The sequence below is a fragment of the Brachybacterium zhongshanense genome (assembly GCF_055385755.1).
The window spans coordinates 2,148,773-3,057,581 of sequence record NZ_AP043790.1; the positions used below are offsets into that span (position 1 = coordinate 2,148,773).

At 71.1% G+C, this 908,809-nt stretch carries 755 protein-coding genes, 5 tRNA genes, 7 rRNA genes, 11 pseudogenes and 1 riboswitch (1 of these 779 only partly in view); of the genes and pseudogenes, 344 read left to right on the forward strand and 434 right to left on the reverse strand.

The window, feature by feature from the left end; genetic code table 11:
* The 4 genes from ACZ5AJ_RS09675 to ACZ5AJ_RS09690 form a co-directional block, all read left to right on the forward strand.
* On the forward strand, window positions 1-249 hold the 3' portion of the coding sequence (locus tag ACZ5AJ_RS09675; protein WP_464133465.1) for a QcrA and Rieske domain-containing protein. The gene continues 183 nt to the left of window position 1, outside the view; the window shows 249 of its 432 coding nt (coding positions 184-432); its start codon lies beyond the left edge, outside the window; the stop codon is at window positions 247-249.
* A complete protein-coding gene (gene trmB / locus ACZ5AJ_RS09680; RefSeq protein ID WP_464133470.1) occupies window positions 239-1,072 on the forward strand; it encodes a tRNA (guanosine(46)-N7)-methyltransferase TrmB in 834 nt (277 codons plus the stop codon). The genes ACZ5AJ_RS09675 and trmB overlap by 11 nt, the downstream gene beginning before the upstream one ends.
* An 88-nt stretch (window positions 1,073-1,160) precedes the next feature.
* The gene (locus ACZ5AJ_RS09685) at window positions 1,161-2,210 is read left to right on the forward strand and encodes an LCP family protein (protein ID WP_464133474.1); all 1,050 of its coding nucleotides are present in this window, start codon (window positions 1,161-1,163) and stop codon (window positions 2,208-2,210) included.
* A 99-nt stretch (window positions 2,211-2,309) separates the two neighbouring features.
* Window positions 2,310-2,675: a DUF4235 domain-containing protein gene (locus tag ACZ5AJ_RS09690; RefSeq protein WP_464133477.1), complete on the forward strand. Its 366-nt coding sequence runs from the start codon at window positions 2,310-2,312 to the stop codon at window positions 2,673-2,675.
* Window positions 2,676-2,760: 85 nt separating this feature from the next.
* Here ACZ5AJ_RS09690 and phoU read toward each other — a convergent pair whose 3' ends face one another.
* Window positions 2,761-3,435, reverse strand: coding sequence for a phosphate signaling complex protein PhoU (phoU, locus tag ACZ5AJ_RS09695; protein ID WP_464133480.1), 675 nt, complete (start codon window positions 3,433-3,435; stop codon window positions 2,761-2,763).
* Window positions 3,436-3,610: 175 nt separating this feature from the next.
* On the opposite strand from phoU, the gene ACZ5AJ_RS09700 reads away from it, so the two are divergent.
* Window positions 3,611-4,804 (forward strand): sensor histidine kinase, encoded by a 1,194-nt coding sequence (locus tag ACZ5AJ_RS09700; RefSeq protein WP_464133483.1) that lies wholly within the window; start codon window positions 3,611-3,613, stop codon window positions 4,802-4,804.
* 1 nt (window position 4,805) lies between these two features.
* Window positions 4,806-5,498, forward strand: coding sequence for a response regulator (locus ACZ5AJ_RS09705; protein WP_464133485.1), 693 nt, complete (start codon window positions 4,806-4,808; stop codon window positions 5,496-5,498).
* Between the two features lie 109 nt (window positions 5,499-5,607).
* Here the strand turns inward: ACZ5AJ_RS09705 and ACZ5AJ_RS09710 are convergent, their stop codons facing one another.
* Complete coding sequence (locus ACZ5AJ_RS09710) at window positions 5,608-6,114, reverse strand: hypothetical protein (RefSeq protein WP_464133488.1); 507 nt, start codon at window positions 6,112-6,114, stop codon at window positions 5,608-5,610.
* Between the two features lie 273 nt (window positions 6,115-6,387).
* Here ACZ5AJ_RS09710 and ACZ5AJ_RS09715 point away from each other — a divergent pair, with 273 nt between their 5' ends.
* Together ACZ5AJ_RS09715 and ACZ5AJ_RS09720 are read left to right on the forward strand one after the other, a co-directional pair.
* On the forward strand, window positions 6,388-6,870 hold the full coding sequence (locus ACZ5AJ_RS09715; RefSeq protein WP_464133490.1) for a CarD family transcriptional regulator: 483 nt from the start codon (window positions 6,388-6,390) through the stop codon (window positions 6,868-6,870).
* A gap of 14 nt (window positions 6,871-6,884) precedes the next feature.
* Window positions 6,885-7,649 (forward strand): 2-C-methyl-D-erythritol 4-phosphate cytidylyltransferase, encoded by a 765-nt coding sequence (locus tag ACZ5AJ_RS09720; RefSeq protein ID WP_464133493.1) that lies wholly within the window; start codon window positions 6,885-6,887, stop codon window positions 7,647-7,649.
* Window positions 7,650-7,681: 32 nt separating this feature from the next.
* Here the strand turns inward: ACZ5AJ_RS09720 and ACZ5AJ_RS09725 are convergent, their stop codons facing one another.
* Both ACZ5AJ_RS09725 and ACZ5AJ_RS09730 read right to left on the reverse strand, forming a co-directional pair.
* Window positions 7,682-7,993: a hypothetical protein gene (locus ACZ5AJ_RS09725; protein WP_464133496.1), complete on the reverse strand. Its 312-nt coding sequence runs from the start codon at window positions 7,991-7,993 to the stop codon at window positions 7,682-7,684.
* A 7-nt stretch (window positions 7,994-8,000) separates the two neighbouring features.
* Window positions 8,001-8,753, reverse strand: coding sequence for an IspD/TarI family cytidylyltransferase (locus ACZ5AJ_RS09730; RefSeq protein WP_464133499.1), 753 nt, complete (start codon window positions 8,751-8,753; stop codon window positions 8,001-8,003).
* Between the two features lie 151 nt (window positions 8,754-8,904).
* Here ACZ5AJ_RS09730 and ACZ5AJ_RS09735 point away from each other — a divergent pair, with 151 nt between their 5' ends.
* From ACZ5AJ_RS09735 to ilvA, 3 genes are read left to right on the forward strand one after another with little or no spacing between them, the layout of a single operon-like run.
* Window positions 8,905-9,231, forward strand: a complete 327-nt coding sequence (locus ACZ5AJ_RS09735) for a PTS sugar transporter subunit IIB (protein ID WP_464133503.1) — start codon at window positions 8,905-8,907, stop codon at window positions 9,229-9,231.
* On the forward strand, window positions 9,228-9,857 hold the full coding sequence (ispF, locus tag ACZ5AJ_RS09740; RefSeq protein WP_464133506.1) for a 2-C-methyl-D-erythritol 2,4-cyclodiphosphate synthase: 630 nt from the start codon (window positions 9,228-9,230) through the stop codon (window positions 9,855-9,857). Before ACZ5AJ_RS09735 ends, ispF begins: the two co-directional genes overlap by 4 nt.
* A complete protein-coding gene (ilvA, locus tag ACZ5AJ_RS09745; protein ID WP_464133510.1) occupies window positions 9,854-11,230 on the forward strand; it encodes a threonine ammonia-lyase IlvA in 1,377 nt (458 codons plus the stop codon). Before ispF ends, ilvA begins: the two co-directional genes overlap by 4 nt.
* Before the next feature lie 187 nt (window positions 11,231-11,417).
* Here the strand turns inward: ilvA and galE are convergent, their stop codons facing one another.
* Both galE and ACZ5AJ_RS09755 read right to left on the reverse strand, forming a co-directional pair.
* On the reverse strand, window positions 11,418-12,380 hold the full coding sequence (gene galE, locus ACZ5AJ_RS09750; RefSeq protein ID WP_464133514.1) for a UDP-glucose 4-epimerase GalE: 963 nt from the start codon (window positions 12,378-12,380) through the stop codon (window positions 11,418-11,420).
* Window positions 12,381-12,422: 42 nt separating this feature from the next.
* Window positions 12,423-13,883: a GuaB1 family IMP dehydrogenase-related protein gene (locus ACZ5AJ_RS09755; protein WP_464133517.1), complete on the reverse strand. Its 1,461-nt coding sequence runs from the start codon at window positions 13,881-13,883 to the stop codon at window positions 12,423-12,425.
* Between the two features lie 1,108 nt (window positions 13,884-14,991).
* Here ACZ5AJ_RS09755 and ACZ5AJ_RS09760 point away from each other — a divergent pair.
* Window positions 14,992-16,545, forward strand: coding sequence for an LCP family protein (locus ACZ5AJ_RS09760; RefSeq protein ID WP_464133520.1), 1,554 nt, complete (start codon window positions 14,992-14,994; stop codon window positions 16,543-16,545).
* 117 nt (window positions 16,546-16,662) lie between these two features.
* Here the strand turns inward: ACZ5AJ_RS09760 and ACZ5AJ_RS09765 are convergent, their stop codons facing one another.
* Both ACZ5AJ_RS09765 and ACZ5AJ_RS09770 read right to left on the reverse strand, forming a co-directional pair.
* Window positions 16,663-18,339 (reverse strand): HNH endonuclease signature motif containing protein, encoded by a 1,677-nt coding sequence (locus ACZ5AJ_RS09765; protein ID WP_464133522.1) that lies wholly within the window; start codon window positions 18,337-18,339, stop codon window positions 16,663-16,665.
* Between the two features lie 563 nt (window positions 18,340-18,902).
* The gene (locus tag ACZ5AJ_RS09770) at window positions 18,903-20,420 is read right to left on the reverse strand and encodes a mycothione reductase (protein ID WP_464133526.1); all 1,518 of its coding nucleotides are present in this window, start codon (window positions 20,418-20,420) and stop codon (window positions 18,903-18,905) included.
* A 190-nt stretch (window positions 20,421-20,610) separates the two neighbouring features.
* On the opposite strand from ACZ5AJ_RS09770, the gene ACZ5AJ_RS09775 reads away from it, so the two are divergent.
* Entirely contained in the window at window positions 20,611-21,333 is a 723-nt protein-coding gene (locus tag ACZ5AJ_RS09775; protein ID WP_464133529.1) for a YceI family protein, read from the forward strand.
* A gap of 234 nt (window positions 21,334-21,567) precedes the next feature.
* A complete protein-coding gene (locus ACZ5AJ_RS09780; protein WP_464133532.1) occupies window positions 21,568-22,428 on the forward strand; it encodes a methyltransferase domain-containing protein in 861 nt (286 codons plus the stop codon).
* 86 nt (window positions 22,429-22,514) lie between these two features.
* Here the strand turns inward: ACZ5AJ_RS09780 and ACZ5AJ_RS09785 are convergent, their stop codons facing one another.
* Entirely contained in the window at window positions 22,515-23,042 is a 528-nt protein-coding gene (locus tag ACZ5AJ_RS09785; RefSeq protein WP_464133535.1) for a MarR family winged helix-turn-helix transcriptional regulator, read from the reverse strand.
* 50 nt (window positions 23,043-23,092) lie between these two features.
* Between ACZ5AJ_RS09785 and ACZ5AJ_RS09790 the strand changes: the two genes are divergently transcribed.
* Complete coding sequence (locus tag ACZ5AJ_RS09790; protein ID WP_464133537.1) at window positions 23,093-24,382, forward strand: multidrug effflux MFS transporter; 1,290 nt, start codon at window positions 23,093-23,095, stop codon at window positions 24,380-24,382.
* On the opposite strand, the gene ACZ5AJ_RS09795 is transcribed toward ACZ5AJ_RS09790, so the two are convergent.
* Window positions 24,350-25,072: a GNAT family N-acetyltransferase gene (locus ACZ5AJ_RS09795; RefSeq protein ID WP_464133539.1), complete on the reverse strand. Its 723-nt coding sequence runs from the start codon at window positions 25,070-25,072 to the stop codon at window positions 24,350-24,352. The genes ACZ5AJ_RS09790 and ACZ5AJ_RS09795 overlap by 33 nt on opposite strands.
* 98 nt (window positions 25,073-25,170) lie before the next feature.
* Between ACZ5AJ_RS09795 and ACZ5AJ_RS09800 the strand changes: the two genes are divergently transcribed.
* A complete protein-coding gene (locus ACZ5AJ_RS09800; protein ID WP_464133542.1) occupies window positions 25,171-25,995 on the forward strand; it encodes an HAD family hydrolase in 825 nt (274 codons plus the stop codon).
* Between the two features lie 47 nt (window positions 25,996-26,042).
* Here the strand turns inward: ACZ5AJ_RS09800 and ACZ5AJ_RS09805 are convergent, their stop codons facing one another.
* From ACZ5AJ_RS09805 to sucC, 5 genes are all read right to left on the reverse strand, one after another.
* The gene (locus ACZ5AJ_RS09805; protein ID WP_464133544.1) at window positions 26,043-26,873 is read right to left on the reverse strand and encodes a hypothetical protein; all 831 of its coding nucleotides are present in this window, start codon (window positions 26,871-26,873) and stop codon (window positions 26,043-26,045) included.
* 169 nt (window positions 26,874-27,042) lie between these two features.
* A complete protein-coding gene (locus tag ACZ5AJ_RS09810) occupies window positions 27,043-27,984 on the reverse strand; it encodes a C40 family peptidase (protein ID WP_464133547.1) in 942 nt (313 codons plus the stop codon).
* A 187-nt stretch (window positions 27,985-28,171) separates the two neighbouring features.
* A complete protein-coding gene (locus ACZ5AJ_RS09815) occupies window positions 28,172-28,891 on the reverse strand; it encodes a metal-dependent transcriptional regulator (RefSeq protein WP_464133549.1) in 720 nt (239 codons plus the stop codon).
* Window positions 28,892-29,134: 243 nt separating this feature from the next.
* On the reverse strand, window positions 29,135-30,022 hold the full coding sequence (sucD, locus tag ACZ5AJ_RS09820; RefSeq protein ID WP_464133552.1) for a succinate--CoA ligase subunit alpha: 888 nt from the start codon (window positions 30,020-30,022) through the stop codon (window positions 29,135-29,137).
* A 12-nt stretch (window positions 30,023-30,034) separates the two neighbouring features.
* Window positions 30,035-31,204: an ADP-forming succinate--CoA ligase subunit beta gene (gene sucC / locus ACZ5AJ_RS09825; RefSeq protein ID WP_464133555.1), complete on the reverse strand. Its 1,170-nt coding sequence runs from the start codon at window positions 31,202-31,204 to the stop codon at window positions 30,035-30,037.
* Between the two features lie 177 nt (window positions 31,205-31,381).
* Between sucC and ACZ5AJ_RS09830 the strand changes: the two genes are divergently transcribed.
* The 3 genes from ACZ5AJ_RS09830 to ACZ5AJ_RS09840 all read left to right on the forward strand — a co-directional run bounded on the left by ACZ5AJ_RS09830 (window position 31,382) and on the right by ACZ5AJ_RS09840 (window position 35,407).
* The gene (locus ACZ5AJ_RS09830) at window positions 31,382-31,663 is read left to right on the forward strand and encodes a hypothetical protein (protein ID WP_464133557.1); all 282 of its coding nucleotides are present in this window, start codon (window positions 31,382-31,384) and stop codon (window positions 31,661-31,663) included.
* Window positions 31,664-31,704: 41 nt separating this feature from the next.
* Window positions 31,705-32,382: a hypothetical protein gene (locus tag ACZ5AJ_RS09835; protein ID WP_464133560.1), complete on the forward strand. Its 678-nt coding sequence runs from the start codon at window positions 31,705-31,707 to the stop codon at window positions 32,380-32,382.
* 73 nt (window positions 32,383-32,455) lie between these two features.
* Complete coding sequence (locus ACZ5AJ_RS09840; protein WP_464133562.1) at window positions 32,456-35,407, forward strand: cupredoxin domain-containing protein; 2,952 nt, start codon at window positions 32,456-32,458, stop codon at window positions 35,405-35,407.
* Here the strand turns inward: ACZ5AJ_RS09840 and ACZ5AJ_RS09845 are convergent.
* A complete protein-coding gene (locus tag ACZ5AJ_RS09845; RefSeq protein ID WP_464133565.1) occupies window positions 35,394-37,073 on the reverse strand; it encodes an FAD-binding protein in 1,680 nt (559 codons plus the stop codon). The two genes, ACZ5AJ_RS09840 and ACZ5AJ_RS09845, sit on opposite strands and share 14 nt — an antisense overlap.
* A 92-nt stretch (window positions 37,074-37,165) precedes the next feature.
* On the opposite strand from ACZ5AJ_RS09845, the gene ACZ5AJ_RS09850 reads away from it, so the two are divergent.
* The gene (locus ACZ5AJ_RS09850) at window positions 37,166-38,851 is read left to right on the forward strand and encodes a GNAT family N-acetyltransferase (RefSeq protein ID WP_464133570.1); all 1,686 of its coding nucleotides are present in this window, start codon (window positions 37,166-37,168) and stop codon (window positions 38,849-38,851) included.
* 17 nt (window positions 38,852-38,868) lie between these two features.
* Here ACZ5AJ_RS09850 and ACZ5AJ_RS09855 read toward each other — a convergent pair whose 3' ends face one another.
* Entirely contained in the window at window positions 38,869-41,700 is a 2,832-nt protein-coding gene (locus ACZ5AJ_RS09855; RefSeq protein ID WP_464133572.1) for a UvrD-helicase domain-containing protein, read from the reverse strand.
* Between the two features lie 94 nt (window positions 41,701-41,794).
* Window positions 41,795-42,130 (reverse strand): hypothetical protein, encoded by a 336-nt coding sequence (locus ACZ5AJ_RS09860; protein ID WP_464133575.1) that lies wholly within the window; start codon window positions 42,128-42,130, stop codon window positions 41,795-41,797.
* A 63-nt stretch (window positions 42,131-42,193) separates the two neighbouring features.
* Here ACZ5AJ_RS09860 and ACZ5AJ_RS09865 point away from each other — a divergent pair, with 63 nt between their 5' ends.
* Window positions 42,194-43,384, forward strand: coding sequence for a flippase-like domain-containing protein (locus tag ACZ5AJ_RS09865; RefSeq protein ID WP_464133577.1), 1,191 nt, complete (start codon window positions 42,194-42,196; stop codon window positions 43,382-43,384).
* 25 nt (window positions 43,385-43,409) lie between these two features.
* On the opposite strand, the gene ACZ5AJ_RS09870 is transcribed toward ACZ5AJ_RS09865, so the two are convergent.
* Genes ACZ5AJ_RS09870 through ACZ5AJ_RS09880 form a run of 3 tightly spaced genes read right to left on the reverse strand, consistent with a single transcriptional unit; the run spans window position 43,410 to window position 45,168 of the window.
* Window positions 43,410-43,880, reverse strand: a complete 471-nt coding sequence (locus tag ACZ5AJ_RS09870; RefSeq protein WP_464133579.1) for a hypothetical protein — start codon at window positions 43,878-43,880, stop codon at window positions 43,410-43,412.
* A 26-nt stretch (window positions 43,881-43,906) separates the two neighbouring features.
* The gene (locus tag ACZ5AJ_RS09875) at window positions 43,907-44,956 is read right to left on the reverse strand and encodes an alpha/beta hydrolase (protein WP_464133582.1); all 1,050 of its coding nucleotides are present in this window, start codon (window positions 44,954-44,956) and stop codon (window positions 43,907-43,909) included.
* Window positions 44,953-45,168: a BldC family transcriptional regulator gene (locus ACZ5AJ_RS09880; protein ID WP_464133585.1), complete on the reverse strand. Its 216-nt coding sequence runs from the start codon at window positions 45,166-45,168 to the stop codon at window positions 44,953-44,955. The genes ACZ5AJ_RS09875 and ACZ5AJ_RS09880 overlap by 4 nt, the downstream gene beginning before the upstream one ends.
* Window positions 45,169-45,514: 346 nt before the next feature.
* Between ACZ5AJ_RS09880 and ACZ5AJ_RS09885 the strand changes: the two genes are divergently transcribed.
* Entirely contained in the window at window positions 45,515-45,712 is a 198-nt protein-coding gene (locus ACZ5AJ_RS09885; RefSeq protein WP_464133587.1) for a DUF3073 domain-containing protein, read from the forward strand.
* Window positions 45,713-45,949: 237 nt separating this feature from the next.
* On the opposite strand, the gene purM is transcribed toward ACZ5AJ_RS09885, so the two are convergent.
* The 7 genes from purM to ACZ5AJ_RS09920 all read right to left on the reverse strand — a co-directional run bounded on the left by purM (window position 45,950) and on the right by ACZ5AJ_RS09920 (window position 52,487).
* Complete coding sequence (gene purM / locus ACZ5AJ_RS09890) at window positions 45,950-47,104, reverse strand: phosphoribosylformylglycinamidine cyclo-ligase (protein ID WP_464133591.1); 1,155 nt, start codon at window positions 47,102-47,104, stop codon at window positions 45,950-45,952.
* Window positions 47,101-48,681 carry an amidophosphoribosyltransferase gene (gene purF, locus ACZ5AJ_RS09895; RefSeq protein WP_464133594.1) on the reverse strand — a complete coding sequence of 527 codons (1,581 nt, stop codon included), beginning with the start codon at window positions 48,679-48,681 and terminating at the stop codon, window positions 47,101-47,103. Before purF ends, purM begins: the two co-directional genes overlap by 4 nt.
* A 155-nt stretch (window positions 48,682-48,836) precedes the next feature.
* Complete coding sequence (locus tag ACZ5AJ_RS09900) at window positions 48,837-49,217, reverse strand: hypothetical protein (RefSeq protein WP_464133598.1); 381 nt, start codon at window positions 49,215-49,217, stop codon at window positions 48,837-48,839.
* Window positions 49,214-50,011: a copper homeostasis protein CutC gene (locus ACZ5AJ_RS09905; RefSeq protein ID WP_464133601.1), complete on the reverse strand. Its 798-nt coding sequence runs from the start codon at window positions 50,009-50,011 to the stop codon at window positions 49,214-49,216. The genes ACZ5AJ_RS09900 and ACZ5AJ_RS09905 overlap by 4 nt, the downstream gene beginning before the upstream one ends.
* Window positions 50,008-50,553, reverse strand: coding sequence for a sterol carrier family protein (locus tag ACZ5AJ_RS09910; protein ID WP_464133603.1), 546 nt, complete (start codon window positions 50,551-50,553; stop codon window positions 50,008-50,010). The genes ACZ5AJ_RS09905 and ACZ5AJ_RS09910 overlap by 4 nt, the downstream gene beginning before the upstream one ends.
* Before the next feature lie 4 nt (window positions 50,554-50,557).
* Entirely contained in the window at window positions 50,558-51,856 is a 1,299-nt protein-coding gene (locus tag ACZ5AJ_RS09915; protein ID WP_464133606.1) for an adenylosuccinate synthase, read from the reverse strand.
* 202 nt (window positions 51,857-52,058) lie between these two features.
* Entirely contained in the window at window positions 52,059-52,487 is a 429-nt protein-coding gene (locus ACZ5AJ_RS09920; RefSeq protein WP_464133609.1) for a DUF3151 domain-containing protein, read from the reverse strand.
* A 58-nt stretch (window positions 52,488-52,545) separates the two neighbouring features.
* On the opposite strand from ACZ5AJ_RS09920, the gene ACZ5AJ_RS09925 reads away from it, so the two are divergent.
* Window positions 52,546-54,348 (forward strand): phosphotransferase, encoded by a 1,803-nt coding sequence (locus ACZ5AJ_RS09925; RefSeq protein ID WP_464133613.1) that lies wholly within the window; start codon window positions 52,546-52,548, stop codon window positions 54,346-54,348.
* A gap of 49 nt (window positions 54,349-54,397) precedes the next feature.
* Window positions 54,398-54,823 (forward strand): D-aminoacyl-tRNA deacylase, encoded by a 426-nt coding sequence (dtd, locus tag ACZ5AJ_RS09930; protein WP_464133617.1) that lies wholly within the window; start codon window positions 54,398-54,400, stop codon window positions 54,821-54,823.
* 71 nt (window positions 54,824-54,894) lie between these two features.
* Here dtd and ACZ5AJ_RS09935 read toward each other — a convergent pair whose 3' ends face one another.
* On the reverse strand, window positions 54,895-55,596 hold the full coding sequence (locus tag ACZ5AJ_RS09935; RefSeq protein ID WP_464133620.1) for an HAD-IA family hydrolase: 702 nt from the start codon (window positions 55,594-55,596) through the stop codon (window positions 54,895-54,897).
* Window positions 55,597-55,635: 39 nt separating this feature from the next.
* Here ACZ5AJ_RS09935 and ACZ5AJ_RS09940 point away from each other — a divergent pair, with 39 nt between their 5' ends.
* Both ACZ5AJ_RS09940 and ACZ5AJ_RS09945 read left to right on the forward strand, forming a co-directional pair.
* A complete protein-coding gene (locus ACZ5AJ_RS09940; protein WP_464133624.1) occupies window positions 55,636-56,379 on the forward strand; it encodes a phosphoglyceromutase in 744 nt (247 codons plus the stop codon).
* A gap of 99 nt (window positions 56,380-56,478) precedes the next feature.
* Window positions 56,479-57,582, forward strand: a complete 1,104-nt coding sequence (locus ACZ5AJ_RS09945) for an acyltransferase domain-containing protein (protein ID WP_464133626.1) — start codon at window positions 56,479-56,481, stop codon at window positions 57,580-57,582.
* Between the two features lie 3 nt (window positions 57,583-57,585).
* Here the strand turns inward: ACZ5AJ_RS09945 and ACZ5AJ_RS09950 are convergent, their stop codons facing one another.
* On the reverse strand, window positions 57,586-58,284 hold the full coding sequence (locus ACZ5AJ_RS09950; protein ID WP_464133629.1) for a TetR/AcrR family transcriptional regulator: 699 nt from the start codon (window positions 58,282-58,284) through the stop codon (window positions 57,586-57,588).
* A gap of 293 nt (window positions 58,285-58,577) precedes the next feature.
* Here ACZ5AJ_RS09950 and ACZ5AJ_RS09955 point away from each other — a divergent pair, with 293 nt between their 5' ends.
* Complete coding sequence (locus ACZ5AJ_RS09955) at window positions 58,578-60,233, forward strand: MDR family MFS transporter (RefSeq protein WP_464138746.1); 1,656 nt, start codon at window positions 58,578-58,580, stop codon at window positions 60,231-60,233.
* A gap of 174 nt (window positions 60,234-60,407) precedes the next feature.
* The gene (locus ACZ5AJ_RS09960) at window positions 60,408-61,487 is read left to right on the forward strand and encodes a GNAT family N-acetyltransferase (protein WP_464133631.1); all 1,080 of its coding nucleotides are present in this window, start codon (window positions 60,408-60,410) and stop codon (window positions 61,485-61,487) included.
* Between the two features lie 95 nt (window positions 61,488-61,582).
* Here the strand turns inward: ACZ5AJ_RS09960 and guaA are convergent, their stop codons facing one another.
* From guaA to ACZ5AJ_RS09975, 3 genes are all read right to left on the reverse strand, one after another.
* Window positions 61,583-63,193: a glutamine-hydrolyzing GMP synthase gene (gene guaA, locus ACZ5AJ_RS09965; protein ID WP_464133634.1), complete on the reverse strand. Its 1,611-nt coding sequence runs from the start codon at window positions 63,191-63,193 to the stop codon at window positions 61,583-61,585.
* An 87-nt stretch (window positions 63,194-63,280) separates the two neighbouring features.
* Entirely contained in the window at window positions 63,281-63,676 is a 396-nt protein-coding gene (locus tag ACZ5AJ_RS09970; RefSeq protein WP_464133636.1) for a DUF3817 domain-containing protein, read from the reverse strand.
* Complete coding sequence (locus ACZ5AJ_RS09975; RefSeq protein ID WP_464133640.1) at window positions 63,651-64,568, reverse strand: SURF1 family protein; 918 nt, start codon at window positions 64,566-64,568, stop codon at window positions 63,651-63,653. The genes ACZ5AJ_RS09970 and ACZ5AJ_RS09975 overlap by 26 nt, the downstream gene beginning before the upstream one ends.
* Before the next feature lie 220 nt (window positions 64,569-64,788).
* Between ACZ5AJ_RS09975 and pta the strand changes: the two genes are divergently transcribed.
* Together pta and ACZ5AJ_RS09985 are read left to right on the forward strand one after the other, a co-directional pair.
* A complete protein-coding gene (gene pta / locus ACZ5AJ_RS09980; RefSeq protein WP_464133642.1) occupies window positions 64,789-66,900 on the forward strand; it encodes a phosphate acetyltransferase in 2,112 nt (703 codons plus the stop codon).
* Window positions 66,897-68,162 (forward strand): acetate kinase, encoded by a 1,266-nt coding sequence (locus ACZ5AJ_RS09985; RefSeq protein ID WP_464133645.1) that lies wholly within the window; start codon window positions 66,897-66,899, stop codon window positions 68,160-68,162. Before pta ends, ACZ5AJ_RS09985 begins: the two co-directional genes overlap by 4 nt.
* A gap of 115 nt (window positions 68,163-68,277) precedes the next feature.
* On the opposite strand, the gene ACZ5AJ_RS09990 is transcribed toward ACZ5AJ_RS09985, so the two are convergent.
* Together ACZ5AJ_RS09990 and ACZ5AJ_RS09995 are read right to left on the reverse strand one after the other, a co-directional pair.
* On the reverse strand, window positions 68,278-68,940 hold the full coding sequence (locus tag ACZ5AJ_RS09990; RefSeq protein WP_464133648.1) for a biliverdin-producing heme oxygenase: 663 nt from the start codon (window positions 68,938-68,940) through the stop codon (window positions 68,278-68,280).
* A 361-nt stretch (window positions 68,941-69,301) separates the two neighbouring features.
* Complete coding sequence (locus ACZ5AJ_RS09995) at window positions 69,302-69,877, reverse strand: GNAT family N-acetyltransferase (RefSeq protein WP_464133651.1); 576 nt, start codon at window positions 69,875-69,877, stop codon at window positions 69,302-69,304.
* Window positions 69,878-70,075: 198 nt separating this feature from the next.
* Between ACZ5AJ_RS09995 and ACZ5AJ_RS10000 the strand changes: the two genes are divergently transcribed.
* The gene (locus ACZ5AJ_RS10000) at window positions 70,076-70,642 is read left to right on the forward strand and encodes a hypothetical protein (RefSeq protein WP_464133655.1); all 567 of its coding nucleotides are present in this window, start codon (window positions 70,076-70,078) and stop codon (window positions 70,640-70,642) included.
* Between the two features lie 76 nt (window positions 70,643-70,718).
* Here the strand turns inward: ACZ5AJ_RS10000 and ACZ5AJ_RS10005 are convergent, their stop codons facing one another.
* From ACZ5AJ_RS10005 to ACZ5AJ_RS10025, 5 genes are all read right to left on the reverse strand, one after another.
* On the reverse strand, window positions 70,719-71,219 hold the full coding sequence (locus ACZ5AJ_RS10005) for a hypothetical protein (RefSeq protein WP_464133657.1): 501 nt from the start codon (window positions 71,217-71,219) through the stop codon (window positions 70,719-70,721).
* 50 nt (window positions 71,220-71,269) lie between these two features.
* Entirely contained in the window at window positions 71,270-72,130 is an 861-nt protein-coding gene (locus ACZ5AJ_RS10010) for a hypothetical protein (protein ID WP_464133662.1), read from the reverse strand.
* 64 nt (window positions 72,131-72,194) lie between these two features.
* Window positions 72,195-73,304: a GuaB3 family IMP dehydrogenase-related protein gene (locus ACZ5AJ_RS10015; protein ID WP_464133664.1), complete on the reverse strand. Its 1,110-nt coding sequence runs from the start codon at window positions 73,302-73,304 to the stop codon at window positions 72,195-72,197.
* Window positions 73,305-73,316: 12 nt separating this feature from the next.
* Window positions 73,317-74,447 carry a hypothetical protein gene (locus ACZ5AJ_RS10020; RefSeq protein WP_464133667.1) on the reverse strand — a complete coding sequence of 377 codons (1,131 nt, stop codon included), beginning with the start codon at window positions 74,445-74,447 and terminating at the stop codon, window positions 73,317-73,319.
* A 110-nt stretch (window positions 74,448-74,557) separates the two neighbouring features.
* Window positions 74,558-75,280, reverse strand: a complete 723-nt coding sequence (locus ACZ5AJ_RS10025; RefSeq protein ID WP_464133669.1) for an exonuclease domain-containing protein — start codon at window positions 75,278-75,280, stop codon at window positions 74,558-74,560.
* Between the two features lie 118 nt (window positions 75,281-75,398).
* Between ACZ5AJ_RS10025 and ACZ5AJ_RS10030 the strand changes: the two genes are divergently transcribed.
* Window positions 75,399-75,827, forward strand: a complete 429-nt coding sequence (locus tag ACZ5AJ_RS10030) for a VOC family protein (RefSeq protein ID WP_464133672.1) — start codon at window positions 75,399-75,401, stop codon at window positions 75,825-75,827.
* A gap of 33 nt (window positions 75,828-75,860) precedes the next feature.
* Here ACZ5AJ_RS10030 and guaB read toward each other — a convergent pair whose 3' ends face one another.
* Window positions 75,861-77,360 carry an IMP dehydrogenase gene (guaB, locus tag ACZ5AJ_RS10035; protein WP_464133675.1) on the reverse strand — a complete coding sequence of 500 codons (1,500 nt, stop codon included), beginning with the start codon at window positions 77,358-77,360 and terminating at the stop codon, window positions 75,861-75,863.
* Window positions 77,361-77,706: 346 nt separating this feature from the next.
* Here guaB and ACZ5AJ_RS10040 point away from each other — a divergent pair, with 346 nt between their 5' ends.
* Window positions 77,707-79,341: an inorganic phosphate transporter gene (locus ACZ5AJ_RS10040; protein WP_464133678.1), complete on the forward strand. Its 1,635-nt coding sequence runs from the start codon at window positions 77,707-77,709 to the stop codon at window positions 79,339-79,341.
* A gap of 155 nt (window positions 79,342-79,496) precedes the next feature.
* On the opposite strand, the gene ACZ5AJ_RS10045 is transcribed toward ACZ5AJ_RS10040, so the two are convergent.
* Window positions 79,497-80,714 carry an ABC transporter permease gene (locus ACZ5AJ_RS10045; RefSeq protein ID WP_464133682.1) on the reverse strand — a complete coding sequence of 406 codons (1,218 nt, stop codon included), beginning with the start codon at window positions 80,712-80,714 and terminating at the stop codon, window positions 79,497-79,499.
* Window positions 80,711-81,964 carry an ABC transporter permease gene (locus ACZ5AJ_RS10050; protein ID WP_464133685.1) on the reverse strand — a complete coding sequence of 418 codons (1,254 nt, stop codon included), beginning with the start codon at window positions 81,962-81,964 and terminating at the stop codon, window positions 80,711-80,713. The genes ACZ5AJ_RS10045 and ACZ5AJ_RS10050 overlap by 4 nt, the downstream gene beginning before the upstream one ends.
* A gap of 160 nt (window positions 81,965-82,124) precedes the next feature.
* Here ACZ5AJ_RS10050 and ACZ5AJ_RS10055 point away from each other — a divergent pair, with 160 nt between their 5' ends.
* On the forward strand, window positions 82,125-82,772 hold the full coding sequence (locus ACZ5AJ_RS10055) for a TetR/AcrR family transcriptional regulator (protein WP_464133688.1): 648 nt from the start codon (window positions 82,125-82,127) through the stop codon (window positions 82,770-82,772).
* A gap of 63 nt (window positions 82,773-82,835) precedes the next feature.
* On the opposite strand, the gene ACZ5AJ_RS10060 is transcribed toward ACZ5AJ_RS10055, so the two are convergent.
* From ACZ5AJ_RS10060 to groES, 6 genes are all read right to left on the reverse strand, one after another.
* Window positions 82,836-84,128 (reverse strand): threonine/serine exporter family protein, encoded by a 1,293-nt coding sequence (locus ACZ5AJ_RS10060; RefSeq protein WP_464133692.1) that lies wholly within the window; start codon window positions 84,126-84,128, stop codon window positions 82,836-82,838.
* Window positions 84,125-84,949: a hypothetical protein gene (locus ACZ5AJ_RS10065; RefSeq protein ID WP_464133696.1), complete on the reverse strand. Its 825-nt coding sequence runs from the start codon at window positions 84,947-84,949 to the stop codon at window positions 84,125-84,127. The genes ACZ5AJ_RS10060 and ACZ5AJ_RS10065 overlap by 4 nt, the downstream gene beginning before the upstream one ends.
* Window positions 84,946-85,887 (reverse strand): pseudouridine synthase, encoded by a 942-nt coding sequence (locus tag ACZ5AJ_RS10070; RefSeq protein WP_464133700.1) that lies wholly within the window; start codon window positions 85,885-85,887, stop codon window positions 84,946-84,948. The genes ACZ5AJ_RS10065 and ACZ5AJ_RS10070 overlap by 4 nt, the downstream gene beginning before the upstream one ends.
* A gap of 113 nt (window positions 85,888-86,000) precedes the next feature.
* Entirely contained in the window at window positions 86,001-86,699 is a 699-nt protein-coding gene (locus ACZ5AJ_RS10075) for a hypothetical protein (protein WP_464133703.1), read from the reverse strand.
* Window positions 86,700-87,045: 346 nt separating this feature from the next.
* The gene (gene groL / locus ACZ5AJ_RS10080; protein WP_464133706.1) at window positions 87,046-88,632 is read right to left on the reverse strand and encodes a chaperonin GroEL; all 1,587 of its coding nucleotides are present in this window, start codon (window positions 88,630-88,632) and stop codon (window positions 87,046-87,048) included.
* A 21-nt stretch (window positions 88,633-88,653) separates the two neighbouring features.
* The gene (groES, locus tag ACZ5AJ_RS10085) at window positions 88,654-88,950 is read right to left on the reverse strand and encodes a co-chaperone GroES (RefSeq protein ID WP_464133708.1); all 297 of its coding nucleotides are present in this window, start codon (window positions 88,948-88,950) and stop codon (window positions 88,654-88,656) included.
* A 449-nt stretch (window positions 88,951-89,399) separates the two neighbouring features.
* Here groES and ACZ5AJ_RS10090 point away from each other — a divergent pair, with 449 nt between their 5' ends.
* Window positions 89,400-89,576 (forward strand): hypothetical protein, encoded by a 177-nt coding sequence (locus ACZ5AJ_RS10090; RefSeq protein ID WP_464133711.1) that lies wholly within the window; start codon window positions 89,400-89,402, stop codon window positions 89,574-89,576.
* 43 nt (window positions 89,577-89,619) lie between these two features.
* Here the strand turns inward: ACZ5AJ_RS10090 and ACZ5AJ_RS10095 are convergent, their stop codons facing one another.
* The 5 genes from ACZ5AJ_RS10095 to ACZ5AJ_RS10115 form a co-directional block, all read right to left on the reverse strand.
* On the reverse strand, window positions 89,620-90,516 hold the full coding sequence (locus ACZ5AJ_RS10095; RefSeq protein ID WP_464133714.1) for a metallophosphoesterase family protein: 897 nt from the start codon (window positions 90,514-90,516) through the stop codon (window positions 89,620-89,622).
* A gap of 91 nt (window positions 90,517-90,607) precedes the next feature.
* Window positions 90,608-91,126 (reverse strand): molybdenum cofactor biosynthesis protein MoaE, encoded by a 519-nt coding sequence (locus ACZ5AJ_RS10100; protein WP_464133716.1) that lies wholly within the window; start codon window positions 91,124-91,126, stop codon window positions 90,608-90,610.
* Window positions 91,123-91,668 (reverse strand): MogA/MoaB family molybdenum cofactor biosynthesis protein, encoded by a 546-nt coding sequence (locus ACZ5AJ_RS10105; RefSeq protein WP_464133720.1) that lies wholly within the window; start codon window positions 91,666-91,668, stop codon window positions 91,123-91,125. The genes ACZ5AJ_RS10100 and ACZ5AJ_RS10105 overlap by 4 nt, the downstream gene beginning before the upstream one ends.
* Window positions 91,665-92,213, reverse strand: a complete 549-nt coding sequence (gene moaC / locus ACZ5AJ_RS10110) for a cyclic pyranopterin monophosphate synthase MoaC (RefSeq protein ID WP_464133724.1) — start codon at window positions 92,211-92,213, stop codon at window positions 91,665-91,667. The genes ACZ5AJ_RS10105 and moaC overlap by 4 nt, the downstream gene beginning before the upstream one ends.
* Window positions 92,210-93,631 carry a molybdopterin molybdotransferase MoeA gene (locus ACZ5AJ_RS10115; RefSeq protein ID WP_464133728.1) on the reverse strand — a complete coding sequence of 474 codons (1,422 nt, stop codon included), beginning with the start codon at window positions 93,629-93,631 and terminating at the stop codon, window positions 92,210-92,212. The genes moaC and ACZ5AJ_RS10115 overlap by 4 nt, the downstream gene beginning before the upstream one ends.
* A 166-nt stretch (window positions 93,632-93,797) precedes the next feature.
* On the opposite strand from ACZ5AJ_RS10115, the gene moaA reads away from it, so the two are divergent.
* Both moaA and ACZ5AJ_RS10125 read left to right on the forward strand, forming a co-directional pair.
* On the forward strand, window positions 93,798-94,898 hold the full coding sequence (moaA, locus tag ACZ5AJ_RS10120) for a GTP 3',8-cyclase MoaA (RefSeq protein ID WP_464133732.1): 1,101 nt from the start codon (window positions 93,798-93,800) through the stop codon (window positions 94,896-94,898).
* Between the two features lie 56 nt (window positions 94,899-94,954).
* Window positions 94,955-95,290, forward strand: a complete 336-nt coding sequence (locus ACZ5AJ_RS10125) for a MoaD/ThiS family protein (protein WP_464133735.1) — start codon at window positions 94,955-94,957, stop codon at window positions 95,288-95,290.
* Between the two features lie 341 nt (window positions 95,291-95,631).
* Here the strand turns inward: ACZ5AJ_RS10125 and ACZ5AJ_RS10130 are convergent, their stop codons facing one another.
* Complete coding sequence (locus ACZ5AJ_RS10130; protein ID WP_464133739.1) at window positions 95,632-97,176, reverse strand: molybdopterin molybdotransferase MoeA; 1,545 nt, start codon at window positions 97,174-97,176, stop codon at window positions 95,632-95,634.
* A gap of 198 nt (window positions 97,177-97,374) precedes the next feature.
* Between ACZ5AJ_RS10130 and ACZ5AJ_RS10135 the strand changes: the two genes are divergently transcribed.
* From ACZ5AJ_RS10135 to ACZ5AJ_RS10165, 7 genes are all read left to right on the forward strand, one after another.
* On the forward strand, window positions 97,375-98,361 hold the full coding sequence (locus tag ACZ5AJ_RS10135) for an NADP-dependent oxidoreductase (protein WP_464133742.1): 987 nt from the start codon (window positions 97,375-97,377) through the stop codon (window positions 98,359-98,361).
* Between the two features lie 59 nt (window positions 98,362-98,420).
* Window positions 98,421-99,752, forward strand: coding sequence for a THUMP-like domain-containing protein (locus tag ACZ5AJ_RS10140; protein ID WP_464133747.1), 1,332 nt, complete (start codon window positions 98,421-98,423; stop codon window positions 99,750-99,752).
* A complete protein-coding gene (locus ACZ5AJ_RS10145) occupies window positions 99,745-100,503 on the forward strand; it encodes a DUF4129 domain-containing protein (protein ID WP_464133750.1) in 759 nt (252 codons plus the stop codon). The genes ACZ5AJ_RS10140 and ACZ5AJ_RS10145 overlap by 8 nt, the downstream gene beginning before the upstream one ends.
* Entirely contained in the window at window positions 100,500-101,003 is a 504-nt protein-coding gene (locus tag ACZ5AJ_RS10150; protein WP_464133754.1) for a hypothetical protein, read from the forward strand. Before ACZ5AJ_RS10145 ends, ACZ5AJ_RS10150 begins: the two co-directional genes overlap by 4 nt.
* A gap of 423 nt (window positions 101,004-101,426) precedes the next feature.
* Window positions 101,427-102,461 carry an ABC transporter permease gene (locus ACZ5AJ_RS10155; RefSeq protein WP_464133757.1) on the forward strand — a complete coding sequence of 345 codons (1,035 nt, stop codon included), beginning with the start codon at window positions 101,427-101,429 and terminating at the stop codon, window positions 102,459-102,461.
* Window positions 102,462-102,470: 9 nt separating this feature from the next.
* Window positions 102,471-103,430, forward strand: a complete 960-nt coding sequence (locus ACZ5AJ_RS10160) for an ABC transporter permease (RefSeq protein ID WP_464133760.1) — start codon at window positions 102,471-102,473, stop codon at window positions 103,428-103,430.
* A 143-nt stretch (window positions 103,431-103,573) separates the two neighbouring features.
* A complete protein-coding gene (locus ACZ5AJ_RS10165) occupies window positions 103,574-105,304 on the forward strand; it encodes an ABC transporter substrate-binding protein (protein ID WP_464133764.1) in 1,731 nt (576 codons plus the stop codon).
* A 223-nt stretch (window positions 105,305-105,527) separates the two neighbouring features.
* Here the strand turns inward: ACZ5AJ_RS10165 and ACZ5AJ_RS10170 are convergent, their stop codons facing one another.
* On the reverse strand, window positions 105,528-106,253 hold the full coding sequence (locus ACZ5AJ_RS10170; protein WP_464133767.1) for a PH domain-containing protein: 726 nt from the start codon (window positions 106,251-106,253) through the stop codon (window positions 105,528-105,530).
* 3 nt (window positions 106,254-106,256) lie between these two features.
* Window positions 106,257-108,032 carry an ABC transporter ATP-binding protein gene (locus ACZ5AJ_RS10175; protein WP_464133771.1) on the reverse strand — a complete coding sequence of 592 codons (1,776 nt, stop codon included), beginning with the start codon at window positions 108,030-108,032 and terminating at the stop codon, window positions 106,257-106,259.
* 357 nt (window positions 108,033-108,389) lie between these two features.
* Here ACZ5AJ_RS10175 and ACZ5AJ_RS10180 point away from each other — a divergent pair, with 357 nt between their 5' ends.
* Genes ACZ5AJ_RS10180 through ACZ5AJ_RS10190 form a run of 3 tightly spaced genes read left to right on the forward strand, consistent with a single transcriptional unit; the run spans window position 108,390 to window position 111,414 of the window.
* Complete coding sequence (locus ACZ5AJ_RS10180; RefSeq protein ID WP_464138748.1) at window positions 108,390-109,430, forward strand: AAA family ATPase; 1,041 nt, start codon at window positions 108,390-108,392, stop codon at window positions 109,428-109,430.
* A 17-nt stretch (window positions 109,431-109,447) separates the two neighbouring features.
* A complete protein-coding gene (locus ACZ5AJ_RS10185; RefSeq protein ID WP_464133774.1) occupies window positions 109,448-110,857 on the forward strand; it encodes a DUF58 domain-containing protein in 1,410 nt (469 codons plus the stop codon).
* On the forward strand, window positions 110,857-111,414 hold the full coding sequence (locus ACZ5AJ_RS10190; protein WP_464133777.1) for a hypothetical protein: 558 nt from the start codon (window positions 110,857-110,859) through the stop codon (window positions 111,412-111,414). Before ACZ5AJ_RS10185 ends, ACZ5AJ_RS10190 begins: the two co-directional genes overlap by 1 nt.
* 57 nt (window positions 111,415-111,471) lie before the next feature.
* Here the strand turns inward: ACZ5AJ_RS10190 and ACZ5AJ_RS10195 are convergent, their stop codons facing one another.
* From ACZ5AJ_RS10195 to ACZ5AJ_RS10210, 4 genes are all read right to left on the reverse strand, one after another.
* Entirely contained in the window at window positions 111,472-112,437 is a 966-nt protein-coding gene (locus ACZ5AJ_RS10195; protein WP_464133780.1) for a hypothetical protein, read from the reverse strand.
* A gap of 205 nt (window positions 112,438-112,642) precedes the next feature.
* Window positions 112,643-114,004 (reverse strand): alpha/beta fold hydrolase, encoded by a 1,362-nt coding sequence (locus ACZ5AJ_RS10200; RefSeq protein WP_464133783.1) that lies wholly within the window; start codon window positions 114,002-114,004, stop codon window positions 112,643-112,645.
* A complete protein-coding gene (locus ACZ5AJ_RS10205) occupies window positions 114,001-116,160 on the reverse strand; it encodes a prolyl oligopeptidase family serine peptidase (RefSeq protein WP_464133785.1) in 2,160 nt (719 codons plus the stop codon). The genes ACZ5AJ_RS10200 and ACZ5AJ_RS10205 overlap by 4 nt, the downstream gene beginning before the upstream one ends.
* Window positions 116,157-116,750 (reverse strand): hypothetical protein, encoded by a 594-nt coding sequence (locus ACZ5AJ_RS10210; RefSeq protein ID WP_464133789.1) that lies wholly within the window; start codon window positions 116,748-116,750, stop codon window positions 116,157-116,159. The genes ACZ5AJ_RS10205 and ACZ5AJ_RS10210 overlap by 4 nt, the downstream gene beginning before the upstream one ends.
* Window positions 116,751-116,806: 56 nt before the next feature.
* Here ACZ5AJ_RS10210 and ACZ5AJ_RS10215 point away from each other — a divergent pair, with 56 nt between their 5' ends.
* Window positions 116,807-118,057 (forward strand): glycoside hydrolase family 3 N-terminal domain-containing protein, encoded by a 1,251-nt coding sequence (locus ACZ5AJ_RS10215; RefSeq protein ID WP_464133792.1) that lies wholly within the window; start codon window positions 116,807-116,809, stop codon window positions 118,055-118,057.
* A 21-nt stretch (window positions 118,058-118,078) separates the two neighbouring features.
* On the opposite strand, the gene thiD is transcribed toward ACZ5AJ_RS10215, so the two are convergent.
* On the reverse strand, window positions 118,079-118,954 hold the full coding sequence (gene thiD / locus ACZ5AJ_RS10220; RefSeq protein ID WP_464133794.1) for a bifunctional hydroxymethylpyrimidine kinase/phosphomethylpyrimidine kinase: 876 nt from the start codon (window positions 118,952-118,954) through the stop codon (window positions 118,079-118,081).
* 326 nt (window positions 118,955-119,280) lie between these two features.
* On the opposite strand from thiD, the gene ACZ5AJ_RS10225 reads away from it, so the two are divergent.
* Entirely contained in the window at window positions 119,281-120,270 is a 990-nt protein-coding gene (locus tag ACZ5AJ_RS10225) for a hypothetical protein (protein WP_464133798.1), read from the forward strand.
* A gap of 43 nt (window positions 120,271-120,313) precedes the next feature.
* Window positions 120,314-121,099, forward strand: coding sequence for a hypothetical protein (locus tag ACZ5AJ_RS10230; RefSeq protein ID WP_464133802.1), 786 nt, complete (start codon window positions 120,314-120,316; stop codon window positions 121,097-121,099).
* A gap of 64 nt (window positions 121,100-121,163) precedes the next feature.
* On the opposite strand, the gene cls is transcribed toward ACZ5AJ_RS10230, so the two are convergent.
* The 4 genes from cls to ACZ5AJ_RS10250 form a co-directional block, all read right to left on the reverse strand.
* Window positions 121,164-122,579: a cardiolipin synthase gene (gene cls, locus ACZ5AJ_RS10235; protein ID WP_464138749.1), complete on the reverse strand. Its 1,416-nt coding sequence runs from the start codon at window positions 122,577-122,579 to the stop codon at window positions 121,164-121,166.
* Between the two features lie 201 nt (window positions 122,580-122,780).
* Entirely contained in the window at window positions 122,781-123,716 is a 936-nt protein-coding gene (locus ACZ5AJ_RS10240; RefSeq protein WP_464133806.1) for a Bax inhibitor-1/YccA family protein, read from the reverse strand.
* 195 nt (window positions 123,717-123,911) lie between these two features.
* Window positions 123,912-125,054, reverse strand: a complete 1,143-nt coding sequence (locus ACZ5AJ_RS10245; protein ID WP_464133809.1) for a trans-sulfuration enzyme family protein — start codon at window positions 125,052-125,054, stop codon at window positions 123,912-123,914.
* Window positions 125,055-125,179: 125 nt separating this feature from the next.
* A complete protein-coding gene (locus ACZ5AJ_RS10250) occupies window positions 125,180-126,028 on the reverse strand; it encodes a YggS family pyridoxal phosphate-dependent enzyme (RefSeq protein ID WP_464133812.1) in 849 nt (282 codons plus the stop codon).
* 78 nt (window positions 126,029-126,106) lie between these two features.
* On the opposite strand from ACZ5AJ_RS10250, the gene ACZ5AJ_RS10255 reads away from it, so the two are divergent.
* The 3 genes from ACZ5AJ_RS10255 (at window position 126,107) to ACZ5AJ_RS10265 (ending at window position 128,279) form a co-directional block, all read left to right on the forward strand.
* The gene (locus tag ACZ5AJ_RS10255) at window positions 126,107-126,697 is read left to right on the forward strand and encodes a TetR/AcrR family transcriptional regulator (protein WP_464133815.1); all 591 of its coding nucleotides are present in this window, start codon (window positions 126,107-126,109) and stop codon (window positions 126,695-126,697) included.
* A 149-nt stretch (window positions 126,698-126,846) separates the two neighbouring features.
* Window positions 126,847-127,497, forward strand: a complete 651-nt coding sequence (locus ACZ5AJ_RS10260; protein WP_464133817.1) for an NAD(P)-dependent oxidoreductase — start codon at window positions 126,847-126,849, stop codon at window positions 127,495-127,497.
* Complete coding sequence (locus ACZ5AJ_RS10265) at window positions 127,494-128,279, forward strand: MBL fold metallo-hydrolase (RefSeq protein WP_464133822.1); 786 nt, start codon at window positions 127,494-127,496, stop codon at window positions 128,277-128,279. The genes ACZ5AJ_RS10260 and ACZ5AJ_RS10265 overlap by 4 nt, the downstream gene beginning before the upstream one ends.
* Window positions 128,280-128,311: 32 nt before the next feature.
* Here ACZ5AJ_RS10265 and ACZ5AJ_RS10270 read toward each other — a convergent pair.
* Window positions 128,312-128,385: transfer RNA gene (locus tag ACZ5AJ_RS10270), tRNA-Leu, on the reverse strand.
* 27 nt (window positions 128,386-128,412) lie between these two features.
* Here ACZ5AJ_RS10270 and ACZ5AJ_RS10275 point away from each other — a divergent pair.
* Both ACZ5AJ_RS10275 and ACZ5AJ_RS10280 read left to right on the forward strand, forming a co-directional pair.
* A complete protein-coding gene (locus ACZ5AJ_RS10275) occupies window positions 128,413-130,611 on the forward strand; it encodes a helicase-associated domain-containing protein (RefSeq protein WP_464133825.1) in 2,199 nt (732 codons plus the stop codon).
* A gap of 166 nt (window positions 130,612-130,777) precedes the next feature.
* On the forward strand, window positions 130,778-131,062 hold the full coding sequence (locus tag ACZ5AJ_RS10280; RefSeq protein WP_464133829.1) for a hypothetical protein: 285 nt from the start codon (window positions 130,778-130,780) through the stop codon (window positions 131,060-131,062).
* 243 nt (window positions 131,063-131,305) lie between these two features.
* Here the strand turns inward: ACZ5AJ_RS10280 and gndA are convergent, their stop codons facing one another.
* Entirely contained in the window at window positions 131,306-132,766 is a 1,461-nt protein-coding gene (gene gndA, locus ACZ5AJ_RS10285) for an NADP-dependent phosphogluconate dehydrogenase (protein WP_464133831.1), read from the reverse strand.
* 532 nt (window positions 132,767-133,298) lie between these two features.
* On the opposite strand from gndA, the gene ACZ5AJ_RS10290 reads away from it, so the two are divergent.
* From ACZ5AJ_RS10290 to ACZ5AJ_RS10310, 5 genes are all read left to right on the forward strand, one after another.
* A complete protein-coding gene (locus ACZ5AJ_RS10290; protein WP_464133835.1) occupies window positions 133,299-134,126 on the forward strand; it encodes a DUF7847 domain-containing protein in 828 nt (275 codons plus the stop codon).
* An 87-nt stretch (window positions 134,127-134,213) separates the two neighbouring features.
* Complete coding sequence (locus ACZ5AJ_RS10295) at window positions 134,214-135,920, forward strand: DNA repair helicase XPB (RefSeq protein ID WP_464133838.1); 1,707 nt, start codon at window positions 134,214-134,216, stop codon at window positions 135,918-135,920.
* A 143-nt stretch (window positions 135,921-136,063) separates the two neighbouring features.
* On the forward strand, window positions 136,064-136,555 hold the full coding sequence (locus tag ACZ5AJ_RS10300; RefSeq protein ID WP_464133841.1) for a LapA family protein: 492 nt from the start codon (window positions 136,064-136,066) through the stop codon (window positions 136,553-136,555).
* Between the two features lie 97 nt (window positions 136,556-136,652).
* The gene (locus tag ACZ5AJ_RS10305) at window positions 136,653-137,369 is read left to right on the forward strand and encodes a response regulator transcription factor (RefSeq protein ID WP_464133843.1); all 717 of its coding nucleotides are present in this window, start codon (window positions 136,653-136,655) and stop codon (window positions 137,367-137,369) included.
* A gap of 21 nt (window positions 137,370-137,390) precedes the next feature.
* Window positions 137,391-139,076 (forward strand): sensor histidine kinase, encoded by a 1,686-nt coding sequence (locus tag ACZ5AJ_RS10310; RefSeq protein ID WP_464133848.1) that lies wholly within the window; start codon window positions 137,391-137,393, stop codon window positions 139,074-139,076.
* Here the strand turns inward: ACZ5AJ_RS10310 and ACZ5AJ_RS10315 are convergent.
* The 6 genes from ACZ5AJ_RS10315 to ACZ5AJ_RS10340 all read right to left on the reverse strand — a co-directional run bounded on the left by ACZ5AJ_RS10315 (window position 139,010) and on the right by ACZ5AJ_RS10340 (window position 146,597).
* The gene (locus ACZ5AJ_RS10315; RefSeq protein ID WP_464133850.1) at window positions 139,010-139,711 is read right to left on the reverse strand and encodes a DUF4031 domain-containing protein; all 702 of its coding nucleotides are present in this window, start codon (window positions 139,709-139,711) and stop codon (window positions 139,010-139,012) included. The genes ACZ5AJ_RS10310 and ACZ5AJ_RS10315 overlap by 67 nt on opposite strands.
* The gene (locus tag ACZ5AJ_RS10320) at window positions 139,708-141,036 is read right to left on the reverse strand and encodes a DUF418 domain-containing protein (RefSeq protein ID WP_464133854.1); all 1,329 of its coding nucleotides are present in this window, start codon (window positions 141,034-141,036) and stop codon (window positions 139,708-139,710) included. The genes ACZ5AJ_RS10315 and ACZ5AJ_RS10320 overlap by 4 nt, the downstream gene beginning before the upstream one ends.
* Window positions 141,033-142,112 carry an RNase H family protein gene (locus tag ACZ5AJ_RS10325; RefSeq protein WP_464133858.1) on the reverse strand — a complete coding sequence of 360 codons (1,080 nt, stop codon included), beginning with the start codon at window positions 142,110-142,112 and terminating at the stop codon, window positions 141,033-141,035. The genes ACZ5AJ_RS10320 and ACZ5AJ_RS10325 overlap by 4 nt, the downstream gene beginning before the upstream one ends.
* 76 nt (window positions 142,113-142,188) lie before the next feature.
* Window positions 142,189-143,334: a GNAT family N-acetyltransferase gene (locus ACZ5AJ_RS10330; RefSeq protein WP_464133861.1), complete on the reverse strand. Its 1,146-nt coding sequence runs from the start codon at window positions 143,332-143,334 to the stop codon at window positions 142,189-142,191.
* A 107-nt stretch (window positions 143,335-143,441) separates the two neighbouring features.
* Entirely contained in the window at window positions 143,442-145,409 is a 1,968-nt protein-coding gene (locus tag ACZ5AJ_RS10335) for a glycoside hydrolase family 2 protein (protein ID WP_464133865.1), read from the reverse strand.
* Window positions 145,410-145,565: 156 nt separating this feature from the next.
* On the reverse strand, window positions 145,566-146,597 hold the full coding sequence (locus ACZ5AJ_RS10340) for a LacI family DNA-binding transcriptional regulator (protein ID WP_464133870.1): 1,032 nt from the start codon (window positions 146,595-146,597) through the stop codon (window positions 145,566-145,568).
* Between the two features lie 420 nt (window positions 146,598-147,017).
* Here ACZ5AJ_RS10340 and ACZ5AJ_RS10345 point away from each other — a divergent pair, with 420 nt between their 5' ends.
* From ACZ5AJ_RS10345 to ACZ5AJ_RS10360, 4 genes are all read left to right on the forward strand, one after another.
* A complete protein-coding gene (locus ACZ5AJ_RS10345) occupies window positions 147,018-148,619 on the forward strand; it encodes a DEAD/DEAH box helicase (protein ID WP_464138751.1) in 1,602 nt (533 codons plus the stop codon).
* 123 nt (window positions 148,620-148,742) lie between these two features.
* Window positions 148,743-149,753, forward strand: a complete 1,011-nt coding sequence (locus ACZ5AJ_RS10350; protein WP_464133875.1) for a cation diffusion facilitator family transporter — start codon at window positions 148,743-148,745, stop codon at window positions 149,751-149,753.
* Window positions 149,754-150,032: 279 nt separating this feature from the next.
* Window positions 150,033-150,485, forward strand: a complete 453-nt coding sequence (locus ACZ5AJ_RS10355; RefSeq protein WP_464133880.1) for a hypothetical protein — start codon at window positions 150,033-150,035, stop codon at window positions 150,483-150,485.
* 126 nt (window positions 150,486-150,611) lie between these two features.
* Window positions 150,612-151,619: an LLM class flavin-dependent oxidoreductase gene (locus ACZ5AJ_RS10360; RefSeq protein WP_464133883.1), complete on the forward strand. Its 1,008-nt coding sequence runs from the start codon at window positions 150,612-150,614 to the stop codon at window positions 151,617-151,619.
* Window positions 151,620-151,626: 7 nt separating this feature from the next.
* On the opposite strand, the gene ACZ5AJ_RS10365 is transcribed toward ACZ5AJ_RS10360, so the two are convergent.
* The 8 genes from ACZ5AJ_RS10365 to ACZ5AJ_RS10400 form a co-directional block, all read right to left on the reverse strand.
* Complete coding sequence (locus tag ACZ5AJ_RS10365) at window positions 151,627-152,493, reverse strand: endonuclease/exonuclease/phosphatase family protein (protein ID WP_464133886.1); 867 nt, start codon at window positions 152,491-152,493, stop codon at window positions 151,627-151,629.
* Window positions 152,494-152,574: 81 nt separating this feature from the next.
* Window positions 152,575-153,903 (reverse strand): TRAP transporter large permease, encoded by a 1,329-nt coding sequence (locus ACZ5AJ_RS10370; protein WP_464133889.1) that lies wholly within the window; start codon window positions 153,901-153,903, stop codon window positions 152,575-152,577.
* 2 nt (window positions 153,904-153,905) lie between these two features.
* Window positions 153,906-154,562, reverse strand: coding sequence for a TRAP transporter small permease (locus ACZ5AJ_RS10375; protein WP_464133894.1), 657 nt, complete (start codon window positions 154,560-154,562; stop codon window positions 153,906-153,908).
* On the reverse strand, window positions 154,559-155,584 hold the full coding sequence (locus ACZ5AJ_RS10380; RefSeq protein ID WP_464133897.1) for a TRAP transporter substrate-binding protein: 1,026 nt from the start codon (window positions 155,582-155,584) through the stop codon (window positions 154,559-154,561). Before ACZ5AJ_RS10380 ends, ACZ5AJ_RS10375 begins: the two co-directional genes overlap by 4 nt.
* 533 nt (window positions 155,585-156,117) lie before the next feature.
* Complete coding sequence (locus ACZ5AJ_RS10385; RefSeq protein WP_464133902.1) at window positions 156,118-156,603, reverse strand: hypothetical protein; 486 nt, start codon at window positions 156,601-156,603, stop codon at window positions 156,118-156,120.
* A 394-nt stretch (window positions 156,604-156,997) separates the two neighbouring features.
* Complete coding sequence (gene groL / locus ACZ5AJ_RS10390) at window positions 156,998-158,626, reverse strand: chaperonin GroEL (protein ID WP_464133907.1); 1,629 nt, start codon at window positions 158,624-158,626, stop codon at window positions 156,998-157,000.
* 276 nt (window positions 158,627-158,902) lie between these two features.
* Window positions 158,903-159,520 (reverse strand): LytR C-terminal domain-containing protein, encoded by a 618-nt coding sequence (locus tag ACZ5AJ_RS10395; RefSeq protein WP_464133911.1) that lies wholly within the window; start codon window positions 159,518-159,520, stop codon window positions 158,903-158,905.
* Between the two features lie 151 nt (window positions 159,521-159,671).
* Entirely contained in the window at window positions 159,672-160,007 is a 336-nt protein-coding gene (locus tag ACZ5AJ_RS10400) for a DUF3263 domain-containing protein (RefSeq protein ID WP_464133915.1), read from the reverse strand.
* Window positions 160,008-160,082: 75 nt separating this feature from the next.
* Here ACZ5AJ_RS10400 and ACZ5AJ_RS10405 point away from each other — a divergent pair, with 75 nt between their 5' ends.
* From ACZ5AJ_RS10405 to ACZ5AJ_RS10415, 3 genes are all read left to right on the forward strand, one after another.
* Window positions 160,083-160,766, forward strand: a complete 684-nt coding sequence (locus tag ACZ5AJ_RS10405; RefSeq protein ID WP_464133920.1) for a uracil-DNA glycosylase — start codon at window positions 160,083-160,085, stop codon at window positions 160,764-160,766.
* Between the two features lie 107 nt (window positions 160,767-160,873).
* Window positions 160,874-162,685 (forward strand): maltose alpha-D-glucosyltransferase, encoded by a 1,812-nt coding sequence (gene treS / locus ACZ5AJ_RS10410; RefSeq protein WP_464133924.1) that lies wholly within the window; start codon window positions 160,874-160,876, stop codon window positions 162,683-162,685.
* 162 nt (window positions 162,686-162,847) lie between these two features.
* Window positions 162,848-164,554, forward strand: coding sequence for a variant leucine-rich repeat-containing protein (locus ACZ5AJ_RS10415; RefSeq protein ID WP_464133927.1), 1,707 nt, complete (start codon window positions 162,848-162,850; stop codon window positions 164,552-164,554).
* Window positions 164,555-164,794: 240 nt separating this feature from the next.
* Here the strand turns inward: ACZ5AJ_RS10415 and ACZ5AJ_RS10420 are convergent.
* From ACZ5AJ_RS10420 to ACZ5AJ_RS10430, 3 genes are all read right to left on the reverse strand, one after another.
* Window positions 164,795-164,866, reverse strand: a tRNA-Thr gene (locus tag ACZ5AJ_RS10420).
* A 52-nt stretch (window positions 164,867-164,918) separates the two neighbouring features.
* Window positions 164,919-165,743, reverse strand: coding sequence for a DsbA family protein (locus ACZ5AJ_RS10425; RefSeq protein WP_464133931.1), 825 nt, complete (start codon window positions 165,741-165,743; stop codon window positions 164,919-164,921).
* A 151-nt stretch (window positions 165,744-165,894) separates the two neighbouring features.
* Window positions 165,895-168,027: a serine/threonine-protein kinase gene (locus ACZ5AJ_RS10430; RefSeq protein ID WP_464133934.1), complete on the reverse strand. Its 2,133-nt coding sequence runs from the start codon at window positions 168,025-168,027 to the stop codon at window positions 165,895-165,897.
* 122 nt (window positions 168,028-168,149) lie between these two features.
* On the opposite strand from ACZ5AJ_RS10430, the gene ACZ5AJ_RS10435 reads away from it, so the two are divergent.
* The 5 genes from ACZ5AJ_RS10435 to ACZ5AJ_RS10455 all read left to right on the forward strand — a co-directional run bounded on the left by ACZ5AJ_RS10435 (window position 168,150) and on the right by ACZ5AJ_RS10455 (window position 174,443).
* On the forward strand, window positions 168,150-168,377 hold the full coding sequence (locus ACZ5AJ_RS10435) for a heavy-metal-associated domain-containing protein (protein WP_464133938.1): 228 nt from the start codon (window positions 168,150-168,152) through the stop codon (window positions 168,375-168,377).
* 112 nt (window positions 168,378-168,489) lie between these two features.
* The gene (locus ACZ5AJ_RS10440) at window positions 168,490-169,164 is read left to right on the forward strand and encodes an AIM24 family protein (RefSeq protein WP_464133941.1); all 675 of its coding nucleotides are present in this window, start codon (window positions 168,490-168,492) and stop codon (window positions 169,162-169,164) included.
* Between the two features lie 107 nt (window positions 169,165-169,271).
* Window positions 169,272-171,602: a circularly permuted type 2 ATP-grasp protein gene (locus ACZ5AJ_RS10445; protein ID WP_464133943.1), complete on the forward strand. Its 2,331-nt coding sequence runs from the start codon at window positions 169,272-169,274 to the stop codon at window positions 171,600-171,602.
* Complete coding sequence (locus tag ACZ5AJ_RS10450) at window positions 171,595-172,599, forward strand: transglutaminase family protein (RefSeq protein ID WP_464133946.1); 1,005 nt, start codon at window positions 171,595-171,597, stop codon at window positions 172,597-172,599. Before ACZ5AJ_RS10445 ends, ACZ5AJ_RS10450 begins: the two co-directional genes overlap by 8 nt.
* Window positions 172,600-172,931: 332 nt before the next feature.
* Window positions 172,932-174,443, forward strand: a complete 1,512-nt coding sequence (locus ACZ5AJ_RS10455) for an FAD-dependent oxidoreductase (RefSeq protein ID WP_464133952.1) — start codon at window positions 172,932-172,934, stop codon at window positions 174,441-174,443.
* A gap of 174 nt (window positions 174,444-174,617) precedes the next feature.
* Here the strand turns inward: ACZ5AJ_RS10455 and ACZ5AJ_RS10460 are convergent, their stop codons facing one another.
* The 3 genes from ACZ5AJ_RS10460 to ACZ5AJ_RS10470 all read right to left on the reverse strand — a co-directional run bounded on the left by ACZ5AJ_RS10460 (window position 174,618) and on the right by ACZ5AJ_RS10470 (window position 176,983).
* The gene (locus ACZ5AJ_RS10460; protein ID WP_464133955.1) at window positions 174,618-175,040 is read right to left on the reverse strand and encodes an organic hydroperoxide resistance protein; all 423 of its coding nucleotides are present in this window, start codon (window positions 175,038-175,040) and stop codon (window positions 174,618-174,620) included.
* Window positions 175,037-175,627, reverse strand: a complete 591-nt coding sequence (locus tag ACZ5AJ_RS10465) for a TetR/AcrR family transcriptional regulator (protein WP_464133958.1) — start codon at window positions 175,625-175,627, stop codon at window positions 175,037-175,039. The genes ACZ5AJ_RS10460 and ACZ5AJ_RS10465 overlap by 4 nt, the downstream gene beginning before the upstream one ends.
* 144 nt (window positions 175,628-175,771) lie before the next feature.
* Complete coding sequence (locus ACZ5AJ_RS10470; RefSeq protein ID WP_464133962.1) at window positions 175,772-176,983, reverse strand: pyridoxal phosphate-dependent aminotransferase; 1,212 nt, start codon at window positions 176,981-176,983, stop codon at window positions 175,772-175,774.
* A gap of 264 nt (window positions 176,984-177,247) precedes the next feature.
* Between ACZ5AJ_RS10470 and ACZ5AJ_RS10475 the strand changes: the two genes are divergently transcribed.
* The 4 genes from ACZ5AJ_RS10475 to ACZ5AJ_RS10490 all read left to right on the forward strand — a co-directional run bounded on the left by ACZ5AJ_RS10475 (window position 177,248) and on the right by ACZ5AJ_RS10490 (window position 183,032).
* Window positions 177,248-179,557 carry an alpha-galactosidase gene (locus ACZ5AJ_RS10475; protein WP_464133966.1) on the forward strand — a complete coding sequence of 770 codons (2,310 nt, stop codon included), beginning with the start codon at window positions 177,248-177,250 and terminating at the stop codon, window positions 179,555-179,557.
* 105 nt (window positions 179,558-179,662) lie between these two features.
* The gene (locus tag ACZ5AJ_RS10480) at window positions 179,663-180,613 is read left to right on the forward strand and encodes a carbohydrate ABC transporter permease (RefSeq protein ID WP_464133971.1); all 951 of its coding nucleotides are present in this window, start codon (window positions 179,663-179,665) and stop codon (window positions 180,611-180,613) included.
* 21 nt (window positions 180,614-180,634) lie between these two features.
* Window positions 180,635-181,600, forward strand: a complete 966-nt coding sequence (locus ACZ5AJ_RS10485) for a carbohydrate ABC transporter permease (RefSeq protein WP_464133974.1) — start codon at window positions 180,635-180,637, stop codon at window positions 181,598-181,600.
* Window positions 181,601-181,610: 10 nt separating this feature from the next.
* Window positions 181,611-183,032, forward strand: a complete 1,422-nt coding sequence (locus tag ACZ5AJ_RS10490; RefSeq protein WP_464133979.1) for an ABC transporter substrate-binding protein — start codon at window positions 181,611-181,613, stop codon at window positions 183,030-183,032.
* Window positions 183,033-183,080: 48 nt separating this feature from the next.
* On the opposite strand, the gene ACZ5AJ_RS10495 is transcribed toward ACZ5AJ_RS10490, so the two are convergent.
* The gene (locus ACZ5AJ_RS10495) at window positions 183,081-184,328 is read right to left on the reverse strand and encodes an ROK family protein (RefSeq protein ID WP_464133981.1); all 1,248 of its coding nucleotides are present in this window, start codon (window positions 184,326-184,328) and stop codon (window positions 183,081-183,083) included.
* A gap of 246 nt (window positions 184,329-184,574) precedes the next feature.
* Between ACZ5AJ_RS10495 and ACZ5AJ_RS10500 the strand changes: the two genes are divergently transcribed.
* On the forward strand, window positions 184,575-185,255 hold the full coding sequence (locus tag ACZ5AJ_RS10500) for a hypothetical protein (RefSeq protein ID WP_464133985.1): 681 nt from the start codon (window positions 184,575-184,577) through the stop codon (window positions 185,253-185,255).
* Between the two features lie 49 nt (window positions 185,256-185,304).
* Here the strand turns inward: ACZ5AJ_RS10500 and ACZ5AJ_RS10505 are convergent, their stop codons facing one another.
* Window positions 185,305-185,910, reverse strand: a complete 606-nt coding sequence (locus ACZ5AJ_RS10505) for a DUF4126 domain-containing protein (RefSeq protein WP_464133988.1) — start codon at window positions 185,908-185,910, stop codon at window positions 185,305-185,307.
* A 28-nt stretch (window positions 185,911-185,938) separates the two neighbouring features.
* On the reverse strand, window positions 185,939-186,661 hold the full coding sequence (locus ACZ5AJ_RS10510) for a PH domain-containing protein (protein WP_464133993.1): 723 nt from the start codon (window positions 186,659-186,661) through the stop codon (window positions 185,939-185,941).
* Window positions 186,662-186,771: 110 nt separating this feature from the next.
* Here ACZ5AJ_RS10510 and ACZ5AJ_RS10515 point away from each other — a divergent pair, with 110 nt between their 5' ends.
* The 6 genes from ACZ5AJ_RS10515 (at window position 186,772) to ACZ5AJ_RS10540 (ending at window position 194,158) form a co-directional block, all read left to right on the forward strand.
* Entirely contained in the window at window positions 186,772-187,407 is a 636-nt protein-coding gene (locus ACZ5AJ_RS10515) for a hypothetical protein (protein WP_464133998.1), read from the forward strand.
* Between the two features lie 318 nt (window positions 187,408-187,725).
* Window positions 187,726-188,349 (forward strand): DUF47 domain-containing protein, encoded by a 624-nt coding sequence (locus ACZ5AJ_RS10520; RefSeq protein ID WP_464134003.1) that lies wholly within the window; start codon window positions 187,726-187,728, stop codon window positions 188,347-188,349.
* Window positions 188,350-189,363 carry an anion permease gene (locus ACZ5AJ_RS10525; RefSeq protein WP_464134009.1) on the forward strand — a complete coding sequence of 338 codons (1,014 nt, stop codon included), beginning with the start codon at window positions 188,350-188,352 and terminating at the stop codon, window positions 189,361-189,363. It begins immediately after the preceding gene.
* Window positions 189,364-189,428: 65 nt separating this feature from the next.
* Complete coding sequence (locus tag ACZ5AJ_RS10530; RefSeq protein WP_464134013.1) at window positions 189,429-190,343, forward strand: hypothetical protein; 915 nt, start codon at window positions 189,429-189,431, stop codon at window positions 190,341-190,343.
* A 142-nt stretch (window positions 190,344-190,485) separates the two neighbouring features.
* The gene (pgm, locus tag ACZ5AJ_RS10535; RefSeq protein ID WP_464138753.1) at window positions 190,486-192,123 is read left to right on the forward strand and encodes a phosphoglucomutase (alpha-D-glucose-1,6-bisphosphate-dependent); all 1,638 of its coding nucleotides are present in this window, start codon (window positions 190,486-190,488) and stop codon (window positions 192,121-192,123) included.
* Window positions 192,124-192,409: 286 nt separating this feature from the next.
* Window positions 192,410-194,158, forward strand: coding sequence for a midas domain-containing protein (locus ACZ5AJ_RS10540; protein WP_464134018.1), 1,749 nt, complete (start codon window positions 192,410-192,412; stop codon window positions 194,156-194,158).
* Window positions 194,159-194,355: 197 nt separating this feature from the next.
* On the opposite strand, the gene ACZ5AJ_RS10545 is transcribed toward ACZ5AJ_RS10540, so the two are convergent.
* Window positions 194,356-194,907, reverse strand: a complete 552-nt coding sequence (locus ACZ5AJ_RS10545) for an arsenate reductase/protein-tyrosine-phosphatase family protein (RefSeq protein WP_464134021.1) — start codon at window positions 194,905-194,907, stop codon at window positions 194,356-194,358.
* Between the two features lie 152 nt (window positions 194,908-195,059).
* Between ACZ5AJ_RS10545 and ACZ5AJ_RS10550 the strand changes: the two genes are divergently transcribed.
* From ACZ5AJ_RS10550 to ACZ5AJ_RS10565, 4 genes are all read left to right on the forward strand, one after another.
* Window positions 195,060-195,545, forward strand: a complete 486-nt coding sequence (locus ACZ5AJ_RS10550) for a GNAT family N-acetyltransferase (RefSeq protein ID WP_464134023.1) — start codon at window positions 195,060-195,062, stop codon at window positions 195,543-195,545.
* Between the two features lie 52 nt (window positions 195,546-195,597).
* Window positions 195,598-196,686: an App1 family protein gene (locus ACZ5AJ_RS10555; protein WP_464134026.1), complete on the forward strand. Its 1,089-nt coding sequence runs from the start codon at window positions 195,598-195,600 to the stop codon at window positions 196,684-196,686.
* A 134-nt stretch (window positions 196,687-196,820) separates the two neighbouring features.
* A complete protein-coding gene (locus tag ACZ5AJ_RS10560; RefSeq protein ID WP_464134028.1) occupies window positions 196,821-197,369 on the forward strand; it encodes an N-acetyltransferase family protein in 549 nt (182 codons plus the stop codon).
* A 41-nt stretch (window positions 197,370-197,410) separates the two neighbouring features.
* Window positions 197,411-198,427: an aldo/keto reductase gene (locus ACZ5AJ_RS10565; protein WP_464134032.1), complete on the forward strand. Its 1,017-nt coding sequence runs from the start codon at window positions 197,411-197,413 to the stop codon at window positions 198,425-198,427.
* 127 nt (window positions 198,428-198,554) lie between these two features.
* Here ACZ5AJ_RS10565 and ppc read toward each other — a convergent pair whose 3' ends face one another.
* From ppc to ACZ5AJ_RS10590, 5 genes are all read right to left on the reverse strand, one after another.
* Entirely contained in the window at window positions 198,555-201,383 is a 2,829-nt protein-coding gene (gene ppc / locus ACZ5AJ_RS10570) for a phosphoenolpyruvate carboxylase (protein ID WP_464134036.1), read from the reverse strand.
* A gap of 309 nt (window positions 201,384-201,692) precedes the next feature.
* Window positions 201,693-202,430, reverse strand: coding sequence for an amino acid ABC transporter ATP-binding protein (locus ACZ5AJ_RS10575; RefSeq protein ID WP_464138754.1), 738 nt, complete (start codon window positions 202,428-202,430; stop codon window positions 201,693-201,695).
* A 109-nt stretch (window positions 202,431-202,539) separates the two neighbouring features.
* A complete protein-coding gene (ehuD, locus tag ACZ5AJ_RS10580) occupies window positions 202,540-203,193 on the reverse strand; it encodes an ectoine/hydroxyectoine ABC transporter permease subunit EhuD (RefSeq protein WP_464134040.1) in 654 nt (217 codons plus the stop codon).
* Window positions 203,190-203,957, reverse strand: coding sequence for an ectoine/hydroxyectoine ABC transporter permease subunit EhuC (gene ehuC, locus ACZ5AJ_RS10585; RefSeq protein WP_464134045.1), 768 nt, complete (start codon window positions 203,955-203,957; stop codon window positions 203,190-203,192). The genes ehuD and ehuC overlap by 4 nt, the downstream gene beginning before the upstream one ends.
* Window positions 203,954-204,862, reverse strand: coding sequence for a transporter substrate-binding domain-containing protein (locus tag ACZ5AJ_RS10590; RefSeq protein WP_464134052.1), 909 nt, complete (start codon window positions 204,860-204,862; stop codon window positions 203,954-203,956). Before ACZ5AJ_RS10590 ends, ehuC begins: the two co-directional genes overlap by 4 nt.
* A 141-nt stretch (window positions 204,863-205,003) precedes the next feature.
* Here ACZ5AJ_RS10590 and ACZ5AJ_RS10595 point away from each other — a divergent pair, with 141 nt between their 5' ends.
* Window positions 205,004-205,903 carry a GntR family transcriptional regulator gene (locus tag ACZ5AJ_RS10595; protein ID WP_464134056.1) on the forward strand — a complete coding sequence of 300 codons (900 nt, stop codon included), beginning with the start codon at window positions 205,004-205,006 and terminating at the stop codon, window positions 205,901-205,903.
* 419 nt (window positions 205,904-206,322) lie between these two features.
* Here the strand turns inward: ACZ5AJ_RS10595 and ACZ5AJ_RS10600 are convergent.
* From ACZ5AJ_RS10600 to ACZ5AJ_RS10610, 3 genes are all read right to left on the reverse strand, one after another.
* Window positions 206,323-206,412, reverse strand: a tRNA-Ser gene (locus ACZ5AJ_RS10600).
* A 269-nt stretch (window positions 206,413-206,681) separates the two neighbouring features.
* Window positions 206,682-207,167, reverse strand: coding sequence for a peroxiredoxin (locus tag ACZ5AJ_RS10605; RefSeq protein WP_464134060.1), 486 nt, complete (start codon window positions 207,165-207,167; stop codon window positions 206,682-206,684).
* A 156-nt stretch (window positions 207,168-207,323) separates the two neighbouring features.
* On the reverse strand, window positions 207,324-209,075 hold the full coding sequence (locus ACZ5AJ_RS10610) for a potassium channel family protein (protein WP_464134062.1): 1,752 nt from the start codon (window positions 209,073-209,075) through the stop codon (window positions 207,324-207,326).
* A gap of 318 nt (window positions 209,076-209,393) precedes the next feature.
* Between ACZ5AJ_RS10610 and ACZ5AJ_RS10615 the strand changes: the two genes are divergently transcribed.
* A complete protein-coding gene (locus ACZ5AJ_RS10615; protein WP_464134066.1) occupies window positions 209,394-210,707 on the forward strand; it encodes a gluconate:H+ symporter in 1,314 nt (437 codons plus the stop codon).
* A 218-nt stretch (window positions 210,708-210,925) separates the two neighbouring features.
* Window positions 210,926-211,942, forward strand: coding sequence for a YdcF family protein (locus ACZ5AJ_RS10620; RefSeq protein ID WP_464134069.1), 1,017 nt, complete (start codon window positions 210,926-210,928; stop codon window positions 211,940-211,942).
* A gap of 48 nt (window positions 211,943-211,990) precedes the next feature.
* Here the strand turns inward: ACZ5AJ_RS10620 and ACZ5AJ_RS10625 are convergent, their stop codons facing one another.
* From ACZ5AJ_RS10625 to ACZ5AJ_RS10660, 8 genes are all read right to left on the reverse strand, one after another.
* Window positions 211,991-212,608 carry a biotin transporter BioY gene (locus ACZ5AJ_RS10625; protein WP_464134071.1) on the reverse strand — a complete coding sequence of 206 codons (618 nt, stop codon included), beginning with the start codon at window positions 212,606-212,608 and terminating at the stop codon, window positions 211,991-211,993.
* Between the two features lie 125 nt (window positions 212,609-212,733).
* Entirely contained in the window at window positions 212,734-214,275 is a 1,542-nt protein-coding gene (locus ACZ5AJ_RS10630) for a lipase maturation factor family protein (RefSeq protein ID WP_464134073.1), read from the reverse strand.
* A 96-nt stretch (window positions 214,276-214,371) separates the two neighbouring features.
* A complete protein-coding gene (locus tag ACZ5AJ_RS10635) occupies window positions 214,372-215,082 on the reverse strand; it encodes a M50 family metallopeptidase (RefSeq protein WP_464134076.1) in 711 nt (236 codons plus the stop codon).
* A 168-nt stretch (window positions 215,083-215,250) separates the two neighbouring features.
* On the reverse strand, window positions 215,251-215,454 hold the full coding sequence (locus ACZ5AJ_RS10640) for a cold-shock protein (protein WP_464134079.1): 204 nt from the start codon (window positions 215,452-215,454) through the stop codon (window positions 215,251-215,253).
* Between the two features lie 443 nt (window positions 215,455-215,897).
* Window positions 215,898-216,911: a Cof-type HAD-IIB family hydrolase gene (locus tag ACZ5AJ_RS10645; protein WP_464134082.1), complete on the reverse strand. Its 1,014-nt coding sequence runs from the start codon at window positions 216,909-216,911 to the stop codon at window positions 215,898-215,900.
* Window positions 216,912-217,331: 420 nt separating this feature from the next.
* Window positions 217,332-219,320, reverse strand: coding sequence for a glycoside hydrolase family 127 protein (locus ACZ5AJ_RS10650; protein ID WP_464134085.1), 1,989 nt, complete (start codon window positions 219,318-219,320; stop codon window positions 217,332-217,334).
* Window positions 219,321-219,465: 145 nt separating this feature from the next.
* Window positions 219,466-220,476: a LacI family DNA-binding transcriptional regulator gene (locus ACZ5AJ_RS10655; RefSeq protein ID WP_464134089.1), complete on the reverse strand. Its 1,011-nt coding sequence runs from the start codon at window positions 220,474-220,476 to the stop codon at window positions 219,466-219,468.
* Window positions 220,464-221,516, reverse strand: coding sequence for a LacI family DNA-binding transcriptional regulator (locus ACZ5AJ_RS10660; RefSeq protein ID WP_464134093.1), 1,053 nt, complete (start codon window positions 221,514-221,516; stop codon window positions 220,464-220,466). The genes ACZ5AJ_RS10655 and ACZ5AJ_RS10660 overlap by 13 nt, the downstream gene beginning before the upstream one ends.
* Before the next feature lie 219 nt (window positions 221,517-221,735).
* Between ACZ5AJ_RS10660 and ACZ5AJ_RS10665 the strand changes: the two genes are divergently transcribed.
* From ACZ5AJ_RS10665 to ACZ5AJ_RS10675, 3 genes are read left to right on the forward strand one after another with little or no spacing between them, the layout of a single operon-like run.
* On the forward strand, window positions 221,736-222,545 hold the full coding sequence (locus ACZ5AJ_RS10665) for a ThuA domain-containing protein (RefSeq protein ID WP_464134095.1): 810 nt from the start codon (window positions 221,736-221,738) through the stop codon (window positions 222,543-222,545).
* On the forward strand, window positions 222,542-223,660 hold the full coding sequence (locus ACZ5AJ_RS10670) for a Gfo/Idh/MocA family protein (protein WP_464134098.1): 1,119 nt from the start codon (window positions 222,542-222,544) through the stop codon (window positions 223,658-223,660). The genes ACZ5AJ_RS10665 and ACZ5AJ_RS10670 overlap by 4 nt, the downstream gene beginning before the upstream one ends.
* A 21-nt stretch (window positions 223,661-223,681) precedes the next feature.
* A complete protein-coding gene (locus tag ACZ5AJ_RS10675; protein ID WP_464134101.1) occupies window positions 223,682-224,731 on the forward strand; it encodes a LacI family DNA-binding transcriptional regulator in 1,050 nt (349 codons plus the stop codon).
* Between the two features lie 24 nt (window positions 224,732-224,755).
* Here ACZ5AJ_RS10675 and ACZ5AJ_RS10680 read toward each other — a convergent pair whose 3' ends face one another.
* Window positions 224,756-225,361, reverse strand: coding sequence for a hypothetical protein (locus tag ACZ5AJ_RS10680; RefSeq protein ID WP_464134104.1), 606 nt, complete (start codon window positions 225,359-225,361; stop codon window positions 224,756-224,758).
* A gap of 185 nt (window positions 225,362-225,546) precedes the next feature.
* Between ACZ5AJ_RS10680 and ACZ5AJ_RS10685 the strand changes: the two genes are divergently transcribed.
* The 8 genes from ACZ5AJ_RS10685 to ACZ5AJ_RS10720 all read left to right on the forward strand — a co-directional run bounded on the left by ACZ5AJ_RS10685 (window position 225,547) and on the right by ACZ5AJ_RS10720 (window position 232,574).
* Window positions 225,547-225,897, forward strand: coding sequence for a MarR family transcriptional regulator (locus ACZ5AJ_RS10685; RefSeq protein ID WP_464134108.1), 351 nt, complete (start codon window positions 225,547-225,549; stop codon window positions 225,895-225,897).
* A 79-nt stretch (window positions 225,898-225,976) separates the two neighbouring features.
* Window positions 225,977-226,675 (forward strand): ROK family protein, encoded by a 699-nt coding sequence (locus tag ACZ5AJ_RS10690; RefSeq protein ID WP_464134112.1) that lies wholly within the window; start codon window positions 225,977-225,979, stop codon window positions 226,673-226,675.
* 103 nt (window positions 226,676-226,778) lie between these two features.
* Window positions 226,779-227,051 (forward strand): DUF1684 domain-containing protein, encoded by a 273-nt coding sequence (locus ACZ5AJ_RS10695; protein ID WP_464134116.1) that lies wholly within the window; start codon window positions 226,779-226,781, stop codon window positions 227,049-227,051.
* Window positions 227,052-227,281: 230 nt separating this feature from the next.
* Window positions 227,282-227,830, forward strand: a complete 549-nt coding sequence (locus tag ACZ5AJ_RS10700) for a TetR/AcrR family transcriptional regulator (protein ID WP_464134119.1) — start codon at window positions 227,282-227,284, stop codon at window positions 227,828-227,830.
* Between the two features lie 19 nt (window positions 227,831-227,849).
* The gene (locus ACZ5AJ_RS10705) at window positions 227,850-228,596 is read left to right on the forward strand and encodes a TVP38/TMEM64 family protein (protein WP_464134122.1); all 747 of its coding nucleotides are present in this window, start codon (window positions 227,850-227,852) and stop codon (window positions 228,594-228,596) included.
* A gap of 250 nt (window positions 228,597-228,846) precedes the next feature.
* Window positions 228,847-230,940, forward strand: a complete 2,094-nt coding sequence (locus tag ACZ5AJ_RS10710) for a PTS sugar transporter subunit IIA (RefSeq protein WP_464134125.1) — start codon at window positions 228,847-228,849, stop codon at window positions 230,938-230,940.
* 7 nt (window positions 230,941-230,947) lie between these two features.
* Entirely contained in the window at window positions 230,948-232,105 is a 1,158-nt protein-coding gene (locus ACZ5AJ_RS10715; RefSeq protein ID WP_464134129.1) for a mannitol-1-phosphate 5-dehydrogenase, read from the forward strand.
* Between the two features lie 199 nt (window positions 232,106-232,304).
* Window positions 232,305-232,574, forward strand: a complete 270-nt coding sequence (locus ACZ5AJ_RS10720) for an HPr family phosphocarrier protein (protein ID WP_464134131.1) — start codon at window positions 232,305-232,307, stop codon at window positions 232,572-232,574.
* Between the two features lie 140 nt (window positions 232,575-232,714).
* On the opposite strand, the gene ptsP is transcribed toward ACZ5AJ_RS10720, so the two are convergent.
* Together ptsP and ACZ5AJ_RS10730 are read right to left on the reverse strand one after the other, a co-directional pair.
* Complete coding sequence (gene ptsP / locus ACZ5AJ_RS10725; RefSeq protein ID WP_464134134.1) at window positions 232,715-234,433, reverse strand: phosphoenolpyruvate--protein phosphotransferase; 1,719 nt, start codon at window positions 234,431-234,433, stop codon at window positions 232,715-232,717.
* Between the two features lie 170 nt (window positions 234,434-234,603).
* On the reverse strand, window positions 234,604-235,668 hold the full coding sequence (locus tag ACZ5AJ_RS10730) for an ABC transporter permease (RefSeq protein WP_464134137.1): 1,065 nt from the start codon (window positions 235,666-235,668) through the stop codon (window positions 234,604-234,606).
* A gap of 134 nt (window positions 235,669-235,802) precedes the next feature.
* Here ACZ5AJ_RS10730 and ACZ5AJ_RS10735 point away from each other — a divergent pair, with 134 nt between their 5' ends.
* The 3 genes from ACZ5AJ_RS10735 (at window position 235,803) to ACZ5AJ_RS10745 (ending at window position 237,390) form a co-directional block, all read left to right on the forward strand.
* Window positions 235,803-236,369: a TetR/AcrR family transcriptional regulator gene (locus ACZ5AJ_RS10735; RefSeq protein WP_464134140.1), complete on the forward strand. Its 567-nt coding sequence runs from the start codon at window positions 235,803-235,805 to the stop codon at window positions 236,367-236,369.
* Between the two features lie 455 nt (window positions 236,370-236,824).
* Entirely contained in the window at window positions 236,825-237,022 is a 198-nt protein-coding gene (locus ACZ5AJ_RS10740; RefSeq protein WP_464134143.1) for a type II toxin-antitoxin system HicA family toxin, read from the forward strand.
* Complete coding sequence (locus ACZ5AJ_RS10745) at window positions 237,019-237,390, forward strand: antitoxin HicB (protein WP_464134145.1); 372 nt, start codon at window positions 237,019-237,021, stop codon at window positions 237,388-237,390. Before ACZ5AJ_RS10740 ends, ACZ5AJ_RS10745 begins: the two co-directional genes overlap by 4 nt.
* Window positions 237,391-237,531: 141 nt before the next feature.
* On the opposite strand, the gene ACZ5AJ_RS10750 is transcribed toward ACZ5AJ_RS10745, so the two are convergent.
* Window positions 237,532-237,696: a hypothetical protein gene (locus ACZ5AJ_RS10750; protein WP_464134147.1), complete on the reverse strand. Its 165-nt coding sequence runs from the start codon at window positions 237,694-237,696 to the stop codon at window positions 237,532-237,534.
* 41 nt (window positions 237,697-237,737) lie between these two features.
* Window positions 237,738-238,232 carry a hypothetical protein gene (locus ACZ5AJ_RS10755; protein ID WP_464134150.1) on the reverse strand — a complete coding sequence of 165 codons (495 nt, stop codon included), beginning with the start codon at window positions 238,230-238,232 and terminating at the stop codon, window positions 237,738-237,740.
* A 24-nt stretch (window positions 238,233-238,256) separates the two neighbouring features.
* Here ACZ5AJ_RS10755 and ACZ5AJ_RS10760 point away from each other — a divergent pair, with 24 nt between their 5' ends.
* Window positions 238,257-239,105, forward strand: a complete 849-nt coding sequence (locus ACZ5AJ_RS10760) for a tyrosine-type recombinase/integrase (protein WP_464134152.1) — start codon at window positions 238,257-238,259, stop codon at window positions 239,103-239,105.
* Between the two features lie 38 nt (window positions 239,106-239,143).
* On the opposite strand, the gene ACZ5AJ_RS10765 is transcribed toward ACZ5AJ_RS10760, so the two are convergent.
* The 12 genes and pseudogenes from ACZ5AJ_RS10765 to ACZ5AJ_RS10820 all read right to left on the reverse strand — a co-directional run bounded on the left by ACZ5AJ_RS10765 (window position 239,144) and on the right by ACZ5AJ_RS10820 (window position 247,048).
* A tRNA-Ser gene (locus tag ACZ5AJ_RS10765) sits at window positions 239,144-239,231 on the reverse strand.
* Window positions 239,232-239,358: 127 nt separating this feature from the next.
* Window positions 239,359-240,261 carry an HNH endonuclease family protein gene (locus ACZ5AJ_RS10770; protein WP_464134156.1) on the reverse strand — a complete coding sequence of 301 codons (903 nt, stop codon included), beginning with the start codon at window positions 240,259-240,261 and terminating at the stop codon, window positions 239,359-239,361.
* Window positions 240,262-240,385: 124 nt separating this feature from the next.
* On the reverse strand, window positions 240,386-241,102 hold the full coding sequence (locus ACZ5AJ_RS10775; RefSeq protein ID WP_464134160.1) for a hypothetical protein: 717 nt from the start codon (window positions 241,100-241,102) through the stop codon (window positions 240,386-240,388).
* 11 nt (window positions 241,103-241,113) lie between these two features.
* A complete protein-coding gene (locus ACZ5AJ_RS10780; RefSeq protein ID WP_464134162.1) occupies window positions 241,114-241,995 on the reverse strand; it encodes an ABC transporter ATP-binding protein in 882 nt (293 codons plus the stop codon).
* Window positions 241,992-242,306 (reverse strand): GntR family transcriptional regulator, encoded by a 315-nt coding sequence (locus ACZ5AJ_RS10785; RefSeq protein ID WP_464138756.1) that lies wholly within the window; start codon window positions 242,304-242,306, stop codon window positions 241,992-241,994. Before ACZ5AJ_RS10785 ends, ACZ5AJ_RS10780 begins: the two co-directional genes overlap by 4 nt.
* A complete protein-coding gene (locus ACZ5AJ_RS10790) occupies window positions 242,195-242,707 on the reverse strand; it encodes a response regulator (RefSeq protein WP_464138757.1) in 513 nt (170 codons plus the stop codon). The genes ACZ5AJ_RS10785 and ACZ5AJ_RS10790 overlap by 112 nt, the downstream gene beginning before the upstream one ends.
* Window positions 242,708-243,266: 559 nt before the next feature.
* Window positions 243,267-243,743, reverse strand: a pseudogene (locus ACZ5AJ_RS10795) (histidine kinase); the annotation flags it as partial.
* The gene (locus ACZ5AJ_RS10800) at window positions 243,625-244,083 is read right to left on the reverse strand and encodes a hypothetical protein (RefSeq protein WP_464134168.1); all 459 of its coding nucleotides are present in this window, start codon (window positions 244,081-244,083) and stop codon (window positions 243,625-243,627) included. The pseudogene ACZ5AJ_RS10795 and the gene ACZ5AJ_RS10800, both read right to left, overlap by 119 nt.
* A gap of 9 nt (window positions 244,084-244,092) precedes the next feature.
* Window positions 244,093-245,121: an ABC transporter permease gene (locus ACZ5AJ_RS10805; protein WP_464134172.1), complete on the reverse strand. Its 1,029-nt coding sequence runs from the start codon at window positions 245,119-245,121 to the stop codon at window positions 244,093-244,095.
* A 78-nt stretch (window positions 245,122-245,199) separates the two neighbouring features.
* Window positions 245,200-245,406 (reverse strand): hypothetical protein, encoded by a 207-nt coding sequence (locus ACZ5AJ_RS10810; protein ID WP_464134176.1) that lies wholly within the window; start codon window positions 245,404-245,406, stop codon window positions 245,200-245,202.
* Window positions 245,403-246,176, reverse strand: coding sequence for an ABC transporter ATP-binding protein (locus ACZ5AJ_RS10815; RefSeq protein WP_464134178.1), 774 nt, complete (start codon window positions 246,174-246,176; stop codon window positions 245,403-245,405). Before ACZ5AJ_RS10815 ends, ACZ5AJ_RS10810 begins: the two co-directional genes overlap by 4 nt.
* A gap of 209 nt (window positions 246,177-246,385) precedes the next feature.
* Window positions 246,386-247,048: an HXXEE domain-containing protein gene (locus ACZ5AJ_RS10820; protein WP_464134182.1), complete on the reverse strand. Its 663-nt coding sequence runs from the start codon at window positions 247,046-247,048 to the stop codon at window positions 246,386-246,388.
* Window positions 247,049-247,145: 97 nt separating this feature from the next.
* Here ACZ5AJ_RS10820 and ACZ5AJ_RS10825 point away from each other — a divergent pair, with 97 nt between their 5' ends.
* The 4 genes from ACZ5AJ_RS10825 to ACZ5AJ_RS10840 all read left to right on the forward strand — a co-directional run bounded on the left by ACZ5AJ_RS10825 (window position 247,146) and on the right by ACZ5AJ_RS10840 (window position 250,883).
* The gene (locus ACZ5AJ_RS10825; protein ID WP_464134186.1) at window positions 247,146-247,766 is read left to right on the forward strand and encodes a TetR/AcrR family transcriptional regulator; all 621 of its coding nucleotides are present in this window, start codon (window positions 247,146-247,148) and stop codon (window positions 247,764-247,766) included.
* A 35-nt stretch (window positions 247,767-247,801) separates the two neighbouring features.
* Window positions 247,802-248,764 (forward strand): NAD(P)H-quinone oxidoreductase, encoded by a 963-nt coding sequence (locus ACZ5AJ_RS10830; protein ID WP_464134189.1) that lies wholly within the window; start codon window positions 247,802-247,804, stop codon window positions 248,762-248,764.
* 62 nt (window positions 248,765-248,826) lie between these two features.
* Window positions 248,827-249,477, forward strand: a complete 651-nt coding sequence (locus ACZ5AJ_RS10835; protein ID WP_464134192.1) for a GntR family transcriptional regulator — start codon at window positions 248,827-248,829, stop codon at window positions 249,475-249,477.
* Window positions 249,474-250,883: an MFS transporter gene (locus ACZ5AJ_RS10840; protein ID WP_464134195.1), complete on the forward strand. Its 1,410-nt coding sequence runs from the start codon at window positions 249,474-249,476 to the stop codon at window positions 250,881-250,883. Before ACZ5AJ_RS10835 ends, ACZ5AJ_RS10840 begins: the two co-directional genes overlap by 4 nt.
* A gap of 16 nt (window positions 250,884-250,899) precedes the next feature.
* Here ACZ5AJ_RS10840 and ACZ5AJ_RS10845 read toward each other — a convergent pair whose 3' ends face one another.
* Complete coding sequence (locus ACZ5AJ_RS10845) at window positions 250,900-252,030, reverse strand: HAD family hydrolase (protein WP_464134198.1); 1,131 nt, start codon at window positions 252,028-252,030, stop codon at window positions 250,900-250,902.
* A gap of 202 nt (window positions 252,031-252,232) precedes the next feature.
* Between ACZ5AJ_RS10845 and ACZ5AJ_RS10850 the strand changes: the two genes are divergently transcribed.
* Entirely contained in the window at window positions 252,233-253,501 is a 1,269-nt protein-coding gene (locus ACZ5AJ_RS10850; RefSeq protein ID WP_464134200.1) for a hypothetical protein, read from the forward strand.
* 7 nt (window positions 253,502-253,508) lie between these two features.
* Here ACZ5AJ_RS10850 and serS read toward each other — a convergent pair whose 3' ends face one another.
* The gene (serS, locus tag ACZ5AJ_RS10855) at window positions 253,509-254,771 is read right to left on the reverse strand and encodes a serine--tRNA ligase (RefSeq protein ID WP_464134204.1); all 1,263 of its coding nucleotides are present in this window, start codon (window positions 254,769-254,771) and stop codon (window positions 253,509-253,511) included.
* A 61-nt stretch (window positions 254,772-254,832) separates the two neighbouring features.
* Between serS and ACZ5AJ_RS10860 the strand changes: the two genes are divergently transcribed.
* On the forward strand, window positions 254,833-255,984 hold the full coding sequence (locus ACZ5AJ_RS10860) for a diacylglycerol/lipid kinase family protein (protein ID WP_464134206.1): 1,152 nt from the start codon (window positions 254,833-254,835) through the stop codon (window positions 255,982-255,984).
* Between the two features lie 24 nt (window positions 255,985-256,008).
* On the opposite strand, the gene ACZ5AJ_RS10865 is transcribed toward ACZ5AJ_RS10860, so the two are convergent.
* From ACZ5AJ_RS10865 to ACZ5AJ_RS10885, 5 genes are all read right to left on the reverse strand, one after another.
* Window positions 256,009-256,419 carry a GntR family transcriptional regulator gene (locus tag ACZ5AJ_RS10865; protein WP_464134210.1) on the reverse strand — a complete coding sequence of 137 codons (411 nt, stop codon included), beginning with the start codon at window positions 256,417-256,419 and terminating at the stop codon, window positions 256,009-256,011.
* Between the two features lie 71 nt (window positions 256,420-256,490).
* A complete protein-coding gene (gene pheA, locus ACZ5AJ_RS10870) occupies window positions 256,491-257,474 on the reverse strand; it encodes a prephenate dehydratase (protein ID WP_464134213.1) in 984 nt (327 codons plus the stop codon).
* Window positions 257,475-257,650: 176 nt separating this feature from the next.
* Window positions 257,651-258,238, reverse strand: coding sequence for a GNAT family N-acetyltransferase (locus tag ACZ5AJ_RS10875; protein ID WP_464134217.1), 588 nt, complete (start codon window positions 258,236-258,238; stop codon window positions 257,651-257,653).
* A 1-nt stretch (window position 258,239) separates the two neighbouring features.
* The gene (locus tag ACZ5AJ_RS10880) at window positions 258,240-258,692 is read right to left on the reverse strand and encodes a GntR family transcriptional regulator (protein WP_464134219.1); all 453 of its coding nucleotides are present in this window, start codon (window positions 258,690-258,692) and stop codon (window positions 258,240-258,242) included.
* Entirely contained in the window at window positions 258,689-259,681 is a 993-nt protein-coding gene (locus tag ACZ5AJ_RS10885; protein WP_464134222.1) for a hypothetical protein, read from the reverse strand. The genes ACZ5AJ_RS10880 and ACZ5AJ_RS10885 overlap by 4 nt, the downstream gene beginning before the upstream one ends.
* Before the next feature lie 174 nt (window positions 259,682-259,855).
* On the opposite strand from ACZ5AJ_RS10885, the gene ACZ5AJ_RS10890 reads away from it, so the two are divergent.
* Window positions 259,856-261,976, forward strand: a complete 2,121-nt coding sequence (locus tag ACZ5AJ_RS10890) for a hypothetical protein (RefSeq protein ID WP_464134224.1) — start codon at window positions 259,856-259,858, stop codon at window positions 261,974-261,976.
* Between the two features lie 54 nt (window positions 261,977-262,030).
* On the opposite strand, the gene ACZ5AJ_RS10895 is transcribed toward ACZ5AJ_RS10890, so the two are convergent.
* The 3 genes from ACZ5AJ_RS10895 to glsA are packed head-to-tail and all read right to left on the reverse strand — an operon-like array spanning window position 262,031 to window position 265,450.
* Entirely contained in the window at window positions 262,031-263,599 is a 1,569-nt protein-coding gene (locus ACZ5AJ_RS10895) for a glycosyltransferase (protein WP_464134227.1), read from the reverse strand.
* Complete coding sequence (locus ACZ5AJ_RS10900; RefSeq protein WP_464134229.1) at window positions 263,596-264,426, reverse strand: DUF5926 family protein; 831 nt, start codon at window positions 264,424-264,426, stop codon at window positions 263,596-263,598. The genes ACZ5AJ_RS10895 and ACZ5AJ_RS10900 overlap by 4 nt, the downstream gene beginning before the upstream one ends.
* A gap of 58 nt (window positions 264,427-264,484) precedes the next feature.
* The gene (gene glsA, locus ACZ5AJ_RS10905) at window positions 264,485-265,450 is read right to left on the reverse strand and encodes a glutaminase A (RefSeq protein ID WP_464134232.1); all 966 of its coding nucleotides are present in this window, start codon (window positions 265,448-265,450) and stop codon (window positions 264,485-264,487) included.
* Window positions 265,451-265,810: 360 nt separating this feature from the next.
* Between glsA and ACZ5AJ_RS10910 the strand changes: the two genes are divergently transcribed.
* Window positions 265,811-266,602 (forward strand): metal-dependent hydrolase, encoded by a 792-nt coding sequence (locus ACZ5AJ_RS10910; RefSeq protein WP_464134234.1) that lies wholly within the window; start codon window positions 265,811-265,813, stop codon window positions 266,600-266,602.
* 224 nt (window positions 266,603-266,826) lie between these two features.
* Here the strand turns inward: ACZ5AJ_RS10910 and ACZ5AJ_RS10915 are convergent, their stop codons facing one another.
* Window positions 266,827-267,489, reverse strand: a complete 663-nt coding sequence (locus ACZ5AJ_RS10915; protein WP_464134238.1) for a DinB family protein — start codon at window positions 267,487-267,489, stop codon at window positions 266,827-266,829.
* 372 nt (window positions 267,490-267,861) lie between these two features.
* Here ACZ5AJ_RS10915 and pulA point away from each other — a divergent pair, with 372 nt between their 5' ends.
* The gene (pulA, locus tag ACZ5AJ_RS10920; RefSeq protein ID WP_464134242.1) at window positions 267,862-274,500 is read left to right on the forward strand and encodes a pullulanase-type alpha-1,6-glucosidase; all 6,639 of its coding nucleotides are present in this window, start codon (window positions 267,862-267,864) and stop codon (window positions 274,498-274,500) included.
* A gap of 279 nt (window positions 274,501-274,779) precedes the next feature.
* On the opposite strand, the gene ACZ5AJ_RS10925 is transcribed toward pulA, so the two are convergent.
* The 6 genes from ACZ5AJ_RS10925 to ACZ5AJ_RS10950 form a co-directional block, all read right to left on the reverse strand.
* Window positions 274,780-275,616 carry a carbohydrate ABC transporter permease gene (locus ACZ5AJ_RS10925; RefSeq protein WP_464134245.1) on the reverse strand — a complete coding sequence of 279 codons (837 nt, stop codon included), beginning with the start codon at window positions 275,614-275,616 and terminating at the stop codon, window positions 274,780-274,782.
* A gap of 208 nt (window positions 275,617-275,824) precedes the next feature.
* Entirely contained in the window at window positions 275,825-276,661 is an 837-nt protein-coding gene (locus ACZ5AJ_RS10930) for a carbohydrate ABC transporter permease (RefSeq protein ID WP_464134249.1), read from the reverse strand.
* 149 nt (window positions 276,662-276,810) lie between these two features.
* The gene (locus ACZ5AJ_RS10935) at window positions 276,811-277,800 is read right to left on the reverse strand and encodes an extracellular solute-binding protein (protein ID WP_464138759.1); all 990 of its coding nucleotides are present in this window, start codon (window positions 277,798-277,800) and stop codon (window positions 276,811-276,813) included.
* A complete protein-coding gene (locus ACZ5AJ_RS10940; RefSeq protein ID WP_464134253.1) occupies window positions 277,686-278,096 on the reverse strand; it encodes a hypothetical protein in 411 nt (136 codons plus the stop codon). The genes ACZ5AJ_RS10935 and ACZ5AJ_RS10940 overlap by 115 nt, the downstream gene beginning before the upstream one ends.
* Before the next feature lie 110 nt (window positions 278,097-278,206).
* Window positions 278,207-279,772, reverse strand: a complete 1,566-nt coding sequence (locus ACZ5AJ_RS10945; RefSeq protein ID WP_464134256.1) for an FAD-dependent oxidoreductase — start codon at window positions 279,770-279,772, stop codon at window positions 278,207-278,209.
* Window positions 279,773-279,905: 133 nt separating this feature from the next.
* Window positions 279,906-281,063: a LacI family DNA-binding transcriptional regulator gene (locus ACZ5AJ_RS10950; RefSeq protein WP_464134259.1), complete on the reverse strand. Its 1,158-nt coding sequence runs from the start codon at window positions 281,061-281,063 to the stop codon at window positions 279,906-279,908.
* A 225-nt stretch (window positions 281,064-281,288) separates the two neighbouring features.
* On the opposite strand from ACZ5AJ_RS10950, the gene ACZ5AJ_RS10955 reads away from it, so the two are divergent.
* Window positions 281,289-282,464, forward strand: a complete 1,176-nt coding sequence (locus ACZ5AJ_RS10955) for an ornithine cyclodeaminase (RefSeq protein WP_464134263.1) — start codon at window positions 281,289-281,291, stop codon at window positions 282,462-282,464.
* On the opposite strand, the gene ACZ5AJ_RS10960 is transcribed toward ACZ5AJ_RS10955, so the two are convergent.
* The 9 genes from ACZ5AJ_RS10960 to ACZ5AJ_RS11000 form a co-directional block, all read right to left on the reverse strand.
* Complete coding sequence (locus tag ACZ5AJ_RS10960; protein WP_464134266.1) at window positions 282,403-284,535, reverse strand: iron ABC transporter permease; 2,133 nt, start codon at window positions 284,533-284,535, stop codon at window positions 282,403-282,405. The genes ACZ5AJ_RS10955 and ACZ5AJ_RS10960 overlap by 62 nt on opposite strands.
* Window positions 284,532-285,578 (reverse strand): iron-siderophore ABC transporter substrate-binding protein, encoded by a 1,047-nt coding sequence (locus tag ACZ5AJ_RS10965; protein WP_464134270.1) that lies wholly within the window; start codon window positions 285,576-285,578, stop codon window positions 284,532-284,534. The genes ACZ5AJ_RS10960 and ACZ5AJ_RS10965 overlap by 4 nt, the downstream gene beginning before the upstream one ends.
* 159 nt (window positions 285,579-285,737) lie before the next feature.
* On the reverse strand, window positions 285,738-286,688 hold the full coding sequence (locus ACZ5AJ_RS10970) for an ABC transporter ATP-binding protein (protein WP_464134273.1): 951 nt from the start codon (window positions 286,686-286,688) through the stop codon (window positions 285,738-285,740).
* Window positions 286,689-286,801: 113 nt separating this feature from the next.
* Window positions 286,802-288,109: a uracil-xanthine permease family protein gene (locus tag ACZ5AJ_RS10975; protein ID WP_464134276.1), complete on the reverse strand. Its 1,308-nt coding sequence runs from the start codon at window positions 288,107-288,109 to the stop codon at window positions 286,802-286,804.
* A 135-nt stretch (window positions 288,110-288,244) separates the two neighbouring features.
* Window positions 288,245-290,029, reverse strand: a complete 1,785-nt coding sequence (locus ACZ5AJ_RS10980) for a DUF7937 domain-containing protein (protein WP_464134279.1) — start codon at window positions 290,027-290,029, stop codon at window positions 288,245-288,247.
* 193 nt (window positions 290,030-290,222) lie between these two features.
* A complete protein-coding gene (locus tag ACZ5AJ_RS10985; RefSeq protein WP_464134282.1) occupies window positions 290,223-290,978 on the reverse strand; it encodes a DUF6320 domain-containing protein in 756 nt (251 codons plus the stop codon).
* Window positions 290,975-292,531 carry an alcohol acetyltransferase gene (locus ACZ5AJ_RS10990; RefSeq protein ID WP_464134284.1) on the reverse strand — a complete coding sequence of 519 codons (1,557 nt, stop codon included), beginning with the start codon at window positions 292,529-292,531 and terminating at the stop codon, window positions 290,975-290,977. Before ACZ5AJ_RS10990 ends, ACZ5AJ_RS10985 begins: the two co-directional genes overlap by 4 nt.
* Complete coding sequence (locus tag ACZ5AJ_RS10995) at window positions 292,531-293,577, reverse strand: alpha/beta hydrolase (RefSeq protein ID WP_464134287.1); 1,047 nt, start codon at window positions 293,575-293,577, stop codon at window positions 292,531-292,533. The genes ACZ5AJ_RS10990 and ACZ5AJ_RS10995 overlap by 1 nt, the downstream gene beginning before the upstream one ends.
* Before the next feature lie 13 nt (window positions 293,578-293,590).
* Window positions 293,591-294,010, reverse strand: coding sequence for a YccF domain-containing protein (locus ACZ5AJ_RS11000; RefSeq protein ID WP_464134291.1), 420 nt, complete (start codon window positions 294,008-294,010; stop codon window positions 293,591-293,593).
* 144 nt (window positions 294,011-294,154) lie between these two features.
* On the opposite strand from ACZ5AJ_RS11000, the gene argS reads away from it, so the two are divergent.
* Together argS and ACZ5AJ_RS11010 are read left to right on the forward strand one after the other, a co-directional pair.
* Complete coding sequence (gene argS, locus ACZ5AJ_RS11005; protein ID WP_464134297.1) at window positions 294,155-295,969, forward strand: arginine--tRNA ligase; 1,815 nt, start codon at window positions 294,155-294,157, stop codon at window positions 295,967-295,969.
* A gap of 167 nt (window positions 295,970-296,136) precedes the next feature.
* Window positions 296,137-296,847 carry a lysoplasmalogenase family protein gene (locus ACZ5AJ_RS11010; protein ID WP_464134299.1) on the forward strand — a complete coding sequence of 237 codons (711 nt, stop codon included), beginning with the start codon at window positions 296,137-296,139 and terminating at the stop codon, window positions 296,845-296,847.
* Between the two features lie 71 nt (window positions 296,848-296,918).
* Here ACZ5AJ_RS11010 and ACZ5AJ_RS11015 read toward each other — a convergent pair whose 3' ends face one another.
* Window positions 296,919-297,815, reverse strand: a complete 897-nt coding sequence (locus tag ACZ5AJ_RS11015) for an alpha/beta hydrolase fold domain-containing protein (protein WP_464134302.1) — start codon at window positions 297,813-297,815, stop codon at window positions 296,919-296,921.
* A gap of 103 nt (window positions 297,816-297,918) precedes the next feature.
* On the opposite strand from ACZ5AJ_RS11015, the gene mtnN reads away from it, so the two are divergent.
* Entirely contained in the window at window positions 297,919-298,689 is a 771-nt protein-coding gene (gene mtnN, locus ACZ5AJ_RS11020; protein ID WP_464134304.1) for a 5'-methylthioadenosine/S-adenosylhomocysteine nucleosidase, read from the forward strand.
* Between the two features lie 25 nt (window positions 298,690-298,714).
* Here mtnN and ACZ5AJ_RS11025 read toward each other — a convergent pair whose 3' ends face one another.
* Window positions 298,715-299,656, reverse strand: a complete 942-nt coding sequence (locus ACZ5AJ_RS11025) for a phosphoglycerate dehydrogenase (RefSeq protein WP_464134306.1) — start codon at window positions 299,654-299,656, stop codon at window positions 298,715-298,717.
* A 107-nt stretch (window positions 299,657-299,763) separates the two neighbouring features.
* On the opposite strand from ACZ5AJ_RS11025, the gene ACZ5AJ_RS11030 reads away from it, so the two are divergent.
* Complete coding sequence (locus ACZ5AJ_RS11030) at window positions 299,764-301,635, forward strand: alpha/beta hydrolase (RefSeq protein WP_464134309.1); 1,872 nt, start codon at window positions 299,764-299,766, stop codon at window positions 301,633-301,635.
* Between the two features lie 218 nt (window positions 301,636-301,853).
* Here the strand turns inward: ACZ5AJ_RS11030 and ACZ5AJ_RS11035 are convergent, their stop codons facing one another.
* The 13 genes from ACZ5AJ_RS11035 to ACZ5AJ_RS11095 form a co-directional block, all read right to left on the reverse strand.
* Window positions 301,854-302,933 (reverse strand): sulfurtransferase, encoded by a 1,080-nt coding sequence (locus ACZ5AJ_RS11035; RefSeq protein WP_464134311.1) that lies wholly within the window; start codon window positions 302,931-302,933, stop codon window positions 301,854-301,856.
* 257 nt (window positions 302,934-303,190) lie between these two features.
* Window positions 303,191-304,426, reverse strand: coding sequence for an endonuclease/exonuclease/phosphatase family protein (locus tag ACZ5AJ_RS11040; protein WP_464134315.1), 1,236 nt, complete (start codon window positions 304,424-304,426; stop codon window positions 303,191-303,193).
* 249 nt (window positions 304,427-304,675) lie between these two features.
* Window positions 304,676-306,388, reverse strand: a complete 1,713-nt coding sequence (locus ACZ5AJ_RS11045) for an FAD-binding dehydrogenase (RefSeq protein ID WP_464134320.1) — start codon at window positions 306,386-306,388, stop codon at window positions 304,676-304,678.
* A 7-nt stretch (window positions 306,389-306,395) separates the two neighbouring features.
* Window positions 306,396-306,716, reverse strand: a complete 321-nt coding sequence (locus tag ACZ5AJ_RS11050) for a hypothetical protein (protein WP_464134322.1) — start codon at window positions 306,714-306,716, stop codon at window positions 306,396-306,398.
* 84 nt (window positions 306,717-306,800) lie between these two features.
* The gene (locus ACZ5AJ_RS11055; RefSeq protein WP_464134326.1) at window positions 306,801-308,186 is read right to left on the reverse strand and encodes a TFIIB-type zinc ribbon-containing protein; all 1,386 of its coding nucleotides are present in this window, start codon (window positions 308,184-308,186) and stop codon (window positions 306,801-306,803) included.
* 49 nt (window positions 308,187-308,235) lie between these two features.
* Window positions 308,236-309,438 carry an SPFH domain-containing protein gene (locus ACZ5AJ_RS11060; protein WP_464134329.1) on the reverse strand — a complete coding sequence of 401 codons (1,203 nt, stop codon included), beginning with the start codon at window positions 309,436-309,438 and terminating at the stop codon, window positions 308,236-308,238.
* A gap of 203 nt (window positions 309,439-309,641) precedes the next feature.
* Complete coding sequence (locus ACZ5AJ_RS11065; RefSeq protein ID WP_464134331.1) at window positions 309,642-310,436, reverse strand: class I SAM-dependent methyltransferase; 795 nt, start codon at window positions 310,434-310,436, stop codon at window positions 309,642-309,644.
* 156 nt (window positions 310,437-310,592) lie between these two features.
* Window positions 310,593-312,947 carry a heavy metal translocating P-type ATPase gene (locus ACZ5AJ_RS11070; protein WP_464134334.1) on the reverse strand — a complete coding sequence of 785 codons (2,355 nt, stop codon included), beginning with the start codon at window positions 312,945-312,947 and terminating at the stop codon, window positions 310,593-310,595.
* A gap of 111 nt (window positions 312,948-313,058) precedes the next feature.
* Window positions 313,059-313,985, reverse strand: coding sequence for a Na+-dependent transporter (locus ACZ5AJ_RS11075; protein ID WP_464134337.1), 927 nt, complete (start codon window positions 313,983-313,985; stop codon window positions 313,059-313,061).
* 35 nt (window positions 313,986-314,020) lie between these two features.
* Window positions 314,021-314,665 carry a response regulator gene (locus tag ACZ5AJ_RS11080; RefSeq protein WP_464134340.1) on the reverse strand — a complete coding sequence of 215 codons (645 nt, stop codon included), beginning with the start codon at window positions 314,663-314,665 and terminating at the stop codon, window positions 314,021-314,023.
* Window positions 314,662-315,936, reverse strand: a complete 1,275-nt coding sequence (locus ACZ5AJ_RS11085) for a sensor histidine kinase (protein WP_464134344.1) — start codon at window positions 315,934-315,936, stop codon at window positions 314,662-314,664. The genes ACZ5AJ_RS11080 and ACZ5AJ_RS11085 overlap by 4 nt, the downstream gene beginning before the upstream one ends.
* Before the next feature lie 88 nt (window positions 315,937-316,024).
* Window positions 316,025-316,936 carry an ABC transporter permease gene (locus ACZ5AJ_RS11090; RefSeq protein WP_464134347.1) on the reverse strand — a complete coding sequence of 304 codons (912 nt, stop codon included), beginning with the start codon at window positions 316,934-316,936 and terminating at the stop codon, window positions 316,025-316,027.
* Between the two features lie 111 nt (window positions 316,937-317,047).
* Window positions 317,048-318,073, reverse strand: a complete 1,026-nt coding sequence (locus ACZ5AJ_RS11095) for an ABC transporter ATP-binding protein (protein ID WP_464134351.1) — start codon at window positions 318,071-318,073, stop codon at window positions 317,048-317,050.
* Window positions 318,074-318,190: 117 nt separating this feature from the next.
* Here ACZ5AJ_RS11095 and ACZ5AJ_RS11100 point away from each other — a divergent pair, with 117 nt between their 5' ends.
* Window positions 318,191-319,852, forward strand: coding sequence for an amidohydrolase family protein (locus tag ACZ5AJ_RS11100; RefSeq protein ID WP_464134354.1), 1,662 nt, complete (start codon window positions 318,191-318,193; stop codon window positions 319,850-319,852).
* A gap of 352 nt (window positions 319,853-320,204) precedes the next feature.
* Window positions 320,205-321,134 carry a serine protein kinase RIO gene (locus ACZ5AJ_RS11105; protein WP_464134356.1) on the forward strand — a complete coding sequence of 310 codons (930 nt, stop codon included), beginning with the start codon at window positions 320,205-320,207 and terminating at the stop codon, window positions 321,132-321,134.
* Window positions 321,135-321,179: 45 nt separating this feature from the next.
* Here ACZ5AJ_RS11105 and ACZ5AJ_RS11110 read toward each other — a convergent pair whose 3' ends face one another.
* Entirely contained in the window at window positions 321,180-321,902 is a 723-nt protein-coding gene (locus tag ACZ5AJ_RS11110; RefSeq protein WP_464134359.1) for a VOC family protein, read from the reverse strand.
* A 108-nt stretch (window positions 321,903-322,010) separates the two neighbouring features.
* Window positions 322,011-322,547, reverse strand: a complete 537-nt coding sequence (locus ACZ5AJ_RS11115; RefSeq protein WP_464134362.1) for a TetR/AcrR family transcriptional regulator — start codon at window positions 322,545-322,547, stop codon at window positions 322,011-322,013.
* A 113-nt stretch (window positions 322,548-322,660) separates the two neighbouring features.
* On the opposite strand from ACZ5AJ_RS11115, the gene ACZ5AJ_RS11120 reads away from it, so the two are divergent.
* Entirely contained in the window at window positions 322,661-324,214 is a 1,554-nt protein-coding gene (locus tag ACZ5AJ_RS11120; protein WP_464138760.1) for an MFS transporter, read from the forward strand.
* A gap of 65 nt (window positions 324,215-324,279) precedes the next feature.
* Here ACZ5AJ_RS11120 and ACZ5AJ_RS11125 read toward each other — a convergent pair whose 3' ends face one another.
* The 5 genes from ACZ5AJ_RS11125 to ACZ5AJ_RS11145 all read right to left on the reverse strand — a co-directional run bounded on the left by ACZ5AJ_RS11125 (window position 324,280) and on the right by ACZ5AJ_RS11145 (window position 328,613).
* Window positions 324,280-324,834, reverse strand: coding sequence for a DnaJ family domain-containing protein (locus ACZ5AJ_RS11125; RefSeq protein WP_464134365.1), 555 nt, complete (start codon window positions 324,832-324,834; stop codon window positions 324,280-324,282).
* 2 nt (window positions 324,835-324,836) lie between these two features.
* The gene (locus ACZ5AJ_RS11130; protein ID WP_464134369.1) at window positions 324,837-326,312 is read right to left on the reverse strand and encodes a GNAT family N-acetyltransferase; all 1,476 of its coding nucleotides are present in this window, start codon (window positions 326,310-326,312) and stop codon (window positions 324,837-324,839) included.
* Window positions 326,313-326,448: 136 nt separating this feature from the next.
* Complete coding sequence (locus ACZ5AJ_RS11135; RefSeq protein ID WP_464134373.1) at window positions 326,449-326,610, reverse strand: hypothetical protein; 162 nt, start codon at window positions 326,608-326,610, stop codon at window positions 326,449-326,451.
* 13 nt (window positions 326,611-326,623) lie between these two features.
* Window positions 326,624-327,820 carry an AAA family ATPase gene (locus ACZ5AJ_RS11140; RefSeq protein ID WP_464134376.1) on the reverse strand — a complete coding sequence of 399 codons (1,197 nt, stop codon included), beginning with the start codon at window positions 327,818-327,820 and terminating at the stop codon, window positions 326,624-326,626.
* Window positions 327,821-327,905: 85 nt separating this feature from the next.
* Window positions 327,906-328,613: an isochorismatase family protein gene (locus ACZ5AJ_RS11145; RefSeq protein WP_464134380.1), complete on the reverse strand. Its 708-nt coding sequence runs from the start codon at window positions 328,611-328,613 to the stop codon at window positions 327,906-327,908.
* A 159-nt stretch (window positions 328,614-328,772) separates the two neighbouring features.
* Between ACZ5AJ_RS11145 and ACZ5AJ_RS11150 the strand changes: the two genes are divergently transcribed.
* Complete coding sequence (locus ACZ5AJ_RS11150; protein ID WP_464134384.1) at window positions 328,773-331,028, forward strand: oxidoreductase; 2,256 nt, start codon at window positions 328,773-328,775, stop codon at window positions 331,026-331,028.
* A gap of 73 nt (window positions 331,029-331,101) precedes the next feature.
* On the opposite strand, the gene ACZ5AJ_RS11155 is transcribed toward ACZ5AJ_RS11150, so the two are convergent.
* Entirely contained in the window at window positions 331,102-333,225 is a 2,124-nt protein-coding gene (locus tag ACZ5AJ_RS11155) for a penicillin-binding transpeptidase domain-containing protein (RefSeq protein WP_464134388.1), read from the reverse strand.
* 66 nt (window positions 333,226-333,291) lie between these two features.
* On the opposite strand from ACZ5AJ_RS11155, the gene ACZ5AJ_RS11160 reads away from it, so the two are divergent.
* The 7 genes from ACZ5AJ_RS11160 to ACZ5AJ_RS11190 all read left to right on the forward strand — a co-directional run bounded on the left by ACZ5AJ_RS11160 (window position 333,292) and on the right by ACZ5AJ_RS11190 (window position 341,749).
* Window positions 333,292-334,203 carry a PfkB family carbohydrate kinase gene (locus ACZ5AJ_RS11160; RefSeq protein WP_464134393.1) on the forward strand — a complete coding sequence of 304 codons (912 nt, stop codon included), beginning with the start codon at window positions 333,292-333,294 and terminating at the stop codon, window positions 334,201-334,203.
* Between the two features lie 120 nt (window positions 334,204-334,323).
* The gene (locus ACZ5AJ_RS11165) at window positions 334,324-335,598 is read left to right on the forward strand and encodes an MFS transporter (protein ID WP_464134398.1); all 1,275 of its coding nucleotides are present in this window, start codon (window positions 334,324-334,326) and stop codon (window positions 335,596-335,598) included.
* A 132-nt stretch (window positions 335,599-335,730) separates the two neighbouring features.
* Entirely contained in the window at window positions 335,731-336,264 is a 534-nt protein-coding gene (locus ACZ5AJ_RS11170) for a glutathione peroxidase (RefSeq protein ID WP_464134401.1), read from the forward strand.
* 127 nt (window positions 336,265-336,391) lie between these two features.
* The gene (locus tag ACZ5AJ_RS11175; RefSeq protein WP_464134404.1) at window positions 336,392-337,516 is read left to right on the forward strand and encodes an SPFH domain-containing protein; all 1,125 of its coding nucleotides are present in this window, start codon (window positions 336,392-336,394) and stop codon (window positions 337,514-337,516) included.
* 298 nt (window positions 337,517-337,814) lie between these two features.
* Window positions 337,815-338,402, forward strand: coding sequence for a nitroreductase family protein (locus tag ACZ5AJ_RS11180; RefSeq protein WP_464134409.1), 588 nt, complete (start codon window positions 337,815-337,817; stop codon window positions 338,400-338,402).
* Between the two features lie 46 nt (window positions 338,403-338,448).
* On the forward strand, window positions 338,449-339,960 hold the full coding sequence (locus ACZ5AJ_RS11185) for an arylsulfatase (RefSeq protein WP_464134412.1): 1,512 nt from the start codon (window positions 338,449-338,451) through the stop codon (window positions 339,958-339,960).
* A gap of 148 nt (window positions 339,961-340,108) precedes the next feature.
* Window positions 340,109-341,749 carry a CotH kinase family protein gene (locus ACZ5AJ_RS11190; RefSeq protein ID WP_464134416.1) on the forward strand — a complete coding sequence of 547 codons (1,641 nt, stop codon included), beginning with the start codon at window positions 340,109-340,111 and terminating at the stop codon, window positions 341,747-341,749.
* A 577-nt stretch (window positions 341,750-342,326) separates the two neighbouring features.
* Here ACZ5AJ_RS11190 and ACZ5AJ_RS11195 read toward each other — a convergent pair.
* Window positions 342,327-342,458 (reverse strand): hypothetical protein, encoded by a 132-nt coding sequence (locus ACZ5AJ_RS11195; protein WP_464134421.1) that lies wholly within the window; start codon window positions 342,456-342,458, stop codon window positions 342,327-342,329.
* A 61-nt stretch (window positions 342,459-342,519) separates the two neighbouring features.
* On the opposite strand from ACZ5AJ_RS11195, the gene ACZ5AJ_RS11200 reads away from it, so the two are divergent.
* The 3 genes from ACZ5AJ_RS11200 to ACZ5AJ_RS11210 are packed head-to-tail and all read left to right on the forward strand — an operon-like array spanning window position 342,520 to window position 349,617.
* On the forward strand, window positions 342,520-345,399 hold the full coding sequence (locus ACZ5AJ_RS11200) for a PD-(D/E)XK nuclease family protein (RefSeq protein ID WP_464134423.1): 2,880 nt from the start codon (window positions 342,520-342,522) through the stop codon (window positions 345,397-345,399).
* Entirely contained in the window at window positions 345,396-348,944 is a 3,549-nt protein-coding gene (locus ACZ5AJ_RS11205; protein WP_464134427.1) for a UvrD-helicase domain-containing protein, read from the forward strand. The genes ACZ5AJ_RS11200 and ACZ5AJ_RS11205 overlap by 4 nt, the downstream gene beginning before the upstream one ends.
* Complete coding sequence (locus ACZ5AJ_RS11210) at window positions 348,937-349,617, forward strand: nucleoside/nucleotide kinase family protein (protein ID WP_464134431.1); 681 nt, start codon at window positions 348,937-348,939, stop codon at window positions 349,615-349,617. Before ACZ5AJ_RS11205 ends, ACZ5AJ_RS11210 begins: the two co-directional genes overlap by 8 nt.
* Window positions 349,618-349,979: 362 nt before the next feature.
* Here ACZ5AJ_RS11210 and ACZ5AJ_RS11215 read toward each other — a convergent pair whose 3' ends face one another.
* From ACZ5AJ_RS11215 to ACZ5AJ_RS11255, 9 genes are all read right to left on the reverse strand, one after another.
* Complete coding sequence (locus ACZ5AJ_RS11215) at window positions 349,980-350,471, reverse strand: FBP domain-containing protein (protein WP_464134435.1); 492 nt, start codon at window positions 350,469-350,471, stop codon at window positions 349,980-349,982.
* 919 nt (window positions 350,472-351,390) lie between these two features.
* On the reverse strand, window positions 351,391-352,278 hold the full coding sequence (locus ACZ5AJ_RS11220; RefSeq protein WP_464134439.1) for an aldo/keto reductase: 888 nt from the start codon (window positions 352,276-352,278) through the stop codon (window positions 351,391-351,393).
* Between the two features lie 462 nt (window positions 352,279-352,740).
* Window positions 352,741-353,565 carry an urease accessory protein UreD gene (locus tag ACZ5AJ_RS11225; protein WP_464134443.1) on the reverse strand — a complete coding sequence of 275 codons (825 nt, stop codon included), beginning with the start codon at window positions 353,563-353,565 and terminating at the stop codon, window positions 352,741-352,743.
* On the reverse strand, window positions 353,562-354,374 hold the full coding sequence (gene ureG / locus ACZ5AJ_RS11230) for an urease accessory protein UreG (RefSeq protein WP_464134446.1): 813 nt from the start codon (window positions 354,372-354,374) through the stop codon (window positions 353,562-353,564). Before ureG ends, ACZ5AJ_RS11225 begins: the two co-directional genes overlap by 4 nt.
* Window positions 354,367-355,170 carry an urease accessory UreF family protein gene (locus ACZ5AJ_RS11235; RefSeq protein ID WP_464134448.1) on the reverse strand — a complete coding sequence of 268 codons (804 nt, stop codon included), beginning with the start codon at window positions 355,168-355,170 and terminating at the stop codon, window positions 354,367-354,369. Before ACZ5AJ_RS11235 ends, ureG begins: the two co-directional genes overlap by 8 nt.
* 110 nt (window positions 355,171-355,280) lie before the next feature.
* On the reverse strand, window positions 355,281-356,984 hold the full coding sequence (locus ACZ5AJ_RS11240; RefSeq protein ID WP_464134451.1) for an urease subunit alpha: 1,704 nt from the start codon (window positions 356,982-356,984) through the stop codon (window positions 355,281-355,283).
* Complete coding sequence (locus tag ACZ5AJ_RS11245; RefSeq protein WP_464134454.1) at window positions 356,985-357,416, reverse strand: urease subunit beta; 432 nt, start codon at window positions 357,414-357,416, stop codon at window positions 356,985-356,987. It lies immediately after the preceding gene.
* 101 nt (window positions 357,417-357,517) lie between these two features.
* The gene (locus ACZ5AJ_RS11250) at window positions 357,518-357,820 is read right to left on the reverse strand and encodes an urease subunit gamma (RefSeq protein WP_464134458.1); all 303 of its coding nucleotides are present in this window, start codon (window positions 357,818-357,820) and stop codon (window positions 357,518-357,520) included.
* 2 nt (window positions 357,821-357,822) lie between these two features.
* Complete coding sequence (locus tag ACZ5AJ_RS11255) at window positions 357,823-359,544, reverse strand: purine-cytosine permease family protein (protein WP_464134462.1); 1,722 nt, start codon at window positions 359,542-359,544, stop codon at window positions 357,823-357,825.
* Window positions 359,545-359,940: 396 nt separating this feature from the next.
* Between ACZ5AJ_RS11255 and ACZ5AJ_RS11260 the strand changes: the two genes are divergently transcribed.
* The gene (locus ACZ5AJ_RS11260; protein WP_464138762.1) at window positions 359,941-360,867 is read left to right on the forward strand and encodes a formylglycine-generating enzyme family protein; all 927 of its coding nucleotides are present in this window, start codon (window positions 359,941-359,943) and stop codon (window positions 360,865-360,867) included.
* Window positions 360,868-360,890: 23 nt separating this feature from the next.
* On the opposite strand, the gene ACZ5AJ_RS11265 is transcribed toward ACZ5AJ_RS11260, so the two are convergent.
* The 5 genes from ACZ5AJ_RS11265 to ACZ5AJ_RS11285 form a co-directional block, all read right to left on the reverse strand.
* Complete coding sequence (locus tag ACZ5AJ_RS11265; protein WP_464134466.1) at window positions 360,891-362,285, reverse strand: alpha/beta fold hydrolase; 1,395 nt, start codon at window positions 362,283-362,285, stop codon at window positions 360,891-360,893.
* A gap of 34 nt (window positions 362,286-362,319) precedes the next feature.
* A complete protein-coding gene (locus tag ACZ5AJ_RS11270) occupies window positions 362,320-363,324 on the reverse strand; it encodes an ArsA family ATPase (protein ID WP_464134471.1) in 1,005 nt (334 codons plus the stop codon).
* Window positions 363,315-363,659, reverse strand: coding sequence for a cory-CC-star protein (locus ACZ5AJ_RS11275; RefSeq protein WP_464134474.1), 345 nt, complete (start codon window positions 363,657-363,659; stop codon window positions 363,315-363,317). Before ACZ5AJ_RS11275 ends, ACZ5AJ_RS11270 begins: the two co-directional genes overlap by 10 nt.
* The gene (locus ACZ5AJ_RS11280; RefSeq protein ID WP_464134476.1) at window positions 363,656-365,449 is read right to left on the reverse strand and encodes a carbon starvation CstA family protein; all 1,794 of its coding nucleotides are present in this window, start codon (window positions 365,447-365,449) and stop codon (window positions 363,656-363,658) included. Before ACZ5AJ_RS11280 ends, ACZ5AJ_RS11275 begins: the two co-directional genes overlap by 4 nt.
* A 224-nt stretch (window positions 365,450-365,673) precedes the next feature.
* Complete coding sequence (locus ACZ5AJ_RS11285; RefSeq protein WP_464134479.1) at window positions 365,674-366,435, reverse strand: GAP family protein; 762 nt, start codon at window positions 366,433-366,435, stop codon at window positions 365,674-365,676.
* Between the two features lie 282 nt (window positions 366,436-366,717).
* Here ACZ5AJ_RS11285 and ACZ5AJ_RS11290 point away from each other — a divergent pair, with 282 nt between their 5' ends.
* The 3 genes from ACZ5AJ_RS11290 to ACZ5AJ_RS11300 all read left to right on the forward strand — a co-directional run bounded on the left by ACZ5AJ_RS11290 (window position 366,718) and on the right by ACZ5AJ_RS11300 (window position 369,956).
* A complete protein-coding gene (locus ACZ5AJ_RS11290; protein WP_464134481.1) occupies window positions 366,718-368,028 on the forward strand; it encodes a histidine kinase in 1,311 nt (436 codons plus the stop codon).
* The gene (locus ACZ5AJ_RS11295) at window positions 368,025-368,804 is read left to right on the forward strand and encodes a response regulator (RefSeq protein WP_464134485.1); all 780 of its coding nucleotides are present in this window, start codon (window positions 368,025-368,027) and stop codon (window positions 368,802-368,804) included. The genes ACZ5AJ_RS11290 and ACZ5AJ_RS11295 overlap by 4 nt, the downstream gene beginning before the upstream one ends.
* A 267-nt stretch (window positions 368,805-369,071) precedes the next feature.
* Window positions 369,072-369,956: an SDR family oxidoreductase gene (locus ACZ5AJ_RS11300; protein WP_464134489.1), complete on the forward strand. Its 885-nt coding sequence runs from the start codon at window positions 369,072-369,074 to the stop codon at window positions 369,954-369,956.
* Window positions 369,957-369,996: 40 nt separating this feature from the next.
* On the opposite strand, the gene ACZ5AJ_RS11305 is transcribed toward ACZ5AJ_RS11300, so the two are convergent.
* From ACZ5AJ_RS11305 to ACZ5AJ_RS11355, 11 genes and pseudogenes are all read right to left on the reverse strand, one after another.
* Window positions 369,997-371,016 (reverse strand): CorA family divalent cation transporter, encoded by a 1,020-nt coding sequence (locus tag ACZ5AJ_RS11305; RefSeq protein WP_464134492.1) that lies wholly within the window; start codon window positions 371,014-371,016, stop codon window positions 369,997-369,999.
* A gap of 189 nt (window positions 371,017-371,205) precedes the next feature.
* Complete coding sequence (locus ACZ5AJ_RS11310) at window positions 371,206-371,955, reverse strand: DUF5701 family protein (RefSeq protein WP_464134496.1); 750 nt, start codon at window positions 371,953-371,955, stop codon at window positions 371,206-371,208.
* A 185-nt stretch (window positions 371,956-372,140) separates the two neighbouring features.
* On the reverse strand, window positions 372,141-373,295 hold the full coding sequence (locus ACZ5AJ_RS11315; protein ID WP_464134500.1) for a 3-deoxy-7-phosphoheptulonate synthase: 1,155 nt from the start codon (window positions 373,293-373,295) through the stop codon (window positions 372,141-372,143).
* Window positions 373,296-373,599: 304 nt separating this feature from the next.
* Window positions 373,600-374,298, reverse strand: coding sequence for a hypothetical protein (locus ACZ5AJ_RS11320; RefSeq protein WP_464134503.1), 699 nt, complete (start codon window positions 374,296-374,298; stop codon window positions 373,600-373,602).
* 421 nt (window positions 374,299-374,719) lie between these two features.
* A complete protein-coding gene (locus ACZ5AJ_RS11325) occupies window positions 374,720-375,382 on the reverse strand; it encodes a DUF6318 family protein (RefSeq protein ID WP_464134508.1) in 663 nt (220 codons plus the stop codon).
* A 264-nt stretch (window positions 375,383-375,646) separates the two neighbouring features.
* Window positions 375,647-376,822: a sulfatase-like hydrolase/transferase gene (locus tag ACZ5AJ_RS11330; RefSeq protein ID WP_464134511.1), complete on the reverse strand. Its 1,176-nt coding sequence runs from the start codon at window positions 376,820-376,822 to the stop codon at window positions 375,647-375,649.
* A gap of 172 nt (window positions 376,823-376,994) precedes the next feature.
* Window positions 376,995-377,762: pseudogene (locus ACZ5AJ_RS11335) on the reverse strand (sulfatase-like hydrolase/transferase); the annotation flags it as partial.
* A gap of 176 nt (window positions 377,763-377,938) precedes the next feature.
* Window positions 377,939-378,709: a type 2 periplasmic-binding domain-containing protein gene (locus ACZ5AJ_RS11340; protein ID WP_464134515.1), complete on the reverse strand. Its 771-nt coding sequence runs from the start codon at window positions 378,707-378,709 to the stop codon at window positions 377,939-377,941.
* Window positions 378,710-378,787: 78 nt separating this feature from the next.
* Entirely contained in the window at window positions 378,788-379,582 is a 795-nt protein-coding gene (locus ACZ5AJ_RS11345; RefSeq protein ID WP_464134519.1) for an ABC transporter ATP-binding protein, read from the reverse strand.
* On the reverse strand, window positions 379,555-379,701 hold the full coding sequence (locus tag ACZ5AJ_RS11350) for a hypothetical protein (RefSeq protein ID WP_464134522.1): 147 nt from the start codon (window positions 379,699-379,701) through the stop codon (window positions 379,555-379,557). Before ACZ5AJ_RS11350 ends, ACZ5AJ_RS11345 begins: the two co-directional genes overlap by 28 nt.
* Window positions 379,698-380,348, reverse strand: coding sequence for an ABC transporter permease (locus ACZ5AJ_RS11355; RefSeq protein ID WP_464134527.1), 651 nt, complete (start codon window positions 380,346-380,348; stop codon window positions 379,698-379,700). Before ACZ5AJ_RS11355 ends, ACZ5AJ_RS11350 begins: the two co-directional genes overlap by 4 nt.
* Window positions 380,349-380,786: 438 nt before the next feature.
* On the opposite strand from ACZ5AJ_RS11355, the gene ACZ5AJ_RS11360 reads away from it, so the two are divergent.
* From ACZ5AJ_RS11360 to ACZ5AJ_RS11370, 3 genes are all read left to right on the forward strand, one after another.
* On the forward strand, window positions 380,787-382,730 hold the full coding sequence (locus tag ACZ5AJ_RS11360; protein ID WP_464134530.1) for an aconitate hydratase: 1,944 nt from the start codon (window positions 380,787-380,789) through the stop codon (window positions 382,728-382,730).
* A 173-nt stretch (window positions 382,731-382,903) separates the two neighbouring features.
* Complete coding sequence (locus ACZ5AJ_RS11365; protein ID WP_464134533.1) at window positions 382,904-383,533, forward strand: hypothetical protein; 630 nt, start codon at window positions 382,904-382,906, stop codon at window positions 383,531-383,533.
* On the forward strand, window positions 383,530-384,081 hold the full coding sequence (locus tag ACZ5AJ_RS11370; protein ID WP_464134535.1) for a hypothetical protein: 552 nt from the start codon (window positions 383,530-383,532) through the stop codon (window positions 384,079-384,081). The genes ACZ5AJ_RS11365 and ACZ5AJ_RS11370 overlap by 4 nt, the downstream gene beginning before the upstream one ends.
* On the opposite strand, the gene ACZ5AJ_RS11375 is transcribed toward ACZ5AJ_RS11370, so the two are convergent.
* Window positions 384,076-384,942: a glycerophosphodiester phosphodiesterase gene (locus tag ACZ5AJ_RS11375; protein ID WP_464134538.1), complete on the reverse strand. Its 867-nt coding sequence runs from the start codon at window positions 384,940-384,942 to the stop codon at window positions 384,076-384,078. The two genes, ACZ5AJ_RS11370 and ACZ5AJ_RS11375, sit on opposite strands and share 6 nt — an antisense overlap.
* Before the next feature lie 461 nt (window positions 384,943-385,403).
* On the opposite strand from ACZ5AJ_RS11375, the gene ACZ5AJ_RS11380 reads away from it, so the two are divergent.
* Together ACZ5AJ_RS11380 and ACZ5AJ_RS11385 are read left to right on the forward strand one after the other, a co-directional pair.
* Complete coding sequence (locus ACZ5AJ_RS11380) at window positions 385,404-387,047, forward strand: ABC transporter substrate-binding protein (protein ID WP_464134540.1); 1,644 nt, start codon at window positions 385,404-385,406, stop codon at window positions 387,045-387,047.
* 51 nt (window positions 387,048-387,098) lie between these two features.
* Window positions 387,099-388,085, forward strand: a complete 987-nt coding sequence (locus ACZ5AJ_RS11385) for a hypothetical protein (RefSeq protein ID WP_464134544.1) — start codon at window positions 387,099-387,101, stop codon at window positions 388,083-388,085.
* A gap of 302 nt (window positions 388,086-388,387) precedes the next feature.
* On the opposite strand, the gene ACZ5AJ_RS11390 is transcribed toward ACZ5AJ_RS11385, so the two are convergent.
* Both ACZ5AJ_RS11390 and ACZ5AJ_RS11395 read right to left on the reverse strand, forming a co-directional pair.
* Window positions 388,388-388,870, reverse strand: coding sequence for a zeta toxin family protein (locus tag ACZ5AJ_RS11390; protein WP_464134549.1), 483 nt, complete (start codon window positions 388,868-388,870; stop codon window positions 388,388-388,390).
* Window positions 388,871-389,257: 387 nt separating this feature from the next.
* Window positions 389,258-389,593 (reverse strand): hypothetical protein, encoded by a 336-nt coding sequence (locus ACZ5AJ_RS11395; protein ID WP_464134553.1) that lies wholly within the window; start codon window positions 389,591-389,593, stop codon window positions 389,258-389,260.
* A 544-nt stretch (window positions 389,594-390,137) separates the two neighbouring features.
* Here ACZ5AJ_RS11395 and add point away from each other — a divergent pair.
* On the forward strand, window positions 390,138-391,163 hold the full coding sequence (gene add / locus ACZ5AJ_RS11400) for an adenosine deaminase (protein ID WP_464134557.1): 1,026 nt from the start codon (window positions 390,138-390,140) through the stop codon (window positions 391,161-391,163).
* 87 nt (window positions 391,164-391,250) lie between these two features.
* Window positions 391,251-391,985, forward strand: coding sequence for a DsbA family oxidoreductase (locus ACZ5AJ_RS11405; RefSeq protein WP_464134562.1), 735 nt, complete (start codon window positions 391,251-391,253; stop codon window positions 391,983-391,985).
* 46 nt (window positions 391,986-392,031) lie between these two features.
* Here the strand turns inward: ACZ5AJ_RS11405 and ACZ5AJ_RS11410 are convergent, their stop codons facing one another.
* The gene (locus tag ACZ5AJ_RS11410) at window positions 392,032-392,487 is read right to left on the reverse strand and encodes a winged helix-turn-helix transcriptional regulator (protein ID WP_464134564.1); all 456 of its coding nucleotides are present in this window, start codon (window positions 392,485-392,487) and stop codon (window positions 392,032-392,034) included.
* Window positions 392,488-392,661: 174 nt separating this feature from the next.
* Between ACZ5AJ_RS11410 and ACZ5AJ_RS11415 the strand changes: the two genes are divergently transcribed.
* Together ACZ5AJ_RS11415 and ACZ5AJ_RS11420 are read left to right on the forward strand one after the other, a co-directional pair.
* Window positions 392,662-393,369: an SDR family NAD(P)-dependent oxidoreductase gene (locus ACZ5AJ_RS11415; RefSeq protein WP_464134569.1), complete on the forward strand. Its 708-nt coding sequence runs from the start codon at window positions 392,662-392,664 to the stop codon at window positions 393,367-393,369.
* Window positions 393,370-393,419: 50 nt separating this feature from the next.
* Window positions 393,420-393,989: a DUF421 domain-containing protein gene (locus ACZ5AJ_RS11420; protein ID WP_464134573.1), complete on the forward strand. Its 570-nt coding sequence runs from the start codon at window positions 393,420-393,422 to the stop codon at window positions 393,987-393,989.
* Window positions 393,990-394,148: 159 nt separating this feature from the next.
* Here the strand turns inward: ACZ5AJ_RS11420 and crcB are convergent, their stop codons facing one another.
* The 5 genes and pseudogenes from crcB to ACZ5AJ_RS11445 all read right to left on the reverse strand — a co-directional run bounded on the left by crcB (window position 394,149) and on the right by ACZ5AJ_RS11445 (window position 398,055).
* Entirely contained in the window at window positions 394,149-394,526 is a 378-nt protein-coding gene (crcB, locus tag ACZ5AJ_RS11425) for a fluoride efflux transporter CrcB (protein ID WP_464134576.1), read from the reverse strand.
* 1 nt (window position 394,527) lies between these two features.
* Complete coding sequence (locus tag ACZ5AJ_RS11430) at window positions 394,528-395,016, reverse strand: fluoride efflux transporter FluC (protein ID WP_464134579.1); 489 nt, start codon at window positions 395,014-395,016, stop codon at window positions 394,528-394,530.
* Window positions 395,013-395,132, reverse strand: a pseudogene (locus ACZ5AJ_RS11435) (hypothetical protein); the annotation flags it as partial. The gene ACZ5AJ_RS11430 and the pseudogene ACZ5AJ_RS11435, both read right to left, overlap by 4 nt.
* A 135-nt stretch (window positions 395,133-395,267) precedes the next feature.
* Window positions 395,268-395,837, reverse strand: coding sequence for a universal stress protein (locus ACZ5AJ_RS11440; protein ID WP_464134584.1), 570 nt, complete (start codon window positions 395,835-395,837; stop codon window positions 395,268-395,270).
* Between the two features lie 475 nt (window positions 395,838-396,312).
* Window positions 396,313-398,055: an N-acyl-D-amino-acid deacylase family protein gene (locus ACZ5AJ_RS11445; protein ID WP_464134588.1), complete on the reverse strand. Its 1,743-nt coding sequence runs from the start codon at window positions 398,053-398,055 to the stop codon at window positions 396,313-396,315.
* Window positions 398,056-398,256: 201 nt separating this feature from the next.
* Between ACZ5AJ_RS11445 and ACZ5AJ_RS11450 the strand changes: the two genes are divergently transcribed.
* The 3 genes from ACZ5AJ_RS11450 to ACZ5AJ_RS11460 all read left to right on the forward strand — a co-directional run bounded on the left by ACZ5AJ_RS11450 (window position 398,257) and on the right by ACZ5AJ_RS11460 (window position 399,677).
* Window positions 398,257-398,457 carry a hypothetical protein gene (locus ACZ5AJ_RS11450; protein WP_464134593.1) on the forward strand — a complete coding sequence of 67 codons (201 nt, stop codon included), beginning with the start codon at window positions 398,257-398,259 and terminating at the stop codon, window positions 398,455-398,457.
* Window positions 398,458-398,753: 296 nt separating this feature from the next.
* Window positions 398,754-399,209 (forward strand): hypothetical protein, encoded by a 456-nt coding sequence (locus tag ACZ5AJ_RS11455; RefSeq protein ID WP_464134597.1) that lies wholly within the window; start codon window positions 398,754-398,756, stop codon window positions 399,207-399,209.
* Window positions 399,210-399,497: 288 nt separating this feature from the next.
* The gene (locus ACZ5AJ_RS11460; RefSeq protein WP_464134602.1) at window positions 399,498-399,677 is read left to right on the forward strand and encodes a hypothetical protein; all 180 of its coding nucleotides are present in this window, start codon (window positions 399,498-399,500) and stop codon (window positions 399,675-399,677) included.
* A 207-nt stretch (window positions 399,678-399,884) separates the two neighbouring features.
* Here the strand turns inward: ACZ5AJ_RS11460 and ACZ5AJ_RS11465 are convergent, their stop codons facing one another.
* Entirely contained in the window at window positions 399,885-401,069 is a 1,185-nt protein-coding gene (locus ACZ5AJ_RS11465) for a Fic family protein (protein WP_464134605.1), read from the reverse strand.
* A 615-nt stretch (window positions 401,070-401,684) separates the two neighbouring features.
* Here ACZ5AJ_RS11465 and ACZ5AJ_RS11470 point away from each other — a divergent pair.
* Window positions 401,685-403,097 (forward strand): FAD-binding oxidoreductase, encoded by a 1,413-nt coding sequence (locus ACZ5AJ_RS11470; RefSeq protein WP_464134610.1) that lies wholly within the window; start codon window positions 401,685-401,687, stop codon window positions 403,095-403,097.
* A gap of 60 nt (window positions 403,098-403,157) precedes the next feature.
* Here ACZ5AJ_RS11470 and ACZ5AJ_RS11475 read toward each other — a convergent pair whose 3' ends face one another.
* From ACZ5AJ_RS11475 to ACZ5AJ_RS11495, 5 genes are all read right to left on the reverse strand, one after another.
* Window positions 403,158-404,303, reverse strand: a complete 1,146-nt coding sequence (locus ACZ5AJ_RS11475) for a hypothetical protein (RefSeq protein ID WP_464134614.1) — start codon at window positions 404,301-404,303, stop codon at window positions 403,158-403,160.
* Window positions 404,304-404,371: 68 nt separating this feature from the next.
* Window positions 404,372-406,210 (reverse strand): ABC-ATPase domain-containing protein, encoded by a 1,839-nt coding sequence (locus ACZ5AJ_RS11480; protein WP_464134616.1) that lies wholly within the window; start codon window positions 406,208-406,210, stop codon window positions 404,372-404,374.
* A gap of 35 nt (window positions 406,211-406,245) precedes the next feature.
* Window positions 406,246-406,629 (reverse strand): type II toxin-antitoxin system VapC family toxin, encoded by a 384-nt coding sequence (locus ACZ5AJ_RS11485; protein ID WP_464134619.1) that lies wholly within the window; start codon window positions 406,627-406,629, stop codon window positions 406,246-406,248.
* Window positions 406,626-406,889: a type II toxin-antitoxin system Phd/YefM family antitoxin gene (locus tag ACZ5AJ_RS11490; RefSeq protein ID WP_464134623.1), complete on the reverse strand. Its 264-nt coding sequence runs from the start codon at window positions 406,887-406,889 to the stop codon at window positions 406,626-406,628. The genes ACZ5AJ_RS11485 and ACZ5AJ_RS11490 overlap by 4 nt, the downstream gene beginning before the upstream one ends.
* Window positions 406,890-406,985: 96 nt before the next feature.
* Entirely contained in the window at window positions 406,986-408,086 is a 1,101-nt protein-coding gene (locus ACZ5AJ_RS11495) for an ATP-binding protein (RefSeq protein ID WP_464134627.1), read from the reverse strand.
* A gap of 518 nt (window positions 408,087-408,604) precedes the next feature.
* On the opposite strand from ACZ5AJ_RS11495, the gene ACZ5AJ_RS11500 reads away from it, so the two are divergent.
* The gene (locus ACZ5AJ_RS11500; RefSeq protein WP_464134632.1) at window positions 408,605-411,853 is read left to right on the forward strand and encodes an exonuclease domain-containing protein; all 3,249 of its coding nucleotides are present in this window, start codon (window positions 408,605-408,607) and stop codon (window positions 411,851-411,853) included.
* A gap of 195 nt (window positions 411,854-412,048) precedes the next feature.
* On the opposite strand, the gene ACZ5AJ_RS11505 is transcribed toward ACZ5AJ_RS11500, so the two are convergent.
* The 6 genes from ACZ5AJ_RS11505 to ACZ5AJ_RS11530 form a co-directional block, all read right to left on the reverse strand.
* On the reverse strand, window positions 412,049-415,471 hold the full coding sequence (locus ACZ5AJ_RS11505) for a DEAD/DEAH box helicase (protein ID WP_464134637.1): 3,423 nt from the start codon (window positions 415,469-415,471) through the stop codon (window positions 412,049-412,051).
* Window positions 415,472-415,583: 112 nt separating this feature from the next.
* A complete protein-coding gene (locus ACZ5AJ_RS11510) occupies window positions 415,584-415,760 on the reverse strand; it encodes a hypothetical protein (RefSeq protein WP_464134642.1) in 177 nt (58 codons plus the stop codon).
* Window positions 415,761-415,814: 54 nt separating this feature from the next.
* Window positions 415,815-416,489, reverse strand: coding sequence for an RNA ligase family protein (locus ACZ5AJ_RS11515; protein ID WP_464134644.1), 675 nt, complete (start codon window positions 416,487-416,489; stop codon window positions 415,815-415,817).
* On the reverse strand, window positions 416,486-416,995 hold the full coding sequence (locus ACZ5AJ_RS11520) for a hypothetical protein (protein ID WP_464134647.1): 510 nt from the start codon (window positions 416,993-416,995) through the stop codon (window positions 416,486-416,488). The genes ACZ5AJ_RS11515 and ACZ5AJ_RS11520 overlap by 4 nt, the downstream gene beginning before the upstream one ends.
* Window positions 416,992-418,377 carry an AAA family ATPase gene (locus tag ACZ5AJ_RS11525; RefSeq protein ID WP_464134649.1) on the reverse strand — a complete coding sequence of 462 codons (1,386 nt, stop codon included), beginning with the start codon at window positions 418,375-418,377 and terminating at the stop codon, window positions 416,992-416,994. Before ACZ5AJ_RS11525 ends, ACZ5AJ_RS11520 begins: the two co-directional genes overlap by 4 nt.
* Before the next feature lie 155 nt (window positions 418,378-418,532).
* On the reverse strand, window positions 418,533-419,135 hold the full coding sequence (locus tag ACZ5AJ_RS11530) for a hypothetical protein (protein WP_464134655.1): 603 nt from the start codon (window positions 419,133-419,135) through the stop codon (window positions 418,533-418,535).
* A gap of 279 nt (window positions 419,136-419,414) precedes the next feature.
* Between ACZ5AJ_RS11530 and ACZ5AJ_RS11535 the strand changes: the two genes are divergently transcribed.
* Window positions 419,415-419,942 (forward strand): hypothetical protein, encoded by a 528-nt coding sequence (locus ACZ5AJ_RS11535; RefSeq protein WP_464134658.1) that lies wholly within the window; start codon window positions 419,415-419,417, stop codon window positions 419,940-419,942.
* 54 nt (window positions 419,943-419,996) lie between these two features.
* On the opposite strand, the gene ACZ5AJ_RS11540 is transcribed toward ACZ5AJ_RS11535, so the two are convergent.
* Both ACZ5AJ_RS11540 and ACZ5AJ_RS11545 read right to left on the reverse strand, forming a co-directional pair.
* Window positions 419,997-420,515 (reverse strand): hypothetical protein, encoded by a 519-nt coding sequence (locus ACZ5AJ_RS11540; protein WP_464134661.1) that lies wholly within the window; start codon window positions 420,513-420,515, stop codon window positions 419,997-419,999.
* Between the two features lie 270 nt (window positions 420,516-420,785).
* Entirely contained in the window at window positions 420,786-421,505 is a 720-nt protein-coding gene (locus ACZ5AJ_RS11545; protein WP_464134665.1) for a hypothetical protein, read from the reverse strand.
* Window positions 421,506-421,667: 162 nt separating this feature from the next.
* Between ACZ5AJ_RS11545 and ACZ5AJ_RS11550 the strand changes: the two genes are divergently transcribed.
* Together ACZ5AJ_RS11550 and ACZ5AJ_RS11555 are read left to right on the forward strand one after the other, a co-directional pair.
* On the forward strand, window positions 421,668-422,267 hold the full coding sequence (locus ACZ5AJ_RS11550; protein WP_464134667.1) for a hypothetical protein: 600 nt from the start codon (window positions 421,668-421,670) through the stop codon (window positions 422,265-422,267).
* 102 nt (window positions 422,268-422,369) lie between these two features.
* On the forward strand, window positions 422,370-422,990 hold the full coding sequence (locus ACZ5AJ_RS11555) for a hypothetical protein (RefSeq protein WP_464134670.1): 621 nt from the start codon (window positions 422,370-422,372) through the stop codon (window positions 422,988-422,990).
* A 64-nt stretch (window positions 422,991-423,054) separates the two neighbouring features.
* Here ACZ5AJ_RS11555 and ACZ5AJ_RS11560 read toward each other — a convergent pair whose 3' ends face one another.
* From ACZ5AJ_RS11560 to ACZ5AJ_RS11570, 3 genes are all read right to left on the reverse strand, one after another.
* Window positions 423,055-423,615, reverse strand: a complete 561-nt coding sequence (locus tag ACZ5AJ_RS11560) for a hypothetical protein (protein WP_464134674.1) — start codon at window positions 423,613-423,615, stop codon at window positions 423,055-423,057.
* A gap of 10 nt (window positions 423,616-423,625) precedes the next feature.
* A complete protein-coding gene (locus ACZ5AJ_RS11565) occupies window positions 423,626-424,702 on the reverse strand; it encodes a helix-turn-helix domain-containing protein (RefSeq protein ID WP_464134677.1) in 1,077 nt (358 codons plus the stop codon).
* 153 nt (window positions 424,703-424,855) lie between these two features.
* Window positions 424,856-426,144, reverse strand: a protein-coding gene (locus ACZ5AJ_RS11570) for an IS3 family transposase (RefSeq protein WP_464134681.1) whose coding sequence is annotated in 2 segments (ribosomal slippage) — window positions 424,856-425,871 and window positions 425,871-426,144 — 1,290 coding nt in all. Because the reading frame shifts where the segments join, the coding sequence is not laid out codon by codon here.
* Between ACZ5AJ_RS11570 and ACZ5AJ_RS11575 the strand changes: the two genes are divergently transcribed.
* Window positions 426,143-426,790, forward strand: a complete 648-nt coding sequence (locus tag ACZ5AJ_RS11575; protein ID WP_464134684.1) for a hypothetical protein — start codon at window positions 426,143-426,145, stop codon at window positions 426,788-426,790. The genes ACZ5AJ_RS11570 and ACZ5AJ_RS11575 overlap by 2 nt on opposite strands.
* A 268-nt stretch (window positions 426,791-427,058) precedes the next feature.
* On the opposite strand, the gene ACZ5AJ_RS11580 is transcribed toward ACZ5AJ_RS11575, so the two are convergent.
* Entirely contained in the window at window positions 427,059-427,289 is a 231-nt protein-coding gene (locus ACZ5AJ_RS11580; protein WP_464134687.1) for a hypothetical protein, read from the reverse strand.
* Between ACZ5AJ_RS11580 and ACZ5AJ_RS11585 the strand changes: the two genes are divergently transcribed.
* Together ACZ5AJ_RS11585 and ACZ5AJ_RS11590 are read left to right on the forward strand one after the other, a co-directional pair.
* Window positions 427,288-428,576 (forward strand): IS3 family transposase gene (locus ACZ5AJ_RS11585; protein WP_464134681.1). Its coding sequence is split into 2 segments (ribosomal slippage): window positions 427,288-427,561 and window positions 427,561-428,576, totalling 1,290 coding nucleotides; the frame shifts between segments, so codons are not numbered across the junction. The genes ACZ5AJ_RS11580 and ACZ5AJ_RS11585 overlap by 2 nt on opposite strands.
* A 17-nt stretch (window positions 428,577-428,593) precedes the next feature.
* Window positions 428,594-428,853 (forward strand): annotated as a pseudogene (locus tag ACZ5AJ_RS11590) (transposase); the annotation flags it as partial.
* Window positions 428,854-429,007: 154 nt separating this feature from the next.
* On the opposite strand, the gene ACZ5AJ_RS11595 reads toward ACZ5AJ_RS11590, so the two are convergent.
* The 5 genes from ACZ5AJ_RS11595 to ACZ5AJ_RS11615 are packed head-to-tail and all read right to left on the reverse strand — an operon-like array spanning window position 429,008 to window position 447,240.
* A complete protein-coding gene (locus tag ACZ5AJ_RS11595) occupies window positions 429,008-429,781 on the reverse strand; it encodes a hypothetical protein (protein ID WP_464134691.1) in 774 nt (257 codons plus the stop codon).
* Window positions 429,782-429,783: 2 nt separating this feature from the next.
* Window positions 429,784-432,219: a UvrD-helicase domain-containing protein gene (locus ACZ5AJ_RS11600; protein ID WP_464134694.1), complete on the reverse strand. Its 2,436-nt coding sequence runs from the start codon at window positions 432,217-432,219 to the stop codon at window positions 429,784-429,786.
* The gene (locus ACZ5AJ_RS11605; protein WP_464134700.1) at window positions 432,216-439,178 is read right to left on the reverse strand and encodes a DEAD/DEAH box helicase; all 6,963 of its coding nucleotides are present in this window, start codon (window positions 439,176-439,178) and stop codon (window positions 432,216-432,218) included. The genes ACZ5AJ_RS11600 and ACZ5AJ_RS11605 overlap by 4 nt, the downstream gene beginning before the upstream one ends.
* The gene (locus ACZ5AJ_RS11610; protein ID WP_464134703.1) at window positions 439,175-444,214 is read right to left on the reverse strand and encodes a restriction endonuclease; all 5,040 of its coding nucleotides are present in this window, start codon (window positions 444,212-444,214) and stop codon (window positions 439,175-439,177) included. The genes ACZ5AJ_RS11605 and ACZ5AJ_RS11610 overlap by 4 nt, the downstream gene beginning before the upstream one ends.
* Before the next feature lie 11 nt (window positions 444,215-444,225).
* Window positions 444,226-447,240, reverse strand: coding sequence for a DEAD/DEAH box helicase (locus ACZ5AJ_RS11615; RefSeq protein WP_464134707.1), 3,015 nt, complete (start codon window positions 447,238-447,240; stop codon window positions 444,226-444,228).
* A gap of 333 nt (window positions 447,241-447,573) precedes the next feature.
* Between ACZ5AJ_RS11615 and ACZ5AJ_RS11620 the strand changes: the two genes are divergently transcribed.
* From ACZ5AJ_RS11620 to ACZ5AJ_RS11650, 7 genes are all read left to right on the forward strand, one after another.
* Window positions 447,574-448,236 (forward strand): DUF6308 family protein, encoded by a 663-nt coding sequence (locus tag ACZ5AJ_RS11620; RefSeq protein WP_464134711.1) that lies wholly within the window; start codon window positions 447,574-447,576, stop codon window positions 448,234-448,236.
* 394 nt (window positions 448,237-448,630) lie between these two features.
* A complete protein-coding gene (locus ACZ5AJ_RS11625; protein ID WP_464134715.1) occupies window positions 448,631-449,059 on the forward strand; it encodes a TY-Chap domain-containing protein in 429 nt (142 codons plus the stop codon).
* A gap of 118 nt (window positions 449,060-449,177) precedes the next feature.
* Complete coding sequence (locus ACZ5AJ_RS11630; protein WP_464134718.1) at window positions 449,178-450,128, forward strand: GIY-YIG nuclease family protein; 951 nt, start codon at window positions 449,178-449,180, stop codon at window positions 450,126-450,128.
* Window positions 450,129-450,371: 243 nt separating this feature from the next.
* The gene (locus ACZ5AJ_RS11635; protein WP_464134721.1) at window positions 450,372-450,647 is read left to right on the forward strand and encodes a hypothetical protein; all 276 of its coding nucleotides are present in this window, start codon (window positions 450,372-450,374) and stop codon (window positions 450,645-450,647) included.
* Window positions 450,648-450,739: 92 nt separating this feature from the next.
* Window positions 450,740-451,087 carry a hypothetical protein gene (locus ACZ5AJ_RS11640; RefSeq protein WP_464134724.1) on the forward strand — a complete coding sequence of 116 codons (348 nt, stop codon included), beginning with the start codon at window positions 450,740-450,742 and terminating at the stop codon, window positions 451,085-451,087.
* Between the two features lie 39 nt (window positions 451,088-451,126).
* A complete protein-coding gene (locus ACZ5AJ_RS11645; RefSeq protein WP_464134728.1) occupies window positions 451,127-451,285 on the forward strand; it encodes a hypothetical protein in 159 nt (52 codons plus the stop codon).
* A gap of 45 nt (window positions 451,286-451,330) precedes the next feature.
* On the forward strand, window positions 451,331-451,738 hold the full coding sequence (locus ACZ5AJ_RS11650; RefSeq protein WP_464134731.1) for a hypothetical protein: 408 nt from the start codon (window positions 451,331-451,333) through the stop codon (window positions 451,736-451,738).
* On the opposite strand, the gene ACZ5AJ_RS11655 is transcribed toward ACZ5AJ_RS11650, so the two are convergent.
* The 5 genes from ACZ5AJ_RS11655 to dld all read right to left on the reverse strand — a co-directional run bounded on the left by ACZ5AJ_RS11655 (window position 451,739) and on the right by dld (window position 457,529).
* Window positions 451,739-452,299 carry an SRPBCC family protein gene (locus ACZ5AJ_RS11655; protein ID WP_464134734.1) on the reverse strand — a complete coding sequence of 187 codons (561 nt, stop codon included), beginning with the start codon at window positions 452,297-452,299 and terminating at the stop codon, window positions 451,739-451,741. It lies immediately after the preceding gene.
* A 105-nt stretch (window positions 452,300-452,404) separates the two neighbouring features.
* The gene (locus ACZ5AJ_RS11660; RefSeq protein ID WP_464134738.1) at window positions 452,405-452,629 is read right to left on the reverse strand and encodes a hypothetical protein; all 225 of its coding nucleotides are present in this window, start codon (window positions 452,627-452,629) and stop codon (window positions 452,405-452,407) included.
* An 80-nt stretch (window positions 452,630-452,709) separates the two neighbouring features.
* Window positions 452,710-454,779: a DUF262 domain-containing protein gene (locus ACZ5AJ_RS11665; RefSeq protein ID WP_464134740.1), complete on the reverse strand. Its 2,070-nt coding sequence runs from the start codon at window positions 454,777-454,779 to the stop codon at window positions 452,710-452,712.
* A gap of 112 nt (window positions 454,780-454,891) precedes the next feature.
* Entirely contained in the window at window positions 454,892-455,725 is an 834-nt protein-coding gene (locus tag ACZ5AJ_RS11670; protein ID WP_464134744.1) for an SDR family oxidoreductase, read from the reverse strand.
* A gap of 94 nt (window positions 455,726-455,819) precedes the next feature.
* Entirely contained in the window at window positions 455,820-457,529 is a 1,710-nt protein-coding gene (dld, locus tag ACZ5AJ_RS11675) for a D-lactate dehydrogenase (protein WP_464134748.1), read from the reverse strand.
* A 260-nt stretch (window positions 457,530-457,789) separates the two neighbouring features.
* Between dld and ACZ5AJ_RS11680 the strand changes: the two genes are divergently transcribed.
* The 6 genes from ACZ5AJ_RS11680 to ACZ5AJ_RS11705 all read left to right on the forward strand — a co-directional run bounded on the left by ACZ5AJ_RS11680 (window position 457,790) and on the right by ACZ5AJ_RS11705 (window position 465,096).
* Window positions 457,790-459,010, forward strand: a complete 1,221-nt coding sequence (locus tag ACZ5AJ_RS11680) for an ATP-binding protein (RefSeq protein WP_464134752.1) — start codon at window positions 457,790-457,792, stop codon at window positions 459,008-459,010.
* Window positions 459,011-459,156: 146 nt separating this feature from the next.
* Complete coding sequence (locus ACZ5AJ_RS11685; protein ID WP_464134754.1) at window positions 459,157-460,956, forward strand: DEAD/DEAH box helicase; 1,800 nt, start codon at window positions 459,157-459,159, stop codon at window positions 460,954-460,956.
* Between the two features lie 207 nt (window positions 460,957-461,163).
* Window positions 461,164-462,291, forward strand: coding sequence for an ABC transporter substrate-binding protein (locus ACZ5AJ_RS11690; RefSeq protein WP_464134758.1), 1,128 nt, complete (start codon window positions 461,164-461,166; stop codon window positions 462,289-462,291).
* An 87-nt stretch (window positions 462,292-462,378) separates the two neighbouring features.
* Window positions 462,379-463,743 carry an amidohydrolase family protein gene (locus ACZ5AJ_RS11695; RefSeq protein ID WP_464134761.1) on the forward strand — a complete coding sequence of 455 codons (1,365 nt, stop codon included), beginning with the start codon at window positions 462,379-462,381 and terminating at the stop codon, window positions 463,741-463,743.
* Entirely contained in the window at window positions 463,740-464,273 is a 534-nt protein-coding gene (locus ACZ5AJ_RS11700; RefSeq protein ID WP_464134764.1) for a nucleoside deaminase, read from the forward strand. Before ACZ5AJ_RS11695 ends, ACZ5AJ_RS11700 begins: the two co-directional genes overlap by 4 nt.
* A 55-nt stretch (window positions 464,274-464,328) precedes the next feature.
* Window positions 464,329-465,096, forward strand: a complete 768-nt coding sequence (locus ACZ5AJ_RS11705; RefSeq protein ID WP_464134766.1) for a hypothetical protein — start codon at window positions 464,329-464,331, stop codon at window positions 465,094-465,096.
* Between the two features lie 36 nt (window positions 465,097-465,132).
* Here ACZ5AJ_RS11705 and ACZ5AJ_RS11710 read toward each other — a convergent pair whose 3' ends face one another.
* Complete coding sequence (locus tag ACZ5AJ_RS11710) at window positions 465,133-466,743, reverse strand: FGGY family carbohydrate kinase (protein ID WP_464134769.1); 1,611 nt, start codon at window positions 466,741-466,743, stop codon at window positions 465,133-465,135.
* 194 nt (window positions 466,744-466,937) lie between these two features.
* The gene (locus ACZ5AJ_RS11715; protein ID WP_464134772.1) at window positions 466,938-468,071 is read right to left on the reverse strand and encodes an ATP-binding protein; all 1,134 of its coding nucleotides are present in this window, start codon (window positions 468,069-468,071) and stop codon (window positions 466,938-466,940) included.
* Window positions 468,072-468,391: 320 nt separating this feature from the next.
* Here ACZ5AJ_RS11715 and ACZ5AJ_RS11720 point away from each other — a divergent pair, with 320 nt between their 5' ends.
* From ACZ5AJ_RS11720 to ACZ5AJ_RS11730, 3 genes are all read left to right on the forward strand, one after another.
* Complete coding sequence (locus tag ACZ5AJ_RS11720; protein ID WP_464134776.1) at window positions 468,392-468,595, forward strand: CsbD family protein; 204 nt, start codon at window positions 468,392-468,394, stop codon at window positions 468,593-468,595.
* Entirely contained in the window at window positions 468,592-469,389 is a 798-nt protein-coding gene (locus tag ACZ5AJ_RS11725) for a tryptophan-rich sensory protein (RefSeq protein WP_464134781.1), read from the forward strand. Before ACZ5AJ_RS11720 ends, ACZ5AJ_RS11725 begins: the two co-directional genes overlap by 4 nt.
* A 65-nt stretch (window positions 469,390-469,454) precedes the next feature.
* A complete protein-coding gene (locus tag ACZ5AJ_RS11730) occupies window positions 469,455-470,501 on the forward strand; it encodes a glycine betaine ABC transporter substrate-binding protein (RefSeq protein WP_464134784.1) in 1,047 nt (348 codons plus the stop codon).
* 50 nt (window positions 470,502-470,551) lie between these two features.
* Here the strand turns inward: ACZ5AJ_RS11730 and ACZ5AJ_RS11735 are convergent, their stop codons facing one another.
* Entirely contained in the window at window positions 470,552-471,181 is a 630-nt protein-coding gene (locus tag ACZ5AJ_RS11735; RefSeq protein WP_464134787.1) for a LysE/ArgO family amino acid transporter, read from the reverse strand.
* Between the two features lie 85 nt (window positions 471,182-471,266).
* Here ACZ5AJ_RS11735 and ACZ5AJ_RS11740 point away from each other — a divergent pair, with 85 nt between their 5' ends.
* Window positions 471,267-472,193, forward strand: a complete 927-nt coding sequence (locus ACZ5AJ_RS11740) for an ArgP/LysG family DNA-binding transcriptional regulator (RefSeq protein ID WP_464134792.1) — start codon at window positions 471,267-471,269, stop codon at window positions 472,191-472,193.
* Between the two features lie 60 nt (window positions 472,194-472,253).
* On the opposite strand, the gene ACZ5AJ_RS11745 is transcribed toward ACZ5AJ_RS11740, so the two are convergent.
* The 5 genes from ACZ5AJ_RS11745 to ACZ5AJ_RS11765 form a co-directional block, all read right to left on the reverse strand.
* Window positions 472,254-473,189 carry an FAD binding domain-containing protein gene (locus ACZ5AJ_RS11745; protein ID WP_464134795.1) on the reverse strand — a complete coding sequence of 312 codons (936 nt, stop codon included), beginning with the start codon at window positions 473,187-473,189 and terminating at the stop codon, window positions 472,254-472,256.
* A 5-nt stretch (window positions 473,190-473,194) separates the two neighbouring features.
* On the reverse strand, window positions 473,195-473,986 hold the full coding sequence (locus tag ACZ5AJ_RS11750) for an ABC transporter permease (protein ID WP_464134797.1): 792 nt from the start codon (window positions 473,984-473,986) through the stop codon (window positions 473,195-473,197).
* Window positions 473,983-474,891 carry an ABC transporter permease gene (locus ACZ5AJ_RS11755; RefSeq protein WP_464134801.1) on the reverse strand — a complete coding sequence of 303 codons (909 nt, stop codon included), beginning with the start codon at window positions 474,889-474,891 and terminating at the stop codon, window positions 473,983-473,985. The genes ACZ5AJ_RS11750 and ACZ5AJ_RS11755 overlap by 4 nt, the downstream gene beginning before the upstream one ends.
* Window positions 474,892-474,914: 23 nt before the next feature.
* Entirely contained in the window at window positions 474,915-475,709 is a 795-nt protein-coding gene (locus tag ACZ5AJ_RS11760) for an ABC transporter ATP-binding protein (RefSeq protein WP_464138763.1), read from the reverse strand.
* A 156-nt stretch (window positions 475,710-475,865) separates the two neighbouring features.
* Window positions 475,866-476,936, reverse strand: coding sequence for an ABC transporter substrate-binding protein (locus tag ACZ5AJ_RS11765; RefSeq protein WP_464134804.1), 1,071 nt, complete (start codon window positions 476,934-476,936; stop codon window positions 475,866-475,868).
* 258 nt (window positions 476,937-477,194) lie between these two features.
* Between ACZ5AJ_RS11765 and ACZ5AJ_RS11770 the strand changes: the two genes are divergently transcribed.
* A complete protein-coding gene (locus ACZ5AJ_RS11770; protein ID WP_464134807.1) occupies window positions 477,195-477,878 on the forward strand; it encodes a nucleoside deaminase in 684 nt (227 codons plus the stop codon).
* 136 nt (window positions 477,879-478,014) lie between these two features.
* Here ACZ5AJ_RS11770 and ACZ5AJ_RS11775 read toward each other — a convergent pair whose 3' ends face one another.
* The 5 genes from ACZ5AJ_RS11775 to uraH are packed head-to-tail and all read right to left on the reverse strand — an operon-like array spanning window position 478,015 to window position 484,849.
* The gene (locus tag ACZ5AJ_RS11775) at window positions 478,015-480,963 is read right to left on the reverse strand and encodes a molybdopterin-dependent oxidoreductase (protein WP_464134810.1); all 2,949 of its coding nucleotides are present in this window, start codon (window positions 480,961-480,963) and stop codon (window positions 478,015-478,017) included.
* Window positions 480,960-482,114 carry an XdhC family protein gene (locus ACZ5AJ_RS11780; protein WP_464134812.1) on the reverse strand — a complete coding sequence of 385 codons (1,155 nt, stop codon included), beginning with the start codon at window positions 482,112-482,114 and terminating at the stop codon, window positions 480,960-480,962. Before ACZ5AJ_RS11780 ends, ACZ5AJ_RS11775 begins: the two co-directional genes overlap by 4 nt.
* Window positions 482,111-483,544, reverse strand: a complete 1,434-nt coding sequence (gene allB, locus ACZ5AJ_RS11785; RefSeq protein ID WP_464134816.1) for an allantoinase AllB — start codon at window positions 483,542-483,544, stop codon at window positions 482,111-482,113. Before allB ends, ACZ5AJ_RS11780 begins: the two co-directional genes overlap by 4 nt.
* Before the next feature lie 11 nt (window positions 483,545-483,555).
* A complete protein-coding gene (gene pucL / locus ACZ5AJ_RS11790; protein ID WP_464134819.1) occupies window positions 483,556-484,548 on the reverse strand; it encodes a factor-independent urate hydroxylase in 993 nt (330 codons plus the stop codon).
* 1 nt (window position 484,549) lies between these two features.
* Window positions 484,550-484,849 (reverse strand): hydroxyisourate hydrolase, encoded by a 300-nt coding sequence (gene uraH / locus ACZ5AJ_RS11795; protein ID WP_464134823.1) that lies wholly within the window; start codon window positions 484,847-484,849, stop codon window positions 484,550-484,552.
* Window positions 484,850-485,226: 377 nt separating this feature from the next.
* Here uraH and ACZ5AJ_RS11800 point away from each other — a divergent pair, with 377 nt between their 5' ends.
* Complete coding sequence (locus ACZ5AJ_RS11800; protein ID WP_464134827.1) at window positions 485,227-486,321, forward strand: ABC transporter substrate-binding protein; 1,095 nt, start codon at window positions 485,227-485,229, stop codon at window positions 486,319-486,321.
* Window positions 486,322-486,436: 115 nt separating this feature from the next.
* Here ACZ5AJ_RS11800 and ACZ5AJ_RS11805 read toward each other — a convergent pair whose 3' ends face one another.
* From ACZ5AJ_RS11805 to ACZ5AJ_RS11830, 6 genes are all read right to left on the reverse strand, one after another.
* On the reverse strand, window positions 486,437-487,351 hold the full coding sequence (locus ACZ5AJ_RS11805; RefSeq protein WP_464134831.1) for a MurR/RpiR family transcriptional regulator: 915 nt from the start codon (window positions 487,349-487,351) through the stop codon (window positions 486,437-486,439).
* Entirely contained in the window at window positions 487,348-488,595 is a 1,248-nt protein-coding gene (locus tag ACZ5AJ_RS11810; protein ID WP_464134834.1) for an allantoate amidohydrolase, read from the reverse strand. Before ACZ5AJ_RS11810 ends, ACZ5AJ_RS11805 begins: the two co-directional genes overlap by 4 nt.
* Window positions 488,592-489,872, reverse strand: coding sequence for a pyridoxal-phosphate-dependent aminotransferase family protein (locus tag ACZ5AJ_RS11815; RefSeq protein ID WP_464134837.1), 1,281 nt, complete (start codon window positions 489,870-489,872; stop codon window positions 488,592-488,594). Before ACZ5AJ_RS11815 ends, ACZ5AJ_RS11810 begins: the two co-directional genes overlap by 4 nt.
* Window positions 489,873-490,064: 192 nt before the next feature.
* Window positions 490,065-490,568 (reverse strand): 2-oxo-4-hydroxy-4-carboxy-5-ureidoimidazoline decarboxylase, encoded by a 504-nt coding sequence (gene uraD / locus ACZ5AJ_RS11820; RefSeq protein WP_464134841.1) that lies wholly within the window; start codon window positions 490,566-490,568, stop codon window positions 490,065-490,067.
* Window positions 490,565-492,175 carry an amidase gene (locus tag ACZ5AJ_RS11825; protein ID WP_464134844.1) on the reverse strand — a complete coding sequence of 537 codons (1,611 nt, stop codon included), beginning with the start codon at window positions 492,173-492,175 and terminating at the stop codon, window positions 490,565-490,567. The genes uraD and ACZ5AJ_RS11825 overlap by 4 nt, the downstream gene beginning before the upstream one ends.
* The gene (locus ACZ5AJ_RS11830) at window positions 492,172-493,263 is read right to left on the reverse strand and encodes an acetamidase/formamidase family protein (protein ID WP_464134847.1); all 1,092 of its coding nucleotides are present in this window, start codon (window positions 493,261-493,263) and stop codon (window positions 492,172-492,174) included. Before ACZ5AJ_RS11830 ends, ACZ5AJ_RS11825 begins: the two co-directional genes overlap by 4 nt.
* Before the next feature lie 259 nt (window positions 493,264-493,522).
* Between ACZ5AJ_RS11830 and ACZ5AJ_RS11835 the strand changes: the two genes are divergently transcribed.
* On the forward strand, window positions 493,523-494,164 hold the full coding sequence (locus ACZ5AJ_RS11835; protein ID WP_464134852.1) for a YoaK family protein: 642 nt from the start codon (window positions 493,523-493,525) through the stop codon (window positions 494,162-494,164).
* Here the strand turns inward: ACZ5AJ_RS11835 and ACZ5AJ_RS11840 are convergent, their stop codons facing one another.
* From ACZ5AJ_RS11840 to ACZ5AJ_RS11855, 4 genes are all read right to left on the reverse strand, one after another.
* Complete coding sequence (locus ACZ5AJ_RS11840) at window positions 494,165-494,929, reverse strand: nucleotidyltransferase family protein (RefSeq protein ID WP_464134855.1); 765 nt, start codon at window positions 494,927-494,929, stop codon at window positions 494,165-494,167. It lies immediately after the preceding gene.
* A 20-nt stretch (window positions 494,930-494,949) separates the two neighbouring features.
* A complete protein-coding gene (locus ACZ5AJ_RS11845) occupies window positions 494,950-495,660 on the reverse strand; it encodes a winged helix-turn-helix domain-containing protein (RefSeq protein ID WP_464134857.1) in 711 nt (236 codons plus the stop codon).
* A 248-nt stretch (window positions 495,661-495,908) separates the two neighbouring features.
* Window positions 495,909-496,223, reverse strand: a complete 315-nt coding sequence (locus ACZ5AJ_RS11850) for a hypothetical protein (RefSeq protein WP_464134861.1) — start codon at window positions 496,221-496,223, stop codon at window positions 495,909-495,911.
* A 221-nt stretch (window positions 496,224-496,444) separates the two neighbouring features.
* Complete coding sequence (locus tag ACZ5AJ_RS11855) at window positions 496,445-496,624, reverse strand: hypothetical protein (RefSeq protein WP_464134863.1); 180 nt, start codon at window positions 496,622-496,624, stop codon at window positions 496,445-496,447.
* Window positions 496,625-496,659: 35 nt separating this feature from the next.
* Here ACZ5AJ_RS11855 and ACZ5AJ_RS11860 point away from each other — a divergent pair, with 35 nt between their 5' ends.
* A complete protein-coding gene (locus tag ACZ5AJ_RS11860; RefSeq protein WP_464134867.1) occupies window positions 496,660-497,226 on the forward strand; it encodes an ATP-binding protein in 567 nt (188 codons plus the stop codon).
* Window positions 497,227-497,269: 43 nt separating this feature from the next.
* Here ACZ5AJ_RS11860 and ACZ5AJ_RS11865 read toward each other — a convergent pair whose 3' ends face one another.
* The 8 genes from ACZ5AJ_RS11865 to ACZ5AJ_RS11900 all read right to left on the reverse strand — a co-directional run bounded on the left by ACZ5AJ_RS11865 (window position 497,270) and on the right by ACZ5AJ_RS11900 (window position 506,520).
* Window positions 497,270-498,250 (reverse strand): PfkB family carbohydrate kinase, encoded by a 981-nt coding sequence (locus tag ACZ5AJ_RS11865; protein ID WP_464134869.1) that lies wholly within the window; start codon window positions 498,248-498,250, stop codon window positions 497,270-497,272.
* A 95-nt stretch (window positions 498,251-498,345) separates the two neighbouring features.
* Window positions 498,346-499,911, reverse strand: a complete 1,566-nt coding sequence (locus ACZ5AJ_RS11870; RefSeq protein ID WP_464134872.1) for a hypothetical protein — start codon at window positions 499,909-499,911, stop codon at window positions 498,346-498,348.
* Window positions 499,912-500,028: 117 nt separating this feature from the next.
* Window positions 500,029-500,889 (reverse strand): ABC transporter ATP-binding protein, encoded by an 861-nt coding sequence (locus tag ACZ5AJ_RS11875; RefSeq protein WP_464134874.1) that lies wholly within the window; start codon window positions 500,887-500,889, stop codon window positions 500,029-500,031.
* Window positions 500,886-501,686, reverse strand: a complete 801-nt coding sequence (locus ACZ5AJ_RS11880) for an ATP-binding cassette domain-containing protein (RefSeq protein WP_464134877.1) — start codon at window positions 501,684-501,686, stop codon at window positions 500,886-500,888. The genes ACZ5AJ_RS11875 and ACZ5AJ_RS11880 overlap by 4 nt, the downstream gene beginning before the upstream one ends.
* A complete protein-coding gene (locus tag ACZ5AJ_RS11885; RefSeq protein WP_464134880.1) occupies window positions 501,683-502,567 on the reverse strand; it encodes an ABC transporter permease in 885 nt (294 codons plus the stop codon). Before ACZ5AJ_RS11885 ends, ACZ5AJ_RS11880 begins: the two co-directional genes overlap by 4 nt.
* Window positions 502,564-503,673, reverse strand: a complete 1,110-nt coding sequence (locus tag ACZ5AJ_RS11890; protein WP_464134885.1) for an ABC transporter permease — start codon at window positions 503,671-503,673, stop codon at window positions 502,564-502,566. Before ACZ5AJ_RS11890 ends, ACZ5AJ_RS11885 begins: the two co-directional genes overlap by 4 nt.
* Window positions 503,670-505,187 (reverse strand): ABC transporter substrate-binding protein, encoded by a 1,518-nt coding sequence (locus ACZ5AJ_RS11895; RefSeq protein WP_464134888.1) that lies wholly within the window; start codon window positions 505,185-505,187, stop codon window positions 503,670-503,672. The genes ACZ5AJ_RS11890 and ACZ5AJ_RS11895 overlap by 4 nt, the downstream gene beginning before the upstream one ends.
* Before the next feature lie 262 nt (window positions 505,188-505,449).
* Window positions 505,450-506,520, reverse strand: coding sequence for a LacI family DNA-binding transcriptional regulator (locus ACZ5AJ_RS11900; RefSeq protein WP_464134892.1), 1,071 nt, complete (start codon window positions 506,518-506,520; stop codon window positions 505,450-505,452).
* A gap of 328 nt (window positions 506,521-506,848) precedes the next feature.
* Here ACZ5AJ_RS11900 and ACZ5AJ_RS11905 point away from each other — a divergent pair, with 328 nt between their 5' ends.
* From ACZ5AJ_RS11905 to ACZ5AJ_RS11930, 6 genes are all read left to right on the forward strand, one after another.
* Window positions 506,849-507,883 (forward strand): LacI family DNA-binding transcriptional regulator, encoded by a 1,035-nt coding sequence (locus tag ACZ5AJ_RS11905; protein ID WP_464134897.1) that lies wholly within the window; start codon window positions 506,849-506,851, stop codon window positions 507,881-507,883.
* Between the two features lie 56 nt (window positions 507,884-507,939).
* Window positions 507,940-509,235 (forward strand): extracellular solute-binding protein, encoded by a 1,296-nt coding sequence (locus ACZ5AJ_RS11910; protein ID WP_464134899.1) that lies wholly within the window; start codon window positions 507,940-507,942, stop codon window positions 509,233-509,235.
* Between the two features lie 2 nt (window positions 509,236-509,237).
* Window positions 509,238-510,167, forward strand: a complete 930-nt coding sequence (locus ACZ5AJ_RS11915; protein WP_464134902.1) for a carbohydrate ABC transporter permease — start codon at window positions 509,238-509,240, stop codon at window positions 510,165-510,167.
* 1 nt (window position 510,168) lies between these two features.
* Window positions 510,169-511,089 (forward strand): carbohydrate ABC transporter permease, encoded by a 921-nt coding sequence (locus ACZ5AJ_RS11920; RefSeq protein ID WP_464134905.1) that lies wholly within the window; start codon window positions 510,169-510,171, stop codon window positions 511,087-511,089.
* 155 nt (window positions 511,090-511,244) lie between these two features.
* Window positions 511,245-512,237, forward strand: a complete 993-nt coding sequence (locus ACZ5AJ_RS11925; protein ID WP_464134908.1) for a glycoside hydrolase family 130 protein — start codon at window positions 511,245-511,247, stop codon at window positions 512,235-512,237.
* A 116-nt stretch (window positions 512,238-512,353) separates the two neighbouring features.
* The gene (locus ACZ5AJ_RS11930; RefSeq protein WP_464134912.1) at window positions 512,354-513,664 is read left to right on the forward strand and encodes an MFS transporter; all 1,311 of its coding nucleotides are present in this window, start codon (window positions 512,354-512,356) and stop codon (window positions 513,662-513,664) included.
* A gap of 222 nt (window positions 513,665-513,886) precedes the next feature.
* Here the strand turns inward: ACZ5AJ_RS11930 and ACZ5AJ_RS11935 are convergent, their stop codons facing one another.
* From ACZ5AJ_RS11935 to ACZ5AJ_RS11960, 6 genes are all read right to left on the reverse strand, one after another.
* On the reverse strand, window positions 513,887-517,381 hold the full coding sequence (locus ACZ5AJ_RS11935) for an SNF2-related protein (RefSeq protein WP_464134915.1): 3,495 nt from the start codon (window positions 517,379-517,381) through the stop codon (window positions 513,887-513,889).
* Between the two features lie 143 nt (window positions 517,382-517,524).
* Window positions 517,525-519,033 carry a sulfatase family protein gene (locus tag ACZ5AJ_RS11940; protein ID WP_464134918.1) on the reverse strand — a complete coding sequence of 503 codons (1,509 nt, stop codon included), beginning with the start codon at window positions 519,031-519,033 and terminating at the stop codon, window positions 517,525-517,527.
* A gap of 128 nt (window positions 519,034-519,161) precedes the next feature.
* Window positions 519,162-519,503, reverse strand: a complete 342-nt coding sequence (locus tag ACZ5AJ_RS11945) for a YciI family protein (protein ID WP_464134922.1) — start codon at window positions 519,501-519,503, stop codon at window positions 519,162-519,164.
* Window positions 519,504-519,993: 490 nt separating this feature from the next.
* Window positions 519,994-520,110 (reverse strand): 5S ribosomal RNA (gene rrf, locus ACZ5AJ_RS11950).
* A gap of 118 nt (window positions 520,111-520,228) precedes the next feature.
* A 23S ribosomal RNA gene (locus ACZ5AJ_RS11955) occupies window positions 520,229-523,293 on the reverse strand.
* Window positions 523,294-523,660: 367 nt separating this feature from the next.
* Window positions 523,661-525,179: ribosomal RNA gene (locus tag ACZ5AJ_RS11960) — 16S ribosomal RNA — on the reverse strand.
* Together the 16S, 23S and 5S rRNA genes form the textbook arrangement of a ribosomal RNA operon.
* A gap of 844 nt (window positions 525,180-526,023) precedes the next feature.
* Here ACZ5AJ_RS11960 and msrA point away from each other — a divergent pair.
* Window positions 526,024-526,710, forward strand: a complete 687-nt coding sequence (gene msrA / locus ACZ5AJ_RS11965) for a peptide-methionine (S)-S-oxide reductase MsrA (protein WP_464134925.1) — start codon at window positions 526,024-526,026, stop codon at window positions 526,708-526,710.
* 90 nt (window positions 526,711-526,800) lie between these two features.
* Window positions 526,801-527,007, forward strand: a complete 207-nt coding sequence (locus tag ACZ5AJ_RS11970; RefSeq protein ID WP_464134930.1) for a hypothetical protein — start codon at window positions 526,801-526,803, stop codon at window positions 527,005-527,007.
* A gap of 94 nt (window positions 527,008-527,101) precedes the next feature.
* On the opposite strand, the gene ACZ5AJ_RS11975 is transcribed toward ACZ5AJ_RS11970, so the two are convergent.
* Window positions 527,102-528,040 carry a hypothetical protein gene (locus ACZ5AJ_RS11975; RefSeq protein WP_464134932.1) on the reverse strand — a complete coding sequence of 313 codons (939 nt, stop codon included), beginning with the start codon at window positions 528,038-528,040 and terminating at the stop codon, window positions 527,102-527,104.
* A 226-nt stretch (window positions 528,041-528,266) separates the two neighbouring features.
* Between ACZ5AJ_RS11975 and ACZ5AJ_RS11980 the strand changes: the two genes are divergently transcribed.
* Window positions 528,267-529,853, forward strand: a complete 1,587-nt coding sequence (locus ACZ5AJ_RS11980; RefSeq protein ID WP_464134936.1) for an aspartate:alanine exchanger family transporter — start codon at window positions 528,267-528,269, stop codon at window positions 529,851-529,853.
* 42 nt (window positions 529,854-529,895) lie between these two features.
* Window positions 529,896-531,476, forward strand: coding sequence for a DUF2079 domain-containing protein (locus tag ACZ5AJ_RS11985; protein ID WP_464134939.1), 1,581 nt, complete (start codon window positions 529,896-529,898; stop codon window positions 531,474-531,476).
* A 64-nt stretch (window positions 531,477-531,540) separates the two neighbouring features.
* Here ACZ5AJ_RS11985 and ACZ5AJ_RS11990 read toward each other — a convergent pair whose 3' ends face one another.
* Entirely contained in the window at window positions 531,541-532,266 is a 726-nt protein-coding gene (locus tag ACZ5AJ_RS11990; protein ID WP_464134942.1) for an Lrp/AsnC family transcriptional regulator, read from the reverse strand.
* Between the two features lie 98 nt (window positions 532,267-532,364).
* Between ACZ5AJ_RS11990 and ACZ5AJ_RS11995 the strand changes: the two genes are divergently transcribed.
* From ACZ5AJ_RS11995 to ACZ5AJ_RS12005, 3 genes and pseudogenes are all read left to right on the forward strand, one after another.
* Window positions 532,365-533,183: an MFS transporter gene (locus tag ACZ5AJ_RS11995; protein WP_464134945.1), complete on the forward strand. Its 819-nt coding sequence runs from the start codon at window positions 532,365-532,367 to the stop codon at window positions 533,181-533,183.
* A pseudogene (locus ACZ5AJ_RS12000) lies at window positions 533,180-533,948 on the forward strand (SDR family NAD(P)-dependent oxidoreductase). Before ACZ5AJ_RS11995 ends, ACZ5AJ_RS12000 begins: the two are co-directional and overlap by 4 nt.
* A 174-nt stretch (window positions 533,949-534,122) precedes the next feature.
* Entirely contained in the window at window positions 534,123-534,785 is a 663-nt protein-coding gene (locus ACZ5AJ_RS12005; RefSeq protein WP_464134947.1) for a carbonic anhydrase, read from the forward strand.
* Window positions 534,786-534,829: 44 nt separating this feature from the next.
* Here the strand turns inward: ACZ5AJ_RS12005 and ACZ5AJ_RS12010 are convergent, their stop codons facing one another.
* A complete protein-coding gene (locus ACZ5AJ_RS12010; protein ID WP_464134951.1) occupies window positions 534,830-536,170 on the reverse strand; it encodes a Bcr/CflA family efflux MFS transporter in 1,341 nt (446 codons plus the stop codon).
* A 131-nt stretch (window positions 536,171-536,301) separates the two neighbouring features.
* Here ACZ5AJ_RS12010 and ACZ5AJ_RS12015 point away from each other — a divergent pair, with 131 nt between their 5' ends.
* Window positions 536,302-536,883, forward strand: coding sequence for a TetR/AcrR family transcriptional regulator (locus ACZ5AJ_RS12015; protein ID WP_464134954.1), 582 nt, complete (start codon window positions 536,302-536,304; stop codon window positions 536,881-536,883).
* 41 nt (window positions 536,884-536,924) lie between these two features.
* Here the strand turns inward: ACZ5AJ_RS12015 and ACZ5AJ_RS12020 are convergent, their stop codons facing one another.
* Window positions 536,925-537,626 (reverse strand): HAD family hydrolase, encoded by a 702-nt coding sequence (locus ACZ5AJ_RS12020; protein ID WP_464134957.1) that lies wholly within the window; start codon window positions 537,624-537,626, stop codon window positions 536,925-536,927.
* A 74-nt stretch (window positions 537,627-537,700) separates the two neighbouring features.
* Window positions 537,701-537,793, forward strand: a riboswitch (TPP riboswitch).
* Between ACZ5AJ_RS12020 and ACZ5AJ_RS12025 the strand changes: the two genes are divergently transcribed.
* Window positions 537,781-538,602 carry a TenA family protein gene (locus tag ACZ5AJ_RS12025; protein ID WP_464134961.1) on the forward strand — a complete coding sequence of 274 codons (822 nt, stop codon included), beginning with the start codon at window positions 537,781-537,783 and terminating at the stop codon, window positions 538,600-538,602. Its footprint overlaps the riboswitch before it by 13 nt.
* Window positions 538,599-539,378 carry a TenA family protein gene (locus tag ACZ5AJ_RS12030; RefSeq protein ID WP_464134964.1) on the forward strand — a complete coding sequence of 260 codons (780 nt, stop codon included), beginning with the start codon at window positions 538,599-538,601 and terminating at the stop codon, window positions 539,376-539,378. Before ACZ5AJ_RS12025 ends, ACZ5AJ_RS12030 begins: the two co-directional genes overlap by 4 nt.
* Window positions 539,379-539,407: 29 nt before the next feature.
* Here the strand turns inward: ACZ5AJ_RS12030 and ACZ5AJ_RS12035 are convergent, their stop codons facing one another.
* Window positions 539,408-540,868 (reverse strand): serpin family protein, encoded by a 1,461-nt coding sequence (locus ACZ5AJ_RS12035; RefSeq protein WP_464134967.1) that lies wholly within the window; start codon window positions 540,866-540,868, stop codon window positions 539,408-539,410.
* Between the two features lie 138 nt (window positions 540,869-541,006).
* On the opposite strand from ACZ5AJ_RS12035, the gene ACZ5AJ_RS12040 reads away from it, so the two are divergent.
* The 8 genes from ACZ5AJ_RS12040 to ACZ5AJ_RS12075 all read left to right on the forward strand — a co-directional run bounded on the left by ACZ5AJ_RS12040 (window position 541,007) and on the right by ACZ5AJ_RS12075 (window position 548,950).
* Entirely contained in the window at window positions 541,007-541,423 is a 417-nt protein-coding gene (locus ACZ5AJ_RS12040) for an ArsR/SmtB family transcription factor (protein ID WP_464134970.1), read from the forward strand.
* Between the two features lie 133 nt (window positions 541,424-541,556).
* Window positions 541,557-542,729 (forward strand): FecCD family ABC transporter permease, encoded by a 1,173-nt coding sequence (locus tag ACZ5AJ_RS12045; RefSeq protein ID WP_464134972.1) that lies wholly within the window; start codon window positions 541,557-541,559, stop codon window positions 542,727-542,729.
* A gap of 58 nt (window positions 542,730-542,787) precedes the next feature.
* Window positions 542,788-543,927, forward strand: coding sequence for an ABC transporter substrate-binding protein (locus ACZ5AJ_RS12050; protein ID WP_464134975.1), 1,140 nt, complete (start codon window positions 542,788-542,790; stop codon window positions 543,925-543,927).
* A complete protein-coding gene (locus tag ACZ5AJ_RS12055; RefSeq protein ID WP_464134979.1) occupies window positions 543,924-544,754 on the forward strand; it encodes an ABC transporter ATP-binding protein in 831 nt (276 codons plus the stop codon). Before ACZ5AJ_RS12050 ends, ACZ5AJ_RS12055 begins: the two co-directional genes overlap by 4 nt.
* Window positions 544,744-545,418, forward strand: coding sequence for a class I SAM-dependent methyltransferase (locus tag ACZ5AJ_RS12060; RefSeq protein WP_464134981.1), 675 nt, complete (start codon window positions 544,744-544,746; stop codon window positions 545,416-545,418). Before ACZ5AJ_RS12055 ends, ACZ5AJ_RS12060 begins: the two co-directional genes overlap by 11 nt.
* A gap of 418 nt (window positions 545,419-545,836) precedes the next feature.
* Window positions 545,837-546,166 (forward strand): hypothetical protein, encoded by a 330-nt coding sequence (locus ACZ5AJ_RS12065; RefSeq protein ID WP_464134984.1) that lies wholly within the window; start codon window positions 545,837-545,839, stop codon window positions 546,164-546,166.
* Window positions 546,167-546,386: 220 nt separating this feature from the next.
* Window positions 546,387-547,235 carry a PTS sugar transporter subunit IIA gene (locus ACZ5AJ_RS12070; RefSeq protein WP_464134986.1) on the forward strand — a complete coding sequence of 283 codons (849 nt, stop codon included), beginning with the start codon at window positions 546,387-546,389 and terminating at the stop codon, window positions 547,233-547,235.
* An 83-nt stretch (window positions 547,236-547,318) separates the two neighbouring features.
* Window positions 547,319-548,950, forward strand: a complete 1,632-nt coding sequence (locus ACZ5AJ_RS12075) for a PTS ascorbate transporter subunit IIC (protein ID WP_464134988.1) — start codon at window positions 547,319-547,321, stop codon at window positions 548,948-548,950.
* Between the two features lie 45 nt (window positions 548,951-548,995).
* Here ACZ5AJ_RS12075 and ACZ5AJ_RS12080 read toward each other — a convergent pair whose 3' ends face one another.
* Window positions 548,996-550,294, reverse strand: coding sequence for a GTP-binding protein (locus tag ACZ5AJ_RS12080; RefSeq protein WP_464134991.1), 1,299 nt, complete (start codon window positions 550,292-550,294; stop codon window positions 548,996-548,998).
* Window positions 550,295-550,550: 256 nt separating this feature from the next.
* Between ACZ5AJ_RS12080 and rpsN the strand changes: the two genes are divergently transcribed.
* Both rpsN and ACZ5AJ_RS12090 read left to right on the forward strand, forming a co-directional pair.
* Window positions 550,551-550,856, forward strand: coding sequence for a 30S ribosomal protein S14 (rpsN, locus tag ACZ5AJ_RS12085; RefSeq protein WP_464134993.1), 306 nt, complete (start codon window positions 550,551-550,553; stop codon window positions 550,854-550,856).
* Window positions 550,857-550,905: 49 nt separating this feature from the next.
* Window positions 550,906-551,154 (forward strand): type B 50S ribosomal protein L31, encoded by a 249-nt coding sequence (locus tag ACZ5AJ_RS12090; RefSeq protein ID WP_464134998.1) that lies wholly within the window; start codon window positions 550,906-550,908, stop codon window positions 551,152-551,154.
* 114 nt (window positions 551,155-551,268) lie between these two features.
* Here ACZ5AJ_RS12090 and ACZ5AJ_RS12095 read toward each other — a convergent pair whose 3' ends face one another.
* The 8 genes from ACZ5AJ_RS12095 to ACZ5AJ_RS12130 all read right to left on the reverse strand — a co-directional run bounded on the left by ACZ5AJ_RS12095 (window position 551,269) and on the right by ACZ5AJ_RS12130 (window position 562,189).
* Window positions 551,269-552,477 (reverse strand): Gfo/Idh/MocA family protein, encoded by a 1,209-nt coding sequence (locus ACZ5AJ_RS12095; protein ID WP_464135001.1) that lies wholly within the window; start codon window positions 552,475-552,477, stop codon window positions 551,269-551,271.
* A 22-nt stretch (window positions 552,478-552,499) separates the two neighbouring features.
* Window positions 552,500-552,661 (reverse strand): hypothetical protein, encoded by a 162-nt coding sequence (locus tag ACZ5AJ_RS12100; protein WP_464135004.1) that lies wholly within the window; start codon window positions 552,659-552,661, stop codon window positions 552,500-552,502.
* Window positions 552,662-552,865: 204 nt separating this feature from the next.
* Window positions 552,866-554,803, reverse strand: coding sequence for a glycoside hydrolase family 35 protein (locus ACZ5AJ_RS12105; RefSeq protein ID WP_464135008.1), 1,938 nt, complete (start codon window positions 554,801-554,803; stop codon window positions 552,866-552,868).
* 5 nt (window positions 554,804-554,808) lie between these two features.
* Window positions 554,809-556,851, reverse strand: coding sequence for a beta-galactosidase (locus tag ACZ5AJ_RS12110; RefSeq protein WP_464135014.1), 2,043 nt, complete (start codon window positions 556,849-556,851; stop codon window positions 554,809-554,811).
* A gap of 363 nt (window positions 556,852-557,214) precedes the next feature.
* The gene (locus ACZ5AJ_RS12115; protein ID WP_464135018.1) at window positions 557,215-558,171 is read right to left on the reverse strand and encodes a carbohydrate ABC transporter permease; all 957 of its coding nucleotides are present in this window, start codon (window positions 558,169-558,171) and stop codon (window positions 557,215-557,217) included.
* Window positions 558,168-559,052 carry a carbohydrate ABC transporter permease gene (locus tag ACZ5AJ_RS12120; protein WP_464135021.1) on the reverse strand — a complete coding sequence of 295 codons (885 nt, stop codon included), beginning with the start codon at window positions 559,050-559,052 and terminating at the stop codon, window positions 558,168-558,170. Before ACZ5AJ_RS12120 ends, ACZ5AJ_RS12115 begins: the two co-directional genes overlap by 4 nt.
* On the reverse strand, window positions 559,049-560,383 hold the full coding sequence (locus tag ACZ5AJ_RS12125; protein WP_464135024.1) for an ABC transporter substrate-binding protein: 1,335 nt from the start codon (window positions 560,381-560,383) through the stop codon (window positions 559,049-559,051). The genes ACZ5AJ_RS12120 and ACZ5AJ_RS12125 overlap by 4 nt, the downstream gene beginning before the upstream one ends.
* A 324-nt stretch (window positions 560,384-560,707) precedes the next feature.
* Window positions 560,708-562,189: a hypothetical protein gene (locus ACZ5AJ_RS12130; RefSeq protein ID WP_464135028.1), complete on the reverse strand. Its 1,482-nt coding sequence runs from the start codon at window positions 562,187-562,189 to the stop codon at window positions 560,708-560,710.
* 274 nt (window positions 562,190-562,463) lie between these two features.
* On the opposite strand from ACZ5AJ_RS12130, the gene ACZ5AJ_RS12135 reads away from it, so the two are divergent.
* From ACZ5AJ_RS12135 to ACZ5AJ_RS12150, 4 genes are all read left to right on the forward strand, one after another.
* Window positions 562,464-564,458 (forward strand): glycoside hydrolase family 15 protein, encoded by a 1,995-nt coding sequence (locus tag ACZ5AJ_RS12135; RefSeq protein ID WP_464135032.1) that lies wholly within the window; start codon window positions 562,464-562,466, stop codon window positions 564,456-564,458.
* Between the two features lie 203 nt (window positions 564,459-564,661).
* Window positions 564,662-566,359 carry a sodium:solute symporter family protein gene (locus ACZ5AJ_RS12140; protein WP_464135035.1) on the forward strand — a complete coding sequence of 566 codons (1,698 nt, stop codon included), beginning with the start codon at window positions 564,662-564,664 and terminating at the stop codon, window positions 566,357-566,359.
* A gap of 22 nt (window positions 566,360-566,381) precedes the next feature.
* Entirely contained in the window at window positions 566,382-566,741 is a 360-nt protein-coding gene (locus ACZ5AJ_RS12145) for a hypothetical protein (protein ID WP_464135037.1), read from the forward strand.
* Window positions 566,742-567,068: 327 nt separating this feature from the next.
* The gene (locus tag ACZ5AJ_RS12150) at window positions 567,069-567,716 is read left to right on the forward strand and encodes a histone deacetylase (RefSeq protein ID WP_464135040.1); all 648 of its coding nucleotides are present in this window, start codon (window positions 567,069-567,071) and stop codon (window positions 567,714-567,716) included.
* Window positions 567,717-567,750: 34 nt separating this feature from the next.
* Here ACZ5AJ_RS12150 and ACZ5AJ_RS12155 read toward each other — a convergent pair whose 3' ends face one another.
* The gene (locus ACZ5AJ_RS12155) at window positions 567,751-568,053 is read right to left on the reverse strand and encodes a PTS sugar transporter subunit IIB (RefSeq protein WP_464135042.1); all 303 of its coding nucleotides are present in this window, start codon (window positions 568,051-568,053) and stop codon (window positions 567,751-567,753) included.
* A gap of 206 nt (window positions 568,054-568,259) precedes the next feature.
* Window positions 568,260-568,976, reverse strand: a complete 717-nt coding sequence (locus ACZ5AJ_RS12160) for an MgtC/SapB family protein (RefSeq protein ID WP_464135045.1) — start codon at window positions 568,974-568,976, stop codon at window positions 568,260-568,262.
* Window positions 568,977-569,194: 218 nt separating this feature from the next.
* Between ACZ5AJ_RS12160 and ACZ5AJ_RS12165 the strand changes: the two genes are divergently transcribed.
* Entirely contained in the window at window positions 569,195-570,760 is a 1,566-nt protein-coding gene (locus tag ACZ5AJ_RS12165) for an NAD-dependent succinate-semialdehyde dehydrogenase (RefSeq protein WP_464135048.1), read from the forward strand.
* A 77-nt stretch (window positions 570,761-570,837) separates the two neighbouring features.
* Here the strand turns inward: ACZ5AJ_RS12165 and ACZ5AJ_RS12170 are convergent, their stop codons facing one another.
* The 4 genes from ACZ5AJ_RS12170 to ACZ5AJ_RS12185 form a co-directional block, all read right to left on the reverse strand.
* Complete coding sequence (locus tag ACZ5AJ_RS12170) at window positions 570,838-571,263, reverse strand: hypothetical protein (protein ID WP_464135052.1); 426 nt, start codon at window positions 571,261-571,263, stop codon at window positions 570,838-570,840.
* An 84-nt stretch (window positions 571,264-571,347) separates the two neighbouring features.
* On the reverse strand, window positions 571,348-573,003 hold the full coding sequence (locus ACZ5AJ_RS12175; protein ID WP_464135055.1) for an OmpA family protein: 1,656 nt from the start codon (window positions 573,001-573,003) through the stop codon (window positions 571,348-571,350).
* Window positions 573,004-573,121: 118 nt separating this feature from the next.
* Window positions 573,122-573,601, reverse strand: a complete 480-nt coding sequence (locus tag ACZ5AJ_RS12180; protein WP_464135059.1) for an NUDIX domain-containing protein — start codon at window positions 573,599-573,601, stop codon at window positions 573,122-573,124.
* 32 nt (window positions 573,602-573,633) lie between these two features.
* The gene (locus tag ACZ5AJ_RS12185; protein WP_464135064.1) at window positions 573,634-574,230 is read right to left on the reverse strand and encodes a PTS sugar transporter subunit IIA; all 597 of its coding nucleotides are present in this window, start codon (window positions 574,228-574,230) and stop codon (window positions 573,634-573,636) included.
* 129 nt (window positions 574,231-574,359) lie between these two features.
* Between ACZ5AJ_RS12185 and ACZ5AJ_RS12190 the strand changes: the two genes are divergently transcribed.
* A complete protein-coding gene (locus ACZ5AJ_RS12190; protein WP_464135067.1) occupies window positions 574,360-575,316 on the forward strand; it encodes a sugar-binding transcriptional regulator in 957 nt (318 codons plus the stop codon).
* A gap of 55 nt (window positions 575,317-575,371) precedes the next feature.
* Here ACZ5AJ_RS12190 and ACZ5AJ_RS12195 read toward each other — a convergent pair whose 3' ends face one another.
* From ACZ5AJ_RS12195 to ACZ5AJ_RS12250, 12 genes are all read right to left on the reverse strand, one after another.
* Complete coding sequence (locus ACZ5AJ_RS12195) at window positions 575,372-576,310, reverse strand: aminotransferase class IV (RefSeq protein ID WP_464135071.1); 939 nt, start codon at window positions 576,308-576,310, stop codon at window positions 575,372-575,374.
* A gap of 420 nt (window positions 576,311-576,730) precedes the next feature.
* Entirely contained in the window at window positions 576,731-577,726 is a 996-nt protein-coding gene (locus tag ACZ5AJ_RS12200; RefSeq protein WP_464135074.1) for a hypothetical protein, read from the reverse strand.
* 113 nt (window positions 577,727-577,839) lie between these two features.
* Window positions 577,840-579,249, reverse strand: a complete 1,410-nt coding sequence (locus ACZ5AJ_RS12205; protein ID WP_464135079.1) for a galactokinase family protein — start codon at window positions 579,247-579,249, stop codon at window positions 577,840-577,842.
* Window positions 579,246-580,100, reverse strand: a complete 855-nt coding sequence (locus ACZ5AJ_RS12210; protein WP_464135082.1) for a nucleotidyltransferase family protein — start codon at window positions 580,098-580,100, stop codon at window positions 579,246-579,248. The genes ACZ5AJ_RS12205 and ACZ5AJ_RS12210 overlap by 4 nt, the downstream gene beginning before the upstream one ends.
* 94 nt (window positions 580,101-580,194) lie before the next feature.
* Window positions 580,195-580,443, reverse strand: a complete 249-nt coding sequence (locus ACZ5AJ_RS12215; protein ID WP_464135085.1) for a hypothetical protein — start codon at window positions 580,441-580,443, stop codon at window positions 580,195-580,197.
* Between the two features lies 1 nt (window position 580,444).
* Window positions 580,445-581,857, reverse strand: coding sequence for an anion permease (locus tag ACZ5AJ_RS12220; protein ID WP_464135089.1), 1,413 nt, complete (start codon window positions 581,855-581,857; stop codon window positions 580,445-580,447).
* Window positions 581,858-582,136: 279 nt separating this feature from the next.
* Window positions 582,137-583,291, reverse strand: a complete 1,155-nt coding sequence (locus ACZ5AJ_RS12225) for a cysteine desulfurase family protein (protein WP_464135093.1) — start codon at window positions 583,289-583,291, stop codon at window positions 582,137-582,139.
* A 16-nt stretch (window positions 583,292-583,307) separates the two neighbouring features.
* Window positions 583,308-584,231 carry a carboxylating nicotinate-nucleotide diphosphorylase gene (gene nadC / locus ACZ5AJ_RS12230; RefSeq protein WP_464135098.1) on the reverse strand — a complete coding sequence of 308 codons (924 nt, stop codon included), beginning with the start codon at window positions 584,229-584,231 and terminating at the stop codon, window positions 583,308-583,310.
* Complete coding sequence (gene nadB, locus ACZ5AJ_RS12235) at window positions 584,225-585,853, reverse strand: L-aspartate oxidase (RefSeq protein WP_464135101.1); 1,629 nt, start codon at window positions 585,851-585,853, stop codon at window positions 584,225-584,227. The genes nadC and nadB overlap by 7 nt, the downstream gene beginning before the upstream one ends.
* Window positions 585,850-587,235: a quinolinate synthase NadA gene (nadA, locus tag ACZ5AJ_RS12240; protein ID WP_464135104.1), complete on the reverse strand. Its 1,386-nt coding sequence runs from the start codon at window positions 587,233-587,235 to the stop codon at window positions 585,850-585,852. The genes nadB and nadA overlap by 4 nt, the downstream gene beginning before the upstream one ends.
* A gap of 55 nt (window positions 587,236-587,290) precedes the next feature.
* Complete coding sequence (locus ACZ5AJ_RS12245) at window positions 587,291-588,010, reverse strand: NUDIX hydrolase (protein WP_464135107.1); 720 nt, start codon at window positions 588,008-588,010, stop codon at window positions 587,291-587,293.
* 142 nt (window positions 588,011-588,152) lie between these two features.
* Window positions 588,153-589,526, reverse strand: coding sequence for an NAD(P)/FAD-dependent oxidoreductase (locus tag ACZ5AJ_RS12250; RefSeq protein ID WP_464135110.1), 1,374 nt, complete (start codon window positions 589,524-589,526; stop codon window positions 588,153-588,155).
* Between the two features lie 191 nt (window positions 589,527-589,717).
* On the opposite strand from ACZ5AJ_RS12250, the gene ACZ5AJ_RS12255 reads away from it, so the two are divergent.
* The 3 genes from ACZ5AJ_RS12255 to ACZ5AJ_RS12265 all read left to right on the forward strand — a co-directional run bounded on the left by ACZ5AJ_RS12255 (window position 589,718) and on the right by ACZ5AJ_RS12265 (window position 593,639).
* Window positions 589,718-591,229, forward strand: a complete 1,512-nt coding sequence (locus ACZ5AJ_RS12255; RefSeq protein WP_464135114.1) for a glutamate-cysteine ligase family protein — start codon at window positions 589,718-589,720, stop codon at window positions 591,227-591,229.
* A 157-nt stretch (window positions 591,230-591,386) separates the two neighbouring features.
* Complete coding sequence (locus ACZ5AJ_RS12260) at window positions 591,387-592,370, forward strand: bile acid:sodium symporter family protein (RefSeq protein WP_464135117.1); 984 nt, start codon at window positions 591,387-591,389, stop codon at window positions 592,368-592,370.
* Window positions 592,371-592,856: 486 nt separating this feature from the next.
* On the forward strand, window positions 592,857-593,639 hold the full coding sequence (locus tag ACZ5AJ_RS12265; RefSeq protein WP_464135121.1) for a MerR family transcriptional regulator: 783 nt from the start codon (window positions 592,857-592,859) through the stop codon (window positions 593,637-593,639).
* An 868-nt stretch (window positions 593,640-594,507) separates the two neighbouring features.
* On the opposite strand, the gene ACZ5AJ_RS12270 is transcribed toward ACZ5AJ_RS12265, so the two are convergent.
* A complete protein-coding gene (locus ACZ5AJ_RS12270) occupies window positions 594,508-595,767 on the reverse strand; it encodes a MalY/PatB family protein (protein WP_464135125.1) in 1,260 nt (419 codons plus the stop codon).
* Between the two features lie 267 nt (window positions 595,768-596,034).
* The gene (locus ACZ5AJ_RS12275; protein WP_464135129.1) at window positions 596,035-596,937 is read right to left on the reverse strand and encodes a hypothetical protein; all 903 of its coding nucleotides are present in this window, start codon (window positions 596,935-596,937) and stop codon (window positions 596,035-596,037) included.
* A 178-nt stretch (window positions 596,938-597,115) separates the two neighbouring features.
* Here ACZ5AJ_RS12275 and ACZ5AJ_RS12280 point away from each other — a divergent pair, with 178 nt between their 5' ends.
* Genes ACZ5AJ_RS12280 through ACZ5AJ_RS12290 form a run of 3 tightly spaced genes read left to right on the forward strand, consistent with a single transcriptional unit; the run spans window position 597,116 to window position 601,640 of the window.
* The gene (locus ACZ5AJ_RS12280) at window positions 597,116-597,793 is read left to right on the forward strand and encodes a hypothetical protein (RefSeq protein ID WP_464135132.1); all 678 of its coding nucleotides are present in this window, start codon (window positions 597,116-597,118) and stop codon (window positions 597,791-597,793) included.
* A gap of 5 nt (window positions 597,794-597,798) precedes the next feature.
* On the forward strand, window positions 597,799-600,594 hold the full coding sequence (gene hrpB, locus ACZ5AJ_RS12285) for an ATP-dependent helicase HrpB (RefSeq protein ID WP_464135135.1): 2,796 nt from the start codon (window positions 597,799-597,801) through the stop codon (window positions 600,592-600,594).
* Window positions 600,591-601,640 (forward strand): arsenic resistance protein, encoded by a 1,050-nt coding sequence (locus ACZ5AJ_RS12290; RefSeq protein WP_464138765.1) that lies wholly within the window; start codon window positions 600,591-600,593, stop codon window positions 601,638-601,640. Before hrpB ends, ACZ5AJ_RS12290 begins: the two co-directional genes overlap by 4 nt.
* 75 nt (window positions 601,641-601,715) lie before the next feature.
* Here the strand turns inward: ACZ5AJ_RS12290 and ACZ5AJ_RS12295 are convergent, their stop codons facing one another.
* Both ACZ5AJ_RS12295 and ACZ5AJ_RS12300 read right to left on the reverse strand, forming a co-directional pair.
* On the reverse strand, window positions 601,716-602,012 hold the full coding sequence (locus ACZ5AJ_RS12295) for a hypothetical protein (protein WP_464135139.1): 297 nt from the start codon (window positions 602,010-602,012) through the stop codon (window positions 601,716-601,718).
* 95 nt (window positions 602,013-602,107) lie between these two features.
* The gene (locus ACZ5AJ_RS12300; protein WP_464135143.1) at window positions 602,108-602,770 is read right to left on the reverse strand and encodes a GOLPH3/VPS74 family protein; all 663 of its coding nucleotides are present in this window, start codon (window positions 602,768-602,770) and stop codon (window positions 602,108-602,110) included.
* Window positions 602,771-602,848: 78 nt separating this feature from the next.
* On the opposite strand from ACZ5AJ_RS12300, the gene ACZ5AJ_RS12305 reads away from it, so the two are divergent.
* The 3 genes from ACZ5AJ_RS12305 to ACZ5AJ_RS12315 are packed head-to-tail and all read left to right on the forward strand — an operon-like array spanning window position 602,849 to window position 605,759.
* The gene (locus ACZ5AJ_RS12305) at window positions 602,849-604,069 is read left to right on the forward strand and encodes a methyltransferase domain-containing protein (RefSeq protein ID WP_464135145.1); all 1,221 of its coding nucleotides are present in this window, start codon (window positions 602,849-602,851) and stop codon (window positions 604,067-604,069) included.
* Window positions 604,069-604,704, forward strand: a complete 636-nt coding sequence (locus tag ACZ5AJ_RS12310; RefSeq protein ID WP_464135147.1) for an SRPBCC domain-containing protein — start codon at window positions 604,069-604,071, stop codon at window positions 604,702-604,704. The genes ACZ5AJ_RS12305 and ACZ5AJ_RS12310 overlap by 1 nt, the downstream gene beginning before the upstream one ends.
* Window positions 604,701-605,759 carry an asparaginase gene (locus ACZ5AJ_RS12315; protein ID WP_464135152.1) on the forward strand — a complete coding sequence of 353 codons (1,059 nt, stop codon included), beginning with the start codon at window positions 604,701-604,703 and terminating at the stop codon, window positions 605,757-605,759. The genes ACZ5AJ_RS12310 and ACZ5AJ_RS12315 overlap by 4 nt, the downstream gene beginning before the upstream one ends.
* Here ACZ5AJ_RS12315 and ACZ5AJ_RS12320 read toward each other — a convergent pair.
* On the reverse strand, window positions 605,747-606,967 hold the full coding sequence (locus tag ACZ5AJ_RS12320; RefSeq protein ID WP_464135155.1) for an alkaline phosphatase family protein: 1,221 nt from the start codon (window positions 606,965-606,967) through the stop codon (window positions 605,747-605,749). The two genes, ACZ5AJ_RS12315 and ACZ5AJ_RS12320, sit on opposite strands and share 13 nt — an antisense overlap.
* Window positions 606,968-607,216: 249 nt before the next feature.
* On the opposite strand from ACZ5AJ_RS12320, the gene ACZ5AJ_RS12325 reads away from it, so the two are divergent.
* The 4 genes from ACZ5AJ_RS12325 to ACZ5AJ_RS12340 all read left to right on the forward strand — a co-directional run bounded on the left by ACZ5AJ_RS12325 (window position 607,217) and on the right by ACZ5AJ_RS12340 (window position 610,853).
* A complete protein-coding gene (locus tag ACZ5AJ_RS12325) occupies window positions 607,217-608,131 on the forward strand; it encodes a sulfurtransferase (RefSeq protein ID WP_464135158.1) in 915 nt (304 codons plus the stop codon).
* A complete protein-coding gene (locus ACZ5AJ_RS12330; protein ID WP_464135161.1) occupies window positions 608,128-608,607 on the forward strand; it encodes a SufE family protein in 480 nt (159 codons plus the stop codon). Before ACZ5AJ_RS12325 ends, ACZ5AJ_RS12330 begins: the two co-directional genes overlap by 4 nt.
* A gap of 165 nt (window positions 608,608-608,772) precedes the next feature.
* Entirely contained in the window at window positions 608,773-609,264 is a 492-nt protein-coding gene (dps, locus tag ACZ5AJ_RS12335) for a DNA starvation/stationary phase protection protein Dps (RefSeq protein ID WP_464135163.1), read from the forward strand.
* Window positions 609,265-609,437: 173 nt separating this feature from the next.
* Window positions 609,438-610,853, forward strand: a complete 1,416-nt coding sequence (locus ACZ5AJ_RS12340; protein ID WP_464135165.1) for a M20/M25/M40 family metallo-hydrolase — start codon at window positions 609,438-609,440, stop codon at window positions 610,851-610,853.
* 181 nt (window positions 610,854-611,034) lie between these two features.
* On the opposite strand, the gene ACZ5AJ_RS12345 is transcribed toward ACZ5AJ_RS12340, so the two are convergent.
* Window positions 611,035-611,871: a TetR/AcrR family transcriptional regulator gene (locus ACZ5AJ_RS12345; RefSeq protein ID WP_464135168.1), complete on the reverse strand. Its 837-nt coding sequence runs from the start codon at window positions 611,869-611,871 to the stop codon at window positions 611,035-611,037.
* A 598-nt stretch (window positions 611,872-612,469) separates the two neighbouring features.
* Here ACZ5AJ_RS12345 and ACZ5AJ_RS12350 point away from each other — a divergent pair.
* Window positions 612,470-612,742: an HPr family phosphocarrier protein gene (locus ACZ5AJ_RS12350; protein WP_464135173.1), complete on the forward strand. Its 273-nt coding sequence runs from the start codon at window positions 612,470-612,472 to the stop codon at window positions 612,740-612,742.
* A gap of 571 nt (window positions 612,743-613,313) precedes the next feature.
* Here ACZ5AJ_RS12350 and ACZ5AJ_RS12355 read toward each other — a convergent pair.
* The 6 genes from ACZ5AJ_RS12355 to ACZ5AJ_RS12380 all read right to left on the reverse strand — a co-directional run bounded on the left by ACZ5AJ_RS12355 (window position 613,314) and on the right by ACZ5AJ_RS12380 (window position 619,150).
* Window positions 613,314-613,401 (reverse strand) — tRNA-Ser (locus ACZ5AJ_RS12355).
* A gap of 62 nt (window positions 613,402-613,463) precedes the next feature.
* Entirely contained in the window at window positions 613,464-614,450 is a 987-nt protein-coding gene (locus tag ACZ5AJ_RS12360; protein WP_464135175.1) for a universal stress protein, read from the reverse strand.
* Window positions 614,451-614,694: 244 nt separating this feature from the next.
* On the reverse strand, window positions 614,695-615,735 hold the full coding sequence (locus ACZ5AJ_RS12365; protein WP_464135178.1) for a LacI family DNA-binding transcriptional regulator: 1,041 nt from the start codon (window positions 615,733-615,735) through the stop codon (window positions 614,695-614,697).
* A 120-nt stretch (window positions 615,736-615,855) separates the two neighbouring features.
* Window positions 615,856-616,764, reverse strand: coding sequence for a carbohydrate ABC transporter permease (locus tag ACZ5AJ_RS12370; protein WP_464135181.1), 909 nt, complete (start codon window positions 616,762-616,764; stop codon window positions 615,856-615,858).
* Window positions 616,765-616,775: 11 nt separating this feature from the next.
* Entirely contained in the window at window positions 616,776-617,798 is a 1,023-nt protein-coding gene (locus ACZ5AJ_RS12375) for a carbohydrate ABC transporter permease (RefSeq protein ID WP_464135184.1), read from the reverse strand.
* Between the two features lie 77 nt (window positions 617,799-617,875).
* Window positions 617,876-619,150, reverse strand: a complete 1,275-nt coding sequence (locus ACZ5AJ_RS12380) for an ABC transporter substrate-binding protein (RefSeq protein ID WP_464135186.1) — start codon at window positions 619,148-619,150, stop codon at window positions 617,876-617,878.
* Window positions 619,151-619,425: 275 nt separating this feature from the next.
* Here ACZ5AJ_RS12380 and ACZ5AJ_RS12385 point away from each other — a divergent pair, with 275 nt between their 5' ends.
* The gene (locus tag ACZ5AJ_RS12385; RefSeq protein WP_464135188.1) at window positions 619,426-622,005 is read left to right on the forward strand and encodes a glycoside hydrolase family 3 protein; all 2,580 of its coding nucleotides are present in this window, start codon (window positions 619,426-619,428) and stop codon (window positions 622,003-622,005) included.
* 13 nt (window positions 622,006-622,018) lie between these two features.
* Here ACZ5AJ_RS12385 and ACZ5AJ_RS12390 read toward each other — a convergent pair whose 3' ends face one another.
* The gene (locus ACZ5AJ_RS12390; RefSeq protein WP_464135191.1) at window positions 622,019-622,798 is read right to left on the reverse strand and encodes a MerR family transcriptional regulator; all 780 of its coding nucleotides are present in this window, start codon (window positions 622,796-622,798) and stop codon (window positions 622,019-622,021) included.
* 203 nt (window positions 622,799-623,001) lie between these two features.
* Here ACZ5AJ_RS12390 and ACZ5AJ_RS12395 point away from each other — a divergent pair, with 203 nt between their 5' ends.
* The gene (locus ACZ5AJ_RS12395; protein WP_464135195.1) at window positions 623,002-625,236 is read left to right on the forward strand and encodes a S9 family peptidase; all 2,235 of its coding nucleotides are present in this window, start codon (window positions 623,002-623,004) and stop codon (window positions 625,234-625,236) included.
* A 69-nt stretch (window positions 625,237-625,305) separates the two neighbouring features.
* On the opposite strand, the gene ACZ5AJ_RS12400 is transcribed toward ACZ5AJ_RS12395, so the two are convergent.
* From ACZ5AJ_RS12400 to ACZ5AJ_RS12425, 6 genes are all read right to left on the reverse strand, one after another.
* Entirely contained in the window at window positions 625,306-627,336 is a 2,031-nt protein-coding gene (locus ACZ5AJ_RS12400) for an SIP domain-containing protein (protein WP_464135197.1), read from the reverse strand.
* A gap of 276 nt (window positions 627,337-627,612) precedes the next feature.
* Window positions 627,613-628,458, reverse strand: coding sequence for a MetQ/NlpA family ABC transporter substrate-binding protein (locus ACZ5AJ_RS12405; protein ID WP_464135200.1), 846 nt, complete (start codon window positions 628,456-628,458; stop codon window positions 627,613-627,615).
* A gap of 48 nt (window positions 628,459-628,506) precedes the next feature.
* Window positions 628,507-629,214 (reverse strand): methionine ABC transporter permease, encoded by a 708-nt coding sequence (locus ACZ5AJ_RS12410; RefSeq protein ID WP_464135203.1) that lies wholly within the window; start codon window positions 629,212-629,214, stop codon window positions 628,507-628,509.
* The gene (locus ACZ5AJ_RS12415) at window positions 629,211-630,335 is read right to left on the reverse strand and encodes a methionine ABC transporter ATP-binding protein (protein WP_464135207.1); all 1,125 of its coding nucleotides are present in this window, start codon (window positions 630,333-630,335) and stop codon (window positions 629,211-629,213) included. Before ACZ5AJ_RS12415 ends, ACZ5AJ_RS12410 begins: the two co-directional genes overlap by 4 nt.
* A 164-nt stretch (window positions 630,336-630,499) precedes the next feature.
* On the reverse strand, window positions 630,500-633,409 hold the full coding sequence (locus ACZ5AJ_RS12420) for a hypothetical protein (RefSeq protein WP_464135209.1): 2,910 nt from the start codon (window positions 633,407-633,409) through the stop codon (window positions 630,500-630,502).
* Window positions 633,406-635,391, reverse strand: a complete 1,986-nt coding sequence (locus ACZ5AJ_RS12425) for an HSP90 family protein (RefSeq protein WP_464135213.1) — start codon at window positions 635,389-635,391, stop codon at window positions 633,406-633,408. Before ACZ5AJ_RS12425 ends, ACZ5AJ_RS12420 begins: the two co-directional genes overlap by 4 nt.
* Before the next feature lie 200 nt (window positions 635,392-635,591).
* Between ACZ5AJ_RS12425 and ACZ5AJ_RS12430 the strand changes: the two genes are divergently transcribed.
* The 6 genes from ACZ5AJ_RS12430 (at window position 635,592) to ACZ5AJ_RS12455 (ending at window position 642,183) form a co-directional block, all read left to right on the forward strand.
* The gene (locus ACZ5AJ_RS12430) at window positions 635,592-636,641 is read left to right on the forward strand and encodes an ABC transporter ATP-binding protein (protein ID WP_464135217.1); all 1,050 of its coding nucleotides are present in this window, start codon (window positions 635,592-635,594) and stop codon (window positions 636,639-636,641) included.
* A complete protein-coding gene (locus ACZ5AJ_RS12435; protein ID WP_464135222.1) occupies window positions 636,638-637,471 on the forward strand; it encodes an ABC transporter permease in 834 nt (277 codons plus the stop codon). The genes ACZ5AJ_RS12430 and ACZ5AJ_RS12435 overlap by 4 nt, the downstream gene beginning before the upstream one ends.
* A 121-nt stretch (window positions 637,472-637,592) precedes the next feature.
* Window positions 637,593-638,897: a sensor histidine kinase gene (locus ACZ5AJ_RS12440; protein ID WP_464135225.1), complete on the forward strand. Its 1,305-nt coding sequence runs from the start codon at window positions 637,593-637,595 to the stop codon at window positions 638,895-638,897.
* Entirely contained in the window at window positions 638,884-639,513 is a 630-nt protein-coding gene (locus tag ACZ5AJ_RS12445; protein ID WP_464135227.1) for a response regulator, read from the forward strand. The genes ACZ5AJ_RS12440 and ACZ5AJ_RS12445 overlap by 14 nt, the downstream gene beginning before the upstream one ends.
* Before the next feature lie 193 nt (window positions 639,514-639,706).
* Window positions 639,707-640,393, forward strand: coding sequence for a TetR/AcrR family transcriptional regulator (locus ACZ5AJ_RS12450; RefSeq protein WP_464135229.1), 687 nt, complete (start codon window positions 639,707-639,709; stop codon window positions 640,391-640,393).
* A gap of 2 nt (window positions 640,394-640,395) precedes the next feature.
* Window positions 640,396-642,183, forward strand: coding sequence for an oleate hydratase (locus ACZ5AJ_RS12455; protein WP_464135232.1), 1,788 nt, complete (start codon window positions 640,396-640,398; stop codon window positions 642,181-642,183).
* Window positions 642,184-642,250: 67 nt separating this feature from the next.
* Here ACZ5AJ_RS12455 and tadA read toward each other — a convergent pair whose 3' ends face one another.
* From tadA to ACZ5AJ_RS12470, 3 genes are all read right to left on the reverse strand, one after another.
* Complete coding sequence (tadA, locus tag ACZ5AJ_RS12460) at window positions 642,251-642,694, reverse strand: tRNA adenosine(34) deaminase TadA (protein WP_464138766.1); 444 nt, start codon at window positions 642,692-642,694, stop codon at window positions 642,251-642,253.
* Window positions 642,695-642,844: 150 nt separating this feature from the next.
* A complete protein-coding gene (locus tag ACZ5AJ_RS12465) occupies window positions 642,845-643,507 on the reverse strand; it encodes a dihydrofolate reductase family protein (RefSeq protein ID WP_464135234.1) in 663 nt (220 codons plus the stop codon).
* Entirely contained in the window at window positions 643,504-644,505 is a 1,002-nt protein-coding gene (locus ACZ5AJ_RS12470) for a helix-turn-helix domain-containing protein (RefSeq protein ID WP_464135237.1), read from the reverse strand. The genes ACZ5AJ_RS12465 and ACZ5AJ_RS12470 overlap by 4 nt, the downstream gene beginning before the upstream one ends.
* 145 nt (window positions 644,506-644,650) lie before the next feature.
* On the opposite strand from ACZ5AJ_RS12470, the gene upp reads away from it, so the two are divergent.
* The 8 genes from upp (at window position 644,651) to ACZ5AJ_RS12510 (ending at window position 657,539) form a co-directional block, all read left to right on the forward strand.
* Complete coding sequence (upp, locus tag ACZ5AJ_RS12475; protein WP_464135239.1) at window positions 644,651-645,289, forward strand: uracil phosphoribosyltransferase; 639 nt, start codon at window positions 644,651-644,653, stop codon at window positions 645,287-645,289.
* A 201-nt stretch (window positions 645,290-645,490) separates the two neighbouring features.
* The gene (locus ACZ5AJ_RS12480; RefSeq protein WP_464135241.1) at window positions 645,491-645,778 is read left to right on the forward strand and encodes a DUF1540 domain-containing protein; all 288 of its coding nucleotides are present in this window, start codon (window positions 645,491-645,493) and stop codon (window positions 645,776-645,778) included.
* A 149-nt stretch (window positions 645,779-645,927) separates the two neighbouring features.
* On the forward strand, window positions 645,928-647,478 hold the full coding sequence (locus ACZ5AJ_RS12485) for a pectinesterase family protein (RefSeq protein WP_464135244.1): 1,551 nt from the start codon (window positions 645,928-645,930) through the stop codon (window positions 647,476-647,478).
* 491 nt (window positions 647,479-647,969) lie between these two features.
* A complete protein-coding gene (locus ACZ5AJ_RS12490; RefSeq protein ID WP_464135245.1) occupies window positions 647,970-648,701 on the forward strand; it encodes a winged helix-turn-helix domain-containing protein in 732 nt (243 codons plus the stop codon).
* A 1,114-nt stretch (window positions 648,702-649,815) separates the two neighbouring features.
* Complete coding sequence (locus ACZ5AJ_RS12495) at window positions 649,816-651,693, forward strand: MinD/ParA family ATP-binding protein (protein WP_464135246.1); 1,878 nt, start codon at window positions 649,816-649,818, stop codon at window positions 651,691-651,693.
* 118 nt (window positions 651,694-651,811) lie between these two features.
* Window positions 651,812-654,976, forward strand: a complete 3,165-nt coding sequence (locus ACZ5AJ_RS12500) for a DEAD/DEAH box helicase (protein WP_464135248.1) — start codon at window positions 651,812-651,814, stop codon at window positions 654,974-654,976.
* Window positions 654,973-655,818 carry an SWIM zinc finger family protein gene (locus ACZ5AJ_RS12505; protein ID WP_464135249.1) on the forward strand — a complete coding sequence of 282 codons (846 nt, stop codon included), beginning with the start codon at window positions 654,973-654,975 and terminating at the stop codon, window positions 655,816-655,818. Before ACZ5AJ_RS12500 ends, ACZ5AJ_RS12505 begins: the two co-directional genes overlap by 4 nt.
* A gap of 5 nt (window positions 655,819-655,823) precedes the next feature.
* Window positions 655,824-657,539 (forward strand): serine hydrolase domain-containing protein, encoded by a 1,716-nt coding sequence (locus tag ACZ5AJ_RS12510; protein ID WP_464135251.1) that lies wholly within the window; start codon window positions 655,824-655,826, stop codon window positions 657,537-657,539.
* Window positions 657,540-657,637: 98 nt separating this feature from the next.
* Here ACZ5AJ_RS12510 and ACZ5AJ_RS12515 read toward each other — a convergent pair whose 3' ends face one another.
* Window positions 657,638-659,071 carry a serine/threonine protein kinase gene (locus tag ACZ5AJ_RS12515; protein ID WP_464135252.1) on the reverse strand — a complete coding sequence of 478 codons (1,434 nt, stop codon included), beginning with the start codon at window positions 659,069-659,071 and terminating at the stop codon, window positions 657,638-657,640.
* Window positions 659,072-659,287: 216 nt separating this feature from the next.
* On the opposite strand from ACZ5AJ_RS12515, the gene ACZ5AJ_RS12520 reads away from it, so the two are divergent.
* Window positions 659,288-659,551 (forward strand): hypothetical protein, encoded by a 264-nt coding sequence (locus ACZ5AJ_RS12520; RefSeq protein WP_464135254.1) that lies wholly within the window; start codon window positions 659,288-659,290, stop codon window positions 659,549-659,551.
* A 76-nt stretch (window positions 659,552-659,627) separates the two neighbouring features.
* Here the strand turns inward: ACZ5AJ_RS12520 and ACZ5AJ_RS12525 are convergent, their stop codons facing one another.
* The 3 genes from ACZ5AJ_RS12525 to ACZ5AJ_RS12535 all read right to left on the reverse strand — a co-directional run bounded on the left by ACZ5AJ_RS12525 (window position 659,628) and on the right by ACZ5AJ_RS12535 (window position 662,588).
* Window positions 659,628-660,179 carry a hypothetical protein gene (locus tag ACZ5AJ_RS12525; RefSeq protein WP_464135256.1) on the reverse strand — a complete coding sequence of 184 codons (552 nt, stop codon included), beginning with the start codon at window positions 660,177-660,179 and terminating at the stop codon, window positions 659,628-659,630.
* Window positions 660,180-660,277: 98 nt separating this feature from the next.
* On the reverse strand, window positions 660,278-661,084 hold the full coding sequence (locus ACZ5AJ_RS12530) for an alpha/beta hydrolase (protein WP_464135257.1): 807 nt from the start codon (window positions 661,082-661,084) through the stop codon (window positions 660,278-660,280).
* A gap of 46 nt (window positions 661,085-661,130) precedes the next feature.
* Window positions 661,131-662,588, reverse strand: coding sequence for an MFS transporter (locus ACZ5AJ_RS12535; protein WP_464135259.1), 1,458 nt, complete (start codon window positions 662,586-662,588; stop codon window positions 661,131-661,133).
* Window positions 662,589-662,730: 142 nt separating this feature from the next.
* Here ACZ5AJ_RS12535 and ACZ5AJ_RS12540 point away from each other — a divergent pair, with 142 nt between their 5' ends.
* The 3 genes from ACZ5AJ_RS12540 to ACZ5AJ_RS12550 all read left to right on the forward strand — a co-directional run bounded on the left by ACZ5AJ_RS12540 (window position 662,731) and on the right by ACZ5AJ_RS12550 (window position 665,226).
* A complete protein-coding gene (locus ACZ5AJ_RS12540; protein WP_464135261.1) occupies window positions 662,731-663,822 on the forward strand; it encodes a hypothetical protein in 1,092 nt (363 codons plus the stop codon).
* 185 nt (window positions 663,823-664,007) lie between these two features.
* Window positions 664,008-664,526: a DoxX family protein gene (locus tag ACZ5AJ_RS12545; RefSeq protein ID WP_464135262.1), complete on the forward strand. Its 519-nt coding sequence runs from the start codon at window positions 664,008-664,010 to the stop codon at window positions 664,524-664,526.
* A gap of 124 nt (window positions 664,527-664,650) precedes the next feature.
* Complete coding sequence (locus ACZ5AJ_RS12550) at window positions 664,651-665,226, forward strand: NADPH-dependent FMN reductase (RefSeq protein WP_464135264.1); 576 nt, start codon at window positions 664,651-664,653, stop codon at window positions 665,224-665,226.
* Between the two features lie 51 nt (window positions 665,227-665,277).
* Here the strand turns inward: ACZ5AJ_RS12550 and ACZ5AJ_RS12555 are convergent, their stop codons facing one another.
* The 4 genes from ACZ5AJ_RS12555 to dnaB form a co-directional block, all read right to left on the reverse strand.
* Entirely contained in the window at window positions 665,278-666,864 is a 1,587-nt protein-coding gene (locus tag ACZ5AJ_RS12555) for a solute symporter family protein (protein ID WP_464135266.1), read from the reverse strand.
* Between the two features lies 1 nt (window position 666,865).
* Window positions 666,866-667,234 (reverse strand): DUF485 domain-containing protein, encoded by a 369-nt coding sequence (locus ACZ5AJ_RS12560; RefSeq protein WP_464135268.1) that lies wholly within the window; start codon window positions 667,232-667,234, stop codon window positions 666,866-666,868.
* Between the two features lie 151 nt (window positions 667,235-667,385).
* On the reverse strand, window positions 667,386-667,775 hold the full coding sequence (locus ACZ5AJ_RS12565; protein WP_464135270.1) for a tautomerase family protein: 390 nt from the start codon (window positions 667,773-667,775) through the stop codon (window positions 667,386-667,388).
* 69 nt (window positions 667,776-667,844) lie between these two features.
* Window positions 667,845-669,224 (reverse strand): replicative DNA helicase, encoded by a 1,380-nt coding sequence (gene dnaB / locus ACZ5AJ_RS12570; RefSeq protein WP_464135271.1) that lies wholly within the window; start codon window positions 669,222-669,224, stop codon window positions 667,845-667,847.
* A gap of 681 nt (window positions 669,225-669,905) precedes the next feature.
* On the opposite strand from dnaB, the gene ACZ5AJ_RS12575 reads away from it, so the two are divergent.
* Complete coding sequence (locus tag ACZ5AJ_RS12575) at window positions 669,906-670,169, forward strand: hypothetical protein (RefSeq protein ID WP_464135273.1); 264 nt, start codon at window positions 669,906-669,908, stop codon at window positions 670,167-670,169.
* Here the strand turns inward: ACZ5AJ_RS12575 and ACZ5AJ_RS12580 are convergent.
* The gene (locus ACZ5AJ_RS12580; RefSeq protein WP_464135274.1) at window positions 670,126-670,692 is read right to left on the reverse strand and encodes a GtrA family protein; all 567 of its coding nucleotides are present in this window, start codon (window positions 670,690-670,692) and stop codon (window positions 670,126-670,128) included. The genes ACZ5AJ_RS12575 and ACZ5AJ_RS12580 overlap by 44 nt on opposite strands.
* A gap of 300 nt (window positions 670,693-670,992) precedes the next feature.
* Between ACZ5AJ_RS12580 and ACZ5AJ_RS12585 the strand changes: the two genes are divergently transcribed.
* The 3 genes from ACZ5AJ_RS12585 (at window position 670,993) to ACZ5AJ_RS12595 (ending at window position 674,241) form a co-directional block, all read left to right on the forward strand.
* Window positions 670,993-671,766 carry a DUF4956 domain-containing protein gene (locus tag ACZ5AJ_RS12585; protein ID WP_464135276.1) on the forward strand — a complete coding sequence of 258 codons (774 nt, stop codon included), beginning with the start codon at window positions 670,993-670,995 and terminating at the stop codon, window positions 671,764-671,766.
* 38 nt (window positions 671,767-671,804) lie between these two features.
* Entirely contained in the window at window positions 671,805-672,722 is a 918-nt protein-coding gene (locus ACZ5AJ_RS12590) for a VTC domain-containing protein (protein ID WP_464135277.1), read from the forward strand.
* 88 nt (window positions 672,723-672,810) lie between these two features.
* Window positions 672,811-674,241 (forward strand): carbohydrate-binding domain-containing protein, encoded by a 1,431-nt coding sequence (locus ACZ5AJ_RS12595; RefSeq protein WP_464135279.1) that lies wholly within the window; start codon window positions 672,811-672,813, stop codon window positions 674,239-674,241.
* Between the two features lie 109 nt (window positions 674,242-674,350).
* Here the strand turns inward: ACZ5AJ_RS12595 and ACZ5AJ_RS12600 are convergent, their stop codons facing one another.
* The 4 genes from ACZ5AJ_RS12600 to ACZ5AJ_RS12615 form a co-directional block, all read right to left on the reverse strand.
* The gene (locus ACZ5AJ_RS12600) at window positions 674,351-674,677 is read right to left on the reverse strand and encodes a GNAT family N-acetyltransferase (RefSeq protein WP_464135280.1); all 327 of its coding nucleotides are present in this window, start codon (window positions 674,675-674,677) and stop codon (window positions 674,351-674,353) included.
* A gap of 201 nt (window positions 674,678-674,878) precedes the next feature.
* Window positions 674,879-675,826, reverse strand: coding sequence for a DUF4097 family beta strand repeat-containing protein (locus ACZ5AJ_RS12605; RefSeq protein ID WP_464135282.1), 948 nt, complete (start codon window positions 675,824-675,826; stop codon window positions 674,879-674,881).
* Window positions 675,827-675,851: 25 nt separating this feature from the next.
* Window positions 675,852-676,442 carry a hypothetical protein gene (locus ACZ5AJ_RS12610; RefSeq protein WP_464135284.1) on the reverse strand — a complete coding sequence of 197 codons (591 nt, stop codon included), beginning with the start codon at window positions 676,440-676,442 and terminating at the stop codon, window positions 675,852-675,854.
* A gap of 113 nt (window positions 676,443-676,555) precedes the next feature.
* Window positions 676,556-678,502, reverse strand: coding sequence for a hypothetical protein (locus tag ACZ5AJ_RS12615; protein ID WP_464135286.1), 1,947 nt, complete (start codon window positions 678,500-678,502; stop codon window positions 676,556-676,558).
* 243 nt (window positions 678,503-678,745) lie between these two features.
* Between ACZ5AJ_RS12615 and ACZ5AJ_RS12620 the strand changes: the two genes are divergently transcribed.
* Together ACZ5AJ_RS12620 and ACZ5AJ_RS12625 are read left to right on the forward strand one after the other, a co-directional pair.
* Window positions 678,746-679,753: a hypothetical protein gene (locus ACZ5AJ_RS12620; protein ID WP_464135288.1), complete on the forward strand. Its 1,008-nt coding sequence runs from the start codon at window positions 678,746-678,748 to the stop codon at window positions 679,751-679,753.
* A gap of 2 nt (window positions 679,754-679,755) precedes the next feature.
* The gene (locus ACZ5AJ_RS12625; RefSeq protein WP_464135289.1) at window positions 679,756-680,541 is read left to right on the forward strand and encodes a ferritin-like domain-containing protein; all 786 of its coding nucleotides are present in this window, start codon (window positions 679,756-679,758) and stop codon (window positions 680,539-680,541) included.
* Between the two features lie 143 nt (window positions 680,542-680,684).
* On the opposite strand, the gene ACZ5AJ_RS12630 is transcribed toward ACZ5AJ_RS12625, so the two are convergent.
* Complete coding sequence (locus tag ACZ5AJ_RS12630; protein ID WP_464135291.1) at window positions 680,685-684,116, reverse strand: efflux RND transporter permease subunit; 3,432 nt, start codon at window positions 684,114-684,116, stop codon at window positions 680,685-680,687.
* 211 nt (window positions 684,117-684,327) lie between these two features.
* Between ACZ5AJ_RS12630 and ACZ5AJ_RS12635 the strand changes: the two genes are divergently transcribed.
* The 4 genes from ACZ5AJ_RS12635 to ACZ5AJ_RS12650 all read left to right on the forward strand — a co-directional run bounded on the left by ACZ5AJ_RS12635 (window position 684,328) and on the right by ACZ5AJ_RS12650 (window position 688,916).
* Window positions 684,328-685,737, forward strand: coding sequence for an MATE family efflux transporter (locus ACZ5AJ_RS12635; protein WP_464135292.1), 1,410 nt, complete (start codon window positions 684,328-684,330; stop codon window positions 685,735-685,737).
* A gap of 322 nt (window positions 685,738-686,059) precedes the next feature.
* Window positions 686,060-686,896, forward strand: coding sequence for an ABC transporter substrate-binding protein (locus ACZ5AJ_RS12640; protein WP_464135294.1), 837 nt, complete (start codon window positions 686,060-686,062; stop codon window positions 686,894-686,896).
* Window positions 686,893-687,981, forward strand: a complete 1,089-nt coding sequence (locus ACZ5AJ_RS12645) for a FecCD family ABC transporter permease (RefSeq protein ID WP_464135295.1) — start codon at window positions 686,893-686,895, stop codon at window positions 687,979-687,981. The genes ACZ5AJ_RS12640 and ACZ5AJ_RS12645 overlap by 4 nt, the downstream gene beginning before the upstream one ends.
* Window positions 687,978-688,916, forward strand: coding sequence for a heme ABC transporter ATP-binding protein (locus ACZ5AJ_RS12650; RefSeq protein ID WP_464135297.1), 939 nt, complete (start codon window positions 687,978-687,980; stop codon window positions 688,914-688,916). The genes ACZ5AJ_RS12645 and ACZ5AJ_RS12650 overlap by 4 nt, the downstream gene beginning before the upstream one ends.
* Before the next feature lie 102 nt (window positions 688,917-689,018).
* Here ACZ5AJ_RS12650 and ACZ5AJ_RS12655 read toward each other — a convergent pair whose 3' ends face one another.
* The 7 genes and pseudogenes from ACZ5AJ_RS12655 to ACZ5AJ_RS12685 form a co-directional block, all read right to left on the reverse strand.
* Entirely contained in the window at window positions 689,019-691,976 is a 2,958-nt protein-coding gene (locus tag ACZ5AJ_RS12655) for a hypothetical protein (RefSeq protein WP_464135299.1), read from the reverse strand.
* A 223-nt stretch (window positions 691,977-692,199) separates the two neighbouring features.
* Window positions 692,200-693,150, reverse strand: a complete 951-nt coding sequence (locus ACZ5AJ_RS12660) for a PHP domain-containing protein (RefSeq protein ID WP_464135300.1) — start codon at window positions 693,148-693,150, stop codon at window positions 692,200-692,202.
* Window positions 693,151-693,252: 102 nt separating this feature from the next.
* A complete protein-coding gene (gene metE / locus ACZ5AJ_RS12665) occupies window positions 693,253-695,598 on the reverse strand; it encodes a 5-methyltetrahydropteroyltriglutamate--homocysteine S-methyltransferase (protein WP_464135301.1) in 2,346 nt (781 codons plus the stop codon).
* Complete coding sequence (locus ACZ5AJ_RS12670) at window positions 695,595-696,536, reverse strand: methylenetetrahydrofolate reductase (RefSeq protein WP_464135303.1); 942 nt, start codon at window positions 696,534-696,536, stop codon at window positions 695,595-695,597. Before ACZ5AJ_RS12670 ends, metE begins: the two co-directional genes overlap by 4 nt.
* 181 nt (window positions 696,537-696,717) lie before the next feature.
* Window positions 696,718-697,833: a transglycosylase family protein gene (locus ACZ5AJ_RS12675; protein ID WP_464135304.1), complete on the reverse strand. Its 1,116-nt coding sequence runs from the start codon at window positions 697,831-697,833 to the stop codon at window positions 696,718-696,720.
* A gap of 368 nt (window positions 697,834-698,201) precedes the next feature.
* Window positions 698,202-699,077, reverse strand: a complete 876-nt coding sequence (locus ACZ5AJ_RS12680; RefSeq protein WP_464135306.1) for a methyltransferase — start codon at window positions 699,075-699,077, stop codon at window positions 698,202-698,204.
* 371 nt (window positions 699,078-699,448) lie between these two features.
* A pseudogene (locus ACZ5AJ_RS12685) lies at window positions 699,449-700,189 on the reverse strand (siderophore-interacting protein); the annotation flags it as partial.
* 197 nt (window positions 700,190-700,386) lie between these two features.
* Here ACZ5AJ_RS12685 and ACZ5AJ_RS12690 point away from each other — a divergent pair.
* The 3 genes from ACZ5AJ_RS12690 to ACZ5AJ_RS12700 all read left to right on the forward strand — a co-directional run bounded on the left by ACZ5AJ_RS12690 (window position 700,387) and on the right by ACZ5AJ_RS12700 (window position 702,841).
* A complete protein-coding gene (locus ACZ5AJ_RS12690) occupies window positions 700,387-701,184 on the forward strand; it encodes a hypothetical protein (RefSeq protein ID WP_464135308.1) in 798 nt (265 codons plus the stop codon).
* Window positions 701,079-701,453, forward strand: a complete 375-nt coding sequence (locus tag ACZ5AJ_RS12695) for a helix-turn-helix domain-containing protein (protein ID WP_464135309.1) — start codon at window positions 701,079-701,081, stop codon at window positions 701,451-701,453. Before ACZ5AJ_RS12690 ends, ACZ5AJ_RS12695 begins: the two co-directional genes overlap by 106 nt.
* Before the next feature lie 1,244 nt (window positions 701,454-702,697).
* Window positions 702,698-702,841, forward strand: coding sequence for a hypothetical protein (locus tag ACZ5AJ_RS12700; RefSeq protein ID WP_464135310.1), 144 nt, complete (start codon window positions 702,698-702,700; stop codon window positions 702,839-702,841).
* 22 nt (window positions 702,842-702,863) lie between these two features.
* On the opposite strand, the gene ACZ5AJ_RS12705 is transcribed toward ACZ5AJ_RS12700, so the two are convergent.
* The 3 genes from ACZ5AJ_RS12705 to ACZ5AJ_RS12715 form a co-directional block, all read right to left on the reverse strand.
* The gene (locus ACZ5AJ_RS12705; RefSeq protein WP_464138767.1) at window positions 702,864-704,291 is read right to left on the reverse strand and encodes an MFS transporter; all 1,428 of its coding nucleotides are present in this window, start codon (window positions 704,289-704,291) and stop codon (window positions 702,864-702,866) included.
* 106 nt (window positions 704,292-704,397) lie between these two features.
* Complete coding sequence (locus tag ACZ5AJ_RS12710) at window positions 704,398-705,504, reverse strand: M48 family metallopeptidase (RefSeq protein WP_464135312.1); 1,107 nt, start codon at window positions 705,502-705,504, stop codon at window positions 704,398-704,400.
* A gap of 557 nt (window positions 705,505-706,061) precedes the next feature.
* Window positions 706,062-707,444 (reverse strand): aldehyde dehydrogenase family protein, encoded by a 1,383-nt coding sequence (locus tag ACZ5AJ_RS12715; RefSeq protein ID WP_464135314.1) that lies wholly within the window; start codon window positions 707,442-707,444, stop codon window positions 706,062-706,064.
* 114 nt (window positions 707,445-707,558) lie between these two features.
* Between ACZ5AJ_RS12715 and ACZ5AJ_RS12720 the strand changes: the two genes are divergently transcribed.
* The 5 genes from ACZ5AJ_RS12720 to ACZ5AJ_RS12740 all read left to right on the forward strand — a co-directional run bounded on the left by ACZ5AJ_RS12720 (window position 707,559) and on the right by ACZ5AJ_RS12740 (window position 712,930).
* Window positions 707,559-708,638, forward strand: a complete 1,080-nt coding sequence (locus tag ACZ5AJ_RS12720) for a TlpA family protein disulfide reductase (RefSeq protein ID WP_464135316.1) — start codon at window positions 707,559-707,561, stop codon at window positions 708,636-708,638.
* Window positions 708,635-709,873: a hypothetical protein gene (locus ACZ5AJ_RS12725; protein WP_464135317.1), complete on the forward strand. Its 1,239-nt coding sequence runs from the start codon at window positions 708,635-708,637 to the stop codon at window positions 709,871-709,873. Before ACZ5AJ_RS12720 ends, ACZ5AJ_RS12725 begins: the two co-directional genes overlap by 4 nt.
* Window positions 709,874-710,148: 275 nt before the next feature.
* Complete coding sequence (locus tag ACZ5AJ_RS12730) at window positions 710,149-710,562, forward strand: helix-turn-helix domain-containing protein (RefSeq protein WP_464135319.1); 414 nt, start codon at window positions 710,149-710,151, stop codon at window positions 710,560-710,562.
* Window positions 710,563-710,685: 123 nt separating this feature from the next.
* Window positions 710,686-712,296 (forward strand): choice-of-anchor G family protein, encoded by a 1,611-nt coding sequence (locus tag ACZ5AJ_RS12735; protein ID WP_464135321.1) that lies wholly within the window; start codon window positions 710,686-710,688, stop codon window positions 712,294-712,296.
* A gap of 88 nt (window positions 712,297-712,384) precedes the next feature.
* On the forward strand, window positions 712,385-712,930 hold the full coding sequence (locus tag ACZ5AJ_RS12740; protein ID WP_464135322.1) for an arsenate reductase/protein-tyrosine-phosphatase family protein: 546 nt from the start codon (window positions 712,385-712,387) through the stop codon (window positions 712,928-712,930).
* A gap of 25 nt (window positions 712,931-712,955) precedes the next feature.
* Here the strand turns inward: ACZ5AJ_RS12740 and ACZ5AJ_RS12745 are convergent, their stop codons facing one another.
* The 3 genes from ACZ5AJ_RS12745 to manA form a co-directional block, all read right to left on the reverse strand.
* The gene (locus ACZ5AJ_RS12745) at window positions 712,956-714,212 is read right to left on the reverse strand and encodes a hypothetical protein (RefSeq protein ID WP_464135324.1); all 1,257 of its coding nucleotides are present in this window, start codon (window positions 714,210-714,212) and stop codon (window positions 712,956-712,958) included.
* Window positions 714,212-714,535, reverse strand: coding sequence for a PqqD family peptide modification chaperone (locus ACZ5AJ_RS12750; RefSeq protein ID WP_464135326.1), 324 nt, complete (start codon window positions 714,533-714,535; stop codon window positions 714,212-714,214). The genes ACZ5AJ_RS12745 and ACZ5AJ_RS12750 overlap by 1 nt, the downstream gene beginning before the upstream one ends.
* Window positions 714,536-714,603: 68 nt before the next feature.
* Window positions 714,604-715,806 carry a mannose-6-phosphate isomerase, class I gene (gene manA / locus ACZ5AJ_RS12755; RefSeq protein WP_464135327.1) on the reverse strand — a complete coding sequence of 401 codons (1,203 nt, stop codon included), beginning with the start codon at window positions 715,804-715,806 and terminating at the stop codon, window positions 714,604-714,606.
* 79 nt (window positions 715,807-715,885) lie between these two features.
* Here manA and ACZ5AJ_RS12760 point away from each other — a divergent pair, with 79 nt between their 5' ends.
* Window positions 715,886-716,734 carry a nucleotidyltransferase family protein gene (locus ACZ5AJ_RS12760; protein ID WP_464135329.1) on the forward strand — a complete coding sequence of 283 codons (849 nt, stop codon included), beginning with the start codon at window positions 715,886-715,888 and terminating at the stop codon, window positions 716,732-716,734.
* Here ACZ5AJ_RS12760 and ACZ5AJ_RS12765 read toward each other — a convergent pair.
* From ACZ5AJ_RS12765 to ACZ5AJ_RS12775, 3 genes are all read right to left on the reverse strand, one after another.
* On the reverse strand, window positions 716,619-717,239 hold the full coding sequence (locus ACZ5AJ_RS12765) for a VanZ family protein (protein ID WP_464135331.1): 621 nt from the start codon (window positions 717,237-717,239) through the stop codon (window positions 716,619-716,621). The genes ACZ5AJ_RS12760 and ACZ5AJ_RS12765 overlap by 116 nt on opposite strands.
* On the reverse strand, window positions 717,236-718,207 hold the full coding sequence (locus ACZ5AJ_RS12770) for an acyltransferase family protein (RefSeq protein WP_464135332.1): 972 nt from the start codon (window positions 718,205-718,207) through the stop codon (window positions 717,236-717,238). The genes ACZ5AJ_RS12765 and ACZ5AJ_RS12770 overlap by 4 nt, the downstream gene beginning before the upstream one ends.
* A gap of 224 nt (window positions 718,208-718,431) precedes the next feature.
* Window positions 718,432-719,931, reverse strand: coding sequence for a sugar transferase (locus ACZ5AJ_RS12775; protein ID WP_464135334.1), 1,500 nt, complete (start codon window positions 719,929-719,931; stop codon window positions 718,432-718,434).
* 594 nt (window positions 719,932-720,525) lie between these two features.
* On the opposite strand from ACZ5AJ_RS12775, the pseudogene ACZ5AJ_RS12780 reads away from it, so the two are divergent.
* Window positions 720,526-720,762, forward strand: a pseudogene (locus tag ACZ5AJ_RS12780) (IS3-like element ISAar24 family transposase); the annotation flags it as partial.
* A gap of 31 nt (window positions 720,763-720,793) precedes the next feature.
* Here the strand turns inward: ACZ5AJ_RS12780 and ACZ5AJ_RS12785 are convergent.
* Window positions 720,794-722,257, reverse strand: coding sequence for a lipopolysaccharide biosynthesis protein (locus ACZ5AJ_RS12785; RefSeq protein WP_464135335.1), 1,464 nt, complete (start codon window positions 722,255-722,257; stop codon window positions 720,794-720,796).
* Complete coding sequence (locus tag ACZ5AJ_RS12790) at window positions 722,254-723,366, reverse strand: polysaccharide pyruvyl transferase family protein (RefSeq protein ID WP_464135337.1); 1,113 nt, start codon at window positions 723,364-723,366, stop codon at window positions 722,254-722,256. Before ACZ5AJ_RS12790 ends, ACZ5AJ_RS12785 begins: the two co-directional genes overlap by 4 nt.
* A gap of 173 nt (window positions 723,367-723,539) precedes the next feature.
* On the opposite strand from ACZ5AJ_RS12790, the gene ACZ5AJ_RS12795 reads away from it, so the two are divergent.
* The 4 genes from ACZ5AJ_RS12795 (at window position 723,540) to ACZ5AJ_RS12810 (ending at window position 728,259) form a co-directional block, all read left to right on the forward strand.
* A complete protein-coding gene (locus ACZ5AJ_RS12795) occupies window positions 723,540-724,847 on the forward strand; it encodes an ISL3 family transposase (RefSeq protein WP_464135338.1) in 1,308 nt (435 codons plus the stop codon).
* A gap of 266 nt (window positions 724,848-725,113) precedes the next feature.
* A complete protein-coding gene (locus ACZ5AJ_RS12800; RefSeq protein WP_464135340.1) occupies window positions 725,114-726,280 on the forward strand; it encodes a Coenzyme F420 hydrogenase/dehydrogenase, beta subunit C-terminal domain in 1,167 nt (388 codons plus the stop codon).
* Between the two features lie 324 nt (window positions 726,281-726,604).
* On the forward strand, window positions 726,605-727,261 hold the full coding sequence (locus ACZ5AJ_RS12805; RefSeq protein ID WP_464135341.1) for a polysaccharide pyruvyl transferase family protein: 657 nt from the start codon (window positions 726,605-726,607) through the stop codon (window positions 727,259-727,261).
* The gene (locus ACZ5AJ_RS12810; RefSeq protein WP_464135343.1) at window positions 727,258-728,259 is read left to right on the forward strand and encodes a hypothetical protein; all 1,002 of its coding nucleotides are present in this window, start codon (window positions 727,258-727,260) and stop codon (window positions 728,257-728,259) included. The genes ACZ5AJ_RS12805 and ACZ5AJ_RS12810 overlap by 4 nt, the downstream gene beginning before the upstream one ends.
* A 101-nt stretch (window positions 728,260-728,360) precedes the next feature.
* On the opposite strand, the gene ACZ5AJ_RS12815 is transcribed toward ACZ5AJ_RS12810, so the two are convergent.
* The 11 genes from ACZ5AJ_RS12815 to ACZ5AJ_RS12865 are packed head-to-tail and all read right to left on the reverse strand — an operon-like array spanning window position 728,361 to window position 743,122.
* On the reverse strand, window positions 728,361-730,478 hold the full coding sequence (locus ACZ5AJ_RS12815) for a glycosyltransferase (RefSeq protein WP_464135345.1): 2,118 nt from the start codon (window positions 730,476-730,478) through the stop codon (window positions 728,361-728,363).
* A complete protein-coding gene (locus tag ACZ5AJ_RS12820) occupies window positions 730,475-731,584 on the reverse strand; it encodes a glycosyltransferase family 4 protein (RefSeq protein ID WP_464135346.1) in 1,110 nt (369 codons plus the stop codon). The genes ACZ5AJ_RS12815 and ACZ5AJ_RS12820 overlap by 4 nt, the downstream gene beginning before the upstream one ends.
* Window positions 731,581-732,690, reverse strand: a complete 1,110-nt coding sequence (locus ACZ5AJ_RS12825; protein WP_464135348.1) for an acyltransferase family protein — start codon at window positions 732,688-732,690, stop codon at window positions 731,581-731,583. Before ACZ5AJ_RS12825 ends, ACZ5AJ_RS12820 begins: the two co-directional genes overlap by 4 nt.
* The gene (locus ACZ5AJ_RS12830) at window positions 732,687-733,943 is read right to left on the reverse strand and encodes an ABC transporter permease (protein ID WP_464135349.1); all 1,257 of its coding nucleotides are present in this window, start codon (window positions 733,941-733,943) and stop codon (window positions 732,687-732,689) included. The genes ACZ5AJ_RS12825 and ACZ5AJ_RS12830 overlap by 4 nt, the downstream gene beginning before the upstream one ends.
* Window positions 733,940-735,127, reverse strand: a complete 1,188-nt coding sequence (locus tag ACZ5AJ_RS12835) for a glycosyltransferase family 4 protein (RefSeq protein WP_464135351.1) — start codon at window positions 735,125-735,127, stop codon at window positions 733,940-733,942. Before ACZ5AJ_RS12835 ends, ACZ5AJ_RS12830 begins: the two co-directional genes overlap by 4 nt.
* Complete coding sequence (locus ACZ5AJ_RS12840) at window positions 735,118-737,367, reverse strand: N-acetylneuraminate synthase family protein (RefSeq protein WP_464135352.1); 2,250 nt, start codon at window positions 737,365-737,367, stop codon at window positions 735,118-735,120. Before ACZ5AJ_RS12840 ends, ACZ5AJ_RS12835 begins: the two co-directional genes overlap by 10 nt.
* Window positions 737,364-738,269 (reverse strand): acylneuraminate cytidylyltransferase family protein, encoded by a 906-nt coding sequence (locus ACZ5AJ_RS12845; RefSeq protein WP_464135354.1) that lies wholly within the window; start codon window positions 738,267-738,269, stop codon window positions 737,364-737,366. Before ACZ5AJ_RS12845 ends, ACZ5AJ_RS12840 begins: the two co-directional genes overlap by 4 nt.
* Window positions 738,266-739,423, reverse strand: a complete 1,158-nt coding sequence (locus tag ACZ5AJ_RS12850) for a hypothetical protein (protein WP_464135355.1) — start codon at window positions 739,421-739,423, stop codon at window positions 738,266-738,268. The genes ACZ5AJ_RS12845 and ACZ5AJ_RS12850 overlap by 4 nt, the downstream gene beginning before the upstream one ends.
* The gene (locus ACZ5AJ_RS12855) at window positions 739,414-740,475 is read right to left on the reverse strand and encodes a CgeB family protein (RefSeq protein ID WP_464135357.1); all 1,062 of its coding nucleotides are present in this window, start codon (window positions 740,473-740,475) and stop codon (window positions 739,414-739,416) included. Before ACZ5AJ_RS12855 ends, ACZ5AJ_RS12850 begins: the two co-directional genes overlap by 10 nt.
* Complete coding sequence (locus ACZ5AJ_RS12860; RefSeq protein ID WP_464135358.1) at window positions 740,472-741,491, reverse strand: glycosyltransferase family 2 protein; 1,020 nt, start codon at window positions 741,489-741,491, stop codon at window positions 740,472-740,474. Before ACZ5AJ_RS12860 ends, ACZ5AJ_RS12855 begins: the two co-directional genes overlap by 4 nt.
* Entirely contained in the window at window positions 741,488-743,122 is a 1,635-nt protein-coding gene (locus ACZ5AJ_RS12865; RefSeq protein ID WP_464135360.1) for a tyrosine-protein kinase domain-containing protein, read from the reverse strand. The genes ACZ5AJ_RS12860 and ACZ5AJ_RS12865 overlap by 4 nt, the downstream gene beginning before the upstream one ends.
* A 136-nt stretch (window positions 743,123-743,258) precedes the next feature.
* Between ACZ5AJ_RS12865 and rfbA the strand changes: the two genes are divergently transcribed.
* The 3 genes from rfbA to ACZ5AJ_RS12880 all read left to right on the forward strand — a co-directional run bounded on the left by rfbA (window position 743,259) and on the right by ACZ5AJ_RS12880 (window position 746,750).
* Complete coding sequence (rfbA, locus tag ACZ5AJ_RS12870) at window positions 743,259-744,134, forward strand: glucose-1-phosphate thymidylyltransferase RfbA (RefSeq protein WP_464135361.1); 876 nt, start codon at window positions 743,259-743,261, stop codon at window positions 744,132-744,134.
* Between the two features lie 136 nt (window positions 744,135-744,270).
* The gene (rfbB, locus tag ACZ5AJ_RS12875) at window positions 744,271-745,287 is read left to right on the forward strand and encodes a dTDP-glucose 4,6-dehydratase (RefSeq protein WP_464135362.1); all 1,017 of its coding nucleotides are present in this window, start codon (window positions 744,271-744,273) and stop codon (window positions 745,285-745,287) included.
* 32 nt (window positions 745,288-745,319) lie between these two features.
* Window positions 745,320-746,750 carry a sugar nucleotide-binding protein gene (locus ACZ5AJ_RS12880; RefSeq protein WP_464138769.1) on the forward strand — a complete coding sequence of 477 codons (1,431 nt, stop codon included), beginning with the start codon at window positions 745,320-745,322 and terminating at the stop codon, window positions 746,748-746,750.
* Between the two features lie 95 nt (window positions 746,751-746,845).
* On the opposite strand, the gene ACZ5AJ_RS12885 is transcribed toward ACZ5AJ_RS12880, so the two are convergent.
* The 4 genes from ACZ5AJ_RS12885 to ACZ5AJ_RS12900 all read right to left on the reverse strand — a co-directional run bounded on the left by ACZ5AJ_RS12885 (window position 746,846) and on the right by ACZ5AJ_RS12900 (window position 752,199).
* Window positions 746,846-748,585, reverse strand: a complete 1,740-nt coding sequence (locus tag ACZ5AJ_RS12885) for a pyruvate dehydrogenase (RefSeq protein ID WP_464135364.1) — start codon at window positions 748,583-748,585, stop codon at window positions 746,846-746,848.
* Between the two features lie 146 nt (window positions 748,586-748,731).
* Complete coding sequence (locus ACZ5AJ_RS12890; protein ID WP_464135365.1) at window positions 748,732-749,436, reverse strand: hypothetical protein; 705 nt, start codon at window positions 749,434-749,436, stop codon at window positions 748,732-748,734.
* Window positions 749,437-749,622: 186 nt separating this feature from the next.
* Window positions 749,623-751,101: a hemolysin family protein gene (locus ACZ5AJ_RS12895; RefSeq protein WP_464135367.1), complete on the reverse strand. Its 1,479-nt coding sequence runs from the start codon at window positions 751,099-751,101 to the stop codon at window positions 749,623-749,625.
* A gap of 72 nt (window positions 751,102-751,173) precedes the next feature.
* A complete protein-coding gene (locus ACZ5AJ_RS12900) occupies window positions 751,174-752,199 on the reverse strand; it encodes a serine hydrolase domain-containing protein (RefSeq protein ID WP_464135368.1) in 1,026 nt (341 codons plus the stop codon).
* A gap of 264 nt (window positions 752,200-752,463) precedes the next feature.
* On the opposite strand from ACZ5AJ_RS12900, the gene ACZ5AJ_RS12905 reads away from it, so the two are divergent.
* From ACZ5AJ_RS12905 to ACZ5AJ_RS12915, 3 genes are read left to right on the forward strand one after another with little or no spacing between them, the layout of a single operon-like run.
* On the forward strand, window positions 752,464-753,663 hold the full coding sequence (locus ACZ5AJ_RS12905; protein WP_464135370.1) for an efflux RND transporter periplasmic adaptor subunit: 1,200 nt from the start codon (window positions 752,464-752,466) through the stop codon (window positions 753,661-753,663).
* Window positions 753,660-754,457 (forward strand): ABC transporter ATP-binding protein, encoded by a 798-nt coding sequence (locus tag ACZ5AJ_RS12910; RefSeq protein WP_464135371.1) that lies wholly within the window; start codon window positions 753,660-753,662, stop codon window positions 754,455-754,457. Before ACZ5AJ_RS12905 ends, ACZ5AJ_RS12910 begins: the two co-directional genes overlap by 4 nt.
* Window positions 754,454-755,665, forward strand: a complete 1,212-nt coding sequence (locus ACZ5AJ_RS12915; protein WP_464135373.1) for an ABC transporter permease — start codon at window positions 754,454-754,456, stop codon at window positions 755,663-755,665. Before ACZ5AJ_RS12910 ends, ACZ5AJ_RS12915 begins: the two co-directional genes overlap by 4 nt.
* Window positions 755,666-755,694: 29 nt before the next feature.
* On the opposite strand, the gene ACZ5AJ_RS12920 is transcribed toward ACZ5AJ_RS12915, so the two are convergent.
* Together ACZ5AJ_RS12920 and ACZ5AJ_RS12925 are read right to left on the reverse strand one after the other, a co-directional pair.
* On the reverse strand, window positions 755,695-756,843 hold the full coding sequence (locus ACZ5AJ_RS12920; RefSeq protein WP_464135374.1) for a CAAX protease: 1,149 nt from the start codon (window positions 756,841-756,843) through the stop codon (window positions 755,695-755,697).
* Entirely contained in the window at window positions 756,840-757,757 is a 918-nt protein-coding gene (locus ACZ5AJ_RS12925) for a class II glutamine amidotransferase (RefSeq protein WP_464135376.1), read from the reverse strand. Before ACZ5AJ_RS12925 ends, ACZ5AJ_RS12920 begins: the two co-directional genes overlap by 4 nt.
* Before the next feature lie 194 nt (window positions 757,758-757,951).
* Here ACZ5AJ_RS12925 and ACZ5AJ_RS12930 point away from each other — a divergent pair, with 194 nt between their 5' ends.
* Together ACZ5AJ_RS12930 and ACZ5AJ_RS12935 are read left to right on the forward strand one after the other, a co-directional pair.
* On the forward strand, window positions 757,952-759,277 hold the full coding sequence (locus ACZ5AJ_RS12930; RefSeq protein WP_464135378.1) for a sensor histidine kinase: 1,326 nt from the start codon (window positions 757,952-757,954) through the stop codon (window positions 759,275-759,277).
* Window positions 759,262-760,014: a response regulator transcription factor gene (locus ACZ5AJ_RS12935; RefSeq protein ID WP_464135380.1), complete on the forward strand. Its 753-nt coding sequence runs from the start codon at window positions 759,262-759,264 to the stop codon at window positions 760,012-760,014. Before ACZ5AJ_RS12930 ends, ACZ5AJ_RS12935 begins: the two co-directional genes overlap by 16 nt.
* A gap of 10 nt (window positions 760,015-760,024) precedes the next feature.
* On the opposite strand, the gene ACZ5AJ_RS12940 is transcribed toward ACZ5AJ_RS12935, so the two are convergent.
* Window positions 760,025-760,201, reverse strand: coding sequence for a hypothetical protein (locus ACZ5AJ_RS12940; RefSeq protein WP_464135381.1), 177 nt, complete (start codon window positions 760,199-760,201; stop codon window positions 760,025-760,027).
* Window positions 760,202-760,335: 134 nt separating this feature from the next.
* A complete protein-coding gene (locus ACZ5AJ_RS12945; protein ID WP_464135383.1) occupies window positions 760,336-761,577 on the reverse strand; it encodes a thermonuclease family protein in 1,242 nt (413 codons plus the stop codon).
* 210 nt (window positions 761,578-761,787) lie between these two features.
* Here ACZ5AJ_RS12945 and ACZ5AJ_RS12950 point away from each other — a divergent pair, with 210 nt between their 5' ends.
* Window positions 761,788-762,366 carry a DUF2087 domain-containing protein gene (locus tag ACZ5AJ_RS12950; RefSeq protein ID WP_464135385.1) on the forward strand — a complete coding sequence of 193 codons (579 nt, stop codon included), beginning with the start codon at window positions 761,788-761,790 and terminating at the stop codon, window positions 762,364-762,366.
* 9 nt (window positions 762,367-762,375) lie between these two features.
* On the opposite strand, the gene ACZ5AJ_RS12955 is transcribed toward ACZ5AJ_RS12950, so the two are convergent.
* Window positions 762,376-763,023, reverse strand: coding sequence for a hypothetical protein (locus ACZ5AJ_RS12955; RefSeq protein WP_464135387.1), 648 nt, complete (start codon window positions 763,021-763,023; stop codon window positions 762,376-762,378).
* 104 nt (window positions 763,024-763,127) lie between these two features.
* On the opposite strand from ACZ5AJ_RS12955, the gene ACZ5AJ_RS12960 reads away from it, so the two are divergent.
* Both ACZ5AJ_RS12960 and ACZ5AJ_RS12965 read left to right on the forward strand, forming a co-directional pair.
* On the forward strand, window positions 763,128-764,048 hold the full coding sequence (locus ACZ5AJ_RS12960) for a LysR family transcriptional regulator (RefSeq protein WP_464135388.1): 921 nt from the start codon (window positions 763,128-763,130) through the stop codon (window positions 764,046-764,048).
* Window positions 764,049-764,148: 100 nt separating this feature from the next.
* Complete coding sequence (locus tag ACZ5AJ_RS12965; RefSeq protein WP_464135390.1) at window positions 764,149-764,658, forward strand: hypothetical protein; 510 nt, start codon at window positions 764,149-764,151, stop codon at window positions 764,656-764,658.
* On the opposite strand, the gene ACZ5AJ_RS12970 is transcribed toward ACZ5AJ_RS12965, so the two are convergent.
* Window positions 764,646-764,924 carry a YciI family protein gene (locus tag ACZ5AJ_RS12970; protein ID WP_464135392.1) on the reverse strand — a complete coding sequence of 93 codons (279 nt, stop codon included), beginning with the start codon at window positions 764,922-764,924 and terminating at the stop codon, window positions 764,646-764,648. The genes ACZ5AJ_RS12965 and ACZ5AJ_RS12970 overlap by 13 nt on opposite strands.
* A gap of 194 nt (window positions 764,925-765,118) precedes the next feature.
* On the opposite strand from ACZ5AJ_RS12970, the gene ACZ5AJ_RS12975 reads away from it, so the two are divergent.
* The 3 genes from ACZ5AJ_RS12975 to ACZ5AJ_RS12985 all read left to right on the forward strand — a co-directional run bounded on the left by ACZ5AJ_RS12975 (window position 765,119) and on the right by ACZ5AJ_RS12985 (window position 767,342).
* Window positions 765,119-765,766, forward strand: coding sequence for an ArsR/SmtB family transcription factor (locus ACZ5AJ_RS12975; RefSeq protein WP_464135394.1), 648 nt, complete (start codon window positions 765,119-765,121; stop codon window positions 765,764-765,766).
* Window positions 765,767-765,843: 77 nt separating this feature from the next.
* Window positions 765,844-766,965 carry a serine hydrolase domain-containing protein gene (locus ACZ5AJ_RS12980; RefSeq protein ID WP_464135396.1) on the forward strand — a complete coding sequence of 374 codons (1,122 nt, stop codon included), beginning with the start codon at window positions 765,844-765,846 and terminating at the stop codon, window positions 766,963-766,965.
* The gene (locus tag ACZ5AJ_RS12985; RefSeq protein ID WP_464135397.1) at window positions 766,962-767,342 is read left to right on the forward strand and encodes a hypothetical protein; all 381 of its coding nucleotides are present in this window, start codon (window positions 766,962-766,964) and stop codon (window positions 767,340-767,342) included. The genes ACZ5AJ_RS12980 and ACZ5AJ_RS12985 overlap by 4 nt, the downstream gene beginning before the upstream one ends.
* 10 nt (window positions 767,343-767,352) lie before the next feature.
* Here ACZ5AJ_RS12985 and ACZ5AJ_RS12990 read toward each other — a convergent pair whose 3' ends face one another.
* Window positions 767,353-768,171 (reverse strand): alpha/beta hydrolase, encoded by an 819-nt coding sequence (locus tag ACZ5AJ_RS12990; protein WP_464135398.1) that lies wholly within the window; start codon window positions 768,169-768,171, stop codon window positions 767,353-767,355.
* A gap of 116 nt (window positions 768,172-768,287) precedes the next feature.
* Between ACZ5AJ_RS12990 and ACZ5AJ_RS12995 the strand changes: the two genes are divergently transcribed.
* The 5 genes from ACZ5AJ_RS12995 to ACZ5AJ_RS13015 all read left to right on the forward strand — a co-directional run bounded on the left by ACZ5AJ_RS12995 (window position 768,288) and on the right by ACZ5AJ_RS13015 (window position 776,212).
* Window positions 768,288-769,883 (forward strand): alpha-amylase family glycosyl hydrolase, encoded by a 1,596-nt coding sequence (locus tag ACZ5AJ_RS12995; RefSeq protein WP_464135399.1) that lies wholly within the window; start codon window positions 768,288-768,290, stop codon window positions 769,881-769,883.
* Window positions 769,884-769,980: 97 nt separating this feature from the next.
* A complete protein-coding gene (locus ACZ5AJ_RS13000) occupies window positions 769,981-770,334 on the forward strand; it encodes a hypothetical protein (RefSeq protein ID WP_464135401.1) in 354 nt (117 codons plus the stop codon).
* 282 nt (window positions 770,335-770,616) lie between these two features.
* On the forward strand, window positions 770,617-772,482 hold the full coding sequence (locus ACZ5AJ_RS13005; protein WP_464135403.1) for an ABC transporter ATP-binding protein: 1,866 nt from the start codon (window positions 770,617-770,619) through the stop codon (window positions 772,480-772,482).
* Window positions 772,479-774,305, forward strand: coding sequence for an ABC transporter ATP-binding protein (locus ACZ5AJ_RS13010; protein ID WP_464135405.1), 1,827 nt, complete (start codon window positions 772,479-772,481; stop codon window positions 774,303-774,305). The genes ACZ5AJ_RS13005 and ACZ5AJ_RS13010 overlap by 4 nt, the downstream gene beginning before the upstream one ends.
* A gap of 251 nt (window positions 774,306-774,556) precedes the next feature.
* On the forward strand, window positions 774,557-776,212 hold the full coding sequence (locus ACZ5AJ_RS13015; RefSeq protein WP_464135406.1) for a cation:proton antiporter: 1,656 nt from the start codon (window positions 774,557-774,559) through the stop codon (window positions 776,210-776,212).
* Window positions 776,213-776,435: 223 nt separating this feature from the next.
* Here ACZ5AJ_RS13015 and ACZ5AJ_RS13020 read toward each other — a convergent pair whose 3' ends face one another.
* Window positions 776,436-778,070 carry an HNH endonuclease gene (locus ACZ5AJ_RS13020; protein WP_464135408.1) on the reverse strand — a complete coding sequence of 545 codons (1,635 nt, stop codon included), beginning with the start codon at window positions 778,068-778,070 and terminating at the stop codon, window positions 776,436-776,438.
* Between the two features lie 151 nt (window positions 778,071-778,221).
* Here ACZ5AJ_RS13020 and ACZ5AJ_RS13025 point away from each other — a divergent pair, with 151 nt between their 5' ends.
* From ACZ5AJ_RS13025 to ACZ5AJ_RS13050, 6 genes are all read left to right on the forward strand, one after another.
* Window positions 778,222-778,725 (forward strand): glutathione peroxidase, encoded by a 504-nt coding sequence (locus ACZ5AJ_RS13025; protein WP_464135409.1) that lies wholly within the window; start codon window positions 778,222-778,224, stop codon window positions 778,723-778,725.
* A 322-nt stretch (window positions 778,726-779,047) separates the two neighbouring features.
* Window positions 779,048-780,073 (forward strand): LacI family DNA-binding transcriptional regulator, encoded by a 1,026-nt coding sequence (locus tag ACZ5AJ_RS13030; RefSeq protein WP_464135411.1) that lies wholly within the window; start codon window positions 779,048-779,050, stop codon window positions 780,071-780,073.
* Window positions 780,070-781,152, forward strand: coding sequence for an ABC transporter permease (locus ACZ5AJ_RS13035; protein WP_464135413.1), 1,083 nt, complete (start codon window positions 780,070-780,072; stop codon window positions 781,150-781,152). The genes ACZ5AJ_RS13030 and ACZ5AJ_RS13035 overlap by 4 nt, the downstream gene beginning before the upstream one ends.
* A 5-nt stretch (window positions 781,153-781,157) precedes the next feature.
* A complete protein-coding gene (locus ACZ5AJ_RS13040) occupies window positions 781,158-782,144 on the forward strand; it encodes a carbohydrate ABC transporter permease (protein ID WP_464135415.1) in 987 nt (328 codons plus the stop codon).
* Window positions 782,145-782,284: 140 nt separating this feature from the next.
* On the forward strand, window positions 782,285-783,955 hold the full coding sequence (locus tag ACZ5AJ_RS13045; RefSeq protein WP_464135416.1) for an extracellular solute-binding protein: 1,671 nt from the start codon (window positions 782,285-782,287) through the stop codon (window positions 783,953-783,955).
* A 118-nt stretch (window positions 783,956-784,073) separates the two neighbouring features.
* The gene (locus tag ACZ5AJ_RS13050) at window positions 784,074-785,582 is read left to right on the forward strand and encodes a glycoside hydrolase family 32 protein (protein ID WP_464135418.1); all 1,509 of its coding nucleotides are present in this window, start codon (window positions 784,074-784,076) and stop codon (window positions 785,580-785,582) included.
* Window positions 785,583-785,680: 98 nt separating this feature from the next.
* Here the strand turns inward: ACZ5AJ_RS13050 and ACZ5AJ_RS13055 are convergent, their stop codons facing one another.
* Complete coding sequence (locus ACZ5AJ_RS13055; RefSeq protein ID WP_464135420.1) at window positions 785,681-787,852, reverse strand: dipeptidyl-peptidase 5; 2,172 nt, start codon at window positions 787,850-787,852, stop codon at window positions 785,681-785,683.
* A gap of 122 nt (window positions 787,853-787,974) precedes the next feature.
* Entirely contained in the window at window positions 787,975-788,976 is a 1,002-nt protein-coding gene (locus ACZ5AJ_RS13060; RefSeq protein ID WP_464135421.1) for a PhzF family phenazine biosynthesis protein, read from the reverse strand.
* 279 nt (window positions 788,977-789,255) lie between these two features.
* On the opposite strand from ACZ5AJ_RS13060, the gene ACZ5AJ_RS13065 reads away from it, so the two are divergent.
* Together ACZ5AJ_RS13065 and nhaA are read left to right on the forward strand one after the other, a co-directional pair.
* The gene (locus tag ACZ5AJ_RS13065) at window positions 789,256-790,722 is read left to right on the forward strand and encodes a sodium:proton antiporter (RefSeq protein ID WP_464135423.1); all 1,467 of its coding nucleotides are present in this window, start codon (window positions 789,256-789,258) and stop codon (window positions 790,720-790,722) included.
* Complete coding sequence (gene nhaA, locus ACZ5AJ_RS13070; protein ID WP_464135424.1) at window positions 790,715-792,085, forward strand: Na+/H+ antiporter NhaA; 1,371 nt, start codon at window positions 790,715-790,717, stop codon at window positions 792,083-792,085. The genes ACZ5AJ_RS13065 and nhaA overlap by 8 nt, the downstream gene beginning before the upstream one ends.
* Window positions 792,086-792,151: 66 nt before the next feature.
* Here nhaA and ACZ5AJ_RS13075 read toward each other — a convergent pair whose 3' ends face one another.
* Complete coding sequence (locus tag ACZ5AJ_RS13075; protein WP_464135425.1) at window positions 792,152-794,698, reverse strand: PhoX family protein; 2,547 nt, start codon at window positions 794,696-794,698, stop codon at window positions 792,152-792,154.
* Window positions 794,699-795,118: 420 nt separating this feature from the next.
* Here ACZ5AJ_RS13075 and ACZ5AJ_RS13080 point away from each other — a divergent pair, with 420 nt between their 5' ends.
* The gene (locus tag ACZ5AJ_RS13080) at window positions 795,119-796,255 is read left to right on the forward strand and encodes a hypothetical protein (RefSeq protein ID WP_464135427.1); all 1,137 of its coding nucleotides are present in this window, start codon (window positions 795,119-795,121) and stop codon (window positions 796,253-796,255) included.
* On the opposite strand, the gene ACZ5AJ_RS13085 is transcribed toward ACZ5AJ_RS13080, so the two are convergent.
* The 13 genes from ACZ5AJ_RS13085 to ACZ5AJ_RS13145 all read right to left on the reverse strand — a co-directional run bounded on the left by ACZ5AJ_RS13085 (window position 796,231) and on the right by ACZ5AJ_RS13145 (window position 818,289).
* Window positions 796,231-797,433: a hypothetical protein gene (locus ACZ5AJ_RS13085; RefSeq protein WP_464135428.1), complete on the reverse strand. Its 1,203-nt coding sequence runs from the start codon at window positions 797,431-797,433 to the stop codon at window positions 796,231-796,233. The genes ACZ5AJ_RS13080 and ACZ5AJ_RS13085 overlap by 25 nt on opposite strands.
* Window positions 797,430-798,425, reverse strand: a complete 996-nt coding sequence (locus ACZ5AJ_RS13090; RefSeq protein WP_464135430.1) for a hypothetical protein — start codon at window positions 798,423-798,425, stop codon at window positions 797,430-797,432. The genes ACZ5AJ_RS13085 and ACZ5AJ_RS13090 overlap by 4 nt, the downstream gene beginning before the upstream one ends.
* Window positions 798,418-801,357, reverse strand: a complete 2,940-nt coding sequence (locus ACZ5AJ_RS13095; protein WP_464135431.1) for a GAP1-N2 domain-containing protein — start codon at window positions 801,355-801,357, stop codon at window positions 798,418-798,420. Before ACZ5AJ_RS13095 ends, ACZ5AJ_RS13090 begins: the two co-directional genes overlap by 8 nt.
* Window positions 801,354-803,576, reverse strand: coding sequence for a hypothetical protein (locus ACZ5AJ_RS13100; protein WP_464135433.1), 2,223 nt, complete (start codon window positions 803,574-803,576; stop codon window positions 801,354-801,356). Before ACZ5AJ_RS13100 ends, ACZ5AJ_RS13095 begins: the two co-directional genes overlap by 4 nt.
* 52 nt (window positions 803,577-803,628) lie before the next feature.
* Window positions 803,629-806,238: a hypothetical protein gene (locus ACZ5AJ_RS13105; RefSeq protein ID WP_464135434.1), complete on the reverse strand. Its 2,610-nt coding sequence runs from the start codon at window positions 806,236-806,238 to the stop codon at window positions 803,629-803,631.
* Between the two features lie 19 nt (window positions 806,239-806,257).
* Entirely contained in the window at window positions 806,258-809,824 is a 3,567-nt protein-coding gene (locus ACZ5AJ_RS13110) for a tubulin-like doman-containing protein (protein ID WP_464135436.1), read from the reverse strand.
* A gap of 58 nt (window positions 809,825-809,882) precedes the next feature.
* Window positions 809,883-812,684: a vWA domain-containing protein gene (locus ACZ5AJ_RS13115; RefSeq protein ID WP_464135437.1), complete on the reverse strand. Its 2,802-nt coding sequence runs from the start codon at window positions 812,682-812,684 to the stop codon at window positions 809,883-809,885.
* Complete coding sequence (locus tag ACZ5AJ_RS13120; protein ID WP_464135439.1) at window positions 812,681-812,920, reverse strand: hypothetical protein; 240 nt, start codon at window positions 812,918-812,920, stop codon at window positions 812,681-812,683. The genes ACZ5AJ_RS13115 and ACZ5AJ_RS13120 overlap by 4 nt, the downstream gene beginning before the upstream one ends.
* Window positions 812,921-813,222: 302 nt before the next feature.
* Window positions 813,223-814,017 carry a hypothetical protein gene (locus ACZ5AJ_RS13125; RefSeq protein ID WP_464135440.1) on the reverse strand — a complete coding sequence of 265 codons (795 nt, stop codon included), beginning with the start codon at window positions 814,015-814,017 and terminating at the stop codon, window positions 813,223-813,225.
* A complete protein-coding gene (locus ACZ5AJ_RS13130) occupies window positions 814,014-814,475 on the reverse strand; it encodes a variant leucine-rich repeat-containing protein (RefSeq protein ID WP_464135442.1) in 462 nt (153 codons plus the stop codon). The genes ACZ5AJ_RS13125 and ACZ5AJ_RS13130 overlap by 4 nt, the downstream gene beginning before the upstream one ends.
* 210 nt (window positions 814,476-814,685) lie before the next feature.
* On the reverse strand, window positions 814,686-815,099 hold the full coding sequence (locus ACZ5AJ_RS13135; RefSeq protein ID WP_464135443.1) for a universal stress protein: 414 nt from the start codon (window positions 815,097-815,099) through the stop codon (window positions 814,686-814,688).
* Window positions 815,100-815,126: 27 nt separating this feature from the next.
* Complete coding sequence (locus tag ACZ5AJ_RS13140; RefSeq protein ID WP_464135445.1) at window positions 815,127-816,587, reverse strand: APC family permease; 1,461 nt, start codon at window positions 816,585-816,587, stop codon at window positions 815,127-815,129.
* Between the two features lie 76 nt (window positions 816,588-816,663).
* Window positions 816,664-818,289 carry an LssY C-terminal domain-containing protein gene (locus tag ACZ5AJ_RS13145; RefSeq protein WP_464135447.1) on the reverse strand — a complete coding sequence of 542 codons (1,626 nt, stop codon included), beginning with the start codon at window positions 818,287-818,289 and terminating at the stop codon, window positions 816,664-816,666.
* A gap of 282 nt (window positions 818,290-818,571) precedes the next feature.
* On the opposite strand from ACZ5AJ_RS13145, the gene ACZ5AJ_RS13150 reads away from it, so the two are divergent.
* The gene (locus ACZ5AJ_RS13150; RefSeq protein ID WP_464135449.1) at window positions 818,572-819,417 is read left to right on the forward strand and encodes an aldo/keto reductase; all 846 of its coding nucleotides are present in this window, start codon (window positions 818,572-818,574) and stop codon (window positions 819,415-819,417) included.
* 57 nt (window positions 819,418-819,474) lie between these two features.
* Here ACZ5AJ_RS13150 and ACZ5AJ_RS13155 read toward each other — a convergent pair whose 3' ends face one another.
* The 4 genes from ACZ5AJ_RS13155 to ACZ5AJ_RS13170 form a co-directional block, all read right to left on the reverse strand.
* On the reverse strand, window positions 819,475-820,239 hold the full coding sequence (locus ACZ5AJ_RS13155; RefSeq protein ID WP_464135450.1) for an iron ABC transporter ATP-binding protein: 765 nt from the start codon (window positions 820,237-820,239) through the stop codon (window positions 819,475-819,477).
* Window positions 820,236-821,375 (reverse strand): iron chelate uptake ABC transporter family permease subunit, encoded by a 1,140-nt coding sequence (locus ACZ5AJ_RS13160; protein WP_464135452.1) that lies wholly within the window; start codon window positions 821,373-821,375, stop codon window positions 820,236-820,238. The genes ACZ5AJ_RS13155 and ACZ5AJ_RS13160 overlap by 4 nt, the downstream gene beginning before the upstream one ends.
* The gene (locus tag ACZ5AJ_RS13165; protein WP_464135453.1) at window positions 821,368-822,393 is read right to left on the reverse strand and encodes an ABC transporter permease; all 1,026 of its coding nucleotides are present in this window, start codon (window positions 822,391-822,393) and stop codon (window positions 821,368-821,370) included. The genes ACZ5AJ_RS13160 and ACZ5AJ_RS13165 overlap by 8 nt, the downstream gene beginning before the upstream one ends.
* A 97-nt stretch (window positions 822,394-822,490) precedes the next feature.
* Window positions 822,491-823,522: a siderophore ABC transporter substrate-binding protein gene (locus tag ACZ5AJ_RS13170; protein ID WP_464135454.1), complete on the reverse strand. Its 1,032-nt coding sequence runs from the start codon at window positions 823,520-823,522 to the stop codon at window positions 822,491-822,493.
* Between the two features lie 387 nt (window positions 823,523-823,909).
* Here ACZ5AJ_RS13170 and ACZ5AJ_RS13175 point away from each other — a divergent pair, with 387 nt between their 5' ends.
* Entirely contained in the window at window positions 823,910-824,662 is a 753-nt protein-coding gene (locus ACZ5AJ_RS13175) for an ABC transporter permease (protein WP_464135456.1), read from the forward strand.
* A 97-nt stretch (window positions 824,663-824,759) separates the two neighbouring features.
* Here ACZ5AJ_RS13175 and ACZ5AJ_RS13180 read toward each other — a convergent pair whose 3' ends face one another.
* Both ACZ5AJ_RS13180 and ACZ5AJ_RS13185 read right to left on the reverse strand, forming a co-directional pair.
* Window positions 824,760-825,485, reverse strand: coding sequence for a DedA family protein (locus tag ACZ5AJ_RS13180; protein ID WP_464135457.1), 726 nt, complete (start codon window positions 825,483-825,485; stop codon window positions 824,760-824,762).
* Window positions 825,482-826,417 carry a phosphatase PAP2 family protein gene (locus tag ACZ5AJ_RS13185; protein WP_464135459.1) on the reverse strand — a complete coding sequence of 312 codons (936 nt, stop codon included), beginning with the start codon at window positions 826,415-826,417 and terminating at the stop codon, window positions 825,482-825,484. The genes ACZ5AJ_RS13180 and ACZ5AJ_RS13185 overlap by 4 nt, the downstream gene beginning before the upstream one ends.
* 286 nt (window positions 826,418-826,703) lie before the next feature.
* Between ACZ5AJ_RS13185 and efeU the strand changes: the two genes are divergently transcribed.
* The 5 genes from efeU to ACZ5AJ_RS13210 all read left to right on the forward strand — a co-directional run bounded on the left by efeU (window position 826,704) and on the right by ACZ5AJ_RS13210 (window position 834,154).
* Window positions 826,704-827,576 carry an iron uptake transporter permease EfeU gene (gene efeU / locus ACZ5AJ_RS13190; protein ID WP_464135460.1) on the forward strand — a complete coding sequence of 291 codons (873 nt, stop codon included), beginning with the start codon at window positions 826,704-826,706 and terminating at the stop codon, window positions 827,574-827,576.
* Between the two features lie 61 nt (window positions 827,577-827,637).
* Complete coding sequence (efeO, locus tag ACZ5AJ_RS13195; protein ID WP_464135461.1) at window positions 827,638-828,993, forward strand: iron uptake system protein EfeO; 1,356 nt, start codon at window positions 827,638-827,640, stop codon at window positions 828,991-828,993.
* 25 nt (window positions 828,994-829,018) lie between these two features.
* Window positions 829,019-830,422 carry a Dyp-type peroxidase gene (locus tag ACZ5AJ_RS13200; RefSeq protein ID WP_464135462.1) on the forward strand — a complete coding sequence of 468 codons (1,404 nt, stop codon included), beginning with the start codon at window positions 829,019-829,021 and terminating at the stop codon, window positions 830,420-830,422.
* Window positions 830,423-830,634: 212 nt separating this feature from the next.
* Window positions 830,635-831,576 carry a hypothetical protein gene (locus tag ACZ5AJ_RS13205; protein WP_464135463.1) on the forward strand — a complete coding sequence of 314 codons (942 nt, stop codon included), beginning with the start codon at window positions 830,635-830,637 and terminating at the stop codon, window positions 831,574-831,576.
* Between the two features lie 118 nt (window positions 831,577-831,694).
* Window positions 831,695-834,154 carry a glycoside hydrolase family 95 protein gene (locus ACZ5AJ_RS13210; protein ID WP_464135465.1) on the forward strand — a complete coding sequence of 820 codons (2,460 nt, stop codon included), beginning with the start codon at window positions 831,695-831,697 and terminating at the stop codon, window positions 834,152-834,154.
* A gap of 812 nt (window positions 834,155-834,966) precedes the next feature.
* On the opposite strand, the gene ACZ5AJ_RS13215 is transcribed toward ACZ5AJ_RS13210, so the two are convergent.
* On the reverse strand, window positions 834,967-835,875 hold the full coding sequence (locus tag ACZ5AJ_RS13215) for a methyltransferase domain-containing protein (RefSeq protein WP_457887472.1): 909 nt from the start codon (window positions 835,873-835,875) through the stop codon (window positions 834,967-834,969).
* A gap of 75 nt (window positions 835,876-835,950) precedes the next feature.
* A complete protein-coding gene (locus ACZ5AJ_RS13220; protein WP_464135467.1) occupies window positions 835,951-837,015 on the reverse strand; it encodes an FUSC family protein in 1,065 nt (354 codons plus the stop codon).
* 166 nt (window positions 837,016-837,181) lie between these two features.
* Here ACZ5AJ_RS13220 and ACZ5AJ_RS13225 point away from each other — a divergent pair, with 166 nt between their 5' ends.
* The 6 genes from ACZ5AJ_RS13225 (at window position 837,182) to ACZ5AJ_RS13250 (ending at window position 843,102) form a co-directional block, all read left to right on the forward strand.
* Window positions 837,182-838,765 carry a purine-cytosine permease family protein gene (locus ACZ5AJ_RS13225; protein ID WP_464135469.1) on the forward strand — a complete coding sequence of 528 codons (1,584 nt, stop codon included), beginning with the start codon at window positions 837,182-837,184 and terminating at the stop codon, window positions 838,763-838,765.
* Window positions 838,762-839,526, forward strand: coding sequence for a cysteine hydrolase family protein (locus ACZ5AJ_RS13230; RefSeq protein ID WP_464135471.1), 765 nt, complete (start codon window positions 838,762-838,764; stop codon window positions 839,524-839,526). Before ACZ5AJ_RS13225 ends, ACZ5AJ_RS13230 begins: the two co-directional genes overlap by 4 nt.
* A 6-nt stretch (window positions 839,527-839,532) precedes the next feature.
* On the forward strand, window positions 839,533-840,072 hold the full coding sequence (locus ACZ5AJ_RS13235) for a DUF488 domain-containing protein (protein ID WP_464135472.1): 540 nt from the start codon (window positions 839,533-839,535) through the stop codon (window positions 840,070-840,072).
* 79 nt (window positions 840,073-840,151) lie between these two features.
* Entirely contained in the window at window positions 840,152-840,961 is an 810-nt protein-coding gene (locus tag ACZ5AJ_RS13240) for an SDR family oxidoreductase (RefSeq protein ID WP_464135474.1), read from the forward strand.
* A gap of 99 nt (window positions 840,962-841,060) precedes the next feature.
* Window positions 841,061-842,224: a phosphotransferase enzyme family protein gene (locus ACZ5AJ_RS13245; protein WP_464135475.1), complete on the forward strand. Its 1,164-nt coding sequence runs from the start codon at window positions 841,061-841,063 to the stop codon at window positions 842,222-842,224.
* Window positions 842,221-843,102, forward strand: a complete 882-nt coding sequence (locus tag ACZ5AJ_RS13250) for a fructosamine kinase family protein (protein ID WP_464135477.1) — start codon at window positions 842,221-842,223, stop codon at window positions 843,100-843,102. The genes ACZ5AJ_RS13245 and ACZ5AJ_RS13250 overlap by 4 nt, the downstream gene beginning before the upstream one ends.
* A gap of 80 nt (window positions 843,103-843,182) precedes the next feature.
* Here ACZ5AJ_RS13250 and ACZ5AJ_RS13255 read toward each other — a convergent pair whose 3' ends face one another.
* The gene (locus ACZ5AJ_RS13255) at window positions 843,183-844,751 is read right to left on the reverse strand and encodes a CoA transferase (protein WP_464135479.1); all 1,569 of its coding nucleotides are present in this window, start codon (window positions 844,749-844,751) and stop codon (window positions 843,183-843,185) included.
* A 191-nt stretch (window positions 844,752-844,942) separates the two neighbouring features.
* Here ACZ5AJ_RS13255 and ACZ5AJ_RS13260 point away from each other — a divergent pair, with 191 nt between their 5' ends.
* Together ACZ5AJ_RS13260 and ACZ5AJ_RS13265 are read left to right on the forward strand one after the other, a co-directional pair.
* Window positions 844,943-845,389 (forward strand): pyrimidine dimer DNA glycosylase/endonuclease V, encoded by a 447-nt coding sequence (locus tag ACZ5AJ_RS13260; RefSeq protein ID WP_464135480.1) that lies wholly within the window; start codon window positions 844,943-844,945, stop codon window positions 845,387-845,389.
* A 310-nt stretch (window positions 845,390-845,699) separates the two neighbouring features.
* Window positions 845,700-847,262: an APC family permease gene (locus ACZ5AJ_RS13265; RefSeq protein WP_464135482.1), complete on the forward strand. Its 1,563-nt coding sequence runs from the start codon at window positions 845,700-845,702 to the stop codon at window positions 847,260-847,262.
* Between the two features lie 118 nt (window positions 847,263-847,380).
* Here the strand turns inward: ACZ5AJ_RS13265 and ACZ5AJ_RS13270 are convergent, their stop codons facing one another.
* From ACZ5AJ_RS13270 to gdhA, 6 genes are all read right to left on the reverse strand, one after another.
* Window positions 847,381-848,844 carry a hypothetical protein gene (locus ACZ5AJ_RS13270; protein ID WP_464135483.1) on the reverse strand — a complete coding sequence of 488 codons (1,464 nt, stop codon included), beginning with the start codon at window positions 848,842-848,844 and terminating at the stop codon, window positions 847,381-847,383.
* A 929-nt stretch (window positions 848,845-849,773) separates the two neighbouring features.
* Window positions 849,774-849,890, reverse strand: a 5S ribosomal RNA gene (gene rrf / locus ACZ5AJ_RS13275).
* A 126-nt stretch (window positions 849,891-850,016) separates the two neighbouring features.
* Window positions 850,017-850,133, reverse strand: a 5S ribosomal RNA gene (rrf, locus tag ACZ5AJ_RS13280).
* A 118-nt stretch (window positions 850,134-850,251) separates the two neighbouring features.
* A 23S ribosomal RNA gene (locus ACZ5AJ_RS13285) occupies window positions 850,252-853,316 on the reverse strand.
* 368 nt (window positions 853,317-853,684) lie between these two features.
* A 16S ribosomal RNA gene (locus ACZ5AJ_RS13290) occupies window positions 853,685-855,203 on the reverse strand.
* A 460-nt stretch (window positions 855,204-855,663) separates the two neighbouring features.
* On the reverse strand, window positions 855,664-857,007 hold the full coding sequence (gene gdhA / locus ACZ5AJ_RS13295) for an NADP-specific glutamate dehydrogenase (protein ID WP_464135485.1): 1,344 nt from the start codon (window positions 857,005-857,007) through the stop codon (window positions 855,664-855,666).
* Window positions 857,008-857,222: 215 nt separating this feature from the next.
* Between gdhA and ACZ5AJ_RS13300 the strand changes: the two genes are divergently transcribed.
* Complete coding sequence (locus tag ACZ5AJ_RS13300) at window positions 857,223-858,710, forward strand: MFS transporter (protein ID WP_464135487.1); 1,488 nt, start codon at window positions 857,223-857,225, stop codon at window positions 858,708-858,710.
* On the opposite strand, the gene ACZ5AJ_RS13305 is transcribed toward ACZ5AJ_RS13300, so the two are convergent.
* Window positions 858,676-859,248, reverse strand: a complete 573-nt coding sequence (locus tag ACZ5AJ_RS13305; RefSeq protein WP_464135489.1) for a TetR/AcrR family transcriptional regulator — start codon at window positions 859,246-859,248, stop codon at window positions 858,676-858,678. The two genes, ACZ5AJ_RS13300 and ACZ5AJ_RS13305, sit on opposite strands and share 35 nt — an antisense overlap.
* 115 nt (window positions 859,249-859,363) lie before the next feature.
* Between ACZ5AJ_RS13305 and ACZ5AJ_RS13310 the strand changes: the two genes are divergently transcribed.
* Entirely contained in the window at window positions 859,364-859,585 is a 222-nt protein-coding gene (locus tag ACZ5AJ_RS13310; RefSeq protein ID WP_464135491.1) for a hypothetical protein, read from the forward strand.
* A 38-nt stretch (window positions 859,586-859,623) separates the two neighbouring features.
* Here the strand turns inward: ACZ5AJ_RS13310 and ACZ5AJ_RS13315 are convergent, their stop codons facing one another.
* The 5 genes and pseudogenes from ACZ5AJ_RS13315 to ACZ5AJ_RS13335 form a co-directional block, all read right to left on the reverse strand.
* Complete coding sequence (locus ACZ5AJ_RS13315; RefSeq protein ID WP_464135492.1) at window positions 859,624-859,821, reverse strand: helix-turn-helix transcriptional regulator; 198 nt, start codon at window positions 859,819-859,821, stop codon at window positions 859,624-859,626.
* A 10-nt stretch (window positions 859,822-859,831) separates the two neighbouring features.
* Complete coding sequence (locus ACZ5AJ_RS13320) at window positions 859,832-860,302, reverse strand: hypothetical protein (RefSeq protein ID WP_464135494.1); 471 nt, start codon at window positions 860,300-860,302, stop codon at window positions 859,832-859,834.
* Between the two features lie 89 nt (window positions 860,303-860,391).
* The gene (locus ACZ5AJ_RS13325) at window positions 860,392-861,132 is read right to left on the reverse strand and encodes a lysostaphin resistance A-like protein (RefSeq protein WP_464135495.1); all 741 of its coding nucleotides are present in this window, start codon (window positions 861,130-861,132) and stop codon (window positions 860,392-860,394) included.
* 119 nt (window positions 861,133-861,251) lie between these two features.
* Complete coding sequence (locus ACZ5AJ_RS13330) at window positions 861,252-861,851, reverse strand: glycerophosphodiester phosphodiesterase (RefSeq protein WP_464135497.1); 600 nt, start codon at window positions 861,849-861,851, stop codon at window positions 861,252-861,254.
* A 62-nt stretch (window positions 861,852-861,913) separates the two neighbouring features.
* A pseudogene (locus ACZ5AJ_RS13335) lies at window positions 861,914-862,066 on the reverse strand (glycerophosphodiester phosphodiesterase family protein); the annotation flags it as partial.
* Between the two features lie 291 nt (window positions 862,067-862,357).
* Between ACZ5AJ_RS13335 and ACZ5AJ_RS13340 the strand changes: the two are divergent.
* Window positions 862,358-862,963 carry a hypothetical protein gene (locus ACZ5AJ_RS13340; protein WP_464135498.1) on the forward strand — a complete coding sequence of 202 codons (606 nt, stop codon included), beginning with the start codon at window positions 862,358-862,360 and terminating at the stop codon, window positions 862,961-862,963.
* Between the two features lie 135 nt (window positions 862,964-863,098).
* Here the strand turns inward: ACZ5AJ_RS13340 and ACZ5AJ_RS13345 are convergent, their stop codons facing one another.
* From ACZ5AJ_RS13345 to ACZ5AJ_RS13365, 5 genes are all read right to left on the reverse strand, one after another.
* Complete coding sequence (locus ACZ5AJ_RS13345) at window positions 863,099-863,869, reverse strand: glycerophosphodiester phosphodiesterase (RefSeq protein WP_464135500.1); 771 nt, start codon at window positions 863,867-863,869, stop codon at window positions 863,099-863,101.
* Entirely contained in the window at window positions 863,866-864,975 is a 1,110-nt protein-coding gene (locus tag ACZ5AJ_RS13350) for a glycerophosphodiester phosphodiesterase (RefSeq protein WP_464135501.1), read from the reverse strand. The genes ACZ5AJ_RS13345 and ACZ5AJ_RS13350 overlap by 4 nt, the downstream gene beginning before the upstream one ends.
* An 8-nt stretch (window positions 864,976-864,983) precedes the next feature.
* Entirely contained in the window at window positions 864,984-866,372 is a 1,389-nt protein-coding gene (locus ACZ5AJ_RS13355) for an ABC transporter substrate-binding protein (RefSeq protein WP_464135503.1), read from the reverse strand.
* Between the two features lie 79 nt (window positions 866,373-866,451).
* Complete coding sequence (locus tag ACZ5AJ_RS13360; protein ID WP_464135504.1) at window positions 866,452-867,402, reverse strand: carbohydrate ABC transporter permease; 951 nt, start codon at window positions 867,400-867,402, stop codon at window positions 866,452-866,454.
* A complete protein-coding gene (locus ACZ5AJ_RS13365; RefSeq protein ID WP_464135505.1) occupies window positions 867,399-868,490 on the reverse strand; it encodes a carbohydrate ABC transporter permease in 1,092 nt (363 codons plus the stop codon). Before ACZ5AJ_RS13365 ends, ACZ5AJ_RS13360 begins: the two co-directional genes overlap by 4 nt.
* A gap of 561 nt (window positions 868,491-869,051) precedes the next feature.
* Here ACZ5AJ_RS13365 and ACZ5AJ_RS13370 point away from each other — a divergent pair.
* The 4 genes from ACZ5AJ_RS13370 (at window position 869,052) to ACZ5AJ_RS13385 (ending at window position 872,867) form a co-directional block, all read left to right on the forward strand.
* Entirely contained in the window at window positions 869,052-870,146 is a 1,095-nt protein-coding gene (locus ACZ5AJ_RS13370) for a LacI family DNA-binding transcriptional regulator (protein WP_464135507.1), read from the forward strand.
* 148 nt (window positions 870,147-870,294) lie between these two features.
* Window positions 870,295-870,714, forward strand: coding sequence for a DUF1801 domain-containing protein (locus ACZ5AJ_RS13375; protein ID WP_464135508.1), 420 nt, complete (start codon window positions 870,295-870,297; stop codon window positions 870,712-870,714).
* A 112-nt stretch (window positions 870,715-870,826) separates the two neighbouring features.
* On the forward strand, window positions 870,827-871,348 hold the full coding sequence (locus tag ACZ5AJ_RS13380; protein WP_464135509.1) for a ferritin: 522 nt from the start codon (window positions 870,827-870,829) through the stop codon (window positions 871,346-871,348).
* Between the two features lie 616 nt (window positions 871,349-871,964).
* Complete coding sequence (locus tag ACZ5AJ_RS13385; RefSeq protein ID WP_464135511.1) at window positions 871,965-872,867, forward strand: DUF559 domain-containing protein; 903 nt, start codon at window positions 871,965-871,967, stop codon at window positions 872,865-872,867.
* A 27-nt stretch (window positions 872,868-872,894) separates the two neighbouring features.
* On the opposite strand, the gene ACZ5AJ_RS13390 is transcribed toward ACZ5AJ_RS13385, so the two are convergent.
* Entirely contained in the window at window positions 872,895-873,200 is a 306-nt protein-coding gene (locus ACZ5AJ_RS13390) for a hypothetical protein (RefSeq protein ID WP_464135512.1), read from the reverse strand.
* 144 nt (window positions 873,201-873,344) lie between these two features.
* On the opposite strand from ACZ5AJ_RS13390, the gene ACZ5AJ_RS13395 reads away from it, so the two are divergent.
* A complete protein-coding gene (locus ACZ5AJ_RS13395) occupies window positions 873,345-873,791 on the forward strand; it encodes a VOC family protein (RefSeq protein WP_464135513.1) in 447 nt (148 codons plus the stop codon).
* 78 nt (window positions 873,792-873,869) lie between these two features.
* On the opposite strand, the gene ACZ5AJ_RS13400 is transcribed toward ACZ5AJ_RS13395, so the two are convergent.
* Complete coding sequence (locus ACZ5AJ_RS13400; RefSeq protein WP_464135515.1) at window positions 873,870-874,442, reverse strand: YdeI/OmpD-associated family protein; 573 nt, start codon at window positions 874,440-874,442, stop codon at window positions 873,870-873,872.
* Between the two features lie 101 nt (window positions 874,443-874,543).
* Here ACZ5AJ_RS13400 and ACZ5AJ_RS13405 point away from each other — a divergent pair.
* The 5 genes and pseudogenes from ACZ5AJ_RS13405 to ACZ5AJ_RS13425 form a co-directional block, all read left to right on the forward strand.
* Window positions 874,544-874,792 (forward strand): annotated as a pseudogene (locus tag ACZ5AJ_RS13405) (LLM class flavin-dependent oxidoreductase); the annotation flags it as partial.
* A 105-nt stretch (window positions 874,793-874,897) separates the two neighbouring features.
* Window positions 874,898-876,274, forward strand: coding sequence for a recombinase family protein (locus ACZ5AJ_RS13410; protein ID WP_464138770.1), 1,377 nt, complete (start codon window positions 874,898-874,900; stop codon window positions 876,272-876,274).
* 181 nt (window positions 876,275-876,455) lie between these two features.
* Window positions 876,456-876,668 (forward strand): hypothetical protein, encoded by a 213-nt coding sequence (locus ACZ5AJ_RS13415; RefSeq protein WP_464135517.1) that lies wholly within the window; start codon window positions 876,456-876,458, stop codon window positions 876,666-876,668.
* Window positions 876,668-876,916, forward strand: coding sequence for a helix-turn-helix domain-containing protein (locus tag ACZ5AJ_RS13420; protein ID WP_464135519.1), 249 nt, complete (start codon window positions 876,668-876,670; stop codon window positions 876,914-876,916). Before ACZ5AJ_RS13415 ends, ACZ5AJ_RS13420 begins: the two co-directional genes overlap by 1 nt.
* Window positions 876,916-878,649 carry an RNA helicase gene (locus tag ACZ5AJ_RS13425; protein WP_464135521.1) on the forward strand — a complete coding sequence of 578 codons (1,734 nt, stop codon included), beginning with the start codon at window positions 876,916-876,918 and terminating at the stop codon, window positions 878,647-878,649. Before ACZ5AJ_RS13420 ends, ACZ5AJ_RS13425 begins: the two co-directional genes overlap by 1 nt.
* On the opposite strand, the gene ACZ5AJ_RS13430 is transcribed toward ACZ5AJ_RS13425, so the two are convergent.
* Window positions 878,640-879,947, reverse strand: coding sequence for an ISL3 family transposase (locus ACZ5AJ_RS13430; RefSeq protein ID WP_464135522.1), 1,308 nt, complete (start codon window positions 879,945-879,947; stop codon window positions 878,640-878,642). The two genes, ACZ5AJ_RS13425 and ACZ5AJ_RS13430, sit on opposite strands and share 10 nt — an antisense overlap.
* 155 nt (window positions 879,948-880,102) lie before the next feature.
* On the opposite strand from ACZ5AJ_RS13430, the gene ACZ5AJ_RS13435 reads away from it, so the two are divergent.
* The 7 genes and pseudogenes from ACZ5AJ_RS13435 (at window position 880,103) to ACZ5AJ_RS13465 (ending at window position 885,475) form a co-directional block, all read left to right on the forward strand.
* Window positions 880,103-880,600, forward strand: coding sequence for a hypothetical protein (locus ACZ5AJ_RS13435; protein ID WP_464135524.1), 498 nt, complete (start codon window positions 880,103-880,105; stop codon window positions 880,598-880,600).
* Complete coding sequence (locus ACZ5AJ_RS13440) at window positions 880,597-881,187, forward strand: hypothetical protein (RefSeq protein ID WP_464135526.1); 591 nt, start codon at window positions 880,597-880,599, stop codon at window positions 881,185-881,187. The genes ACZ5AJ_RS13435 and ACZ5AJ_RS13440 overlap by 4 nt, the downstream gene beginning before the upstream one ends.
* A 113-nt stretch (window positions 881,188-881,300) precedes the next feature.
* Window positions 881,301-881,597, forward strand: a pseudogene (locus ACZ5AJ_RS13445) (relaxase/mobilization nuclease domain-containing protein); the annotation flags it as partial.
* 460 nt (window positions 881,598-882,057) lie between these two features.
* Window positions 882,058-882,951: a hypothetical protein gene (locus tag ACZ5AJ_RS13450; protein ID WP_464135527.1), complete on the forward strand. Its 894-nt coding sequence runs from the start codon at window positions 882,058-882,060 to the stop codon at window positions 882,949-882,951.
* A 112-nt stretch (window positions 882,952-883,063) separates the two neighbouring features.
* Window positions 883,064-883,399, forward strand: coding sequence for a PadR family transcriptional regulator (locus tag ACZ5AJ_RS13455; RefSeq protein ID WP_464135529.1), 336 nt, complete (start codon window positions 883,064-883,066; stop codon window positions 883,397-883,399).
* Window positions 883,392-884,612, forward strand: a complete 1,221-nt coding sequence (gene chrA, locus ACZ5AJ_RS13460) for a chromate efflux transporter (RefSeq protein WP_464135531.1) — start codon at window positions 883,392-883,394, stop codon at window positions 884,610-884,612. Before ACZ5AJ_RS13455 ends, chrA begins: the two co-directional genes overlap by 8 nt.
* Window positions 884,613-884,650: 38 nt before the next feature.
* Entirely contained in the window at window positions 884,651-885,475 is an 825-nt protein-coding gene (locus tag ACZ5AJ_RS13465) for an LLM class flavin-dependent oxidoreductase (RefSeq protein ID WP_464135532.1), read from the forward strand.
* Between the two features lie 73 nt (window positions 885,476-885,548).
* On the opposite strand, the gene ACZ5AJ_RS13470 is transcribed toward ACZ5AJ_RS13465, so the two are convergent.
* Entirely contained in the window at window positions 885,549-886,511 is a 963-nt protein-coding gene (locus ACZ5AJ_RS13470; protein ID WP_464135534.1) for an AraC family transcriptional regulator, read from the reverse strand.
* A gap of 107 nt (window positions 886,512-886,618) precedes the next feature.
* Window positions 886,619-887,791 carry an NAD(P)-dependent alcohol dehydrogenase gene (locus ACZ5AJ_RS13475; protein WP_464135536.1) on the reverse strand — a complete coding sequence of 391 codons (1,173 nt, stop codon included), beginning with the start codon at window positions 887,789-887,791 and terminating at the stop codon, window positions 886,619-886,621.
* Between the two features lie 302 nt (window positions 887,792-888,093).
* Between ACZ5AJ_RS13475 and ACZ5AJ_RS13480 the strand changes: the two genes are divergently transcribed.
* The 9 genes from ACZ5AJ_RS13480 to ACZ5AJ_RS13520 all read left to right on the forward strand — a co-directional run bounded on the left by ACZ5AJ_RS13480 (window position 888,094) and on the right by ACZ5AJ_RS13520 (window position 898,478).
* Entirely contained in the window at window positions 888,094-889,017 is a 924-nt protein-coding gene (locus ACZ5AJ_RS13480; RefSeq protein ID WP_464135537.1) for an exodeoxyribonuclease III, read from the forward strand.
* 131 nt (window positions 889,018-889,148) lie between these two features.
* Window positions 889,149-890,162 (forward strand): hypothetical protein, encoded by a 1,014-nt coding sequence (locus tag ACZ5AJ_RS13485; protein ID WP_464135539.1) that lies wholly within the window; start codon window positions 889,149-889,151, stop codon window positions 890,160-890,162.
* Window positions 890,153-891,016, forward strand: coding sequence for an S-layer homology domain-containing protein (locus ACZ5AJ_RS13490; protein WP_464135541.1), 864 nt, complete (start codon window positions 890,153-890,155; stop codon window positions 891,014-891,016). Before ACZ5AJ_RS13485 ends, ACZ5AJ_RS13490 begins: the two co-directional genes overlap by 10 nt.
* 54 nt (window positions 891,017-891,070) lie before the next feature.
* Window positions 891,071-891,769, forward strand: coding sequence for a hypothetical protein (locus ACZ5AJ_RS13495; RefSeq protein ID WP_464135542.1), 699 nt, complete (start codon window positions 891,071-891,073; stop codon window positions 891,767-891,769).
* A gap of 20 nt (window positions 891,770-891,789) precedes the next feature.
* On the forward strand, window positions 891,790-895,296 hold the full coding sequence (locus tag ACZ5AJ_RS13500; RefSeq protein WP_464135544.1) for a S41 family peptidase: 3,507 nt from the start codon (window positions 891,790-891,792) through the stop codon (window positions 895,294-895,296).
* A 124-nt stretch (window positions 895,297-895,420) separates the two neighbouring features.
* Window positions 895,421-896,065, forward strand: coding sequence for an SRPBCC family protein (locus ACZ5AJ_RS13505; protein ID WP_464135546.1), 645 nt, complete (start codon window positions 895,421-895,423; stop codon window positions 896,063-896,065).
* Window positions 896,058-896,708 (forward strand): TetR/AcrR family transcriptional regulator, encoded by a 651-nt coding sequence (locus ACZ5AJ_RS13510; protein WP_464135547.1) that lies wholly within the window; start codon window positions 896,058-896,060, stop codon window positions 896,706-896,708. Before ACZ5AJ_RS13505 ends, ACZ5AJ_RS13510 begins: the two co-directional genes overlap by 8 nt.
* 115 nt (window positions 896,709-896,823) lie before the next feature.
* Window positions 896,824-897,747 (forward strand): ABC transporter ATP-binding protein, encoded by a 924-nt coding sequence (locus ACZ5AJ_RS13515; protein ID WP_464135549.1) that lies wholly within the window; start codon window positions 896,824-896,826, stop codon window positions 897,745-897,747.
* Entirely contained in the window at window positions 897,744-898,478 is a 735-nt protein-coding gene (locus tag ACZ5AJ_RS13520) for an ABC transporter permease (protein ID WP_464135550.1), read from the forward strand. The genes ACZ5AJ_RS13515 and ACZ5AJ_RS13520 overlap by 4 nt, the downstream gene beginning before the upstream one ends.
* 8 nt (window positions 898,479-898,486) lie before the next feature.
* Here the strand turns inward: ACZ5AJ_RS13520 and ACZ5AJ_RS13525 are convergent, their stop codons facing one another.
* Complete coding sequence (locus ACZ5AJ_RS13525; RefSeq protein WP_464135552.1) at window positions 898,487-898,777, reverse strand: DUF1905 domain-containing protein; 291 nt, start codon at window positions 898,775-898,777, stop codon at window positions 898,487-898,489.
* Window positions 898,778-898,905: 128 nt separating this feature from the next.
* Between ACZ5AJ_RS13525 and ACZ5AJ_RS13530 the strand changes: the two genes are divergently transcribed.
* From ACZ5AJ_RS13530 to ACZ5AJ_RS13545, 4 genes are all read left to right on the forward strand, one after another.
* A complete protein-coding gene (locus ACZ5AJ_RS13530; RefSeq protein ID WP_464135554.1) occupies window positions 898,906-899,595 on the forward strand; it encodes a hypothetical protein in 690 nt (229 codons plus the stop codon).
* A 324-nt stretch (window positions 899,596-899,919) separates the two neighbouring features.
* Window positions 899,920-900,663 carry a copper chaperone PCu(A)C gene (locus ACZ5AJ_RS13535; RefSeq protein WP_464135556.1) on the forward strand — a complete coding sequence of 248 codons (744 nt, stop codon included), beginning with the start codon at window positions 899,920-899,922 and terminating at the stop codon, window positions 900,661-900,663.
* Window positions 900,660-902,066 carry a Dyp-type peroxidase gene (locus ACZ5AJ_RS13540; RefSeq protein ID WP_464135557.1) on the forward strand — a complete coding sequence of 469 codons (1,407 nt, stop codon included), beginning with the start codon at window positions 900,660-900,662 and terminating at the stop codon, window positions 902,064-902,066. The genes ACZ5AJ_RS13535 and ACZ5AJ_RS13540 overlap by 4 nt, the downstream gene beginning before the upstream one ends.
* Window positions 902,067-902,587: 521 nt before the next feature.
* Window positions 902,588-904,078, forward strand: a complete 1,491-nt coding sequence (locus ACZ5AJ_RS13545; RefSeq protein ID WP_464135559.1) for a gluconokinase — start codon at window positions 902,588-902,590, stop codon at window positions 904,076-904,078.
* Here ACZ5AJ_RS13545 and ACZ5AJ_RS13550 read toward each other — a convergent pair.
* From ACZ5AJ_RS13550 to ACZ5AJ_RS13560, 3 genes and pseudogenes are all read right to left on the reverse strand, one after another.
* Window positions 904,075-904,969: pseudogene (locus ACZ5AJ_RS13550) on the reverse strand (IS5 family transposase). The gene ACZ5AJ_RS13545 and the pseudogene ACZ5AJ_RS13550 overlap by 4 nt on opposite strands.
* Window positions 904,970-905,016: 47 nt before the next feature.
* Window positions 905,017-907,731 (reverse strand): LuxR C-terminal-related transcriptional regulator, encoded by a 2,715-nt coding sequence (locus ACZ5AJ_RS13555; RefSeq protein WP_464135560.1) that lies wholly within the window; start codon window positions 907,729-907,731, stop codon window positions 905,017-905,019.
* Window positions 907,732-907,933: 202 nt separating this feature from the next.
* Window positions 907,934-908,434 carry a hypothetical protein gene (locus ACZ5AJ_RS13560; protein ID WP_464135562.1) on the reverse strand — a complete coding sequence of 167 codons (501 nt, stop codon included), beginning with the start codon at window positions 908,432-908,434 and terminating at the stop codon, window positions 907,934-907,936.
* Between the last annotated feature and the right edge of the window lie 375 nt (window positions 908,435-908,809).

Sequence of the window (908,809 nt, forward strand, 5' to 3'; positions counted from 1 at the left end):
GTGAACTTCGGAGGCGAGCGGCCCTTCGCCCTCATCGTGCGCGGTGCCGGGGAGGAGATCACCGCGTACTCGGGGTACTGCACCCACAACGGCTGCGCGCTGTCGATGGCGGGGGACGAGCTGGACTGCCCCTGCCATGGCTCCCGCTTCGACGCCTCCAGCGCAGAGGTGCTCGAGGGGCCCGCCGAGAGTCCTCTGCCGGCCCTCACCGTCACCGTCAGGGACGGTGCCCTCTACCGTGACGCCTGATCCCTCGTCGGCGGAGTCCGAGCTCCCGTCGGAGCTGAGCTCGGCCTCCGGCGCTGCGCGACCTCAGCGGGAGATCGTCTCGTTCGTCCGCCGCGGAGACCGCCTCTCCTCGAGCCGCCAGGACGCCTGGGACCGTCTCTCCGGTCGCTATCTGCTCGATCTTCCGCGGGGCGAGCGCGACACCCTGCCCGCCCCGGGAACGACCCTGGACGTCGAGGAGGTCTTCGGGCGGCGCGCTCCGCTGGTGGTCGAGGTCGGCAGCGGTCAGGGGGAGAACATCGCCGCCGCGGCGGCCGCCCGCCCGGATCGCGATCATCTCGCCGTCGAGGTGTACGTCCCCGGGCTGGCGCAGACCCTGGACCGCATCGAGCGGGCGGGTCACCCGCAGAACATCCGGCTGCTCCCGCTGGACGCCCAGCGCAGCCTGCCGGTCCTCCTCCCGCCGTCGTCGGTGCAGGAGCTGTGGATCTTCTTCCCCGATCCGTGGCACAAGTCCAAGCATCACAAGCGCCGTCTGGTGAATCCTCCCTTCCTGGACGCGGTGCTGCCGCTGCTCTCCGACGACGGGGTGCTCCGCCTGGCGACGGACTGGGCGCAGTACGCCCATCACATGCGCGAGGTGCTGGATGCCGACCCTCGCCTGAGGAGCCTCCATCCGCACGGACCCCGTCCTGAGGGTGAGCCGAGCGACCCGGTCCCCGAGCACATGCCCTCCCGCGGCTGGGCGCCGAGGTTCGAAGGTCGTGTGAAGACGAGCTTCGAGAGCAAGGGACGGCGGGCCGGACGTCTAATATGGGATCTGGCGTACGCACCGGTCCGCTGACCGGGGCGGCGTCCTCTTCCTGTCCTCCTCCACCATCCCGTGACACTCCCGGACGTGCCAGCGCGCACCCGATGAGAGCGAGCCCGCCATGACCACACCCGATGACGTCGAACTGCCCTCGGACTGGGAGGACGGGGACTCCCCCGAACCCGGCGCCCGCCGTGGGCGCCGCGCAGCGCTGATCGCCCTGGCCGTGGTCGCCGCGCTGGTGATCGGAGTCGGCATCGTCGTCGGCGGATACCTCAACTCCCTGCGCAACGAGTACAAGAAGATCACCACGGTGGAGATCACTCGCGGGGCGTCCGACGGCGAGGCGCCGGAGGCGATCGAGGGGTCCGGCCAGAACTTCCTGCTGCTGGGCTCGGACAAGCGCAGCGAGGAGGATGCGGTCTCCGAGGGCGTCTACGGTCAGCGCTCGGACGTCATGATGCTCGTGCACGTCTCCGACGACGGCCAGAGCGTGTACATCATGTCCTTCCCGCGCGATCTCTACGTGGACATCCCCGGCTTCGGCAAGGACCGCATCAACGCGGCCCTCGCCTTCGGAGGCGTCAGCCTCGCGGTGACCACGGTGGAGAACTATGTGGGGGTGCCGATCGATCACGTGGCGCTGATCGACTTCGACGGCATCCAGGGTCTGGTCGACACCCTCGGCGGGATCGACGTGGAGGTGCCGATCTCCTTCACCGCCGGCGACTTCGAGTTCACCGAGGGGACCCAGCATCTGAACGGCGAGGAGGCCCTCGCCTTCGTCCGCTCCCGCAAGCAGTTCTCCGACGGCGACTTCCAGCGCAACCGCAATCAGCAGCTGGTGCTGAAGGCGATCGCCGCGGAGCTGATCAGCCGGGACACCCTGACGGATCCTGCGAAGCTCCGCGAGACCGTCTCCTCGATCGCCCCCTATCTGACGACCGACGACGGCCTGACGCCGACGGCGATGATCGAGCTGGGCCTGTCGATGCGCGACATCCGCACCTCGGACATGTACTTCCTGGCCATCCCCCACGGCGATCCGTACACCACCAGCGGAGGCGCCTCCGTGGTCGCGACGGACGAGGACGGCATGGACGTCCTGCGGGAGGCCCTGCAGGACGACACCGTCGGCACCTATTACGCTGAGAACGCCGGCACGTACTGACGCCCTGCTGACCGGGGCGGCGGCTGCGCCCGCCGCCCGACCGTCGTCGCCTGCACCGTCCGACCGCTCTCCGCATCCGTCTTCCGCCCGGAGGTTCCCATGGCCAATCCGCTCGTCAAGATCATCGTCCCGATCGCCGGTGTCGCCGCTGGCATGGTCGGCAGGAAGGTCGCCACTGCCGGGTGGGGCGCGGTCTTCGGTGAGGATGCGCCCACCGCCAAGGCCCAGAAGGCCTCGGCGAAGGCCACGGCCAAGCAGCGCAAGCAGGCGAAGAAGGACGGCCTCGGCAAGGACGAGATCGCCGGGATCACCGATCCGATGCAGGAGCAGGCGCTGTGGAAGATCGCGCTGTGGACGCTGATCTCCGGAGTGCTGCTGCAGGGACTGCGACAGGTCGCCCAGCGCGGCGCCAAGCGAGGAGCTGAAGCGGTCACGGAGCGGCGCCCGCGCCCCAACCGGGGCTGAGCCCCAGCGCACAGCGCGCCCGACGCCGCAGCGCCCGCCGTCCCCAGAGGGGAGGGCGGGCGCTGCGGCGTCCTGGATCGTGCGCTCAGAACTCCGACACGTCGGTCCCGGGGTGGAGGGTGTCCAGCGCATCGCCGGTCACGAGGAAGCCGACACGGCGGACCAGCGAGACGGCATGGTCGCCCAGGCGCTCGTAGAACCGGATCAGGAGCGTCACGTCGATGACCTGGCGGTTGGAGTAGCCGTCGCCCCTCCCGATCTCGCGGGAGATCTCCAGCAGCAGCTCGTCGAGCTGGTCGTCGTTCTTCTCGACCTGTGCGGCGAGCGCGAGATCCCGCTCGGCGATGACCTGGGAGGCGTCCTTCAGAGCGGCCTCGGCGATGGTGGACATGCGCCGGATCTGGTCGCGGTGCTGCTCGGGGACGGCGGGCTCCGGATGCGTGCGGCGCGCGACGAGGGCGATGTGCGTGCACAGATCGCCCATGCGCTCGAGCGAGGAGCTCATGCGCAGCGCCGCGACCAGCAGGCGCAGGTCCGTGGCGACCGGGTTCTGGCGCGCCAGCAGCTCGACGATCTTCGCATCGAGGTCGTTCTGTCGCTGATCGATGTGGACGTCGGCCGCGATGACCCGCTCGGCGAGGGCCAGGTCGCCCTCGAGCAGGGCCTCGGTGGCGTCCTCGAGGGCCGAGCCCACCTTGTCTGCCATGTCGACGAGGTCGTCGACGAGATGCCGCAGGTCGCTCTGGTACGCCTCGCGCATGGTGTGCACTCTCCTTGGTTCGGGATGTCCGCCGCCCGAGTCTGGCAAGAGCGGGTGAACGGAGACGGTTCCTCGGTGAACTCCCGGTGCAGTCCGGATGAACTCCTGCCCCGCTCCTCGCCCTGACGGGGCGCGGCAGTGCGGGGCACGGCGCTCGTCGGCCTAGGCTGTCCTCGTGCCCCTGTCTGTCCTCCTCCTGCTCGCCGGTGTCATCGGCCTCGTGATCGGCTGCGCCGCCACGCTCGCGATGACTCGGTCGGAGGGGCGGCGCTCACGCGCTCCCGAACTTCCGCCGCCGGTGGTGCCTGAGCCTGCCGCGGAGGTGCTGTCCATCCTCTCCTCGGCCTATGTCGTGCTCGACACGGCCGGGGACGTCCTGCGCGCCTCCCCGCTGGCATACTCCTACGGGATCGTGCGCGCAGCGGGCAACGACTACCCGCGGCTGGCGAACAGCGAGCTGATGGAGCTCGCCGCCGATGTCGGCCGCAACGGTGGCTACCGCGACGAACGGCTCACGCTGCGCCGCTCCAGCCAGGCTGACTCGGACACCGACGCCGTGATCGACGTGCGCATCGGTGCGCTCGGCGAGAGCGGGGTGCTGCTGCTGGCCGACGACCTCACGCGCGCCGTGCGCGTGGAGGAGACCCGGCGGGACTTCGTCGCGAACGTGTCGCATGAGCTGAAGACGCCCGTCGGTGCCATCATCCTGCTGGCCGAGACGATGGAGGACGCCGCCGAGGACCCTCAGGCCGTGCGCCGCTTCGCCGAGCGCATGCAGACGGAGTCGCAACGGCTCTCCCGTCTGGTGCAGGAGATCATCGAGCTCTCGCGCGTCCAGGGCACCTCCGCGCTGCCCGATGCCAAGCCCGTCGAGATCGACGACGTCGTCGAGGAGGCGGTGCGCCAGAACCGCAATGTGGCGATGGGCCGACGCATCGAGCTGGCCTCGGGCGGGACCGGCGGGCTGCGGGTGTTCGGTTCGCAGACGATGCTGGTGACCGCACTGTCCAACCTCGTCGCCAACGCCATCAGCTACTCCGATGCCGACACCCGCGTAGGGATCTCCGTGCGCCGCGACAGCGGCATGGTCGAGCTCTCCGTCAAGGACGAGGGCATCGGGATCTCCAAGGAGGATCTGGAGCGGGTCTTCGAGCGGTTCTTCCGCGTGGACCGCGCCCGCTCGCGCGAGACCGGGGGCACCGGCCTCGGTCTCGCGATCGTCAAGCACATCGCCGCCGACCACGGCGGCGAGGTGACAGCCTGGTCCCTGCCCGGGCAGGGCTCCACCTTCACCCTGCGCATCCCCGAGATGGGACGCACGGGGACGGTCACCGCCAGCGGCGCCGAGGCGTCGAGAAAGGGAAACTGAGATGACCCGCATCCTGATCGTGGAGGACGAGGAGTCCTTCTCCGATCCGCTGTCCTACTCCCTGCGCAAGGAGGGGTACGAAGTCGCGGTGGCGGACAACGGCGTCGACGGCCTGCGGATCTTCACCGCCCATGGCGCCGACCTGGTGCTGCTGGACCTCATGCTCCCCGGCATGAGCGGGACCGAGGTCTGCCGGGAGATCCGCCGCACCTCCTCGGTCCCCGTCATCATGCTGACGGCGAAGGACGACGAGTTCGACAAGGTGCTGGGCCTCGAGCTCGGGGCCGACGACTACGTCACCAAGCCGTACTCCTCCCGGGAGCTCCTGGCCCGCATCAAGGCAGTGCTGCGCCGGGGACAGGACTCCGCGGACGTCGAGGAGTCCACCACCCTGTCGACCGCGCACATCACGATGGACGTCGAGCGCCATGTCGTGCGCGTCCACGGCGAGGAGGTGCAGCTGCCGCTCAAGGAGTTCGAGCTGCTGGAGATGCTGCTGCGCAACGTCGACAGGGTGCTCACGCGCGGCCAGCTGATCGACCGCGTCTGGGGTGCCAACTACGTCGGCGACACCAAGACGCTCGACGTCCACGTGAAGAGGCTCCGCGCGAAGATCGAGGACGACCCCAAGAATCCGGTGCACCTGGTGACGGTGCGCGGTCTGGGGTACAAGTTCGAGTCCGGCGGCGCCTGATCCTCTGATCGGCCGGTCTGCGGCGCGCTCGCACCACAGACCCCCAGCACGACGACGGCGGGCCCGGGAGATCGCTCCCGGGCCCGCCGCCGTCGTGCTGGCTGGATGCTCAGCCCTCGATGCCGGCCTCCGCCTCGCCGTAGTACGCGAGCGAGGTGTCGGTCACCGGCAGGGTGATCTCGGTGGTCAGCGCACCGGAGGTGACGCTGAGCTCGATGACGTCGCCGGGCGCGGCGGTCAGGTTCTCGACCGGGACGGGCTGCTGGTCGGCCTGCGAACCCAGCTGGACGGCGCCGCCGGCGGGGACGGAGACGGTCGCGGTGAAGACCGAGGCTCCCTCGTCCAGACCCTCGAGGCTGACGGTCGCGGCCTCATCGGTGTAGTTCACGACCGAGGCGAGCAGCTCCGCGGAGCCGTCGTCCGCGACGACGACGATCGCGTTGCGCACACCGAAGCTCGGAGAGCTGGCGTCGGACTCGATGAGGTTCGCGTTCGTCCCGTCGGCGGCCTGATAGAACTCGTGGGTCTGGACCGGGTTGACATAGGTGCAGCCGGTCGCCGCGAGGGCGAACCCGAGGGCGGCGACGGAGAGCGCGAGACGGCGAGGACGACGCACGGAGTACTCCTGTTCGATCCCGCGGCGAGCGCAGGACATGGGGCGGGACAGCGCTGACAGAGTACCTCACGACAGGGCGTCATCTCCCCTGCGTCCGGGGGAAGTCCCGAGGATCACGTCGATCGACCAGCACCGACCGTCGGTCCCGACACCCCGGCCCCTCCAGCATCCCGCCCCTTCTCAGCACCCCCATCGGCTGCTTCCGTCACAAAGGCGCGAATATTAGCACAGGCCACCGGTGATAGACTGGTGCCCGGAAAGGGGACCAGCCACATGAATTTTGCCGTCGGCGAGACCGTCGTCTACCCGCACCACGGTGCAGCGCTCATCGAAGAGGTGAAGACCCGCACCATCAAGGGTGAGGACCGCACATACCTCAAGCTCAAGGTCGCCCAGGGCGACCTGACCATCGAGGTCCCCGCCGACAACGTCGACCTGGTCGGCGTGCGGGACGTGGTCGACAAGGAAGGCCTCGACGAGGTCTTCGAGGTGCTTCGCCAGCCCTACACGGAGGAGCCGACCAACTGGTCCCGCCGGTACAAGGCGAACGTGGAGAAGCTCGCCTCGGGCGATGTCAAGAAGGTCGCCGAGGTCGTGCGCGACCTGTGGCGCCGCGATCAGGATCGCGGCCTCTCCGCCGGAGAGAAGCGCATGCTCGCCAAGGCCCGCCAGATCCTCGTGTCCGAGCTCGCGCTCGCGGAGAAGACCGACGAGGCCAGCGCCGAGTCGATCCTCGACGAGGTCCTCGCCTCCTGACCGGCGTCCCACCCGTGCCAGACATCGCTGCGACGGCCGTCCCCGACGGGGGCGGCCGTCCGCTGATCCGCCCTGTCGTCCTCGTCGGCGCCGTGGCCGCCTCGGGCGCCTCGCGCGAACGGGTGCTGCCTGCGCTGGCCCCGCTCGGCGGATCCACGCTCCTCGACCGCCTGCTGGGCACGCTCGCCGACGCCGGGCTCCCCCGTCCCCTGCTCGCCGCGGACACGGCGACATCCCCGGAGCTGCGGGCAGCGGTCGGCGATCGGCTCCGGGTGGTCGCCGCTTCAGGATCCCGCCGCGCGGTGCTGGCTGCCGCGGCCGCGGCGATCGACTCGCCCTGGGTCCTCGTGCACGAGGCCGAGCGGGCCCTCACCCCGCTGCGCGTCCTCCTCGACGTCCTGGCCGAGCACGCCGACAGGTGCGTGCGCTCCGACGAGGCCGATGCGGTCCTGCCTGTCGTGGACATGACGGACTCCGTCAAGCAGATCGTCGACGACGGGCTGCGCAACATCGACCGTTCGACCCTCGCCGGGCTGCAGTGCCCGCGCGTCCTCCGCCGCGATCTGCTGCTGGCAGGTGCGCCGTCGGATCCTGGGGCGCCGTCGGATCCCGATGATGAGATCCTCGCCGCTCTCGCCGCCGGTGCGCGCGTGCGCACCGTGCAGGGCTCGCATTCGGGCTTCGCGGTGGTGGACAGGCTGAGCCTGTGGCAGGCGCAGATCGCGCTGGGCCTCGCGCGGGACACCTCCCACCGGCACGGGCTCGCGCGCGGCGCCTGAGGTGCACCCGGCGCCTGAGATGCGCGGGGCTGTCAGCTGCGGCGGCTGCGCCAGACTGCGCGGAACTCCTCGGCCATGCGCCGGGGCTTGGACAGCGTCCGCACGGGAAGCGTGGTCGCGAGCTCACCGGGGTCGTCGCGCAGACGGCGCATCAGCCGCCCCGGCTTGCTGGAGATCCGCTGCTTCAGGTCCGGCAGATACGCCTCGCTGACATCCAGCCTCGTGACGGCGCCGCAGCCGGTGCACTGGATCTCGGAGACGAAGCGGCCCGCGTACACCACCACGTGCTCGGCCTCCTGGTCGCAGGCGGTGCAGCGCAGGAAGCTCTCCTCGACGGCCATCATCTTCTCCTCACCCGGACCTCAAACCTAGCGCCGTGACCACGTCCTGCGCCAGCAGCAGGTCCTGCGCGTAAGTGATCTTGAAGTTGGTCTCCTCCCCGCGCACCCAGGCGACGGGGATGTCCGTGTACTCCTCGGCGCAGGACGCTGTGTCGGTCCCGACGAAGCCGTCGCGCGCGGCCTGCTCGTAGGCGTCCAGGAGCGGGGCCGCGGCGAACCCTTGCGGGGTCTGCACCCGCAGCATCGTCTCGGGGCGGAACGGACCGGTCGCGAGCGCGGCCTCCGATCCGACGGGCGCGATCGAGGTCGCCGGGATCCCCGGCACCGCTCCCCCGACCTCGCGCGCGGCATGGAGGACGGCGGCGGCCAGCCCATGGGAGACCAGCGGGCGGGCGGCGTCATGGATCAGGACGGTGTCGATCGCTCCGGCGTCGATGCGGTCGGCGAGGTGCCGCAGCGCCAGCAGCTCGGACTCCTGGCGGGTGTCGCCTCCGGTGATGATCTCCAGCGGATGCTCCGTCTCCCGGGAGGCGACGAAGCGCGCGTGCTCGCGGTCCTCCGGGCGCACCACGAAGACCAGGAGCCCGATGCCCTCCACGGTCGCGAGGGTGTTCAGGCCCCAGCTGGCGATGCTGCGGCCGGCGAGCGGGAGGAACGCCTTGTTGATGTCTGCACCGACGCGGGTGCCGGATCCTCCGGCGAGGACGATGCCAGCGGCGCTCCCGCGCAGGCGGGAGGCGCGACGGTTTCGGGACTGGCTCACCCGGGCATCGTAGACGGCCCGCGGACCCGCGTGGACCCGTCGGAGTCCGACGTGGGAGAATCGACGTCCGCCGGTGGGTCCCCGCGCGTCCGGAGATTCCGGCCGCCTCTGCCGCGCGCACTGCCGCCGACCTCGTCAGGAGACCCCGCCCATGCTCACCATCGCCATCGTGTGCGGTGCCGGGATCGCGACCTCCGCGCTCGTCGCGGATCAGGTGCGCGATCATCTGACCGCTCGCGGGCTGGAGGCCTCCGTGGTGCAGGCGACCGTGATGGACCTGCTCTCTCCGCAGTTCACCGCCGATCTCGTGGTCAGCACCGTGGATCTCCCGGATGCCCTCGGCATCCCCCGCGTCTCGGGCATGCCGCTGCTGCTGGGCACGAGCCCCCACGTCACCTTCGCCGACATCGACCGGGTGATCGACGCGCTGGGCCCGCGCGGCAGCGCCGGCCCCGCCGCCGGAGGACCTCGACGATGAGCGGCTCCGCTCCGCACCTGTCGCCCCTTCCTCGCGTCGGGACCGGCGTGGACGTGCATGCCTACGCGCCGCCGGATGCGCCGCGGCCGCTGCATCTGGCTGCTCTGGAATGGGCTGGGGAACGGGGGCTGGCAGGTCATTCGGATGCCGACGTCGCCTGTCACGCAGCCTGCGACGCCCTCTTCTCCGCTGCGGGGATCGGCGATCTCGGCACCCATTTCGGCACGGATCGTCCGGAATGGGCCGGCGCCTCCGGCGCAGCTCTGCTCGCGGAGGCGGCGCGTCTGGTGCGGGAGGCGGGCTTCCGGATAGGCAACGTGTCGGTGCAGGTCATCGGCAACCGCCCGCATCTCTCGCGTCGCCGCGTCGAGGCCTGCGAGGCGATGAGCACGGCCGCCGGCGCACCGGTGTCGGTGTCGGGGACCACCACGGACCGGCTCGGTCTGACCGGGCGCGGAGAGGGCGTGGCCGCGATCGCGACCGCCCTCGTCGTCGAGGACCGGCCCGAACAGGCCAGCACCGGCACGGGTACGGGCACGGGCACGGGCACGGGCACGGGTACGGGCACGGGCACGGAGGCGAGCACACCGTCCGAGAGCACACACCCTCAGGAGGAGAGCCGATGAGCAGGACCGAGCAGGCAGGTGCCCCGCTGCCGCTGACCGCCGACGACGTCGAGGCCGCCGCCGCACGTCTCGCGCCCGTGCTGCGGCGCACTCCTCTGCAGCGCAGCGAGCGGCTGAGCGAGATCGCGGGCGTTCCCGTGTGGCTCAAGCGCGAGGACCTGCAGTCGGTGCGCTCGTACAAGCTGCGCGGCGCCTACCTGTTCCTCGCCTCGCTCGACGAGGATGCCCGCGAGGCGGGTGTCGTCGCCGCGAGCGCGGGGAACCATGCTCAGGGTGTCGCGCGCGCCTGCCGGGACCTGGGGATCAGCGGTCGCATCTACGTCCCGGGCACGACGCCCCGCCAGAAGCGCGACCGGATCATCGCGATCGGCGGTGACGCCGTCGACCTGGTCCTCGTCGGCGATACCTTCGACGATGCCGCCGAGGCCGCGGCCGACGACGCCGAGCGCACCGGCGCCACGCAGGTCCCGCCCTTCGATCATCCCCTGATCATGGCCGGTCAGGGCACGGTCGCCCTGGAGGCTGTCGAGCAGCTGCGCGCCGAGCACGGCAGGGAGCCCGCCACCGTGGTGCTGCCCGTCGGCGGCGGCGGACTGCTCGGCGGCTGCGGAGCCTGGCTGCGCGAGCGCACCCCGTCGGTGAGGATCGTGGGCGTCGAGCCTGCGGGCGCCGTCTCGATGGCGGCGGCGGTGCGGGCCGGGCGTCCCGTGACCCTCAACGAGCTGGATCGGTTCGTGGACGGCGCCGCCGTGCGCCGGGTCGGTGCGGATCCGCTGCGCATGGTGCTGGCGATGGCTCCGGAGCTGATCTCCGTCGAGGAGGGCGCGGTGTGCACCGAGATGCTCGAGCTGTACCAGGTCGACGGCATCATCGCGGAACCTGCTGGGGCACTGGCCGCGACCGCCGTCGCCACGGGCGCCCTCGGTCCCCTCCGACCTGAGATCTCGTCGGGCCCGACGCACGACGGGGCAGGTGCCGGTCCGGTCGGCGAGGGCACCGATGACGACGTCGCCCTCGATTCCGACGGCGACGTGATCATCGTGGTCTCGGGCGGGAACAACGATGTCTCCCGCTACAACGAGATCGTCGAGCGGTCCCTCGTCCATGAGGGGCTCAAGCACTACTTCCTGGTGACCTTCCCGCAGGAGCCGGGGGCGCTGCGAAGCTTCCTGGACAAGGTGCTCGGGCCGGACGACGACATCGTCCTGTTCGACTACATCAAGCGGAACAATCGCGAGGAGGGCCCCGCGCTGGTCGGCCTCGAGATCGGCGCCCCCGAGGACCTCGATCCGCTCATGGCGCGCATGGCCGCCTCCAACATGGAGATCGAGCGCATCGATCCCGAGGATCCGATGTACCGCTATCTCACCTGAGCGGCCGGAGCACCCTGAGCGGACAGCCGACCGACCTGAGGCAGCCGAGCGCATCGAGACTTCCGAGCGCTCGGAGGCGGCCGAGCGCTCCGACGTCGAGCGCCCCGCCCACCGCAGGGGTGGGCGGGGCGTCCGGGCATCTCATGGCGCTCAGGGCGCTGGGCGCGAGCTCCGCGGTCAGCGCTCCTCAGGCCTCGCGGGCCTCGACGGCGGAGCGGACGATGTCATCGAGTCCATGCTCAGACTTCCAGCCGAGGATCTCGGCGATGCGGTCTCCGGAGCAGATGAGCCGTGCGGGATCGCCGGCCCGACGGGGCCCGATCTCGGGGGTGATCTCGATGCCCTTCGCACGGGCGATCGCGTCGATCACCTCCAGGACGCTCGACCCCTCCCCCGTGCCGACGTTGAACACGCGGTGCGGACGGTCCTCGCCCCGCAGATAGTCCAGCGCGGCGATGTGCGCGTGGGCGAGGTCGAGCACATGGACGTAGTCGCGGATGCAGGTGCCGTCGGGGGTGTCGTAGTCGTCGCCGAAGACGATCGGCGCCTTCCCCTGCTCGAGGCGATCCAGGACGATCGGCACGAGGTTCATCACCGCGGTGTCCGCGAGCTCGGGCCAGCCGGCGCCCGCGACGTTGAAGTAGCGCAGGGCGACCGTGCGCATCCCGTGGGCGCGCTCGGCGTCGGCGAGCATCCACTCGCCGACGTACTTGGTGGCCCCGTAGGGGTTGATGGGCTGGGGGGTGAGGTCCTCGGTGACGAGGTCGACGTCGGGGACGCCGTAGACCGCGGCGGAGGAGGAGAACACCACATCGCGGATGCCCGCGCTCGCACAGGCGGACAGGACGTTGGCGAGCCCGCCGACGTTGTCGTGCCAGTACATCTCCGGGTTCTCGACCGACTCCCCCACCTGCTTGTGGGCGGCGAAGTGGATCACGGAGTCCGCCCCGGAGGCCGTGAGGTGGAAGGCCAGCTTCTCGGCCGCATCGGACTGGGTGACGTCGAGCTCGATGAGCTCAGCGCCCTCCGTGCGCTCGCGGAGACCCGTGGAGAGATCGTCCACCACGAGCACCCGCTCGCCCTTCTCCACGAGGAGTCGCACCACGTGCGATCCGATGTACCCGGCACCACCGATCACGAGAGTCGTCATGGCCCTGAGCCTACCGGCATCGGTCCGCCCGGAGCGGACCGTTCAGCTCCAGGAGCTGGCCACCGGTCGTCCCTCGGCGTATCCCGCCGCACCCTGCAGACCGATCACCGCGCGGTCCCGGAACTCCTCGGTCGTCGACGCGCCGGCGTACGTGTAGGAGGAGCGGACCCCCGCGGTGATCTCGTCCAGGAGGTCCTCGACGCCTCCGCGGCCGGCGGCGAGATACATCCGCGAGCTCGAGATGCCTTCCTCGAACAGGCCCTTGCGGGCGCGTGCGAACGCGTCCTCGTGCGCGGTGCGGTTCGAGACGGCGCGCTTGGAGGCCATGCCGAAGCTCTCCTTGTACCGACGTCCGTGCTCATCGACGCGCATGTCCCCGGGCGACTCGTAGGTGCCGGCGAACCAGGACCCGATCATGACGTTGGAGGCTCCCGCCGCGAGAGCGAGCGCGATATCCCTCGGATGGCGCACCCCGCCGTCGGCCCAGATGCTCCCACCGAGGCGCCGCGCCTCGGCGGCGCACTCGAGGACGGCGGAGAACTGCGGGCGTCCGACTCCGGTCATCATGCGCGTGGTGCACATGGCCCCCGGGCCGACGCCGACCTTCACGATGTCCGCTCCCGCCTCGATGAGCTCGCGAGTCCCCTCGGCGGTGACGATGTTCCCTGCGACGAGGCGGATCGGGGTGGAATCGCGCGGACCGAGCACCTGGCGGGCGATGCGCAGCGCTTCGATCATCCGGTCCTGGTGCCCGTGGGCTGTGTCGAGGACGATCACGTCGGCCCCTGAGGCGACCAGCGCCTCCACCCTCGAGGCGACATCGGCATTGATGCCGACGGCGACGGCGATGCGCAGTCGGCCCGCGGCGTCGACCGCCGGGCGGTAGATCGTCGAGCGCAGCACCCCCGTCGCGGTGAGCACGCCGCGGAGCGCGCCGTCGGCGTCGACCACGACGGCAGCGTCATCGTGGGTGGCGGCGATGCGTGCGTGGAGGATCGAGGGCTCGGCCTCGAGATCGGCCGGGCCGAGGACCAGGTGATCGGTGTTCAGGACGTCGCCGACAGCGGAGAAGGAGTCCCGTCCTGCGATCTCCGTGGCAGATACCACACCGAGCGGGCGCCGGTCGTCGTCGACGACCACGACGATGCCGTGGGGCCGCTTGGGCAGCAGCGCGGCTGCCTGGCCGAGAGTGCCCTCGGGCCCCAGGGTCAGCGGATGGTCGACGAGCAGGTCACGCTGCTTGACCGAGCGGATGATGGAGTCGATGCGCTCCGGCGAGAGGTCCTGGGGAAGCACGGCGAGCCCTCCGCGACGAGCCATGGTCTCAGCCATCCGACGTCCGGAGACAGCGGTCATGTTGGCTGCGACCAGAGGGATCGTCGTGCCGGTGCCGTCGTCGCTCGAGAGGTCGACGTCGAATCGGGAGGTGACCGCCGATCGCGCAGGCAGGAAGAAGCAGTCGTCATACGTCAGGTCGGTGGTCGGGGTGTGGATCAGGCGCATGGGCCCAGCCTAGGACGCCTCGTCCCGGCGCGCTCCGGAGCAGGACCGTTTCCACCGATCCGCACGACCTCCACGAGGCCCTCACGTCCCGAAGCGGCTCCGTACAGGAAAGAGAAGCGGACGAGAACCTAGGATGTCCCGCATGACGGATCCGTCCTCGGCCTCGTGGCGCAGACGACGTCGGGGAGGCAGGCATCAGCAGCCGAACCGGCGCGCTCAGCCGCGCCCGCAGACGCCCGAGGCCGCGAAGAAGAACCGCGACCAGGCGTTCGGCAGCTCGCGGCGCCCCTGGGTGGGGTCGTCGAGCCCCGCCTCCGCCTCCTCGGCTCCGACCGCGCCTGCTCTCCCGGGCGCATCCGCGTCGCCCGCCGGCGCCCCCGAGCCCCCTACCCCCGCAGCATCACCTGCACCTGCACCTGCACCTGCACCTGCACCTGCACCTGCACCTGCACCTGCACCTGCAGCATCGTCAGGCGAGGCTTCCGCTGCCGACGCCTCTTCACCAGGTGCATCCGCGCCCAGGACTGAAGCTGCTCAGCCCCCACGCGGGCACGGACGCCGCTCCGCCCGTCCCCTGGGCTCGTCCCCGACTGCACCGTCGGCGTCAGCCTCGGCGTCGGCCGGGTCCCCGACATCGGGGTCCGCCGCAGTCAGCTCCACCAGCCCAGGATCGACCTCGCCGTCCGACGCCTGGTCGACGGGTGCCGCTCCAGCGAGGGCGGCTGAGCGGCAGCGACATGCCGAGGCTGCGCCGGATCGGACCGAGCAGAGCGCCTGGACCGTCGCCGATCCCCAGTCGACGAGCGCCGACCCCTCGGCTCGTCCCGAGGCCCCGGCGTCGTCCTCGTCCGCGGCCGCGGCATCGGCTGCTCCGTCGCCGACGGAGCAGCGGGCTCAGATCCCCGCGAGCTCAGCGAGCTCGCGGGCGGTCCGTGCTCGACGCTCACCCCACAATGACTTCTCGTCCCCGAACCGCTGGGTCACGGACTCCTACGCCGCAGCGGCAGCGTCGAGCGGAGGCTCGGGGGGCGACGGCGGCTCCGGGAAGCCACCGCTCCCCCTGCGCAGGGACCGCGCGGAGCGCGATCGGGAGGGCTCACTGCCCGTGGTGGCGTTCTGGACGGTGATCACCTCGCTGATCCCCGGCACCGGACTGCTCACCACACGGCTCCGGACACTGGGCTGGACGCTCCTCGGGGTGCTCATCCTGGGGATCGTCGCCGTCGGCGGCTGGTTCATCATCGGCGACCCGCTGATGTCCCTCGTGGATCTGCTGACCCGGCGGTCGGTGATCGTCGCCCTGATGGTCGCCGCAGGCGTCGTGGGCCTCATCTGGATCCTCCAGGTCGTCCTGGCGAACCTGTCGCACGCCACTCTCCAGAGGCTGCGGGGCCGGCGCCGCGTCGCGTCCTTCGCGATCGCGGCCGTCATGGTCCTGCTGATCGCTGTCCCCTTCGGACGCGGAGTGCAGTCGCTGTGGGCGGCGCAGGGCCTTCTGGGCTCCGAGAGCGTGTTCGCCAGATCCGATCAGTCCAACAGCGTGATCTCCGAGGGCAAGGACCCGTGGGAGGGCGTCGGCAGGCTCAACGTCATGCTGCTGGGCCAGGACGCCGGCGAGGACCGCACCGGAACCCGCCCCGACACGATCATGGTCGCCTCCATCGACACCGAGACCGGTCGCACAGCCCTGTTCTCCATCCCCCGCAACCTCGAGAACGTCCGCTTCCCCGAGGGGACGGCGGCCGCGGAGGAGTTCCCCGACGGCTTCGACTACTTCGGCAAGAACCAGAACCTGATCAACGCCGTCTGGACCTGGGCCAGCGATCGCCCGGATCTGTTCCCCGGCGACGACGACCCCGGGCTGACCGCGACCACCTGGGCTGTCGAGGAGACTCTGGGACTGGACATCGACTACTACGCGATGGTCGACCTCGAGGGATTCGAGGATCTGGTCGACGCGATCGGCGGCGTCGAGATCGAGGTCGAGCGACAGATCCCCATCGGAGGAGGCACCAACCAGGCAACCGGGGGCAAGTATCCGATCACGGGGTACATCGAGCCCGGTCTGCAGAAGCTCGACGGCTATCACGCCCTGTGGTATGCCCGTTCGCGCGAAGGCTCCGACGACTTCGACCGCATCTGCCGACAGCAGCGCATGGTCCGCGTGGTGACCCAGGAGGCGGATCCGGCGACGCTCGCCCTGTCGTTCCCGAGCCTGGTATCGGCGACGGAGAAGAACATCGAGACGGACATCCCTGTCAAGGACCTCGATGCATTCGTGGATCTCGCGCTGAGGATCAAGGATGCCGGGTACAACTCGTACCCGATCACCGAGGACGTCACCCCCTCGTACAACGCGGACTGGGACTACCTCAAGAAGTGGGTCCAGGCCTCCATCGAGGACTCCGAGGAGAACGTCCAGACCGCCTCGGTCATCGACGGCTCCGAGGAGACCGACGCCGCCGCGGACTCTGACGGATCCGATGCCTCCGACGACGCAACCGCAGAGGACCCGTCGGCCGAGGAGACGGAGGAGCCCACCGAGGAGCCCACCGACGAGGAGACGACGACCGACGACGACGGGACCGGCTCCGAGTCCGAGTCCGACGTCACCATCGATGATGACCCGCTGAGCTCGTGCCTGCCCAGCTCCGAGCAGTAGGCGCGAGGCAGTCGCGCAGCGGCGGCGCAGCATCCTGACATCCGACGGGCCGCAGAGACGACGCCGAGGCAGGCTCGGCCCTGCGACCGTCGAAGCTCTCACGGGTCCCGGAGAGACTCAGAACGGCGGCGGACCTGCACCTGACGGTGCTCCGTCAGCAGCCCTCCGATCGGATCTCGAGGATGGCCCGGTGCTGCGCGGGGCCGGGGCCCCCACCGGCATCCCCGCCTCGCCCGCTCTGTCACGACGGTCGCAGTAGACCTGCCATGAATGCTCGAGCTCAGCGATCACGAAGAGGGTCCCGATGTCGACGTCGTCGTCGACGACGACCTCATCGGCTCCGGCCCCTTCCGGGCCGATCCTCCAGCGCGTGGACCCTGGATCGTCCTCCCGGTGCGCCAGACGCGTCGGGTCCAGCAGGCCGAGGGTCTTGTCGAGATGATGCTGCCAGCACAGGAGATGGAGGTTCTCGATCTCGGTGAGTCCGCCTGCCGCCGGGTCGCCGTGACGGAACTCCTCGATGTGATCGCACTCGGAGGCCCAGGAGACCGGACGGGTGCAACCCGGCACTGCGCATCGGGGCCCTCGAAGGCGCAGATGCTCCAGCATCGTCTGCGTCGGCTGATAGCGATCGGCGGGAAGCGGCAGGAAGGCGCCGCTCGTGGGATCCGTCAGGACCCGATGCCACACAGGTTCGCCACCCGCCAGCTCTCGGGCCATCTCCGCCGGAATCGGATGGCAGCCGTCGACCATGCCAGGGGCGTCCGACGCTCCGAGGAGCGTCATCACCGGGACGGTCACGTTCACCCTGAACCTCGGCGCAGGGATCGTGACCCCCTCGACATCCAGCTCGGCTCCCATCAGGAGCATCGATCGCAGAGTGTCCAGTCCTGTGGTCCGACCGGTGCGCGCGACCTCACCGTCCGCATCCCACGGGATCGCATCGCCGTCCCTGAGCGCTCTGCGCTGTGCGACCTGGATCGCCCGGGCGGCCTCGTCGAGCTCCTTCCAGCGGGCCAGGATCTCCGGGATCGCACCGCGCAGGATGATCGCCCCCGTGCCCGCCGCGCCATCGGTCGACAGCTCCACTCGCCGCACGGGCCCGGTAACGGTGCGGTTCTCCAGTCGGTCGCGTTCGGCGAGGAGCGCCACAAGAGCTCGCAGGAGAGTTACGAAGCGCTCCGCGGTGATGTCCACGGACCACGTCGAGACGACGAGGTCGACCAGTCGCTGAGGGGCCGCCTTCAGCTTCCGCGAGATCCGAAGCATGGTGGAGAACCACCATGACGGGAACTCGCCCCGTTCCATGAGATCGAGGCAGCGGACGAAGCACCGCACCGCTCGCGCCGCGTCCTGCAGCTCCCGCTGCGCAGCATTGTCCGTGACGCGGAGCGCGAGGGCCGCGCGAACAGTGTCGAGGGGATCGATGGGATCGAGGTCCCGCTCCGTTGCCGAGTCGCCGTCGGATCCGGACCGGGCGGTCTGCCCGGAGTCCTCCGCCGCCTCCTCCGCGACGAGCAGCGCATCCAGCGCACGAAACCGGCCAGCGAGGGACGATGCCGACGACTTCTCCGCATCCCAGACCGCCTGCGCGGCAGCGCTGAGCACAGGATCCTCAGCGGCTCCGGCCCGGGCCGGGAGGTCGCCCCTGCTCAGCGGACGACGGGCACGCACCACTCGAAGCCGGCGAGGAAGGCTCGCGAGGAAGGCCTCCTCGGCGGCAGCAGCGACCGTCGGCCCGCTCTCCGCCTGCGGGGCACCACGATCCTCAGGCCGCCCCGTGCTCTCCTGCACCACCATTCCTCACACCCCCTCCCTCAGCCCGAACCCACCGGCTCCGAAGATTGATCTCCGTCACCGACCTCGAGAATCTCATCTACTGCCACCACATTAATGGTTCCACGCTTCCCTCGAGGAGGTATGTGGAAAATCCGAACAGCCTCCCCAAAGGAGCCCGACATGAGATCGGCACGACGTCGCCCCAGCTCACCATGGCTTCAAGCGCACTGAACATAGGCGCATCGCACGGCCAGGAATGCCGCCGTCGAATATTGGGGAGGAGTATTGGGGAGGACTATAAGGGAGGAGTATTGGGGATGAACTGAAATCGACAGGTCAGACAGGAGTGAAGGGCCTGGGGTCCACCCCGTGCGGTCCGAGGCCCGAGGACTTGCCCGAGGCTCGGCGGCCTCCTCGCCCCGAGCACGCTCCGTTCCGGGATCCCGGGACGACGCGCCGAGGAGCCATCCGACGCGCCGGCGAGCCTTCTGACGCCGCAGAGACGTCAGAAGGCTGCGCGCATCAGGAGGATCGGGGTGGCCGACAGCCGCGCGAGGGCGCGGAGCAGCTCGGGAGGATCAGCCTGCGACCTGGAGGAGCGCGTTCTCGATGAGCTCCGGCATCGCCGGATGGATCCAGTACTGGGTACGAGCGATGTCGCGGGCGGTCTGCCCGGTGCTCATGGCCTGGATGAGCAGCTGGATGAGAGTCGTCGCCTCAGGGCCGACGATGTGGGCGCCGAGGATCCGCGTGCTCTCCGCGTCGACGATCAGCTTGGCGAATCCGGTGGTGTCCTCCATGGCCCATCCGTAGGCGATGGAGGCGTACTCCTGCACGGCGACGGCGACGTCGAAGCCCTCCACGGCGGCCCGCTCCCGCGCGGCACGCTCGGTCAGTCCCACCCAGGCGACCTGAGGATGGGTGAAGACTCCGTGAGGCACCGGCATCGTGTCCGATCGGCGCAGCGACTCGGGGTGGAGGACGTTGTGGCGGACGATGCGCAGCTCATGGTTCGCGACGTGCTTGAGCTGGTGCGGGCTGGAGATGTCCCCCAGAGCCCAGATCCCGTCGAGCACCGTGGATCCCGCGTCGGCCGCAGGATCCGACCCGTCGGCCGCGATCCTCGGCGCGGCCTCTCCTCCACCGCTCGTCCTCGATCCGAGGACCCGCTGATGGGCGTCGACGCGGACTCGTCCTGCGTCGTCGACAGCGATTCCCGCCTGCTCGACGTCGAGCAGGTCGGAGTTGGGGCGTCGGCCTGTCGCGACGAGGATCTCCTCGGCCTTCAGCACGACGTCCTCCCCTCGCCCGGGAGACGTGCTGCGGTGGCCATGGAGCTCGATGCCCACTGCCGTGCGGCGCACCTGGGTCGTCTCGAGCTCCGTCTCGAGGCGGATGCGCTCGCCGAGGATCTCCGTGAGCCGTGCGGAGACGTCGCGATCGGCGCGACGCAGCACCCGCGAGGAGCGGGCGACGAGAGTGACCTCGACACCGAGCGAGGAGAGCACATGGGCCATCTCCACAGCCACGACCCCAGATCCGAGGATGATGAGCGAGGACGGCAGCTGCTCCACGCGCATGATCGTGTCCGAGGTGTGGGGCGCTGCATCGGCGAGACCGTCGATCGGCGGGATCGTCGGCCGGGAGCCGGCGCCCAGGACGATGACGTCCGCCGTCACCTCCTCGACGGAGCCGTCGGTGAGCTCCACCGAGAGGGTCCGTGCGGCGGTGAAGCGCGCCGTGCCGCGCAGAAGGGTGAGGTTCGCATTGTCCTCGTGGTCGCGCCGATACTCCTCCCCGCCCTGCGAGATCGGATCGATGCGCCCGAAGATCCGGTCCCTGATGTCGGGCCACCGCACCGTCTCGAGCTTCTCGTCGACCCCGAAGCGGGAGGACTCCGCGGGAGTGCGGGCGAGATCCGCGGTATGCACGAACATCTTGGTGGGGATGCAGCCGAGGTTCAGACAGGTCCCGCCGAAGACTCTGTCGGGGCCGACACCGCGGTCGATCTGGACGATGCTGCGGCCGGCCAGATCCGGACCCGGGAAGGAGTTGACGGAGCCGGAGCCGACGAGGGCGATGTCGTAATGGGTCACCGTCCCAGGCTAGTGCGCGATCGATGACCGAGCGGTATACCACTGCGAGCACGGAGAACCTCGACCTGGTAGGTTCCCGTCCGAACCACGAATACGGCGGGCGCCGCCAGTTCCCTGACGCCCGCTTCCGCACTCCCAGCCCGGCGGACCGCTCGCGGAGCTCTGCCGTCCCTTCTGGAGAGGAACCTCCATGACCGACGCCACCCTCACCGGCGACTGGACCATCGACCCTGCCCACAGCCGGATCGGCTTCTCGACGCGTCACGCCATGGTGACGAAGGTCCGAGGGGCGTTCAACGACGTGGCCGGAGACATCACGTTCGCCGAGGACGGCTCCGAGGGGTCCCACGCATCGGTGACGGTGCAGATGAACAGCATCGACACCCGCAATCAGCAGCGGGACGACCATCTGAGGACCCTCGACTTCTTCCACACCGAGCAGTACCCGGAGATGACCTTCGTCTCCAGCTCGATCGAGGAGGTCGACGACGACGGGTACATCGTCAGCGGTGATCTGACGATCATGGACACGACGCGGAACGTCGCCATCCCGCTGCGCTTCATGGGAGTCAACACCGACCCGTTCGGTGTCGTGCGCGCCGGCTTCGAAGGCACGCGTCGCCTGGATCGCCGCGACTGGGGCATCACCTACAACGCGCCCCTGGCCAACGGCGGGCTGCTCATCGGCGACCGCATCCAGCTCGAGTTCGAGCTGTCCCTGATCAAGGTCGATCCGCAGGCCGACGAGGCCGATGAGGCCGATGAGCAGGCCGACGGAAACAGCCAGCCGGACGACGCTGCAGCCGCCCAGCCGGCTGACGGCGCGGCCGATCCCGAAGGGATCATCGACGCGGTCCCCACCGGCGACCAGCAGGAGGACGCCTCAGCGCCTCGCACCGAGAACGGCAGCTGATCACGCCGGCCCCCGTCGGAGGCGGGACGCGTTCCTGACCGCGCGGACGAGCATCCGAGGGCGACGCGGCCGACGGGGAAGTCGGGGCAGTCAGGACAGTCAGGGCAGAATGGAGGCAGGTCGGCGGCGGGTCGACAGCGCGAACAGGACGGAGGGCCTCAGATGGCGCGTCCTCTTCCTCCGGCACTGACCGAAGCGCTCCGCATCCTCCGCTGCCCGGCCTGCGGACAGCCGATGTCTGCGGCCGATGGAGCCCTGGTCTGTCCGGCCCGGCACAGCTTCGACGTCGCCCGGGCCGGATACGTGTCACTGGTGACCGGACGCGGTGCGATCACGGCCGACGACGACGAGATGGCCCGCGCACGGGAGCGCTTCCTGTCCTCGGGCGCCTACGAACCGCTCGCCAGGACCCTTGCCGAGCTCGTCGATCCCGCGCTCTCCGCCGCCTCCCGGACGACGGCCCCAGACCCAGACCCAGACCCAGACCCAGACCCAGACCCAGACCCAGACCCAGACCCAGACCCAGACCCACCGAGGATCCTGGATGCCGGCTGCGGCTCCGGCCACTATCTGTCCTGCATCCTGGAACGCTTCCCGCCGGCTCGGGGTATGGGCTTCGACACGTCGGCGCGCTCGCTGCGATTCGCCGCGCGAGCCCATGAGCGAGCAGCCGTCTGGCGGGGCGACTCCTTCGCCCCCTTCCCGCTGGGGGACGGCAGCGTCGATGCACTGCTCGACGTCTTCGCTCCGCGCAACCCGACCGAGTTCGCGCGCGTACTGCGCCCTGGCGGCCGCCTGGTCGTCGCCCGCCCCTCCGGCACCCATCTCTCCGAGCTGCGCAAGGCCGTCCCCGACATGGTCGCGGTGGATCCGCGCAAGGAGGAGCGTCTGCATGCGGCCCTCGACCCGCTGTTCGACCTCGTCGAGAGCCGCGAGCTGCGCTTCACCATGGAGCTCTCCGGGAACGAGGCTCGCGACCTCGTCGCCATGACCCCGAGCGCCCGGCACGTGGACCCCGAACGGCTCGCCGCATCGCTCGGCGGCGGATTGCGCGTGTCAGCGGCGATGGTCGTCAGCGCCCACGTTCCGCGCTGAGAGGATCCGTCCGTCTCGAGGGTCCGCCGGCGCGCCGACGACAGCCTCCGGACAGCGTCAGATCAGGCTCGGAGGACGCCGCCCGATCAGGCTCGGGAGACGTCGTCCCTCAGGATCTCGACGGCCTGCTCGAGGATGTCCCGCTGCTCGTCGCCGAGATCCGGCAGGCGCTCCGTCAGGACATCGGACCAGTGCTCCCGGATGCGCTCCCGGCTCACGGCGGCCCGCTGCGTCGGCCGCAGATGCACGATGCGCGAGTCGGCGGGATCGGTCTCCCGGAGGATCATGCCCTTGGAGTCCAGGGAGCGCAGAGCTGTGCTCAGGTTCGACCGACGCAGCCCCATGCCCTCGGCCGCAGCGCTCGGCGTGGTCCCGGGATGGAGATCCACCCAGCGCAGGACCATGGCCTCCGTTCCGGTCAGCGGCACGACGCTCGGTCGCGAGTGGGCCTCCAGCTGAAGGCTCCGCGCGAGCTCGACGATGACATCGCCGAGGTCGGCCAGCAGCCGGCGGTCTCCGCGGGCGGGCGGCGTGCCCGACCCGTCCCGGCAGTCCGGCCCGTCCTCGCCGTCCGGCCGCGGTGCCTCGTCGGGGGTGGTGGTCGTCGATCTCACGTCCAGATCCTATCGACAGCACCATCATAGTTATGTTTCCATAATCATCTATGAATGCTCTCCCCTCTGCGTCCGCTCCGTCACGTCCCTCGTCGGCTCCCGAGCCGGCCTCCTCCGCTGATGCCGGCTCGGCACCCTCTGCGATCGCAGCTCCCTCTGCGCACGGAGGCACCATCGGGCTCGGTCTCCTCGCCATCCTGGGCCTGCTCAGCGCCATCGCGCCCCTGGCGACGGACCTGTACCTGCCCTCCTTCCCCGAGATGACCGCTGATCTCGGCGCGAGCGCGTCGCAGGTCCAGCTCACGCTGACCGCGTTCCTGCTGGGGCTGACCATCGGCCAGCTCGTCTTCGGTCCGCTGTCCGACCGCACCGGCCGATATCTCCCTCTGCTGGTCGGATCGATCCTCTTCGTCGTCGCCGGCATCGCCTCGACGTTCGCCCCCAGCATCGGGGTGCTCATCGCGGTACGCCTGGTCCAGGGCCTCGCCGGGGCCGCCGGCATGGTGCTCGCCCGCGCGATCGTCTCGGATCTCTCCCACGGGGTCGCAGCAGCCCGAGCGTTCAGCCTGATGATGATCATCGGCGGCGTCGCACCGGTGGTCGCCCCGGTCCTCGGCGGCATCCTCACCGGGATCATCGGATGGCGAGGCCTGCTGGGGATCGTGCTCGCGCTCAGCGCGGTCATGCTCCTGGCCGTCGTCCTGGGCGTCCGCGAGACCCTCCCGCCCGCTCGCCGTGCCGAGCTCCAGGCCGAGCGCCGCGCCGGCGGCAGCGCCCTGCAGAGCCTGCGTGATCGGACCTACATCGGTCACACGCTGTCCTTCGGCCTCGCCTTCGGCGTGATGATGGCGTACATCTCCGCCTCCCCGTTCGTCTACCAGGACCTGATGGGGTTCGGAACCGTCGGCTACGGCCTGGCCTTCGGGCTCAACGCCCTCGCGCTGATGGTCGTCAGCGCCGTCTCGGCGAAGCTCGTGGACACCGTGGGCCCTGCCCGGCTGCTGCGGCTCGGTCTGACCATCATCGTGGTCTCCACCGCCGCGATCCTGGCGCTGGTGCTCCTCGGCGTCCCGACGATCTGGCTGATGATCCCGCTCTTCACGACGGTCGCCTCGCTGGGCCTCGTCTTCGGCAACGCGACCGCGCTCGCCCTCGGAGCGGTCCCCCGGGCCGCAGGCACCGCCTCCGCGGTGCTCGGAGCCTTCCAGTTCGGGCTCGGCGCGCTGGTCTCGCCCCTGGTGAGCCTCGGCGGCGAGAGCACCGCCCTGCCGCTGGCGATCGTCATGCTCAGCTGCGCCCTGCTCTCCTCAGCATTCCTCGCTGCGAGCGGGCGACGCTGAACGCACCGGCGCTCCATGCTCCTCAGCATGCTCCTGACCGTGCTCCTGGCCCTCCTCCTGCTGCCGCTCATCCTCCTGCTGCCCCTGGCCCGCCTCAGGATCCTCCTCGCGCTGCGCCCACTCGTCGGCCGGGTCCCTCCAGGCGCCGTTGATCAGCTGGAACATGCGGCAGTCCGCCCAGTGCCCGCCCAGCCGTAGGAACGCCGGTGCGAGCCCGAACTCGACGAAGCCGCAGCGTTCGAGGACCGTCACCGAGGCGTCGTTCCCGACCTGGACCTCGGCCTGGAGCCGGTGCAGGCCCAGCGCCCCGAAGGCGATCGCCACCGCAGCCCGCACGGCGAACGTGGCGATCCCTCGTCCGGTGACCTCCTTGTCGACCCAGTAGCCGAGGGACCCTGCCTCCACGGCTCCGCGCACGATCCCGCTGATGCTGATGCGGCCGACGACGACCGGGCCCTCCCCGGACCCGTCATCATGGATGATCACCATCGGCAGGCAGCGTCCCTCCGCCTTCTCGGCCAGCAGGCCGCGGATCGCCGCGTCCTGCCCCGCCTCCGTGAACCATTCGGCGTCCCTCGACGGGGCTCCGATCAGCAGCTCCTCACGATTGCGCTGTTCGAGCCAGGCCAGTCGCCCGGCATGGGACGGGGAGATCAGCGCGAGAGTCGTCGCGGAGGAGTGATCGATCATGTCTGCATTGTGCCCCGGGCTCGCACGGAGGATCCGCTCGCTCTGCTCGCATAGTCTGAGAGGGCACCCATCCCCGACGCTTCCGAGAGAAGGCACCTGTGACCGGACGCCGCGGCGTGTTCATCGACTTCGACGGCACGATCGCCGACCAGGGAGTTGTCCCTGCCGCACACGTCCAGGCGGTCGCCCGCGCTCGAGCGGCGGGCCACACGATCGTGCTGTGCACCGGGCGCTCGGCGGCCATCGTCGCCGATCCGGTCGCCGCGCTCTTCGACGGCGCCGTGACCTCGGCCGGCGGGCATGTGCGCATCGGCGACGACGTGCTGCGCGATGTGCGCTTCCCGTCGGACCTGGCGCGCCGCACCGTGTCCGCGCTCGAGGAGCGTGAGGTCGTCTTCGCGCTCGAGGCGCCCGAAGCCCTGTTCTGCCCGCCGAGGACGCGCTCCTTCTTCTCGGGCCGTCCCCAGCTCGTCGAACCGCGACCGGGCGACGTCGGCGGCGGCGCCCAGGACCTCGTCGACGCCGTCGTGGAGCCCGAGGACCTGGGCTCATGCTCCTTCGCGAAGATCGCCCTGTGGCGCTCCCCCGTGCCGGTCGGCGAGCTCGCCGCCGAGATCGGGAGCGAACTCGCGACGCTGCCGAACTCCATCGCCGACGACGGGACCAGCTCCGGGGAGATCTTCCTGCGGGGCATCGACAAGGCCGACGGCGTGCGCCGGGTGGCGGAGCACCTGGGGCTGGGGATCGAGGCGACCGTGGGCATCGGAGACGGCATGAACGACCTGGGAATGCTGCGTGCGGCCGGCACAGCGGTCGCGATCAGCGGCGCGCCCGCACCGCTGCTGGAGGAGGCCGACATGGTGGTCCCGCCTCCGTCCCAGCACGGGCTCGTGGAGGCCTTCGAGCGCCTCGGCATGATCTGAGCTCAGCGCTCTGCAGGTGATCCGGGTCCTGCAGGGGAACGGTGCCGTCAGCGAGCGCGCACCGGTCGGTGGAGACCCATCAGCACCAGGCCCAGCGTGGTGACCAGAGCGCCGGCCCCCACGATCACGATCGACGGGCCGGTCAGATCCGTGCCCATCTGCGCCTCGAACACCTGGATGATCGGCCCGATGAAGGTCGCCTGGTCGACGCGATCGGGGATCAGCAGCTCGACGTTCGCCGCAAGGAGGAAGGCCAGGCCTCCGGCACCCATGGTCGCCAGGCCGGCGAGCAGCAGCATGGTGCGGCGATGACCGGCGATCAGCACCGCGACCGCCGCCATCCCCAGAGCGATCGGCCCCAGGCGGCCCGCCCACGGGTCCAGCACTGCGGCGTGTCGCAGCAGCGGCACGTCAGGGACCGTGGCGAGGGTGACCACCGCGCTGTCCGGACGCGGGAGGGAGATCGGGACGTACTCCTCCGCACCCGTGAGGATGACGTCGATCGTCGGTGCGAGGTCGACGTCCAGCGGTGACTCCCCGGAATCGAAGAGGGCCGTGTGCAGCGACGCCATCGCGGTGCGCCAGGTCGTCGCGTACGCCTCCGTGTCGGTCGCCTTCGCGACCTGCTCCTCGGCGATGGGGGTGATCTGCTCGGACAGCCAGCCCGGCACGCTGTCGTCCCCGAGGATCTCCTCGACGGCGGAATCGCTCAGGGTGCGCTGCAGCTCGGTGTCGTCGGCCAGCGGCTCGGTCACGGCCAGGAAGCCCTCCTGGTCGACGACGTTCGTCTCGAGCCAGACGGCCGGCATCCACAGGGCCCCGAGCACGAGCGCCGCCATCAGCAGCACGACGGAGAAGAGGTCACGAAGAGCGGTCACCCCACCACGCTACAGCCGGAGCGTCCTGCACCTGCGCAGGCTGCGGGCGGGTGATGGGCGCATCTCGTGAAGGCGACGATCGGGTCGCGCTCCGTGTCCGGACGATGCACCGCAGGAACGGGAGCGGCCCCGCACCGTGAGGTGCGGGGCCGTGCATCGGGAGCGGGGCTCAGCCGTTGATGCGGATGAAGGTCCAGCTGCCGGAGTAGATGTTGCGCTCGGAGGTGTCCACGCGGCTGTTGCCGGCGTCGATGAAGGTGTTGCCTCCGACGTAGATGCCGATGTGGCCCGGCTTGTAGACGAGATCGCCCGCCTGGGCCTCGGAGCGGGGGATGACGGTTCCGGCGGCGGCCTGCGCGCTCGCGGTGCGGGGAAGCGAGATGCCGTTCTGGGCGTAGACCCACTGGACGAAGCCGGAGCAGTCCCAACCGGAGGTGGAGGATCCGCCGTAGACATAGGGGACGCCGATGCCCGAGCGGGCGGTGGCCAGGATCGAGGAGCTGCTGCCGTTGGAGGCGGCACCGGAGGTGGCCTCCGAGGAGCTGGAGTCGTCGGACCCGGAGTCCTCCGAGCCGGAGTCGCTCGAGGAGGAGCTCTCCGAGGAGCTCGAGGAGGAGTCGGAGGACGAGCTGTCCGACGAGGAGCTCGAGGAGGAATCGGAGGACGAGCTGTCCGACGTCGAGGAGCGCTCGTTCGAGCGGCTGGAGCCGCTCGAGTCATCGCGGGACTGGGTCGAGGAGGTGGACTCCTCGACGACCGGCTCGGGCTCAGGCTCCGGCTCCGGTGCGGCGATGGTGATGGAGCCGTCCTCCGGAGCGGTCACGACCAGCGCGGTCGTCGTGGTGGTCGCGTCGTCGTCATCCGAGGAGGCGCTCGCAGCGGGGATCCCGACGGCGGGGGCGGTCACGGGAGCCAGGACTGCCGTCGCAGCGCCATCGGCCTGCGGCGCGGCGCTGCCGGAGTCGGCCGTGTTCTCGGCCGTCGCGGCGGAGGCGCCTCCCAGCAGGACTCCCGCGGCGATCGCCGCACCGGCGGCCGCGCGACCTGCGCGGACAGCGGGCGTCACCGGTCGCATGGCGCGGCGGTGGGTGTTGTTCGCAGTCTTCGACACGTTGGGCTCCCGTCCCCCGGGCTGGTGCCCTGCGCGTGGGTTCTCCGTGGTCCTGACGCGGCGCGCAGCGGGGGCTCCCGGTCGGACATGCCCGGCGATCTCGCCCAGGCACGAGTACGACCATAGGGGGAGAAACACCGTCGGTCAGTCCGACACAAAGTGTCTGGAGGAGAACTTGACCGCGGCTTTACTCAGCGGAGATCGGGGTCACGTGCAGCTGGCTCGCGCTGTCCTTGGCGAGCGCCACCTGGCCCCCGCGAGGCCCCTGGATGAGGTAGCTGTCCGCGACCCTCTCGACCGACAGATCGGCCGCCGGGACGATCCCGTGCTCGGCGAGCTCGCCCAGCAGCTCCGGATCCGACTGCAGGACCTCACCGATGCGCTCGAGGCGCACCGCGACGGTGCGCCGATCGCCCACCGCGTCGGGGAGGTCGACGTCCGGGCGCTCATCACCCTGGCCCGCCCCGGCGGCGAGCTCCCCGGACACTCCCAGCTCCTCCAGGCCCGGGATCGAGTTCCCGTAGGGATCGATGAACGGCGGCTCGAGCTTCTCTGCGATGCGCTTCTCGACGGCGAGGCTCATCACGTGCTCCCAGCGGCACGCCTCCTCATGGACATGCGCGTAGTCCAGACCGATCACGTCGAGGAGATGGCGCTCGGCCAGCCGATGCTTGCGCATGACCGCGGTCGCCACCGCCCGCCCCTGATCGCTCAGCCGGATCTGACGCTGCGGATCGAGGTGCAGAAGTCCGTCGCGCTCCATGCGGGCCACGGTCTGCGAGACCGTCGGACCGGAGTGCCCGAGCCGCTCGGCGATGCGCGCGCGCATCGGCGCGATCCCCGCCTCATGGAGCTCGAACACCGTCTTCAGGTACATCTCGGTGGTGTCGATGAGATCGCCGCTCACGAGCTCCCCCTCCATCTTCTGCCGGTCGACGGCTCCGAATCTTGACTGTGTCCATCCTAGTGCCGGGCGCAGTCATCCGAGAGCGTTTCCCGAGCATGCGCCGTCGGCCGACGGACGGTCGCTCCGCCCAGGGGCCCGTCGGCGGACACGACGGACGTCTCGGGACGCGAAGGACCCCGGGGTCATCACCCCGGGGTCCTTCGGACGGAGCAGGACCGGACAGAGGGCCGGTCCCCTGCAGGATCAGAGAGCGGCGACGATGCCGCGCATCAGCTCAGCGGTCTCGGTCGGCGTCCTGCCGACCTTCACCCCGGCGGCCTCGAGAGCCTCCTTCTTCGCCTGGGCGGTGCCGGCGGAGCCGGAGACGATCGCGCCCGCGTGGCCCATCGTCTTGCCCTCGGGGGCGGTGAAGCCCGCGACGTAGCCGACGACCGGCTTGGTCATGTTCTCCTGGATGTATGCGGCGGCGCGCTCCTCGGCGTCGCCGCCGATCTCGCCGATCATCACCACGCCCACGGTGTCGGGGTCGTTCTCGAACGCCTCGAGGGCGTCGATGTGGGTAGTGCCGATGACCGGGTCGCCGCCGATGCCGATGCAGGTGGTGAAGCCGATGTCGGCGAGCTCGTACATCATCTGGTAGGTCAGGGTGCCGGACTTGGAGACCAGTCCCAGCTTCCCGGCACCGGTGATGTTCGCGGGGGTGATGCCGGCGTTGGACTTCCCGGGACTGATCAGGCCGGGGCAGTTGGGGCCGATGATGCGCGTGGTGCCCTCGGCCTGCGCATAGTTGAAGAACTCCGCGGAGTCCTTGACCGGGATGCCCTCGGTGATCACGACGAGGAGCTCGATGCCCGCGTCGATCGCCTCGATCGCGGCGTCCTTGGCGAACCTCGGGGGCACGAAGACGACCGACACGTTCGCACCGGTGGCCTCCCGGGCCTCCGCGACGGTGCCGTAGACGGGCACCTCGTGCCCGCCTTCGAAGGACACGGACTGACCCGCCTTGCGGGGGTTGACGCCGCCGACGACGGCGGTGCCGGAGTCGAGCATGCGCTGGGAGTGCTTCATGCCCTCCGAGCCCGTCATGCCCTGGACGATGACCTTGCTGTTCTCATCAAGGAAGATAGACATGTCGGGTCCTGCTCACTTTCCTGCGGCGGCGAGCTCGGCGACCTTCGCGGCGCCGCCGTCCATCGTGTCGGCCTGGGTGACGAGCGGGTGGGCGAACTCCGCGAGGATGCGTCGGCCCTCGTCGACGTTGTTGCCGTCGAGGCGCACGACCAGCGGCTTGGTGGCAGCATCGCCGAGCTTCCTCAGCGCGCCGACGATGCCGTTGGCGACCGCGTCGCACGCGGTGATGCCGCCGAAGACGTTCACGAACACGGCGGTGACCTGCTCGTCGCCGAGGATCACGTCGAGGCCGTTGGCCATGACCTCGGCCGAGGCGCCGCCACCGATGTCCAGGAAGTTCGCGGGCTTCACGCCGTGCTGCTCACCGGCGTAGGCGACCACATCGAGGGTGGACATGACCAGGCCGGCGCCGTTGCCGATGATGCCGACCTCACCGTCGAGCTTCACGTAGTTGAGGCTGAGCGCCTTGGCCTTCGCCTCGAGCGGGTCCTCGGTCCTGGCATCGACCAGCGCCGCGTGGTCCTCGTGGCGGAAGTCGGCGTTCTCGTCGAGCGTGACCTTGCCGTCCAGCGCCACGATGTCCCCCGCGCCGGTCTTCACGAGCGGGTTCACCTCGACGAGGGTGGCGTCCTCCTCGCGGTACACCTCCCAGAGCCGCTGCAGCACGGGAGCGACCTTCGCGCCGGTCTCCGGATCGAAGCGCGCGGCCTCGACGATCTCCTTCGCCTTCGCCTCATCGATGCCGACGTTCGGGTCCACCGCGACGCGCGCGAGGGCCTCGGGCCGCTCGACGGCGAGCTGCTCGATCTCCATGCCTCCTTCGACTGAGCACATGGCCAGGTAGTTGCGGTTGGCGCGATCCAGCAGCAGGGAGAAGTAGTACTCCTCGGCGATGTCGGCGCCGGCGGCGACCATCACCCGGTGCACGGTGTGCCCCTTGATGTCCATGCCGAGGATCTCGGAGGCCTTCGCCTCCGCATCGTCGGGCGACGTGGCGATCTTCACACCGCCGGCCTTGCCTCGGCCGCCGGTCTTGACCTGGGCCTTGACGACCACGACCGGCGTGCCCAGCTGCTCTGCTGCGGCCTTGGCGGTGGCGGCGTCCTCCGCGACGACTCCTCCGAGCACGGGGACCCCGTGCTTCTCGAAGAGATCGCGGGCCTGGTACTCATACAGGTCCACGGGGTGATTCCTCTCGAATTCGGCAGCGGGCGACCGGCCGCACTCGGCCTCGGGGCCGCCCCTGTGAACGCTGTCAGGGTAACGCTTCCCCGGCCTCCGGAGGGACGCGCGCACCCAGCCGATCCCCGGGCCGCACGGACCCAGCCGATCCTCGGGCGGCGCGGCTACGATGGGACGATGAGCACACGGCCCCGACTCGCGACGCAGCGCGGGCTCGTCCAGCGCATCCGCGATCACCTCGGCTTCAGCGTCGTGGCGATCCTCGTGCTCTTCATCGTGCTGCGGCTGCTGGGATTCCGCTCGACGGTCTCGGGGCTGTTCCTCAGCATCGTCATCACCCTCGCGCTGAACGTCGGACTGTCCTACTACTACGAGCACCGCGCCCGGCGCGGGCGTCGGCCCTCCGGCCCGACCCGCGGCGGGGGCGACATCCGCTGGCGCGACGACGACCGGCGCTGATGCCGGTCCCCTGTGTGCCGGAGACTCTCTGAGGAGGCCCCATGGCCGACTGGAAGACCTACGTCAAGGCGGCGCAGAACACCGCCCGCAAGCAGGCGCCCGAGGTGAGCCGCGCCGCCCGCGAGGGCGTCGAGGGCGCCGCGCGCCGCACCGGCGACTACGCCCGCGCCGCCAGCCGGGCCGTCGAGGGCGCACGCCGCGAGGAGCCGCGCGACGAGCGTGAGCGGCAGCGGCCCCGGTCGGACTCCCAGAGCACGGCCCGCACGCGCGAGCACGACAGCGACGAGGACCGGGGCGAGACGCGGCGGAGCCAGGAGGATCGCGGCCAGGAGGGCCCCCGCCGGGAGAGCCGCAGCCAGGAGAGCCGCAGCCAGAAGCGGCCGACGGTCGACGCCGAGAAGCTGCGCAAGGACGCCGCCGCCTACGCCACGGTCGCCGGGCGGCGCGTGCAGAGCGCGAACATCGGCCCCAAGATCCTCAAGGCGCTGCGGGAGGCGCTGCTGATCGGCGGATCGCTGCTCGTGATCTGGCTCGTGCTCTCCGCGACCGGCATCAGCATCCCCTTCTCCGCCGTGCTCACCTTCGTGATCGTGATCGTGGTGATCGCCTTCGGTGCCACCCTCTATGCGAACTTCAGGCGCCGGCCGACGCCTGAGGACGACATGGAGGACCGGGACGAGGCGGAGGACCGGGACGACGACAGACCGTCCGCGCCCTGACCTGCGCCGTCAGCCGCATCGGGCCGGGACCTAGGCCTGTCCCCCGCTGAGGAGCCGGACGTACCCTGGCCGGGTGCCCGATCTCTCCGCGCCCTCTCCCGCCTCCCGCCCGCCCTTGGGCCCCTCGGCTCCCCGCGCGAGTTCCCGGAAGTCCTGGCATCGGCGCGCGAGCCGACCGGTGACGCTGTGGATGCTCGCTCTGGTCGTGGTGGTGTTCATCCATCAATGGATCCCGCAGGCCCGCTGGCTGATGGTGCACATGGTCACGCTGGGTCTGATCACCACCTCGATCATGGTGTGGGGGCAGCATTTCACCGAGGCGCTGCTGAAGACCCGCCTGGCGGACGAGACCCGTGCCATCCAGGTCGGCCGCATCTGGCTGCTGACCGGCGGTGTCGTCGTGGCGATCCTCGGCATGCTGCCGGGCTGGCCGTGGCTCGTGGTGCTCGGCGCCCTCATCGTGTCCGCGGCGATCGTCTGGTACGCGATCGCCCTCGGCTCACAGGTGCGGGCAGCGATCGCCCCGCGCTTCGCCTTCACCGTCAAGGCCTATATCGCAGCGGCCTGCCTGCTGCCGATCGGCGCGTCGCTGGGCGCGATCCTCGCGTTCAGCCCGCCGGAGCCGTGGCAGGGACGCCTGCTGCTCGCACATCAGGTGCTCAATGTGCTGGGCTTCGTGGGCATCACCGTCACGGGCACGCTGCTGAGCCTGTGGCCGACGATCCTGCGCACCAAGGTCGAGCTGCCGTCGGCCCAGCGAGCAGCCCGCGGGCTGATCGGGATGGTGATCGGCGTGGTCGGCGCGACCGCCGGCGCTCTCACCGGAGCGGTGCTGATCGGCACCGTGTTCCTCGCCGTCTACATCGGCTCGTTCCTGTGGGTCGTCGTGCTGCTGGTGCAGCTGGCCAAGCGGTCGGCGAGCCAGGACCACCGGGTGCCCCTGCCGCTGTTCCCGATCCTGTCGATCTCCGCCGGGATGATCTGGTTCCTGCTCACGCAGCTGCGGATGCTGTCGATGTGGTGGGGGTCCGCGGACGACCAGCTGTCGTCCTCGCTGATGGCCGATGATGCGCAGCAGCTCACGATCGCGCTCGTCGCCGGGTTCCTGCTGCAGGTGCTGCTCGGAGCGATGACGTACCTGCTCCCGGTGAGCATGCGGGGCGGCCCGCGCGCGGTGAAGGCCGCCAGCTCGACCATGAACCGCTTCGCGATCCCGCGCGTGGTCGCCTACAACCTGGTGGTCGCGCTGTTCGTCCTCGCCGACGCCGGGACCGCCGTGAGCGGGGCCCTCTTCTCGGGGCTGACCCTGGGCACGGCGGAGGTCTCCGCCTTCGGCTCGCTCTCGCGGGTGCTGGTGTCGATGCTGGGGTTCGTCGTCCTCGTGACCTTCCTGGTCCTCATGATCCTGGGCGTGAGGGCGAGCGCGAGGGCCCGCGCCGAGGACTCCTCGCTCGGGATGCCGACGATCGGCAGCCCCGGTCCTGCCGCCGGGCCCAGCCTCGCAGCCGGTCCCGGCGCCGCAGCCGGCGATCGGACCATGGGCTCAGCATCCATCGCGACGGACGAATCCATCGCGACGGCCGACGAGCGCCGCGAGGTCCTCGACCGCCGTTCGCTGACCGGAGTGCTCGTCGGCCTGGGCTCGGTCCTCGGCGTCACCGCCGTCGGCTCCGCCCTGGACCGGGCCTACGGGTCCGTCGGGACGTCCACCGCCTCGGGCGATGGAACGGGCGCCTCCTCGAGCTCGGCCGACGTCGCGGCCACGGGCGAGACCACCACGATCGCCGTGAGCATGGCCGACATGCGCTTCAGCCCTGATGCTCTGTCCGTCCCGGCGGGGAACGCCCTGGTCATCGAGCTGACCAATGACGACGCCCACGATGTGCACGACCTCGTCATCGCCAACGGCGCCAGCTCCGGACGTCTCCAACCGGGCGAGTCGACCACCCTCGAGGTCGGCGTGATCGGTCACGACCTCGCTGGCTGGTGCTCGATCGTCGGCCACCGCTCGATGGGCATGACCCTCCAGATCACGGCCGACGGTGCGAGCGGATCCGGGCACGAGCACTCCTCCGGAGGCGCGTCGTCGGCGTCGGACACCGACGACCTCACCCCCGTGACCGCCGATCTCACCCAGCCCGCCGGCTCGAGCCACACCGTCCGCGACGCGGCGCTTCCCGAGTCCGCCGGCGAGGACCAGCGCATCACCCTCGAGATCAGCGAGGCCGCCCTCGAGATCGCCCCCGGTGTGACCCTCGATGCGATGACCTTCGGCGGTGCCGTCGTCGGCCCCGTGATCCGCTCCGAGCTCGGGGCGAGGCTCACCGTGGAGCTCGTCAACAACGGATCCATGGGCCACTCGCTGGACATGCACGCCGGCCGCATCGCCCCCGACGACGTGATGCGCACCATCGCGCCCGGCGAGAGCCTCGAGTATCCGATCACCACCGACCATGCCGGGGTCTGGCTCTACCACTGCTCGACGATGCCGATGTCGGTCCATCTGGCCTCCGGCATGCTCGGGGCGCTCATCGTGCCTCCCGCCGGCCTCGCCGCCGTCGACCGGGAGTACGTGCTCGTGCAGTCCGACCACTACCTCGTGCCCGAGGGCGCCACCGGCTACGACGAGGCGATGCATGAGGGCGCCCACCCTGTGAGCCCCGCGAAGATCGCTGCCGACCGGCCCGACTTCACCGTCTTCAACGGTCATGCGAGCCAGTACGTCGGCGAACCGCTGACGGCGAGGGTGGGAGAGCGGGTCCGGCTGTGGGTGCTGGCCGCCGGCCCTTCCCGGGGGATCTCGTTCCATGTGGTCGGCGGGGTCTTCGACACCGTCTTCGCGGAGGGCGAGTACCTGCTGCGACCCGATGCGGAGACCGGCGGCGGATCGCAGGCGCTGCACCTCGGCGCCGCCCAGGGCGGCTTCGTGGAGCTCGTCTTCGACGAGCCCGGCACCTACACCGCGGTCAACCATTCCTTCTCGGACATGGAGCGCGGAGCGAGGGCGCTGATCACGGTGTCCTGAGCGCATCGACCGGGACGCGCGCCATGTGCCGCGCGGCGATCAGACCGAACACGCTGGCCGGACCGATCGTCGACCCCGGCCCGGGATAGGTGTGCCCCATGACTGCGGCGGAGTTGTTCCCGGCGCTGTAGAGCCCCTCGATGACGCTCCCATCCTCTCGCAGGGCGCGGGCGTGCTCGTCGGTGACGACTCCGCCCTTGGTGCCGAGGTCCCCGATCACCGTCCGGTAGGCGGTGAACGGGCCTTTCTCGATCGGTCCGAGGTTCGGGTTCGGATGCACGGTCGGATCTCCGTAGTAGCGGTCGTAGGCGGAGTCGCCGCGATGGAAGTCCTGATCGCGGCCGCTGCAGGCGAAGCCGTTGAAGCGCTCGACCTCCGCGCGGAGGACGGCAGGGTCCGCGCCGATCCGTTCCGCGAGCTCGGCGATCGTGGGTGCGGTGACCTTGATGCCCTGCTCGGCCATCGCCCGATCGGCCCGCGGATCCGCGGCGAAGGTCAGGAAGTAGCGGTGCAGGTAGCGGCGGTCGAGGATCAGCCAGCAGGGGCCCTCGGCGCCGTCGTGCTCGAGCATGTGGTGGCCGAGGTCCACGTAGGACTCGGACTCATCGGCGAAGCGACGGCCCTCTCGGTCCACCATGATCGAGTACGGCATCGACCGCTCGCCGACGATGAAGGAGGACAGCCCGCCCTCGACCGGCTGGACGGTCGCGCCCCACCAGGAATCCTCCATGTACTCGAGCGCCGCTCCCGCCTCGACGGCCATGTCGATGCCGCCGCCGAGAGCACCGGGAGAGCCGGCGGGGTTCCCCTCGACCCCCTGCAGCTCCAGACGCCGCTCCCGATCGCGATCGAAGCCTCCGGCGGCGAGCATGACGCCGCGCCGCGCCATCACGGAGATCCGCCGGCCGCCGCGCTCGACATCGACGCCGACGACGCGCTCGTCCTTCACGATCAGGCTCCGCGCCGGGGCCTCGAGCCACAGCTCGCCGCCGCCCCGGATCACGACCGCCTCCAGCAGAGCGGCGGCGAGCGCACCACCCATCCCCAGCAGCCGCTTGCCGGTGACGACGCCGCGCAGGGTGCGGCCGACGAGCTGCGCGCCGCGTGCGAAGCCACCCACCGTGGACCATGCGCGGCCCAGGAGATACATGTCGGCGTTCATCATCGGGAAGGGCAGCAGGGCACGGGACTTCGTGCGCCACGGACCGATGCGGCGCGCGTCGAAGGGCTGCAGCTCGATCGAGCGTCCGATCTTCCCGCCCGGCAGCTCCGGATAGCAGTCGGGGTAGTTCTTCGCCCGTGACCAGCGGAATCCATGCTTCTCGGTCGTCATCACATAGTCCTCGACGCCGTCGACGAAGGCCTCCTTGCGAGCCCGGTCCGAGGAGCGTCCCGGTTCCCCGACGGTCGCCTCGAGATAGGCGAGGGCCTCCTCGCGGGAGTCTCCGGCGCCTTCGGGACGCATGAGGGGATTGTCGGGGAGCCAGAGCCCACCGCCGGACATGGCGGTGTTCCCGCCGAAGCGGTCCGTGCTCTCGACGAGCAGGACGGTCAGCCCTTCGTCGACCGCTCCCAGTGCGCAGGTCAGGGCCGCCGCTCCCGACCCCACCACGATGACGTCGTACTCCGTGCCCTCGGAGCCTGTTCCGATTCCGTCCCCGGCCATGGATCCTCCTCGATCGACCTGTGTTCATATTGCGTAACGGACCGTCACGGGAGAAGGGGTCGCGACCGAGCAGCGCCGGATATCCTCGCCGTATGCCAGGACGAGGACGCGGAGCGCCCCGCAGCGAGAGCGCGCGGCAGGCGATCCTGCACGCCACGGCGGCCCAGCTCGACGAGAAGGGCTGGCCGGGCCTGACCGTCGAAGGGATCGCCGCCGCAGCGGGGGTCGGCAAGCCCACCATCTACCGCTGGTGGCGGACGAAGACCGCGCTCGTGGCCGAGGCCATCGCCGAGGGGGTGCTCCTGCAGAGCACCCCGGACGTCTACGACACCGGCGACCTCCGTGCCGATCTGGAGGCATGGCTGGACGCGATGCTGCGCTTCTCGGGAGACAGCGGATCGACCTCCCTGTTCCGCTCGCTGATCGCCGCGGCCGCCGAGGACGACGAGGTCGGACGCCTGCTGGAGCGCACGAACCCTGCACCCGCCTCCCTGTTGGCACGGCTCTCCGTCGCGGCGGAGCGACGCGAGCTGCCTGCCTGGGCGGATCCCGCGGCGATCGCCGACGCGCTCTTCGGCGCCATCGTGCTCAGCACCATGCGCCGCGCACCGCACGACCCCGAGCGTGCCCGTGCTCTCGCGACGTCGGCACTGGGCCCTCAGGGGCAGGCGCAGCCCCCGCAGGGGCAGGCACAGGACCCGCAGGGCAGTGAACGCGACGATGCCAGCGATGACCGTCGCGGCTCGGCCTTCACCGTGCGCCCCCTCTCCCCTGCCGACGCGGCAGCCGTCCAGCACCTCCTCGAGGCCGGAGGCGGCTTCACCGAGCGGATCCGCGGGAGGGCGCCCGCCCCCGGGGATGGCCTCGCCATCCTCACCGACCTGCCGCCGGATGCGGTGCCGGAGGCGAAGCTCGTGCTCGGACTCCTCTCCTCCGGTCCCGATACCGGGCCCGAGGATCTCCTGGGCCTGGTGGACGTCATCCGGGACTGGCCAGAGCCCGGCACCGCCCACATCGGACTGCTGCTGACGCATCAGGACCATCGCGGGCGCGGCCTCGGCCGCCTGCTGCACGAGAGCCTGCTGGCGCAGCTGCGCGCCCTGGGCGGGACCGACCGCCTGCGCATCGGGATCGTCGCCACGAACGCCGAGGCCGCAGCCTCGTTCTGGGAGAGGCTCGGGTATCTCCCGACGGGAGAGGTCCGTCCTTTCGCCGACGGCCCTGTCCGGAGCACGACGACGATCCTCGCTCGCCCGCTCGCACAGCCCCCGCGACCGCCCGAGGCCGTTGCGGAGTCTCCCGACGCCGCTGCGGAGTCTCCCGAGGCCGCTGCGGGACCGTCCGGGGCCGGTCCGGCTCCCCTCGCGGGCATGCACCACCTGGAGCTGTGGACCTCGGATCTGCGGACCGCCGAACCCGCCTGGGACTGGCTGCTGGGCGCCCTCGGCTGGCACAGCGAGGTCGTCCCGGGATGGGACGAGGGGCGGACCTGGCGCCACCGCGACAGCTCGTACATCGTCCTCGAGCAGTCCCCCGACGTCGTCGGCTCCGCAGCGGAGCGACGTCGTCCGGGCATGAACCATGTGGCGCTGCGGCTGTCAGGCGGCGCGGATCCGCAGGACCGGGTGCGCATGCTCGACGAGCTTCGCGCGCTGGCCCCCGAGCATGGCTGGTCGGAGCTGTATGCCGACCGCTATCCGCATGCCGGGGGCGACCGGCAGCTCGCCTGGTGCGCGGAGCGCGCGGAGGGGATCGAGGTCGAGGTCGTCGCGGACTGAGACCTCGCCCGACGGGCTCAGAGCTTGGTGACGGGCGCGTACCGCAGCAGCAGGCGCTTACGGCCGTGGGGGTCTCGGAACTGGACCTCGATCTGCGTCTTCTCGCCGCTGCCTGCCACCTCGGTGACGGTGCCCATGCCGAAGGAGTCGTGCGTGACGCGATCGCCCACGGCGAGCTGCGGCATCGCCGAGGCGGGCGTGGGCTTGCGTCCCGAGCCGAAGCTGCTGGTCCGCTTGACGTCGTTCCTGCCGCCCCCGATCCCGCCCGAGAAGGACGGTCCGCGACGGCTCTCCGAGCGGGAGGATCCACCGAATCCGCCTCCGTAGCCGCCCCCGTGACCGCCCGATCCGAAGCCGACGCCGCTGAGCGTCGATCCGGCGCGCGCGACGTCCACGACCTCTTCGGGGAGCTCCTCGAGGAAGCGGCTCGCGGGCATGAACTGCGGGGCGCCCCTGGTGGCGCGCATCTGCGCCCGCGTCAGGTACAGCTTCTCGCGGGCTCGCGTGATCCCCACGTACGCCAGACGCCGCTCCTCCTCGAGGTCTCCGGGATCGCCCAGCGTGCGCTGATGCGGGAAGGTCCCGTCCTCCATGCCGGTCAGGAACACCACCGGGAACTCGAGGCCCTTGGCGGTGTGCAGGGTCATCAGCGTGACGAACTGGTCCTCCGCCCCGGGGACCTGGTCGGCATCTGCCACCAGGGAGACCTTCTCGAGGAACTGGTCCACGAGGCTCGCCTCCGGGTCGCCCGCCGCATCGAGGGTCGCGCCGCGCACCTCGGTGCCCACGACCGCGGCGGATGCACTCCCGGCACCGGCCTCGTCGGCCTCATCAGCACCGTCCGCGCCGTCCGCGCCGTTGCCGTCGTCGTCCTCCATCTCGCTGGCGACGGCGTCCGCGGCCTCCCGCTGCGCCTCGAACTCGGTGGCGACGCTGATCAGCTCGGCGAGGTTCTCCAGACGGGACTCGTCCTGAGGGTCGTCGCTGCCCTGCAGCTCCGCGTAGTAGCCCGAGCGCTGCAGGACGGCCTCGAGCAGCTCTGCCGGGCCCTCGCCGCTCGCGGCGATCGCCCGCAGGTCATCGATCATCGCGACGAAGCCGCGCACCGAGTTGAGAGAACGGGTGGCGATGCCGGGAGCGTCCTCGGCGCGGCGCAGAGCCTCCCCGAAGGAGATCCGATCGCGTTCGGCGAGCATCGCGATCGCCGCCTCGGCCCTGTCGCCGATGCCGCGCTTGGGCACGTTGAGGATGCGCCGCAGGTTGATCTCGTCGTCGGCGTTGACCAGGACGTGCAGGTAGGCGATCGCGTCCTTGACCTCGCGGCGCTCGTAGAAGCGGGTGCCGCCGACGACCCGATAGGGCAGGCCCACCCTGATCAGCTGATCCTCGAGCGCGCGGGACTGCGCGTTGGCACGGTAGAAGATCGCGATGTCGCCGGCACTGCGTCCGTCGTCGACCAGCGCGTCGATCTGGCGGCCGATGTAGCGTGCCTCCGCCTGCTCATCGTCCGCGACGTACAGCGTGATCTGCTCCCCCTCGCCCTGATCGGTCCACAGGCTCTTGCGGCGCCGTCCCTCGTTGCCCTCGATGAGGGCGTTGGCCGCGCTGAGGATGTTCTGGGTGGAGCGGTAGTTCTGCTCGAGCACGATGGTGCGCGCCGAGGGGAAGTCCTGCTCGAACTCGACGATGTTGCGGATGGTCGCGCCGCGGAAGGCGTAGATCGACTGGTCCGAGTCGCCCACGACGGTGAGGTCCGCGGTCGGGTCATCGCCTGTCAGCTCCCGCACCAGCGCGTACTGCGCGGGGTTGGTGTCCTGGTACTCGTCGACCATCAGGTGGCGGAAGCGCCGGCGATACCCTTCGCGGATCGCCGGGTTCTCGCGCAGCATGGTGACCGTCAGCCCGATGAGGTCGTCGAAGTCCACGGCGTTGGCCTGCCGCAGACGCGCCTGATACGCCGTGTAGATCTGCGAGAGGGTCTTCTCGAAGGGGTTCTTCGCGCTCTCCGCCTGGTCGGCGAAGTCGACGGGGTCGATGAGCTCGTTCTTGAGGGACGAGATCCGCGAGGCGATCATCCGCGGGGCGTGCTTCTTCGTGTCCAGCTGCAGATCCTTGGCGATGGTGGTGATCAGCCTCTGGGAGTCCGCGCTGTCGTAGATGGTGAAGGAGCTCTTCAGTCCTGCGGCCTGCGCGTCGCGCCGCAGGATCCGCACGCAGGCGCTGTGGAAGGTCGACACCCACATGTACCGGGCGGCGGGGCCGACGAGCTCCTCGACCCTCTCCCGCATCTCGGCCGCCGCCTTGTTGGTGAAGGTGATCGCAAGGATCTCGCCCGGCAGCGCCTGCCCGGATCCCAGCAGATGGGCGATGCGCCGGGTGAGCACGCGGGTCTTGCCCGAGCCGGCTCCCGCGACGATCAGCAGCGGGCTCCCGCGGTGCTCGACGGCCTCGCGCTGGGGCGGGTTCAGATCCGCGACGAGCGCGTCGAGATCCGCCGACGACGCATGGGCCGCCGACGGCGCGCGGTCCGCCCAGGACCCGGACGTCGCCGTGGACGCGGCGACGGGCGGTGCGGAGGCGGACGTGGCGGCCGGCGGCTCGGCCGCGAAGGGGGACTCCTCGAAGGGGGGCTCGTCCTCCTCCGGGGGGATCTCGTCGAACACCGGCTCCTGCGGGTCGTACGGGTCGTGCGAGTCGTGCGAGTCGTCCGGGTGGTGCTGATCAGCTTCGCTCGGCGCTCCGCCTCCAGGTGCGGCCGACGCCGCGGACGCGGCCGAGGGCGCGACCTGGACGCCGTCGAGTCGGCGGAAGGCGTCGGGCAGGGAGAGGTCGTCGAAGAGTGAGCTCATGGGGGCACCAGGATAGGCGGGAGGCCCGACCGCTGGGAGCGGACCGGGCCTCGCTGTGGACGATCCGGCGCCGCAGCCGCCCGGACCGGGGACGTCAGACGAAGACGGCGATGATGATGTTGAGGATGATCGCGGTGGGGATCCCGAACCAGATCGGCGCCGGGGTCTCCTCGCCGCGGTTCTTGGCGACGTAGGCGAAGGCGGTCGCGATCAGCGCGACGAGGAACTTGATCCCGAGCTTCATCTGGTTCGCGTCCCCTCCGACCGAGGCGAGGATCATCAGGACCAGCCCGAACACGAGCGCGCCGGCGGTCGCATGGGCCATGCCGGGGCTGGGGCGGCGGGTGCGCGCGGCAGCGACCCACGTGCCGAGCGCGACGGCCCAGCAGATCATGTGGAGGACGACGAAGACGGAGATGAGCGCGGACATGACTCAACGATACGACGCAGTGTCCGAAAAATGGTTCCCAGCTCGCGTGCGAGAATTCACCCCATGCCCCACCACGGCGAGCAGCCCGAGCCCGCGCATCAGTCCGAGCCCGCTTCCCCGCCCGAGCCCGGGCAGGAGTCCGAGCGCACGCAGGAGCGCGAGCGCACGCAGGAGTCCGGGCGCACGCAGGAGTCCGCGCCCGGGGAGCGCGATATCGCCTGGCTCCCGGACGACCTGAGCATCGAGGCCCCTCCTCACGTCGGCCGACGGCGGATCCTCACCTCGCTCGGTTCGCTGATCCTGGTCGCAGCGCTGCTGGGGTTCGTCCTCCCCTGGGCGACGGGCGCGACCTGGCCGGGGATCCTGAGCGCGCTCGCGTCACTGCCCGCCTGGTCGATCCCGACCGTGGCCGTGCTCGGCGCGGTGGCCGTCGCGCTCGAGGCCGTGACCGTGCGCACCGCCGTGCGCGGAGCCCGGTATCCGACGGCGCTCGCCGGGCACTCGGCGTCGAGCGCCCTGTCGCTCGCGATCCCCGGCGGCTCGCTGCTCGGCCCCCTGCTGCTGGGCTGGATGCTCCGCCGTGCAGGCCTCGCGCTGGCTGCGATCATCACCGGCATCCTGACCGCCTCGCTCGTCGAGACGGCCGTCTCCACGGTGGTCGTCCCCGTGATCGGACTGCTCGCGTATGCGCTCGCGGCACCCACCGGAGCCGCCGCCATCGATCTGCCGGGCACCATCTGGGCTGTGGTGATCGCGGTCGCGATGGGCGCGATCGCCCTCCTGCTGGCCTCGCTGCTGCTGCGCCGTCGGCCGCTCACCCGCCTGGTCGAGCAGCTCGGCGGGATACTCCCGCTGCCCGAGACCGAGCGGCCCCTGGTCGATGTGGTCATCGCCGAGCGCGACGCCCTGGTGGAGCGAGTGCGCACCCGCACCGTCGGACTCCTGCTGCCCACCCTGCTCGCGCGCGCGCTGCAGTGCGCGGCACTCGCCCTGGCGATCCGCGCGAGCGGCGCCGAGCTGCCTCTGCTGCTGGTGATCGCGGTCTTCGCCCTCGGCCGCGTGCTGTCCTTGGTGCCGTTGACGCCGGGCGGGGTCGGCATCGCCGAGACGGCAGGAGCGGCCGCACTGGTCGCCCTCGGCATCGGCGCGGACGCAGCGGCATCGGCGGTGCTGCTCGCTGCGATCGCCACCCTGGTCGTGCCGCTGGTGATGGGCGCGGCGGCAGCGATGCCGACCCTCGCTCGCCGGCGCTGATCCCACCCCGACGATCGCACCGGCGTCAGTCGCCGTCGAACTCCGGCGTCGCCTCACCCAGGCGGTGGGAGACCTGTGGGAGGAACCGCACCTCCTGCGGATCTCCTCCCAGGGGGGCTCCTCCGATCAGCGCGCCCTGTGCGCCTCCCGCGAGGTGGGCGATGGACCATACCTGTGCGATGGCCTCATCGCCGCGACCGAGGAATCCGGCGCCTTGATACCCGCCCATGCGCCGACCCTCCGCCCTCTCCCCCGCGACCGCGACGTCGTCGAGATGCCGGGCGCAGCGGCGAAGCCCCGTCACGACCCGCCCGAGCTCGAGATCCTCGTGCTGGGACCACCGCTCCCGGAGCGCATCCCCGCTGTGGCCGGCACCGGCGTCGGCCGCAGAGGCGAGACTGGTGAGGGAGGCCGACAGGCGGAGGCGCAGGAGCGTCACCCTGTCGGCGGCACGCCGCAGAGCGACGGCCTGATGGCGCAGGTCAGAGGTGCTCATCGACATCGGTCCCGTTCCTCCCCCGTTCATCCTAGGGCGTCGGAGACCCCGTTCTCGGAGGTGCCTCCACCGTGCTCGTCGAGCCAGCCGTCCAGCACCTCGAACGCGGTGGCCCGGACGTCGGCGTCGGAGAGGAACACCTCGTGCCGCGCACCGTCGAGTGCGGTGACCTGCACCCTGCGTCCGAGGTGGCGTGCGGCCATGGCGATCGCGTGCACGTCCAGCACGGTGTCCGAGCGGCGCATCGACTCGTGCCATCGCACCCCGATGCGGGTGCGCGCGGAGTGCAGCACGAGGATCGGCAGGAGGAGCGGACCCGCGGCAGCCAGGCGCCGCTGACCATCGAGCACCGCCGCCATCGTGGACGCGGGGAGCGGATGCCCGCGTGCGGGCTTGAGGCCGAGGTCGTAGTCGTACAGCCCGCCGAACTCGCGATGCGTGGCCCTCGCGGCATGGGTCGCCGCCGGGGGGAGGAAGGATCGGTCGCCGGCCCGACGGGCGATGGCGGTCACCGGCCGAGTGAGCAGCCGTCTCGTGGAGGGGCCCAGATGCATCTCGAGCCAGGGGGAGTTCAGCACGAGGCCCCGCACCGCTCCGGGTCTGCGCTGCGCGTACAGCGCGGCGACCAGTCCTCCGGTCGAGTGTCCGATGATGATCGGTGGGCGGTGCCAGCCGATGATGCGCAGCGCCATGTCGATCTCCCGGTCATAGCGGGAGAGATGATCGATGGCCGTGGGCGTCTGCCACGGCATCAGGGAGCGTCCGTGCTTGCGCAGGTCGAGGGCGAACACGTCATGCCCGCGCCGCCCCAGGTGGTCGAGGAGCCCCCGGTCGAGGACATAGTCGGACCAGCCGTGCATGATCAGGACCGGAGCGCGGTCCGACGACGCGCGTGCATCGGAGGCCCTGACCGCGCCGGCAGCGCTGCCGGTACCGGCTGCGTTGCCGGCGCCGACATCACTGCCGGCATCGGCTTCGCGGTGGACGAGCGTGGCCACTACCGGGCCCTCGTCATCGGCTCCGAGATCGAGGTGGTGGACGGTGAAGCCCTCCCCGAAGACGGGGTCCTGGGTCATTCGCCCTCGGCGCTCTCTTTCAGAAGGTCGATGACCTCGCTCCGGTGGTACCGGCGGTGCCCGCCCAGGGTGCGCATGTAGGAGAGCTTCCCCGCCTGAGCCCACCGCGTGACCGTCTTGGGGTCGACATGGAACATCTGGGCCACCTCGGCAGGGGTGAGGAGCTCAGCGCGCTCGTCGCCCTCGGCGGTGCGGTCCGGGGATCCGTTCATGAGCTCAGAAGGCCTTTCGCGTGGTGTGAGGGAGTCGCATCCGCACGGCAGCGGAGGCCGACGATGCATCGCAACAGCGTATCGACGAAGGTCATCGCCTCGGCAAACACTTCTTCCGTTTCAGATCAAAAGATCGGGCGGACAGCGGCGCTCTCCGACTGCGCCCGCAGGGCGCCCATAGCGCACAGCGCTCCTCGATGGGGGGCGCGGACCAGCGGACGTCGTCAATGTCTCGTCGGGCGGTTGGCCCCCGCACATCGAGTGCATGTACTCTTGGGTTCCGAGACATTGCCATCTTCCGGGCCCGTCAGAGCGCCCGCCAGCCGACGCACAGGGGGTCAGATCCATGGGTCGCGGCCGACAGAAAGCCAAGCAGACCAAGGTGGCACGGGACCTGAAGTACTACAGTCCGCCCACCGACCTCTCGGCACTGCAGCGCGAGCTCCAGTCCTCCTCCAAGAGCGATTCCTCCGACGAATGGTCGGATGAGGACAGCGACGACTGGGCCGATGAGGATGCCTCGCACTCCGCGCATCGCCGCTGAGCGCTGACGGCAGGAGTCTCTCCCCGCTCCGCGCATCCGTCGTCGGCTCCGGACCGGTGCCGGAACGCACCGTCGACAGCTCGACGCTCCGCAGCGCGACGGACCGACGAACGACAGGGCCGCCCCTCGGGGCGGCCCTGTCGTGCTCCGGCCATCCCGACGGCGCCGACGGACCAGGCCGCCGACGGCGAGTCGGGCGGCCGACGGACCGAACGGTCACCGCACGCAGCGGACTGATCAGACCCACCCCGGATGCTGGGAGGCCATCAGCACCGCTCCGCCCTCGACGCCCTTCGCGCCGGAGACGATCCGTTCGATCTCGCCGACGGGCGTCGGGAGGGCGTCCCGCTCGACCACCTCGCCGATCGCACGGGACGGCAGTCCGCGCTCCGCGAGCACGGCCAGTGCCGCATCCGCAGAGTCCGGGGACACGACGGCGATCATGCCGATGCCCATGTTCAGGGTGCCCTCGAGATCCAGCTGCGGCACCGAGCCCCACCCCGCCATCGCGGGGAACACGGCGGAGGGCTCCCACCGGGAGCGGTCGATGCGCGCCCCGACCGCCGCGGGGAGGACGCGCGCGAGATTCGCCGCCAGTCCCCCGCCGGTCACGTGGCTGATCGCGTGCACGCCTTCTCCGGTGCGAGCGTCCTCGAGCAGCGCCAGCACATCGGCGGCATAGATCCGGGTGGGCTCCAGGAGCTCCTCTCCGAGGGTGCGACCGAACTCCTCGACATGCTGGTCGAGCCCCCGGCCGGCGGCGGCGATGACGGCGCGCACGAGCGAGTAGCCGTTGGAGTGCAGTCCCGAGGCATCCATGCCGAGCACCACGTCGCCGGGACGCACCCGCTCGGCGCCCAGCAGACGATCAGCCTCGACGACGCCGACGGCTGCACCGGCCACGTCGTAGTCCTCGGGCGCCATGAGGCCCGGATGCTCGGCGGTCTCGCCGCCGACGAGAGCGCAGCCTGCCAGGCGACAGCCCTCGGCGATGCCCCGCACGATGTCGGCGATGCGCTCGGGGACGACGGAGCCGCAGGCGATGTAGTCGGTCATCGCGATCGGCTTCGCGCCGACCACGACGATGTCGTCGACGACCATCCCCACCAGGTCCTGGCCGATGGTGTCGTGCACGTCGAGCGCGCGGGCGATCGCGATCTTGGTGCCCACCCCGTCAGTCGACGAGGCCAGCAGCGGACGGCGGTACTCCTTGAGAGCGCTGACGTCGACCAGACCGGCGAAGGCTCCGATCCCGCCGAGCACCTCGGGACCGTGGGTGGCCGCCACGGCCTCCTTCATCAGGTCCACCGCACGATCGCCGGCCGCGGTGTCCACACCGGCCGAGGCGTAGGTGATCGAGGCACCCTCCGGGGCGCGATCGCTGGTGGTCATGCATCCTCCTTGACGGGGGCGGTGATGGTCTCGGCCGGATCGCCGGTGCCCGCGGTCTCCGCGGCCGCAGGGACTCCGACGGTGCGTGCGACCCGGGGATCGGACTCGGACGCGCGGGCTGCGGGCCGCGCGACGATGCCCTGGGCGCGCATCTCGGGCTCAGGCAGGGACACCGGGTACTCGCCCGTGAAGCAGGCGCTGCACAGGGTCGAGGAGTCCTGGCCGGTGGCGGCCACCATGCCCTCCTGGGAGATGTATCCCAGCGAGTCGGCGCCCAACGACCGGGCGATCTCCTCGATGCCCAGGCCGTTGGCGATCAGCTCCGCCCGCGAGGCGAAGTCGATGCCGTAGAAGCAGGGCCAGCGCACCGGCGGCGAGGAGATCCGGACATGCACCTCTGCGGCACCCGCCTCGCGCAGCATCCGCACCACGGCGCGCTGCGTGTTGCCGCGCACGATCGAGTCGTCGATGACGACCAGGCGCTTGCCCGCGATCACCTCGCGCAGCGGGTTGAGCTTGAGACGGATGCCGAGCTGCCGGATCGTCTGCGAGGGCTGGATGAAGGTCCGGCCGACATAGGCGTTCTTCACCATGCCCTGCCCATAGGGGATGCCGGACTCCTGGGCGTAGCCGATCGCCGCCGGCGTCCCCGACTCCGGGGTGGGGATGACCAGATCCGCCTCGACCGGATGCTCCCGGGCGAGCTGACGCCCCATCTCGATGCGGGACTCGTTCACGCTGCGCCCGGAGATGCGGGTATCAGGGCGGGCGAGGTAGACGTACTCGAACACGCAGCCCTTGGGGCGCGGCTCCATCACCTGCTCGCAGCGCAGTCCCTGCTCGTCGATCACGATCATCTCGCCGGGAGCGACCTCTCGCACGAAGCTCGCACCGCAGATGTCGAGCGCGGCGGTCTCGGAGGCGACCACCCAGCCGCGCTCGAGACGCCCCAGCACCAGCGGACGGATCCCCTGCGGGTCACGGGCGGCGTACAGCGCGCTCTCGTCCATGAGCGTGAAGCAGTAGGCCCCGCGCAGGCGCGGCAGGACGTCCCGCAGCGCATCCTCGAGAGAGCCCTCGGTGTTCAGGAGCGCCGTCACCAGAGCGGTGTCGGTGGTGTTCCCGCGAGCGATCTCCCCGCGCCTGAGCTCTCCGTGGCGCTCCTGCACCAGCTGCACGAGCTCGTCGGTGTTGACCAGGTTGCCGTTGTGCGCGAGAGCCACGGTCCCCTCGGGACGAGGACCCAGTGTCGGCTGGGCGTTCGACCAGATCGACCCGCCCGTCGTCGAGTACCGGGCGTGACCGATCGCGATGTGCCCCTGGAGGGCCTCGAGGGAGGCCTCGTCGAACACCTGGGAGACCAGCCCCATGTCCTTGTAGACGAGGATCTGCGAGCCGTCGGATGTCGCGATGCCCGCGGACTCCTGCCCGCGGTGCTGAAGGGCGTAGAGCCCGTAGTAGGTGAGCTTCGCGACCTCTTCCCCCGGGGCGAAGACGCCGAAGACGCCGCAGGCGTCCTGGGGTCCCTTCTCACCGGGAAGGAGGTCGTGGGAAAGTTTGCCGTCGCCACGTGCCACCGGCTCATCATGCCACAGCATCAGCATCCGGGACCGTGCCGTCCGCGCCCCGACGAGCGGGGTGCGTCACGTCGGCGGGACCCTTCCCGGACCACGGCGGGACTGCGGCGGGACCGCGGGCGGCCCGACCATGAGCGCGACCAGCGAGGACCTGCTCAGCGGGAGCGGCGATGGATCACCATGTCCACGATGCAGGCGATCGTCGCCAGCGGCAGACCGGCCGCGACCATCAGGAACAGCGCCATGTTCACGGCCTCGTTCGCGGCGTCGAGGTCCAGGAGCGGAGAGATCGCCAGGCCCACGATCCCCGGCAGCAGGAGCGCGGCGACCACCCAGGTGATCAGGGTCGGCCGACGACGACGGCGCACGTAGAGCGTCTCCTGGACGATCGGGGCGCCATCCTGCTCGTCAGCAGCCTGCTCGTCGGAGCCCTGCTCATCAGCGCTCGTCGGATCGACAGCGCGCTCGTCGGCGGACGTCGGGTCGACGGCCCGCTCGTCGGCGGACGTCGGGTCGATGGGCTGGTTCTCGTTCACAGCGCTCCTGCGGCATCGACCGCTGCGGCGACGATCGCTGGATCGGTCACGGTGGAGGGGGCATCAGCCTCGACGACGGCACCGGGACGACGTCGTGCGGAGAGATGCACGTCCGTCGCTCCGGTCCGCCGCACCAGCTCGGCGATGTCGGCAGGCCGCACGCCGGCGCCCGCCGTCACCTGGATCAGGTCCTCTCCGGCACGCACCATCGCCGCCAGGTCGTCGGCACCCTCGAGTGCGGTGCGGGCGCCGCCGGAGCTGAGCACACGATGGAAGCCGAGAGCGAGCAGCTGCTCGACCGCGCCGACCCGTGCGGTGCGGTCGGGCATGGCGTCGACGGCACGATGGAAGGCGAGGGTCGCTCCGCGCAGCTCGGTCCGGGCGGCGTCCAGCGCGGCATCCCGCATGGCCTCCAGCGCAGGCAGATCGAGACCTCCCGCTGGCGTGAGAGCGCCGAGGACGACGCCGGAGGCTCCCGCGGCGATGGCCTCCCCGGCCTGGCGAGCCATCAGCTCGATCTCGTCGGCGTCGAAGACGAACTCCTCGGGACGACCCAGGAAGTCGTCGGACCCTGCCCGGCAGCGGATCAGCGCATGCACATCGAAATGGGGGCGGGCATCGCCCGCCGCGACCAGCTCGCGGGCACGTCGGGCGCAGTCCTCGACGAGCTCCGCGGGCGGGGTCGCCCCGCCCCGAGCGAGGTCGGAGCACAGCTCGACGCGGTCGGCACCGCCGACGGCGGCGACCTCCAGACCTGCCAGGTCCTCCACAGCGATCTCCACGGCGATGCTCACGCCTCGGGCTCCTTCTGCTGGTCGTGCTCTTCGTGCTGGTCGCGCTGGTCGTGCGGTTCCGGGGCCCGCTCCTCCGACCGGGTCGGGTCCGGGCCCGCTGCTCCCGCCTGCCCCGGATCCCCTGCGGACACAGCCTGTCCATCGTCCCCGCGGCGCCTGAGAGCATCCCGGACGATCCGGCGCGGGCCGGGCAGCGGAAGCGCCTCCTCGAGGTCGCTGCGCTCCCCGCTGGCGCGCACCCGCCCCGAGGAGACGGCCTGGGACCAGGGCAGGGAACCGGTCACGAGCTCCAGCCAGGTGCCGGCATCGGTCTCGACGACGGCGGGAGGGGTGCCGCGCGTGTGACGGACGCCGCTGATCGCCTGCACCGCGGCGAACGGCGGCACACGCAGCTCCACCGCGCCGCCGGGGAACTCCTCGGCGAACAGCTCGAGGGTGTGGCGCACCGCCGGGGCGAGGACCGTGCGGCGCGCGCTCGCCGGATCCTCGGCCCAGCTCAGGAGCGCGGCGCGCCCCTCCTCCGGATCGGTGCGGCGGGGCATCGGATCAGTCGTCGGCGCCCGGAAGCAGCGAGTGCACCTCGATGGTGTCCTCGCGATCCGGGCCGACGCCGATGGCGCTGATGCGGCAGCCGGCGAGCTCCTCGAGACGGCGCACGTAGTTGCGCGCGTTCTCCGGGAGGTCGTCGACGGTGCGGCACTGCGAGAGGTCCTCGGTCCACCCGGGGAGGGTCTCGAACACCGGCCTCGCATGGTGGAACTCGGTCTGCGTCATCGGCATCTCCCGATGCAGGACGCCGTCGACGTCGTAGGCGGTGCAGATCGGCACCTCCTCGATGCCGGTGAGGACGTCGAGCTTCGTCAGCACCAGATCGGTGAAGCCGTTGACGCGCACCGCGTGGCGGATCATCAGCGCGTCGTACCAGCCGCAGCGGCGAGGGCGACCCGTGTTCACTCCCACCTCGTGGCCTGTGGTCTGCAGGTGCTCGCCCCACTTGTCGAACAGCTCGGTGGGGAACGGGCCCGCGCCGACGCGGGTCGTGTACGCCTTGACGATGCCGATCACGCGATCGATGCGGGTGGGGCCGATGCCGGACCCTGTGCAGGCGCCACCCGCGGTCGGGTTCGAGCTGGTCACGAACGGGTATGTGCCGTGGTCGACATCCAGATAGGTCGCCTGGCCGCCCTCCATCAGCACCACCTCGTCGCGATCGAGGGCGGAGTTGAGCAGCTCGACGGTGTCCACCACCATCGGACGCAGGCGCTCGGCGTAGGCCAGCAGGCCGTCGGAGATCTCGTCGGCATCGATGTCGCGCCGGTTGTAGATCTTCACGAGCAGCTGGTTCTTCTGGCGCAGCGACGCCTCGACCTTCTGGCGCAGGATCGACTCGTCGAACAGGTCCTGCACGCGGATGCCGAGCCGGCCGACCTTGTCCATGTAGGCCGGGCCGATGCCGCGGCCCGTGGTCCCGATCGCACGCTTGCCCAGGAAGCGCTCGGTGACCTTGTCCATCGTCTGGTGGTACGGAGCGACGACATGCGCGTTCGCGCTGATCCGCAGCCGGGAGGTGTCCACCCCGCGACTCTCGAGGGTGGCGATCTCCTCGAAGAGAGCGTCGAGGTTCACCACCACGCCGTTGCCGATGACAGGGGTGACACGGGGCGAGAGGATGCCGGCGGGAAGGAGCTTGAGCTCGAACTTCTCGCCATGGACCACGACGGTGTGCCCGGCGTTGTTGCCGCCGTTGGGCTTGACGACATAGTCGACGTGCTCTCCGAGCAGGTCGGTGGCTTTCCCCTTGCCCTCGTCTCCCCACTGGGCTCCGACGATCACGACGGCGGGCATGGCGACTCCTGGGCAGGTCTGCTTGAGGACCAGGGGATCGTACCAAGCCGGGCACGACGCCCGAGGCGGGGACGCCCGGGCGTGGGGAGAGTCTCTCTGACACGCCCGGGCGTCCCCGCAGCCGAGACGCTCATGCCGACCGCTCGCGCGGAGCACCGAGCACGGGAAGGAGCCGATCAGCGAAGCCGATCAGCGGAGCCGATCAGGAGAGCAGGCTCGGATCTGCCTCGCGGCGGAAGTCCTGGATGCGCTCGGCCTCGGCGTCGTCGCCGATGCGACGGGATGCCTCGCCCAGCATCGCCAGTGCTCGCAGGAACCCCCGGTTCGGGGCATGGGAGGCGGGGATCGGCCCCTGGCCGCGCCAACCGGCGCGCCGCAGCGCGTCGAGCCCGCGGTGATAGCCGGTGCGCGCGAAGGCGTAGGCCACGACGTCATCGCCGTCGGCGAGAGCCTCCTGCGCGCAGCTCGCCCATGCGAGCGGCGAGTCAGGATGGCGCCGGGCGACGTCGACCGGATCGTCGCCGTCGGAGATCAGCTGGGAGACCTCCACATCGACGAAGTCGTCGGGAAGACGGGTCTCAGGAATGCCGAGGAGGTTCGCCCCGAGGGCGCTGTCGGTACGATCAACCATGCAAGCATCGTAGGCACTGACGCCCAGATGGCCCTTCACACCTGGTAGAAACACCCACATGTCACGTACGCAGGACGGCTCGGAGCTTCTCACCGGGCCCGGCGCGGGGGGTCTGCTCCGCTCGGCCGTCAGCAACTCCGGTGGAGTGCTGCACAGCTGGCAGCTGGACCATGTCGACCATCGCCCCGGTCGCAGCACCAAGGCGCTGTACCGCACGATGGTCTCCTGGCCCGAGCTCGACGGCCCGCAGGCGCCCGCGCGCGAGGAGCTCTTCGGTGCCAGCGCGCACATCGGCGAGAGAGAGAAGGATCTCTACGTCGCCGAGCAGACGCTCGTGATGACCGACGGGGACATCAACGTGCGCGTCTGGCGCTACCCCCACGACCCGTGGCTGCCGATGCTCCCGCACGTCTGCTACCCCGACGTCGTCGGCCGGACCCTGCATGACCTGGGCGTGAACCTGGGCCCGGACCCGTCAGCACCGATCGCGATCGACGTCGTCTCCTACCGACCGGGCCGGCGCGCCGTCCTGCGCGCGAGCCAGGGGCCGGTCGGCGTGTTCCTCAAGGTGATGCAGCCCCACCGCAGCGGGGAGATCGTCGAGCGGCATCAGCACCTGCTGTCAGCGGGCGTTCCGGTGCCGGAGGTTCTCGCCCACCATGACGGTCTGGTGGTCCTCAAGGAGCTGCCGGGCCGCCCCCTCGCGCGGGCCGTGGTCGACGAGGGCGTCGCCGCCTGCAGCGGGCAGGATCTGGTGGCGCTGCTGGATCGCCTCCCCGCATCGATGTACTCGCTGCCGCTCCGTCCCCCGTGGACGGATTCGGTGGAGTTCTACGCGGGGATCGTGGCCTCGTCGCTGCCCTCGCTCGGACCGCGGCTGGATGCGCTCGTGCGCTCGATCCGGGAAGGGCTCGCCGCGGTCGACCAGCGGATGGACACCCAGGCGCACGACGTCGTCCACGGCGACTTCTACGAGGCGCAGGTCTTCGTCGACGGCGGCAGGGTGGTGGGCCTGCTGGACATCGACACGGTGGGTCCGGGCAGGCGGGCCGACGATCTCGCCTGCCTGCTCGCGCATCTCAGCGTCCTGGCCGACTACGGGAACACCGGACGCATCGACCGCGCGATGCAGCAGAGGGTCGAGGGAGCCATCGGGTCCTGGCACCAGGTGTTCGTCGACCGCGTGGATCCGACGGAGCTCGCGCTGCGCTCAGCAGGCGTCGTGCTCTCCCTGGCCACCGGTCCGCACCGGCAGCAGGAGGCCTCCTGGGAGGCGGCCACCGAGGCCATCGTGAGGGTCGCCGAGGAGTGGGTGGAGCGTGCTCGCGCCGCCGAGTCCGCTCGCCGTGCGGCGCGCGACGGGACGGTCGCTCCGACCTCTCCCGCGCCGGGGTCCGCTGCCACTCCCACCGCCTCGGCGTCGGCTCAGCCCACCGCCCCACCGCAGCCCACCGCCCCGCCGCAGCCCACCGCTCCGGCGCCCGGATCCGGACCGCCCCCTCAGAGCGCTCCTCCGTTCCCGGCCCAGGGAGGGCAGCCCCAGGGCAGGCATCCCCGGGGAGAGCAGCCCCAGGGCGGGCACCCTCAGCCGGACCGCAGCCCTCGCGCCGAGACTCGCCTCCCTCCGGAGCCGCCGACGATCCCGCTGCCCGCGCTCGATGCCGGGGCTGACCGCGCCGCGCACCAGCGCACCGCACCGTCGGAGGGCGCGACGGCAGGCGGTGCGGCGGCAGGGGGTGCACGGCCTGCCGCGGGTCCGTCGGGCGGAGCCCCGGCCCCTCCGAGCGCGCGTCCCTCCCGCGGCTCCGGCGACGACTCCCCCACCCAGGAGCGCAGGATCGGCTCGATCCCGCTGCAGTGAGCCCTGCCTGCGGCGAGGACCGCACTCGCCGTGCACATAACATCGAGTCATGCGTGCAGTACTGCAGAGAGTCGACGGCGCGAGCGTCGAGGTCGACGGCACCCGGGTCGGTGCGGTCAGCGGAGAGGGTCTGCTGGCGCTGATCGGCGTCACCCATGAGGACGGACCCGAGCAGGTCTCCATCATCGCCCGCAAGATCTGCGAGCTGCGGATCCTCGAGGGCGAACGCTCCGTGCTCGAGGCCGGCGCCCAGGTCCTGGTGGTCTCCCAGTTCACCCTCTACGCCGACGTGCGGAAGGGGCGCCGCCCCTCCTGGAGCCGCGCCGCCCCTGGCCCCGTCGCCGAACCGCTCGTCGATCAGGTCGTCGACGCGATCAGAGCGCGGGGCGTCCAGGCGGAGACCGGTGAGTTCGGCGCGCACATGCGCGTGAGCCTGGTCAACGACGGTCCGATGACGATCCTCGTCGAGGCCTGACCGGACTCCTCGTCGACATCCTGGTCGGAAGCCGGATCCCGGATCCGGCCAGGGCCCGGTCGTCTGCGCACTCAGGCTCGTCGTGTGCCTGCGCCCCGCAGCAGGCGCCCGAGGTCCTCGACGCTCGGGGCGACGGGCCCCTCATAGGAGCGCTCGGCATCGCCGCCGTAACCCCAGCCCACGAGCACGGTCGGGAGCCCGTTGGCCGCCGCTCCGTGCACATCGTGCAGGCGATCGCCGACCATCACCGCCCTGGTCTGCCCGAGCCGCTCGAGGACGCTCGCGATCACCGCGGCCTTGTCCCGGCGGCCGACGACGAGATCGGTGCCCCCGATCAGCGCGAGGTCGTCGGCGATGCCGAGGTGGGCGAGCAGCAGCTCCGCCGTCGTCTCGGCCTTGTTGGTGGCCACCGCCACCGTGCGGCCATCGGACGCGAGATCGCGGATGAGCTCCGGCATCCCCGGATAGACGACGGAGGATCTGAAGCCTCCGCCGACGTAGTGCTCGACATAGGCTCGCCGCATCGCCTCCGAGCGCTCGGAGGTCATCCCCAGCACCTCCTCGAAGGACTCCGTCAGCGGCGGGCCGAGGAAGGTCCTCAGCACCTCGTCCGTCGGCCGCTGCTCTCCGCAGGCGGCGAAGGCGCGGTCGAGGCTGGCGAGGATCCCCGGCGAGGAGTCGACGAGGGTCCCGTCGAGATCCAGCAGGACGACGGGGGCATCGAGAGGGGCTTCGAGATCATGGGCGGGGCGGGGAGGCGTCTCGGTGGTCACGTCGGGATCGTAGCGGCCGCTCTCACGTACGCTGGGGGCATGACCTACACACTCGTGCTGCTCCGCCATGGCGAGAGCGAATGGAACGCGAAGAACCTCTTCACCGGCTGGGTCGACGTGGCCCTGACCGAGAAGGGCAAGGAGGAGGCCACCGGCGGCGGCGTCCTGCTCAAGGAGGCCGGGATCCTCCCCGACGTCGTGCACACCTCGCTGCAGCGGCGCGCCATCATGACCGCCAACCTGGCCCTCGATGCCGCCGATCGCCACTGGATCCCCGTCAAGCGCGACTGGCGGCTGAACGAGCGCCACTACGGCGCCCTCCAGGGCATGAACAAGACCGAGATCCGCGACAAGTACGGCGACGAGCAGTTCATGGCCTGGCGCCGCTCCTACGACACGCCGCCGCCGGAGATCGAGTTCGGCACCGAGTTCAGCCAGGACCAGGACCCGCAGTATGCGGGCCTCGGCGACCAGCTTCCGAAGTCGGAGTGCCTCAAGGACGTCGTGGCCCGCTTCCTCCCCTACTGGGAGGAGGGCATCAAGCCCGACCTGGTCGCGGGCAGGACCGTCCTGATCGCTGCTCATGGGAACTCGCTGCGCGCGCTCGTGAAGTACCTCGACGGCATCTCCGACGAAGAGATCTCGGGGCTCAACATCCCCACCGGCCAGCCGCTGGTGTACGAGCTCGACGAGGACTTCCGCCCCCTCGAGAAGGGCGGCCGCTATCTCGACCCGGTCGCTGCGAAGGCCGCTGCCGAGGCCGTCGCCAACCAGGGCAAGTGATCCGCTGAGCGCTCCGCCGCTCGCCACAGGTGGCCCCCGGTCCGCTCGGACCGGGGGCCACCGTCGTCCGCAGGACCGATCACCCGATAGCGTGGCGTCATGCCTCCGATCCCGCCCGACGTCCCCGCCCCGTCCGCCGCCGGGGCCCCCGACGGCGGCGCTCCCCTCCGCTCCTCCGGCCCAGTGGCCGCGGCCCCGCCCCCGATCGTGGTGCGGGCCGAGCGCGAGCTGAGCATCACGGAGGTGCGGGAGCTCCTCGCCGAGGACTCCCGGTCCGAGCGGCAGGAGCGACTCGGCCGTCTCGGGATCGTCGGTCCTGATGCCGAGGAGCTGATCCCGCTGGCCGAGGCGGCCGCCGAGGATCCCGAGCTCCTCGAGGAGATCACCGGGATCGCGAACCGCCTGCGATCCGCGGCCGGGCTGCACGCGACAGCGCTGGACCTCGAGGCGCACAAGGCGCACCATGACGCGCTCCAGAGGCGGCTGACGCCCGGAGAGGGCCTGATCCCCGTCCTCGCCCTCACGGTCTCGACCGACACCGTCCGGGCCTGGCATGCTGCTCGTGGGCTCGCGCCCGAGCAGTCCGAGCACGTCCTCTCGGACCTCGGCCAGCAGATGCGGGTGCATCGCGCGGGGACGGGCCTGCTGGGCCTCCACCAGCTGAACTGGGTCAGCGTCAACTGGGCGGGGAGGCTGGTCCATCTGGGCCGCCTGCAGTTCGACCTGCACCGGCGCAGGACCTCCCGCCTCGAGCACGGACTTGCAGCGACCCGGTCCGACGAGCCCGAGCGCTGGGTCGTCGGCACGCACATCCCCGCGACCGGACCGCTCGACCCCACGCAGGTGGACGCGTCCTTCGATGCCGCGACCGCCTACTTCGGCGAGCACTATGCGGATCTGGACGACGGCCGCGGCGCGCAGGAGCCGCGGATCGGGCACGAGTTCGTCTGCGACTCGTGGCTCCTGAGCGATCAGCTCGCGGAGATCACCGGTGAGGGCTCCAACCTCGCCCGCTTCGCGGCGCGCTGGGATCTCCTCGACCGCGCCCGGATGGATGACGGGGCCCTGTTCTTCGTGTTCGGGCAGCGCCCGCCCGCCGACGTCGCCGCGCTGCCCCGTCGCACCCGACTCGAGCAGGGCGTGGCCGATCGTCTCGCCGACGGTCGAGGGTGGACGGGCGGCACCGGTCGGCTGCTGCGCTGAGCGTCAGCTCCTGAGAGCGTCCCCCGGGAGCTCGTCTCGCGGGAGCTCTTCCGTCGGGAGCTTCTCCGTCAGGTGCTCGCCCGTCGGGTGCTCGTCCCGGGGGAACTGCGCGACCACCCAGTCGAAGGCGGCCACGAGGTCGGTCCCCTGACGCATCGAGATGGCGAAGGCGCTGCGCGCGAGACCGAAGGCCACCTGGACCATGATCACGGCACGGTCGTGTGCGCGATCCCCCTCGATAGCCTCGGCGAGCGTCTCGATCAGCTCCGCCTGCATGGCCTGGAGGTTGCCGGTGGACATCAGCTGGAGCGTCGGCTCCCTCGCCATGACCTGCTTCTTCAGCTCGCGGAGTCCCGTGTCGACAGGAGCGTTCGAGATCGCTTCCCGGATCGTGGCGCGCAGGGCGTCGCGGGGCGGGAGCAGAACCAGATGGCCCTGCAGGGTCGCCACGGTGCGCGACGCCTCGTCCCCCACCACGCCGAGGATCGCCGCCTCCTTGGTGGACCAGTGGTTGAAGAAGGTGCGCGTGGACACGCCCGCACGGCGCGCGATCATCTGGACCGTGACGCCCGCCAGACCGTTCTCCGCGACCAGCTCCAGGGCCGCGCGATGCATCGCAACCCTGGTCAGCAGCTTCTTCTGCTCCCTCAGCCCCATCTCCTCAGGAGCCGGGACGCGGTCAGGGGCGCTGGTATCGGTCACGACGCCATCGTAGGTCGGGCGAGGGGAGGCCTGATCCCGGAAGGTCCGCCATCTCACAAATCCTGCATCGAGTGCAATAGTGCAGTGAGTGCACTTGTTGGCTAGCATGTCTCGGTCGACGCCCGAGGACGTGCCGAGGCCATCGGGCGCGCCGGAGCGCGCCCCATCCGAATGTCCGTCCAACTCTCCCCGAGGTACTCGTGAGCACACCACACCCATCGGCGTCAGGGTCCTCCGCGCCGCAGGAGTTCACCGGCCTGGACCGGCAGGGCAAGCTGGTCTTCATCGGCCTCATGCTCGGCATGTTCGTCGCATCCCTGTCGCAGACCATCGTCGGCCCCGCCATGCCCCGCATCGTCGCCGAGCTCGGCGGCGTCGAGCACTACAGCTGGATCGCCACCGCTGCGATGCTGGTGTCCGCCGTGGCCGTGCCGATCGTCGGCAAGCTGTCCGATCTCTACGGGCGACGCTGGTTCTACCTCGGCGGGCTCGCCGTGTTCATGATCGGCTCCATCCTGGCGGGACTCTCCCAGGGCTTCTGGTTCCTGGTCTTCGCCCGCGCCGTGCAGGGCCTGGGCATGGGCACCCTGATGCCGCTGTCCCAGACGATCATCGGCGACATCATCCCGCCCCGGCAGCGCGGCAAGTACCAGGGCATCATGGGCGCCGTCTTCGGCGTGACCTCCGTGGTGGGCCCCCTCATCGGCGGCACCATCACCGACAACTTCGGCTGGCGCTGGCTGTTCTACCTGACCCTCCCGATCGGCATCGCGGCCTTCGTCTTCATCCTGCGCTACCTGCATCTGCCGGTCTCCTCGCAGCACGGCAAGGTCGACCTGCTGGGGATGCTCACGCTGACCCCCGGCCTGGTGATCGCCCTGCTCGCGACCACCTGGGGCGGCAACTCCTACGCCTGGTCCTCGCCCACCATCATCGGCATGTACGCCGTCGCCGCCGTGTTCCTGGTCGCCTTCGTGGTGGTCGAGACCAAGGTGCCCGAGCCGCTGCTCCCGATGCATCTGCTGGGACGACCTATCGTGGCGCTGTCGGTGGCCGCATCCTTCGCGATCGCGGTCGCGATGTTCGGTGCGATCATCTACATCCCCGTCTACGCACAGGGCGTCATGGGGGTCTCGGCCACGAACTCCGGTGCGATCCTCATCCCGCTGTCCGTGGCGATGATCCTCACCTCGATCGTCGTCGGCCTGCTCATCACCCGGACCGGCCGGTACAAGCCGTTCCTCGTGATCGGCGGTGTGGTGCTCGTGGTCGGATATGCGCTGCTCGCCCGCCTGCAGTTCGGCGACTCCCAGTGGCATCTGACCCTCGCGATGATCGTGATCGGCCTGGGCCTGGGGCTCTCCATGCAGGTGTATACGCTGGTCGTGCAGAACGCCGTCGCGCAGCGGGAGCTGGGCATCGCCACCGCGGCGATCCAGTTCTTCCGCAACATCGGCTCCACCATCGGCACCGCGGTGCTCGGCACCGTCATGTCCTCCCAGATGGCCGACGCGATCCAGAACGAGCTGGAGAAGCTCCCCGCCGAGCAGCTCGCAGCGCTCCAGCAGGAGGGCGGCATGGACTCCTCCGATCTCGAGTCCGCCGTGCTGGATCCGGAGGCGCTCGAGCAGCTGCCCTCCTTCCTCGTCGAGCCGATCCGCTCCGGGATGGGCATCGCGATGCACGACGTCTTCCTCACGGCGCTCCCCTTCGTCGTGCTGGCTCTGATCATCTCGCTGTTCATCAAGCAGGTGCCGCTGCGCGACACCCTGCATGAGGCCGATGAGGCCGATGGCGGCGAGCACCACGAGCTCCGGGACACCACCACCGGTGCTCTCGCCGCGGTGGGTGCGAGCGAGTCCGTGACCGTGACCGGCGAGTTCCCGGAGGTCGGGCCCGACGACAGCGGAGAGCCCACGCATCGGGCGGACGGCCCCGCCCGGAGCTGACCACCGATCCGCTCCCCCGACGGACGACTTCGGACGGACGGCCTCCTGCCCTGCGGCAGGGGGCCGTCCGCCGTTCTGAGGTACGCCGACGCACCGGCTCCATCTCCCCGCGGCCGCGACGGATCGCCGATGCGCCGGCGATGGATCCCAGCGGGAACGTGCCACCATGGACTCGTGCCGCATTCAGATCATTTCCCGCCCGATCTCCCCGACGGGTTCGCCTCGCGCCTGCCCGAGGAGACCGATGTGGGGCCGCTCGCGGCGCTGCTCACGGCGGACATGCGGACCCATACTCCTGACGCCGTCGTCTCCGTCGACGGCCTGCGGTCCCGTCTGGTGGGCCCACGGTCCTGGTCGCGCCGCCAGGTCGTCGTCGTCCCCTCCGAGGCCGACGGCGCCCCCACCGATGCTCCGCCGCTGGCGTGGATGGCGCTCGAGGACCGCGCGAGCGGACGCACGAACGTCCAGTGGGCGGCGGACCGACGGATCCCCTGCCGAGATGCCGTCGTCGCCGCGCTGCTGGACTGGGCGGTCGAGGTGGGCGGCTCCTTCGCACGCCATCGCGGCGTGGAGTCCACGCAGCTCGACGCGACGGCGAACGCTCTGGACGAGGATCGGGCTCGGCTCCTCGCCGCGTCCGGCTACACGCGGGTGCGCAGCTGGCTGCACATGCGCCGGCCGGTGGACCCTGCGGAGGCCGACGGCCTGCCCGCTCCCCGTGAGGGGACCAGAGTGCGGCGCGTGCGCCTCCACCCCTCCGGGCTCCCGGTCGCCCAGGACGTCACCACCGTGCACCGCATGCTCGAGGAGTCCTTCGCGGACCACTGGGGCTCCTACCGGGAGTCCTTCGCCGAGTTCGTGCAGCGACTGGTCGAGGACCCGCAGGATGCGGACTGGGACCACTGGTGGATCGCGGAGGTCGAGCGGGAGGGCCGCTGGCTGCCCGCCGGGGGCCTCGTCGCCGCACGGCAGGCGCCCCAGGGGGACCTCGGCGAGGGCACCTACCTCGAGTACCTCGGCGTGCACCGCAGCGCCCGCGGCCACGGCATCGCCAAGTCGCTCCTGCGCGCCGCCTTCGCCGACGCGGCCCAGCGCGGCCGGTCGCGCGTGGAGCTGGAGGTGGACGCGGACTCCCCGACGGGAGCCGACGGACTCTACGAGGCGATGGGCTTCACGACCTTCGAGCGCACCGAGACCTGGCACGCCACGGCGTCGGCCCATCCGTCACGGCTTCTCGAGCCGCCGTCGGCCTGAGCTGACGACGGACGGGCCGGGCGCCCTCGTCCTCCGCGGAGGATGGGGGCGCCCGGCCCGTCGTGCGGCACGTCAGCGCCGGCCTGGGGAGAGTCTCACTCCCACTCGATCGTGCCCGGCGGCTTGCTCGTGACGTCGAGGGTGACGCGGTTGATCTCCGGGACCTGGTTCGTGATCCGCGTGGAGATGCGGCCGAGGACCTCGTAGGGAACCTTCGCCCAGTCCGCAGTCATGGCATCATCGCTGGTCACAGGGCGCAGGACGACCGGGTGGCCGTAGGTGCGGCCGTCGCCCTGGACGCCCACGGAGCGGACGTCCGCGAGGAGCACCACCGGGCACTGCCAGATGTCGCGGTCCAGGCCCGCGGCGGTGAGCTCCTCGCGTGCGATGGCGTCGGCGGCACGGAGGATGTCCAGACGCTCCTTGGTGACCTCACCGATGATCCGGATGCCCAGACCGGGTCCGGGGAAGGGCTGACGCCAGACGATCTCGTCGGGCAGTCCGAGGGCGGAGCCGACGGCGCGGACCTCGTCCTTGAACAGCAGCCGCAGCGGCTCGACGAGCTCGAAGGAGAGGTCCTCCGGCAGGCCGCCGACGTTGTGGTGGCTCTTGATGTTGGCCGCGCCCTCACCGCCGCCGGACTCGACGACGTCCGGGTAGAGGGTGCCCTGCACGAGGAAGGCCTTGTGCATGGACGACGCGGTATGGGCGGCCGCTCCGGTCCCCGCCACGATGCCCTGCTCGCGCAGGATGTCGGCCTGGGCCCCCTCGAAGGCGCGGATGAACTCGCGGCCGATGATCTTGCGCTTCTGCTCGGGGTCGGTGACCCCGGCGAGCGCGCTGAGGAACTGCTCCTCGGCATCGACCATGACCAGCTTCGCCCCGCCGGTGGACTCGCCGAAGGTCTTCTCGATCTGCGCGGACTCGTCCTGCCGCATGAGCCCGTGGTCCACGTAGACGCAGGTGAGGCGGTCGCCGATGGCACGCTGCACGAGCGCCGCGGCGACGGCGGAGTCCACGCCGCCGGAGAGCCCGCAGATGGCGGTGCCGTCGCCCACCTGGGCTCGGATCCGCTCGACCTGCTCCTCGATGACGTTGCCGGTGGTCCACGTCGGCTCGATCCCGGCTCCGCGGTACAGGAAGTTCTCGAGCACCTCCTGGCCGCGGTCGGAGTGGCCGACCTCGGGATGCCACTGGACGCCGAAGAGGCACTTCTCGGTGTTCTCGAAGGCCGCGACCGGACTGCCGGCGGAGGTCGCGAGGACCTGGAAGCCCTCGGGAGCCTCGGAGACGGAGTCCCCGTGGCTCATCCACACGTTCTGGTCGAGGTCCTGCGCGTGCAGCAGGGCGGAGTCACCGTCGAGAGCCTGGAGCCGGGTGGCGCCGTACTCGCGGACACCGGTCGCCGAGACGGTGCCGCCGAGGGCGGCCGCCATCGACTGGAACCCGTAGCAGAGGCCGAGCACGGGCACTCCCGCCTCGAGCAGCGCGCGGTCGAGGCGCGGGGCACCGGGCTCGTAGACGGAGCTGGGGCCTCCGGAGAGGATGATCGCCCGGGGCTGCTTGGCGAGGATCTCCGCGGCCGGCATCGTGTGCGGCACGACCTCGGAGTACACGCGGGCCTCGCGGACGCGGCGGGCGATGAGCTGGGCGTACTGGGCGCCGAAGTCGACGACGAGGACGGGGCGCTGATCGGTATCGGTCACCCCGCGAGTCTACGGTGCGCGCACGGCCGGGCGGGACTCCGCGCGCACTGCGGACGCACCGCGTTCGTCACGCTCGCCCCGCAGCGGTCAGGCTCCGGCGCGCTCGGCGTCCTGGATCGTCGGACGCGTGCGCAGATCGTGGTCCACGCGGGCATGGGTCCAGCGCTCCCCCACGAACGACAGCACCGGGATCACACCGAAGAACATGAGCAGCAGCATGCGCGGGAGCTTCCAGCGCATCTTGAGCCACAGGTCGAAGCCGAGGATCACGTAGACCATGTAGATCAGACCGTGGATCGGCGACCAGACGGAGGACACCTGCTCCCAGGTCGCCTGGGTCTCGGTTCCCGAGAAGACGATGTAGCGCATCACCATGATCACGCACAGGACGAGAAGGGCGATGCCCTCGACGATCGACGCCACGCGGAAGCGGGCGAACGAGGTGCGGGCCTGGATCTCATCGAGCGGCCGGGGTTCCGGCATCGGCGTCCTCCTGGACTCGGGCGGCGCTCTCGGCGCCGGAAGCGGGTGCGACGCCCTCGGCGCCGTGGACAGCGGGGGCCGACGACGCGCCGTCGGCCGGACTCGACGGCGCGAGGGCGGCCTCGAGCGCCTCGCGCTGGGCGGCGAGCTCGTCGAGATGGGCGGTCCGCACGGTGCGGAACCACAGATAGAGGAAGAAGACCCCGAACAGGATCCACTGCGCGGCGTAGCCGAGGTTCTGGAGGTCGAGTCCGCGGGAGAAGGAGGACTCCGCCTCCGGCATCGGCTGCAGGCCCTCCGAGGCGGAGGTCTGGCCGACATACCCCGAGAACATCGGTCCGCCCCAGACGTTCACCAGCTGAGGGGTCGCGATCTCGGAGGCGAAGCCGTCCTCCACGCCGCCGGCGGCCGCCTCGCTCGCCTCCAGCATGCCGACGATCGTGACCTCTCCGGACGGTGCCGACGGGATGAGGGAGGGGTCGATCTCGCCGTCCGCGCCGGTGACATCATCGGCGGCGATCCAGCCCCGAGCGACGGGGAGCAGCGCCTCGCGGCCGTCCTCGAGGGGCACGTGCAGGGCGGTCACCACGATCACCGCGTCCGTGCCGTCGATGCGGCGATCGGCCACGAGCACCTGCTCGTCCTCGGCGAACTCGCCGGTCGCGAAGACGGTGAGGCCGTCGAGATCGTTGGTGACGACATCGCCGATGCCGAGGACGTCCAGCAGATCCGAGGCGTCCTCGGACTCCAGCGCGCTCTTGGCCTGCTCGGACGCCATGCTGCGGTGCGCGCGATCCCACTGCCAGCTCGCGAGGAGTCCGCACACGATCGTCGCCGCCACCATGAGGGCGAGCAGCCCGAGGTAGCGGGGACGGAGAGCGACGCGCAGCATGCCCCCCATGGTAGGAGGGGTGCCTGAGGATGGCCTCCGACGGGACCGTCCGGCGTGCCCTGGCTCACTCCTGCCGGAGCAGGGCGGCTCGGACGACGGCGATCAACCGGTCCAGGAGGGCCACAGGGCGGGGCCGATGCGCACGCATCACATCCCCGGCACCGGTTGCAGGGACTCCTGCCCCTCCCGCTGGCAGGTTCCGCTGTCTAAGGTGGTCGACGTGTCGCAAAGCGTGTACGTCGCCAGCCCCGAGGGGATGACCGGGAAGTCCATCGTGGCCTTCGGACTGCTGGAGGCCCTCGCCTCCAGCTCGGATCGGGTCGGCGTGTTCCGCCCGGTCGTGAAGTCCACCAGCACGAGGGACTACGCCGTCGATCTGCTCACCACCCATCCCGCCGTCGATCAGGCGTATGACGACGCCATCGGCGTGGACTACCAGCTGATGCTGTCCGATCCGGAGGCCGCCCACGAGCAGATCCTGCGCAAGCACCACGAGCTCGCCCAGCGGTACTCGCTGCTGGTGGTCCTCGGCTCGGACTACGACGACCTGGCCAATCCCACCGAGCTCTCCTTCAACGCCGAGGTCGCCGCGAACCTCTCGGCGCCGGTCGTGATCGTCGTCTCCGGCATGGGGCGCACGCCCGAGCAGATCGGCGCCCTGGCCGCCGTCGCCGTCGGCGAGTTCTCCGGCCATCACGCCACACCGATCGCCGTGATCGTCAACCGCGCCGCGGCCGACGAGCTCGCGCAGGTGCGCGAGGCCGTCTCGGCCAAGGTCCCCACCGCCCTGGTCTCGGCGCTCCCCGAGAACCCGGTGATCATGGCCCCGACCATCGCGGAGCTGCAGACCGCAGTCGACGGCACGCTGCTGATGGGCAGCCCCGAATGGCTCGATCGCGTGGCGCTCGGCACCGTGATCGCCGCGATGAGCCTGCCCAACGTCCTGGAGCGGCTGACGGAGAGCGTGACCGTGGTCGCCCCCGGCGATCGCTACGACCTGCTGCCCGGGCTGGTCCTGGCGCAGCAGTCGGGCACGCTCCCGGCGCTCTCCTCGATCATCCTCACGGGCGGCTACGAGATCCCCGAGTCCGTCACCCGGCTCGTCGAGGGCATCCAGCAGGATCTGCCGATCATCGCGACCGACCTGTCCACCTTCGACACGGCGGTCCGCGTGGACCGCACTCGGGGCCGGCTGAACGTCCACAGCCCGCAGAAGCTCGACGCCGCCCGACGGGCCGTGGCCGAGCACCTTCCGACCTCCGATGTGCTGCAGGCGCTGGAGCTGACCCGCAGCGAGGTGGTCACTCCGCTCATGTTCGAGTTCGAGCTGCTGGCGCGGGCGCGCGGCGCGAAGAAGCGGATCGTCCTGCCCGAGGGCGACGAGCCCCGCATCCTCGCAGCGGCCGACGCTCTCCTCGCTCGGGGCGTGGCCGATCTGATCCTCCTCGGCGACGAGAAGGTCATCCGGGCGAAGGCCTCCCAGCTGGGGCACAACATCACCGAGGCGCGCATCGTCTCCCCGCAGGATCCCGAGCTGGTCGAGAAGTATGCGGCCGAGTACGCGCGGCTGCGCGCCAAGAAGGGCGTCACCCTGGAGCAGGCCCGTGAGAAGGTCCAGGACGTCTCCTACTTCGGCACGATGATGGTGCAGATGGGAGAGGCCGACGGCATGGTCTCGGGCGCGGTGCACTCCACCGCCCACACCATCCGCCCGAGCTTCGAGATCATCAAGACCAAGCCCGATGCGAAGATCGTCTCCTCGGTGTTCCTGATGGCGCTCCAGGACCGGGTCCTGGTCTACGGGGACTGCGCCGTGAACCCCGATCCGACGGCCGAGCAGCTCGCCGACATCGCCGTGCAGTCCGCGCAGACGGCCCGCCAGTTCGGTGTGGAGCCGCGAGTGGCGATGCTGTCCTACTCGACCGGCACCTCCGGCTCCGGAGCGGATGTCGACAAGGTCCGCGAGGCCACCGCCGCCGTGCGCTCTCAGCATCCCGAGCTCGACGTCGAGGGCCCCATCCAGTACGACGCCGCAGTCGACGCCTCCGTGGCCAAGACCAAGCTGCCCGACTCCGCCGTCGCCGGCCGTGCCACGGTGTTCGTCTTCCCGGACCTCAACACGGGCAACAACACCTACAAGGCGGTCCAGCGCTCAGCCGGGGCGATCGCGATCGGCCCGGTCCTGCAGGGCCTGAACAAGCCGGTCAACGACCTCTCCCGCGGCGCCCTGGTCGACGACATCATCAACACCGTGGTCATCACCGCGATCCAGGCGCAGGCCGAGGACGCCTCCGGCCCCGCCCCCTCCTCCGAGACGAAGGACCCCGCATGAGCCCGTACTCCCCCGCCGGCCGCTCCGACTCCGCTGAGCACGGGGCGAACGCCCCGTCCGGCGCCGAGACCGTCCTGGTGATCAACTCCGGGTCCTCCTCGCTGAAGTTCCAGCTGGTGGATCCCGTGACCCCGGAGGTCTTCGCCTCCGGCATCGTCGAGCGGATCGGCCTGGACAGCGGAGACGCGCGGATCGAGGCGGGCAGCGCCCGCGCGCCCTATCGCGGCGAGGTGCGCGATCACGTGCAGGCGATGAAGATCGTCTCGGGGCTGTTCGACCAGGTGGGCCTGTCGCTCGCCGACGCCAACGTGGTGGCCGTGGGCCATCGTGTCGTCCAGGGCGGGGCGCGCTTCTCGCAGCCGCACCGGATCGACTCATGGGTGCGCGATCAGATCTCGGACCTCAGCTCCCTCGCCCCGCTGCACAATCCGCCCGCGGTCGACGGCATCGACGCCGCCCGCGAGCTGCTGCCGGACATCCCGCACGTGGCCGTCTTCGACACCGCCTTCTTCGTCGACCTGCCCGAGCGCTCCAAGAACTATGCGCTGAACAAGGGTGTCGCGAGCGAGTACCGGATCCGTCGCTACGGCGCCCACGGCACCAGCCACCAGTACGTCTCCGAGCAGGTCTCGGCGGCGCTCGCCGCGGAGGGGCGCGACGTCTCCGACCTCCGTCAGATCGTGCTGCACCTGGGCAACGGCGCATCGGTCTCCGCGGTGCGCGGAGGCTCGCCGATCGACACGTCGATGGGCCTGACCCCTCTCGAGGGGCTCGTGATGGGCACGCGCACCGGCGACATCGATCCGGCGGTCTACGCCCATCTGCACCGCAGCGCGGGCATGACGGTCGATGCGATCGACGCCCTGCTGAACAAGCAGTCGGGCATGAAGGGCCTGTGCGGCATGAGCGATTTCCGCGACATCACCTCGGCCATCGAGCAGGGCAACGAGGATGCGACGCTCGCGATGGAGATCTACCTCCACCGCCTGCGCAAGTACATCGGGTCCTACGCCTTCGCGATGGGAGGGATCGACGTCATCACCTTCACCGCGGGGATCGGGGAGAACGTCGCCGAGGTCCGCTCGGGAGCGCTCGAGGGGCTCGAGGCCTTCGGCATCGAGATCGATGCAGAGCAGAACGCGCAGCGGTCGAAGGGCATCCGCACGGTCTCCTCGAAGTCCTCGGCGGTGCGCGTCATGGTCGTCCCCACGGACGAGGAGCTCGCGATCGCCCGTCAGGCCCTCGAGCTCGCCTCCAGCTGAACCCTGCCTCCCGTCCTCGTCGTCGGGCGCTGCGGCCCGACGACGATCACCTCATGAGTCACGACGCGACGGCGCCCGTCCCGGCATCCGGGGCGGGCGCCGTCGTGCTGTGGGCTCAGCCGCGATCGAGCGCGCCGAACAGCTCGCCCGCCAGCGCATAGCCGATCCTGGCCTCAGCCAGGAGCTCCTCCTGCACGGAGGGATCGCTGATCGCGTCCAGAAGCTCGCGATAGTCGTCCTTCACGCGTTTGGGCGCGTCGATCTCCGAGAAGTCCCACATGGTCAGCTGCTCCCGCGGAACGGCGTAGTGCCGCGCGACGAGCGCACCGATGGCCTGCCCTCCGGAGAGGTCGCCGAGGTACCGCAGGTAGTGGGGCGCGAGCAGCCCAGGGACAAAGGCCGAGCGGATCCGCTCGGCGTATCGGGCGGTGGCCGGCAGCGGCGCAGTGATCACGATCCCCTCCGCGACGGGCTCCTCCGATCCGAAGCGGGACCGCAGGTCGGATCGGATGGCCGATGATCGGGCGAGCCGCGGGTCGTGGAACGAGGCGGCGAGATCGTCGGCCGCAGCGGCCCTGGCGATCGCCTCCTCGAGAGCCTCGTACAGCGGCAGGTACTGGCCGAGCAGCCGCCAGTAGTCCAGCTCCGCGAGCCGACCGGCCATGAGGGCGGAGATGAACCCCTTCCCCTCGGCCGAGGAGTGCTCCTCGCGCGTCTCCTCACGCAGACGCTGGGAGAAGGGGGCGGGGGCGACGCGGGGTGCATCGAGGGCGGTCATGAGCATCTTCTCCCGGGAACCCTGAGCCGTTCGGCGGCTTTTTCTGACGTACTGTCATTTCCAGTGGACCACGATCGGGCCCCACCCGCAACAGGCGTCCCGACACGCGACCCGAGTGGCATGCGCCACATGCTGACAGTGTGGCAGATCATCAGCTCTCAGACTAGGGTTGCCTCACCTGCCCGGTTTTAGCAAGTCTCGCCTTGCCTTTAGTTCGCGTTCGGTCACGCCTCCTCGCATGCTTCAGAAGCCTTGCCTCATCGAACCCGAGGCCCGTATCGTCGTCGACCGCCGAGGCGTCACCGGCTCAGGCGGATCCTTCGGATCACGCGACTCAGGAGGCTCAGGAGGGTCAGGAGGGTCAGGAGGCTCCCGACGAGAGCCGGCCCAGCAGCCCCGAGCGAACCTCCGGCCACTCCGAGGAGAGCACCGAGAAGTAGTCGACATCGGCCACTGTGCCGTCGGCCGCGGGTCGGAAGGCTCGCAGCGTCCCCTCGAAGCGAGCGCCCAGCCGGGCGATCGCCGCGTGCGAGCGAGCATTGCGGTGATCGCATCGCAGCGCGACGCGTCCGACGCCGAGCTGCTCGAAGGCGTGGGTGAGCAGCAGCAGCTTCGCCGTCGGGTTCACAGAGCTCCCCCACACCTCCCGCGCATAGATCGTGTTGCCGATCTCCACCCGCAGTCCCGGAACCAGGTCGTAGAAGGTGGTGCGGCCGACCAGCCGCCCCTCCAGCTCGACGGCGAAGGCGAGCAGGCCCTCGCGCTCGGTCAGCGTCCGCAGGTGGCGCGCCATCGGCTCGTCGTCGGCCGGCAGCGGGGCGGACATCCCCGCCCACATCTTCTCGTCGACGAGCGCGCGCAGCGGCGCGGCGTCGTCGTCGGCGCGCAGCGGCCGGAGGGTGACGGCATCCCGGACGAGGACCAGGTCGTGCTGCATGCGGACTCCTTCTCGTGGCAGGTCTCCGAGCGTAGACCTGTCGCGGCTGGTGGGCGCCCATCTCCTACTCTATCCTCAGGGCCGTGACCGCGGCCGTCCCCGGGCTGCCGTCGACGACGGCCCCCGTCCCATCCCCATCCCCATCCCCACCCCGGTCCCTGCCCTGCGGGGAACCGACGAGACGAACCGGAGCACACGATGAGCTACCCCGGATACACCCCCGCCCCGAGCTACGGGTACGGCCCGCCCCCGAAGCGGCGCGGCATGAAGCGGATCATCTTCGGCATCCTGGGACTGATAGCCAACGGCCTGGGGCTCATCCTGATGCCGTTCCTCGGCGGCTTCATCGGGATCATCCTCGCCGCCGTCGGCATGTTGGATCTGGAGGCATCGGCCCCCGACGGCGGCACCTTCGAGATGAGCCTGACGAAGGTGGTGACCGTCTGGGTCCCGTCCGACGAGGCGGCAGGCGCCACCTGTGAGTTCGAGGGCGACGGGATCACCGCGGAGCCCGCCTACACGCCCGACGACGAGACCACCGTCGAGGTCGACGGCGTCGCCTACACCCAGATCTACTCCGTCCAGTCGGACAGCACCACCACTGCCACCATGCACTGCGAGGGCGCGAGCTCCGTGGCGTACTCGACGATGGGGATCATGCCGACCCTGATCCTCGCCGGCGTCGGCGTGCTCATCCCGATCGTGCTGGGCCTTGCCGCGCTGGTCCTGCTGATCTGGGGGATCATCGCGCGAGTGCGGTCCTGAGGCACCTCACGCCGCTGACGCGGCGTCGGCAGGCGGGGCGGCGACCGCAGGCGGGGCGGCGTCGGCAGCTGACCCGTCAGCCACGGGTCGCAGCTCCGGACCCGCCGCGGAGAACCTCGAGGGCCTCCCGCATGCCCGTCTCATAGGCCCGCTGCCAGAGCTCGTCGTCCGTCGCCCAGGCGTCGTCCCACCCGATCTCAAGAGCTCTCGCGGCCTCCTGTCGCGCGGTCGTGCTGAGCGCGCCGATCGTCCCGATCGGTATCCGCAGTGCGGGTCCCGTCGCATCATGGGACGGCTCCTCGGCGAGCGCGACCGCCTCGTCCGTCGTCTCCCCGCCGGGACGCGCGGTCCGCGATCCCACGAGGAGGAAGGACCCTCCGAAGGTCAGGAACAGGGCGGCCGTGAGGCTGAGCATCCCCGTGCTGGGGCGCAGCAGCGACGGCAGCAGATACTCGAGAAGGTCGATCCGCAGCGCCCAGTGGAAGGTAGGGGCGAGCACCCACAGCGACACCAGGATCGACGCTGCGAGCAGGAGGAGCACCGACGAGGCCCGTCGGCCTCCTGAGGATCGGCTCATCGGCTCCCCTCCCGCTGCTCCGGATCGTCATCCCCCGCCTCGGTGCCGCCTCAGTCGGCGCTCCCAGCTCCCGGCGCGCTCGACGGAGCGCTCGAGGTGTCCGGAGCGCTCGAGCTGTAGAGGACGGTCGGGGTGTACACCGAGCCGATCGCGTCGGCGGCCTCGGCGGAGTCGGACGTCGCAGCAGCGGCGTCCTGCCGCGGACCCGGCTCCGCCGACGATCCCTGTTCAGGGTCCGGCTCGGAGAGCGGGCTCAGCTCCGGTATCCGGCCAGGCTCAGGGAGCGGGCTCGGGTCCAGGGGTGGCTCCGCTGTCGAGTCTGGCTCCGGGGGCGATACGAGATCGACGGGGCGCGTCCCGGACTCCCCGGAGAAGCGCCCCGTGTCGAGCGCCTCCATCAGGTCCAGCAGGACGCGGGCTCCGCCCGGTCTGTCGTAGTCGCTGTGCCAGCGCATGCGGCGCTTCTCCGCGAGACGCGCGAGCTGGAGCGGTGTGCGCTCGATGTGTCCTGTCAGCGTCATGTCGTCGCCGATGATCCGTCCGTCATCCAGGTGGCGGACCTCGTCGGCCTCGTCGGCGGCTGCGCGCCGGGCGGAGATCGCAGCGTCCCGGGCTCGCCGCGCCACCCGTCCCCGCCACGCGGGGAGCACGACGAGCATCAGGAGCGTGATCGCGACGATGGCGAGGGGAAGCTGCTCGGCGAGCCGACGGCCCGCACCGCCCGACGTGCCGAGCGCGCCGGTGACGCGCGTGATCAGATCACCGAGCCGATAGCGGGCGATCTCGGCGACGGACCAGGTGTATCCCTCACCCGGCAGCGGCACGAACCACAGGGCGAGGACGACGACGGCGAGGACTCCGCCGACCGTCGCCTTCCCCCAGAGCGTCAGTCCGCGTGCAGACGCTCGCACCGTCGATCCTGCATCGTGCGCCGCCATCATCACCCCCGTGCCGCGCGGCGAAGCCCCTCTGGGATCAGAGGGTCGTGACGACCTCGACCCGCTGGAACTCCTTCAGATCGGTGTACCCGGTCGTGGCCATCGCATGCCGGAGAGCCCCCACGAGGTTGGTGGTGCCGTCGGCGGCGATCGACGGGCCGAACAGGATCTGCTCGAGGGACCCGGCTGTTCCGACGTGCACGCGATGGCCGCGGGTGAGCGTGGGATGGTGCGCCTCGCTGCCCCAGTGGTGGCCGCGACCGGGCGCCTCCTCGGCGCGTGCGAGCGCGGCACCCACCATGAGGCCGTCGGCCCCGCAGGCGATCGCCTTGACGAGATCGCCAGACCGGCCGAGGCCGCCATCGGCGATGACGTGGACGTACCGGCCCCCGGACTCGTCCATGTAGTCGCGGCGCGCGGCGGCCACGTCGGCCACCGCGCTGGCCAGCGGCACGGAGATGCCGAGGGTCTCCCGGGTGGTCTGCGAGGCGCCGCCGCCGAAGCCGACGAGCACGCCGGCCGCGCCGGTGCGCATGAGGTGCAGGGCGGCGGTGTAGGTCGCGCAGCCTCCGACGATCACCGGCACGTCGAGCTCGTAGATGAACCTCTTGAGGTTCAGCGGCTCGCGGTTGGAGGAGACGTGCTCCGCGGAGACCGTGGTGCCGCGGATGAAGAACAGGTCGACGCCGGCGTCGACGACCGTCTTCCAGTGCTCCTGGGTGCGCTGGGGGGACAGCGAGCCGGCGGCCGTCACGCCGGCGTCGCGCAGCTGCTGGATGCGGTCGCGGATCAGCTCCGCCTTGACCGGCTCCTCGTAGATCTCGCGCATGACCGTGACGACCTCGGCATCCGAGGCGTTGGCGATGCGGTCGTACTGCGAGGTCGGATCCTCATAGCGGGTCCACAGGCCCTCGAGGTCGAGCACGCCGAGGCCGCCGTGCTCGCCGAGCTCGATCGCGACCTCGGGCGACATGATGGAGTCCATCGGCGCCGCGAAGATCGGGATGTCGAACCGGTAGGCGTCCACCTGCCAGGACGTCGAGACGTCCTCGGGGTCACGGGTGCGGCGGGAGGGCACCACCGCCACGTCGTCGAAGCTGTAGCTGCGCCGCCCGCGCTTGTTCCGGCCGATCTCGATCTCGCTCATCACGCGGGCAGTCTACCGGCGCGGCCGGTCCGCCGAGTCCGACGGGCCGAACGGCTGAGGGGTGATCGGGGTCCCCTGGCGGGACGATCCGGCTGCGCCGACGAGAAGGCCTGCGGCCGCCAGCAGCGTGCCCGCGAGCGCCAGCACGAGCACCGTGATCGTCACCGCCTGCTCCACGCCATAGATCAGCCACATGTCGAGGTAGAAGATGATGCGCTCGCGCACCCACGGCAGCATCCCCAGATAGGCCAGCTGGGACAGGAGGCGCACGGTGACCGCTGCGAGCACGAGCGCACCGCCCGCCCGGACGAGACGCAGCCGCGAGCCCAGCAGCAGACCTGCACCGATCCCTCCAGCCAGGACGGACACGAGCAGCACCGTGACGATCGCCGCGACCCCCAGCGGACGGTGACCGACCAGACCGGACCACATCACGGCCCACCAGCTGAAGTGCGAGGCGAGCACCTGGATCAGCGAGAGGACGCTCTCAGCCAGCAGGATCACCGCACCCACCAGTCCCAGCGCCGCCGACGGCCGCGGGCCGACGACCGGACTCCGCCGCCCCGCGGCGATCAGCAGCAGGACCGCGGCGATCAGTGCCGACACCATCCCAGCGGCGATCGTCGCTCCCGGGTAGAGGGTCACCGCGAGTCGCGCGGACGGCGAGTAGGACACGGACATCCACTGCACCAGGACCATCAGCTGGAGGTGGAGCACCGTCGGGAGCGCTACCGCGAGCACGGCGAGGATGCCGGCGACCGCGGCGAGGCCCCGCCGTCGGCCGATGCACAGCACCCCTCCGACGAGCAGCACCCCGCTCACCACCGCCCAGAGCAGGGTCTGCAGCGCGTTGATCGGGAAGCCGAGCGCGAGCCGCGGACCCGAGCTGTACCCCCAGGCGACATAGCCGATGTCATTGGCCGTGAAGGTGAGGCCGACCAGCATCTGCAGCAGGTCCACCGCGGAGATCAGAACGAACAGGGCGGCGGCGATGCCGGTGATCAGCGGAAGCGCTCGACCCGAACGTGCGACGCCGCCCTCCTCGCCGGGATGTCCCGTGCGGCCCCGGGGACCGCTCGCCGCCGCGATCGGATCGGACGGCCCTGGGCCGCGATCGGACGCGGCGAAGTCGTCTGCGCTCATGGAACCAGAGGGTAGCCCAGCAGCGGTTCGCGGAGAAGATGCCGCGACCATCGTGGACGCCGGGCGGTCCACCGAACGAGCGGACGGTCCGGTTCACAGACGCCAGCTCATCACAGAGGCCAGCTCAGCGGCACGTCGGGTGTGCGGCCCTTCTTGCGCAGGAACTCGTTGAAGTTCTCCGCCCAGGCGCGATGCCAGGAGATCTGCTCGCGGTGCAGGTCCTCCAACGAGGAGCGCCCGACCTGGGGGAACGCCGCGACGATCGCTCGCAGCACATCGAGGGTGCTGGAGACGTCGACGTCGGCCGTGTGCAGACGCCCGTCCTGCTGGATGCCGTAGTGCTCGAGCAGGTCCACCAGCTTGCGCTTGCCCTTGCGGTAGCGGTCCACGCCGCGGTCGATCACCAGCGGGTCGATCACCGGGACGATGTCGTGCCCGAGCCGGTCGGCGACCGTGGGCAGACCCAGCCTGCGCAGCTCGTTCTCGATGATCTGAAGGTCGAAGGAGGCGTTGAAGGCGACCACGGGGACATCCTTCGACAGGGCATCGGCCAGCAGCGTCGCCACCTCGTCCAGGGCTGTCGCCGGATCCATGCCATGCTCCGCCGCATGCTTCGTGCTGATCCCGTGCACCGACTGCGCCTGCTCGGGGATCGGAACGCCCGGGTCGATCAGCCAGGTCGCGACCGTCTCCCCGGCTCTGCCGGGTGCGACCGAATGGACCAGGGCGACCGTGACGATGCGGTCCGTGGCGGTATCGGTGCCGGTGGTCTCGGTGTCGAAGCCCAGAAGCGGACGCTCGATCCAGCTGCCGGATGCGGAGGTCTGGTTCATGGACCCACCCTAGAGGGCCGGCCCGACCTTCCCCTCCCCGGACCCTCCGGCTGTGGACGAACCGGCGATGAGGAGGAATGATCATCTCCCCCATGCACCCGGACGCGAGGAGCCCCGCATGCCCGCCCCGACGCCGTATCTGCTGCTGCCTGGCACCGCCCGCGAGGCCCTCGAGCTCTATCAGCGGATCTTCGGCGGGGAGCTCGCTCTGGCCACCTACGGAGATCTCGAGCGCACCGATGGGCCGTCCATCGCCATCGCCCACGGGATGCTGAAGGGGACCGTCGATCTCTACGCCTCGGATGCGGCGGAGGGCGAGGCGACGCTCAGCACGGAGGGGCTCATGGTCGCCCTGCTCGGCCATGCCGACCCCACGACGCTGCGCACCTGGTTCGCAGCTCTGACAGAGGGCGGAGAGGTCGTCGATCCGCTGCAGCGGCGCCCGTGGGGCGCCTCCGACGGCCAGGTCCGCGACCGCTTCGGCGTCCTGTGGCTTATCGGGTACGAGCACGGGACGGGCCCCGACGCCGCCGCTCACCAGGAGTGAGCCGCGCGGCCTCGGGGCCCGGGAGCCCTGCCGTCAGTGGGTCGAGTAGTTCGGCGCCTCCATGATGGCGGCCATGTCGTGCGGGTGGGACTCCTTCAGCCCTGCCGCGGTGATACGCACGAACCGGCCGCGCTCCTTGAGCTCGCCCACGGTGTTCGCACCGACGTAGAACATGGACTGGTGCAGTCCGCCCACCAGCTGGTGCACGACGGTGGACAGCCCGCCCTTGTAGGCGACCCGGCCCTCGATGCCCTCCGGCACGATCTTGTCGTCGCTGGTGACGTCGGCCTGGAAGTAGCGGTCCTTGGAGAAGGACTTCTTGCCGCGGGAGGCCATGGCCCCGAGCGATCCCATGCCCCGATAGGACTTGTACTGCTTGCCGCCCACCAGGACGACCTCGCCCGGAGCCTCCTCGGTGCCTGCCAGGAGCGAGCCCACCATGACGGAGTCCGCGCCGGCGACGAGCGCCTTGGCGATGTCACCCGAGTACTGCAGGCCGCCGTCGCCGATCAGCGGCACCCCCGCCGGACCGCAGGCCTTGGACGCCTCGTGGATGGCGGTGATCTGCGGGACCCCGACACCGGCGACGACCCTCGTGGTGCAGATGGAGCCCGGGCCGACCCCCACCTTGACGGCGTCGGCGCCGGCGTCGACGAGCGCCTGGGCCCCCGGACGGGTGGCCACGTTGCCGCCGATGACCTGCACGTCCGCGAAGTATGGGTCGGACTTGATGCGCTGGATCATCTCGAGCGCGAGGCGCGCATGACCGTTGGCGGTGTCCACCACGAGCACGTCGACGCCCGCGTCGCGCAGCGCCCCCGCACGGTCGATCGAGTCGCCGAAGAACCCGACTCCCGCACCGACCAGCAGACGGCCCTGCCCGTCCTTCGAGGCGTCGGGGAACTGCTCGGACTTCACGAAGTCCTTCACCGTGATCAGTCCGGTCAGGCGGCCCTGGTCGTCGACCAGCGGGAGCCGCTCGCGCTTGTTCCTCCGCAGCAGCGCGGTGGCCTGCTCGGGGGTGACGTCCGAGGGGGCGGTGAACAGCTCGGTCGTCATCACCTCGGAGACCTTGGTGCTGGCCCACTCCGCGACGGGGATGAAGCGCAGATCGCGGTTGGTGCAGATGCCCAGGAGGCGATCGTCGGGGCCGACGACGGGCAGACCGGAGACCCGGTACTGGCCGCACAGGGCATCGAAGTCCTCGAGGGTCGCGTCGGGGCCGATGGTCACCGGATTGGTGATGCGCCCCGTCTGGGTGCGCTTGACGAGGTCGACCTGATGGGCCTGGTCCTCGATCGAGAGGTTCCGGTGGAGGATGCCGATGCCGCCGTGGCGGGCCATCGCGATCGCCATGCGGGACTCGGTGACCGTGTCCATCGCGGCGGACGCGAGCGGCGTGCGCAGGGTGATCTCGCGAGTGAGGCGACTGCTGGTGTCGACCTCGGAGGGGATCACGTCCGTCTCCCCCGGGAGGAGGAGGACGTCGTCGTAGGTGAGTCCGATGAAACCGAAGGGATCCGCGCTCGTCATGGATCGATGGTAGCCGCGCGCTCGCCCCGAGTGCAGTTCCGACCACCACAGCACATGGCCCGCAGCTGCGCCATGACCTGCGGCGACACCGGGCGTGGGCGGGATCACGCCCACCCGCCGGCGTGAAGGCCGGGCGGCATCCCGATGTCTTCCGCGCATCGCCCGGATGGCGGCGCCATGGCGGGGTGGTGTCCCGCACATGTCGCGCCGATGTCCTCCGGGTGGCGCGGTCGCTGCTGTGCGTCGAGGCGAACAGTCCCCGCAGGCCCGGATTCGTGGCCTAGAGTGACGGCGCCCCGTACCGCGGGTGCAGCGCCCTGTCCACCGACACCCCGGGAACCTGACGATGCCCCGTACCACGGCCACCCCGCCCGCCGACCCTCCGGCGACGGCCGGATTCCTCGGCCCCGACCGCAACTGGCACCTCGCGGCCGGCACGATGACGGTCGCCACCGTCGTGATCTTCACGATCTGGGCCTTCTCGCACACGGGCACGAACGTGAACGCCATGCTCCTGCTGCTGGCGATCGCCTTCGGCCTGTTCATGGCCTTCAACGTCGGCGGCAACGACGTCGCGAACTCCTTCGGCACGAGCGTCGGCGCCGGGACCCTGACCATGAAGCAGGCGCTCCTGGTGGCTGCGGTCTTCGAGGTCTCCGGCGCGGTGCTGGCCGGCAGCTCGGTGACCGACACGGTCCGCACCAGCATCGTCGACCTCGATGCGCTGCACGTGGATCCGCAGGCCTTCGCGTACATCATGATGTCGGCGCTGCTGGGCGCGGCGGTCTGGCTGCTGCTCGCCACGCGCATGGGCTGGCCCGTCTCCACCACGCACGCGATCATCGGCGGCATCGTCGGCGCGGCGGTCACCACGGGCGTGGTGACCGGCGCCGGTGGTCTCGAGCTCGTGCAGTGGGACCAGATCGGACAGATCGCGATCTCCTGGGTGCTCTCGCCGCTGCTCGGCGGCCTCGCCGCCTTCTTCCTGTTCAGCGCTATCAAGCGCTTCATCCTCGCCCCGGTGTCCCGGGCCGTGGCCCTCGGCTCCCACGGCTTCTACGACACCGAGGAGGACGACGAGGACGACGATGACGAGGACGACGGCCGCCGTCTCGCCGCGACCGAGCGCGTCACCGAGCTGCAGCAGACGGCCTTCGCGGAGTCCGCCGTCCACGACCTCATGCCGGGCCGACCCGGCGCGGAGCTGGCAGAGCAGGCCGCCCGCATGAAGAAGAAGGACCGCAAGGCGGCCCGGAAGATCGAACGCAAGGCCGCCTACCATGCGCTCGAGAAGCGGGTGCCGCCGCTCGCCGCGGGAGCCTCCGTGGTGATCGCCGCGATGCTCATCTTCAAGGGCCTGAAGAACGTCGGCCTGGACCTCACCGTCGGCGGCAGCATCCTGCTGCTGATGATGGTCGGGGCGGCCGTCTGGATGGCCGTGACCGTCTTCGCCCGCAGCCTGAAGAAGCAGTCGATCTCCAAGGCCACCTTCACCATGTTCAGCTGGATGCAGGTGTTCACGGCCTCGGCCTTCGCCTTCAGCCACGGCGCCAACGACATCTCCAACGCCGTGGGCCCCTTCGCCGCCGTCCTGGACGTGCTGCGCACCGACACGATCTCGACCGAATCCGCGGTGCCCACCGCCGTGCTGGTCGCCTTCGGCATCGCCCTGGTCTCGGGCCTGTGGTTCGTCGGCCGACGCGTGATCCAGACCGTCGGATCCGGTCTGACCCAGATGCACCCGGCCTCGGGGTTCGCCGCGGAGCTGTCGGCGGCGGCCATCGTCATGCTCGCGTCGGTCCTGGGTCTGCCGGTCTCCTCGACGCACATCCTGATCGGTGCGGTCCTCGGCGTCGGCGTCGTGAACCGCTCGGCGAACTGGAAGCTCATGACGCCGATCGCCCTGGCATGGGGCATCACACTCCCCGCCGCGGCGCTCATCGGCGCGATCGTGGTGCTGGTTCTGCGCGCGACCTTCTGACCGGCCCTCCTCCCCCGCCCGCCCCCTCGCCCGCCCGCGGGCGACGGGAGCCCGGGACGACGACAGCGCCCGCCCGCACCTGAGGTGCGGGCGGGCGCTGTCGTCCCATCGGGCGCTGTGCCCATCGGGCGTCGCGGTTCAGCCGGGCGCGAGGCTCACGCGGCCGCCGCGCTCGCTCCGGCGGCGAGAGCCACCTCGGTCTCCTCCCGGTCGGTGGCCATGGCGAACAGGTGGCGACGCTTCTGGCGGACGGTCCCCGCGACGGTCAGCAGCACGCCGCCGACCAGCCAGGCGAGCATCACCAGCACGGGGCCGGTGAGGGAGGCATCCTCGAAGTAGAGGGACTCCTGCACTCCCTGGATGCCCTGCGCCGAGAACACCCAGGTGTGCATCGCCGCAAAGAACGGGGAGATCATGTCCACCGGCGCAGAGATGCCGGCGGAGCTCATGCCGAGCATCGTGCACAGCAGGATCGCTATCGGCATGGCGACCGGGCCCAGCAGCAGCATGAACCCGACGGTCACCGCCAGACAGGTGAGGCTGAGCAGGTACAGCATCGCCCACGGCAGGATCGCGACGCCGCTGAAGATCCCGAACACCGCCCAGCCGCAGACGATCATGCCGGTCGCGAAGACAGCCGGCATCACCAGGCCCAGCAGCAGTCGGATCTTCGAGCCGACGGGCATCAGGCTGAGGATGATCGCCGTCATGAAGCCGCCGAGGATCGCCCCCAGGGCGAGATACATCCCTGCGCTCCCGGAGGGGTCACCGTCCTCGAGCGGCTGGAGGTCCTCGGTGCTCAGATCGACCCCGAACTGCTCGGCCACGGTGCTGAAGAACCCGGTCACGGCACTGGTGACCTGCGCGCCGTTGACCCCTGCGAGGTAGAGGGTGCCGTCGGAGGGGTCGAACGCGGCCCGCACATCCTTCTCGAGCACCTGGGTGCGCGCCTCATCAGTGCTCGAGATGACGGAGACCTCGAAGGCTCCGTCGGACTGCTCGTCGAGATCCTGTGCGGTGCTCTCGATGTCATCCCCGGTCCCGATGATCGCCACCTGCATGTCGCGCGGGGCGATGTCGGTGGTCATGCCGGTCATGAGAAGAGGCATGATCATGATGATGAACAGCGGCATCATCATGGCCACGGAGATCATGCGACGTCCGGTCAGCGCTCGGTCGACCTTCGGCTTCGGCGGCTTGGTGGGGTCCTGCATGGCCCCGATGGCGGAGGCGGCGGGCGCATCCGCGAGACGGGCGCGATCGGCACGGTGGCCGTTCCCGCCGCTCGCGGCCGCTCCTCGAGGCGCCTCCGGCGCAGGCGCCGGCGAGGCGGTGCTCCGCGACGTCGTGGTTGTCTCGTCGATCTCGCTCATGCCAGACCTTCTTCCTGCGCGATGCGGCGGGGCATGAGGGGCCTGCCAGGCGCTTCGATGTCGGTGTCCACGGAGGCCGACGGCGCGGAGACCGCGGTCGCCGAGGAGGGCGCGGTCGCCACGGTGGATGCGGTGGATGCGGTGGATGCGGTCGTCACGGCGGCTGCGGTTGCCGAGGAGGGCGCGGTGGAGTCGCTGCGCGGGGCGCTCGCCCCGGCGGGGCCGGGTGTCCAGGCATCGTCCGGCCGCTCAGCGTCGCGCTCGTAGGCGGTCAGCAGCGGATCGTCGGGATGCTCGCGGACGTGCTCGACCCCCTCGGCCACGACGCTCTCGCGCGCCTTGTCCGGCGCACGCAGGGAGGTGAGCCACAGGAGCCCGGCACCGACGAGTCCCCAGGTCACCAGCAGCAGGATCCAGGGGCCGACGCCGACGCCGTCGAAGTAGAGGACGCGACGCATGAGCTCGCCGGAGGCGCCCGAGGGGAGCGTCCTGTGCAGGACGGCGAAGAATCCCGGCAGGAGGTCCTCGGTCACGGCGATGCCCGTGGTGGGGATGCCGAGGACGACGAACAGCGCGATGCCGATGATCGTGGAGGCCTGGCCGAAGATCCCGCACAGGCCGAGCTGCACGACGGACGAGGTCAGGAACGTCGCCGCGGCGATCAGCGCGATGGCGACCATGTGCTCGCTGTGGATCCCGAACAGCCCGTAGAGGATGCCCGTGGTGAGGACAGCCGCGACGGCGGACATGATCAGCTGCACCAGAAGCTTCGTGAGCAGCCGGGCGGAGCCGGCGATGTTGGTGAGCATGGTGGCGGTGACGTATCCACCGACAAGGCAGGCGGTGAGGATGTACATGAAGGCGATCCCGAGGGTGTCCTTGCCCTCGGGAGCCCGCAGGTCCTCGACGCTGAGCGTCGCGCCGGTCTGGTCGGCGACCTGCTCGAAGGCGCTCTGCGCGACGCGGGTGGCCTGCATGCCTCCAGCGGAGGCGACGTAGAGCGTCCCGTCGGAGGGGTCGTACGTGGCACGGGCGTCGAGAGCGAGGACATCGGCACGGGCGGTGTCAGCATCCTCGACGGTGGAGACGTCGAACGCGCCGTCTCCCTCGATGGACAGCTGGCTGGCGATCTGGGAGGCGTCGTCGGTGCTGTCGATGACCTCGAGGGCCATGTCCCGCGGGACGGGATCGACCATCGATGACAGGTATGAGCCCGGGTAGGCGAAGGCCATGAGGATCGGAAAGATCATGGCCGCAAGAAGCATGGGGAGAGGGACCCGGCGTCCGGGTCCCGCGATGGCTGGCATGGATATGCGGGAAACCTTACGATCGTAAGTCTGAACAACAGGTGTAAGTGAATGTCCTCACCCGCGAGTGGGTCCGCATGCTGGACATCGCTAGAGTCGGATCATGGACAACGACGGCGCTGCCGGGCCCCGTGCGACCCGCGACCCCCGGATCGGCGCGACCCCGGAGCCCGAGCGCGTCGACGTGCGCGTCGCCCATTCCCGCGGCTCGCTGAAGGCGGCGCTGCGAACCCTGCTGCGGACCCACTCCCCCGACGAGATCTCGATCTCCCAGCTGTGCAAGGCCGCAGGTCTGTCGCGGCCCACCTTCTACCAGCACTTCTCGAGCGTCGACGACGTCTTCGCGGCGATCGTGCGCGACCAGCTCGACGTGGGAAGCCGGCGCATGCGCGACAGGGCGAAGGATGAGGACGCCCCCGGCGATCCGCTCGAGCTGACCCTCTCGTACATCCAGAAGCACCGCGAGCACCTGGCGGTGGCGCTGGACTCCCGTCACGCTCTGCCGCAGGCGCGATCAGCGGCCATGGACTGGATGTGCGAGGAGGTCGCCATGGGGACCTACGGCACCGAGTTCGGGTCCCTGGACGGGCACCGCCGTGCGCGCGTCATCTTCGTCGTCGGCGGCATCACCACGACCCTCGAGGCGGAGCTGCGGAACCCCGCGACCACAGAGGTCATCGCCTCGGAGCTCACGCCCCTGATCCGGGACGCGATCCGGGCGGTGCTCCTGCCCGGCCATCCGAGGCCCTGAGACGAGAACCCGAGACGGGACCCTGAGCTGTGGCCCTGACCTGAGGTCCTGAGTGCTCGTTCCTCAGCGCGGATGCTCGGCCTGCCGCCATTGCGGCGAGGTGGCCAGGTGCGCGAGGGCGAGGCCGGAGGCGGCGGCGATCACGATCTGCACGGCCTCCTGCAGCTGCATCGCCCCGGCGACCACATCGCCCGAGCTGAGCTGCGCGAACCCGTCGTACATCGCGAAGCCCGGGATCATGATCACGACCGCCGGCACGGAGATGGCCGGACGCGGCACATGGTAGGCGCGGGCGATGAGATAGCTGATCGCCCCCACCAGAGCAGTCGCCAGCAGGGTGGCGATCTGGTCGGGGACCTGGGACTCGGTCAGGCAGAACCGCAGCGAGTTCGCCACCAGCGACACCCCGGCGGCGGCGAGCGCGATCCGCCATGGCGAGTTGAACAGCACGGCGAACCCGAGCACGCCGACGAACGTCGCGAGCGCTCGCAGGGCGAGCAGCTGCACGAAGGGCATGGCGAGGGATGAGGCGGGCTGGGCCTCGAGACCCGCGGCGAGCGTCACCGTCCACACCACCGAGGCCGCGCCGACGATGATCACAGAGGCATGCGCGAGCCGCTGCAGCCCCGCAGCGTAGTCGCCGCGCACGAGGTCGAGCAGCCCGGTGATCAGCGGGAACCCGGGGATCAGGAAGAGCACCGCGCTGAGGTGCCCGGCAGTGTGGCCGCTCTCGATCCAGCCCGCTGCGGTGGGTGCACCGACCGCCAGCAGATACAGCACGGTCGTGATGGCGGCGGCGATCACGGTGATCAGCAGCTGGTTCCACCGCCTGCGCTGCAGGCGTCGGCGGACGGCCTGCCCGAGCGTCGCCGAGACCAGTACGGCGAGGATCTCGACGATCCCGCCCTGGTTGAGGAAGGCGAAGGCCGCGCAGGCCAGACCCGCGGCGAGCGCGTTCAGCACCGGGGAGTGGAGAGGTCCGCGGGCGCTGATCCGTCCGAGCTCGTCGTACACCTCGGCGGCGCTGACGCCGGACTCCGGCAGGGAGTCCACGAAGCGCTGGGTGCGGTACAGATGGTCGACGTCCACCCCGACGTGCGAGGGCTGCGTGACCCGTGTGCGGTATCGACCGCCGTAGGTCGCCGTGGCGGTGATGTCCGAGGCGGTCACGATGGAGGTGAACGAGTCCAGGTCGAGGGCGCGGGCGGTGCGGCTCATCGCTGCCCTGACGCGATAGGAGGCCATGCCGCTGGCGAGCAGCTCGCTGCCCACGGCGGCGGCGGCCTCGGAGCGCACGGTCAGGGAGTCCGGGACGCCGAGCGGGCTGGTGGCGGTGCTGAGCACGTCATCGTTCATGGCATCGGATCTCCGGGTCGGGGCGGCTCCTTGCCGCCGAGGACGCGTCGGACGCGATCGAACTCCTGCTGGAAGGCGGCTTCGTCGCGGTCGTACTCCTCGCGCCATGGCATCCCCAGGCGCTGCGCGTACTCGCGGTGCAGAGCGGTGCGTCGGGCGTGCCGCGCCTCGGCGACCAGTTGCGAGCGTCGGGGGGCGACGGGGAGCCCGGCCGCGGCCTGCAGTGCGCGCAGGCCGTCGAAGGAGCGATCATCCCAGCCGATGCCGGGGACGACCCAGCGGCGCTCTCCGTCGAGGATGATCTCTGCGCTGTCACCCCGCTCCGGTCCTCCGACCGCTCGCACCGCATCGGCGAGCGGGGCGACGTCGAGGGATCGCAGGCCCCGGCGCATGGTCAGCCGACCCGCCGCCTCATCGAGCAGCACCACCTGCCGGGTCGCCACCAGCGGCACCAGCGCCCACAGCGCGAACAGGACCCACAGCACGAGCGCCCCCAGCAGGAGCTGCACGGCGGAGCTCCCGAGCAGCTCCTCGAGCGCTCCATGATGTCCGGCCGCCAGGCGCGAGCGACGCAGCTCCTGGATGCCCGCCCCAGCGAACGGCGACAGCAGGATCGAGATCAGAGGGAGACCGAGGAGAGCGCCGGGAAGATATCGGGCGCCGATCGTCGGGCCGACGACGACGGCTCCGCTGCGCAGACGGCGCGGCATCGGCGTCCCGTCGGCCGGATGGCCGCTCTCGGCGCCGTCGGCCGGATCACCCGACGCGGCGTCGTCGGCCGGATCAGCGGCGTCAGCAGGCACGGGCATGGGGATGCTCACCCGTCCAGGCTACGCGGGCCCTGCAGGCCGCGCGCGCTGCGGAAGGTCCTGTCCTGTCCGGTGATCGGGTCCGTGAAGGCCAGGGTGCGGGCGAGCAACTGCAGCGGCTCCTCGGGCTCCGAGCGCGGGACGGGATAGAGGTCGTCGCCGATGATCGGCAGCCCCCTGACCGACAGCTGAGCCCGCAGCTGATGGGTGCGCCCCGTCTGCGGGCTCAGATGGAGCAGCATCGCGCCGTCGGGCTCGACCTCGAGCACCTCGACGTCGGTGATCGCGTTGGGCTCCCCCGCGACCGGTCGGGTCTGCAGCTGCCCCCGGGGCTTCTCGAGGCGATCCCGCATCTGCCAGCGGGCGCCGACGACGAGCGGTGCAGCAGGACTCCCCACGCGCACCGCAGCGGTGTCGGCGGGTCCGGGCGCCTCAGGCGCGGAGCCGTCCGCCCGAACCCTGGCCAGGTACTCCTTCTGCACATCCCCCTCGGCGAAGAGCCGCTGGTAGGAGGAGCGCTCGTCGGGGACGAGCCCGAAGGCGAGCACACCCGCGGTGCGCCGATCCAGGCGATGCAGGGGGCTGAGCCCGGTCAGGCCCGTCGCCCGGCGCAGTCGCACCAGCGCACTGGCGAGCACATGGGCTCCGCGGGGCATGGTGGCCATCCCGTGAGGCTTGTCGAGCACCAGCAGGTGCTCGTCGCGGTGAAGGATCCTCAGCTCCTGGGGCGGGACGTCCTCCGGAGCGATCTCACGGTGGAACCACAGCGCATCTCCGGCCCCGACGGTCTCGTCGGCGCCCCAGGGGGTGCCGTCGGAGCGCACGATGTCACCGCGTGCGAAGCGATCGTCGAGAGGGGTCGCGTCCTCGGCGCCGAGCCGCGGGAAGCGTTCGAGCAGAGCCTCCCGCGCCGGACGCGGAGACGCGGACGGCGGAACGCTCCAGCGCACGGGGTCGAGCCCTTCCCGCTGCGGCAGCGGAGGGTCGGGCCGTCGAGCCCGACGCCGGGCGGCGCGGCCCGAAGAAGGGCCAGGGCCGGGCTCCCGGCCGGGCTCGGCACCGCTCACAGACCCCATATGGCGAAGGTCAGCGCGTTGTGTCCGACATAGAAGGCGGCGAGCGCCAGCAGGATGAGGTTCGGATGCTGGTCCGCGAAGGTCAGGGCCTGCGGGGCGTGGACCTTCAGCTCCGAGGTCGAGACCGCGTCGACGTGGTCGATCCGCACGCCGGCCTCACGAGCGCGCCGCAGAGCCATGTCCTGCGCGCGTGGACCGAAGAATCGGCTGGAGACGGCGAGGAGGCGGTGGTCCTCGCGGTCGAGGACGTACACCCCGTCATAGGCGGTCTCCGCCGACGTCGTGCCGGCCTCGCCCCCGTCCTCGCGGCCGACGTCGCGCACGGCGATGACCCGGCCGACCTCGTCCCATCCGGCCGTGACCGTCCGACGGCACAGCCCGCGCAGCACGAAGCCGCGCTCGTCGATCTGCAGCCACGCCGTCAGCACGCGCAGCATGATCGCGATCGAGGCGATGAGCACGGCCACCCACAGTGCGAAGGGCAGGGTGAACAGCGGATCGTGCCCCAGCAGCGGGCTGCTCCACAGCCGCTGGCCGACGAAGCTGATGATGACCAGGAACTCGAGCACGACGACGAAGATGACACCGGCCACGAGCGTGCCGAGGACCACGGTGGCGGGCGGTCCGAAGGTGCGCGTCGAGAGCGCCTCCGCGGGAGCGCCGCTGTCGTCAGGACTGACTGCCATCGCACCTCCTCGCACTGCCCGCTCACACTGCCCGGGCTCTTCGGATCTGCCCATCCTAGAACGCCCGACGGCCCTGGGCGCGCGCATCCACACTGGTGGGACGGCCCGCACATCCACGACGGGCCGGTGCTCGACGGGCGGGCGGGAGCACGACCGGCGGGCGGGCGGGAGCACGACCGGCGGGCGGTAGCACGACCGGCGGGCGGGAGCACGAAGGGCGGGCGGGCAGGACATCTCTCCTGCCCGCCCGCCCTGGCGGCGGGATGGTGCACCGGCCCGGGGACCGTGCGCCATCCGACGGCGGCTCGTACTCAGGCCGCCCGGCGGCCATCAGGCCGCCGGAGGATCACTCCTCGTCCTCGTCCTTCTTCTCGACCACGAGGGTCTCGGTGGTCAGCACCAGGCCCGCGATCGAGGCGGCGTTCCGCAGCGCGGAGCGGGTCACCTTGACCGGGTCGATGATGCCTGCGGCCACGAGATCGACGTACTCGCCGGTCGCAGCGTTCAGGCCATGGCCGACCTCGGCCTCCTTGACCTTCTCGACCACGACGTAGCCCTCGAGCCCGGCGTTCTCCGAGATCCAGCGCAGCGGCTCGACGACGGCGCGAGCCACCAGACGCACGCCCACGGCCTCGTCGCCCGTCAGGCCGAGACCGTCCTGGAGGACGGAGGACGCCTGGACGATGGCGCTTCCGCCACCGGCCACGATGCCCTCCTCGATGGCCGCACGAGTCGCGGAGACCGCGTCCTCGATGCGCATCTTCTTCTCCTTGAGCTCGACCTCCGTGTGGGCGCCCACGCGGATGACGGACACGCCGCCGGCGAGCTTGGCGAGGCGCTCCTGGAGCTTCTCGCGGTCCCAGTCGGAGTCGGTCGCGGCGATCTCGGCGCGGATCTGCGCGACGCGGTCGGCCACGGCCTCGTCATCGCCGGCGCCGCCGACGATGGTGGTCGAGTCCTTGGTGATGACCACGCGACCCGCGTGGCCGAGCACCTCGGTGCCGACGGACTTGAGGTCCAGGCCGAGATCCGCGGTGACCACCTGGGCACCGGTGAGGACCGCGATGTCCTGGAGCATCGCCTTGCGTCGGTCGCCGAAGGCCGGGGCCTTCACGGCGGCGCCCTTGAAGTTGCCGCGGATCCGGTTGACGACCAGCGTGGACAGGGCCTCGCCGTCGACGTCCTCAGCGATCACGAACAGCGGCTTGCCGCCCTCGACGACCTTCTCCAGCAGGGGCAGGATGTCCGCGACCGCGGAGATCTTGCCCTGGTGCAGCAGCACCTGGGCGTCCTCGAGCACGACCTCCTGGCGGTCGGCGTCGGTGACGAAGTGCGGGGAGATGAAGCCCTTGTCGAACTGCATGCCCTCGGTGAAGTCCAGCTCCATCGCGGTGGTCGAGGACTCCTCGACCGTGATGACGCCGTCCTTGCCGACCTTGTCGAAGGCGTCGGCGAGAAGCTCGCCGATCTCGCGGTCCTGACTCGAGACCGCGGCGACGCTGGCGATCTGCGCCTTGTCCTCGATCTCGATCGCGATCTCGCCGAGCTGCGCGGACAGCGCCTCGACGGCCTTCTCGATGCCGCGCTTGAGAGCGGACGGAGCCGCACCCGAGGCGACGTTGCGCAGACCCTCGTGGACCAGCGCCTGCGCCAGCACGGTGGCGGTGGTGGTGCCGTCTCCCGCGATGTCGTTGGTCTTGGTCGCGACCTCCTTGGTGAGCTGCGCGCCGAGGTTCTCGTACGGATCCTCGAGCTCGACCTCACGGGCGATGGTCACGCCGTCGTTGGTGATCGTGGGGGCGCCCCACTTCTTGTCGAGGACGACGTTGCGGCCCTTGGGGCCGAGCGTGACCTTGACGGTGTTCGCGAGCTTGTCGACGCCGCGCTCGAGGGCGCGACGAGCATCCTCGTCGTAGATGATTTCCTTAGCCATGGATCAGAATCCTCGATCCGGTCAGTTCTCGATGATGGCGAGGATGTCGCGCGCACCGAGGACCAGGTACTCCTCGTTGCCGTACTTCAGCTCGGTGCCGCCGTACTTGGAGAAGACGACCTTGTCGCCGACCTTGACGTCGACGGGGATGCGCTCGCCCTTGTCGTCGAAGCGGCCGGCGCCGACGGCGACGACCTCGCCCTCCTGGGGCTTCTCCTTGGCGGTGTCGGGGATCACGAGGCCGGACGCGGTGGTCTGCTCGGCCTCGAGCGGCTTGACGACGACACGATCCTCGAGGGGCTTGATGGAGACCGACATGCGGGTCACTCCTTCATGGTGAGTTGACTCAGAGAGTTCTGGGTTCAGGGATCCGGGTCCCGGGCGTCGTCGCGGTGCCGACCGGAGAAGATCCCTCTGGCAGCCTCTGGCACTCTCGGCCGTCGACTGCCAACGGAGCCAACTCTAGGACCGGTCTGGCACTCATGCAAGACGAGTGCTAATCGCGGTCGGCGATCACGCGGGCGAACGGCTCCGGGACTGCTCGCGCCGGCGGCGCCCGACCCCGGTCGCCATCCTCTGCTCCGCAGGTCACACACTTCTTGTGACCCTGCCGACGAGGGATCGCCAGCCCGGTGACGAACCGGCCGCGGACGAGTACAACAGGAGCGGGCGGAGCGCCGGCCGGAGCATCTGAGACCCAGGGACCGTCCAGCGTCCCGCCCGCACCGATCGCTCATCCACCCGAACCGAAGGGGATCCCGACCGCCATGCACGTCCTCCGCCGCCTGAACACCGCCATGGAGCACCTCGCCGACCGCCTGCAGGGCCAGGACATCGAACGCCGCACCACCGCCGGAGGCGAGCGCCGCGGCGGAAGCGACTACGCGGCCCTGATGCGCGCCCGCCAGTCACAGGGCAGCAGCACCATCGGCTTCGGCCGCTGAACCGGCCGCCGGACCGGCCGCTGAGCCGGTCCCGCCGGCCGCATCACCCCGCAGCCGGGCGGCCGGCGGCGGCGATGATCTGCTCCACCTGCTCCGGGGTGAAGTCGTAGACGGGGGTCCCGGCGGCATCGCTCCCGGACAGGGTGTCCCCGGCATTGGGATGGACCGAGGTGATCACGCGCGGCGCCCCCTCCCCGAGCTCGACGAGGCTCACGCCCGACAGCGCGAGCGCCCGCTCGTGCGCCTGCGACCCGACGGCGTCGACCACGTTCGTCACGCCCGGCGCGACATGCACAGGGATCCCTGCGATCTGCCCGTCCATCGCATGGTGGTAGTGGCCCGAGAGCACGATCCGCACGTCAGAGCCCTCGAGCACCTCGGAGAGCTCCTCCAGGCCGTCGAGCTCGAGACCGCCCAGCAGGCGGGTCACGGCTCGCAGCGGCGGATGGTGGATCGCGAGCACCGTGCCCGGGGCCGTTCCGTCGGCCGACGGCGGAGCCGGCTCGGCGAGCACGGCGTCCAGCCACTGCAGCTGCTCCTGCTCGAGATGTCCGTAGCCGGCTCCGGGGACGCTCGAGTCCAGGACCACGACGCGACCGCCGTCGGGCAGCGCGACCTCGCGATCCTGCACGACGGTCCCCCGATCGCCGAGCGCGACGGACTCCCCGTACACCGCGGAGACGTCATGGTTGCCCATCGCCACCACGAGGACGGCCCCGAGCTCCGCGACGAAGGGATCCAGCAGCTCGTGCAGACGGCGGTAGCTGTCGGCGCTGCCGTCCTCGGAGGCGTCGCCGGTGTGGACGACCGCATCGATCCCCAGCAGTCCCCCGCAGTGCGCGAGCAGCCCGCGGAGAGCCGCGGCGGTGTCGATCCGGTCGTAGTGGCGGGCCGACGGGTCGCCGTACAGGTGCGTGTCGGTCAGGTGGAGGATGCGCATGCTCCCCACGCTAGGCGCCGCGGATGACCCGCGCGTGAACCGGAGCCGAACCGGGCGCCGCCATCCGGCTCAGCGGCGCGCCGCCTCACCGTCAGCCGAGGGCGCCGACCCACTCGTCGGTGCCGTCATCGAACTCCTGGTGCTTCCAGATCGGCACCCTGCGCTTGACGGTGTCGACCAGGTCGTCGCATGCGGCGAAGGCCAGCTTGCGATGCGGGGCGGCGACCGCGCAGACCAGGGCGCTCTCCCCGATCGCCACCGCTCCGTGACGGTGCGCGACCGCGACCAGCGCATCGGGATAGCGCTCGGCGATCTCGAGGGCGACCTCGGCGATCGCCTCCCCCGCGGTCGGATGGGCCGTGTAGGTCAGGGAGCGCACGCCCTTGCCCCCGTCGTGATCGCGCACGACGCCGTCGAAGGTCACGACGGCGCCGCATCGCGGATCCGCCACGGCCTCGGCCACGGCGACGACGGAGATCGGCTCGAGGCCGACGTCGGCGCGGAGCACCCGCTCGTCGGCCCCGCCCATCCCCGGGTCGCCGGGCACGCGCAGGCTCTCGGCCGGGGCGCCGAACGGCGTCGGCCCAGGGCCGGGATCGGTCGCACTCATCGGTGGTCGCCCCCGTCGCGCTGGTCCAGCAGATGGTCGAGGATCGGGTCCAGCACCGCGATCCCGTCGCGCACCCCGCCCCGGGAGCCCGGCAGCGTGACCACGAAGCTGCCGCCCGCCATCCCGGCGACTCCGCGGCTGAGGAGCGCCGTCGGGGTCTTCTCGGCACCGAGCCGGCGCACGGCCTCGAGCACACCGGGCATGTCCCGCTCGATCAGCGGCGCGACCTGCTCGGGGGTCACGTCGGTGGGGCTCACGCCGGTGCCCCCGGAGGTGATGATGACGTCCGCCCCGGCGGCGATCGCCTCGGAGACCGCTCGGCCGACGTCAGGGCCGTCGGCCACCACCACCCGACGGACGGGATCCAGCCCGCGGCCGACGAGCCACTCCTCGAGGATCGGACCGGTCCGATCCTCGTAGGTGCCGTCGGCGGCGCGGGTCGAGGCGATCACGACGCACGCCGCGCCCCGCAGACGGGGCACCCCGTCGCCGTCGCGACGGATGCAGTCGACATCGCTGCGCACCGCGGGCACATCCCTCATAGCCGGCCCTCCTGCTGCTGCTGCGCCTGCTGGTGCTGCTGCTCCAGCTCGGCGCGCTGCTGCTCCGCGAGCATCTGCTCGCGCGTCCAATCCCCGCTCTTGCCGCCGGACTTGGACACCACTCCGATGTCCTCGATCGTGGCCAGGTGGTCGACGGCCTTGATCATGTCGTAGACCGTCAGCGCGGTGACGGTCACCGCCGTCAGCGCCTCCATCTCGACACCGGTGACGCCCCGGGTGCGGACCCGCGCCGTGATCTCCACACGGTCCTCGACCGGCACGAGGTCGACCTCGACCCCGGAGATCGGCAGCGGGTGGCACAGAGGCACCAGGTCGCTGGTGCGCTTGGCGCCCATGATCCCGGCGATCCGGGCGACCGGCAGCGCCTCGCCCTTGGGCAGATCGCCCTGGGCGATGCGCTCGACCACGTCGGACCGGGTGCGCAGAGTGCCGCGGGCGACGGCCTCGCGGGATGTCACCGCCTTCTCCGTCACATCGACCATATGGGCCGATCCGTCGGGACGCACATGCGTGAGCTCGTTCATCTCTCCCCTCCAGGGATCAGGATCGTCTCCACCAGGTCGCCGTCCGCGATGCGGTCGACGCCGACGGGGACCAGGACCAGGGCGTCCGCGGCCGCGAGGCCGCCGATCAGGTGCGAGCTCGGGCCGCCGACCAGGCGCACACGGCCCGACGGCAGCACCCGGGCCCGACGATGCTGCGCGAGATCCGCCGGGGAGGAGACCTCCTCCTCCTCCAGCAGGATCGGCAGGCGCAGACGCTGGCGGGCGGGCGCGCGCAGAGCCGGTCGGGCGATGAGCTCGCAGCTCAGGAGCGCCGAGACGGGATTGCCGGGGAATGCCAGCCAGGGGACGCGTCGGCCCGACCCGGGAGCTCCGTCCTGGCCGACGGACCGGCCCGGAGCACTCCCGAGGTCGAGGGTGCCGATGCCCTGCGGCCCGCCGGGCTGCATCGCGACCTTCGGGAACGTGAGCACGGCACCGGGCAGCTCGGCCGCCTGTCGGACAACCTCGAAGGCGCCCGCGCTGACGCCACCGCTGGTGACGATCAGATCCGCATCGGTGCGCTCGACCTCAGCGCACAGGTGCTGCAGCAGCGCCTCCGGGTCGTCGGGAACGGTGCCCACGCTCACGACCTCGGCCCCCGCCTCGGCGAGCGCGGCGGCGAGGCCGGGCCCGTTCGCGTCGAAGGCCCCGCCCGCCGGGATCCCCGGGCTCGCTGTGCCGGCGCCCGCAGCGGTGCTCCTCGCTGCACTGGCCCCCGTGCTCGACGGCGCGACCTCGCTCGCGGGCGCGACCTCGCTGCCGGTCGAGAGGACGAGCACGCGGATCGGGGCGAGCACCTCGACCTCGGCGATGCCGCACGCGGCCAGGTGCGCGATCCGTGCGGGCGTGAGCTGCGCACCGGCGCGCAGGACGGTGTCGCCCGCGTACGTGTCCGAGCCGCGCCGGCGCACATAGCGTCCGACGGTCGAATCCTGCGGGTGCAGGATCACGTTCTCGCCGGCTGCCTCGGCGACGGTCTCGGTGTCGGACGCGGACGCGGACAGGGACGCGGATACGGGGAAGGCACCCTCTGCTGACTCCTCGACGGGGACGACGAGGTCGGCTCCGACGGGCATGGGCGCGCCGGTCATGATCGGTCGGGCAGTGCCTGGTTCGAGGGTCGAGGGCGCATCGCCCGCGGCGATCGTCGGCCCGAGCCGGAGGGGCGCGCCGACGAGGTCCGCGCGGGCGACCGCATAGCCGTCCATCTGGGAGTTGTCGGCCGACGGCACGTCGACGCGGGCCCGCACGTCATGGGCGATGATCCGGCCGATGGCGTCGGCGCCCAGCCGGACGGGCGTCCGCGCATGCAGCGGAGCCAGCAGCGCTGCGGCGTCTGCCGCATGCTCCTCGAGAGGGATGCGGATGCTCTCCTGCGCCGTCCTCGACCGTGCCATCAGCGCCGTCCTCCGTCTCCTGGTCCCGCGTGCCGCGTCGGTCCGGCGTGCGTCGCGTCGCACCTCGCCGTCAGCGGGGCGCACGTCCCCCCAGTATGGATGCAGCGCGGCCTATGCTGGATGTCGTCGTCGGGCGCCGCGCCCCGACAGGTGGAGGTGGATCGCGATGTCATCGCGTCCGATCGCGCTCGGAATGCCGCGCCCGCGCACGACCGACGAGACCTCCTCGGCCCTCCCCGACGTCTCCGACCGTCCCGCCTCCCCGGGCCTGCTGGACAGCTTCGGCCGCTCCGCGACCGACCTGCGCCTGTCCCTGACGGACTTCTGCAACCTGCGCTGCACCTACTGCATGCCCGCCTCCGGACTGACGTTCCTGGCCAAGGACCAGATGCTGTCGGTCGAGGAGATCGTGCGCCTGGTGCGGATCGGCGTGGACCGCCTCGGCATCACCCAGGTGCGCTTCACCGGCGGCGAGCCCCTCACCCGCCCCGACCTCGACGAGATCATCGCCGGGGTCGCCGCCCTCGCGAACCGCCCGGACATCTCCCTGACCACCAATGCGATCGGACTCGAGGTCCGCGCGCAGAAGCTTCGGGCAGCAGGTCTCGATCGGATCAACGTCTCGCTCGACTCCGTGGTCTCCGAGACCTTCGAGCGGATCACCCGCCGTCCGCTGCTGCATCGGGTGCTCGAGGGCATCGACGGCGCCCGCTCCGCAGGCCTGGACCCCATCAAGGTCAATGCCGTGCTGATGCCCGACGTCAACGACCACGAACTCCCCGACCTGCTGGACTGGTGCCTCGATCGCGCCCTGCAGCTGCGGGTCATCGAGCAGATGCCGCTCGACGCCGATCACCGCTGGAACCGCGGCACCATGATCACTGCCGCCGACGTGCACCAGATCCTCGCGGACCGCTACCTCCTCACGCCCGCCGATGTCCGACGCGACGGCGCCCCCGCCGAGCTCTACGACGTCGCGGACCGCGCCGACGGTCGCCCCCGCGGACGGGTCGGCATCATCGCCTCGGTCACTCGCCCGTTCTGCGCCGACTGCCGCCGCACCCGCCTCACCGCCGAGGGCCGTGTGCGCACCTGCCTGTTCTCCCGCGAGGAGACGGACCTGCGAGGCGCTCTGCGGAACGGGGCCGACGACGAGACCATCGCCGACATCTGGCGCGCCGCGCACTGGGGGAAGAAGGCCGGGCACGGCATGGACCGCTCCGACTTCCGCCAGCCCGAGCGCCCCATGAGCGCCATCGGCGGATGAGCCCGATGAGCCGATGAGCAGGGCGCACGGATGAGCACGAGAGGAGCAGCGCCACGATGACCACGACAGACACTCCCGCCTCCGAGGCGACCAGCGGCGGAGCACCATCCGCCGAGACGGAGCAGTCTTCCTTGGCCGACGACCACGCTCCCTCGATCGAGGTGAACCTCTTCGCCGGAGCCGCCGCCGAGTACGGTGCCGAGACCGCGACCGTCCCCGGTGCAACCCTCCAGCAGGTGCTCGATGCGCTGGTCGCCGGAGCCACTGAGCGCGGCGCGAAGGTCATCCGCCGGTCGAGCGTCCTCGTCAACGGCGTGGCCTGCACCGATCTCGAGCGGACGCTCGTCGACACCGATCGCGTGGATGTTCTGCCCCCCTTCGCCGGAGGCTGACGGTCACTGAAGTGCCCTCGCCACGCCGGCACGCCGCCACGCCGCCACGCTGAGCAGTGTCCGTCTACCGCCGTTTGAACGCCTTTCAAGCGGCGGTAGACGGACACTGCTCCTGGTTCAGGGCCGCTGAGAGGACATCTCGGCCCTCCTGGTGAGGGTCCGACGCGATCCGAGGGCTGATCGAAGCTCGGAAAGCATCGGTGGCGAGATCGGTGGGCGTCTCATGGCTTCGGGGGCGTCACGCGGGGTCGATCGCGGGCGTCACGCGGGATCGATCGCGGGCATCACGCGGGATCGATCGAGGGCATCACGCGGGGTTGATCGAGGGCATCACGCGGGGGTCAGAGGGGAATGACCTGCACGTATACCCGGTCGCCGGACGGAGACGAGAACGGAGACAGCGACTCGTCCGCATCGATGGCGGCCCTCGACGCAGAGCCGGCGACCCTCGACGCAGAGCCGGGGACCGTAGACGCGGAGCCGGGGACCGTGGACGCGGAGCCGGAGGCGGGGGCGCCGTGGGATGGACGCTCGCGCAGGACGATCGCATCAGCACGGGCGAACGGGGTCAGACGGCTGCCGGGGACGATGTCGACGACCTCGATGCCCTCCTCGTCGATGCGTCGTCGGCCGGGTCGAGCGGAGATCCCCGGACGCGCCCGACGAGCCCTGCGACCGCCGGGCCCCGCCTCGTCGTCGACGCCGAGGGGCATGCGGCGGATCGCGGCGTCGGCCCCGGGGAGCAGCGGCCGGACGAACAGATGCAGTCCGACGAAGGCGCCCACGGGAGTCCCGGGCAGATGCACGATCGGGGTGCCCGCGGTGGGATCACCGAGTGCCGCCGGCAGGTGGCCTGCGCCCTGCGGACCACCGGGCTGGAGGGCCAGATGCTCGAAGCGCGAGGAGTTCTCACCGCGGGGGCCCAGCAGGTTCTTCACGACGTCGTAGGCTCCCTGCCCGACCCCGCCGGTGGTGATGACAAGATCGGCGGAGCGCGCGGCCTCGGCGAGGACAGTGCGCAGAGCCTCCGGATCGTCACCGCTGCGCCAGGCGGAGACGTCGGCCCCGTCGGCTCGCAGCGCCGCGGCGAGCATCGTGCCGTTGGACTCCCGGACCGTACCGGGAAGGCGCTCGTGCCCTGTCGCTGCTCCGACTCCGACTGCCGCTCCCGACGCCGCTCCGACCGCCGCTGACGCCGCTCCCGACGTCGCTCTGGCCGTGGATCCTGCCGGGCCCATCGCTGTGTCTGCTGCCGGCTCTCCAGATGAAGCCGCCGGCTCTCCTGATGCACCGGGGCCGACGAGCTCGTCGCCGGTGACGACGACGGCGATCCGGGGCGGCGCGAGCACCGGCAGGGTCGCGATCCCCAGCGAGCGGGCGATGCCGATCAGGCCCGCACCGACCGTGTCCCCTGCGAGGGCGATGGCGCTGCCACGAGCGGTCTCCTCGCCGCGGTCGCGGATGTGCCGGCCCGCGGCCGGCACCGCATCAAGGGTGATGCGGACCTGAGCGGGGGCGGGGGCGAAGGGGTCTGCGTCGGTCGACTCGACCTGGATCACGACGTCGGCTCCGACGGGAACGGGAGCACCGGTCATGATCCGTGCGGCGCTGCCCTCGCGCAGATGGACGGGATGGCCAGGACGGGCGGGGAGGTCCGTGCTCACGGGAAGCACGATGCCGCCGGTCGCAAGGTCCGATCGACGCACCGCGAAGCCGTCCATGGCGGCTACGGGGAGGGCGGGGACATCCTCGGGACTGATGACGTCGGCCGCGAGGACCCTTCCGCGCGCCTCCTCCGGCGGGATGTCGAGCCGCGGGGGCCGGATCACGATCTCCTGCGCGAGATGCTCTCGCCACCGGGCGACAGTGAGGCGGTGCTCGGACATGCTGCTCCTTCGGGCGGACGTGCGCCGATCCTCCCACGCCAACGGACCGCTCCCTTCATCCGCAGGGCCTGCCGGCACCGTGGCCCCCGCTCGCAGGGCCTTCCGGTCCCGTGCCACTCCTCCGCAGGGCCTCTCATCCGCAGGGCCTCTCATCCACAGGCCCCGGCGCCTCGGTCGCCGGGGGTGCATGATGGAGGCATGCGCGAGATCCGTTTCGACCGCTTCGGCGGCCCCGAGGTCCTGACCCTCCATGAGGACGCCCCCGTTCCGGAGCCCGCCCCGGGTGAGGTGCTGGTGCAGGTCTCGTACGTCGGCCTGAACCCCGTGGACTACAAGATCCGCGACGGGTCCTCCGGCATGGCGGCATCCCTCGATCTGCCCGCCGGGACCGGTCGGGAGATGGCCGGCACGGTGATCGGCGCCGCCCCGGACCTCGACGAGGCGGAGCTCGCCTCCCGCGGCATCGCCCCAGGCACCCGCGTGCTCGGGATGCGCAATCCGTCGGACCGTCGCGGCACGGCGGCGGAGATCATCGCCATCAGCGCCGACGACCTCGCACCGATCCCCGATGAGATCTCCGCCGAGGATCTCCCCGGCTGGGCCGGTCTCTCCCTCGCGGGGCTGACGGCGATCGCGGCCATCCAGGACTGCGCGCAGATCACCGAGGGGCAGACAGTGCTCGTGCACGGCGGCTCCGGTGGCGTCGGGCAGCTGCTGATCCCCATGGCGCTCGAGGCCGGCGCCGCACAGGTCTGGGCCACCGGCCGCGCCGCCAACGCCTCCCGGATCGAGGACCTCGGCGCGAGCGCCATCGCCTACGACCAGGCCGACTGGGAGCAGGAGATCGACCGGGCCACGGACGGCCGAGGCGTCGACGTCGTGCTGGACACCCACTACTTCTCGACCTTCGTGCCGAGCCTGGACCACGTCGCCGACGGCGGACGCATCGTCGTCCTGCCCACCCTCGCCGACCTCGGGCCGGCGAAGGAGCGCGGCATCACGGCGCTGATCCCCCAGATCGTGATCCGTCGCGCTCGACTGGATCATCTGGTGCAGGGGATGCGCTCGGGCGCCTACCCCCTGGAGGCCTCCCAGGTCCTTCCGCTCGGTGAGATCGCCCGCGCCCACCAGCTCCTGCAGGAGGGGCACACCCGCGGCAAGATCGTCCTGGACGCCTCGGCTTGAGTCGTTCCCGACCGCGGGGCCGGGCGCTCGCTCGCCACTCGACAGGTAGGCTCGCGAGCATGGATGTTCCCCCTGCCGCTGATGATGCCGCCGTCGCCGACGAAGCGGTCAGGGCCATCGAACCCGTCCTCCATCCCAGCGGCTGGTCGCTGCTGAACTCGCTGCCTCCCTACGACGAGAAGGATGCGCTGCGCCGCGGCGCCTCCCTCCGTGCCGCCGGGCACTCCCCCGAGCTCGTCTCCGCAGTCCTCACCCAGTCGCGCCTGCGCGCCCGCGCGGCCGACAAGTTCGGCGAGTTCGCTGCGAGCATGCTGTTCACCCCGCACGGTCTCGAGCAGGCCACCCGGCTGTCCATCGCCGCCCTGCATGCCCGCCGCTTCCGGGACGCGGGCGTCGCCTCGGTCGCCGACCTCGGCTGCGGCATCGGCGGGGACGCGATGGCCCTCGCGGGCTTCGACATCGACGTGCATGCCGTGGACCGGGATCCGGTGACCGTCGCCGTCGCGACGATGAACCTGCGCCCCTTCCCCTCCGCCGAGGTGCGACTGGGCCGGGTCGAGGACCATGACCCCGCCTCCACCGAGGGGATCTGGCTGGATCCGGCGCGCCGCGCCCCGGCCCGCGGCAGTGCGCGCGGAACCCGCCGCCTGCACGATCCCGAGGAGTACGAGCCGCCGCTGTCGACGGTGATCGAGCTGGCCCGGGCTCTGGGCGCCGGCAGCGCGGCGCCGTCCCCGGGGTCCGATGCCCGCAGCGGCTTCGGGCCGCTCGGGGCGAAGCTCGGTCCCGGGATCGACCGCGAGGCCCTGCCTGACGGCACCGAGACGCAGTGGCTGTCCTTCCACGGGCAGGTGCTCGAGGCCACCTGCTGGTTCGGTCCGCTGGCGGCAGCGGGGGCGTCCACCTCGGCGCTCGTCATCGACCGCGACGGCACCCACACGCTCCTCTCCCGTCCGGACTCCCCCGGCGATCCGGGGACCGGCCCGATCGGGGATCACCTCTACGAGCCCGACGGCGCCGTCATCCGCGCGGGACTGATCGGGACGATCGCCGAGCAGCTCGACGCCCGCACGCTCGATCCGACGATCGCGTACCTGTCCTCGGACCGCCGCGCGGACACCCCCTTCGCCCGCGGCTACGCCGTCCGCGATGTCATGCCCTTCGGGCTCAAGCGCCTGACCTCCTATCTGCGCGAGCATCGTCTCGGGGTGCTCGAGATCAAGAAGCGCGGCACCGTCGTCGAGCCCGACGAGCTGCGTCGCAAGCTGCGACCGCGCCGCTTCGGCGACGAGAAGGCCACGCTCGTGCTCACCCGGATCGCGGGCGAGCAGTGCGTCATCGTCGCCTCCCCGCACACTGCCGGATCCTCGCAGGAGCCCTCCCATGCCTGATGACCCTCGGACGTCGTCGACGGAGCCGACGTCCTCCCCCCGACGGACGGTGGCGATCGTCCTGATGCTGGTCGCCCTGGGCGCGCTGGCGCTGGTCACGCTCGGTGCCGCCGCGGATCGCGGCGAGCTCATGACCTACACGGGCGGCGGTGACCTCGAGCTCTCCACCGTCCAGCAGACCGCCGAGGACTACAGCGAACCGGACTGGGACACCCACGAGGTCGAGACGGTGGAGCCGCGGGCCGACGTCGGACGCGGCGCCGTGACCGCGCTGCTGGTGATCGCGAGCATCGCCCTGGTGCTGCTGGCCATCTGGGTCGTCCACCGCATGCGCCGCCTGGCCGAGCCGCCGCCGCCCCTCGCGGCCGAGGTCGCCGACAGCGAGGAGCTCACGGTGGCGCAGGCGAGGGCCGCTCTCGACGATGCCCGGGCACGCCTGTCCAGCGTGGTGGACGCGCACGATGCGGTGATCGCCGCCTGGCTCGCGCTCGAGCGGGCGATCGCCGCCGCCGGGATCCGCCGTCAGCCGACGCAGACGACGCTCGAGTACGTGGTCGCCGTCCTCGCCTCCCTCGACCTGGATGCGACCTCGCTGGAGCGCCTCTCGGAGCTGTACCGTCGGGCGCTGTTCGACGACCGGCCGCTGGCCGAGGCCGATCGCGAGACCGCCCTCGCCCTGCTCGATGCGCTCACGGCGCAGCTCGAGGGGCGCACCGCCGCGGCAGAGGGCTCCGCAGGAGGTGCACGATGAGCACGGATCTCCGGGATCTGCTTCTGCGCCTGGGCATCTGCACCGCCGGGATCCTCGCGCTCGTCGGGGTCTGCGCGCTGTTCGGCATGCGCTTCGCGCTGCCACTGCCGATCACCCTCGGCCTGATGGCCGGCACCGCGAGCTGGCTGATCCAGCGCACCCCGGTGTGCGCCGACCATGCGGACGCCCCGCCCCTCGACCTCGACGCCGACTTCGCCCTCCCCCATGCCCAGGACATGCGGGTTCGGCGGACCGAGGACATGATCCACGGTGCCCAGCCCAGCCGGCGCATGACCTCACGGAGCCTGGCCAGGGTCCTCGCCGAGATCGACGACGAGCGCTCCCGCGACCCGGAGGCACCGGCGCTGAGCCCTCAGCTGACCCGGATCCTGGACGAGGCCCGCGAAGCCGACGCCGCGGAGCATCCCGTCGGCCCGATCGACCGCCGCCATCTCCACCGCTACCTGCGCGAACTCTCCGGCCGCCCTGAGCAGGACTGATGCTCTCCCACTGAGGAGGGCGGCATGGTCGCCACCGCGCGGACAGCAGAAGATGGCAGCGACCGACGCGGCGGTCGGCGCGCCCTCGGCGCCCTCAGCACCCTCAGCGCGCCCTCGTGCGGACGACGCCGATGCCGCCTGCGCCACATGGGTTCACATGGATAACGATTCGGATGCGGAGAGCGTCTGAGAGCTGGGTGCACTGCCTCACGTGACCTAGAGTTCAAAAAACGACGCAGAACGAAACATAGTGTCGACGGGACGTACCCCCACGGGGTACCACGGGTGAACCATCACGGGCGCCCCGCCCTCGACGTGAGGATGACAAGTGCCGCAGTACCTTCAGATGCTTCCCCCGCATGGCCCTGTGCCCTCGTCGGTGCGCCGTCTCCCCCATCGCGCATCAGTCCGAGGAGCCGCTCGGTGATCAAGTACATCCTGCGCAGGTTCGTGAACTACGCGATCCTCACCGCTCTCGCCACCGTGTTCGCGTACATCGCGGCGAGCTCGTTCTTCCATCCGCGCAACCGGTACCTCGGCAGGAACCCTCCTCTGGACGAGTCCTCGATCGACGCGATCCTCACCGCTCAGGGCATCAACGACAAGGATCCCGTGCTGCTGCGCACCTGGTGGTGGATCGAGCGCATCGTCACCGCGCCGTTCTCCGACAAGCTCGGCAAGGACACCAGCGGCAGCCCGGTGATCACCGAGATGCTGGGCGATCCGAGCTCGTGGCTGTTCTTCTGGGAGCAGGGATGGCTGGGCCGCGCCGGCGTGAGCCTCCGCCTGCTGATCATCGGCTCGATCCTGGCGGCCCTGCTCGGCGTCGCCGCCGGCGTCTGGAGCGCGGTCCGGCAGTACAAGGCCACCGATCAGGCGATCTCGTACATCTCCTACATCCTGATCTCGATGCCGACGTTCGTCGGCGGCGTGCTGCTGATGATCGCGGCGACGAAGATCAACCAGCTGCTGGGCGGTCAGGTCATCCGGTTCACCGGCGCCTACACGCCAGGGGTGACCGGCTTCTGGGCGACTTTGTGGGACTACACGTCCCACCTGCTGCTGCCGACGATCGCCCTGATGCTGTTCGGAGCGGCGGGCTACTCGAGGTACCAGCGAGCGGTCATGCTCGACGTGCTCGGCTCCGACTTCATCCGCACGGCCCGCGCCAAGGGGGCCACCCGCTCGCGAGCCCTGATCAAGCACGGCCTGCGCGTCGCGCTGATCCCGATGTCCACCTACTTCGCGTACTCCTTCGGAACCCTCGTGGCCGGGTCCGCGTTCCTCGAGATCGTGTTCTCGTGGGCGGGCATGGGCCAGTACGGCATCGAGGCCGTGCAGAAGTCCGATGTGAACGCGCTGGCGGGCAATGTCATGTTCTCGGCCGTGATCATCCTGTTCGCCTCCACTCTGTCCGAGTTCCTCTACGCCGCGCTCGATCCGAGAGTGAGGGTCTGACCGATGTCCATGCTTTCCACCCCTCCCTCAGGGGCCGCCGAGGCGCCCGCCGAGATCGATCCGCTGGCCGAGGTCGTCGAGCAGGATGCGGTCGCCGACGCCGCGGTCCAGCGTCCGGTATCCCGCAACGGTCTGGTCTGGCGCCGGCTCAAGCGCAAGCCGAACTTCTGGATCGGCGGCGGCATCACGCTGGCGATCATCCTGTTCGCCCTGTTCGGGAACATCCCGAACATCTACGCCGTCGGCCAGCAGGATCCGTACGGGTTCAACGCCGCCCCGGGTGCGCAGCACTGGTTCGGAGCCGACGCCATCGGCATCGACCTGTACGCCTCGATCACCGCGGCTCTGCGCAAGTCCCTGCTCATCGGCTTCATCGCCGCCCCGGCAGCGACCATCATCGCGGCTCTGATCGGATCCCTCGCCGGATATCTCGGCGGGCCGCTCGAGCTGTTCCACGGCTGGCTCGTGAACCTGCTGCTCGTGCTGCCGGTGTTCTACGTCCTGATGATCATCTCGCCCCTGCTCTCGAGCATGTCCTGGATGGTCCTCGTGGTCGCGATCGCGCTGTTCGGCTGGATGATCATGTCCCAGATCGTCAAGAACCAGACGAAGTCGCTGCGAGAGCGGGAGTTCGTGCTCGCCGCGCGGTTCACCGGCGTGGGGACGTTCAGGATCCTCACCCGCCACATCATCCCGAACGTGTCCTCGCTGCTGATCGTCGACGCGACGCTGGGCGTCTGCTCCGCGATCCTCGCCGAGACGTCCCTGTCGTACTTCGGCCTGGGCATCCAGCCGCCGGACGTCTCCCTGGGCACCCTGCTGCAGGACGGCACCTCGGCGGCGGTCTCCCGCCCCTGGCTGTTCATCTTCCCCGCCGCGTTCCTGGTCATCCTGCTGACCGCCGTGTCCCTCGTCGGCGACGCCCTGCGCGACGCCCTCGACCCGACCAGCGGCACCGAGCGGTCATGACCTCCCGCGTCCGCTCTCCGCGGCAGCGCGCGAGTCCGCCGAGCGCGTTGCGCCACCCATCCGTTCCCTGACCCCAGTCGGACCTCCGACTCCCTCAGCGTCCGTCTCCACCGGCGACGGCGTCACCCCAAAGGAGATTCACCATGACCATCACCAGCAACCGTCGCCGGTTCCTGCAGGGCACCGCCCTGGTCGGCGGGATGGGCGCCCTCGCGGCATGCGGCCAGCAGTCCTCGGAGGAGCAGGCCAGCTCCGCCGCGGAGTCGAACTCCGCCGCCGCCGAGGCGACCTCCGAGCTCCCCAGCACCGACTGGGTCCGCGCGGAGTACGACGAGGTCGAGGAGGGCGGCACGCTCCGCCTGGCCGTCAACCAGCTGCCGGACACGTGGAACTACTACCACCTCAACGGTGCTCTCGCCGATCTGAACACCATCCGCGAGCCCACCGCCCCCGGCGGTCTGAAGGCCGACGAGGACGGCGTCATCTCGATCAACGAGGACTGCGTCGTCTCCGCCGAGCTGACCAGCGAGGATCCGCAGATCGTCACCGTCAAGTACAACCCGGACGCCGTCTGGGAGGACGGCACTCCGATCACGATCGCCGACATGATCTCCCAGTGGAAGGCGTGCAACGGCTCGGACAGCGACTTCGAGGTCGCCTCCACCTCCGGCTGGGAGGACATCGCCGACATCCGGCAGACCGACGACGAGTACACCGGCGAGATCGAGTACTCCTCCTCGTTCCCGGACTGGATCTCGTACATCTACCCGGACATCCCGCAGGCCGTCTCCAGCGAGGCCACCGCCTTCAACGAGGACTACGTCTCCACCCCGACGCCCTCCTACGGCCCGTTCGTGGTGGACAGCATCGACCAGACCGGCGGCGTCGTCACCCTCAAGCGCAACGAGAAGTGGTGGGGCCAGGCCCCGAAGCTCGAGACGATCATCTACTCCGTCGTGACCCAGACCCAGATGCCGTCCTCGTTCGCCAACGGCGAGCTCGACGCGATCGACGTCGCCGACGGTGACACCTTCTCGCAGGCCAGCAGCCGCTCGGACGCTGTCATGCAGACCACCAACGGTCTGACCTGGACCCACGTCACGATCAACACCAAGGGCGGCGACGGCGTTCTCGAGGACGCCGCGGTGCGCGAGGCCCTCGCCCGTGCGATCAACCGCGACGCCGTGGGCGAGGCCGTGGTGGGCCCGCTCGACGCACCTGTCGTGAAGGTCGACAACTTCGTGTTCATGCCCGGCCAGGACGGCTACGAGGACTCCTTCGAGGCCGGCACGGGCTCAGCGCTCGCCTACGATCCCGATGCGGCCGGGGCCCTGCTCGACGAGGCCGGCTGGGAGCTGAACGGTGATGTCCGGGAGAAGGACGGCAAGCAGCTCGCGCTGTCCGTCACCATCCCGGCAGACGTCAAGTCGAACTCCGACCGAGCCCGCCAGATCCAGACGGACCTCAACGCCGTGGGCTTCTCGGTCGAGCTCACCACGGTCCCCTCGGACACCTACTTCGATGACTACATCGCCACCGGCGACTTCGATCTGGTGACCTTCTCGTGGCAGGGCACGCTGTTCCCGCAGCAGTCCTCGGGCAACCTGTTCTACCCCGTCGACTCCAACCAGAACTACACGGGCCTGGATCTGGACGACGAGCTCGCCGACAATGCGAAGCTCATGCAGACCGAGCTTGATCCCGACAAGCGCATGGCCGCGTCCAACGAGTTCTCCGCGACGGTCGCCGCCGCGTTCACGGTGATCCCGTTCTACGCGACGCCGAAAATCGTGGCGATCGCCGACGGCATCGTGAACTACGGCGCCGCCCTGTTCGAGACCGTCGACTGGACGACGGTGGGCTTCAAGGCCTGAGCCTGGACGAGCGCTCCGAGCCGACAGGAGCAGGAGGGTCCGGTCGCCTCATGGCGACCGGACCCTCTCATGCTGAGACGGGCCCTCTTGATCAGAGACGGGCCCCTATTCGGAGACGGGCCCTCTGGTGCTGCGAGCTGTCAGGAGCGCACCCTGCACGCACGCCGCCGTGCTCGGCGCGCAGCGCTCAGCTGAGGCCGAACGCTCAGCGGAGGCCCTGTGCTCAGAGGATGATGTGAATGACCACGAGAGCTGCTGCGACGGCGAGGCCTGCCACGACGGGCGCGTTCACCTGCCGGGTCGCGAGCTCGGCGTGCCCAGCATCCCGGTCAGCATGCTCGGCACCCGGGTCGGCGTGCTCGACCCCGTCGTCGGATGAGCGCTCCCACTGCTGCCACGCCTCGAGGGCCCGGAAGCTGGGGCTCGACCGCTGATCCTCCACCAGCCGCTGGGACCAGTCCGACGCGGCTCTGCGACGCGACGCAGCCCGGCCGCCGCCCCGCACGGTGCTGTCGGCCGCGGCGGCTCGCGGGTCGGATGCGGAGATCCGCTCGCGCGGACGGTCCTTGCCGACACCCGGGGCGTTCCAGGCGGTGATGACATCGGCGTCGTCGGCCTCGGAGCGGGGCTCGAGGACGAAGCGGAGCATCGCCCCGAGCCGGACGTCGGCGATCGAGGCCATCGGCAGACGGTGCGTGACCAGCACGTTGCGCACCTCGATCTCGTGATCGCGCACGATCACGCGCGGCGCCCACAGCAGCGCCCACACGACGATCGCGACGGCGACCGGCAGCTCGGCGAACCGGAGACCTGACGCGCCGTACACCCACAGGGCCTGCGCGACCGTCGCCGAGCACAGCGCCCACACCAGTGCGCTCAGGACGATCGCGCTGGTGGGGCGGATGTGCGTGGAGCCATCACCGCGCACAGCGGTTCCCGGACGCCGCATGGCTCAGGCGCTCAGGGCCTCGACGGCCTCCCCGGAGGCGATCATCGCGTCCAGCTCGTCGCGGTCCAGGAAGATCCGTTCGCGGCTGCGCTCGATCTCCGGATCGGGGATCGGGACGGCCGACAGCAGCGACTGCGTGTACGGGTGCTGCGGATCGTCGAAGACGTCCTCGGTGCGGCCCATCTCGACGATGCGCCCCTTGTACATCACGGCGATGCGGTCGGAGATGTTGCGGACCACGGAGAGGTCGTGGGAGACGAACAGGTAGCTGACCTGCAGCTCGCGCTTGAGCTTCTCGAGCAGCTCCAGGACTCCCGCCTGGATCGTCACGTCCAGGGCCGACGTCGGCTCGTCCAGCACGATCAGCTTGGGCTCGCAGGCGAGGGCCCGGGCCACGCCGATGCGCTGGCGCTGACCGCCGGAGAACTCGTGCGGGTAGCGGCCCGCATGCTCGGGGAGGAGGCCGACGGTCTCCAGCAGCCAGTCGATGCGGTCGTTCATCTGCTGCTTGGTGTATCCCTGGACCTGCATCGGCTCGCGCAGCGAGTCGGCGATCGGCAGACGCGGGTCGAGCGAGGCCATCGGATCCTGGAAGACGATCGCGATCTCCGCGCGCAGGCGCTTGCGGTCGGCCTTGGTCAGCTGCGAGGTGTCGGTGCCGTTGAAGCGGATCGCCCCGCCCTGCAGCTTCTCGAGCTTCATGATCTCCATGAGCGTCGTGGTCTTCCCGCAGCCGGACTCGCCGACCAGCGCGAAGCACTCGCCCTCATGGATGTCGAAGGAGATGCCGTCGACGGCGCGCTGCTCGCCGATCTGGCGACGGAACACCATTCCCTTGGTGATCGGGTAGATGCGCTCGAGCCGGTCGACCTCGAGGATCTTGGGCGCCCTCGTGGTGTCCGTCCGCTCCTTCACCGCGACCTCCGGAGCGGTGCCGCCGACCTCGCTGGCCTCGCTCGCCGTCATCTCGCCCCGCTCGATGGCGATGCGCTCGGAGGCGATGGCCCGGCCGTCCACGCGCGGGACCGCCGAGAGGAGCTTCTGCGTGTAGGCCTCGCGGGGGTGGTAGAAGATGTCGTCGACCGACCCCTCCTCGACCAGCAGGGACTTCTCCATCACCAGCACGCGGTCGGCGAAGCCGGCCACGACGCCGAGGTCATGGGTGATCAGGATCGTCGCGGCGTCGACCATCTCCTGCGCCGTCTTGAGCAGGTCCATGACCTGCGCCTGGATCGTCACGTCGAGGGCGGTGGTCGGCTCGTCGGCGATGATCAGCTCGGGCTCGTTGGCGATCGCCATCGCGATCATCACGCGCTGGCGCATGCCGCCGGAGAACTCGTGGGGGAACTGCTTGGCCCGACGGCGCGCCTCGGGGATGCCGACGGACTCGAGCAGCTGCACCGCCCTGTCCGCCGCCGCGGCCTTGGACACCGAGGGGTCGTGCAGCTGGATCACCTCGGCGACCTGATCGCCGATCGTGTAGACCGGGGTCAGCGCCGACAGCGGATCCTGGAAGACCATGGAGATCTTGTCGCCGCGCAGCCGCGAGAGCTGGCGATCATCCAGGGCGAACATGTCCTGGCCCATGAAGTCGATCGAGCCGGTGACGGTCGCGGTGCTCGGCAGGAGGCCCATCACGGCCAGCGAGCTGACGGACTTGCCCGAGCCCGACTCGCCGACGATCGCGAGAGCCTCCCCCGCTCGGACCTCGTAGTCGAGGTTCTGCACGGCGTGCACCGGGCCCGCCTCGGAAGGGAAGGTGACGCTGAGGTCGCTCACGGTAAGGATCGGTTCGGACATGTTCCTGCCTCTGGTGGTCTCCGTCTCGGAGAGCAGACTATCCCGGCCCCGCCTCGGGGAACCATGTATGAGCGGGACCCGCCCGATCATGACCGAACCGTGATCTGGCCGTCCGCCGAGCAGCCGGAGAGCGCACGGGCGCCCTGTGGGCGAGCGCTGTCCGACGACCGTCCGCGCTCCCCCGACGGGCCCTCTCTCGCGTAGGGTCGGAGGCATCGTGCCGCACCGCGGCGGCACCCGCGATCGAAGAAGGGCCGGCCCGTGCCAGCAGAGGGAACCGAGATCAGCAGTACGCCGTCCGACGACCGGCATCTCCCCGATGGGGCGCCGTCCGGCATCGATGCGCCGTCGACCTCCACCCCGCCACCGGCCACCGTGGCCGAGGCGTCCGCCGCGGCGATCCGTGTCCTGGATGCCGTCGAGACGGCGGTGGTCGGCAAGCGGCCAGCCCTGGAGCTGGTGCTCGCCGGCATCCTCGCCGGCGGCCATGTGCTGCTCGAGGACCTGCCGGGGCTGGGCAAGACCCTCGCCGCCCGCTCCTTCGCCCAGGCCCTCGGCCTTCCGTTCACCCGTGCGCAGTTCACCCCTGACCTGCTGCCGGCGGATCTCACCGGCGCCGAGGTGTTCGATCAGCGCACCGGGGAGTTCGTCTTCCGTCCCGGCCCCGTGTTCACGGGGCTGCTGCTGGCCGACGAGATCAACCGCACCCCTCCGAAGACCCAGTCCGCGCTGCTGGAGGCGATGCAGGAGCGGCAGGTGTCCGTCGAGGGCACCACCCGACCGCTACCCCGCCCGTTCCACGTGCTGGCGACCGCCAACCCGGTCGAGCACGAGGGCACCTATCCGCTGCCGGAGGCGCAGCTGGACCGCTTCCTGCTGCGCCTGAGCTTCGGCTACCCCACGCCCGAGCAGGAGTGGGACGTGGTCGCACGGCGCATCGGCCGACGCACCGAGGACCAGAGCGTCGAGCAGGTCCTCGACGGCGCCGGGCTGCTGGCTGTGCAGGCTGCCGTGGAGACCGTGCACGTCGACGACGCCATCGGCCACTACGCCGTCGAGCTCGTCACCGGGACCCGCGAGCACCAGCATGTCCTCGTCGGCGCGTCGCCCCGCGGCACGCTGGCGCTGATCACCTGCGCCCGTGCGCTCGCGGTCATCCGTGGCCGCTCCTACGTCGTCCCGGAGGACATCAAGGCGCTCGCCCATCCCGCGCTCGACCATCGCGTCACCGTCAAGCCCGAGCTGTGGCTGCAGAACGCGACCGGCGCAGGCGTCGTCGACGCGGTGCTCGGGCAGGTCCCGGTGCCGGCCGCGGCGGAGGACCCGGCGGCGCACCCGGCCGACGACGGCCTGGTCAGCAGCGGCGATCGGGCGTGAGGAGGGACGCGAGCAGCGTGGTGAGCAGGACGGCGAGCCGGGGATCGAGCGGAGCTGCGGCCGAGCCTGCGGCTGGCGCTGCGAGCGGCTCGCCGACGGGCACCGCGGGCCTCCCTCCGCTGCAGACCCGTCCGACGGCGGCCATGCTCCGTGCCGTCATCACCGGCGGAGCTCTGCTCGCCCTCGCGCTGCTGCTGGGACGGCCGCTCCTGGTGCTGGCAGCGGTGCCGGTCCTCGCCTGGGCCACGGTCGCCCTGGCGCGGCGGATCACGCGGAGCGAGGAGCTCGGGGTGCGGCGGCCGACGGCGCAGCCCGGCCGCGGGATCATCGAGGAGGGCGCCTCCTCCTCGATCACCGTGCGCACGTCACCGGGTCTGCTGCTCGCCGCGACGGTCCCGCTGCGCGCCCATGCCGACCTCGCTCCCCGCTACGGGGCGATCGTCTCCGACGGCGAGGTGCGGGTGCGCGTGACATCCCACCGCTGGGGGCTGGTGTCCATGGGGCCGACGCATGTGCTGGTCGCCGACCCCTTGGGCGCCTTCCGCGCCCAGCAGAGCCTGCCGGTCATCGGCATCCGGGTGGTGCCCCGCTCCTCCGTCCTCGATGCACCCATCGAGGTGCCCACCCCGATCGGGATCAGCGGCGTGCATCTCTCACGCCGCCGCGGTGACGGCACCGCGCTCAGCGAGGTGCGCGAGTTCCGTCCCGGCGACCGGCTGCACCGCGTGAACTGGCGCGTGACCAGCCGCACCGGGACCCTGCACACGAACGCGACCTTCACCGAGCAGGACACGGACGTCCTCATCGTCACCGACACCATCTCGGACGTGCATCCTGCCCCGTGGGCCGGGGAGGACGCTCCCACGAGCCTCGACATGACGATCCGTGCGACCGCCGCGATCGCCCGCCACTACCTGACCGCCGGGGATCGTGTCGCGATCGCGGACATCGGTCATCTCATCGGGGCGGTCCCCGCGGGCACCGGGCCGAGGCAGCTGCGGGTGCTCACCGACGCGCTCTCCCGCGCCCGCCGCGACGACGGGGTGGCGCGCACGCCCAACCGGGTGCGCAGCGTCCGCCCGGGGACGCTGGTCGTCGTGTGCACCCCTCTGCTGCATCCGTCGGCGATCGAGCAGATCGGTGTGCTGGTCTCCCACGGCGCGGACGTGATCGTCGTGGACACGCTGCCGCCGAGCATCGGGGACGTCTCGGTGCTGAACGGGCGTCCCCTGCGCATGGACACCGTCGACTCGACGCGGTTCTGGCCCGAGGCCTGGGCGATACGTCGTCTGCAGCGCGAGCGCACCGTCCGCGAGCTGCGGGAGGCGGGCGTCCCCGTCACGGCCTGGGACGGGCCCAGCTCGCTCGCACCCGTCCTGCTGTCCCTGTCCGTCTCCCGGACCGCACCGAGGATGAGGAGGTCCTGATGCATCTGCTGAACCGGATCGCCGATCCGATCGCTGAGCTCCTGCTGAGCCTGCGCCGTGTGAGCGCCGCCCAGTGGCTGCTGCGCCTGGCCCCCGTCCTCGCCGCCGTCGGTGCCCTGGCGGTGCTGTACCCGCAGGGTCTGTCCGCGAACCTGATCGGGATGATGGTGGCGATGATCGTCGCCGTCGGCGTCCTCATCCAGACCGTCTCCCCCGACTCGGACCTCGGTCTGATCGCCCCGCTGGGTCTCGTGCTCGGCCTGGCCGCGCGCGGGGAGCTCAGCATCCTGGTCGCGCTCGCGACGGGCTCGCTGATCCTGGTCATGCATGTGGGGTGGTCGCTGGCGGCGATGCTCCCCGTCCATGGGGTGTGGACCCGGGAGGCATGGCTGCTCGCCGGCTCGAGCCTGCTCGGGGTCCTCGCGGCCGCGATCACGGGATCCCTCATCGTGATGGCGCTGCTGGGTGTGGACCTGGGCGCCTGGATGGTGGTCCTCGGCGCGGCAGCGGCCATCGCTCTGTTCGTGCTGCTGCTGCCGCGATCAGCGCCGCGGTGAACTGAGGAGCGCCTGCCGAGGGCGAGACGGGACGGGACTCCTGCTCCGTCCGGCAGGTCAGGGAGCGTCGGACGTGGTGGTCGAGGTCGCGGTGCCCGAGCGCTGGTTGTCGGTGCTCTCGGGAGGCGTGCTTCCGGGACCCGAGCTGCCCTCGCCGGAGTCGTCCCCGGTTCCGGGGCTGTCGCCGGCCCCGCTGTCGGAGTTGTCCTCGTCGATGGTGTCATCCCCGCCGGACTCACCGCCCCCGCCGGACTCACCGCCCCCGCCGGACTCACCGCCCCCGCCGGACTCACCGCCCCCGCCGGACTCACCGCCCCCGCCGGACTCATCGTCCTCGCTGGGATCATCGCTCTCAGACTCCGTCAGCGAATCCGTCGGGTCATCAGGCGTGGTGCTGGACTCCTCGTCCTCCGGGGCCGGAGAGTCGTCGGCCGCCCCGGAGCCGCCGTCGTCGCTCGCCCCGCCGCCGGAACCGCCCGAGCCCGACCCCGAGCCGGTGCCCGAACCCGACGAACCGGAGCCTGAGCCGGACGAACCGGACCATCCCGAGGACCCGCCGGACGAGCCGGACCCGCTGGATCCGCCGCGGTGGGACGAGGACGATCCGCTCGAGCCGCTCGACCTGTCTGAGGAATCCGCATCGACAGCGGCCTCGGCGGTCTGCTCGTCGGACGTCTCGGTGTCCGCGCTCTCCGTCTCCTCCGTCTCGGAGGCCTCGGCCGTCGTCGGCTCCTCGCTCTCCGCCGTGGTCTCCTCGGCGACGGTGGTCTCCTCGGTGGTCCGCTCCTCAGCGCTGGTCCGGGAGGTCTCCTCGGCCGTCGAGGCGGGGTCGGAGGTCGCTGCGGCGTGGCGGTAGTCGTCCTCCTCGCCGGCGAGCGCGGCGAGGGGGCCGAGGCCGGCGATGCCGAAGCCGGTCAGGCTGCCCACCGTGACGACCGTCGCGGAGGCGAGGGCGGCGGCCTTCCATGGGCGACGAGCGCGCGGCGGCTGCTCGCTGCGGATCCCCGACAGGCGCTTGCGCATGCCAGCTCCTCCCCCACTGCTGGTCCTCACCGATCGCGGTGCACGGTCCGCCGCTGTCGGCGCACAGGCCACAGGGTACCGAGAGTCGGGCATCCCAGGAAAGACAGGAGATGTCGGTCATGCGCCACAGGACGCAGGGGCCCCTCAGGACGACGACCGGCCGCTGCTCTCGGGCCCCTGGCTCTGCAGCCTGACCGTCCCGGCTCTACAGCTTGACGGTCCTGGCCCGGCGCCCGGTCGGATCGGCCTGGGCGTCCTGCCGGCGCCGACGGGCGACCTCGAACCTCAGCCGCCAGGGCGAGTAGCGCTCGGCGGCGAGCGCGAGGCGCAGCCCCTGGGCGAGGGTCTGGTCGGTCGGCGTCGCGGGAAGGGCGGCGAGCTCGGCGGCATGGTCTGCCAGCAGGGGCCCCATCCCGGCGGCCGCCCAGCGTGCCGCGATCTGGGCGATGTGCTCGCGGGAGTCGAGGATGGCGTTCCCGACCCCGGGCAGCTCGAGCAGCGCGGCGCCGGGGATGCGTGCGGCCAGGTCCCGGGAGATCTGGGCGGGGCGCACCAGATCGCGCGCCCCGGCGACGACGAGCGTCGGGGCCTCGATGTCCCGGGCGAGCCGATGGAGGTCGAACGGCTCCCCCGCGAAGTCGGGGACCGCCCGAGCGCGGGCGCCGCCGAGGGCGAGCGGATCCAGGGGGCCGCCATCGGCGTGGCGCCCCATGCCGAGCTCCGTGTGGGCGATGTAGGCGCACAGGTCGTGCTCGACGACGTACGGGGTGGACTGCAGCCATCCCTGCGCGAGCACCTGGCGGACGCTCGACCAGGTCAGGCGCCCGCGCCCGACGGCGAGCAGGTCCACGAGGTCGCGCACAGCGTCCGGGCCGCCGTGCTCGTGGACGGCGAGGACGACAGGACCCCCGCGACGGATGTCGACGACTCCCTCATCGGCCAGGCGTCGCAGCACCGCAGCGATCGTGGAGGTCGAGGGGACCGTGCCGTCCCAGTAGACCGCGCGCAGCGCGCGCTGGGCGATGACCTCGTCGTCCGCGCTGGTCAGCGCCGAGTCCAGGACGAGCGAGTGCACGCGCTCAGGATGCTTCGCGGCGAGCGCCTGCGCGAGATGGCCGCCGTAGCCGCAGCCATACACCGCGGCCCGCTCGACCTTGGCGTGGTCGAGCACCGCGACCAGGTCCTCGATCACCTCGGCGATGCGCATGGCATGCTGCGGGAGGTCGCGACCGGTGGAGTCCAGCCGCGAGAGCCCGACGCCGCGATGCTCCATCATCAGCACGTCGAGGCCGCGGGCCGCGAGGGTCCGCCGCATCGGGTCGTAGGGCAGCACGGAGCCGGTGCCGGGACCGTCGGGGATGATCAGCAGCGGCACCCGCGGCGGGGCGACGCCGCGACGGGCCGCGAGGTCCCTCGGGCCGGGATGGCGCGGGGTGGTGCGCGCGTAGCGCAGCGGGAAGAGCCGGTCGTCGGCCGTCGAGATCTCGCGGTAGACCGTCATGAGGTCGTTGCGGATCGACAGCAGGTCGTCCTGCGCCGAGCGGTCGAACAGCTCCCGGGTGCTCACGACCGCTGGTGCTCCCCGCGCCCGACGGTGTCCCACAGGAAGGTGTACATCAGGGCGTTCATGCGGGCGGCCTGCTCGTTGGTGGCGGCCCCGCCGTGTCCGCCCTCGGTGTTCTCCCAGGAGCGCACGTCGGCGCCGAGCGACTCCATGGCGGCGGCGAACTTGCGGGCATGGCCGGGGTGGACCCGGTCGTCCCGGGTGGAGGTGAGCAGGAACGTCGGCGGGTAGTCGGCGTCCTCGCGGAGCAGGTGGTACGGGCTGAAGGTGCGGATGAACTCCCAGTCCTCGGTGTCGGGGTCGCCGTACTCGGCCATCCAGGAGGCGCCGGCGAGCAGATGGGAGTAGCGCTTCATGTCCAGCAGCGGCACCTGGATGACGACGGCTCCGAACAGCTCGGGATGCTGGGTGACCATGTTCCCGGTCAGGAGGCCGCCGTTGGATCCGCCGCGGACCGCCAGGTGGGCCTGATCGGTCACGCCCCGCTCGAGGAGGTCCTTCGCGACGCTCGAGAAGTCCTCGTAGGCGCGATGGCGGTTCTCCTTGAGCGCGGCCTGATGCCAGCGGGGGCCGTACTCGCCGCCGCCGCGGATGTTGGCCAGCACGTAGGTGCCGCCGCGCTCGAGCCAGGCCCTGCCGATGGCGCCGAGGTACGACGGGGTCAGCGAGATCTCGAAGCCGCCGTAGCCGTACAGGAGGGTCGGGGACGGCTCGTCCCCCTCCTCGCGGTCGCGTCGTCCGATCTCGAAGTAGGGGATGCGGGTGCCGTCGTCGCTGCTCGCGAAGTGCTGCGAGACCTCGAGTCCCTCGGAGTCGAATCGCGAGGGGGCGCTCTTGATGCTCTCCAGCGGGCCGGCGACGCCGCCCTCCGGGATCGCCGCGAGGTCCCCGAGCATCAGGCGGGTGGGCTCCACGAAGCCGGTGACGGTCACCCATACCTCGTCGCTCTCGTCGGCGTCGACCGCGCGCACGCCGATCGATCCCTCGAGCTCGGGGTACAGGTCCTCGCGGATCCAGCGTCCGTCGGAGGCGCGGTGGTGCACCTCGAGGCGGTCGACGACGTCCTCGAGGATCGTGAGCACGAGCGTCGAGCGGGTGATGGTCAGGCCTGCCAGGGAGCTCGACTCCGTCGGCTCGAACAGCATCGTCAGCTCGGGCTCCCCGCGCAGGAACGCGTCCAGGTCGCCGACGACGAGCGAGCCCGCCGGGTAGACGGACCCGGCGATCTCCCAGTCGCTGCGCGGGCTGAAGACCGCGAGGTCCCGGTGGGCGTTCACCTCGAGGTCGCGGGGGACGTCGATCAGGGTGAGCTCGGGCGGCTCCTGGCTGCGGTCGACGAGGCGCACGCTGCTGTCGTAGAAGGCGTGGGCCTGGATGATCCAGTCGCGCTCCCAGCCCGGGGTGGAGTCATGGGAGCCGATGACGGCCATGTCCTCCTCCGCGCCCTCGAAGACGATCTCGGCGTCGGCGAGATCCTGCCCGCGCCGCCAGAGCCGAACCTGGCGGGCATAGCCCGAGGTGGTGGTGCTGCCCTCGCCGACCTCGGTCGACGCCCACACGGTGTCCTCGTCGATCCAGCTGAGCGATCCCTTCGCCTCGGGACGCAGGAAGCCGCCGTCCTCGGGGCCGACGAAGGAGAGGGTCCCGAGGTCGAACTCGCGGGTGACATCGGCGTCGGAGCCGCCGTGGGAGAGGTCCACGAGCGCGCGCCGGTAGGGCTCGCCGTCGGCCAGGCCCTCCGGTCGCAGCAGCCGCGCGCCGTGCCAGACCCAGTCCTCCCTCTCGGCCTCGTTGAGCGCGTCGACGTCCAGCAGGATCTCCCACTCGGGCTCGTCGGTCCGGTAGGAGTCGAGGGTGGTGCGGCGCCACAGACCGCGCTCGTGGTCGGCGTCGGTCCAGAAGTTGTAGAGGTGCTCCCCGCGCTTGGTGACCCCGGGGATGCGGTCCTTGGCGTCGAGGATCTCGAGGATCTCCCGCTGCAGGGTCGCGGCGAGGCCCTCGCCGTCCGGGTCGCGCGGGTCGGCGACGGCGTCGAGCTCGGACTCCGCGCGGGCGTTGCGCTCGCGCACCCACTCCAGGGCCTTCTCGCCCGTGACCTCCTCGAGCCATGCGTGGGGGTCGGCGGTGCCGTCGGGCGCGGGCAGCTGGGGTGGGGTCATCGGTCCTCCTCGCGCTCGACGACGAAGGCGTCGAGAGTGCTCTTCCAGGTCATCTTCCAGGTCTCTCGGTCCTCGGAGCTGTCGAGCCCCTTGTGCTCGACGCCGAGCGTGCTGCGCGGCGCCTCGGACGCCGTCGCCTTCGCCGGGCTCTTCGCCGAGATGTTCACGGACACCCGGCCGGCGCCCTCGACGTCGGCCCGCCAGTAGCGCCAGCGCTCGGTGTCCGACAGGGTCGGCTCGCCGAGCCCGAGGGCGGCGCGCCGGTCGGCGTCCATGAACGCATGCCAGGCGTCGCGCACCGCATCCATCTCACCGGCGAGCGTGCGCGAGGCCGAGGCCGCGAAGTCGCCCTCGCAGCTCTGGCCGACCTCGCGGCGGCCGATCACCTGCTCGTAGGCGACGGTGACGCCCTGCGCCCACCAGTCCGGGACCTGCCAGTGCTCGACGAGGGCGCGGGCGATCGCCGCATGGTCGAGCTCGCGGGCACCGAGCGCGTCCAGGCGGCGCGCCCACTCCTCCAGGTCGGAACCGGTGCCCTCAGCGATCGTTCCGGCGCGGGGATGCTCCGTCGGCGGGGTCACGAAGTCCATGGGTTCAGCCTAAGCGGAGGACTCCCCGGCGCGACGCCGGATGCCACACTGGCGTGATGCGTCGACGTCATCTGCTCTCCCTCGCCCCCGCGCTCGCGCTCGGAGCCTGCTCGACGGTCGGCTCCGACGGTTCCGACGGGTCCGCCTCGGACGGCGGCTCATCGGCCTCCGACGGCTCGTCGGCCGCCTCCGATGCCGCCGGATCGGACGGCGGCTCCGGAAGCCCGTCCGACGACGGCTCCGCGACCGCGGATCCGACCGACGAGCCGACGACGCCCAGCCTCGCCCAGCAGCGCCTCGAGGGCCTCTCGGATCGCGAGGTCGCCGGCCAGCTGGTGCTGGTAGGGATCCAGCAGGGCTCCTCGATCTCCCCCGAGCTGATCGAGGAGCATCATGCCGGGGGCTTCTTCCTGCTGGGGGAATGGAGCGACCCCGCCGAGGTCGAGGCGCTCGTGGACTCCGCCTGCGGCCTCTCCCCCGCCGACTGCGCGCCCCTGTTCGCCGTCGACCAGGAGGGCGGGCAGGTGCGGCGCCTGCGCGGGGACGCCGCCCGACGGACCGCGTCGGCCGAGGAGCTCGGCGCGCAGGGCGCCGACGCCGTGCGGGAGGCCTTCACGACCATCGGTGAGGACCTGGCAGCCCTCGACCTGCCGCTCGCGCTCGCCCCCGTCGCCGACGTCGTCGACCCGGACCTCGGGGACGAGAACGAGCCCGTCGGCGGCCTGGATCGCGGTTTCGGCACCGATCCGGAGCAGGTGGGCGAGTGCGTCGCCGCCGCGATCGAGGGGCTGGACTCCGCCGGCGTCGGCGGCACCCTCAAGCACTTCCCCGGACTCGGCCGGGTCGAGCAGAACACCGACTTCTCCGCCGAGGGCATCGTCGACGGGACCACAGATGCCGACGACCCGTTCCTGGCATCCTTCAGCGCCGGGATCGAGGCGGGCGCCGACGCGGTGATGCTGTCCTCCGCCGTGTATCCGCGGATCGAGGCCGACGTCCCGGCGATGTTCTCCTCCGCCGTCGTGACGGATCTGCTGCGCGGTGATCTCGGCTGGGACGGGCTGGTGGTCTCCGACGACATCGGGATCGCCGAGGCGGTGCAGGACGTCCCCGTCGCCGACCGCGCCGTGCGCCTGCTGGCGGCCGGCGGCGACGCGGTGCTCACCGCGGACCCGTCGCTCACCGGCGAGCTGGTCGAAGCGATCCGGGACTGGGCGGAGCAGGACCCCGCCCAGGCGGAACGGGTGCGCGAATCCGCCGCCCGCATGCTCGCCGTCAAGGAGCGTCGGGGCCTGCTGGACGGCTGAGCGCCCGCCGGAGGGCCGGGGTCAGGCCTTGTCGAGGGTCACCAGATGGTTCAGCGGGTGGAATCCGCCGCGCCGGTCGGAGACCTGCCAGTCCTGCGAGTTGTCCGTCGCGGAGGCGACGAACTCGCGGGCTGTGGCGATGAGGACCGCGAGATCGTCCTGGTCCCCGTCGTCGCCGATCTCCCCGAGCTCCCCCGCACGGTCGAGCTCGGCGATCCGGGCGATCTGCGCGGCGATCGCCGCGGAGAAGGTCGCGCCCGCGCCGCGGACGCGCCGACCGCGGATCCTGGGCGTCCGCAGCAGATCGGTGCCGCCGGGATGGACGACGACGTCCACCGCCTCCTCGCCGCCGAGACCGCCGCCGGTGACGACGACGGCCTCCGGCCCGAGGGCCTGCAGAGCGAGCGCCTGATCGCGCATCTCGTCGATCGACGTCGCCGGTCGCATGCCCAGCAGCTGCGCCGCCTCGGAGATGTTCGGGGTGAGCACGTGCGCGACGGGGACCAGCTGCTCGCGCAGGGCCCTGGCGCCCTCGGCGCTGATCCTCGGCGTGCCGTCGGAGTCGACCATCACCGGGTCCAGCACGATCCGTCCGAGGCGCGGCCCCTGCGCATGCACCGCCTCGGCGACGGTGCGCACGACGTCGGCGCTGCCCAGCGCGCCGATCTTCGTGGCGTCCAGGAGCAGATCCTCGGCGACCGCGTCGATCTGCTCGCGCACGACGTCGGCCGGAAGATGATGGGTCCCCAGGGTCCGATGACCGGTGACGGTGCTGACCGCAGTGACCGCGCTGGCGCCGTAGACGCCCAGCGCGGTGAAGGTCTTCAGATCCGCCTGCACCCCGGAGGCGCCGTCGGACGCGGAGCCGGAGACGGTCAGGACGATGGGCGGGCGCATGCGGGACTCCGTTCGTCGGGTGGTCCGGAGCGTATCAACGCCCACCTGAGGATCAGCAGGGCGACGAGCGGCAGGCCGCCTCCCCCCCTGCGCATCGGAGGTCGGAGCGCACCGTCGACGGACCTGCTGCACGGTCCCGTCCACGGTCGGTCCGCCGCGGTCCAGGCTCCGCATGCGAGAATCGGCCGGGGCGCGCCCCGCACGGGATCGCCTCGGCAGCTGAGCTGGTCCGGGACGATCCTGGACGTTCCGGGGCGAGGCGCTGATTCGAGGCGCTGGTCCGATGCGCTGAGGCGATGCACTGAGGGAGCGCCGGGGAGGTGGCGATGACGGAGGATCCGCACGGCAGAGGCCAGGACGGCGGAGGGCCCGCGCAGGACGGGCGCGGAGCAGGCGACGGCCTGCCCTCGTTCCAGGACGGCACCCTGCCCGACTTCTCGGCGAGCGAGCAGCCGGGCACGTCGATGCCGGACTTCTCCTCCGCACCCGACGGGATCTCCCTCGGCGAGCCGAGCGAGCGCACCAGGAACCGCACCCTGGCGATCACGCTGTCCGTCGTCGGCTCCGGCATCGTCCTGCTCGCAGTGGTCGCGCTGGTCCTCTCCCAGACCGTCTTCCGCTCCGTCCTCGACGACGACGATGACGACGCCTACACCGCCGCCGGCGACCGCACCGGCGAGGGCCAGAGCGAGTACATCCCCGACGAGGAGGATCCCGACCTCGCTCCCCCGCCGGAGATCTTCACGCAGGCACCGACCACGAACTGCACCATCCCCGACGACTACACGCCGGCCGGCAGCGCCGATCCCGGCACCATCCGCGGCGGCGACCTGCAGTACACGATCCCCGACGGCTGGGACTTCCCCTGGGGCTCGGACTCCCTCCCCTACATGACGGAGACGGACGGCCAGGGCCGCAACGTCGAGGGCAACTGGTACAGCGTCGTGAGCCTCGGCAAGGTCGTCTGGCCGGAGGACGAGGGCGGCTACCAGGGGCTCGAGCCGACGGCCGTGGCCCTGTTCCAGTGCTATGCGACCACGGCGGGCGTGCTCACCCAGTTCGGGGAGAACCCGACCGTGACCGACTACCGCAGCGAGACGATCGACGTCGACGGGCACAGCGGCTGGATCGTCCAGGCCACCTATCACTTCGAGGACCCCGACAGCCTCTCCACCACGAGCGCCTCGATCGTCACGTCGATCGTCGTGGAGACGGACGACGGACCCAGCGCCCTGGTCTCCGACGTCGCCGCCGACCACGAGGACCACGTCCAGAACCTCGAGGACATCATCGCCAGCCTCGAGGTCGTCGGCTGACGCCGTCGGCACCGCCGCCCGGGACGCCGCACGAGGAGCACCGATGAGTTCCACCTCCCAGCGAACACCGCCGCAGCGTCCCTCCGGGGGCGGACGCGGCAGCGCCCTGATCGCCGGCATGATCGCCTTCGCCGTGGTGTTCCTCCTGATCGTCGGCGGCACCGTCGGCTTCCTGGTGCTGCGGGACTCCCGCAGCGGCACGACCGGCACCGAGACCTCGCAGGCGGTCGAGACGCCCACGACGGAGACGGCGACACCGCCCACGGAATCCGTCGAGGAGGAGCGCTGCTGGACGCCCGAGTACGAGCGCACCTCCACGAACCCGTCCGGACGCCTGCGCGGCGGTGGGCTCGAGTTCGTCCCGCCGTCGGACTTCACCTCGCGCTCCAACGGCACCTATGCGTCCTTCGTGAACGACGCGCAGACCGCCACAGCCCCGCTCGAGGGCGACTGGGTCGAGGTGCTGACCGTCGGCGCGGTCCAGTGGCAGCCGGGCATCGACTATCCCGGGGACAAGGAGGCCTCCGAGCGGATCCTGGAGTGCATGTACGCCGACGGCTACCTGTGGGGGAACACGTCGGAGCGCTCGCTGCACGATCAGACGACCGTCCCGGTCACCATCGCCGGCATGCCCGGCTACAAGACCACCGCGACGCTCGAGTTCGGTGTCGACGACCTCGAGCTGATCGATGCCACCACGATCACCGTGGTCGTCGTCGACACCCCCGAAGGTCCCAGCGTCTTCATCTCCGAGATCGGTGCGGGCATGACCGAGCACGAGGAGGCCGCGCAGGAGGCCTACGACTCCCTGACCGGCGTCTCCGGCTGAGCGTCAGTCCGGACGGCGAGCCGCACGACGAGCCGGACGGCGGGCGGGCTGGACGGCGGGCGGCTCAGACGACCGATGAGGCGAGACGGCAGACGTTGTCCAGCAGCGCCATCGGCAGCGGCCTCGAGTTCCATTCCTCGAGGGTCAGCTCGCGGCTGTGCTCGCGGTAGTCGGCCTCGACCACCCGCATCTTCTCCATGAAGTCGGTGCCGCCGATCATCAGGGAGCTCTCCATGTCCAGCAGGAACGAGCGGATGTCCATGTTGGAGGAGCCGATCACCGTCACCGAGTCGTCGACGGTGACGTGCTTGGCGTGCAGGATCGTCGGCGACCGGTAGAGCCAGATCCGCACCCCCGCCTCCAGCAGCGCCGCGTAGTAGGAGCGCTGCGCGTGGAAGACGAGGAACTGGTCCCCGATCTCGGAGACGAACAGCTCGACCTCGACGCCGCGCCGGGCGGCCGTCTGCAGCGCTGCGAGCATCGACTCGTCGGGCACGAAGTACGGGCTGACCGCGACGATCCGCTCCTGCGCCGAGTAGAACAGCTGGTTGAACAGCAGCAGATTGTTCTCGAACACGAACCCGGGGCCCGAGGGCACCATCTGGCACTCGTAGGTGCCGGAGGTGTCGGGAGCGGGCCGCACCAGGGTCTCCTCCGAGAGCTCGTCTCCGGACTCGTAGTACCAGTCGATCGCGAACAGCAGGTTGATCTCCGTCACGATCGGTCCGCGCAGACGCGCCATCGTCTCCTGCCAGTGCAGGCCGCGGCGGATGTTCGTCCCCTTGTTGTAGTGCGAGGCGATCATGTTCTGGCTGCCCATCCAGCCGGTCTCGCCGTCGACGACCAGGAGCTTGCGATGGTTGCGCAGGTCCGGGCGCTGGAAGGCGCCGTCGCTGAACGGCTTGATCGGCATCATCGGATAGTGCTCGATGCGATGCTCGTCCAGGAAGCGGCGCATGGCCTTGTACTGCTTGCGATGGCTGAGGGACCCCCAGTGGTCGTAGAGCACGCGCACGGTCACTCCGCGGTCGGCGACCTCGCCGAGGGCGGCGAAGAAGTCCCGGGTCGTCTCGTCGAGCGCCATCGTGTAGAAGAGGACGTTGACATCGGTGCGGGCGGTGCGCACGTCGGCCGCCATCTGAGCGATCGACGTCGCATAGTCGATCTCGAGGTCGACGGAGTTGTTGCCCGTCAGCGGGAACGCCCCGAGCTCGCGGTTCAGGCGCACCGCGGACTGCAGCCAGCTGGGGCTGTCCTCGTCGAGCTCGCTGTCGGGGATGTTCAGCGCGCGCTCGCGCATGAGCGCGTTGATGTCCTCCTGCTTGCGGCGGCGCTTGCGGGGCAGCTGGGCGCTCCCGAGGATCAGGTACAGGGGGAATCCGACGATCGGCAGCACCATGATGGCCAGCAGCCACGCGAGCGCCGAGCCGGGGCGGCGGTTGCGCGGCACCACCACGATGCCCACGATCCGCAGCAGCATGTCGATCGCCAGATAGACGTACGTGCCGATGACGGAGTAGCCGATCAGCGTCTGCCAGAGTCCCACCGGCGCACCTCCGGGAACAGGGAAGGAGAGAGGAAGGGAGAGGAGAAGAACGGCAGGCCCCGGAGGGACCTGCCGTTCAGCATAAAGGGCCGGGGGCCTGCACGGGCGCCGCTCAGGGGCGGCTCCCGCGCGCCGTCAGCCGTTCCCGCGGAAGATCGCGATGATGCGCAGGATCTCGATGTAGAGCCACACCAGGGTGACGGCGAGCCCGAAGGCGCAGCGCCACGCGTAGACCCTCGGCACACCGGCGTTCGCGGCGCGCTGCACGTCCTCGAAGTCCATGACCAGCGAGTACGAGGCCATGACGACGGCGAGGCCACCGATGACCAGGCCGATCACGCCGTCGCGCAGGCTCTGCCCCGTGAAGAGCAGATATCCGATGTTGACCAGACCGAAGATCAGGTAGGCGATCATCGCGACCATGAAGATCTTCGTCAGCACGGGCGAGGTGCGCAGCACGCCGACGCGGAAGAGCACCAGGACGGTCCCGGCGACGGCGAGCGTGCCCACGACCGCCTGCAGGGCGATGCCCGGGTAGATGATCTCCATGGAGCCGGAGATGCCGCCGAGCAGAAGGCCCTCGAAAAGCGCGTACGCGAGCACCAGCACAGGCGAGGGGGTCTTCTTGAAGATGTTCACCAGCGAGGTGATCAGACCGCCGATGAGGCCGATGATCGTGGCGCCGCCGGCGAGCATGAGGCCGATGGCCAGCCCGTCGTCGCCGGCGACCGCGCCGAGCATCTTCGGGGTCACGGCCACGACGAACCCGACCACGAGGATCAGGCCGAGGGTGGCGGTGATGGCGTTGAGCGCGTCGCGCATGGTCATCCGACCGGTGTCATGGCCGGAAGCCGCGGGACGGGCGTACATCGCCTCGAGGTTCGCGGTCTGCTGCTGGTCGAAGCCGCTGGACCACTGCGTCTGCGAGGTCTGCGTGCTCTGGTAGGTCTGGCCCTGCTGACCTGAGGGCGCCTGCTGGGAGAAGGACTGGCCGAACTGCGGGGCGCTGTGCTGGGCGCTCCCGTTCTGGACGACCTTGTCGTGGCCGAAGACGACGTTGTGGCGTGCCATGGGGCTCCTCACGAGGGGGATGCGTGCCGATCGGTCCAGTCTACCGACGTTCCCTCGGATCGGGCTGGGCGAAGTGCGCCGATCCGTCCGCTTCGCCCAGAGCGCAGAACCGGGGCCGCTCGTCGGCTGCGGCTGTCGGCCCCGCTCGTCGGCCCGCCGGCCCGCCATCGCCCGCTCGTCGGCGCCCGAGCACCGTCAGCCGGCCGCGGCGAGCGCCTGATCGAGATCGGCGATCAGGTCGCCGAGGTCCTCGATGCCGACCGCGAGGCGCAGCAGGTCCTCGGAGATGCCGGCCTCCGTGCGCTCGGCGGGGGTCATCGCCTCCTGGGTCATCGAGGCGGGACGGCAGATGAGGGTCTCGACGCCGCCGAGGCTCACCGCGTAGACCGGCAGCCGCAGCGCCTTCAGAAACGCGGTGCGGTCGAGGTGCGGGGCGAGCTCGAAGGAGAGCACGGCGCCCGGGCCGTCGGCCTGCTCAGCCTGGACGCGGGCCTCCTCCTCGTCGGCCCATCCGGGCACCAGCACGCGGGCGACCGACGGATCCTCGCGCAGGTGCTCGGCGATCGCGATCGCATTGTCCTGCTGACGCTCGAGCCGCAGCGGCAGGGTCTTGATCGACTGGATCAGACGGTAGGCGTCGATGGGTGCGAGGACCCCGCCCTCGATCGTCTGCGCGAGCGCGTACGCCTCGGCGAGCGCGGCATCGGAGGTGGTCAGAGCCCCCGCCAGGAGGTCGGAGTGGCCGGCCAGGTACTTGGTCGCTGACTGCACGACGGCGTCGGCCCCGAGCGCGAGCGGACGCTGCAGCACCGGCGAGAGGAAGGTGTTGTCGACGACGACCCGGGCGTCGTGACGATGGGCGAGGTCCGCCGCGCGGCGCAGGTCGGTGACCCGCAGCGTCGGGTTCGACGGCGTCTCGAGATAGAGCATCCGCGTGGCGGGCCCGAAGTCGGCGTCGCCGAGGGCCCCGATGTCGGCGACGAAGCGGCCGACGACGCCGCGCGGCGCGAGCACCTCGCGCACATACCGGTAGGTGCCGCCGTAGACGCTCGCCGGGAGGATCACCTCGTCACCGGGCCGCAGGGTCGAGAACGCGGCCGCGATCGCCGCCATCCCGGTCGCGAAGGCGAAGGCGTGCTCGGCGCCGTCGAGCGCGGCGAGCACCTGTTCGAGCTGCGCGCGGGTCGGGTTCGCGGCCCGCTGGTAGTGGTAGACCGACTCCTCGGTGTCGATGTCGTGCGCGAAGGTCGAGGCCAGGTGCAGGGGCGGGACCACGGCACCGAGATCGTCGGCGTCGTGCGAGCGCAGAGCATGCACCGCTGTCGTCTGGATGTGCACCGGGGCCTCCTGTGAGCACGGAATCGCTGGTGAAGGCGCTTCAGGGAGCGCCCCGCTCAGAGTAGGCGCGCACCCTTCCGCCCGGGTCGAGGATGACAGCGCGTGAACCAGCGCGATCGGGCGCCTCAGGCGGGCCGGGCTCCGAAGATCGCAGATCCCACGCGCACGATGGTCGCGCCCTCCTCGACAGCGATCTCGAGGTCTCCGCTCATGCCCATCGACAGCTCGCGGAGGCTCTCGAGTCCGGTTCGCTCGCGCAGCTGCTCGGAGAGCTCGCGCAGGCGCCGCAGGGAGGCCCGCACCGCCGTCTCGTCGCTGGTGTTCGCCCCGATGGTCATGAGTCCGACGGGACGGAGCCGCTCGCTCGCGGCGAGCCGCTCGAGGATCGGCATGAGCGCCTCGACCGTCGGCTCGAAGCCGCCCTTGGACTCCTCCCCAGAGGTGTTGACCTGCACGAGCACCTCGCGATGGAGGTCCGCGAGCTCGGCCCGGCGCTCGAGGGCATCGGCGATGTCGTCGCGGTCGACGCTGTGGATCATCTCGGCGAAGGCGACCACGTCACGGGCCTTGTTGGTCTGCAGACGGCCGATGAAGTGGCGGGCCACACCGTTGCCGACGAGCAGGGGATCGGCATGCTTGGCGATCTCCTGCGCCCGGTTCTCGCCCACCGCGATCCTCCGCCCGCGCTCGCGCAGCAGCTCGATCGCGGCGGCCACCTGCGCGGGGGTGCGGGTCTTGGTCGCCAGCAGCAGGGTGACCTCGCTGCCGTCGCGGCCGACGCGCCGCGCCGCCTCATCGATCCGCGCGAGCACCCGGTCCATCCGTGCAGCCATCGACGCCCTCTCCTCGGCCGGGATCAGATCGCCCGGGATCGAATCAGCCGGGATCAGCGGCGCCGCGGCAGCCTCGGAGCCGGGGACTCCCGCTCTCGGATCGGAGGGCGCAGCGGACGACGGAGGGACGGAGGGGGTCATGTCTCCATTGTGGGACATCCTCCGACCTCCTCCGACCTCCTGCGGACGACGTCGCGGGATCCGATGTGCATTGGACACATGTCAAACGAGATCGTCGGACCGCGCCTCGCACCGGAGCGGCGTCGAGAGCAGATCATCGAGATCGCTGCGACGCATTTCGCCCGCGACGGAGCGGCCGCGGCGTCGATGAGCGCGATCGCGCGAGATGCCGGAGTGACCCGAGCACTCGTCTACCACTACTTCCCCGGCAAGGAGAGCCTGCTGGACGCGGTGTGGCAGAGGGAAGCGGACCGCCTCCTCGCCGCCACCGCACCCGCGCAGGGGGCATCCGAGCAGGAGAACCTCCGCCGCGCGCTGACCGCCTACTTCGACCACTTCGCCGCGAGCGCCGGGGGCGTGCGCGAGCTGTACATGCCCTCGGCCCCACCGACCTCGTCGTCGGCGCGGCTCGCGACCGCCAACCACGCCGTCCAGGTCCAGCGGCTCCTGGAGGCGACCGGCACACCCGACACCCCCCCCCAGAGCCGCCTGGCTCTCGGGGCATGGCTCGCGTTCGTGGAGTTCACGGCGCGGCACGCGGAGGACTCCGAGGAGATCGACCGCGAGCCCGCCCTCGATCTCTGCATCGGCGCCGTCGAGACCGTCCTGGGTCGGCCCCTCGCCCCCTGATCCCCCGGCCCGCAGCGTCGGGGCCGGACGTCGACCGCCGCAGCGGCCGTCCATCAGCCCGCAGCAGTCCATCACCCCCGCAGCAGTCCATCACCCCACAGCACGCCACACCCCCAGCAGCACGCAGCTTCAGCAGAGGAGAGCACACCATGAAGATCGTCATCGTCGGAGCCACCGGGAACGTCGGATCCCGCACCGTCAAGGAAGCGCTCGCCGCCGGTCACGAGGTCGTCGCGTACGCCCGTCGGCCGGAGGCGGTGCAGAAGGCACCGGGTCTCAGCGTCATCGGCGGCGACGTCGCCGACGCGGATGCGCTCGCGTCGGCCTCCGAGGGCGCCGACGCTGTCGTCGTCGCCGTCACGGGGCCGACCAAGGACGCCACCTTCATGCAGCGCGCCATGCCCGCGATCATCGAAGCGGTCCGCCGATCGGGCGCACGCCGGATCATCCTGGTCTCCGCCTTCGGCGCCGGGGAGACGGCGCAGAAGGCGTCGGGCTTCGCGCGGCTCGTCTACCGCACGGTCCTGGGGAGGTTCTTCGCCGACAAGGCCGCCGCCGACGAGCTCCTCGCCACCTCCGGCCTCGACCACACGATCGTGTATCCGGTGAACCTCAAGGACGCCCCGGCTCTGCCGCAGGTCGCGGTCGAGCCCCTGGAGCGGGTCGCGAAGGTGCCGGGCCTGCCCACGCTGCCGTTCGAGAACGTGGCGTCCGCACTGGTCGGGATCGCCACTGATCCGGCGACCTCGGGAGCGCGCCTGCTCGTGACGACCCCGACCGGCTGGAGGCCCTCCGCATGAAGGTCCACCATCTGAACTGCGGCACGATGCGGATGCCCGGTGCACCGCTCGTCTGCCACGTGCTGCTGATCGAGACCTCGACCTCCCTGGTGCTGGTCGACACCGGGTTCGGGATGGGCGACATCGCCGACCCTGCCGGGCGGATCGGCCCCTACCGGGCGGTGATCAGGCCGGCGCTGGTCGACGAGCAGACCGCGATCCAGCAGATCCGGGCGCGCGGCCTGGACCCCCACGACGTGCGGGACATCGTGCTGACGCACGGCGCCTCCGACCACGCCGGCGGACTCTCCGACTTCCCCTGGGCGTGCGTGCACACCGGCGCCGTGGAGGCGCGGGCCATCCGGGAGCGCCCGACCTGGTTCGAGCGACAGCGCTACAGCGCACGGCAGTGGGCGCACCGCCCGCGGCTGATCGGGCACGAGCCGGGCAGGGAGAGCTGGCGGGGCTTCCACGGGGTGACAGCGCTCGAGGAGATCGACCCCGGGATCCTTCTCGTCCCGCTGCATGGCCACAGCCGGGGACACATGGGGGTGGCCGTCGACGCGGGTGAGCGCTGGGTGCTGCATGCGGGCGACTGCTTCTACCACCCCGGCACGCTCGATCACGGCCGACGCCCTCCGGTGGCGCTGCGCCTGCAGGAGGCGGCTTTCGCCACCGACCTCCCCCAGCTCCGTGCCAACCAGGCTCGGCTGGCCTCCCTGCAGGCGCGTCGCGATCCGACCCTGATGCTGGTCAACCCCCACGACCCCGACCTGCTGAGCACAGCGCGCGGCACCGCTTGAGGGTCGAACGCGCACGCGGAGCAGACTGCCAGTGCCCCCAACGGGACTCGAACCCGCACTGTGCCGCTTTTAAGGCGGCCGCCTCTGCCGATTGGGCTATGGGGGCGGGGCCAAGCCTATGCTGGGACGCATCATGACCGCTGAGATCAGGTCCCTCGCGGACTCCCTGCGACGGTTCGGCGATGAACGCCTCGAGGCGCTGCTGATCGCCCGACCGGATCTCGCCTCGCCCGTCCCCCAGGGCATCGCCCCTCTCGCCGCCCGCGCCGCCGGTGCGACCTCCGCACGGCGTGCCCTGGATGCTCTGACCCTGCCCGAGCTGCATCTCGTCGAGGCCCTCGCCGTGCTCCCCGACGGCGCCTCGCCGTCGATGCTGGCCGACGCCGTCTCGTCGGACCCGCCGACGGTCTCGCCCGAGATCGAGCGCCTGCAGACCCTCGCCCTGGTGTGGGGCGAGGACGAGCTGCACCTGGTCCGGCCCCTGCGCGAAGGGCTGCGCTCCCCGGCGGGCCTCGCCCCTGCGCTGCGGGACGACCCCTCCGATGAGGAGGCTCGGGAGATCGTCGAGGCGGCCCGGTCCGACGAGCGCCTCTCCACCGTGCTCGGCACCCTCGCCTGGGGGCCGAACGAGGTAACCGGGCAGGGCGAGCTCGCGCGGGCGCTGCGTCGCGCCGGCATCGTCCGCGCCGATGACGACGGACCTCTGCGCATCCCCCGCACCGTCCACCTCGCCCTGCGCGACGGCCGCGTGCGGCGTTCGCACATCGCCCGTCGGCCCGCTCCCGACGGACCTGCACTGCACGAGCGCTTTCCGGGCTCCCGCACCGCGCAGGCGGTCGAGCACGCCTTCGAGGCGCTGCGGGTGCTGGGCACCGTGCGAGGCTTCGACGACGATCCGCCGGGCGTGCTGCGACGAGGGGGCCTGCCGCAGCGGGACCTGAGACGGCTGGCAGATCGCGCAGGCGTCGAGGTCGTCGCCATGGCGACCGTCCTGCAGACGGCATGGCAGGCCGGGCTCATCGGGCACGACGGCCAGGAATGGCACCCGACGCGCGACTGGGACGCCCACCGCTGCCTGCCCGCCGAGGAGCGCTGGGCGGAGCTCGCCCTCGCCTGGGCGCGGGGCCATCACCTCGCAGCCGTCGTCGGCACCCCGGACGCGTCGGGCACCTCCCGGTCGCTGCTCTCGGATCTCACCCGACGGGACGGCGTGCGCACGCGCCGCGGCAGCCTGCTGCGTGCGCTGCGCACCTCCCCCGGCGTCGCCGCGACCGCGGAGTCCCTGTGCGCCTCTCTCGCCTGGGCGTTCCCGCTGATCCCGCAGACGGTCGCCGTCGAGGAGACCGAAGCGCTGCTCGCCGAGGGCGAGGTCCTGGGCCTCGTCGACGACGGCGCCCTGACCGTGCTCGGCCAGGAGCTCGTGAGCACCCTCGACATGACTGTCGTCGAGGCCGACGACCGCCTCGCCGCGATCCTGCGCGAGGTCGCACCGCCTCCGGTCGACGAGGTGCTGCTGGACGCCGATCTCACGGTCGTCATCCCAGGCCGCCCGACGGAGCGGCTGATGCCCCTCCTGGACTGGGGCGAGATCGTCTCCCGCGGCGGTGCGCTCACCCTGCGCCTCAGCTCGGCCTCGCTGCGGCGGGCGATCAGCGCGGGACGCGATCCCGAGCAGCTGCGGGAGCTGCTGGCCTCGGCCTCGCGCACCCCCCTGCCGCAGGCTCTCGAGTATCTGATCCAGGACGAGAGGCGCCGCCATGGACGGGTCCAGGTCTCCCGCGCCTCCACCGTGCTGACCGCGGATGCGGAGGTCCTCGACCTGCTGCAGGCCTCGTCGGAGGCCTCGGTGCTGTCCCTGCATCGGATCGCGCCGACCGTCGCCGTGACGACGTCGGACGCCGGCTTCGCCCTCCAGGTGGCTCGCCGTGCGGGACTGTCCCCGGTCGCCGTCGGACCTGATGGCCGGTCCGGCGGGCCCGAGCTCGCCCATGCCCTCGTCGGCGGGCCGATCGACGTGGATCTCGTGACCGTCGAGAGTCCTGACCTGCGACTTCCGGCACTCGAGGCCGTCGCCCGGATCCGGTCCGCAGAGAGGGGCGAGACCGAGCTGTCGGTCACGGACCGTCTGCTGGAGGCGATCGCCCAGGGTTCGGAGCTCGAGCTCGGGATCGTGGACGGGCGCGGTGGCGTCGAGGTTCACCGGGTCCTGCCCGTCTCGCTCGAGGGCGGCAGGCTGCGCGCGCGGTCCGCGGCCGGAGTGCGCGGTGCGGCTCCGACGGTCGACCCGGACGGAGAGTTCACGGTGCTCGTCCACCGGGTGACGCTGGGCTGACAGGTCGCCCGACCTCCCGGCGGAGCGCATGGGGAGTTCTCCCCTTCGCGGCTCAGGGTCCTCCCAGGGTTAAGATATGCACCGGCATCGCTCAGGCTCTCCGGCCCAGCGGTGCCGTGACCGACACCAGGGAGCCGACTCCCGCACCTCCAAGGGGGCCATCACCATGTCCGATCAGAACTTCAGCACCGTCAGCGGCGGCGCGCCCGTGAGCAAGACGAAGTGGATCGTCCAGCTCGTCGTCTCCGTCCTCTGCGGAGGCAACATCATCACCCTGATCCTGGCGATCCTCGGCCTGGTCAAGGCCGACACCGACCTCGAGACGGCCAACAAGTACTACAAGTGGGGCTGGATCGTCTTCGCGATCGTGTGGGTCCTCTACATCCTTCTGTTCATCATCGCCATCGCGACAGGTGCCTTCACGGCGTCCTACTCGACATCCACCTACTGACCAGCGCCTGCTGGTGATCACCACCGGTTGATCGCCACCGGCTGATCGCCAGGTCGATCTGCTCCTGAGCGATCGCCCAGGCCGCTGCTCCGGTGCACCGCCCAGGAGGAGTTCGAGACCAGAGCATCTCCGAGCGCAGCACGACAGGACCCCGGACCATCGGTCCGGGGTCCTGTCGTGCTGCGGGCGTCATCGACGCCGACGAGGTGCCGCGCAGGACAGTCCTGCGCGGCACCCCCAGTGTCAGTCCTGCTTCGTCTCGCGACGATCCTCGGACCACTCCACGTGGAAGGTGCCCTCGGTGTCGACGCGCTTGTAGGTGTGGGCGCCGAAGAAGTCGCGCTGGGCCTGGACCAGGGCGGCGGACAGGCGGTCCGAGCGCACCGAGTCGTAGTAGGACAGCGTCGAGGCGAAGACCGGGACGGGGTAGCCGGCGGCGGCGGCGAAGGCCACCACGCGACGCCACGCCGGGACGCACTTGGCGATCTCGGCGGTGAAGTACTCGTCCGAGAGCAGCAGGGGCAGCTCGGCGTTGCGCTCGTAGGCCTCGGTGATGCGGTTGAGGAACTTGGCGCGGATGATGCAACCGCCGCGCCAGATGCGAGCCATCGAGCCCAGGTCGATCTCCCAGCCGTACTCCTTGGCACCGGCGGCGATCTCGTCGAAGCCCTGCGAGTAGGAGACCAGCTTGGCGGCGTAGAGCGCCTTCTGCAGGTCGTCCACGAACTGCGCGGGATCGGCGATCTCCAGGTCCTGCGCCTCGGCGGGGAGGACCGCACGGCCGGCCTCGCGCTGCGGGGTCGAGCCGGACACGGAGCGGGCGAAGGTGGCCTCGGCGATGCCGGTGACCGGGACGCCGAGGTCCAGGGCCGTCTGCACGGTCCAGGCGCCGGTGCCCTTCTGGGCGGCCTGGTCGAGGATGACGTCCACGAACGGCTTGCCGGAGGTGGCGTCGACGTGGTGGAGCACCTCGGCGGTGATCTCGATGAGGAAGGACTCGAGGTCGCCCTTGTTCCACTCGGCGAAGACGTCGCCGATCTCGGAGGCGCTCTTGCCGAGGGCCTTCGACATGAGGTCGTAGGCCTCGGAGATGACCTGCATGTCGGCGTACTCGATGCCGTTGTGGACCATCTTCACGAAGTGGCCGGCACCGTCGGCGCCGACGTGCGTGCAGCAGGGGGTGCCGTCGACGTGCGCCGAGATCTTCTCGAACATCGGGCCGAGGCGGTCGTAGGACTCCTTGGTGCCGCCGGGCATGATCGACGGGCCGTTGAGCGCGCCCTCCTCGCCGCCGGACACGCCGGCGCCGACGAAGTGCAGGCCCTTCTCGCGCAGCGCGGCCTCGCGGCGGCGGGTGTCGGAGAACAGGGCGTTGCCGGCGTCGACGATGATGTCGCCCGGCTCCATGAGGGCGGAGAGCTCGTCGATGACGGCGTCGGTCGGCTTGCCGGCCTTGACCATGATGATCGCGACGCGCGGCTTCTGCAGCGAGGCCACGAAGTCGGCGGAGGACTCGGAGGGGAAGAACTCGCCCTCGGTGCCGTAGGAGTCGACGACCTTCTCGGTCTTGGCGACGCTGCGGTTGTGGATGGCGACCTTGAAGCCGTTGCGGGCCAGGTTGCGGGCCAGGTTGGAGCCCATCACCGCCATGCCGGTGACGCCGATGTCTGCGACATCGGCGGGGGACGGAGCGAAGCTTGCCATGGGATCTCCTCAAGTCGGGCGACAGTCGATCCGGGGCCGACGCGGCGACCGCTTCATCGGTCGCTCTGGCGCCACATGCCCCGGGGCATCGCCGTCCATTCTAGGGAGATCGCGATCCGTCCGTCGTGCGGTGCCACTCCTTGTCACCTCTTCCGTCACCGTTCGGCCACCTCTCCCGCCCCCGCTGGACGTCCGACCCCGACTCACGGTATTGACGTGCAGGAGTCTCCCAGCGGCGTCGGCGCGCTTCTCACCTGCCGATCGCCTGCCGATCGGCTCCCGGGCCGTCCCGACGGCAGCAGGGGTCGCGGCCGACCGGCGATGACCGCGGCGTCTTCTGCGCCACAATGACCGTCGCGGCGATCCCGAGCGGTCCCCCGAAGGTCCCATGCGGAGGCGCGTCAGGAGAGAGCGAGCAGGGGACGCACACCATCCGGGCGAGAGCGTGCCTGCCCCGCGCCGGGCATCTCCACGTGGCCGACCCGCATGCCGCTAGTGTCGTGGGCATCCCCGAGCACCAGGAGCTTCGCTGATGTCCGAGAACCCCTATCCCGCCCCGCAGCCCGATCCCCGATACGGTCCGTCGGCCGCCTCCGCCGGCCAGACCTATGAAGGTCAGCCCTATGGGGGGCAGCCCGTCAGCGGCCAGACCGGCATCGGACCGCAGCCGGGCACCGACCTCGCGTCGGACCTCGGCGCCGCCTTCTCCTTCGCCGGACGCGCGATGCTGCGCAATCCCGTGACCTACCTCGTCAGCGGCATCATCTACGGGATCCTCATCGTCGTGGTGACCGCGATCGCCATCGCCGCCGGCCTCGGCTACCTCTTCTCGCAGTCGGACGCCATGGCCTCGGACGAGCTCCCTCTGTCGGTGCTGATCATCTACATGCTGATCATCGGCGCTATCCTGCTGCTGCTCGTACCGATCGTCCTGTTCTGGGAGTCGGGTGCGGGTCGCGCCGCCGAGATCGTCCGCGAGGGCGGGCGGCCGAGCATCGGCCAGGCCATGATCGGGCCGGGGCGGGTCATGCTGACCGCCCTCCTGGTCGGACTGATCGTCAGCGTCGCCAGCCTCCTCCTGTACATCCCGGGCCTGATCGCCTCGGTGCTGCTGTTCTACGCGATCCCCGCAGCGGTCCGCGGGGCCTCCCCCGTCGAGGCCATCAAGCAGAGCGTCTCGCTGGCCCGCGCGAACCTCGGCACCACCATCGTGGCCTGGCTCGTGATGAGCGTGGCCTCCTCGATCGCGGGCAGCATCATCATCGGCATCGTCTTCGCCATCCCGTTCAGCATCCTGTTCCAGCTGGGCATGCACGAGCGCGTCAGCGGTCGCTCGCTGCCCGAGCCGGCACGGGGGTGAGCGGGGCCGGCGAGCCCGGCGAGCCCGGCCGAGGCGGTTCAGGATCCCGGACCGCCGGCGACGGTCCTCGCCGCGTAGCCTGAGAGGATGACCGACGGCCCCCTCATCGTCCAGAGCGACAAGTCCCTGCTGCTCGAGGTCGCGCACCCTCGCGCCGCCGCGGCTCGGGCGGCGATCGCGCCGTTCGCCGAGCTCGAGCGGGCGCCCGAGCATGTCCACACCTATCGGATCACCGACCTCGGCCTGTGGAACGCCCGCGCGGCCGGCTACGACGCCGAGACCGTCGTCGCCGCTCTCGTGGACAGCTCGCGCTACGCGGTCCCGCACTCGCTGCTGATCGACGTCGCGGACACCATGGACCGCTACGGGCGCCTGCAGCTGCAGGCGCATCCGGTGCACGGCCTGGTGCTGCATGCGCTGGACCGCGCCGTGCTCGAGGAGGTCCGGCGCGCGCGCCGCGTCCAGGGGATGCTCGGCGCCGAGGTCGACGAGTCGACCGTCGTCGTCCATCCCTCCGAGCGCGGCGCCCTCAAGCAGGCGCTGCTGAAGCTCGGCTGGCCGGCCGAGGACCTCGCCGGCTACGTCGACGGCGAGGCGCACCCGATCGGGCTGGTCGAGGACGGCTGGTCCCTGCGGCCCTACCAGCAGGAGGCCGTCGACGGGTTCCGCCATGGCGGCAGCGGCGTCGTCGTCCTGCCCTGCGGCGCCGGGAAGACGCTCGTCGGCGCGGGCGCGATGGCCGCGATGCAGCGCACGACCCTCATCCTGGTGACCTCGACGGTCTCCGCCCGGCAGTGGAAGGCGGAGCTGCTGCGACGCACCACCCTGACGGAGGAGGAGATCGGCGAGTACTCCGGCTCCTCCAAGGAGGTCCGGCCGGTCACGATCGCCACCTACCAGGTGCTCACGACGAAGCGGAAGGGCATCCATCCGCATCTGGAGCTGATGAGCGCCCGTGACTGGGGCCTGATCGTCTACGACGAGGTGCACCTGCTGCCCGCGCCCGTGTTCCGCATGACCGCCGACCTCCAGGCCCGCCGCCGGCTCGGGCTGACGGCGACCCTCGTGCGCGAGGACGGTCGCGAGGGCGAGGTGTTCTCGCTGATCGGCCCCAAGCGCTACGACGCCCCGTGGAAGGACATCGAGGCGCAGGGGTACATCGCCCCTGCGGAGTGCACCGAGGTGCGCGTCGCGATGCCCGCCGACGACCGCATGGCCTATGCGATGGCCGAGGCCGAGGATCGCCCGCGGCTCGGTGCCGCGCATCCGGCCAAGATCCGGGTCGTCGAGAGCCTCGCCTCGCGCCACCCCGGGGAGCCGCTGCTGGTCATCGGCCAGTACATCGATCAGCTCGAGGAGATCGCCGAGCATCTCGGCTGCGACCTGATCACGGGGCAGACGCCGGTGCGCCGCCGCCAGGAGCTCTTCGACGCCTTCCGCGCCGGGGAGATCTCGCGCCTGGTGGTCTCGAAGGTCGCGAACTTCTCGATCGATCTTCCGGAGGCCTCGGTCGCGATCCAGGTCTCGGGCGCGTTCGGCTCGCGCCAGGAGGAGGCCCAGCGCCTCGGCCGACTCCTGCGCCCCAAGGCCGACGGCCGCTCCGCCCGCTTCTACACCGTCGTCATGCGCGACACCCAGGACCAGGACTTCGCCGCCCACCGCCAGCGCTTCCTCGCCGAGCAGGGCTATGCCTACTCGATCGTCGATGCGGAGCAGATCCTCGCAGAGGGCGGGGCCGACGACGTCAACGGCGATGCCGCGGCCGACGGAGTCCGCGAGTCGCAGGCGGACTGAGCGACGCATCCGGCCGCACCCCTGTCTGGGAAGCGCCTGGATGACTAGAGTGGCGGCATCGTGGACCGTCGGCGGACGGCCGAGGAGACGTCCTGCGTCCCCTCGCCCCGTCGTCGGCCCGACCATCGTCCTCAGGAGCGAGCATGACCACCGGATCCGAGCAGCCGGACCCCACCGACCGTCCCGTCTCCCGCGCGCCTCGGGCCGGCGGGACGGAGTCCGAGAATCCTTCGACGTCCGCGGAGAAGTCGCCTGCGCAGAAGCCTCCCGCGCCGGGGAGCCGCACCTCCGAGAGTCCGGATCGGAAGCCCGAGGGCACGAGCGAGCAGGAGCCGGTCATCGGCGAGGTCGAGGTCGGCGGGGGCGGCCGGACCGCCGTGCTGTGGACGGCCCTGATCCTCGGCGCGATCATCCTGGTGCTGCTGCTGATCTTCGTCATCCAGAACAACGTCACCACGTCCTTCGAGTATCTCGGCACGCAGTTCGAGCTGCCGCTGGGCGTGGCCATGCTGCTCGCGGCGATCGCGGGCGCGCTCGTGATGGGCCTCGTCGGATCAGTCCGGATCATCCAGCTGAGCTGGGGCATCCGGAAGCTCCGCAAGGCCCAGGAGAAGGTGCGCAAGGCCTCACGCTGAGCGCTCACGAGCATCGTCGGACGAACCTGGGATCCGCTTCCGCGCTCGTCCAGCAGACATCCAGCCGATTCCCAAGCGCGCGGAGGACGGTGGCCCCATGAACACCACGGACCAGGAGTACGAGGCACGACTGCTCGTCGTCGACGACGAGCCCAACATCCGCGATCTGCTCGCGACGTCCCTGCGCTTCGCAGGCTTCGAGGTGTTCACCGCGTCGACGGGCAACGAGGCGATCCGCGAGGCCACGGAGCATCAGCCCGACCTGGTCGTGCTGGACGTCATGCTCCCGGACATGGACGGCTTCACGGTGACCCGCCGCCTGCGGGACCGCGGCGAGCAGTATCCGATCCTGTTCCTCACCGCGCGCGACGAGACCCAGGACAAGGTCGCCGGCCTCACCGTCGGCGGCGACGACTACGTGACCAAGCCGTTCAGTCTCGAGGAGGTCGTCGCCCGCATCCGCGCCGTGCTGCGCCGCACCCACGGCGGATCGGACACGACCGTGGAGAGCGCGCTCGTCGTCGGGGACCTGAGCCTGGACGAGGACTCGCACGAGGTCTACCGCGGAGACGTCACCATCGATCTCTCCCCCACCGAGTTCAAGCTCCTTCGCTACCTCATGCTCAACGCCGGCCGCGTGGTCTCCAAGACCCAGATCCTCGACCACGTGTGGGACTACGACTGGTCCGGAGAGGTCGGCATCGTCGAGTCCTACATCTCCTACCTCCGCCGCAAGATCGACGTGGTGGGCGAGCCGATGATCCACACCAAGCGAGGCATCGGCTACGTCCTGCGCGCCGCCGACGGCCGCTGACCGAGCACGAGGCACTCCCGCGTGGCCATGCCGTCCCTGCGCGCCCAGCGTCCGGTCTCCCTCTGGACGCGGATCGTCGCACTCATCTCCCTGCTCCTGGTCGCGGGGACGCTGATCACCGGCAGCCTCTCGCTCTTCCTGCTCAACCGCACCCTCCTGCAGTCCGTCGACAGCAACCTCAGCTCCGCCCGCAACGGCATCCTCAAGCTCGCCGAGCTCAAGCTCACCGAGGGCGACGACAGCTCCGGCGAGAACATCTATACGCCGGTCGAGTACGCGATCGAGATCCGCGGCGAGGACGGCAACGTGGTCTGGGACGACGTCCACCGCTACGACGGCGACGAGAACAGGGTCCCGTTCCCGGATCTCAGCGATGAGGAGATCTATGCGCTCGGCGGGAGGGCCTTCACCGTCGTCGACTCCCAGGAGAACCGGTGGCGGGTCATCGCCGCGGTCAACACGGGACCCGGCGGCGGCAGCGTGTACGTGGCGCTGCCCCTGGACGGGGTGGACCGCACCATGCACGAGATGGCGCTGATCATCGTGCTGGTGGGCACGCTCGTGGTGCTGGTGGGCATGGGCCTGGGCGGCTACATGGCCCACCGCGCGCTCGAGCCGCTCCAGGACGTCGAGGCGACCGCGTCCCAGATCGCCGGCGGCGACCTCTCCCGCCGCGTCCCGGTCACGGAGACCAGCCTGGAGGTCAACGCGCTGGCGATCTCTCTGAACGAGATGCTGGTGCGGATCGAGCAGGCCTTCGCCGCGCAGTCCGACTCCGAGGAGCACGCCACCCGATCCGAGGCGAAGATGCGACGGTTCGTCGGCGACGCCTCCCATGAGCTGCGGACCCCGCTCGCGGCGATCCGCGGCTTCGGCGAGCTGTACAGGATGGGCGCCCTGCGCAGTGACGACGACGTCGCCCAGGCCATGCGCCGGATCGAGGACGAGGCCCGCCGTATGGGATCCCTGGTCGAGAACCTCCTGCGCCTCGCCCGGCTGGACGAGAACCCCGCCCTGGACCTGGCCCCGGTCGACCTCTCCGATGCGCTCTTCGACGCCGCCCAGGATCTGCGCGCCCTGGACCCCTCCCGGCAGGTGATGGTGGTGTCGCTGGCGGGCGTCCCGCTGCCCGTCGCACCCCATCAGGCGATCGGGGTGCTCGGCGACGAGGCCTCGCTGCGCCAGGTCATCCTGAACCTCGTCGGCAACGCCAACCGCCACACGCCCAAGGGATCGCCGGTGGAGATCGCCGTGGGTCCCGACTCCCCCGGGCACGTGCGCATCGAGGTCCGCGACCACGGCGACGGGATCCCCGAGGACCAGCGCGAGAAGGTCTTCGAGCGCTTCTACCGGACCGACGAGTCCCGCAGCCGCTCGGCCTCCCAGGGAGGGGGCGCCGGGCTGGGGCTGTCGATCGCCGCGACGATCGTGCAGCAGCACCGCGGGAGCATCGGGGTGGACGAGACCCCCGACGGCGGGAGCACCTTCTGGATCCGGCTGCAGGCCGCCGAGGTCGATGAGGAGCACCTCGCCGAGCCCGATCAGACCCATGCCCTGGGGGAACCGAGCCCGGCGGACTCACCCTCGGCCGACGAGGACGGCGCAGGGTCCGAGCCCGCGAGACCGCGTCCGTCCGATGCTCAGAGCCCCGGATCGCCCGACTCCCCCCGGTCCCCCGGGTCCGCCCGCGCCGACGGATCGGCCTGAGCCCCCGGGACAGCACGGTCCCGACGGTCCCGCGGCCCTTCCGGCACCACCAGCAGCTGACCGACATAGCCCTCCGCGTGCCCGGCCTCCCGAGCGAGGCGATGCAGCTGCTCGGCGAGACGGAGCGCGTCGGTGCGACCCTGCCGGTCATGCGCCTCGATCCGCGGCTCCGCCCCGGCGCCCTCGCAGGTCATGCGGAACGCCCCGGGAGGTGCGTCGCCGGACGCAGGCAGCGGATCGACGTGCCCGCGGGGCCCCCACAGGAAGTCGCGGGGACGGGCGGGCGGGGGCACGAGCAGAGGCTCCGGTCCGGCGCTCGGCACCAGGCCGATCGCCTCGAGGTCCCGCGCGGTGCGCTCGGCTCGCGCCGCGGGCCGGTCGACCAGAGGGATCCGCAGTCCGGAGCGGATCAGGATCCGGGTCAGCTCGCGGTCGCCGACGAACGTGACTCCCGCAGCGGCGAGGCCCTCGCGCATCGACAGCGGCCAGTCGTAGTGATCGAGGTCGAAGGCGCGGGCCGGCAGCCCGGCGCGGGCGGCGGACTCGTGCAGCTCCTCGAGCGACAGGTCGGAGATCAGATGGCCCCACACGGTCCCGTGACGGGGCCATCGAGGCGTGTCCGCGAAGACGGTCATCGGCCGCTGGCCTCCCGTCCCGTCGGCCGGGTGCTCGGCAGGTCCGTCGGCCGGGTGCTCGGCAGTTCCTTCGGCCGGGTGCTCGGCAGGTCCGTCGGCCGGTCCGCGCGGTCGACCGCAGCGGCCGACGGACGGGCGGAGCCTCCGAGACGGCGCAGCACCGCTTCGAGCAGTCCGCGGCGCCCGGTGCGACGCCAGAGCGCCGCGAGGACGAGGGTCGCGATCCAGGCGGCGGTGATGATCGCGGCGGCGCCCGCGCTGCCCAGGCGGGCCCCGAGATCCAGCGCGTACGGCGGGAAGAGCAGGGCGAACACGAGGGACTGGGCGACGTAGGCGCTGAGCGCCGTCGCACCCAGCGCCTCGAGCGAGGACGCGAGGAGCCGGGAGGGACGATGACGGGCGCGGTCGGCGAGCAGCGCGCAGGCCGCCGCGATGCCGAGCGCCCCGACCAGACCGCTGAGCTGATGGATCATGCCCAGCACGCCGAGGACCGGCTCGGACGAGACGGTGCGCAGGTGCGGGTCCAGCACCAGCACGGCGGTCAGCGGGAGCGCGCCGACCAGCCCGACCGGCAGGCACCATCGGAGGATCCGCGCGAGCGCCGCACGCCGCCGCTCGACGTTCTCGAGCAGCTCGATCCGTGCGGCGATCGCTCCGATGGCCATGGGGGTGACCAGGCCGATGTCCGCGGCGGGCGCGAGCAGAAGATCCTCGGCGGCGCTGCGGGTGCGCATCGTGACGGCCTCCATCCAGGTCGCCGTCTCGGCGGAGGCGTAGCCGGTCCCGCCCCCGAGCCCGATCGTGCCGTCGGCCCAGCCCCACATCGCCAGAGCGGGCAGCCCGAGCGCCGCAGCGACCATCAGCACCCAGGGACGGCGCGTGACCAGGACGGCGCAGAGCATCCCGATCACCGCGTAGGCGACGAGGATGTCGCCCTCGAACAGCAGGATCGCATGGGCGAGACCGATGGCGCAGAGCACGGCGAGGCGTCGGAGCATGCGCAGCAGGAAGCGTCGGCCGCTCTCCCCCGCGGCGAGGGAGCGTCGGCGCATGATCCCGAGGCCGTAGCCGAACTGCAGGGCGAACAGGGGGAAGCCGCGGTTGTCGGCCAGGACCGCGATGACGACGTCGACCGCGCGGTCGACGCCTCCGGCGTCCGCCTGCTTCAGCAGCACCGTCCAGCGGTCCCCGTGAAGCCAGCCGACGATGTTCGCCAGCCCGATGCCCAGCAGCGCCGTCCCGCGGGCGAGGTCCGGTCCTCCGGCGCGCAGGGCGAGCGGGATCGAGCCCGGGGGCGCAGCGGGGGCCCGGCCGACGGGGGTCATCGGCGGGCCGCGGGTGTGCCCTGGTGGTGACGCAGCTGCCAGCGATCGCCGTCCCGCAGCCACAGTGAGCTGCGCAGGACGGTCCCCTGCGAGCCCGTGGTCTCGTAGCACAGCAGGACGACGCCCGGCGAGACCTCGTCGGCGACGAAGCCGGCGGCCGACACGTCCTCGAGCGGTGAGATGACCTCGAGGATCTCCTCGAGGTCGTACGTGCGCCCGCTCGCTCCGATCTCGCAGAAGTCGGGATGCAGGAGCGACGCGGCGCTGGGGGTGTCGGCGCGCACGGCATCCGAGAGCAGGGCACGCTCATGGGCGATGACCTGCTCGGCGACCGTGCCGGGCGTTCCCGCGGGGCCGCCCGGGAGGTGGAAGGTGGAGCACGCCTCGGCTGCGGGCTCGGCGGCGGTCTCCTGCTCGAAGAGGCTGAACAGGTCGTCCTCGGGCAGCGCCGTCACGGCGGCGGACGAGGATGCCGGTGACGAGGCGGAGCGGCCGGACGCCGGCAGCGGCGAGGGCGGGGACTGCAGCGCGAACTCGCCGGGAGCGAGGTCGAGCGGGAGAGCGCCCGGGTCGTCGGCCGCGTCCTCGATCTCGGCGGCGGGAGCCGCGGCCGTCCTGTACCCGGGCCCGACCTCGGGGTCCCGGCCCTTCGAGAAGGCCGTGGCGGCGGCGTTCGCACGCCGGTCCGCGGCCTCGTTCATGCTGTGGCCCGAGTGTCCCTTGACCCATTCGAACTCGACGCTGCGCCCCACCAGGGCCTGGTCGATCGCCTTGAGCAGCTCCACGTTCAGGACCGGCTTGCCGTCCTTCTTCCGCCACCCCTTGCGCTTCCATCCGGGCATCCACTTCGTCACCGAGTTGATGACGTACTGGCTGTCGCACAGCACCAGCAGGTGCTGGTCGGCATCGACGGCGGTCGCCTCGAGCAGGTCGAGGACGGCCTTGAGCTCCCCCATGTTGTTCGTGCCGTGGGGCCATCCGCCCGCGCGCCAGGTGTCGTCGTCGATGTACCAGGCCCAGCCTGCGGGCCCGGGATTGCCGAGGGCGGAGCCGTCGGCCGCAGCGGTGATCGTCATGGGGACAATCGTTCCACAGGGAGGCGGCCCGCTCGGACCGGCGAGCGCCCCCGCGCTCCCCGCGGCCCGCTCCTCGTCAGGGCCGAAGCTCGCGCTCGAAGGTCGCGTACACGTGCTGAGCGGTGAAGCCCAGTCCCTCGTACAGGCGCGTGGCACCCGTCAGGGACTCGGCGTCGACCTCGAGCCGGGCGCTGGCGAATCCGGCGCGGGCGGCAGAGGCGAGGCTGCGGGCGATCATGGCGCGGGCGAGTCCGCGACCGCGCGCCTCGGGCCGTGTGCCGACGAGTGCGATGTGCAGGGAGCCGGGGATGTCCTCCGAGGTCAGCACGTACCCGAGCACCGCTCCGTCGGGGCCGACGGCGATCGTGGAGTGCTCACGGCGTGCGGTGTGGGAGCCCCAGAGGGTCGCCCAGCGCTCCGCGGTGGGAGGCGTGGAGCCCCAGTGGTCGGCGAAGGCGGCGATATGCGCGAGGCGGGTCGCCTCGGCCCGATCCTCGGCGGGGGCGACGACGGCGATCTCGCCGACGGCGGGCGCCTCAGCCTCATCGCCGGTGAGCGTCCGCTCCATCTCGAGCCAGCTGCGCACGCGCGAGAACCCGCGGGCCAGGAGCAGAGGGCGGATGTCGGCGCCGCCGCCCGGCGCCGCGTCTACCGGCCCATCAGCCGGCTCCCCGGCCCTCCCGCCGGCCTCGACCGCCGGAGCGGACTCGGGATCGCGGCCGCCGCCGACCCGCAGCACCGCGGGCTCCCCGGGGTGCTGCGCGGCGGCCTGGGCGGCTGCTCGCTCGGAGAGCTCGTCGAGGATGCGTCCGCCCAGACCCTGCCGACGATGCTCGGGATCCACACCGCCCATCAGGCTGCAGCGGACGCGTCCGTCGCGGTCGAGGGACGGGGAGACATCGAGGAGCCCGAAGGCGACCAGACGCCCTGCCGCGAAGTCGGCCCGCCCGGGTGCTCTCACGGCGATGCTGTCGCGCGCGAGATCCCGGCCGTCGACCGTGAGCCACTCGCGGGTGCTCGGCTCCTCGGCCGGGTCCTCGGTGCCGTCGGCGGCGTCGATGCGGTTCAGCAGTGCCGTCAGCGCGGGCGCGTCCTCGACCTCCAGGCTGTCCCACCGCGCCCCCGCCCCGGGTGCCGTGGCCGGACCGCCGCTCTCCCAGGATTCGGCAGAGACAGAGACAGAGACGGAAGCGGATGCGGAAGCGGATGCGGAGGAGGTCACCTGTTCATCCTAGAGATGCAGCCGGCCCGACCTCGCTGCTGCGGCCTGGTGGCCCGGACCGGGCGCCGAGCGGTGGCGCCCGGTCCGAGCAGGGCTGTCGGCACCGCTCAGGCTCGCTCCGACGCGTCCGCCTCGTAGGCCGCGGTCCGCTCCTGGACGGCGCGGATCCGTGCGAGGTCGAGCTTGCGGCCGCGGGCGAAGTCGACGATGCCGTTCTTCTCCTGGAAGACGTCGGTCAGCTGCGTATAGCAGTAGCCGAACATCAGCGGGTCCTCGAGCAGCACTCGCGTCAGGCCCTCGAAGCGCTCGTAGAGCTCCTCCTCGCTGCCGATCCGCTGGCCGTACCCCCAGGACTCACCGGCGTTGCTCCCGGCGCGCTCGGCCTCGGCGGCCTCGCGCGCCTCCTGCTCGTTCCACCAGATGCCGCCGTACTCGGAGACGAAGTAGGGCTGACCGGCGTAGGCGAGGGAGTAGGAGCCGTCGGCGAAGGGCATCTCGTCCGGTCCGAGCTCCCGACGGTTCACATGCGGGCGCCCGTCGGCGAGCCCGGACTGCTCGGCGCGGAAGCGCGCAGGATCCTGCTCGTAGGAGTGGGAGTCGTAGACGTCGGCACCGCGGACGCGATGGCTGTAGCCGGAGGCGTCGAGCACGGGCCGGGAGGGATCGGCGAGCTTGGTGGCGTCGTACATCGCCTGGGTGACGTCGTCGAGCTGGGTGAGACGGTCGTGCAGGACCTGGTGGGTCTCGTTCAGGGGGCACCAGCCGATGATCGAGGGATGGTTGATGTCGCGGGCGACGGCCTCGATCCACTCGCCGATGAAGGAGGCGGTGGGCTGCTGGTTGTCGCCCGTCGGCCCCATGCCGGAGACGCCCCAGTCGCCGAACTCTCCCCACGTGAGGTAGCCGTGCAGATCGGCCCAGAACAGCATGCGCTCCTCGAAGACCTTCTGGTGCAGGCGCGCGCCGTTGAAGCCGGCTTCGAGCGCGAGACGGATGTCCTCGCGGAACGCCTCGTCGGCCGGGGTGGTCATGAACGTGTCCTCCCAGTACCCCTGGTCGAGGACCAGGCGCTGGAAGACCTTCTGCCCGTTGATGCGGTACTCGTGGCCGTTCAGCGTCGTCGAGCGCAGGCCCGCGTACGAGGAGACCTCGTCGAGCACCTCGCCGTCGGCGCCGAGCAGACGCACCTGCAGGGAGTACAGCTCGGGCGCTCCCGGGCCCCACACGCGGACCCGGTCCTCGGGGACCGCGAGCTCGAGGTGCGGCGCCAGATCCAGGTCGGCACGGACCTCTGCACGGGCGACCTCGTCGCCTCCCGGCTCGGAGGCGATGACCTCCAGACGGGTCCCGGCGGTCGAGCGCGCCAGGGGGACGTCGATCGCGAAGGAGTGCGCGGCGAGAGAGGGGATGATGCGCAGGGAGCGGATCTCGTCGGCCGGGACGCCCTCGAGCCAGACGGTCTGCCAGATGCCGGTGGTGCGGTGATAGACCGCATGGGTGGCGCGGTACCACAGCGACTGCTTGCCCCGGGCCTGCGGGCCGTCCTTCGGGTCGCGGGCCCGCACGACGATCTCGACCTCGCTGCCCGCGCCGACGCCGTCGACCTGGGAGAGATCGGCGCTGAAGGGCGTGAACCCCCCGCGATGGCGCGCGACCTCGACGCCGTTCGCCCAGACGGTCGCGTCATGGTCGACGGCGCCCAGGTGCAGGACCGGGCGCAGCCCCTCCCACTCGGCGGGCACAGTGACGGTGCGGCGGTACCAGACGGCCTCGAGGAAGTCCCGATCGCCGATCCCCGAGGCGGGGGTCTCCGGGGCGAAGGGCACGGTGATCTCGCTGACGAGGTCGCGCTCGAGCAGGCCCCGCTCCCGTCCGGTGTCGGAGCGGTCGACCTCGAACTGCCAGGTCCCGTTGAGGTTCAGCCAGGCGGGGCGGTGCAGCTGCGGGCGCGGATGCTCGGGCCGCGGCACGTCGACCGCGGCAGACAGCGGGGCGTCCAGCAGCTCGGCGAGCTCATCGGCTCGAGCGAAGAGGTCGGTCAGGTGCGCGGGCAGGGCCGCTGGCTGATAGGCCACAGGGTCTCCTCGGAGGATCGGCGGTGATCGCTGGGAATCGCCGACCCGCGCTGGCGGTCGGGTCGTCGCGATGTCACCAGTGAACCTCAGCAGCCTCCGAGGTGCAACGTGGGAATTTCTGACCGGCCGTCGGACTCCGCACCCGGGAGGCGGACCTCAGGCGCGGCTGGAGGCGCGCACCACGAGCCGGTGGGCGATCACCCGCTCCGCCCCCGGGACGGCGGCCGCGGCGGCATCCGAACCGTCGGCCGACGGATCTCCGAGAGCGGCGTCCAGAGCCGCCGCGACCAGCGCCTCCATATCGGGGGCGACGGTCGTCAGCGGCGGACGCGCCCAGGCGGACTCGGGAAGGTCGTCCCAGCCCACGACCGCGACGTCCTCCGGCACCCGGACCCCGCGCGAGGCGAGCGCCGCCATGGCGCCGATCGCCAGCAGATCGTTGCCCGCGATGACCGCGTCGAACCCGACGCCGTCCTCGAGCACCGCGAGCATCGCGTCCCGGCCGGACTGACGGGTCCAGTGCTCCGCCCGACGGATCAGGCGCGGATCCTGCGGGAGCTCGGCGAAGCGGCACGCGGCCCGGAACCCGTCCAGGCGCAGCGACCCCGTCGTGAGCGCCGTGCCCTCGGCTCCGAGGAAGAGCAGGCGGCGCCGCCCCGCGGAGACCAGATGGCGGACGATGTCGGCCGCGGAGGCGACATTGTCGATGGCCACGTGCACGACGTCCGCCGAGCCGGGCAGGGACTCCCCCAGCAGCACCACCCGCGGGCCGCCCTCCCGGCGCACGAGCTCCGCGGACTCCAGGGCGGAGGGCGAGATCACCACGGCGTCCACGGGTCGCGCGGCGAGCCCGCGCACATGCGCCCGCTCGGTCTCGGCGCTCCCCAGGGAGACCTCGACGCTCACGCTGCATCCCCGCTCACGGGCAGCGGCCTGCATCCTCTCGGCCAGGCGCGCGAAGTACGGATTCTGCAGCTCGGGGACCACCAGGGAGATCGCGCGCGTCGGTCCGCCGCGCAGCTCACGGCCGACATGGTTGGGCACATATCCGAGCTCCTCGATCGCCGCGAGCACGCGATCACGGGTCTCGGGCCGGACCACGGGCCGTTCGTTCACGACGTTCGAGACGGTCTTCCAGGACACGCCCGCCCTCTGCGCGACATCCTTGATGCTGACCCTGCGCGACATTCCGCCTCCCTCTCCAGCCGCCCTAGCCGCCCTAGCCGCCCCGCCGCTCCAGCAGTGGAGCCCGGCTGCGGCAGCCTGATCATCTCACGTGGGAAGATCTGCTGCCCGATCCGCGCCGGTCCGCGTCAGCCCGTCTCAGCCCTCCTCAGCGCGCTCCGACGCCGTGGTCGAAGCGCAGGTATGTCACAAACAAGGCCCGGAACCTCGTCGTCGGCGCCTCCGGGGCCGTAGCGTGGCGGGCGAGTGCCGTCACCCCGCCGCGGCACAGGTCCCGCCCCGTGCGGTGACAGCGCCGACCCGAGGCCGCCGCCGGTGGACCGCATGCCGAACGGACCTGTGCCGTCGATGCCGGACCCGGCCGCCGCGGACCGCGAGTGCGAGCGCGTCGTGCGGGACTTCACCGCAGAACGGATCACCCACGTGACCACCCCTGACTTCGCACGCCTCGGCGTGCCCGCCGAGCTGATCGACGCCCTCTCCCCGCAGGGCATCACCGCCCCCACTCCCATCCAGGCCGCGACGCTGCCCGACTCCCTCGCCGGGCGCGACGTGCTCGGCCGCGGCCGCACCGGCTCCGGCAAGACCTACGCCTTCCTGCTCCCGCTGGTCGCGCGCCTGACGCAGGATCCGCGCCGTCGGACTGCCCGTCGGCCCCGCTCCCTGGTCCTCGCCCCGACCCGCGAGCTCGCCTCGCAGATCGAGCGATCGCTGATGCCGCTGCAGAAGGCCGCCGGCCTCCGCAGCACCGTCGTCTTCGGCGGCGTGGGGCAGAAGCCCCAGGTCGACGCCATCGGCCGCGGCGTCGACGTGCTCATCGCCTGCCCCGGCCGCCTCCTGGACCTCATGGGACAGGGGCACGTCGACCTCTCCGCCATCGAGATCACCATCATCGACGAGGCCGACCACATGGCCGACATGGGCTTCCTGCCGATGGTCCAGCGGATCCTCGACCGGACGCCGCAGACGGGCCAGCGGATGCTGTTCTCCGCGACGCTCGACAACGGGGTGCAGAAGCTCGTCAGCCGCTACCTGCACGACCCGGTCACCCATTCGGCCGATCCGGCGACGAGCCCCGTCGGCACCATGGAGCACCATGTGCTCGAGGTCGAGCCGACCGACCGCTTCGACGTGCTGCGCGACCTCGCCGCCGCCCCGGGACGCACCATCATGTTCACCCGCACCAAGTACGGTGCGAAGAACCTCGCCCGGAAGCTCAGCGCTCGCGGGATCGACGCGGTCGAGCTGCACGGCAACCTCTCCCAGGGCGCCCGCACCCGTAACCTCGAGGCCTTCGGCACCGGCGCCGCCACCACGCTGGTCTCCACCGACATCGCCGCACGCGGCATCCACGTCGACGAGGTCGCGCTCGTGGTCCATGCCGACCCGCCCGTCGAGCACAAGGCCTACCTGCACCGTTCCGGCCGCACGGCGCGCGCCGGCGAGTCCGGCACCGTGATCACCGTTCAGGTGCCCGAGCAGAAGCGGGACGTCCAGGACCTGATGCGCAAGGCGCGCATCACCCCGACCTACCACCGCCAGGTCACCACCTCCTCGGCCGTGCTGCAGGACCTCGCGCCCGGCGAGCGCACCGTCACCGACGCGACCACCCCGGCGAGCGCCGAGGAGCAGACCTTCGACCAGCGCTCCGGCGGGCGCGGGCAGGGCGGACGCGGCGGCCAGGGCGGACGCGGACGCGGCGGCCAGGGCGGACGCGGGCGCGGCGGCCAGGGATCCCGCGGTCAGGGCGGCGGGCAGCCCCGCTCCGGCGGACGCTCCCGCTCCGGCGAGCAGGGCTCCTCGGAGCGCTCACGGCAGGGTGGACGCTCCCGACAGGGCGGTCAGGGCCAGGGCGCGCGCAGCCAGGAGCAGGGGCGCGGTCAGGGCCAGCACGGTCAGAGCCAGCACGGACAGGGCGGCCAGTCCCGACAGGGCGGCTCCCGTCAGGGCCAGTCGCGGCAGGGCCGCTCCGGTCGCAGCGGAGGCGCCGGGCTCGCGGCCTTCTCCTCCGGCCGCGGCCGCTAAGCGCCAGAGCCGCTGAGCGCCTGCTCCGCTGAACCGGTGAGCCGCTGGGCTCCGTCGGCCCGGGTCCCCCTCGCGGGACCCGGGCCGCTTGCATCCGTGCTGGCCGGGGCGGAGACTCGAGCCATGGACGACGCCGCTCCCGATGCCCCCACGGACGGGGCCCCCGGTGCCGCTCGACGACCGGTCGCGCAGGCCCAGGATCTGACTCGCTTCGCGTGGCTGTCGATCGCCGCAGCGATCGTCACGATCGCTCTGAAGACGGGGGCATGGGCGGTCACGGGATCTGTCGGCCTGCTCTCGGATGCGGCCGAGTCCACCGTGAACCTGGTCGCCGCGGTCGTCGCGCTGATCGCTCTGCGGGTGGCGTCGCGGCCGGCGACCGAGCGGTACCTCTACGGGCGGGCGAAGGCGGAGTACTTCTCCGCGGCGGTCGAGGGGATGATGATCTTCGTGGCCGCCGCGGTCATCCTGGTCACCGCAGTCGAGCGCTTCGTGAATCCTCGCGAGCTGGAGAACGTCGGTTGGGGTCTGCTGATCAGCGTCCTCGCCTCACTGGTCAACGGGGGCGTCGCGATCGTGCTCCTGAGAGCGGGGCGACGCCACCGATCGATCACCCTGCGGGCCGACAGCAAGCACCTGATGACCGACGTGGTCACGAGCGCCGGGGTTCTGATCGGGGTGGGTCTGGTGGCGCTGACCGGCTGGGTCCGACTGGATGCGGTGGTCGCCTTCGCCGTCGGCGTCAACATCGTCGTCACCGGGATCCGGCTCATCACAGAGTCCGTCTCCGGTCTCCTGGACAAGGCCCTCGAGGATGGGGACCACGAGGTCATCACCGACATCCTGCGCCGTCGCAGCGCCGACGGGCGGATCGCCTTCCACGGCCTGCAGACCCGCGAGGCCGGGCAGGAGAAGTTCATGAACGTCCACGTGCTGGTCCCCGACGACTGGTCGGTCAAGCAGGGGCACGACTACATCGAGCAGCTCGAGGTCGAGCTGATGGAGGCGCTCCCCGGGCTCCGCGTCCTGACGCACCTGGAGCCGATCTCGGATCCGGCGAGCTACGAGGACATCCCCGAGGCCCATGTGCCGATCAACAGCTCGGGCGGCGAGGCGACGAGCCCGCCCGTCTGACGCCCCCGCCCGCCCGAGGCCGTGGTCCACGGACGCTGTCGTCCGAGTGCGGATGTCCCCCATCTTCTCTACGATGACCGCACGCCCGGAGAGCGCCGCGCACACCGCCGACGCCCGGCCGACGGAGGGGGATCCATGTCCAGCGCACAGCACGGCTCCGGGAGCGGGCCGGTGATCCCGGGCGAACTCGTCCCGACCGAGCCTCCCGGCCGCAGTCTCCCTCTGCAGCCCGCCCATGGACCGCTTCAGCCCTACGACCCCATGCAGGGGTGCGACCCCATGCAGGGGCAAGCGCCGCACCATCCGTACGGGGCGGGCCTGCCGTACAGGGCGGAACCCGGCTACCCGGTCGGCCAGCCCTATGGGGGCGTCCAGGCCTACCCGGCAGGTCCTCTGTCCGGGCCGGCGCCGGTAGTGATGCTCGCGCCGGAGAAGAGCGTCGGCATCGCCTTCCTCCTGACCTTCCTCTTCGGACCGCTCGGGATGCTCTACTCGACGGTCGTCGGCGCGCTCGTGATGCTCGGGATCGAGGCGATCGTCACGGTCGTCGGCTGGTTCCTGGTCGCGGCCACCTTCGGCCTCGGCCTGGTCATCCTGGTCCCCGGATACTTCCTGATCTGGGTCGCGTGCATCCTGTGGGGATGCCTCGCCGCGTCCGGCCACAACGAGCGCAGCCGCGCCGCGGCGCACGCCATGGCGCAGAGCATGGGCGCTCCTGTCGCCTACCGCTGATCACTCCAGGGACACGACCAGCCTCCCGGACAGCGACCGGGGACCGTCGAGCGCTGCTTCGGGGGCGGAGAGTTCTCCCGGTCACCCCCGCACCACCAGGTGATCGCCGTGATTAGGCTCGAACGCATGAGTGCTCCCCATGTCCCGCTGTCGATCCTCGACCTCGTGCCGATCTCCGAAGGGCAGTCGACCGTCGACGCCATCGCCACGTCGATGGACGCGGCCGGTGCGGCGGATCGCGCCGGCTTCCACCGCTACTGGTTCGCCGAGCATCACAACACCGCCTCCCTCGCCTCGAGCGCCACCAGTCTGCTGATCGACCGGGCCGCCTCGCTCACGGAGCGGATCCGTGTGGGCTCCGGCGGAATCATGCTGCCCAACCATTCGCCGCTCGCGGTGATCGAGCAGTTCGGCACTCTCGTGCAGTTCCATGGCGATCGCATCGATCTGGGTCTGGGGCGAGCCCCCGGCACCGATCAGCACACGGCGCAGCTGCTGGCCCGCACCTCCGCGGAACCGGCCGCCTTCATCGCCGCCGTCGAGCAGATGCGCGACTGGTCCCATGCGGAGCCCACCGGTCAGCTCCCCATCCGGGCCGCGGTCGCCGAGGGCACCGAGGTGCCCATGTGGATCCTGGGCTCGACCACGAACGGCGCCCGTCTGGCCGCGCAGCTGGGGATGCCGTTCTCCGTCGCCTCCCACTTCGCGCCCTTCCAGTACCTCGAGGCGCTGCGCGTGTACCGCGAGAGCTTCAGCGCGAGCCAGAGCGAGGCCGCGCAGATCGAGAAGCCCCGCACCATGGTGGGCGTCAACGTCGTCATCGCGCCCACCGATGCGGAGGCGCAGCATCTGCTGACCACGAACGTGCAGCAGTTCCTGGGCGTCGTCACCGGGCAGCGGATGAAGACGCAGCCGCCGCGGGACCTCGAGAACCTCTACCCGGACCACCTCCTCCAGCAGGTGGAGCAGACGCTGTCGATCCGGGCCGTCGGCTCACCGAGCACCGTGGTCTCCCAGCTGGAGGAGATCGTCGCGGCCACCGAGGCGGACGAGCTCATCGTCTCCGCGAACTACTTCGATCCGGCCCACCGGATCCGCGGGATCGAGCTGCTCGGCGAGGCGTGGGGGCTGTGACCTCCGGTCAGCCGACGACGATCTCGGCGAGCACGTGGGCATGGTCGCTGGCATGCACAGAGCCGACCCGGTGGTCGCGCGCCGCATAGGTCAGGACCCGGGCCCCGCGCACGAGGATCCAGTCGATCCGCTCCCCTCCCTCGACGCTCTCGCCGTAGTCGGGGAAGGTGCCGATGTCGGGCCCGTCGACGCGGTCGGCCGCATCGTGGGCGTCGGAGTAGCCGGCGTCGCGCAGCACCCGCCAGGGGATGCTGTCGCCGCCGGCGGCGTTGAAGTCCCCGCACAGGATGACGGGCGCGCCGCGGCACTCCTCGCGCAGACGCTGGGCGAGGAGCCCGGCGCCCTTCTCCCGGGCGGTCTCCCCCGCATGGTCGAGGTGGGTGTCGGCCAGGACCAGCTCCCGCCCGGCGTCGGCGAGGTCACGCACCCGGGCCCACACGGCGATGCGCGGGCAGTGCCCGTCCCAGCCGACGGCGCCGATGCTCCTGGGGTCCTCGGCGAGCCAGAGCTGGTCCCAGTCGAGCACCTCGAACCGATCCCGGCGCAGCCACAGCAGGTTGTGCTCGCCGCGCGCGCCGCCCTCGCGCCCGACCCCGAGGCGCACATGCGTCGCCCCGAGGACCTCGTCGAGCACGGGGATCTGGGCGAAGGTGACCTCCTGGGTGCCGACGACGTCGGCGTCGACCGTGCGCAGGAGATCCGCGAGCACCGGGGCCCGGTCCGCCCAGTGGTCCGCATCGCCCGGAGAGGTGCCGGGTGCGAGGATGCGGATGTTCTGGGTCAGGATCCGCAGCGGACGGGCGGCGCCGTCCGCGGGGTCGGTGCCGTCGGGGAGGTCGGAGTCGGCCAGGAAGATCCGGGTGTCAGAGGTCATGCCTCCATCCTGACCGATCCGACGCCTCCCAGGGCCCGGACGGCGGAGGTGTCAGCGATCAGCACCGCCGCCGGGGCCGTGTCATTCGCTGGACATGCCCAGCAGACCGGGGATGAACATCGAGATCTGCGGGACGAACACGATCAGCAGCAGCCCGATCACGAGCGGCACGTAGAACGGCAGCAGACGCATGATCACGGGCTCGACCTTCATCCGCCCGACCCTCGCGCCGACGAACAGGATCACGCCGACCGGCGGGGTGATCGTGCCCAGGCACAGGTTGAAGGTCATCATCAGGCCGAACTGGATCGGGCCGACGCCGAGCTCGAGCGCGACCGGCAGGAAGATCGGGGTGAAGATGAGGATCGCCGGAGTGGGATCCATGAACATGCCCACGATCAGCAGGGCGAGCATCATCAGCAGCAGCACGATGATCGGCGAGCTCGAGACGCCGAGCAGCGCGCTCGAGATGAACCGCGGGATCGTCGCGTACGCCAGGACCCAGCCCAGCACGCCCGACACGGCGATCAGCAGCAGCACGACGGCCGTCGTGCGCGTCGCGGCGAGGATCACGGCCGGAAGCTTCCTCAGCGTCAGCTCCCGGTAGATCAGCCCCAGCACCAGCGAGTAGACCACGGCGATCACTGCGGACTCGGTGGCGGTGAAGAAGCCGGCCACCAGACCGCCGATCACGATCACCATCATCAGCACCGAGGGCAGCGCGGCCAGCAGCGTGCGCACGGCGAGACCGGCGGTCAGCCCCTCGCGCGCCGCGCCGTCGTCGGACCCGGCGAGCTCAGGCCGGCGCTTGACGGCGATCCACACCATCACGAGGCAGGCGAGCATCCACACCGCACCCGGACCGTAGCCGGCGGCGAACAGCGTCGCCACCGAGGTCGAGGACGCGAGCGAGTAGACGATCAGGGTGTTCGACGGCGGGATCAGCATCCCCGACGGTGCCGAGGCGACGTTCACCGCGGCGGCGAACGCCGGGTCGTAGCCCTCCTTGCGCTGACGCGGTCCGAGGACCCCGCCCACCGCGGCAGCCGAGGCGACCGCCGCACCGGAGACGGATCCGAACAGGGCGTTGGCGACCACGTTGGTCTGGGCGAGCGAACCGGGCATGCGGCCCACCAGGACCTTCGCCGCGTCGATGAGACGGGCGGCGACGCCCCCTGTGTTCATCAGCTGGCCCGCCAGCACGAAGAACGGGATCGCGAGCAGGGAGAACGAGTTCGCCCCCATGAACATGCGCTGACCGGCGACGAACACCGCCGGCTCGATGCCGATCACGGCGATCAGCGCGACCACCGAGGGCAGACCGATGGCGATCGCGACCGGAGCCCCGATGCCGATGAGGATGATGATGCCGGCGACCAGGATGATGCCTGCGAGCACTGCGGGATCCACGATCAGCCCTCCTTCTCGTCGTCTCGTCGGAGGTCCTCCTGCGAGGGCTCCCGGCCGTCCTGCGTCGGCCCGTCCTGCGTCGGCACCCCCTGGGCGCGCTCGGCCTGCTCCTCCTCGAGGATGGCGGCCGCGGCCGCGGACCCGGCGGCCTCCGCGGCCTCCTCCTCGGTCTCCTCCAGCGGGTGCAGCTCGTCGCCGCGCACCGCGAGGACGAGGTCCTCGAGGGTCAGCAGGGCGATCATCGCCCCGGTGACCGGCAGCGCGAGGTACATGTGCCCCACCGTGAAGGGGAATCCGGGGATCACCTGCTCCCAGGACATCGACATGCCCCGGATGCCTCCCCACACCATCGCCAGCAGCGCGAATGCGAGGGTGCAGGCCTGGACCGCGACGATCAGAGGACGCCGCAGGCCTCCCGGTGCCCGTGCGGCCAGCACATCGACCGCGATGTGCCCGCGCTCGCCGAAGACCAGGGTCGCGGCGAACAGGCTCAGCCAGACGAACATGTACTGGGCGGTGACGGTCGTCCATGCGCTCGGGTTCCCGAGGACCTGGCGGGTGAACACCTGCCACACGACCACGACGACGAGCACCGAGAAGAGCACGACGCACAGCACCTTGAGGACGGACATCAGTCCTTCGCGGATCGACATCATCATGACGCTCCCTCCTCGGAGACGGCGCGGATCGCCTCGTACAGCTCGATGTCCTGGGGGTCCTCGAGCAGCGAGAGCCCGGTCTCGGTGATGATCGGGGCGAACGCCTCGGGGTCCGGCTCGGTGATCACCACGCCGCGGTCGAGCATCTCCTGGGTCGCGGCCTCGGTCTGCTCCTTCCAGATCTCCACGAACTCGCTCTGCGTGGTCGCCCATGCCTCGCGGACGGCGTCGGCGTCGCGGTCGTCCATCTTCTCGAGCATGTCGGTGCTCGCCAGCAGGAAGTCGAAGCCGATGAGGTGGTTGGTGAGGGTGGAGTGCTTCGCCACCTCGTAGTGGCGCTGGGTGACGTAGGAGATCTCGTTGTTCTCGGCGCCGTCGAGCACACCGGCCTGCAGGGCCGTGTAGACCTCGCTGTAGGCCAAGGGCGTGGGGACTCCGCCCATGTTGCGGATCAGGCGCAGGAAGATCTCGGACTCCTGCACGCGGATCTTCATGCCCGCCAGGTCGTCGACCGATTCGATCGGACCCGCGGCGGTGTAGAGGTGGCGGCTGCCCTGGGTGTACCCGCCCAGCACGGTCAGGCGCTTGTCGGGCTCGAGGGAGGCGAAGAGGTCGCCGACGATCGAGTCGTCCAGCATCACCCGGTTCTGATGGTCGATGTCATCGAAGATCCCGGCGACGTTCATCGGCAGGAAGCGGGGCGAGGAGTTCTCGATCTGGGTGCCGGAGATGACCGCCATGTCGATGGCGCCGTCGGAGACGAGCTGCACCGTCTCCTGCTGGTCCCCCAGGGAGTTGTTCGCGTAGACGCGGGCGCCGTACCGGCCGTCGGTCGCCTCGGCGATCCGATCGCCGAAGGACAGCAGGGAGTCGTAGCTGGGATGGGACTCCGCCTGGCCGAGCGATATCGACAGCACGCGACCCACTCCGGACAGCCCGCCCTCCTGCGAGGAGCATCCGCCCAGCAGTGCGGCTCCGGCGCCGATCACGGGAAGCGACGCGAGCAGATCCCGTCGCCGCACACCTCCTCGGGCTGGAGCGGGGCTCCCGGGTCCGGAGCTGCGGGCTCCTCCTCGGCGCGGATGCGGTGGACGCACTGCATTCCTCCTCGAATGGACGTGCTGACGATCGAGGAAGCGCTTGCCTGGACGGGGCGCTGGTCTCGCGTCGGTTCGTTCGGCGGTCCCCCGGCGGGCCGGGGCACGTCATCCGCGGGCGCCGGGCTGTCTGCCTCGGTGCTCGGCCGACGGCCGCTCCTGCATCGGTGGAGCCGTCGCGCACATCGCGGGGACGATGCGCCACAGCGTGCCAGTCAGCTCACGACCGGCTCCCGCCTTGCCGCGCGTTGCCACAGCTTCCGAGCATCAGCGCAGGTGGGAACGATCTTTGACCGGGTGCGCCATGTCACGATCTCACGAGGCACGGGCACCCGGACCCGCAGCACGGCATGCCGCCCATGACGCCCACCTCATCGGCGCCGGCGGGAGCCTTCACGAGGTCGAGTCGAGCAGGCCATCGTGGCTCCGACGTCGCGTTCTGCGCGCGGCGGAAGCCGTCAGTCGGCGCGCCGACGGAGGTGAAGACGGACGACGGTCGGGTCGGCGTCGTCGATGAGGAGCATCAGCTCCTTCGAGGTGCCCTCGACCGAGCGCTTCATCGAGCGCCAGGACTCCGGCACCTCGTCCACGTCGAACGCCTCAGAGACCGCCGGATTCAGCGTGTGCACGTTCTGCGCGACGTTCGCGGAGCCGAAGGACTCCGCGAGCCAGGCCTCCACCTGGTCCGTCGGCACGGAGAAGGTCACCTCCCGCGCCCAGACATAGCCCTCGGGAGCGGCCGGCTCCGTCATCTCGGGGCTCGCATCGCCCGGCAGCTCAGCGACCTGCGCCTCGTCGAGCACGGCGGCGGCATCGGAGGGACCGTCCTCGCTGTCCGTGCGCACTCCGGTGCCTCCGGGGCCGAGCGTCGGCGAGCATCCGGCGACGAGACCTCCCAGGCCGAGTGTCGCCGACGCGAGGAATGCCTTGCGTCCCATGGCCATCGGTACCTCCCTCAGGGGCCGGTCGTGGACTGTGCGGAGGACTGGCCGACGATGATGCACTCCATCCTGCTGGTGGCGCAGAGGTGCTCCTCGCTCTCGGACCGGGTGATGCATCGGTCCCCTGCGGCCCTCAGAGCTTCGGCGTGCGCCCGCAGCTCCTCGGTGCTCGCTCCGCAGAGCATCCTGCCCCCCTGCCCTTCCCCCTGTCGACGCCCCCGTCAACGCCCCGTCAACGCCCCCTCCGACGCCCCCTGTCGAGAGTAGAGCCCGCCGCAGCCCGTCATGATGGGGAGAAGTCCCCATGCCGACCAGCGCACACGCGCGACGGGCCCCGATCCTCCTGAGAGGATCGGGGCCCGTCGTGCGCTCGGGTGGAGCGGCGGTGATCAGAAGATCACATCATGCCGCCCATGCCGCCCATCTCGTCGGCGCCGGCGGGAGCCTTGACGGGCTCGGGCTTGTCGGCGACGACGGCCTCGGTGGTCAGGAACAGGCCCGCGATGGACGCGGCGTTCTGCAGCGCGGAGCGCGTCACCTTGACCGGGTCGAGGACGCCGGCCTCGAGCAGGTTCTCGTACTCGCCGGTGGCGGCGTTCAGGCCCTCGCCCACGGGGAGCGACTTGACCTTCTCGGCCACGACGCCGCCCTCGAGACCGGCGTTGACGGCGATCTGCTTGAGCGGGGCCTCGATGGCGACCTTGACGATCGTCGCACCGGTGACCTCGTCGCCCGCGAGGTCGAGCTTGTCGAAGGTGTCCTTGCCGGCCTGCAGCAGGGCGACGCCGCCACCGGCGACGATGCCCTCCTCCACGGCGGCCTTGGCGTTGCGCACGGCATCCTCGATGCGGTGCTTGCGCTCCTTCAGCTCCACCTCGGTGGCGGCGCCGGCCTTGATGACGGCCACGCCGCCGGCCAGCTTCGCGAGGCGCTCCTGCAGCTTCTCGCGGTCGTAGTCCGAGTCCGAGGACTCGATCTGCGAGCGGATCTGCTTGACGCGGCCGGCGATGCGCTCGGCGTCGCCCGAGCCCTCGACGATGGTGGTCTCGTCCTTGGTGACGACGACCTTGCGCGCCTGGCCCAGCAGCTCGAGGCCCGCGGTCTCCAGCTTGAGGCCGACCTCCTCGGAGATGACCTGGCCGCCGGTCAGGATGGCCATGTCCTCGAGCATCGCCTTGCGGCGGTCACCGAAGCCGGGAGCCTTGACGGCCACGGACTTGAAGGAGCCCTTGAGCTTGTTCACGACCAGGACGGCCAGGGCCTCGCCCTCGACGTCCTCGGCGATGATGGCGAGCGGCTTGCCGGCCTGGATGACCTTCTCCAGCAGCGGCAGCAGGTCCTTGACGGAGGAGACCTTGGAGGAGAGCAGGAGGATGTAGGGATCCTCGAGCACGGCCTCCTGGCGCTCGGCGTCGGTCACGAAGTAGGGCGAGATGAAGCCCTTGTCGAACCGCATGCCCTCGGTGAGCTCCAGCTCGAGGCCCATGGTGTTGGACTCCTCGACCGTGATCACGCCCTCCTTGCCGACCTTGTCGAGGGCCTCGGCGATGAGCTCGCCGATCGCCTGGTCGGCGGCGGAGATCGCGGCGGTGTTCGCGATCTGCTCCTTGGTCTCGATCTCCTTGGCCTGCGCCAGCAGGGTCTCGGAGACGGCGGCGACGGCCTTCTCGATGCCGCGCTTGAGCGCGATCGGGTTGGCGCCCGCGGCGACGTTGCGCAGGCCCTCCTTGACCAGGGCCTGAGCCAGGACGGTGGCGGTGGTGGTGCCGTCGCCCGCGATGTCGTCGGTCTTCTTGGCGACCTCCTTGACGAGCTCGGCACCGATCTTCTCGTACGGGTCGTCGAGCTCGATCTCCTTGGCGATCGAGACGCCGTCGTTGGTGATCGTGGGGGCGCCCCAGGACTTCTCGAGCACGACGTTGCGGCCCTTGGGGCCGAGGGTGACCTTGACGGCGTCGGCGAGCTGGTTCATACCGCGCTCGAGACCGCGCCGGGCCTCCTCGTCGTAGGCAATGAGCTTGGCCATTGTGGAATCTCTCCCGTGTGGTGTGGTGTCCACCCGACCCTGTGCCCGCGACGGACGGCACCGAGCGCCGTGGTCACGTCCCACCGCGCCGGGCACCTCACGGGGCCGGAATGTTCGTGGTCGGCCGGCGGGGATGCCGCCGGACGATCGCTGCACCCTCCCGGCGAGGACCGCGCCCGCAGACGCTGTCACTCTCCATCGGCGAGTGCCAGATCATCATAAGCACTCTCACCCCGAGAGTGCTAACCCCGTTCCCAGGTTCACGCGATCGGCCGCTCAGCCCTCGCCGTCGCCGGAGTCGTCTCCCGCGTCATCGCCCGACGGCGGGTCGGCGACGACGACGATCGTCACGCGCGAGTCGTACTCGTCGCTCTGGTTGGCTCCGTCGGCGCCGACGACCTCGGCGAGCGCCTCGGCGGTCTCGGCGTCGGCGTCATCGCGGTAGAAGACGACCGGCTCCTGCTGGACGGTGTCGGCGGTGGCGACGCCGACCTCGGACCAGCCGTCGTCCTGCAGGTACGTCTGCCAGCTGCCGGCCAGACCGGTGATGCCGGCGCCGTTGACCACGAGCACGGGGACGGACTTGTCGGCCTCCGGCGCGGCCTCCTCGGTGGTCTCCTCCGCGGCCTCCTCGGACTCCGTGCCCTCCTCCGCAGCGGTGGTCTCCTCGGCCGCGGTGGTGGGCTCGTCGGCCCGATCGTCGGAGCCCCCGCCCATGCCCCCGATGACGAACAGCAGCACCAGGAGGGTCACGAAGGCGGCCCCGATGATGACGATGTACACGAGGTTCTGGCGCCAGAACGGCTCCTCGGCGCGATGCGCGCCGTGGAACGTGGCCGCATCGGCCTCGTCGTCGAACCGGTCGGGCGGGTACGGGTACTGGGAATCTGCCACGGGCCCATTAAACCCGGTGAGGCTCCGCCGTGCTGGGAGCACACGCGCCGGAGCCCGCATCGGACCACCGGGCGGTCCGACGATCGGCCGTTCGCCGATCGGCTGTGCGTCGGGCGCCCGTGCGGCGGGCCCCAGCGGCTCGAGGCGCGGCTCAGGCCACGCGGTCGGCCCCGCCGGTCACCGCAGGGCCGTCGGCGCTCACGCGCCGGGCGCGCAGCCGGTTGACGACGGCTGGCGCCTCGCGCAGAGCGCGAGGGTCGTCGAGCAGGGCGTTGAGCCGCACGTAGTAGGCGGTGCGCGACAGGCCGATCTCCTCGCGGATCGCACGCTCCTTGGTGCCGACGTAGCGGAAGGTGCGGCTCTCCAGGGCGAGGATCCGACGATCCCGGTCCGTCAGCCCCGAGGAGCCCGTCACACCCGAGGAGTCTGTCGGGCCTGAGGGGTCCGTCGGACCGGCAGGGGCGTCGGGGGACGTCGGGGAGGGCATGGATCCAGGGTAGGCGCCGACGGGCGGGCGGATCGCCTCGGCGCGCCGGTGCGCGGGTGCTGGGAGACTGTCCCCATGCCCAAGCCTCTCTCCGAGATCATCAGCCCCGACTGGGCCGAGGCCCTCGCTCCCGTCGAGCCGACCATCCACCGCATGGGCGACTTCCTGCGTGCCGAGACCGAGGCCGGCCGCGGCTACCTGCCCGCCGGGGACAAGGTGCTGCGCGCCTTCACGCGCCCCATGTCCGAGGTGAAGGTGCTGATCGTCGGGCAGGACCCGTATCCGACCCCCGGGCACGCGATCGGGCTGTCCTTCGCCGTCGAGGAGCATGTTCGCCCGCTGCCGCGCTCGCTGACGAACATCTACCGCGAGCTGCAGGACGACCTGGGCATCGAGCCCGCACCCCACGGCGACCTCACCGCCTGGCAGGACCAGGGCGTGCTGCTCCTGAACCGGGTGCTCACGGTCTCGCCCGGGGCGCCCGCCTCGCATCGCCGACGAGGCTGGGAGGAGGTGACGGAGCTCGCACTGCGCGCGCTCGTCGCACGCGGGGGTCCGCTGGTGGCGATCCTCTGGGGCCGCGATGCGCAGTCGCTGGTGCCGCTGCTCGGCGAGGTCCCGCACATCGCCAGCGCGCATCCGAGCCCCCTGTCGGCCTCTCGCGGGTTCTTCGGGTCGCGTCCGTTCTCGCGCGCCGACGAGCTCCTCGTCGCCCAGGGTGCGCAACCGGTGGACTGGCGGGTCACCAGGCCCGGCTGATCCCTTCCGGCCCTCCACGGCCCTTCCATGCCCCGCTACTGTGGGCTCTTCGGACGACCGCCCCGCCGGCCGACGACGTCGGCCGCATCTCGCTCGCGGAGGACCACATGCCCCTGAACCCCTCCCAGTTCTCGCCTCAGGGCCCCGGAGTCGACTACGACCCCCACTGGTATCGCCGAGCCGTGTTCTACGAGGTCCTCGTGCGCGCCTTCGCCGATGGCAACGGCGACGGCACCGGTGACTTCACCGGGCTCATCGAGCGTCTGGACTATCTGCAGTGGCTCGGCATCGACTGCCTGTGGCTGCCGCCGTTCTTCGCCTCCCCGCTGCGCGACGGCGGCTACGACATCTCCGACTACGAGGCCGTGCTGCCGGAGTTCGGTTCGCTCACAGATGTCGAGCGGCTGATCTCCGAGGCGCATCGGCGCGGGATCCGGGTGATCATCGATCTGCCGATGAACCACACGAGCGACAAGCATCCCTGGTTCCTCGAGTCCCGCTCGGATCCCGACGGACCCTACGGGGACTTCTACGTCTGGTCGGACACCGACGAGAAGTACTCGGAGGCGCGGATCATCTTCGTGGACACCGAGGAGTCGAACTGGTCCTTCGACCCCGTGCGCCGGCAGTTCTACTGGCATCGGTTCTTCTCCCATCAGCCCGACCTGAACTTCGAGAACCCCGCTGTGCGGCAGGCGATGCTCGACGTCGTCAGGTTCTGGATGGAGAAGGGCATCGACGGCTTCCGCGCCGATGCGATCCCCTACCTCTTCGAGGAGGAGGGGACCGACGGGGAGAACCATCCGCGCACCCACGAGTTCCTCGCGGAGCTGCGCTCCTATGTCGACGAGCACTGGCCCGGCCGCGTGATCATCGCCGAGGCCAACCAGTGGCCCGCCGACGTGGTGGAGTACTTCGGCTCCGACGACGCCCCGGAATGCCACATGTGCTTCCACTTCCCGGTGATGCCCCGGATCTTCTACGCGCTGCGCGAGGGCAGCGCCCGACAGATCGTCGAGATCATGGAGGAGACCCCTGCGATCCCCCGCGGTGCGCAGTGGGGCACGTTCCTGCGCAACCACGACGAGCTGACCCTCGAGATGGTCAGCCCCGAGGACCGTTCGGCGATGCTCGGCTGGTACGCGCCGGACTCGCGGATGCGCGCGAACATCGGCATCCGTCGCCGTCTGGCACCGCTGCTGGACAACTCCCGCTCCGAGCTGGAGCTGATCCATGCGCTGCTGCTGAGCCTGCCCGGATCTCCGTTCCTCTACTACGGCGACGAGATCGGCATGGGCGACAACATCTGGCTCGACGACCGCGACGCCGTGCGCACCCCCATGCAGTGGACTCCCGATCGCAACGCCGGGTTCAGCGAGATCACCGATCCCGGCAAGCTGTACCTCCCGGTGATCCAGAACCTCGTCTACCACTATGCGACCGCGAACGTGGAGGCGCAGATGGCGCACTCCGGATCCCTGCTGCACTTCGTGCGCTGGATGCTCGCGGTGAGGCGCCAGCACGAGGCCTTCGGGATGGGCGACTTCGAGAACGTGCCCACCGACTCCGACAAGGTGCTCGCCTTCACCCGCTCCTACGACGGCGCCGAGCACGGGGAGGAGGCCGACGAGCACGCGGAGACCCTGCTGTGCGTGTTCAACCTCGCACCGCACCCGGTGACCGTGTCGCTGGAGGCGCCGGGCCTCGCGCGGCGCACGGTCCGCGACCTCTTCGGCGGGCACGAGTTCCCCGCCGTCTCCGAGGACGGGTCGATGGGCGTCACGCTGGGCTCCCACGGGTACTACTGGCTGCGGGTGCGTCCGCTGAGCCCCGACGGAGAGCCGATCACCGAGACCACCGCGCTGCCGGTGCTCGCCGGAGACGTCCCGCCGGAGGCCGAGGCCGCCGCCGTCGGATGATCGCCGCCGTCGGGTGATCTGGGCCCCGCATGCCGGGGATCCAGGACACGCTCCCGGGCAGGTGTGGCACTCTCGTTGGTCGGCAGATGGAGCGGGCCGCCCCCATCGCCCGAGAACGGGCTCGATGCGGTGCGCTTCCAGGCAACGGAACGGGAGACCCTTGTGAGCGCAGCACGATCAGCGGCCGAGGAGGCACGGGACCCGGGGACCTCCCCGGAGCGGCTCCTCGATCTCACCAACCGCCACCCTCAGCTGCAGGGACTGATCGTGGCCAACCCGTCGTGCCCGCCCGTCGCGCGCGACTGGATCCTCGCCACCAATCCGTGGGCGAAGAAGCTCTACGAGCAGGGCGCGGACGCGACCGAGGTCGCTGACGCGGTCGACGCCGGCAATGCCGAGCGCGAGCGCACCGGACAGCTGCCCGCGACGGATCCCGACACCGCAGCGGCCGCCGACGAGACCGCGCCCTTCACCCCGATCCTCGACGAGACCGCTCCTTTCGCCCCCGTCGTCGAGGGCACCGCCCCTTCCCCCCAGTCGCAGCCCCAGGGCGAGCAGCAGGAACCGGCGCAGGACAGAGAGCAGGATCAGGTGCAGCAGCACCGGCCGCCGGAGGACGAGGAGGATCCCTCCCAGGACGTGGAGGCCTCCGTCTGGGGCCCCTACCCGGCAGTCTCCGGCTCCGCCGCCCCGAGCTCCGCCGTCTCCGGTCCGGAGAGCTCCGACGCCGGCGCCCCCTCCCCCGCGGCACCGGTCTCCGAGGAGTCGGCCTCCGACGAGTCGGTCTCCGACCCGTCGGCCCCTGAAGCATCGGCGCCCGAGGCACCCGCTCCTGAGGCGCCCGCTCCCGGTCCCCGGGCCGCGGCGTCGCCGAGCAGCGGCGTCCGCCTGGCGTCCGACGACGTGGTCCCGCTCGGCCCCTCGCCGTCGGCCGACGCATCGGCCCCGTCCGGCCCCTCGGCCTCGTCGGCAGCCTCCGGACCGGCCTCGCTGCAGCAGGGATGGACACTGGTCCCGGCGCCGGGCCCCGCGCCGGCCGAGTCCGAGTGGGCTCCCGCTCCCGGACAGTACGACTACGGATCGGCGAACAGCGCCCCGCCGACTCCCGGTGCCTACCCGCTCGCCGCCGCTCCCCAGCCCGGTCCGCCGGGATCCGCGGGCCAGCCGATGCAGCCCGGACCGTCGGCCCAGACCGGCCAGCCGCCCCAGGGCGGGCAGCCGACGCAGGCGATGCCCGTCGCCCCCGCCGTCGGCCGAGGGGACCTGATGGCCGGAGCTCCTGGAGACGACGACGGTGCAGGCAAGGATCACCGGCGCACCTGGATCGCCTGCGGCGGATGCCTGCTGCTCGCACTGATCGTGCTGATCGCAGGGATCTTCGGCGTGAGGGCCTGGATCAGCGGCGACGAGGACGACAGCTACTCGCGCACCACCGAGTCCACGACCTCCCAGGAGGCCGAGGAGTCCCCTTCCGAGGAGCCGACCTCCGAGGAGCCCACGGAGGAGGACCCCGTCTCCCCCGCCCCTGACGGCTCCCTGGACCTCGACGCCGTCCAGTCGCCGACCGGCAACATCCGCTGCTCCCTCGCGGACGGTTCCGTGGGCTGCTCCATCTCCGAGCGGGACTTCTCCGCGGGAGACCAGGAGGACTGCTCCGACGGGCCGTTCTCCATCGCGGTCAGCTCGGGCGAGGCGGCTCCCGCCTGCGGCACCGCCTACGGCTCCGACAGCGCCGAGACCCTCGAGTACGGGTCCAGCACCACGATCGGAGACGTCGCCTGCACGAGCCGCTCCGACGGCATGACCTGCTGGAACATCATGACCGGCAAGGGGTTCTCGGTGAACAGGGACGAGTACACGACCTTCTGAGGCATCCCTCGGCCGGCCCCACGCCTGCACGACGAACCGACCGCGTGAGGCGCCGGCCGCATGCCTCACCATGCTTCACCCCGCATGCCGCGCTGAGCGCCGGCATCGACGACGAAGGCCCCGGTGATCGCTCACCGGGGCCTTCGTCGCGCGAACGATGTCCTGAGACATCCGCGAGACCACGCAGAGAGCCTGAGTCGCGACATCCTCTGTCGAGGATGTCGCGACTCAGGCCAAGAGAGCTGGAGACGGGATTCGAACCCGCAACCACCTGTTTACAAGACAGGTGCGCTACCGTTGCGCCACTCCAGCAGAAGGGACCGGCCGACGACGTCGACCGGTCCCTGAGCGTACCGGATTCCGGTCAGCCCTCGCCGTCGTCGGACGCGCCGCCCGCGTCCGAGGCCACCGAGTCCGCGTCCGCGCCCGCGGCGACAGCCGCCTCGAGGAAGGCGCCCTCGGTGTAGAGGTCCGAGAACTCGGTCCCGTCGATCGTGATGTAGGGGGTGCCGCCGCCGGTCTCGGCGCCGTGCGGGTCCGCGACGTCGTCGACCCAGTCGGAGTAGGTGCCGTCGGTCAGGCACGTCTGCACGGAGTCCGAGGCGCCGGCCTCCTGGGCGTAGCCCCAGATCTCGTCGTCGGTGAGGCCCGCGCTGCCCTCCGCCGGCTGGTTCTCGAACAGCAGCGTGAGGAAGCTCAGCGCATTGTCGGGGCTCTCCTCGTACACGCACACGAGCGCATTGGCGGTGCGGGTGGAGTAGTCGCCGGTCGTCGAGGCGGTGTCCAGGAAGTTGCGCGGAACCAGGTGCAGCGTGATCGCGTCAGCGGCGACGAGGTCCTGGACGTCCTGGCCGTTGGCGGACTCGAACTCGCCGCAGTACGGGCACATGAAGTCCAGCTGCATCTCCACGACGGGCTTGCCGGAGTCCTCGTCAGCCCCGAAGACCAGATACGGCTGATCCTCGGCCACCCCCTCGGGGACGGCGATCGGGCCTGCCGGCCGCGTCGCGAGGTAGATGCCGTAACCGATGCCGCCGGCGACGACAAGGGCGATGATCACGATGATCGAGATGATCACGGCGCGCACCGTGCGCTGACGGCGGAGCTCCGCCTGCCTCTGCTGACGCAGGGCCTCGCGCTGCGCCTCGCGGCGCTCCTGCGCGGACTTCGAAGGACCGGACGCGGCCATGGATGCTCCTCTCGCCGGCATTCGGCGATGGACGACGGGACGGGGCGAGTGTAGCGGTGCGGGATCGACAGAGGCTCCGAGGTGTGACCTGGGCACCGAAGCGCAGCGGGCGCGTCGTCGTCCCCTCGGGCGCGGGCACGTCCTCGCACGGTCAGCGGCGCCAGAAGGCGATGTCCTCCAGGCGCGGGCCGCCGACGAAGGGGAAGTAGTCCACCATCCCCTCCCTCGCGATGAGCGTCGTGCCGACCGCGGCCACCAGCAGGAGCAGCAGACCCAGCAGGATCGCGGTCCATACGCGGTCCGGTGCCGCGGCGTCGACCATGCGATGGGCGCCGTTGCGGGTGGTGCGGCTGCCGACGCCCACCCAGGTGATCAGCAGCGTGATCGCCATCGCGACCGCGAAGGCGATCCCGTCGGGCGGAGCGGCGGGGCTCGTCATCGTCCAGGCGACGTCGATCGCGAGACCCACCAGCAGCCCCAGCACGAGAGGCAGGAGCGCCTGCAGCGCCGTCTCCAGCAGCCCCAGCAGGAACCGGAAGGGAATGGCGAGCCCAGCGCCCCACAGCGGACCGGAACCGGTCGAGCCGCGCAGGCGCGCGGACGCGACGGAGCGCGCCGTTCTCTCCCAGGTGCGGGCCATCGCGCCCAGCAGCAGGAGCACCGTCAGAGCGACGTAGGGCGCCACCCCCGCGAGGGCGACCAGCAGCAGATGGCCGAGCCACACGAGGACAGGACGACGAGGAGGCGGCGCGGGCTGCGGGGGCCATCCCCCCGGCGGCGCCTGCATCCCCTCCGGGCTCGGCCACGGAGCGAGCGGGCCCGCCTGGCCCTGCGCAGTCGGGGCGAACTGGCCCTGCGATGCCGGGGCGAACTGGCGGCCGTCGCCGGGAGCTCCCGGCCCCGCGGCATAGCCCTGACCCGCCATGGGCTGGTCCTGCACCCCCCGCCGCACGGGACGCCCGCCCGACATGGGCTGCGCCGCAGCCGGCGCGGCGGTCCCAGGACCCGGGATGTCCTCACGGATCGGGGGCATGCGCAGCGTGGGGGGCCCGACCATCGGGATCGCCTCGGTGGGGGCGCCCTGGGGGGTCGGCGGCGGCGCGTCGACCGCGGGGAGACCCTGCGTCGCCCCGCCGCCCAGGGTCGGGAGGACCTGGGTGGCGTCCGCGTCGTCGGACCGGGCGGATCCGGTCCGGGCCGCAGGCAGGGCCTCCGTCGGCGCGCCTCCCCGCAGGGCCTCCGTCGGCGCCCCCGCGGACAGCGCCTCGGTCGCGGGACCGGAGTCGTCGGCGGAGCTCGCGGACCGGCTCGATGCGTCGCCTTCGGCCGCGCCGCCTCCGGGGAGCGCGATGGTGCGTCCGCGGGCGTCGAGCGCCTCCGTCGGCCCCGGATCGTCGTAGCGGGCGAGGTCGAGCTCGGCGAGCTCGGCGAGCATGCTCTGGGGATCGGGGCGCGCCGCAGGATCGGCGGTCAGCGCCGCGCGCAGCCAGGCGGCCAGCTCGGTCGGCGCTCCGTCGACGTCGATCTCCCCGCGCTCCGCGCGCAGGAGCACCAGGTCCGCACGGCCCGTGCCGAACGGCTCGCGGCCGGTCGCGGCGAAGGCCAGCAGCGCCGACAGCGCCCACCAGTCCCCCGCCTCTCCCGTGCTGTTGGTGCTGATCACCTCGGGGTCCAGATAGGCGGCAGTGCCCATGACCAGTCCCGTGGAGGTCAGTCGGGACTCCTCGGCAGCGATCGCGATGCCGAAGTCGATGATCACGGGATCGAGCCGGTCTCCGTCGGGATCGAAGGAGATCAGGTCCTCCTCCTGCGCATCCCGCAGCAGCACGTTGGAGGGCTTGAGGTCGCGGTGGATCACACCGGCGCCGTGGATCCGCCGGAGCGCCTCCCCGAGCACCAGCCCGATCTCGCGCACCGCTTCGGGGTGCAGCCCGCCGTGATCGCGCACGGCGTCCTCGAGGGTCGGGCCGGGGATGAACTCGGTGACGACGAAGGCGTCGGCCGAGTCGAGCTCGGCGTCGACGATCCGCACGATGTTCTCGCTGCGCACGAGCTTCTGCGCGGCGACCTCGCGCGCGAGCCTCTCCCGGGCGCGCGGGTCGTCGGCGATCTCGTGGCGCAGCAGCTTGATGGCGACGTCATGGCCGTCGGCGTCGAGCGCGCGGTAGACGATCCCCATCCCGCCGGCGCCGATGCGCTCGCGCACCTCATAGCCGGACTCCTCGGCGAGCGCGACGAGCCGCGGGTCGCGTCGGCCGGTGCGGGGGCGTCGAGCGTGATCCATGATCGCCATGCTACGAGGGCCGGTGTGGAGGATTCGTGGTGACACCCCTGGCTATATACCCTCCGGGGGTATACGATGCGAGGGTCCGCGGCACCGCCGCACCCATCGAGCGAGGAGAGTCCATGAGCACCACCACCTTCGGCGTCACCGGCCTGACCTGCGGCCACTGCGTGAGCGCGGTGACCGCGGAGGTCTCGGCCCTCGACGGCGTCAGCGACGTCCGCGTGGACCTGGTCTCCGGTGGAGTCTCCACCCTCAGCGTCACCGCCGAAGGTGGGGTCGCCGCCGAGGCCGTCGCCGCCGCGGTCGACGAGGCGGGCGACTACCGCCTGGCCGACCTCCCCGCCTGACCCGCGCTCCCTCCGGAGCGCACTGGGCCCAGGTCCTCCCCCTGTGGGACGATGCCCCCGGCGCCGCGCAGGCGCCGGGGGACCGTCCCCAGGGGAAGAGAGGACCGAGACCATGCGCTCGAACCTGTTCGATGCCGCCAACCAGGAGCGGCAGACCAACGACCGGTGGACGCTGCAGTCCAACAAGATGCTGCGCGCGGGCCTGTTCCCGCAGGCGCCGGAGATCATCTCCGCCCAGGGGGCGATGGTGGCCTACCAGGGCCAGATGGACTTCTCGTACCAGGGATCCGGCGGCGGCATGAAGCTGCTGAAGAAGATGGCCACCGGCGAGGGCGGCAACCTCATGCGGGTGAAGGGCCACGGGGAGGTGTTCTTCGCCCATCAGAACCATGAGATCTTCCTGATCCAGCTCGAGAACGACGCGCTCACGCTGAACACGAGGTCGCTGCTGGCCTTCGACAGCTCGATCCAGTGGGACATCCGCTCCCTCGGGGGCGCGGGCTTCATGGCCGGCGGTCTGTTCAACCTGTTCCTGCAGGGCCAGGGCATGGTCGCGGTGACCTCCGACGGACCGCCGATGCTGCTCGACTGCTCGCAGCAGCCCACCTATGTGGACCCGCAGGCGGCGGTGTGCTGGTCGGCGAACCTCCAGCCGCAGATCAAGAACGACTTCAAGATGGGCTCGCTCATCGGCCGCGGCTCAGGCGAGTCCTTCCAGCTGGCCTTCCACGGCCCCGGCTTCGTGGTGGTGCAGCCCTCCGAGGGCACCCCGGCGGTCCAGGCCTGAGGTCCGACATCACTCCGGCGCTCGCCGCTCTCCCCGCACCCCTGCAGGGGGAGCTGAGCGCGCTCGGTCCTCAGGGTCTCCGGCGCGCGTCGTCGGCCGCGGCCGAGATGGTCGCGGCCGACGTCTCCGTGCGCTCCCCGCGCATCGACCCGATTCCCGTGCTGCTCGACGCCGCCCTCTGGGAGGAGCTGTCCGCGGGCCTCGAGCAGCGCGCACGCCTGCTGGACGCCCTCCACGCCGACCTCTACGGTCCGCGCACGGTGCTCTCCTCCGGCATCGCGCCGACGGCATCGCTCCTCGCGGACCCCGCCTACCTGCGCTCCGTGATCGGCATCCCGTCCCGCGCTCCGCATCGGCTGTTCGCCCTGACCTGCGTCCTCGAGCTGTCGGCCGACGGAGCCTGGTGCGTGCTCGAGGACCGGGCCGACATCCCGGCGGGGGCCGGCTCGGCGCTCGAGATCCGCCGCGCCCTCTCCCGCAGCGCCCCCTCGCTCTACGGCTCGACGCCCCTGCTCCGGCTGCACCCCTTCTTCGACGGAGTCCGCGCGATGCTGCATCGCCGCGCCCGCCTCGGGGGGAGGCTCGGCCGGGCGGCTCTGCTGTCCGACGACGCCGATGCCCAGAGCGCCTTCGACCAGCACCGTCTGGCGAACCTGCTCGGGGTGCCGGTCGTCGCCGCCGGGGACCTCGTGGTCACCGAGGGCGGTCTCCTGCTGCGCCGCGCCGGCGGCGAGCCCCGCCGTTCCTCAGCCGACGGGAGCTCCCCGGGATCGGTCGGCGATCCGGTCGATCTGCTCATCCGCATGGTCCCCTCGGCACGGCTCGATCCGCTGGACACGGGGCAGGGCATGGGGCCGACGGACAGCGGTGTCACCGGCCTCGTGGAGGCCGCCCGCTGCGGGGACGTCGAGATCCTCAACCCCCTGGGATCCGGCCTGCTCGAGAGCCCTGCGCTGCGCGACGCCCTGCCGGATCTGTGCCGGCTCCTGCTGCACGAGGACCTTCGCCTGCGCTCTGCGCCGTCGGCGGGGTCCGCCGCGCTCTGGCCGAGCCTCGACCCTGACGGCGGCGAGCGCCTCGTCCCACGACCCGCGCGCCTGCAGATGCTGGTGGTCGCGGGATCCGACGGCTTCGAGGTCCTGCCCGGCGGCCTCGCCCGCACCGCCGATCACCTGCCCGAGGCGATCAAGGATGTGTGGGTGGGTCCCGGGGCGGTCGCTGACGGCGACCGCCCCCGACTCACCGGTTCCACCGATTCCACCGATGCCTCTGATGCCACCGACCGGGAGCATGAGGCGGGCGCCGCAGAGGACAGGGGCGCCGCAGAGGACAGGGGCGCCGCGGAGGGCGAGGGAACCGCCGGGGATCTGCTCCGCGCCGCTCCCGAGATCACCGTCTCGCTGGGATCGGACCTCTTCTGGTTCGGCCGCTACCTCGAGCGCGTCGACGCGACCGCACGGATCCTGCGCACGATGCTCGATGCGGCCAACGATCTGGGCGTCGAGCACGGCCCCGCGCCCCGCACCGCGCTCGCGGTGCTGCTGCGCGCGGTCACCGACGTCACCTCGACCTCGCCCGGCTTCCACGAGGTCGATCTGCACGACCCCGCGGCAGTGCGGACGGAGCTGAGGAGCCTGCTGACCGACGTCGGCCGACCGGGGTCCCTCGCGCAGTCGACGGCCGCGCTCGTGCGCACCGCCCGCCCGCTGCGGGACCTGATCTCCGACAGCCTCTGGCCGACGATCTCGCGCCTGCATTCCCGCGTGCGGTCACTCGGCGGCACCGACCTCCCGCTGGAGACGGAGCTCAGCACGATCATCGGCAGCTGCCTGACCCTCTCCGGGGCGATCGCCGACTCCATGCCGCGGGCGCTGGGCTGGGACCTGCTGGAGTGCGGTCGAAGGATCGAGCGCTCCTCGAGCCTGCTCACGCTCCTGGGCGCCTGCCTCGGGCGACGCCGCAGCCCGCAGGCCGAGGAGCGGATCGTGGGAGCTATCGCATCCATCACCGAGTCCGGCGCGAGCTACCGCCGCGCCTACCGCACCGGCCTGCGGCCCGAGCCGCTGCTGGGGCTGCTGCTGGCCGACACCGCGCTCCCCCGGTCCATCGCCTTCCAGATCGACCGGCTGGGGAGCGCCGTCGCACGACTGCCGGAGGACGGCACCGCCCTCGAGGCCGCCGACGTGCCCGGCTCCGATGCGACGGCCCGCTCCGCTCCTCCGCTCGGCCCGTCGCTCGAGGTGCGCGCGGAGCTCGAGCGGCTGCGCGACCGCGTCGGCACCTGGGCTCCCCCGGACCTCCTCGCCCCCGACACGGGAAGGCTGGTCGAGGAGACGGGTGCGGCCCTGGACTCCCTGCGCCGCCTGGCCGCCGCGATCGAGGACAGCTGCTTCCGCAGCGCCGATCCCATCCGGGCCTGGGGGAGGGACGATGTCTGAGGGGACGACCCATGAGGCGGCGATGCCCCTCATCCCGCTGCACTCCGAGCGGACAGGTGCAGCATCCACGCGGGAGGCGCGGGAGACGCCGACCGTCCGCTACCGGGTCCGCCATCTGACCCGCTATCGCTATGCGAGCACGGTCTCCCGCAACGACGGTCGCGCGCACGTGTCGCCTCGACCGACGGAGCATCAGAGGGTGCTCTCCCATGAGGTGAGCGTGGACCCGCATCCGGTCCGACTGAGCTCGCACACGGACTTCTACGGCAACTCCTCGACCTACTTCCTGGTCGACGGGCCCCATGACCAGCTCGAGGTCCGCTCGAAGGCCCGGGTCTCCGTCGCCGAGCGCCGCTACCCGCTGGAGTCGATGTCCCGCCCCTGGGAGCGGGGTCTGCCCGGCGCGTGGGGACCGCTGATGCCCTCGGAGAGCATCGACTTCACCCATCCCTCACCGCGGCTGCCGGCACCGGACGCCGCCGCGGAGATCGCCGCCGAGGTGTTCCGGCCCGGCCGTGCGATCGGCGAGTGCCTGGCGGCGCTGACCGCGCTGATCCACACCGACTTCGCCTACGATCCGGCCGCGACGACGGTCTCCTCCACCCTCGAGGAGGTCCTCGCGGTGCGGCGGGGGGTCTGCCAGGACTTCGCGCACGTCGGCATCGCCGCGGTCCGCGCCGCCGGGCTCGCCGCCCGCTACGTCTCGGGCTATCTGCGCACCGCCCCGTCGGCCGACGGCGAGCTCGTGACCGAGCCGGCCGGTGAGATGGTGGGATCCGCCGCCTCCCATGCGTGGCTCGCGGTGCTGGTGCCCGGCTCCGGCTGGGTCGGGATCGACCCCACCAACTGCACCTTCGTCGATCAGCGCTTCGTGACCACGGCCTGGGGGCGCGACTACTCGGACGTGCCCCCGCTGACAGGGATCGTCGTCGGCCCGCCCGGCGCAGGCAGCTCCCCCGAGGTCGCCGTCGAGGTCGTGCCCGATCCGGAGGACTGATCCGCGGGCCCCGGAGGCCCGGGCGGACGGAATCCCGGATGCTGGACGAGCCCGCGCTCCCCGTGAGGCTCACCTCTCCTCCCTCCCCATCCGACCCCCGCCGGTGGGATGATCGGGGGTGCCCCGGCACGGCGCCGTGACCTCGCACATCGCTGCCGTGACACGCGAGGACGAGCGGCGACCTGCATGTTCGCGATCGTTCACAGAGCATTGCGATCGTCGTTTACGCGTATATGGTGGTGCGGAATTCACCGTGCCCCGCTGCACGGCCCCGCAGCCGCTCAGCCGCACATCCGACCAGGCGTCATCAGGCGCCGAGAGACCGAGGTGAGATGACCTCCTCCCAGCCCTTCCGCCTTGCCGTCATCGGCGCGGGCCCCGCCGGCGTGTACGCCGCCGAGACCCTCCTGCGCTCCGCTCCCGTGAAGTCCGGCGAGCTCGAGGTGAAGATCGACCTGTTCGATCGCTTCCCCGCGCCCTTCGGCCTGATCCGCTACGGCGTCGCACCCGACCATCCTCGCATCAAGGGCATCATCACCGCCCTGCAGCGCATCCTCGGGCGCGGCGACATCCGCTTCCTGGGCGACGTCGAGTTCGGCACCGATCTGACCGCCGAGGAGATCTCCGACCACTACGACGCCGTGATCTACGCGACCGGCGCCCTCAAGGACGCCGATCTCGACATCCCCGGCATCGAGCTCGAGGGATCCCACGGCGCCGCCGACTTCGTCGCCTGGTACGACGGCAACCCGGACTACCCCCGCACCTGGGAGCTGGATGCCGAGCACCTCGCGGTGATCGGCAACGGCAACGTCGCCCTCGACGTGGCCCGCGTCCTCGCCAAGACGGCCGACGAGCTCCTGCTCACCGAGATCCCCGAGAACGTCTACGCCGGTCTCAAGGCTGCGAAGACCACCGATGTGCACGTCTTCGGCCGCCGCGGCCCTGCGCAGACGAAGTTCTCCCCACTCGAGGCGCGCGAGCTCGCCCACCCCAAGGGCGTGCAGGTCGTCATGGACCCCCGGGATCTCGAGCAGATCACCGAGGCCGAGTGGGAGGCCATCCGCGCCGACAAGCGCACCGACCAGATCGTCCAGACCTTCGAGGGCTGGGCGGAGGAGCAGAAGCGCCGCGAGGCCGCCGGCGAGGAGCCGACGGACGCCCACGGCAACCCCGTCGTGCGCCGCCTGCACCTGCACTTCTGGCACCGTCCGGTCGAGGTCCTCGGCGAGGACGGCAAGGTCACCGGCATGCGGTTCGAGCGCACCCGCCTGGACGCCGAGGGCAACCTCGAGGGCACCGGCGAGTTCGTCGACTACGAGCTGGGCGCGGTCTACCGGGCGGTCGGCTACCACGGCTCCGAGCTGCCGGGAGTGCCCTACGACGCGCGCCGCGGCGTGATCACCAACGAGGCCGGCCGCGTCATCGAGGCCGACGGCACCGTCCGTCGCGGCTCCTACGCCAACGGCTGGATCAAGCGCGGCCCGATCGGCCTGATCGGCGCCACCAAGTCCGACGCCCTGGAGACCATCACCTCCCTGCTCGAGGACATCGACGCCGGCGTGCTCGAGTCCGCCCCGATCCGCGAGGACGACGCGATCCTGCGCCTGTTCGACGCCAAGGGTGTGGAGTACACGACCTGGGATGGCTGGGTCGCCCTGGACGACCACGAGAAGTCGCTCGGCGCCGCCGCCCTGGACGCCGACGGCAACCCGCGCGCCCGCGTCAAGGTGGTCGAGCGCGAGGAGATGGTCCGCGTGTCCCGCGAGGGGATGCGCGCCCTCGCTGAGGCCGAGGCCGCCGCCGAGGAGGCCGACGCCGCCGAGGAGCCCTCCCGAGCCTGACGCATGGCCCGCCCTCCGGGCCGTCCACCGCACGACGAGCGCCCTTCGTCTCCGGCAACACTGGAGACGAGGGGCGCTCGTCGTCGTTCCTGCCCGATGCTCCTGCCCGATCCGGTGGATCGGACCTGATCGGCCCTGCTCGATCCGGCGGACGCGAAGCGTCCGGAGGGAGGGTCAGTCGTCGGAGACCGACACCGTGACGGGGATGTTCCCGCGGGTCGCGTTCGAGTACGGGCACACCTGGTGCGCGGCGTCCGCGAGCGACTGCGCCGTCTCGTGATCGACCTCGGGGATGACGACCTCGAGGTCGACGGCGAGCGAGAAGCCGCCCGAGTCCTCGGAGCCGATCGTCACACGGGCACCGACGCTCGAGCCGTCGATAGCGACCTTCCGCTGGCGCGCCACGAGCTGCAGCGCGGAGTGGAAGCAGGCGGAGTATCCCGCGGCGAAGAGCTGCTCGGGGTTGGCCCCGCCGCCGCTGCCGCCCATGGCGACCGGGACGGCGAGATCGAAGGCGAGATCGGACTCGGAGACGTCGACGTGACCGTCACGGCCCGCGCCGGTGGCGAGCGCCTCGGTGCTGTACAGGGGCTTCATGGGGTGTCCTTCCGATCGAGATGGGAGAGGGCGGCGTCGAGGGCGGCGAGCGCCGCCCCGGTATCCACCCGCGTCATGACCAGCGCGCTGACGAGCAGCGCGGCACAGGTCTCGACGAGCCGCTCGCGCTCCGCGGGCGGCTGCTGGGGGTCCCGGGCCTCGGCGCCGCGGGCGAACGCGGCGCCGAGCTCGGCACGATAGGCGCGCACGACCTCGGCCACGCCGCTGTCCCGGGCGAGCCCGGAGCAGGCGGAGTTCACCAGCAGGCACCCGTCAGGCAGGGTGCGGCCGCTCGGATCCGCGAACAGCTCGCGGGCCGCGCGGAAGTAGTCCGCGAGCGCGTCGGGCCGGACAGGATCGGAGCGCAGAGGGGCGAGGCCGGGCCTCACGACGTCCTCGAGGTAGTCCTCGACGGCGAGATCGAACAGCTCCCGCTTCGAGCCGAAGCCGTGGTAGAGGCTGCTGGCATTCAGCCCGGTGGCCTCCTGGAGCATCGCCATGGAGGCGCCGTCATAGCCTTCGCGCCAGAACAGGTCGCGTGCGGCGCGCACGACCTGGGCCCGATCGTAGGCAGGACGTCGTCCCATGTCCGGATCCTCCTCGCCCGCACGGACGGGGTGCCCGCGCGACGAGCCCATCATACTGGAACGTCCACTTCAATAAAACCCCCGAGGTTCCGCGAGACCCCCGGCGCTCGATGGGCCCCGGCGTTCGATGGGCCCCGGGGGGACTCAGCGCCGGATCGAGGCCAGATGGTCGGCGATGCGATCCACGGCATCGGCGAGCAGGTCGACTCCGGGCAGGGTCACCAGGCGGAAGTGGTCAGGGGTGGTGAGGTTGAAGCCGGTGCCGTGGTTGATCAGCAGCTTCTTCGAGCGCAGCAGGTCGAAGGCGAACTGCTCGTCGTTGTCGATCCGGTACATGTCGGTGTCGATGCGCGGGAACATGTAGAGGGCGCCCTGCGCCTTGACGACGTCGACCCCGTCGATGCTGCTGAGACCCTCGTACGCGACATCGCGCTGCTCACGCAGCCGACCTCCCGGCAGGAGCAGGTCGTTGATGCTCTGATATCCGCCCAGGGCGGTCGCCACCACGTGCTGCGCAGGAACGTTCGGGCACAGGCGCATGTTCGAGAGCACGTCGAGCCCCTCGATGAAGCTCGAGGCGTGATCCTTGGGGCCGTACAGGACCATCCAGCCGGCGCGGAAGCCGGCGACCCGATAGGCCTTGGACAGGCCGTTGAAGGTGATCGTGAGCAGATCGGGGGCGAGGGACGCGATCGGCGTGTGCACCACGTCGTCGTAGAGGATCTTGTCGTAGATCTCGTCGGCCAGGATCATCAGCCCGTGCTTGCGCGCGACCTCGACGATCTCCTGGAGCACATGCTCGGGGTAGACCGCGCCGGTGGGATTGTTGGGGTTGATGACGACGATCGCCTTGGTGCGCGGGGTGACCCTGTCCGCGATGTCGGAGACGTCGGGCCACCAGCTGCTCTCCTCATCGCAGCGGTAGTGCACCGCCGTCCCGCCGGCGAGCGCGACCGACGCGGTCCACAGCGGATAGTCGGGCGAGGGGATGAGCACCTCGTCGCCGTCGTCGATGAGGCCCTGGCAGGTCATCTGGATGAGCTCCGAGACGCCGTTGCCGAGATAGACGTCGTCCAGCCCGATCCCGGGCATGCCCTTGGTCTGGTAGTACTGCGCGACGGCGCGGCGCGCGGCGGGGATCCCCTTCGACTCGGAGTACCCCTGCGCGGTCGGCAGGTTGCGGATCATGTCGACGAGGATCTCGTCGGGGCATTCGAAGCCGAAGGGGGCGGGGTTGCCGATGTTGAGCTTGATGACCTTGTGACCCTCAGCCTCCATGCGGGCGGCCTCCGCGGGGACCGGTCCTCGGATCTCGTAGCACACGTCGCGCAGCTTCGAGGACTGGGTGAAGATCATCAGAATGCTCCTTGGGCTCTCGGCCCCGTTCCGGCCGCGCGCAGGCGACCGGCTCCGGTGCCCGGTGCACCGGATCGCAACAGGGTAGCGCCGTCGAGCACCCCGACGCGGCCGCCGTCTTCTGCATGGTCGCCGCGCCCGCGGGTCCGCATCGCGACACTCCTTGACGCACACCGCCCGAAGGTTTAATTTCGTCCCGTAAATAATGAGTGACGGGCAGCACGCTCCTCGGCGGCCCCGTCCCCGCTGACCCGGAGAGCAACGATGCCCGCCACCTCCCCCACCCGTCGGATCCATCTCAGCACCGCCGGGGTCTCCCTGCTGCTGGACGCCACCGACGGCCGCATGCCCTGGATCCTCCACTGGGGGACCTCCCTCGGCGATCTCGACGCCGACGATGCCCGCATCCTGTTCGCGACGACCACCCCGATCGCGTCGAACAACGCGATCGACCAGCCCCTGCGGATCGGCGTCATCCCGCAGGAGTGCGACGGCTTCATGGGCCGCCCCGGGCTCACCGGCGCGCGCGCCGACGGGTCGGGCTTCGCCCCGCGCCTGGAGGTCCGCGGGGTCTCGCTGCACGCCTCGGGCACGGCCGACGGGTACGCGGCGTCGATCGGCGGCTCGATGCCGCTCCCGGGCGAGCCGCTGACCGAGGAGTTCGCAGCCGTCGGCGCCGGTCGGGTGCGCTTCGACCTGGCCGACGACGTCGTCGGCCTCACCGTCGCGCTCGACGTGGAGCTGCTGCCCAGCGGCCTGGTCCGCACCCGCGCGGAGGTCGTCAACACCGGTGCCGACGACTACGTCGTCTCCGACCTCGTCACCGCGCTGCCGGTGCCGCTGGATGCGACCGAGCTGCTGGACTTCGGCGGGCGCTGGGGCAAGGAGCGCACCCCGCAGCGGCAGATCATGGGCACCGGGACGCATCTGCGCGAGGGCCGGCGCGGGCGCACGGGCGCCGACTCCGCATACGTCCTGCACCTGGGCACCGCCGGATTCACCTTCGCCGAGGGCGAGATCTGGGCCGTCCACACCGCCTTCTCGGGCGACCACACCCACTACGCCGAGCGCCTGAACTCCGGGGTCCAGGTCCTCGGCGGCGGCGAGCTGCTGCAGCCCGGCGAGGGCCGCATCGCGCCCGGCGCCTCGTACCGCTCCCCCTGGGTGTACGGCTCGCACTCCGCCGTCGGCCTGGACGGGATCGCACGGCGCTTCCATGCGCATGTCCGTGATCGCGCCGCCCACGGCGGGCTCCCCTCCGTCGGCCCCGACCGCCCCGTCACCCTGAACGTGTGGGAGGCGGTGTACTTCGACCACGAGCTGCAGCGGCTCACCGATCTCGCCGATGTCGCGGCGGAGCTCGGCGTCGAGCGCTTCGTGCTCGACGACGGCTGGTTCGGCTCGCGGCGCGACGACACCTCCGGCCTCGGCGACTGGACCGTCTCGGCCGACGTCTGGCCCGACGGCCTCTCCCCGCTGATCGACCACGTCACGGGGCTGGGAATGCAGTTCGGCCTCTGGTTCGAGCCCGAGATGGTCAACCTCGACTCCGACCTGGCCCGTGAGCATCCCGACTGGATCATGGCGCCGTCGGCCGACCGCCTCCCGCGCGAGTCCCGCACCCAGCAGGTGCTGAACCTGGCGATCCCCGAGGCCTGGCAGCACATCCATGACGCCATCGACGCCCTGCTGGACGAGTACGCCATCTCGTACATCAAGTGGGACCACAACCGGGACCTGGTGGAGGCCGCGCACCGCGCGACCGGCGCGGCCGCGACCCATGAGCAGACCCTCGCCGTGTACCGCCTGCTGGCCTCCCTCAAGCAGCGCCACCCGGGGCTGGAGATCGAGTCCTGCTCCTCGGGCGGAGCGCGCGTCGACCTCGGGATCCTCGAGCTCGCGGACCGCATCTGGGTCTCCGACTGCATCGATCCCCTCGAACGCGCGCAGATGAACCGCTGGACCTCCCAGCTGGTCCCGCTGGAGGTGATGGGCAGCCACATCGCCTCCGGCGCCTCCCACACCACCGGGCGTCTGCACTCCCTGTCCTACCGGGCCGCGAGCGCCCTGCTGGGGCACCTGGGCATCGAATGGGATCTGCGTCAGGCCACCGAGACGGAGCTGGCGGAGCTGCGCGAGTGGATCGCCTTCTACAAGGACCGGCGCGAGCTGCTGCTGACCGGCGATCTCGTGCGCGCAGACCGCGGCCAGGACTGCCTGTGGGTGACCGGCGTGCTCTCCCCCGAGCGCGACCGCGGCCTGTACACCGTGGTCTGCGTGGACACGCCCGACATCGCACCCGTCGGACGGATCCGCCTGCCCGGGCTGGATCCGGAGCGCCGCTACCGGCTGAGCCCGCGGGTCATCGGCGAGAGGCCCCGCGGTCTGGTGCTGCCCGCCTGGGCGCGCGCCGGCGCCGACCCCGCGACCGACACCAACCGCGACGCATACCGCGGAGGAGAGCTCGTCGGCGGCGTCGAGCTGCCGGGCTCCGCGCTGACCGGAGCCGGCGTCACCGCACCGCTGATGAACCCCGAGACCGCCGTGCTGCTGGAGGTCACGGCGATCGGCTGAACGGCGTCGCGCAGGACCGAGGCTCTCCCGGTCCTGCGCGACGCCGCTGTCGAGCATCCGTCGGAGCCGATCTGCGCCGACGGACCCACCGAAGAAAGGACGATGATGTCCCTCTCCACCACCGCACCGGGGGATGCCCCGGCCGCTCGGAGCGGCTCCGCTCCGTCGGGCGCCGGCTCCCCGCGGAAGCGCCGCGACGACACGCGGCTCGCCCTGCTGTTCATCGCCCCCGCCTCCGTCGGCCTGCTGGTCTTCCTGGTCTGGCCGCTGCTGACGGGCATCTACTACTCGCTGACCGAGTACACGATCCTGAACCCGCCCGAATGGGTGGGGCTGGCGAACTACCGGGCGATGCTCGTCGACCCCGTCTTCTGGAACTCCCTGAAGGTCACCGTCGAGTACGTCGTCATCAACATCGGCGTCCAGACGATCGTCGCGCTGCTGATCGCCGTCCTCATGCAGCGCCTGACGCAGTCGACCTGGCTGCGCTCGCTGGTGCTCGCGCCCTACCTGGTCTCGAACGTGGTCGCCGCGATCGTGTTCCTCTGGCTGCTCGACTCCCAGCTCGGCATCGTGAACCTCCTCATGCAGGGGATCGGCTTCGACCCGGTCTCCTTCTGGGCCGACGAGACCTGGGTGATCCCGACGATCGCCCTGGTCAACGTGTGGCGGCACATGGGGTACACGGCGCTGCTGCTTTTCGCCGGGCTGCAGTCGATCCCCGGATACCTCTACGAGGCCGCGAGGACCGAGGGCGCCGGCGAATGGCAGATGTTCCGCCGCGTGACCCTGCCGCTGCTGCGCCCGATCCTCGCGCTGGTGCTGATCATGACGATCATCGGCAGCTTCCAGGTGTTCGACACCGTGTCGGTGACGACCCAGGGCGGGCCCGCGGACGCCTCGAAGGTGCTGCAGATGTACATCTACGAGAACGCCTTCGCGCAGTACCGGTTCGGCTACGCGTCGGCGCTCTCGGTCGCACTGCTGGTGATCCTCATGATCATCACCTTCGTGCAGTACCGCGTGACCCGCGCCGGCGAATCCGACCTGGACTGACCGGACCGAGAGGAGTCGATGATGACCACCGCTGCTTCCGCCGCCCCGTCCTCGCCTGCCACGTCGCGCCCGACGGGAACCGACCCGGCGCAGGCCCCCGCCCGCCGCCGCCGACGGGTCTCCCCCGGCCGCATCCTCGCCTGGATCGCGATGATCGCGATCCTGTTCGTGACCCTGTTCCCCTTCTACTGGATGCTGCGCACCGCGCTGTCGAGCAACACGGCGCTCGCGACCGATCCGACCAGCCTGCTGCCGGTCGGCTTCAGCCTGGGCGGCTTCGAGCGCGTCTTCGGCATGCAGAGCGTGGAGGAGGCCGTCGCCCAGGGCGGCTCCGGCGCCTCCATCAGCTTCTGGCGCTACCTGCTGAACTCCGTGATCGTGGCCACCTGCATCACCGTCGTGCAGACCTTCTCGTGCGCGATGGCCGCCTACGCCTTCTCCCGCCTGCGGTGGAAGGGACGCGAGGTCGTGTTCATGATCTTCCTCGGCGCGATGATGATCCCGACGATCTTCACGCTGCTGCCGAACTTCATCCTGATCAAGAACCTGAACCTCATCGACACGCTCGCCGGCATCATGCTGCCGAGCCTGTTCATCTCGCCGTTCGCGATCTTCTTCCTGCGCCAGTTCTTCAACAACATCTCGCGCGAGGTCGAGGAGGCGGCGCTCATCGACGGCGCCTCGAAGTCCCGGGTGTTCTTCACGCTGATCCTGCCGATCTCCTCGGCGCCTCTCGCGACCCTCGCCCTGCTGACCTACATGACCTCGTGGAACGAGTACTTCTGGTCGCTGCTCGTGTCCTACACCGACCAGTCGCGCGTGCTCACCGTCGCTCTCGCCGTGTTCCGCGCGCAGTCCCCCAACACGGGCACCGACTGGTCCGGGCTGATGGCCGCGACCCTGGTGGCGGCGGCGCCCATGCTGATCCTCTTCGCGTGCTTCGCGAAGAGGATCGTCAACTCCATCGGCTTCAGCGGGATCAAGTGAGGAACCGACGATGACGCACACCCCCACCCACCCCGACCGCCCCGCCGTGATCCCGCCCCGGGAGCCGGCGCCCGTCCCCGGCCCGACCCGGCGACGGCTCCTGTCGACCGGTGCCGCCGCCGTCGGCGCCCTCGCCGCGACCGGGGGCCTGGCCTCCTGCGGCTCGGGCTCCGGCAGCGGGAGGACCCAGCTGGACTACTGGCTGTGGGACGCGAACCAGCTGCCCGGCTACGCCGAGGCCATAGACCTGTTCATGGAGCGCAACCCCGACATCGAGGTGCGCATCACCCAGATGGGATGGGACGACTACTGGACCAAGCTGACGGCGGGCTTCGTCGCCGGCGCCGGCCCCGATGTCTTCACCGACCACCTGGGCCGCTACCCCGAGTTCCTGCGGCTGGGGGTGATCATCCCGCTGGACGGCCTCGCGCCGATCGACGCGATTCCCGGCGACAGCTTCCAGCCCGGTCTGCAGGACCTGTGGACGGGCCAGGACGGGAAGCGCTACGGGCTGCCCAAGGACTACGACACGATCGCGATCATGTACGACCGGAACCTGCTCGCCGAGGCGGGGGTCGCCGAGGAGGAGCTCCTCGGCCTGGACTGGAACCCGGAGGACGGCGGCAGCTTCGAGGCCCTGCTCGCGCGGCTCACCCTCGACACCGAGGGCCGTCGCGGCGACGAGGACGGCTTCGATCCCACGAGCATCCAGCGGTACGGTCTCGCGGCCGACGCCGGGACGGACTACACGGGCCAGACCACCTGGTCGCCCTTCGCGTTCTCCACCGGCTGGACGTTCACCGACGCCGACACCTGGGGCACGCGCTTCAACTACGACGACGACCGCTTCCAGGCCACCATGGACTGGTACTTCGGACTCGTGGACAAGGGGATCCTCCCGCCCTTCGGCCTGTTCGGGGACTCCAGTCCCGCGCAGACCCAGCTGCAGGGAGGACGCAGCGCCCTGTGCCTGACCGGCTCGTGGATGATCGGCACGTACGCGAACCTCGAGGGCGTGGACCTGGGGATCGCTCCGCTGCCCTCGGGACCGATCGGCACCCCCATGTCGATGTTCAACGGCCTGGGGGACTCCATCTCGGCGCAGTCCGCGGACCCCGAGGCGGCAGCCCGCCTGGTCGCCTTCCTCGGCTCTGACGACGCGCAGGAGATCATCGGCGGGCGCGGTATCGTCTTCCCCGCCACCGACGCCGGCACGCAGGCCGCGATCGACGCCTACACGGGCAAGGGACTGGACGTCTCCCCCTTCACCGACCGTGTCGCGAACGGGGAGACGGGCCTGTACCCGCTGGTGGAGAACGCCGCCCAGATCGCCTCGATCATGCAGCCGGCCTTCGACCAGATCTGGATGCGCCAGACCTCGGCAGCGGACTTCACCGCCTACAACGAACGGGTCAACGCCCTGTTCGAGTGACCCCGGAGCACGCCTCCGGGAGCACCGTGAGGTCCTCGGGCCGGCCGCTCAGCCGTCCCGAGGACCCGGGGAGCTCCTGCCCACGAAGCGCTGCAGGGCGATCACGGCGGCCCCGCGGGTCCAGTCGTCGAAGTCGTCGGGCAGGAAACGCAGCTCGACCTCCCGATGCACGGGCCGCAGGAGGTCGTCGATGGTGGTGCGCAGCTCGTCGCCGTGCTGCAGGAGCCCCACGCCCTCGCCTCCCAGGACCACGGCGTCGGGATCCAGCAGCCCGACGAGTCCGGCGGCGGCGACGCCGACCGCGTGGGCGACGTCCGCGGCCACGTCGAGCGCCGCCGGCTCCCCCTCCCGGACGGCGGCGATGACCCTCTGCAGGCCCTCAGCCTCCATCTCGTCGGTCGACGCGCCGGGCGCGGCGCCCGCCCCTGCCGTCGGCTCCGGCGGCAGGCCCGGCAGGCCCCTCGCCCGAGCTGCTGCGACGACGTCCCGAGCGCTCGCGACGTCGGCGAGCATCACCCCGCGACCGTCGCGGGCGATCGTGGGGAGGGTCCCGAGCAGACCGGCCCGATGCCCCCCGCCGCGATGGACCTCGCCGCGGCGCACATGGCCGACGGCGACGCCTGCTCCGATGGTGATCAGCACGAACGAGGGATGCCGGCGGCCGATGCCGAACCAGGTCAGCCCCTCCAGGAGCGCATGGAAGTCGTTGCTCACGGTGACCGGCAGCGCCAGACGCTCCTGGAGCCGGTCCCGCAGCGGCACCGGGCCGTCCCACCCCAGCAGCCGGGCCTCGAGGACATCTCCGTCGTCGTCGACCAGGACCGGCCCGGCGACCCCCACCCCGGCGATCCGCGGATGGGAGTCGGCGAGCGCGACGGCGAGCTCGGCGGCACGGTCCACGACGGTCTCGGGCGCGGAGTCCGGCAGGGTCGCGGAGAGCTCCTCGAGCGCACGACCGCGCACGTCGACGACGACGGCGTGCACGACGGTGGCGGTGATCTTGAGGCCGATGAACAGCGCATGATGCTCGTCGACGTCGAGCGGCAGCTGGGGGCGCCCCTTGGCCACGGGGCGGGGCGGGAGCTCGCGCAGCAGACCCTGGTCGAGCATCTCGCGGGCCAGGCGGGTCAGCGTCGGCCCCGACAGTCCGAGCCGGGAGGCGAGGTCGGTGCGGGCCCGGGGACCGGTGAGGAGGAGGTGCTCGTAGACCTCCGCCGCGGTCGGCGAGCTCGGTGCGTCCGGCGTCGGCCGACGATGCATCGTCCCGACCGGGGCGGTCTCGTCGTCGGCGTCCATGGACATCAGAGTACGGAAAGTCCGCCAGCCGCGGACGCGCCGCGCTCGTCGCCCGTCCAGAACCCGCCTCCAGGAGTCCCCCGTCTCCAGGGGTCCCCCTCCTGGGGCGCCCCGGGTCCTGGAGCGCCCCGGCTCGATCTGACATGCTTCCTCTGTCAGCCCTGTCCGCTCCGGCCCGTCGCCGAGCGCGGCAGGTGAGGCCCGAGCACACGGCCCCGGCATCGGGACCAGCATCCAGGGGGATCCATGAGCACTGCCAGCACCAGCGCCGACGACGACAGCAGCACGATCTACACCGCCTACGAGATCGACTTCATGCTGGGCCTGCGGCCCACGGAGAGCGGCCGCATCTCGCGCGAGCAGATCGGTCTGCGCGCCGCCCCCGAGGAGGCACGCGAGTTCGTCACCGCCGCCGTCACCTCGGGCCTCCGGGCGCGCGGGAAGGTGGAGCGCTCGGAGGAGGGCCAGTGGCTGCTGGGAGAGGAGGGCCAGGTCGTCGCGACCGTCCTGACCGCCGCCGACCGCTGGCTGGGGGTCGCGCTGTCCGAGGGCGAGGCCATGCGGATGGCCTTCGTGGTCAAGGCGAAGCAGGCCGTGCTCATGCTCACCCAGGACGATCTCGACTCCTTCGTCGTCTCCTCGCTGCCCGACCCTTCGCAGGTCCCGGCATCGATCGCCGACGTCGTCGTGGCCTTCCTCGGAGAGGGCAGCGAGCGCACCGTCTCGCTGCGGCGCACCGACCTGTCGGATCCTGAACAGCAGGTCCCGCTGATGTTCCATGTGGAGGCCGACGGCGCCTGGCGCACCGGGCATCTGCCGCTGGACGAGGACGGCATCCTCACGGTCTCCGACGCGGACAGCGGATCGATCGCCCGCAGCGTGGCCGAGCTCTGGGAGGACGGCGTCAGCCGCGCCCCGGGCGCCTGATCGTCCACACGCGGCAGATCGCACCGTCCCGCCTGATCATCATCGCGGTTCAGGCCGGGCCGACTGCGCCTCCGCCTCGTGCATCACGGGCGGCCCGCAGCTTCGCCCGCAGTCCGCGGATCGTGCGGTGGATCCGCCAGGCCGCGTAGGCCCCGATCGCGAGGAGCAGGACCGCGAGGATCCCGGCTACCACCGGGAGAAGGACGGTCAGCACCCCTATCACCACGACGGCGAGGTCCTCGCCCGTGGAGACGAGCGCGTTGGAGACGGGCTCCGGCGACACGTTGACCGCCGCCCGAGCGGTCGCCTTGGCGGTGTGGGCGCCGAGCGCCGTCGCCGCGCCGATCACCGCCATGACGATCGCAGTGGTCGTGTCGGTCTCCCCGCCGAGCAGGTACCCGAGCGCTCCCCCGGCGATCGGCCGCACGACGGTGTGCAGCTGGTCCCAGAAGGAGTCGAGGAAGGCGACCTTGTCGGCGAGGAAGTCGACGACGAGCAGGATCCCGGCGATGACCAGGACGTCGGTGCGCTGGAGCACCTCGGGGACCTGCTCGATCCCGGCCACGCGCCCGACGATCCCCAGCAGGAAGATCATGAAGTAGGGCCGCACGCCGGAGACCCAGCCGGATCCGAGCGTCATCAGCAGTGCTTCCATGGTGCCTCCTCCTCTGCGTCAGCCAGCCTCAGCGGCGAGCGCGACGCTGATGCAGCTCGCGGCGCAGCCGCCGGGTCTGGGGACCGGAGGGCCTCGAGTACTCCCACAGCGGACGGTCCAGGATCGGCAGCAGCACCATCGAGCCGTCCGTGAGCCGGAGGCCCCCGGTCAGCCCGTGCACCGGGTGCACGACGCGGGACTCCACCGCGGCGACCTCCCCCCAGTCGATCTCACGCTCGCGCAGCACCCCGCGCACCCGGACGCTCCGCGACCTGATCACGACGCGGGAGCGGGCCGCGGCGAGGCCGACGATCGCGAACCGCACCCCGAGCAGCACGAGTGCGAGACCCACGAGGACCAGCCCGGCGATCACCGCCAGGGCGACGAGGTCGGGGCTGCGGCCCGACGGGATCCCCGCCAGGACCAGGACGACGCCGACGCCCGGCAGCGGAGCGGATCCCAATGCCGCGCCGGAGACCACCGCGCATGCGACGCACCGCCTGAGCGGATCGGCGGGCTCGAGGACCGTCGCCAGCTCCCTCGCCGCGGCCGGCGGCCGTGCCCGTGACGCCTCGCCGGCGACGGCATCGCCGTCGGAGCCAGTGCGGTCGGAGCCAGCGCCGTCGCGACCGCCGTAGAGGGCGTCGTCGAGGGCGCGCAGCATCCGCTCGACCGTCGATGCGCCGCGCGTGAGGTCGGGCAGCGCGCACCGCGGGCCGGTCGGCGTGCTGAGACTGCCGGGGATGCTCACGCACCCAGGCTAGACCGGCCCGGGACGACGGTCGACGGGGAGGACTGCCCATCCTTCCCGTCGTCTGCGGGGGTCGTCGGCACGCAGGCGCAGCCCGTACAGTGCCGTGCATGTCCTCCGGCGCGCCCGCTCCCCGTTTCCGTCGTCCCGCCCCGCTGTTCCCCAGCACCGCGGAGTCGATCCCCGGCGCGCCCGATCCGGCCACCGCCGCCGACCTCGCGCACGACTCCGCGCGGGCCCTCCTGGACGGCGTCTTCCACAGCTCGGATCCGGAGGTCGTGCACCGCGTGGTCACCCTCGCCGCCGACGAGGGCCTGGGGGATCTCTCCGCACTGTGGTCGAGCGCCCCGGCGGGGACGCTGCCCGGGGCCCTGTGGCGGCTGTATGTGCTGCACACCTGGGTGCAGCGCTCGGGCGATGAGGTGGTGCGCCGCTACCGCGCGGGCTCCCGCACCGTGCCCGGCCTGCGCTATCTCTCCGGCTTCGCCGAGCCGCCGCAGATCGACCAGGTGCGCGAGACCATGGACGACATCCTGCGCGGGGCTTTCACCGGAGACCTGTCGCTCGCCCTGATCCGCGCCGGGGCCGTGGCCACGATCGTCGCCCACGGCACCGCCCACCTGGCCGATGACGACCCCGCCTCGGATCCGGAGAACGTCCTGACGGCGCAGGCCGAGCGCCTGCTGCGCACCGGTGAGGAGCTCGTCGCCGCCGGCCGTCGGGCCGAGGCCGGCACCCTGGACTGATCCGCCACGGATCCCGCGCCCTGCGGCCTCCCTGCTCACGAGCCGACCGCCGCGCGCTCCCCGTCCCCGCCGCCCCGCCGACCCCAGGACGCATCTCACGCTCGCCCTCACCCGGCTGGCAGCGGTCCAGGATCGTGCCCTAGCATGGTCGACGCGTCGGGCCGCGGTTGCCCCGGGCTCCAACATTCGCCGCTTCGAGCGGCCTTCGCGCCGACAGGCGCATCCCGGTCCGGCGCGCGACCTTCCTGAGGCGGCCCGCATCCCGCGGGCGGCGCCCGCACGGAGCACTGCGCCCTCGGCGCAAGGAGGCGTCTGGACGTGGTGCGTTTCTTCCCGACCCGGGTCGAGCGGTCGATGTACGACCTGTTCGCGGAGCTGGCGGAGATCCAGGTGCAGGCGGCCGACTCCCATTCGACGATCCTGGGCAGCGGCCTGCGCGAGCGGGAGCGCCTGGCGCCGCGCCTGCACGACCGCTCCACCCGCGCCGAGGAGCTGTGCCGCCGCATCGCCAACCGGCTCGCCGAATCGCTGATCACCCCGTATCAGGCGGAGCTCCTCTACGATCTCGCGCTGACCATCGCCGATGCGATCGAGTCGATGGAGAACACCGCCGAGCTGCTGGTTCTCTCGCGGGCCGGGGCGGTCCCCGAGGCGCTGCTGGAGGCTGCGCGCGGAATCGAGCGCTCCGCGGAGATCACCGTGGCCGCCACCTGGAAGCTCGACGACGTGCGTGAGCTCGGTGACTACTACGCGCAGATCCGCAAGATCCGCCGCCAGGGCGACCGGCTCGTGCGCCAGGCGCTCGCCGTGCAGTACGAGCACGGCGGTGCCGCCTCGGACCTGCTGCCGATGCGCGATGTGATCGCCTCCATCGCGACCACCGTGTCCCTGCAGGAGCGCACGGGCCGCTTCGCGGATCTCCTCCGGGTCAAGGACGCCTGAGTGGATCCGCTGCTGCTGGGGCTCGTCGTCGTCCTGACGCTGGTGCTGGCCTACTACAACGGCTTCCACGACGCCTCGAACGCCGTCTCCACGGCGATCACCACCCGGTCCCTGAGCGAGTCGGGCGCGCTGATCCTCGCGGCTCTGCTGAACCTGCTGGGCGCCCTGCTGGGCCTGCTCCTGGTGCCGGCGACCGCCGGCTGGGCGATGGACCTGCTGGGGCTCCACCATCTGTTCGAGCTCAGCGGCACGGCGCCGGACCTGCTGGGCTGGGCGCTCGTGGTCATCCTGGTGACGACCCTGGGCTGGGAGGTGCTGACGTGGTGGCTCGGGATGCCGTCCTCCACCTGGCACGCCTTCTTCGGCTCGACGCTCGGGGTCACCGCCACCCTGGGCGTCCCTGACGCGTTCGCGCCCGTGATCCTGCTGCTCGTGATCGCGACGGTGATCGGCCCGCTGCTGGGTGCGGTGGTCAGCTTCACGGCGATGCGGGGCGTGCTGGCCTTCGGCCGCACCGAGCGCCTGCGCATCGGTCATCTGCGATTCGCCCAGACGGTCACCTCGAGCGCTGTCGCCACCGGTCACGGGATGAGCGACTCCCGTCTTCCCTTCGCCGTGCTGCTGATCGCCCTGACCGCCACCGGCTACGACGCCTCCTCGGTGACGGCGTGGATGATCCCGATCGCCGTGGCCATGGCGCTGGGCACGCTGACCGGCGGCCACCGGATCATCCGCACCATCGGTCGTCGGCTGACGGACCTCTCCTCCGCCCAGGGCATGGCAGCGGAGACCTCCGCGGCCGCGGTGATGGGCCTCGCGGTGATCGGTTTCGATGTGCCGATCTCGACCTCCCACACGCTGGCCTCGAGCGTCGTCGGCGCCGGGACCGCGATCGGTCCGCGCCAGGTGCGCTGGAGGGTCGCCGCGACCATGGTCGGCACCTGGATCGCAGCCCCGATCGCCACTGCGCTGGTGGGCGCCGCGGCGATCGTCGTGGTGCAGCAGCTCGTCTGACCCGTGCTCGGACTCCTCTCTGGACCGGCGGCTATCCTGGCCCGGCCGCCATCCGAGGAGGATCGATGACCGACGGAGAGTCCGCGACGCCCCCCGCTCGCCGACGCCCCACCTATGGCCTTCCGGGCCCCGCTCAGAGCCCCCTGCCGGGGACGGGCACCGACGGCGACCCGTCGGCCGGCGACCAGACCGGCTGGGGCGCCCCCGCCTCCCCCTATGGAGCTCCCGCTTCGCCTTACGGCGCATACTCCTCGCCCGCTCCGCACCACGGGGCGGCGACCGGTCAGGGCTCCGCACCCGGGTTCGACGGCGGCTCCTCCAGATCGTCGCCCGCCGGGTTCTCCGGCGGTCAGACGGGCGGGGCGTTCGGACCGGCGCCAGGCGGCACCGGGTCCTTCGACGGCACCGGATCGTTCGGCGGTCCGATGGGCGGGGCCGGCCCTCAGGGCTCCCCCGCGCCCCGCCGCCGCGGCCTCGTGCCTCTGATCATCGGTCTGGTGCTCCTGATCGTCATCGCGCCGCTGTTCGCGATCGGAGGGATCCTCTGGTCCGTCGGCTCCCTGACGGGGGACGTCAGCGAGGGGCCGACGGCGATGTCCGGCGGCACCGCGCAGATCGAGGTCGCAGCCAACGAGATGATCCTCGTCTACGTCCCCTCGGAGGATGCCGCCTCCACGACCTGCACCGCCGAGGCGGCCGACGGCTCTTCATCGCTGTCGACCGTGTCGCTCTCGGGCACCACGCAGTTCGGTGACGGCAGCAGCTATGAGCAGACTCTCGGGGTCGCGGCCCTCGAGGACACGACGGTGACGATCGCCTGCGACGGGACCGACGCCCCCGCATACCTCGGCCCTTACGACCTGCTGGGCATCGCCGCCCCGATGCTCATCGGTCCGATCATCGGCGTGCTGGCCGGGCTCGTCGGTCTGATCCTGACGATCATCGGCATCGTCCGCCTGGTGCAGACGCGCCGCCGCTGACCCGCCGCGGGCAGGAGCCCGTTGCGGGGAGGGCCGGCGATCGATGCGGGACGTCTCAGCAGTCGATCCCCGGTCCTCCCCGCCCTGGGGCCGTCGCCTAGAGTTGAACGGTGACCCCGAACCCGAGGATGGAGTGGTGAATATGCACCCCCGTGCAGGCCAGAAGGCTCTTCCCGAGGACCTCGTCGATGTCGACGCCCTCCTGGACGCCTACTACGACCTCCACCCGGATCCCTCGGATCCCGACCAGGCCGTCTCCTTCGGCACCTCGGGCCACCGCGGCTCCTCGCTGGACACCAAGTTCAACGAGGACCACATCGCGGCCACCACGCAGGCGATCGTCGAGTACCGTGCTTCGCAGGGGATCCGCGGCCCCCTGTACATCGGCCGCGACACGCATGCGCTCTCGCGACCCGCCTTCGACACCGCGCTCGAGGTGCTCTCGGGCAACGACGTGCACGCGCTCATCGATGCCGACGACCGCTACACGCCCACCCCGGCGGTGTCCCACGCGATCCTCGTGCACAACAGGGGCATGGCGGGGAACGATCCGGCACGGGCCGACGGGATCGTCGTCACCCCCAGCCACAACCCGCCGCGCGACGGCGGGTTCAAGTACAACCCGCCGCATGGCGGCCCTGCAGGCTCCGACGCGACCACCTGGATCGCCGACCGCGCCAACCAGCTGCTGGCCGAGGGGCTCTCGGGCGTCCGCCGCAACGGTCGGCAGAAGGCCCTGCAGGACGCCGGGCGCCATGACTACCTGCACACCTATGTGCGAGATCTGGCGAACGTCGTCGACCTCGACGCGATCCGGCGCGCGGGCGTTCGCATCGGCGCCGATCCGCTCGGCGGGGCCGCGGTCGACTACTGGGCGATGATCGGGGAGATGCACGATCTCGACCTCACCGTGGTCAACCCCGAGGTGGATCCCCAGTTCTCCTTCATGACCCTGGATCGCGACGGCAAGATCCGCATGGACTGCTCGAGCTCGTGGTCCATGGCGTCGCTGCTCGAGCGCCGCAGCGAGTACGACATCGCCACCGGGAACGACGCGGACTCCGACCGCCACGGCATCGTCACGCCCGATGCCGGCCTGATGAACCCCAACCACTATCTGGCGGTGGCGATCACCTATCTGTTCGCGCACCGCCCCGGCTGGCCCTCTGGGGCGAAGGTCGGCAAGACCGTCGTGTCCTCGAGCCTCATCGACCGTGTCGTGAAGGATCTCGGACGCGAGCTGTTCGAGGTCCCCGTCGGCTTCAAGTGGTTCGTGCCCGGCCTCATCGACTCCTCCGTCGGCTTCGGCGGCGAGGAGAGCGCAGGCGCCTCCTTCCTGCGCAAGGACGGCACCGTGTGGACGACCGACAAGGACGGCATCACCCTCGCGCTGCTCGCCTCGGAGATCCTCGCCGTCACCGGACGCTCCCCCAGCGCCCTGCACGGGGAGCTGGTCGAGACGTTCGGCTCGAGCGCCTACGCCCGGACCGATGCCCCCGCCGATCGCGAGCAGAAGGCGACACTCAAGGCCCTCAGCCCCGAGCAGGTCACCGCCACGGAGCTCGCAGGCGAGCCCATCCTGGCGAAGATCACCGAGGCGCCCGCCGGGGGTCCGATCGGCGGTCTGAAGGTGTCGACGGAGTCGGCCTGGTTCGCGGCGCGCCCCTCCGGCACCGAGGACATCTACAAGATCTATGCCGAGTCCTTCCGCGGCCAGGAGCACCTGGATGAGGTGCTGGCCGCGGCGAAGTCCCTGGTCGACAGCGCGCTGTCCGAGTGACGGCGGCGTCGGGGCCCCGAACGGGGCTTCCGACGCCCCTCCTCGGCCCCGGTGGGATGGCCGCCCGCACGTCGTCCAGGGAGCGGACGATGGCCGATTCGCCCGTTTTTTCGTCGCATGATGCCATCGGTGTCACGGTGCACACCTGCTTGCATCGCGCTCCTCCCTCACGACACCATGAAGAGAAGGTAAAGGTTCGGTAGGGTAGAGTTCCCCGTCGGGCCCGCCGGTAATGTCTCCGAGAGCGCCGTGCCAAGGCGCGACAGGGAAAGGGGGTAGCCCGCCTATGCGTCTGCGTTCACGTCTGTGCATCTGCACTGCGGCCGCGGCGATAGCTCTACCCTCTGCCGCCCTGCCCGCGTTCGCGCAGCCCGCCGCCGATCAGGGAGCCTCCACCCAGGAGGAGACCTCGGCAGAGGCCGATTCCTCGAGCGCTCTGGAGGACGATCAGTCCTCCGACGCCGTGGTTGAGAGCGCTCCCGAGGCCTCGGCGACGTCGGAGGCTCCGGCGGATGCGGTGACCGATGCCGTGACGGATGCGGATGCGGATACCGAGACGAGCTCCAGCGCCGGGACCGGCACGGATCCTGCCGACGATGCCGCGTCCTCCCCCACGAACGATGACGGCCTCGCGTCGCACGAGACCGCGCAGACCGAGGCCACCGAGGGCGAAGCTCCTGAGGCAGAGGCTCCTGAGGCCGATGAGGAACCAACGGACTCCGCCTCGAGCGGCGAGCAGACCGAAGGCGCTCCCACCGCCGATGCAACGGACGATGCTGCTGAGGACGCTGATGCAGACGCCGATGCCGACGCCGCGGACACCGATGCACCGGACGCGATCCCGGAGCTCGGATCAGCGGAGGACTCCTCGGACTCCCTGCAGGACGAGCTGACGACCGCCGAGGCCGAGAGCTCGGATGATGCCGCCGACGAGGAGGCCGGAAGCGCCGAGAGCGGAAGCGCGGACACCGTCGGTGACTCTGGTGCCGACCTCACCGACACCGACACCGGCTCAGACGCCGGCACGGAGAGCGACATCGAGGCCCCGGCCGAAGAGGAGCCCACCGACCCGGAGGAGTCCCCGTCGGAGGAACTTGCAGAGCCCGAGGAGACTCCGTCGAAGGAGCCCACCGACCCAGCAGAGTCCCCGACGGAAGAGCCCACCGAGGACCCCGAACCGCCTGCGGTCACCCTTCCGAGCGCTGGAGACTCTCAGAGCTCAGCAGCTCCGTCGGATCCGACCGAGGAGCCGACAGACCCAGAGGAGCCGTCGGGCGATGGATCCGAGGAGCCGACGGGGACCACGGCTCCCGAGGCTCCGACCGAAGAGCCGACGGACGACGAGTCCGAGGAGCCGACGGAGACGACCTCGCCCTCCACATCGCCCCCGGAGACCCCTTCCCCGTCGCCCTCGGAGACTCCTTCCACCCCTGCGCCGACTCCCTCCACCGGCGAGGAGAGCACCACGACAGCCCCTGAGGAGATCACGAGCCCATCCAGCTCGCTTGCCGAGGAGGACCCGACCACCGATTCCGGATCCGCCTCCACCCCCTCCCGCACGCAGGACCCGAGCACGGACACCGACGCGTCCACGAGGTCGGACCAGACCACGACGTCGGACGAGACTGTCCAGGACCCGACGGACTCACCGGTCGAGGAGCCCCATCTGACCTCGTCGCGCACCGATGCCTCCTCGGTGTCGACGACCGAGGACCCCGCTGGCAGCAGCGGCGGCTCCACCGCGGAGGCCCCCGCTCAGGACGCCGACGGCGACGAGTCGACAGCCCAGGACGAGGACACATCGCAGCCGGCGGCCGCCGAGCAGAGCTCCGGCGACGACGATGGCGGAGGTCCGATCGTCCAGCTGCTCAAGCCCTTCTCCGACGACTACGACGGCACGCTCGGCGGTATGCAGCAGGTCCTCGTCGCCGCCCTCGGCATCGGCTTCCTCACCGCTGCGGGCTTCGTCGGAGCGACCTGGCACAGCCGGCACTCCGCAGCCGTGGCCCGCAGGATCGGTCGGCGCAAGCCCTGACCTCCCGCGCCGGCCCGCCGAGAGCGTCTGCCAGACCGCAGCATCGCGCCGTGGCGCGCACCGCCTGACACCCCCGCGTCCGCTGACGCCCCGCGCAGCCTTGCACGGCGCACCGCCTGGAGCCCCTCAGCACCTGGCGCCCTGCACCGCCCGACAGCGCGGTCCGCGATCGTGAGCTTTTCGGAACCTTCAGGACCTCAGCCCCGGCGTGTCGCCAGCGCCGCAGCCTCGTCACGTTCGCGCAGGCGGGAGCGGAGATGCACGAGCAGGGAGGGGACGGCCGCCTGCATCGAGAGGATCGTGCGATCGAACGCCTTCTGCCCGCTGTACCAGGGATCCTTCACAGCGAGCTCCGCCTCGGTCGCGGTCACAGGCGCAGCAGGGTCGAACTGGCGCCACAGGATCACCTCAGGCACCGGCGATCCCGGAGGCGCGTGATCGATCATCCGTCGCAGCGACGCAGCGTGCTCAGCCGTCATCGGCAGCACGAGATCCCAGGTCAGAAGCTCAGTGAGGTGGATCGTCGTCGCAGTGTGGATGAACGGCGGATGGTAGCCGGCACGCTCGAGGGCGAGCACCGTCCGCTCATCCATAGGCTGCCCCTCGGCCTCCCAGCTGGTCCCGGCGCTCCCGATCTCGATGCGGTCGGCGAGGCCGTCGAGCCGCACTCCCTCCCGCAGCATCACGGCCGCCGCAGGGGATCGGCAGACATTGCCAGTGCAGACGGTGAGCACGCGATACGACTCCATGGCACCATTGTGGCAACTCCCCGGGCTCTCCGAGAGACCGAACGGCCTTGCCCCGTACAATGCCGACGGGAGTGCACCCCACGCCACCGCGGCACCGAGGCAGCCGCCCGGGCGGGATGCCCGCGACGCACCGACGGCTCAGGAGGACAGCAATGGCCGACATCATCCGCGCCCACGACGACGATTGGTCGCTCGTGCGCGAGATCCGACTCCGCTCCCTCAGCAGCGATCCCGCAGCGTTCGGGCAGAGCTGGGAGAAGGAGTCCACCTACGAGGACAAGGTCTGGAAGCAGCGCGTCGGCGAGGCCGCCTGGTTCCTCGCCGTCGAGTCCGGTCAGCCGATCGGCGTCGTCGCGGTGCGCCATGAGGCGGACTCCCCGGAGAACGAGCGCGAGCTCCAGGCCATGTGGGTCACCCCCACCTCCCGCAAGGCCGGGCTCGCCCAGCGCCTCGCTGAAGCGGTCATCGAGTGGGCCAAGGAGGACGGCGCGGACACCGTCACCCTGTACGTCGGCCCCACCAACACCGGCGCCCGCGCCGCCTACGAGAGCCTCGGCTTCACGGATACGGGAGAGCGCTGGCAGATCGTCGAGGATGACCCGTCGAGCGCCTGGGTGAAGATGGCCCGAAGGGTCTGAGCCCCCGTCGGCCGATCCTCTCCGCCTCGACAACGCACTCGAGACCCTGCACGTGCGATCACCCATCCCCCTGCGTCGTCCGCGGCGCGCACCGGACACCGGCCCGGATCGCCCCCACTGGGCGGCCCGGGTCGAGGACGTCAAGAACACTGCGGTCAGCCAGGTGCTGCGCCGCATGCATTGGGATCTGCGGCTGCAGCCGTTCCACGGCTACGGCAGCACCTCCCGGGTGCGGATCCTCGCGAAGGTCCGCTATGCCTCCCCCGGCACTCCCGCGGATCTCCATGATCAGCCGGTGCAGGATATGCGACGGATGGCCGTGCGCGGCTGGAGGAACTTCGCCGGCCAGGTCGCCGCGCATCGCACCGTGCACATCCGCATCGGGGGCAGGGAGGTCCGGGCGGTCGCCGATCGCTCCGGCATCCTCGACACCTGGGTCGAGGTCGATCTCCCGCCCGGTCGTCACCAGGCGGAGCTGTGGACGGCCCCGTCCAACACGGTCACCGCCGACATCGACGTCCTGGAGCCGGAAGCTCGCATCGGCCTGGTCAGCGACATCGACGACACGGTGATGATCACCTGGTTGCCGCGCCCCCTGATCGCGTTCTGGAACGCGTTCGTCGCGCACCAGACCACCCGTCGGATCGTCCCCGGGATGCCGGCCCTGTACCAGCACCTGGCTAGGGAGCATCCGGAGATGCCGTTCCTGTACCTCTCCACGGGAGCATGGAACGTCTTCCCGGTCCTGCGCCGCTTCCTGTACAAGAACGGCTACCCGGAGGGGCCCCTGCTGCTGACGGACTGGGGGCCGACGAACACCGGCATGTTCCGCTCGGGCCGCGAGCACAAGCGGCGCTCCTTGGAGAGCCTCGCCGAGCAGTTCCCCCATATCCGCTGGATCCTCGTCGGCGACGACGGCCAGCACGACCCGGCCACCTATGCCGCGTTCGCGGCGCGCCATCCCGACAACGTCGAGGCGATCGCGATCCGGCAGCTCACGGAGCCCGAGCAGCTGCTCGCCCACGGAACGCTGCGGCCCCTCGACGGCGCACGCCGCACGGGTCCCGGCCCGACGACGGTCGAGGCGCCGGACGGCCACGGTCTGCTGCGCGAGCTGCAGCACCTGGGCCTGGTGCGCTGAACACCGCCCTCGAACCAGCAGAGCGCACCGCGCGCACCTGGCCCACGGCGCCCACCGGGCGCGGTGGGCGTTGGGCGCACCCGCAGGAACGCACGGAAGAACACGCAGAAGAACGCACGGAAGACCCTGGAACGATGAGCACTGCACCCGCCCCCGGCATCACGATCCGTCCCGCCACCGCGCAGGATGTCCCCGGCATCCTCCCCGTCGTCGAGGACGCCTACCGCGGAGAGGGAGGATGGACCACCGAGGCGCATCTGGTGCGCGGAGCCCGCACGGACGCCGACGAGGTCGCCGGCATGGTCGCCGACGATGACGTCGTGCTGCTGGTCGCCGTCGGCCCCGACGACCAGGTCGTCGGCTGCTGCTACACGCATCGCGAGGGACCGGACGACCTCGGCCGGTCGAGCGCCGAGCTGGGACTGTTCGCCGTCGCCCCCAGAGCCCAGGCGGGAGGGATCGGAGCGACCCTGCTCGAGGCGCAGGCCGAGCTGCTGTCCGCCGACGGCGTCGAGGTGCTGCGCATCCGGGTGCTCGAGTCCCGGCCCGAGCTGCACGGCTGGTATCGGCGCCACGGCTTCGTGCCCACCGGCGAGCTGCTCCCCTTCCCCGGAGACCCCGCCGATCTCACCGTCACGGGTCTGCGGATGGTCGGCATGGAGAGGCCCCTGCCGAAGGCATGAGGTCCCTCCTGCGATGTGACGCGCCCCTCTAGAATGCGGCCATGAGCACCGACGCCTTCTCCCCCGCCATGTACCGCCACGACCACATGCCGTACCGGAGGGCAGGGCGCTCCGGGCTGATGCTGCCGCCGATCTCCCTGGGACTGTGGCAGAACTTCGGCGAGAACCGCGACCCGAAGACGCTGCGCACGATCGTCCGTCGGGCCTTCGATCTGGGGATCACCCACCTGGACCTGGCCAACAACTACGGTCCGCCCCCGGGAGCCGCGGAGGCGAACATCGGCCGCATCCTCGCCGAGGACTTCCAGCACCACCGCGACGAGCTCATCATCTCCACCAAGGCCGGCTATCGCATGTGGGACGGACCCTACGGCGACGGAGGCTCGCGCAAGTACCTGCTGAGCTCGCTGGACCAGTCCCTGCACCGCCTCGGCCTGCCGTACGTGGACATCTTCTACCATCACCGCGAGGATCCCCAGACCCCCCTCGAGGAGACCATGGGTGCGCTCGCGACGGCTGTGAGCAGCGGTCGCGCGCTGTATGTCGGCATCTCGAACTACTCCCCGGAGCGCACCCGGGAGGCTGCCGCCATCCTCGACGACATGGGGGTGCCGCTGCTGATCCACCAGCCGTCCTACTCGATGTTCAACCGGCACATCGAGCATGGCCTGCTGGAGACCGTCGAGGATCTCGGCGTCGGCATCGCCGCCTTCTCGCCGCTGCAGCAGGGCCTGCTGACCAACCGCTACATGTCCGGGGTGCCCCTCGACTCCCGCGCCGGAGGGCCCTCGCCCTTCCTGAGCGAGCGCCAGGTCCAGGATCCCGACTACCAGAACCGTGTGCGGGGGCTCTCGGCGATCGCCCACGAGCGCGGCCAGAGCCTCGCGCAGATGGCCCTGGCATGGGCGCTGCGGCATCCGCAGGTCACCACGGCCCTGGTGGGTGCATCCTCGCTGCATCAGCTCGAGCAGAACGTCGGCACGCTCTCGAAGCTCGGCTTCACGGCCGAGGAGCTCGAGCGGATCGACGAGTTCGCGGTCGACGGCACCGCCCGCTGAGGCCGACCGCCGACCAGGGCCTCACCGGCGCGACGCCCGGCCGACGAGCCGCAGTCGCCCCCGGACGCGACGACGCCCGGTCCCTCCTGGAGGGGCCGGGCGTCGTCTCGGGATCCGATCGGAGCGATCAGCCGGTGTTCTTCATGCCGGCGGCCACGCCGTTGATCGTCGTCAGAAGCGCGCGCTGCAGCTCGGGCTCGACCTCGCGCCCCTCCTCCGCGGCGGCGCGCACCCGCTGGAGCATCGCGACCTGCATGTAGGAGATCGGGTCGAGGTAGCGGTCGCGCACCGACAGGGTGCGCTTGAGCACGGGCTGACCATCGAGCAGATCGAGCACACCGGTGAGGCGCTCGACCTCAGCCACCGACAGCTCGTACTCCTCCTTGATCCGCTCGTACAGCGGCCACAGGCGCTCCGGCACGAGCGAGTGCACGTAGTGCGCGGCGATCGCCATGTCGGTCTTCGCGAGGGTCATCTCGACGTTGCTGATGACCGTGCGGAAGAAGTGCCAGTGACGCAGCATCTCGTGCAGGTCGGCCTCGAGACCGGCCTCGCGGGCGGCCTTCAGGCCGGAGCCGACGCCGAACCAGCCGGGCACGATCTGGCGGGACTGGGTCCAGCCGAACACCCATGGGATCGCCCGCAGACCATCCAGGCCCTTGTCCGAGGTCGCGCGCTTCGAGGGGCGGGAGCCGATGTTCAGCTCACCCAGCTGCTCCACCGGGGTGGAGGTCACGAAGTACTCGGGCAGGTCCGGGTCGTCGGCCAGCGTCCGGTAGCGGGCGTACGCCGCGTCGGAGACCTGCTGCATGACCTCGCCGTAGTGCTCCAGCTGCTGGGGCGTCGAGCGGGGGCTGGTGTGCAGCGCGGACCCCTCGAGCACGGCCGCCAGCGACAGGTCCAGGTTCTCCCGGGCCAGCGTGGGCAGCATGTACTTGTCGGAGATGACCTCGCCCTGCTCGGTGAACTTGATCTCGCCCTCGAGCACGCCGTACGGCTGGGCGAGGATCGCGTCGTACGTCGGACCGCCGCCGCGGCCGACGGAGCCGCCGCGGCCGTGGAACAGGCGCAGCGTCACGCCGTGGCGGGCGGCCACGTCCCGCAGCCGTCGCTGGGCCTGGTGGATCTCCCACTGGCTGGTCAGCACGCCGGAGTCCTTGTTGCCGTCGGAGTAGCCGAGCATGACCTCCTGGAGGTCGCCGCGCAGCCGCACGATCTCGCGGTAGGAGGGATCGCTCAGCAGCTCGTCGAGGATCTCGCCGGCATGCCGCAGCTCGGCGACCTCCTCGAGCAGCGGGGCGAAGGAGATGTCCGCCCGGTTCTCGTCCCCGCCGGGGAGCGTGACCAGACCGGCCTCGCGGGCCAGCAGGGCGACGGCCAGGATGTCGTCGGCCCCATGGGTCATCGAGACGATGTAGGTCTCGATGCAGGACTGGCCGTACTGCCGGTGGGCGTCGCGGATCTCGCCGAACACCCGATAGGTGGTGCGGGTGGCGTCGTCGAGGATCGTCTCGTCCTCGCTGAGGGCGGTGCCCACCAGCGGACGGCGGCTCGCGAGCTCGGCCGAGAGCACCTTCGTGCGCTCGGCGCGGCTGAGCTCCGCATAGGGGCGGTCGAGCTCCCCCACCCTGTCGAACAGGCGGGCCAGAACCTCGTGGTGCTTCTCGGAGTGCTCGCGCACGTCCAGGATCGCGAGGTTCAGACCGGAGCCGGCGAGCACCTGCTGGGCGACGGCGATGGCGCCGTCCGCCGCGCGCTTGCCTCCGTGGCGGGCGAGCGCGCCCCGCAGCACCTCGAAGTCGTCCTGCAGCTCCTCGCCGTCGCGGTAGTCGCGTCCCGGCACGTGCGGCTCGCCCGAGCGGATCCGCTCCCGGGTGGCCAGGAGCTTGGCGCGCATCGTGCCGAGCTTGAGGCGATAGGGCTCCTCGGAGAAGAGCCGCTGCTGGACCTCGTCGATGTCGGACTCGAACTCGAGGTCGGCGGCGATGCTCGCACGCAGCTCCTCGTCGTCGCCGGTCAGGGCGCTGGATATCGAGAGATCGGCGATCAGCTCGGAGACCGCATGGATGGCGATGTCGACCGCGGCCTCGGCCTGCAGCTTCAGGACATCCCGGGTGACCTCGGCGGTGACGAACGGATTGCCGTCACGATCCCCGCCGATCCACGAGCCGAATCGCAGCGGCACCTGGCGCTCGACCAGGTCCGCCCCGTGCGCGCGCAGCTCCTCCCGCAGGTCGTTGAGGAACCCGGGCATCGTCTGGGTGTACAGCTGGCGCAGGTAGTACAGGGCGTTGCGCGCCTCGTCCTGCGGGGTGGGCCGCTCGCGGCGCAGCTCGTCGGTCTGCCAGAGCGACTCGATGAGCTCGGCCAGGAGATTATCCTGGCGACGGCGCTCCGGCGTGCCCTCCTCGGTGTCGTTCTCGAGGATGTCGGAGATCTTGCGGAGCTTGGTCAGCACCGCCCGGCGGGACGCCTCGGTGGGATGCGCGGTGAAGATCAGCCGCACGTCCAGGGAGTCGAGAGCCTTCTGCAGGCCGTCGGCCCCGAGCTCCTCCGCCACGGCGGCGACCGTGCGCGGCACCCACGACTCCGAGGCCGGGCGCTCGCGCAGGGCGCGGACGCGGTAGACCTGCTCGGCGGCGTTCGCCAGCAGGAAGTACTCGGCGAAGGCTCGGGTCAGGGCGGTCGCCTGCTCGAGCGGCAGCTCGGCGAGGCGCGCCTGCACGTCAGCGGCCTCAGCGGTGGAGGCCGAGGACTTCGCGTCCTTGGTCAGAGCGCGGACCTGCTCGACCAGCTCGAGCAGCTCCGGGCCGTGCTGGTCCGCGAGGGTGCGACCGAGGATGGTCGACAGGCGGCGGACCGTCGCACGCAGGGGCGCATCGATGTGCGGATCATCGCCGACGACGGGGAACTCGCTCGTCAGCGTCGGTACGCGGATCGCGTCGGAATCAGGCACATGGTCTCCTGGGGATCGGCGGCGCCGCACGGCGGCCGTCGACGGAGCGAGCGACCGCCACGACGCGGAATGAACGGGCACAGACTATCGCGGTGCGTCTCTGATCCCGAGTCGTACCAGCACTCGGGACAGCGTGGACAGCCCGGTGGCGGGTCGCGCGGACGCCGCGCGCCGGCGGGATCACACGCAACCGGGGTGCGCGCATCGGCCGCCTGACGGCGGCGTCGGCGCAGGCGCCCCGGGGCGCGAGGACCTGTTCGCGGCACGTTCCGCGGTCAGGTCCGGACAGGGGTCAGAGCACAGAACGGGTCACAGCACAGCGCGCAGGAAGTCCTGGGTGCGCTGGTGGGAGGGGTCGGAGAAGATCTTCTGCGGCGCCCCCTCCTCCACGATGGACCCCTGGTCGAACATCATGACGCGGTCGGAGACGTCATTGGCGAACTGCATCTCGTGCGTGACGATCAGCATAGAGATGTCGGTCTCGGCGGCGACGTCCTTCAGCACCCCGAGCACCTCGCCCACCAGCTCCGGGTCCAGCGCGGAGGTGACCTCGTCCAGCAGGAGGATCTCGGGGTCCATCGCGAGGGCGCGGGCGATCGCGACACGCTGCTGCTGACCGCCGGACAGCTGCGAGGGCCGGGCGTCCTCACGATCGGCGAGACCGACCTTCTCGAGCAGTCCGCGGGCCTTCTCCGCGGCCTCGTCCTTGGACAAGCCCATCACGTGGATCGGCGCCTCCACGATGTTCTCCCGCACAGTCATGTTGGGGAACAGGTTGAAGTGCTGGAACACCATGCCGATGTCCTGCGTGGTGCGGCGCCGGCGCTTGTCGGGGATCCGCACGCGCTTGCCTCCCTGCTCCTCGTACTGCAGCGGATGGCCGCCCACCATGATGTAGCCGCCGGTGAGCTCCTCCAGAGTCATCACCAGGCGCAGAATCGTGGTCTTCCCGGAGCCTGAGGGGCCGATGAGGGTGACCCTCTCCCCCTTGGACACCGAGAAGTTCAGATCGGACAGCACGGTGTTGTCCCCGAACTTCTTGACCACGTCGCGGAACTCGATGTGGGGTATCTGCGACGGGCCGACGGAGGCTCCGGCCGTGGCCGGGGCCGGCGTTGCGGAGGTTGCGTCGGCGCCCGCGGCAGGGCTGCTGTTCTCAGGCAAGCTTCTTCTCCAGACGTCGGACGAGGAGGGAGGTCGGATAGCTGGCGATCAGGAAGATGAGACCCGCCAGCGTGATGGCCTCGGTGTAGCGGAAGTTCGATGCCCCGTAGTTCTGGGCCTCGCGCACCATCTCGCCGACGTAGATGACGACGAAGAACGGAGTCTCCTTGAACATGGAGATCGCGTAGTTGCCCAGCGCCGGCAGGGTGTTGCGGATCGCCTGCGGGACCACCACTGCGCGCCAGGTCCTGGCTCGCGGCAGGGACAGCGCGGTGGCCGCCTCCCACTGGCCGCGCGGGACGGAGTCGATGCCCGCGCGATACACCTCGGCCATGTAGGTCGTGTAGTGGATGCCCAGCACCCAGATGCCGATCGCCAGGGTGCTGTCGACGTACGGGGAGATCACGAGGTTCGCGAACACCAGCTGGACGACCAGAGGCGTCATGCGGATGAACTCGACGACAGCGGTCACCGGCGAGGCGATCACCCTCGGGGCGCTGCGACGCACGAGGGCGACGAGCAGACCCAGCACGACGGCGATCAGCGTGCCGAGCACCGTCGCCAGCAGCGTGTAGCGGAATCCGGCGAGCAGATGCGGGAGGGCGGCCGCGGCGTGGTCCCAGTCCCACCAGGAGGTCTCGGTCATGCCGCGCTCCCCTCCGCCGGCGTGCTGCCGGGCGCGCGGAAGAGCACCCGCCAGGACGAGGACAGGGCCGGTCCGCGCCCGATGCGATGCTTGGCGCGGATCTCGAGGGCGTTCATCAGGATCACGATCACCCAGGCGGTCAGGTAGTAGGCGAGCAGGGCGAAGAGATAGGCGAACCAGGTGCCGGTGCGGTCGCGCAGCTGCTCGACCTGGAAGAACAGGTCATACAGCGTGACGGTGCTGACGATCGCGCTGCCCTTGAGCAGCTGGATCCACAGGTTCGACAGCGAGGGCAGCATGAGCGCCCACGCCTGCGGGATCACCACGCGGAACAGTCCGCGCATCGGACTGAGGGAGAGCGCGCTGATCGCCTCGTACTGCCCCTTGGGCACCGAGCCGATGGAGCCGCGCACGACCTCGGCCGCGTAGGCGCCGTAGTTCAGCCCCAGTGCGATGACGCCGACGAGCAGCGGGTCGAGCCGGAACCCGAAGGGATAGGGCAGCTGCGGGAGCACGAATGCGAGCCAGAACAGCTGCACCACCAGCGAGGTGCCGCGGAAGAACTCCACGAACACCCGGGAGACGAACCGCACCGCGACGAACCGGTTGGTCTGCGCGATGCCGAAGACGAAGGCGATCACGAGCGCGACCGCCGCGCCGAGGGCCGTCGTCAGCAGCGTGACGAGCAGCCCGTCGAGGATCTGCGGTGAGCGCTCGGCCAGCAGGCGGAGGTTCGGACCGAGGTTCTCGAAGAAGCCGATCACTGCAGCGAGGAGAGATCGCCCGAGCAGAGGATCTCCGTGGTCATGTCCTCCGGCGGCAGCTCCTCCTCGGTGAAGCCGAAGTCGCCGACGATCGAGAGGTAGCGGTCAGGATCGGCGATGATCTCGGCGAGCTTCTCGTTGTAGGCGTCCAGCAGCGACGTGTCGTCCTGACGGAACACGGTGCCGCCGGCGCCGTACTGCTTCACGCCGTCGATCTCCTGGACGAAGCTCTCGGTGACCTCGACCCCGTCGACGGTGTTGTCCGCCAGGTAGTTCAGGGAGATCGCGGTCAGGGCGAAGGCATCGGCGTTGCCCGCCTTGAGGGCATCCACGCCGTCCTGCGGGCCGCCGACCTCGATGCTGTCGAGCCCCAGCTGGGTGGCGTAGTCGGATTCGATCGCACCGGACATGGTCGCGACCGTCAGACCCGAGTCGACGAACGAGTTCATGTCCACGAGCCCCTCGGGGTTCCCCTCGGGGACCATGAGCGCGGTCGTGTACTGGAACTCCGGCTCGGAGAAGGCCGCCTGGGCGCAGCGATCGGGGAGGATCGACATGCCGGCGCTGACGGCGTCGAACTGCCCGGCGTTCAGGCCCGGGATCAGCGAGCCCCAGTCGGTGAGCTTGCCCTCGACGGTGTCGATGCCCAGCTCCCCGAAGATCTCGCGGTGCATCGCGACCGTCGCACCGGTCAGCTCACCGCCGTCCTCGAAGCTGTACGGGGCCTCACCGGCGAAGCCGACCGTGATGGTGCCGGCGTTCTGGAGACGAGTGAGGACATCCTCGCCGCCCCCGTCACTGGCGTCCCCGCCGGTGCTCGTGCGGGTGCATGCGGCGAGTCCGCCGAGCGCTGCGGCGGACAGGACCAGCCCGGAGTTGCGGACGAACGTTCGGCGGTTGTGCATGGGAGCTTCCTCTCGCTCTACGATTCACCGCGCTCCGGATTGTCCGACAATCCGAAGAACGGACACAGGAGCCTACACCGTAGCGCGTCGGCCCGTTCCTCACGGTGTGCTCGCACGTCGAGCGCGTATCGTGACGAGGCCGTGACCACAGCCCGTCGGCCCCGCGACGGCCCCTACCACCAGGAGCACCCGATGGACACCCTCTCCGCCGGAGTCCCGCTGCCTACGCTTCAGCCGCTGCGTCGGCCCTCGGTCATCGACCAGGCCGAGATCGAGCTGCGCGGCGCGATCTTCAGCGGCGCTCTGCGTCCCGGCGACCCCGTGCCCGAGGTGCACGTCTCCTCCCAGATGGGGATCTCCCGCTCCTCGCTCCGGGAGGCCTGCCAGCGGCTGGTCCGCGACGGACTGCTGACCCAGCACCCGGGGCGCGGTCTGTTCGTCACCGAGATGGACGCCGCGACGATGTCGGACTTCCTGCACTACCGCATCGGCATCGAGATGCAGACCGCCACGATCGTCGCCGAGCGCATCGCAGAGCTCCGGGAAGGGTCCGACGGAGCAGACGGGACGGACAGCTCGGACGACGCGGGCTCGGTCCAGGCGCAGGCGCTGCTCTCGCCCCTGCGCGAATGCCTGGAGCGGATGCGCACAGCGCTCGAGGCGGGCGAGATCATCGAGGCGGGCACGGCGGATCTCGATCTCCACCTGCGCCTCGCCGAGGCCGCGGGGAACAGGTTCCTCACCACGGCCATGAGCACCATCGTGATCCTCACGCGGCTGGGGTCCTTCTCCGATCCGCGCGGCTTCGGAGTGCGCCCTGACCTGCCCGAGACGCACGCCGAGCTGGTGGATGCCATCGCCACCGGGGACGCCGTGCGGGCACGGATGCTGCTGCGGGAGGACCTCGGCTCGCTCGCCGCGCGCCTCAAGGAGGGCCCCCAGGAGGAGCTCGTGCGCGATCCGGAGCTGCTCGAGACGTCGGATCCCGAATGGCCGGAGATCGGCGACGCGACCACGCAGGGCTCGACGCTGGGCCGCTGAGCCGCCCGGGCCGCGGAGCCCGCCAAGCTCGCCGGACCCGCCAGGCCCACCGGACCCACTGGGCCTACCACGCCCACCACGCCCTCCGCGCGCACCGGACCCACCACGCCCACCAGCGAGCAGTGTCCGTCTACCACCGCTTGAACGTCGTTCAAGCGGTGGTAGACGGACACTGCTCCACGAGATTGGCAACCGTCGCTGCGGAACCGGCCGATAGCGCGGGGATGCGCCGATAGCCCGGGGTTGGGGGCTCAGGCCAGGGCTGGGGGATCAGGCCAGGGTTGGGGGCTCAGGCCAGGGTTGGGGGCTCAGGCCAGGGTTGGGGGATCAGGCCAGGGCTGGGGGATCAGGCCAGGGACATGGACCATGGCGGAGATGCGAAGGGCCCCGGCGACGGATCGCCGGGGCCCTCAGCTGGGCGGAGACGAGAGGATTTGAACCTCCGAGGCGGTTTATCACCACCTACTCCCTTAGCAGGGGAGCGCATTCGGCCGCTCTGCCACGTCTCCTCGCACGGGCCAAGGGCCTGCGCGCCGACTCAGCATACGGGAGCATGGCAGGGAGCACCAAAGCGACCGGCGGCGATCGGGTCACGTCCTTGGCGCACGTCACACCGGCGGATCGACCCGTCGGACGATCGTCGGCCGACCGGTGCCCCGCAGGGTCTCCACGGAGGCTCCCCCAGAAGCACCCCCGAGGCCCCTGCGAGCCGCCGCAGATTCTCCACGGAGGCTCTCCTAAGGCGCCCCGAAGCCCCGCGAGGCGTCCCTGAGGCTGCTCAGAGACCGAGCTTCTCCTGGAGAAGCTGGATGTGGGACGGGGTCCCGACGCGGTACTTCACGAAGGTCAGCACGCCCTCGGCGTCGATCGCGAAGGTGGAGCGGATGGTGCCCATCTTCTTGACGCCGTACATGTTCTTCTCGCCCCAGGCCCCGTAGGCCTCCATGACCTCGTGGGACTCGTCCCCGGCCAGCGTGTACGGCAGCTGCTGACGCTCGACGAACCGCTCGATGTCCTCGATCGCGTCGGGAGAGATGCCGACCACGCGGTAGCTGGCGTCCAGGAACATCTGATGGTTGTCGCGCAGGTCGCAGGCCTGCTTCGTGCACAGCGAGGTGTTCGCCGCCGGGTAGAACCAGAGGAGCGCCGGGGCGCCGCGCAGATCGGCGAGGCTGATCCGGCCGCCTCCGGCGGTCGGCAGGTCGAAGTCGGGGGCGGCGTCGCCGACGGCGAGCTTCACGAGGGAGGTGGATGCGGCGGTCATGGCTCTCCTGTCTGTCCTGGTCTCTCGGGTGACGGGTGACGGGTGATGGGCGATGGACGGTTCGTCGGGCGCGAGGCGGGCAGAGCCGCGCGGTCAGCGCACGGATCGACGATATCGGCGCGGCGATCGACGATATCGGCGCGCGGATCGGCGGGGTCAGCGCACACCAGCGCGAGCGGGGCGGCGCCGACGGCGCAGGTAGGTCTGGCGGAAGAGGCGCTCCGCGTGGCGGTCGCCGAGGAGGAGCAGCTGCGCCGTGCCGGCATCGATGCGCTCGGTGTCGTAGCTGAGGGTGCCGTGCTCGTCGGCGACCGCGACGACGTGGCAGCCGGTGCGCTCATGGACGTCGGCGTTGCGGACGGAGCGTCGGACCAGGGTCTGAGGGCAGGGCACCAGGAACAGCTCGTTGCCCTCGGCGACCAGCACGCGATGGCTCAGGCCGGCGTCGTTCCACAGCTCGGTCGCGCCGATCGTGGCGTACGAGAGGACGGTGTCGGCTCCCGCGCGGTACAGGGTCGCGACGTTGCGCTCGTAGCTGGCGCGGGAGACGATCTGGAGCTCCGGGCGCAGGCGGCGGCAGTACAGCGTGAGATACACGTTGAGGTCGTCGTCGTGCGGGGTGACCAGGATGCCGGAGGCGGACTCCAGGCCGGCCTCGCGCAGCAGACGATAGTCGGCCGCGTCGCCGTGGACGACCCGGTACGAGGACGTGCCCTCGAGCGCGCCGGCCGAGTTCTCGACCCTGCCCGGCAGCTGCTCCACGATCGTGTTGGGGATCCCGTCCTCGCTGAGCGCCCGTGAGGCGGCCCGGCCGACGCGGCCTCCCCCGAGGATGATCACGGGGTCCTCGCTGCGATGCTCGACGGCGAAGCGGGCGTCGAAGGCGGCCAGCTCCTCGGACTCCCCCGCGAGCACCAGCACCGTCCCCTCAGCGATCGTCTGGTCGGGTCGAAGCTGCCGCAGACGACCCTTGCGCATCACCGCCAGGATCCTCACGCACGAGGTGATCTCGGCGGTCGCCTCCCCCAGCGTCCGGCCGACGAGCTCCGTGCCCCCGACCGCCACCTCCGCGATGACGGTGCGGCCGAAGCTGCCGATGCGGTGCACGCGACCCGTCGAGCCGAGGACGCGCCCGGCCATCTCCCGCCCCAGCACCGCACCCAGCTGGAGCACATGGTCGGCGCCGGCAAGGCCCAGGACGTCGACCGACGCCCACTTCTCCGCGGTCACCGCGATCCCGACCTCGCCCGAGACGGAGCGGACGGTGAACGCCACGTTCGTGTTGGCCGTGTCCGAGAGCGTCGAGGCCACCAGTCGGGCCCGGTCCGCCCCGGCGTTGCGGTAGGTCTGCGCGGAGTCCAGCGGGCCGACGACGACCTGCTGGCCCTGGTCGTGAAGCCGGCCGGCGGAGACCGGATCCTCCAGCACAACCACCGCGGGGACCTTCGAGCGCTCGGCCCGCGCCATGAACGCATGGGTGACCGCGCCCTGACCCACCAGGATCACGTGATCCCGCAGGGCCTGCGGGATCTTGCGGGGCATGCGCGCGGTCTCCCGACGATCCAGCCACGGGTTGACGACGTACTGGATGACGAAGAACGGGAGCAGCACGAGCAGGAACACGACGCCGCTGGCGAGCACCAGCATCGAGTAGAGGCGCCCGAGATCGGACTCGAAGACCACGTCCCCGTAGCCGAGGGTGCTCATGGTCGTGATCGCCCAGTAGAGGGCGGAGATCCATGAGTAGCTGCGGCCCTCGGCGGCCATGATCGCGAGGAACCCTGCGGCATACAGAGCGACCATCGCCATGCCCGCGACCAGGAGCTTCAGCCCTGGACGGCGTCGTCTGACGACGCCGAAGCGATCGGACGGCCTGCGCCGCTCGATCGGACCGATCGGACCGTTCATCCCCGTCCTCCCGACGCGGTCCGCGGCCGACGGACGGCCCGGGCGGCGTCTGCTGCGCCTGTGCACCGGCAGCTGCCGTGCATCCGCTCGAAGCCTAGGCCAGTTCGCGCCCGATCGCCCGCGCGGTCTGCCGCCGCGTGATCCTCCCGACCCGTACGGCATCGTGATCCTCCCGACCCTGGCAGCATCCGGCACCGGGTCCGTCTGCGGAGCCCGCCGCCCTAGAAACGGAGGGCTGCCGCGGGACCTGCCTCCCGCTGCCGGACGCGGTCGTCCCGCCGCTTCCTCCGGTCGTCCCCGAGGAAGCGGAGGAACCCCATGGAATGGCTCCACGTCGTGTGGATCGTGCTGGGCATCGCCCTGATGCTCTGGCTGAACATGAAGTACAAGCTCAACGCCATGCTGGCGCTGCTCCTCGCGGCGCTCCTGATCGGCATCGGCGAGATGGTCTCCATCGCTGCCCGCTGGATGCCGGGCGAGCCCCTCACCCTCTCGTCGCTGCTGGAGACGATGTCCTCCGGCTTCGGCGGCACGCTCGGTTCGCTGGCGATCCTGGTGGTCTTCGGTGCGGTCATCGGCAAGCTGATGGTGGACTCCGGCGCCGCGAGCCAGATCGTCGAGACCCTCATCGCCCGGCTCGGCGTGCGCTGGGTGAAGGTGTCCATGGTCATCTGCGGGCTGGTCTTCGGCCTCGCCATGTTCTACGAGGTCGCCTTCATCGTCCTCGCCCCGCTGGTCATCGCCGTCGCCCACGAGGCACGGATGCCGTTCATGAAGCTCGCGACCCCCGCGGTCGCCGCCACCACCACCGCCCACTCCCTGTTCGTCCCGCAGGCGGGCCCCGTCGCCCTCGTCGACGCCTACGGCGCCGACACCGGCATGACCTACATCTACGGCATCCCGATCGCGATCGTCACGATCGCCGTCACCGGCTGGGTGCTCCCCCGCTTCCTCGGTGATCTGGACTTCCCGACTCCCGCGATCATGGAGGCCGACGAGGAGGTCCCGGTCGAGGAGCGCCCCAGCTTCGCCGTCTCCCTGATCGTCCCCCTCATCCCGGCGATCATCATGATCGTCGCCACCATCGCCGACAGCTGGCTGGTCGAGGGCACCCTCGCCTACGACCTGGTGAACTTCGTCGGCTCCTCCGAGGTCGCCATCACGATCGCCATGATCGCCGCATTCCTGCTGTTCGGCACGCGCCGCCGCAAGCCCTTCACCTGGGTGATGGACAAGTTCGAGGAGGCGGTCAGGGCCATCGCCGTCGTCGTCCTGATCATCGGCGCGGGCGGTGCCCTCAAGCAGGTCATCATCGACACCGGCATCGGCGACTTCATCGGCACGCTGATGACGGGCGTCGACGCCAACCCGTACATCATGGCCTGGCTGATCACCGTGCTGATCCGACTGGCCACCGGTCAGGGGGTGGTCTCCGCCATGACCGCCTCGGGCATCATCGCCGCCGCCGTCATCGACCCCGCCACCGGCGCCATGACCGGAGGGATCGACCCGGCGCTGCTGGTGCTCGCCACGGCCGCCGGGTCCAACACCTTCACCCACGTCAACGATGCCGCGTTCTGGCTGTTCAAGGGCTACTTCGGGCTCTCCGTCAAGGACACCCTGAAGACCTAAGGCCTGTTCCAGCTGTGCAACTCCGTCGTCGGCCTCGGCATGGTGCTGCTGCTGTCGCTGCTCGTCGGCTGACCCGCCCGACGACGGGGTGGGGTCAGCCCTGCGCCCGACCGCCGCTCGCGGGCCACAGCCCGCCCGCGTGGCCGGCGGTGGCCTGCGCACGTGCCAGTATGGTCCCCTGACTGCCAGGACGAGCACAGCGGAGACGAGGAGTTGGAATGCTGGGATCGCTGATCGGTGCCGCCTTCTGGTGGGGCCTGTTCCTGCTCGTGTTCCGTCGCGACCGTCGACGGGTGCGCAACGGCGTGCTGGTGCTGATCGCTCTGTACGCCTCGCTGATGGCGATGCTTCAGCTGATCGGGGAGACCATCCCCTTCGGCGAAGCGGTGGTGCTGGCCCTGGGCGTGCTGGTGGTGCTGGGCGTGCTCGTGCTGCCGATCGCGCTGATCGGGAACGGCCTGACGATGGCCCGCCGCGAGGGCCGCTCCCTCGGCAACGCCCTCTCCCTGCTGGCGGGCCTCGCCCTGATCGCGGCCCCCGTGGCCTCCGGCGCGCTCATCGCCTCCACGAATCCGGTGAGTCTGGGGCTCGGGGCGCTGCTGGCGCTCGTGTCGCTGCACCTGGGCATGTCGTTCCTGGTGTTCCTCGCCGCGAGCGTGCTGTACCAGCTCTTCCCGCGACGTCTGGAAACCACCGGCGTCATCGTGCTGGGCTCAGGCCTGATCCAGGGGAAGATCACCCGTCTGCTGCAGAGCCGACTGGACCGAGCGGTCGCCGCGCGCGCCGACCTCGCCGCCCGCGGTATCGACGCGGTGCTCGTGCCCTCGGGAGGCAGGGGTGGCGACGAGGAGCGCGCAGAGGGCACGGCGATGGCCGAGTACCTCGTGGAGGAGGCCGGGATGCCCGCTGCGAGCGTCATGCCGGAGACCGCGTCGAGCACCACCGAGGAGAACCTGAGGTTCTCCCACCGGCTGCTCGACGAGGCAGGTCACCAGGGGCCCTACCTGATCTCCACGAGCCGCTATCACGCCTTCCGGGCCGCGCTGCTGGCCCGCAGCCTCGGCTACGACGACGAGGCCGTGGGCGGACCCACCCGCTTCTACTACGTCCCCAGCGCGACGCTGCGCGAGTTCATCGCGGTGATCAGCTATCGACGGGCGTGGTTCCTCGGTCTGCTGGTGCCGTCGCTCGCCCTGACCGCGTTGATCGTCCGCGCGGCCGTGCTGGCGTACTGATCCGTCCGACGCTCCCGGCCCGCCCGCGGGCTGCCGGGACGGGCGAGGTCAGCTGCGCCCGTCGAGCGAGCGGACTGCCCGCCACACCATCGGGATCACGACGGCGGCGATCGCAGCCTTGACGAGGCCACCGGCGATGAAGGGGGTCACGCCTGCAGCCATGATGCCGCCGAGGTCCATGCCCAGACCCATCACGACGTTGAGGATGTAGGCCATGTAGGGGACGCCCACCAGGAAGGGCACGATGCTGGCGGCGACGAAGCCCGCCATCGCGGTCCAGGAGCGACGATCCCAGGCCCGCTCGGCGAACCAGCCGGCGAGAGCCGCAGCGGGGATGAAGCCGATGATGAACCCGAAGCTCGGCTGCATCACCATCGCGAGCGACCCGCTGAACTCCGCGAAGACCGGAAGACCGGCCAGGCCCGCGACCATGTAGGTGGTCAGCGCCGCGGCACCGCGGCGAGCGCCGAGCGCGGAGCCGACGATGATGACGGCGAGCGTCTGCCCGGTGATCGGGACGTACGGCATGGGGATCGTCACCTGGGCGAGCAGTGCCACCAGCAGCGCTCCACCGAGGACGAGAGCGACGTCCTTGGCGCGGGAGGAGCGCGCGATCAGGGCATCTGCCAGCACGGGACGGCGCGAGGGGAGGGCGAGCGAGGTCATCGGACTCCTTGGGACGGACGGAGGATCGGGCGATCGCTGACAGCACAGGGTAGGCCACCGAGCCCGCCGCGTGCGACGCGGCGGCTGCGGGGATGAGACACGGGCCCGGCGCTCGGGCCCGGTGCTCAGCGGTCGGGGCCGTAGGAGGCGTCGGGGGCCCCTGCCATCTCGGCGACCACACCGAGGTCCGTGCGCACCCAGGTCGCGCCGTCGCGCCGCCTCTCCTCGGCGGTCGCGAACCGGTACTCGAACAGCCGGACCCGGAGCGCCGTCGGGCGTGCACCGCCGAAGGGGTCGGTGCGCAGCAGGCGCCGGATCGGACGGTCGCCGTCGCGCAGTCGCTCCAGCAGCGCCACGAACCAGTCCTCGGCGCGGGGGCGCAGGGCCAGGAACCACATCTGCCAGTCGAGCCGCAGATGATAGGGCGCGAACTGGCGGGGTCGGCGCCGCACGTCACCTGGCTTCCCCCGGAGCTCGAACGCCCTCCAGCCGTCGTCGGCCGGCCCGTCGTCGACCGGCCGGTCGAGCCTCCCCTCCACGACGACCTCCAGCCGACGCTCGGTCATCGACCCGAAGGCCCCATAGGCGTTGACCAGATGGAAGCGGTTGAAGCTGGCATTCATCAGCTGATCCCGCGAGAAGAGGGTGGCCACCGGCTCGCGGCTGAGGATCACCAGACCCACGAAGACCGCCGCGATCAGGAGAGTCCACCACAGCGGCGAGCCCGCTCCAGAGGCAGGACCGACCGTACCAGCGGAGACGGGACCTGTCTCGAGGAGTCCTTCCCAGCCCCATCCGGGGAACGGGCCGCCGAGCAGCCAGTGCCAGCAGCCGTCGCTGATCGCCGAGGTCGCCACCAGGATCGTCAACCAGTTCAGCCACGCATAGTTCCCGGTCACCACCAGGAACAGCTGCGTCAGGATCACGAGGCCCGCACCGAACGAGGCGAACGGCTGCGGAAGCAGCACCAGCCAGATCGCTCCGAGCTGCACGACATGGCTGCCGAGCACCTCGCAGCGATGCCACCAGCGCGGAGCCAGGTGGGCGCGACGGCTGAGGGGACCGGGCATCGGCTGGGTCTCATGGTGGTGGTCCATCGCGGTCAGATCCCGCCACGAGCGGTCTCCGCGCATCTTGATCATGCCCGCCCCGAACTCGACGCGGACCAGCAGCCAGCGCAGGAAGACGATGATCAGCATCGGCGGAGCGACAGCATGGGATCCCAGCAGGCCGACGACGAACCCGGTCTCCAGCAGCAGCGACTCCCACCCGTACCCGTAGAACACGCGTCCCAGGCTGTGGATCGACAGGTACAGCCCCCACATCGCCCAGAACACGAGGACCGTCGTCCAGGCGGGCCCCTGCTGCGGAAGCCCCAGCACGGTCGCCACGCCGAGCGCGACGCCCACGGCGCACACGATCCGCAGCAGGCGATCGCTGTACGGGGTCCATCGCCAGTGGAACAGGCTGGGCCGACGGCGGGCTCCGGGCATCTCGAGCAGGTCGCCGACCGGAAGCAGCCCCCGCTCCCCCAGCAGCGCGGGGAACTGCTGCAGGCTCGACCAGAACGCCAGCACGCACACGACCGCGGTCCCCCGCTGGATGATCTCGCGGGAGATCGTGTAGTCGCTGCCGTCGAGCAGCGCTGCGAGCACGGTGAGATCCATGACGATCACCTCCCTGTCGGTTCGCCCGGGGATCCGCTCTCGGTGCTCCTCCCGATGCTCCTCCTCCGGGAGCACGATGGCGAGCGGGTGCGGCGATCAGATCAGGTGCGGGGCGAGCGCCGTCCACGACCCCCAGGTGCAGGCGGCGAGGACCAGCACGAAGCTGAGGATCCATGCCCAGGCGGGCAGCACGGTGAGCTGGGCCAGCTGGGCGGGATCGTCCGATCCGCGGTTCGCGCGGATCACCGCACCCACGTGCCTCCATGCGCCCAGCAGCAGGAACACCCCGGCGGCGAGCGCGACCAGCGCCGCCGTCGCAGGACTGGCCCACCACCACACGGCCCCGAGCCCGAGGATCACGCCCAGCACCGCCGCCAGGGTGTGCAGGGATCTGGTGAACACGAGCGACACCAGCAGGATCGCGAGGGCGGCCGACAGCGCGGTGCGCGCCCAACCGTGCAGAGCGACCTGCACGAGCACGGCTCCCAGCAGCGCCGGCGCGGGGTACCCGGCCCAGGCTGAGATGATGCGGCCGATCCCCCGACGGGGGCCGACGGTCACCGCATGCCCGGACATGTCCGAGCTGACGACGAACCCCGTGAAGCGCCGCCCCACAAGGATCCCGGCGATCGCATGGCCGAGCTCATGGACGATCGTCACCGCGAGCCGCGCGAACCGCCACAGCGGGGGCATCAGCACGAGCACGGCGGCGACGGCGACGGCGGCGAGCACCCACCAGGTGCTCGCCGGGACGGGCCCGGGCTGGATGCGTTCCCAGACGTCCTGGGCGAGGCGCGAGAGGTCCATCCCGTCATGGTCGCAGGTGGAGCCGGGACCGCGCTGGTGACCGCCCCGGAGCAGGACGAGCCCGGCATCGTCCGGCCTGCACGTGGCAGGACCGGTCGATGCCGGGCTCGGACTCCGTCCCCGTCACCGCGTCCCGCAGGAGCACGGCCGACGGACGGCGGAGGACGCTCAGATCGCGCGGATGTTCACGGCCTGCAGGCCCTTGGGGCCCCGCTCGGTCTCGAACTCGACGCGCTGGTTCTCGACCAGGTCGCGACGGCCGGTGCCGATGATCGCGCTGAAGTGCGCGAACACATCAGCGGAGCCGTCCTCGGGGGCGATGAAGCCGTAGCCCTTGTCGGAGTTGAACCAGGTGACGATGCCAGTTGCCATGGCGGTATTCCTTCTGTCTGCTTCGGGCCACGGTCGTGACCCGATATCCATCGCGGCGATCGCCGCTCAGGAGTCTGGACACCCCGACGGGACGCGCTCCGGGCGGAGGCGCGTCGAGGTGTGGTCTGTGGTGGGTGCAGGGATGGTGCCGGCTGCGGTGTGAGTGATGTGAACCCGTTCTCGTCGTGATGAGCGCGACCGTCGTCGGTCAGCCCCCGAGGGGTCCTGCGCCGTGCGCGCCGCCCGCCGGTATCCGGAGCGACCCCCTGCGGGGCCGCGCCCCTCCGGCTGATGATGCCGGTGATCGCGGACGACGTCGACGAGCCTACGGCACGTGGAGCCCGACGACGGGAGATCTGTGACCCAGTGCACGAGCGGCCTCTTGCGCGTCCCCTCCTGCCGCGTCGTGCATCCATCAGCGAGAGCCGATGTTCGATGGGGGATCAGCGCGCCCCGGCTCGCGTCCCCTCGATCTGATCCGCAGGTACCGCATCCGCGTCGATGTCGAGCAGATGCTCGAGGACGCGCACCACGCCGTCCTCGTCGTTGCCCGGGGCGAGGTAGCGCGCGGCGGCGACGATGTCGGGATGGGCGGCCGCCATCGCGAAGGACCACTCGGCGGTCCGGTACATCGCCAGGTCGTTGAGGTAGTCGCCGAACACCGCGGTCTGCGACGGCGCGATGCCGAGGGAGTCCTGCAGGGCGCGCACCCCGCGCCCCTTGTCTGCCGCAGGGTTCATGACATCGATCCAGTGCCTGCCGGAGACGACGACCTGCTGGGTCCGCTCGAAGCGGGTGAACGCCTCGGTTCCGGCGGTGGCCTCGGCGTCGACCGCATCGTGCACGGCGAGCTTGAGGATCCCGCCCTCGATGTCGGCGACGTCGGTGAGATCCTCGACGACCTCGAGGCTCCTGTAGTAGGTGCGCGCCTCGCGGAGGAACTCCTCGTCGGTCCGCTCGACGTAGGCGGTGCGCACCCCGCACACCACCAGGCCGACGTCGTGGATGCCCTCGGCCGCGCATCGCCGCACCGCATCGATCACCTCGAGCACGGCGGTGCGATCGACGACGACCGTCTCGACGACCTCGCCGTCACGGATCACCAGGGTGCCGTTCTCGGCGACGAAGGTGGTGGTGCCGCGCTCCCCGCCGAAGGTCTCCGCGAGCGTCGCGTACTGGCGGCCGCTGGCCGGGACGAACAGGATCCCGCGCTCGCGCATGCGCTCCTGCAGCTCCCAGAAGCGCGCCGGGACCTCGCCCTGCGGGGTGAGCAGCGTGCCGTCCATGTCGCACACGACCAGCCGCACGTCCTGACCCCCGGCGGGGATGTCGGTCCAGGACCGCGCACGGTGCGTCGCGCCGGCGACCGAGCGCTGCGGGTCGGCGCCGGCGCCGGCGCCAGCATCGGCGTCAGGGTCGGGATGGGGCGAACGGGAATCGAGCTGGGTGTGCGTCACCCTCCCATTGGAGCATCCCCGGGACATCCGCCGGGCGACGGAGTGCCCTGGAGCACTCCGTCGCCCGGATGCGACCGGGACGCGCCCGGTCGGCGCCTCCCCGGCCGACAGGTCAGAGGCCGACGGGCAAGAGCCCGATGGGTCAGAGGCCCAAGCTGCGTGAGACCTCCGTCTGCCCCGGATCAGCGCGCTGGCGAGCATCACCAGTGCGACCATGAACAGCACGGCGAGTGCGTCGCCCAGCAGGTTCGCCGTCACCGGACAGTCTTGCGAGGCGGTCCAGAACTCGCGCCGCAACCGTCCCGCGGCGGCGTCGGGAGATCCTGGCTCCCGAGCCGCTGCACCAGCTGGTCCCGACGCAGCTGCGCATGGACGGCGCCGGTGGGATCAGGTGCCAGAGCACCGGAGGGGAACCGCGGATCAGCTGCCGGTGGGGAGCCAGATCCGCATCGCCCCGGGGCCGCGATCACCCCAGGTCGAGAAGGGGACGAGGACGGCATCGACGGCGACGCCCTCCTCCGGGTTTGAGCCGGCGGCACGCAGCAGCGGGCCGGCGTCGTGATGGGCGGCCGCCCGGACGACGAGCGCGGGCAGGGTGCCGCCGGACGGCGCCGGGAAGGCCTCCTGGACCGCGGCACCGGACGGGACCGTGAGGTCGTCGACCTCGACGCCCTCCGGGAGATCGGCCTGCTCCAGGCAGTAGACGACGGGGCCGCGCTCGAGGGCGACGCAGCCGCGGGTGGCGTCCACGCGCGGATGCGAGACGGTCCAGCGCGCGGGCATGTCCAGCACCACCACCGCGCCGTCGACCTCATCGGGCCCGAGAGCGAGGCGGCCCGAGGCGATCTCCTCGGCGGTGAGCGCGCGGGCCTCTCCCCCGCCCACGGCGATCGTCCCGCTCGCGACCCATCCGGGGATCCGGAGCACGATCCGGGAGCCGGGGTGCAGCTCGGCGGCAGGCGCGAGAGAGAGGCGGATCTCGCCGTCGGCCGGGTAGGCGGTCGCGATGCGCAGCGTGCCGTGCCCCACCTCGGCGGGCAGGTCGATCTCGCCGGCGGCGTGGTGGAGGACCTCGAGCGCTGCGCCGTGGCCGTCGGCCACCGGGCGAAGCGCCGCGACGTACGAGCCGAGCTGTGCGATCGCCCGGGCGATGTTGGGCGGGCAGCAGGCGCAGGAGTACCAGGGCTGGCGCTCCGCCGGCGCGTTCTCCTCGGAGAAGCGATCGGGCCGGCGCTGCATCGGGTTCGAGTAGAAGAAGCGGGTGCCGGTCGCGTCGACGGACGCGGCCAGCGCATTGTGGATCTCGCGCTCGACCACATCGGCATGGCGCGGATCGTCGGTCGCGAGCATCATCCGCCAGGTCCACTGGAGGTCCGCGATCGTCGCGCAGGTCTCGGCGTAGGCGCGGTCCGAGGGGAGCTCGTAGTCGTTGCCGAAGGACTCGTCCCGGTGACGGGAGCCGAAGGCGCCGGAGAGGTACATCTTGCGCTCGTGGACGCGATCCCACTGCTCGCGCATCACCTCCAGCAGTGCCTCCTCGCCGGTCTCGAGATGGAGGTCGGTGACGCCGGCGTCGAGGTACAGCTGACGGACGGCGTGACCGATGGGATCCACGGCCTCGCGCACCGGCAGGTGGTCCTGGAAGTAGTGGTGGCCGAAGCCGTCCCGCGGCAGGATGTCGCGTCCGCGCTGGTCGATCAGATGCTCGGCGAGCCGCAGGTGCCGCGGGTCCCCGGTATGCCGGTAGAGCTCGACCAGGGCAGTCTCGATCTCCGGATGGCCGGGGACGCCGCGCTCCCGACCGGGACCGAAGCGACGGTCCACGAGATCGACGAACCGCACCGCCATCTCCAGCAGATCGCTGCGCCCGGTGGCCCGGTCCAGGGCCACGGCCGCCTGGATCCAGTGACCGAGGACGTACATCTCGTGCGTCCAGTGCAGCTCGGCGAACCTCTTCTCCGGATGCACGCCCTGGATCCAGGTGTGCAGGTATCCCGAGGGCTCCTGGACGCGACCGATGAGCGCGATCATGTCATCGAGCCACGCGTCGTGCGCGGTGGTGCCCGAGCGTCCGATCTCCCAGGCCACCGCCTCGATGACCTTGTAGAGATCGGAGTCGGCGAAGACGAAGCCGCGGTGCGGCGCACCGGACTCCCCCACCACCCGGCGGAAGTTGTCGATCACGCCCGAGGTCTCGAGCTGCTCGATGCAGTGCGGGATCGTCGCCTCGGCGTTCAGACGCTGCCAGGCGCCGAGCGGGCCGCTCTCGTCCAGGCGGATCGTGCGCAGGTCCAGCGGGCGAAGGCCCGATCCTGCGGCGCCGGAGCGCGGGACGGCGGGGGCGAGCAGGACGCTCGGGGCCTTCGCGGATGCCGCGGCGGCGATGGTCGGTCGGGACTCGGTGGCCAACAGATGCTCCTCATCAAGCGGTGACGCGGTTCATCCTGGGGCCACGGATAAAGCGTTGTCAACGCGAGTCAACCGACGAGAGGATCACGGATTGGCAACGACAGGTGAGCGCGGGGCCGACGGAGCTGCGAGGGGCGCGCGGGGCTCAACCACCGGAGGAGGCGCGGATGACCAGTGAGGTCTCCGCCGTGACCCGGCGATCCGGGCCCTCCGCGCCGTCGAGCCGATCGGCGAGCATGTCGACGGCGAGCGCGGCCATCTGCTCGACCCCGGGATCGACCGAGGTCAGCGGCGGCGTGGTGAAGGCCGCCTCCTCGGTGTTGTCGAAGCCGGTGAAGGCGACATCCTCGGGGATGCGCAGCCCCGCGAGCGAGACCGCCCTCAGCGCGCCGACCGCGACCGCGTCGTTCACGCTCATCACCGCGTCGACCTCGATCCCGGACCGCAGGAGCCCGACCATCACCTCGAGCCCCGACTCGCGACGGTCCCAGTCGGCGCCGCTGACCACCAGGCGCGGATCGACCTCGAGGCCGGCCTCCTCGTGCGCGGACGCGTATCCCCGGCAGCGCGGGCTGCGCCCGGGGTCCAGCCACGGCTCGCCGACATAGGCGATCCTGCGCCTGCCCCGGGCGATGAGGTGCCGGGCGGCGCTCAGCGCGCCGTCGAGCTCGCCCATCACCACGCAGTCGATGCCATCCACGGGCGCTCCGCCGACCTGGACGACCGGCGAGCGCGGAGTGCGGCCCGCCAGCAGATCGGGGGTGAGGAAGTGCGGGCACACGATCACGCCGTCGGCGTCGGCGGTCGAGAGGCCCAGCACCGCCTCGCTCTCCGCCGTCGCATCCCGGGACAGGCGCATCGTGGTCGTCCACCCCCGCCCCTCGAGCGCGAGGATGAGCGCCTCTGCCATGCGCGCGAAGTAGGGCTGGTAGAGGTTCGGGACCACGATCGCGATGCGCCCCGCCGACCCTCGCGCGAGCCCGCGGGCCGCCGTCGACGGCACGTACTGCATCTCCTCCGCCGCCCGCCTCACCAGGGCGCTCGTCGCGTCGGAGACCCTGATCCGACCGACGCCGGTGCCGTTGAGGACATGGGATGCAGTCGCCGGGGACACTCCGGCCCGCCGGGCGACGTCCGCCAGGGTCACCCGCGCCATGAGGACGCTCCTCCCGCGGGCAGCCCGCCGGGCAGGGTCCCCAGCGTCGACTCCCGCCGCACCAGGGCCACCGGGACGATCGATCGTCGCAGCGGCAGCCGGTCGTCCTCGAGCCGGGTCCGCAGGAGATCGACCGCGCGACGAGCGATCTCGGCGACGCCGATGTCGACCGTGGTCAGCGCCGGGGTCGTGAAGCGGGTGTCCTCGAGATCGCCGTGGCCGACGATCGCGATCGGATCGGGAACGCCCCCGCCCCGCTCGAGCAGGAGGGACAGCGCCCCGATGGCCAGCTCGTCGTCGGCGCACACGAGCGAGTCGGCGTCGGGATGCTCGATCAGCGCCCGGGCTGCGAGCTCTCTGCCCGCTGCGCGATCGGGTGCACCGATCGGGCGCAGCACCGGTGCCTGGGGGAGCTCGGCGACCAGACGGCGCACGTACTCGTCCGCCCGCCCCGACGGACGGGCCAGCAGCACCGGTGCCCGTCGGCCGAGGGTCTGCAGATGACGGACGACGGCGAGCGCGGCGGCGGCATCGTCGGGATCCACGAGGTCGTATCCCCCAGCAGGCCCGTCGGGGGATGCAGGTCCGTCGGCCTCGGGAGGCCCCTCCCCCGTCGTCACTCCGACGAGCGGACCGGCCGACGACGAGGCGTCGAGGCCCTCCGGCAGCGGACCGACGTGGATGACGCCGTCGAAGGACGCTCCGATGGCGTCGAGCGTCTGACGCACCCGTCCGGCCCGTCCGTGGGAGGGCTCGATCGAGACCAGCAGCCCCTGCCTCTCCGCCTCCGTGACCAGCTCCTGGAGCATTCTCGAGGCCGTCGGCGCCGTGAGGTCCGGGAGGGAGACCGCGATCACGCCGGTGCGCCCCGTGCGCAGCGAGCGGGCGTGGGTGTTGGGCCTCCAGTCCAGCTCGCGGATGGCGCGGCCCACCCGGTCCCGGACGTCGTCGCTGATGTTGGGGTGGGCGTTGACGACTCGGGAGACCGTCTTGACCGAGACTCCGGCCCGGGCTGCGACCTCGCGCATCGTCGCCGCCATGCCTCTCCTGACCGCCGCGTGACCTGCGCACGCACGCACCGGCGAGGATACCGCCTGGACGGCCGGTCGGGGCGGCCGGCTTTGCGCGCGACCCCCGCGGGGAGCATGATGGTCCGATATCGATTCGATTCGATCACTGCGGCGCGGAGCAGCGCCGCCCATCGAACGCAGCGGAGCACTGAACCCGCTGGACGCATTGTCCGAGGAAGGACACATCGCATGACCACAGCCTCCGCACCCCTGCGGGTCACCGTCTGGGGCGAGAACCGCCACGAGCAGCGCGACGAGCGCGTGCGCTCCCACTACCCCGAGGGCATGCACGCCGCGATCCGCGACGGCATCGTCGAGAACCTCGGCGACGGCGTGAGCACCCGCATCGCCCTGCTCGACGACCCCGAGCACGGCCTGAGCGAGGAGGTCCTCGCCCGGACCGACGTGCTCACCTGGTGGGGGCACATGGCGCACGACGAGGTCTCCGACGAGGTCGCCGAGCGCGTCCAGCGCCATGTGCTCTCCGGCATGGGGCTCGTGGTGCTGCACTCGGGCCACTGGTCCAAGCCCTTCGTGAAGCTCATGGGCACCTCCTGCACCCTGCGCTGGCGCAACGAGTCCGACCGTGAGCTGGTGTGGACGGTCAACCCCTCGCATCCGATCGCCGAGGGCGTCCCGCATCCGATCGTCATCCCCGAGCAGGAGATGTACGGGGAGCACTTCGACATCCCGGTGCCCGACGAGCTCGTGTTCGTCTCCAGCTTCTCCGGCGGCGAGGTCTTCCGCTCCGGCTGCACCTTCCGGCGCGGAAAGGGCAAGATCTTCTACTTCTCGCCCGGAGACCAGGACTACCCCGTCTATCAGCACAGGGACGTCCGCCGAGTGATCGCCAACGGCGTGGCCTGGGCGCGCCCCGCCTCCGCGGACCGCACGGCGCCCTTCCTCGACCGCTACCCCACGGACTGGTTCCTCACGGGCGAGGGCGGCCAGGGCGTGGGCGACGCCGAGGCCGCCGGCAAGGACGGGGCAGAGGCGTGAGCGCGCCCGTGCGCACCGTCGTCGTCGGCGCCGGCGCCATGGGCAGGGCATGGATCTCGACCGTGCTGCGATCGCGCGGGGCCGTTCTCGTCGGCGTCGTCGACGTCCTCGAGGGCGCCGCGGAGCGGGCCGCCGAGGAGCTGGTCCCCGCCGAGAGCCGCTCTCGCGTCGCCGTCGGCACGGACCTGCTGGAGGTCGCCCGCCGCGCCGAGGCCGAGGCCGTCGTCGACGTGACGATCCCCGACGCCCACCACCGGGTCACGGCCGACGCGCTCCACGCGGGCCTGGCGGTGCTCGGCGAGAAGCCGTGCGCGGCGACCCTCGCCGAGGCCGTCTCCCTGGCGGGGCATGCCGAGACCACGGGGCGGCTGTTCATGGTCTCCCAGTCGCGGCGCCACAACCCGCACCTGCGCGAGGCCCGCCGTCTGGCCGATGAGCTCGGCGGCTCCGGCATAGTGCGCACGCGCTTCTCGCGCGCTCCCCGCTTCGGCGGGTTCCGCGAGGAGATGGCGCACCCGCTGATCGTCGACATGGCGATCCATGCCTTCGACGCCGGACGGGTGCTGGTCGACGGCGATCCGGTGTCCGTCGACGCAGTCTCCTTCAACCCCGCCTGGAGCTGGTACGACGGGGACGCGGCGGCGAGCGTCACGATCCGCTACGACTCCGGGGCGGTGCATGTCTACGAGGGCTCCTGGGCGTCCCCCGGCTTCGAGACCAGCTGGAACGGGCAGTGGTCGCTCTCCTGCCCGCGCGGCACCGTCCAGTGGGACGGGGACACGGCGCCGTCGGCGACCGTCGAGGACGGCACGGAGCAGGCGGGGCGCACCCCCGGGGCCGACGAGCTGTGGGAGCTGGACTCCTCGCTCGACGTCTTCTGCCGGGCCCTGCGGGACGGCTCCGTCCCGGAGTCCGAGGTCCATGACAACGTGTGGACGCAGGCGATCGTCGAGGCGTCGGTGCGCTCTGCCGACGAGCACCGCCGGGTGCTGCTGGGCGACATCCTCGACGCCGCCCTCGCCGAGGCGCGCACCATGGATGCGGCCGACGGACGCAGCTCCTGCCTCGCGTCGTGGGAGGATGGCCGGGCCGGCCTCGCAGCCGCCGGCCGCTGACCTGGGGCGAGAGGGGGACCGGTGAGGAAACCGGCGGACAGCAGCGATCCCGGGCGCAGGCCGCCCACCAGCCAGGACGTCGCGCGCCTGGCGGGCGTCGCGCAGTCCACCGTCAGCTACGTCCTCACCGGTTCCCGCCCCATCTCCCAGGCCACCCGCGAGCGCGTCGAGGCCGCCATCGAGGAGCTCGGCTACCACCCCAACTCCGGCGCCAGGGCTCTGCGCTCCCGCCGCAGCGGGGTGATCGGGCTGATGGTCCCCGACGCCGACGGCGAGCGCACCATCACGATGCGCTTCGTGGGCACCATCGCCCGCGAGACCCGACGCCTGGGCTACGACCTGCTGCTGGTGACCGCCCAGGAGGGTGCCGACGGTGTCCGGCGGGTGGTGCGCACCGGCATCTGCGAGGCGCTGATCCTGATGGAGGTCTCCCGGCGCGACGAGCGCGTGGACGCGCTGCTGGAGTCCGGGCTGCCGTTCGTGCTGATCGGCAACCCCGAGGACCTGCCCGACGGCTCCGCCGTCGACCTCGACTTCGAGGCCCTCGGCCGGATGGTCGTCGAGCACGCCCTGTCCAGGAGCGCGCAGGAGCTGATGATCCTGGGCGGTGTCGAGCACGTGCGCCATCGCAGCGACGTCTCCCGCTTCCTCACGGGCGTCGAGGACGCCCTGGCCGGCACGCCCCTCGCGCTCGTGCTCGACGACGGGCCGGTCTCCGAGCTCCCCCAGCGCTTGCGTGCGCGGATCGGAGATCCCGCCGAGGACGGCTCTGCCACCGGTGACCCGGACCGACGGGTGCTGCTGTTCGGGCTCGGGGGGATCGGCGAGGTGCTCTTCGCGCTCGCCGCCGACTCGCTGCTCGACGATCCGCGGATCGGCATCCTCTCGCTCGACGATGACGACCACTCGGACCTGAGCCCTCTGCTCCCCCGCATCCCACGGATGGACCCTCGTCGCGACGAGATCAGCGAGCTCGCCGTCCAGGAGCTCGTGCGCCTCCTGCGCGAGGACAGCGCGAGCCCTCGGGTGAACCTCGTCCCGCCGCGCGAGCTCGGCGCCGACGGACGCTGAGCGCACTGAGCACTCTGACGATCCTCAGCCGTGCGCGAGGATCTGCAGCCCTATGACGGCGAGGCCCAGCAGCGCCTCACCGCCGAGCACCGCCACGCGCTGCAGAAGCGTCAAGGGCACCCGTCGGGCGGCCAGATAGCCGAACAGCACCAGGACGACGACCAGCGCGATGCTCGAGGCCTTCAGCGCAGCCTCGACGTCCCACCCGGTCAGCGCCGAGATCGCCAGGAGCACGAAGGGCACCGAGACGGCCTCCAGCCCGCCCCGCGCCACGAGCAGCGCATGTCCGATCTCCGCCCGGGTCACCATCCGCTCATGCACGACCAGATGAGAGATCAGCTCCGCGGTGAACATCGCCAGCAGCGCCCCGATCACCGTCACGCCAAGAGTCGAAGCGGCCTCGCCCACGCTCACGTGACCATGCGACGCGAGAGCGAGCACCACGGCGAGCGCCGCGAACGAGATGTAGATCCGCTCCTTGAGGCGCTCCGCCCGCTCCTCCCGCTCGTGCCTGCCGACCGGTCCGTCCTCATACTCGGGTGCGGGCGCTCGGACCGCCCCGGCCCCGGCAGCCCCGCCAGACGGCTCGACGGAGCCGCTGCGCAGGACGTCGTCTGTGCCATCAGTCATCGGCTGCCCCTCACGACGAGCAGGTCCGCTGCAGTCCTGCACTGCGACAGAGAATACCGAGCGGTCGTTCACGATCTGTCGAGCGCCTTCACCTCCGAAGCCTCTTCAGACGCATTCTGTCGGGCCTTCGACAGAAATCGACGCATGTCGTTGCGCATCGCCCGTACCGCCTCGATCCTGTCGGGATGAGCCGTGCGACCACGAGGCCGTTCCGCGGCGCCGACCACGAGGTGGTGCTGGCGCTGCGGCTGCACGGACCGTCCACGCGCGCCGAACTGGTGCGCCGCACCGGGCTGTCGAGGGCGACGGTCTCGGCCGCGACCAACCGGCTGCTGGGCTCAGGCCGCCTCGAGAGCCTGGGCCCGGAGCCCGCGCAGCGCGCAGGACGGAGCCCCGTCGGCCGCACCCCCGAGCTGCTCGCGCTGAGCGTCTCGGGCGCCGTGCTGCTCGGCGTCGAGTTCGGTCACCGGAGGGTCACCGCGACCGCCTTGGACGAGGCGCATCGCATCGTCGGCAGCTCCTTCCACCGACCATGAGCAGACCGCCCCGTGGCCGGAGCGCCTCGCGATCGCGTTCGCGCTCCAGCGCGACCTCGGCATCCCCGGACGCCGCGACGTGATCGCCTTCGGACTCGGCGTCCCCGGGCGCATCCCGGAGCGGGAACGGACGACTGCGCTGCTGACCTCGACGTTCGCGGAGAACGTCTGCCCTGAGGTGCGGGCGGACAACAATGCCCGTCTCGCCGGGCTCGCGGAGTCCGTCTGGGGAACGGGACAGGATCTGCAGAGCTTCGTCTACCTGCGTCTGATGGACGGCGTGGGCGGGGCCCTGATCAGCCACGGCACGATCTACGACGGCCTGCACGGCACCGCCGGCGAGTTCGGGCACATGACCGTGGACCCCGGCGGTCCCGCGTGCCGCTGCGGCAAGCACGGCTGCCCCGAGGCCTACGTCTCCCGCGAGCGGATCCTCGCCGCCACCGCACAGCGCTCCCTGGCCTCGTTGCGCGAGGTCCTCGACGCCGGCGACGCCCGCCGGAGGGAGATCATCGCGGAGGCCGGCCGACGAATAGGGGTGGTCCTCGCCAACGCCTGCACCGCCCTGGACGTCCAGGGCGTCGTGCTCGGCGGTGACCTCATGCTCCTCGGAGATCACCTGACCGATCCCTTGAGCGACGCCCTCGCCGAGAGCCTCATGCCGGAGCGCGCCGGAGCCGTCGGCGGCATCGTGCTCGTGCTGCGCGACCCCACCATCTCCCTGTCCGCCGCCACCAGCACCAGCACCAGCACCCGGAAAGCACGCATCTCCCCATGACCAGGCCGAACATCCTTTTCTTCATGACCGATCAGCACCGGGTCGACACTCTTCCCTGCTACTGCCGTGGCTCGAGCAGAGGCTCGAGGTCGCCGGCACCGCCGTGCTCGAGATCGGCGGTTCTGAGGTCGAGCTGACGGTGACCGGGAGCTCGAGCATCCTCTTCACCGATGAGACCTCGGGCGAGGAGACGCCCGCATGGCGGGTGGTCACCGCTCGGATCGATGGGGAGGAGATCCGGGTCGACCTGAATCGCGCGGTGGACTTCCCGTGCGCATTCAGCCTCTGGGCGACCTGCCCGAAGCCGCCGGCGGGAAATCACCTGCCGTTCCCGGTGCGTTCGGGCGAGCGTGCTGTCGACGCGACGGAGCGCTGAGGACCTGTCCGGATGAACCTCTGAAGACCCATCGAACTCCCATTGATCGGTATCGCCGTTGCGCAAGGGGAACGACATGCACGTCACAATGAGGCGGATACCTCTATGACCTCGGGCTGCAACAAGTTGACTGCACTCCCGCCAGGTGTTTGCGTACGTTCATGCTCCCTCCTTCCCCTTCCGCAGAGACCTCAGCTCCCCGCCCTCGAGCGGGCCGTGGGCGTCCGACGGTGATCGCCCGCCCGGTCGTGAGCGCGGCGGCGCTGCGGCTGTGGAGCGAGAAGGGCTTCGACTGCGTCAGCTGGGCTGACATCAGCACGGCGACCGGCGTCAGCACGCGCACCCTGCTGCGCCACTTCTCCACCAAGGAGACCCTCGCATGGACGGGGATCGGTCCCGCGACGGCCGCCCTCCGGGAGTCTCTCGCGACGGTCGACTCCGGCGACCTCGCCCAGGACCTGCGCACCGCCGTCGTCCGCTCGACGACCGCGGCCGACGCCGACACCCAGGCGATGGGCCACTGGCTGCAGGTCATCTCCAGCGCCCCGACGCTGATCGCGACCTCCGTCGAGGCGCACCGCGAATGGATCGAGGCGCTCCGGAGCTTCCTGGCCGAGCGTCTTCCCGACGCTCCCGGCCCCGTCCTCCACGGCATCGCCGTCGCCTACCAGGTGGCGACGTTCGACGCTCTCCTGGAGTGGTCGGCGTCAAGCAAGGACGGACTGCCCTCCGAGGCCGTGGACATCGTGCTCGCGCACCTGCCTCTCGCCGCTCGCTGACGACACTCCGGCCCGAACCATGCCCACGACGCCCGATGCGACCGGCGCCTCCGCCGCACAGGACGCGGGGGACGCAGGCGGCGCCGCTGACGCAGCCGGCGCCGATGCAGGGAAGGGCCGCGCGCGACTGGCCTGGAGCACCTCTGCCCGCAACGGAGCCCTTGCGCTCGCGGTGCTGGCGATGGTGTGGCTGGCCTTCAACGTCCGACTGCCCGATCTGAGCACGCTGCGCGAGGACATCCAGGACCTGGGACTGTGGGCGCCGCTGGGGTTCGTGGCTCTCTATGCGGTGGTGGCCCTCACCCCGATCCCGGTGACCGTCACCGCCGTCGCAGGCGGGATGGTCTTCGGGCTCGGCCTCGGCACGGGCCTGTCGATGCTCGGCGTGGTGCTGGGCTGCTGGGGCGCCTACTGGATCGCCCGTCTGCTCGGGCGCGAGGTCGTCCTGCGCCGCCTCGGGTCGCACGCCGCCGTCGTCGAGGAGAAGCTCGAGGACGGCGGCTTCTGGGCGGTGTGCACGCTGCGGCTCATGCCCGGACTGCCCTACTGGCCCGTGAACTACGGCAGCGGAGCACTGGGCGTCAGCAACCGGGAGTTCCTGCTCGCCACCTCCCTCGCCTCGCTGCCCGGGCAGCTCTCGCTCGTGGCGATCGGCACCTTCATCACCGACCCGGGCCTGCGTCAGGGGATCGCCGTGGTGTGTGCCTGGGCGCTGGTGATCGTGCTGACGATCCTGGCCTTCCGCCGCTGGCGCTCGACCCGCTGAGGCCTCTCCTCCTGCTGCGGACCGCGCTGCGGGTCCCCGACGACCGATCCCTCGATCTCCCCCAGATCAGAGGACACGAATCCACTCAGCTGTGACGCGGAGCACTCTCGCCCTCGACTGAACGGGCGCCGTCGGAGAAGCCCGCGCTCCGCACGTCGGGCGATCCCCCGTCGGCGCGGCGCGCCGACCGGTGCGCTGAGCCGCCCAGACCGGGGTCCATGGCGTCCCCGGATGTCGATGAGGACTCCTGATGAGCACAGCAACCGAGGCGCCCAGCGGCTTCAGCCCGCGCGTAGCGCTCCAGAAGGTCGGCACATCACTGTCGAACATGGTGATGCCGAACATCCCCGCCCTGATCGCCTGGGGCATCCTCACCGCGTTCTTCATCGCCGACGGCTGGACGCCGAACGCCCAGCTCGAGACCGTCGTCGGCCCGATGATCCACTATCTGCTCCCGCTGCTGATCGCCAACACCGGCGGCAGGATGATCTACGAGGCGCGCGGCGCGGTGGTCGGCGTGATCGCCACCATGGGTGTGATCGCCGGCTCCGACTGGCTGATCGCCCAGGAGAACGCCCGGCTGCTCGAGCAGTGGATCGCCGACGGCAATGCGGCCGCCGACTACACGGAGCTCGGGCAGGTGCACATGTTCATCGGCGCCATGATCATGGCGCCGCTCGCGGCCTGGCTGATGAAGCGGCTGGACCGGCTGTGGCAGGACCACATCCCGGCGGGCTTCGAGATGCTCGTGAACATGTTCTCCGCTGGCATCTTCGGCTTCATCATGCTGGTGGTCGGGTTCTTCGGCCTGGCGCCGATCGTCAACGGCCTGATGAGCCTGCTGTCCGACGGCGTGGGTGCGCTGGTCGACGTCGGCCTGCTGCCCCTGGTCTCGATCCTCATCGAGCCGGCGAAGGTGTTCTTCCTCAACAACGCGATCAACCATGGCGTGCTCACGCCGCTGGGGATCTCCCAGGCCGCGGAGAACGGGAAGTCGGTGCTCTTCCTGCTCGAGGCCAACCCGGGACCCGGCGTCGGCATCCTGCTGGCCTACACGGTCTTCGGGCGCGGCGCGGCGCGCGCCTCCGCCCCGGGTGCCGCGATCATCCAGTTCTTCGGCGGCATCCACGAGATCTACTTCCCCTATGTGCTGATGAAGCCGATCCTGATCCTCGCCGCGATCGGCAGAGGCATGACCGGCGTCGCCATCAACGTCGCCTTCGGCACGGGACTCATCGCGCCCGCCTCGCCCGGCTCGATCTTCGCGATCTTCGGCGTCGCCGCCCGCGACTCCTATCTGGGCATCGCCCTGGCGGTCTTCGGAGCCGCCGCGGTCAGCTTCGTGCTCTCGGCGCTGCTGCTGCGCATCGGCAAGCAGGAGGACGGCGACCTCGCCGCCGCCACCGCAAGGATGGAGCAGATGAAGGGGAAGAAGTCCTCGGTGGCGGGAGCCCTGGTGGGCGACTCGGCCGCCGGAGACGATCTCGTCGCGCAGTCCGCAGCCGCCGGTCATGACGGCCCGATCTCCCGCATCGTCTTCGCCTGCGACGCCGGGATGGGCTCCTCGGCGATGGGGGCGACGGTCCTGCGCAAGAAGGTCCGTGCGGCGGGCTTCGAGGACATCGAGGTCACCAACAAGGCCATCTCCTCGCTCAGCGACGAATGGGACGTGGTGGTCACGCAGAAGGAGCTCACTGATCGGGCCCGTCAGCGCACCGGCTCGGCAGTCCATGTCAGCGTCGACCAGTTCATGAACTCGCCCCGCTACGACGAGGTCGTCGAGCTGGTCCGCCAGCGCAGCTCCGGCGGTGGTGCAGGAGCGGCCGACGACGGCGGCGCCGGAGGTGGCGCCGACGAGGCCGCTGCGGCCCCGGCGCGCGGAAGGCGCGCCGCGGACGTGCCCCCGCGGGGCGGGGAGATCCTCTCCCCCGACTCGATCGTCCTGGCAGGCTCGGCCGACAGCGCCGAGACCGCGATCGACGAGGCCGGCGGCCTGCTCGTCGCGGCCGGAGCCGTCGACGAGGGGTACGTCGCCGCCATGCACGACCGCGAGGCCTCGGTGTCCACCTTCATGGGCAACGGCCTGGCCATCCCCCACGGCACCAACGAGGCCAAGGGGACCATCCGCCGCTCCGCGATGACCTTCACCCGCTACCCCGAGGGCATCGACTGGAACGGCAACGAGGTGCACTTCGTCGTCGGCATCGCCGGCGTCGGGGACGAGCACCTGGTGCTCCTGCAGAAGGTCGCGATGACCTTCTCGGATCCCGCGCAGGTGGAGAAGCTCGAGAGGGCCTCCTCCGCCGACGAGATCCTGTCCATCTTCAGCGAGACCGGGGAGTGATCCTTCCATGAAGGCTGTCCATTTCAGAGCGGGCAACATCGGCCGCGGATTCGTCGGGCTGCTGCTGCACGAGGCAGGGTACGAGGTCGTCTTCGCCGACGTCGCCGACTCCCTCATCGATTCCCTCCAGCAGGCCGATTCCTACCTCGTGCGGACCGTCGGGCAGAGCCCGACGCAGACCGTCGTCGACGGGTTCCGGGCGGTGAACTCGAAGACCCATCCCGACGAGGTCGCCGCGGAGATCGCCTCCGCGGACATCGTCACCACCGCCGTCGGCGCCCACATCCTGCGCTTCGTGGCGCCGAACATCGCCGACGGCATCGCCCGGCGCGACCCGGACACACCCCGTCTGGCCGTGATGGCCTGCGAGAACGCCATCAACGCCACCGACCTGCTCGAACAGGAGGTGCGCGCCGCCTACGCCGGGGACGGCGCCTCCCGTGAGCCGCGCGGCGACCTCGACAGCAGAGCCCTCTTCGCCAACACCGCCGTCGACCGGATCGTCCCGGTGCAGGACCCCGACGCCGGCCTCGACGTCACCGTCGAGGACTTCCACGAATGGGCGGTCGACCGCACGCCCTTCGACGGAGCCGAGCCCGCCGTCCCCGGCATCACCTGGGTCGACGACCTCGGGCCCTACATCGAGCGCAAGCTGTTCACCGTCAACACCGGCCATGCGACGACCGGCTGGGCGGCGGGCCACGCCACCATCGCCGACGCGATCGAGGACCCTGCCGTGCTCGCAGCGGTCCGGGCGGTGCTCGCGGAGACGTCAGCGCTCCTGGTCGCGAAGCACGGGTTCGCCGAGGAGACCCAGCAGGCGTACGTCTCCACGGTGCTGGGCCGCTTCGCGAACCGGGCGCTGCCCGATCCCGTGGAGCGCGTGGGGCGCTCCCCGCTGCGCAAGCTCTCCCGCCATGAGCGCATCGTCGGCCCCGCTGCGGAGCTCGCCGAACGAGGGCTGCCCCGCGACGGCCTGCTCGCCGCCCTGTCGGCGGGACTCGCCTTCACCCCCGAGGGCGACGACGAGGTCGATCGGCTGCAGGAGATCCTGCGCACCGCCGACGCCGACGCCGCGAGCGCGGAGATCACAGGACTGGAGGAGGACCATCCGCTGCACGCGGCCGTGCGCGAGCGCATCGCCGATCGTCAGCAGGCGCTCTGAGCCCCTCCCGCCGACGGATCCGTCGGGCGCGATGCTCCCGCCATCACGTGATGCTCCCGTCATCGACGGCGCATCGGGACCGGTTGCTCCCCACGCCCTCGGATCCGTCGGATATCGTCCGACCCGTACACCTCCCGGCCGAGACCGTCCGGGGCACCACCGGCCGCCGCCGCGGCCCCTCCCACCGAAAGGCACTCCCATGGCAGAGCGCACCGTCAAGATCGCCAGCTCCTCCGGTCTCCACGCCCGCCCGGCGACCATCTTCTCCAAGGCCGCCGCCGAGCAGCCCGCCGCCGTCACCATCGAGAAGGTCGGCGGCAGCCCCGTCGCCGCCTCCTCCATGCTGATGCTCATGACCCTCGGCGCCGGCAAGGGCGACGAGGTCGTCCTGCGCGCCGAGGGCGACGGTGCCGAGGAGTCCGTGGCGGCCCTCGCGGCGCTGCTCGAGACCGACCTCGACGCCCAGTGATCGCCTGCTGGGCGGGCGCCTGCCAGCGCTGACCCGGCATCGGCACGGGAGAGCCCCCGACCTGCACCATCACGGTGGGGATCGGGGGCTCCTCCGTCGGCGGCGACACAGCGTCGGCACCGCAGCGGATGACCGACGGGTCAGAGGCCCAGCTCGCCCAGGATCGGCAGTCCGGCGCGGACGGCGTCGCGGGCGTCCTCGGCGGTGCGCGCGGTGACCGCCGCGGCCGCGAGCTCCCGGGCCTGGTCGAGGGACACGGTCGACAGGACCTTGGCGACCGCCGGGAGGGAGCGCGGGGTCATCGACAGGCTGTTGACGCCCAGTCCCACGAGCACCACCGCGAGGCCCGGATCCCCCGCGGCCTCACCGCACACGCCCACGGGCTTGGCGGCCTTCTCCCCGAAGGACTCGGGGTCGCCGCCGGCGGTGCGGGCACCGTCGCAGGTGGCCTTCACGAGGGCCAGCACGGCCGGCTGCCAGGGGTTGTTGAGGTGGGCGAGGGAGCCCAGCTGACGATCCGCGGCCATCGTGTACTGGGTGAGGTCGTTGGTGCCGATGGACACGAAGTCGCAGGCGGTCAGCTGACGGTCCGCGATCAGTGCGGCCGACGGCGTCTCGACCATGATGCCGGCCGGAGCCAGGCCCCGCTCGGCGCACAGCGCCGCGAAGTCCTCGGTCTCGTCGACCGTGGCGATCATCGGCGCCATCACCCAGGGCTTGGCGTCGGACTGCTTCGCCGCGGCGGCGATCGCGTCGAGCTGGTTGGTCAGCACCGAGCGCTTCTCCCACGAGGTGCGGTAGGCGCGGACGCCGAGGGCCGGGTTCGGCTCGTCGGCGTCGGTGAGGAACGGCAGCGGCTTGTCCGCGCCCGCGTCGATCGTCCGCACGACGACCTTCCGGCCGGGGAAGTGCGCGAACACCTCCGCGTAGGCCGCGGTCTGCTCCTCGACGGACGGCTCGTCCTCGCGGTCGAGGAAGAGGAACTCGGTGCGGAACAGGCCCACGCCGTCGGCGTTGGCCGCATGGGCCTTCTCGGCGTCCTTGGCGCCGCCGATGTTGGCCAGCAGCTGCACGCGGGTGCCATCGGCGAGCACGCCGCCCCCGCCCTCGTAGGTCAGGGGGTTCTTCTGCAGCTCCGCCCAGGCCTCGGCGAGGCGATGGTGCTCCTCGGTGACCTCGTCGGTGACGGTGCCGTAGCCGGAATCCACGAAGACCTCGGTGCCGTCGGCGAACTCGTGGATGCCCTTGCAGGCGACGATCGCGGGAAGTCCCAGCTGGCGGGCCAGGATCGCGGTGTGGGACTGCGGTCCGCCATCGGAGGTGACCAGGGCGATCACCCGCGTCGGATCGAGGGTAGCGGTGTCGGCGGGGGCGAGATCCACGGCGGTGAGGATGAACGGCTCGTCGAGCTCGGGGATGCCGGGGGCCTGCTCGCCGCGCAGCTCCGCGACGATGCGGGCGCGCACGTCGCGCACGTCGGTGGCACGCTCGGCCATGTAGCCGCCGAGGCCCTCGAGCATCGAGGCGACCTGGTCGCCGGCCTCCCAGACCGCGCGGGGCGCCGACTTGCCGGCGCTGAGCACGAGGCCCTTCGCGGTGTGCGCGAGCGACGGATCCGCGGCCATCTGCGCGGTGGCCTCGAGGATCGCCTGGCCTCCGCCGGTCGCGCGCTCGGCCAGCCGCGTGAGTGCCTCCTGCACGGCCGCCGCCGCGACCGGGATGCGCTCGGCCTCGGTCTCCGGGGCCACGCCCTCGGGGATGGTCTCGTCCGCCGCGGGCTCGACGACCGGCGGCGCCATCGTCCGGATGGTGCCGACGACGCGGCCGGGGCTGACTGCTACACCTGTGTACTGGGCCATGACGTGCCCTCTCCTCTGCCGATGTCTGGACTGCGGTCGGGGCGCGGAGCACAGGCGTGGACGACCCGGCCGCGCCGCGGCGACAGCGCCATCGTACGCATTGCGCGTGCTTCCCACCTGGGTCCTTCGGCACGGTCCGGGCGGCCACGACCCACAGCAGACCCTGGAGATCAGGCTGCGTGCGGGTGAGCGCCGACCGCGGCGCGACGGGACCGGAGCAGGGACAGGCCCACCATGCCGGCACCGACGACCGCCCAGCAGCAGAGCACGACGTTCTCCATGCCGGCGCCCTGGCCGTCGAAGAACGCAGCGGAGCGGACCAGGGTGCCGGAGGCGCCGATGGGGAGCAGCTGACCGATGAGTCCCCACGAGCTGGGCAGCCACTGCCAGCCGGTGGCCATGCCGGACAGCGGGTTGCCGACGAACATCATCAGCGCGCCGCCGATGCCGAGGCCCGGGAACCCGAGCAGGGACTCCATGCCGAGCACGAACAGGGAGATCGCGGCGGTGCCGAGGGAGAGCGCGAGAGCGGTCTTCACGTAGCTGCCGTCCACCGAGCCGAAGCCGAACTGGAGGATCGCGATGACCGCGAACCCGACGGCGAGAGAGGCGAGGAGCGCGCCGATGATGCGCATGACGGGACTGCCCTTGAGCACGGTGGACAGCAGCACCGCGGAGATCATGCCGCCGAAGGCGAGCGGCATGGCGAGGGCACTCAGGCCGGTGCCGTTGGGGTCATCCTCCGTGAGCGGGGCGACGTCCTCGGTGGTCACGGTCACGCCCTGCGCAGCGAGCCCCTCGCCGACGCTGCCCAGCAGCGAGGCATAGGCGGTCCCTGCGCCGCCCGCGGTGATGATGGTGACGGCGCCGTCGGCGTCGATGCTGATGCCGCCCACGGCCTCGCGGTCGTGGACCGCGTCCTCGACGGAGGCGATGGAGCTGTGGACGGTGACATCGAAGGCGTCCGGATCCGCGGCGGAGAGGGCCGAGGAGAGGGAGGCGACGGCCTGCTCGGATCCGGAGACGGCGATCGGGAGGTCCTTCGGACCCGAGTTGATCGCCGGGGCCAGGAACGCGAGCACCATGAGAGAGACCGCGCCGGCGAGGCCGACGACCACGCCGATGAGTCGCAGCCCGACGGAGGAGGCAGGGCGCTCGGCACCGGCGGGGTCGCTGGGATCGGCGGGATCGGCGGGATCGGCGGGAGCAGTGGTGGTCTCGGTGGATGTGCTCATGGAGCTCATCTGCGGCAGGCCGGTGACGACCGGCATCATCCGGAGCATTTTACTCCGTTTACGATGTGGAGCGTAACCCTCCGGTTGCGATGCGGCAAGATGGATGGCGACCGAGGAGAGATGGAAGGCATCACATGAGAGCCGATGCGCAGGCCAAGCGACAGGCCCTGCTGAGAGCGGCATGGGACCTCATGGCGGAGCGCGGTCCCGACGTGCCCCTGCGCACGGTCGCGCAGCGAGCCGACGTCGGAATCGGCACCCTCTACCGCCACTTCCCCACTCGCGAAGCGCTGGTGCTGGGGCTCCTCGACGACTTCGGCGGGCGTGTGACCGCCATCATCGAGGATCATCTCGAGCGATGGGACGAGAATCCGGAGGCCGTGTGGCGCGGGTTCGTGACCTCGCTCGCGGAGCTCGGCTTCGGCGAGATCGCCTTCCAGATCGGCCCTCTCGCGACCTCATCCACCCTCCTCGTGAAGAACACCCAGGAGCGGCGCGATCGGATGATCACCACGCTGGAGAGGATCCTGGATGCCGCACGCCGGGCAGGGCTGCTGCGCGAGGACGTGCGCCCGGAGCAGTTCATGGTCACCCTCGCGGCGCTGTCGCGGCCGCTGCCGCCGCAGGTCCAGGAGCTGGTGCCGGACCATCGTTCCTGGATGGTCGAGGTCTACCTGCGAGGGCTGCGAACGGAGGGGTGAGCTGCACTGCTGGCCGACGACGGAGCGGAGGGAGCAGGATTCGAACCCGCGGTGCAGGGTCAATGCACAGTGGTTTCCACGGCCACCGCATTCGGCCGGCCTGTCAACCCTCCTGGTGGCGTCGCTGCTGATCACGAGCATTTCCGGTGCTCTGGTGCGGGTGAGGGCTGGGATGGGTGACCACGATCTGACCACTTTGCCCTCGAGGGCGTGCCTCGGGCGGGCCTGGTGGACTCGTGACCTACCGGGTGTGACCGCGCAGCGCGCGATCCGCCAGAGAATGCCGCTCCTCGCTCGAGCACTCGACCGGGCTGCCGGCGAGACGAAGCACCCCGGGGCATGAAGAAGGCGCCCCACCTCCCGAAGGAGATGGGGCGCGAGGGCGTGACGGAGACCTCCCCGGTTTTGTTTAGGCCCCCTTGCGCTTGACTGTCTAGGGGGACTAAACTACAGTCATGACGAAGTCGATGAAGTACCGGGACCTCACCAAGCGCCTCCGTGCCGCCGGGTTCACCTCCCGCCAGGGCAAGGGCGACCACGAGGTCTGGACCGGACCCACCGGCACCGTCGTCGTCATCACACAGTCCCGCGAAGTGTCCCCTGGACTCGTCCGCAAGGCCCTCACCGCCATCGAGCAGGAGGAGAACCGATGAGCACCATCACCGCCACCGCGACCCGCTGGGAGCACGGCTGGGAGCTCTCCATCGACGGAGATGTCGTCACCCAGGTGAGCACCCTCGCCAAGGCTCGCCAGCAGCTCCGCGACTACCTCGACACCATCGACCCAGACGTCGACCACAGCATCTGGACCATCGTCCTCGCACCCGGCCGAGACGACCTCGCCGAGCGCACCCGGCACGCCCAGGAAGCCACCCGCGAGGCCGCGGACGCCCAGCAGCGCGCCGCCCGCGAGACCCGCCAGGTTGTCAGCGACCTGCTCGAGGCGGGCTACCGTGCTGCGGACGTTGCCGCGTTCCTCGATGTCTCGCGTGGACGCGTCACCCAGCTCGCGCACGCCTGACCCGGAACGCACGGAAGCGGCCCTGCCAGCCCGTGAGGGCCGACAAGGGGGCGCTGCGTGTCGTCACCTCATCGAGTGAGGCCGTCACTCGATCGAGTGAACCGCTCAGTGAGCAGAGTGACGGCCGTGTGCAGCTGTGGGTCACTGCAGGTCGGCGGGGTCGCCTCCACCCGCGAGATATCGCTCTCTCAGGGTGGCGATCTCGTCGGGGATTCTGGCGAGGGTCTCGCGGCGCGCTTGTTCGTCGGAGATCGCGCGCCGCTGGTCGGCGAGGTCCTCATCGGTCCATTCGGTCAGGTCTGTCATGCTTCGCTCCCAGGGAGGATGGTCGGCCAGGCGTCACCGGTTTACCAGCGGACGTGTCCCCAGTAGACGGCACCCGTCGCCGGTCGGACGACCGCGATGCCGCCGCTCGCATTGCTGGTGACGCGACGCGGCACAGGGGTATCGGCGAGGGAGTGGATGGGCCCCTGGTCGCCGCCCGGTGAAGGCGCGAATCCGGAGAGCACCGCGTACACCACGGACGACGCCGAGTAGGTGACCCACGAGAAGAAGAGGTCCACGAGGTCTCCGTCCCTGCGGATCAGGATCCTGCCGCCACTGATCACGGACCAGAGAGAGGTCGCGTCTCGCCAGCCGGTCGTGGGCAGTACTGCGGTGCTGGGGGTGCCCCGCTCGCCGCGGGGCAGGACCAGGTCCAGCACCTGTGCCGGTGCGTCACCGGTGATGGTCGCAGACGCCGTGTCGCCAGCGGTGACAGTGCCGATGGTCAGCTCTTTGGCGGGGCCGGGATCGCCGGGATCGCCCTTCTCGCCCGGGGCCTTACCCGTGTTCGTGGACACGGGTAAGGCCCCTCCACATCCCTGGTGCGGGTCATCCCCTCAGACATCGAGGCGTGGATGGCGGGGATGACCGCCGCGGGGAAGTCACCGACGGTGGTGCGGCGGGCGCATGCGGCGCTGGCGCAGATGCTGAATGTCGCGGTGCGGGACCGGCGGCTCGCAGTGAACCCCACGCGGGGTCTCGAGCTGCCCCGTGTCCGGACGACCGCGCACCGGTATCTGTCGCATGTGGAGGTGAAGGCCGTCGCCGATCATGCCGGCGAGCATGCGGCGCTCGTGTACGTCCTCGCCTACGGGGGCTGCGGTGGGGTGAGGCGGTTGCTCTGCGGGTCGGGGATGTGGAGGGGACGCGGGTGCGGGTGGATCGGGCGGTGGTGCCGACGACGGCGGGATGGGTGGTGGGGACACCGAAGACGCATGAGCGGCGAACGCCTGCATCTCCCACTGTTCGTGGCGAAGATGCTCGCGGTCGAGGGTCGGGATCAGGCGGAGCTGCTGTTCCCGGCGGAGCGGGGCGAGTATCTGCGGACGCCGGGACGGGTGAGGGAGGGGCGGCGGACGTGGTGGCAGGCGGCGCTCGAGGCGGCGGGGGTCGAGTATCTGCGGATCCATGATCTGCGGCATACGGCGGCGTCGCTGGCGGTGCAGTCGGGGGCGCATGTGAAGGCGGTGCAGCGGATGCTGGGGCACCGGTCAGCGGCCATGACTCGTGATCGGTACGCGGACCTGTGGGATTCGGATCTGGAAGCGGTGGCAGGGTCGCTGGATCGGGCGCGGGCGGCGGCGGTGGGTGGTCACGGGTTGACCACAGACGACCGGGGTACGGAGGGAACCGTGGGGAACACGGGGACGGTGATCCCGCTGCGCGGATGACCGGATTCTGTCTGTGACCTGCGGGTTCCCGGTAGGGGCGGAGGGTGCGGGATTCGAACCCGCGGTGCAGGGTCACTGCACAGTGGTTTTCAAGACCACCACATTCGGCCGCTCTGTCAACCCTCCTGGATGCTGCACGTACGGCGCGGCACCACCGAAGAGGGTATCGGACATCGACGCCCCGAGCGGACCGGGTCCGGCGCCGGTCCACCGTCCCGGTGCCTCAGCACAATGCTCGGCCCGACCTGTCCGGTCAGGCGGCGAGGCCGAACTCGCCGGCGTCCGGGGTGCCCGTCTCCTCGCTGAAGGGCGGGAAGCCCTCGCAGGTCACGAGCACCTCCTGCATCGCCTGTTTCTCCTCGGGAGTCACCCACAGGCCGTACTCCGCCTTCACGGCAATCTGCCGGGCCACATACTCGCAGCGGGAGGACTCCAGTGGCGGCAGCCATTCGGAGGCGTCCTTGTCCCCCTTGGAGGAGTTCAGTCCGTCCTCGGCGGCCACCAGGTTCAGCGGATCGTTGGCGAACTCGCGACGCTCGTCGTCGTCCCAGGCGTAGGCACCGGTCCGCCAGGCGTCCGAGAGGGCGACGACATGGTCGATGTCGAGGGTGTTGCTGTCATGGCGCTCGAACTCGACGGTCGCGCCGGTGTAGGGCGAGGAGGAGAGGACGCCCGATTCGACCACGCATCCCTTCGTCCCCTCCTCGAGGACGATCTCGTCGAGGTCGCGGCGCAGCACGTCGTTGCGGGTGTCACAGCCGTTGCGGTCCACGTCATCGCGCCACCGGAACGACTCCCGGTCGTAGCCGGCGCTGGTGGCAGGGCCCTCGACCTCGAGGGTCTCGAGCTGAGCGAGCGCGGTGGCACCGTCGGCGACGGCGCCGTCCGAGGCCGGATCCGTCGCCGTGCCGGGCGCTGAGTCCGCCGTCGTGTCCGATGTCGTGCTCGTCGTCGAGGAGCCTCCGGCGAGCTCGTCCAGAAGAGCGCCGAGATCCACCGCGCCGCCGAGCACGATCAGGAGCAGGATCCCCAGGGAGGTGAGGATCGAGGCGATCCCGACCTTCGTCGTCGCTCCGCCGCTGCGTCGCCGCGTGGCCATACCGCTCCCTCCGTCCGCGCCGCGGACCGCGAGCCGCACGTCCTGCACGTCATGCACGTCCGGCACCTCGGGGTCCGTGCCGGCGCCTCCGCCGACCATGCTCCAGTCTGCGTGCGGCGGCCGACGTCCGAGGACGCCGGCCGCCTGGTCACAGGGGAATCTGGGCTGGAGGAGAGCTATCTCACCGCACCTGGGTGCGACGGACCATCACCGCCCAGGCACCGGCCGCGATGACCGCGATCACGGCGACCACACCCATCCAGGGACCCCAGCCCATGCCGAGGATGTCCAGGAACGCGGCACGGAAGCCGTCCAGGAGCAGCGCACCGGAGAGGATCGCGACGCCGATGAGTGCGAGAACGACCCCGCCGGCCCACAGGAATCCCTGACCGAAGCGGAGATAGGCCGAGGTGATCGCCGCACCGAGGAAGAGGATCGCGGTGATCAGCAGGAAGGTCTGCACGAAGGTCTGCCAGACGGGCCCGGTGCCGGTGTAGGCGACGTCGAAGAAGCGCACTCCGAGGCCGAAGCCGTCGGTCGCGACCTCGATCGCCTTGCCGATGGTGACCAGCAGGGAGTAGGCCAGGGCGTTCCCGAGGAACACGATGCCGAGCCCGGTGGCGAACTCGCGCCGGGTCAGGCCGAGGCCGAGGGCGAGCGGGAAGTGCTGGCCCATGGACACGAAGCCGTAGCCGATCATGGGCCCGAGCAGGGCGAAGATCGCCCCGCTCCAGCGCATGCCCTCGGTCATCCCTGCACGGGCCTCAGCTCCCTGGGTGCCGACGACGGCCCCGATGACCAGGACGATCGCGAGCGCGAAGCACATGATGGCCAGCGGCCACAGGATGGACTGCCGACGGTTGACGAAATGCATGGCGATGACGCTGCGGTAGCGCATGGCCTCTCCTCTCAGCGGGCCGCGGCGGCGGCGGTCGTGGTGCGGTGGACGATGTAGTCCTGCAGGGACACCGGAGCGGTCTCCAGCCCCGCGGCGTGCGCGGCGCGATGCGCGTCGTCGTCGGCCCCGATCTCGACCGAGGCGGTCGACAGGGCGCCGACCTGGGCCAGGTGCAGGACCTCTCTCCCGGCAGTGAAGGCCTCGACCTCGGACGCCCGACCGCTGACCTGGATCGCGGCGGACCGCAGGGCGTCGGTCTCCTCATGCAGGAGCACCTTCCCCTCGTCGAGCAGGGTGACCTGCTCGAGGAGGTTCGCGGCCTCGTCGATGTGGTGGGTCGACAGCAGGACGGTGCGGGGATGCTCCGAGTAGTCGGCCAGCAGTCGGTCGAAGAACAGCCGGCGGGCGACGGCGTCCAGGCCCAGATAGGGCTCATCGAAGAACGTCAGGGGCGCCCGCGAGGCGATCCCGATGATGATCCCGACCGCGGAGAGCTGCCCGCGCGAGAGCTTGCTGATCGCCCGGCTCTCGGGGAGGCGGAAGTCCACCGCCAGGTCCTTGGCGAGCGCGCTGTCCCACAGGGGGTAGACGCCCTCGGCGATGTGCAGCACGTCGCGGGCACGGAACCCGTCGGGATACTTCTGGCTCTCCTGGATGAAGCAGGTGCGCGAGAGCACCCCGGCGTTCTCCACCGGATCCTCGCCCAGCACCCGGATGCTGCCGGAGGTCGCGAAGACCTGAGCGGTCAGCAGCTTCATGAGGGTGGTCTTGCCGGCGCCGTTGCGGCCCAGCAGGCCGTGCACGACGTCCGCCTCGAGGTCCAGGTCGATACCGTCGATGGCGGCGACATCGCGGTAGCGCTTGGTCAGGTCGCGGGTCTCGATGATGCTCATCGGGAAGCCTCCTTCGTGATCATCCGGACGAGCTCGTCCGGTCCGATGTCGAGCTGGGCCGCCTCCCGCAGCAGGGGGACGACGTATGCCGCGATGAACGCCTCGCGGCGGCGGCTGCGCAGGATCTCCGAGGCACCCGGCGCGACGAACATGCCGATCCCCCGGCGCTTGACCAGGATTCCGCCGTCCACCAGGCGATTCAGTCCTTTTCCCGCGGTCGCGGGGTTGATCCGCAGGAACGCCGCGAGCTCGTTGGTCGAGGGGACCGCGGAGTCCTCCGGATAGGTGCCGTCGAGTATTCCGTCCTCGATCTGCTCGGCCACCGCGATGAACAGCGGCTTGGAATCGTCGAGCATGCCGCCTCCCTAGTTCGGTGGTTCATTACTCGACTAATGAACCATAGAACCGGAGGTGCGTCAAGAGGTCCGGGCGCCACGGCGCCCGTCGACCCGTCCATCGCCCACCCGTCACCCCTCACCTCGGCGAGCGCCGGGTCCGCGGCGATCCGCCGGGTGGCCTCGATCCCGTCGACCCCCGGCATGCGGATGTCCATCAGCACGACGTCCGGGATCAGGCGTGCGGCGAGCTCGACCGCACGCAGGCCGTCGCCGGCCTCGTCGATCACGTCGAGATCGGGCTCCCCGGCGAGCAGGGCCCGGACGGCCTGGCGGATCAGGGGCTGATCGTCGACGATGAGGATGCGTGCGGTCATCGGGGCTCTCCTCGCGGGGGGAGATCGGCGGTCGATCGAGCGGCAGCACGGCGCACAGGCGGAAGAGCCCCGGCCGGGACTCGATCTCCACCTCGCCGCGGACGGCGAGGACCCGTTCGCGCAGTCCGATGAGACCGAGACCTCCGGTGCGGTCGGCGTCGTCGGACCGGAGCTGCGCGTCGGGTCGCGAGGAGGCCTCGGGGCGCGGATCGAGCGGCACGGGGTTGGTGACGGTGAGCCTCAGACGATGCGCATCCCGCTCGATCAGGACGTGGGCTCGCGCTCCGGTGCCGTGCTTGTGCGCATTGGCCAGCGCCTCCCGCAGCACGAGATAGGCGGTGCGGTCTGTCGACGGCGGAAGCGTCGCTGCCGATGCGGAGGACGGCGAGGTCTCCTCCCGGCGCACGTCGACGGCGAGGCCGGCCGTCGAGAACTCCTCGACGAGACGGTCGAGGTCGGCCAGGCCCGCCTGCGGCGAGGTCGGCGCGTCGTCGTCGGGCCCGGTGCGGAGCACGGACAGCAGCTCGCGGATCTCGCGCAGCACGCCGCGCGACGCCCTGCCCACGGTGTCCAGCGAGTCCCGTGCCTGGACCAGGTCGGGCTCGCGCCCCTCGGCGATGGCGCGCGAGGCGACGCTGGACTGGAGGTTGATCACCGCGATCTGGTGGGCGACGGTGTCGTGCAGGTCGCGGGCTATCCGCAGCCGCTCCTCGGCCACCCGGCTGCGCGCCTCCGCCTCCCGCCCGGCCTCCGCCCGCTCCGGAGCTCCGCACGCTCCGCGAGCGCCTGCACGTACGCGCGCCGGGAGCGGGAACCGTCCCCGGCCGCCGCCCCGAGGGCGATCACCGCCGGAGCGGGGATGAGTCGCGGATCGAGGCCCGCGGCATGGATCGCGTCGACCTCGAAGGAGATCAGGATCACGAGCGCCACCCCACAGCGATCGCCGCCCGGCGACGGGGCAGCCTCTGAGCCATCCCGAAGGCGGCGATCGCCGCCGCGGGGACGAAGGGCAGTGTGCTCCCTGACATGGCCGCACCGGCGACGAGCGCCACCCCGCAGCCGATGAAGGCGGCCATCGGGAAGCGCCGCCGCAGCTGGAGCACGACCAGCGAAGCCGCGACGGCGACTGCTCCACCCGGATGCTGCAGGACCGCCGGACGGGCCAGCCCCTCGCCCGGCACGTTGTACGGAGCCAGTGCCACGACCAGCACGACGACGACGACGAGCAGGTCCCAGGCCCGGTCGGGCAGATGGGGCGGATGCGCACCGCGGCCGGACCCGCTCAGCACGGCCCCGCCGTCCAGCGCGGCGGAACCGCTCTGGACGGCGGGGCCGCCCCGGCCGGCGGGGTCGCTCGATGCGGCCGGCTCGCTCATGGCGAGACCTCACTCATAGCGCAGGGACGCGATCGGGTCCTGCTTCGCCGCTCGCGCTGCGGGGATGCTGCCGGCAGCCAGTCCGATCGCCATCACGAGCGCGTCGATACCGGCGATGGAGAGCGGATCGAAGGCGATCAGCGTCGGGCCGGGCAGATCGGAGAACATCGACGTGGCGAGCGCGTCGCCGAGCAGCGATCCGACCAGCATTCCGACGCTGACGCCGAGACCCGCGCCGAGGAAGCCGATGAAGGTCGCCTCGGTCGAGAACAGTCCGAAGACCTTGCCCGATCCCATGCCCATGGCCTTCATCAGACCGATCTCGCGGGTCCGCTCCTGCACCGACATCAGCAGCGTGTTGACGATGCCGATGCCCGCTGCGACCAGGGCGATGACCGCGAAGGCGTTGAGGATCAGCACGATGACGTCGAAGAAGCTGCGGAACTGACCGATCTGGTCGTCCACCGTGGTCGCGGTGAACCCTGCGTCCTCCAGATCGTCCTTGAGGGCCTGGGTCGCATCGTCCCCCTGGTCGGGGTCGAAGCGGACGGTCGCCGCGCTGTACACGTCGGCCTCGCCGTCGGGCGCACCGGTCATCTGGGCGTCGTACAGGTCATCGGTCAGCGCGGTGTTCGGGGAGGCGCTCTCGGTGGCCGCGAGGCCGACCTCGGAGATGCCGACGATCTCGGCGGTCACCGTGCGCTCGGTCCCGGTGCGATCCGTGACGCCGAAGGTCACCGTGCTCCCGAGCGCCTCGTCGTCGGACTCGAATCCGAGCGCCTCCACGTACTCCTCGGGGATGGCCACCTGCGGATCATCGCTGGACAGGTCGGGCTGCTCGCCCGCGGAGAGCTGCACCTCCATGCCCGGGACGAAGGAGCCCACGGAGATCGAGTCCCGGGTGCCGTCATCGTGCTGGACATAGTCGACGGAGACCTGCTTGGAGGGCTCGACCGAGAGCACCCCGTCGATCGCGGCGATCGTGTCGAGATCGTCCTCGGTGATGGGATCGATCGTCGTCGTCCCCGAGGCGGGCATCTCCGTGCAGGGACCGACCTGGGCGCTCGCCTCGACGGCGTAGGGATCGTACTCCTGCGGCCCGTCCTCCTCGGAGTCCTACCCCTGGTGCGCGACGGTCATGACGTCCTCGGCGCCGATCTCCGCGACCGTCGTGTCGATGTACCGGTTGATGCCGGTGCCGAGTCCCGTGGTGATGGTCAGCGTGAAGGCGCCGACGAAGATCGCGAGCACCGTCAGCAGGGTCCGCGTCCGCCCTCGGAAGGTGTTGGAGACCGCCGAGGCGAGGATGTCCAGCGCCTTCATGCCGCCACCCCCTGCGCGGCCTCGGAGCCGGCGCCGTCGGCCTCTGCGGGACGACCGCTGCGGTCCGACGGATCCGGATCGTGATCGGATCCTTCGGCGACGAGCCGGCCGTCGCGGATCTGGACGCGGCGATCGCAGCGGGCGGCGAGGTCGTCGTCGTGCGTGACGACGATGAGCGTGATCCCGCGCTCGCGGTTGAGGCCGAACAGGATGTCCTCGACGACCTCGCCTGTGGCCGAGTCGAGGTTGCCCGTGGGCTCGTCGGCGAAGATCACCTCGGGGTCGTTGACCAGGGCGCGGGCGATCACCACGCGCTGCTTCTGCCCTCCGGAGAGGGCGGTGGCCCTGTTCTTCGCCTTGTCCGCCATGTCCAGCTGCTCGAGGACGGCCATCCCCCGACGTCGACGCTCGGCGCGCCCGACGCCGGCGATCTTCAGGGGGAGCACCACGTTCTCGAGCACGGTGGCGTCGGCCGTGAGGAAGAACTGCTGGAAGACGAAGCCGAAGGTGCGATTGCGGGTGAGGTTGAGCTCGCGGCCGCGCAGCCCACCCGCAGGCTCGCCGCCCAGCAGGATCCGGCCGCTGGTGGGCTGATCGAGCAGCGCGAGCAGGTGCATCAGAGTCGACTTGCCCGAGCCGGACTTGCCGACGATCGCGAGGGACTCGCCGCGCTGCACGTCGAAGCTCACTCCCGTGAGCGCCTCGAAGCGGGTCTCGCCTCGACCATAGGTCTTGTGCAGGTCCTGGACCTGCAGGAGCGGGGTGGTCATCGGATCTCCTTCCATGATCGTGCACGCCGTGCGCGCGCTCGTGACCATGTCCCCCAGTCAAGTCTCAGCGCGGGATCGGCGCGTCCCGCCCACGGGTGCACCTCGCGTACTGCGCTGGTGGTACGTCCGGTGCCGCACACTCATCCGCTGCGGTGGCACGACGACGAGGTCGCCTGCGGCATGACGGCGGAGGTCAGCGTCCGACGCACTCAGGACTGGTGGAGGAACTGCTCGTAGTAGCCGTCGTCCGGGAACGGATAGGGGGAGTCCTCGTCCTTGAGCAGGAGCTCGGGCAGCTGGACCAGAAGGAGGCTGCCCACCACGATCGCGATGAGGCCGCGGGCCCACTGCCCGACCCTGGGCACCGTCCTGCTCCTGATGAAGTGCACGAGATAGCCGATGAAGACGACGAGGAACCCCAGCAGCGCGGTGACCAGGCCCGGTGCGTAGATGATGCTCTGCCCGGCGTCTGCGAACTCCGCATGGGACTGGAAGGCGAGCAGCACGTGCACGATGACCTCGAAGAGGCTGAACAGCGCGATCGCGATGCTTGCGGAGACCCCGAAGCCCCAGAGGATCAGGACGACGACGCCGAGCATCGCCGCTCCGAAGTTGGTGATCATGTCGGTGAGCTCGCTCATCGGATACCGATCGGGGTGGTCCGAGCCCAGGTTGTAGATGTAGTGGAAGCCTCCGGGGACGACCCACTCCTCCCAGACGTGGAGGACCAGGACGATGATCGCGAAGGTCCCCAGGCGGTTCAACCAGTCCCACTGCTTCCACCTGGCGACCAGGACGCCGGTCAGGATGACCCCGATCGCCGCCAGCACAGAGATCCAGATGGACAGCCATGCCTCGATCACAGCGTGCATCTCTCCTGCTCCGTTCTCCCTGACTGAACCGGCACACTACAGCATTTCAGTACTACTGGTCTTGAGCGGGTCCCGAACAGCGTGCCAGACTGGATCCATGACCTCCGACCGCATCCGACCCCGGCGCGCCGACGTGCGCCGGAACCTCCTGCGCGCAGCACGGGAGGAGTTCCTCGAGCGGGGCTATGCCCGCTCCGGCCTCCGCAGCATCTCCGAGCGCGCCGGCTACACCAAGGGCGCCGTCTACTCGAACTTCGCCTCGAAGCACGAGCTGCTCGCCGAGGTGCTGGCAGAGGACTTCGGCGAGGTGAGCGAGCGGTTCCGGACGGCCGCCCCGTCGGCCGACGAGCCCTGGGAGCGAGCGATCGGGACGATCATCGACATCGGCGTCGCCGCCGCGACCTCCGACGCGAGGATGCTGCGCCTGGGAGCGGAGTTCGCCCTCGAGGCCGCGCGCGACCCCGAGCTCCAGCCGATGTACAGGACGCTGCAGGAGCGTCGGAGGGCAGCCGTGCTGGCGGCGGTCGAGCCTCTCGCCGCTGCGGCCGACGGGCCGAGCCCGGCCGAGGTCGAGGCCATCTACCGATCGGCGACCAGCCTCATCACCGGATGGATCATCGACCACGGGGCACTCGGCGAGGAGCCCGACCCCAATGCCCTGCGCGCGGCCCTCACAGCACAGGTCCGGGGCGGCCACCGGGCGCCCGAGCCCGCCTGACATCCCGGTACCGGCACCGACGCGAGGAGATGCGCATGCGCGCCCTGCAGATCACCGAGGACCGCACGCTCGAGCTCGTCGAGCTCCCCGAGCCGGTCGCCGCCGAGGGCGAGATCCTCGTGGACGTCCTCGCCGCGGGCGTGAACCGCGCCGATCTCGCCCAGGTCGCGGGCTCCTATCCCCCGCCACCGGGCGCTTCCCCCCTGCCAGGGCTGGAGGTCTCCGGCCGACGACGGGACACCGGCGAGCCGGTGGTTGCGCTTCTCGCCGGCGGCGGGTACGCCGAGGTGGCCGCCGTCCCCGAGGGTCAGCTGCTCCCGCTTCCCGCCGGCGCCGACCCCGTCGACGCGGCGGGGATCATCGAGGCCTGCGCGACGGTCATCTCGAACCTCGCGATCGAGGCCGGCCTGCACGCCGGCGAGACGGTGCTGATCCATGGCGCCACCGGCGGCGTCGGCACTGCGGCCGTCCGCATCGCCGGCGAGCTCGGCGCCAGGGTCCTCGCCGTCGTCGGATCCGATGAGGCGGTCGACGAGGTGCGCGGCCTCGGCGCCGACCGCGCCTGGAACCGTCGCACGACGGACCTGCGGGAGGCCGTGGCGTCCGCTGGAGGCGCCGACGTGATCCTCGACGTCGTCGGCGGATCGATGCTCGCCGACAACGTGGCGATGCTGCGCGAGCACGGGAGGCTGGTCATCATCGGGACGCTCGGCGGCGCGAGCGGCGACCTGCCGATCGGGATGCTCATGGCCAAGCGCGCCCGCGTCATCGGCACGACGCTGCGCTCGCGCGCGGTCGCCGACAAGCAGTGGATCCTCGAGCGCACTCGCGGGATCGTCTGGCCCATGCTCGAGTCGGGTCGCCTGGAGATCCCGATCCAGGCGCGGCTCCCCCTCGATCGGGCCGACGAGGCGCACGCCATCCTGCGTCGCGGCGGGCACCTCGGGAAGGTCGTCCTCGAGGTCGCGCCCGCACCTCCCGCCATTGCGCCGATGTGACGATCGGATCACCGCCCGGAGGGCGATTGGCCCCGACCACAACATAGATGCATCATGTATCTATGATCGCTCCCGCTGCTCCCCCTCCCGCCGCCGACCGCGTCTACGCGCACGTCAAGGAGCGCATCCTGGCCGGTGAGCTCGAGGGCGGGACGATGATCACCGAAGGGGAGATCTCCGAGGCCACCGGGCTCTCCCGCACGCCGGTCCGCGAGGCGTTCCTGCGGCTCCAGGCCGAGCAGTGGCTGACCCTCTACCCCAAGCGCGGTGCACTGGTGCGCCCCGTCGCCGCCGGCGAGGCGCAGGACGTCCTCGATGCCCGACGCATGGTCGAGGCGCATGCCGCGCGCAGCATCTGCGCGCTGCCTCCGGCCGAACGCGCACGCGTGGTCGGGACGCTCGCCGCGATCCTCGTCGAGCAGGATGCGGCGATCGAGTCAGCGGACCTGGCGGGCTACTCCCTCCAGGACGCCCGCTTCCATCAGCAGATCGTCGCCGGCGCCGGGAACTCCCTGGTCACCGCGTTCGCGGTCACTCTGCGCGAGCGTCAGGAGCGCCTGATCGCCCACACCGTGCAGCGCGATCTCGGGCGCGCCGCCCAGTACGTGGCGGACCATCATCGGATGCTCGAGAGGCTGCGGGAGGCCGACGCCGACGGCTACCTCGCCGAGCTCGACCAGCATCTGGCGCTCTCCCGCGAGGTGCTCTCATGAGCACGGCCACCGCCCCGGTCCCCGTCATCCCCGACGAGGACACCGCCCCGGTCGCGACCGTCGCACCCGTCCCGGCACCCGCGCAGGTCCCGACTGCCGCACCCGTCTCTCCCGGCGCGCGCCCCGTCGGCCGACGGGCCTGGGTCCCGGTCGCCGCGGCGATGGTGGCCGTGGCCTGGGGAGGCAATGAGTTCACCCCGCTGCTCGTGATGTACCGGCAGGTCAGCGACTTCTCGGCGATCGTCGTCGACGGACTGCTGGCCGCCTACATCCTCGGCATCGTCCCCGCGCTGCTGCTGGGAGGCCCGCTGTCGGACCTCCACGGGCGACGCACCCTGATGATCCCCGCGGCTCCGCTGTCCTTCGCCGGATCGCTGCTGCTGGCCCTCACTCCGGGCTCGCCGGTGGTCATGGCCGTCGGGCGGATCCTGTGCGGGCTCGCCCTCGGCCTCGTGATGGCGGTGGGCACCGCCTGGATCAAGGAGCTCTCGGACGCCTCCGGCGCCGATGTCGGTGCCGGTCCCCGCCGCGCCTCCCTCTCGCTGACGGGCGGCTTCCTGGTCGGTGCGGGCGTCGCCGCCGTCCTCGCCCAGTGGGCGCCCTGGCCCACGGGCACCGCCTACACCCTGCACATGGTCCTGACCGCCGTCACAGGTATCTGGGTGCTGCGAGCACCCGAGACCCGCGTCCTCGGCAGAGCGGCCGCGGGCGAGTCCCGGTCGGCGGGGCCGCAGGCCGGTCCGCAGGATGCAGCGGGCACGGGGAGGGAGAGCGCACCGCGCCGCCACGGCCTGAAGGGGCTGCTCTCGCTGCTGCGCGTGCCCAGCGCCGCGCACCGGCGCTTCCTCCTGGTCGTGCTGCCGGTGGCCCCCTGGGTGTTCGGGTGCGCTGGTGCCGCCTATGCTGTCCTGCCCTCGCTGCTGATCGACAGCGCGCGCGGCCTGCCCATCGCGTTCTCCGGGCTGATGACCGCGCTGACCCTCGGGTGCGGCGCCGGCATCCAGGTGATCGGCAAGCGGATCGACACCCACCGCTCCGCACGGGCCTCGGTGATCGCGATGGCGGTGATCACCGTCGGCGTCGTACTCGGAGCGATCGCCGCGGCGACGCTGGACCTGCCTATCGGCCTGCTCTCCGCGGCCATCATGGGCATGGGGTACGGGCTGGCCCTCGTCGCGGGCCTCAGCGAGGTGCAGCGGATCGCCGACGACGAGGACCTCGCCGGTCTCACCGCCGTCTACTACTCGGTCGCCTACCTCGGGTTCTTCATCCCCATGATCTTCGCGGCGCTGTCCATCGCGGTCCCGTACACGGTGCTGTTCGGCATCGGCGCCGTCCTCGCGGCGGTCTGCCTGGCGATCGTGGCGTCGGCCTGGTCGAAGCACCTCCCCGGGCCCCGGCGCTGAGCCGGGTGCCCACGGTTCAGGAGGTGAGCTGGTCCAGGACCAGCACCGTGCCGTCCTCGTAGACCGACAGCGTCTCGGCGTCGGCCGCGTCCTTGACCCCCTGCGGAGCCTGTCCCATCGCCACACCGACTCTCGCCCACGCGAGCATCTCCGTGTCGTTGAAGCCGTCGCCCACGGCGACGGTGCGGGCCGCGTCGATGCCCAGGCGCGCGCGGACAGTCTCCAGAGCGGTCGCCTTGGACACGCCGGGGGCGGCCATATCGAGCCAGGCGGTCCAGCCGATCGCGTACTCGACGCCGTGGACGCCGGACTGGGCGACCACTTCGCTGAACTCCTGCGGGGTCAGGTCCGGCACGTGCACGACCACGCGCACCGCCTCGAGCCCCATCAGCTGGTCGAGATCGGACTCGGCGGCCTCGACCCCGAAGCTGGCGTCCTGGAAGCCGGCGGTCGCGTGGAAGCCGCCATCGGCGGTCTCGACCGCGTAATGCGCATCCGGCGCGACCTCGCGCAGGGTCGCCAGGGCATGCCCCGGCTGGAAGGTGCGGGTGTCGATCACGCGGTAGCCCTGCGGGGCCGACGGGTCCATCTCGAGCGTCACCGCACCGTTGGAGCACACCGCGAAGCCGTGCTCCACCCCCGCCGCCCGGACCACGGGGACGGTCGCTCCGATCGATCGGCCGGTGGCGATGACGACGGTGTGCCGGTCGGCGGCGCGACGCAGTGCCTCACGCATCGCCTCGGTCATCGCACCGTCGTGGTCCACGAGCGTGCCGTCGACGTCGAGACCGATCAGCAGGGCGTCGTCCCCGAGGGCGGCGAGCCGATCGTGCAGGTTCCTCCGGGCCGCCTCGGCGGCGGTGACCGACGAGACCATGCCGGCGATCCCCGGACCGGAGTCGACGGAGCCTGCGGAGCGGCTGCCTGTGCTGGCCGGGCTGTCCGTGCTGACGGGGCTGTCCGTGGCGGTGGAGTCGGTGAGCGTCGCATCGGTGGCCATGCGAGCCAGTCTTCCAGCGACGTCCGACGTCCGGGTGAACCGCAGACGACGCAGCGGGGCCAGCCACCGGGCGAGGCGCCCTCCGCGCCGGGGCGCTCCCGCCACCAGCTCGTCGGCGTCGATGATCCTGCCCGACTCTGCCTGCACGTCGTCTCCTCCTCGGCCGCGCTGTGCGCCGCGTCCGTCCTCGCGCCGGTCCCCTCCGCCGTGCGGGGCTCCGACCACGAGGGTACCGCTGCCGTGCTCCTCCCCAGCAGGTGGTTCTCCACACCAGTGCGCTGACCCGCCCTGACGCGCGCCCGGGTCCCTACTGTCTGAGCATCGACGAGGGAACGAGCCAGGAGGCGGGATGGCAGGAGCAGCATCGGCGGAGACGATCGGCATCGGCGTGCTGGATGCGGACGCGCTGGTCCAGCAGCGTCGGAGCGCGGCACCGCCCGTCGGAGCGGGGAGCCGGATCACCCGCCGGGGCGGCACCCCCTGGTACCCCGAGGACTATCTGCTGCTGGTCCAGGGACTGCGCGAGCAGATGCCCCTGGATGAGCTCGCCCGCGCGCTGGGTCGCTCCCCTGCGGCGCTGCGCACTCGCGCGGTGTGCCTGATCGCCCATCCCGACGACGAGCTCGCACTCGGCCGCCGTCGCAACTGGCTGGCACTTCTGACGGCGGAGGTGCTGGTGGACCCGCGCTGGGACTGGGAGTCCCGCGCCAGGGCGTGGCATGCCGCACGAGCCCGCGCATACTTCGACTCCGCGCTCGACGACCGGCTCGAGGAGGCCTGGCTCAACGGGAGGGAGACGCTTCCGGCCATCGCGCGCTCGGTCCGAGCGAGGGAGCACGAGATCGCCGACCGCTGCGTCTACATCGGCCTCGCCCGCTCCCGGCGTCAGGTCGCCGAGCGGATGGGCTGCACCCCGGGGCTCCTGCTGTCGCGATCCCTGCTGCCTGATCACTGGGGCGCGGACGGCGGCGGCACCGGTCCGCACGGCCGAGGCTCCACCGGGCCGGGGCGTCGCGATCCCTCGCAGCCGCTGCTCGGGGCGTTCGAGAGCGACTGGAGCTGGCCGCCGGTGCTCGGCCCGTTCGACGATGTGCCCGACGATCCCCCCGGCACGTGCGAGGGGGATGGCACCGGCTGGGAGGACGATCGCTGGGAGGACGATCTGCCGGAGGACGACGACCTGTCCGGCATGCTCGACCCCTCCGACCCGATCTGGCGGAGGGAGCGCTGGACGGGGGACGGGCCGCTGGACCCCTTCGGCGAGGACGACCGCGCCTGGGCGTTCGAGCCTCCCTGGGAGGAGCGGGAGGAGCTCGATGTGCTGTCCTTCGGGGCGACCGCTCCGGATCCGCGAGGACTGTGGGTGCTGACGGTCGCCGCCGGCGCCTGGCCGTTCCACATCTCCGTGCACCGCACCCGCGCCGACGCCGCCGATGTGCTCGACTCCCTCGCCCCGCCCCCGACCGCACCCGAGCAGGACTCGGGCGGCGCCGACGGTGCGAGCGGAGGGGCCGGGACCGGCGCGCAGCTGTGCCACTGGTCGATCGCCCGTCGCGAGGTCGCCGCCGGTCCCGACGGCGACCTCGAGGAGGGCACGTTCAGCCGTGCGGCCGCGTGAACCGCCCTCAGCGCACCGGCTCGAAGACCTCCCGGCCGCCGAGATACGGACGCAGGCCCTCGGGGACCACGACGGAGCCGTCGGCCTGCTGATGGTTCTCGAGGACCGCGACGATGAAGCGGGTCGTGCCGAGGGTCCCGTTGAGCGTGGCCACCGGGCGCAGGCCGTCCTCGGTGCGCTCGCGGATGTTCAGACGGCGAGCCTGGAACTGCGTGGTGTTCGAGGTCGAGGTGAGCTCGCGGTAGGTGCTCTGGCTGGGGACCCACGCCTCGCAGTCGAACTTGCGCGCGGCGGAGGTTCCCAGATCGCCGGCGGCGGTGTCGATCACGCGGTAGGGCACGTCGATCGTCGCCATCATCTGGCGCTCCCAGTCCAGCAGCCGCTCATGCTCCGCATAGGAGTCCTCGATGCGGCAGTAGCTGAACATCTCCACCTTGTGGAACTGGTGGACGCGGATGATGCCGCGGGTGTCCTTGCCGTAGCTGCCGGCCTCGCGCCGGTAGCAGGCGCTCCACCCGGCATAGCGGATGGGGCCGTCGGAGAGATCCAGGATCTCGTCACGGTGATAGCTCGCCAGAGCCACCTCGCTGGTGCCCACGAGATACAGGTCGTCGTCCTTGTCGAGGTGGTAGACCTCGTCGGCGTGCTCGCCGAGGAATCCCGTGCCCTCCATCGACTCCGGCAGCACCAGGGTCGGGGTGATCATCGGGGTGAAGCCGGCCCTCGTGGCCTGGTCGATCGCCGCGTTGAGGATCGCGAGCTCCAGCTGGGCGCCGACGCCGGTGAGGAAGTAGAAGCGGGCACCGGAGACCTTCGCGCCCCGCGCCATGTCGATGGCCTTCAGCCCCTCAGCGATCTCCAGGTGATCCCTGACCTCGAAATCGAAGCTCGGGATCTCCCCGACGGTCTCGCGGACCACGAAGTCCTCCTCGAGACCCTCGGGCGCACCCTCGGCGACGTTCGGGATCGCCCGCAGCGCCCGGTCGCGGGCCGCGATCGCCTCGGCGGCCTCCGCCTCGAGCCGCTTCACGCTCGCGGCGAGCTCCTTGACCTCGGCCAGCAGCGCCTGCTTCTCCTCGCCCGAGGCCTGTGCGACCTTCTTGCCGAAGGACTTCTGCTCGGCGCGAGCGGACTCGAAGGCCGCCGTGGCCTCTCGCCAGGTGGAGTCGGCCGCGAGGACGGCATCGACCGTGGAAGGGTCGCGCCGACGCGCCCTCTGTGCGTCACGGACCAGGTCGGGGTTCTCGCGCAGCTGCCGCAGATCGATCATTGCACCAGGGTACCTGCGCGTGCACCCGCCGTCGGCCCCGGCCCCTCAGTACTCTGTGGCCATGGATCTCGGTGCCGTCCTCACGATCGTCTCGATCGCCCTGAGCGTGATCGCCGTCGCGCTTCTGGTGGTCGTCCTGACCTCCCTCACCCGGCACCGCGCAGAGCTGCAGGCCCTGCGCCGCGACTCCGACGAGCTGCGTCGCAGCACGAGCGCCGCCCTGAGCGCCGACGGGAGGGGCGGCTCCGACGGGCAGGACCACCGTCCGGGCTTCCAGCACGTGGCCGTGGTCATGAACCCCTCCAAGCACGACGATCCCGACGCCTTCCGGGAGCGGCTCCGGCAGATCGCCGAACGGATCGCCGGCGTCGAGCTGACCTTCCACGACACGACGCGCGAGGACGCCGGCTACGGGCAGGCGCTCGCTGCGCTCGACGACGACGCCGACCTGGTCATCGCCGCCGGCGGCGACGGCACCGTGCGGATGGTCGCCGCCGCGCTCGCCCATTCCGGGGTGCGGATGGGCATCCTCCCCGTAGGGACCGGCAACCTCATGGCACGCAACCTCGACATCCCTCTCGGCGATCTCGAGAAGGCTCTGCGGGTCTCCCTCGAGGGCGAGGACCGCGGCGTCGACATGGGCTGGATGCGGACCGGAACCTCCCTCGCCCTCACCGAGCAGGCCGAGGCGCAGCCCTTCCTCGTGATCGCTGGAGTCGGGGCCGATGCCGAGATCATCGGCGCCACCGATCCGACCATGAAGAAGCGGATCGGCTGGCCCGCCTACGTCATCCCGGGGCTGAGCCGGATCATCGGCCGCAGCTTCGACGCCCGCGTCGAGATGGTCCCCGGTCGCACGCAGGATCTCGAGGTCCGCACCGTCCTGATCGGCAACGTCGGGAAGCTGCCGGCCGGGATCGTGCTCATGCCCGACGCCGACGCCTCCAACGGGAAGCTCGAGATCCTCGCCCTCTCCTGGCGCGGCGCCGCGGGCCTGAGCCAGATCGCCGCCAAGCTCGTCAACCCCCACGCCCCCACCTACCCGCAGCTGGCGACCATGGAGAAGGGGATGGTCTCCGAGGTGCGCGTGACCACGGCCAAGCCTCAGCCGGTCCAGCTCGACGGCGATACCGAGGACCGATCCACGCACATCATCGCCCGCGTCGACGCCGGAGCGCTCCTGATGCGGGTTCCCGCGAAGAGGGCGGGATAGCAGCCGACCACCGGCGGCTGCCGATCACCCGCGCTTCTGCCGCTTCTGCACCTCGGCGAGCGCTTCGCGGACGGACGCGAGGATCGTCGCAGCCTCATGCCCCCGATCGAGCGCCGCCTCGACCGGTGCCGCGAACAGCTCGACGAGCCCCTCGTCGGCCCCTCCCCCGCTCTCGCGGGCGAGCACCGCGGACTGCTCCTCAGCGGCCGCGACCGCGTCCGGGGCGACCGTCGTGCCGGAGCCGCGGCGCGTGAGGATCACGCCGCACTCCTCGAGCATCTTGTAGGCCTTCGCGACGGTGCCCGCCGCCAGGCGGCGCTCCGAGGCGGCGGCACGGATCGCCGGTAGGCGGTCGCCCGGCTGCAGCTCCCCCGACCGGACCTTGTCGAGGATCTCGCGTCGGACCTGTTCGAAGGGAGGGATCGCAGAGCTCATGGCGACACACTAGAGCCACATCGTGCTCCAGCGGCATCCGCTGCTGCTGCGCGGGCCCTCCCCCGCCGTGCTCAGCCCTCCGGGGTGACCATGCCGGCCTCCGGGGTGACCATGCCGGTGAGCTGGTCGACCCAGGCATGAGCGGCGTCGTAGGCGTCGTCCGCAAAGTCCTCCCGCATATCGGCGACCTCTCCATCGGCCCGCGGATAGGAGCCCAGGTAGTGCACGACCGGACACACGCGATGGAGACCGCGCAGCGCCGCCGCGACCCGACGGTCCTCGATATGTCCCTCAAGATCGATGGAGAAGGAGTACCGGCCCAGGAAGTCCCCGATCGGGCGGGACTCGATCCGCGACATGTTCACGCCGTTCGCGTTGAGCAGCTCGAGCGCCTCCAGCAGCGCGCCGGAGCGGTTGTGCGGGAGCTGGATGACGATCGTGGTCTTGTCGACCCCGGTTCGCGCGGGGATCCGTCCCTCGCGCGTGACCAGCACGAAGCGCGTCTGGGCGCCCTCGTTGTCCTCGATGCCCTCGGCGAGCACGGTCAGCCCGAAGTGCTGGGCTGCCAGCGGCGAGCACACGGCGGCGCGTCCCCTCGCCTCCTCGGGGGCCAGCGCGGCGAGGTCACGGGCCGCGGCTGCGGTCGAGGACGCGGTCGCGACCTGCGCGTCCGGCAGCTGCGCGCGGATCCAGCCCTGGACCTGCGCCTGCGCATGAGGGTGCGAGGAGACCACCTCGACGTCCTCGAGGGCCGTCCCCTCACGAGCGGCCAGCACGAAGGTGATCCGCACGATCTGCTCGGCGACGATGGTGATCTCATCGGTCGCGGCGAGCACGTCGAGCGTCCCGGACACCCCGCCCTCGACCGAGTTCTCGATCGGCGCCATGAGGGCATCGATGTCCCCGGCGAGCAGATCGGAGGCTGCGGTGGCGACGGCGGTGAAGGGCACGATCTCCGCGTCCCGCTGAGCGAACTCCTCGGGCACCTCGGCGAGCGCCTGCAGCAGCGCCTGATGGGTGAAGGTCGTCTCGGGGCCCAGGAATCCGTACCGCATGGGACGAAGGGTATCGCCAGGGCGTGAGGACGACCCGACCGTCCGCAGGACGAAGCGGCCCGGCAGTCGCCCGGCCGAACGCGAGGGCCTGGGCCGGTCGCCGATCCTGACGGCGCCGCTTCACCGCGGCCCCCGTGCACGCCACATCTGCGCACCCCTGCATGCTCATTGCATGCTCATCCCCGGGGGCGCAGCCGGCGTCCGTCATCGTGCGGGGCGCGCCGGAGGTCGTCGGACGGGCTCGACCGCACCGACAGCTCCCAACGATCGACGCGACGGGTTGCGTCGGCGGGATGGCGCTCGCTGCGGCCGACAGGACCGGCGCCGAGGCTCCGGGCGACGGCCCGCGAGGCGGCGTTGTCGGGAGAGATGCGCAGCACGAGCGTGCCGATGCGGTCGTCGGCCCGGGCGAGGTCGACGAGCCGGGCGGCGAGAACCGGCCCGAGGCCGCATCCGCGGTGCGCGGGCAGGAGCCAGTAGCTCAGCGACGCCTCACCTCGTTCGAGACCCGGGCCGAGACTGGTGATGCCCCCTCCTCCGACCAGCGCCGTCCCTTCGGCATCGGGGACCACCGCGGCGACCTCCCGCACGGGCCCGTCGTCGCCCCAGCGCGAGGCCCGCTCGAGGAACTCCCGCAGGCTCTCAGGCTCCCAACGCCCGCCGACGACTTCCCGGGCCAGCGCCTCGTCCTGCCCGGCGAGGATCGCAGCGCCGTGACGCGGGCCGAGCTGCTCGAGAAGCAGGCAGGGCCCAGCCGCTGTCATCTCAGCGCCTCCCTTCCGACGCACCGGGCCCCCGGCCGACCGCACGGGCCGACCCCGCCGACGGGGCCTTCGGCCGCTTCAGCGCGGCGCGAGCGGCGGCGCCGATCTCGACATCGCTGAAACCGAGCTCGCGGGCGGCCGCCACGGCGTCGTCCATCATCGCGAGGAGCTCTCGACCGGGCGACGCGGACGACACAGGCTCTGCATCCCCGGCACCCGGAGCGACACGGGTGCCCGCGCCCCGACGGGTGACGACGAGCCCCGCCTCCTCGAGCAGCTTCACGGCTCGCGCGACCGTCCCCGGTGCGAGTCCGAGGTCGGAGGCGAGCGCGCGGATGCTCGGCAGGCGGTCGCCCTCCCGCAGCTCTCCGCTGAGGATCCGCTCGGCGATGGCCCGTCTGACCTGCTCGAACGGCGGTGTCGGATCCGTGAGATCGACGACGATGTCGCTCATCGCGCCGCCTGCGGGCTGATCTGTGCAGAGCGCCCGCCAGCGGATCCGCTCCAGTCGTCCGCAGCCTCCGATCCCGACCGCGTCGCACGGGGCGGCCCGAGCAGGATGGCGGGGAGAACCACCATCACGAGGCCCGTGAGCAGGGACAAGAGCCCGACGGCGACGCTGAGGACGGCGTACACGAGCGCGCTGCGCTCGCTGCCCTGCAGCAGTCCGACAGCTGCTCCGCCGGCGATCCGCCCTGCGGCCAGAGCGGACACCGCGATCTGGGCGACGGCGGTCGCGAGCGTGATGCCGCCGAGCACCGAGGTCGAGGAGCACCGGCGCAGACGCAGGTCGTGAGCGTCTCCGGAGGGCCGGCGTCGCACGATGACGACGACGACCACGAGGCTCACGGCGAGGGCGACCAGCAGTCCCGCCCACATGGGGGCGGTGTACCACCAGCCGGGGAAAGGAGTGGAGACAGAGCGCTGGACGGTGCCGTCGACCTCGACCCGGTAGGACTCGTAGGCGCGGCCGTCGAGCGCCATCGTCCCCAGCACGATCGTGGTCGCCAGCAGATGGCCGAGGACGATCGCCGCGATGGCTCGAGCGCGCCGCGGGACGACGGCGCCGAGGGTGCGCGGCACGAGGGAGGCGGTGCGTCGTCCGTCGTCGAGGCGAGCGGGCAGGGTCAGCTCCCCTGCTCCCACGGCGAGCGCGAGCAGCACGGCGCCGACGGCCGGGGCGAACGCCGCGGCGGCACCGTACCCGAGCAGACCTCCGTCCGCGCCCAGCCCGGCTCCTGCGCCTCCGGCGACGAGGACACCGCACATGCCCAGCATCAGGCCGGTCCAGCGCGCGATGAGCGCACCGCTGTGCAGACCGGTGCGATCGACGCCGAGCCTTCCGGCCACGAGGAGGAGGGTGACGGACCCCAGAAGCACGATCGCACCGAGGACCAGGAGGAGCAGGGGGAGCAGGACGGGCACGAGGACCTCACGATGCATGCAGGAGCGGCACATCTTGTACCGGATGGGCGACACAATGCCACCATCGTCACTCTGTGTCAAGCACCTGACACAAGCGGCCCCAGCGATCGTCAGGGGCGTCAGCGGCACCTCTCCTCCGCCGCCACGAGTCCATCACCACCTCCTCACACCCGCCCCCGTACCATCGACATCATGCCCGAGCCGCGCCGCCTTCCTGTGCCCCGGACCGTCCGACCGCGGCATGCGCTGCTGCTCGCGGTGCTCGCCGTACTCGCGACCCTGCTCCTGGCGCCGCTGTCGATGCTCTCCGCACAGGCCGACGACAACGGGACCGCATCCTCCCCCGTCCGGATGGTCCTCACCACTGCAGGCCTGAACTGGGACGACATCTCCGAGGAGAGCACCCCGAACCTGCAGTGCCTGGCGGACCGCTCCGGCATCGGCGCGATGAACACGACCTCCACGACCGTCGTCTCGACCAAGCGGCAGGGCCTGGAGACCATACATTCCGGCTATCGGGGGCTCGCAGAGACCGCGCCGCGGACCAGCGGGATCCCCTCCCCGGCGACGGATCAGTGGGCGCAGCTGCCGGTGCAGACCGTGCAGATCGACGCGACCGACGCCGGGGCTGGGGAGGGCGTCACCGCCGCCGACGAGATCACCGCGGCCCTGGACTCCGGCTCGATCGTGCAGATCGATCTCGGCTCCGTCGCCGACCACGACGACCCCGCGCGAGGGAAGTCCCTCTCAGCCCTCGACGAGACCGTCGGCACGGTGCTCGACGCCGCCGGCGGCTGCGACGCCGCCGATCTCCCCCGCACTCTGCTGGTCTCCGTCGCGGCGACGGATCCGGAGGATCCGGATCAGGTCGAGTCCACCGGAGCGGTCGCCTCCCGCACCGTCGGACTGCAGGTCGCCATGGACTCCGCTCTCGAGGGGCAGGCACTGACCACGGGATCGACCAAGCAGAACGGGATCGTGATGCTGACCGACGTGGTCGCCACGGTGCTGGACTCCTACGACGCGGACGCCGACGGACTGGTCACGGGCGAGCCGTTCCGCGGCGTCGACAGCGACGATCCCCAGCAGCTCGCCGTCGACCGCTCCGAGGCCGCCTCCCTGGTGGACTCCGCGACCGTGCCGGCGCTGGGCTCCTTCCTCGTCCTCGGCGTCGTCGGCCTCGTGATCCTGCTGGTGCCGCCGCTCGCACGTCGGCCCCGGCTCGCGGCCGTCGGGAGGGCGCTCGCGACGGTCGCCCCGCTCGCCCTGCCCGTCGGCCTGATCGCCTCGATCGTGCCCTGGTGGCGCGCCGACCATCCGACGCTCGCGCTCGCGGGCACGGTCTGGGCAGGCTGCCTGATCCTCTCGGCCGTGGTGCTGCTCGGCCCCTGGCGGCGCTCCCGGTTCGGCCCGATCGGCGTCTCCGCCGCGCTGATCGCCCTGATCGTGCTGGGCGAGTCCGCGACCGGGTCCCGGTTCCAGCTGTCCTCGCCGCTGGGAGCCCAGCCGATCTCCGGCGGGCGCTTCTACGGGCTCTCCAACCACCTGTTCGGCCTGGTCCTCGCCGCCTCGCTGATGGCTCTGCTGTGCCTGTTCACCCATGTGACCTCGAGACGGGCCCGAGTGATCTGGTCGATCGCCGTGGGAGCCGTGGTCGCTGCGGTGTGCGTGGCCCCGTCGATGGGTGCCGACTTCGGCTCGATGCTCGCCACCATCCCGACCTTCGGCCTGCTCGCCCTGCTGGTCTCCGGGATCCGGCTGCGACCCTGGCACGTCCTCGCTCTGTGCGCCGCCGGCGCGGTCGCCGTGCTCGGCGTGTCCTTCCTGGACTGGCTGCGACCGGCCGAGGACCGCACCCATCTGGGCCGCTTCATCGACGAGCTCCTCTCGGGCGAGCTGTTCTCGGTGATCATCCGCAAGCTCGCGCAGAACGTCGCGATGACCACCGGCTACTGGTCGCTCGGGCTCGTGCTGATCGCGACCGTCGTGCTGTCCATCGCGGTGCTGATGCCGAAGCGGCTCCACCTGCGCCGGCTCGCCGCGCTGGATGCCGCCCATCCCGCCTCGTACTCGGTCCGGATCGCCCTGGTGGCCGGCGGCTGGCTGGGCTACGCCGTCAACGACACCGGCCCGGTCCTGATCGCGGCGATGCTCGGGGTATGGCTCGCCCTGCTGCCGGCGGCGATCCCGACGCCTGCGGAGCTCCAGGACGGACCGGCCGACGGCCGACCTGCCGACGACGGAGTTCTCGACGACGGATCTGCCGGATCTGCCGACGACGGATCCCGGGGCACCGCCGCGACCACCGGATGATCAGCGGCCGATCGTGGGCCGGTGGGGGCTGGTCCGATCCTGATCAGCTGCTGATCAGGAGTTCTCGGCCTCGACGGCGGCGTGGACGACGAGCGAGGTGTACTCGTCGGCCGTGAGGGGCGGACGGATCGCCCGCGGCAGCTCAGGATGCGGCAGGTCGAGATGCGAGGCGATGATGACGGCCTGCGTCGGGTCGAAGGGCTCCTCGACAGGGGCCGTCCGCAGGCGCTCGGCGAGCTCGGACAGATCGGTGCCGGCGAGATAGGCGATGTCATCCGGGGCGAAGCTGCCGTCCACGGGGAGCGCCCTCAGCGCCCGATCGAGGGCGGCGAGATCGGTGTCCTCGAGGTGGGTGGCCTGCTCCTCGCTGAACTCGCCGTCGACCGGCAGGTCCGTCAGCTGCATGCGCAGCCTCTCGCGGTCGTGCTCGTCGTCGGCCGGATGCAGACTCGCGATCGGCTCCTCAGGATCGTCGGAGACGACGGTCCACGCCGAGGTCTCACGGTCATCCTCCGCGTCGGCCGCGCCCCGGTCGTCGGCCGCCTCTCCGTCGTCGGCCGCACCCGCGTCGTCGGCCGCACCCGCGTCGGCATCGGCGTCATCTGCGGCGCTGGGAGCAGCGGGCTCGTCGCGCTTCGCGCCCGGCCCGTCGGGCGCGTCCGATCCGTCGGTCCCGGCCTCGATCTCGAATCCGGCCTCGGCCCCGGCTTCGGCTTCGGCTTCGGCTTCGGCTTCGGCTTCGGCTTCGGCTTCGGCTTCGGCTTCGGCTTCGGCTTCGGCCTCAGAGTCGGGCTCGGGCGGGGCGAGGTGACGACGGCGCGCCAGCGCGCGCAGCACGTCGCGCAGCTGCGCCGCCCGATGCAGCTGACCGCGCAGATCTCGTCCGGTGGCGCGATGGTGGAGGTCGCACTCGATCTCCTTGACCCAGAAGCCCGCGGTGAGCGCATCGATCGTCAGCGACGTCTCGACGCCCCAGCCTGACGCCAGGGGCTGGCACTCCTCCCAGGCCTCGCGAGTGATGCACCGGGTCCCCGAGAGGGGCTGGACCGGGGCCCACCCCGTCGCGCGCTCGATCCCGTTGCGGGAGGTCCGCACGACGAGGCCCATCCCGGACGCGCCATCCTGCGGCGGCAGCAGCGCGATCGCCATGTCGACGCCGTCCTCGAGGACCGCGTCGACCAGAGGCTGCGCGGCCGAGGCGGACTCCCCCATGTCAGCGTCGAGGAAGAGCAGGGCGTGCGGGGCGTCGCCGTCGGGGAGGATGACCGGGAGAGGACCGGTGTGCCCGGGCACGCGAGGCTCCGCGTGCAGCTCCTCGCGGAACTCATCGCCGCCGTCGGCGCGCTCAGCCTCCTCCCGCAGAGCTACCAGCTGAGCCCCCGTCGCCATCGCCGCCGCCTTGCCGCGATTGGTGCGGTGGCGCACGACGAGCGCATCCGCACCCATCGCGACCGCCGCGGTGGAGTCGGTGGAGCCGTCGTCGACCACCACGACGAGGTCGACCCCGTGGATCGCCCGCGCGGCATGGATGGTGGCCTCGATGCGCTCCGCCTCGTTCTTGGCGGGGATCACCACCGCGACCCGCTCGGGTCGCTCTGCGGCCGACGGCCCCGCCGTGCTCATCGCAGCGTCACCTGGCGGGCCACGATGCCGCCGCGGGTGCGCCGCTCGAGCGCAGTCAGCGGCTCATCCGTCGTGAGCGCCTCCTCGAAGCGGGAACGGAACGCCCCGGCCTCCGCCTCGACGCCCGCGGCGCCGTACCCGGAGGGAAGATCCCACACAGGGATCGTCATGCCCTCGGCACGGAAGGAGCCGACGTACTTCGTGCCCTCGCCGATCGCCGACTCGCGACGGGCGTGGAGCCGGGCGACGGCGTCGATGACCCGATCCTCGTCGGCGTCGAGCACCCAGCGCAGATGCTCCTTCGGGCCGGCGTCGACCCAGTAGGCGTGCGGGAGGCCCTCGACCGGAGCCGTCGGCATGATCGACTCGTTCGCCTGCGCGATCGCGGCCTCGACCTCACCCGTCCGCTCGGCGCTCGGATCGACCCAGAAGTCGAAGGTGGAGTGCACCTCGATCGCGAAGTCGCCCTCGAGGTCCAGCAGATCCTGCAGACGCGGGGAGTCCGCGCTCAGCTGGACGCCGGTGACCGGCGTGCCGGCCTCTGCGCCGAGCGCCTGCAGGAGGGCCTGGCCGAGTGCGCGGGAGAGATCGCCGCCGGGGTAGCTGGCCTGGATGCCCAGGGCGATCGAACCGTCGGAGCGGCGCACCGCCGGCCAGGCCATCGGCAGGATCGTCGCGAGCACGACGTCGACGCCTCCGTGCTCTGCGGTGGTCCGCGCGGCCATCGTCGCCGCCGGGATCAGCTGCCGCATCGCGACCAGGTCGCGCTCGTTGGGCAGGCCCTCGAAGGGGCGACGGACCAGGTCGTTGCTGGAGGCGGAAGTCATGCGGGAAGTGTACCGAGGCAGGGCCCTCGCCCGCGCGAGGTGGAGGGACCCGTCGTGCTCACACCTCCAGGAGCGTGCGGGCGCGGCGCTCGAGATCCAGCGGCTCGACACCATCGAGCATGTGCAGGGCGAAGTCGGTGCTGAGCTGTTCGAACGCCCAGGTCCCGCGCACCGAGTTGCCGTGCGCGTCGAGCTGCGGAGCATAGGTGGCGATGCCGAAGCGGGACGGGAGCGCCGCGATGATCCCTCCGGCGACACCGGACTTCGCCGGCAGGCCGACGTCGCTGACCCAGTCGCCCGCGTTGTCGTACATACCGCAGGTCAGCATCACCGAGAGCACCTGACGCGCGGCGACCCGGGAGAGCACCTCCTCGCCGGTCAGGGGGCAGGTGCCGCCCGAGGCGAGGGTCGCCGCCATCACCGACAGATCCCGCACGGTGGCGAGGACGGCGCAGCCGACGATGTACCCGTCGACCACCTCCTCAGCATCCTCGTCCATGGACCCGGCCGCCTTCAGCATGTGCGCCAGGGCGAGGTTGCGGTCCGAGACCTTCGCCTCCGAGGCCCGCGTCGGCTCATGGAGGTCCAGCCGATGCCCGGCGGCCGCGTCCATGACCGCCCTCAGGCGCTGCGTGCGCTCGTCCTGGGTGGGGCCGAGCATCGCATGCGTGCGAATCGCACCGATGTTGACCAGCGGGTTCTTCGGTCGACGGGTCACCGGGTCGAGGCTCAGAGCGTTGAACTGCTCTCCCGTCGGCTCCTGATCGACCTGATCGGTGACGTAGTCCAGACCATGCAGGTCGATGGCCGCTCCATAGGCGAAGGCCTTGGAGATCGACTGCACCGGGAAGGCGTGGTCGGAGCCCGCGGCGGTGATCTCCCCGTCGACCGAGCACAGCGCGACTCCGAAGTGGTCGTCGCGCGCACCCGAGAGCCGGGCGAGATCAGGGATCTCCCCATCGTCGTCGGCGGCGGACAGCACCTGGGCCAGGCGCTCGAGATAGGTGGTCAGCGCACTCTTCACGCCGCCGACGCTCCCAGACCCGGCGGCACCGCGCAACCGTCCCAGCGGGCCAGGTGCGATCGCCCCAGCACGCTCGGTGCATCGCCCCAGCGCGCTCGATGCACCGCCGACGCAGTCCGCGGTCGCCGCCCCGCTGACCTGCTGCCGTGGCCGGTGGTCGCCATGGGCTGTGATCCGCGCCTCGGAGCTGCGCCTCCCCACGCCTGCGCCGCATCCGACGCGCCTCGGCCGTCAGACCCCACCAGTACCCTTCCGACGGCCCCTCCTTCCTGGCGACGTCCTGCGTCCCACCAGCGGTTACACCCGCGACCTTCCCCTGGTGGGGGCACGATCGACAGACTCCCGAGGAGGACGATGCCCATGATGGGCGGACACCACGCGATCAGCGGCACGGCCGCATGGATGGCATTGGCAGGCTCGGTGCAGGTGCTCGGGCATCCCATCGGGCTCGGCCTGTGGGACCTCGACAGCGGGCAGGTGATCTCGGGTGCGGTCGTCGCCACCGGAGCGGCGCTGCTGCCCGACATCGACCACCCCGGTGCGACGATCTCCCGCTCCGGCGGGGGCATCACGAAGGCGATCACCCGCACCATCGGCTCCCTCGCCGGACATCGCGGCGCCACCCACACGCTCCTCGCTGTCGCCGTGTTCACCGGGATCGCGATGCTGGTGAACACCGTGGACTGGACCCTGCGCCTTCCCGTGCTCGGCGAGGTCCAGACCGGGGCCGCCCTGCTGGTGGGAGCCATGTGCGCCATCGGGACCCGTGCGCTGAAGATGGTCGACGGCCCCGTGCTCCCTTGGATCGTGGGCATCATCGCCGCTCTCGTGATCGCAGTCATCGCCCCCGACACGGCCTTCTGGCTGCCGGCCGCCGTCGCGGTCGGCTGCCTGACCCATCTGGTCGGCGACCTCCTCACGACCGACGGGATCCCCTTCCCCACCTGGCCTCTCGTCCTGAAGCCCCCGAAGAGGATGGCCTCTGACCTCTGGCAGCGCAGCGGCGACATCGCTCTGCCGGTCCTCGGCGACGCCGGCTCCGCCCGGGAATGGCTGCTGTGCACCCTCCTGACGGTCTACGGCTCCATCACGGTGCTGACCACCCTCTTCGCCTCGCCGAACGCACTCCTCGCGCTCTCCTCGCCGAGCTGAGGCATCCCCGCCAGAACGAGACGTCTGCGCCAGAGCAGTGTCCGTCTACCGCCGCTCGAGCGCGCCGCGAGCGGCGGTAGACGGACACTGCTCGACCACGGGCGGGCGAGACGACCACGAGCGGGCGAGACGACCGGTCAGGGCAATCCCGACGGACCTTCACCACGTCAGGACCCGGTCGAGCCGTCAGTACCCGGTCGAACCGTCAGGACCCGGTCGAGCCGTCAGTACCCGGTCGACCCGTCGATCGCCTCGCGCAGCAGATCCGCATGTCCCAGGTGCCGGGCGTACTCCTCGATCAGGTGCGTGAGGATCCACCGCAGGTTCAGCTCCTGGCCGTGACGCAGCCCGGTGACAGGGATGTCGAGATCCTCCCAGCGGGCGGCGTCTGCCGCGGTCGTAGCGATCACGCGCAGGTAGGTCTGCACATCGTCGGCAGCGGTGGAGGCCCTCGCACCGTCGATGTCGCCATCGGGCTCCTCCTGCGAGGACCAGCGCAGAGGCACCTCGATGCCATGCAGCACCTCACGCAGCCAGTACTCCTCGACCTCCGCGAGATGACGGACGATCCCGAGCAGGCTCAGGGCCGACGGCGGGACTGAGCGCGCCGCCAGCTGCACAGGCGTGAGGCCATCGATCTTCAGGAGGAGCGCCTGACGGTACTCGGCGAGCCAGGCGTCCAGCTGCTCGCGCTCGGTGCCGAGCTTCGGCCCGCCCGTACGGATGTCAGCAGTCCCGACGACGACGGGTGCACCGCCATCGGCGACGGCGTCGGGGGCACTGGGGGCGGGCCCGCTCGAGCCGAGCTCGGCGCCAGGATCGGGACGAGGATCGGCGTCGAGCTCGGCGTCAGGATCGGGGTGAGCATCGGGGTGGGAGCGGGCCATGGGACGCACCCTCTCATGGCCCGCAGCACCGCCTCATGGTCCGCAGCTCCGCCACGGCGCCTGCCAGCCGCGGGGCCCGTCAGCCGCGGCGCCCGTCGGCCGCCCCTCCCTCGGGCACGTTCCTCAGCCGGTCGCGCACGTCGTGCAGGGCGCCGACCCGCCCGTGATCGAGTCGTGACTGAAAATTCTTGCAGAACGCGCCGAATCTCTTGAGGCGATTCAGACCGACTCGTATGGTCGATGCGGGCCTACCGCGCAGCGATGCGCCGAAGATGCCCGCAAGAACTGCAAGAGCGGCCTCTCCCCTCCGCTCTGCAGCACACCGTTCCCCGTCGTTCCCCACCGGCATCTGCCCGGACGAAGGAGTCCTGCATGTCCTCCTCGAGGTCACGCTCTCTCGACCCCCTGCCGAGCTCGCGCTCAGCGCGCGTGCTGCTCGTATCCCGCGAGCACCCGGTCCACCTGCGCGTGATCGCCGTGCTCGGAGCCCTGCTGCTGGCGAGCGTCAGCATGATCGGCACGGCACCGATGGTCCGTGCCGTCGGCCCCGGGGACGTGGTGCTCACTGGGTCCCTGCAGGCCGAGCTCGGCTGCGACGACGACTGGCTGGCGGACTGCGACGCGACGAAGCTCGCCGCGACCGGAGAGGACGGCGTCCACTCCTCGACCTTCACCGTGCCCGCCGGGCAGTGGGAGGTGAAGGTCGCGGTCGGCGGCAGCTGGGACGAGTCCTACGGGCTCGACGGCGGCGAGGACAACATCCCGCTGGCGGTCGCTGCGCCCACCGAGGTGACCTTCCGCTTCGACACCTCCACGAAGCGCCTCTCGGTCGCGCTGGCGGAGGCGCGCGAGGAGTACACCGACGAGGATGCCGACCTCGCCGAGGAGCCCTACCGTCATCCGGGCGGCGGGCAGGTCTTCTACTTCGTGCTGACCGACCGCTTCGAGAACGGCGACTCCTCCAACGACGAGGGCGGCCTCGAGGGCGACCGACTCACCACGGGCTACGACCCGACGGACAATGGCTTCTACCAGGGAGGCGACCTCGCCGGGCTGCGTTCGCAGCTGGACTACATCGAGGACCTGGGGGTCTCCGCGATCTGGCTGACCCCGTCGTTCACCAACAATCCGGTCCAGGGCGAGGGCGATGACGCCAGCGCCGGGTACCACGGCTACTGGGTCACCGACTTCACCACGATCGATCCGCATCTGGGCACCAACGAGGAGCTCGAGGCCCTGATCGACGACGCGCACTCCCGCGGCATCAAGGTCTACTTCGACATCATCACCAACCACACGGCCGACCTGATCGACTATGAGGAGGGCACCTACGACTACGTCGACCAGGAGACCTCCCCCTACCTCGACGCGAACGGAGACGCGGTCGACGTGACCGCCCTGGCGCAGTCCGAGGACTTCCCGGAGCTCGACGCCGAGACCTCCTTCCCCTACACGCCGGTGCGCTCGGAGGAGAACACCGTGATGGTCCCCGAGGTCCTCAACGACGTCACGCTTTACCACAACCGCGGCAACTCGACCTGGACCGGCGAGTCCGTCACCTTCGGCGACTTCAACGGGCTCGATGACCTCATGACCGAGGATCCGGTGGTCCTCGAGACGATGGAGGACATCTACACCACCTGGATGGACTTCGGCATCGACGGCTTCCGCATCGACACCGTCAAGCACGTGGACTTCTCGTTCTGGCAGCACTTCACCGACACCCTCGTCGAGCATCAGGCCGCCACTCCCGCAGGCGAGGACTTCTTCACCTTCGGCGAGGTCTACGATGCCGACGCCGAGCTCCTCTCCCCCTACGTCCGCGAGACGGAGATGGACTCCGTGCTCGACTTCGCCTTCCAGGCTGCGGCGACGAACTGGGCCAAGGGGTTCACCGCGCAGGGTCTCGCCTCCCTCTACGCCGACGACGACCTGTACACGACGGCGAGCTCGTCGGCCGCGGATCTGCCCACGTTCCTCGGAAACCACGACATGGGCCGCATCGGCTATCTCCTGAAGGACTCCGACCGCCTCGACGAGCGCACCGCCCTCGCCAACGAGACGATGCTCCTGACCCGCGGACAGCCCGTCATCTACTACGGTGACGAGCAGGGTTTCGTGGGCGACGGCGTGGACAAGGACGCCCGCCAGTCCATGTTCGCCAGCCAGGTCGACTCCTACCTCGACGACACCCTCGTCGACGGCAGCTCCTACGGCACCGGCGACCACTTCGACGAGGAGGCCGAGCTGTACACCCTGATCAGCGAGCTGGCCTCCCTGCGCAGCTCCACGCCCGCCCTGTCCACGGGTGCGCAGATCGAGCTGTACGCCGAGGACGGCCCCGGGGTCTACGCCTTCTCCCGCGTCGATCGCGACGAGAAGATCGAGCATCTGGTCGCCCTGAACAACGCCTCCTCCGAGCAGACCGTCACGCTGAGCACGCTCACGCCGGGCGCCACCTACACGACCCTGTTCGGACAGGATCAGACCGTCACGGCCGATGCCGACGGCACCGTCACGATCACCGTCCCCTCGCTGGACGCCGTCGTGCTGGTCGCCGACCAGCAGGTCGCCGCGGCCGGGGACGCGCAGGCGATCAGCCTGGGCATCGCCGACGGCGCCGAGGTCAGCGGCGAGGCCGCGATCACCGCCGATGTCGCCGACGGGCGCTGGGCGGAGACCACCTTCAGCTACCGTCTGGCCGGCGAGACCTCCTGGACCTCGCTCGGCACCGCCGAGGATGACAGCCCCCGCGTCTTCCACGACGTCTCCGACCTGGCCACCGGCACTCTGATCGAGTACCGGGCGGTGTCCACCGACGCCGCCGGGAACCGGGTCGCCGACTCGGCCACCGCCGTCGTCGGCGCGGACCTGTCGGCCGAGGGACCGTCCGACGACGACTCCGGCTCCGACGGGGACGCCGCCTTCGTGACCCTGCCCGGCAGCCACAACGCGGCCATGGGCTGCACCGCTGACTGGGCTCCGGCCTGCGAGGCCGCACGGCTCAGCCTCGACGCCGACTCCGGCATGTACACGGGCACCTTCGACATCCCCGCCGGCACCTACGAGTACAAGGCGGCCATCGACGGCACCTGGGACGTGAACTACGGTGCCGGCGGCGTGCCCGGCGGCGACAACATCAGCTACACGACCGAGGGCGGCAGCATCACCTTCTGGTACGACCCGACCACCCACGTCGTCAGCTCCAGCGCCGAGGGTCCCTTCGTGACCCTGCCCGGCTCCTTCAACGCGGCCCTCGGCTGCCCGGAGGACTGGATGCCGTCCTGCATGCGCACCTGGATGCAGGACGCCGACGGCGATGGGGTCTACACCTTCTCCACCGATGCCATCCCGACCGGCTCGTACGAGACGAAGGTCGTCCACGGAGGCTCCTGGGACGAGAACTACGGGGCCGACGGAGCGCGCGACGGGGAGAACATGGGCTTCTCGACGCAAGAGGGCAAGATCGTGACGTTCAGCTACGACATCGCCACCCATGTCCTGACCATCGAGTCCGAGGACCCGCTCACCGCGGGACAGGGCAAGCAGCTGGCGCACTTCGTGGACGCCGACACCATCGCCTGGCCCGACTACCTCGTCGGCGATGACGCCTCCTCGAGGACCTTCGAGCTGTGGTCCTCCCCCGAGGGCGGCCTGGGCGTCGCCGACGGCGAGATCACCGGGGGCGAGCAGCTGGGCACCCTGACCCTGCGCGACGGCGCGCTCTCCGAGGAGGAGCTCGAGGACCGCGCCCATCTGTCCGACTTCCTCGCCCTGGATCTCTCCGGCGTCGACACCGCCGATCTCGAGGAGGCGCTGCGCGGCGAGCTCATGGTCGCGCAGATCGCCGAGGACGGCTCGATCGAGGCCTTCACCGGAATCCAGATCGCCGGAGTGCTCGACGCCCTGTTCGCCGACGACGCGGAGGGCGCCGATCTCGGCCCGGTCTTCGGCGAGGACGGCTCCGTCACCCTCTCCCTGTGGGCGCCGACCGCCAAGGAGGTCACGCTCCAGCTGTTCGACGGCGTCGGGTCCGTGGCCGATGCCGGATCGACCGGGAGCGAGCTCTCCGCCGAGCTCGCGGCCGCGACGCCGACCGAGATCGAGATGGAGCGCGGAGCTGACGGCGTGTGGACGGCGAGCGGTCCCGCCGACTGGGAGGACCTCGCCTACCGCTATGCGGTCGAGGTCTATGTCCCCGAGACCGGGCAGGTGGAGACCAACCTCGTCACCGACCCGTACTCCACCGGCCTGACGCTGAACTCCACGCATTCGGTGCTGCTGGATCTCGACGACCCGCGCTGGGCTCCGGAGATCTGGTCGGACACCGCCGCGCCCGTCGTCGAGCAGTTCGCCGATCAGACGATCTACGAGCTGCACGTGCGCGACTTCTCCGCGGAGGACGAGGCCCTGTCCGAGGACCTGCGCGGCACCTATGCCGCGTTCGGTGCCGAGGGCTCGACGGGCACCGCCCGCCTGCAGGAGCTCTCCGACGCGGGCATCACGACGGTGCACCTCCTGCCGACCTTCGACATCGCCACCATCGAGGAGGACCGTGCCGAGCAGGCCGTGCCCGACATCCCCGAGGGGGCGGGCCCGGCGTCGACCGAGCAGCAGGCAGCGGTGTCCGCGGTCGCCGACCAGGACGCCTACAACTGGGGCTACGACCCGCTGCACTACATGACCCCCGAGGGCTCCTACGCCACCGAGGGCAATCAGGTCGGCGGCGACCGCACCAGCGAGTTCCGCTCCATGGTCGGGAACCTCCATTCCATGGGCCTGCAGGTCGTGCTCGACCAGGTGTACAACCACACCGCGGCCTCCGGGCAGGACGAGGACAGCGTGCTGGACCGCATCGTGCCCGGCTACTACCAGCGGCTCAGCCTCGAGGGCACCGTGGAAGACTCCACCTGCTGCTCGAACGTGGCGACGGAGAACACGATGGCGCAGAAGCTCATGGTGGACTCCACCGTGCTGTGGGCGCGCGAGTACCACGTCGACGGCTTCCGCTTCGACCTCATGGGCCACAGCTCCGTGGAGAACATGCTGGCCGTCCGCGAGGCTCTCGATGAGCTCACCCTCGAGGACGACGGCGTCGACGGCTCGAGCATCTACCTGTACGGCGAGGGCTGGAACTTCGGCGAGGTCGCCGACAACGCCCGCTTCACGCAGGCCACGCAGGGCCAGCTGGGCGGCACCTCGATCGGAGCCTTCAACGATCGACTGCGCGATGCCGTCCACGGCGGCAGCCCGTTCGACACGGACAAGCGCACGAACCAGGGCTTCGGCAACGGCGCGTACACCATGCCCAACGGGTACTCCGAGTCCAGCGAGGAGGAGCAGTACCAGACGCTGCTGCATCAGACGGATCTGATCCGTCTCGCCATGGCCGGCAACCTCGCCGACTACGAGCTGCTCACCTCTGACGGGACCGTCAAGCGCGGCGACGAGATCGACTACAACGGCGCATCCGCCGGGTACGCGACCCGTCCGGAGGAGTCGGTGAACTATGTCGACGCGCACGACAACGAGGCGCTGTACGACATGAACGTGTGGAAGCTGCCCCAGGACGCGAGCATGGAGACGCGGGTGCGCATGAACACCCTGTCTCTGGCGACCGTGACCCTCGGTCAGTCGCCGTCGTTCTGGGCCGGCGGCACCGATCTGCTGCGCTCGAAGTCGATGGACCGCGACAGCTACAACTCGGGCGACCACTTCAACACGATCGACTGGTCCGAGCAGACCAACGGCTTCGGCAGCGGTCTGCCCATCGAGGAGAAGAACGGCGAAGCCTGGGACCTGATCACCCCGATGCTGGAGGACGAGTCGAAGACGCCGAGCGCCGAGGACATCGCCCTGAGCAGCGACGTGACCCTGGACCTGCTGCGTCTGCGCTCGTCCTCGAACCTGTTCACCCTCGGTGACGCGGACCTGATCACGCAGAAGGTCACCTTCCCGAACTCCGGTGCCGATGCGACCGCGGGCCTGCTGGTCATGCGGATCGACGACACCGTGGGCGAGGACGCGGACTCCGCCCTCGACGGCATCGTGATCGTCTTCAACGCCTCGGGCGAGCCGATCTCCGAGGCCATCGACGGCATGGAGGGTCTCGACTACGAGCTCTCGCCGATCCAGGCCGACGGTTCCGACGAGATCGTCAAGGAGTCCACCTGGGACGCCGCGACCGGCACTGCCACGGTCCCTGCAGCCACGGTCGCCGTGTTCGTCGCCCCGCAGGCCGACGACGGCACCGGCGGCGGCGATGACGGCACCGGCGGCGGAGACGGCGGCACCGACGATGGTGACGACGGCACCGGAGGCGGCACCGACGACGGAAGCGACGGGACCGGAGGCGGCACCGACGACGGAAGCGACGGGACCGGAGGCGGGACCGATGGCGAGGACGGCACTGATGACGGCGCCGGCTCCGACCAGGACGGAACCGGTCAGGACGGCGCTGATGACGGCACCGACGGGTCGGGCGACGGCACCGGCTCCGGCCAGACCGGGGACGACGGCTCCGCTGCACCCGACGGCACCGGAGGCGGCACCGACGACGGAAGCGACGGGACCGGGGACGGGACCGATGGCGAGGACGGCACTGATGACGGCGCCGGCTCCGACCAGGACGGAACCGGTCAGGACGGCGCTGATGACGGCACCGACGGGTCGGGCGACGGCACCGGCTCCGGCCAGACCGGGGACGACGGCTCCGCTGCACCCGACGGCACCGGAACCGACGGCACCGCCTCCGATGACGGTGCGTCCGATGCCGGCCCGTCGGCCGACGGGGACGACAGCACCCAGGCCGATGGGCAGGAGGAGTCCTCCGGTCCGCTCGCCCGCACGGGGATCGAGCTGCTTCCGCTCGCAGCGGCGGTCGTGACCGCCATCGCGCTCGGCGTCGGTCTCGTCGCACGGTCCCGCAGCATCCGGTCGGCGATCGGCAGCAGCGCCGGAGACAGCAGCGGCGGCGGAGGCTCCGGTGGCCCCGGCGGCAAGGGCGACTGACTCAGGGTCCCCTCCGCACCATTCGACGGCCATCGGCGCGAACCGATGGCCGTCGGCCCCAGATCTCCCCGCGGCCGCGCCGGTCTCTCCGGATGAGCGCGGCCTCGGGTGAGCGAGAGACGTCGGGCCGCACCCTTTGAGGGAGGGGGAACGGCCCGACGTCGATCACCGCACCGCGGCGCACATCACGCGCGCCGCGGTGCAGCCCCTCCTCGACGGCCCGTCCGGGACGGGACCACGCCGAGCAGGCCGTTCCCCCGGCGACGCTCCTTCGGTTCGTCAGCCCTTCAGCCCGGACTGCGCCAGACCCTGTATGAAGTGGCGCTGGGCCAGAACGAAGACGATCAGCACCGGCACGGCGGTGAGCGTCGTCGCCGCCAGCTGGATGTTCCACATGGGCCCGCCATAGGCGTCGACGTACTGCGTGAGGGCGCGAGGCAGCGTGAAGTTCTCCTGGCTGGAGAGGAACACCACCGGCTCGAGGTACATGTTCCAGGACTTCAGGAACGTGATGATCGCGACCGAGGCGAGAGCCGGTCCGGCCAGCGGCAGCGCAACACGTCGGAAGATCCCCCATCGGCCGAGACCGTCGATGCGTCCCGCCTCCTCGAGCTCGTCGGGGATCCCCACGAAGAACTGCCGCATGATGAAGGTCGCGAGCACGCTCGGGGCCCCGAAGATCGGGATGATGATCAGCGGCCAGTGGGTGTCGATCAGGCCGAGTGCGCTGACGGCCCGGAACATGGGCACGATGGTCACCTCGATCGGCACCAGGAGCCCCACCAGCACGATCAGGAACAGCACGTTCTGACCGCGGAAGCGGATCCGGGCGAAGCCGTACCCGGCGAGCGCGGAGACCGCCATCGTCCCCGCGGTCACCAGCACCGCGATGTACACGCTGTTGAAGTACTGGCGGGCGAAGGGCTGGAGCTCGAACACCGAGCGATAGGCGGACAGATCCGGGCTCTCGGGCCACAGCGACGGCGGCACCTGGAGGATCTCGCTGGTGGTCTTCAGGCTCGAGGAGATCATCCACCAGGTGGGGAAGACGAACGGGATCGCGAGCACCACCATCAGCGCGAGAACCAGGACGGTCCGACGGCGGGACCCGCGCATGCGACGGGGCCTCGGCGCGGACGACCCCGCACCACTGGCCCTTCCTGTCGGCCCGCTCTGCTCGCCACCTGCGCCGGTGCGACCGCCGGAACCGGCACGACTGCCCGACTCGGCGCGACCGCCGGAACCTGCGCCGTCGCCCGAGCGGGGGACCTCCTCGCCGTCGGACGGTTCCAGGATGCCGCCCTGTCGGAGGTTCGGATGGATGTCAGCTCTCATGGTGCACCCACCTCCGGCGGGTCTGCCATTGCAGGAGGGTCAGCGCCAGGACGATCATGAACAGGAGCATCGCGATCGCGCTCGCATAGCCGAAGTCGTTGAACCGGAACGCCTGCTGGTAGAAGTAGTAGACGAGCACGTTGGTCGAGTTCCCCGGCCCGCCCGCGGTCAGGACGTCGATCAGGGCGAAGGTCTCGAGCGACCCCACCACGGTGATGATCGAGACGAGCATGACGGTGGGGCTGATCAGCGGGATCGTGATCGAGACGAAGCGGCGCAGCGCGCCGGCGCCGTCGATGCGGGCCGCCTCCAGCATCTCCTCGGGGACGCCCTGCAGCGCCGCCAGGAACAGCACTATGTTCAGTCCGACGTTCTTGAACACCTGCACGACGACGACGGCGGCCAGCGCCGTCCATCCCCCCCGGAGCCAGTTCGGCCCGGTGATGCCGATCGTCGAGAGCAGGCCGTTGATGCCGCCGGTGTTCTGCAGGAGGAACCCCCACACGATCGACCAGGCGACCAGGGAGACCACCACCGGGGAGAAGAACAGCACCCGGAAGAAGGTCGTCCCGCGGACCTTCTGGTTCAGCAGGACGGCCAGCAGGAGTGCAAGCGAGATGTTCAGGACCACGATGCCCGCCGAGAACAGCACGGTCGCCAGCAGAGAGGCACGCAGCGTGCGGTCCTCGACGAGCGCCGCATAGTTCTCCGCGACGACGAAGCGGAACTGTCCCGACAGCGCGTTCCAGTCATGCAGCGAGTACCAGGCGACAGCGCCCAGCGGCACGATGACCAGGATGATCGCACCCAGCACGCTCGGAGCCACGAAGAGGTAGCCCAGCAGCGAATCGCGGCGCTGCCACGATCCTGGCCGTCCTGGACGGGCAGGAGATCCCGGATGGTCGGGAGATCCGGGACGAGCGGGAGATCCCGGACGCGCGGAGCGCCCGGGACCGCGAGCCGAGGCCGAGGCGGTCATGAGTCGAGCAGCGGCTGGGCGGCGGCGCACACGTCTTCCAGGACGGCGGGGACGTCGGCGTCGGCCGTCCAGAGCGGGTCCAGCGCGCTGCGGACGGTGGTCTGCAGCTCGGCGAACCGCCGGTGGGAGGGCTTGGTGATCGCGTCGACGGTCCCGTCGATGACGGCCCTCTGCAGCTGGTCCTCATCGAGCAGCGGATTGCCGGCGGCCATCGTCTCGACGGTCAGCAGGGACCGGCGCGGCGGCGGGAAGAACTGCGCGAGCCTCTCCGCGGCTGCCGGAGCGGTGAAGTGCGCGAGGAAGTCCGCGGCGATCTCGGGGGCCTGCCCCTGGGCGAGCACGCCGATCCCTGCCTGTCCGACGACGTTCTGCTGGAGAGCGGGCCCGGAGGGCAGAGGCAGCACGTCCCAGTCGAAGGAGCCGTCGAGCGAGGAGGCCCGGGAGATCTGGGTGATGGTCATGGTGGTCTGGCCTCCGAAGAGGTCGACGTCGTCGCCCGGGCCCGGCATCGCCCCGGTGACGAAGGCGGCCTCGTGCAGGTCGGTCATCGCGTCGACCATCGGCTGCTGCGCGAACTCGCATTCGGTGCCGTCCTCGCTCCAGGCGCGGGCACCGTATCCGGCCCAGACGCTCGCGAGGTTGTCCCAGGTCTCGTAGCCGAAGTCACGCACGACCAGGCCAGCTCCTCCGAGCGCCTCGACACTCGCAGCACTGACCTCGAACGCCGCGTCGTAGGTCCATCCGCCGTCCTCGAAGAGAGCGACCAGGTCCTCCTGCTCGGCGTCCTGGAGCCGGGTGGTGTTGAGGAACATGCAGAACGGCGAGTTGGAGAACGGGTAGGCGAACAGGCCCTCGTCGCTCTGCCACAGCGTCAGGGCGGCCGGGTCGATGTCGTCGAAGGCGTAGCCGTCGGCGGCCTCCAGGGTCTGTCCGACCTCGACCAGGGCCCCGGACTCGACGAACTCGGGTCCCGAGCTCTCCAGGATCCAGGCCAGGTCGGGCGCGTTGCCCCGGAGAGCTGCGTGGTCAGGGACGTCGTGTAGTCCTCGAACGGGATGCTCTCGAAGGTGACGCCGCTGACGGTGTCGGCGTGCTCCTGGACGTACTCATCGGCGATCTCCTGGAAGAGGGCGAGGTGGGCCTCGTCGGCGGTCCACACGGTCATGCGGAGCTCGACGGGTCCGTCGGGCGCGTTGTCGCCCCCGGTGCCGCAGGAGGCGGCGCCGAGGCCGAGCGCCGCGGCGAGGACGCCGCCCGTGGCGAGCTGTCGGCGGGTGATCATGATCTTCTCCTTCGAAGGATCGGTGAGGCTCTGCTGGAAGGGTGGGTGTGCAGCGGGGGCGAGGTGCTGCGGGCGCTGCGATCAGCAGCCGTCAGCAGCTGTCAGCAGCGTCAGTAGCCGTGGACGGTGTCGGGCCACCGCAGCTCGACGCCGTCGGCGACGAGCAGCGTCTGGAGGTCGGCGACCTGCTGCTCGGAGCCGTGCACGGCATGGGGTGTCGTCTCCTCGCGCAGGCAGTGCGCGACCAGCAGGCCCGCCGCCTCCCCGAGGTTCCATTCGACGGGATGCAGTCGATAGCACCCGTTGGTGATGTGTGTGGTGGAGATGTTCTTGCAGGCGGCGAGCAGGTTCGTGGTGCGTCGGGGGATGAGCGCTCCCAGCGGGATCTCGAAGGGCTCCGCGGGGACGTCGATGTAGTTGTCACCGCCGGTGGAGGGGTGCAGGTCGATGCGGTACATGCCGATCCCCACCGAGTCGGGGTAGCTGCGAGCTCCTGCGCCGCCGCGGATCGCCCCGGAGACGTCCTGCTCGCGGACGGTCTCGAGCCCCCGTATCCGACGGGACTCGCGATGATAGGGGGCCATGGCGAGCCCGTCCTCGGTGCCCATCACGTCGGCCCGCAGACGCAGTCCGGGCCAGCCGCGCCCGCCGTCGGGCCGAGGCGCCTCCGTCTGCATCCAGTGCAGCATCGACAGCGAGAGCTGCTTGGCGTCGGCCAGGCGCTCCGTGCGCTCCTGCTCGTCCGCGTCCAGGACGGGATGCTCGAAGTAGTCGATGCTGGGCCAGTTGATCAGGCAGATGTCGCTCGCGAAGGCGCCCGGTTCGAAGAGGTCCTTCGCAATGATGCGCCGGAAGGTCCAGAGGTTTCCGTCGCCGGGGTCCTGGGACTGGTCGGCGGTCACCGCGAGCGCGTCGTCGCCGGGATTGGGCTCGAAGTGCCGGTGGCCGATGTCGAGGGTGCGGGGGTCGGGCGCGGTCCAGGACAGCAGCGGTCCTCCCCAGAACGCCGGCTGGACGGAACGCCAGTGCTCATAGCGCTCGGGACGGGGGATCGTGTGATCCTCTCCCTCGATGTGGTCGACGGCGAAGCAGTAGGTCAGGGCCTGGATGTTCTCCGGCTGCGGCTCGTCGGGTGCGCTCGGCTCCCCGGTCTCGGCCCGCGACTCGAATCCCGTGACATGCTCGGTGCCGGTCAGGGGCAGCAGCTCCCCGGTCTCGGTGGCGTCGATGACGTAGGCGGCCTCGATCGTGCGCTCCTCCCCCGTCGTGACCGACCGCAGGGTCACCGAGCGCACCGCATCGCCCTGCATCCGGGCCGCCGTCGGGCGCACCCCGCGCTCGACGGTCAGTCGGCGGCTCGCGGTGTGCGGGGCGATCATCTCCTCGATCACCGCGACTCCTGCTCTCGGCTCGTGGCACAGCTTGGAGACCCAGCCCGCACCGGGGTTGAGGTCCTCCCGGGCCCGGGCCGCCTCGGTCAGCGGATAGCTGCGGCGGTAGTGCTCCCGGATGCCGTCGCGCAGGCGCCGGTAGGAGGCGGTGCAGCCGATCTCCTCGATCCAGGGATGCTCGTCGGGCGGGACTCCCTGGCTGGTCAGCTGGCCGCCGAGCCAGGCGTGCTCCTCCGTGAGATGGACGCGCAGGCCGTGCCTGGCGGCGGCGAGGGCCGCCGCCACCCCGCCGAGCCCGCCGCCGACGATGAGCAGGTCGACGCGGAAGCCGCGCGAAGCATCGGCCCGGGTGCGACCGACGCACTGGTCCGGGGTGCGTCAGAGGCGTCGGGCGACTCGGGCCGGGAGCGGTGCAGGGTCATCGGATGGTCTCCTGGGTGTCGGGGGACAGGGCTGTGCGGGGGATCGACGTCGCCCCGGGCTTCGGGCCGGGCTCCGGGCTGGGCGGCGGACTCAGCGGGGCGCCGACGGTGCTTCCGACGTGCACCGTGCACGGGAGCAGGACCTGCAGCCGGGCGAGGCGCTCGGGGTCGTGCATCACAGAGGGCTCGTGGAGGAGCCGACGCAGCGTCCTCACCGCGCCCGCTCCCATCTCGTGTCGCGGGACGCTGAAGCCGCTCCAGGCCACGGCGGTGCGGTCGGGCTCCTCGGGGTCGCCGAGCCGCGCGATCGACAGATCGCCGGGGACGTTCATGCCGCGCCGCAGCGCATCCATCCGCAGCCTCGCGGCGATGTCCGGGGTCGCGGCGATCGCGGTGGTGCCGGTGCCGATCACGTCCTCGAGCAGCGACGAGGGATCCTCGACGGAGGCGTCCAGCATCAGCGGCGTCGCCCCGGTCCGGCGCACGGCACCGTCGAACCCGCGGCGCCGATCCACTCCCGACTCGTGGTCGGGGTACTCCAGGGCGAGCGCGATCCGGCGGTGACCGAGCTGGACGAGACGCTCGACGAGCGCCGACGTCCCACTCTCGTAGTCGGCTCCGACGTAGGGCACCGCGGCGCCGTCGGCCTCCCGTCGCCCGACGAAGACGAAGGGGAACTCGTGCGCGAGGAGCTCGGCGAGATCCCGGCCCTCGCTGTGCCGTCCCAGGAGGATGCACCCGTCGGTCATCTGCAGACGCCCCCTCCGCGCCCAGTCCCTGAGCCCCTGGACGCCGGTGCCCTCGCGGGAGCGATGGCTGGAGGTGAACAGCAGCAGGTCGACGTCGTGCTGCAGCGCCTCCGCCTCGATGCCCTGCAGGAACGGGTAGTAGAAGTCGCTCGCGGCGTGAGGGAAGACCGGCTCGTAGGTGAACACCCCGAGCACAGAGGTGCGGCCTCCGGCGAGCTGTCTGGCCGCCAGGTTGCCCCAGTAGCCGGTCTCCTCGACCGCGGCGAGGATCCGCTGTCGGGTCTGCTCGGTCAGCCGTCCCTCCGCCGCGGGACCGCCGTTCAGCGCCATCGACACCGCTGCCTGGCTGACGCCGGCCTCACGGGCGACGTCGGCCTGGGTCGGCCTGCGGTGCGGCGTCGGCATGTCGTCCGGCGTGTGCGGACCGTCCTCTCGCATCTCCGGCGACCACCATGTCGCCGATCCCCGAGCGGCGTCGGTGCCGACCCGGTGACTGCGAGCGAAACAGGTTATGCGCATGACGGCAAGCGTCCCGTCGCGCCGGGATCCGACGGGGCCCGCGCTCGGGGCCTACGCTCGGAGGATCACGCTGAGCCGACGCGACGAGGCGTCGGCCGAAGGGAGGTCGCCATGTCCGGCGAGCACGGTCACGATCCCGCCGCAGCGGGAGTCGCTGCTCCGTCGGCGCAGCCCTCGCTGCTCGATGTCGCCGGGACGGTGCGCTGGCTGCGGCGCGACGGCGTCGAGCAGGTCCTGAAGAGGCTCGTCGGCCACCTCGAGGCGGACCTGCGCCGATGGGAGGAGTTCGAGAAGATCCCTCGGATCGCGAGCCACTCCCCCGTCGGCGTGATCGAGCTGATGCCCGTCTCCGACGGCCGCCTCTACTCGTTCAAGTACGTCAACGGCCATCCGATCAATCCCTCACGCGGCCTGCAGACGGTCACCGCCTTCGGCGCCCTCGCCGACGTCGGGACCGGCTATCCGCTGCTCATCGCCGAGATGACGATCCTGACGGCGCTGCGCACCGCGGCGACGTCGGCGCTGGCCGCAGGCCATCTCGCCCGCCGCGGAGCCCGGGTCCACGCCATGATCGGGGCAGGGTCGCAGGCGGAGTTCCAGGCGCTGGCGATGCGCGCCGTGCTCGGTCTGGACCGGCTGCGCGTGCTGGATCCGGATCCGGCGGCGGTCGCGAAGCTGCGGCGGAACCTCGGACCGCTCGGCTTCGGCATCGAGGTCGCCGGGAGCATCAGCGAGGTGCTCGAGGGGGCCGACGTCGTCACCACCTGCACGGCCGCGAAGGCACACCAGGCGGTCCTGCACCGCGGTGACCTGCGACCGGGCATGCACCTGAACGCGATCGGCGGCGACTGCCCGGGCAAGACCGAGCTCGATCCCGAGGTCGTGAGAGCAGCCCGGGTCGTCGTCGAGTTCGCACCACAGACCCGCATCGAGGGCGAGATCCAGCAGGTCGAGCCGGATCTGCCCGTCACCGAGCTGTGGCGGATCGTCGCCGGTCATGAGGGGGGACGGGCACCCGGGGACGCGGACCCCGAGCAGGAGATCACCCTGTTCGACTCCGTCGGGTTCGCGCTCGCCGACTTCTCCGTGCTGCGGCTCGCCCACGGGGCGACCGCCGGCACGGACCTGGTCGCGCCCCTCGACCTGGTGGCCGCGCCGTCGGACCCGAAGGACCTGTACTCCCTGATCGGCCAGGATGCCTCCGCACCGGCCAGGGACGGTCCGCTCAGGCCCGGGACCTCCACAGCAGCCACACGAAGTACGGCGCCCCGATCAGGGAGACCATGAGCCCGGCGGGGATCTGACTGGGTGCGATGAGGGAGCGGCCGAGGGCGTCGGCGAGGCCGACGAGCACCCCGCCTAGCAGCATCGCCACGGGGATCGTGCGCAGGTGGCGTCCGCCGACGAGGGCCCGGGCGAGATGCGGGGCGACCAGGCCCACGAACCCGACGACGCCCACGGCGATCACGCTGATCGCGGCGAGGACCGCCGCCAGGCCCAGCACCAGCACCCGGGTGCGTTCGAGGCGCACCCCGAGGATCCGCGGGGAGTCCTCGTCGATCGACAGCAGGTCGAGCTCGCGGTGCAGGCCCAGCAGCAGCGGGGTCGCGACCGCCAGCGCGATCAGCACGGGGACCACGTCGCTGAGCTGCCGGCCATAGGTGGTCCCGGACAGCCAGGTCATGATGCTCGGGGTGTCCCAGGCGTTGGCCTGCAGCAGCAGGAACGAGCTCAGTGCGCTCATCCCGTAGCCGACGCCGATGCCCACCAGCACGAACCGCTCCGGGGCGAGGCCCCCGCGCCAGGCCAGCAGGCCGATGAGCACGAAGGTGGCGATGCCGGCGAGGACGGCGCAGGTGATCATGAGCGGGCGGCTCGTGCCCAGCAGCGTCACCACGACGACCGCGCCGAGGCCGGCGCCTGCAGTGATGCCGAGCAGACCGGGCTCGGCGAGCGGATTGCGCACGGTGGACTGGACGATGCAGCCGGCGAGCGCGAGGGCGGCGCCGGCGAGGACGGCAGCGCTGGTCCTCGGCAGGCGCTCCCCGAGGGCCCGGTCGACGAGACGGGGCGCCTCCCCCTGGATCCACAGCACGATGTCCCCTGTCCTCAGCCACATGCTGCCGGCGAGCAGGCCCAGCAGGGCGATCCCGGCCAGGGCCGCGGCACTGATCGCGAGGGCGATCAGGAACCGGCGTCGGGAGCGCAGTCCGGTGCGGGCCTGCGGGGGCTGCTTGGCGGGCCCCGAGTCCGGGAGCCGACGGGCCATCAGGATGATGACGAGCGCGCCCAGCAGTGCCGTGGGGATTCCGGTGGGCACCGCCGTCGCGCCCCGTGGGCCGAGGATCGCACGGATGGTCGCGTCGGCGAGCAGCACCACGAGGGCACCGATCAGCCCCGAGGCGGGGACCAGCAGCAGGTGACGGTTCAGGGAGCGCACGGCGCCGCCGAGGAGCCTCGCCAGCACGGGCGCGCCCAGCCCGACGAAGGCGATGGGACCGGCGACGGTGACGGCCGTGGAGGTCAGCAGCACCGCGGCGACGACCGCGATCACGCGGGTCGAGCGCACGGGCACGCCGAGGCTGGAGGCGGCGTCGTCCCCGAGGCCCAGCACGTCCAGGCGGCGGGAGAGCACCAGCGCCACCACCAGCACGATCGCGATGACCGGCAGGGCGCGCAGGGAGGCGGTGAGGTTCAGCTGGGCGAGCGATCCGCTGCCCCAGGCGTAGAGGCCCGTGGTCTCGGCCTCGAAGAGGATCAGCAGCATGGAGCTGCCGGACTGGAGCGCCATGGCGACCGCGGAGCCGGCGAGGACCAGCCGCGTCGTCGAGGATCCGGCGCCGCCGGCGAGCGCGAGCACCACTCCGGCGGCGAGCAGACCGCCGAGGAAGGCGACGCCGCTGGATGCCCACAGCGGCACGGAGATGTTGAACGCCGCGACCAGGCACAGCATGAAGTAGGAGCCGGCCGTGACGGCGAGCGTGTCGGGGCTGGCCAGCGCGTTGCGGGAGACGGACTGCAGGAGCGCTCCGGCGCAGCCGAGGGCCATGCCGACGGCGACGCCCGCGAGCAGCCGCGGCAGGCGGGAGGCGGTGAAGATGTCGGAGATGGCGACGCCTCCGACGGTGTCGTCGGCGCCCGCGAGATAGGCCAGCAGGTCCTGCAGGCCGACGCCGGAGGTGCCCTGAGTGAGATGCCAGGCTCCGACGAGGACGACGGCGAGGGCCAGCAGGATCAGCGTCGCGATCCCGCCGAGAACCCCGCCCGCCCCGACCCGCAGCGACTCTCGGACGCTGCGGGTCGGGGCGGAGGAGGGGTCGGCCGACGGGCCGGTCGGCGCCTCGGAGGTGACGGTCACGAGGCCGTCAGGATGTCGACGTACGCGTCGATGGCCTGCTCGGAGGAGCGGGGGCCTCCGAAGGTCCAGATGCCGGCGGGGAATCCGTAGGCCCGGCCCTCCTGGACGGCCGGCAGCGAGGTCCACACGTCGTTCTTCTCGAGCTCGGTGACGTAGCTGCCTGCGGGGTCGTCGGTCGAGGTGTAGATCAGGTTCGCGTCGCCGACGGCGGTGAGGCCCTCGATGTCCGTCTGGCCGAGGCCGTAGGTCGGATCGGTCTCCTCCGTCCACACGCAGTTCAGGCCCAGCTCCTCACCGAGGGCAGAGAAGAGCGCGCCCTCGCCGAAGGGCCGGATCGCCACGTTGCCGCCGTCGACCCAGCCGTCGAAGTACACGAAGTCGGTGGTGGCCAGGTCCGCATCGGCGACCTGCTGCTTCGCCTCGGCGACGTGCTCGTCGAACTCGTCGAGGACGACCTGCGCCCGCTCGCTGCGACCGGTGGCGTCGCCGATGAGGGTGAACAGGCCCTTCATGGTGCCGATCGGATCGGAGGCGTCGGCTCCGACGGTCGCGAGGACCGGCACGTCGAGGGACTCGAGCTGCTCGACGACCGGATCGTCCTCCCCGGAGACCTCGACGATGATCAGGTCGGGATCGGCGGCGGCGAGAGCGTCCATGTTGGGCTCGCCGCGGCTGCCGACATCGGTCGTGCCCTCGGGCAGCACCTCGGCGGTGTCCCATGTGGAGTAGCCCTCGACGTCGGCGACGGCGACGGGCGCGATGCACAGGGTCAGCAGATCCTCGGTCTGCTGCCATTCGAGCACGGCGACGCGCTCGGCGGGCTGATCGAGCTCGACGGTGCGGCCGAGGTCGTCGGTGAGGGTGACCGGATCGGTGGAGGTCTCGGTGGTGTCCTCGGCGCACGAGTCGCTGATCGCGTCAGCGGTGCCGGAGGCGGTGGCGGCATCGGTCTCGGGGACCTCGGTGGTGCCGCAGGCGGCGAGGGCGGCGGAGGCCGCGAGCGCGGCGAGGGCGGCGAGGGCGCGCCGGGGGATACGGGTCATCGGTTCTCCTGGGACGGGCGGCGGAGCCGCAGGACCGACGGGCGGGATGCCCGCCGGGCACGGCGATCGGAACGTCAGGGAACGACCGCCGAGTCGGGTGGACTGACGTGCCCGACGGTGCGTCGAGCAGGATGCCCGACAGAGCGTCAGGCAGGGATGTCAGACGGGGGCGGCGACCCGGGCGCCGTGGCGGCCGCGGGCCTCGATCCGCAGTCGCCCGTCGACCGGGTCGACCGCGGCGTCGATGGGGATGTCGTAGACCTCGCTGAGGTTCTCGGAGGTGAGCACCTCCAGCGCGGACCCGGCCGCGTGGACGCGGCCCGAGCGCAGCAGGATCACGTGGTCGGCGATGCGGGCGGCATGGTCGAGGTCGTGCAGGACGATGCCGACGGCCACGCCATGGAGCTCGGCGAGGTCACGCACGAGGTCCAGGGTCTCGATCTGGTAGCGCAGGTCGAGATGGTTGGTGGGCTCGTCCAGCAGCACGATGGCGGTGTCCTGGGCGAGGCAGGACGCGAGCCACACACGCTGCATCTCCCCGCCGGAGAGCTCGCCCACGCCACGATCGGCGAAGGCGGCGATGCCGGTCAGCTCCATCGCATGGTCGATCGCGGCACGATCGGCGTCGGTGAGGCCGGCGAACCGCCGACGGTGGGGATGACGGCCGAAGGCGACGACGTCCCGCACCGAGAGCCCCTGGGGACTGGTCCGGGACTGCGAGAACAGCGTGAGGGCCCGTGCGAGCTCCTTGGCGCTGAGCAGCGAGGCGCTGCGGAGCGTGCTTCCCGCCCCGGCTTCGCGGCCCGTGCCCGATCCGGCCCCGCGCCCTGCATCCGATGCGGCGGCGGGGTCCGGCCCCGGGCCGACGGCGATGCTGACCTCTCCGGCATCCAGAGGGTGCAGCCGGGCCAGCGATCGCAGGACGGTGGACTTCCCGCTCCCGTTGGGGCCCAGCAGAGCGGTGACCTTCCCCGGGGTCAGCTCGATGGAGACCCCGTGCACGACCGGCGTGCGCCCGTAGCGGAGCCGCAGGTCCTCGCCGGTCAGAGCGGGGGCGTTCGCAGGGGCGCTCTCGGAGCAGTCGGCAGGGTTCTCGAGATCGACAGGCACGGGAGGAAGCGTAGCCTTACCTGTTTACGCGCGTCGATGGCGATGTGACGTTGTCAGCAGGTCGTGACCATGGACCGGAAGAGGGGCCCTCCCCGGACGAGGTCGTCGGCGTCTCAGCCCTCGCCGGAGGGAGCGGCCGGCTCGATGACCTCCGCGGGCTCGGAGACCGTCTCGGTCCCCGTGATCCGGCCGAGCCGGTCCATGACGTGATAGATCACCAGCGCCGCGACGGTGCCCAGCGTGATGCCGGTGAGCGTGATCCCGTCGAAGGTCCAGGTCACGTTGGCGATGCCGACGACGAGCGCGACGCCCGCGGTGATCTGGTTCTTGGGGCGCGAGAAGTCCACGCGGCCGTCGACCCACATGCGCACGCCGACGATGCCGATCAGGCCGTACAGCACGAAGGTGACGCCGCCGAGCACGCCCGCGGGGATCGTGAAGATCAGCTCCCCCACCTTCGGGGACAGCGAGAGCAGCACGGCGACGACGCCGGCCACCCAGTAGGCGGCGGTCGAATAGACGCGGGTGGCGCTCATGACGCCGATGTTCTCTCCGTAGGTGGTCGTGGGAGAGCCGCCGAAGCCTGCCGAGAGCATCGTCGCCAGACCATCCGAGGCGAGGGTGCGGCCGACCATGTGGTCGAGGTTCCGTCCGGTCATCAGGCCGACGCTCGAGACGTGGCCGACGTTCTCCGCCAGCAGCACGACCACGACCGGGAGGAACATCGGCAGCAGGCCGAGGGAGAACTCGGGGTGATGGAACTGGGGCAGGCCGAACCAGTCGGCCTCGGCCACCCGCGAGAAGTCGACCTCTCCGCGGATCACGGCGCACACGTAGCCGACGATCACGCCGAGCAGCACGGAGATGCGCCCCAGCAGCCCCTTGAACAGCGCCGTGCACAGCACCACCGCGACCAGGGTGACCACGGCGGTCACCGTCGACTCCTGGAAGTTCTCATAGGCGGTGGGGGCGAGGTTGAACCCGATCAGAGCGACGATCGAGCCCATCACCACGGGCGGCATCAGGTGCCCGATCCATGCGGTGCCCACGCGGGTGACCAGCAGTCCCAGCAGCGCCAGCAGCGCTCCCGTGATCATGACGCCGCCGAGCGCCGCACCCATCGAGTCCGATGCTGTCGCCGCCGTGATCGGGGCGATGAACGCGAAGGAGGAGCCGAGGTAGCTGGGCACTTTGTTGCGCGTGATCGTCAGGAACAGCAGGGTGCCGATGCCTGAGAACAGCAGCGTCGTCGACGGCGGGAAGCCCGTCAGCAGCGGCACCAGGAAGGTCGCGCCGAACATGGCCACGACATGCTGGGCGCCGATGCCGATGATCACCGGCCAGGCGAGTCGTTCCTCGGGCTTGACGATGGCGTCGGGGGCGACGCTGCGGCCGTCGCCGTGCAGGGTCCAGACGGGCATGGCTCTCCCAGGTGTTCATCGGGGACGGGACGGGCCGCGATCAGCATCGGGGAGCGGCACCGAGGGAAGAGTACCGCGCCGGACCCGGGCTCCGGGTGACGGTGGTCCCGGTCGCGAGAGGGATCTCCGGGGAGCTCAGCCGCCGGGGAAGGTCTTCTTGCGGGTGCGCTCCTCGGTGACGTCCGGGACGCGGTCCAGCAGGGAGGCCCGTCCGCTGTCGCGGCTGCGGAAGTCGGCGAACATCTGCACGAGATCGGGGGCGCCGAACTCGTCGCGCACCGGTGCCGGGACCGTCAGCATGAGCGTCGCTGCGATGCCGATCGCGAGCGCGGCACCACCGGTGACGAGCCCTGCCCCGTACCCGGTGGCCAGGGAGTTCACGATCACGGCGAGGAAGCCGACGACGATCAGCACCAGCCCGGAGACGACGCCGGAGGCGCGGGCACGGTCAGCGGGCTTCTCCAGCAGCGCCTTGCGGGCCGTGAGCGACACCAGCACGAAGATCGCGCACACGAGGGCGTCCAGCAGATGGAGCACCGGCCCTCCCGGGGAGATGCCGGTGGTCCCGGCGACGGCGGCGAGGAGGTGCCACAGCACCGCCGCGGCATGCATGATCGCGCTGAACTCGAAGGCCCGCACCGTGTAGACCAGCCAGTCCGGGCGGGCGAAGGAGACGGGCATGGTGCGCACGAAGGAGCGCGAGATCATCAGCCCGAACGCCGCGAACAGGAACGGCAGGTAGACGAAGCCGGTCGCGAAGCTCATCGGGGCGGCGAACTGGAGGCGCAGGGTGTTGTCGGCGAGACTCGCGATCATCAGGCCGCCCACCGCCCCGGCGGAGAACACGAACCAGTAGCGGTCACGCCTCAGCGACGAGGCGAGCACGAGCGTCAGCAGCACCGTCGAGATCAGGGCGTTGGCGAAGGTCATCAGCGAGTATCCCCAGCCGGTGGTGAAGATCCGGCCGATGATCATGACCAGCGCCAGCAGCAGCGCGGCGGCCGCCGCGACGCCCACGCCGGCCAGCGCCCGACGAGCCCACCGCTGGGCGACCTTCGTGGGCAGATAGCCCTCATGGGCGCGCGGCTCCATCCCGACGATCGCACCGAGCAGCAGCAGGGGCACGCCGACGCCGATCCCCAGCGGCGGCCCGTCGGGCAGGGAGGCGAACAGCACCGGCAGCGACAGCACGAGGTCCGCACCGATCACGAACAGGGCGGCGGCGAGCGCCGGCAGCAGACCGAGGATGCGGATCGCCCGCACCGCCGCGATCGGCGGTTTCCTCGGGATCCAGCGCAGCAGATGCACGACGATCAGCGCCACCAGGGAGATGCCGATCGCGGTCTTGGCGACGGTCCCCAGCACCGGGACCTCCGCGAGGGTGAAGGTCGTGGTCAGCGCCGAGACCAGGCAGATCAGGGCGAGCACGTCCCGCAGGCCGTCGAACACCCCGAGCTCGCGGAAGCGGTCCGGCAGCACGATCCCGCCGAGCGCTCCGTCACCGTCGCCGGCATCGGCCTCGTTCGGCGTGGTGCCGGAGCGGGCGTAGGTCGAGGGCGAGGGCGCGCTGGGATCGTCAGATCCGAGGACGGGGAGGGCACCGGTGACGGCGTCCGGCTCCGCGGCCTGCGCACCCGGCGGGCTGGGCACGATCACGCCGTAGGGCGAGGAGCTGCTGCGCCCCGCGCTCTGCGGGGAGGCGTCGGCGGCGAGATCCTCCGGATCGATGTCCGAGAGGTCGACGGTCTCGTTCTCGCCCTGCGGCATGGCAGGAGTGCTCCGATGCGCGAGCAGCGGCGCGGCATACCGGTCGAATTCGGCCCGTGAGGGGAGCCTCTCGGTGGGAAGGCTGCGCGGATCGTCGGTGGCGAAGATCCAGTCCGCATCCTGCGGCTCCTCGTCCCGGCGATCCCTGTCCATCGACCCTCTCTCCACTGTCCTGCGGGCGACCGGAGGGCGCTCCCCCGTCCCGCCGCTCTGCCCGCCTCCGATCATAGGGATGCGCAGGGCGTCGTCCCCGGGCGACGCGCCGCAGGCGGCATCGTGGGGTCATCGCCGGCGCAGATCACAGATCCGGTGCCGACCGGCATCAGAGATGCGGTGACGACCGGCATCACAGATGCAGCCGCCTGGCGAGCTCGTGGCGCACGGCGCCGCGGGTCGAGAGCTGCTGCGTCGTCAGCGCGACCAGACTCAGCGCTCCGCAGAGCACCGAGGGCAGCGGCACGGCGATCCACCCCAGGGCCAGGAGCACGAGGGGGGCCAGTCCCAGCAGGACGATCAGGGAGCTGTGGACGATGTGCTCCCCCACCTCGATCCGCATCACCCGCACGAGGATGATCAGCGCCAGCAGCGAGGACCCGCACACGATCGGGACGACGTAGTCGAGCGACCAGCCGCTCCATCCCAGCAGATAGTCCCAGTACACGCTGACCAGGCCCACCAGGACCACGAGGTAGAGCGTCGTCTTGGCGAGGTTGCGCCGCTTGCGCACGGCGGCGAGGGCCACCAGCCACAAGGATCCCACGGCGAGCCAGATCGAGCGCAGCATGCCGAGGCCCGGCACCCCGGGGGTGATCAGCAGCTGCACGGCGAAGGACGCCAGAACCATCCCGACCGAGGTCAGCATGAGCGCCCGCAGCAGCCGCCGTCGGGAGAAGCGCAGCGGGACGTCCGGCAGAGGCCCGGCCTCGGCGCGGCCCCGCCTCGTGACCGGTCCGCCGCACAGGGGGCAGATCCGCCAGGTCCCCTCGATCGCCACCGCGCATGCTTCGCAGACGGCTCCGCCGCGGCCGACGGCTCCGCCGCCTCCGATGGGTTCGCCGCCTCCGATGGGTGCGCCACTGCCGACGGGTCCGGTCCCGCTCATGCCGCCCCCTCGTCGTCGGACCCCGTCCTGTCCGGCTCCGCGTCGGCGGAACCCGGCCTGTCCGGCTCCGCATCGGCGGGCTCCGCGTCGTCCAGCTCCTCCTCGGAGACCCGTCCCGCAGCCACCGTCACGTCGACGCCAGCCGCGACCAGCAGTCGCGCGAACTCGCGCACATGATCGGTCTCGACGAACGGCGAGGTGAAGGTGACCGTCAGCAGATCCCCGTGCGAGACGGCGCCGAACTGAGGCCGCACCGCGGAGACGGTCAGGGCAAGCCGCCGGACATGCTGGTCGACGCCCTCCGGCAGCACCACCCGGCCGAGGTTGGAGACGGCGACGCTCAGACCCCGGTTGCTGACGCTGTTGATCAGGCGCAGGATCACGTCCTTCGCCGGACGCGGCACGACCCTCAGCAGCGGGTGGCGCTCGAAGCGCAGGAAGCGTCGCAGCCGGTCCTCGAGGGCCGACGGATCGGCCTGCGCCCGGAAGTCGCGCTCGAGCGCTCGGGCGACCTCACCGATCCCGTCGGCCGGAGCGGAGCCGCCATCGGCCGGATCCGAACCGCCGTATCGATGCTCGACCCGTGTGGTCGCGAAGAAGTTGCGGGCCGATGTCGAGGGGAAGAACTGGCGGAGGTTCACCGGCACGGAGGCAGTCAGCAGCATCTCCTTCCGAGGGTCCGGGGCCGCCCTCCGCACGGCTTCGAAGAACATGGCCGTGAGGTGCATGGTCAGCGACACGCCCTCGCCCCTGGCGAGGGCCAGCACCTGGGGGACCGGCATGGTGAGCTCGACGACGCGCATCCGATGATCGGGGGTGCGCGTCCCGCGGACGCGATGCGCGCGCTGTCGGGCGATCGTCGGCCGACGGAGCGCCGGTGCCCGTCGGCCGCGGCGGTGCGGAGCGGAGGGCGACGGGCCCTCCATCAGCGATGCCGCCGCAGCGACCTCCCCGTCGACGGCGGACCCCTGCTCGGAGCGGTCGCCCGCCGCGACCGCCCTGGTGCGCCGCTCGGACCGCTCTCGCTGACGGGCCCGCAGGGCGCGCCGCCGCGCTCTCCCTCCGCGCCGGAAGTACCGCGCGAAGGAGTCCCCGGTCAGCTCCTGCAGCGGAGCGGCCTCGCTGACCGCCGACTCCGAGGACCGCAGACGCAGGTACGTCGTGACGAGATCGCTGAGGAACCACAGCGCTCCCGTGCCGTCCGAGAGGGCATGGAAGACCTCCAGCGAGATGCGCCGACGGTGGTGCATCACGCGGAACAGCAGCGTGCGGCGATCGACCTGGTAGAGCGGGGCGCAGTGCACGGTGGTCTCGGCGGCGACCTGCGGCACGAGGTCGCTGTCCTGGAGGTAGTACCAGAACACTCCGCGGCGCAGCACCGCACGGTAGAGCGGGTAGGCGGCGTATGTCGCCTCGAGCGCCGTCTGCAGCACCACCGGATCGACGTCGTGATCGAGCTCGGCGGCGATCCGGAAGACCTTGGGATCCCTGTCGGTGCGAGCCGCCAGGAAGATGTTCGAGGCGTTGTCCAGCCGCGCCCAGGGACGGGCCATCAGTCCGCGCCCTCGCGCGATCCCTGCGCCCCGTGCGGCCGGTGCGACCCGGCCTCCGGGGGTTCCTCGTCGAGGAAGGCGTTGATCTGCACGTACGCATCCCGCAGGGAGCGTGAGAAGCGGGGCAGCGTGATGAACCCGTGCAGCGCGCCCTCGACGCGGTGCAGGCGCGCGTCGACGCCCGCGTCGGCGAGCGCACGGGCATAGGCCTCGCCCTCGTCGCACAGCAGGTCCAGCTCGGCGCTGATCACGAGCGTGCGAGGCTGCCCGGAGAAGTCGCGGGCCATCAGCGGGGCGACCCTCGGGTCCTGCCGATCCTTCGGATCGGGGACGTACATCTGCATGTAGTCCTCGACCTCGGTGCTGGTCAGACGGAGACCCGCTCCGTGGCGGCGCACGGAGGCGAAGGGCGAGGTGCGCGGATCGTGGTCCCAGTGCGTCACGGGATAGAGCAGGATCTGCCGCGATGCCCCGCGCATCCCCTGCTCGTGCAGCATCAGCGAGACGACGGCCACCAGGTTCGCGCCGGCGGAGTCCCCCACCAGCACGATCCGATCGGGATCGGTGAGACCGGCCGGGGAGGGATCCTCCAGGAGGCGATGCACGATCCGGAAGCAGTCCTCGAGACCGGCAGGGAACGGATGCTCGGGCGCCAGGCGGTAGTCGACCGAGACCACCTCCGCCCCCGTCAGGTCTGCCATGGTCGCGCAGGCCGGGGTGTAGCTCTCGATGTCCCCGGTCACCCAGCCTCCGCCGTGGAAGAACAGCAGCAGATCCTCGCGCCGCTTCTCATGCGGGACGAACACGCGCACACGAACCGGAGGCGCCTCGCCGCTCTCCCCGGCTCCGCTGTCCTCGCTCTCCCCGGCTCCGCTGTCTGCGCTGCTCTCGCCTGCCACGACGGTGCGCCAGGAGGCCGAGCGGTACCCGGGGCGCGGTAGAGCGGCCAGCTGACGCTGCAGCTGCCGGACCTTCGCGTAGTCCTCCCGCATGTTCACCCTCGGGGCGGCGAACAGACCCAGAACGGCCCTCAGCAGGGGATTCACGCGCCGACCGGCCTCATCGAGCAGTCGGGAGCATGCGTGCGCGGGCATCGGAGGTCGCGATGACCTCCTTGCCGAAGGGGAAGCAGGTCACCGGGATCAGCTTGATGTTCGCCCAGGCCAGCGGGATGCCGATGATCGTGATGGCCTGAGCGATGGCGGTGCCGATGTGCCCGAGGGCGAGCCACCAGCCGGCGATCAGGAACCACACCACGTTCCCGACCGCGCCGGCCGCGCCGGTGCGCCCGGTGTCCACGACCTCGCGGCCGAAGGGCCAGATCACGAACCCGGCGATGCGGAAGGAGGCGATGCCGAACGGGATGGTGACGATGAAGATGCAGGCCAGGACCCCGGCGAGCAGGTACCCCAGGAAGAGGGCCCACCCCGCGGTGACCAGCCAGATGATGTTCAGGACGAGGGCGATCAGAGAGCGCATGGAGCCACCCTAGGCATCGCCGGCGGCGACGGCCAGGGGGACAGCCCCCGCTCCGCCTTCCCCGCTCCGACCTCGGTCGAGCATCACGTCGCGAGGACTGGATCGCCGACGACCGGTCGGTCGCCCTCGATTACCCTGGATCCCATGCCTGCTCCCGAGTTCGCGCTCACCCAGCGCTTCCAGTCCGCCTTCGTCGCCGCCTTCGGGCCCGAGTACGCCGACGCGGACCCGATCATCCGCCCCTCGCAGTTCGCGGACTTCCAGTGCAATGCGGCGATGGGGCTGGCCAAGCGACTGGGGAGGAAGCCCCGGGACATCGCTGCGGAGATCCTCGATGCGGTCGATCTGGACGACATCGCCGAGCCTCTCGAGATCGCGGGCCCGGGCTTCCTGAACATCCGTCTGCGCACCGAGTGGATCGCGGCCCAGGCGGCGCAGCTGAAGGATGCCTCCGCCGAGCTGGGGGTCGTGCCCGCCGCCTCCCCCCAGACCGTGGTCATCGACTACTCGGCGCCGAACGTCGCCAAGGAGATGCACGTCGGCCATCTGCGCACCACCGTCGTCGGCGATGCCCTCGCCCGGACGCTGGAGAAGCTCGGCCACACCGTCGTGCGCCAGAACCACATCGGCGACTGGGGCACCCCCTTCGGCATGCTCATCGAGCACCTGCTCGAGGTCGGCGAGGACAGCGCGGAGGCCGACCTCCTCAAGACGGACCCGAACGCGTTCTACCAGGCTGCGCGCGCGAAGTTCGACGCCGCCGAGGCGGGGGGCGGGGCCACGGGGTCCGACGGCGCAGGGGCCGCCGGTGCCGGGGCCGACGGCGCAGAGGCCGGCAGCGACTTCGCGTCGCGGGCCCGTCGTCGGGTGGCGACCCTGCAGTCGGGCGACGCCGAATCCCTGCGCATCTGGACCGACCTGGTCAACCTCTCCAAGCAGTACTTCCACCGCATCTACGACACGCTCGACGTGACTCTCACGGATGCGGATCTCGCGGGCGAGTCCACCTACAACGACCAGCTCGCCGCCGTCTGCGCGGACCTCGAGGCCGACGGGATCGCGAGGATCTCCGACGGTGCCCTCTGCGTCTTCCCCGAGGGCTTCACGGGCCGCGACGAGCAGCCGCTGCCGCTGATCATCCGCAAGTCCGACGGCGGCTACGGCTATGCCACCACGGACCTCGCAGCGATCCGCCACCGCGTCGCCGACCTGCACGCCGACCGCATCGCCTACGTCGTCGGCACCGCCCAGGAGCTGCACTTCCAGATGGTCTTCACGACCGCTGCCGAAGCCGGCTGGCTGCCTGACGACGTCGCCGCCTCGCACGTGAAGATCGGCTCCGTGCTCGGCGAGGACGGCAAGATCCTGCGCACCCGCTCCGGCTCCTCCCTGCGGCTGATGGCGCTGCTCGAGGAGGCGGTCGCGAAGGCCCGCACCGTCATCGACGACCTGCGCCCCGACCTCCCGGAGGAGGAGCGCGCCTCGATCGCCCACGACATCGGCATCGGCGGAGTCAAGTACGCGGACCTGTCCACCGCGCACGACTCCGACTACACCTTCGATCTCGACCGGATGCTCGCCCTGACCGGCAACACCGCCCCCTACCTCCAGTACGCGGTGGCGAGGATCCGCTCCATCCGCCGCAAGGCCGAGGCCCAGGGCGTCACCGCCGCCGACGCCCCGCACGTCGTGAACGATGCCGAGCGCGCGCTCGCGCTGCAGCTGCTGGACTTCGCACCGACCCTGGAGCTGGTCGGAGCGCAGTACGAGCCGCACCGCCTGTGCGCTTACCTGTTCTCCCTCGCGCAGGCCTTCACGGGCTTCTACGAGGCCTCGCCGATCCTCAAGGAGTCCGACGAGGCGGTCCGTGCCGGCCGCCTCGCCCTGGCGGCGCTGACCGAGGAGGTCCTCGTCGCAGGGCTCGACGCCCTCGGTGTGAACGCGCCGCAGCAGATGTGACCGCAGCAGAAGCAAGGGCGTCGAGCGTGTGAGGCGCCGGCCGCTGTGAGCCGCGTCGCTCGGATCGCGATGCGCAGGTCACAGAGCGTCAAGCCGTTACGGAACCGTGCCCCCACCAGGGCTTCGTCCCCCTGTTGCGGTATGCGATGCCTCCCTAGCCTGGTTCCGTGCCTTCTCTGCGGACCGTCCATGCCACCCTCTGGGTGGCCTATGCCCTGACCGCACTGATCCACATCGGCGCGCTCATCGGCGGGGCAGACCTGATCCGCAACAGCAGCCAGGCGCTCTTCGCCCCGCTGCTGCTGGGCGTCCTGCTGACGGCCGCACCGCGACTGAACCGCACCGTGATCCTGCTGTCCGCGGGCCTGGTCACCTCTCTCGCCGGGGACACCGCCGGCCAGATCACCGGGGTCACGGGTCCGCAGTCGATCACAGTCGTCTGCTTCCTGGTGACCCTGGTCTGCTACGCGCTGGCGATGCTCCCCCTGTGGATCCGCCATCGCGATCCGCTGCGAGCGGCCCTCGCGATCCCCTACGGCGCCGTGATCATCGGACTGTTCGTCGCCTGCAGCGACGGCGCCGGGGACATGCTGCCGCTGGTGGCCGTGTACTCCCTCGCGCTCGCAGCGGTGGCCTTCCTCTCCGCCGGCATCAACCTGCTGACCTGGATGGGCGGCACCCTGTTCCTGCTGTCCAGCTCGATCCTCGCGATCGAATGGTTCCTGCCGGGCGCGGCGATCTCATCGAGCACCCTGCTGGTCATGGTCACCTACATCGTCGGCCACGCCCTGCTGATCGGCGGGATGATCCGGAGCATGCCCTCCCGCCGCTGGGCCCCCTCGCGGGCATCGTCCGCCCTGGTGATCATCGAGAGCTGAACGGTGGCCGTCGAGGGCCGGATGGTGGCCGTCGAGGGCCGGACGATCCGGGACGGTCGCCGGGCGGCGGCTCAGGCGCCCAGACGCTCGGCGATGAAGTCCGCCTGCTCGCGGTGCAGGCGGTCCATGTCCTCGCCGTGGCGCACCAGCAGCTGCAGGCCCAGACGCCCGCTGACCTCCCGATAGGTGAGGTCGACCCCTCGCTCCTCGAGCTGGAGCTTCGCCACCCGGACGTCGGCGAGGAAGAGATCCCTCAGCCCGACGCTCAGGTGCACTGGCGGCAGTCCCGTGAAGGAGGCGTTCATCGGCGACAGCTCCGGATCGTCCAGCGGGGTCCGTCCTGCGTAGACCTTCGCGGCATCGCGCAGCAGGCGCCGTTCATGCACGGGATCGCTCTGGCCCGTCTCGGTGATCCCCGAGTTGGCGAGCTCCAGGTCGAGCCACGGTGAGACCGCGACGACGCCCGCCGGCGCCGGGATCGCCTCCTGGTCGATCAGGCGCCGGGCCACCGAGAAGGCGGCACCGCCGCCCGCATGCTGGCCGCTGAGGATCCAGGGCACCTCGCCGATCGCACCCTGCTCGACGAGGGCGCTCAGCGCCGCCTCGGTGTCGTCGAGCGCGATCGGATGGGCGTGGTCGGGGGCGGTGCGGTAATCCACCAGCAGCCCCGCGCCCCCGTGGGCGTCGACCTGTCGCGACAGCCACGCCCAGTCGCTCGTGAAGGGGCCGGACACGTAGGCGCCGCCGTGCAGATGCACGATGATCCCCTCGGAGGCCCGATGACGGTCCAGCCACACGCTGCGCGTGCGCCCGAGCATCTGGACCTCCACGGCATGGGCCTTGAGCACGCTCGACGGCGGCAGCGGCCGACGAGCCTCGCGCAGCGCCTGGTGCGTCAGCGTCGACGGGATGGGGATCCGGCTCACGGTGCGGGCTCCCCCCACGACGGCGTCCCGGATGCGTCCCATGGTCTCCTCCGTCCTGCGGTCCTGCGACCGCTCCGCGGCCAAGAGGCCGCCTCGTCCCGACCTGCCCAGCCTAACGAACCTCGGGACCGGATAACCTGCGAGCATGACGACGAATCCGACCGCAGGCCCGGGTCCCCTCCTGGTGATCGCCGCGATGCCCGAGGAGGCGGCTCCGATCGTCGGCCGACTCGAGGACGCCGCAGACCTCCCCGTCCCCTTCCTCCGCGGCGCCTCCGCCGTGCGCGGGCGCCTCGCCGGCCTCGACACCACCGTGGTGACCAGCGGCATCGGGGTCGCAGCGGCGACCGCTGCCACGACCTGGGCGATCCTCGCCGTCGGCCCGCGCGCCGTGGTCTCCGCCGGCTCCTGCGGCGGCCTCGCGGCCGACGTCGAGGTCGGCACCCTCATCATCGGCGAGAGCTTCACCTGGTCGATCGCCGATGCCACCGCCTTCGGCTACGCCCCCGGCCAGGTCCCGGGCGGCCCGGAGCGCCACCTCGCCGACGCCGCGCTGACAGCCGCCGCCGAGAACGCAGCGGCCGAGAGCACGGCCCGAGACGCGGCCGCGGGCGAGGACGCCGCCCGCGCCGGACTGACAGCGCGCCGCGGGCTCATGCTCTCGGGCGACGCCTTCGTCACCGCCGACATCGCGGTTCCCATGCGCGAGCGCTTCCCCGAGGCGCTGAGCGCGGACATGGAGACCACCGCGATCGCCCGCACCGCCGAGGTCCTCGGCGTGCCGTTCACCGCACTGCGCGCGGTCTCCGACCTGTGCGGCCCCGCCGCCGGCCAGCAGTTCCACCTCGAGCTGGATCTCGTGGCCGAGACCTCCGCCCGGGCCGTCGAGCAGCTCGCAGGGATGCTCGCCGCCTGACGCGGGGAGGGCGAAGGGGAAGCTCTCAGCGAGCGGCCACGGAGAAGATCTCGGAGCCATCGACGAAGGCCTGCAGGTTGCGGGCGATGCGCTCGTCGGCCCCGACGGGGCGCCCGCCGGCGGCATGCGAGGTGATCACCAGCCGCGGCGCGTCCCACAGCGGATCGTCGGCCGGGAGCGGCTCCGGGTCGGTCACGTCCAGAGCAGCGCCCCCGAGCGTGCCCGCCTCGAGGGCCTCGCGCAGGGCCGTCTGGTCGACGGTGGTCCCGCGACCCACGTTGACGAACAGGGCATGATCCGGCAGGACGGCGAGGAGATCCGCATCGACCGCGCCGCGGGTCGCGTCGGTGGCGGGAAGGATGTTCACGAGCACGTCCGTCGTCGGCAGCACGGAGCGGACGTCGGACTCGGCGATGACCTCGAAGCCAGCGCGCTCCCCCGCGCTGCGGGCGGCACCGCGCACGTTCGCGCCCAGACCCTGGAGGATCGGCGCGAGCGTCTGCCCGATCTGCCCGAACCCCCAGATCAGCACGTTCGCCCCGATCAGCGTCGTGATGCGCCCCTCCGGATGCAGCGGCTGCAGCCCGCCGAGCTCCTCCGACCACTCATGGCGCTCCTGCGCCTCTAGCGCCTCAGGGATGCGCCGCACCAGCGTCAGCAGCAGCGCGACCGTGTGCTCGGTGACGGTCGCGGAGTGCAGTCCGGCGCCGTTGGCGATCACGACATCCTCGCGGAAGCCCGCGGCGAGGATGCCCTCGACCCCCGCGGACAGCGACTGCACGAAGCGCAGACGCGGCAGATCGGAGGCGGCCGAGGCGAGATGGCGGCGCGATGGCCCCCACAGCACCAGGACGTCGGCGTCATGATGCTCGGCAGGGATCTCGGCGCGCGCGTCGACGACCGCGGCCTCCCATCCCTCAGGCAGAGCGGGGTCCAGGGCGACGGTATCGGGGAGGAGGATCTTCATCTCCCCAGGCTACGACCCGCGAGCGGAGGAGAAGGGCGCGTCCGTCGGCCGGGAACGTCCGTCGGCACGGGCAGACCCCGACGGACGGCGTCCGATAGCCTGCGCTCATGCTTCTCCGCTCCGGTTCCCCTGCCCAGAGGCTCGGACGAGCGCTCGTCGGCGCCGCCCGGATCACGCGGTCGGTCACCCGCGCGACGAGGGCCCGAGCGCGGCGCACCGCGATCACCAGACCGCTGTCCACCGGCGGGTTCCTTGGCGCCTCCGCGACCGGCTGGATCTCCACCTCCCCCAGCCTCCTGCCGCGCACCTGGTGGATGTGGTCGGTCAACATCGGCCTCTCCCAGATCTACGGCTACGCCACCGGAGTGGTGGCTGAGAAGATCGCCCTCCGCGGCGCCCGCGCGATCGGGCTGAGCCTGGACATCGCCGAGGACCATCGCGAGAGGGCCCGGCTCGCCGGCGCCGCGGCGCTCGTCAGCATCTCCGCCTACTCATGGGTGCGGGGTGTTATGCGTCAGCGGGAGATCAGCCACCTCGTGCAGCAGGAGCCCAAGAACCTCGCCACCCACGTCGTCGGCACCGTCGGGGGCCTCAGCGCCTCCGTGAGCGCGCTCATCGCGGTCCGCACCGTGCGGGCGACCTCCTCGATGTACCGGGCGCTGCTCCGTCCCTACCTGCCCACCCGTGCAGTGCGCGTCGTCTCGATCGCACTGACCACCGCGACCGTCGTCATCCTGCTCGAACGACTCCTGCGCGGACGAGTCCTCGAGCAGATGATCGAGCGCGCCGAAGAGGCCAACCGACGCATCTCCCCCGACGTCCCGCGACCGACCTCCCCTCTCCGCTCCGGCAGCCCGGCCTCCCACGAGAGCTGGGAGTCGCTCGGCGCCCCGGGCCGCAAGATCGTCTCCGGTGGAGCATCCGCCGAGGTCATCGCCCGCACCACCGGGGCCGACGCCATGGAGCCGATCCGCGTCTACGCCGGCAAGTCCACCTCCCGCACCCTCGAGCAGACCGTCGACGCCGTCCTCGCCGAACTCGACCGCACCGACGCCTGGGACCGGGACGTGCTCGCCCTCTTCACCGGCACCGGCACCGGCTGGCTGCAGGAATGGTCGATCTCAGCCATCGAGTTCCTCACCGGCGGGAACTGCGCGACCGCCTCCCTGCAGTACTCCGTGTACACCTCCGGGCTGAGCTACATGCTGGACCGCCGCACACCGCAGGAGGCAGGGCGCCTCCTCTTCACCGCGGTCCGACGACGCCTCGACAAGATCCCCCCGGATCAGCGTCCCCGCTTCTTCGTCGCCGGAGAATCCCTCGGATCCTTCGGAGGCCAGGCGGCATTCCGCGACGTCCCCGAGATGCTCCGCAAGGTCGACGGCGCCGTCTGGACCGGCACCCCCTCGTTCACGCCGCTGTGGAAGCAGCTGACCGCCCACGCACGCCCCGGCTCCCCCGCCGTCGCACCCATCTTCGCCGACGGCGAGCACATCCGCGTCGTCACCCGCCCCCGCGACCTCGAGCGCAACTACTGGGGCGGCCTCTACGCCGACTGGGAGTTCCCACGAGTGGTCTACGCCCAGCACCCCTCCGACCCCGTCGTCTGGTGGCAGCCCTCCCTGCTGTGGGAGGAGCCCGCCTGGCTGCGCGAGCGCGCTGGCCACGACGTCAGCCCATCGGTGCGCTGGTTCCCCTGGATCAGCTTCTGGCAGATCGCCTCCGACATGCCCCTCTCCGTCAAGGCCTCCGGCGGCCACGGCCACTCCTATCACCAGGAGATGGTCCCCATCTGGGCCGCCGTCCTCGGACAGGACGGCACCCCCGCGCCCCGCGAGGCGAAGGCCGACGGTGGCACCCCCGCGCCCCGCGAGGCGAAGGCAGGCCGGCGCAACCACGAGGGCGGCCTGGATCAGCACGCCCGACGTCGTCTCCACCAGGCCATCACCCGTGCAATCCGCGAGCACAGCGGAGTCTGACGACCTCGCAGACCCCGGACGTCGCACTGCGCAGCGCCCGTCCACGGTCCACCGTCTGCCGTCTGCCGTCTGCCGTCTTCCATCTGCCGTCGCTCAGCGCCGAGCAGTGTCCGTCCACCCCGCCAGAAGACCGAGCAGTGTCCGTCTACCACCGCTCCAGAGCCGCCCGAGCGACGGTAGACGGACACTTCCCCCGCCAAGGAGCCGCTCGGCTCCGATCAGCGGCCGGTGCCGGTCTCGAGGGGCCGAGACGGGTCCGCGCTCCACTGGGACCACGAGCCGGGGAACAGCCGAACCTTCGTGAACCCCGCACGCTGGAGCGCGAGGATGTCATGGGTCGCAGTCACTCCGGAGCCGCAGTACACGATGATCTCCCGATCCTCCCGTGCCCCCACAGACTCGAAACGCTCGCGCAGCGCCGGTGGAGGCAGGAAGCGGCCCTCCTCATCGAGATTCCCTGGGTACGGGAGGTTCACGGCACCGGGCACGTGACCCGCACGCGGATCCACAGGCTCCGTCTCGCCCCGGTAGCGGGCGGCCGCTCGGGCATCGATGATGAGCGGCGTCTCGACAGCATCGGATGAACCCGCACCGGATGTACCTGCACCGGCGGATTCGGCACCAGAAGACCCGCTAGCAGCGGGCACTGCAGCAGCAGACCCTGCAGCAGCAGACCCAGCCGCAGTGGACGCGGCAGCGACCTCGTCGATGGTCGCGATGACGGCCGAGGACCATTCCCGAGCGGTGACATTGCCAGCTGCAGGGCTGGGCGTGGGGTCGCCGATCTCGAGGTCATGGGGAGATGCGTCCGCACCGCCGGTCCAGGCCGCGAGCCCTCCGGAGAGCACGGCGGCATCATGACCGAGAGCGCGGAGCATCCACACGAGGCGTCCGGAGGGAGCGCCATCGGTGTCGTCGTAGACGACGATGCGCATGCCGTCGTCGACGCCTGCGCGCCGCAGCGTCGCGGCGAACTCCTCGGGCGGGGGCAGAGGGTGCCGACCAGCTTGCGGGCTTGCAGGAGCGGCGAGCTCAGACTCGAGGTCGACGTAGACGGCGCCGGGGATGTGGCCCGCGCGATAGGTGCTGCGCCCCTTGGATCCATCGAGGGCCCATCGCACGTCCAGCAGGCGCAGCGGACGCGATGCGGGGGCGCCGCCGGCGGAAGGACCGTCAGCGGAGGCACCGTCGGTGGCGGCGCCGTCGGTGGCAGCACCGCTCAGCGCGGTGGACTCGGCGATCAGATCACGCAGCTGATCAGCATCGATGATCGGCGGCAGCTTGGACGAGGTCGACATGCGACCAGCGTACGACGTGGGCGGACCGACGCGAGCGCCGTCGCCGACCGCCGTCAGGAACGCACTGGCCGTGGACCATGCATCGAGGTCTCACCGCGGACGACGGCGCAGCTCGGTGGAGAGATCCGGTTCCGGAGCACCGGGGCTGGCACGATCCGGTGGATGCCGAGCGCACTGCCCGTGAATGCCGTGCACCCTGACGCGTGGACGCCGAGCGCCCTGACCCGTGGATGCCGAGCGCCCTGACGCGTGGCGACTCAGAGCCGCGGCATGTGCACGTCCACACGCACCAGGCGGTGGTCAGAGGTGGGGAAGGGTGCCACGCCGGTGAGCTCGCTGCCGGTCTGTCCGGATGCGGGCCAGTAGACGCCCGAGCTGACGGGATGGAGATCCGAGGACGGCAGCACGTAGTCCACTCGGAGGTTCCCCGGCCCCGACTCCTCGGCGAAGTCGGCGGTGTCGAGGCGGGAGTCGGTTCCATGCTCGGCGTTGACGGCGCCCTGGTCCTCGGCGGCCTCGGTGCCGCCCGCGCTGGAGGGTCTGGTGTCGCGGACCCTGGCGTGGTCGAGCAGCTGGTCGATCGCGCCCGGCCAGGAGTCCCCGTCGGACGGATCGGAGTTCAGATCGCCCATGATCACGAAGGACTCCCCGGGAGCGAGCCCGCCCCTACCGCCGGCGTCGTCGACGATCCAGTCGGCTCCGTCCCCGCCGGTGATGTACTCCGACCACAGTCGAATCTCGTCGAAGTTCCGACGCTTGTTGCGCTTCTCGTCGCCGTCGAAGCTCGGAGGGGTGGGGTGCGAGGCGAGGACGTGGACGACGTCGGAGCCGAGCTTGACGGGGACGTCCCAATGGGACTTCGAGCTCAGACGCAGCTTCGACGCCTTCTCCGCACCGTAGTGCTCGATCGGCAGGAGGCTGCTGGGCATGTCCGACCACAGCAGCTGCTGGAAGGTGCGCACCTGGTCGGTGAGGATCCGATAGCGCGAGAGGATGACCATCCCGTACTGGCCGGGGAAGTCGCCGTACCCGAAGGCGTCGTCGGGCCCCTCTGCCGTCCCGTCGCCGTCGAGGTCCAGGCCGCTCGGGACACCCGTGTTGACCGGTGCCGTGTACATGTACGGGTAGTAGACGGGCGTGCAACCGTTCTGTCCGACCTGCAGGTATGCGCTGCGGAACAGCTCGATCGCCTCGCCGGCGTCGTCATGGTCGAACTCGTTGAGCAGCAGGACATCGGGATTGTTGATCTGGATGACCTGTGCGATCGCCTTCGCCTGGGGGTCGGTGCCGCCTCTCAGGTCGGCGATCAGCGCGCCCTCGGTCGCTCGGTTCAGGGAGGTGTTGTAGGTCGCGAAGCGCACGTTCGCGCCACGCGTCCCGTAGCGGCCGGGGTCGGCCTCGGCGGAGTCCTCCTGCCCCGCGACCACGGGGATCCCGAGGGTTGCGGCTGCGACGGCGGTGAGTGCTCCACGTCGGCTGATCATCGATGGCATGGCCTCTATTGTGCACGGGAGCACAGGGCCCGCGCCAGGACCTGTGGACAGAGCAGGAAGACGCTTCGACGAGCGCATCGTCCGAGCCCGCCGATCGAGCACGGCTCGAGGCGCGGCGCACCCCGGTCCGCCCGGTCCGCGCGTCGGCGCCCGTGCACGCGTTAGCGCGTGAGCGCCCGGAGCCTGTGATCCCGACGGCGCCGACGAGCAGGATCGACAGGTGTTCGCCCGCCGGTCCGTCGTCGGCCGTCATCGCAGCTGCTCGAGGACGCCGAGCGCGGCCTGTCGGCCGGAGAACAGGCAGCCGCCGAGGAAGGTGCCCTCGAGGGCGCTGCGGCCGTGGACCCCACCGCCGCCGAAGCCGCTGGCCTCGCCGACGGCGTACAGCCCGGGCAGGGGGCGGTCGGCCGCCCAGGGCGAGGCGGCGGCGCCACCAGCGGCGCCACCAGCGGCGGCTCCAGCGGCGGGGACCCGCTGGACGCGGCCGTAGAGGTCGGTCTCGAGTCCCCCGAGGGTCTTGCGCAGCAGGACGTGCAGGCGAACAGCGATCAGCCCGCCGGCTGCCGGGTCGAGCAGACGGTGCGGGGCGGCGGTGCGGATGAGGCGGTCCCCGAGATATCTGCGAGCGCCGCGCACGGCCGTGATCTGGGCGTCCTTGCCGTAGGCGTTGACGATCCCGGCGTCGCGGGCGCGGATGGTGCGCTCGAGCGCGGAGGGGTCGATGAGGTCCTCACCGGTCACCGCGTTCATCTTCGCGGCCAGCTCCGGGACGGTCGCCGCCTGCAGGAAGTCCTCCCCGTGATCGAGGAAGGCCTGCACGGCCCCGGGCGCTCCGGCCTTCGCCCGCGAGAGCACGAGGCGGACGTCCTTGCCGGTCAGGTCCGGGTTCTGCTCGCTGCCGGAGAGGGCGAACTCCTTCTCGATGATCCTGGGGGTGAGCACGAACCAGGAGTGGTCGTGCCCGGTCGTGCGCAGATGGCGCAGGGTCGAGGTGGTGTCGAACCCCGGGAAGGCAGGGGCGGGAAGGCGGTGCCCGCGCGCGTCCACCCACAGCGACGACGGGCCGGGCAGGATGCGTATCCCGTGGCCCCGCCAGACGGGATCCCAGTTGCGCACGCCCTCGGTGTAGTGCCACATGCGGTCGCGGTTGATCCAGCTGGCCCCCGCGCGCTCGGCGGCGAGGATCCCGGTCCCGTCGACGCTCGCCGGGACGCCGTGCACGGGGCTCTGCGGCATGGTTCCGAGCTCCGCGGGCCACAGACTGCGCACGAGCTCCTCGTTCCCGCCGATCCCGCCGGTGGCGAGCACGACGGCGGGGGCGCGATGCTCGAAGACGCCGATCGCCTCGCGGGACGATCCGCGGCCGCGCTCGGTCGGGTCGGAAGCGAGGACGGAGCCTCGGACGCCGACGACGGCTCCGCTCTCGACGAGGAGCTCTTCGACGGCGCGCCGGGTCTCCAGCACGATCGCACCGCGCTCGCGATGGTGCGCGAGGCGGCGGAGGAAGGGGTCGACGACGCCGGGTCCTGTGCCCCAGGTGATATGGAATCGGGGCACGGAGTTGCCGTGCCCGTCGGCCCGTCCGTCGCCCCGCTCGGCCCAGCCGACGACGGGGAAGAACCTCACGCCCTTGGCATGCAGCCACTCGCGCTTCTCGGTGGCAGCGAACCGGAGGTAGGCCTCGGCCCAGCGCCGCGGCCAGTGGTCCTCGGGCCGGTCGAACGCCGCTGTTCCGAGCCAGTCCTGGCGGGCGAGCTCCAGGCTGTCGCGGATCCCGAGGCGCCGCTGCTCCGGGGAGTCGACGAGGAAGAGCCCTCCGAAGCTCCACCAGGCCTGGGCACCCAGGTCCTGCTCGCCCTCGCGCTCGAGCAGCAGGACCCGTCGGCCGCCGTCGGCGATGACGGTCGCGGCGACCAGGCCCGACAGGCCCGCGCCGATCACGATCGCGTCGCAGCCCTCCATCGCAGGGTCACTCCACCCTGATCCGACGCACCCGCTCGAGATGCGAGTCCTCGTTCGCACCGCTCATCCTGCGGGTGCGCTGTCGGTTGTTCGACCCGCGGCGGTTGTCGGCGGTCTTGAGGTTGCCGACGGACACATCGGTCTTCCGCTCGAAGTGGAAGCGCTTGTCGGTGTTGCGGTAGTAGCGGTAGATCCCCAGGTAGACGCCGATGAAGACGGCGGGGCCGGCGATGAAGGGGAGGGCGATCCCGATGGCCCCATCGTCGCCGTCGGCCAGGAGCATGGGGGTGGCGGGGTTCGCCATGACGTCGGCGAGCAGCGGGAGCATGTGCCCCTCCTTTCCGTGGCCGCGATCCGGGGACCGCAGCTCCATGGTGGCACCGGTCGTGCCGATGCGCGAGGTGCGTCGGCCTCAGCCGGCGAGGAACCATCCGATGCCGACGACCGCTCCGATCACTGCGGCGATCGTCCCCAGCGCGCAGGACAGCGCGAAGATCTTGGGGTGGGAGACGGGCACGGAGCCCATCGTGTTGCCGTTGCGGGCGTTGACGGCGATGTAGTGGACCAGGGAGTCGCCGGTCGCGGACTCGGCATAGCTGTACAGCCACACCGGCACGTACACCGCGACCCAGCGGGTGCCGCGCACGGCCACGCCCTCCTGCTCCCAGCGCACGCCCCGGTCGTAACGGGAGACGGTGGGCTGGGCCTTCGCCCGGGCGATCGCCAGGAACCTGTCCTCGACGGTGTCGTCGACGTCGCGGATGTTCAGGTCTCGCCGTTCGGACGTGAACCCCTTGAGGTAGTTGGAGTTGTAGGCGACCGCGTTCTGCGTGTCGTACGGCTGGACCGCGTTGAGGATGTTGTTGGTGGCCTGCGAGTTGTCGTGCGCGGAGTAGCGGGCCGCGGACTCCACCGCGAGGTCGTCGACGAGGATGTCGAAGGCCCGCTGGACGGCGTACTCGTCGGCGTCGTAATAGGTCTCGGTGACGTACTGGTCCTTGCCGACCTTCCGACGCACCGTGTACTGGCGGGTGGTGACCTCGCCGGTGCCGCGCAGCAGGGCGTGCATGTTGCCGTCCACGATCATGTACGGGATGTACACGCCCATCACGTTGTCGGCCACGAACTCCTGCTTGAACTTCGAGGCGGCGAAGGTCCGACGGGCATGGACGAACTCCTCGATCTTCGCCATCGCCTGCTCCTTGGTCAGGGCGAACGGCAGGATGGCGTCGGGCACGGATCCGTTGGGGATCTGCGTGTTGATCGAGAGGGTCTGACGGCACCAGTGGCAGCGGGCCTGGAGCTGCTCGTCGGCGTTGATGACGACCTCGGCGCCGCAGCCCTGGCACTTCAGGGTCACGACCGAGGAGTCCTCGCGCACGTCCGCGGTGCCGGAGGCCATGGTGTGCCCGCGCAGCTCGGAGATCGCGGAGTCGAGGCCGAACGTCTTCTCGGCGTTGGCCTCGTTCCACTGGTAGCGGCAGTACGTGCAGGTCAGCGCCTTGGCGTTGATGTCGTACCGGATGTCCGTGCTGCCGCAGCGCGGGCACTTGTCCAGGCCGTCCTCGCGCTGGACGCTGGTGTCGATGATCCGGTTGCCGTCGCCCTGCGGAGGGACCGACGGCTGCTGCCCGGCGGGCTGCTGCGGGACCGGAGGCTGCTGCTGCGCAGGCTGCGGCTGCGCGGCCGACGGGACGGCGGGCTGCGCCCCGCCCGTCGGCGGGACGGACGGGACCTGCTGCTGCGGGTCCCGCCCGTCGCCGTACCCGGGCGCGGGGCTCTGAGGAGGAACGCTCATCTCGTATCGGGTCTCCGGGTCTCGTCTCGTTCTCGCGCGGCGGCTCGGGTCAGAGCCCGAGCGCGCTCTTCTTCGCCGCCTCGTAGTCCTCCGCGGTGATCAGGCCCTGGTCGAGCATCTGCTTGTACTGGGCGAGCTTCGCGACCGGGTCCTCGGCCGCGGGCGCGGGCTGCGGAGCGGCCTGCTGCGGGGCCGCCTGCTGAGGCGCGCCCTGCTGCGGGAAGCCCTGCTGGACCGGATTGACGAGGCCGCCCGCGGCACCCGCGCCCATGCCGAACATGGCCAGGCCCGCACCGCCGCCGTTCTCGCCGGCGCCCTGCACGCCGCGCGCGACGGCCTGGTTGATGAAGGACTGCGAGCGGGCGCCGGAGAGGGCGTCGGCCTTCTGCACGTCGGCGAGGAGCTCGCGGGTGCGCTGGTCGTACTCGATCGAGGCGATCGCCGTCTTCACGATCGCGAGGCCGCGATCGGTGGACCAGCGGTAGCCCTCCTCGACGGCGGCCGAGAGCGACTGCGCGAAGCCGACCGAGTCGCCCTGAATGCGGGAGATGCGGTTGCCCTTGTCGGGATCGTTCGTGTAACGGGAGAACGCGGCCGCGAGGGAGCCGACGACCTCGGTGAACAGCTGTGCGCCGGCCGCGTTGTCCTGGTCGGCGAAGTCGAAGACCGGGGCGTTCGCGGAGATGAAGGAGGCGGGCACGAAGTTGTGCACGAACAGCAGCGGGTCGACGATCCGCATCGTGTACGAGCCGCGGCAGACGGCGCCGACCTGCGTGTTCAGGTACGCGTCATCCCAATAGATCTCCGACTGGGTGCCGAAGCGGTTGTCCGGCAGCTCCTTGAGGCTCACGTAGAACGCGAGCTGCTGGGAGCCGGGACGGCCGCCGTACTTGAAGCGCTCCCACGACATCCCGACCGTCGAGGCGAGGATGCTGTCGCCCGCGAAGACCGACTGCGCGTCGGGCGAGGAGTCGTTGAACTCGTAGCCGCCCGCCTCGGTGACGAGTCCGGTCGCGCGCCCGTCGACCACGGTGATCAGGCCGTACCCCTGGGGCACGAGGATCTTGGAGCCGTTGGTGATGATGTTCTCCGAGCCGCGGGTGTTCGAGCCGCGGCCGGCATTGGTGCCCTGCGGGACCGCCGGGAACAGGGCCGCCGTCTGCGGCAGCCCGTTCGGGATGGTCAGGAAGTCCTTCCACTGGTCGGCGAGCATCCCGCCGACAGCGCCCTTGAATGCCTGGATGAATCCCATGTCGCCTCCTCATTGTTCCCCATGATGTGATCCGCACCATCGTAGCCGTCGCTCCCTGGACCCCGGCCGGATCCTCCGAATGCCGGATATTCCGGCTATCCCCCTCCTGGCCCGACAGGTCCGGTCGGGCGGATCCCGTCCGACAGGTCCGGCCCGGCAGGTCCGGCCCGGCAGGTCCGGTCCGGGAGGCCGGGACCGACGGATCAGGCCCGACCGACCATGAGCGCCGCCACGACCGGGAACGCGAGGACCTCTCCGTCACGGAACTCCTCCCACAGCGCACGGGCGCCTCGCTCCGTGTCCGCGCGGACGGCAGGCGTCTGCGCACGATGCAGGCGTCCGGGGCCGGCGATCCCGGCGGAGATCCCCGCCATGAGGTCGTCCGCGGCGATCCTCCAGGTCCAGCGCAGCTCCTCTGCCCGTTCGACGCGGAGCCCGGCCTCCCCTGCGATCCCTCCGAGTCCGGCGGCGGTGCGCGGGAAGTCCCTGTCCGCAGGCAGGCGGGAGCTCGGGACGGGCACCGCTCCGGCCTCCTCGGCCGCGGCGGCGAAGGTCGTGAGGTGGGGCCCCGGCTCGGTCGTCCAGATGGTCATCGCGACCGGTGCTCCCGGGGCGGCGACACGCACGAGGTCACGGACCGTGGCTCGCGGATCCGGAGCATGATTGACGACGAAGTTCGCGGTGATCGCATCCATCGCTCCGGAGGCGATCGGGAGGGTCGGCGCGCCCGCGTCGAGCACGACGGATCCGTCGTGCCCGGCGAGGGCCTCGCGGGTCAGCGCCGCCATCTCGAGATCGGGGTCCGCGGCGACGATGCTCCTCCCTCTCCTCGAGGCGGCGACGGCGAGCTCGCCGGTACCGCATCCGAGGTCCAGATGGCGCACTCTCCCGGCTCGCGACGATCCTCCGGTCGCGTCCAGGAGCGGCTCGATCGTCCCCGCGCACAGGGTCGCGAAGGAGCGCCGATACGCCGCTGCCGTGCCGACCCAGTCCGTCATGCCGGCATCGTGCCAGATCAGGACCGCGGGCACCGGCGACGGTCCCGCCTCCGGCCCAGACTCCGGTCCTGCTCCAGTCCCTCTCCGGTCCCGCTCCGGTCTCGCCCCAGTCCGGTCTCCTGTCTCGTCTCCGGTCCCGGGGCCTCCCGACCGTCGTCAGCCGCTGACGCTGCGGAAGCCGCGCAGACGCAGGCTGTTGGTCACCACGAAGACGCTGGAGAAGGCCATGGCGGCGCCGGCGAGCATCGGGTTCAGCAGCCCCAGGGCGGCGATCGGGATCGCCGCCGTGTTGTAGGCGAAGGCCCAGAACAGGTTGCCCTTGATGGTGCCGAGCGTGCGACGGGACAGCCGGATCGCATCGACCGCGGCACGCAGATCGCCGCGCACCAGGGTGATGTCGGCGGCCTCGATGGCGACATCGGTGCCGGTCCCCATCGCAAGGCCCAGGTCGGCGGTGGCCAGGGCCGGGGCGTCGTTCACGCCGTCGCCGACCATCGCGACGGCGCGACCTTCGGCCTGCAGCGCGGTGACCACGTCGACCTTGTCCTCGGGCAGGACGCCAGCGACGACGCGCTCGATGCCGATCTCGGCGGCGACGGCCCGGGCGACGGTCTCGTGGTCCCCGGTCAGCAGGACCGGCTCGAGGCCGAGATCCCGCAGCTCGCGGACGGCCTGCGCGCTCGTGGGGCGGACCTCGTCGGCGACGGCGAGCAGACCCTGCACGCGCCCGTCCCAGATCACGGGGACGACGGTGCGGCCCGCCGCACGGGCCTCGTCCTGGGCGGCGACGAGATCGGCATCCAGCCCGTCAGCCCCGTCGGCGCCGTCGGCCCCGTCGACCCCGTCGGCTCCGTCGGCCCGGACCGCGGTCCCGCCGGCCAGCAGGCCGCGCCCGACGCGGACCTCCGTGCCGTCGACCGTGCCGCGCACGCCGCGGCCGGCGAGGTTCTCGAAGCCCTCGACCGCGGGCAGATCGCCCAGCTCCTGGCGGGCTCCGGCGACGATCGCCCGCGCGACGGGGTGCTCGCTGGCGGCCTCGACGGCGCCGGCCCGGCGCAGCAGCTCGCCGCGGTCGGTGCCGCGGGCCGGACGGACGTCCTGCAGGGTCATGGTGCCGGTGGTGACGGTGCCGGTCTTGTCGAGCACGACGGTGTCGACACGGCGGGTGGACTCGAGCACCTCGGGGCCCTTGATGAGCACGCCGAGCTGGGCACCGCGGCCGGTGCCGACCAGCAGGGCCGTCGGAGTGGCGAGCCCCAGGGCGCAGGGGCACGCGATGATCAGCACGGCGACGGCGGCGGTCCCCGCCATCACGGCGCCGCCTCCGGCGATCAGCCAGCCGACCACGGTGATCGCGGCGATGGCGAACACGATCGGGACGAACACGCCGGCCACGCGATCGGCGAGCCGCTGGATCTCGGCCTTGCCGGACTGCGCGTCCTCGACGAGCTTCGCCATCTTCGCCAGCTGGGTGTCGGTCCCGACGCCCGTCGCCCGGACGACCAGGCGCCCGCCGACGTTGACGGTCGCGCCGGTGACCGCATCGCCCTCGCCGACCTCGACGGGGACGGACTCCCCGGTCAGCATCGAGCGGTCCACGGCGCTGGATCCTGAGACGACCTCACCGTCGGTCGCGATGGTCTCCCCAGGGCGGACCACGAACTCGTCGCCGACGGCGAGTCGGTCGATCGGCACGCGATGCTCACGGCCCTCCCGGAGGACGGAGACCTCCTTCGCCCCCATCTGCAGGAGCGCCCGGAGAGCGGCTCCGGCCTGCCGCTTCGAGCGCCTCTCGAGATAGCGTCCCAGCAGGACGAAGGTGATCACGCCTGCGGCGACCTCGAGATAGATGCTGTCCAGCCCGTGGGAGCGCTCGAGGGTGAGGGAGAAGGAGTGGTGCATCCCGGGCTCGCCGGCGGACCCCAGGAACAGGGCGACGATGGACCACAGGAAGGCCGCGGAGGTTCCCACCGAGACCAGGGTGTCCATGGTGGCGGCGCCGTGGCGGGCGTTGATCGCCGCCGCACGATGGAAGGGCCATCCGGCCCACACCACCACGGGCGCCGCGAGCACCAGCGAGGCGAAGCCCCAGTAGTCGAACTGGAGGGCGGGGATCATCGCGAGGGCGACCACGGGCACGGTGAGGATCGCCGCGCCGATCAGCCGCTGACGCAGGGAGGCGAGCTCCAGGTCGTCCGCCGCGTCCTCGCCGCCGCTCGCGACAGGGCCTGTCGCACCGTCGGCCGACGACGGGGCCGGCTCCGGCGGAGCAGGCACCTGCGCGGTGTAGCCGGTGCGCTCGACGACCGCGATCAGGTCCTCCGCGGTGGTGCCCTCGGGAACCTGGACGCTGGCCTTCTCGGTCGCATAGTTGACCGCCGCGGTCACGCCGTCGAGCCTGTTGAGCTTCTTCTCGATGCGGGCGGCGCAGCTGGCACAGGTCATCCCTCCGACCTCGAGGTCGATGACCTCGAGGGGAGCGACGGGCTGCGATGCGGTCGGACTGCTCACGACGGACCTCCTGGATGACGGTCGAACACCCCGATCCTATACCCCTAGGGGGTATATGGGAAGGGTGGTGGGCCGTCATCGATCCGCTCTGGGCGGACGAGGCTGCGCGCCTCAGTCCGTGCTCGGGCCGACGATGCCCAGCATCACGCCCAGGCTCGTCCTCTCCCCCGCCCGACGACGGCGGATGTACCCGCTGATCGCGGCATAGGGCACGAGCATCACGAAGCCGACGGCGGACAGCAGCAGGATCGAGACGATCAGGGACTCGTTGGTCCCGTCGGCCCGGGCGACCAGCAGCGCCGCGGCGATGTTGCGCTGGCTGGAAAGGATCGCGGGTCCGTCCGAGACGGTCAGGGTGTCGCCGGCCAGGTCGCCAGCGATGCGCCCGCTCGCGAAGGCGAGGACGATCAGGCCCGCGGCGACCAGGATCGCCGGGGACAGCACCAGATCGATGAGGACGTCGGCGTTGGATCCGAAGCCGGAGAGGAACATGAGCACCGCGAACACCGCGGCGGCGGCACCGGCGATCCGGGCGAGCTGGTCGGCCCGGGGACGGAACACGCGCCCGATGACGATGCCCGCGAGCATCGGCGAGAGCATCGTGCCCAGCAGCAGGCGCGCCACCGCCCAGCCGTCGACCTCGATGTCCTGCAGCAGGAACGGCACGACGATCGGCATGAAGAGGATCGATCCGAGCAGCATCACAGCCATCGGCCCGGCGACCTCCCCGTAGGGGACGCGGGCCATCGCACCGAGCTGCAGCACGAAGGGCGCTCCCGCGGCGCACAGGGCGATGATGAAGCCCTCGGACGCCTGATGGGGCATCAGGGGGCTGAGGATCCACAGCAGGAGCGTCCCCACCGCAGGGATCACCACGAAGTTGGCCCCGACCAGGGCGAGGACGGTGCAACGGTCGCGCAGCTGGGCTGCGAAGGTCCGCACCGGAGTGCGCAGACCCATCGAGAGCATCGAGGCGATCGCGAATCCGGGGACGCTGACGTGGATCAGGGACACCAGCAGGGATTCGATCGCATGCACCGCAGCAGACTACGCGTCCCGCCTCGGACCGGCCCTCACAGCCAGCCGCAGTCGGTCGCGGCGCGCACCGCCTCGACCCGGTTGGTCACGCCGAGCTTGCCGATCGCGGCGGAGATGTGATTGCGCACGGTCCCCTCGGACAGATGCACCCGGGCGGCGATGTCGGCGGTGGACCCGCCGAGCGCGGCCGAGCGCAGCACCTCGGTCTCCTTCGCGGACAGCGGGTTCGGCCCGACGGCGAGGGACTGGGCGGCGAGCTCCGGGTCGACGACGCGCATCCCCTGGTGGACGCGCCGGATCCCGTCGGTGAGGCGTTCGACGGGTGCGTCCTTGACCATGAACCCGTCGGCTCCGGCCTCGAGGGTCCGGCGCAGGTAGCCGGCGCGACCGAAGGTCGTCAGCACGATCACCCGGGTCCGTGCGCCGGTCTCGCGCAGTCGCTCGGCGACCTCGATCCCGTCGGCCGGTCCGTCGGACCCGTCGGGCAGCGTCCCGGGCGGCATCTGGACGTCCAGCAGCAGCACGTCGGGATCCTCCCGCTCGATCAGGGTGAGCGTGTCGGCGCAGGTGGCGGCCTCGCCGACCACCTCGATCCCCGCTTCGAGGCGCAGCAGGGCGACCAGTCCGCTGCGCAGCAGAGCCTGATCGTCGGCGAGGGCGATGCGGAGGATGCCGGTCATCGCGGAGCTCCTTCGGAGGACGGGGAGGAGCCGGCCCCGGCTGCGGGCGCCGGGCCGGACGTCGGAGAGGACGCCGGGTCGGGCGTCGGAGAGGGCGCTGGGGCGGGCGCCGGGTCTGGCGTCGAGGCGGAGCCGGGGCTGGGAGCAGGGCCGGGAACCGCCTCGGGGGCGGCGGCGAGGACGGCGGTGAGGACGGTGCCCTCGGGGCCGCTCTCGATGCGCAGCTCGCCGCCGTGCTCGGCCAGGCGCGCGGCGAGCCCGGCGAGGCCGGTGCGCGCGCGATCGGCGGGGAAGCCGACGCCGTCGTCGGCCATGATCGCCCTGTCCGCCTCGAGCCGGATGGTGCAGCGGCCGGCGCGGGAGTGGCGCACCACGTTGGTGACGCCCTCGCGGATGACGTAGCCGAGCAGCTCGGCGCGCTCGTCGTCGAGCTCGGGCAGCGCGGCCGGGACGTCCGCGTCGATGCCTGCGGCGGCGAGGACGCTGCGCGCTGAGGCGATCTCGGTGGCGGCACGCACCTGCTGCATGCCGCTCGCGGTGGCGCGGACGTCGGCGAGGGACTGACGGGAGACCCGCTCGATCTCCTCGATCTGGGCTCGTGCGGCCTCGGGATCGGCGTCGAGGAGACGACGGGCGAGCTGCGCGGAGACCGTGATCGTGGTCAGCGAATGGCCGAGGATGTCGTGGAGGTCGCGGCCGATGCGCTCGCGCTCCGCGGCGACGGCGAGCACGGCATTGCGCTGCTCGGCCCGTGCGAGGCGGTCGCGGAGGATCTCCTGCTCGATGCCGTGGCCGATGCCGAGGGACATCACCAGTCCCACGACGGCCAGGACGATCGCCGTGGGCTGGCCCAGCAGCAGCGAGGCCGCAATGAAGACGGCGGTGATGGGGATGACGCACGCCCGGCCGATCCGCCACGGCAGCGCGACGGTGTGCATGATCTGCGCATACATCACCATGAAGAGGGCGTTCTCGCGGATCAGCACGGCGAGGAGGCCGATCAGCACCCACATCACGATGATCCAGCAGACGGCGAAGCGCGTTCCGTACGAGCGCACCGCCGGCGTGTACAGGAACATCGCCCCGTAGGCGACCGCGACCAGGATCGTCGCGGCGCTCTCCCACGGGCTGTCGGCCCAGAAGGCCGGGATGATCACCAGGAGGAGGAACAGCAGGGAGGGGGCCGTGTACCAGAGGGCCCCCGAGGAGAGCAGCGCACGGTGCAGATCGCGCGGGGTGCGGGGGATCTCCTCCTCGTCGCAGTCGCTCATCGTCTCCACCCTCCTCCCTCCGGCCGGATCGATCCGACCGGAGGGATTCTTCCAGCTTCCCTCGACCTCAGCATGGGTCGGCCCCCGATCAGCGCCGGGTGGAGGTGCGGGCGGCGCGCCCCAGCAGCAGCGCCGAGGCTCCCGCGAGCACGAGCGTCCACGTCGCGAGGGTGATCAGGCCGCGGAGCGGGACGCCCTCTCCGGTGATGGCCATGGTGCCCAGATCGCTGATCCAGAAGGTCGGGGTGAACCGGGAGAGCGTCTGCATCCAGGTCGGGAACATCTCGTAGGGGAACCACAGCCCGCCGGCGACAGCCAGCAGCATCATGCCGATCGTGGTCGCGGCGCCCACCGCGCTGGGCTTCAGCGCGAGGCCGAGCGCGAGCCCGAGCACCGCCAGCGGCAGCATGCACACCCACAGCGTCAGCAGGGACAGGAGGGTCTCGCCGACGTCCAGGCGCACTCCCCCGATCGTCATCCCCGCGATGTAGACGCCGAGCAGCGCAGGCAGCGCCACCGCCATCGCGGCGACCATCTTCCCGATCACGAAGGAGCGCGGGGACAGTCCCGCGACCATGAGCTGGCGCAGCCAGCCGTTGGCCCGCTCGAGCTGGATCATGGCGCCCGCGTTCATCGCGGCGCCGAGACCGCCGTAAGCGGCCATGCGGACCATCATCACGGTGCCGACCGTGGTCGCCCCCTGCTCGTACCCTCCGAACAGCGAGTTGAACATCAGGAACATGATCACCGGCAGGGCGATCGTGAAGAAGAGGAACAGGCCGTTGCGCAGCGTCAGCAGGGTCGAGGCGATGCTGAAGCGGACGGTCCGGCGCAGCTGAGGGACAGTCGGCGCGGACAGCGCCGACGACGGGGCCCCCGCGAGGGCGCTGCTGCGGCCGACGGGCTCCGTAGCGACGGGCTCCCGGGCGACCTGCCCCTGGACTGCGGTCCTCTGGCTTGCTGTGCTCTGGCTGGCTGTGCTCTGGCTTGCGGTGGTCATGGCGTCCTCCTGGACGAGGGATGTGGGGATGGCACGGGGAAGCGGGGTCAGCGGCCGGTCGGGTCAGCGGCCGGTGGGGGCAGCGGCCGGTGGGGGCAGCGGCCGGTGCGGTCAGTGGCTCGTGAGCTGGACGAACGCGTCCTCGAGGCTCGGCGCGGTGACGGACACGTCCTTCACCAGGCCCTTCGCCCCGAGACCCCCGGGAGCGAAGAGTCTGGCGAGGGTGGCGTCGGAGTCGGAGGTCGCGAGCCTCAGCCGACCGTCCTCGAGCAGGTCGACGGAGGTCACGCCGTCCAGGAGGGCCAGGGCATCGCAGTGCTCGGGATCCGAGGCGGCGGGGGCGAGGGTGATGACGCGGCCGCCGATGCGGGCCTTGATGTCGGCTCCGGTGCCGTCGGCGACGAGGTGCCCGCGGTCGACGACGACCACGCGCCCGGCCTGCTGATCTGCCTCCTCGAGGTAATGGGTGGCGAAGACGATGGTGCGACCGTCGGACGCGACCTGGCGCATGCGCTCCCAGAACCTCCGACGGGTCTCGACATCCATCCCGACCGTCGGCTCGTCCAGCAGCAGCACCTCCGGGTCCGGCAGCAGGGCGAGGGCGAAGCGCACCCTCTGGGCCTCGCCTCCCGAGAGCTTGGAGGAGTTGCGCCGCATCAGGGCCCCGATGTCGGCCTGTTCGACCACCTGGTCGATCGGCAGCGGGTGCGAGCACACCCCGGAGACGAGCGACAGCATGGCCCGCACGGGCACGTCCTCGAGCAGGGCGCCGTTCTGGAGCATCGCGCCGACGAGGCCCCGCTCGGCGGCGGCCGACGGCGTGGTGCCGAGCACGCGCACGGTGCCCTGGTCCGGGGTCGCCAGACCCAGGATCATCTCGGCGGTGGTGGACTTCCCGGCGCCGTTGGGGCCGAGCAGCGCGAGGATCTGGCCGCGCGGGATCGTGAGGTCGATGCCGTCGACGGCGGTCACGTCGCCGTACCTCTTGGTCAGGCCCCGCAGCTCGACGGCATGCGGGGCGGCAGAGGCGGCAGAGACGGCAGGGGCGGCAGGGGCGCCCGGGGCATCGGTGACGGCAGGGGACGAGAAGGCGGCAGCGGCATCGGGAGCGGTCGGAGCGTGATCGGTGGGAGACATGGTCCTACCCTCCGGCCGGGGTCCGGTCGGCCGCGATCCCCCGCCGTCACGAGTGCAGGGTGACAGCTGTCATGGCGCAGATTCCTCCGTGTCGTCGGCGCTGGTTACGCTCGACTCGTGCTGCTCCGCGACATCCGCCTGGCCACCGCTTCCGGTCCCGTCTCCCTGCGCGCCGTCGAAGGCGCGATCACCGAGATCGCCCCCGGGCTGCGTCCTCATGCCGACGAGGAGGTCCACGACGCCGGCGGCGCGCTCGCGATCCCGGGCCTGTGGGACCACCATGTGCACGTCGGCCAGACCGCCCAGGGGTATGCGCGCCTGGGCACGGCCGGCCTCGCCACGGTCGACGAGGTGCTGCGCACCGTGGAGCGCGCTCTCGGGGAGCGCACCGTCGAGCTGGGCGACTCCCGTCGGCGCGATGCGCTCGTCGGGTTCGGCCACCGCCTCGTGGACATGGCCGGTGAGCCGACGGTCGCCGCGCTCGACGCCGTCGGCGGTGACGTCACACCGATCGTGCTGATCGGCGGGGATGCGCATCATGCCTGGATGAGCTCTGCCGCGCTGCGGGGTCTCGGCCTGCCGCCGCGGCGCGGGATCGTCGCCGAGGACGAGTGGTTCGACGCCGTCGCGCATCTCGACGACCTGCCCGGCGTCGCCGCCTCCCTCGAGTCCGGCATCGTGCAGCTGCAGGCCGACGCGCTCTCTCGCGGCGTCGTCGGCCTGACCGACATGGAGTGGGGCCCGAACTGGGAGCTGTGGCGGCGCCGACCGGTGAGGATGCGCGTGCGCACCGCCACCTACGTCTCCACACTCGACCGGATCCCGGGGCCGACGGGAACTGTCGTGGACTCGACGGGGCTGGTCACGATGGGTCCGCTGAAGGTGATCGCCGACGGATCCCTGGGATCCCGGTCGGCCTACTGCCGCCATCCCTACGCCTTCTCCGGCGACGCGAACGGGATGCACGGGACCCACGGAGTCCACGGCACGCACGGCACCCAGGTCACCCAGGGTGCGGATCACGCGGGCTACGGGGTGCTCAGCGAGTACGCCGACCAGCTCGACGCCCTCCTCTCCCGCGCGCAGGAGCTCGGGCTGGAGGCCGCCGTCCATGCCATCGGCGACGCCGCCGCGCAGGTGGGGCTCGACGCCTTCGCGGCCCGCGGGATGCGCGGCCGCATCGAGCATGCGCAGCTGCTGGAGGACGTCGACGTCGCCCGGATGTCCGCGCTCGGGATGACCGCCTCGATCCAGCCCGCGCACCTGCTGGACGACCGCGATCCGACGACGGAGGTGTGGCCCGACCTCGCACGGCTGTGCTACCGCTTCCGCGATCTCGCCGATGCGGGCGTCCCGCTGCTGATGGGCTCGGACTCCCCGGTCGCACCGGTGGACCCGTGGCTCGCGATGTCGGCCGCGGTGCACCGCAGCGCCGACGACCGGGACGCCTGGTTCCCTCTCCAGCAGCTGCAGCCCCGTGAGGCGCTCGCCGCCTCGACCGACGGGATCGCGGAGCTCGCCGTCGGCGGCCCGGCGGACATCGTGCTCCTGGACGATCCGCACGACGATCGCGCCGAGGACCACGCGGGGAACCGCACGGAGAACCATGCGGAGAACCGCACTGGCAACCGCGCCGGGGCGAGCTCGCTGTTCGCCGACGTCCCGCTCGACGCCGACGGGGTGATGATCGAGGGTGCGGCCCGCGAGGCCGCCGCTCGTCTGCGCGAGGCGTCTGTGCTGGCGACCTTCGTCGCGGGCAGGGTCGCTGCGCAGCGCTGAGCCGAGGACGCCGGCAGCCAGCAGACCTGCCGGGTCGGCACGATAATTCGCTGGACACCGCCGACCTCGCAGCCCTACCGTCGTGCTCGTCGGCTCAGGAGGCCGACGACCCCAGGCCGCACCGCGGCTGGACCCGTCGGCTGAGCCGACCTGAGCGAAGGAGGAGCACATGGCTGTCACCGTCCTGACCCCTGCCCTCCTCCCGTCCGCTCCGACCTGCTGAGGCGCCCTCTCACCGATCGCCCGCCCCTCCGGCGGCACGCCCTGCGCGCTCCCGAAGCGCGCTCCCGATGCGCTGCGACGACATGCGCACCTCGCGCCCGCAGGTCCCCTCCTCCAGGAGACCCTCGCCATGACCTCGTCCTTCGACTGGGACCGCTTCTACTCGACCTCGCTCGTGACCACCGGCCTCGCCGATGCAGACCCCGATGACCCGCATGCACTCTATGAGGAGCCAGGCCCCGATCAGCGCTGGTCGACCTGGCCGGAGACCGCCCACACCCTCGACCGCGGTCCGCAGCCCTTCCCCGCCTGGGTGGTCCAGCACGACGGCGCCTTCGACACCGAGCTCGGCGTGCTCAAGACCGGCAAGGAGGCCGACGCCTTCCTCATCGAGCGCGCCCTGCCGCCGGGCTCCCGCATCGGCGACGACGGCGAGCGCGCGCTGATGGTCGCCAAGCGCTACCGCACGGACGAGCGCTCCTCGTTCCACCGCTCCGCCCAGTACACCGAGGGCCGACGCGTGAAGAACTCCCGCGAGGCGCGCGCGATCGCCCGCGGCTCGGCCTTCGGCAGGGAGGCCGCCGCCTCCCGCTGGGCCCGCGCCGAGTTCGACGTCCTCTCCCGGCTCTGGTCGGCGGGACTGCCGGTCCCCTACCCGGTGCAGATCGTCGGCACCGAGGTGCTCATGGAGTTCATCGGGACCTCCGACGGCGGCACGCCGGTCGCCTCGCCGCGGCTCCACGAGCGTCGACCGTCGGCCGCCCTCGCCGAGCAGTGGGCGCTGCAGCTGCACGCCGTCGTCGTCGACCTCGCCGGGCTCGGCCTCGTGCACGGAGACCTGTCCGCCTACAACATCCTCGCGGACACCCGCGACCGCGACGAGCGGCTCATCGTGATCGACGTCCCGCAGGTCATCGACCTGATCGCGAACCCCGCAGGCGAGAAGTTCCTGCGCCGCGACTGCGAGAACGTGTGCACCTGGCTGCGATCGCACGGGGCACCGCCCGCGCTGGTCGACCCCGAGCAGTGGTGCGCCGACGCGACCGCCCGTCCCCGCTGACCTCCGGCAGCGCGATCGACGGTACGGGCGCCGGACCGGACGCCGCTAGGCCCGCGGCGCGGGGAGCAGGCAGAACTCGTTGCCCGAGGGGTCGCGGAAGGTGCGCCAGGGCAGCTCGCCCCATCCGCCGTCGTACTCCTCGCCCCCGCGCGCGGCGATGGCCGCCGCGATCGCGTCAGGGTCGTCGACCGCCTCGAGGCGGATGTCCAGGTGGGCTCTGTTCTTCGCACCGCCCTTCGACTCCTCCTCGGGGCAGATCTCGAGCAGCGGTCCGGTCCCGGACGGGTGGCGCAGCGAGTGCAGACCGACGCCGGCGGTCGGCTCCCAGCCGGAGAGCCATCGCCAGAACACGTGATCGCGCGCAGGATCGGCGGAGTCCATCGGCAGCGCCGCGATCGGCCCGGTGCGGGCGTACGCCGCCCGCTCCTCCATCACGCAGAAGGGGTTGCCCTCGACGTCGGCCATGACGATCCATGGGACGTCGCCCTGGCCGATGTCGAGATCCCGGGCCCCGAGGCCGCGCAGACGCTCAGCCACCTCCGCCTGCCGATCCCCGCCGAGCAGATCCATGTGCAGACGCAGCGGCTCCGACGGCGGCTCGGGCACGGGCTGGATGCACAGGTCGAGATAGGCGTCTCCCGCCAGCGGCAGACGCATCTCCGTGCCCTCCTCCCCGTCGACGAGGAGGGTCGCCCCCAGCGCAGCGGACCAGAAGCGGCCCAGCCGTGAGGGATCGACGGCATCGAGGACGAGATTCTCGAGGAACATGGGCGGGGCCTCCGTCAGGCTCGGTCAGGGTCGGTCAAAGTCGATCGGGGTGGTCAGGGTCGATCGGGGTGGTCAGGACCATCGCCCAGGCAGCACGGCCGGTGAAGGTCACCTCCCGTCCCGCAGGCGCGCCACCACGCCCAGCAGCGCATCGAGATCGGCATCCCGGCTCCCGGCGTCGGCCGACGCGTCGGGGTCGAGCATGGCGTTGAAGTACAGGCCGTCGCCGATGAGCATGATCGCCTCGGCGACGGCGTCGTCGCCGACCTCCTCGCGGATCAGCCCGAGCCACTGCGCCTGGATCTCGTCGAAGACCGCACGAGCCGGGGCGTCGACGGTGCGCGACAGGCGCGAGATCGCGACCAGGGTGCGATCGAAGGGGCTGTCCTCATAGACCGAGGTGCGCACGTAGTAGAGGGACGGTCCCTCCTCCGCGGCGGCCATGGCCTCGATGTCGGCCTGTCCGCGCTCGCGTGCACGCTCCGCGAGACCGTCCATCAGCGCCCTCTTCGAGCCGAAGTGGTAGAGCAGCCCGCCCTTGGAGACTCCTGCCCTCGCCGCGACGGCATCGAAGGTCGCGGCGCGCTCCCCCTCGTGGATGAGGATCTGCTCCAGGGCGTCGAGGACGTCTTCGCGTGCGGACATGACTGACACCATAGGCGCAGACCATCGACTGTACCGTCTGGACGGTTTAGCGTTGTGGCATTCCATCCCTCCGCGCACGAAGGACCAGACCCGTGACCGCACGGACCCCGGACATCGACCGGACCCTCGCACAGACCGCCGCCCGCCGCTCGGCACCCTCCCCTGCCGGGAGCTCCGCGCGTCGGCGATGGGCGGCGCTGGCCGTGCTGATGCTCCCGGTGCTGCTCGTGTCCGTCGACAACACCGTGCTGGCCTTCGCCGTCCCCTCGATCGCGACGTCACTGCAGCCCAGCGGCGCCCAGCAGCTGTGGATCGTGGACATCTACCCGCTCATGCTGGCCGGCCTCCTGGTCCCCATGGGCAGCCTTGGGGACCGCATCGGTCGGCGCCGGCTGCTGCTGATCGGCTCCGCCGGCTTCGCGATCATCTCGGCGATCGCGGCCTTCGCACCCACCGCCGGCGCCCTCATCGTCCTGCGCGGCGCCATGGGCCTGTTCGGGGCCATGCTCATGCCCTCGACGCTCTCGCTGATCCGCAACATCTTCACCGACGCCACCGAGCGCCGGACCGCCATCGCCATCTGGGCCGCGGCCTTCTCCGGGGGTGCGGCCCTCGGGCCGATCGTCGGCGGCTTCCTGCTCGAGCACTTCTGGTGGGGCTCCGTGTTCCTGCTCAGCGTGCCCGTGCTGATCCCGCTGCTGGCCCTCGCGCCCCTGCTGGTGCCCGAGTCCCGGGACCCGCATCCCAGTCCCGTCGATCCGCTCAGCATCCTGCTGGCCATGGCGACGATGAGCCCGATCGTGTGGGCCATCAAGACCGCCGCGCACGACGGCCTGAGCTACGCGGCCGTGATCGCGGTCGGCGTCGGCCTGCTCGCAGGGGTCTGGTTCGTCCGCCGCCAGCTGACGCGCACCTCCCCCATGCTCGACGTCCGGCTCTTCGGCATCCCCGCCTTCTCGGTCTCGATCGCGGCGAACCTGCTGAGCGTCTTCTCGATGGTCGGATTCCTGTACTTCGTCTCGCAGCATCTCCAGCTGGTCTCGGGCCGCACGCCCATGGAGGCGGGCCTCATGCTGATCCCCGGCGCCGTGGTGACCGTGATCTCGGGCCTCCTCGTGGTGCGCGCCGTGCGGACGGTGCGCCCCTCGCATGCCATGGCCTTCGGCCTGCTGCTGAACGCCGTCGGCTACGGCGTGCTCGTCGTGACCGGCACGAGCGGCAGCGACATCGCGCTGATCATCGCCTTCGCGATCCTCGGTGCAGGCGTCGGCTGCGCCGAGACCATCTCCAACGACCTCATCCTCGCGGCAGTCCCGGCCGAGCGCGCCGGCGCCGCCTCCGCCATCTCCGAGACGGCCTACGAGGCCGGCGCCGTGCTCGGCACGGCGGTGCTCGGCAGCATCCTCAACGCCGCCTACCGGGCGCACATCGAACTGCCCGACGGCCTCACCGCCGCCCAGACCGCCGCCGCCGGCGAGACCCTCGGCGGCGCCACCGAGGTCGCCGACGGCCTCGACGCCGCCACGGGCGCCTCGCTGCTGGACTCAGCCCGGGAGGCCTTCGACTCCGGTGTGGGGATCACGTCCGCAGTGGGCCTGGTGCTCATGCTCTGCGCGACTGCACTGGTGCTGTGGGGGATGCGGGAGCGTCGCGAGGCGACGTCCTGACGTCCTGACGGTCCGACGGTCCGACGGTCCGACGGTCCGGCCGCGCCCCGGCAGTCCCGCAGCATTCACCCATCCCGGCGGCGGAGGAGGCGGAGCCGCAGGCGGAGGAGCCCTCTCCAGCGCGAGGGCCGGGACCGGCGAGGCTCCTGAGCGATCTGGCGGCGGCCCTGTCCTTCCTCGCCACCAGCAGCGCCCCCGCCCTCAGCAGCGCCCTCGCCGTCCGCGAGCTGCTCGGACTGCGCCCGCAGCTCCTGCCAGCGCCGGACCGCCGCCTCGGGATCGAGCTCGGGGGCGAGCATGCGGGCCAGCGGGTTCGCGGCGCGGTCCTCCCGGACCCGGGTGGTGAAGTCCTCGGCGTACTCGCGGACCGCCTGCTCGTCGAGGAGCTCGCGGAGGGTCTCGTCGCGGCGGTCGAACTCCCGACGCAGAAGCACCACCACGGGCAGCAGGGCGTCGCGATCGACATCATCGTCATCGAGGCGCTGCCTGATCCACCAGTCGGGGTCGTGGGTGTCCGGAAGGTCGAGCGGCCTGCCGGCGCCGGGGAGGTCGGTGAAGTCGCCGCGTGCGACGGCCTGCTCGATCTCGCTGTCGACCCACCGGCCGTCCCGCATGGACATCGTCAGCTCCTGGACTCGGCGAGCGCCTTCAGCCGCAGCACGGAGGCGCGCAGGTTGTCCGTCGTGGTGGCGCGGGCCCTGGCCAGGCGCTTGGGGTCCCGCAGGCCGGTCCAGTCGTAGGTGTGGGTGACGCGCGCTCGGCCGTCCTCGAGGGGGTCGACGTCCCACCGCCAGAGCTGCCCGAACGGGCGCCCTCCCTGCTCGGAGGGCTGCCAGGCGATGGATCGGCCCTCGACGAAGCGAACGACATGGTTCTCGCGGACGGCGCCCTTGGTGAGCAGGGTCAGGAAGGACTCTCCGGCGCCGTGGACCCGCTGCCCCTCGACGGCGGAGCCGACGTTGTCGTTGCCGTCCCAGTCGGCGTGCCGGGCGGGATCCGCGATGAGCTCGAAGATCGCTTCCGCCGGCGCATCGACGATCTCCTCGGCGTCGATGATCCGCTCGTCGTCGGCCGGGCGTCCCTGCAGTCCGATCTCTCTCATGCGCAGCCGGTAGCCGAGCTTCTCGTTGATGCCGATCATCCAGGGGTTCACGTGGGAGTTCCAGGTGAGCAGCGAGCGAACCCGCGGGGCCCGCTCGCCGAGCACGCGATGCGTGGCGATCTTCATCGCCAGACCCAGCCGATGCCCGCGATGTGCGGGCATGACCAGAGTGTTCTCCTGGAATGCGAGGGAGGCGCCGTCCCGCAGATGGATCACGGAGTTGCCGGCGACGGTGCCGTCGGGCGCGATCGCCACGGCGAGGATCCTGCGGATGCCGAGCCGCTCCAGCCGCGCCTCGAGATGACGCATGCGGTCGAGGTCGTAGGCCGGGGCCTCCTGCTCGAAGTCCTCGTCGGGGTCGTCGAGGTCGAGCTGGGTCAGGAGCTTCCCGTAGGAGAGCAGGTGCTCCTCGGGGATGCCGTCGTCCCACAGCTCGATCCGGTAGTCGCCGAGGCGCTCGTCGGCCTCCGCCTGCAAGGAGTCCAGCACCGCGATGTCGATCGGCAGGTCAAGGGCGCGGCACATGGTGACGTTCCGGCAGCGGAGGCCGATCCGCGTCGCCAGACGGTTGGCGGGCAGGCTCGCGTCGTCGACATCGCCGTCGGCGGGCACGTCGGCCCAGGCGTCGACGAGGCCGCGACCGCTCTCGCGGATCGCCGGCAGCAGCGCCTCCTCCACGAGCGCGGTCGCGATGCCCTGACCGCGGAAGGCCGGATGGACACCGAGGGAGAGGTTCACGGCGTCGGTGTTCTCCTGCAGCGGGAGCATCAGCGACCCTGTGCCGACGATCGCCTCGGCACCGTCCATGGGCTCGGCGAGAGCCACCCAGGTGCGGGTCCGACGGTACGGCGTGTCCTCGAGCGCGACACGGCGCTGGGCGGAGGTCATCGCGAAGCTGCCGCCGAGGGCATCCTCATCGATCGCCTTCTCGAGCGCGATCAGCTGCTCGACGTCGATGTCGGCGAGAAGGTCCAGGGGGCGGATGCTCACGTGCATGCGTCCAGTCGACCACGGGGCAGGTCGCGCCGTCGACCGAATTCGACGGCGACCGGTCCTGACAGCGATCGGTCCTGGCAGCGATCGCTCTCGCCGTCGCCGCCCCCGGCGACGGCGAGGGCCGGCGGGGAGCCTCTCAGCGGGCGGCGCGCAGCAGACGGATGATGCCGAGAGCGGCGAGGACCCCCAGCAGCCGGAGCGCCCACGTGACCGGCCCGGGCCCATCGGTGCGGCCGGGACGCGAGCAAACCGGGCGATCGGAGGTGGAGCGCAGGGGGTCGGGGTGCCTGGTGCTCATGGTGCGAGTCATGCTACCGACCGCGTCGGGAGCGATGGGAGCGGGTGAGCCCCTTGCCGGGCTCGATGCCGGTCCCGGTGTCCCGCTCGTGCTCGAGCGCCTCGCGCAGATAGGGCAGCGAGAACTCGACCAGGCCGCGGCCGGCGGGCTGGATGAGGTCGTCGTCGATGAGGCGCTCGCGGTAGGTGGACTGGTTGCGCGGATCGATGCTCATCCGCTCGGCGATGTCGCCGACGTTCGAGGGCCCGTCGTCGAGCAGCATCGCGTGCAGGTACTCCCGCTTGCGGGAGCTGAGGCCGCGCAGCGCCGGCCCGTGGACGTTCTTGATCATCGAGGCGACGGTGGACTCGCGCCCGGCGCGGACGTCCTCGATCTCGATGATGTCCGCGCCCTCCGCGCTCTGCCAGGCCTTCGAGCCGATCAGCTGGATCAGGTACGGGTACCCCTGGGAGATCTCCCCGGCGAGGACCGCGGCCTCCGGGGTGATGGAGCGGTCGGTGTCGGCGACCGTCATGCGGATCGCCTCGGCCGCGGTGCCGACGTCGACGCTTCCCACCTCGATGCGATGGGCGCGGCGCAGGAAGGTGGTGCGCTCATGGTCCAGCAGCGCGTCGACCCCGGTGCGCACTCCCGCCGCGACGAAGGCGATCGCGTGCCCGGCGCCGATCAGGTCCTGCACGTGCTGGGTGACGGCATGGAGCTGGTCCCGCTCGACCGACTGCAGCTCGTCGATCGAGATCAGCAGGCCGCCGCCGTCGACGTCGGCGAGCGCGGCGAGGCGCTCGAGCACCGCGGAGAGGGTCTCGACCTCCCCCTCGTAGCGCTCCACGACCTCCCGGGACGCGGACAGCGAGGAGATGCGGGCGCTGGTCAGGCGCGACCTCTCCGCCTCGGGGTCCATGCTGCGCAGCATGCCGACCGCGCTCGAACGCAGCTCCTCCACCAGGGACGACGAGGAGGTGTGCAGCCGCAGGTCGATCCAGCCCGCGTCGGTGGCGAGGTCGGAGAACTCGGTGAGGAGAACGGTCTTCCCGGCACCGCGCGCGCCGGAGATCAGGATCGCGCGGGCCTCCGGGACCTGCCCCGACAGCGCCGCGGTGAACTCCTCGATGGCCTCGGCGCGCCCGGCGAGGATGCTCGGGGTGAGCCCGAAGCCGGGGGTGAAGGGGTTGTCGTGGCGGCGCGGCGCAGACTGCTGCGGGGAGTGCATGGGAGGAACCGTAGGCGACCCCGCGCCGGTGCCGCGACGTCCTCCCATCGTCCGGCGATCGCTCCCGCCCGCTGCCGCCCTGCTGTCAGGCACGGATCGTCTCGACGCCGGCGGCATGCAGCTCGCGCTCGAGGGTGCCGTCGTGCTCGGGATGCACCGACGCGGTCAGGCCGCGCAGCACCCGAACCTGCGCACCCGATGAGGCGCAGCCCAGCGCCGTGGCCCGTACGCAGAAGTCGTAGGCGAGACCGGTGATGTCCACGCGCTCGAAGCCGCCGTTCTCGATCAGCTCGTCGACCCTCTGGCCCGGCGCGCCCGTCCCCTCGGACCCGGCAGCCCCGTCGGCGCCGGCAGCCCCGTCGGATCCGGCCTTCCCGTCGGCGTCCTCCGAGCCGCCTGTCGCAGCGATCCCGCGGCCCACGATCGTGCCCTCGAGCGCGCTGTACGCGGGCTCCCCGTACCCCTTGTGCACGATCTCGATGCGCTCCCCGAGCTCCTCGACCAGGTCCCTGATCTGCGGGTGCAGCTCCGCGCCGGGCGTCCCGGCGACGCAGTGCACGGGCCAGGACTCTTCGTAGTCCGGCTCCTGCGGCGGCACGGCGAAGTGCCCGCCGTTGTCGGATCCGGGACGGTGCCAGTCCTGCGTCACCAGGATCCGGTCGTAGACCTCTCCGCGGTCCCGCACGTACTGCGCGAGCGCCGCGGCGACGCGCCTGCCGCCTGCGACGGCCAGCGCCCCGCCTTCGCAGAAGTCGTTCTGGACGTCCACGATGATCAGCATCGTCCCGCTCATTCCCATGCCCTCCTGCTCCATCGCCCAGCCGCTCCATGGTCCTGCGACCATCCTGCCCTCGACGCCCGCAGCGCGCACCCAGGCTTCCCAGGCATCCCAGGACTCTCGGAGCCGCCGAAGGCTACTCACGCGTCACCGGGCCCTGGCACAATCGCAGGCATGCTCCGATCGCTGACCGGACCGACGACGTCGTCGGCCTACCCCGCCCTGCTGTCGCCGCTGGATCTCGGGCCCTTCGAGGTGCGCAACAGGATCGTCATGGGGTCCATGCACGTCGGCCTCGAGGATCGGCCCGCCGACGCCGCGAAGCTCGCCGCCTATCTCGGCGAGCGCGCGCGCGGCGGCGCGGGCCTGATCGTGACCGGCGGATACTCCCCGAATCGCACTGGTCGTCTGACCCCGCACGGTGCGCAGGCCGACGCCGCGACCATGCGCCGCCACCGGCGGGTGACGCGCGAGGTCCACGAGGCCGACGGACGGATCGTGCTGCAGCTGCTGCACGCCGGCCGGTACGCGATGCATCCGCTGGCGGCCTCGGCCTCGTCGGGCCGCTCGCCGCTGTCCCCGTTCCGGGTGCGGCGGCTGACCCGCCGCGGAGTCCGCCGGACGATCGAGCAGTTCGCGCTCTCGGCGCGCCGTGCGATCGATGCCGGGTACGACGGCATCGAGATCATGGGCTCCGAGGGCTACCTGCTCAACCAGTTCCTGGCCCCGGCGACCAATCGTCGGCGCGACCGCTGGGCGCGCGGCGATGCGGGCCGACGGGCCCTGCCCCTCGCGGTCGCCGCGGCCGTGCGGGCCGCGATCGGCGACGACCGGCTGCTCACCTACCGCATCTCCCTGCAGGATCTGGTGCCCGGCGGCCAGGACTGGGAGGAGACGCTCGCGCTCGCGCAGGATCTCGCAGGACACGGCGTCGACGTGCTCTCCACGGGCATCGGATGGCACGAGGCGCGCGTGCCCACGATCGTCACCTCCGTCCCCCGCGGTGCGTTCACCGAGGTCACCGCTCTTCTGAAGGACGAGGTGCCGATCCCGGTGGTGGCCTCGAACCGGATCCACGACCCGCAGCTCGCGGAGCGGGTGATCGCGGACGGGCAGGCGGATCTGGTCTCCATGGCGCGCCCCCTGCTGGCCGATCCCCGGCTGCCGGAGAAGCTCGCCACGGGTCGGGCTCCCCAGGTGGTCTCCTGCATCTCCTGCAACCAGGCGTGCCTGGACCGCGTGTTCGACGGCGAGCGCGCGAGCTGCCTGGTCAACCCGCGTGCCGCCCATGAGACGGAGCTCGTGCTGACCCCGGTGGTGCAGCGCCGGGCGCGGCGCGTGGCCGTCGTCGGCGCGGGTCCCGCGGGCATCGAGGCCGCGCTCGCCGCGGCGGAGCGCGGGCATGTGGTGACGCTCTTCGAGGCGACCGACGAGATCGGCGGACAGCTGCGCCTGGCCGCGCGGGTCCCCGGCAAGGAGGACTATGCGCAGGCGCTGCGGTCCTGGCGAATGCGACTCGCGGCGGCGGGCGTCGGGATCCGGCTCGGTGTGCGGCCCACGGGCCGGGACCTGCGCGGCTATCACGATGTCATCGTCGCCACGGGCGTCGCCCCGCGCGAGATCGACCTGCCCGGCTTCGCGACCTCGCACGATCGCTCGTCCGCCGCGGCCTCGGCCGAGGCAGGACCGTCGGCCGAGGCAGGACCGCCGACCGAGCAGGTCGGGCCCCAGGTGATCAGCTATCAGGATCTGCTCGAGGAGCGCACGGTTCCCGGGGAGCGGGTCGCGATCATCGGCGCCGGAGGCATCGGGGTCGACGTCGCCGAGTATCTGACCTCGGCGATCCCCTCCCCCACGCTCGACCTGCCGGCCTGGCGGGACCACTGGGGCGTCGCCCTCCCCACGGAGCCGGACGCCGGTCCCGGCGGCCTCCGGGCACCTGTGCCCGCACCGGGTCGGCGCTCCGAGACCGACAGGGCCGACGGGACTGCCGACTCCGATGGGGCTGCCGGCTCCGACGGGGTCGGACATGGGCTCGCCGTGCCGCGGGACGGCCGACGAGCCCGCGAGGTGCACATCCTCCAGCGCAAGGAGACGAAGATCGGAGCCCGTCTCGGGCGCACGACCGGGTGGGTGCATCGGGCGGAGCTGCGCCGTGCCGGGGTGATCGAGCATCGTGGCGTCGTCTACGAGCGCGTCGACGAGGACGGCCTGCACTTCCTCGAGGACGGCGAGGAGCGCGTCCTCGAGGTCGACACGGTCGTGGTGTGCGCCGGTCAGGTCAGCGTCAGCGACCTGGCCGATGAGGTGCGCGCCGCCCGGGGCGGCCGCTCGCCGCGCGTCCACGTCGTCGGCGGGGCCGACGTCGCCGCGGAGCTCGACGCCGAGCGCGCCATCCGCCAGGCCGTCGAGACCGCGGCGGCTCTCTGAGCGCACCCTGCACCGGACGGTCGGCACCGGACGGTCCGCACCGGGCGACGCGGACTCGGAGGAGGCCGGCGCCTCAGAGGTCGGCCGCGCCCTCCAGGACCTCGCGGGCGATCGGTCCGGCCGTGACCGACCCGTAGCTGCCGTCCTCGACGAAGGCCGCAACCACCAGGTCCCCCTGGGCGACGATGACCCATGAGTGCAGCTTCAGCTCGCCGTCCTCATCGGTCCACTCGGCGGTGCCCGTCTTGCCGATGACAGGGTCACCGGGGAGGTCGGCGAAGTCGTCGAGGCTCCCGTCGGTGACGACACCGCGCAGCATCTGCTGCATCTGCTCGGTCTCGTCCTCGGTCAGCGGATCGGCCACCTCGAGCGCGGAGCCGCCGTCGGCCCCGGCCTCGGAACCGCTGTCGGACGCCGCGTCGTCGGCGAGGATGCGGGGCTGGACGGCCTCGCCCTGCTGGATGCTCGCGAGGACGACCGCCATGGACAGCGGGGAGGCGAGCACGCGGCCCTGGCCGATCATCGCGGCCGCATGCTCGGTGCCCTCGTCCTCGGGATCGACGGAGCCCATGAACGCCTCGAGCCCCTCAGGGGCGTCCTGGCCGACGCCGAGGGCGGTGGCGGCGTCGGCGAGCGACTGCTGGTCGACGGTGTCGGACTCGAGCACCATCGCCGTGTTGCAGGAGTGCGCGATCGCCTCGGCGAGGGTCATCTCCCCGAACAGGTCGGAGGAGAGCGAGTCGGCGTTCTTGAAGCTGCGTCCCTCGACGGTCGCGGTTTCGGGGCACTGGACGGTGCTGTCGGGCGTGAGGCCCGCGCGCAGCAGCCCCAGAGCGGTGACCGTCTTGAAGGTGGAGCCGGGCGCGTACTGGCCGACGAGCCCGACGGGATACGACTGGCCGGTCGGTCCGAGCGCCGAGGCGAGCAGGTCGCCGGTGGAGGGCTGCAGCACGATCACGGCCGACGGGGCGTCCTCGTCGGCGATGGCGGACGTCGCGAGCTCCTGCATGTCGGAGTCGAGGGTGATGGCGACGTCGGTGCCGTCGGTCGGCTCGATCCGGTGCAGGGAGCGCTCGGTGCCGGCCTCGTCGTCGACCGCGCGGACGTCCAGTCCGTCGGTGCCGACCAGCTGGTCGTGGCGCGCGGCGACCACACCGCCGCTCGCCACGAGATCCCCCTCCTCGATCTCGCCGTCGGAGCCCTCGACATCCTCCGCGGTGGCCTCCCGGAGCGAGCCGAGCACACCGGGCGCATAGCTCTTGGAGATCGCGAGCGGCTGGGTGTCCTCGAGGGCGCGATAGCCGGTGATCTCCTCCGCCCGGTCCAGCGGATAGTCGCCGACGGCCTCGGCCCGGATCGTCAGAGCGGGCACGAACGCCTCATCGCCGTAGCCGGCGACCTTCTCGGCGTAGCTGTCGGCATTGATGCCGAGCAGGTCGGCGAGATCGCGTGCCGCCTGCTCCTGGTCGTCGGCGTCGATCTGGGTCTTGTCCAGACCGAGCACGCGCACGTCCCGCTCTCCGTAGACGTCGTTCCCGTCGCGGTCGACGACGGTGCCGAGCGCCGCGGACAGCGTCGAGAGCTCGAGATGCTCGCTCTCGGTGAGGTCCGGGGCGAACACCTCGCTCCCGAGCTGCGCATCCCAGCCGTCATCGCCGCGCACGAGCGTCACCTCGGTGGTGTACTCCCAGGTCACGGGCTCCTGGTCCGCGGCGTCGGACCCTGCCACGTCGGATCCCCCGGCGTCGGAAGCACCGCCGTCGGAGGCACCGCCGTCGGAGGCGTCGGATCCGCCGGCGTCGGAGGCGTCGGATCCGCCGGCGTCGGAGGCGTCGGCCTCTGCCTCGGTGCCGCCGGACAGGGTCCAGGTCCAGTGCAGGGTCGCGGTGCGCGCGCCGTCCTCGGCGGTGCCGGGGTCGTCGACCTCGACGACGGGCAGCTGGCCGGTCGTCTCGATCATCTGCCCGAGCGCCCGCTCATGCTCGTCGGCGGCCTCCTGGGCGGTCATGCCGTCGAGACCGACCTCGCCGAAGTCGCCGCTGGAGAGCGCGTCGGCGAGGTCCTCCACAGCCTGCGCGCCGTCACCGAGACGGCCCCTCCACAGCAGCAGCGCGACCACCAGCGCGGCGATCGCGACCACCGCCACGGCGATGATCAGGGGCGTGCGTCGACGGGGCCGTACGGCGTCGGAGCTCATGGCGCTCATCGTCACGGACCGGGCGGCCCGAGTCCAATGCGCTGGTCAGGCCCCTAGACTCTCCCCATGCCCCGTGTGCTGCACACCTCCCAGGCTCTCGTCGACGTCGTCGTCGAAGTGCCCAGCCTCCCGCCGCGCGGCGGGAACACCAATGCCATCAGCGAGAACCGCTACGCGGGAGGCGCTGCGACGATCCTGATCGCGGCCGCCCGGACCGGAGCCGAGGCGGTCCACGGGGGCGCCCACGGCACAGGTCCGAACGGCGACCTGGTCCGAGAGGTGCTCGCGGCCGACGGCGTCTCCCTCGCCGACATCCCCCGCCCCGACGCCGACACCGGCTCGTGCATCGTGCTGGTGGAGCCGACGGCCGAACGCAGCTTCATCACCATCTACGGCGCCGAGCGGCAGATCACCGCAACCTCCCTCGCCGCCCTGGAGCCGCGACCCGGGGACCTGCTGTGCGTCTCCGGCTACAGCCTGTTCGAGCCCACCCGGGAGCCCCTGCTCGACTTCCTGGAGTCGCTGCCCGACGGGATCGAGGTCGTGCTCGATCCGGGCGAGCCCTTCGCCGCCTTCCCCGCGGAGATCCAGGACCGGGTGCTCGCGCGGACGACGGTGTGGACCTCCAACGCCGACGAGGCCCGCGCGATCACGGGCCTGGATGCGCTCGAGGACACCCCGGAGGCGCTCCGCCGCCGCATCGGTCCGCATGCCGTGGTCATCGTCCGCGACGGCGAGCGCGGCTGCACCGTCTTCCATCACGGCCGCGGAACCGACATCCCGGCCTTCCCGCAGACGCCCGTGGACACCAACGGGGCCGGCGACACCCACACCGGGGTGATCCTGGGCGAGCGGGCCCTCGGCGCGGACTGGGAATCCGCCGCGACCCGCGCCAACGCCGCTGCCGCGATCGCCGTGACCCGCCGCGGCCCGCAGAGCGCTCCCACCCGCGCGGAGGTCGACGCCTTCCTCGCGTGACAGCGATCCAGCGATCCAGCGATCCAGCGAGCCAGCGGGACGAGAGTGCTGAAGGGCTGAAGGGCTGAGGGGCACTGGCAGTTCCTCCCTCGGCAGGCGGCGCGCGGTTAGCGTCGAAGAATGCGACGTCTCCTCATCCCGTCGACCGCGCTGCTGTGGGGCCTGCAGCTCGCCTTCCTCAATCCGGCGCTCGCGCTGATCCTCACGGCGCTGTACGACGCCAGCACGACCGAGCTCGGCTGGGCGCTCGCGCTGTACAACGCGAGCGGTCTGATCGCCACCGCCATCATCCCCTCCCGCGCCGACCGCAGCCATCGCTATCTGCCGCCGATGCTCGCCAGCGCCGGACTGACGTTCCTGCTGGCGGTGCTGCTCGGCGTCGTCGGATCCCTTCCCGTCGCCGTCGCCGCGCTGATCGTCCTCGGCGGGCCCGCCGGGGTGGGCAGCTCCCTGCTGTTCGCCCACCTGCGCCATTCCGGGGCGAGCAGCCGCCAGATCGTCAACACGCGTGCACTGTTCTCCGTCTCCTGGGTGGCGGGCCCGCCGCTCGCGACGCTGATCATCGGTGCCGCCGGCGAGCGCGCGGTGCTCGGCGCCGTCGCACTGATCGCCGTGCTCTGCATCCTCGCCGGCACTGCGGTGCAGCGGACCGCCGCCGCGGACGCGACCGCGTCGTCGTCGGCGGAGGCTGAGGCGGAGGCGGAATCGGAGTCGACCACGTCAGCATCGGCGCAGGCGTCGTCGGCCCCGGAGCCTGCGGAGGCATCCGACGGCGAGCCCGCAGCCGGACGCGGTCGCGTCGCAGCTGTCGTCGGCGCCTTCGTACTCCTGCAGGCGGCGAACGCGAGCGCCATGAGCTTCCTGACCGTCTACGTCGCCCAGACCCTGGGTCTCGACGTGGTCTGGGCGGGCATCGCCCTGGGCGTGGCGGCGGGGCTCGAGGTGCCGGCGATGTGGATCCTGGGATGGCTCGGCGAGCGGCACAGCCCCTGGCGGCTGCTGCTCGTGGCCGGGGTCGTCGGCGTCGTCTACTACGCGCTGCTCGCTGCGGTCTCCGGGCCCGTGGGCCTGATCGCGATCCAGGTCCTGAACGCGTGGTCGTTCGCGACCGTCTCCGGCATCGGACTCACACTGTTCCAGCAGATCATCGACCAGCCCGGACGGGCCACAGGCCTCTACATGAACTCCCGCCGCGTGGGAGCGATCCTCTCCGGCGGAGCCATCGGCGCCGGGTCCGCGACCGTGCTGGGCCAGTCCGGGATCTTCGTGCTCTGCGCGATCCTGACGGCGGGCGGTGCACTCGTGCTGGCGTTCGCCCGGCCACGGCGCCGCCCGCCGCGGCCGGCGTCGCCGTCGGCCGCTCCCGACGAGGACCGCCGCACGATCCCCGGCTGAGGGTCCCGCGAGCGGCACCGGATGTGAGGACTCCGTGCCGATGACCGACCGGGCCGAGGTGTCCCAGGTCTCCTTCTCCTACGATGGAAATCGCATGCCCGTCTCCCATCGCCACCGACTGGAGGAGCCCGGATGAGCCTCGAGAGCACGCCGACGGAGAGCCTCTCCTTCCACGACTTCTCCGCCGTCACCATCGACGGCGAGATCCAGGAGATGAGCCGCTACCGAGGAGCTCCCGTGCTCGTGGTCAACACGGCGACCCAGTGCGCCTTCACCCCGCAGCTGCGCGGCCTGGAGTCCCTGCACCGGGCCTTCTCCCCCGAGGGGTTCTCGGTGCTGGGCTTCCCCTCGGACCAGTTCCATCAGGACCCCGGCACCGACGCCGACACCCAGGAGGCCTGCTCGGCCTTCGACGTCACCTTCCCGCTGTTCTCGAAGATCGATGTCAACGGCCCGCACGCCCACCCGCTGTGGGCGTGGATGCGCCGTCAGAAGGGCGGAGTGCTCGGCGGTCGCATCGCCTGGAACTTCACGAAGTTCCTCATCGACGCCGACGGCCGCGTGCTGCGCCGCTTCGCGCCACCGGTGCCTCCCAGCCGCATCGCCCGCGTGATCGAGCATCAGCTGGGCGTCGACCCCGGCAGCACGGTCCTCCCCGACGTGTGAGCCCTCGGGCGCTCGAGCCGTCGGGTGCTCGAGCCGTCGCGCTGGTATAGACCATCCGACGTGATGGCCGGCACAGGGACATTGATAGCGTGGTGCGCATCGATCACCCACAACGAAAGGGGGACCTGTGGAAGGCATCGCCGTCGTCCTCATCCTCGCCGTCATCGCCATCATCGTCATCGCCATCCTGGCGGGACTCCTGTTCGGTGGCCTGCGCACCTCGATCATGTTCACCGTGCATACCCAGGAGAACGTGATCGTCGAGAGGTTCGGAAAGTTCCGCAGGGTTGCGCGCCCGGGTCTGAACCTCAAGGCTCCGTTCATCGACAGCACCACCCGCCCGATCTCCCTGCGCATCCAGCAGCTCGAGGTCAACATCGAGTCCAAGACCAAGGACAACGTGTTCGTGACGGTCCCGGTGGCGGTGCAGTACGTCATCAAGGAGGAGCAGGTCGTCGACGCCTACTACCGCCTGTCGAACCCGGAGAACCAGATCCGCTCCTACGTCTTCGACACCGTCCGCTCCGCGCTGTCGGCCCTCGAGCTGGATGCCGCCTTCGAGTCGAAGGACGACATCGCCCGCAGCGTCGAGAACACCCTGTCCTCGCGCATGCAGGAGTTCGGCTTCAACATCGTCAACACGCTGGTCCAGGACATCTCCCCGGACGCCCGGGTGCGCGACTCGATGAACTCCATCAATGCCGCCCAGCGCGACCGCGTGGCCGCTCAGTCCCTCGCCGAGGCCGACAAGATCAAGCGCGTGACCCAGGCCGAGGCCGAGGCCGAGTCCAAGCGCCTCCAGGGCGAGGGCGTCGCCGCCCAGCGCAAGGCGATCGCGATGGGCATCGCCGAGCAGTACGAGATGCTCCGCAAGGTCGGCATCGAGCAGTCCGCCGAGCAGCTGCTGCTGATGACGCAGTACTTCGACACCATGCAGGACGTGGCCCGCAACGGCCGCTCCAACGTCCTGTTCCTGCCCTCGAACCCCGGCACCGTCGGCTCCATGGGCGACGAGATCCGCAACGCGATGCTCCAGGCGCAGGCCGCCCACGAGGCGGACTCGGTCGCCGACGCGGTCGACGACGAGCAGCGCCGTGCCCAGGCGCAGCGCCGCCAGCAGGAAGCCCGCTCCCGTGCGGAGGCGGCCCGTCGGCATGCGGAGCAGGATGCACAGCGCGCCGCCCAGCAGGAGGCCTCGCACCGAGGCGATGAGCAGCTCCCGCCGTGGGCGCATCCCGGCAGCGCCGGATGACCTCCGGCCGCTGATCGTCGGCCGTGGAGCCGCGGGCCCGTCTCCCCGAGGGGAGGCGGGCCCGCCGCATGTGCGCCGGCCCCGGGTCCTGGGCCGCATGGTGCGGGCAGCAGGCCCCGCGGAGAGCGGGCAGCAGGCTCCGCGGAGGGCGGGCAGCAGGCCCCGCGCTCGACCGCAGATGACGCCATGCGTCACAGGCCGTGAAAGCAGGCCTTTGCCCTCCGATAACGTGCGCTGTGCACGACGTGCCGTCGACATCGGCGCTCGTCACCCAGCACCACCATCCGGAGGAGACCAGATGTCCGCCGTCGAGACCACCGCGCACAACGCCACGAGCACCCCTATCGCCCCGCTGCTCGCCGACCGCTGGAGCCCTCGCGGCTACGCTGCCGACCACGAGCTCACCGGTGACGAGCTGAGCAGCCTCGTCGAGGCGGCACGCTGGTCGCCGTCATGGATGAACTCCCAGCCCTGGCGCCTGGCCGTCGCCCGTCGCGGCACCCCGCTCTTCGACCGGATCGTCGCGACACTCGCAGGGTTCAACCAGTCCTGGATGCCGCGCGTCTCCGCCCTGATCGTTCTGGTCACCGAGACTGAGCGCGAGGGCGAGGAGCTCCCCTACGCCGCCTACGACGCGGGCCAGGCCGCCGCGCACCTCAGCATCCAGGCCGCGCATCTGGGCCTGTGGACGCACCAGGTCGCCGGCTTCGACAAGCCGTCGATCTCGGACCTGTTCGATCTCGACGCCTCGCAGGCGCCCCAGACCATCATCGGCGTGGGCCGCCACTCCTCCCAGGAGGACGTGCCCGAGGGGATCCGCGAGCGCGACGCCCGCCCCCGCGAGCGCCGCGGCGTCGAGGAGATCCTGCTGGCCCCCATCGCGTGAGCGGGGGGCTGTCCGGCAGCTCGCCGCCTGAGGAATCATGGCTGCCATGAGCACCGACCGGACCCGCCGCCCCAACATCATCCTGGTGTGCGTGGACCAGATGCGGGCCGACGCGATGGGCGTCGCCGGCAACGACCGCATCGACACCCCCAACCTCGACGACATGGCCCGGGGCGGGTACCGCTTCACCCGCGCCTACTCGGCGACCCCCACCTGCGTGCCCGCCCGCGTCGCCCTGTTCACCGGCCAGTCCCCCGAGCGCCACGGCCGGTACGGGTACCGCGAGGGCATCTGCTTCCCCGACGCCTACCCGGTCACTCTGCAGTCGACCCTGCGCGACGCCGGATACCAGAGCTTCGCCGTCGGGAAGATGCACGTCTTCCCCGACCGTGCCCGCTGCGGCTTCGACGAGGTCCTCCTGCACGACGGCTTCCTGCACACCTCCCGCAGGCTCAGCGGGGGCCCGTCGGGCGCGATCGACGACTACGTCGACTTCCTGCGCCGGGAGACCGGGGATCCGCGCGCCGACCACCAGGAGACCGGGGTCGGCTGCAATGCCATGACTGCCCGGCCGTGGGAGCGCGAGGAGCGCCTGCACCCCACCCGCTGGGTCGCCGACGAGTCCGTCCGCTTCCTCGAACGGCGCGACCCCACGCGCCCGTTCTTCCTGTACATGTCGTTCCACCGGCCCCATGCGCCCTTCGATCCGCCGCAGTGGCTCTGGGACAAGTACCGCGAGAGGGCCGTCGCCCAGCGACCCATGGGCGACTGGGTCTCGCGGTTCGACGAGCATCGTCGGGACTTCGGCTCCGAGTCCGAGTTCGGCGCCCAGAAGGAGACCACGCACCATCAGGTGCGGGCCGGCTACTACGGCTCCATCGAGTTCATCGACCTGCAGCTGAACCGTCTGCGCGAGAAGCTCTCCGATCTGGGCCTCGCAGAGGACACCGTCGTCGCGTTCGTCTCCGATCACGGCGAGATGCTGGGCGACCACGACATGTACCGCAAGTCCGTCGCCTACGAGGGATCCTCCCGCGTCCCGCTCGTCCTGCACCTCCCCCCGGCCCTGCGGGACGGCTGGGGCGAGCCCGGCGACGTCGAGGGCATCGCCGAGCTGCGGGACGTCATGCCCACCCTCCTCGACATCGCCGGTGCCGACATCCCCGACACCGTCGACGGCGTGAGCCTGCGGCAGACGACGTCGGGCGCCCCCGTGCGCGACCACCTGCACGGAGAGCACCTCATCGGATCGCTCGGACGGCACTCCATGCAGTGGATCCGCAGCGAGCGGCACAAGTACATATGGTTCTCGGGCGACGGCCACGAGCAGCTCTTCGACCTCGAGGACGACCCCCAGGAGCGTCACGACCTCGCTCACCAGCAGGACCTCCCCGCGGAGCGCGCGGCCGAGATCGCCGACGAGCTCGCACGGCACCGCGCCCTGCTGATCGACGCCCTCGACGGCCGGGAGGAGGGATACGTGCAGGACGGACGACTGGTCGCCGGCCGCGAGCCGCAGTCGGAGGCCTCATGGGTCAGAGCGCACGCCATGCTGTGAGGAGTCGACAGGACCACGACACCGCTGACGGCTGACGGCACGACGCCATCGCCGCCAGCTGACAGGTCCACGACACCGCATTCATAGGAGATCGACAGGTTCGACAGGTCCGATGGATCGACCAGCCATCCCCGATCCGGAGGTCCCTGTGCCGCGCCCCATCCGCCTGACCCGACGGACCGTCCTCGCATCCGCCCTGCTGGCAGGGATCGCCGGGACCACCGCCGCCTGCACCGCCTCGGGAGGCGACGACGCCGACAGCGCCGACTCCCTCGGCGCGATCACCCGCACCGACGTGTCCTCCTTCTGGGACGCCACCACGCTGCACACGATCGAGGCGACCATCGACGAGGCCGACCTCGAGGCGATGATCGAGACCTACACATCCTCCGGGGACAAGGAGTGGATCTCGGGAACCCTGGTGATCGACGGCGAGAGCTTTGACGAGGTCGGCTTCAAGCTCAAGGGCAACTCCTCCCTGATGGGCATCTCGACCGACACCGATCCGGCGACGATGCCCTGGCGCATCCGCCTGGACAAGTTCGTCGACGACCAGAACTTCGACGGGGAGGATGACCTGGTCATCCGCGACAACTCCACGCCCTCGTCGCTCAACGAGGCCGTCGCCCTGGACCTGCTCGCGGAGGCGGGCCTCGCCTCGGAGCTGTCCGTCGCAGTCTCCTTCACCGTCAACGACGGGGATCCTCAGCTGCGTCTCGCGCTCGAGTTCATGGACGACGACTGGATGGCCTCGGTCTTCTCCGCCGACGGCATCCTCTACAAGGCCGACGCCGACGGCGATTACAGCTATCGCGGGGACGACGCCTCCGACTATGAGGACGCCTTCTCCGTCGAGGGCGGCGAGGAGGACTTCACCCCGCTCATCGCCCTGCTGAAGTTCCTCGACGAGTCCACCGACGACGAGTTCTCCGAGCAGCTGGCCGACTATCTCGACGTCGACCTGTTCGCCCGCTACCTCGCCTTCGAGACCATGATCGACAACTTCGACGACATCGACGGTCCCGGCAACAACTCCTACCTGTACTATTCCACCGCCGACGATGAGATCACCGTCGTCGCCTGGGACCACAACCTCGCCTTCGGCGGCATGAGCTCCAAGGGCGGGGGCATGGGGGACGAGGGCGGCATGGGCGGTGCGCCCGGGGGCGCGAGCGACGCGGGCGGTGCCAGCGACGCGGGCGGCTTCGCCATGCCCTCCGACGGCGAGATGCCGGAGGGCTTCGAGCTGCCCGACGGCGTCGAGCTGCCGGACGGCGTCGAGCTGCCGGAGGACTTCGATCCCTCAGCAGTCTCCGATGGCGGCGGAGAAGGCGGGGCCGGCGGCATGGGAGGCATGGGCGGCGGCATGGGAGGCATGGGCGGCGGCATGGGAGGCATGGGCGGCGGCATGGGAGGCATGGGCGGGAACGTCCTGTCCGAGCGGTTCACCGCCGACGACACCTTCTCCGCTCTGGTCGACGACGCCTACGAGACCCTCCGCACCGAGCTCGTCGCCTCGGGCCGTGCCGCCGAGATCCTCGCCGCGCGCGTCCAGGTCCTCACCGACGAGGCCTCCGACCTGATCACCTCTGACGAGATCTCCTCCGACGCCGAGACCATCTCCGACATCCTCGACAACGGTCCGACCACCGGAACCAGCGACATGGGCGGCGCCAGCGACATGGGTGGCGGCATGCCCGGCGGTGCGGGCGGCGGCATGCCCGGCGGCGATTCGAGCGACGCCTCCGACGCCGGCGGCTCGAGCGACAGCGCTGACCAGGACTCCTGAGTCGACGCTCGGCCCGGGCGCACAACCAGCGCTCCCCTGATGCTCCGGCCCGGGCGCACAACCAGCGCTCCCGTGATGCTCCGGCCCGAGCAGTGTCCGTCTACCGCCGCTTCAGCCCGTCCCGAGCGGCGGTAGACGGACACTGCTCGGGGACTTCGGGCCGCACTCTCTACTCTCTGCACCGGGAGCACGGCTCGCAGTCCACGCGGCCTGAGGTCCACAAGGTGCCGCCGCTGCGCTCGACCGTCGGCGGGCTCCCCTACTGTGGACGTGCGCGGTCACGGGGACCGCGATGACGTCGTGAAGGAGCCGCCGGAATGCGAGTCGAGCTCGGTTGGTCCCTCGATGGAGCGTCCTGGGCCGATGCCGGTTCCGCACCATCAGAGCGCACCGACAGCTGCCGGACCTCAGGGGACACCGGGCCCTCAAGAGGCACGGGGACCTCAGGAGGCACCGGCAGCGCCGGGGGCACGGGTGCCGCCGGGCAGGTGCGCATGGGACCGCGGGGGTTCGTCGGCCTGCTGCAGACGCGGCTCGGCCTGACACACCCGGCCGTCGATCAGGCGGTGAGGATCGCTCAGTACATGCTGATCGTGGAGCGATGCGCAGCCAGCACCAGCACCAGCACCAGCACCGGAACCGACACCAGCACCAGCGGCTCCTCGGATTTCTGGCCGGCACGGTCATTCGCACTGGATCCATGGAGCACCGCTCGGCAGCTGCTGCGATGGCGGGATGCCGCGATCGAAGCGGGCTGGAGACCGAGGGCGATGAAGAGGACACGCTCCGGTGAGTCGGCAGGCGCAGAAGGCCGGGGACGCGCGGACGGGGTACTCGCGGAAGGGACGCTCACGGACGAGACCCCGGAGGAGACGGACCAGCTCGACCTCTTCGGCCATCTTCTCGACCCGCACGACGTGCACTACCCGCACGACCAGCACGACCAGCACGACCAGCCTGGCCGGCACGAGCCGCGAGGGCTGCCCGCGCGGCTCGAGGCTCTCGCGCGGATCGAGGAGGCCGTCGTCGTGGGCATGCCCGGGATGCAGGATGCCGAGGGGCGCTCAGCGACGCTGTCCCCCGGGGCGGCCGACGATCTCCTCGAGACGATCGAGGAGCTCGAACGCCTGCGGGAGCAGCATCTGCGCTGGCCGCTGGGGATCGACCTCCTCACCCTGGCCGAGGATCCGCGACGGCTGCCCGGGATGTGGCCGCACCTCATCACCCTGCTCGCCGATGCCGGGGTGACTGTCGAGCATGCTGGCAGAGCCATCACGGCGAAGTCGCTGGCGTCGGAGGCGGCCGCGTCTCATGGTGGCAGCACAGACCTCGCCTCCAGCACAGACCTCACCACCTGCGCCGACGCCTTCTCCGGCACGGAGGTCGTCGTGGTCCAGTGCCGCGACGAATGGACCGCCGCCGACGTCGCAGCCAGGTACCTCAGGTCGGAGGTCCAGGGCGGCTCGGACTCCAGCCCTGAGGCCGAGGGGAAGGACGAGGCTCCCCTGCACGTGCTCGCGACCACTGACACGGCTGTCCTCGACCGGGCTCTGCATCGACGAGGGCTGCCTGCCGTCGGCGCCGTCGACCGATCCACGGATCGCGCCTCCCACCAGGTGCTGGGGCTGTTCCTCGACGTCGCGACCGGACCGGTGGACGTCCACCTGCTCGCGGCGCTCCTGGATCTGAGGGTCCTGCCTGCGATGACGGCCGAGGGCGACCCCGTCGGCATCGTGCCCGCGCCGGTGCGCAGGGAGCTGCTGCGAGCCCTCGCCCGCGAGCCCGGCGTCGGCGGGGCGGCCTGGCGCGAAGCCCTCGCACGTCTCGAGGAGCGCATCGCCGACGTCGAGCCGGACAGGCAGGAGACCGCTCGCCGCGCGTTCGAGGTGGCGCGCGAGATCGACCGCCTGGTCGAGGATCCCCTCCCCGGCGATGACCTGCGACCTGGACCGATCGGCGACCGTCTGGACTGGCTCGCGGAGCGTCTGCGGGCGGTCGCGCACCGCGACGGCGATCTCCTGGCGAGCCTCACCCAGGTCAGGACCGTGCAGCAGGTCCTGGGCTTGCTCGATCCGTCGGCCCCCGTCAGCCGCCGCACCCTCCAGCAGATCATCGACGCCTGCGGGCCCGCGGGCACCTCGGCTCTCGCGCGGCGCGAGGTCGCGCCGTGGACCGTGACGACCCGGCCCGCGCAGCTCCCGGCCGACGGCGGCACGGTCCTGTGGTGGGGTCCGGACGCCGACGAGATCCCGACGCCCGTGGTCTGGGACGACGGCGAGGCGGAGGCCCTCGTCGACGGCGGGGCGCGCCTGCTGCCTCCCGAGGAGCTGGCCTCTCTGCAGGTCGAAGCGGGGATCGTCGGCCTGAGGGGCGCCCGCCGGGTGATCGCCGTGCTGCCGGGGCGCAGGCTCGAGGAGCCGGGCCGTCCCAGCAGCCTGCTCGCACGTCTGGAGACCGATGCGGGCCAGAGCGAGGAGGACCGTCTGTCCCCGGAGGACCTGATCTCGGAGGGCTCCTGGAAGCTCGCGGGGCGTACTCTGCCGGTGGTCGTCCCGCCCCAGGAGCATCCGGGGCCCTTCAGCGGCACCGTCCGCGAGGCGGTCGACGCGGCGACCGGTGCACCGCAGGACCTGCAGCACCTGCTGCCCTCGCGACTGTCCTACAGCCAGGTCGACACCCTCATCTCGTGCCCGCACCGCTGGGTGCTGCAGTATGCGCTGGACGTGCGTCCGGCCGAGGTGGCGAGCCTGCCCACGGGCCCCCGGATGGTCGGGACGCTCGTCCATGCGGTCGTGGAAGCGCTCGTCCAGGAGAGCTGGGACGAGGAGCTGGGCGGGAGCCGCCTGACTCCGCCGTCGGCCGCGCGGATCGGCGAGGAGTTCGACCGGCTCGTGCCCCAGCTCGCGTCGGAGCTGGATCTCCCGGGCCGCAGCGCGCAGCGCGCGGAGATCCGCGGCCGCACGATCCGCTCCCTGACCGAGCTGTTCGGCCGCATGGCCGAGGCGGGCTGGCGGATCACGGGCACGGAGTCCCGCTTCGAGCTGCCGCTGACGCTCCCGCTCGACGGCGGGGCCGCACCGCGCCAGGTGCTGTTCGTCGGCTCCCGGGACGTCGATGCGCGTGGGTCCGACGGGTCCGCGCTGATCCTCGACCTCAAGTGGACCTCCAGCCTGCGCCGCTATGCCGACCTCTACGACAGCGGGGATGCGATCCAGCTCGCCTCCTATGCCTGGTCGGTGGCGCGAGAGGCCGACGGGCCCGGCGCGCTGCAGGCCGACGGCCCCGGCGCGAGCTCGTCGATCCCGGCGCGGGTCGGCTACTTCCTCCTGCGGGACGGCGAGTTCGTCTCCGCCGACAGGGCCCTGGACCCGCGCCGGCGCGAGGAGCTGGACGTCGCCGACGCCTGGCAGCGGATGATCACGACCGCCGCGGAGGTCCTCGACCGGATCGCCGGCGGCGAGGTGCCGCTGGGCTGCCGGACGCTGCTGGAGGAGCAGGACCTGGACGAGACCGCGACCTACTCCCAGCGGACCAGCGCCATCAGGCGGGCCCGCGAGACCGCCCGCGCCGACGGGAGGGTCTTCGTCGAGGACCACTGCGGCATCGGGGACTATGCCCAGCTGTGCGGGATGATCGGAGACCGACGATGACCTTCACCCTGATCAACGCCTCCGCCGGGTCGGGGAAGACCTACACCCTCACCCACGAGATCGCTGCGCGCATCGAGCAGGGGCTGCGGCCCTCGCAGCTGATCGCGACGACGTTCACCCGCAAGGCCGCCTCCGAGCTCGTCGACCGGGTGCATCGCACGCTGCTGGAGGAGCAGCGCTTCGACGACGCCCAGGGCATCGCCAGCGCTCTGATCGGGACCGTCAACTCCGTCGCCGGGCGCCTGGTGCGGGAGTTCGCGCTGGACGTGGGCATCTCCCCCGACGTGCAGGAGCTCGACGAGGACCGTCAGAAGGCCGCCTTCTCCGCCGCGATCGACGAGGCCGCCGCCGCCGCGGGTGCCCGGGCGAGCGACCTGCTCGCCCGCACCGAGCATGACGGCGAGGAGGATCCGGCCCGGCCCTACGGCACCGTCCCGTCGTGGCGGGCGCATGTGCGCGAGCTCGCCGAGAAGGCCCGCACCAACGGCATCGATGCTGATCAGCTGCGCGCGGACGCCGAGACCGCCTGGCAGGAGTTCCGTGCGGCCGCGGGGATGGACCCAGTCCGCGCCGGGACGGGAGCGGCCGACGACGGGCCCGGGCACGATCGTCGGCCGGACTGGCTCGCACGGCTCGACCGGGTGATCGCCGGCCTGCGAGAGGATCTGCAGGCCTCGGAGGATCCGTCGCCGGACGCGGGCAGGCCCCCGATCGCGAAGCGCTCCCTGGGCTCCGTGCGCCGAGGCATCGAGACCCTCGAGCGGATGCGCCGCACTCTCGCCCGCCCGGAGCGGGCCCCCTGGTCGATGTGGGCCCGGCTCGCCGCGGTCGCCGACTCGAAGGCCGCCGGCGGCGACGGCGGATACGTCTTCGGCAAGGACACCGACACCGCCCTCGCCGGTCTCGCCCTCGACATCGACCGGCACCTCCTGGATGACCCGCAGCTCCAGGCCGACGTCCGCGACCTCATCGCCCTGGTCATGGACACTGCCGCGACGTCCCTGGACGCCTACGCCCGCTACAAGGACGAGCTGGGGCTGATGGACTTCATCGACCAGGAGGTGCTCGCCCTGCAGGTGCTGCAGCAGAGCGAGCGCGCACGGGACGCCGTGCGCTCCCGCTTCCGCCTCCTCGCCGTCGACGAGTTCCAGGACACCTCCCCCATCCAGCTGGCGCTGTTCCTCGAGCTCGGCACCCTCGTCGAGGACCTCATCTGGGTGGGAGACCCGAAGCAGGCGATCTACGGATTCCGCGACGCCGACCCCGAGCTGATGCTCGGCATCCTCGAGCGGATCGGGGCCGGCACCACGGCGCTCGGCGAAGGACGGGTGGAGGTGCTCCCGGAGTCCTGGCGATCCCAGAAGCCGGTCCTCGACCTGGTGAGCAGGCTCTTCCCGCGCGTGTTCCCCGACCTGCCGCGCGAACGGGTCGTCCTCGAGGCCGCACCGGCGGCAGAGCGCAGACGCGCCGAGGCAGGTCATCGGGCCGGGCGGATCGAGGCCTGGGTCCCGCAGCACGACGGGCGCCGGTCCCAGCCCAAGCACGCCCGCGCGATCGCCGACGGCGTGCTCGCGCTCCTCGAGGAGGACGGCGTCGGCCCGCAGGACGTGGCCGTGCTGGTCCGCTCGAACGCCCAGGCCCAGCAGGTCGTCGACGCACTCACCGCGCGCGGGATCCCGGCGTCCGGGGAGGGCGCCTCGATCCTCGCCACCCGCGAGGGGCGCATCCTGCGCGCCGCCCTCGCCGTCACCCTCGACGGCTCCGACACGCTCGCCCTGACCGAGCTCGTCGACCTCCTCTCCGACCATCCCGCGCATGAGGACTGGTTCTCCCGGCTCAGCGCGGCGCCCGACCGTCGGGCGCGTCGGGCCGTGTTCGACTCCTGGTGGCAGGCCGATGTGCTGTCCGGACTGCGATCCCTGCGCGAGGAGTGCATCTCGCTGACCCCCGTGGAGATGATCACGGCTCTGTCCGACGCCCTCGACCTGCCCGAGCGGATCCGCTCCTGGTCCGCGCCCGACCAGCGCCTGCGCACCCTCGATGCGATGCGCAGGGTCGCCGGCGAGTACGCCGACCAGGCGCGCTCCGCCTCCGCGCCGATCACCCTGACCGGTCTGCGCGGCGTGCTCGACGACACCGACCGCGGGCCCGACCTGACCGGCACGCCCGACACCGTGTGGGTCGGCACCGTCCATGCCGCCAAGGGCCTGGAGTGGCCGCACGTGGTGGTCATGCAGCAGGACCCGAAGGACCATGCGGTCACCAGCGGCACCTTCGTCGTCCCCGCGGCCGAGCTCGACGTGATGCATCCGCTGGACGGCCGCTCCCTGCGCTACTGGCCGAAGCTCCTACCCGCCTGGCCGAAGCTCCAGGAGGTCCTCGCCTCCTCGGAGCACGCCCGACGCCGGGGTGCCGCGGAGCGCGGGGAGGCCGGTCGTCTGCAGTACGTCGCCCTGACGCGCGCCGCCGATGTCACCGTCCTCAGCGGCTACGGCTCGGCGCCCGTGCTGGACGCCCTGCTGGAAGCCCAGGAGGGCGAGGCTCTGCCGACACCGGTGCTGAGCTGGGCCGTCGGCGCCGACGTGCTGCACGTCCAGGAGCTCTGCGAGGACGGCGGCATCCGCGACGCCGCCCTCACCGCGACGATCCGCGCCGTCTCCTCCGACGTCGACGAGAACTCCCCCGTCCACCGCCCCCGTCGCAGCCCTCTCGCCGCCACCGATCTCCCGGCCCGGCGCGGCGGGGCCGGTGCGGCAGGCGGGACCGGTGCGGCAGGCGGGACTGGCACGGCAGGCGGGACTGGCGCGGCAGACGGAGCCAGTGCGGCCGGTGCGGCCGACGAGGCGAGGAGGGAGGTCAGCGCCCGCTTCCAGGCCTCCGGCGTCAGCTCCGACGAGGCCCTGGGCACCGTGCTGGATCCGGTGCGGATCGGGCCGCCGCTCGTCGAGGGCGGAGGGACGGGCTGGGAGCGCGTCGGAGAGGCCGTGCACGGGTACCTCGCCCTGCCGCTGCGCGACCTCGATGACGCCCAGCGGGAGCTCGCCGCCGAGCGCCTCGTGCGACGCTGGAGCGTGGAGCGCGCACTCGGGGCCGAGCGCCTCATGGCGGCCGGACGCGCCTGGCTGGACCACCTCGACGCCCGCTTCCCGGGCGCCGAGCAGCTCACCGAGCAGCCCATCACCTGGTGGAACGAGGACGCGCAGGTCATGGAAGGGTGGATCGATGCTCTGCTGCGTCTGGCCGACGGCCGCATCGTCCTGATCGACCACAAGTCCTACCCCGGCCAGGATCCTGTCGCGCATGTGCGTGAGCACTACCTCGGCCAGATGGACACCTATGCGCAGGCGCTGACCGCTGCAGGCATGGCCCCGGACCAGATCCTCATGCATCTGCCGCTGCGCAGCGAGGTCCTCGAGGTCCGCCTGGCGCGAGGAGCAGGGGGCACGGACCCCGGAGCCGCGGATCCTGGGAGCACGGACCCCGGAGCCGCGGATCCTGGGAGCACGGACCCCCAGTTCGCAGATGCGGAGCCTGCAGATGCCTGAGACGCCGACATCGACCGCCCCGCTCCCGACCGTCCTCGAGAGCGCCGACGAGGTCCTCGCCGCCGCGCGCACGGTCCTGGATGAAGCGCTCCGCCATGGGAGCAGACGGCTTCTGGGGATAGCCGGTGCCCCCGGCGCAGGCAAGTCGACGCTCACCGCGCTGCTGGCCGAGCACCTGCCGCAGGGCTCGAGCGTCGTCGTGCCGATGGACGGCTATCACCTGGCCGACGTCGCTCTGGACCGGCTCGGCCGCCGCGATCGCAAGGGCGCGCCCGACACCTTCGACGCCGCCGGGTACGTCTCCCTGCTGCAGCGCATCCGCAGCGCACTCCCCCAGGATCCGCCGGTGTGGGCACCGATGTTCGAACGTGACCTCGAGCAGCCGCTCGCGGGCGCCATCGAGGTCCCCTCGGACATTCCCCTCATCATCACCGAAGGGAACTACCTCCTCTCCGACGACGACGGGTTCGCCCAGGTCAGAGCTCTGCTGGATGTCTGCTGGTTCGTCGAGGCGCCCGAGGCCCTGAGACATGAGCGCCTCATCGCCCGCCATGAGAGATTCGGAAAGGCTCCCGACGCCGCACGTGCCTGGTCGCTCGGTCCCGACGAGGCCAACGCCCGCATCGTCACCGCCACCCGGGGCCGCGCCGACGCCATCGTCCATCTCGACTGACAGGCCAGCACCGAGCGCTGCAGCTGCCACCCCCGACCCGCATCCCTACCCACCTGAGCCACTGCTGCCTGTCCTAGACCACCGTCCGCCTACCCTCAGCCCCTGACCTTCTGCCCTCAATCACCGCAGCCCACCATCCGCCCGGGCCTCTGTCCACCATCCGCTCGGGCCTCTGTCCACCATCGGCAGATGAGAAGCATCTGCCTCGCATATACCGAGGCTCGTGCCGCTCATCTGCCGATCATGGACAGGACTGCTGAACCTGGGCAGAGCTGCCGATCACGGACGGGAACGACCAGGAGGGCATGGAGGCGTTGGGCCGAGGGCACCCGGCCAACGGGGACTCCGCGATGATGCCGAGCTCAGCCGCGGGAGATGACCGTGCGGACGAAAGCCGCTGATCGTTCGCGCAGACCCTCGATCTTCATCTGCTGGTGGTACTCGAGCAGGGCGGGGTCCTCGGTGCGCAGCTCGTGGGGCGGCGGGGGCTGACGCACGTTCGAGGAGCAGGCGAAGTTCGCGCACACCAGGGTCCCGATGGTGTTGCCGCGCCGTCCTGCCTCGCCGGCGAGCGGAGCGACGAACGAGGCGGCCTCGACACCGCCCTCGCACCAGGAGCACATGATCTTGCGGACGGGCCCGGTCTCGGTGCCGCGCAGCAGCATCACGGCCAGCTCGCCGTCGAGCTCGAGAGCGACGTAGTGCTGGCGGGGCCGCTTGGCATCCTGCCAGCCGAGATAGTCGAGGTTCTCGAAGTCGATCTGGTCGAGGTCAGGCAGGAAGGCGCGCTTCGCCTCGCCCTTGCTGGCGTTGATGAAGGAACTGCGGATCTGGGATTCGGTCAGGGTGTTCATGGGGTGTCCTCACGACAGGGCATGCCGACATGCGCGGTGCCGAGGCAGCGGTCCGGCGGCAGCGCAGAGAAGGCGTCCGGCAGAGTCCGGCGACCGGGACAGCTGGGCTGTTCAAGCCGGCGCCGACTCGGGCTCTGACGCTGACTGCTGGCGCTGGCTCACGGATCGCATCGGGCTGACGGTTCTCACGGGTGCGGAGCGCACGTCGTTCCGTCCTGGTCCGGGCAGGGGCATGCGGAGATCTGGATACGGCGGAGGCGGCGTGCCCTGGGCACGCCGTGGTCACACCAAGGAGGCCCAGTGGGCCGCCTCGCTTCCTGCACGCTGACCGCGCATGCTCATCTCCTCGAACGTCGTGGATGTCGCCTGCCCTGGCTTCAGCCTCGCATTCTCAGCCCCGGGATGACACGAGCTTCCCGGTACAGGATCTGTTGCGGGGTCCGGTGCAGAGTCCGATCCGGGGTGCGGTTCGCTCTCCGAGCTCCGAGCTCCGATCCAGGTGACGACGGCCGCAACACTACGCCCGCGCATCCCGACGGGCAAGGCCATAATCCCCGGGCGTGGGCCGCGGAACACACGCGCCCAGAGCAATGGCTTCGCTGATCGGTGCCTCGGCTCCTGCCCTCTCCTCCGCCGCTGCCTTCGCCCCCGGTGCTGCCCGCACTGCAGATGCTGCCCGCGCTGCTGATCTTGGCTGCTGATCCTGGCAGCTGCTATATGCAGCTGTCCACAGAAGGCAGGTGAGCGGCACTTGCCCCGACATATGCAGGGCAGATGCCGCTCATCTCCCGATCATGGACAGGGCCAGCCCGACCAGCCTTGAGCACAGCCAGATCAGCGCGAAACCAGCCCGAGACCAGCCCGATCAGCCCGATCAGCCCGATCAGCCCGATCAGCCCGATCAGCCCGATCAGCCCGATCAGCCGAGGATCGTGGTGCTGAGACCGGCGATCTCCTCGACCGTGAGCTCGAGGGAGGCGGCGGCCGCGGAATCGACGATCGATGCAGGGCGGCCGGCACCGGGAATCGGGATGACGTGCTCGTCCAGGGCGAGCTCCCAGGCGAGGATGACCTGCTGGGCGCTGACGCCATGGGCCTCGGCGACGGCGGCGATCTGCGGGAAGCGCTGCTGCAGGCGGTCGCCGGAGCCGATGCCGCCGAGCGGAGACCAGGGCACGAAGGCGATGTCGTGTGCGGCGCAATGGCGCAGCTCGCCGAGGCTGGCGTGGAAATAGGTGGGCGAGAACTGGTTCTGGACCGCGGCGAGGACGCCGTCGCCGAGCACATCGCGGGCGACGTCGATCTCGTCGATGGTGGCGTTGGAGATCGCGACTTCGCGCACGAGTCCTTCGGCGCGGGCGGTGGCGAGGAACTCGGCGCCGTCGGCGTAGCGGCGGGAGCGGTCGGGCCGGTGCCAGTAGTAGAGGTCGATCTGGTCGACACCGAGGTTCTCGAGCGATGCCTCGAGCGCGGAGCGGAGGTAGGCGGGGTCGGCGGAGCGGCCCCAGGTCTCACCCTCGGAGCGGGTGATGCCGCCCTTGGTGGCGACGACGACGTCGGCGGTGTCGCCGCTGTAGGTGCGCAGCGCCTCGGCGACGAGCCTCTCGTTGTGGCCCATGGCGTCCCAGGTGGGGGCGTAGATGTCGGCGGTGTCGATGAGGGTGACGCCGGCGTCGAGGGCGGCGTGGATGGTGGCGATGCCCTGGTCGTGGGGGACCGCGGGCTCGCGGCCGGCGGACAGCGGCATCGCGCCGAGGCCGATCGCGGAGACGGTGAAGGAGCCGATGCGTCGGGTGGATGCGCTCATGGTCCGACCCTACGTCCTCGATGCTGCACGGGAGCCGACGGGCGGGACGCCCTGGATCGTCCCGCCCGCCGACCCCGGTTCGTGTCACCCCGGAGGGGCGCGTCGGCTGATCCGATCTGCCGGATGTGGACGGCGCGATCGGCGAGCATCGGCTCCGCACGGATGCGGTGCCGACGCCCGGGGAATGCGCGACGTCGCCGGCTGCCAGTCCGGGACCAGCATTCACAGGGCACCGGCACATTCCCTCCCGGGCTCTGGAACCGTACGACCGCAGGGGCGCGGCCGCCGAGACAGCCAGGCGCCGTGACCTTCCCGTGACCCGGCGTCTCATCCGCCGCCGGAAATCCCCGCTCCCGACCCGGAGTGCGGGGCCCGGAGTGCTGAGCCCGGGCCACGGGGAACCGGGCCCGGGGCGCGGGGACCCGAGCCCAGGTCACGGGGCCCCGGGCCCGACGTCCTGGATCAGACGCCGACGTCCTGGCGCAGGGCCGTGTCCTCGGGCCGAGTCGTGTCCTCGCGCAGGCCGTCTCCGGCGAGGAGCTCACGGGCCCAGACGTCGGCGAGGGCATCGATCCCTGTGGCGTGGGCGGCGTCGCCGACGGTGCGGGCGAGGGTGCCGGGGGCATCGAGCTGCAGGTGCACCGGCAGCGCAGTGAGGCCCGGAGTCGACGCGTGCGGTGGGACGACGTCGGCCCCGGGATCGGACCCGGAATCGCCCGCCCGTCGGCCCAGCTGGATGACGGTGTCGAGCACGCGATGCCCGCCGAGGACGCCGGCGAGCGGGACGGCGCCGTCGAGCGCGAGGTCCTCGAGCAGGATCGCGTCGCCGTCGGCGGTGCGGGCGCGGGTGGAGGCGCGGAGCATTCCGCCGCGCTCCCCGGAGCGACCGAGCACGAGGGTCTCGCGCAGCAGCAGGACGGACCCCTCGGCCATGACGACGTCGGTGGTGCGGTCGACATCGGCGCCGTCGGTCACCACGAAGGGGTGCGCTCGCCACACGAGTCGCGCGCCTGCGTCGAGGCGGATGCGGATGTCCAGACGGCTGGGCTCGTCCTGGCACTCGTAGGCGACGGTGCCGCCGATGTCCTCGAGCTCGAGCGTGCATCCCTCCCCGACGTGCACGTCGACCGCGACCCGGTCGCCGCCGAGCAGCATGGCGCCTCCGGCGACGAGCGCGACATGCGCGCCGTCGGCGTCCCGATTGATCAGCCGAGGCTGCAGGAGCCCCGGTGTCAGGCCCACGCGCACGAGGCCCTCGTCGTGCCGGGCGATGCTGATGCGGGTCACTGCGCACCCGCCGGCGCGTGGTCGTGCTCGTGCTCGCCGCCGTGCTCGTGCGAGTGGCCATGCGAGTGCTCATGCGAGTGCTCGTGCGTGTGGTCATGAGGATGCGGGTGGTCGTGCCCGTGGTCCTCGTCCTCGGCGTGGAAGTGCGGGGCCATGGGTCCGGGGTCCTGCGGCTCGTGGGTGCCGGCCGTGTGCGCAGCCAGGAGGCCCAGCACCCACTCGCGCAGCGCGGCGACGGTGGGTTCGCTGTGCCGTGACAGGGCCAGCACGGGGGCGCCCTCACGGGCCTCGGTGGCGTCGGCGACCATCTGCTCGACGTCGACGTCGACGAACGGGGCGAGGTCGATCTTGTTGACGACCAGCAGGTCGGCGCGGCCGATGCCGGGGCCGCCCTTGCGGGCGACGTCGCCGCCGCCGGCGACGTCGAGCACGAAGATCTGCGCATCGACGAGCGCCGGGGAGAACGTGGCGGTGAGGTTGTCGCCGCCGGACTCGACGAGCACCAGGTCCAGCGGGTCGAAGTCCTGCTCGAGCTCCTCGACGGCGGCGAGGTTCGCGGTGACGTCGTCGCGGATGGCGGTGTGCGGGCAGGCGCCGGTCTCGACGGCACGGATCCGCTCCGGGTCGAGGACGCCGGCGGAGCGCAGGAAGCGGGCGTCCTCATCGGTGTAGATGTCGTTGGTGATCACGCCGATGCGGATCTCCTGGGCCATGGCGCGGCAGATGGTGGCGATCAGGGAGCTCTTTCCCGTCCCCACGGGGCCGGCGATGCCGAGGCGGAGGGAGCGGTGGGCGGTGGTCTCAGGCACGGAACAGCCTCCTCGGGAGCTGGGACTGGGCCTCGGCCCATTCCTCGGTCAGGGGTGCCCCGGTGCACGGGATGTGCTCGGGGCTCTCGAGCGCGGCCAGGTGCGGGACCTGGAGCTCGAAGGTCGCGCATGCCTCGAGGACGAGGTGCGCGGCACGGCGGGGGTCCGACGGCTCGAGCTTGAGCCAGGCGGAGGCGACGGTCTGGGCGTCGTCGTAGGCGACCAGGCGCACGAGGTCGGCGGCACCGAGCCCGGCGGCCGCGGCGATCGCACCCAGCACGATGGGACGCGGCAGGCCGACGGTCGGGTGACCTCCGACGGGCCGGCGTCCGACGACGGTCGGACCGAGCACGGCGAGAGCATCGGGCCACACCTCCGCGGCGAGGCGGCGCAGTCCGTCGCCGAGCGCGCAGGCGATCTCCCGCTGTGCGCGGCTGGGCGTGCGGGCCGCCCATTCCCGGCGCAGCTCCTCGACGCGGGCGCTCGAGCCGGTGGGCAGGGCGGACGCGCCCGAGGCGGTGACCGACTCGGCGGCGTGCTGGTCGTGCGGGTCGTGCTTGCTGTGCTGGTCGTTCGGGTCGTGCTTGCTGTGCAGGTCGTGCGTGTCCTGCAGTCCGTGCAGGGAGATCATGCGGGCGACGGCGGCGGTTCCGGCCTCGACCGGGACCACGGTGCCGAGGCGAGATCGAAGGTAGTCGCCGACCTTCTCCGGTGCGAGGCCGCGCCGCAGCGCGGCCTCGAGTCCGTTGGAGGAGACATGGGCTCCGGCGGGCAGGCGCGAGTCTGCCAGCAGCATCGCGATCGTCGCGGACGCTGCGGCTCCGGCCGACGGTGCAGCTCCGGTCGACGAGACGGCTCCGGAAGACGGTGCGTCCCGAGGAGCGGGAGCGCGGCGGCTGGTCAGCATCAGAACATCTGGTAGAGCTGGGCCAGAGGCAGGGTCTGCGCCGGCGCGGGGACAACGGGCTCGCCGTCGATGCTGATCTCGAAAGTGTCGGGACGGATGTCGATGACGGGCAGGGCATCGTTGTTGCGCAGGTCCGCCTTGGTGACCTCTCGGGTGGGGGCCACGGGCAGCAGCTCCCGGGTCAGTCCGAGTCGCTCGCGCAGGCCGTCGTCGACCGCGGAGGGCGCGACGAAGGACACCGAGGTCCTGGCGCCGATCGCATCGCCGAAGGCGGGACGCATGAGCACCGGCTGCGGGGTGGGGATCGAGGCGTTGGGGTCCCCGAGCGCGGCCCAGGCGATCATGCCGCCCTTGAGGACCAGATGCGGGCGGACACCGAAGAACCGCGGATCCCACAGCACCAGATCGGCCATCTTCCCGGGCTCGACGGAGCCGATGTGCGCGTCGACGCCGTGCGCGATCGCGGGGTTGATCGTGTACTTCGCGACGTAGCGTCGGGCCCGCTCGTTGTCGGCCGGCAGTGCCCCGCCGAGCGGGCCGAGGCGCTGCTTCATCACGTGCGCGACCTGCCAGGTGCGGGTGATGACCTCTCCGATGCGACCCATCGCCTGGGCGTCCGACGAGGTGATGGACAGCGCGCCCATGTCGTGCAGGAGGTCCTCGGCGGCGATCGTCGTCGCCCGGATCCGCGACTCGGCGAACGCCAGGTCCTCCGGGACGGAGGCCTTGAGATGGTGGCACACCATGAGCATGTCGAGGTGCTCGGCGACCGTGTTGACGGTGTGCGGGAGGGTCGGGTTCGTCGAGCCCGGCAGGACGTTCGGGAGCGAGGCGATCTCGAGGATGTCCGGGGCGTGGCCGCCGCCGGCGCCCTCGATGTGGAAGGCGTGGATGGTGCGCCCGCCGATCGCTGCGATCGTGGACTCGACGAAGCCGGACTCGTTGAGCGAGTCGGAGTGCAGGGCGACCTGGAGCCCGTGCTCGTCGGCCGCCCGCAGGGAGGCGTCGATCGCGGCGGGCGTGGCGCCCCAGTCCTCGTGGACCTTGTAGCCGGCGGCGCCGGCGAGCGCCTGCTCCGCGAGGCCCTCGGCGCTGACCGTGTTGCCCTTGCCCAGCAGCAGCACGTTCACGGGCAGGTCGTCGAGGGCCTGATGCATGCGCCCGAGGTGCCAGGCACCGGGGGTGACGGTGGTCGCGCGGCTCCCCTCAGAGGGTCCGGTGCCTCCCCCGCCGACGGTGGTGATGCCGGTGGCGAGCGCCTCGTGGATCTGCGAGGGCGAGAGCATGTGCACGTGGGTGTCGAAGGCGCCGGCGGTGAGGATCCTGCCCTCGCCGGAGATGACATCGGTGGAGGGGCCGATACGCAGATCGGGATGGATGCCGTCGGAGACGTCGGGGTTCCCGGCCTTGCCGAGGGCGACGATGCGGCCGTCCCGGATGCCGACGTCGGCGCGGACCACTCCCCACCAGTCCAGGACGATCGCGTTGGTGATGATCGTGTCCGGGGCGCCCTCAGCTCGGGTGGTCGAGCCCTGACCCATCGACTCGCGGATCGACTTGCCGCCGCCGAAGACGGCCTCCTCACCGCCGAAGGTGCGATCCTCCTCGACCTCGATCCACAGGTCGGTGTCGCCGAGACGCACCTGGTCGCCGACCGTCGGCCCGTACAGCGCGGCGTAGCGGGCGGAGCTGATGACAGCCATTCAGGCCTCCTCGGTGGGGACGTCTAAAGGACCGGCCGCGCGAGCCGGCGCGAGGCCCGGGGCACCCTTGATCTGGATGCCGGGGACGCGGCGAGCGCCGCCGAGGCGCACGAGCGGCAGCTCCCTTGACGCGCCCGGCTCGAAGCGCAGCGAGGTGCCCGCCGGGATGTCCAGGCGGAACCCGTCGGCCGCCTCCCGATCGAAGGCGAGGGCCGTGTTCGCATCCGGGAGATGCAGGTGGGAGCCGATCTGGATGGGCCGATCGCCGGTGTTCTCGAAGACCAGCACGAGGCGGTCGGCCGGATCCTCGCGAACGTTGAGCACCCGCTGGCCCGGCCGCACCCGGATCGCCCCGGGCCCGGGTTCAGGTCCGGGCCCAGGCCCGGATCCGGGCGCCGGGGCCGACGACGGGGACTGCTCCTGTGCGCTCATCGCGCTCCTCTCCTGCGTCTGCGCCCGCTCGTCGGCACCTAGCGCCCTATCGTCCGCGCCTGCTGACGACCGGTCGACCGACGGTCGCGCCGCCGACCGGGTCAGTCGATGGGACGGTGGATGGTGACGAGCTTCCGCCCGTCCGGGAAAGTGGCCTCGACCTGCACGTCCGTCAGCAGGTCGGGGACGGCGTCCATCACCTGCTCGCGGGTGAGGACCTCGCGGCCGGCGACCATGAGCTCCTCGACGCTCGCACCCGCCCGGGCCCGCTCGATCACCCACGTGGACAGCAGCGCGACCGCTTCGGGGTGGTTCAGCAGGACTCCGCGCTCGAGACGGTCGCGGGCGACCATCCCGGCGACGGCCAGCATCAGCTTCTCGGTGTCGCCGGGGGTGAAGCGCACTCTCAGTCCTCCTTGGGCAGCACGTGCTCGCCGCTGCGGTCCGTCGCCAGGGCCAGGGAGCTGAGGTAGAGGGTCTCCCCCTCCGGTCCCTTCTTCGCCGAGGCGATCATATCCGGCCGCTCGAAGTCGAGACCCGTGACATGGCAGGTCAGGGTGTCACCGGAGGGGTTGCCGTGCTCGTCGTACATCGGCAGGTCGATGCCGTCGTCGGTGCGCCGCAGGTAGTAGCGGCCCTGGGTGATGATCGCCATCAGCGGGGTCGCGACCACGGCGATGCCCACGGCGAACAGGGGCGAGTACGGCTGGACCGCGGAGCCGAAGGCGCCGAAGAAGATCGCGATGGAGATGCCGCCGGAAAGAACCAGGGACACCACGCCCACGGGGTTGATGCCGTAGAGCATGCCGCGACGGAACTCCGGCTTCTTCGGGGACAGCTTGAGGATGTGCTTGTTCAGGACGATGTCGGCGGCGACCACGCAGATCCACGACATCGCCAGGTTCGCGTAGAACCCGAGGATCGTGTTGAGGAAGTCGAACATGTTCGCCTCCATCAGCACCAGCGCGATCGCGAGGTTCACGCCCAGGAACACCAGGCGGCCCGGGTAGCGGCCGGTGACGCGGGTGAACGCGTTGGTCCAGGCGAGGGAGCCGGAGTAGGCGTTGGTGACGTTGATCTTGACCTGCGAGATCACCACCAGGACCACTGCCAGCAGCAGCGCCAGCCAGCCCGGCATCAGCTGCTGGTAGGTGACCAGGAACTGCTGCACCGGCTCGTTGGCGACCTCACGGGCGCCGGGGACGTTGGAGACCAGGTAGATCGCCAGGAACATGCCGAGGATCTGCTTGGTCGCACCGAACAGGACCCAGCCGGGACCGCCGAGGATCGTGGCCGCCCACCAGCGCCGGGAGTTCTCCGGGGTGCGGGGCGGCATGAACCGCAGGTAGTCGATCTGCTCGGCGATCTGGGCGATCAGCGACAGGCACACGCCTGCGGCGAGCATCGCCGCGGCGAAGCTGACGCCCTCGTCGGCGTCGCCCGCATAGGCGATGAACGTGGAGACCGAGTCCGGATGCGACACGATCAGGTACGCCACCGGGATCACCATCAGGATCAGCCACACGGGAGTGGTGGCGACCTGCAGCTTCGCCAGCACCTTCATGCCGTAGATGACCAGCGGGAAGATCAGGACCGTGGAGAGCAGGTAGCCCACCGGTCTGGGGATCCCGAGGCCCAGGTACAGGCCCTGCGCCATGATCGATCCCTCGAGGGCGAAGAAGATGAAGGTGAACGTCGCGAAGATGACGTTGGTGATCACGGAGCCGTAGTAGCCGAAGCCGGAGCCGCGCGTGATCAGATCCAGGTCGAGGTTGTACCTGGCCGCGTAGTACGCCAGCGGGAAGCCGGTGAGGAAGATGATCGTCGCGGCGACGCCGATGCCGATCAGGCCGTTGATGGTGCCATGGGTGAGACCGATGTTCGCACCGATCGAGAAGTCGGCGAGATAGGCGATGCCGCCGAGCGCGCTGGTGGCGACGACGCCCGGTCCCCACTTCCGGTAGGAGCGGGGTGCGAAGCGCAGCGTGTAGTCCTCGAGGCTCTCGGCCGCGGCGGCGCGCGCATCGGCCGCGCCGGCGGAGCCGACGGGCGGGGTCGAGGGGGCGACGGTCGCGGTGGAGCCGTCGGGCGGCGGGCCGGCCGGGGTCGGCGTGGTGTCCAGGGCCATGACGATCCTCCGTGGGGATGAGAAGGGGGGATGGGGCGCTCGAACGCTAGGACCCGGGGCGCTCCGCCGACATCGCCCGCCGAACGCCGTGACCCGCCCGTTACCTCGCATCTCAGGTTCCGCTGCAACGATCGTTCCACCTGCTATGGGGCATGCGAACCTACGATGGGCCCCATGCCCGACGACGCCCCCGACGCTCTGCGCAACACTCCTCTCACCTCCTCCGACGTGCAGGGTCTCGCCTCCCAGGGCGCCTCGGAGCCCGCCTCCCAGACCGCCTCGGCGCCGTCCTCCCAGGGCGCATCGGGACCATCGTCGGCGGAGACCGTCGGAACCGGCTGCGCGCCCGGTGCCTGCACCTGCGCGGGCGGCTCGCGCGCCGACGTGCGGACCGGTATCGGTGCGCCTCCGGCGTCGGAGCCCGCCCCGTCCGGCGCCCCGTCCATCGCCTCGTCGCCCCGCTCCTGGGCGGCGCCCGCCCAGCAGGTCCGCACCCGCGCCGAGCGCACGGTGCTCGTCGGGGCCGGCACCTTCCGGATGGGCACCGACGACGCCGACCGCAATCCTCAGGACGGCGAGTCCCCGATCCGCGAGGTCCACGTCGACGCCTTCCGCATCGACCCGTGCACCGTGACCAATGCCGAGTTCGTCGCCTTCGTCGACGCGACCGGGTACGTCACCGAGGCCGAGGAGTTCGGCTGGTCCTACGTCTTCGGCGGCCTGCTCGACCCAGAGGTCCGACGCTCCTCCCCCAAGCCCCCGGGCACCCCCTGGTGGCGAGCTGTCCAGGGCGCCGACTGGGAGCATCCGCAGGGACCGGGGTCCGACGCGGCGGAGGTGCCCGATCATCCCGTCGTCCACATCTCGCTGCGCGACGCCGAGGCCTTCGCCGCGTGGTGCGGGATGCGGCTGCCTCGGGAGGCCGAATGGGAGAAGGCCGCCCGCGGGGGCCTCGACCAGGCCCGCTATGCCTGGGGCGATGACCTCACCCCGGACGGGCAGTACATGTGCAACATCTGGCAGGGGGTGTTCCCCGTGCGCAACGACCTCGAGGACGGCTTCCTCGGCACGGCGCCCGTCGGCTCCTTCCCCGCCAACGGCTTCGGACTGTTCGACATGGCGGGGAACGTCTGGGAATGGTGCGCCGACGCATGGCGGACGGGCGAGGCCCCGTCGCTCACCGGCGACGTCCGCGTGATGCGAGGCGGCTCGTACCTGTGCCACGACTCCTACTGCAACCGCTATCGGGTCGCCGCCCGCAGCGCGACCGCCGCCGAGGACTCCAGCGGCAACAAGGGATTCCGCCTCGCCGTCGACGCCTGAGGGGCAGGTCCCCCGGACGGGCGTCAGCGGGCCCGTCGGCCGGCCGCCAGGTCCAGCAGGTGCTCGAGCACGCCGGTGCCGCTGGCACGCAGGCCGTCGTGCTCGAACTCGCTGGTCACCCACGGGGTGACGTTCTGGAGCAGGTCCGCTGTGGGCAGCGAGTGCTGGCGCGGGACGTAGGCGTCGTCGAAGTAGACGGCGGCGGCGCCGCGCGCGGTCGCCTCCCGCAGGGAGCGCTCGTCGTAGAGGCGGGGCCAGACGTGGTCGGCGAGGAGGTCGGCGGCCTCGGCCCAGGGCGCGAGCTCGGGGTCCTCGGCGAACAGGTCGCGGTGGATGTGCTCGCCTGCCAGCAGCGTCGGATCCTCGGCGACCGCGAGGGGCATGGTGCGGTCGGCGGACCAACGGGTGGCCAGCCCGTCCGCCCAGCAGGACTCGTGCAGCACGGCGTAGATCGGGTTGCGCCCGCCGAAGGGCAGCAGGCTCGCCAGGTCATGGGCGAAGGCGGCCGACGACGGATCCAGCTCCAGCAGGAGGTGCAGCTTCTCCTGGCCCGTCGACCCTCCGAGCAGGTGTCCGAGGCGGCGCAGGCGCTCGACGCCGACGCTCTGCCCGTCGGGCAGGCGCAGCCGGCCGGCGCCTGCGAGATCGGCGAGGCGCCGGAAGCGGTCGCGGTCCTCGGGGAAGCGCGCCCAGAAGCGCTCGCTGCGGGCGATCATCCCCTCCCAGGTGATCGTGTAGACCGCATCCATGTGGGGGCCGACGGTGGGCAGTCCGCCGGTGAACAGGACGGTGTCCACCGAACCGGCGTGGGCGGAGAGGTACCGCAGCGCCGTGAACCCGCCGAAGGACTGGCCCAGCAGGGACCAGCTCTCCGCGCCGAGATGCTCGCGCAGCAGCTCGGCGTCGCGGACGATCGCGTCGGCGCGGAAGCGGGTGAGATGGCGGGCCTGCTGCTCGGGGGTCGCCTCGCGCAGGGTGCGGGGATCGTCGGCCGACGACGGACCGCCGAGCACGCCCTCGGGCAGCACCACGTCCAGGCCCACGGGGGTGGAGCGGCCGGTGCCGCGCTGGTCGAGCAGGACGACCCGGAAGTCCTCCAGCGCCCTGGTCAGCCATCCGGGGGTGTCGGCGGTCAGCGGACGCGGCGCCTCCGAGCCGGGGCCGCCCTGGAGGAAGACCAGGTAGGGACGGTCCGCTCCGCCGTCGGCCTCGACGATGCGGGCGAAGAGCTCGATGCTCGGGCCCGACGGCTCCGCGTGGTCGAGCGGGACCGGGAGCGTCACGTCGGTCAGCCGCAGGCCGGGCAGCGTCCAGGCGCTGCGGGATGCGGTCGGGAGAGGACGGGCGGAGGCGCTGGCTCGACCGGAGGGGACAGTGCTGGAGGGGATGCTGGAGGATTCCGTGTCGTCGATGCTCATGGCCCCAGACTAGGAGCATCCGGGCCCGTGGTCCTCAGCGCCGGGGAGGCTCCGGCACGGGAGACCGGGCGGTGAGGTGCTCGGCGAATGCCGAGACGGCGTCGGCGCCCACCACGTCGCCGTCGATCAGCGGGATCTCCTGCAGGGGTGCGCGCGGGAGCGCATCCCGCAGCGTGAGCAGATGCTGCTCCTCGAGCGCACGGCGGCGCGCGAGGAACTCCCCGCGGTCCGCCGGGGAGCGCCTGTTGACCACGAGCGCGCCCACGTCGATGCCGAGCCCCGTCAGCTCCTCGTGCAGGTCGATGGTCTCGAGGACGGGAAGGCGCTCCGCGGCCAGGACGATCCCGAAGGAGGTGGTGGACCCGTCGGTGAGGACCTCACGCAGATGCGCCAGACGGTCCCGTCGACGCATCAGGAGCGCCCGGATCTCCTGATCCCTCGCCTCCTGCGGATCGGGCTCCCCGCCCTGCAGGCCGCGCCGGGCCGCGCCGAGCCTCTCACTCCTCCTGCGGCTGCGCAGCATCCCGTCGGTCCATGCCGTCATCAGCTCCGGCAGCGCCATCAGCCGTGCCGTGTGCCCGGAGGGCGCGGTGTCGAAGACGACCAGGTCGGCGTCGCTCAGCCCCTGCTCGACCAGGTCGGTCATGCGTTCGAGGACCGCGGCCTCGTGCGTGCCCGGCGAGCGCCGCGACAGGTCCATGTGACGGTCGACCTCGCTGTGGCGCTGCGCGGGCATCATGCCCTTCAGGGTCCTGCCCACCTCGCGCACATGCTGGTCCGCGGCGGCTCCCGGGTCGATCTCGATGCCGTGCAGCATCCCGCCGTCGGCCGTCGGCCGGGCGAGCTCCACCATCCGGTCCCCGATCCTGCGGCCCCACAGATGCCCGAGGTTGTGGGCAGGGTCGGTGGAGACCACGAGGACCCGTCGGCCCCGCTGCGCGGCCGCGAGGGCGACCGCCGAGGCGACCGTCGTCTTGCCGACGCCGCCCTTGCCCCCGAGGAACAGCACGCGGTGTCCGAGCGCCAGGTTCAGCAGCATCGGAAGCCCTCCAGGGGCGATCGGTCCATCCCCATCCGCAGATGCCATTCATGGAAGCCGTCGTAGAGCACGGGCAGCAGCTCCTCGGTGAACCCGGCGGCGGGATTGGGCACGCCCAGCATCTCGCTCATGACGAGCATCCTGAACAGGTCGTCCTCCTCCCGCTCGGCGCGGGCGAAGGTCTGGCGGTAGGGACCGACGTAGAACTCGTGCAGCCCGGCGGAGAACCGCCGCCAGCCCGTCGCGAAGCTCTGCCAGCTTGTCGCGAGCCCCTGCCGGCCTGTCGCGAAGCTCTGCCAGCCCGCTGCGGGCCGTCGGCCGCGGGCGGTGCTCATGCTCCTCCGCGGCCGACGTTCCCGACCTCGTCGAAGTCCTCGTCGTCGCCGTCGCCGGCGTCGGGACGCTCTCCGTGCTCACCGCCTTCTCCGCCATCGCGACGAGCATCCGGGCGGGCGTCGCCGTCGTCGGGCTCCGGGGGATCCCTGCGGGCGCGGTTCAGGGCGACCGCGGCCTCGACGATCACCCACGCCGCGGCGACCAGGATGATCACGTCGAGCACCAGCAGCAGCCAGTTCCCGTCGCGGTAGAAGCCGCCGAGCTGGATGATCAGCGCATACACGCTGACGAACAGCACGAACACGAGCGGCAGCATGATCGGCAGGACCGGGCGCCGCTTGCGCATCAGCATCACCGCGAGGATCGACAGCGTCAGTCCCGCCAGGATCTGATTGGTGGTGCCGAACAGCGGCCAGATGATCATGCCGCCGGAGCCGTCGGCACCGGCACTGAAGGTCAGGCCCAGGCAGACGGCGAGGACGATCGCGGTCGCCAGGACGGTCCCCAGCCTCGCACCGACCACCTCGCCGATCTCCTGGACGACGAAGCGCTGCAGGCGCACGCCCGTGTCCATGGTGGTGGCGGCGAACAGCACCGCCATGGTGGCGAGGATCGTGGCGGACAGGGAGGTCGGGATGCCCAGGCCCGCGTTCAGGATCGCGCCGCCGCCGTCGACGAACGCCGCGACACCGCCCTCGTTGAAGGCGCTGTAGACCGCCTCCCAGTCCGCGAGCGTGCGGAAGCCGGCCGTCGTCGCGATGATCGCCCCGAGCGCCAGCAGTCCCTCGCCGACCGCCCCGAAGTAGCCGACGAAGCGGGCGTCCGTCTCCTTGTCGAGCTGCTTGGCGGTCGTGCCGGAGGAGACGATGCCGTGGAATCCGGAGATGGCGCCGCAGGCCACGGTGACGAACAGCAGCGGCATGATGCCCGGCGTCCCCTCGGGGACGTTCGCGTTGATCGCCGGGGCGACGACCTCCGGATGGAGGATCAGCACCGACCCGTACAGCAGGATCAGGCCGATGAACAGCTGCAGGCCGTTGATGTAGTCACGGGGCTGCAGCAGCACCCACACCGGGAGCACCGAGGCGATCGCCGCGTAGACGAACAGCAGCACGATCCAGAACGCCGTGGGGCTCAGGCCCAGGACGCTCTCGGGCAGCACGATCGGCACCTGGTCGCCCAGCAGGATCAGCCCGTACAGCGCGATCACGCCCACGGCCGAGACCAGCGGGAGGTTCCATCGGAACCGGTAGATGGCCTGGCCGATCAGCACTGCGACGACGAGGGCTCCCCCGGTCGGGATCACCGCGGTGGGCGTCGAGACCAGCAGGCCTGCGATGACGACCGCGAAGGCCGCGTTGACCATGAGCAGCAGCAGGAAGATCACCACGAGGAACAGGCGGCTGCCGCGCGCTCCGATGTACCTCGCCGACAGCGATCCGATGGACTGCCCGCGGTTGCGGACCGACGCCCACAGGGCGCCGAGGTCGTGCATGCCGGCGAAGAAGACGGTGCCGAGGGTGACCCAGAGGAAGGCGGGGAGCCAGCCCCAGATCACGGCGACGGCGGGGCCGACGATCGGCGCCGCACCGGCCACCGACGTGAAGTGATGGCCCCACAGGATGAACTTGTTGGTGGGGACGTAGTCGACGCCGTCCTGGAGCTCGTGGGAGGGCGTGCGGAAGGAGGCGTCCAGCCGGTAGACGCGGCGGGCGAGGAAGCGGGAGTAGAGGAGGTAGCCGGCGATCATCATGCCGACGCCGACGATGGCGAGGACCAGGGAGTTCATGGAACTGTCCTTGGATCGAGGATCGGGGGGAAGGTGTCGGGGGCAGGGAGCGCGCCCGCGAGGCGGCATGCCCCCGACGGCCTCCGTCGGCCTCGGATGCATCGTGCCCCTCGTCGGACCCGATACCGGCATCGTAGGGGCAGCGGGCGGCGAGCGGGCCGATTCTGGGAGATGTCGCCTTTATTGCCGGACCGGCCCCGCCCTCCCGTCCTCCGGCCCCGCTCTCACGTCCCGCCTGAGAGGGCTGAGATGACAGGACCGGCGGTGTTCAGCACCAGGATCACGCCGATGATGCCGATCGCCCAGGAGAACGCCGACGCCGCGCTGCGCATCAACCAGGCATGCACCCGATCGAGGAGAGCGTCCGCGCGGCGTCCGGCGAGGACGCGCAGGCCGCACAGGATGACGCCGGGCAGGATCATCACCACGCAGTAGCCGACGAGGACGAGGGCGCCCCGGGCGAGCCCGATCCCCATGTCGGCGATGATGCCCATCGCGGCGAGATAGGGGATCATCGACGCCGCCTCCACGAACCCCGCGGCGAGCGCGAGCAGGACGAGGGTGCGCGGACGACCCGCGGCCCGTCGGGCCCTGTCCGACCAGCGCTTCGCCGAGGCCTCGGGGTCGCCGCCGCGCTTGCGGATCGCCGCCGGATCGGTCCGGAACGACCAGACGACGAGGCCGACGCCCGCTGCGGCCAGCACCGTCATGACCGGGATCGTCGTCAGCAGATGGCCGAAGCGTTCGATCAGCGGCAGCAGCCCGGCGAGCAGCGCGATACCGAGCGCCAGGTAGAAGGCGCCGATGATCCCGAGGTACAGCAGGGTGCCGGTCGCGGCGCGCCGGGCCCCACCGTCGGCCGTCACCAGGAGGATGACGGGGATGACGAGGGTCCCCATCGAGGTGGAGTCCACCAGCGCGAGGATGATCAGACCCAGCGGGCCCGCGACCTCGGTGAGGCCGGTGACGTCGGTCAGGAAGTCCATGCCCTCCATGCTGTCGGCGCCGCACCCCGGCGTCCCCCCCCGGAGGTGCCGATCTGCCGAGGCTGCGCGCGGGGATGCCGCCCCGGGCTCCTCCCTTGGTGCCGACTGCCCCCGGGAGGGGAGCGCCTCCGACGCCGTCCGCCTACCCTCGTCTGCATGGCCTCCGTCGATCCCCCTCACGCGCTCCGCAGCGGGCTCGCGCCCGGCGGAGCCGAGCCCGGCGGAGCAGCAGCCGGCGTAGCAGCAGCCGGCGTAGCAGCAGCTGGCACGGGCCCGAGACGCATGGAGCGCCGAGACGTCCTGACCGCGGCCGGCTACGCGGCGCTCGTGGTGCTTCTGGCCCTGTCCGGCCTCTCCAACGGCAGCCTCGTGCAGGACGGGCCGCGCCTGCCCCTGGAGGCGTCGATGGCCATGATGCTGGTCGCCTCGGCCTCGATCGCCTGGCGTCGGAGCCGACCGTGGACGGTGCTGGCGGTGGCGGGACCGCTGTCCCTCGTCGAGATGGCCCTCGGTGGCCAGGTCAGCGCGTACGTGCTGTTCTTCGAGGCGATGTTCGAACCGGTCATGCACGGCAGCGCGCGCCTCGCCCGCTGGACGACGAGGCTGGGCGTCGCCGCGACGGCCCTGGGGATGCTGACGGCGGGCGTGCTCGGTGAGCAGATGCACGTGCTGATGATCGTGATGGTCGCGGCGCTCGTGGTGATGGTCCCGCTCCTGTGGGGCTGGGAGGTGCGCCACCATCGCACCGCCCGCCAGGCCGCCGAGCACCTCGCGGAGCTCCAGCAGGAGCTCGCCGCCGCCCAGGCCGCCGGCGCCGTCGAGGCCGAGCGCCGACGCATCGCCCACGACCTGCATGACGTCATCTCCGGCCACCTCAGCGCCGTCTCCCTGCACACGAGCCTCGCCGCATCCCTGCCCGATCAGGCCTCCCGCAGCAGCTCCCTGGCGACCGCGCGGGACTCCGCCCTCGCAGCACTGCGGGATCTGCGCTCGATGATCGGGGTGCTCGCCGAGGAGGAGTCCGGCGGCGAGCCGACCGTGACGCTGAGCTGGTCCTCTCTGGCCGACCGTCTGCGGGGCCGCGACCCCGCGGCCCACGTGGTCGTCGACGAGAGGGTGGACGACCCCGCTGCCGTCGCGCCCGCGGTGCAGGCGGCCCTGCTGCGGCTCGGCGCCGAGGCCGTCACCAATGCGGTGCGCCACGGCGCGGCCCCGATCGCCCTGGAGGTCCGGCTCGAGACCTCGGACGAGGCCCGACCCCGGTCCCGATCTCAGTCGCAGCCCCGCCCCCAGCAGGAGCCGCAGCCGCAGCCCCAGCCCCAGCCCCAGCCACGGGACGCCGGCGCTCAGACCGTGGTCGTCCTCGAGCTCGTGAACCGGCGCAGCGACCCGTCGGCGGCAGGCAGCGGCATGGGGCGTCGCGCGATCGCCGACCGCGCGGCGGCCGTCGGCGGCGAGGCCATCTCCGGTCCGCTGGCCGACGATCCGGGGGCATGGCACGTCCTCGCCCGCCTGCCCGCCGCTCCGCCTTCCCCTGCCGCACCCCGCCCCGCCGTGCACAGTCCCGCCGCGTCCGAGGAGATCCCCCGATGACCGCCGCCTCCGAAGACTCTTCCTCGGCTGCCGGACCGGGGCCCGGTCCGGAGGCCGCTCCGCAGTCCGCGCCGATCCGCATCGTCGTCGCGGACGACCATCCCGCCGTCCTCTCCGGCCTGGTCGCCCTGCTGGACTCCGCCCCCGACATGAGCGTCGTGGCGCAGGCGACGGATGGTCCCTCCGCTCTCGACGCCGCCCGCGAGCATCGCCCGGACGTCGTGCTCACCGACGTGCGGATGCCCGGTGCGACCGGTATCGACATCACTCCACGACTCCGGGAGATCGACGCGGACGTGCTGGTCATCTCTGGTTTCGACCTCGACGAGTTCGTGCTCGGGGCGCTCGCCGCCGGTGCCGACGGCTATCTCGTGAAGTCCGAGGAGCCCGAGCGGATCCTCGAGGCCGTCCGCGCAGTCCATCGGGGCGACGCAGCGCTCTCCCCCGCCGCCACCCGCACCGTGCTCGGTGCGCTGCGCGGACGTGCCGCGACCGACCGCTCCCCTGCAGCGTCCGACAGCTCCGCCGCGGCGTCCCATCGCTCCCCCGCCGTGGCACCGGCGGTCGGCGGGCGCCCCGGTCCGGAACCGGAGTTCACTCGCCGCGAGGAGGAGGTGCTCGCCCTGGTCGCCGAGGGACTGTCGAACCAGCAGATCGCCTCACGGCTGTTCGTCGAGGTCAGCACGGTCAAGTCCCACATCTCCCACGCGCTCGCCAAGCTGAACCTGGACTCACGGGTGCAGGCTGCGCTGTGGTGGCAGCAGCACCGGGGATGAGAGCGAGGATCAGATGCGGTCCGGCCGGGCTCCCCGCCGCACTGCTACAGCGGTCCGTGCGACGGATCACGGACGGGGATGCCGCGGCGTTCGACGGATCACCCTCAGTGCCAAAGCTGGGAAAAGACTGATCGCTGTCCGGCAAAGACTCCTTGACCTGTCCGCGCGCTCAGCTGTGCTCAGGATGCAATGGACGTCGGGGGAAGCATGCGCGCTGGTGCTTCATGCCCCTGCATGTCCCTCTCCCATCCTCGAAGGAGACCTGCCTTGTCGAAGTTCGCGATCCTGGGCGCCACCGGAACTGCCGGAGCGCATGTCGTCGCCGCCGCCGAGGCCGCCGGCCACGTGGCCGTACCGCTGTCCCGCGCCACCGGCGTCGATCTGAGCACCGGCGAGGGGCTGACCGAGAGCCTCGCCGGGGTGGATGTCGTGATCGATGCGTCGAACGCACTGCCTGCCGATCCCGATGCTGATGTGGTGGAGGCGCTGCGGGGCGCGACGGAGCATCTGATCGCCGCCGTCCAGGAGTCGGGGGTGCAGCACCTGGTGCACCTGTCGATCTGCGGGATCGGCGCGCCGGCCTTCGACGGCTTCCCCTACTACCTGGCCAAGCGCGCCCAGGAGCAGGCGCTGAAGGACTCCTCCCTCCCCCATACGATCGTCCGCTCCGCGCAGTGGATGGAGTTCGCCATGAACCCGGCGGCGGTCACCGAGCACGAGGACCGCATCGAGGTGCAGGACTGGCTGATCCAGCCGATCGCCGTGCAGACCGTCGCAGAGGTCCTGGTGGAGTGCGCCGAGGCGGCGGTCGCGGATCCGGTCTCCGCGAACGATCCGCTGACCGCGCGGGATCGTCAGATCGCCGGTCCCGAGCCGATCCGTCTCCCGGAGCTGACGGCTCTGCGTCTCGAGGCGGTGGGTGACGCGCGGCCGATCGAGCGGACGCATCCGGCCCTGCCGGAGCTGGAGGCCGGGGTGCTGCTCGCACCGTCGGACGCTGAGCTGCTCGGTCCCGTGCCCAGCCGGTGGGCGGCGGACCAGAGCTCCTGGACGGTCGTCGCCCCCGAGAGCACCACTGCCGAGGAGCCCACCGAGAACACCACCGCCGAGGAGCCCGCGCACGACGAGGCCGCGCCCGAGCGCGAGGAGTGAGGTGGTCCCGCGCTGGCCGCGCTGGCCGCGCTGGCCAGGATCACGCGGAGCGTGTGAGGCGTCGGACGACGGCGAGGGTGGCGAGCGTGATGGCGACCGGCAGCACGACCCCCAGCAGCACGAACGCGGTGAGGGAGCCGACGCGGTCCTCCATCCAGGCGAAGTTCATGCCGAAGAATCCGGTCGCGAGGGTGAGCGGCAGGAAGATCGTCGCGACAAGCGTGAGGCGCTCGTTGACGACGGCGTCCTGCTCGGCGAGGACGTCGCCGAGCATCGCGTAGAGCCGCTCGGCGAGCGCCCGGTTCGCGGCGAACGCCCCTGCGGCCCGCTGGAGGAGATGCCGCAGGCGCGTCGAGCGGCGGCCATGGGAGGCGGAGCTCCCAGCGCTCCCAGCGCTGCCCGCGCTTCCGGTGCTCCCGTCGTCGAGCTTCTGCAGGAGGTGCTGCGCGGTCTCCTCGTCCTTCGACAGCAGCTCCTGCTGGGCGGCCTGGAACTCCTGGATCCGGAACAGGTCGGTGCGCATCCTCGCGATGCCCCGCCGCTCCGGCGAGGACCGGTATCCGGTGACGCGCTCGGCGATGGCCTGGCATTCGTCGTCGAGGTCGTCGAGGATCTCCTCGCAGCGTCGGGCGACGCCGAGGATGATCGCGACGACCATCGCCCAGGTGTCGTCGAGGGCCGCGCCGTCCCGCAGGCGGCCGTCACCCAGGTGGGCGCGCACGGACTGCAGCACAGCGTCGTCGGCCGCCACCAGCAGGCCCGACGGCGCGGCGAGCATCTCCAGCCGATGCTGGGAGCGGTCTGCTCCGAGGACGAACAGCACCAGCTCCAGCTGGTCGCCGTCGACTGCGGCCGACGGACGGCGCGCCGTCCCCGGACGCATCGGCAGGCGCAGGCCCAGATGCTCCGCGACCTCGCGCGCGATCCCACGGTCAGCACCGGAGCCCGCAGGTGCTCCGGCGGCACCGAGGTCCTGGGGGCCGACCAGGACGCACACGGGACCGCTCTCCTCCTGCCGGCGGTGCTCGTCCCACTCCTGGGCGCTGGTCACGATGCGCATCGGATGCTCTCCTCACCGGCGCTGTCCTGTGCCCGCGCCTCGTGCGGACACCATGGCGCACCATGCCGTCGGCGTCCACTGCGACGCGCGCGTCGCCGGTGACTGCCGCGAAGCACGGCCGACGGCCGCTGGGTCACGGCCACCAGGTCACAGCCGCCGCGTCACGGCCACCACGTCACGGCCACCACGTCACGGCCGTCCGGACCTCCTGTCGGCCGAGGCGATCCCGAGCCAGGTGTGCCGGTTGCCCCACCAGCACCAGCCGACCTTCGGGGCGCCTCTCCTGTCCTTCCCATCACGGCCGGTGCCGCCCGAGATCCAGAGCGCCGGCGTGCGCGCATCATGCTTCCCGCCGAGCTTCAGCCTCCGCGAGCCGATGGTCATGAAGCAGTGGCCGGGGGCGATGATCTCCGGGACCTGGAGCGCCCAGTGGATGCCCTCGGTGAGCAGGAGCGGAGTGCGTCCGCGGGCGAGGATCTCCGGCAGGGCCTCCTGCGGGGTCATGTTCTCGAAGTCCTCGCCGCGCGAGGGATCCTCGAGGAGGTACGTCGGACCGTCCCCTGGCAGCTCGATGCCCGTCGGCGCGAAGTCGTCGACGTCGTCCATGTCCACGACGACGAAGCCCGGCTTCCCGCCGCGCCGCATCAGCGGGGCCAGGGCCGACGGCGGGGCGAGGTCCGGGCGGACCACCAGCAGCGCATCGGTCCGGTCGCTGCCCCATACGTCGGCCGCGTCGCGGAGCTGCTGCGCGTCCAGGCCGGCGATCTCGTGGACGCCCAGGTCGATGAGCCGCTGGGCCTGCGCGGCGAGCGTCGGGAGGCTCGGGTGCGAAAGGCCGGGTTCGGCCGCGACGGGTTCCGCAGCGTCGGGGTGCAGGGAGTCGGACGGGTGAGAGTCGGTCTGCTGAGGGTCGGGGTGCTGGGGGCTGTCGTGCGGCATCGGGCATCCTTCCGTGGACCGGGCGCAGGACTGGTAGGCAACGGGCCGGGGACGCACGGTATTCCCGCATGTGTGCGCCCCTCGGCCCAGGGCTCGCCTCTGCGCTCGGGTCTGCGACCGCGCTCGGTTCCGCCAGTGCGCCCGCTATGCCTGGGAGGGCTGCGCACCGAGGGGGATGGGCGGCCTCAGCCCTGTCGGCGTCGACGGGAACCTGCGGCGAGCGCGCGCAGCGCCTCCGCGGTCGACTCCCAGTCCATGCACTTGTCGGTCACGGACTGGCCGCGCACGAGCCCGGCCGGGCCGACGGCGACGTCGAGCTTCTGCGCGCCGGCGACGAGATTGGATTCGAGCATGATGCCTGCGATCGCCGGGCCGCGGGCTGCACCATCGTGGTCCGTCGCGGACTCGCTGCGGGAGGCGGCTTCGGCCGACACCTGGTCGGCGAGCAGGTGCGCGACCTCGGCCTGGCGGACATGGTCCTTGCCGCTGTTGCCGTGGCTCGCGTCGATGACCAGACGCGCGGGCAGGCCGTTGTCGATGAGGCGGTCGGAGGCGGCACGCACGTGCTCGGGGCCGAAGTTGGGGCCGTCGGCGCCGCCGCGCAGGATGAGGTTCACGTCGGGGTTGCCGAGGGTGGAGACGAGGCTCGCACAGCCGTCGGCTCCGATCCCGAGGAACGCCTGCGGGCAGGAGGCTGCGCTGATCGCGTCGAGGGCGACCTGGATGCCGCCGTCGGTGCCGTTCTTGAAGCCGATCGGCATGGACAGCCCGGAGGCGAGCTGACGGTGGATCTGGCTCTCGGTGGTGCGCGCTCCGATGGCTCCCCAGCTGATGAGGTCGGCGATGTACTGGGGGCTGATGGGTTCGAGGAACTCGGTCGCGCAGGGAAGCCCGAGACTCGTGACGTCGCGCAGGAAGCCTCGGGCTCGTCGCAGGCCGGTGGCGATGTCGTGAGATCCGTTCAGATGCGGGTCGTTGATCAGGCCCTTCCAGCCGACGGTGGTGCGCGGCTTCTCGAAGTAGGTGCGCATCACCAGCAGAAGATCCGATCGGACCTCGTCCTGGATGCCGGCGAGCTGTCGTGCGTAGTCGAGACCGGCTTCCGGGTCGTGGATCGAGCAGGGTCCGACGACGACCAGCAGCCGGTCGTCCTCGCCGGAGAGCACGGCGCGGACCTGCTCACGGGATCGGCCGACGAGCTGTTCGTGCTCGGTGTCCAGGGGGAGCTCTTCGAGGAGCTCGGCGGGGGTCGGCAGCGACGTGAAGCTCGCGATGTTCCGGTCGGGGATGGTCGCGGTGCTGGTGGGAGCGGCAACCGGGGAGGTGAGTGTCGAGGTCATAGGTCCTGTCCTGGGGAGGGGCGGACCCATGCAGAGCCCGCCGGGAACGGCGAAGGGCAGAGCTTGCGCTCTGCCCTGTCGGCTCTGAAGGGATGGTGACGCTATGCCGTCGCCGGCCCCTCCAGGGCCGACTTCGCATAGGTAAACCATCGGTTCGTCATGAGCGGCACCGTACATCACGCCTCGTCGGCGTCCAACCTGGTTCCGCGGAGCGGATCGCCTCCGGTGGCATCCGCGCACTGGCCGCGCCGCGCGGGCCGCGGTCCGGTCGCAGTGCTTGGGGGTGCGGCGGGCCGATCGCGGGTCACAGGGTGATGTGCTTCGCCTCGGGGTCGATGGGTCCTTCGGTGTCCGGGGTCCGCTCAGGGATCCACGGATCCGCCTCCTCATCGACCGGCACATCACCATCGACCAGCCGCGCCTCGAACGACTTCGAGAAGATCTCCACCGGCTCCGACGCCACCTCGATCTCCCCGACGATGTCCTGCCACGGACCCCCGTCGACCGAGAACTGCCCCGCGAACGTCGTCGTCAACGTGATGTCATACCAGCCCTCAAACGCATACATCGCCGACACCTCCTCCGACGGATACGGACCACCCGGCTTCGACGTCGTGATCCTCGTCCCGTCCCCCAGATCCCACTGGAACTCCACCGGCATCGCCCGCACCCGCACCGGAACCCCCAGCAGCTCCGTCTCCAGCACCTGCGTCTCCACCTCCGCATACAGCACATTCACCATGTTCACCGGCACCCACCCCACCTCCGGCCCCGCATGCGCCACCAGCCCCTCCACCGGCAGCTCCGCAAAATCCTCCTGCGAAACCGTGATGACGACCGGCTCCCCCGCCGCATCCACCGGAACCGTCACAGGAACACACCCGTACCCCGTCACCCGCTCCGTGTCAGCGACAAGATCGACAGAGGTGTACTCGACAGTACGGCGATCCTCTCCATCATCAGGAGACTCCGCTGATCCCGCGAGACCGTGGACGTTCGCCACGACATCCCCGTTCGCTCCTTCGGTGATCCGATAGTCGACCCCCTGCTCGCAGCTGTCCTGAACAGCCCGGCACGTGATGACGCGAGGACCCATGGGCTGATCGCCACTCGCACTCGCCTCATCGCTGTCCGTGCAGGAGCTCCCGGTCTGAGTCGCTGTGTAGGTCGTCCGCGTGAAACGGGTGACCACCGAAGCATCCCCCGCATGGGACCCCGCGGGAGCTTCTGCACCCTGCTCAGAACATGAGGACGCATCATCTGCATCGACCAGATAAGCCCCATTTCCGGAAGCCGTAACGATCTCAGACTTCACACAATCCCCCCCTGGCTCCCCGACCGCAAATGATTCAGCAACGTTCGAAAGAAGGATAAACGGGAGAGCCAACAGAAGGCCAGCCATCGCAAAACCCACCTGCGGATATTTACGCATAAAATGCCACCATGTCCATGCCTACCACCATCCACCTACCCCCCACCCAAGAAAGTCCTGCGCCAAAGGCAACGTCACTCCTTTCAGCTTCGATCACACCTCCAGACTCCACATTAGGTTCAGAATGTGCGGAAACAAATAAGCCGTAACTCACGACGACGTCCTCGTCCCCGCCGGTCACCCTAGACGAGAGGGAGCCACCTCCCTCCTCTAGGGTGACCGGCGTCCAGAATGTGCCTTCTTCTTTGAACTCATTCATCATGTCCACATTGCCCGAGCAGGCCTCACAAGATTCGACAAACCGACCCTCAAGCTCTTCCGTCTCCCCAGTCTGGAATCCCCAGAAAGTGAGCGCGATGAAGTATCGGAACGCCTGCTCCGCACCCTCCGGCGTGTTCTCGTCCATGCCGGGATAGTCGGCGGGATCGGGTGCGGGGATGGTCGCGACATCGGCCTCCGAATCCTCCGAGTCCTCCGACTCGACGGCGTCACCCCCGCCGTCGCTCGCCTCACCGTCTGCTTCGGGCTCGCTGCTGGCGAGGGTCACGGTCGCGGGTGGATCCGTGCGCGGTCCGTCGGCGGCGTCGCCGCAGGCGGCGAGGCAGAGGGCGAGGATCGCCGTCGCGGCAGTGAGAGTGAGGGGTCGATAGGACATCGGCGGCCTTCCGGAAGCTCAACGGTTCCTCGGCACGCTAGCCAGACCGGTCCTGGGTTGCCACGGCACCTGCGGGAATGTGGATAACCGATGCTCCTCCCCAGCGCCCCGTGGAGACAGAAGGACTGCCGCCCGCGGGGCTCTCCCCGCGGGCGGCAGTCCTTCACACCCTCGATCGCTCGTCCCTGAACCGGGTCGACCGCACTGCGGCCAGGCAGGTCACCCCCGCCGAGACGGCCCTCGCGCGGACAGGCGAGCGGACGCTCAGTCGTAGTACTGCGCGACCTCCTCCTCGACCTGCTCGACGAGCGCCGGGTCGTAGTCCGCATGCTCACCGGGCTCATAGGTGACGGCGACGAGGCGGCCGTCGAACCGGTAGGAGCCGTGAGCGGCGTGGAGGCCCCAGTGGACCGGTCCGCCGCGGTTCACGCCGACGTCGATGCCGCTGAACGGCGCCATGCCGATCAGCATGGCGACGGAGTCGAGGCGACCGCGCTCGGTGAGCCCGTGCCCACCGTCAGCCGCAGCGGCAGCTCCGCCGTCGGCAGGCGTGTCCGCGGCCTCTGCGACGATGCTCCAGCGGAACTTCGGCAGCCAGCGGAAGCGGAGCACCGCGCGACCGGTGGTGAACGGTCCGAGATCGAGCTCGTGCAGGCGCCCGTACTCGTTGTAGGCGAATCGCAGCGCACCGTCCTCGACGTACAGGACGTACCCGCCGCCCTGGTCGCCGTGGGCGACGAGCACGCCGGAGCCGGCCTCGGCGACCTCCGCGGTCACATCGAAGGAGCGCAGCGAGGTCAGCTTCGAGGAGCGGTAGCGCTCTAGGCGGCGCACCCCCGGCAGCAGCCGGACGGGCCTCTCGAGGGCCTTCTCGGCAGGACGCCGGCCCTGCGCGGAGGCCGCCCCGAGAGGGAAGACCGTGTTGCGCCAGGCGGCCTCCTGCCAGGCCTCGGCGAGCTCGGCGACCTTCTCGGGCTCACGCGCGGCGAGGTCGACGAGCTCGTTGGGGTCGGAGTCGACGTGGTACAGCTCCCACGCCGGGTCGGTGAGCGGGATGCCCGGCCGATGGAGGCTGACGAGCTTCCATCCGTCCCGGTAGTAGCCGCGGGAGCCGCCGAACTCGGCGTACTGCTCGGGATGGGTGGAGTCCGCCGCGGCGTCCTCGAGGATCGGGCGCAGGGAGGCGCCGTCGACGTCCTGCGTGGGGCGGCCGGCGCGCTCGGCCAGACGCGGCACGCCGACGAGGTCGAGGATCGTCGGCGTCAGATCGGTGACGTACTGGTACTGGCGGCGCAGGCCGTCGTCGTCCTCCCCCTTCGGCAGCCCCTCCGGCCAGGAGACGAGAAAGGGAACGCGCACGCCGCCCGCATGGGTCTGCCCCTTGTAGAACCGGAAGGGCGTGTTGGAGACCTGCCCCCAGCCGCGCGGGTAGTGGACCATCGTGCCGGGGGCCGCCGATGAGATCGGGGTCGCGGTCGACGTCGGCCTCCCAGTCCTGCGCGAGTCCGGCCAGGTGCACGAAGCGGGAGAAGTACGAGCGGGTGCCCTCCGGGCCGCCTTCGGCGGAGCCTCCGTTGTCGGAGGTGAAGACGACGATCGTGTTGTCGAGCTCGCCGAGCTCCTCGACGACGCCGAGGAGCCGTCCGAGGTTCTCGTCGACGTTCGCGACCATCGCCGCGTACACCTCCATGTACCGGGCGTAGAGGTCCTGGGTGGTCTCGTCGAGGTCGTCCCAGGCGGGGACCGCAAAGCGCGGATCCTCGGAGGACGGCGGCAGCGGCGTGCCCTCGGCCTTGGCACCGAGCGGCCCGTGCATCGCATGGTGCGCGAAGTAGAGCAGGAACGGCTTGTCGGGCTCCTGCGCGCGCAGGGTCGCGAGCTGGGAGATCGCGTCATCGGTGAGGTCGTCGGTGAGGTAGTAGTCCGCGGGCCACTCCTCCCGGTCCACCGGGGTGTTGTCGCGGATCAGCTGGTTGGGGTGGAAGAACGAGTTCGCGCCCTCGAGGGTCCCGTAGAAGTGGTCGAAGCCGCGCTGGAGGGGCCAGGAGGACTTGTCGGCGCCGTCGTGCATGAGCGCATCGCGCGTGAGATGCCATTTGCCGAAGGCGAAGGTGGCGTAGCCGGCGGCGCGGAGCGACTCCGGCAGCGTCGCGACGTCCTGGTCGATCTCCAGGCGCAGGTTCGGGTAGCCGGGGTCGGAGTTCGCGACCGAGGCGAAGCCCGCACGGTGCGGGTTCAGCCCGGTCATGATCGCGGCCCGCGCCGGTGAGCAGACCGGGGTCGTGTGGTAGTTCGTCAGCCGGTAGCCGCGCTCGGCGATCGCCTCGAGGGTCGGCGTGGGGATCTCGGACCCGAAGGGTCCGATGTCGGAGAAGCCCATGTCGTCGAGCACCACGATGATCACGTTCGGCGCCCCCTCGGGAGCGGTGCGGGGGCGCGGCCAGGCGGGCGTGGACTCGGCGACCGTCTCGCCGATCCGGCCGGGGAAGCGCCCGTACCCGCGAGCGTGCCCGCGGACGTCGGGATGCTGCGCCTCAGCGGCGTCGGGGAAGGAGGTCACTGGTCGGCTCCGGTCAGCAGGTCGTCGAAGCGGTCGTCGTACTCGGTGCTCACATCGAGGGGTTCGGCGATGAGGCCGAGCTCGGTGCAGACGTCGGCCTGCTCCTGCTGGGCGGCGATCACCGTCTCGTCGATCGGCACCCGGCCGGCGGAACTCCGTTCGAGGATGGCGAGCGAGACCTCCTCGCTCAGGCCGGTGAGGGAGGCGTACGTCGGCGCCCACTGCTCGGGGTTGTCATGGCTCCACTGCAGCGCCCTGCCGAGCCGGCCCAGGTAGTCGCCGATGGCCTCGACCTTCGCCTCGTCGGCGAGCGCCGCATCCGTCGCGACGACGTACGAGTACCCGGTGGTGAAGCCGGAGTCGGGCTGCGCGACGATCTCGACGGAGGAGACGTCCTCCGGGGTCGAGGCCTGCACACCGATCACCTTCACCGGGGTCCCGCCGACCTGCGCGAAGATCGCCGGGGTGTCGGCCATGAGCGCGAGATCGACGGCGCCCGAGGGGACGGCCTCCATGAACGCGGGGCCGGAGTAGAACAGCGAGTGCTCGAGGCCGTACGCGAGGTCCTCGCCCTCCCCGGCGGCGTCGAGCTTCTGCCTCTCGGTGGGAGCGGAGCCGAGCTCGCCGATGCGCAGCGTGGTCGAGGAGCCGGAGCCCCCGTCGGAGGCGCTGGTGGAGGAGCAGGCCGTCGGCGACAGGCCTGCGGCGGCGGAGGCGAGCAGGAAGCCCGCGCGGGTCAGGGCCGGTGCGGAGGAGACGATGGGCATGGGGATCCTCGGAGTCGGACGGTCAGATGATCGGACGGTGGGGCGGGAGCGGGGCCGGCTAGCGGGTCGCGGTACTGGTCACAGGTCGGCGTCGGCCACGCCGAGCTCGACGAGCAGTCGCTCCCGCAGCGACTCGAAGCCCGGGTGCGCGCGACGGCCGGAGTGCGGCAGGCCGACGGGCTCGTCGAACGAGAGCCGGCCCTCGGTCAGGACGATGATGCGATCGGCCAGGAGGATCGCCTCGTCCACGTCGTGGGTGACGAACAGGACGGCCTGCTCATGGCGTTCGACGAGGTCGCGCAGCAGGCGCTGCATCCTCAGCCGGGTGAGCGCGTCGAGGGCGCCGAAGGGCTCGTCCATCAGCAGCAGGTCGGGTTCGCGGGCGAGCGCCCGGGCGAGCGCGGCGCGCTGCTTCTCGCCGCCGGAGAGGGTCTTCGGCCAGGCCCGGGCGCGCTCGGCGAGCCCGACCTCGTCGAGCAGCGCGGCCGCACGCTCCCTGCTGCGGGCGTCCTTGAGGCCGAGCTGCACATTGGGCAGGGCCCGGTCCCAGGGCAGCAGCCGGGAGTCCTGGAAGGCGACGGCACGACGCGACGGCACCGTGAGCTCGCCGGTGCACCCGGTGTCCTGCTGCGCCAGCAGGCGCAGCAGCGTGGACTTGCCCGAGCCGGATCGGCCCAGCAGGGCCACGAACTCGCCCTGACGGATCTGCAGGTCGATGCCCTGCAGGATCGGCCGACCGTCGAAGGCTCGGGCGAGACCGGTCGCCCGGACGACGGGGACGTCGTCGGCCGGGCCGACGGACGATGCGGGGCCGACGGATGATGCGGGGCCGACGCGATCTGCGTTCAGCGCGACTGGAGCCTGGGAGCCCATGCGAGCACCCTTCTCTCGATGGTGCGGACGAGGATGTCGGAGGTCAGACCCAGCAGGGCATAGATGACCAGGCCGACGATGATGATGTCGGTGCGGGCGACGGTCCGGGCCTGCGTCATGAGGATCCGATGCCGGCGGTCGCGTTGATCTGCTCGGCGACGACCAGGACGAGCCAGGAGATCGAGGTGGCGAACCGCAGCCCGGTGAGGAAGCCGGGCATCGAACCGGGCAGGATGACGCGTCGGATGAACGCCCAGCGCGAGAGCTCGAGGGTCGAGGCCAGCTCGACCAGGCTCGCGTCCACCGACCGGATCGCCGCGTGGGTGTTGATGCAGATCGGGAAGGTGACGGCGAGCAAGACCAGCAGGATCTTCGTCGGCTCCCCGATGCCGAACCACACGATGACCAGAGGCTGCAGCGCCAGGATCGGCATCGCACGCAGCATCTGCACGTTGGAGTCGATGAGCACCTCGCCGACACGGCTCAGCCCGGTGACCAGCGCGAGCAGGACGCCGACGGGCACGCCGATCGCCAGGCCCGTACCGGCTCTGCCGAGCGACACCAGCAGGTTGTCGGTGAGCGATCCGGACTGCAGGAGGTCGAGGAACGCGGTGGCGACCGTCGCGGGCGACGGCAGCAGGATCGGCGAGATCCATTCGAAGGAGGTCGCCGTCCACCACAGCGCCAGCACCAGCAGCGGGCCGACGACGCGGCCGGCCGTGCCCCGCAGCCGTCGCGGGAGCACCCGGTCCAGCAGGCGGAGCACGCCGGGCCGGGGAGGCCGTGACGATCCGGCCTCGGGCGCGGCGCTCCCGGGGGCCTCGATGCGGGAGGCGGCCGCCGTCGCCCCGTCGGCCGCGTCGCCGCCTGCGGAATCGTCGAACGGCGAGCCCGCGGAGGATGCCCCCGAGGGCGGAGGCGCGGGGAGCAGTGCGGTTATCGTGGCCTCTCTCTGTCTCTGTCTCTGACGTAGAACTCTGTCTCTGGGCAGTCGTGCTCAGGGCTGTCGCGGTGGGTGCTGGTGGCAGAGCCCGGCACCCATCTCTATCTCTCCGGTAAGTCCGGCTGCTTTTGTCGCGGATTTGACGGGACTGACTCCCCCTCCAAGTCCAGGATTCATGGACGTTCACTCGCGCACCGGCCTACGGTGGACGGAGGTCCGCCGCCGGACCGGTGGCGGGAGCAACCCCAGGAGGGCAGCACCGTGTCACGCAACGTCGCGCAGAAGCTCATCGCCGACCATCTCCTCGAAGGCGAGATGATCCCCGGCTCGGAGGTCGCCCTGAAGGTCGACCAGACCCTCTGCCAGGACGCCACCGGGACGATGGTCATGCTCGAGCTGGAGGCGATGGGGCTGGACAGGATCCGCACCGAGCTGTCGGTCCAGTACGTCGACCACAACCTGCTGCAGGCCGACGAGAAGAACTCCGACGACCACCTCTTCCTGCAGTCCGCCGCGCAGCGCTTCGGACTGTGGTACTCGCGGCCGGGCAACGGGGTCTCGCACCCCGTGCACCAGGCGCACTTCGGCCGACCCGGCGCCCTCCTGATCGGTTCGGACTCGCACACCTGCGCGGCCGGAGCGCTGGGGATGCTCGCCGTCGGCGTCGGCGGCCTGGAGATCGCGATGGCGATGGCCGGCCAGCCGCTGTACGTGTCGATGCCCGAGATCTGGGGCGTCGAGCTGACCGGGTCACTGCCGGACTGGGTAAGTGCGAAGGACGTGGTGCTGGAGATGCTGCGGCGCCACGGCGTGAAGGGCGGCGTCGGCCGGATCATCGAGTACCGCGGCGAGGGCCTCGCCGAGCTGACCGCCATGGACCGCCACGTGATCGCGAACATGGGCGCGGAGCTGGGGGCGACCGCGAGCGTCTTCCCGGCCGACGACGCTGCGCGCGACTACCTGCGCGCCGTCGGCCGGGAGGAGGACTTCACCCGGATCGAGGCCGACCCGGGGGCGCAGTACGACGTCGAGGAGCGCATCGACCTCTCCTCGCTCGTACCGCTGATCGCCAGACCCTCCTCCCCCGGCAGCGTGGTCCCGGTCGAAGAGGTCCACGACGAGGAGGTCGCCCAGGTCGTCGTCGGCTCCTCCGCGAACCCGGGCCTGCGGGACGCCGCGGTGGTCGCCGAGATCCTCCGCGACCATCAGGCCGCGCCCGGGGTGTCGGTGGACATCAACCCCGCCTCGCGCGAGGTCCTCGCCGACCTCATCTCCGGCGGCTGGCTGTCGGCGCTGGTGACCGCGGGCGCACGGATCCACCAGTCCGGGTGCCTGGGCTGCATCGGCATGGGGCAGGCCCCGGCGACGGGACGGAACTCCCTGCGCACGATGCCGCGCAACTTCCCCGGACGGTCGGGCACCGAGGAGGACGCGGTCTGGCTGTGTTCCCCGGAGACCGCCGCGGCCGCGGCTCTGACCGGCCGCATCACCGATCCCCGCACGCTCGAGGACAGCCATGGGATGGTCTGCCCCCGGCCGACGATGCCCGACCCCTACGCCACCATCGACGACATGCTGCAGCCCCCGCTCCCGCCCGACGAGGCGGCGGAGGTCGAGCTGGTCAAGGGCCCCAACATCTCGACGCTGCCCGACTTCGACCCGATCGAGGACCACCTCGAGGTCCCGGCCCTGCTGGTGATGGGCGACGACGTCTCCACCGACGAGATCATGCCGGCCGGCTCGCGCGTGCTCCCCTACCGCTCCAACATCCCGAAGATCGCCGAGTACGCCTTCACCCGCATCGACGAGACCTACGCCGAGCGGGCCTCACAGGCCGAGGGCGGGCACGTCGTGATCGCCGGTGAGAACTACGGGCAGGGCTCCTCGCGGGAGCACGCCGTGATCGCTCCCCGCTATCTGGGCCTGCGAGCGGTGATCGCCGCATCCTTCGCCCGCATCCACTGGCAGAACCTCGCCAACTTCGGGATCCTCCCCCTCGAGCTCGACGATCCGAGCGCTCTCGACTCCATCAGCCAGGGCGATGAGGTGGTGCTGGACGGCATCCACGATGCGCTGCGCAGCGGCGGCGACCTGACCGCGAGCATCGGGGGCCGCGAGGTGGGCGTGCATCATCGGCTCTCTCCGCGCCAGGCGGAGATGATCCTCGCCGGCGGCCGGATCCCGCTCGCAGCCCAGGAGGTGTGAGCGCCGATCGGGAGACGCCGGTCGGGAGACGCCGGTCACGCTCGTTCACGCGGACACCCCTCGACGCGGGACAGGACTTAGGCTTACCTTCACGAATTACGGAAGCACCTATTTCCCATAGGGCTTCCCTGCGGACTCCGCCCGGAGCCGTCCCGATCGACAGAGGAGAGCCGATGCCCGCAACGCTCCATCTCGTCCAACGCCCCGCCACCGCCGCCGAGGACACCCCGCGCATCGCCATGCGCGACGTCTACGACCTCGACCGGCTGGACCTCGATGCCTTCACCGGGATCGTCCTCGCGCGCGACGTCGATCAGCGCTTCCTGGCCCGACATCGCGACCGCCTGACCGCCTGGGTGCGCTCGGGCGGACGCCTGCTGGTCTCCGGTCATCCGCAGACGGTCTTCGTCGATCGCCTCCCCCTGCCCCGGCAGATGGAGTTCCGCACCGAGGACGACCTGCGCCTGAGCGCTCTCGAGCCGCATCCCATCTGGGAGGGCGCCGACCGGGCCTCCACCTCCTGCGGCTGCTCCTATCTCGTGGACCTGCCCTCGCAGGCGCACGTCATCACCGGGATCGGTCTGGGGCGTCTGCCGGTGGACGTGTCCTATCCGCTGGGCGCGGGGGAGGTCATCGTCCACGGCGGCGGCGACCTCCTGGATCCCGCTCATCCGGGGCGTCCCGCCGCGGACCTGGCAGCCTTCGCCGAGCTCGCCGGGGACCCGTCGTCGGCCGACGCGATCGCCGTGCGGATCCTCGAGCATCTCGAGCTCGCTCCCGCCCTGCAGGCGGTGGGACCATGAGCGCCGACGACGCACCGACTCGCCGCTCCCGTCCGCGCCACGAGTGCCGCATCGCCTTCGTCCACACCGGCAGCCCCTCCCATCTGGCCGTCCTCGAGGACCCGGTCCTGCGCGCTCTCGGACTCGAGGACGCCTACGCACCGGAGCTGGAGGGCTGGGACCTGGATCCGTTCGACGCGGTGTTCGTCGCCGCCCGGCTGCATCCGTCGGTGCTGAACTACATCGCACCGATGCTGCTGGAGGTGCTGGACCGCCCGGGTGCACGCATGGTCGTCGACGGCGGGAACCGGCCCGAGCACTGGCTGCCCCAGCTGGACCTCCCGGACGCCGAGAGCCTCATGCGCTATGACCCCGGCACCTTCCCCGCCGAGCTGGTCGTCTCCGGTGTCGAGGCCTCGTGCCTGCACGGCGCCGGTCGCGCCCCGGGAGCGACCCAGGTGCTGCATCGCACCGTCATGTGGCTGCGCGAGGCGGGCACGGACCGGCCCGCGCGCACGTACGGCTGGGTTCCCGTCCGGGACCTGGTGTCCTCGGGCCGCGCGCTATAGCGATCCAGCGATCCAGCTGCGCTCTGCGCCGCCGCTCGAGGTCCGGAGCTCCTCCACCCACTGCAGGACCTGCGCGGGGTCGTCGGCGGTGACTCCGTCGGCGCCCACGCGCAGGGCCGCGGCGACATCCTCGGCGGTGCGCGCCGACCACAGGTGCAGCTCGAGACCGTCCCCATGGATCTCCGCGGCGATGGCCTCGGTCATCCCCGGGAAGCCGAGCAGGATCCGGGACGCGGAGGTGTGTTCCACGAGCCCTCTCCATCCGCCGTCGAAGGATTCGGCCCGGGCGATGTCGTGACGGATGATGCCCCTCGGGACCTGCGGGATCAGCTGCGCCGCCTCCCGCAGGGCATCCTCCTTGAAGCTCGTCAGCACGGTCCGCCCGGCATCCTCGGGGCGGGTCGCGAAATGGTCGGCGAGGTGCGGGACGGTCTCGGGTGCCTTGATCTCGAGCTGGATGGTGGTGCTCGTCGCCTGGTACATCTCGGCGAGGGTGACGACGCCCCGACCGGAGTCCAGGACGACCTCCCGCAGCTGAGCGAGGGTCCGCTCCCCGGCCGGACCGAGGCCGCGCGCGGAGTCGTCGCCTGCAGTGCGATCGAGCGTCGCATCGTGGAGGAGGAAAAGCTGCTCGTCGGCGCTCAGCCGCACATCGGTCTCGATCTCATCGACCCCGATCTCCTCAGCGAGCGCGAACCCCTCGAGGCTGTTCTCCGGCGCCTTCGCCATCGCGCCGCGATGCCCGGCCACCATCAGCGGCCGCCCCGAGCCCCTGACGCCTGTCTCCGCCGAGCTGCCTGCCTCTGCCGAGCTGCCTGCCTCTGCCGAGCTGCCTGCCTCTGCCGAGCTGCCTGCGCCCATCCGCCCAGCTCCTGCCCTGTCGTCCCCGATCATCGGATGCTCCCCTCTGCTCGGCCGGATCAACCCTGGTTCTGGTTCTGGTTCTGGTTCTGGTCCCGGTCCCGGTCCACGGTAGCCGCGCCCGACGCCCCCGCAAGCCTCTCACCCCAGCCGTTTCCGCAGTTCGTGTCCATGAATGGCAGATGAGCGGCACCTGCTCCTCTATATGCAGGACAGATGCCGCTCATCTGCCATGGATGGACAGGCCGGAGGCGAAACCTGCCCCAGACCGCCGAAGCAGCACCTCCGGGAATCGATGGACAGCGCTTGCCGAGGCGTCCTATGCTCCCGCCACAGCGATCGGACTGATCAGTGCACGGATGCACATCGGAAGCACACATCAGTGCACGTCAGCACAGACCGCTCGAGCACGATCCGCACCACGCATCTCCCGCGACCGACGACGTTCCGAGGAAACAGCCATGCAGACCGCATCCCTCTCCCCCGCCCTGCTCACCTCCTCCGCCCTGCTCACCTCCTCCGCCCTGCTCACCTCCTCCGCTTCGCGCACCGATCACCGCATCGGCGCCTCCTCCCCGGGCTGTGCGGCAGCGCTCCGCACCGTGTGCGCACCCGCCATGCCCACCGGGCGCGCATCTGCGGCGCCGCACGTCCACCTGCCGCTCTTGTCAACGCAGGCAGTCCACCGACCAGGCGGCCACCCCTTCGGCGTCGTCCATCCGGCCAGTGCTCTCGACGCCGTCCATCCGGGTCCTGCGCTCCGCTCCGGCTCCGGTTCGAGCTCCGGTTCGCGGTCAGCTCTGGGCAGCGGATGCGGCGGGCCGCGCCGTCGGACGCTGCTCTCGGCAGGTCTCGCCGGCTCGCTCGCGTCGTCGCTGATGCTCGCGGGCTGCGGCCCCTCGGCCAGGACATCGGAGACGTCCAACGAGGTGAGCTTCATGTTCTGGGGTCCGACGTTCTATCAGGACTTCACCGGTGAGATGGTCGATGCGTTCATCACGGAGAACCCGGAGATCGACGTCGAGCTCCAGCCTTCGGAGTGGGACGGCTACTGGGACAAGCTCGCCACCCAGGTCGCCGGCGGCACCCCGCCGGATGTGATCAACATGGACGGCAAGTACATCGCCGAGTACTCGGGCCGCGGGGTCCTCGCCGACCTCGAGTCGCTCGAGGGTCTGGACCTCTCGGCCATCGCCGACGCGGATCTCGACGCCGGCCGCGTCGACGGCGTCCTGACCGGGCTGTCCACGGGCTCGAATGCCTGGGTGATCGCCGCGAACCCGGCAGTGTTCGAGGCCGCGGGCGTCGACCTGCCCGACGACACCACCTGGACCTGGGACGACTTCATGGAGATCGCGACGGCCATCAGCGACTCCGGGGTCGCGACGGGTGTGACCGGGGGCGGCAGCTATGCGGATCTGACGATCTACCTGCGCCAGAAGGGCGAGGACCTATGGGCGGGCGATGCGATGGGCTGCTCGGTCGAGTCCCTCACCGAGTGGTTCCAGCTCTACCTCGACCTGCAGGAGTCCGGGGCGACGCTCCCGGCGGATGCGGCCGTCGAGGATGCCGCGGTCGCCCTCGAGCAGCAGGCCTTCTCGACCGGGGCGTCGGCGATGACCTGGACGTGGACGAACCAGCTGCAGTCCCTGCGGGATGCGGTCGGCGATGACGGAGCGGTCATGCTGCGTCCGCCGTCGATCGCCGGGAGCGCCGAGGAGAACGGTCTGTTCAGGAAGGCGACCATGTTCTGGTCGATCGCCGCGCAGAGCACCCACCAGGAGCAGGCGGCGAAGCTGGTGGACTTCCTGGTCAACGACCCCTCGGCTCAGGCGATCCAACTGCTGAACAGGGGCGTCCCCTCCGATCCCGCGGCGGTCGAGGCGATGGGGGATGCTCTCACGCAGACCGATCAGGACGTCGTCGACTTCCTCGATGCGGTCGGAGCGGAGATCACCGGCGCTCCTGCGGTGCAGCCCATGGGAACGGCGGACTCCCAGAACACCTTCACGCGACTGCTGGATGAGGTCCGCTTCGGGACCGCCACCCCGGCCGAGGCAGCACGGACGACGATCGACGAGGTCAACGCGATGGTCGAGAGCTGAGCGGAGGGGATGCGGAGCGTCGGCGACGGAGCACCTCGCTATGCTGAACACATGGCGTCCTCGACAATCTTCCGCACGGAGCCGATGGCGACCCGTGCTCTCGCCGCCGAGATCCGGCACGACTCCGAACGGTTCGTGCGTCTGCTGGAGTCGGTCGGCGAGGCCGGGTCGCTCGGAGTCCTGCAATCCCTGAGCTGCGAGGCTGTGGAGCAGGTGGACCTGCAGCTCGACTTCGCCGACTGCGTCGTCGGGATCGAGGCGAAGCTCGACCATGAGCTGACGCCGGAGCAGATCAGCCGGGAGGCAGGGGTCGTCGACCGGCTCTTCGTCCTGCTCCCCCGCAAGGAGTCAGCACCGGACTGGCTCGCGCGGGAGCATCCCGAGGTGGGCGTCCTCAGCTGGGAGGAGGCGCTCGCCTGCTTCACCGGCTCCCGTCTCACCCTCGAGGACATCCATGCCGATCGGCTGCTGAAGTCGACCGTCGAGGCCTGGCTCGCTGAACTCCGGCTCGAGGAGCGGATGCCCGGGTGGGACGTCGAGATCCGACGAGGAGGCAGCGGGATGCCCTCGATCATCATCGAATCGCCCGAGCTCCCCTGCGGCCGGACGCTGCGCGGGCAGGTCGAGGTCTACGGTCGACGGATGCCGGAGGTCCTCGAGGAGGTCCGCTTCACGCGGCACACGGGGGTCTCCGTCCCCGAGGATGCGGAGAACTACTTCGATCCTGAGGACTCCGACGTCATCCCAGGATGGATCTCGCATCTGAGGACGCTGCAGACGGAGGTCCTCGAGGGCCAGGAGCGGCGTCTGCGGGTGAGCCGGCATGCACCGGGAGAGAGCAGGCGCGAGCTCGGCCGCTGGAAGCTCCCGCTGGCCAGGAGGCACCTGGGGGCGCATACCCACCTGGCCAAGGGGTACACCGACGGCTGGGCGCTCGGCCCGAAGTCGACGCCCGTCGGCCGTGATCGCCTCGCCGAGCTCGCCGACAGCACGGTCGAGATCTTCACCCGCTGGTTCGCCGCGGAGACTTCGCACTGAGGGACCGTCGGACGCATCGGCCCGGCGCTCCGCGAGCATCGCAGAAGCCCGCTGAGAGCAACCACGGTCTACGCAGTTCCGACCTGGGGAAGGTCAGACGTGACGACCATCGATCCCCCCGGCTGCGACCGTGTCAGGTCGGTCTCCAGCATCGCCGGGGCGTCGACCGCATGCCGTGTGTAGACGCGGTAGCGGTCTACGGCTCTCACTTCGTATGCCAGCCGCTCGGCACTGATCGCCGGGCGGCTTCGCCCGCCCGGACCGTTCAATACGTGCTGAGCGAAGGAGGAAGGGACCCAGCGTCAGCTGGTGAGATCGTCCGAACCCGCCAATGTCTTCTCATATGCCTCCAGCCACCGTTGCCGGATCTGGTGCTCCGACACCTCCGGAGCTACGTCCAAGCACACGACGTCGATCGAGTAGCCAGCCCCTTCAAGCTCCCTCCCCAGGGCTGCTGCTCGCTCATCATCCGAGAGCACGCCATCGATCACCACAGGCAGGCCGTTGGAGAGAGCGCGATGGCGTGCCCTATCTGCCACTGCGGAGGCCTCTCGGTGAACCAGCGCTGACAGCTCGAGCGGAAAGAACCGCTCCCCTGCCTCCTCGAGGCGCCTGACTTCGGGTGGTTTCAGGAACGACTCGTACGAGGAGTCCGACTCCGCGATCGAGAGAAGGTTCTGCTTGATGTCGTCCACATCGAGCAGCACGCGTCCAGCGACGTCGTCCTCGAGGGCTCCCTTGCGCAGGTGACTCTTCCCTGCCCCCGGCGCGCCCGCGAGGGTCATCGCATGCTATCCCCTACCGGAGTCTGCTGAGGCGAGCAGCGACGCCACGATGGACGCGTGCAGGGATCGCCGGGATGCAACGGGATGCAACGGGATGCAACGGGATGCAACGGGATGACCGTACTCGTCGAACCACTCCGGATTGTTCACCGAAGCCGTCGGGGCGTCCAGATCCAGTGGACCGGACCGCCTGGTCAGCTCGCGAACCAGCTCAATGTGCCGCTCAACAGGACTGTTCACGAAGACGTCGAGCCCCGCCGGCGACTATGGGCCTTGCTCTGACGAACAGTCTCATAGATCTCGTCATCGATGAGACCGTCGTCGGCGGCATCCTCGACCTCACGCCAGGAACCCGGTGCGGGCGAAGGGATCGGATCCTCGAACCATTCACCCCTCGGTATAGGGGGGGTAGTCCCAACGGGTGAGCTCTGAGATCAGGCGATCTCGGCTGATCACACCAGCTGCGTAGCGCTGGCAGATCTCGTACGGCCCGGCCCCGGAGAAGCCCGGTGCGGGATCGGGAGCCCCTGCAGCACCCTTCACAGCCTTCGAGACTGCCGGCTGGCTGATGTGCAGTGCTCGGGCGATCTCCGTCTGCTTGTACCCCTCGGTGACGAGTGCATTCAGCTCCCGTCGGTAGTCGATCTGCGCGACGTCGATGGCAGCTCTCCGGCGTATGAGCACCTCGAGCCGACTGCTGTCGCTCTCCGTCCATGCCGTCATGGCAGTCACCCCTTCCGAATAACCTAGGTTATAAGGAGAGGTCGGCATCGCCCACCCTCCCAGGGACTTGACCGTGGCCTGGGGCCTCATCTCCGTCGATCTGGATGCGGCGGTCCCTGCGGCTGTGCCGACCCCGCCATCGACCTCGTCGCCCCCCATTCGCTGGCGCAGAGCGCACCGCCCCTCCCGCGGAGACATCGGCTGCCGGACGCAATGGCCCCTCGGTCTGGTCCGCACTCGGCGACGAGTCGACCATCGCTCAGATCGTCGACGCAACAGGCCTCACCACCAACCAGGTGCGCTACGCGCTGACCGGACTGATCCGGGCCGGACTCGTCGCCATGGATGGCGGCCAGGGTGCGAGAGGGACCGTCTACCGGAGGATCCGGACGAGCCCGCGAGCGGGTGAGGGCCCTCGGGCCGGGATCCGCTGATCACCTCGGACTCCCTCGGCGTACCGTTCCGGGGAGAGGGTCCGTCGGCGAAGCGCCGGCTGTGCGTCCGGATCGACGGCCTCGCATGACGACGAAGGAGAGCCACCACCATGTCCACGGGTTCTGCGACCAGCATCGACCGCGCATTCATCGACGCCCTGCCGAAGGCGGAGCTGCACCTGCACATCGAGGGGACCCTCGAGCCCGAGCTGAAGCTCGAGCTCGCTCGGCGCAACGGCGTCGACATCGGCCAGACGACGGTCGACGAGGTGCGCGCGACCTATGGGTTCACCGATCTCACGAGCTTCCTCGCGGTCTACTACCCGGCGATGGAGGTGCTGGTCACCGAGCAGGACTTCCATGATCTGGCCCTCGCCTATCTGCGTCGCGCCGCGGCCGACGGCGTCTTCCGCGCCGAGATCTTCTTCGACCCGCAGGCGCACACGAGCCGCGGCATCCCGTTCTCCACCGTGATCGACGGGCTGTGGTCGGCCGTCCAGGAGGCTCCGTCGCTGGGTGTGGATGCGGCGCTGATCATGTGCTTCCTGCGCGATCACAGCGTCGAGTCGGCGAGCGAGACGCTGAAGGCCTCGCTCCCCTACCGCGATCGCATCGTCGGCGTCGGCCTGGACTCCGATGAGCGCGGGAACCCGCCCGAGAAGTTCGCCGAGGTGTTCGCCGCCGCGAAGGAGGCCGGGTACCGGCTGACGATGCACTGCGACATCGACCAGGAGCAGTCCATCCGCAACATCGCGACGGTCCTGCGCACGATCGGCGTCGAGCGCATCGACCATGGCACCAACATCGTCGAGGACCCCGAGCTGGTCGCCGAGGCGAAGGCGCGAGGGATCGGCTTCACCTGCTGCCCGCTGTCGAACTCCTTCGTGACCGAGGAGATGAAGGGGAAGGAGATCGCCGCGCTGCTGCGCGACGGCCTGCGGATCTCCATCGCCTCCGACGATCCCGCGTACTTCGGCGGGTACGTCGGCGACAACATCGCCGCCGTCGCCGAGGCGCAGCAGCTCACCCGCGAGGAGGTCGTGCTTCTGGCCCGCCGCTCCCTCGAGATCAGCTGGGCCGACGACGCGCGCAAGCAGGCCTGGATCGAGCAGCTCGAGGCCGTCGCCGGGGTCTGAGCGGCCGGGGCACCCTGATGTGCCTTTTGTGAGCCCTCTTCGACTCACCCATGATGTGGTTACGCACTATCAGTGCGGTGAGAGATGATGGCAGAGGATGACCGCACGGCCATCGACGACGCGTCGCACGCCGATCGCGTCGTCGTCGAGATGTGGGCCGACGCCGGCTGCCCATGGTGCTACCTCGGCAAGCACCGGCTGCGGACCGCGATCGCCGAGCGGGCGGACGCGGACCGCTTCGACATCGTGCTCCGCTCCTTCCCGCTGGACCCCGGCGCGCCGCGGACGGCGGAGCGGAACGAGGACGCCTACCTGCGCACCCATGCTGGCTCGGCCGACGATCTGCACCGGATGGAGCAGCAGATGCAGGACCTCGCCCGACGCGAGGGCCTCGAGTACGCGGTGGAGCGGATGACGGCGAACACCCTGGACCTGCATCGGCTGGTCCGCTGGGCGGAGGAGCAGGCGACCGGTCGCGGGTTCGCGCTCTTCTCCCGCATCCAGGACGCTCTCTTCGCGGGGGCCGACGACCCCTTCGACCGGGACGCCCTCGTGCGCGCCGCGGAGTCCGTCGGGCTGGCCGCCGAGCGCGCCCGTGAGGTCCTCGCCGGTGACGCGTTCGCCGACGCCGTGCGCGCCGACCGTGAGGAGGCCGTCGCACTCGGAGCGACCGGGGTCCCGTTCGTCGTGGTCGATCGTCGGATGGCGGCCCCGGGAGCCCTGGCCGCGTCGGCGTACTCGAGCCTGCTGACGCAGGCCGTCGGCGCTCCCCTGCAGGGTCGGAGCGCGGGGGCGGATCCCGCGCGAGCGGATTCCGCGTGAGCGGATCCCGCGTGAGCGGATCCCGCGTGAGCGGGACGCAGATCCGTCAGCGAGCGGGCGCCGGATGCGCGTCGGCACCCTCGGTCCGGCCGGCGCTGCTGCGCCCACGGGCGCGGCCGACGCCCAGGCGCTCGCTCTCCGCGCGGTTCTCGGCGATCTCACCGTGGTGGGCCGCGGCCCATCCGGCCATGGCCGACACGGCCTCCCGCAGGGATGCACCGAGTGCGGTCAGCGCGTACTCGACGCGCGGGGGCACCTCCGCGTAGGCGGTCCGCGTGATCAGGCCGTCGCGCTCGAGGTGCTTGAAGGTCTGCGTGAGCATGCGCTGCGAGATGCCGGGGATGCTCGCCTGCAGGTCGGAGTACCGCAGCGACCTGTCACCGAGGGTGCTGATCACCAGCACGGTCCACTTGTCGCCGATCCGGTCGAGGACCTCGCGGATGAGCGCGCTGTCCTCGGGCCACTCCCTGCAGGGGCCGCTGATGGTCCTCGACGCCGCCATCTCATCGCCCTCCATCCGCATCCGTCGCCACCGCCCTCATCGCGGCGCCACCGTCACCGTCACCGTCACCGTCACCGCAGAACGCTAGCCGTTCTGCTGCCGCACCATCCGGAAGAACCAGAGTTCACAGCCGTGCCGCACCCACGCCGCACGACCATCGGAAGGACACCAGTCATGCCCACCGCACCCACCGCACCCACCGCACCCACCATCGCCGTCGTCGGTGCCGGGCCCGGACTCGGGCTCGCCATCGCCACCGCCTTCGGGGAGCGCGGATTCTCCGTCGCCCTCGTCTCGCGCACCCAGGAGAAGCTCGACGCGCTGGCCGCGCAGCTGGGCGAGGCCGGGATCGAGGCCGCCGGCTTCGCCGCCGACGTCATAGACCCCGCCTCCCTCGAACAGGCCTTCACGCTGATCACCGAGCGCTTCGGGACCGTCGACGTGCTGGAGTACTCGCCGGCTCCCCACTCCCCCGTGCCCGGCCTGAGCAGTCCGCCTCCGCTCGAAGCCGACCGGGCGAGCATCCAGCCGCAGATCGACTACTACCTCTACGGCGGGATCGCCGCGGCCGAGCAGGTGCTGCCGGGCATGCTCGAGCGCGGCAGCGGCACGATCCTGTTCACGACCGGCGGGACGTCGGTCGATCCGCTGGCCGGGCCGCCCGAGTTCACCACTACGACCATCGGCAGCGCCGCTCTGCGCGCCTACGCCCTCAAGCTCCATCAGGCGACCGCGGGCACCGGCGTGCACGTCGCGCACGTCCCGATCTTCGCCTGGATCGGCTCCGGCTCCCCCGAGGCCGAGCCCCGCGCCATCGCCGAGCACTACTGGCGGATCCACCGCGAGCGCGAGGGCGCCGAGCAGGCGTACGACGCGCTGTGACGCGGAGCTGAGGCCACCGTGCCCGGGGCGCCGCGCGCGACAATGGGCCGATGATCGACTGGGGAACCGTCTGGGACGACTACATCGGCATCAGCGCGAGCGGAGCTCTGGGCGTGCTCGCCGCGACGATCGCGCTCTATCTGTTCTTCTCGCTGCTCGTGCACCTGTCCGGGCAGCGTCTGATGGCGAATCCGACCGTCGGCAGCTTCGTGGTGCTCGCCGTGATCGGCGGCGTCACGGCCCGGTCGATGCTGGGAGAGTCTCCGACCCTGCTCGGCGCGCTGATCGTGCTGAACACGCTGATGGTCCTCGAGTGGACCATGGGCACCCTCCGCGGGGTCATCCGCCCCGGCACGGCCCGCGGGACCCGTCGGCCCGCTGTGGTCATGGTCGGCGGGCGCATCGTCCCCGGCATGCTCCGACGGCGGCGCCTGACCGAGCAGGACCTCCTGAACCGGCTGCGGACCGGCGGGGTGACGAGCCTTCAGCAGGTGGAGCTGGTGATCCTCGAGACCCGCGGGACGCTGACCGTCGTGCGCTCAGGAGCGACGATCGATGCGGCCCTGGTCGAAGGCGTGGACGGTCGCGAATCCATCCCCGAGCACCTCCTGGCGCAGTGAGCTGGGCAGTGAGCTGGTCAGTGAGCTGGTCAGTGAGCTGGTCCGACCCACCGATCAGGAGACCAGCCTGCCCGTGAGCAACGGCAGGCAGGGGTCGTCGACGGTGCTCGGCATCGGCGAGCACGGCTCATCGCGTCCCAGCGGAACCCACAGCCCGCCTCACAGGAGCATCCCCGCCCAGAGACCGAGCCCGGCCGCGAGGGTCGCTCCGATGAGCGTCCCGAGGGCGTTGATCGCGCCGATCAGCGTCTTGCGCTCCTGGAGCAGGCGGACCGTCTCGTAGCTCGCGGTGGAGAAGGTGGTGTACCCGCCGAGGAAGCCGGTGCCGAGCACGAGCTGCCAGGACTCAGGGGCGACCTGAGAGGTCACGAGCCCGGTGAGGAGCCCCAGCAGGAACGAGCCGGAGAGGTTGATGGCGATCGTCCCCCACGGGAGGACGCCCTGGGTGCGGGCGCGGATCTCGGAGTCCAGGACGAACCTCGCCACGGCACCGACGCCCCCGGCGACGGCCATGGCGATGAGCATCAGCGGAGCCATGTCACTCCTCCCCCTCGGTCAGTCGGTGCGCGTCAGCAGGTCGGTCCGCGTCGGCTCGGCCGGGTCTGTCGGCCCGCCGGTGCGCGAGGGACGACAGGGCGATGCCGCCGACGGTCGCAGCGGCTCCGATCAGGACGGTGGCCAGCGCATATCCCATACCGACGCCGATCCGGCCCTCGCCCATGAGCAGGGCGCTGTCCACGGCCAGGGTGCTGTAGGTGGTGAAGCCGCCCATGAAGCCCGTGCCGATCAGGAGGCGCAGGCGCCGTCGTCGGCCGTGGTCAGGGCCGCGGCGGGCCAGGCCGTCCAGCAGGAGGCCCAGCAGGAACGCCCCGACGACGTTGATCGCGAGGACCGTGCTGGGGATCCCGCCCGCCGACGGGATGGCAAGGATGAGGGAGGCTCGGGCGGCGGTGCCGAGCGCGCCGCCGATGCCGACGAGCGCGAGCAGTCCCGGATTCCGGTGCGCTGGACGCGGGTGTCCGCTCATGCGAGGCCGAAGGGGAGGTCGGGATGGTCGAGGGCGATCTCCATCAGGCGGTTGTACTTGGCGACCCGCTCGCCGCGCGCGGGGGCGCCCGACGTGATCTGTCCGATGCCGACTGCGTCCGACGGACCGGCTGCGACAGGTGGGGTGGGTGCGGCGGGGGTCGGGCTGTCAGTCATCTCGGGTTCCTCCTCAGGGGTGAAGCTGTCGTCGGTCGTGATGCCGTCGGTCGGCTGTCATCGGTCGTGATGCTGTCACCGATCCGTCCAGGGCAGGTCGTCGTCCCCGGCGACCGGGTTCAGGGGGATGACGACGAGCGGCCGGTGCTGGCGATGGGCGAGCTGCACGGCCACCGAGCCGTTGAAGAACTCGCGCAGGGAGTCCTTGAGACCGGGCTCCCGGGTGCCGACGACGATCATCGCCGCGTCGGCCTCGTCCGCCAGACGAGCGAGCGCCGAGGCGGCACCGCCCGCCAGGGTCCGCAGGGACCAGGTGACGCTCCGGCCGTCGAGGGCCGCCCGGATGATGTCCTCGAGCTCGGCGTCGGCTCCCCCGACGTCGGAAGCGTCGTCGTCGGCGAGATCGGGGTCGATCGGCATGGTCGTCTCCGTCCCGTCGGGATGCCGCTCGACGACGTACCGGGAGGCGTCGACGCGGGCGCAGATCATGTCCGCGCCGAACCGCTCGGCGAACACCGCCGCCTGCTCGAGGACGGCGGCCGGCTGCCCCGGCACGACGCCGACGACGATCGGGCGCATCGCGCGCGCCTGCTCCGGAGGCTGGTCCGGGCCCGGGCCCGATGTCTGCTGCGCGGTCTCGTTCATGATCTCCACTCCTTCGTGGCCTGCATGTCCTTCATGGTCCGTATGATCGCGACCGTCATGGGGCCGCCGCGGGCTCGGGACCTCGGGGCCGCCCGTCGCCGTTCGGGCACAGGGAAGCGGCCGACGGCTCCGAAGAGGTCGGCTGCTGCTTCACGGATGGATGTCACTGCGTCTCGTCTCCTACCTGTGGGCGCACGGATGCTGCCGAGGTAGGGACTGTTGTCAGGAATCCTGAGGTTGGGTGCGGCGAGCCCCACCGCCGCGACGCCGAGGCGTCGGTCCACATCCTGCCACTACTCGCACCAGGAGTCGACTCGGGGCGGAGGTCTGCCCGGGTCCGGCTCCGACGAGACTCTGAGCCTGCTCAGAGCACATGGCGGCGAGTGAACACGTCCTCGCAGACGTCCTCGTCGATCACCCCTCGCTCGATGGCCTCGGCGAAGGCAGATCGTCGAACTCGCCGTCGGGCCGACGATCACCCCGCGCCGCGCACCCCGCCGCCCGGCGTCTCCCCCGTGAGGCGGCCGCCCGAGAGCACGGGCCGACCGGCGACGATGACGTCGTCGATGCCGTCGGCGAGCGCGAGCGGCTCCTCGTAGGTGGCACGGTCCCGGACGGCATCGGGGTCCACGAGGGCGATGTCGGCGATGGCACCGGGACGGATGCGTCCGCGGTCGCCCAGACGGAGGAGGTCCGACGGGGCGGTCGCGAGATGATGCACAGCCGTCGGCCAGTCCAGGTCGCCGCGCTCGCGGACGAAGGTGGCCAGATAGAAGGCGAAGGTGCCGCGGGCCCGCGGATGCGGGTGGGCGCCGACGAAGATCCCGTCGGATCCACCCTGGTGCGCGGGATGGGCGAGCAGCCGGGCCAGGTCCTCGACGGGCCGCTGGTCGTGGACCGCTATGACGACGCTGACGTCCAGGCGCGCGGCGAGCAGCAGGTCCAGGGCGGCGTCGACCGCGTCGGTGGCGCGCCGGGCCGCGATCTCGGCCAGGGTCAGCCCGGGCGCCCAGCGGAGGTCCTCCGCGCCGCGCGTTCCCGCGGGAACGCCTTCGCCCACGTGCGCGATGGTGATGAGGTCGGGCCAGTCGGGCCCCAGGCTGGGGTTCCTGGCGACCTGCGGGAACCAGTCGCGGCGCAGCGCCTCCCGCTGCGCGGCGTCGGAGAGCAGGGTGAGCGTCTGCTCGCGAGGCATGGCGTTGAGCTCCGGCGGGAGCATCGTCATCGCCAGCAGCGAGCAGCCGCGCGTGTACGGGTAGGCGTCGAAGCTCATGCTGACGCCCTGCTCCTCAGCCCAGGCGAACAGACGACGGGCCTCGGCCGCGGGCGTGTGGAAGTGGGAGATGTGCACGGGCACGCCCGCACGCGCCCCGATCCGCACCGCCTCCTCGACGCCGACCTGTGCGTTGTGCTCGTACCCGCCGCGCGTGTGCGTGACGTACGGCAGGGAGCGCGCCGCAAGCGGAGGTCGCAGCGGTGGGTGCGGCGGTGGGTGCGGCGCAGCGCGCAGCGGCGAGCACAGGGCGGCGATCTCGTCGGCGTCGGCGAACAGCCCCGGCACATAGTCGAGACCGGTGGAGAGGCCGACGGCGCCGTCGGCGATCCCCTCCGCGACGAGGCTCTGCATGCGGACGAGCTCGTCGGCCGACGCCGGACGCCGCACCGACCCCATGACCTCGTGCCGGACGGTCCCCGCAGGCACCAGGTAGGCGACACCCAGCGGGATCCGCCCGTCGTACCCGGCCAGGAGATCCCCGACCCGCGGACCGCGATAGGTGGGATGGCGGCCGTTGATGGGCGCGAAGTACTCGCTCGCGAAGCGCCCGTCCCCGGGGGCGAAGGAGACGCCGTCCTGCCCGCCGATCACGGTGGTGATGCCCTGGCGCAGCAGCGCGAGCTGCACCTCCGGGTCGAAGACGGCGGCGTCGGCGTGCGAGTGCGCGTCGACGAACCCGGGGACGACGAGCCGACCATCGGCCTCGATCGTCGTCGTGTCGTCCGATGGCGTCGGCAGGCCGCCCGAGGGAGCCGGCGAACCATCCGAGCGGGCCAGCGCGCCATCCGAGCGGGCCAGCGCGCCATCCGTGGACCGCCCGCTGTCGTCGCCGGTCGGACGCACCTGGGCGATCCGGTCCCCCTCGATCAGGACGTCGGCCCGGATGGGCTGCTGCCCATCACCGGGCACGACGACACCGCCGCGGATGAGCAGAGCGGACATCGTCGTGTGCCTCCTGGGACTGGGCGGGGCGGGAGGGGAGTGAGTGAGGCTGGAGCGGGCGGGGCTGCCCCCGTACTCACCCTCATGGTCGGTCCGGCCTGGGCGCGTCTGGCGGCCGCTGTTCCGGGCAAGACTCCGGGCGAGATTCCGGGCAAGGTACGTGCGGTGCTCACGCGTCCGGCATCGTCGTAGGCTCTTGCCATGGACGACAAGCACTTCGAGGACGTGGACGGTCTCGAGCTCAGCATGCCCCACGACCAGAGCTACCGGACGTGCTCGACCTGCGGCGGGGACTGCGAGCCTGAGACCAGCGCCATCGACGGCCTGGGCGTGCGGATCATGTTCGTGTGCCCGGAGCACGGCGCGCAGAGCGTGGTGGATCCGTTCAGCGATCTGCGCTGACACGACCCGCCGCGACGCAGCACCTCTTCAGGGCTGAAGGACTGAAGGGCGGCAGGACTGAAGGGCTGCAGGGCGGCAGGGCTGCAAGGCTGCAAGGCTGCAAAGCTGCGGCACTGAAGCGGTTTGTTAGCATCGTGGACGATCGTCGGGCGGGGGCCCGACGTCGATCCGAGGGGACGTCGGCGCGCGGCTCGCGTCGGCCGAGGGGGAAGCAGATGCGACGTGATCACCGTCGACCGCTGCGCCCGTCGCACCGTCGCCCCTGTCCCATCCCTTCCTCACAACAGGAGATCCCCATGAAGACCCAGCACGTTCTCACGGCCTCCCTGGTCGCCGGCGCCGCCCTCGCTCTCTCGGGATGCGGCGGCTCCTACGACGACTCCCGTGACGTCTACGAGGAGCTGCGGGTCGAGATCGGCTGCGACACCGTCGACTCCGACGACTTCGAGTCGTTCATGGAGGGCGAGGTCGCCGACGGCTTCCCGGCATTCGATGCGGTCAGCGGCTACTGCCAGCAGGGCGACGAGGAGTTCTCCGTCCTCGCGGTGGTCCCCCACGACGTCAACGGCGAGGAGTTCCTCGAAGCCCTGTCGCAGGAGGACAGCGGCGAGGGATTCGCCGTCCAGTCCCGCAAGTGGGTCGTCGTCATCGACGGGGACGACGAGGAGGACCGTCAGTTCGCCGACACCGTGAAGGACGAGCTCGGCGGCAAGGTCGTCGCGTTCTCCGAGAACGGGGTCAAGAAGGTCTGATCAAGAAGGTCCGCGGGGCGTGCGGCGCCCGGGCCGCACCGGCTCCCTCACCCTCGACTCGGGATATGCCGCCAGACAGCCTCCACGTCAGTTCATGACTGGCGTGGAGGCTGGAATGCTCTTCGGGGCCTCTGTGCTGGCCGCCTCCGAATCGGCCGCGCTGGACAGGGCCAGGCAGGTGTCCATGACCGGTAGCACAGCAGCACATGCCCCGTCATATGCAGAGCAACTGCCCCTCAGCTACCGATTCGTGCCTGACCTACCGATTCGGGCCAGACCTGCCGATAAATGCCGGGCCAGACCTACCTGCTCATGCCGGGCCAGACCTACCTGCTCATGCCGGGCCAGACCTACCTGCTCATGCCGGGCCAGACCTACCTGCTCATGCCGGGCCAGACCTACCTGCTCATGCCGGGCCAGACCTACCGCCAGCACCACCGGACGGCCCGCCAGCACCACCGGGCCTGACCGAGGACCTCTGAGCCCGCTGACCGTGGAGGACGCCGGGCGGGTGTCCATGACCGGTAGCTCAGCAGCACTTGCCCCGTCATATGCAGAGCACCTGCCCCTCAGCTACCGATTCGTGCCAGACCTACCGATTCATGCCAGCCCTGCCGCCAGCGCCGCAGGGCATACCCACAGGGTCACCAGCCCCAGCTGGGCGGCAGGTTCTCGTCAGGCTTCGCCGTCGAGCACCCGCAGGACGTCATCCGCCTGATACACCTCGGAGCGCCTGTACCGACCTGTGCCCTGACTGAGGATCCCGCGGGTGACGAGCGAGTCGACGGCGGAGTGCGCAGCGACGCGGGAGACGCCCAGCCGGTCAGCGAGGTATGCGGCGGTGACCACGGGCTGCTCACGCAGCAGCGGCAGGGCGCGACGGGCCGAGGAGTCCGCTCGCAGTCCCGCCGCCTTCTCGAGCAGGAGCTCGTCGAGGGCTCTCACCTGGCGCTGGACGGTGCGGACGACGTCGCATGCCTCGACGGCGACATCGACGAAGAATCGCACCCAGTCGTTGAGTGCGGCGATCGCCTCAGCGGGATCGTCGGTCCTCGTCGCGGTGAGCCGACGGACGTACTCGCCCTCCCGCTTGCGCAGCTCCGTCGAGATGGGCAGCAGGCCCGAGCGCACAACGCCCCCGCGCTCGAGCACGGCGTGCACGAGGGCGCGGCCGACGCGACCGTTCCCGTCCTCGAAGGGGTGGACGGTCTCGAACTGGAGGTGGGCGAGAGCCGCGAGCAGCAGCGGATGCTCCCCCGACCGGTCGAGGTGCACCAGCAGATCCTCGATCAGACCGGGCACCTCGGCGGCGGGCGGAGCGACATAGTCGGCTCGAGTCCTGTCACGCCCGCCGATCCACACGTCGACGGTGCGCAGTCCGGGCCGCGCACCGACGACGCCGAGCGCTCCGTGGACCTGCTCGAGGTCCGCGATGGTCCAGCGCTCGCGCCGGGCGAGCTGTTCGATCGCCGTGCGTGTCGCCGCGACGTTCCGCGCCACGCTCATCGCCTCGAGGTTGCGCAGATGCTGCGCCTGCTCGTCGAGCTGCGCATAGGACACGTCCCGGGCCGAGGCGCGGATCCGCTCTATCTGGGACGAGGCGATGGACTCCGAGCGCAGCAGCAGCGGGTAGATCCCCTGTCGGGTCCGCTCGTCGATCTCCATCGACGTAGTCGAGATCAGGGCCGAGACCTCGAGTGCGGCTTCTCGGACCTCCGGTTCGAGGAGCGAGCCGACACCGGAGTCGGCGAGGCGGGCGGGCAGGTAGTACGAGAAGGAGCCGCCGCGACGGGCCGACGACGTGATGCCGCGGAAGTCCGGCGGCTGCTGCTCCCGTCGCCATGCACCGTGAACACCCATCCGAACTCCCTCATTGAAGGTTAGCTCCATAAGGTTAACTCAACGGCGACGGGCGCAAACCCTCAGGGCATCGCGCGGCACTCATCCCCCGCTCATCGCCCCACCGACAGCCTCCACGCCACCATCACCTGGCCTGGAGGCATCACCTGATCTGGAGGCATCACGTGGCCTGGAGGCTGGATTGCTCTTCGGGGCCTCTGTGCTGGCCGCCTCCGAATCGGCCGCGCTGGACAGGGCCAGGCAGGTGTCCATGACCGGTAGCTCAGCAGCACTTGCCCCGTCATATGCAGAGCACCTGCCCCTCAGCTACCGATTCGTGCCAGACCTGCCGATAAGCGCCGGGCCACACCTGCCGATCGGTGCCGGGCCAGACCTACCCGATAAGCGCCGGACCAGACCTACCGATAAGTCCCGGGACCGAAGTCCGTTGCTCTCCTCCCCGGCGCTATGTACCGTCAGCCTCAGCTCCACCCGCCTGCCGAGGGCCACCTGCCGAAGGACAGTCAGCCCGCAGGTCAGGCACAGTGTGCGGAGAGTGCCCGAGAGGCTCGCCCCGGTACCCGTCCTCGGTCGTGGGCGTTCTGCCCGCCCACCGGTGCAGGAGGTCGACTGGCCATGACACAGACGATGGACGACGATCCGATCCCGGAATCGCGAGCGGCCCTGGATCGGCTCCGTGACCGGGTCGCGGGGCAGGTCGTGGTCCCCGGGCACCCGGACTACGAGTCGGCGCGGGCGGTGTGGAACGGGCGGGAGGACCGCTTCCCCTTCATGGTGGTGCGCGCCGCCTCGATCGACGACGTCGCGCCTGTGCTCGAGGCGGTGCGGGAGACCGGCCTGCCGCTCGCGGTGCGCGGCGGCGGACACTCGGTGGCGGGGCTCGGAACCGTCGACGACGGGATCGTGCTCGACCTCGGCGCCCTGCGCGAGGTGACCGTCGATCCGACGACGCAGCAGGTCACGGCGGCGCCCGGGGCCCGCGTCGGCGACGTCGACACGGCGACCGCACCCCATCGTCTCGCCGTCCCGCTGGGCACCGTCCCGACCCCCGGCATCGCCGGGATGACGCTCGGCGGCGGGGTGGGCTGGCTGTCGCGGCGGGCGGGGCTGAGCCTGGACCGGCTCGAGAGCGCGGAGGTGATCACCGCGGACGGCCGACGTGTGGTCGCGAGCGCGGACGAGCACCCGGACCTGTTCTGGGCGCTGCGCGGAGGGGGCGGGAACTTCGGTGTGGTCACCTCGCTCACCTATCGGGCGGTGCCGATGCCGGAGACCGTGCTCGGGGCGAGCCTGTACTACCGGTCGGCGCGGTGGCGACGCGCGCTCGGTGCCTTCGAGCGCTGGAGCCGCGATCTGCCCGATGAGCTCGCCGCCATCGTCTCGATCTCGTCACCGCCGGTCGAGGACGGGCTGGGCGATGCCCCATGGCTCGCGATCCACAGCGTCTGGATCGACGACGACCGCGCCCAGGGCGAGCAGCTGATCGGGAGGCTGCGCCGCGCGGTGCCCCCGGACCGGGAGCTGATCGGACCGGTGAGCTGGGAGGCCTGGCAGGGTGCGCGCAGCGAGGCGATGCCGTCCGGGACGCGCGGACTGTGGCGCAGCGCCAGCTTCCGTCTGCTGGACGAGGAGGTGCTGGACGAGCTCACCGCGGTCGGCGAGGTGCTGCCCGGGCGCGGATCGAGTCTGGAGCTGCACCTGCTCGGCGGGGTGTTCGCCCGCGTGCCGGAGGGGTCGACCGCATTCCCCCACCGCACCGGTCGGGTCATGGTCTCGATCCATCTCGCCTGGCAGGACCCCCGTGAGGACGCCCGGTTCCTCGCCTTCGCCGAGCAGGCCGGGGCGGCGCTCGCCCGGCTGCGCGAGCGCGGCGAGTACGTCAACTTCCGCTCGATCGAGCCGACTCGGCCCGTGCCTGAGGTGACCCGCGGGTCGTACGGCGAGAAGACCTACCGGCGCCTGCAGCAGGTCAAGCGGATCTACGACCCCGGGAACATGTTCCGTCGGAACCTCAACGTGGCGCCGTAGGTGATGGGGAGTCGCACCGATCACGAGAGTAGTCCGCCGTTCCTCGACCACGTACCATCGTCAGAAAGCGGCTCCGTCATCACCGAGAGTGCGCAATTCGGGTAGCGCGACGTGCTCACGATGCTCCATAACGCTCAGTGGAGTGCCGAACTCCCCAAGTTCCATCGGCTCCCCGATGTGAATCACCCGCTTCGGCGCCGACCGGAAGAGTACGGACTCGGCACAGTCACGCCGTCCGGCCGTCACCGCCACATCTCGTTCGGAGTTGGCCGCCGTCGTCGGCTCCGGCTCTCGCCGAGCCTTGCGGTCGGGCTGCGGCGATTGTGCTCCGCTGCTCTCGGTGCCCGCGTCTCCCTGAGGCGCACGTGAGTCGCCCACACCATCGGGACCATCCCCACCGTCGCCGGAATCCGGACCGCCGCCGTCATCCGGACCGCCGCCGTCACCGTCCGAAGACCTGAAGCACGGCACCTTCAGTCCGTACCTGAAAGCGCCCTGACCGGCCCCATAGAATCCCGCCCCAAGGAAATCTCCGAAGGAGCCAAACATGTTGATCAAATCAGCATGCGTGCGCGGACTCCTCGGGACCACACGGATAGGAACTTTGAGATGCCCTGGAACCGGCGGATCGGCCAGCCTTGCCCACGGAAAGAGGAGCCGCCGGTAGTACTGAAGATCAATCTTATCTGCAGGCCCTTTCAATCCACGCATTACCCCATCCATCAAATACGATGACATAGCATAACACCCACCATTCACACCCAGGCGAACGCCCAGCGATGGCGACTGATAGACCAGATGGATAGGGTTGGCCATATCCAGGATAGATCGCGCCAGAAGAATGTCCACCTGACGCTTTTTAGCCTTTCCAACGAGATGGTCGAGGGATGACGCGACGACGCGGTTTCCACTGCCCACCGTTGCCTTTTTGGCCTGGATGCTGAAACCTATGACCGCATCGTCCAGGTTTAACCAGATCCGTAAATCGGCTCCATTCTGGGACTCCTGATAATGATTGTAGGTTTCAATGTCGAACGGTTCCCGACAGTTATTCAAATTCTCCAGAATCTCGAGCACCATCATCTCGGTGAGCGTCTCCTCGCCGAGCACTGTTCCAGCCTGTTCGGCCCGGCGCAGCCTCTTCGAGGTCTCGAGGGACGCTTTGCTCAGCACTCGTCGGAGGTTCGAGAGAGCAAGAGGGTCCATGGACTCATCCTCGAGGAGTCAGAGGCATGCATCAAGTCCGATCGACCGACTGTCGACGACGCTCTCCGTCACCCGCTCGCGAGCCGCAGCCCCCTCCAGCGGTTCACCGCGGCGTGGACCTCGAGCGGCCGCGGCCGCGCCAGGTGGCCCGGATGGCCGTGGTGGGGTGAGAGCGTATCGAGCCCGGCCGCGTCGATCCGCTCGAACAGGGCCCGGACGGCGTCGGTGAGCGGGAGCGGCCCTGCCTGCCCCGTCTGCTCCGCCTGCCCTGCCTGCCCCACCTGCTCCGTCTGCCCAGGCCGCCCCGCGTGCTCGGCGAGGCGATCCAGAGTGTGGGCGATGGCCTGGGTCTGCGCGGCATCGACCAGCTGGGAGACCGCGGAGAGGTCGAGGTGCTCGCGCCCGAGGCGGATCGTGTCGCGGCCGCGCGCTGAGGCGGGCTTGCGGGACCCCGTCGGCCGCAGGGAGCCGGGGTCCGGGATGCGGGCGCGCGGTGATGCGAAGACCGGCGCGGCCGACGACGGCGAGGGGCGGTCGTCGAGTGCTGAAGGCCCGTCCGCGAGCGCACTGGGCCCGTCGGCGAGCGCGCGGGCCTGGGCGGTGACGTCCCGGGGGCGGTAGGAGTCGAGGGCGATGACGTGGTCGGCGACGTCGAAGAAGGCCCCGGAGCCGCCGGCGACGAGCACGGTGGAGACCCCGCGCTCGTCCAGCAGCGGGCGGACCCGCTCGACGAACGGGGTGATCGGCTCGCGCTCGGCGGGGATCAGGGCACGCATCCGCTCGTCGCGGATCATGAAGTTCGTGGCGGAGGTGTCCTCGTCGATCAGCAGCGCCGAAGCGCCGGCGTCGACCGCTTCGACGAGGGAGGCGGCCTGGGAGGTCGAGCCCGAGGCGTTCGCGGTGGTGAAGCATGTGGTGCCGACGCCGGAGGGCAGGCCGCTGATGAACGGCGAGATGTCGACGCCGGTCACGGCGCGGCCGTCCTCAGCGCGCACCGCGGCGACGTCAGCCCGCGTGACCACCCATTCGCGGCCGTCGCCCTCGCGGTGGGCGAAGACGCCCCGCTCGATCGCGCGCAGCAGGGTGGACTTGCCGTGGTAGCCGCCGCCGACGATCACGGTCACCCCGTCGGGCACTCCCATCCCGGTCACGCTCCGGCCGCTGGGCAGGTCGATCGTGACGCGCAGCGAGGCGGGGCTCTCGAAGGGGACGGCCCCCTCGAGCAGCGGCAGGTCGGAGTCCCCGGAGCGGCGCGGCAGGATCGCGCCGTCGCCGACGAACGCCACCAGTCCCCGTGCGGCGAGCTGGTCGCGCAGCGCCTCCTGGTCGCGGTGGAGGACGACGTGGGCGCGCAGCACCTCGGCGTCGTGGCGGTCATGGAACAGGACGGCCTCCGCGATCCGCGGCAGGTCCTCGGTGAGCAGGCGCGCGGCCCGTCGGCCCTGGATGCGTCTGCCGGTGGCGGGCAGCTCGGCGGCCAGACGCGCTTCGATCCGGTCCGCGGTGACCGCGATGGTGGTGCGCTCGAGCACCTCCTGCCCCGGGGTGCCGACGTCGATCCGCTCCCCGCTGCGCGCGGCGGCCTCGGCGAGCGCCCGGGCCAGGAAGTCGGTGGTCGCGACGCGTCCGCGATGGTCGGCCAGGAGCTCCTCGGGGAAGCCCGCCGCATCCCGGTCCACGATCAGGCGGAGCAGGGAGGGCGGCGCGAAGGGATCCGCCTGCACGTGGTCGATCACCAGACGGCACGACCCCAGGCCGTAGCTGCCCTTCAGCTGCTTGTAGGAGCCGTAGCCGCGACCGTCGAGCGAGGAGAGGAGACGGGTGAGGGCGGCGGCGTCGGCAGCGGTGGCGTCGGGAGCAGTGGAGTCGGGGGCGGTGGCGTCGGGGGCGGTGGAGTCGGGAGTCATCGCCCGGCCCATGCTAGGAGCTGGGAGCGCGGATGTCAGAGGCAGGCGGGGTGGAGCGCAAGCCCGAAGCTCCGCGCGGCGGTGGCGAGCTCGCGATCGAAGGTCGCCATCTCGGTCACCGTGCCGGCGTACAGGAGCGCGGTGGACAGATGCAGCGCATCCATCGCGCACAGCCCCGATCCCAGTGCCAGGGCGTGGTCGACGACGTCGTCGTCGATGGCGTCGAGGTCCACCCGGCGGACGATGGCGTCGACGTCCTCGTGCGATCCGCCGCGACGATCCACGGTCGCGTGGAGCTCGACCTCGAGAAGCCGGGAGGAGAGCAGTCCGGCGCCCTGCGCGAACAGCGATTCCACCGCCGCCGCCTCGGGCTCCCTGCTGAGCAGCTTGTACGCGGCGGAGGTGTCGAGGTATATCACCGGCCCTCCCCGCGCATGTCCTCGAGCATCTGCTCGGTGGTCCAATCCCGGATCGGCGTGCTGATCAGGGGCACTCCGCTCTCTGCTGCCGGGCGCAGGGCACCGGACGCGAGCCGGCGGGAGCGATGGTCGGACTCGATCGGTGAGAGCCGGGCGATGGGCCGCCCCCGGTCCGTGACGGTGAGCTCCTCCCCCGCCTGGACGCGCGCGAGCACACGGGCCGTCTGCTGGTTCAACTCGGTGCGGGTCACAGTGGCCATGGGACCACCCTAGCCACTGGTACTAGTTCTAGTACAGGAGAAAGTGGACAGCGGGCCGGTTCATCTGCCTCGGCGCCGACGGAACCGTCGCTCTCGTCAGTCCACGTGCTGTCGACGGATGAAGTCATCCATGTGCGGCACGGTGAACTGCAGGACGCCTCGTTCAGGAGCGAAGATGAGACCCTTCTTGAGGAGCGCGTCCCTCGACACGCTGAGATCACTGGGGCGTCGCTTTCCGAGTCGCACCACGAGCTCCGAGACCTGACTCGGACCACGGTCCTGCGCCATAGCCCGCATCAGCTCCTTCTGCGCCGGCGTGACCCGATCCCATCGGGAGTGGAAGAGACTCTCATCGAGCAGGGCCGTGCCGTTCGCGATGGCGACCTCGGCGTCGGCGAGAGTGATGCGATCGGGCCCCGCTGCGGTCTTCCATGCCTGGTCGCCGAAGATCTGGATGAAGTACGGGTAGCCGTCGGCGACGTCGACGAGCCTCTGGAGCGCAGGCTCTTCGAACTCGACGCCCTCCTCGCGCGCCGGTTCCGCGAGTGCGGCTCGCGCATCTGCGTCGATCAGCTCGCCGATCCGCACGTACGTGAAGCGCTCGGCATAGGACCGCACCTCAGCGAGCCTTCCAGGCACGTTCGGCAGCCCGGCGCCGTACAGCTGGAAGGGCCATCCATTCTGACTGGCCCTGTGGCGCACGGAGATCAGCGCGCTGAGCGTCGCGGCATCGAGATCCTGGATCTCATCGACGAAGACGCCAAGTCCGATCCCCGTCTCGTCCAACGCGGGTGCGAGGGACCTCACGAGCTCCTCGACGTCGATCGTCGCGTCCCCCGAATCTGCGACACCGGGACTCGGTTCGATATCGACGCCGAGGTTCACACCGGCCACCCCGAGGCCGATGCTGAACGACCTCACCGCTCCGAGCGCTCTCCGCCACGCGACCGTCCACCCGGAGGGTGGTGAGACGGAGCGGATCGAACTCATCAGTCCACGAGCCAACCGCTGACGGGCGAGCAGCTGCTCCCCCTTGTCCTGCTTCCCTTCGACCTCGACGGTCACCCACCCCGCCCGATCGGCCTGACGCTGCAGCTCCTTGAGCAGCACGGTCCTTCCCACCCCACGGAGACCGTAGAAGATCGGCGCCTCTGCCGGTCGTCCTCGCGCTGTGCGCGCAATGACGACTTCACCCATCTCGAGCTGCTCCTGCCGGCCGACGAGAGCCGGGGGAGGCGTACCGGCCCCGGGTGTGTACGGGTTGCTGGCGAGCTCCATCTCTCAGCCTCTCTATCGCTGTATAAGAGTTTCTGTTATACAGCGATAGAGAGTCGTACTCAAGACCTCGGAAGCCGCATGAGCTCTCCGGTCGGGGGCATCGGACAGCACGGGTCGGCACCCCCTCACCAGATGACGGAGTTCTCCACAGCCACAGCGCGCCGCTCGGACACGTCCTCCCCTGTCCCCCTCACCTGCGATGATCGAGCGATCACCATCCCTGCCCGGAGAGGATCCTCGTGGGACTTCTCGATCGCCTGCGCGGCCACGCCTCGGCGCCGTCCGCAACGTCGCCGTCCGCGACTCCGCCGCCCGCCCCGTCGGGCGCTCCAACGGCCGCCGCATCAGACGGCCTGTCGGACGCCCCGTCGGCCGCCCAGTCGGAAGCTCCGTCGGAAGCTCCGGCGAGCACCCTGTCGGGCACCCCGCGCTTCGCGGTGATCGACGTGGAGACGACGGGCCTGGATCCGGAGCGCGAGCGGATCATCGAGCTCGCGATCCTGCGGGCCGACGAGCAGGGACGCCCGATCGACCAGTGGGTCTCGCGCTTCCACCCGGACGGCCCCGTGCGCGCCACGCACATCCACGGGATCACCGATGCGGATGTCGCGGGTGCGCCGCGCTTCGCGGATCTCGCCGTCTGGATCGGCACGGCGCTGCAGGGCCTGGTCGTCGTCGCGCACAACGCCGAGTTCGACCTCGCGTTCCTGCAGGCGGAGTTCACGCGAGCCTCGCTGCCGATGCCGCAGGTGAGCAGCTACTGCACCCTGCAGGGCAGCACGGTGTACCTCCCGCAGCTGCGTCGGCGCACGCTTGCCGCATGCTGCGCGGCGCTCGGGGTCACGCATCAGCGGGCGCACTCCGCGCTCGGGGACGCCCATGCGGCGGCGGCTCTGCTCGAGCGGTACCTCGCGCTGGACCGGCAGACGGGATACGACGCCCCGCTCACCGCCTCGCGGGCGCTGCGCGGAGGCAGCGGCGGGCCCGCTCCGTCGGTCGCGCCATCTCCGGCTGCCCCGTCAGCGCCGCCCGTCCCGTCGGTCGCGCCATCTCCGGCTGCCCCGTCAGCATCACCGATCCCGTCAGCCGACATCGCGGCGCCGGCGGAGCGGCCGACGGCGGAGGTCGACCTCTCCCCCACCGCGATCCGCGCCTGGGCGCGGAAGCAGGGCATCCCCGTCGGCGACCGCGGGCGGCTCAAGGCCGAGCTCGTCGCGCAGTACCGGACGGCGATGGGACTTCCGCCAGCAGCCGGGACGACGTCGCGCGACGCCTCGGGTGCGGCGCGGACGGAGACGGCGCGGACGGAGACGGGGCGGACGGAGACGGGCGACACGCCGGGCGCGGCGTCGTCGGCCCCGAGCCGCCTGACGATCACCGACGAGTTCCGGACGGCGCTCGACCATCTCCATGCCGGCCACCACCTGTTCCTCACCGGCAAGGCCGGAACCGGCAAGTCGACGCTGATCAGGCACTACCTGGAGAGCACCGAGCGCAGCACGATCACGGTCGCGCCCACCGGGATCGCGGCGCTGAACGTCGACGGGTACACGATCCACCGCCTGTTCTCCTTCCCGCTCGGCGTGACGGAACCGCTGGTGCGCAGCGACGACTACTATCCGCGCCGCTTCGCGAAGGCGCTGAAGAAGCTGGACACGCTGATCATCGACGAGGCGTCGATGGTGCGGGCGGACCTGTTCGATGCGCTGACCGCCGCACTGGAGCGATTCGGTCCGAAGCCGGGCACACCCTTCGGCGGGGTGCAGCTGGTGCTCGTCGGAGATCTGTACCAGCTGCCGCCCGTGGTCACCGATGCGGAGGCGGGCTGGATCGAGGAGCATTTCGGCACGCCGTTCTTCTTCTCCGCCCGCTCCTTCGATCAGGAGACGTTCCCGGTGGTCGAGCTGTCGACCGTGTTCCGGCAGCAGGGCGACGACCGTCTGGTGAACCTGCTGAACGCGGTGCGGGAGGGGGCCCTGCTCGAGGAGGCGTGCGCCGAGCTGAACCAGCGGACCGATCCGGACTTCGAGCCGGCGCTCGACGAGTTCTGGCTGACGCTCGCCACCACCAACCGGATCGTCGGCGCGAGGAACCGGCAGATGCTCGAGCGCCTCCCCGATCCGGTGCGGACCTTCACCGCACGGATCACCGGGGACACCGACGGGTTCGAGAAGCCGACCGACGAGTCGCTGCACATCGCCGTCGGCGCGCAGATCATGCTGCTGAACAACGACCCGGCGGACCGCTGGGTCAACGGCACCCTCGGCCGGATCATCGCGATCGCCGACGGTGACAGCGGAGCCGACGACGACGGAGGCGACGACGGGCCGGTCGTGACCGTGCAGCTGCGCGACGGCCGCACCGAGCAGGTGCGGGAGCACACCTGGGAGATCACCCGGCCCAGCGTCGAGGGCGGGGCGCTGGTGCATGAGGTCATCGGCACGTTCACTCAGCTGCCGATGAAGCTGGCCTGGGCGATCACGATCCACAAGTCGCAGGGGCAGACCCTGGACCGGGTGGTCGTCGACCTCACCGGCGGCACCTTCGCCAACGGTCAGCTGTATGTGGCGCTGTCGCGGTGCACGAGCCCCGAGGGGCTGGTCCTGAAGCGGGACGTGCTCCCTCGCGACCTGAAGGCCGACGTGCGGGTGCGCCGCTATCTCGCGACCGGCGCCGCGGGGACCGAGACGCTCGGCGAGGCGTACCTGTCGGTGATCACGGTGGGCACGACCGGGGACAGGTGGCGTCCGCGCCCGGTGGAGATCGCGGTGGTCACCGACGAGGGCGATGAGGCGACCACCGTCATCAACCCGACCTCCGACCTGTTCACCGCGGGCGCCGATTATCGCCTCACCGCGCGGGACGTGCAGCTGGCACCGCTGCTCACCGAGGCCTGGCCGGCGCTCGGATCGATGCTCGCCGGCCGCGTGCCGGTGGGCGTGAACGTGGATCGGCAGCTCGCGCACGTCGACTTCGAGCTCAAGCGCAACGGGATCGTCGAACCGATCCCCCTGGGCCTCGACCTGCCCGGCGGGATGCTGAGCGCCGACGAGCTCACCCGGCTGACCGCGCCCACCGCCCTCGAACGGGCACGGGCCGTCCGCGATGCCGTGCAGCGGGTGCGCCGCGCCGGTGCCGAGCTGCCGGGCACGGGCCTGCCGTTCCCCCAGCTGGTGCGCGGGCACGGCTATCTGCTCGCCCGCACCACCGGGCCTGCGGGGACGGCGGATCCGACGGGCTTCGTGGTCGGCGGGAACCTCGGCGCCGAGGACGACTCGGCGGAGGTGCTGGCCGGTCTGCTGCGCGGTGCGTGGGCGCGGGTGCTGCAGCCCGACGAGACCGTCGTCGAGCGCATGCGCACGGTCGAGCAGCACTTCGGGGTGAGCATCCTGCCCGAGGATCTCGCCGTGGGCGGGCCGGTCGATCCTGCGGCGGTGCTGGTGCCCGGGGCACGGATCTGCTTCTCCGGCTCGGTGGTCTCCCCCGCGCACGGCGCCCTCAGCAAGGACGAGCTGCACCGCATGGCCGAGGGCCGCGGGCTTGTCGCCGTCCCGACCCTCACCAAGACCCGCACGGACGTGCTGGTCGTGGCCGAGGCCGGGTCGCAGTCCACGAAGGCGAAGAACGCCGCGAAGTGGGAGAAGCCGGTGCTGACGGCGGCGGAGTTCCTGGCGTGGGTGGGGTGATGGTGCGCTCGTCGACCGCTGACACTCCCTGTATGTCAGTTATGGACTCCACGTCAGTTATTAGCTGACGTGGAGTCCGTATGCTGCACGCCGTCCCCCATCTGACCGCGGTCGATGCCGGAGCCGATCCCTATCGGCTCGCGAGCCGCGGGGAGGAGATCCCTGTCAGCCCCGCGGCAGAGTGACCAGCTGCAGCTAGATCCTCCCGGCGCGGTACAGCCCGAGCAGCAGCTCCTGGAACTCGGGCGTGTACTCGATGGCGGTGTACGAGGTGCCGTCCTTCGTCGTCCGCTCGACCTCGAGGACGCCGAGGAGGGCTGCCAGGCGCGTCGGCCGCCAGCTCCCGGCCTCGCCCTCGAGGATCCCCGCCTCCGCGAGACGCGGGTTCAGAGCGGACGCCTTCAGCGAGGCGTCGTCCTCGGGGATCGCCCCGGTCTCCCGCCAGCGCTTGAGCACCACGGACAGCGTCCCCTGGACCGCGGGCACGGCGTCAGGCGGCGCGGCGCCCTCCGCTGGAATCTCCGTCGAAGCCTCTCCCGTCGGGGCCTCCGCTGGCTCCTCCCCCGTCGGCGCCTCTGCGGGCTCCTCCACCGTCGGCACCTCGTGCGTCGGCTCCGCTTCCGCCGCCACCACCGTCGGCGCCTCGTCGGTCGGCGTCTCGGCGGCGAGGGACGGCTCAGCGGGTGCCGGCGCGCTGAGGGGCTGTGCGGTGATGCGCTGCGCGCGGCGGGCCATGACCTCGAAGACCGGGCCGGTGCCCCAGCGGTCGGGAGCGGCGAGCACGACGAAGAGGTCCTTCGCGCGGGAGACGGCGACGTTCATGAGCTCCGGGGTGCTGTCGATGAAGCCGGATGCTCCGCTGTTCGTGCCGTAGACGGCGGAGAACAGCACGACGGGTCGTTCGGCGCCCTGCAGACGGTGCGCGGTCCCGACCGTGATCAGCCCGGCGAGGTCCGTCGGCAGCTCCGCGGAGGCCGGGGCGTCGCGGGCGGCCCGGCGGATCTCCCGCGTGATCACAGCGGCCTGGGCGGCGAAGGGGGTGACCACACCGATCAGGTCCTTCGGGGCGACCCGCTTCGCCGGATCCTCGACCCGGTGGTGGTAGGTCGCCAGCAGCTCGGTGACGTTCTCGACGATCCAGGTGGCGATCGCTCTGGCCTCGGCCTGGTTGACGCGGCTGGAGCCCTGGCGCTCGTCCTGCGAGTCGGGCACGTCGATCCAGGCGAAGGCGGGGATCCGGCCGTGCAGGCGCGAGGAGTCCGCCGGGCGCATCGGCTGCAGCTGGCCGTCGTACAGCAGGTCGTTGCAGAAGCCGATGATCTCCGGATGGCAGCGGAAGTGCTCGCGCAGCAGCAGACCGGGCTGGTCCTCGCCGGGTCTGTCCTCCCCGAAGCTCCAGCGGGAGGCATGGCTCGCCGCGCGCATGAGGCTCGAGGGGGCGGAGCAGGTCAGGCCCCGCTCCTGCAGATCGTCCTCCCAGGCCTCGGGGGTGATGCCTTCGGCGAGTGCGATCTCGCGGTCGGTCTCGTCGTCGATCGACCAGACGGGGGCGAGCTGCTGCTCGTCGCCGACGACGAGGGCGCGCTGCGCGAGACCCAGCAGCGGCAGCGCGATGGGGGTGTCGACCTGGCCTGCCTCGTCGACGATGAGCAGGTCGATGCGGCCCATGTCGGGCCGCTTCCGTCCGCGGCCCAGGTGGTTCTGGAAGTACTTGGGCAGCTGGTAGACCGTCATCACGAAGCACGGGGTGAGGGCCGCGGCCTGCCGCCAGTAGCGGTCGTTGATCTCCTGCGTGCTCCTCCAGCGCTCCTTCTCGGGGTCCAGGAAGTCGTCGTCCTGGAGACCGGTCCACACCCATTGCGCCTCGAAGCAGTGCACGGCGAGCCAGAACTCCGCATAGCGGAGGGTCACGTCGAGCGCCCTGTCGAGCTCGGCGAGGCTCGTGCACTCCTTCAGGTCCCCGATCTTCGCGAGATCGCGCAGATGGGGAGAGGACTCCGCCTCCCGGCACAGCCGCAGGAAGGCCGACGACGGGGCGGGAGCGCCCGCGGAGTCCCCGACGCCTGTGGAGTCCTGCGCGCCCGCGGAGTCCTGCGCGCCCGCGGAGTCCTGGGCGGCCATGGCCTGCAGGAGGGCGATGCGGAGGTCGTCGACCTCGGTGAGGGCCTCACGGATCCGCTCCTGGACGCGGGCCGGCTCGTCGATGCTCCCGAAGTGGGCGTGCATGCGGCGCAGGAAGTGGTCGCGGGCACCGTCGAGATAGTCGTCGGCGCTGTAGTCCGTGTAGGCCTCGCTACGGTCCGCCTGCTCGACGAGATGCTTCCTCCTCTCCGCGGCGAGCTTCTGCGTGGAGGGGCAGTAGACCGCGAGCGACCGCAGCGGCTCAGCGTCTGCCGTGCTGCCCGCCGCCCCGCCGTCGGCTGCCGTGGCATCGTCGGCCGCCGCGGCATCGTCGGCCGACCCGCCGTCGGCCCCGCTGCTGCCGACGGCCTGGGGCAGCCAGCGCAGGTCGAGGGTCCCGGGCTGCGCCTTCGCGACGGAGGCGAAGGACGTGATGATGTTGGTGACCGCCTGATTGTTGGTCGAGGTGCCGACGATCACCGGGGCGTCCTGGCCGGCCAGGGCGCGGCGGGTGATCTCGGTGGCGACGATCGCCTGGAGCATGGTGGTCTTCCCGGTCCCGGGCGGTCCGCTGACCGCGGTGACCGTGTCCGGCCCGTCGGCCAGGAAGCCGTGGACCGCACGGCGCTGGGACGGCGTCAGCGGATGCTCATCGCTCATGGAGCCGCAGGCCAGACGGGCGGAGTCCAGCAGAGCGCGACCCGCGTCGATCCCCTCCTCGGGGCTGCGCGGTCCTCGATGTCCGGCGACCGTCCGCTCGATCAGCGGGCCGGGCGAGGGCTCCTTCCGGAGGCTCTCGTAGAGGTCGACGAGCACTCTCGCGGGGAAGATCCGCTCATGCTCCTGGACGTAGCAGAAGGTGTGCTCGACGGTCCGTCCGGCCTGCTCATGGGCCTCGGCGAACGCGGTCGTGCTGGTGCCGGCGACGCGGCGGAACAGCGTCTGCGCGAGGGCGATCGCCCCGGCCATGCCCTCGCACCGGGAGATCTCGGAGGCGAGCTCGGTGCGCACATACCGCCAGAAGTCCTTCAGCGCGCCCGCCGTGATCTCCTCCTCGGAGAGGCCTGGCGCCGTCAGACGGTTCGCGGGGATCCAGGGGGCGGTGAGGTTCTCGAGGTCCGGTTCGAGGCGCCCGTCCCGGTGCAGGGCGGCGGGCAGCAGGAGGATCCCGTGGTGCTTCTCCCCGCGGCCCTCCGGCACCGAGAGCAGCGAGACGACCACGGGGATCGTAGAGTCCTTCTCCTTCTCCCCCGCCGTCCCGCCGCGCGACCCACCGCGGGACTGGCGGTCGTGATGCGCGAACAGGTCCTTCGCGTGATCCTCGGCGAGCGCACCGGTGGCGAGCTGCTCACGATCGGTCGCGACGAACGGTGCACCACCGCCGAAGGTCACCTCCTCCAGCTGCCCGCGGCGCAGCACCTGCGCGAAGTACTCCATGACCGTGCTCGTGCTCGTGCTTGCCCTCGTGCTGGCCCTCGTGCCGGTGCTGGTGCTCATCTCGCCGGGCCCCTCCCTCTCGATGCTCGATGCTCGCGGCCCGCCTGCACGTCCCCGCGCTTCCTCGCCTCGCCGATCCAGTGCCTCAGCGCCACAGCGCCTCGATGCGATCCTACGGGCGCCGGGCGACGGCGCCCCGGCGACCGGGGCGGCCGCCGGCCTCGGCGAGCAGCGCGGACCATCGGCGGCCGCTGCGACGCTGGAGCGTGGCCATGGTGGGGCGACCGTTCGCGCTCGCCCAGACCCGGTAGCGCTCGGTGGTCGGGGCGGGAACCGAAGAGGCGAACATGCCTCTGCGCCCGCGTCGACAGCCTCATGACCACCTGCATCCAGCCTCTTCCGGTCACACCCCGAGGAGCCGGTTCCTCCTCTGAGGGCCCTTCGTCCAGTGCTCTTCGATCTGCTGCACGAAGTCGGGTCGCACGAGCTTCGCCCGTGCCGGCGAGGAACCTGGCCCCACCGCACGGAGGACGACACCTTCCATCGTCTCCCGACCGAAGCCGCTCCGTGCCTCTGTGAGGTCGATCAGCTCTTCGAGGGTGAATCTGCCTTCGGCGATCAGCGGGGTCGTGGCGAGCCCCAGTTCTGCCGCCAGCTCATCGCGCATTGCGGCGGGCCAGAACTCGCCGGTGTCGCGATCGAAGACGTCGAAGGCGAGGAACCAGTCGGGCAGGCAGTCATACCGGACGCTGTGCGTGATCGCCATCCATTCCCCGAACAGCACCAGCTGCGTCCCCAGAGCCTCGTCGATCCGTGCTGCCCGCGGCTTGACCCAGGATTCGAGGCCCTGGAAATGGCGTCCGCCCAGCTCGATGTAGCTTCCTCGCGATTGGAAGAGCAGCCCGTCCCCGTTGCTGGAGATCCCCAGGTTCTGCCCATCGACCTTCTCCTCCACGCGCAGCGTCCGGTCCAGCAGCTGTGCCCGCTCCTCTGCGCTGAGCACCTTGTCGGCACGGACATCGAGTCCTCGCGGGGCCACGAGGTATGGAGTGGAGGGGAAGCGGAAGAACGTCGTCACGGGGCTTCCTGTCCGAACTTTCTCCGGTACGCCTCTCGGATCGCTCCTTCGTGGACGAAGTGCACCTCGACGCCATGGCGCGCGAGGACCTCGGTCCAGTTGAGCCATTTCGTATCCGTGGCCTGCACGATCGGCACGCCCGTGAGCTTGGCGACGGCGACGAACTTCCGATCGGAGGGATCGATCTCCGCGTCGTCGCCGGCAAGAGCATCGTAACGATGCTCGATCTCCGGATCCGCGCCGAGATCGGGTCGCAGCTCCTCGTCCCACGACCAGCACGCGTCATGCACGTACCGGGCGAACAGGTCCGCGAGATCCGCCTGGCCGCCCCGTGTCATCTGATGGAAGTACTCGGCGACGATCTCGCCGCCGGCATCGACCGGGACGGGAATCCGGTTCTCGAGGATCTCCATGATGATGTCCTGGCACGCCTCGACGAGCTCCGGCGGATGCTCATCCTCGAACTTCAGGACCAGCGGGACATTGGTGTCCACGACCCGGATCACGGCTGCTCCCGTGCCGCTCGCCGGCGGTCGCGCGCGGCGCGGGTCTGTGCGATCAGGTCGCCCGACTGGTCGCCGAAGAAGTCCTGCGGCCAGTTCCGCACGTCCCCGTACTCATCGACCTGCAGCGGTTCGATGCTCGACCCGTTCCTCCCCGGGCTGACGAAGAAGCAGGCGACGTCACTCGGGTCGACCGTCCCCTCTGCGATCCTCCGCAGCAGCCGGCGGAGGAGGTGCTCGGAATGGGATTCGATGATCATCTGGGTCCGACGGGGCTGTCCGTACTCCCGCGAGCTGATCGCCTCGATGAACAGGTCGGCGAGGCCCGCCTGGACAGCGGGATGGAGATGGATCTCCGGCTGCTCCATGATCACGGTTGATCCCGGCTCCGCGTAGAAGCTCTCCACGACGACAGGGAGCACCTGGGATACTCCGAAGCCGACGTCGGTGAGCAGGACCTCCGGACCGCTCCTCGTCGTCCGCACCCGGACCTCGTACTCATCGCGTCCGGCGCCGATGGGGGTCACCGAGAAGTCCTCGATCACCCCCAGCTGCTTGAGCCACCTCGCGACCACTGCCTGCAGGCCTTGGTAGCGCATATTGGGTCCACGGCTGATCCGTCGGCCCTGCCCGGCGAGGAGGGCCTCGACGGTCCGCTCTCCGCGCCACCCGACGTCGCCGACCTCCTCCCCGGACCAGCGATAGAGCCTGTTCGGCTTCTGGCGCAGCGGACCGAGGTAGTTGAGCATCGAGAGCTGCTCCTCGAGTGCGAGGGTCAGGTCCGAGGTGAACTCGACGCTCTGATACCTGGCCGTCACGTCGTCGGGGAACGCGTGGAAGTGTCCCGGCGCCGAGACGGGCCACTTCCTCCCCAGCGTCTTGACGAGATCGATGGTGTCCGCCTCCAGCGAGTAGTCATCGCTCCCAGCACGCGTGCTGCGCACGGCAAGCTGGGAGATCCCGCCTTCGCTCAGACGGTAGCCGTACTCGTGGACGTTCAGCCGGGGCGGAGTCTCGTCGGTCGCCCTGATCGTCGCGTCGAAGGTGAGATCGTGCCCGCTGAACGTGCGTTCCTCCCGGGGGTACTCGAGGTCGAGGACGCCACGACGTCTCCATCCGAGCTCGAACTCGAGAGCCGAGTCCGTATCCCCATCATGCACCAGCTGGGAGTAGCTGCCGAGATCCACCGGGGTCCCGGTGTCGCCCGTGTGGAGGACCCGTCGCCTGTCCGAGGACTCTGCTGTCTGCCGCAGCAGCATCAAGAACTGGTGCAGGCTGGACTTCCCTGACGAGTTGGCCCCGAACAGGATCGTCAAGGGGGCGAGCGCGATGTCGCCCGTGTCCCGCCATGCCTTGAAGTTCTTGATCCGCAGGTTCGTCAGCATGCTCTCCACCTCAGAGTCGACAGTTGGTGCCCACAGTAGCTGTGCTGGAGGAGGCTCTGCTCGTCGGATGCTGATCGCTGTTCACGACCTGCTATCGCGCTGCCGGATCGCCAACACCGCGCTCAGAGAGCTGGCTGCTCTCCGCGTCCTCGAGTTCAGAGCAGCTCGGCCCCGTCGATGAGGTAGGCCGGCACCGTCGTGCTGCCGCCGATCTGGGTGTCGTAGCTGAGGCTTCCGCCGATGGTGATCCAGAGCTTGACCTCGTCGTCGGCGACGAAGGGGTCCAGGACCGGGCAGTCGGACTCTCCGTCACCCGCGAAGCCGACGGAGTTGTGCTCGTAGTCGTACCAGTCGTCCTGCGGGGCGTCGGAGATCGAGATCCTCACGAAGCACTTGCCCGTCGCCGCATCCAGCTGGGTGATCCTGCCGTAGACGATCACCTGGCGTCCGATGTGGTCATCGGGCGCCTTGACGATCTGCGCGAGGGTGCGCTCGTCGATCTCCTCGTAGGTGCTGAGGTCCGGTGCCGCCGTCTCCTCCGGAGTGGGCTCCTCGCTTGGCTCGTCGGTGGGCTCGTCGGCGGGTTCTTCGGTGGGCTCGTCGGCGGGTTCGTCCGACGACGACGCCTCATCCGCGGAGGCGTCCTCCCCGGTCTGCGCATCGGACTCCTCGGTCTGCGTCGCGGAGCCGGCGTCGGCTCCCGCCCCCTGGCCGGCGGGGTCCTCGCCTCGCGCGACGCGGCCCGACGCGCCGGGCACGACGCCCGCAGATCAAGACCGGCTGCTGCTGCCACCGCAGCCGGCTGCCCGCCCGCGCCGCTGACCACCATCGGTAGGTGAGGAGCATTTGCCCCGCATATATCGAGGCACGTGCCGCTCATCTGCCGATCATGGACAGGACCGGCACCCCGGCGATCGGAGAGAGCTCGAGGGGCTCATTCGATCCGCCGCTTCCGCACGACTCTGCCCGCACAAGCCAGTAGGCTCTGTCACCGGTGGGTGGAATGGGGAGCAGTCCCCAACGGAAAGGGGCAGACGATGGACGCGCGATCACGCCGACCGCAAGGGCACCGCAGGCACAGCAGGGGGCCCGCCCTGCTCGCAGCCGTGGGGAGCCTCCTGCTGAGCGGCTGCACGCTTCTGGGCGCCGCGGATGATCCGACGACCCAGCCGGCCGACCCTCTCGAGGGCACGCTCCTCCCCGAGGGGACCGTCGAGGTCGACGTGGCCGCCGGGGAGAGCGTGCAGGTCGCCCTCCCCGAGGGCTCTCTCGGCGTAGGAGATTTCTGGGGCGTGGCCTCGGTGTCGGACCCCGCCGTCGCGGAGGCAGACATCGCCATCGGGGAGGATGTGGTCGGCGTCGAACCGGCCGACGACGAGAGCCCCGAGCCCGTCGGCGGCACCCAGCAGTTCGCCGTCGAGATCGAAGGGCTCGAACCGGGCACCACCACCGTGCGCGTCCTCTACTGCACGCGCGTCCACGAGGTCACCGAGGACTGCGACCAGACGCAGGGCACGCTCGATGCGCCCGTCGAGCCGGTCGAGATCGAAGTGCGGGTGGAGTGAGCTGAGCGGGGCGGGGCGGCAGCCTCGAGGTCAGGTTCCCCGTCCGCGCTGGCCCTACGCGGGACTCTCCTCCGAGGACGATTCCTTGCCGGAAATGTCGCCTGCAGCCCGGGCATCCTCCTCCTGCTCGATGAGGAACGCGGTGACGATCTCGTCATGGAGCGAGGCGATCCGCTTCTTCGCGACCTTGCGGTGCTTCCTGGTCGCGGCAGGGGTGTCGAGGAGCGCGATCGCATGTTCGCAGTCCGCCAGCTGCTTCTCCCATGCGGTCGCGCGCCTGTGCTCAGCGTCGTCATCGGCGGAGTCCTTCAGGTAGCTGACCTGGTCACGCAGCGCATCGACCGTCGCACGCATCGCGGAAGCCGTGCCGCCCCGGTTCTTCAGCAGCCTCTCGAGCTGGCCCTGCACCTTGGCGAAGAGCTCGGGATTCTCGCTGAGCTTGCGGAACGCGGCCACCGCAAGCGGGCTGAGCGCGGACACGAGTCCGATCACCGTCCCCAGCTTCGACTCCCCGCCCACGGGCTTCGCCGGGGAGCTCGCGCCGGCACCCCGGCTGGTCTTCTTGGTCGCCATGAGGGTCCTCCCAGGTCAGGGCCGGGTCAAAGAGGTTCAGCATACGGCCCGACGGCGTTCTCCGAGAGGAGTACGGGTGAGGAGCTCAGTGGTCCGCCCCGGCGGGGGCGCACGGCGAGTCACCGAGCGCATTGAGCCCATGCGACATCGAGGCCTTCCCGAGACGAGTCCATGGCGCTCTGGTGGATGTTGGTGCCCATCGAGGGCCGTCCGGCGTCTCCCGGACACCGGAGAACGCCGGGTGGCCCACTCGCCGCTCGCCGTTCGCCACTAACGAGTGACCTTCAGTGCCGGACCTCCAGGGTGAACCGGAATCCGTCTGCCCGCGAACGTGCTGCTGATGCCGGGGTCGGAGGTGTCCACCGTGAAGGAGACCGCGTCGAACCACGGGCAGTCCGCGACCGCCTCGATGCGGCCGGCGAGCGTGACGAAACCTGCGATGGAAGCGACGAACGGTGCGCCGATCCACTCTTCGGCGTCTCGGAGGAACCACCATCGGGTAGCGGCGTCATATCGCTCCTGATCGGTGAAGACACGATGGAACCCCAGGTAGGGTCGCTGGGCTTGGTCCTCAGGCAAGACGCTCCGGGTCCCGGGCCCGAGGCGGACATTGATGTACTTCCCGGGAGCGCCTTCGACTGGCGGAACGCCCGCCAGCAGTTCGAGGCCCCGCCGAGGCATGAGCAGTCGGGATCCGGAGCGGATGACCCACGGGCCGGCACCCGAAGAGCCGGCGCCTCGCTCCGGGGAGGGTTCATCATCGGCGGTCGCAAGATCGCCCGCGAGCTCAGAGACCATCAACTGCGTGGCCAGCGACTGCGTCAGGCCAAGCCGCTCCGAGACCGTTCGCGCCGGGACCCACTCGTCCGGAAGCGAGACTGCGAGCGGTCGCTCCGCAAAAGTCGTCAGGTCCGTATCGAACACCGAGCGCACTGCCATCATCACCACCCCCTGCCGCAGCTGCAGGGCGTCAGGCTCGCCGTCGCGCATCCTATGTTAGCTTTTGTGTACATAGGTGGGGAGCGGTGCTCGATCGGCCGCACAGGAAGCGTCTCTCGATCCCGAACCTGGGGCAGCATCTGAGCGGAAGCGGGAACCCTCATGTCGCACTACTCCTCGTCCGCACGCACCCCAGGTCTCATCCTGGGCGGCGTGGTCCTCCTCGGCGTGACCGCCGCGCTCAGTCTTCCATTCCCGCTGCTCGGCGGCATCCTGCTCACTCCCGCTCTCCTGGCTGCAGCGGTCACCGGCTATCTGAACCGACCCTCGTCGCACATCATCGCCGTCGCCGCATCGATGGCGGCTCTCCTGATCGCTCTGCTGTCGATCATTCTGATCTTCGCCCAGCCGAGTGGCGACCTCGTCGTCCTCTCCGTACTCCACACGTTCTACGGGTTCTTCTGCGCCATCTGCGCTCTCATCGGCACAACGAAGCTCCGGCTGGGCCGGAAGCAGCATATGAAGGCCGACAACGGCACTCCCCCGGACCTGCGCACGGATCTCACGCGAGTCGGTGCCGCCGCGGTCCAGGGTGATCGTCACGCCGTCGCGGCATGGGAGACGTACCAGCGATTGTCCGAGCCACGACGACGCCGCGCCGCAGCTCGGGCAGAGCGCAGGGAACGACGCCGCGAAGAATACAGAGAGCGGCTACGACTGCTCGAAGCGGAGAAGCGCGCTCGCGAGTCGGATGAGATCCACAAGGCACAGCTCCGTCAGGCCCGGGAGTACAACTCCAGATTCTGGTTCTGACCCTTCGGTCCGACCAAGACCCGACATCTGACGAGCTCCTCACCGCTCGCACTTCTCACCGATAACCATCGACCACCACCGCCCGAAACAGGAGCTCATCCCATGGCCCAACTCATGACCAGCGACCAGATGATCGCCATCGCCGAGGGAATCGGCATCCACCTGGAAGACGCGCCGACCAATGCCGCGAATCTGTACGCCTGGACGGACCCCGACCAGCACGTCCTGTACGTGGGCAAGGCTTCGTCGAAGAGGCGACACGACGAGGAGATGCGCTGGAAGAGTCTCGACCACACGAGCGAGATCGTCAGCGGGTTCGTAGCACTGCTGGCCGAGAACGACGCACGGCAACACCCCTTGCGATATGACCCTTCCACATTCGATCCGGCACCGCTCACACAGCATGTGGCGGCGGAAGGATGGAACGGCAAGGCCATTGACACCGTCCTCGAACGCTGCCGACGCCAGGACGGCGCTCCGACCGTCGAAGAGGTCGAACAGATCCTCGTGCGCCTGCATGTCCGTACCGGTCGACTCATCGGGAACTCCCAGTACGCCTCGCAATGGGAGACTCCTATCGGCTCCTTCACCGACACGGTCGCCGTTCTCGCTGCCGACGCCGCCCGGTCCGCAGGGATCCTGCCGGCGCGGACCGTCGTCGCCACCCAGGGAATCGACGCCTCCGAGTCTGACGGCGCTCCCGACTCACAGCCGACGCCGTAAGGAAGGCTGGCGGATCGGGAAACGCGAAGCTCTGGGAACGCCACACCAAGACGGTGCAGCGAGGTCAGCTCCCGGCAGGAGCATCGAGCCAGTCGAAGAGCTTCCTGCGTGCGGACACGTAGTAGGGCGGGTGCCCACCGGCGCCGACGAACTCGTCCCACAGTCGTTCTGCCTGTGCCGTCGTGAGCACGTCCCGCCTGTATGCCATGCGGAGGAGCTTCCACGTGCCGGCGCACGGGACCGGCGCCGCCCACTTCGTCGCATCACCGTCGTCGGTCACGAACACGGCGCGCAGCCCGCGCTTCTGGATGATGGTGATCGTCTCGGCTTCTCCGAGATGCTCGTCGGGGTGGTCGCCCGGCTTGGCCATCTGGATCCTCAGCTGGCGCAGTGCCGCGTGCTCACCGCCTTCGGCGGAGATCGGCTGCGGCAGCATCTCGCTCGCGGCCCTCTCCAGCCCGGGGAGACAGAGCTCCTTCTCCTTCCGACGGCACTCGGCGCGAATCGAGGCGGTCCACTGCACATTCGGACCGAGCAGGTTCCCCAGAGCCGGGATCAGACTTGGCCGGTGGAAGTTCACCAGTACGGACGTGTCGTGGAAGAACAGCAGTGGAGCATCTGTCATCGGGACGCGCTCACCCGAGCAGTGCGTCGAGGTCGGCATCCTCGATCTCCGGGCGACTCTCCGGCTCATCGACCTCGAGGGAGGCCGAGGGGACGCCGAGCATCCACCCGAGGGTCCCCTTGCCGACCTTCCCGGCGGCGATGCGCTCCAGGTGCGCTTCCTTGAGCCAGGCCGGGAACCGGCGTTCGCCCGCGTCCGTCATACGCTGAGTGATGGGATCGCCGATCCTCGCTCCTGTCCAGTGACGTCGCAGCAGCTTCTGGGTCGTCCACGTGAGCGCCTCGGCGACCTCGTCCGAAGGCTCGAGGGCGAGCTTGCTCAGGCGCCGACTCAGGGCATCGGTCGAGACTCCCCAGGACCACACGAGCTCCCCGAGCTCGGCGAGCTCTAGTGCCCCCCAGGAGATGTCCCGCAGACGCGCCTCCGGCAGCAGAAGCTCAGCGGCGAAGGCGTTGGCCGCCGCCTCCTCGGGCACCACCTTGTCCTCGACGGTGAGGACGCCTTCGTGTCCGAGCGCGAGGTGCCCGAGCTCATGGGCGAGTGACCAGTTCTCGCGGAACCAGTTCCCGGTCGCCTTGAGCACGATGATCGGGCGCGCCTCGACGGTGAACGAGTAGTCGTTCGCCACCTCGTCGAGTCGCACCACGTCCAACTCGATCGCGGCAAGATGCTCGATGAAGTCGCGGACGAAGTCCGGATGCAGGAGGTTGCGGACCTCCTCGACGCCCGACGGCAGGGAAGGCGTGGCCGGGGGTTCGCCCGCTTGGGCGTAGGCGAGCTGGATGTCCTCGAGCACCGCGCGGTCACCATCGGCACCTTCGACGCGCCGCTGCCTGGTGTCATGGTCAAAGGCGTGGCGTGCGGAGACGACCAGGCGGTGCGGGTCGGGCTCGCCGGTGATCAGCTCGTGCACGTCGGCGTCGAGCACACGCGCAATCTCCGCGATCTCGAGAGCGGCGAATCCTCGATGCCCGCTCAGCGCGCGCGAGAGCGCGTCGGGGGTCATCCCGACGCGCTGCGCGAGCTGGTTCTGCCGCAGAGAGGCCGCCTGCATCGCGGCGCGGACACGGTCTCCGATGGTGGTCATGCGTCAACCGTACGAGGAAGTTGGGATAATCCCAAGAGGTGTGTCGGTGGTGCCACTTCCCGTGAGGTGAGCCCAGCCTCGATATCCCATGGGGTGGGCCTCACCAGTGAGGTTGCCACACTCGGACCGTGAATCGGCCCGGGTTCTCTGCCGCTACTTTGTGGGTGCGGGCTCTCTGGCGAGGGCCTCGTTGTGCAGCGTCTCGAACTCTATCGGGGTGAGCATCCCGAGGGAGCCGTGGAGGCGCCGGTTGTTGTACCAGTCGACCCAGCCGGCGGTCGCGAACTCGACGTCCGCGAGGGTCCGGTAGGGGCCGGCGTGGAAGACGGTGGTGCGGATGCACTCGGTCTTGAACAGGCCATTGACCGTCTCCATCAGGGCGTTGTCATAGGCGTCGCCTACGGTCCCGATCGACGCAGCGATGCCCTCGAGAGCGAGATGCTCTGTCAGGCGGATGGCGGTGTACTGAGACCCAGCGTCGCTGTGATGGATCAAGTCCCCTGGTGAAACTGGGTTTCCTTCCCTCTCGCGTTGCCACAGAGCGATGCGCAGCGGGGTCATGACCAGGTCGACCTGCTTCGAGGTGGAGGCGTGCCAGCCGACGACCCGCTGGGCGAACACGTCCACGACGAACGCGACGTAGACGAACCCCGCCCAGGTGCGGACGTAGGTGAAGTCGGTGACCCAGACCCGGTTCGGAGCAGGGGCGGTGAAATCACGATTCAGCAGGTCACCGGCCCGCTTCCCGTCCGGGCCAGGGATCGTGGTGCGGATCTTCTTCACCCGCCTGACGCCCTCGAGGCCGAGGGTCCGCATCGCCCGGTCCACCGCCCCGCGGGACGTGCCGGCCAGGCCTTCCTGGCGGCGGAGCAGCGCGACCCACTTCCTGCGTCCGTAGAGTCCCTCGGGCGTCATCTGGACCTGCCCGGTGGCGGGGTTGATGGTCCAGGCGAGGTCGCGGATCTTGTCCTCGACCAGGGCGTCGGTGACGGTGCGGGCAGCGATGCTGGCCGGACTCTTCCAGGACCGGTAGGTGCGTGCAGCGATCTTCAGGCCCTGCTGACGCAGAACGCGGAGGATCGACTCGACTGCATAGCCCTCGGCTCTCATCTCGTCGATGAACGCGCAGATCATCGGCTTCGGGGGTCGAGCTCCCCCGCGAAGAAAATCGAAGCCCGACGAAGGATCTCATTGTCCTCCCGCAGCCGCTTGTTCTCAGCCTTCAGTCGCTTGACCTCGGCAGACTCCTCGCTCGTGACACCGGGGCGGGTCCCGTCGTCGACCTCGGCCTGCGCGAGCCAGCGCCGCACGGACTCGCGCGAGACGCCTTCCTGGCGAGCCACTGCGGTGACGGCAGCGGTCAGGGTGGGGTACTCCTGGAGGTGCTCCCTGACGAGCCGCACGCACCTCGCGCGCAGCTGGGGATCAATCTTCTTCGGCATGCTGTCCATCCTTCCGGACTCAAACAGCAGCGGCATCAAACCTGGACCGATTCACTACAAGTACGTCAGCCGGGATTGGGTGGCCGGCGCGGTGCAAGTTATTGATCGAGCCCAGGAGCTTCGCCCATTATTCACGGTGGTGGAGCAGGTCGGCTCAACTGCCAACATCGAGTTGCTACGCACTCGACCGCTGGCAGTTCTCCTCGACCACTCCGGATCGGACCGTCTACGCATATTCCATGCTCTGGCGCGCTGGACGGTTGACAAGCCCGAGAACCATGACCGTCATCGTCACGACAAGTACCATTTGCATCCGCTGGACGGCCGCGGCGCACATCTGGGCTACAAGCTGCTGTTCGACCCTCTACGTGGCCAGTCCTGGCTTTCGTGGGAGTTGCATGGAAAAGGGAGAACGGATTGGGGAGATCCCGAGCATCAGGTGCTCGGTCGCCACCACAGTGAACGACTGCATAAGAGTTCGCTATATGCGGTTAGGGGGTCCGTAATCGCGCCGAAGGGTGCGCGTTTCAGTGAGTGGGCTTCGTTGTTTGAGGAGGTTGGGAAGACTGGCCGAGTGGCTGCCCCGCAAGTGCTGGTACCAACCGCGTGGCCAAAAACCCACAAGGAGGCTGGGCGGGTTCGTTAACACCGTTTTCTGCGTTCACCTCAGACAAGTCGGGTGTGTGTGCTCTCAAGCTTCAATGTCATGGTCTCTGTCCTGACCTGCATCGTGCGAGTCCGGGTGTGCTGGCGTCAGTTGCATCGGGTCCAGTCCGTCACGTTCGTGGGCGCGGTAGAGGCGGTGCGGGCCAGACGTCCCTGGTTCTGTCCGGAGCCCACTCGCGCCCGAGGAGCGATCTGGAGGTTCTCGGGAGGATTCCTCGAAAAACGCGCTTGACGACCCGGCTGCGGGGTCAGATCGTCTCCGCGGTGATCACCTCCGGACGTGTGGAGTCGGAGGTCGCCGAGCCCATGGCATCACGTGGTGGCTGGTCCAGGCCGAGCTCAGCGCCGATGCTGTGGTCCTGCCTGCTGCCGATGACGTGCTCGTGACACGGTTGGGCATCGATGAGCACCGCTGTCGGTCGGTGAATCGGTCCAGGTTTGATGCCGCTGCTGTTTGAGTCCGGAAGGATGGACAGCATGCCGAAGAAGATTGATCCCCAGCTGCGCGCGAGGTGCGTGCGGCTCGTCAGGGAGCACCTCCAGGAGTACCCCACCCTGACCGCTGCCGTCACCGCAGTGGCTCGCCAGGAAGGCGTCTCGCGCGAGTCCGTGCGGCGCTGGCTCGCGCAGGCCGAGGTCGACGACGGGACCCGCCCCGGTGTCACGAGCGAGGAGTCTGCCGAGGTCAAGCGACTGAAGGCTGAGAACAAGCGGCTGCGGGAGGACAATGAGATCCTTCGTCGGGCTTCGATTTTCTTCGCGGGGGAGCTCGACCCCCGAAGCCGATGATCTGCGCGTTCATCGACGAGATGAGAGCCGAGGGCTATGCAGTCGAGTCGATCCTCCGCGTTCTGCGTCAGCAGGGCCTGAAGATCGCTGCACGCACCTACCGGTCCTGGAAGAGTCCGGCCAGCATCGCTGCCCGCACCGTCACCGACGCCCTGGTCGAGGACAAGATCCGCGACCTCGCCTGGACCATCAACCCCGCCACCGGGCAGGTCCAGATGACGCCCGAGGGACTCTACGGACGCAGGAAGTGGGTCGCGCTGCTCCGCCGCCAGGAAGGCCTGGCCGGCACGTCCCGCGGGGCGGTGGACCGGGCGATGCGGACCCTCGGCCTCGAGGGCGTCAGGCGGGTGAAGAAGATCCGCACCACGATCCCTGGCCCGGACGGGAAGCGGGCCGGTGACCTGCTGAATCGTGATTTCACCGCCCCTGCTCCGAACCGGGTCTGGGTCACCGACTTCACCTACGTCCGCACCTGGGCGGGGTTCGTCTACGTCGCGTTCGTCGTGGACGTGTTCGCCCAGCGGGTCGTCGGCTGGCACGCCTCCACCTCGAAGCAGGTCGACCTGGTCATGACCCCGCTGCGCATCGCTCTGTGGCAACGCGAGAGGGAAGGAAACCCAGTTTCACCAGGGGACTTGATCCATCACAGCGACGCTGGGTCTCAGTACACCGCCATCCGCCTGACAGAGCATCTCGCTCTCGAGGGCATCGCTGCGTCGATCGGGACCGTAGGCGACGCCTATGACAACGCCCTGATGGAGACGGTCAATGGCCTGTTCAAGACCGAGTGCATCCGCACCACCGTCTTCCACGCCGGCCCCTACCGGACCCTCGCGGACGTCGAGTTCGCGACCGCCGGCTGGGTCGACTGGTACAACAACCGGCGCCTCCACGGCTCCCTCGGGATGCTCACCCCGATAGAGTTCGAGACGCTGCACAACGAGGCCCTCGCCAGAGAGCCCGCACCCACAAAGTAGCGGCAGAGAACCCGGGCCGATTCACCCTGGCCACGAGCATGCCGGTCTCCTTCGCCGACCCCCACTCCCCGTGGCAGAGGCCGTCGAACGAGAACACGAACAGGCTCTATCGGGAGTACCTGCCCAAAGGCACCGAGATCCCGGACCACCAGCCCTACCTCACCGCGATCGCCGTAGAGATCAACAACCAACCCCGCCGCCGGCTCGGCTTCCTGACCCCGACAGAATCCTTCGCTCGCCTCCTCGCTGGCGAGTCCATGTTGCTTCCACGCCTTGACACCACCCGCCGCTCTTCATGGTTTGTGATGAACGCTCGATACCGCAGGATTATTTAGCACGAACCACGAAGAGCCGATAAAGATGCCCGGACGGCCCCGCCAGCCCCTTCTCCTCAAGCAACTCGGGGACGGGTGCTCACGTGAAGCCAATAACTACGGGTGGCGCCTACTCATCGCGATCTCCCCGTATCTTTCGGGCCCATTTGACACAAAAACCAAGAAAGCAAGAGAAAGCGCCCCAGCCATCAGAGTCGTCACAACGGAGGCCATGGTCAATGCCGATTGAACAGCTCCCGCTATGAGGCTCAATGCCGTCACCGTCCCCGCAGTCAAGCCGAGGTACATGATGATCGCCCATACGGCCCCCATGACGCTCACTTTGCGTCGGAGTCCCGAAGAGAGGTCGAGGTCCTCCACGGCCCCTTCGATCCTTGCATGCCTTATGAATCGCCGATGCAGTTCCTCGCGGAGCAGGTGTCTGCCCAGCAAGGGTCCCAGTGCAAACCATCCCACAATCCAAGCCACAGATGGCCCCACTATAAGCGAAACTGGGATAAGGATACCAGCGTTCCGCAACCCCAGATCGATTGCATTATTCGCAACGAGTATCCCTGTGAGAATAGAAAACATGCTGACGGCTGTAGCAGTTCCCGCCAGCGGCAGCTTCGCTATTCCGATGCGGTTCCATGACCCAGATATCACGGTCGCCAAATAGTCTGCAACCACTTCGCGTTGGAGCCTGTGGATGTGGTCTGCGAGGTCATCGGGTGCGATCGACAAAACCTTCTCAAGCTGACCCATGCGTTCCATCTGACGCTTAACCAGCCGGTCCTCCCTCATGAAGCGCACGATTGCGAACCAGGTTGTGGACATGGTCGCGATCAATGCCAGCGCCTGCGCCCATCGGTACAAAGCATCGGCGTTCACGATCAGCTCACGTCCTCGGGTGAGAGAAGACCGCTCGCTTCGCCGCTCCACGCCACAGCCAGCTGATCCCGCGCCCGCGTCGCCCCCACATACAGCAGCGACCGCTCTTGCAATTCCGCGGCCTGGCGGGTCTGCTCGTCATACGCGCTCCGAGCGGGGTCTACGGACGAGGAGTCGTCCACGCCGAACAGCACCACGTGGGTGAACTCCATTCCCTTGGCGCGGTGGAACGTCATCACGAGCGGTGCCCCGCGGCGGTAGCTGGTGTTGCGGTCCACGGAGACGACGCGCACCCCGCGGTCGTCGAGCGCACGCACGAGGGTGTCGCGGGTCTTGTTGAACCGGGTGAGCACGCCGATCGTCGAGAGATCCCCACCAGCCTCGGCGATCTCCTGGCTCCAGCGGCGGACCAGAGCTGCGACTTTCTCGATCTCGTCGGCCAGGTCCGTGGCGGGCAGGAACGTCACCTCGGGACCGGTGCGCACGGAGCGGAACGTGCCGCGCTCGGGGCCATGGGTGACCTCGCTTCCGGGCAGGTCGTCGTCCTCCATGGCGGCGATGTCGAAGTCGCCGCCGCGCAGGATCGAGACGGCGAAGTCGAGGTTCTGCGCGGTGGTGCGGTAGTTGAGCTTCAGCCGCCTGGAGCGACCGCGGATCCCGATCCCGTACCGTCCGAGCTTCACGGGATTGGAGTAGATGCGCTGGTGAGAGTCCTCGGCGATGAACATGTCATCCTCGCCCTCGGCGACGAGAGCCCGCAGCATCTGCCACTGGGTGGGGCGCAGGTCCTGACCCTCGTCGACGAGGACATGATCGGCGATCCGTTCCCCCGCCGACGTGGCTCGGGCGTCGAGGATCGCAGCAGCGACCGCTGAGGTCTCGTCCCAGTCCAGGGCCGAGTCGCGCTTGCCCGCTTCGCGGTAGGCGTCGATGACAGCCCACACCTCGCGTCGCTGGGCTCGGCCGAGCCGGGTGCCGCGACCGGTGCGGGTGACCCGCAGGTACTGCGCCTCCTCGAGGAGACGGTGGGGCAGCACCACCTCGCGGTACTCGTCGACGAGGAACGCGGGAGTGACATGCGGCTGGGTGCGGTCTCGGATCGCGCCGTCTGCAGCAGCGACATCGAGGGCGTCGCCCCACTCCCGGGCGTTGCGTGAGAACTTCGCTCGGCTTGTGGTCCAGCCGAGCACCCCAGCCATCGGCGCGAGGTCCTGGGCGGAGGTGACGATGCCGTGGGCGATGCGGTCCACGCCGGTGACGTGTATGCCGGGCGCCCCGAGCACGCCGGGGCGCGGGATGCTCGGGGCGAGCGCACGGACCTGCTGGGCGAGAGAGTCGGCGAGGGTGCGCGTGTACGTGGTGAGCACGATCCGCGCGTCCTCGCCATTCTCTGCGGCCTTGCGGGCGAGGCGCACGGCGCGGTGGACGAGCACGACCGTCTTGCCGGTGCCGGCGCCGCCGGTGACCCGGTAGGGACCTCGCGTGTTCACCTCCACGTACGTCCTCTGCTCGGGGTGGAGGAAGATCCGCCACTCACCGAAGCTGCCCGAGGAGAGCACCTCGGCGAGCGCCGTGTCATCTTCGATCAGGCGGTAGTTGGCCTGAGACTTCTCGGCGCTGAGCGACTCGAGGATGTCCTCGGTGCCCGAGGGGGTGCCCACTGCGCTGCCGCCGCTGACGCCGGTGAAGTATGAGGCGCGCACGTCCTCGAGGCTGGTTCCGGTGGCGAGGTCGAGGAGAGCGGTGCCCTGCCAGCCCGGGGTCGACTCGGCGAGCTCATACAGAGCGGCATCGTCGGCGGCCACGACGCGATGAGCGAGATCCCGGTCGAAGCCCAGATCGTCGATGAGCTGCTGCGCGGTCACCGTGAGCACCGGAGCCGACGGGCCCGGCTCCGGATCCCGCTCCCCCGCCTGCTCAGCCGCCTCCCGCTCCACCGCCTGGTCAGCAGCCCCGCCGGACGCCTCCTCCGCAGCGCGCCGCTCTGCCTCGTGCCGCTGGTACTCGGCGAGCTGCAGGGCGGCGAGCTCGGCGGCTCGGGCCTCGACCTCGGCTTCGCTGAGGCCTCCGCCGGAGGCGGCGTGGAGGGCTTCGGCGTCGGTGCGGATCTCGGTGGTGCCCGAGACGGGGTTCATGCGCAGGTAGAGGTTGCGGGCGCGCCGGTAGGCCGTGTCGTGGTCGTAGACGCCCTCGATGAGCCAGAGGTCCTGGCCGGTGGAGTTCAGGCGGAACGCGAGGATGCGGTACTGCTTGTTGACGCGGATGGAGCGGAGGCGATCGTCGGCGACCTGCTGGAGCGGCTCGACGTGCAGACCGGGCGACTCAGGGTTCGAGCGGAGCATGGCGAGGGTGCTGGTGACCTGGCCGGCGAGGTCCTTGGGCACCGTGGACAGGGTGGGGAGGAAGGTGTCCGAGATCGAGATGATGCCGTCGCTCACGCCTGTCCTCCTCCTGCCGTCCCCATGCTGGCCGAGCCTTCTCCGGTCGAGCGCCCGCCGTGCGAACCGACGCTTGTCGAGCCCTGTCCGGCCGAAGCCCCGCCGGTCACGCTCAGTGCGTCGAGCACATTCTGAGGAGAGGGGCCGACGATCCGCCACCCTGCGTCTTCGAACTTGGACACATCGCGCCGATTCAGCGGTTCGGCGACGTAGCCGACCTTGAGGTCGGGCCAGGCGACGTCGATCGGGATGCCGGACTCGAACTCCTCGCCGAGCACCGGCGGCTTGACCTGCAGCTGGGAGGCGCGCAGGACGATGTACCGCTCGTCGTCGGTGAAGGCGTCGTCGTAGGAGGCCCTCCAGTCGGGGGACAGCTCGGACGGCTCCGGGATCCTCAGGTCCGACGCGCGGCTCGTGTCGGTGGGCACGTGTCCGAGGGCGGGCTCCTGCCCGGCGGTGGGTGCAAGGGCGCTCTCCAGGCGAGCTTCGGGGGCAGTCTCCGGGCGAGCTTCGGGGGCAGTACTCAGGCGGGCTTCGGCGGCCGACGGCTCCGCCGCCGACGGGGCACCGGCCGCCGGGCCGCGCAGCGCACGCGCGTCGTCGGCGCCGACGTCGATGCCCTTCTCGATGAGGCTCATCGTGGTCAGCCGGAGGGTCGAGCCATCGGGGTCGCCCTGGGCGAGGTTCGCCAGATGCTGCCAGGCGCGCCAGGAGGAGGCGAAGGTGTCGCAGCGCAGGGCATCCTCGCGGTCGTCGAGCACGAGGGTGAGGCGCCGCCTTCCGGTGGCGATCTCGCCGACGGCGGCGAGCTGGTCCTCGCGCTGCACGACGGCGAGCGTCATCTGCGTCGTCGGGTCGGGAGGCGTACGGCCTTCGAGGAGCCCGGCGGCGACGGCCTCGGCGGCGTCGGCCGAGGCGATGTCGGTCATCGTTCCGCCGTGGGGGTTGAGCAGCAGCTGCGGCAGTTCCACGGCGAGCCGGGCGAGGCGGGAGGTGCTTCCGCTGCGGACGACGTCGACGAGCAGCTGCATCGGCGTGGCCCGCAGCAGCGGGACGAGCTCCTGGTCGGCGCGGGAGTTCCTGGCCCACGCGTCGATCATCGAGGGCACCAGCAGCGGCGCGAACTCCTGCTCGCCCGGGGAGCCTTCCGCGGCGGCGCGCTCGCGGGCGGCGTCGGCGTCGAGATCGGCGTGGGTCACGGCGAGGGGCAGGTAGCCGGCGCGGCGCAGCCGCATGCGCTTGACGGCGTCGTCGGCCGCGTTGTTGGCGGAGGCGGTGGCGTGGAAGCTGCGCCCGTCGGTGAAGATCGCGATGCCGGCGATGTCGGAGCCGGGCCAGGTGAGGACGAAGTCGGGCCGCGACCCGGCGATGTCGACCTGGGAGGTGAGGGTGAAGGGACGTCCCTGGTGGCGGACGCTCACGGTCGTCCCGCGGACGGCGACGTCGGCGCCCTCGATGCTCTGCATGGCGGCGGCGAAGGCGCGGCGGAACCGGGCCTCGAGCGGGGATCCGTCGGCGACGGCCGTGCCGAGGCGCGCCTGCTTCTCCTCGACCGCCCAGGTCGCCTCGCCGAGCTGCGGACGGTCCTCGCGCAGCAGCTCCTGCAGCGCGTCGATCGCGGTGGCGCGGCGCATCGACTCGTACTCGTCGGTCCGCACGTAGGGAAGCAGGCAGCGGTGGCAGGCGGCCAGTCCCTCTTCGGCGCACGGGCATCCTTCGAGGGCGCGGAGCGCATGGACGAGGATGTCCCAGACGTTGTCGGCCTCGGCGAGCTCCATGAGGTAGCCGGTGCCGCCGACGATCGAGTCCGACAGCAGCAGCGCCTTGTGCGAGGCGCTGTGGGGGTGGGCGATGACGTCGACGTCGACGTTGCCGATGCTGCCGCCGAAGCGGGTCTCGATGCCGAGCTGCAGGGCCGCCTTGAGGTTCGTCAGCAGCGCCCCGGTGCCGTCCTCGAGGATCGCCGACGGCAGGGTGATCACCACGGTCTCGGTCCGCAGGGTGCGGGAGAGCAGGGCGGCGCGGTTGTCGGCCTCGCGCTCGTAGCGCAGCGGGCACCAGGCCTGATGGTCGCGGGGACTGTTGCCGGCGGTGTCGGAGTCGTGGTGGCCGCACTGGGCGCAGATGAGGAAACCGGGCGCGGTGCGGTCCTCTCCGCCGATGCGGATCCTCTCGGCGACCTGGTGGGGCTTGCCGAGGTTCAGACGGGTCAGGATGGTCCCGCGATGCAGGGCCATGCCGAAGCCCCGGTCGGCGACGGACCAGCGGCGCACCGGATGCGCCTCATGGAAGGACACCGACAGCGCCTGCTCGAACCGCACCTTCTGGCGGTCCTCGCGGGAGTCGCCGATGCGGGTGCGGCTGCGGCTCATGGTGGAGTACACGCGGGTGAGGTCGATGACGTCGCGATGCTGACCGGAGTCGGCGATCCCGGTGCCGCGGCAGCTGGGGCAGCTGGTCGGCGGGTGCCCCCGCTCGAACTGGTGGGCGAGGCCGCAGTCGGGGCAGAACGCGGTGGGGTGGAGGTTCCCGCCGTCGACGCCGATGTCCACGGCGTCGACGACGAGCTCGCGGCCGTGCGCATAGAAGTGGGCGTCGGGCGCGAGCTCGGTGAGGGCGGCGGCGCCGGAGCGCTTGTAGCTGACGGGGTCGTGCCGCCAGGTGCCGTCCTCGTCCTGCCAGATGATGGTGGCCTCGAGGGCGACGGCGTCATCGACGAGGGTGAAGTTCGGCAGCAGCCCGAAGCGTTCGAGCACACCGATCCAGTGGGCGCTGTCGAGCGCGGAGACCTCGCCGCCGATCTGTCCGGCGCGACTGCGCAGCCGTCGGCGCTCCTTCTCCCGCTCCTCCTCGGTGAGCGCCTGCGGGTCCCCGATGTCCTCCTGCTCGGCGGAGATCAGCAGGTCCTCGGCGCGGAGGGTCTCGATGGTCTCGACGCGCTCATCGGTGGCGGGCATCGCCTCGAGCCGATCGAGGTTCACCTGGATGCGCAGACGGCGGCGCCGCAGCTCCTCGCGGCTGGCGTTCCACTGCTGGACGGCGCTGCGGATCGCGTCGATGAGGCCGCTGCTGGCGTCCGCCGCTGGCTCGCCGACGGCGCCGTCGGCCGCAGGACCGCCCGCAGCTCCGCCAGCCGCAGGTTCGCCGACGGCGCCGCCGTCCGCGTCGGGGAGGGCCCAGGCGCGGAGCTCGTCGGCGGCCTCGGCGGTCAGCCCGTCCCAGGAGTGGGTGCCGATGCTGAAGCGGGCGAGGAAGCGGTCGACGTGCGCGGCGCCGTTGCGGGTGATCTCCTCGATGACGTGACCGAGGAAGGTGCCCGGTGCGGCGGAGGCCAGCACCGGCGTGATGCGCGTGGGCGGGGTGACGCGATCATCGCCGGCGAGGGTGTCGAGGATCGAGGCGAACAGCTGCCGGCGCAGGATCTCCTGCGCGGAGAGGTAGGCGCCGGGGGCGCGGACGGTCCCGTTCAGCAGGTCCAGCGGATCGTAGTAGAGGCCGGCGGTGCGTCCGCGCCCGGCGACGAAGGTGATGTCCAGGGCGTTGCCGCTGCGTCGGCCGGCGCGTCCGACGCGCTGGAGGTAGCTGGCGACGCTGCGGGGCACGGAGGCGAGCAGGACGGTGGAGAGGTCGCCGATGTCGATGCCCATCTCGAGGGTGGGCGTCGCGACCAGGACGTTCGGGGATCCTGGCGTCTCGGCGCTGGTCTTGAAGGAGCGCTCGTAGTCCAGGCGGTCCTCGGCGGTGAGCAGGGAGGTGTGCTCGCGGGCGACGACGCGGCGCATGTCCCCCTGGTAGAGCTGGCGGTAGTAGGTCGAGGTGATGGTGTGCGGCCGGAGCCTCCCGGGGCAGCGGTGGCGCAGGCAGGGACCGTCGGCCAGCTGGGCGAGCGCGGTGGTGGTGCCGGTGACCGTCTCCCGGCACTCCTCGCAGACCAGCGACGGGGTGCCGGCGTCCGCTCCCCCGGCGCCCCTCGCTCCCCCAGCTCCTTCCGCGCCCTCCGCGGTCGGCGCGGGCAGGGCGGCCTCGACGCGATCGGAGGCGAGGGTGAAGCTGCGCAGCGGGGCGGTGCCGGTGGCGTCGAGGGCCTCGAGGATGCCGAGATCGACGAGGGCGTCGAACAGCGGTCGCAGGAGCGTCGAGGCGGAGCCCCGCTCGCGCTGCAGGGCGCGGGCGGTCCAGTCGGTGTACCAGCCGGAGCGGGCGGTCGCGTCATCGAACTCGCTGCGCGCGCCCTGGCGTCCGATGCTGGGCAGCTGGGGCAGCGCCCGGCCGGTCGGGAAGGCGGGCATGATGTCGGGCTCGGGCCGACCGCCCCAGAGGCGGTAGACGGGCCCGCCGTCCTTGCGGAACCGCTCGAGCCAGCGGTGGCTGATCGCCCCATGGGTGCGCATCCGCTCGAGGATCCCCCGCACCCAGCGCCGTCGGGCCTGGAGCGTGTCGGCGCTGATCCCGGGCTCGCTATCCGTGTCAGCACCGGTCCCGGGCTCGCCCTCCCTGTCGACGCCCATCATGGGCTCGCTGGTGCCGAGGGCCCGCTGGGCGGCCTCGTCGAGCTCCTCGTCGCTCGCGCGGACCTGTGCGACGGCGGACCCGGTCAGCAGCAGGGTGCGGCCCACCTGGCCGGTGAGACCCAGCTCAAGGCCGACGTCGAAGCGGAGCCGGTCGGCGACGCGGGCGGTGGCCCGCTCGCGCGCATCCTTGCGGATGCCGCGCCGACGCTCCGGGTCCTGATGCCAGTAGGGGCGCAGCCGGTCGGAGTCGGTGATGGTGGGGTGCAGCAGACGGTAGCGCTGCTCGTCGGTGCGGGCGGCGTCCAGCATCCGCTGGACGATGCTGCTGATCGGTGCGGGCTCGGACGTGAGCGCCCCGTGGATCAGGGAGCGCAGGGTGAGGCTGTGGGAGCGGGCCTCGACGAAGCCGGCGCGGTGGGCGGCATCCTGCACGGAGTCGGTGAAGACGAGCGCCTTCTTCTCCTGCAGATCCAATCCCGGGGTGCCGAACAGGCTGGTCAGCGACACGGACAGGAGGGTGGCGAGGCTCGTGCCGAGGAAGCGGATGCCGTCGTCCTCCCCGCAGGCCGGGCAGGTCTGGGCGGTCGACTTCTCGTCGGCGTCGAGGCTCGTGAAGGCGAGGACGCGGATCACGGCGGCGTCGAGGTCGCCGTCGGTCGGCCCGTGCTTGTCGAGGGTCTCGGTGTCGAGGTTCAGGTAGCGGCGGCGGGAGGTCTCGACGGTGGTGTTGTCGGCGGGCTCGTCGGCCGCGGTGGGGTCGAGGATGAGGGCGCGGAAGCGGCCGTTGCGGTCGGCGGCCGCCCTGCGGATTGTGTCGGGGCGCAGGTCGAGGTCGTCGCCGACGGCGCGGGTGGTGGCGCCCCAGCCGGACCTGCCGCAATGGCGGCAGTAGATGGCGGGCAGGGCGCGCTCGCTGTCCTCGGGGGCGGCGTCGGACCAGCGGAAGGCGGGGGCGGTCTGGACGAGCCGGTCCACGCGGGTGATCTCCCGCAGCCACAGGTGCGCTTCGAGGGACGGGAAGGTGTTGCGGGGTGCGAGGGGGCGTGCGCGCTCGTGGGAGAGGGCGGCGAGCAGCAGGGTGGTGAAGTCCCGAGCGATCTGGTCGTCGGTGATGCGGGGGAACAGGGTCGCGGCGAGCTCGGCGAGGCTGGTGGCGCGCGCGGTGGTGCGCAGGAGCTCGGCGACCACGGGATGGGCGAGCAGGAGGTCGCGGGATGTGAGCCCGTGACGCTCTGCGGCGCGGTGCACGGGCTCGTCCTCGTCGGTGCTCTGCCAGAGCGCGCCGAGGACGTCGGCGGTCAGCGCGTCGGGGTCGACGGCGGCTCCGGGCCTCAGGTGCCCGGCGGCGGCGGTCTCGAGGGTGCCGGGGTGGATCCGGTCGACGGGGATCGGGTTCAGGTCGCCGGTCCGGCTGTTGGTCCCGTCGTCGGCGGAACCGAGGGCGCGGCGGGAGGGGCCGACGAAGCCGTCGAGGTCGACGCGGGTCTCGGTGATGACGGCGTCGGTGCCGATGTCGGTGCCGAAGACGGTGCGGGCGAAGTCGAGCATCGCCTCGGAGGCCTGCTCGCCGTCGCCGAGGGTGGCGCTGGTGGCGACGGGGGCGAGGTGGACGCGGCCGGGGGCGATGCCCTCGAGGACGAGGCGGAGGCGGCGCAGCAGCATGCCGACGTCGGTGCCCTGGGCGCCGTCGTAGGTGTGGAACTCGTCGAGCACGAGGTAGCGCAGCGACCGGGCGGAGGCCTCCCACAGGGTCCGGTCGGCGCGGCGCAGGAGCAGCTGGTCGAGCATCTTGTAGTTCGTCAGCAGAACGTCGGGGACGGCGCCGCGGATGATCTCGCGGTCGGTGATGAGGCTGTCGGCGGTGACGACGGTGGAGGGGGTGTGGGAGGCCTCGCCGGTGTAGAGGGCGGCGCTGATGCCGCGATAGGAGGGGTTCTCGGTGATGATCTCGGCGAGGCGTCCGGCCTGGTCGTTGGCCAGCGCGTTCATCGGGTAGAGGATGAGTGCCTTCATGCCGCTGATGCCGGCGTCTCGGGCGCGTGCGACGTGGTCGAGCACCGGGTAGAGGAACGATTCGGTCTTACCGGATCCGGTGCCGGTGGTGACGATGCTGGGCTGCGGCAGACGGAAGCCGCGGTCGTCCTCCTCGCTGTGCCCGTCGGGCACGGTGGACAGGCGTGCGAAGGCCCTGGCCTGGTGGGCGTAGGGCTCGAAGCCGTCGGGCAGGCTCGGCACGAGAGTGCGGGCGGGCGTCTTGCCGGCGCTCTCGGCGAAGGGCAGTCGGGTGCGCAGGTAGGGGCCGAGGAAGATGCCGGAGCGCTCATCGGTGAGGAACGCGTCGAGGGCGTTGGCGACGGACGGGTCGGCGAGAGAGATCGCGGTGGTGACGTAGTCGGTGATCGCCTGGCGCAGCTCGGCGGCCTGCCGGGTGGGCAGCAGCTCGGTCATGATCCCTCCTCCATGCGCCGCTGGAACTCGGCGTAGGCACGGCGCATGTCGGCCTCACGGTCGAGGATCCGGAACGGCTGTTCGTAGACGATGGTCCGTCCGTCTCCGGTGGCGCTGGGGTGCACGGCGGTGCGATCCTCGCGCGACAGGCCGGTCTCGGGCCGTCCGGCCTTGTTCCAGGCGGTGCGGACGGAGCTGGGGATCTGCCGTCCGTTGGCGTCGTAGATGTATGCCTTCTTGCCTTCACCGCGGTCGTAGTCGTTGAGCACTCCGAACTGGGTGCGATAGATCGTCACGAGGTCGTCGATGGAGATGCCAGTGACGATCGCCATGATCGCATCGATCTCGACGAGCGCCTGCCGACGGTCCTCGGCGCTCCGCAGCGGCGAGGCCATCGACCAGGTGGGGCCGACGTCGCCGAGGGCCGGACGGTTCGACCGCTCGAGTCCCCCGGTCCAGGCATCCGCCGTGAACGCCGAGTCGTAGGCATCGCGCCAGAGGTCGGCGTACGCATCGGTGAGGCAGTTCAGGCGGAGGGTGCGGAGGATCGCGGCCGAGGCAAGGGGGTGGTCGGGCGGGATCTGAGAGAGGCGCCCGACAGCGGACATGAAGATGTCGCCAGACACGGTCGATCTGATGATGAAGTCAGAGAGGAGCGACGACATCGACGCAGCCGCGGCCACAAGCTCACTCGCAGGGCGATCCGGCAAGCCCATCGAGTGCACGGGATGGACGTGAGCAGTACCGGGCGGATAGATGGCGGAGATCAAGGTTCTCTCACCAGTCGTGGCAGCCATCCTTCGCCACATAACCCGGTAGTGGGCACGCACGCTCTCTTCCCTCGCAGGATCACCGATCCTTCCACTGCCGACCTTCCAGAAACCGTACGCGGCGTCGTAGCCGAGGGTATCCGTGGCGACTTTACCGTTATCCCGCCGCCAGGTTCCGTAGATCGGTTTGTACTCGGTAGCCGGTAACGCTTTCGCCGTCAGCACTTCAAGATCGAGAGCTGAGTAGTCGAGGTTGCTGGACATCGACTCGTTGCGTTCGGCAGCAAAAGGGTTCCCCACATGGAAGTAGGGGCCCTGAAGGATCACGTCTTTCCATGACTTCGGCACTCCCCAGCGCGTTTCGAAACGCCCCTTCGTGCGGTCGATGCTCTCATCCCACCCTCGGCTGAAGCCGGGATGCATCGAGCCGACCCGCCCCGCCTTGGACAGAATCTCGAGCACGGTGGCCGCGGCATGATTGACGCTGGACAGCATGCGGCTCGACTCCACGGCTATGTCAGGCGCACCTGACTCCATCAGCTCATGCCACAGAGCGAGCTGAGGTCGACGGTTCCTCTGGATGCGGGCTCGATGCGGCGTGATGTCCCAGTTCCCGTCAGCATCCTTGAATCCAGGCTCGGGACCCGATCCGTCATGCCGGATGGATCCTTCGACGACGGCAGGATGGAAGATGGCAACCGCACTCAGAAAGTCCACAGCGTGCTTGTCACCATAGACATTGACCGAATACACAGTGTGATGATCGATCTCGGAGAACAGCTGAAGCTCATTGACTAAGCGCCAATGCCTCCGCAGTCGGCCATAGGTCGCGAGCCTCAGCGCGTATCCCCGAGCATCGGTCAGGTGCGTCGGTGGGTGGATCAGGGTGATGATCCCCGACTCGGCCGAATGCGCCCAGGTCCGGGCCATGAAGTTCCGATACAGGTCCGGCTGGGTACCAGCCATCTCGGGATACATCGCGCCTGAGCCGACGAACGCAGCGAGGGACTCGACGTCGCGCGAGCCGAGCAGCACGGTCTCCTTCGCACCGTCACGAGCGAGCGTCAGCTCTCGACGCTCCTTCTTCGCGGCATTGGACGGCTTGTTCGTGAGCACCCACCACGGGTCGTACTCGGCCATGAGTGCAGCGACGTCCGGGCGCGGCCGCACCCACGGCGGGTTCCCCACCTGCAGGTCGAAGCCGCCGCGGTCGAAGGCGGCGGCGAAATCGAGCTCCCAGTGGAAGAAGCGCTGGTCCTCCGCGATCCGCATGCACCGGCGCAGCCAGTGCGTCTCCTTGATCAGCTGGTCGAGGTTCGCGGCGCCGCCGACGCCGAACATCATCTCCGCCATGTCGAGCTCGTTCCAGGTCTCCGCGCTGTCCACAGCACGCTGACCGAGACCCGGATGATGCTTCCCGCCCCGGCCGTGCGGGACCACGTCCAAGGACCGTCCGAGGATCCTCTCCACCGTGTCGAGCCACTCCGGGAAGGTGGGCGGGGCGGTCTCGTCGTCCGGCAGGATCGGCCAGAACCACAGCGCGCACCAGGCATCCATCACCACGCGCAGACGCCGGTAGGCGGAGTTCGCGTCCGCGAGGCTCTCCTCGATCTGCTGCCTGGTGACCTCGCCACCCGCGCTCGTCAACGCACCCCATACAGGGATCGCACGGCGCGAAGCCTCCTCCGCCGCACGGATGCGGCGCAGGGCCAAGCCCCACAGCTCCTCGACGCGCTGGGTCAGAACCTGGAGACGCTTCAGCTGCGGCGGGGTCAGCTTGCTGCCCCAATGCTTCGCATGGTCGCGCAGATCCTTCGCCGCCTCCGGGGCGAGCTTCTTGATCTCCGTGTCCTTCGCGGCGGCGAGCCATCCCTCCCCCGGCAGCAGGAAGTGGAAGATCTTCCCCTCCGTGCTCGGGCGCACCCCGTCGGGACCCACCTGGTCGTGGACCGTCGTCACCGAAAGCGGCTCCGGGGCCGTCTCGAAGACGGCCTTCATCCGGGTCTTCCGCAGCGTGTCCGCGCTGTACACGGCATGGCGGGCACCGATCAGCGAGTTGCCCGAGCGCAGGCGCAGACCGAACCATGGCGCCTTCAGCCCCGGTGCCATCGTGTCCAGCCACAGCGACACCTCGGCGAGCTCCACCGCCGTCGGATTCAGATCCACGCCGTACACGTTGTGCAGCGCGATGTACGCCTTGACCCGCTGCAGCTCCTCCGCGAACCGCTCCGGGTCGATCCTCTCGCCCAGCTCCTCCTGCCGGCGCGAGAGGTACTCGGAGGCGAGCTGTCGGACCGCCTCGATCGCGAACGCGCCGGAACCGAGCGCCGGCTCGCAGATCGACATCTGCAGGATCTCCGCAGCGGTGGTGCGTCGTCGGCGGATCGGCTCATGGTCGAAGTCCTCGTCGTCGAAGACCTCCGCTCCCTCGGGGAGGTCGGACTCGTCGGTGATGACGGGATCCAGCAGCTCGGCGAGACCCTGCGAGACCGTGAAGGAGGTGATCACCTCCGGGGAGTAGTAGCTCGCGGACTGCTGGCGGGCACGACCCGACAGGCGGAACACGAACTCGCCGTGGCGGTAGGTGCGCGGCACCTTCCGGCCGGTCTCGTCCTCGACCATCACCAGATGCTCCGTCATCGAGTCGTCGATGACGTCCTCCGGGACAACCCAGGAGCCGTTCTTCGGATTGCCGCCCCGGGCGACCTCCACGAGGTCCTGCTCCGCGAAGGAGCCCGTGTAGCTCATGAGGGACTCGTAGACAGCGCCGAGCTGGTTGATGCCGAGCGCGACATAGCTGATGAAGCCCCGATCGCGGCCCTTCTTCACGCGCGAGAGCAGCAGGTTCTCCAGCACCGCCTGGAGCGCACGGTTGCCGAGCTCCACCTCGTCGATGAGGGCGGTGCGCTCGGGCTTGAACAGATCGGCCTCGAGCTTCTCGAAGACGAGCGACCCGCTGCCATGCTCAGCCGCAGTCCCGCCGTCAGCAGCAGCTCCGCCGTCAGCAGCAGTCTCGCTGTCAGCAGCGGCTCCGCCGTCGGCCGTCTCCCCGCCGTCGGACTGCCCCTGGTGTGCGTCGGTGCCGTGGCCCTCATCGATCAGGGTGAACAGGAGCCCGAGGGACTGGAAGAGGTAGGTGCCGTCGGCCGCATCCAGCGGGACCTCGCGCTGGACGAGATCGCGCAGACGATCCACCGAGTACCCGGCCTGGTACTCCGGCGCGCCCACGGGCAGCACGCCCAGCTGCGGGCTCGCCTCGGCATACAGCAGGAACAGGATCCGGTACAGATAGCGCAGCGACTGCAGCGCCAGCACCTGCGCCTGATCCTGCGGCAGAGGCTCCAGGCCCTGCATCCGGCGACGCCGGACGACCTCGTTGGCGATGATCTCGATGCTCTCGCGCACACCGTCGCGCAGATCCTCCGAGACGCCCACCGCGTTGTCGATCGACTCCTGGACCGTCTCGGTCCACCAGATCTGCGAGGACGCGTCCGGGGCGAGGGAGTCCGCGCTGAGGCAGGCGAGCATGCGCTCGACCTCGCCTCCGCGCCGCAGATCATTGCGCTCCGCGATCGTCTGCACATCCGCGACCAGACAGCGCCCCTGCGGCCACAGCTTCGACGAGGTCAGCACCGCGAAGCGGCCCGCGAGCACGAGGATGAACTCCGGGGCATCCCGCTCCACGGCGAGCGCCGACAGCACCTGGGCGACACTCGTCAGACGCTCCTCGTCCGGGGTGTCCGCGTGCAGGACGACATCCTCGGGCAGGAAGCCGCCCTGCTTGGAGAGCACATCCTGCACATCGGGCGCGGCAAGGGCATCGAGAATCGCCAGCGGCGCCTCGTCGACACCGCGGGTCGCGATGCGGCGCAGCGGGCCGTTCACCGTCACGTCCCAGCGGTCCTCGTCGAAGCCGAGGATCCCGCGCAGCGCGTCGGCCATCTGCACGGAGCGCTCTGCGAGCAGCTCGCGGCGCTCGACGCTGCGCTGCGCACCGCGGGCGGTCGCAGGGTTCTGGGCCGACGACGACTCGTCGAACGCTGCGGCGTCGGCCTGCAGATCCAGCAGACGGCTCACCAGCGCGGTGCGCTCGCTCGTGAAGCGCTCCCGCGGGCTGCGCCACGACGGGTCCTCGCTGCCGGTGCTGCGCCACTGGTCCATGAGGGACCGGGTGCGGGCGGTGAAGGTCTTCGCCGTGTCGTCGGACGTGAAGTAGTGCTCGCTGATCCAGTCCTCGACCACATACAGGGCATCGCTGACAGCCATGGCCGCTCTCCTCAGGCTTCCGGACGGGGGACGACGACGAGCAGGGGACGCACGAAGCTGCGATCCGGGAGCATCTCCCCCACCAGCTTCCTCTCCACCGCGAGCGCGGAACGACTCATGGACAGCAGAGCCGACTGGCGGGACTCCCGGGCGTCGGCCTCCCAGCGGGCCTGCTCCTCCTGCCAGCGGTCCACACGCTCCCGCGCCGCGGCCCGGATCCCCGGGGCGATCCGCTCATCCATCACCTCGCGGGCGACGGGGACGGCGTCCCGCAGCAGCTGCTGATGCTGCTCGGGCTCCTCGACAGCGGTGCCGATCGCCTCCGGTCCCAGCCCGATCTCCTGGAACAGGGCCGACGGGGCGGTGTGGCTCACGGGGCGCAGGGTGCCGTCGTCGTCGGCTGCGATCCCGAACACCGTCGAGGAGACGATCTGACCGCGGGCGGTGGTCAGCGTGCCCTGGAAGAGCACCCAGGGACGGTCGACCCTCCCATGGATCGCGAAGACCTCGCCGCTGGGGACCCCCGCGAGCACCCGGTCGCTCATCCAGTCCAGCACCGGATGCAGAGGGCCGAGGAAGTGGACGTCAGGCCAGTTCGTGCCCGAGTCGTCGTCGAGCGCCGCCCGCAGACGCCGGGAGGCGACATCGCGGCGCGAGGTCAGACGCAGGGTCTCCTTCACCCGACGGTCCTTCAGATACGTCTGCGGCAGATGATCCAGCCGACGCCCCAGATCCTCGCCCGGCGTGAACTGGATCAGCCCGCTCGAGGAGTCCAGCACCAGATCGACGCCCCCGCTGGCCACCGGGCGGCCCGGCTCCGTGTGCAGCTCCGTCAGACCCGCGAGGAAGAAGTCCGCATCGGAGGAGAACAGGCCCGTCGAGAAGGAGACCTCCGTCGCGGCACGATGCCCGTCCCGGCGCGGCGGCTGCGCCGCGCTCTGGAGGATCCCCATCAGGAAGGGGCTCAGGGGATGGACCTCCTCGACCTGCGGGAGGACCTCGTCGACGTCCTTCGCACTGCGAAGCACATCGATCAGAGCACGCTCCTCCGAGACCGCGTCGTACTTCTGCATCAGCGAAGCGGCATCGCCGAGCTGCTCATGCGCCTCCCGCTCACGCTCCAGCAGACGCCGCAGCACATAGATGTCCCCGTCGAAGCCCTCGACCTCGGAGAGATCGAGCAGGAGCGCCGTGATCTGCGGAGGCGTGCGCTGCCCGTAGCGGTCGATGCGGCCGTTGCGCTGCTCGATGCGGATCAGCGACCACGGCACATCGAAATGGATCAGCTCATGGCACTGGGCATGCAGGTTCACACCCTCAGAGGCGATGTCCCCGGTCACCAGCACCCGGATCGGCGAAGAGCTCTGCTTGAACGACTCCACCACCTGCTGCTGCTCCACGTCCGTGAGGCCGCCGTGGAGGACGCCCACCTGATCGTCGGCCAGACCGAGATCCTCGATCAGGTGCTCGCGCAGCCACGACAGGGTCGCCACGCGCTCGGCGAAGACCACCACCCGCTCCGGCGACCTCCGCCCCACGCCCTTCTCGCGCAGCAGCTCCACCAGACGCCGATACTTGCCCGACCGAGGGCTCTCATCATCAGGGATGCAGGCCTCGTTCAGGACGGTCAGCCGCTCGAGGGCGGCCGCTTCGGCGGCGAACCCGCTCGACGGCGGGATGTCCGCGAGGGACAGGGGCGGCGCAGTGGGGGTCGGGGTGGCGGCGTCGGCGCTGGCAGGGGCTTTGGTAGCGGCGGGGGCCATGGTGTCGTCGGCGGCGGCCGCCCGTGCGAGCAGCTCGCGGGTGCGATGGCGCAGAGTCTCCCGCAGCGCCACCGGTGAGGACAGGAACGACTTCGCGAGCGTCCACGGGAACAGCTGGGATCCCCGCCCGCTCATCGGGCCATGCCCCTCCGCCGGATGCGTCCACGTCGCCGCGATCTCCCGCGCGACCGCCAGCTCCTGGGCCGACGGCTCCACCGGCAGCATCTCCGGCGGCCGACGCTCCGCCCAGTTCTCCCCCACCACATCCTTCACCGAGTCCGAATAGCGGTGCCGACGGATCATCAGCCGCTGCGTCGCCCCCTCGGCGATCCCCCGCTGCGGCGTCACCGCCGTCGGCTCGAGCAGGCTGATCAGCTGCGCGAACGAATCGTCGCTCCCGTTATGAGGAGTCGCCGACGCCAGGATCAGCGCATCCGTGTTCGGCGCCAGCACATGCGCCAGCTGGTTGTTCTGCGTCGACTGGTTCGTGACATTGTGGGACTCGTCGATCACCACCGCATCCCACCGGTGATGACGCAGATCGTGGATGAATCGATCCTGCTTCAGAGTGTCCATCGAGATGATCACCTTCTCGAAGAACGTGAACGGATTCCTCGACGCCGGCAGCTGCTGCTTCACCTGCTGCACGCCCTCGGAATCCAGACGCACGAACGGGATCGCGAATCGCGTCCACAGCTCATGCTGCATCTGCTCGAGCACATGCCGAGGGCACACGATGAGGATCCGTCGACCCCGACCCCGCCGGATCAGCTCCGACAGGATCATCCCAATCTCCAGCGTCTTGCCCAGACCCACCGCATCGGCGATCAGCACCCGCGGACGCACCCGATCCGGATCCAGCGCCAGCTCCACCGCCTCCCGCTGATACGGCAGATCATCGGCCAGCATCCGATCCGCGACCGTCAGCCCCGCATGGTCCACGGGGACCGGCGTCTTCCGCAGCGTCGACTCGATCCACAGACGGCTGCGGCGATAGCGCGGGGAGGTGTCGGCGACGACGGTCGAGTCCTCCGGGGCGAGCACGCTGATCCGGTCGATGCTCGAGAAGAACGACGCCGTCGTGTCCTTCACGAAGTCGCTCACCCCGCGGACGGAGTAGAGGGGACCGTCCGGGGTGTCCTCCACCGATGTGACCAGCCAGGTCTCGTCCCGGACCCTGACCAGCGAGCCCGGGGAGATCACACCCTGCGTCTCCGCCGTCGCCGACCTCCCGACCGCCTCGTCGACCTGCTGCGCGCTCACTGCACTCCTCGTCCGTGGACCACCCGACACGTGGACCTCCCGTGCACGGGTCCGCGGGCACATCCGCCCGTCTCCTGCTGACTTTAAGGCACTGACGACGAGTGTGCAGGTCGGGGGTGACATTCGAACGAGGGTGGTGGGGAGGGATCGAGTTGAAGGGCGGAGGATGGCGGTGGGAAATGCTGGGAATGCGGCGAGGAAAGACAGGGGCAACCACTTCGATGACGCCGCCCGCTCCGAGAAAGTCCCTGCTCGGGCGCCGCTCATCAGGCATCATGCGCACAGGCCGTCGATCGAAGACCCGAACCAGCGCGATACACCCCAGGAGGGACCATGAGCGTCCGAGAAGCCATCGCCCGCATCGACCTGACGGAAGCGAAGCAGCTCGCCGAGAAATACTTCGCCGAGTCCAAGGAGTTCCCCGGCACCTTCCGATTCACAGGTGCCCACTTCGAGACGCTCGGCGCCGAGCAGAACGACCCGCATCGGATCACGGCCGCCGACCTGATCGCGGTGCAGAACCTCTCCGTCAAGATCCCCGCACGTGCCGCGATAGGCATCCTCGACGTGCACGCCGAGGAGATCTCGGCACTGCTCCAGCAGATCCCCGATGCCACCGCTCTGAGCGCACTCACCATCGAGGACTTCAACCGCTATCTCGGCGAGGACTCACCGGGGTTGCGGCTATGGAACCTCCTGCGCCAGAACGGCCGAGACCATCCATGGGGCATCGGACCGACGATCGCCAGCAAGATCATGGCGAGGAAGCGGCCGCTGCTGGTCCCCATCACCGACTCCGTGGTCGATCGAGTCATCGGAGAGACCCGCTCCGCCCTCCGAGGATCCTGGCATCGCTGGTGGTCGTCGCTGACGGAGGACGGCACCCTCGACGACTATGCGCGTGAAGTGAGCGAGCACCTCGACCGTCCCGAGCTCTCCACTCTGCGGACGCTGGACATCGTGCTCTGGATGTGGGGCAAGCAGCTCACGCTGTGAGAGCTGTCGGCTCGGCATCCTCAACGAGGACATCGTCGCGCTCGATACGTGACGATGTCAGCTCTCCGATGGAGGTCAGCTCTCCGATGATGGAACAGATGTCTCCCGGGTCGACCTCGAGATGGTGGTCTTCTCCCGCACACGCGGCGACACCAGTTGGATGGACTTGGCACAGCCACAGCCGCCTGAGCTCGAAGAGCTCACCACGGACGCTCTTCGAGCTCCTCCATGACGACGTCCGAGAGCTCGCTGATCGCAGCGCCTCCGAGCGCGTCCCCCGATGCTCCGGCTCCTCTCGGCGTCCCCTTCTCAGCGCCGTCTTCTGTGATCGATGCTCGGTGACGCCCGCTTGCTACGGTTGTGCGGCCAGGGATCCCGACCTGAGAGATCGACGATGACCACCTGGACCGAGTTCACCCAGCGTCTCGCCACCACCCTGCAGAACCTCCGCGCCATGGAGTACCTCATCATCTCGGCGGACGACGGCACGGCCGGCTACGTCCAGTTCTTCCGCGACGTCAACCAGCTCATCGCGGAGCCCGCTGCCGAGGTCTACGCACCCACGATGGACACCGGCCCCCTGTACCTCGACGACTGGGAGCTGCCGGTGCACGAGAAGGCGAACTGGCTGTTCGCCATCATCTTCCCCGATTCCGAGCACTCCGAGGAGTTCGAGGACCTCGCCCAGCGCTGCAGCAGAGCACTGCAGAACGCCTACGGCATCAGCTCCCCGGACGTCCTCGTCCACACCGCCTGGCGGGACTCCGGCAATCATCCACTGGAGCTGCCCGAGCTGGGCCTGCGCCGCGAGAGCCCAGCGTGAGCCGCTGCGAGCTCTCATCGAGGAGGTGACGATCAGGCTCGTGATGCGGGAGAACCGTCACGGTGCGGGAAGTCGCTGAGATGCGGGAGAACCGGGACGAGCTGGATAACCTTGCGGAATGACCCACGCCTCACCTCGCCGGCAGTACCGCTGGGAGGTCACCAACGACGTCGCGCCCAGCGTGTACTTCGGTCTGGACCGCAAGCTCTGCGGGATCTACACCCTCGAGTTCGCAGGCGGAGAACGCTACGTCGGCCAGACCGTCGACCTCGCCAGTCGCCTCGCCTCGCATCGGCGCACCTGGCAGGACATCGTCGCGGTCGCGTTCTTCGAATGCGCTGCCGACGAGCTGAACCAGCTCGAGCGCACCCTCATCACGCAGACCGAACGCAGCTTCCCGGTTCGCAACAAGGCATTCACCAGGATGCCGAGCGGCGACGCCGAGATCGACCTCGTCGTGGATCGTCAGCAGCAGGCGGAATGGCTCGACGGCGTCCAGCCGGCCTATCCGCTCGACGAACGCACCCGTGCCGCCGACCGGCGCCGCCGCACCCGGAAGAAGTTCGAAAAGCTCATCGCGCATCCTGCCTACGACGTAGCGCTCGAGGACCTCACCGCGTACGTGCACGCTGTCATCCCCTGGCCGTCGGTCACCGGCGGACTGTACTGGGGAGTCTCCGCACTGCCCTCGACCTCCCGCACCAGGGACCGGCATCGGCTCTTCACCGTGAACGCCCACAACGTGGAGCTGCTGTACATGCTGCACTACCCCGCAGAGCACGCCTCCGACGTGATTCTCAACGTGGCCTCGGGGATCATGAATCGTCGGGATCGCCGCGGGCTCAACATCTATCAGCAGTCGCTCTATCGCAGTTACCGCGAATGCGAGCAGCTGGTCCTTCCCGCAGGGGTGATGGGTGAAGCGCTGGAACGGCCCAGTGTCCTCGAAGCCGCCCGGACGATGGCGCTCGGCCTCATGCGGCGCGGCCCATCGAACTTCGCGAAGTTCCACTCCGACGCCCTTCTGGACGAGGTGCTCCTCCACAGGAGCGATGACGCCACCGCCTGAGGCTGGTGGCGGAGGTCATCTCTGCGTGGGGTCGACCTGCTCGCGACCCAACGATGCGGAGAGCTCCCCATGGAGGTGCCATCCTGCGGTGCTCTACGCTCTCTGGCAGCACACGCCGATCGAAGAACGAGGGATGCTATGCCCGCCTTCCGGGGAGCGCAGACTGAACACCTGCGCGATCTCAGCTCGTCAGCTGCGAGAGCCGCTGGAAGGATCACCGAGCTTCTTGATGCTCTCGACGGGATGGCATCCGTGGAGGAGAACTGGCAGAGCTCGAACGCGGACTCGTTCCGCACCGCCTACACGCCGCATGCCGACCTCCCGGAGCATCGCTACGAGGTCGAGAACCAGGTCAGGCCCCGGGACCGATCCAACCGGGATGAAGGCAAGGCGACCCGGATCGGGCCGTTCACCGTGAGCGACAAGAACCTCACCGCCCTGCACCGGGTCGGCATCGCGAAGGAGGACGACTTCGCGGGCGAGTCCGCTCCCCAGCACACCGAAGACATCGTCCCGTGAACCGCCGACACTTCCTGAGCTTCGCCGCCACCGTCTCCGTCACTGGCCTGCTCACGTCGGCCTGCGGCCCCCGCGCCCGAGAAGGTAGCACGATGGACGCCGACCAGATCCTCGCCGAGGCAGGGTTCGCGAGCCCGGACGTCGAGACCCAGGTCTCCGACGGTCCGCCGTCGGACAACGAAGCATGGAACAAGATCGTCGCCTTCACCGGCACCGCACAGCAGATCGACACCTGGATCAGCGCGAACTTCTCCAGCGGCATCCAGTCCCGCGCCTACCGCGATGACCTGGAGATCGCGGCCGCCCAACTCGGCGAGGGAGTGCAGAAGGAGGGCGACCGCATCGCGAGCGGCACCCGCGGTGCCGTGGCATTCGTCGTCGTGGTCGGCCAGGAGGCGGCACCCTCAGTGCACGTCGCCGTGCGCCGCACCGCACGCTGACGCCCGCCCCTTCGATGCCCGCTCCCCCATCGACTGTCGGTGTCCCGTGCCACGCTGTGCGGCATCGCTGGAGGCAGGCCTCATCGCTCTCGGTGGAAGCAGCCGCATCTGGATGCCGTGCCGTACGTCCGGGAGGAGTATCCGGAGGAGAAGCTCTCCATGGTGCTCATCGGCACGGACCTCACCTTCGGCGGCTGACCGGCACGAGCACTGCTCGGACCCCGAGATTGGACAAGGAGCCCCATGACCACCACCTGGCACACCCGACTCGCCTGGGCAACCAGAACCGACCATCCCGCCTCAGCGAACTCCTCGTCCGGCGCAGTCGCCGAAGGCGCAGCCGCAGCCGCAGCCGCAGCCGCAGCCGCAGCCGCAGCCGCAGAGGAGACTCTCGCGGACGTCCTGGACGACCTCGCCGCCCATGCACCCGTCGGTTCGATCGCGCCCGACGGCAGCTCCGGCACGGTGATGATCGCGCTGGACGCTCCCTCTCTGGACGGCGCTCTGGAGAGTGCACTCGCCGTCGGCCGCGACGCCCTCGAGAAGCACTTCCCGGGAAGCGAGGTCGTCGGACTCGAGATCCTCACCTCCGAGACCCTGGAGCGGGAGCTCGAACAGTCCGACGTGCCTCACGCCGAGCGGGCGTGCTGATCAGGCCGTACCGCTCTCCGGGTCGTCGGCGGCCGCCGGGAGCTCCGTGATCAGAGGTGTCCAGCTGTCGCCGAGCTCGTGCATGCGCTTGAGCTCCGCAAGGCTGCCGAGCCATCCCGCTTCGTGCTGGGCGACGCTGTCTGGCTCGTCATCCGTGTAACCGGTCTGGACGAACGTGAGGACGGTCCGACCGTCGGCCCCGCCGAGCTCCCAGCGAGCGGTCGACCCCTCCGCGTCGGAGTACGCGAGGGTCCTGTCGGGTTCGATCTCGACGACCCTGGCCTCGACCCCGAGGGCGACGATCCCGCCCGGACGCGCGTCGACCTCGACCTCCCAGCCGAACCAGCGCTCGACCTTGCGGGGGTCGGTCAGCGAGGCGAACACCTCGCGCGGGGAGGCGTCGATCTCCATCCGCACCCGGATCTCCGACGCCCGCTCGGGCCGGAAGTCCGCCCGGGGAGTCAGCGGCCGACCCTCGACGTGCTCGGCGAGATTCGCCAGGGCAAGGCCCCAGAACGTGTGCATCGAGTGCAGGCCGTCCCGCCTCCCGCGGGGAGCCATCAGCTCCTCGAACGTGGGCAGACCGTCCTGCTGCAGACGCAGGATCGTCCCGCCATCGCCCGCCTGCAGGTCGATGGCGACGGTGGTGGATGCGCCGTCGAGCGTCTATGCGAACCGCAGCGACCGATCCGCATCAGCAGACAGGAGCACCTGATTCGCCCGGTCGCCCTGAGGGATGGAGCGACCCCAGAACCCGAACCGCAGCGCGGGCAGGGACACGCCGGCATGCTCGGCCAGCCACGTCCTCATCGCCGCCCCGTCGGTCAGGGCGTGGAAGACCTCGTGGGGCCCGGCGGAGAGGCGGGCCTGCAGGCGGAGCATGTCGCTCATGATCAGTGCGTCCTCGTGTCGGGGTTCGGCTAGGTTCGTCGAGGTTCGGCGGGGATGCCGTAAGGGTCCGCCCTCAATCCTCAGTCCTCGGCCAGGGCGAGGAGCTCCTCCGCCCCGACCTTCTGCTCCGGGTCGGCGATCGCGCCCGTGAACAGGATCCCCTCCTCCTCGAGCACGCTGCGGGGATCACGGGTGTCCGTGGGGTCGGACCATCGGAAGGCCTCCGCCACACGTCCCTCGGAGGTCAGCACCCGATAGGCGCCCACGCACTCGCTGCAGACGGAGACGTGATTCGCCAGAGGCTGGGGCGCCGTGCCGACCGCCTCCGCGAGAGCCGCGTAGGTGGTCCACCGGCCCGTCGGCAGCGCCTCGAGGATGCGATGCGTCGTCCGCCAGTCGAAACCGCGACGGCTGTCCCGCAGACGTCGGCGCACGGCGTCGATCACCGCGTCCGGCGCCTGCGGGACCGGCCAGAGAGCGATCGCCTGCTCGGCCAGCCGCTCGCCGCGACGGACGATCTCCTCCTCGGTCCATTCCTCGATCTGGCCGAGACCGGCATTGAGCCGCAGCGGGCTCTCCCGGAAGCCGCCGACCATGTCCCGCTTCTGCGGGAAGGGCCGGTCCTGGTACTCCGAGTTGTAGCCGGTGAGCGTCAGGTTCCCGAGCGTGTGCAGATGCTGCTCGTGGATCCTCCTCCAGTCCTCCCCGAGCGCCTCCCGCCAGGCCGCGGAGAGGTTCTCGTTCTGCGGCATGATGTGCTCGATCGTGAAGTCCGCGACGGAGATCGGCTCTTTGCGGCCCGCGTTCTCGAGATTGCGCAGCAGATACGCGGTGCGCGGGAAGTTGTAGAGGTCCGCAGTGCGCAGCGCCGCCGCGAACTCGTCATCACGCGGGAAGCGCTGGGACGAGGAGAGCGTGAGGAAGCGGGCGGCGAGGCTCGTGACGTAGTCGGACCGGTCGATCGCAGCACCGATCTGAGCGAACGTGGTGCGATGGGTGTTGGACGGCACCTGGCACACCGCCCGGCGCACGAGGAACGACGTGATCATCGCGACCACAGCGAGGACCTCCTCCTCGGACAGCGTCCCCTCGGCGTAGTCGGCATACACCTGGAGCAGGAACGGATGGACGACGCTGGCACGCAGCTGCTCGAGGTCCCGGAAGGCCCGCGCGAGACGCGGGCTGCTCTCCGCGCCGAGCGCGAACGCCGCGTAGTGCCCGGAGCACCGGTGGAGGTCCTCGACGAGATCCCGTCGCGGATGTCCCTCGCGCTCCCGTGCGAGGGCGAAGTCCTTGAACGCCTCGTAGATGTCGCCCTTCCGCAGCGTCACGTCCCGGGTGCGATAGGTGAGGTAGTGGCGGACGAACTCGTCGAACCGCCCCTCCTCGGCACGGGCGAAGCGCTGCTCCATCGGCTGCCAGTACCCCGTGTACAGCGCCTCCTGCTCCGTCGGGACCCGATCCATGAGCACGAAGTTCCGGATGAGGTCCGCTTGCGAGAGCCGCTTGCCCGTGGAGTTCATGGTCTCGAAGACCAGCTGCGGATCGTCCTTTCGACGGTCCAGGCTGACGTCGACGACGACGAGCTTGCGCAGGCCGTTGCAGAGATCCACGAGATCGACCTGCGGATCGGCGAGCTTCCGGCGGAAGAGGGCAGCGTTCTCGATGACACGCGAATGAGTGCCATCCGGGACCGGGGTTCGCGCGATGAGTGCCTGCATCGCCGGCTTGTCCGCCTTCGAGAGGATCAGCTTGAAGAACCGGTCGCCGTCCTCGTCGTCATTCGTGAGATAGCGACGGCGGATCTTCTTCGGGGAGAAGCCCTCGACCGGCTCCTGCCTGTCCTCCGGGAGCGTTTCGAGATGCTCCGCCAGTGCCGCGAGAAGCAGCATCACCGTGGTCACGCGCTGCTGGCCGTCGATGATGAGATCCGGTTCCGCCGAGGAGCGAGTCCCCTCCTCGCGCTCGACGTAGACGATCGATCCGGTGAAGTGGCTGTCGAGCCTCTCGGTGCTGCCGGCGTGGAGGATGTCCGCCCAGAGCCGTTCGCACTCGGTGTCCGTCCAGGAGTAGACCCGCTGATAGATCGGGACCATGAACTGGGTGACGGACTTCAGCAGCGTCAGGAGGTTCGCGTCGTACGCCTTCATCCCTTGATCTTCGCAGCCGGATCGGACAGACGGGCACAGTCCGCCCTGGTCCGCCCCGATCCGCGTCGGCCCCGCCACGTCGGGGCGTCGGCCCGCCCCTATCCCCGCCGCGTCAGGGCGTCGGCCCGCGCCGTCCGACGAAGCCGTCCATGGTGCGGTTGATGCCGAAGAAGTCCATGACCCGGTCGAAGGCTCGCACGGGAAGGATGCGGGCGGTCGGCATGAAGCGGGCCAGGCGCGGCAGGATGAGCTGCTGCGCCCCGGACTCGACGGCGTCGAGGATGCGGCGGGCCACGTCGGCCTCCTCGAGGATCGGCAGCAGACGGGGGAATCTCGTGGTGACCCCGTCGAACATGCCCGTATCGATGTAGTACGGCGCGACCAGGAGCGTCGAGACCCCGCTCCCTCGGACACGGAGCTCGTTGCGCAGGGACTCGGTGAACCCGAAGGCGGCGAACTTGCTGGCCGAGTAGTCCGTCTGCTTGGCGACGCCGGCGATGCCTGCAGCGGAGGAGATGGTCACGATGACGCCGCGGTCCCGGCTCTGCATGGCGGGCAGGAAGGCTCTGGTGGTCCAGTACAGGGCCAGAGTGTTGACCTCGAAGGTCCGGATGATCGCCTCGTCCGTGGCGTCGAGCAGGTCGGCGCCGGTGACCACTCCGGCATTGTTGATGAGCACGTCGATCGCTCCGGTCGCCTCCGCCGCGTCGGCCACGGCGGCGCGGTCGGAGACATCGACGACGGCGGCGGAGGCGCTCCCGCCGAGCGCCTCGATCTCCGCCTTCACGGCCTCGGCCCGTTCTGCGGAGAGGTCCCAGAGGATGATCTCGCGGGCTCCGCGCCTGGCGGCGCCCAGCGCCATGGACCGGCCGATGCCGCTGCCGGCCCCCGTGATCAGGATGCGGGCGCCGCGCACCGCGAGTCCGCGCACGTCCTTCGTTCTCATGGTGTCCTTCCCGCCTGGTTCCGAGTCCGCAGCGCACGGGGAGCCGCGACGCTTCCACCCTCAGCATGCCGCGCACCCGCTCGCTGGGAAGCCCTCAGGCCCACCGCTTCCGCGCCGACGTCTCCCCCACCCCCGCGTTGAACATGTTCAGCGGATCCAGCTCCTGGAAGTGCTCGACCATCGACGCGGGTGCCGGGTAGATGCGCCCGTAGTTGTGCTCGGCGGGGACGGCGGCTCCGCGGTCCTCGAGCAGCGCCGTTATCTCCTTCTTGAGCGCCACGGGATCCACTCCCTTCTTCGCCACGTGGTCCTGGTGCAGGACATGGCAGAAGAAGTGCCCGAAGTAGACGCTCTCGAGCAGCTGGTCGGCGATCCGCGGGGGCAGCCGCTCCAGCCAGTCCTCGTCGTCACGGCGCAGGGCGACGTCGAAGGTGACCATCGCGGAGGCCTCCGCACGGTGCATGACGAAGAAGCGGCTCGCGGCGCTCGCCACGCCGAAGCGGATCAGGGTGGCGCTCTTCGCCTCGTCGGCCTCGCATTCGAAGAACTCGCCCTCATGATCGGACGCGGCGAAGAACGCAGTGAGCATCTGCGCGGTCGCCTCGCGCTCGCTGCCGCTGACCACCAGCAGCAGGTGATGCTCGAAGCGGTCGCGGAAGTCCGTCAGACGCGGAGGGATCCGCTCAGGGACCAGGGAGAACAGGGTTTGGGAGATCGCGTCGGCGGCTGAGGGCCCCAGCCCCGGCACCTTCGCGAGCACGGCGTTCGCCCAGCCCTTGAGGGCGAACATGCGCACCAGGGTCCGGGAGCCGGCGTGCTTCAGGGAGACGTAGGTGTCCTTGCCGTACTCGCACGCCAGGTCGAAGGCGTGCGAGCTCATGTACTCCCCGGAGATCGGCAGGGGGCCGTCGGCGGCGAGGAAGGTGCGGCGCAGCGCCTCGAGGCCGGCGGGCCGATCGGTGCCGATATAGAAGGTCGCCCTGTCCTCCTCGAGCGGGAAGGTGCGGGTGCGCACCGCGAACACCAGGATCTTGCCGGCGCTGCCGGACGCCTCATGGAGGAAGGTCGGGTCGGCGTTGAAACGGGCCGGGGTGCCGACGATCTCGCGCACGTGCTCGGCGTAGGCGGTGCCGGTGGAGTCGGGCGGCGGCGGGGTCACGTCGGCCGCATCCCAGTCCCCCCGCTCCAGACGGTCCAGCACATGCGCGGGGTCGGAGCCGAGCTCGATGCCCAGATGGTTCACCAGCTGGATCCGCCCCTGCTCGTCGACCCTGGCGAAGATCGCCTGCTCGGTATAGGCGGGGCCCTTCCGGATCTGGGAGCCTCCGGAGTTGTTCGCGATGCCGCCGACGACGGTCGCACCGATCGAGCTCGAGCCGATCACCGAATGGGGCTCGCGGCCGTGCGCGGCGAGGGTCTCCTCGAGCGAGAAGAGCGTCGCGCCGGCCAGGCACACCGCCTCGCGCGCGTCGTTGATCAGGTGGATCCCGTCGACCCGCAGGGTGGACATGATGACGATGTCGCGGTCGCAGTCCTGGTCGCCGGGACCGGACCCGCCGGTCAGGCCCGTGTTCGCGGCCTGCGGGATGACGATCAGGTCGTGGTCGACGCACACCTGCAGGGCCCGCCACATGTCCACGAGGGAGCCCGGGCGCAGCACGGCCAGCACCTCCCCCGCCCCGAAGCGATCGCCCGTGGTGTACGGGGCCGTGGCCCGCGCCGAGGTGAGCACATGCTTGCGCCCCATGATCCGGGTGAAGGCCTCGACGGCCTCCGCCGCTCCGCTGCTCCGAGATGTGCGCATGTCCGCTCGCTCCTTCTCCTCGGGTGCGTCGGGCGCTCCAGCGCGCCCCAGGCCCGTCCTGGGACCCGATCCCTCGCGGGGTCCGGCCAGAGTAGCCATTCCGAGGCGCGGCAGGCGGGGTGGGCGGGGAAGGACAGGAAGGGGCGGGCGGGCGCGCATCCCCCCACTCGATCGTCCACAACGTCGAGGGCTGCCTTTCGAGCTTTTGGTAGGTTTATCTGCATCGCATAAAGTTCCCTAAAGCTCCAAAGGACGACGCCGTGGATCCCGTCACGAACCCTTACACGCCCAACGCGGGCGCACGGCCGGACGTGCTCGCAGGACGAGATGACCAGCTCTCGAGCTTCTCCGAGCTGCTCCAGCGCGTGGCACGGGGTCGAGCCGCCCGCTCGATGATCATCACCGGATTGCGAGGCGTCGGGAAGACGGTGCTGCTCGGCGAGTTCCGCGAGACCGCGCTCGAGCATGGATGGAGCGTGGTCGAGCACGAGGTCTCCAAGCACGACGACCAGGGGTTCCGCAGGCTGCTGGCAATGCATCTCAGGACTGCCCTGTTCGATCTGGCTCCTCGCGCACGATGGACTGATCGCTTCCGCCGCGCTGCCGCGGCGATCTCCTCCTTCACGTTCTCCATCGACCAGGCCGGTCAGATCCAGGCCGGCCTGAACGTCGAGACGATCGAGGGGCTCGCGGACCACGGCGATCTGTCCATGGATCTGACGGATGTGCTCGTCACCCTGGGAGAAGCCGCCAAGGAGAAGGAACGCGGAGTCGTCATCCTCCTGGACGAGGTCCAGTTCTTGTCGCAGGAACAGCTCGAGTCACTGATCCTGGCTCTCCACAAGACAGTGCAGCGCGCACTGCCAATCGTCCTCGTCGGTGCAGGTCTGCCCCAGGTCGCGGAGCTCGCCGGCGACGCGAAGTCGTACGCCGAACGGCTCTTCACCTTTCCGATCATCGGGAACCTCTCCCCGGACGATGCCCGGCGCGCTCTGCAGGCGCCCGCAAGACAGGAGAACGCCGATTACGAGGACACGGCGATCGAGAGCGCGTTCGAGGTGACCGGCGGCTACCCGTACTTCATCCAGGAGCTGGGCTGGGCAGCGTGGAACGTCGCTGAGAGGACCCCGATCACGACAGAAGACGTCACTGACGCGATCGACCACTACCTCGCCAAGCTCGACTCCTCGTTCTTCCGGGTTCGCCTGGATCGCGCCACCGAGCTCCAGACGGCGTATCTCCGTGCAATGGCAGAGCTCGGACCCGAACCGCAGAAGGCCTCCGACGTCGCGGCTCTGCTCCATCGGGAGTCCACTCAGCTGGGCCCCACCCGTGCCGAGCTCATCGACATGGGCCTTCTCTACACGCCATCCCACGGCTATGCCGCATTCACCGTTCCTCACTTCGACCAGTTCATGCGGCGAGCAGTGCCACAGCTCACCGTTCCAGAACTGCGCAAGCGGCGCCGTCGCACCTCGTGACCGGCCGCGGGCCTCGCCGCAGATCGACACCTCCGTGCAGTGCACCGACATCTCCCCGCGGCTCAGCGCAGATCCCGCCTCACCCCTCCGCCCCGAAGCAGACCCGATCACCGGCGGTGCCCGGCCCGCTCCGATATCGTCGCAGCGTGTCCCCATCCCGCCGCTCCAGCACCCGCCGCACGACCTCCCGCCGCCGCGGCTCGAGCAGCTCCGGCAGGTCGAGCAGCTCCTGCGGCTCGAGCGGGTCGAACAGGTCGAGAGGCTCCGGCAGGTCGAGCGGCTCGCAGCGGCCGCTGCCCTTCGTCGGCCCGGGTGAGCGCCTGTGGGTGCTGGACGTCCCCTACGGGACGCAGGTCGAGGACGCCGCCTGGCATCCGGCGGTGAGGATGCACCTGCACGTCGGCCGCTCCCTGCCCGCGCATCTGCAGCCCTTTGCGCCCGGCCCGCACACCCTGGGCCGCTTCCTCGAGAACACGCTGAACCCCGACTCCCCCGCGCCCGTCCCCGAGCCGACCGAGGGCTTCGAGCCGCGCCAGAACCAGTACGAGGCGGCCGATGTGATCGCCGCCCGCGCAGCGGCCGGCGGCCGCCTGTTCCTGCTGGCCGACGAGCCGGGGGTCGGCAAGACGATCTCCGCGGTGCTGGGCGCGAGCGCCGTCGGCGACCTGCGCGGCGCCCGACGGGTGCTGGTGGTCGCCGACCGGCCCGCCGCGATCACCATCGGGCACTGGTGCCGCACGATCACGGCGCTCGGCGACAGCGGCCTGGAATGGGTGGTGATCACCTGGGACCGGCTGGAGAAGGTCGCCGACCACGACTGGGACGTGATCATCGCCGACGAGGCCCACGCCCTGCGCCGCACCACCACCAAGCGATGGAAGCTGTGGGCACGCATCTCCGGCCACAGGAAGCCCCATGAGAAGGCACCGTTCGTCATCGCGACCACCGCGACGCCCGGCCACACCCCGCTCGAGCTCCCCTACCTCGCCCCCGCCTACGCGCAGGTGCACGGCGAACCGATGACGCAGTGGACCTCGGCGAAGGACCCCGGCGCGGGCTTCGCCTCCGCCCTCGGACGCCACGGGATCGCCGTCGAGCGGGGACGCTACGGCCCCGCCTGGACCTCGGACGCGACCCGTCGGGCGGAGGACCTGGGCCGGGTGCGCGGCTGGCTCGAGGACGCCGAGCCCACCGCGATGCTGCACCGGGCCGCGCCCTGGGGACCGGTGCCGATCTCCGGCATGCCGGTGGCCCTCACCCCCGGCGAGCGCGAGGCGTACGAAGCGGAATGGGGCGAGTTCTGCCGCGAGATGGATGTGGCCCGGCGGGGACGCAGCACCGCCAAGGGGCGGGCGGCGCTGCTGCGGTTCCGGCAGAAGGCCGGGCTGATCCGGGTGGACTCCACGGTCGCCTGGATCGCGCAGCAGGTCGAGGCCGGACGGCAGGTCGCCTGCTCGGTCGAGTTCGTGGGCACCGCGGCGGAGCCGATCACCGAGAGGCTGCGCGACACCGGCCTCGAGGTCGCCACGATCTTCGGGCAGGACCGGTTCGACGTCGAGGCCGAGCGCCTGCGCTTCCAGACGGGCGAGGCACCGGTCTGCGTGTTCACCACGGTCGCCTCGATCAGCCTGCACGCCGGGGAGATCCTGCCCGGCGGCCGACGGGCGAGCACCGAGCCGCGCGTCGGCGTGTTCCACCAGGCCCGCTTCTCGGGCATCGCCGGGCGGCAGGTCACCGGCCGCACCCACCGTGACCACCAGGTCTCCCCCTGGCACATCGCCTTCGCCCAGGGCACCGTCGAGGAGCAGGTCAGCAAGGCGATGGTGGAACGGATCGCGGCGGCCTCGGACACCGTCGGCGGGGACACCGAGAGCCTCGAGGACGTCGCCCGTCTGCTCGGCGCCGACTGGCTGCCCGCCGCCGCCCTCACCGACGGCGACCGCTGATCGCGGCCGCCGCGAGGTGCAAGCAGGTACCGGACGACGCGCACAGCGCCTCACCCCCGCAACGCAGGTTTCGCACCTTTCTCCTGCGGGGGTAACCGGGGCGAAACATCGTGCGGCATCGGCTGAAACACACGTTGCCTACGGTCGTCGGACACCCCGCGCTTCGCGGCGCATCGGGCCGACGACCGAGCAGAAGAAGGCGACCGCATGGATCTCCCCTCCCGCACCTCCCGCACCTTCCCGACCTCCCGCACCTCCCCGTCCTCCCGGACGCTGTCCGCCGGGAGATCCTCGAGGAGGGCCTTCGTCGTCGGCTCCCTCGCCGCGGCGAGCACCCTGTCCCTCGCCGCCTGCGGCGGGAGCGCCGGTGCCGGGTCCGGGGACGAGAGCGGCGCCGACCACGGCACGGTGGACGTGAACTTCTCATGGATCAAGAACACCGAGTTCGCGGGCGAGTACTTCGCTGTCGACCGCGGCTACTTCGAGGAGGCCGGGTTCTCTGGGGTGAACCTCATCGCGGGCGGTCCCAGCGGCACCTCGACCGAGTCGATGGTGCTCTCCGGATCCGCACTGATCGGCACCTCGACGCCGCTCGCCGTCGCCCCGCTGATCCAGGACGAGGAGGCGCCGCTGAAGATCATCGGCACCACCTTCCAGAAGAACCCGTTCAGCATCATCTCGCTCGGGGACGCCTCGCCGATCACCACGCCGCAGGACGTCATCGGCCGACGCATCGGCGTGCAGTCGGGGGTGAACGAGACCCTGGTCGAGGGGTTCCTGACGGCCAACGGCATCGAGCTCTCGCAGATCGAGGTCGTCCCCGTCCAGTACGATCCGCAGCCTCTGTCCAACGGGGAGGTCGACGGCTTCTTCGGCTATGTCACCAACGAGGCGCTGACCCTGGAGCTGGCCGGTGAGGACGTCGTGAACCTGCCGCTCGCGGACAACGGCCTGCCCTTCATGGCGGGCAGCCTGGTGGTGTCCCAGGAGAGCATCGAGACGCAGCGGGAGACGCTCAAGGACTTCCTGCACGCCCTGATCCGCGGCTGGAGCGATGCGATCGCGGAGCCCGAGGAGGCCGCCCGGCTGGCGGTCGAGGACTTCGGTGCGGATCTGGGCCTGGACCCCGAGAAGGAGAACCGCCAGGCCGAGGAGCAGATCAGCCTGGTCAGCACCGAGGAGACCGATGCCGACGGGCTGCTGACGATGTCCGAGACGCTCATGCAGCAGAACGTGGAGGCGCTCGCGGACGCCGGCTTCGACCTCACCGTCGAGGACTGCTTCGACGCGTCCCTGCTCGAGGAGGTCTATGCGGAGCACCCCGAGCTGCTCTGAGCCGCGCCCCGTCGGCCCTGCACCCGCCGTCGGCCCCGACGGCCGCCCACCCCCGAAGACACCGGCCACCCCGAAGACAGGAGAGAGATGACCACGCTCTACATCGGCGATGTCGTCGTGACCATGGATGCGACCCGCGAGGTCCTGAGCGCCGGAGCGATCGCCGTGGACGGCAGCGAGATCGTGATGGTCGACAGCGCCTCGCTCGTCAGGGCCCAGTACCCGCAGGCCGAGGTCGTCGACCTCACCGGTCACATCCTCCTGCCCGGGCTGGTGAACGGGCACCACCATTCGGGGGTGCTGCGCGGGACGGCGGAGCACCTTCCCGTCTGGGAGTGGCTGCGCCTGCACATCGACCCGATGCATCGGGTGCTCACGCCCGATGACGCCGAGGCCGCCGCCTGGCTCTGCTACGCGGAGGGCCTGCTGGCGGGCACCGCCACCGTCGTGGACATGTGGCGGCACATGGACGGCGCCGCCCGCGCCGCCAGCGCCCTCGGCAACCGCCTGGTGAGCGTCAACTACGTCGGCTCCCATCCCGACTACGACTACTTCGACTCCCTCGACGACAACGAGCGCATGCTGCAGACGTGGAGCGGCGCGGCCGACGGTCGGATCATGCCGTGGGTCGGTCTCGAGCATCTCTTCTACGCCGACGACGCCGGCTGTCGGCGCGCCCTGGATCTCTCGCGCGAGTACGGGACGGGCATGTATCTGCACTGCTCCGAGTCGGAGATCGAGCTGAAGCAGTTCGACGCCGAGTTCGGGGCGCGCCCCATGGTCGCCCTGGAGCGTCTGGGCTTCTTCGACGTGCCCCGCACGATGATCGCCCACGCGGTCTGGCTCGACCAGCAGGAGATCGATCTGATCGCCGATCGCGGCGTCGGCGTCTCCCACAATCCCGTCTCGAACATGAAGCTGGCCAGCGGGATGGCACCGGTCGCCGAGATGCTCGCCGCCGGTGTCGACGTCGCCCTCGGCACCGACGGGGAGAAGGAGAACAACAACCTCGACATGTTCGAGGAGATGAAGGTGGCGTCGCTGCTCGGCAAGCTGCGCGCCATGGATGCCGCGGCGATGGACTCCTGGCAGGTGCTCGAGATGGCGACACTGGGCGGCGCCCGCGCTCTGGGCATCGGCGATCGCATCGGATCCCTCGAGGCCGGCAAGCAGGCGGACTTCATCGCCGTGCGGACCGGCACCCCGCGCACCACCCCGCTCATCGCCGACGGACCCTATGCGAACATCCATCACAACCTCGTCCACGCGGTCCGCGGCTCCGACGTCGCCATGACCGTGGTGGCCGGGTCCGTCGTCGTGCGCGACGGCCAGCTCGTCAACGCCGATCTGGCGGAGATCGTCGAGCGCGCCGCCGCCGTGGTGCCGGACCTGTTCGCCCGCAGATCCGCCTGGCTGGCCGAGGCCGGCGACCCGGAAGGACTCTTCTCATGACCCCCACCCACAGGGCCGCTGCGTCGCCCCTTCCCGGGCAGGATCCGCTCTCCGCGCAGGACGAGGCCCACCTCCGACGCGCCATCGCCCTGGCCGGGGAGAGCGTGGCCCGCGGCCGGCATCCCTTCGCCGCGCTGGTCGTCTCCGCCGACGGCGAGGTGATCTCCGAGGGCCTGAACAACTCCCTCCCACCCGACGGCGATCCGACCCAGCATGCCGAGCTGGTCGCCGCCGCGGCCGCCGCCCGCGCCGTCCCGCCCGAGGAGCTCGCCCGCGCGACCCTCTTCACGAGCGCCGAGCCCTGCGCCATGTGCTCGGGAGCGATCTACTGGACGGGCATCGGCCGCGTCGTCTACGCCCTGTCCGAGACGCGCCTGCTGACGCTCACCGGCGACCATCCGGAGAACCCGACGTTCTCCCTCCCCTGCCGCGACGTCTTCCGCCGCGGCCAGCGCACCATCGAGGTCAGCGGCCCTCACCTGGAGGACGAGGCCGCCGCGACCCACGAGGGGTTCTGGACGAGCGACTAGGTCCCGGGTACCGCCCGATGTTCATTTCTCACCCATGTTCCCGTCTCGTGAAGACATGGGTTCCATTGAGCATCCGTCGGGCGCGGACGCCGCAGTCCTGGCGGAGACGCTCGAGCGTCTGGATGAGCTGGGCATCCGAACGAGCTGGAAGGCCGGTGCGCCCAATGCTGGGGCCGTCGCGACAGGCCGGCTCCAGCTCGACATCGGTGACCAGACCGCCGAGCTTCCTGCGGTCCTCAGCGCGAGCGTCAGCTCGACCGACCTCGCGTTCATCCCACGCACCCCGCAGACGATCCTGCTGACCCGCTATGTCTCACCCGGTCGCATTGACGGCCTGCAACGCCTGGGGTGGAGCGGATTCGTCGACACCGCCGGCAAAGCGTCATTGAGGTCCCGGGGCCTGCTCATCGGCAACGAGCGCGGACGGCGACTCCTGCGGCGTGACCTGGCTGCGGATTCCGGGGCATCGATCGGGACCGTCAACCGCGTCGTGCGAGCGCTGTGCGAGCGCACTCCACCGATCCTCGACGGGAAGAACCGGGTGCTGCGTCCCGGGACCCTGGAGGACGGGTGGGTCACGGCCTATGCCGCGATGCAGCGGGCCGCGTGGCCCGAGGAGCGGTTCACCAGCGACCTCTGGAAGGACCCGTCGGATCGCCTCGAGGCGTCCCTCTCCGACGGCGCTCTCCTGGGATCGGAGCTCGCAGCTGTGCGCAGCGGGGCGCCGATACGCCCCGTCGACCTCGTCTCTCCATCCAGCCTCGAGAACCCCCATTTCGCTGAATCCGCAGCCAAGACGATGGTCGTCATCTATGAAGCCTGACGCAGAGGCATTCGTCTGGGACTCGAGTCGGGCCGCTCAGCGCCCCGACAGCCCCGCGGCCGCCTCGTACAGCGCCCGATGCGCGGGTCGCAGCCTGCCGTAGGCCTCCACGGCCTCGGGGTCCGGAGCGGTGACCTCTCCCCCGCGCTCGGCAAGCGGCGCGATCCGGTGCTCGAGGCCGAGCGCCTCCGCGCCCGCGAGGGCCGCACCGAGCAGGGTTGCGTCGGGCAGAGGCGCGTCGGGCAGGGATGAGCCCGAGCCGACCGCGAGCACACGGCGGCCGGTGACATCGGCGAGGATCCTCCGCCAGGGGGCGGAGGCCGCTCCCCCACCGACCACGGGCAGCACCTCGTCGCCGATGTCGCCGACGGCGCAGACGCCACCGCCGGCGCCATCGCCATCGCCATCGCCGAGATCGGACTGCCCGGGCAGAGCATGCGCCAGGGCGAGGGCGACCCCCTCGAGCATCCCCGCATACAGGTCGATCGGACGGGTCGAGGTGCTCAGGCCGAGCACGGCACCCCGCAGCGCATCGTCGCGGACGGGGAACCTCTCGCCGCCGAGCGACGGGAGGGTGAGCAGGCCCGTCGGCCCGCGGCCGTGCTCCCACTCGCGCTCGGCGAGCAGACGGTCGGCGCTGTCCGCGTCGGCCCCGCCCAGATAGGCGCTGCGCGCCCAGGCGGCGGCCGCACCGGCGGCGAGGACCGCGGAGATCCGCAGCTCGGCGTCGCCGGCGAGCGCGAGACGGTGCGTGGCGAGATCCATGGCCCGCGCTCGACCGTCAGTCGGTGCTCCACCGTCGGTCGGCGCCCCGCCGTCGGCCCGCGCCCCGCCGTCGGAGCGGATGCTCGCGATCCAGCCGCTCGTGCCGAGGGAGGCATGGTCGCGCCCGGGGGCGGGACCGGTCACCCCGAGCGCGGCGGACCCCGCATCACCCGGCGCGAGGACGATCGGCACCCCCGCTGGAAGACCGATCAGCGCTCGCGCGTCCGCCCCGGTGCGGCCGACGATCTCGCCGAGCGTGCGGGTGAGGCGCGGCAGGAGCGCCGGATCGATCCCGGCGGCGCGGGCGACCGACGGCGACCAGTCCCGCGTGCGGGCGTCGAGCAGGCCGGTCGCGGCGGCCGTCGTCGGATCGCAGTGCGCTCCCGCGCCGAGAATCCGGGCGAGATGCCCGGCGGGCCCGAGGACGATGCCGCGAGCATCGGCGACCGCCTCGGGCCGGACGCGGGCGAGGCGCCGGAACATCGCCGCGCAGCTGCTCGCATCCTGCAGGTTCCCCGTGATCGCCTCCCAGTCCTCGCCGTCGCGGGCCAGCGTCTCGCGGATCTCCCGGGCCTCCCGTCCGGCCCGCAGATCGGAGTAGAGGATCGCCGTATGGACGGCGCCTCGCTCGCCCTCGAGCACGAGGTCCTGCATCTGACCGGTCAGGCACAGCGCCGCCACGTCGGCCGACGGCGGGAGCGCCCCGGCGATCGCGGCGCGCGCCGCGACGATCCAGTCGACGGGGTCCTGCTCCCTGCCGCCGTCGGACGTCGTGCGCGTGAGGAGGTCGGCGCTCGAGACGGCGATCGCCCGTCCCTCGAGATCGATCAGTGCGGCCTTCGCGCAGGACGTGCCGAGGTCGAGGCAGAGCAGGACGGTCATGGAGCAAGGGTAGGCAGGACAGCACCGGCGCCGCTGCCCGCTGCCGGTTGCCTGCTGTCTGCTGTCTGCTGTCTGCTGTCTGCCGCCCACAGTGCGCCGTGCACCGTGCACTGGGCCGCCGGGTGCTTTCCGGACACCGGGCGGCCCAGCTCGGGGCGGGGTGGGTCGACTGCCCTGGCGGGTGTGAGGAGCCGTCAGTCGGTGAGGCCCTCGAGAGCGTCGTGGGCGGCGTGCTCGCGCAGGTGGTCAGCGGTGTAGGGGATGGTGAAGCGAACCTTCCCGTGGCCAGCTGGCTCGATGATGCCGTCGCGGATGAGGCGACGGCGGTACTCGCCGGCGTACTGGGCGGTGACGCCCATGCGCCTGGCGATCTCACCGGTACGGGAGACGCCCTCGTCCTGGGCCATGGCAAGCAGGTAGGTGCGATCGACGTCGGACAGCGGGCGCAGGGCCGCGGCGTGGACGAGTCGGCCGAGACGTCGGCGGGCGGCGGCGACGCCTGTTTCGACAGCGACGACATCGACGACGCCGGTCGGCGAGGCGTTCTTGAGCGTGTAGTAGCCGACGAGCTGGATCATGAAGGGATAGCCAGCGGCGGCGTCAGCGGCGCGGTCGAGGGCACGCACGTCGATCTCGCGGTTGCCGTCGGCGATGGTCCGGGCGAGGGCGGTGCGGACGTCACTGCGGGAGACGGGCCCGATGGTGTGGTGCTCGGCGCGGCGGAGGAAGGTTGCTCCGGGGTGGTCGAGCAGTTCCTCGATCGGAGTGGCGAGGCCGGCGCCGGCGAAGCCGAGCATGCGGTCCTCGCGGCGGGCGTACTGGAGGATCTCGCCGAGCTTGCGCAGCTCCTCGAGGGCGGCGGACTGGATCTCGTCGACAGTGATGACGAGGCCGCGACCGCTGGGACGCAGGGCGTCGGTGAGTTCGGCGATCTGGGAGCGGAGGGTGGACTCGGCGGGGTAGCGCTCATCCCACCCGCCCCCGGCACCGACGGGACCGAGGGAGATGCTGCCGCTGGTGAGCTTCGTACGGGGCTGCTCGGAGTGCACCCGGAGGAGCCGCGGGAGGTGGTCGCGGCTGAGCCGCTCGAGGAGGCCATCACTCGAGGCATCGCTGATGACGAGCCAGCCTGCCGCTCGGGCAGCGCGCGCGTAGGCGTCCAGCAGGACAGTCTTGCCCATACCTCGCTGGCCCGAGAGGAGCACCGTCAACCCGGTGGGGTCCAGGAGCCCGTCGAAGGTGTCTTCGAACTCGTCGAGCAGTGCGTCGCGGCCGACGAGGACGTGCGGGTACGTGCCGAAGGACGGCCGGAACAGGTTCGGAGACATCCAAAAAGTATAAAGGACAATGGGCAAATAAGAACAGGTCACAAGGGGCGTGCACCGTCCCGGTTCCAGACCGGGACGGGCAGTTCCCGTCGACCTCAGTATGGAGGGACAGCGGCGATCCGCGGAGGGGATGGCTCAGGGGCTGTTGCCGGCAACGTGCGCAGGGCCTCGGATGCGAGAACGGGGCGCGGCGGCGCAGGGTCGGGCGGGGATGGAGATCGGCGGGGGCCTCCCCGGCCGCGCGCGCCGCGCCTATGGTGGACGTACGCCGCACGGGCGGAATCGCCGCCCGAGCGGACGCTTCGATCAGGAGGACTCCGATGAGCACCGACGACAAGTTCGAGAATGCGAAGGACGACCTGGCGGGCAAGGCCAAGGAGGGGCTGGGCAAGCTCACCGGCGACAAGGAGACCGAGACCGAGGGCAAGGTCGACCAGGCCACGGCCGGTCTCAAGGACAGGGCGCAGGACGCGAAGGACGCCGTCTCCGGCGCCCTGAACAGCCTCAAGAACGACAAGCAGTGACCTCCGCGGGGCGGTCGTCGGGCATCGGCGGCCGCCTCCTCACGACCCTCGCCCTCGCGGTGACCCTGCTGGGCACCGCGGTGGGCGTGGGCGCCTTCGGTGGCGTGGCGACCCAGGACGCCGGCGGCGGCGTCCTCGCGGCCGATGCCACCCATCTCGCGCCCGCGACGACCGCCTTCTCGATCTGGTCCGTCATCTACCTGGGGCTCGCCGCCTACACCGTGCAGCAGTGGTGGGACGGCGAGGACCGACGGCGTCTCCGCGCCCTCGCGATCGCCTCCATGCTGCTGAACGCCGCCTGGCTGCTGGTGGTGCAGGCCGGGTGGGTGATGCTCAGCGTGCTCCTCATCGCAGCGCTGCTCACGGTGCTCGTGCTGCTGCAGGGCCGCCTCGCCGCGCAGGCCCCATCCGGGACGGTCGAGCGGATCATCGTGGACGGCACGTTCGGGCTGTATCTCGGATGGGTGAGCGTGGCCACGGGCGCGAACATCGCCTCGGCGCTGCGGTCCGCGGGCCTCATCGCGCCCGCGCAGGTCGGCGCCTCGACGGCGACCGCGCTCGTGCTGCTGGTCCTCGCCACCGCGGCGGGTGCCATGCTCTGCGTGCGCACCGCCCGTCGCGCGGGCCGCGGCCCGATCGCGCTGCCTGCGGCGCTCGCCTGGGGACTGGCATGGATCGCGGTGGGCCGGCTGACGGACGCCCCGCACTCGGCGCTCGTGGGCGGCGCCGCGATCGCCGCGGCCGTGCTGATCGCCGTCACGGCCGTCCAACTGATCCGCACATCCCGCCCCTGAGACCACCGGAACCCCTCGGCGCCGGTCGGCGCCCCTGAACCCGCCCGACCGAAGGGACTGTGACCATGGACGGCACCGACAGCGCACCCGGGACCGGGCGAGCTCCCGCCACCGGCCTGCGCGCCCGCATCGGACGGCGTCAGCTCGGCGCCCTCGCGGGCCTCGCCCTGCTGCCCCTCGCCGGCTGCGGCCTGCGCCCCGCGACCGCCTACACGCCCGACGCCGGCCCCGGATCGATCCAGCCCATCGAGGGCCCGCCCGACGGCGCTTCCCTCACCATGACCGGCAAGAACTTCACCGAGCAGCTCATCCTCGGGAAGATCGGCGTGATCGCCGCCCGCGCCGCCGGGTTCCAGGTCGACGACCTCACCAACGTTCCCGGCTCCGTGCCGGTGCGCGAGCTGATGACATCCGGCGATGCCGACATGACCTGGGAGTACACGGGCACCGCCTGGCTCACCTACATGGGCGAGGAGGAAGGCATCCCCGACCAGCAGGAGCAGTGGGAGGCCGTGCGGGACGCGGACCTCGCCAACGGGCTCACCTGGCTCGAGCCCGCACCCCTGAACAACACCTACGCCCTGGCCGTGCGCTCCGAGGCCGTCGAGGAGCTGGGCGGGATCTCCACGCTCAGCGAGCTCGCCGACCTTCCCGTCGAGGACCGCACGATCTGCGTGGAGTCCGAGTTCAACTCCCGGGCCGACGGCCTGGTCCCTCTGCTCGAGACCTACGGCATCCCCCGCGACGACCCCGACGGCGTGCCCGGAGAGAACATCAGCATCTACGACACCGGCGCCGTCTACACCGCGACCGATCGCGGCTCATGCAACTTCGGCGAGGTCTTCACGACCGACGGCCGCATCGAGAGCCTCGACCTGACGATCCTCGAGGACGACCAGGGGTACTTCCCCGCCTACAACGTCGCCGCGGTGCTCAGCACGAGCACCCTCGAGACCTACCCCGAGCTCGCCGACGTCTTCGACCAGGTCACCCCCACCCTCACCGACGACGCGCTGCGCTCGCTGAACCTCCGGGTCGACGAGGGCGGAGAGCTCCCGGCCGACGTGGCCCTCGACTTCATGATCGAGCAGGGCTTCGTCACCGAGACGTGAGCAGGCGCGGGTCCCCGGCCGCACCGACGCCCCGTCCCACCGCGCTCCCCTCACCCGAGAGCGAGCATCGCGGCCACGCCGAGCATCGTCGCGGCGACGACCCCGTCGAGCACCCGCCAGGCGCGAGGGCTCGAGAGCACCCGTCCCAACCGCCGCGCACCGAGGCCGAGCGCCGTGAACCACAGGGCGCTGCCGGCGACGGCTCCGACGGCGAACAGCGGCGCCTGTGCGCCGTGGGTGGCGGCGATCGATCCCAGCAGCAGCACCGCGTCGAGGTAGACATGCGGGTTCAGCCAGGTCAGGGCGAGCGCCGCGGCGATCACAGCGCCGCGACCGGTCCCGCGGACCGCGCGGGCGCCGGGGTCGGCGTCCGCCCCGCCGTCGGACCGCAGGGAGCCGCCGCCCTTCACGGCGCGACGGGCGGCCAGCAGGGCATACCCGGTGAGGAAGGCGGCACCGGCCCAGCGGGCCGCGCCGACGACCTCCGGATGGGACCGCACCAGGGACCCGAGCCCGCTCGCACCGGCGCCGATCAGGACGGCGTCGGAGGCGACGCACACCGCGATCACCGGCAGCACGTGCTCGCGGCGCATGCCCTGGCGGAGCACGAACACGTTCTGAGAGCCGATGGCGACGATCAGGCCGAGGCAGGCGGCGAAGCCGTGGAGAGCTGCAGTCACCCGGTCGACGCTAGAGCCGAGGTCTATGAAGCGCCAGCGATGATCCCTGACTCATGTGAAGCAGTGCTTCATCTACGATGCGTTCATGCTCATCGATCCCGCGCTGGCCGAGACGCTCCGCATCGTCGCCGAGGAGGGCACGCTCGAGGCGGCCGCGAGGCGGCAGTTCATGACCCCGTCGGCCGTCAGCCAGCGGGTGAAGCTGCTCGAGCAGCAGGTGGGGCAGCGTCTGCTGGTGCGCGCCCGGCCCGTCCGGCTCACGGAGCCCGGTCGGGTCGTGGTCCGCTATGCCCGGGCCCACGAGCTCGTCGAGCAGGAGGCGCGGGCGGAGCTGGGGCTCGAGGCGCAGGGCGAGCATCCGCGGATCGGCATCGCCGTGAACTCGGATTCGCTCGCGACGTGGCTGCTTCCGGCCTTGGCGGACTTCTCCCGGGACCATGACGCCCAGCTCGAGCTGCTGCGCGAGGATCAGGACGAGACCGCCCGTCTGCTCACCACGGGCGCCGCGATGGCGGCCGTCGCCTCCAGCCCGGAGGCTCCGCCCGGCTTCCGCTCGACGCCGCTGGGGAGCCTCGTCTACATCGCGGCCGCCTCGCCCCTCTGGCGGGAGCGGTGGATCGCTCCGGACCCCGGGACCCGGACCGGCCCCGGGCCCGGGCCCGGGCTCCTCGCGGAGGCTCTCGCACGTGCCCCGCGCATCGACTTCGACCCCCATGACGACCTGCAGCGCACCTGGCTGCGCGGTCAGGGCGTCGATCCGGCTCGCGCGCCCCGGCACCTGGTGCCCTCGACCCATGAGATCGCCACGGCGGCCGTCGCCGGGCTCGGCTGGGGAATGCTGCTGACCAGCCAGGCGGAGCCGCTGATCGCGAGCGGCGAGCTGATCGCGCTCGGCGGGGAGGAGGTCACCACGCCCCTGCACTGGCATGTGGCGGCCATGCCCTCCGCGCTCCTGGATGCGCTCACCGAGGCCGTGCTCGCGACGGCCCGCCGGGAGCTGCAGCAGGGCTGACGGCGGTCCGCGGGTCGGCCTGCACCCGCAGGTCGGGATGCGCCGCACGGGTGAGGCCGCTCAGCGCAGGTGGCCGCCGGGCCCCTCGAGCGGGAAGCGGGCCGGGCGCGGGGGCTGCGGCGGGGCGCTCAGCTCGGCGGTGATCTCCTGAGCCAGAAGGACCGTCATGTCGTGGCGCCACTCCGGCAGGCCGTGGATGTCGTCGTGGTAGAGGTCCGCGGGGATCGCGGCGTCGACGAGCGCGCCGATCTCGCCGTCCCCGGCGCCGAGCGGGACGGCGAGCTGCACGGGGCGCACGGTCGAGGCGGTGACGGTCAGGCGCAGGGTGCCGTCGCCGAGGTCGCGGCCGATGAGCAGCACGCCGGAGCGGCCCAGGTTCGACAGCGACAGGCGACGGAACGCCGCCCTCGACGCGAGCGCCTCACGGGACACGTGGAAGCTGCGGATCAGCTCGCCGGGCGCGAGGGAGGTGCGGCCGTCGCCGACGACGAGCCGTGCGACCGGCACGGTGCGCCGTCGGCCGCCGGGTCCGTGGATCGTCGCGACGGCGTCGAGCCCGGAGAGCAGGGACGTCATGGGACCGGCGGGCAGGGCGGTCGCCACGTTCCCGCCGACGGTCGAGGTGTTCCAGATCTTGAAGGAGGCGACGAAGGCGTCGCAGCAGGGGCGGATGATCGCTGTCGCCGGCCACTGCTCGGCGTCCGGGAACCCGGGCCGCCGCGGGGTGCGGCCGACGCCGGGGCGCAGCAGGGCGTAGGGCGCCTCGCTGCCCGGGAGGGCATACAGCTCGGCGATCGTGCAGGTCGCGGCGAGCTCGAGCCCGTCCTCCCGCACCGTCCACGGCGTCCATCCGGCGGAGCGCAGGTCCAGCAGACGGCGCAGGGTCGAGCTGCCGTAGGAGAACAGGACGGTCCCGCCGGCGAGCCAGGCGTCGCCGTCGGCGAAGTCATCGGGGTCGGCGGTGGCGACGACCTCCTCGACGGTGCTGAGGTCCACGGCGCTCAGACCGCGGTGCCCATGCGGCGCAGCACGAGTCGCTCGAGGGCGGAGACCAGGCCGTACAGCACCAGCGACGCGAGCGTCACGACGACCACGGAGGCCCACACCGAGTCGTAGCGGGCGCGGGAGACGTCCGAGACGATCTGGTAGCCGATCCCCTGTCCGGTGGCGAGCCATTCGGCGAGCAGCGCGCCGGTCAGGGCGCCGGGGATGGAGATCCGCAGGGCGGTGAACAGCGCCGGCAGGGAGGCGGGCAGGGCGACCTTGCGGAAGGCCGCGACGCGGCTGCCTCCGAAGACGGTCACCACGTCGACCATGGCGGGCGAGGCAGAGCGCAGCCCGAGCACGATCGTGACCAGCGCGGGGAAGAGCACGACGATCCCGCCCATCGCGCCGACGGTCGCGGTGCCGCGGCCGAAGATCAGGATGAGGATCGGCGCCATCGCGACCAGCGGCACCGAGCGCAGCAGCATGGCCAGCGGCATGAGGGCGTCCTCGACGCCCCGCACGAGCGTGAACAGGGCGGCGACGACCAGGGCGACGGCGAGACCGCACACGAAGCCGATGCCGGCGTCGGCGAGGGTCCGGCCGAGGTTCGCGAGCACCGCCGCGCGATGCTCCCCGGCGTCCTCGTCCAGGACCAGGTAGGCCCAGACGTCGAGCGGCCCCTTCCCGATGAAGCTGGAGACGTCCAGCACGCGCAGCCCGGCGGACCAGATCGCGACGACCACAGCGAGGGAGACGACCACGCCGAGCACGGAGCGGGAGACGTTCTTGAGGGCATAGGCGGTCATGACCGCGCTCCTTCCGAGCCGGAGGCCCATGGGGTGGCGAACCGGGCGATCAGGGCGAGGACGGCGAAGCCGGCGCCGGCCAGCAGGCCGCACACGATCGCCACGCCCCACACCCGCTCGATCTCGAGGGACTGCTGGGCATTGACCATCGCCGGGCCCAGCCCGCGGTCGACGCCGCCGACGTACTCGCCGAGCACCGCACCCAGCAGCGCACCGGGCGCGGCGATCTTCAGGGAGTTCAGCACGCTCGGGAGCGCCGAGATGACCTGCACCTTCCGCAGCTGGGTGAGGCGGGTGCCGCCGTAGACCGAGATGACGTCGAGCGCGGAGCGGTCCGCGGCGCGGAAGCCGAGGATCGAGCCGACGAGCGTGGTGAAGAAGACCGACAGCGCCGCCAGGACGACCGCGGTGCCCGAGGGGGCACCGCTCTCGGGCGGCCCCAGGACGATGAAGATGATCGGTCCGATCGCGACCAGCGGCAGGCAGTAGCTGATGACGCCGAGCTGGGTGATCAGCCGCTCGAGCGCGGGCACGACCATCACCAGTCCGGCCAGCAGCAGGGCGATCGCATTGCCGCCCAGATAGCCGAGGCCGGCCTCGGCGAGGGTGACCGAGGCGTTGCGCCAGTAGTAGCCGAACCCGTCGGCCGCGAACTGGCTGAGGATCGCGCCGGGCGTGGGGATCGCCCCGCCGTCGGCCGCACCCACCCCCGACAGGACGGTGGACGCAGCGATCCACCACACGGCGATCGTGCCGAGGACGCCGATCGTGCCGATCGCCCAGCGCGGCAGCGGCCGACGGGTCCGGGTCGGCGCGGGAACGGACGCGCCGACGGTCGGTGGTGCGCCTCCGGCGGGCAGGGAGGACGATGCGCCGTCCTGGGCGGAGTCGGTGGCGAGGGTCATGGTGCGCTCCTTCCGGGCATCGCTCAGGCGCTGACGGCGGCGTTCGTCGGGGTTCCGAACAGCACCTCGGAGGCGTGGTCGCACAGGGCATGGAACTCGGGGGTGCGCATCATCTCGGGGGTGCGGGGCCGCGGCAGGTCCACGTCGAAGACCTCGACGATCCGGCCCGGCCGGGCACTCATCACGGCGACCGAGTCGGAGAGGAACACGGCCTCGGAGATGCCGTGGGTGACCATGAGCGTCGTGGCCGGCTTCTCCGTCCAGATGCGCAGCAGCTCGAGGTTCAGGCGCTGGCGGGTCATGTCGTCGAGGGCGCCGAAGGGCTCGTCGAGCAGCAGCACCTCGGGCTTGACGACGAGGGCGCGGGCGATCGAGACGCGCTGGCGCATGCCGCCCGAGAGCTGGCCGGGCTTCGAGCTCTCGAAGCCGCGCAGGCCCACGAGGTCGATGAGGTCGTCGATGTAGGGCTCGTTCTCGAGCTTCCCGGCGACCTCGAGGGCGAGGCGGATGTTCGCCCGCACGGTGCGCCACGGCAGCAGCGCCGAGTCCTGGAAGGCGATGCCGAGACGGGCGCTCGCGCGCAGCTGCTCGGGGCTCATCCCGTCGACGCGGGCGATGCCGGCGGTCGGCGTCTCGAGTCCCGCGAGGATCCGCAGGATCGTCGACTTCCCGCAGCCCGAAGGTCCCAGCAGGGACAGGAAGGAGCCGCGCTCGGTGGCCAGCTCGGTGTCCTGGAAGGCCGTGACGGGGCTGCGGCCCGAGGTGTAGGTCTTGCTCAGGCCCTGGAGGTCGATGCCGGTCGCCCCGGCCCGGGGCATGTCGGGGCCGCGCTCGGCCTGCGGGCCGGCAGGGATGGCGGCGTCGGCGGGGGTGGTGGTGCTGGCGGATGCGGTGGCGCTCTGCTCGGTCATGGTCGTGCCCTTCGCGTGGTCGTGCCCTGCGGGCGGATGGTCGGCGGTCAGGAGGTCAGGAGCTCAGGACAGGAGATCCGGGTTCGCCTCGTAGACCTCCTCGAGCAGAGACATGTCGAAGAAGCTGTCGGCGTCGACCTCGTGACCGGCCAGGGCGAGCAGCTCGACGTTCTTCGCGGCGAGCTCCTCGGAGATGGTGAACAGGCCCGCGGCATCGGTCTCCTCGCTCACCACGAGCTGGTTCTGCTGCTCCGCCTGCAGCTCCTCCTTCTCGGGGTTCAGGCCGAGATCCGAGCCGTACTCCTCGTAGGCGAGGCGGGCGGACTCCTCGGGGTCGGCGAGGGCGTCCTGCCAGCCGCGGATCGTGGCGGTGAGGAAGGCGACGAGCTCCTCACGGCGCTCCTCGACGTTCTGCACCGTGGTGACGAAGGCCCCGGAGACGAAGGGCAGCCCGTTCTCGGCGAAGGGCAGGTTCACCACGTCGTGCCCCTCGAGGCCCACCGTGATCGCCTCGTTGGTGAGGGTCCCGATCTGTCCGTCGACCTCGCCGTTCATGAGGGGCTGCGGGTCGAACTGGACGGTGACCTTCTCGACCGAGGAGGGGTCGATCCCGTGGACCTCGAGCAGAGCCGAGAAGAGCACCTCGTTGGTGCCGGTCGCCACGCCGATCCGCTTGCCCACCATGTCCTCGGGGGTCGCCACGGGGTTGTCGGCCGTCGAGTAGATGGTGAAGGGGTTGCGCTGGAACTTCGCGCCGAGCAGGACGAGCGGCGCGTCCTCCCCCGCGACCATGGAGCCTGCTGCGAGGGGGGTCGTCATGCCCACGAGCGCGGAGTCGGACAGGACCATCGCCTCGGAAGAGGTGCCGCTGGGCCCGCCGGGGATGAGGGTCGTCCCCTCGAAGCCGGCGTCCGTGTAGTAGCCGCGGGAGTCCGCGAAGTACTCGCCGGCGAACTCGGTGGTGCGGATCCAGTTGAGGTTCACGTCGAGCGCTCCGAGACCGTCGGACCCCGACTCCGAGCCGCTCCCGCGGGAGCAGCCCGCCAGCGCGAGCGCGGAGGCGGAGGCGGCGAGCGAGCCGGCGAGCAGGGTGCGGCGGGACGGGGCGCGGAATCCGGCGGAGGGACGGAGCATGGGGTGCCCCTTTCTGGGGTGGCTGAGGAGGAGCGGCCGACGGGCGGGAGGCCTGCCGTCGCACCTGGTCGTCGCAACAGGTCATCCGATGTCGGCCACGCTATGGAACGACTGTTTCGCGAGCGGTGCGGCTCTGTTTCCGGGGCGTAAACCCCGGTCACCGGCGCACTCGTAACATCCCCGACATCTCCCGCTCCTAGCCTGGCCGCGCCCCGCGGCATCCCGCGGGAACGCTCCGAGATCCCCGGGAGGCACCCCATGACCCTGCAGGACCGCTCCGCATCCGCCCCGTCTCCGGGCCCCTCCCCTGCCGCCGCCTTCGGCGTCGAGGTGCCCGCCTGGGTCGCCGACGAGGTCGACGCGACGATCGCGACCCTGGGAGGGATCGCGGCTCCCCAGGACCCGAGCGTGCGCGTCGAGCTGATGCGCCTGCTGAACCGGCTCGCCGCGGGCAGCGTGCGCGATGGCGGCGGCGGACCCTTCGCGGCGCTCGTGCTGGACCCGATCAGCGGCGAGATCGTCTCCGCCGGCGTGAACCGGGTGCTCGCCTCTGGGCTGTCCTCAATGCATGCCGAGGTCACCGCGCTGTCTCTCGCGCAGACGAGGCTGGGCCGCTGGGACCTCGGCGCCGAGGGCACCCCGCCCCTCGAGCTGTGGGTCAACTGGCGCCCGTGCGTCATGTGCTACGGCGCGACCATGTGGTCCGGGGTGAAGCGCCTGGTCATCGCTGGCGACGGACCCGAGGTCGAGGAGCTCACGGGCTTCGACGAGGGACCGATGCCGCAGGACTGGGCGGAGCGGTTCCGCGAGCGCGGCATCGAGGTCGAGGTCGACGTGCTGCGCGATGAGGCGATCGACGTGTTCCGCGACTACCAGCGCCTCGTCGCCGACGGAGGAGCGACGGTCTACAACGCGCGCGGCACCGGCGTCCTCGCTCCCTGAGGCACGGCCCGCGCCGCCGGGCGCAGTCCCGGGAGTGCGGACGGGGCCCCGGGAGCGGTGGAGCTCTCCACCCCTCCCGGGGCCCCGTCGGCCTGCGCGCCCTCAGGACGAGACGGCCCTCAGGACGAGACGGCCCTCAGGACGATTCGGCTCTCATGGCGAGGTGGACGCGGTCCCGGGACATGGGCAGCTGCTCCATCCGCACCCCGACGGCGTCCCGGATCGCATTGGCGAGCGCCGGAGCGACCGGGGTGTAGGGGCTCTCGCTCATCGACTTCGCCCCGAGCGGGCCCAGACTGTCGCTCGTGTCGGCGAAGAGCACCTCGGTGCGGGGGACGTCGGCGAGGGTGGGCACGTGGTACTGGCGCAGGATGTCCGTGCGCACCCGCCCGGAGCCGTCGACGACGACCTCCTCGTGCAGCGCCGCGCCGAGAGCCTGCGCCGCCCCGCCCTGCACCTGCCCGCGGCACTGCAGGGGATTGACCACGAACCCGGCGTCGGCCGCCTGGATGCTGCGCAGGATCCGCAGCTCACCGGTGCGCCGATGGACGGCGACGCGCACCCCGTGGACGTTGAACGCGACCGAGCGGGGCGACCCGTCCCAGTGCGCCTCCGCCTCGAGCACGAGGCCTGCGGCATGGGCCGACGCCGCGATCCGCTCCCAGGTCACGAGGCTGCCGGTCGTCATGCGGCGGAGGCCGTCCGCCTCCCCGGTCCATGCCTCTCCGCCAGCCGACGGCTCGGCAGGGGCCGACGGCTCCGCGTCGAGGAGGGCCTCAGCCTCCTCGATCAGCAGCCGGTGCAGCGCCTGGGCGGCGTGCAGCGTCGCCTTCCCGGCGACGACGGTGCCGGCCGACCCGTAGGCGCCGGTGTCGTGGCCGACGATCGCCGTGTCCGACTGGCGGATCCGGATCCGCTCGGGCGCGCAGCCGAGCGCCGCGGCCGCGAGCTGGACGTGCACCGTGGTGGTGCCGTTGCCGAACTCGGCCGTGCCCACCCGCACCTCGACCGTCCCGTCCTCGAGCAGAGCGATCCTGCTGTGGGAGTAGTGCCCGCGCGGCGGCACCGTGTCCAGCATCGACAGCGCCATGCCCGTGCCGCACGCCCAGTCCGGGCCCAGGGCATCGGCCCCGCCGTCGGCCCCGGGCCTGCCGTCGACTCCGGCTCGTTCGTCGGCCCCGGGGGCGGCGAGCGCGGTCTCGACGAGGTCGAGGCACTGGTCCAGGCCGTAACTGCCGTACTCGACGTCGGCCGTGGGGACCGGCGAGGTCGAGATCATCGGATCGCCCTCACGGATCACGTTGAGGCGCCGGAACGCGAAGGGGTCCAGGTCCAGGGCCCGCGCGAGCTCGTCCATCGCCGACTCGACCGCGAAGACCGTCTGGCTCAGGCCGTACCCGCGGAAGGCGCCCGAGGGGACCGTGTTCGTGTAGACGACCTCGGCATCCACCGCCTTCACGGGGCAGTTGTAGACCGCCAGGCACTCCCCCGTCCCGTGGAACATGGTGCCCGGTCCGTGGTTGCCGTAGGCGCCGGTGTCCGAGAGCAGGCTGAGGTGGATCGCGGTGAGGCGGCCGTCGGCGTCGGCGCCGGCCCGCACCCGGATCCGCATCGGATGGCGGACCGAGGTCGAGGTGAACTGCTCGCTGCGGGTGTGCTCGAGCTGCACGGGACGTCCGGTGCGCAGCGCGGCGAGGGCGACCAGGTCCTCGGTGAAGACCTCCTGCTTGCCGCCGAAGCCGCCGCCGACGCGCGGCGCGACCACGCGCACCTTCTCCGGGGGAAGGCCGAGCAGGCGCTGCAGGGTGCGCCGGGCGAGATAGGGCACCTGGGTGCTGCTGCGCACCAGGAGCGTCCCGTCCTCCTCGACGGAGGCGATCGAGGCGTGGGTCTCGAGGCTCACGTGCTGCACCCGCTGGGTGCGATACACCCGGTCGGTGACGACGGCGGCGCGCTCGAAGCCCTCCTCGAGGTCCCCCACCCGGGAGTGCAGCTCGGTGACGAGGTTCGTGGAGGGATCGGCGATGCCCGAGCCCTCCCCCTTGTCGGCGTGCAGCGCGGGCCCGCTGCGCGCACGCTCGGGGTCGATGACCGCGTCGAGCACCTCGTAGTCGACCTCGAGGGCCCGCACCCCGGCCTCCGCCGCGGCGACGGAGTCCGCGAGCACGGCGGCCACCCGCTGTCCGATGAAGCGGACGGTGTCGTCGAGGATGCGGGTGTCCAGGGGATCGTCGGCGAGGTGCTCGTGCTGGCCCGTGGAGAAAAGCGCGTCGGGGGCGTCCTCATGGGTGAGGACCGCGTGCACGCCGTCGACGGCGAGCGCCGCCGCGGTGTCGATGCGGCGGATCCGGGCATGCGCATGCGGGGAGCGCAGCAGCTTCATGTGGAGCAGCCCGGGGAGCGTCGCCGGGTCCACGTCGAGGGTGTACTGCTCGGTGCCGGTGACGATGCGGCGGGCGGCGGGGGCGGCGAGGCTGCGGCCGGCCGAGGCCCCCTCCTCGACATGGGAGACGCCGGCGAGCGCGTCCTCGATCGCGGAGTACCCGGTGCAGCGGCACAGGTTGCCCTTGAGGGATCGGGGCAGGTCGGCGCGGTCGTCGTCGTCGAGCGCGGCCGCGGTCATGATCATGCCGGAGGTGCAGAACCCGCACTGGAAGCCCTGCGCCCGACGGAAGGCGCACTGCATCGGATGCTCCGCCGGCACGACGGTCGCGTCAGGTGCAGCGGTCTCGTCGGACGCAGTCGGTACGTCGGACGCAGTTGTTACGTCGGACGCAGCGGCCTCGGGCGCGACGCTCGCGGCCAGCCCGTTGATGGTGGTGACGCTCGCTCCCGACGCACGGAACGCCGGGACGACGCAGCTGTGCACGGGCTTCCCGTCGAGGTGCACCGTGCAGGCTCCGCAGTCGCCGCCGTCGCAGCCCTTCTTCACGCCCAGACGGCCGAGCTCGCGCAGGTAGGTGCGCAGGCACTGCCCCGGGCGGGGCGGCGTCGCGGCCGGGGCGCCGTCGACGATCGCCGGGGGCGCCCCGGTGCTCACCGTGCTCACCGGCTCCTCGATCTCCGTCACCTCGTCCTCGCTCATGCGGGGACCAGTCCGTGGAGAGGGCCGACGGTCGCGCGGAGGGGTGCTGCTCCGGGGCGGCCGTGCCGCTCGGCGACCACCTCCGCCATGACGGAGAGGGCGAACTCGGCGGGTGCGGATCCGCCCAGATCGAGTCCGATCGGCGAGTGCAGACGGGCGAGGTCCGACGGGGAGGCTCCTCGCGCAGCGAGGCGCTGCATCCGCTCGCGATGGGTGCGCCGGGAGCCCATCGCTCCGACGTAGGCGATGGGCAGGGCCAGCGCGGTCTCCACGAGGGGGTCGTCGACCTTGGGGTCGTGCCCCAGGCAGCAGACGACGGTGCGATGGTCCAGACGGCCGGCGGCATGCTCCTCGAGGAGGTAGCGATGCGGCCACCGCACGACGATCCGCTCGGCGGCGGGGAACCGCTCCGGGGTGAGGAACGCGGAGCGGGGATCGCAGACGGTCGTCGCATAGCCGAGCATGCGGCCCTGGGCGACGAGCGCGGCGGCGAGGTCCGTGGTGCCGGCGACGATGAGCCGCGGGGCGGGGCGCCGCACCGCGAGGAACAGCTCGGGCAGGCTCTCCGTGCAGTCCTCGCCGGGGCCGACGATCCCGGTGGCCGCTGCGGCCGAGCGGTCCGCGAGCAGCTCGGCCAGGCGCCGCACGGCGGACCCATCGGTCGGGCAGGGACCGTCCTGCCCGTCGGCGAGCAGGGCGGGCAGCGCGGCGCTCCACGCGGCGGGGTCGTCGGCCGCGGGGACGGGCAGGGCGATGCGTCGCTCGGGGGCGTCGAGCCGCCAGAGCACGGCGCCGGACAGGTCCTCCAGCACGGGGGCGAGGCGCTGCACCGCATCGGGCTCCGCCACGGGCTGGATCAGCACATCGATGCTTCCACCGCAGGTCAGACCCACTTCCCAGGCCGCACTGTCGGTGTACCCGTAGCGTCGTCGCTGCGGGATGCCGGCGCTGAGCACCTCACGGCCGGTCTCCACGACGTCGGCCTCGACGCAGCCGCCCGAGAGCGAGCCGTGCACCTCCCCGCCCTCACCGATCACCATCGAGGTCCCCACCGGTCGGGGCGAGGAGCCCTGGGAGTCGACGAGGGTGGCGAGGGCGAAGGGCCGGCCTGCCGCGAGCCAGCGGGCGCAGGTCTCCGCGACGCCGCTCATCGCGCGACCGCCGCATCGGCGAGCTCCACGGACGGGGTTCCGCCGGGACCGGTGAGGAGCCGGCCGTGCGGGGCGGAGAGGCCGTCGGGACCCGCGGCCGTCTCGCCGCGCAGGATGGTCGCGACGACGGCACCCTCGAGGGCCATGCCGTCGTAGGCGGAGAGGGGATGGCGGTGCGCGAAGTCGGCGGCGCGGAGAGTCTGCGGACGGTGCGAGTCGTAGAGGACGAGGTCGGCGTCGGCCCCCGCGGCCAGGCGCCCCTTGGAGCTGAGCCCCACGAGGTCCGCGGTCGCCGTCGACATCCAGCGGCTGACCTGCTCGATGCCGATGCCCCGGCTGCGAGCGTGGGCGGCGACGGCCGTGAACCCGGCCTGCAGCCCGGAGATGCCGCCCCACGCCTGCTGCAGGTCGGGGGCGCCGCGCCGCTTCTCCTGCGGGCTCGACGGGGAGTGGTCGGTGACGACCATGTCGATGACGCCCCCGAGCAGGCCCTCCCACAGCGCGTCGCGGTTGCCGTGGTCGCGGATCGGCGGGCAGCACTTGTACTCGGGGGACGCGTCCGGGACGGTCGCCGCGTCGAAGCACAGGTAGTGGGGACAGGTCTCCACCGTGATGGGCAGGCCCTCCGCGCGGGCGTCGGCGAGGAGGTCGAGGGCTCGTGCGCTCGAGAGGTGCAGCAGATGGGTGCGGGCGCCGGTCTCGCGCACCGCGTCGATGAGTCCGGCGATCGCGGTGACCTCGGCGGACTCCGGTCGTGAGAGCACGAAGTCGGTGTAGGCGGCCGATGGGGCGGACGGCGCCTCGGCGATCGTCCGCTCGTCCTCCGCATGGACGACCACGAGACCGTCGAACGTCGCGACCTCCCGCATCGCCTCCCGCAGCTGGGCGGCGTCCACGGGCGGGAACTCGTCGACGCCGGAGGGCAGCAGGAAGCATTTGAACCCCATCACCCCCGCCTCCCACAGCGGCCGCAGCTGTCCGGCGTTCCCCGGGACGATGCCGCCCCAGAAGCCGAGGTCGGTGCGGAGCGATCCGTGCGCGGCATGCTGCTTCACGCGCAGCGAGGGCACGTCGATCGTCGGCGGGATGCTGTTCAGCGGCATGTCCACGAGGGTGGTCACCCCGCCGAGGACCGCGGCCGTCGTCGCGGTCGCGAAGCCCTCCCACTCGGTGCGGCCGGGCTCGTTGATGTGCACATGCGTGTCGACGTTTCCGGGCAGGACCTGCACGCCGTCGGGGACGATCAGGGTCCCGTCCGCGACGACCGGCGCGCCGTCGTCGGCGGTGAGACGGTCGATGCGATCGAGACGGTCGACGCGATCGAGACGGTCGATGCGGGTGATGGCCCCGTCCTCGATGTGCAGCTCGGCGGGGACGAGCTCCCCGTCGAGCAGCACCTCGCGGGCGCGGACGCGTCGGACGGATTCCATCGTCGGCCCCCTCAGCAGAATCCGCCGAGCCATTCCCAGGCCGCCGGCGCCTCGGGCTCGCCGGTGCGGACCACCGCGGCCTGCATGAGGCCGTAGGGGCGATCCCCGGCGATGAACACCTCGTTGTCGTTGTCCAGCCCGAACGGGGAGAGGTCCACGAGGTAGTGGTGCTTGTTCGGCATCACCATGCGGATCTCCGCGAGCTCCGGGCGGGCCGCGAGCACCGCCTCGCCGATCGCGAAGAGGCTCTGCTGCAGGGACAGCGAATGCGTGGTCGCGAAGGTCTCCAGCAGCAGGGCGCGGACCGCGGCGAAGGTCTCGTCGGCGTCGGCCTCGAGGTCGCGGAACCGCCAGCGGGCGGTGACCTCGGTGGCGAGGATCCGGTCGGTGGTCTCGGGCAGGGTCGTGTACTCGTCGCGCGGGAAGCCGTGGAACTCGCTGCCGGTGGACTTCAGCACCACGAGGTCCTTGATCCCGCCGACCACGTGCGTCTCGCCGTCCTCGACGGTGACCGCGGCGGTGCGGACCTCCGGGCCTGTGCGCACGAAGGCGTGGTCGTGCTCGGCGCCGCCGGCCGTGATGCGGTCCCAGCCGAACTGCTCGGCCTCCCAGCGCCCGCCGGTCAGCCATGTGCCCGGGGCGAGGAAGTGGTCGGCCAGGAGTCGCAGGAACTGCTCGGGGCTGCCGACGCCGTGCTGCTTCGCGAAGGCGTAGACGGTGTTCTTCTGGGTGTCGGTGGCGATGACGCGGGCGTTGTCGCCCGTGCGGTAGCAGTCGTCGAAGTCGCCGCGCAGCATCGAGGTGATGTTGAGGTCGGTCAGCACATGGCGCGGGGTGGAGCGGTCCACATGGACGAGCCGCACCTCGGCCTTGCCGTACTGGTTCCGGCCCAGCGACACGGCGGGCACGACGGACTCTGCGGCCGACGACGCGGCGGGCTCGGCGGCCGACGACGCCGCGGAGGCCGACGGGATGGGCTGGGACGGGGTGGTGGTCTGGGTCATCTCAGCTGCCTCGATAGGTGGAATAGGCGAAGGGGCTCAGGAGCAGCGGCACGTGCACGTGCTCCTCCCCCACGACGAACGCGACGTCGACCTCCGGGAAGAAGGTCTCCTGCGCACGGTCGGAGTAGTAGGCGCCGACGTCGAAGCGGAGCCGATAAGGGCCCGCCGGGAGACGTCCGGGACCCAGGTCGCGCAGCCGGCCGTCGGCGTCGGCCGTGCCGCGGGCGATCTCGGTGCCGTCGGCGGCGAGCAGACGCACTCCGATCCCGGCGGCGGGCCGCCCCGTGCCGGTGTCCAGCACGTGGGTGGTGACGTGACTGATGACGTGGCTGATGACGACCTCCTGGGTCCGACGGTCGGCGTGTCCCGGCCGGTGATCTCACCGTAGGAATCGTGTGCGGCACCGGAGTTTCCCCCGTGTAAAACATGTGTTTCAGCGCCATCCCCTGCAGAAGTAACCTCGGCGAAACAGTCCGTGGCCTCCCGTGAAACACACGATCCCTACCCTCGTCGCCATAGCTCCTCCCTGCGGATCCTGCTCCTCCCCGCAGATCCAGCAGGTCCTGCGGATCCAGCAGATCCAGCAGATCCTGCAGTTCCCCTGTCCTGCAGATTCCCGTCCCCGCGCAGCTCCTGCGATATGCGGTCCTGCGATATCGAGCGAAGAAGGCGACCATCATGGAGAACACGACCACCCCTGTCCCGGGCCCGCAGCCGAGCCGTCGAGCCGTCGTCGGCACCTCCCTCGCGGCCCTCGGCGCGCTCTCCCTCGCCGCCTGCGGCGACAGCGCCGACGCCGGATCCGACGCGTCCGACGGGGCCGACGGCGCCCAGGACCACGGGACCCTCGACCTGAACCTGTCGTGGATCAAGAACGCCGAGTTCGCGGGCGAGTACTTCGCCGTGGACCGCGGCTACTTCGAGGAGGCCGGGTTCTCCTCCGTGAACCTCATCGCCGGCGGCCCCAGCGGCACTTCGACCGAGACGATGGTGCTCTCCGGCTCGGCGCTCGTGGGGACCTCCTCGCCGCTCGGCGTGGCCCCGCTGATCCAGGACGAGGAGGCGCCGCTGAAGATCATCGGCACCACCTACCAGAAGAACCCCTTCACGATCATCTCGCTCGGGGACGCGACCCCCATCGAGACCCCCGCGGATCTCGCGGGGAAGACGATCGGCGTGCAGGCGGGCGTGAACGAGACCCTGTTCGACGGATTCCTCGCCGCCAACGGCATCGATCCCTCCTCCCTCGAGATCGTGCCCGTGCAGTACGACCCGCAGCCGCTGATCAACGGGGAGGTCGACGGGTTCTTCGGGTACCTCACCAACGAGGCGCTCACCCTCGAGCTGGCCGGGGAGGACGTCGTGAACCTGCCCCTGGCCGACAACGGCCTGCCGTTCATGGCGGAGAGCCTGGTGGTGACCCAGGAGAGCATCGAGACGCAGCGGGACGCGCTCAAGGGCGTGCTGCTCGCCCTCGTGCGCGGCTGGGCCGACGCGGTCGAGGACCCCGAGGAGGGCGCCCGCCTGGCGGTCGAGGACTTCGGCCAGGACCTGGGACTGGACCTCGAGAAGGAGATCCGGCAGGCCGAGGAGCAGATCGCGCTCGTGAGCACCGAGGAGACCGATGCGAACGGCCTGCTGACGATGTCCGAGGACCTCATGCAGAAGAACATCGAGGCGCTGGCCGGTGCGGGCTTCGACCTCACCGTCGAGGACTGCTTCGACACCACGCTGCTCGAGGAGGTCTTCGCGGAGAACCCGGACCTGCTCTGACATCCCCAGGACAGCAGCCGCCCACCGCTCGCGCGGAGGGCGGCTGCTCGCTGTCCGGGCCCACCGCCCCCGCACGCCACGGGCCGCACCGCCTCCGCCGGCGGCACCGCCTCCGTCAGGAGCTCTCGAGCTCCCCGAGCGCGTCGTAGGCGGCGGTGATGCGGCTGATGCGGCGGACGCCCTCGGCGCCCCGGGCGTTGAGCACGCCGTTGGCGAGCACGGACACGAGCGACATGGCGGTCGAGTAGCTGTCGAAGGCGCCGTCGGAGTCGATGGGGCACTCGAGCCAGCAGTCCGCGGCCGCGGCGAAGGCCCGGGCGGTGCCGTCGCCGATGAGCAGGAACCGGGCGGGCGAGCGCTCGATCGTCTCCGCGAGGGCGGGGAAGACGGCGGGGCGCCGACGGAACCCGATGAGCACGACGACGTCCTCGGCGCCGATCCCGGCGATCTCCTCCCCCACCGCCTGTCCGGGCTGCGGGGCGACCCGCACATCGTCCCGGGCCTGGATGAGCTGCTGGTGCAGGTGCAGGGCGACCGGATAGCTGTTGCGCAGACCCACCACGAGGATCCGTCGGGCGCTCGCCAGCAGGGCGATCGCCTCCTCGAGGCCGCCTCCCGCGAGCACCGTGAGCAGACGGTCGTGGTTCTCCCGCTCGGAGCGCACATGCCCCTCGAGCCCCGGGCGCAGGCCCGGCACGCCCGTCCGGGACGGCGCGGCGAGCGGCGTCCCGGAGCGGCGCATCGCGCGCGTGTGCTCCTTGACCTCGCGGAAGTCCGCGAAGTCGAGCTTGCGGAACAGGCGGCTCACGGTCGCCTTCGAGACGCCGGTCTCGCGGCTGATGTCGGCGGCGCTGAACACGGCCAGATCGCCGAGATGCTCGAGGAGGAAGTCGGAGATCCTGCGCTCCTGGGGCGTGAGCTCCGCATACTTCGCGTCGATCCGCGCATCGATCCGGGTGTCGATCCTGGTGCCGATCCCGGTGTCGGACGGAGCTCCGACGTCGGCCGACGCACCGCGTGCCGCGCTCATCGCAGGCCCCCGGCCGCGAGCACCGCGCGCTCGAAGGCCTCGAGCGCGACGGCGACGTCCTCGGTGGTGACGCTCTCGTCGGGATGATGGCTGATCCCGTCGGCGCAGCGGACGAACAGCATGCCGATGTCGGTGATCTCGGCGACCGCCATCGCGTCATGGCCGGCGCGGGAGAACAGCTCGAGGGGCTCGTCGGCCCCGCTGCCGCGGATCCCCTCGCGCACAGCCTCCATGAGGCGCGGTGCGCAGCGGACCGCCGGCGCGCCGTGGATCTGCTCGACCTCGAGCTCGAGGCCGCGCCCGGCGCAGAACCCGCGCACATCCTCGAGGATCAGGTCGAGCACCTCGTCGCGCAGCTCGTCGGTCTCCGCACGCAGGTCCAGGGACATCTCGACCCGGCCCGGCACGACGTTCACCCCGCCCGGGCTGGTCTCCAGGCGTCCGACGGTCGCGATGGCGCCGTGCTCGCGGGCGATGGCCTCGATGTCGAGCACTGCACGGCTCGCGCCGATGAGGGCGTCGCGCCGCTTCTCGTAGGGCGTGCCGCCCGCATGGCGCGCCTCCCCGCGCACCGTGAGCATGAAGCGCCGGGCACCGGCGATCGAGGTGACCACGCCGAGGGGACGGTCCGCCGCCTCGAGGTACGGGCCCTGCTCGATGTGCACCTCGAGATAGCCGGCGAGGTCCTCGGGCCGCAGCGCCGCCTCGCCGATGCGCTCGGGATCCAGGCCGAAGCCGTCGAACGCCTCCCGCATCGTGACGCCGTCGGCGTCGGCGAGGTCGAACCACTCCTCCTCCCAGGTCCCGGCGAGCGCGCGGCTGCCCAGCAGGGTCGCCCCGAAACGGGTGCCCTCCTCGTCGGCGAAGGCCGCGACCTCGAGGGCGAAGGGGAGCTCGTGGGCGCGGTCGCGGAGGCGGGCGACGGTCTCCACGGCGATCAGCACCCCGAGGATGCCGTCGTACCGGCCGGCGTCGGGGACCGTATCGAGATGCGAGGCGAGCAGCAGCGCCGGCAGCCCGAGGCGCGCGCTCTCGAGACGACCGCGCTGGTTGCCGGCGGCGTCCTGCCAGGTGCTCATCCCCGCCTCCCGCATGAGCTGGGCGGCGACCTCGTTGTGCCGGGCGTGCTCGGGCGTGAGATAGGTGCGCTCGATGCCGTCCTCGCGGGCGGAGATCATGGCGAGCCGGTCGCAGTCGGCCATGATCCGCTGCGCCGCTTCGAGACTCGAGCCGACCGCGGTCATCGGGCCGCCCCCTCGAGCTCGACAGCACCGGTCGCACCGGGGTCGGCACCGTCCCCGCCGGGGGCGGAGGCGTAGTGCTCGAGAGCGGCGCCGACGCCTCCGCCCCCGGTGACGAGGACCCCGCCGACGCGGAGCACCTGCTCGAGGGCGGCGAGGGTCAGCAGCACCGCGTCCCGTCGGGCGTTGGCACCCATGACGCCGATGCGCCAGACCTTCCCGTGCAGGGGGCCGAAGCTCGTGCCGATCTCGATGCCGAAGTCCTCGAGCATCGCGGTGCGGGCGGCGTCGCCGTCGACCCCCTCGGGGATGCGCACGGCCAGCACGTTGTGCATGCGGTGCGCCTGGTCCCCGAAGAGCTCCAGGCCCAGCCCCTGCACGCCGGCCGCCATGGCGCCGCCGTGCAGACGATGGCGGGCGACGGCCGCGTCCATGCCCTCCTCGACGAGCAGCCGGGCGCATTCCCGGGCCGCATAGAGCATGCTGGTCGCCTCCGTGTGGTGGTTCAGCCGCGACGGCCCCCAGTAGTCCAGGATCATCGCGAGGTCGAAGTAGTTCGAGCGGATCCGGGTTCCGCGCGGCGCGGAGCCGTCTGCGATGCCCGCCTCCACATGGCGCCGGGACTCGACGATCTGCTGCGCGCGCGGGGAGAGGGACAGCGGGGCGCTGCCGGGTGGACCGGCGAGGCACTTCTGCAGGCCGGCGGTCGCGGCGTCGATGCCCCAGGCGTCCATCGCGAGCTCGTTGCCCCCGAGCGAAGCCGTCGCGTCCGTGTACAGCAGCGCCCCGTGCCTCTCGCAGATCGCGCCGAGCTCCTCGAGCGGCTGGATCATCGTGGTCGAGGTGTCCCCCTGCACCACCGCGACCAGCTTCGGACGGGTCCGGACGATCGCCTCCTCGATCCGAGCGGTCGGGAGGACCTGCCCCCACTCGGCCTCGATGGACTCCACCTCGGCGCCGCAGCGCTCGGCGATCTCGACGAGGAGATGGCCGAAGCGCCCGAAGATCGGCACCAGCACCCGATCCCCCGGCTCCAGCAGGGAGACCAGCACGGCCTCGATGCCTGCCCGGGAGGTGCCGTCGACCAGGAGGGTCGCCTCGTTGCGGGTGCGGAACACCTCGCGGTACAGAGCCATGGTCTCCGTCATGCACGCCGTCATCGACGGATCGAACTGGCCCACCAGCGAGGCGGACATGGCGCGCAGCACGCGCGGGTCCGCACTGATCGGGCCGGGGCCCATCAGCAGCCGCTGCGGCGGGTTGATCGGAGAGATGCTCATGGGGAGAGATCCGTTCTGCGGTCGTTCCGGTGTGCCCACCCAGTCAATGCAACAGACGTTTCACATGTGTTTCGGCAGCGAATCGTCTCTGCGACGAAAGCACGGCCCGGCCGCGCGCAGGCCAGTCCCCTGGCCCTGCCCTGCTGGCGACGGGCGCGGGAGCGGGAGCGGCAGCACCCGTGAGCGGACAGCTCAGCCGACGACGAGCGCGGAGAGGCGCAGCAGAGCGATCTGGCGCAGCTGCTCCGCTCGTTCCGCCTGCTCCTGCTCGTCGTCGAGCTGGAGGCGCCGCTCGAGCTCGGCGAGCATCTCGGTCTGGGAGCGTCCCGCCGCACGGATGAGGAAGACGGTGCCGAAGCGGTCCTCGTAGCGCGCGTTCGCCTCGACCCAGGCGTCCGCGTCCTCGACCCCGGACTGCTCGGCGGCGGAGTGCGCGGTCTCGGCGGCGCTGAGCCCCTTCGCTCGCTCCCCGATCCTCGGATGGTGCGCGAGCGCCCCGAGGACCTCCTCGTCCGTCCAGTCGCGAGCGCTCCGGGAGGCCAGCTCCATGAGCTCCTCGAGGCGGGAGAACGGGCGGGCGTCGACCAGCCGTCGGATCCACGGGTCGATGGGTGCGCAGGCCCGCAGCCGGGCCGCGAGGACGCTCGCCCCGGCCGCGTTGAACGTGTCGAGGGTGAAGGTGCTCGGGATCGTCATCGCCGGTCCGCCCCCTCGAGCGCTGTCGCGAGATCCGCCGCGAGACGGATCAGCTCCAGGTCCCCTCCCGCCGGGCCGAGGAGCGTGACACCGGTCGGCAGTCCGTCGGCGGTGCTCAGCGGGATGGTCACGGCCGGCAGGCCCGACAGACCGGCGAGGCAGGTCAGACGCATGGTCCACTCGCGCTGCTGCTCGATGACGGGACCGCCCGCGGTCGCGTCCCGCAGCAGAGGGGCGACCGAGGAGGCGGCCGGCACCACGAGCACGCCGCCCTCCCGTCGGTGCTCCACCCCGCTGATCGCCTCGGCACGGACCTGCCTGGCCTGCTCCTCCTCGGCCGCGGTCACGGTCCGCGCGGTGCGGAAGCGGGAGGCGACGTCGGGGGCGAGATCATCCTCGTGCCGGGAGACCCATTCGCCGTGCGCGGCCCACGCCTCGCGCGCCTGGATGGTGCGGAAGGAGTGCACCCAGGCGGTGTGCGTGCTCTCGTCGATCGGGTCGGTCTCGACCACGGGGATCACGGCGGACCAGCGGTCCAGCGCATCCCGCACCGCCGCGGCGACGTCGTCGTCGACGAGGTCCAGCAGTCCCGGCAGGGTGCGCAGGCTCCGTCGGACCGTCTGCGACGTCTCCAGGGGAGGCGTCGCGGATGCCCCCAGGAGCACCTCGGCGGCGCGCTCGAGGAGTCCGGGCTCCCTCGTGAGCAGGCCGACCGTGTCGAAGCTCGGGGCGAGCGGCAGCACCCCCTCCCGGGGCACGGCGCCATGGGTGGTGCGCAGTCCCCACAGGCCCTGGTAGGCGGCGGGCACACGGATCGAGCCGCCGGTGTCGGTCCCGAGCCCGATGCTCGCATGCCCCATCGAGACCGCGGACGCGGAGCCCGAGGAGGACCCGCCGCTGATCCGGTGCGGAGCACGAGGGTTCGGCGGGGTCCCGTAGTGGGTGTTCGTGCCGGCGAGGCTGTAGGCGAGCTCGTCGGTCGCGGCGATGCCGACGACGGATGCCCCCGCCTCGAGCAGCGCCTGGACCGGGGCGGAGTGGCGGGACTGGATCTGCGCCTCCGCCAGCAGGGCCGGGCTGCCGCCCCCGATCCGCTGGCCGGCCACGGCGAGCACGTCCTTGACGGCGACGCCCTCGCCCGCGAGCGGCCGCAGATCGGTGTCGTCAGCCGACGGGACCGGGGCCGACGGGACCGGGGGCGCCGGGACCAGGGGTGCGCCGACGACGCGCCAGATCCGACGGTCGAACGCCGGAGGGGAGACGGCGACATGGGCGACGGCGACCTTCCAGCCGTCCTCGCCGCGCCGCCACACCTGGGTCTGCAGTCCGCGCCCGCCGCGCAGGAGCTCGGTGGTCGCGACGATCACGGCGTGGTCCTCCCCCAGCTCACGCACCTCGAGAGAGACGATGCGCCGCTTCGGGGCGCCCCCGCGCCCTCCGCGGAACGTGCTGATCGCTTCATGGCCGACGAGCAGGCCGGCGGCATCGCCGCGCAGCGTCTCGGGCCCCGGCGCGAAGAGGGCGTCGAGCGCGGGGAGGTCGTCGGCCATGAGGGCGGTCTCGTAGGCCCAGAAGGCATCGAGCAGGCCCGGCAGCTCAGCGCTCATCGTGCGACCCCTGCGAAGTCCTCGATCCGGATGCGGGCGTGGACGCCCTTGACCACGTCGACGACCTGCGAGATGTCGAAGTCGGTGGCGGCGCTGAGATAGGCGTAGGCGTGCTCGGCGTCCAGCCCCCAGCGGGCCTGGAGCAGCGCGATCGCTGCCCGCACGCAGTTCTGCACGGCCACGTCGAGATCCTCGTCCATCCCGGTGGGCACGAGATGCTCGGCGGTCTCGGCGAGCGGCCCCACCAGCTCGCCGAACTGCGTGATCGCCTCCTCGCGGGCGATGACGTCGAACCGGAGCCGGGTGCGCAGGCTCGCCTCCATCGCGGTGAGCGCGACCTCACCGTCGCCCTGGGCGAAGTGCGGGTCGCCGACGTACGCGAGCGCACCGTCGACCTGCACAGGGAGGTAGAGCGAGGAGCCGACGCCGAGCAGGTTGATGTCGATGTTGCCGCCGTGGGGACCGGGCGGCACCGAATGCGGACGCTCGCTCCCGGACACCGCGACGCCCATGATCCCGAGGAAGGGACGCAGCGGGAAGCGGATCGTCCGCTCCGAGCCGGCGGAGGGCGCCATGGTCCCCCGCAGCTCCCCGTCCCGCTCCTCGACACCGGCGAAGACGCTCACGGCGTCGGCGCCGCGCGGGAGCTCGCCGGGGAGGGCGCCGCGGCCGTGCCGGTTGGAGACGACGCCGTAGGGAACGCGGAGATCATGCGCGAGGACGGTGATCCTCAGCAGGTCGCCGGGACGGGCACCGGCCACGTGCACCGGGCCGGTCACCACGTGCGGGCCGTCGCGGCCCGGGTCCCGGTCGGCGCTGCCCGCGGCGAGGGCGACGGCGTCGGGGAGCACCTGCTCCGGTTCGACGCCGTGGGTGCCGAAGAAGCGACGCGGATCCCTGCCCTGGTCCTCGAGGATGCCCTCGTGGCTGACGGTGTCGATCACGGCCTCCGCCCCGGGCTCGAGGCGCAGCACAGGGGCGTCGGCCGCGCACGGCAGGCGGCCCCAGATGCTCGTGGCCTCCTCCACCGGGAGATAGGGGGCGCTGTCGGGCAGGTCCTCGCCCGGTCGCAGGATGTCCGTCCGCATGGTCCTCCTCAGGTCGTCGGTCACCCTAGGCCTGTGCTTTTACGTGCTTGTTACACGCCTGTGCCGTCCGGGTTTCGCCGACTCAGTAGCGTCCGGTCGCATGACCGGAACCCCTGTGCCCGCCTCCGCGGCGGCCTCCGCCCCCGCTGACCCCGCCGCCCCGACCGGCGCCGACTCGACAGGCGCCGTCCCGACGGATGCCGCTCCCAGCGGTGAAGGTCCGAGTTCTGCTGGACCGAGCGCTGGTGGACCGGAGCAGATGCATCTGCGTCTCATGCTCGCGCTCACCTTCGCGACCGGGATCGTCGACGCCATCGGGTACCTGGGGCTGGACCGCGTGTTCACGGCGAACATGACCGGCAATGTCGTCATCCTCGGCATGGCGCTCACCGGGGCCGACGATCTCCCCGTGGTGGGCCCGGTCCTCGCTCTGGCGGGGTTCGTGCTCGGCGCGGTGCTGGCCGGCCGACTGCTCGGCGGTCGCTCGAGCGAGTGGACCACGGTGAGCACGGGGCTCTTCGGCGGCGTGGGGCTGACCGTCATCGCGCTCGGGACGCTCCTGCTGCTGTGGTCGCAGGTGCCGCATGCGGTGCTGCTCGGGGTGACCGGGACGCTGGGGCTGGCGATGGGCGTGCAGGCGGCCGCGGCCCGCGCGATCGCGGTGAAGGACGTGACGACCGTGGTGATCACCTCGACGATCACGGGCCTGTCGATGGACTCGCGGCTCGCGGGCGGGTCCGGGACGCTGTGGCCGCGGCGCCTGCTCGCCGTCGTGATCATGCTCGTCGGCGCGGGCGTCGGCGCGCTGCTGCTGCGCCTCCATGCGGGCACGGGCCTGCTCGGGGCCGGTCTGATCTGCATCGTCGTCGCCCTCATCGGGCACCGGTCCTGCCGGGCCTGATCACCGGGCCGGCGGGCCGTGCCGAGGGGCCGAGGCCCGCTCAGCGCCCGATCGGAGCCGGGCGAGATCGTCGGCCGTATCCACGTCGCCGCCGTCGTCGAGGTCGGTGCAGTCCACGAGGTCGATCCGGTCGGCATGGCGGGCGAGCCAGTCGCGGGCTCCGCGGTCGCCGACGGCACCGGCCGCCGCGGCCGCGGCATCCGCGCGCTCGAGGATCACCGGATGCCCCCGCCGCAGCCCGTCCTGCGCTCCAGGACCGACACGGGCTCCGGGACTGACGCGGGCACAAGGGACGACAGGCGCTCCGGGGCCGACGGGCTCCCCGGGGCCGACGGGCTCCCCGGCAGGCCGACGATAGGCGGCGGCGGTGACCCGGCCCGGACGGTGCGCGTCGAGCAGTCGTCCGACGAGCGGAGCGGACAGCCCCGGCTGGTCGACGAGCGCCAGCATCAGGTGCCGGGACTCCCCCGCTCCCCCGACGCCCGCGCGCAGGGACGCGGCCATGCCGGTGCGCCACTCGGGGCAGTGGACGGTGCGGGCGCCGGCCGAGCGAGCAGCGGCCGCGACCTCCGCGGATCCGGCACCGGTGACGACGACGACCTCGCGGCAGCCGCCGGCGAGCAGCCGCCGGATGAGGACCGCGACGAGCGGCTCCCCGTCCAGCAGCAGGAGCGCCTTGGGGCCGCGGCCCAGCCGTCGGCCCTCGCCCGCGGCGAGCAGGACGGCCGTCGTCTCCGGCGCGGCGTCGGCCGTGCTGTCGGCCATGGCGTCGGCCTCGCGCCGGATCAGGCGCTCTTCAGCTCGGAGATCGCCACGTCGAACCGATAGCCGACGTTGCGCACCGTGTGGATCGCGGAGTCGATCCCCTCACCGAGCTTCGCGCGCAGACGCCGCACATGCACGTCCACGGTGCGCGTGCCGCCGAAGTAGTCGTAGCCCCAGACCTCCTGCAGCAGCTGGGAGCGGGTGAACACCCTGCCCGGATGCTGGACGAGGTACTTCAGCAGCTCGAACTCCTTGAAGGTCAGCTCGAGCGGCATCCCGTCGAGGGTCGCGGTGTAGCTCGACTCGTCGATGACGAGCCCGCCCGCGGTGATCAGCGCGGAGTCGAGATCGTCCTGCGGAGCGAAGCGGAGGGCGAGACGCAGCCGGGCGTCGACCTCGGCAGGTCCGGAGGTCGGCAGGAGATAGTCCGCTGCGCGCCATTCCTGGTTCGCGGCCGCGAGGCCCGACTCCGGGATCACGAGGACCAGGGGCAGCTGCAGCCGTGCCGCCTCCAGCCGGGTCGCCATGTGCGGGGCCCAGGTCAGATCCGCGGTCGCGTCGAACACGGCGACATCGCACTCGGGCGCATCCTGCAGCTCGGCGATGTCGGCGCCGCTGTAGTGCACGGTGTGCGGAAGGATCGCGAGGGCGCCGAGCGCGGGACGGCGGATCGCCGGTGCGGGCGCGGAGATGTGCAGGACTCGCAGTGCGGATGTCAGGGAACGGCTCACCGGGAGACCACCTTCGCAGTCGGGGACGGGGGCGAGGAACAGCACCCCGAGGTGCTCTCACCTCACCGCAGCGCCCGTGTCAGGGACATGTCGGGAAGGTGTCGAGACCAATTCGAGACCGTTGCGCCTGTCGATCGAACGATCGCGGACCGCGGAGGCTGCCGCTCGCGCATCGCCGCGACCATCACCCATCCCGCGGGCCGGCTGCTCGCTCCCCGGGCGGGAGGCTCAGACCGCGGGTCCGCCCCTCACTCCACGGGCCCGCCGCGCTGGGCGAGCTTCTCGCGGAAGCCGCGCACGGCGCGCCCCAGCCCCGTGGCGGTGTCCTCCTCCTCGGGGATCTCCACGTAGTCGACGATGGCGCGCATGGTCGCCACGTCGATGCTGTGCATCCCACCTTCGAGGAGGAAGGCGACCCGCTGGCCGATGAGCGTCTCGTAGGCGAGAGCCTCGTCGGCCCCGCGCTCGACGCGAGCCCTCTCGAGGCGCTCTCGCAGCAGGCGCGCGGCGACGGTCGAGGCCCGGAACGGCTCAGGGCACCCGGCGATGTCGATGTCTTCCACAGTGGAGTCCCAACGTGTCGAGGATCGGCGCGCAGTGCGGATGCGCGCCGGGCCGGGCGGCTGCGACCGGCCTCTCAGCACAGTACCGGGATCCCCTGGACAGCGGAGGGACCGCAGTGGCAGGCGAACGGCCGACGACGGGTGCCGCGGAATCCCTGCTACGCCCGTCGTCGGCCGACGGATCGGACATCAGACGCTCATGACGTCAGATGCCCATGACCTCAGACGCTCATGACCTCAGCGGCCGCGCCCGTCCGGGCGCTCTCGTAGGCGGCGAGGATGATGCCGAGCACGGCGATGCCCTCCTCCTCGGTGTTGATCGGGCGCCGCCCGGTCTCGAGGCAGGTCACGAAGTCGGCGATCTCCGCGGCGAACGTGTCGACGGGCTCGGCGGCGTGCACTCGGCGCCGGGGGCCGCTTCGTCGATCACCCGATCGTGCCCCGGGACGCCTGGCTCGAGGGCCTGGTCAACGCCGTCGTCCACCGCAGCTACTCGATGGCAGGCGACCACATCCGCGTGAGCATCCACCCGTCGCGGATCGAGATCGAGAGTCCCGGCCGCTTCCCCGGGCTCGCAGACCCCACGACCCCTCCGGACATCTCGCGGTACGCGCGCAATCCGCGGATCGCCCGCGTCTGCTCCGACCTCGGGATCACTCAGGAGCGCGGGGAAGGGATCCGACGGATCTTCGAGGAGATGCGGCTCGACGGCCTCGCGGATCCGGAGTACCACCAGACCAGCGGCAGCGTCCGGCTGACCCTCACATCGTCGAGCCGGCTGACCTCTGAGCAGGAGGATCTCCTCCTTCAGGGAGCGGAGGAGATCCTCGCCGTGCTCAGACGGCTCGGCGCACCTCTCGGCACCGGCGATCTCGTCGAGGCGACCGGGCGCTCCCGCCCTTGGGTGCGCGCGGTCCTCGAGGAGCTCCGGGCCCTGGGCATCGTCCGCTGGGACGGCCGCTCGTCGAAGGACCCTCGGGCCACCTGGTCACTCATGCAGTGACACGGGAAGCTGCTCGAAGCTGCTCGAAGCTACCTCAAAAAATTTAGAGCAGCTTCGAGTCCTCGATGAGCTCGCGGCCGTCGGAGCGCACGGTGACGTCCATCTGTGCGAGGGCATCCAGCCAGCTGCGCGGCCCGACCATCGAGCAGCGGATCGCAGCGGCCTGCGCGGCGATGCCGAGGCGCCTCTCGATCCCGGCCCCTCCGGCGAGCGCATACGCGTACGCGCCATGGAAGACGTCCCCCGCGCCGAGGGTGTCCACGGCCTGCACCGTCGGAACGGTGACCGCTCCGCTCCTCACGGCCGGAGCACCGCAGCCGCCAGCATCCGCCCCCTCGTCGGACGCCGCCCCGCCGTCGGCCCCGGCCGCCCACCAGTGCACCGGGCCGGGCCCGGCGGTCGTCGCGACCACCCGTGCGCCCCGGCGCAGAGCCTCCGCCGCGGACTCCTCGGCGGTCCCCGTGCCGGGGAGGCGGAAGCCCTGCGAGGTGACCGCATCGGTGACGGTGCCGACGAGCTCCTCCATCACCGGCTTCCAGCGTCCTGCATCGAGGACGATCGGGAGCCGCGCCGTGCGAGCCGCTGCGAGCACCGTGCGCGCGAGCTGAGGATGGTGACCGTCGAGGAGGACGACGTCGGCCCCATCGAGCACGTGGGCGATCTGCTCCGGATCCGGTGCGGGGACCTCGAGTCCGGCGGCGTCTCCGCCGACGACGGAGCGCTCCCCCGTCGCCTCGAGCACCGCCACGGAGGAGACCGGAGCAGCATCATGCAGGTCAGGCGCCATGTCGTGGACCTCGACGCCGCAGGAGGCGAGCTCGTCGGCGATGGTCCGGGCGATGGTGCCGCTCCCGAGGGCGGTCAGCAGGACCGCCTCGCCTCCGAGCGCGGCGAAGGCGACGGCCGCGTTCGCGGCGGGCCCTCCGGCGGCGACGAACTGCGCGCGGGCGGTGACCTTCTCATCCGCCCCCGGGGGCGCATCGATGCGATGGATGACGTCCAGGGTGGCGAGACCGGCGAACACGCCCCGGGGTCGTCCGCTCGGCTGCGGACCCGACGGCGCATGCAGAACCGGCGGCGGATGCGGACCCGACGGCGGATGCGGAGCGTCGGACCGGGTCATGCGGCCGGGCCCTGGTACTGCTCCGAGAGCATCTGGAGCACCGTTCCCATGGCGGCCCACAGCGCCGGTCCGCCCTCGAAGGAGTCGGTCACCCCGTCCTCGGACGCCGTGCGCGCCAGAAGGCCATAGCGGGAGAGCCGCAGAAGATCCTCGCGGACGTCCAGGAACCGGTGCCAGTCCTCCTCGCCCTCGTCGACGTCCTCCTCCACGACGGAGCTTGACCGGGGCAGGACCAGGCCCTCCGCGCAGGACGCGTGCAGCAGCGCCATGACGGTGTCGGATCCTCCCAGCAGCTGCTGGTCCTCACCGGCGCCGTCCTCACCGAGCAGCAGACCCGCCACCAGCATCACGATCAGGCCGATGCCGAACTGTCTGAAGGCCGTCGGATCGGTCTCAGCCCTGTCCCATCCGTCCAGCGGGCTGTCCCCGAGGCGGGCGCGCGTGGAGGTGAGCTCGACCCATCCGCCGCCGACGAGCACCCGCCACACCCCCTCCATCTCCGGCACGCCCCACAGGGAGAGGTTCCCGCCCGTCGGCGGCTCGATCCCCCACTGCTCGAGCAGGGCGAGCACGTCGGCCCTCCGGAGGGCACCGGTGGACGTGACCGGTCGGCCCTCGCCCACCAGCTCGAGCATGGAGATCGCCCTGGTCACGAGGGGCATGTCGAGCAGCATCGGCGCGAGCACCCTCGAGGAGCCGGACGGATCGTCGAGCGCCTGCATCGTCTGCGGGTCCCAGCCGGGGCGCGAGAGGTCCCGGTCCGACGGCAGGAACCACGGCCAGTCGCGCCGGTCGTCGTCGGCCCCGGAGCCGACCTCGTCATACTGCATCTCGTCCTGCATCGGGTCCGGGAAGAAGGCCGAGCCGCGCCCCGGTCCTCCGCCGAACGCGGATCCCGCGGGCCCCGACGCAGGCCGTGATGACCGCCGTCCCGGGACGAAGGGCGATCCGGGCTCGCGAAGCGTGCCGGTGTCGGTGAGCTCATGCCGCTCAGCATCGGTGAGCTCGGTGTTGTACCAGGTCATGAAGTCCTCGAGCGCCGCGGGATCGTCGAGCTCGAGCCCCTGCTCCTGTGCGTAGCTCAGGATGTTGCCCGAGAACGAGCGGCGACCGGGATCGTCGACGGCCTCGACGACGTCGAACTCGAGCTCCTCGAGCCGCCGCAGCGCATCGCTCAGCGGGATGCTGTCGCGGCTCCAGCGACCGCGGTCCGCGAGGAACAGGAAGTAGTCGCGCAGCGCGGGCGTCATGTCCATCGCCTGCTCCCGAGGCTGGACCACCTTGCGGGGCACCACCTGGGTGAGCAGCACGTCGATCAGCTCCTCGTCCCAGTACGTCGGGTCGGGGCTGCCCAGCTGCGAGGCCGTCAGCTCGAGGAGCATCTCCAGGAGGGAGGTCTCCGCCTCGGCATCCTGCGCGGAGAGCGCCAGCCCGCGCCACTGGTGGAACTGGGTGAGCAGGAGAGATCGTTCGCGCTCGGAGCGCCGGGGCGACAGCGGTGCGCCCTGCGTCGGCGCCTGGCGTCGGGGCTTCGGGGATCCGCGGCGCTTCTTCTTCGGCATGGTCCCATGGTCGCAGGTCCGTGGGAGGGGTGCGGAGCTGCACCTGGCGCCGGCCATGGCATCGGCCGCCGCAACGGTCCCGGCACCGCTCCCAGCGGCGGCCCCGGACCGCAGCGCTCAGGGAAGACGGGGGACCGCGGCGAGCAGCCGGCGCGTATAGGGCGCCTGCGGCGCCGTGAGCACCTGGCGCGTGGGGCCAAACTCGACGATCCTGCCGTCGTGCAGGATCACCGTCTCCTCGCACAGCCTCCCGACGATCGCGATGTCGTGGCTGACCATCACGAGCGTCATCCCCATCTCGGACTTGAGGCGGGCGAGCAGCGCGATGATCTGGGCGCGCACGGAGACGTCGAGGGCGCTCACGGGCTCGTCGGCGACGAGCACCTGCGGGCGCGGGGCGAGCGCCCGAGCGATCGAGATGCGCTGGCGCTGCCCGCCGGAGAACTCCCCGGGGTAGCGCGCCGCCATCTCGGGCTCGAGGCCGACGGCGTCGAGCAGCTCGGCGACCCGGGCGTCGCGGTCCCCGGGGATGCGGAGCGAGTCCAGGGGCTCGCGCAGGATCCGGCCGACGGTCATCCGCGGGTCGAGGGAGGAGCGCGGGTCCTGGGAGACCAGCTGCACGGCGCTGCGGAAGTCGCGCATGCGACCGGGCCGAGCACGCTGCAGGGGCGCGCCGCGGAACTCGACGCTCCCGGAGGTCGGCGAGGACAGCCCCATCAGCAGGGAGAGGATCGTGGACTTCCCGGCGCCGGACTCGCCGACGATCCCGAGGCTCGTCCCTGCGCGAACCTCGAGATCGATGCCGTGGAGGACCGGTGTCGCGCGCGGCCCGCGTCCGAAGGTCCTGTGCACCTGGCGCAGGGCCAGCAGCGTGTCGCCGGCACGGGCGCTGTCACCGGCGTGGGCGCTGTCGCCGGAGCCGGCGTCGGCGTCGGCGTCGGCGTCGGACGGAAGGGCGTCAGACGGAAGGGTGCTCATCGGTCCTCCTCCTCGGGATCGGGCAGCGCGGTGACGGCGCGGGCGGCGGTGATGAGGCTCCGGGCGTAGTCGCTGGAGGGCTCGGTCAGCAGACGGTCGGCAGGGCCGCTCTCGATCACCCGACCGTCGCGCATGACCACGAGATCGTCGGCGACACGTGCGACCACGGGCAGGTCGTGGGAGATGAACACGAGTGTCGTGCCGGTGCGCTCGATGAGACCGGTGAGCAGGTCGAGGATCTCGTCCTGCAGGGTGACGTCGAGGGCGGTGGTGGGCTCGTCGGCGATCAGCAGCTCGGGCTCGCAGGCGAGCGCCATCGCGAGCGCGACCCGCTGGCGCTGGCCGCCGGAGAGCTCCCACGGGTAGGAGCGCAGGATGCGCTCGTGCTCCCGCAGGGCGACCATGTCGAGCAGCTCCACGACCCGCTCCCGTGCCGCGGCCCCGCGCAGCGGGGTGTGCAGGCGCAGCGGACCCTCGATCTGCTTCCCGACGCTCATCAGGGGATCCAGGGCCGTCAACGGCTCCTGGAACACCATGGCGATGCGGCGACCGCGGATCGCGCGCAGGGACTTCTCCGGCAGACCCAGCAGCTCCTCGCCGTCGAGCCGCACCGATCCGCTCGCGCGCATCCCGTCGGGCAGGAGCCCCAGGACCGCCTGCGCGGTCAGCGACTTCCCCGAACCGGACTCGCCGATCACGCCGATCCGGCCGCCGGTGGGCACGCTCCATCCGACCCCGTCCAGCAGCAGCCGCCCGGAGGACGTGCGCACCTCGAGATCCTCGATCTCCAGGCTCATCGGGCCCTCCTCAGCTCGGGGTCGAAGGTCTCGCGCAGCCCATCGCCCAGCAGGTTCAGGCCGAGCACGGTCCAGGCGATCGCGAGACCGGGCGCGATCGCCGCGAGCGGCTGGGAGGTGACCGTCGACTGCGCCTCCAGGAGCATCCGCCCCCAGCTGGGCGCGGGCGGCGGCGGGCCGAGACCGAGATAGGACAGGGACGCCTCGGCGAGGATCGCGCTGCCTCCCAGGAGCATCATCTGGACGATGAGGGTGGGGGCGACGTTGGGGATCAGGTGGAGACGGATGATCCCGCCCCAGCCGGTGCCGGAGACGATGGAGGCCGTCACGTACTCCTCGCGCAGCACCCGCGCGGTGTTCACCCGGGTGATGCGGGCGATCACCGCGGAGCCGGCGATGCCGATCGCGAGGATCGCCGAGCTGAGCGAGGCGCCCCGGACGGTGACCACGAGCATGGCCAGCAGCAGGGTGGGGAAGGCGATGAGCACGTCGATGAGCGAGGCGAGGATCGTGTCGACGACGCGGAACGAGGCGGCGGCGGCCACGCCGACGACGGTCCCGAGCACCGTCGCGATCGCGACCGAGCTGACGGCGACCAGCAGCGCGGAGCGGGCGGCGGCCATGAACTGGGTGAGCACGTCGCGGCCCAGCCGGTCGGTGCCGAGCCAGAAGTCGGCCGACGGCCCCGCCAGACGCTCCCCGGAGCCGACCTCCCCCAGGGAGTACGGCGTCCAGAGGACGGACAGCAGCGCCAGCAGCGCGGTGAGGCCGACGAGCACTGCTCCGACGACGAGGGAGGCCGATACGGGCCCGCGGGCGCGCTCGCGCGGTCCGTCGGAGCGGCGCCCGTCGGTCCGGACCGATGCGGGGGCGGCGCTCATCCGCGTCCCCCTCTCGCCCGGGCGGACCGGAGCCGCGGATCGATCGCCCGCTGCAGCAGGTCCACGAGCGTGTTGGTCAGCAGCACCACCGCCGTCAGCAGCACCACGAGGTTCTGCACGATCGGCAGGTCCCGCGCGGTGACCGAGCTGAGCAGGAGCGTCCCCAGGCCCGGCAGGGCGAACACGTTCTCCACGACCACGGCGCCCAGCAGGGACGTCGCCAGCTCTATCCCCAGGATCGCGACGACCGGCACGGCGGCGTGCCGCAGCCCGTGGCGCATCAGCGCCGCCGGCAGCGAATATCCGAGCGATCGGGCGGTGCGCAGATGGTCCGAGTCCAGGACGTCGATCACGGCCGAGCGGATGTAGCGGATCATCACCGAGCTCATCGCGATCGCGATGGTGACCGCCGGGAGCACGAGGGCGCGCGCGGCGGCGACGGGATCGGACCATCCCTGCCGGGGGAACCCTCCCGAGGGCAGCTCTCCGGCTTCGAGCGCGAACACCCAGATCAGGATCACGCCCACCCAGAAGATCGGCACCGCCACCCCGATCTGCGACAGGGCGGACACCGCCAGGCCCAGCGGGGAGCGGCGGCGCACGGCGGCGAGGGTGCCCAGGGGGAACGAGATCAGCACGGACAGCACGAAGGCCGAGACCGACAGCGGCACCGTGATCGTCAGCCGGCGCGCGATCAGCTCGCCGAAGCTCGTGCCGGAGACGAAGCTCGTGGTGGTGCCGGTGAGGAACTCCCCGAGCCATTGCACGTACTGGACCGGGAGCGGCTGGTCGGTGCCGAGCTCGCTGCGCAGCTGCTCGAGCTGCTCGTCGGTGGTGCCGGCGCCCAGCAGGGCGCCGGCCGGGTCGCCGGGCAGCACACGGAGCACGAGGAACACGATGACGGAGGTCAGCCAGAGCGCCACGAGCGGCAGCAGCACGCGGGTCAGCAGGAACTCGAGCGTTCCCGTCGCCCGCCCGGCACCGCGCGCCAGCACCGCCGACGGCATCTCCCCGGACACCGCGTCGGCCTCCGCGGCCGTTCCCGCGGGACCGGCCCCGGGTCCGGTCACAGGACCGGTCGCGGGGCCGGTCGGGGCGGGGCTCACGCGTCCTCGCGCACGATGTTCGCCACGTAGAAGGGCTCGGCGTTCTTGTCGGGCGAGAACCCGGTGACACCGGCGGCGGCGATGCGGATCTGCGGGGTGAGGAACAGCCATGCCGAGGGCGCCTCCTCGGCGAGGATCGCGGACAGCGCGCGGATGTCCTCCGTCTGCTCGTCCTCGGAGGCGGCCTCCTCGGCGGAGACGGCGAGCGCCTGCACCTCGGCGTTGTCGTACTGCCAGTAGAAGTCCGGGTTCGCGTACCACAGCACGTCGCGCGGGTTGTTGTGGTTCATGAGCGTGGTCTCGTACTGCTTCTCGGTGTAGACCCGCTCGTACCAGGTGGAGTCGTCGATCGCGTCGAGCTCGACGCTCACCCCGATCGCCTCGAGGTTCGAGGCGATCTGCTGCACGATGATCTCCTCCGTGGAGCCGGCCACATAGGTCAGCGCGAAGCTGAGGCCGCTCTGCCCGGCCTCCTCCAGCAGCGCGGTCGCCGCGTCCGGATCGTAGGCGTGGATCTCCGCGAACGACGCGTCGTACCAGGGCTCGGAGACCGGCGGCATCGAGCCGATGACGGTGCCCATGTCGCCCCAGGCGGCGCGCAGGATGGCCTCGCGGTCGATCGCCGTGTACAGCGCCTGGCGCACGCGCACATCGGTGAACGGCTCGACCTGGTTGTTGAAGGTCCACACCCACTTCTGGATGGAGTCGCCCTCCGTGATCGTGTACTGCGACTCGTCCTCGAACTGGGAGAGCTGGTCGGGGCTCTGCTGCTGGATCACGAGGTCGAGCTCGCCCGTGAGCAGGGCGTTGTTCATCGCGGTCTCGTCGGCGAAGAAGCGGAAGGTGACCCCGGGGTTCTTCGCGGCCTCGCCCCAGTAGTCGTCGTTGCGCACGAGGGTGAGGTGATCGCCCTGCACCCACTCCTCCAGACGGTAGGGGCCGGTGCCGTTGTCGGACGTGTTCTCGGTGTCGCCGTCGCGCACGATGGTGACCGAGGCCAGGAAGAAGCGCAGGGAGGCGCTGCGGTGATCGAGCGTCAGCACCAGCGTGGAGTCGTCGGCCGCATCGATCCCGGTGATCACGCGCAGGTCCGAGGCCCGAGCGGACTTGGACTCCGGGGCGATGGCCTGCTCGATCGACCAGGCGGCGTCCGCCGCGGTCAGGGGCGAGCCGTCGTGGAAGGTCACCCCGTCGCGCAGGGTGATCGTCACGGTCAGTCCGTCGTCGGAGACCTCGATGGACTCCGCGAGCACATCGATCACCTCGCCGGACTCGTCCACCGCCGTGAGCCCCTCGTACACGTTGCGGGAGGTCGTCTCCGAGATGCCGGACGATCCTCCGATGTTGCGCTGCATGCTCGTCGGCTCGTTGGTAGTGCCGATGACGATCTCGTCGGCCGAGGAGCCTCCGTCGCCGTCGCCGCCGGTGCAGGCGGCCAGCGTCAGGGCGGCCAGCGGGCCGGCGCTCAGCAGCAGGGTGCGACGGTTCATGGGGATCCGGGGGAAGGAGGTCATAGCGGGGTTCCAGACGACGAGGGCGGAAGGGAGTCCGGCGCGGTGATCTCGTGAGCTCGATGTCGCGGGGACAGCTCCGGGGAGGCGGTGCCGAGCGCATCGCGGCAGGAGCGGTGCCATCGGGGCCATGCCGCCTGTGCGGCGCGACGGGGACACGTCGAGGATCAGTGCCAAGACAAGCTTAGGGCGTGCACAAGCGGCCGTGCGCACCGCGACGGCGTGACATGCGTCGTCCCGCCGTCGGCCCTCCCTCCGGGGCCGCTCAGAAGCTCGCGGATTCCCGTTCGACGAGCCGGAAGTCGGTGGTGTAGCTGCGCGCCGGACCCGAATAGCCGCCGATGCGCTCGACCAGCATGCTGACGGCGGCGCGCGCATAGTCGTCGAGATCGGGATCGATCGTGCTGAGACCAGGATTGGAGTAGGCGGACTCGGGCACGTTGTCGAAGCCGACGACGGCGACGTCCTCGGGGATCCGGATGCCTTGCCGGCTCAGCTCGTGCAGCGCGCCCAGCGCGATCGCATCGTTGAGGCAGAGGATGGCGTCGGGCCGCGCAGACAGCTCCAGGAGCCGACGCGCACCGATCACGCCCTCCTCATAGGTGAGGTCCGCGACGGGGAGCAGCAGATCCCAGGGGATCTCGGCGCCGCGGTCCGTGTGCGCCTGCGCGTAGCCCTTGGCGCGGAGCTCCCCGGTCCCCTCGACGGCGGAGCGGAGCTTCGGGAGGGTCAGCATCCCCTCGGGCGGTCCGCCGATCATCGCGATCCGGCGATGCCCGCGATCGAGCAGGCGGCCGGTCGTCACCCGCACCGCGTCGACGTTGGGGACGGTCACGAGGTCCGCGCGGTCATGGACGAGCCAGTCGCCGGCGACGACGTAGGGCAGATGCTGGCTGACCCCCTCGTGCAGCGCGGCGGTCGGGGACGAGGCGAAGTAGATCCACCCGTCGGCGGGCAGCAGGTTCATCTCTCCGATGGTCTTGGCGAACCCCGTGGCAGGGTCCGGATAGGTGTCGATGATGACGTTGTAGCCGTGGCTGCGGGCCTCGCGGATGACATGCTGCGACAGATGCGGGGCGAACGGCTGGGAGAACCCGAAGATCGCCAGGCCGATCAGCCCCGACGAACCGGTCTTCAGGGAGCGCGCCGAGGCGTTCACCGAGAAGCCGAGGTCGCGCATCGCCTTCAGGACGCGCTCACGCGTCTCCTCCCGCATGCTGCCCGTGCTGTTGAGGACGTTCGAGACGGTCTTGAAGGAGACCCCCGCCTCGGCCGCCACGTCCTTGATCGTCACGCGCCTGCGCTGGGCGGACGGTCCGCCGCCGCTCTCTGCCATGGTGAGTCGCCTTCCGCCGGGCCGTCGAGGTCGGATCGGCGCACCGGGCGCCGACGACGATGATCTCAGACCGCACTCAGGAGGTCCTGCGCAGGGCGCGCATCCGCGCCATGCGGAGCACCAGCACGGCCAGGTCCGCGCAGACATCGATGACGAAGGCGACCCGGGTGAGCGTGGCCATCGAGACGAAGCCGCCCTCCCCGAGGGCGCGAGAAGCTCACTTGACAGACCACGGGCAAACCGGTTTAATCATGTCGCGTCAAACCGGTTTGCACTTCTATGGCGGAGCATCGCTCCCCGGTCGCATCTGCAGGAGAGGAGGGACGGGATGTCCTCACCCCGCAGGCCCACGATCGGCGACGTCGCGCGCCGGGCCGGCGTCTCCAAGGGCACCGTCTCCCTCGCGTACTCGGGCAAGCGCCCCGTCTCGGAGGAGACGCGCCAGCGGATCTTCGCCGCGGCCGAGGAGCTCCAGTGGACCGCGAGCCATCGGGCGCGGGCGCTCGCGACCTCGCGCACAGGGGCCGTCGGCCTCGTCGTCGCCCGCGATCCCGAGGTCCTCGCCACCGACGCGTTCTTCGCGAAGTTCATCTCGGGCTGCGAGCGCGTGCTCGCGGAGCACGACATGGGGCTGATGCTCCATGCCGTGACCACGCAGACCGCGGAGCGCCAGGTGTACGAGCGGCTCGCCGCCGGGCGGGCCGACGGCGTGATCCTGCTGGACGTCCAGGTCGACGACCCCCGCTTCGCGCTCGTGCAGGATCTGGGACTGCCCGCCGTCGTGCTCAGCGCCCGCGCCCCGTCGGCGACGGAGACGGCGGGTCTGCCGACGGTCTACTCCGACGACGCACCGGCGATCCGCGAGCTCGTGGATCGGATGGTCGACGCCGGTCACACCCGGATCGCGCACGTCGCAGGACCGTCCAGGTATGTCCACGGCCGCATCCGCGCCGAGGCCTTCCGCGCCGCGATGAGAGACCGCGACCTGGACGGATCGCTCGTGGTCGAGGCGGACTTCACCGCCTCCTCGGGCCGTGACGCCACCGCGCGGCTGCTCGATCTGGAGGCGCCGCCCACCGGGATCGTCTATGCCAACGACATGATGGCCATCTCCGGCCTCTCCCTCGCCCGCAGCCGCGGACTCCGGGTCCCCGAGGACCTCTCGGTCTCCGGCTTCGACGACAGCGAGCTGTCCGCCCACCTCTCCCCCGGGCTGTCCACGGTGAGCACCGGCGCGGTCGAGCACGGGGCGACCGCCGTCGGCGAGCTCCTCGACGCGATCGCCGGGGCGCCTGCGCGGGCCGTGGAGATGACCACCACCGCCGTTCACCGAGGCAGCATCTCTTCCCCTCCCCGTTCGTGATCCAAGAATCCGCCCATGCGCGCACTGCAGCGCGCAGCACCGACAGGAGTTCAATGATGAGCATCGATCGACGCACCTTCGCCGCGGGAACGGCCGCCGCACCCCTCCTCGCCGCCCTCACAGCCTGCGGGAACGGCGGGGGCGGGTCCGGTGACGCCCAGACGTCCCGCGGCCCCATCTCCATCTGGCTGTCCAACAACGAGCAGGAGATCGCCTGGGGCGAGGCCGTGGTCGAGGCGTGGAACGCCGAGCATCCCGACGAGGAGGTGACCGCGCAGGAGATCCCCGCCGGCCAGAGCTCCGAGGAGGCCATCACCGCGGCGATCACCGCCGGAACCACTCCCGACCTGATCTTCAACATCTCCACGGCCGCGGCGCCCGGCTGGGTGCAGCAGGGTGGTCTGGTCGACCTCAGCAGCTTCGACGACGGCGCCTCCTATATCGAGGAGCGCACCGGCGCGGAGGTCGCCCAGGGGTACGCCGACGAGAGCGGCAGCTACTACCTGCTGCCGTGGAAGTCGAATCCCGTCATGGTCATGTACAACAAGGATCTGTTCGAGAAGGCTGGCCTCGACCCCGACGACCCGGGGATGAGCTCCCATGAGTCCTTCCTCGAGGGCTGCCGGAAGATCATCGACTCGGGTGCCACGAAGGCAGCGATCTGGCCTTCCCCGACGAGCGAGTTCTACCAGCCCTGGTTCGACTTCTATCCGCTGTACATCGCACAGTCCGACGGCCGTCAGCTGGTCGAGGACGGAGCCTCGACCTTCGCGTCCGACGACGGGTTCGCGGTCGCGGACCTGTGGGCACAGATCTACGCGGACGGGCTCGCGCCGAAGGAGGCGTCGACCGACGACGCCATGTCGACAGGGGAGACCGCGATGCAGCTCGCAGGTCCCTGGGCCATCAGCTCGTACAAGGACGCCTTCCCGCTCGGGTTCATGGCGGTGCCCACCGCCGAGGGCTCTGACCCGGAGACCGTGAAGACCTTCGCGGACTCCAAGAACGTCTCGATGTTCACCACGTCCCAGAACCAGGCCACCGCCTGGGACTTCCTGAAGTTCGCCACGTCCGAGGAGCAGGACGGAGCCTTCCTCGAGGCGACCGGACAGATGCCGCTGCGCACCGGCCTCGTCGACGCATTCGCCGACTACTTCGAAGCGAACCCGGACTACGAGGCCTTCGCCTCGCAGGCCGAGCGCGTGGTCGACGTGCCCAACGTGCCCAACTCGGTCGAGGTGTGGCAGACGTTCCGCGACGCGTTCTCCTCCTCCGTCATCTTCGCGAAGGAGGACGTGGAGACCGCGCTGCAGGACGCGGCCGACGCCATCGACCAGCTCGTGCAGGGCTGACCATGACCGCCTCGCCCCGAGCGCGCTCCGCATCCGCGCCCCGCTCACACCTCCCGCTGGGGGGACGGCTCGGCGCGCAGCCCATCGGGCTGCTGCTGGTGCTGCCCTATGTCCTGTTCCTCATCGCGGTGATGGCGTGGCCGCTGATCCAGGCGGTCTGGATCTCCTTCCACGACTACTTCTTCACCGCCCCCACGGCGGTCGTCGAGCACCCCTTCGTCGGCCTGGAGAACTACGCCACCGCGCTCACGGACCCGCAGGTGCGCAGGTCGTTCCTGAACATCGCGATCTTCCTGGTGATCAACGTCCCGCTGACCGCTGTGCTCTCCCTCGTGCTCGCATCCGTGCTCAACCGGGTGGTGCGCTTCGCCTCCGTGTTCCGGGTCGCGTTCTACATCCCCTACGTCACGGCGAGCGTCTCGCTGATCGGTGTGTGGATGCTGCTGTTCTCCTCCGACGGTCTGGTCAACATGATCCTCGGCCCGCTCGCCCCTGACCCGTCATGGCTGGTCAACAGCTCCCTGGCGATGCCGTCGATCGCTCTCTACGTCACGTGGAAGCAGCTGGGGTTCTACATCCTGCTGTACCTCGCCGCGCTGCAGAACATCCCGAAGGAGCTCTACGAGTCAGCGTCCACGGACGGAGCTGGCGCGCTCCAGAGGTTCCGCAACGTGACGGTCCCCGGCGTGCGCTCGGTGACGGCGCTCGTGCTGATCCTAGCGATCATCACCGGTGCCAATCTGTTCACGGAACCGTATCTGCTGACCAACGGCGGCGGACCCGACGGCGCCTCCGCCACCCCCGTCCTCCTTATCTACCAGAAGGGCATTCAGCAGACGAACCCGGACGTCGCCTCCGCCATCGGCGTGATCCTGGTGATCGGGATCGGTGTGCTGTCGATGCTCGCCGCACGCACAGGAAGGGAGAGCTGAGATGTCCACCGATCCCACCGGCTCCGCGGATCACGCCGGCACTGCTGAGCACGACATCGCGCCACCCGCTTCCGGCCGCGGGCGGAGTCACCGGGGGCGCGGCCCGTCGATCGCCCTGTACGTCGTCCTGGCGGTCTTCGCGCTCGCCTTCGTGTTCCCCTTCTGGTTCATGGCCGTCGGCGCATTCCAGGAGAACCCCACCAGCTCGCCGTCGGACCTCGTCCCCACGGGCGGCTGGACGCTCCAGAACTTCATCGACATCAACGCCCGCCTCGACCTCGCGCGCTCGCTGCTGAACTCGCTCATCTTCACGCTCGGCGTCCTCGCCGGGACGCTGACGTTCGGACTGCTCGCCGGATACGCCCTCTCGCGCCTGCACTGGCGCGGTCGCGGTGCCCTGTTCGCGATCATGCTCGGCGTCCAGGCGATCCCCTTCCAGCTGCTGATGATCCCGCTGTACGTGCAGATCACCCGCACCTACGGGCTCGGCGACACCTATCTCGGGATGATCCTGCCGTTCCTGATCAACACCACCGCCGTGTTCATCTTCCGCCAGTTCTTCCTGTCCCTGCCGGAGTCCCTGTTCGAGGCCGCCCGGATCGACGGTGCCTCCGAACTGAGGATCCTGTCCTCCATCGCCGTCCCGCTCGTGAAGCCGGCCATCGCGACGGTCGCGCTGATCACGTTCATCGGGCCGTGGAACGAGTTCCTGTGGCCGTTCCTGATCACCAAGCAGGCCGATCTCCAGCCGCTCGCCGTGGCGCTCGCGAACTACATCACCAACGTCGCACAGACGGCGTCGAACCCCAACGGCGCGATCCTCGCAGGTGCCGCGACCCTCGCCTTCCCCGTGGTGCTGCTGTTCGTGCTCTTCCAGAGGTACTTCCGCGCCTCGGACATCAGCTCCGGCATCAAGGGCTGACGACGGCACGACCAGAGCACCCGCCCGCCCCCGCTGTCCGACCCACACCGCCCGGCCCTGACCGCCCGACCAGAACCGTCCCGGGGGCTCCCGTCCCCGTCGTTGTCCCGACCATCGACCCGACCCGACAAACGCACCAGCACCTGAGGAGAAGCATGTCCACCGTGTCCCTGTTCGGCGGAGCCTCGTTCCCGCTCGGCCCCTTCACCCCGTATGAGAACAACCCGATCCTGCGCCCGAGGGGCGACTCCTGGGAGTCCGCGAACCTGTACAACCCGGCCGCCCTCGTGGTCGACGACCAGGTCGTCCTCCTCTATCGGGCCCATGCGGAGGACATCGTCTCCCACATCGGCATCGCCTTCTCCGACGACGGCTTCCGCTTCGAGCGCGAGGACGCCCCGATCCTCTCGCCCGAGCACGACTACGAGCGGTACGGCTGCGAGGACCCTCGCATCGCGTTCATCGACGGCACCTACTACCTCACGTACACCGGGTGGGACCGGTACAGCGCGCAGCTGTGCCTGGCCACCTCGACGGATCTGCGCACCTGGACGAAGCACGGTCCCCTGTTCGAGGACTTCGACACCTTCAGGACCACGAACTCGCGCGACCGCACCTGGTCGAAGGCGGGAGTGATCGTCCCGCGCCAGCTGCAGGGGAAGTGGTGGATGTACTTCGGCGAGGGCGCGATCTACTGGGCGACCAGCGACGACCTGATCCACTGGACGCCCGGGACCAGCGACGAGGAGCCGATGCACTCCCCGACTCCCGGCTCCTTCGACGAGTCGCTCGTGGAGATCGGGACCTCCCCCGTCCTGACCGACGACGGCCTGCTGGTGATGCTGACCAACGGCGCCACCCGCACGGTGCACCCCGACGGCTCGGTCGAGGTCGACTACCGCTGCGGACAGATCGCGATCGACCCCGCGGAGCCCACCAGGGTCCTCGCGCGTCTGCAGGAGCCGTGGCTGCGCCCGCAGACCTACGAGGACACCCACGGCCTGGTCTCGAACGTGACCTTCGTCGAGGGGCTCGTGAAGTTCCAGGGGAAGTGGTTCGCCTACTACGGCCAGTCCGACACCACGCTCGCCGTCGCCGTGCACGATCCGGCGCACGGCTACGGGGTGGGTCTGAGCGCCGACGGGTGACCCAGACCGGTCACGGTCCCTGGCACGGCCTGCTAGGACCTCGATAGGATCGTGACCGTACCCCACCGCTTCCAGCGTCGGCAGCGATGTCCCCTCCTTCTCGCGCTGGAGCATCTGTGACCTCGCATCCAGTCCCCTCGCACGCCGCGCTGCCGCCGAGCCGTCTGCGTCTGGTCATCCTGGCCATGTCGCTGGGCGCCTTCGCGATCGGCACCACCGAGTTCGCCTCCATGGGGCTGCTCCCCCAGATCGCCGAGGACCTGTCCGTGTCGGTGCCGCGGGCCGGCATGCTGATCAGCCTGTACGCCCTGGGCGTGGTCGTCGGCGCACCGCTGGTGACGATCGCGGCGGTCCGTCTGCCCCGCTCGCAGCTGCTGATCCTGCTGATCGCGCTGATCGGGTTCGGGAACCTGCTCTCGGCGATCGCCCCGAGCTTCACGGTGCTCGCCGCGGCCCGCTTCATCGCCGGGCTCCCCCACGGCGCCTACTTCGGTGTGGCCTCGCTGGTCGCGGCGCGCCTGTCCCCCGCCGGTCGACGAGCCCGCTCCGTCTCCCTCATCATGCTGGGACTGACGATCGCGACCATGGTGGGCGTGCCGGCCTCGACCGCACTCGGCCAGAACCTCGGCTGGCGGAGCGCCTACGTCATCGTCGTCGTCATCACCGCCGCGAGCACGCTGGCGATCTGGCGGCTCGTGCCGGAGCCGGAGAACGCGGGGGTGACGGGCTCCATCCGCGGCGAGCTGCGCGCCCTGAAGCGTTCCCAGGTGTGGTTCGGCGTCGGCATCGGCGCCATCGGCTTCGGCGGCATGTTCGCCATGTACTCGTACATCGGCGAGCTCGTGCCCGGTGTGCTGGGGCTGTCCGATCAGGCGGTCCCGGTCGCGCTGTTCGTCTTCGGCATCGGCATGACCGTCGGCAATGTGCTCGCCGGTCGTCTCGCTGATCGCAGCGTCTATCTCACGATCTTCCTGGGCCTGATCGGTCTGGGGGTCAGCCTGGCGCTGTTCGCGCTGTTCGCGCACAACGTCGTCGCCGGCTTCATCCTCATGTTCGCCGTCGCCGTGACCAGTCAGCTGATGGGGCCGTCCCTGCAGCTGTTCCTCATGGACGCCTCGCCGGACGCTCCCTCGCTCGCTGCGGCTCTGCACCATTCGGCGCTGAACACCGGCAACTCCCTCGGTGCGGCGCTCGGCGCGGCGGTGCTGGCGGCAGGGTTCGGCCTGCTCGCTCCCTCGTGGGTGGGCGTGGGCCTCGCTGTGGCGGGCATCGGCATCGCGACCTGGTCGTATGCCGTGCATCGTCGCCAGATGGAGCATGCCGCCCTCGATGGCGCGTCCGCCATCGAGGGCGCACACGCGCAGACGGCCGACGAGGACCTCCCGGCCGACGCGCAGGCGGAGAAGACCGTCCCGGCGGGCTGCTGAGCGAGGTCCATCGGGGCCGCCCCGTCGCGGGCCTCGCCCTCGCGGCTCCTCGGACGGCTCCTCGGACGGCTCCTCGGACGGAGGCAGGAGCTTCGTCCCTGCCCTGTCGCGTCGCCGTCTGGTGTGATCGGGGAGGAGCGCCCGACCTCAGATGCCGGCCGTCGGGCGCTCCTCGCCCGGGCCGGGGCCCTGAGGAGGAGCACTCCCCTGCTGGCCGTGCGCTCATCCCAGCATCGCCCGGATCTCGGCCGGGTCAGGCCCCGCTGCGCTCGATCCCGTTGATCCCCTCCCGTCGAGTCCATCGTCGAGCAGCGACGCGGCGAGCTCCCGTTTACCGGCCTGAAGTGCCAGGACCTTCTCCTCGATGGTGTCGGCGGAGACCATCCGGTAGACGGTCACCGGACGGTCCTGGCCGATGCGGTGGGTGCGATCGATCGCCTGCTCCTCGACGGCCGGGTTCCACCACGGGTCCAGGAGGAACACGTAGTCGGCCTCGACGAGGGTGAGGCCGGAGCCGCCGGCCCGGAGGCTGATGAGGAAGGCGGCCTGGTCGCCGCGACGGAACTCCTCGATCCTGGCCTCCCGGTCGGTCGTGGTGCCGTCGAGGTAGGCGGTGGTGATACCGCGGCGCTCGAGGATCTCACGCACGACCCGCAGGTGCCGGGTGAACTGGCTGAACACGAGAGCACGGTGCCCTGACCCGGCGAGCGCCTCGAGCCGCTGGACGAGTTCACGGGTCTTCGCCGACGGGGAGTCGGCGGTGCCCGGGTCGGTCGCCAGCAGACGCAGCCGGGTCAGGGAGGCGAGGATCTCCACGCGGTTGCCCTGGGGATCCACGAGCAGCCCCAGCAGGCGTTGCCGCTCCTTGTTGAGGGCGGCGGTGTACCGGTTGATGTGCGCTGCGGCGAGAGGCAGCACGAGGGCGGTCTCGACCTTGGGCGGAAGGTCCGCGGCGACGAGGTCCTTGGTGCGGCGCAGGAGCAGAGGGGCGATGCGCCGACGCAGCAGGGCCAGGCGCTCCGCGCCTTCAACGGTGCGCCGCTCTATGGGGCGTCGCCACTCGGCGGTGAACTCTCCCAGCCGAGGCAGCAGCCCGGGCGCGGCGAGGGCGGCGAGCGCCCACAGATCCTGCAGCGAGTTCTCGACGGGGGTGCCTGTGACGACGAAGGCGACGTCTCGGGGAATGCTCCGCAGTGCGCGATGCAGCTGTGAGAGAGGGTTCTTCGCGGCCTGCGCCTCGTCGATCACCATCGCGGCCCATCCGACACTCCGGTAGCGGTCGATGTCCCTGCGCAGCAGCTGGTGGGAGACGACGACGAGGTCGACGTCAGCGGGGTCGAGGTCCGCATCGAGCATCCGGGTGACGACACGGACGCGTAGATCGGGCACGAACTGCGCCGCCTGCTGGGCCCAGGTGCCGAGCACGGATCGCGGTGCGGCGACGAGCACCGGCCGTTCGTCGGCCCGACGATGCCGCTGGATCGCGGTGAGCAGCTGGAGGGTCTTGCCCAGGCCCATGTCGTCGGCGAGAAGACCGCCGAGACCCGCATCCCAGCGGGCACCGAGCCAGCGATAGCCCTCGAGCTGATAGGGCCGCAGCTCCGCGCGGACCCCGGTCGGCAGCGGCTCATCGGAGAGGTCGGCGGGTCGGGCGCCCGCGAGCTGTAGGCGCCACCGCTCGGCATCCGCGGCGAGGCCCTCGAGTGTCGCGAGCTGCTCGAGTGTGCCGAGGTCGTGACGGCTGATGAGGATCCGTTCGTCGTCCGGCAGGGCAGCGGCGGTCTCCAGCAGGGCTCGCAGCCGCTGCATCTCCTCGGTGTCCAGATCGACGCAGGATCCGCCGACGACGATGCGCCGAGCTCCGGAGCGCAGATGGAGGATGAGCTCGCGCAGGCTCATCCGGGCTTCGCCGACGGTGACGACCCCGTCCAGATCGAGCCAGTCGCAGCGTGGCTGACCGTCGGCGTCCTGGGCGGGGCGCAGCTCCCAGCTGATGTCGGGCGGCGGCGCGTCGGGCAGATCGAGCCCGCGAGCGAGGATTCGCAGGCGCGTCCGGGGATCCTCCCCGAGCAGCCTCCGAGTCCGTGCGAGGACGTCACGAGCTTGGGCACGGGTGAGCACTCGTCCCTCGTCCTGGAGAAGGTCGAGCAGCTCGGGATGCTCGGCGACGAGGGCACCGAGCACGCGCCCCTCCTCGCGCTCTCGTCGCCACCGCTCGCCGCTGGACAGCAGGGGCACTCGCATGTGCCCGTCCTCGCCCTCATCGCCGTACTCCCAGCTCCACAGGAGGCGGATCTCCTCGTCGACCCGAGCACCGGATGAGGCGTCCTCCGTCCTCCCGGTGCTGCCCTCCGACGCCGTCATCCCCGGTGTCGCGGCCACTCCTGATGCCACGGCCGCTCCCGATGCCGCGGCCGACTCCGGTGCGCTGTCCACCTGCTCAGCACACTGGAGCGTCGCGCACAGCCGCAGCGGCAGCAGCGCCGTCCGGACCTCCTGGACCGCTCCGGTCAGACGGATGCGCGAATGCGCGGTCAGGTCAGGCAGCACGGAGCGGGCGAACTCCTCGACCTCGTCGTCGGGGATCCACAGCTCGCCGGCGATCAGGAGCATGCGCAGCTGCGGGTCATCAGGGATGCGGTGGATGTGCATCGGCGATCGACCGCTGGAGGCCGGGCCGTGCGCAGCACCCACCATCCCCGCAGAGTGCTCGGCATGCTCGGCATGCTCGGCATGCTCGGCATGCTCGGCATGCTCGGCATGCTCGGCGACGATGCTGCCGGCGGGGTCCCCGTGCAGATGCCAGTCCGTCGGACAGCGGTCCTCCTCCCACACCGGCCGGGTCCCGACGACGAGCCCTCCCGTGCTGCGCTCCAGATGCACCTCGACGGCGAGGTCGCTGCCGAGGACGAGGCTGCCGTCACCGGTGACCTCGAGCCCGGCGTCACGCGCCGCATCCAGCAGCGGCCACAGCTCGGGGCCGAGATCGGCCACGGTCGTCCCGATCCCCATCGTCCCGCGGGACCGGGAGAGGGTCCGCAGCACGGACTGCTGCGCAGGCGGCAGCTCGTCCATCGCCTGCTCCACAGCGGCCCAGGTGACCCGTCGATGCCAGGTTCCGGTCGTGGTCCGGCGCGAGGGCCGCACCACGACCGGGGTGCCGTGGCGCTGCGGCAGATGGGGTTCGACGGAGAGGACGAGCGCCGTGACCTCCGGTCTCAGCCAGGAGCTCGGCCTCGGGCTCGCAGCAGTCTCGGCCACGTGCCGCCAGGTCGAGCGGCAGCGGCCCTCGGCAAGAGCGCGCAGGGCCGTGACGCGGTGCTGGCATGCGGCCGGGCCGGCGCCCGGCGCGGCACCCGAGCCGCAGCTGCAGACGTCGGTATCCCGGACGCGGTGGCGCTGGTCGAGCTTGACGTGGATCCCATCGGGAAACCTCAGTTGCAGGAAGCCACCGCGCAGCTCAGCGAGCAGCGGCACATATCCGGTATCGAGCTGCTCCCGCGCGATCCTCCACGCCTCCTGCGGAACGTCTGCTCGGGGCCGCCCGAGCCCTTTCCAGACCCGGGCGACCCGTGCCAGCTCAGCCGCGCTCGCGGGCGGGGCGGCCGAGGGCTCGCGAGGACCATCCGTGCCGGTGAACGCCTCTGCCAGGCTCTCGTCTCCGAACGGCATGCCTCGACCCCATGGAGTGTTCGGGCTGGTGGGGAGCGGTTCCATGGACTCAGGATGCCGATCCTCAGCGCTCGGTGCTGGTCCGTCGGCCGGGCTGTGGATGAACGGGAGGTGGGGAGGAGAAGTCCGTCAGCGCTGCATCTCAGCGCCACCCGCGGCTCATCAGCACCTCCCGCGGCTCATGCGGGTCAGCTCTGCGCGCCTCCCCAGTCTGGGCGCGGGGTCTGCGGGCCGTCATAGGGCAGGTCGCCGACGGCGGCTTGGGCGGCCGCGAGGCGCTCCTCCAGAAGCTGTCGGGCGCGGGCGTGTGCGGGGTCGTCGGCGATGTTGGTGAGCTCCGCGGAATCGTCGACCAGGTCGTACATCTCCCACTCGGTCTCGCGCAGAGCGTCGGAGGCGCCGGGAGCGCCCATCCCATCCCCGTAGTAGCGGATCAGCTTGTGGGTCCGGGTGCGGATGCCGTAGTGGGCGGGCGCGTTGTGGTCGCGGTCCTCGTGCTCCCAGTACCGGTAGTACATCGCATCGGGCCACGAGGCCAGCAGCTGCGCATCCGCGCTGCCGTCGAGGAGCGGCAGCAGGCTGCGGCCCTGCTGCTCGGGCAGCTCCTCGTCAGCCTCGAGTCCGCACACGTCCAGGAGCGTCGCGGCGAGGTCCACGTTGGTGGCGATCTGGTCCACGGTCCTGCCGGCAGGGATGCGAGCGGGCCAGCGGAGCATCATCGGCATCTGCAGGGACTGGTCGAACATGAGTCGCTTGTCGAACCAGCCGTGGTCGCCGAGGAAGAATCCCTGATCGGAGGTGTAGATGACCAGCGTGTTCTCCGCCAATCCCTTCTCCTCGAGCGTGTCGAGGATGCGGCCGACGTTCTCATCGACGGCCTGGACGGTCTGCAGGTAGTCGCGCATGTACAGCTGATAGTTCCGTCGCGTGCGGGCTTCACGGTTCTCCTCGCCCTTCAGCTCCTCAGGGAGCGGCTGCTTGAGATCGTGATCGGTGAGGTCGTCGGCGATCGACATCCGCACATGGCGGACGGCTCGACTCATGCTCGCGTGATCGTCGAAGAGGGTCTCCGGCTCGGGGATCGTGCCCTCTTGGTACAGGCGAGCATGGCGGGGATGGGGGATCCAGTTGCGGTGCGGAGCCTTGTGGTGCACCAGGAGGCAGAACGGCGCATCGGGCTCGGCGGCGAGACTGCGGTCGAGCCAGTCCAGGGCCAGGTCGGTGACGGTGTCCGTCGCATACCCGGGCACCACGTCGTCCACCCGTTCGCCATCGGCGTCGATCCCGTACATGACGGGGTCGTTGTACTCGCCCTGGCCGCGGTAGATCCTCCACTCGTCGAAGCCCTGCGGGTCGTTCTCGGGCCCGTGGCCCAGATGCCACTTGCCGAACAGTGCGGTCCGGTAGCCGCAGTCGTGCAGGACCTGCGGGAACGTCCTGACGCGATAGTCGAATGTCGAGTAGATGGTGCCGGCACCGTTCACATGGGAGTAGGTGCCCGAGAGGATCGAGGCGCGACTGGGAGTGCAGATCGAGTTCGTGCAGTAGAGGGCGTCCATCCTCGCGCCCTCGTCCGCCAGGCGATCCAGGTTCGGGGTGATGTTCACAGCACCGGAGTACGCGCTGATGGCCCCGGCACCGTGATCGTCGGTCAGGATGAACACGATGCTGGGGCGGCGTGAGGGGGATGCAGGCATCGTCGGAACCATCCGACCATTCTTGCCTCGCGTCCCAGCGACCTCAACGATGAGCCTCCGGCGCGTCGGCTCCCCACGCGTCAGCTCGAGACGTCTCTTCCCTCTCCGACTACCGTCGTGGGCGGGGGTCAGCTGTCCGGATCGACCTGGAATCGTCGGACCTCCTGGGGGCAGCGGCAGGCTGCGGCGATCCGCGCCGCCCATACTCTCGCGACATCTGCGTTCGGGACACTGAGAATGGTGTACCCGCCATGGGGTACTGGGCGGTCCGCGTAGAGGTCATCGAGGATGTGCCCGCTCTCGTCGACGCGGAAGGGCCGGAAGGACTCATCGATGCCTCCGCTCGCTACGAGGACACCTGCTGCTCTGGCCGCGGCGATCACACGGTGGGCGTCGTAAGCGATGGTGGGGAGCTCTTCTGCCGCGGCGGTCATCGCTTCGGTGGGGAACGAGATCAGGTACCTGCTCATGCGAGGCTCCGTCCTGGGGCGCTGCCGACGGGCGCGCCTTCGCTGTCGTCCAAGGTTCTGACGACGTCGGGCCGACGCAGCGCTCTCCGGTGAGCCTACTGTGAGCTCCTGCGAAACGTTGGCCTCGCTGGCGTCTCTCCACCCCGGGTTCCGAGACCGGGTCCGGGTCCGGGTCCGGGTTGGGCCCGGGCCAAGCGCTGGGGCTGGGTGAGGGGCTGGGTGCGGGTCCCAGGGTCTGGGAGCGAGCAGTGTCCGTCTGTCGTCGCTGGAACGGTCCCTCAACGGTGGTAGACGGACGCTCCCCCCCCCCCCCCCCGCACCCGCACCCGCACCCGGGGACGCGCACTGAACCCGTGGGCCGCGGGCGGGAGTCGCGGGTCGCGGAGGCGGGCGGGAAAAACGAGAAAGAGGGGTGAGGGAGGCGAGAAACGATCGACCCCATGGATCGATGCCTCTCAGCGACTCCTTCACCCCTCTTCTCGGTGAAGATGTCCGGCGGCGACCTACTCTCCCACACCCTCCCGAGTGCAGTACCATCGGCGCGATCGAGCTTAGCTACCGGGTTCGGAATGGAACCGGGCGTTTCCCCGACGCTATGACCGCCGTAACACGACGAGACCCTGGACCCCAAGACCACCCACCCGACACACGAGCAGGAGAACCCCAGGGATTGTTTCTCCAGAACCACACAGTGGACGCGAACACACGCAAACAACAACAAGTATGTTGATAAGTCATCAGCCATTAGTACCAGTCAGCTCCACACATTACTGCGCTTCCACATCTGGCCTATCAACCCAGTGGTCTACTGGGGGCCTCTCACACGTAAACGTGCACGGATATCTCATCTTGAAGCAGGCTTCCCGCTTAGATGCTTTCAGCGGTTATCCCTTCCCAACGTAGCCAACCAGCCATGCCCTTGGCAGAACAACTGGCACACCAGAGGTCAGTCCATCCCGGTCCTCTCGTACTAGGGACAGGTCTTCTCAAATATCCAACGCGCGCAGCGGATAGGGACCGAACTGTCTCACGACGTTCTAAACCCAGCTCGCGTACCGCTTTAATAGGCGAACAGCCTAACCCTTGGGACCAACTCCAGCCCCAGGATGCGACGAGCCGACATCGAGGTGCCAAACCATGCCGTCGATATGAGCTCTTGGGCAAGATCAGCCTGTTATCCCCGGGGTACCTTTTATCCGTTGAGCGACACCCATTCCACAATGAGGTGCCGGATCACTAGTTCCTGCTTTCGCACCTGCCCGACATGTCTGTCTCGCAGTCAAGCTCCCTTGTGCACTTACACTCAACACCTGATTGCCAACCAGGCTGAGGGAACCTTTGAGCGCCTCCGTTACTCTTTAGGAGGCAACCGCCCCAGTTAAACTACCCATCAGGCACTGTCCCTGATCCGGATCACGGACCGAGGTTAGGAATCCAGAACGACCAGAGTGGTATTTCAACAACGACTCCACATCCACTGGCGTGAACGCTTCCCAGTCTCCCACCTATCCTACACAAATCGTTCCGAACACCAATACCAAACTATAGTAAAGGTCCCGGGGTCTTTCCGTCCTGCTGCGCGTAACGAGCATCTTTACTCGTAATGCAATTTCGCCGAGTTCGCGGTTGAGACAGTGGAGAAGTCGTTACGCCATTCGTGCAGGTCGGAACTTACCCGACAAGGAATTTCGCTACCTTAGGATGGTTATAGTTACCACCGCCGTTTACTGGGGCTTAAATTCTCAGCTTTGCACCGAAGTGCTAACCAGTCCTCTTAACCTTCCAGCACCGGGCAGGCGTCAGTCCGTATACAGCGTCTTACGACTTCGCACGGACCTGTGTTTTTAGTAAACAGTCGCTTCTCCCTGGTCTCTGCGGCCCTCCCCGCTCTCACGGATCGGGCCCCCCTTCTCCCGAAGTTACGGGGGCATTTTGCCGAGTTCCTTAACCACGATTCTCTCGAACGCCTCGGTATTCTCTACCTGATCACCTGAGTCGGTTTAGGGTACGGGCGACCGTATTCGTCACGCCGGAACTTTTCTTGGCAGTACAGGATCACTCACCTACGCCCATACGGGATCCCCATCACGTCTCACCCACACGACCCCAGCATTACCCGGGATCGGGCTGCACGCTTAGACGGACTATTCCATTAAGTCCGCGGAAGCTACCTCTCTGCGTCATCCCACACGCTGACCTACTACATCCCTGGTTCCCAGCCTCACACACCACACCCACCCCGAAGGGCGAGCAGGCAGCTCGGGTGGTTAGCATCAGACGCCTCGGTATGGGTCCTCCTACGATCGGTTCGGGAATATCAACCCGATGTCCATCGACTACGCCTGTCGGCCTCGCCTTAGGTCCCGACTAACCCAGGGCGGATTAACCTAGCCCTGGAACCCTTGATCAATCGGCGGACGGGTTTCTCACCCGTCTTTCGCTACTCATGCCTGCATTCTCACTCGAACAGCCTCCACCACTGGGTTCCCCCGCGGCTTCGCTGGCTGCTCGACGCTCCCCTACCCATCCCGGCAAAACCGGAATGACACAGCTTCGGCGGTGTACTTGAGCCCCGCTACATTGTCGGCGCAGAATCACTTGACCAGTGAGCTATTACGCACTCTTTCAAGGGTGGCTGCTTCTAAGCCAACCTCCTGGTTGTCTCAGCAACTCCACATCCTTTTCCACTTAGCACACGCTTAGGGGCCTTAGCTGATGTTCTGGGCTGTTTCCCTCTCGACTATGAAGCTTATCCCCCACAGTCTCACTGCTGCGCTCTCACGTACCGGCATTCGGAGTTTGGCTAAGGTCAGTAACCCGGTGGGGCCCATCGCCTATCCAGTGCTCTACCTCCGGCACGAAACACGCAACGCTGCACCTAAATGCATTTCGGGGAGAACCAGCTATCACGAAGTTTGATTGGCCTTTCACCCCTATCCACAGGTCATCCCCTCCATTTTCAACTGAAGTGGGTTCGCGCCTCCACGCGGTCTTACCCGCGCTTCACACTGCCCATGGATAGATCACTTCGCTTCGGGTCTAGAGCCGGCGACTGAACGCCCCGTTCAGACTCGCTTTCGCTACGGCTACCCCACACGGGTTAACCTCGCCACCGACCACTAACTCGCAGGCTCATTCTTCAAAAGGCACGCCGTCACCCCAAAAGGCTCCGACGGATTGTAAGCACACGGTTTCAGGTACTATTTCACTCCCCTCCCGGGGTACTTTTCACCTTTCCCTCACGGTACTTGTCCGCTATCGGTCACAAGGGAGTATTCAGGCTTACCAGGTGGTCCTGGCAGATTCACACCGGATTTCACGGGCCCGGTGCTACTCGGGAACAGCAACAACGCCGCACGTCAGTTTCGTCTACGGGGGTCACACCCTCTACGCCGTCGCACTCACCACGACTTCGACTACCAACACACGTCCACGCCGACCCCCCGGCAGAGAGGTCACGCACTGCCCCACAACCCCCAGCCTGCAACCCCTGCCGGGTATCACACAGACCAGGTTTAGCCACCTCCGCTTTCGCTCGCCACTACTCACGGAATCACTATTTGTTTTCTCTTCCTGCAGGTACTGAGATGTTTCACTTCCCCGCGTTCCCTCCACACCACCTATACATTCAATGGCGGGTACCGCAACATGACTTGCGGTGGGTTTCCCCATTCGGATATCCTCGGATCACAGATCGGTTGTCATCTCCCCGAGGCTTATCGCAGACTCCCACGTCCTTCATCGGCTCCTTGTGCCCAGGCATCCACCGTGCGCCCTTAAAGACTTGGCAACACACAAAGACAAAAAATTGCTTACAAGATGCTCGCGTCCACTATGTAGTTCTCAAGAAACAACCCCACACCCACCAGCACACCACCACAGCGATGCCCCAGCGAGGGAGGACCAGCCACACACCCACCCCGAGCCCCTCCCCACAGGAAGAACCCCAGAACAGGCCGCGTGCAGCCTCACAACCCAATAGCGTGTCTCCACCTCGAACCAGCCCACGACCATCCGTTCCCACCCCACCAGGAGGCGTACTAGAACAATCACTGCGAACCAGCGAAGCGCCCATCCGTTGATGTTCCACCCATGAGCAACCATCCCCACCACACGCGGGCAGGCAGACGGCCACCATACTTGGTGATGCTCCTTAGAAAGGAGGTGATCCAGCCGCACCTTCCGGTACGGCTACCTTGTTACGACTTAGTCCCAATCACCGATCCCACCTTCGACAGCTCCCTCACGAGGATGGGCCACTGGCTTCGGGTGTTACCGACTTTCGTGACTTGACGGGCGGTGTGTACAAGGCCCGGGAACGTATTCACCGCAGCGTTGCTGATCTGCGATTACTAGCGACTCCGACTTCATGGGGTCGAGTTGCAGACCCCAATCCGAACTGAGACCGGCTTTTTGGGATTCGCTCCACCTCACAGTATCGCAACCCATTGTACCGGCCATTGTAGCATGCGTGAAGCCCAAGACATAAGGGGCATGATGATTTGACGTCGTCCCCACCTTCCTCCGAGTTGACCCCGGCAGTCTCCCATGAGTCCCCGCCATAACGCGCTGGCAACATGGAACGAGGGTTGCGCTCGTTGCGGGACTTAACCCAACATCTCACGACACGAGCTGACGACAACCATGCACCACCTGTGCACCAGCCCAAAGGAAGCCACATCTCTGCGACCGTCCGGTGCATGTCAAGCCTTGGTAAGGTTCTTCGCGTTGCATCGAATTAATCCGCATGCTCCGCCGCTTGTGCGGGCCCCCGTCAATTCCTTTGAGTTTTAGCCTTGCGGCCGTACTCCCCAGGCGGGGCACTTAATGCGTTAGCTACGGCGCGGAAAACGTGGAATGTTCCCCACACCTAGTGCCCAACGTTTACGGCATGGACTACCAGGGTATCTAATCCTGTTCGCTCCCCATGCTTTCGCTTCTCAGTGTCAGTAATGGCCCAGAGACCTGCCTTCGCCATCGGTGTTCTTCCTGATATCTGCGCATTTCACCGCTACACCAGGAGTTCCAGTCTCCCCTACCACACTCTAGCCTGCCCGTACCCACCGCACGCCCGAGGTTGAGCCTCGGGTTTTCACGGCAGACGCGACAAGCCACCTACAAGCTCTTTACGCCCAATAATTCCGGACAACGCTTGCGCCCTACGTATTACCGCGGCTGCTGGCACGTAGTTAGCCGGCGCTTCTTCTGCAGGTACCGTCACTTTCGCTTCTTCCCTACTGAAAGAGGTTTACAACCCGAAGGCCGTCATCCCTCACGCGGCGTCGCTGCATCAGGCTTTCGCCCATTGTGCAATATTCCCCACTGCTGCCTCCCGTAGGAGTCTGGGCCGTGTCTCAGTCCCAGTGTGGCCGGTCGCCCTCTCAGGCCGGCTACCCGTCATCGCCTTGGTGAGCCACTACCTCACCAACAAACTGATAGGCCGCGAGCCCATCCCCCACCGAAAAACTTTCCAACCACCACCATGCGGTGACAGTTCATATCCGGTATTAGCCCCGATTTCCCGAGGTTATCCCAGAGTGGGGGGCAGGTTACTCACGTGTTACTCGCCCGTTCGCCACTAATCAGGCAGTGCAAGCACCACCGTCATCGTTCGACTTGCATGTGTTAAGCACGCCGCCAGCGTTCGTCCTGAGCCAGGATCAAACTCTCCATGAAAACATGAAAAAATCCCGGCAAAAGAAACGAACAACCAGCTACTGCTGATCATCCGTAAATCTTGCCAATCAAAAATATTGGCATCAACAAACAGACACGCTATTGAGATATCAAGCAACACGCGCACTCGATGCTCCGAGCCGTTAAGCTCTTCGTTCCGAGGCAACCCCTAAACCTTAGGGGCCCGTTTCCCTCTCTGTCAACTCGACCCGGTGTGACCCGCGCCTCCGTTCACTTCGAAGAGAACCGAAGTACCTGGTGAGGAGTGGTTTTCCGGTTTTCCATCTCTGGTCTCCCGTTTCGCCGATCTCCTCGGCACGAGGGAAAACATTACGCAGACCGCTCCAGCACGTCAACTCGAGAAGCCCGTTTCCGGCGTGGCCTCGACCACACCCGGCAACAACGCTCCGTCACCGCAGGTCAGCGGAGTCTCGTTCGACATCTTCGGGCCCCGCCCCGATCCGGTCCTCGTTCAGCTGGTCTGCGCAGGTGCGCCGAGCTCTGATCTCTATGTCGCTCCCGATCCCTGCCTCGGCCCGGGCGGTGATCGCCGAGCTCCGTGCCATCAGCGTTCGAGAGGCCCGCGCCCCAGCACCGCACACCCCGCTCTGCTCTCGCTCCCCTCGTGGTGAGCAGTGGGTTCCGTGCTGGCAGGTTCTCCTCCGCCACCGCAGTCCGGATGGTTCCGGCAGCTCCAGATGGCGCCAGGAGCTGGTGCTGGCGCGGTCTGTTCACCGCCCGCCGGAGCACGGGCATGCTCCACGCGCCTGCGCCCTGGGTGAACCTGTGGTCGGCACCATCCTCTTCGCCGGGGAGCACGACTACGGTGGCGACCATGTGGCAGATGATGGATGTCCTGTACGGGCACAAGAAGCAGATGGTCTCCCGTGAGGATGCTCTGCCCGGTCGTGACACCTACTCCTATCCCCTGCGTCGTGAGCACCTGGTGCTCGGCACCGACATGCTGGGACCGGATGCTCCCACCGCGCCGAGCGCCTGGCCGGAAGGCTCCGAGGAGATCATCCTGGCGGGAGGCTGCTTCTGGGGCATCGAGAGGATCGCCTGGCAGATCCCGGGCGTGCACACGACCTCCGCCGGCTATGCCGGGGGCTTCACGCCGCATCCCACCTACGAGGAGGTGTTCTCAGCGCAGACCGGGCACACCGAGGCGGTGCGCGTGATCTACCTGGGTGGCGACAAGACCCTGCGGGCGCTGCTCACGGAGTTCTGGCAGCAGCATGATCCCACCACGGCGAACCGTCAGGGCAATGACGTGGGGACCGAGTATCGCAGCGCGGTCTACTGGACCGCTCCCGGCCAGGGCGACGTCGTCCGGGAGTCGAGGGCCGTCTACCAGAGGGCGCTCGACGCCGCCGGCCGCGGGACGATCACCACGGAGCTGTCTCCGCTGGCTGAGGCCGGGAACGGCGTGTACTACACGGCTGAGTCGGAGCATCAGCAGTACCTCGCCAAGAACCCGGGCGGCTACTGCAACCACGGCTTCAACGGAGTCGCCTGCTCGCTCGCCTGATCCGGTCGTCCCGCTCTTCCCGTCCTTCTCCTCTCTTCCCCGGCCGTCTCTTCCTTCCCCGGCCGTCTCTTCGTTCCCCTCCTGCCATCGATGCCTTCCGTCATCCCCGGCTTCCCTCTCGAGGGGCAAGAGGTCGGCCTGCCCGTCGGCCGAGCTCACGTGCATGCCATCGAGCCAGCAGCCGGTCCGGACCCAGCAGTCGGTCTGGTCTCTGCCGACGATGAGCTCCTGCTCGCCTACGAGGGGGCCGACGAGACCATCGGGGTCGCCCGTCTCGACATGGACTGGCCACGATGAGCCGCCCCTCCCGGGATCCTCACGCCTCCCGGGACCCTCACGAGTGCCGCTGCTCCTCAGGAGAGCGCGTGATCCTCAGGAGGACCGGTGATCCTCACGAGGGCTGGTCGCTCTCGACCACGAGCTCGAGATCCTCGACCGCGGGCAGCGGCACCTCGCCCTCGCCGAGCATGTCGTAGGCGCGCTCCATGAGGTCGCCGTCCTCAAGGGTGTCGTCGGCGAGCGCCACCATGAGCTGGGAGAGCCGGCCGTCGGTGATCAGCAGGCGCAGCTCGAATCCGATGCCCTCATGACGGAAGCGTCCGAGGACCGGCCAGGTCTGGTCGTGGGGGACGACGAGCCGCTCGGGAGCATCGACGGCGAGCTCGAGGTCGCTGGTCGGATACCCCGGGTCCACGCGCTCGGCGACGGCGAGCTGGGAGCGCAGCGCGGGCGCACCGGGCAGCCCGCCGCGTCCCGAGGGGTTCGCGAGCAGCGCGGCGATCAGCTCCCGCGCCTCGTCGGAGAGCTCCAGCCGCTCGGGCTCGTCATCGGCATCGGCGTCGTCGGGGTCGTCGTCCGCCGCCCAGGTCGGAGCCCAGTAGGCGAGCGCGGTGCCGGCGGCGCCGACCGCTGCGAGGAGCAGACGCGGATGCCGGACGCCGATCCTGCGCAGGCCGTCGACAGTGCGTCCGTCGAGGCCCTCGGAGACCTCGGCGAGCCCCATCGTCAGGCCTGCGGCGAGGACGCCGTCGGCCGTCGGGGAGGCCAGCGCCTGCCCGTCGCGTCCCAGATCCGCAGAGAGGAGCCCGCTGGCCGCGGCCATGCCGACCCGGTACCAGGCGCGCCGGCCCGGTGTGAGGCTGCGCGGCTCGATGAGGGACAGGGCGCCGACGGCGGCTGTCGCCGCGCCCGCGCGCACGAGCAGTCCCAGCGGCAGGGACCGCGAGCCGATCAGCACATGGGACCGCGAGCGGCCGTCCTGCGAGCCGGAGCCGGAGAGCAGGGCGGGAAGGGGGCCGGAGCCCGAGAAGGAGCGGGTGGAGAACGCCATGCTCGGAGCATATGGGCCCAGCCGTCCCGACAGATCCGACGATCGTCTCGCTCCGCCAGGGCGGCAGGACCCAGGTCCGACAGCGCAGCGGCGGAACAGCGCAGCGGCGGAACAGCGCAGCGGCGGATGACCCAGGGCACACGGGGGGTGCGGGATCCCGTGGGGTCCGTTACCTGGGGCGCTCCGCCCCTCCTCCGCAGGCGGCGCTCAGGTCTACGGTGACCACATGCTCGATCTCCTGGCGGACACCCCTCTGCTGACCCTGTTCGCCGTGGTCGCCCTAGGATCGGCGATCGGGGCGCTGAAGATCGGCCCGGTGCGCTTCGGCGCGGCGGGGGCCCTGTTCGTCGGCCTCGCCGTCGGCGCGCTCGACCCGCGGCTCGGCGAGGGCCTCGGAACCCTGCAGTCCCTGGGCCTGGCCCTGTTCGTGTACACGACGGGCCTCGCCGCCGGCTCCACCTTCTTCCACGACCTGCGGACCCAGACCCGCCTCATCATCGGGGCGACGCTCGCGCTGATCGCGACCGCGGTGCTGGGCGTGCTCGGCGGGGAGGCGCTCGGTCTGACGCCCGGCATGATCGGCGGCCTCTACGCCGGCATGTTCACCGCCACGCCCGCGCTGGACACCGCGACGACGGCGCTCGACGGATCGAGCGCCCCCGCCGTCGGCTTCGCGATCGCCTACCCCGTCGGCGTTCTCATCACCCTGGTGATGCTCTCCTCCGCCGTGAAGAGGCAGCTGCCCGGACGCAGCGACCCGCCGCCGGCGTCGGCCGCCGGTCTCCTCGACATCAGCGTCGAGGTCGAGAACCCGATGCGGGTGCGCCAGATCCCCGGGATCGCCGCCACCGCCGGGCGCAGCGGGCAGGTGCGCATGTCCTATCTGCTGCGCGACGGACGGATGCGGGTCGCGCTCCCGGAGGATCATCTCGAGAGAGGCGACCACCTGCTGCTGGTCGGCATCCCCGACGCCGTCCGCGAGGCCGCCCGGGCTCTCGGCCATCAGGCCCCGCAGCACCTCGTGCACGACCGCAGCGCCGTCGAGTTCCGCCGCTTCGTCGTCTCCGATCCGGCGATCGCCGGGCAGACCATCGCCCAGCAGCGGGTACCCGCGCGCGTGGGCGGCATGATCACCCGCGTACGACGCGGCGACCGCGAGCTCCTGGCCGTGCCCGACATGCCCCTCCAGCTCGGCGACCGCGTCGCCGTCGTCGTCCCCCGCGAACGGCTCGACGAGGTCAGGGCCCTGTTCGGCGACTCCGAGAAGCGGATCACCGAGGTAGACTGGATCAGCGTCGGACTCGGACTCGTGCTCGGCATCCTCGCCGGCCTGATCGCGATCCCGCTGGGCGCCGGGGCGGGCCTGTCCCTCGGGGTCGCCGCCGGCCCGCTGGTCGTCGGCCTGATCCTGGGGCGGCTCGGCCGCACCGGACCTCTCGTATGGACCCCGCCGAGCGCGGCTGCCCTGACCATCCGTCAGTTCGGCCTGGTCATCTTCCTCGCCACCGTGGGCCTGACCAGCGGCCAGGCCTTCGCCTCCACCGCCTTCAGCCGGACCGGGCTCACGGTCGCGGTGGTCTCCGCGGTCCTGACCGTGCTGAGCGTCGGCGCCGTGTGGCTGCTCGGTCGCGCCTCGGGCATGTCCACCGCCCGCACCGCCGGTGCCATGGCCGGCTTCATCGGGCAGCCGGTCCTGCTCGGGCATGTCACCGCCTCGATCGACGACGAGCGCGCCGAGTCCGGCTACTCCGCCCTGTTCACCCTCGGGATGATCGTCAAGATCATCGTCGTGCAGCTGATCGTGATGCTGTGAGGACCGCGGCCTGGTGACCGGCGCGCCCGCTACGCTCGCTCCGTGACGAACGCCGAGCCCGACGCCATCGACCGCGGCACCGCCGAGGCGGCGTCCGGCGCCGCCGGATCCGGGCCCGATGCCGCCGGATCCGGGCCCGATGCCGCCCCGCCGCCGGCTGACTGCGTGCAGGGCCGAGGGGCCCGCTCCCGCTTCCGTCTCCTGGTGCCGCTCGCGCTCGCCGCGGTCGGCGCGATCGCCTACGGGCTGCTCGGCTGGCAGCAGTGGCGCAACCTCGTCGCACCGTCCTGGGACCTGGGGATCTTCACCCAGCTCGCGAAGGCCTACGGCACCTTCTCCGCGCCGATCGTGCCGATCAAGGGCGACGACGTGAACCTGCTGGGCGATCATTTCCACCCGATCCTGGTGCTGCTGGCACCGGTGTGGTGGGTGTGGCCGTCGGGGCTGGCGCTGGTGTGGACGCAGGCCGTGCTGCTGGGGGCGTCGGCGATCCCGCTGGCACGGCTGGCGATCGACCGCCTGGGGCGGGCGATGGGCACGGTCGTCGGCGCCGGATACGTGCTCTCCTTCGGGCTGCAGGCCGCGGCCGACGTGCAGTTCCACGAGGTGGCCTTCGCGGTGCCGCTGCTCGCGCTGTCGCTGACGGCGCTCCTGCGCGACAGGGTCACGGCATCCGTCCTGTGGGCGATGCCGCTGGTCCTCGTCAAGGAGGATCTGGGGCTGACGGTCATGATGCTCGGCCTGGTGATCGTCCTGCGGCATCGCCGACGACGGGGTGCGGCGTCGGAATCGGAGCGGGACCGGGACGGCCGGCTCGCAGGGATCGGCCTGGCCTGCTGGGGCGTCGGATGGTTCCTGCTGTCGACCTTCGTGATCCTGCCCCTGCTGAACACCGCCGGCCAGTACGACTACACCGACAACCTCGGCTCGATCCTCGACGTCCTGCTGCCGGGGACCAAATGGGTGACCGCGCTGATGCTGATCGCGACCGCCGGCGTGATCGGTGCCCGCTCACCGCTGATCTGGCTGATGCTGCCCACGCTGGCCTGGCGCTTCACCGGCACCGTCGACTTCTACTGGGGCTGGACCTGGCACTACAGCGCGGTGCTGATGCCGATCGCGTGCGCGGCGCTGCTGGACGCCCTCGGCGACCGTCGGACGGGCCGCGCGACGAGCCTGCTGCGTCGGGACCGCCCCCGACCCACCCGCGCAGTCCGATGGACCGCCGCGATCGCCTCGGCCGCGACCGTCCTGACCGTCGGCGCGCAGATGCCCGTGCTGGACCTCGTCCGACCGGACCGGTGGGAGCTGACCTGGCGCGCCGAGCCTGCCCAGGAGGCCCTCGAGGCGATGCCCGACGGCACGGTCGCCGCCGTGGACATCACGCTGCTGGCCTACGCGGTGCCCGATCACGACGTCCAGTGGATGCATGGCCCGAACACCCGCGTGCCTGACTGCGCCCTGATCGACCAGTACGCCTTCTCCTGGGGCGACCGGCCCCCGCAGACCGCGTCGGACGCCGAGGCCTGGGCGAGCGAGCGCTGGGGCGCGGAGTACGGCACGGCCTACGACGAGGCAGGGTTCATCGTGGTGTGCCGCGACGGGGCCGCGGGCGACGCCTAGGCGACGGCGCAGCCCGGCCGACGGCGCGCAGACGCCGCGTCCGCAGACGCGGCGACCGAGGCCGTCAGGCGGGCATGGGGAACCCGGAGCGCAGCACGATCGAGCGGTCGACGAAGCGCACCCCGGGGACCTGCTCACCCAGCTCCTCGAGGACGGCGGGGACGTCGTCGATCGTGCGCAGCCGCAGGCAGACGGCGATGTCGAACCTCCCGTGGACGGAGGCGGCGAAGCGCAGCGGATGCCGCGCATGCAGCACGGAGAGCGCTGAGCCGACCCGTCCGGGGGCCGCCTTGCCGAAGAGCCAGACGATCACGCGCCCGCGCGAGAACCCCGGGGCCAGCCGCACCCGGAACTGCACGATCCCGTCGTCCACGAGCGCCCCCACGGCGACCCGCATGGCCCGCACTCCCGGCAGCTCCACGAGCCGGTCGACGACGAGGTCGGAGATCTCCTCGGCATCGGTCGCACCGGCCACGACGACGAGGTCGCGCGCTCCCGTGGTGACGTCGACCGAGAGGACCGGCGCCTGCTCCTGCAGCTGCGCGGTGATCCTCTGCAGCGCCGAGGGCGCGCACTCGACCTCGATGACGGCGACGACGGCGGCGGCCCGCGGCCCGGGCTCGACCGCGATCCGGGCGAGCCCCTGCTCCGACAGCCTCCTCCAGCGCCGCGCGAGCGTTCCCGCGTCGGCGCTCAGGATGCTCGCGAGCGCGCTCCAGCTCGTCCGCGGGCGCATCGCCAGCGCGTCGATCAGCGCACGATCGACGGAATCCCCTTCGGAATCTCGCACTCCTCGACCCTCCTCGTTCGGATCCTCGCATCGGAAACCGACGGGAAACACCGCATTCCTAGCCTTGCCGAACCCGTCCTGACCAGCACAGGATCACCGTGAACAGCAGGAGCACCACCCGAGGCGCCGCCGGGCGGCGGCGCGGCGCCGTCGGGTTCCTCGTCGTGATGGAACTGTCCAGCGGGGTCCTCCAGGGATGGTTCACCCCGCTCCTGGAGGCGATCGGCACCCGCTGGCACGTCGACACCGCCCAGCTGAACTGGGTGACCGACATGTACATGCTGATGACGGTCGTCTTCGTGCCTATCATCGGCCGGCTCGGCGATGCGTACGGGCACAAGCGGATGCTGGCGATCACGGCGGTCGCCGTGACCGCGGGCTCCGTCGTCGTCGCCAGCGCCCCCAGCTACGAGCTCTTCCTGCTGGGGCGCACCCTGCAGGCGCCGCTGGCGGCGTTCCTCCCCCTCGAGTTCGCGATCGTGCGCGAGCGCCAGCCCGAGAAGGCCGGTCGCAGCATCGGCCTGCTGATCTCGGCGCTCACCTTCGGAGCGGCCGTCGGCGTCCACCACGCGCGATCCCTGCGCGGAGTCGATGACGAGGGGATCCAGGAACGCCTGAGCGGACCAGGAGTGGAACACGTACCGGCGGTCGTCCTCGGAGGTACGACGGCCGGAGGGGGACTGGGGGATCGGCATCGGACACCTTTCATCTGCGTCTGCTGCATCGACCGTGCGCGCCCAACTGGTCGGCATCCAGAGCCAGGCGCGCGCGGGATGACCGGTCCAGAGGACACATGCGCGACACATGTCCGGGAGCGATCCGCTGGGCCCCTCGGATGCCGCGGATCTGGATCTTCTGCCCGCGCTCCGCGCCGACGCACAGTGGGGCCACCCGCACCGGAAGGACTCCCCTCATGACCTCGCCCGCCGTCACCGCCACCGCCGTCTCCGCCGCGCCCGCCTTCGTCACCGGAGCGAGCAGCGGCATCGGCCGCGCCACCGCCCTCCGGCTCGCCGAGGCGGGCTATGCCGTCGTCGTCGGCGCCCGACGCACGGACCGCCTGGCCGAGCTCGCGCAGCATCCGAGCATCGAGGCCTTCCCCCTCGACGTGACCGACCAGGACTCCGTCGACGCCTTCGTCGCCCACGTGGAGCGCTGCGACGTGCTGGTCAACAATGCCGGCGGTGCGATCGGCACGGACCCGATCGCCTCGTCGGACCTGGACGCCTGGCAGGCGATGTACGACGTCAACGTGCTGGGCGTCCTGCGCGTGACGAAGGCGCTGCTGCCGCAGCTGATCGCCTCGGGCGACGGCCAGGTGGTGACGATCGGCTCGATCGCGGCGCGCGAGCCCTACCGCGGGGGGCGGCGGCTTCAACGCCGCCAAGCATGCGGTGGCTGCGCTGACCCGCGTGCTGCGGAACGAGCTGCTCGGCCAGCCCGTGCGCGTCAGCGAGATCGACCCCGGGCTCGTCGAGACCGAGTTCAGCGTCAACCGCTTCGCGGGCGACGCCGACGCCGCGGCCCGGGTGTACGAGGGGATGACGCCGCTGTCGGCCGAGGACATCGCCGACGCCGTGACCTGGGTCGTCGAGCGTCCCGCGCACGTGAACATCGACAGCATGCTGATCCTCGCCCGGGACCAGACCTCGGCGCAGGTCGTGCACCGCGAGGTCGCCTGAGCCTCCCGGCCCCTCCCCCGCATCCTCGGCCCCTCTCCCCGCGTCCTCCGTCCCACATCCGCCCGCGGATGCCGGTCCCAGGAGGCGCGGGGAGTATCGTTCGGCCCGGTGCGCACAGGGGCCGGAGGGTCTCCTCCGTCCGGACGGGCACCTCTACGACGGAAGGATCCGACCGTGACTTCACCCCGCGTGAGCGTGCAGGAGGCGTGGAATGCCCTCGCCCAGGGCAACCAGCGATTCATCGAGGGGAGTCTGGACCATCCCCAGCAGAGCGCGGCCCGTCGCAGCGAGCTCACCGGATACCAGGCCCCGAACGCCGCCTTCCTGGGCTGCGCGGACTCCCGCGTCGCCGCGGAGATCCTCTTCGACTGCGGTCTGGGCGACCTGTTCGTGGCCCGCAACATCGGCCAGATCGCCAATGAGAACACGGTCGCGACCATGGAGTACGCGGTCGCGGAGCTCGGCGTCGCCGTGATCGTCGTGCTCGCCCACGGCTCCTGCGGCGCGGTCGCCGCCGCCATCGACCAGACCAGCGCGAACCCCAGCGCCGTCACCCCCGCGATCAAGAAGGAGCTGGAGCACATCCAGCCCGCGGTGCAGCGCGAATGGCTGGCTTCCCACCAGGACACCCCCTATGTGGATCCCACACAGATCGACGCCGACGCCGTCGGCCGCCGGCACCTGGACGAGACGATCCATGCCCTCATGCGCTCCTCGCGGGTGATCAGCGACGCCGTCGCCGCAGGAGACCTCGGCATCGTCGGATGCCAGTACCAGCTGGAAGAGGGACGCGTCCTCCCGATCACCGCCGTCGGGCAGCTGACCATCGACGCCTGACCCGCTCCGCGACCCCGGGTCGCGCGGCCGGCCGCGCTGCGGGCTCAGCGGTGCTGGGCCCGCAGGCTGATCGCCGTCAGCCCCACCCCCGCGGCCGCGAGCAGCACCAGCATCGCCGTCCAGGCCACGGCGCCCGCCGCACCGGCCGCGCCGGCGAGGACCGAGACGCCCCCGCCCACGAGGTACTGGGCGGTGCCGAGGAGCGCGGCGGCCTGGCCGGCACCGCCGTCGGCCGCATCCATGGCGCTGCCCATGGCCGCGGGCTCCGCCATCCCGAAGCCGAGGGCGAGCACGATCAGCGCCGCGAGGAACAGCCCGAAGCCGCCTCCGGCCAGCGCCACCACCAGGGCTCCGACCGCGCCGCACCCGGCGAGGACGGCGCCGGCGAGGCCGAGCCGCAGCGTTGCGACGCGCGAGGCGAGCCGGTGCACGGCGAGGGTGGAGAGCATCATCGCCACCCCGGCGGCGCCGAAGGCGAGGCCGAACTGCCGAGCGTCGAGTCCGAATCCGCCCTGGTAGACGTAGGACGCGCCGCCGATGTAGGCGAACAGCAGGGCGAGCATCGAGATCAGCGCAGCCCCGGGCGCGAGGAACCGCGGGGTCCGCAGGAGCCCGGCGAAGGCGGAGGCGACGGCTCGCGGCCGCAGCGGGGAGCGGCGCTCGGGGACCAGCGTCTCGGGCAGACGGGCCAGGGCGAGCAGCAGCAGGACGGTCCCCAGCAGCGCCAGCACCCAGAACACGGCGCGCCAGCCGAGAGCCGCGTCGACGACCCCTCCGAGGGTCGGTGCGATCACGGGCGCGATGCCGGAGATGCCCAGCAGCAGCGCGTACAGACGGGTGGCCGCATCGCCGACGGCCACATCGCGCACGGTGCTGTTCGCGACGACGACGGCGAGGGCGCCGCCCGCTCCCTGCAGCACACGGGCGACCAGCAGGAGGGTGATGCCGAGCGCGAGCGCCGCGAGCACGGAACCGGTCACGAACAGCGCGAGCCCGAGGATCAGGGGCCGACGACGCCCGACCGCGTCGGAGACGGCTCCGCCGACGAGCTGCCCGATGCCCAGCATGAGCATGAAGAGCGTCAGCGTCAGCTGCGAGATCCCCACGGGCACGCCGAAGACCTCCCGGATCTCCGGCAGCGACGCGAGATACATGTCGATCCCGAGCGACGGGAGCGCGACGGCCCCGATCAGCACGGACATCAGTGCGACCATCGACGCCCGTCCCGGCACGCGCGCCGACGCAGAGGGCATCGCAGGGACCGCCGTCGGAGGCACTGCCGTCGGCTCGACCGCCGTCGTCACCATCGGCATCGCGGAGACCAACGCGGGCTTCTCGGCGCCGGCCGCGTCGGTCCACACGGGACCATCCACCTGGATGCTCATGACCTGGACTTTCTCTCGCAGTCGCCGCGAGGGGAGGACGATGAGACCGGAGCGTCCGCCCGGAGGCGGGCCGAACGCCCCGGAGCGGACTACGACGAGTTTGGACGGTCGTCCAAGACAAGGAGGCGGGTGTGTCCGAGAGAGCACAGCAGAGCCGTGCCGTCGAGCGCCGTGCGGCGATCCTGGAGGCGGCGCGGGAGCTGCTGCACGCGGAGGGGATGCAGGCGGTGTCGCATCGCAGGGTCGCCGAGGTCGCCGGTGTCCCCTCGAGCTCCGTCGGCTACTACTTCTCCACCCGCGAGGATCTGCTCGTGCGATGCCTCGAGGCCGACGAGGAGGTGCGCGCCCAGGCCACCCGCGAGGCCCTCGAGGGCGCGCACCCGGGCCTGGCCCCCGCCGAGATCGGGGCGCGCGTCATCCGCACGATCTGGGGGGACACTCCCGAGGGCATCGTCGGCCGCGTCGGCGCGGCGCTCGACGGGGTGCGCGAGAGCCCGCTGCTGCACGAGCGCATGCGCTCATCCCGCCCCGGCATGGACGAGGACCTGCGCACCCTGCTGATCGCCTGCGGATATCCGGCCGCTCACGCACCGCTCGTGCTGCATGTCGCCAACGGCTCGATCGTCAGCTCCGGGGTCGAGGGCTATGCCGACCAGGCCTTCGACTGCGCCGCGGCCGACGTCGGCGAGCTGCTCACCGCGCTGGGGCGATGACCGCCGCGGCGCATCGGCCGGGGCGCGTCAGCCGGGGAGCGTCAGTCCCGGAGCAGGACGGCCCGCCAGCCCGCCTCGCGCGCACCGCTGACATGCCGGGCGGAGTCGTCGAGGAAGGCCACCGCCGAGCGCGGGATGCTCCGCCCGAGGACCTGCTGGATGCGGGCGTGCGCGGCATCGTAGGCCTCGGCGTCGGGCTTCGCGGCGCCGAGCTCGGCCGAGTTCAGCAGACGGTCCCCGGAGCCATCGGGCCGGAGCATCCTGTCCAGGCCGAATCCGCGCAGCTCCTCGCGCACCCGGTCGGTGCCGTTGGTGAAGACGAAGACCTCCCGACCCGCGCGCCGAGCGTCCTCGAGCACGCCGAGCACGCCGCGATCGAGCGCGGGAGCGCTGTCGAGCCAGGTCCTGAGCGCCTCGTGCGCCGTGTCGGGGTCGATGCCGTCGGCCTCGAGATCCTCGAGGATCCGCTGCCGCCACTGCGCATGGGTGGCACGCCCGCGGACCACCTCCCCCAGCAGCGGGCTGCGCAGGATCGCTCGATAGGCGGTGTCCGTCGGCCGGCCGAGGTGCGCATCCAGACGCTCCCACAGATGCTCGTCGAAGCGGCGGAGCACGCCGTCGAGGTCGCTGACGACCACCTGCATCGTCGGGTCCAGCACGAGCGCGCGGAACGCCTCGAGCGACGGTCTCGGCGAGTCGCCGCAGTCCTCCGACGGGCCGGCGCCCTCGCTTCCGCTGTCCATGCACCCACCCTAGGCAGGCTGTCCCCAGCACGCATCCGCTCCTCCCCCTCCTGCTCCGGGATCCGCTACGCTCGTCGGCGGACACGGGGTGCCCCGCCGGGGCTGAGAACACACCCGAGGAACCTGATCGAGTCAATGCTCGCGGAGGAATGTCATGGAAGAACTGCGCTCGGAAGGCCTGCGCTCGGAGGAGCCGCCCGCTCCCCGGACTCGTCCGGAGGACCCCGGCAGCGCCTCCACCGCCACCGGCTCCACCTTCACCGCCCGTCTCCGGCAGGGCTCCGGCCCCACCTGGGACCTCGCCGTCGGCCACCGCTTCGTGCGGGAGCTGCACACCGGCGAGGTCCCCGATGACGTCATGGCCGGCTATCTGGTCCAGGACCATCGGTTCCTGGACAGCTTCCTCATGCTGATCGGCGCCGGGATCGCAGCGGCCGACACCCCGACCGCCCGCCTGCGCCTCGCACAGTTCGCGGGAGAGGTCGCCGGAGACGAGAACACCTACTTCCTGCGGGCCCTCGACGCTCTCGGCGTCGACGAGCAGCGGCGTGCGACCATCCCCGATTCGGAGGCCACCTCGGGCTTCCTGGACCTGTTCCGCGAGGCCGCCGCCTCCCGCGACTATGCGGTCGTGCTCGCGGTCCTGCTCGTGACCGAATGGCTCTACCTCGACTGGGCGCAGGCCGCCCCGCATCCGCTCCCGGAGAGCTTCGTGCACGCCGAGTGGATCGGGCTGCACGACAATCCCGGCTTCCGCGGGTTCGTCGCCTTCCTCCGCTCGGAGCTCGATCGCGCGGGTGCAGACCTCGAGAGGGACGATCGCGACGGGACTGATCCCGACGGGACTGATCGGCTCGCCGCCGTGCACGGGGCCTTCTCCCGCGCGGTCGACCTCGAGCTGCGCTTCTTCGACTCCGCCTACGCGGACGCGCGCCTCGCCCCGGCCGCGCGAGACCTCGAGGAGGCGCGCCGATGACCCTGTTCGAGCACCTGCGCGCCGAGACCGCCGACGACTGGGACGCCTACACCCGCCACGACTTCGTCGAGCAGCTGGGAGAAGGCACGCTGCCGCTCCCGGCGTTCCAGGACTATCTCGTCCAGGACTATCTGTTCCTCATCCAGTTCGCCCGCGCCTACGCCCTGGCCGCATACAAGGCGCGCAGCCTGGACGACATCCGTCAGGCCTCGTACGCGCTCTCGGGCGTCCTCACCGAGACCTCCCTGCATGCTCGTCTGACCGCGTCATGGGGCATATCCCCCGCCGAGCTCGAGGCGACCGATGAGCGCATGGGGACCGTCGCCTACACCCGTTTCGTCCTGGACTGCGGCGCCTCCGGCGATCTCCTGGACCTCCATGTCGCCCTCGCACCGTGCGCGATCGGCTACGCGGAGATCGGGACCCGCCTCGCTCCGCGCCTCGAGGGACGGCCCGAGCACGCCTACGGCGACTGGATCGCGGAGTACGCGGGCGAGGACTTCCAGGCCTCGGCCCGTGCGGCCATCGCCCGCCTCGACGAGCTCGCAGGCATCGGCCCCGCAGGCATCGGCTCCGCAGCAGCGGGCCCGGCACCAGCGGGCCCGACATATGCGCAGGTCGGGGCTGGCGACCGCACCTCAGCCGGTGCCCTCGCCACCGCTGCGAACCCCGTCGAGGCGCTCACGGATCGTCGCCTGGCTGAGCTCACGCGAATCTTCCGCACCGCCACGCGCCTCGAGGCGGCCTTCTGGCAGCAGGCGCTCGACGCCGTCTGACCTGCCTGCGTCGCCGGGCCGCTGCGTGGTCAGTCGCGGGTCTGGGAGGGATCGCCGATCCAGCCGACGACCAGGGGCGTCAGGGTCGAGGTCTCGATGGCGAGGTAGAGGAAGGGGACGTCGAGGTCGAGGGTGCGGGGCTCGCCGATGTCCGCGGCGCCCTCCTCCATCATCACGGCGGTCGCAGCGGCGGCCTCCATGCCGTGCTCGTCCACGGTGATGACGGCCTTCTGCAGGACCTCGGTGATCTGGAGATCCGCAGCACCGGTGATGCCGGAGAAGTCGGCGGCGTCCCCGAGGGCGTCCGTCATGCCGAGGTCGCTCAGCAGATCGACGAGGGATGCCGACCAGTCGATGTCGAAGGCGGGCAGGGCGACCTGGACCGGCTCGCCCTGCTCGCCCATCGCCGTCAGGAGAGCGTCGAGGACGGACTCGCCGTCGGCGCCGCCCGAGCCGTCGGGGGCCCAGGCGTCGAGGATGTCGGACAGGGTCCCCGTCGGGCGGACCAGCACGAGGCCGAGGTCGCCGCCGTAGGTGGTCAGCATCGTGGCCTGGGCGAGGTCGTCCTCGTACCAGCTGGTGGTGTCGGCCCCGAGCATGGGGACGTCGACAGCGGGGCCGTCGGAGCGGGTGAAGGACCGGTCCCCGAGCACGGTGAGAGTCTTGGTCCATGCGGCCTGGAGGTGGAGGGCGTTGATGAGCGCGAGGCGCGTGGATGCGCTGAGGGCGTCGGCGGGGACGAGCTCGGGGATGAGGCCGTCCGTCTGCTCGTCGACGAACGCGTTCATGTCCTCGCGGGCGGACTCTCGCTCGGAGTCCTCGGTGAAGTCGGCGGTGTGCAGGCCGACGTCGAGGTACCGGGCCAGGTCGTCGAGGTAGTCGGATTCGACGTCGAGACCGTCCTGGATCCAGGCCGCGTCGGCGAGGACGGCGGAGGCCGGATCGGGCATGTCCTCGGCGTCGTCCTCCTCCGCGGCATCCCGCTCGGCCTGACCGACCTCGACGAGCACCTGCTTCAGCGTCGCGGCCGCCTGCGCGAGGGTGGTCATGTCACCGCCGAGGACGTCCTCCATCTGCGCGAGGGTGTCGCCCGCGGCACCGAGACCGGCCATGGTCAGGGCGATCTGAGCGGAGATCGGTGAGCAGACGACGTTGGTCTCGGCACGGTCGACGGCGCCGAGCATGCGTGCGGTGAAGGGCGTCATGCGACCGGCGATGGTGCCGGGCGCCTGGGGCTCCTCGGGGGTGACGTCGGAGCGGAGATCCTCCGGCACCACCGGCAGGTCGTCGTCGGCGGTGCATCCGGCGATCAGGGCCGACGACGCCAGCAGCGCGGGCGGGAGCGCGAGCAGATCTCGGCGAGGGAGGCGCCCCCGGCGTGCGCCACGCTCGGAGGACCCGGTCGGGCGCTGGGTCCCGGGCTGCGGCGCGGATCCTGAGCTCGCCGAGGACGCGGGCCGGTCGGGTCGGGAGGGCTGCGCGGATCTCATGGTGGGCGTCATCGTCCGATCAAACCACGGACGGCGCCTCTCCTCATCCTCTCCTCGCGGGATGGGGACGGACCGGGTCGTCGCGATCAGAGCCGCCAGGCATGCCGGGCGGCTGGCCGCCCCCGGTACGGTGAGCGGATGGACGCTGAGCATCCCGTGCATGTGCGCGATCGGTCCGCTGACGGAGCGGCCGACGGGTCGGCCGACCAGCACCTGGTCGCAGAGCTGCAGGGCCTGCTGGATGCCGAGGACGGCTTCGAGGCGATGGCGGCACGGATGGCGCTGCTCGCGGATCCGCGCCGGCTGCGGATCCTGTTCTGCATCCACGCGCACCCGGGCGTGCGCTCCACGGACATCGCCCGGGCCGTCGGAGCGAAGGAGTCCACCACCTCCCACGCCCTCGCCCTGCTGCGCGACGCCGGCTGGGTGCGTGCCGAGCGCTCAGGACGCGAGGTCCGCTACGAGCTGGCCGACCCCGCGGTGCACGGGCTCCTGCACGACATGGGGTCCGACCACCTGCCGGGCGTGCACCACGGCGACGACCCCGGGCACTGACCCGACAGCTCGACCCGACTGGCGACCCGGCAGCACGGCAACCGACAGCACAGCGACGCAGCCCACCCCTGATACTTGTACGCTTCTGCAAGCATCCTCGGGGCCCGGCCCTGACCTTCCGGAAGGGGCCGGCGTGAGCACATCCACCGCACCATCGCTCGAAGCGTCACAGCCCGACACGCAGCTGTCCGATGCACCGCGCTCGACCGATGCGCTGCGCCCTGTCGGGCCGCGCGGTCGCCACGACGATCCGCTGGGGGTCCGCGCCCGCGCCCGTTCCTCGCGAGCGATCGTGCTGGCCCTCGCGGTGGCCACCGGTGCCAGCGCGCTGCTGTGCATCGGCATCGGACCGGTCCGCATCCCCCCGGCGACCGTCCTACAGGTGCTCCTCGACCACCTGGCGCCTTGGACTGAGCACGCCGGTGCGGTCGATGCCGCGACCGACTCGATCGTCTGGGCCGTGCGGGTCCCCCGGGTGATGCTGGGGGCGGCCGTCGGCGCCTGCCTCGCGGTCTGCGGGGCGACCCTGCAGGCGATGGTGCGCAACATGCTGGCCGACCCCTACATCCTGGGCGTCTCCGGGGGTGCGTCGACCGGCGCCGCGGGCGCGATCCTGTTCGGCGTCGGCGCGGCCCTCGGGGATGCCGCGCAGTCCGTGCTGGCCTTCGCGGGCGCTCTCGCTGCTGCGCTCCTGGTGTTCGTCATCGCCCGCACCAACGGGCAGGTCACGTCGCTGCGACTGCTGCTGTCCGGGGTCGCGGTCGGCTATGCGCTGTCGGCGATGACGAGCCTGATGATCTTCTCCTCGGACTCCGCCGAGGGATCCCGGTCGGTGATGTTCTGGATGCTGGGGTCGCTGTCGCTCGCGCGATGGAACACGTTCCTGTGGATCGCGGTGGCCGCCGCGGTCCTCGGCACCGTGGTCCTCGTGCTCTGGGGGCGAGTGCTGGATGCGCTCGGCTCGGGCGACGAGACCGCGCACGGCCTGGGCATCTCCCCGGATCGGGCACGCATCGCCTTCCTGGTGATCTGCTCCCTGTGCACGGCGGCCGCGGTGGCCGCCGCCGGCTCCATCGGCTTCGTCGGCCTGGTGATCCCCCATCTGGCGCGGCGCCTGGTCGGCGCCGGCCACCGGATGCTGATCCCCGCCTGCGCCCTGCTCGGTGCGCTGTTCCTGCTGTGGGCCGACGTCGTCGCCCGGGTCGTCATGGAGCCGCGCGAGCTGCCGATCGGCGTGCTGACCGCGGCCGTCGGCGCCCCGTTCCTCCTGATCCTGGTCCGGCGCCTGCATGCGCGGCAGGAATGAGCCGTCGCGTCCTCAGCGCTCTGCCCGTCGCCCGCCCGATCCCCTCGAGGAGTCCCCTGTGCCCCGTTCCCGCCGTCACGTCCGGGCATCCGTCCAGGCATCCATCCGGGCATCCGTCCGGGTGCCCGCCCAGGGCCCCATCCCGACGTCGGACAGAGCCTCCGCTCCGGGCCGCCGCAGCTTCACCCGGGCCGCCCTCGCGAGCCTCGTCGGCGTCGTCGGCCTGGCCGGTGCCACCGGCTGCGGCTCCTCGGCCGGCACGACAGGAGGGCAGGGCGCGTCGTCGGCCGGGTCGTCGGACGGCTTCCCCGTCACGCTCGCGAACTGCGAGGCGGAGCTGGTCTTCGAGTCGGCGCCCGAGCGGGTGGTGCTCCTGGAGTCGGCACCGGTGACGATCCTCGACGGGATCGGGGTGCTGGATCGCGTCGTCGCCCGTGCGGGCTCCTTCCCGGGCGACTACTACTCGGCGGACCTCGCGGCCCGAGTGGAGGCGATCCCGACCCTCTCGGACGACATCGACGCCTCCGGTCATCTGCAGATCTCGCAGGAGTCGGTCATCGCCCAGCAGCCCGATCTCGTGCTCGGCCTCCCCGACGGGATCACCCGCGAGGCGATGCGCGATGCGGGCGCAGAGATCCTCGTGCAGGACATCTACTGCGGTGATGCGGAGGGTCGCGCCTCCTTCGACACGCTCCATCGGGCGATCGGCGAGTACGGCTCCATCTTCGGCATGGTCGAGGAGGCCGACGCCCTCAGCACGAGCCTGCGCGAGCGCGTCGACGCGGTCGCACAGTCCGGGGCAGGGTCGGAGGCGGGGGTGAGCACCGCGGCGGCGCTGTACCCCTCGGTCGGCGGCGGACCCCTCTACACCTACGGGGCGGGCTCGATGGTCACCGCGCAGCTGGACGCGCTGGGGATCGAGAACGCGTTCGCGGACACGGCCGATCGGGTCTTCGAGATCAGCGCCGAGCCCCTCCTCGCCGCGGACCCCGACGTGCTCATCGTCCTCTTCCAGGGGGACGGCGACGGATCCGACGTCGTCGAGGAGATGATCGGCGCCGATCAGCTGCAGAGTCTGCGGGCTGTCCGCGAGGGCGCCGTCCTGCCGCTCCTGTTCAACTTCTGCGAGCCTGCATCGCCCCTGGTCGTCGACGGGCTGGAGAGGATCAGCACATGGCTCGGGGAGCTCACCCCATGACACCGGTGCTGCGTGCCCGGGGTCTGCGGCACTCCTTCGGCTCGGGGGCGCGGTCCCTCACCGTGCTGGACGGAGCGGACCTGTCGGTCGGGGCCGGAGAGGTGGTCGGTCTCGTCGGTCCCAACGGCAGCGGGAAGACGACGGCGCTGCGGATCCTGTCGCGGGCGCTGGTGCCCGACGAGGGGACGGTCGCGCTGGACGGTCGCGACCTGGGCTCGTACACGGGACGCGAGCGGGCGCGCCTGATCGCCGTGATGGCGCAGGAGAGCCCGGGCGATGTGCCGCTCACGGTCGCGGACACGGTGCTGCTGGGGCGGGTGCCGCATCGCGGGGTGCTGGGGTCGACGACCGATGCGGACCTGGCCATCGCCGCCGAGGCGCTCGAGCAGGTCGGCGCCCTGCACCTGGCGCGCAAGGAGCTCGGGCTGCTCTCCGGCGGCGAGCGCCAGCGCGTGCTCGCCGCCCGCTCGTTCGCCCAGCGTCCGCGGGTGCTGCTCATGGACGAGCCGACGAACCACCTCGACATCGGTGCCCAGCATCAGCTCCTCCAGCTCGTGCGCAGCCACGGTGCGGCCACCGTGGTGGTCCTGCATGACCTGAACCTCGCGGCCCGCTGCTGCGACCGGGTGGTCATGCTCGAGCACGGCAGGGTCCTGGCCGACGGCCCGCCCGAGGAGATCCTCACCGAGGAGCTCGTCGGCGAGGTCTACGGGGTCCGCGCGGAGCGCCGGACGGCCGACGACGGGACGATGCAGCTCCTCTTCCGCCACCCCTCCCCCGATGCCCACCGCACCGCCCTCGCCGAGGAGATCTCTCATGCCCGCTGATCAGCGCACCGTCCCCGCAGGCGTCGTCGACTCCGACGGCGCGCCGGACATGCAGGGGCGGATCACCTCCTACTGGGACCGCTACGCCGCCGACTACGACGCCCACCAGCGTCACCGTCTCGCCCTCGACGGCGAGCGCGAGGCCTGGTCACGGGTGTGGAGCACGGTCCTCCCGCCTGCTCCGGCCCGGGTGCTCGATGCGGGCACCGGGAGCGGCAACGTCGCCCTGCAGGTCGCGCAGCTCGGTCATGAGGTGACCGGGATCGACCTCTCCGAGGGGATGCTCGCCGAGGCCCGGGCGAAGGCGCCGTCGGAGGACCGGCGACCGTCGGCCGACGACGGCCCCGCCGACCCGGCCGAGAGCCGACCGCCGACGTTCCTGCGCGGGGACGCCGTGGATCCGCCCTTCCCCGCCGGATCGTTCGACGCGATCGTCTCCCGCTATCTGCTGTGGACCCTGCGCGATGCCGCGGACGCCTTCGCCCGTCTGCCCCTCGGACGCGCGGGCGTCGAGCGGATCCTGGTGGTGCTCGCGGCGGCCGGTCTCGAGGAGGTGCGCGCGGATCCGCTCCCGGAGATCCTCGCCCTCGACCGCGCCCACGGCGTCGCGCCCGGGCACGCGCCGCAGATGCAGTACCGCTTCACCGGCTGCCGCCCCCTGTGACCTCCACGCAGCCCTCACGAACCCTGCCGCGGTGAGGCGGGGAATAAACCCGTGGCGCGCCCCGTTGCGGGGTGATAGCGTCTCCGACGGTCCACGACGGAGACAGCCGTCGGACGGGCGAGCGCCCCAGCGCCGCCCCGACCCGAGCGATCGGCAGCACCCCGGTCCGCCATGGAGGCGGGCCCAGGGGCCTCCCGGTCGGCGAGCGCGACCGCACCGCGACCCCCGTCACCGTGACGGGATTCCACAGGTCATGCGGAGGCCGCTCGCCGATGGGCAGATGCCGCGGTCTCCCCTCAGGAGCCTCCCGCCCCGGCCCGCTGATCGCACCCGCCCGGCACCGTGCCGGGCCACGACATCGTCGGCCTCGCGCCGACCCCTACCCGTCGGCCGTGCGCCGACGACGACGAAGGACATCATGACCACCACCATCCATCGAACCAGCACCGACCGAATGCGCACCGACCGCGTGCGCACCGACCGCACCACCGGCGCCACCGGCACGGACCGGGCCGCCCGCGCCGCGCACACCCTGCGCGCCGCCGGGACGCTCCGCGCCGAGCGCACCGCGAACCCGGGCGTCCGCACGGTCGTGTTCCGCGACCAGAGCGCCGGCATCCGCTACCTCACGCGCTCCGATCTGCCCACGCCCCACTCCACGACCTGGCCCGACGGCCGGATCTACCCGGTCGTCGAGATGGACCTCTCCTCCGAGGCCCATCTCGCGGACCGCCGCCGCGCCGCCTGAGCTCGACACAGGCGGTCGCGGGTCCCGCGGGTCGCAGGGCCCGCGGGCTGCGGGCTGCGGGTTGCGGAGCGCGGGTCGCAGATCGCAGGTCGCACTGCCGATCGACGCCGCAAACCTGTCCTGACCTGCGGGTCCTTCGTGACCTGCGTCGGTTCTGTCGCCGTGGGCGCATGGTAGCTTCGAGCCGCATACCCATCGCGTCGCGAGAGAGAAGGCCACCGTGTCCGGAATCCGTGATCTCATCGCCCCCTCCTCCATCCGGCTCGACGTCCCGGCGGACGACTGGCGCTCGGCGATCCGCAGCTCCGGGGACCTGCTGGCCTCCGTCGGCGCCATCGATGACGCCTACACCGACGCGATGATCGCCAGCGTCGAGCAGAACGGCCCGTACATCGTCATCGCCCCGGGCTTCGCGCTGGCGCATGCGCGGCCCGATGCGTCGGTCCACCGCACGGCCATGAGCGTCGCGAGGCTGGCCGATCCCGTGGCCTTCGGCCACGAGTCCAACGACCCCGTGACCCTCGTGATGGGCCTCGCGGCGACCGACGACTCCGCGCATCGCGAGGCCCTGGCGGCGCTCGCGACGGTCCTCGCGGATCCGGGGCGTCGCGCGCTGCTGGACGAGGCGACGTCGGCCGAGGCGGTCCTGGACGCGCTGGACCCGCAGACGCAGGCCCCGGAGGATGCATCGGCATCGGGGGCGTCGGCCCCCGCAGCAGCCTCCGCCCCCGCAGCGGCTGCACCGACGGCGACGCCGGAGGTCCCCGAGGATGCCGTGCCCTCGAAGAACTTCATCCTCACGGTCTGCGGCAACGGCGTGGGGACGAGCCTGTTCCTGAAGAACACGACCGAGCAGGTGCTCGGCCGCTGGGGCTGGTCGCCGTTCGTCGACGTCGAAGCGACCGACACCATCTCCGCCAAGGGCCGCGCCAAGGAGGCGGACATGATCCTGACCTCCGCCGCCATCGCGCAGACCCTCGGGGACCTGGGCGTGCCCGTGCACGTCATCGAGAACTTCACCTCCACCGATGAGGTCGACGCGGTCCTCCGGCGCCAGTACGTCGTCTGACCGCGGTCGGCCTCCCTGACCCCCGTCCCCTGAACCCCGTTCCCCTGAGCTCCGTCCCCTGACCCCACCCCCGGAGGGATGTCATGAACGTCCTCCTCACCATCGCCAGCTTCCTCGTCAACGAGATCCTGAGCGTTCCCGCCTATCTCATCGGCATCATCACCGCCGTCGGACTGATCGCCCTGCGCAAGAGCGCCGGGCAGGTCGTCGGCGGCGCCATCAAGGCGATCCTCGGCTTCCTGCTGATCGGCGCCGGCGCGACCCTCGTCACCGCCTCCCTCGCACCGCTGGGGACCATGATCGAGGGCGCTCTCGGAGCCCAGGGCGTCGTCCCCACCAACGAGGCCATCGCCGGCATCGCGCAGGCCGAGTACGGGGCGCAGGTGTCGTACCTGATGATCCTCGGCTTCGTCGTCGCGATCGCGCTGGCCCGCTTCACCCCGCTGCGCTACGTCTTCCTCACCGGCCACCACATCCTGTTCATGGCCACCCTGATCACGATCGTCATGGCATCAGCAGGAATGCCGCCGGTGATCGTGGTCGGCATCGGCGCGCTGCTGCTCGGCGTCCTGATGGTGTCGCTGCCGGCGCTGTCGCAGCCGTGGACCCGGAAGATCACCGGTGACGACTCCATCGCCATCGGTCACTTCGGCACTGCCGGCTATGTCGCCTCGGGCGCCGTCGGCCGGCTCGTCGACCCTCACGGGGCCAGCCGCTCCACCGAGGACCTCAAGGTCCCCGAGGGTCTGCGGTTCCTGCGCGACTCGATGGTCGCGACCGCCCTGTCGATGGTGCTGATGTATCTGGTGGTCGCCGTCGTATACCTGGTCAGGGCCGGCTCCGAGACCGCCTTCACCGCCTTCGAGGGCGGCGCCACGGGCGTGGGCAACTACCTCATGCTCTCGGTGACCCAGGGTCTGCAGTTCGGCATCGCGGTCGCCGTGATCCTCTTCGGCGTGCGCACCATCCTCGGCGAGCTGGTGCCCGCCTTCCAGGGCATCGCCGCGAAGGTCGTCCCCGGGGCGCGGCCCGCGCTGGACGCCCCGATCGTCTTCCCCTATGCGCAGAACGCCGTGCTGATCGGCTTCATCTCGTCGTTCGCCGGCGGCCTGGTGGGCCTGCTGGTGCTCGGCACGATCCTCGGCCCGCTGTTCGGCCTCGCGCTGATCCTGCCGGGGCTCGTGCCGCACTTCTTCACGGGCGGCGCGGCGGGCGTCTACGGCAACGCCACCGGCGGACGCCGCGGCGCCGTCGCGGGCGCCTTCGTCAACGGCCTCATCGTCACCTTCCTGCCGGCGCTGCTGCTGAAGGTGCTCGGCGACTTCGGCTCGGCGAACACCACCTTCGGCGACGCCGACTTCGGCTGGTTCGGCATCCTCATCGGCTACGGAGCCCGGCCGGGCGTCCTGCTGGGCTCGATCCTGCTGCTGGTGATCGGCGCCGTCATCCTCGGCGCGGCGATCACGGTGCAGAGACGCGTGGTCGACGCCGGATGGGATCCGGCCCCGCATCGCCTCAGCGGCACGGACGAGGCCGGTGCCGCGTCGAGCCCCGACAGCCCCGCAACCGGCGGCTCGGGCGGCACGGACACCGGCGGGGCCGGTTCGGGCAGTCCGGGCTCCGAGAGCGCAGGCTCCGGCCGGGCCGCGGGCGCCTATCCGCGCACCATCCCGCCCGTCGGAGCGCCGACCCCGCCCGCACCGCCGACCGCCTGAGCCGAGGGTCCGGCTTCCGGGTCCGACGGGTCACTGCGCACCCCGTCAGACGCTCCTGCCCGACGGCCGCATCGGCGCCACGGTGCGGGCGCCGAGCCAGGGCGCGAGCACGTCCTGCGCGCCGAGCCATGCCCCGGGCCCGGCCGACCGCTCCGCATCGGTCAGCAGGCAGCGCGCGAAGGCATCGCGCACACGCGCCGCATCGGCGGCATCGACGCCCGTGACCACCAGTCGCGTGACAGGGGCCGGCTGCTCGCGAGCCCCCTCGGCGACGACGGCGATGCCGGCCTGGCCGCCCGCACCGTCCCACTGGCAGACGGCGCCGGGCCGGTCAGCGACCCCGAAGCGGCCGCGGCCGCGCAGCCTCCCGGCACCCAGCGCCTCGACGTTCTCGAGCAGACGCTGCGGATGGAAGGGACGGTCGGAGCACAGATCGAGGGTCCAGGTGCCGTGCGCGGTGGGCCCGCCGTGCGGCCGAACGCTCAGCGGGTCCCGTCGGCGGACGCCCGCACCGTGATCCGCCCGCCCCTCGATCACCACCCGCGCGTCCAGGTCGTGCAGGCACGTGGCCAGAAGCTGGTCGTCGGCACGCAGGTGCTCGACGAGCTCGAGGCCCGCAGCGGAGCCGGCGCCGCCGGATCCGTCGGCCCCTGCGAGGACGATCAGCTCCGAGTACTCGATCTGCGCGGCGAGCGCCTCTCCGACGCTGCGATCGTCGTCGGCCGCCCAGCGCAGGTCGCGCTCGGCGAGGGTGTCCTGCCCCAGCAGGTCCTCGACCGCCCGGGAGGCGGAGGCCACGGCGATCGAGCGGGCGAGCCGCCAGCGCTCCTGATGCGCCACGAGAGCGCCGACGACGACCCGCGGATCCGCGCTGATCGGAGGCGACAGCAGGATTCCGCGCACCTCGGGCCGTCCTGCGAGGCGGTCCAGGGTCGGGAGGGCGTCCTCGCGCATGGCGCACGAGACGCAGGGATGCTCGAGCTGCACGAGGACGTCCTCGACCGTCCCGTCACGGCCGACGACGAGGCGCCGCAGGCCGATGCCCTCCGCGGCGAGCTCGTAGCGCAGCTCGATGGTCCCGGGCAGATCGAGCATCAGGTTCGCGACCAGCGCACCGCGCAGCACCGGGTCGACGGCCGTCACGACGGCCACCGGCACCCTGCCGTCCCGGGCGGCGGCGTCCCGGGCGGCATCGGCTGCGACGGGACGCCCCGTCGACCGGTCCGCTGACCGGCCGACGGGCCGACCGACGGGTCGACCGACGGGTCGACCGGCCGGTCGACCGAAGCCGGGGGCCGACGGGCGGACGGTCCGATGGTCCGACGGGAAGGGGCTCGAGGACATGGTCTCCTCCATCGCTTGACGATAACGGTTCTCATTAGTAGTATCCATGGACATGTCCCGGCGCTGTCAAGTCCGCACCGCACACGGGCAGGACGCAGGACAGGACAGGACGGGACGCGAACCGCGATCGACAGGAGGTCACCACCGATGACACCCAGAACACCCATGACACCCCTGACACCCATGACCAGGTCGGCGCCCAGGGCGAGCACGTCGCACCGCAGCACGATCGCCGACCGCCGCGGGGAGCGCTGAGATGGCGAAGACCTCGAAGAGCGTCGCCGACGCGCGGCGCCGCACGATCGTCGCGAAGCATGCTGACGAGCGGCGCGCGCTCAAGCGCACCATCAAGGATCCTGCGGTCCCGCTCGCGGAGAAGCTGGTCGCCCAGCGCGCGCTCCAGCGCCTGCCCCGCGATGCGAGCCCCACCCGGCTGCGCAACCGCGACGCGATCGACGGTCGCCCCCGCGGTCATCTGCGCAAGGTCGGGCTGTCGCGGGTGCGCTTCCGCGAGGCCGCGCATCGCGGCGAGCTGCCCGGCATCACGAAGTCCAGCTGGTGAGCGCACAGCTCACCCCATCCCGAGCCGCCCCGCTCTGAGAGGACACCTCATGAAGCAGTCCATCCATCCCGACTACCGGCCCGTCGTCTTCCGCGACGCGAGCGCCGACTTCGCCTTCCTCACCCGCTCCACCGCGACCTCTGACCGCACCATCACCTGGATCGACGGGGCCGAGTACCCGGTCATCGACGTGGAGGTCTCCTCCGCCTCGCACCCGTTCTACACCGGACGGGCGACGGTGCTGGACACCGCCGGGCGCGTCGAGCGCTTCCGCCGCCGCTACGGGCAGACGGCGTGATGGCCGGAGCTCCGCCGGCCGCCTGATCGGCGGCCCCCGACGCTCCCGCACCGTGCGCCCGGCCCCTGACGTGCTGCGCCCGGAGACACCCGGAGGCACGAGGGTACGGAGGGGTCAGGGCTGTCCGCCGTCGAAGTGCTCTCGCACGTCGGCCCGGACCGGCGGCACATCGCAGGGGACGCCGCCGTGGCGGATCGACGCGGCGCCGAGCACCCCGGTGGCGACCGCCTCGCGCGCGGCGACCACGGACACGTCGGTCCTGCCGCCCTCTCGCGCGAAGCGGAGGAACTCGGCGACCAGGTCCGGGTCGGCGCCGCCGTGCCCGCCATCGCCGCGGTCGATGACCTCGACGTCGTCGGGCCGACCGGGGCCGGAGCGCCGGGAGGTCCAGATGTGGATCTGGTCGCCGCCGCGGTCCCCCATGTTCTCGATGCGCCCGGCGTCCCCGATGACGGTGTAGCTGCGCCAGTAGTCGGGCGTGAAATGGCACTGCTCATAGGAGGCGAGGACGCCGTTGTCCAGGGTCATCGAGAGCATGGAGATGTCCTCGACGTCGATGACGGGGTTGAGCTCCTTCTGCTGCGTCGGCGGGAACACGTCCTCGTCGTACCAGTCCCCCATGCGCCGGTCGGAGTTGTCGCGGCGATCCTGGATGTCCCCGTAGACGGCGAGGTCTCCGATGCCGGAGACGCGGCGGGTGAAGCCGCCGGCGAGCCAGTGGATGACGTCGATGTCGTGGGCGCCCTTCTGGAGCAGCAGCGAGGTCGAGCGCGACCGGTCGGCATGCCAGTCCTTGAAGTAGAAGTCGCCTCCGGCGCCGACGAAGTGGCGGCACCAGATCGCACGCACCCGGCCGATCCTGCCCGAGTCGACGATCGCCTTCATCTGCCGCACCACCGGCATGTGCCGCATGTTGTGGCCGACGTACAGCCGCGCCCGCCGCTCCATCGCCAGCTGCAGCATCGCGTCGGCGTCCTCGACGGTGATCGCCATCGGCTTCTCGCAGAAGGTGGGGATGCCGGCCTCGAGCGTGCGCAGCGCGATCGATGCATGCGCGAAATCGGGCGCGAGGATCATGACCGCGTCGACCTCGTGCTCGGACAGCATCTGCTCGACGTCGTCGACGACGGCGACGCCCCCGCCCTGTCCGCCCCCGCCCTGTCCGACGTCGCCCCCGAACCAGGCGATGGCCTGGTCCTTCCCGCGCTGCGTGGGATCGGCGACGACGCTCACCCGCGACCCCCGCCCCGGACGATGGGCGTGGCGGGCGAGCTCAGCGCGCGCACCGAACCCGATGACGCCGATGCGGAGGTCGCGGGTCATGCTGATGCCTCGGGAGTCAGAGTCAGTGCTTCGCCGATCCGCCGTGGACCAGCTCTCCGGCGCGCTCGGCGCCGATCGCTGCGAGCTCGGAGCAGAACTTCACCACGAGGGCGAGGACCGGGATCGTCACGAGGAACAGCAGGACGCCGATGAAGATCAGGGGGTAGGACTCGGCAAGGTTCATGGGACGCTCCAGCGTTCGAGAGGTTCTTCGGATCCGACGGACTCCTCCGTCGGATGGGGCGAGCGGGGGCGGCGTCGGGGTCCTCCTGACGGCCGGCCTCGGCGTTGCCGCCCGCTCTCTCCACCGGCACAGCTTCTCGCTCCGACCCCTGCCGTGTCCACTGCGACGCTCCGTCGTCGGCCGCGCCGCCCTGATCCCTCCGTCTCACTCCGCGCCCCGCTCCGCATCCCGCTCCGCACGGCCGAAACGGGGCTGCTCGACGAGCGAGAGGCGCGCGGGCCGCCTCTCGAGATCGAGGATCAGCACGTCGTTGCGGCCTTCCCGCACCAGCGGCGCCGGGACGAAGAGGGTCTGCTGGGGGCCGACGTCCCAGAAGCGGCCGACGCAGAAGCCGTTGACGTACGCGACACCGTGGCCGGCATCGGAGACGTCCAGGAACGCATCCGCGACCTGTCCCGGCGCGACGTCGAAGGACGCGGTGACCAGCACGGGAAGTGCAGGTTCGGAGGCCGCGCCGTCGGCAGGAGCGGCGGTGCTGGACGCCGCGCGGCCGACGGCGGCGAGGGCGGCGAGATCGTCGGCCATGTCCTCGAGCGGCCAGGGGTCGACCTCCCAGCCGTTGAGGAAGCGCGGGGTGCGCCACACCCCGCCGAGGATCCCCTTGCGCTCCCCGAGCCGGGGCCCGAAGTTCGTGCGCCCGAGGTTCTCGACCAGGATGTCCACGCGCACGGTGCGCCGCGCGCCGCCCGGCCGGCGACGCTCCGGCAGGAGCAGATCGACCAGAGGGGTGAGCTCGACGATCTCGGCGGCGGGCTGACGCTCGGTCGTGCCGACCTCCCCGCCGACAGCCCCCGCGAAGTGCCCGTCGACCCACACCCAGGCCCGGTCGTGGAGATCCCACAGCTCCAGCGGAGCCAGATGCGGGGCGTCCCCGCCGTCGGCCTCGATCTCGATCTCGCGGGAGGCGCGGAGCATGCCGCGCTCGAGACCCAGCTCCTCGAAGGCGGGGATCGTCGGATGCACGGAGCCCGCGCGGGAGAACAGGGAGCTCTCGCGCAGGGAGACCGTCCTGTCGATCCGCAGCTCCGCCGCGGGCAGCCGCGCGGGGACCGCATCGATGCCCAGCTCGGCGAGATGCTGCTCGAGCGGAGGCAGCTCCACGTGCCGGGCGATGACCTCGCGGAAGGCATGGAACTTCGCGGTGAGCTCGCCGTTCTCCGCGATCGGGGCGTCGTAGCCATAGCTGGTGGTGGTCGGCTGCAGACGCTGCTCGAAGTTCGCCCCTGCCCGCAGACCGAAGTTCGTGCCGCCGTGAGCCATGTACAGGTTCACGCTCATGCCGTGGTCGAGCATGTCGGAGAGCTCGCGGGCGGCGTCCTCCGCATCGCGCACATGATGCTCCTCGCCCCAGTGGTCGAACCAGCCGTTCCAGAACTCCATGCACATCTGCGGCTGGTCGGGCAGCTCCCGCTCCGCCATCTCGAGCACGTCCAAGACCCGGGAGCCGAAGTTGACGGTCGCCCAGGCGCCCTCGACGGTGCCTCCGCTCAGCCACATCCGAGCCGGGCCGTCGGAGGTCACCAGAAGCTCGTCGATGCCGCGCTCGCGCAGCCCGTCGCGCAGGTGCTCGAGATGGGCGCGATCATCGCCGAAGGAGCCGTACTCGTTCTCCACCTGCACCATCACGACGTTCCCTCCGCGGGACGCCTGACGCTCGGCGATCACGGGGATCAGCACGTCGAACCACGCGTCGACCTCGGCGAGGTACCGCGGATCGCTCGTGCGCAGCCGCAGACCTGGCTCGGCCAGCAGCCACCCGGGGAACCCGCCGTTCTCCCATTCGGCGCAGATGTAGGGGCCGGGCCGGACGATCGCGTCCAGGCCGAGCTCGTGCGCGATGTCGAGGAACCGGCCGAGATCCGCGAAGCCGTCGAAGAGGGGCTCGCCGCGGGAGGGCTGATGCACGTTCCAGGCCACATAGGTCTCGACGGTGCTGCAGCCGAGGGCGACCAGGCGCAGGAGCCGGTCGCGCCACTGGTCGGGGTGGACCCGGAAGTAGTGGATCGCACCGGAGATGACCAGGTGCTCCTTCCCACCGCGGAGCAGGCCGTCGGGGGTGACCTCGAGCAGAGCCGGTGCCATCGCGATCAGACCTCCTGGAAGACTGCGGAGCCCCGCGCCGGGAGCACATAGGAGCCGTCGGCCGTCGCCCCGCCCAGCAGCTCGCGCCCGCGCACGGCGATGACCTGGTCGTCATCGGTGTGGTTCAGGACGAACAGGAACGAGGTGCCGCCCTCGGCGATCCGGCGGGACGCCTCGACGTCGCGCGCGAGACCGGGCAGCACGGGGCCGACGCCGGCGCCGTCGGCGATCTCGGCGACCAGTGCGCGCAGTCCGTCGGCCGACGGACGGGCGGCGACGTACCAGGCCGCCGCCGGTGCCCTGTCGGCGGCGGGGCCGGCGCCGCTGCCATCGAGCACACGGCGGGTGACGGCCGGCCATCCGGCGAGTCCGCCGTCGGCCCAGCGGCGGACCGCCTCGGCGCCCTCGAGATGCGTCTTCTCGCTCCACAGGTCGGCGCTGGTGCCGTCGTCGAGATGCAGCACCTCGCCCTCCTGCAGAGCATGGAACTCCTCGGTGCGGACGCCCAGCAGCTCCCGGAACGCGCCCGGGTAGCCGCCCAGACGGATGTGATCGTGCTCGTCCACGATCCCGGAGAAGAACGCGACGACGACATGGGTGCCGGACTCCGCCGCGGCGGACACGCGCGCGGCGTCGGCGTCGGAGATCGAGTAGACCGTCGGGAGGACGACCAGGTCATAGGCGGCGAGATCCGCATCCAGCGGAACCATGTCCACACCGATCCCCAGATCCCACAGGGCCGTGTACCAGCGCAGCAGCTCGCCCGGATAGCTGAGGGCCTGGGTGGGATGGGAGTCCAGCTCGCTCCCCCACCACGACGGGTAGTCCACGACGATCGCGACCCGGTTGCTCACGCGGGAGCCGACGACTGGCTTCAGCGCCTCGAGGGCGCGCCCGAGCTCGACGGTGCTCCGCCACACGTCCGTGTCGCGCCCGCCGTGGGGGACCATCGCCGAGTGGAACTTCTCGGCACCGGCCTTCGACTGGCGCCACTGGAAGAACATGACGCCGTCGGCGCCGCGCGCCACGTGCGACAGCGAGTTGCGCAGCATCTCGCCAGGACCCTTGGTGCGGTTGCGCGGCTGCCAGTTCACGGCCGACGTCGAATGCTCCATGAGGATCCACGGATCCCCGCCGCCCACACCGCGGCTCAGATCCGCGGCGAGCGCCAGCTCGATCTGGCTGCGCGGATCCGCAGCGATCAGATAGTGATCGTTGGCGACCAGATCCAGGTCCTCCGACCACGAGTAGTAGTCCATCCACTTCGTCGCGCTCGAGAGCATGAGGTTCGTGGTGGTGGGGACGTGCGGGGTGACCTCCCGCAGCACATCGCGCAGCGCGCGGTAGTGCGTCAGCAGCTCGTCGGACGAGAAGCGGGCGAAGTCCAGCTGCTGGCTCGGGTTGGCGTAGGTCGGCGCGGCCCGCGGCGGCAGGATCTCCTCGAAGGAGTCGTAGCGCTGCGACCAGAAGGCCGTTCCCCAGGCGGAGTTGAGCGCCTCGATGCTCCCGTAGCGGTCCTCGAGCCAGGAGCGGAACGCCTCGGCGGCGCAGTCCGAGAAGTCATGCGGGACATGGCAGCCCAGCTCGTTGTCCACATGCCACAGCGCGAGCGCCGGATGCTCGCGATAGCGCTCGGCCATCACGCGGGTCATCCTCAGCGCATACTCCCGGAACACCGGCGAGGAGACGGCGTAGGACTGCCGTCCTCCCTGGCCGAGCACCGTGCCGTCCTCGAGCTGGGGCAGGATCTCGGGATGGCTGCGAGTCAGCCACGGCGGCGGGGACGCCGTGGCGGTGGCGAGCGCGACCCTGATACCGGCCTGCGCAAGACGGTCCATCGTCTCGTCGAGCCAGCCGAAGTCGTACTCCCCCTCGCGCGGCTCGAGCGTCGCCCAGGCGAAGATGGCGACGCTGACCAGGTTCACCCCGGCCTCGCGCATGAGCTCGACGTCCTCGAGCCGCACCTCCTGGGGCCACTGCTCGGGGTTGTAGTCGCCGCCGTAGGCGATGCCCTCGACGCCGAGGGGCCAGGGTCGTGCTGCCGTCATCTCTCCTCCAGGGAACTGCGCCGGGCGCGGAGCTCGCGGGCCGGGGTCGTCCGCGTCGGGCAGGGTCGCCGTCGACGCTCTGGGCACAGCCTAGGCGAGATCGCGTGAGCGTTCACGTCAGGCAGAGCGGGAGCCCGATGAGCGGAGCTGCCGCATCCCTCAGATGAAGCACGGGGCGGTCGCATGGGAGCACCGGAAGGCGCCCGAAGGAAGCCGGAGGAGCGCTGAAGGAGCACTGGAGGAGCGCTCAGCCCACCGCCCTGAACGGAGGTGCGGCTGTGGCTTCCACGGATGGAAGCCTCAGCCGCATCTCCGATCGCCGCCGCGCGGCAGGCACCCTGGTCGAGACCCGGGTCCCGTGGATCAGCCCTTGATGGAGCCCTCGGTGAGACCGCCGCGCCAGAAGCGCTGCAGCACCAGGATGAGGATCGCCAGGGGGATCACCGAGAGCAGCGCGCCGCCGACGGTGAGCTGGTAGAACTCGGGCAGACGGTCCGTCTGCGCTCTCCAGTTGTCCAGGCCCAGGGTGATCGGGTAGAGCTTCTCGTCGGCCAGCATCACGAGCGGCAGGAAGTAGTTGTTCCAGATCGCGACGAACTGGAACAGCAGGATGGTCACGATCGCCGGGGTCAGCTGGGGCAGCGCCAGGCGATGGAACAGTCCCAGCTCGCTCACCCCGTCGATGCGTCCGGCCTCGAGCATCGAGTCCGGCACCGCGGCGCCCGCATACACGGAGGCGAGGAACAGCCCGAAGGGGCTCACCAGCGACGGGATCAGCACCGACCAGTAGGTGTTGGTCAGACCCACGGAGCTGAACAGGAAGAACAGCGGGAGCGCGACAGCCGTGCCGGGCACGAGCACTCCGCCGAGGATCAGGACGTATACGAAGGACCGGCCCGGGAAGCGGTACTTGGCCAGGGCGTACCCGCCGGCGACGGCGAAGTAGGTGGCGAGCACCGAGCCGACGCCCGAGTACAGGATCGAGTTCAGCGCCCACCGCGGGAAGATCCCGCCGTTGGCGGTGAACACGCTCCGGATGTTCTCGAACAGCTGGAACGAGTTCCCGAACCAGAAGCCGTTGGTGCCGAACAGGTCCTCGGTGGACTTGGTCGCGTTGATGACCACCCAGTACACGGGGACGAGGAAGTAGATCGCGACGATCGCGAGGATCGCGGTGACGATGATCGTCGTGGTCGGCCGACGGCCGGCGTCGCGGGTGCCTGCGCGATTGTCGCGGGCGTTGGCGCGCCGCTGCCCGGGCGGACGCCCCGCTCCTCCGGGGCGGGGGCTGCTGGCGGGGGTCTTCTCGGTGGTGCTCATCGACGCTTCTCCGTCCACTGGGAGATACCGAGCGCGACCGCCGACAGCACGAAGGCGGCGACCGCGATGATCACGGCCTGTGCGGCGGCCATCCCGATGTCGTTGTACTGGAACGCATAGGCGTACGCGGACATGTTCGGCGTGAACTCCGAGGTGATCCCGGAGCTCATGGTCTGCAGCAGCCTCGGCTCGGCGAACAGCTGCAGGGTGCCGATGATCGAGAAGATGATCGTCAGCAGCAGGGCCGGACGGATCAGCGGCAGCTGGATCGAGGTCGCGACCCGGAAGGAGCCGGCTCCGTCGATCTTCGCCGCCTCGTACAGCTCGCCGGGGACGGCCTTGAGCTGGGCGATGATGATCAGCATGTTGTAGCCGGTGTACGTCCAGGTCACGATGTTCGCGATGGACCACAGCACGGTGCTCGGACCGAGGAAGTCGACCTCGATCCCGACCAGCGAGAGCACATCCACGATCGGCGAGAGGCCCGGGATGTAGAGGAACGACCACAGGATCGTGGCGATCACGCCGGGGATCCCGTAGGGCAGGAAGTAGGTGGCGCGGAAGAGCCCGGGCCACCGGGCGCTCGCGGACTCCAGCAGCAGCGCGAGGATGGTCGCGGCGACGATCATGACCGTCACCTGCACGGCCCCGAACAGGACCATGCGGCCGATGGAGGCGACGAAGTTCTGGTTCGTCAGCGCCGCGACATAGTTGTCGAGACCGGCGAACGAGCTGGTCACGCCTCCTTCTCCGAGGAGGCCGGAGCGCTGCACGCTGCTGAAGCTGTAGCCGATGGCCATGATGATCGGGACGATCATCGTCAGCACGAACAGGAGCAGGAAGGGCGCCAGCAGCACCCAGGGGGCGGTTCTCGACCTCATCGTGCGACCTCCGCGTTCAGTCCGATGTCTTGCATGATCGAGACGATCTCGTCCTGGGACTCGGCGAACATGTCGCCCATGCCCATCTCTCCGTTGATGACCGAGGTCATGCCGTCGCCGATGATCGCCATGGCGCGCTGCATGAGGGGTGCCCAGGTCCAGTCGAGGTTCTGGCCGGCGGCCATGTCGACGATGACGTCCTCGTTGTAGTTCTGGCCGGAGAAGAACTCCGAGGGCTGCTGCCGGACCTCCCCGATGTAGTCGGCGGCCGGGGACCAGCCGATGCCGGAGTTCTCGATCATCGCGTCGATGCCCGCAGGATCGGTGCACATCCAGGTGAGGAACTCGAGCGCCTCGGCAGGATGCCGGCTGTTGGCGAGGATCGCGGCCGACGAGCCGCCGTGCGCGCCGGAGGCATAGCCGCTGTCCCAGGTGGGCATCGGGGCGACGGCCCATTTCCCGGATCCGTCGGGGACCGACTCGACGAGGGCGTCGGACCACGAACCGGAGATCGTGGCCAGCACCTTCCCCTCGCCGGCGGCCGCCATCCACGGTGTCGAGAAGGCGCCGTACCCGGTGCCGACCAGCTTGTCCGCGAGGATGCCGTCCCAGAAGTCGGCGACCTGCAGGGAGGCGTCGTCGGTCATGTCGACGATCCAGCCGTCACCCTCGGGCCGGAACCACACGGCCCCGGCCTGCATCGCCCAGCCGACGGGGTAGGAGCCGTCGGTCGGATCGAGGGTCATGAAGGTCTTGCCCGCCTCGGAGACCTGCCCCGCGACCTCGCGGAAGGCGTCCCAGGTGCTCGGCGCCTCGAGGCCGAGCTCGCCCTCGAGGACCTCGCGGTTGTAGAAGGTGGCGATCGGGCCGGTGTCCTGCGGGACGCCCCAGTAGGAGTCGCCGACCTTCGCCTGGCTGATCGCACCGGGATCGAACTTCGCCACGTCGTCGCCGAAGCCGTAGCGGGTGAGGTCGACGAGCGCGCCGGCGAGCGCGAACTCGGGGAGGCTGCGCAGCTCGACCTGGGCGATGTCGGGACCGCCGCCCGCGGCGACCGCCGACAGGATCTTGGCGTAGCCGCCGCTGTTGCCTCCGGGGATCCAGACGGCCTCGACCTGGATCCGGTCCTGGGTCGCGTTGAAGACGTCGGCGACCTTCTGCAGGTCCTTCAGCCAGGCCCAGTAGGTCAGCTTCACCGGACCGTCGGAGGCTGGGATGGTGGGCTCCTGGTTCACCTCACCAGGATTGGGCGGTGCGCACGCGGCCAGGGCGGCGGCCGTCAGCGCGGCGCCGGATCCGGCCAGTGCGGATCGCCTCGAGAACCTTCGCATGGGAGTGTGCTCCTCTCGTCCTCATCGTCGAGGTGGCACCACCATAACGGACTCTGACCAGTGTGCGTTTTTTGATGAGGAACGGCCGTGACCTGCAGTGGTGAGCGATCACGGGGCTCCGGCCGACCACCATCCCATCGTCGACGCTGGTCACGGCGAGGGCACCCGGGCAGAGGGCGACGACGGCCGGGCGACGCACAGGCGCAGCGACGGCGGGACGGAGCGGAGGGCGACGACGGCCAGGCGACGCACAGCCGTCAGCGTCGAGGGCCGGGGTGTCGCTGCGCGGGAACGGCGACCTCCCCGCCAGCGCGCGAGGACGGGTCAGTCTCCAGCGGTGATGGAGCCTTCTGCGGCAGCCGAGTCGTCAGCGGTGGCCGAGTCGTCAGCGGTGGCGGACTCGTCGGCGGTGGACGAACGGGAGGAGTCTCTGGAGGTCGTGCTCCGGGAGGTCGTGTCGACGGACTCATCCTCAGTGCCGCTCGAGCTGCTCGAACCGCTGCTCCCGCTGGTGCTGGAGCCGCCGGTGGAGGACTCGTCGGTGGTCGAGTCCTCGGCGCTGCGACCGCTCCGGTCCGAGCCGGTGGTCGAGGACTCCTCGGACGACGAATCGCCGGAGGTGGCGTCGTCGTCGGAGGAATCGTCGTCGGACGAGCTGCCCGAGGAGGAGCCGTCGGTCGTGGAGCCCTCGGAGGTCGACCCGTCCGTCGATCCGTCGGTCGTCCCGTCGGTCGTGCCGGTGCTCGAGCCCGAGGAGCCGTCGTCGGTCGTACCGGTGCTCGAGCCCGAGGAGCCGTCGTCGACGGTCTGCTCGTCGGTGCCGCCGGACGTGCTGTCGTCGGCGTCGCTGTCGGTGGTGCGAGGAGCGACCTGGTCGGTTCCGGTGACGGACCGCTGGATCTGCCCGGTGCCGGGCGAGAGCTCGACACCGAGGATCCGCTGGACGGCGAACACCCCGCCGAGGGCGACGACCGCGATCGCGAGGCTCATCAGGGCGATGCGGAGGATCTTCCGCCCGTGCGAGGGCTCCGACGCATCGCCCGATGCCGCCGCATCCCCCGACGAGCCGTCCGTCGGATCCGAGGTCCCCTCGTCGACCCCGCCGATCGCAGCGGCCATCGCCTCGGCAGCGGTCATCCGGTCCCCGGTCGAGATGGCTTGCTCCCCGGTCGCAGCCTCCCCGGTCGCAGCGTCCGGTTCGTCGGCGGAGGGCAGCCGCCACGGGGACCGCTTCGCCTCATGGCCGCGAGCGCCGTCGGCCTCCTGCCCGCGGAGCCTGCGCAGCTTGCGCCGCTTCACCTCCTTGAGCTTGGCGGTGCTGTGCCGCACGGAGTCCGTGTAGAGCGCCACCGTACCCGCGGAGACCACGGAGGTGAGAGCCGCACCGATCACCGTGCCGGCGACGCCGAGCTGACCGCCGATGACTGCGGCGGTCGCCGCGGCCGCTCCGCCCGCGATGAGGCTCGTCGGGGAGAGCTTCTTGACGGCGGACTCAGGCTCCTCCTCGTCCGAGCCCTCGACGCCGCCCGTGCTTCCGCCCCCGCTGTCGACTCCGCCTCCGCCCATGGCTCCGTCGCCGCCGCGGACAGCGCCCCCGCTGCGGAGAGCGCCCCCGGCATCGACGTCATGGGTCGCCGTCGGCGCGGACCCGTCCCTGCGAGGCTGCTCCGGCGGAGGGTCGGACCTGCGGCGTCCGGCCACGGGGACCGAGGCGCCGCTGTGCTCGACATCGTCGACCCCGGCGCTCTGAGGGGCGTCGGGGTCGAGAGGACGGACGGAGGCGGAACGGACGGATACTTCTGCCATGGCATCCACTGTGGCGCCGTTCAGTGAGAGTTTCCGAGGACCTTGATCACTCCTTCCCGAGTGTCCACACAATCCCCTCGAACCGTCCCGGCCGCCTGCACGATCTCCCTCCCTCCTTCCCGCTCCGCGTCTGCGTCCGTGCAGGTGAAGAGCACCGGACCATGCGGGATGCGCCCGTCGGGACGGTCCCCCGGCCCCGGATGACGGGGCGTGCGCGAGCGCGGATGTGAGCGATCGGACGTCGGCTTCGGAGCGTCGGGTGCACACTGGCCCCATGGCGACACCGCGCATCGAGGATCACGCCCTGCTGTCCGACCAGCGCTCGTGCGCGCTGGTCACCCGAGAGGGGACCATCGACTGGCTGTGCCTGCCGCGCTTCGACTCCGACGCGGTCTTCGCCTCCCTGCTCGGCGGCCCCGAGCATGGCCACTGGACGCTGCGCATCGCCGACGGCGAGGTCGTCTCCCGCCGCTACCTGCCCGGGACGATGGTGCTGGAGACGACATGGCGCTCCCCCACGGGCCGCGCGATCGTCACCGAGCTCATGCCCGTCCCCGATGCCTCCGCCGCAGCCGACGGGTCCGACAGATTCGACAGGCCCGCGGCACCCGAGCAGGCCGACCTGATGCGGACGGTGGCCTGCATCGAGGGCGAGACGGAGGTGGTCAGCGAGCTCGTGATCCGTTTCGAGTACGGGAAGGCGATCCCGTGGGTGCGCCGCGGCCCGGACAGCGCCGGCGAGGAGGTCCTCATCGCCGTCGCGGGCGGCGACGCCCTCGCCCTGCATGGTCCGCGGCTGAGGCCCGACGGGCACCGTCATCGCGGTCGGCTCCGCCTCGGCGCCGACCAGTCCGCCTCCTGGGTCCTCACCTGGTTCCCGTCCTGGTGCCCCGTGCCCGCCGCGACCGCCGTCGGCCCCGCCCTGGAGGAGACCGTCCGCTCCTGGTCGCGCTGGCTGGACCCGGTGCGGCTCCGCCCCGCGAGCGCCGAGGCGGCCGACGGCGACGCGGACGTCGCTGAACGCGGGACCGGGCCGACATCCGGCCAGAGCGCCGGGAACGCCGCAGGGCAGGCGGCCGGGCGCTATGACGAGCTCGTCGGCCGCTCCCTGCTGACGCTGCGGGCCCTCACCCATCGGGACACCGGCGGCATCGTGGCCGCCGCCACCACGAGCCTGCCCGAGGACTTCGGCGGCGTGCGCAACTGGGACTACCGGTTCTGCTGGCTGCGCGATGCCGCGCTGTCGCTGACCGCGCTGCTCGCCCACGGCCATGTGGATGCGGCGATCTCGTGGCGGGAATGGCTTCTGCGCGCCATCGCCGGCGACCCCGAGCGACTCCAGATCATGTACGCGATCACCGGAGACCGCGAGCTCAGCGAACGCGAGCTGCCGCACCTTCCCGGATACGAGGGGTCGGCACCGGTGCGGATCGGCAACGGCGCCGCCGAGCAGTTCCAGGCCGACGTCGTCGGAGAGGTGATGATCGCCCTGGAGGAGATGCGGGAGGCCGGGATCGAGGAGTCCGCCTGGTCGTGGCCCCTGCAGAAGGCGCTGCTGCGCTTCGCCGTCGCGCACGTCGACAGCCCGGACCAGGGGATCTGGGAGATGCGCGGCGAGCCTGCCTTCTTCACGCATGGACGTGTGATGACCTGGGCCGCCTTCGACCGCGGCGTCCGGGCGGTCGAGCGCGACGGGCTGCCGGCCTCCGACGACGAGATCGCCCTGTGGCGGGAGCTGCGCGAGCGGCTGCGCGAGGAGATCCTCGCGCGCGGCGTCGGCCACGACGGCGCCTTCACCCAGACCTACGGCGCCGACGAGGTCGACGCCTCGCTGCTGCAGATCCCCCGCACCGGCTTCGTGCCGCACGACGATCCGCGGATGCTCGCGACCGTCGCGCGCATCGAGCAGGATCTGCGGGTCGGCGACGACGGGCTGATCCTGCGCTACCGGACGGCGGGCGAGCGGACAGGCGTCGACGGTCTGCCCGGCGATGAGCATCCGTTCCTGGTGTGCTGCTTCTGGCTGGTCGAGCAGTACGCCCGCTCGGGCAGGCTCGATGACGCCGAGCGTCTGCTGGACCGCCTCGTCGGCTGCACCGACGACCTCGGGCTGCTGGCCGAGGAGTACGACGTCGACGCGGGGCGCATGGCCGGGAACTTCCCGCAGGCCTTCAGCCACCTCGGGCTCGTTCGCGCCGTCGACGCGGTCATCGATGCGACCGCCGGCGCGGTCGACGACGCGGCCGCTGGCGCGGCCGCCGGCGCATAGCGGGCCCCTTATCACGTGCGAGGCCTCCGTGTCCCCCAGTTGCTCCGACTCGCAACCGCATCGGTGCTGTGCGGTGGTACGGTGACGCACCGGCGGTCCCCAGCCGCTGCACCGTCTCGAGGGCGCGACTCGCGCACCCGAGGTGGACGCCCTCCTCAGCGTCCCGCTGCGGTGCCCTTCCCTGAGCCCCCGAAGGACCACCCATGGTCGACATCCGGTTGGATGCGCAGTGGATCGACTACGCGATCATCGCGCTCTACTTCGTCTTCGTCCTCGGTGTGGGCTGGTTCGCCAAGCGCGGCGTCTCCAACTCCATCGAGTTCTTCCTCTCCGGCCGTTCCCTGCCCGCCTGGGTGACCGGCCTCGCCTTCATCTCCGCGAACCTCGGTGCCGTCGAGATCATGGGCATGTCCGCGACGGGCGCCGAGTTCGGCATGCCGACGATGCACTACTTCTGGGTCGGCGCGATCCCCGCGATGCTGTTCCTCGGCGTCGTCATGATGCCGTTCTACTACGGCTCGAAGGTGCGCTCCGTCCCCGAGTTCATGCGCATGCGCTTCGGCACCGGCGCGCACCTGGTCAACTCCTTCTCCTTCGCGATCGCGCAGCTGCTGATCGCGGGCGTGAACCTGTACCTGCTGGCCACGATCGTCCACCGCCTGCTCGGCTGGCCGCAGTGGGTGGGCCTGATCGTCGCCGCCGCGTTCGTCCTCTTCTACATCACCGTCGGCGGACTCTCCGCAGCCATCTACAACGAGGTGCTGCAGTTCTTCGTGATCGTCGCGGCCCTGCTGCCGCTGACCCTCATCGGCCTGCACCGCGTGGGCGGCTGGGGCGGCATGAAGGAGCGCATCGCCGGTGACGGCATGCTCGGCTCCGAGCAGCTGCACACCTGGCCCGGCGAGGCGCTCTCCGGCTTCGACAGCCCGATCCTCTCGGTCGTCGGCATCGTCTTCGGCCTCGGGTTCGTGCTCTCCTTCGGCTACTGGACCACGAACTTCGTCGAGGTCCAGCGCGCGATGGCCTCCAAGTCCATCACCGCCGCCCGGATGACGCCGATCATCGGCGCCTTCCCGAAGATGTTCATCCCCTTCATCGTGATCATCCCCGGCATGATCGCCGCGGTCCTGGTCAACGAGCTCACCGAGTTCAAGCAGCTGGACTTCGCGGGCGACGCCGACGGCGCCGCCGCCACCGGCGTCACCTACAACGACGCCCTCCTGCTGCTCATGCGCGAGGTGCTGCCCAACGGCCTGCTCGGCGTCGCGATCGCCGGTCTGCTGGCCGCGTTCATGGCCGGCATGGCCGCGAACATCTCCGCCTTCAACACGGTCGTCACCTACGACCTGTACGAGCAGTACGTGAAGAAGGACGCCCCCGACGCGCACTACATCAAGGTCGGCCGCATCGCGACCGCCGCCGCCTGCGTCATCGCCATCTTCACCGCCCTCATCGCCGGTCAGTTCTCCAACCTGATGGACTACCTGCAGACGCTGTTCGGGTTCTTCAACGCCCCGCTGTTCGCCACCTTCATCCTCGGCATGTTCTGGAAGAGGATGACCCCGGCCGCCGGCTGGTCGGGTCTGGTCTCGGGCACGCTGGCCGCGGTCATCCTGTGGAGCTCCTCGACCTTCTTCGGCCTCTTCGAGCTTCCGGGCCAGGGCCTCGCCTTCGTCTCCGCCGCCACCGCCTTCGTGGTCGACATCATCGTCTCGGTGGTCGTCACCCAGTTCACGACCCCGAAACCGGTCCACGAGCTCAAGGGCCTGGTGTACTCCGAGACCCCGAAGACGGACCTGGTCGATCCGGACGAGAAGGAGCTCCCCTTCTACCGCCGTCCGGTGCCGATGGCCGGCATCGGCCTGGTGCTCGTCATCATCCTGAACGTCGTCTTCGCCTGAGCACGGAACGAGGAGAGAACTCATGAGTGCACACAAGGACAACGGCTCGCAGGACGCGGGCCAGGCCGCCGAGCAGGCTGCAGGCAAGGGCGTCGGCTCCGGCGCCACCGTCGAGACAGCCGGTGCCTTCGACATCCGCAACTTCATCGGCGCCCTCGTCGGACTGTTCGGCGTGATCCTCACGGTGCTGGGCCTGTTCGCCTTCGATGCCACGGAGTCCGCCAAGACCGAGGGCCTGAACGCGAACCTCTGGGCCGGCCTCGCCATGGTCGTCGTCGCCCTCGCCTTCTTCCTCTGGGCGAAGCTCGACCCGATCCGCATGATCGTCCAGGAGAACGAGCCCGGCGCCGAGGAGCCCAAGGACATCGCCGGGCTCGACTGATCCCCCTCGCGACGGTCCGAGCCGCCGCTCGACCGAGCCGCCGCTTGGCCGAGCCGCCGCTTGGCAAGGAGGAGTGTCCGTCTACCACCGCTTGAAAGGCATTCAAGCGGTGGTAGACGGACACTCCTCTGCGTTTCCGGCCATATCCATGGGTCACGCCCAGCCTCCGCACGTCACGCCCAGCCTCCGCGCGGCGTGGCTGGGCTCCGCACGTCACGCCCAGCCTCCGCGCGGCGTGGCCGGTCTCTTCGAGCTGCGTGAGCCCGGTCTCCGCCCGGCGCCCGTGTGCTGGACCTCGCCGAGGAGTCGACGCACGATGGACGGACCATGCATCACGAGCACGCCGATCTCATCTGGTACGTCAGCTACGGATCGAACATGAACGCCGACCGCCTGGCCTGCTACATCCAGGGCGGTCGTCCGACGGGTGCGCTGATCGGCTACACGGGATGCCGCGACCGCACTCCCCCGCGCGACGATGCGGGCGTGATCCTGCCCGGGCGTCTGCACTTCGGGGCTCGTTCGAAGGTGTGGGGCGGGGGGATGGCCTTCTACGACCACGACGTCGAGGGGCCCACGCCGGCACGCGCGTACCTGGTGACGGTCAGCCAGTTCGTCGACATCGCAGCGCAGGAGATGCACCGGGAGGTCAGCGACCATGACCCGCTCGAGGAGGTCGTGAGGTCGGGGGTCCCGGGAGGACGCCATGTCGCGGGGCCGGGACGGTACGAGACCATGCTGCGGGTGGGCGATCGTGAGGGCATCCCGATGCTGACGTTCACCGCGCCCGACGGGATCCACGAGATGCCGCCGACGGAGCCGACGCCCACCTATCTGGGGATGCTCGCCGAGGGACTCCGTCAGGCGCACGGCTGGGATCGCGACCGGGCCGAAGCCTACTTCTCCGCCCGCGGAGCGCATCCGGACGCGGCCTCCCGGGTCGACGTCGGCGCGGGTGCCGACGTGACCGCCTGACCGTCGGCTGCGTCGCGCCCGGCCGATGCGCTGGTCAGCGCAGGGCTGCGGCGATCTCGTCCAGGGAGTCGACCTCTCCGTAGCCGGTCAGCAGCGGGAGGGCCTTGATGGCGGGGACCGTGCAGGTCTCGGGGATGTCGGTGGTGGCGACGACGAGGTCGGAGCCGGCTGCGCAGCTCGCGCCGTCGGAGCATCCGTCGTCGGCGGCGAAGTCCATGACGCGGGCCTGCTTGACCGACGCCTCGATCCCCTCCTGCAGCAGATGCTCGCGGACCTTCTTCGCAACGATCTGCGAGGTGGCGACGCCTGTGCCGCAGACGACGAGGACCTTCTTCATGGACAGCTGCTCCTTCGAGGATGAGGACTGACGGCACGCTGATGGCAGCGCTGTGCCGCCGACGCGCTGCCGTGCGTCCGCGGCCGATCCATCCTGCCCCTTCCTCGGACGGTTCGCACCCTCAGGGTGACGAGATCCTGGTCATCCGGAAGACAGATCCTGGTCATCGGAATGACGTGATTCAAGGATCACGCCCGATGGGAGGCTCAGTCCGCGTCCTCGTCCGTCGGCATGACCTGGACGCGGCGGACACCGTCGACATCGGTGAGCTCGGCGACCAGGTCGTGCATCGGCGGCTTGCCGACGAAGCGGGCGTCGAGGTGGACGAGGGTGGTGCCGTCGTCGTCCTCGGTGCGCCGTGTGCGGGTGATGCCGACGGTGAACCCCATGGCTGTGGCGGTCGCGAGGACCCCGCGCAGGACACCCTCCCCGTCGACATAGGACAGGCGCAGCGTGCGCCGACCCTCGCGGTCGGGGATGCGTCGGACCAGGGGCGCGACCACCCAGAGCGTCGCCAGATGCAGGACCGTCAGCAGCAGGCCGAGGGAGAGCATCCCGGCACCGCAGGCCATGCCGATCGCCGCGGCCATCCAGATGGTGGCGGCGGTGGTCAGGCCGCGCACAGTGCTGCGGCCCTTGAAGATGACACCGGCGCCCAGGAAGCCGATGCCGGAGACTATCTGCGCAGCGATGCGGGAGGGATCGAGGTTGACGTCGTCGCCGAGGACGGCGGCGAAGCCGTAGCCGGAGACCATGGTGAACCCGCAGGAGCCGAGGCCGACGAGCACATGCGTGCGATAACCCGCGTACTTGCGCTGGAACTGCCGCTCGATGCCGATCAGCGAGCAGAGCAGGAAGGTGGCCCCGAGCAGCTCGAGCTCGAGGAGGAACGTCGGCTGGATGAGTCCGATGACCGGGGTCACCGCTCCAGGCTAGACCCCTTTCTCCGCCTCGGGTGCAGCCCCGCCTCACCCGGCCGATCCCACTTTCGTGACCTGCACGATCGCCCCGCTCGGTCCGGACGACCGTCCCCCGCTCCGGACGACCGCACCCGCTCGGTCGGGACTGTCGTCTCCGCTCGGTCCGGACTTTAGCGCCCGCCTGACCTGGTCGGTCGCGTCGGCTGGGCGGGAGGCGCAGGATGGGGGCACGGACCAGCACCCTCTCGAAGGAGCGCAACGTGGCCACCGCATCCGCATCCGCATCCGCATCCGCATCCGCATCCGCATCCGACCGTCCCGCCGTCACCGCCGACCGGATCGCCGATCTGCTCGCGCGCATTCCGCGCAGCTCCTTCGTCGGCGGCGCCTTCCTCGGCGGCGCACCGGGCCTCGACGTCATCGACCCCGCGACCGGACGCGCGCTCACGCAGATCGTCGACGCCGACGCGGAGACCGTCGGCCGCTCCGCCCTCGACGCCGCGGTCGCCGCCCAGGAGGACTGGGCCGCTACCCTCCCCCGCAAGCGCTCCGAGATCCTCCGCCGCGCCTACGAGCTCTCCCACGAACGGGCCGACGACCTCGCCCTGCTCATGACGCTCGAGATGGGCAAGCCGCTGGCCGAGGCATACGGAGAAGTGACCTACGGGGCGGAGTTCCTGCGCTGGTTCAGCGAGGAGGCCGTCCGACTGGGTGGGGAGATGCGTCGGGCACCGGCAGCCGACCATGCCATCCTCACGATCGCCCGGCCCGTCGGCCCCGTCCTCGCGATCACCCCCTGGAACTTCCCCCTGTCGATGGGCACCCGCAAGATCGCTCCGGCGCTCGCCGCGGGCTGCACCGTCGTCCTCAAGCCCGCCCGCGCGACGCCGCTGACCTCCCTGCTGCTGATGGAGATCCTGCGGGACGCCGGGGTCCCCGACGGCGTGGTCAACTGCGTGGTCACCTCCGGATCGGGCACCCTGTCCTCGACGCTCATGTCCGATCCGCGGCTGCGGAAGGTGTCGTTCACCGGCTCCACGGACGTCGGCCGCACCCTCCTCGCCCAGGCGTCCGAGCACGTGCTGAAGGCGTCTATGGAGCTCGGCGGGAACGCCCCGTTCCTCGTGCTGCCCTCGGCCGACGTCGAGACCGCCGTCGCGGCCGCGATGCCCGCGAAGTTCCGCAACAACGGCGAGGCCTGCACCGCCGCGAACCGCTTCTACGTCCACTCCTCCGTCGCCGAGGAGTTCACCGCGCGTCTCGTCCAGGAGACGCGGGCTCTGGTCGTCGGGCCGGGGACCGATCCGACGACGACCCTCGGCCCGCTGATCGACGAGGATGGCATCGCCAAGGTCGAGGAGCTGGTCGCCGACGCCGTCCAGCGCGGCGCCCGCATCCTCGCCGGCGGTGAGCGCCGGGAGATCGACGGCGGGTTCTTCTATGCTCCGACGGTCCTCGCCGACGTCCCCCGCGACGCCCGCGTGAACCGCGAGGAGATCTTCGGTCCCGTCGCACCGATCATCGTGATGGACGACGTGGACGACATGATCGCGGCCGCCAACGACACGGAGTTCGGCCTGATGAGCTACGTGGTCGGGGAGGATCTCGGCGAGGTGGTTCGGACCGCCGGACGCATCGAGTCCGGCATGGTCGCCGTCAACCTCGGCGTCGCCTCCGATCCAGCCGCCCCCTTCGGCGGCGTCAAGGAGTCCGGTCTGGGCCGCGAAGGCTCGCATGAGGGCCTGGACGAGTACGTCGAGCGCACCTATGTGCGGATGCCGCTGTGATGGGCTGAGCGGAGCAGGGCTGAGCTGGGCTGAGGTGGGCTGCGCCGTCACCGGCTCAGCGGCAGGTCGTCTCCGGCTCAGCGGCGCTCGCCCCGCCGGCTCGGATCCTCCACCCGGTAGTCGGAGCCGCGGCTGCCGCCGCCGCCCTCACGCGGTCCGTGACCGTCGCTGTCGCCGAGAGCATCGAGGTCCTCGTCATCGCCCGAGAGCTCGGAGAGCTCGTAGGGGTCGTCGCCCTCGGAGGCCATCTCGTCGCCGTCGCGGTTGCCCTGCTCGGCGGCGGCGAGATCCTCCTCGCCGAGGTCGCGCGGGAAGTCCGGTGCATAGTCGGCGCGCGTGGAGGCGTCCCGGTGCTCCTCCCGTTCGAGCTCGAGGATGCTATCGGCGTTCTCGACGCCGTCGGGTCCGGTGAAGCCGCGCTCCTGCGGGCTGCGGCCATCCCGATCGGTGCCCTGCCGTCCCTCGCGCCGGTCCTCCGAGCGGTCTGCGGTCCGATCAGCCATCGTGTCCTCCTCGACTCGTCGTCATCGAGCCTACGTCGTCACCGAGCCTACGTCGCAGGCCGGGAGAATGCATCAGGGATCGCGTCAGCGCGCGACGGGGATGTCGGTGAGGCGCCACTGCCCGGAGAGGAGCTGCACCGCGACGGTGTCGCCGACGGGCGTCCCACGCGGGTAGACCAGGTCGGAGACGCGGGATCGGCCGCCGTCGAGCCGGGAGTTCGTCCGCAGGTCCGTCAGGGCGCGGCGGACGGAGCCCTCCTCTCCGACGAGGTGCAGGGCGGGCACGGTCGCCGTCGACCCGTCGAGCACCGCGATCCCGACCTCGGACTTCGTGCGGGCGACATATCCCGGGATCGCGATCTCTCCCGCGAACGGTCCGATCCCGATCGAGGAGCCGACGGCGTCGTCCAGCCGCGTGAACTCGAGCGTCACCACGAGATGGTCCTCGACGATCCGGGCACCGAGGGCGCGGATGCGGGTGGGCGTGACGCCGTCGGGCTCGACCCCTTCCTCACCGGTCGCCTCGGGGCCGTCGAGCTCCGGCAGCTCCGTCTCGACGGTCTCCTCGACGACGACAGGGGTGTCGATGGTCAGCTCGACGCGGCGGTTCAGGGCACGCCCCTCGGCGTCGCCGTTGTCGGCGACCGGCTCGCTCTCGCCCTTCCCGGAGACCTCCAGCGGATAGTCCTCGGCGTCGATCAGGGTCGCGAGGACCTCGGCGACGGCCTCGGCACGCTCCTCGGAGAGGACACGGTTGACCTCCTGGGTGTCGACGTCGTCGGTGTGGCCGACGACGCGGACCGTCCCCGGCGCATGCTCGGCGATCTGTGCGGCGGCCGCCTCGATGACGGCCTGGGCGTCGTCGGAGAGCACTGCGGAGCTGGAGTCGAACAGGACGTCCCCGCCGAGGCTGACGGTGGTGGACTCCGCGGTCGTCGTCGTGCTCGCCGTCGTGGAGAGGTCGACGGAGAACGCCGACAGCTCGACGACGGGCGCGAGGTCGACGGCGGAGAGGTCAGCGGCATCCTGGCCGGCAGCGTCCTGGTCAGCGGCATCCTGATCGGCAGCATCCTGATCGGCGTCGATGACCGGCACTCCTTCGACGAGGCCGATCTTGGGGATCAGCACCTGCACCCGGTCCACGTCGAGATCCCCGTATGCCAGCTGCACCCGCTCGGTGCCCGCGCTCCCGGCGGAGCGGTCGCGATCGTCCCAGAGCTCGTCGGGCCCGGCGATGACGGAGCGGCGCTCGGCGTCCATGGCGACCACCGCGACCCGGTCGCCGGCGAGGTCGAGCAGACGGACCCCGTCGAACTGGCGAGCATCGAGATAGTCGCTGGTGGTGTGCGCGGCCAGCTCGTGGATCGGCCCGAAGGGCAGCTGGTCGTCAGGGTCCTCGGCGCTCGCCTCGAGGGTCAGCACGAGCACGCCCTCGCTGCGGATGACGGAGACGACGCCGACGGAGATCTCCACGGCCCCGGCGAGGAGCGTCCCGGCCGGCTCGACGCTCGGGCCGCCCCCACCCGGTCCATCAGTGCCGTCTGTGCTGTCGCTGCTGCCGGTGCCGTCGCTGCCGTCGTCCGAGACGGTCCCGTCCCCACCGTCGGAAGCTCCCCCGCCGGCCGACGAGCCGTCGTCGGCGCTGTCATCGGCGCCGACGTCGCAGCCGGACAGTGCGATGCCCGCCGCGGCGAGCATGCCTCCCATCAGCGCACGTCGGCGCGGTCCCCGTCCGTCCATGGCGTCCCCCTCCCGGACCCGGCGGCTGCCGCCGCCGTCCACGGCCCCCGTCAGCCGGTGGGCGCCCACAATAGTTCCGCGCACGACCGACCCGCCACAGGATGGCCCGTCGGCGCGGTCAGCCCTCCGCGACGCCGAGGGCGACGGGCCTCGAGCTCGGGTCGGCCGCGAGCCACTCGGCGAGCTCGCGGGGACGCACATCATGCTCGTCGAGACGGGCGATCGGAAGCCACGTGGTGCCCACCTGGCGCGGGTCGGGATCGGTCCCCTCACCGGGCTCCTCCCCTTCCGCGAGGCCGCACCAGTAGGCGAGGTTGACCTGGTGGAACAGCGGCATCGGTCCGCCGTCGATCAGCCGACGATCGGTGATGACCTCGTACATGCAGGCCAGCTGGTGGACCTCGACGCGAGCCCCGATCTCCTCGCGGCACTCCCGCTCGAGCGCTGCGACCTGGTCCTCGCCGTGCTCCTGGCCGCCGCCGGGCGGCTCGTACAGGTCCTGCCCGTCCGGCGTGCGGGAGTGGTTCATCAGCACGTGCCCGTCACGCACGATCAGCGGCTTCACCGCGACCCGCGGCGTTCTCGAATCGCTGCTCACCGGCCGCCCGCCGCCCACAGGCCGGTCACCGCTCACAGCTCGCCGCCCGGGCGGGCGAGGCGGGTGCGGGCGCGCTGGGCGAGATCGTCGTCGTCGGACGCATCCAGCAGATCGCGCACCGCCGCCTCGTCGCGCAGCAGCCCCATCAGGGCCTGCAGGGCGCGCAGATGCGCGCGGGCGTCGGTGAGCAGGGGCATCGCGATCAGCTGCACCTCGACCGTGCCGCCGGCGCCGCCCATCTCCCCGAAGGGCACGGGCCGGGCGAGGCTCGCGAGCACCAGACCCGGGGTGAGCACATGCTCGGGATCAGCATGGGGGATGGCGGTGGGGACCGGGGTGGGCAGGCCCGTGGGATAGGTGCGCTCTCGCCGACGCAGCGCCTCCGGGAACTCCACGGCGACCGCACCGGCGTCCAGCAGTCGGCCCGAGAGGGAGCGCAGAGCATCCTCGTCGTCACCGACATCCAGACCTGCGATCGCGAGCAGGACGTCGAGCCCCGCCCCGTCGTCGGGATCCGCGCTGGGGCTCGCGCCGGGGTGCGGGCTCGCGCCGGAGTGCGGGCTCGCACCGGAGTCCGGGGTGGGGTCGGAGTCCGGGTCGGGGTCGCCGGGGTGCCGCTGACTGGTCATGGAGCCTCCTGGTCGTCCGCTCGATTCTGTCACGTCGACCCTTCGCCTCGTACGCTGTACGCGACCCGCGGCCGCACTCGCTCGCACGCCCCGCATGTCCCGCATGTCCCGCACCTCCAGGAGCCGCCCATGCCCGCCCCCCGCGACACCGCCGTCATCGTCCGGGCCGCCCGCCTCTACTACGAGCAGGGCCGTTCGCAGACGGAGGTCGCGCAGGAGCTGGGACTGTCCCGATCCAACGTGTCGCGGATCCTCACCCAGGCCCGCGACCGCGGAATCGTCGAGATCTCGATCCACGATCCCGACGGTCCGCCCCGCCGCGACGACGCCCTCGAGGGTGCTCTGCGCGGCGCCTTCGGACTGCGGGAGGCCCACGTCGTCTCCGCTCCCCGCACGAGCGGCATGGAGGCCGTCGCCCGCGAAGCCGCTGCGGTGATCGCCGATCGCGCCGCCCAGGTCTCCTCCATCGGCATCTCCTGGGGACAGACGGTCCAGAGCATCGTGGCGGAGCTCCCGGCCCTGCACCTGCGGCCCGCCCCACGAGTGCTGCCGCTGGTCGGAGGGCACAGCGCCCTCGATGAGCTCGCCGACGGGGAGTCCGTCCTGCGCACCCTCGCCTCCCGCCTCGGTGCCCGCCCCGAGACCCTCTACGCTCCCGCGGTCCTCGAGTCCGCGACGGCGATGACGACGCTGCGGGCCGAGTCGAGCATCGGCTCGCTCCTCGCCGACGCCGCCCGCGTGGACCTCGCCGTGGTCGGCATCGGCTCCGCGGGGGTGCACTCCTCCCCGCATGTGGTGCGGCTGATGAAGCTCGACGACGCCGAGCGCGCCGCCTTCGAGGCCCAGCATCCCGTCGGCGACGTCTGCGGACGCTTCGTCGACCCCGAGGGCATCCCGCTCGGGGCGCCGACGGACCAGCGCGTCCTCGCCGTCACGTTCTCCGAGCTCCTGCGGATCCCCGAGGTCGTGGGCGTCGCCGCCGGCGCGGAGAAGGCTCCCGGCGTCACCGGCGTGCTGCGCAGCGGAGCCGTCCGCACCGCGATCCTCGACGACGAGCTCGCCCGCGCGATTCTCGCGGGGGCATGAGAGAGCCCCGATAGAGCTGCAGCTCAGGCCTTCCCGCGCAGGACCAGGCGGCGACTCAGGCCTTCCCGCGCAGGATCTGCTGGAACCGCTCCGTCGTGTCGCGGTCGACGCTCAGCTCGGCGTCGTCCAGATGCGTGATGGGTGCGGCCAGGCGCACCGAGGACAGCAGCCAGGCGGCGTCGGCCGCGACCACGTCGGCGACCGTGAGCAGCTGCTCGCGCAGCACGCCGCCCTCCCGTCGCACCGCCTCAGCGATCGAGCCGAGGCTCGTGCCCGGCAGAACGCCCGCATCGACAGGGGTCGTCAGGTACTCGCCGTCCCTGCGCACGAGCAGAGTCGACGTCGGACCCTCCAGGCACCAGCCGTCGCTCGCGACGAACAGGGCGTCGTCGAACCCGCGACGGTGCGCCTCCCTCGTGGCCGCCATGTTGATCGCGTAGGAGAGCGACTTCGCTCCGGCCAGGAGCCACGGGCTGGTCTGCGGCGCAGTGGTGCGGATGCCGCGGTCCAGGGCGATCACCCGGATGCCCTGCTGTGCGGCCGAGTAGTCGTCGGCCGTCCTCGCATGGATCCAGCAGGTGGGGATCCCGCTGCCCTCGACACCGCGGGTGACGAGGATCCTCACGGTCAGATCCGGCACCGCCGGGTGCGCCGCGATCGCTGCCCGGAACGCCTCGCCGATCACCTCGATGTTCGGCTCAGGCAGCTCGAGCATGCGAGCGCTGCGGACGAGACGCTCCAGGTGGGGACGCAGGTTCACGGGCTCGCCGTCGAAGACCCCGACGGTCTCGAAGACGCCGTCCCCGCGGGTCGCCGCGAGGTCCGTGACCAGCAGCTGCGCGGCCGACGGGTCCGCCTGATGGAACGCGGGAACGCCACCCGGAGCGCCCGAGCCTCCTGGTCCGCTGCCTGCGGCCGCCGCATCCACCGCACCACCGGCCGCGGGGACGAGGAACAGCACCGGCTGAGGTGCGTCAGGAGCGGGCGTGGACATGATGGACCTCCGAGGACGCTGCTGCGCCGGCGTTCCGGCACGGCGTGAATGGGCTGCCTACCAGACTAGACCTGCGCAGCCCACGCCCGGCCCGCTCCGGCCTCTGCCCTGCTCCCCTGCGTCTGCGCGCCTGCGCCTGCGCGCCTGCGCGCCTGGGACCCCGTGCTCCCCTCAAGATCCACGACGTGCTCCCCTGAAGATCCACGACCAGTGTCCGTCTACCACCGCTGAAGAGCCGCTCCAACGACGGTAGACGGACACTGCCCCACTCCCGACCCGCCCAACACCCCGCAAGACCACCCGAAACCACCCACGCACCCCGAACATGGCGACCACTGTCCGTCTACCACCGCTGAAGACCCGCTCCAACGACGGCAGACGGACACTGCCCCGCTTCCCGACCGTTCACCTCCCCGACCGCTAGCCGGCGACGATCGCGACGACGAGGCCGCCCTCGCGCCACTCGACGTGCCAGTCGAGGGGATCCCCGGGAAGGTCGGCATCGATGATGGAGGCACGGGCGTCGACAGGGGCGCCACGGAGATCGACGACGCCGATGGTCCCCGCTGGCAGGTCGACCGTCGCGGCGGGAGCGCTGGGGAACCCGGACGCGGAGACGACCGGGACCTCGACGGCTCCCACCTCGCCAGCGTCGCCGGCGTCACCTGCGCGTTCCTCTCCTGCATCCGCTCCCGCGTCGTCTGCGTCCGCTCCCGCGTCGTCTGCGTCCGCTCCCGCGACATCGCCGTCGTCATCGTCGTCGTCCTCGCCGATCCCGAGGACCTCGGCGTAGAGCGCGTCGACGAGGAGTCGCTCGAGAATCTCGGCTCGGGATTCATCGCTCTCGAGGTCGACGTCGGCACCGGATCCGACACCGGACCTGTCACCGGATCCGACACCGGACCTGTCACCGGATCCGACACCGGACTCGAGAGCGTCGAGGGTCCCGAGCGCCGAGGCGAGGGCGTCGGCGAAGCGCTCCAGGTATCCGCCGAGGTCACGGGCCACCAGTCGCAGGGCGAGGTCCTCGCCGATGCCGAAGACGGCGCCCGCGGTGCCGTCGTCGAGGATCGTGAGGATGACGGCGACGTCCTCACCCTCGTGCAGCGGATAGAACGTGGTGGGAGCCCCGAGCAGGGTGTAGGGGCCGACGTCGGTGCGCTCGTCGATGACCAGGCTGAGGTGGTCGCGGTCCCCGATGCGGATGCCGCCGAACTCGTCGAGGATCTGCTCGAGGACGGGCGGCGGGTCCGCGACCACCTCGTCGTCGCCATCGGCGAGACCGGGGATCGGAGAGACGTCGCGCTGATGGGTCAGGGCCAGCGAGGCGAGGCGCTCGAGGACGGGGCGCATCGGTGCGATGGGGAGCGGAGATTCTGGGGCGGGCCAGGACAGGGATGGCATCGGCGAGCTCATGCGCTCATCGTGGCACAGGCGACGGGTGCACCCGTCGTCCTCCTTCGCACGACGCCCTCCTTTGCACGACGTCCTCCTTCGCACGCCAGGAATCATGTCGCCCGGCTGGGGACCTACCGCTCGTCGAGACGGTGGGCGGCAGGGCCGGGCCGGGTGACCAGGACGGAGGCGCGGGCTCCGGCGTCGGGAAACCGTTCGCGGTAGGCGGCGAGCCATTCCGCGGCGAAGGACTCGGCGGCATCGGAGCTGGAGCTGGCGTCGACGAGCGCCCAGACGCTGCCTCCGAAGCCCGCGCCGAAGCTGCTGGCAGCGTGGGCCCCGAGGTCACGGGCCAGGCGCTGCAGGGCGATGGTCTCGGGGGTCTGGTTCCCCAGGAGGTCCTCGGCACCGCGCTGGGATTCGTCGACGAGCCGTCCGAGCTCGGCGAGGTCGCCGTCTTCGAGGGCGATGGCGGCGGCGGGGACGATCCGCTCGGACTCGTCGAGGAACTGGGCGAGTCGGTCGGCGAGGCGCCCGCCGCCGGCAGAGCGCCCGTCATCGTCAGCAGGGCGACCGTCGCCGTCGTCGGCGGCGAGGTGCTTGAGGTGCTCGACGGAGGCGGGGCCGGTGGCGACGGCCGCGGCGAGGGTGGGGTCGTCGCGGTCGCGGTCGTCGTTCCAGCGGGAGAGGATCTCGCCGACGGCGAGGGAGACGCGGTTGTAGTCCCCGCGGGCGGCACCGGTCTTCTCGGCGTCGACGCCGCTGACGGCGACGACCAGTGCGAGATCGTCGGGGAAGGGGACGATGCGCTCGGGGCGCACGGGGCAGAAGGAGTACTGCACGAGCGCGTCGGGCACGCCGCAGATCATGGCGGTGTGGTCCTCGCTGCCGCCGAAGGTGCCCACGCCCCGTCGGCCTTCGAGGGTGCCGTAGGTCTGGCCGTTCTCGATGCAGCCGAAGTACTCGGCGAGCTGCTCGTCGTCGGCGATGGCGGTGAGGAAGGGCTCCTCGTCGGCTACTGCGGCGAGGTCCAGCAGCACGAGGGTGATCCCGGTGACCAGTGCGGAGGAGCTGGACATCCCGGCGGCGAGCGGGAGCGTCGAGGTGATGGTGATCTCGGCGCCGCGGAGGCGGCCGCGGAAGTTCGCCTCGAGGCGATCGACGACGGTGCGCACGTACCCGCCCCAGTGCCCGGCACCGGGGCCGACGGGGCGCTGCGGGGAGTCGAGGTCCATCACGACGGTGTCGTCGACGTCCTCGGAGCGGACCTCGAGCACGCGGTCGGCGCGGCCGACGGCCCGGATGCTCAGTCCGACGTCGACGGCGGCGAGGAGCGAGCGTCCTCCCGCGTAGTCGGTGTGCTTGCCGAGGATCTCGATGCGTCCGGGGACGAACCAGTGGACGGTGCGCGGTGCGGTGAAGTCGGCGTGGGTGGGGTCCTGGGCCTCCCGCTGCAGCGCCTCGACGACGGATCGGGTGCGGCCGACGGATCGGGTGCCGTCTGCGGATCGGGTGCGATCATCGCCCGTCGCGTCGCCGTTCACAGCGCCACCTCGATCCCGGCGAGCGACTCCTGGACGGCGGCGATGTCCGCACGGGAGGACATGTCGAGCACGCCGACGGCCGCCGGCACGACCTGGAACTCCTCACCCTCGCTGATGAGCAGGCGCACGGCGTCGACCAGTTCGAGCTCCCCGCGCACGGACGGCTCGATGCGTGCGCAGGCGTCGAAGATCGAGGCGGTGAACAGCCAGGCGTTCATCGACACGGGGGCGTCGCCGAGTGTGCGGAAGGTGTCCTCGTCGGGCTTCTCGACGATGTTGCGCAGCAGGCCGTCGTCGTCGGCCGCGACGAGCGCGAAGGAGCGGATGCGCTCGGCGGGGATGTTGGAGCGCTCGACGAGGGCGCCGCGGTCGAAGCCGACGAGGGCCGCTCCGTCGGCGGCGACGAGCGCCTCGAGGGCCTCGCGCGGGTAGTAGTTGTCGGAGTTGAGGACGACGACGCGGTCGTCGCCGGCGAAGCCGCGGGCGGCGGCGACGGCGTCGGCCGTGCCGTGCGGATGCTTCTGGATCGCGGTGGTCACGCGGACCCGACCGCCGGAGCGGGAGGCCGCGTACTCGCGCAGCGCCTTGTGCTCGGGTCCGACGACCAGGCAGATCTCCGTGATGCCGACGTCGGCGAGCACGGAGAGGACGTAGTCGAGGAAGGGCCGGCCGACGTCGATCAGGGCCTTGACGCCGCTCGCAGCGACCTCGGCCTGGTTCTCGTCGAGCTCCGCGGAGTCGTCGGACCGGCGCATGCGCGTGCCGAGGCCGCGCGCGAGGATCACGGCGCGGTGCACGGCATCGATGCTCTGGGGCCCGTCGGGGGCATCGTCGGGGGTCTCGTCAGCCACGCCCACGGAGTCTACGGCGCGCGCTGTCGACGCGGACGCGGTCCGCGGCGATCGCGTGCGGATGCGTGGGATGCGTGCGGATGCGTGGGATGCGTCAGATGGGCAGCGTGATCCCGAGATAGTGCTGGAGGCTGTTCTGGGTGATGAACAGCAGCGCATAGAGGACGACCAGTGCGATCACCGCGAATACCGCCCAGGCGCCGATGCGGGCGACGACGACGGTCTCGCCCTTGGCCTGCAGACGGAGGCCGACGGCGAACAGCAGCGGAAGGCCCGCGCCCAGCAGCAGTCCGACGACCAGTACGCGGAGGCTCCCGGTGAGGATCTCGACGATGTCGATCATCTCAGGCGTCCTCCCGTCCCGCGCCGACGAGCGCATGTGCGCCATCCGTGCGTCCCGCGGGCTCGGCACCCACGGACGCGGCACCCGCGGGCTCGCCGCCCGAAGGCTCGGCACCGACAGGCTCGGTCCCCGCAGGCTCGCCGCCCGAAGGCTCAGCACCCGCAGGCTCGGCACCGACAGCCTCGGTGCTGCCCGGAGTGCCGTCCGGATCGAGGCCGACGGGCTCCTCGAGGCCGATCTCGGCGGCGGCGCCCTCCCACTCGGCGGTCACGTTCGTGTGGTCGACCTTCTGCAGGGTCGAGCGGTAGTACATGAACACCGCGAGCGCGACGAGGATCGCGAACTCGAGGACGGCGCCGCCGGCTCCGCCCACGAGATGGCCGATGCCGAAGGTGATGGCGCCCATGATCGCGGCGGCGGGGAGGGTCAGCAGCCAGCCTCCGACCATGCGGCGCGCGGTGGCCCAGCGGACGACGCCCCCGGGTCGGCCGACGCCGGAGCCGACGATCGAGCCCGTGGCCACGTGCGTCGTCGACAGGGCCATGCCCATGTGGCTCGAGGTGAGGATGATGGCGGCGGAGGAGGCGTCGGCCGCGAAGCCCTGCGGCGCGTTGAGATCGGTGATGCCCTTGCCGAGGGTGCGGATGATGCGCCATCCGCCGAGGTAGGTGCCCAGTGCGATCGCTCCCCCGCACAGCAGGATGATCCATGGCGGCAGGCCGCTGGCCTCGATGTCGCCGGTGGTCAGGGAGCCGTAGGCGATCAGTCCCAGGGCGATCACGCCCATCGTCTTCTGCGCGTCGCCGGTGCCGTGGGCGAGGGAGACGAGGGAGGCGGTGGCGATCTGGCCGGCGCGGAAGCCCTTGTCGCGCTGCGTCTCACGGAGGCCGCGGGTCACCCGGAACACGAGCCAGGAGCCGCAGGCCGCGACCGCGCAGGCGATGAACGGGGACAGCAGCGCGGGGATGATCACCTTCGCGAGCAGGCCGCCCCAGTTGATGCCGAGGGTCCCCATGGCGGCGAGGCCGGCGCCGACGAGCCCGCCGAACAGGGCGTGAGAGGAGCTGGAGGGGAGGCCGAACAGCCAGGTCGCGAGGTTCCACAGGATTCCGCCGACGAGGCCCGCGAAGACGATCGACATCGCGGTGGTGCCGTCGAGCCCGGAGACGAGGTCGCCCGTGCCGGTGTCCTGGATGCGCAGCACCGAGGTGGTCACGGTGATCGCGACCTCGACGGAGAGGAACGCACCGATGAGGTTCATGATCGCCGCGAGGGTGACCGCGGCCTTGGGCTTGAGCGCGCCGGTGGCGATGGAGGAGGCCATCGCGTTGCCGGTGTCGTGGAAGCCGTTGGTGAAGTCGAAGGCCACCGCGGTCACGATCAGCAGCAGCAGGATGACGAGCTCGCCTGTCATGCGGCCAGTGTGCAACCCGAAACCGTGAGCGCAGGCGCCGTTCGCCTCTCGTTCACCGTGCGTTAACCATCGTCCTGGCGCTTCACGAATCCGTGTGCCCCAGATCACCTCTCGGGCTGCCGGCGGAGGCTGCGGCGCTCACCGCCCGCCTGTCGGAGGGCTATGCGGCAGCTGTGCGGGTGCTGTGCCTGAAGGGGGTCGGAGATGGAGCTCGACCTGGGGGTTCATCCGCTCCTCGGCCCTCGCGCCCGCGCTGTCCGCAAGCCCGCCCGAGGGTGTTCAGCGTCCTCCGAGGACGGTCTCGGCGGCGCGCGCGGCATCCTCGATCGCGGCGGCGTCGATCCCGTGCCCGAGGGTGAAGCGGACGGCGGTCTGGGCCACCTCGCGCTCGATCCCGAGGGCGGTGAGGACATGGCTGGGCTCATCGCTACCGGCGGCGCAGGCGGAGCCGCTGGAGGCGATCACCCCGTGCTCGGCGAGGTCCAGCAGCACCGACTCGCCGCTGACGCCGGGGAAGCAGAAGGAGGCGTGGCCCGGCAGTCGGCGGCCCGGCTCCCCAGCCGGCTCCGCGGCCGGCCCCGCCGTCGGCCCGGTCAGCAGCGTGCCGGGACGGGCGGCGAGCACCCGGGCGATGAGCTCGTCGCGCAGCGGGAGGGTCGCTGCGACGCGCTCCTCCCGCTCGGCCTCGGCGCGCTCGAGGGCGACGGCGAGGGCGACCGCGAAGGCGACGTTCTCGGTGCCGGAGCGCCGCCCGCCCTCCTGACCTCCGCCGTGGACGAGGGGCTCGAGCGGCAGGCGCCCGCGGATCATCGCGGCTCCCACCCCCTTGGGTGCGCCCACCTTGTGCCCGGAGATGGTCAGGGCGTCGACGCCGAGGTCCTTCAGGTCGAGCCAGCCGGCGGCCTGCACGGCGTCGGTGTGGAACAGGGCGCCGACGCCGTGGGCGGTCTCGGCGAGGGCGCGCACGTCGGCGATCGCACCGATCTCGTTGTTCGCATGGGCGAGCGAGACCAGCGTGGTGTCCTCGCGCAGCACGGAGCGCAGGGCGTCGACGGTGACGACACCGTCGGACCCGGGATCGATGAAGGAGACCTCGAAGCCGTGCACGCGCTCCAGGAAGGCGATGCTCTCGAGAACCGCCTCATGCTCGATCGGCGAGCTGACCAGGTGCTTCCCGCGGGGCGAGGCGAGGGCGAGGCCCTTGATCGCGAGGTTCGCCCCCTCCGTCCCGCCGGAGGTGATCACGATGTCGCTGCGGCGGGCGCCGAGCACGGCCGCGATCCGGCCGCGGGCGTCCGCGAGGGCCCGCGCCGCCTCCTCCCCGACGGCGTGGTGGCTCGAGGGGTTACCGAAGGAGCCGGTCAGATAGGGCCAGGCCGCCTCGAGGGCCTCCCGTCGGACCGGCGAGGTGGCGGCCGAGTCGAGGTAGATCACGGGTGCTTCACTCTCCTCACTCTCCGTCGTCGGCCGACGGTCCCGACTCGCCGTCGGCCGACGGTCCCGCCGAGACGTCCATGTCGAGCCCGAGGTCGAGGCTGCGCACCGAATGGGTGAGGGCGCCGGAGGAGATGACGTCGACGCCGGTGCGGGCGATCGCACCGACGGTCTCGAGCGTGACCGTGCCGCTGGCCTCGACGATCGCGCGCCCGGCGACGATCCCGACGCCCCGGACGAGGTCATCCAGGGTGAAGTTGTCGAGCATGATGACGTCGACGCCTCCGGCGATGACGGGCTCGATCTGGTCGAGCCGGTCGACCTCCACCTCGAGGCGGGTCATGTGCCCGAGCCGGGCGCGGGCGCCGCGGATCGCCTCGGTGAGGTCGACGCCCTGCTGGCGCAGCACGGCGAGATGGTTGTCCTTGGCCATCACTCCGTCGGACAGCGAGAAGCGGTGGCTGCTGCCGCCGCCGCAGCGCACCGCATGCTTCTCGAGGGCCCGCAGCCCGGGGGTGGTCTTGCGGGTGTCGGCGATGCGCACCCCGGTCCCCTCGACCGCATCAACGAAAGCCCTGGTCAGGGTAGCGATCCCGGAGAGCCGCTGGATGAGGTTCAGCGCGATCCGCTCCGCCTGCAGCACGGCGCGGGCGGGTCCGACGACGCGGGCGAGGACGTCACCGGCGGAGAAGGAGTCGCCGTCGGCCGCCAGAGGGGTCACCTCGACCGCGGGATCGGTGAGGCGGAACGCCGCCGCGAGCACATCGATCCCTGCGAGCACGCCTCCTTCGCGGGCGCTCAGGCGGGCGGAGGCGACGGCGTCCGACGGCAGCAGGAGCTGACCGGTGATGTCGCCCCAGGGGGCGTCCTCGGCGAGCGCCGCGGCGACCACGGGGTCGATCTGGGCGCGGGACAGCGGCGGGACGGCGGTGGTCAGCATGCGAAGGCCTCCGAGGGGGCGTCGAGACGATGGTGGGCGCCGACGGACAGCGGTCGCGCGAGCGCATGGGCGGTGGTCAGCCGCGCGAGGTCGAGCAGGTTGCGGTCCTCGAGCTCCGTGATGTCGGTGATCCGGGCGGGGTCCGGGGAGCGCCAGGCGGCGAGCTGCGCGGCCGCGGCGTCGAGATCGGCTCCGGTGCGCAGCAGGCCGACCTTCTCCCACATGAGCTCCTGCAGCTCGCGCCGGGTCCATCCCGGCTCGCCCCCGGTCGACTCGGGGCCGCTGGGCGACGGGGCGAGGTCGTCGTCCGACGGCGAGAGTGCCGACGACGGGACCGCCGACAGCGGGGCCGTCGAGGTCGACGCGGGCCCGCTGAGCTGGGCGAGCACGGCGTCGGCGGCGCGGGCACCGAAGACCGCCCCTTCGAGCAGGGAGTTCGAGGCCAGACGGTTGGCGCCGTGGACCCCGGTGCGGGCGCACTCCCCCGCCGCGTAGAGACCCGGCACAGTGGTGCGGCCGTCGAGGTCGGTGCGGATCCCGCCCATCCAGTAGTGCGCCGCCGGGGTCACCGGGACGGGCTCGCGCGACCAGTCGATCCCGGCGGCGCGGACGGCCGCGTCGATCGTCGGGAAGCGGGCGGCGAGACGCTCGGCTCCCAGGGCAGTGGCGTCCAGCAGCACGGGGCGGCCGTCCTGCGCGGCCATGGCTCGGGCGATGGCCCGGGCGACGACGTCGCGGGGGGCGAGCTCCGCGCGCGGGTCGACATCGGTCATGAAGCGCCGCCCGTGCTCGTCGCGCAGGACCGCGCCCTCGCCGCGCACCGCCTCGGAGACCAGGAAGGCTCCGGCGCTCTCGCCGAGCGCGAGCGCCGTCGGATGGAACTGGTGGAACTCCAGGTCCTCTAGGGCGGCACCGGCCCGCCATGCGGCGGCCGTGCCGTCGCCGGTGGCAACCGCGGGGTTCGTGGTGCGGGAGAAGAGATGTCCGGCTCCGCCGGTGGCCAGCAGCGTCGCCCGGGCACGTGCCACGAGGCGGGTGCCGTCGGCGCCGAGCAGCTCGGCCCCCCGTGCCCGTCCGTCGACGAGCAGCAGATCGATCAGCGCGGTGCGCTCGAGGATCGCGATGCGACCCGCGGCCTCGGCCTCGCGCACCGCGGCGACCAGGGCGTCCTCGATCGCACGGCCGGTGGCGTCGCCCCCGGCGTGCAGGATCCGCGGACGCGAATGGGCGCCCTCGAGCCCCAGCGCGTAGGGGTGCCCGGCGGCCGTCGGACCACCGGTCGACCCTGCGCCGTCGGTCGACCCCGCGCCGTCGGCGCGGTCGAAGCCGACGCCGAGGGCGATGAGCGCACGGATCGCCTCGGGCCCCTCCTCGCAGAGGACGCGCACGGCATCCTCGTCGCACAGGCCGTCGCCCGCGACGAGGGTGTCGGCGGCGTGGTCGGCGGGGCTGTCGGCCGGGTCGACCGCTCCGGCGATGCCTCCCTGGGCGCGGCTGGTCGAGCCGTCGGCGAGCTCGCCCTTGGTCACCAGCAGCACGCCCGCCTCGCGGGAGGCGCGCAGCGCGGCCGTCAGGCCCGCGATGCCCGAACCGACGACCAGCAGATCGGCGCGCACTCTCATGCCTCCCGGGCGGCGCCCGTGGCCGCGCTCGCGGTGCTCGTCGCAGCCTGCTCCTCACCGGGCATGGGTCGAGGAGCGGGCTTGGCGGCGAGCATCCGCTCGAGCGCGGTGCGCGCGGGCTCGGCGACCTCGGGGCCGACGGTGATGCGGTTGATGACCTCGCCCTCGAGCAGCGACTCGAGCGCCCAGGCCAGGTATCCGGGGTGGATGCGGTACATCGTCGAGCAGGGGCAGACGACGGGGTCGAGGCAGAAGATCGTGTGCTCGGGGTGCTGGGCGGCGAGGCGCTGGACGAGGTTGATCTCGGTGCCGATCGCGAAGGTCGTCGGCTCGGTCGCGTTCTCGATGGCCTTGCGGATGTAGTCGGTCGACCCGGACTCGTCGGCCGCGTCGACCACGGGCATGGGGCACTCGGGGTGGACGATCACCCGCACGCCGGGATGGTCCTGGCGCGCCGTGGCGATCTGGTCCACGGTGAAGCGCTTGTGGACCGAGCAGAAGCCGTGCCAGAGCACGACCTGCGCATCGAGCAGGTCCTGCTCGTCGTTGCCGCCGAGCGGCCGGCGCGGGTTCCACATCGGCATCCGGTCCAGGCCGATGCCCATGGCCTTGGCGGTGTTCCGACCCAGATGCTGATCGGGGAAGAACAGCACGCGGCGCCCGCGCTCGAAGGCCCACTCCAGGACCGTCGAGGCGTTCGAGGAGGTGCACACGATCCCGCCATGGCGGCCGACGAACCCCTTCAGCGCGGCGGAGGAGTTCATGTAGGTGACGGGGATGATCGGTGCGCGTCCGTCAGCTCCGGGACCGTCGGCGCTGTCGAGCTCGTCGGCGTAGACCTCCATGAGCTGCTCCCAGCACTCCTCGACCTGGTCGAGGTCGGCCATGTCGGCCATCGAGCAGCCGGCGGCGAGGTTGGGGAGGATGACCGCCTGCTCCGGGGTCGAGAGGAGGTCCGCGGTCTCGGCCATGAAGTGCACGCCGCAGAAGATGATCGCCTCGGCATCGGTGTGCGCCTTCGCGGCGGTGGCGAGCTGGAAGGAGTCGCCCACGTAGTCGGCGTACTGGACGACCTCGTCGCGCTGGTAGAAGTGCCCGAGCACCACGACGCGCTCGCCGAGCTCGGCCTTGGCGGCGCGGATGCGCCGGTCCAGCTCCTCGCGGCTCGCATCGCGGTACTGCTGGGGGATCTCGCGCTGGCGGGGTGCGTCGGCGGGGACCGGATCGGCCATCGACGCTCCGGGCCCGTAGCCGGGGTCGCGCGCATCGACGTCCCAGGGTGCGTCCAGAAGCTGCGTCGAGCAGGTGCTTCCTGCGGCGGCTCCGGCCGAGATGTCGCGGATCGTCAGGTCGACGGAAGCGGTGAGGCTGGTCGTGGTCATGGGGATCTCCGTGGGGATCGAGGGGCAGGCGGTGGGTCGGCCGACGGCCGCGGGGTCACTGGCCCGTGAGGGGCCCGTTGTCCGCGAGGTGGATGGAGGTGTCGTGCCGGTACAGCCGGGCCGGACGATGCCGGCCCCCGGTGCGGAAGGCGTCCGTGGCCACGAGGCGGCCGGAGGACTCCATCTGTCGCCGGAAGTTCGCGGGGTCGAGAGTGCGCTGGAGCACGGCCTCGTGGACGCCGCGCAGCTCCGCGAGGGTGAAGGTCTCCCCCAGGAACGCGGCGGCGATGCGGGAGTACTCGACCTTGTTGCGCAGGCGCCACAGGGCGTACTCGACGATGAGCGAGTGGTCGAAGGCGAGCTCGGGCAGCTCGTCGGCGACGAACCACTGGACGTTCACCCCGGCCTCGCCGGCATCAGCCTCGGCGGGCCGCACGAGCGCCCAGTAGACGATCGAGACAGTGCGGTCGTCCGGCGCTCCGTCCTGCGCGGCGGCCGGGCGCGCCCCGTCGCCGACGCGGTCGAGCCCGCCGAAGGCGTAGAGCTGCTCGAGGTACTGCGGGGTGAGCTTGGTGGTCTCGCGCAGGTTCCGGGCGGCCGATGCTGCCAGGCCCTCGTCCGCCGCCAGCGGACCCCCGGGGAGCGCCCATCGCCCCTGGTGGGGCGCACGGATTCGCCGCACGAGCGGGAGCCAGAGGACCGGCCGACGGGTGTGCGGATGCGGGCGGAGCGCGAAGATGACCGTGGAGACGGCGAGGGAGACCTGGTTGCCCATGGACGGCCACCTCCAGTTAAAGTCATCGGAACCTTTACGGGTTGCGAAGACATTAGGGTCGCCGCGACCAGAAGTCGCTGTCAGCCCTCCGCTTTGGGACCTGGGTCACAGAACGGGTGACTCTAACTCAGCCTCCGGAGCCTCAGCCCCCGGGCGCGATCTGGGCGCGAAGGTCCTCGAGGCCCAGGGTGCCGTGGTGGGAGGCGGCGATGACCTCGCGCGCCCTCTCCGCGCTGTCCCAGGTGTTCCACAGCAGCACACCGACGACCTTCCCGTCGTCGAGGTAGTGGACGACCGCCGCCTCATGGTCGTCGTCCCAGACCTCGACGGTCTCGAGTGAGGCGTCCAGGTGTCCGACGGCCTCGTAGCCGTCGTCGAACAGGTCGGAGAAGAACAGCGGCGTGTACGCGTAGGCCTCCAGCCCGTCCGCCGCATCCTCCGCCGCATCCTCCACCGTGCCGTCCGCCGCAGCGTCTGCCGGAGCCTCGGCGGCTGCGGCTGCGGCGGCTCCTGCGGCGGCTGCGGCGGCTGCGGCCGCCATGTTCCTCCCGGCCCGCTCGCCGCTCGCCCAGGCGTTGTCCACATGCTCGACGTGGCGGGTGCCGAACAGCGGATCGTCGAAGCGCGCGATGTCGCCGGCCGCCCAGATCCCGTCGGCGCTCGTGCGCAGCTGCGCGTCGACGACGACGGCCGCACCGTCGCCGTCCGCGTCGCCGTCACCGTCCATCGCCAGGCCAGCCGCACGGGCGAGGGAGGTGCGCAGCACCGCCCCCAGTCCGAGCACGACGGCGTCGGCCTCCACCTCGCGTCCGTCCTCGGCGCGGAGGACGAGCGGAGCCGCCTCCCCACCCGACCCGCCCGACCCGTCGGCCCCGTCGATGCCGATGAGGCGGAACCCGCCCACCTGCTCGATGCCGTGCCCGCCGAACACCTCGGACAGGTGCGTGGCGATCGTGTCGGGGAACATCCCGTCGAGGATCTTCCGCCCGGTGTGGAGCAGGGTGACCGATGCGCCGGTGCGGGTGAGCGCGGCGGCGACCTCGGAGCCGATGTAGCCGCCGCCGACCACGGCGATGCGCGCGCCGTCGGCGGCGAGCTCGCGCAGGTGCCGGTAGTCCGCGACCGTGCGCAGGCAGGCGACCCGCGGATCGTCGACGCCCTCGAGGCGGCGCGGCGCGGAGCCCGTCGCGAGCAGCAGCTGTCCGTAGCCGATGGCATCGCCGGTCGCGAGGGTGACGGTCCGGCCGACGGCGTCGATCGCGACGACCTCGGTGGAGGTCAGCAGGTCGGCCCCGGTCTCCTCCGCGGTGCGCAGATCCTGGGATGCGGGGTCGGCATCGTCGCCGTGCCAGAGGTCCTTGCTGAGCGCCGGGCGGTAGACGGGCCCGTCGGCGTCGGCGGAGAGGATCGCGATGGTCGCCTCCTCGGCGGCCTCCCGGATCGCACGGGCGGCCTTGTCGGCGGCGACCCCGCCGCCGACGATCACGTGGTCGTAGCTGCTCCTGAGGGCGGGCATCGGTGGCTCCTTCGTCGAACGGTCGCGTGCCGCCACGCTAGGCCCGAGCCGCCGCGACGGCAACGGTCCGGCCTGCGCCTGCCCCCATCCCCCCCTCCGGGGTGTGCCGTCGGGGCCGTCGGCGTGCTTGGATGATCCCGCTGAGTCCGCGCGCCGACGTCGCGGCATCCACCCCGCCCCGGGAGGCCACCATGGGACGCGAGATCGGTTCGACCGAGTACACGCGCGGACAGCGCACGCACTATCGCCACGAGCTGCGACGCAACCTCGACCTGTTCGAGTCCTTCCTGGACACGGCAGAGTTCGTGGACGAGGGGACGATCGGCGTCGAGCTCGAGATGAACCTCGCCGACGCCTCCACCTGGCAGCCCGCCCTGCTGTCGGACACGGTCCTCGAGGAGCTCGACGACCCCGACTTCCAGCACGAGATCGGACGCTTCAACGTCGAGGCGAACCTCCCGGTCAACCATCCCGCAGGCTCGGGCCTGCTCGATCTCGAGCGAGCACTGGGCGAGCGGGTGAGCCGGGCCGACGACGCCGCTCGCGAGCACGGGGCGCGCGTCGTGCCCGTCGGGCACCTGCCCACCATCACCGCGGAGCTGTTCGAGGGCGAGCAGTGGAGAGCACCCGGGGCCCGCTATGCGGCCCTCGAGGCCGCTGTGCTCGAGGCCCGCGGCGAGGAGATCCAGCTGCGGATCGACGGAGAGGGCAGGGGCCTGGACGCGACCTTCGACTCGATCGCCCCGGAGTCGGCCTGCACCTCGCTGCAGCTGCACCTGCAGGTCTCCCCCGAGCAGTTCGCCGCGGCCTGGAACGCGGCGCAGGCGATCGCGGGCCCGCAGACGGCGCTCGCGGCGAACTCGCCCTTCCTCATGGGCAGGCGCCTCTGGCACGAGACCCGCATCCCCACCTTCGTGCAGGCCCTCGACTCGCGGCCGCCGGAGTACGAGACGCAGGGGGTGCGCCCGCGGGTGTGGTTCGGCGAGCGCTGGATCACCTCGATGTTCGACCTGTTCGAGGAGAACGTGCGGCTGTTCCCCGCGCTCATCCCCGAGTCCCGGCAGATGGCCGAGGAGCCGCTGCTCACCGAGGGCGCCTCCCCGCGCCTGCACGAGCTGATGCTGCACAACGGCACCGTCTGGCGCTGGAACCGGCCGATCTACGACCCCGGCACCGACGTCCCCCACCTCCGCCTGGAGAACCGCCTGCTGCCGGCGGGACCGTCGGCCGCCGACATGGCCGCCAACGCCGCCTTCTTCTACGGGCTCGTCCACTCCCTCGTCCATGAGCGGCGGCCGCTGTGGTCGCGGATGAGCTTCGAGCAGGCCGACGAGGCGTTCCACCAGTGCGCCCGCTGGGGGCTGGAGGCGCGGATCCGGTGGCCGCGGCTCGGGAAGGTGCGTGTGGCCGATCTGCTGCTGGAGCACCTGATCCCGGTGGCGATGGCGGGCCTGAGGGACCTCGGGGCCGACGACGACGCGATCGAGCGCTACGAGCACATCCTCACCGAGCGCGCCCGCACCGGCCGCAACGGCGCCCGCTGGCAGATCGACACGGTCACCTCCCTCGAGCTGCGCGGCGCGGACCGGCCGACGGCGCTCGCCGAGATGACCCGGCTCTACCGCGAGGGCGTCGACTCCGGCGAGCCCGTCCACGCCTGGCCCGTGCCCGCCCGTCGTGAGCGGGACCGCGAGCGCGACTGAGCCGGTCGAGCCCAGCCGAGCCCAGACGAGCCGAGCCGGCTGTGCCAGGCACGCTGAGCGTCGGCGTCCCCGCTGGCCAGCGGCGCCCCCGCCCTCACCGCTGCCCACATGTCGGGATTGTGGTCTCACATGACGGATCTGGTCGTACTCTGCAGGGATGACCTCCTCCTCCACCTCGGCGAAGCCCGCCCTATCCCAGGAAGATCGCTCGGCGCGCATCGCCGTGACCGTGTTCCCCGTGATCATCTTGGCCGCAGCGACCTTCGGCTTCCTCCTGCCCGACGCCGGGCAGACCATCGCGCCGTACACGAGCATCTTCCTCGGCGTCATCATGTTCGCGATGGGCCTGACCCTCACGCTCCCCGACTTCGCCCTCGTCGCCAAGCGCCCGCTGCCGGTGCTCATCGGCGTGGTCGCCCAGTACCTGATCATGCCGCTGGTCGGCTTCGCGGTCGCGTGGCTCCTGCAGCTCCCGCCCGAGCTCGCCGCCGGCGTGATCCTCGTCGGCTGCGCCCCCGGCGGCACCAGCTCGAACGTCATCACCTACCTCTCCAAGGCCGACACCGCGCTGTCGGTGGCGATGACCTCGATCTCCACGCTGCTCGCTCCGCTCCTGACGCCCCTGCTGACGCTGTGGCTGGCGGGCGCCTACATGCCGCTGAACGCGGGCGAGATGGCGCTGTCGATCGTGCAGATGGTGCTGATCCCGGTGATCGCCGGCCTGGTCGTGCGCCTGCTGCTCTCGAAGCTGGTCGACGCCGTGCTCCCCGCGCTCCCCTGGGTCAGCGTCGTCGGCATCTCCCTGGTCGTCGTCGCCGTGGTCTCGGGATCGGCGGACAAGATCGTCGAGGCGGGCCTGCTGGTCCTCGCCGCGGTGATCCTGCACAACGGCGTCGGCTACCTGCTGGGCTACTGGTTCGCGCGCCTCCTGCGCCAGCCCGTCCGCACCGCCCGCACGACGTCCATCGAGGTCGGCATGCAGAACTCCGGTCTCGCCGCGACGCTCGCCGCGACCTACTTCAGCCCCGCGGCGGCCCTGCCCGGCGCCGTGTTCTCGATCTGGCACAACCTCTCCGGCGCCGTCCTGGCGATGTACTACCGCCGCAGCGCGGACAGGCACCTGGCCGACGATCGCGCCTGACGGTCTCCCCGAGGCTCACGGTCGCCCGGGGCGTGCAGCCGCCTCCGGCCCGCAGCCGCATCAGGCCTCGTCGGACGGCCGTCCTCCGCCGTCCGGCGGGGTCAGCGGGCGGTGGCGGCAGGGACTGGCGAGGCGTCGGGCCGGCGCCTGCCGTGTCCGCTGGTCCAGGCGGTCCCGCTCGGATCGCTGACGGCGCCGTCGGTCGCGACAGCGGATCGGACTGGCGGAGTACGGACGACCGCAGGCGCCGCCCGCGCCCGGCCCACGATCGGGGCCCGGGGTGCCCGAGCCCGGGTCGGGGATCATCGCCCGCCCCGTCGGCGCCGTCGGCCCCGCCCACCCGGGCATGGGCACCTCACCTGCAGGGAGGCGGCGGTGTGGTCCAGGCGACGAGGAGAAGGATCCATCACCCCACGATAGTTGCGCTATCCGACATCCGGCGACGAAGATAGCGCTCATGCATCTCACTATCCCGCGGGAGCTCGCATGCAGTTGAGCGATCTGTCCGAGGCCAGCGGCGTCAGCATCGCCTCGATCAAGTACTACCGGCGGGAGCGTCTGCTCCCGGCAGGTACCCGGGTGACCGCGACGCGGCAGGACTACGAGGAGCGCCACCTGGAGCGTCTGCGGCTGATCCGGATCCTGCGGGAGGCCGCCGGGGCCCCCATCCACCGCATCAAGCAGCTCACGACGATCCTCGACGACCCGGATCGCCCGCTGATCGATGCGCTCGGCGACGCCCATGCCCTTGCCCTGGGGCTCGACGACTACGAGGACATGCCGCCCGGCCCGAACGCGCCCGACGATCCCCGCACGTCTGCGGACAGCGACAGCAGTGACGACAGCGCCGGCGGAGCAGAGGCGGCCATGGAACGAGATTCCGCCGAGCACCCGCTGATCGCTCCTCTGCTGGCGCGCTTCGAGTGGCCCGACGTCGACTCCGCACCTCGCCGCGCGCTGGACAGCACACTGCGGATGCTCGAGTCCTGGGACTTCACCGATCTGACCCAGGAGGTCGACCGCTATGCCGAGCCGATGGCGGAGATCGCGAAGGGCGATCTGCAGCAGATGAGCCGCACCGCCCCGGTGTCGGACCAGCCGCCGTCGGACGATGCCGTGGTGATGCGGGCCGTCGCCGGCACCATCGGCTTCGATCGGGTGCTCCGGTCGCTGCGTCTGCTGGGTCACGCCGCGTTCGTTCGCAAGACCTTCACAAACGACGGATCTCTGCCATGGCGCCCTCCTGATCCGCTCGGATCTCACCTCTGACCTGCGATATCGCCAGACGGCACAAGGTCCGCCCAGACCTCGGCCCACGCTCGGAGTCGCGTCCAGGCACCGCCTCTCAGGCGCTTGCCAGGGGCGCCACAGTGAACGCCAGGGCCCGCCGGGTGTAGTTATCCCATCGCGTCACCGGAGGACCTGCTGACTGAGGAGGAGGCAGGCTCCATCGATTCCGGGGACGCGGGGGAAAGGGATGGCCCCGGCTCGTGGGGACGAGCCGGGGCACTTTCACGTCCGGGGGCCCTCACGTCCGGGTACCTTCACGTCCGAACGACTCTCCCATCCAGGGGAAAGCGCACCTCACGTCGATCAAGGGCGCGCGGGTCAAGAGCGCGTGGAGCAAGCGCGCGCGGGTCAAGCGAGCGCGGGTCATGGGCCAGACAGCGCGCAGAGCTGGGCATGCCATAGGTGGGATCCGTCCGTCCAGCAGCGTAGGAGGCCGTCGCCATGGAGCAGTGTCCGTCTACCGTCGCTTGAGCGCCTCTCGAACGGTGGTAGACGGACACTGCTCGCTGGCGGTGCCCCACACGAAGGCGAGCTCCGCGTGCCGCGTCCCGCATCGATCCTGGGCCACTCCCATGGAGCGCCCGGGCATGACAGCAGATCGACAGGTCCAGTACAGGACTTCCTCGGACTCGTCGGGTGTACTCATCTCATCGCGTCACCGGAGGACCTGCTGACTGAGGAGAAGGCAGCGTCCAACGATTCCGGGGACGCGGGGGAAAGGGATGGCCCCGGCTCGTGGGGACGAGCCGGGGCACTTTCACGTCCGGGCCGCTCTCACGTCCGGGCCGCTCTCACGTCCGGGCCGCTCTCACGTCCGGGCACCCTCACGCCAGAGGCGCCCTCGCGCTCAGCCCTTCGCCGCGAGCGCCCGGTCGTAGGCGATGCGCAGACGCTCCAGGGCCGCCTCGAGCACATGGGTGGGGGTGGCGATGACGAAGCGGGTGAAGCCCTCCCCCTCAGGGCCGAAGACCGTGCCCTCGTCGAGGAAGAGCCGGGCCTCGACCACATGGATGCGTTCGAGCTCGTCGGCGTCGATCCGCAGCCCTCGCAGGTCCACCCACTGCAGGTAGGTGCCCTCGAGGTCGGCGACCCGCACCTGAGGGAAGTGCTCGGCGAAGAACGCCCTGATCACCTCGTGGTTGCGGCCGACGAGCGCGATCAGCTCATCGAGCCACGGCCCGCCCCGGGTGTAGGCGGCCTCGCAGGCGATCGCGCCGACCGCTCCGGGATTGTCGAAGCCGAGGGCATGCACCTCGGTGGTGAAGCGGTCGCGGAGGGCCCGGTCGGGGACGATCGCGTTGGCGAGCTGGAGACCGGCGACGTTGAACGACTTGCTGGGGCTGGTCAGCACGATGGTCCGCGCGGCGACGTCCTCGCCGAGGGTCGCGAGCACGGTGTGCTCGTGGCCGGGCTGGAGGAGGTCGAAATGGATCTCGTCGCTGACGATGAGGAGGTCGTTGTCCACGGCGATGCGGGCGACGGCCTCGAGCTCGTCCCGCTCCCACACGCGCCCGGTGGGATTGTGGGGGCTGCAGAACAGCAGCATCGTCGAGCGCGGGTCCTTCGCCTGCTCCTCGAGGAGTTCGAGGTCCAGCCGCCACCGGCCGTCGCGCTCGACGAGCGGGCTGCGCACGATCCGTCGGCCGCTCCTCTCGATGGATCCGAACATCGGATAGTAGGCGGGGGTGGGCAGGATGATGCCGTCGCCGGGTTCGGTGAACGTGCGGATGGCGATCGTGAAGGCGGGGATGACGCCCGGGGTGGTGCGGATCCAGGCGGGGTCGATCTCCCAGCCGTGACGCTCGCGCATCCAGGTGGTGACGGCGTCGAGATAGCCGGGGGTCGGCATCGAGTAGCCGAGCACGAAGCCGTCTTCGAGGGCCTCGCGGATCGCGCCGACGATCTCGGGCGCCTGCGGGATGTCGAGGTCCGCGACGGAGAACGGGGCGATGGGCTCCTGCCCGTCGTCGACGGAGAGATCCGCCCCGAAGCGTGCGGCGGTCCGGTGCATCGCCAGCCATTTGGAGGAGCCCATCGACGTGCGGTCCACGAGGGTCTCGAGGTCGTACGCCGTCTGTCGTGCGGGATCGAGTGCATCCACGGTCACGGTGTCCTCCTGCAGAGCTCGGTGCGATGCCTCGAATCTACCGGCGGGACCCGCCGTCGGCCGACGTCGTGCGTCATGCGCGTTCACCGGTCCGCATCCGCCCCGCATCGGCACCTCTCCGGCGCCGCTCCCGCGCATCTCCCGCGATGCTCCTGCGACTCACCTGCAGTGCTCCCGCGCATCTCCCGCGACGCTCCTGCGACTCACCTGCGACTCACCTGCGACTCACCTGCGCCGACGGGGAGGCGCGGGGAAGCGCGGGAAGGCTCACCGGCGCAGGTCGATGCCGAACACGCGTCGGATCTGCGCGACGGCGTGGCGGGTGAAGCGGCGGTCCGAGGGCGTCGAGGCGAAGGGGACGAACAGGCCCGGATGGTCGGGATGGCTGACGCGCCCGTGGGTGGAGCCGGGGGCGATCACGAACCCGGCCTCCTGCATGCGCGTCATGAGCTCGCGACGCGTGGTGGGGTGGCGGGTGCCGCGGCCGCCGCGGGCGCTGGGTCCGGCGGCGTCGTCGGCGATGTCGAGCGCGGGCTGGTAGTCCTCGGGACGCACCGACAGCGCGTAGCGGGCGGAGAACGCGCCGATGACGGCGTTGTCGGCACGTCGGACCTGGACGACGAGGCCACCGCGCAGGTAGTGGTCGCTGATGCCGGCGTCGGCCGTCCAGGCGTCCTCGGGGTCTGCGACGGCCAGCACGATCTCCTCGCTGCGCAGGTCATCGACGCCCACGCTGCGGATCTGCGCGTCCTCGATCCGCAGCGGACGCGGGTTCGGACGGGGGTCCTCGGGCAGCAGCGAGTGCACGGCCTCCGGGGGCGGCGGCGCCGCAGGGCGCGGGAGCTCGATCGTCCGCGCCCGTCGGCTCCCTCCGCTCTCCGCGCCCGCGCCGGCCGCTCTGGTCGCACCGTCCGCTCCAGTCGCGCCGGTCGCTCCGGTCGTACCGTCCGCGCCGCGCACGGGGAGCTTCGCCGACGGGGAGTCCTGGGCCCGCGAGGCGCTGCCGTCCGCCGACCAGTCCACCGGGCGCACCCGGCGAGCGGGGTCGGTGCGGCCGACGAGCACCGCCGGCGAGGGCGTGGACGGCCGACGCGGGGGCGCGCCCGTTGGGGTGGACTCGGCGGCAGTCCGGGCCGGGCGCGAGGGGGGAGAGGTGTCGTCGGCGCTCACGCTCCGATGGTGCCATGCCGCGGGGCATCGGCCTTCCGCTCCGGTCGGCCCTCTGGCTGCTCTCGGTCGGCCTCGGTCCGTCCCAGGCCGCTTCCGGTCGTCTCGCGGTCCGCTAGGTTGGACGGGCTCCGCATCCCTATCGTGGCGGCGGCATCAGTCCTCATCCGAAGGAGTCCTCGTGACCCGCACCGTCCACCGCGCTGACGGCACCCTCCGCGTCGGCTCCGCCCGCAGGCACGGCTCCACCCACCGAGCCGCCGCCGGTCGCGCCGCCGCCCTGCTCCTGCTGCCGATGCTGCTCCTGGCCGGATGCTCCGGAGGAGCCGACGATGCGGCGGAGGACGCCGCAGGGAACGGCGCCACGTCCGCCACCTCGCAGGCATCGGACAGCGGCGCTTCGGACAGCGGCGCTTCGGACAGCGGCGCATCGGACGACGGCGGCTCCGGCGGCGCGAGCGGGCCGGACGATCCCGCCTCCGACGGCCCGTCGGCCGATGACGGGGCGACCGGCGGGGACCCGGCGGACGACGTCGACCAGGAGCCCTACGCCGTCACTGCCGCCCCCGACGGGTTCGCCGGGCCCGACGACCCCTGCACCGGCGAGGGCGCGTACTACGTGCGCGTCGGCGAGACCGCCGAACCGGCGCTGCCCGAGCGCGACGGCTCCGAGCTGATCATCGGAGCGAGCAGCATCGACGGAGCCGAGGCCCGGCTCACCGCGGCGATCGACGACGAGGCTCCGCGGGATGTGGAGGCCGCGACCATCGGCGAGACCGTGACCATCGAGGGCTGGACGGTCTCTGTGACGAGCATCTGCGCGGACACCGAGCAGGTCGAGTTCGACCTCGTCGACTGATCCGCATGCCCCGCGCCCTGCACGGCTCCCGCACCTCGCACGGCTCCGGTGCCGCCCGGCCCGGCGATGCCCGACCCGGTGCCTCCCCCGGGCCCCACCGCTTCGACCTCGCCGCGATCGGTGCGGGCCTGCCCGTCACCGCCTCGGTCGACGAGATCGCCGCCGCGATCCGCACCGGCGCCGCGGTGATCACCGCCCCGCCCGGCACCGGCAAGACCACCGTCGTGCCGCCGCTGGTCGCGAACCTCGTCCTCGACCGGGCCGCAGATCGCGCGGCCGGATCCGGCCCCGGCGCCCGTCCCGCCACCACGCTCGTCACGCAGCCCCGTCGGGTGGCGGTGCGCGCCGCGGCCCGACGCATCGCTGCGCTCGACGGCAGCGCCCTCGGCGGGCCCGTCGGGTTCACGGTCCGCGGGCAGCGGCAGGTCGGGCCCGAGACCCGCCTGCAGATGCTGACCCCCGGGGTGCTCATGCGGCGCCTGCTCGCCGACCCCGAGCTCGACGGCGTCTCCGCCGTCGTCCTCGACGAGGTCCATGAGCGCTCCCTGGACACCGATCTGCTGCTCGGGATGCTTGCGGAGGTCCGCCAGCTGCGGGAGGACCTGCTGGTCGTGGCCATGTCTGCGACCCTCGACGCGCAGGCCGTGGCGGGCCTGCTCGGCGGCGGATCCGACGGCACCGGGACCGGCACCGCACCGATCGTCGACGTCCCCTCCGCTCTCCATCCGCTGCGGATCGACCACGCCCCCGCCCCGGCCCCGCGCCTCGACGAGCGCGGAGTGACCCGGGACCTGCTCGACCACCTCGCCCGGACTGCCGTCCGGGCCCGGGCCGAGGAGGACTGCGACGCGCTCGTGTTCGTCCCCGGCGCCCGCGAGGTCGACGAGACCGTCGCCCGGATCCGGTCTCTGCTGGGCTCCGACGTCGAGGCGCTGCCGCTGCACGGGCGCCTGTCCGCCGCCGAGCAGGATCGGGCGACCTCCGGCCGACGGCCCGGTGAGCCCGCGCGGATCGTCGTGTCGACATCGATCGCGGAGAGCTCCCTGACGGTCCCCGGCGTGCACCTCGTGATCGATGCGGGTCTCGCCCGTGAGGTGCGTCGCGACCGCGGTCGCGACATGAGCGGTCTGGTCACGGTGAGCGCGTCCCGGGCCGCGATCGACCAGCGAGCCGGTCGCGCCGCCCGCCTGGGCCCCGGCCGTGCGGTCCGTGCGTTCTCGGAGGCGGAGATGGCCGGGATGCCCGCGCAGTCCGCTCCCGAGATCACGACCGCCGACCTCACCGACGCCGCGCTCCAGCTGGCCTGCTGGGGCACGCCGCGCGGCGCCGGCCTCGCCCTGCTGACGCCGCCGCCGGCCGGGGAGATCGCCGCGGCGGAGGGGACCCTGCGGGCGCTCGCGCTCGTCGACGACGAGGGCCGGGCGACGGACGCCGGACGCCGTGTCGCCCGGATGCCCGTGGGCGTGCGGGAGGCGCGCGCCCTCGAGGACGGCGCCAGGATCGTCGGGGCGCGCACCGCGGCGGAGATCGTCGCCGCGGTCTCCGACGACCTGCGGCCCGACGGCGCCGACGTCGGCGGCCTCCTGCGACGGCTGCGCTCGCGGAGCCATCCGTCGGCCTCCCGCTGGGCCCGCGAGGCGGACCGTCTCGAACGGATCGCGCGGGACACCGGCGCCGTCCCTGCGGGTCGGGCCGAGAGCCCTGCACGTCCGGCCGATGCCGACGGGCAGGCGGGCGCGGTCCTCGCCCTGGGCCGTCCCGAGCGGATCGCCCGCCGCACCGGTGCAGGCTCCCGCTCCTACCTCCTCGCCTCCGGCACCCGCGCCGCAGTGCCCGAGAGCAGCGCGCTGCTCGGCCACGAGTGGCTGGCGGTGTGGGAGGTGCAGCGGGCGCAGGGGCGTGCGGCCGGCGGCACCGGCGCGGTCATCCGCGCGGCCGCGCCGCTCCGCGAGGAGCAGGCGCTGTCGATCGGGGCGGCGCTGCTCGCCGACGAGCGCTCCGCGACCCTCGAGGAGGGTGCGGTGCGGGTGCGGCGCCGTCGTGCGCTCGGCGCCATCGAGCTGGCCTCCACGCCCGTCGCCGCGACCGCCGAGGACGCCGTCCCCGCGATCCTCGCCCACGTGCGCGCCGAGGGTCTGGGTGCGCTCGGGCTCGGTCCGGCCGACGGCGGAGGCAGCCGCGGCGGAAGCGGGGGCAGTCGCGGCGAGACCGCGCGGAGCCTCCGCGGACGGCTCGCGCTGATCCGTCGCGAGCTCGGCGACCCCTGGCCCGCCGTCGACGAGGAGTCGCTGCTGGCGAACCTCGAGGACTGGCTCGCGCCGCAGCTGACGGGCCGCTCCACGAGGACCGCGGCCCGTCTGGAGAGCATCGACACGGCCTCGGCGCTGCGCAGCCTGCTGCCGTGGCCGGAGGCGGCGCGGCTCGACGAGCTCGCGCCCGAGCGCCTCGCCGTCCCGTCGGGCGGCACAGCCCGCATCGACTACCCGGACCCGGAGGACCCTGCAGGACGTCCCGTGGTCGCCGTGAAGCTGCAGGAGCTGTTCGGGCTCGCGGACACGCCCCGCCTGGTCGACGGACGGGTGCCGGTGCTCTTCCATCTGCTCTCCCCCGCCCGTCGGCCGCTCGCCGTCACCGACGACCTGCGCTCCTTCTGGGACGGCCCCTACCAGCAGGTCCGCAAGGAGATGCGCGGACGCTACCCCAAGCATCCCTGGCCCGAGGACCCGTGGACCGCGCCCGCGACCGCGCGCACCACTCGCGCGGGCTCGGACCGGGGCACGGGTCGGGGCGGCCGCCGGTGATCGCGGCCTGGGAGCGCCACCAGATCGCGCTGTATCTCGCGGCGATCGCCCTGGGCGCCGTCGTCGGCCTCGCTCTGCCCGCGCTGGCCCCCGCGCTCGAAGCGGCGATCACGCCGGTGCTCGCCCTGCTGCTGTTCGCGACGTTCCTGGGCGTCCCGCTGCTCGAGGTGCGGCGTGCGCTGCGGGACCTGCGCTTCCTGCTCGCCCTGCTGGTCGCGGACTTCGTCCTCGTGCCGGTGATCGCCGCGATCCTCACCCGGTTCGTCGCCGACGATCCGGCGCTCCTGATCGGCGCGCTGCTGGTGCTGCTGGCTCCGTGCGTCGACTACGTCATCGTGTTCACCGGTCTCGCCGGCGGGGACCGCGCCCGGCTGCTGGCTGCGGCACCCCTGCTGATGCTGCTGCAGATCCTGGCGCTGCCACCGCTGCTCGCGCTGCTCGCCGGCCCGGAGGTGCTCTCGGCGCTGTCCGTCGGCCCCTTCATCCGGGCGTTCACGGAGCTGATCGCCCTGCCGCTCCTCGCCGCGGGGATCGTGCAGGCTCTCGCCCGCCGGGGCCGGCCCGTGACGCGGGGAGTCCGGTCCGGGCAGACCGGGCAGACAGAGCAGACACAGCGGGCGGGGCGAGCGGCGCGGGTGGGACGAGCGGCGCGGGCGGCACGGACGGTCGAGATCGTGATGGCCGCAGCGATGGTGCCGCTCATGATGGCGACGCTGGCGGTGGTGATCGGCTCGCAGATCGCCGCGGTCGGCGGCAGCATCGGTCCGCTCGCGCGGCTCGTCCCGATCTACGTCGCGTTCGTGGTGCTGGCCCTCGCAGCCGGTCGGCTCGTCGCCCGGCTCACCCGACTGGACGTGCCCGCGACCCGGGCGCTCATGATGTCGGCCTGCATCCGCAACTCCCTGGTGGTGCTGCCGATCGCGCTCGCACTGCCCGCGTCGATGGCGCTCGCGCCGCTCGCGGTGGTCACGCAGACCCTCGTCGAGCTGCTGGCGATGGTGGTGCTCGTGACGGCGCTGCCGAGGCTGGTCCCCCTCAGGAGCTGAGCGCCGCCACCCTCACTGCTCGAGGCAGAGCATTGGCGTCATCGATGAACGATGGCAGGACCCTGTAAGGCAGGCTCACTCGGACTCGTCCAGCTCGGAGAGGTCGATCCCGAGAGCCCGCGCCGCGTCAGCCCCGGAGATCGGAGCCTCATTCCGGATGCGCTGCTCAGCGATCTTCCCGAGCTGCTGATCCTCGAGCAGGCTCTCAAGACGCTCGTACAGGGAGTAGGGGATCACTGCCGCCTCGGCGCGCCGGTGGCTCCCGAAGAGCAGGGGCTCAGCACTCTCCCCCTCTGCACGGAAGCGGGAGAGAGTATCGCCGAGGGACTCGCGCGCCTCGCGCGAGCTGTGGATCGGGATCGTGGGAGTCATGGCAGCACCTTACGCCTCGGGACCACAGATGTGAACCCGAACAGGTCCACAAACATGTATACATATGGGGTCACAATGAAGGTTCCCCGCACCGCCTACCCGCCCATCGCGACGCCGCCGGCCGCGGCGGTCGCGGCGATCAGCGCCGCCGAGGTCGCATCGATGACCCCGCGCAGCGCCCTCGCCGCCGGGTCCGCGAAGCGGAACTCGCCGACGATCCGCTCGAGCTCGCGGCGACTCATCCCGCCGGTCTCGGCCTTCAGGACCCGGTGGGCGACCCGCTGGGAGACGAGCAGCTCCAGCAGGACGACGTCCTGGACGCTCGCGCTCTCGGGTGCGGAGACCGCCCGGCCGAGCCGAGCACGCAGTTGCGCCTCGATCCGGTCGTCGGCCGCGGGCCAGGAGGTCAGCAGCCAGCCGTCCCTGCGGTGCACGGCGCCCGCCTCCGCGAGCGCGTCCCCGACCGTCTCGGTGATGTCCAGGTGCCGCGAGGAGATAGCGCCGCGCAGCCGCGGGGCTCGGATCCGGGCGAGGCCCTCGAGTGCCGCATCCAGGTCCGGCTCCCCCGTCGGCGTGGGATCGAGGATCGCGATGCGGGGGCTGCGGGCGTCGTCGAGGCCGATGCGCTCGCGCAGCACCAGCTCGGTGATCGCCGCGGCGGCGAGCGCGAGCCGACGGTGCTGCGTGGGGCTCTGGCGACCGGCATCGTTCGTGAGCAGGAGGAACAGCTCCCCGGGGATGGTCGTCGTCGAGCTCATGCCTCCAGTGTGGACCAGCTCCTGAGCCTGCGCACGGGACCTGGGGATCCGGTCGCGCACCGCCCGTAGAATCACCGGGTGCAGTGCCATCATTTCGACGCCGGGGAGTGCCGCTCCTGCACCCTCCTGCCGATCCCCCACGACCGCCAGGTGGTCGAGGGGCGAGCCCGCGTCGAAGCGCTGCTCGACCCCTTCGTCGCGCAGGACCTGCCCGGGTCCGTGTGGGATGCGCCGATCGTCGGCCCCGAGGCCGGCTTCCGGGCGCGAGGCAAGATGGCGGTCGCGGGCACGGCGCAGGCACCGATCCTCGGCCTGCCGGGCCAGCCGAGCACCGCGGACCTCAGCGACTGCCCGCTCTACCCGGAGGGCGTCGAGGAGGTCCTCGAGGGGGTCAAGGCGCTCGTGCGCCGTGCCCAGGTGCCCCCGTACGACGTCGCCCGTCGACGCGGAGAGCTCAAGAACGTCCTGGTCACGGCTTCGCCCGACGGTGAGCACGTGGTTCGTCTGGTGCTGCGCAGCGAGCGGGCGCTGGGCCGGATCCGCGAGCATCTGCCTCGTCTGCTGGAGGCGCATCCCTCGATCGTCGCGGTCAGCGCGAACCTGCATCCCGATCACACCACGCGCGTCGAGGGCGAGCAGGAGATCCCGCTGGCCGGTGCGGACTCGATCGCCATCCGCACCGGTGATGCGACCCTGCGGGCCCGTCCGCAGTCCTTCCTGCAGACCGACACGGTCGTCGCCGGGGAGCTGTACCGGAGGGCCGCCGCCTGGGTCGCCGAGATCGCGCCGCGGCGGGTGTGGGACCTGTACTGCGGGCTCGGCGGCTTCGCCCTGCACATCGCCCGCGCGGTGCCCTCGGCCCGGGTCACGGGCGTGGAGGTGTCCTCGCAGGCGATCGACGGTGCTCGCGAGGCGGCCGCGGCGATGGAGGCGGCGGGCGAGCTCGCCCCCGGCTCGGCTCCGGACTTCCTCGCCGACGACGCGACCTCCTGGGCCGTGCGCGAGGCGGCCGACGGTCCGCTCGGAGCGCCGGACGCCGTCGTCGTGAACCCTCCGCGTCGGGGGATCGGCGAGCGTCTGGCCTCCTGGCTGGAGGGTTCCGGGATCCGCGACGTGGTCTACTCCAGCTGCAATCCGGCGACCCTCGCGAGCGACCTGGAGGCGATGCCGTCGCTGCGGATCGTGCGGGGCGCCTATGTCGACATGTTCCCGCACACCGAGCATGCTGAGGTGATCGTCCGCCTGCGGCGCCTCGACTCCCCCGCCCCTCAGGAGCCCGCGACCCGACAGGAGCCGTGATGACCCCGAGCACCGCATCCCAGCTGCGAGACGTCCGTCGGCGCGTCCTCGCCGAGGCCGGCGGGAGCATCGTCGCCCTCGACCAGGAGCTGCCCGCGCTGACGGTCGAGGTGTGGTCGGCGCTGACCGACCCCGACCGGCTGGAGAACTGGTTCCTGCGCCCGACGGGCACTCTCCGCGAGGGCGGGCGCTTCGAGCTGCCGCCGATGGGCGTGGGCGGGCGGATCGTCCGCGCGGACCACCCGCTGCGTCTGCTGCTGACCTGGGAGACCCCGGGGCAGCCCGGCAGCGAGGTCGAGGTGCTGCTGGGGCGGCAGCGGGATCGGACTCGCCTGACGATGCTGCATCACGTCCCGCACGACGAGCACTGGCTGACCTACGGGCCCGCGGCGACCGGCTGCGGCTGGGAGGGCGCCCTGTACGCCCTCGCGCGGCACCTGGCCGAGCCGGAGGTCGACCAGCAGCAGGCCCTCGCCGGCTGGGCGACCTCATCGGAGGCCGCGCAGTTCACCCGCGATACGGGCGCCGCCTGGGCCGACGCCCACATCGCCGCCGGTGCGGATCCCGACGACGCCCGCGCCCGGGCCGCGCGCACGATCGCCTTCTACCTCGGAGAGGACTCCCCCTCGGCATGACCCCCGACCACCCGACCGACCACCGCCCCGATGTCGGCCCCGACCTGCGTCCCGATCTCGGCGCCCCGCGCGCGAAGGTGCTCCTGCTGTCCACCGGCGGCACGATCTTCATGAGGCAGGACGAGACGGGCCTGCGGGCCGCGCCCGACGACGACGCCGGCGCCTCCCTCGCCCGTACCCTCGTCGACGGCGCCGAGGTCGAGCATCGGGAGATCGCGAACGTCGGCTCCCCCTCGATCCTCCCCGAGCATCTGTCGGCCGCCCTCGAGCAGGCCCGCGCGGCCGTCGACGCGAGCGCCGCCGGGGCGGTCCTCACCCACGGCACCGACACTCTCGAGGAGTCGGCCTTCCTGCTGAACCGGTACTGGGACCGGGAGGCGCCGCTCGTGCTGACCGGGGCGATGCGACCGGCGAACGCGCCCGGCGCCGACGGTCCGGCGAACCTCCGCGATGCCGTGCGCACGGCGGCCGCGCCCACGGCACGAGGGCTCGGCGTGCTCGCGGTGTTCGACGCGCTCGTGCATCTCGCCGACCGGGTCGGGAAGACCTCCTCCCGCTCCGTCGACGCCTTCGCCTCCGAGCCGTCGGGGCCGGTCGGCCTGGTCGACGAGGAGGACGTGCAGCTGCTCTACCGGCCGCTGCGACGGCGCGCCCTCCTCGGCGGGGACCTGCCGATCCGCATGCCGCGCGTGCCGATGCTGATGACCGGCGTCGGCGAGGAGCTCGCCCTCCTCGACGGCCTCCCCGCCGGGAGCCTCGACGGCCTCGTGATCGCCGGCGCGGGCATGGGGCACGTGCCGGCGTCGACCGTTCCGCGGGTGCGCGCGCTGGTGGATGCCGGGGCACCGGTCGTGATCGCGACCCGCGTCGCGAGCGGCGGGACCTCCACCCGCCATTACGACTACCCCGGCAGCGAGGTCGATCTGATCGCGAACGGCGCGGTCATGGCCGGGGCCCTGCCAGCGCCCAAGGCGCGCCTGCTGCTGCAGGCGCTGCTGGCCGACGGCGCGGACGCCGAGCGCATCCGGGAGGAGTTCGCCGGCTACGGCTTCTGAGGCTTCCGGGCCGCACCGATCGGGGTGCGCAGCATCTCCTCGACCACGGCGCCGTCGGCCGCAGGCAGCTCCAGGCCCAGCAGCCGGGCGAAGGTGACGGCCTCGTCGGGGACGGTGCAGCGGGTGAAGCGCACTCCCTCGGCGATGTCGGGGCCGCACATGGCGAAGACCGCCTGGATGTCCTGCTCGGGGAGGTGCCCGTGCTGGCTCAGGAGGAAGCCGTAGTCGGCGTCGAGCCGGCCGTACTGCGCCCGCCCTTCCCAGAGGTTCTGCATGTCGGTGCCGCTGGTGCCCTCGAGGATGCCGAGGAAGGGGCCGAGATAGCCGTAGTCCTCGAACATGTCGTCGAGGGCGTGGAAGGCGTCGACGGGGACCTCGGGATCGGCGACCCAGCGCTCGACGAGGGCGAGGACCCGCGAGCGGGCGGCGTCGTCGGCGAGGGGGCTGAGGTGCAGCTGGCCGGTGAGCCCGCATCCGTGGACCCAGGCGTCCCAGGCGGCGACCTCGCCGCTCTCGTCGAGGTGCACGAGGCCCTCCTCGACGAGCAGGACGTTGGGGCGGAAGCAGCGTCCGACCTCCACGTGCCCGTGGTCGGAGACGATCGCGACGTCGGTGCTCCCCATGAGCCCGGCCTCCTCGAGCGCGGCGAGGATCTCGGAGATCCCTCGGTCGACGGCCTGGAAGGCCCCGCGCACCTCGTGGCTGAAGCGGCCGGTGGCATGACGGGCGGAGTCGACGTCGGCCCGCCCCCGATCGGAGGACGCGTCGCGCAGCACGTCGAGGGTCTGCGGGAGACCGTCGGGATCCCAGACCTCTGGGACCGCGATGTCGATCGACGTCGACCATCCGGTCACCGGCCAGCAGACGGCGGCGCTGACCAGGCCCTGCTCAGCGGCGAGGTCGAAGAGGGTGGGACCGGTGATCGCACGGGCGTCCCAGAACCAGTCGGGGCGCCGGACGCCGGGCTGCACCGGCTCGTTGGCGTAGATCCCGTGCCCCGCGGCGAAGCGGCCCGTGATCTGGGAGGTGTGGTTGGGGTACGTGACGGTCGGGTAGATCGCCTCGGCGCTCCCCCACGCCCCTGCGAGCACCCGGCCGAAGCCGGGGAGCGTGCGGGCGACGGGGACGTCGGCGACGCTCATCCCGTCGACCGAGAGGACGACCAGGCGGTGCGGGGTCGAGGACGAGGGCGACGAGGGCTGGGTCATGGCGGGCTCCCGAGGGGAGGGCGCGGTGCCGAGGCGGACGCGCTCACGCTAGGTCCCCCGTGCCACGGTCCGACGTCGCGCAGATGAACCGTGCCCGAACACGTCGGACCAGCATTGTCACCGGAGGACCGGGGCCCGTCGCGCCTGCCCGATCACATCCGCGGTCACAATGCCCGCCCCAAGGTCCCGTTATGCGAGCCGGAGTGACAGACTGGACCGAGTCCAGTCCAGTGATCGAAAGGTGCGATCGTGCCCGTCCATGCTGATCCCGCCCCCTCCCTGCAGGAGTACGCCCACCCCGAGAAGCTGGTGACCACGCAGTGGCTGGCCGACCGGCTCGCCTCCGGCGACACCGACGGCCTGGTCGTCGTCGAATCCGACGAGGACGTCCTGCTGTACGAGACCGGCCACATCCCCGGTGCCGTGAAGATCGACTGGCACCTCGACCTCAACGACCCCGTCACGCGCGACTACGTCGACGGCGCCGGCTTCGCGAAGCTCATGGACGCCTCCGGCATCTCCCGCGACACGACCGTCGTGATCTACGGCGACAAGTCGAACTGGTGGGCCGCCTACGCCCTGTGGGTGTTCGAGCTGTTCGGCCACCCCGATGTCCGTCTGCTCGACGGCGGCCGCTCCGCCTGGCAGGCCGAGGGCCGCGAGCTCACGACCTCCGACGACGGCATCCCCGCCGCGACCACCGGCTACCCCGTGGTCGAGCGCGAGGACGCCCCCATCCGCGCCTACCGCGAGGACGTCCTGGGCTTCCTGGGCGGGCAGCTCGTCGACGTGCGCTCCCCCCAGGAGTACACCGGTGAGCGCACCCACATGCCCGACTACCCGCAGGAGGGCACGGTCCGCGGCGGCCACATCCCCACGGCGAGGTCGGTGCCGTGGGCCCGAGCCGCCGCCGAGGACGGCCGCTTCCGTCCGCGCGCCGAGCTCGCGGGGATCTACCAGGACGAGCTCGGCTTCGACGGCGACGCCCCGGTGATCGCCTACTGCCGCATCGGCGAGCGCTCCTCGCACACCTGGTTCGTGCTGCGGTACCTCCTGGGCTTCGAGGACGTGCGCAACTACGACGGCTCCTGGACCGAATGGGGCAATGCCGTGCGCCTGCCGATCGCCGTCGGCTCCGAGCCCGGCGAGGTGCCCGCCCGATGACCTCCGCCGCCGCGACCGGTCCCGACGCCGCCCTGCCCGAGGCCTTCCAGGAGATCGCCGACGACTTCCATGCCCTCACCGGGCGCGAACGTCTGCAGCTGCTGCTGGAGTTCTCCGACGGCCTGCCCGAGCTGCCCGAGCGCTACGCCGAGCATCCCGAGCTGCTGGAGCCGGTCCCGGAGTGCCAGTCGCCGATCTTCCTGATCACCGAGGTCGAGGGCACCGGCCGCGCGGCCACGGCGCGCCTGTTCTTCTCGGCCCCGCCGGAGGCGCCCACCACCCGCGGCTTCGCCTCGATCCTCGCCGAGGCCCTCGACGGCCGCAGCGTCGGCGAGGTGCTGGACACCCCTGAGCAGGTCACGCACGAGCTGGGGCTCGCGGAGGTGGTCAGCCCGCTGCGCCTGAACGGCATGGCCGGCATGCTCGCCCGCATCAAGCGGCAGCTCGCCGCCAAGGCAGGGGTCGCAGGAGCCTGAGCCGCCCCGGACCTCCGCCCCTGGTGGTCGCCGCCGACGGGCGGTAGCGTGAGAAGTCCGGTGGCCGCCTCGGGCGCACTCCTCGAGTGCACCCTGCCGAGGGTCCTCCGCCCCAGGAGAGGCTCTCTCGGCGACGGCCGCACGACCCTTCTCAGAGGAGATGACATGGCTGACCTCGCTTACACCGTTCCCGGCCTCGGCACGGAGGACTCGCTGCGGCTGGTGGAGGCCCTGCAGGATCGTCTGCACGCGATGAACGACCTCCACCTCACCCTCAAGCATGCGCACTGGAACGTGACCGGTCCGCAGTTCATCGCCGTCCACGAGATGATCGACCCGCAGGTGACGCTGGTGCGCGGATTCTCCGACGAGATCGCCGAGCGCATCGCGCAGCTGGGCGCCTCCCCCGTCGGCACGCCGGGGCGCCTGGTCGCAGAGCGCGGCTGGAGCGACTATGCGCTGGGCAAGGCCAGCACCCAGGAGCATCTGGCGGCGCTGAACGAGGTGTACGACGGCGTCATCGCCTCCAACCGCAAGGCCATCACCCTGGCCGGCGAGCTCGATCCGATGACGGAGGACATGCTCATCGGGGAGACCCGCGAGCTGGAGCTGTTCCAGTGGTTCATCCGCGCGCACCTCGAGGGCGCCGAGGGCTGATCCTCCCGCAGGGCGTCCCGTCGCAGGACATCGCGCAGGGCGCCCCTCAGCAGGGCGGGTACCGTGTTCGGTGCCCGCCCTGCGTCCATGCCCGCCCTGCGTCCGTGCCCGCCGCCCGTCGGCCGTCGCGCGTCCGTCGTCCCCGATCCGTCGTCCCCGAGGAGCCCCCTGGAATGCCGATCTCCGATCCCACCGCCGAGCAGCTCGAGCTCCTGCAGGACGAGGCGGTCCGCTTCACGCGCGAGCTCATCCGCATCGACACGACCAACTTCGGCGGGAACGATCCGGCCTCATGGGGGCGCGGTGAGGCGGAGGCCGCGGCGTACGTCGTCGATCGTCTGCGCGAGGTCGGTCTCGAGCCGAGGACGATCGACTCGGCGCCCACGCGCACGAGCGTCCTCGTGACCATCCCCGCCGTCGGCGCCGACGGGTCCGACGGGTCCGATGGGTCCGACAACTCCGATGGGTCCGACGGGTCCGCTCGCCGCGGCGGCCTGATCATCCACGGCCATCTGGACGTGGTCCCGGCGAAGGCCGAGGACTGGTCGGTCGACCCCTTCGCCGCGGAGATCCGCGACGGCATGATCTTCGGGCGCGGCGCCGTGGACATGAAGGACATGGTCGGGATGATGCTGGCTCTCGCCCGGCACCTGGCGCGCACCGGCCAGCGGCCGCCGCGCGACCTGATGTTCGCCTTCTTCGCCGACGAGGAGAACGGCGGCGTGTGGGGAGCGCAGTGGCTGGTGCAGAACCATCCCGAGCTGTTCGACGGATTCACGGAGGCGATCAGCGAGGTCGGCGGATACTCGATCACGCTGCCCGAGGAGGGCACCGGGAAGGACGTGCGCGCCTATCTCCTGCAGACCGCGGAGAAGGGGCTGATCTGGGGGCGCCTGCGGGCTCACGGCCGTGCAGGACACGGTTCGGTGCCCAATGACGAGAATGCGATCGTGCGCCTGGCCCGGGCGATCGCCGCGATCGACGAGCATGAGTTCGGGCAGGAGTGCGTGGCGAGCGTGCGCGCGCTGTTCGACGGCGTCACCGAGATCACCGGCACCGGCTGGGACGAGGAGGATGTCGAGAGCTTCCTTCCGCTGCTGGGCGGTGCGCGGCAGTTCGTCGCAGGCACCCTGCGGGACTCCGCGAACCTGACGATGCTGAAGTCCGGATACAAGGTCAACGTCATCCCGCAGACCGCGGAGGCGGGTATCGACTGCCGCTTCCTGCCCGGGCATCAGGAGCAGCTGCTGGCGCTGCTGGACGAGCTCGTCGGTGAGCACGTGGAGGTGATCGTCGACCACATCGGCGTCTCCACGGACGCTCCGCGCGAGGGCGCGCTGATCGACGCGATGACCGCAGCGATCCAGGTCGAGGACCCGGGGTCTCACATCCTGCCCTACTGCCTGAGCGCCGGGACCGACAACAAGTCGCTGAGCCTGATCGGCATCGCCGGCTACGGCTTCGCGCCGCTGCGCCTGCCCGCGGACCTCGACTTCGCGCCACTGTTCCACGGGGTCGACGAGCGGGTTCCGGTGGACGCGGTCCGTTTCGGCGCGCGGGTTCTGCTGCGCCTCGTCGCGACCTGCTGACGACCCACGGGCTCACGGGCCGAAGAGGTCGAGGGGTCGAAGGGCCCGGGCTGCCGGACTGTCGGGCTGTCGGGCTGTCGGGCTGTCGGGCTGTCGGACCGACGGGCTGGCGAGCTGACGGAGAGCTGACACGGTGGTCGGCCGACGTCGGAGCGGACCGCCCCGTCCATGCGGTCGCGCGTCAGGCGCCGTCCAGCCCCTCTCCCCTCGCGCGATGGCCGGGGCCAGTGTCAGAAGGGTCGGGGTCGGGCGATCCTGAGGGCGGGCTCTCGATGCGGAGGATGTGCTCGGGGATCGGCTCACCCGGCGCGATCCCCGTGTACCACTCGGGCATGACCCGCAGGAGCGTCTCGGCGAGCTCCTGTGCGGCGGCGAGCTCGTCGGCGGTCATCCCGGCGACCGATCCGCCGGCTGGTCCGCCGACTGGTCCGTCGGCTGGTGCGTCTGCCGATCCCTCGGCCGATCCCTCGGGGGCATCCTGCCGATCGAGTCCCTCCGGGGGCGAGGAGAGCCATCCGATCAGCACCTGCAGGAACCCGCCGGCCATGTACGTCGCGGTCTCTCGCCGCGGCAGCCAGCCGGGAACCTCCTCGCCGAGCACGTCGAAGGCGGACTCGAAGAGGTCGGCACAGCGCTCGACGAGCACGAGGTACGGGCGATGGGAGAACTTCCAGTGCAGCGTCCCGCGCAGGAAGGTCCGATGCCTGACCACGTCACGCGCGGTCGACGTCGCCGAGAACTGGACGACCCGGTGCATGCTGCTTCCCTCGGCCGCGAGCGCACGGGTCCCCTCCCGGATGTCGGCGACGAGAGCGCCGATCATCGCGCCGACGAGATCGTCGAGCCCGCTGAAGTGGCTGTAGAACGCAGCGCGACTGATGCCTGCTCGGCGGGTCAGCGAGTTGACCGTGACCTCAGCGCCCTCGGCGTTGAGCGACCGGGCTGCCTCATAGACGGCCGCGCGGGTGCGGGCGGGGCGGGGATCCGGTGCACGATCACCGCGGTCATCGGAGGTCATCCGCCCATCGTAAGCGGCGCTCGGGGGGACGTGGGCTCGACGTGACGCGCGAGATGCGCAGGCCCGTCACGGTGCCGAATATGCCGGTGTGCACCGGACTGCTCCGGGCGGCTCGGCGTAGCCGCTCCGCCGTCCGGCCCGACCGCGCGGCCGCTCGCATAGGAGCGCCGTCCCGCGACGCAGCCGGACGGCGTGCCCGACGGTCTGCACCCGACGCCTCCGCGATGCAGTGCTGTGCGGGGCCGTCGACGGACCGCCTCAGTCCCTGACGAACGGGCACGAAGGTAGCACGCAAGGCCGCTTTCGACCAGACTTTGTGGTCAGGTGTCCATCTCTTGAGCCATCGGATGACGACCGCCGAGATCGCCCGACGACGACGGCTGACAACGGCCGACGACGACCGACGACGGCTGACGACAGCTGATGACGGCTGACAACGGCCGACGAAGACCGACGAAGACCGACGACGGCCGACAACAGCCGACGATGACTGACGACGGCTCACGACATCGGATGTCCGCCGACGACCGGGATCGGACCTTCCCGGCTTCTCCCGCTACTCTGGTTCAGGTTCCCGGAACAGAAAGGCGCTGCAGAGATGGCAGAGCGAACAGTGACGATCGCGAGCACCAGCGGACTCCACGCCCGCCCCGCGGCGATCTTCGCCCAGGCCGCGACGGAACAGCCCGCCGAGGTCATGATCGAGAAGGCCGGGTCGGATCCCGTCCTGGCCAAGAGCATCCTGATGCTGCTGACGCTGGGAGCCGACCACGGCGACGAGGTCGTCCTGCGAGCCGAGGGAGACGGCGCCGAGGAGTCGGTGGCCGCTCTGGCCGCCCTGCTCGAGCGCAACCTCGACGAGGAGTACTGAGCACCCGGGGACCCAGGAGCACCAGGACCACCAGGACCACCAGGAGCACTGAACCGGGGACGCGGAGTACCGGACCGAGGACGCGGAGTGCCGAATCGGTGACGCGGAGTGTCTGACCAGGAACGCGGGGCGCCGAACCGGGAACGCGGCTGGCCTTCCCGAGACGTAGGCCGGATCGCGCGCGCAGAGATGCATGATTCCCGCGCCTGACCTGGGGTGATGGGTCGGCGAACACCCCCTGGAGGCATACCCGATGCCCCTCCCCCGACGTCGGACGTCTTCCGAGAGAACGCCACCACGAGCCCGCCGGCACCCCCAGAACCCCCAGCGCCGCCAGAACCCCTAGCGCCGCCAGAACCCCCAGCGCCGCCAGAACCCCCAGCGCCGCCAGAACCCCCAGCGCCGCCAGAACCCCCAGCGCCGCCAGAACCCCCAGCGCCGCCAGCGGGCAGTGTCCGTCTACCGCCGTTCAAACGGCGTTCAAGCGGCGGTAGACGGACACTGCTCCATGACGAAGGCCCCCGCCGCAGCGGGGGCCTTCGTGGATCTGAGCACTCGCTCAGGTCAAGAGCGGTAGCGGCGGGATTTGAACCCGCGGTACGGGGTTACCGTACACATCATTTCGAGTGATGCACCTTCGGCCGCTCGGACACGCTACCGCCGACTATCGTACCGATGTCCGCACACGCGGACAAACCCGCGGCCGACAAGGCGACCCACGTCACGCCCTGGTGGCCGCGGACCCGTGGCGGGGCCGCACGATCACGACATTGCCGGTCGCGTGCACGACGGCTGCGTGCGCCGTCGATCCGAAGCGGTCGTGGCTGATGCCGCGGTGGCCGAGCACGAGCAGACGAGCACCGGTCGCCGCATCGAGGAGCGCCCCGGGCACGCTGGGCGCGGTCATGAGCTCCTCGGTGACGGTCAGGGTGTCGTGGCCGGCACGAGCACGCTCCCCCGCTTCGCGCAGCAGGGAGCGTGCGCGGGCCATCTCCTCCTCCGTCGGCGGGTCGCCGGCGGGCACCACATGCAGGATCCGCAGCTCGTCGTCCCACAGGTCGGCGAGATCGGCGGCCAGGTCGATGGCCTCCCGGCCCGCCTCGGATCCGTCGCATGCCGCGAGCACCGGTCCTCCGACGTACTGGTCGGAGCGGATGATCGCCACAGGGCATCCGGCGTCGTGCAGGAGGCCGCGGCTGACCGAGCCGAGCAGCATGCCCAGGACGCCACCGAGCCCGCGAGTCCCGACGACCAGCAGCTCTGCGCTCTCGGAGACCTCCCCGAGGACCTCGCGGGCCGCACCGGGCAGCAGATCGGAGAAGATCTCGATCGATGAGCCACCCCCGCCGGCCCCATCTCCCGTACCGCCCCCGGCCCCCGTGCCGCCCCGGCCGTCCGCACCCGCTCCGCCGTCCGTATCGCCCCGGCCGTCCGTGCCCGCTCTGCCCTCCGTGCCGTCGACGGCGCGCTGGGCGATCTCGACGGCCTGGTCCAGCAGATGCAGAGCATGGTTGCGCGGTGCGGCGCCGGCGTCGAACATGTCGACCTGCCCGAAGCCGTAGCTGAACAGGGGCCAGGTCCAGGCGTGGACGATGCGCAGGGGCCTGCCGAGCGCCGCGGCCAGCGATGCCGCCCAGCGCACGGCCTCCGTCGAGGCGGCCGAGTCGTCGTGCCCCACCACGATCTCGCCCGAGCAGTCGATGGCCATGATCAGCACCTCCCGAACGCTCTCCCGGGGAACGTGGACCCCGGTGTCTGGCGCGCTTCCAGCGTACGCCCGGAACTGGGGTCCGACCAGGGACCGACGGTTCGGCCACCGGCAGGTCGGACGGTGCGGCTGAGGACAGCGTGAGGCAGCACGGCGGGCGACCGCGTCAGGCAACACGGCGGGCGACCGCGTCAGGCAACACGGCGGGCGACGACCGCGTCAGGCAGCACGGCCGACGACCGGGTCAGGCCGTGCGGCGGACCGTCAGCTCAGGAGCGAGGGTGATGGCCTGCTCGACGTCCCGACCGTGGATGAGGTCCACCAGCAGCTCGGTCGCCCGGCGCGCGAGCTCCCGGCCGGGGTTGACGATCGTGGTCAGTGCGATGGTGTCGTCGGAGGCGGAGACGATGTCGTCGAAGCCGACGATGGCGACGTCCTCGGGGACGCGCAGTCCCTCGGCCTCGAGCTTCTTCATGGCGCCGAGCGCCATGAGGTCGCTGCTGGCGAAGATGCCGTCGACGGGGAGCCCCTCGCGGAGCATCGCCGCGGTCTCGCGCTCCCCCGAGGCGATCGTGAAGTCGCCGAAGCGCAGCGCCGTCGGCGCCAGTCCCGCGTCGGCCAGCTCCTTCTCGAAGCCGATGCGCCGGTCGAGGGCGGCAGGCATGTCCTGCGGACCGCAGATGATCGCGATCCGTCGGCAGCCGCGGTCGATCAGGCGCCGCGCCGCCATGCGCCCGCCGGTGAGGTTGTCGAGGTCGGCATAGGGCACGTGGCGACCCCCGGAGGGGCGTCCGATGAAGACGACCGGCACCTTGGCGTCGGCGGCGAGCTGCTGGGCGATGTCGCCCTCGTGATGGGACATGACCACCAGTCCGTCGGCGTGGCCCCCGCGCAGGAAGGTCCGCAGCCGGTCGTCCTCGGCGCGTCCGCTGCTCATGAGCAGCATGAGCTGCTTCTGCGCGGCGGTCAGCGCCGCGGCGACGCCGGCGACCGCGCTGCCGAGGAAGGGGTCGGCGAACACGCGCTCCTCGGGCTCGGGGACGACGAGCGCTACCGCGCCGGTCTGTCGCGAGGCGAGACTGCGGGCGGCGACGTTGGGCACGTAGCCGAGCGCTGCGACGGCCTGCTCGACCAGGGCGATCTTGTCGGGGCTGACGTTGACATCGCCTCGCACGACCCTCGAGGCCGTCGCCCGCGAGACGCCCGATGCCCGCGCGACGTCCTCGAGGGTGGGTCCGCGGCCGGTCTCCCGGGCGACGATGCCCTGCTCCTGCTCTGCTCCCACCTGCGTCCTCCTTCCCGGCGCCGCCTCGGCACCGAGTGCGGTCGCCCCATGATGCCGTGCGCCGTGGAGCGATGCGTCTGCGATCCGTCCTGCGGTCCGCTCGCGCCCGCCCGCACGCGGTCAGCCCTTGACGGCGCCCTGCATGATCCCGTGGACCAGCTGTCGGCCGACGACGATGAACAGCAGCAGCAGAGGGATCACCGAGACCACCACGCCGGCCATGATCAGCGAGTAGTCCTTGAAGTAGGCGGCCTGCAGCTGCTGCAGCGCCACCGGGAGGGTCAGGCTGTCACCGCGCAGGACGATGAAGGGCCAGAAGAAGTTCGTCCACGATCCGACGAACGTGAACAGGAACAGCATCGCGCCCGCGCCCTTGGACGCCGGCAGCGCCACGTGCCAGTAGGTGCGCAGCATGCTGCACCCGTCGACGCGGGCCGCCTCGATGAGCTCGAAGGGCAGGGCGTCCTCGAGGTACTGGGTCATCCAGAACACTCCGAAGGCCGTGACCAGGTCCGGGACGATGACCGCCTGGAGGGTTCCCACCCAGTTCAGCTTCGTCATGACGATGAACAGCGGGATCACGCCGAGCTGCACGGGCACGGCCATCGTGGCGATGACGAACATCAGCAGGGCCCGTCGGCCGCGGAAGCGGAGCTTGGAGAAGGAGAACCCCGCGAGGGTCGCGAAGAAGACGACCGAGGCGGAGGTGATCGCGGAGACGATCACGGAGTTCCCGAGCGCCCGCCAGAAGTCGATGTCCGAGGTGACCACCTTCTGCAGGTTGTGCAGGAGGTTCCCCTGGGGGATCAGCGACGGCAGCGGGCTGCGGGCGATGCTGCCGGCGTCCGACGAGGCCAGCAGCAGCGCGTAGTAGAGGGGCGCGACGAAGACGAGGACGACGGCGCCCAGCAGGGCGTAGTTCCACCAGCGGGGTCGGGCCTCCACGCCTCCCCCGCCCTTGAGGCGGCGGCGCGCGGCACGGGCCGCTCCCTTCCCGGCGAACTGCTCGATGGCGGCAGTGGACTGCATGCGGGGGCTCCTTACCGCTCGCCCCGGCCGGAGCCGCTGGAGGCGATCCGACGGGTGATGAGGAAGTTGACGACGCCGATGAGCAGGATGATCAGGAACAGCAGCCAGGCCACGGCGGAGGCCTTGCCGAAGTCGAGCTGCGGGCCCCAGCCCAGCTCATAGAGGTACATGGTCAGGGTCATCCACTGGCGCGAGGCGCCGCCCTGGCCGCCCGTGTCGAACATCCGCGGCTCGTCGAAGATCTGCAGGCCGCCGATGGTCGAGGTGATCACGACGAAGATGATGGTGGGGCGCAGCATCGGCACGGTCACGTGCCAGAAGCGGGCCATGCGATCGGTGCCGTCGATGATCGCGGCCTCGTAGACCTCCCGCGGGATCGCCTGCATGGCGGCGAGGAAGATCAGGGCGTTGTAGCCGGTCCACCGGAAGTTGACCATGGTCGCGATCGCGACGTGCGAGGCCAGGGCGTCGCTGTGCCAGCCGATCGCGGGCAGGCCGATGTCGGTCAGCAGCATGTTCACCAGCCCGGACTCGTCGGCGAAGATCTTGCTGAAGATCAGCGAGACCGCGACCGGCGCGACGATGTACGGGACCAGCACGCCCATGCGCCAGAAGGTCTTCGCGCGCAGGTTCGCATCGAGGACGTAGGCGATGAGGATCGCGGCGATCACCTGCGGCACCGAGCTGAGCAGGAAGATCGAGAAGGTGTTGCGCAGCGCCTTGTAGAAGCTCGCCGAGCCGAGCACCTCCGTGTAGTTCTGCAGGCCGAGGAACTCGCCCTGCCCGCGGATCAGGTCCCAGTCGTGCAGGGAGACGAAGGAGGTGTAGAGGATCGGGAACAGCCCCGTGATGATGAACAGCAGGAAGAAGGGGCTGATGAAGAGGTAGGGGCTGAACCGGGCATCGGCCCGCGAGAGCCTCATGCGCCAGGGCGCCGGAGGGCGCCGTCGGCCGGAGCGCCGGCCCCGACCGGCGGAGCCGGATGTCGGGCTCGGGCCCGAGGTCCGGGGGGATCGCATCGTGGTGGTCACCATCGTCCTTTCGCGTCGAACGGGGTCGGCCCGGGGCCGACGGACCCTGCGCACGGGGCGGGGTCCGTCGGCCGCCCGGATCAGATGCCGAGCTCGTCGTAGGCGGCGAGGGCCTGCTCCCAGGACGCATCGGGATCGTCGCCGTCCACGTCCCAGCGGGTGATCGCATCGGCGACCACGGTGTTGATGACGTAGAAGTTCGGCCCGACGAAGGGCTGGGCCTCGATGGCGGTGGCCCGGGCGGAGAAGATCTCGCCGACCGGCGCATCGTTGAAGAACTCGTTGGTGGAGGACAGCAGCTCGTCGCTCTGGAGCGCCTCGACCTGGCTGGGGAAGGTGCCCTGGGCCTTGAAGGCCTGGATCTGCTGCTCGGGAGCGGTCAGCCAGGCGGCCAGCTTCTTCGCCTCCTCGATGTTCTTCCCCTGCGAGGGCACCGACAGGTAGGAGCCGCCCCAGTTGCCGCCCCCGCCGGGGAAGACGTCGGCGATGTCCCAGCCCTCGACCCCGTCGGCGTTGCCGGCCAGCGGGCCCGTCATCCACGGCGGGCACAGCATGTTGGCGAAGCCGTCGTTCTGGAACGAGGCGGTCCAGTCCTCCTCCCACTGCTTGAAGCCCGCGGAGATGTCCTTGTACTCGACGAGCAGGTCGTAGATGGCCTTGACGTCGGCGTTGTCCCCGAGCGGGATCGGTGTGCCGTCGGACTCCTCGTAGGGGTTCGCCAGCTGCTGGACCATGCCGTTGTAGGTGCCTCCGGCGCCGTCGAACCACGGGATGCCGGTGGCCTTGACGAACTCGCGGCCGATCTCGAAGTAGTTCTGCCAGTCGCCGGTGAGCTGCTCGGCGACCTCCGTGCGGTCGGTGGGCAGTCCGCCCTTCTCGAACAGGTCGGCACGGTAGGCGATGGCCTCGGGGCCGATGTCGGTGCCGTAGCCGATGAGCTTCCCGTCGACGGTCGCGGCCTCCGACTTCCACTCCAGCCAGCGTCCGGCGACCTCGTCCGAGGTGAGGTCCTCGAAGACGTCGGAGTACTGCAGCAGCTCGGCCCACCAGCCGACCTCGATGCCCTCGACGTCGGACAGCCCCGACCCGGCGGCGAGCCCTGCCATGAGGTTGGCCCGGGCCTCGTCGGCGCTGGCGGCCTTCTTCTGGGTGACCTTGATGCCGGTGAGCTCCTCGTACTGCGGCAGGAGGTCCTCGTAGCCGAACTCGTTGAAGGTGCCGACGGTCAGCTCGACCGTGCCGCCGTCGCCCGAGCCGGAGCTCGATTCCGAGCCGCAGGCGGAGAGCCCGGCGGTCGCTGCGACGGCGGCGCCTGCCGCGCCGGCGGAGAGTGCTGTCCTGCGGGTGACCTTCATGGTGAACTCCTTCGTTCTGTCCATCTGCACGGCGCGACGGGATCCCTCTCGGCGCGAGGACGTGCTGGCGGGGTGGGCCGGTCGGCACTGGCCACTGCGCTGCGACGATGATGCCGACCGTTCCGAGAGCGCTCTCATAGAACGCCCACGTAGACTGAGAGCGCTCTCAGATAGGATGCGATCATCATGGCATGAGCGCCGACCGGTGTGAAGCCCTCGCGTTCTCCCGCCATGTCTCGAAACCGCAACGACCCCGTCCGGAAGGATCTCCGACGATGACCGATCAGCTGCTCTCCCAGCAGTCCACCGCCCCTGTCGACGGCGACCGCGGAGTCGATCCCGACCTGGTCTCGCGTGCCCACGAGCTCGCAGCCCGCGGCACGGTGCTGCTGCGCAACGACGGCGTCCTGCCCTTCGCCGAGGGGGAGCGGGTGGCGCTGTTCGGACGCGTCCAGCACGACTGGATCTGCGTGGGCTACGGCTCCGGCGGCGATGTGAACGCCCCGTACCTCACGACGCTGCTGGGCTCGCTGCGCGCGTGCGGGAGGGTGGCGGTCGACGCCGAGCTGGCCGATCGCTACACCGCCTGGTGCGAGCAGAACCCGGTCGACCCCGGCCAGGAATGGGGTCGCTGGCCGCGCCACCACCCCGAGATGCCGATCGAGGACGAGGCGATCGAAGGGGCCGCCGCTCGCGCCGGCGTCGGCGTCGTGGTCATCGGCCGCGCCGCCGGCGAGGACCGCGAGAACACCCTCGAGCCCGGCTCCTACCTGCTCACCGACGATGAGCGCTCCCTCCTCGAGCGGGTCTCGCGCGCCTTCGCTCGCACCGTCGTGATCGTCTCGACCGGCAACGTCATGGACCTGTCCTTCGTCGAGGAGCTCGAGATCGACGCGCTCGTGCTCGCCTGGCTCGGCGGCATGGAGGGCGGCAGCGCCCTGGCCGACGTGCTCACCGGAGCCCTCGAGCCCGGCGGACGCCTCGCCTCCACGATCGCCCGCCGCTACGAGGACCACCCCTCCTCCGCGCACTTCGGCGACCCCGAGGCCAACGACTATGTCGAGGACGTCTTCGTCGGCTACCGCTACTTCGAGACCTTCGCGCCGGAGGCGGTGCTGTTCCCCTTCGGCGCCGGTCGCGGGTACACGAGCTTCGACATCGCTGCGGAGGCGGCCGTCGCGGATGGGGAGGCGGCCGTCGCGGATGGGGAGGCGGCCGGGGCCGATGGCGGGGCCGGGGCCGACGGCGGGGATGCCCGTGTCGTGACGGTCAGCGCGACCGTCACGAACACCGGCGAGCGCGCTGGCTCCGAGGTCGTGCAGGTGTACGTCGCGGGGCCCGACGCGGCGCTGCCCGCGCCCGCCCGCGTCCTCGCCGGCTTCGCCCGCACCGAGCAGATCGAGCCGGGCTCCTCGGTCGAGGTGAGCACGAGCTTCACGCTGGCCGATCTGGCCCGCTACGACGATGCCGGCGTCGTCGGCCCGAAGAGCGCGTACGTGCTGGTCCCGGGCGAGTACACGGTGCTCGTCGGCACAGATGTGCGCTCGGCGGCGGCCGTCGGGAGCCTCGTCGTCGAGGAGCTCGAGGTCGTCCGGCAGCTCGAGGAGGCCGCGGCGGCGAGCCCCGAGCATCCCTTCGAGCGGCTGGTTCCGCGCCGCGCGGCCGACGGCTCCGTCGAGCGCGATGAGCGCGGCGTCGCCCTCGCGGGCTCCGAGCCGGTGCCGACGTCGAGCGTCGATCTCCGCGAGCGGATCCTCTCGCGCCTCCCCGCGGCGATCGCCCCGGCGGGGACCGCCCGCGAGAGCGGCGCAGTCGAGGACGGCGCGGTCGAGAGCGGTGCGGGTCCCGCGGAGGTGATCCGCTTCGAGGACGTCGCCGCCGGCCGGGCCGATCTGGACGCGTTCATCGCCCAGCTGTCCCCATCCGAGCTGGCATCGCTGACCTACGGCGACATCACGATGGACAGCCCGCTCGGCGCCCCCGGCAATGCGGGTGCGCTCGGCGGGGTCACCGAGGCTCTGCGCGGGCGCGGCATCCCCGCCGCCACGACGACGGACGGCCCCTCGGGCATCCGTCTGTCGGCCTTCGCCTCGCTGCTGCCGTGCGGTACGGCGCTCGCCTCGAGCTGGGATCCGCAGGCCGTGCGCGAGCTGGCGGCCCTGCACGGCCAGGAGATGATCCGCAAGGGATCGCACATCCTGCTCTCCCCCGGGATGAACATCCACCGCGATCCGCTGTGCGGGCGGAACTTCGAGTACTTCTCGGAGGATCCGCTGGTCACCGGGCGGATGGGCGCGGCGATCGTCGGCGGCGTGCAGTCGCAGGGCGTCTCGGCGTGCCCCAAGCACTTCGCGGCCAACAACCAGGAGACCAACCGGGTGCGCGCCGACTCGCGCGTGTCCGAGCGGGCGCTGCGCGAGATCTACCTGCGCGGCTTCCAGATCTGCGTGGCCGAGGCGGCCCCGCAGTGGATCATGACCTCCTACAACCGGGTCAACGGGGTGTGGGCGCACTACCACTACGACCTGGTCACCACGATCCTGCGCGGCGAGTGGGGCTATCAGGGCGCGGTCATGACCGACTGGTGGATGACCATGGCCCAGGATCCCAGCTTCCCGGATCTGCGGGACTCGGCCTACCGCGTGCGCGCGCAGGTGGACGTGCTCATGCCGGGCGCGATCGCGCACAGCGGCGACGAGCGCGAGGACTCCGTGGTCGAGAGCCTCGCCCTCCCCGAGGGCATCACCCTCGGGGAGGTGCAGCGCTCGGCCCGCAGCGTGCTGCGGTACCTGCTGGACGCGGGCCTGGTCGAGGCCTCCGACGAGCCGGCGGCCTCGGGAGCCGACGCCTCCTGACCGGCGGCGAGGCTCACCCGAGCCCGCGGGCGAAGACGGCCACGGCATCGCGCACGAGCGGCGCGGTGTCGTGGCCGTCGGCCGTCCGGAACGCGGAGCGGAAGCGCTCGTCGGCGACGTACATCTCGCCGATCCCGGCGAACGCCTCCGCTCCCGGCTCCCGCCCGCCCCAGCCCTGGGCGACCCAGCGGTGCAGACGGGCGGTGACCGCCTGCACGGCGGGGTCCTCGGGCGCGAGGCGCGCGTCCTGCGCTCGCGCGTACTCGGCGACGATCGCCTCGAGCTCCGTCCGGAACGCGGAACGGCCGTCGTCTGTCAGGGAGCGGTACCAGGCGTCGGAGTCGGCATAGGCCTGCCGGCCCCAGCGCTCCTCGACCTCGTCCCGATGCTGCGTATGGTCGAACCCGTCGAAGATGCTCTTCGCCACGAGATCGCCTCCTTCGTCGATGATGCTGATGGTGGTGCGCACCGAGTCGGCGATCCGCGCCAGCCGTCCCCGCTCCGCCTCGAGCTGCGCGAGATGCTCGCGCAGCGCGTCGGCGGCCGCTCCGGGGGCGGCCGGGGAATCGCCCGGTCCGAGCATCCGGCCGATGGCGGCCAGCCCCATCCCGAGCTCCCGCAGGACGAGGATCCGCTGCAGGCGCAGCAGGCCGTCGCGGTCGTAGAACCGCAGGCCGCCGTGCCCGATGCGGGACGGCACCAGCAGACCGAGCCGGTCATAGTGCCGCAGCGTGCGGCTGGTGGTGCCGGTGGCCTCGACGATCTCCCGTGTCGACCATTCCTGCCGCTGCATGCCGCTCTCCTCTCCCGCGACGCCCGCGGCCCCGGGCATCTCGCCCTCGGGGTCCTGCGGACTCCGTGCACCATCCAGCCTGCCCGTTGACGTGGCGTCAACCGCAAGCCCGGGCTCGCATCGCACGCGCACCCGCACCCGCACCCGCACCCGCACCCGCGAGGAGAGATCCGTCAGCCCTGCGGGATACGCTTCGCCGGGTGATGAGCACCGAGTCCACCAGCCAGCCCGGCGTCCCCGCCGGCGCCCTCCCCCTCCCGCCGCGCCCCGAGCAGCGGCCCACCGAGCGCTCCTTCCACGGAGACACCGTCACGGACCCCTACGAGTGGCTCCGCGACAAGGAGGACCCGCAGGTCATCGTCCATCTCGAGGCGGAGAACGCGTATGCCGACGCCCGCACCGCGCATCTCGAGGAGCTGCGCGGCACGCTCGTCGAGGAGTTCATCGGGCACACCCAGGAGACCGATCTGTCGGTGCCGGTGCGCCGCGACGACTGGTGGTACATCACCCGCACCACCGCCGGGAACGACTACCCCGCCTTCACGCGCGTGGCCGAGCGCGCGGACCTGCCCCGCGGCGCGGGCGGCACCCCGCTGATCGAGCCGGGCGTGCTCCTCGACGGCGAGGAGGTGCTGCTGGACGCGCAGGCCGAGGCCGCGGGCCACGAGTTCTACTCCCTGGGCGGGCTGGTCCCCTCCCCCGACCACACGCTGCTCGCCTACGCCGTCGACACCGCCGGCGACGAGCGCTTCACGATCGTCGTCAAGGATCTGGCGTCCGGCGCGATCGTCGACGAGGCCGTCACCGGGACCGGCTACGGCCTCGCCTTCTCCGCCGATCAGCAGTGGCTGTTCTATGCGCGGGTCGACGACGCCTGGCGCCAGCACCAGATCTGGCGGCATCGCATCGGCACCGGCGCCGAGGAGGACGAGCTGGTGATCGAGGAGCCCGACGAGCGCTTCACGATCGGCTTCGACCGCTCGCGCGACGGATCCACGCTCATCATCCAGTCGGGGTCCACCTCCACCTCCGAGGCGTGGACGCTGGACCTCGCGGAGCCGACCTCGGCCCCACGGCCCGCGGGCGGTCGGCGCGACGGCGTGGACTACGGGATCGAGCATGCGGGCGACCGTCTGCTGGTGGTCCACAACGACGGCCACCGCGGCTTCGCGCTCGCCCAGGCGACCCTCGAGGATCCGGCCGCCTGGGAGGATCTGCTGGTCGCCAAGGAGGGCGAGCGTCTGCTCGCGGTCGAGGCCTTCGCCTCCTTCGTCGCGCTCGAACTGCGCAGCGGGGGCCTGGCGAGCGTGCGGGTGATCCCTCGCGCGACCGACGGCTCCCTGCTCGTCGAGCAGGCTTCGGACATCACCCACGGCGGAGAGCTGGACACCGTGGAGCTCGACGCGAACCCCGGCTGGGAGCGGACGACTGTGCGCTATCAGCTCACCAGCATGCTCACCCCGCCGACGATCGCCGAGCGGCAGGTCGTCGCCCCGTCAGCGGCCGACTGCGGAGCGGCCGACGGGTCGCCCTGCGGAGAGGCGGCCGACGGGCCCCGCCCCGGGGAGACGACGGTCCTGCGCGTCACGCCCGTGCCGAACTACGATCCGGCGCTGTACACCGAGCGCCGCGAGTGGGCCACGGCGCAGGACGGCACCGCCATCCCGCTGAGCATCGTCGCCCGCCGCGACGTGGAGGCCGACGGGACCGCCCCTGGCTACCTCTACGGCTACGGCTCCTACGAGGTCTCGATCGACCCGTCGTTCGTCCCGAGCCGGCTCTCGCTGCTGGACCGCGGCGTCGTCGTCGCGATCGCGCATGTGCGCGGCGGCGGGGAGATGGGCCGCGACTGGTACGACCGCGGGAAGCTGCTGGAGAAGAAGAACTCGTTCTCCGACTTCGTCGCCGCCGCCGAGCATCTGACCTCCACCGGGCTGGTCGCCGAGGGGCGGCTCGCCGCCGAGGGCCGCAGCGCGGGCGGTCTGCTCATGGGCGCGATCGCGAACCTGGCCCCCGAGCGGTTCCGCGCGGTCCTCGCCGGGGTCCCCTTCGTCGATGCGCTCACGACGATCCTGGACCCGTCGCTGCCGCTGACCGTCGGCGAATGGGAGGAGTGGGGCGATCCGCTGCACGACCCGGAGGTCTACGCGTACATGAAGGGGTACAGCCCCTACGAGAACGTGCGCGCCGTCGAGTATCCGGCGATCTTCGCGTCCACCTCGCTCAACGACACCCGGGTCTTCTTCGTCGAGCCCGCCAAGTGGGTCGCGAGGCTGCGGGAGACCGTCACCTCCGACCAGTCGGAGCGACCGATCCTGTTCCGCTGCGAGATGGTCGCCGGGCATGGCGGGCGCTCCGGCCGCTACCGCAAGTGGGAGCAGCGGGCAGACGAGCTCGCCTGGCTCCTCGACCAGATCGGGGCGACCGCGCTGATCTGAGGCTCGGCCGCGCCGGTCCGATGACCTGCGCGGAGCGGACTGACGGCTCCGGATGCCCCACGCCGCAGGTCAGCGGGATCCGACGACGACGGAGGGACCGAAACCCCAGCCCAGGGGCTGGGCCGCAGCCTCGGTGAAGCCTGCCGCGCGCAGCAGCTCGCTCCAGCGGGCTCCGGTCCGCAGCGCCGTGCCGCCGGTCGAGAGGGCGACCAGGGATCGCGCGGCGGCGTGGTCGTCCTCGGCCGCCTCGTCGGACAGGTCGGTGACGATCACGAGACCGTCGGGAGCGGCCGACGCGACCGCCTCGACGACGGCGTCGGGAGCGGTGTCCAGGGAGAGCTGGACCAGCAGGGCGTCGGCCTCCGGCAGCTGCGGGGCGAGGGGGTCGACGCGCTGGACGTCGATGCGCTCCTGCTGCAGAGGCGGGAGCTGACGGATCCGGTCGCGATGGAGATCGACGTCGGCCTCCGGGACGGCGAGGACGATGCGCCGCCCGGCCGCGCCGTCGACTGCCCCGTCAGCCGCGGCGTCGGCTGCCCCGTCGGCAGCCCGCCCGTCGGCCGCCCGCCCGTCGGCCGCCCGTCCGTCGGCCGAGCCGGGACCCTCGGCGGCGCGCAGAAGCTCGTGGGCGGTGGGGACGAGGCCGTCGCCCAGCAGGACGATCGTGCGGGCGGCCGCGAGGACGGGGATCTCCGCGAGAGCCTGCAGCGAGTAGGCGAGCTCGGCCTCCGCGCGATCGTGGAGCGCTGCGCGCAGCCCGGCGTCCCGCTCCTTCCAGGCGCTGAGCGGCAGGGCCGGAGCGCTGCTGCCGCCCGCCTCGCCGGTGCGCAGCGCGTCCAGCAGACCCACCAGTCCCAGCTCGAGACGGTTCACGGGATCGTCGAGGTGGAGGTCCTCCTGCGCGCTCGCCTCGAGGAGCACCTCGCCGAGAGCGGTCAGACGCAGCTCCCCCTCATGCGCGATGACCAGGTCGATCGCCTGCATCGCCTGGAGCAGCGGCAGCAGCCGGTCGATCGGCACACCGGTAGCCCGGGCGAGATCGTCGGGCGCGCCGGTGCCGCCGGCGATCAGCTCGGGAACCCTGAGGGTGACCGCCACGCGCAGCACGATGGGCGGCAGCAGCTCCGACATCTCATGGATCTCGGCCGCGAGCTCCTGCGGGCTCGGCGCCGCAGGAGACGAGGAGGCCGACGGAGCCGCTGGCGCGTCGGCTCCTGCCGGGCTCCGGGGAGCGGAGGGGGTGCCGGGCCCGTCGGCAGGGGCGTGCGCGCTGCGCGCATCGGTCTCGGGCTCGCGGCTGGTGCGCCGCCAGTAGCCGACGACCTCCACGTCCTCCTTGGGCAGTCCGCGCTCGCCGCGCAGGTGCCGACGGATCGGGGAGATGGTCAGGGTCTCGCCGGCGCACCAGGCGAAGCCGCGTCCCGCCGGCAGATCGAGCGCACGGACGGCCTCGAGCAGCTGGGTCGAGTAGCCGGGAGCCACGCCCTCGGGACGGATCAGCCAGGTGATCTCGGCATCGGCGGAGGTGTCGATCTGCTGGACGTCGTCGGCGGAGGGGACCTCGACCACGACGAACGCCCGGACGCCCTCCGGGGCCTCCTCGAGCCAGCGGCCGACGGCGGGCAGAGCCGTCTCGTCAGCGATCAGCAGATGCCAGTCGACGTCGGGGTTGACGGAGGCGGAGACCTTCGGACCGGCGAACTTCAGCGGATCGCCGACCTGCGCCGCCTTCGCCCACTCCGCGGCGACGCCGCCGTCGTGGACCACGAAGTCGATGTCGAACTCGTCCTCCCGCACGCGGCGGACGGTGTAGTCACGGGTGCGGACCAGCACGCCGCGCTCCCAGTCGAAGCGGTCGCCGTCCTGCACCCCGACCGTCCCGAAGTCGCCGTCGGCCTGCGGGATCACGAGCTTGACGTGGTCGTCGAACCCCTCGGAGCGGAAGGCGGGGATCTCGTACCCGTCGTGCACACCGGCGGCCATGTCGGGCCCGCCGACGGTGATCCGGCGCATGTGCGGCGTGATGTCCTCGACGGCCCGGACCTCGACGGTGCGCAGTGCGATCGGGAAGATGTTCAGCTCGCGCGAGGTGCGGGGCATCTGCTCCTGCTTCCTGGACTGGTGGACGACGACGGGAGGGACCACCGGAAGGGCGACCCGATCAGCAAGAATATCTGCGCGCAAACAGCTGAGGGTAGCCTCCGCTGGGTGACCTGGACCACCGTGTGAGCGGCACGCGGGAACGCCGACGGCGCGGTCCCACCGAGGGGTGGGACCGCGCCGTCGGAGCGCCGTCGAGCCTCTGTCCGCGAGCTGCCGGGGCCCTGTCGGAGAGCTGCCGGAGCGTCAGGGCCGGAGGGGATCAGAGCGCGGGGATCAGAACGCGGGGATGACCGAGCCGTCCTGGTAGGTCTCCTCGATGAAGCTGCGGACGTCGTCCGAGTGCAGCAGCTCGTCGAGCTTCAGCAGCGCCTCGTCGTCCTTGTCCTCGGTCCGCACGACGAGCATGTTCGCGTACGGGTTGTCCTCGGTGGGCTCGAGCACGAGGGCGTCGTCCGCAGGCACCAGACCGGCCTCGATCGCGTAGTTGCCGTTGATGACCGCGGCGTCGTAGTCGCTCAGGGTGCGGGCGATGAGCGACGCGTCGATCTCCTCGAAGGTGAGGTTCAGGGAGTTGTCGACGACGTCCTCCGGGGTGGCCGCGGTGGGCTCGACGTCCTCGGGCAGGGAGATCAGACCCGCGTCGGCGAGGAGCGCGAGCGCCCGGCCGCGGTTGGTGGCGTCGTTGGGGATGGCGATGTTCGCACCGTCGGAGATCTCGTCGGTGCTGCCGAGGCCCTCGGAGTACAGGCCCAGCGGCTCGAGGTGGATGCCCTCGAAGGGCGTCAGCTCGTAGCCGTTCTCCTCCATCTCGGACTCGAGGTAGGGCAGATGCTGGAAGTAGTTCGCGTCGACCTCGCCGTCGGACAGCAGACGGTTGGGGACCGTGTAGTCCGACTGCTCCTGCAGGTCGAGCTCGAGTCCGGCGTCGGCGGCGAGGTTGTCCGAGACGAACTGGAGGATCTCCATGTGCGGCACCGGGGTGGCGGCCACGCGGATGGTGGTGACGCCGTTCTCCTCGGTCAGGGCGTCGTCGTCGGAGCCGCCGCAGGCGGCCAGGCCCAGGGCGGCGATGCCGACACCGCCGGCGGCGAACAGGGAACGACGGTCGATGCTGTGCATGGGGATCTCCTCAGAGGATGGGGTGGGCAGGAACGGACAGGGACGGGGTCAGACGGTGCGTGCGCGGTGGTCGACCGCGCGGGCGAGCCGCGACCCCAGGAACTGGACGATGATGACGATGATGACCAGCAGGATCACCGTGGCGACGATGATCTCGTTCTGGAAGCCGATGTAGCCGCGGTTGTAGGCCAGCTGGCCCAGCCCGCCGCTGTTCACGGAGCCCGCCATGGCCGTGTAGCCGATGACGGCGATCGTTGTGGTGGTGATCGAGCCGATGATGCCGGGCAGCGCCTCGGGGACCAGCACCTGGCGGATCACCTGCCAGCGGCTCGCCCCCATCATCTGCACCGCCTCGATCTTGCCGGCGGGGATCTCGCGCATGTTCAGCTCGAACAGTCGCGCCGCGAAGGGCACCGCCGCGATCACCAGCGCGAGCATCGCCGCATTGGGTCCGGTGGAGCGGCCCAGCAGCTCCTTGCTCAGCGGGATCAGCGCGATGATCAGGATGAAGAACGGGAAGGAGCGCAGCACGTTGACCACGAACCCGACGATGCGGTTGAGCGTGCGCACCACCGGACTGGGCGAGCGCTCGGTCTCGAACAGCGCGATCCCCAGCGGCAGGCCGAGGACGACCGTGAGCACCATGGTCCCGGCGGTCATGTAGAGGGTGACGAGGATGCTCCACCACAGCGAGCCGTTGCCCGTCCAGGTGGTGAAGGCCCGGTTCTGGAGCCATTCCTGCAGGGTCTCGATCATGCGGTGCCCTCCTCGTCGTCCGTGCCGCTCGCGGAGCCCGCACCGGTCGGCGTCGCACCGCTCGGGGTCGCACCGCTCGACGATCCAGCGCCCGTCCGACCGCGCGCGGGAGCGGCCTCGCGGGCGACCACGCCGGCCCGGTGCAGGGCCTCGAGGTAGGCGGCCAGGCCCTCGGCGCTGATGGGCGCGCCGGAGTCGTTGCGCAGGGCGAGCTGCACGCGGCCGACCTGGCGGCCGCCGATGGTCTCGATGGTCCCGGCGACGATCGTCGGCTCCGCCCCGTGCTCGCGGGCCAGGCGCATGAGGTCCTCGCTGGTGGCGAGCTCCGCGGTGGACCCGTAGTCGCAGTCGACGATCGTGGCGCTGATGCCGGTGGGGGCCGGCGGCAGCGGGATCAGCTCCGCCGCGAGCGGTCCGTGCGGGTCGGAGGCCACGTCGACGAGGTCGCCGGTCTGGGCGATCCGCCCGTTCTGCAGGAGCGTGACGGTGTCGCAGACCTCGCGCACCACGGCCATCTCATGGGTGATGATCACGACCGTGATGCCGAGGCGCTCGCGCAGATCGGCGAGCAGATCCAGGATCTGGTGGGTGGTGCCGCCGTCGAGCGCGCTGGTGGGCTCGTCGCACAGCAGCACCTGGGGCTCCGCGGCGAGACCGCGGGCGATGCCGACGCGCTGGATCTGGCCGCCGGAGAGCTGTGCGGGATGGTTGTGCTCGCGTCCGCTCAGGCCGACGAGCTCCACGAGCTCCGCGACCCGCCTGTCCCGCTCGGCGCGGGGCACCCCGGCGATCTCGAGAGGGTGGGCGATGTTCTGGGCGGCGGTGCGCGAGTCCAGCAGGTTCGCGTGCTGGAACACCATGCCGATGCTGCGCCGGGCAGCTCGCAGGGCCTTGCCCTCGAGGGCGGACATGTCGGTGCCGCCGATCTCGACGCGGCCCGACGTCGGCTTCTCGAGCCCTGTCAGGCAGCGGATGAGCGTGGACTTCCCGGCCCCCGAGCGTCCGACGATGCCGTGGATGCGTCCCGACTCGAGGTGGAGGTCGATGCCGTCGAGCGCGACGACGGGCTCTCCCTCGCCGGGGGCGGGGAAGACCTTGCGGAGTCCGTCGAGCGTGATCACACCCAGCAGTGAAGCATCCGCCTCCGGCGTCGCAGCCGTCCTGTTCACAGACGGCAACAAACGTCACAGGGGCACCCGGCCGTGACGTGCACGGCGTCACGACCGGGTGCACGGCGTCACTCCGCCGCGCTCACTCCCCTGCTGGGCTCATTCCCCTGCGGGGCTCATTCCCCTGCGGGCTCTCCCGCCTGGGCGGCGGTGCGCAGGCGCGCCGCCTCCTCGCCGCGCCCGAGGGCGTCGAGGATGTCGGCGAGCTGCACCCCGAGCTGGACCCGCGGCGCGCTGCCGGGCTCGAAGCGCTCGAGCGAGGCGCCCAGCACGGAGGCCGCCTCCTCCTGACGCCCGGCCTCGACCAGGTGCTGCGCGGTCATCGACTCGGCGCGCCCGGCGGAGAACGGATCTCCCGCGGCCGCATACCCGTCGGCCGCCTGCAGCGCCGTCGGGACGCCGCGATCGAGATCCCCGATGCTGAGGAGGAACTGGCCCGTGGAGTCGAGCACGTCGGCTGCGACCCACTGACCGCCCTGCTCCTGGGCGATGGTGAGCGCCTGCCCGAGGTCCGCGAGGACCGCCTCGGCGTCGGGCTCCTCGACGGCGGCGCGGGCGCGCCCGCGCAGGTGCAGCGCCTCGCATGCGATGTCGGGACGCTCGGCGGAGCCGGCGAGCTCGAGGGCCCGGTCGAGGGCCTCGACGGCCCCGTCGAACCCGAAGCGCATCAGCATCGATCCCAGGGCGATCGACGCCTGGGCCGCCATCGCCGGGTCCCCGCCCTCCTCAGCCAGCTCAGCGGCCTCGTGGAAGGAGCCGTAGGCCATCCGGACCTCGCTGACGGCCGTAGCCTCGCGGCCGAGCGCCAGAGCGGTCTCGGCGATCGCGAGCGGCGGCGCCCCCTGCTCCCGCTCCTCGAGGTAGACGGACTCGAAGCTCTCGAGGGCCTCGTCGTGCCGGCCCGCGGACGACTGCAGCCTGCCCAGCAGGAAGCGGACGCCGGTGGTGGCCTCCTCCGCCCGCTCCAGCTGACGGATGGTGAACCCCAGGCGGCTGATGGCCTCCTCGGTGCGACCCAGGTCGCTCAGCAGCAGCGCGCTCAGCCGGCTCGCGCGCGCGGCCGCCAGCGGCTGGTCGGCGGCGAGGGCCTCCCCGAGGGCCCGGTCGGCCAGGGCGAGGCCCTCCGCGTACTCCCCGCGGGCGCCGTGCAGGGTCGCGACCGACTCGAGGACGTCGACCAGCGGCTGACCGCCGATGCGCGGATCCCCGAGCAGCTCTCCGGCCAGCGCGACCGCGGCATCGCCGTCCTCCGCGGCGAGCAGCGCGGACAGCTGCGAGCGCAGGGTCCCGACGAACAGCCGCTGCGGATCCTCGGCGGACAGCAGCGTGCGGGCCTGCTCGGCATGCGCCGCCCAGTCGGCGGCCAGCGCCGCGATCCGCTCGTCGAGCGCGGTCGCGCTCTCGGCGTCGTCGGCGGCACGGGACTGCGCGGCCTCGTCCCCGAGGCGACCGGCGCGCACCTGCAGGGACGCCCCGAGCGCGAGGTGCAGCTGCGCGCGCAGGTCGCGGTCCTCGGCCGCGGCGAGCGCCGCTTCGAGGCGCGGCAGACCGTCCTCGGCCCCGGGGTCGAACATCGCCGCACCGATGCTCTCGACGGCGTCCGCATGCTCCTCCTGCCCGGCGGCACGATGCGCGGAGGCGAGCTCGGCGCGCAGCGCCTCGGCCTGCTCCGCATCGCCGAGGGCGAGCGCGACCTGGAGCCGGGAGCGCAGAAGGACGGGGGCCAGCGCGGCGTCGGCGAGGCCATGCCCCGTCTCGGCAGCGGAGCGGGCGCCCTCGAGATCCCCCACCATCTGGAGCAGCCGGGCGCGGGCGAGCCAGCCGTCGGCGTCCGTCGGGAGGGTCTGCGCGGAGACCGTCGGTGCGAAGATCTCGCTGCCGAAGGGCAGGTCGTAGCGCACCTCGCGCAGCGCGCGCTTCTCGGCGACGAGTCCGGCGAAGCGGTCGTTGCCGTTGCGGGCGTCGAAGCGGGCGGCGATCGCATCGGCGCCGGACCAGGCGAGCTCGCGCAGCTCGGCGGCGGTGCGGGGTCCGTCGGCCGGTCCCAGCAGCGGCTCGAGAGCGGGATCGTCGGATCCCCGCACCGGGGTGTCGCCGAGGCCGGCGTCGACCAGGGCGTCCAGCAGGACGCCGATGCTGGAGAGGCCCTCGAGATGGTTGGCCTCGTGGTACGGGTCGGTGGTCAGCAGCGACAGGTGGCGCTCGAGCAGCTGCAGACCCCGGGAGAGGTTGCCGGTGACGGTGCAGAACACGATGTGCCGGGCGATCATCGTCAGACCGTCGGGGTTGGAGCGGGCGGCGCGGTAGCTTCGGGCGTGGACCGCGAGCGCCTCCTCGCCGCGGCCGGCGCGCAGGAGCGCGAGCAGGATGTCGGCCTGCGCGTACTCGGGCTCCTCGCCGCAGCTGAGGCCCTGCTCCTCGATCTCCTCCCAGAGCCGGATCGCCTCCGCGTCGTCGCCGATGATCTGGGCGTAGGCGGCGTCGTCGGCGCGGACGCAGGCCTCGCAGTGGGAGTACTGGTCCCGCTCGAGGGTGCTGCGCTCGGCGATCAGACGGCCGGCCTCCTCGACGTCGCCCATCAGCAGGGCCGCCTCGTGGCGGGACTGCAGGACGCCGGTGAGGCCCACGCCGGCCTCCCGGTAGCGGCGCTCCATGTCGACGTGGATGCCCTCGACGCGCTCCCGCGGGAAGCTGCTGTTGCTGGCGAGGCGCGAGGCCATCCACTTGTACTGGAACAGCAGATCGGTGTGGACCCCCGGATCGATCGGGAAGCGCACCGGATCCTGGTCGTGCTTGCCGACGCACCAGCCGAACGAGGCGATCATCGTGTCGGTGTCGCCGGTCATGTGGGCCGACGGCGTCAGCAGCATCCGCGCCCGGTACGCGAGCTCCTCCTCGCCGGCCTCATCGGCACGGCGCACCGCCTCGCGCAGGCGGCTCTGCTCCTCCGCGCCGAAGGGGAGCTCCTCCGCCTCCTCGATCAGGATGGTGATCTCTCGGGCCTCCCGGCCTCTGGGCTGCGTCACTGGGGATCCTTCCGGTCGGCACGATCATGCCGGTCATGGGTGTCGGGGCGGTCATCGGGCGAAGGGCGGTCATCGGGTGCGGGGCGGTCGTCGGGATCGGCGAGCTCCTCGAGCGCGCTGATCCCGTCGAGCTCGTCGAGCTCGCCGGTGATGCCGACGGAGAGGGTGACCATGTCGGTCATGGCGGCGGTCAGCATGCGGCGGTCCGCCGCGGTGAGCGGGCGATGCGAGGCGAGCAGGGCCTGCACGTACAGCAGGCTCGCCGTGCGCTCGAAGACGAGGTCGTCGCGGAGGCGGGACAGGCGCTGGACGAGCGGGCTGGTCCAGTTCAGGCACAGACGCACGGCCTCCGCCTCCCTCCCCTGCTCGGCGCGGCGGGCCTCGATCAGGGAGCTGACATCCCCGAGGACCTCGCCCCAGATGCCGTCGCCGGCGACCTTCCGGGCGTTGTCGCGCTCGATCCGGCGCTCGACCTCGGGATCCACGACGCACAGCGCCGGCAGCTCGGAGGGCCGGAACCCGCGCGTCGAGACCCGGCAGCCGACGTCCCGCAGCGCCGCGGTGGCGCGCTCCTCGAGAGCGACCGCGCGGGCCCGGTCCGCGAGCGGAGGAGGGGTCAGGTCGTCCAGCAGATCCCCGACGCCGACGCGCTCGACCCGCACGTCCATCAGCTCGGGCAGTCGCCGCAGCAGCGGGGCGTCATAGGCGTAGCCGCCGTTGACGATCGGTGCGTCGGCGTCGACGACCGCCGCGATCTGCCGGAACTCGTCGACGGTCTCGGTGTACCGCAGCACCGGGAGCCTCTCGGCGAGATCGCCCAGTCGCGCCTGTCCGGCCGAGGTCTCCACTCCCAGCCAGGGCGCGACGATGCGGGCGAGCTCGTCATCGTGGACGGCGAGGGACTTCAGGGCGAGCTCGTGCACCGCCAGGAACTCCTGGAAGCGCCACGGCCGGGTGGCGGCCTGGCGCAGCACCCAGCTGCGCACCGCCTCTCCGAGCTGCTCGCGGGTGTGCTCCAGCAGGACGTCCTCGACGAAGCCCTCGCGGGACGCCGTCGGCGTGAGGCCCTCGGTGTCGATCACGCAGCGCACGAAGAACGCCCAGTCCGGGAGCATCCCCTCGAGGCTCTCGGAGACGAGCATCCTGCCCAGGTGCACCGTCGAGGCCTGACGGGCGCCGGGAGGCGGCGAGAACGGCAGCACGAAGGCGACCCCGCGGGTCCCCGTGCCGGGCACGTCCAGAGCGATCACGTCCAGGGGGCGCCGGCCCAGCAGCTCGGTGCCCAGCTCGATCAGCTCGTCGGAGGGGTCGTCGGCCGAGACGTGCAGGAAGGCCGGGGCGGCGGTCAGCGTCTCCGCCCCGTGCCCGGTGCGCAGCCGCACCTGGATCGGCAGGTAGCGGCCGTAGCGCAGCGCGAGCGCCCGCACCTGCTGCGGCTCCAGGAGCCCCGCGTCCTCCAGGCGGGGCTCGAGGACGATCTCTGTGCCGACGGCGAGATCGGCGGCCTCGGCATCGGTCAGCTCCCGGATGCTGAACGATCCGGCGGCGTCGCCGATCCACTCGATGGGGGCACCGCCGCGGGCCGAGCGGGAGCGCACCAGGATCCGGTCCGAGGCCATGAAGCAGCTGAGCAGGCCGATGCCGAACTGGCCGAGGTAGTCGGCGCGGCGCGCCTGCAGCAGCTCGTCGCGCTTGGAGGACCGGCCGACGGTCGCCAGCAGCTCGGTCGCCTCGTCGGCCGTCAGCCCGACGCCGTTGTCGCGGAACACGAACGGCGCACCGTCGACCGCAGGCTCGATCTCGAGCAGGCCCTCGGGGGCCGACGGGTCGATCTCGGCACGGGCGCGGACGGCGTCGCGACCGTTCTGCAGCAGCTCGCGCAGGTACACCTTGGGACTGGAATAGATGTGGCGGCTGAGCAGGTCGACCACGCCCCGGAGGTCGACGTGGAACGGACGATGCTCGGGTGCTGCGGAAGTCATCCGCAGGAGCCTACGGTCCTTCCCCGACAGAACGCTCACAGGGTCCGACGGACGGGCAGGGCACAGCCCCCGCGCGATCATGTCCGCAAGGCACCGTGCGCGCAGCCATGAGATCTGTCATGGCCGACCCGTGAGAACTCCACGAGATGCCATGACACCGCGCTCTGCCTGCAGGGATGGCCCGCAGGAAGAGTGGGGGCATGGCTTCTCCGACACGATCCCCCGCCCCGCCCCCTGCCCCATCGTCGGCGATCCGGTCGTCGGCATCCCGGTCGTCGGCCGACGACGTCGTCGTCCGCGCCTCCGGCCTGTCCCGCCGGTACGGCCGCGGCTCCTCCGCCCACCTGGCGGTGGACGCGATCGACCTCGAGATCCGCCGCGGCGAGCTGTTCGGCCTGCTCGGCACCAACGGCGCCGGCAAGACCTCCACCCTCGAGGTCCTCGAGGGCCTCGCCCTGCCCACCGGCGGGAGCGCTGAGGTCTTCGGCCTGGATCCCCACCGCGAGCGCCGGAGGGTCCGGCCCCGCCAGGGCCTCATGCTGCAGACCGGCGGCTTCCCCGCCGACCTCACCGCCAGCGAGGCCCTGACCATGTGGACCTCGACCCTGAGCGCTCCGCGACCGGTGGCAGCTGTGCTCGCCGAAGTCGATCTCGCCGGCCGCGCCGGCACCCGCATCTCCTCGCTCTCCGGCGGCGAGGTGCGCCGGCTGGACCTCGCCTGCGCGATCGCAGGGGACCCCGAGCTGCTGTTCCTGGACGAGCCGACCACGGGCCTCGACCCCGAGTCCCGGGCGCGCGCCTGGGAGCTGATCGCCGGCCTCAAGGAGCGGGGCACGACGATCGTGCTGACCACGCACTACCTCGACGAGGCCGAATCCCTCGCCGACCGGCTGGCGATCATGCATCGCGGACGGATCGTCCGCGAGGGCACCGTCGCCGAGGTCGTCGCCGATCACCCGTCCACGCTGCGGGCGACCCTCCCCGCCGACGCCCAGGCCCTGCCGCCGCTCGTCGGCTCCGTCGACATCGCCGGCCAGCGTCTCCGCGTGCGCACCTCCGCCCTCCAGAGCGACCTGCACGCCCTCCTCGGCTGGGCGCACGAGCACCGCATCGTCCTGGAGGGGATCGACGCCCGCTCCGCGAGCCTGGAGTCGGTGTTCCTGGAGATCGCCGGCTCCGACGCCGCTGCAGAACCCGACTCAGGATCCACCGCGGCTCCCGCCGCACTCACGACCGGAGGCCCCCGATGACCACCGCCGACGCCCATACCGTCCGTCCCGCGCCCGCGGCCCCCTCCGCACCGTCCACGACCCGCGCGCGACGCACCCCGCGGCTGCTGGGGCTCGCACGCGCCGAGCTCACCCTGCTGCTGCGCAACCGCATGCAGCTCGTGACCGCTCTGCTGATGCCGGTCTGCGTGCCCTTCCTGTACCTCCCGCTCGCCCGCCGCGGAGGGACCCCCGAGTCCCTCGCCGCCGGCCTGGGCACGATGTTCGTGGTGGTGCTGCTGTTCGTCGTCTACTACAACCTGCTGTGCGCCTATGTCGCCCGCCGTCAGGACCTCGTGCTCAAGCGCCTGCGCACCGGCGAGGCATCCGACGCGACCGTCCTGACGGCCGCCGCGGTCCCCGCCCTGGTGATCGCCGCAGCGATGCTCGTGGTCATGACGGCGATCTCCATCCCGCTTCTCGATCTGCCGCTGCCCGAGCAGCCGGTCGCGCTCGTCGTCGGCCTCGTGCTGGGTGCCGTGATGATGGTGCCGCTGGCCCTGATGACCGCGAACTTCACCCGAACGGTCGAGGCCGCGCAGGTCACCTGCATGCCGGCGATGGCGGTGCTCGTGCTCGGTGCCGGAGCAGTGCTCCCCCTGGACCTCATGCCGAAGTGGTTCGGCCGTCTGATGACGGTCGTCCCCTCCGCTCCCATCACCGAGCTCGTCCGCCTGGGCTGGCTCGGGATCGACGCGGACGGCGCCGCCGTCACCGGCACCGACGTCTGGGCCGCCCTCGGCCTCCAATCCGCGATCCTGCTGGCATGGCTGGTCCTCGGCATCCAGGTGGTCCGCACCCGGTTCCGCTAGGAGCCCCGCGGCTGACCCCAGCGCTGCCGGTCCCTGCAGCACCACCCGTTGCTGCAGGCGTCCGCGGACATCGGACCGCAGATAGGCTTCCTCGCAGGGAGATCACGAAGGAGGGCGCCCGATGAGCTCGACGCCGACTCCGCCGCAGCCCGCTGAGCAGCCTGCATCGCAGACAGCAGCGCAGCCCGCCGAGCAGACCGCAGCGCCACCCGCCGCGGTTCCGGGCGCATCGGCCCCGACGGACCGGCCATGGAGGATCTTCTTCCAGTTCACCGCATGGTCGATCGTCGTGGTGATGCTGATGCTCCCGCTGGGCGTCGCCCTCGTGTTCGATCTGCCGATGTCGTCGCTGCCGAGAACGGATCCTGTGGCCACGGCCCTGATCGCGGTGCAGGCGGGTCTCGCCGGATGGTCGTCCTGGCGAGGACTGGCGAGCTGGTCGGAGCAGCGGGGCGCTCAGGAGAGGGACCGCTGGGATCTGCCGCTGGTGGGTGTGCTGCGCCCTGACATCTCCCTGGCCGCGGTCGCTGTGCCGCTGGTGGGGGTCGGCGCCATGGTCCTGCTCGGCGGGACGGATCCGCGCCTGCTCGTGGTGTCCGGGTCGGTGCAGGTGGCGGTGATCGCCATCCGCATGCCCTGGGTATGGGGCCTGCTGTCAGCGCTGGTGCTGCTGGTCATCGCGCTGCTCGCCGGTCTGCCGGCGCCTCATGCGTTCTCCACGGCGTCGCTGCTGGTCGCGATCGTCGGGGCGTTCCGCAGCTCGGTGTGGCTGGCGTCGGTGGTGCGGGAGCTCGACGATGCCCGTCAGGTCGAGGCGCGGCTCGCGGTCGCCGAGGAGCGCCTTCGCTTCGCCCGGGATCTGCACGACGTGATCGGGCGCGATCTGTCGGCGATCGCCGTGACGTCGGAGCTGGTGGCTCAGCTGGCCGAGCGGGAGGACCCGCGCACGGCGGAGCATGCACGGGAGGCCGCGCAGATCGCCCGCTCCTCCCTCGCCGAGATCCGCGCGCTCGTGCGCGGCTACAGGGAGGCCGATCTCGACGCGGAGCTGCGCGGTACGGTCTCGCTGCTGCGATCCGCGACGGTCGACGTGCAGGTCGTCGGATCCGCCGAGGACGTGCCCGCCGAGCATGCGGGCCTGGCCTCCTGGGTGCTGCGCGAGGGCGGCACGAACATCCTGCGCCATGCCGCACCGACCCGCGTGAGGATCACCCTGGATCGAGGCGGGGTCCGCCTCGTCAACGACGGAGCCGCTCCTGTCACCGGCAGAGGATCCGGTCCCGCCGCCGACGGGTCCGGGCTGGCAGGCCTGCGGGAGCGCCTGGCACCGCGGGGTTCGTTGAGCGCGGTCCTCGACGGGGACGTCTTCACCCTCGTCGCCCGCTTCGACGACGAGCACGGAGGACGCACCGATGAACAGCCCTGACAGCGAGACGCCCCTGCGGGTGGTCCTCGTGGATGACGAGAACGTGATCCGCTCGGCGCTCGCGATGATGCTCTCCCTCGAGGAGGACATCGACGTGCACGGCGAGGCCGCGACGGTCGCCGACGGGGTCCGCCTCGTCGGCGCGGGGCGGCCCGACGTGGCGGTCGTCGACCTTCAGCTGCCCGACGGGGACGGCCTCGAGCTGTGCGCGCGGATCGCGGAGGCCTCTCCCGCGACGCGCTGCCTGATCCTGACCTCCCATGCCCGGCCCGGCTATCTCAAGCGGGCGCTCGCGCAGGGCGTGCTGGGCTTCCTGCCGAAGACGACGTCGGGCCCGCAGCTCGCGCAGGCGGTGCGGCAGGTCGCTGCGGGTCGGAGGGCGATCGATCCCGAGCTCGCTGCGGAGACCATCGCCTCGGGCGACTCCCCGCTCACTCCCCGCGAGGCCGACGTTCTGGAGTTCGCGGCCGACGGCGCACCGATCGAGCAGATCGCCCGCCGCGCCCACCTCGCCGAGGGCACGGTGCGCAACTACCTCTCGAGCGCCCAGGCGAAGCTGCAGGCCGCGAACCGGCACGAGGCCGTCTCGCTCGCCCGACGCCAGGGCTGGATCTAGCGCCACGATCCGAACCGGGTCCAGGCTCAGGGGACCTTGTGCCTTCCCGCCGTCCGAGCACATGAATACACTCGAAATCGAGCCCGTTCAGAGTTCGGCCGAGAATCGGCGGAGACGAGGAATGGAGGCGGGTGTGTCAGGCGAGACGGTTCTTCCCGGGCGGCGTGAGCGAAAGCGACAGATCACGCGCCTGGTGATCTTCGAGGCTGCACGGGACCTGTTCTACGAGCACCCTTTCGAGTCGGTGACCGTGCAGCAGATCGCTGAGCGCGCCGACCTCAGCGTCGGCACGCTCTTCTATCACGCCCCCACCAAGACCGAGATGCTCCTGATGGTCTTCAACGTGATGCTGGAGCACGCGATCACCGAGGGGGAGTCGTCCGAGGCCGCTCTGCCGGCGAGCGCGGGGGCCGCCACCCGAGCGATGGCCCTGATCCGCCCGGTCGCGGGCCTCACGGATGGCGCGCACTCGGAGAACCTCGCGCGGTACCACCGGGATCTGCTCTTCGGCAGCTCCATGGGGCCCCACCGGCGTGAGGGCGTCAGCCTGGTCCGGCGTCTCCAGGGCGATCTCGCCCGGGCGCTGTGCTCAGAGGTCGACTGCGACCCTCGGAGCCAGCTCGCCTCGCGGGCCGCTCGAGCCATCGTCGCCGCGCTCCACTTCGACATCGCCATGCCCCGCACGGACCTGATCGCCGAGGGGTTCTCCATCGACGGCGGCGAGCCGCTGCTCACGGCGCAGGTCGAGATCATCGTCCGCGGGTTCACCGCGACGGCCGAGGAGTGCTCGTCCCCGCGCGACGCATCGCAGGATCCCGCCCCTCGGCTCCCTCCCCATGACACCGACGATCCTTCTCCCCTTCGCACGGAAAGGTGCTGATCATGTACTACTCCAAGGGCAACTACGAGGCGTTCGCCCGACCGCGCAAGCCCGCAGGCTCCGACGCGAAGTCCGCGTGGATCGTCGGATCCGGGCTGGCCGGGCTGGCCGCTGCGGTGTTCCTGATCCGTGACGCCCAGGTCCCCGGCGAGCAGATCCATGTGTTCGAGGAGCTTCCCCTCGCCGGTGGATCGCTCGACGGCATCGACAATCCCGCCATCGGCTTCATCACCCGAGGAGGGCGCGAGATGGAGAACCATTTCGAGTGCCTCTGGGACATGTACCGCTCCATCCCCTCCCTCGAGATCGAGGGCGCCTCGTACCTCGATGAGTACTACTGGCTGGACAAGGACGACCCGAACTCGTCGAACTGCCGCCTCATCCACGACCGCGGCAATCGCGTGCCCTCCGACGGCCGGTTCACCCTCAGCGACCGGGCGCAGGAGGAGATCGTCTCCCTGTGGCTCACCTCCGAGAGCGAGCTCGGCGACAGGACCATCGAGGACCATTTCACGGAGGACTTCTTCGAGAGCAACTTCTGGCTGTACTGGTCGACGATGTTCGCCTTCGAGAGGTGGCACTCGCTCGCCGAGATGCGCCGGTACCTGCTGAGGTTCGTCCACCACATCGACGGTCTGCCGGACTTCACCGCGCTGAAGTTCAACAAGTACAACCAGTACGAGTCCATGGTGAAGCCTCTCCTGGCCTACCTGCAGGATCATGACGTGGACTTCCGGTACGGGACGACCGTGCGCGACATCCGGGTCGAGGAGGTCGACGGGACCAGGACCGCCACCCGCCTGCTGGTGACGGTCGACGGCGAGGACCAGGACATCGACCTCTCCGAGGACGATCTCGTCTTCGTGACGAACGGGTCCATCACCGAGTCCACCACCTACGGCGACCATCACACGCCGGCTCCGCCGACCGACGAGCCCGGCGGCAGCTGGACCCTGTGGAGGAACCTCGCCGCGCAGTCCGAGGCGTTCGGGCACCCGGACGTGTTCTGCGAAGGGATCCCGGAGCGGAGCTGGTTCGTCTCCGCCACCGCGACCATCGAGAACACCGGTGTCGACCCCTACATCGAGCGACTCACCCACAGGTCCCTCCATGATCACAAGGTCAACACGGGCGGCATCATCACGGTGACCGACTCCAGCTGGATGCTGAGCTTCGCCGTCCACCGCCAGCCGCACTTCAAGGAGCAGACGGAGAACCAGACCACGGTGTGGATCTACGGCCTCTACTCCGACACCGAGGGCGACTACGTCCGCAAGAGGATCACCGAATGCACCGGGGAGGAGATCACCCAGGAGTGGCTCTACCATCTCGGCGTCCCCGAGTCGCTGATCCCCGACCTCGCCCGTCAGGAGTCGATCAACACCAACCCGGTGTACATGCCGTTCATCACCTCGTACTTCATGCCGCGCAGGCCCGGAGATCGGCCGGACGTCGTCCCTCAGGGCTCGAGGAACCTCGCCTTCATCGGGAACTTCGCGGAGTCGCCCACTCGGGACACGGTGTTCACCACCGAGTACTCCGTGCGCACGGCCATGGAGGCGGTATACACCCTGCTGGACGTCGATCGGGGCGTGCCCGAGGTGTTCGGCTCGGCATATGACATCCGCGAGCTCCTGAACGCCGCGTACTACCTGCGCGATCGCAGGAGCCTGGCCGAGGAGCCGCTGCCGACGAAGCTCCCGGTGCCCGGCTTCCTCAGGACGAAGGCGCTCAAGAAGCTGGAGGGCACCTGGCTCGAGGAGCTGCTCAAGGGCTCCCACCTGCTCTGATCAGCCACCTGACCTGATCGTCGTGCGGGGGCGCGAGCAGCGGCTCGCTCCCCTGCACAGCAGGCCGTCAGCGCCGTCGGCGGGCCCGGAAGAACGCGCGCAGCAGATCCCCGCACTCCTGCTCGCGCACGCCCGTGGTGAGCTCGACACGGTGGTTCAGGCGCGGTTCCCGCACCAGGTCGTAGAGCGATCCGGCGGCGCCGGCCTTGGGGTCCATCGCCCCGACGACGACGCGACGGATGCGGGAGAGCACGATCGCTCCCGCGCACATCGTGCAGGGTTCGAGGGTGACGACGAGGGTGCACCCGGTGAGGTTCCAGCGGCCGGTGACGCGCGCCGCCTCCCGCAGGGCGAGGATCTCGGCGTGAGCGGTGGGGTCCTCGTCGAGCTCGCGCCGGTTCCCGACGGCCGCGAGCACCTCGCCGTCGGGGCCGACGACGACCGCGCCGATCGGCACGTCGGCCGGTTCGCGATCCGCGGCCTCGCGGGCCCGCTCGATGGCCAGCGCCATCAGCGCACCGTCGTCCGGGGCCGACGGGCTCTCGGCAGCCGAGCTCACCGCCGACGGGCTCTCGGCCGACGGACTCGCGGCAGACGGGCTCACGGCCGACGGGTCCGGGATCGACAGGTCCTCGTTCATGGGGCCATTGTCGCGCCCGGTTCAGGCCGTGCGCTCCCCCACCACGGCGAAGCGCGCCTCGAGCAGAGCACCGTTGGTGCCGTGCTCGCGCAGCTCGAGGTCGAAGCGCCCGCCCAGCAGAGGCTTCCCCGCACCGAGGGTGACCGGCGCGATCGACACGAAGACCTCGTCGAGCATCCCTGCGCGCCCGAACTGCGCGGCGAGATCCCCGCCGCCGACGATCCACACGTCCTTCCCGTCGGCCGCGGCCTCCAGCCTCTCGCGATGCTGCGCGGGCGGACCGGAGAGCGCGGTGACGAGGCCGCCCGCGGGGTCCAGGGCGCCGTCCAGGCTCCGATGGGTGAAGACGAAGGCGGGGCGGCCCGGACCCCAGGGGGTCTGCGCCGACTCCTCCGCGCCCTCCTGCGCCTCCTCCGTCGCGCCCTCCTCCGTCGCGCCCTCCGCAGAGTCCCCTGCACCTCTCGCAGGGCCTTCCTCAGAATCGTCCCCGTCCGGGAGGTGGTCGAGGAACCACTGGTAGGTGGTGCGTCCGAGGACTATCGCGCCGACGTCGGCGATGAAGTCCTCGTAGGGGAGGATGCTGTCGTCCCCGGTGGGCTGGGACAGCAGCCAGTCGAGCTCATCGTGCTCGTCGGCGAGGAAGCCGTCCAGCGTGGTCGCGGTGAAGTAGCGGTAGGCGGTCATGCGTCATCTCCTGCTTCGGATCCTGCTTCGGAAGGGTCCTCTCCCGTCCTGCGGCGGTGCCACACGATGGGGTCGGGATCGAGGGCGGGGCCGCCGACGTCGATGCCGGCGGCGCCGAGCATCCAGCGGGCCAGGATCCGGCGGTGGCCGGAGAAGGTCAGCTCGTGGGCGACGATCTGGGAGAGCAGGAACGACTCCGGCGGATCGCACAGGGCGTCGACGATCCGGTCCTGCCATGCCCTGCGGCGGTCGACGTCACGGACCATCGCGAGCCAGCGCGGTGCGGTGCGGCGGTGGCGCTCGGCCAGGGCGGCGGCGTCGTCGGGCCCGGAGAGGTCCGGCGCAGACTCGCCGACGATGCTCGCCAGCCAGGGCTCCTTGCTGAGCACCAGGTTCCGCAGCAGGTCGGCGAGGCTCTCGTCGGCGCTGTCCCAGGGGCGCGGCCGGTGTCCCGGCAGCAGGATCCGTCGATACTCCTCGTCCGGGACGTCGCGGGCCGCGTCGAGCAGAGTCGCGATGTCGTCGAGGTCGTGGCGGACCAGGAGCGCGAGCACATCGCCCGAGGGCTGCTCCTGCGTCCCGCCCGCGTCGACGTACAGCGCGGTGGGAGCATGGAAATGGATCCCGTTCGGCGCGGACAGCCAGTGTCCGCGCTCCGCCGCGGGCGGCATCTGCGACGGGGCGTGGCCGAAAGCGTGACGGAATGCGCGGATGAAGCCCTCCACCGAGTCGTAGCCGGCATCGAAGGCGGTGTCCGTCACGCTCGCGCCGCGCTGCAGCTGCCAGGCGGCGCGCTCGAGACCGACCCGGCGCCGCATCGCCATCGGCGGCTCTCCGCTGCTTCCCCGCACCAGCCGACTGAGATGGAAGGGTGAGACGAAGGCGTGCTCGGACGCCTGCGCCAGCGTCCCGCCGTCCTCGTCGAGGACGGCATCGAGCAGCCGACGCAGCGGGTCCGTCGGCCCGCCCGGCGGATGATCCGACGACGAGTGCTCCATGGCGAGCAGTCTTCCCCACCGCTCCCGCCGGCGCCTGACCGATCTTGCTCCCTTCCTCTCCTGCTCCTCTCCTGCTCCTCTCCTGCTCCGCACCGATGCTCCGCACCTGGGTCCCGACCCGCGGACGGTCCGGTAGATTCACCTCATGCGCGTCCTGGAGATCGACCACCCGCTCGTCGCCCACAAGCTCACGGTGCTGCGGAACCGCGAGACCCACTCCTCGGTGTTCCGCCAGCTGGCGGACGAGCTGGTCACGCTCCTCGCCTACGAGGCCACCCGCAACGTCGCCGTGGCCGAGGCCCGGATCCAGACCCCGGTCACGGAGACCGTCGGGGTCAAGCTCGCCAACCCCAAGCCGATGGTGGTGCCGATCCTGCGCGCCGGCCTCGGCATGCTCGACGGTCTCACCCGTCTCCTGCCCACCGCCGAGGTGGGATTCCTGGGCATGGTGCGCAACGACGAGACCCTCGAGGTCACCACCTATGCGAATCGACTGCCCGACGACCTCTCCGGCCGTCAGTGCTTCGTGCTGGACCCGATGCTCGCCACCGGCCACACCCTCATCGCCTCGGTGAACTACCTCCATGAGCGCGGCGCCCGGGACATCACCTGCGTGACCCTGCTGGCCGCACCGGAGGGCCTGAAGGCGATGGAGGAGCAGATCGACCCGTCGATCGACCTCACGATCGTCACCGCCTCGATCGACGACGGCCTGACCGATCGCAGCTACATCACCCCTGGCCTGGGCGACGCCGGCGATCGCCTCTTCGGCGTCGTCGACTGACCCGACCGGTCGCGGAACATATACGCACCGGACGACTTTTATAAAACCGCCAGATAATAGAAACAAAGCCCTCCCTCTAATGCGCGGAGGCGTGCCATTCCTTGCTGGCGGAATGCAATTGCGGTGTCTATTCTCGCGTCATCGAGCCCCGGGCGGGGCTCCCGTCGGACCCCTCCGGGTCCGCAGATCGAGGAGGAAACCATGACCGCAGTCGAGATGCCCCGCGTCAGCCAGTGCACCGTCACCGGCTGCTCCTACAACCACGACGACGCCTGCGGCGCCTTCGCCGTGACCGTCACCGACCACACCTCCTGCGCGACCTTCATCCCGTTGGACGTCAAGGGCGGTCTGCCCAAGGTCGTCAGCCAGGTCGGCGCCTGCCAGAAGGCCGACTGCGTCCACAACCAGGACCTCGAGTGCACCGCGACATCGGTGCGAGTGGGTGCTGGAGCGGATGCCGCCGACTGCCTCTCCTACGAGAAGCGCTGACCCGCTCCTCCACGGATCACGGCTCGCTCCTCCGAGCTCAGCGATGCACCGGATCGGTGCCGACGACCGTCGGCGCCGGTCCGGTGCTTCCGCGTCCGGGGCGCTCTACACTTCTCGACGAGAAACCGGTTACAGAGAAGAGTCTCCGCATGCCCGACACCGTCGTCGTCGCCCAGCGCTCGGACGCCATCCCGTCCCTCTCCCTCGCGCTCGAGGATCCCGCCGTCCGGGAGATCGTCCTCGAGCCCGGGGTATACGTCGAGCATGTCGTCATCGGCCCGCGGGAGGCGCCCCTGCTCATCCGCTCCGCCACCGGCCGCGCTGAGGACGTCACCCTCAGCTTCGGTCTGCACCAGGGGGCTCGTGACGAGACCGGCATGCCCTTCGGCCAGCGGTGCGCGACCCTGACGATCGAGGCCGACGACGTCGCCCTCGAGGACCTCACCGTCGTGAACACCTTCGACAGGCGCGAGCACCCCGACCTTCCCGAGACGCAGGCCATCGCTCTGCGCACCCTCGGCGACCGCTTCCGCGCGGAGCGCTGCCGGCTGCTGGCGCGACAGGACACGGTGCTCCTCGACACCCCGAGCTGGGCGGCCGTGCGCCGCGTCCTTCTGCGCGACTGCGAGATCGAGGGAGACGTCGACTTCCTGTACGGCAGGGCGACGGCGCTCATCGAGGGCGGGACCATCCGCTCGGTCGGGCCGGGATACCTCGTCGCCCCGTCGACCGCGCTCGAGAACCCGCGCGGGCTCCTCGTCGTCGGCGCCCGCCTGGAGGCGGCACCGGGGGTGCCCGACGGCAGCGTGCGCCTGGGCCGCCCCTGGCATCCGGGAGGGAAGGCCGACGCCGTCGGCCAGGCGCTCTTCAGCCGCTGCGAGCTCGGCTCGCACATCGCCGCCGACCCCTGGGACGGCATGGGCGGGTTCTCCTGGCGCGAGGCGCGGCTGGCGGAGTTCGCGAGCGCCGGCCCCGGGGCCTCCGGACGGGGCCCGCAGCTCGACGAGGAGCCCGACGCCGACGCCTGGCTGCACGATCCCGCGCCGCAGGCGACCGCTCCCCCGCGGATCGTCGTGCTCTCCGACTCGACCGCCTCGCCGTATCCGCCGGAGAGGGCTCCGCGCGAGGGCTGGGGCATGCGCCTGTCAGCGGCGACCGGGGCGGAGGTCCTCAACCGTGCGATCTCCGGGGAGAGCACTCGCAGCTTCATCGAGTCCGGTGCGCTCGCCTCCGCGCTCGACGAGCTCGCACCCGGCGACCTCGTGCTCATCGGCTTCGGGCACAACGACCCCAAGCCCGACCACCGCTTCGCCGACGTGATCGCCGAGCATCCCTCCAATCTGCGGCGCTTCCTCGTCGGAGTCCGCGCCCGCGGCGCACGGCCCGTCCTGCTGACCCCGATCGAGCGCCGTGCGTTCGAGGACGGCCGACTGGTCCCCACCCACGGCGGATACCCGCAGTCCGTGCGTCGCCTCGCGTCCGACGAAGGCATTCCGATGATCGACCTGAGCGTCCTCACGGGTCGGCTCTGGGAGGCCGACGGCGAGGAGCGGGCGAAGGACTCCTTCCTGCATCTCGCGCCCGGCGAGTTCCCCGGATATCCCGACGGCGAGGCCGACGACACCCACCTCAGCGCCCTCGGCGCCCGACGCGTCGCAGAGCTCGTCGCGGGCGAGCTGCGACGCCTGGGAATGCTGTGACCTCAGCTCCCGAGCCCCCTGCCGCTTGACAGGGAGCCACGGGTCGGCATCTCCGCTCCGATGCCGGCCCGCCGCAGGAGATGAGCAGGTCGCGACCTCTTCACCCGCGGTCGATCGCGTTCCAGGACGTCCACTCCCGACTCCGTCCGTCCCGGAATGTGAACACCTGCTTGCCTCGGATGCCGCGCCGGAGGCATGCTTCGGGACATGTCGAATCACGTCGCGCTCATCGAGACCACCCGCCGGGTGGTCTACATGATGTGCTCGATGATGATGATGTGCATGATGATGCGCATGATGCGCCGTCAGCCGAGCCTCTGAGCGCTCGAGACACCTCCGGGGTCGGCTGACAGGAGCCGGCCGGAAGGCGCGGGCTCCAGGTGCCGCCGGGAGCACTCCCCACCAGATCCGCCGAGAAGGCGTCGATCCACGGGATCCCGGGAACCCCGCCCGCCGCGCAGAACGCGCCGCACCCACGGAGATCCAGCATCATGACCATCACTCTCGACCGCCCCACCACCCAGACCCGCTCCACCGCCCGCCCCCTGCAGCGTCCCGCCTCCGGCACCGACGAGGGCGTGACGATCACCCTGACCGTCCAGCTGCCTCCGGGCACCGGCGACGTCGAGGCGGCCCTGATCGCCGACGACCTGCGCAGCCATGCGCAGCGCCAGACGGCCGCCCGCCAGGGACGCACCACCGTCGCGGTGAACAGCCCGAACACGTTCCGCAGCACCTCCTCGGCGGTGCGCACCCTGCCTCCGCGCCGCCAGGGCGCCGCCGCCGTCAGCCCGCTGCGCCCGCGCCGCTCTGGGATCGTCTCGGCGAACTCGCCCGCGCGCCGCGACGCCGAGGCTGCCCGCCGCCGCGCCCTCCTGGCGACGGCCGTGAGCCCTTCGAGCCCCTCCGCGGCCGGCGAGGCATCGCTCGTGCTGGACCTGTACGGACGTCGCGTGCGCATCGACGGCGAGGACGTGGACCTCACCTACAAGGAGCTCGAGCTGCTCAACCACCTGGCCCGCAATGCTCGACGCACCGTCACCCGCGAGGAGCTCATGGAGACCGTCTGGTCCGAGTCCCCCGCCGACACCGGCGAGCGCACCGTCGACGTGCACGTCCGCCGCGTCCGCACCAAGCTCGGCCGCTACCGCAAGCTCATCTCCACCGTCCGTGGAAGCGGCTACCGCCTGGACCCGGGCAGCGACGTCACCATCCTGGGCTGAGCCGGCGTGCTGGTGCCGCCCGCTGGCGCCGAGCCGGACTGCTGGCGCCGAGCCGGGCTGCTGGCGCCGAGCCGGGCTGAAGGCTCACCGCTGAGAATGGGACTCAGGCCGGGACCTCACCCCCTCAGGGGCTTCGAGGTCTCGGCCTGAGTCCCATTCCTCGCCGCCCGCCCCAGAAGGCGGCACTCCAGAAGACGGCACCCCCAGAAGGGAGCAGCCTCAGATCAGTGCAGAGGCTGTACCGGCAGGAGCCGACCAGGCTGGAGCTGGCCGGGCAGGTGTTGCCCGGAACGCTCAGAACGGGACGAGCGGCCCGGAGCTCTCAGCCGATTTCTCGGGGGCTCACGGACCGCTCGTCAGGCCTGTCGTCCGTCAGGGGTGGGTGCGGGCGAACAGGCTGGACGGGCTACCGGAGGTGGGGGAACCTGGCGTGTTGCCCGTCCGGCCGCTCCCATGAGGGGGGTCCTGGGAACGGCACATCTATGAAGTTCTCATGAGTGCCCCGTTGCGTATGGACCTCGCGGCCCACGCTGGTGGAGCACCCCTCGCGATCGCCGTGGAAGCGATGCGCTGATGTCGAGTGTATGCCCTCGCGCCCGTCGTGTAAACGCGGCATCCCCGCGTGTTTTCGCAGGTGGCACCCAGATACAGGGCAGGGAAGCCTAAGTGATGACGAGCCCCGACGAAGGTCAAAATCCAGCAAAGTCCCGAGGTCGTGGCGGCATAGGGGGAAATGGCCTGCGGAGACGGGGGTCCATCGAGTGGTGCGATTGCCCCAAAGCGCCCTCAGCCCGTCCCGCCGGGACTCTCTGGAAGTGTTCAGATTCGACCCGCACAGGGGGCAGAACGTGAGCACCATCGCATTCCTGGCGGGTTCACGTTCATGCTTCCCGCGCGGGCTCGCGGCCGGGCTCGCGCCGCCGCACGATCGTCTCCGATGAGTGCGGATACCGCGCCGGTGACGCCCCGCCTCGGGGACGGCCCCGGCACTGAGCACGTGAAAAGCGTCCTGAGCACGCGCAGCGACGCGGCCCGCGCCTCTAGAGTGGGGGGCGGATTGTGCGGACGGGCCGCGGGAAGCCTCGTCCGTCAGGGAACGCGAAGGGAACCATCGATGATCGCGCAGGCGCGCATCACCTCAGACACCAGTGCCACGGTGCACCTGGCCTCCGATCAGGTCGAGCTCACGGGCTCCGACCTGCCCGACCTGAGGTCGCAGGTCAAGCAGGTGTTCATCGACGCCGCCCGGTCCGACGGCCACTCCGTCGACGTCGTCATCGTCGAGCCCGACATCCAGCATCATCTGCGGGTCGAGCCGAGCGGCCGGATCACGGGCCGCGCTCCCGATCAGCGTCCGCTGTACGGCCCCTCGGCCGATGTGCCGCTGTCCCCGTCCTCCGCGGCCGCCGCCTCCGGGGCTCCCGGCTCCGGTGCCTCGCACAGCGCAGGCTCCCCTCCGACCGGCGAGCTCTCGGCGATCGGCTCCCCTGCGACGGGCGAGCTGCCCACTGTGCGCCCGCATCGCGCGCGTCGACGTCGTGCGGCCGCGCTGCCGCCGTCGGGGCAGACGTCTGCGGCCAGCGGGTCTGCCGGCTCCACCCAGTCCGCCGGCCCCACCCGTTCCGCGAGCACCACCGCTTCAGCAGGGTCGGCCTGGGAGCCGGCTCGGTCGGCGCCCGCCTCCTCCGCAGCCTCCGCCTCCTCCGCAGCCTCTGCGTCGTCCTCCGCCTCCGCCTCGTCCGCGGCTTCCGGAGCGTCCGCGTCGCCGGCGACATCGGGGCCGTCGGCCCCCTCGGCGGCGTCTGCGCTGTCAGCTCCCTCGGCCGCATCGGCCGCATCGGCCGCGTCGGCCGCATCGGCTCCGTCGGCCGCATCGGCTCCGTCGGCTCTGTCGGCTTCGTCGGCGCCCTCCGCCGCATCGGCTTCTCCGGCGCCCTCGACCGTCTCCGCGGTCGGCTCCTCGACGTCCCCCGCCGCGCGCGATCAGCGCGACGGGACCACGAGCACTTCCCCTTCCCTCAGCCCCCGATCCACCACAGAGGCCCCTTTGGACACGACCCGCCCCACGCTGCAGGATCTGCAGCGCTCCACGACCCGTCCGACGAAGGTCTCCGCGCATCGCGGCTGGCGCGGTGCGCTGCGCCGGATGACCGGGGGCGTGATCTCGCTGAAGCCCGGTCGCAAGGAGCGGCAGGACAACGAGGTCCTCGAGCGCGTGCGTCGGCCTCTCGAAGGGCCGCGCAACATCGCGGTCGTGAACCTCAAGGGCGGCGCGCACAAGACCACCGCGTCCCTGATGATCGCGGCGACGCTCGGCGTGACCCGCGGCGGCAATGTGCTGGCCTGGGACAACAACGAGACGCGAGGAACCCTCGGCTGGCGCGGCATCCCCACCGATCACCACCGCACCGCCGTGGACCTGCTGCACGACATCGACATGCTGCGTGCACCGGAGGCGAGCGCCGCGGACCTCGACACGTACGTGCGCTCCCAGGGGGCGATGCGCTTCGACATCCTCGCCTCCGACGAGGATCCGGGGTCGGCGGCGCTGATCGACGCCGAGGCCTTCGCCGACCTCAACGACGCGCTCTCGCGCTTCTACCGCATCAAGGTCATCGACACCGGCAACAACGTGCGCGCCTCGAACTGGCTCGCCGCCGTGCGCAACGCCGACCAGCTGGTGATCATCTCCACCGTCCGCGAGGACACCTTCAACGCGGCCGCCTGGATGATCGACGAGCTGCGTGCGACGGGGCTGGCAGAGCAGGTCGACCATGCGGTCACGATCCTGTCGCACTCCTCGAAGGGGAAGTTCGACCCGGTGCTGCGCAAGCGCCTGCTCGCGCACTTCGGCGCTCATACCCGTGCGGTCTGCGAGGTGCCCTTCGAGCAGCAGTTCGTCGACGGCTCCCACCTGGACTGGGCGCGAGTGCATCCCAAGACCAAGAAGGCGTGGCTGCAGGCGACGGCCACCATCATCGACGGGCTCTGATCCGTCGACCGTTCCGGCGACGTCCGCTCGTCCCCGGGCAGCTCCTCCCCAGGCCCCGTCCGTCCACAGCCGCACCTCGGCGCCGTCGACGGACGGGGCCTGCGCCTACCCTGGATGCATGCCCTCCCACCTGCTGCATCTGGTCGCCGACGACGACCTGGGCCCCGCGCTCTGGGTGCGCGAGCAGCTCGCCCGCGGCTCCCGCGCGATCGATGATCTGAGCACGCTGGTCGAGGGGGCTCCGCCGGAGCTCACCGGTGCCCTCGACGCTCTCCCCGGCACTCTCCGCCATCGGATCCGTCTGCCTGGTCGGGGGGAGGCGGAAGGTCGGCGCGTCCCGGCCGTCCCGCTGGACGACGCCCAGCTGCTGGCCCTGGTGGAGGGCACGTCCGAGGTGCTCCGACGACGCTTCGAGGAGTCCGCGCTGGACACCGTCGCGGAGCTCGTCGGCAGCGGCACCCCTGCGAAGCTGGGCGAGCATCTGGCGGCGATGCCGGATCTGCTGGGGGCGTCGGTCCTGGACCTCGAGGCGCAGCGCCTGGTGGCCGAGCGCCATCTGAGGGTCGTGGCGCTCGAGCGCTTCGGCCGGGCTCTGCTGTCCTGGCGGGCCCCCGGGGAGGACCGCCCGCCGATGCTGCACGCGCTGGTCGACGCCCGGGCGCGCCGCGCCTTCACCGCGCACCTCGAGCACACCGACCCGTCCGTGCTCGAGCGCGCGCGCGCCGCAGACCCCCACCATGTTCTGGCCGCGCTGTCCGGAGACCATGCCGTACGGGCCGACGTCCCCGCCCGTCGCCGCATCTCCGCCGCCTTCGGACGGCATCTGGCCTCGGCGAGGGTCGGCGTCAGGCTCGCCTCGAGCGATTCCGACCTGGTGGTCAGGCTGTTCGAGCCTCCGCTGGGCACGGCCTGGCCCCTGCAGACCTGCCTGCGCGAGGCCGACGGGACGGTGCATCCCATCGCGGATCTGCGCGCCGTCGGCGACCTCACCGCCGCCGGCGCCGCCGAGGCGTCCGCCGCGGTCATGCGCCTGGCGCCGACGGTCCGGGCCGCCGCGGTCGACGAGTCGGGGGTGGACTGGCTGCTGACCACCGCCGAGGCCTCCGCCTTCCTCGCCTACGACACCCCCGCTCTCGAGGAGGCCGGGGTGACGGTGCTGCTGCCCAGGGAGTGGACGAAGCAGCGCACCACGCTGCGCCCGCAGGAGGCCGAGGAGCAGAGCGAGAGGAAGCGGGCCTCCGGCGTCGGCCTCGGGGCGATGGCATCGTTCCGCTGGCGGGTCGCCGTCGGCGACACAGAGCTGACCGAGGAGGAGATCGAGGAGATCCGCGAGGCGCAGACGGAGCTGGTGCGCCTGCGCGGGCAGTGGGTGCGTCTGGATCCGACGACGCTGCGCGCCGCCGAGCGGTTCCTCGACGCCTTCGCCTCCCGCACCCGTCAGCGCCGTGCGGCGGTCGGCGAGGACGGCGTCGCGCGCCCCCTCCGGCGCGAGCCGTCCGCTCCGCCGAGCACCCCGCCGAGCACGCCGTCGAGCGCCCCGCCGATCGTCCCGCCTCCTGCGGAGATCCGGGGGGAGGCGCCCTGGGCGGAGATGTTCTCGATGCTGCTCTCCGGCGAGTCCGCCGGGATGGATCTGGGTGCCGCGTCCTCCCTCGCCGGGGCGACGGGACTGGGCCGGCTCATGCCGGGCGCCTCGGGGCCCGTGCCGCATGCGCAGCCGTCCACCCTGATGGCGACCCTGCGGCCCTATCAGCTCGACGGGCTGAACTGGATGTGGGCGCTCGACCGGATGGGACTGGGCGGCATCCTCGCCGACGACATGGGTCTGGGCAAGACGATGCAGGTCCTGGCGCTGCTGTGCAGGGAGCGGGAGGGCGTGCCGGAGCACCGGGCGGCCGTCGGGCCCGCGGGGACCGGAGGCATCGTGGTCGAGGAGGCGGTGCCCGCTCCGCCGTCGGGCTCGCCGGGTCCGACGCTGCTGGTGTGCCCGATGTCCGTCGTCGGTGCCTGGCAGCGGGAGGCCGCCCGCTTCGCCCCGCATCTGGCCGTCCACGTCCATCATGGCGGCGACCGTCTGCGCGACGAGTCCTTCGCCGCGGGCGCCGCCGACATCGACCTGGTCATCACCACCTACTCGCTGCTCGCCCGCGACCTGCACCTGCTGACGTCCGTGGACTGGCATCGCATCGTCTACGACGAGGCGCAGCATCTGAAGAACCCCGGCACCCAGGTCTCGCGGGCCGCCGGAGTGCTCACCGCCCCGCACCGTCTCGCGCTGACCGGAACCCCTGTGGAGAACCGGCTGGGGGATCTGCACGCCCTGATGGAGGTCGTCAGCCCCGGCCTGCTGGGCAGCTCCGCCTCCTTCCGCCAGAACATCGCCGACCCCATCGAGGACGAGGGCGACGAGGGAGCGATCTCGCGGCTGAAGTTCGTGACCTCCCCGTTCATCATGCGCCGCGTCAAGACGGACCGCAGCATCATCGCGGACCTCCCCGAGAAGACCGAGCTGACACGGGTGGTGAACCTGACCCCCGAGCAGGCCGGGCTCTACGAGGCACTGGTCGCCGAGCTCATGACCGACATCGACCAGGTCGAGGAGAAGAAGCGCCGCTCGCTGGTGGTCTCCACGCTCACCCGCCTGAAGCAGGTCTGCAACCATCCCGCCCACTACCTGGGCGACGGCTCCGACCTCCTGCGCGACGGCGAGCACCGCTCCGGGAAGCTCGAACTGGTCGACGACCTGCTCGCCACCGCCTTCGCCGACGGCGAGAAGGCCCTCGTGTTCACGCAGTTCACGACCTTCGGGCACCTGCTGGTGCCGTACTGGCAGGAGCGCTTCGCAGAGTTCGGGATCGAGGTGCCCTTCCTGCACGGCGGCGTGCCCAAGCCGGAGCGCGACGCGATGGTCGCCCGCTTCCAGGAGCGGGCCGACGAACCGGGCGTGATGCTGCTGAGCCTGCGCGCAGGCGGCACCGGGCTCACGCTCACCGCGGCGAACCACGTCGTCCATCTGGACCGCTGGTGGAACCCCGCGGTGGAGAACCAGGCCACCGACCGCGCCTTCCGCATCGGCCAGCGCCGGGACGTCACCGTGCACAAGCTCGTCAGCGCCGGCACCGTCGAGGAGCGGATCGACCAGGTGCTCCAGGACAAGCAGATGCTCGCCGACCTCACCGTCGCCCCCGGTGAGGAGTGGCTCGCGGACCTCTCCGACGAGTCGCTGCGGGACCTGCTGTCCCTCGACGCCGACGACGTCCCCGTGCAAGGAGGACCACGATGAGCATCACCCTGAGATCGCGACGTGGAGCCATCGGCAGGAGCTGGCACGCGGTTGCGCTGAGGGAGGCCGTCGAGGGCATCCTCGGCGTCGGCCGTGCGAGCGGTGGGAAGGCCGCGGCGCGAGCGGGCCGCGTGCAATGGATCGACGTGGCCCCCGCGATGGTCCGCGGGGACGTCCTGGACGACGATGGGAACGTCTACCAGGCGCGGCTCGACCTGCCCGTCCTCTCCCCCGCCGACCGCATCGCGTTCCTCGAGGTCGCCCGCGCGCACCCGGAGCTGTCGGCCCTCCTCGCGGCCGGCGAGTACCCCCAGGGGATCGAGCGCGAGCTCGCGCGGTCAGAGGTCTCGCTGCTCCCCCGCGGTCCCTCCGAGCTCACCCACGACTGCTCATGCCTGGACTGGCCCGGGCCCTGCAGGCACGTCGCAGCCCTGTCGTACGTGCTGGTCGAAGCCGTCGACGAGCAACCCCTCGAGCTGCTGACCCTGCGTGGCCTCGCGCTCGAGGACCTCATCGCGCGTCCCCTCGCCGCGTCCCCCGCCGCCACGCCGGCCCCACCGTCGAACCCGTCGCTGACCCCTGTATCGGGCACGTCGTCGGACCCGTCGGACCCGACGTCGGACTCGGCAGACCCGACGTCGGACTCGGCAGAGACGACGACGGACGAGACGACGGACGAGACGGGGTCGAGAGAGGACGAGCCCCGTGGCCCCCTCGCCGGCGGCTTCGATCCGCGGCGGGCGGATCCGGCACCGCTGGTCGAGGTCCTCGGCGAGGAGGTCGCAGCGATCATCTCGGCCTTCTACCGCGCAGGCTCTCCTCCGCCCGACGACCTAGAGTGACTGGCATGTCCACCACCCCCTCCATCGACAGCTCGTACCGCTCCCGCATCGATCCTGACTCCGACGCAGGATCCGGCCCCGGCTCCGCCTCCGCCCCGACCGACGCCCCCGCCGAGCAGGACGGACTCCTGCCCGCCCCCGTGATCACGCAGATCGCCGCGCTCTTCTCCGAGGCCGTCGGAGAGAACCGGACCGCCGGCGTCACCTGGGCCATCATCGGCGGCCACCAGCACGAGGATCCGATCCTCGCCGATGGCGCAGCCGGGGCGAAGGAGCTGCGAGCGGGCGAGCGAGCGCCCGGAACCGGGGAGATGGACCGGGCGACGGTCTCCCGCATCGCCTCGATGACGAAGTCCTTCACCGCCGCCACGATCCTCGCGCTGCGCGACGAGGGCCGTCTTCGCCTGGACGACCCCGTCGAGCAGCATGTGCCGGAGGCGGCCGGCGCCTTCTCCGTCGGCCCCGACGACGCCCCCATCACCCTGCGTCTGCTGCTGACGATGAGCGCCGGCCTGGTCACGGACAACCCGTGGGGCGACCGCCAGGAATCCATGACCCGGGAGCAGTTCGCCGAGGTCCTGGGCTCCGGCCTCGGCCGGGTCCACCGCCCCGGCACCGGCTTCGAGTACTCGAACACCGGCTACGCGCTCCTCGGGCGCGTGATCGACGAGGTCACCGGGGAGCCGTACGCCGAGCAGATCCGTCGACGGTTCCTGGAGCCGCTGGGCATGTCCTCGACGTCCTTCACGGCCGACAGGTTCGAGGACGGCCGCGTCGCCACCGGTCACCGCCTCGCCGACCGTGAGGACGCCACCCGCTTCGAGCCGGTGCCCCTGGACTCCCCCGGCGTCTACGGGGCGATGGCCGGGCTGTTCTCCAGCGTCGACGACATCGCGACCTGGGTGCGCTTCCTCGCCTCCGCCGATGCCGAGGACGACGGCTCCTCCTCCCTGCCGTCCGCCGCGTCCCAGCCGTCCGCCGCGTCCCTTCTGTCCGCCGCGTCCCGTCGTGAGATGCAGCAGATGCACCGCATCCAGACCACTCCGCCGCTGCCTGAGGGGGAGGACGGCCGCTCCCCCGGCTTCGACCGCATCCGTGCATACGGCATGGGACTGGTGGTGGAGCGCCACCCGGACCTCGGCGAGGTCATCTCCCATTCGGGCGGCTATCCCGGGTACGGCTCGTTCATGGTGTGGCACCGCGACAGCGGAGTCGGCATCGTAGCCCTCGCCAACAGCAAGTACGCACCGGTGACAGCGCTGTCGATGGCGGCGCTGCGGATCCTCCGCGACCAGGTGCCCGGGCTCCTCGCACCGCGGCCGAGAGCGGCGGATGCGCGCACGCTGCAGGCGGCGTCCGCCGCCCTGGACTGGCTGCGCGCGAGCACCGATGCCGGCGACGACCCAGCCCTCGAGGAGATCGCCGACGACTGGTTCACCGACACCATGGACATGGACATCCCGCGAGCGGAGCGTCGGCGCCGGCTCGCCTCCGCACTCGCGGCTGCCGGTCTCGATGCCCGCGCCCTTCAGGACCTGACTGCCGAGGACGCCGAGGTGATCACTCCCGCGCATCTGCGCTGGACCCTGCCCGCGCATCCCGATGTCGACGGGACGGCCGACGTCGAGCGAGTACGCATCGATCTGCAGATGGACCCGCGGCGGGACGCGCTCATCCAGGGCCTGGACACCGTCGCCGTGCCCACCCCGAGCAGTCGCTGATCCGAGCCGCGACAGGGCCCCGAAGCAGTCGGGAGTCGCGCGCCGGCCCCGTCAGCAGCCGTGCCCCTGCCCCGTCGGCAGCGGGGCCGCGCTCCGGCTCAGGTGAAGATCATGATCAGCACGAAAGCTGCGATCGCGCCGAGGACCAGCGCGGATCCCGCGCCGAGGGCGATCGCGACGAAGGTGCTGGAGCGTCCGAACGGACGCGGCCCCGTCTGCGGTGATGCCGCGAACGGGCTCGCCGTGCTCACAGTGCGCATCGGCTGATGAGCAGTGCGGGTCCCCGGCTGCGGGCCTCCCTGCTGCGCGCGATGAGGCCCCGACCGTCGGCCTCCGTAGGGTCCCTGCCCCTGCGGGCCGGAGGACCGGGCAGGAATCGGAGGGCTCTTCGGCGGTGGAGCTCCCTGCGGGCCGGGCCCGCTCCCGGACCAGCCGCCGGGCCCTCCGCCTGCCTGGCCGTCCCACTGCTGTCCCGTCTGGGGACTGCCTGAATGGGGACTGCCTGACTGGGGACTGCCCGACTGAGGACTGCCTGACGCGGGACTGCCCAGGTGAGAGCGCGACGATCCGCCGTCGAGGTCGGCGGCCCGCTGCACCTGACCGACGCGGATCGCCTCCATGACGGCTGCGCCGTCCGGCGCGCCCTGATGGCCCGCACGCTCCGCCTGCGGGGAGCCGGGGGCGTCCTCGGGCAGCGGAGGGAGCGTGTCCGGGAAGGTGAGCGGGGTGCCGTCGGCCAGGGTGAGCGGATATCCGCGGGGCACGCGTGGAAGGTCGCGCCGCACCGAGGCGGCGTCCTGATAGCGCTCCTCGGGCTGCCCGGCGACCAGTCTGCGGATCACCGCGGACAGCTTCGGAGTCACCCCTCGCAGGTGCTGGTTCAGCTCGTCGGGCCGGAAGGAGCCGTCGCGCAGCGAGATCGGACCGTTCAGGGCGACCAGCGCGACCACGCCCGCCGCATACAGGTCATGGGAGGGCACAGGATCGGCCATCGCGAACAGCTCCGGAGCCATGTATCCGGGCGTTCCGTTGACCATCCCCACATGGGTGAAGCGCACGTCGGACCCGTGCACCGCGATGCCGAAGTCCGCCAGGCGCGAGTGCGGCGGGGCGCTGCCGCGCGGCTCGAACATGATGTTCGCGGGCTTCACGTCGCGGTGGATCCAGCCCTCGGCGTGGATGTGGGCGAGACCGTCCAGCAGCTGGTCGAGGATGACGACGACGGCCGGCTCGGCGAGCTTGCCGCGACGCTTGACGACGGACTCGAGGGTCCCGCCCGAGCACAGCGGCATCGCGATGACCACATGCTCGTCCTCCGCGCCCCAGCCGTAGGGGGACAGCAGATGCGGATGGTCGAAGCTGACGCCCTTCTCGCGCACGAAGCGCATGAGGTCCGCCGAGTCCCGCTGACGCAGCACCTTCGCTGCGCACAGCTGCTTCGCCTTCGAGTCCCAGGCGCGCCAGACGGACCCGGATCCGCCCTTGGCGATCAGGTCGATCAGCGCGAAGCGCCCGACAATCACGTCAGCCATAAGGGCCTCAGCATATAGACCCCGGACACGCCCCCGTTATGCTGACCGCGTCTCTGTGCACGGCGCGCGCGTGCGGCGGCCGGGGACATCCCCCGGGCAGACGCGGGGCAGCCCCGGGACGGCTCCGGCTCTCCCAGCCCCGCCGTCGTCGGTCGCGCGCGCCTCCGACGACGATCACGGAGTCGCCGACGACGATCACGCAGGAGAGGAGGGCCCGTGGTGCCGATCCTTCGCGCCGACGGCTTCTGGGACCCGGTCCCGTTCTCCTGGCCGCTGATGGGTGTGCTGCTGGCGGCGCTGCTGGTGCTGACCGCGGGCTTCGTGCTGTGGACGGCGCTCCAGCCGGACGAGCCGTCCACCGAGGAGAAGGAGCTCGTCGACCGCGCGGTCGAGCGGGACCGCTCCGCGGCGCAGCTCACCCATCGGCGCCTCGACGCCGACTCCGGCCGCACCGACGCCCACCGACCTGATCTGCGCTGATCCGCACTCACCCGCAGTTGCGCACTGACCCGCAGGCGGGCGCGGACCCGCAGCTGAGCTCAGGCGCGCCTGCGCGTCATCGGCGGCGGATCCGGTCCCACCACCGACGCAGCGCGTTCGGCTCGGGCGGGGCGAGCCGCTCGCGCAGCTCCTCCAGCTGAGGCGCGCTGTGGCGCACATGGAAGGCGCCGTCGTGCAGCGCCGGATGCCGGGCGCCCTCGGTGAGCTCCGCGCGAGCGATCTCGACACCGAATCCGAGGCCGACCGCGATCGCGCCGTCGACGTCCATGACGATCTCGAGGGTGTCCGCTCCGATGGCACCGGTCTCCTCGACATCCGCGCACAGGGCGAGGATCGCGTCGTCGAGCTGCTGGGCCCGCCCGGCATCGGCCCGCACCGCGTCCTGCATCGAGACCGCCACCAGGTTCCCTGCGATGTCCACGACCGCGTCGACGACCTCGTGCTCGCCCGTCGGCGCTCCCTGCTCGTGCAGGCGCAGGCGCTGGATGGCCACGCGGAGCGTCCCCTCGGGGGCGAGCGGGAGGAGCAGGTCCTGGAGGATGTCGCAGGCCGGGGAACGTCCGTCCCAGAGGACGGCGCGGCCGTCCTCGCGATCGCCGAGGGTCATACTGCAGATGCTAACGATGCGATGACCAGGCGGGAGAGGCCGTCCGGCCCGGACTTCGCCGCCCGTGCATGGGCTCACCGTCCGGGAAGGACCTCGGCTCAGCGGTCGAGGGCCTCGCGCACGGCGGAGATCTGATCGCGCCATGCGCGCTGCGAGGCCGCACCGGTGCGGACGATCGGGTAGCCGCCGTCCTGGCCGGACTCCTCGTGGTATCCGACGTCGACTCCGGCCTCGAGCAGGCGTCCGCGCAGACCGCGGGCGTCGGCGGCGAGGGGGTCGTCGGCCCCGACGCTCAGGTGGACAGGCGGGAGACCGCGGAGGTCCGCCAGCAGCGGGCTCAGCCGCGGGTCCTCGCGCGGGAATCCTCCGGTGTAGAGCCGCGCCCCGACCCGTCGGCGCTCGTCGACCCGGTCGAGGTCGACGAGGTCGACCCAGGGGGCCGACAGCAGCAGCGCGGCGGGCGTCGGTCCCTGCTGGGCGGCGAGCTCGAGGGCGGCGGCGATCGCGAGGGCCGCCCCGGACTCGTCGCCTGAGAGCACCCAGGCCCCCGACGGCAGCGCGAGCTCGCGCTCCATCTCGGTGATCGCGCCGACGACGTCCTCGAGGGCCTGCGGGAACGGGTGCGAGGGCGGCATCCGGTGGTGGATCATCACGGCCGCGACGCCGGAGCGGCGCGCGACCTCCTCCAGCCAGCCCCAGTGCTCGCGCGTCTCGCCGTGGGTGAAGGCGCCGCCGTGGACGTGGACGATCGTGCCGCGGGAGCGCAGCTCGGGATCGATCCAGGTCACGGGTACGTGCGCGAAGCGCTCCCGGTGCACCCGGTCGGCCGACGCGACCGAGCGCGGGGGGCGGGTGGGTCGCTGGGAGGCGAGGGTCCGCAGGGCGCTCACGATGCCGGTGCTCATGGGCGGCATCCTCCCATGAGCACGGCTCCCGCGTCGGCTCAGCGCCTCAGCTCGTCGTCGACAGCTCGTCGTCGACGAGGCGGGGCTGGGAGGCGCGGAACCCCGCGATCCCCAGCAGGACGCCGGTGCATGCCATCAGCACCAGGATCATCGGGATCGACCCGGTCGCGTCCAGCAGCGCACCGGCGACGATCGGTCCCAGAGCGGCGAGGATGTAGCCGAACGGCTGGACGAAGCCCGACAGCCGGGCGGTGACCTCGACGCTGCGTGCACGGGCGGGGATCAGCGCGATCGCCGTCGGGAAGGCGAAGCCTCCGATGCCCAGCACCGATGCCCAGACGAAGGGGTTCACCTGCGGCAGCCACAGCAGACCGAGGTAGCCGGAGGCGGTGAGCGCGCCGAACAGTGCCGCGATCTGCGGCAGGTGCCGTGATCGGGCGATCACCGTGGGCATCACCAGTCCGCCGACCAGACCCCAGGCGGCGATGCAGGCGACGACGGCGCCGGCGGTCGCGGCGGAGATCCCGGAGGAGGTGAGGATCTGCGGCAGCAGCCCGAACTGGGTGTAGGCGTTCATCGCCTGCAGACCGAACATGAGGGTCAGCACGATCGCCGTCGGCGAGCGCAGCAGGGACCCGGCGGTCTCCGCACTCGGCTCCGCGGGCGGGAAGTCGTGCCCGGTGCGGGTGAGCACGACCGTCCACACGAGCACCGGGATCACGGCGATCATGCCCCAGAACTGCAGGGAGTCCCGCCAGCCGTCGGCTCCCCCGGTCTCGAGGGGGACGGCGAGCAGGCTGCCGAGCGAGCCGCCGATCGAGAGCACCATCGTGTACAGGGTCATCAGCAGCACGATGCGTGCCCGTCCGTGCCGCTTGATCCATGCCGGGACCAGCACGTTCCCGAGCGCGGGGCCCATCAGCGCCAGCACCGACAGCGCGAGGAACGCCCCGAAGGAGCCGACGGCGGGGCGCAGCAGCAGACCCACCGCCACCAGGGCGAAGGAGGCGACCATGGTCCCGGTCAGCCCGAGGCGGCGCGCGACGGGGACGGCGACCGCGCCGAGCACTCCGAAGGCGAGGCAGGGAAGGGCGGTCAGGAGGCCCGAGGCGGTCGCCCCCATCCCGTAGGAGGCGACGACGTCGGCGAGCACGGGACCGAGGGAGGTCGCACCGGGGCGCAGGTTCAGGGCCATCAGGCCGACGGCGAGCACGGCCAGCAGGCCGCCGATGCCGACGGCGCGCGCGGGCGCCGTCTCGGGGATTTCGGCGGGGTCCGTCCCGGGGATCCCGGGGGCGGCGTCGGGCGCGGCGGGCGCGGCGACGACGGGGACGCCGGCAGCGGCGGTGTCGACGACGGGGACGCCGGCAGCGGGGGGGCCGACGGCCGGGCTGTCGACGGGCGGGCTGTCGACGGGCGGGCTGTCGACGGCGCATCGAGCGGATGAGGACGACGACGAGGACGGGGACGGGGCAGAGCGGTCTGCGGGCCAGGGGGAGCTCACTCCTCCTTGCTACACCTTTCCCTCCGGCGGGGCCACCGCCTGCCCGGCATCTCACCCGGCGCCTCCGGATCGCCCCTGCCCGTCGGACCTTGTTATCACTCTGACCTGGTGATTTCGCCCACTCGGGCGTACGGTCGGGCCCATGAAGGCTCTACCTCGGTACTGGGCTCGCCACCAGGGGATCGTCACCACGGCCGACGGCGAGACGCTCGATCTGGTCATGTCCGGCTGCTCCTCGATCTCGCACGAGGATGCGCAGCGGGACGCCGACGAGCGCTTCCGGCGGATCGTCGCCGAGGGCGGCCCCCGGCGCTGGCGAAAGGATCGGGAGTACTACCCCGACCGGCGCCAGCCCGAGGAGCTCCTCGACGAGATCACTGCCGAGGACGGCACCCTCGCGGCGGCGATCACCCGCAACCGCTACGGCGCGGTCGTCCTGAACACCGATGCCGTGCTGATCACCGACATCGATCTTCCCGGTCGGGACAAGGAGCCTCCGCCGACCGGCCAGCACGTCCCCGTGGCGAGCCGGCCCGAGCGGCGCCCGGGCCTGCTGAACCGGCTCTTCAGCGGCGGACATGCGGCAGCGCCCTCGACGATGCCGCGGACCGAGGAGGGCTCGGCCAACATCGGAGGGGAGCTCTTCGGCGGAGCAGTGTTCCGCGGGGACGTCGACGACGGCACTCCCCCGCCCCGGGTCCGCACGAACACGCAGGGCATCCCCGTCGTCGACGACGACGATCCCGACGCCTTCGGCCTGCGCGGCGAGGGCGAGCGCGGAGAGGCCCATGACCGGATCCTCGAACGGCTCGGCCGGTTCGCGTCGGAGCATCCGGAGCTGGGCGTCCGCGTGTACCGCACGCGCAACGGCTTCCGGATGGTGGTCAGCGGATCCGGGCTCAGCCCCGAGAGTCCCGATGCCCAGGCGCTGATGACCGAGGTCGACAGCGACGAGCTGTACGTGCTGCTGTGCCGCGTGCACGACTCCTACCGCGCCCGCCTGACCCCCAAGCCATGGCGCGTGGGCATGCCGCCGTGCCCGGGAGCCGGACCCTGGATGGCGGAGGACCACCACTACCTGCAATGGGTGAAGCGATACATCACCGTCTCGGAGGGCACCGCCGTATGCCGGCTGGTCGAGGCTCACGGCCCGGAGCCCGACCCCCTCGAGCGGCGGATCATCGACCTCCACGACCGCGCCACGCTCGCGGAGTCCGGGCTGCGCCTGGCCTGAGGCGCCGTCCGGCCCGACAGGCGCCCTCCGACCCGACAGGTGCCGTCCGGCCTGACGGCACTGCACCGGCGGGAGTCCGTACGGAGCACTGAGTGATCCGCACCACTCCCCTGAGGGTCACCCCCCACTTAGTTGAACATTCGTCTACCGTGGGCGACCCCAGCAGTCTCCCCGGAAGGACGCTCATGCCCTCCCCCACAGACCAGGCGCTCGCAGCCTCCGCCTCCGCTCCCGCCGCCTCGTCGTCCGCCCGCTCGTCGGCCGCCGGAGGCCCCACCGGCCTGCTGCGCGAGCTCGGAGTGCTCGTCGCCCGCCTCGTGATCGGCGGGATCTTCCTGGCCCACGGATGGCAGAAGATCTTCCAGTGGAGCCTCGGCGGAGTCTCCGAGGCGTTCGCCGGCATGGGCATCCCGATGCCCGGTGTCACCGGCCCGCTGGTCGCCTTCGTCGAGCTGATCGGCGGTGCGCTGCTGATCCTCGGCGCCGCGACGCCACTGGTCGGCGTCGTGCTAGCCGTGGACATGCTGGTCGCGACGCTGCAGGTGCATCTCCCGCAGGGCGTGTTCGTCGACCAGGGCGGCTGGGAGCTCGTCGGCGCGCTCGGCGCCGGTGCGCTCCTCCTCGCCGCCGTCGGCCCGGGCCGGTTCTCCGTCGACGCGCTCCGGCACCGCGGCGGACGCCGCCACCGGCGCGGGCGCGCCTGAGCACTCCGCCCCGCGAGCTGCACGGCCCTCACCTCCGCCGCACCCGCAGCACCCGCAGCATCTGCACCTCCCGCATCACCCCACCATCCGGCACTCCGTGCCACGACGTCCTCTGGAGGGACACATGAAGATCGGCATCATCATCGGCTCGGTCCGCGAGGGACGCATGGGCGAGAGCATCGCCCGCTGGTTCCAGGAGGTCGTCTCCTCCCCCGGCGCCGCCGGCGCAGCGGATGGTGTCGACGTCGAGGTCATCGACCTGAAGTCCTTCGACCTGCCGGTGCTCACCTCGGCGGTCGTGCCCGGTGCCGCGGACCGCCAGTACGACGACGAGCGCGTGCAGCGCTGGTCCGCAGCGATCGACTCCTGCGACGGGTTCGTGTTCGTGACGCCGGAGTACAACCACAGCATCCCGGGCGCCTTCAAGAACGCCTTCGACTCGATCGGTCCCGAGTGGGGGTACAAGGCCGTCGGCTTCATCTCCTACGGGGCCGACAACGGCATCCGCGCCGTCGAGCACTGGCGGTCGATCGTGTCGAACTTCCACATGGTCGACGTGCGCACGCAGCTGAGCCTGTCACTGTTCACCGATCTCGATGCCGACGGCCGTCCGGCGGACGACGAGCGCCGCATCGAGCGCGCCCGGTCCCTGGCCGACGATCTGGTCGCCGCCGTGCGGCGCCTGGCCGTCTCCGCCTGAGCCTCCGCCTGAGCAGCAGGCTCCTCGTGCGGCGGCTCGGTGCGCGCCGGCTCAGTGCGCGGCGGTGGCCTTCTCGGACCCGGCTCCGGTCATGGAGCGGACCTCCATCTCGGCCTGCTTGAGCTCATCGGTCTCCGGCGAGGTGACCGAGCCCAGCCAGCCCAGGAAGAAGCCCAGCGGCACCGAGACGATCGCCGGGTTCGTCAGCGGGAACCAGGCGAAGTCCGCGCCCGGGAACATCGCCGTCTCCGAGCCGGAGACCACGGGCGAGAACAGGATCAGCACGACCGCGCTGATCAGACCGCCGTAGATGCTCCACACGGAGCCTCGGGTGTTGAACCGCTTCCAGTACAGGGAGTACAGGATCGAGGGCAGGTTCGCGCTCGCGGCGATCGCGAAGGCGAGCGAGACCAGGAAGGCGACGTTCTGCTCGGCGGCGAGGATCCCGCCGACGATCGAGATGCCGCCGATCACGAGCGCCGTGCGGCGGGCCACGGCGACCTCCTTCTGCGGATCCGCCTTGCCGTTCTTGATGACTCCGTTGTAGATGTCATGCGCGAACGAGGCCGAGGCCGTGATAGTCAGACCGGCGACCACCGCGAGGATCGTCGCGAAGGCGACCGCCGAGATGATCGCCAGCAGCACGGTGCCGCCGACGGCGTACGCGAGCGCGGGGGCGGCGGCGTTGGAGCCGCCCGGCAGCGTGCCGATCACGTCGACGCCGACCAAGTACGCGGCCGCATACCCGAGCACCAGCGTGCACAGGTAGAAGAAGCCGATCAGGGCGATCGCCCAGACCACCGAGCGCCGGGCCTCCTGGGCGGTGGGCACCGTGTAGAAGCGCATCAGCACGTGGGGCAGGCCAGCGGCGCCGAACACCAGCGCGATCGCGAGCGAGACGAAGCCGAGCTTGGTGGCTCCCGAGGTGCCGTACTGCAGCATCGGCTCGAGGATCGCGGACCCCTCGGGGTGGGCGTCGACGGCGTTGCCGAGCACCTGGGAGAGGTTGAAGCCGTTCTGCGCGAGGATCCACACCGTGGTCACGCCGACGGCGCAGATCAGCAGCACGGCCTTGATGATCTGCACCCAGGTGGTGCCCTTCATGCCGCCGATCAGCACGTACACGATCATGATGACGCCGACGACGGCGATCACGACCGACTGGCCGGCGCGCCCGTCGATGCCGAGCAGCAGCGAGACCAGGGCCCCGGCGCCCGCCATCTGCGCGAGCAGGTAGAAGAACGTGACGGCGAGCGTCGAGGTCGCCGCCGCGGTGCGCACGGGCCGCTGGCGCATCCGGAAGGAGAGCACGTCGGCCATCGTGTACTTGCCGGTGTTGCGCAGCGGCTCGGCGACCAGCAGCAGCGCCACCAGCCAGGCGACGAGGAAGCCGACGGAGTACAGCAGACCGTCGTAGCCGTACAGGGCGACGGCTCCCACGATGCCGAGGAACGAGGCCGCCGAGAGGTAGTCGCCGGCGATGGCGATGCCGTTCTGCCGGCCCGAGAAGGCGCGGCCTCCGTGGTAGAAGTCGCTGGCCTTGGTGGTGGTCCGCGAGACGCGGATGACGACGTACAGCGTCACCACCACGAAGGCCAGGAAGATCGCGATGTTCAGGATCGGGTTGCCGAAGTCCATGTCAGCCCTGCCCCTCGAGCTCGTCGCGGATCTCCGTGGCGACCGGGTCCAGCGACCGGTTCGCGTGGCGGATGTACAGCCAGGTGATCAGGAAGGTCATCAGGAACTGGCTCAGGCCCAGCAGGAGCCCGAGGTTGAGGTTGCCGAGGACCGGGGTGGACATGAAGCCCGTCGCGTAGGTCGACAGCAGCACATAGCCGAGGTACCAGACCAGGAACGCGACGGTCATGGGGAAGGCGAAGCCGCGGAAGCTGCGGCGCAGGCCGATGAAGCGCTCCGAGCGCTGCACGGCGAGGAACTGCTCGAGGGTGGGTTCGGCGGGGGCGGGGGGAGCCCCTTCGACAGCAGGGTCGGGGCCGGGGGATGTCACAGGCACAACTCCTTCGTTCTGCTCATGGCCGCCCGGGCGGCCAGCGGCCCGGACGTGGTGCGAACGCATCAGGAGTGAGCGGAGTCACAAGGGGGTTGTGGACAACGCAGGCGGATCAATGGCGCATCCGGACACGAGCCGGAGCACCGCCTCAGACGTCGACGCGGTAGCCGAGCGCGAGGTCGGCGGCGTTCTGACCGCGGATCCCCCAGTTGACCCGAGGGGTCTCGGTGATCGTGATCTCGAGGCTGTGCGGGGAGATGCCCGCCTTCTCCTCGACGCGCGCGAAGAGCTCCCGGATCAGCCGTCGGCGGGCCTGCTCGCTGCGCCCCTCGAAGATCGAGATCTCGATGATCGTGTAGTCCGCGCCGCGGTCCTCGGGGTGGACGAAGTCCTCGTCGGCGAGCGCCACGAAGCGCTGGAACCGCTTCTCGGGCGGGTAGTCGAGCGCTTCGACGAGAGCCTCCTGGATCGCGTCGGACAGGGCGGGGCGCCGCCGCTCCAGCGGTCCAGCATGTCCGTGCACGGTGATCTGCGCCATGGGATCACGATAGTCGCGACCCGATGCCAGCTCACCTGCCAGCCGCTCGCCCGTCAGCCGCCCTGCCGGTCAGCCGCTGAATCCGCCGCCCGTGCCGGCCATGTCCTTGAACCGGGAGTAGTGGCCCTCGAAGGCGACCGAGATGGTCTTGGTGGCGCCGTTGCGGTGCTTGGCCACGATCAGATCGGCTTCGCCGGCGCGCGCGGACTCCTTCTCGTAGTAGTCCTCGCGGTGGATCAGGACGATGAGGTCGGCGTCCTGCTCGATCGATCCGGACTCGCGCAGGTCGCTCATCATCGGGGTCTTGTCGGTGCGCTGCTCGCTGCCGCGGTTGAGCTGCGAGATCGCGATGACGGGCACCTCGATCTCCTTCGCCAGCAGCTTCAGCGCACGCGAGAACTCCGAGACCTCCTGCTGACGGGACTCGACCTTCTTGCCCGAGCTCATCAGCTGCAGGTAGTCGATGACCACCAGCTTGAGGTCGTGCTTCTGCTTCAGACGCCGGCACTTGGCCCGGATCTCCATCAGCGACATGTTCGCCGAGTCGTCCATGAACAGCGGGGCGTCCGCGATGCGGCTCATCGCGCGGGCCATCGCCTGCCAGTCGCGATCGTCCATGGAGCCGTCGCGCATGCGGTTCATCGGCACCTGCGCCTCCGCGGCGAGCAGGCGCATCGTGATCTCGGTCTTGTCCATCTCGAGGGAGAAGATGACCGCCGCCTTGCCGTTGTGGATCGCCGCGGAGCGCAGCACGTCCATGCCCAGGGTCGTCTTGCCCATGGCGGGGCGCCCCGCGAAGATGATCATCTGACCGCCGTGCAGGCCCTGGGTGAGCTCATCGAACTCCGCGAAGCCCGTGGGGACGCCGGTGACCTGGCCGCCGCGGTTCTGCGTCGCCTCGATCTGGTTGAGGGTCTCGTCGATGACCTCGCCGAGCGGCACGAAGTCCTCGCTCTGGCCGCGCTCGGTCACCGAGTAGATCTGCGCCTGGGCCTCGTTGATGACCTCGTCGACCTCGCCGCCGTCGGCCGCGTAGCCGAGCTGGACGATGCGGGTGCCGGCCTCGACCAGACGCCTCAGCTGGGCTCGCTCGACGACGATCTCCGCGTAGAAGCCGGCGTTCGCGGCCGTGGGGACCATGTCGATGAGGTCCGCGAGGTAGGCCCCGCCGCCCACGCGCTGCAGCTCGCCGCGCTTGGAGAGCTCGTCGGAGACGGTCACGAGGTCAGCGGGCTCACCGCGCCCGTACAGGTCGATGATGGCCTCGAAGATCATCTCGTGCGCGGGCCGGTAGAAGTCGTTGCCGCGGACCGTCTCGACGACGTCGGCGATCGCATCCTTGGAGAGCATCATGCCGCCGAGCACACCGCGCTCGGCATTGAGGTCCTGGGGCGGGGTGCGCTCCAGCCCGCGGTCCGGTCCGGCTTCAAAGGCTTCGTTCGACGTCACCGGAACAGTGTAGGAAGGGATTCCGCGCGGCAGTCCCGACGCCGCCCCGGACTGTGGACAGATGCTCATCTCCCGCGGAGCTCCCAGGGATGGAGAGCGACGCCCCTCCGCCTTCTCCCGCAGGAGATGGAGACCGGGCCACGGGCGAGCAGTGTCCGTCTACCACCGCTCGGGAGCTCTCCGAGCGGCGGTAGAAGGACACTGCTCCCTCTGACATCGGAGCCGGGGCCGAGGGGTCGAGGGCCAGGTGCCGAGGGCGAGTGACCGAGTGCGGGTGACCGAGGGCGGCATATTCATCGCCCGTCCCGATGCCGGAGCCATACGAGCCGGGAACCGCAGGGCCCACCAGCCCCACCATGCCTCGCCAGCACTCTCCCGTGAGCAGTGTCCGTCTACCGCCGTTCACAGAGCATTCAAGCGACGGTAGACGGACACTGCTCCACGCGGGCGACGGGCCACGAGCGACGGGCGAGGGGTGACGGGCGAGGGGTGACGGGCCCGGACGGCGGTGAGGGCGGAGAAAGCGGAGAGGGAGGCCGACTAGGCTCGTCCCGTCCGCCGGAGCGGGCCCGGCCCCATCAGGCCCCATCAGGCCCCATCCGGCCCAGTCCCATCCGGCCCGGCCCCATCCGGCCCAGCCCGTCCGGCCGAGTCCGGTCCCGTCCGCCTCCGAGGAGCACCGTGGTCAAGTACGTCGTCGTCCTGGTGGTGCTCGCACTGCTCCTGCTGCGCCTGCTCAGGGGCCGCTGGGGTGCACGGCTGCTGGGCGTCTCGGAGCGGGTGCTGGACGTCGTCTACATCGTGGCACTGCTGGTCACCGGGGTGATCTCGGTGCTCACGGAGTACTGGGTGCTGCTCGTCGCGGTGGGGATCCTGCTGGTGTGGCGAGTGGTCGAGGAGGTCATCGACCGCGGAAGACGACGAAGCGCTGCACCGCATAGCTGAGCACGAACAGGACCAGGTCCGCGACGACCTTCGCGATGAGGACGGGGACGCCCATCGCCTCGAGCACGTCGATCACGACCATGCCGCCGATGAGCACGACCGCCACCAGCGCGGCGTACTGGAGCAGGGAGCGCAGCAGCGGGGTGCGCCGACCGCCGGTGAAGATGACCCAGCGGTTCACGGAGAAGGTCATCGCCGACGACAGCGCCCGTCCCGCGGCGAGAGCGCCGAGCGTCGGCAGGCCGAGGCCGACGAACAGCATGAACAGCCCGGTGTCGACGACGAAGCAGCCGGCGCTCGAGGCGGCGAAGCCGAGCACCGGCGCCCGTCCGCGCAGAAGGCCCTTGAGCATCGCCCCGAGCCCCTGCACGCGCGGACCGGCCGCCGACCCGTCCAGGGGGACGGTGCGCGGGCTCGAGGTCGCCGTCCAGGGACGTGCCGTCCGGGATCCTGCCGGCTGCTGTGCGGCGTCCTGCTGCGCGAGGTCGCGGGGGCGTGCGAGCGCAGCAGGGGACGGATCCATGGGACACAGCTTCGACCATGAACCTGTGATCGTTCGGCCCTGACCGCGGTCCGAGAGCGCTGCGGGGCACCGGATCCGGGCCCGACGCCCGGGCAGCAGGCCGCGGCGCGCCGGCGTCCCCGCCATCCGGCATCGGAGAGAGCGGGACCGGAGAGGAGATCGTGCAGGTCAGCGGCTCGCAGCCGCCTGTGCGCCACCGTCTGTTCACCTCTCATACACCCACGACAGGGCGGACATAGCAGATGCACAGGATGCACCCGGAGTCTTTCGAGGCACCACGACACCACGAGGAGACCCATCATGCCCGTCGCAGCGCTCTACGCTCTGGACATCGTCGCCGCCCTGGTCCTGACCTTCGGGATCTACTGGCCCCGCCACCGCCGACGCGACCTGGTCGTCGCCTTCCTCGGCATCAACGTCGGCGTCCTGGCCGTATCCGCCCTGCTGACCGGCTCCTCGGTCACGGCGGGTCTCGGGCTCGGCCTGTTCGGCGTGCTCTCGATCATCCGTCTGCGCTCCGACGAGCTGGCTCAGCACGAGATCGCCTATTACTTCGCGATGCTCGCCCTGGGCCTGGTCTCCGGTCTGACGACGGTGCCGTCCTGGACCTCGGTCGCGTTCATCGTCGTGATCGTCGGGACCCTCGCGGTCGTGGACCATCCGAAGCTGCTGGGCATGCACCGGCGTCAGGTGATCGTGGCCGATCGCGCGATCGCCGACGAGGACGCGCTGAAGCAGCACTTCAGCGAGACCCTGGACGCCCGGGTCACGGCCCTGAGCGTCATCAAGCTGGACTTCGTCACCGACACCACCGTCGCCGACGTCCGCTACCGGCTGCGGCCGGCCCGAGAGCGCGCCGCCCGCGCCCGGGCCGCCGCCGAGAAGGCCGACGCCCGCACCCTGCCGCAGCCCGCCGCCGCGCCGAGCACGGCCCATGCCGCCTCCCCCGCCCCCACGGTGCCTGCGGAGTCGGTCCCCGCGACGTCCGTCCCGACCGCTTCCGTCCCGACCACCTCCGTCCCGTCCGCCTCCGCCGCCCCCGTGGCGGACACGATCCCGGCGGTGGCCCGATGAGCCCGGCGGACGAGGATCGTCCCGATCAGGGTCCGCGCATGCGCAGCCGTCTCGACTCCGTCCCGGCCATCTCGCTCGAGGAGATCGGTCTGCGCGCTGCACTCATGACGCGTGTGGATCGCAAGTACCTGGTGCCCCGCGCCGCGGCCGCCGAGCTCCTCGCGGGTCTGGACGGCGGGGTGCGGGTCCTGGAGATCGACGGTCGACGCTCCTTCGGCTACCGCTCCGTCTACTACGACACCCCCGACTACGCCTCCTACCGGGCGGCCGCCACGGGGCGTCGTCGCCGCTGGAAGGTCCGTCGGCGCGACTACCTCGACACGGGGACCTCGTTCCTCGAGGTCAAGACCCGCACCGGTCGCGGCGAGAACACCAAGCTGCGCATCGGCATCGACGCTGAGCGCGTCGCCCCCGACCCCGTCGTCTCCACGGCGCAGGCCATCACCGACCCGGCCGCTGCGAGTCCCACCGCCTCTGAGCAGGTCGCCGCTGGGCAGGCCGCTGCCGACCACGCCGACGGCGCGCTGCGCGGCGAGGCCCTCGCCTTCACGCTCGAGACTCTCGCAGGCGCCGGCTGCGAGGTGCCGACGACGGTGCTCCGCCCCGCCCTCAGCACCGCCTATGACCGTGTCACGCTGCTGGTCGAGGACGAGGAATCACGTCTGACCATCGACGGGAACCTCACCTGGACGAGCCCGTCGGGCACGGACCGCTCCCTGCCCGATCAGGTGATCGTCGAGACCAAGGCCGGGCGACGCCCCGGTCTGCCGGACCGCATGCTGTGGGCCGCCGGGCACCGCCCCACGAAGGTCTCGAAGTATGCGACGGGCCTCGCGCTCTACGACCCGGAGCTGCCGTCGAACAAGTGGCATCGGACCCTCGGCGACCTCGAGGTGACCCCACAGGCTCGCCACTCATCGCGCATGGCTGCGACACAGGTCCGATCCGCAGGCTGAAGGCATCAGATGACGGCCGGAGGCATCGGTCGTCGGCCCTGCACCGTCGGCCCGTCGGCCGGCCCGAGCTCCCATACCGGAGGAACCCATGTCCAGCACTCGCAAGAACCTGTCCGGCCTGCGCGGCATCCGCCGAGCGACCGCCGTCCTGGCTGCCGGAGCGGCCGCCATGGCCCTGGCCGCCTGCACCGCCGTCTCCTCGGACGGCTCGGCCTCGTCGGCAGAATCGGAGAGCTCGGCGGTGAGCACCTCCGACGGCTCGGCCGCCACGGCGTCGACGGTCGCCGACGGCGACTCGCCCAACGACCTGCTCTCGACGCTGGACCTGTCCTCGCTCGACACCCACTTCGACGATGACGACCTGGTCTGGGACTCCTCCGAGGAGCAGACGATCACGCTGTCCGACGACGGCTCCAGCTCGGGCTCCGAGGCGGTGACGGTCGACGGCTCGACCGTCACCGTCACCGCCGGCGGCGTCTACCGGGTCTCCGGGACGCTCTCCGACGGCCATCTCGTGGTCGACGCCCCGGAGGACGAGACCGTCACGATCATCCTCGACGACGCGTCGATCACCTCCTCGAGCAGCTCGGCGATCACCGTGGACGAGGCCGACGAGGTCACCCTGCACCTCGAGGACGGCACCTCGAACACGGTCGCCGACGGCTCCTCCTACGAGGTCGCCGACGACGCCACGCCCGTCGCCGCGATCTCCTCCGCCTCCGACCTCACGATCGCCGGCAGCGGCTCCCTCGAGGTCACGGGGAATGCGAACGACGGCATCAGCACCAAGGACGGCCTGGTCATCGCCTCGGGCGACATCACCGTCACCGCGGCCGACGACGCGATCCGCGGCAAGGACTACATCTCCATCCTCGACGGCACCCTCACGATCACCAGCACGGGAGACGCCCTCAAGTCCGACAACTACGAGGACGAGGACCGCGGCTGGGTGCTGATCAGCGGCGGCACCATCACCATCGACTCCGAGGACGAGGGCGTCGACGCCGAGCAGGCCTTCCGGATCGACGGCGGAACGCTCACCATCGAGAACTCCGACGAGGGCATCGAGGCCGAGGACGTCGTCATCGCCGGCGGCACCGTCGACATCACCGCCGCCGACGACGGCATCAACGCCACCCAGGCGACCCTGGTCTCCGGGGAGGAGGCCTCCGAGCAGGAGGGCTACGACCGTGAGGCCGACGACGGCTCCTGGCTCTACGTCTCCGGCGGCGAGCTGACCATCTCCGCCGACTTCGATGGTCTGGACTCCAACGGCTCCGTCTCCCTGACGGGCGGGACCATCGACATCACCAGCGCCGACAACGGGGGCGACTCCGCCGTCGACGCCAATGGCGACATCACCCTCGACGGCGCGACCGTCACCGCGAACGGCACCGAGGTCACGTCGGCCGATGAGCTCAGCTCCGGCATGGGCGGCGGCATGGGCGGCCAGGGCGATGGGATGGGCGGCGGCATGGAGGCCGGCCAGGGCGGCGGAGGCTCCGAGCTCGGGCAGTGAACCGCCGGCTCGGAGTGCGGCCCTCCGGCTCGGAGTGCGGCCCTCCGGCTCGGAGTGGGGCCCGTCGGCTCGGAGTGGGGCGCGTCGGCTCGGACCGCGGCCCACCGGATCAGTCGACGATGAGCCCGTCGGCCTGCTCGGGATGACGCTGGAGCCAGCTCTCCACGAAGGGGCAGATCACTCGGACCTGCAGCTCCTGGGCGCGCGCCTCGGCGAGAACGGTCCGCACGAGCACCGAGGCGACACCCACCCGGCGATGCTCGGGATCGGTGACGGTGTGGACGATCTCCAGGACTCGCCGGCGTCGCTCATAGGTCAGGATCCCGACGATCTCGTCCTCCAGCACGGCCTCGAAGCGCAGTGCGCGGCGGTTGTCGCGCACGTGCACGTCGGCGCGACGGTCGATCGGGGACGGGCGGTCGATATCTGCGGACATGGCTCTGCCCTCCTCGGGCCCGGGCCTCAGGGCCGGCCGTCGGCGGGAGCGACGGCGACGGACACCTCTACGGTACGGCAGCGAGCCCCCGCGCGAACAGGGCGCTGGGGCTCGGGCCGTCCGAGATGCAGGGCCGACAGGAGACCGGGCACGCATGGTGGGGCCGGGCGCGCATGGGGCCGGGCAGCACCCGGCGCGAGGTCAGGACACCACGCGGAGCAGGCGCACGTCGCCCATGCCGGTCTTCGCGTCGACGACGAGCGTGCGCTCGGCACCGAAAGCCCCCTCGGCCGGGGTCAGACGGACGTCGCGCTCCCCCAGGCCGGTCGCGAGATCCACGTTCACCGCCGTGCCCCGGGCGACCGAGACCTCGATCTCCCCCTTCCCCGTGCGCAGCTCGAGGCGGCCGCCCACCGCGCGCACGATCCGCACATCTCCCGCGCCGCAGGTGACGGCGAGGCGCGCATCGACATCCGCGGCGCGGACAGCACCCATGCCGGACTTCAGGTCCGCATCTCCGCGCACGGGGCCGACGGCGACGTCGCCCTTGCCGGTCGCGGCCCGGGTGCGCTCCTCCGCGGAGCGCTCGAGGTCCACATCGCCCGCACCGGTCTTCGCGTCCAGCCTCGCGAGCACCCCGCTGACCCGGAGGTCCCCGAACCCGGTGGTCAGCACGACCCGCGACCCCGTCGGCACCACGATCTCCATGCCGATCTCCGAGGTCAGGCCCTCCGCCCCGCTCACCAGGCTGCGCACGCCGTCGGCGAGACGATCCGAGAACGGCGCACCGTCGCCGCTGAAGGAGCGGAAGAAGCCGCCGACGCCGGCGCCGAGGAATCCGGCCTCGCTCTGCGGGACGTCCACGGACAGACGGCCGTGCTCGAAGCGCACGGTCATGCGGTCCACCAGCTCCCGTCCGGCGACGGTGCGAGGGCTCAGCTCGACGCGCACCGCGGTGCCGTGCTCGGCCCGTACCTCGATCCGGCCTCGCAGGTTCTGGACGTTCAGATCGATGGGTCCGTCGGCGACGAACTCGTGCACGACGGGACCGGCCGCTGCCGCCCCGCTCGCGCTGTCGGAGCCGGTGGGGCCCTCGGAGGCGGTGGGATCGGCGGCGTCTGGGGCGTCGGCGGCGGGATGCTCGCTCATGGGGATGCTCCTGTGTCGAGTGGTGTCAGATGAACCAGCCGCTGACGCGGCCGGACCGGGGATGAGCGGCGGCGGGGCGCTCCGCACCCGGGCAGGTGCCGTCGAGGTGGGCGCCGAGCACGCGGACCAGATAGGCGTTCATCGACAGCCCCTCCTCCGCGGCCGCCTTCTCCAGGCGGTCCTTGAGGTGCTGCGGCGGGCGGAAGGAGACGCGAGCGGCGGTGCCGTCGACCTCCGGATCCGCTGCGGCAGCCCGCTCGTCCGACGAGCCTGGGCCGGGCGCCGCATCGGCCTCGGGGACCGAGCCGGGGCCGGGGAGCGCGCCGGTGCCCGGAATCGAGCCGGCGCCGCCGCCCGGCGAGCTGCTGTCTTCGACGGGCGGGACCACGCGGACCTCGAGGTCCGTCCCGTGCAGCGCCAGATCGACCCGGGAGGGGGCGATGCCGGCGGACACCTCCGCCGCGACCTGGGAGATCGCATCCTGCAGAGCGAGGCGGACGGCGGGGTCGACGGCGACCCCGAGCAGCTGCGCGGCGCGCCGCGTGGACTCATCGCCGACGGCGGCGGCCGCGGCGAGCTGGTCATGCACGGAACGGCTGAGATCTCGAACATCCATGACGCCATGGTGACCCCATCGTGATGTCACGTCAAGGGGATGGTGACGTCACATCGGCGGCGCTCGCGGCGCCACGCCGCAGGCACCCCGCGGTGTCGCGCCAGAAGGCCAGGTCAGCGGCTCTCGAGACGCGCGATCAGTGCATCCATGCGGGCCCGGTCGGTGTCATCCCCCGAGGCCTCCCACGCCTCCCGTGCGGAGCGGGCGGCGCGCAGCGCCCGATCCCGCTGGCCCCGATCGGCGAGCATCTCGGCGTGCCGATCACGGAGATACGCGCTCCAGTACGCGGCGCGCGCCTCGTGGCCCGGCGGCGCCATCCCGACGACGCGCTGAGCCCGTGCATGCAGACGCTCGTAGTCGCTCACGCTCACGCCCGGCTCGCGCCGCGCGAGGGCCCGGCCGACGGCGACCAGCTCGCCGATGCGGGCATCAGCCCGGCGATCCCACAGCAGATGCTCGGGCACCGCCATCGCCCGGGCCACGTCGAGACCGGTGCGGCGCTCGATCGCGGCCGCCGCACCCCGGGCGCGCGAGGTCTCGCCCAGATCGAGCGCACGACGCAGCACCAGCGCCCTCGCATCGAGCTCGATGCGCAGCAGCCCGCCACGGGCGCTCGACGGGGTGCCGAGGTCCTCGCACAGCCATTGGGCGTCATCGGCGACCCTCTCGAGCTGGAGCATGGCCTTGCGGGGCTCACCTCGGCGCTCATGGATCGATGCGGTCAGCCGGGCGACCTCGAGGGAGCTGGCGCGGTCCCTGAGATCGTCGGCGATCCTGCGGACCTGATCGAGAGCGACCTCGGCGGCGTCGTAGCGCTCCGCCCCGATGCGCTGGCTCGCGACCGCGAGCAGAGGAGCCACCCTCAGCTCGTCGCGCGCAAGGGTCCGCTGCAGAGATGCCAGACGCCCGGCGGCGAACGACGCATGCCCCTCCAGTCCTGTCGCGACCAGGGCCTTCAGCAGGTCCGTGATGAGGCCGATGCGCAGCGGCGGGTCATCGATGCGCGTCATCCGGCCGAGGGCGTCCAGGGCATGGCGCACGGCCTCCAGCGGATGCTCCGGACCGAGGGTCCGGGCGAGGACAGCGCGGGCGGCGATCCCCACCCGGTCCGGATCGACCTCGCGGCCGGTCTCGGCCTCCGCGTTCTCCAGCAGCTCGAGCACGTCCAGCGCGGCGGTGATCGCCTCCTGGCGCCTGCCATCGGACTCGAGCGCCTGGGCGAGGCGCAGCCTCAGCAGCGGCTCGACCTCCCCGAGGATCAGCGGCCGCACCTCCGGGAGCGCCTCGAGCGCCGTCGTCAGAGAGCTCACCGCATCGGTCGGTCCCGCGCCGCCGAGCATCGGACGGCCGCGCCGCGCCAGGCCGCTCGCGCCGAGCGCCGGAGCGTCCGGAGCCGGCAAGCCAGGAATCGGAGCTCCCAGCGCCCGCACGACAGCCATGAGCCCATCCGGGATCTGCACCGTCTCCGCACGGCGCCGCCCCGACGACGCGCCGGTCGTGCCGATGGAGCGCCGTCGGCCTCGGCCGTCCGAGGCGGCGGCGAGCTCGACCAGGGCCGCGGCGGTCGCCTCCGCCTGCTGGGCGTGACCGCAGCGGCGCAGCGCCCCGACCAGGTCGTACAGCGCCTCGGCGGCGCGATCGCGGTCGCCCAGCGCGATGACCGCGCGCATCCGTGCCCGCAGCAGATCGACATAGGCGACGAGGTCGGCGTCGTCGGCCCGCGAGGCGCGCGACCACACCTCCCGACCGACCCCCGTCCAGGCGTCCGCGTCGACATCGGCGTCGGCCTCGGCCTCGACGGCGGCGATCCTGGCCGCGCTGCGCGCGGCGGTGCGCTCCGCGGTCCCCAGGAAGCGGTCGGCCAGCGCCACGGCCTCCCGAAGACGCTCCGCATGCATGAGATCCGTCACACGCTGAGCGGCCTGTGCGACGGTCTGCGGGGCGGGGAGAGGGAGCTCCGGAGGGCGCAGGGCGGCCCTCAGCTCCTCGACATCGGGGATGCCTGCCTGGTCGCCGCGACCACCGGACCCCGGAGCGGAGATGGTGCCGTCAGCGATCACAGGCGCAACCTACCAAGGAGTCCTCCGAGTTCCTCCGGGCTCCTCCGGCGCTCGCGCCAGCCGCCCCGGGCAGAGCCCTACGAGCCTCCGCTCCCAGGCCACACGCCAGGTCCGAGCACTAGGATGGCCTAGGCGTCGGGCCCTTCGGACAGCACCGGCCTTCTCCCGTCCGAGCTCCGAGCCCACCCGACCCCCCACCCGGCACGATCGCCGGGACGACGCACCCCCGAGGAGAGGCGGACCGTGGCGATCACCTCCGCATCCTCCGTCGCGCAGGCCACCCGCGCGACGGAGACGGCACGGCCGACGCGCGATGGCGTCGGCCCCTTCGACGAGCCCCTGCACGAGGGCCACCTGCATCTCGACGACTCGGTGTCCCGGGTGCTGCGCACCGACGTCGACGTCGACGCCTACACCCGCGACGACCACCACCGGATCGCCGTCGACCCCGACCTGGTCCTCTCCGGGGCCCCGCTCAGCGCCGACCAGCGCCTCGCCCTCGGTCTGCTGCAGCGCACCGAGGGCAGCGCCCTCGCAGAGTCCCGCGCCATGCTCGCGACCTGGACCGGCAACGAGGCCCGCATCACGGCTTTCATCGCGACCTGGCTGGTCGAGCGCTACTGGCAGGCCCGTGCGCTGCGCGATGTGCTCACGGCGGGCGACCCCGAGGCCCGCCCCGAGCCGATGACGGCGCCCTCGCCCGTCGGCCGCGCATGGGAGAGCTTCCGACGCCTCCATGTGGATCGCACGGTCCCGCTCATCGCCCCCGCCTGGACCGTCCTCGCCGGCGAGGCCGTGACCGCCGGGCACATGGCCCGCATGGCGATCCAGGAGTCGACCCTCCAGGAGTCCCTGCGCGCCCTCCTGCCCGGCCTGCAGGGCGAGTCCCGCCGCGTGGTCGCCGAGGTCGCCGCCCGCCATGACTCGGCCGTCGAGTTCTTCGTCGCCGAGGCCCGGGCCCGCATCACCCGCTCCCCGCGCGAGGCGCGCACCGCCCGCCTCATGCTCTCCCTGGACTCCCCCCTGCACGGAGGCGGCATCCCCGATCCCGATCTCCGCGCCGGCATGGCCGTCATCGGGGCCGACGCCACAGCCCGGGCCGCCCTGCGACGCGCCCGCTTCGAGATCACCCGGCTCCTGCCGGGCCCCGATCTGCACCTCCACCCCCAGCTCCCCTCGGGCTCATCGGCCGCCGCCGACGCCCCTGCCGTCCCGGCCGACCGCCGGGCTCTTCGTGAGAACGGATCCTGAGAATGGCCTTCGATCTTGATCAGTTCGCCGAGACCTCGGAGCCCGTGAAGTACGAGGACCTCGACTTCGACTCCTTCGAGACCCAGCCTCTGGACGATCAGACCCTGCGCTCCCTGCGCTACATGTGCGACGTCGAATTCCACACCTCGTGCTTCCTGCGCGACATGCTGGTGACGCCCTCGCATCGTGAGGAGGCCGCCGGCGGGTTCATGACCATGTGGAACCGTGAGGAGTTCTGGCACGGAGAGGCGCTCGCGGCAGTGCTGGCGCGCCACGGCATCGTGGTCGACTACGACGAGCTCAAGGCCAAGCGGGTCAAGCTCGGCTGGTCCAATGCGCTGTCCTCCCTCAAGCAGTCGGCGATGAGCAACCTGGTGGGCACCGACTTCGTGGCCGTCCACATGACCTGGGGCGCCGCCAACGAGCTCTCCGCGGTCGCCGCGTACCGCCGCCTCGCCGCCATGACCGATCATCCGGCGCTGTCCCCGCTGCTCAAGCGCATCGCCCAGCAGGAGACCCGCCACGTCGCCTTCTACACCACGCAGGGCCGCGAGCGCCTCGAAGCATCCGAGACCGCCCGCAAGCTCGTGCGCATCATCCTCTCCAAGGTCTGGAAGCCCGTGGGCTCCGGCATGATGGACGAGACCGAGGTGAAGCACGTGATGGGTCATCTCTTCCACGGCAAGCTCGACGAGCTCGACAAGCTCGACAAGCGCATCCAGAAGCTCCCCGGCCTCGACGGCCTCACCATCTTCCGCAACGCCTTCGCGCGACTCGGCATCGCCTGAGCACGGCCGCCGGGCATCGCTCCTGCTCCGCACGCCCGCCTGCAGGAGAAGGGACTCCACCGTGAGCTGAACCCCTCTCAGGGCTTCAGCTCACGGTGGAGTCCACTTGTCAGCAGCCGCCGCCAGCAGGCGGCTGCCCGATCTCAGTCCTTCCCGAGGCGCCGGCGGACGATGCCGACGATCCCGCCGCGCTCCTTCAGGCTCCGCCGACGGCCCGAGGCGTCACGGGGACCATGGGAGTCGCCGGCCGGGGCGTCCGAGCTGTCGGGGACGGTCACGCCAGGGGCCGCGCCCCCGCTGCTCCCGCTCGCCCCGGTGCTCCCGGCGGCCTGGGCGCGTCGGCGCTCGCGGCGCTCGGCGTCGGCCTTCACCTGGGCTTCGCGCAGGGCGGCCTGCTCGGCCTCGTGGCGCAGACGCCGCCGCTCGCCGGGACCCTCGGCGATCCGGTAGAGCACCGGGACGATCACCAGGGTCAGCAGGGTCGAGGAGACCAGGCCGCCGATCACGACGACCGCGAGGGGCTGGGCGATGAAGCCGCCGCTGCCGGTGATCCCGAGGGCCATCGGCAGGAGGGCGAAGATCGTCGCCGCCGCCGTCATGAGGATCGGGCGCAGACGCTTCGAGGCGCCGAGGTGGAGGGCCTCCTCGAGGGCCATGCCCTGGCGCCGGTACTGGTTGACCAGGTCGATCAGCACGATGGCGTTGGTGACGACGATGCCCACGAGCATCAGCAGGCCGATCATCGAGGGCAGGCCCAGCGGCACGCCGGTGATCACCAGCAGGCCGAGGGCGCCGGTCGCGGCGAACGGGATCGAGACCAGCAGGATCAGCGGCTGGATGAGGGACTTGAAGATCCACACCAGCAGCACGTAGACCAGCAGGATCGCGGCGAGCATGGCGATCCCGAGCTGGCCGAAGGTCTCGTCGATCTCGGCGGAGGTGCCGCCGATGGTGGCCTCGACGCCGTCGGGGAGGTCGGCGGCGTCGATCGCCGCCTGGGCCTCCTCGGTGACGGTGCCGACGTCGTCACCCGCGGGGGTGAGGGAGACGGTGACGGTCTCGACGTTGTCCTGGGTGCTGATGGAGGGGCGGGACGCCTGCTCGGAGATGTCCGCGACATCGGTGAGGGCGACGCCCGGCATCAGCTCGAGGTCGTCGAGCTGGTCGAGCGTGGTGATGCCGTCGCCGCTGTCGACGTAGATGTCCAGCTCGGTGTCGTCGAGGGTGACGGTGCCGATGGAGCCGGGGTTCATCTGCGCGGCGACGAGGCCGACGACGGCCTGCTCGGTCAGGCTGAGGCGCGCGGCGGCCTCGCGGTCGACGGTCACGACGACGGTGGGCTGGTCGGCCTCCAGGTCGCTGGAGACCTTGGAGACGTCCTCGGGCAGCGGGTCGAGCTCGGCGAGGATCGCATCGTTCGCGTCGGAGCGGTCCTGCGCGGTCGGGCCCGTGATCTGGATGTCGACGGTGCTGGAGCCGGTCATGGAGGTGGCGTCGGCGGCCTCGATGTCACCGCCGTCGGGGATGTCCTCGAGCGCGGCGACCATCTCGTCCACCAGGACGTCCTGGTCGGCGTCGGCGTCGGTGGTGATCGAGTAGCTGATCTCGTTCTCGGCCGAGGCGCCGATCCCGAAGGAGCTGCCGCCGATCGTGGTCTGCACCGTCTCGACGCCGTCGATGTCCATCAGCGCCTGCTCGCCCTCGGAGGCCTTGTCGGAGGACTGCTCGAGGTCGGTCCCGGGGGTGAGGGTCTGGGTGATGGAGGCGAGGTTCTGGCCGGTGTCGCCGAGGAAGTTGACCTTCAGCAGCGGGGCCAGCGCCACGGTGCCGCCGAGCACGGCGACGGCCGCTACCAGGGTGATCGCGCGACGGCCGCCGCTGTCGAGGGTCGCGTGCATGACGGGCGAGTAGATCCGGTGCAGCCAGCTGCGCTCCTCCTTCTCCTCGGCGGCGCGGCGCACGGCGGCCTGATGCTCGGGATCGTCGACGTCCACGGGGCCGTCGGCGCGCGCGGCCTTCGGCGCCCGCAGGAACCAGTAGGCGAGCACGGGGACGATCGTCAGCGACACCAGCAGCGAGGACAGCATGGCGATCGCGACGGTCAGCGCGAAGGGCCGGAACAGCTCGCCGGCCATGCCGGCCACGACGGCGACGGGCAGGAACACGACCACGGTCGCGAGGGTCGAGGCGGTGATGGCGCCCGCGACCTCCCCGACCGCGTCGAGGATCGCCCGGACCCGCGACTTCCCGTAGGAGAGGTGACGGGTGATGTTCTCGATGACGACGATGGAGTCGTCGACGACGCGGCCGATGGAGATCGTCAGCGCCGCCAGGGTCAGCATGTTCAGCGTGTAGCCGGTGACGTACATGCCGATGAAGGCGATCAGCAGGGAGGTCGGGATCGAGATCGCGGTGACGACCGTCGGGCGCACGCGGCGCAGGAACAGCAGGATCACGCCGACCGCCATGATCAGGCCCAGCAGGCCCTCCTCGGCGAGCGAGACGATCGACTCCTGGATGTAGGGGGCCTGGTCGAAGACCACGTCGCTGGTGGCGTTCCCGCCGACGCCCGGGAGGGTCTCGTCCAGGACGTCGGAGACGCCCTCGGAGATGTCCACGACGTTGCCGTCGGAGGTCGCGGTGACCATGATGACCAGCGACTCGCGGCCGTCGGTGCGCGAGATGGAGGTGGGGTCCTCGGTGGTGCGCTCGACGGTGGCGACGTCGGCGAGGGTGGTGATCTCCTGCGCGGCCGCGGCCTGGTCCTCGGCGCCGAGCTCTCCGTCGGCGCCGGTCTGCCCGTCGGCCGTCTGCTCGTCGCCGGCGGAGCCGGAGGACGGGAGCAGGACGATCGCCTCGAGGTCCTCGATGCTGTCGATGGACTGACCGAGCACCACGTCGAGGCTGCGGTCGGAGTCGGTGACCGTGCCGCCGGGCAGGGACAGACCGGAGGCGTCGAGCGCCGTCTCGATGTCGTCGTCCGTGAGGCCGCGCTCCGCGAGGGCGGTCTCGTCGGGGGTGATGCGGACGATCTCGTCGGGCGCACCGATCACGACCACGGAGGAGACGCCGTCGACGCGCTCCAGCTCGGGCGTGACCTGGGCATCGAGCCGGGAGGCGAGCTCCGAGGAGTCGAGGTCCGAGGAGACCGAGAGCACCGCCGCGGGCAGGTCGCTCGTGCCTCCGGCGATGACCTGCGGGTCCGCGCCCTCGGGCAGCTGGTCCTCGATCTGGTTCAGGGCCGAGTCCACCTGGTTGGAGGCTCGGGCGGTGTCGGTGCCGTAGGCCAGCTCCACAGTCACGATCGAGACGCTGGCCTGCGAGGTCGAGGACGTCGACTCGACGTTCTCGAGCCCGCTGACGGCCTGCTCGACCGGCGAGGAGATGCGCTCCTCGATCTGCTCCGAGGAGGAGCCGACCGAGGTCGTCATGATCTGGATCTGCGGCAGGGAGACCGACGGGATCAGCTCCTGGCGCATCGTCGTCATCGAGAAGATGCCGATGATCGACACGGCGATGCAGACCAGTGCGATGAAGGCGCGGTTGTTCAGACTCAGCCGGGCGAGGCGATGCATGGGGCTCCTCGGGTCACGTGCGACGGGCGAGGACGCGCCCGGGCCCGCCGCCGCCCGGTCTGCGACCGGACGCACGGTCCGGCACGATCCGGTCCTCCACCCGGCCACTGTTCCACACGTGTCCGCACGCCCGTATCCGACCTCCGTCGCATATCCGGTCACGATCCGCTGCGAGGCGCCGGGGAGCCGTCCGGGAGCCGACAATGGGATCGTGCCCGACTCCCCCGACCCCGACCCCGGTTCCATCGCCGACCCCGGTTCCGGGCCCGGCCCGCACCGCGGTGAGACCGACGATCCGCGCACCGCGCGCCGCACCGTCGACCGCGACATCCTGCGCCTGGCGATCCCCTCGCTCGGCGCGCTGGTCGCCGAGCCGCTGTTCGTCATGGTCGACTCGGCGTTCATCGCGCGCGTGTCGACCTCCTCCCTGGCCGGGCTGGGACTGGCCTCCACGGTCCTGACCACGGTCGTCGGGCTCTCGGTGTTCCTCGCCTACTCGACCACCGCCGCGGTCGCGCGCGCCTTCGGCGCCGGACGCACCCGTGAGGCGATCGCCCGCGGCGTGGACGCCTCCTGGCTCGCGCTGATGATCGGCGCCGGCTGCACGCTCGTGCTCGCAGTCGGCGGGCCGACGCTCCTGGGCTGGTTCGGCGCGGGCCCTGAGGCCACCGCCGAGGCCGTCATCTATCTGCGGATCTCGGCCTTCGGACTGCCGGCGATGCTGGCGGTGCAGGCGACCACGGGGCTCGTGCGCGGCATGCAGGACGCGCGCCTCCCGCTCGTGGTCGCCGTCGGCGGCGCGGTGCTCAACATCCCCCTGAACGCGCTGCTGATCTTCGGGCTGGACCTGGGCATCGCCGGCAGCGCGTTCGGCACGATCATCGCCCAGTGGCTGATGGCGACCGTGCTGCTGGGAGCGGTCGTCCGCTATGCGCGGGAGCATCATGTGCCGCTGCGGCCGCAGCCGGCGGGCGTCGCGGCGACCGGACGCGAATCGGTGCCGATGTTCGTGCGCACGCTGAGCCTGCGCGTCGTCAGCATCGCGACGGTGCTGGTCGCGGCCCGGCTCGGGGAGGCGCAGCTGGCCGCGCATCAGCTCGCGACGACCATCTTCATGCTGCTGTCGCTCGCCCTGGACTCCCTCGCGATCGCCGGTCAGGCCCTGACCGGCCGCTACCTCGGGGCGGCCGATGCCGCGACGGTCCGCGCCGTCACGCGGCGGCTGACCGTGTGGGGGGTGGGCGGCGGCGCCGTCGTCGGGCTCGTGCTGCTGGGGGCGAGCTATGTCGTCCCGTCGGTGTTCACCCCGGATCCGGTGGTGCAGGAGAACCTGCGGGCGGCGCTGTGGGTGCTGGTGGTGGCGCAGCCGATCGCCGGGTACGTGTTCGTCCTGGACGGGGTCCTGATGGGCGCCGGGGACGCCCCGTACCTCGCGAAGGCCGGTGTCGTCTCGGCCGTGATCGTGCTGCCCTTCGCTCTCGCCGTCGGCCTGATCGCCCCGGCCGGGGCACTGGGGCTCGCGGCGCTGTGGGCGGCGACGAACCTGCTGTTCATGGTCGCGCGGGCAGGCACGCTGCGGTTCCGGGTGCGGCACGACGACTGGATGCGGCTGGGCGGCTGAGCTCCGGCCGCCCGTCTCAGCGCCCGCGAGGAGCCGCGCCCCCGCGCGCCTTCGGCGTGCAGCGGGCCGACGAGGACACTCGCACTCCGGCCGAGCCCCCGTCCTGGCCTCGCTCGTCGCGCTGACGGGCCTGTCCGCGTGCTCCAGCAGCGACGGCGCGGCCGCCGGCTCCTCCGGTGCCGCAGGTGCCTCCGATGCGGGCTCGGCCGACGGCGGCTCCGGGTCGTCCGCGGGCTCGGCCTCCGGGGCGCCCGACGATCTCCCCGAGGGCTGGACCTGGGTCGAGGGCACCGGCGCTCCGACGACGACGGCGACCCCGGACGTGCCGGTCACCGTCACCGACGGCACGGGCACCGAGGTGACCATCGAGGACATCGGCCGCATCATCGTCGGCGGCGAGGCCGTCGCCGACATGCTCGCCGCGATGGGGCTGGCCGCGAACATCTACGCCGCGCCCACCAACTCGGTCGCCCAGGCGGCGATCGACGACCCGAACCAGTTCGAGTTCTCCGAGGAGACCGGCACCGAGGGCCTGCTCTCGGTCGACGGCACCTGCTTCTTCGGCAACAACACCAAGCGCCACGGCGACGTCGCCGAGCAGTTCTGCTCCGCGGGCGTGTCGGCCGCCGTGGTCGACGACCAGCAGTCGGTCGCGGACAAGATCCGCGCCGTCGGCTCCTACATCGGCGATGCCGACGCCGGCGAGGAGCTCGCCTCGGCCGTCGAGGCACAGCTGGCCGAAGCCTCCGACGCCGCCGACGACGCCGTGAAGGCTCTGCGGGTGCTGGTGGTGACCTCCTCCGGTGCGGGCGGCGCGAACGCCGTGGTCGGCACCGGGACCGCCGCCGCGGACATCCTCGAGGCCGTCGGCGCCGTGAACTGCGGTGTCGAGGCGGGACTGCGCGGCTGCTCGGTCGAGTACTCCGACGAGGGCCTGCTGGATCTCGCTCCCGACGTCATCGTCACCGGCACCGGCGACATGGAGGAGTGGGGCGGCCTGGAGGGCATCCTCGCCGCCTTCCCGACCCTCGCGCAGACCCCCGCCGGCCTCGCGAACGCGTTCGTGCTGATGCCCGCCGAGCAGATCAAGGTCTCGGGGACCTCCGTCGGCGCCGGTGCGAAGGCTCTGGCGACGGCCCTGGCGGACTTCGCCGCGTGAGCGTCGCGGCGGACCGCTCCGCCCCCGCCGCACGGCGGGCGCTGACCCAGCGCACCCGTCGCGTCCCGCTCGCAATCGCGCTGCCGGTCGGAGCGGTCGCGCTCGTGATCGCGGTGGTCGTCGGCATCGGGACCGGGCCGATCGAGATCGCCCCGGTCACGGTGCTCCGCGTCGCCGCTCACGAGATCCTCGGGATCGGCGACGCCTCGCCGCCGCTCGAGACGACGGTCGTGATGGACCTGCGGATGCCGCGCGTGCTGTTCGGGGCGCTCACCGGGGCTGCCCTGGCAGTCTCCGGTGCGGCCCTGCAGAGCCTGTTCCGCAACCCGCTCGCCGACCCCGGCATCATCGGCGTCAGCGCAGGCGCCTCGACGGGCGCCGTCGGCGCGATCGTGCCCATGCCGCCGCTGGCGACCGCCCTGGTCGCCTGGGTCGTCCCCGCGGCCGCCTTCGCCGGCGGACTGCTCGCCACGGGCCTGATCTATGCGCTCGCACGGCCCGCGGCGGGCTCCGGGACGGCTCGGCTGCTGCTCGTCGGCATCGCCGTCGGCGCAGCGTTCTCGGCCCTGATCGGCTTCTTCACCTTCGCGGCCGACGACGACGAGCTCGAGTCGGTCGTCTTCTGGCAGATGGGCTCGCTGGGGTCGATCACCTGGCTGCGGCTCGGGCTGGTGACACTGCCGGTGATCGTCGGCGTCGGCCACATGATCGTGATGGCCCGGCGCCTGGATCTGCTCACCCTCGGCGAGCGGCAGGCGAAGCACCTGGGCCTGGACGTGAACGCGACCCGCCGGATCGTCATCGTCGTGGCCGCGCTGCTGACCGGCACCACGGTCGCGTTCACCGGCACCATCGGCTTCATCGGGCTGGTGGTCCCGCACATCGTCCGCCAGATCTGCGGTCCGGGCCATCGGGCCCTGCTGCCGGTCGCGGCGGTGCTCGGAGCGCTGCTGATCGTCGTCGCCGACACCCTCTCCCGCGTGGTCGCCCCTCCTGCGGAGGTGCCGATCGGGCTGTTCACGGCGCTCATGGGCGCACCGTTCTTCCTCATGCTGGTGCTCCGCTCCCGGGCGGTGCAGCTGTGAGCGCCGCCCGCACCGCCGGCGGCCTGCGCGCCGACGCCGCCGCAGGGTCAGCGGCAGGGGCAGGGGCAGGGGCAGGGGCAGGGGCAGCCGAAGGGCCAGCCGAAGGGCCAGCCGAAGGGCCAGCCGCAGGGTCAGCCGCAGGGGCAGCCGGGAGCGATGCGGCGACCGGCACGGGGTCCGCGCCCTGCCTGGTCGTCGAGGCCGTCGGCTTCTCGATCGACGGTGCGCAGCTGCTCGACGACGTCACCTTCGATGCCTCCCGCGGCGAGCTGGTCGCGCTCGTCGGCCCGAACGGCGCCGGGAAGTCGACCATGCTGTCCCTGCTGTCCGGGGACCACGTCCCCTCGCAGGGACGGATCCTGCTGGGCGGTACCCCGCCGCACCGATGGAGGGCGAAGGCCCTGGCGCGGGAGCGCTCGGTGATGACCCAGCAGCATGCGCAGGCCTTCTCGTTCACGGTCCGGGAGCTGGTCGAGATGGGGCGCGCGCCGCACGACGCGTCCGACGACGACTCGCGCCTCGTCGAGGACTCCCTGGTCAAGGCCGAGATCGACGAGCTCGCCGAGCGGGACGTGACCACCCTGTCGGGTGGGGAGCTCGCGCGAGCGGTCTTCGCCCGCACCCTCGCCCAGGATGCCGGGATCGTGATGCTCGACGAGCCCACGGCCCCTCTTGATCTGCGCCACCAGGAGGCGCTCATGCGCAGCGCGCGCCGGCTCGCCGACGAGGGCCGCTGCGTGATGGTCGTGCTGCACGACCTCTCGCTGGCCGCCCGCTACTGCGACCGGGTGGCGATGTTCGGCACCGGACGCCTGCAGGCGCTCGGCACCCCGTCGGAGGTCCTCACCTCCGAGCGCATCGAGCAGGTCTATCGCCAGCAGGTGGCCGTGCTCGAGCATCCGGTCTCCCGTCGGCCGCTGATCGTGCCGGTCTGAGCCGGGCACCATCCCCCTCCAGCCCGGCATCAGGCTCCGGCCCGGTGACCTCGAAGAGGTCACCGGGCCGGGCGTCACCGGACAGGATTCATCGGACGGGGTTCACCACTCGGAGGTGTCGACCTGGACCTCTCCGTTCTCGTCGACGGTGATGCTGCCGTAGACCGAGATCGTGGACTCCTCAGTCTCGTCGGTGATCTCGTCGTCGTACCCCTTCGCCTGGTAGGAGTAGGTCGCCTCGCCGTAGGAGTCGTAGCTGCTGGAGTAGCTGAACGCGCCGCTGTCCTGGGTGACCTCGACGACCGGGTACTCGGTGATCTCCCATGAGCCGGAGCCCTCGACGACGTCGTACCAGATCCAGGCGTCCAGGGGGCATCCCTCGGGCTCGGCCTCGGTCGACTCGGCGCAGGTGTCGAGAGCGGCGTCGACCTGCGTCTGCACCGCCTCGACGCCGGTGTCGGAGAGCTCGTAGTAGGGCGAGACGCCGAGGTCGTAGGCCATCTCGAGGTCAGCCGGGACCTCGACGACGCCGCCCTGCGCGGTGACCTGGTCGGAGAGCTCCGGCAGCGTCACCTCGTAGTCGCCCGGCAGGACCGAGAAGATGCCGTACTGCGTGCCGTAGTCGGTCTCGAGCCCGAGATCCTCGACCGCGAGCTCCTGGCCGTTGACCAGGACGGTCGTCGTGCCCTCGGGGACGGCGAGCGAGAAGCTCGCATACTCGACATCACCCAGCTCCCACTTGGGGAAGACCACGGCCGTGCGTCCGGCCTTCTCGACCGTGAAGGTCCGGGAGGTGGTGACCCCGTCCTGCGTGACGTCGGCGGTGATCACGTAGTCGTCGCCGCGCTCCTGCGTGTCGGTGATGCTCCAGGAGCTGATGCGGTTCTCCGCAGCGCCGGCGATCCCGTTCGTGAGAAGCGCCTGCTGCGCGGTGGGAACGTTCGGCGCCGAGAGCTCGACAGCTGTCGACGCATCGCCGTCCTGCAGCGCGGTCAGGTACGACTCGACGCTCTTCTGCGGGGAGAACACCACCTTCGAGATGACGGTGTAGGCGATGATCAGGCCCACGATCAGCACGATCAGGGCTCCGACGCCGATCGCGACCCCGATCGCGGTCCTCTTCGCCCGCGGCGACAGGGGCTGGCGCTCGGCCGATGCCTCGGCCCCGACAGGGGCCGCGACGTACGGGGAGTCGGCGGTGCCGGACGCGGCCGATGCGGCCGGTGCGGCCGACGCGCTGTACGGCGAGGCTGCCGCGTACGGAGAGGCCGCCGCGCCGTCTGCCGGGGCCGGACTGCCGGCCGACGGGCCGGGGACCGCGGCACCGGGGGCGCCCGATCCCATGAAGCCGGGCGCCGCAGCGCCGGGCGCTCCGCCGGCGGCCGAGCCTGAGGTCCCTGCAGCCGCGGTCCCCTCGGTCGCGGTCCCTGCGGACGCAGCGAGCGGCCGACGGAACCAGGTCAGCATCCCTGCAGGCAGGAACGGGACCACGAGCGGCGCGACGAAGCGCGAGAGCACCTCGACCACGACGCCCACCAGCAGGGCCAGCAGCGGTGTCCATCCCGCCAGACCCACGGAACCCGAGAGGCTCTCGGCGCTGCCGAAGTAGCCGCCGTCGTACTGCATGCGGAACGAGGCGCGGGCCAGGATGAGCAGGACGATGCCCCCGGCGAAGTAGGTCAGCGGCAGCGCCGCCCAGGAGACCGCGGTGGCGATCACGTTGTTCGGGACCGCGCGCCGTCCGCTGCCCCACAGGAGCGAGACGGCGACGAGCACCACCAGGCCCAGCAGGAGGCCCAGGAGCCACACGTACCACTGCATCGAGAAGATCGAGGTGCGGTCGATGCCCGATCCGGAGCCGAAGAAGTAGTCGAAGGCACCCGGGGCGTGGATCCGCGTCGTCACGGCCGAGAGCATCGGCAGACCCGTGAAGTAGGCGATCACCTGCCCGCCGATCAGCGGGAGCAGGAGGGCGATCGCGAGCATCGGCGGGGTCTCCCCGTCGATGATCGCCTGGATGGTCGTCACCACCGTCACGACGAGGAAGACGAGGACGGTCATGATCAGGGCGTGCACGGCGGCGAGCTTGGCACCGGCGGGGATGTCCGCGACCAGCGGCCACCAGGCCGGGCGGGCTCCGAGGCTCATCCGCCCCAGCCCGATGGCGATGGTGAGCAGCACGAGGACCCCGAGGAAGGCATCGAAGCCCGCTGCGTGCAGACGCAGGTTCACGCCCTCGTCGAGCGGGATCGGCTGTGCGAAGATCAGCGCCGCCAGCACGGTCAGGAGCGCGACCGCGAAGGAGGTCAGCAGGGCGTTCACCCAGATGCCGATCAGACCGGCCCGCTGGCGCTTCTGGATGAAGCGCCCGCCGAAGAAGGCGACCCCCAGCACGACGAGCGTGATGATCGCCGGCAGGAAGCGCACCGAGAAGCCCACGGTCTCACCCATGTAAGTGACCTTCATGCCCAGGGAGCCGAAGAATGCCATCGCGACCAGCTGGAACGGTGCCCGCAGAGCCATGGCGAAGCCGCTCAGCGCGCCGCTCGGATCCAGGTCGACCTCTTCCAGACCGCTCTCCACGGGATTCCCCATCCCCAGGATCGCCACCAGGATCGCCGTGAGCACGACGCCGATCACGGCGATCACGATGCCTGCGACATAGGCGGCACCGCCCACCGCGAGCGAGTGCACCGGGTTCACCAGACCGATCGCGGACAGCTTCTGCTTGACCTGCTCGGGAGTCACCGAGGGGCCGGCGGGCGCGGGTGCCGCCGGTGCACCCGCCGCCGGGGCACCGCCGACGGGAGCCTGCGCCTGCGGGGCCGAGGACCACTGCGGGGCCGGAGAGCCGGCCGACGGCGGAGGCGGCGTCGCACCGTACTGCGGCGGCTGGGGCGCCTCGCCGTACTGCGGCGCCGGCGAACCGGCAGGGGGCTGCGGGGTCTGCGGAGGCTGCGTGCCGTCCAGCGGCGGCTGCTCGGCGGATGGCTGCTGGCGCGGATCAGGGACTCGCTGCTCCCCTGCCCCTGTCGTCTGTTCGTCCTCGGGCGCGTTCATGCGCGCTCCCCCTTCATGCTTCTCCAGGTTCAAGCGTGGCGGAGAGACCTGCCTGCTCCGTCGTCCGCTGGACAGCAGAGCGCCATCAGTGATTTCACACGGCGCTCCCACGCGGCCCACAGGCTACCTGTCGGCTGCAACACATGCACCCCTGGCCCGCACCGCGGACGGGCGTCCCCGGAGGCGCCGCGGCTCACGGGCACCCGGGGCCACCGGTCCGCCCTCAGCGCACCCAGAGGTCCTCGGGGCGTCGCTGCCGTCGGAACCCGAACGCCTCGACCATCTCCATCGCCTCGGGGAAGCCATGCGCCAGCGTCGCCGTGGTGTGGGAGTCGCTGCCGAAGCTGATCCGCTGACCGCCGGACTCCGCCCACCAGCGCGGCACCCACGGCCACAGCCGGCGCGTGTTCATCTCGAGCGCGCGCCCGCTGTTCGCGATCGCGCGCATGGCGCCGCGGAACTCCTCCTCGAAGTCGAGCGGGTCGAAGGGACCGGCGTCGGCCTCCGGCCAGTAGCGCAGGGCATAGTCGATGTGGGTGACGATCTCGAAGGGCTCGTCACCCGCGACCAGGGCGGGGACGTGCGCGAGGTAATGGCGGACCACCTCGTCGGCCGGCCACCGGCGGAACAGCAGGTCCGGTTCGGCCCGGGGGGCGTCGTCGGCCGACCCGCCGTCCGCCGACCCGCCGTCGGCCGACGCGTCGTCCCCGAGCTGGGACGGCGCGTCCGCCGGGAGAGTGTGCAGGGACCCGATGATCCGGTCGAAGCGGTCGAGGTCCAGCTGCTGGGCGGCGGCCTCGGTGCGCAGGTGCGGCTGGCCGAACTCGAGGCCCGTCCCGATGCGCAGCTCGGGGAACTCGGCACGGCATCTCTCGATGCTCTCGAAGTATCCGTCGACGTCGAAGCGGGGAACGTCGACGACGCCGTCCTCCCCGAGCAGCCGGTGCCCCTGCGCCCTGTAGACCGCGGCATCCTCGGCGAAGTCCTCGGGATCGCCGAGCCACGCGGGCTCGAGATCGAGATGCTCGGTGAAGAACAGGGCCGGCAGGCCGATCCGCACAGCCCTCTCGCAGGTCGCGCGCATGGTCCCCGCGGCACGGGAGGCCGGGCCGCCGGTGTCCCACGAGTATTCGCTGTGGACGTGGCTGTCCGCGGGCAGGTCGGAGCGGGTCATGCCATCAGCCTGCCATGGCGAGGCGCCCTCGCCCAGGGGATGCGCGAAACGCCGTGCGGCCCGATCCGAGGCTGTCGGATCGGGCCGCACGGGCTGGGGGCGTCAGACGCCCGCGGGGACCTCGGCCTCGGCGCGGACCTTGAGGGTGGCCTCGACGAGGTTGCGCAGGCTGGCCTCGGTCTCGGCGTAGCCGCGGGTCTTCAGACCGCAGTCGGGGTTGGCCCACAGCTTGCCGGCGCCGACGACGGCCCGGGCGGCCGAGAGCTGCTCGTGGATCTCCTCCACGCCGGGGACGCGCGGGGAGTGGATGTCCCACACGCCCGGGCCGATGCCGCGGGAGAAGCGCTCGGGGTCGAGCGCCTCGAGGAGCTCGCCGCGGGAGCGGGAGGCCTCCACCGAGGTGACGTCGGCACCCAGGCCGTCGATCGCGTCGATGACCTCGTTGAACTCCGAATAGCACAGGTGGGTGTGGATCTGGGTGGCGTCGGCCGCGCCCGCCGTGGCGAGGCGGAAGGAGTCCACCGACCACTGCAGGTAAGCGTCCTGGTCGGCGAGGCGCAGCGGGAGCAGCTCGCGCAGCGCCGGCTCGTCGACCTGGACGACGGCGATGCCGGCCTCCTCCAGGTCGCTGATCTCGTCGCGCAGGGCGAGGCCCACCTGGTTCGCGGTGTCGCCGAGGGGCTGGTCGTCGCGCACGAAGGACCAGGCCAGGATCGTGACGGGGCCCGTGAGCATGCCCTTGACCGGCTTCTCGGAGAGCGACTGCGCGTAGGTCGCCCACGACACGGTGATCGGGGCGGGGCGGGAGACGTCGCCGAAGAGGATCGACGGACGGGTGCAGCGCGAGCCGTAGGACTGGACCCAGCCGTTCTGCGTGGTCGCAAAGCCGTCGAGGTTCTCCGCGAAGTACTGCACCATGTCGTTGCGCTCGGGCTCGCCGTGGACGAGGACGTCCAGGCCCAGCTCCTCCTGCAGCGCGATGACGCGACGGATCTCGTCCTTCATCGCCTGCTCGTAGGCGGCGTCGTCGATGCGGCCGGCGCGGTGGTCGGCGCGGGCCTTGCGGACGGCGTCGACCTGCGGGAAGGAGCCGATCGTGGTGGTGGGGACCTCGGGCAGGCCGAGCGCCTCGCGCTGGGCGGCCTCGCGGACCTCCACGGCGGATCGCTCGAGGTCGGCGGCCGACAGGCCGGCGGCGCGCTCGCGCACGGCGTCGTCGCGGACGCCCTCGAAGTCGCGGACGACGGAGCGGGGGCCGTCGACGGATCCGGGCACGACGGTCCCGGAGGCGAGCTCGACCAGCTCGCGGACCTTCTCGTCGGCGAAGGCGAGGGTCGCCTTCAGCTCGGCAGGGAGCTTCGGCTCGAGGTCGAGGGTGTGCGGGACGTGCTGCAGGGAGACGGAGGTCGACACGGAGACGGCCTCGGCGTCGCCGCCGGCCTCGGCGACGCGGGAGCGCAGCTCGGCCAGGCGCGCGGCCGCCGTCGGCAGCTCGGTGCGCCACACGGAGCGGCCCTCGACGACGCCCGCGACCAGACGGGTCGAGCCGATGCCCTCGAGCTGGGCGACGGTCGGGAGGTCGCCGCGGGTGAGGTCCACGTGCACGGCCTCGACACCGGTGGCGAGGACTGCCTTCAGCAGGTCGCCGATGCCGCCGTAGGGGGTGGTCACGAGGATCTGCGGACGCTCCGCGGCCTTCGCGAGCACGCCCTCGGCGCGCTGCAGCGCCTCAGCGAGCGCGGCGGCGTCCACGCGCTGGTCGGCGGCGAGGGCCGGCTCGTCCAGCTGGACCCAGGAGGCGCCGGCCTCGGCCAGCCGCGCGAGGATCTCGGCGTACACGGCGACGACGTCGTCCAGGCGGTCCAGCGGGTCGAAGCCCTCGGGGGCTCCGTCCTGGGCCTTCGCGAGCAGGAGCAGGGTCACGGGGCCGACGAGCACGGGGCGGGTGCCGGCGCCGTCCTCGAGGGACTCGCGGAACAGGTCGATCACGGTGGTCGCGGCGAGGTGCACGTCGGTGTCGGGACCGATCTCGGGCACGAGGTAGTGGTAGTTCGTGTCGAACCACTTGGTCATCTCGAGCGGCGCCTGGTCGGCGGTGCCGCGTGCGAGGGAGAAGTAGCCGTCGAGGTCGATGGAGCCGTCGGCGCCGACGACGGAGGCGAAGCGGTCCGGGACGATGCCCGTGGCGACCGCGGCGTCCAGCACCTGGTCGTACAGCGAGAAGGACTCGGGGGCGGCGCCGGCTGCGTCCAGGCCCAGCTCGGCGAGGCGGGCGCGGGTGGCGCGGCGCAGCTCGCGGGTGCGCTGCTCGAAGGTCGCGCGATCGATGCGGCCGGCCCAGTAGGCCTCCTCCGCCTTCTTCAGCTCGCGCTGGGCGCCGATCCGCGGGTAGCCGACGGGCAGAGCGGCGGGCAGGGCGCCGTTCGCGGTGGTCTCAGGGGTCGTCATCGGGTCTCTCCTGTGGTGGGGGCGGACCAGCGGTCCAGGTCGAGGGTGTCGAGCACGTCGAGGGCGTCGGCGTGCGAGTTGAAGGTGAACAGGTGCACGCCGGGGGCCCCGGCGTCGAGCACCTGCTTCGCGAGGTCGACGGTGTACCGCACGCCGATGCGTCGGCGCTCGGTCTCGTCGGCCGCGGTCTCCAGCCGGTGCAGCAGCTCGCGCGGCGGCTGGACCCCGGCCATCTCCGCCAGGCGCACCACGCGGCGCGTGTTGGTGGCGGGCAGGAAGCCGGGGACGATCGGCATGCGGATCCCCGCCCTCTCGGACCGACGGATCAGGTCGCAGTACGCCGCGGGATCGAAGAACACCTGCGTGATCGCGAAGTCCGCGCCGGAGCGCTCCTTGGCCACCAGCACCTCGAGATCGTGCTGGGTGGTCGGCGACTCCGGATGCCGGTGCGGGTACGCCGCCACGCCGATGCTCATGCGGCCCGCGCCGAGCGCCGCCGAGCGCTCCCGCTCGACATCGCGGATCAGCTCGACGAGGGGACGGGCGAACGGCACCTCGTCGTCCTCGAGGCGATGGCCCTCCGGCTGGTCGCCGCGCAGCGCGAGGATCCCGCGCACGCCCCGGTCCAGCAGATCGCCGATGATCACCTCGAGCTGCGCACGGGTCGAGGCGATCGAGGTCAGGTGCACGAGCGGACGCAGGCGGGTCTCGTTGAGCACATGGTCGGTCAGCTCGAGCACGCGGTCGAGGTTCCCGTGTCCGGTGCGGCTGGTGACCGAGACGTAGTCGGGCTCGGTCTGCTCGAGAGCGGCGATGGTGGTGCGCAGCTTCTCGAAGGACACGTCGGAGCGCGCCGGGAACAGCTCATAGCTGAGGGCCGGGCGGCGGCGAGCGGGCGCGGCGCGCTCGAGATCGGGCAGCGTCGTCGTGGCGGACATGCACCCGACGCTATGCGCGCCCGCCCTCCTCGCCCAAGGATCATGGCGAATTATGGCGCCGCCCGGCAGCACCGGTGCGCTCACCCGCAGGCTGGCGCGCCCGACGACAGGGACTGCGTGCGCCCCGACAGCAGCGATGCGCGCACCGACGGCATCGTCGGTGCGCGCATCGCAGGACGCGTCAGTGCGCGTTCAGGTACTGCTGGAGGGCCTTGACGGTGGCGTAGTTGGTGCGGAAGTCCCAGACGCCGTTGCTGGACAGGCCGATCTGGGCGCGCAGCTTGCGGGTGGTCTCGGAGCCGATCTTGCCGTCGGCCGTCGCCCCGACCTTCTTCTGCAGGGCCTTGATGTCGCTGGTCGACAGCGAACCGTCCTGCGAGACGCCGATCCATCCCTGCAGCGCACGGGTGGTGGCCGGGCCGAACTTGCCGTCGACCACGAGCGTGCCCGTCGAGCTGGAGGAGCCTGAGGAGGAGCCCGACGAGGAGGAGCCGCTCGAGGAGGCCCCGCCGCCGTTGAGGAACTGCTGGAGGGCCTTGACGGTCGCATAGTTGCTGCGGAAGTCCCAGGCGCCGTTGCTCGACAGGCCCATGGTGGAGCGCAGCGCCGCCGTGGTCTTCGCGCCGATCTTGCCGTCGGCGGTGACGCCGAGCTTGCTCTGCAGGGCCTTGATGTCGCTGGTGGAGAGCGAGCCGTCCTGCGAGACGCCGATCCACTTCTGCAGGGCGCGGGTGGTGGCGGGGCCGAACTTGCCGTCGACCGTGAGCGAGCCGCTGCTGGGCGAGGTGCGGTCCTCGTCGCGGCTGGCGCTCGAGGAGCCGGAGGAGCTGGACGAGCCCGAGGAGCTGGAGGATCCCGCCGGCTGGGCGTTGGGATCGGCACCACCGTTGGCCTTGGTCAGACCGGCTCGGGCGCCGCAGGTGGGCCAGGCGCCCGGTCCCTGCGCGTACAGGGTGCGCTGAGCGACGGCGATCTGCTGCGCCTTGGTGGCCTTGTCGGCGGTGGCGGCGTAGGCGGTGCCGCCGAAGGCCTTCCACGTGGACTTCGAGAACTGCAGGCCGCCGTAGTAGCCGTTGCCGGTGTTGATGGACCAGTTGCCGGTGGACTCGCACTGGGCGACCTTGTCCCACACGGTGGTGTCCGCGGTCGCGACGGAGGTGCCGCCCATGGCGACACCCGCAGCGATGACGGCTCCGCCGGTCATGGCGGCGACCTTGGGGGCGACGCGCGTCCCGCGGAAGTACGCGGGGGCGCCCTCGGCGCGGTGGGTGGGGGTCCGTCGGGTCGTGACAGCCATCTGGGGCTCCTCGGGGAACAGCTCGGCGCTGCGGAAGGGAAGGGGGGGAAGTGCGGGGAGGCACCGGGAGGGGAACGGGGAAGGACTCAGGAAGGGACGGCGATGCACCGGGTGATGCCGACGCGCCCGCTCCGCCGGGCGCTCACGAGCGGGATGCTCCTGGGCGTGACCTGCGAACCTGCTGCGGACGCCCTCTTACCGTGCACGCCGCACGCCCCTCGGAAAACCCTCGCAGACCAACTCCGACCGGGGATTTTGCCAATTCTTTGCCGAAATGGCGCGGCATGTCGGTCGACGGACGAGTTCGTCACGCGTATCCACGCGCGTCGCCTCCGGGCAGAGCATCCCCGGACCGGGTGCCTGCGGGATCAGGCGAGGACGCGGACATCGAACCCCCACCCCACGCTCGCACGGCCCACGACCTGGAGTCCCGCCCGCTCGATCAGGGCGTCGCGCTGGTTCCGGGTGCGCAGCCCCGCCTCGCCGCGGGAGAAGCCGACGAGGTCGTCCTCGCACTCGTGCTCGTCGAGCGCCTCGGCGTCCAGGGCCTCGCCGACCAGCACCACGCGCCCGCCCCGGCAGGCCTCGCGGGCGCGCCGCAGCACGGCGATCGCCGCGTCGTCGGGGTAGCGGTCCAGCAGGTCGACGAGCAGATGCGCATCCGCATCGCTGTCGGGTGCGTCGAACAGCCCGCCGTCCTCGACGGGGATCGCCGCGGCCGACGGATCCGCCGCGGCGAGGCGCTCTCGCACCCCGGCGGCGTCGGCCGCATCGACGAGGACGCTGAGGCGCAGATCGGGGCGGGCGCGGTGCAGGGCGAGGGCGACCTCGTCGGCTCCGCGGCCAGAGATCCGCAGGCTGCCGTGCTCGGCGAGGAGGTCCGCCTCGGCGAGCGGACCGGCCAGGTAGACCGCGCCGTCGGCCTCGGCGGCGAGACGAGCGGCCCGGCGCTCGGCCTCGTCGTCGGCCGCGACGATGCCCAGGGCACGCAGCCCGGGCTCGGGATCCGGCCCGGAGCCGGTGCGGACGGCGGCCAGCAGACCCAGCAGCCCGAGCTCGCGCAGGCCGTGGGTTCCGTCGAGGCGCAGCCGCTCCTCGTACCAGTCGTCGCCCATGTCGATCGCGCGCTCCGTCCACTCCCAGCGCAGGCCCGCCGGTCCGTCGGGCGACGGACCACCCGACGAGGCGACGAAGCCCGCGACGTCGAGGTAGCGCAGAAGATGGGCGAGGCCCCCTCGTCGCATCCGGTGGCCCGGGCGATGTCGGAGGTCGGGACGGGGCCGTCGGCGAGCAGCGGGCCGAGGCCGATCGTCGCCGCCACGCGCAGGGCGAGCGGGGTGGCGAGCTCGGCGAGATGCAGCAGGTCCTCGTCCTCTGCGGCCGGGGCAGCCCCGTCCGCCAGGGCAGCCCCGTCCGCCGGGGCAGCCCCGTCCGTCGGGGCAGGTCCATCGTCGGACGACGCCGGATCGTCGGCCGGAGCGCCGGACGACGACCGGTTCTCCGCCTGCCCCTCGGATGCTTCCGCCGCCTCGGCGGCGGCCGGAGGCTCCGGGGAGCGCCGCCAGTAGCCGACGACGTCGAGCTGCTCGCGCGGCAGCTGCTTCTCGCGGCGCAGCCAGCGGCGGATGGGAGCGAGGGTGATGGCCTCGCCGGCCGCCCAGGCGAACACCCGACCGGGCCACCAGTCGAGCGCACGGACCGCGTCGAGCAGGAGCGTCGTGCTCCCTGCGGGGGCACCGTCGCGGGAGAGCCAGGTCAGCTCGACCCCGTCGGGGACGGACAGCTCCTGGCGGTGGGAGTCCTCGCCGACCTCGATGATCACCTGGGCGCGGGCCCCGTCGGGGAACTCCTCGAGCCAGCGGCCGATGGCGGGCAGGGCGGTCTCGTCCCCGAGGACGAGGGTCCAGTCGACGCCCACGGGATGGGTGCCGGACATCTTCGGCCCGGCGATGCGGATGCTCTCCCCGACCTGCACGCTCCGCGCCCACGCGGCGGCGGGGCCGTCTCCGTGCAGCACGAGGTCGACGTCGACCTCGCGGGCGACCGGGTCCCAGCGGCGCACCGTGTAGGTGCGGGAGATCAGATGCGGATCCCGCGGCCAGTCCAGCACGCCGTCGAGCTGGACGGGGGCCAGCGCGACCGGCTCGTCCGGGTGACGCAGGAACAGCTTGAACTCGTCGTCGAAGCCGTCGGAGCGGAACGCCTGGACGGGATGGCCGGACTCGGCGGTGTGGGCCTCGAGGCCGGGACCGCCGAGGGTGATCCGGCGCATGCCCGGGGTGATGTCACGGGCGGCCCGCACGACGAGCTCGCGAGTGGTGATCGGGTAGTACGTCCAGTCGCGCAGCGAGCACATGGTTCTCTCCTCGGTCGGGCAGACCAGGGCGGGCAGCAGCGGGCGGGGGGGCAGGAGGTGCGGATGCGGTCCCGAGGAACGGCAGCGGGCCCCCGGTCCGCGCCGACCTTCAGTAAGGTAACCCTCAGCTGTTATCGGAAGACTGCCGTGAGGAGAGCGCTACGTACCCGATTGCGACACTCCCGACGTCGACCACCATGATCGCGGAGAGCGCATCGACCGGTGCGCGCTGGGGCCGGTCGAGCCTGCGGGCGCGCCGGCATCGCGGCACCGACGTGGTCCTGTGGTGCCGGTCCGGGGAGGCGCGGATCGACCTCGGTGCGGCCGACGCACCGATGCACGGCCGGACGTGCGAGGGGATGGAGGAGCGCACGGGCACGGTGCTCCGTGCCGGGCAGGCGATGTTCGTGCCCCACGGCCGTCTGCATGCTCTCGAGGTCGCCCCGGACTCCGTGCTGCATCCGGTGTTCCTGCCGGTCGAGGGCTCCTCCCGGGAGATCGATCCGGTGCGCGGGACCGAGCCCGACCTCGGATCGAGCGTGCATGTGCGGGAGGTCGACCGGGCGCTCGGGGCGGCGCTGCTCTCGCTCTCGGTCGCCTCCATCACCGAGCTGCGGCCCACCGCATCGCGCCTCGCGGTGCTGCAGGAGGCGGTCCGCTCGCAGATGCACGAGAACCCCGCCGACATCCGCACCCCTCCGGTCTCCCATATCGACCGGGTCGCCAACGAGACGGAGAACGTCCTGGTCCTGGCCGTCTTCGGACCGGTCACGGTGATGCTCCGCTCCCCCGACGGCACCGCCGTCCCCGTCGATCTGCCCGAGCACATGGCCCTGGACATCCCGCCCAGCTGCCGCGGGCGCTCGCGGACCTCGTGCAGCGAGCAGGCGTGCTGCACGTCGACGGCTCCCGACCGGCCGACGTCGAGCTGCTGCGCGAGCGGGTCATCCGCGACCCCGCCGGCCCCTGGTCGCCCGCGACCTGGTGCTGTCTGACGGCCCCGGCGGGCACGAGCATCCCGCCGTCGGCCGCAGCGGCCCGGCGCCGGTCCCTCGAGCGGGCGTTCCGCCGCACCGCGGGCACCAGCTTCGTGCCCTGGCGCAATGCCGTGCGCGCCGAGCAGGCCATGGATCTCCTCTCGGCCGGGGTCGCCGTGAAGACCGTCGCCCGGCGCGTCGGCTTCGCCCACGCGAGCGGCTTCTCCCGTGCCTTCGCCTCCGTCACGGGCAGGCCTCCGACGTCGGCGACGGAGACGAGCGCATGACCCGCCCCGACAGCCATCCGCTCCCCGAGGCTCGGCTGTTCCCCGAGGCTCGATGGATGCCGCTGCCCCGCCCGGCGGGAGCCCCGGACCGGGTGGAGATCATCCGTCCCGACGCCCGGCGCGATCCCCCCGTCCGACCCGGACCATCCGTCCGATCCGGATCATCCGTCCGGTCCCGAGGTCGTGCGCCGGGGCGAGCGCACCGCCCTCGTCCGCTTCCGCCATCGGGCGCCCAACGCCCGCGCGGTCGCGCTGCAGGCCTCCGGATGGTGGCATCCGGTGCCGGAGACCGGCTGCGACCTGCAGCGCTCGTCGGACGGCTGGTGGGAGGGGGTCTTCGAGGTCCCCTACGACTGGCGCGCAAGCTATGGCTTCCTCGAGCACGACGGCACCGACGATCCGCCCTGGCGCGACCGCGGCATGAAGTCCCCGGGCGCTCCCGTCCTCGCCGATCCCGGCAACCCGCTGGGCCATGGTGCGGTCCGCGGCGGCGGCCGGCGCTCGATCATCTGCCTGCCCGACGACGGGCCGTTCGCGAGGACGCCCGACAGCGCCATCTGCACCGCCAGCGCCATGGACGCCGCGGACCTGCGCGACGGCCCTTCGAGTCCGTCGAGCCCGTCGGCCATGGTCCGCGAGCTGCCGACCTCGGCCGGCGAGCCGCGCGCCCGCTGGTGGGCGTCCTCGCGGACGCATCGCCCGCCCTCCTCGCCCGCGCCTCCGGCGGCGCCTGCGCGGGTGCCCCTGCTGATCGTCACCGACGCCGCCGAGCACGTCGAGCATCTGGGCACTCCGGCGGCCCTCGCCCGCGGCGTCGACGCGGGTGTCCTGCCGCCGCTCGCGGCGGTGTTCGTCGACTCGGGTCCGCAGCGCGCGCAGGTGCTCGGCGTCCCCGGCGGTCACGCCCGCTGGATCGCCCGCGCGCTCGTGCCCCGGCTCCTCGCGGACGGCCTCGACGAGCGCGACCGGCACCACCGGGCCGGGCCGGGCGCCGCGGTGCGCATCGACCCCTCGCGCATCATCGTCACCGGATCCAGCTTCGGCGGTCTGACCTCGCTGTTCGCGCTCGCCAGGCTCCCGGTGAGATCACCGCCGCGATCGCCCGGTCCACCTCGCTGTGGCGCTATCCGGAGGGCTCGCTGGTCGGGCCGCTGCGTCGTGCGCTGGCGGATGCGGGCGGCGGCTCGAGCCGGAGGATCCGCTCGCATCGGATCCGTCTCCATGCAGGTCGGTACGAGGGCACGATGCCGACGACGTCACGCGCCCTCGCCGATGCCCTTCGGGACGCCGGACTCGATGTGCGCTTCGCACTGCACTCCGGCGGGCACGACTGGGCGCGGTGGCAGCCCGCGATGCTCCACGAGCTCGCGGACCTGCTGCGCGGCTGACGAGCATCCGCCGACCCGATGGTCACAGCGCCGCGGGGCCGGCCTTCTCGCGGTTCCGGTCGACGACGCTGACGCCCATCGCGACCAGCGTCAGCGCCATGATGATGACCACGGCGATGATGAACGCCTCCAGCCAGCCCTTCCCCGACTCGGTGAGGGAGAAGATGATGCCGGGGATCACGGCGGTGCCGATGGCCGCGCCGAGGCGCTGCCCGAGCTGGAGGATGCCTCCGGCGACGCCGCCGTAGCGGGGGTCCACGGAGTTCAGGGTGAGGGTCTGGTTCGGGGAGATCGTCATGCCCTGGCTGAGGCCCATGAGGGTCAGCGGGACCGCGAGCAGCCAGAACGGGATCCAGCCCTGCTCGACGGGCCCGACCAGCAGGGCCGTCCCGCCGAGGCCGCAGAAGGCGATGGCGAAGCCGATGATGACCATCCGTCGGCCCAGGCGGAGGACGTGGCGCCCGGCGACCTGGGAGGAGATCGCGGCGGCGATCGAGGAGGGCAGGCCCAGCAGCGAGGCCTCGAAGGCGGTGTGCCCGAGGTGCATCTGGAGGTAGAGCGGGACGATGATCCACACGCTGGTGGCGCCCAGGAAGTAGATCGAGACGATGAGGATGCCGTTGCGGAACGGCTCGTTGCGGAAGATCGCCGGGTCGACCATGGGGGCGCGGCCGGCGCGCTTGACCCGCTCCTCCCAGGCCCACCAGCCGCCGAGCAGCAGCAGGCCGACGGGGAACGACAGCCACACCAGCACGCTCGCGCTGCGCTCGAGGAAGGGCAGCATGATGCCGAGGATGGCGAGGGTCAGCAGGGCGGTGCCGCCGACGTCGAGCTGGGGACGCTCTCCCCCGCGGACCCGGTCGTCGGGGATCCAGCGGTAGGCGGCGATCACGGCGATCACGCCGATGGGCACGTTCATCAGGAACATCCAGCGCCAGCCCTGATCGGGACCGAGCAGCTGGATCAGCAGGCCGCCGATGACGGGGCCGATGGCCGTGGCGACCGCGACGGTCGTGGCGAGCAGCGCGAACGCCCGGGCGCGGTCCTGCCCGCGGAAGTGCTTCTGGATGAGGGCGACGGTCTGCGGGTTCAGCAGCCCGGAGCCGACGCCCTGCAGGATGCGGGCGAGGTTGAGCATCTCGACGTTCGGGGCGAGGCCGCTGGCGAGCGATCCGATCGTGAACAGGGCGACGCCGAGGACGAACACGCGCCGTCGGCCGGTGGCGTCGCCTGCTCGCCCCGCGGGCACCAGCAGCACGCCGAAGGCGAGGGCGTAGCCGGAGATCACCCACTGCAGGCCCTCGCTCGAGGCGCCGAGACCCTCGCCGATCGCCGTCAGGGCGACGTTGATGACGCTCACGGCGATGAGCGCCATGAACAGCGGAGCGAGGAGGACGGCGAGCAGGGGCTTGCGGCGCACCGCGGGCTGCGGGGCGCTGGGGTCGGGCATCACCCCTGCAGGATAGGCCGACCGCGGCTTGAGCGGGCAAGGGACAGGAGGCCCCGGCCCGACGTCGGCCGGAGCCTCCCGCGGATCCGGGGCCCCGCGGAGCCGCTCAGCTCCCGGTGCTCGACCAGGGGTTCATGCCGTCCGCGGGGACCGGCCCGCGGGCGTCATCGCGATAGGGGCCGACGGGGATCGCATAGCCGGTGCGCGCCGACAGCAGCGGCGCGGCCAGCTGCACCTGACGAGCCGGCGGCTTGGCCGAGTAGTCCCCGCCGGGGAACCGGCCGAACTGGTCGGCGGTGCCGGCGGGTCGGAGGCTGTCGGCCTGATCGAGCATGGCCAGGGCGTCCCCGGGGGTCGGGAACTTCGAGGACCACACGTGCCCGGGCGGAAGCGGCGAGCTGTAGAGCGCCCCGCTGGGTCGGATCCACAGGGAGCCGGCCTTGGAACGGTCCCGCAGCGCGTGGGCGCGCCAGGTCGTCACCGGATGGGAGGACAGCCAGTTCGCCCAGTGCACGAAGAAGCTGGGATCGGTGGCGGCACGGTCGGCGAGCTCGTTGACGTTGACGTCGGCGTGGAGGTACTTGCCGCCGGAGAGCAGCCCCATGACGCCGGGGGCGCCGCCCGGGGCGATCGCGTAGCCGTAGTTGTCGGCCGTGTACTCCTGGGAGCGGGAGAAGGCGGGGCCGAGGATCGGCAGCATGCGGATGACGTTGGCGAGCACGAGTCGGAAGTAGGAGACGTGGCCGGCGGCGAGATGCCCGACCTCGTGGCCGATCACGAAGCGCAGCGCCTCCGGATCGCGGACCGCTCCGCCCACCTCGAACAGGTCCGAGTTGATGACGACGAAGCGGCGGAAACCGTGACCGGCGGCGAAGGCGTTGATGACGCCGTTGCCGAGCTGGACGTAGGCGTCGGGAACGCGGCGCATGCCGAAGGCGCGTGCGGCCTCCACGACCATCCGATATCCCTCGGGGAACTGGGTGGGGCTCATGCGGACGCCGGAGACGCGCAGCTGGGCGTACTGGATCGCGCGCACCCACCAGGCGAGGAGCGGGAACAGCGGCAGGACGACCGCGAGCTGGATCAGGAAGGGCAGCAGGCTCACCCACTGCCACAGCTCCGCGACGGTCTGCTCGCCCTCGACGATCCTGAGGTAGACGGTGGAGACCATCAGGACGGTCCAGCCGACGTAGGCGAGGATGGTCAGGGCCACGCCGACTCCCAGCAGCGGCAGCTCCCACGGGTGGCGGATCCGCTGCTGCCCCAGGATGCCGTGGACGGTGGCGCCGTTGACGAGGTTCGGGTTCTGGGGACGGCCGCTCCCCGGCAGGCCCCGCCCGCCTGGTCCTCCAGTGCCCCCGGTTCCTCCCGTGCCACCGGGACCACCAGGGCCACCGGGGCCACCGGATGCACCGGGGCCACCGGGCGCGCCGGGACCGCCAGGGCCACCGGGCGCACCGGATGCACCTGGATCGCCGGATCCCCGGGCGCCACCGGGATCTCCGTATCCGCTCGTCGGGCTGGAGAACGACGCATTCTCCGGAGGCGGTGTCGACATGGTGTGCCCTTCCTCATCCGTACGTCGGCCGAAGCGGCCGGTTCAGACGCTAGTCCCGGACTCCCCGCACGACCATCCTGTTCCCTGGATCCGGGCTGATCATCGACCGACGTAGGGGTGCCGAGAGCGGCCGGCACGTCCGACATCATCCGGGCGACCGATCCGCTCCTGCGATCGTCGGACGGCCGCCGGGACGGGAGGATCGGGCGCGATCAGCGGAACAGCCGACGCAGCAGCCGCTTGCGCATCCCCTTGTACGGCGGACGGATGAGCGCGAGAGTGTCCGGTCTGAGGGGCTTGCGCACGACGGGCTTGGCGTGCGTGAAGACCTCCAGCCCGGCCCGGCCGTGGTACTGGCCGGTGCCGGAGGCGCCGACGCCGCCGAAGGGCATCGCGGTGGTCCCCACGTGAGCGAGGGTGAAGCCGAGCGCGAGGGAGCCCGACGAGGTCCGGGCGGCGAAGGCCCGCTCGACCTCGGGCGATCCCGTGAAGACGTAGGCGGTCAGGGGCTTGTCGCCTGCGACGATGCGGTCGATCGCCTCGTCGGGCCCGTCGACCGCGAGGATCGGCAGGATCGGGCCGAAGATCTCCTCGGCCATTACGGGATCGTCCCAGCCGACGTCGACGAGGATCGTCGGCGGGATGAAGCGGGTGCCTGGATCGGCCGACGACGGCCCGCCGACGACGGCGCGTCCGTCGTCCATGAGCCCCAGCAGCCGTTCATAGTGGCCTGCGGTGATGATGCGACCGTAGTCGGGTGAGCGCTCCGGGCTCCTGCCGTACATCTCGCGCACGGCGCGGCGGAGCTCCGGCACGAGCCGCTCGATCGTCGCGGGCGTCGCCATGAGGTAGTCGGGGGCGACGCAGGTCTGCCCGGCATTCGTGAACCTGCCCCAGACGATCCGCCGGGCGGCGGTCCGCAGATCGACGTCGTCGTCGACGAAGACGGGCGACTTCCCGCCGAGCTCGAGGACCACCGGGGTGAGGTGCTCGGCCGCGGCGCGGGCGACGATGCGTCCGACGCGGCCGTTGCCCGTGTAGAACACCAGGTCGAAGCGCTCGGCGAGGAGCTCCGTCGTCTCCTCGACGCCGCCCTCGACCACCCGCACCCACGCGGGATCCAGGTGCTTCTCGACCAGTCGGGCGATCGCCGCCGACGTCGCCGGCGCGATCTCGCTGGGCTTCAGCACGACCGTGTTCCCGCCGGCGATCGCACCGATCACCGGTCCGAGCGACAGGTTCAGCGGATAGTTCCACGGGGCGATGACCAGGACCGTCCCGAGCGGCTCGCGCCAGATCTCTCCGGTGGCAGGGGCCAGCAGCGCGTCGACCCGGAAGCGCTCGGGCCGCAACCAGCTGCGCAGATGGCGGGAGACGTGCGCGATCTCCTGGGTGAGCACGCCGAGCTCGGTGATCGCCGACTCGAGGCGGCTCTTGCCGAGGTCCTCGGCGAGCGCGCGCGTGAGGCTCTTCTCCTCGGCGCGCAGTCCGCGCAGGAGCGCGTCGAGCTGCGCGAGGCGCGCGTCGACGCTGCGGGTGGTGCCCGCGGCGAAGGAGGCGCGGAGGGCGGCGGGGGCGGAGGGCTCGGACGGCATGCGCTCCACGATAGATCGGTCGCCTCCGAGGCTGGTGGGCGCCGCCGCGTCGCCTGTGGCTCTAGGCTCAGTGGGGTACGGCCCGCCCGTCCCCGTCCGAGGAGCATTCCCCCGATGACCCTGCTGATCGCCGCCCCGATCCTGCTGACGCTGACGCTGCTGGTGTCGGGGCTCGCGAAGCTCGGCGACCGCCGCGCCCTGCAGGACGCGATGGTCTCGCTGCGCATCCCCGCACCGCGCCTGCACCTGCTGATCGCGACGGTGCTGCCGACGGCCGAGATCGTCCTCGGTCTCGCCTGGTGGATCCCCTGGGTCCCTTCGCAGACGGTCCTCGCGCTGCTGGTCGCCCTGCTCATGACGACCTATCTGGCGATCATCGTCCGCGCGCTCCTCAACGGAGTGCCCGCCGAATGCTCCTGCTTCGGGACGCTCGCCTCGCCGACGATCTCCTCGTCGACCCTCTTCCGCAACATCCTGCTGACGGTGCTGTCGCTCGTCGCCCTCGTCGCCGCGTCCCGCGGGATCATGACCACGGCCCTCGAGCAGACGCCGCTGCTGCTGCTGAGCGCGGCGCTCGGCGTCGGCGCCTCGGTGCTGCTGACCGTGCTCGTCCTCGGCGGGGTCACCTCGGCCGTCGCGCGGGAGGCGAGCGCACAGGGATCCGGGCACCGCCCCGGCGACACCGGCGCCTCTGGCGAGCCCGCCGGGACGGGCGCGGCCGACGGGACAGGCGATACCGATGAGCTCCTCGACTACGAGCGCACGGCGATCCCCGCCGGGGTCCTCCAGCGGCCCGACGGCTCCCTCGTGACCCTCCGCGAGCTCACCTCCCAGCAGGCCGCGCTGCTGGTGTTCGTCTCCGAGGGCTGCGGCCCCTGCGAGCGGGTGATGGACCAGTTCCCGACCTGGACCGCGGAGCTCGGAGGGTTCCTGCAGGTGCATGCGGTGCTGAAGGCGACCCCCGCCTCGCTGCGGGAGCGCACGACGACGCGCCTCGGCGAGCAGTCCCTCTTCGATCCCGGCTTCAGCGCCCGCGAGGCCCTCGGCTCCCGCGGCACCCCGAGCGCCGTGCTCCTCGGCGCCGACGGCATGCTCGCCGGCGGTCCCGTGAAGGGCGGCCAGGAGGTCATCGGGTTCGTCGACGAGATCCGCGAACAGATCACCGCAGCGCAGGCCGACGGGGAGATCGGGTGAGCGTCGCGGTCGACGCTCCGGCCCGCGCGGCCGGATCCCGCGTCCTCTTCGTCGACTGGGCACGGACCGCCGCCTACCTCCTGATGGTGACCGCGCATGTGGCGCCGTCGGACGGCCCGCTGCGGATCCTGCTGGTCAGCGAGTTCCTGACAGCGCCCCTGTTCGCACTGCTCGTCGGAGCGGGCGCGCAGCTCGGCCGCGAGCGCAGCGCACCGTCTACCGTCACCGCGGCCCACGGGGCAGCCAGTGGGTCAGCCGGCGGCCCGACCGCGATCCGCACCCGAGGCGCCGACGGTCGCGACATCGCTCGCACCGTCGTGCGGGCGCTCCTCGTGCTCGGCCTGGGCCTGCTGCTCGCGCAGTCGCACGCCGCCGTGGTGATCGTGCTGATGCATCTGGCCGTGCTGATGGTGCTGTGCATCCCGCTCGTACGGCTGGGGACGCGCGCTCTGGCCGTCGCGGCCGTGCTCGCCGCGGCCTTCGCCGCCGGGGTGCCTGTGATCTACGGGCGGATGACTGCCGCCTCCATCCCCGGGCCGTCCGGTGCGACGGCGGATCCGCTGCAAGACTCGGTGCGGGAGGCCCTCGGCGACCTCGGCGGTGCCGGACCGTACCGTCTGACGGGCTTCGTGCTGTGCGCGATCCTCGGCATGCTCGCCGTGCGACTGCTGCGGCCGACGCTCCCATGGACGCGCGGAGCGGTCGCGACGACGGCAGCGGCGGCGATGTTCGTCGCCCTCGTCATGGCGCCGAACCTGCTGGGTCTTTTCGAGGTCCGCGCCTACGACGGGACCCCGGCCGAGCAGCTGGGCGTCGCCGCCGGCGCGCTCGGCGTGCTCCTCGCGGCGTGGACCGTGCAGGCAAGCCCCCTCGACCGACTCCTGCCGACGGCAGTCGCCGCCGTGCTCGCATGGCCGGGACAGGCGAGCCTGTCGCTCTACGCCCTCCACGTGCTGATCCTGCACGTCTTCCAGACCCGTCATCCGTATGAGCGGGACGACAGCTGGGCGATGCTCGCCCTCCTGATCGTCGTCGGGCTCGTCGCGCCGATGCTGTGGCGGGCGGCGGTCGCGCCGATCATCCGACGGGCGGGGGGCGGCTCGGCGAGTGCCGGTCAGGCGGGCGCAGGGGTGACGGGCGGCGGTCGGGCGGGCGTCGTGCGGGCGTGGCTGCGAGGTCCGCTCGAAGGGTTCATCCATGCAGTACAGGCCGGCCTCGTGCGCCCGGAACGCTGACGCGGGCTCGCCCCCGGGAAGTGGGCGAGCCCGCGCCGGGCACCGTCCGTCCGCCCTGACCGCGCAGGCGAGGCGGACGGACGATCAGCGCATGCGGGTAGTCAGCACCTGGGTGTGACCGTCGCGTTGGTGGTGGTCTCGAGGAGGGCGTCGGTGACCCATCCGCCGCCGGCGACCCCGCCGCCGTCTCCGCCGTCGCCGCCGACGCGATCGACTCCACCAGCGCTATCGAGTCCTATGCGGTGGGCCAGCTCCTCACCGAGATGGTCGGTTCGATGATCCTCGACCGACTGGGGTCGATCCCCAGCTCCGAGCGCCCCACCGCCTCGTCCCGCCTGCGCGAGGAGGCGGTCGCGCTGATCGCGCAGCGTCGGGCGGATCCGAATCTGAGCATCGAGGACATCGCGGCCGGCATCCCCGTCTCCTCGCGTCGCCTGCAGGCGGCGTTCGCCGAGGCGGAGACCAGCGTCTCGGCCGAGATCCGTCGTCAGCGAGCGGCGCTCGCCGTCCACCTCCTCGGGTCGCCGCGATACGACGCCCTGCGCATCGACGAGATCGCTCGGCATGCGGGGTTCGGCAGTGCGCTCACGATGCGCAGAGCGCTCCAGGCCCTGCACGGGACGACCGCCTCGACCTTGCGTCGCCGCACGGCGGTGACCGCCTCGGGCGACCTCGAGCCCCTCGGCTGACCGGGTCCACTTCCCGCAGAGGAACATTCAGAACGCGCACTGTTTGCCTATTACCACACGGTATGCCCGTTTCTTGTGCCTATGCTGGAAAGGTCCCGCCCCGCCCCCCTCCCGGAGGACCCCATGCCGTCCCCCCGTCCCACGCGCACTGCCGCCCCCGAGCATCGCCCGCTTCCTCGTCGCGCCCTCATGGCCGGCGCCGCCTGGTCCGTCCCCGTCGTCGCCCTCGGCTCCGCAGCCCCCGCCTTCGCGGCGAGCTTCCCGTGCGACCAGGACACCCTCTGGAACGCTCAGAGCCAGGGCCGCATCCTCTCCGGCGGCATCCTCCCCCTGGATCTCGACACGATCGCCGCGCTCGAGGGCGGCGTCGCCGACACCACTCCCGACCTCGTCGAGGACGGCGTCAACGGCGACCCCCTGAGCGTCACCGCCCTCGACGCGCTGACCGTGAACCTCACGGGGACCGCGCAGGCCCTCAGCACGATCCTCGACCTGAACACCTCCACCGGCGCCCTCAACCAGTCCGCGTACGCGAACCAGTCCGGCGCGGCCTGGGGCGGCAGCGGAGCGGTCGACGCCACGGGCGCGATCAACACCGCCAACGCGGGCCCCGACGCCCCCGCGCTCGCGACGCTCGACCTCCAGACGGTCCTGCAGGCGGCGGAGGATCGGCTCGGCGTCGGCACCAACGGCGCCCTGTCGGACCTCATCGCCTCCGTCGCGAACCTGAGGCTGATCATCGGGGCCGCCGCGGGCATCGCCGCGTCGGACGCCGGCTGCGACCCGGCGATCGAGCGCGACTACCTCCTCGCCTACCTGCGCACCTCCCTCGAGTCCCCGACCGTCACGGCGCTCTCCAGCGCGCTGCGCACCTTCGCCGGCGCGAACACGACGATCACGCTCGACGCGGGCCCGCTCCTGAACAGCATCACGAGCCTGCTCCCGACCAACCTCACCAACCTCCAGGCAGTCCTCTCCGTCACGCTGAACACCGCGGCGATCACGGGGACGCTGCCCACGGCGAGCGGCTCCGCGCTGCAGCTCGACCTCACCAACACCTCCGGCGACGGCCAGGTGACCGTGGATCTCGGCGCCGTCCTCGGCTACCCGTCCACCGGTCTCAACGGCCTGGACCCCAACACCCGCCTCTTCGCGGACGCTCCCGCTCCGACGCCGTCGGTCACGACGATCGTCGACGAGTGGCTGAACGCCCTGCTCAGCGACCTCGTCACGGTGAACCTGACGGTCAGCGCGAACGTGACGCTCCTCGGCGTCCCGCTGACCTCCGTCGACGTGCTCAAGATCGAGAACGCCACGCTGGCGTCGATCGCCGACGGCACGGCGACGATCCAGCTGCTCTCCGTCACCGTCCTCGGCCAGAGCATCCAGATCATCCCCGATCTGACCGGCCCGAACCGGGACGGCATCCTCAGCGCGCTGCTGGACACCGTGACGACGCAGGTCAAGGACCTGCTGTCGGCGGACGGCGGGGTGAACGCCGCCCTCGGCGCGGTCAACGATCTGCTCGCGGACCTGTTCGACGTGCTCGAGGACGTCCTCGTCCTCAAGATCAACGCGCAGAACGACTCGACGGGGACGCCGCCCGATCGCTGGTCCTCGATCCCGACGGGGCAGTACGACGTCGCGGCCCTCCAGGTCGGCCTCGTCGGCATGCTCGATCTGCTCGACCTGTTCCTCGCTCGCGGCTCGGTCGGGGTCAACACGCCCCGCTGATGAGCACCTCGCGGCCCGCGCCTCCCGATCGGTCATCCCGGTCGAGGGGCGCGGGCCGCGATCGTCCTTGCGCGGATAGGCTGGATGGATGAGCTCCGCCTCCGATTCGCCGACACCCATGACCCCCGGGATCCGCTCGGTGCTCGTGGTGTGCACGGGCAACATCTGCCGGTCCCCGTACGCTCATCTCCGGCTCCAGGAGCTGGCCCCGGATCTCGAGGTGTCGAGCGCCGGGATCGGAGCCCTCGTCGGCCACCCGATGGAGGAGGCCATGCGCGATCTCCTCTCCGCGCACGGCGTCTCGGCCGACGGCTTCGCCGCCCGCCAGGTCGACGCCGCCGCGATGAACGCGGACCTCATCGTGACCATGTCCCGCCGTCAGCGCGCCTACCTCATCGACGAGTTCCCCGCGGCGGCGCGCCGCATCGTCCTGCTGGACTCCGCGGAGGTTCTGACCGAGATCCTCGACGGCGGCCTCCCCCTCGACCAGGCGATCTCGGTGTGGAGCAGGCGGCGTCCGTCGGCCTCTGCCGAAGTGCCCGATCCGTACCGGCGCTCCCCCGAGGTCGCTCGCGAGGTCGCGGCGAGGCTGGACCGGGCCGTCGAGACCCTGGCCGGGGCCCTCCGTCGCTGAGAGGTCGTCATGCGCCCGTCGCGGGTCACCCGCGGGGGATCAGGAGCCTGCTGTCGTGCAGCCGGTCCAGCGCCTCGGCGACGAGCTCCTTCGCCCGGGGATGCGGGCCCATGCGGTCGACGACGCGGGCGACGAGCTCGTCCGGCGTCGCCTCCCCGACCAGCTGCAGCTCATCCCAGACCACCGCGGTGAGCCCCTCGAAGGCGAGGCTCTCAGACCCGCGCAGCACGACGACCCCGCTCTCGGCGACCACGGCCTGACCGGACGGCTCGACGCTCAGCGCCTCCGGATGAGAGGGCTGCTCGGGGACCGTCGCGAGGGCGGAGGCCGACGACGGCACCGCTTCCCACACCTCCTGCACGGGAGCGGGCAGCCGCCCGAGGAGCGCGGCGAGCTGCTCGGACTCCCGATAGCGGACACGGACCACCCCGCCCGTGCGCACGGCCAGCTCCGTCAGCCGCGCAAGCCCGTCCGGGACCTCGCAGAGCGACGAGGACTGGGCGATCAGCGCGGGGAGCGCGGACTGCAGGGGAACCCGCTCGACACCGATGCTGTCCAGCTCCTTCTCCTGCCCCAGCTCCGGCTCCTTCTCCTGCCCCGACTGGGCGCCGCCCCGGATCCTGTCCAGCAGGACGAGCATCTCCGGAGGGCCGCAGGTGCGCGCAGGGTCCAGGCTCATCGCCGCGGGCCCGAGGTCGACCTTGCGGCCTCTCCTCGATCGTTCCGGGGGGCGCCGGAGCGAGACGGGCTTCGGGTACGGCGAGACGGAGAAGTCCTCAGGGTCGAGGATCGCCAGCTCATCGGTCACATAGCGACCGTCCCGCGCCAGGTGCGCCACCGCCGTCGACTTCCCTGCGCCCGACGGCCCGATGAGGGCCACCACGCCGAGCCTCGGATGGTCGACGATGCCGGCATGCAGCAGGATCGCGCGCCCGATGAGCCGACGGATCACCTCTCGCGTGATGTCCCCCGAGATCTGGTAGCCCGCTCCCTCGTCGGCTCCCAGACGGGTCGCCGGCGGGGCTGTCGGCGAGTACAGCGGCGAAGACATCGGCGAGGAAGCCTGTTCCTCGAGGGTCGCTTCGAGGGCCGCATAGGACAGGACCGCGTCGTCCACGCCGTCCGCCCGGTCGGCGTCCTCCACCAGGAGGTGGTCCCAGATCGTGCGGATCTCCGCGGCGACCTCCTCGAGCCCCGGCCCGAACTCCAGACGCACGCGGACGCCTGCTGCCTCCACGCGCAGCGTCCTGGTCGTCGCCAGTGCGCTCGTGGGCTCGACCATCACCGCTCGCTCGCTTCCCGAGCGGGCCTCGCCGGAGGACGGCGCTCCGGGACGAGGACGCCCTGCTCGGCGAGGTCCGCGAGGAACTCGTCGACCTCGATCTCGATGCCGCTCGGAAGATCGTCCATGTCAGCCCTGAGCCGGGAGGCCACCTCTACGGCGCTCATCCCCGCCCCATGCTGTGCGTCCTGGCTGTCCAGGAGCACTTCGAGGATCAACGCTCCGGACCCGTTCATCCGCATGATGGGTCCGTCGGGAAGGCGCCCGACCCAGAATCCGAGCTCGTCTCCGTCGACCACGACATGACCCAGCCGGTAGCGCATGCCCTCTACCGTATCCCGCGCCTCCTCCGTCTCCCGATCCGTCGTCCCTGCCCGTCCCGTCCTTCCGATCACGGCACGCTCGCCTGGACGAGGCGTCCGGAGCCGCCGACGCGCAGCGCTCCGGCCGAGGCAGGGACGAACAGCGCCCGACCGGCGGTGAGGACGTGTCTGCCGGTGTCCGATTCGAGGAGCAGCTCCCCCTCCAGGCCCAGGACCGTGCGGGGCCCGCTGCCCGGCACCGGATGACGGCCGCGGAACGCCCCGGGCGGGTCCGCGACCGAGGTCAGGGACAGCTCGAAGTCGTCGACCGGCGCGTAGTAGGCGGAGGACGTCGCGTTCTGGTGCTCGGGGGCGACGCGGAGCGGAGGAGCGGCGGAGACGCTGACGCATTGGAGCATCTCCTCAGCATCCACCTTCTTGGGGGTGAGACCCGCGCGCAACACGTTGTCGCTGGCCGCCATGATCTCGATGCCGACCCCGTGGAGGTAGGCGTGGAGGGCGCCCGCCGGGACGAACATCGCCTCCCCCGGCTGCAGGGTGACAGGGTTCAGCAGGAGGGCCGCCACGACGCCGGGGTCCCCGGGATGATGCTCGGCGAGGAGAGCGACCGTGCCGTCGATGCGCGGCGAAGGCGAGCGGCCGGAGGCGAGGCGGCTCGCGCACGCCGCCACCACCGCATCGACCTCCGCCGGATCGGGTCGCATCGACGAGGCCACGAGGGCGCGGAACGCCGCGCGCATGCCGTGCGCCGTCGGATGCTGGACGAGCAGCCCGTGCAGGCGGTCCGAGAGCGGGGTCCCGAGATCCTGCAGCATCGCCGCCGCGCGGCGCGGCGTCCGGAAGCCGCACAGCGCACGGAACTCGGTCAGCGCGACCAGCATCTCGGGCTTGTGGTTGTCGTCGCGGTAGTTGCGTCGCGGGGAGTCCAGGACCAGACCCGCCGCGTTCTCCGCGGCGAAGGACTCGGCCGCGTGGCCCCTCGTGGGATGGACCTGCAGCGACAGGGGCTTAGCGGGGGCGATCACCTTGAGCAGATAGGGCAGGCGGTCGCCGAAGGCGCGGATGACGCCCTCGCCGAGCATCCGCCGCGGGTCCTCCGCGATCGCTCGCTCCAGGGAGCGTCCGTCGGCGAGGGTCGACGGCGCGACCGGATGCGAGCCGAACCAGACCTCCGCCCAGGGCCTCCCGTCCTCCGGACGTCCGAGGAATGCAGGAATCGCACTGGGAGATCCCCATGCGTAATCCTGGATGCGCCCTTCAAGCTCCCACATGGAAAACTCCTCTTCGCGTATCCGTCGGACCGGCGATCGGCATCGGAGCCCGACCGGGCATCCGCTTAGACTCTGCCGCATGAGCGAACTCGTGCAGGTTCCCGCGCAGGCGCGCCTTCGACTTGCGCACGGCTGCCTCGAACATCTTGCCCGAGATGCGGGAGTTCGCCAGCTGCATCTCAAAGGCGAGGCGCTGCATCCGCTCCTCGCCGCGGGACGCCGGCCCTCGACGGACTGCGACGTCCTCGTGGATCCCGATCGCATCAGCGAGCTCTCCGCCGCCCTCGAGCGGAACCACTGGCAGAACGTGACGAGCTTCGAGCACGGCAGCGTCTTCGGGCATGCGGCGACGTTCCATCACCAGCTGTGGGGGACGGTGGACGTCCACCGCTCGTTCCCCGGCCTCGACGAGGACCCCCGCCGCACCTTCGAGCGCCTCTGGTCCGAGCACGAGACGGTCGACCTCGGCGGCATCGACTGCGCGGTCCCCACGCTCACGATCCAGCGCCTGGTGCTCCTCGTCCACGCCGCCCGCGACTCCATGGGGCGCCGCGGGCACGATGTGCGCGTGTCCTGGACCGAGGTCGACGAGGCCGAGCATGCGCGCATCGACGCCGTGGCCGAGGAGCTCGGGGCGACGGTCCCACTGGCTCTCGCCACCGGGCGCGAGGAGCGCGCCGTCGGTCTTCCCGGGGAGCACCTGTGGCGTGCGGTGCACGCCGGCGCGAACCCGACCGCGGTGTGGCGGGCGCGCCTGCGGGATGCCCGATCGCCCCATCAGACGCTGGCGATCCTCGGCGAGTCCCTGCGGGTCAATCGCGATCATCTGGGCCTCCGTCTGGGGCATGCTCCGACCCGGCAGGAGATCCGTCGGGAGTGGTGGAGCCGTTGGGGTCGGATGGCGCGCTCACTGCGCTCGTCGCGCTGACCGGCGGGGGCACCGGCGATCGCCTCGCGAGGAGCCGGCGCAGCAGGATCCCCGCCCCGGTCCCGATCGCCGCACCGAGCGTGTTCGTGGCGACGTCCTCGAACGTCGCGTCCCGCGAGCCGATGACCAGCTGATACAGCTCGACCGCACTGGAGATCGCGGTGCCGACGACGATCCACCACCAGCGCGGCAGGAGCACGGCCAGGGCCGCGAAGAACGGGATGAACAGCAGGACGTTCGCGATGGTCGCGAACTCCTCCGGCGTCACGTGCTCGCGCACCCCGAGCGCGCCCGTCACGGCGAACCAGACATGCACGTTCAGCCGGTTCACGCCCCAGCCGTCGGAGGTCAGGAGCAGGGTGCCGGCGGCAAGGGGGTAGAGGGCGATGAGCGCCACCGCGATGGCCGTGATGCCGATCGGGAGCCTGCCGGTCGAACGCTTCTCGGTACCTAGCGCCTCTCGCATCTGTCCGCCCCGCTCCTGTCCGTCTGCGTTCGAGATCATGCCGGGATCGGAAGCCACCATCGTCCTCTCACCCACATCACGAAGCTCCTCGCCCCACGGATGGCCGGCCTCTCCACGAGGAACCAGGAGAAGGCCGCGGCGCCGGCTGTGAGCACTGCGGCGATCATCATGTGGGCCCACCAGCTCCCGCGATCCCCGAGCGCTATCGCGACGAGCTGCTGAATCGGGAAGGCGTAGAGGTAGTAGCCGTAGGAGAGGTCGTTACGGCTCCCGAAGCGGATCGGGAGCAGGACTCCCAGACCCAGCAGCAGCACCATCAGCGGGACCTGGGCGGCGTGCTCGCCCCACGGGACCGCGTACAGGACCGCGGCGAGGACGCCTGCGAGGGCGACCGGACCGGGGCCGAAACGGAGTCGGTCCCTCAGCGCATAGGCCAGCATGCCGACGCAGAAGTAGGAGCCGAGGCGAGCGAGACGGAGATAGTGGTTCGTCGTGACGTCCAGGAGCGGCTCGGCGGTCAGGAGGAACAGCATCGTCCCGATGAAGCCCACCGCGGCGACGGCCACGAAGTGCTTCCTCACCCACTTGACGGCGACGAGGAGACCGCACACCAGGTAGGCGGTCAGCTCATAGGACAGCGTCCACATCGACCCGTTCCATGCGTCGTAGTGAGGGAAGACAGAACCCTCCATCACCCAGATCAGCTCGAAGGTCGACGCATTCGTGATGACGTAGTCCGCGGCTGCCGAGACGCTCCACCGTCCGCTCCCGAGGAGCACCGCGAGCGGAGCGAAGACCAGGCCGACCGCCAGGAGCTGCACCCAATATCCCGGGTAGATCCGCGCGAGGCGTCGCACACCGAAGGAGAACCACGTTGAGCGCATCCCGCTGCCCGCGATGAAGAAGCCGGAGATCAGGAAGAAGCCGTCGACGGCCCAGTTTCCGAGCCTGTCGACAGGAAGGAGCGGAGCGATTCCGCTGATCGCTCCGGTATGCGAAATGAGCACGAGGACCGCCAGGAGGAGACGGATCGCATTGATCGCATTGTCCCCCGACCCGAGCCCTTCACCGAGAGGACGTACCGACCTCGAGGTTCGTTCGCTCTTCTCGCCCCGGCGAGCTTGGACATTCGCTGTCACCTCGTCGGCACCCTTCGTTCACGATCAGACTTCGGCCCCGGGAGGCCGGGAAGGAATCACCTGGCCTAGGAGACCCGATCCGCATCGAATGATCAATAGGCGCCCGAGGAGGCGAGCACAGCACGGACCGTGCGCATCAGGATCTGCAGGTCCTGGACGAACGACCAGTTGTCCACGTAGTAGAGGTCGAGCCGGACCGTGTCCTCCCAGGAGAGGTCAGAGCGCCCGGAGACCTGCCAGAGGCCAGTGATGCCGGGCCGGACGTCGAGGCGGCGACGGGCGTCGTCGTCGTAGGCGTCGACCTCGTGCGGGAGGGCGGGGCGCGGACCGACGAGGCTCATGTCGCCGCGCAGCACGTTCCACAGCTGCGGCAGCTCGTCGAGCGAATAGCGGCGCAGGAACTTCCCCGGTCGGGTGATGCGCGGGTCGTCGCGCATCTTGAACATGACGTCGTTGCCGCGGTCCTGCTCCGCGCGTTCGACCATCTCGACGCGGATCGCCTCGGCGTCGGTGACCATCGACCGGAACTTCAGGAACTCGAAGGGCGTGCCGTCGCGGCCGATGCGGGACTGGCGGAAGATCACCTGGCCGCGGTCGTACCCGCGGACGACCAGCGCAATCGCGGCGAGGACCGGGGAGATCACGAGCAGCAGCGTGGCGCTCACGACGATGTCGAAGGCGCGCTTGGTCCACTTCAGCGAGTGGCGCGAGCGGGGCAGATCCATGTGCACGAGCGGGAGGCCGGCGACCGGGCGCATCTGGACGCGGTTCGAGGAGATCTCGCTGAGCGCGGGGGCGACGATGACGCTGACGTCGATGTCCTCGAGCTTCCAGGCGATGCGCCGGAACTCCTCGGAGGTCGATGTCGCGCCCGAGGTGAACAGCAGGATCCCGGGACGCTCGTGCTCGGCGACGCGCAGGAGATCGTCCTCGCCGCCGAGGACGGGGATGCCGAGGCCCGAGCTGCTCCCGACCGCGCCGCCGGGGGTGATGGCGCCGACGATGTCGTAGCCGAGCCAGCGCTCGCGGTGGATGGTGCGCGCGACGCCGTCGACATGACCCAGTGGACCGACGGCGATCACGGTGCGGCGGAAGCGCCCGCTGGCGCGCAGACCGTTCAGCACTCGCCGCAGGATCAACCGATCCACCAGCAGCAGCGCGGGCCCGACCAGGAAGAACACGACGAAGAAGCCGCGCGAGAGCTCGATCTGCAGCAGATACACGACCGAGCCGACGATGCCCGCTGCGGCGAGGGACGCATGCAGCACGTTGCTGAACAGCTCGGAGCCCGCCGGGACGAGCCGCACGTCGTATCCCCCGAACAGGGTGATCGCGAGGAGCCAGCCGGCGGCGATGACGATCGCGGCGTCGATGACGTTCTGCGAGAGATCCTCCGCCGTGCCGAGGATCGACTGGCGCGCCGCGTAGGCGATGCCCATGGCGATGCACAGCGCGATCACGTCGGCCAGGAGCAGAGCTCCGACAGACAGCTTGCTGAGGACGCGGGCGTCACCGGGAGAGAAGGTGCGCACCGTCGAGGTGGGAATGATCGCCGACGACTCGAGGCCGTACGGCTGCTGCAGAGACGACATGATCCCCCGGGGCTGAGGATGGACATGAAAGACGACGCAAATGCGCGACCGATTCATTGGCGCGCACCACTATCCTAGGGCTCGGGCGCGATCTGGGAAGGGCCCTTCTTCCCGCCCTGCGGGCTTGCAGTTCTTGCAACAAGAGCAGGCTCGCTTCGCGGCTGAAAAATCGGCCGCCACGTGCAGACTTGTAGATCACATGAGCTTCGACACATCGGCCGCACCGTCCCGACCAGGAGGTTACCTGGCCGTCAATATGTCGCAGCCCCCGCGCGAGCCCAGCGGAGCCCGGATGGGCCAGAACTTGCAGCGGATTGCAAAAGAAAGCGCATTCAGGCGCGTGAAGGCAAACGCGTTCCATCGGGAAGAGGTGCCGACAAGAGGTTTCGAACGGTTCCGAACGCCCTCGTACCCCAGGAACCCTTGCCTTCTGCAGGAACGGACCGGGGCCATGGCTTGGGGACCGATGCGCGGTTCGATGTCACACCGACCTGATCCACGGGACGGCTCCCGACAGACGTCGCTCGTCGGTCGTCTTCTAGGAAGGCCCTCCGCTCGCGCTGCCCGCACCCTCCCGAGTTCCGGCCCCCTGCCATCTCTCTGGTCCTCGAGTGCAGCCAGGTCGAGCAGACTGTGCAGGCCCTCGGCATCCGCGAGGCCGCACCCCACAGTCGACGACGACAGGACGATGTCGACCACGGCCGCCGGCAAGGCCGAAGCAGCCAGGACCCTGCCGAGCTCCGCACGACGCCCGGCCGTGTCCGGCAGCTCGTGCAGGAGGTCGCGATCCTCCGCCGGTCCGCGACGCAGCTCGATGAGAAGGTCGGAGTCGGCAGCGTCATGACCGACTGCACCTAGGACATCAGCGTGAGAGGATCTTCCTTCCCGTCGCGACGACGTTCGCGAGGTCACGTCGGATCGCAGGCACCAGTAGGAAGAGTGCGAATGTCGCGACGTAGACCGTCCCTGTCACGAGGAACCGCAGCAGGCCCCCGTCTTCAAACGCGAACCGGCTGAGGTACGCGACCACGAAGGACGCACCCGTCGTGCAGAAGACGCGGAACGAGGAGTTGAAGAGGGGCCTGGTCGAATAGCCGGTCGCACGTTGGCAGTACCACAGCGAGAAGGGCCAGAGGAGCAGCGAGGCCACCGGGTACACCGCTGCGACGGCATGGATCCCGATGAACGCGGCTCCCACGAACAGGGTGATGCGCACGACGGCAGAGATGACGGTGTATCGAAGAAGGGCACCACTCTTCCCCTCCGAGAGATACAGCCAGCCACCTGCGGACGAGAGCGAGGAGACCATGTCCCCGAGCGCGAACAGCGTCACGAAGGCGGCGACCGGCCCCCAGCCGCCGCCGAGGACGATCGGGATCACATCCTGGGAGGTCGCAGCGAGCCCGGTGGAGAGGATCGCAGTGGGATAGAGGACCGCCAGCTGCGCCGTGGCGACGAATCCCGCGTAGCGCTCGCGGTCTTCCCTCACCTTGGACAGCGTACTGAGCGCGACATTGCTCAACGGGGAGCGGATCTGGTTCATCGGCATCCGCACGACCTGGATGCCTCGACTGTAGAAACCGAGGCTCGCACTGCCGAACATCCTGCCGACGAGGATGGAGTCGATGTTCCCACTGTAGTAAGTGAGTATTTGCGTGCCGAAGAGAGGCATTCCGAAGCGGAAGAACTCCCGGGTTCCTGCTCCTCGACGGAAACGCCCCGGGAGCCAGCCGGCAGCGATGGCGAAGAAGACGAGCGTCAGCAGCGCACCGAGGATCTGCTGCAGCGCAAGCGACCAATACCCCCAGCCCAGCATCGCCGTGCCGAGAGCCGCAAGAAAGGCGACCATCGCCGCAGATACGCTTGCGGCCGCCTGGCGGCCGAACTTCAGCCGCCGCATGAGATCTGCACTGTATTGCGTCGTCATGCCGCCGAAGGCGAAGAGCATGGACATCGCCATAGCCAGAAGCGTCACCTTCGGTTCTCCGTAGAACCACGCGATGAGAGGCGCGAGAGCGCAGACCGCCACCATGCACGCGCCGCCGAGGAACGTGTTGATCCACCAGAGGTTCGTACGCTGCTGCAGGCTCAGCGAGGGAGATCGGACCGCCGCGGCCGAGAGCCCCATGTCACGAATCAGGTCTGCGACCCCGACGAGCGAGACGACCATGGCGATGAGCCCGTAATCCTCCGCTCCGATCAGCCGCGCCAGGACCACCATCGAGAGCAGGTTGACAGCGAGCTTTCCGAACTGACCCGCCATCCCCAGCAGGGCGCTCCTCCCGCCCTGGACGCCGAGGTTGGGATCATCCGCCCCCTTGGTCATTCGGAGAGCGCCCGCCGGATCCCCACGACCGCGAGCTCCATCAGGGAATCCGCCCTATCCCTGACAGCTGCCGCCTCGATCTCGAGCGCCGCCCCGTCCTCCATCGATGAGAGGACGCGATCGCTGATCGAGCCTCCCCGGCGAAGATCGACGGTCCGATCCCATCCCAGCGGGGAGAGGAGCGGGCCGAACTTCCTCGAGTAGGCCATCGCGATGGCGGGAGTCCCGACGGAGAGCGCGTTCAGGCAGGCGTGCATGCGCGCACCGATGACGACGCGCGCCGACGCGACCATCCGACGAACATCTTCGAGGCCCTCCGGCACGACGACATCTCCGCCGAACTCCGCAGCAAGTGCCTCGACAGCGTTGAGATCGTTGTCCGCGCCGCGGGACGCCGAGTTCGCTCCACTCGCCACATGAGCGAGCAGAGAGACGGTGCGTCCTCTCTCCTGGAGCTCCGAGATCAGCGCACGGAGGGACTCCCGATACTCCTGATGATCGACATGAGGATTCGGGTTCCACAGCAATCCGGAGGCGTTCAGGAGGACGTCATGCTGGGAGGCCCTCTCCGGCACCGGGATCGCGAAGGCGACATCCGTCGCGATCACATCGACCGCTCTGCCGAGCGCGCCGGAGGCGCGCGCGCTCTCGGGATCGCGGACCATGACGGCCGTCGCAGACTTCAGCGTCGCCCGTGCGAGCACGCGTCCTCTGCGGGTGTCGAAGGGACCGATCGTCTGCGGTCCCATCACGAGCGGCACTCCCCACTGGCGGGCGTAGAGGCCGATCTGCGTCATCTTCATCAGCTGCTTGACCGTATAGATGTCGGTGAAGCTATCGCCGCCACGCATATCGAGGACGAGGTCGAAGGAGCGCAACCATTCCTTCATCGCCTCGGGCTTCAGGATCCGCTGCTTCAGGAGCGGAACTGCGTGGCTGATGTTCACCGGCCCGTCATTCATCGGGTTGTCCGCCCCGCCCATACCGTGGAAGCGCACGTCGACATCATCACCGAAAGCGCGCCGCAAGAGCGATTCAGCTCCGACAGCCAGAGCCGCCACTCCGAGATTCGGGTGATCCTTCGTCGCCCACAGGACTAGAGCTCGCATCGCAGCCTTCCGCTAGGTCTGCGGCCTCCGGAAGCCTCCCGCCGCACCGAGGGCCAGAATACCGGCTCTTCACAGATGAGGGTGTAGGAGCTGGCGGCGCGGCGGTGTCGGGATAGACGTCGAGGTCTCCCGATGATGGAAGTTCCTACGCTCGCCATCTGGAAGACCTCGACGTGCTCAACGCTACCTTCACCGCGCCCGATCTCGATACCTTCTGCCAGCTCGACCGGCTGGGCCTGACCGTGACGGGGCAGCTGATCGAGCCGCACCGATCGGTGTTGGAGTGTCGCGTGCTCGAACCGGACAACTGGTGCCACGGTTGCGGCCAGCAAGGCGTCTCCCGGGGCACGGTGATCCGGCGTCTCACCCACGTCCCGCTGGGCTGGCGTCCCACGATGCTGCAGGTCAGAGTGCGTCGTTACCGGTGCCCGGACTGCCGTAGCGTGTGGCGCCAGGACACCTCGACCGCGGCCGAGCCCCGCGCTGTCCTCTCCCGGCACGCCGCGCTGTGGGCGCTCAAGGGCGTGGTCATCGATCGCTTGTCCGTCGCCCGGATCGCCGCCGGGCTCGCAGTCGCCTGGAACACCGCCAACGATGCGATTCTGGCCACCGGCCAGCAGCTGCTGATCAACGATCCCACCCGCCTCGACGGGGTCCGCGTCATCGGCGTGGACGAGCACGTGTGGTCCCACACCCGTCGGGGCAGCAAGTACGTCACCGTCATCATCGACCTGACTCCGATCCGCGACGGCACCGGCCCCTCCAGGCTCCTGGACATGGTCCCGGGACGCTCGAAGAAAGTGTTCACGACCTGGCTCGATGGCCAGACCGCCCAGTTCCGGGACGGGGTCGAGGTCGTCGCGATGGACGGGTTCTCCGGCTTCAAGACCGCGACCGCCGAGGAGCTGCCCGAGGCGACCGCGGTGATGGACCCCTTCCACGTCGTCGCCCTGGCCGGCGAGAAGATCGATCAGTGCCGCCAACGCGTCCAACAGGCCACCCTCGGCCATCGGGGCCGATCTGGGGATCCGCTCTACGGGATCCGGCGCGTTCTGCACACCGGCGCTGACCTGCTCACCGACAAGCAGATCACCCGCCTGAAGGCCGTGTTCGCCCGAGACGAGCACGTCGAGGTCGAAGCGACTTGGGGCATCTACCAGCGCATCGTCGCCGCCTACCGCCACCCCGACCGCGCGAGTGGGAAGAAGGCTCTGCAAGCCGTGATCGACGACCTCACCCAGGGAGTGCCCACGCAGCTCACCGAGCTGATCACTCTCGGTCGAACCCTGAAACGACGGGCCCTGGACGTGCTGGCCTACTTCGACCACCCCGGCACCAGCAACGGTCCCACCGAAGCGATCAACGGCCGACTCGAGCACCTCCGTGGCACCGCGCTCGGCTTCCGCAACCTCGCCCACTACGTCATCCGCGCCCTACTCGACACCGGAGGATTCAGAACCGAACTACACCGTCATCTGTGAAGAGCCAGAATACCCGCGCCTCTCTCTGCTGCGCAAAAGCGCCGGTCCACGCACGGGAGAACACTCGGCACCCCTCAGGTATACGAAGTCCGCCCCGACCGACGGGCGAACATCGATTGCTCCGACAGGCCCCATCCATTACGGTGCGCCATGTGAACTCTTCCGTCGAGGATACGAGTCGCTTTCTTGCAGAAGTGCGCAAGGTCGTGGACTCCCAGATGTGCTCAGGCTGCGGGCTCTGCGCTGCGATGGACAGTCGCATCCGCATGGTGGAGAGCAACGAGGGTTTCATGCGGCCGAGCATCGCGGACGGGCCGGACGACGAGGCCGCGGTACGAGCCGGGTCCACGGAGGACCACCGGGCGGCTCGCGTGTTCAAGGCATCCTGCCCCGGGTCCGCCGTCGAAGCACAGCGTCCTCGAGGCTCCCGCAGGGATCCCATCCTCGGTCCCATCATCGGGATCTGGGCCGCCCATGCGACCGACCCGACGCTTCGGCATCAGGGAAGCAGCGGCGGGGTCCTCTCCGCGCTCAACCAGTTCGTCCTGGACTCCGGGGACGCGAGCTCCATCCTCGGCGCTCAGGCATCACCGACCGACGCTCGGCGTACGGTGCCCGTCTCGATCATGTCGAGGGAGCAGGTGCTCCGAGCGGCCGGCTCTCGGTACGGTCCGGTCTCCGCTCTCTCCGCATCCGACCCGGTCTTCATGGACGGCGGCGCCCTCACGGGCAAGCCCTGCGAGGCCTCTGCCCTGCGCGCTTACTGGCGCCAGACCGCTCCCGACGAAGAACCCCCGATCATCATGAGCTTCTTCTGCGCCGGGACTCCGCAGCAATCAGCGACCGACCGTCTCATCGAAGACCTGGGCATGCCTGCCGAGGCTCCCATCGTCGACATGTGGTACCGAGGGCGCGGATGGCCCGGCCAGTTCACCGCCGTCGCCGAGGACGGAACAGCGGTCTCCACCAGCTACTCCGCATCATGGGGCGCCGCCCTCGGCCCGACGGTGCAATGGCGATGCCGAGTCTGCGCCGATGGTGTCGGCGAGTCCGCGGATATCTCCGCGGGCGACTTCTGGGTCGCTGACGACAAGGGATACCCCGAGTTCGGCGACAAGCCCGGGCGGAGCGCACTGATCGCACGCACCTCACGCGGCTATGACATCGTCCGACGGGCGATCGATGCCGGAGTCATCGAGGTCACGGAGGCATCCGCCGACGACGTCGCGCAGATGCAGCCCTATCAGCGCTCTCGACGCCAACTGCTCCTGGGACGCCTGGTCGGCACCCGGCTCGCACTGGGACCAGTACCGACCTACAAGAGATTCAACCTGCTTCGCTTCGCCATGCGCAGGCCCCGCCAGATCCTCAAAGAGTTCCGCGGCACGATCGTCCGGGTCAGAGATCGACAGAAGCGAGGCTTCCGCAGCTGAGGGCTTCAGAACGTTCCGTGGAGAGGGATGTCGAGCCCACCGCCCGACCGCAGCAGGGACTCAGGACTCATTAGTCGACCATCGACCGAAATGGGAGCATCCATGGAACGGCAGAACATCGGAGGCGTGGACGTCCTCCACTGGAATCCTCGCAGGCCGATCGGGCTCCGCCCCCGCAGGGCATTCCGGTGGACGAGGTCGACGCCGCTCGGCCCGCGAGTGGACAACTTTGGCGATCTGCTCGGCCCTCACGTCGTGCGTCAGATAGTGAGGGAGGCCGCCTTGAGACCGAGCAGGGAGCAGCGACCGCCTGAGGTCGCTGTCGTGGGCTCCATCATGCACATGCTCCCCGCTCGGACGGTCGTCTGGGGTGCCGGTGTGAACGGCAAGCATCTGCAGCTCCCGCTCCCGGATTCCCTGGATGTGCGTGCGGTCCGCGGCCCGCTCACGCGGGCATATCTCGCGGAGCGGGGGGTCGCCGCTCCCGAGGTCTACGGCGACCCAGCCCTCCTGCTCGATCTCGACTCGATCGCTCCGGTCGCGCCCGAGACCCGCCCCGCGACACAGATCCTGCACATCGCCAACTTGAACGACGGCGAGGCGCCGAAGATGCCCGGCACCGTGACGATGGCTCCGACGTCCCCGCTGGCTGAGATCATCCGTGCGATTCGGGACTCGAAGCTCGTCATCGGATCGAGCCTCCATGCGATCATCATCGCCGAAGCGCTCGGAGTCCCCGCCCGTGCCGTGGTCTCCCCCTCGGAACCCGCGTTCAAGTATCTCGACTATTACGAAGGAACAGGTCGCTCGAACGTATCCTTCGCGCCGACGGCCGGAGACGCACTCGAGATGGGCGGGTTGACCAGCGGCCCGGTCCTCGACCCGGCGCTCCTCGCAGCGTTCCCTACCGATCTCTGGGGCAGCGGTGACGCTCAGTCCCCTCGAAGCTCCTCACCTCATGAGAAGGACCTCCCCCGATGATCGATGTTCTCTACATCCGCGCACAGGGACAGGGATGGGGTCCCATCGATGAACTCGCCCATCTGTGCGCCCGCGTCATGAACGGCAAGCTGCTGGCGGCGGAGGACGCCGGTGAGGTGTCCGTTCTGCGGAAGGTCGCCGGACAGCTGCCTCGCCGCCGCGGTCGAAGGTCCTCGCTGCTCGTGATCGCACCCAACCCCGCCCACCTCGCCTATGCGGCGCGCATCCGCCAATGGCTGCCGGGTTACCGGGCGACCGCGGGATGGGTGATCGACTCCTTCTGGACGGACAGGATTCCACGGATTACCCGAGGAGCTCGCCATTTCGACCACCTCTTCATCACCGACCGCGACCTCCTCGACGAGTGGCGTCGCTCGACAGGTGCGGTGGTCCATTGGGCTCCATGGGGAACCGATGCACTCGCCGTCGACCCCGCATGCACGAACAGACCAGTGGATCTCGTCCGCGTGGGGCGCCAGCCCGAGGCCTGGCAGGACGACGACCGGACGCGAGATGCCGCGGAACGCCTCGGACTGACGTTCGAGGGCCGCCCACCGTTCGATACCGACAGCAGCGTCAACCAAGCGAACCTCCGGGCAGCGCTACAGCGCTCCAAGTTCGTCCTCGCGTTCTCCAACGCCGTCAGCCCATCGTCGTACACACATCCCACGCGCGAGTACCTGACGGGCCGGTGGACCGATGCGCTCGCCGCGGGCACTGCGATCGCCGGAGTGGCTCCTGCGTCCGCGTCCTACACACTCTGGCCGGGTGCCACCGTCGAGATCGATCCGATGAACCTTGCCCGCGGGCTCGAGCAGGTGAAGTCGGCCGTCGCGGCGTGGACGGAAGAGACTCCGCCCGCGCTGCAATCCCAGGCTCAGGCGACTCTGGACTGGAGGCTTCGCCTGCGAGACATCGCGGCAGTCCTCAGCGATGATCCTCTCCCCGTTCTCGAGCAGGAGCTCGCGATGCTTCGCGCTCGCGCTGCGGGTGGGTGATCGACCGAGTAGCTGACACGGAGTGAATAGCCCCGGGTCTGCTATCGGCCCGCCGGTGCCGCGTCGGCGACCACCAGAGGCCTTGACGCGCCACCCCGCGCTCAACTCCGAAGAGCCGTGATTCCCCTCAGATGGTCGATGAAGCCTGCTTCCGAGAAGGACGCAGCTCTGCTGCGGATCCTCTCGGCGGAGAAGGCCTTCCGCCGCTCTTGCTCGACCGCCTCCCGGATCGCCTCCGCCGTCGGCTCCTCGAAGAAGAGCCCGTTCACGCCCTCCTCGACGGTGTCGAGATATCCGCCTGCGCGCAGCGCGATCGTCGGCACACCGTGGGCCCCGGCTTCGAGCGGGGTGAGCCCGAAGTCCTCGTGGCTCGCGGCGATGAGCGCGCGCGCATTCCCGTAGGCCCAGCGCATCTGCGCATCGGAGAGGCCCTCGACGAGGCGGACGTTCTCGCCGGCGAGTGCCGCGAGATGCTCCTTCTCGGGGCCCTTGCCGATGACCAGCAGGCGCTCGTCGGGCAGTCCGCGGAACGCCTCGATCACGCGGTCGACGTGCTTGTACGGCTGCAGGCGGGAGACCACGAGGAAGTGCCCGCCCGCGGTGCCGTCGGCGCCGGCCCAGCCGGCGAGCTCGGGGACCGGCTCCTGCTCGCCCTCGGCGACGGCGGGGCTGAAGGGCGGGGAGAGGGTCGGCGCATCGATCCGGTAGACGCGGCGGATCCGCTCGCGCACGACGGACGAGTTCGCGAGGTAGCGGTGCGCGGTCATCGCGGCGCGGCGGTCCCAGATCGTCAGCGCCGGTGTCAGCACGCTGAGCAGCAGGCGCTTGGGGTCCAGTCGCCCTGCGTCCCCGAGGTAGTCCTCGGGGAGGTAGAGCCAGCGCGCCGGGGAGTGGCAGTAGACGATCTTCCTGCCCGTGGTCGGGAAGGCGTGGGCCCAGCCGGAGGAGGAGGCGATGACGATGTCGGCGTCGATCGTCATCCGGGAGGACGCCGCCGCGAGGAGCGGCAGGGCGATGCGGGGATCGCGCCGGAAGGGTCCGATCCGGTTCAGGCCGCTCGTGCGGATCCGCATGTCACGGAACTCGGGATAGGTCTGGTCCGGCTCGTAGAAGAGCGTGTGGATCTCGGCGTCGGGGAACGCTCGGGCGAGGGACAGCACCACGCGCTCGGCCCCGCCGCGCTGGGTGAGGTAGTCGTGGGCGATGGCGATGCGGGGGCGTGCAGCACCACCAGTCGCGACGCGGTCCTGCGCTGCACGGTGCGTCGGCGCCGATGCGCCCTGTCGGGTTCCGGCGAGGCCGGCGGCTTCGACGCCGAGGGCGACGAGCTTGCGGCCGACGGCCGGGGGCACGACCGGCAGGAGCCGGTCGACGGCTGCCGCGTATGTCCGGGCGCCACGTACCGAGCGGAGCAGCCGAGCGGTCGATCCGACAGCGATGCCCCACGGGCCTGAGCCGGGAGATGGCGCCGGGAGCGGGGCTTCCGGGTGCCGTGCGAGGAAGGTCGCGCGCGCGGCACCGGCCTCGTAGGCCTTGGCGGTGCGGGCGGCAGCGGTGCGCGCCGGGCCGTGATGCTCGGCGGTCGCCCCGTCGACGAGGTCGACCGGGATGCCGGCGGCGTAGAGCCGGTACCCGTAGTCGACGTCCTCCCAGCCGTAGGCGCGGAAGGCGGTGCTGTACGGACCGATCTCATCCCAGGTCTTCCGGGTGATCGAGCAGTTCGCTGCCCAGAGCCGCCAGCGCTCGTCGGCGCCGCGCGCCGACGCCGCCGCGAACGAACTCGCGGCCGCGGCCTCGCCGTAGGCCCGGGCGTAGGCCCGGGCGTAGGCCGATGTCTCGTGGATGTCCTGGGTGAGACCGACCCCGCCGGCCCGACCTTCGGACGCATGGAAGCGGACATGCGCGGCCACGAATCCCGAGGGGACCACCAGGTCGTCATCGCAGCGGATCAGCACCTCGCCGCGCGCGGCCTCGAACCCGGCGTTCAGGGCCGAGACCCTCCCCCGGTTCTCGGGGAAGACGATGCTGCGCACGGCGAACCGGTCCTCGGCGGCGAGCAGGGCGACCGAGCCGTCGTCGACGCCGTCGACCACGACGATCACCTCGAAGGAGGGCGTCCCCTCCGCCTGGCCCGCGAAGGAGTCGAGCAGCGCCGGCAGACGGTCGACGCCCCGGTAGGACGGCACGATGATGCTGGCGATCGGGGTCTCGTCGGTCACCGGGAGGTCTCCTGAGGATGAGTCGGGTCGATGGGGTGCACGCCGCCTGCAGGGCGGCGGGGCAGGTCAGGGAGCTGGGTGAGGAGCTCGGCGACGCGTCGTCGGCCGGCCGCCGGGGAGAACTCCTGCTCCCAGCGGCGGCGCGCGTCGCGTACAGTCGCCGTTCTCTCCCTCTTTGCATCGAGCGCGCTGATGATCGTCGCCGACAGCGAGCGAGCATCGCCCGCCCGAGCGATCCACGGATGGTCTCGTCCGGCGACCTCGGACAGTGCGCCTGCATCCGTGATGACGAAGGGGACACCGGCGGCCATCGCCTCCGCGGCTACCAGGCCGAAGGGCTCCGGCCAGACTGACGGGAACACAGCGAGGTCCACGCCTGCGAAGAAGGTCTCACGCTCCACCCAGCCGATCCTGTCGACGGATTCGGCGATCCGCGCGAGCTCCTGGGATATCGCTCGATCGTCGTCGGCCGTGCCGAACCGGTTCTCGCCGGCGAGCACGAGGCGTGTCTCGCGACTGCTCGTCGCGATGACCTCTCGCATTGCCGCCGCGAGGACGTCCACGCCCTTGTCCTGGGTCAGGCGACCGAGGAATCCGACACGGAGCGGCCCTTCGTCGTCGCGCGTTCTCACCAGCGCCAGATCCTCGGTCCAGTTCGCCAGAACCTGAGATCTCGGGATGCGCTCGGCCATGAAGTGTGAAGGCACCAGAATCTTGCTGGCACCGATCCGAGCGATCGTTGCGGCAACCTTCTGCAGCCCGGTCGGGAGGATGTGCAGGTGCACGATGCGGGGACCGAGCCCGGCGGTCGCGGTGGAGGGCACGAGGCCGTTGCACCACAGCGGGATGCGCCGGTTCCGCAGGCGCCAGCGCAGGAGGGCGAGCATGTAGGCGCGCCGCCCCTCAGCCGGAAGCACGATGGTCTCGAATCCGCGCTCCGCGCCTTCGGCGACGAGATCGCCCGGCCCGGACGGGCCGATCACCACCACCTCGATGTCGAGCTCCCGCAGCGCCTCGGCGATGTTGAGGAGCATGACCTCACCGCCGCCGATGTCGCCGTTGTTGGTGGCGATGGCGATGCGAGCACGGTGCGTCCCGGTCGTCATGCCTCGATCCCTTCCGGAGCATCTTGGGAACGGCGTCGGCTCCTCCAGCGGTCGCGGAGAGCGAGGAGCCCTTCCTTCATCTTCCCGGAGAGGTACACCTCGCCGATCCGGTGATAGACGACGGCGATTCCGGTGACCGCGGCGAAGGTGACCACCATGCCGAGGTTCCTGCCGGTGAACGGGGCGATCAGATGGAGGATGGCGTAACCGGTGACCGCATGTCCGATGTACAGGGAGTAGCTGATCCGCCCGTAGAACTGGATCGGGCGCCAGAGCAGGACGCCGGTGCGCTCCCGGAGCACGACGACGGTGAAGAGCGTCGCCACCCCTGCGACCCATGCCATCTGCTCCCAGCCGTGGAGGATTCCGGAGACGAGGACCGTCGACAGCACGGCGAGGAGCCCGCCGATGCGATAGCGGGAGTCCTTCCGCGCCAAGTACATGAGCATGCCGGCCGAGAAGAAGGGCCCCCATTCGACCAGCAGGAGGTTGAGCGGGATCTTCCACGTGGTGACGACGAGCTGCGGATTGACGCCCAGCGTGTAAGGCCTTGCGAGGATCGCGATGACCAGCGAGACCGAGATCCAGATGCCGGCGATCCAGGGGACGAGCCGATCGGTGATCCGCGCATGGGTGAGCAGCAGGAGCGCGAGGATCAGGGCGTAGAACTGCATCTCGATCGCGAGCGTCCAGTACACCTCGTCGACGTTGGGGACGAGGATCAGCCGCTGCACCATCGTGTAGTTCAGCAGTCGAGCCGTCCACCCGACATCCGTGTGCGGCACCCGGAACAGGATCGACACGATGATGCTCACCGTCACCGCGAGCCAGTAGACCGGGAAGAGACGGGAGAAGCGGGAGATGACGAAGTCGCTCGACGACTTCACACGCTGCGCGCTCATCAGGATCACGAACCCCGAGATGAAGAAGAACAGCTGCACTCCGTAGGCGCCCCATTCGAGGTCCACGAACGGGATGCTCTCCCCCGGGTACTTGCTGTCGTATCCGGAGGTGAGGTGGCTCCCGACGACGACCACGGCGGCGATACCCCGCAGCCCATCCAGCTCGAGGAAGCGCCTGCTCCTGGTGCTCGTCTCGGTGGTCATCTGCGCCCCTCTCCCAGGGCATCTGCGGAGTGTCCCGTTGCGACTGTCTTCGCTTCCGCTCGTACCAGCAGAGCGATGCCGATGAGCAGTCCCCACTGGAGGGTGAAGAGGACTTCACCGAGCTTCCAGGCGCAGATCAGCATCGCAACCGCAGCCGCCTGCACGATGACCTCTCGTTTGTCGAGGTCGTGTCCGAAGGGCCTGAGGGCGACCACGATCGTGATCCCGAGCAGGAGGAGGAGCCACGGCCATCCGCCTTCGACGAGCGCCGTGGAGAACGAGTTGTGGAAGTACCAGATCTTGGCCGGATCGTCCTCGAACACGATGTAGGCCTCCCCGAGGCCCTGGCCGAAGAAGCCCGACTCGCTGACCTTGATCTGGGTCGCCGCATTGATGCGGGAGCGGAGCAGATCGGAGCCCAGACGGTCGGAAAAGATGCCGATCCTCGAGTAGTCCTCGGCGAGGAGGTCCACCACGACGACGATCAGCACGCCCATCACCCAGCGCCCGACTTTTCCGATCCGGGGCGCGAGGAGGATCCAGAGCACGGCGGCGATGAAGGCGGAGATCGAGGTCCGGGACCCGGTCAACCAGATCAGCGCACCCATCGAGAGCACGATCGCCGCCTTGACCGATGGCCGTTCTACGACCACCAGGATGAGGATTCCGAAGAGCGCGTACGCCATGCCGGCGACGTTCTTGTCCATGAGGAAGCCGGAGAGCACGCCCCCGTACTCATCCGGGGCGACGCCGGCATAGAAGGCGATGGCGTTGGCGTATAGCCCGATGGCGGTCCCGGCGAGCGCAGAGCGGAGATCGATCCGTCCTGCGGCGACGACGAGGATGAACACCCCCGTGAGGGCGAGCCGGATGAGGCGGCGGGTCCAGTCCGCCGCAAGCTCCGAGGGTTCCGCGAACATCGAGATCATCGCGATGTAGAACAGGCCGATCGCGAGCACCGGGACGATGAGCTGCAGGCGCCCGAGAGCCACGCGAGGAGAACGCGCCATGCCGAGGACGATGATCAGCGCCATCACGACCTGGTTGAACGGCAGCGGCAGTCCGAACAGGGAACCCTCGAAGATCAGGCCGGCGAACAGCACGAGCTCCGGAATCCGCCAGGAGCCGACGGCCGACGCCGTCTGCGCGACGCTGCGCCGCAGGCTTCCGCTCAGGAGTGGCTTGCGCCCTCCGGATGCCGTCGAGGCTCGGTGTCTACCGACCATCGATGCGCCGCTGCCCTGTGTCGTCATGCCAACGTCTCCGCGTAGACCCGGGCGATCCCGCTGCACATGATCGCGAGGCCGGACACCGTGGCACCGTCGGCGACCAGCATCCTGGACTCTCCGCTGCCCGGCCGCTCCCCCACCTCCAGCCCCTGCACCACGATCTTCCGCGCGATCTCCTCCGCCGGCAGCGACCCCGGCGCACCGCCCGCGGTGCCTGCCTCCGCCCCCGCCCCGGCACCCGCTCCCCCGGCACCCGCCACCAGGCACCGCTCCGGCACGATCTCGCCGTTCCCGCCGACGTCCGTCGCGACGATGCCCAGGCCATGGGCGACGGCGTCGAGGAGCGTGTAGGAGAGGTTCTCCCAGACGGAGAGCTGCACGACCACGTCGTGGTTGCGCAGGGCGTCGGCCGCGTCCACGTGGCCCACGAAGGCGACGTGGTCGGCGAGGCCGAGGATGCCGGCGCGCGCTCGCAGCGAGGCCTCCTCGGGGCCGGTGCCGGCGATCGTCAGGGTCGCCTCGGGATGCTCGCGCAGGACATGCACGAAGGCCCGCAGGAGCTCGTCGATCCGCTTCTCGGGCGCAAGGCGCGCGAGGGAGAGGACCCGCAGGCCCGGCCGCGGCTCCGCCGCTCCGGTCCCTGCACCGCCGGCCACCGCACCCGGCGCCTCGACCTCGTTGCGCACCACGACGATCTTCTCCGCGCTCCCCCACTGCGCGGCGACCTGCTCGCGCGTGGACTCGCTGACGGCGATTATCCGGTCGGTGCGCAGCAGGCGGGCGCGATGCGCGGCCGCCTTCGCGCGCGCCGCGGCCTCGGAGGCCTGGTAGTAGCCGCGGACGCCCGCGATCCCGTGCTCGGTGGAGACGACGCGGATGCGCTCGCCGCGTCCGGAGCGCAGGCCCTGGACGGCGGCGATGCCCGCGAGATCCGCGAAGGCGAGGTGCGTGTGGAGGACGTCGGGCCGCAGCCGCCGCAGCGCGTCGCGGATCGCGGCGACCGCGGCGCGGGTCCCGTCGTCAGGCGAGGCCGGGCCGACGAGCACGGGCACGCCGAGAGCGCGGAGACGCTCGGCGAGCGGCCCCTCGGGGCAGAGCACCACGATCCGCCACCCGGGCACGCCGGTCCGGGCGGCGTCGAGCACGTGCCGGGCGACGCCGCCGAGGTCGGCGACGGGCACGCACCAGAGGGCGGTCCTCAGAACCATTCCCGCAGCCGATCGAGCGCCGTGAAGAAGCCTTCGCCGGTGTTCACGTGGCCCATCCAGATCTCGGGGATGAAGGGGGCCTTCGGGGCGAGCCGGTCCATGCGCTCGGCGAGGTCCTTGAAGTCGACCTCGCCCTCGCCGACCTGCACACCCTCGCCGTCGACGCCCACGGAGTCGACGATGTGGAGGTGCTCGGTGTACGGGCCCATGATGTCGATGTATTCGCTGAAGGGGCGCCCGAAGAAGTTCGCGGCGAGCTTCGAGTGGGAGACGTCGAAGGTGAGGCGTCGGCCGTAGGTCTCGCAGAACCAGGCGGTGTCCTCGGGCTCCATGAACAGGTTGTGGTACTGCTGGCCGCCCATGAGCCACGGGAACGGCGGGAGGGTCTGCGCGGTCAGGCGCACGCCCTCCTCGTCGACCCGCTCGAGGCCCTGCTGGATCCGCTCGTACAGCGGGTAGCGCTCCTCGGGCCGCAGATGGCGGTCGGGGAGGAAGCCGCCCATCGTGACGATCACGATCGGGTCCTCCTCGCAGGTGAACCACTGCCGCAGGTCGCGGGTGAGGTCGACGACCCGCTGGACCTCGCGGATCGAGCGCTCCCAGATCGCCTCGTCGGGCGAGGCGAGGTCGATGAGGAAGTCCCCGGGATACAGGTCGGGGGCGTGGACGGTGTGGAACTGCTCGAGCTTCTCGCCCTCGGCGAAGAACTGCGCCGGGTCGAGGTCCATGTCCTTGGCGCTCTGGTGGAACTCGAGGAACTCGGGGCGGGAGACCTCGAGCAGGTCCCGGAAGTCGTGGAAGCGCACGGGCAGGCCCCACGGGCGGCGGAAGCTGTAGTCGCTGCGGGTGCGGGGGCGCCCGGCGAGGTCGCCCGGGTAGAAGAAGTCGCCGGCGGGGACGTCGCGATGCAGGGTCACGCCGAGGAGCACCTCACGGCGGTCGGGCTGGAGGCCGCGGCCGGGGCTCTTCACGTCGACGTCGGCCGCGGTGACGGTGTCGCCGGCGCGCAGGTCGCGGGAGGCGACGAGCGACTTCGCGAGGTTGACGCGGTTCATGAGCTCGCCGGTGGAGAGCTCGCGCGGACCGTCGGAGCCGAGCGCCTCCTCGACCTCGCGGATCTGGCGGACCATGCTCGCGAGCTCGTCGGGCAGGAGGGAGACCTTGTGGTCGTTGCCCTCGAGGGTCTTGTCGAGGGTCACGTGCTTCTCGATGATCGATGCGCCGCGGGCGACGGCCGCGACGGGCACGTGCCAGCCGCGCTCGTGGCCGGAGTAGCCGACGAGGCAGTCGCCCAGCTCGGCGAGGCGGTCCATGTAGCGCAGGTTCAGGTCCTTGTAGGGCGCGGGATAGGTCGACTGCGTCTGCAGCAGCGCGTAGGGCGCGCCGTGCTGGCGCAGCACCTCGACGGCGGCGCTGATCTCCTGCTCGGTGCTCATGCCGGTGGAGACGATCATCGCGGCGCCGAAGTCGGCGACGTGCCCGAGCAGGTCGTGGTTGGTGAGATCGGCGGAGGCGATCTTGTAACCGCCCATGCCGTAGCGGTCCAGGGCGTCGGCCGAGGGGATGTCCCAGGGGGTGCAGATGACGTCGACGTCGCGCGCGGCGCAGTGGTCGAACACGCGATACATGTCCTCGACCGACAGCGAGTACTTGGCCAGCAGGTTCATCGTGTACTGGGGACCGAGGTCCTCGCCGGCGCTGCCGGTCCCGCCCGAGCGGTACAGGGCCTCCATGTCGCGCAGCTGGAACTTCACGGTGTCGACGCCCGCGTCGACGCAGCGGTCGACGAGCTCCTTCGCCATCGCCACGTCGCCCTGATGGTTGTTGCCGATCTCGCCGATCAGCAGCGCCGGATGGCCCGCGCCGACGGTGCGGCGTCCGACCGTGAGTGTCCGCGTGCCGGGGCTCGCGACGGCGACCAGCCGCCCGCGCTCATCGACGACGGGGATGCGGTCGACGCCGCCGCCGAACAGGCGCGAGATCTCGGCGACGGGGGTGCCCTCGACGACGGACACGAAGGAGGTGTTGGCGGCGGCGTCGACGGTCGCGGACAGGTCCGGGGTCGCCTGGGCCACGAGCCAGCGGCGCACGTCCCCGTCGGTGAGGCTCCCGCGGACGGTCCCGTGGGAGTCGACGATCAGCACCATGCGGGCTTGGTTCTCGCTGATGCGGCGCAGGGCCTCGAGGACGCTCGCGCCCTCGTCGACGGCATAGGCGGCGGTGTTGCGATCCAGGATCATGACGTCCTCCATCCGAGGCGGGCGAGCATCGACTCCGCGGCCGCGACGTCGGTGAGGGTGTCGATGTCCACGCCCTCCACCTCGTCGAGCACGAAGAGCTCGGTGCGACCGCCGATGCGGTTGCGCTGCGTGCGGTAGATGTGCGGAGCCGTCACGTACAGGCTCCCGTTCTCGAAGTAGTGCATCTGCTCGGGGAGCAGCTCCTGGCGGCGGGGCCTCGCGGTCACGTCGTAGGCGGCGAGTGCGCTCTCGCCCGGCCGCTCCGGCAGGCGCCAGAAGAACGGCGACTCGGGGACGACGCCGACGAGGCTGTCGGCCCCGCTCTCGCGGAACTGTGCGAGAGCACGGGCGATCGTGTCGGGCCGACGCACCGGCGAGGTCGCCTGCAGCAGCACCACGGCATCCAGTCTGCGCTCCCCCGCTCCCTCCGCGTCGGGACCTTCCGGACCGGTGCGGTCCGCGGCGGGTCGGGCACTCTCCGCGCCGGGTCGGACGCTCTCCGCGGCGGGTCGGACGCTCTCCGCGGCGAGCTCCGCCTCGATCACGTCCATCGCGTGCAGGACCACGGGCTCCGTGGGCGCGGTGTCGACCGCGAGCTCGGCCGGGCGCTCGATCACGCGGGCGCCGTGGGCGCGCGAGACCTCGGCGATCTCCGGGTCCTCCGTGGAGACCGCGACGATCACGTCGGCCGCTGCGGCGTCCTCCCCGGAGCTCGCGCCCGTGCCGGGGCCCGTGCCCTCGCCGGAGCCCGCGCCCGCGCTGATGCCTGCACCGACGCGCTGCGCCTCGAGGGCTTGGGCGATGGTCCAGGCGATCAGCGGGCGCCCGCCGACGGGCAGCAGGTTCTTGCGCGGGATCCCCTTGGATCCCCCGCGGGCGGGGATCACCACGAGCGCGGTCATGACGTCTCCTCGAGGGCCTGGGCGAGCAGGCGCGCGGGCTCGTCGGCCCCGATCTCCGGGGCCGGGGTGGGCTCCCCTCCCCAGCGGCGCATGCCGTACCTGTCCCAGAACTCGCGCACCCATGCAGGCACCCGGTCGCCGACCACGTAGGAGGGCAGCCCGCGCACGGCCGCCTCGAGCACGCCGGTGGAGAAGATCCCGACGACGGGGCTGCTCAGCTCGCGCAGGGGCACGCCCGCATCCTCGATGACGATGCCGCGTCGGCGCATCAGCTGATGGACGGTCCGCGAGATGACGTCGGTCTCCGACGGGTGCGGTCGGTAGATCGCGCCCTCGGCGCGGCAGAACCTCAGGGCGGTCCCCGCGGTGTTGCGGCGCGGCAGCTCGGCGCCGTGCATCTGCCCGAGGAAGACCGGCGGCCCGTCGACCTCGACCGCGCCGTCGCTCTCGTGGCGGGCCTGCCACAGCAGCTGCGAGCCGATGGTGCGGGTCCCGATGTCGGAGCGGCCCGAGCGGTAGAACTCGGCGTCGGCGTCGGACCAGGCCAGCAGCGTGGTCCGCTCCGGCAGGGGCGGCGCGAACGGGGTCAGCGCCCCGTGCTGGACGACCGCCGAGCCCGCTCCGGCCGCGAGCGCCCAGTCGTGCACGGCGCGCCCCGTGCGCAGATGCTGTCCGAGGCTGACCACGGTGCTGATCCCCCGCTCGGCCAGCACCCTCCGCAGGCCGGAGGAGCCGTCGGCCGCGCCTGGACCGCCCGCCGCATCCGGCCCGCCCAACGCGTCCGGACCGCCTGCAGCACCCGGCCTGTCGGCGGGGATCGCGGTCCGCGTCCAGCCGTCGTCAGCGACCTCGGCGAGGGGGACGTCGGCCGGGGCGAGCACGTCGACGGGCCGATGGAGGTAGGGCAGCGCGGTCAGCAGGCTCGCCCGCGAGGTCGGCGAGGCCGAGTCGACGGCGATCAGGAGCCGGCCCCCGCCGGTCACCTCGCCGGTGCCCTCGCGGCTGTGCAGGATCCAGCCGGGGGGCGGCTCCTGGGTGCGCCCGCGGAGCGAGGACGCGGCCCCGGTGATGGCGTGCTTCGCACGGCGGACGCGATGCCGGGATTCCTGCCACTCCTGCCAGCGCTCGAGGCTGCGGGGATGGATCAGCGCCACAGTCGGTCGACCTCCTGGATCCGATGGTCGAAGGTGTGCTCGGCCAGGGTGCGGCGCCTGCCCTGCTCGCGCAGCCCCTCGGCCCATGATGCGTCACGCAGGGACCGCCTGCACAGGTCCACCAGCTCGTCGACGTCATGCCAGACGGCGACCTCGGTGCCGACGTCGTAGAACTGGTCGACGTCGTCGCGGTCCACCAGCTGCACGCCGCCCATGCCGGGAATCTCGAAGGTGCGCATCGCGTGACCGTTCTGCAGGCCGTGGATCGCGACCGCGGCGGCGCCCTCGGCATGGATCTGGTAAGCGCGCTCGAGGGGGACCTCGCGAGAGGCGATGATCGGCGGCCGGCGCCAGGAGAAGGTCCGGGCCCGGTCGACGGGGTGGCGGGAGAAGTCCCGGCCCCAGGCGTGGACGGGAAGGCCCTCCTCCGCGAGGCGGGTGAGCGTGCGGGTGCGGTTGTCGTACCCGGAGCCGATGAACACGATCTCCCCGCTGCGCACGCCGGTGGGCTGCGAGCGGTGGGGATCGAAGGCGTTGGGCACGAAGTGGGCGTCCGCGCCGAGGGCGCGCAGGGCGTCGGCCTCCGAGCGGGCATAGTCGACGATCGGGCCGACCTCGCGCAGGAACTCGTCGGTGTAGTCGTGGCGGTGGAGGTCGTCGTAGAGCCACAGGATCCGCGGCGTGTCCCCGAGGGCGTCCCAGAAGCGGTTGTCGAGCCCGTCGCCCTTGATGACGACGACCTTGTCGGGCCGCACCCGGCGCAGCTCCTCGATCACCCGGTCGGTGAGGCGGGCGGTCTCCGCGATGCGGCGGTCCCCGGGCAGGCGGAGGCGCTCGGGCAGCTCCACCGTCGCCTTCAGGCGAGCCTTCTCGGCGATCGTGTCGTAGGCGTCGTAGCGGATGGTGCGGACGATGCGACCGCGACGCTCGAAGGCCTCGGCGATGCTCCTCCAGTAGCCGTGGAAGGCGGGGGTGACCAGCAGGAGGGTCTCCGGGGACCCCGGGTCCCGGCGCGCGCCGCCCGACGCCGCCCGGCCGCGGTTCGTGCTCATCGGGGCAGCTCCGTCCCGGCGCGATGGATGAGGTGCATCTCCTCGCGCGCCGTCATGAGGGGCCGCACGTCGCGCCCGGCGAGGCGGCGGCCCGTGTTCCAGATCAGGTTCGCCCCGGTCGCGGCGGTCAGTCCCGCGCGCAGCAGGTGGATGTGCCCGTGCTTGCGGGCATAGCGGGTGCGGGCGCCGACGAGCCAGCGACGGCGGCGCTCCTCCCCGCCGGAGGATCCTCCGCCCTCGTGCCGGACCTCGAGGTCCGCGTCGAGCACTGCGGGGATGCCCTCGCGCCTCAGCCGCAGCTGCAGATCGACCTCTTCGGTGTACATGAAGTACCCCTCGTCGAAGCCCCCGACAGCGAGCACCTCGTGCAGCGGGAGCAGCAGGACTGCTCCCGAGACCCAGTCGACGGGGACGGTCCCGCTCGCGCGATCCGCCTCCACGTCATGGCCGACCGCGCGATGCAGCGCATCCCTGTGGCGCTGGGAGGCCAGAGGCACGAGCCATTCGACGACCTGGTGCCCGACGGTCGGGAAGCGGCGGGCCGCGAAGGCGGAGCGGCCCTCCTCGTCGGCCGCGCGACAGCCGACGACCGCGGGCATCCAGGGACGGGCGTGCTCGAGCAGCCGTCGGCAGAACCCCTCGGGGATCTCCAGGTCGGAGTTCAGCACGAGCGCGGCGGTGCAGACGACGTCGGGGCCGTCGTCGCGGCCGACGCCGGAGCCGCCCCCGCGGCCGACATCGGCCGGATCCGCGAGCGCCCGGAGCCCGGTGTTCACGGCGGCGCCGAAGCCTCCGTTGCGCTCGCGCCGGATCAGCTCGACGCCGTCGGGCAGGGCCGAGGCGTCCACGGGCGCCGGCGAGGCGTCGTCGACGACGATCACCCGTGCGGGCCGCTCCTGCTCCGCCACTTGCGGGCCGACGACCGGGTCCAGCAGCGCGAGGACCGGATCGAGGGGCCCGTGGACGGGGACGACCACCCCCAGCCGATCCAGCCCCCATCGCCCCTCGGGACTCATCGGGGGTCCTGGGGCGTCGCAGCCCGGCGCCCCCGCGACGCTCCGCGCCCGGACGAGGACGGCGACGCCGACGGAGATGCCGACGGCGAGCCATCGGCCGTCGACGATGCCGTCCGGGACGGCGAGGCGGCGGCCGGGGCTGCGCTCCGGGCCGGAGCGACCGGCTCCGCCACGCCGCCGGCGGCCTCGACGTCGACCTCGTCAATCTCCGGCACGGCCGTGTCGTATCCCTTGGCGCCGCCGTAGGCGTAACGCCCGTAGGAGCCGTAGCCGTACTCGGCGTCCCCGTACACGAGCCGCGTGAAACGGCTGGTGGAGGCCCGGTTCAGCACGACGCCGTAGACCTTCGACCCGATGCCGCGCAGCGCCTCGGCGGAGTGCGCGATCCCGGCGGCGCGGGACCGTCCGGGGACCGCCACCAGGACGGCGCCGTCGGCATGCCGCGACAGCAGCTGGGCGTCGGTCACGGCGAGCACCGGCGGCGCGTCGATGATCACGAAGCGGTCGTGGGAGACCTCCTCGATCAGCTCCCTCATCCGCCGCGATCCGAGCAGCTCGGAGGGATTGGGCGGGACCTGCCCGGCCGGCAGCAGCGAGAGCAGCGGGGTCGGGGCGCTCTGCACGGCGTCCTCGAGGGTAACGGCGGAGGCCAGCAGCTGCGACAGGCCCACCGAGCCGTCGATCCCGAACTCGTCGGCGACCATGGGCCGACGCAGGTCCGCGTCGATCAGCAGCGTCGGCTGGCCGGCGCGGGCCATCACGCGCGCGAGGTTCGCGGCGACCGTCGACTTGCCCTCGCCGGGGGCGCTCGAGGTCACCACGATCGCGCGCGGCGGGCTGTCGACGTCGACATAGCGCAGGTTGGTGCGCAGCTTCCGGACCGCCTCACGGCTGTGGAACGACGTGAGCTCGGGCAGGACGCCGTCCTTGGCGCGCTGCATCTCCTTGGACTCCGGGAGGGTGCCCAGCAGGGGCAGCCCGATCGTCTCGGTGATGTCATCGGCCGTGCGGATGCGGGAGTCGTTGCGGTCCCGCAGCCAGGCCAGACCGAGGGCGATCAGGAGCCCGGCGGCGGCCCCGGCGAGCAGGTACCTCTGGCGGTCCGGGGAGACGGGTGCTCCCGGCTGCTGCGCCGTCTGGTAGACGAGCAGCTCATACTGCACCGAGGCGTCCTCGTCGCCGCCGCTCTCGATGGAGCGGGCCTCGGCGGCGACGGCCTCCACGGCGGCGTCGGCGATGGTCCCGGCGAGCTCCGGATCCGACGCCGTCGCGGTCACCGTGATGATGGGGGCGTTGGGGTCGATGGTCGCCTGCAGCGATCCGGCGACCTGGTCGGCGCTGACGTCGAGACCCGTCGACTCGACGATCCTCTCCCCCACCACGCGGGTGCTGAACAGCGGCAGGTAAGTCTGCGCCCGCTGGTACTGGGCCTGCATGTTGGCGCTGGCCGTCGGCGACCCCTCCTCCTCGGTCGAGCCTCCGCTGACGGACACGTAGCCGAGGGCCGAGGCCGTGTACTGCGGCTCCTTCGTGAAGGAGAGCCCGTACCCAGCGGCGGCGCCCAGCAGGGTCACGCAGATCAGCAGCAGCGCATTGCGCAGCAGCAGGCGGAGGAAGTCCTCGATCGTCACCGGCTCACACCATTCAAGAGAGGAACACGAGCCCCCTGATAGTAGGTCCATCTGGACACAAATCGTCGGGACCGTCCACCGAATCGCGGGACGAATCGGGCAGACCACCCCTCAGAGCACCGTGCATACTGTGCTCATGCGCGGCATCATCCTGGCCGGCGGGACCGGATCCCGCCTCCATCCCCTCACCATCGGGGTCTCCAAGCAGCTCATGCCAGTCTACGACAAGCCGATGGTCTACTACCCGCTGTCCACGCTCATGCTGGCGGGCATCCGGGAGATCCTCGTGATCACGACTCCCGCCGACCACGAGGCGTTCCGCCGCGTGCTCGGCGACGGAAGCCGCTTCGGCGTCGACCTCTCCTATGCCGTCCAGCCCTCCCCCGACGGACTCGCGCAGGCGTTCCTGCTGGGCGAGGAGTTCCTGGCCGGAGAGCCGGCCGCGCTGATCCTCGGGGACAACCTCTTCCACGGCGACGGACTGGGCACCCAGCTGAGCCGGTTCCAGGACGTCGACGGCGCCGTCGTCTTCGGCTACCAGGTCAAGGATGCGACCGCCTACGGCGTGGTCGAGATGGGGGCCGACGGCCGGGCGGTCTCTCTCGAGGAGAAGCCCGAGCATCCGCGCTCGAACCTGGCCGTGCCGGGGCTCTACTTCTACGACGCCACCGTGGTCGAGCGCGCGAAGGCGCTGCGCCCGTCGCCGCGCGGGGAGCTCGAGATCACCGACCTGAACCGCAGCTATCTCGAGGAGGGCCGCCTGCAGGTCGACGTCCTCACCCGCGGGACCGCCTGGCTCGACACCGGCACCTTCGACGACCTCGCCGCCGCCTCAGAGTTCATCCGCACCGTCCAGCACCGTCAGGGGCTCTCGATCGGCTGCCCCGAGGAGGTGGGCTGGCGCATGGGACTGCTCTCGGACGAGGAGCTGCGCGAGCGCGCGCTCCCGCTCGTCAAGTCCGGCTACGGGCAGTACCTGCTGGACCTGCTGGAGCAGGACCGCCGCTCATGACGACAGAGCCCCGGAGACGTGCGCGCGGCGCAGAGGTCGTACCGGGGCCTCCGGCACCGGCCCATCCGCACAGCACCCCTCATCCATCAGCCGCAACCGGCCCTTCCGGGCCGTCCAGCACCTCTCGGAGGACCCCATGTCATCTCGTCATCTGCTCGTGACCGGCGGTGCCGGTTTCATCGGTTCGAACTTCGTGCATCACGTGGTGGAGCATTCTGATGCGCGGGTGACGGTGCTGGACAAGCTGACGTATGCGGGGAATGCGGCGTCGCTGGAGGGGCTGCCGGGGGATCGGGTGCGTCTGGTGGTGGGGGATGTGGCGGATGCGGGGCTGGTGGATGAGCTGGTCGGGGGTCTGTCGGGTGATGGTGATGCGGTGGTGCATTTCGCCGCGGAGTCGCATAACGACAACTCTCTTCAGGATCCGTGGCCGTTCCTGCAGACGAATCTGATCGGGACGTACACGCTGCTGGAGGCGGTGCGGCGGTATGGGGTGCGGCTGCATCACATCTCGACGGATGAGGTGTATGGGGATCTGGAGCTGGATGATCCGGCGAAGTTCACGGAGTCGACGCCGTATAACCCGTCGTCGCCGTACTCGTCGACGAAGGCGGGCTCGGATCTGCTGGTGAGGGCGTGGGTGCGGTCGTTCGGGGTGCGGGCGACGATCTCGAACTGCTCGAACAACTATGGTCCGCGGCAGCATGTGGAGAAGTTCATTCCGCGGCAGGTCACGAATCTGATCGATGGGGTCCGGCCGCGCCTGTACGGGGCGGGGCTGAACGTGCGGGACTGGATCCATGCGGATGATCATTCCTCGGCGGTGATGACGATCCTGGACAAGGGCGAGCTGGGGCGGACGTATCTGATCGGTGCGGACGGGGAGAAGTCGAACCGTGAGGTCGTCGAGCTGATCCTTCAGCTGATGGGCCGGGACCGGGATGACTATGAGCATGTGAATGATCGTCCGGGTCATGATCTGCGGTATGCGATCGATGCGTCGGTGCTGCGGGACGAGCTGGGGTGGGTGCCGTCGTTCCGTGATTTCGAGGCGGGTCTCGCGGCGACGATCGACTGGTATCGGGCGAATGAGGGCTGGTGGCGGCCGCAGAAGGCCGCGACCGAGGCGAAGTACGCGAGGGCCGGCCAGTGACCCCCGCGAGCAGCGCAGCGCAGGCGGATTCCGTGAAGGCCGCGGGCCCGAAGCCGCTTACGGTGCGGGAGACGCCGATCCCGGGGCTGCTGGTGGTGGATCTGCCGGTGCATGGTGATTCTCGGGGCTGGTTCAAGGAGAACTGGCAGCGGGAGAAGATGTGTGCGGCGGGTCTGCCGGATTTCGGTCCGGTGCAGAACAACATCTCGTTCAACCAGGCGGTGGGGGTGACGCGGGGCATCCATGCGGAGCCGTGGGACAAGTATGTCTCGGTGGCGTCCGGGCGGGTGTTCGGGGCGTGGGTGGATCTGCGGGAGGGCGAGAGCTTCGGGGCGGTGTTCTGGGCGGAGATCACGCCCGGGGTGGCGGTGTTCGTGCCGCGCGGGGTCGGGAATGCGTTCCAGACGGTGGAGGCGCCGGCGGCGTACACGTATCTGGTGAATGATCATTGGTCCGAGGCCGCGCAGTCGCAGTACACGTTCCTGAACCTGGCGGATGAGTCGGTCGCGATCCCGTGGCCGATCCCGTTGGAGTCCGCGGAGCTGTCGGCGAAGGATCTCGCGCATCCGCGGCTGGCGCAGGTGGCGCCGGTGCCTCCGCGGCGGACGCTGGTGGTGGGTGCGGGCGGGCAGCTGGGCCGGGCGCTCGCGGCGCGCTGGGCGGGCCGGGATGATGTGGATCTGGTGGGTCGTGACCGGCTGGATCTGGCGGATCCGGGGTCGGTGTCGGGTTTCGACTTCTCGGGGTACGGGGTGATCGTCAATGCTGCCGCCTATACCGCGGTCGATGCTGCCGAGTCGGCGGAGGGGCGGGCGGAGGCGTGGGCGGTGAACGTGGACGGGCTGGCGCGGCTGGTGGAGGCGGCCCGCGGGCAGCGGGCACTGCTGGTGCACGTCTCCAGCGACTACGTGTTCGACGGGACCGCGGCGGTGCACACCGAGCAGGAGCCGCTGAGCCCGTTGGGGGTGTATGGGCAGACGAAGGCGGCGGGGGATCGTCTGGTCCAGACGCTGGCGGAGCATTACGTGGTGCGCACCAGCTGGGTGGTCGGTGCGGGCGGGAACTTCGTGGCGACCATGCGGTCCCTGGCCGAGCGGGGGGTGGACCCGTCGGTGGTCGATGACCAGGTCGGTCGTCTGACCTTCACCGAGGACCTCGCCGAGGCGATCGATCATCTGATCACGCAGCGTCCTGCGGCGGGGGTGTACAACGTCAGCTGCAGCGGCCAGCCGTCCAGCTGGGCCGGGATCGCGCGCGAGGTGTTCGCGATGACCGGCCACGATCCGGACCGGGTGACCCCGGTGACCACCGAGGCGTACTGCGCGGCCCAGGGCAGGAGCGAGGGCGATGGGACCGTCGCGCCCCGCCCCCGCTCCTCCACCCTCGACCTCACCAGGATCCAGGCCACCGGCTACGCACCCCGCGACCAGCACGACGCCCTCCGCGCACACCTGGCCCGCTGAACCGTCGGCCCCGGCTCAGGGCCCGGCCCGGCGACAGGACCGTCGGCCCCGTCGGGCCGGGCCGTCGGCGGCCGTGCCCGACGGAGGGCAGGACGTCAGCGCGGCATGTTGCGCACGTTCGTCGCCGCCATGTCGATCATCCTGCCGACGCCGCCGGCGAGCACGACCTTGGTCGACGCCATGGCGAAGCCGCGGATCTGCTGGGCGGTGATCTTCGGCGGCATCGACAGGGCCGACGGGTCGGTGACGACGTCGATCAGCACCGGGCCCTTCATGGAGAGGGCACGGGCCATCTCCTTCTTCAGCTTCTTGGGGTCGGTGATGCGCACGGACGGGATGCCCGCACCGGAGGCCACGGCCGCGAAGTCGACCTGCTCGTGGTCGGTCTCGTAGTCGGGGATGCCCTCGACGAGCATCTCGAGCTTGACCATGCCGAGGCTCGAGTTGTTGAACACGACGATCTTGGTGTCCAGCTCATGGAGCTTCACGGTGAGCAGCTCGCCCATGAGCATGCCGAGACCGCCGTCGCCCGACATGGAGATGACCTGGCGGCCCGGATGGGAGGCGGAGGCGCCGATCGCCTGCGGCAGCGCATTGGCCATGGTGCCGTGGTGCCAGGAGCCGAACACGCGGCGCTTCCCGTTGGGGGTGATGTAGCGGGCGGCCCACACGTTGCACATGCCGGTGTCGACGGTGAAGACGGCGTCGTCGTCGGCGAGCTCGTCGAGGGTGGCGGCGACGAACTCCGGATGGATCGGCTTCATCTTCTCGACGTTCTTCGTGTACGCAGAGACGACGCCGGTGAGCGCCTTGTGGTGCTTGCGCAGCATGTCGTTGAGGAACCTGCGGCTCTTCTTCTCCCTGACCTGCGGCATCAGCTCGCGCAGGGTCAGGGCGACGTCGCCGTGCACGGCGAGGGACAGCGGGACCCGTCGGCCGAGCCGGGAGCCGTCGGCGTCCACCTGGACGACCTTGACGTCCTTGTGCGGGAGGAACTCGCTGTAGGGGAAGTCGGTGCCGAGCAGGATCAGCAGGTCGGCCTCATGGGTGGCCTCATAGGCGGCTCCGTAGCCGAGCAGACCGCTCATGCCGACGTCGTAGGGGTTGTCGTACTGGATCCATTCCTTGCCGCCGAAGGCGTGGCCGATGGGCGCCTTGACCAGCTCGGCGAACTGGAGGACCTCCTCGCGGGCGTTCTCGATGCCGGCGCCGACGAACAGCGTGACCGTGCCCGCCCGGTCGACCAGCCGTGCGAAGTCCTCGACGACGGTCTCGTCGGGCAGGTACCGGCCGAGCCGGGTGGCGATGTCCTCGGTGTGCGGGGATTCGACCTCCTCGTCGGCGATGTCGCCGGGGAGGACCATGACGGAAACGCCCTTCTTCGCCATCGCCGTCTGGACGGCGATGTGCAGCAGGTCGGCGCCGTGCTGACCGGAGTTGACCATCTCGCAGAAGTGCGAGCACTCGGAGAACAGCTTCTCCGGATGGGTCTCCTGGAAGAAGCCGGTGCCGATCTTCCCGCTGGGGATGTGGGAGGCGATGGCGAGGACGGGCGCACCGTCGCGATGGGAGTCGTACAGCCCCTGGATGAGGTGGGTGTTGCCCGGTCCGCAGGATCCGGCGCAGACGGCGACCCTCCCGGTCAGACGGGCCTCCGCGCCGGCGGCGAAGGCGGCGGCCTCCTCGTTGCGCACGTGCACCCATTCGATGCCCTTCGTGGTGCGCACCGCGTCGACGACGGGGTTCAGCGAGTCGCCGACGACCCCGTAGATCCTCTCCACCCCCCAGTCGCGCAGCTGGGTGACGAGGTACTGGGCGAACGAGATGCGGGCCATGAGCGTCCTCCTGAGGTTCGGCTGCGCCCGGCCGACGACCGCGGCGCGCGGACTGTCAGCTCGAGCGTAGCCCGGCGGGTGCGGCCGACGGCAGGGTGCGGGCCGTCTGCTCGCTCACGGGGAGTCTCCTGGGTCACGCATCCGGCTCAGCTGCAGGCAGTCTGGACGACCTCGAGGTTCTGCACCCAGATGTCGTGATTGACATCCGCGGTCGGATCGAGCGTGAAGCGGTACCGGACCACGACGATGCTGGACTGCTCCAGTGTGAGGCCCTCGAGCGTGTACGTCACCGGGGACTGATCCCAGGTGCACTGGTTGACATGCCCCTCGCGCTCTCGCCCCCAGACAGTGGTCGCGAGCACCCAGACGAGCTTATGAGCGATACCGCCGACGATGACGTCGATCTGGACGGCCTGGTCCTGGACGCCGTTCGGGCTGGTGCCCGCGCCCACGACCACATCGAGGCTGACGGCGTACGTCGCGCCGGCGAGCCCCGAGAACTCGGTGGTGGCCTCGATGACGGCCGGTTCGGTCGAGGAGGCGTTGTTGTCCCAGGAGCGGAACTCGTCCGCGGACGTCCATCCGGTCTGGTTCTCGTCGGTCTTCAACTCACCCGAGACGGTGGTCCACGACCGGGCATAGCCGGTCAGGCTGGTCCCGTCCTCGGCCGACGAGCAGGCGGAGGCCGAGGCGGCGACGGCCGGGGCGGCGCTCGCGAGCACCGCGGTGGGGACGGCCCAGACCGCCGCCGCCATCAGGGTCCGACGGCGCAGCGGCCTCGGCGCGCTCGTGCTCGGGGATGCAGGGGTCCGGGCGGTGCTCCGCTCGAGGCTCGGCGTGGACGGCGACATCGGGTACCCCTTCTGGTGATGGGACGAGTCCGCACCCACCCACCGGCAGGATCGGCTCGCTTTCAACTACCAAAAAGTGACCAAGAGATCCGACCGCAGCCATGTCCGGGGTCTCACCGGATGCACATCACAGCCCGCAAGGCCGCTCTCCCTGCCCGGCAGCCCCTCTCCCCGCCCGGGCAGGCCTCACCTCGGGATCGGCGCCCCGCCGTCGGCCGACCCTGCGGTCCCTCCCGCCGCACCGCCGTCGGCCGAGCCGCCCGCCCCGCCGTCGGCCGAGCCGCCCGCCCCGCCGTCTGCCGACCCTCCGGACTCTCCCGCCGCTCCGTCGTCGGCCGGACCGCCCGCCCCGCCGTCGGACGCATCGGGCGCGCGCACCAGCCGCACGCGCTGGACGCGGCGCTCGTCGACGGCCACGACCTCGAGATGCCCGCCGTCGACGGGGACCGCGTCGCCGACCTCGGCGATGCGGCCGAGCTGCGCCATGACGAAGCCGCCGACGGTCTCGTAGCCGCCGGTGTCGGGCAGGGCGATGCCGGTGTGCGCCTCGAACTCCTGGAGGATGAGCCCGCCGTCGACCTCGAGCTCGCCGTCGATGATGTCCGAGGCGTCGGCGCCCTCGCGGCCGAGCTCGCCGGTCTCCTGGTCGAACTCGTCGTAGATCTCTCCGACGAGCTCCTCGAGCAGGTCCTCGAGGGTGACGATCCCGTCGGTGCCGCCGTACTCGTCGACGACGACGGCGATCTGGTCGGCCTGCGCGCGCATCCGGTTCAGCGCGGGCAGCACGGTCACGGTGCCGGGGATGTGCTCGATGCGGCGCACGATGCTCGACAGCGGCATGGTCTCGGGCCCGTCGACGTGGAGGAGGTCACGCACGTGCACGAAGCCGAGCACGTCGTCGACGTCCTCACCGGTGACGGGGTAGCGGGAGTGGCCGGTGTCGCGCACCTCGGCGCGGGCCTGCGCGACCGTCGCGGCGCCCTCGAGGAAGTGGACCCGGTGACGGGGCCGCATCACCTCGACGACGGTGCGCTCGGAGGCGTCGAAGACGTCCGCGAGCACGCGCGACTCCGCCTGGTCGAGGGCGTCGGAGTCGCGGACCATCGCCCGGATCTCCTCCGCGGAGACCGCCTCGCGGTTCGCATGGGGGTCTCCGCCGAGGATCCGCACCACGAAGTTCGTCGACACCGACAGCAGCCAGATCACCGGCCGCATCAGCCGCCCGAAGACGTTCAGCGGAGGGCCGACGATCCTGGTCATGGCCAGGGCGTTCTGCATCGCCAGACGCTTGGGGACGAGCTCGCCGAGCACGAGCGAGAGGAACGCGACGATCAGCGTCATCACGATCAGCGCGGTGGTCGAGGCGGCCGAGGCGCCGAGCCCCAGCGCCTCGAGATGAGGTGCGAGGGAGGGTGCGATGGTGGAGGCGCCGTAGGCCGAGGAGAAGAACCCCGCGACGGTCACACCGATCTGCACGGCCGAGAGGAAGAGGTTCGGGTCCCGCACCAGCCTCGCGGTGCTCTCCCCTCGCTCCCCCGACTCCTCGAGCTGCTTGATCTGCGACTCGCGGAGGTTCACGATCGCCATCTCCGTGCCGGCGAAGACACCCCCGATCAGCACGAAGAGCAGGACGAGCGCGATGTTCACCAGTACGGCGGGGTCCATGAGCCAACGCTACCCGTCCCGCCCGACGAGCACCTGCGGACCCGCCCGGCACCTGCGGACCCGCCCGGCGCCTCAGAGCAGCGGCAGCAGCTCCTCCCACACGGCGGTCAGGATCTCGGATCCGGAACGGCCCTCGAGATGCGAGCTGATGGCGATCACGGCGTCCTGCTCGGGCATGACCAGGAGGAACTGGCCGTAGGCGCCGTCGGCCCGCCACGAGCCCTGCGGGGTGCTGCCCCACACGCCGAAGCCGTAGCGGGCGTTCTCCTGGTCCTCCCAGCCGGTCCGCACCCAGGTGTCCTCGGCATGGAGGGCGTCGATCCAGGCGGCGGGCACCAGCTGCCGGCCGTCGCGGGATCCGCGCGCGAGCAGGAGCTCCCCGATCGCGGCGAGCTGACCGCTGCGCAGGTGCAGGCCGGTCGCGCCCCAGGAGTGGCCGTCGCGCGTGGCGTGCCACTGCGGGTTGACGATGCCGAGCGGTTCGAACAGGCGCGGCATGAGGTAGTCGCGCAGGGAGCTGCCGGCGCGGGCAGCGATGGCGCGGGCGACCATGAAGGTGCTGCCGTTGGAGTACTCGTACTTCTGTCCGGGCTCGGCGACGAGGTCCGTGCGCAGGAAGCGGGCCGCGAGGTCGGGATCGTCGCGCTCGTCGTCGGCGAAGGCGGTCACCGGGGAGCCCGAGGTCATGGTCAGCAGGTGGCGCAGGGTGATGCCCTCGACGCCCTCCCCGAGGCCCTCCGCAGGGGCGGGGACATGGTCGACGATCCGGTCGTCGAGATCCAGCAGACCCTCTTCGCGGGCGATGCCGAAGGCCAGCGCGGTGACGGTCTTGGAGACCGAGTAGACGTTGTTCTCGGCGTCCTGCTCGAAGCGGTGGACGACCTCGGGCCGACCGGGCCGATGCAGATGGATCGCGCGCACGCCCAGGCGCTGCTCGACGACCCGCTGGCGGAAGGGCGTCAGGATCAGCGCATCGGGGAGCGTCGCGACGGTCTCCGTGCTGCTACGGTTCTGCTGAACGTCCCCTGGGAGCTCGCCGCTCGCAGGGGCGCCGCTCTGGGGGACGCTGCTCTCGGTGGTCTGGGGCGCGGTGCTCATGAGAACGAGCCTAGGTCGACGGCGCCCGCCATGGCCGGGCCGTTCAGGATCCGCGGCCGCCGATCTCCGACGCCCGCAGGCTCCCCCGCCCGCAGGCTCCCCCGCCCGCAGGCTCCCCCGCCCGCAGGCTCCCCCGCCTGCGGTCCCGATGCTGTTCGATTCCCCGTTCCCGGCCGGTTCCCGGCCCCGCCGTCGGCCGCCTCCGCGGCCGCCCTGCCCGCGCCATCGCGTGCCGAGAGGCCCGCCGCGCTGTGAGAGGTTCCCATGGAGACGCTCCGCCGCTACGTCTTCCCGGTGATCTGGATGCTGATCATCGGCGTGATCGCCCTGTCCCTGGCCAGGATGGCCTTCTTCTCCGACGCCGAGGCCGGGGCGACGGAGGACCCGATCGTGCCCGGCGGCTCGGTCGACCTCTTCGCCACCGTCGCCGTCGAGCCGGGCGACATCACCTCCGCCCTGTCCCTGGACGCGACCGTCGTCGCCGACGCCGGCACCCAGCTGCTGTCCGAGAGCACGGGCGAGATCACGAAGATCTGGGTCGCCGACGGCGATCGCGTGGGTGCCGGGGACCGCGTGCTGCAGGTGCGCGTCGCCCAGGAGCCCGAGCCCGTCGACGCCGCTCCCGACGAGCTCGCTGCGACCGACCCCGCCTCCGGCACCGCGGATCTCGCGGGCGGGACCTCAGGAGCCGACGGGACGACGACCGAGGGCTCCGGATCGACGGGCACCGCGGCGTCGTCGGCCGCGCAGCCGACGCAGTACCTCTACCTGAACCTCACCGCTCCCCGCTCGGGGATCGTGCGGGACCTCGCCGTCGAGGAGTGGGAGGACATCGCCGAGGGCGATGCCGTCGCCACCATCTCCCCCGGCACCTTCTCCGTCGTCGCCTCCCTGACCCCCGAGCAGCATCTGTCCCTGCTCGACCGGGAGATCGACGCGACCGCGCAGATCAGTGCGCTGCCCGACCCGGTGACCTGCCGCTCCGCCGCGATCGACGACGAGGCCGGCGCCGCCGAGGACCCCGGGACGGGCGCCGCCGGCACCGCCGGCACCTCCGGCACCTCTGAGGGCGGCGGCTACGACGCCGACGTGGTGTACGACGAATGGGGCGAGATCGTCGACACCGGCTCGAGCTCCGGTGAGGGATCCGCCGAGCTGCGCTGCCCGCTGCCCGGGGACACCCGCGTGGTCGACGGCCTGACCGGGACCGTCGAGGTCGATCTGGGCTCCGCCGAGGGCGTGCTGACCGTTCCCACCACCGCCGTGGAGGGCGAGGGCGAGGCCGGCACCGTGTACGCCCTCGACGACGCCACGGGCGAGCCGACCCCGATCGAGGTGACGCTGGGCCTGCAGGGGGACGGCATCGTCGAGATCGTCGACGGCCTCGACGAGGGCCAGGAGATCCTGCAGTTCGTGCCCGGCGTCGACAACCCCGACGCGTCGATGGGGGGCGAGGGCTGGTGAGCCGGACGACGCCGGAGGACGGGGAGGGCGCTCCCGCCTCGTCGGCCCCTCTGCTCGAGCTGCGGGGCCTGACCCGCACCGTGCGGCTGCCGGACGGCGAGGAGCTGCGGATCCTGCGCGGCATCGACCTCGAGGTCGGCGCCGGGGACCATGTCGCGATCGTCGGCCGCTCCGGCTCCGGGAAGACGACCCTGCTGAACCTGCTGGGCCTGATCGACCGGCAGACCGAGGGCGAGCTGCTCTTCTCGGGACGCGACGTCTCGCGGATGGGCGACAGCCGGCGGGCCCGGCTGCGCGGCGCCTCCATCGGATTCGTGTTCCAGCAGTTCAACCTGCTGGAGCGCCGCACCGCGCTCGAGAACGTGATGATGCCGCTGATGTACGGGAGCGCCGGCCAGTTCTGGCGCCGCGAGCGGCTCGCCCGCGAGATGCTCGAGCGGGTCGGTCTCGCCGACCGCGCCCATCAGCTGCCGGGGAAGCTCTCGGGAGGCGAGCAGCAGCGCGTGGCCGTCGCGCGGGCGCTGGTCCGGCGGCCGCGCCTCATCCTGGCCGACGAGCCCACCGGCGCTCTCGACGTCGCCACCGGGGAGGCCGTCATGGCGCTGCTCGACGAGATCGCGGCCGAGTCCGACGCCGCGCTCGTGACCATCACCCACGATCTGCAGGTCGCGGCCCTCTCGAGACGCTCCTTCCTGCTCGACGGCGGGGTCCTGCACGACGTCGGCTCCGACGCCGCCCGCGACGCCCTCGCGGGCACCGCCGGGATCCGCGCAGGCAGGAAGGCCGTGGCATGACCGGGCTGATCGCCTCGATCGTCGAGGCCTGGGGCGAGCTGCGGGTCAACAAGGGCCGCGTGCTGCTGTCCCTGATCGGCGTCGCCTTCTCCGTGTTCGCCCTGACCGGCGTGCTCGGTGCGGGCGGGATGCTGCAGGGCTCCCTCCAGCAGTCCCTCGAGCGCACCTCCGGGCGCGACACGATCCTGAGCATCGTGCCGACGGGCGGCGGAGCCTCCGCCGGGACCGATGCCGTGCACGCCGACGATGTCGTCCTCGAGCAGCTCGAGGCCATGGGCATCGACCAGCGCTCCCGCCGCATGCACCTCTCCAGCCGCGTCCAGAGCCCGCAGGGCGTGATCAGCACGGACATCCAGGCCGTCGACCCGTCCTTCGCGACGATGTTCCGCATGGAGCCGGAGCAGGGCCGCTGGCTCGCAGCGTCCGACGCGCACCGGCTCGCCCCCGCCGTCGTCGTCAACCGCACCCTCTACGAGCAGCTGGGCAGCCCCGGGGTCGGCACCGGCACCATGACGCTGTACGGCGACAGCGGACGCGAGGGGGCGACTGAGGCGGTCATCATCGGCGTCCTGCCCGATGATGAGGCCGGCGAATGGCCCATGGCGTACGTCTCCGTCGACGCCGCGGCAGACCTCCCCGTCGGCGACGGGCTCGACTCCCTCAGCACCGAGTACATGATCTGGGTGGATCCGGCCTCCGCTGACGCGATCACCGCGCGGCTGACCGAGGCTCTGCGGGACACCCCGGTCGGCGGCTTCGAGGTGTGGCGGCAGTCGATGTCCTTCGAGGACCTCGGGCTCGGCGCGGTCGCCTATGCCGTCTCCGGCGTGGCTGTGGTGATCCTGCTGCTGGGCGCCCTCGGCCTGGTCAACATCTCACTGGTGACGGTCCGCTATCGGGTGCGGGAGATCGGCATCCGGCGCTCCTACGGGGCGACCGGCCTGAGGATCTTCGTCGGCGTGCTCATGGAGTCCGTGGTCGCGACGGCGGTCGCCGGGATCGTCGGCGTGACGGCGGCGGTCGCCCTCATGAAGTCCCCCATGGTCACCGGCTGGTTCCGCGAGCAGGGGCTGATGGAGCTGCCGCCGTTCCCCGTGGACGCGGTGCTCGTGGGCCTCGGCGCGGCGACCGCTGTCGGCGTCCTGGCGGGCGCCCTGCCGGCGCTGATCGCCACCCGCATCCGGGTGATCGACGCGATCCGCAGCTGAGCGGGCCTGAGCGGGCCGGGGCCGGGCGGTCAGATGAGCACGGGATCCGGCACCGGCTCGCCCTCGCCCCGCCGCACGGGCTCGGCGAGCGCGAGGCCGTCGCGGCGGCTGATCAGGACGCACAGGATCGCGGTGAGCGCGAGCAGGGCCAGTGCGCCGACGATCCCTCCGGCGAGCGCGGCCGACGGATGGGAGGCGTGCAGAGCGGCCATCGACGTGCCGGGTGCCGCGGCGGCCGCGACCAGGGCGTCGGCGCCGGCGGCCGCCGCGGTGCCGTCGGCGAGCGCCGCGACGATCATGCCGACGACGGTCACGCTGCCGGTGAGCGCGATCGGCAGCTCGAGGCCGCCGCTCTTCCAGGCGAGCAGCGCCGAGCACATCGCGAGCGCGACCGCCGGCACCAGCACCGCCGCGGACATCTCGCGGCCGATCAGCGCGATGGCGCCGACGGCGAGGACCGGCACGAGCGGGGAGCGCAGTCGGCTGCCGACGGCCTGCAGCACCGTCCCGCGCAGGGTGAGCTCGAGGCCGACCGCCTGGATCGGCGCGAGCACCAGCACGAGCAGGATGACGGCGAGGATCCCGATCGCGGAGGCGCTCCCTCCCCCGGCTCCCGCATCGGCCGCGGCTCCTCCGTCGTCCACGACTCCCCCGCCGGTGCCGACTCCTCCTCCGGCGTCGGCGATCACCCCGGCGAGAGCGGCGAGGCCGACGACGATCGCCCCGCCGACGAGGACCACGACCCCGGCGGAGGTGAGCAGCTCGCGGCGCATGCGAGCGGCGACGGACCAGGCGGTCGCGAGCGGACGCCAGCCGCCGATGCGCACGCCGATCATGCCGGCCGGAAGCCACAGGGCGCCCATCAGGAGCGCGAGGGAGACGTCGAGAGGGCTGGTGCGATCACCGCTGGTGACACCGAGGGCGACGTTCACCCCGGGCATCAGCGCGAGCACGAGGATCGCTCCGACCAGCAGGATCGACGCGAAGGCGACGTAGGCTCCGAAGGCGGCGAGCAGCGTCAGCAGCGGCCGGCCGCACGCGGCCCACTGCGGTCGCAGGGTCGCCAGACGGTGGTACGCGACCGCGGGAGCCGGAACCTCCTCCTCGGTCCGCTCCTCCTCGGGCCGCTCCACCGGGGCGCCCGCGCCGTCGGCGTCCGTCGTGGCTGCTGCGTTCATGCCGTCGCTCCGCTGATGCGCCGACGGCGCTGCTCGTGGGCGCGGGCCTGGGCGGCATGCGCCTGGGAGGCCGCGGCCGACAGGCCGAGGTCCTCGAGGGCAAGGGGGTGGGCGAGCGGACCGAAGGGCCGCTCGGAGGTGACCGCGCCGTCGGGGTCGACGCGGACCAGCTCGCCCGCGCCGAGCAGACGCCATGCGCGGTCGTCGTCCATCGGCTCGCTCGCGATGACGACGGATCCGATGCCGCGCAGGTCGTCGCTGCGGGCGCGCAGGGACTCCGACTGCTGGTCGAGGGCCTCGCGCGGGGCGGCGGCATCGGCTCCGCGCTTGAGGATCCACAGCTCGTTGGTGGCGGGCAGACGCACGGCGATCAGCTCGGCTCCGCGCAGCACCAGCAGGTTCAGCGAGTAGACGGGGACGTTCGCGATGATCCAGGAGAGCGCCGCGACGACTCCGTCGCGCAGGCTGCCGTCGTGGGCCGCGACCTCACCGGTGACCAGCGCGCTCATCCATTCGCTGTCGGTGGAGCCGTGCACGTGGTGCTCCGCGCCGAGCTCCCGCACGCGCTCGCGCATCTCCTCGGTGACGGTGAGGACGCCGTTGTGGGCGCTGATGATGCCGTCCTGCAGGAACGGGTGGGTGTTCTCGACGCTGTGGCCGGTGCCGGAGGACAGGCGGACGTGGGCGATCATCGCGCGGGTGCGGATCATCGTGGCGGCGCGCGCGAAGGCGTCGGACTCGTAGGCGGCCACCGGGCGCTTGCGCACATGGGGCCTGCCGTGATCGTCGAGCCAGCCGAGCCCCGTCCCGTCGGCGTTGAAGCGGGACTGGTGCAGCAGCGAGTACGGGGTGTCGAGCAGCCAGAGCTCGGCGGTGACCGGTCGGTCGGAGTGGAGGGCGAAGAGTCTGCACATGACAGGGTCCACTCTAGATCCGCTCCGGGGCGACGCGTCGGCGGGCGCATCGCCTGCCCGACGTCGCCGAGGGGCCGGGGACGCTCTCGGCCGATCGGACGATGGGGCGGGCCCGATCGGCCGATGGTCCGGGCCCGCCCCGTCGGCCGCACGGGGGATCCGTCGGCACTGCTGCCCTCCCTAGTCTTGTCCGCATGACCGTCCCCGCGCCCCGTCTCCGCAGCCCCCGCCAGTGGGCCCTGGCAGCGGGGCAGACGGCCGTCTGCATGGCGCTGGGGCTCCTGCTGATCCTGATCAGCTTCGGGATGGAGCTCGAGGCGTACGCCGAGGACCCGCCTCCGGCGCTCGCGACGCTGTACGCGCTCGACGCGCTGATCGGGATCACGGCGTCGATCGCCGTCGGACCCCTGCGGTTCGTGCGGCCGGGCCGCGCCCACAGCGCGACCCATCTGCTGCTGGCGATGCTGGCCGGATGCAGCGTGTGGGCGATGCCGGCCTCGGCGATCGCCCTGTACCGGCTGGGTCTGCGTCGGCGCCTCGTGCTCGATGCGGGCGCGCTGCTGCTGGTCGGCGGGATGTCGATGACGGCGCTGACGATCGACGCGCACATCCGCGGGGAGGGGCCCCGGGCGCTCGTGATGACGACGGTCGGGGTGATGCTGATGGTGTCGGCGGTGCCGCTGCTGATCGGGCATGTCATCGGAACCCGCCATGAGCTGCTCATGTCCTTGCGGGCGCGGGCGACGTCGGCCGACAGGGAGCGCGAGGCCGCCGACCGCGAGCGGCTGGCCGCGGAGCTCGCGCGGGCGGCGGCGGAGCGGGAGGCGGAGGCGCTCATGCGCGAGCACGACGCCGATGCCGCCCGGGTGCGGGCGGAGGAGCGCACCGCGCTGGCCCGCGACATGCACGACTCGATCTCCCACCATCTCGCGGCGATCGCCATGCATGCGGGTGCCATGTCCTATCGCGACGATCTGCCCCCGGAGGAGATGCGACGGGCGGCGCTGACCGTCCGCGATGCCGCGCATCAGGCGAACCAGGAGCTGCGGACGGTGCTGATGACGCTGCGCGCCGAGGGAGGGGACGCCCCGCTGCCGACCGCCCCGACGCTGCTGGCGATCGTCGAGCGGTGTCGCGGTGAGGGCCAGGATGTCGAACTGAGCTGGTCGGGCGTCTCCCCGGAGGAGCTGTCGGGCCGCGAGCGGAGCACCGTGGTGGCCCTGGCGCGGGTCCTCACCGAGGCGACCACCAACGCCGCGAAGCACGCTCCCGGGCAGCCGCTGCGGGTGCGGATCTCGCGCGTCGGCTCGCGGGTGGTGCTCACGGCCCGCAATCCGCTGTCGGACGCGGACCGGGCCGGGGACGACGCCGAGGCCCGGGCCTCCGACCAAGCAGCGTCGGCCCCGTCCACCGGCCATGGACTGCTGGGGGTGCAGGAGCGTGCGCGGCTGCTCGGCGGCGACGCCTCCCACGGTGCGCGCGACGGGAGCTTCGAGGTGGAAGCATGGGTGCCATGGTGAACGGGGCGATGGATCCGGCCGACCGCACGAGCGGAGTGCGCGTGCTGCTCGTCGACGACGAAGCGCTCATGCGCGCGGGCCTGCGGCTCATGATCCATGGCACGCACGGCATCGAGGTGGTCGGCGAGGCGGCCGACGGGGCGAGCGCGATCACGCAGGTCGAGGCCCTGGATCCGGACGTCGTGCTGATGGACATCCGGATGCCGAGGATGAGCGGCCTGGAGGCGCTCGGCCGGCTGCGCGCTCAGGGGGCGCCGACGAGGGTCGTCATGCTCACCGCCTTCGACACCGACGAGTTCCTGCTCGAGGCCCTGCGCGGCGGCGCGGTCTCGTTCCTGCTGAAGGACGCGCCGCCGGCAGAGGTCGTCGACGCGGTCCTGGATGCCGCGGCCGACAGGCCCCGCTTCTCCCCCGATGTCCTCACCCGTCTGGTGCGGCTCGCCTCCGGGTCGCAGGTCCCTGGTGACGCCGCGCCCGCCTCCGAAGCGGCCGACGGCGACGAGGTCCCCCACGATGACGGGGCCGTCCTCGGCGAGGACGGGGTCCCTGAGGGCATCACCGCGCGCGAGTGGGAGGTCGCGCGCCTGGTCGCCGCGGGCCTGGTCAACCAGGAGATCGGCGACCGCCTCTACATGAGCGTCGCGACCGTCAAGACGCATCTGGGACGGCTCTACCACAAGCTGCAGGTCACCAACCGGGTGCAGCTGGCGATCCGGGTGCTCGAGCTGGGCGGCTGAACCGCCGACGTCACAGCCCGGTGATGAGCGCGATCGCTCCGGTGACCAGGGAGCCGCCGCAGATCCACAGCACCCAGCGCGGGACCTCGCTCTGCCGGGCGGTCACGTTCGTGATGTAGATGGCGGTCACTGCGGCCAGCATCAGCAGGCCCGCGATCACGGCCAGGACCAGCGTCAGGGTGCTCATGCGGCAGCACCCGCGGCGCTCTCGGGGATCATGCTCTCTCTCCTCCTCGCAAGGCTGTCCGCAGGGGGTCGAGCCCTATCATCGCTGGTCCGCATCGCTGGCGGCGGACCGGTCCGCGCGCCTGATGCCCTCGCTCAGCGGCACTTGCGGAAGGTGTCCCCGCCGGGCATGCCGTATCGGAGCCCCGTGTACCCGCCATCGTCGGCATAGGGGATCTCCGGCCCGTACGGCGTGCATCCCCCGCCCGAGGAGGAGCCGCCCGAGGACTTCGCAGCCGGCTCGTCCGCAGGCTCTGCCGACGGCTCGGACTCGGACGACCCCGACGAGGACGAGCCGGACGACGACCCCGACGACGAGCCCTGGCTCGAGGCAGTGCCGGAGCCGTCCGACCCCGACGCAGTGCCGGATCGCGACTCCGAGGTCGCCTGCTCCTGCTCCGCCCGCTCCTGCTCCGCCCGCTCCTGCTCCTCCTGCTCGAGCCGCTCCTGCTCCTCCCGTTCGCGCTCCTCCTGCTCGAGCCGCTCCTGCTCGAGCCGCTCCTGCTCCGCGTCGTAGTCGGCCTTCTGCTCACGCAGGTCCTCGGTGCGCTCATCCGCCTCGGCGAGCGCGTCGTCGGCCTGATCACGGAGCCCTTCCAGGTGCGCCTCCGTGCTCGCCTGCCCGAGGACGGCGGCTCCGAGATCGGCGAGGCCCTCGGGGCTGGAGAGGGAGAGGACGAAGGCGTCGAGGGCGTCCTCCGCTGCGATGGCCTCGCCGAGAGCGGAGGCCGGATCGCCGAGCACGTCCACGGGGACGGCCTCGGCCGCGCTCTGCAGCTCGACCAGCTGCGCCGTCGGCGTGCATGCGACGTCGTCGGAGAACAGGCCCAGGCCGACCTCCTCCGCCGAGCGCTCGGCCTCGAGGACCTCGTCGTAGAAGCGGTCGTTCGGCTCATACAGGACCGCCACCCCGAGCCCTGCCGCGGCGATCTCGGCATTGACCAGCGAGTCCGACTCGATCACGCCGGCCAGGGTCCGCCCATAGCGGTCCAGACGCTCCTCGTCGTACTCGAGGTCGACGACCGTTCCCGCGGGCAGACGATCGGCCAGGAAGTCCGACGCCTCGGGGCCCAGGCACTGCACGGGCAGATCGGGATCCACCGTCTCCGGGGTGTCGACGTTCAGCAGACGGATGGTCGTCTCCTCGCCGTCGATCATCGCCACCAGGGTGTCGCCGTCGACCACCCGGACGATCTCGGCCCGCCGGTCGTCCGGCTGCGCCGCGACCACGATGGCTCCGCCCGCGCACACGGCGGCCACCGCGACCGCTCCCCACAGGATCCGGCGTCGGCCGCTCCGGACCCTCCGAGCGCCGCCGCCTGCTGCGATGCTCTCCACCTGCTCCCTCCTCCGGCGTCTCCGCCACTCCCGTCCGCCGACCCCGCGGGCCGTCGGACAGCATCATCGCCGACGCCCCCGACGATCCACCACTCGATCTCCCGGCGCCGCCCGCTCAGGCCGCGATAGGCTCCCGCCGTCGCACGATCCGCTCGTCCGCTCATCCGCCCATCCGCTCGTCCGCCCATCTGCGCAGGAGGCCCGACCCCGATGCCCGCATCCCCCGATCCTGCGGCCGGACCGGGCCCCGATCTCGACGGCGCCCTCGCCCGTGCACGCATGCTGTTCTCCCTGCTCTCCGCACCGAGGCTGCGCAGCGGACTGGCCGAGATGCTCGCCGGCGACGGCAGGCCGACGGACGGCCAGGGGGACAGCCACGGGGACAGCCACGGGCAAGGCCGGGAGAGCCTGCTCGCCGATCCCGGGGTGCGCGGGCCGCTGTCCCGACTGGACTGGATCGACACCGACGGTGAGGTCGACATCGCACGCCTCCGCGGCACCGTCGGGGCGCTCGAGGTCCTGCGATCCGATCGCGCCGTGCTCGAGCTGGGCCGTCTCGAAGGCATCCCGGCGTCGACCGACGAGTCCCGGGCGCTCTGCGGACGGATCGCCCGGATCGTGTTCGAGCGGGTCGGCCGGGACCGCACGCTCAGCGAGGGCGAGCTGAACGCGGCGCTGGCGATGTTCGTCGCCGACGTGGCCCTCGCGCGGCGCGATGCCGTCGACTCCGGCGTCCTCGAGCGCACCGCGGACGGCTCCGCCTATCGCCTCGCCCCAGCGGCCGGCTGAGACCTCGGATCACTTCCGGCGCAGGATCCGACTCACCGAGCCTCCCAGGATCGCCACGATGATCAGCACCGGCATGATGCTGAAGCTCCCGCCGCTGAAGACGGAGACCCGGAGCACGATCACGATCGCCACGATCGCCCAGACGGCCCCGAAGATGATGCGGGCGATCCTCGAGCCGTGCTTCACGGCCTCGGAGACGATCCCGTCCGGGTCCTCCCGCCGGACATCGTCTCGGGGGTGCTCGAAGTCGGAGGACCACTCCGGCCCCTCCGGCGGCAGCTGCTCGCCGGGCGGAGGACCGTCCGCACCCACCGGATCGCTCAGCCCCGCCGTCGCGTCCGAGCGCTCGCGCGAGTCCGCATCGGCCTGGGCCGGCGGCTGCTCCCGAGGCGTGAGCGGAGGCTGCTCCTCGGGCGGATCGGCGACGCCCGAGGACGAGAAGTCCGACGACGGGCGGTACAGCGGGGCGCTCTCGTAGACCGAGGCCCCGGAGTAGACGCCGCCCGCTGGCTCAGCACCGCCCGCAGGCTCAGCAGCGCTCGCAGAATCGGCGCCGCCTGCAGATTCCCCTCCGCCCGCGCCGTCGTGCCCTCCGCCGAGCCATGACGGGTTCCCGCCCGGCCCGTGCTCGTCCCCGCTCGTCCCCCATCGACTCATGGATCCAGAGTAGACGCAGGGCTCGGCGCACCGAGCCGGTCGATCGCGGAGCGGTCCGCCACAACCCATAAGCACACCTTTGCGCTCGCGTCTAGCATGGAGTCATGCCGCTCGATCCTCGCCGCCTGCTGATCTTCCGCACCGTCGTGCGCAACGGCTCCATCGGGGCCGGTGCGCGGGAGCTGGGCTGGACCCAGCCCGCCGTCTCGCAGCACCTCGCCGCGCTCGAGAAGGAGGTCGGCACGCAGCTGCTGCTGCGCTCCTCCTCCGGCATCACCCCCACGGAGGCCGGCCGACGCCTGGCCGCGCACTCGGAGGCGATCGCCGCCCAGCTCGACGCCGCCGAGGAGGAGCTCGCCGACATCACGGCCCTGCGCCGGGGCACCGTCCGCTTCGGGACGTTCCCGTCGGCCGCCGCAGTGCTGCTGCCGCCGGTGCTCGCGCGCCTGCAGGAGACCGCCCCCGATCTGGACGTCACCTTCTCCGAGCTGGAGCCGCCGGATGCGGTGGCCGCGCTGCGCGAGGGCGAGCTCGACCTCGCGCTGGTGTTCCGCTATCCCGGCTCGGACATCGACGCCGAGGGCACCCTCGAATGGTCCCCGCTCATGGAGGACCGCGTCCTCGCCGTCCTGCCCACGGACCATCCGCGGGCCGACGACCCCGACCTCTGCCTCGCGGACCTGAAGCAGGACCAGTGGATCGCCGGCTGCGAGCGCTGTCGGGCGAACCTCATCTCCAACGCGCGCGCCGCGGGCTTCGTGCCGACGGTGCGCCACTCGACCGACGACTCCATCGTCGTCCAGCGCCTCATCGCGCACGGCGGCGGTGTGGCGCTGCTGCCGGAGATCGCCCTCGAGGCGACGCCGACCGACGACGTGGTCGCGCGTGCGCTGCCGGACCTCGATAACCGCATGATCGGTCTGGTCAACCGCCGCGGCGCCCTGTCGATCCCGGCGGTCGGCGCGCTCCGGGACGCCCTGGTCGCCGAGACCAACGAGCGCTCCGCCACCGCCGCGCTGATCTGACCGGCCCGGACCGCTCCGTGCGGCCCACCACCCGCCCGATGGCGACGCACCCGACGACCGACCACCCGACGACCCACCACCCGATGACGAGGACCTGCTCATGAACGAGACGACGCCCGACGGTCCCGTCTGGCGCCTGCCTGCGACCGCCTGGATCCGCCCCGCCCTGATGCTGCTCGGCGGCCTCGCCGTCGCCGCGCTCCTCGCCCTCGAGGGCCTGTGGGCGGGAGCGGTCATGTTCTCCCTGCTCGCCCTGCTGATGGGCTATTGGACGAGCCCTCTGCGCACCGGGCCGCACATGCCCTTCTCCGAGGCCATCGGCCGACGGGGCGACGAGGTCGCGATCGTGCTGTGGGCACCCGGGGATCCGCTCTCGGCGCGTCTGCACACCGCCATCCGCGGCGGCCGCGAGGACGTGGCCTGGGTGAACGTCCTCAAGGATCCGGCGGCCGCCCGCTTCGCCGAGGAGCAGGGCGGCCGTGGCGAGCTGCCGATCGTCGTCGTCGGCGAGGAGATCGCGACCCGTGCGACCGTCGGCCGCCTCCTGGACATGCAGGCCGACGGGCGCGACCGGGCCGCCGGGGAGTCAGGACCCGATCAGCCGAGCTGACCGATCACGACCTTCCACTCGTCGGCCGTGCGATCGACGAGGATCCGCTCGCGCTTGAGGGGGTCGCCGTCGAGCCGGGCCAGCGCGTCGTCCGCGGAGTCGGCGTGCACGAGCAGCAGCGCTCGCGAGCCGTCGCCGAGTGGCCCGGACGCCACGAGCACCCCCTCGTCGTGCAGCTCCGCGAGGTGCGCGCGATGCTCGGGGCGGAAGACGGCGACGCGGTCGGCGTCGTCGACGTAGGTGTACTGGACGGCGAAGATGGCCATGAGGTCTCCCTGTGCACGGGGGCCGACGCGTCTCGCGGCCCGATGGTCCGCCCCCAGGATGCCCCACCCCTTTACTTCTTCGGAATTCCGGATATCGTGAATCACGAAGACCTCGCCGGACCCGGCCATCCGCACGGATCCGCACGGATCCAGCAGGAATCAAGCAGGGATCATGCAGGGAGGAGCGAAGCATCGTGGACGACGCCGACCGGACCAGCAGTGCTGACGCCGACCTCCTCGCGCGCCTCGACGCGCTGGAGGCGCGCGTCGCCCGGCTCGAGGATCCCGCTTCCGCAGGGCAGCCGGGGCGAGGGATCCCCTCAGCAGCCGATCCGGAGTCGGAGTCGCAGGCGGAGGTGGAGGCGACGCTCGAGACAGCCCTGGACGGGGACCCCTTCTGGGCGCTCTCTGCCCTCAAGGAGCGCATCCCCTCCCCCGCGTCGGGCGCTGCATCGTCGGGCGCCGCATCGTCGGGGCCTGCGCCCTCGGGCGCCGTGGTGTTCACGGGCGCCGTCGACGTCGGGCTCGGACATCTCGAGCACCAGTGGGGTCGTCCCACCGAGCAGATCCTGGACGCCGACTGGGCCGAGCGCGCCGAGACGGTGGCGGCCCTCGGCCATCCGGTGAGGCTGACGATCCTGCGTCGGCTGATCGATGGCGAGCACACCGTCGCCCAGCTGGTCGACGAGCTCGAGCTCGGGTCCACGGGGGTCGCCTACCACCACCTCTCGGCGCTGCAGGCGGGCGGCTGGGTCGTCGCGCCGCGCCGTGGGAGCTGGACCATCCCCGCCGCCCGCGTGATCCCGCTGCTGTCCATCCTCATCGCGCTCGAGATCGGCTGACCATGGTCTCCTCCCCTCCTGAACCCACTCCTGAACCCACTCCTGAACCCCCTCCGACGCGCCCCTCCCGCCGGACCGTGCTCCTGGCCGCCGCGCCCGCCGCCGCGGCCGTCGTCGGGCTGAGCGCCCTGACCGCTCCGCGCCCGGGCATGCTCGGCGACCCGACCGGGGACGCGGACCTCGCATCCGCCCTGGGGCCGCAGCTGGACGGGCATCGCCGGGTCGCGGCGGCCGTGATCGACGACGGGCGGGCGCGCTTCGTCGGCTTCGGCGCCGACGAGACGACCGAGTTCGAGATCGGATCCGTCTCCAAGGCGTTCACCGGCGCGCTGCTGGCCGATGCCGTGGAGCGCGGCGAGGCGGAGGTGACGACGACGGTCGCGGATGTGCTGGGGTCCCGGGCCGAGGGGTCCGCGATCGCCGACGTGACCCTCGCGGAGCTCGCCACTCACACCTCCGGCCTGCCCCGCCTGCCCTCGTCCGGCCTGGTCCGGGGGTTCGTCGCCTCTCTCCTGCGCAAGGACCCCTACCGCGGCCGCGACGCCGAGCAGGTGATCGACGATGCCCTGGGCTGCGAGCTCGAGGGCCGCGGCTCCTTCAGCTACTCGAACCTCGGCGTGGCGCTCGAGGGCCAGCTGCTCGTCCGAGCGGTCGGCGCCGCGCATGCCGTCGGCGCTGACGACGCCGGCTCCTCCGGCTCCTCCAGCTCCTCCGCCTCTCCTGACTATGCCGATCTGCTGGATGCGCGCATCCTCCGACCGCTCGGCATGGCCGGCAGCTACGCGCCGATCGTGGCCGGGAAGCTGCGGGAGTCCGCGGTCCGGGGTCGTACGGGGTCGGGCCTGCCCAGCGCCGCCTGGACCTTCGACGGCTGCGCCCCCGCGGGCGGCATCCGCTCCACCGCCGCTGACCTGGCCCGCTGGCTCACCGGGATGATCGACGGCTCAGCCCCCGGCGCGTCCTCCGCCACGGAGATCCTCTTCCAGGACGATGACGGCAGTGCGGTCTCCATGAACTGGTTCCACGACGATCTCGGCAGCGGCGACCCGATGACCTGGCACAACGGCATGACGGGGGGATTCGCGTGCTTCGTCGGGTGGGACCCGGGGACGGGACGCGGCATCGTGCTGCTCTCGGACACGGCGCAGTCCCTCGACGACGTCGGCGCGGGCGTCCTCACCGGGCGGTGGTCGCTGTGAGCACCGTGATCGCTCTCCTGCCGACACTGGTCGCCGTCGCGCTCTTCGGATCGCTGCTGGTCAGTAGCGTCCAGGTCGCTCGCCGGCACCTGCATCCCGCGCGCCTCGCCCTGCACGGCCTTGGTGCGGCGACCGCGCTCGGGATCGTGGGGCTGGCGGGGATCGTCCCCGCATCCCTGTGGTGGGCGACTTGGCTGGTCGCGGTGGCCGTGCTGGTCGGGATGGCGATCTGCGCGAGGCGCCTGCTGCGGACGGACCCTCCGGCGCATCCGACGCCGCGGCAGACGGAGCTCCTCGCTCCGCCGTCCCGGTTCTCGGTCTCTGCGGAGGCGCTGCTCTGCGCCGGGCTCGTCGTCCTCGCCCTCGCTGCGGGCTGAGCTCTCCTCCTCAGCGGATCGGCAGCCAGTCCAGCACGTCCTGGATGCCGCGATCCCAGAAGTCCCAGGTGTGGCCGCCCGGACGCAGACGCGAGGTGACGTCGACGCTGTGCGTCTCAGCCGTCTCGATGAACCGGGTGTTGAGGTCGAGCAGCTGGTCCTCGGTGCCGCAGTCGATCCAGAGCGCAGGCAGCGTCGAGGGGTCGGCCTCGGTGAGGCGCTGGAGGAGATCGTCGTCGGTCCCGGCGGCCCCGCGCTCGCCCCAGACCCGCTCCGCGAGGGTGCCGGTCCAGCTCATGTCGAGGCCTCTCACGTCGAGGGCCCCGGAGAGGCTCGCGGCGGCGGCGAAGCGGTCGGGACGGTTCAGCGCGAGCTTGAACGCGCCGAAGCCGCCCATCGACAGCCCCGCCACGAAGGTGTCCTCCCGAGCGGTCGAGATGCGGAAGGTGCGCGCCAGCAGCTGCGGGAGCTCCTCGGAGATGTAGGTCCAGTACTTCTCGCCCACCGCCTCGTCGGCGTAGAAGGAGCGGCGCACCTCCGGCATCACCACGGCGATGCCCTTCTCGGCGGCGTAGCGCTCGATCGACGTGCGGCGCTCCCAGATGGTGCAGTCGTCGCTGAGCCCGTGCAGGAGATACAGGACGGGCACACCGGCGCGCGTGCTCGCACCTCCCGCCGCCGCACCGCTGGATCCGTCGGCCCCGTCGGACCCGTCGGAGCCGTCGGAGCCGCCCATCCCGATCCCCGCGGCCTCCTGCGGCATGAGGACGATCATCGAGGTGCCCATACCGAGGGCCTCGGAGAAGTGGTCGCTGCGCAGACGGATCATCGGGACGTCGCTCCTGGGGTCGGGTGCACGGGCCGTGCCTCGGCGCACGGACAGGAACATTCAACACCCCGCCCGCTGTCCGTCGGCCGAGAACGCGCCGCCCTACGATGGGCGGCATGAGCGCGACGCCCCCGCCCGCCGCACCCGAGACCCCGACCACCCCGCACGCCCCGGGCAGCGCGAACAGCGCGGCCGCCCCGGACAGCGCGGCCGCACCGGACTGGATCCGCACGGCGATCTGCTGGCAGGTGTACCCGCTGGGCTTCTGCGGCGCGCCCCGGCACCGCGAGGACCTGGTCGGCGAGTCCTACGGGGACGCCGCCGGCGAGAACGTCGTGCATCGTCTGGGCCGACTGGTCGGATGGCTCGACCACCTGGTGTCTCTCGGTGCGAACGTGCTGATCCTGAACCCGATCTTCGACGCCGTCAGCCACGGCTACGACACCCTCGACCACACCCGGATCGATCCGCGGCTGGGTGATGAGGAGGACCTCGACCATCTGGTGGCCGCCTGCCGCGAGCGGGGGATCCGCCTCGTCCTCGACGGCGTGTTCAACCACGTCTCGCACCTGCACCCGGTGGTGCGCGGGGCCCTCGCCGCCGGCCCGGACAGCCCCGAGGGCCGATGCATCCGCTGGGCCGACGACGGCGTCCATCCCTTCGGCTTCGAGGGCAATGCCGACCTCGTCGAGCTGAGCCTCGCCGAGCCCCTCGTCCAGGACCGGATCGTCCAGGTCATGGGGCTGTGGCTGGATCGAGGGGCCGACGGCTGGCGACTGGACGCGATGTACTCCGCGGGCGCCGAGGCCTGGGAGCCGATCCTCGCGCGGGTCCGCGCCGAGCATCCCGACGCCTGGATCCTGGGGGAGGTCATCCACGGGGACTACCCGGCGATCGCCCAGGCATCCGGCGCGCACTCGGTCACGCAGTACGAGCTGTGGAAGGCGGTGTGGTCCTCGCTCGCCGACGGCAACCTCTTCGAGCTCGCGCACGCGCTCGGCCGCCATGAGCAGTTCCTCGCGGAGTTCGGGACGGACGCTCCCCCGTCGGGCCTTCCGCTCACCTTCGTCGGCAACCATGACACCACCCGCATCGCCTCCCAGCTCCCCGACGGCCGCGACCTCTCCCTCGCCATCGCGCTGCTCGCGCTCCTGCCGGGCGTCCCGGTGATCTACGCGGGGGACGAGTTCGGTGCCGTCGGCGTCAAGGAGGAGCGCGCCGGAGGCGACGATGCCGTGCGCATCCCGTTCCCCGACGACCCCTCCGACGCCCCCGACCGCCTGCCCGTGCTGAGCGCGCCCTCGGCCCCGCGCATCCTCGAGGCGCACCGCCGCCTGATGGCGCTGCGCCGACGCCATCCCTGGCTGCAGACGGCCTCGGTCACCGTGCGGCAGGACTCCCTCTCGAACCAGCGCGCGGTGATCGAGATGCGTCGTCGCGACCGGGCCGAGATGCCCTCCGACCAGGGCGGGCAGGCGGTCGACCCTCGGACGGCCGACCCTGTCGGGGAGAGGCTGCTGCTGGCCGTGAACCTCTCCGACGACCCGGCCGAGCTGCCCGGCCCCGGCGAGGCGCGCACCGACGGCGCAGGCGGTGCCGACGGTGCTGGACCGCAGCTGCTCGAGGTCCTCTCGGGCGCGGACATGATCGACGGCGTCGGACCTGCCCCCGCCTCCGCGGTGCCGCCGCACGGGATCGCCGTGCTGGGGTGAGCGGCACCTGCCGGAGCCGCAGCCTCCGGGGCTGGACCTGCCTGAGCCGCAGCCGTCGCAGCCGCGTCCGTCGGCGGGGCGTCGTAGGCTTTCGGGCATGAGCATCGCGATCAAGCCCGCCGAGACCGTCAGCACCGCCCCCGTCGTCGCCGCAGGCCTGATCGGCGGATGGCTCACCGCCCGCGAGACGGGGATCCGTCCCCTCGGCGGCGTCGTCCTCGCCGCCGCCGGGGTCTACGCCGGTCGCACCTGGCTCGCCCGCCGAGGACCGGCCACCACCGCCGTCCTCGGCGCGACCTATGCGCTCGGCTTCGGGCTGTCGCATCCTCTGGCCAAGAAGATCGGCTCCTGGCCTGCGGTGCTGACCGTCACCGCCGCCGCGGCCGGCGCCGCGGCGATGCTGTCCGACGCCGCCTACAGCGACTGGACGCCCGTCGACGACGAGGCCTGAGACTCCTCCGCGCGGGCACCCTGCTCCTCGTCGGCCCGCGCGCCGGGCTGTCGGCCGCCCAGATAGTTGACTAGGCTAAGTCTTCGAGCCTCCACCAGACCGCTCCACCGTCTGCACCACCGACCGCTCCGCCGTCTGCTCCATCACCTGCTCCATCACCTGCTCCATCACCTGCACCACCGACCGCTCCACCGACCGCTCCACCGATCGGCCGCTCCCGCACCGCCGCGGAGCGGCCTGCCCTGACCGGGCACTGCACCCCCATCGAGGTCCCCCTCCCCCATGCTCGAGAACATGAGCCGTCTGTTCCAGACGGTCAAGCCCATCCGCCTCCGCCTCATCCTCGGTCTGCTCAGCGCGATCGCGGCGTCGACGTCGTCGCTGATGATCCCGCAGACGCTCGAGTGGATCATCAACCGCCTCGACGCCAGCCCCACGGCCGCGGTCGTGTGGACCGGCTGCGCCATCGTGATGGGCATCGGTCTGCTCGAGGCGTCGCTGATCTACCTGCGGCGCATGTTCGCCGTCGCCCCCTCGACGACGATCGAGAAGCAGATGCGGGTGGACTTCTACCGCAAGGTGATCCGCATGCCCGTGGCGTTCCACGACGCCTGGGGGTCGGGCCAGCTGCTCTCGCGCATGATGAGCGACATCAACATGATCCGACGGTGGGTCGCCTTCGGGATGATCATGATCGTCACGGACGTCGTCACCATCACCGTCGGCACCGTGCTGCTGTTCCGCTCGAGCGCCCTGCTGGCCGTGGTGTTCCTGATCTTCGCGATCCCCGTGTGCATCCTGGCGTTCCGCTTCAACCAGCGGTTCACGTACCTCTCGAGGCTGTCGCAGGACCAGAACGGCGATCTCGCCACCACCATCGAGCAGTCCGTGCAGGGCATCCGCGTCCTCAAGGCCTTCGGCCGCGGTCCGACGGCGCTCGAGGACTTCACGGTCCAGGCCGACGAGCTGCGCCAGACCGAGGTGAAGATGGCGACCGCCATGGCCACCTTCAACATGTTCATGTTCATGCTCCCGGAGATCGCCCTGGGCGTGGCGCTGCTGCTGGGCCTGTACGAGACCGCGCAGGGGAACATGGACACCGGGCAGCTGGCCTCGTACTTCGCGACCGCGACGATGGTGATCGGGCCCGTCCGCATGCTCGGCAACCATCTCGGCCAGGCGATCAACACGTCCACTGCACTGACCCGCCACTACGAGGTCATGGACGATGAGAACCCGATCGTCTCCCCGGAGGACGCGCAGCACCCGGCTCCGTCGGCGGCCCATGGCGAGGTGCGCCTCGAGGGCGTCCGCTTCCGCTACTCCGACGCCCCCGCCCATGTGCGCGACGTGATCGACGGTGCAGACCTGACGATCCGGCCCGGCGAGACGATGGCTCTCGTGGGGGTCACCGGATCAGGCAAGTCGACCCTGCTGCAGCTCGTCCCGAGGCTCTACGACACCACGGCCGGGAGCATCACCATCGACGGGACCGACATCCGCGACATGGACCTGGTCTCCCTGCGCACCCTCACCGCGGTGGCCTTCGAGGAGGCGACCCTGTTCTCCGACTCGGTCCGCGAGAACGTGCTGCTGGGCGCCGACCGCGAGCTCGGCGAGGAGGAGCGGGAGGCGCTGCTGCGGCTCGCCCTCGAGACGGCCGACGCCGGCTTCGCCTTCGACCTGCCCGACGGCCTCGACACCCGCATCGGGGAGGAGGGCATGAGCCTCTCGGGCGGGCAGAGGCAGCGCCTCGCACTCGCCCGAGCCATCGCCGCCCAGCCGGCGGTGCTCCTGCTCGACGACCCGCTGTCGGCCCTCGACACGAAGACCGAGGAGCGGGTGACCACGCGCCTGCGCAGCGTCCTGGAGGGGACGACGACGCTCATCGTCGCCCACCGCACCTCCACCGTCGCCCTCGCGGACCGGGTCGCGCTGATCGACGACGGACGGATCGTCGACGTCGGCACCCATGCGGAGCTCATGCGCTCCTCCGCCCGCTACCGGTACGTCATCGCCAATCAGGAGGAGGAGGCCCGCCGCGACCAGGACATCGAGACCCTCACCGGCGAGCTCGACCTGCGCGGTGCCTGGACCGAGCAGCAGGACGTCGAGCAGCAGAGCACCGAGAAGGAGGAGAGCCGATGACCGCCGCCGCCTCCCGCCCCGCCTCCCCGCGCGAGGAGGACATGGAGCAGCGCGAGCTCACCCCCGAGGAGAGCCGCGAGGCCCGTCGGAGGTCCTTCCGTCTGCTCGGCGACCTGATCTCGCCCGTGAAGGGCCAGTTCGTCGCGATGAGTCTCATGGTCGTCGTCGCGCAGCTCGCCGTCGTCGCCGGCCCCGCGATCATCGCCTGGGGCATCGACACGGCGCTGCCGGCGCTGATCGACGGCGACGGCGGCCCGGCGATCACCGCTGCGGCGCTGCACATCAGCTGCGCGATCATCGGCGGCGTGCTGACCTTCGGCTACGTGCGGCAGGGCACCGTCGTCGGTCAGCAGATGCTGCTGCGCCTGCGCCGACGCGTCTTCCGCTTCACGCAGAAGCAGGACCTCGAGTTCCATGAGCGCTACACGTCGGGCCGCATCGTCTCCCGCCAGACCTCCGACATGGAGGCCCTGCGCGAGCTGCTCAACTCGGGGGTCGACATCCTCGTCGGCTCCTCGCTGTCGATGGTCTACACGGTCATCCTCATCGTCATCATGGACTGGGTGACAGGCCTGGTCATGCTGCTGATGCTGATCCCGGGCGTGGCGCTGACGGTGTGGTTCCAGAAGCGCTCCCGCGTCGAGTACCGGGCGATCCGCACGCACTCGGCCCGCCTGATCGTGCACTTCGTGGAGGCCATGGCCGGTATCCGCGCGGTCGCGGCCTTCCGCAAGGAGCCCCGCAACGAGGCCGAGTTCGACACCCTCGCCCAGGACTACCGCGATGCCTCGCTGCGCTCCATCAACGTCTTCGGCATCTACCAGCCTGCGCTGCGGATCCTCGCCAACTCCACCATCGCCGTGGTGCTGCTCGTGGGCGGCTTCCGGGTCGTCGGCGGGGACCTGCAGGTCGGAGTGCTGATCGCCCTCGCGCTGTACTCGCGGCGCTTCTTCCAGCCGATCGACCAGCTGGCCAGCTTCTACAACACGCTGCAGTCGGGGCTGTCGGCCCTCGAGAAGATCGCGACGCTGCTGGCGGAGGCCCCGCACGTCAAGGACCCCGTGCGCCCGACGCCCCTGCCGACCTCGACCGGCCGCATCGACTTCGAGGACGTCTCCTTCCGCTACTCCGACGACGGACCCGTCGTCCTCAAGCCGCTGGACCTGCACATCCCGTCCGGCCAGACGATCGCCCTGGTCGGCCAGACCGGAGCCGGGAAGTCGACGATCGCGAAGCTCATCTCGCGCTTCTACGACGCCACCGAGGGACGGGTGACGCTCGACGGCGTGGACCTGCGCGACATCACCCTGGAGGACCTGACGCGGAACATCGTCATGGTCACCCAGGAGGCGTACCTGTTCTCCGGGACCGTCGCCGACAACATCGAGCTGGGGCGCCCCGGAGCCCCGCGCGAGGACATCGAGAGGGCGGCCCGTGCGATCGGCGCCGACTCCTTCATCGAGCAGCTGCCGTACGGCTACGACACCGACGTGAACAAGCGCGGCGGACGCGTCTCCGCCGGCCAGCGCCAGCTGATCTCCTTCGCGCGCGCCTTCCTCGCCGATCCTCGGGTGCTGATCCTCGACGAGGCCACCAGCTCCCTGGACATCCCCTCAGAGCGCATGGTGCAGGACGGCCTCACGAAGCTCCTCGGCGAGCGCACCGCGCTGATCATCGCCCACCGCCTGTCGACCGTCATGATCGCCGACCGCGTGCTCGTCGTCCACGGCGGCGAGGTCGTCGAGGACGGCTCCCCGCAGGAGCTCGTCGCCGCCGGGGGCCGCTTCGCCGCCCTGTACCAGGCCTGGCAGGACTCGATGTAGCCCGCGTCCGAGCAGCGCACGGTCGGCGCGCGGCCTGAGCGCGATCGGGGCGCGGTCTGCGCGCGATCGGCGCGGCCTGCGCGCTGTCGGGGCGCGGTCTGTGCGCTCTCTGCGCGCTGTCAGCGCACGATCGGCGTCCAGCCGCGCCATATAAAATGGACGGGCTCCCGCGACTCCCGACGGCGCCTGGGGTGCGCTCTCTCGGCCTCGCCTGCAGCATCACGACGCCGACACGCCCCCAGGAGCCGCGCATGGCCACACTCGCACTCATCATCGGTCTCCTCGCCGTCACCGTCTTCTGCGTGGCGCTCGGGGAGAGAGTGCGATTGCCCTACCCGATCCTGATGCTCCTGGCGAGCTCGCTGATCGCCTGCATCCCCGGTCTGAAGCATTTCTCGATCGACGCCCACCTGATCCTGCCGCTGTTCCTGCCGCCGCTGCTCTTCGCGACCGCGCAGAAGACCAGCTGGTCCGTGTTCCGCTACCGCTGGCGCACGCTGCTCGTGCTCGCCGTCGGCCTCACCGCGATCACCGCCTTCGCGGTCGCCGGGACGGTGTGGCTCCTGGTGCCGGGCATCGCCGTGCCGCTCGCGGTGATGGTCGGCGCCATGGTCGCCCCGCCGGATCCGGTCGCCGTCGAGGCCGTCGCGGGGCCCGCCCGCATGCCCCGACGGATGCTGTCGATGCTGCAGACCGAGGGACTGTTCAACGACGCCGTCGCCCTGGTGCTGTTCACGTCGGCGCTGTCGGCGCTGACCAGCGGCGAGGATCTCGGCTGGGCGCTCCTGCCGGAGTTCCTGATCGGTGCCGCCATCGCCGTGGCCATCGGCTTCGGCCTCGGGTGGCTGTATCGGGTCGCGACACGGATGGTGACGACGACGGCCGCGCGCACCGCGATGAGCGTCGTCGTCCCCTTCGCCGCATACATGCTCGCCGAGGAGCTCCACGCCTCCGGCGTCATCGCCGTGGTCGTCACCGCGCTGGAGACCCGACGCAAGAGCCGCGCCGAGGACTCCGAGGCCCGCATCTCCCGCTACACCTTCTGGGACGTGGCGAACCTCCTCGTCACCGGCCTCGCCTTCGGGCTGATGGGCATGCAGCTGCGCGACATCGTCGTCGAGGAGGGCTGGGCGGTCCTCGACTACCTCCCGGTGTGCGCGGCGGTCTGCGCGATCGTCATCGTGCTGCGCCTCGTGGCGATGCTCGCCATCGCCCCGCTCGAGCGCTCCGGCGGCGAGGAGCACGTCAGCTGGAAGGACTCCGTGGTCCTCACCTGGTGCGGCATGCGAGGACTCGCGACCCTCGCCCTGGCGCTCGCGATCCCGACGACGACGTCGTCGGGCGACCCCGTCGAGTACCGCAACATGATGATCATCGTCGCCAGCGCCGTGCTCCTGGTGACCCTCGTGCCGACGGGGATGGGCCTCGGCTGGCTGCTGCGCCTGCTCAAGCTGCAGGACGACGGCTCCGTCACCGACAACGAGATCAGCGAGCTCACCGAGCGCGGCAAGCAGGCCGCGCTCGCCGCGATCCAGGAGCGCTTCGGGGAAAGCGACGAGATCTCCGAGCAGCAGCTGGAGGCCCTCAAGAAGCGCTTCCGGAGCCTCCGCCAGGACCTCGACACCACCACCCAGGCGATGGCCGCGCTCACCCCCGACGGCGAGATCGCCGACCCCGAGGAGCAGCGGAAGCTGCAGGCCAAGCGCAGGATGGTCCGCCGCGGACGCGAGCTCATGGTCGCCGCCCAGACCGTCGGCCTCGACGCTGCGAGGACCGAAGTGCTGCAGGCCCGCTCCGAGCCCGGGGTCGACCCCGAGGCCGCCGACCACGTCCTGCGCCAGCTCGACCTGCAGATCATGGCGGCACCGCCAGTCCGCCACAAGCCGAAGACGAAGGCGGCGCACTGACGGGGGTGGCCGTCGCGGGGTGCTGACGAAGGCTGTCGGGGCGCGTCGGTGGGGGTGCACCGACTGGATGCACTAGCGCTGGAGTGCGCTTGATCAGCGAAGCTGTGTGCTGTGAGATGCGCGCCCGGCACATCGACCGCGCATTCTCGCCCTACGACAGCGATCTCCGTCTCCGATGCCGCCTTCAACTTCACCCTCTTGACACGGCACCTGCCGCTCCTCGTCACGGTGGGTCAGATTCCGGATCGCCGTCCTCGTCCCCCGTCCCGTCCCCCTGCCGCTCCCCTTCGTCCCTCCGCTCCGGTGCCGTGTACCGGATCGGATAGGTGGTGCGCGTGATGCCGTGGGTGCTGGTCCATCTCACTCGATGCCCGCCGGCGGGCCCTGCACCACCACCAGCACCAGCAGCACCAGCACCACCACCAGCACCAGCAGCACACGCAGCGTCGTCGGCCGCATCTCCGACGATCTCCACACGGGCGGAGTTGTTCTCCTTGTCGTTGTGGTGCACGCAGATGCCCTGACCGTTCGCCATGGTGGTGCGTCCGCCGCGACTGTGCGGCTCAACATGGTCGAACTGCCGCACCGTGGCGTTGCAGAAGGGCCCCCGGCAGATACCTGCATCGCGCCAGCGCAGCAGCCGTTTGAGCGCGGGAGGGAACTTCCGGGCGATCGATTCGACGGCGACGAGCTCGCCGGTGCGGGGATGCGTGTACAGCCGTCGCAGCACAGCCCGCAGCGCGGGCCCGTCGGGGCCGAGGGGGTCATCCGCGGTGGGATCGGAGTGCCCGGCGTCATCGTCGGCCGTCGGCTTCTCGAGCACGCGGCGCAGCTGCTCCCGCACGAGCTCCGGCGGGACCGGCCCGTAGCCCTCGATGTGGGCGACGTCGCCGCTGTCGGGATCGAACAGTGCGCGGTCGGTGATGATCATGCCGATCTCGAGGGTGACGGGCTCGAGGCTGCCATCCTCTCCGGTGATGCCCTTGACCAGGGAGTCCGCCATGATCGCGTGGTGGCCGCGGTCGTCGCCCTCGGCACGCAGCCGCTCGGCCTCCAGCTCGAGCCGCTTCATCGCGGCGCGCGCACCGACTGCCGGCAGATATGCCTTGAGCGTCGCCATCCCATGCGGTTCGTGCTCGAGGGTCACGTGGGCGGCTCTCCGCTCGCGCTGGTGGCGCTCCGATGCCTTCTGCGGATCCGGGGTCTTCACGAGCTTGGCCAGCTCACCCTTCCAGCAGCCCGTTCCTGCATCCTCGCGCGTCTCCAGGAGCGTTTTGATCCCCTGGTCGACCTCGCGCTGCTCCTCGTCCGTGAGGGGCCCGACGGTGCCCGCGGCCATGCGTGCCACCGAGTCCATCATGCGTCCGTGAGAGAGTGCCTCGAGCGTCTCCGGCATGTTTGCGACCAGGCGCTTCGCGGCAGCCAGTTCCCTGCTGACGGAGGACACCGAGCGTCGGGTCGCCATGGACAGGTCCTGGCGGATGCGGCTCGCGGCCGCTCTCCGGGCCTGCTTCTCGGCTCTGTCGGCGGCGCGGCCCTCATGGGCGTTCTCGGCGCGGGCCTCGGCGACGGCATCGCGCTCGGTGACCTCCGCATAGGCCACCGCTGCCCGATCGCCGAGCGCCTGGAGTGCACTGCGTGCGTCGGCGATCGCGACGACCATCGCATGGTAGGCACGGGCACTGCGGGAGCCGACGTCGAAGAGCGCCTCAGGATGGGCCGCCAGCTCGGCGAGCTCCGCTGCGAGCGCGGTGAGGGACTCCCCCGCCTGCTCAGGATCCTGACCGCGCAGAACGAGGAGAGAAAGGTCGGCCGGGTCGCCGTCCCTCTCGCTCGGTGCGCTGGTGCAGGTGCTCATGGCTCCATGCTTCCGACGCCGACGACGCACGCAAAGCCCGGCGCCGCGAATGTGGATCGCAGCGGTATGGGGAGGAGCGGTGGCGAACCGCCGGCGTCGCGCAGCCGAGAACCCCGCAGCAGAGGACGCGGCTCAGGCCGATAATGGCCCGATGAGCACACTCGCCGACTTCTCAGCGATCGACATCGACGGCCGTCCGACCGAGCTCTCCCAGCATCTGGGGTCCGCCGTGCTGGTGGTGAACACTGCCAGCCAGTGCGGTCTGACGCCGCAGTACGAGGGCCTGCAGGCGCTCCACGAGCGCTTCGGTGAGCACGGCCTGACGGTCCTCGGATTCCCCTGCGATCAGTTCGGCCACCAGGAGCCCGGGACCGAGTCGGAGATCGCGCAGTTCTGCTCGACGAGCTACGGCGTCGCCTTCCCGCTCCACGCGAAGGTCGAGGTCAACGGCGATGACGCGCATCCGCTGTACCGGTGGCTGACGGGTTCGCACGAGACGCCGTCGGGCGAGACCATCGAGCCCGGCGACATCGCCTGGAACTTCACGAAGTTCCTGCTGGACCGCGAGGGCCGGGTCATCGCCCGCTTCGAGCCGACGGTCACGCCCGACGAGCTTGTGGGCCCGATCGAGGCTGCGCTGGCCGCGCAGGCCTGACCTGCCCTCGGGGGCGCCGCGGCCCGCCGAGCCCGTCCTCGGTCCGTCGGCGCCCCGCGGGCCCGGGCGCCGACGGACCGAGGACGGAGGACCGAGGACCGAGGACCGAGGACCGAGGACCTCCGAGCATCCCGCCAGATCGCCTCGCGCCGATCGCTTGACAGCATCGCTCCCCGTGCCGCATCATCTGCGTCATACGATTAACGCATCGTCGAGGAGAGCCGCGAGGAGCATCCCGAGGACGGCATCGCCGCCGCCCATCGGAGCAGACTCCGCCGGCCCGCCTCCGCCGACGATCCCGAGCAGCCGAAGGAGGCGCACCGTGGCCAAGCGCCCCACCATGCACGACGTCGCCGCATCCGCCGGCGTCTCCCAGGCGATCGTCTCGCTCGTCCTGTCCGGGAACTCGGCAGGGCGCGCGTCGGAGACCACCGCCCAGCGCGTCCGCGAGGCCGCGACGGAGCTCGGCTACCGCACGAACCTGCAGGCCAAGACGCTCAAGACGGGCGTCGGCGAGATCGTCGGCCTGGTCGGCGACGAGGTCGCGACCTCGCCCTTCTCGGGCCAGATGATCAAGGGCGCCCAGGATCGCGCCTGGCGCGAGGGCAACGCTCTGATGACCGTCGACACCGGCGGCGAGCAGGAGCTCGAGGACGCCGCGATCGAGACGTTGCTGTCCCATCAGGTCCGCGGGATCCTCTACACCGCCATGTACCACCGCGAGCTCGAGGTCCCGGACTCCGCGCTCGAGGCGCGCACGGTGTGCCTGAACGCCCGCGACCTGACCGGCCGGGTCCCGAGCGTCGTGCCCGACGAGGAGCGCGGCGGCTACGAGGCCACGCGCCTGCTGCTCGACGCCGGGCACACGCGCATCGGCATGATCAACATCTTCGTCGGCGAGACCCTGCCGGCGGCCCGCGACCGGCGCCGCGGCTACGAGCGCGCGCTCCGCGAGGCGGGCATCGAGCACGATCCCGAGCTCGTGCGCGCGGGCAGCGGTCTTCCGGCCGACGGCGATCGCGGGACCCGCGAGCTGCTCGCCCTCGACGATCCGGCCACCGCGATCTTCTGCGGCAACGACCGCACGGCGCTCGGCGCCTACCAGGCGCTGCAGGCCGCGGGCCTGCAGGTTCCCGAGGACATGTCCGTCGTCGGCTTCGACGACCAGGACGTGCTGCGGGACTTCTTCCATCCGCCGCTCACCACTATGCAGCTCCCCTTCCATGCGATGGGCGAGCGCGCCGCCGACCTGCTGCTGGAGCCGTCGGCGCCTGCCGAGGTCCATCCGATCCACTGCCCCGCGATCCTCCGCGGGTCCGTCGCCCCTCCGAAAGGACACGCCGCATGAGAACCGACACCGCCGTCGGGCCGGCATCCCCACCGGGCCCGCCCGCCGCCGCACAGGCCGCAGGTCGCTCGCCCGTCGGCAGCCTCGCCTCAGCTGACGACCTCGCCTCCGCCGACAGCCGCCCAGGCGGTCCGGACAGTCCAGCCCCCGCTGGCGCGCGCTCGCTCGCGCGGCGCCGCACGCTGCCGCGACGGATCCTCCAGAGCTGGCAGTTATACGTTTTACTCGCGCCAGCGCTCGTCTACCTCGTGGTGTTCAAGTACTGGCCGATGTACGGCGCGCAGATCGCGTTCCGCGACTACAACCCGGCCGACGGCTTCTTCTGGAGCCCCTGGGTGGGCCTCGAGCACTTCCGGGCGTTCATCTCGAGCTTCCAGTTCGGACGGATCCTCGCGAACACGCTGACGATCAACACCGTCGGCCTGCTCGTCGCGTTCCCGGTGCCGATCATCCTCGCGCTGATCGTCAACCAGATGTCCAACGAGCGCTTCAAGCGGCTGACGCAGACGATCCTCTACTCCCCGAGCTTCATCTCGGTCGTGGTGGTCGTCGGCATGATCCGTCTGCTGTTCTCCCCGAGCTCCGGTCTGGTGAACCATCTGATCGGGCTCACGGGCGGCGAGCCGATCTTCTTCATGGGCGCCCCGGAGTGGTTCCGTCCGCTCTACATCGGCTCGGACATCTGGCAGAACGCCGGCTTCTCGATGATCATCTACCTCGCGGCGCTCACGGCGATCGACCCGTCGCTCCACGAGGCGGCCCGGATGGACGGGGCGAACCGCTTCCAGCGCATCCGCCATATCGACATCCCCGGCATCCTGCCGGTCATCTCGATCCTCTTCATCCTGGCCGTCGGAAACATCTTCAACCTCGGCTTCGAGAAGGTCTATCTGATGCAGACGGACCTCAACCTCCCGACCTCCGAGGTCATCAACACCTACGTCTACAAGGTGGGCCTGCAGGGCGCCCAGTTCTCCTACTCGGCGGCCATCGGGCTCTTCAACTCCGTCCTGAACCTGATCCTTCTGCTGACCTTCAACTGGGTCGCCAAGAAGGCCGACCAGTCAAGCCTGTGGTGATCCCGATGACGACCTCTCCGACGACCTCCGCCGCGTCCTCCGCGCCCTCCCCCGGCGCGCATTCCGCCCCGTCCCCCGCCTCCCGGTCCGCCCGTGCGCAGCGGCGCGCGAGCCGCATCGGCGACATCCTGTTCGTCGCGATCGCCTACGGGATCATCGCGTTCGCCATCATCGTGATCGTCTACCCGCTGTACTTCATCGTCATCGCGTCGATCTCCGATCCGACGCTCGTGCAGCAGGGGAAGGTGGTGCTGTTCCCGCGCGGCGTGACGTTCGACGGCTACGCCACGATCTTCGGCACCTCGACGATCGTGCGGGGATTCCTCAACTCGGTCCTCTACACGACCGTCGGGACCGTCATCAGCGTGACGATGATCCTCTGCGGCGCCTATGCGCTGTCGCGCCGGGACATGCCGGGCCGGAACGTCTTCATGGTCCTCTTCATCATCACCATGTTCTTCGACGGCGGCATGATCGCCCGCTACCTGGTGGTGAAGGAGCTCGGGATGCTCGATACGATCTGGGCGGTGGTGCTCCCGGGCGCCGTCGGCGTCTGGAACCTCGTGATCGCCCGGACGTTCTTCGAGCAGAGCATCTCCCCCGAGCTCCGCGAGGCCGCACAGCTCGACGGGGCGAGCGACTTCCGCTTCTTCGCCAGCATCGCGCTGCCGCTGTCGACCTCGCTGATCGTGCTCATGGCGATGATCCACATCGTCGCGAACTGGAACGCGTTCTTCGACGCGATGATCTACCTGTCCGACGAGTCGAAGTATCCGCTCCAGCTGATCCTCCGCAACGTCCTCATCCAGTCCCAGGCCAGCTCCGGCGGACTCGACATGGCGTCGATGGACTCGACCGCCGCCGCCCAGAAGATGGGCGAGCTGCTGAAGTACGCCATGATCGTCGTCTCCACGGTCCCCCTGCTCGTCGCCTTCCCCTTCCTGCAGCGGTACTTCGTGAAGGGCGCGACGCTCGGCGCCCTCAAGAGCTGACCGCGAGGCCCAGCCCGGACCGCCCGGCCATCGCCCTGGCCGCCCCAGCCGTCCTGCCCCACCCTGGCACGTCATACGAACAACCTCCTCTCACCTGCGACCATCCCGCTCTCCGGAGCACATGACGAAGGAGTCATCCCATGTCCAGCAGCCCGACCCGCATCGCCTCCGACGACCAGCCCCGCACCGCGTCCGACGGCCGGTTCCGCACCCCGTCCGATGCCCTCTCCCGCCGACGCTTCGCCCTCGGCGCGACCGCCCTCTCGGTGACCGCCCTGGGGTTCGCCGCCTGCGGTCGCCCGTCGGCCGAGGCCGTCGAGGACCGCTCGGCCGACGTCGGCCTGACCGATTCCGGCCTCCCGATCGTCACCGGCGACCTCACCCTGAGCTTCGGCGGCGCGAAGTCCGCCCTCGCCCCCGACTACGAGTCCATGGAGCTGGTGAAGACCTGGGCCGAGGACTCCGGGATCACGATCGACTGGGTCAACGAGCCCGACGAGGTGTGGGCGGAGAAGAAGAACCTGCTGCTGGCCGGCGGCGACCTGCCCGACGCGCTGTTCAACACGGGCCTCAGCGACGCCGAGGTCACCAAGTACGGGGAGAACGGCACCCTGCTCGCCCTCGAGGAGCTGATCCCCGAGCATGCGCCGACGCTGAACGCGATCCTCGAGGAGCGTCCGGACATCCGCTCGGCGATCACGAGCGCCGACGGCCACATCTACACGCTGCCGAGCGTCGAAGAGCTCAATCTCGTCGCCTTCCCGCGGATGCTGTTCATCGACACCGCCTGGCTCGAGCGCGAGGGCCTGGCGCTGCCGACCACCGTCGACGAGTACCACGAGGCGCTGCTGGCGTTCCGCGCCTCGGGTCCGAGCGGTACCCTGCCGCTGTCGTTCATGGGCGCCGGCGACATCGCCGACCTCATCGCCGCGATCGGCGGCCAGGCCGACAACCCCGACCATCGCATCGTCCAGGACGGGAAGGTCGTCTTCACCGCCCATCAGGAGGGCTACCGCGACGCGCTCGCGACGCTGCACACCTGGAGCACCGAGGGGCTCATCGACCAGGAGGCGTTCGCCCAGGACTACGTCGCGTTCATCGCCAAGGGCAAGGCCGACCCGCAGACCCTCGGCTCCTTCTACTTCTGGGAGATCCCCGAGGTCGTGGGGCCGGAGCGGGCGGACCAGTACGCGCTCGTGCCCCTCTTCCCGGGGCCCGACGGGACGCGCCGCGCCTGCGTCGCCAACAATCAGGAGATCAACCGCGGCGCCTTCGCGATCAGCGCCCGCAACGAGTACGCCGCGGCGACGCTGCGCTGGGCCGACATGCTCTTCGACCCGGTCATGAGCGCCCAGGCGAACTGGGGTCCGATCGGCGTGACCCAGCAGGTCAACGCCGACGGACTGCTCGAGCAGATCCCCGTCGGCGAGGGCGAGACCGAGCAGGAGCGCCGCGTGAAGGTCTCTCCCGGAGGCCCGAAGATCATCACCGCAGAGGACTTCGAGACGGTCGTGCTGCCCGAGCCCCGCGCGGCCGAGCGCCAGGCGCAGATCCTCGAGCACTACGAGCCGTACCGCGCGAACGAGAAGTACCCGCCGGTCATGCTCTCCCCCGAGGAGCTCAACCGCCTGTCGACCATCGAGTCCGACATCCGCACGCTCGTCGAGGAGAAGGCCTCGACGTGGATCGTCAAGGGCGGCATCGAGGACGAGTGGGACGGGTACGTCTCCCAGCTCGAGACCATCGGCGTGCGCGAGCTCGTCGCCGTCTACCAGGAGGCCTACGACCGATTCACCGACGCCGCCTCCTGACCGCCCCCGTGCGGCCGCGCCCTCGCGCGCGGCCGCACGCCGCACCGCACCGCACCGCACCGCACCGCACCATCGCCGCCCCAATGCACCACTGCACCACCCCACCGACGGAGAGATCATGACCGCGCCCAGCGCAGCCCTCACTGACCGCCATCGACCCGCCCTGCACCTCACCCCGGGATCGACCTGGATGAACGACCCCAACGGGCTCATCCGGCACGACGGACGCTGGCATGCGTTCTTCCAGACCAATCCCTCCGGCAGCCAGTGGGGCCGGATCAGCTGGGGCCACGCGGTCTCGGACGACCTGGCGACCTGGGAGGAGCTGCCGATCGCCATCCCGTCGTCCGAGACCGAGCTGATCTTCTCGGGCAGCGTCGTGCACGACGCCGCGAACGTCTCCGGGCTCGGTCCCGGCGCGGCCGACGGCCCCCTCCTCGCCTTCTACACGAGCGCCTACACCGATCAGCATCCGACGCTCGCGGGGCGACAGGCCCAGTCGATCGCCTCGTCGACCGACGGCGGCCTCACCTGGACCCCGTATCCCGGGAACCCGATCATCGACCGCGGGAGCGAGAACTTCCGCGACCCGAAGGTTCTGTGGCACGAGGAGAGCCGGCGCTGGGTGATGGTCACGGTCGAGGCGCTCGACTACACGGTCCACCTCTTCACCTCCCGCGACCTCCTGACCTGGGAGCACGCCTCGGCCTTCACCCATCCCGCGCTCGACGGCGGGATCTGGGAGTGCCCCGACCTCCTGCGCGTCCCCGTCGATGGCCCGACGACCGGGGCCGACGGCGGCTCCGCCCGCGACGCCTGGGTGCTCATCGTGTCGACGAACCCCGGCGGCCCGGCGGGCGGCTCCGGCTCGTGGTGCTTCGTCGGCGACTTCGACAGCACCGAGTTCACGACGGCCGACGAGCGTCCGCGCCCCCTCGACCTCGGCCCGGACTGCTACGCGATCGTCTCCTTCGCGGGCGTGGCCGGCGAGCCGCTGCTGCTGGGCTGGATGAACAACTGGGCGTACGCGTCGACGACGCCGACGGACCCGTGGCGCTCCTCGATGACGCTCCCTCGCCGCCTCGGGCTCCGCAGCACGGAGACCTCCGCCGGTGCCGGCACGCCCGGCGGCGCGAGCGAGGGCCCGCTCGAGCTGGTCCAGCGGCCGGTCGTGCCGGAAGGCATCGAGACCATCGACCTCGGGCGCCCCGCGGGCCCGCAGTCCGACGGCCGGTCGTCCGAGAGCCGGTCGTCCGACGGGTCCCGGCTCCTCGCGGAGGTCGACGGGTCCCGCGCGTTCCGCGTCCGGGGCGCGCTGCCTATCGGCCACCCTCAGCGCCTCGTCCTCCGCTGGGCCGCGGACGTCGGCCCGCGCGAGCTCGCGATCGAGGTCGCGGCCGACGGCACGGTCGTGGTGGATCGCAGCCGCGCCCACCGGGAGGAGTTCGCCCCGGAGCATCCGCGCTCAGCACCCTCCCCGGCTCATCCCGGCGTCCGGGAGGTCAACCTCGACCTGGTCGTCGACCGGTCCTGCGCGGAGCTGTCGATCGACGATGGACGGGAGCTCGTCTCCCAGCAGATCTTCCCCGGTCCCGGGCCGGTGGAGATCCTCCTCGACCGCGGCTGAGCCGTCGGCCCAGCGATCGGCCCCGTGGCCGGCCCCGAGCCCGTGCGCGCCGTCGGCCGCACGGGCGCGCGTCGGCGCTCAGGCCGACGGCGCCGCGGTCACCGGTCCCCGTCGAGGCTCAGCACTGGGACGTCCGGCACGCTGAAGCCGAGGACCTGCCCGTAGAACGACAGCGAGGCCTCGGCGGCCCGGATGATCGAGTCCGCCTGTCGGAACCCGTGCTGCTCCCCCTGGAACAGGATGTACGCGTGCGGGATCCCCTTGGCCGCGAGCGCGTCGCGGAACATCTCCGACTGGCTGGGCGGCACGATGCGGTCCTCATCGCCCTGCAGCAGCAGGACGGGGCAGGACAGCTCGTCGACATGGCTGATGGGGGCCCGTTCGACGTACAGATCCTTGCGCTCCGGGTAGGGGCCGACGAGGCCGTCGATGTACCGCGACTCGAAGTCATGGGTGTCGAGACGGAAGTTCTCCAGCTCGGCGACGCCGAAGCTGGAGACGCCGGCGGAGAACGCGTCCGTGCGGGTCAGGCAGGCGAGCGTGGTCCAGCCTCCGGCGCTGCCGCCCTCGATCGCGAGCCGCTCTCCGTCGGCGATCCCCTCCGCCACCAGGTGCTCCATGACCGTGACGGTGTCCGCGACGTCGACGACGCCCCACTGGCCCTGGAGACGGTCGCGGTAAGCGCGGCCGTAGCCGGTCGATCCGCCGTAGTTGACCTCGACGACTCCGAGGCCGCGGGAGGTGTAGTAGGCGACGGGCAGGCTGAGCACGGGCGGGACGTGGCTGGTGGGTCCGCCGTGGACGCGGGCGATGAACGGCGGGAGCTCGCCGTCCCGTCCGGCGAAGCCGTCCTGGTGGGGGCGGTAGAGGATCGCATGCACGACGCCCCCGCCCTCGAGGGGCACCTCGATGCTCTCTCCGACGGGCAGGGCCGACGGTGCGGGTGCGTCGGCCCGGGAGGAGCGCACGAGCGACAGCGGGGACAGCGAAGGTCCGGCGCCTCCGGCAGCGGCACCTCCGTCGGCGTCGGCGTCGTCCGGCCCGAGCTGGAGCGTCGCCTCGTAGATCGCGGGGAAGGCCGTCGGCGAGGCGCCGGCGAGGGCTGTCCGCCCGTCGGGGCCGACGGCGATCCCGCTGATCGAGGTCAGCGGGCAGTCGAGCTCGGTGACGGATCCCGTCGGGATGTCGAGAATGCCCAGACGATCAGCGGCTCGCCCGAACTGCACGAGCACCCGACGGTCATCGAGGACGTGATGCCAGGTGGTGCCCAGCGACCACATGGGCCCGGCGAACTCCTGCTCGGTCAGGACGGTGCCGTCGGGCAGCGATGCGCCGACGGGGAGCACAGAGCGGGAGCCGGAGGCGCCCGACCACACGCGCGGGTTCCACCAGCCGGTCTCGTCGGAGACGAACAGGAGACGCTCGTCGTCGAGCCATTCGGGCTGCAGGACGGAGACCTCGTCGCCTCCGGCGATGATCTCTCCCGTGCCCGCGCGGCCGCCGACGAGCGGGGCGACGTGCAGCTCCGTCCCATCCCAGGGCATCCGCGGATGCTCCCAGCTGATCCAGGCCAGACGCGTGCCGTCGGGGCTGATCCGCGGGTAGGCGACGAAGCGGGAGGACGGCGTGATGCGCCGGAGCCTGGAGGGATCCTCGGCGGCGGAGCCGTCCAGCGGGACGGCCGCGACATAGCGCTCGATATGCGGGACCCCGTCGGCGTCGGCCCGAGGACCCTCCTCCCCGCCGGTGTGGTCCTCGCAGATCCACCAGACCTCCTGGGTGCCGTCGGCGAGGGTGACGGGCTCAGGGCAGGCCCAGCGGAGCGACGGACCGTGCGCGGACTCGACCTCAGGGCCGACGGGCGTCAGCGGACGAGGCTCCTCCCCCTCGACCAGCAGGTGGATGCGCTGGTCGGCGAAGTCGACGAAGAGCACCCGCGGCCCGGTGGCGGCTTCCCGGGGCTCCCCTCCGACGGGTTCGGGCGGGAGCGCGATCCAGGCGCTCCCGCCGTACTCGTGCACGCGCGACCGCGCATTGAACGGCGCGGGAAGCACGGTGACGGGTGCATCGGAGCCCCCCGACGGCGCGGCGCCCTCCGACGGCGCGGCGGAGCGGACGATCGCCTGACGTCCCTGCTCGGTCGCGATCCCCTCGGTCCACCACAGCTCCTCGCCCACCAGCTGCGGCCCGCCCAGCCGGATGCCTCCGGTGGCGAGCTGGCGTGCGCTGATCGGAGAGGGCCAGGAACCGTACGGGAGCATCGTCGTCATGCGCTCCAGAGTAGGCGCGTCGTCGCAGGCGGGTGAACCGCTCAGTGCAGGATGTGGACCGCGGAGGATGGGGAGGAGAACTCGAGACGGTGCCGACCGTGCGCCTGCCCCGTCCGACGGCGTCAGATGGCGATGCGTCCGCTGATGCGCACGGTGGTGCGCCCGCCGATCCAGACCGTCCCGTCCCGATCGGTCCCCACATGCACGCGTCCGGAGCGGCCGAGCGCGGTCCCCTGGCTGACCAGCCATGGCGCGGAGTGCTCTCCTCGCTCGAGCATCCACTGGGCGATCCCGGCGTTCAGGCTGCCGGTGACCGGATCCTCGAAGCCGGCGGCGCCCGTCCTCGGATCGGGTCCGACGAACCCCCGCACCTCGTAGGCGGGCGCCCCCGAGCGGGGCGTCCCGTCGTCGGCGCGGTCGGCGGAGGCAGCTCGGGACCCGCCCGCAGCGCCGATCGCGCCGACCACCCCGAGCTTGCTGCCCGCGAGCAGCCCGAGATCCGGAGCGAGCGCGAGCACCTCCTCGGCCGACGCCAGCTCCACCACCCGCCAGCCCGCCCCGTTATCGAGCAGCGCGTGGTCACGGATCGCCGAGGGATCGATGCCGAGGGCGCCCGCGGCATCCCGCAGCTCGTCGGGCCCGAGGGGACCGGTGCGGCGCAGTGGCGGTGCCGCGAAGGCGAAGGACCCCTGGTCGGCCCGCACCTCCACCAGGCCGACGGCGCACTCCTGCATGATGCGGCGGCGCCCGCCGTCGCGCGCATCCGGGCCGACGCCGATGCTGCCCGCCCCGGCAGATGCGGACTCGGCCGACGCCGCGGCCGCGGCATCCGCCGTCCCCGCGGCCGCCGACCAGACCGCAGCGGTCCCGAGCGTCGGATGGCCCGCGAAGTCGAGCTCCCCCATCGGGGTGAAGATGCGGACCCGGTAGTCCGCCTCCGGACGGGTCGGAGGCAGCACGAAGGTGGTCTCCGAGAGGTTGGTCCAGCGGGCGAAGGCCAGCATCGCGTCGTCATCGAGACCCTCGGCATCCAGCACCACCGCCAGCGGGTTCCCGCCGAAGGGAGCGGAGGAGAACACGTCGACCTGGGCGAACGGACGGATGCGGGCAGAGGAGCGGGACATGCGCATATCCTCGCACCTCGTGCCCCGGCGGCGCGGGCCCAGGAGCCCGGTGCCGCTCCCGCTGCCCCCCAGCTGCTCCCGGCCACTCGAGGCTGCCCCCGGCCGCTCGAGGCTGCACATGGCTGCTCGTGGTTGCTCGAGGTTGCGGTCCTGAGTGGCGCCGACAGGACCTGCGGTGGCAGAGTGTCCGCCAGGTGAGCCGGGAAGCCTGGTCGGCACAGGGCAGAATCATGTCCTCGTCCCCTTCCTCCGTCCGCCCCGTCCGCCGCAGGAGCCCCTATGACGTTCCCCGCCTGGACCATCGCACCGTTCGTGCTGATGCTCGCCGCGATCGCGATCGCGCCCCTCGTCCCCGCCCTCGCCCGGCTGTGGGAGCGCCCCCGCAATCAGCTGATCTACGCCCTTGCCCTCGGCCTGCCCGTGGCGATCGGGGTGCTGGCCTTCGGCGAATGGGAGCTCGTGGTCGACGCGCTCGTCGAGTACGGCCAGTTCATCGCCCTCCTGTTCGCGCTGTTCGTCGTCTCCGGGGGCATCTTCCTGCGCGGCGACATCGTCGCCTCCCCGCGCTCCAACACGATCTTCCTCGCGATCGGCGGCGGACTGGCGAGCTTCATCGGAACCACCGGCGCGGCGATGCTGCTGATCAGACCTCTGCTGAACACGAACGCCGAGCGGCGCCACAAGGCCCACACGGTCGTCTTCGCGATCTTCATCGTCGCCAACTGCGGCGGCCTGCTGACCCCGCTCGGTGACCCGCCGCTGTTCCTGGGGATGCTCCACGGGGTGCCGTTCCTGTGGACGCTGAACCTCTTCCCCATGTGGCTGTTCGTCAACGGGATGCTGCTGCTGACCTACTGGGCCCTGGACCGTCGGATCATCGCTCACGAGCGTCCCGAGGACGTGGAGGTGGACCGCACGGAGACCGTCCCGCTGCGCCTCGTCGGCGCCTCCAACCTCCTCTGGTTCGCGGTCATCATCCTCGCCGTCGCGCTCGCCCCGTCGATCGACGCCGAGGCCATCACCCATGGCGAGGCCGGCATCGGCGACGTGATCCCCTGGCGCGAGATCATCATGGTCGGTGCCGCGATCGCCTCCCTGAAGCTCGGCGACCGCGAGATCCGCTACCGCGACAACGCCTTCGAGCTCGGCCCCATCCAGGAGGTCGCGGCCCTGTTCATCGGCATCTTCCTGACGATGATCCCCGCACTCGCGGTGCTCCGCGCGGCCGCCCCGTCGCTGCCGCTGAACGAGATCACCCTGTTCATCTTCACCGGCGGGCTCAGCTCCGTCCTCGACAACGCACCCACCTACCTGACCTTCTTCGAGATGGCCTCCCAGCTGCCCGGCGAGCCCCGCGTCGCCGACGTCCCCGAGCTGTATCTGGTCGCCGTGTCCCTCGGCGCCGTCTTCTGCGGGGCGATCACCTACATCGGCAACGGCCCGAACTTCATGGTCAAGTCCGTCGCAGAGTCCCGCGGTGTCCAGATGCCCAGCTTCGGCGGCTACGTGCTGCGCGCGCTCATGCACCTCGTGCCGATCCTCGTGGCGATGGTGCTGCTGTTCATCGCGCAGCCGCTGTGGGCGAAGGGGATCGGCGTGCTGCTGACCGTCCTGCTGCTCGGCCGCATCGCCATGCTGGCGCTGTCCTACCGCGGCACCATCGGCTCCGCCCTCGAAGGGATGGACCCCGACGCCCGCGCCACCCGTCCCCCAGGTGCCCTCGAGGAGGCCCCGCACGATGCCTGAGCGCACAGACACCGCACCGGCCGACAGCCTCGCCCTGCGCCGCGAGCGCCGACGACGGGCCGCGCTGCGACGCGGCACCTACCGCGAGTACGGCCGCTTCGCACGCTTCGTCACCCACGAGATCACCGCGGGCCTGATCCTGCTGGCAGCGACCGTCGCCGCCCTGGTGCTCGCGAACTCCCCGCTCTCGGACCTGTACGTCGGGGTGCGCGACACGCATCTCGGGTTCGACATCGGCTCCTTCCACCTGGACCTCACGCTCGGGCACTGGGCCGCCGACGGCCTCCTCGCGGTCTTCTTCTTCCTCGCCGGGCTCGAGCTGAAGTCGGAGTTCGTGACCGGCGAGCTGCGCTCCCCCGGCCGGGCGCTCGTCCCGGTCGTCGCCGCGGCCGGCGGAGTCGCCGCACCCGCCCTGATCTTCACCGCGATCAACCTCGCCGGCCCCGACGGCGCCCTCGCCGGCTGGGCGATCCCCGCAGCGACCGACATCGCCTTCGCGCTCGCGGTCCTCGCCCTGCTCGGATCCCACCTGCCGACGGCGATCCGCACCTTCCTGCTGACCCTCGCGATCGTCGACGACCTCATCGCCATCGTCATCATCGCGATCTTCTACACCGACGAGCTGCGCCTGGGATACCTCGCGCTCGCGCTGGTCCCCATCATCCTCTACCGGCTCGTCGCAACCCGCGGGGAAGGGCTGCTGACGCTCTCCCCCGCGGCCGCCTGGCTGCTCATGCTGCCGCTGGGCGCGATCACCTGGGCGCTGTTCCTGAACTCCGGGATCCACGCGACGATCGCGGGTGTCGTCCTCGCCTTCATGGTGCCGGTCAGGCCGCGAGCGCTTCCCAGCGGCCGCCATTCCCTCGCCGGCACCTTCGAGCACCGGTTCCGCCCTCTCAGCTCAGGGTTCGCGGTCCCGGTGTTCGCCTTCCTCAGCGCCGGCGTCGCGATCGGCGGGGCCCAGGGGCTCTCCGAAGCGCTCGGCTCCACGGTCGCGATCGGCATCGTCGTCGGGCTCGTCGGAGGCAAGATCATCGGGATCATGGGGGCGACCTTCCTGGTCACGCGCCTGCCCGGTGCGCATCTCGACCCGGCGATCCGCTGGGGCGACCTGCTGGGGATGTCCGCGCTCGCAGGCATCGGGTTCACGGTGTCGCTGCTGATGACCGAGCTCAGCTATGACGCGTCCGACCCGATGCAGGCCTGGGGCAAGATCGGCGTGCTCACCGCCTCCGCGGTCACCACGGTGCTCGGCGCGATCATCATCCTTCCCCGAGATCGTCGATACCGGCGCGAGCAGCAGTCAGCCGACGGACAGCGGCCGGCCGACGAGCAGCAGTCCGCCGACGGACAGCGGGCCTGATGCGAGGAGCGGACGGGCCGCAGCGTGCGACCCGCCCGCTCCTGAATGCCAGGTGAGGGCTGCGGCTCAGCCGCGATCCCCGTCCTCGGGCAGCCCGGTCTCGGCGTCGAGCTCGGTCTCGTCGGCCGCCGACGGCTCAGCGGCCGCAGCCGCTCCAGCGGCCCGACGCCGTGCGGCCAGGACCGCGCCGCCCGCGCCGACCAGGCCGACACCCGCCGCGACCGGCAGCGCCGCGCCGAAGCCGGTCTTCGCCAGGCTCCCGTCGCCGGACCCGCCGGACGTCGAGCCGCCCGAGCCGGACCCGCTGCCCGAGCCCGAGCCGCCCGAGCCCGAGCCGCCCGACGTCGAGCCGTCGCTCGTCCCGCCGGCAGAGGAGCCGCCGCCGTCGCTCGGCGCGGGAGCAGTCGTGCCGGGAGCGCTGGTCCCCGGCGCCGTCGGATCCTCCGCGGGCTCGCTCGGCTCGGCGGGCTCCGTCGGCGCGGCGGGCTCCGTCGGCGCGGCGGGATCCTCGGTGGGCTCGCTCGGCTCGGTCGGCTCCGCGGGCTCGCTCGGCTCGGTCGGCTCCGCGGGCTCCTCGGCGGCGATCGGGAGGATCTGCACGACGGTCGGCTTCGGACCGGTGCCGTCGAACTCGGGGAAGAAGGAGACCTGCTCGTCGAACGAGCCGTCCTCTCCCGGATGCTGCACGGAGACGAAGGCGGTCCGGTCCTCGTCGCGGATGATCGGTCCGCAGGTCTCGCCGTCGCGGGGGACCGAGGCGAGCTGCTCCACGCGTCCGCGGTCCTCGCCGTCGAGCGTCACCCGGAACAGGCCGTCGTTGAAGCCGATGGTGCTGGGGGCGCCGTCGGTCGAGATCCACAGGTTGCCGACCGAGTCGAACGCCAGGTTGTCCGGGCACGAGATCGGCGAGACCTGGTCGGTGGGGAAGCCGGAGAAGTACGCGGACTCGTCCTGCGCCGGGTCACCGCACACCAGCAGCAGGTTCCAGGCGAAGGTCGTCGAGGTCTGGTCGCCGAGCTCGTCGATCTCGACGACGTGCCCGTCGCGGTTCTCCGCGCGGGGGTTCGCCTCGTCGGCCGACGCATTGTCGTCGACCCCGCGGTTCGTGTTGTTCGTGCAGGCCACATACACCTTGCGGGACAGCAGCGAAGGCTCGACGTCCTCGCAGCGGTCCATCTTCGTCGGCCCCACCCTGTCGGCCGCGAGACGGGTCAGCACCAGGACCTCCTCGACGCTCATCCCCTCCACCTGGGACTGCCCGTCCAGGATCAGCGGCAGCCACTCGCCGGAGCCGTCGAAGGCGCCGTCGGACGGCAGCGCCCCGGAGCCGTCGATCTCCTCCGCCGGGGAGTCGCCCGTGAACTTCGCGACGTACAGGTCCCCGTCCTCGAGCAGCGTCATGTTGTGCGCCCGATCCCCCTCGACATAGGTGCCGCGGGAGACGAACTTGTACAGGTAGTCGAAGCGCTCATCGTCGCCCGAGTAGGCGACCGCGCGACCGTCCTCGGCGATGATGACGTTCGCGCCCTCGTGCTTGAAGCGGCCGAGGGACGTGTGCTTGCGCGGCGTCGACGTCGGATCCCACGGGTCCACCTCGACGATCCAGCCGAAGTGATGGGCGGAGTTCTCCTGGCCCTCGTTGCGGGTGTCGAAGCGGGGCTCCACGTTCTCCCAGCCGCGGGCGGTCGCCTCGTCGGCCATGCCGTAGCGGGCGTCCTCCTCGCTGGTGCCGGCGGTGCGGAAGTACCCGTTGAAGTTCTCCTCGCCGCTGAGCAGCGTCCCCCACGGGGTCAGGCCGCCCGAGCAGTTGCCGAAGGTGCCATGGGTGGTGGTGCCCTCGGGGAAGTCCGCCGTCCGCAGCAGCTCGGAGCCCGCGGCGGGCCCCGTGAACGCGTACTCGGTGTCGGAGAGGAAGCGGCGGTTCAGCGGTGCGTCGACGACGTAATCGTAGGGCGACTCGCGATCCGGCCGCTCGAGCTCGACTACGGTCAGACCATGGGCGGCCAGACCGATCGCCACCACCTCCTCGGCGGGGGTGTCGGCGGGGAGCATGATGTTCTCGTTCGTGTACTCATGGTTCACGAACATCACCGCCCGCAGACCGTCCGAGTCCGGGATCTCCTGGATCTCCGTGTAGTCGTTGTTGTAGCCGAACTGGAGCTTCTGCGCCTCGCCGCTCTGCGCGGACCATTCGAAGTCCGGGGCGTCGGACCACAGCTTGTCCCCCCACCGGATGATCGGATGCCACTGGAAGCCCTCGGGCACCGTGAACTCATCGGTCTCCCAGCCCACCGGCTCGATCGCGTCGAACTCGAGGGCGCTGCCGTTCGGGGCCGACGGCGCCGCCGGGGCCACGCCGAGCCCCGGCGCGGCCTGCGCGGGAGCAGCGCCCGACGTCCCCGCCACGGCGATCGCGACGGCCCCCGCCGCCGACCCACCCAGCATGGTCCTCCGGCTCAGCACGGCCGAGGCGATGTCGCGGAAGTAGCCGTTGGAGCTGGAGTTGCAGGTCTCCATCGTGCACGCGTTGTTGCACTTCAGAGCACAGGTGATGGCCGAGCGCTTGCCGGCGACGTGCCCCTTCATCAGCAGCGGGAGGTCGATCAGGGCCATGAGGAGGTTCCTTCGGGTCGAGGGCGGAATCGTCCCCGCGAGCGCGGCGCGCAGGACCCGATCAGGGAGCCCGATCAGGAGGCCAGCGCAGGGACATCATGCTGACCATGCGTCAGCAAGGTGACCGGGAAGGCGAGGAGGAACCCACCGCGAGCCGACCTGCGGATGAACTCTCCAGTGGAGTCGGGCGGAACGGGCAGGGGTGGAGCGGGCGGGGAAGACAGAGGCGGGGCGCGTGGGCGCAGGCGGGGCGCGTGGGGAAGATCCCGCACCCCACGAGCAGGGGCCCTGTGACGGATCCGGAGGTGCGAGCTTCCGCTCAGCACCTCTGGAATGTCTCAGGAGCGGTGACAATGGAGGTGATCGCAGCAAGCGTTTCAGGAAGTGCCCACTCAGCCCGTCTCCGCAGGAGGACTCGCCGTGCAGGACAGCAGCGCGGAACGCATCGTCCGCCGAGCCATCTCCGTCGTGCTGGTGGTGCTGACCGGACTGATCGCGCTCCTGTGGGCGTGGCCGCACTTCGGCCAGGGCGGCATCCTGTGGACGTTCACGCTGCCGATCGGGATCGCGTACACGATCCTCGTGCATGTGCTGACAGCGCCTCACCGCGCCGAGCGCTCCGTCTGGATCCCCCTCGGCATCGCCGCGGGCCTGGCTCCGGCCTGGTTCATCGGCCTGATCATCCTGGCGGCCGCCACCCCCGACGGCTCCACCCCGGCCTGGATGCAGGCCACGGCGATGCTCATGATGCTCTGGCCGTTCGTCATGGCCGTCGGCATGACCGTGCTGGCCGTGCTCAAGCTCGTCGAGCGCTCTGCCCGCAGGAGCTCGCCCGCGACCGGCGGCGCGACGCCCCCGGCGCCCCTCCCCGCGCCCGTCGCCTCCGGCGGATCTCCCTACATGCTGTCCGGCGGAACACCGATGGAGTACTCAGCCCCGCCACCGCCGGCGTTCACCATCGGGAGCCCCTCCTACCGCTCGGCGGCCTCGCCGCCGAGCGCGCCGCGCCCCGATCCCGTGCAGCGTCCGGTGATGCCGACCGGGCCTTCCCGTCCGGCGTACCCGGCATTGAACACCCCGGGTCCTCCCCCTCTGACGGCACCGACCACGACCCCCGACTCGGACGCCCGCGACGCCGCAGGCACGGCGTCGGGCCCGGAGCCCGACACCGCCATGACAGTCCTGCGCGCACCAGCAGCCGCGACGAGCGTGCCTCGAGAGGATCTGGAGACCCTCGTCGAGGTCGCGGTCGGCATGGCCACCGACGGGTCCGACACAGGTATGACGCTCACCTTCGACGGCACAGGGGTCACCGTCTCGGCCGACGGGATGGCGCTCGGGACGGTGACCGCAGGATGGTCGGGGTCCGATGCGGTGGCCATGGAGCTCTCAGCGGCGGAGCTGCGGGCCAGGCTGCTGGAGATGCCGCCGGACGTCTCGCTCCTGCGGATCATCCCGAGGTCCGACGGTGTGCCCGGCGCCTCATTCGCGGCGCAGGACGCCGGTAGCGCCTCCTTCGTCGTCCCCGGTGCTCAGAGCGAGATCCCTCGACGGTAGAGGCCCCACAGCACTGGGTCGAGCACGCGGAAGGGCGAGATGCCCCGTGTCGTGAGCTGCTCGTCGTGGGGCGGCGTCTCCCCCACCGCGGACACGGCGAAGTGGCTGAATCCTCGGATCCTCCCGCTCCGCATCGCCTGCTCGGCCTGGAGCGTCACCGTGCTCTCCTGGATCAGTTCGAACAGTGAACGGATCTCCTGGTCCAGGAACTCCTGGTCCTGCTGGAACCACCGGCGGGCCTCGTCCGCTCTGCCCGGGCCGACGGGTCGCATCGTGGTCTCGTCCCGGTTGAAGCGTGCGGACGGGTTCCCCATGACACGGGCATAGTGCTCCGTGTCCGCCTTCGGCAGCTCATGGAACGCGTCGAACTTCGAGAAGGCCAGCGCGAAGTCCCCCGTCCCCCCTCCCATCTGGCTCAGCACTATCGGAAGGACCTCTGTCGACGACTTCCCGAGCCGGCCCTCGTTCACCGGGGGGATGATGCCCGCCAGGATCTGGGTCATCGAGGGCAGCCTCAGGGAGTCGTACAGGAAGACCACGAGGTCCGCTCGCGAGAAGTAGGACAGCGGGAGCTCATTGCCGGAGAGCTTCTCGATGTCCTCTCCGGCCACGTCCCTGATCACCAGGAAGAGCCGACCCCTCGGGTCGGAGATCTGCCAGATCATCGAGTCGCGCTGGTAGGCACCGCTCTCCACCTTCAGGGTCGGCGTGCCGGGCATGACCCGGTTCTCGTGGAACAGCGGCCTCTCGTAGCGCTCCTCGTACACCTGCTGCGTCGCCGCCGTGAACGGCGCGAAGGTGCGGCCGCTGCGCTGCACGTACTGCTGGAGCACATAGATGAGCACCGCGATGTAGACGGACTTGCCGGCTCCTCGCGCGCCGGTGACCGCCATCGTGAACACGTCGGCGTCGCGCCATCCCGACGGAAGATCGCGGTGGCAGGTCGGGCACGTCTGGACGTTGCACGGTCCGCCGCACCGACGGCACGGGATCCACGGCGGGATCGTCCGCTGCGTCTCCGTCGGCGTCCATCGATAGGAGGGGTACAGCGAGACGCTGCTCCCCGAGAGCGCACTGGCCTCGGGATCATGGATCGGCTCGCAGTGGCCGGAGTTGCAGCGGAACCGGGCCTCGTCCGGGACGAGGCGCGCGAAGCAGGCGGGGCAGGCTGATCTCATCGGGGGGTCACCTCTCTGTCCACGGGGGCGGTCAACCAGCTGATCAGCGGCTCCAGCCGTCTCAGGGTCGTGTCGTCGAACCGCGAGTCCTCCCGCTCAAGCTCCGACCATGCGTCCTCGCCGACGACGTGCGCGTCCTGCGCAGACAGCACGTCGAGCAGACGCGGATCCCCGATCAGGAGGCTCGCGGCTCCCTCCTCGCGCACGGGCAGATCCGTGATGAGGATCGTGCGTCCGCCTCCTTCGCTCAGGGCCGGTCCTCCGACGACGGATCCGACGCCGCGTCGCGCCTCCCCCGCCACCGGGGCGTCGCCGCTCTCCGGGACCGGAGCTCCCGCCGCCCGTGCGAGCGCGAGCACGAGATCACGCAGAGTCTCCGCCCGCTCGGCGAGAGGGCTCATGGACGCCGAGCGATCGATCAGGATCCGATCCGCGGCCAGGGCGACCGTCCTCCCTCGGTCGCCGAGACGCCGCACCAGCCAGGACCCCAGGAGATCGGCAGCACCGGATCCGTCGGCCTCCCCGCCACGGGACGGATCCCCGGGCACCGGCATCCCGGAGCGGTCCGAGAGCCCTCGCCCTCCCGCCCCCATCGGCGGCGCCGCGCTCTCCAGCGCCGGCGAGAGCGACCAGAGATCGCCCTCCCGCGCGATCCGGACGAGCGGCGCCCGCTCATGGCCGGAGATGTCCAGCCGTTCGACCACGTAGTCGCGTCGCGCCCCTGGGAAGGTCACGGCGAGCTCCACCGTCGCGCCTCCGGGGAACGCCCCATCCCCCTCCGTGACCGCGCTCAGCGTCACGCCCGCCTGCGCTCCGCTCAGCGCGAAAGCACCCGCATCGGGTCCCTGGCGACGCAGCTGACCCTCCAGGCCCTCCGCCTCGAGCCGGCACGCGATGCCGCGCGCACCCAGGATCTCGACATGGACGGCGCCCTCCGCCCGGAAGCGCCGCGGTTCCCAGTCGCCTCCCCGCAGGATCTCCGACTCAGCCATCTCGGCCCTCCTTCTTCTGCCACGGCAGCGCCGTCAGGTTCTTCTTCACGATCTCGCTCAGCCGTTCCGATCTCGAGGCCTCCGGCCCTCCGAGCGATGGCACGAGCCGACGGGCACGCCCCCAGGCCTGCGCATCGTCACCGAGCGAGGCCCTCGCCTCCGATCGGAGCGCGGCTCGCGACTCGGGAGGCGCAGTGCGCAGGCGGGCGTCGAGCACCGCCTGGGCGGCCTTCGCCAGGCTCCCCGCCTCGACGTCGAGTCCCTGGACCGGGACGACAGGCCGAGGATCCGGTCGCGCATCGGCCGCCTCTCCTCTCCTCCGCAGAGGCCCATCCACCCTTCGCGCGAGCGCGTCCGCTCCGAGGGACCCAGCATTCGGGGATTCCGCTGCCGCGCCTCCCCGAGGACCGCGTCCCGCGGCGGACTCAGCAGCAGGGTCGGTCCCGGGAGCCGCGAGCACCCGGAGCGCATCGGCCAGGGTTCCGCCCAGAGGGGCACCTCGGGACGTGACGACGCGATCGGGCCTCTCCACCGCCATCCGGGCGACGGATTCCGCATCCGCCGCGGTGAGCGGGCGCCGGGACCCGGCTCGAGCCGCCTCAGGATCCGCGAACGCCATCACCAGCAGGGCGGCCCGGGCTCTGTCCTCCGCGCGCTTCGAGAGGTCGACCAGCGACTGGCGCAGCGCTGCGTCGTCCCTCAGCTCCCGGCTGTGCTCACGCATCCGGGCGGCGGCCGCGAGGGTGTTCTCCGCCCACGCCCACCGGGAGCCGCTCGACGTCGACTCGGTGAGGAACGGGCTGCTCACGGCCTCCCCGAGCAGGACCGCGCACGATGTCCAGGTTCGCGGTGAGACCGGACCGGTCTCCACCGCCCTGATCGTCGGATCGAGGTGCCGTCGTGCCGCCAGGAGCTGTCGGCTGCGGACGTGCTCGGGATGTCGCAGCGCGACGGAGAGCGCCCAGTCCTCCGCGGCGGGGAGGCCGTGCTCGGCGACCTCCTCGAGCAGCGTCAGGTCCTCCGGGACAAGAGCATCGCGCAGAGCCTGCACGGCCGGAGCGGCGAGCTCCACCGACGCGATGCCGTCCTGGCTCCGGGCCGCGATCTCCGCATAGGCGGAGAGCACCGGCCCTGCGGGTGCGGTGCCGGTCAGCAGGCCGCCGAGCGCGACCTCGAGCGCCGACCACGGTCGCTGCCCGGAGCCCTCGCCGGTCACGGTCAGAGCGGCGGAGACGGCCGGGGAGAGCACTGGGCGCCGGACCTCCCCCACCTCCGCCAGACGGCGCTCGACCTCGTCCGCCAGCACGGCGCGCCCGGCATCAGGGATGCCGACCACGAGGTCCGCCAGCTCCTGGGGATGCGTCGCGCCTCCGGTCCCCGGCTGGAGGATCTCGTCCGCGAGCGGGGCGAGCATGGTCGTCAGGCGGTCGTGGCCGACCATGAGCCCGTCGTCCATCAGCCCTCGCAGGATCAGCACCGCACGGTGGTGGTCGCCCCGCGCCGTGCTCCCCGTCCCCGGCACGGAGGCGGAGACCGTCTGCCATGCCCGGTCCAGGAGCTGGTCGCCGGAGCCCGACGCCGCACTCCAGCGGAAGAGCGCCCGACGGATCCCGACCGCAAGCGGTGCCGCGACCGGGCGACCCTCGATCAGCCACTCCGCGTCGCCGACGGCCGCGTCGAGGTGTCTGCGGCCGAGGACGAGCGCACGCTCCTCAGGGGCGGAGTCGCCCAGTCGCCGGCAGAGCTCCCGCCACTCCGCCGCAGTGCGCTGCGCCGGTTCACCGAGGACGAGGTCCATGGCCCCGAGCAGCTCACCGACCGCTCCAGCCGGTCCCTGATCCAGCGCGGGGACCGAGGCCCCCAGGAGCACGCTCTCGACGTCGGTCGGAAGGTCACCCGGATACTGGCTGTCGAACAGCACCGGACCTCCGCGATCGGAGCGTGACCAGGCGACGGCCTGCGCCATCGCGGCCGGCCAGGCGAGGGTGACCCCCCTCTGGTCCAGCAGCTGGTCGAGGGCGTCGGCCCGGATGGCGGCCCGCGCGGAGAACCAGAGCCCCGGGTCGCTCGTCATCGCCGACACGAAGCGCCCGAAGGGTGTCGCGGGCTCGTGCGCCGCAGGGGCGCGCGGGTCCAGGACGATGCAGCCAGCGGGAAGACGATCCACGGCGGCGATGTCCCGCGCGGGGACGGCAGCGATGTCGAGGCCGCTGCGGCGCAGACGCTGCAGATCCCTCTCCCCGTGCACCCTCTCGAGCGTCGACCAGCTGAGCGAGCGAGCGGGTTCAGCGGCTGTGGTGCTGGTCAGCGCCCCGATCCACTGAGCGGCGTCATCGGCGCTCTCGACGAGGAGGACCGCCAGCCGACGCCGCTCGTGGTCCTGCTCGGACGCGTTGCCCGCGGCGACGTCGGCGAGCGCCGCGAGCACGTGCGGAGCACCCGGTGTCAGCACCAGCTCGAGCATCGAGTCGTCGGTCACCGAGGCGCCGGACCTCAGATCCTTCTCCGCAGGGAGCCGGGCCTCACGGACCTGCTCCGGGCCGAAGGGCGTGCACCACCAGCTCGCCCTCCAGGTCTGCGGACCCAGCAGAGCTCGGCACGTGTCGTCCGAGAAGTCCGCGACCACGTGCGTGACCGTGTTCGGTCTCCCCGTGGTGTCCAGTCCGGCGGGCGCGGTATGGAGCAGGACCGGCCCGGCAGGCGTGGCACGGTGCACCAGACGCCGGTCCGCACCGCGGATCTCGTCCGGCGTCGGGAATCCCGACAGCGGTCGGACCTGCTCCAGCTGAGGATCGATGCGCCGCACGAGCTCATGCTTCGTCGTCTCGTCGAGCCCATCGCTGGCCTGCATGGTCTGCCAGCCGCTGCTCTCCTGCCCGTCGACGATCATGTCCACCGATCCGAACAGCAGCTGCTCCCGCGACGCGCTCATCCTCGCCGGTCCAGAGCCGAGAGCGGCGGGTCCGCCAGCGCGTACCGCTCCAGCGCGAGGCGCCTCTCGTCCACGCGGAGCGTCGCCGACGGCCGAGCGTCCACGAGGAGGCGGTACCACCCCGGACCATGCTCATCCTCGTCGAACCACAGGCTGTGGCGTCCCGCGATCGGTGCACGCACCCCGCGCAGCGGCTGGGGCGCCCCCTGACCGCCGGGACGCTCCGCGAACAGCGTCACCGTGCTGCCGTCGGACGCATGCAGCGGCAGCCGGTCCGGCCGGTGGATCAGGACCAGCGACGGCGCCTCCTCCTCGGGACAGCTTCCGACCACGGCATCGACTGCGATCTCCGCGATGCTCCTCCGCAGGAGGCCCGCCGCGCGCTGGAGGAGCTTCCCTCCGCCGGCGCGCCCCGCGCCCCACCGGATCGAGTACTGGTACCCCCACAGCGGCTCCACCGCCGCGATGGTGGGCTCCGAGGCGATGCGCTGCCCCTGGTAGTGGGTCACCGCGTTGAGGAAGAGACGGCACCCCTGCGGCGGCAGACCTCCTTCGAGACGGAAGCCTCCGGAGCGCTCATAGGCCGTCTTCTCGACGACCGCATGCGCTGGCGCGGCCAGATCCGGCTCCGAGTCCGGGAAGCCGACGCGCAGCTCGACCGCCAGCGCCTCGCCGGGCCAGGTGAAGGTGACCAGCTGCCAGTTCATGCGCTGGATCAGCCGTACGCCTTCGATCCGACCCGCGCGCCGGAGCTGGGTCGGGATGCCGATCAGCACCTCGTCCGCGTCGACCTCGGTGATGGGCGTGAGATGGAGGGTGTCCCACTCGCTGCCGCGGGGCCAGTCGAGGCCCTCGAGCACCCACCGCTCCCGGCCGTCGTCGGAGAGCTCCCCGGTCGAGCTCGGGATGTTGCGGATGAAGCGGTCGGGCGGAAGGTTCGCGGCAGGGAGCTGCTCTGCGGGGAACCGGCCGCGGGAGACCGCCTCGGGCAGAGGGGCGACGACGGAGCGGCAGAAGTGCACCCGCGTCCCCCGCCGCTGCGTCCAGGTCAGTCGGAGCTGCTCCTGGTGATCCCGGGTGATGGATTCGACCTCGAGATCCTCGATGCGGTCCGGCACCGCCTCCGGGGTGATCTGGAGGTGGCGGTGCGCGGAGATCATCGTGCGCTCGGAGAGCTCCACCTCGAGCCCCGCGACATAGGTGTGCTGCTCCCCCGGGACCAGGACGGCATCCTGGAACCCCTGGCCGCTGTGCGGGAGCTCGAACTCGCTGCGCAGCCATCCCTGCCCGCGCAGATACCGCCCGATGGGCTCGCCCAGCGGCAGCCTCGCGACGCGCACCCGTCCTCGGATGTGGGGCGGAAGCTCGGGCTGGCGCCAGCTGGAGAAGATCATCCCGGCGGCCTGATCATGCTCCAGGCGCCAGTCCTGCACGGGCCGGACGTAGACGCCCTCGGCCACCTTCCTCGCCTGCCCGAGGACGCGCGACGCCTCGTCCAGGACCGCGTACCCCCACACCGTCACGAAGCGGATCGAACCCGCCATCGGCGTCCTGTCCCGGATGCTGGCGGCGGTGCCCCGGGCGACCTCCGTCGCATCCTCGGGGCTGAACGGAGTCTCGTGATCACTGACCGTCACCCGGAACATCTCACCGTCTCCGGGATCCGGCCAGGTGTACTGGAGGACGTCTCCGGCGAGCACGCCGATCTCCACCGACGGCAGGGGATGCACGTCGTCGCGGGAGTAGTCGTACGCGGGGAAGGCCCACTCCTCCGAGAACTCGGGCCCGCTGCTCCCGGATCCGCTGCTCCCCGCAGCGGTCTCCTGCGGGGCCGGATCCCATGATCCGGGCCCCGGGGTCTCCGGGCGGTCCGGGGCGCCGGCCGGGACAATCTGCCTCGCTGCAGCCGACCGCTGCAGTCCGCGGTCCTGCGCATCCGCGTCGGTGAGAACGTCGGCGTCGGCGGACCCCACCGACTCGGCGAAGCCCGCGAACTCCGCGTTCAGCGCCGCGACGAACGGGACGACCACCTCCTCGATGCGTCCTCCACCGAGCTCAGCCATGTCCAGCGTGTCGACGTCGAAGACCAGGTGGTCCTCCGTCGGCCTGTCGGCGAGGTCGAAGAGCCGCTTCCAGCTGGCGGGCGGGAAGTGCTCGCGGAACTCGGGCCTCGCCTGCGCGATCGGCATGAGGCGCTGGATGAAGTCGGCGAAGAGCATGTGCATCCTCTCGGGGGCGGGCCTGCGACGGCCGCACCGGCTGCTCGCAGGGTCAGAAGACCAGATCGTCGGGCTGGTCGCGGAAGCTCGTGGGCGCGGTGCGGGTCGCCTCCGGATAGACGAAGGCCTCCGAGGGAACACCCCGTGTGCTCTGCACGAGCACGATGTCCGAGCTCAGGCCGTCCGTCTCCACCTTCCGCCAGGAGACCGCCGGATCCGTCATCCGGGTCTGCACCGTCCGGGCGGAGAGCTCGAGCACCTCCTCGACCACCGAGGCGCCGCGTGCATCCCACAGCTCGCTGCGGAGGACGGAGACGGACTCCGGAGTCTGCTCCGGTCCATCGCGCCTCACCTGGAGGTCGAGGAGCGGCTCGTCGGCGAGGATCTTCGTGCAGGCCTTCCAGATCATCCGGCCGCGGTCGGTGCGCACGCCGTGCTCCGCCGTCCCCGAAGCCCACCGGAAGAGCTCGCTCCCGGCGTCGGCCCGTGCGCTGAGCAGCTGGTTCAGGGGGGAGCCCCCCGTCCCCCGCAGGCGCACCTTCTGCTCCGGGGTCAGGTCGTCGCCGAGCGACCTCGCGAAGTCCTCGAAGGCCTCCCCGAGCCATCCCACGGTGAAGGTCCGTGCCCTGAGCTGTGCGGCCGCGTCGTCGAGCATCGCGGGCTCGGCCCCGGCCGTCGGCATCTGCAGGGCGACGGGGAGCGTCGCGCCGACGGCAGCCTCCTCCGCCTCGTCGGCCTCCCGCCCCAGCGGCTCCGCGAGGAAGCTGGTGAGCAGCAGCGCCCAGCGGTCGAACTGCGAGTACGCGTCGCCCAGCGCATCGAGGTCCTCGGCCGCCAGACGGAGACGCTCGAGGAGCACGGGCACCGCGGCGTCCCTCTGCTCCTGGAGATGGAGCAGTCGGAAGACCTCCCGCTGCAGCGCGACGAAGACGCCGAAGGAGACCAGCAGCCAGACGACCGCAGCAGAGCCCATCCCGATGGCGGTCGTCCGGCCGGAGATCACCTCCTGCCAGCCCAGGATGCCGAGCACGGCGAGGACGACGACGAGTCCGGCCAGAAGGAGGCGGAGCGCCCAGGCGAGCCTGCGCTGGGTGCTCATGAGCTCTCGATCCGCCTCGGGCCGCAGCAGGCCGTCGAGCTGAGACCGGATGTCCGCGATGTCCTGACGGGTCGCGTCGAACCATCCGCCGACGATCCTGCCGATCGTCGGCACGAACCGACGCTCGTTCTCCGCGCGCCAGGCGTCGAGAGCGGCGAGATGACGTCGAGCCCCGACGGCACGGGGGTCATCCTGAGCGGCCGCCCGGTCGAGCACGCGACGAACCCGATCGATCTCGAGATGGTCCCATGCGGGGACGCTCTGAGCGGCGGAGAGCTCCCCGACCGGCTCGGAGATGGTGAAGGCACCGCCCTCCGCCAGGGGCGGCGCGACCATCGATCGCAGCGGCACGTACCCCGTCGCTCCATCGATCTCCAGCTCCGGGCAGGGCGAGCCGTCCAGGAGGGACCGTGAGCCCTGCAGGAGATCGGCCCACAGCGCGGAGAAGTCGCGTCGGACGGGCTGTCCCAGCCTGCCGCCGGCTGCCGGCTCGCCGAGGTCGACGGCGCGAGCCGCATCGCGGATGGTGCGCCAGGATGCCGTGCTGCCATCCGCACCGACGCCGCCGACGATCACCGAGACCGGCGATCCCCTCCCGAACAGCATCGTGGTGGTCCCCGCGGCGATGCCCGCCTGCGCCGAATGCAGCGTGCGCCGGAGCCACGCCTCCGGAGCGCCGATCAGGGCACGCCCCAGGAAGCTGAGGAACAGCCGGAGGACCGCCAGGATCCCCATCGTCTCCGTGCCCGGCCGAGGGACCTCAGGACCTCGTCGTCGTACGGCATGCTCATGCCTCCGCGTCCATGCCCTCGCGGTGTCCCGGATCTGGTTCTCCGGCGACGGATAGGGCGGCACGGACGACCCGCCGGCCCGTGTGGGCGCAGGCACCTGGTCGTCCATCCTCAGGACCCTGGCCCGCAGAGACGCCTCGACCTCGCCGGCGTCGATCCGTCGGATGAACGTGCGGACCATCGACACGTCCGCCGACATGTCCGCACCCTGTTCGTCGAACGGCGCACTGTCCAGGCCTTGCAGCAGACCCGCCTGCACCGCGATCCCCGCCGCCGCGGACCCCGGGATGAGCTCCGGGTGATTCCACCAGGGCACCGCCGCGAACTCCGGCTCCGCGGTGCATTCGGGGGAGAGCATGACGTCGTGCCAGCCCACCCGGCCCAGCTGCGCCGGGATCGGTTCCGCGCTCCAGGGGACGATCACGCGCACCGTGCTCCGTCGGGCCCCGCTGGGCACATCGAGGTGCTGGTAGAAGCCCTCCGCTGCGGCATCGAGGGCATCCTGGTCCGGGTGCCCGACGGGAACGACCACGACGATGCGGAGGATCTCGAGCGCCCGCACGTTCACCGTCCGGGCGAAGGTGGTCGCGCTCGCGCTCCCCCACACCACGCTCAGACCGCGCGGGTCCTCGCGGTCCGGTGCCGACTCCGGTCGAGGCGGGGCCTCGATCCACGTGAAGCTGTCGAGGGCGCCGGCCGCGGAGAGATCGACGAGCGCGTCGAGGAGCGGCCGCTGGCTGGGCGGCGCGACGAGGACGGTTCGCTGCTGCATGCGGGTGCTCCTCAGAGGCTCAGAAGACGAAGGAGTCGTCGATGGCGAGGGGATCATCGCCTCCCGCTGGAGCGACCCGCTCGAGCACCTCGCTCAGGGCGAGCAGCTCGCTGCGCATCTCGTCCGCGAGATCGATGGTGAGCGGGGTCGTCGCGACCTGTCCGCGATCGCGGAAGTTCGCGAAGACCTGCGGATGCTCGCGCTTGCCCGGCCCGGGGAGGAATCTCTGGTCGAGGACATCGGCGACCCTGCTGCAGTAGTCCAGCAGGAGCGCCCTGCGCGCCTCCGGATCGTCGGCGCCGGAGAGGTCGACCACGGGATGCAGGCCCGGCGCGATCCCGCCTGCGCCCAGCAGGAGAGCGAGCACCCTGGCGTCCTCGCGGTCCCCGTCCAGGCTGACCGAGGGGCCGAGCTGCGTGGAGTCGGCCCAGCGGCGAAGCACCGTCCACGGCCGGAACGCCTCCAGCCCCCTGTCACCGGCCTCGAGATAGGCCAGCAGCGCGGACTCGAGCACCGCGGGCAGCCACGCGGTGCTCACGATCATCCGTGAGGGCGGGGTGAGCATCGGCGCGGGGAACGCGATCCAGCTGCCCGTCTCTCGGTCCCAGATCCGCACCGGGGCGCGGTCCCCGCCGTCGGACGGGATCTCGAGGCCACCCGCGAGCTGCGCGACCCACCATCCGCGGATGAGGGTGCGCCTCTCGACGTCGGAGAAGGGGAGGCCTCCGGCCAGAGGACGGGCCCGGCGCCAGTGCCAGAAGTCCCGTCGGCCGGCATCGGTGCGGCTCTTCCAGTCCTCCGCGACGTCGCGGAGCAGACCGTACGCGACCGGGAAGGTCATCGGGTAGTAGCCGAAGACGTCAACCTTCGCGACGGGCAGCGAGCCGAGCGCCTGGTCGATGGCAGGAAGGACGGAGTCACTGCTGATCTGCGCGTTCCTCCCGATGGTGTCCTTGAACGCGTCGACCAGGCCGTCGAGGCTCGCGAAGGGCAGCGCGGAGAACTCGTAGCCCAGCTGCAGCGGGCCGGTGCCCAGCTCCTGCTGGATCGCACCGCTGATGGTCGTCAGCGGCTGCGCCATGGTGAGCGTACGGCCCAGAGCGGTCAGCAGCTGCTGCTGACGCTGATCGCGCTCATGCTCGCCGATCTGAGGATCCGTGATGTACGAGCGCAGCGACTCCGCGGCGAAGACCTCGAAGGACTCTCCGCGCCTCTGGACGAACGCCCGGGCGCGGCGCAGCAGGTCCTCGCTGCGCGCCCGCAGCGCATACTGGCCGCTCGCGGGCGCGGAGCCGCCCTGGATCCCCTTGGGGACCCAGGTGCGCGTCGTCACCAGGAGATCCGAGGGCGCAGGATCACCCGCACCCCGGTTCCATTCACCGAGGACCACATCCCGACGAGCCCAGGCGTAGGCCTGGGCCGCATCCCCCGGACTCTGCTGCGGATCCTCGGCGCGCTCCACGGCGACGGCGTCGAGGATGTCGACGTCGAAGCGCGGGACATACTCCTCGGTGCCCATGAGGACGACCTCGTTGTGAGCGTTCGCGAAGCGATCCGGGACGGAGGCCGTGACCGGCTGGCCCGGATCGGGGTCCGCGGGCCAGGCCTTGACGTAGGGGCTGGCGAGATGGGCGACTCCCTGCGCGCTGGGCGTGCGCTCGGACTCGGCGACCAGGCCCCGACGGACATCGTCGAAGGTCCGCTGCAGCGGCTGTGCGACCGAGACCCGCAGGTCCTCGAGCAGTGCCGCGACCTTCTGCGCAGAGGCCGAGGCGAGCCAGCCGAAGGCGGAGTCGCGCAGCGCATGGAAGAGGTCGTCCTCGAGCTGCCCGGCCGCGGACTGCCCGACCATCGCCTTGCGCTGACCCAGGTAGGGGGCGAGGAACGACGAGGAGACCTGCAGGGCTCTGGCCTGCCGAAGCCCCCCGAGCTCGTGCAGGCGCGGGATGAGCTGGGCGATCACCCCTCCGGGTCCGGCCAGCTGATCGAGCAGATATCCGGCGTAGACGATGCCGTGGTCCGCGATCGCCGCCCTCAGGGTGTCGAGCAGCCGATCATGCAGGCGCCTCGCGAAGTCTCCGGCCAGCCGGTTCGACGCACCCTCGAGGGCCGACTGCACCGCCCCCTCCTCAGTCCGGGTCCAGGGGTCGATGCTGGTGGCCCACTGCTCGAGCGGCATGTTGGGATCGATCGACGGCCGACGGCGCATCGCATCGGAGACGATGTCCCCGGCGGAGCGGCTGAGCGCCTCCTGCGACAGCCCCGCCGCGGAGAGGAACCACTCCTGCGCGGTGCTGTCCACAGCGGACCCGCCCGCCATCGTGAGGGCGCCGCTCCCCCCGGGAAGCCCCACCCGGGAGAGCTCCTGCGCTCTGCGGTACTGCCACAGCTCGGCGAGCTGCTGCTGGTCGCCGTGGGTGCTCCCCTCCTGACGGAAGCCGCTGAGCAGATGCCCGACGGCGGAGCGGGCGATGCGCTCCGCCGCATACTCGAGGTATCGGTCGCGCCCCATGGAGAGCGAGGCGTACCCGAAGGACGACCAGATCGCGTCATCCGCCTTCGCACCCCAGGCCACCGTCTCGGTCCCCAGTCCTCCGCCGCCCACGTTGGCCACGAGGTAGCTGATGATCTGTTCGAAGCGGGGCGACAGCAGCAGCCGGCCGAGCCCTCGGCCCATCCCGCGGTACACGCCGTCCGGCGATCCGTCACCGAAGACCATGCTGTCGACGCCGGTGCGCCGGCCGATGGGGAACACCCGGCGGAACGGCCGGGCAGCGGCTCCGGTGACGCCCAGCCGATCATAGAGCTCGGCGTCCTCGCGCCCGGCCGCGCCGCCGTCCGCGGTGGCCTGCGCGGCGAAGATCTCCCCGAGCATCGCGAGGGTGTTCCCGGTCATGCCGAGGCGGTCCTGACGCGGCAGCTCGCCGAAGACGTCGGCGGTATAGAGGAACAGGGAGGTCAGATCACGATCGACCTCCGACATCGCGCTCACGATGCGGCACACGTCCAGGGTCATGGAGGCGCCGGACCCTCCCGCCATGGAGGAGACCACCAGCGTGACCGCACCGGTCGCCGGGTCCGGGACCCCGCCCATGCCCGGGACTGCCGCAGCGGTCCGACGCGCCTGCTCCCGGGATCGCTCGCTGTTCATCGCATCGATCGCTCGCCGGATGCCGGGACCGATCTGCGATGCTTTCGACAGGGTGAGCATCCTCCCGATGGCGCGCGACTGGCCCGCACCGACCGAGATCGGGAAGGTGACATCGGACGGATCCCGCGGCATCCAGCTCGCCGTCGCCCGCAGGCCCTCCGTGCCGTTCGCCTGGAGCTTCCGGGTGACGGCGGCGTCCACCGGAGCGTAGCTCCCGGTGTCGCCGCACGAGACGTACGTGCCGCCCAGCTCACCCACCGACGGCAGATGTGCGCCGTGCTCCTCCTGGATCGGAGTGTCCACGTTCACGAACTGCCAGCATCCGGGGATCTCCTCGATCCCGTGGACAGCGAGATCGGCTCTGAGCTGATCCATCATGTAGGACAGCGTCTTGGCCCCGGAGCCTCCGCATCCGATGACGAGAACCTTGCGCATCAGGTGTTCCTTCCGTCGGCCTGCGGCCGGTCGTGGTGGTCTGGCGAGCAGCCGGTGCTCATGAGCTCCCCCAGGGCGAGCCGGGCCCGCTGCGGTCCGAGGTCGAGGAGCCCCAGCCGGCAGGTCCGTCGGACGACGACGGTCCCGGCGCGGGAGCGGAGCTCCCCCATCCGTCTGCCGCTGATCCGGAACCGGAGCCGGAGCCGGCGACAGAACCTGGATCCGGACGGCCGTGCGACGCATCGGCGGACGGGGAGGCCCAGGACGATCCGGCTCCGCCGTCCGATGCGGGGCCGGATGCTCCGCCCCCGGCCACGCCGATCGAGCGGAGCCGATCGCTCAGTCGGAGGCGGGCGTCCTCGAGGACTGCGTCCAGGGTCGCCTGGTCCTCGGCACCGAGGAGGACGATCACGGTCGCCGCGCGGGGATCCTGGGGGTCCGGGACCGCGATCCAGTTCCCCCGCACGCCCAGAGGGAGCCGTGCGCGCCCTCGGCGGGAGCCCGGTGTCGCGCCGGAGACCGAGCGCTCATCGCCGACGAGCTCCACCCAGGGTGCCTCCGTGGGCAGCGGCGAGACCCTCGTCCGCAGGGTCCAGCCTGCGGCCGTGACGGATCGTCGGGGCGCGGGCAGCGACGTCAGGGTCAGGTCGCTGCGCGCAAGATCGATGTCGGTGCGCCCTCCGGTCTCGGGCAGCACGACGCGGGTGCTTCCCGTGACGAGCGTCCCGCGGGGGATACGAGCCGTCAGCCAGGTGACCAGGTAGAGCGCGGCGAGGGGCAGCCCGATGCCCACCGCGAGCGCGATGACGAAGGCGGTGCCTGCGGTGGCCGCATCCAGCGGGCGTCGCATGTCCGCCTCGAAGGGCACGGTCACGGCCTGGGCCGCGTCGGGATCATCAGCAGGAGCGATCATCACGGTGACGGTGCCCTGGAGCGCCCCGTTCGCGCGGTCCTCCGCGGACAGGTCGAGGGTGAGCTCGCCCGTCTCGCCGTCGTCGAGGACGACGCAGTCGTCATCACGGTCGGACGCGCTGCCGATCGTGATCGTCCCCGCCTCGGCCGGGGCGCCGACGATGCTGGTCCCCTCCGGATCGAGCCAGACGCAACCGGGGCCGGTGAGCGAGAGGGAGGCGCTCACGGCCGTCTCCTCCTCGAGGACGCCGAAATCGAGCCGGGACGCGACGGTCGGGAAGTCCTGGGGAGGCAGGACTGCCACCGTGGTGCGAGCCAGGGCCGGCTGCAGCGCTGTCCCCTCCCCGGTCTGCTGACCGTCGACCTCGGGCGGGGCCGTGGTGATCTGGAGCGAAGCGGTGATGCGACCCTCTCCGAGCGCCGCCTCACCGGGCACCAGGATCGTGACCGGAGCGGACAGCTCCTCGTCATCCGCGGTCGAGAACAGCTCGTGGGTCTCCCCCGATGCATCCGTCAGGGCGACCTGCGCGGTCAGCGTGCCGCTCAGCTCTGCCGGATCCACGGTGGACCCGTCCGTGCGATCGAGGAGGACCAGCTGCGCATCCTCGATGGAGGCGCCCTGCCTCAGCTCGATGCCGTCGAGGCCCTGCCAGGAGAGCACGAGCGGCGAGGTGAGGTGGATGTTCACATCGACCTGCTCGCCCGAGGACTGGCCGGAGGGATCCACGAACCCGACCGTCCAGGTCCCGTCCCAGGTGGGCACGTCCTGAGCGCTCATCTCGATCTCGACGGTGCGCGAGGTGAGCCAGGTGACCCGCATGCCGTCCTCCTCGGACGTCTCCCCGACGGCTCCGGCGGGGAAGCGGGTCCCGGCCTCGTCACCGGGGGCTCTGACGTACGCCTCGAACCCTTCGGAGTCGGCCGTGGCGAGGATCCGGACCGATCCCAGAGCGCGATCGAGGACGAAGGAGACCTCCCCGGCGCTGCACTCCTGCTCCTGGCAGATGTCCACGGCGGTGGAGGACAGGGAGTCGCCCGGGGCGGAGATGGAGTCGAAGGCGAGCAGGAGGGAGTCGAGATCGTCGGCCTCGAAGAAGGCGCCCTCCGGGCTCGCCACGTCACCGCACTGGGTGATCCCGCTGCGCTCCGCCGCGGCGGAGCCGCCGCCCTCGGTGACGCTGCGGAGGAAGCTGAAGTCAGCATCCGAGGAGGTCAGACCGATCCCGACGAGGGTGATGCCGGAGCTGCGGAGCTGATCGGCGACTCCGGCGGGCCGGCAGATGTCATCCTTGCCGGCGGTGACGGCGGCCTCCGCCCCTTCCTCGTCGCTCAGGCTGATGCCGGGCGCGTACGGCTTGGTGTCGCCGAGCTCGGATCGGCTCGTGCGCGACGCACGAGGATCGATGTCGTACTCGCCGTCGCTGAACCAGAAGACGGCGGAGCAGGTCGCACCGTGATCGGCGAGATCCTGCCGTGCGGACTCCAGCGCCATCCAGTAGTCGGTGTCGTGGCTTCGCAGATCCCCGCCGATCGTCTCGATCTGCGATGCCAGGGAGGCCGTCGCGTCCTCCGTCAGGACGGTCCAGTCGCCGGGCGTCTCGTAGTCCGCCGCGAATCCTGCGACGCGCACCTCGAGCTCGTATCCCGACCCGGAGGAGAACTCCGCGAGACGCTCGACCAGGAACTCCGCGGCATCGACACGGGCCAGGCGCGGATCCGTGCTCTCCAGGGAGCCCGACTGGTCCAGCAGCAGGACGATGCTTCCGGTCCCTCCTCCGGCCAGGCACGCTCCGAAGTCGGACAGGAGAGCTGACGACCCTTCGTCCCCTGGCTCCGCCGCGGCCCGCGGCGCACCGCCCCACAGCACGCCCATCACCAGCACGAACGCCCCGAGGAGGAGCGCAACGGCTCGCGTCGCGCGGCCTCCGCCGCACCGGATCGCGCTCATCCCATCCTCCCGAGGGCCAGGGCGATCCGGATCGCGGTCGCGACGACGGCGATCAGGCTCAGGCCGACGGCCGCCCGATGGAGCCGAGGGGCCAGCGGCTGGCGCATGTACAGCGCCTCCGTCTGCCGCAGCGCGTCCCGCTGGACGAAGAGCACTGCCGCACCGAACCCGATGAGCCCCGCGATGGCCCAGGCGACCACGTGCAGCACGAGCCCGCCGGGCAGAGCAGCGAGCACGAGCGCGAGCGCTGCCGCGCCGAAGGAGACCCATAGATACGGATAGGGCGGCCCCACCGGCGTGCGGGAGGCAGGTGCGCCTCCCGGCGAGCTCCAGGACCCAGGAGCACCGCCCCAGCCGACGACCGGGGTGCTGGATGCCCGCACGGGATCCGCTGCCCCTGCGCCCCAGCTCGTGGCGTGCTCACCGCCCGTCGGCCTGACCTGACCGGAAGCAGCCCCACGGGGGTCCTGCCCGCTCGCCCCGCCCGGCCGCGCGGCATGACGATTGCTCCCCCATGGATCCGGAGCCGATCCCTTGCTCATGCCCCACCTCTCTCGCCATCAGAACCGGCCGCCGGCGCGCCCTGCGGAGAATCCTCTCCTGAGCCTCCGACATTCTGCGCCTCGTCCAGGATCTCCAGCACCTTCTCCTCGCCCGGGAGCACCACACCCATTCTCTCCGCTGCGTCGTACATCTCGGACACGCGGTCGGGATCCAGCTGTCCCGCATAGGTGCGGGCGTCCTTCAGGAGACCGGCTTCGAAGGCGCGTCCCCCGCTCTGGAGCCCGATCCACAGCGATCCGATCGGCAGCAGCAGGGAGACCGCCACGAGGATCAGAGCAGAAGTCCGGCGTGCTCGAGCGGCCCCGGCGATCGCGAGGACGACGGCGGCGAGCGCGATGAGCAGGAGTCCCGCGAGAGCCGCGACGGCGGGCGCCGAGAGCGCCTCGTCCCCCTCGAGCAGCCAGCCGACGACGTCGATCGAGGCGATGAGCCGGTTCAGGGCGATGCCGCTGCCGATCCCTCCGAGCAGGATGGCGGTCGCCGTCGCGATCAGCAGCACCCTGTCCGCCCGACGGCGCGGGCCGGCGGACCGCCGTGCCGTCGCAGCAGCGGAAGCGGTGAAGGCGCTCCAGTCCGTCGTCTCCGAGGCCGGAGCCCTCCCGCTCGCGGAGCCCCAGGAGCTCGGTGCCGGTGACTGCCGAGCGGACCCGGGATCGTCGTCGGCCGCTCTTCCCCATCCGCCGCTGTCATCGCGGTGACGGGCGCGCAGCGCTGCGCTGAGGGAGCTCGTCGAGGCGTCGCGGCGACGCTGCGGAGATCGGGGACTCATCCGAGAGCCCCCATCAGCCAGCTGCATCCGCTCATGAGGACGAGCACGCCGACTCCGATGGCCACGCATCCGCAGCACCAGCTGCCCGGGGACCTCTCCGACGTCGTCCCCGCGGAGGCGGCCGACGAGTACGTCGGAGGAGTCTGGACCGACACCTCGCGGGCAGGCCTCTGCGAGCGCTCGACGGCCTCGGCGGCTCGCCTCCGCGCCTCCGCCTCTGCGGCGGCGCGACGGCGATCGGCGGCCTCCTCCGCGGCACGCTCCCGCGCCTCCCGACGCTCCACCGCCTGCCGGATCGCCGGACGCTGGGTGAAGATCCATTCCTTCAGCGCGGCCGGGCAGTTCGGATGCTCGACGATCCTCGCGTGCAGCTCCGGGAACTCGTCCGCGAGCTGCTCGAGGCGTTCGGCCGGCAGGTCCGGATCATCGAACTCCCCGTCCGCCAGCCGATCCACCATCGTCGTCCCGATCCTTCCCCCACCGCGTACCGGCCATGCCAGGCCCCCCGATCGGAACGAGGAACCCCCGCCCCACCAGGCAGGGTCCTCGACACGGAGGGCTTCGGTGCCGCACCGGGCGAGCACCCTTCCTGAAGATTAGGTGAGAGAGGGCGGCAGTGCACGCCGGAGACCGATTTCCGAGACGCCGGCTCCCGCCCTCCGCTCCCCTCACGGCCGGGGCGGCGGCACGAAGGTCTTGGGCTTGACCAGCACGACGGGCGCGGAGGACTCCATGACCACGCGCTGCGAGGTCGAGCCGAGCAGGATCTTCCCGATCGGGGTGCGCCTGCGGATCCCGAGGATGACGAGGTCGATGTCCTCGGCATCGATGACGTCGAGGATGTCGTCGGCGGGGTCGTCGCGCCGCGGGACGGTGCGCAGCTCGAAGGGGACGCCGGTCTCCTTGAGGCGCACCGGGAGGGGACGCATATCGGTGATGCCGCGCGCCTTGCGCGGATCCTGGCCTCCCTCGGAGGCGAGCACCACGAGGGTGGCGCCGCGCCGATGCGCCTCCTCGACGGCGAACTCGAGCGCGGCCTCGCTGGTGGCGCTGGGGACGTAGGCCAGCAGGATGGTGGACATGGCTCTCCCGGGTCGTCGAGGGGCGGATCAGCGGTCGTAGTCGCGGAAGCGGGTGCGGCGGGCCCGGATCGCGCCGTTGTACAGGTACGTGGCGACGAAGAGGACCAGTCCGATGCCGAGCAGCGCGCCGGCGATGACGTAGTTGCGGGTGTCCTGCGCCCACGGGCCGACGAGGAAGAAGGTGGTGAAGGCGCCGATGAACGGCAGGACGGTGGGGGTGATGTAGTGGTCGGCGTCCACCCGGTCCTTGCGGAGCACGAGGACGGCGATGTTGACGAGCCCGAAGACGGCGAGCAGGAGCAGCGCGGTGGTGCCGCCGAGGGCGCTGATGGTCTCCTCGTCGAGGACGAGCCGCACCACGAGGATGAGTCCGACGGCGAGCGCGGTCGAGAAGGCGATGCCCGACCAGGGGCTCTGCCGACCGGGCAGCACGTACTTCAGGAAGCCGGGCAGGACGCCCTGGCGGGACATGCCGTACAGCAGCCGCGAGGCCATCATCATGTTGATCAGCACGGTGTTGGCGACGGCGAAGATCGAGATGAAGGGGAAGATCTCGGCGATCGGCAGATCGGGCGCCCCGTGCTCGACGACGAAGAGCAGCGGGGTCGAGGCTGTCGTCAGCTCGCCGATCGGCACGACGGCCACCGCCGTGATCGAGACCAGGATGTAGACGACGCCGGTGATGGACAGACCGGTGATCAGGACCCGCGGGAAGTTCCTGACGGGGTCCACGACCTCCTCGGCCATGTTCACGGAGTCCTCGAAGCCGACCATCGAGAAGAACGCGAGGGCGGTCGCGCCGACGACGGCCATGAGAATCCCCTTGTCCTCCGGGGTCTCGAAGAGGATCACGCGGGAGAAGTCCGCCTGCCCCTTGGCGATGGCCCAGAAGCCGACCAGGATCACGAGCGCGAGCCCGGACAGCTCGATGAGGGTGAGGACCACGTTGGCCTTCACCGACTCGCTGACGCCGTAGAGGTTGATGCAGCCGACCAGCAGCACGAAGCAGATGGCGATGACGGTGGCGAGGGTGCCGGCCGCGTCCTCGCCGAGACGATCGGTGAGCCCGAAGGCGACCAGCACGTTCTCGGCGAGGAACACCGAGGACGTGGACGCGGAGGTGATGCCCGAGGACAGCACCGCGAAGGTGACCATGAAGGTCAGGAAGTGCAGCCCGAAGGCCTTGTGGATGTAGTGGCCGGCCCCACCCGCCCTGGGGTACTTGGTGACCATCTCCAGGTACGACAGGGCGGTGACCATGGCGACCGCGAAGGCCAGGATGATCGGCAGCCAGCCGGCACCTCCGACCTGCGAGGCGACCCTGCCGGTCAGCGCGTAGACGCCGGTGCCGAGGATGTCGCCGACGATGAACAGCAGAAGCAGCTTGGGGGTGATGGCCTGCTTGAGCTCGCTCTGGCCGGGGTCGTCGGCCTCGGCCGGCCCCGAGGTGCCGACGGAGCCGGGTCCGTTCCCGCTCGGTGCGCTCATGGGAGTCCTCCCGGATCGGGGGTCAGGTGCGGGGGACTCTACCGCACCGTGACGCACATCACAGCTCGCCTCCCGTTCACAGCCCGTCCGTCGTGCGCTGCTCCTCCCCCGCGCGCCGCGCATCCCTCTCGCGCCGCTCCTCCCTCGTGCGTCGCGGCATGCGCTGCGTCTGGACCCAGAGCCGCGAGGCATCCGACGAGATCGCCATGACCCCGAGGGCCGACGCCCCCGCGGTCACCAGCAGCGAGTGCGCGGCATCCCCTGTCGACGCCGTCGCGATCGCGAGTCGGGCGACGGCGTCGACGGTGAACATGCTCATGAGAGCGATGCGCGACCAGCGGCGTCGGCGCAGCACCCCCGTCTGCAGCACCACCAGCGAGAGGGCGAAGGCGGTGGCGTACCAGAGCGAGTTGCTGGAGGGGAACAGGAGGTTCGCGTCCTCGGCGAGGGCCTGCAGGTCCAGACCCAGGCCCCGGCCGATCCACTGGACGATCACGAGCAGGGTCTGGAGCGTCACCAGGAGGCCGGTGAACAGCACCGTCGGCGGCGGGAGGTGGTGGTCGGCGGCGCTCACGACGGCCTCGTGGAAGTCCTCGACGGCGCCCTGCCACTGCGAGGCCAGGCTCCCCTCGGCCGCTCCGGCCGCCCCCTCGCCGCCGGCGGAGCCCGCCGCGCGCATCCGGTCGAGGGTGCGGGCCCGCGCAGCGGCGATCGCCGACTGCGTGGCCGCGTGCGCACGGGGCCTCATGACCGTCGTCCCCGTCGGCCGATGCCGCGGGAGCATGACGGCGCTGGAGCCGTCGGACCGGGCCGCGCAGCCGGCGACGTCGATCACGGGCAGGTTCCCGTCGGTGCTGAAGCGGTCGCCCTGCCCGTTGCGGGACTGGTAGGCGGTGGAGAACTCCTCGATCACCTCGACCTCGACGTCCGGGTCGGCGAAGCGCACGGTGTCGATGATGTAGTCGCGCTCGACGTCGATGTTCTCGTCGATCCGGTGCGTGATCTGCAGGGTGAAGAAGGAGAAGCCGACGGCACGGTCGTAGGTGCCGGCCGCCAGCCAGTCGGCCCGGTACCCACCGGGCAGCACGAAGTCCGCGGGCATCCGCCAGAAGCGCACGTGATGGCGCTTGGCCGTGGTGCCGCCGACCTCCTGCTGGTAGGTGAAGTCGTGCCGTCGGCCCAGGAGATACAGATCGGACACGGGTGCGGCGGGATAGGAGCGGCGCAGCAGGGTCGAGCGGACCATGTCGAGCGCGGAGCCGACGGTGCGCTCCTCGGCGAGCACCCAGCCGGCCCGCCGCATCGCCACGTGCAGATCGACCTCGTCGCCGTCGAAGGCGAGATTGATCGGATCGGAGAGCACGCCCTCGGCGGTGCGGGTGCGGCCGAAGAAGTAGTCGGGCAGGTAGATCCAGGTCATCAGCTGGTGCAGGCGCGGCAGCGCGATGTAGGTCAGCAGGATCCAGAAGCCCACCAGGTACAGCAGCCGCACCGGGGTGAGGGAGAAGCCCTCCACCAGGTAGAGCAGCGCCAGCCAGATCGACACCACCACGCCCGCGACGATGAACAGCGTGTCCAGCAGGCCGTACAGCTCGAGGCGCCGACCGGGACCCGAGTGCCCGCGCCCATGGTCGTAGACCGGCGGCTGCTCGGGGATGGGCCGACGCAGAGGGGACAGGCGCGAGGACCGCGCCGGCGTCACCGCTCGCTCTCCGGGGTCTGCGCAGTCATGGGGACATCGTAGGCGGGAGCACCTTGGCGTCCGACGGCGGACCGGACGTCCGACGGCAGGCAGGACGGCTGACGGCGGGCCGGACGGCCGAGGGGCGGGCCGGACGGTCGTCGGCTGGCCGGACGGCCGAGGGGCGGGGCGATCTGCGGGAGTTCGGGGCTAGGCTGGTTGCGGCACGCATCGCCCCGCCGCCGCCGCCGCAGCGTCGCGGCCGCCGCCCGACCCTCCGTCCCCGCCGAGGAAGGCTCCGCCATGACCACCGACGCCACCGTCCCCTCCGTCCGCCTGTCCGACGGCCATGAGATCCCGCAGCTCGGCTACGGCGTCTTCAAGGTCGATCCCGGCATCGCCGCCGACGTCACCGGCCAGGCCCTCCGCGCCGGATACCGTCACGTCGACACCGCCAAGGCGTACGGGAACGAGGAGGGCGTCGGACGCGCGATCGCCGAGTCCGGCCTCCCTCGTGAGCAGATCTTCGTGACCACGAAGCTGTACAACGACGATCACGACCACGACAGGGCCCTCGCCGCCTTCGACGCCTCCCTCGAGAGGCTCGGCACCGGGTACATCGATCTGTACCTCGTGCACTGGGCGGTGCCCTCGCAGGGGAAGTACGTCGAGGCGTGGAGGACCCTCGTCGAGCTGCAGCAGACCGGACGGGTCCGCTCGATCGGCGTCTCGAACCACCCTCGCCCGCAGCTGGAGGAGATCATCGAGGCGACCGGCGTCGCCCCCGCGATCCACCAGATCGAGCTGCACCCCTACTTCCAGCAGCACGACCTGCGCGCCCTCCACGCCGAGCACGGGATCGTCACGGAGGCGTGGGGCCCGCTGGGTCAGGGCAAGCAGGGTCTCCTCGAGGACGGGACGCTCGTGCGGATCGCCCGGGAGCACGGCGCGAGCCCGGCGCAGGTGATCCTCGCCTGGCATCTGGCCGAGGGCATCGTGACGCTGCCGAAGTCGGTCACGCCCTCCCGGATCGTCGAGAACATCGAGGCCGCGCAGCTGGAGCTGTCGGACGCCGACATCGCGGCGATCCGCGCTCTGGACCGCCCCGACGGCCGCGGCGGAGCGGACCCGGCGACCAAGACCTCCTGAGCGCCCGTCCCGCGGGACCGCTCTGCGGGACGGCGCCGCTCTGCAGGACGGGACCGCTCAGTAGTACACGGCGAGCGGCCCGTCCGGTCCCTCGATGACCTGCACCGGGGTGTTGAACACGCGGGAGAGGATGTCTCCGTCCATGATCTCGGCGACGGGACCGTGCTCGACGACGCCGCCGTCCTTCATGGCGATGATGCGGTCGGCGTAGCGGGCGGCGAAGTTGATGTCGTGCAGGACGACGACGATCGTGCGGCCGAGCTCCCGCGCGGCGTCCCGCAGCCGGCGCATCATGTGGACGCTGTGCTGCATGTCGAGGTTGTTCAGGGGCTCGTCGAGGAGCACGTACTCGGTGTCCTGGGCGAGGACCATGGCGACGTAGGCCCGCTGGCGCTGGCCGCCGGAGAGCTGGTCGAGGTACCGGCCCTCGAGCTCGTGCAGGTGCAGGAAGTCGATGGCCTCGCTGATCTTCTCCTCGTCGTGGGCGGTCAGCCGGCCCCGCGAGTACGGGAACCGTCCGAAGCCGACCAGCTGGCGCACGGTCAGGCGGGTGATGAAGTGGTTCTCCTGGCGGAGCACGGAGATGATCTTCGCGAGGTCCTTCGACGCGGTCGAGGAGACGTCGTACCCGGCGACCTGGATCGCTCCCTCGTCGATGCCGAGGAGGCGCCCGACCATGGTCAGCAGGGTGGACTTGCCGGCGCCGTTGGGGCCGACGAGCGCGGTGACGCCCCCGGCGGGGATCTCGAGGTGCAGGGGGCCGATCTCGACGGTCCCGTCGCTCGAGGTGTACTGCTTGCGCACGCCGTCGATGGTGATCACAGGCGACCCTTCCGCATGATGACGACGAGGAAGACGGTCCCGCCGACGAGCTCGATGATGATGGACACGACGCCCTGCGCGTAGAACACGTGCTTCATGACGAAGTACGCGCCGGCGAGGACGACGAAGGCGACGAGGAAGCCGATCGGCATCAGGCGCCGATGGTCGTTCGTCCCGGCCAGCTGATAGGTGAGGGTCGCCGCGAGGAACCCGAAGAAGGTCATGGGGCCGACCATCGCGGTGGACACCGCCATCAGCACCGACACCAGGATCAGCGTGATGATGGTCTGGCGGCGGTGGTCGACGCCGACGTTCACCGACACGTCCCGCCCCAGGGCGATCACGTCGAGGCGGCGCGCGTTCAGCCACAGCCCGGCGCCGGCGGCGAACGCCAGCGGGATCGCATAGGGCAGGTAGGCGGGGTCGGCGTTGGAGACCGAGCCGAACAGCCGGGCGGTGAGCACGTCGAACTCGCTGGGCGTGAGCAGGCGCTGCATGAACGCGGAGACGGAGCCGAGGCCGCCTCCGATGATGATGCCGACGAGCAGCATGATCTGCAGGTTCGCGTAGCGGCCGCGCAGCAGCCAGCCGTAGAGCGCGACGGACAGCGCGACCATCGCCGCGACCTGGAGCAGGAACTGGCCGGTGCCCTGCAGGGCGACGACGCCGGCGACGCCGAGGAGGTAGACGGCGGCCGTCTGGATCGCCGTGTACAGCGACTCGAAGCCCATGATCGACGGGGTGATGATGCGGTTGCTGGTGACGGTCTGGAACGCGATCGTCGCCATCACCTGGCAGAACGCGACGAGCGCCATGACCACCAGGGATGTGATGCGCAGCTTGGCGATCAGCCAGAACCCGCGCGACCCCACGGGCATCGGGTTCTCGGCGGCCAGCAGCCCGAAGCCGAAGGCGACGGCGAGCGCGGCGAGAGCGATCAGCAGGATCCAGTAGCGGCGCCGGGATCGCGCATCGGCGAAGGGCCCCGACGGGGCGCGGGGCGCGTCGGGCGCGGGCCGCTCCGCCACGCCCTCGGACAGCGCGGGAGCGGAACCCGCAGCCAGAGCAGGGGTGGTGCGCCGGCCGGCGGGGTCGGTGGCGGCGCCGGTCGCCCGGGCGGTGGTCGGGTCAGTCATGTCGACGCTGCCTCAGCAGGAGGAGGATGAAGACGACCGCGCCGAGGATGCCGAGGATCAGGGACACCGGCACCTCGAACGGCATGATGATCGTGCGCCCGATGAGGTCGCACACGGTCACGATGGCGATGCCGAGCAGGCACACCCACGGCAGGTTGGAGCGCAGGTCGTCGCCGCGGATCATCGAGACGATGTTGGGCACGATCAGCCCGAGGAACGGGAGGTTGCCGACGACCACGGTGACCACTCCCGTCGCGATCGCGACCAGGCCCGTGCCCAGGAGCACCATGCGCTGGTAGTTCACGCCCACGTTGGTGGCGATGTCCTCGCCGAGGCCCGCGACGGTGAGGCGGTCGGCCACGAGGAACACGGCGATGCCGACCAGGAGCACGATCCACAGCACCTCGTACTGCCCGCGCAGCACCGAGGTGAAGGAGCCGGCGAACCACACGCCGAGGTTCTGCAGAGCATCGAACTGGAGCGCCACGAAGGTCGACACCGAGCTGACGACGGCTCCGAGCATGATGCCGATGATCGGAACGATCAGGGAGCTGCGCAGGGTGACCCGTCGCAGGAACGCGAAGAACACCATCGTCCCGATGAAGGAGAAGACGATCGCGACGACCATGCGGGTCATCAGGGACGCCGTCGGGAACAGGACCATCACCGAGATCAGGCCCAGCCCTGCCCATTCGGTGGTGCCGGTGGTGGACGGCTCGACGAAGCGGTTCTGGGTCAGCAGCTGCATGATCAGGCCCGACATCGCCATGGCGGCGCCGGCGAGCACGAGCGCGATCGTCCGAGGGCTGCGGGTGATCGCGAACATCTCGGCGCCGTCGTCGGCCCCGAAGATGTCGTAGACCCCGGTCAGCAGGGACGCGACCAGCAGCGCGGCGACGACGAGGATGCCGACGATCAGCATCGGGTCGACGAGCTTCTCGCGCCCGCGCCGTCGGGCCGGGGCGGCGCCTGCCGCGGGCACGGCAGCCGACGACGCGGAGGATGGTGTGGAGGACATCAGGTTCACCGGGCAGGGACGTCGGACAGGACCGCGCGCGGCGGACGAGACCCTGCCGATCCCGTCCGCCGCGCGCTGCTCACCAGGAGGTCGCTCCTCAGGCCTTGCCCTCGAGGGCGTCGGCGAGGGTCTCGAAGTACTCGGTGTACGTCTGGATGGACTCGTTGGTGTAGGTGTCCGCGGGCATGTAGACGATGTTGCCCTCGGTCACGGCGGTGACGCCGGCGAGCGCCTCGGACGCCTCGAGCACCTCGGAGGCCGGCTGGTACGAGGGATCGTCGGCGCTGATGGCGGCGTCGCGGTCCATGACCAGGATCCAGTCAGGGTTGGAGTCGGCGATCGCCTCGACCGAGATGTCGTCGCCCTGGTGGTCGTCGCTCGCGCCCTCGACCTCGAGCGCCGGCACGAAGCCGAAGGCGTCGAAGGTCCAGCCGAGGGTGCGGCCCTCGCCGGGGGCGATGAAGCCGATCTCGCCGCCGGAGACGTTCACGGCCATGACCTTGTCGGAGCCGTTGTAGGCCGAGGAGACCCGCTCCATGGAGGCATCGAAGGCGCTGCCGAGCTCCTCGGCCTCGGTCTCCTTGTCGAAGATGGTGCCGAGCACCGAGATCTGGCGCTTGAGCTCGTCGGCGAAGGGCTGGTCGTCGCGCGGGTCGAGCTCGAGGACGACCGCGTCGGGGGCCAGCGAGACGAAGTCGTCGTGGTACTGGGCGAAGCGCTGGCCGTTGATGATCAGGGTGGGCTCGGCGGCGACGACGGCCTCGAGGTCGGGCTCGTTGTGGGAGCCGAGGTCGATGATCGACTCGTCGTCCTTGAGCGGGTTGGTCGAGGGCATGAGCGACCGCGAGGCGGCGGTCAGCGTGATGCCCCAGTCCGCGATGGTCTCGAAGGTGCGGTTGTCGGTCGCGACGACGGACGCCGGCGGGACGGCGACGGTCTGGGTGCCGTTGTTGTCCTCGACCTCGACGGTGCCGGATGCGGCGGAGTCGCCGGACCCGGCGTCGCTCGCACCGGAGGCCGACGACTCGTCGTCGGTTCCGCAGGCGGTCAGCAGGACACCGAAGGCTCCGGCGGCGGAGAGGGCGCCGAGATGGCGGCGGGAGATCCGGGGGGACACGGACGCAGTCATGGGGTTGGCCTCTGCTCGGGGTGACGGGGGAGAGATCCACGGTGGAGTCGTCAACTGAGACTAGCCTCGCCTGATAGTTTTCGCTATCCGCCCGTATCACTATTCGGCATCTCAGCCCGTGAGAGTTCTCGCAGCGGCAACTCCTCGACAGAGCTTGAGGCCAGGAGGATCTTCTGCTCCTATACCTCCACCGCGCTCTCAGCAGCGCCGCACACGCCGTCCCAGCATCCGGCACGGTCCGCCGCTCCGGACGGCGACGCGGCGGCGACGCAGCGGCGACTGAGCGCGGCGGGGCGAGCGCCTGGCGGGGCGCAGGGACGGTGCGGGGCGCAGGGACGGCGCGGGGCGCGGGGACGGAGCACGGCCCCGCCGCGCGAGAATGTCCCGGTGATCACCGCCCCCGACATCCTGCGCACCCTGCTGGGGGTGGGCCTGCTGATCGCGATCACCACCGCGATCCTCTCGGCGACCCGGGCCCCGCACCGCTGGGCGCCCGCGCTCGCGATCCTGCGCGGAATCGTGCAGCTCGCCGCGATCAGCGTCGTGCTCACCGGCGTGATCACGAACCCCTGGTGGGTGGGTCTCGCGCTCGCGGTCATGTTCTGCGTCGCCGCCACGACGAGCACCCGACGCCTCCGCTGGAGCCGACGGCACCTGGCGCTCGTGGCCGGGGCGATGGGCGCGGGCGTCGGCACGGCCCTGACCATTGTGTTCGCGACCGGCGCGATCGAGCTGAGCGCCCGCTACGCGCTCGCCATCGGCGGCATCGTCATCGGCGGCGCAATGTCCACGGCGACCCTCGCGGGCCGTCGGCTGATGCAGTCGGCCGACGAGCGGTGGGACGAGATCGAGGCATGGCTGGGGCTCGGCGCGACGCCCCGCCAGGCGACCGTGGAGATCTCCCGGCACGCTCTCGCGGAGGCGCTCATCCCCTCCACCGACCAGACCCGCACGACGGGCCTGGTGACCCTGCCGGGCGCCTTCGTGGGCGCGATCTTCGGCGGGATCTCGCCGCTCGAGGCGGGACGCTTCCAGATCGTCGTGCTGGCGTCGATCATGACCGCCGGCGCGATCACCGCCGCGATCGTCGCCCTCGGGCTGGGGCCGACGGTCCGTCCGGGCGAGAGCCGGGAGCGCTGAGAGCCCCCCGGGCCGACGCTCCGTCGTCGCCGCCTCGCTGCCGTCGCCTCGCCGCCGCTGCCGTCGTCTCGCTGCCGTCGCCGCTCAGCGGGCTCGCTCAGCGCTGGACGGGCGGCTGCGCGGCAGGCTGCGCGGACTGCTCCGGGGCAGTCTCCGCGAGGGCATCTGCGACGGTCTCCGCACGGGGATCGGCGCCGCGGGAGCGGGAGGTCAGCACCTTCTTGCGCAGTGCGGCGGCCACCATGGGCAGGACCGAGATCGCCACCAGCAGCAGCACCGCGACCTCGAGGTTGTCGGCGATGAGATCGACACCGCCGAGCGCGAAGCCGAGCAGCACGAACAGAGCCGCCCAGCCGACCGCTCCCACGGCGGACCACAGCAGGAACACCCGGCGGGGCATGCGTCCGACGCCCGCCACGACCGTCACGAAGGTCCGGACGATCGGGACGAACCGTCCGATGACCAGGGCCCGTCGGCCGTAGTGGTCGAAGAACTCGATGGTGCGATCGAAGTAGGCGCGCTTGAGGATCCGGCCGTCGCGCTCGTACAGCCTCGAGCCGACGGCGCGGCCGATCTCGTAGCCCAGCACGTTGCCGGCGAAGGCCGCGGCGGTGAGCGTGATCAGGGAGATCCACAGCGGGATCGAGATCGCCCCGGAGCGCGTGAACATGCCGACCGCGAAGAGCAGCGAATCCCCCGGCAGGATCGGGAAGAACAGCCCGCACTCGATCAGCACGATCACGTGCGCGACCCACCAGAACGCGGAGCCGAAGCGCTCGAGCAGTCCTGCGGGGTCCATGAGCAGATGGATCAGGTCCATCATCGATGCGTCCTCCTCGAGGCGGCCGGGACGCTCCCGGCAGGGGTGGCGGGTGTGGCGGTGCGACCGGACGGGACGGAGCGGTCGGACGGGACGGGATGGCCGGACGGGACGGAGTGCCCGGACAGATCGACGGCGTCGAGCATGCGCGTCAGAAGAAGGCACAGGACAGGCACCAGGACGGCCGAGACCAGAACGTCCGTGAGGTGATGCATCCCGAGCGCGACCCTCGACCAGCCGGTGGTGGCGATCACCAGGACCGCGACGGAGGCGCCGACGGCGACCGCGGCGCGCGATGCCGGCGTCGCCGACCGTGAGGACGCTGACGGCGAGGACGCTGTCGACGTCGTCGACGCGAGCGAGAGCATGATCCCACAGCACAGCGCGGCCGCGAAGGCGGTGTGGCCGCTGGGGAAGCTGAAGGAGCCGGGCTGCGCCAGCAGCGGATGCTCGAGGCCGGCGAGGTCCGGCCTGATCCGCTGCACCGCCAGCTTCAGCAGCGCGCATGAGCCCCAGGGGACGCCGATCAGCACCGCGGTCCGCACCCCGACGCGCACGCTGCGTCGGACCAGTCCGCACCCGACGGCCGCAAGGAGAGCCAGGACCACGGCCGACGGGGTGCCGAGCACCTCAGCGATCCCGACGGCCAGGATCGTCGTGAACGGTCCGAGCGCGTCGTTCGCAGCCCGCACCGCGGCGTCGTCCAGCGCCCGGACGGCGGGCAGCTCCGTGAGCAGTCCGACGAGCATCGCCGCGACCAGGGCGACGGCCATGCCCAGCGCCGCGCGGACAGCAGGGGCGCGGCCGACGGGAGCACGGGCAGCAGGATCACGGTCGACGGGAGCACGGTCGACGGGAGCACGGTCGACGGGAGCACGGTCGACGGGAGCACGGTCGACAGGAGCGCGGTCGACGGGAGCGGCGGGGAAGGTCACGAGGACCAGCGTGGGCCACCGAACCGCCTCCCCGGCGCCGACACGGCATTCGTGCACGGAACCTGCGCAGATGATCCTCACGCCGAGCCTGATCCCGGCCCGGGCGCCGATGTGACCCGCGCCGCATGGACGACCATGGACATTTGCACAAAGGAAGGCTTACCTTAATCCGCGTCATGCCCCGCGGGCGGCCACGACGGCCGTCCGGACCGGACCCCGCCGCCGTCCCCCAGGACGCCCGACGCCGCCTCGGCCCCGGGGGCGCCGTCGACCCCGGAGTCCACCGATGTTCCTGCCCAACCTGCTGATCTCGCTGCGAGAGGGCCTCGAGGCATCGCTCGTCGTCGGGATCCTGGTGGCGTACCTCGTGAAGTCCGACCGGCGGGACGTGCTGCCGAAGCTGTGGGCGGGCGTGGTGCTGGCCGCGCTGGTCCCGCTGACCGTCGGCGCGATCCTCACCTGGGGCCCCAAGACCCTCACCTTCCAGGCGCAGGAGATCCTCGGAGGCGCCCTCAGCCTCGTCGCCGTCGGCCTGACCACCGGGATGATCTTCTGGATGTCGAGGAACGCCCGCTCCCTGAAGCATCGCCTGGAGAGCGACATGGAGAGGGCGCTGGACAGCGGCAGCGGCTGGGGCGTCGTCGCGATCGCCGCGCTGGCCGTCGGCCGAGAGGGAGTCGAGACCGCCCTGATCCTGTGGGCGACCGTGAAGTCCTCGATCGAGTCCAGCGCATACGTGACCACCGCAGGCATCGTCACCGGCTTCGCCGTCGCGATCGTGCTGGGCGTCCTGATCTATCGCGGCGCTCTGCGGCTGAACCTCGGCGTGTTCTTCACCTGGACGGGAGCGTTCCTCATCCTCGTCGCCGCGGGCATCACCGCCTACGGCGTCGGCGACTTCCAGGAGGCGGGCATCCTGCCCGGCATCACCCATCGCGCCTGGGACCTCTCCGGCCTGCTGCCGTCCGCGAGCTCGCCGATCTACTGGCTGTACGTCGTGCTCAACGCGATGTTCCAGGTCAATGTGAACCCGACGGTGCTCCAGGTCGTGGCCTGGTTCGCGTACATCGTCCCCGTCGGCGCCCTGTTCCTCCGCCGTACCGGTCGGTCCCGCCCGAACCGCCCCTCCCCCGCGGTGCCCGCCGGGGCCGGCGCCTGACCGCGCTTCCATCCCTCCTCCCCGTGCACCCACCCGTCCCGTCGCTCCTCAGGAGATCCCGATGACCCTCCCCTCCGCACCTGCCGCACAGCGGACGTCCCGCCCCTCGCGCCGCTCCCTGCTGGGCGCCGCTCCTCTCGCCCTGGTGGGCCTCGGCCTCACCGCCTGCGCCGACAACGTCGATGCGACCTCAGCCTCCGCCTCCGGCTCGGCCGGGACGATCACCGTCACCATCACCGACGACGGCTGCGAGCTGTCCCCGGCGACCGCGCCCGCCGGTCAGGTCACCTTCTCGATCACCAACTCCGGCTCCGTGCCCAACGAGTTCGAGATCCTCGCCGAGGACAGGTTGAGGATCCTCTCCGAGAAGGAGAACATCGGGCCGGGCACCACGGTGTCGCTCACGACGGCCCTGCGCGAGGGCACCTGCTTCACCGCGAGCAAGCCGAACATGGTCGGCGAGCTCGTCGGCCTCGCCGAGTTCACGGTGACCGCCGGCGAGGAGGTCACGATCGACGAGGACACGCAGGCGCTCGAGGAGGCCGCGGTCACCGACTACACCGCCTACGTGAAGGACCAGGTCGGCCAGCTGGTCAGCAGCGCCCAGGAGTTCACCCACGCCTATACCGGCGGCGACGTCGACCTCGCCCGCGCGCTCTTCCCGCAGGCCCGCCGCTTCTACGAGCGCATCGAGCCGACCGCGGAGGCCTTCGGCATCGAGGAGGCCGGCGATCTCGACGTCGCGATGGATGCGCGCGTCCAGGACCTCGCCGCCGACGCCGGAGTCGACGTGACCGATCCGTCCGTCCTCGCGGGCTGGACCGGCTGGCACCGGATCGAGGCGGACCTGTTCACCGAGGAGGGCTCGCCCTTCGACTTCGCCGACGACGCGGCCCGCCAGGCCGCCGCCGACGACCTCACCGCGAACATCCAGACCCTCTACGACCTCGTCTACGGCAAGGAGACGGGCCTCGGCGGAACGACGTTCTCCATCACCCTCGAGGACGTCGTCCAGGGCGCCCAGGGCCTGATGGAGGAGGTCGCAACCGGAAAGATCGTCGGCGAGGAGGACACCTTCTCCCACACCGATCTCGATGACTTCCAGGCCAACCTCGACGGTGCGAGGGTCGCCTACGGCAATGTTCAGGACCTCGTCGCCGCACAGGACGCGGACCTCGACACCACCATCACCGAGCGCTTCGAGGCCGTCCAGGCCGTGCTCGACCAGTACGTGGACGGCACCACGCCCGACGGCGGGCCCCGCTTCGTGGACTACTCCACGATCGCCGCCGTGCAGGAGGACGCCGGGGAGGCTCCCTCCGTCGACGACTACACCGAGGAGCAGCGCGCGATCTCCGACGCCGTCAACGGCCTGGCCGAGAGCCTCTCCCAGGTCGCCGGCACGATCCTGCACTGATCGCCTCCGATCGAGGGGAGACCGTATGACGCAGGACCCGCATCCACCGACCCCGGACGGTCCGGGCCCGGGCAGTCCGAGCGGGGACGGCGGAGAGCGCCGGGGCGTCGGACGGCGCGGGCTGTTCGGTGCCGCCGGGGGCGCCCTGGTCGGGGGCGCCCTGCTCGGCTTCGGCGGCGGACGCGCCTCCGCAGGGGCGAGCGTCCTCGGCATCGGACCCGGCGAGGGGGCCGACGGGGCTGGTACGGCTGACGGCGGGCTCGGGAGGTCGTACCCGCTGCGCGGGGCGCACCAGGCGGGCATCGTCACCCCTGCCCAGGACTGCATGTTCACCGCCGCCTACGACGTCGCAGCCGAGAACCTCGAGGCGATCCGACAGCTCATGCGCGACTGGCTGGTCGCGAGCGAGCAGATGTGCGCGGGAGAGCTCGTCGGCGGAGCGCCGTCGGCCAATCCCTACCAGGTGCCGCGGGACACCGGCGAGGCCTGGGGCTACCCTCCGAGCTCGCTGACGATAACCGTCGGCGTCGGCGGCAGCCTGTTCCGCGACGCCGACGGCGCCGACCGCTTCGGGCTGGCGTCCCGGAGCACCGCCGTGCTCGACACCGGCATGCCGACCTTCGGCAACGAGGCGCTGCGCTCCGCCCAGAGCGACGGCGACCTCATCGTCCAGGCCTGCGCCGACGACCCGCAGGTCGCGATGCACGCGATCCGCAACCTCACCCGCATCGCCTTCGGCACCGCCTCCCTGCGCTGGAGCCAGATCGGCTACGGCCGCACCTCCTCGACATCCACCGCGCAGGAGACCCCGCGGAACCTCTTCGGCTTCAAGGACGGGACGGCCAACCTGAAGGCCGAGGACGGTGACGACATCCTCGCCGAGCACCTCTGGATCGACGGCTCCGACGACGGCGGGGACTGGCTCTCCGGCGGCACCTACCTCGCGCTGCGCAAGATCAGCATGCGGCTCGAGGTCTGGGACCGCCTGCAGCTGCGCGAGCAGGAGGACGTCATGGGGCGGGAGAAGCGCTTCGGGGCGCCGCTGTCCGCCGGGGAGGTCTCCGACGCCTCCGCCGAGTTCACCGCCCCCGACTACGAGGCGACCGAGTCCGGAGAGCCGATGATCCCCGTCGACGCGCACATCCGGCTGGTCTCCCCCGAGAACAACGACGGCGCCCGCATGCTCCGCCGCGGCTACAACTACACCGACGGCAACGACTCCCTCGGCCGTCTCGATGCCGGGCTGTTCTTCACCGCCTTCGTCCGCGACCCCACGACCGGGTTCTACCCGATCCTGTCGAGGATGAGCAGGCAGGACGCTCTGGTGGAGTACATCCAGCACGTGGGCTCCGGCCTGTTCGCGATCCTCCCCGGCGTCACCGACGGCGACACCATGTTCGGCCAGCGGCTGTTCGGCGCACAGGACTGAGCTTCGGGCTGCCGAGCGTCGGGCTGCGAGCATCGGACTGAAGCATCCGACGGCGGCCCGGTGATGTCCGTCCGACGCCGCGGAGGCGGCGTCACCGATAGTCTGATCCGGGCCGACGGCGCAGGCCGATGGCACCGGTCGACGGCGCAGGTCACAGGGGCGGTCCTCGCACGGCGGGGCGCAGGATCACGAGCAGGAGGGGCGGCACGAACATGAGCGGGATGCCGGGCGGGCCCAGCGGCCCCGGGAAGCAGCCGTCGCTGCCGGACTTCCGCGGCGCACCCACCGGCCCTGCCGGCGGAGCCTCCGGGCCCTCCGTCGAGCCCCCGAAGCCTCCCTCCTCCCGTCGCGGGATGGTGCTCGGCATCGCGGGCGGCTGCGTCCTGCTGGCGGTCCTCGTGCTGGTGGCCTCGCTCGTGCTGTGGCGCACGGTGATCTCCCCGCGTCTCGGGGAGCCGACCGCGGGACCTGCGACGGCCTCGTCGGACACCCCGACGGAGACCGCGAGCGAGCCTCACGGGGAGTACATCCCCGGCGGGGACGAGACGGCGCCCGAGGGGCCGCCGCCGACGATCACCGAGAAGCCGAGCCGGCTGTGCGAGTTCGCCGAGGAGGTCGAGAAGGAGACCCAGGTCGAGGGCATGGTCCGCGGCGGCGGCCTCGAGTACGAGATCCAGCAGGGCTGGAGCATCGCGATCGACTGGGGCGACCAGGACGCCTATGTCGTCGGGACCGCGTCCTCCTCGCAGGAGGTCGAGAACTGGTGGTACTCGGTCGCCTCGCTCGGCTGGGTCGAGTTCCCCGACGACGAGGGCGGATACCCCGGCGCGCAGGAGGCCGCGCGCACGATCCTCCAGTGCGACATCACCCGCGACGAGGTCCGCGACCTCTACCAGGACCCCCTCACCGTCGAGGACCTCCGGGAGGAGGCGATCACGGTCGACGGGCACGACGGCTGGATGATCTCCGGCACCCTCCCCCTGTCCGAGGAGCAGCAGGCCCAGTTCACCCGCACCGACTCGTGGGACCTGGTGGTGATCGTCGTCGACGGCCCGGACGGCCCCGGCGCGTTCGTCGGCGGCGCCGCCACCGGCATGGAGCAGCAGAGGGCGGACCTCGACGCGATGGTCGCGAGCCTGTCCGTCGTCGACTGAGAGCTGTCGTCGGCTCAGCCGGCGAGCAGCGCGGCGGCACCCCTCATCCCCTCCGACGTCTAGGCTGGGCTCTGCAGGCTGCGATGCAGATCCGCCCATGACGAGCAGAGGAACCCCGGTGCAGACATCCCATGACCAGACGGCCCCCGGCCCCCACGGGGGTACGGCGCGAGCGCCTCATCTGCTGCACTTCGACGCTCCGGCGTCGGACTGGTCCTCGCAGACCCTGCCGATCGGCAACGGACGGCTCGGGGCGACCTTCTTCGGGGGCGTCGAGGAGGAGGTCGTCCAGCTGGACGAGATCAGCCTGTGGGCGGGACAGCCCGACTACGACAACGCCTACGAGGGCGAGGCCGAGGACGTCACCGACATCTCGATGCAGGGCTTCGGCACCTATCTCTCGCCGGGCAGGCTGCGTCTCGCGATCGCGGACGGCGGCGAGGTCGGACCGGAAGGGAGCGCCGGAGCCGAGGCGGGGGCCGACGGTCGGCCCCCGGTCGACGGCGCGCACTACCGCCGCACGCTCGACGTCGACACCGGTCTGCACGTCGTCGAGCACAGGACAGCAGGCGGTGCGCGCGTGCGCCGCGAGGCCTTCGCGAGCGCCGACGCGGACGTCATGGTCCTCGAGATCGCCACCGACGCCCCGCTCGACCTGGCGCTCCGCCTCGACTCCGACCTGGAGGGGTCGACGACAGCGCTCGGCGAGTCCCCTGGCACGCTCCTGGCCACCGGCACCCTCGGCAACGGCCTCGAGCACGTCATGGCGGTGCGGGTGGTCGACACGGACGGCGACCTCGGGCCGGCCGACGCCGACGGCGACCTCGGCGTCGAGGTGCGCGGGGCCCGGAGCCTCCGACTGCTGATCGATCTCGGCACGAGCTTCGCGATCGCCCCGTCGGCCGGATGGCGCGGGCCGAGCCCGCTGCCTCTGGTGTCCGCACGCCTCGAGGCGGCTGCTCGCCGTGATCCGCTCGAGCTGCGGCAGACCCACCTCGACCATCTCGCCACGGTCCTCGGGCAGGTCGACGTCCGCTGGGGCGAGAGCGATCCCGCGCTGCTGGCGCTGCCGACCGACCGTCGGCTCGCGCTCTACGCCGACGGCGGCGCCGACCCCCATCTCGAGCGCCTCCTGTTCCGCTACGGCCGCTATCTGCTGGTCTCGTCGTCGCGTCCGGGCGGTCTGCCGGCGAACCTGCAGGGCCTGTGGAACGACTCCAACACCCCGGCCTGGGCGAGCGACTACCACTCGAACATCAACCTGCAGATGAACTATTGGCCGGCGGAGACCACCGACCTCTCCGCCGCGCACACGGCGCTGATCGACTGGCTGTGCGCGATGCGCGAGCCCCTGCGGCGCGCGACCCGGGCCTCCTTCGGCGACGACGTCCGCGGCTGGACCTGCCGCACCTCTAACTCGCCGATGGGCGGGAACTCGTGGGAGTGGAACACGGTCGCCTCCGCCTGGTACGCGCAGCACGTCGTCGAGCACTGGCGCTTCGGCCGCGACCGCGCGTTCCTGCGGGACGTGGCCTGGCCGTTCGTGCGGGAGGTCTGCGACTTCTGGGAGGACCGGCTGGTCGAGCAGGCCGACGGGACCCTCGTCGCCCCCGACGGCTGGTCCCCCGAGCACGGTCCTCGCGAGGACGGCGTCGCCTACGACCAGCAGATCGTCCGGGGCCTCCTCGACGGCGCCGTCGAGCTCGCCGCCGCCCTCGACGGCGAGCTCCCCGGGACCGACGCCGCCTCCCGCGGCCTCCTCGAACGCACCCGCGACCGCCTCGCCCCGGACCGCATCGGCCGCTGGGGCCAGCTCCAGGAATGGCAGGCCGACCGCGACGAGCCCGACGACCTCCACCGCCACACCTCCCACCTCTTCGCCGTCTACCCCGGCAGCCGGATCACCCCGTCGGCGACGCCCGAGCTGGCCGCGGCCGCCCTCGTCTCCCTCCGCGCCCGCTGCGGCGAGCCCCCGGCGAGCGCCGGCGGGGGCGCGGGGAGCACCGGCGGGAGCACGGCGAACGAGGACAAGCGCGCAGGGAGCGTCGGCGGGAACGCAGCGAGCGTCGGCGGGGCGGCGCCCTTCTCGCATGCGCAGGTCTCCGGGGATTCGCGGCGCTCGTGGACCTGGCCCTGGCGGATGGCCCTGTTCGCACGCCTCGGCGACCCGCATCGGGCCTACCAGATGCTCCGGGGCCAGCTCGCGCACTCGACCCTCGAGAACCTCTTCGCGAACCACCCGCCGTTCCAGCTCGACGGCAACTTCGGCGTGACCGCCGCGATCGTCGAACTCCTCCTGCAGAGCCACGACGGCGCGATCCGCCTGCTCCCGGCACTGCCCGCAGAGTGGTCAGCGTCCGGCTCCGTCACGGGCCTGCGCGCCCGCGGCGGCTTCCGCGTCTCCTTCACCTGGGCGGACGGTGAGGTCACCGCCTGGGACGTCGTCGCCGATCGCCCCGGCGCCCCCGAGCTGGTCGACGTGATCGTCGGCGGCGAGCGCCGCACCATCACCCCTGTGCGCGAGACCTCGGCGCTCAGGGCCTCCGCGCCCGGGCCCTCCGCGCCCGGGAACGGCTGAGCGGGGCTCTGCGAGCGAGCGTCGAGCAGGCATGAGCGGGTGCGCCCTCGCAACGTCGAGTGGGCATGAGCTGTCGCTCTGAGCGCTCAGAACGGGGGCTCATGCCCACTCGACGGCCGCTGAGTAACAGAGCGAACGGGGCGGCCCCGGAACGGGCTCGCGACATGACCTCGCGCGTGAGGCCTTCACGCCCAGGCGCGCCTGGGCTGGCCCGCTCGAGAGAGCACCCCTGACCAGGCTCCCCGCATCGTCCAGTGGGCAGAGACTGTCGCTCTGAGCGCTCAGAACGAGCGCTCATGCCCACTCGACGTCCCTGAGGCACGGGAGCGAACGCATCGATCCCGGAGCGGGCTCATGCTGGACCTCTGCGCGAGAGCCTCGCCCCAAGCGCGTCTGAGCAGGTCTCTATGAGTGGGCCTCGATGTGCAGGTCCCGATCAGCGGGTCCCGATCAGCGGGACGCCCCTGGCCCGGTGCGTCGAGGGTCGAGTGGGCAGGAACTGTCGCTCTGAGCGGCCAGAACGAGCGCTCATGCCCACTCGACGCTCGCTGAGGAACAGGGGCTTCAGGACAGCCTCGAAGCGGGCTCTCGCCCGCACCTCGCGCGTGAGGCCTTCGCACCCGGGTGCGCCTGGGCTGGCCCCCTCGAGCAGACGCCCCTGACCAGGATCCTCGCAGCGTCGAGTGGGCATGAGCTGTCGCTCTGAGCACTCAGAACGGGGGCTCATGCCCACTCGATCCTCAGAACGTGGCGGAAGGGGCGGACTGGGCGGACAGGGCTAGCGAGCGGACAGGGCTAGCGAGCGGAAGGGGCTAGCGGGCGGAAGGGGCGGATGAGGCTAGCGGGGCGGACGGAACGACGGCGAGGATCTCCCCGTGGAGGACGGTGAACCAGCCGTCGGGGTCGTCGGCCCAGGCGAGGTAGGCGCGCGCGAGGGCATCGCGATCGTCGGCGTCGGCCCAGCCCTCGCGATCGAGCTGGTCGGCGAAGGGGGCGGTGGTGATGCGGCCGGCCCAGGTGGCGGCCCAGGCCGCGCGGGTCGCGGGCGTCGCCTGGAGGTCGACGGAGGCGGAGGCGGTGACCTCGACGAAGCCGGCCTCGTGGGCCCAGGCGAGGAGGCGTCGGCCGGCGTCGGGGGCGCCGCCGTTGGCGCGGGCGGCGCGCAGGTAGAGCTCCATCCAGCGGGCGATGCCCGGGACCTCGGGGAACCAGCGGAAGCCCTCGTAATCGGCGTCGCGAGCGGCGACGAGCCCTCCAGGGCGGGTCACGCGGCGCATCTCGGCGAGCATCCGGACGGGGCCCGGCACATGCTGGAGCACCTGGTGGGCGTGGACCACGTCGAAGGAGGCGTCGGCGAAGGGCAGGTCGTGGCCGTCGCCGACGACCACCTCGACCTCGTCGAGCCCCTGGCGGTGCAGCTCGGCGCGGGTGATCTCCGCGGACTCCTCGGCGACCTCGAGCGCGATCAGGTTCTCGGGGCCGACGATCCGGGCGAGGTCCGCGGTGATGGTGCCGGCGCCGCTGCCCAGGTCGAGCAGACGCTGCCCGGCCCGCAGGTGCGGCAGGAGGTGGGCGGCGGAGTTCGCGGCGGTCCGCTGCCGGTGGCTGTCGAGGACGGCGTCGCCGTAGCCGTGGGTGTAGGCGGCGTCGGTCGAGGCGTCGACGGGAGAGACGGCGGGAGAGGCGGCGGAAGAGGCGGCGGGAGCTGCGCTGTCTGGCATGCGGCGACGCTACGCCCCCGGTTCTCCGCCCGCCTCTAGCGATCGCATCGCGGACGCACATCTCAATATTCGAGATTATGCGGGAGCGGGAGTGGACCGCCGCCGGTCCATCAGCGAGGCGAGGATGACGACCGCGATGCCGACGAGCACGCCGATCACGGTCTCCAGCACGCGCGCCTGCAGCATCGGGCCGACGGGCTGCGGGTGCGCGAGCTGCACCATGAGCAGGGCGAGCGGCGTGATGAACAGCAGCGCGAACGCATAGTTCCGCAGCACGTACATCTCGGCGAGGAACTGCAGCAGCACGACCCACACCACGAGCTGCCAGGGCTCGGAGGGGAAGGACAGCAGGAACGCGGTGGTGATGATGCCGAGGGCGGTGCCGATGACGCGGTGCAGGCCGCGCTCGATCTGCAGGGCCCGGCCCGGGGCCGAGAGCAGGGCGATGGCGGCGATCTGGGCCCAGTAGGGGAAGGGGAGCCCGGAGGCGAGGCCGAGGGCGCCCGCGATCGCGGCGGCGAGGGCGAAGCGGAGGAACTCGGAGCGCAGCTGGGCGGCGGTCCAGGTCTCGGCACCGGGGACGGCGCCCCGGCCGGGATGCCGCTCCCCGGCCCAGTGCCCGAGCAGACCCAGGCCGATGCAGAGCGCGGCCGTGGCGGCGGCGACCAGGAAGGCCGTCCAGATCGGGGCGGCGGGAGGGGCGGAGGCGATGGCCGCGACGGCGAACAGCGGGAAGATCGCACCGGCGGGCTTGAGGCCGCGCGCGAGCACGAGGGTCGCGGCGGCGCCCGCGACGAGGGAGCCGACGAGGATCGCCGTCCACGATTCGGCCGTCGGCCCCAGACCCTCGCCGAGGCTCGCGAGGGCGGCGCCGAGCGTGACGCAGACGGTGATCATCGCGCCCGCGAGCGACTGCCGGCGGAAGCGCAGGGCGGTGGGCTCGTAGCGGGAGTAGATGCCGGTGAAGGCGCCGAAGCCGACGTACATCGCCCAGTCCAGGCGGTCCGTCGCGAGGAGCACCAGCAGCGGGATCGCGAGGCCGACGGAGATGCGCAGCGCGGGGATGTGGTCGACGCGACTGGGCGCGAGGCTCAGCATCCTTCGTGCGGTCTCCCGGATCCGATCGGGGGTCTGCGGCATGGGGCTCCTTCCGTGCGGCCGGACACCGCGCGGCCTGATCCCGTGCGACCGCGGTCCGGCCGATGCCAGGGTATGCCCGCCGCGCGGCGTGCCGGTGAGAGAATCCGGGCAGGTCCCGTCCCCATCCCCCCGTCCGGCGCGCGCCGGCACTCCTCCCGGAGGCGACATGTCCCATCCCGGCAGTCCTGATCTCCCCGCCGCTCCCGAGCCCGCCGGCGGCGGTCCGGCCAACGGCGGCAGCAGCGGCCCCAGCGCCGGCGGCCCCGCCGCCGACGGCCGCTCCCGCGGTCCCGCCCTCATCGAGACCACCGGCATCGAGATCATCGCGGAGTCCGAGCGGACCGCGAAACCGCACGACCTGTTCTGGCCGTGGTTCGCGGCGAACGTGTCGGTCTTCGGCATGAGCTACGGCTCGTGGATCCTCGGCTTCGGGATCTCGTTCGGGCAGGCCATGATCGTGTCGCTGATCGGGATCGTCGTGAGCTTCGCGCTGTGCGGGCTGATCGCGATCGCAGGCAAGCGCGGGAGCGCGCCGACGATGATCCTGTCCCGCGCGGCCTTCGGCGTGCACGGGCAGAAGGTGCCGGGCGTGGTCTCCTGGATCACCTCGATCGGCTGGGAGACGATGCTGGCGATCTCGGCGGTCCTCGCCACCGCGACCCTCTTCCAGGCCCTCGGCCTCGCCTCGGGGACGCCGGTGCTGGTCATCGCCACCCTCGTGATCGCCGCGATCATCGTGACCGCCTCCGTGCTCGGGTATCACACGATCATGCGCATCCAGTCGGTCCTGACCTGGGCGACCGGCGCCATGACGATCCTCTTCATGATCCTGACGATCCCGCACATCGACCTCGCGGCGGTGCGGGAGGCCCCTGCGGGCTCGCCGCAGCAGATGATCGGCGCGCTGGTCATGGTGATGACGGGCTTCGGCCTGGGCTGGATCAACATCGCCGCGGACTGGTCGCGCTACCAGCGCCGCTCCACGTCCGACGGCGCGATCGTCCTGTGGAACACGATCGGCGGCTCCGCGGCTCCGGTCGTCCTGGTGGTCTTCGGCCTGCTGCTGGCGGGCTCGGATCCCGAGGTGCTCGCACGGATCGGCGACGACCCCGTCGGCACCCTGGTGACGCTGCTGCCGCTGTGGGCGCTGATCCCGTTCTGGATCGTCGCCGTGCTGACCCTGGTCTCCGGCGCCGTCAACGGCATCTACTCCTCGGGCCTGACGCTGCTGAGCCTGGGCATCCGGATCCCCCGCCCTGCCGCGGCCTTCATCGACGGGGCGATCCTGACGGTCGGCACGATCTGGGTGGTGTTCTTCGCCGGCAGCTTCATCGGCCCCTTCCAGAGCTTCCTCATCACGCTCGGCGTGCCGATCGCGGGCTGGGCGGGCATCCTCATCGCCGACGTCCTGACCCGCCGTGCGGACTACGACGAGCAGGCGCTGTTCGATCCCTCGGGACGCTACGGCGCCTTCGACTGGACCAGCATCGGGACCCTCATCGGGGTCTCGGTGATCGGCTGGGGCCTGGTCGTGAACGGCTATGCCGAGGACGCCCCCTGGAACAACTGGCAGGGGTATCTCCTCGAGCCGCTGGGCCTGAGCACCTACGTCGACGATCCGGCGGGCTCGTGGTGGGACGGCCCGTGGGCGTACTCGAACCTCGGCGTGCTGCTCGCTCTTGTGCTCGGCTTCGCCGTCACGCTCGTCGCGCGCCGCGGCAGGATCCGGCGCCAGGAGGAGTCCGCATGAGCCCGACCGAGCGCCCCTGGCTCGTCGTCGTCGTCGACGCGCAGCGGATCTTCGCGGATCCCGGCTCCGCATGGTGCTCCCCGCAGTTCGCCGACACCCTGCCGGTGATCGAGCGCCTCGCCGGGGCCGTCGGCCCGGATCGCACGATCCTCACCCGCTGGCTGCCGACGGCGGACCGCCGCACCGCCTGGGGCGACTACTTCCGCGCCTGGCCCTTCGCCGACCTCCCTGCCGAGGATCCCCTCTACGACCTGGTCGAGGGCGTCCGCGACCTGTCGGCGCACCCGAGCATCGACGAGCCGACCTTCGGGAAGTGGGGACCGCAGCTGGCAGAGCGCATCGGCGCGTCCGTCGGGAGCCCGGCCGCGACATCAGGCGGTGGGGAGGCGTCGCGCCGCGCGGAGGCATCGGTCGTCCCGCATCTGCTGGTCACGGGCGTCTCGACCGACTGCTGCGTGATCACCACCGTCCTCGCCGCGGCGGATGCGGGTCTGCGGGTGACCGTGGTGACCGACGGCGTCGCAGCCTCGGAGACGGAGAACGGTGCGGCCGCTCTGCGGGTCATGGGACTGTTCCCTCCGCAGGTCGATCTCCGTCCGAGCGCCGAGGTGCTCGCGGCGCTCACGGGCGGAGCCGTCGACGGCAGAAGCATCGGCGCCAGCACCGGCTCCGGCGCCAGCACCGGCTCTGGCTCTGGCTCTGGCTCTGGCTCTGGCTCTGGCTCTGGCTCTGGCTCTGGCTCTGGCTCTGGCGGACGCTGACCCCTCATGCCGGCACCCCTGCTCACGCTCGGCCACGGTCGCCTCGACCGCACTGAGCTCACATCGTTGCTGGTCGGCGCGGGGGTCGAGCAGCTGGTGGATGTGCGTCGCTTCCCCGGAAGCCGGACGAACGAGGCCGCCGCCCGCGGCGTCATCCCCGAGCTGTGCGAGGCCGCCGGGATCGCCTTCCGCTGGGACGAGAGGCTCGGCGGCAGGCGCCGCCTCACCGCCGAGCAGGATGCCGACTCCCCCGACAGCTGGTGGCGCGTCGCCCAGTTCCGCGCCTACGCCGCCTGGACCCGGGACCCCGCCTTCCGCTCCGGCATCGACGACCTCCTCACCGACGTCGTCGCCCGACGCACCGCCATCCTCTGCTCGGAGTCCGTGTGGTGGCGCTGCCACCGCCGGCTCATCGCCGACATCGTCCTCCTCGAGCACGACGTCCCTGTCGAGCATCTGATGCCGGATGGCCGGCTGCACCCGCACGAGCCCAGCGACGGCGCCCGCCTCGACGCGCAGGGGCACGTGGTCTGGGACGCGGGCTGAGCCCGCATGCGCGGCCTGCTCAGCAGATTCTCAGAGAATTCGCTGGCCTCGACCGCCTGCTCCCGCCTACCGTCGGCCCATGCGATCGATCCCCCGCACCGCCCTGATCACCGGCGTCGGCCGACGTCGCGGCATCGCCGCCGCGATCGCCACCGGGCTCGCCGCCGACGGCTTCGACCTCGCCCTGTCCTCCTGCGACGCCTACGACCGTCGGGTCCACGGAGTGCCGTCCGACGTCGAGGAGCTGGCAGCGGAGCTGCGCGAGCTCGGTGCGCGCGTCGAGCTCCTCCCCGGCGACCTCGCCGACCCCGACCTGCCGGGCCGGATCGTCGGCCGTGCCCGGGAGACGCTCGGCCCCCTCGGGGCCCTGGTCATGTGCCATTGCGAGTCGGTGGACTCCTCGATCCTCGACACTTCGGTCGAGAGCTTCGATCGCCACTATGCGGTCAACGTGCGAGCGAGCTGGCTGCTGCTGCGCTCCTTCGCCGAACAGGTCCCGCCGCTCGCGGAGACGCGCGGGAGCGGCCCCGGGGGCGACTCGGAGAGCGGCTCCTGGGGCGGTGCCGTCCTCGCCCTGACCAGCGATCACACCGTGCACAACCTGCCCTACGGGGCCTCCAAGGGAGCACTCGACCGGCTCGTGCTGGCGGGCACCCACGAGCTCGCCGATCGCGGGATCCGCACGAACGTCATCAACCCCGGCCCGATCGACACCGGCTGGATGGACGAGCCGACCCGGGAGGCGTGCGCGGCGCAGACGCCCGGCGGCGAGCTCGGCGAGCCCGGCACCGTCGCAGACCTCGTGCGCTTCCTGCTCTCCGACCGGGGAGCATGGATCCGCGGCCAGCTGCTGCACTCCGACGGCGGCTTCGCGACCCCGGCGGTGTGAGGACCCCCGACGCTGTGAGGCCCGCCGGCAGCACCAGCAGCACCAGCCCGCCGACCCACCGGCGCGCGTAGTATCGACGGACTCTCGGTGACAGGAGCGATGGTGGCTGCACAGGATGTCAAGGACCGCACGAGAGCGCCCGAAGCCGGGGCACCGGAGATGGGTGAGCTCCTCGCCGAGGCCTGGAGCAGCGGTGTGCTCGTCCTCCCCCAGCGGGACGAGGGCTCGCCCGTCCGTCTTCCCGGCCTGCACAAGTCGGTGCTCCCTCCATCGCTGACCGGCCCCGCGGAGGTGAGCCTCGAGGGCATGGGCGAGCACTTCGCCGCGTGGAGGGTCTCCCCGCACCAGAACGCGCCGCTGATCGTGCGGATCCCCCACGTGGACCTCGCGGAGCTGCCCTGGGGCCTCGAGCACGAGATCGCCGCGCTCTTCCTGTCCCCGTCGGGCGTCGGCCCCGAGCCCATCGCCGTCGAGACGGGCAGCGCGGGCAGCCCGATCGGCCGGCCGTACGTGGTGACCTCCTGCATGCCCGGACGCGCCCTCCCGCCGTCGGCCTGGACGGAGGCGCACCTGCGCGCCCACGCGCGGCTGCTCGCCGCGCTCCACATGGTCCCCGCACCCGGTCGCGGACCGGTGCAGATGGGCAAGCGGCCCTGGCGCGGCATCCCCCGCGATGCGCCCTCGCTCCTGGCGGAGGTCGAGGAGGCCGCCGACACCTGGCGCACGGACCGCCGGGATCTGCTGAAGGAGCATCGCCTCAAGCCGCTGCTCAAGGCGGCGATCGCCCAGGTTGCTGCGGTCGAGCCGCAGATCAGGGCCCTGGACGGGTTCGTCCTCGCGCACGGGGACCTGTGCGCGACGAACATCCTGTGGGCTTCGGGGTCCGCGCCCCTCCCCTCCCCTCGCTACATCGACTTCGAATGGGCGCAGGGCGACGATCCCGCCCGGGACCTGGCCATCATCGGCGGGAGGGCCCGTGCCGGCCCCTGGTACGTGCCGATGGACGAGGTCCAGGTGGACGGCTTCGTCGGCGCGTACGTCGAGGAGCGTCGGCGTCTGGCGGCCGAGCGCGGCCTCCCGGGCGGGGTGCCCGAGTCCGCGTCCGACATCGGGGCGCTGCGAGACCGGATGCGTGCCTGGACGGCGTACGAGCGCACCGGGATGCTCGTCCATCTCGCCTCGCGCGCACAGGAATCGGCGCTCCACCGCGACGCCTTCGGGCAGCTGCGCGAGACCCTCGCCGTGGAGCTCGGCGTCCCGTGAGCGCGCAGGCCGCCCCGTTCGTGAAGGCCCGCCCCGACGCGCCGGACGGCTTCTTCGAGGCGGAGGCGTCGGGCCTGCGCTGGCTCGCGGACGCCGGAGCCGCCCCCGTCGTCGAGGTGATCCGCGCCGACGACGACCGCCTCCTCCTCGCACGCCTCGCAGAGGTCCCGCCGACGCCCCGGGCCGCCCGCGGCTTCGGGAGGGACCTCGCGCGCCTCCACGACGCGGGGGCCGACGGCTTCGGCTGGACGCCTGCGCCCCGCGCCTGGTTCGGCCCCCTCGACGCCCCCTTCGAGGTGCCCACCGCCTCCCGCCCCGGCTTCGCGACATACTGGGCCGAGGACCGTCTGCGGCCGCTGCTCGCCCGCACCGCCGCCCTGCTCGCCCGGGAGCCCGCGGATGCGGTCCGAGCCGCAGACTCCGACGGTCCAGGCGAGGCCGACGGGGCCGACGGGGCCGACGGGGCCGACGGGGCGAGCATCGTCGAGGCCGCCATCGCGGAGATCGCTCGCGGCACGTTCGACGGCATCGCCGGCCAGGGCACGGAGCCACCCGCTCGGGTGCATGGCGACCTGTGGTCAGGGAACGTCCTGTGGACCGCCGACGGCGCGACGCTCATCGATCCCGCCGCGCACGGCGGGCACCGGCTCGAGGACCTCGCGATGCTCTCCCTGTTCGGCGCCCCGCACCTCGACCAGATCTTCGCGGGCTACACCGAGCAGCATCCCCTCCCCCGCACGTGGCAGGCCGACCTGCCCGCCCACCTCCTGTTCGGCCTGCTCGCCCACGTGGACCTCTTCGGCAGCAGCTACGTCCGGGCGGCTGTCCGCGCAGGACGCGACGTCATCGCCCGCGCGACGGAGCTCCGCACGAGCTAGAGCACCATCGGGCCGCGCGACAGGGCTCCTCACGAGCTGGAGCGCCGTCGGGCGGTGCGGCGGGAACCGGGCACGCCCCGTCAGCGGTCGCTCCAGGTCGGCTCCGACGCACCGTATCCGCCGATCTCGCCGACGAGCGCCGCCCCCTCGACCAGGATCGGGACGGGGGCGGTCCGCACGATGCCGTACGGGGTCCTCCGCTCGACGGCAGGTCGTGGTGCGGCCGACGGTCCCGGAGTCCGCGTCCGCTCGCTCGACATGCCCGGCGTCCCGTCGGCCGAGGAGCCGCCGGATGCCGCATCGCCGCGCGGCACGCGCCTGCGCCGGAGCTCCTCGGACGCACCGAGCAGACTCGCGCGAACCAGCCCCGTGCGCCCCTCCGCGATGAGGCCGATGATCCCTGCGGCCAGCCGGTGGCCCGTGGCATGGTCCAGCGCCTGCACGGGCAGTGCACCCGGTCTCGCCGCCTTCGCTTCCGTCACCACCTCTGCCTCCGCTCCTGCCCGGGTCTGCGACCATCGTCCGCAGGCGTCGGCGATGCCGGTCGCCGCCTGCACGATCGAGTCGAAGCCGGCGCGTCCGGACCAGGGCCCGACGGTCCCCCAGGCCGACAGCTGCGCGACGATCAGGTGCGGATGCCGAGCGCGCAGCGCCACCGGATCCAGACCGAGTCGGTCGAGCGCGGACGGCCGGTATCCGAGGACCACGACGTCGGCTCCCTCGAGGAGCCTTGCGAGTCGGGCGGATCCGCTGGCGGACCGCAGGTCGAGCACCGCGGAGCGCTTGCCCATCCCGGCGGCGAGGTGCTGATCGAGCAGCTCCCGCGGCTGCGGCGGGTCGATGCGCAGGACGTCGGCGCCCAGGCACCCGAGCAGCTGCGTGCACACGGGCCCCGCGACCACATGCGTGAGATCCAGGACCCGCACGCCCGACAGCGGCAGGAGATCGTGCGGCGCGTGCGGTCTCCTCGGGCGTCCAGCGCGTCCGGGTGCGCCGCTCGCGGGTGCGCCGCTCGCGAGAGCAGCGCTCCCGGAAGCAGCACCCCCGGGAACGACAGTCTCCGCGGAGAGGACGGTCTCCGCGGGGAGGACGGTCTCCGCGGGGAGGACGGCGCACCAGGGATCGTCGTCCGGAGCCGCGGACTGCGCCGCCGACCTCGCCGCAGCGTGCTCCTGCGCCTCCCACTGCGCCTCGCTGCGCACGACGGTCGCGATGCCGCCCGCTGCGAGGATCCGGCCGACGGCGTCCTCTGCGGTGAGCGCTCCGATCGCCGCCGCCACCTCGGCCCGCTCCTCGTCGGCCTGCTCGTCATCGGCAGGCACAGCTCCAGCCCGTCCGGGTGCGAGCAGAGCCCGACGTATCGCCGCCGCGTGATGGGGGTAGTTGCCGTGGGTGCGGATCCAGCCGTCGGATGCGGCGAAGAATCCCGACAGTGCCGCCCACGTCGTCCCCCCATGCCCCTCGACCTGCAGATGCTCGAGGGCCGAGAACGCGGCTTCGACCAGCTCAGGGGATGTCGACACCCGCGTGCTGCGACCTCGCGACCTCTCGAGCGCACGGACCGCGGCGACCACCTCCCCGACGGCGTCGAGCGCGAAGGACTCGACGTCGAACGGTCCCGTCCAGGCGGGGATGCGCGGGATCTGCATGCGCCGAGCATGTCACTGCATCCGACGGCGCGCCATGCCCCGTGCGGTCGTGCCTCCAGCGGTCGTGCCTCCAGCGGCCGTGCTCCCTGTGGCACCGGCTTCTGCACCGTGGCCTCCGCGGCCGCAGCCTCCTGCGGCCGTGACCTCTGCTGCTGTCCTCCGCGACGCGGCCGGTATGCTTGGATCGGACGATGCGACTGTGGAGCCTTGACCCGTCCCTGCTGGACCGCGCGGCGCTGGTCGCCTGCTGGCGGGAGGCGCTGCTGGCGCAGAAGGTGCTCGCCGGGGAGACCACCGGCTATCGCCGCCATCCGCAGCTCGATCGCTTCCGCGCACACTCCGAGCCCATGACCGCCATCGGCGCCTACCTCGTGGGGCTGCGTCTGGAGGCCACCGCCCGCGGCTACCGCTTCGACCCCTCCCGGGTGCGTCGGCCGCACGACCCCGCGTCCGTGGCTCGGAGCGCACCGATCCCGGTGACCACCGGTCAGCTCTCCCACGAGCTCGAGCACCTGCGTCGGAAGGTCGCAGCCCGTGCGCCCGAGCATCTGCCGGTCCTCCCCGCAGCTGGGACGATCCCGGCCGCGCATCCGCTGCTGGTCGTGCACGACGGCGGGGTCGAGGACTGGGAGCGCTGAGCAGAGAGGACCTGCCCGACGGAGGACGACGTCGCGAGCAGGATGACACCGAGCGATGGACGACGCCAGGCACTGGGCGACGCCGAGCGAGGGGCGACGCCAGGCACTGGGCGGACCGGCGCCGCAGGGAGCGACGGGCGCCACTGCGCCGGCCGGGCCACGGGGACTATGCTCATGCGGTCCCCTCGCGCGCCGGAGCCCAGCCTGACGACAGCACGGCCTGACGACATCGCTCTCCGCGCCCTCGCAGCAGGTCTGCTCACCGGTGCCGAAGCACCGCCTTGAGAGAACCTGAGAAGAGTCCCCACGCATGCCCGATCTCGGAAGCCCCGGCAGCACCGTCAGCACCGGAGGCCCCGGCGACGCCGGAAGCACCCAGTACGCGCAGCAGCAGAACGCGGTCCTCCACAAGACCCTGGGACGCTTCGACATCATCTTCATCGTGGTCTCGGCCGTCGTCGGCCTCGAGATGCTCGGCTCGGTGTCCGCGCAGGGCGCGGAGACCTTCACCTGGCTGGTCTTCCTGATCATCGTGTTCCTCGTGCCCTACGCGCTGATCTTCGCGGAGACCGGATCGGCGTTCGTCGGCGAGGGCGGCGTCTACCTGTGGGTCCGCAAGGCCTTCGGCCGGCCCGCCGCGGCCATCGCCTCGGCCTTCACCTGGATCACCCAGCCCGTGTGGGTGGGCGGGTCGATGGCCTTCCTCAACGCTGAGGCGGCCCGCGAGCACCTCGTGCCCTTCGAGGCCGGCTCCGCTGCGGACTACGCCTTCAAGATCCTGTTCATCTGGCTGACGGTGCTCGCGGCCGTCCTGTCGCTGCGCCGAGCCAAATGGATCCCCACCATGGGTGCGGTCTGCAAGATCGTGTTCCTGCTGATCTTCGTGCTCACCGCCGTGGTCTACGCGATCGAGCACGGCATCCAGGACCTCCCCCTGAGCAGCTTCTCCCCGACCGCCGCCGGATTCATCACCCTGATCCCGCTGCTGCTGTTCGCCTTCCTCGGCTTCGAATCCGGGTCGAGCGCCTCCGGCGAGATGAAGGACGCGACCAAGGACGTGGCCTTCTCGGTGCTGCGCTCCTCCGCGATGGCGGGCGTGCTCTACCTGATCCCCGTGTTCACGATCCTGCTGGTCATCCCCCGCACCGACATCGACGGCGTCTCCGGCCTCATCACCGCCGTCGCGACCGTCTTCTCGGTCTACGGCTCCGCCGCCCCCACGATGCTCACCCTCGCCGTGGTGCTGTTCCTGCTGGCGAACATCGGCCAGGGCGCCGCCTGGATGATCATGTCCGACCGCATGCAGGCCATCGCCGCTGCCGACGGCTCCTTCTTCGGCGGCTTCTTCGGACGCTTCCACCGCACCCTCGGCACCCCGATCCGCGTCAACCTGCTCTCGGGCACCATCTCGACCGTGTTCATGATCGCCGCGATGCAGCTGACCGGCTCCAGCGCCGCCCTGTTCGACGTGGTCCTCTCGGTCGCGATCACGACCTACCTGTTCAGCTATCTGATCGTCATCCCCGCCGCGGTCCGGCTCCGGCTGAAGCACCCCGAGGTCCCGCGGCCCTTCCGGGTGCCGGGCGGCAACGGGGTGTTCATCCTGTTCGGCGTCGTGACGACCGGTTTCGTGGCTCTGGGCTCCTGGGTGTCGATCTTCCCCGGAACCCTGGAGTCGCTCGTGGGTCTGGACTACGACTTCTCCACAGCGATGGGCGTCCCCTACGCCGCCTTCGAGGCGCTCACGCTGGGCACTCTCGCATTCATCATCGCGATCGCCCTCATCGGCTACGTCGCCGGGCGACCCCTGCGCCTCGAGACCGCCGAGGAGGCCGCGGCCCGCGACGGGCTGGAGACCGCGCCTCGGGCCTGAGCCGACAGCCGGGCCCGAGGCGCGCCTCCGGCCCGAGCCGCGCCTCGGGCCGGAGGCGCGCCTCGGGCCCGGTCAGCGACGGGCTGCCGCGCCCGCCCCTGACCGGGTGCGCCGGGCCTCAGGCGGCGTGGTCGTGACCGTCCTCATCGGAATGCTCGTGGCCGTCCTCGTCGGAGTGGTCGTGCTCATCGTCGGAGTGCTCATGCTCGTCGTCAGCGTGATCATCATCGGACTCCTCCTGCGAGCCCTCGCCCCCGACGGTGTACTCCCCGGACGCAGTGCCCGTGGTCACCTGGATCTCGTGGGGCACGACGTCCAGGTCCAGCTCGCGGTAGATCTCGCCGCTGGCGATGTCGACCATGCTGAGCTTCTGCGCGTCGGGGTCGACGACGAACGCCGTCCCGTCGGCCACCGCGAGCATCGGCCCGGCGGTCTGCCACTGCTCGGGCTCGGTCCACTCGTCCATGACCTGGACCTCGTGGAGCATCTCACCGGACTCGGGGTCCAGGATGTTCAGCTCGCCGTCACCAGTGAGGACCAGTGCCTCACCATCAGGGCCGCGGTCCAGGGAGCGGAACCAGTAGGGGGAACCGAGGTCGACGGTGGTCATCGAGTCGTCCCGGGTGTCGATGAGAGCGATCGACGTGGGGTGCTCCGTCCCTCCCTCGGGGTCGGCCTCGACCTTGTTGTCGGCCAGGACGATCGGAGAGTCAGCGCTGCCCTTCTGGTTCCCGGAGCGCTGGTAGTCCGTATCGACCGCCACCTTGTGGAACTCGCCGTCACGGTAGACGACAGGCCCGTTCTCGCACCCGAGGGAGATGACGTCCCCGGACTCTGTGGGCTGGGCGACCGCCTCGCCGTGCACACCCGGGCAGTCATCGGTCTCCGCGACCAGGGTGCCGTCCGCATCGAGCACCTGGACGGTGCTGCGCGACTCCTCAGTGCCCTGGGTCAGCAGCAGACCCCCGTCCGACAGCGGGACCGCGACCCCGTGGTGCGGATCGTCGGCCGACGTCTCCTCGACGACGTCGAGTTCGCCCTCTCCCAGGGCAGCCGGATCGATGATCGTGATCGCTCCGGTGCCGTCGGCGAAGAAGGCCGTACGGCCGTCCTCGGCGACCACATGGCCGGGCGAGGGGGCATCGAAGGAGAGATCCGTGAGGTGAGGGGTCTGCTCGTAGTAATGGAAATGATCGCCGTGCGCCACAGCCTCGAGGCCGGTGTCGTAGATGCTGAAGGTGTCCGAGGCGCTGACAGCGACATGCCGCCCGTCCCCAGCAGCGTTCAGCCGCACGTAGCCCTCGAGCGCGCTGTCGTCCAGCACCGTCCCGTCGGAGGAGTCGAGCGTGACCACCCCTCCGTCGTAGGCGAGCACGATACGCGGCGTGAGCGCGCCGACCTCGGTGCGCTCGATCTCCGACTGCGCGGACTCGGCTGCGCCAGGTCCCCCACCCGATGCACCCGAACCGTCAGACGCTGAGGAGGAGCCGTCGCCCGCTCCGCACGCCGACAGGGCCAGGACGCCGACACCCGCCAGCGCCAGGACCCGGCGCTTCATGACAATGGTTCTCATCAGATTCATGCCAGGAACCTATCAGCTCACGATAATCATTACCATTTGACGACATGTGTGCCCGCTCACACCTCTGCCTTTCGGAGCTCAGGGAGTGCAGCCCCATGGAGACGAGCAGAACCGTGAGGACCAGCAGCACCGTGAAGATGAGCAGTGTCCGTCTACCGCCGCTTGAGCGACCTCCATGCGGCGGTAGACGGACACTCGGCATCGTTCAGGCCATCAGCCGCCGCATAGAACAGCCGGGCGATGCAGCGCGCCGCCAGCGGGCATAGTCAGCGGGCCTTGCCACTGGTCCGTCCGCGCCCGGCCCGGCCCCGGCGACGGCGTCGGACTCCTCATCCCCGAGTAAGGCAGAGAGCCTCCTCGGGCACGGCAGAGGCCACCGCCGGCCGCAGGCTCGACCGGGATGGGAAGCACTACCACCGGAGACCGCATACGGAAGGAAGAAGGTTCGGGAACGGGGCGAGCCTTCTGGGGTCGAGGGACTGCCCCTCAGCTCCGAGGGTCCAATGCCCGACGAGGCCCCGGAGACCAGGACCCACCGAGATCCCTACATGCACGGGCCTCATGCTGTGGAACCGGGCATGCACCGCACGCCGAGCAGCGCGATCCCCCCGCCTCGCTCCTCCACAGGTGGGGGAACGACGCCTGCGCCGGTTATGGCGCACAACGAATCAGCACGCCCTCACGGCCGATGTCGCCATCGCCGTAGCTGGCGCTGTCGGTGTTGGTGTTGGTGTCGGTGTCGGTGTCAGTGTCGGTGTCGGTGTCGGTGAGTGTCCCACTCAACCATGACGTATCCGTCCGACCATCCGGCCGACGGGGAACCAGTTGGCCGTTCTCTCCTCCGGCACAGCGAAAGGGTGGAGGAGGCGAGATGCTCTCGATCCGAGGATCGGTGCTCTCAGCGGCTCCTCCACCCTTTCGGTGAAGATGTCCGGCGACGACCTACTCTCCCACACCCTCCCGAGTGCAGTACCATCGGCGCAATCGAGCTTAGCTACCGGGTTCGGAATGGAACCGGGCGTTTCCCCGACGCTATGATCGCCGTAACTCTATAACATCCCACTCCGAGACGGATTATGGGAGTTTGTCTAGATGAGCTGAGGCAGGCTCGGGAGGCGAGAAGCTCCTTCAAGAGATCTCAGCGACTCCGGGGCCCGCTCATCAGCAAGAATGTCCGGCGGCGACCTACTCTCCCACACCCTCCCGAGTGCAGTACCATCGGCGCGATCGAGCTTAGCTACCGGGTTCGGAATGGAACCGGGCGTTTCCCCGACGCTATGACCGCCGTAACACGACGAGACCCTGGACCCCAAGACCACCCACCCGACACACGAGCAGGAGAACCCCAGGGATTGCTTCTCCAGAACCACACAGTGGACGCGAACACACGCAAACAACAACAAGTATGTTGATAAGTCATCAGCCATTAGTACCAGTCAGCTCCACACATTACTGCGCTTCCACATCTGGCCTATCAACCCAGTGGTCTACTGGGGGCCTCTCACACGTAAACGTGCACGGATATCTCATCTTGAAGCAGGCTTCCCGCTTAGATGCTTTCAGCGGTTATCCCTTCCCAACGTAGCCAACCAGCCATGCCCTTGGCAGAACAACTGGCACACCAGAGGTCAGTCCATCCCGGTCCTCTCGTACTAGGGACAGGTCTTCTCAAATATCCAACGCGCGCAGCGGATAGGGACCGAACTGTCTCACGACGTTCTAAACCCAGCTCGCGTACCGCTTTAATAGGCGAACAGCCTAACCCTTGGGACCAACTCCAGCCCCAGGATGCGACGAGCCGACATCGAGGTGCCAAACCATGCCGTCGATATGAGCTCTTGGGCAAGATCAGCCTGTTATCCCCGGGGTACCTTTTATCCGTTGAGCGACACCCATTCCACAATGAGGTGCCGGATCACTAGTTCCTGCTTTCGCACCTGCCCGACATGTCTGTCTCGCAGTCAAGCTCCCTTGTGCACTTACACTCAACACCTGATTGCCAACCAGGCTGAGGGAACCTTTGAGCGCCTCCGTTACTCTTTAGGAGGCAACCGCCCCAGTTAAACTACCCATCAGGCACTGTCCCTGATCCGGATCACGGACCGAGGTTAGGAATCCAGAACGACCAGAGTGGTATTTCAACAACGACTCCACATCCACTGGCGTGAACGCTTCCCAGTCTCCCACCTATCCTACACAAATCGTTCCGAACACCAATACCAAACTATAGTAAAGGTCCCGGGGTCTTTCCGTCCTGCTGCGCGTAACGAGCATCTTTACTCGTAATGCAATTTCGCCGAGTTCGCGGTTGAGACAGTGGAGAAGTCGTTACGCCATTCGTGCAGGTCGGAACTTACCCGACAAGGAATTTCGCTACCTTAGGATGGTTATAGTTACCACCGCCGTTTACTGGGGCTTAAATTCTCAGCTTCGCACCGAAGTGCTAACCAGTCCTCTTAACCTTCCAGCACCGGGCAGGCGTCAGTCCGTATACAGCGTCTTACGACTTCGCACGGACCTGTGTTTTTAGTAAACAGTCGCTTCTCCCTGGTCTCTGCGGCCCTCCCCGCTCTCACGGATCGGGCCCCCCTTCTCCCGAAGTTACGGGGGCATTTTGCCGAGTTCCTTAACCACGATTCTCTCGAACGCCTCGGTATTCTCTACCTGATCACCTGAGTCGGTTTAGGGTACGGGCGACCGTATTCGTCACGCCGGAACTTTTCTTGGCAGTACAGGATCACTCACCTACGCCCATACGGGATCCCCATCACGTCTCACCCACACGACCCCAGCATTACCCGGGATCGGGCTGCACGCTTAGACGGACTATTCCATTAAGTCCGCGGAAGCTACCTCTCTGCGTCATCCCACACGCTGACCTACTACATCCCTGGTTCCCAGCCTCACACACCACACCCACCCCGAAGGGCGAGCAGGCAGCTCGGGTGGTTAGCATCAGACGCCTCGGTATGGGTCCTCCTACGATCGGTTCGGGAATATCAACCCGATGTCCATCGACTACGCCTGTCGGCCTCGCCTTAGGTCCCGACTAACCCAGGGCGGATTAACCTAGCCCTGGAACCCTTGATCAATCGGCGGACGGGTTTCTCACCCGTCTTTCGCTACTCATGCCTGCATTCTCACTCGAACAGCCTCCACCACTGGGTTCCCCCGCGGCTTCGCTGGCTGCTCGACGCTCCCCTACCCATCCCGGCAAAACCGGAATGACACAGCTTCGGCGGTGTACTTGAGCCCCGCTACATTGTCGGCGCAGAATCACTTGACCAGTGAGCTATTACGCACTCTTTCAAGGGTGGCTGCTTCTAAGCCAACCTCCTGGTTGTCTCAGCAACTCCACATCCTTTTCCACTTAGCACACGCTTAGGGGCCTTAGCTGATGTTCTGGGCTGTTTCCCTCTCGACTATGAAGCTTATCCCCCACAGTCTCACTGCTGCGCTCTCACGTACCGGCATTCGGAGTTTGGCTAAGGTCAGTAACCCGGTGGGGCCCATCGCCTATCCAGTGCTCTACCTCCGGCACGAAACACGCAACGCTGCACCTAAATGCATTTCGGGGAGAACCAGCTATCACGAAGTTTGATTGGCCTTTCACCCCTATCCACAGGTCATCCCCTCCATTTTCAACTGAAGTGGGTTCGCGCCTCCACGCGGTCTTACCCGCGCTTCACACTGCCCATGGATAGATCACTTCGCTTCGGGTCTAGAGCCGGCGACTGAACGCCCCGTTCAGACTCGCTTTCGCTACGGCTACCCCACACGGGTTAACCTCGCCACCGACCACTAACTCGCAGGCTCATTCTTCAAAAGGCACGCCGTCACCCCAAAAGGCTCCGACGGATTGTAAGCACACGGTTTCAGGTACTATTTCACTCCCCTCCCGGGGTACTTTTCACCTTTCCCTCACGGTACTTGTCCGCTATCGGTCACAAGGGAGTATTCAGGCTTACCAGGTGGTCCTGGCAGATTCACACCGGATTTCACGGGCCCGGTGCTACTCGGGAACAGCAACAACGCCGCACGTCAGTTTCGTCTACGGGGGTCACACCCTCTACGCCGTCGCACTCACCACGACTTCGACTACCAACACACGTCCACGCCGACCCCCCGGCAGAGAGGTCACGCACTGCCCCACAACCCCCAGCCTGCAACCCCTGCCGGGTATCACACAGACCAGGTTTAGCCACCTCCGCTTTCGCTCGCCACTACTCACGGAATCACTATTTGTTTTCTCTTCCTGCGGGTACTGAGATGTTTCACTTCCCCGCGTTCCCTCCACACCACCTATACATTCAATGGCGGGTACCGCAACATGACTTGCGGTGGGTTTCCCCATTCGGACATCCTCGGATCACAGATCGGTTGTCATCTCCCCGAGGCTTATCGCAGACTCCCACGTCCTTCATCGGCTCCTTGTGCCCAGGCATCCACCGTGCGCCCTTAAAGACTTGGCAACACACAAAGACAAAAAATTGCTTACAAGATGCTCGCGTCCACTATGTAGTTCTCAAGAAACAACCCCACACCCACCAGCACACCACCACAGCGATGCCCCAGCAAGGGAGGACCAGCCACACACCCACCCCGAGCCCCTCCCCACAGGAAGAACCCCAGAACAGGCCGCGTGCAGCCTCACAACCCAATAGCGTGTCTCCACCTCGAACCAGCCCACGACCATCCGTTCCCACCCCACCAGGGAGGCGTACTAGAACAATCACTGCGAACCAGCGAAGCGCCCATCCGTTGATGTTCCACCCATGAGCAACCATCCCCACCACACGCGGGCAGGCAGACGGCCACCATACTTGGTGATGCTCCTTAGAAAGGAGGTGATCCAGCCGCACCTTCCGGTACGGCTACCTTGTTACGACTTAGTCCCAATCACCGATCCCACCTTCGACAGCTCCCTCACGAGGATGGGCCACTGGCTTCGGGTGTTACCGACTTTCGTGACTTGACGGGCGGTGTGTACAAGGCCCGGGAACGTATTCACCGCAGCGTTGCTGATCTGCGATTACTAGCGACTCCGACTTCATGGGGTCGAGTTGCAGACCCCAATCCGAACTGAGACCGGCTTTTTGGGATTCGCTCCACCTCACAGTATCGCAACCCATTGTACCGGCCATTGTAGCATGCGTGAAGCCCAAGACATAAGGGGCATGATGATTTGACGTCGTCCCCACCTTCCTCCGAGTTGACCCCGGCAGTCTCCCATGAGTCCCCGCCATAACGCGCTGGCAACATGGAACGAGGGTTGCGCTCGTTGCGGGACTTAACCCAACATCTCACGACACGAGCTGACGACAACCATGCACCACCTGTGCACCAGCCCAAAGGAAGCCACATCTCTGCGACCGTCCGGTGCATGTCAAGCCTTGGTAAGGTTCTTCGCGTTGCATCGAATTAATCCGCATGCTCCGCCGCTTGTGCGGGCCCCCGTCAATTCCTTTGAGTTTTAGCCTTGCGGCCGTACTCCCCAGGCGGGGCACTTAATGCGTTAGCTACGGCGCGGAAAACGTGGAATGTTCCCCACACCTAGTGCCCAACGTTTACGGCATGGACTACCAGGGTATCTAATCCTGTTCGCTCCCCATGCTTTCGCTTCTCAGTGTCAGTAATGGCCCAGAGACCTGCCTTCGCCATCGGTGTTCTTCCTGATATCTGCGCATTTCACCGCTACACCAGGAGTTCCAGTCTCCCCTACCACACTCTAGCCTGCCCGTACCCACCGCACGCCCGAGGTTGAGCCTCGGGTTTTCACGGCAGACGCGACAAGCCACCTACAAGCTCTTTACGCCCAATAATTCCGGACAACGCTTGCGCCCTACGTATTACCGCGGCTGCTGGCACGTAGTTAGCCGGCGCTTCTTCTGCAGGTACCGTCACTTTCGCTTCTTCCCTACTGAAAGAGGTTTACAACCCGAAGGCCGTCATCCCTCACGCGGCGTCGCTGCATCAGGCTTTCGCCCATTGTGCAATATTCCCCACTGCTGCCTCCCGTAGGAGTCTGGGCCGTGTCTCAGTCCCAGTGTGGCCGGTCGCCCTCTCAGGCCGGCTACCCGTCATCGCCTTGGTGAGCCACTACCTCACCAACAAACTGATAGGCCGCGAGCCCATCCCCCACCGAAAAACTTTCCAACCACCACCATGCGGTGACAGTTCATATCCGGTATTAGCCCCGATTTCCCGAGGTTATCCCAGAGTGGGGGGCAGGTTACTCACGTGTTACTCACCCGTTCGCCACTAATCAGGCAGTGCAAGCACCACCGTCATCGTTCGACTTGCATGTGTTAAGCACGCCGCCAGCGTTCGTCCTGAGCCAGGATCAAACTCTCCATGAAAACATGAAAAAATCCCGGCAAAAGAAACGAACAACCAGCTACTGCTGATCATCCGTAAATCTTGCCAATCAAAAATATTGGCATCAACAAACAGACACGCTATTGAGATATCAAGCAACACGCGCACATCATCGACCAGGCCGTTTCAGCGGCCAGCTTCAGAGGCGAGTACCGGGCGAAGATTGCTTCTCAGAAGTTCTTCTTCGTGGCCCCGGCGCGAGACACAACTATACCCATGTTCTGCCGGAGTGCCAACTCGAGACGATGTGTGCCCGGTCTCAGCTGGTTCGCGGCTTCCTCGGCTGCTCCGTCGGCCGATCCCCTGTGCCTCCCGGCAGTGACCGCGACGGCCGGCGACCGCGCGAGGAGCGCGGACGACGGCCGTCGTCGGGTCCGACCGATGTCGGGCAGGAGTGCATGGGTGCTGGGGGTCGGACGCGCCGCCCGACCCGAGCGCCGATCAGATGACGCCGAAGGCGATCATCGCGTCGGCGACCTTGCGGAAGCCGGCGACGTTCGCGCCCACCACGTAGTCCCCGGGACGTCCGTACTCCTCAGCCGTCTCGAGGCAGGTGGAGTGGATGTTCTTCATGATCTGCGTGAGGCGCTCCTCCGTGTACGAGAAGCTCCAGGCATCACGGGAGGCGTTCTGCTGCATCTCCAGCGCGGAGGTGGCGACACCGCCGGCGTTGGCCGCCTTGCCCGGGCCGAAGGCGACGCCCGCCTCACGGAAGATCTCGACGGCCTCCGGGGTGCAGGGCATGTTGGCACCCTCGGACACCGCGAGGACGCCGCTCTTGACGAGGGCCTTCGCATCGCTGCCCGACAGCTCGTTCTGCGTGGCGCAGGGCAGGGCGATGGTGACGGGGGCGTCCCAGACGCTTCCGTCCGACACGAAGCGCGCGGCGCCTCCGCGGCGCTCGGCGTACTCCGCGATGCGTCCGCGCTCGACCTCCTTGATCTGCTTGAGCAGATCGAGATCGATGCCGTCCTCGTCGATCACGTAGCCGGAGGAGTCCGACGCCGTGATGGCCACGCCCCCGAGCTGCCTGACCTTCTCGATCGCATAGATCGCGACGTTGCCGGAACCGGAGACGGCGACCTTGCGACCCTCGATCGAGTCACCGCGGGCGGCGAGCATCTCCTGGGCGAAGATGGCCGCACCGTAACCGGTGGCCTCCTTGCGCACGAGCGAGCCTCCCCAGTCGAGGCCCTTGCCGGTCAGGACACCGGCCTCGTACTTGTTGGTGAGCCGCTTGTACTGGCCGAAGAGGAACCCGATCTCGCGGGCGCCGACGCCGATGTCACCCGCGGGGACATCGGTGTACTCGCCGATGTGGCGATGCAGCTCCGTCATGAAGGACTGGCAGAAGCGCATGACCTCGCCGTCGCTGCGGCCGCGCGGATCGAAGTCGGAGCCGCCCTTCCCGCCGCCGATGGGCAGACCGGTCAGGGAGTTCTTGAAGATCTGCTCGAAGCCCAGGAACTTCACGATGCCCAGGTTCACGCTCGGGTGGAAGCGCAGACCGCCCTTGTACGGGCCGAGGGCGGAGTTGTACTCGACGCGGAAGCCCCGGTTGATCTGCACGGTCCCCTGGTCGTCGACCCACGGGACGCGGAAGATGATCTGACGCTCCGGCTCGCACAGCCGGGTCAGGATGCTGTGCTCGGCGTACTCCGGGTGCTTGCCCTGGATCACCTCGAGCGACTCGAAGACCTCGCGGACGGCCTGGTGGAAGACGGGCTCACCAGGATTGCGGTGAAGCACCTGGTCATACGTAGCCTGCAGGGTCGAATCGAGCATCGACGGCCTTTCTGGGACCCCGGAAGAAGGGGTCGGTAATGGCCCCTTGCGGAGGGGTCAACCGGACACGAACCTCCCACAGCGTACGAAGCGGCTCCTAGAGGATCCAAGGACGTCCGGCATGAGGACTGCGGTGAGACGGCGGAGCAGGCCCCGTGCAGCGGACGGGGAGCGGCAGGGAGCGACGACCCGACCCTATATGTACACTCGTACGCATGTCGTCCCCTTCGTCCCAGCAGACGCCGTCAACGGCACCTTCCGACGCCTCCGATCCGTCCGGCACCTCAGCGCCGTCCGCGGTGGACCGTCGGGCCCGCGGGGCCGTCGCCGCGATGTTCCTGACCAACGGTGCTCTGCTGGCCAACCTGCTGCCCCGGTACCCCGAGATCAAGGACTCGCTGGGGCTCGCGAACTCGACCTACGGGCTCGCCCTCGCCGCCTTCCCGGCGGGTGCGATCCTGGCCGGCCTCGGGGCGGCCACGCTGATCCGACGCATGGGCTCGGCGCGCCTCGCAGTCATCGGCACGGTGCTCACCGCCCTCCCCCTGTTCGCTGCGGCCTGGGCGCCGTCGGCAGCGCTGCTCGCGCTGGCGCTGCTCGCTGCAGGCTCCTTCGATGCCATCACCGACGTCGCGCAGAACGCGCACGGCCTGCGCGTCCAGCGCCGCTATCGACGCTCGATCATCAACTCCTTCCACGCCGTGTGGTCGATCGGCGCGGTGCTCGGCGGTTCGATGTCGGCCGCAGCGATCGCCCTGGAGATCCCGCTCCGGATGCATCTGGGGATATCGGCTGTCCTGTTCACCGCGGTCGCGCTGGTCGCCCTGCGCTTCGCGCTGCCCGGGACCGACGTCGAGGACCGACTCAGCGGGGCCGATGGAGCAGGGGCGGCCGAGGCGCTCGAACCGGTCGATGCGGCCGATGCTGCCGAGGCGATCCAGGGGACCGATGCGGTCAAGGCGACCGATGCTGCCGAGGCGACCAGGAGGGCCGTGGAGGCCGGGAGGCGGGGGCGGCTGCCGCTGGTGCTCGCGGCGCTCGTGCTGCTCGCGATCGACGGGACGCTGGTCGAGGACGCAGGCAACTCCTGGGCGGCTCTCTATCTGGGGCAGGATCTCGGAGCGGCCGCGTCGGTCGCCGCCACGGGCTATATCGCGCTGGTGGGCGCCCAGTTCGTCGGCCGCATGCTCGCCGATCGTCTCGTCGACCGGTTCGGCCAGCGCGCCGTCGCCCGCTCCGGCGGAGCGATCATCACGCTCGGCATAGGCGCTGCGCTCGCGGTTCCGACGATCCCCGGCACGATCGTCGGCTTCGCGCTCGCAGGCCTGGGCAGTGCGAGCCTCGTGCCCGCGGCGATGCAGGAGGCCGACGATCTGCCTGGCCTGCGCCCGGGCACCGGGCTGACCGTGGTCTCGTGGCTGATGAGGCTGGGGTTCCTGGCCTCGCCGCCGATCGTCGGCCTGATCGCCGACGCCGCAGGCCTCCGCATGGGACTGCTGGTGGTGCCGCTGGCCGGCCTGATGGTCGTCCTCCTGGCAGGAGTCCTGCAGGGGCGCCGCGACCCGTCGGGCGGCACGGAGGCGACACAGCCCGGGGATCGCGAGACAGTCGAGCTCAGCGCCTCCGTCGGGATCAGCGCCTCCCCTGAGCTCGGCTCGTCCGCTGGGGTCAGCTCTCCTGCTGAGCCGGGCCGCGACCGCTGAGGCGGTCGACGCCCTCGCTCGCGAGTCCGGGCTCCGGGACCGCCAGGTGCAGCGCCCGATGGATGGTCAGGCCCTCGTTCATGGCGTCCAGGAGGACGGCCGTGGTCGGGTCCAGGAACGGCGCCATGGTGGCCCGGGTCCGCCCCATCCAGGCCGAGGTGATGTCGCGGAACTCCGGCCGTCGTGCGGCGAGCGTGTACAGCTCGAGCGTCAGCACCAGGTCGCGCTGCGAGGCGAAGACGTCCTGCTCGATGTTCGCCGCGAAGGCGTCCAGCGCCTCGTCGCGGTCGGAGGCGTGGGCCATGCGCTCCTCGGCGCGCGCCGCGACCTCGTCCGCGAATCGCGTGAAGGCCTCGCGCAGGAGCTCGTCCATGCCGGTGAAGTGATAGGTCATGGACCCCAGCGGGACGTCGGCCGCAGCGGCCACCCGACGGTGCGAGGTACCCGCGACGCCGTGCTCGGCGATGACGTCGAGGCAGGCGTCGATGATGCGGTCGCGACGATCGGGATCATGGCGTCGGATCCGAGGGGTGCTCACCGTGCGAGCGTAGCCGGACTGCCGGGTCGGTCGGGTCGGACGGGACGGCCGGCGCGCGACGGACCGGACGGGAAAAGCGCATGCGCCGGGCGGCTCGCCGCCGTACTCTCACCGCATGCCTTCACCTCAGGGCTTCGCATGGCACCGTCGGGGCGCCGACGTCGTGATCACCCATCACGGCCGCGCCGCGGCGACCCTGCGCGGCCGACGTGCCGCCGACTTCCTCGACGACGTCGGGACGGGCGACCCGCAGGAGATCATGGCGCGCCTGACCGGGAACTATCGCCGCGGGAACGAGCGCACGGCCCGGGAGCATCCCCGCAACCGACGGCGGTGACCGCCGCGCCGACGACGTCGAGCGTCCGCGGACGACGGTCACTCGTCGTCGGGGGTGAAGATCTCCTCGATGCGGGCGTCGAGCACCGCGGCGAGCCGGAAGGCCAGCGGGAGGGACGGGTCGTACTTCCCGTTCTCGATCGCGATCACCGTCTGCCGGGAGACGCCGAGGCGGGAGGCCAGCTCGGCCTGCGACCAGCACCGCTCGGCACGTCGGGACCTGATGTCGTTGCGCATCGTCCCTCCCTCAGCGGTACCGGATCGTGGAGACGAAGGAGCCGACCAGCCAGCCGGCCATGAGGATGACGAAGGCGATCATCCAGTTCAGGTGCGGGCCCCCGAAGGACTCGAGCAGCCCGATCACCAGCAGCACCGGGACGCCGATCGCGAAGCCGACGACGAACGACTCCCCCAGCTTGCGCTGCTCGAGCTCGTCGGCCTCGCGGTAGTAGGCGAGGACCGCCCAGACGATGACGGCGACCCCGGGGAGCGTCAGGAGCATCGGCTGCCAGCTGCCCACGCCCTGGTTCCGCATGACCAGGGCGATCACGAGCATCGAGGCGTACAGCCCCATCCCCCAGCTGAAGCGGGAGGCGTAGCGGGCGCCGGCGGAGACCGTCCGACGCGGACGGCCGGCGGGGCTGACCGGATCGGCAGGACTGGCGGGATCGGAGGGGGTCGCGGGGCTGGTGGGGCTGGTGCGGGGGTCGTCGGCCATGGCGGTGGTCCTTCCAGGATGGGGAGCCGCGGAGCGCACGGCTCGGAGGGGCGGGAGGTGCGGAGACGGTCCGGTCGGGCCGGTCGTGCTCACAGGAGGGCGAGGGCGAGGGTCGGCAGGCCCAGCAGCAGGAGGTCGAGGCCCCAGTGCCCCAGGACCAGCGGAGCGATGCGCTTCATCCAGAGCATGAGCCCGCCGAGGATGAGGCCGGCCAGGAGCGTGGTGAGCACCTTCGCGGCGACGTCGGCCGGGGAGGTGAGGGCGAAGCCGATGTGCTGGATCCCGAAGACGACGGCCACGAGGACCAGCGCCGGAGGGGTGCCGAGACGGCGCGCGAGACGCGGCTGCGCATACCCGCGGTAGACCGCCTCCTCGGCGACGGCGATGGTCAGCGGGGCGATGGCCACGGCGACGACGCCGACCCAGAGCGGGACCTCCGGCATCGCGGTGCCGGTCGGCGGGGCGCCTCCGTGGACGATGAGGTTCGCGACGAGGTTCGAGGCGAGGAACCCGACCAGCAGGATGACCAGCATGAGCGCTCCCCAGGCGAGATCGACCCAGCGCCAGGGGCGGAACAGGTCCAGCAGGCTGCGGCCCTCCGCCCGCAGGGCCAGGGCGACCACGACGAGCGTCACGAGATCCACGACCACCACCAGGGCGTTGGCGTAGAGGAGCGGGAGCCCGGCTGCGAGCAGGATCAGGCCGAGGGCGAGGATCAGGACGGGGCGGATCGCGAGGACGCCGATCAGGCGGGGCGCTGAGGGGACTGCGGGTGAGGGGACGGAGGCGACGGAGGGACGGGTGCCGGAGGTTCGGGTCGTCGTTGCCATGCCCCGAATGTAAGGCGTCCTTGACACCTAGGTCAAGGGCCCTTGACAGATTGTGTCAATGTTCCTTGACTTCAGGTGTCGGCGCGCAGGTCAGAGGTCCTGCCGACACCTGTCGCGACTCACCGTCCGGCCGGCCCTGCGAAGGAGGTCTCGGGCTCGCGGGCATCGAGCTCGAGCTGCACCCAGGCAGGGTCGTCGGTCGTGATGGAGTCCGCGCCGCAGGCGAGGGCGACCGCGAGCTGGTCGGGCCGGTTGACGGTCCAGGGGTTCCGACGCAGCCCGGCGTCGTGCACAGCCCGGGCGGCGGCGAGGCTGAGGCCATCGACCGACGGGCCGATCCCGTCGGCGCCGAGGGCGAGGGCGGTGCGGAGGGCCTCCTCGCTCACCTGATGGACGAGATAGGAGACGGGCGTGTCCGGTGCTTCGCGACGGATCGCCTCGAGCGCCTCGGCGTGGAAGGAGATGACGGTCGAGCTCCTCGCCGGGGCGTCCGACGGCAGGGCGGAGAGGAGCTCCGCGACGGCCTCGGCGGCGGATGCGACCTTGACCTCGATGAACAGAGGCACCTCCGAGGTCTCGAAGAGCTCGGTGAGGTCGGGGACCCGCTCCCCGCCCTCGAGGACCACCTGGTCGAGCTGCTCACGGCTGAGGTCCGCCAGGGTCCCGGAGGCGATCGGCGAGGACGCATCGGCCGTGCGGTCGATCGTCTCGTCGTGCATGACGACGACTGGCCGTCCGCGCTCAGGTGGACGTCGCACTCGAGCAGCTGCGCACCGTCCTCGACGGCCCGCCGGAAGGAGGCCAGCGTGTTCTCCGGAGCATGGGCCGCGGCGCCGCGATGGCCGACGATCACAGGGCGTGCAGGCACGGCGGAGGCGTCGACAGGGCCGACGGCGGGGGCGGCGGAGGCGGATGCGGCGGCCTGCGAACTCATGGGATCTCCTGCGATGGTGCGGTGGGCGGGACGAGTCGGGAAGGGAAAGGAAAGGAAGGGAAAGGAAGGGTAGGGGACGGGCGGGACAGGGTTCACGGCGCGGGGCACGGGCGCGGGGACGGCGACGGAAAGCGCTGCGGCCTCAGACGTTCGACGCGGGGCATGCCCTCCGTCACACTAGTCGGAGGCGTCTCGACGTCGAGGCGCCCCGGGAGGGGAGGACCCGACATGAGGTGGAACCGGAACCGAGACCGCACGACGATGACCATGCCGCGACGAGCACCGGGAGGGGTGCGCGCACGCAGCGCGCTGGCCCCGATCGCCGCGCTCGCCCTCGCCGCCTCCCTGCTGGGAGGCTGCGGATCCGACGCCGACGACGATCCCGACGCCACCACCGCTGCGGAGCAGACCGACGATGCCGGCTCCGACGACGGCTCGGGGACCGGGGCCGACGACGGCACGATCGACGACGACACGGCCGACGACGACACGGATGACTCCGACGACATGGACAGCCCGGGAGCCTCCGAGGACTCGGACGACCAGGACGGTCCCGACGACTCCGACGATCCCGCTGATGACGACGGGACCGAGGACGCCGACGACGGCACCCAGACGGGCGGGGACGAAAACCTGTTCGAGGGCAGCTGGGGCTTCGGCCACGACTCCAAGAAGCTCACCGCCGAGGAGCTCGGCGACCCCGTCGAGGACGAGGCCGAGGCCCGCGGACCCGCGGAGATGTCCCTCGACGTCGAGTGCGAGGATGGCATCGACACCGTCGCCGGCGACAGCGAGGCCGAGTGCGTCGCCTTCGCCGACGAGGGGGTCCAGCATCCGTGGCACATCAGCGCCGGCCCCGCCGATGCGGGACTCGAGATCGAGGTGACCAACGAGTGAGTCACGCCCCTGAGCCGACGGTTCCGGGCTGACGGTTCCGGGCCGACGGTGCTGAGCCGCCGGTGCAGAGCCGACGGTGCAGAGCCGACGGTGCTGAGCCGACGGTGCTGAGCCGACGGCCTCGGGCCGAGGGCCTCAGGCGTCGCCGAGGTGCTCCTCGACCACGCGCCGCGTGTGCGCGGGGTCGTCGGCGCCGATCTCGGGAACCCCGAGGTCGACGGCACGACGGATCTCGTCGTCGGTGCGGGCCGCCCAGGCGGACGGCACCAGGCCGACGCCCCGGATGCGGTCGAAGTCCCCGTCACGCAGATCGCTGAGGCGCACCCCGAGGATCTCCGCCTTGCTGCGCATCGCGGCATCGAGGACCTCCTCGGTCAGCTCTCCTGCGAGCAGGCCGCGCGGGATCTGCGGAGCGACCTCGAGAGCGATCCGGAGAGCCTCCGCATGGAAGGAGATGATCCGTGCCGGAGCCGGCCGCTCGCTGCCCCACTGCGAGGGATCGAAGGTCTCGAGCAGGATCGTCGCGGCGAGCTCGGCGGCGGCCGGGGCCTTGATCTCCACGAGCACCGGCAGACGGGTCCCGTCGGGCCGGACCGCAGCCTCGAGCACCTCGGCGAGGGTGGGGATGTGCTCGCCGTCGCCGACGAGCACCTCGTCCAGCTGAGCGCGGGTGAGCTCGGCGACCGCTCCGCTGCGGCGCGGCGACGCCTCCTCCGCGGTGCGGTCGATGGTCGCATCGTGGATGATCACATCGCGGTGGTCGCGACTCAGATGCACATCGCATTCGAGCTGGTCGGCGCCGTCGGCGACACCGCGGCGGAACGCCTTGACCGTGTTCTCCGGGGCGACGCCGGCCGCCCCTCGATGACCGGTGATCAGCGGCTTCAGACGACGGGGGCGGATCATGCGCGAACCTCCTCGGCGGTGTCAGGACGACGGGGATCGATGTCGGGACCTCGGGGATCGGTCTCGGGACCTCGGGGATCGGTCTCGGGACCACGCGGATCGGCATCGAGCGGGCTGCGGGCGGCGTCGTCGACCGGGCCGGAGAAGGCGGCCTCGTCGGCGGCGATCTGCGCGAGTCGCTCCCGCGCCCAGGCCGGGTCGTCGACGGTGAGGGTGTCGCAGCCGAGCTCGACGGCCCGATCCAGCTCCTCCTCGCTGCGCGCCGTCCACAGGTTCAGCGCGAGGCCGAGACGGTCGCAGGTCTCGACGTCAGCCTGGCGGGCGTCGGCGATCCGCACCCCCACCTGCCGCGCCCCCAGCTCGACGGCCGTCTGGAAGAACTCCGGGGACGTCGAGGTGGTCGTGAGCAGGCGCGGAACATGCGGGGCCTGCTCGGCGACGACGCGCAGAGCCTCGGGATGGAAGGAGATCACCCAGGCCGGGGGCGCATCGGCCCGTGCGGCACCGGACCCGTCGGGCCGAGTGCCACCAGGTCCATCGGCCCGTGCGGCACCAGGACCGTCGGCCGGGCCGAAGTCGGTCACGGCGAAGCGCCGGGCCAGGACGTCCAGCACCAGCTCCGTCGCCGCCGGGGCCTTGACCTCGATGAGCACCGGCACCCGCGTGCCGTCCTCGCGGACGGCGGCGTCGAGCACCTGCTCGAGCGTGGGCACATGCTCGCCGTCGCCGACGAGCACCCGGTCCAGCTGGGCGCGGGAGAGGTCCGCGACCGCTCCCGTGCGCAGGGGCGAGTCCGGCTGGGCGGTGCGATCGATGGTCGCGTCGTGGATGATCGCGTCATGCCCGTCGGCGCTCAGATGCACATCGCACTCCAGGAGCGCCGACCCCTCCGCGACTCCGCGACGGAACGAGAGGAGCGTGTTCTCCGGGGCGAGGGCCGCCGCACCGCGATGCCCGACGAGCTCGGGCATCGGCCGGGAGGTGCGCTCCTGACCGTCGGACCCCTCCTCGTGCGCATCGGCGATCCCGCTGCGGGTCTCGGTGCGGGTCTGCGTCCAGGTGAGCGTCCAGGTCTCGGTGGTGCTGGTGGTGGAGCCTGTCGTCATGCGCGCGTTCACCTCCAGCCCTCGAAGCCGATGGACTCGTAGTCCTCGCGGTTGTCGTAGAGCGCCTCCTGGAGCTCCCCGGCGAGCGCGTCGAGGACGCCCTGCGCCTCCTTGCCGTCGCCGTAGACCGAGGCCATCGCGGCACTGATCTCCGAGACGGAGCCCTGGTCCCAGTTGACGTAGTCGGCGGTGCGGGCGTTCTCCAGCTGCGCGAGGGCGACCCCGTAGTTCGGGTTCTCGGCGACCAGGTCCTTGACGGTCCCGGTCTCGGAGGCGGCCTGCACGATCGGGACGTAGCCGGTGCCCTTGTGCCAGGTCGCGGACTGCTCCGGACCCGCGAGGAAGCGGAAGAACTCGGCGGCGGCGTCCTGACGGTCCTGCGAGTCGGAGCGCACGATCGAGAGGCCGGAGCCGCCGGTGGGCACCTGCTTCTGCTCGCCCTCCTTCGAGAGCATGTAGGCCACGCCGACCTCGAAGACCCCCTCGGTGGCCTCGGTGGTGCCGGTGAGGCTCGCCGTGGAGCCGCGGAAGCCGGCCGCGATGCCCGAGGTGAAGTCGGTGCCGGAGGACTGGGCGAGGTAGCCGTGCCCGTCGGCGATGAATGCGCGCTGCCACTCGAGCCATTCGGCGCCCGCCGGGTCGGCGATCGTCACCTGGAAGTCCTCGGTGGAGTTCGCGCCGCCGAAGCCCCAGATGTCGGCCTGCCCGTGCCAGGCGTCGGCCGAGAAGGCGAGCGCCGACAGCGGACGGCCGTCGACCTGGATCTTCGCGAGCTCGGGAGCGAACTCCGCCAGGTCCTCCCAGGTCGTGGGGCCCTCCTCCGGCAGCCCGGCCTCGATGTACCGGGTCCTGTTGAAGTAGAACAGCGGCGTGGACCGCGCGAAGGGCACCACATAGGTCTCGCCGGACGCCTTGCCCTCGGCCACGTAGTTCTGGATGTAGACGTCGGTGTTCCACTCGTCGTCGAAGTAGCCGTCCAGCGGTGCGAGCGCATCGGAGAAGTGGAACTGGAGCCACTGCATCTCCGGGAAGCAGACGACGTCCGGCACGGTGCGGGCCTGGAGGGCGGCGGTGAACTGCTGGTTCAGGTCCGCGTACGAGCCGACGGACTCGGCGACCGCGACGATCTCGTCCTGGGACTCGTTGAACTCGCTGATCAGCGAGGCGAGGACCTCGTAGTTGGTGCCGGTGAAGGGCGCCCAGAACAGCACCGGGGTGCGGCCCTCGTACTGCGAGGGGACCGTCAGATCGGCCTGGGTGAAGCCCGAGCGGACGCTGCTGTCGCCGCCGTCCCCGCCGGAGGGCGAGCCGCAAGCGGCGAGGCCGGCGGCACCGGCGCCGAGGCCGAGGGCGGTCAGCATCGAGCGGCGGGAGAGGGAGGAGGGCAGACGGGTCATGGATTCTCCTGTGAGAGAGGCCGACGGGGCCGTCGGGCGGGTGGAGGTCGTCGGGAGGGCGGACGGGGTGGACGGGGAGTCACTTCATGGCGCCGGCGGCGAGCCCGCCGATGATGCGCTTCTGGGCGACGAAGAAGATGAGCAGCATCGGCAGGGACACGAACACGGCGCCGGCGATGATCGCGCCCCAGTTCGAGTAGCCCTCCTGGCTGCGCAGGAACAGCAGACCGATCGGCAGCGTGCGCATGTCCGCGGTCGAGGTGACGATCAGCGGCCACACGTACTCGTTCCACTTGCCGACCATCACGATCAGCGTCGCGGTGAGGATCATCGGGCCCGACAGCGGCACCGCGATGGTGAGCATGCGGCGGATGTGCCCGGCGCCGTCGATCTCCGCGGCCTGGAGGATGTCCCTGTCGATGCCGCGCATCGACTGGTACAGCAGGAACATCGCGAAGGCGCTCGCGACGCCCGGCAGGATGATGCCGGCGTACGAGTTCAGCCAGCCCAGGTTCGCCACGGTGATGTAGTTGACGATCAGGGTCACGTGCCCCGGCAGCATCATCGAGGCGATGATCAGGCCGAACGCGATCTTCTTGAAGCGGAAGTCGACGAACACGAAGGCGTAGGCGCACAGGATCGCCAGGCAGATCTCCAGCGCGGTGCCGACGCCCGTGGTGATGATCGAGTTCAGGAAGAACCGGTCGAAGGGCGCCGAGCTCCACGCCTCCCGGAAGTTCTCGAACGTCAGAGTGCTGGGGATCCACTGCAGCGGCCACGAGTAGATGTCCGTGCGAGGCTTCACGGCCGAGGAGAACAGCCAGTACAGCGGCACCGCGAACACAGCGATGGTGGCGACCACCCCGGAGGTGAGCAGGACGGTCTGCCACAGCGGACGACGGGGTCCGCGGGGACGGGTGCGGCCGACGGACGGGCCCGGGGCCGACGACGCCGGTGCAGCGGACGGAGCGGTCCGGGCGGGAGCGGTCTGGGCGGGAGCGGTCCGGGCGGGAGCGGTCTGGGCGCTCATCGGTCGTAGTTCACCTTCTTCTCGCCGTACTTGACCTGCACGTACGTGATGGCCAGGAGGATGATCAGCAGGACCGTCGCCGCAGCGGACGCCTTGCCGATGTCGAAGCTCTGGAACGCCTCCTCGTAGACCATCCAGGAGAGGGTCGAGGAGGAGACGCCGGGCCCGCCGCTGGTCATGATCGAGATGATGTCGAAGGTCTGGGCGGCGGAGATGATGCCCGTGATGGACAGGAAGAACGTGATGGGGCTCAGCAGCGGGAGCGTCAGGTGGCGGAACAGCTTCCTCCCGTGCGCCCCGTCGAGCGCCGCGGCCTCGTAGAGGTCCTTGGGCAGGTCGAGGATCGCCGTGTAGCAGATGACCGTGACGAAGCCGAGGCGCTGCCAGGTGTAGGCGATGGTGATCGCCCACAGGGACCAGTCCGAGGTCGTCGTCCATGCCGGGGACTCCAGCCCGACCAGCGAGAACAGCCAGCGGGAGAGCCCGTAGTTGGGGTCGAACATGAACAGCCACAGGATGCCGACGGCGGCGCCGGGGAGCATGTGCGGGGCGAAGGCCATGGTCTGCGCGAAGCCGGTCAGCGGCACCTTGGTCGCCAGCAGGCTGCCCAGCAGCAGGCCTCCGACGATCGACCCGATGACGCTCACGCCCGTGAAGATCAGCGTGTTCAGCATGACCTGGCCGAACTCGGCATCCGTGAGCAGGTCCGCGTAGTTCTCCAGGCCCACCCACTCCGGCATCGGCGCGACGAAGTCCCAGTCCATGAAGCTCAGACCGATGTTGTAGAGCGCCGGATAGTACGAGAACACGAGGATCGCGGCGAGGTTCGGCAGGATCAGCAGCGAGAACAGCAGCGCATCCCTCCGCGCCCGACGGGCCCGCTGCGGGGACCGTCGACGCTCGGGCCGCGCGCCCGAGGACGCGCCCGGACCGCCGGCGCGCCGACGGCGCACCCCGGCGCCGGAGCCGTTGCGACCGGTGCCGTCGGAGCGGGAGCCGTCAGGACGGGTGCCGCCAGGACCGGTGCCGCCGGTGCCGGAGCGGCCCCCGCCCACGGCGGAAGGAGGAGGTAGGACGTCGGTGGTCATGGGAGCGCTCCCAGCGTGAAGCTCGACAAGGGGATCTCGACAAGGGGGACTCGACAGGGGGACGGAGCAGGAACGATCGGCGGGTCGACGGACGGTCCGGGGCCGGAGGGGCAGGCGCCGGGCAGAGCGCGACGCGCAGTGCCCATCGGCCTCCCCTGGGGCCGTCCGCGGGTGTTCGCGAACTCGCCGACGCCCACACAGTAGGGAGCTTCAGCACGCCCCGCCAGAGGGCATCCGTGCAGGTGAATGGCACGTTAACGTGCTCTGTCAGCGCTGGTGGAAGCGCTCCCACAGCTCCTTCCAGCGCCTTCGTCGGACGCTGCCGAGCCGGCGTCCGGGCGATCCCGCAGGAGCGTTCACGAGGTGTTCGTCGGCCGTACCGGATCTGTTCCCCGCCTGATCGCGGTGACCTCGGCGGGACCGGAGAACCTTCACCGCCGCGTCACCTGGTCGAGACCGGTCCGGCCCCCGGGATCGTTACCCTTCCCCGGACTCGGACTCGGACTCGGACGCCCGCGCCGCGGATCCGGACCACCCCGCCAGGAGCACCCAGGAGGAGCGATGGGGCGACCGCCCACCATGCTCGACGTCGCCCGCGAGGCCGGGCTCTCCCGGTCGACGGTCTCGCGCGTGCTGCAGGGCCGCGGACAGCGCGTCTCCCCCGACGCGCAGATCCGGGTGCGAGAGGCCGTCGACCGCCTCGGGTACGTGCACGACCTGGTCGCGAGCGGACTCGCCCAGCGGCGCGGCCACCAGCTGGGGCTCCTGATCCGCGATGCCACCAATCCCGCCTACGGCCATCTGCACGCCGAGATGAACCGCGCGGTCGAGGACGCCGGACGCACCCTCATCTCCGTGACCGCAGACCGCCATGACTACGGGACCGCCGAGGTCGCGGGTCTGCGTCGACTGCTCGGCCAGCGCGTCGCCGGAGCCTTCGTCGGCACCGGCGTCACCGCTGCGGAGGATCTCGTGGTCACCGGGAGCACGGTGCCGATGATGATCGTCGGACGTCCCAACGAGCATCCGCACCTCGAGTCCGTCAGCTACGACGAGCGCGCGCACGGACGGATGGTCGCCGATCGGATCGTCGCCGCCGGCCACCGTCGGATCGCGGTGCTGACCGCGCCGCTGCTGTACTCGCGGGTGTTCGATCTGCGCATGCGCAGCCTCGTCACCCGCCTCTCCGAGCTCGGCACGTCCGCTCGGCCGATCCCGCTGCTGCCTGTCGAGCGAGGGGTGGTCCGGGCCCTCGATGCGGCCCGGGACGAGGAGCTGACCTGCATCGTCTGCCCCGTCGACTATGTCGCTCTGGACCTGCTTCGAGCCGCCGGCGAGCGCGGTATCCGCGTCGGCGAGGACCTCTCCGTCGTCGGCTTCGACGGCATCATGGACGGGCTGGACCTGATCGGCCTGGCGACCGTCGAGCTGCCGATCCGGGAGGTGGCCCGCGCGGCCGTCGATCGGATGGGCCGGCTGATCGAGCGCGCCGACGCCGAGGAGGCCGACGGAGGGGCTGAGGCCGACCGCGGGACCAGGGCCGACGGCGGGACCGGGGTCGACCGCGGGGTGAAGCCCGAGGTCGCCCGTCACGCGCTCCATGTCGGACGGTTCGTGCCCGGTCGCACTCTCGGCCCCGCTCCGCATCCCCGCTGAGAACGGCTGAGGACAGAGATCGCAGCCCTGAAGCGTGCCGTCGCGCCCCGCTCCTCGTACAGCAGCGTGCCGGGGGACGGCGGCTCGCCTACGCTCGATCTCGCTTCAGCGTCGTGCCTGGAGCACGCCGCTCGACCCAGGAGCTCCCATGGCCTACACGCCCAAGACCGGCCCCACCGACGTCGACCCCGCCGCATACTGCGCGGGACTGCCCACCGCGCGCCGTCGCGAGGAAGGGGCCCGGCTCCTCGAGCTCTTCGCCGAGGTCACGGGTGAGCGGGCGGTCATGTGGGGTCCGAGCATGGTCGGCTTCGGCGCCGACGAGTACGCCACTCCCTCCGGCGGGTCCCGCGGCACCTGGTTCCGTGTCGGCTTCTCCCCTCGCTCGGCGGCGCTGTCCCTGTACGGCCTGCAGGGTCACGACGGGTCCGACGCGTTGCTCGAGCAGCTGGGCAAGCATCGGCTCGGCGCGGGATGCGTCTACGTCAACGGGCTCAAGGACGTCGACGAGGGGGTGCTGCGCGAGCTCGTCGATCTGGCCTGGAGGTCCGAAGGCGGCGGCTGCTGACGCGGCGTATCCGATTGCGGCGAAACCGCAGGTGAGCCTCCACTTTCCAGACCGTCTGAGGCAAGCCTCGCCATGGCTGACAAGTCTCGGGAAGGGGTCTACTCTCGCTCCCATGAAGCTCTCCCATGACCTTGAGAAGAAGTTCCAGGACCAGATCACCCTCGAGTTCGCCGCCTCGATCACCTACCGTCAGCTGGCCATCGAGGCCGACGAGCAGGACCTCCCCGGCATCGCCGCCTGGCTGCGCCACCAGGCTGACGAGGAGATCGTCCACGCCAACAAATTCATCCAGCACGTCTCCGACCGCGGCAACCACGCGGCCATCGGCACCATCAACGCTCCCGGTGTCAAGCCGGGCCTGTCGGTGCTCGAGATCTTCGAGGCGGCCCTCGCCCACGAGCAGAAGGTCTCCGAGTCCATCCGCGAGCTGTACCGCAGCGCCGACAAGGAAGGCGACTACGACTCCCGTCCGCTGCTGAACTGGTTCGTCGACGAGCAGGTCGAGGAGGAGGCCACTGTCTCCGAGATCATCGGCCGCCTGAAGCTGATCGGCGAGGACGGCTCGGGCCTGCTGCGCCTGGACGCCGAGCTGGGCGCCCGCCCCACCGGGTCCACCGAGGCCGACGACGAGTGAGCCCGGCCCCCTGAGCTGACCAGAGCCTTCTGGCCTGGGCCTCCTCGCCTGGGCCTGCAGGCCTGAGCCTCCTGCCTTGGGCGCCTCAGACTTGGGCGCCTGCTGCCTGGCAGGAATCGGCAGGTCTGGCAGCAATCGGCAGGTCTGGCAGCAATCGGCAGGTCTGGCAGCAATCGGCAGATGAGCGGCACTTGCCTTGCACTATGCGAGGCAAGTGCCGCTCATCTACTTTTCACGGACAGTGCCCGGCATCGGCATCGGCATCGGCATCGGCATCGGCATCGGCAGGCTAGTCCGGTCTTGGGCCGGCTGACAGATCCTGTTGGCTGGTAGGAATCGGCAGGCCTGGCAGCAACCGGCAGATGGGCGGCACTTGCCTTGCACTATGCGAGGCAAGTGCCGCCCATCTGCCCTCCACGGACAGTGCCCAGCGCCTGCGCCTGCGCCTGCGCCGGCGCCGGCATCGGCCCTCGCATCGGCTGGTCCCTCCGGTCCTGGGCAGGCAGCGACCAACACGGGCAGAGCGGGCCATCGAAGTGCTCCTCCCCATGGCCGGCGGATCCACAATCTGCATCCTGGCCCCCTGTGGAAGCGCCGTCCTCACCAGCATGGGCGGATGCTGATCCCGTCACGACATCCCGACGTCCATGTCCGTACCCGCCAGGAGCTGGAGAGGGCCGGATGCAGTCGCCGAGCCATCGAAGCCCTGTGCGAGGAGGGGACGATCACCCGGCTCGGCCATGGCTTCTACGGCACCTCGCTCACTCCTCATCCTGTCCGAGCCGCGCTGGCGCGGAACAACCGCGTCACCTGCGTCAGCGCCCTCCATCTGTATGGCTTCTGGGTCCCTCCGGTCCAGGGAGCCCATGAGGCACGGAGGCGCGGAGGCCAGCGATCCCGCTCGTCCGCGCGGAGTGGAGCTGCAGTCCACCTGCACCATCCGGTGCTCACCAGCTGGCCCGACCAGCATCCCGTGCTGCCGATGCCCATCGCCCTGGAGCATGCGGTGCACTGCCTGAGCGAGGATCACGCCGCCGTGGTTCTCGAGTCCGGGCTGAACCGGCACCTGATCGACGACGCCGCTGCACTTCGGGCCTGCAGCTCGCTGTCCGAGCGTCGGCGGAGCCGCATCCTCCCGCTCGACGGCTCCGCCGAGTCCGGGACCGAGACCATCGTGCGACGGGCTCTGGAGCGGAGAGGGGTCCGCGTTCGGACCCAGGTCAGCATTCCCGGGATCGGGCGCGTCGACATGATCGTCGGCGAGAAGCTGATCATCGAATGCGACTCCTTCAGTCACCACACGGATCCCGAGGCGTACCGCCGGGATCGGCGTCGCGACCGTCGGGCCAGGCGGCGCGGCTACATCGTCCTCCGCCTGACCTACGAGGACGTCATGGCGAACTGGGAGGAGACGCTCGCCGATCTGCTGCTGTCCATCCGGCGCGGCGATCATCGGATCGCCCGTTCGCAGCTCGGCGCGCTCGAGGACGGACTGCTCTCTGACCCCCTGGCCGGCTGATCCAGGACCGAGCCGCCCGACTCGCCCTCAGAGCACCGTTCGGACCGGCAGGCCAGCCCAGCAGCCCGGAACCGGACCAGTCGGCCAACCCAGCACCAGCACCAGCACCAGCACCAGCACCAGCACCAGCACCAGCACCAGCACCAGCACCAGCAGGTCAGCCCAGCAGGCCAGCCCAGCACCAGCGCGGCAGGAATCGGTAGATCTGGCAACGAACGGCAGATGAGGAGCACTTGCTCCGCCCAGGGAGAGGCACGTGCCGCTCACCTGCCGCAGATGGACGCTCCGCCCCAGCACCAGCACCAGCACCAGCACCAGCACCAGCACCAGCACTGCACCAAGCACCAGCTCTGCCCAGCACCCGGCAGCGCACATCCGGGGGCGGTGACGGCTTCCGCCGTGCGTGCCGTCGTGCCACACTGGCGCCGGGCCCCGAGGACGAGGCCCGGACGATGAGAAGGACCAGGGAGACGCCCCATGGCCGCACCGCAGTTCAGCCCGTACCTCACCTTTCCCGGCAACGCCCGCGAGGCCTTCCAGCACTACCACCAGGTGTTCGGCGGTCAGCTGGACCTGATGACCTATGAGGACTTCCCCGATCTCTCGGGATTCCCCTTCGCCCCCGCGCCCGAGTCGGTCGCGCATGCTCAGCTCCATGGCGGTCTGGTCACCCTCGCCGGTGGCGACGCGGTGTCCCCGCCCGGGGAGGAGATGCCTCCGCTGGAGTCGGAGGTGTACTCCTTCCTCATCGGCTTGGACACCGTCGACGAGGCGCGAGCGCTCATCGGGACGATGACCTCCAGCGGCGCCTCCCTCGCCATGCCGTTCGAGCTCGCCCCCTGGGGCGACCACTATGGCCAGGTCAAGGATCGCTTCGGTGTGCTGTGGGCACTCGTGGTGCCCGGAGAGCATCCTCAGCACTGAGGCAGCAGGAGCAGCACAGGCGGCACAGGCGGCAGGAGCAGCGCGGGCAGAGAGCTCAGGTATCGCCGTGAAGCCTGCTCACCCCTGGTCCAGGAGCCACGCGACGACGCGGGCGGCGGCCCGCTGGCGAGCGGCGGCGTCCCGGGCGGAGAGCACCGGATGCAGCGCGCTGTACCGCGCGCTCCCGCGCAGACTCTCGAAGACCGATCGGGCCGCGGGGTTCCCGGCGAGGGCGGCGGACAGCTCCGCCGGGACCTCTGCGGTCGCTGCGCCGGGATAGGCGGCCTCCCATCGTCCGTCGGCACGGGCCCGTTCGACCTCGGAGCGGCCGCGGTCGCGCAGGCGCCCCTCCTCCTCGAGGCGGGCGATGATCCCGACGTTGCGCTGGGACCAGATCGAGCGCGATCGCCGGGGCGTGAAGCGCTGGAGGAACGTCGTCGCGTCGCGGCCGCGCTTCTGTCCGTCGATCCAGCCGCTGCACAGCGCCTCCTCGAGGGCCTGTTGGTAGGAGAGCGACGTGGGGTCTTCGGTCCCCTTCTTCGCGAGCACGAGCCAGACGCCGTCGCTGTCCTCGTCGTGAGCGAGCAGCCAGGACTTCCAGGCTGCGGCGTCGTCGAGGACGAGCGGATCCTGCGCTGTCATCCCGGTCATGCGGGACAGCCTCTCACCCCGATGCAACTCGTGCATCACTCCGATGCGACGACCAGCAGCACCCCCTAGTCCAACTTTCAATCATTTGGTACGGTGGGGCCATGCGAGCCTTCGGATTCCTCAGCTTCGGCCACTACGGCGGCGACCCCGCGCGGGGCGGCATCAGCGCCCGCCAGATGCTCCACGACGCGATCGACATCTCGGTGGGTGCCGACGAGCTCGGCGTCAACGGCGCCTATTTCCGCGTCCACCACTACGCCCGGCAGTCCGCATCCCCGATGCCGCTGCTCTCGGCGGTGGCCGCCCGCACGCAGCGGATCGAGGTGGGCACGGGCGTGATCGACATGCGCTAGCGCATGTCGCGGTTGTGACACTCGTTCCGTAAGCTTGGTTGCATGGTCGAACTGGTAGCGCTGAGGAAGACGAACGAGGTGGCCGCGTACGTCCGCGCCTCCATGGACCGCAAGGGCGACCGCTGGACGGTCGATACGCAGCTGAGGAAGATCAGGGCGCTGGCCGAGGCCAAGGACTGGAACGTCGTCGAGGTCTACGAGGACAACGCCGTGTCGGCGACGAAGAAGCGCCGCGCTGGCACCCGCTGGGCCGAGATGCTGGACGACGCCCGCGCGGGCCGCTTCTCGATGGTGGTCGCCGTGGACATGGACCGGCTGCTGCGCAGCACGAAGGACCTCAACACCTTGATTGACCTGGGGCTGCGGGTCGTCACCGTGGACGGCGAGATCGACCTCTCGACGGCCGACGGTGAGTTCCGAGCGACGATGCTCGCGGCACTGGCCCGGTTCGAGGCCAGGCGTAAGGCGGAGCGTCAGATCAGGTCGAACGAGCGCCGACGCTTCGAGGGCATCCCGACGAGCGCCTGGAAGGCGTTCGGGTGGACGCGAGAGGGCGAGCTGATCCCGGAGGAGGCCGACGCCGTCCGGCGGGCCTTCGCCGCGTTCCTCGGCGAGCCGTCGCTGTCGATCCGGCGAATCCGCGAGGATCTGAACGGTGCCGGTCATCTCACCGCCCGCGGGTCGGAGTTCTCCGTCGATGCCGTGCGCTACCTCCTGGCGAACCCGCTCTACGCTGGCTACATCAAGCACTACGCGTCGGGCGAGCTGTACCCGGTGCAGGGCGACGCGTTCCCGCCCATCGTCGGTGAGCAGACGTGGCGGGCTGCGGTGTCGAAGCTGGAGGACAACGTGCGGAGATCGGCGAGGCAGGGTAACCAGCCGAAGTACCTCCTGTCCACGATCGGCCTGTGCGGCAAGTGCGGGGCGACGCTCGTCTCTGGGACGAACAGCCGCAAGCAGCCGACGTATCGCTGCGGCGAGCAGTTCCATCTCACCCGCCAGCGCGAGCCCGTCGATGCGATGGTGACCGAGGCGGTGCTCACCCGCTTGTCCTCGGTGGATGTGCACAACCTCGTGATGCCGCAGGAGGACGATGGGCCAGATCACGAGGAGTTGCTGACCGAGCGGAACGCCCTGGTCGAGCGGGTGAAGGAGCTGAGCCCGCTGCTGCGTGACATCCATCAGCCGGTCCTGGAGATCACGGCGGCGATCAACGACGTGAAGGCCCGCATCGATGAGATCGACGCGGAGCTGCTCGACCGTTCGGTGTCGGTGGCGGCAAAACTGCTCGCGGACGTGGACGAGCCGGTCGGCACCGCGGAGCGCCGCGAGATGGTCGAGGCGAAGTGGAAGACGTTGGACGTGGACCGCCGCCGGATGCTCGTGGACGAGCTGGTGACGGTGACCATCGAGCCCATCGCGCCCGGTCACGTGAAGTTCGACCCCGACCTCATTCGTATAGAGCCGCGTCGCGACTGACTCATGAGTCGACTCGTCATTGCAATGGTGAGTCGACTCGTGGGAGAATGGTTGCAGACAAGAAGATCCCACCGGGGCCGCGACTTAGAAGCGCGGGGTTCTGCTCCCGGATGAGTAGCCGGTCAAACAGCCCAATTACCGTGGCGGGGAACCGGAAGATACTCATGTCTGAGGACTTCCGATGTCTGTCGTTATCGACGTTCCCCGCGCATCCGCGCTGGACCGTTCTGGGCCTGCCCAAGACTCGATCCCCGTTCCGCATGCTGATGGGCTCGATCCCGTCATCGCTGCCGCCCGCGCCGCCGGTCGCCGAGCCGGTGAGCGCCTGGCTCTCACTCCGCTGACGCCGCGACAGCGCGCCGCCGTCGCCGCCCTGATGGGCGGTGGTCGCTGATGAGCGCGAACTCCGCCGCCTTCGATCACCTGACCGGCTTCCGCTGGCGTCAGGGCGACCCCGCCCTCGCCGACTCCGAGGCTCGTCTCTACGACCTCGGCGTGCTCCGCTCCGTGCTGGAGGAGGCGGTCGAGATCGCCGTCGCCGATGCCCGCGCCGAGGGCGTGACCTGGGCCAGGATCGGTGACGCCCTCGGTGTCACGCACCAGGCTGTCATCAAGCGCTACCGCAAGGGCGGTGATCACTGATGAGTCTCACGAATTGCACCAGCAGCACCGCTCCCGCTGACCTGACCCCGCCCGGAGGGCTTGGCCTGGCACCCGCCGCAGGCGGGCTGCCCGGTGCCGTTCCGAACAGTGGGAACCCGGATCTCGCCGTCGAGGACGATTTCGCAGGAAACGGCTATACGGCTGCACTGACCGACTCCAACGACTCCGAGGCGACCGTCGATCCCAGCTCTGACCAGGGAACTAACGCCGATCAGCATGCGCGGCCTTCCTTGGGTGGCCGCGCATCCGTTTCGGAAACGGCTGCACCGGCGCCTACCTCGGTTGCAAGCGTGGACTTCGCCGAGCTGGACGTGCCGGGGGCCGATTCCGGTGACGAGGTCGAACCGTTCGTCGTCGAGTCTACGGTCGCGCAGGTCGCCGAGGCGAAGGCGTTCTTCGCCGCCGCGAAGGCGGCGGAGAGTCCGGAGCAGGTGAAGCGTGCTCGTATGCAGTCGCGCGTGTTCTCGGTGATGCAGTATCGAGAGCACCCGGAGACTGGCGAGGTCATGCTCACGCAGGAGCAGATCGACGAGGGTCTCGTGGCGCTGGGCGATCGCCTCCACCGCTGGGCATATGTGTGGCATCCGTATGACCGTCTGGTCGAGGTGGACGAGGGTACCGGCGAGACGGTGTGCTGCGGGATCAAGGGCCTGCACGCTCACATGGTGTTGTGGGTCGCTGATGCCGATGGTCCGCGCCCTACGATCCGCACCGTCTCGGACGCATTCTCGATCCCCTCGGCTCGCGTGAAGCCGCCGAAGGCGACCGCCGAGCAGGAGGGCACCGAGCACAAGGGCCGCGGCGCGGCGGAGAAGGCGTTCTTCGATCTTGCCGAGTACCTGCCGCATGAGTCGCGGGGGAAGAACGCTATCCCGGGTGTCCACCAGTCGGATCGGCACTACCTCGTGGACAAGACGCAGGAGGGCATGCCTGGCAAGTATCAGTATGGCCGTGGGCGGATCGTCGCGAACTTCGATTTCGGGCGGGAGCTGGACGCGCACATGGCTATGCGCCGGAACGCTGCGGAGGGCGGCGGGGGTGCGAAGCTCAGCAAGCTCTTCCAGGCCGCGGGAAAGGGCTCGCTGACGCTGAAGCAGGTTCGCAATCAGGAGCCCGCGATCTACTTCGCGAAGGGAAACCTGGCGCATTTCCAGAAGCTGCGGGGCGACTTCCTCGCGTATCAGGACGCGCCGGAGTCGGTCATGAACTTCTATGTTTTCGGCGAGGGCGGCACGGGTAAGGATCTGCTCGCGAAGGCGCTGGCTCGCGCTCTGGCCCCGGATGCGGACAAGCCGTACTTCAAGGTGGGCGGCGAGAACGTCTCGTGGGAGGGGTACGACGGAGAGCCGGTCGTGATCTGGGAGGACATGCGCGTCGGTGACATGATCCGCACGGCCAAGAGCCGCGGCATGCTCTTCCGCATCCTCGGCCCGTGGCGTGAGCCGGACGAGAAGCCGGTCGTGAACATCAAGGGTTCGAAGACCCAGCTGCTGAACCGGGTGAACATCGTGACGGGTCCGGAGGGCTACGAGGAGTTCCTCCGCGGCTTGGCGGGCGAATACGAGTCGATGCAGGGCGGCGTGCGGGTCAAGAACCAGGCGGAGAACCTCGGGCAGGGGTTCCGCCGCTTCCCGGTGATCATTCCGGTCGCTGAACGAGAGTTCTCGATCTTCGTGAACTCCGGCGTGCTCAATGGGGCTCTTCACAGATGACGGTGTAGTTCGGTTCTGAATCCTCCGGTGTCGAGTAGGGCGCGGATGACGTAGTGGGCGAGGTTGCGGAAGCCGAGCGCGGTGCCACGGAGGTGCTCGAGTCGGCCGTTGATCGCTTCGGTGGGGCCGTTGCTGGTGCCGGGGTGGTCGAAGTAGGCCAGCACGTCCAGGGCCCGTCGTTTCAGGGTTCGACCGAGAGTGATCAGCTCGGTGAGCTGCGTGGGCACTCCCTGGGTGAGGTCGTCGATCACGGCTTGCAGAGCCTTCTTCCCACTCGCGCGGTCGGGGTGGCGGTAGGCGGCGACGATGCGCTGGTAGATGCCCCAAGTCGCTTCGACCTCGACGTGCTCGTCTCGGGCGAACACGGCCTTCAGGCGGGTGATCTGCTTGTCGGTGAGCAGGTCAGCGCCGGTGTGCAGAACGCGCCGGATCCCGTAGAGCGGATCCCCAGATCGGCCCCGATGGCCGAGGGTGGCCTGTTGGACGCGCTGGCGGCACTGATCGATCTTCTCGCCGGCCAGGGCGACGACGTGGAAGGGGTCCATCACCGATGTCGCCTCGGGCAGCTCCTCGGCGGTGGCGGTCTTGTAGCCGGAGAACCCGTCCATCGCGACGACCTCGACCCCGTCCCGGAACTGGGCGGTCTGGCCATCGAGCCAGGTCGTGAACACTTTCTTCGAGCGTCCCGGGACCATGTCCAGGAGCCTGGAGGGGCCGGTGCCGTCGCGGATCGGAGTCAGGTCGATGATGACGGTGACGTACTTGCTGCCCCGACGGGTGTGGGACCACACGTGCTCGTCCACGCCGATGACGCGGACCCCGTCGAGGCGGGTGGGATCGTTGATCAGCAGCTGCTGGCCGGTGGCCAGGATCGCGTCGTTGGCGGTGTTCCAGGCGACTGCGAGCCCGGCGGCGATCCGGGCGACGGACAACCGATCGATGACCACGCCCTTGAGCGCCCACAGCGCGGCGTGCCGGGAGAGGACAGCGCGGGGCTCGGCCGCGGTCGAGGTGTCCTGGCGCCACACGCTACGGCAGTCCGGGCACCGGTAACGACGCACTCTGACCTGCAGCATCGTGGGACGCCAGCCCAGCGGGACGTGGGCGAGACGCCGGACCACCGTGCCCCGGGAGACGCCTTGCTGGCCGCAACCGTGGCACCAGTTGTCCGGTTCGAGCACGCGACACTCCAACACCGATCGGTGCGGCTCGATCAGCTGCCCCGTCACGGTCAGGCCCAGCCGGTCGAGCTGGCAGAAGGTATCGAGATCGGGCGCGGTGAAGGTAGCGTTGAGCACGTCGAGGTCTTCCAGATGGCGAGCGTAGGAACTTCCATCATCGGGAGACCTCGACGTCTATCCCGACACCGCCGCGCCGCCAGCTCCTACACCCTCATCTGTGAAGAGCCCTCAATGGCACCCGCGAATACCAGAGCTACGAGCGGTACGAGCACATGCGCCAGGACCTCGAACTGCTGGCCCGTAGGTGCAAGGCGATCAAGGATGGCGCGGAGCGGGAGCGCGTGCGCGGTGAGATCGAGGCGCGCACGGTCGCTCCGATCGTCGAGCAGCACGATCGGATCGCCCGCCCCGAGCTGGACGCGATCGACGGGCACGATCTGCTCGCGGAGTTCGCCGGAGTCGGCCAGCCGATCCAGCCGAGCGCTGAGGAGATCGCCGCCGCAGAGGAGACGGCGAAGCGTGACCGTGAGATCGTCGAGGAACAGCAGCGCAAGCGGCTCGCCGAGCTGGAGGAGCACAACCGTGAGTTGACGCTCTGCACCTGTCCCACTCCGCAGGCGGGCGTCTACGCGAGGCACGGGGATGAGTGCCCGGCACTCACCGAGGACGAGCGCCAGCGCCGCGCTGATGCGAAGCAGAAGGTGCTCGATGCGAAGGTCGCGCGGCTCCGCGCGAACGGCGGTCTGCTGGTTTCGGCAGGTGCGGCATGAGCACCGAACTCGACGGGCACTTCCAGGGGATCGAAGGGGGCGGAGCCCCCTCGCAAGCAGGGCTGGAGGACACGAGCGTCAGCGATGTGTCCGACAGGCCTACTGCTTGCCACTCTGGCGTACAGGTGGAGCAGCAGACCGACTCCCAGGTGAACACCGGTCGGGCTGATGCGGAGGCTGTGCGCCAGAGTCACGGCGGCGCGAAGCGTCGTCGTGGGGGCCGCGCGAAGCTCGATACCGACTTCGGGGAGGAGACGCTCGCGGCGCTGCGCAGTCGTGCGAAGCGGCTCGGGCTGGCTCCGAGCACGTGGGTACGGTCCGTAGTGCGCGATGCGCTCCATGCCTCTCGGAGCGAGGAGCTGGACGCCGCCGTGGCCGCGCGCCTGCTCGGGGTCGAGGTGCGCGTGCAGGCATCCGCAGACGCTCGGGAGCTGGCCGCACAGGTGCGCCCGCTGGCGATCAACGTCAACGACCTGGACCGCCGCGCGCGGGCCGGTGAGGCGGTGGCGCTGTCGGCGGAGGTTCCCGAACTGATCGAGCTGCTGCGCGAGGTCCGCGCCCTGCTCGGGGATCGGACGGCCTCGTGAGCACCACCCACTACAGCCCGAGCGCCAGCGCCGCCAACACGGAGCGCTACATTCGGGGCAAGGAGGACGAGCGGGGCGTCGCTATCGCGTGCGATGTGCCGGGAGGCCCCGATGTGTTCTCGGCCCGCGCCCGCGCCCTCACGCAGAACACGAAGCGCGACGTCGAGGCCCTGCACTACCGCCAGTCGTTCAGCGACGAGGAGTTCGACCCGAACAGCCCGGAGGACGTGCAGCGGGTCAACGATCTCGGCTATCAGCTCGCGAAGAAGATGCACCCGGATTCCGATTGCCTCGTGGTCAGCCACGTGGATGGTCGGGGCAAGAAGCCGCACAACCACATCTTGGTCATCAACCACAACAACCGAACCGGTAAGGCGCTTTCGGACTACCGCACGTTCCACGACCGCAAGGCCGGGAACCAGAAGGGCTTGCAGTCGGCGAACGACGAGCTGATGCGGGAGCACGGCCTGTCGGTCGTGAAGCGGCTGGAGCACACGCCGAAGGATTGGGAGCTGCGCCGCGAAGACTTTGCCGAGGGCTCGCTCGATCGCGAGATGGGCGACCGGATGAGTGCGGCGCTGGCCGATCCCCGTGCGGTGGACAAGGCCGGTCTCGAAGCGGTGATCGAGGAGCAGAACCAGCAGCTCGGCGATGACGGCGAGCGGGTGCCGCGGATGCGGCTGCGCAGCCCCGTCAGCAAGAGGGGCAAGCGCGCCGGTCAGGAGACCTGGACGCTCTACATCGAGGACCGCCGCGGCGAGTCCGGCCGCGCCGAGCGCCGCAAGCGCACGAGTGCGCTCTCGGCGGACTTCACGCCGGAGGGCGCACGGGCGTTCTTCGACTACCACCAGCAGCAGAAGGAGCAGGACCATGAGCGCAGCGCTCGACAGGCTGAAGCAGCAGAACGCGCAGAGCGAATCGCCGCAGCAGCTCAGCAGTCCCGAGACGACGGAGACCTTGAACTCGATCCTCGCCGCCGTCGAGGCACAGAACGCGAGGATCGACCGACTGACCGAGCAGCAGAAGAAGCTCGCGGGGTTCGTGAAGGTCATGGACGAGGAGATGAGCAAGCGCATCGACCGGGTGTCGACCTCGCAGCGGTCCGTCAGCACGTCACCGCAGATCGAGAGCGTCGAGAGCAGGCTGAGCGAGATCGAGAGCACGCTCAGCGAGTTCGTGCAGAGTCTCGACGGGAAACGGCTGAGCGCCGCCTCGCAGAGTTTGATCGCCGAGGCGCAGAAGAATCACGCGGCTACGGCCTCGGCGATTGAGGGGCTCCAGGCGCAGGCCGGGGCGAACGAGAAGCTCGTGAGCCAGGTCGGCGGCGCGGTCCAGCGGATCGAGAAGCGTAGCGAGGAGCGGGTCGATAAGGCCGTCGAGCAAGTCACCGGAGAGGCCTCGGCCACGATGACCGCGAACCTCGACGCGTCGAACGAGCGGGCCGAGCGGATCATCGCCGCCACGGCGAAGCTGGAGGCGCGACAGCTCTGGTCGGCCGTCGCCGCGATGTACCTCGCCCTCGTACCGGTGGCCGTGGTCGTCGCCGGGGTCTGGATGGCTGTCGCCGGATTGATCACGGGCGCTCAGTGGGCGCTGGACGTGGACGGGAGCATGTGGCTTGGGATCGGGCGCTGGCTCGTGGTCGGCGCTGGTTTCGCAACGGCAGGCTACGGGCTGTTCGCGTCCGTCCGTTGGACCGTCGGCCTCGTGGAAACGTGGAAGGGCCGTGGGATGCCGAAGTGGCCGAGCTGGCGCAAGAGGTGACCACGATTCCCGAGGGCAAGCGCGCGGAGCGCGTGCGGCAGCATGCAGCAACACGACAAGGCGTTCGCGTCGAGTTCACTATCTCTTCTCGTTATCGAATTACGATAGTGAGATGGAGTCCAACGAACACGCCTCCACGGAACTCGAACATCACGACCTGCTGTCCGGGCTCGTGCGGATGCACGTCCTGCACCATGCGGCGCAGGAGGAGATCTATGGCGCGTGGATGATCGAGGAGCTCGCGGGCCATGGCTACCGGCTTTCCCCGGGGACGCTCTATCCGATGCTGCGCCGCATGGTCACCGACGGATACCTGACGGTCCGCTCCGAGCGCGACGGTCGCACGGTGCGCAAGTACTACTCCGCCACCGACAAGGGACGCGAAGGCCTTGCGCTCGCGCGGGAACGTGTCCAGATCTTCACCCGAGAGGAACCCGAGCATGACTGACGCCGTGTCCGCACCGACGAGAGCCGCGCGCGGCTCCGCCTGGGAGGTGTTCCGCGTCTTCCTCAAGCTCGGCGTCACCTCCTTCGGCGGGCCAATCGCGCACCTGGGATACTTCCGCACCGAGGCCGTCGAGCGTCGGAAGTGGCTGGACGATCGGGAGTACGCCGACCTCGTCGCGCTCTGCCAGTTCTTGCCGGGTCCCGCGTCGAGTCAGGTCGGCTTCGCGATCGGCCTGCACCGCGCAGGGGCTTTCGGCGCGCTGGCGGCGTTCCTCGCCTTCACGTTGCCGTCGGCGGCCCTGATGGTCGCGTTCGCTTACGGGGCGTCGCTGTTCGCGGGTCCCGTGGGAGAGGGCCTGCTCGTTGGCTTGAAGATCGTCGCGGTCGCCATCGTCGCGCAGGCAGTGCTCGGCATGGCCAAGAGCCTCGCGCCCGACAGGCAGCGCGCCTCGATCGCCGCCATCGCCGCGGCCGCGGCGCTGCTACTAGCGGGGTCTGCGGGGCAGGTCATCGCGATCGTCCTCGGCGCGGTCGCCGGGTACTTCCTCTGCCGCTCGGACGACGGCCCGGTCGGCGGGGCACTGCACTTCCCTGTCCGGCGCAGCGTCGGCGTGGCCAGTCTGCTCCTGTTCGCGGTCCTGCTGCTCGGGTTGCCTCTGATCGTGCTCGCGACCGGCTCCGGCGACGTCGCGCTGTTCGACGCCTTCTACCACGCGGGCTCTCTGGTCTTCGGCGGCGGCCACGTCGTGCTCCCGCTGCTCCAGTCCGGGGTCGTCGAGACCGGATGGGTGACCGACCAGCAGTTCCTCGCCGGCTACGGGGCCGCGCAGGCAGTCCCGGGACCGCTGTTTACTTTCGCGGCCTTCCTGGGCGCGGTCTCTACCACTGGTCCGGGCGGGGTCCTAGGAGCGGCGATCGCACTGATGGCCGTCTTCCTCCCCGGGTTCCTGCTCCTGGTCGGCGTGCTGCCGTTCTGGAACTTGCTGCGCCAGCGCCCGTGGGCCCAGGCTGTGATGCGCGGAGCGAACGCCGCAGTCGTCGGTATTCTCGCAGCAGCTCTGTACTCGCCTGTCTTTTCCACCGCGATCACCGGCCCCGGACCCTTCGCGCTCGCGCTGGTCTGCTTCGTGCTCCTGATCGCGTGGAAGCTGCCGCCCTGGGTGATCGTGATCGTCGGCGCTGCTGGAGGGGTGCTTCTCACGCTGCTTGCATAGAGAGTGCGGACACGGCACGCCAGCGTCACAACTCAGATATGCGCTACGAGAACCCCCTCTACCTCGCGGAGGAGGCTGCTGCGCTGGACCTCATCGCCGATGGACGGGTGGCGCTCGGCATCTCCCGCGGTGCTCCGGAGGCGGCCGACCGGGGCTGGGAGTCCTTCGGCTACACCGGGTCGACGGACCCGCGCGGGGCGGACATCGCCATGTCGAAGTTCGATGTGTTCCTGCAGGCCATCCAGGGTCATCCGATGACTCGGGCCGCTGCGCAGCCGTACATGTCCGACGCCGCGCCGCACGCCCCGCTGCGGATCGAGCCGCAGTCCGAGGATCTCGTCCGCCGCATCTGGTGGGGTGCGGGCTCCCGCGCCACCGCCGAGCGCACCGGCGCCCAGGGACTGAACATGATGAGCTCGACCTTGCTCACCGAGGCCACGGGCGCCGCCTTCGGCGACCTGCAGGCCGAGCAGATCGACGTCTACCGGGAGGCGTTCCGGAAGGCCGGGCACACGCATGCCCCGCGCGTGTCCGTCTCGCGCAGCGTCTTCCCGATCGTCAGCGAGCAGGACCGGATGCTGTTCGGCATGCGCCCGGGCGAGGGAGCGGACCAGATCGGCATCATCGACGGCACCCGCTCGACCTTCGGCCGCACCTATGCCGGCGAGCCCGACCAGCTGATCGAGCAGCTGAAGGCCGACGCCGCCGTGCAGTCCGCCGACACCCTCATGCTCACGATCCCCTCGCAGGCGGGCGTGGACCTGAACCTTCACATCCTCGAGTCCTTCGCCCAGCATGTCGCGCCCGCCCTCGGCTGGGTGCCGAACACCGAGGGTCCCGTCCAGGGCGATCCCGTGCGCTGAGCCGACGCGCTCAGTCCGCCGACGGGTCCGGTCCGGCCGACGGGTCCGGCCCGGCTGACGGGTCCGGTCCGGCCTACGGATCCAGCGCGGCCGACGGATCCAGCGCGGCCGACGGATCCAGTTCGGCCGACGGGTCCAGTTCGGCCGACGGGTCCGTCGGCCGGGCCGCCCGATAGGCGCTCGGGGAGGTCCCTGTCTCCTCGCGGAAGCGGCGATTGAAGTTGGAGAGGTTGGAGAAGCCGGCCGCATAGCAGATGTCGGCAACGGCGAGCTCGGTGCGCTGGAGCAGACGGCAGGCCTCGGAGACCCGCAGTCGGATGACGGTGCGGGCGAAGCCTGCGCCGGTGGCCCGCGTGAAAAGCCGCGAGACGCGGGTGGGGCTCAGCCCGAGCTCCCGGGCGACGAGCTCGAGGCGCAGGGGACCCTGCAGATGATCGTGGATGAAGGCGATCGCGCGGTCGAAGACCTCGGAGTCGTGCTGTCCGAGCGACGAGTCGATCGCCGTCTCACTGAGCGGCTCACGGTCGGCGGAGGGCGCGGTGGCCAGCAGATCCAGCAGGTCGAGGAGACCGGCGAAGCGGGAGGCGCCCCGCCGTCGGGCGACGTCCATCAGCACCTCGGCGGCACGGTCCCGGGTGCGGCCGTGGTACTGGATCCCGTGACGGGCGGCCTCCAGCAGCGGCGGGATCCCGGCGAGGTCGGGGACATCCTCGGCGAGCCGCTCGAGGAGGAGGGGATCGGCCTGGATGAGCGCGTCCCGTCCGGCGACGGTCCCGCCAGGACCGATCGCGGAGACCCAGTTGTGGGGCAGCCCCGACCCGATCAGGTAGAAGTCGCCGGGGCCGAAGGCGCGGGCTGCGTCCCCGATCTGTGCGAGACCGGAGGATCCGGTGATCAGGTGCAGCTCGATCTCCGGGTGGTGATGCCAGCGTGCGAGCGGATGCGGGTAGTCGTGCTGGAACCAGCGCAGTGCGCTGTCCCGATCCATGACCACCAGCTCACGCACGGGCGCGGTGGGGTCCGATGCAGCGGACATCGCTCCTCCGTCCTCCTCGCCACCACCGATGGAACAGCGCCGATCGGGCCCTGCAGCAGGGCCGACCGACCCCGGAGCAGGGCCGACCGACCCCGGCATCATGCCGATCAGCCTTCGCCCACGACGATCTGCAGCTTGGTGTCCGTCGGCCGCCCCTCGGCTCCGCGGTCGAAGGCGACCAGGGCGTCCTCGAGCGGGAAGGTCTCGGTCACCAGTCGGGTGAGGTCCACGCCGGGGCCCGCAGCGAGGTCGATCGCCTTCTGGTAGACGTTCGCGTAGCGGAACACGGTCTCGATGCGCAGCTCCCGCACCTGCGCCTTCGTGGTGTCGAAGGGGACGGGTCGACCGGGCATCCCGACCACGACGAGCACCCCGCCAGGGGCGGGCACGTCCCAGATCGACTCGTAGGAGGGTGCCGCACCGGATGCCTCGAAGACGGCCTGCGGCCCCCAGCCGCCGGTCTCACGGCGGACGCGCTCGGCGAGGCTCTCCCGGGAGGCGTCGACCGGGATCAAGCCGGGGATGTCCTCGATGAGCGCGAGCTTCTCCGGGGCGAGGTCGGAGACGTAGACGCGGGCGGCGCCGCCGGCGAGCGCGGCCAGCGCGGTGACGATGCCGATCGTCCCGCAGCCGACGACCGCAGCGATGTCGCCGGGCTTCAGGCGCGCCTTGGTGGCGGCCTGCATGCCGACGGCGAAGGGCTCGATCAGCGCGCCCTCGGCGAAGGAGAGGCTGTCGGGCAGGAGGTAGGTGTGCTCAGCGGGGTGGAGGACCTCCTCGACGAGGCAGCCGTCGTACGGCGGGGTCGCCCAGAAGCGCACGGCCGGGTCGACGTTGTAGATGCCCTCGCGGGCGGCGCGGGAGCGGGGATCCGGGATGCCGGGCTCCATGCAGACGCGGTCGCCCACGGAAAGATGCTCGACGCCCTCCCCGACGGCGACGACGACGCCCGAGCCCTCGTGGCCGAGGATCATCGGCGCCTCGACGACGAAGTCGCCGATGGACCCATGGGTGTAGTAGTGCACGTCGGAGCCGCAGATGCCGACGGTGCGCATCGAGATGCGGACCTCGCCGGGGCCGGGCTCGCCGAGGCGCGGCACATCCTCGAGGGTGATGCGGCCCTTCTCCTGGAGGACGACGGCGCGCATCGTCGCGGGGCCGTCGGGAGCCGCGGTCGCGTCCGCAGGCTCGGCAGCGGCATCGGCAGCGGTATCGGCTGTGGGATCGGCTGTGGGATCAGCAGCGGTGCCGGCCACGGTGTCGGCAGCGGTGGTGGACATGGGTTCCTCTCGGAGAGCGGATCGCTCGGGCCAGGTCGATCGAGTGCGGTCAATCGGGTCCTGTCGGACGAGCCAGGTCGATCCGACGGTCAGAGGGACCCGGTCGGTGCCAGCGTGGCAGGTCCGCGGCGGGCGATCCAGCGCGATCGATGCCGCGGACCGATACTCTCGTGCGCTGAGTCCGGCCTACCCATCGGCGATGACCTGCATGATAGGAGGATCCTCGTATCGCGCCCGGGCCGCAAGGTATCGGCGCAGCCGGCCGACGGTCCAGGCGGCGTCCTCCCCGTACCCTCATGGCCATGCTCCGCATCGCCACCGTCAACGTCAACGGGATCCGTGCCGCCCACCGTCGGGGCTTCGGCGACTGGCTCGCGACCCGCGGCTGCGACGTCGTGGCCCTGCAGGAGGTGCGGGCGCAGGCGGCGAAGCTGCCTGCGGACGCCTTCGGGGACTATCACGTCGCCCTGGACCCCGGCATGATCCCCGGCCGCAACGGGGTCGCGGTGCTGACCCGTCGGCCGCCTGCGGCGGTGCGCAGCTGGGGCGGGACGGCGCTGGTCGGCGCCCCGTCGTCGGCCCCTGCCGAAGTCCCCGCGCCGGACCGGATCGCCCTCGCGCGCGGGCTCGGCCCGTTCGCGACCCAGGGCCGGTACCTCGAGGTCGATCTCGCGGACGCCCCCGTGACGATCGCCTGCCTGTATCTGCCCAAGGGCGGCCTGCCCGCGCACCTGCAGCGTCCCGAGCGGATGCGGGAGGCGCCCGACGGCGGAGCGCGCTACGACCGCAAGATGCGCTTCATGGCCGCCTTCTCCCGGTACCTGACCCGCACCCGCCGAGCGGCCGCCGCGGACGGCCGGGAGCTCCTGCTCATGGGGGACCTGAACATCGCGCACACTCCTCAGGACCTCGCCGCCTGGCGCCGCAACCAGCAGACCGACGGGTTCCTCCCCGAGGAGAGGAGGTGGCTGGGCGAGCAGCTCTCGCCGCGCACCCTCGTCGACGTGGTCCGACGCCTGCATCCCGACGAGGACGGGCCCTACTCGTGGTGGTCCTGGCTGGGGCAGTCCTTCGCGAAGGACGCCGGCTGGCGGATCGACTACCACCTGGCCACTCCCCGTCTGGCGCGCACTGCCGTGCGGGCCACGGTGGATCGCGACCACCACGGCGTGCGACTGTCGGACCACTCCCCCGTGATCGTCGACTACGACCTGCCGGCGGCCTGATCACCGGGCCACGGGTCACGATGTGATGCATGGCGCGGACGTGCCCGCGTGTCGCCGCACCGGGTCCCGTACAGTGACTCCGACGAGCGCCGGTGGGTGCGCTCGCCCCGCCCTGCCCTCGGAGGACAGCGATGCCATCGCCGCGACACGCCGCCGCCCCGGCAGCGCCCGCGGCACCGGTCACCGCAGCGCCTGCGACACCGATCCTCGCAGATCCGGAGGTCGCCGCGCCTGCGGCGCCGTCGTCGGCCGGGACCGGATCGTCGGCCGCGCGCAGCGCCTTCACCCCGGACTCCCCCGAGCAGGCGATCACCCTGTGGGGATCCTCGTCGATGAACTCCGAGGGCGGCGCCGACGGGACCCCGCTGCCGGTCCGCATCCACGAGCACCTCGCGCTCGCGGCCTCCCCGGCGATCGTCCACCCGTACGGGGTGGGCGCGACCCGCTCGCAGCACACGGTCCTCATGCGCGGCCTGGACACACCGCTCGCGACGCCCGTCGGCGACCCCGATCCCGCGACCGGCGCGGTCGCGGTCGCCCTCGACTCGGGTCTGGCGCCGTACGGTCCGATCAACGTGCCCGGAACCCTCGGCGCGGTCGCCGGGACCCTCGACGGCACCTCGGGGACCTGGATCTTCACGCCGTCGGTCGCGGACACCGAGGTCGCCGAGGGCACCTTCGTCTCCTCCCTGCGGGAGATCGCCGAGGGCTCGCGGCAGGTGCTGTGGGTGGGCAAGAACAACATCGGGGACGTGGACCGGGTGCTCGATGACACCCAGCGCATCTGGGATGCGGCCGACGATCCCGATCACGACACCATCGTGCTGGGCCAGTGGGCGACCGAGAACGACCCCGTCGGCTCGACCACCGCCGACGCCCTGGCCCGCGTGAACGCCGAGCAGATGGAGCGCTACGGCGACCACTTCCTCGACGTCCAGACCCTTCTGACCAGCGAGGACGGCCTCGCCTGCTCGCCGCTGGCCGGACTGAGGGTGTTCGAGCAGGGCTCCTCCCAGGACGCCCTCGAGCAGGGGGTCGTCCCCCCGATGCTGATCGCCACCGATGCGATCCACCTCAACGGATGGGGCAACCTCGCGGTCAGCTGGGCCCTCGTGCGGCGGATGAGGGAGCTGCGATGGCTGTGAGACGACCGCCCGCCCCGCGCCTGATCGCGCACGGCGACGAGAGGACGACGGCCCCGGCCGACGAGAGGACCGCGACGGCAGGAGAGTCGGCGGCGCCCGCTCCCGACGCACCCGGTGCGCCGAGCGCAGCCGATGCCGAGAGCGCAACCACCGCGGAGCCGTCGGCCACCACGGTGCAGTCGGCCGCCGCGGAGCCGTCGGTCGTCGAGGACGGGGCCGACCGACAGAGCCGACCGCGCCGACCGCGGCGGCGCACCCTGCTGCTGACCGGTTCCGCAGCCGCCGTCGCCGTCCCCGCTCTCGCGCTCGCCTGGCTGAAGCTCGATCCGACCGGCGCCTCCGCGCGCTCCGTCCTCGGATCCTCCCGCTCCGCGAGCAGCGGGTTCTCCGATGTGGATGCCGACGATCCGGCCCTCGAGGCGATGGCCTGGGCCGACGAGACCGGCGTGCTGCCCGCCCTCGACGACGGCTCCTTCGCTCCGGACCGGACGCTCCCGCGCGCCGATCTGCTCACCGCCCTGCACCGCTTCGCCGGGTCCCCGGAGGTCGACGTCGACGCGGCACCCCAGGTGTTCGCCGACCTCGAGGACTCCGATGCCTCACGCGCCGCCGCGCTGTGGCTGCACGGACGGGCGGTCCTCTGGGGCGACACCGAGCTGCGGATCCGCACCGCCGACATCGCCACCGGCACCGAGACCGCGACGATGATCGCCGACCTCGTCCGCCCGGTCCTCGTGTCCCTGGGGGCCGAGTGGCAGGATGGCATCGAGCTCGGCGACGGGGAGCTCACGCGCAGGGGCCTCGCCGAAGCGCTGCATGCGGCGGACTCGGCGATCACCGACGCGATGGGCTGAGCCACCGGCCCCGTGCCTCCCGGCGCCGCACGATCCGACGACGAGGACGCCGCCATGACCCGGGACATCCCCCTCCGAGCTGCGACGACATCGACTGCACGCCCTGCACCTCCGGTCGCTTCCGCGACCTCCTCCCGCGGTTCGGCCGCCGCGCCGCCGACGGCCCGATCGACGAACCAGCCGACCAGCCTGCCGACCGCCCTGTCGGCGTCCGTCCTGCTCGTGCTCGCTCTCCTGCTGCTGGCGGGCTGCGGCACCGCCTCCGCCCCGGCCTCCGCAGGGCCCGACGGGTCCGCCGGGTCCGACGGCGGCAGTGCTTCCGATGCGGGAGGCGGTTCCGACGCGGGAGGCTCCTCCGACGGCGGCGGCGCGTCCGACGAGCCCTGGGATGCCGACATCGACCCGACGGAGATCCTCGCGACTTGCGCGGCGGCCGAGGACCCGCCCTGGACGACCCTCGAGATCACGCGCCGATGGGCCGCGCAGGACCAGGATCAGCTGGTGGTGTGCGTGGACCGGGCCGACGACTGCGAGGAGGTCTTCGAGGCCCGCCCCGAGCTGAAGCGCGAGGACATGGACGTGACCATCGACAGCCTCACCCCCGGCCGACCCATGCCCGACACCTACAACGTGGAGAGCGACGACATCGGCCTGATCGTCGTCGACGGCGCGGTGTACCGGGTCCGCCTGCTCGACCAGCCGATGGGCCCGCCCGACGAGGAGGGATCCGCAGCGAGCGACGGCTGCGCATAACCGGGCATACCCTGGCGTGCATGACGACCTCTGCGCTCCCTGCTCACGCCTCCTATCTGCGCCACCCCGACGTCCATGGCGGCAGCGTCGTGCTGACCGCCGCGAACGACATCTGGATCGTCCCCCTGACCGGCGGGAACGCGTGGCGGCTGACGGATGAGGGAGCCCCGGTCTCCTCTCCCCGCTTCTCCCCCGACGGCTCGCAGGTGGCCTTCACGTCCCGCGCCTCCGGCAGTCCCGAGGTGTGGGCCGTCGCGGCCGACGGCTCCACGGCCCCGCGCCGGCTGACCGTATGGGGCAAGCCGTCCACGAAGGTCGTCGGCTGGCTGGCCGACGGTCGGATCGTCGCCGCGTCCAGCTACATGGCACCCCTCGCCCGCGACATGCAGCTGTGGGCGATCGACCCGGGCGACGACGCCGAGTGCGCCGCCGAGGTGCTGCCGCTGGGCCGCTCCGGCGAGCTGGCCATCCACCCCTCGGGCGTCACCGTCGTCGGCACCCCCTACCGCCGCGACCAGGCCTCCTGGAAGCACTATCAGGGCGGCACCGCCGTGAAGCTCTGGATCTCCCGGGAGGACGTCCCGCTGGACGCCCCGTCGTCGGCCCATGCGGACCGCAGCTGGGAGCCCCTGCTGGACGAGCTGCTCGCCTCCAAGACCAGGATCGCCTGGTACGGGGACCGGCTGATCTTCGCCTCCGACACCCCCGGCGCCGGCGCCTCGCGCACCGATCGGGCCAGCGGGAACCTCTGGTCGGTCGCCCTGGACGGCTCCGACCTGCAGGTCCATACGCATCTCCGCTCGGAGGACGGCTACCTGCGCGAGCCCGCGACCGACGGCTCGACGATCGTGTTCACCTCCCGCGGCCGTCTGTTCGCGATGGACTCCCTGGACGCCGAGCCCCGCGAGGTCGAGGTGCGCACCACGGGCGTCGGCGCCGCCCGGCTGCCGCGGACCGCGGAGCCCACCCACCGGCTGCTGTCGATGCGCCCCGTGCACGACGCGCGGGCGAGCGTCGTCGAGCTGCGCGGCAGCGTCCACCTGCTCACGCATCGCGGCGGCCCCTCGCGTCTGCTCGGCGGCACCTGCGGACTGCGCCTGCGCGAGGCGCGGCCGCTGGGCCGCTCGCCCTTCGCGATGTTCGTCAGCGACGTCGAGGCCGGACGGGACGTCGAGCAGGGCGGCATCGGCTCCGACATCCTGGTGCTGCGCCGACTCGACGCCGGCGGTCAGGAGATCCGCTACGACCTCGGAGAGGTGGGACGGATCCTGCATGCGATCCCCTCGCCCGACGGCTCCCGCATCGCCCTGTCCACCTCCGACAACACGGTGCGCCTGGTGACCCTGCGCGGCCTCGTGGATCCCGCGACGACGTCGGCCGGGCACTCGCACTCCGGGAACGAGCCGACCGCCCCGGCGCTGGACTCGGTGCGGGAGGTCGGCCGCTCCACCGGCGGCGAGATCCGCGATCTCGCCTGGTCGCCCGACGGCCGCTGGCTGGTGTGGACGCAGCCCGACTCCTGGCAGCTCTCCCGCCTGATGATCACCGACACCGAGGACCACGAGCCCACGGGCCGCGCCCTCACCTCCGGGCGCTTCCAGGACACCTCCCCCGCCTTCAGCGCCGACGGGAAGCATCTGGCGATGCTGTCACTGCGCACCTTCGAGACCCAGTACGACGACATGGTCTTCGACCTCGGCTTCGTCAACGCCCAGCGCCCCTACCTGATCCCGCTCGAGCGCACCACCGCCGATCCCTTCGGCCCCCACCCCGACGGCTGGGGCGCACCCGAGGAGAAGCCGGCGACCCCGTCGTCGGCCGCAGATCCGTCGGCCGCAGCCGCGTCGGCCGACGCGGGGACGTCCCCAGCGGCCGCGTCGGGCGGGGAGCCGGCCGCGAGCACGACCAGTCCTGCCGGGGCCGACGAGGCCCAGCGCGCGCCGCGCACCGTCGTCGACCTCGAGGCCGTCGAGTCCCGGATCGTGCCCTTCCCCGTCCCCTCCGGGACCTACTCGCATCTGACCCCCGTGACCGGCGGCTTCGTCTGGCTGCGGCATCCGCAGCCGGTCGTGCTCGGCACCTCCCGCGCCGGCGTCGAGGGCGAGCCGCCCGCCCCCGTCCTCGAGCGCTGGAGCCTCCAGGACCGCACGCTCACCGTGCTCGCCGAGGGCGTCACCGATCTCGCCGTCTCCGGCGACGGCGAGGCCCTCGTCATCACCCAGGGCGAGAAGCGGGTGCAGATCCCCGCGACCCGCAAGGCCGAGGACGACGACCCGGCGCGCGTGGTCATCGACGTCGAGCGCCTGCACCTGACCGTCGATCCCGTCCTCGAGCGCCGCGGCATGCTGTGGGACAGCTACCGGATCATGGCGCAGCAGTTCTGGCGGGCCGACATGGACGGCCAGGACTGGCACGCCATGACCTCCTGGTACGACCCGGTGATCGAGCGCGTCGTCACCGACGACGACTTCCACGACCTCATGTGGGAGGCCGTCGGCGAGCTCGGCACCTCCCACGCCTACATCATGGGCGCCCCCTTCAAGCCCGCGACCCCGATGGTGCCCGGCTACCTGGGCGCCGACCTCGAGCTCGTGGACGGCCGCTGGCGCATCGCCCGCATCCTCCCCGGCGACTCCTCCGACCCCGATGCACGCTCGCCGCTGCTCGCCCCCGGCGTCGCCGCCGAGGTCGGTGACATCATCGTGCGGATCGGCGGGCGCAAGGTCTGGCCCGAGGGCGTGGGCCCGCTGCTCGCCGGCCGCGCCGACAAGCCCACCGAGATCGTCCTCGAGCGGGACGGCATCGAGCGCCGCGTGGTCGTCACGCCCCTGGCCAGCGACGACGCCCTCCGCTACCAGGACTGGGTGGCCTCCCGCCGTGCCCTGGTCGCCGAGCTCTCCGGCGGACGCCTCGGCTATCTGCACATCCCCGACATGGTCTCCTCCGGCTGGGCGCAGATGCACCGCGACCTCCGCGAGGCCACCAGCAAGGAGGGCATCGTCGTGGACGTCCGCTACAACAGCGGCGGCCACACCTCCCAGCTGGTCACCGACCGTCTCGCACGCCGCGTCCTGTCCTGGGACTACCCGCGCCACGAGACCCCCGGCACCTACCCGTCCTTCGCCCCGCGCGGCGCGGTCGTGCTGGTCACCAACCAGGAGGCCGGCTCCGACGGCGACATCGTGGGCGCCGTCGCCAAGGCCATGCGCATCGGCCCGGTGATCGGCACCCGCACCTGGGGCGGCGTCATCGGGATCGACGGCCGCTACGACCTCGTCGACGGCACCGGCATCACCCAGCCGAAGTACGCCAGCTGGTTCGAGGGCCAGGACTGGGAGATCGAGAACTACGGCGTCGACCCCGACATCGAGGTGCCGCTGCCCCCGAACGCCTGGGTCGGCGGCGAGGACCCGCAGCTCGCCCGCGGCGTCGCCGAGGCGTTCGCGCTGCTCGAGGAGAGGCCCGCCGCGGTCGCGCCCCCGCTGCCCGCGCCCCGCTTCGGCCGCGAGGAGGGCGGGCAGGGCTGACCTCGGACGCCCGATCTGACGCCATGCCACATCCGCAGGCGGCTCCTGCCCGCCATCGTCCTTCCCGCAGCATCGGCCGCGGGCGCATGATGGAAGGACAGCGTTCCGACGGAGGATGAGGATCATGGCCGACGACGACACCCAGCGCACTCCCGCCGCAGCACCCGGCGGCGCCGAGGCAGGACCGTCCGAGGCAGGTGGGCCCGACGTCGGCGCGTCCGACGCCGGCACCTCCGACGACGGCACCTCCGACATCGACCGTCGGATCCGCGACCTGTCCGTCTGGGCGACGATCGCGGACTCGACGCTGATCATGGAGGTCGACATCGCCGGCAGCGAGGACCAGCTCTGGCAGGCGATCACGGATCCCGAGCGGCTCGCGCGCTGGTCGCCCGTGGTCCCGGATCGTCCGCTGACGTCCGTCGGCCCGGCGCTCGCCCGCGAGACCCCGGAGGCCGATCCGGTCGCGGCCGACGTCCTCGCCATCGCCGGGGAGCATGCGGTGACACATCACTGGGGAGAGGCGACCCTGGGCTGGATGATCGAGGAAGGACGCCTGGACCTGCAGGTCGGCCTGCCGGAGGTCGAGGACGCCCAGTACTTCGCGGCCGGCTGGCAGGTCTGCCTCGGCGTCCTCGATGCGCAGCTGCAGGGGCTGGACCAGGAGCGGATCATCGGCATGGAGGCCCTCGACCACGGCTGGGACGAGCTGCGTCGCGGCTTCGCCGAGGAGTTCGGCCACGAGCTCGGAGAGGCGCCCGATGCCTGAGCCCGCCGAGGTCGCCGCCCCGAAGCGCGGTCGGGGTCGGCCCCGCGGCAGCACCGGGCAGGCACGGGCACGGATCGTCGACGCGGCGCGCACGGCGTTCGCCCGCACCGGCTTCACGGGCACCTCGCTGCGGGCGATCGCCCGCGAGGCCGGCGTCGACCCGGCGCTGCTCCACCACTACTTCGACTCCAAGGAGCAGCTGTTCCTGGAGACCGTCGACCTCCCCCTGAACCCCGCCGACGTGCTCGCCGAGGCCCTCGCCGAGGTCACCGAGGGATCGCTCGGCGAGGCGATGCTGCGCCGGATGATCCCGCTGTGGGACCTGCCGGAGGTGCGACGGGTGATGACGGTGATGCTGCGCTCGATCCCCGACTCCCCGGACCACGGCCGCATGACGCAGGAGTTCATCCGCACCCGCATCGCGCCGGTCGCGATGCACCACCCCCTCGCACGCATCCCCGAGGGGGAGGAGGACCGGGCCTTCATGCAGCTGCACTCCCTGCTGTTCGGGATCGCCTACGACCGCCTCCTCGCCTGCACGCCGCCGCTCGCCGACGCCTCGGCCGACGAGATCGCCCGCGCCTTCGGCCCGCTGCTCGATCTGATCCTGGGCTGCGAGGTCCCGGACCGGTCGTCGGCCTGATCACGGGCGCGACGGCCCACGCGATGGCGAGCGCGAAGGCGGGTGCGATGGCTGGCGTGCTGATGGGCATGCCGAGGCATTGACAGGCGCGTCCGGGAAGCGGAGTATTCATCACATGATGAATACTGGTGCTGAGGCGCCGCGCGCCGATCCGCAGCACATCGGGCCGACGCATCGGGCCGACGTCGCCCCGGCGCAACCGGCAGCCCGCCCGGCGGGGCCAGCGGGACCAGCGGGGCCGTCGGCGATCTCGATCCGGGGCCTGACCGTCCGTCGCGGGCGCAACGACGTGCTCCGCCAGGTCGACTGCGAGATCTCCCGGGGGACGATCACCGGCCTGCTCGGCCCCTCGGGCAGCGGAAAGACCACGCTGATCAGGGCGATCGTCGGGACCCAGAGGATCACGGGCGGAACGGTCGACGTGCTCGGCGAGCGTGCCGGCGCGAAGGCTCTGCGCTCCCGGGTCGGATATGTGACGCAGGCGGCGAGCGTCTACGACGATCTCACCGTCGGGGAGAACCTCGCGTACTTCGCGCGTCTGCTGCGTCGGCCGGACCGCGTGCGCCCGACCCTCGAGGCGACCGAGCTGGAGTCCGTCGTCGGCCAGCGGGTCGACGCGCTCTCCGGCGGACAGCGCTCGCGCGTCTCGCTCGCCGTCGCACTCCTGGGCGAACCCGAGCTGCTCGTGCTCGACGAGCCGACCGTCGGCCTCGACCCCCTGCTGCGGGCCTCCCTGTGGGAGCTGTTCGCGCGCCTCGCCGACTCCGGCACGGCGCTGCTGGTCTCGAGCCATGCCATGGACGAGGCCGAGCACTGCACCGACCTGGTGCTGCTGCGCGAAGGCCGCGTCATCGCCCAGGGGAGCCCGCAGGCGCTGACGGAGCGCACCGGGACCGCCGACGTGGAGGGCGCCTTCATCGCCCTGTCGACGTCGGAGCCCGAGCCGGCGCCTCCGGAGCCGACCCGCCCGGGCCAGGAGCCTGAGACGACGAGCCCCGCGGAGGTCTCGTCGACCACCGCCGAGGAGGCCCGATCATGACCCTGCGCTCCACCCTCGCGACCGCGGCGCGCGTGCTGCGGCAGATCCGGCACGACCATCGGACCCTCGCGCTGCTGCTGGTGGTCCCCTCGCTGCTGCTGATGCTGGTGGCCTGGATCTTCTCCGACACCGACGTGCTCGACAGCATCGCCCCCTACCTCATCGCGATGTTCCCCTTCATCACCATGTTCCTGGTGACGTCGATCGCGACGCTGCGGGAGCGGCGCTCGGGCACCCTCGAGCGGCTGCTGAGCATGCCTGTGGGCAAGGCCGATCTGATCATCGGCTACGCGCTCGCCTTCGGGGCGCTCGCGGTCGTGCAGTCCCTCGTGTGCGTCGGGGTGGCGGTGTGGGTGTGCGGGGTCGACGTCGGCGAGCACGTCGCCCTGCTGCTGCTCGCGGCCGCCCTCAACGGGGTGCTCGGCACCTCCCTCGGCCTGTTCACCAGCGCCTTCGCCGCCACAGAGTTCCAGGTGGTGCAGTTCATGCCGGTGTTCGTGTTCCCGCAGATCCTGCTCGCCGGCCTGTTCGTCCCGACCGAGGATCTCCCGACGGGGCTCGAGGAGCTCTCGCAGGTCCTGCCGATGACGCATTCCTTCGACGCTCTCTCCGAGCTCGTCTCCGACGACGCCGATCTTGCCGTCGCCGGCACCCATATCGCTGTGATCTGCGGCTTCACCCTCGCGTTCCTCGTCATCGGGTCACTGTCCCTGCGTCGACGGACGCCCTGAGCGGCGGATCACGCCCCGCTGATGTGCAGGTCCATGCTGATGTCGTCGCCGACGCCGACGCCCTCCGCGCGCTGCACGACGACCTTGATCGGCACCAGGTATCCGCCGTGACGGGGGAACAGCGAGGTCGTGAACTCGGTGCCGCCCACCCGCACCGACGCAGGGATGCAGCCCCAGCCGTAGGTGGCCTCGCGCGCGACCGCGGCGATGGCGTCGGCCTCCTCGGCGGGGACGGGGACGAAGACGTAGGGCGGCGGCCCGCGCCACTCGATCGCCGTGGCGGTGAAGAACAGGTCCATGCTCCGCGAGGGTAGACCCCCGCCTCCCGCGCCTGCCAGAGCGCAGCACAGCCACCACCGGAGCGCGGCACCGTCGTCGGAACGCGGCACAGCCACCGGAGCGCGTCTGCCGCGGCACAATGGGAGGCATGTCCTCGACCCGGTCCCCGCTGCGCCTCCTGCGCGGCGGTGTCGCCGCGACCGTCGCCACGGCGGTCGCGCTGAGCGGACACGTGATCGGCGGCGGCGAGATGCCGACCTGGATCGGGATCCTCGTGCCCTGGTGGCTGTCGGTGGCAGCCTGCTCGGTCCTCGCCGGCTCCCGGTTCTCCCTGGCGAGGATGTCGGCCGCCGTGCTGACCAGCCAGGCGCTCTTCCATGGCCTGTTCGCCGCGGGGACCGTCGGCGACGGCTCCGTCGCTCTGCAGGCCCCGCCCGGGAAGAGCCTGGGGCATCATGCGCATGCGGAGGCATCCTCCTGGTCGAGTGCGTCGTCGGGCTCATCGGGGGGCGCCGTCGAGGCGCCGCTCCACGCCTCCCATTCGATGCTCGACCATGCGGTCTCCGGAGCAGGCGGCTGGAGCATGATCGCAGGTCACCTCGTCGCCGCGGCGCTGACGATCATCCTCCTGCAGCGCGGGGAGGCGCTTGTGCTGCGCGGCTTCGGGCTCGCCCGCAGCCTCCTGCTCTTCCTGCGCCCCGCCCTGCCCTCCGTCCCCGGAGTCCTGCTGCCCGCGCCTCTGCGCATCCGGCCCGGGACCGCTCGCGTGCGCCGCGTCCGGCGCGCCGTCCTCTCACCGCGTCTGCGACGCGGCCCCCCGGTGCTGCAGGCCGCCTGACCCGCGATGACCTCCAGCCGGCTCCGGATCGCACGATCCGCCTCCGGCCCGTCATCACGTCAGGCCGCCCACCCCTGAGGCGTCGCACCTCCAGGCAGCAGCAGAGGCCCTCCGACGAGGGCCCGCATGCCCGCATGCCCTCCGTGCGACCCCGGACCATCACCCCGGCTCGATGCCGCCGGTGCGCACCCCGTCGTGGCCCATCGCGCCCGAGCGCATGCGCGCGCCCTCGGACACCGAGCGCAGCCAGCACATCCAGCACATCCAGCACATCCAGCACATCCAGCACATCCAGCACATCCAGCACATCGAGAGGACTCTCCCGTGCTCCGCATTCCCTGCATCACCCGCATCTCCCGTTCCTCCTTCTCCCGCCCCTCCTTCTCCCGACCCTCCATCGCAGGCCCCTCCCCTGCCGATCGCGCCGCGCAGGCGCCCCAGCGCGTCACGCGTCGTGCGGCTCTGACCGGACTGCTCCTCGCACCGATGACCGCAGGCGCCCTCGCCGGCTGCTCCGACGACGGCACCTCCGCGAGCGACAGCTCCGCGGCGTCCGACGGCACCGCGGCATCCGACAGCACCGCGGCATCCGACGGCTCCGGCAGCGGAGCCGAGATCACCGTCACCGATCCCTGGGTCAAGGCGGCGGACTCCGGCATGACCGCCGCCTTCGCCACCCTCACCAACACCTCCTCGAGCGACGTCACCCTCGTCGCCGTGACCACGCCCGCCTCGGACATGGTCCAGCTGCACGAGACCGCTTCCGACGGCTCGGGCGGCATGAGCATGCAGGAGAAGGAGGGCGGCTTCGAGATCCCCGCTGGGCAGACGCTCGTGCTCGAGCCCGGCGGGGACCACATCATGCTGATGGACCTCGCCGAGCCCCTCCTCGCCGGCGACACGCTCGACCTCGCGCTCGTCCTGGCCGACGGCACCGAGATCCCCATGACCGCCACGATCAAGGACTTCACCGGCGCGGACGAGGACTACGGCGACCAGGAGGACCACGGCTCGGACAGCGGACACGACTCGGACAGCGACCACGCCTCGGACGGAGGCGAGGGATGAGCGCGCGCGAGCGCCGATCCGCACATCAGCCCGGTGCGGATCATCGGCCAGGAGCAGGCCGTCGGCTGGGAACGGACGATCGGCCGGGGGCGGACCATCGGTCAGGGGCGGACCGTCGGCCGGGGCGTCGCCAGCTCCTCCTGGCGGGCACCGCCGGCGCAGGGGCGATCGGCGTGGGCGCGGCCGCGATCGGACTGGATCGCGCACTCCGTCCATCGGCCGACGGAGCAGCCGACGCGGACGGCACGGAGCGGGCGAACGGTGCGGACGCCGGATCGTCGAACGCAGCGCTGCACGGCGGGGCCACCATCCCCTTCCACGGCGCTCACCAGGCCGGGATCGCCACCCCGGCGCAGGGCTTCGCCTCGTTCATCGCCCTGGACCTGCGGTCCGAGGTCGACCGCGACGGCGTCATCCGGATGCTCCGCCTGCTCACCGACGACGCCGCGCGCCTCACCCAGGGACGCGCAGCCCTCGCCGACACCGAGCAGGAGATGGCAGAGGACCCGGCGAGCCTGACGGTCACCGTCGGCTTCGGACCGGGCCTCCTGCGGCGCGCCGACCGGGAGGTCCCCGACTGGCTCGCCCCGCTGCCCGCCTTCGAGATCGACGAGCTCGAGGAGGGCTTCTGCGACGGGGACCTCCTGCTGCAGATCTGCGCCGACGACCCCCTGACCCTCGCGCATGCGGCACGGATGCTCCTGAAGGACATCCGCTCCCTGACGACGGTGCGCTGGGTGCAGCAGGGGTTCCGCCGCGCCTGGGGCACGCAGCGTCCCGGCACGACCCTGCGGAACCTCTTCGGCCAGCTCGACGGCACCGCCAACGCCGACCCGGACAGCGAGGACACCGCCGAGGCGGAGTCCTTCGCGGCGACGGTCTGGATCGACGAGGGCGCTTTCGCGGGCGGGACCTCGATGGTGATCCGTCGGATCCGCATGGACCTCGACGGCTGGGACCGGGTGGACCGCACCGCCCGCGAGGAGTCCACGGGCACCCGTCTGGCCGACGGCGCCCCGCTCACCGGCGGCTCCGAAGGCTCCGACGCCGACTTCGATGCCGTCTCCGAGAACGGCTTCGCGATCATCCCCGAGTTCTCCCACATGCGTCGGGCACGCGGGGTCGACGAGTCCGACGACGGTTCCGGCGGTCGGCAGACGATCTTCCGTCGGCCCTACAACTATGAGCAGGCACCGGTTGCTGGATCCGAGGAGCTCTCCGACTCCGGGCAGATCTTCGTGTCCTTCCAGGCCGATGTGCTCGGCCAGTTCGTGCCGATACAGCAGCGCCTGTCGGACCTGGACCTGCTGAACCAGTGGACCACCCCCATCGGCTCCGCCGTCTTCGCGATCCCGCCGGGCTGTGCGGAGGGCGAATACCTCGGTCAGACCGTACTGCAGTAGACCCGCCACCGCTGACCTGCCCATATGGAGTCGGCCTGTCCAGAACGGGGTAGGCCTGTCCAGAAGGGGTAGGCCTGTCCAGAAGGGGTAGGCCTGTCCACCTCAGGTAGGTCTGCCGGCTGCACGTCTGTCCATGATCGGTAGGCCAGACCACCGGAGGTAGCTGAGCGGCATCTGCCTCGTCATATGCAGGGCAAATGCCGCTCAGCTACCGATAATGGACAGGACAGCTCGTCAGCAGGGCCGCCGCTGGACCGGGCACCGGCAGCCGGGCAAGATGCAGGGCACCAGGCACCAGGTGCCGGGCAGAGCACAGACCACCGGGCCAGATGCAGAGCACCGTGCACAGGCACCAGGCACCGGGCCAGATGCAGAGCACCGTGCACAGGCACCAGGCACCGGGCGCGTGGCAACCGGTGGCGTCATCGGTCCTTCGCGAGCGGGCTCTCTCTATCCTTGCCGCAGACCGCTCCCCCGGCGCGGGTGCCCGACGACGCGCCGCCGACCCGCAGGAGATCCTCGTGACCCCCCGTTTCAGCATCCCCACCGACGACGCGCAGGCCCCCTTCGTCATCGGTCTGGACATCGGCTCCGGCGGTACTCGAGCAGCGGTCTACGACGCGAGCGGCCGTGAGGTCGGCAAGCGGACCCACAAGGTGCCGCACACCTTCGACTCCGGCGCCGACGGCACCTCCACCATCGACGCCGACCAGATCGTCGACGAGCTGCGCACCGCCCTCCACGCCGTCCTCGACGAGCCCCTGGCGGGCCCCGTCCTCGGCATCGGCTTCGACACCTTCGCCTCCTCGCTCGTCGTGGTGGACGCCTCCGGGGCCGCGATCACACCCTGCATCACCTACGCCGACACCCGCTGCCGCGACCACGTCGCCGAGCTCCGCGGACGACTCGACGTCGACGCACTGCACGAGCGCACCGGCGCCCGCCTGCACTCGTCGTACACCGCCCCCCGCCTGGCGTGGCTGCGCGCCGAGCACCCGGACGTCTTCGCCCGCGCCGACCGGTTCATGGCGCTCGGCGAGTACGCGGCGCTCAGACTGCTGGGGACCCCCGCGCTCGGCACCGCCTCCGCAGCCTGGTCCGGGATGATCGACCGTCGCACCGGCTCCTATGTTCCCGAGCTGCTGGAGGCTGTGGGAGTCGACGAGTCGGCGATGGGCCGTCCGCTGGACCCCTCGGAGGGGATCCCCGTCGGCGGCACCCCGCTCGCCGCCGAGTTCCCGCAGCTCAGCGAGGCCGTCTGGGTCCCGGTGATCGGCGACGGGCTCTCCGCGAACCTCGGGATCGGCGCGCTCGGCGCATCCACCTGGGGCATCTCGACCGCGACCTCCGGCGCGATCCGCCAGCTGATCCCCACCCACGACGGCACCCTCCCCAACGGCCTGTGGGCCTACCGGGTCGACACCGCCCGCACTCTCGTGGGCTCGGCGATGAGCGACTGCGGGAGGGTGCTGGACTGGGCCCGCTTCCAGCTGGCGATCCCCGAGGACATCGCGCAGACCGACACCGAGTCGCTGTTCTCCGCGGCCCCGTCGGACGGCACCCCGATCGTCGTCCCCTTCCTCTCCGGCGAGCGGGGCACGAAGTGGCGCGACGGTGCGCGGGCGATGTTCGCAAACGTCTCCGCCTCCACCACGGCGGAGGACATGCTGCGCGGTGCGATGGAGGGCGTGGCCCTGTCGTACCTGCGCATCGCCGACCAGATGCGGGAGATGGGCGGTCAGCCCGAGCGGATCATCCTCTCCGGTGGAATGACCGAGGCGATCCCCGCCTGGCTGCATCTGCTGGCCGACGCCCTCGGCGCCCCCATCGACCACGTCGCCGTGTCGCGCTCGACCATGCGCGGCTCGGCGGTGCTCGCCCTCGAGCAGGTCGCCCCCGATGCGGCCTCCGTCGAGATCCCGGTGCTGCGTCGCGTCGAGCCCGTCGCCGCGCACGCCGACCACTACCGCGAGCGCCTCGAGCGCTTCGAGAAGCTGTCCGACCTGGCCTAGGGCGTGTCTGACAATTGCTGGGTCCAGGCGATGGCGGCTTGGATGAGGACGGCTGCGTGGTAGATGATGGCGTGGTTGTCGTAGCGGGTCGCGAGGCCGCGCCACTGCTTGACGTCGCAGAAGCGGCGTTCGATCACGTTGCGGTTCTTGTAGTCGGCTTTGTCGAGACCGACCGGCCTGCCGCCGCGTGATCCGCGCCGCTTGCGGTGCCCCTTCTGGTCGTCGGGTTCGGGGATGACGGCCTTGATCCCGCGGGCGCGGAGGTGGCCGCGGATCGCGCGGGACGAGTACGCCTTATCGCCACGGACCGCGTCTGGTCTCGTGCGCGGCCTGCCCACGTCACGGCCGACGCGCAGGCGCGCCAGCAGCGGGAGGAACATGGGCGAGTCACCCGCCTGTCCCGGAGAGATCAGCGTCACCAGCGGCAGCCCGTTTCCATCGACGAGCTGGTGGATCTTCGTCGACAGTTCGCCGCGGGAGCGGCCGATGCCGTGGTCAGACGGCTCGTCGAGCAGATTCGTGCAATTCGATCCAGGCCCCTGTGGTGCGGGTCATGTTCGTTGCGTGCTGGTGCGCCCTGGCGATCGTGGAGTCCACCGATAGCGACCAGTCCACGAGCCCGGCGGCGTCCGCGGCGGCAGTGAGCTTCGCGAGCACCCTGTCCCAGGTGCCATCCGTGGCCATCCGGTGATGCCAGGTCTAGACCGTCTGCCACGGACCGAACGACTCGGGCAGATCCCGCCACGCGATCCCGCACCGGAACCGGTAGATGATGCCCTCCAGCATCGTCCGCGCGTCCGAGAACGGGCGCCCCTTACGACCCGTCGGACGAGGCAGCATCCCCTCGATCAACGACCACTGAGCATCCGACAGCAACTGGAAACGCGACACGCATCCCAGCCACTCAGCCAGACACCGAACTATTTGTCAGACACGCCCTAGCTCCGCTCCGCCAGTCCGGCTCGGGGCTGATCCGTCAGCGGGGTGCGGAGGACCCCCAGCTCGATGGCCCGGGCGAGCGCCTCCTCACGGGTGCGCGCTCCGAGCTTCGCGTAGACCGCTCGCAGCTGCGACTTCACCGTGTTCTCGGAGACGTGCAGACGCACGGCGATCTCATGGCGGCTCCCTGTCTCCGCGAGCTCCCAGAGCACAGCGCGCTCCCGGCGTGTCAGGCGGGGGGACGGTCCTCGTCGGCGGAAGACCTCGTCGTCGACGATCGACGGCATCTCGCCGAACGCCTGCTCCAGCGCGCTGAGCGCAGCCTTCTCGCCCCGTAGCCTCAGCTCCTCCAGCGTCGTCGCGCGCACGGCCTCGGGGGCGAGTGCCAGGGGCCAGCGCAGGGCGGACACGGCCAGGAGCGCACCGATCCTCTGCGCGCGGGTCACGAGGTCGAGTCCGGTGTCGGGCTGCGCGGAGATGATGAGCTCGATGACACCGACGAGCATGCGCTGCGAGGTCGTCCGCGCACTGCGCTGCGCCTCCGCCAGCAGGCCGAGCATGTCCTCCTGGCGGCCTTCCTCCAGAGCGACGAGGGCATCCAGAGCACTCGAGACCGGTTCATCATGGCCTCGGGAGGTCCGGGCCATGCTCTGCAGGCCAGCGCCGGTCGAGAGCAGGAGGATGCCCTCGAACGCTGCGAATCGTCGGCTCACGGATCGGAGCGTGCGTTCGTTCACCCGCTCGGCGGCCAGACGCCGGAAGGTCTCGAGGGCCTCATGCCCGCGCCCGAGCATCGTCAGCGCCATGGCCCGGACCTCGCCGACGAGCTCCCAATGCTCGATGCTGTCCAGATGCCCGCTGATCCTGTCGATCTCCGTGATCGCCCCCTCAGGGCGACCCTGCGAGACTGCGATCCACGCCCGCGCGATGTGCTCGGGAGACGCCATGTAGGAGTCCTCCCAGTTGTCCGGCCAGTCCTCCGGATCCATGCGCACCAGTGCATCCTGTGCTGCGCCGATCTCTCCGGAGATCGCGTCGATCATCGCGATGTTCGCGAGCGCCACATTGCGGTGGTGGAGCCAGCTCAACGACTCCGCGAACCTGATCTGCAGGGACCGTGCGTCTCGAGCCCGTTCGAACTCCCCAGCGTAGAAGAGCCCCATCCCGCACTGCGCGATGGCCGCCATGGTCATCCCGTCGAAGGAGACGTCACGCAGGGGATCGTCGGCGACGCCCTCGAGCACAGGAAGGGCGGAGAGAGCGAGCTCCCGCATCCCCCTGTCATGGCCCAGGAGCCTCTGCGCAGCAGACTGGACCCCTCGGAGGAGAGCGCGCTCGAGATCCGTTCCCGGACGCGCCGGATGCATGCGCGCCGAGGTCGCGGCCTCGAAGAACACCGCTGCGCGGCGCTGAGTTCCCGCGCTCATGTTGAGGGTCACGGCCACCCACATCGAAAGCATCGGATGGAGGCTGAGCTTCGACGCCGGAACCTTGCTCAGAAGCGCCGTGACATGTACGGCCTCATCCTTCGGCAACGGGTACGCGCGCATCAGGAGCGTCTCCGCGAAGGAGAGGTCCTCGGCCCGCAGCGCCCTCTCGAAGGCGGCCAGATGCTCACCGCGGACGTCCGCAAGCCAGTGCGCGATCCTCAGATCGACGTCCCGGCGCCGCGCGCGGTCGCCCGGCCTGAACTCCTGGGCGGCCGCCGCCTGCAGATGCTCGGTGTATCGGAAGACCGGCGCTCCGCCCTCCTCGGACTCCTCCCACTGCCCGGCTCCCAACCGCTCCAGCTCATGGAACATGGCCAAGGCATCGTCCCTGCCTGTGAGGCTGCGGGCGAGATCGACGTCCACGAGGGGCGATTGGGCCGTCACCAGCATGAACTCACGGAGGCTGGGGTCCCGGAAGAGTCCCCGGGTCGCCTTCCGGGCAGCTTCGACGAGGAGGCTCTCCAGGCTGAGCTCGGTGAGCCCTCGACCTCCCTCCGACGTCTGCGAGAGGGCGTCGAGGGAGAAGCGCAGTGCCGCGAAGCGGCGGGACACCGGGTTGCCGATCAGGCTGCTCTCCCGGAGCACCGCGAGCACATCCTGCGAGAGATCCGGAGCGAACAGCGGAACGACCTCATGCACCTCCTCGTCGCTCAGGGCGAGGTCCCCCTCGCTGATCACGTCGACGGACACGGCGGAGCGTGCCGCCGGGCCGCTGAGCTCCGTCGGGAAGCGTCCCGCGACGATGCAGCGGAACCGCGGACTCCGCCGGACCACCTCGATGAGGTCGAGGCACACCTGATCCCAATAGGTGCCCTGCCGCGAGGACCCGACATCGTCGAGGAGGAGTGTCACCGGTCCCGTCAGACCCTCGAGGATCCTGACGGTCGTCGTGACCGCGGTGTCCGGCTGCTCGGCGATCGTCGCCATCTCGCGGTACAGCACGGCGTCGGAGATGAGCCGCTGCGCGTGCATCCGCCCGAGGACGCGCAGCCAGAACCCGGCCCGCGTGCGAGCCCCTTCGTCGGCCTCGAGCCAGACGATCGACCCGTCACCTCGAGCCGAGGTCTCGCGGGCCCACTGGGCAAGGAGCGTCGTCTTCCCGCTTCCGCCCCGGCCGCAGACGACCACCAGGGCCGCAGGGCCGTCCAATCGTGCCAGCAGATCCTCGCGACGGAGGATGTCGGCGGGCAGACGCGGAACGTACGGGAGGACGGAGGCAGGCATCGAGACAGAAGCGGCTTTCGGTCGATGAGCTCTCTCGCGCCGTCGCGGTTCCGGAGCAGGGTGAGCTCAGGAGCCAGGGGAAGGACCGTCGTGGCCCCGGGGCACGGCAGAGCGATGCGGAACGATTCTAGATGCGAATCCGTCGGCGGCCATCGGAGGCCCGGGATCCGACGACCCGGGTGCTGAGACCCGGGCAGGAGGCTCAGCGCCCCCGCAGCCCGATCAGCGGTCGCCCCCTGCCGCGCAGCTCGGTCGTCAGCTCCGACCTGAGCGCAGTCAGATCCTCGCGCACGCCCGCCAGCTGCTCGCCGTACGCATCGACCGACACGAGCTGCATGTGGACGTCATCGCGAAGACGCTGCATCTCCACAGCGAACCGCTCGTGGAGCTTCTCCTCGAGCTCGCCCCAGGGGTCGGGCCCGGCCGAGCCTGTCGGGTCCGCCGGATCTGCCGAGTCGAGGGGGTCAGCCGAGTCGAGGGGGTCAGCCGAGCTGTTCGCGGAGGAGCTCCGCCTCCGCGCCGACAGGGTGATGAAGGCGATCGACCGGGTGCCGAGCAGGATCAGCGTGCACACCAGGACGGCGAGACGCAGATCCTCCATCCGGACGGCGGGCGGTTCGCCGAGGATCGCCGGCTCGGAGACCTCGTTCGCCGCGACGACCACCAGGAAGGCGACGATCAGGATCTCGATGAATGCCACCATCGCGCTCCCGCGGCGTTCCCGCCGCTGCGCGCGAACCTTCGTGCTTCCTGCCTTCACGGCTGCTTCCTCTTCCTCGGGGTCGGGCATGGGGGACGGGCGGGAATCTGACGACGACAGGAGCTCCTCGAGCTCGTCGAGCGAGTGCGCCGTCTCGGGAGGGGCGTCTTCAACTCCGCTGGCGATGGGGTGAAAGGCGCCGGCAGGCCGTCGCACCGTGCCCTCACTCGACACCGTCGCACTCCCGGCGACCGGCGAGTGCGACCCCTCGCCCGTCAGAGCCTCGGCAGGCCAGGTCCGACGGGCGAGGGGGCGCCCCGTCGTCCCGCCAAGCGCGGCGCTTCCCTTCGCCGCTCGACGGGACAGCGATGATCCCGA

Excerpts from the sequence above, each read along its gene's own strand:
- ACZ5AJ_RS11145 (WP_464134380.1), bottom strand. The coding sequence starts at position 328,613 with ATGAGCGGGACGATGCTGATCATCGTGGACGTCCAGAACGACTTCTGC.
- allB (WP_464134816.1), bottom strand. The coding sequence starts at position 483,544 with ATGGAATCCGTCCGACGCGTCCGCGCCCGCGAGGTGCTGCTCGACGGG.
- ACZ5AJ_RS12590 (WP_464135277.1), top strand. The coding sequence starts at position 671,805 with ATGCGCAGCCGTCTCGACTCCGTCCCGGCCATCTCGCTCGAGGAGATC.
- ACZ5AJ_RS12390 (WP_464135191.1), bottom strand. The coding sequence starts at position 622,798 with ATGCAGCGGCAGGAATGGTCGACACGGGAGATCGTCGAGGCCACCGGC.
- ACZ5AJ_RS10810 (WP_464134176.1), bottom strand. The coding sequence starts at position 245,406 with ATGAAGGCGCTGGACATCCTCGCCTCGGCGGTCTCCAACACCTTCCGA.
- ACZ5AJ_RS13450 (WP_464135527.1), top strand. The coding sequence starts at position 882,058 with ATGAGCGCAGCGCTCGACAGGCTGAAGCAGCAGAACGCGCAGAGCGAA.
- ACZ5AJ_RS10840 (WP_464134195.1), top strand. The coding sequence starts at position 249,474 with ATGAGCACGGCCACCGCCCCGGTCCCCGTCATCCCCGACGAGGACACC.
- ACZ5AJ_RS13020 (WP_464135408.1), bottom strand. The coding sequence starts at position 778,070 with ATGAGCACCTGCACCAGCGCACCGAGCGAGAGGGACGGCGACCCGGCC.
- ACZ5AJ_RS11060 (WP_464134329.1), bottom strand. The coding sequence starts at position 309,438 with ATGGGATTCATCCAGGCATTCAAGGGCGCTGTCGGCGGGATGCTCGCC.
- ACZ5AJ_RS11220 (WP_464134439.1), bottom strand. The coding sequence starts at position 352,278 with ATGAGCGCATCCACCCGACGCATCGGCTCCTTCACCGTCTCCGCGATC.
- ACZ5AJ_RS11415 (WP_464134569.1), top strand. The coding sequence starts at position 392,662 with ATGCCCACCGCACCCACCGCACCCACCGCACCCACCATCGCCGTCGTC.
- ACZ5AJ_RS11870 (WP_464134872.1), bottom strand. The coding sequence starts at position 499,911 with ATGCCGAAGAAGAAGCGCCGCGGATCCCCGAAGCCCCGACGCCAGGCG.
- ACZ5AJ_RS11140 (WP_464134376.1), bottom strand. The coding sequence starts at position 327,820 with ATGCACTCCCCGCAGCAGTCTGCGCCGCGCCGCCACGACAACCCCTTC.
- ACZ5AJ_RS11135 (WP_464134373.1), bottom strand. The coding sequence starts at position 326,610 with ATGAGCACCAGGCACCCCGACCCCCTGCGCTCCACCTCCGATCGCCCG.
- ACZ5AJ_RS10340 (WP_464133870.1), bottom strand. The coding sequence starts at position 146,597 with ATGTCGCGCAGGGTCAGCATCAAGGATGTCGCGCAGAGGGCGGGCGTG.
- ACZ5AJ_RS12300 (WP_464135143.1), bottom strand. The coding sequence starts at position 602,770 with ATGAGCTCGACGACGACCATCCCCGGGGAGCTGTTCCTCCTGCTCACG.
- ACZ5AJ_RS10825 (WP_464134186.1), top strand. The coding sequence starts at position 247,146 with ATGACCTCCGACCGCATCCGACCCCGGCGCGCCGACGTGCGCCGGAAC.
- groES (WP_464133708.1), bottom strand. The coding sequence starts at position 88,950 with ATGTCGGTCTCCATCAAGCCCCTCGAGGATCGTGTCGTCGTCAAGCCG.
- ACZ5AJ_RS11640 (WP_464134724.1), top strand. The coding sequence starts at position 450,740 with ATGGACGCCGACCAGATCCTCGCCGAGGCAGGGTTCGCGAGCCCGGAC.
- ACZ5AJ_RS11880 (WP_464134877.1), bottom strand. The coding sequence starts at position 501,686 with ATGAGCCTGGAGATCGAGGATCTCGAGGTGCGCACGTCCTCCGGGCGG.
- ACZ5AJ_RS12435 (WP_464135222.1), top strand. The coding sequence starts at position 636,638 with ATGACCACCGCCGACGCCCATACCGTCCGTCCCGCGCCCGCGGCCCCC.
- ACZ5AJ_RS11265 (WP_464134466.1), bottom strand. The coding sequence starts at position 362,285 with ATGAGCATCGACGACACGGAATCCTCCAGCATCCCCTCCAGCACTGTC.
- ACZ5AJ_RS12595 (WP_464135279.1), top strand. The coding sequence starts at position 672,811 with ATGTCCAGCACTCGCAAGAACCTGTCCGGCCTGCGCGGCATCCGCCGA.
- ACZ5AJ_RS12750 (WP_464135326.1), bottom strand. The coding sequence starts at position 714,535 with ATGCGCTACCGGCTGGGTCATGTCGTGGTCGACGGAGACGAGCTCGGA.
- ACZ5AJ_RS12075 (WP_464134988.1), top strand. The coding sequence starts at position 547,319 with ATGAACGTCCTCCTCACCATCGCCAGCTTCCTCGTCAACGAGATCCTG.
- ACZ5AJ_RS13495 (WP_464135542.1), top strand. The coding sequence starts at position 891,071 with ATGACCCGGGACATCCCCCTCCGAGCTGCGACGACATCGACTGCACGC.
- ACZ5AJ_RS12115 (WP_464135018.1), bottom strand. The coding sequence starts at position 558,171 with ATGAGCACCACCGAGAAGACCCCCGCCAGCAGCCCCCGCCCCGGAGGA.
- ACZ5AJ_RS09875 (WP_464133582.1), bottom strand. The coding sequence starts at position 44,956 with ATGACCCAGGACCCCGTCTTCGGGGAGGGCTTCACCGTCCACCACCTC.
- ACZ5AJ_RS10530 (WP_464134013.1), top strand. The coding sequence starts at position 189,429 with ATGACCGACGGAGAGTCCGCGACGCCCCCCGCTCGCCGACGCCCCACC.
- ACZ5AJ_RS11710 (WP_464134769.1), bottom strand. The coding sequence starts at position 466,743 with ATGACCGTCCTGCTCTGCCTCGACCTCGGCACGTCCTGCGCGAAGGCC.
- ACZ5AJ_RS10040 (WP_464133678.1), top strand. The coding sequence starts at position 77,707 with ATGCCCCGTACCACGGCCACCCCGCCCGCCGACCCTCCGGCGACGGCC.
- ACZ5AJ_RS13400 (WP_464135515.1), bottom strand. The coding sequence starts at position 874,442 with ATGACCGGGATGACAGCGCAGGATCCGCTCGTCCTCGACGACGCCGCA.
- treS (WP_464133924.1), top strand. The coding sequence starts at position 160,874 with ATGCCCCTGAACCCCTCCCAGTTCTCGCCTCAGGGCCCCGGAGTCGAC.
- ACZ5AJ_RS10540 (WP_464134018.1), top strand. The coding sequence starts at position 192,410 with ATGCGTCTGCGTTCACGTCTGTGCATCTGCACTGCGGCCGCGGCGATA.
- ACZ5AJ_RS12855 (WP_464135357.1), bottom strand. The coding sequence starts at position 740,475 with ATGAGCACGAACCGCGGCCGGGCGGCGTCGGGCGGCGCGCGCCGGGAC.
- ACZ5AJ_RS10325 (WP_464133858.1), bottom strand. The coding sequence starts at position 142,112 with ATGACGATCACCGCTGCGGCCGACGGCTCCGCCCTCGGCAATCCCGGG.
- ACZ5AJ_RS10835 (WP_464134192.1), top strand. The coding sequence starts at position 248,827 with ATGATCGCTCCCGCTGCTCCCCCTCCCGCCGCCGACCGCGTCTACGCG.
- ACZ5AJ_RS10885 (WP_464134222.1), bottom strand. The coding sequence starts at position 259,681 with ATGCATCGTGAGGTCCTCGTGCCCGTCCTGCTCCCCCTGCTCCTCCTG.
- ACZ5AJ_RS11775 (WP_464134810.1), bottom strand. The coding sequence starts at position 480,963 with ATGAGCGAGGACGAGGTGACGGAGATCGAGGAGCCGGTGAGCACGGTG.
- ACZ5AJ_RS09885 (WP_464133587.1), top strand. The coding sequence starts at position 45,515 with ATGGGTCGCGGCCGACAGAAAGCCAAGCAGACCAAGGTGGCACGGGAC.
- dps (WP_464135163.1), top strand. The coding sequence starts at position 608,773 with ATGGCTGACCTCGCTTACACCGTTCCCGGCCTCGGCACGGAGGACTCG.
- uraD (WP_464134841.1), bottom strand. The coding sequence starts at position 490,568 with ATGACGATCCCGAGCACCTTCACCCTCGACACGTTCAACGCGGCCGGG.
- ACZ5AJ_RS12470 (WP_464135237.1), bottom strand. The coding sequence starts at position 644,505 with ATGGAGCACTCGTCGTCGGATCATCCGCCGGGCGGGCCGACGGACCCG.
- ACZ5AJ_RS11235 (WP_464134448.1), bottom strand. The coding sequence starts at position 355,170 with ATGCTGCTGGCAGACTCGCGCCTGCCCGCCGGAGCCCATGTCTCCTCC.
- ACZ5AJ_RS10445 (WP_464133943.1), top strand. The coding sequence starts at position 169,272 with ATGGTCGCGGCCGACGTCTCCGTGCGCTCCCCGCGCATCGACCCGATT.
- ACZ5AJ_RS12670 (WP_464135303.1), bottom strand. The coding sequence starts at position 696,536 with ATGTCCGCCACGACGACGCTGCCCGATCTCGAGCGCGCCGCGCCCGCT.
- ACZ5AJ_RS10195 (WP_464133780.1), bottom strand. The coding sequence starts at position 112,437 with ATGCGCAAGCGCCTGTCGGGGATCCGCAGCGAGCAGCCGCCGCGCGCT.
- ACZ5AJ_RS10205 (WP_464133785.1), bottom strand. The coding sequence starts at position 116,160 with ATGACCCCACCCCAGCTGCCCGCGCCCGACGGCACCGCCGACCCCCAC.
- ACZ5AJ_RS10045 (WP_464133682.1), bottom strand. The coding sequence starts at position 80,714 with ATGAGCGAGATCGACGAGACAACCACGACGTCGCGGAGCACCGCCTCG.
- ACZ5AJ_RS13150 (WP_464135449.1), top strand. The coding sequence starts at position 818,572 with ATGACCACCGACGCCACCGTCCCCTCCGTCCGCCTGTCCGACGGCCAT.
- ACZ5AJ_RS12500 (WP_464135248.1), top strand. The coding sequence starts at position 651,812 with ATGCCCTCCCACCTGCTGCATCTGGTCGCCGACGACGACCTGGGCCCC.
- ACZ5AJ_RS10170 (WP_464133767.1), bottom strand. The coding sequence starts at position 106,253 with ATGCGGCGTCCGGGAACCGCTGTGCGCGGTGATGGCTCCACGCACATC.
- groL (WP_464133907.1), bottom strand. The coding sequence starts at position 158,626 with ATGGCCAAGCTCATTGCCTACGACGAGGAGGCCCGGCGCGGTCTCGAG.
- ACZ5AJ_RS10480 (WP_464133971.1), top strand. The coding sequence starts at position 179,663 with ATGTCCCTCTCCACCACCGCACCGGGGGATGCCCCGGCCGCTCGGAGC.
- ACZ5AJ_RS10985 (WP_464134282.1), bottom strand. The coding sequence starts at position 290,978 with ATGAGCGGGACCGGACCCGTCGGCAGTGGCGCACCCATCGGAGGCGGC.
- ACZ5AJ_RS12055 (WP_464134979.1), top strand. The coding sequence starts at position 543,924 with ATGACACCGGTGCTGCGTGCCCGGGGTCTGCGGCACTCCTTCGGCTCG.
- ACZ5AJ_RS11025 (WP_464134306.1), bottom strand. The coding sequence starts at position 299,656 with ATGAAGATCCTCCTCCCCGATACCGTCGCCCTGGACCCCGCTCTGCCT.
- ACZ5AJ_RS12155 (WP_464135042.1), bottom strand. The coding sequence starts at position 568,053 with ATGAAGAAGGTCCTCGTCGTCTGCGGCACAGGCGTCGCCACCTCGCAG.
- ACZ5AJ_RS12740 (WP_464135322.1), top strand. The coding sequence starts at position 712,385 with ATGAGCTCCGCCTCCGATTCGCCGACACCCATGACCCCCGGGATCCGC.
- ACZ5AJ_RS12730 (WP_464135319.1), top strand. The coding sequence starts at position 710,149 with ATGATCCTCGACCGACTGGGGTCGATCCCCAGCTCCGAGCGCCCCACC.
- ACZ5AJ_RS10290 (WP_464133835.1), top strand. The coding sequence starts at position 133,299 with ATGTCCGAGAACCCCTATCCCGCCCCGCAGCCCGATCCCCGATACGGT.
- ACZ5AJ_RS12065 (WP_464134984.1), top strand. The coding sequence starts at position 545,837 with ATGACCACCACCATCCATCGAACCAGCACCGACCGAATGCGCACCGAC.
- ACZ5AJ_RS12140 (WP_464135035.1), top strand. The coding sequence starts at position 564,662 with ATGGTCGACATCCGGTTGGATGCGCAGTGGATCGACTACGCGATCATC.
- ACZ5AJ_RS10550 (WP_464134023.1), top strand. The coding sequence starts at position 195,060 with ATGGCCGACATCATCCGCGCCCACGACGACGATTGGTCGCTCGTGCGC.
- ACZ5AJ_RS09855 (WP_464133572.1), bottom strand. The coding sequence starts at position 41,700 with ATGAGCTCACTCTTCGACGACCTCTCCCTGCCCGACGCCTTCCGCCGA.
- ACZ5AJ_RS13465 (WP_464135532.1), top strand. The coding sequence starts at position 884,651 with ATGCGCTACGAGAACCCCCTCTACCTCGCGGAGGAGGCTGCTGCGCTG.
- ACZ5AJ_RS12800 (WP_464135340.1), top strand. The coding sequence starts at position 725,114 with ATGGTGGAGAGCAACGAGGGTTTCATGCGGCCGAGCATCGCGGACGGG.
- ACZ5AJ_RS11375 (WP_464134538.1), bottom strand. The coding sequence starts at position 384,942 with ATGGGCGCAGGCAGCTCGGCAGAGGCAGGCAGCTCGGCAGAGGCAGGC.
- ACZ5AJ_RS12370 (WP_464135181.1), bottom strand. The coding sequence starts at position 616,764 with ATGCAGTCCACTGCCGCCATCGAGCAGTTCGCCGGGAAGGGAGCGGCC.
- ACZ5AJ_RS11280 (WP_464134476.1), bottom strand. The coding sequence starts at position 365,449 with ATGAACTCCCTGGTCCTCGCCATCGTCGGCGTCGGCATGATGATCGCC.
- ACZ5AJ_RS12130 (WP_464135028.1), bottom strand. The coding sequence starts at position 562,189 with ATGGCAGAAGTATCCGTCCGTTCCGCCTCCGTCCGTCCTCTCGACCCC.
- ACZ5AJ_RS09685 (WP_464133474.1), top strand. The coding sequence starts at position 1,161 with ATGACCACACCCGATGACGTCGAACTGCCCTCGGACTGGGAGGACGGG.
- ACZ5AJ_RS11915 (WP_464134902.1), top strand. The coding sequence starts at position 509,238 with ATGACCGCCTCGCCCCGAGCGCGCTCCGCATCCGCGCCCCGCTCACAC.
- ACZ5AJ_RS12255 (WP_464135114.1), top strand. The coding sequence starts at position 589,718 with ATGGGACGCGAGATCGGTTCGACCGAGTACACGCGCGGACAGCGCACG.
- ilvA (WP_464133510.1), top strand. The coding sequence starts at position 9,854 with ATGAGCAGGACCGAGCAGGCAGGTGCCCCGCTGCCGCTGACCGCCGAC.
- ACZ5AJ_RS12200 (WP_464135074.1), bottom strand. The coding sequence starts at position 577,726 with ATGAGCTCGCCGATGCCATCCCTGTCCTGGCCCGCCCCAGAATCTCCG.
- ACZ5AJ_RS10815 (WP_464134178.1), bottom strand. The coding sequence starts at position 246,176 with ATGACCACCCCGCTCCTGCAGGTCCAGGACCTGCACAAGACCTATGGT.
- ACZ5AJ_RS10025 (WP_464133669.1), bottom strand. The coding sequence starts at position 75,280 with ATGAACCAGACCTCCGCATCCGGCAGCTGGATCGAGCGTCCGCTTCTG.
- ACZ5AJ_RS11540 (WP_464134661.1), bottom strand. The coding sequence starts at position 420,515 with ATGGCGACCAAGAAGACCAGCCGGGGTGCCGGCGCGAGCTCCCCGGCG.
- ACZ5AJ_RS12090 (WP_464134998.1), top strand. The coding sequence starts at position 550,906 with ATGAAGCAGTCCATCCATCCCGACTACCGGCCCGTCGTCTTCCGCGAC.
- ACZ5AJ_RS10900 (WP_464134229.1), bottom strand. The coding sequence starts at position 264,426 with ATGACTTCCGCCTCCAGCAACGACCTGGTCCGTCGCCCCTTCGAGGGC.
- ACZ5AJ_RS13370 (WP_464135507.1), top strand. The coding sequence starts at position 869,052 with ATGGGGCGACCGCCCACCATGCTCGACGTCGCCCGCGAGGCCGGGCTC.
- ACZ5AJ_RS11620 (WP_464134711.1), top strand. The coding sequence starts at position 447,574 with ATGAGCGTCCGAGAAGCCATCGCCCGCATCGACCTGACGGAAGCGAAG.
- ACZ5AJ_RS11705 (WP_464134766.1), top strand. The coding sequence starts at position 464,329 with ATGGGTTCCATTGAGCATCCGTCGGGCGCGGACGCCGCAGTCCTGGCG.
- ACZ5AJ_RS12655 (WP_464135299.1), bottom strand. The coding sequence starts at position 691,976 with ATGAACGCGCCCGAGGACGAACAGACGACAGGGGCAGGGGAGCAGCGA.
- ACZ5AJ_RS10990 (WP_464134284.1), bottom strand. The coding sequence starts at position 292,531 with ATGGCCCGTCCCTGGGCGCGGCTGGACAACGCCTCGAACATCTTCCTG.
- ACZ5AJ_RS10320 (WP_464133854.1), bottom strand. The coding sequence starts at position 141,036 with ATGACCCCCGTCGGCCGGGCCCCCGCTGCGCCCCCGGGCTCGATCCCG.
- ACZ5AJ_RS11920 (WP_464134905.1), top strand. The coding sequence starts at position 510,169 with ATGTCCACCGATCCCACCGGCTCCGCGGATCACGCCGGCACTGCTGAG.
- ACZ5AJ_RS12675 (WP_464135304.1), bottom strand. The coding sequence starts at position 697,833 with ATGGCTGTCACGACCCGACGGACCCCCACCCACCGCGCCGAGGGCGCC.
- rfbA (WP_464135361.1), top strand. The coding sequence starts at position 743,259 with ATGCGCGGCATCATCCTGGCCGGCGGGACCGGATCCCGCCTCCATCCC.
- ACZ5AJ_RS13200 (WP_464135462.1), top strand. The coding sequence starts at position 829,019 with ATGACGCAGGACCCGCATCCACCGACCCCGGACGGTCCGGGCCCGGGC.
- ACZ5AJ_RS13225 (WP_464135469.1), top strand. The coding sequence starts at position 837,182 with ATGTCCCATCCCGGCAGTCCTGATCTCCCCGCCGCTCCCGAGCCCGCC.
- ACZ5AJ_RS12340 (WP_464135165.1), top strand. The coding sequence starts at position 609,438 with ATGCCGATCTCCGATCCCACCGCCGAGCAGCTCGAGCTCCTGCAGGAC.
- ACZ5AJ_RS11385 (WP_464134544.1), top strand. The coding sequence starts at position 387,099 with ATGGCGTCCTCGACAATCTTCCGCACGGAGCCGATGGCGACCCGTGCT.
- ACZ5AJ_RS11340 (WP_464134515.1), bottom strand. The coding sequence starts at position 378,709 with ATGCCCATCGTCTCCTCCGCACCGGCCCTGACCCGCGCGGGCTTCCTG.
- ACZ5AJ_RS09735 (WP_464133503.1), top strand. The coding sequence starts at position 8,905 with ATGCTCACCATCGCCATCGTGTGCGGTGCCGGGATCGCGACCTCCGCG.
- ACZ5AJ_RS12705 (WP_464138767.1), bottom strand. The coding sequence starts at position 704,291 with ATGCCCGACCCCAGCGCCCCGCAGCCCGCGGTGCGCCGCAAGCCCCTG.
- guaB (WP_464133675.1), bottom strand. The coding sequence starts at position 77,360 with ATGACGAGCGCGGATCCCTTCGGTTTCATCGGACTCACCTACGACGAC.
- ACZ5AJ_RS09845 (WP_464133565.1), bottom strand. The coding sequence starts at position 37,073 with ATGGCCGGGGACGGAATCGGAACAGGCTCCGAGGGCACGGAGTACGAC.
- ACZ5AJ_RS12700 (WP_464135310.1), top strand. The coding sequence starts at position 702,698 with ATGCCGACGACGTCACGCGCCCTCGCCGATGCCCTTCGGGACGCCGGA.
- ACZ5AJ_RS11370 (WP_464134535.1), top strand. The coding sequence starts at position 383,530 with ATGAGCGCCGACGACGCACCGACTCGCCGCTCCCGTCCGCGCCACGAG.
- ACZ5AJ_RS09835 (WP_464133560.1), top strand. The coding sequence starts at position 31,705 with ATGGCCGACTGGAAGACCTACGTCAAGGCGGCGCAGAACACCGCCCGC.
- ACZ5AJ_RS11565 (WP_464134677.1), bottom strand. The coding sequence starts at position 424,702 with ATGACCACCATCGGAGACCGTGTCCGCGCCGCGATGCAGGCGGCCTCT.
- ACZ5AJ_RS10355 (WP_464133880.1), top strand. The coding sequence starts at position 150,033 with ATGCAGGGGCAAGCGCCGCACCATCCGTACGGGGCGGGCCTGCCGTAC.
- ACZ5AJ_RS10305 (WP_464133843.1), top strand. The coding sequence starts at position 136,653 with ATGAACACCACGGACCAGGAGTACGAGGCACGACTGCTCGTCGTCGAC.
- ACZ5AJ_RS10655 (WP_464134089.1), bottom strand. The coding sequence starts at position 220,476 with ATGGCGCGGGTGACCCTGGCGGACGTCGCCCGGCGGGCCGGAGTGTCC.
- ACZ5AJ_RS11000 (WP_464134291.1), bottom strand. The coding sequence starts at position 294,010 with ATGCGCTCTCTGATCGCCCTCGTCCTGAACATCATCTGGCTGGTCACC.
- ACZ5AJ_RS12480 (WP_464135241.1), top strand. The coding sequence starts at position 645,491 with ATGACCGCAGTCGAGATGCCCCGCGTCAGCCAGTGCACCGTCACCGGC.
- ACZ5AJ_RS11185 (WP_464134412.1), top strand. The coding sequence starts at position 338,449 with ATGAGCACCGACCGGACCCGCCGCCCCAACATCATCCTGGTGTGCGTG.
- ACZ5AJ_RS10020 (WP_464133667.1), bottom strand. The coding sequence starts at position 74,447 with ATGAGCGCAGACGACTTCGCCGCGTCCGATCGCGGCCCAGGGCCGTCC.
- ACZ5AJ_RS10680 (WP_464134104.1), bottom strand. The coding sequence starts at position 225,361 with ATGACTGATGGCACAGACGACGTCCTGCGCAGCGGCTCCGTCGAGCCG.
- ACZ5AJ_RS12430 (WP_464135217.1), top strand. The coding sequence starts at position 635,592 with ATGGCTTCTCCGACACGATCCCCCGCCCCGCCCCCTGCCCCATCGTCG.
- ACZ5AJ_RS12825 (WP_464135348.1), bottom strand. The coding sequence starts at position 732,690 with ATGACCACCGAGACGAGCACCAGGAGCAGGCGCTTCCTCGAGCTGGAT.
- ACZ5AJ_RS11065 (WP_464134331.1), bottom strand. The coding sequence starts at position 310,436 with ATGACGGACTGGGTCGGCACGGCAGCGGCGTATCGGCGCTCCTTCGCG.
- ACZ5AJ_RS12990 (WP_464135398.1), bottom strand. The coding sequence starts at position 768,171 with ATGATCCGTCTGCGCAGCGACCACTTCTCCGAGGCCCTCGGTATGGGC.
- ACZ5AJ_RS12380 (WP_464135186.1), bottom strand. The coding sequence starts at position 619,150 with ATGAAGGTCACCCGCAGGACAGCACTCTCCGCCGGCGCGGCAGGCGCC.
- ACZ5AJ_RS11800 (WP_464134827.1), top strand. The coding sequence starts at position 485,227 with ATGGAGAACACGACCACCCCTGTCCCGGGCCCGCAGCCGAGCCGTCGA.
- ACZ5AJ_RS13560 (WP_464135562.1), bottom strand. The coding sequence starts at position 908,434 with ATGGTGGCATTCATCGAGATCCTGATCGTCGCCTTCCTGGTGGTCGTC.
- ACZ5AJ_RS10625 (WP_464134071.1), bottom strand. The coding sequence starts at position 212,608 with ATGACCTCGCTCGCCCTCCCCTCGCGCCGTCCCGTGCTGGCAGATGCC.
- ACZ5AJ_RS13085 (WP_464135428.1), bottom strand. The coding sequence starts at position 797,433 with ATGAGATCAGCCTGCCCCGCCTGCTTCGCGCGCCTCGTCCCGGACGAG.
- ACZ5AJ_RS11980 (WP_464134936.1), top strand. The coding sequence starts at position 528,267 with ATGCTCGATCTCCTGGCGGACACCCCTCTGCTGACCCTGTTCGCCGTG.
- ACZ5AJ_RS13075 (WP_464135425.1), bottom strand. The coding sequence starts at position 794,698 with ATGGCCCTGATCGACCTCCCGCTGCTGATGAAGGGGCACGTCGCCGGC.
- chrA (WP_464135531.1), top strand. The coding sequence starts at position 883,392 with ATGACTGACGCCGTGTCCGCACCGACGAGAGCCGCGCGCGGCTCCGCC.
- ACZ5AJ_RS11395 (WP_464134553.1), bottom strand. The coding sequence starts at position 389,593 with ATGACGGCATGGACGGAGAGCGACAGCAGTCGGCTCGAGGTGCTCATA.
- ACZ5AJ_RS10660 (WP_464134093.1), bottom strand. The coding sequence starts at position 221,516 with ATGGCGGCGACGATGCGCGAGGTCGCAGCCCGGGCCGGAGTCTCGGTC.
- ACZ5AJ_RS11325 (WP_464134508.1), bottom strand. The coding sequence starts at position 375,382 with ATGTCCTATCGACCCCTCACTCTCACTGCCGCGACGGCGATCCTCGCC.
- ACZ5AJ_RS13105 (WP_464135434.1), bottom strand. The coding sequence starts at position 806,238 with ATGCAGCAGCGAACCGTCCTCGTCGCGCCGCCCAGCCAGCGGCCGCTC.
- ACZ5AJ_RS11670 (WP_464134744.1), bottom strand. The coding sequence starts at position 455,725 with ATGAGAACGAAGGACGTGCGCGGACTCGCGGTGCGCGGCGCCCGCATC.
- ACZ5AJ_RS13040 (WP_464135415.1), top strand. The coding sequence starts at position 781,158 with ATGACGACCTCTCCGACGACCTCCGCCGCGTCCTCCGCGCCCTCCCCC.
- ACZ5AJ_RS12445 (WP_464135227.1), top strand. The coding sequence starts at position 638,884 with ATGAACAGCCCTGACAGCGAGACGCCCCTGCGGGTGGTCCTCGTGGAT.
- ACZ5AJ_RS13350 (WP_464135501.1), bottom strand. The coding sequence starts at position 864,975 with ATGACGACAGGCTCCACCACCAGCACCACCGAGACCTGGACGCTCACC.
- ACZ5AJ_RS12345 (WP_464135168.1), bottom strand. The coding sequence starts at position 611,871 with ATGACCTCCGATGACCGCGGTGATCGTGCACCGGATCCCCGCCCCGCC.
- ACZ5AJ_RS09870 (WP_464133579.1), bottom strand. The coding sequence starts at position 43,880 with ATGAGCACCTCTGACCTGCGCCATCAGGCCGTCGCTCTGCGGCGTGCC.
- ACZ5AJ_RS12860 (WP_464135358.1), bottom strand. The coding sequence starts at position 741,491 with ATGAGTCCCGAGGGGCGATGGGGGCTGGATCGGCTGGGGGTGGTCGTC.
- ACZ5AJ_RS10860 (WP_464134206.1), top strand. The coding sequence starts at position 254,833 with ATGGATCTCGGTGCCGTCCTCACGATCGTCTCGATCGCCCTGAGCGTG.
- rpsN (WP_464134993.1), top strand. The coding sequence starts at position 550,551 with ATGGCGAAGACCTCGAAGAGCGTCGCCGACGCGCGGCGCCGCACGATC.
- ACZ5AJ_RS10135 (WP_464133742.1), top strand. The coding sequence starts at position 97,375 with ATGCGCGAGATCCGTTTCGACCGCTTCGGCGGCCCCGAGGTCCTGACC.
- ACZ5AJ_RS10455 (WP_464133952.1), top strand. The coding sequence starts at position 172,932 with ATGACCTCCTCCCAGCCCTTCCGCCTTGCCGTCATCGGCGCGGGCCCC.
- nadC (WP_464135098.1), bottom strand. The coding sequence starts at position 584,231 with ATGCTGACCACCGCCGTCCCGCCGCTGTCCCGCGCCCAGATCGACCCC.
- ACZ5AJ_RS13000 (WP_464135401.1), top strand. The coding sequence starts at position 769,981 with ATGAGCATCGCGATCAAGCCCGCCGAGACCGTCAGCACCGCCCCCGTC.
- ACZ5AJ_RS11535 (WP_464134658.1), top strand. The coding sequence starts at position 419,415 with ATGGACGCGCGATCACGCCGACCGCAAGGGCACCGCAGGCACAGCAGG.
- ACZ5AJ_RS12660 (WP_464135300.1), bottom strand. The coding sequence starts at position 693,150 with ATGACCCGCTCCGACCTGCCCGCGGACAGCCACGTCCACAGCGAATAC.
- ACZ5AJ_RS10895 (WP_464134227.1), bottom strand. The coding sequence starts at position 263,599 with ATGAGCACGGCGGGGCCGTCGGCCGCAGAGCGACCCGAGCGGGTCGCG.
- ACZ5AJ_RS10385 (WP_464133902.1), bottom strand. The coding sequence starts at position 156,603 with ATGGCCATGGGACGCAAGGCATTCCTCGCGTCGGCGACACTCGGCCTG.
- ACZ5AJ_RS11525 (WP_464134649.1), bottom strand. The coding sequence starts at position 418,377 with ATGCTGACGAACCTGCGGATCAAGAACTTCAAGGCATGGCGGGACACG.
- ACZ5AJ_RS13065 (WP_464135423.1), top strand. The coding sequence starts at position 789,256 with ATGACGTTCCCCGCCTGGACCATCGCACCGTTCGTGCTGATGCTCGCC.
- ACZ5AJ_RS13160 (WP_464135452.1), bottom strand. The coding sequence starts at position 821,375 with ATGACTGACCCGACCACCGCCCGGGCGACCGGCGCCGCCACCGACCCC.
- ACZ5AJ_RS11275 (WP_464134474.1), bottom strand. The coding sequence starts at position 363,659 with ATGAGCACCGCCCGCGGCCGACGGCCCGCAGCGGGCTGGCAGAGCTTC.
- ACZ5AJ_RS11165 (WP_464134398.1), top strand. The coding sequence starts at position 334,324 with ATGCGACGTCTCCTCATCCCGTCGACCGCGCTGCTGTGGGGCCTGCAG.
- galE (WP_464133514.1), bottom strand. The coding sequence starts at position 12,380 with ATGACGACTCTCGTGATCGGTGGTGCCGGGTACATCGGATCGCACGTG.
- ACZ5AJ_RS12195 (WP_464135071.1), bottom strand. The coding sequence starts at position 576,310 with ATGTCCACGCCCGCTCCTGACGCACCTCAGCCGGTGCTGTTCCTCGTC.
- ACZ5AJ_RS12010 (WP_464134951.1), bottom strand. The coding sequence starts at position 536,170 with ATGAGCATCCAGGTGGATGGTCCCGTGTGGACCGACGCGGCCGGCGCC.
- ACZ5AJ_RS10820 (WP_464134182.1), bottom strand. The coding sequence starts at position 247,048 with ATGCACGCTGTGATCGAGGCATGGCTGTCCATCTGGATCTCTGTGCTG.
- ACZ5AJ_RS12165 (WP_464135048.1), top strand. The coding sequence starts at position 569,195 with ATGGGGGCACGGACCAGCACCCTCTCGAAGGAGCGCAACGTGGCCACC.
- pucL (WP_464134819.1), bottom strand. The coding sequence starts at position 484,548 with ATGACCCAGACCACCACCCCGTCCCAGCCCATCCCGTCGGCCTCCGCG.
- serS (WP_464134204.1), bottom strand. The coding sequence starts at position 254,771 with ATGATCGATCTGCGGCAGCTGCGCGAGAACCCCGACCTGGTCCGTGAC.
- ACZ5AJ_RS11770 (WP_464134807.1), top strand. The coding sequence starts at position 477,195 with ATGACCCTGCAGGACCGCTCCGCATCCGCCCCGTCTCCGGGCCCCTCC.
- ACZ5AJ_RS09945 (WP_464133626.1), top strand. The coding sequence starts at position 56,479 with ATGCCTCCGATCCCGCCCGACGTCCCCGCCCCGTCCGCCGCCGGGGCC.
- ACZ5AJ_RS10425 (WP_464133931.1), bottom strand. The coding sequence starts at position 165,743 with ATGGCCGCGTCCGGTCCTTCGAAGTCCGCGCAGGAGCGCCGCGAGGCG.
- ACZ5AJ_RS10805 (WP_464134172.1), bottom strand. The coding sequence starts at position 245,121 with ATGCCCGCCTCGGGGACGACGACGATCGATCCCATCACCGAGGACGAT.
- ACZ5AJ_RS12145 (WP_464135037.1), top strand. The coding sequence starts at position 566,382 with ATGAGTGCACACAAGGACAACGGCTCGCAGGACGCGGGCCAGGCCGCC.
- ACZ5AJ_RS10105 (WP_464133720.1), bottom strand. The coding sequence starts at position 91,668 with ATGAGGGATGTGCCCGCGGTGCGCAGCGATGTCGACTGCATCCGTCGC.
- ACZ5AJ_RS11160 (WP_464134393.1), top strand. The coding sequence starts at position 333,292 with ATGCCCCGTGTGCTGCACACCTCCCAGGCTCTCGTCGACGTCGTCGTC.
- ACZ5AJ_RS13095 (WP_464135431.1), bottom strand. The coding sequence starts at position 801,357 with ATGAGCGCGTCGCGGGAGCAGCTGCTGTTCGGATCGGTGGACATGATC.
- ACZ5AJ_RS11625 (WP_464134715.1), top strand. The coding sequence starts at position 448,631 with ATGACCACCTGGACCGAGTTCACCCAGCGTCTCGCCACCACCCTGCAG.
- ACZ5AJ_RS10615 (WP_464134066.1), top strand. The coding sequence starts at position 209,394 with ATGGAATGGCTCCACGTCGTGTGGATCGTGCTGGGCATCGCCCTGATG.
- pheA (WP_464134213.1), bottom strand. The coding sequence starts at position 257,474 with ATGCGGTACGGATTCCTGGGCCCCGAGACGACCTTCACCCATCAGGCG.
- ACZ5AJ_RS12150 (WP_464135040.1), top strand. The coding sequence starts at position 567,069 with ATGCATCACGAGCACGCCGATCTCATCTGGTACGTCAGCTACGGATCG.
- ACZ5AJ_RS11940 (WP_464134918.1), bottom strand. The coding sequence starts at position 519,033 with ATGCCTGCATCCCCCTCACGCCGCCCCAGCATCGTGTTCATCCTGACC.
- ACZ5AJ_RS12025 (WP_464134961.1), top strand. The coding sequence starts at position 537,781 with ATGGAAGAACTGCGCTCGGAAGGCCTGCGCTCGGAGGAGCCGCCCGCT.
- ACZ5AJ_RS13090 (WP_464135430.1), bottom strand. The coding sequence starts at position 798,425 with ATGGCTGAGTCGGAGATCCTGCGGGGAGGCGACTGGGAACCGCGGCGC.
- ACZ5AJ_RS09915 (WP_464133606.1), bottom strand. The coding sequence starts at position 51,856 with ATGCCCGCCGTCGTGATCGTCGGAGCCCAGTGGGGAGACGAGGGCAAG.
- ACZ5AJ_RS11240 (WP_464134451.1), bottom strand. The coding sequence starts at position 356,984 with ATGGCTGTCATCAGCTCCGCCCGCTACGCCGCGCTGTACGGGCCGACG.
- ACZ5AJ_RS11310 (WP_464134496.1), bottom strand. The coding sequence starts at position 371,955 with ATGCCGCACGACAGCCCCCAGCACCCCGACCCTCAGCAGACCGACTCT.
- ACZ5AJ_RS12540 (WP_464135261.1), top strand. The coding sequence starts at position 662,731 with ATGAAGGCTCTACCTCGGTACTGGGCTCGCCACCAGGGGATCGTCACC.
- ACZ5AJ_RS11115 (WP_464134362.1), bottom strand. The coding sequence starts at position 322,547 with ATGTCCGCACGCGAAGACGTCCTCGACGCCCTGGAGCAGATCCTCATC.
- ACZ5AJ_RS09880 (WP_464133585.1), bottom strand. The coding sequence starts at position 45,168 with ATGAACGGATCCCCGGACCGCACCGCCGAGGGCGACGAGCGCGCTGAG.
- ACZ5AJ_RS09705 (WP_464133485.1), top strand. The coding sequence starts at position 4,806 with ATGACCCGCATCCTGATCGTGGAGGACGAGGAGTCCTTCTCCGATCCG.
- ACZ5AJ_RS12425 (WP_464135213.1), bottom strand. The coding sequence starts at position 635,391 with ATGACTTCCGCAGCACCCGAGCATCGTCCGTTCCACGTCGACCTCCGG.
- ACZ5AJ_RS12890 (WP_464135365.1), bottom strand. The coding sequence starts at position 749,436 with ATGTCGCCGTCCACGCCGAGCCTCGAGCGGAGCACCGCCCGGACCCCT.
- ehuD (WP_464134040.1), bottom strand. The coding sequence starts at position 203,193 with ATGACCGAGACCTCCTGGTGGGACTGGGACCACGCCGCGGCCGCCCTC.
- ACZ5AJ_RS11510 (WP_464134642.1), bottom strand. The coding sequence starts at position 415,760 with ATGTTCGCCTCTTCGGTTCCCGCCCCGACCACCGAGCGCTACCGGGTC.
- ACZ5AJ_RS12410 (WP_464135203.1), bottom strand. The coding sequence starts at position 629,214 with ATGATCGAGACCCTGCAGGAATGGCTCCAGAACCGGGCCTTCACCACC.
- ACZ5AJ_RS11945 (WP_464134922.1), bottom strand. The coding sequence starts at position 519,503 with ATGAGCAGGTACCTGATCTCGTTCCCCACCGAAGCGATGACCGCCGCG.
- gdhA (WP_464135485.1), bottom strand. The coding sequence starts at position 857,007 with ATGCTCGATTCGACCCTGCAGGCTACGTATGACCAGGTGCTTCACCGC.
- ACZ5AJ_RS12550 (WP_464135264.1), top strand. The coding sequence starts at position 664,651 with ATGAAGATCGGCATCATCATCGGCTCGGTCCGCGAGGGACGCATGGGC.
- ACZ5AJ_RS11975 (WP_464134932.1), bottom strand. The coding sequence starts at position 528,040 with ATGGCGTTCTCCACCCGCTCCTTCTCGGGCTCCGGCCCCCTTCCCGCC.
- ACZ5AJ_RS13165 (WP_464135453.1), bottom strand. The coding sequence starts at position 822,393 with ATGTCCTCCACACCATCCTCCGCGTCGTCGGCTGCCGTGCCCGCGGCA.
- ACZ5AJ_RS13415 (WP_464135517.1), top strand. The coding sequence starts at position 876,456 with ATGTCTGTCGTTATCGACGTTCCCCGCGCATCCGCGCTGGACCGTTCT.
- ACZ5AJ_RS12920 (WP_464135374.1), bottom strand. The coding sequence starts at position 756,843 with ATGAACGCAGCAGCCACGACGGACGCCGACGGCGCGGGCGCCCCGGTG.
- ACZ5AJ_RS12545 (WP_464135262.1), top strand. The coding sequence starts at position 664,008 with ATGCCCTCCCCCACAGACCAGGCGCTCGCAGCCTCCGCCTCCGCTCCC.
- ACZ5AJ_RS10720 (WP_464134131.1), top strand. The coding sequence starts at position 232,305 with ATGGCAGAGCGCACCGTCAAGATCGCCAGCTCCTCCGGTCTCCACGCC.
- pulA (WP_464134242.1), top strand. The coding sequence starts at position 267,862 with ATGTCCTCCTCGAGGTCACGCTCTCTCGACCCCCTGCCGAGCTCGCGC.
- ACZ5AJ_RS11255 (WP_464134462.1), bottom strand. The coding sequence starts at position 359,544 with ATGGCCCTGGACACCACGCCGACCCCGGCCGGCCCGCCGCCCGACGGC.
- ACZ5AJ_RS11040 (WP_464134315.1), bottom strand. The coding sequence starts at position 304,426 with ATGCCATCGATGATCAGCCGACGTGGAGCACTCACCGCCGTCGCAGCC.
- ACZ5AJ_RS11830 (WP_464134847.1), bottom strand. The coding sequence starts at position 493,263 with ATGCGGACGGACATCCTGCGACCGGGCGAGGACCTGCCCGACAGCGCC.
- thiD (WP_464133794.1), bottom strand. The coding sequence starts at position 118,954 with ATGCGCCCGCCCATCGTCCTGACCGTCTCCGGCTCCGCGTCCGACGGC.
- ACZ5AJ_RS13320 (WP_464135494.1), bottom strand. The coding sequence starts at position 860,302 with ATGGCCGACGACCCCCGCACCAGCCCCACCAGCCCCGCGACCCCCTCC.
- ACZ5AJ_RS12375 (WP_464135184.1), bottom strand. The coding sequence starts at position 617,798 with ATGGTGACCACCACGATGCGATCCCCCCGGACCTCGGGCCCGAGCCCG.
- ACZ5AJ_RS13235 (WP_464135472.1), top strand. The coding sequence starts at position 839,533 with ATGCCGGCACCCCTGCTCACGCTCGGCCACGGTCGCCTCGACCGCACT.
- efeU (WP_464135460.1), top strand. The coding sequence starts at position 826,704 with ATGTTCCTGCCCAACCTGCTGATCTCGCTGCGAGAGGGCCTCGAGGCA.
- ACZ5AJ_RS10360 (WP_464133883.1), top strand. The coding sequence starts at position 150,612 with ATGAGTGCTCCCCATGTCCCGCTGTCGATCCTCGACCTCGTGCCGATC.
- ACZ5AJ_RS11205 (WP_464134427.1), top strand. The coding sequence starts at position 345,396 with ATGACCTTCACCCTGATCAACGCCTCCGCCGGGTCGGGGAAGACCTAC.
- ACZ5AJ_RS11305 (WP_464134492.1), bottom strand. The coding sequence starts at position 371,016 with ATGCGCATCGTGACCAGCGCCCAGGAGTGGGACGAGCACCGCCGGCAG.
- ACZ5AJ_RS11045 (WP_464134320.1), bottom strand. The coding sequence starts at position 306,388 with ATGGAGGGCTGCGACGCGATCGTGATCGGCGCGGGCCTGTCGGGCCTG.
- ACZ5AJ_RS10215 (WP_464133792.1), top strand. The coding sequence starts at position 116,807 with ATGCGTCGACGTCATCTGCTCTCCCTCGCCCCCGCGCTCGCGCTCGGA.
- ACZ5AJ_RS13425 (WP_464135521.1), top strand. The coding sequence starts at position 876,916 with ATGAGTCTCACGAATTGCACCAGCAGCACCGCTCCCGCTGACCTGACC.
- ACZ5AJ_RS10850 (WP_464134200.1), top strand. The coding sequence starts at position 252,233 with ATGGCAGGAGCAGCATCGGCGGAGACGATCGGCATCGGCGTGCTGGAT.
- ACZ5AJ_RS10000 (WP_464133655.1), top strand. The coding sequence starts at position 70,076 with ATGAGCTACCCCGGATACACCCCCGCCCCGAGCTACGGGTACGGCCCG.
- efeO (WP_464135461.1), top strand. The coding sequence starts at position 827,638 with ATGACCCTCCCCTCCGCACCTGCCGCACAGCGGACGTCCCGCCCCTCG.
- ACZ5AJ_RS10565 (WP_464134032.1), top strand. The coding sequence starts at position 197,411 with ATGAGCACCGACGCCTTCTCCCCCGCCATGTACCGCCACGACCACATG.
- ACZ5AJ_RS11215 (WP_464134435.1), bottom strand. The coding sequence starts at position 350,471 with ATGAACACCCTGACCGAATCCCAGATCCGCAGTTCCTTCATCAACGCC.
- ACZ5AJ_RS11460 (WP_464134602.1), top strand. The coding sequence starts at position 399,498 with ATGCCGGGCCAGACCTACCTGCTCATGCCGGGCCAGACCTACCTGCTC.
- ACZ5AJ_RS11740 (WP_464134792.1), top strand. The coding sequence starts at position 471,267 with ATGCTCATCGATCCCGCGCTGGCCGAGACGCTCCGCATCGTCGCCGAG.
- ACZ5AJ_RS11605 (WP_464134700.1), bottom strand. The coding sequence starts at position 439,178 with ATGACCGAGCTGCTGCCCACCCGGCAGGCCGCCGAGCTGCGCCAGGCG.
- ACZ5AJ_RS13060 (WP_464135421.1), bottom strand. The coding sequence starts at position 788,976 with ATGTCCCGCTCCTCTGCCCGCATCCGTCCGTTCGCCCAGGTCGACGTG.
- ACZ5AJ_RS10375 (WP_464133894.1), bottom strand. The coding sequence starts at position 154,562 with ATGATGATGTCGATCCGCGAAGGACTGATGTCCGTCCTCAAGGTGCTG.
- ACZ5AJ_RS10365 (WP_464133886.1), bottom strand. The coding sequence starts at position 152,493 with ATGACCTCTGACACCCGGATCTTCCTGGCCGACTCCGACCTCCCCGAC.
- add (WP_464134557.1), top strand. The coding sequence starts at position 390,138 with ATGTCCACGGGTTCTGCGACCAGCATCGACCGCGCATTCATCGACGCC.
- argS (WP_464134297.1), top strand. The coding sequence starts at position 294,155 with ATGCCTGCTCCCGAGTTCGCGCTCACCCAGCGCTTCCAGTCCGCCTTC.
- ACZ5AJ_RS12765 (WP_464135331.1), bottom strand. The coding sequence starts at position 717,239 with ATGATCTCGAACGCAGACGGACAGGAGCGGGGCGGACAGATGCGAGAG.
- groL (WP_464133706.1), bottom strand. The coding sequence starts at position 88,632 with ATGGCTAAGGAAATCATCTACGACGAGGATGCTCGTCGCGCCCTCGAG.
- ACZ5AJ_RS10745 (WP_464134145.1), top strand. The coding sequence starts at position 237,019 with ATGAGCACCATCACCGCCACCGCGACCCGCTGGGAGCACGGCTGGGAG.
- ACZ5AJ_RS11125 (WP_464134365.1), bottom strand. The coding sequence starts at position 324,834 with ATGTCCATGCGGGACGGCCGGTGGGTCGACAGCGAGATCGAGCAGGCC.
- ACZ5AJ_RS12360 (WP_464135175.1), bottom strand. The coding sequence starts at position 614,450 with ATGGCCATCGACTGCTCGGGCGAGATCGTGGTGGGGCACGACGACTCG.
- ACZ5AJ_RS12690 (WP_464135308.1), top strand. The coding sequence starts at position 700,387 with ATGATCGCGGAGAGCGCATCGACCGGTGCGCGCTGGGGCCGGTCGAGC.
- ACZ5AJ_RS12510 (WP_464135251.1), top strand. The coding sequence starts at position 655,824 with ATGTCCACCACCCCCTCCATCGACAGCTCGTACCGCTCCCGCATCGAT.
- ACZ5AJ_RS10240 (WP_464133806.1), bottom strand. The coding sequence starts at position 123,716 with ATGGCACGCCACAACGTCGTCTTCGGCCACGACAAGGTCGTCCAGAAC.
- ACZ5AJ_RS12930 (WP_464135378.1), top strand. The coding sequence starts at position 757,952 with ATGACCGTCCCCGCGCCCCGTCTCCGCAGCCCCCGCCAGTGGGCCCTG.
- ACZ5AJ_RS10300 (WP_464133841.1), top strand. The coding sequence starts at position 136,064 with ATGACCACCGGATCCGAGCAGCCGGACCCCACCGACCGTCCCGTCTCC.
- ACZ5AJ_RS12960 (WP_464135388.1), top strand. The coding sequence starts at position 763,128 with ATGCCGCTCGATCCTCGCCGCCTGCTGATCTTCCGCACCGTCGTGCGC.
- ACZ5AJ_RS09850 (WP_464133570.1), top strand. The coding sequence starts at position 37,166 with ATGCCAGGACGAGGACGCGGAGCGCCCCGCAGCGAGAGCGCGCGGCAG.
- ACZ5AJ_RS11490 (WP_464134623.1), bottom strand. The coding sequence starts at position 406,889 with ATGGCCACTGTGACCCGCACCGAGTTGAACCAGCAGACGGCCCGTGTG.
- ACZ5AJ_RS11750 (WP_464134797.1), bottom strand. The coding sequence starts at position 473,986 with ATGACCGCCTATGCCCTCAAGAACGTCTCCCGCTCCGTGCTCGGCGTG.
- ACZ5AJ_RS13410 (WP_464138770.1), top strand. The coding sequence starts at position 874,898 with ATGGACCGCAAGGGCGACCGCTGGACGGTCGATACGCAGCTGAGGAAG.
- ACZ5AJ_RS13270 (WP_464135483.1), bottom strand. The coding sequence starts at position 848,844 with ATGAATCTGATGAGAACCATTGTCATGAAGCGCCGGGTCCTGGCGCTG.
- ACZ5AJ_RS10620 (WP_464134069.1), top strand. The coding sequence starts at position 210,926 with ATGCTGGGATCGCTGATCGGTGCCGCCTTCTGGTGGGGCCTGTTCCTG.
- ACZ5AJ_RS12970 (WP_464135392.1), bottom strand. The coding sequence starts at position 764,924 with ATGGCCATCTTCGCCGTCCAGTACACCTACGTCGACGACGCCGACCGC.
- hrpB (WP_464135135.1), top strand. The coding sequence starts at position 597,799 with ATGCCCCGCGCCCTGCACGGCTCCCGCACCTCGCACGGCTCCGGTGCC.
- ACZ5AJ_RS12105 (WP_464135008.1), bottom strand. The coding sequence starts at position 554,803 with ATGGCACCGGCTCTGCTCGAGGTCACCCCCGACGGCCTGCTCCGCGGT.
- ACZ5AJ_RS10490 (WP_464133979.1), top strand. The coding sequence starts at position 181,611 with ATGACGCACACCCCCACCCACCCCGACCGCCCCGCCGTGATCCCGCCC.
- ACZ5AJ_RS13330 (WP_464135497.1), bottom strand. The coding sequence starts at position 861,851 with ATGCACGACGAGACGATCGACCGCACGGCCGATGCGTCCTCGCCGATC.
- ACZ5AJ_RS11815 (WP_464134837.1), bottom strand. The coding sequence starts at position 489,872 with ATGAGCATCTCTCCGATCAACCCGCCGCAGCGGCTGCTGATGGGCCCC.
- ACZ5AJ_RS09990 (WP_464133648.1), bottom strand. The coding sequence starts at position 68,940 with ATGACCGCCCTCGATGCACCCCGCGTCGCCCCCGCCCCCTTCTCCCAG.
- ACZ5AJ_RS10775 (WP_464134160.1), bottom strand. The coding sequence starts at position 241,102 with ATGCGCTACCGCAGCGTCATCGCCATGCATTTCGTCAACCGTCGGCAG.
- ACZ5AJ_RS10890 (WP_464134224.1), top strand. The coding sequence starts at position 259,856 with ATGCCCGAGCCGCGCCGCCTTCCTGTGCCCCGGACCGTCCGACCGCGG.
- ACZ5AJ_RS13540 (WP_464135557.1), top strand. The coding sequence starts at position 900,660 with ATGAGCGCGCGCGAGCGCCGATCCGCACATCAGCCCGGTGCGGATCAT.
- dtd (WP_464133617.1), top strand. The coding sequence starts at position 54,398 with ATGCGTGCAGTACTGCAGAGAGTCGACGGCGCGAGCGTCGAGGTCGAC.
- ACZ5AJ_RS11210 (WP_464134431.1), top strand. The coding sequence starts at position 348,937 with ATGCCTGAGACGCCGACATCGACCGCCCCGCTCCCGACCGTCCTCGAG.
- ACZ5AJ_RS10685 (WP_464134108.1), top strand. The coding sequence starts at position 225,547 with ATGAGCCGTGCGACCACGAGGCCGTTCCGCGGCGCCGACCACGAGGTG.
- metE (WP_464135301.1), bottom strand. The coding sequence starts at position 695,598 with ATGACGACCCCTGAGACCACCGCGAACGGCGCCCTGCCCGCCGCTCTG.
- ACZ5AJ_RS13215 (WP_457887472.1), bottom strand. The coding sequence starts at position 835,875 with ATGCCAGACAGCGCAGCTCCCGCCGCCTCTTCCGCCGCCTCTCCCGCC.
- ACZ5AJ_RS12680 (WP_464135306.1), bottom strand. The coding sequence starts at position 699,077 with ATGCGACGAGGGGGCCTCGCCCATCTTCTGCGCTACCTCGACGTCGCG.
- ACZ5AJ_RS10560 (WP_464134028.1), top strand. The coding sequence starts at position 196,821 with ATGAGCACTGCACCCGCCCCCGGCATCACGATCCGTCCCGCCACCGCG.
- ACZ5AJ_RS10060 (WP_464133692.1), bottom strand. The coding sequence starts at position 84,128 with ATGAACGATGACGTGCTCAGCACCGCCACCAGCCCGCTCGGCGTCCCG.
- ACZ5AJ_RS11700 (WP_464134764.1), top strand. The coding sequence starts at position 463,740 with ATGACCCCCACCCACAGGGCCGCTGCGTCGCCCCTTCCCGGGCAGGAT.
- ACZ5AJ_RS11455 (WP_464134597.1), top strand. The coding sequence starts at position 398,754 with ATGAAGACCCAGCACGTTCTCACGGCCTCCCTGGTCGCCGGCGCCGCC.
- ACZ5AJ_RS09715 (WP_464133490.1), top strand. The coding sequence starts at position 6,388 with ATGAATTTTGCCGTCGGCGAGACCGTCGTCTACCCGCACCACGGTGCA.
- ACZ5AJ_RS10950 (WP_464134259.1), bottom strand. The coding sequence starts at position 281,063 with ATGCCGACGCCGCACCGCAGGCCGACCCAGGCCGACGTCGCCCGTGAG.
- ACZ5AJ_RS10910 (WP_464134234.1), top strand. The coding sequence starts at position 265,811 with ATGATGGGCGGACACCACGCGATCAGCGGCACGGCCGCATGGATGGCA.
- ACZ5AJ_RS10140 (WP_464133747.1), top strand. The coding sequence starts at position 98,421 with ATGGATGTTCCCCCTGCCGCTGATGATGCCGCCGTCGCCGACGAAGCG.
- ACZ5AJ_RS11780 (WP_464134812.1), bottom strand. The coding sequence starts at position 482,114 with ATGAGCGGCGTCGCGGAGACCTGCGCCCGCTGGCTCGCGGCAGGCCGG.
- ACZ5AJ_RS11900 (WP_464134892.1), bottom strand. The coding sequence starts at position 506,520 with ATGGCAGAGAGCGGCGGCGGACCGTCCGCCCAGCGCAGGCGCGTGACG.
- ACZ5AJ_RS11150 (WP_464134384.1), top strand. The coding sequence starts at position 328,773 with ATGCTCCGATCGCTGACCGGACCGACGACGTCGTCGGCCTACCCCGCC.
- ACZ5AJ_RS12955 (WP_464135387.1), bottom strand. The coding sequence starts at position 763,023 with ATGAGTCGATGGGGGACGAGCGGGGACGAGCACGGGCCGGGCGGGAAC.
- ACZ5AJ_RS11050 (WP_464134322.1), bottom strand. The coding sequence starts at position 306,716 with ATGCTCCCGCTGCTCGCCGACGTCATGGCGAACCCCGCCACCCCCATG.
- ACZ5AJ_RS12035 (WP_464134967.1), bottom strand. The coding sequence starts at position 540,868 with ATGAGATCCGCGCAGCCCTCCCGACCCGACCGGCCCGCGTCCTCGGCG.
- ACZ5AJ_RS13310 (WP_464135491.1), top strand. The coding sequence starts at position 859,364 with ATGCCTTCACCTCAGGGCTTCGCATGGCACCGTCGGGGCGCCGACGTC.
- ACZ5AJ_RS13515 (WP_464135549.1), top strand. The coding sequence starts at position 896,824 with ATGATGAATACTGGTGCTGAGGCGCCGCGCGCCGATCCGCAGCACATC.
- ACZ5AJ_RS12175 (WP_464135055.1), bottom strand. The coding sequence starts at position 573,003 with ATGGACGGACGGGGACCGCGCCGACGTGCGCTGATGGGAGGCATGCTC.
- ACZ5AJ_RS12315 (WP_464135152.1), top strand. The coding sequence starts at position 604,701 with ATGACCCCCGACCACCCGACCGACCACCGCCCCGATGTCGGCCCCGAC.
- ACZ5AJ_RS13260 (WP_464135480.1), top strand. The coding sequence starts at position 844,943 with ATGCGACTGTGGAGCCTTGACCCGTCCCTGCTGGACCGCGCGGCGCTG.
- ACZ5AJ_RS11365 (WP_464134533.1), top strand. The coding sequence starts at position 382,904 with ATGCCCGCAACGCTCCATCTCGTCCAACGCCCCGCCACCGCCGCCGAG.
- ACZ5AJ_RS11080 (WP_464134340.1), bottom strand. The coding sequence starts at position 314,665 with ATGACCGGCATCCTCCGCATCGCCCTCGCCGACGATCAGGCTCTGCTG.
- ACZ5AJ_RS13255 (WP_464135479.1), bottom strand. The coding sequence starts at position 844,751 with ATGCAGATCCCGCGCATCCCCGCCTGGACGGGACCGTTCGACGTCGAG.
- ACZ5AJ_RS10515 (WP_464133998.1), top strand. The coding sequence starts at position 186,772 with ATGTCCTCCGGCGCGCCCGCTCCCCGTTTCCGTCGTCCCGCCCCGCTG.
- ACZ5AJ_RS12745 (WP_464135324.1), bottom strand. The coding sequence starts at position 714,212 with ATGGTCGAGCCCACGAGCGCACTGGCGACGACCAGGACGCTGCGCGTG.
- rfbB (WP_464135362.1), top strand. The coding sequence starts at position 744,271 with ATGTCATCTCGTCATCTGCTCGTGACCGGCGGTGCCGGTTTCATCGGT.
- ACZ5AJ_RS11105 (WP_464134356.1), top strand. The coding sequence starts at position 320,205 with ATGACCTCGTCCTTCGACTGGGACCGCTTCTACTCGACCTCGCTCGTG.
- ACZ5AJ_RS09725 (WP_464133496.1), bottom strand. The coding sequence starts at position 7,993 with ATGATGGCCGTCGAGGAGAGCTTCCTGCGCTGCACCGCCTGCGACCAG.
- ACZ5AJ_RS10440 (WP_464133941.1), top strand. The coding sequence starts at position 168,490 with ATGCGCTCGAACCTGTTCGATGCCGCCAACCAGGAGCGGCAGACCAAC.
- ACZ5AJ_RS10735 (WP_464134140.1), top strand. The coding sequence starts at position 235,803 with ATGAGAGCCGATGCGCAGGCCAAGCGACAGGCCCTGCTGAGAGCGGCA.
- ACZ5AJ_RS10940 (WP_464134253.1), bottom strand. The coding sequence starts at position 278,096 with ATGATCACCCGCCGACAGCTCGCCACGGGCGGCGTCCTCGCCGCGGCG.
- ACZ5AJ_RS13365 (WP_464135505.1), bottom strand. The coding sequence starts at position 868,490 with ATGACCACCGACGTCCTACCTCCTCCTTCCGCCGTGGGCGGGGGCCGC.
- ACZ5AJ_RS12330 (WP_464135161.1), top strand. The coding sequence starts at position 608,128 with ATGACCTCCGCCGCCGCGACCGGTCCCGACGCCGCCCTGCCCGAGGCC.
- ACZ5AJ_RS12820 (WP_464135346.1), bottom strand. The coding sequence starts at position 731,584 with ATGACGACCGGGACGCACCGTGCTCGCATCGCCATCGCCACCAACAAC.
- ACZ5AJ_RS09860 (WP_464133575.1), bottom strand. The coding sequence starts at position 42,130 with ATGTCCGCGCTCATCTCCGTCTTCGTCGTCCTCCACATGATCTGCTGG.
- ACZ5AJ_RS12525 (WP_464135256.1), bottom strand. The coding sequence starts at position 660,179 with ATGACCCTCGGCGATCGCGAGGACGGCCGCGCCGTCCTCTGGGACGGA.
- ACZ5AJ_RS13005 (WP_464135403.1), top strand. The coding sequence starts at position 770,617 with ATGCTCGAGAACATGAGCCGTCTGTTCCAGACGGTCAAGCCCATCCGC.
- ACZ5AJ_RS12495 (WP_464135246.1), top strand. The coding sequence starts at position 649,816 with ATGATCGCGCAGGCGCGCATCACCTCAGACACCAGTGCCACGGTGCAC.
- ACZ5AJ_RS13345 (WP_464135500.1), bottom strand. The coding sequence starts at position 863,869 with ATGATCCGCCCCCGTCGTCTGAAGCCGCTGATCACCGGTCATCGAGGG.
- ACZ5AJ_RS12915 (WP_464135373.1), top strand. The coding sequence starts at position 754,454 with ATGACCGGGCTGATCGCCTCGATCGTCGAGGCCTGGGGCGAGCTGCGG.
- ACZ5AJ_RS10545 (WP_464134021.1), bottom strand. The coding sequence starts at position 194,907 with ATGGAGTCGTATCGCGTGCTCACCGTCTGCACTGGCAATGTCTGCCGA.
- ACZ5AJ_RS13435 (WP_464135524.1), top strand. The coding sequence starts at position 880,103 with ATGCGCCAGGACCTCGAACTGCTGGCCCGTAGGTGCAAGGCGATCAAG.
- ACZ5AJ_RS10350 (WP_464133875.1), top strand. The coding sequence starts at position 148,743 with ATGGACGACGCCGCTCCCGATGCCCCCACGGACGGGGCCCCCGGTGCC.
- ACZ5AJ_RS12100 (WP_464135004.1), bottom strand. The coding sequence starts at position 552,661 with ATGAACCTTGCCGAGTCCTACCCCCTGATCTTCATCGGCGTCCTGCTG.
- ACZ5AJ_RS10050 (WP_464133685.1), bottom strand. The coding sequence starts at position 81,964 with ATGATCTTTCCGATCCTCATGGCCTTCGCCTACCCGGGCTCATACCTG.
- ACZ5AJ_RS10450 (WP_464133946.1), top strand. The coding sequence starts at position 171,595 with ATGTCTGAGGGGACGACCCATGAGGCGGCGATGCCCCTCATCCCGCTG.
- ACZ5AJ_RS12835 (WP_464135351.1), bottom strand. The coding sequence starts at position 735,127 with ATGGTTCTGAGGACCGCCCTCTGGTGCGTGCCCGTCGCCGACCTCGGC.
- ACZ5AJ_RS12760 (WP_464135329.1), top strand. The coding sequence starts at position 715,886 with ATGAGCGAACTCGTGCAGGTTCCCGCGCAGGCGCGCCTTCGACTTGCG.
- ptsP (WP_464134134.1), bottom strand. The coding sequence starts at position 234,433 with ATGGCCCAGTACACAGGTGTAGCAGTCAGCCCCGGCCGCGTCGTCGGC.
- ACZ5AJ_RS10475 (WP_464133966.1), top strand. The coding sequence starts at position 177,248 with ATGCCCGCCACCTCCCCCACCCGTCGGATCCATCTCAGCACCGCCGGG.
- ACZ5AJ_RS10500 (WP_464133985.1), top strand. The coding sequence starts at position 184,575 with ATGAGCACTGCCAGCACCAGCGCCGACGACGACAGCAGCACGATCTAC.
- ACZ5AJ_RS12625 (WP_464135289.1), top strand. The coding sequence starts at position 679,756 with ATGGCCTTCGATCTTGATCAGTTCGCCGAGACCTCGGAGCCCGTGAAG.
- ACZ5AJ_RS09910 (WP_464133603.1), bottom strand. The coding sequence starts at position 50,553 with ATGCCCCGCCGCACCGATCCGGAGGAGGGGCGCGCCGCGCTCCTGAGC.
- ACZ5AJ_RS13220 (WP_464135467.1), bottom strand. The coding sequence starts at position 837,015 with ATGCCGCAGACCCCCGATCGGATCCGGGAGACCGCACGAAGGATGCTG.
- ACZ5AJ_RS13035 (WP_464135413.1), top strand. The coding sequence starts at position 780,070 with ATGAGAACCGACACCGCCGTCGGGCCGGCATCCCCACCGGGCCCGCCC.
- ACZ5AJ_RS12170 (WP_464135052.1), bottom strand. The coding sequence starts at position 571,263 with ATGGCTGATCGGACCGCAGACCGCTCGGAGGACCGGCGCGAGGGACGG.
- ACZ5AJ_RS10095 (WP_464133714.1), bottom strand. The coding sequence starts at position 90,516 with ATGCGCATCCTCCACCTGACCGACACGCACCTGTACGGCGACCCGTCG.
- ACZ5AJ_RS12840 (WP_464135352.1), bottom strand. The coding sequence starts at position 737,367 with ATGATCCTGGATCGCAACACCGCCGCCTATGCCGTCGACGAGGGCGCG.
- ACZ5AJ_RS10790 (WP_464138757.1), bottom strand. The coding sequence starts at position 242,707 with ATGACCGCACGCATCCTCATCGTCGACGATCAGCCCCTGATCCGCCAG.
- ACZ5AJ_RS10730 (WP_464134137.1), bottom strand. The coding sequence starts at position 235,668 with ATGAGCACATCCACCGAGACCACCACTGCTCCCGCCGATCCCGCCGAT.
- ACZ5AJ_RS13530 (WP_464135554.1), top strand. The coding sequence starts at position 898,906 with ATGTCCTCGACCCGGTCCCCGCTGCGCCTCCTGCGCGGCGGTGTCGCC.
- ACZ5AJ_RS12040 (WP_464134970.1), top strand. The coding sequence starts at position 541,007 with ATGGACGCTGAGCATCCCGTGCATGTGCGCGATCGGTCCGCTGACGGA.
- ACZ5AJ_RS13375 (WP_464135508.1), top strand. The coding sequence starts at position 870,295 with ATGGCCTACACGCCCAAGACCGGCCCCACCGACGTCGACCCCGCCGCA.
- ACZ5AJ_RS12600 (WP_464135280.1), bottom strand. The coding sequence starts at position 674,677 with ATGTCCGCAGATATCGACCGCCCGTCCCCGATCGACCGTCGCGCCGAC.
- ACZ5AJ_RS10435 (WP_464133938.1), top strand. The coding sequence starts at position 168,150 with ATGAGCACCACCACCTTCGGCGTCACCGGCCTGACCTGCGGCCACTGC.
- ACZ5AJ_RS13055 (WP_464135420.1), bottom strand. The coding sequence starts at position 787,852 with ATGACGACGATGCTCCCGTACGGTTCCTGGCCCTCTCCGATCAGCGCA.
- ACZ5AJ_RS10280 (WP_464133829.1), top strand. The coding sequence starts at position 130,778 with ATGTCCGATCAGAACTTCAGCACCGTCAGCGGCGGCGCGCCCGTGAGC.
- ACZ5AJ_RS10295 (WP_464133838.1), top strand. The coding sequence starts at position 134,214 with ATGACCGACGGCCCCCTCATCGTCCAGAGCGACAAGTCCCTGCTGCTC.
- ACZ5AJ_RS13100 (WP_464135433.1), bottom strand. The coding sequence starts at position 803,576 with ATGCTCTTCGCCGACTTCATCCAGCGCCTCATGCCGATCGCGCAGGCG.
- ACZ5AJ_RS09795 (WP_464133539.1), bottom strand. The coding sequence starts at position 25,072 with ATGATCGATCACTCCTCCGCGACGACTCTCGCGCTGATCTCCCCGTCC.
- ACZ5AJ_RS10640 (WP_464134079.1), bottom strand. The coding sequence starts at position 215,454 with ATGGCAACTGGCATCGTCACCTGGTTCAACTCCGACAAGGGCTACGGC.
- ACZ5AJ_RS11315 (WP_464134500.1), bottom strand. The coding sequence starts at position 373,295 with ATGACCTCGACACTCACCTCCCCGGTTGCCGCTCCCACCAGCACCGCG.
- ACZ5AJ_RS12505 (WP_464135249.1), top strand. The coding sequence starts at position 654,973 with ATGAGCATCACCCTGAGATCGCGACGTGGAGCCATCGGCAGGAGCTGG.
- manA (WP_464135327.1), bottom strand. The coding sequence starts at position 715,806 with ATGTGGGAGCTTGAAGGGCGCATCCAGGATTACGCATGGGGATCTCCC.
- ACZ5AJ_RS10145 (WP_464133750.1), top strand. The coding sequence starts at position 99,745 with ATGCCTGATGACCCTCGGACGTCGTCGACGGAGCCGACGTCCTCCCCC.
- ACZ5AJ_RS09775 (WP_464133529.1), top strand. The coding sequence starts at position 20,611 with ATGACCGACGCCACCCTCACCGGCGACTGGACCATCGACCCTGCCCAC.
- ACZ5AJ_RS12320 (WP_464135155.1), bottom strand. The coding sequence starts at position 606,967 with ATGACCCAGCCCTCGTCGCCCTCGTCCTCGACCCCGCACCGCCTGGTC.
- ACZ5AJ_RS10125 (WP_464133735.1), top strand. The coding sequence starts at position 94,955 with ATGACCACGACAGACACTCCCGCCTCCGAGGCGACCAGCGGCGGAGCA.
- upp (WP_464135239.1), top strand. The coding sequence starts at position 644,651 with ATGCGCGTCCTGGAGATCGACCACCCGCTCGTCGCCCACAAGCTCACG.
- ACZ5AJ_RS12995 (WP_464135399.1), top strand. The coding sequence starts at position 768,288 with ATGAGCGCGACGCCCCCGCCCGCCGCACCCGAGACCCCGACCACCCCG.
- ACZ5AJ_RS10230 (WP_464133802.1), top strand. The coding sequence starts at position 120,314 with ATGAGTTCCACCTCCCAGCGAACACCGCCGCAGCGTCCCTCCGGGGGC.
- ACZ5AJ_RS12215 (WP_464135085.1), bottom strand. The coding sequence starts at position 580,443 with ATGATCGACATCGTCGAGATCCTCACCGGGAGCCTCCGCGTACTGGTC.
- ACZ5AJ_RS13500 (WP_464135544.1), top strand. The coding sequence starts at position 891,790 with ATGACGACCTCTGCGCTCCCTGCTCACGCCTCCTATCTGCGCCACCCC.
- ACZ5AJ_RS11330 (WP_464134511.1), bottom strand. The coding sequence starts at position 376,822 with ATGGTCCACTACCCGCGCGGCTGGGGGCAGGTCTCCAACACGCCCTTC.
- ACZ5AJ_RS10830 (WP_464134189.1), top strand. The coding sequence starts at position 247,802 with ATGCGCGCCCTGCAGATCACCGAGGACCGCACGCTCGAGCTCGTCGAG.
- ACZ5AJ_RS11935 (WP_464134915.1), bottom strand. The coding sequence starts at position 517,381 with ATGGAACCGCTCCCCACCAGCCCGAACACTCCATGGGGTCGAGGCATG.
- ACZ5AJ_RS11765 (WP_464134804.1), bottom strand. The coding sequence starts at position 476,936 with ATGCTCCGTCCCTCCGCCGGATTCCGCGCCCCGTCCCGCCGCACCCTG.
- ACZ5AJ_RS09790 (WP_464133537.1), top strand. The coding sequence starts at position 23,093 with ATGAATGCTCTCCCCTCTGCGTCCGCTCCGTCACGTCCCTCGTCGGCT.
- ACZ5AJ_RS10975 (WP_464134276.1), bottom strand. The coding sequence starts at position 288,109 with ATGCCCGTCTGGACCCTGCACGGCGACGGCCGCAGCGTCGCCCCCGAC.
- ACZ5AJ_RS12185 (WP_464135064.1), bottom strand. The coding sequence starts at position 574,230 with ATGACCAGTCAGCGGCACCCCGGCGACCCCGACCCGGACTCCGACCCC.
- ACZ5AJ_RS11885 (WP_464134880.1), bottom strand. The coding sequence starts at position 502,567 with ATGAGCGCCGCCCCCGCATCGGTCCGGACCGACGGGCGCCGCTCCGAC.
- ACZ5AJ_RS12775 (WP_464135334.1), bottom strand. The coding sequence starts at position 719,931 with ATGTCGTCTCTGCAGCAGCCGTACGGCCTCGAGTCGTCGGCGATCATT.
- ACZ5AJ_RS12455 (WP_464135232.1), top strand. The coding sequence starts at position 640,396 with ATGTACTACTCCAAGGGCAACTACGAGGCGTTCGCCCGACCGCGCAAG.
- ACZ5AJ_RS10470 (WP_464133962.1), bottom strand. The coding sequence starts at position 176,983 with ATGATCTTCACCCAGTCCTCGAAGCTGCGCGACGTGTGCTACGAGATC.
- ACZ5AJ_RS12565 (WP_464135270.1), bottom strand. The coding sequence starts at position 667,775 with ATGGCGCAGATCACCGTGCACGGACATGCTGGACCGCTGGAGCGGCGG.
- ACZ5AJ_RS11290 (WP_464134481.1), top strand. The coding sequence starts at position 366,718 with ATGGAGCGCCGAGACGTCCTGACCGCGGCCGGCTACGCGGCGCTCGTG.
- ACZ5AJ_RS11650 (WP_464134731.1), top strand. The coding sequence starts at position 451,331 with ATGACCACCACCTGGCACACCCGACTCGCCTGGGCAACCAGAACCGAC.
- ACZ5AJ_RS11810 (WP_464134834.1), bottom strand. The coding sequence starts at position 488,595 with ATGACCGCGGTCGGCTCGAGTCTCGAAGCGGCGCAGCGGATCATGGCC.
- ACZ5AJ_RS12490 (WP_464135245.1), top strand. The coding sequence starts at position 647,970 with ATGACCATCACTCTCGACCGCCCCACCACCCAGACCCGCTCCACCGCC.
- ACZ5AJ_RS12060 (WP_464134981.1), top strand. The coding sequence starts at position 544,744 with ATGCCCGCTGATCAGCGCACCGTCCCCGCAGGCGTCGTCGACTCCGAC.
- moaA (WP_464133732.1), top strand. The coding sequence starts at position 93,798 with ATGTCATCGCGTCCGATCGCGCTCGGAATGCCGCGCCCGCGCACGACC.
- ACZ5AJ_RS11270 (WP_464134471.1), bottom strand. The coding sequence starts at position 363,324 with ATGCTGCTGAACCTGGCGCTCGGACACCGCGTGCTGTTCCTCGGGGGC.
- ACZ5AJ_RS10150 (WP_464133754.1), top strand. The coding sequence starts at position 100,500 with ATGAGCACGGATCTCCGGGATCTGCTTCTGCGCCTGGGCATCTGCACC.
- ACZ5AJ_RS12020 (WP_464134957.1), bottom strand. The coding sequence starts at position 537,626 with ATGGACAGCGGAAGCGAGGGCGCCGGCCCGTCGGAGGACTGCGGCGAC.
- ACZ5AJ_RS11630 (WP_464134718.1), top strand. The coding sequence starts at position 449,178 with ATGACCCACGCCTCACCTCGCCGGCAGTACCGCTGGGAGGTCACCAAC.
- ACZ5AJ_RS12735 (WP_464135321.1), top strand. The coding sequence starts at position 710,686 with ATGCCGTCCCCCCGTCCCACGCGCACTGCCGCCCCCGAGCATCGCCCG.
- pgm (WP_464138753.1), top strand. The coding sequence starts at position 190,486 with ATGCACCCCCGTGCAGGCCAGAAGGCTCTTCCCGAGGACCTCGTCGAT.
- ACZ5AJ_RS10225 (WP_464133798.1), top strand. The coding sequence starts at position 119,281 with ATGACGGAGGATCCGCACGGCAGAGGCCAGGACGGCGGAGGGCCCGCG.
- ACZ5AJ_RS13485 (WP_464135539.1), top strand. The coding sequence starts at position 889,149 with ATGCCATCGCCGCGACACGCCGCCGCCCCGGCAGCGCCCGCGGCACCG.
- ACZ5AJ_RS10955 (WP_464134263.1), top strand. The coding sequence starts at position 281,289 with ATGTCCGGCGAGCACGGTCACGATCCCGCCGCAGCGGGAGTCGCTGCT.
- ACZ5AJ_RS12385 (WP_464135188.1), top strand. The coding sequence starts at position 619,426 with ATGACCGATCAGCTGCTCTCCCAGCAGTCCACCGCCCCTGTCGACGGC.
- ACZ5AJ_RS11170 (WP_464134401.1), top strand. The coding sequence starts at position 335,731 with ATGAGCCTCGAGAGCACGCCGACGGAGAGCCTCTCCTTCCACGACTTC.
- ACZ5AJ_RS11245 (WP_464134454.1), bottom strand. The coding sequence starts at position 357,416 with ATGAGCGCACAGGAGCAGTCCCCGTCGTCGGCCCCGGCGCCCGGATCC.
- ACZ5AJ_RS13315 (WP_464135492.1), bottom strand. The coding sequence starts at position 859,821 with ATGCGCAACGACATCAGGTCCCGACGTGCCGAGCGGTGCTGGTCGCAG.
- moaC (WP_464133724.1), bottom strand. The coding sequence starts at position 92,213 with ATGAACGAGCTCACGCATGTGCGTCCCGACGGATCGGCCCATATGGTC.
- ACZ5AJ_RS12440 (WP_464135225.1), top strand. The coding sequence starts at position 637,593 with ATGAGCTCGACGCCGACTCCGCCGCAGCCCGCTGAGCAGCCTGCATCG.
- ACZ5AJ_RS12790 (WP_464135337.1), bottom strand. The coding sequence starts at position 723,366 with ATGCGAGCTCTAGTCCTGTGGGCGACGAAGGATCACCCGAATCTCGGA.
- ACZ5AJ_RS11575 (WP_464134684.1), top strand. The coding sequence starts at position 426,143 with ATGCTGTCCATCCTTCCGGACTCAAACAGCAGCGGCATCAAACCTGGA.
- ACZ5AJ_RS10090 (WP_464133711.1), top strand. The coding sequence starts at position 89,400 with ATGCACGTCCTCCGCCGCCTGAACACCGCCATGGAGCACCTCGCCGAC.
- ACZ5AJ_RS12900 (WP_464135368.1), bottom strand. The coding sequence starts at position 752,199 with ATGAGCACCGCGCCCCAGACCACCGAGAGCAGCGTCCCCCAGAGCGGC.
- ACZ5AJ_RS13475 (WP_464135536.1), bottom strand. The coding sequence starts at position 887,791 with ATGTCCACCACCGCTGCCGACACCGTGGCCGGCACCGCTGCTGATCCC.
- ACZ5AJ_RS11505 (WP_464134637.1), bottom strand. The coding sequence starts at position 415,471 with ATGAGCACCAGCACCGGCACGAGGGCCAGCACGAGGGCAAGCACGAGC.
- ACZ5AJ_RS11200 (WP_464134423.1), top strand. The coding sequence starts at position 342,520 with ATGAAGAGGACACGCTCCGGTGAGTCGGCAGGCGCAGAAGGCCGGGGA.
- ACZ5AJ_RS13110 (WP_464135436.1), bottom strand. The coding sequence starts at position 809,824 with ATGCGCAAGGTTCTCGTCATCGGATGCGGAGGCTCCGGGGCCAAGACG.
- ACZ5AJ_RS11380 (WP_464134540.1), top strand. The coding sequence starts at position 385,404 with ATGCAGACCGCATCCCTCTCCCCCGCCCTGCTCACCTCCTCCGCCCTG.
- ACZ5AJ_RS10210 (WP_464133789.1), bottom strand. The coding sequence starts at position 116,750 with ATGGACTTCGTGACCCCGCCGACGGAGCATCCCCGCGCCGGAACGATC.
- ACZ5AJ_RS09780 (WP_464133532.1), top strand. The coding sequence starts at position 21,568 with ATGTCTGCGGCCGATGGAGCCCTGGTCTGTCCGGCCCGGCACAGCTTC.
- ACZ5AJ_RS11660 (WP_464134738.1), bottom strand. The coding sequence starts at position 452,629 with ATGAGCGACATGCTCCGCCTGCAGGCCCGCCTCTCCGCCGGGCCCCAC.
- ACZ5AJ_RS12245 (WP_464135107.1), bottom strand. The coding sequence starts at position 588,010 with ATGGGCAACCAGGTCTCCCTCGCCGTCTCCACGGTCATCTTCGCGCTC.
- ACZ5AJ_RS11420 (WP_464134573.1), top strand. The coding sequence starts at position 393,420 with ATGATCGACTGGGGAACCGTCTGGGACGACTACATCGGCATCAGCGCG.
- ACZ5AJ_RS10780 (WP_464134162.1), bottom strand. The coding sequence starts at position 241,995 with ATGAGCATCATCGAGACCCGCGACCTGACCAAGCGCTACCGCGATGTC.
- ACZ5AJ_RS11480 (WP_464134616.1), bottom strand. The coding sequence starts at position 406,210 with ATGACTCCCGACTCCACCGCCCCCGACGCCACCGCCCCCGACTCCACT.
- ACZ5AJ_RS11760 (WP_464138763.1), bottom strand. The coding sequence starts at position 475,709 with ATGCCCCGGGCCGGGGCGACCGGCATCGACCTCCAGGGCCTGAGCAAG.
- ACZ5AJ_RS10590 (WP_464134052.1), bottom strand. The coding sequence starts at position 204,862 with ATGCACAACCGCCGAACGTTCGTCCGCAACTCCGGGCTGGTCCTGTCC.
- ACZ5AJ_RS09755 (WP_464133517.1), bottom strand. The coding sequence starts at position 13,883 with ATGCGCCTGATCCACACCCCGACCACCGACCTGACGTATGACGACTGC.
- ACZ5AJ_RS11875 (WP_464134874.1), bottom strand. The coding sequence starts at position 500,889 with ATGAGCACCCTTCCGTCTGACGCCCTTCCGTCCGACGCCGACGCCGAC.
- ACZ5AJ_RS11015 (WP_464134302.1), bottom strand. The coding sequence starts at position 297,815 with ATGGGACGCATCCGGGACGCCGTCGTGGGGGGAGCCCGCACCGTGAGC.
- ACZ5AJ_RS13380 (WP_464135509.1), top strand. The coding sequence starts at position 870,827 with ATGAAGCTCTCCCATGACCTTGAGAAGAAGTTCCAGGACCAGATCACC.
- ACZ5AJ_RS11450 (WP_464134593.1), top strand. The coding sequence starts at position 398,257 with ATGGACGACAAGCACTTCGAGGACGTGGACGGTCTCGAGCTCAGCATG.
- ACZ5AJ_RS10865 (WP_464134210.1), bottom strand. The coding sequence starts at position 256,419 with ATGAGCTCTGCGATCCCTCCCTTCGAACAGGTCCGACGCGAGATCCTC.
- ACZ5AJ_RS10925 (WP_464134245.1), bottom strand. The coding sequence starts at position 275,616 with ATGCGCGGGTCCCGCCGTCGGACCGTCCTGGTTCTCGCGCTGATGGTG.
- ACZ5AJ_RS12720 (WP_464135316.1), top strand. The coding sequence starts at position 707,559 with ATGACCCTGCTGATCGCCGCCCCGATCCTGCTGACGCTGACGCTGCTG.
- ACZ5AJ_RS10465 (WP_464133958.1), bottom strand. The coding sequence starts at position 175,627 with ATGGGACGACGTCCTGCCTACGATCGGGCCCAGGTCGTGCGCGCCGCA.
- cls (WP_464138749.1), bottom strand. The coding sequence starts at position 122,579 with ATGCTGCTGCGGATCGTGGGCATCGTGGTGGTGCCGCGCAACCGCCGC.
- ACZ5AJ_RS09975 (WP_464133640.1), bottom strand. The coding sequence starts at position 64,568 with ATGCTGCGCGTCGCTCTCCGTCCCCGCTACCTCGGGCTGCTCGCCCTC.
- ACZ5AJ_RS12120 (WP_464135021.1), bottom strand. The coding sequence starts at position 559,052 with ATGAGGTCGAGAACCGCCCCCTGGGTGCTGCTGGCGCCCTTCCTGCTC.
- ACZ5AJ_RS11345 (WP_464134519.1), bottom strand. The coding sequence starts at position 379,582 with ATGGGCTCCCAGGCTCCAGTCGCGCTGAACGCAGATCGCGTCGGCCCC.
- ACZ5AJ_RS12265 (WP_464135121.1), top strand. The coding sequence starts at position 592,857 with ATGCAGTTGAGCGATCTGTCCGAGGCCAGCGGCGTCAGCATCGCCTCG.
- ACZ5AJ_RS11895 (WP_464134888.1), bottom strand. The coding sequence starts at position 505,187 with ATGACCTCCTTCCCCCGGATCCCCATGAACCGTCGCACCCTGCTGCTG.
- ACZ5AJ_RS12080 (WP_464134991.1), bottom strand. The coding sequence starts at position 550,294 with ATGTCCTCGAGCCCCTTCCCGTCGGACCATCGGACCGTCCGCCCGTCG.
- ACZ5AJ_RS13045 (WP_464135416.1), top strand. The coding sequence starts at position 782,285 with ATGTCCAGCAGCCCGACCCGCATCGCCTCCGACGACCAGCCCCGCACC.
- ACZ5AJ_RS11555 (WP_464134670.1), top strand. The coding sequence starts at position 422,370 with ATGGCCCAACTCATGACCAGCGACCAGATGATCGCCATCGCCGAGGGA.
- ACZ5AJ_RS13505 (WP_464135546.1), top strand. The coding sequence starts at position 895,421 with ATGGCCGACGACGACACCCAGCGCACTCCCGCCGCAGCACCCGGCGGC.
- ACZ5AJ_RS10160 (WP_464133760.1), top strand. The coding sequence starts at position 102,471 with ATGCTTTCCACCCCTCCCTCAGGGGCCGCCGAGGCGCCCGCCGAGATC.
- ACZ5AJ_RS11085 (WP_464134344.1), bottom strand. The coding sequence starts at position 315,936 with ATGAGCGACTGCGACGAGGAGGAGATCCCCCGCACCCCGCGCGATCTG.
- ACZ5AJ_RS12395 (WP_464135195.1), top strand. The coding sequence starts at position 623,002 with ATGAGCACCGAGTCCACCAGCCAGCCCGGCGTCCCCGCCGGCGCCCTC.
- ACZ5AJ_RS12715 (WP_464135314.1), bottom strand. The coding sequence starts at position 707,444 with ATGCCGTCCGAGCCCTCCGCCCCCGCCGCCCTCCGCGCCTCCTTCGCC.
- ACZ5AJ_RS10430 (WP_464133934.1), bottom strand. The coding sequence starts at position 168,027 with ATGGATCACGCTCGACGCCCCCGCACCGGCCGACGCGACCCGCGGCTC.
- ACZ5AJ_RS10505 (WP_464133988.1), bottom strand. The coding sequence starts at position 185,910 with ATGGAAGCACTGCTGATGACGCTCGGATCCGGCTGGGTCTCCGGCGTG.
- ACZ5AJ_RS09925 (WP_464133613.1), top strand. The coding sequence starts at position 52,546 with ATGTCACGTACGCAGGACGGCTCGGAGCTTCTCACCGGGCCCGGCGCG.
- ACZ5AJ_RS11805 (WP_464134831.1), bottom strand. The coding sequence starts at position 487,351 with ATGAGCGCGGCACGCGGTGCGTCGGCCGACGTCGGAGCTCCGTCCGAC.
- nadB (WP_464135101.1), bottom strand. The coding sequence starts at position 585,853 with ATGAGAGTGCGCGCCGATCTGCTGGTCGTCGGTTCGGGCATCGCGGGC.
- ACZ5AJ_RS11475 (WP_464134614.1), bottom strand. The coding sequence starts at position 404,303 with ATGGACCCTCTTGCTCTCTCGAACCTCCGACGAGTGCTGAGCAAAGCG.
- ACZ5AJ_RS13025 (WP_464135409.1), top strand. The coding sequence starts at position 778,222 with ATGAGCACACTCGCCGACTTCTCAGCGATCGACATCGACGGCCGTCCG.
- ACZ5AJ_RS10750 (WP_464134147.1), bottom strand. The coding sequence starts at position 237,696 with ATGACAGACCTGACCGAATGGACCGATGAGGACCTCGCCGACCAGCGG.
- ACZ5AJ_RS11465 (WP_464134605.1), bottom strand. The coding sequence starts at position 401,069 with ATGGGTGTTCACGGTGCATGGCGACGGGAGCAGCAGCCGCCGGACTTC.
- ACZ5AJ_RS10130 (WP_464133739.1), bottom strand. The coding sequence starts at position 97,176 with ATGTCCGAGCACCGCCTCACTGTCGCCCGGTGGCGAGAGCATCTCGCG.
- ACZ5AJ_RS09830 (WP_464133557.1), top strand. The coding sequence starts at position 31,382 with ATGAGCACACGGCCCCGACTCGCGACGCAGCGCGGGCTCGTCCAGCGC.
- ACZ5AJ_RS13385 (WP_464135511.1), top strand. The coding sequence starts at position 871,965 with ATGCTGATCCCGTCACGACATCCCGACGTCCATGTCCGTACCCGCCAG.
- ACZ5AJ_RS13230 (WP_464135471.1), top strand. The coding sequence starts at position 838,762 with ATGAGCCCGACCGAGCGCCCCTGGCTCGTCGTCGTCGTCGACGCGCAG.
- ACZ5AJ_RS11635 (WP_464134721.1), top strand. The coding sequence starts at position 450,372 with ATGGCATCCGTGGAGGAGAACTGGCAGAGCTCGAACGCGGACTCGTTC.
- ACZ5AJ_RS11905 (WP_464134897.1), top strand. The coding sequence starts at position 506,849 with ATGTCCTCACCCCGCAGGCCCACGATCGGCGACGTCGCGCGCCGGGCC.
- ACZ5AJ_RS13490 (WP_464135541.1), top strand. The coding sequence starts at position 890,153 with ATGGCTGTGAGACGACCGCCCGCCCCGCGCCTGATCGCGCACGGCGAC.
- ACZ5AJ_RS11580 (WP_464134687.1), bottom strand. The coding sequence starts at position 427,289 with ATGCTGTCCATCCTTCCGGACTCAAACAGCAGCGGCATCAAACCTGGA.
- ACZ5AJ_RS11690 (WP_464134758.1), top strand. The coding sequence starts at position 461,164 with ATGGATCTCCCCTCCCGCACCTCCCGCACCTTCCCGACCTCCCGCACC.
- ACZ5AJ_RS10100 (WP_464133716.1), bottom strand. The coding sequence starts at position 91,126 with ATGAGTGCGACCGATCCCGGCCCTGGGCCGACGCCGTTCGGCGCCCCG.
- ACZ5AJ_RS12585 (WP_464135276.1), top strand. The coding sequence starts at position 670,993 with ATGCCCGTCGCAGCGCTCTACGCTCTGGACATCGTCGCCGCCCTGGTC.
- ACZ5AJ_RS13325 (WP_464135495.1), bottom strand. The coding sequence starts at position 861,132 with ATGGCAACGACGACCCGAACCTCCGGCACCCGTCCCTCCGTCGCCTCC.
- ACZ5AJ_RS12260 (WP_464135117.1), top strand. The coding sequence starts at position 591,387 with ATGACCTCCTCCTCCACCTCGGCGAAGCCCGCCCTATCCCAGGAAGAT.
- ACZ5AJ_RS11695 (WP_464134761.1), top strand. The coding sequence starts at position 462,379 with ATGACCACGCTCTACATCGGCGATGTCGTCGTGACCATGGATGCGACC.
- ACZ5AJ_RS10800 (WP_464134168.1), bottom strand. The coding sequence starts at position 244,083 with ATGAGCGAGCCGGCCGCATCGAGCGACCCCGCCGGCCGGGGCGGCCCC.
- ACZ5AJ_RS11090 (WP_464134347.1), bottom strand. The coding sequence starts at position 316,936 with ATGACCACCGCAAGCCAGAGCACAGCCAGCCAGAGCACAGCAAGCCAG.
- ACZ5AJ_RS12250 (WP_464135110.1), bottom strand. The coding sequence starts at position 589,526 with ATGCCCGCCCTCAGGAGCAGCTACGACCACGTGATCGTCGGCGGCGGG.
- ACZ5AJ_RS11410 (WP_464134564.1), bottom strand. The coding sequence starts at position 392,487 with ATGGCGGCGTCGAGGACCATCAGCGGCCCCTGCAGGGAGTGGCCCGAG.
- ACZ5AJ_RS11155 (WP_464134388.1), bottom strand. The coding sequence starts at position 333,225 with ATGAGCTCCGACGCCGTACGGCCCCGTCGACGCACGCCCCTGATCATC.
- ACZ5AJ_RS13265 (WP_464135482.1), top strand. The coding sequence starts at position 845,700 with ATGCCCGATCTCGGAAGCCCCGGCAGCACCGTCAGCACCGGAGGCCCC.
- ACZ5AJ_RS09985 (WP_464133645.1), top strand. The coding sequence starts at position 66,897 with ATGAGCCCGTACTCCCCCGCCGGCCGCTCCGACTCCGCTGAGCACGGG.
- ACZ5AJ_RS11390 (WP_464134549.1), bottom strand. The coding sequence starts at position 388,870 with ATGACCCTCGCGGGCGCGCCGGGGGCAGGGAAGAGTCACCTGCGCAAG.
- ACZ5AJ_RS10265 (WP_464133822.1), top strand. The coding sequence starts at position 127,494 with ATGAAGGTCCACCATCTGAACTGCGGCACGATGCGGATGCCCGGTGCA.
- ACZ5AJ_RS13455 (WP_464135529.1), top strand. The coding sequence starts at position 883,064 with ATGGAGTCCAACGAACACGCCTCCACGGAACTCGAACATCACGACCTG.
- ACZ5AJ_RS12940 (WP_464135381.1), bottom strand. The coding sequence starts at position 760,201 with ATGAGCACCCTGACGCTGGTCCTGGCCGTGATCGCGGGCCTGCTGATG.
- ACZ5AJ_RS10250 (WP_464133812.1), bottom strand. The coding sequence starts at position 126,028 with ATGACCCCCTCCGTCCCTCCGTCGTCCGCTGCGCCCTCCGATCCGAGA.
- ispF (WP_464133506.1), top strand. The coding sequence starts at position 9,228 with ATGAGCGGCTCCGCTCCGCACCTGTCGCCCCTTCCTCGCGTCGGGACC.
- ACZ5AJ_RS10705 (WP_464134122.1), top strand. The coding sequence starts at position 227,850 with ATGCCCACGACGCCCGATGCGACCGGCGCCTCCGCCGCACAGGACGCG.
- ACZ5AJ_RS12030 (WP_464134964.1), top strand. The coding sequence starts at position 538,599 with ATGACCCTGTTCGAGCACCTGCGCGCCGAGACCGCCGACGACTGGGAC.
- ACZ5AJ_RS12580 (WP_464135274.1), bottom strand. The coding sequence starts at position 670,692 with ATGGATCCGTCCCCTGCTGCGCTCGCACGCCCCCGCGACCTCGCGCAG.
- ACZ5AJ_RS12935 (WP_464135380.1), top strand. The coding sequence starts at position 759,262 with ATGGGTGCCATGGTGAACGGGGCGATGGATCCGGCCGACCGCACGAGC.
- ACZ5AJ_RS09940 (WP_464133624.1), top strand. The coding sequence starts at position 55,636 with ATGACCTACACACTCGTGCTGCTCCGCCATGGCGAGAGCGAATGGAAC.
- ACZ5AJ_RS12400 (WP_464135197.1), bottom strand. The coding sequence starts at position 627,336 with ATGCCCCGCACCTCGCGCGAGCTGAACATCTTCCCGATCGCACTGCGC.
- ACZ5AJ_RS12845 (WP_464135354.1), bottom strand. The coding sequence starts at position 738,269 with ATGACCGCGCTCGTGGTGATCCCCGCCCGCGGGGGATCCAAGGGGATC.
- ACZ5AJ_RS10165 (WP_464133764.1), top strand. The coding sequence starts at position 103,574 with ATGACCATCACCAGCAACCGTCGCCGGTTCCTGCAGGGCACCGCCCTG.
- ACZ5AJ_RS13510 (WP_464135547.1), top strand. The coding sequence starts at position 896,058 with ATGCCTGAGCCCGCCGAGGTCGCCGCCCCGAAGCGCGGTCGGGGTCGG.
- ACZ5AJ_RS11610 (WP_464134703.1), bottom strand. The coding sequence starts at position 444,214 with ATGGCTGTCAGCGATGCCCTGTATGTGGTCGAGGACTGGATCAGCGAG.
- ACZ5AJ_RS10980 (WP_464134279.1), bottom strand. The coding sequence starts at position 290,029 with ATGGACAGGGATCGCCGGGACGAGGAGCCGCAGGATGCGGACTGGATC.
- ACZ5AJ_RS10255 (WP_464133815.1), top strand. The coding sequence starts at position 126,107 with ATGTCAAACGAGATCGTCGGACCGCGCCTCGCACCGGAGCGGCGTCGA.
- ACZ5AJ_RS09920 (WP_464133609.1), bottom strand. The coding sequence starts at position 52,487 with ATGGTTGATCGTACCGACAGCGCCCTCGGGGCGAACCTCCTCGGCATT.
- ACZ5AJ_RS12295 (WP_464135139.1), bottom strand. The coding sequence starts at position 602,012 with ATGACTCCCACGATCCCGATCCACAGCTCGCGCGAGGCGCGCGAGTCC.
- mtnN (WP_464134304.1), top strand. The coding sequence starts at position 297,919 with ATGACGACGAATCCGACCGCAGGCCCGGGTCCCCTCCTGGTGATCGCC.
- ACZ5AJ_RS10405 (WP_464133920.1), top strand. The coding sequence starts at position 160,083 with ATGCCCAAGCCTCTCTCCGAGATCATCAGCCCCGACTGGGCCGAGGCC.
- ACZ5AJ_RS11405 (WP_464134562.1), top strand. The coding sequence starts at position 391,251 with ATGGCAGAGGATGACCGCACGGCCATCGACGACGCGTCGCACGCCGAT.
- ACZ5AJ_RS12555 (WP_464135266.1), bottom strand. The coding sequence starts at position 666,864 with ATGGACTTCGGCAACCCGATCCTGAACATCGCGATCTTCCTGGCCTTC.
- ACZ5AJ_RS11430 (WP_464134579.1), bottom strand. The coding sequence starts at position 395,016 with ATGAGCGGACACCCGCGTCCAGCGCACCGGAATCCGGGACTGCTCGCG.
- ACZ5AJ_RS11295 (WP_464134485.1), top strand. The coding sequence starts at position 368,025 with ATGACCGCCGCCTCCGAAGACTCTTCCTCGGCTGCCGGACCGGGGCCC.
- ACZ5AJ_RS13555 (WP_464135560.1), bottom strand. The coding sequence starts at position 907,731 with ATGCCTGCCTCCGTCCTCCCGTACGTTCCGCGTCTGCCCGCCGACATC.
- ACZ5AJ_RS12810 (WP_464135343.1), top strand. The coding sequence starts at position 727,258 with ATGATCGATGTTCTCTACATCCGCGCACAGGGACAGGGATGGGGTCCC.
- ACZ5AJ_RS11035 (WP_464134311.1), bottom strand. The coding sequence starts at position 302,933 with ATGTCGACCTCGTCCAAGCTGCCGCCGATCATCGATGCTGATCAGCTG.
- phoU (WP_464133480.1), bottom strand. The coding sequence starts at position 3,435 with ATGCGCGAGGCGTACCAGAGCGACCTGCGGCATCTCGTCGACGACCTC.
- ACZ5AJ_RS10635 (WP_464134076.1), bottom strand. The coding sequence starts at position 215,082 with ATGGACCTCTCGCGCCTCGCCCAGGACGTCTGGGAACGCATCCAGCCC.
- ACZ5AJ_RS12965 (WP_464135390.1), top strand. The coding sequence starts at position 764,149 with ATGAACGAGACGACGCCCGACGGTCCCGTCTGGCGCCTGCCTGCGACC.
- ACZ5AJ_RS11350 (WP_464134522.1), bottom strand. The coding sequence starts at position 379,701 with ATGACGCAGGCCCGGACCGTCGCCCGCACCGACATCATCATCGTCGGC.
- ACZ5AJ_RS11030 (WP_464134309.1), top strand. The coding sequence starts at position 299,764 with ATGCTTCTCCGCTCCGGTTCCCCTGCCCAGAGGCTCGGACGAGCGCTC.
- ACZ5AJ_RS10190 (WP_464133777.1), top strand. The coding sequence starts at position 110,857 with ATGCATCTGCTGAACCGGATCGCCGATCCGATCGCTGAGCTCCTGCTG.
- ACZ5AJ_RS11180 (WP_464134409.1), top strand. The coding sequence starts at position 337,815 with ATGTCCGCCGTCGAGACCACCGCGCACAACGCCACGAGCACCCCTATC.
- ACZ5AJ_RS10665 (WP_464134095.1), top strand. The coding sequence starts at position 221,736 with ATGACCACAGCCTCCGCACCCCTGCGGGTCACCGTCTGGGGCGAGAAC.
- ACZ5AJ_RS13525 (WP_464135552.1), bottom strand. The coding sequence starts at position 898,777 with ATGGACCTGTTCTTCACCGCCACGGCGATCGAGTGGCGCGGGCCGCCG.
- ACZ5AJ_RS10030 (WP_464133672.1), top strand. The coding sequence starts at position 75,399 with ATGCCCGCCCCGACGCCGTATCTGCTGCTGCCTGGCACCGCCCGCGAG.
- ACZ5AJ_RS13440 (WP_464135526.1), top strand. The coding sequence starts at position 880,597 with ATGAGCACCGAACTCGACGGGCACTTCCAGGGGATCGAAGGGGGCGGA.
- ACZ5AJ_RS11665 (WP_464134740.1), bottom strand. The coding sequence starts at position 454,779 with ATGAAGGCGTACGACGCGAACCTCCTGACGCTGCTGAAGTCCGTCACC.
- ACZ5AJ_RS13140 (WP_464135445.1), bottom strand. The coding sequence starts at position 816,587 with ATGAGCGCACCGAGCGGGAACGGACCCGGCTCCGTCGGCACCTCGGGG.
- ACZ5AJ_RS12610 (WP_464135284.1), bottom strand. The coding sequence starts at position 676,442 with ATGGATGTTCGAGATCTCAGCCGTTCCGTGCATGACCAGCTCGCCGCG.
- ACZ5AJ_RS11730 (WP_464134784.1), top strand. The coding sequence starts at position 469,455 with ATGGACGGCACCGACAGCGCACCCGGGACCGGGCGAGCTCCCGCCACC.
- ACZ5AJ_RS10005 (WP_464133657.1), bottom strand. The coding sequence starts at position 71,219 with ATGAGCCGATCCTCAGGAGGCCGACGGGCCTCGTCGGTGCTCCTCCTG.
- ACZ5AJ_RS12950 (WP_464135385.1), top strand. The coding sequence starts at position 761,788 with ATGCCCGCATCCCCCGATCCTGCGGCCGGACCGGGCCCCGATCTCGAC.
- ACZ5AJ_RS13205 (WP_464135463.1), top strand. The coding sequence starts at position 830,635 with ATGAGCGGGATGCCGGGCGGGCCCAGCGGCCCCGGGAAGCAGCCGTCG.
- ACZ5AJ_RS10460 (WP_464133955.1), bottom strand. The coding sequence starts at position 175,040 with ATGAAGCCCCTGTACAGCACCGAGGCGCTCGCCACCGGCGCGGGCCGT.
- ACZ5AJ_RS13420 (WP_464135519.1), top strand. The coding sequence starts at position 876,668 with ATGAGCGCGAACTCCGCCGCCTTCGATCACCTGACCGGCTTCCGCTGG.
- ACZ5AJ_RS12110 (WP_464135014.1), bottom strand. The coding sequence starts at position 556,851 with ATGACGGCAGCACGACCCTGGCCCCTCGGCGTCGAGGGCATCGCCTAC.
- ACZ5AJ_RS12895 (WP_464135367.1), bottom strand. The coding sequence starts at position 751,101 with ATGGACCCCGCCGTACTGGTGAACATCGCGCTCGTCCTGCTCTTCGTG.
- ACZ5AJ_RS13355 (WP_464135503.1), bottom strand. The coding sequence starts at position 866,372 with ATGACCCGTCTGCCCTCCTCCCTCTCCCGCCGCTCGATGCTGACCGCC.
- ACZ5AJ_RS12830 (WP_464135349.1), bottom strand. The coding sequence starts at position 733,943 with ATGACGACACAGGGCAGCGGCGCATCGATGGTCGGTAGACACCGAGCC.
- ACZ5AJ_RS11840 (WP_464134855.1), bottom strand. The coding sequence starts at position 494,929 with ATGGCCGACAGCACGGCCGACGCCGCGCCGGAGACGACGGCCGTCCTG.
- ACZ5AJ_RS09865 (WP_464133577.1), top strand. The coding sequence starts at position 42,194 with ATGCCCCACCACGGCGAGCAGCCCGAGCCCGCGCATCAGTCCGAGCCC.
- ACZ5AJ_RS10495 (WP_464133981.1), bottom strand. The coding sequence starts at position 184,328 with ATGGACGCCGACGACGAGACCGCCCCGGTCGGGACGATGCATCGTCGG.
- ACZ5AJ_RS11445 (WP_464134588.1), bottom strand. The coding sequence starts at position 398,055 with ATGTCCGCTCTGCTCATCCGCGGCGGTGTCGTCGTGCCCGGTGATGGG.
- ACZ5AJ_RS10875 (WP_464134217.1), bottom strand. The coding sequence starts at position 258,238 with ATGACAGCGGCTGGGCCCTGCCTGCTTCTCGAGCAGCTCGGCCCGCGT.
- sucD (WP_464133552.1), bottom strand. The coding sequence starts at position 30,022 with ATGTCTATCTTCCTTGATGAGAACAGCAAGGTCATCGTCCAGGGCATG.
- ACZ5AJ_RS10965 (WP_464134270.1), bottom strand. The coding sequence starts at position 285,578 with ATGACCCGTATCCCCCGGCGCGCCCTCGCCGCCCTCGCCGCGCTCGCG.
- ACZ5AJ_RS09955 (WP_464138746.1), top strand. The coding sequence starts at position 58,578 with ATGCTCGGCATGTTCGTCGCATCCCTGTCGCAGACCATCGTCGGCCCC.
- ACZ5AJ_RS12220 (WP_464135089.1), bottom strand. The coding sequence starts at position 581,857 with ATGACAGGCGAGCTCGTCATCCTGCTGCTGCTGATCGTGACCGCGGTG.
- ACZ5AJ_RS11470 (WP_464134610.1), top strand. The coding sequence starts at position 401,685 with ATGACACAGACGATGGACGACGATCCGATCCCGGAATCGCGAGCGGCC.
- ACZ5AJ_RS12905 (WP_464135370.1), top strand. The coding sequence starts at position 752,464 with ATGGAGACGCTCCGCCGCTACGTCTTCCCGGTGATCTGGATGCTGATC.
- ACZ5AJ_RS10015 (WP_464133664.1), bottom strand. The coding sequence starts at position 73,304 with ATGAGCGAGATCGAGATCGGCCGGAACAAGCGCGGGCGGCGCAGCTAC.
- ACZ5AJ_RS13240 (WP_464135474.1), top strand. The coding sequence starts at position 840,152 with ATGCGATCGATCCCCCGCACCGCCCTGATCACCGGCGTCGGCCGACGT.
- ACZ5AJ_RS10315 (WP_464133850.1), bottom strand. The coding sequence starts at position 139,711 with ATGACCGTCTTCGCGGACACGCCTCGATGGCCCCGTCACGGGACCGTG.
- ACZ5AJ_RS10400 (WP_464133915.1), bottom strand. The coding sequence starts at position 160,007 with ATGCCCTCCCCGACGTCCCCCGACGCCCCTGCCGGTCCGACGGACCCC.
- ACZ5AJ_RS13115 (WP_464135437.1), bottom strand. The coding sequence starts at position 812,684 with ATGAGCGCGATCCGGTGCGGCGGAGGCCGCGCGACGCGAGCCGTTGCG.
- ACZ5AJ_RS10275 (WP_464133825.1), top strand. The coding sequence starts at position 128,413 with ATGACCGCTGAGATCAGGTCCCTCGCGGACTCCCTGCGACGGTTCGGC.
- ACZ5AJ_RS10055 (WP_464133688.1), top strand. The coding sequence starts at position 82,125 with ATGGACAACGACGGCGCTGCCGGGCCCCGTGCGACCCGCGACCCCCGG.
- ACZ5AJ_RS13300 (WP_464135487.1), top strand. The coding sequence starts at position 857,223 with ATGTCGTCCCCTTCGTCCCAGCAGACGCCGTCAACGGCACCTTCCGAC.
- crcB (WP_464134576.1), bottom strand. The coding sequence starts at position 394,526 with ATGGCTCCGCTGATGCTCATCGCCATGGCCGTCGCCGGGGGCGTCGGT.
- ACZ5AJ_RS11560 (WP_464134674.1), bottom strand. The coding sequence starts at position 423,615 with ATGACAGATGCTCCACTGCTGTTCTTCCACGACACGTCCGTACTGGTG.
- ACZ5AJ_RS12485 (WP_464135244.1), top strand. The coding sequence starts at position 645,928 with ATGCCCGACACCGTCGTCGTCGCCCAGCGCTCGGACGCCATCCCGTCC.
- ACZ5AJ_RS13470 (WP_464135534.1), bottom strand. The coding sequence starts at position 886,511 with ATGTCCGCTGCATCGGACCCCACCGCGCCCGTGCGTGAGCTGGTGGTC.
- ACZ5AJ_RS10710 (WP_464134125.1), top strand. The coding sequence starts at position 228,847 with ATGAGCACAGCAACCGAGGCGCCCAGCGGCTTCAGCCCGCGCGTAGCG.
- ACZ5AJ_RS13015 (WP_464135406.1), top strand. The coding sequence starts at position 774,557 with ATGGCCACACTCGCACTCATCATCGGTCTCCTCGCCGTCACCGTCTTC.
- ACZ5AJ_RS11715 (WP_464134772.1), bottom strand. The coding sequence starts at position 468,071 with ATGTCTCCGAACCTGTTCCGGCCGTCCTTCGGCACGTACCCGCACGTC.
- ACZ5AJ_RS13170 (WP_464135454.1), bottom strand. The coding sequence starts at position 823,522 with ATGACTGCGTCCGTGTCCCCCCGGATCTCCCGCCGCCATCTCGGCGCC.
- ACZ5AJ_RS12515 (WP_464135252.1), bottom strand. The coding sequence starts at position 659,071 with ATGGCTGACGTGATTGTCGGGCGCTTCGCGCTGATCGACCTGATCGCC.
- ACZ5AJ_RS12785 (WP_464135335.1), bottom strand. The coding sequence starts at position 722,257 with ATGACCAAGGGGGCGGATGATCCCAACCTCGGCGTCCAGGGCGGGAGG.
- ACZ5AJ_RS10115 (WP_464133728.1), bottom strand. The coding sequence starts at position 93,631 with ATGGCACGGTCGAGGACGGCGCAGGAGAGCATCCGCATCCCTCTCGAG.
- nhaA (WP_464135424.1), top strand. The coding sequence starts at position 790,715 with ATGCCTGAGCGCACAGACACCGCACCGGCCGACAGCCTCGCCCTGCGC.
- ACZ5AJ_RS11720 (WP_464134776.1), top strand. The coding sequence starts at position 468,392 with ATGAGCACCGACGACAAGTTCGAGAATGCGAAGGACGACCTGGCGGGC.
- ACZ5AJ_RS11545 (WP_464134665.1), bottom strand. The coding sequence starts at position 421,505 with ATGCGCGACGGCGAGCCTGACGCCCTGCAGCTGCGGCAGGGGGTGGTG.
- ACZ5AJ_RS10630 (WP_464134073.1), bottom strand. The coding sequence starts at position 214,275 with ATGGATCTCACCGTGCTCGCAGCGCTGCTCGACGGCAGCGACTACACG.
- ACZ5AJ_RS12405 (WP_464135200.1), bottom strand. The coding sequence starts at position 628,458 with ATGCACAGCATCGACCGTCGTTCCCTGTTCGCCGCCGGCGGTGTCGGC.
- ACZ5AJ_RS13395 (WP_464135513.1), top strand. The coding sequence starts at position 873,345 with ATGGCCGCACCGCAGTTCAGCCCGTACCTCACCTTTCCCGGCAACGCC.
- ACZ5AJ_RS10485 (WP_464133974.1), top strand. The coding sequence starts at position 180,635 with ATGACCACCGCTGCTTCCGCCGCCCCGTCCTCGCCTGCCACGTCGCGC.
- ACZ5AJ_RS10880 (WP_464134219.1), bottom strand. The coding sequence starts at position 258,692 with ATGAGCGACATCGTCGTCGATCTCACGGATCCGACACCGCCGTTCGAG.
- ACZ5AJ_RS11655 (WP_464134734.1), bottom strand. The coding sequence starts at position 452,299 with ATGGCTCCCCGCGGGAGGCGGGACGGCCTGCACTCGATGCACACGTTC.
- ACZ5AJ_RS10715 (WP_464134129.1), top strand. The coding sequence starts at position 230,948 with ATGAAGGCTGTCCATTTCAGAGCGGGCAACATCGGCCGCGGATTCGTC.
- ACZ5AJ_RS12630 (WP_464135291.1), bottom strand. The coding sequence starts at position 684,116 with ATGCATCGCCTCGCCCGGCTGAGTCTGAACAACCGCGCCTTCATCGCA.
- ACZ5AJ_RS13245 (WP_464135475.1), top strand. The coding sequence starts at position 841,061 with ATGGTGGCTGCACAGGATGTCAAGGACCGCACGAGAGCGCCCGAAGCC.
- ACZ5AJ_RS12885 (WP_464135364.1), bottom strand. The coding sequence starts at position 748,585 with ATGGCCCGCATCTCGTTCGCCCAGTACCTCGTCACCCAGCTGCGCGAC.
- ACZ5AJ_RS12530 (WP_464135257.1), bottom strand. The coding sequence starts at position 661,084 with ATGAGCACCGGCATCGTGAGCGCCCTGCGGACCCTCGCCTCCCAGCGA.
- msrA (WP_464134925.1), top strand. The coding sequence starts at position 526,024 with ATGATGGATGTCCTGTACGGGCACAAGAAGCAGATGGTCTCCCGTGAG.
- ACZ5AJ_RS11055 (WP_464134326.1), bottom strand. The coding sequence starts at position 308,186 with ATGAGCGTTCCTCCTCAGAGCCCCGCGCCCGGGTACGGCGACGGGCGG.
- ACZ5AJ_RS09970 (WP_464133636.1), bottom strand. The coding sequence starts at position 63,676 with ATGCCGGAACCCCGGCCGCTCGATGAGATCCAGGCCCGCACCTCGTTC.
- ACZ5AJ_RS11440 (WP_464134584.1), bottom strand. The coding sequence starts at position 395,837 with ATGAACGAGACCGCGCAGCAGACATCGGGCCCGGGCCCGGACCAGCCT.
- ACZ5AJ_RS12350 (WP_464135173.1), top strand. The coding sequence starts at position 612,470 with ATGGCAGAGCGAACAGTGACGATCGCGAGCACCAGCGGACTCCACGCC.
- ACZ5AJ_RS13010 (WP_464135405.1), top strand. The coding sequence starts at position 772,479 with ATGACCGCCGCCGCCTCCCGCCCCGCCTCCCCGCGCGAGGAGGACATG.
- ACZ5AJ_RS13360 (WP_464135504.1), bottom strand. The coding sequence starts at position 867,402 with ATGAGCGCCCAGACCGCTCCCGCCCGGACCGCTCCCGCCCAGACCGCT.
- ACZ5AJ_RS09995 (WP_464133651.1), bottom strand. The coding sequence starts at position 69,877 with ATGCAGCACGACCTGGTCCTCGTCCGGGATGCCGTCACCCTCCGGCCG.
- ACZ5AJ_RS11755 (WP_464134801.1), bottom strand. The coding sequence starts at position 474,891 with ATGACCCTCGCCACCGACTCCGCCCAGGACGGCGCATCGTCCTCCCTG.
- ACZ5AJ_RS11835 (WP_464134852.1), top strand. The coding sequence starts at position 493,523 with ATGCATCTGCGTCTCATGCTCGCGCTCACCTTCGCGACCGGGATCGTC.
- ACZ5AJ_RS13050 (WP_464135418.1), top strand. The coding sequence starts at position 784,074 with ATGACCGCGCCCAGCGCAGCCCTCACTGACCGCCATCGACCCGCCCTG.
- ACZ5AJ_RS10075 (WP_464133703.1), bottom strand. The coding sequence starts at position 86,699 with ATGGCAGTCAGTCCTGACGACAGCGGCGCTCCCGCGGAGGCGCTCTCG.
- purM (WP_464133591.1), bottom strand. The coding sequence starts at position 47,104 with ATGACCACCAGCGATCGCGCCCCGGAGGGTGCCTCGATCACCTACGCC.
- ACZ5AJ_RS12310 (WP_464135147.1), top strand. The coding sequence starts at position 604,069 with ATGACCCCGAGCACCGCATCCCAGCTGCGAGACGTCCGTCGGCGCGTC.
- ACZ5AJ_RS11095 (WP_464134351.1), bottom strand. The coding sequence starts at position 318,073 with ATGTCTCCCACCGATCACGCTCCGACCGCTCCCGATGCCGCTGCCGCC.
- tadA (WP_464138766.1), bottom strand. The coding sequence starts at position 642,694 with ATGGCGCTGGCCATCGAGCGGGCCCGCGAGGCCGCGGATCGCGAACCG.
- gndA (WP_464133831.1), bottom strand. The coding sequence starts at position 132,766 with ATGGCAAGCTTCGCTCCGTCCCCCGCCGATGTCGCAGACATCGGCGTC.
- ACZ5AJ_RS10605 (WP_464134060.1), bottom strand. The coding sequence starts at position 207,167 with ATGACCGCCGCATCCACCTCCCTCGTGAAGCTCGCCGTCGGCGACGCC.
- ACZ5AJ_RS12095 (WP_464135001.1), bottom strand. The coding sequence starts at position 552,477 with ATGACCCGCGACCTCCGCATCGGCGTCATCGGGTTCGGTGCGCGCGCT.
- ACZ5AJ_RS10260 (WP_464133817.1), top strand. The coding sequence starts at position 126,847 with ATGAAGATCGTCATCGTCGGAGCCACCGGGAACGTCGGATCCCGCACC.
- ACZ5AJ_RS12125 (WP_464135024.1), bottom strand. The coding sequence starts at position 560,383 with ATGCGAAGGTTCTCGAGGCGATCCGCACTGGCCGGATCCGGCGCCGCG.
- ACZ5AJ_RS12465 (WP_464135234.1), bottom strand. The coding sequence starts at position 643,507 with ATGACCGCCTACCGCTACTTCACCGCGACCACGCTGGACGGCTTCCTC.
- ACZ5AJ_RS11910 (WP_464134899.1), top strand. The coding sequence starts at position 507,940 with ATGAGCATCGATCGACGCACCTTCGCCGCGGGAACGGCCGCCGCACCC.
- ACZ5AJ_RS11825 (WP_464134844.1), bottom strand. The coding sequence starts at position 492,175 with ATGAGCGCTGAGCTGCCGGGCCTGCTCGATGCCTTCTGGGCCTACGAG.
- nadA (WP_464135104.1), bottom strand. The coding sequence starts at position 587,235 with ATGACCACGACCAGCCTCACCGCTTCCGTCGACCTGACGATCCGCGAC.
- ACZ5AJ_RS13520 (WP_464135550.1), top strand. The coding sequence starts at position 897,744 with ATGACCCTGCGCTCCACCCTCGCGACCGCGGCGCGCGTGCTGCGGCAG.
- ACZ5AJ_RS11970 (WP_464134930.1), top strand. The coding sequence starts at position 526,801 with ATGCCTTCCGTCATCCCCGGCTTCCCTCTCGAGGGGCAAGAGGTCGGC.
- ACZ5AJ_RS09690 (WP_464133477.1), top strand. The coding sequence starts at position 2,310 with ATGGCCAATCCGCTCGTCAAGATCATCGTCCCGATCGCCGGTGTCGCC.
- ACZ5AJ_RS13125 (WP_464135440.1), bottom strand. The coding sequence starts at position 814,017 with ATGAGTCCCCGATCTCCGCAGCGTCGCCGCGACGCCTCGACGAGCTCC.
- ACZ5AJ_RS11925 (WP_464134908.1), top strand. The coding sequence starts at position 511,245 with ATGTCCACCGTGTCCCTGTTCGGCGGAGCCTCGTTCCCGCTCGGCCCC.
- ACZ5AJ_RS13130 (WP_464135442.1), bottom strand. The coding sequence starts at position 814,475 with ATGGTGGATCGGCTGGCGGACGGGGAGTTCGATGATCCGGACCTGCCG.
- ACZ5AJ_RS10915 (WP_464134238.1), bottom strand. The coding sequence starts at position 267,489 with ATGGCCCGCTCCCACCCCGATGCTCACCCCGATCCTGACGCCGAGCTC.
- ACZ5AJ_RS12135 (WP_464135032.1), top strand. The coding sequence starts at position 562,464 with ATGGCGACACCGCGCATCGAGGATCACGCCCTGCTGTCCGACCAGCGC.
- ACZ5AJ_RS11495 (WP_464134627.1), bottom strand. The coding sequence starts at position 408,086 with ATGGGTGAAGTCGTCATTGCGCGCACAGCGCGAGGACGACCGGCAGAG.
- ACZ5AJ_RS11110 (WP_464134359.1), bottom strand. The coding sequence starts at position 321,902 with ATGTTCCTCGAGAATCTCGTCCTCGATGCCGTCGATCCCTCACGGCTG.
- ACZ5AJ_RS12925 (WP_464135376.1), bottom strand. The coding sequence starts at position 757,757 with ATGTGCAGACTCTTCGCCCTCCACTCCGACCGACCGGTCACCGCCGAG.
- ACZ5AJ_RS12190 (WP_464135067.1), top strand. The coding sequence starts at position 574,360 with ATGCCCGCCCCCCGCGACACCGCCGTCATCGTCCGGGCCGCCCGCCTC.
- ACZ5AJ_RS11130 (WP_464134369.1), bottom strand. The coding sequence starts at position 326,312 with ATGCACGTGAGCATCCGCCCCCTGGACCTTCTCGCCGACATCGACGTC.
- ACZ5AJ_RS10740 (WP_464134143.1), top strand. The coding sequence starts at position 236,825 with ATGACGAAGTCGATGAAGTACCGGGACCTCACCAAGCGCCTCCGTGCC.
- ACZ5AJ_RS13480 (WP_464135537.1), top strand. The coding sequence starts at position 888,094 with ATGCTCCGCATCGCCACCGTCAACGTCAACGGGATCCGTGCCGCCCAC.
- ACZ5AJ_RS13180 (WP_464135457.1), bottom strand. The coding sequence starts at position 825,485 with ATGATGGACCTGATCCATCTGCTCATGGACCCCGCAGGACTGCTCGAG.
- ACZ5AJ_RS10610 (WP_464134062.1), bottom strand. The coding sequence starts at position 209,075 with ATGAACGGTCCGATCGGTCCGATCGAGCGGCGCAGGCCGTCCGATCGC.
- ACZ5AJ_RS13135 (WP_464135443.1), bottom strand. The coding sequence starts at position 815,099 with ATGTCCACCATCCTGCTGGCCTACGTCCCCAGCGCCACCAGCGAGGCC.
- ACZ5AJ_RS12605 (WP_464135282.1), bottom strand. The coding sequence starts at position 675,826 with ATGAGCGAGCATCCCGCCGCCGACGCCCCAGACGCCGCCGATCCCACC.
- dld (WP_464134748.1), bottom strand. The coding sequence starts at position 457,529 with ATGCGCACATCTCGGAGCAGCGGAGCGGCGGAGGCCGTCGAGGCCTTC.
- ACZ5AJ_RS11285 (WP_464134479.1), bottom strand. The coding sequence starts at position 366,435 with ATGGACTTCCTGACCGACGTCACCGGCCTCACCGAGGTCGCGGGCCCG.